The 922,746-nt window shown below is 35.3% G+C and carries 895 protein-coding genes, 25 pseudogenes, 10 riboswitches and 2 other annotated features (2 of these 932 only partly in view); of the genes and pseudogenes, 203 read left to right on the top strand and 717 right to left on the bottom strand.

The genetic code is table 11. The features are described 5' to 3' along the window. Together pdxR (NSS74_RS08740) and NSS74_RS08735 are read left to right on the top strand one after the other, a co-directional pair. Positions 1-888: the 3' portion of a MocR-like pyridoxine biosynthesis transcription factor PdxR gene (pdxR, locus tag NSS74_RS08740; RefSeq protein ID WP_002142326.1), read on the top strand. It extends 555 nt beyond the left edge of the window; the window shows 888 of its 1,443 coding nt (coding positions 556-1,443); the start codon falls outside the window, past its left edge; its stop codon occupies positions 886-888. 81 nt (positions 889-969) lie between these two features. Next, complete coding sequence (locus NSS74_RS08735; protein ID WP_002142327.1) at positions 970-1,416, top strand: YaiI/YqxD family protein; 447 nt, start codon at positions 970-972, stop codon at positions 1,414-1,416. Positions 1,417-1,496: 80 nt separating this feature from the next. On the opposite strand, the gene NSS74_RS08730 is transcribed toward NSS74_RS08735, so the two are convergent. Further along, positions 1,497-1,811, bottom strand: a complete 315-nt coding sequence (locus tag NSS74_RS08730; RefSeq protein ID WP_002142328.1) for a DUF3892 domain-containing protein — start codon at positions 1,809-1,811, stop codon at positions 1,497-1,499. Between the two features lie 249 nt (positions 1,812-2,060). Between NSS74_RS08730 and NSS74_RS08725 the strand changes: the two genes are divergently transcribed. Further along, the gene (locus NSS74_RS08725; protein WP_002142329.1) at positions 2,061-2,936 is read left to right on the top strand and encodes a hypothetical protein; all 876 of its coding nucleotides are present in this window, start codon (positions 2,061-2,063) and stop codon (positions 2,934-2,936) included. A gap of 315 nt (positions 2,937-3,251) precedes the next feature. Here the strand turns inward: NSS74_RS08725 and NSS74_RS08720 are convergent, their stop codons facing one another. The 9 genes from NSS74_RS08720 to NSS74_RS08680 all read right to left on the bottom strand — a co-directional run bounded on the left by NSS74_RS08720 (position 3,252) and on the right by NSS74_RS08680 (position 11,054). After that, positions 3,252-4,253 carry a sensor histidine kinase gene (locus tag NSS74_RS08720; protein WP_002142330.1) on the bottom strand — a complete coding sequence of 334 codons (1,002 nt, stop codon included), beginning with the start codon at positions 4,251-4,253 and terminating at the stop codon, positions 3,252-3,254. Further along, positions 4,250-4,921 carry a response regulator transcription factor gene (locus NSS74_RS08715; RefSeq protein WP_002142331.1) on the bottom strand — a complete coding sequence of 224 codons (672 nt, stop codon included), beginning with the start codon at positions 4,919-4,921 and terminating at the stop codon, positions 4,250-4,252. The genes NSS74_RS08720 and NSS74_RS08715 overlap by 4 nt, the downstream gene beginning before the upstream one ends. 34 nt (positions 4,922-4,955) lie before the next feature. Beyond that, positions 4,956-5,942 (bottom strand): alpha/beta fold hydrolase, encoded by a 987-nt coding sequence (locus NSS74_RS08710; protein WP_002142332.1) that lies wholly within the window; start codon positions 5,940-5,942, stop codon positions 4,956-4,958. 106 nt (positions 5,943-6,048) lie between these two features. Continuing rightward, positions 6,049-6,873, bottom strand: coding sequence for a DUF2785 domain-containing protein (locus NSS74_RS08705; RefSeq protein ID WP_002142333.1), 825 nt, complete (start codon positions 6,871-6,873; stop codon positions 6,049-6,051). Positions 6,874-7,148: 275 nt separating this feature from the next. Further along, positions 7,149-7,691, bottom strand: coding sequence for a GrpB family protein (locus NSS74_RS08700; protein ID WP_002142334.1), 543 nt, complete (start codon positions 7,689-7,691; stop codon positions 7,149-7,151). Between the two features lie 49 nt (positions 7,692-7,740). Beyond that, on the bottom strand, positions 7,741-8,403 hold the full coding sequence (locus NSS74_RS08695; RefSeq protein WP_002142335.1) for an AAA family ATPase: 663 nt from the start codon (positions 8,401-8,403) through the stop codon (positions 7,741-7,743). 143 nt (positions 8,404-8,546) lie between these two features. After that, positions 8,547-9,290: a metallophosphoesterase family protein gene (locus NSS74_RS08690; protein WP_002032968.1), complete on the bottom strand. Its 744-nt coding sequence runs from the start codon at positions 9,288-9,290 to the stop codon at positions 8,547-8,549. Positions 9,291-9,303: 13 nt separating this feature from the next. Then, the gene (locus tag NSS74_RS08685) at positions 9,304-10,242 is read right to left on the bottom strand and encodes an aminoglycoside phosphotransferase family protein (RefSeq protein ID WP_002190052.1); all 939 of its coding nucleotides are present in this window, start codon (positions 10,240-10,242) and stop codon (positions 9,304-9,306) included. A 14-nt stretch (positions 10,243-10,256) separates the two neighbouring features. Continuing rightward, positions 10,257-11,054 carry a VOC family protein gene (locus NSS74_RS08680; protein ID WP_002032964.1) on the bottom strand — a complete coding sequence of 266 codons (798 nt, stop codon included), beginning with the start codon at positions 11,052-11,054 and terminating at the stop codon, positions 10,257-10,259. A 207-nt stretch (positions 11,055-11,261) separates the two neighbouring features. Between NSS74_RS08680 and NSS74_RS08675 the strand changes: the two genes are divergently transcribed. Continuing rightward, on the top strand, positions 11,262-12,164 hold the full coding sequence (locus tag NSS74_RS08675) for a sulfite exporter TauE/SafE family protein (protein ID WP_002127976.1): 903 nt from the start codon (positions 11,262-11,264) through the stop codon (positions 12,162-12,164). A 40-nt stretch (positions 12,165-12,204) separates the two neighbouring features. Here the strand turns inward: NSS74_RS08675 and NSS74_RS08670 are convergent, their stop codons facing one another. After that, positions 12,205-12,654 carry a GNAT family N-acetyltransferase gene (locus NSS74_RS08670; protein WP_002142337.1) on the bottom strand — a complete coding sequence of 150 codons (450 nt, stop codon included), beginning with the start codon at positions 12,652-12,654 and terminating at the stop codon, positions 12,205-12,207. A 385-nt stretch (positions 12,655-13,039) separates the two neighbouring features. Further along, positions 13,040-13,232: riboswitch (Lysine riboswitch) on the top strand. 112 nt (positions 13,233-13,344) lie between these two features. Here NSS74_RS08670 and NSS74_RS08665 point away from each other — a divergent pair. The 3 genes from NSS74_RS08665 to NSS74_RS08655 all read left to right on the top strand — a co-directional run bounded on the left by NSS74_RS08665 (position 13,345) and on the right by NSS74_RS08655 (position 16,040). Continuing rightward, entirely contained in the window at positions 13,345-14,811 is a 1,467-nt protein-coding gene (locus tag NSS74_RS08665) for an amino acid permease (RefSeq protein WP_002013597.1), read from the top strand. A 119-nt stretch (positions 14,812-14,930) separates the two neighbouring features. Beyond that, a complete protein-coding gene (locus NSS74_RS08660; protein WP_002142338.1) occupies positions 14,931-15,236 on the top strand; it encodes an iron-sulfur cluster biosynthesis family protein in 306 nt (101 codons plus the stop codon). 33 nt (positions 15,237-15,269) lie between these two features. Then, complete coding sequence (locus NSS74_RS08655) at positions 15,270-16,040, top strand: DNA alkylation repair protein (RefSeq protein ID WP_002142339.1); 771 nt, start codon at positions 15,270-15,272, stop codon at positions 16,038-16,040. A gap of 97 nt (positions 16,041-16,137) precedes the next feature. On the opposite strand, the gene NSS74_RS08650 is transcribed toward NSS74_RS08655, so the two are convergent. Then, positions 16,138-16,629 carry a DUF2716 domain-containing protein gene (locus tag NSS74_RS08650; RefSeq protein WP_002142340.1) on the bottom strand — a complete coding sequence of 164 codons (492 nt, stop codon included), beginning with the start codon at positions 16,627-16,629 and terminating at the stop codon, positions 16,138-16,140. 197 nt (positions 16,630-16,826) lie between these two features. On the opposite strand from NSS74_RS08650, the gene NSS74_RS08645 reads away from it, so the two are divergent. Beyond that, positions 16,827-17,591, top strand: a complete 765-nt coding sequence (locus NSS74_RS08645; protein WP_002142341.1) for a class I SAM-dependent methyltransferase — start codon at positions 16,827-16,829, stop codon at positions 17,589-17,591. Between the two features lie 81 nt (positions 17,592-17,672). Here the strand turns inward: NSS74_RS08645 and NSS74_RS08640 are convergent, their stop codons facing one another. After that, entirely contained in the window at positions 17,673-18,197 is a 525-nt protein-coding gene (locus NSS74_RS08640; protein WP_002142344.1) for an NUDIX hydrolase, read from the bottom strand. A gap of 182 nt (positions 18,198-18,379) precedes the next feature. On the opposite strand from NSS74_RS08640, the gene NSS74_RS08635 reads away from it, so the two are divergent. Beyond that, positions 18,380-19,003, top strand: coding sequence for a cephalosporin hydroxylase family protein (locus NSS74_RS08635; protein WP_078178857.1), 624 nt, complete (start codon positions 18,380-18,382; stop codon positions 19,001-19,003). A gap of 33 nt (positions 19,004-19,036) precedes the next feature. Here NSS74_RS08635 and lepB (NSS74_RS08630) read toward each other — a convergent pair whose 3' ends face one another. The 4 genes from lepB (NSS74_RS08630) to NSS74_RS08615 all read right to left on the bottom strand — a co-directional run bounded on the left by lepB (NSS74_RS08630) (position 19,037) and on the right by NSS74_RS08615 (position 24,428). After that, positions 19,037-19,558 (bottom strand): signal peptidase I, encoded by a 522-nt coding sequence (gene lepB, locus NSS74_RS08630; RefSeq protein WP_002142345.1) that lies wholly within the window; start codon positions 19,556-19,558, stop codon positions 19,037-19,039. Between the two features lie 110 nt (positions 19,559-19,668). Beyond that, positions 19,669-21,825 carry a peptidoglycan D,D-transpeptidase FtsI family protein gene (locus tag NSS74_RS08625; RefSeq protein ID WP_340813408.1) on the bottom strand — a complete coding sequence of 719 codons (2,157 nt, stop codon included), beginning with the start codon at positions 21,823-21,825 and terminating at the stop codon, positions 19,669-19,671. Positions 21,826-22,000: 175 nt separating this feature from the next. Then, positions 22,001-23,113, bottom strand: a complete 1,113-nt coding sequence (locus NSS74_RS08620; RefSeq protein ID WP_340813405.1) for a transposase — start codon at positions 23,111-23,113, stop codon at positions 22,001-22,003. 589 nt (positions 23,114-23,702) lie between these two features. Next, positions 23,703-24,428, bottom strand: coding sequence for an NAD-dependent protein deacylase (locus NSS74_RS08615; protein ID WP_002032997.1), 726 nt, complete (start codon positions 24,426-24,428; stop codon positions 23,703-23,705). A 393-nt stretch (positions 24,429-24,821) separates the two neighbouring features. Here NSS74_RS08615 and NSS74_RS08610 point away from each other — a divergent pair, with 393 nt between their 5' ends. Continuing rightward, entirely contained in the window at positions 24,822-26,309 is a 1,488-nt protein-coding gene (locus tag NSS74_RS08610; RefSeq protein ID WP_016101120.1) for a peptide MFS transporter, read from the top strand. Between the two features lie 507 nt (positions 26,310-26,816). Here NSS74_RS08610 and pcp read toward each other — a convergent pair. Genes pcp through NSS74_RS08575 form a run of 7 tightly spaced genes read right to left on the bottom strand, consistent with a single transcriptional unit; the run spans position 26,817 to position 32,427 of the window. Continuing rightward, entirely contained in the window at positions 26,817-27,464 is a 648-nt protein-coding gene (gene pcp, locus NSS74_RS08605) for a pyroglutamyl-peptidase I (RefSeq protein ID WP_016101119.1), read from the bottom strand. A gap of 16 nt (positions 27,465-27,480) precedes the next feature. Continuing rightward, complete coding sequence (locus NSS74_RS08600) at positions 27,481-28,443, bottom strand: DUF979 domain-containing protein (protein ID WP_033709246.1); 963 nt, start codon at positions 28,441-28,443, stop codon at positions 27,481-27,483. A gap of 1 nt (position 28,444) precedes the next feature. Then, positions 28,445-29,140 (bottom strand): DUF969 domain-containing protein, encoded by a 696-nt coding sequence (locus NSS74_RS08595; RefSeq protein WP_002142352.1) that lies wholly within the window; start codon positions 29,138-29,140, stop codon positions 28,445-28,447. A gap of 34 nt (positions 29,141-29,174) precedes the next feature. Continuing rightward, positions 29,175-29,948 carry a 5-oxoprolinase subunit PxpA gene (gene pxpA / locus NSS74_RS08590; protein ID WP_002033004.1) on the bottom strand — a complete coding sequence of 258 codons (774 nt, stop codon included), beginning with the start codon at positions 29,946-29,948 and terminating at the stop codon, positions 29,175-29,177. Between the two features lie 18 nt (positions 29,949-29,966). Next, the gene (locus tag NSS74_RS08585; RefSeq protein WP_256486105.1) at positions 29,967-30,956 is read right to left on the bottom strand and encodes a 5-oxoprolinase subunit C family protein; all 990 of its coding nucleotides are present in this window, start codon (positions 30,954-30,956) and stop codon (positions 29,967-29,969) included. Then, entirely contained in the window at positions 30,947-31,660 is a 714-nt protein-coding gene (gene pxpB / locus NSS74_RS08580) for a 5-oxoprolinase subunit PxpB (RefSeq protein WP_340813400.1), read from the bottom strand. The genes NSS74_RS08585 and pxpB overlap by 10 nt, the downstream gene beginning before the upstream one ends. 14 nt (positions 31,661-31,674) lie before the next feature. Next, positions 31,675-32,427 carry an IclR family transcriptional regulator gene (locus NSS74_RS08575; protein WP_061675364.1) on the bottom strand — a complete coding sequence of 251 codons (753 nt, stop codon included), beginning with the start codon at positions 32,425-32,427 and terminating at the stop codon, positions 31,675-31,677. A gap of 259 nt (positions 32,428-32,686) precedes the next feature. On the opposite strand from NSS74_RS08575, the gene NSS74_RS08570 reads away from it, so the two are divergent. Continuing rightward, the gene (locus tag NSS74_RS08570) at positions 32,687-33,097 is read left to right on the top strand and encodes a hypothetical protein (RefSeq protein ID WP_061675625.1); all 411 of its coding nucleotides are present in this window, start codon (positions 32,687-32,689) and stop codon (positions 33,095-33,097) included. Between the two features lie 213 nt (positions 33,098-33,310). Here the strand turns inward: NSS74_RS08570 and NSS74_RS08565 are convergent, their stop codons facing one another. The 3 genes from NSS74_RS08565 to NSS74_RS08555 all read right to left on the bottom strand — a co-directional run bounded on the left by NSS74_RS08565 (position 33,311) and on the right by NSS74_RS08555 (position 35,630). After that, positions 33,311-34,150, bottom strand: a complete 840-nt coding sequence (locus NSS74_RS08565; protein WP_340813398.1) for a DNA alkylation repair protein — start codon at positions 34,148-34,150, stop codon at positions 33,311-33,313. A 227-nt stretch (positions 34,151-34,377) separates the two neighbouring features. Continuing rightward, entirely contained in the window at positions 34,378-34,929 is a 552-nt protein-coding gene (gene lepB, locus NSS74_RS08560; RefSeq protein WP_002013664.1) for a signal peptidase I, read from the bottom strand. Positions 34,930-34,952: 23 nt separating this feature from the next. After that, on the bottom strand, positions 34,953-35,630 hold the full coding sequence (locus tag NSS74_RS08555; protein WP_215589849.1) for a copper homeostasis protein CutC: 678 nt from the start codon (positions 35,628-35,630) through the stop codon (positions 34,953-34,955). 148 nt (positions 35,631-35,778) lie between these two features. Here NSS74_RS08555 and NSS74_RS08550 point away from each other — a divergent pair. Next, positions 35,779-36,287: pseudogene (locus NSS74_RS08550) on the top strand (hypothetical protein). Positions 36,288-36,469: 182 nt separating this feature from the next. Here the strand turns inward: NSS74_RS08550 and NSS74_RS08545 are convergent. The 6 genes from NSS74_RS08545 to NSS74_RS08520 form a co-directional block, all read right to left on the bottom strand. After that, positions 36,470-37,618: an acyl-CoA dehydrogenase family protein gene (locus NSS74_RS08545; RefSeq protein ID WP_340813395.1), complete on the bottom strand. Its 1,149-nt coding sequence runs from the start codon at positions 37,616-37,618 to the stop codon at positions 36,470-36,472. A 154-nt stretch (positions 37,619-37,772) separates the two neighbouring features. After that, complete coding sequence (locus tag NSS74_RS08540; RefSeq protein ID WP_256486097.1) at positions 37,773-38,405, bottom strand: YdcF family protein; 633 nt, start codon at positions 38,403-38,405, stop codon at positions 37,773-37,775. A 322-nt stretch (positions 38,406-38,727) separates the two neighbouring features. Beyond that, positions 38,728-39,315, bottom strand: coding sequence for a GNAT family N-acetyltransferase (locus tag NSS74_RS08535; protein ID WP_002185500.1), 588 nt, complete (start codon positions 39,313-39,315; stop codon positions 38,728-38,730). A 160-nt stretch (positions 39,316-39,475) separates the two neighbouring features. Then, positions 39,476-39,856 (bottom strand): VOC family protein, encoded by a 381-nt coding sequence (locus tag NSS74_RS08530; protein ID WP_002033018.1) that lies wholly within the window; start codon positions 39,854-39,856, stop codon positions 39,476-39,478. 90 nt (positions 39,857-39,946) lie between these two features. Next, entirely contained in the window at positions 39,947-40,462 is a 516-nt protein-coding gene (locus NSS74_RS08525) for an SRPBCC family protein (RefSeq protein ID WP_060750352.1), read from the bottom strand. Between the two features lie 29 nt (positions 40,463-40,491). Beyond that, the gene (locus tag NSS74_RS08520) at positions 40,492-40,836 is read right to left on the bottom strand and encodes an ArsR/SmtB family transcription factor (RefSeq protein ID WP_012261209.1); all 345 of its coding nucleotides are present in this window, start codon (positions 40,834-40,836) and stop codon (positions 40,492-40,494) included. 439 nt (positions 40,837-41,275) lie between these two features. On the opposite strand from NSS74_RS08520, the gene NSS74_RS08515 reads away from it, so the two are divergent. Continuing rightward, positions 41,276-42,151: a hypothetical protein gene (locus tag NSS74_RS08515; protein WP_340813392.1), complete on the top strand. Its 876-nt coding sequence runs from the start codon at positions 41,276-41,278 to the stop codon at positions 42,149-42,151. Positions 42,152-42,213: 62 nt separating this feature from the next. On the opposite strand, the gene NSS74_RS08510 is transcribed toward NSS74_RS08515, so the two are convergent. The 7 genes and pseudogenes from NSS74_RS08510 to NSS74_RS08480 form a co-directional block, all read right to left on the bottom strand. Further along, positions 42,214-43,095: an IS3 family transposase gene (locus NSS74_RS08510; protein WP_002140633.1), complete on the bottom strand. Its 882-nt coding sequence runs from the start codon at positions 43,093-43,095 to the stop codon at positions 42,214-42,216. Between the two features lie 8 nt (positions 43,096-43,103). After that, positions 43,104-43,400, bottom strand: a complete 297-nt coding sequence (locus NSS74_RS08505; protein WP_002135468.1) for a transposase — start codon at positions 43,398-43,400, stop codon at positions 43,104-43,106. 262 nt (positions 43,401-43,662) lie between these two features. Next, a complete protein-coding gene (locus NSS74_RS08500; protein ID WP_256486089.1) occupies positions 43,663-44,991 on the bottom strand; it encodes a YjiH family protein in 1,329 nt (442 codons plus the stop codon). A gap of 125 nt (positions 44,992-45,116) precedes the next feature. Further along, positions 45,117-45,995, bottom strand: a complete 879-nt coding sequence (locus tag NSS74_RS08495) for an aminoglycoside phosphotransferase family protein (protein ID WP_256486087.1) — start codon at positions 45,993-45,995, stop codon at positions 45,117-45,119. Between the two features lie 23 nt (positions 45,996-46,018). Beyond that, a pseudogene (locus tag NSS74_RS08490) lies at positions 46,019-46,461 on the bottom strand (DUF2691 family protein). Positions 46,462-46,694: 233 nt separating this feature from the next. After that, complete coding sequence (locus tag NSS74_RS08485) at positions 46,695-47,129, bottom strand: ferritin-like domain-containing protein (protein ID WP_256486083.1); 435 nt, start codon at positions 47,127-47,129, stop codon at positions 46,695-46,697. A 194-nt stretch (positions 47,130-47,323) separates the two neighbouring features. After that, positions 47,324-48,505 (bottom strand): YhgE/Pip domain-containing protein, encoded by a 1,182-nt coding sequence (locus tag NSS74_RS08480; RefSeq protein ID WP_012261214.1) that lies wholly within the window; start codon positions 48,503-48,505, stop codon positions 47,324-47,326. A 170-nt stretch (positions 48,506-48,675) separates the two neighbouring features. Here NSS74_RS08480 and NSS74_RS08475 point away from each other — a divergent pair, with 170 nt between their 5' ends. After that, positions 48,676-49,293 carry a TetR/AcrR family transcriptional regulator gene (locus NSS74_RS08475; protein WP_002084688.1) on the top strand — a complete coding sequence of 206 codons (618 nt, stop codon included), beginning with the start codon at positions 48,676-48,678 and terminating at the stop codon, positions 49,291-49,293. Between the two features lie 55 nt (positions 49,294-49,348). Here NSS74_RS08475 and ppsA read toward each other — a convergent pair whose 3' ends face one another. The 11 genes and pseudogenes from ppsA to NSS74_RS08420 all read right to left on the bottom strand — a co-directional run bounded on the left by ppsA (position 49,349) and on the right by NSS74_RS08420 (position 61,578). Next, positions 49,349-51,955, bottom strand: a complete 2,607-nt coding sequence (gene ppsA / locus NSS74_RS08470) for a phosphoenolpyruvate synthase (protein ID WP_340813388.1) — start codon at positions 51,953-51,955, stop codon at positions 49,349-49,351. Between the two features lie 121 nt (positions 51,956-52,076). After that, positions 52,077-52,328 carry a YolD-like family protein gene (locus tag NSS74_RS08465; protein ID WP_157404380.1) on the bottom strand — a complete coding sequence of 84 codons (252 nt, stop codon included), beginning with the start codon at positions 52,326-52,328 and terminating at the stop codon, positions 52,077-52,079. A gap of 292 nt (positions 52,329-52,620) precedes the next feature. Beyond that, the gene (locus NSS74_RS08460) at positions 52,621-53,733 is read right to left on the bottom strand and encodes an RNA-guided endonuclease TnpB family protein (RefSeq protein ID WP_002142374.1); all 1,113 of its coding nucleotides are present in this window, start codon (positions 53,731-53,733) and stop codon (positions 52,621-52,623) included. A gap of 247 nt (positions 53,734-53,980) precedes the next feature. Further along, positions 53,981-54,955 (bottom strand): annotated as a pseudogene (locus tag NSS74_RS08455) (Y-family DNA polymerase); the annotation flags it as partial. Between the two features lie 332 nt (positions 54,956-55,287). Next, positions 55,288-55,515 (bottom strand): annotated as a pseudogene (locus NSS74_RS08450) (serine hydrolase domain-containing protein); the annotation flags it as partial. Positions 55,516-55,852: 337 nt separating this feature from the next. After that, a pseudogene (locus NSS74_RS08445) lies at positions 55,853-56,131 on the bottom strand (erythromycin esterase family protein); the annotation flags it as partial. A gap of 100 nt (positions 56,132-56,231) precedes the next feature. Next, positions 56,232-57,821: a bifunctional metallophosphatase/5'-nucleotidase gene (locus NSS74_RS08440; protein WP_159146827.1), complete on the bottom strand. Its 1,590-nt coding sequence runs from the start codon at positions 57,819-57,821 to the stop codon at positions 56,232-56,234. Between the two features lie 540 nt (positions 57,822-58,361). Continuing rightward, a complete protein-coding gene (locus NSS74_RS08435; protein ID WP_012261216.1) occupies positions 58,362-59,300 on the bottom strand; it encodes a magnesium transporter CorA family protein in 939 nt (312 codons plus the stop codon). A gap of 305 nt (positions 59,301-59,605) precedes the next feature. Continuing rightward, the gene (locus NSS74_RS08430) at positions 59,606-60,631 is read right to left on the bottom strand and encodes a ParM/StbA family protein (protein WP_002142379.1); all 1,026 of its coding nucleotides are present in this window, start codon (positions 60,629-60,631) and stop codon (positions 59,606-59,608) included. A gap of 35 nt (positions 60,632-60,666) precedes the next feature. After that, positions 60,667-61,068 (bottom strand): hypothetical protein, encoded by a 402-nt coding sequence (locus NSS74_RS08425; RefSeq protein WP_002142380.1) that lies wholly within the window; start codon positions 61,066-61,068, stop codon positions 60,667-60,669. A 123-nt stretch (positions 61,069-61,191) separates the two neighbouring features. Beyond that, a complete protein-coding gene (locus NSS74_RS08420) occupies positions 61,192-61,578 on the bottom strand; it encodes a general stress protein (protein ID WP_002142381.1) in 387 nt (128 codons plus the stop codon). 111 nt (positions 61,579-61,689) lie between these two features. On the opposite strand from NSS74_RS08420, the gene NSS74_RS08415 reads away from it, so the two are divergent. Beyond that, the gene (locus NSS74_RS08415) at positions 61,690-61,845 is read left to right on the top strand and encodes a hypothetical protein (protein WP_002142383.1); all 156 of its coding nucleotides are present in this window, start codon (positions 61,690-61,692) and stop codon (positions 61,843-61,845) included. A 118-nt stretch (positions 61,846-61,963) separates the two neighbouring features. On the opposite strand, the gene NSS74_RS08410 is transcribed toward NSS74_RS08415, so the two are convergent. After that, the gene (locus NSS74_RS08410) at positions 61,964-63,502 is read right to left on the bottom strand and encodes an alpha/beta hydrolase (protein WP_002142384.1); all 1,539 of its coding nucleotides are present in this window, start codon (positions 63,500-63,502) and stop codon (positions 61,964-61,966) included. A 577-nt stretch (positions 63,503-64,079) separates the two neighbouring features. On the opposite strand from NSS74_RS08410, the gene NSS74_RS08405 reads away from it, so the two are divergent. Then, entirely contained in the window at positions 64,080-64,445 is a 366-nt protein-coding gene (locus tag NSS74_RS08405; RefSeq protein WP_002013629.1) for a YxeA family protein, read from the top strand. A gap of 115 nt (positions 64,446-64,560) precedes the next feature. Here NSS74_RS08405 and NSS74_RS08400 read toward each other — a convergent pair whose 3' ends face one another. The 7 genes from NSS74_RS08400 to menA all read right to left on the bottom strand — a co-directional run bounded on the left by NSS74_RS08400 (position 64,561) and on the right by menA (position 71,759). Continuing rightward, positions 64,561-65,271, bottom strand: coding sequence for an alpha/beta hydrolase (locus tag NSS74_RS08400; protein ID WP_040963098.1), 711 nt, complete (start codon positions 65,269-65,271; stop codon positions 64,561-64,563). A gap of 273 nt (positions 65,272-65,544) precedes the next feature. Next, positions 65,545-66,387, bottom strand: coding sequence for a polysaccharide deacetylase family protein (locus NSS74_RS08395; protein WP_012261219.1), 843 nt, complete (start codon positions 66,385-66,387; stop codon positions 65,545-65,547). Between the two features lie 275 nt (positions 66,388-66,662). Continuing rightward, on the bottom strand, positions 66,663-67,346 hold the full coding sequence (locus NSS74_RS08390) for an N-acetylmuramoyl-L-alanine amidase family protein (RefSeq protein ID WP_012261220.1): 684 nt from the start codon (positions 67,344-67,346) through the stop codon (positions 66,663-66,665). 126 nt (positions 67,347-67,472) lie between these two features. Continuing rightward, on the bottom strand, positions 67,473-69,257 hold the full coding sequence (locus NSS74_RS08385; protein WP_012261221.1) for a sensor histidine kinase: 1,785 nt from the start codon (positions 69,255-69,257) through the stop codon (positions 67,473-67,475). Beyond that, positions 69,254-69,940, bottom strand: a complete 687-nt coding sequence (locus NSS74_RS08380) for a response regulator transcription factor (protein WP_012261222.1) — start codon at positions 69,938-69,940, stop codon at positions 69,254-69,256. The genes NSS74_RS08385 and NSS74_RS08380 overlap by 4 nt, the downstream gene beginning before the upstream one ends. A gap of 312 nt (positions 69,941-70,252) precedes the next feature. Then, complete coding sequence (locus tag NSS74_RS08375) at positions 70,253-70,579, bottom strand: hypothetical protein (RefSeq protein ID WP_002013624.1); 327 nt, start codon at positions 70,577-70,579, stop codon at positions 70,253-70,255. A 268-nt stretch (positions 70,580-70,847) separates the two neighbouring features. Continuing rightward, on the bottom strand, positions 70,848-71,759 hold the full coding sequence (menA, locus tag NSS74_RS08370) for a 1,4-dihydroxy-2-naphthoate polyprenyltransferase (RefSeq protein WP_012261223.1): 912 nt from the start codon (positions 71,757-71,759) through the stop codon (positions 70,848-70,850). Between the two features lie 520 nt (positions 71,760-72,279). On the opposite strand from menA, the gene NSS74_RS08365 reads away from it, so the two are divergent. After that, the gene (locus NSS74_RS08365; RefSeq protein ID WP_002142392.1) at positions 72,280-72,864 is read left to right on the top strand and encodes a hypothetical protein; all 585 of its coding nucleotides are present in this window, start codon (positions 72,280-72,282) and stop codon (positions 72,862-72,864) included. 63 nt (positions 72,865-72,927) lie between these two features. Here the strand turns inward: NSS74_RS08365 and NSS74_RS27925 are convergent, their stop codons facing one another. The 11 genes from NSS74_RS27925 to NSS74_RS08315 form a co-directional block, all read right to left on the bottom strand. Next, positions 72,928-72,990, bottom strand: a complete 63-nt coding sequence (locus NSS74_RS27925; protein ID WP_350472279.1) for a hypothetical protein — start codon at positions 72,988-72,990, stop codon at positions 72,928-72,930. Between the two features lie 136 nt (positions 72,991-73,126). Then, positions 73,127-73,726, bottom strand: coding sequence for a DJ-1/PfpI family protein (locus tag NSS74_RS08360; RefSeq protein ID WP_002142393.1), 600 nt, complete (start codon positions 73,724-73,726; stop codon positions 73,127-73,129). Between the two features lie 63 nt (positions 73,727-73,789). Then, positions 73,790-74,764: a phosphotransferase enzyme family protein gene (locus NSS74_RS08355; RefSeq protein WP_012261224.1), complete on the bottom strand. Its 975-nt coding sequence runs from the start codon at positions 74,762-74,764 to the stop codon at positions 73,790-73,792. 278 nt (positions 74,765-75,042) lie between these two features. Further along, positions 75,043-75,447, bottom strand: a complete 405-nt coding sequence (gene arsC / locus NSS74_RS08350; RefSeq protein WP_040963099.1) for an arsenate reductase (thioredoxin) — start codon at positions 75,445-75,447, stop codon at positions 75,043-75,045. 25 nt (positions 75,448-75,472) lie between these two features. Further along, positions 75,473-76,513, bottom strand: a complete 1,041-nt coding sequence (arsB, locus tag NSS74_RS08345; protein ID WP_002128038.1) for an ACR3 family arsenite efflux transporter — start codon at positions 76,511-76,513, stop codon at positions 75,473-75,475. An 18-nt stretch (positions 76,514-76,531) separates the two neighbouring features. Beyond that, complete coding sequence (locus tag NSS74_RS08340) at positions 76,532-76,969, bottom strand: ArsI/CadI family heavy metal resistance metalloenzyme (protein ID WP_002033152.1); 438 nt, start codon at positions 76,967-76,969, stop codon at positions 76,532-76,534. Between the two features lie 60 nt (positions 76,970-77,029). Beyond that, positions 77,030-77,335: an arsenical resistance operon transcriptional regulator ArsR gene (arsR, locus tag NSS74_RS08335; RefSeq protein ID WP_000046018.1), complete on the bottom strand. Its 306-nt coding sequence runs from the start codon at positions 77,333-77,335 to the stop codon at positions 77,030-77,032. 533 nt (positions 77,336-77,868) lie between these two features. Beyond that, positions 77,869-78,378, bottom strand: a complete 510-nt coding sequence (locus tag NSS74_RS08330) for a DinB family protein (RefSeq protein WP_002142397.1) — start codon at positions 78,376-78,378, stop codon at positions 77,869-77,871. Between the two features lie 545 nt (positions 78,379-78,923). Next, complete coding sequence (locus tag NSS74_RS08325; RefSeq protein ID WP_159146830.1) at positions 78,924-80,780, bottom strand: alpha/beta fold hydrolase; 1,857 nt, start codon at positions 80,778-80,780, stop codon at positions 78,924-78,926. A gap of 58 nt (positions 80,781-80,838) precedes the next feature. Next, a complete protein-coding gene (locus NSS74_RS08320) occupies positions 80,839-81,405 on the bottom strand; it encodes a TetR/AcrR family transcriptional regulator (protein ID WP_001072320.1) in 567 nt (188 codons plus the stop codon). A 335-nt stretch (positions 81,406-81,740) separates the two neighbouring features. Beyond that, positions 81,741-82,505, bottom strand: coding sequence for an SDR family oxidoreductase (locus NSS74_RS08315; protein ID WP_002142399.1), 765 nt, complete (start codon positions 82,503-82,505; stop codon positions 81,741-81,743). A 167-nt stretch (positions 82,506-82,672) separates the two neighbouring features. On the opposite strand from NSS74_RS08315, the gene NSS74_RS08310 reads away from it, so the two are divergent. Beyond that, positions 82,673-83,113 carry an Lrp/AsnC family transcriptional regulator gene (locus NSS74_RS08310; protein WP_001181720.1) on the top strand — a complete coding sequence of 147 codons (441 nt, stop codon included), beginning with the start codon at positions 82,673-82,675 and terminating at the stop codon, positions 83,111-83,113. Positions 83,114-83,248: 135 nt separating this feature from the next. On the opposite strand, the gene NSS74_RS08305 is transcribed toward NSS74_RS08310, so the two are convergent. Both NSS74_RS08305 and NSS74_RS08300 read right to left on the bottom strand, forming a co-directional pair. Further along, positions 83,249-84,454, bottom strand: coding sequence for a M20 family metallopeptidase (locus NSS74_RS08305; RefSeq protein ID WP_002142400.1), 1,206 nt, complete (start codon positions 84,452-84,454; stop codon positions 83,249-83,251). An 88-nt stretch (positions 84,455-84,542) separates the two neighbouring features. Next, positions 84,543-84,644, bottom strand: a riboswitch (SAM riboswitch). Between the two features lie 75 nt (positions 84,645-84,719). After that, entirely contained in the window at positions 84,720-87,029 is a 2,310-nt protein-coding gene (locus NSS74_RS08300) for an AAA domain-containing protein (protein ID WP_002142401.1), read from the bottom strand. A 115-nt stretch (positions 87,030-87,144) separates the two neighbouring features. On the opposite strand from NSS74_RS08300, the gene NSS74_RS08295 reads away from it, so the two are divergent. Together NSS74_RS08295 and NSS74_RS08290 are read left to right on the top strand one after the other, a co-directional pair. After that, positions 87,145-87,537, top strand: coding sequence for a VOC family protein (locus tag NSS74_RS08295; RefSeq protein WP_002142402.1), 393 nt, complete (start codon positions 87,145-87,147; stop codon positions 87,535-87,537). Between the two features lie 145 nt (positions 87,538-87,682). Continuing rightward, positions 87,683-88,006, top strand: coding sequence for a hypothetical protein (locus NSS74_RS08290; protein WP_002142403.1), 324 nt, complete (start codon positions 87,683-87,685; stop codon positions 88,004-88,006). Between the two features lie 52 nt (positions 88,007-88,058). On the opposite strand, the gene NSS74_RS08285 is transcribed toward NSS74_RS08290, so the two are convergent. The 5 genes from NSS74_RS08285 to NSS74_RS08265 form a co-directional block, all read right to left on the bottom strand. Further along, positions 88,059-88,391, bottom strand: coding sequence for a DUF1904 family protein (locus NSS74_RS08285; RefSeq protein WP_002142404.1), 333 nt, complete (start codon positions 88,389-88,391; stop codon positions 88,059-88,061). Positions 88,392-88,675: 284 nt separating this feature from the next. Beyond that, a complete protein-coding gene (locus tag NSS74_RS08280; RefSeq protein ID WP_002142405.1) occupies positions 88,676-88,984 on the bottom strand; it encodes a monooxygenase in 309 nt (102 codons plus the stop codon). Between the two features lie 183 nt (positions 88,985-89,167). Further along, positions 89,168-89,917 (bottom strand): class I SAM-dependent methyltransferase, encoded by a 750-nt coding sequence (locus NSS74_RS08275; protein ID WP_002142407.1) that lies wholly within the window; start codon positions 89,915-89,917, stop codon positions 89,168-89,170. A gap of 286 nt (positions 89,918-90,203) precedes the next feature. Next, complete coding sequence (gene cypD, locus NSS74_RS08270) at positions 90,204-93,401, bottom strand: bifunctional P-450/NADPH--P450 reductase (protein ID WP_002142408.1); 3,198 nt, start codon at positions 93,399-93,401, stop codon at positions 90,204-90,206. Positions 93,402-93,906: 505 nt separating this feature from the next. Next, positions 93,907-95,385 (bottom strand): MDR family MFS transporter, encoded by a 1,479-nt coding sequence (locus tag NSS74_RS08265; RefSeq protein WP_002142409.1) that lies wholly within the window; start codon positions 95,383-95,385, stop codon positions 93,907-93,909. A 455-nt stretch (positions 95,386-95,840) separates the two neighbouring features. Here NSS74_RS08265 and NSS74_RS08260 point away from each other — a divergent pair, with 455 nt between their 5' ends. Next, positions 95,841-96,410: a hypothetical protein gene (locus NSS74_RS08260; RefSeq protein WP_002142410.1), complete on the top strand. Its 570-nt coding sequence runs from the start codon at positions 95,841-95,843 to the stop codon at positions 96,408-96,410. A gap of 203 nt (positions 96,411-96,613) precedes the next feature. Here the strand turns inward: NSS74_RS08260 and NSS74_RS08255 are convergent, their stop codons facing one another. From NSS74_RS08255 to NSS74_RS08240, 4 genes are all read right to left on the bottom strand, one after another. After that, positions 96,614-97,012, bottom strand: coding sequence for a DUF1259 domain-containing protein (locus NSS74_RS08255; protein ID WP_002033128.1), 399 nt, complete (start codon positions 97,010-97,012; stop codon positions 96,614-96,616). A 319-nt stretch (positions 97,013-97,331) separates the two neighbouring features. Next, the gene (locus NSS74_RS08250) at positions 97,332-97,499 is read right to left on the bottom strand and encodes a hypothetical protein (RefSeq protein ID WP_002142413.1); all 168 of its coding nucleotides are present in this window, start codon (positions 97,497-97,499) and stop codon (positions 97,332-97,334) included. A gap of 530 nt (positions 97,500-98,029) precedes the next feature. Next, positions 98,030-98,353, bottom strand: a complete 324-nt coding sequence (locus NSS74_RS08245) for a PepSY domain-containing protein (RefSeq protein ID WP_002137174.1) — start codon at positions 98,351-98,353, stop codon at positions 98,030-98,032. A gap of 20 nt (positions 98,354-98,373) precedes the next feature. After that, positions 98,374-98,844 carry a hypothetical protein gene (locus NSS74_RS08240; RefSeq protein WP_002190111.1) on the bottom strand — a complete coding sequence of 157 codons (471 nt, stop codon included), beginning with the start codon at positions 98,842-98,844 and terminating at the stop codon, positions 98,374-98,376. Positions 98,845-99,020: 176 nt separating this feature from the next. Between NSS74_RS08240 and NSS74_RS08235 the strand changes: the two genes are divergently transcribed. Both NSS74_RS08235 and NSS74_RS08230 read left to right on the top strand, forming a co-directional pair. After that, positions 99,021-99,695, top strand: a complete 675-nt coding sequence (locus NSS74_RS08235; protein ID WP_002128055.1) for a response regulator transcription factor — start codon at positions 99,021-99,023, stop codon at positions 99,693-99,695. Further along, the gene (locus NSS74_RS08230; protein ID WP_002190112.1) at positions 99,692-101,065 is read left to right on the top strand and encodes a sensor histidine kinase; all 1,374 of its coding nucleotides are present in this window, start codon (positions 99,692-99,694) and stop codon (positions 101,063-101,065) included. Before NSS74_RS08235 ends, NSS74_RS08230 begins: the two co-directional genes overlap by 4 nt. Before the next feature lie 259 nt (positions 101,066-101,324). On the opposite strand, the gene NSS74_RS08225 is transcribed toward NSS74_RS08230, so the two are convergent. From NSS74_RS08225 to NSS74_RS08215, 3 genes are all read right to left on the bottom strand, one after another. Further along, positions 101,325-101,540 (bottom strand): hypothetical protein, encoded by a 216-nt coding sequence (locus NSS74_RS08225; RefSeq protein ID WP_002017170.1) that lies wholly within the window; start codon positions 101,538-101,540, stop codon positions 101,325-101,327. Between the two features lie 352 nt (positions 101,541-101,892). After that, positions 101,893-103,338 (bottom strand): L,D-transpeptidase family protein, encoded by a 1,446-nt coding sequence (locus NSS74_RS08220; RefSeq protein ID WP_340813382.1) that lies wholly within the window; start codon positions 103,336-103,338, stop codon positions 101,893-101,895. Between the two features lie 215 nt (positions 103,339-103,553). Beyond that, a complete protein-coding gene (locus NSS74_RS08215; protein WP_002190115.1) occupies positions 103,554-103,976 on the bottom strand; it encodes a hypothetical protein in 423 nt (140 codons plus the stop codon). 76 nt (positions 103,977-104,052) lie between these two features. Between NSS74_RS08215 and NSS74_RS08210 the strand changes: the two are divergent. Beyond that, positions 104,053-104,293 (top strand): annotated as a pseudogene (locus NSS74_RS08210) (hypothetical protein). Between the two features lie 291 nt (positions 104,294-104,584). Here the strand turns inward: NSS74_RS08210 and NSS74_RS08205 are convergent. The 14 genes from NSS74_RS08205 to NSS74_RS08140 form a co-directional block, all read right to left on the bottom strand. Continuing rightward, complete coding sequence (locus tag NSS74_RS08205) at positions 104,585-105,214, bottom strand: class I SAM-dependent methyltransferase (RefSeq protein WP_340813381.1); 630 nt, start codon at positions 105,212-105,214, stop codon at positions 104,585-104,587. 129 nt (positions 105,215-105,343) lie between these two features. Then, positions 105,344-106,339: a D-cysteine desulfhydrase gene (locus NSS74_RS08200; RefSeq protein ID WP_002033113.1), complete on the bottom strand. Its 996-nt coding sequence runs from the start codon at positions 106,337-106,339 to the stop codon at positions 105,344-105,346. Next, complete coding sequence (locus NSS74_RS08195; RefSeq protein ID WP_002142428.1) at positions 106,326-106,589, bottom strand: hypothetical protein; 264 nt, start codon at positions 106,587-106,589, stop codon at positions 106,326-106,328. Before NSS74_RS08195 ends, NSS74_RS08200 begins: the two co-directional genes overlap by 14 nt. 21 nt (positions 106,590-106,610) lie before the next feature. Continuing rightward, positions 106,611-107,843: a DUF4073 domain-containing protein gene (locus NSS74_RS08190; protein ID WP_002142429.1), complete on the bottom strand. Its 1,233-nt coding sequence runs from the start codon at positions 107,841-107,843 to the stop codon at positions 106,611-106,613. Positions 107,844-108,243: 400 nt separating this feature from the next. Then, complete coding sequence (locus tag NSS74_RS08185) at positions 108,244-108,702, bottom strand: VOC family protein (protein ID WP_002142430.1); 459 nt, start codon at positions 108,700-108,702, stop codon at positions 108,244-108,246. A gap of 318 nt (positions 108,703-109,020) precedes the next feature. Further along, positions 109,021-109,665 (bottom strand): hypothetical protein, encoded by a 645-nt coding sequence (locus NSS74_RS08180; RefSeq protein WP_002142431.1) that lies wholly within the window; start codon positions 109,663-109,665, stop codon positions 109,021-109,023. Between the two features lie 92 nt (positions 109,666-109,757). Further along, positions 109,758-110,171, bottom strand: a complete 414-nt coding sequence (locus tag NSS74_RS08175; protein ID WP_002142432.1) for a DUF6892 domain-containing protein — start codon at positions 110,169-110,171, stop codon at positions 109,758-109,760. Between the two features lie 234 nt (positions 110,172-110,405). Then, positions 110,406-110,750 carry a hypothetical protein gene (locus NSS74_RS08170; protein ID WP_002033105.1) on the bottom strand — a complete coding sequence of 115 codons (345 nt, stop codon included), beginning with the start codon at positions 110,748-110,750 and terminating at the stop codon, positions 110,406-110,408. 63 nt (positions 110,751-110,813) lie between these two features. Continuing rightward, entirely contained in the window at positions 110,814-111,773 is a 960-nt protein-coding gene (locus NSS74_RS08165) for an RNA-splicing ligase RtcB (protein WP_002033103.1), read from the bottom strand. 280 nt (positions 111,774-112,053) lie between these two features. After that, positions 112,054-112,272, bottom strand: a complete 219-nt coding sequence (locus NSS74_RS08160) for an RtcB family protein (protein ID WP_002142433.1) — start codon at positions 112,270-112,272, stop codon at positions 112,054-112,056. Then, positions 112,244-113,080: a CPBP family intramembrane glutamic endopeptidase gene (locus tag NSS74_RS08155; protein WP_002142434.1), complete on the bottom strand. Its 837-nt coding sequence runs from the start codon at positions 113,078-113,080 to the stop codon at positions 112,244-112,246. The genes NSS74_RS08160 and NSS74_RS08155 overlap by 29 nt, the downstream gene beginning before the upstream one ends. Positions 113,081-113,189: 109 nt before the next feature. After that, complete coding sequence (locus tag NSS74_RS08150) at positions 113,190-113,984, bottom strand: MerR family transcriptional regulator (RefSeq protein WP_002033099.1); 795 nt, start codon at positions 113,982-113,984, stop codon at positions 113,190-113,192. A 161-nt stretch (positions 113,985-114,145) separates the two neighbouring features. Next, positions 114,146-115,060 carry a class I SAM-dependent methyltransferase gene (locus tag NSS74_RS08145; protein WP_002142436.1) on the bottom strand — a complete coding sequence of 305 codons (915 nt, stop codon included), beginning with the start codon at positions 115,058-115,060 and terminating at the stop codon, positions 114,146-114,148. Between the two features lie 194 nt (positions 115,061-115,254). Then, the gene (locus NSS74_RS08140) at positions 115,255-115,728 is read right to left on the bottom strand and encodes a DUF4188 domain-containing protein (RefSeq protein WP_340813370.1); all 474 of its coding nucleotides are present in this window, start codon (positions 115,726-115,728) and stop codon (positions 115,255-115,257) included. 495 nt (positions 115,729-116,223) lie between these two features. Between NSS74_RS08140 and NSS74_RS08135 the strand changes: the two genes are divergently transcribed. Further along, positions 116,224-117,390 (top strand): LPXTG cell wall anchor domain-containing protein, encoded by a 1,167-nt coding sequence (locus NSS74_RS08135; RefSeq protein WP_080019774.1) that lies wholly within the window; start codon positions 116,224-116,226, stop codon positions 117,388-117,390. Positions 117,391-117,462: 72 nt separating this feature from the next. Here NSS74_RS08135 and NSS74_RS08130 read toward each other — a convergent pair whose 3' ends face one another. After that, the gene (locus NSS74_RS08130; RefSeq protein WP_002142440.1) at positions 117,463-118,134 is read right to left on the bottom strand and encodes an ABC transporter ATP-binding protein; all 672 of its coding nucleotides are present in this window, start codon (positions 118,132-118,134) and stop codon (positions 117,463-117,465) included. Continuing rightward, positions 118,134-119,198, bottom strand: coding sequence for an ABC transporter permease (locus NSS74_RS08125; RefSeq protein WP_002142443.1), 1,065 nt, complete (start codon positions 119,196-119,198; stop codon positions 118,134-118,136). The genes NSS74_RS08130 and NSS74_RS08125 overlap by 1 nt, the downstream gene beginning before the upstream one ends. A gap of 184 nt (positions 119,199-119,382) precedes the next feature. Between NSS74_RS08125 and NSS74_RS08120 the strand changes: the two genes are divergently transcribed. Continuing rightward, complete coding sequence (locus NSS74_RS08120) at positions 119,383-120,006, top strand: ArsR/SmtB family transcription factor (RefSeq protein ID WP_002142444.1); 624 nt, start codon at positions 119,383-119,385, stop codon at positions 120,004-120,006. 69 nt (positions 120,007-120,075) lie between these two features. Further along, on the top strand, positions 120,076-121,335 hold the full coding sequence (locus NSS74_RS08115) for an MFS transporter (RefSeq protein WP_002142445.1): 1,260 nt from the start codon (positions 120,076-120,078) through the stop codon (positions 121,333-121,335). A 117-nt stretch (positions 121,336-121,452) separates the two neighbouring features. On the opposite strand, the gene NSS74_RS08110 is transcribed toward NSS74_RS08115, so the two are convergent. The 6 genes from NSS74_RS08110 to NSS74_RS08085 all read right to left on the bottom strand — a co-directional run bounded on the left by NSS74_RS08110 (position 121,453) and on the right by NSS74_RS08085 (position 126,721). Beyond that, positions 121,453-121,923, bottom strand: a complete 471-nt coding sequence (locus NSS74_RS08110; protein WP_002128104.1) for a DinB family protein — start codon at positions 121,921-121,923, stop codon at positions 121,453-121,455. A 237-nt stretch (positions 121,924-122,160) separates the two neighbouring features. After that, positions 122,161-123,537, bottom strand: coding sequence for a sensor histidine kinase (locus tag NSS74_RS08105; RefSeq protein ID WP_002142446.1), 1,377 nt, complete (start codon positions 123,535-123,537; stop codon positions 122,161-122,163). Position 123,538: 1 nt separating this feature from the next. Continuing rightward, the gene (locus NSS74_RS08100; protein ID WP_002013739.1) at positions 123,539-124,216 is read right to left on the bottom strand and encodes a response regulator transcription factor; all 678 of its coding nucleotides are present in this window, start codon (positions 124,214-124,216) and stop codon (positions 123,539-123,541) included. A gap of 235 nt (positions 124,217-124,451) precedes the next feature. Further along, positions 124,452-125,291, bottom strand: a complete 840-nt coding sequence (locus NSS74_RS08095; protein WP_000747487.1) for a YitT family protein — start codon at positions 125,289-125,291, stop codon at positions 124,452-124,454. Between the two features lie 339 nt (positions 125,292-125,630). After that, positions 125,631-125,900, bottom strand: coding sequence for a 2TM domain-containing protein (locus tag NSS74_RS08090; protein ID WP_002033083.1), 270 nt, complete (start codon positions 125,898-125,900; stop codon positions 125,631-125,633). Between the two features lie 179 nt (positions 125,901-126,079). After that, positions 126,080-126,721, bottom strand: coding sequence for a F0F1 ATP synthase subunit alpha (locus NSS74_RS08085; protein ID WP_002033082.1), 642 nt, complete (start codon positions 126,719-126,721; stop codon positions 126,080-126,082). Positions 126,722-127,012: 291 nt separating this feature from the next. Between NSS74_RS08085 and NSS74_RS08080 the strand changes: the two genes are divergently transcribed. Both NSS74_RS08080 and NSS74_RS08075 read left to right on the top strand, forming a co-directional pair. After that, positions 127,013-128,044 carry a S66 family peptidase gene (locus NSS74_RS08080; protein WP_002033081.1) on the top strand — a complete coding sequence of 344 codons (1,032 nt, stop codon included), beginning with the start codon at positions 127,013-127,015 and terminating at the stop codon, positions 128,042-128,044. 196 nt (positions 128,045-128,240) lie between these two features. After that, entirely contained in the window at positions 128,241-128,636 is a 396-nt protein-coding gene (locus NSS74_RS08075; protein WP_002142448.1) for a DUF3224 domain-containing protein, read from the top strand. 230 nt (positions 128,637-128,866) lie between these two features. Here the strand turns inward: NSS74_RS08075 and NSS74_RS08070 are convergent, their stop codons facing one another. From NSS74_RS08070 to NSS74_RS08020, 11 genes are all read right to left on the bottom strand, one after another. Next, positions 128,867-129,244: an enoyl-CoA hydratase gene (locus NSS74_RS08070; RefSeq protein WP_002033079.1), complete on the bottom strand. Its 378-nt coding sequence runs from the start codon at positions 129,242-129,244 to the stop codon at positions 128,867-128,869. An 85-nt stretch (positions 129,245-129,329) separates the two neighbouring features. Next, the gene (locus NSS74_RS08065) at positions 129,330-130,577 is read right to left on the bottom strand and encodes a DUF1015 domain-containing protein (protein WP_002142449.1); all 1,248 of its coding nucleotides are present in this window, start codon (positions 130,575-130,577) and stop codon (positions 129,330-129,332) included. 13 nt (positions 130,578-130,590) lie between these two features. After that, positions 130,591-131,763 carry a 3-phosphoglycerate dehydrogenase family protein gene (locus NSS74_RS08060; protein WP_002142451.1) on the bottom strand — a complete coding sequence of 391 codons (1,173 nt, stop codon included), beginning with the start codon at positions 131,761-131,763 and terminating at the stop codon, positions 130,591-130,593. A gap of 12 nt (positions 131,764-131,775) precedes the next feature. After that, complete coding sequence (serC, locus tag NSS74_RS08055; protein ID WP_002142453.1) at positions 131,776-132,858, bottom strand: 3-phosphoserine/phosphohydroxythreonine transaminase; 1,083 nt, start codon at positions 132,856-132,858, stop codon at positions 131,776-131,778. A 209-nt stretch (positions 132,859-133,067) separates the two neighbouring features. Beyond that, positions 133,068-133,259 carry a DUF378 domain-containing protein gene (locus tag NSS74_RS08050; RefSeq protein ID WP_002084566.1) on the bottom strand — a complete coding sequence of 64 codons (192 nt, stop codon included), beginning with the start codon at positions 133,257-133,259 and terminating at the stop codon, positions 133,068-133,070. Between the two features lie 88 nt (positions 133,260-133,347). Beyond that, positions 133,348-134,415 (bottom strand): glycoside hydrolase family 113, encoded by a 1,068-nt coding sequence (locus NSS74_RS08045; protein WP_016120498.1) that lies wholly within the window; start codon positions 134,413-134,415, stop codon positions 133,348-133,350. A gap of 137 nt (positions 134,416-134,552) precedes the next feature. Next, positions 134,553-136,943 (bottom strand): penicillin acylase family protein, encoded by a 2,391-nt coding sequence (locus NSS74_RS08040; RefSeq protein WP_002142454.1) that lies wholly within the window; start codon positions 136,941-136,943, stop codon positions 134,553-134,555. A 101-nt stretch (positions 136,944-137,044) separates the two neighbouring features. Then, a complete protein-coding gene (locus NSS74_RS08035; protein ID WP_002142455.1) occupies positions 137,045-140,464 on the bottom strand; it encodes a DUF4132 domain-containing protein in 3,420 nt (1,139 codons plus the stop codon). 111 nt (positions 140,465-140,575) lie between these two features. Next, the gene (locus NSS74_RS08030; RefSeq protein WP_002142456.1) at positions 140,576-141,334 is read right to left on the bottom strand and encodes a DnaD domain-containing protein; all 759 of its coding nucleotides are present in this window, start codon (positions 141,332-141,334) and stop codon (positions 140,576-140,578) included. A gap of 339 nt (positions 141,335-141,673) precedes the next feature. Next, positions 141,674-143,455: an S-layer homology domain-containing protein gene (locus NSS74_RS08025; RefSeq protein ID WP_002142458.1), complete on the bottom strand. Its 1,782-nt coding sequence runs from the start codon at positions 143,453-143,455 to the stop codon at positions 141,674-141,676. Between the two features lie 456 nt (positions 143,456-143,911). Beyond that, the gene (locus NSS74_RS08020; protein ID WP_002142459.1) at positions 143,912-144,493 is read right to left on the bottom strand and encodes a TetR/AcrR family transcriptional regulator; all 582 of its coding nucleotides are present in this window, start codon (positions 144,491-144,493) and stop codon (positions 143,912-143,914) included. Positions 144,494-144,714: 221 nt separating this feature from the next. On the opposite strand from NSS74_RS08020, the gene NSS74_RS08015 reads away from it, so the two are divergent. Both NSS74_RS08015 and NSS74_RS08010 read left to right on the top strand, forming a co-directional pair. After that, positions 144,715-145,947 carry an MFS transporter gene (locus tag NSS74_RS08015; protein WP_340813363.1) on the top strand — a complete coding sequence of 411 codons (1,233 nt, stop codon included), beginning with the start codon at positions 144,715-144,717 and terminating at the stop codon, positions 145,945-145,947. Between the two features lie 10 nt (positions 145,948-145,957). Further along, a pseudogene (locus NSS74_RS08010) lies at positions 145,958-146,137 on the top strand (DNA alkylation repair protein); the annotation flags it as partial. 103 nt (positions 146,138-146,240) lie between these two features. Here the strand turns inward: NSS74_RS08010 and NSS74_RS08005 are convergent. Continuing rightward, positions 146,241-146,579, bottom strand: a complete 339-nt coding sequence (locus NSS74_RS08005; protein WP_002142461.1) for a DUF3895 domain-containing protein — start codon at positions 146,577-146,579, stop codon at positions 146,241-146,243. Between the two features lie 610 nt (positions 146,580-147,189). Here NSS74_RS08005 and NSS74_RS08000 point away from each other — a divergent pair. Then, positions 147,190-148,290: an S-layer homology domain-containing protein gene (locus NSS74_RS08000; protein ID WP_002142463.1), complete on the top strand. Its 1,101-nt coding sequence runs from the start codon at positions 147,190-147,192 to the stop codon at positions 148,288-148,290. A 132-nt stretch (positions 148,291-148,422) separates the two neighbouring features. Here NSS74_RS08000 and NSS74_RS07995 read toward each other — a convergent pair whose 3' ends face one another. The 5 genes from NSS74_RS07995 to phaZ form a co-directional block, all read right to left on the bottom strand. Next, positions 148,423-148,872 (bottom strand): VOC family protein, encoded by a 450-nt coding sequence (locus NSS74_RS07995; RefSeq protein ID WP_002142464.1) that lies wholly within the window; start codon positions 148,870-148,872, stop codon positions 148,423-148,425. Between the two features lie 309 nt (positions 148,873-149,181). Continuing rightward, positions 149,182-149,382, bottom strand: a complete 201-nt coding sequence (locus NSS74_RS07990) for an NETI motif-containing protein (protein ID WP_000166305.1) — start codon at positions 149,380-149,382, stop codon at positions 149,182-149,184. Continuing rightward, positions 149,366-150,562, bottom strand: a complete 1,197-nt coding sequence (locus NSS74_RS07985; protein ID WP_002142467.1) for an MFS transporter — start codon at positions 150,560-150,562, stop codon at positions 149,366-149,368. The genes NSS74_RS07990 and NSS74_RS07985 overlap by 17 nt, the downstream gene beginning before the upstream one ends. Positions 150,563-150,675: 113 nt before the next feature. Beyond that, the gene (locus tag NSS74_RS07980) at positions 150,676-150,900 is read right to left on the bottom strand and encodes a hypothetical protein (RefSeq protein ID WP_002142468.1); all 225 of its coding nucleotides are present in this window, start codon (positions 150,898-150,900) and stop codon (positions 150,676-150,678) included. A 60-nt stretch (positions 150,901-150,960) separates the two neighbouring features. Next, positions 150,961-151,878 carry an intracellular short-chain-length polyhydroxyalkanoate depolymerase gene (gene phaZ, locus NSS74_RS07975; protein ID WP_002013809.1) on the bottom strand — a complete coding sequence of 306 codons (918 nt, stop codon included), beginning with the start codon at positions 151,876-151,878 and terminating at the stop codon, positions 150,961-150,963. Between the two features lie 174 nt (positions 151,879-152,052). Between phaZ and NSS74_RS07970 the strand changes: the two genes are divergently transcribed. From NSS74_RS07970 to NSS74_RS07955, 4 genes are all read left to right on the top strand, one after another. Next, positions 152,053-152,472: a MarR family winged helix-turn-helix transcriptional regulator gene (locus tag NSS74_RS07970; RefSeq protein ID WP_002033056.1), complete on the top strand. Its 420-nt coding sequence runs from the start codon at positions 152,053-152,055 to the stop codon at positions 152,470-152,472. A 15-nt stretch (positions 152,473-152,487) separates the two neighbouring features. Next, on the top strand, positions 152,488-153,687 hold the full coding sequence (locus tag NSS74_RS07965) for an MFS transporter (RefSeq protein WP_002128166.1): 1,200 nt from the start codon (positions 152,488-152,490) through the stop codon (positions 153,685-153,687). Positions 153,688-153,786: 99 nt separating this feature from the next. Beyond that, entirely contained in the window at positions 153,787-155,046 is a 1,260-nt protein-coding gene (locus NSS74_RS07960; protein ID WP_002142470.1) for a serine hydrolase domain-containing protein, read from the top strand. A 159-nt stretch (positions 155,047-155,205) separates the two neighbouring features. Continuing rightward, positions 155,206-155,577, top strand: a complete 372-nt coding sequence (locus tag NSS74_RS07955) for a cupredoxin domain-containing protein (RefSeq protein WP_002033053.1) — start codon at positions 155,206-155,208, stop codon at positions 155,575-155,577. Between the two features lie 528 nt (positions 155,578-156,105). Here NSS74_RS07955 and NSS74_RS07950 read toward each other — a convergent pair. The 3 genes from NSS74_RS07950 to NSS74_RS07940 form a co-directional block, all read right to left on the bottom strand. After that, complete coding sequence (locus tag NSS74_RS07950) at positions 156,106-156,939, bottom strand: MerR family transcriptional regulator (RefSeq protein ID WP_340813361.1); 834 nt, start codon at positions 156,937-156,939, stop codon at positions 156,106-156,108. Positions 156,940-157,247: 308 nt separating this feature from the next. After that, positions 157,248-159,332, bottom strand: coding sequence for a serine hydrolase domain-containing protein (locus NSS74_RS07945; protein WP_002035327.1), 2,085 nt, complete (start codon positions 159,330-159,332; stop codon positions 157,248-157,250). A 94-nt stretch (positions 159,333-159,426) separates the two neighbouring features. After that, entirely contained in the window at positions 159,427-160,596 is a 1,170-nt protein-coding gene (locus tag NSS74_RS07940; RefSeq protein ID WP_002142478.1) for a serine hydrolase domain-containing protein, read from the bottom strand. Positions 160,597-160,962: 366 nt separating this feature from the next. Between NSS74_RS07940 and NSS74_RS07930 the strand changes: the two are divergent. Beyond that, a pseudogene (locus tag NSS74_RS07930) lies at positions 160,963-161,219 on the top strand (IS4 family transposase); the annotation flags it as partial. Positions 161,220-161,690: 471 nt separating this feature from the next. Here the strand turns inward: NSS74_RS07930 and NSS74_RS07925 are convergent. Then, a complete protein-coding gene (locus NSS74_RS07925) occupies positions 161,691-162,149 on the bottom strand; it encodes a hypothetical protein (RefSeq protein WP_002142480.1) in 459 nt (152 codons plus the stop codon). Positions 162,150-162,374: 225 nt separating this feature from the next. Here NSS74_RS07925 and NSS74_RS07920 point away from each other — a divergent pair, with 225 nt between their 5' ends. Then, positions 162,375-162,857, top strand: coding sequence for a PRK06770 family protein (locus NSS74_RS07920; RefSeq protein ID WP_002128240.1), 483 nt, complete (start codon positions 162,375-162,377; stop codon positions 162,855-162,857). 385 nt (positions 162,858-163,242) lie between these two features. Here the strand turns inward: NSS74_RS07920 and NSS74_RS07915 are convergent, their stop codons facing one another. Both NSS74_RS07915 and NSS74_RS07910 read right to left on the bottom strand, forming a co-directional pair. Continuing rightward, a complete protein-coding gene (locus NSS74_RS07915; protein ID WP_002084476.1) occupies positions 163,243-163,518 on the bottom strand; it encodes a hypothetical protein in 276 nt (91 codons plus the stop codon). Between the two features lie 147 nt (positions 163,519-163,665). Continuing rightward, positions 163,666-163,878, bottom strand: coding sequence for a hypothetical protein (locus tag NSS74_RS07910; RefSeq protein WP_002128243.1), 213 nt, complete (start codon positions 163,876-163,878; stop codon positions 163,666-163,668). 391 nt (positions 163,879-164,269) lie between these two features. On the opposite strand from NSS74_RS07910, the gene NSS74_RS07905 reads away from it, so the two are divergent. Further along, a complete protein-coding gene (locus NSS74_RS07905) occupies positions 164,270-164,419 on the top strand; it encodes a hypothetical protein (protein ID WP_002142482.1) in 150 nt (49 codons plus the stop codon). A 117-nt stretch (positions 164,420-164,536) separates the two neighbouring features. Then, positions 164,537-165,100 carry a GNAT family N-acetyltransferase gene (locus NSS74_RS07900; protein ID WP_002142483.1) on the top strand — a complete coding sequence of 188 codons (564 nt, stop codon included), beginning with the start codon at positions 164,537-164,539 and terminating at the stop codon, positions 165,098-165,100. Between the two features lie 271 nt (positions 165,101-165,371). Here the strand turns inward: NSS74_RS07900 and NSS74_RS07895 are convergent, their stop codons facing one another. Beyond that, the gene (locus NSS74_RS07895; protein WP_080019775.1) at positions 165,372-166,040 is read right to left on the bottom strand and encodes a serine/threonine protein kinase; all 669 of its coding nucleotides are present in this window, start codon (positions 166,038-166,040) and stop codon (positions 165,372-165,374) included. Positions 166,041-166,442: 402 nt separating this feature from the next. Then, positions 166,443-168,083, bottom strand: a complete 1,641-nt coding sequence (locus tag NSS74_RS07890) for a M20/M25/M40 family metallo-hydrolase (RefSeq protein ID WP_002142487.1) — start codon at positions 168,081-168,083, stop codon at positions 166,443-166,445. 641 nt (positions 168,084-168,724) lie between these two features. Here NSS74_RS07890 and NSS74_RS07885 point away from each other — a divergent pair. The 3 genes and pseudogenes from NSS74_RS07885 to NSS74_RS07875 all read left to right on the top strand — a co-directional run. Continuing rightward, positions 168,725-169,153, top strand: a pseudogene (locus tag NSS74_RS07885) (aminoglycoside phosphotransferase family protein); the annotation flags it as partial. Between the two features lie 44 nt (positions 169,154-169,197). Beyond that, positions 169,198-169,545: a VOC family protein gene (locus tag NSS74_RS07880; RefSeq protein WP_002033235.1), complete on the top strand. Its 348-nt coding sequence runs from the start codon at positions 169,198-169,200 to the stop codon at positions 169,543-169,545. Between the two features lie 273 nt (positions 169,546-169,818). Then, the gene (locus NSS74_RS07875) at positions 169,819-171,165 is read left to right on the top strand and encodes a short-chain fatty acid transporter (protein WP_002142488.1); all 1,347 of its coding nucleotides are present in this window, start codon (positions 169,819-169,821) and stop codon (positions 171,163-171,165) included. Between the two features lie 40 nt (positions 171,166-171,205). On the opposite strand, the gene NSS74_RS07870 is transcribed toward NSS74_RS07875, so the two are convergent. The 4 genes from NSS74_RS07870 to NSS74_RS07855 form a co-directional block, all read right to left on the bottom strand. After that, positions 171,206-171,559, bottom strand: coding sequence for a hypothetical protein (locus tag NSS74_RS07870; RefSeq protein ID WP_002142489.1), 354 nt, complete (start codon positions 171,557-171,559; stop codon positions 171,206-171,208). After that, positions 171,556-172,131 carry an NAD(P)H-dependent oxidoreductase gene (locus tag NSS74_RS07865; protein ID WP_002142490.1) on the bottom strand — a complete coding sequence of 192 codons (576 nt, stop codon included), beginning with the start codon at positions 172,129-172,131 and terminating at the stop codon, positions 171,556-171,558. The genes NSS74_RS07870 and NSS74_RS07865 overlap by 4 nt, the downstream gene beginning before the upstream one ends. Positions 172,132-172,153: 22 nt before the next feature. Continuing rightward, complete coding sequence (locus tag NSS74_RS07860; protein ID WP_002033243.1) at positions 172,154-172,591, bottom strand: SWIM zinc finger family protein; 438 nt, start codon at positions 172,589-172,591, stop codon at positions 172,154-172,156. A gap of 205 nt (positions 172,592-172,796) precedes the next feature. Then, entirely contained in the window at positions 172,797-173,117 is a 321-nt protein-coding gene (locus tag NSS74_RS07855) for a hypothetical protein (protein ID WP_002110869.1), read from the bottom strand. A 38-nt stretch (positions 173,118-173,155) separates the two neighbouring features. Continuing rightward, positions 173,156-173,254: riboswitch (SAM riboswitch) on the bottom strand. 121 nt (positions 173,255-173,375) lie between these two features. Between NSS74_RS07855 and NSS74_RS07850 the strand changes: the two genes are divergently transcribed. Next, positions 173,376-173,567 (top strand): hypothetical protein, encoded by a 192-nt coding sequence (locus NSS74_RS07850; RefSeq protein ID WP_002084448.1) that lies wholly within the window; start codon positions 173,376-173,378, stop codon positions 173,565-173,567. 31 nt (positions 173,568-173,598) lie between these two features. On the opposite strand, the gene NSS74_RS07845 is transcribed toward NSS74_RS07850, so the two are convergent. The 9 genes and pseudogenes from NSS74_RS07845 to rraA all read right to left on the bottom strand — a co-directional run bounded on the left by NSS74_RS07845 (position 173,599) and on the right by rraA (position 183,692). Then, positions 173,599-174,321 (bottom strand): YwiC-like family protein, encoded by a 723-nt coding sequence (locus NSS74_RS07845; protein WP_002033247.1) that lies wholly within the window; start codon positions 174,319-174,321, stop codon positions 173,599-173,601. Positions 174,322-174,505: 184 nt separating this feature from the next. Continuing rightward, the gene (locus NSS74_RS07840) at positions 174,506-175,207 is read right to left on the bottom strand and encodes an ECF transporter S component (RefSeq protein ID WP_002142494.1); all 702 of its coding nucleotides are present in this window, start codon (positions 175,205-175,207) and stop codon (positions 174,506-174,508) included. Then, complete coding sequence (locus tag NSS74_RS07835; protein WP_033716378.1) at positions 175,180-176,841, bottom strand: ABC transporter ATP-binding protein; 1,662 nt, start codon at positions 176,839-176,841, stop codon at positions 175,180-175,182. The genes NSS74_RS07840 and NSS74_RS07835 overlap by 28 nt, the downstream gene beginning before the upstream one ends. A gap of 144 nt (positions 176,842-176,985) precedes the next feature. Then, a pseudogene (locus tag NSS74_RS07830) lies at positions 176,986-178,110 on the bottom strand (RNA-guided endonuclease InsQ/TnpB family protein). Further along, positions 178,070-178,708 (bottom strand): IS607 family transposase, encoded by a 639-nt coding sequence (locus NSS74_RS07825; RefSeq protein WP_016103084.1) that lies wholly within the window; start codon positions 178,706-178,708, stop codon positions 178,070-178,072. Before NSS74_RS07825 ends, NSS74_RS07830 begins: the two are co-directional and overlap by 41 nt. Before the next feature lie 478 nt (positions 178,709-179,186). Further along, complete coding sequence (locus tag NSS74_RS07820) at positions 179,187-180,071, bottom strand: CbiQ family ECF transporter T component (RefSeq protein ID WP_033716380.1); 885 nt, start codon at positions 180,069-180,071, stop codon at positions 179,187-179,189. Positions 180,072-180,094: 23 nt separating this feature from the next. After that, the gene (locus NSS74_RS07815) at positions 180,095-180,916 is read right to left on the bottom strand and encodes a DUF4430 domain-containing protein (RefSeq protein ID WP_002142503.1); all 822 of its coding nucleotides are present in this window, start codon (positions 180,914-180,916) and stop codon (positions 180,095-180,097) included. A 123-nt stretch (positions 180,917-181,039) separates the two neighbouring features. After that, positions 181,040-182,872: a DUF4430 domain-containing protein gene (locus tag NSS74_RS07810; RefSeq protein ID WP_340813351.1), complete on the bottom strand. Its 1,833-nt coding sequence runs from the start codon at positions 182,870-182,872 to the stop codon at positions 181,040-181,042. A gap of 340 nt (positions 182,873-183,212) precedes the next feature. After that, the gene (gene rraA, locus NSS74_RS07805; protein ID WP_002142505.1) at positions 183,213-183,692 is read right to left on the bottom strand and encodes a ribonuclease E activity regulator RraA; all 480 of its coding nucleotides are present in this window, start codon (positions 183,690-183,692) and stop codon (positions 183,213-183,215) included. 199 nt (positions 183,693-183,891) lie between these two features. On the opposite strand from rraA, the gene NSS74_RS07800 reads away from it, so the two are divergent. Beyond that, complete coding sequence (locus NSS74_RS07800; RefSeq protein WP_340813348.1) at positions 183,892-185,322, top strand: YfcC family protein; 1,431 nt, start codon at positions 183,892-183,894, stop codon at positions 185,320-185,322. Positions 185,323-185,464: 142 nt separating this feature from the next. On the opposite strand, the gene NSS74_RS07795 is transcribed toward NSS74_RS07800, so the two are convergent. The 3 genes and pseudogenes from NSS74_RS07795 to NSS74_RS07785 form a co-directional block, all read right to left on the bottom strand. Then, positions 185,465-186,292, bottom strand: coding sequence for an endonuclease I family protein (locus tag NSS74_RS07795; protein ID WP_002033283.1), 828 nt, complete (start codon positions 186,290-186,292; stop codon positions 185,465-185,467). 475 nt (positions 186,293-186,767) lie between these two features. Next, positions 186,768-187,649 (bottom strand): 5'-methylthioadenosine/S-adenosylhomocysteine nucleosidase, encoded by an 882-nt coding sequence (locus tag NSS74_RS07790; RefSeq protein WP_002142507.1) that lies wholly within the window; start codon positions 187,647-187,649, stop codon positions 186,768-186,770. A 177-nt stretch (positions 187,650-187,826) separates the two neighbouring features. After that, a riboswitch (purine riboswitch) is annotated at positions 187,827-187,930 on the bottom strand. Between the two features lie 199 nt (positions 187,931-188,129). Continuing rightward, positions 188,130-188,845 (bottom strand): annotated as a pseudogene (locus NSS74_RS07785) (helix-turn-helix domain-containing protein); the annotation flags it as partial. 980 nt (positions 188,846-189,825) lie between these two features. On the opposite strand from NSS74_RS07785, the gene NSS74_RS07775 reads away from it, so the two are divergent. Both NSS74_RS07775 and NSS74_RS07770 read left to right on the top strand, forming a co-directional pair. Continuing rightward, positions 189,826-190,122 carry a transposase gene (locus NSS74_RS07775; protein ID WP_002135468.1) on the top strand — a complete coding sequence of 99 codons (297 nt, stop codon included), beginning with the start codon at positions 189,826-189,828 and terminating at the stop codon, positions 190,120-190,122. A gap of 8 nt (positions 190,123-190,130) precedes the next feature. Continuing rightward, the gene (locus NSS74_RS07770) at positions 190,131-191,012 is read left to right on the top strand and encodes an IS3 family transposase (protein WP_002140633.1); all 882 of its coding nucleotides are present in this window, start codon (positions 190,131-190,133) and stop codon (positions 191,010-191,012) included. 321 nt (positions 191,013-191,333) lie between these two features. Here NSS74_RS07770 and ybaK read toward each other — a convergent pair whose 3' ends face one another. Continuing rightward, positions 191,334-191,810: a Cys-tRNA(Pro) deacylase gene (gene ybaK, locus NSS74_RS07765; protein WP_002142510.1), complete on the bottom strand. Its 477-nt coding sequence runs from the start codon at positions 191,808-191,810 to the stop codon at positions 191,334-191,336. A 342-nt stretch (positions 191,811-192,152) separates the two neighbouring features. On the opposite strand from ybaK, the gene NSS74_RS07760 reads away from it, so the two are divergent. Then, a complete protein-coding gene (locus NSS74_RS07760) occupies positions 192,153-193,448 on the top strand; it encodes a histidine--tRNA ligase (protein ID WP_002142511.1) in 1,296 nt (431 codons plus the stop codon). 159 nt (positions 193,449-193,607) lie between these two features. Here NSS74_RS07760 and NSS74_RS07755 read toward each other — a convergent pair whose 3' ends face one another. Both NSS74_RS07755 and NSS74_RS07750 read right to left on the bottom strand, forming a co-directional pair. Continuing rightward, positions 193,608-193,889, bottom strand: coding sequence for a DUF1292 domain-containing protein (locus NSS74_RS07755; protein ID WP_002013967.1), 282 nt, complete (start codon positions 193,887-193,889; stop codon positions 193,608-193,610). A gap of 363 nt (positions 193,890-194,252) precedes the next feature. Then, a complete protein-coding gene (locus NSS74_RS07750) occupies positions 194,253-195,305 on the bottom strand; it encodes a pyruvate kinase (RefSeq protein WP_002142512.1) in 1,053 nt (350 codons plus the stop codon). A gap of 253 nt (positions 195,306-195,558) precedes the next feature. Here NSS74_RS07750 and NSS74_RS07745 point away from each other — a divergent pair, with 253 nt between their 5' ends. Continuing rightward, complete coding sequence (locus NSS74_RS07745; RefSeq protein WP_002142513.1) at positions 195,559-197,232, top strand: alkaline phosphatase; 1,674 nt, start codon at positions 195,559-195,561, stop codon at positions 197,230-197,232. 85 nt (positions 197,233-197,317) lie between these two features. Here NSS74_RS07745 and NSS74_RS07740 read toward each other — a convergent pair whose 3' ends face one another. Further along, on the bottom strand, positions 197,318-197,998 hold the full coding sequence (locus NSS74_RS07740; protein ID WP_002142515.1) for an NAD(P)H-dependent oxidoreductase: 681 nt from the start codon (positions 197,996-197,998) through the stop codon (positions 197,318-197,320). Positions 197,999-198,125: 127 nt separating this feature from the next. Here NSS74_RS07740 and NSS74_RS07735 point away from each other — a divergent pair, with 127 nt between their 5' ends. Next, positions 198,126-198,500, top strand: coding sequence for a winged helix-turn-helix transcriptional regulator (locus tag NSS74_RS07735; protein WP_002013973.1), 375 nt, complete (start codon positions 198,126-198,128; stop codon positions 198,498-198,500). 372 nt (positions 198,501-198,872) lie between these two features. Here the strand turns inward: NSS74_RS07735 and NSS74_RS07730 are convergent, their stop codons facing one another. The 6 genes from NSS74_RS07730 to NSS74_RS07705 form a co-directional block, all read right to left on the bottom strand. Then, a complete protein-coding gene (locus NSS74_RS07730) occupies positions 198,873-199,025 on the bottom strand; it encodes a hypothetical protein (RefSeq protein ID WP_002033270.1) in 153 nt (50 codons plus the stop codon). A 375-nt stretch (positions 199,026-199,400) separates the two neighbouring features. Beyond that, positions 199,401-200,126 (bottom strand): hypothetical protein, encoded by a 726-nt coding sequence (locus NSS74_RS07725; RefSeq protein ID WP_002033268.1) that lies wholly within the window; start codon positions 200,124-200,126, stop codon positions 199,401-199,403. A gap of 336 nt (positions 200,127-200,462) precedes the next feature. After that, positions 200,463-201,221 (bottom strand): SDR family oxidoreductase, encoded by a 759-nt coding sequence (locus tag NSS74_RS07720; RefSeq protein ID WP_002013978.1) that lies wholly within the window; start codon positions 201,219-201,221, stop codon positions 200,463-200,465. 56 nt (positions 201,222-201,277) lie between these two features. After that, positions 201,278-202,942, bottom strand: coding sequence for a putative ABC transporter permease subunit (locus NSS74_RS07715; RefSeq protein WP_002142516.1), 1,665 nt, complete (start codon positions 202,940-202,942; stop codon positions 201,278-201,280). Next, positions 202,935-203,660 (bottom strand): ABC transporter ATP-binding protein, encoded by a 726-nt coding sequence (locus NSS74_RS07710; RefSeq protein WP_002033261.1) that lies wholly within the window; start codon positions 203,658-203,660, stop codon positions 202,935-202,937. Before NSS74_RS07710 ends, NSS74_RS07715 begins: the two co-directional genes overlap by 8 nt. Positions 203,661-203,748: 88 nt before the next feature. Further along, complete coding sequence (locus NSS74_RS07705; RefSeq protein WP_002142517.1) at positions 203,749-203,943, bottom strand: hypothetical protein; 195 nt, start codon at positions 203,941-203,943, stop codon at positions 203,749-203,751. Between the two features lie 333 nt (positions 203,944-204,276). Between NSS74_RS07705 and NSS74_RS07700 the strand changes: the two genes are divergently transcribed. Both NSS74_RS07700 and NSS74_RS07695 read left to right on the top strand, forming a co-directional pair. Next, positions 204,277-204,636, top strand: a complete 360-nt coding sequence (locus NSS74_RS07700; protein ID WP_002033294.1) for a DUF3796 domain-containing protein — start codon at positions 204,277-204,279, stop codon at positions 204,634-204,636. Beyond that, positions 204,624-204,824, top strand: coding sequence for a helix-turn-helix transcriptional regulator (locus tag NSS74_RS07695; RefSeq protein ID WP_002084410.1), 201 nt, complete (start codon positions 204,624-204,626; stop codon positions 204,822-204,824). Before NSS74_RS07700 ends, NSS74_RS07695 begins: the two co-directional genes overlap by 13 nt. Before the next feature lie 174 nt (positions 204,825-204,998). Here NSS74_RS07695 and NSS74_RS07690 read toward each other — a convergent pair whose 3' ends face one another. From NSS74_RS07690 to NSS74_RS07675, 4 genes are all read right to left on the bottom strand, one after another. Further along, a complete protein-coding gene (locus NSS74_RS07690; RefSeq protein WP_002128289.1) occupies positions 204,999-205,310 on the bottom strand; it encodes a hypothetical protein in 312 nt (103 codons plus the stop codon). Beyond that, positions 205,292-206,314 (bottom strand): anti-sigma factor, encoded by a 1,023-nt coding sequence (locus NSS74_RS07685; protein ID WP_002142518.1) that lies wholly within the window; start codon positions 206,312-206,314, stop codon positions 205,292-205,294. The genes NSS74_RS07690 and NSS74_RS07685 overlap by 19 nt, the downstream gene beginning before the upstream one ends. Further along, positions 206,304-206,804 (bottom strand): sigma-70 family RNA polymerase sigma factor, encoded by a 501-nt coding sequence (locus NSS74_RS07680; protein ID WP_002013989.1) that lies wholly within the window; start codon positions 206,802-206,804, stop codon positions 206,304-206,306. Before NSS74_RS07680 ends, NSS74_RS07685 begins: the two co-directional genes overlap by 11 nt. Before the next feature lie 257 nt (positions 206,805-207,061). Beyond that, positions 207,062-208,024 carry a tubby C-terminal domain-like protein gene (locus NSS74_RS07675; RefSeq protein WP_002142519.1) on the bottom strand — a complete coding sequence of 321 codons (963 nt, stop codon included), beginning with the start codon at positions 208,022-208,024 and terminating at the stop codon, positions 207,062-207,064. A 536-nt stretch (positions 208,025-208,560) separates the two neighbouring features. On the opposite strand from NSS74_RS07675, the gene NSS74_RS07670 reads away from it, so the two are divergent. Next, the gene (locus tag NSS74_RS07670) at positions 208,561-209,058 is read left to right on the top strand and encodes a DinB family protein (protein ID WP_002142520.1); all 498 of its coding nucleotides are present in this window, start codon (positions 208,561-208,563) and stop codon (positions 209,056-209,058) included. Between the two features lie 426 nt (positions 209,059-209,484). On the opposite strand, the gene NSS74_RS07665 is transcribed toward NSS74_RS07670, so the two are convergent. The 3 genes from NSS74_RS07665 to NSS74_RS07655 all read right to left on the bottom strand — a co-directional run bounded on the left by NSS74_RS07665 (position 209,485) and on the right by NSS74_RS07655 (position 212,204). Then, a complete protein-coding gene (locus tag NSS74_RS07665; protein WP_159146933.1) occupies positions 209,485-210,195 on the bottom strand; it encodes a YjjG family noncanonical pyrimidine nucleotidase in 711 nt (236 codons plus the stop codon). A gap of 86 nt (positions 210,196-210,281) precedes the next feature. Further along, positions 210,282-211,301 carry a tyrosine-protein phosphatase gene (locus NSS74_RS07660; protein ID WP_002142522.1) on the bottom strand — a complete coding sequence of 340 codons (1,020 nt, stop codon included), beginning with the start codon at positions 211,299-211,301 and terminating at the stop codon, positions 210,282-210,284. A 180-nt stretch (positions 211,302-211,481) separates the two neighbouring features. Beyond that, positions 211,482-212,204 (bottom strand): GNAT family N-acetyltransferase, encoded by a 723-nt coding sequence (locus NSS74_RS07655; protein ID WP_002033371.1) that lies wholly within the window; start codon positions 212,202-212,204, stop codon positions 211,482-211,484. A 123-nt stretch (positions 212,205-212,327) separates the two neighbouring features. On the opposite strand from NSS74_RS07655, the gene NSS74_RS07650 reads away from it, so the two are divergent. Both NSS74_RS07650 and NSS74_RS07645 read left to right on the top strand, forming a co-directional pair. Next, on the top strand, positions 212,328-213,167 hold the full coding sequence (locus NSS74_RS07650) for a DUF2785 domain-containing protein (RefSeq protein ID WP_002033370.1): 840 nt from the start codon (positions 212,328-212,330) through the stop codon (positions 213,165-213,167). A gap of 17 nt (positions 213,168-213,184) precedes the next feature. Beyond that, entirely contained in the window at positions 213,185-213,634 is a 450-nt protein-coding gene (locus NSS74_RS07645) for an NUDIX hydrolase (RefSeq protein ID WP_002142523.1), read from the top strand. 118 nt (positions 213,635-213,752) lie between these two features. Here the strand turns inward: NSS74_RS07645 and NSS74_RS07640 are convergent, their stop codons facing one another. From NSS74_RS07640 to NSS74_RS07615, 6 genes are all read right to left on the bottom strand, one after another. Next, positions 213,753-214,007: a YbeF family protein gene (locus tag NSS74_RS07640; RefSeq protein WP_002142525.1), complete on the bottom strand. Its 255-nt coding sequence runs from the start codon at positions 214,005-214,007 to the stop codon at positions 213,753-213,755. A gap of 97 nt (positions 214,008-214,104) precedes the next feature. Further along, the gene (locus tag NSS74_RS07635) at positions 214,105-214,485 is read right to left on the bottom strand and encodes a VOC family protein (protein WP_002128301.1); all 381 of its coding nucleotides are present in this window, start codon (positions 214,483-214,485) and stop codon (positions 214,105-214,107) included. 45 nt (positions 214,486-214,530) lie between these two features. Then, the gene (locus NSS74_RS07630; RefSeq protein ID WP_002128302.1) at positions 214,531-215,571 is read right to left on the bottom strand and encodes an ROK family transcriptional regulator; all 1,041 of its coding nucleotides are present in this window, start codon (positions 215,569-215,571) and stop codon (positions 214,531-214,533) included. Positions 215,572-215,694: 123 nt separating this feature from the next. Then, entirely contained in the window at positions 215,695-216,888 is a 1,194-nt protein-coding gene (locus NSS74_RS07625; protein ID WP_002142526.1) for an MFS transporter, read from the bottom strand. 69 nt (positions 216,889-216,957) lie between these two features. Beyond that, positions 216,958-217,521, bottom strand: coding sequence for a maltose acetyltransferase domain-containing protein (locus tag NSS74_RS07620; RefSeq protein ID WP_002033363.1), 564 nt, complete (start codon positions 217,519-217,521; stop codon positions 216,958-216,960). A gap of 221 nt (positions 217,522-217,742) precedes the next feature. Next, complete coding sequence (locus NSS74_RS07615; protein WP_078203911.1) at positions 217,743-218,780, bottom strand: tryptophan--tRNA ligase; 1,038 nt, start codon at positions 218,778-218,780, stop codon at positions 217,743-217,745. Positions 218,781-218,785: 5 nt separating this feature from the next. Further along, positions 218,786-218,992, bottom strand: a binding site (T-box leader). A 137-nt stretch (positions 218,993-219,129) separates the two neighbouring features. Between NSS74_RS07615 and NSS74_RS07610 the strand changes: the two genes are divergently transcribed. Then, a complete protein-coding gene (locus tag NSS74_RS07610; protein ID WP_002142527.1) occupies positions 219,130-220,287 on the top strand; it encodes a 1-deoxy-D-xylulose-5-phosphate reductoisomerase in 1,158 nt (385 codons plus the stop codon). Between the two features lie 28 nt (positions 220,288-220,315). On the opposite strand, the gene NSS74_RS07605 is transcribed toward NSS74_RS07610, so the two are convergent. Then, positions 220,316-221,437 carry an AI-2E family transporter gene (locus NSS74_RS07605; RefSeq protein ID WP_002033358.1) on the bottom strand — a complete coding sequence of 374 codons (1,122 nt, stop codon included), beginning with the start codon at positions 221,435-221,437 and terminating at the stop codon, positions 220,316-220,318. A gap of 64 nt (positions 221,438-221,501) precedes the next feature. After that, positions 221,502-221,750, bottom strand: coding sequence for a GlsB/YeaQ/YmgE family stress response membrane protein (locus tag NSS74_RS07600; RefSeq protein ID WP_002014007.1), 249 nt, complete (start codon positions 221,748-221,750; stop codon positions 221,502-221,504). A 231-nt stretch (positions 221,751-221,981) separates the two neighbouring features. Between NSS74_RS07600 and NSS74_RS07595 the strand changes: the two genes are divergently transcribed. After that, complete coding sequence (locus NSS74_RS07595; protein WP_002142528.1) at positions 221,982-222,452, top strand: GNAT family N-acetyltransferase; 471 nt, start codon at positions 221,982-221,984, stop codon at positions 222,450-222,452. A 28-nt stretch (positions 222,453-222,480) separates the two neighbouring features. Continuing rightward, positions 222,481-222,623: riboswitch (cyclic di-AMP (ydaO/yuaA leader) on the top strand. Between the two features lie 97 nt (positions 222,624-222,720). After that, positions 222,721-222,864 carry a hypothetical protein gene (locus NSS74_RS07590; RefSeq protein ID WP_000945246.1) on the top strand — a complete coding sequence of 48 codons (144 nt, stop codon included), beginning with the start codon at positions 222,721-222,723 and terminating at the stop codon, positions 222,862-222,864. An 81-nt stretch (positions 222,865-222,945) separates the two neighbouring features. Here the strand turns inward: NSS74_RS07590 and NSS74_RS07585 are convergent. The 3 genes and pseudogenes from NSS74_RS07585 to NSS74_RS07575 form a co-directional block, all read right to left on the bottom strand. Continuing rightward, positions 222,946-224,093: pseudogene (locus tag NSS74_RS07585) on the bottom strand (collagen-like protein); the annotation flags it as partial. Between the two features lie 204 nt (positions 224,094-224,297). Next, the gene (locus NSS74_RS07580) at positions 224,298-225,053 is read right to left on the bottom strand and encodes a class I SAM-dependent methyltransferase (protein ID WP_002033352.1); all 756 of its coding nucleotides are present in this window, start codon (positions 225,051-225,053) and stop codon (positions 224,298-224,300) included. 41 nt (positions 225,054-225,094) lie between these two features. Next, positions 225,095-225,637: a CGNR zinc finger domain-containing protein gene (locus tag NSS74_RS07575; RefSeq protein ID WP_002142532.1), complete on the bottom strand. Its 543-nt coding sequence runs from the start codon at positions 225,635-225,637 to the stop codon at positions 225,095-225,097. A gap of 112 nt (positions 225,638-225,749) precedes the next feature. Here NSS74_RS07575 and NSS74_RS07570 point away from each other — a divergent pair, with 112 nt between their 5' ends. Then, a complete protein-coding gene (locus NSS74_RS07570) occupies positions 225,750-226,946 on the top strand; it encodes an MDR family MFS transporter (protein WP_002142533.1) in 1,197 nt (398 codons plus the stop codon). Positions 226,947-227,027: 81 nt separating this feature from the next. Here the strand turns inward: NSS74_RS07570 and NSS74_RS07565 are convergent, their stop codons facing one another. Further along, positions 227,028-227,942, bottom strand: coding sequence for a tetratricopeptide repeat protein (locus tag NSS74_RS07565; protein ID WP_002033348.1), 915 nt, complete (start codon positions 227,940-227,942; stop codon positions 227,028-227,030). 369 nt (positions 227,943-228,311) lie between these two features. Between NSS74_RS07565 and NSS74_RS07560 the strand changes: the two genes are divergently transcribed. Together NSS74_RS07560 and NSS74_RS07555 are read left to right on the top strand one after the other, a co-directional pair. Then, a complete protein-coding gene (locus NSS74_RS07560; protein ID WP_002142535.1) occupies positions 228,312-228,692 on the top strand; it encodes a hypothetical protein in 381 nt (126 codons plus the stop codon). A gap of 75 nt (positions 228,693-228,767) precedes the next feature. Further along, positions 228,768-228,995, top strand: a complete 228-nt coding sequence (locus tag NSS74_RS07555; RefSeq protein WP_002033344.1) for a DUF3923 family protein — start codon at positions 228,768-228,770, stop codon at positions 228,993-228,995. A gap of 96 nt (positions 228,996-229,091) precedes the next feature. Here NSS74_RS07555 and NSS74_RS07550 read toward each other — a convergent pair whose 3' ends face one another. From NSS74_RS07550 to NSS74_RS07535, 4 genes are all read right to left on the bottom strand, one after another. Next, positions 229,092-229,643, bottom strand: a complete 552-nt coding sequence (locus NSS74_RS07550) for a DUF2179 domain-containing protein (RefSeq protein WP_002033341.1) — start codon at positions 229,641-229,643, stop codon at positions 229,092-229,094. A 220-nt stretch (positions 229,644-229,863) separates the two neighbouring features. Then, positions 229,864-230,277, bottom strand: coding sequence for an ATP synthase subunit I (locus tag NSS74_RS07545; protein WP_002084378.1), 414 nt, complete (start codon positions 230,275-230,277; stop codon positions 229,864-229,866). Between the two features lie 53 nt (positions 230,278-230,330). Beyond that, positions 230,331-231,653 carry a hemolysin family protein gene (locus NSS74_RS07540; protein ID WP_002142537.1) on the bottom strand — a complete coding sequence of 441 codons (1,323 nt, stop codon included), beginning with the start codon at positions 231,651-231,653 and terminating at the stop codon, positions 230,331-230,333. 119 nt (positions 231,654-231,772) lie between these two features. Further along, the gene (locus tag NSS74_RS07535; RefSeq protein ID WP_012261301.1) at positions 231,773-232,177 is read right to left on the bottom strand and encodes a MerR family transcriptional regulator; all 405 of its coding nucleotides are present in this window, start codon (positions 232,175-232,177) and stop codon (positions 231,773-231,775) included. 310 nt (positions 232,178-232,487) lie between these two features. Between NSS74_RS07535 and NSS74_RS07530 the strand changes: the two genes are divergently transcribed. Beyond that, on the top strand, positions 232,488-233,375 hold the full coding sequence (locus tag NSS74_RS07530) for a DMT family transporter (RefSeq protein ID WP_002142538.1): 888 nt from the start codon (positions 232,488-232,490) through the stop codon (positions 233,373-233,375). A 21-nt stretch (positions 233,376-233,396) separates the two neighbouring features. Here the strand turns inward: NSS74_RS07530 and NSS74_RS07525 are convergent, their stop codons facing one another. Continuing rightward, complete coding sequence (locus NSS74_RS07525) at positions 233,397-233,933, bottom strand: hypothetical protein (RefSeq protein WP_002142539.1); 537 nt, start codon at positions 233,931-233,933, stop codon at positions 233,397-233,399. Positions 233,934-233,954: 21 nt separating this feature from the next. Next, entirely contained in the window at positions 233,955-234,809 is an 855-nt protein-coding gene (locus tag NSS74_RS07520; protein WP_002142540.1) for a pentapeptide repeat-containing protein, read from the bottom strand. 195 nt (positions 234,810-235,004) lie between these two features. Between NSS74_RS07520 and NSS74_RS07515 the strand changes: the two genes are divergently transcribed. Continuing rightward, the gene (locus NSS74_RS07515) at positions 235,005-235,178 is read left to right on the top strand and encodes a DUF1272 domain-containing protein (protein ID WP_001162783.1); all 174 of its coding nucleotides are present in this window, start codon (positions 235,005-235,007) and stop codon (positions 235,176-235,178) included. Positions 235,179-235,248: 70 nt separating this feature from the next. Here NSS74_RS07515 and NSS74_RS07510 read toward each other — a convergent pair whose 3' ends face one another. From NSS74_RS07510 to NSS74_RS07455, 12 genes are all read right to left on the bottom strand, one after another. After that, a complete protein-coding gene (locus NSS74_RS07510) occupies positions 235,249-236,310 on the bottom strand; it encodes a lactonase family protein (RefSeq protein WP_002142541.1) in 1,062 nt (353 codons plus the stop codon). A 137-nt stretch (positions 236,311-236,447) separates the two neighbouring features. After that, positions 236,448-237,989: a gluconokinase gene (gene gntK, locus NSS74_RS07505; protein WP_033716381.1), complete on the bottom strand. Its 1,542-nt coding sequence runs from the start codon at positions 237,987-237,989 to the stop codon at positions 236,448-236,450. 157 nt (positions 237,990-238,146) lie between these two features. After that, positions 238,147-238,815 carry a fructose-6-phosphate aldolase gene (gene fsa / locus NSS74_RS07500; RefSeq protein WP_000667685.1) on the bottom strand — a complete coding sequence of 223 codons (669 nt, stop codon included), beginning with the start codon at positions 238,813-238,815 and terminating at the stop codon, positions 238,147-238,149. Between the two features lie 51 nt (positions 238,816-238,866). Next, a complete protein-coding gene (gnd, locus tag NSS74_RS07495; protein ID WP_002033317.1) occupies positions 238,867-239,760 on the bottom strand; it encodes a phosphogluconate dehydrogenase (NAD(+)-dependent, decarboxylating) in 894 nt (297 codons plus the stop codon). Between the two features lie 95 nt (positions 239,761-239,855). Continuing rightward, positions 239,856-241,340, bottom strand: coding sequence for a glucose-6-phosphate dehydrogenase (gene zwf, locus NSS74_RS07490; protein WP_002142544.1), 1,485 nt, complete (start codon positions 241,338-241,340; stop codon positions 239,856-239,858). A gap of 490 nt (positions 241,341-241,830) precedes the next feature. Next, complete coding sequence (locus NSS74_RS07485) at positions 241,831-242,307, bottom strand: heme-degrading domain-containing protein (RefSeq protein WP_002033314.1); 477 nt, start codon at positions 242,305-242,307, stop codon at positions 241,831-241,833. A 305-nt stretch (positions 242,308-242,612) separates the two neighbouring features. Continuing rightward, on the bottom strand, positions 242,613-243,179 hold the full coding sequence (locus tag NSS74_RS07480) for an SGNH/GDSL hydrolase family protein (RefSeq protein ID WP_002142547.1): 567 nt from the start codon (positions 243,177-243,179) through the stop codon (positions 242,613-242,615). 16 nt (positions 243,180-243,195) lie between these two features. Continuing rightward, positions 243,196-244,020: an MBL fold metallo-hydrolase gene (locus NSS74_RS07475; protein ID WP_002033312.1), complete on the bottom strand. Its 825-nt coding sequence runs from the start codon at positions 244,018-244,020 to the stop codon at positions 243,196-243,198. A 29-nt stretch (positions 244,021-244,049) separates the two neighbouring features. Further along, a complete protein-coding gene (locus NSS74_RS07470; protein ID WP_002033311.1) occupies positions 244,050-244,607 on the bottom strand; it encodes a DUF7010 family protein in 558 nt (185 codons plus the stop codon). Between the two features lie 27 nt (positions 244,608-244,634). Further along, positions 244,635-245,474 (bottom strand): phosphotransferase, encoded by an 840-nt coding sequence (locus NSS74_RS07465; protein WP_002142548.1) that lies wholly within the window; start codon positions 245,472-245,474, stop codon positions 244,635-244,637. 111 nt (positions 245,475-245,585) lie between these two features. Further along, positions 245,586-246,077, bottom strand: coding sequence for an NUDIX hydrolase (locus tag NSS74_RS07460; RefSeq protein ID WP_002014049.1), 492 nt, complete (start codon positions 246,075-246,077; stop codon positions 245,586-245,588). A gap of 5 nt (positions 246,078-246,082) precedes the next feature. Next, positions 246,083-246,832 (bottom strand): Nif3-like dinuclear metal center hexameric protein, encoded by a 750-nt coding sequence (locus NSS74_RS07455; protein WP_002142550.1) that lies wholly within the window; start codon positions 246,830-246,832, stop codon positions 246,083-246,085. A gap of 84 nt (positions 246,833-246,916) precedes the next feature. On the opposite strand from NSS74_RS07455, the gene NSS74_RS07450 reads away from it, so the two are divergent. Beyond that, positions 246,917-247,126, top strand: coding sequence for a hypothetical protein (locus NSS74_RS07450; RefSeq protein WP_002066340.1), 210 nt, complete (start codon positions 246,917-246,919; stop codon positions 247,124-247,126). A gap of 35 nt (positions 247,127-247,161) precedes the next feature. Here the strand turns inward: NSS74_RS07450 and NSS74_RS07445 are convergent, their stop codons facing one another. The 5 genes from NSS74_RS07445 to NSS74_RS07425 all read right to left on the bottom strand — a co-directional run bounded on the left by NSS74_RS07445 (position 247,162) and on the right by NSS74_RS07425 (position 251,777). Continuing rightward, entirely contained in the window at positions 247,162-248,061 is a 900-nt protein-coding gene (locus NSS74_RS07445) for a PhzF family phenazine biosynthesis isomerase (RefSeq protein ID WP_002142551.1), read from the bottom strand. 59 nt (positions 248,062-248,120) lie between these two features. Beyond that, positions 248,121-248,825 (bottom strand): SDR family NAD(P)-dependent oxidoreductase, encoded by a 705-nt coding sequence (locus tag NSS74_RS07440; protein ID WP_002142552.1) that lies wholly within the window; start codon positions 248,823-248,825, stop codon positions 248,121-248,123. Beyond that, the gene (locus NSS74_RS07435) at positions 248,822-249,385 is read right to left on the bottom strand and encodes a GNAT family N-acetyltransferase (RefSeq protein WP_002142553.1); all 564 of its coding nucleotides are present in this window, start codon (positions 249,383-249,385) and stop codon (positions 248,822-248,824) included. Before NSS74_RS07435 ends, NSS74_RS07440 begins: the two co-directional genes overlap by 4 nt. A 144-nt stretch (positions 249,386-249,529) precedes the next feature. Next, positions 249,530-251,032, bottom strand: a complete 1,503-nt coding sequence (locus NSS74_RS07430) for a class I adenylate-forming enzyme family protein (protein ID WP_033709305.1) — start codon at positions 251,030-251,032, stop codon at positions 249,530-249,532. A gap of 211 nt (positions 251,033-251,243) precedes the next feature. Continuing rightward, positions 251,244-251,777 carry an NAD(P)H-dependent oxidoreductase gene (locus NSS74_RS07425; RefSeq protein ID WP_002033303.1) on the bottom strand — a complete coding sequence of 178 codons (534 nt, stop codon included), beginning with the start codon at positions 251,775-251,777 and terminating at the stop codon, positions 251,244-251,246. Between the two features lie 124 nt (positions 251,778-251,901). Between NSS74_RS07425 and NSS74_RS07420 the strand changes: the two genes are divergently transcribed. Beyond that, complete coding sequence (locus NSS74_RS07420; RefSeq protein ID WP_002142555.1) at positions 251,902-252,225, top strand: winged helix-turn-helix transcriptional regulator; 324 nt, start codon at positions 251,902-251,904, stop codon at positions 252,223-252,225. A 247-nt stretch (positions 252,226-252,472) separates the two neighbouring features. Here the strand turns inward: NSS74_RS07420 and NSS74_RS07415 are convergent, their stop codons facing one another. The 3 genes from NSS74_RS07415 to sigI form a co-directional block, all read right to left on the bottom strand. After that, positions 252,473-252,739: an ArsR/SmtB family transcription factor gene (locus tag NSS74_RS07415; RefSeq protein ID WP_000661861.1), complete on the bottom strand. Its 267-nt coding sequence runs from the start codon at positions 252,737-252,739 to the stop codon at positions 252,473-252,475. A gap of 184 nt (positions 252,740-252,923) precedes the next feature. Further along, positions 252,924-254,369: an anti-sigma factor domain-containing protein gene (locus NSS74_RS07410; protein ID WP_340813344.1), complete on the bottom strand. Its 1,446-nt coding sequence runs from the start codon at positions 254,367-254,369 to the stop codon at positions 252,924-252,926. Then, positions 254,362-255,084, bottom strand: coding sequence for an RNA polymerase sigma factor SigI (gene sigI / locus NSS74_RS07405; protein WP_002128341.1), 723 nt, complete (start codon positions 255,082-255,084; stop codon positions 254,362-254,364). The genes NSS74_RS07410 and sigI overlap by 8 nt, the downstream gene beginning before the upstream one ends. A 507-nt stretch (positions 255,085-255,591) precedes the next feature. Between sigI and NSS74_RS07400 the strand changes: the two genes are divergently transcribed. After that, positions 255,592-255,798, top strand: a complete 207-nt coding sequence (locus NSS74_RS07400; RefSeq protein WP_000834521.1) for a hypothetical protein — start codon at positions 255,592-255,594, stop codon at positions 255,796-255,798. A gap of 68 nt (positions 255,799-255,866) precedes the next feature. On the opposite strand, the gene NSS74_RS07395 is transcribed toward NSS74_RS07400, so the two are convergent. From NSS74_RS07395 to NSS74_RS07385, 3 genes and pseudogenes are all read right to left on the bottom strand, one after another. Next, positions 255,867-256,145 carry a hypothetical protein gene (locus NSS74_RS07395; protein WP_033709650.1) on the bottom strand — a complete coding sequence of 93 codons (279 nt, stop codon included), beginning with the start codon at positions 256,143-256,145 and terminating at the stop codon, positions 255,867-255,869. Positions 256,146-256,299: 154 nt separating this feature from the next. Further along, positions 256,300-256,659: pseudogene (locus NSS74_RS07390) on the bottom strand (recombinase family protein); the annotation flags it as partial. Then, positions 256,652-256,720, bottom strand: a pseudogene (locus NSS74_RS07385) (Holliday junction resolvase RecU); the annotation flags it as partial. The pseudogenes NSS74_RS07385 and NSS74_RS07390, both read right to left, overlap by 8 nt. A gap of 129 nt (positions 256,721-256,849) precedes the next feature. On the opposite strand from NSS74_RS07385, the gene NSS74_RS07380 reads away from it, so the two are divergent. After that, positions 256,850-257,146 (top strand): hypothetical protein, encoded by a 297-nt coding sequence (locus NSS74_RS07380; RefSeq protein ID WP_002142559.1) that lies wholly within the window; start codon positions 256,850-256,852, stop codon positions 257,144-257,146. Positions 257,147-257,804: 658 nt separating this feature from the next. On the opposite strand, the gene NSS74_RS07375 is transcribed toward NSS74_RS07380, so the two are convergent. Further along, positions 257,805-258,548: a M15 family metallopeptidase gene (locus NSS74_RS07375; protein ID WP_033709884.1), complete on the bottom strand. Its 744-nt coding sequence runs from the start codon at positions 258,546-258,548 to the stop codon at positions 257,805-257,807. A 244-nt stretch (positions 258,549-258,792) separates the two neighbouring features. On the opposite strand from NSS74_RS07375, the pseudogene NSS74_RS07370 reads away from it, so the two are divergent. Next, positions 258,793-259,046: pseudogene (locus NSS74_RS07370) on the top strand (SunI/YnzG family protein). Positions 259,047-259,560: 514 nt separating this feature from the next. Here NSS74_RS07370 and NSS74_RS07365 read toward each other — a convergent pair. After that, positions 259,561-262,842: a VaFE repeat-containing surface-anchored protein gene (locus NSS74_RS07365; RefSeq protein WP_159146943.1), complete on the bottom strand. Its 3,282-nt coding sequence runs from the start codon at positions 262,840-262,842 to the stop codon at positions 259,561-259,563. Positions 262,843-263,856: 1,014 nt separating this feature from the next. Between NSS74_RS07365 and NSS74_RS07360 the strand changes: the two genes are divergently transcribed. Next, on the top strand, positions 263,857-265,113 hold the full coding sequence (locus tag NSS74_RS07360; protein WP_002142563.1) for an ATP-binding protein: 1,257 nt from the start codon (positions 263,857-263,859) through the stop codon (positions 265,111-265,113). Between the two features lie 168 nt (positions 265,114-265,281). On the opposite strand, the gene NSS74_RS07355 is transcribed toward NSS74_RS07360, so the two are convergent. Then, a complete protein-coding gene (locus NSS74_RS07355; RefSeq protein WP_033732005.1) occupies positions 265,282-265,476 on the bottom strand; it encodes a hypothetical protein in 195 nt (64 codons plus the stop codon). A 1,450-nt stretch (positions 265,477-266,926) separates the two neighbouring features. Here NSS74_RS07355 and NSS74_RS07350 point away from each other — a divergent pair. After that, the gene (locus NSS74_RS07350; protein ID WP_002035240.1) at positions 266,927-267,559 is read left to right on the top strand and encodes a lysozyme family protein; all 633 of its coding nucleotides are present in this window, start codon (positions 266,927-266,929) and stop codon (positions 267,557-267,559) included. A 762-nt stretch (positions 267,560-268,321) separates the two neighbouring features. Here NSS74_RS07350 and NSS74_RS07345 read toward each other — a convergent pair. The 7 genes and pseudogenes from NSS74_RS07345 to NSS74_RS07315 all read right to left on the bottom strand — a co-directional run bounded on the left by NSS74_RS07345 (position 268,322) and on the right by NSS74_RS07315 (position 275,074). Beyond that, positions 268,322-268,759, bottom strand: a complete 438-nt coding sequence (locus NSS74_RS07345; RefSeq protein ID WP_002142566.1) for an NUDIX hydrolase — start codon at positions 268,757-268,759, stop codon at positions 268,322-268,324. A 1,059-nt stretch (positions 268,760-269,818) separates the two neighbouring features. Continuing rightward, positions 269,819-269,914, bottom strand: a pseudogene (locus tag NSS74_RS07340) (YjcZ family sporulation protein); the annotation flags it as partial. 293 nt (positions 269,915-270,207) lie between these two features. After that, positions 270,208-271,188, bottom strand: coding sequence for an alpha/beta hydrolase (locus tag NSS74_RS07335; protein ID WP_002142567.1), 981 nt, complete (start codon positions 271,186-271,188; stop codon positions 270,208-270,210). 182 nt (positions 271,189-271,370) lie between these two features. Beyond that, complete coding sequence (locus tag NSS74_RS07330; protein WP_340813337.1) at positions 271,371-272,738, bottom strand: sensor histidine kinase; 1,368 nt, start codon at positions 272,736-272,738, stop codon at positions 271,371-271,373. Beyond that, entirely contained in the window at positions 272,735-273,409 is a 675-nt protein-coding gene (locus tag NSS74_RS07325; protein WP_002142571.1) for a response regulator transcription factor, read from the bottom strand. Before NSS74_RS07325 ends, NSS74_RS07330 begins: the two co-directional genes overlap by 4 nt. Positions 273,410-273,795: 386 nt before the next feature. Beyond that, a pseudogene (locus NSS74_RS07320) lies at positions 273,796-274,030 on the bottom strand (GNAT family N-acetyltransferase); the annotation flags it as partial. Positions 274,031-274,186: 156 nt separating this feature from the next. Continuing rightward, the gene (locus NSS74_RS07315; RefSeq protein WP_002142572.1) at positions 274,187-275,074 is read right to left on the bottom strand and encodes a LysR substrate-binding domain-containing protein; all 888 of its coding nucleotides are present in this window, start codon (positions 275,072-275,074) and stop codon (positions 274,187-274,189) included. A 142-nt stretch (positions 275,075-275,216) separates the two neighbouring features. Between NSS74_RS07315 and NSS74_RS07310 the strand changes: the two genes are divergently transcribed. Beyond that, positions 275,217-275,975 carry an NAD-dependent epimerase/dehydratase family protein gene (locus NSS74_RS07310; protein ID WP_002014092.1) on the top strand — a complete coding sequence of 253 codons (759 nt, stop codon included), beginning with the start codon at positions 275,217-275,219 and terminating at the stop codon, positions 275,973-275,975. A gap of 115 nt (positions 275,976-276,090) precedes the next feature. Here the strand turns inward: NSS74_RS07310 and NSS74_RS07305 are convergent, their stop codons facing one another. The 3 genes from NSS74_RS07305 to NSS74_RS07295 form a co-directional block, all read right to left on the bottom strand. Next, positions 276,091-276,348: a DUF3963 domain-containing protein gene (locus tag NSS74_RS07305; RefSeq protein WP_033709324.1), complete on the bottom strand. Its 258-nt coding sequence runs from the start codon at positions 276,346-276,348 to the stop codon at positions 276,091-276,093. 165 nt (positions 276,349-276,513) lie between these two features. Beyond that, entirely contained in the window at positions 276,514-277,023 is a 510-nt protein-coding gene (locus NSS74_RS07300) for a hypothetical protein (protein WP_002142573.1), read from the bottom strand. Next, the gene (locus NSS74_RS07295) at positions 277,010-277,489 is read right to left on the bottom strand and encodes a GyrI-like domain-containing protein (RefSeq protein ID WP_002033380.1); all 480 of its coding nucleotides are present in this window, start codon (positions 277,487-277,489) and stop codon (positions 277,010-277,012) included. Before NSS74_RS07295 ends, NSS74_RS07300 begins: the two co-directional genes overlap by 14 nt. Positions 277,490-277,599: 110 nt before the next feature. On the opposite strand from NSS74_RS07295, the gene NSS74_RS07290 reads away from it, so the two are divergent. Continuing rightward, positions 277,600-278,562: a helix-turn-helix transcriptional regulator gene (locus NSS74_RS07290; RefSeq protein WP_002033382.1), complete on the top strand. Its 963-nt coding sequence runs from the start codon at positions 277,600-277,602 to the stop codon at positions 278,560-278,562. Positions 278,563-278,855: 293 nt separating this feature from the next. Here NSS74_RS07290 and NSS74_RS07285 read toward each other — a convergent pair whose 3' ends face one another. The 8 genes from NSS74_RS07285 to NSS74_RS07245 all read right to left on the bottom strand — a co-directional run bounded on the left by NSS74_RS07285 (position 278,856) and on the right by NSS74_RS07245 (position 287,500). Further along, complete coding sequence (locus tag NSS74_RS07285; protein WP_002033384.1) at positions 278,856-280,175, bottom strand: aromatic amino acid transport family protein; 1,320 nt, start codon at positions 280,173-280,175, stop codon at positions 278,856-278,858. A 1,148-nt stretch (positions 280,176-281,323) separates the two neighbouring features. Then, positions 281,324-282,073 (bottom strand): ABC transporter permease, encoded by a 750-nt coding sequence (locus NSS74_RS07275; RefSeq protein WP_002033386.1) that lies wholly within the window; start codon positions 282,071-282,073, stop codon positions 281,324-281,326. After that, entirely contained in the window at positions 282,074-282,835 is a 762-nt protein-coding gene (locus tag NSS74_RS07270; RefSeq protein ID WP_002033389.1) for an ABC transporter ATP-binding protein, read from the bottom strand. It lies immediately after the preceding gene. 168 nt (positions 282,836-283,003) lie between these two features. Further along, a complete protein-coding gene (locus NSS74_RS07265) occupies positions 283,004-283,345 on the bottom strand; it encodes a DUF1048 domain-containing protein (protein WP_002014108.1) in 342 nt (113 codons plus the stop codon). Positions 283,346-283,420: 75 nt separating this feature from the next. Beyond that, a complete protein-coding gene (locus NSS74_RS07260; protein ID WP_002128372.1) occupies positions 283,421-283,741 on the bottom strand; it encodes a PadR family transcriptional regulator in 321 nt (106 codons plus the stop codon). A gap of 582 nt (positions 283,742-284,323) precedes the next feature. Continuing rightward, positions 284,324-285,610: a hydroxylamine reductase gene (gene hcp / locus NSS74_RS07255; protein ID WP_002137545.1), complete on the bottom strand. Its 1,287-nt coding sequence runs from the start codon at positions 285,608-285,610 to the stop codon at positions 284,324-284,326. A 691-nt stretch (positions 285,611-286,301) separates the two neighbouring features. Next, entirely contained in the window at positions 286,302-287,075 is a 774-nt protein-coding gene (gene bla2, locus NSS74_RS07250) for a BcII family subclass B1 metallo-beta-lactamase (protein ID WP_002142577.1), read from the bottom strand. Positions 287,076-287,218: 143 nt separating this feature from the next. Then, on the bottom strand, positions 287,219-287,500 hold the full coding sequence (locus NSS74_RS07245; protein ID WP_002142578.1) for a MazG nucleotide pyrophosphohydrolase domain-containing protein: 282 nt from the start codon (positions 287,498-287,500) through the stop codon (positions 287,219-287,221). A 124-nt stretch (positions 287,501-287,624) separates the two neighbouring features. On the opposite strand from NSS74_RS07245, the gene NSS74_RS07240 reads away from it, so the two are divergent. Further along, positions 287,625-287,804 carry a hypothetical protein gene (locus tag NSS74_RS07240; RefSeq protein ID WP_002142579.1) on the top strand — a complete coding sequence of 60 codons (180 nt, stop codon included), beginning with the start codon at positions 287,625-287,627 and terminating at the stop codon, positions 287,802-287,804. Continuing rightward, positions 287,788-288,825, top strand: a complete 1,038-nt coding sequence (locus NSS74_RS07235; protein WP_002142580.1) for a serine hydrolase domain-containing protein — start codon at positions 287,788-287,790, stop codon at positions 288,823-288,825. Before NSS74_RS07240 ends, NSS74_RS07235 begins: the two co-directional genes overlap by 17 nt. A 48-nt stretch (positions 288,826-288,873) precedes the next feature. On the opposite strand, the gene NSS74_RS07230 is transcribed toward NSS74_RS07235, so the two are convergent. The 5 genes and pseudogenes from NSS74_RS07230 to yeiL form a co-directional block, all read right to left on the bottom strand. Further along, positions 288,874-289,122: a hypothetical protein gene (locus NSS74_RS07230; RefSeq protein WP_002087603.1), complete on the bottom strand. Its 249-nt coding sequence runs from the start codon at positions 289,120-289,122 to the stop codon at positions 288,874-288,876. 296 nt (positions 289,123-289,418) lie between these two features. After that, positions 289,419-290,453 (bottom strand): annotated as a pseudogene (locus tag NSS74_RS07225) (flavin-containing monooxygenase). Positions 290,454-290,584: 131 nt separating this feature from the next. Then, positions 290,585-290,762, bottom strand: a pseudogene (locus NSS74_RS07220) (metallophosphoesterase family protein); the annotation flags it as partial. Positions 290,763-290,804: 42 nt separating this feature from the next. Continuing rightward, entirely contained in the window at positions 290,805-291,158 is a 354-nt protein-coding gene (locus NSS74_RS07215) for a glyoxalase superfamily protein (RefSeq protein ID WP_002014124.1), read from the bottom strand. 13 nt (positions 291,159-291,171) lie between these two features. Further along, the gene (yeiL, locus tag NSS74_RS07210) at positions 291,172-291,864 is read right to left on the bottom strand and encodes a transcriptional regulator YeiL (protein ID WP_002033401.1); all 693 of its coding nucleotides are present in this window, start codon (positions 291,862-291,864) and stop codon (positions 291,172-291,174) included. 134 nt (positions 291,865-291,998) lie between these two features. On the opposite strand from yeiL, the gene NSS74_RS07205 reads away from it, so the two are divergent. The 3 genes from NSS74_RS07205 to NSS74_RS07195 all read left to right on the top strand — a co-directional run bounded on the left by NSS74_RS07205 (position 291,999) and on the right by NSS74_RS07195 (position 293,483). After that, the gene (locus tag NSS74_RS07205; protein ID WP_002142583.1) at positions 291,999-292,421 is read left to right on the top strand and encodes a DMT family transporter; all 423 of its coding nucleotides are present in this window, start codon (positions 291,999-292,001) and stop codon (positions 292,419-292,421) included. Between the two features lie 13 nt (positions 292,422-292,434). Next, positions 292,435-292,899 carry a DMT family transporter gene (locus NSS74_RS07200; protein ID WP_002014128.1) on the top strand — a complete coding sequence of 155 codons (465 nt, stop codon included), beginning with the start codon at positions 292,435-292,437 and terminating at the stop codon, positions 292,897-292,899. A 104-nt stretch (positions 292,900-293,003) separates the two neighbouring features. After that, entirely contained in the window at positions 293,004-293,483 is a 480-nt protein-coding gene (locus tag NSS74_RS07195; RefSeq protein ID WP_002128384.1) for a hypothetical protein, read from the top strand. Between the two features lie 41 nt (positions 293,484-293,524). On the opposite strand, the gene aiiA is transcribed toward NSS74_RS07195, so the two are convergent. Next, entirely contained in the window at positions 293,525-294,277 is a 753-nt protein-coding gene (gene aiiA / locus NSS74_RS07190; RefSeq protein WP_002033406.1) for a quorum-quenching N-acyl homoserine lactonase AiiA, read from the bottom strand. A gap of 143 nt (positions 294,278-294,420) precedes the next feature. After that, complete coding sequence (locus NSS74_RS07185; protein ID WP_002033407.1) at positions 294,421-294,627, bottom strand: hypothetical protein; 207 nt, start codon at positions 294,625-294,627, stop codon at positions 294,421-294,423. Between the two features lie 166 nt (positions 294,628-294,793). On the opposite strand from NSS74_RS07185, the gene NSS74_RS07180 reads away from it, so the two are divergent. Continuing rightward, positions 294,794-295,813 carry a zinc-binding alcohol dehydrogenase family protein gene (locus NSS74_RS07180; RefSeq protein ID WP_002142584.1) on the top strand — a complete coding sequence of 340 codons (1,020 nt, stop codon included), beginning with the start codon at positions 294,794-294,796 and terminating at the stop codon, positions 295,811-295,813. A gap of 48 nt (positions 295,814-295,861) precedes the next feature. On the opposite strand, the gene NSS74_RS07175 is transcribed toward NSS74_RS07180, so the two are convergent. The 10 genes from NSS74_RS07175 to NSS74_RS07130 all read right to left on the bottom strand — a co-directional run bounded on the left by NSS74_RS07175 (position 295,862) and on the right by NSS74_RS07130 (position 309,511). Continuing rightward, positions 295,862-297,253, bottom strand: coding sequence for an amino acid permease (locus NSS74_RS07175; protein WP_340813335.1), 1,392 nt, complete (start codon positions 297,251-297,253; stop codon positions 295,862-295,864). Positions 297,254-297,788: 535 nt separating this feature from the next. Next, entirely contained in the window at positions 297,789-298,337 is a 549-nt protein-coding gene (locus NSS74_RS07170) for a hypothetical protein (RefSeq protein WP_002033411.1), read from the bottom strand. Positions 298,338-298,480: 143 nt separating this feature from the next. After that, on the bottom strand, positions 298,481-299,680 hold the full coding sequence (locus NSS74_RS07165) for a multidrug effflux MFS transporter (protein WP_002142585.1): 1,200 nt from the start codon (positions 299,678-299,680) through the stop codon (positions 298,481-298,483). 357 nt (positions 299,681-300,037) lie between these two features. Then, positions 300,038-301,657, bottom strand: a complete 1,620-nt coding sequence (locus NSS74_RS07160; protein ID WP_002142586.1) for an amidohydrolase — start codon at positions 301,655-301,657, stop codon at positions 300,038-300,040. Positions 301,658-301,911: 254 nt separating this feature from the next. Continuing rightward, positions 301,912-303,276 (bottom strand): aspartate aminotransferase family protein, encoded by a 1,365-nt coding sequence (locus tag NSS74_RS07155; RefSeq protein ID WP_162014394.1) that lies wholly within the window; start codon positions 303,274-303,276, stop codon positions 301,912-301,914. A 30-nt stretch (positions 303,277-303,306) separates the two neighbouring features. Then, positions 303,307-304,767: a CoA-acylating methylmalonate-semialdehyde dehydrogenase gene (locus NSS74_RS07150; protein WP_002142588.1), complete on the bottom strand. Its 1,461-nt coding sequence runs from the start codon at positions 304,765-304,767 to the stop codon at positions 303,307-303,309. A gap of 175 nt (positions 304,768-304,942) precedes the next feature. Then, the gene (locus tag NSS74_RS07145; RefSeq protein WP_002033467.1) at positions 304,943-305,224 is read right to left on the bottom strand and encodes a cupin domain-containing protein; all 282 of its coding nucleotides are present in this window, start codon (positions 305,222-305,224) and stop codon (positions 304,943-304,945) included. 50 nt (positions 305,225-305,274) lie between these two features. Continuing rightward, the gene (locus NSS74_RS07140) at positions 305,275-306,693 is read right to left on the bottom strand and encodes an MATE family efflux transporter (RefSeq protein ID WP_002142589.1); all 1,419 of its coding nucleotides are present in this window, start codon (positions 306,691-306,693) and stop codon (positions 305,275-305,277) included. A 45-nt stretch (positions 306,694-306,738) separates the two neighbouring features. Continuing rightward, a complete protein-coding gene (locus NSS74_RS07135; protein ID WP_002142592.1) occupies positions 306,739-308,211 on the bottom strand; it encodes an aldehyde dehydrogenase family protein in 1,473 nt (490 codons plus the stop codon). Positions 308,212-308,224: 13 nt separating this feature from the next. Next, on the bottom strand, positions 308,225-309,511 hold the full coding sequence (locus NSS74_RS07130) for an NAD(P)/FAD-dependent oxidoreductase (RefSeq protein ID WP_002033464.1): 1,287 nt from the start codon (positions 309,509-309,511) through the stop codon (positions 308,225-308,227). A 186-nt stretch (positions 309,512-309,697) separates the two neighbouring features. Here NSS74_RS07130 and NSS74_RS07125 point away from each other — a divergent pair, with 186 nt between their 5' ends. Continuing rightward, a complete protein-coding gene (locus tag NSS74_RS07125) occupies positions 309,698-310,930 on the top strand; it encodes a MerR family transcriptional regulator (RefSeq protein WP_002142594.1) in 1,233 nt (410 codons plus the stop codon). A gap of 69 nt (positions 310,931-310,999) precedes the next feature. Here NSS74_RS07125 and bshB2 (NSS74_RS07120) read toward each other — a convergent pair whose 3' ends face one another. Together bshB2 (NSS74_RS07120) and NSS74_RS07115 are read right to left on the bottom strand one after the other, a co-directional pair. Beyond that, positions 311,000-311,662 carry a bacillithiol biosynthesis deacetylase BshB2 gene (gene bshB2 / locus NSS74_RS07120; RefSeq protein WP_000439465.1) on the bottom strand — a complete coding sequence of 221 codons (663 nt, stop codon included), beginning with the start codon at positions 311,660-311,662 and terminating at the stop codon, positions 311,000-311,002. Positions 311,663-311,677: 15 nt separating this feature from the next. Further along, positions 311,678-312,028 (bottom strand): YojF family protein, encoded by a 351-nt coding sequence (locus NSS74_RS07115; protein WP_000407039.1) that lies wholly within the window; start codon positions 312,026-312,028, stop codon positions 311,678-311,680. A 251-nt stretch (positions 312,029-312,279) separates the two neighbouring features. On the opposite strand from NSS74_RS07115, the gene NSS74_RS07110 reads away from it, so the two are divergent. After that, complete coding sequence (locus tag NSS74_RS07110; RefSeq protein WP_002142598.1) at positions 312,280-313,605, top strand: ArsB/NhaD family transporter; 1,326 nt, start codon at positions 312,280-312,282, stop codon at positions 313,603-313,605. Positions 313,606-313,676: 71 nt separating this feature from the next. Here NSS74_RS07110 and NSS74_RS07105 read toward each other — a convergent pair whose 3' ends face one another. From NSS74_RS07105 to NSS74_RS07080, 6 genes are all read right to left on the bottom strand, one after another. Next, the gene (locus tag NSS74_RS07105; protein WP_002033458.1) at positions 313,677-313,904 is read right to left on the bottom strand and encodes a hypothetical protein; all 228 of its coding nucleotides are present in this window, start codon (positions 313,902-313,904) and stop codon (positions 313,677-313,679) included. A 234-nt stretch (positions 313,905-314,138) separates the two neighbouring features. Beyond that, complete coding sequence (locus NSS74_RS07100) at positions 314,139-314,498, bottom strand: nuclear transport factor 2 family protein (protein WP_002033457.1); 360 nt, start codon at positions 314,496-314,498, stop codon at positions 314,139-314,141. A 79-nt stretch (positions 314,499-314,577) separates the two neighbouring features. Further along, positions 314,578-315,129, bottom strand: coding sequence for a GNAT family N-acetyltransferase (locus tag NSS74_RS07095; RefSeq protein ID WP_002142599.1), 552 nt, complete (start codon positions 315,127-315,129; stop codon positions 314,578-314,580). 225 nt (positions 315,130-315,354) lie between these two features. Further along, positions 315,355-316,263, bottom strand: a complete 909-nt coding sequence (locus tag NSS74_RS07090) for an iron-hydroxamate ABC transporter substrate-binding protein (RefSeq protein ID WP_016120578.1) — start codon at positions 316,261-316,263, stop codon at positions 315,355-315,357. A 21-nt stretch (positions 316,264-316,284) separates the two neighbouring features. Then, positions 316,285-317,301 carry a FecCD family ABC transporter permease gene (locus tag NSS74_RS07085; RefSeq protein ID WP_002142602.1) on the bottom strand — a complete coding sequence of 339 codons (1,017 nt, stop codon included), beginning with the start codon at positions 317,299-317,301 and terminating at the stop codon, positions 316,285-316,287. Beyond that, entirely contained in the window at positions 317,302-318,336 is a 1,035-nt protein-coding gene (locus NSS74_RS07080) for a FecCD family ABC transporter permease (RefSeq protein ID WP_002142603.1), read from the bottom strand. A 276-nt stretch (positions 318,337-318,612) separates the two neighbouring features. On the opposite strand from NSS74_RS07080, the gene NSS74_RS07075 reads away from it, so the two are divergent. Then, complete coding sequence (locus NSS74_RS07075; protein WP_340813332.1) at positions 318,613-319,377, top strand: DUF817 domain-containing protein; 765 nt, start codon at positions 318,613-318,615, stop codon at positions 319,375-319,377. A 122-nt stretch (positions 319,378-319,499) separates the two neighbouring features. Here NSS74_RS07075 and NSS74_RS07070 read toward each other — a convergent pair. Together NSS74_RS07070 and NSS74_RS07065 are read right to left on the bottom strand one after the other, a co-directional pair. Beyond that, positions 319,500-320,536: pseudogene (locus NSS74_RS07070) on the bottom strand (DUF4003 domain-containing protein). A gap of 283 nt (positions 320,537-320,819) precedes the next feature. After that, the gene (locus NSS74_RS07065; protein WP_002033453.1) at positions 320,820-321,275 is read right to left on the bottom strand and encodes a DinB family protein; all 456 of its coding nucleotides are present in this window, start codon (positions 321,273-321,275) and stop codon (positions 320,820-320,822) included. 204 nt (positions 321,276-321,479) lie between these two features. Between NSS74_RS07065 and NSS74_RS07060 the strand changes: the two genes are divergently transcribed. Continuing rightward, the gene (locus NSS74_RS07060; RefSeq protein WP_002142608.1) at positions 321,480-321,968 is read left to right on the top strand and encodes a DinB family protein; all 489 of its coding nucleotides are present in this window, start codon (positions 321,480-321,482) and stop codon (positions 321,966-321,968) included. A 290-nt stretch (positions 321,969-322,258) separates the two neighbouring features. Here NSS74_RS07060 and NSS74_RS07055 read toward each other — a convergent pair whose 3' ends face one another. Continuing rightward, complete coding sequence (locus tag NSS74_RS07055) at positions 322,259-323,146, bottom strand: LysR family transcriptional regulator (RefSeq protein ID WP_002033449.1); 888 nt, start codon at positions 323,144-323,146, stop codon at positions 322,259-322,261. Between the two features lie 123 nt (positions 323,147-323,269). On the opposite strand from NSS74_RS07055, the gene NSS74_RS07050 reads away from it, so the two are divergent. Next, entirely contained in the window at positions 323,270-324,235 is a 966-nt protein-coding gene (locus tag NSS74_RS07050) for a quinone oxidoreductase family protein (RefSeq protein ID WP_340813331.1), read from the top strand. Positions 324,236-324,301: 66 nt separating this feature from the next. Here the strand turns inward: NSS74_RS07050 and NSS74_RS07045 are convergent, their stop codons facing one another. The 4 genes from NSS74_RS07045 to NSS74_RS07030 form a co-directional block, all read right to left on the bottom strand. Then, on the bottom strand, positions 324,302-325,012 hold the full coding sequence (locus NSS74_RS07045) for a histidine phosphatase family protein (protein ID WP_033709337.1): 711 nt from the start codon (positions 325,010-325,012) through the stop codon (positions 324,302-324,304). A gap of 160 nt (positions 325,013-325,172) precedes the next feature. Further along, complete coding sequence (locus tag NSS74_RS07040; RefSeq protein ID WP_002142610.1) at positions 325,173-325,697, bottom strand: GNAT family N-acetyltransferase; 525 nt, start codon at positions 325,695-325,697, stop codon at positions 325,173-325,175. A gap of 6 nt (positions 325,698-325,703) precedes the next feature. Further along, a complete protein-coding gene (locus NSS74_RS07035; protein ID WP_002033444.1) occupies positions 325,704-327,605 on the bottom strand; it encodes an endonuclease MutS2 in 1,902 nt (633 codons plus the stop codon). 505 nt (positions 327,606-328,110) lie between these two features. Then, on the bottom strand, positions 328,111-328,827 hold the full coding sequence (locus tag NSS74_RS07030; protein ID WP_340813329.1) for a hypothetical protein: 717 nt from the start codon (positions 328,825-328,827) through the stop codon (positions 328,111-328,113). A 449-nt stretch (positions 328,828-329,276) separates the two neighbouring features. On the opposite strand from NSS74_RS07030, the gene NSS74_RS07025 reads away from it, so the two are divergent. Continuing rightward, a complete protein-coding gene (locus NSS74_RS07025; RefSeq protein ID WP_002142612.1) occupies positions 329,277-329,981 on the top strand; it encodes an exosporium leader peptide-containing protein in 705 nt (234 codons plus the stop codon). Positions 329,982-330,073: 92 nt separating this feature from the next. On the opposite strand, the gene amyS is transcribed toward NSS74_RS07025, so the two are convergent. Further along, the gene (gene amyS / locus NSS74_RS07020) at positions 330,074-331,615 is read right to left on the bottom strand and encodes an alpha-amylase (RefSeq protein WP_002142613.1); all 1,542 of its coding nucleotides are present in this window, start codon (positions 331,613-331,615) and stop codon (positions 330,074-330,076) included. A gap of 216 nt (positions 331,616-331,831) precedes the next feature. On the opposite strand from amyS, the gene NSS74_RS07015 reads away from it, so the two are divergent. After that, on the top strand, positions 331,832-332,623 hold the full coding sequence (locus NSS74_RS07015; RefSeq protein WP_159146952.1) for an arylamine N-acetyltransferase family protein: 792 nt from the start codon (positions 331,832-331,834) through the stop codon (positions 332,621-332,623). A 118-nt stretch (positions 332,624-332,741) separates the two neighbouring features. Continuing rightward, positions 332,742-334,529, top strand: coding sequence for an oligoendopeptidase F (pepF, locus tag NSS74_RS07010; RefSeq protein ID WP_002142615.1), 1,788 nt, complete (start codon positions 332,742-332,744; stop codon positions 334,527-334,529). Between the two features lie 48 nt (positions 334,530-334,577). Here the strand turns inward: pepF and NSS74_RS07005 are convergent, their stop codons facing one another. The 8 genes from NSS74_RS07005 to NSS74_RS06970 form a co-directional block, all read right to left on the bottom strand. Further along, positions 334,578-335,624, bottom strand: coding sequence for an agmatine deiminase family protein (locus NSS74_RS07005; RefSeq protein ID WP_002142616.1), 1,047 nt, complete (start codon positions 335,622-335,624; stop codon positions 334,578-334,580). 107 nt (positions 335,625-335,731) lie between these two features. Beyond that, complete coding sequence (locus tag NSS74_RS07000) at positions 335,732-337,474, bottom strand: amidohydrolase (RefSeq protein ID WP_340813327.1); 1,743 nt, start codon at positions 337,472-337,474, stop codon at positions 335,732-335,734. Positions 337,475-337,555: 81 nt separating this feature from the next. After that, positions 337,556-338,377 carry a MerR family transcriptional regulator gene (locus NSS74_RS06995; protein ID WP_002142618.1) on the bottom strand — a complete coding sequence of 274 codons (822 nt, stop codon included), beginning with the start codon at positions 338,375-338,377 and terminating at the stop codon, positions 337,556-337,558. 44 nt (positions 338,378-338,421) lie between these two features. Beyond that, complete coding sequence (locus tag NSS74_RS06990) at positions 338,422-339,399, bottom strand: agmatine deiminase family protein (protein ID WP_002142619.1); 978 nt, start codon at positions 339,397-339,399, stop codon at positions 338,422-338,424. Positions 339,400-339,628: 229 nt separating this feature from the next. After that, positions 339,629-340,561 (bottom strand): bestrophin family protein, encoded by a 933-nt coding sequence (locus tag NSS74_RS06985; protein WP_340813326.1) that lies wholly within the window; start codon positions 340,559-340,561, stop codon positions 339,629-339,631. Positions 340,562-340,739: 178 nt separating this feature from the next. Further along, entirely contained in the window at positions 340,740-341,159 is a 420-nt protein-coding gene (psiE, locus tag NSS74_RS06980; RefSeq protein WP_002142628.1) for a phosphate-starvation-inducible protein PsiE, read from the bottom strand. Positions 341,160-341,335: 176 nt separating this feature from the next. Then, complete coding sequence (locus NSS74_RS06975; protein ID WP_002142629.1) at positions 341,336-342,499, bottom strand: agmatine deiminase family protein; 1,164 nt, start codon at positions 342,497-342,499, stop codon at positions 341,336-341,338. 285 nt (positions 342,500-342,784) lie between these two features. Next, on the bottom strand, positions 342,785-343,912 hold the full coding sequence (locus NSS74_RS06970) for a serine hydrolase domain-containing protein (RefSeq protein WP_002142630.1): 1,128 nt from the start codon (positions 343,910-343,912) through the stop codon (positions 342,785-342,787). Between the two features lie 261 nt (positions 343,913-344,173). Between NSS74_RS06970 and NSS74_RS06965 the strand changes: the two genes are divergently transcribed. Further along, positions 344,174-344,401, top strand: coding sequence for a hypothetical protein (locus NSS74_RS06965; RefSeq protein ID WP_002142631.1), 228 nt, complete (start codon positions 344,174-344,176; stop codon positions 344,399-344,401). Positions 344,402-344,495: 94 nt separating this feature from the next. Here the strand turns inward: NSS74_RS06965 and NSS74_RS06960 are convergent, their stop codons facing one another. Next, positions 344,496-345,722 carry an MFS transporter gene (locus NSS74_RS06960; RefSeq protein ID WP_002142633.1) on the bottom strand — a complete coding sequence of 409 codons (1,227 nt, stop codon included), beginning with the start codon at positions 345,720-345,722 and terminating at the stop codon, positions 344,496-344,498. A gap of 112 nt (positions 345,723-345,834) precedes the next feature. On the opposite strand from NSS74_RS06960, the gene NSS74_RS06955 reads away from it, so the two are divergent. The 3 genes and pseudogenes from NSS74_RS06955 to NSS74_RS06945 all read left to right on the top strand — a co-directional run. Next, positions 345,835-346,686: a LysR family transcriptional regulator gene (locus NSS74_RS06955; RefSeq protein WP_002033425.1), complete on the top strand. Its 852-nt coding sequence runs from the start codon at positions 345,835-345,837 to the stop codon at positions 346,684-346,686. A 15-nt stretch (positions 346,687-346,701) separates the two neighbouring features. Beyond that, a complete protein-coding gene (locus tag NSS74_RS06950) occupies positions 346,702-347,190 on the top strand; it encodes a DUF3916 domain-containing protein (RefSeq protein ID WP_002033424.1) in 489 nt (162 codons plus the stop codon). Positions 347,191-347,283: 93 nt separating this feature from the next. Continuing rightward, positions 347,284-347,523, top strand: a pseudogene (locus NSS74_RS06945) (hypothetical protein); the annotation flags it as partial. A 57-nt stretch (positions 347,524-347,580) separates the two neighbouring features. On the opposite strand, the gene NSS74_RS06940 reads toward NSS74_RS06945, so the two are convergent. The 5 genes and pseudogenes from NSS74_RS06940 to NSS74_RS06920 all read right to left on the bottom strand — a co-directional run bounded on the left by NSS74_RS06940 (position 347,581) and on the right by NSS74_RS06920 (position 352,114). Then, a complete protein-coding gene (locus NSS74_RS06940; protein WP_001088077.1) occupies positions 347,581-347,844 on the bottom strand; it encodes a DUF4176 domain-containing protein in 264 nt (87 codons plus the stop codon). Continuing rightward, on the bottom strand, positions 347,841-348,629 hold the full coding sequence (locus NSS74_RS06935; protein WP_172796659.1) for a hypothetical protein: 789 nt from the start codon (positions 348,627-348,629) through the stop codon (positions 347,841-347,843). The genes NSS74_RS06940 and NSS74_RS06935 overlap by 4 nt, the downstream gene beginning before the upstream one ends. A 6-nt stretch (positions 348,630-348,635) precedes the next feature. Further along, the gene (locus NSS74_RS06930) at positions 348,636-349,619 is read right to left on the bottom strand and encodes a WXG100 family type VII secretion target (protein ID WP_002142638.1); all 984 of its coding nucleotides are present in this window, start codon (positions 349,617-349,619) and stop codon (positions 348,636-348,638) included. After that, positions 349,616-350,415, bottom strand: a pseudogene (locus NSS74_RS06925) (hypothetical protein). Before NSS74_RS06925 ends, NSS74_RS06930 begins: the two are co-directional and overlap by 4 nt. Before the next feature lie 244 nt (positions 350,416-350,659). Further along, positions 350,660-352,114, bottom strand: a complete 1,455-nt coding sequence (locus tag NSS74_RS06920) for an FAD-dependent oxidoreductase (RefSeq protein ID WP_340813322.1) — start codon at positions 352,112-352,114, stop codon at positions 350,660-350,662. A gap of 533 nt (positions 352,115-352,647) precedes the next feature. Here NSS74_RS06920 and NSS74_RS06915 point away from each other — a divergent pair. The 3 genes from NSS74_RS06915 to NSS74_RS06905 all read left to right on the top strand — a co-directional run bounded on the left by NSS74_RS06915 (position 352,648) and on the right by NSS74_RS06905 (position 355,664). Next, complete coding sequence (locus NSS74_RS06915; protein ID WP_002033417.1) at positions 352,648-352,992, top strand: ArsR/SmtB family transcription factor; 345 nt, start codon at positions 352,648-352,650, stop codon at positions 352,990-352,992. Between the two features lie 18 nt (positions 352,993-353,010). Beyond that, complete coding sequence (locus NSS74_RS06910; protein ID WP_340813320.1) at positions 353,011-354,009, top strand: NADP-dependent oxidoreductase; 999 nt, start codon at positions 353,011-353,013, stop codon at positions 354,007-354,009. A 188-nt stretch (positions 354,010-354,197) separates the two neighbouring features. Beyond that, positions 354,198-355,664: a protein adenylyltransferase SelO gene (locus NSS74_RS06905; protein WP_340813319.1), complete on the top strand. Its 1,467-nt coding sequence runs from the start codon at positions 354,198-354,200 to the stop codon at positions 355,662-355,664. A gap of 731 nt (positions 355,665-356,395) precedes the next feature. On the opposite strand, the gene NSS74_RS06900 is transcribed toward NSS74_RS06905, so the two are convergent. The 6 genes from NSS74_RS06900 to NSS74_RS06875 form a co-directional block, all read right to left on the bottom strand. Beyond that, complete coding sequence (locus NSS74_RS06900; protein ID WP_340813317.1) at positions 356,396-356,587, bottom strand: Phr family secreted Rap phosphatase inhibitor; 192 nt, start codon at positions 356,585-356,587, stop codon at positions 356,396-356,398. Further along, positions 356,587-357,699: a response regulator aspartate phosphatase gene (locus NSS74_RS06895; protein WP_340813316.1), complete on the bottom strand. Its 1,113-nt coding sequence runs from the start codon at positions 357,697-357,699 to the stop codon at positions 356,587-356,589. Before NSS74_RS06895 ends, NSS74_RS06900 begins: the two co-directional genes overlap by 1 nt. 246 nt (positions 357,700-357,945) lie before the next feature. Beyond that, positions 357,946-358,551 (bottom strand): FMN-binding negative transcriptional regulator, encoded by a 606-nt coding sequence (locus NSS74_RS06890; protein ID WP_340813314.1) that lies wholly within the window; start codon positions 358,549-358,551, stop codon positions 357,946-357,948. A gap of 250 nt (positions 358,552-358,801) precedes the next feature. Next, the gene (locus NSS74_RS06885) at positions 358,802-359,149 is read right to left on the bottom strand and encodes a DUF4260 domain-containing protein (RefSeq protein WP_002111060.1); all 348 of its coding nucleotides are present in this window, start codon (positions 359,147-359,149) and stop codon (positions 358,802-358,804) included. A 6-nt stretch (positions 359,150-359,155) separates the two neighbouring features. Further along, on the bottom strand, positions 359,156-360,547 hold the full coding sequence (locus NSS74_RS06880) for an FAD-binding oxidoreductase (RefSeq protein WP_002142649.1): 1,392 nt from the start codon (positions 360,545-360,547) through the stop codon (positions 359,156-359,158). A 138-nt stretch (positions 360,548-360,685) separates the two neighbouring features. Next, positions 360,686-361,084: a DUF2871 family protein gene (locus NSS74_RS06875; protein WP_002033617.1), complete on the bottom strand. Its 399-nt coding sequence runs from the start codon at positions 361,082-361,084 to the stop codon at positions 360,686-360,688. Between the two features lie 255 nt (positions 361,085-361,339). Between NSS74_RS06875 and NSS74_RS06870 the strand changes: the two genes are divergently transcribed. Then, positions 361,340-361,843, top strand: coding sequence for a GNAT family N-acetyltransferase (locus NSS74_RS06870; RefSeq protein ID WP_002142650.1), 504 nt, complete (start codon positions 361,340-361,342; stop codon positions 361,841-361,843). Between the two features lie 35 nt (positions 361,844-361,878). On the opposite strand, the gene colA is transcribed toward NSS74_RS06870, so the two are convergent. Both colA and NSS74_RS06860 read right to left on the bottom strand, forming a co-directional pair. After that, positions 361,879-364,794, bottom strand: coding sequence for a collagenase ColA (gene colA / locus NSS74_RS06865; RefSeq protein ID WP_340813311.1), 2,916 nt, complete (start codon positions 364,792-364,794; stop codon positions 361,879-361,881). A 203-nt stretch (positions 364,795-364,997) separates the two neighbouring features. Further along, positions 364,998-365,675 (bottom strand): MgtC/SapB family protein, encoded by a 678-nt coding sequence (locus NSS74_RS06860; RefSeq protein ID WP_002137642.1) that lies wholly within the window; start codon positions 365,673-365,675, stop codon positions 364,998-365,000. Between the two features lie 313 nt (positions 365,676-365,988). On the opposite strand from NSS74_RS06860, the gene NSS74_RS06855 reads away from it, so the two are divergent. Then, entirely contained in the window at positions 365,989-366,507 is a 519-nt protein-coding gene (locus tag NSS74_RS06855) for a GNAT family N-acetyltransferase (protein ID WP_002137643.1), read from the top strand. Between the two features lie 407 nt (positions 366,508-366,914). On the opposite strand, the pseudogene NSS74_RS06850 reads toward NSS74_RS06855, so the two are convergent. The 8 genes and pseudogenes from NSS74_RS06850 to NSS74_RS06815 all read right to left on the bottom strand — a co-directional run. After that, positions 366,915-367,766 (bottom strand): annotated as a pseudogene (locus NSS74_RS06850) (transposase); the annotation flags it as partial. A gap of 42 nt (positions 367,767-367,808) precedes the next feature. Further along, positions 367,809-367,997 (bottom strand): hypothetical protein, encoded by a 189-nt coding sequence (locus NSS74_RS06845; RefSeq protein ID WP_000183240.1) that lies wholly within the window; start codon positions 367,995-367,997, stop codon positions 367,809-367,811. A 326-nt stretch (positions 367,998-368,323) separates the two neighbouring features. Then, positions 368,324-368,626, bottom strand: a complete 303-nt coding sequence (locus tag NSS74_RS06840; RefSeq protein WP_000717620.1) for a hypothetical protein — start codon at positions 368,624-368,626, stop codon at positions 368,324-368,326. A 369-nt stretch (positions 368,627-368,995) separates the two neighbouring features. Continuing rightward, positions 368,996-369,904, bottom strand: a complete 909-nt coding sequence (locus NSS74_RS06835) for a VOC family protein (protein WP_340813308.1) — start codon at positions 369,902-369,904, stop codon at positions 368,996-368,998. 75 nt (positions 369,905-369,979) lie between these two features. Beyond that, positions 369,980-370,771: an amino acid ABC transporter substrate-binding protein gene (locus NSS74_RS06830; protein ID WP_340813307.1), complete on the bottom strand. Its 792-nt coding sequence runs from the start codon at positions 370,769-370,771 to the stop codon at positions 369,980-369,982. Positions 370,772-370,782: 11 nt separating this feature from the next. Continuing rightward, entirely contained in the window at positions 370,783-371,544 is a 762-nt protein-coding gene (locus NSS74_RS06825; RefSeq protein ID WP_033716462.1) for an amino acid ABC transporter ATP-binding protein, read from the bottom strand. A gap of 19 nt (positions 371,545-371,563) precedes the next feature. Continuing rightward, a complete protein-coding gene (locus tag NSS74_RS06820; protein WP_002137653.1) occupies positions 371,564-372,232 on the bottom strand; it encodes an amino acid ABC transporter permease in 669 nt (222 codons plus the stop codon). Between the two features lie 70 nt (positions 372,233-372,302). After that, positions 372,303-372,409, bottom strand: a riboswitch (SAM riboswitch). A 237-nt stretch (positions 372,410-372,646) separates the two neighbouring features. Continuing rightward, the gene (locus NSS74_RS06815) at positions 372,647-373,558 is read right to left on the bottom strand and encodes a VanW family protein (protein ID WP_002142668.1); all 912 of its coding nucleotides are present in this window, start codon (positions 373,556-373,558) and stop codon (positions 372,647-372,649) included. A 464-nt stretch (positions 373,559-374,022) separates the two neighbouring features. Between NSS74_RS06815 and NSS74_RS06810 the strand changes: the two genes are divergently transcribed. After that, positions 374,023-374,349 (top strand): hypothetical protein, encoded by a 327-nt coding sequence (locus tag NSS74_RS06810; protein WP_002087720.1) that lies wholly within the window; start codon positions 374,023-374,025, stop codon positions 374,347-374,349. A 115-nt stretch (positions 374,350-374,464) separates the two neighbouring features. Beyond that, complete coding sequence (locus NSS74_RS06805) at positions 374,465-375,526, top strand: DUF3900 domain-containing protein (RefSeq protein ID WP_002142669.1); 1,062 nt, start codon at positions 374,465-374,467, stop codon at positions 375,524-375,526. A gap of 489 nt (positions 375,527-376,015) precedes the next feature. Here NSS74_RS06805 and NSS74_RS06800 read toward each other — a convergent pair whose 3' ends face one another. The 5 genes from NSS74_RS06800 to NSS74_RS06780 form a co-directional block, all read right to left on the bottom strand. Continuing rightward, complete coding sequence (locus tag NSS74_RS06800; RefSeq protein WP_002087722.1) at positions 376,016-376,363, bottom strand: hypothetical protein; 348 nt, start codon at positions 376,361-376,363, stop codon at positions 376,016-376,018. Positions 376,364-376,703: 340 nt separating this feature from the next. Further along, positions 376,704-377,549 (bottom strand): exonuclease, encoded by an 846-nt coding sequence (locus NSS74_RS06795; protein ID WP_340813303.1) that lies wholly within the window; start codon positions 377,547-377,549, stop codon positions 376,704-376,706. 188 nt (positions 377,550-377,737) lie between these two features. Continuing rightward, entirely contained in the window at positions 377,738-377,938 is a 201-nt protein-coding gene (gene cspB, locus NSS74_RS06790; protein WP_001179147.1) for a cold shock-like protein CspB, read from the bottom strand. 218 nt (positions 377,939-378,156) lie between these two features. Further along, the gene (locus NSS74_RS06785) at positions 378,157-379,056 is read right to left on the bottom strand and encodes a WD40/YVTN/BNR-like repeat-containing protein (protein ID WP_002066483.1); all 900 of its coding nucleotides are present in this window, start codon (positions 379,054-379,056) and stop codon (positions 378,157-378,159) included. Positions 379,057-379,072: 16 nt separating this feature from the next. Next, a complete protein-coding gene (locus NSS74_RS06780; protein ID WP_001062757.1) occupies positions 379,073-379,516 on the bottom strand; it encodes a flavodoxin in 444 nt (147 codons plus the stop codon). Between the two features lie 315 nt (positions 379,517-379,831). Between NSS74_RS06780 and NSS74_RS06775 the strand changes: the two genes are divergently transcribed. Further along, positions 379,832-380,929, top strand: a complete 1,098-nt coding sequence (locus NSS74_RS06775; RefSeq protein WP_219303272.1) for a phosphodiester glycosidase family protein — start codon at positions 379,832-379,834, stop codon at positions 380,927-380,929. A gap of 55 nt (positions 380,930-380,984) precedes the next feature. Here NSS74_RS06775 and NSS74_RS06770 read toward each other — a convergent pair whose 3' ends face one another. The 3 genes from NSS74_RS06770 to NSS74_RS06760 all read right to left on the bottom strand — a co-directional run bounded on the left by NSS74_RS06770 (position 380,985) and on the right by NSS74_RS06760 (position 382,425). Beyond that, positions 380,985-381,605 carry an acetate uptake transporter gene (locus NSS74_RS06770; RefSeq protein WP_000070943.1) on the bottom strand — a complete coding sequence of 207 codons (621 nt, stop codon included), beginning with the start codon at positions 381,603-381,605 and terminating at the stop codon, positions 380,985-380,987. Between the two features lie 86 nt (positions 381,606-381,691). Continuing rightward, positions 381,692-382,087, bottom strand: a complete 396-nt coding sequence (locus NSS74_RS06765) for an NUDIX hydrolase (RefSeq protein ID WP_002128457.1) — start codon at positions 382,085-382,087, stop codon at positions 381,692-381,694. Then, positions 382,084-382,425: an ASCH domain-containing protein gene (locus tag NSS74_RS06760; RefSeq protein WP_002142676.1), complete on the bottom strand. Its 342-nt coding sequence runs from the start codon at positions 382,423-382,425 to the stop codon at positions 382,084-382,086. Before NSS74_RS06760 ends, NSS74_RS06765 begins: the two co-directional genes overlap by 4 nt. A 139-nt stretch (positions 382,426-382,564) precedes the next feature. Between NSS74_RS06760 and NSS74_RS06755 the strand changes: the two genes are divergently transcribed. Further along, complete coding sequence (locus tag NSS74_RS06755) at positions 382,565-383,122, top strand: CatB-related O-acetyltransferase (protein WP_002142677.1); 558 nt, start codon at positions 382,565-382,567, stop codon at positions 383,120-383,122. Between the two features lie 47 nt (positions 383,123-383,169). On the opposite strand, the gene NSS74_RS06750 is transcribed toward NSS74_RS06755, so the two are convergent. Beyond that, positions 383,170-390,642 carry a DUF7507 domain-containing protein gene (locus NSS74_RS06750; RefSeq protein ID WP_002142678.1) on the bottom strand — a complete coding sequence of 2,491 codons (7,473 nt, stop codon included), beginning with the start codon at positions 390,640-390,642 and terminating at the stop codon, positions 383,170-383,172. Between the two features lie 117 nt (positions 390,643-390,759). Between NSS74_RS06750 and NSS74_RS06745 the strand changes: the two genes are divergently transcribed. Beyond that, complete coding sequence (locus NSS74_RS06745; RefSeq protein ID WP_002142679.1) at positions 390,760-391,509, top strand: (S)-benzoin forming benzil reductase; 750 nt, start codon at positions 390,760-390,762, stop codon at positions 391,507-391,509. A 35-nt stretch (positions 391,510-391,544) separates the two neighbouring features. Here the strand turns inward: NSS74_RS06745 and NSS74_RS06740 are convergent, their stop codons facing one another. The 6 genes from NSS74_RS06740 to NSS74_RS06715 all read right to left on the bottom strand — a co-directional run bounded on the left by NSS74_RS06740 (position 391,545) and on the right by NSS74_RS06715 (position 398,064). Further along, a complete protein-coding gene (locus tag NSS74_RS06740; protein WP_002142681.1) occupies positions 391,545-392,378 on the bottom strand; it encodes a GNAT family N-acetyltransferase in 834 nt (277 codons plus the stop codon). Between the two features lie 66 nt (positions 392,379-392,444). Next, the gene (argH, locus tag NSS74_RS06735) at positions 392,445-393,953 is read right to left on the bottom strand and encodes an argininosuccinate lyase (protein ID WP_256484966.1); all 1,509 of its coding nucleotides are present in this window, start codon (positions 393,951-393,953) and stop codon (positions 392,445-392,447) included. Between the two features lie 101 nt (positions 393,954-394,054). Next, on the bottom strand, positions 394,055-395,164 hold the full coding sequence (locus NSS74_RS06730; RefSeq protein ID WP_256484967.1) for a serine hydrolase: 1,110 nt from the start codon (positions 395,162-395,164) through the stop codon (positions 394,055-394,057). Positions 395,165-395,281: 117 nt separating this feature from the next. Continuing rightward, complete coding sequence (locus NSS74_RS06725) at positions 395,282-396,214, bottom strand: nucleoside hydrolase (RefSeq protein ID WP_012261383.1); 933 nt, start codon at positions 396,212-396,214, stop codon at positions 395,282-395,284. Between the two features lie 134 nt (positions 396,215-396,348). After that, complete coding sequence (panF, locus tag NSS74_RS06720) at positions 396,349-397,782, bottom strand: sodium/pantothenate symporter (RefSeq protein ID WP_002087740.1); 1,434 nt, start codon at positions 397,780-397,782, stop codon at positions 396,349-396,351. A gap of 3 nt (positions 397,783-397,785) precedes the next feature. Beyond that, positions 397,786-398,064: a YhdT family protein gene (locus NSS74_RS06715; RefSeq protein WP_002014357.1), complete on the bottom strand. Its 279-nt coding sequence runs from the start codon at positions 398,062-398,064 to the stop codon at positions 397,786-397,788. Positions 398,065-398,336: 272 nt separating this feature from the next. Between NSS74_RS06715 and dhaS the strand changes: the two genes are divergently transcribed. Next, a complete protein-coding gene (gene dhaS, locus NSS74_RS06710; protein WP_256484973.1) occupies positions 398,337-399,821 on the top strand; it encodes an aldehyde dehydrogenase DhaS in 1,485 nt (494 codons plus the stop codon). A gap of 50 nt (positions 399,822-399,871) precedes the next feature. Here dhaS and fabG (NSS74_RS06705) read toward each other — a convergent pair whose 3' ends face one another. Continuing rightward, positions 399,872-400,612, bottom strand: a complete 741-nt coding sequence (gene fabG, locus NSS74_RS06705) for a 3-oxoacyl-ACP reductase FabG (RefSeq protein ID WP_002014354.1) — start codon at positions 400,610-400,612, stop codon at positions 399,872-399,874. Between the two features lie 133 nt (positions 400,613-400,745). On the opposite strand from fabG (NSS74_RS06705), the gene NSS74_RS06700 reads away from it, so the two are divergent. Next, on the top strand, positions 400,746-400,895 hold the full coding sequence (locus tag NSS74_RS06700; RefSeq protein WP_002066466.1) for a YfhD family protein: 150 nt from the start codon (positions 400,746-400,748) through the stop codon (positions 400,893-400,895). 74 nt (positions 400,896-400,969) lie between these two features. Here NSS74_RS06700 and NSS74_RS06695 read toward each other — a convergent pair whose 3' ends face one another. The 8 genes from NSS74_RS06695 to NSS74_RS06660 all read right to left on the bottom strand — a co-directional run bounded on the left by NSS74_RS06695 (position 400,970) and on the right by NSS74_RS06660 (position 411,145). Next, complete coding sequence (locus NSS74_RS06695) at positions 400,970-402,823, bottom strand: terpene cyclase/mutase family protein (RefSeq protein WP_340813296.1); 1,854 nt, start codon at positions 402,821-402,823, stop codon at positions 400,970-400,972. Positions 402,824-402,925: 102 nt separating this feature from the next. After that, positions 402,926-403,351 carry a divergent PAP2 family protein gene (locus NSS74_RS06690; RefSeq protein WP_000447809.1) on the bottom strand — a complete coding sequence of 142 codons (426 nt, stop codon included), beginning with the start codon at positions 403,349-403,351 and terminating at the stop codon, positions 402,926-402,928. Between the two features lie 80 nt (positions 403,352-403,431). Further along, positions 403,432-404,373, bottom strand: coding sequence for an EamA family transporter RarD (rarD, locus tag NSS74_RS06685; protein ID WP_002014350.1), 942 nt, complete (start codon positions 404,371-404,373; stop codon positions 403,432-403,434). Between the two features lie 105 nt (positions 404,374-404,478). Further along, positions 404,479-404,727 (bottom strand): DUF1294 domain-containing protein, encoded by a 249-nt coding sequence (locus NSS74_RS06680; RefSeq protein WP_000871335.1) that lies wholly within the window; start codon positions 404,725-404,727, stop codon positions 404,479-404,481. A 73-nt stretch (positions 404,728-404,800) separates the two neighbouring features. Beyond that, positions 404,801-404,935: a hypothetical protein gene (locus tag NSS74_RS06675; RefSeq protein ID WP_002014348.1), complete on the bottom strand. Its 135-nt coding sequence runs from the start codon at positions 404,933-404,935 to the stop codon at positions 404,801-404,803. A gap of 57 nt (positions 404,936-404,992) precedes the next feature. Continuing rightward, positions 404,993-408,355, bottom strand: coding sequence for a tubulin-like doman-containing protein (locus NSS74_RS06670; RefSeq protein WP_002087746.1), 3,363 nt, complete (start codon positions 408,353-408,355; stop codon positions 404,993-404,995). 83 nt (positions 408,356-408,438) lie between these two features. Then, the gene (locus tag NSS74_RS06665) at positions 408,439-410,535 is read right to left on the bottom strand and encodes a vWA domain-containing protein (RefSeq protein WP_002128472.1); all 2,097 of its coding nucleotides are present in this window, start codon (positions 410,533-410,535) and stop codon (positions 408,439-408,441) included. Between the two features lie 274 nt (positions 410,536-410,809). Continuing rightward, on the bottom strand, positions 410,810-411,145 hold the full coding sequence (locus NSS74_RS06660; RefSeq protein WP_002033583.1) for a hypothetical protein: 336 nt from the start codon (positions 411,143-411,145) through the stop codon (positions 410,810-410,812). Positions 411,146-411,282: 137 nt separating this feature from the next. Here NSS74_RS06660 and NSS74_RS06655 point away from each other — a divergent pair, with 137 nt between their 5' ends. Continuing rightward, entirely contained in the window at positions 411,283-411,669 is a 387-nt protein-coding gene (locus NSS74_RS06655) for a hypothetical protein (RefSeq protein WP_240380899.1), read from the top strand. A 38-nt stretch (positions 411,670-411,707) separates the two neighbouring features. Here NSS74_RS06655 and NSS74_RS06650 read toward each other — a convergent pair whose 3' ends face one another. From NSS74_RS06650 to NSS74_RS06610, 9 genes are all read right to left on the bottom strand, one after another. Next, positions 411,708-412,427 (bottom strand): class I SAM-dependent methyltransferase, encoded by a 720-nt coding sequence (locus NSS74_RS06650; RefSeq protein ID WP_240380900.1) that lies wholly within the window; start codon positions 412,425-412,427, stop codon positions 411,708-411,710. Positions 412,428-412,538: 111 nt separating this feature from the next. Beyond that, entirely contained in the window at positions 412,539-414,242 is a 1,704-nt protein-coding gene (locus NSS74_RS06645; RefSeq protein WP_002192731.1) for a peptide ABC transporter substrate-binding protein, read from the bottom strand. Positions 414,243-414,645: 403 nt separating this feature from the next. Further along, positions 414,646-416,358, bottom strand: a complete 1,713-nt coding sequence (locus tag NSS74_RS06640) for a peptide ABC transporter substrate-binding protein (RefSeq protein ID WP_002142689.1) — start codon at positions 416,356-416,358, stop codon at positions 414,646-414,648. A 281-nt stretch (positions 416,359-416,639) separates the two neighbouring features. Continuing rightward, complete coding sequence (locus NSS74_RS06635; protein ID WP_002142690.1) at positions 416,640-418,343, bottom strand: peptide ABC transporter substrate-binding protein; 1,704 nt, start codon at positions 418,341-418,343, stop codon at positions 416,640-416,642. Positions 418,344-418,690: 347 nt separating this feature from the next. Next, entirely contained in the window at positions 418,691-419,728 is a 1,038-nt protein-coding gene (locus tag NSS74_RS06630; protein ID WP_002142691.1) for an LCP family protein, read from the bottom strand. Positions 419,729-419,745: 17 nt separating this feature from the next. Next, positions 419,746-420,744: an anti-sigma factor gene (locus tag NSS74_RS06625; RefSeq protein WP_242247974.1), complete on the bottom strand. Its 999-nt coding sequence runs from the start codon at positions 420,742-420,744 to the stop codon at positions 419,746-419,748. Positions 420,745-420,756: 12 nt separating this feature from the next. Next, positions 420,757-421,290: an RNA polymerase sigma factor gene (locus tag NSS74_RS06620; RefSeq protein WP_000864747.1), complete on the bottom strand. Its 534-nt coding sequence runs from the start codon at positions 421,288-421,290 to the stop codon at positions 420,757-420,759. 208 nt (positions 421,291-421,498) lie between these two features. Continuing rightward, complete coding sequence (locus NSS74_RS06615; protein WP_002142696.1) at positions 421,499-422,305, bottom strand: ABC transporter permease subunit; 807 nt, start codon at positions 422,303-422,305, stop codon at positions 421,499-421,501. Continuing rightward, positions 422,298-423,191: an ABC transporter ATP-binding protein gene (locus NSS74_RS06610; RefSeq protein WP_002033569.1), complete on the bottom strand. Its 894-nt coding sequence runs from the start codon at positions 423,189-423,191 to the stop codon at positions 422,298-422,300. Before NSS74_RS06610 ends, NSS74_RS06615 begins: the two co-directional genes overlap by 8 nt. Positions 423,192-423,328: 137 nt before the next feature. On the opposite strand from NSS74_RS06610, the gene NSS74_RS06605 reads away from it, so the two are divergent. Further along, on the top strand, positions 423,329-423,949 hold the full coding sequence (locus NSS74_RS06605; RefSeq protein ID WP_079998970.1) for a TetR/AcrR family transcriptional regulator: 621 nt from the start codon (positions 423,329-423,331) through the stop codon (positions 423,947-423,949). Positions 423,950-424,044: 95 nt separating this feature from the next. Here NSS74_RS06605 and NSS74_RS06600 read toward each other — a convergent pair whose 3' ends face one another. Further along, positions 424,045-425,013 (bottom strand): helix-turn-helix transcriptional regulator, encoded by a 969-nt coding sequence (locus NSS74_RS06600; RefSeq protein ID WP_002014319.1) that lies wholly within the window; start codon positions 425,011-425,013, stop codon positions 424,045-424,047. Positions 425,014-425,072: 59 nt separating this feature from the next. On the opposite strand from NSS74_RS06600, the gene NSS74_RS06595 reads away from it, so the two are divergent. Next, positions 425,073-425,516, top strand: a complete 444-nt coding sequence (locus NSS74_RS06595) for a VOC family protein (protein ID WP_002142698.1) — start codon at positions 425,073-425,075, stop codon at positions 425,514-425,516. Between the two features lie 58 nt (positions 425,517-425,574). Here the strand turns inward: NSS74_RS06595 and NSS74_RS06590 are convergent, their stop codons facing one another. The 8 genes from NSS74_RS06590 to NSS74_RS06555 form a co-directional block, all read right to left on the bottom strand. Beyond that, the gene (locus NSS74_RS06590; RefSeq protein WP_002014316.1) at positions 425,575-426,606 is read right to left on the bottom strand and encodes an oxidoreductase; all 1,032 of its coding nucleotides are present in this window, start codon (positions 426,604-426,606) and stop codon (positions 425,575-425,577) included. 424 nt (positions 426,607-427,030) lie between these two features. Next, positions 427,031-429,454 carry a DNA topoisomerase IV subunit A gene (gene parC / locus NSS74_RS06585; protein WP_002014315.1) on the bottom strand — a complete coding sequence of 808 codons (2,424 nt, stop codon included), beginning with the start codon at positions 429,452-429,454 and terminating at the stop codon, positions 427,031-427,033. A gap of 1 nt (position 429,455) precedes the next feature. Beyond that, positions 429,456-431,420, bottom strand: a complete 1,965-nt coding sequence (gene parE, locus NSS74_RS06580; protein ID WP_002087772.1) for a DNA topoisomerase IV subunit B — start codon at positions 431,418-431,420, stop codon at positions 429,456-429,458. Positions 431,421-431,798: 378 nt separating this feature from the next. Next, the gene (locus NSS74_RS06575; RefSeq protein WP_002014313.1) at positions 431,799-432,212 is read right to left on the bottom strand and encodes a CoA-binding protein; all 414 of its coding nucleotides are present in this window, start codon (positions 432,210-432,212) and stop codon (positions 431,799-431,801) included. A 79-nt stretch (positions 432,213-432,291) separates the two neighbouring features. Further along, positions 432,292-433,533, bottom strand: a complete 1,242-nt coding sequence (locus NSS74_RS06570; protein ID WP_002014311.1) for a S1C family serine protease — start codon at positions 433,531-433,533, stop codon at positions 432,292-432,294. A gap of 203 nt (positions 433,534-433,736) precedes the next feature. Then, entirely contained in the window at positions 433,737-434,414 is a 678-nt protein-coding gene (locus NSS74_RS06565) for a response regulator transcription factor (RefSeq protein WP_002014310.1), read from the bottom strand. An 18-nt stretch (positions 434,415-434,432) separates the two neighbouring features. After that, positions 434,433-434,885 (bottom strand): anaerobic ribonucleoside-triphosphate reductase activating protein, encoded by a 453-nt coding sequence (nrdG, locus tag NSS74_RS06560; protein WP_002137702.1) that lies wholly within the window; start codon positions 434,883-434,885, stop codon positions 434,433-434,435. Further along, the gene (locus tag NSS74_RS06555; RefSeq protein WP_002033560.1) at positions 434,882-436,738 is read right to left on the bottom strand and encodes an anaerobic ribonucleoside triphosphate reductase; all 1,857 of its coding nucleotides are present in this window, start codon (positions 436,736-436,738) and stop codon (positions 434,882-434,884) included. The genes nrdG and NSS74_RS06555 overlap by 4 nt, the downstream gene beginning before the upstream one ends. A gap of 225 nt (positions 436,739-436,963) precedes the next feature. On the opposite strand from NSS74_RS06555, the gene plsY reads away from it, so the two are divergent. Beyond that, positions 436,964-437,560 carry a glycerol-3-phosphate 1-O-acyltransferase PlsY gene (gene plsY / locus NSS74_RS06550; protein WP_002014306.1) on the top strand — a complete coding sequence of 199 codons (597 nt, stop codon included), beginning with the start codon at positions 436,964-436,966 and terminating at the stop codon, positions 437,558-437,560. A 109-nt stretch (positions 437,561-437,669) separates the two neighbouring features. Continuing rightward, complete coding sequence (locus NSS74_RS06545) at positions 437,670-437,960, top strand: HesB/YadR/YfhF family protein (protein WP_002033558.1); 291 nt, start codon at positions 437,670-437,672, stop codon at positions 437,958-437,960. Positions 437,961-438,037: 77 nt separating this feature from the next. Here NSS74_RS06545 and NSS74_RS06540 read toward each other — a convergent pair whose 3' ends face one another. After that, a complete protein-coding gene (locus tag NSS74_RS06540; RefSeq protein WP_002142699.1) occupies positions 438,038-438,457 on the bottom strand; it encodes an acyl-CoA thioesterase in 420 nt (139 codons plus the stop codon). A 109-nt stretch (positions 438,458-438,566) separates the two neighbouring features. Here NSS74_RS06540 and NSS74_RS06535 point away from each other — a divergent pair, with 109 nt between their 5' ends. Next, entirely contained in the window at positions 438,567-439,859 is a 1,293-nt protein-coding gene (locus NSS74_RS06535; RefSeq protein WP_002066644.1) for a glycosyl hydrolase family 18 protein, read from the top strand. A gap of 76 nt (positions 439,860-439,935) precedes the next feature. Here NSS74_RS06535 and sspN read toward each other — a convergent pair whose 3' ends face one another. The 4 genes from sspN to NSS74_RS06515 all read right to left on the bottom strand — a co-directional run bounded on the left by sspN (position 439,936) and on the right by NSS74_RS06515 (position 442,027). Then, a complete protein-coding gene (sspN, locus tag NSS74_RS06530; protein WP_000527988.1) occupies positions 439,936-440,070 on the bottom strand; it encodes an acid-soluble spore protein SspN in 135 nt (44 codons plus the stop codon). Positions 440,071-440,113: 43 nt separating this feature from the next. Further along, positions 440,114-440,257: an FbpB family small basic protein gene (locus NSS74_RS06525; protein WP_002014298.1), complete on the bottom strand. Its 144-nt coding sequence runs from the start codon at positions 440,255-440,257 to the stop codon at positions 440,114-440,116. 131 nt (positions 440,258-440,388) lie between these two features. Continuing rightward, positions 440,389-441,336, bottom strand: coding sequence for a 3'-5' exonuclease (locus NSS74_RS06520; RefSeq protein WP_002142702.1), 948 nt, complete (start codon positions 441,334-441,336; stop codon positions 440,389-440,391). Positions 441,337-441,451: 115 nt separating this feature from the next. After that, a complete protein-coding gene (locus NSS74_RS06515) occupies positions 441,452-442,027 on the bottom strand; it encodes a TlpA family protein disulfide reductase (protein WP_002128499.1) in 576 nt (191 codons plus the stop codon). Between the two features lie 481 nt (positions 442,028-442,508). Here NSS74_RS06515 and NSS74_RS06510 point away from each other — a divergent pair, with 481 nt between their 5' ends. Then, the gene (locus NSS74_RS06510; RefSeq protein WP_002033553.1) at positions 442,509-442,721 is read left to right on the top strand and encodes a hypothetical protein; all 213 of its coding nucleotides are present in this window, start codon (positions 442,509-442,511) and stop codon (positions 442,719-442,721) included. A gap of 11 nt (positions 442,722-442,732) precedes the next feature. Beyond that, the gene (locus NSS74_RS06505) at positions 442,733-443,065 is read left to right on the top strand and encodes a YmzC family protein (RefSeq protein WP_002076849.1); all 333 of its coding nucleotides are present in this window, start codon (positions 442,733-442,735) and stop codon (positions 443,063-443,065) included. A gap of 22 nt (positions 443,066-443,087) precedes the next feature. Here the strand turns inward: NSS74_RS06505 and NSS74_RS06500 are convergent, their stop codons facing one another. Together NSS74_RS06500 and acnA are read right to left on the bottom strand one after the other, a co-directional pair. Then, a complete protein-coding gene (locus tag NSS74_RS06500) occupies positions 443,088-444,803 on the bottom strand; it encodes an ABC transporter ATP-binding protein (RefSeq protein ID WP_002142705.1) in 1,716 nt (571 codons plus the stop codon). Positions 444,804-444,872: 69 nt separating this feature from the next. Continuing rightward, positions 444,873-447,596: an aconitate hydratase AcnA gene (gene acnA, locus NSS74_RS06495; RefSeq protein WP_002142707.1), complete on the bottom strand. Its 2,724-nt coding sequence runs from the start codon at positions 447,594-447,596 to the stop codon at positions 444,873-444,875. Between the two features lie 289 nt (positions 447,597-447,885). On the opposite strand from acnA, the gene sspO reads away from it, so the two are divergent. Next, on the top strand, positions 447,886-448,035 hold the full coding sequence (sspO, locus tag NSS74_RS06490) for a small acid-soluble spore protein O (protein ID WP_002033549.1): 150 nt from the start codon (positions 447,886-447,888) through the stop codon (positions 448,033-448,035). A 37-nt stretch (positions 448,036-448,072) separates the two neighbouring features. Here the strand turns inward: sspO and pdaB are convergent, their stop codons facing one another. Together pdaB and NSS74_RS06480 are read right to left on the bottom strand one after the other, a co-directional pair. Further along, positions 448,073-448,798 (bottom strand): polysaccharide deacetylase family sporulation protein PdaB, encoded by a 726-nt coding sequence (pdaB, locus tag NSS74_RS06485; RefSeq protein WP_080019777.1) that lies wholly within the window; start codon positions 448,796-448,798, stop codon positions 448,073-448,075. A gap of 46 nt (positions 448,799-448,844) precedes the next feature. Next, complete coding sequence (locus NSS74_RS06480; RefSeq protein WP_002014282.1) at positions 448,845-449,108, bottom strand: hypothetical protein; 264 nt, start codon at positions 449,106-449,108, stop codon at positions 448,845-448,847. Between the two features lie 121 nt (positions 449,109-449,229). Here NSS74_RS06480 and NSS74_RS06475 point away from each other — a divergent pair, with 121 nt between their 5' ends. Together NSS74_RS06475 and NSS74_RS06470 are read left to right on the top strand one after the other, a co-directional pair. Further along, the gene (locus NSS74_RS06475) at positions 449,230-449,373 is read left to right on the top strand and encodes a small acid-soluble spore protein P (protein ID WP_002014281.1); all 144 of its coding nucleotides are present in this window, start codon (positions 449,230-449,232) and stop codon (positions 449,371-449,373) included. Between the two features lie 125 nt (positions 449,374-449,498). Continuing rightward, on the top strand, positions 449,499-449,885 hold the full coding sequence (locus NSS74_RS06470; RefSeq protein ID WP_002033545.1) for an Hsp20/alpha crystallin family protein: 387 nt from the start codon (positions 449,499-449,501) through the stop codon (positions 449,883-449,885). A 45-nt stretch (positions 449,886-449,930) separates the two neighbouring features. Here NSS74_RS06470 and NSS74_RS06465 read toward each other — a convergent pair whose 3' ends face one another. Both NSS74_RS06465 and NSS74_RS06460 read right to left on the bottom strand, forming a co-directional pair. Continuing rightward, positions 449,931-451,169, bottom strand: coding sequence for an MDR family MFS transporter (locus NSS74_RS06465; RefSeq protein WP_002142710.1), 1,239 nt, complete (start codon positions 451,167-451,169; stop codon positions 449,931-449,933). Positions 451,170-451,253: 84 nt separating this feature from the next. Beyond that, entirely contained in the window at positions 451,254-451,646 is a 393-nt protein-coding gene (locus NSS74_RS06460; protein WP_002142711.1) for a hypothetical protein, read from the bottom strand. A gap of 137 nt (positions 451,647-451,783) precedes the next feature. Here NSS74_RS06460 and NSS74_RS06455 point away from each other — a divergent pair, with 137 nt between their 5' ends. Next, a complete protein-coding gene (locus tag NSS74_RS06455; protein ID WP_157404368.1) occupies positions 451,784-452,986 on the top strand; it encodes an alanyl-tRNA editing protein in 1,203 nt (400 codons plus the stop codon). Positions 452,987-453,187: 201 nt separating this feature from the next. Here NSS74_RS06455 and NSS74_RS06450 read toward each other — a convergent pair whose 3' ends face one another. Beyond that, entirely contained in the window at positions 453,188-453,637 is a 450-nt protein-coding gene (locus tag NSS74_RS06450; RefSeq protein ID WP_002142715.1) for an NUDIX hydrolase, read from the bottom strand. 104 nt (positions 453,638-453,741) lie between these two features. On the opposite strand from NSS74_RS06450, the gene NSS74_RS06445 reads away from it, so the two are divergent. Next, on the top strand, positions 453,742-454,323 hold the full coding sequence (locus NSS74_RS06445; protein WP_002033539.1) for a DUF6434 domain-containing protein: 582 nt from the start codon (positions 453,742-453,744) through the stop codon (positions 454,321-454,323). Positions 454,324-454,330: 7 nt separating this feature from the next. Here NSS74_RS06445 and NSS74_RS06440 read toward each other — a convergent pair whose 3' ends face one another. The 6 genes from NSS74_RS06440 to NSS74_RS06410 form a co-directional block, all read right to left on the bottom strand. After that, complete coding sequence (locus tag NSS74_RS06440) at positions 454,331-455,428, bottom strand: acetyl-CoA C-acyltransferase (protein WP_002142717.1); 1,098 nt, start codon at positions 455,426-455,428, stop codon at positions 454,331-454,333. After that, the gene (locus tag NSS74_RS06435) at positions 455,421-456,884 is read right to left on the bottom strand and encodes an acyl-CoA synthetase (protein WP_340813283.1); all 1,464 of its coding nucleotides are present in this window, start codon (positions 456,882-456,884) and stop codon (positions 455,421-455,423) included. The genes NSS74_RS06440 and NSS74_RS06435 overlap by 8 nt, the downstream gene beginning before the upstream one ends. A 65-nt stretch (positions 456,885-456,949) precedes the next feature. Continuing rightward, the gene (locus NSS74_RS06430; RefSeq protein ID WP_002142720.1) at positions 456,950-457,525 is read right to left on the bottom strand and encodes a biotin transporter BioY; all 576 of its coding nucleotides are present in this window, start codon (positions 457,523-457,525) and stop codon (positions 456,950-456,952) included. 123 nt (positions 457,526-457,648) lie between these two features. After that, entirely contained in the window at positions 457,649-459,262 is a 1,614-nt protein-coding gene (locus NSS74_RS06425) for a long-chain fatty acid--CoA ligase (protein ID WP_340813282.1), read from the bottom strand. A 170-nt stretch (positions 459,263-459,432) separates the two neighbouring features. Next, a complete protein-coding gene (locus tag NSS74_RS06420) occupies positions 459,433-460,221 on the bottom strand; it encodes a helix-turn-helix domain-containing protein (RefSeq protein ID WP_002142721.1) in 789 nt (262 codons plus the stop codon). Between the two features lie 456 nt (positions 460,222-460,677). Further along, positions 460,678-460,881, bottom strand: coding sequence for a hypothetical protein (locus tag NSS74_RS06410; protein WP_012261408.1), 204 nt, complete (start codon positions 460,879-460,881; stop codon positions 460,678-460,680). Positions 460,882-461,033: 152 nt separating this feature from the next. On the opposite strand from NSS74_RS06410, the gene NSS74_RS06405 reads away from it, so the two are divergent. Both NSS74_RS06405 and NSS74_RS06400 read left to right on the top strand, forming a co-directional pair. After that, a complete protein-coding gene (locus tag NSS74_RS06405; RefSeq protein WP_002142722.1) occupies positions 461,034-461,846 on the top strand; it encodes a GNAT family N-acetyltransferase in 813 nt (270 codons plus the stop codon). 171 nt (positions 461,847-462,017) lie between these two features. Further along, entirely contained in the window at positions 462,018-462,221 is a 204-nt protein-coding gene (locus NSS74_RS06400; RefSeq protein WP_002033531.1) for a CsbD family protein, read from the top strand. Between the two features lie 287 nt (positions 462,222-462,508). On the opposite strand, the gene NSS74_RS06395 is transcribed toward NSS74_RS06400, so the two are convergent. From NSS74_RS06395 to NSS74_RS06380, 4 genes are all read right to left on the bottom strand, one after another. Beyond that, positions 462,509-463,978, bottom strand: coding sequence for a DUF4822 domain-containing protein (locus NSS74_RS06395; protein WP_002142725.1), 1,470 nt, complete (start codon positions 463,976-463,978; stop codon positions 462,509-462,511). A 441-nt stretch (positions 463,979-464,419) separates the two neighbouring features. Continuing rightward, the gene (locus NSS74_RS06390) at positions 464,420-464,671 is read right to left on the bottom strand and encodes a DUF2164 domain-containing protein (RefSeq protein WP_002033529.1); all 252 of its coding nucleotides are present in this window, start codon (positions 464,669-464,671) and stop codon (positions 464,420-464,422) included. A gap of 17 nt (positions 464,672-464,688) precedes the next feature. Beyond that, positions 464,689-465,141 (bottom strand): peptidoglycan recognition protein family protein, encoded by a 453-nt coding sequence (locus tag NSS74_RS06385; protein ID WP_002033528.1) that lies wholly within the window; start codon positions 465,139-465,141, stop codon positions 464,689-464,691. Positions 465,142-465,156: 15 nt separating this feature from the next. After that, a complete protein-coding gene (locus NSS74_RS06380) occupies positions 465,157-465,960 on the bottom strand; it encodes a protein phosphatase 2C domain-containing protein (RefSeq protein WP_002142727.1) in 804 nt (267 codons plus the stop codon). 143 nt (positions 465,961-466,103) lie between these two features. On the opposite strand from NSS74_RS06380, the gene NSS74_RS06375 reads away from it, so the two are divergent. Continuing rightward, complete coding sequence (locus NSS74_RS06375; RefSeq protein ID WP_340813279.1) at positions 466,104-466,913, top strand: YitT family protein; 810 nt, start codon at positions 466,104-466,106, stop codon at positions 466,911-466,913. A gap of 20 nt (positions 466,914-466,933) precedes the next feature. Here the strand turns inward: NSS74_RS06375 and NSS74_RS06370 are convergent, their stop codons facing one another. Continuing rightward, positions 466,934-467,305: a VOC family protein gene (locus tag NSS74_RS06370; protein ID WP_002087825.1), complete on the bottom strand. Its 372-nt coding sequence runs from the start codon at positions 467,303-467,305 to the stop codon at positions 466,934-466,936. 236 nt (positions 467,306-467,541) lie between these two features. Between NSS74_RS06370 and NSS74_RS06365 the strand changes: the two genes are divergently transcribed. After that, on the top strand, positions 467,542-469,074 hold the full coding sequence (locus NSS74_RS06365; RefSeq protein ID WP_340813277.1) for a BA3702 family sensor histidine kinase: 1,533 nt from the start codon (positions 467,542-467,544) through the stop codon (positions 469,072-469,074). A 136-nt stretch (positions 469,075-469,210) separates the two neighbouring features. On the opposite strand, the gene NSS74_RS06360 is transcribed toward NSS74_RS06365, so the two are convergent. The 6 genes from NSS74_RS06360 to NSS74_RS06335 all read right to left on the bottom strand — a co-directional run bounded on the left by NSS74_RS06360 (position 469,211) and on the right by NSS74_RS06335 (position 476,629). After that, positions 469,211-470,005: a phosphotransferase gene (locus NSS74_RS06360; RefSeq protein WP_340813276.1), complete on the bottom strand. Its 795-nt coding sequence runs from the start codon at positions 470,003-470,005 to the stop codon at positions 469,211-469,213. A gap of 137 nt (positions 470,006-470,142) precedes the next feature. After that, positions 470,143-470,757 (bottom strand): alpha/beta hydrolase, encoded by a 615-nt coding sequence (locus NSS74_RS06355; RefSeq protein WP_002142733.1) that lies wholly within the window; start codon positions 470,755-470,757, stop codon positions 470,143-470,145. A gap of 27 nt (positions 470,758-470,784) precedes the next feature. Next, the gene (locus tag NSS74_RS06350; RefSeq protein WP_002142735.1) at positions 470,785-471,723 is read right to left on the bottom strand and encodes a ring-cleaving dioxygenase; all 939 of its coding nucleotides are present in this window, start codon (positions 471,721-471,723) and stop codon (positions 470,785-470,787) included. Between the two features lie 340 nt (positions 471,724-472,063). Further along, entirely contained in the window at positions 472,064-473,542 is a 1,479-nt protein-coding gene (gene putP / locus NSS74_RS06345; RefSeq protein ID WP_002142737.1) for a sodium/proline symporter PutP, read from the bottom strand. 323 nt (positions 473,543-473,865) lie between these two features. Continuing rightward, positions 473,866-475,434 (bottom strand): FMN-binding glutamate synthase family protein, encoded by a 1,569-nt coding sequence (locus NSS74_RS06340; protein ID WP_002142738.1) that lies wholly within the window; start codon positions 475,432-475,434, stop codon positions 473,866-473,868. 67 nt (positions 475,435-475,501) lie between these two features. Further along, entirely contained in the window at positions 475,502-476,629 is a 1,128-nt protein-coding gene (locus NSS74_RS06335) for an alkene reductase (RefSeq protein ID WP_002142739.1), read from the bottom strand. Between the two features lie 432 nt (positions 476,630-477,061). Here NSS74_RS06335 and NSS74_RS06330 point away from each other — a divergent pair, with 432 nt between their 5' ends. Beyond that, positions 477,062-478,156 carry an NAD(P)-dependent alcohol dehydrogenase gene (locus tag NSS74_RS06330; RefSeq protein ID WP_002142740.1) on the top strand — a complete coding sequence of 365 codons (1,095 nt, stop codon included), beginning with the start codon at positions 477,062-477,064 and terminating at the stop codon, positions 478,154-478,156. Positions 478,157-478,694: 538 nt separating this feature from the next. On the opposite strand, the gene NSS74_RS06325 is transcribed toward NSS74_RS06330, so the two are convergent. The 6 genes from NSS74_RS06325 to hutP form a co-directional block, all read right to left on the bottom strand. After that, positions 478,695-479,156: a CarD family transcriptional regulator gene (locus tag NSS74_RS06325; protein ID WP_170935206.1), complete on the bottom strand. Its 462-nt coding sequence runs from the start codon at positions 479,154-479,156 to the stop codon at positions 478,695-478,697. Positions 479,157-479,448: 292 nt separating this feature from the next. Then, positions 479,449-480,420 carry a formimidoylglutamase gene (gene hutG, locus NSS74_RS06320; RefSeq protein WP_012261420.1) on the bottom strand — a complete coding sequence of 324 codons (972 nt, stop codon included), beginning with the start codon at positions 480,418-480,420 and terminating at the stop codon, positions 479,449-479,451. Continuing rightward, entirely contained in the window at positions 480,399-481,670 is a 1,272-nt protein-coding gene (gene hutI / locus NSS74_RS06315) for an imidazolonepropionase (protein ID WP_012261421.1), read from the bottom strand. Before hutI ends, hutG begins: the two co-directional genes overlap by 22 nt. A gap of 12 nt (positions 481,671-481,682) precedes the next feature. After that, a complete protein-coding gene (gene hutU / locus NSS74_RS06310) occupies positions 481,683-483,341 on the bottom strand; it encodes a urocanate hydratase (protein ID WP_002033512.1) in 1,659 nt (552 codons plus the stop codon). Positions 483,342-483,364: 23 nt separating this feature from the next. Continuing rightward, the gene (gene hutH / locus NSS74_RS06305; protein WP_002033511.1) at positions 483,365-484,882 is read right to left on the bottom strand and encodes a histidine ammonia-lyase; all 1,518 of its coding nucleotides are present in this window, start codon (positions 484,880-484,882) and stop codon (positions 483,365-483,367) included. Positions 484,883-484,984: 102 nt separating this feature from the next. Next, a complete protein-coding gene (hutP, locus tag NSS74_RS06300; protein ID WP_000926519.1) occupies positions 484,985-485,425 on the bottom strand; it encodes a hut operon transcriptional regulator HutP in 441 nt (146 codons plus the stop codon). Positions 485,426-485,606: 181 nt separating this feature from the next. On the opposite strand from hutP, the gene NSS74_RS06295 reads away from it, so the two are divergent. Then, positions 485,607-486,575, top strand: a complete 969-nt coding sequence (locus NSS74_RS06295; RefSeq protein ID WP_085960791.1) for a class I SAM-dependent methyltransferase — start codon at positions 485,607-485,609, stop codon at positions 486,573-486,575. 13 nt (positions 486,576-486,588) lie between these two features. On the opposite strand, the gene NSS74_RS06290 is transcribed toward NSS74_RS06295, so the two are convergent. Both NSS74_RS06290 and NSS74_RS06285 read right to left on the bottom strand, forming a co-directional pair. Beyond that, entirely contained in the window at positions 486,589-487,161 is a 573-nt protein-coding gene (locus NSS74_RS06290) for a DJ-1/PfpI family protein (protein WP_002142744.1), read from the bottom strand. Next, positions 487,158-487,736, bottom strand: a complete 579-nt coding sequence (locus NSS74_RS06285; RefSeq protein ID WP_002128548.1) for an AAA family ATPase — start codon at positions 487,734-487,736, stop codon at positions 487,158-487,160. Before NSS74_RS06285 ends, NSS74_RS06290 begins: the two co-directional genes overlap by 4 nt. A 253-nt stretch (positions 487,737-487,989) precedes the next feature. Here NSS74_RS06285 and NSS74_RS06280 point away from each other — a divergent pair, with 253 nt between their 5' ends. Together NSS74_RS06280 and NSS74_RS06275 are read left to right on the top strand one after the other, a co-directional pair. Then, on the top strand, positions 487,990-488,286 hold the full coding sequence (locus NSS74_RS06280) for a hypothetical protein (protein WP_002033506.1): 297 nt from the start codon (positions 487,990-487,992) through the stop codon (positions 488,284-488,286). A gap of 109 nt (positions 488,287-488,395) precedes the next feature. Next, complete coding sequence (locus NSS74_RS06275) at positions 488,396-488,827, top strand: DUF2621 domain-containing protein (RefSeq protein ID WP_002142746.1); 432 nt, start codon at positions 488,396-488,398, stop codon at positions 488,825-488,827. A 547-nt stretch (positions 488,828-489,374) separates the two neighbouring features. On the opposite strand, the gene NSS74_RS06265 is transcribed toward NSS74_RS06275, so the two are convergent. Together NSS74_RS06265 and ccdA are read right to left on the bottom strand one after the other, a co-directional pair. After that, complete coding sequence (locus NSS74_RS06265) at positions 489,375-489,881, bottom strand: CcdC family protein (protein WP_002014224.1); 507 nt, start codon at positions 489,879-489,881, stop codon at positions 489,375-489,377. A gap of 90 nt (positions 489,882-489,971) precedes the next feature. After that, entirely contained in the window at positions 489,972-490,679 is a 708-nt protein-coding gene (gene ccdA / locus NSS74_RS06260; protein ID WP_001152684.1) for a cytochrome c-type biogenesis protein CcdA, read from the bottom strand. A gap of 487 nt (positions 490,680-491,166) precedes the next feature. Here ccdA and NSS74_RS06255 point away from each other — a divergent pair, with 487 nt between their 5' ends. Then, positions 491,167-492,075 (top strand): EamA family transporter, encoded by a 909-nt coding sequence (locus NSS74_RS06255; protein WP_002137757.1) that lies wholly within the window; start codon positions 491,167-491,169, stop codon positions 492,073-492,075. An 88-nt stretch (positions 492,076-492,163) separates the two neighbouring features. Next, positions 492,164-493,324 carry a M20 peptidase aminoacylase family protein gene (locus NSS74_RS06250; RefSeq protein ID WP_340813272.1) on the top strand — a complete coding sequence of 387 codons (1,161 nt, stop codon included), beginning with the start codon at positions 492,164-492,166 and terminating at the stop codon, positions 493,322-493,324. Between the two features lie 21 nt (positions 493,325-493,345). Here the strand turns inward: NSS74_RS06250 and NSS74_RS06245 are convergent, their stop codons facing one another. The 4 genes from NSS74_RS06245 to alsR all read right to left on the bottom strand — a co-directional run bounded on the left by NSS74_RS06245 (position 493,346) and on the right by alsR (position 497,030). Beyond that, complete coding sequence (locus NSS74_RS06245; protein WP_002128553.1) at positions 493,346-494,293, bottom strand: ABC transporter permease; 948 nt, start codon at positions 494,291-494,293, stop codon at positions 493,346-493,348. After that, a complete protein-coding gene (locus NSS74_RS06240; RefSeq protein ID WP_340813271.1) occupies positions 494,286-495,197 on the bottom strand; it encodes an ABC transporter ATP-binding protein in 912 nt (303 codons plus the stop codon). Before NSS74_RS06240 ends, NSS74_RS06245 begins: the two co-directional genes overlap by 8 nt. A 94-nt stretch (positions 495,198-495,291) precedes the next feature. After that, a complete protein-coding gene (locus NSS74_RS06235) occupies positions 495,292-495,867 on the bottom strand; it encodes an FtsX-like permease family protein (protein WP_002142748.1) in 576 nt (191 codons plus the stop codon). Between the two features lie 254 nt (positions 495,868-496,121). After that, a complete protein-coding gene (gene alsR / locus NSS74_RS06230) occupies positions 496,122-497,030 on the bottom strand; it encodes an acetoin biosynthesis transcriptional regulator AlsR (RefSeq protein ID WP_002033496.1) in 909 nt (302 codons plus the stop codon). A gap of 151 nt (positions 497,031-497,181) precedes the next feature. Between alsR and NSS74_RS06225 the strand changes: the two genes are divergently transcribed. Further along, a complete protein-coding gene (locus NSS74_RS06225) occupies positions 497,182-497,547 on the top strand; it encodes a CidA/LrgA family holin-like protein (protein ID WP_000872360.1) in 366 nt (121 codons plus the stop codon). Then, positions 497,544-498,221: an LrgB family protein gene (locus tag NSS74_RS06220; protein WP_002137763.1), complete on the top strand. Its 678-nt coding sequence runs from the start codon at positions 497,544-497,546 to the stop codon at positions 498,219-498,221. Before NSS74_RS06225 ends, NSS74_RS06220 begins: the two co-directional genes overlap by 4 nt. A 12-nt stretch (positions 498,222-498,233) precedes the next feature. On the opposite strand, the gene NSS74_RS06215 is transcribed toward NSS74_RS06220, so the two are convergent. Continuing rightward, complete coding sequence (locus tag NSS74_RS06215; RefSeq protein ID WP_002142750.1) at positions 498,234-498,647, bottom strand: NUDIX hydrolase; 414 nt, start codon at positions 498,645-498,647, stop codon at positions 498,234-498,236. 143 nt (positions 498,648-498,790) lie between these two features. Here NSS74_RS06215 and NSS74_RS06210 point away from each other — a divergent pair, with 143 nt between their 5' ends. Beyond that, a complete protein-coding gene (locus NSS74_RS06210) occupies positions 498,791-498,991 on the top strand; it encodes a DUF3903 domain-containing protein (protein ID WP_002137765.1) in 201 nt (66 codons plus the stop codon). A gap of 309 nt (positions 498,992-499,300) precedes the next feature. Here the strand turns inward: NSS74_RS06210 and NSS74_RS06205 are convergent, their stop codons facing one another. From NSS74_RS06205 to NSS74_RS06135, 15 genes are all read right to left on the bottom strand, one after another. Then, a complete protein-coding gene (locus tag NSS74_RS06205; RefSeq protein ID WP_002142751.1) occupies positions 499,301-500,056 on the bottom strand; it encodes a sulfite exporter TauE/SafE family protein in 756 nt (251 codons plus the stop codon). 108 nt (positions 500,057-500,164) lie between these two features. Next, positions 500,165-500,311 carry a BC1881 family protein gene (locus NSS74_RS06200; RefSeq protein WP_002033491.1) on the bottom strand — a complete coding sequence of 49 codons (147 nt, stop codon included), beginning with the start codon at positions 500,309-500,311 and terminating at the stop codon, positions 500,165-500,167. Between the two features lie 165 nt (positions 500,312-500,476). After that, a complete protein-coding gene (locus NSS74_RS06195) occupies positions 500,477-502,204 on the bottom strand; it encodes an S-layer homology domain-containing protein (RefSeq protein ID WP_002142754.1) in 1,728 nt (575 codons plus the stop codon). A 218-nt stretch (positions 502,205-502,422) separates the two neighbouring features. Next, positions 502,423-502,992, bottom strand: coding sequence for a hypothetical protein (locus NSS74_RS06190; protein WP_002142757.1), 570 nt, complete (start codon positions 502,990-502,992; stop codon positions 502,423-502,425). A 25-nt stretch (positions 502,993-503,017) separates the two neighbouring features. After that, the gene (locus NSS74_RS06185) at positions 503,018-504,052 is read right to left on the bottom strand and encodes a chromosome segregation protein (RefSeq protein WP_061689957.1); all 1,035 of its coding nucleotides are present in this window, start codon (positions 504,050-504,052) and stop codon (positions 503,018-503,020) included. 139 nt (positions 504,053-504,191) lie between these two features. Beyond that, positions 504,192-505,238, bottom strand: a complete 1,047-nt coding sequence (locus NSS74_RS06180) for a GH25 family lysozyme (RefSeq protein ID WP_002142760.1) — start codon at positions 505,236-505,238, stop codon at positions 504,192-504,194. 139 nt (positions 505,239-505,377) lie between these two features. Further along, a complete protein-coding gene (locus tag NSS74_RS06175) occupies positions 505,378-507,141 on the bottom strand; it encodes an ABC transporter ATP-binding protein (protein ID WP_002142762.1) in 1,764 nt (587 codons plus the stop codon). Continuing rightward, a complete protein-coding gene (locus NSS74_RS06170; RefSeq protein ID WP_002033485.1) occupies positions 507,141-508,892 on the bottom strand; it encodes an ABC transporter transmembrane domain-containing protein in 1,752 nt (583 codons plus the stop codon). The genes NSS74_RS06175 and NSS74_RS06170 overlap by 1 nt, the downstream gene beginning before the upstream one ends. Positions 508,893-509,016: 124 nt before the next feature. Continuing rightward, positions 509,017-509,238: a YneF family protein gene (locus NSS74_RS06165; protein WP_001132292.1), complete on the bottom strand. Its 222-nt coding sequence runs from the start codon at positions 509,236-509,238 to the stop codon at positions 509,017-509,019. Between the two features lie 78 nt (positions 509,239-509,316). Next, positions 509,317-509,757: a sporulation inhibitor of replication protein SirA gene (gene sirA / locus NSS74_RS06160; protein ID WP_002014415.1), complete on the bottom strand. Its 441-nt coding sequence runs from the start codon at positions 509,755-509,757 to the stop codon at positions 509,317-509,319. A 156-nt stretch (positions 509,758-509,913) separates the two neighbouring features. Next, entirely contained in the window at positions 509,914-511,914 is a 2,001-nt protein-coding gene (tkt, locus tag NSS74_RS06155) for a transketolase (RefSeq protein WP_002033482.1), read from the bottom strand. A gap of 301 nt (positions 511,915-512,215) precedes the next feature. After that, a complete protein-coding gene (gene phnE, locus NSS74_RS06150; RefSeq protein ID WP_012261431.1) occupies positions 512,216-513,019 on the bottom strand; it encodes a phosphonate ABC transporter, permease protein PhnE in 804 nt (267 codons plus the stop codon). Next, entirely contained in the window at positions 513,019-513,813 is a 795-nt protein-coding gene (phnE, locus tag NSS74_RS06145; RefSeq protein WP_002087885.1) for a phosphonate ABC transporter, permease protein PhnE, read from the bottom strand. The genes phnE (NSS74_RS06150) and phnE (NSS74_RS06145) overlap by 1 nt, the downstream gene beginning before the upstream one ends. Next, positions 513,810-514,583: a phosphonate ABC transporter ATP-binding protein gene (gene phnC / locus NSS74_RS06140; RefSeq protein ID WP_002033479.1), complete on the bottom strand. Its 774-nt coding sequence runs from the start codon at positions 514,581-514,583 to the stop codon at positions 513,810-513,812. Before phnC ends, phnE (NSS74_RS06145) begins: the two co-directional genes overlap by 4 nt. A gap of 95 nt (positions 514,584-514,678) precedes the next feature. Beyond that, positions 514,679-515,617, bottom strand: coding sequence for a phosphate/phosphite/phosphonate ABC transporter substrate-binding protein (locus tag NSS74_RS06135; RefSeq protein ID WP_002137777.1), 939 nt, complete (start codon positions 515,615-515,617; stop codon positions 514,679-514,681). Between the two features lie 185 nt (positions 515,618-515,802). Between NSS74_RS06135 and NSS74_RS06130 the strand changes: the two genes are divergently transcribed. Then, entirely contained in the window at positions 515,803-517,386 is a 1,584-nt protein-coding gene (locus tag NSS74_RS06130) for a bifunctional metallophosphatase/5'-nucleotidase (protein WP_340813267.1), read from the top strand. 40 nt (positions 517,387-517,426) lie between these two features. Here NSS74_RS06130 and NSS74_RS06125 read toward each other — a convergent pair whose 3' ends face one another. Further along, complete coding sequence (locus NSS74_RS06125) at positions 517,427-517,666, bottom strand: DUF896 domain-containing protein (RefSeq protein ID WP_002014431.1); 240 nt, start codon at positions 517,664-517,666, stop codon at positions 517,427-517,429. Positions 517,667-517,711: 45 nt separating this feature from the next. Further along, positions 517,712-518,368, bottom strand: a complete 657-nt coding sequence (locus tag NSS74_RS06120; protein ID WP_002014433.1) for a YneB family resolvase-like protein — start codon at positions 518,366-518,368, stop codon at positions 517,712-517,714. 141 nt (positions 518,369-518,509) lie between these two features. On the opposite strand from NSS74_RS06120, the gene lexA reads away from it, so the two are divergent. Next, on the top strand, positions 518,510-519,124 hold the full coding sequence (gene lexA, locus NSS74_RS06115; RefSeq protein ID WP_002087894.1) for a transcriptional repressor LexA: 615 nt from the start codon (positions 518,510-518,512) through the stop codon (positions 519,122-519,124). Between the two features lie 103 nt (positions 519,125-519,227). Here lexA and NSS74_RS06110 read toward each other — a convergent pair whose 3' ends face one another. From NSS74_RS06110 to hflX, 34 genes are all read right to left on the bottom strand, one after another. Next, positions 519,228-520,031: a DUF4097 family beta strand repeat-containing protein gene (locus NSS74_RS06110; RefSeq protein WP_002014437.1), complete on the bottom strand. Its 804-nt coding sequence runs from the start codon at positions 520,029-520,031 to the stop codon at positions 519,228-519,230. Continuing rightward, complete coding sequence (locus tag NSS74_RS06105; RefSeq protein ID WP_002142767.1) at positions 520,032-520,574, bottom strand: DUF1700 domain-containing protein; 543 nt, start codon at positions 520,572-520,574, stop codon at positions 520,032-520,034. After that, the gene (locus NSS74_RS06100) at positions 520,567-520,890 is read right to left on the bottom strand and encodes a PadR family transcriptional regulator (RefSeq protein ID WP_002066545.1); all 324 of its coding nucleotides are present in this window, start codon (positions 520,888-520,890) and stop codon (positions 520,567-520,569) included. The genes NSS74_RS06105 and NSS74_RS06100 overlap by 8 nt, the downstream gene beginning before the upstream one ends. A gap of 227 nt (positions 520,891-521,117) precedes the next feature. After that, on the bottom strand, positions 521,118-522,917 hold the full coding sequence (locus NSS74_RS06095) for an ABC transporter ATP-binding protein (protein WP_159146967.1): 1,800 nt from the start codon (positions 522,915-522,917) through the stop codon (positions 521,118-521,120). An 11-nt stretch (positions 522,918-522,928) separates the two neighbouring features. Then, the gene (locus NSS74_RS06090) at positions 522,929-524,116 is read right to left on the bottom strand and encodes a nucleotidyltransferase domain-containing protein (protein ID WP_061674197.1); all 1,188 of its coding nucleotides are present in this window, start codon (positions 524,114-524,116) and stop codon (positions 522,929-522,931) included. A 1-nt stretch (position 524,117) separates the two neighbouring features. Beyond that, complete coding sequence (locus NSS74_RS06085) at positions 524,118-524,591, bottom strand: lasso peptide biosynthesis B2 protein (RefSeq protein WP_340813266.1); 474 nt, start codon at positions 524,589-524,591, stop codon at positions 524,118-524,120. Positions 524,592-524,627: 36 nt separating this feature from the next. Further along, positions 524,628-524,936 carry a lasso peptide biosynthesis PqqD family chaperone gene (locus tag NSS74_RS06080; protein ID WP_256485079.1) on the bottom strand — a complete coding sequence of 103 codons (309 nt, stop codon included), beginning with the start codon at positions 524,934-524,936 and terminating at the stop codon, positions 524,628-524,630. Next, positions 524,899-525,870, bottom strand: a complete 972-nt coding sequence (locus tag NSS74_RS06075) for an aldolase (RefSeq protein WP_061674194.1) — start codon at positions 525,868-525,870, stop codon at positions 524,899-524,901. The genes NSS74_RS06080 and NSS74_RS06075 overlap by 38 nt, the downstream gene beginning before the upstream one ends. Positions 525,871-525,946: 76 nt before the next feature. After that, a complete protein-coding gene (locus tag NSS74_RS06070; protein WP_002087908.1) occupies positions 525,947-526,072 on the bottom strand; it encodes a paeninodin family lasso peptide in 126 nt (41 codons plus the stop codon). A 15-nt stretch (positions 526,073-526,087) separates the two neighbouring features. Then, positions 526,088-528,025, bottom strand: a complete 1,938-nt coding sequence (locus NSS74_RS06065; protein WP_340813264.1) for a lasso peptide isopeptide bond-forming cyclase — start codon at positions 528,023-528,025, stop codon at positions 526,088-526,090. A 282-nt stretch (positions 528,026-528,307) separates the two neighbouring features. Next, positions 528,308-529,411, bottom strand: coding sequence for an aminotransferase class I/II-fold pyridoxal phosphate-dependent enzyme (locus NSS74_RS06060; protein ID WP_340813565.1), 1,104 nt, complete (start codon positions 529,409-529,411; stop codon positions 528,308-528,310). Between the two features lie 59 nt (positions 529,412-529,470). Then, entirely contained in the window at positions 529,471-530,103 is a 633-nt protein-coding gene (locus tag NSS74_RS06055) for an acetyltransferase (protein WP_201064762.1), read from the bottom strand. After that, a complete protein-coding gene (locus NSS74_RS06050; protein WP_012261444.1) occupies positions 530,100-530,714 on the bottom strand; it encodes a sugar transferase in 615 nt (204 codons plus the stop codon). The genes NSS74_RS06055 and NSS74_RS06050 overlap by 4 nt, the downstream gene beginning before the upstream one ends. Positions 530,715-530,784: 70 nt before the next feature. Then, positions 530,785-530,985 carry a hypothetical protein gene (locus tag NSS74_RS06045; protein ID WP_002137801.1) on the bottom strand — a complete coding sequence of 67 codons (201 nt, stop codon included), beginning with the start codon at positions 530,983-530,985 and terminating at the stop codon, positions 530,785-530,787. Beyond that, positions 530,960-533,290: a right-handed parallel beta-helix repeat-containing protein gene (locus tag NSS74_RS06040; RefSeq protein WP_002137802.1), complete on the bottom strand. Its 2,331-nt coding sequence runs from the start codon at positions 533,288-533,290 to the stop codon at positions 530,960-530,962. Before NSS74_RS06040 ends, NSS74_RS06045 begins: the two co-directional genes overlap by 26 nt. 265 nt (positions 533,291-533,555) lie before the next feature. Continuing rightward, positions 533,556-535,094: a lipopolysaccharide biosynthesis protein gene (locus NSS74_RS06035; protein ID WP_316281592.1), complete on the bottom strand. Its 1,539-nt coding sequence runs from the start codon at positions 535,092-535,094 to the stop codon at positions 533,556-533,558. Positions 535,095-535,146: 52 nt separating this feature from the next. Next, positions 535,147-536,046 (bottom strand): SP_1767 family glycosyltransferase, encoded by a 900-nt coding sequence (locus NSS74_RS06030; RefSeq protein WP_340813261.1) that lies wholly within the window; start codon positions 536,044-536,046, stop codon positions 535,147-535,149. After that, on the bottom strand, positions 536,043-537,017 hold the full coding sequence (locus tag NSS74_RS06025; protein WP_061689942.1) for a glycosyltransferase family 2 protein: 975 nt from the start codon (positions 537,015-537,017) through the stop codon (positions 536,043-536,045). The genes NSS74_RS06030 and NSS74_RS06025 overlap by 4 nt, the downstream gene beginning before the upstream one ends. A 22-nt stretch (positions 537,018-537,039) precedes the next feature. Next, positions 537,040-538,218: a glycosyltransferase gene (locus NSS74_RS06020; RefSeq protein WP_012261448.1), complete on the bottom strand. Its 1,179-nt coding sequence runs from the start codon at positions 538,216-538,218 to the stop codon at positions 537,040-537,042. 151 nt (positions 538,219-538,369) lie between these two features. Then, complete coding sequence (locus tag NSS74_RS06015) at positions 538,370-539,569, bottom strand: glycosyltransferase (protein ID WP_012261449.1); 1,200 nt, start codon at positions 539,567-539,569, stop codon at positions 538,370-538,372. Positions 539,570-539,680: 111 nt separating this feature from the next. Beyond that, the gene (locus NSS74_RS06010; protein WP_012261450.1) at positions 539,681-540,868 is read right to left on the bottom strand and encodes a glycosyltransferase; all 1,188 of its coding nucleotides are present in this window, start codon (positions 540,866-540,868) and stop codon (positions 539,681-539,683) included. A 67-nt stretch (positions 540,869-540,935) separates the two neighbouring features. Further along, positions 540,936-542,138, bottom strand: coding sequence for a glycosyltransferase (locus NSS74_RS06005; RefSeq protein ID WP_012261451.1), 1,203 nt, complete (start codon positions 542,136-542,138; stop codon positions 540,936-540,938). 80 nt (positions 542,139-542,218) lie between these two features. After that, positions 542,219-543,367, bottom strand: a complete 1,149-nt coding sequence (locus tag NSS74_RS06000; RefSeq protein WP_012261452.1) for a glycosyltransferase family 1 protein — start codon at positions 543,365-543,367, stop codon at positions 542,219-542,221. Positions 543,368-543,409: 42 nt separating this feature from the next. Beyond that, positions 543,410-544,474 carry an EpsG family protein gene (locus tag NSS74_RS05995; protein ID WP_012261453.1) on the bottom strand — a complete coding sequence of 355 codons (1,065 nt, stop codon included), beginning with the start codon at positions 544,472-544,474 and terminating at the stop codon, positions 543,410-543,412. 35 nt (positions 544,475-544,509) lie between these two features. After that, positions 544,510-545,403: a glycosyltransferase family 2 protein gene (locus NSS74_RS05990; protein WP_012261454.1), complete on the bottom strand. Its 894-nt coding sequence runs from the start codon at positions 545,401-545,403 to the stop codon at positions 544,510-544,512. Positions 545,404-545,408: 5 nt separating this feature from the next. Further along, positions 545,409-546,518 carry a glycosyltransferase family 1 protein gene (locus NSS74_RS05985; protein ID WP_012261455.1) on the bottom strand — a complete coding sequence of 370 codons (1,110 nt, stop codon included), beginning with the start codon at positions 546,516-546,518 and terminating at the stop codon, positions 545,409-545,411. Next, a complete protein-coding gene (locus NSS74_RS05980; protein WP_012261456.1) occupies positions 546,503-547,660 on the bottom strand; it encodes a glycosyltransferase family 4 protein in 1,158 nt (385 codons plus the stop codon). Before NSS74_RS05980 ends, NSS74_RS05985 begins: the two co-directional genes overlap by 16 nt. A 29-nt stretch (positions 547,661-547,689) precedes the next feature. After that, the gene (locus NSS74_RS05975; protein WP_012261457.1) at positions 547,690-549,519 is read right to left on the bottom strand and encodes a polysaccharide biosynthesis protein; all 1,830 of its coding nucleotides are present in this window, start codon (positions 549,517-549,519) and stop codon (positions 547,690-547,692) included. 305 nt (positions 549,520-549,824) lie between these two features. Continuing rightward, the gene (locus tag NSS74_RS05970; RefSeq protein WP_002128609.1) at positions 549,825-550,487 is read right to left on the bottom strand and encodes a CpsD/CapB family tyrosine-protein kinase; all 663 of its coding nucleotides are present in this window, start codon (positions 550,485-550,487) and stop codon (positions 549,825-549,827) included. Continuing rightward, complete coding sequence (locus NSS74_RS05965; RefSeq protein WP_340813260.1) at positions 550,436-551,176, bottom strand: YveK family protein; 741 nt, start codon at positions 551,174-551,176, stop codon at positions 550,436-550,438. Before NSS74_RS05965 ends, NSS74_RS05970 begins: the two co-directional genes overlap by 52 nt. 269 nt (positions 551,177-551,445) lie before the next feature. Beyond that, complete coding sequence (gene glnA, locus NSS74_RS05960; RefSeq protein ID WP_002014472.1) at positions 551,446-552,780, bottom strand: type I glutamate--ammonia ligase; 1,335 nt, start codon at positions 552,778-552,780, stop codon at positions 551,446-551,448. Positions 552,781-552,828: 48 nt separating this feature from the next. After that, positions 552,829-553,218: a transcriptional repressor GlnR gene (gene glnR, locus NSS74_RS05955; protein WP_002014475.1), complete on the bottom strand. Its 390-nt coding sequence runs from the start codon at positions 553,216-553,218 to the stop codon at positions 552,829-552,831. Between the two features lie 173 nt (positions 553,219-553,391). Continuing rightward, on the bottom strand, positions 553,392-554,663 hold the full coding sequence (locus NSS74_RS05950) for a methionine gamma-lyase family protein (RefSeq protein WP_002128611.1): 1,272 nt from the start codon (positions 554,661-554,663) through the stop codon (positions 553,392-553,394). After that, positions 554,656-555,927: a GTPase HflX gene (gene hflX / locus NSS74_RS05945; protein WP_340813564.1), complete on the bottom strand. Its 1,272-nt coding sequence runs from the start codon at positions 555,925-555,927 to the stop codon at positions 554,656-554,658. The genes NSS74_RS05950 and hflX overlap by 8 nt, the downstream gene beginning before the upstream one ends. Before the next feature lie 92 nt (positions 555,928-556,019). Here hflX and NSS74_RS05940 point away from each other — a divergent pair, with 92 nt between their 5' ends. After that, positions 556,020-556,643 (top strand): trimeric intracellular cation channel family protein, encoded by a 624-nt coding sequence (locus NSS74_RS05940; protein WP_002014478.1) that lies wholly within the window; start codon positions 556,020-556,022, stop codon positions 556,641-556,643. A 99-nt stretch (positions 556,644-556,742) separates the two neighbouring features. Beyond that, positions 556,743-556,880 carry a hypothetical protein gene (locus NSS74_RS05935; RefSeq protein WP_002087943.1) on the top strand — a complete coding sequence of 46 codons (138 nt, stop codon included), beginning with the start codon at positions 556,743-556,745 and terminating at the stop codon, positions 556,878-556,880. Positions 556,881-556,911: 31 nt separating this feature from the next. On the opposite strand, the gene spoVK is transcribed toward NSS74_RS05935, so the two are convergent. Then, complete coding sequence (gene spoVK / locus NSS74_RS05930) at positions 556,912-557,868, bottom strand: stage V sporulation protein K (protein WP_002014481.1); 957 nt, start codon at positions 557,866-557,868, stop codon at positions 556,912-556,914. Between the two features lie 113 nt (positions 557,869-557,981). Between spoVK and NSS74_RS05925 the strand changes: the two genes are divergently transcribed. The 4 genes from NSS74_RS05925 to NSS74_RS05910 all read left to right on the top strand — a co-directional run bounded on the left by NSS74_RS05925 (position 557,982) and on the right by NSS74_RS05910 (position 562,119). After that, a complete protein-coding gene (locus NSS74_RS05925) occupies positions 557,982-558,944 on the top strand; it encodes a tyrosine-type recombinase/integrase (RefSeq protein WP_002128613.1) in 963 nt (320 codons plus the stop codon). A 116-nt stretch (positions 558,945-559,060) separates the two neighbouring features. Beyond that, a complete protein-coding gene (locus NSS74_RS05920; protein WP_340813259.1) occupies positions 559,061-561,445 on the top strand; it encodes a collagen-like repeat preface domain-containing protein in 2,385 nt (794 codons plus the stop codon). A gap of 27 nt (positions 561,446-561,472) precedes the next feature. Beyond that, positions 561,473-561,778: a hypothetical protein gene (locus NSS74_RS05915; protein WP_340813258.1), complete on the top strand. Its 306-nt coding sequence runs from the start codon at positions 561,473-561,475 to the stop codon at positions 561,776-561,778. Positions 561,779-561,870: 92 nt separating this feature from the next. Beyond that, complete coding sequence (locus tag NSS74_RS05910) at positions 561,871-562,119, top strand: hypothetical protein (RefSeq protein ID WP_340813257.1); 249 nt, start codon at positions 561,871-561,873, stop codon at positions 562,117-562,119. A 58-nt stretch (positions 562,120-562,177) separates the two neighbouring features. Here NSS74_RS05910 and NSS74_RS05905 read toward each other — a convergent pair whose 3' ends face one another. Next, positions 562,178-562,345 (bottom strand): hypothetical protein, encoded by a 168-nt coding sequence (locus tag NSS74_RS05905; protein ID WP_340813256.1) that lies wholly within the window; start codon positions 562,343-562,345, stop codon positions 562,178-562,180. Between NSS74_RS05905 and NSS74_RS27920 the strand changes: the two genes are divergently transcribed. Next, positions 562,266-562,625 (top strand): Gly-Xaa-Xaa repeat protein, encoded by a 360-nt coding sequence (locus NSS74_RS27920; RefSeq protein ID WP_445661826.1) that lies wholly within the window; start codon positions 562,266-562,268, stop codon positions 562,623-562,625. The two genes, NSS74_RS05905 and NSS74_RS27920, sit on opposite strands and share 80 nt — an antisense overlap. Positions 562,626-562,706: 81 nt before the next feature. Here the strand turns inward: NSS74_RS27920 and hfq are convergent, their stop codons facing one another. Beyond that, positions 562,707-562,931 (bottom strand): RNA chaperone Hfq, encoded by a 225-nt coding sequence (hfq, locus tag NSS74_RS05895; protein WP_000813896.1) that lies wholly within the window; start codon positions 562,929-562,931, stop codon positions 562,707-562,709. A gap of 21 nt (positions 562,932-562,952) precedes the next feature. Further along, positions 562,953-563,906, bottom strand: coding sequence for a tRNA (adenosine(37)-N6)-dimethylallyltransferase MiaA (gene miaA, locus NSS74_RS05890; protein WP_002142786.1), 954 nt, complete (start codon positions 563,904-563,906; stop codon positions 562,953-562,955). 181 nt (positions 563,907-564,087) lie between these two features. Here miaA and NSS74_RS05885 point away from each other — a divergent pair, with 181 nt between their 5' ends. Continuing rightward, complete coding sequence (locus NSS74_RS05885; RefSeq protein ID WP_002033671.1) at positions 564,088-564,333, top strand: hypothetical protein; 246 nt, start codon at positions 564,088-564,090, stop codon at positions 564,331-564,333. Between the two features lie 62 nt (positions 564,334-564,395). Here NSS74_RS05885 and entD read toward each other — a convergent pair whose 3' ends face one another. From entD to gabP, 8 genes are all read right to left on the bottom strand, one after another. Continuing rightward, positions 564,396-565,361 (bottom strand): cell wall-binding protein EntD, encoded by a 966-nt coding sequence (gene entD / locus NSS74_RS05880; RefSeq protein ID WP_340813255.1) that lies wholly within the window; start codon positions 565,359-565,361, stop codon positions 564,396-564,398. 348 nt (positions 565,362-565,709) lie between these two features. Further along, positions 565,710-567,569: a PTS fructose transporter subunit IIABC gene (locus NSS74_RS05875; protein WP_088039976.1), complete on the bottom strand. Its 1,860-nt coding sequence runs from the start codon at positions 567,567-567,569 to the stop codon at positions 565,710-565,712. Positions 567,570-567,582: 13 nt separating this feature from the next. Beyond that, entirely contained in the window at positions 567,583-568,494 is a 912-nt protein-coding gene (gene pfkB / locus NSS74_RS05870; RefSeq protein ID WP_012261518.1) for a 1-phosphofructokinase, read from the bottom strand. After that, complete coding sequence (locus NSS74_RS05865) at positions 568,491-569,243, bottom strand: DeoR/GlpR family DNA-binding transcription regulator (RefSeq protein ID WP_002128628.1); 753 nt, start codon at positions 569,241-569,243, stop codon at positions 568,491-568,493. The genes pfkB and NSS74_RS05865 overlap by 4 nt, the downstream gene beginning before the upstream one ends. A 156-nt stretch (positions 569,244-569,399) precedes the next feature. Further along, positions 569,400-570,563, bottom strand: a complete 1,164-nt coding sequence (locus NSS74_RS05860; RefSeq protein WP_340813254.1) for an iron-containing alcohol dehydrogenase — start codon at positions 570,561-570,563, stop codon at positions 569,400-569,402. A 118-nt stretch (positions 570,564-570,681) separates the two neighbouring features. Beyond that, positions 570,682-571,224 carry a DUF420 domain-containing protein gene (locus tag NSS74_RS05855; RefSeq protein ID WP_000228316.1) on the bottom strand — a complete coding sequence of 181 codons (543 nt, stop codon included), beginning with the start codon at positions 571,222-571,224 and terminating at the stop codon, positions 570,682-570,684. A gap of 316 nt (positions 571,225-571,540) precedes the next feature. Continuing rightward, positions 571,541-571,879 (bottom strand): hypothetical protein, encoded by a 339-nt coding sequence (locus tag NSS74_RS05850; protein WP_078175321.1) that lies wholly within the window; start codon positions 571,877-571,879, stop codon positions 571,541-571,543. 133 nt (positions 571,880-572,012) lie between these two features. After that, positions 572,013-573,407 carry a GABA permease gene (gene gabP / locus NSS74_RS05845; protein WP_000360102.1) on the bottom strand — a complete coding sequence of 465 codons (1,395 nt, stop codon included), beginning with the start codon at positions 573,405-573,407 and terminating at the stop codon, positions 572,013-572,015. Positions 573,408-573,677: 270 nt separating this feature from the next. Here gabP and NSS74_RS05840 point away from each other — a divergent pair, with 270 nt between their 5' ends. Further along, a complete protein-coding gene (locus NSS74_RS05840; RefSeq protein ID WP_002128633.1) occupies positions 573,678-574,760 on the top strand; it encodes a chitinase in 1,083 nt (360 codons plus the stop codon). A gap of 54 nt (positions 574,761-574,814) precedes the next feature. Here the strand turns inward: NSS74_RS05840 and NSS74_RS05835 are convergent, their stop codons facing one another. Together NSS74_RS05835 and NSS74_RS05830 are read right to left on the bottom strand one after the other, a co-directional pair. Then, on the bottom strand, positions 574,815-575,981 hold the full coding sequence (locus tag NSS74_RS05835; RefSeq protein WP_340813563.1) for an amidohydrolase: 1,167 nt from the start codon (positions 575,979-575,981) through the stop codon (positions 574,815-574,817). A gap of 169 nt (positions 575,982-576,150) precedes the next feature. Continuing rightward, positions 576,151-577,044: a metallophosphoesterase gene (locus tag NSS74_RS05830; RefSeq protein ID WP_002033659.1), complete on the bottom strand. Its 894-nt coding sequence runs from the start codon at positions 577,042-577,044 to the stop codon at positions 576,151-576,153. 196 nt (positions 577,045-577,240) lie between these two features. Here NSS74_RS05830 and NSS74_RS05825 point away from each other — a divergent pair, with 196 nt between their 5' ends. Together NSS74_RS05825 and NSS74_RS05820 are read left to right on the top strand one after the other, a co-directional pair. Then, positions 577,241-578,056 (top strand): formate/nitrite transporter family protein, encoded by an 816-nt coding sequence (locus tag NSS74_RS05825; RefSeq protein WP_002014675.1) that lies wholly within the window; start codon positions 577,241-577,243, stop codon positions 578,054-578,056. A 140-nt stretch (positions 578,057-578,196) separates the two neighbouring features. Then, a complete protein-coding gene (locus tag NSS74_RS05820) occupies positions 578,197-578,469 on the top strand; it encodes an HU family DNA-binding protein (protein WP_002033657.1) in 273 nt (90 codons plus the stop codon). Between the two features lie 19 nt (positions 578,470-578,488). Here NSS74_RS05820 and NSS74_RS05815 read toward each other — a convergent pair whose 3' ends face one another. The 6 genes from NSS74_RS05815 to NSS74_RS05790 all read right to left on the bottom strand — a co-directional run bounded on the left by NSS74_RS05815 (position 578,489) and on the right by NSS74_RS05790 (position 584,305). Continuing rightward, on the bottom strand, positions 578,489-578,968 hold the full coding sequence (locus NSS74_RS05815; RefSeq protein WP_002142798.1) for a GNAT family N-acetyltransferase: 480 nt from the start codon (positions 578,966-578,968) through the stop codon (positions 578,489-578,491). A gap of 218 nt (positions 578,969-579,186) precedes the next feature. After that, complete coding sequence (locus tag NSS74_RS05810; RefSeq protein ID WP_002142799.1) at positions 579,187-581,607, bottom strand: heavy metal translocating P-type ATPase; 2,421 nt, start codon at positions 581,605-581,607, stop codon at positions 579,187-579,189. A 94-nt stretch (positions 581,608-581,701) separates the two neighbouring features. Next, entirely contained in the window at positions 581,702-581,908 is a 207-nt protein-coding gene (gene copZ / locus NSS74_RS05805) for a copper chaperone CopZ (RefSeq protein ID WP_002033654.1), read from the bottom strand. A 195-nt stretch (positions 581,909-582,103) separates the two neighbouring features. Then, the gene (locus NSS74_RS05800; RefSeq protein WP_002014668.1) at positions 582,104-582,406 is read right to left on the bottom strand and encodes a metal-sensing transcriptional repressor; all 303 of its coding nucleotides are present in this window, start codon (positions 582,404-582,406) and stop codon (positions 582,104-582,106) included. A gap of 292 nt (positions 582,407-582,698) precedes the next feature. Further along, complete coding sequence (locus NSS74_RS05795; RefSeq protein WP_002014667.1) at positions 582,699-582,926, bottom strand: hypothetical protein; 228 nt, start codon at positions 582,924-582,926, stop codon at positions 582,699-582,701. 308 nt (positions 582,927-583,234) lie between these two features. Further along, the gene (locus NSS74_RS05790) at positions 583,235-584,305 is read right to left on the bottom strand and encodes a helix-turn-helix transcriptional regulator (RefSeq protein WP_159146984.1); all 1,071 of its coding nucleotides are present in this window, start codon (positions 584,303-584,305) and stop codon (positions 583,235-583,237) included. A gap of 87 nt (positions 584,306-584,392) precedes the next feature. On the opposite strand from NSS74_RS05790, the gene NSS74_RS05785 reads away from it, so the two are divergent. Beyond that, entirely contained in the window at positions 584,393-585,082 is a 690-nt protein-coding gene (locus tag NSS74_RS05785) for a class I SAM-dependent methyltransferase (RefSeq protein WP_159146985.1), read from the top strand. 37 nt (positions 585,083-585,119) lie between these two features. Here the strand turns inward: NSS74_RS05785 and NSS74_RS05780 are convergent, their stop codons facing one another. The 6 genes from NSS74_RS05780 to NSS74_RS05755 form a co-directional block, all read right to left on the bottom strand. Continuing rightward, positions 585,120-585,938 carry an alpha/beta hydrolase gene (locus NSS74_RS05780; protein WP_012261522.1) on the bottom strand — a complete coding sequence of 273 codons (819 nt, stop codon included), beginning with the start codon at positions 585,936-585,938 and terminating at the stop codon, positions 585,120-585,122. Positions 585,939-585,954: 16 nt separating this feature from the next. After that, positions 585,955-586,776, bottom strand: a complete 822-nt coding sequence (locus NSS74_RS05775) for an ABC transporter ATP-binding protein (RefSeq protein WP_002014663.1) — start codon at positions 586,774-586,776, stop codon at positions 585,955-585,957. 14 nt (positions 586,777-586,790) lie between these two features. Beyond that, positions 586,791-587,813 carry a FecCD family ABC transporter permease gene (locus NSS74_RS05770; RefSeq protein WP_002128652.1) on the bottom strand — a complete coding sequence of 341 codons (1,023 nt, stop codon included), beginning with the start codon at positions 587,811-587,813 and terminating at the stop codon, positions 586,791-586,793. Then, entirely contained in the window at positions 587,806-588,813 is a 1,008-nt protein-coding gene (locus tag NSS74_RS05765) for a FecCD family ABC transporter permease (protein WP_002014660.1), read from the bottom strand. The genes NSS74_RS05770 and NSS74_RS05765 overlap by 8 nt, the downstream gene beginning before the upstream one ends. A gap of 27 nt (positions 588,814-588,840) precedes the next feature. Then, positions 588,841-589,806 (bottom strand): iron-hydroxamate ABC transporter substrate-binding protein, encoded by a 966-nt coding sequence (locus NSS74_RS05760; protein WP_002014659.1) that lies wholly within the window; start codon positions 589,804-589,806, stop codon positions 588,841-588,843. 303 nt (positions 589,807-590,109) lie between these two features. Continuing rightward, a complete protein-coding gene (locus NSS74_RS05755) occupies positions 590,110-590,868 on the bottom strand; it encodes an exodeoxyribonuclease III (RefSeq protein ID WP_002185106.1) in 759 nt (252 codons plus the stop codon). A 154-nt stretch (positions 590,869-591,022) separates the two neighbouring features. On the opposite strand from NSS74_RS05755, the gene NSS74_RS05750 reads away from it, so the two are divergent. The 3 genes from NSS74_RS05750 to NSS74_RS05740 are packed head-to-tail and all read left to right on the top strand — an operon-like array spanning position 591,023 to position 593,038. Further along, complete coding sequence (locus NSS74_RS05750) at positions 591,023-591,613, top strand: bifunctional transcriptional activator/DNA repair enzyme AdaA (RefSeq protein WP_002185105.1); 591 nt, start codon at positions 591,023-591,025, stop codon at positions 591,611-591,613. After that, complete coding sequence (locus tag NSS74_RS05745) at positions 591,600-592,130, top strand: methylated-DNA--[protein]-cysteine S-methyltransferase (protein ID WP_002185104.1); 531 nt, start codon at positions 591,600-591,602, stop codon at positions 592,128-592,130. Before NSS74_RS05750 ends, NSS74_RS05745 begins: the two co-directional genes overlap by 14 nt. Next, the gene (locus tag NSS74_RS05740; protein WP_002142813.1) at positions 592,127-593,038 is read left to right on the top strand and encodes a DNA-3-methyladenine glycosylase family protein; all 912 of its coding nucleotides are present in this window, start codon (positions 592,127-592,129) and stop codon (positions 593,036-593,038) included. Before NSS74_RS05745 ends, NSS74_RS05740 begins: the two co-directional genes overlap by 4 nt. A gap of 34 nt (positions 593,039-593,072) precedes the next feature. Here the strand turns inward: NSS74_RS05740 and NSS74_RS05735 are convergent, their stop codons facing one another. Both NSS74_RS05735 and pepT read right to left on the bottom strand, forming a co-directional pair. Beyond that, on the bottom strand, positions 593,073-594,137 hold the full coding sequence (locus tag NSS74_RS05735; protein ID WP_002142814.1) for a lactonase family protein: 1,065 nt from the start codon (positions 594,135-594,137) through the stop codon (positions 593,073-593,075). A 101-nt stretch (positions 594,138-594,238) separates the two neighbouring features. Continuing rightward, the gene (gene pepT / locus NSS74_RS05730; protein ID WP_002142815.1) at positions 594,239-595,471 is read right to left on the bottom strand and encodes a peptidase T; all 1,233 of its coding nucleotides are present in this window, start codon (positions 595,469-595,471) and stop codon (positions 594,239-594,241) included. Between the two features lie 182 nt (positions 595,472-595,653). On the opposite strand from pepT, the gene NSS74_RS05725 reads away from it, so the two are divergent. Then, complete coding sequence (locus NSS74_RS05725) at positions 595,654-596,298, top strand: YczE/YyaS/YitT family protein (RefSeq protein ID WP_340813248.1); 645 nt, start codon at positions 595,654-595,656, stop codon at positions 596,296-596,298. Between the two features lie 67 nt (positions 596,299-596,365). Here the strand turns inward: NSS74_RS05725 and NSS74_RS05720 are convergent, their stop codons facing one another. Together NSS74_RS05720 and NSS74_RS05715 are read right to left on the bottom strand one after the other, a co-directional pair. Further along, positions 596,366-596,941: a histidine phosphatase family protein gene (locus NSS74_RS05720; protein WP_002142816.1), complete on the bottom strand. Its 576-nt coding sequence runs from the start codon at positions 596,939-596,941 to the stop codon at positions 596,366-596,368. Positions 596,942-597,166: 225 nt separating this feature from the next. Next, positions 597,167-597,556, bottom strand: a complete 390-nt coding sequence (locus NSS74_RS05715) for a VOC family protein (RefSeq protein ID WP_002142817.1) — start codon at positions 597,554-597,556, stop codon at positions 597,167-597,169. A gap of 426 nt (positions 597,557-597,982) precedes the next feature. Between NSS74_RS05715 and NSS74_RS05710 the strand changes: the two genes are divergently transcribed. Beyond that, positions 597,983-600,703, top strand: a complete 2,721-nt coding sequence (locus tag NSS74_RS05710) for a putative bifunctional diguanylate cyclase/phosphodiesterase (RefSeq protein WP_002142818.1) — start codon at positions 597,983-597,985, stop codon at positions 600,701-600,703. A 129-nt stretch (positions 600,704-600,832) separates the two neighbouring features. Here NSS74_RS05710 and NSS74_RS05705 read toward each other — a convergent pair whose 3' ends face one another. From NSS74_RS05705 to NSS74_RS05690, 4 genes are read right to left on the bottom strand one after another with little or no spacing between them, the layout of a single operon-like run. Continuing rightward, positions 600,833-601,897 carry an undecaprenyldiphospho-muramoylpentapeptide beta-N-acetylglucosaminyltransferase gene (locus tag NSS74_RS05705; RefSeq protein WP_002142820.1) on the bottom strand — a complete coding sequence of 355 codons (1,065 nt, stop codon included), beginning with the start codon at positions 601,895-601,897 and terminating at the stop codon, positions 600,833-600,835. A 49-nt stretch (positions 601,898-601,946) separates the two neighbouring features. Next, on the bottom strand, positions 601,947-602,291 hold the full coding sequence (locus NSS74_RS05700) for a DUF6572 domain-containing protein (RefSeq protein ID WP_002033638.1): 345 nt from the start codon (positions 602,289-602,291) through the stop codon (positions 601,947-601,949). Further along, complete coding sequence (locus NSS74_RS05695) at positions 602,291-603,199, bottom strand: NAD-dependent epimerase/dehydratase family protein (RefSeq protein WP_002142823.1); 909 nt, start codon at positions 603,197-603,199, stop codon at positions 602,291-602,293. Before NSS74_RS05695 ends, NSS74_RS05700 begins: the two co-directional genes overlap by 1 nt. After that, a complete protein-coding gene (locus NSS74_RS05690) occupies positions 603,196-604,182 on the bottom strand; it encodes a UDP-N-acetylglucosamine 4,6-dehydratase family protein (protein WP_002142824.1) in 987 nt (328 codons plus the stop codon). The genes NSS74_RS05695 and NSS74_RS05690 overlap by 4 nt, the downstream gene beginning before the upstream one ends. A gap of 468 nt (positions 604,183-604,650) precedes the next feature. Between NSS74_RS05690 and NSS74_RS05685 the strand changes: the two genes are divergently transcribed. Together NSS74_RS05685 and NSS74_RS05680 are read left to right on the top strand one after the other, a co-directional pair. Beyond that, positions 604,651-605,829, top strand: coding sequence for a DUF2515 domain-containing protein (locus tag NSS74_RS05685; protein WP_002128677.1), 1,179 nt, complete (start codon positions 604,651-604,653; stop codon positions 605,827-605,829). Beyond that, positions 605,804-606,205: a CBO0543 family protein gene (locus NSS74_RS05680; protein WP_002128679.1), complete on the top strand. Its 402-nt coding sequence runs from the start codon at positions 605,804-605,806 to the stop codon at positions 606,203-606,205. Before NSS74_RS05685 ends, NSS74_RS05680 begins: the two co-directional genes overlap by 26 nt. 27 nt (positions 606,206-606,232) lie before the next feature. Here NSS74_RS05680 and NSS74_RS05675 read toward each other — a convergent pair whose 3' ends face one another. The 10 genes and pseudogenes from NSS74_RS05675 to NSS74_RS05630 form a co-directional block, all read right to left on the bottom strand. Beyond that, the gene (locus tag NSS74_RS05675) at positions 606,233-606,655 is read right to left on the bottom strand and encodes a YfmQ family protein (RefSeq protein WP_002088014.1); all 423 of its coding nucleotides are present in this window, start codon (positions 606,653-606,655) and stop codon (positions 606,233-606,235) included. Between the two features lie 65 nt (positions 606,656-606,720). Further along, complete coding sequence (locus tag NSS74_RS05670; protein WP_002142825.1) at positions 606,721-607,392, bottom strand: LrgB family protein; 672 nt, start codon at positions 607,390-607,392, stop codon at positions 606,721-606,723. A gap of 23 nt (positions 607,393-607,415) precedes the next feature. Further along, entirely contained in the window at positions 607,416-607,772 is a 357-nt protein-coding gene (locus tag NSS74_RS05665) for a CidA/LrgA family holin-like protein (protein WP_002014630.1), read from the bottom strand. Between the two features lie 33 nt (positions 607,773-607,805). Continuing rightward, on the bottom strand, positions 607,806-609,239 hold the full coding sequence (pdxR, locus tag NSS74_RS05660) for a MocR-like pyridoxine biosynthesis transcription factor PdxR (RefSeq protein WP_002142827.1): 1,434 nt from the start codon (positions 609,237-609,239) through the stop codon (positions 607,806-607,808). Between the two features lie 67 nt (positions 609,240-609,306). Next, positions 609,307-610,104 (bottom strand): alpha/beta fold hydrolase, encoded by a 798-nt coding sequence (locus NSS74_RS05655; protein ID WP_002142829.1) that lies wholly within the window; start codon positions 610,102-610,104, stop codon positions 609,307-609,309. After that, positions 610,104-610,784, bottom strand: coding sequence for a bacillithiol biosynthesis deacetylase BshB2 (gene bshB2 / locus NSS74_RS05650; RefSeq protein ID WP_002033712.1), 681 nt, complete (start codon positions 610,782-610,784; stop codon positions 610,104-610,106). Before bshB2 (NSS74_RS05650) ends, NSS74_RS05655 begins: the two co-directional genes overlap by 1 nt. A gap of 32 nt (positions 610,785-610,816) precedes the next feature. Further along, complete coding sequence (locus NSS74_RS05645) at positions 610,817-611,011, bottom strand: hypothetical protein (RefSeq protein ID WP_002033711.1); 195 nt, start codon at positions 611,009-611,011, stop codon at positions 610,817-610,819. A gap of 193 nt (positions 611,012-611,204) precedes the next feature. Next, positions 611,205-611,912 (bottom strand): GntR family transcriptional regulator, encoded by a 708-nt coding sequence (locus NSS74_RS05640; RefSeq protein ID WP_002088023.1) that lies wholly within the window; start codon positions 611,910-611,912, stop codon positions 611,205-611,207. Positions 611,913-611,942: 30 nt separating this feature from the next. Then, complete coding sequence (locus tag NSS74_RS05635; protein ID WP_002142831.1) at positions 611,943-613,352, bottom strand: glycoside hydrolase family 1 protein; 1,410 nt, start codon at positions 613,350-613,352, stop codon at positions 611,943-611,945. A gap of 205 nt (positions 613,353-613,557) precedes the next feature. Then, a pseudogene (locus NSS74_RS05630) lies at positions 613,558-614,547 on the bottom strand (phosphatidylinositol-specific phospholipase C). 381 nt (positions 614,548-614,928) lie between these two features. Between NSS74_RS05630 and NSS74_RS05625 the strand changes: the two are divergent. The 3 genes from NSS74_RS05625 (at position 614,929) to NSS74_RS05615 (ending at position 619,837) form a co-directional block, all read left to right on the top strand. Next, positions 614,929-615,726, top strand: a complete 798-nt coding sequence (locus tag NSS74_RS05625) for a cell wall hydrolase (protein ID WP_002142834.1) — start codon at positions 614,929-614,931, stop codon at positions 615,724-615,726. A gap of 304 nt (positions 615,727-616,030) precedes the next feature. Beyond that, positions 616,031-617,368 carry an NAD(P)/FAD-dependent oxidoreductase gene (locus NSS74_RS05620; RefSeq protein ID WP_002142835.1) on the top strand — a complete coding sequence of 446 codons (1,338 nt, stop codon included), beginning with the start codon at positions 616,031-616,033 and terminating at the stop codon, positions 617,366-617,368. 549 nt (positions 617,369-617,917) lie between these two features. Next, a complete protein-coding gene (locus NSS74_RS05615; RefSeq protein ID WP_002142836.1) occupies positions 617,918-619,837 on the top strand; it encodes an LTA synthase family protein in 1,920 nt (639 codons plus the stop codon). Positions 619,838-619,936: 99 nt separating this feature from the next. On the opposite strand, the gene NSS74_RS05610 is transcribed toward NSS74_RS05615, so the two are convergent. Next, positions 619,937-622,720, bottom strand: a complete 2,784-nt coding sequence (locus tag NSS74_RS05610; protein ID WP_002142837.1) for a dynamin family protein — start codon at positions 622,718-622,720, stop codon at positions 619,937-619,939. Positions 622,721-623,206: 486 nt separating this feature from the next. Between NSS74_RS05610 and NSS74_RS05605 the strand changes: the two genes are divergently transcribed. Further along, positions 623,207-623,395 (top strand): hypothetical protein, encoded by a 189-nt coding sequence (locus NSS74_RS05605; RefSeq protein ID WP_159146988.1) that lies wholly within the window; start codon positions 623,207-623,209, stop codon positions 623,393-623,395. 453 nt (positions 623,396-623,848) lie between these two features. On the opposite strand, the gene NSS74_RS05600 is transcribed toward NSS74_RS05605, so the two are convergent. From NSS74_RS05600 to NSS74_RS05160, 89 genes are all read right to left on the bottom strand, one after another. Beyond that, a complete protein-coding gene (locus tag NSS74_RS05600) occupies positions 623,849-624,835 on the bottom strand; it encodes a choloylglycine hydrolase family protein (protein ID WP_340813240.1) in 987 nt (328 codons plus the stop codon). A 353-nt stretch (positions 624,836-625,188) separates the two neighbouring features. Beyond that, the gene (gene mutL / locus NSS74_RS05595; protein WP_002142841.1) at positions 625,189-627,123 is read right to left on the bottom strand and encodes a DNA mismatch repair endonuclease MutL; all 1,935 of its coding nucleotides are present in this window, start codon (positions 627,121-627,123) and stop codon (positions 625,189-625,191) included. Positions 627,124-627,131: 8 nt separating this feature from the next. Beyond that, entirely contained in the window at positions 627,132-629,804 is a 2,673-nt protein-coding gene (mutS, locus tag NSS74_RS05590; protein WP_002142842.1) for a DNA mismatch repair protein MutS, read from the bottom strand. A gap of 180 nt (positions 629,805-629,984) precedes the next feature. After that, complete coding sequence (gene cotE / locus NSS74_RS05585) at positions 629,985-630,527, bottom strand: outer spore coat protein CotE (protein WP_002014610.1); 543 nt, start codon at positions 630,525-630,527, stop codon at positions 629,985-629,987. A 128-nt stretch (positions 630,528-630,655) separates the two neighbouring features. Next, positions 630,656-631,087: a RicAFT regulatory complex protein RicA family protein gene (locus NSS74_RS05580; protein WP_002033698.1), complete on the bottom strand. Its 432-nt coding sequence runs from the start codon at positions 631,085-631,087 to the stop codon at positions 630,656-630,658. Positions 631,088-631,090: 3 nt separating this feature from the next. Further along, positions 631,091-632,620: a tRNA (N6-isopentenyl adenosine(37)-C2)-methylthiotransferase MiaB gene (miaB, locus tag NSS74_RS05575; protein WP_002014605.1), complete on the bottom strand. Its 1,530-nt coding sequence runs from the start codon at positions 632,618-632,620 to the stop codon at positions 631,091-631,093. 432 nt (positions 632,621-633,052) lie between these two features. Next, the gene (locus tag NSS74_RS05570) at positions 633,053-633,919 is read right to left on the bottom strand and encodes a 2-oxoacid:ferredoxin oxidoreductase subunit beta (protein ID WP_002088040.1); all 867 of its coding nucleotides are present in this window, start codon (positions 633,917-633,919) and stop codon (positions 633,053-633,055) included. Then, positions 633,906-635,663, bottom strand: a complete 1,758-nt coding sequence (locus NSS74_RS05565; protein WP_002033696.1) for a 2-oxoacid:acceptor oxidoreductase subunit alpha — start codon at positions 635,661-635,663, stop codon at positions 633,906-633,908. The genes NSS74_RS05570 and NSS74_RS05565 overlap by 14 nt, the downstream gene beginning before the upstream one ends. A gap of 227 nt (positions 635,664-635,890) precedes the next feature. Further along, entirely contained in the window at positions 635,891-636,814 is a 924-nt protein-coding gene (locus tag NSS74_RS05560) for a dipeptidase (RefSeq protein ID WP_002142843.1), read from the bottom strand. A gap of 59 nt (positions 636,815-636,873) precedes the next feature. Further along, positions 636,874-637,134, bottom strand: coding sequence for a stage V sporulation protein SpoVS (gene spoVS / locus NSS74_RS05555; RefSeq protein WP_000404341.1), 261 nt, complete (start codon positions 637,132-637,134; stop codon positions 636,874-636,876). 149 nt (positions 637,135-637,283) lie between these two features. Continuing rightward, entirely contained in the window at positions 637,284-638,078 is a 795-nt protein-coding gene (locus tag NSS74_RS05550) for a TIGR00282 family metallophosphoesterase (RefSeq protein ID WP_002014601.1), read from the bottom strand. Between the two features lie 179 nt (positions 638,079-638,257). Further along, complete coding sequence (gene rny / locus NSS74_RS05545; protein WP_002014600.1) at positions 638,258-639,823, bottom strand: ribonuclease Y; 1,566 nt, start codon at positions 639,821-639,823, stop codon at positions 638,258-638,260. A 483-nt stretch (positions 639,824-640,306) separates the two neighbouring features. Then, on the bottom strand, positions 640,307-641,338 hold the full coding sequence (gene recA, locus NSS74_RS05540; protein WP_002014599.1) for a recombinase RecA: 1,032 nt from the start codon (positions 641,336-641,338) through the stop codon (positions 640,307-640,309). Between the two features lie 142 nt (positions 641,339-641,480). Continuing rightward, on the bottom strand, positions 641,481-642,719 hold the full coding sequence (locus NSS74_RS05535; protein WP_002014598.1) for a competence/damage-inducible protein A: 1,239 nt from the start codon (positions 642,717-642,719) through the stop codon (positions 641,481-641,483). A 20-nt stretch (positions 642,720-642,739) separates the two neighbouring features. Further along, positions 642,740-643,318 (bottom strand): CDP-diacylglycerol--glycerol-3-phosphate 3-phosphatidyltransferase, encoded by a 579-nt coding sequence (gene pgsA, locus NSS74_RS05530; RefSeq protein ID WP_002014596.1) that lies wholly within the window; start codon positions 643,316-643,318, stop codon positions 642,740-642,742. 63 nt (positions 643,319-643,381) lie between these two features. Beyond that, complete coding sequence (locus tag NSS74_RS05525; RefSeq protein WP_002142844.1) at positions 643,382-644,293, bottom strand: helix-turn-helix domain-containing protein; 912 nt, start codon at positions 644,291-644,293, stop codon at positions 643,382-643,384. 21 nt (positions 644,294-644,314) lie between these two features. Continuing rightward, complete coding sequence (locus NSS74_RS05520) at positions 644,315-645,100, bottom strand: DUF3388 domain-containing protein (RefSeq protein WP_000574107.1); 786 nt, start codon at positions 645,098-645,100, stop codon at positions 644,315-644,317. Between the two features lie 139 nt (positions 645,101-645,239). Then, entirely contained in the window at positions 645,240-645,488 is a 249-nt protein-coding gene (locus tag NSS74_RS05515) for a DUF3243 domain-containing protein (RefSeq protein WP_000114449.1), read from the bottom strand. Positions 645,489-645,564: 76 nt separating this feature from the next. Next, positions 645,565-646,278 (bottom strand): elongation factor P 5-aminopentanone reductase, encoded by a 714-nt coding sequence (gene ymfI / locus NSS74_RS05510; protein WP_002014593.1) that lies wholly within the window; start codon positions 646,276-646,278, stop codon positions 645,565-645,567. A 117-nt stretch (positions 646,279-646,395) separates the two neighbouring features. Continuing rightward, positions 646,396-647,682 carry an EF-P 5-aminopentanol modification-associated protein YfmH gene (gene yfmH, locus NSS74_RS05505; RefSeq protein ID WP_002014592.1) on the bottom strand — a complete coding sequence of 429 codons (1,287 nt, stop codon included), beginning with the start codon at positions 647,680-647,682 and terminating at the stop codon, positions 646,396-646,398. Further along, positions 647,683-648,957 (bottom strand): EF-P 5-aminopentanol modification-associated protein YfmF, encoded by a 1,275-nt coding sequence (gene yfmF, locus NSS74_RS05500; protein ID WP_002033691.1) that lies wholly within the window; start codon positions 648,955-648,957, stop codon positions 647,683-647,685. A gap of 210 nt (positions 648,958-649,167) precedes the next feature. Next, positions 649,168-650,127, bottom strand: a complete 960-nt coding sequence (locus NSS74_RS05495; RefSeq protein ID WP_002033690.1) for an ABC transporter permease — start codon at positions 650,125-650,127, stop codon at positions 649,168-649,170. Continuing rightward, positions 650,128-651,186, bottom strand: a complete 1,059-nt coding sequence (locus NSS74_RS05490; RefSeq protein WP_002142847.1) for an ABC transporter permease — start codon at positions 651,184-651,186, stop codon at positions 650,128-650,130. Next, entirely contained in the window at positions 651,179-652,711 is a 1,533-nt protein-coding gene (locus NSS74_RS05485) for an ABC transporter ATP-binding protein (RefSeq protein ID WP_002142848.1), read from the bottom strand. Before NSS74_RS05485 ends, NSS74_RS05490 begins: the two co-directional genes overlap by 8 nt. 120 nt (positions 652,712-652,831) lie before the next feature. Continuing rightward, positions 652,832-653,908 (bottom strand): BMP family lipoprotein, encoded by a 1,077-nt coding sequence (locus NSS74_RS05480; RefSeq protein WP_002033687.1) that lies wholly within the window; start codon positions 653,906-653,908, stop codon positions 652,832-652,834. 90 nt (positions 653,909-653,998) lie between these two features. Continuing rightward, positions 653,999-654,724: a GntR family transcriptional regulator gene (locus NSS74_RS05475; RefSeq protein WP_002088063.1), complete on the bottom strand. Its 726-nt coding sequence runs from the start codon at positions 654,722-654,724 to the stop codon at positions 653,999-654,001. Positions 654,725-654,957: 233 nt separating this feature from the next. Continuing rightward, a riboswitch (purine riboswitch) is annotated at positions 654,958-655,059 on the bottom strand. 203 nt (positions 655,060-655,262) lie between these two features. Then, complete coding sequence (locus tag NSS74_RS05470) at positions 655,263-657,647, bottom strand: DNA translocase FtsK (protein WP_002014584.1); 2,385 nt, start codon at positions 657,645-657,647, stop codon at positions 655,263-655,265. 214 nt (positions 657,648-657,861) lie between these two features. Beyond that, positions 657,862-658,065 carry a YlzJ-like family protein gene (locus NSS74_RS05465; RefSeq protein ID WP_002088064.1) on the bottom strand — a complete coding sequence of 68 codons (204 nt, stop codon included), beginning with the start codon at positions 658,063-658,065 and terminating at the stop codon, positions 657,862-657,864. After that, positions 658,062-658,811, bottom strand: coding sequence for a translocation-enhancing protein TepA (gene tepA, locus NSS74_RS05460; protein ID WP_002014582.1), 750 nt, complete (start codon positions 658,809-658,811; stop codon positions 658,062-658,064). Before tepA ends, NSS74_RS05465 begins: the two co-directional genes overlap by 4 nt. 102 nt (positions 658,812-658,913) lie before the next feature. Next, entirely contained in the window at positions 658,914-660,584 is a 1,671-nt protein-coding gene (locus NSS74_RS05455) for a ribonuclease J (RefSeq protein WP_002014581.1), read from the bottom strand. Between the two features lie 608 nt (positions 660,585-661,192). Continuing rightward, positions 661,193-662,071, bottom strand: a complete 879-nt coding sequence (gene dapA, locus NSS74_RS05450) for a 4-hydroxy-tetrahydrodipicolinate synthase (RefSeq protein WP_002014579.1) — start codon at positions 662,069-662,071, stop codon at positions 661,193-661,195. An 11-nt stretch (positions 662,072-662,082) separates the two neighbouring features. Continuing rightward, on the bottom strand, positions 662,083-663,315 hold the full coding sequence (dapG, locus tag NSS74_RS05445; RefSeq protein WP_002088068.1) for an aspartate kinase: 1,233 nt from the start codon (positions 663,313-663,315) through the stop codon (positions 662,083-662,085). Between the two features lie 23 nt (positions 663,316-663,338). After that, a complete protein-coding gene (asd, locus tag NSS74_RS05440) occupies positions 663,339-664,385 on the bottom strand; it encodes an aspartate-semialdehyde dehydrogenase (RefSeq protein ID WP_002014577.1) in 1,047 nt (348 codons plus the stop codon). Between the two features lie 149 nt (positions 664,386-664,534). Beyond that, positions 664,535-665,134, bottom strand: coding sequence for a dipicolinate synthase subunit B (gene dpaB / locus NSS74_RS05435; RefSeq protein WP_002111357.1), 600 nt, complete (start codon positions 665,132-665,134; stop codon positions 664,535-664,537). Then, positions 665,131-666,033, bottom strand: coding sequence for a dipicolinic acid synthetase subunit A (gene dpaA, locus NSS74_RS05430; protein ID WP_002088148.1), 903 nt, complete (start codon positions 666,031-666,033; stop codon positions 665,131-665,133). Before dpaA ends, dpaB begins: the two co-directional genes overlap by 4 nt. 172 nt (positions 666,034-666,205) lie before the next feature. Further along, a complete protein-coding gene (locus tag NSS74_RS05425; protein ID WP_002014571.1) occupies positions 666,206-666,454 on the bottom strand; it encodes a YlmC/YmxH family sporulation protein in 249 nt (82 codons plus the stop codon). A gap of 135 nt (positions 666,455-666,589) precedes the next feature. Then, positions 666,590-667,831, bottom strand: coding sequence for a M16 family metallopeptidase (locus tag NSS74_RS05420; RefSeq protein WP_002088150.1), 1,242 nt, complete (start codon positions 667,829-667,831; stop codon positions 666,590-666,592). An 86-nt stretch (positions 667,832-667,917) separates the two neighbouring features. Further along, on the bottom strand, positions 667,918-668,817 hold the full coding sequence (locus NSS74_RS05415) for a polysaccharide deacetylase family protein (protein WP_002033683.1): 900 nt from the start codon (positions 668,815-668,817) through the stop codon (positions 667,918-667,920). 154 nt (positions 668,818-668,971) lie between these two features. Then, a complete protein-coding gene (gene pnp, locus NSS74_RS05410) occupies positions 668,972-671,125 on the bottom strand; it encodes a polyribonucleotide nucleotidyltransferase (protein ID WP_002033682.1) in 2,154 nt (717 codons plus the stop codon). A 161-nt stretch (positions 671,126-671,286) separates the two neighbouring features. Further along, positions 671,287-671,556 carry a 30S ribosomal protein S15 gene (gene rpsO, locus NSS74_RS05405; RefSeq protein ID WP_001229392.1) on the bottom strand — a complete coding sequence of 90 codons (270 nt, stop codon included), beginning with the start codon at positions 671,554-671,556 and terminating at the stop codon, positions 671,287-671,289. 100 nt (positions 671,557-671,656) lie between these two features. After that, the gene (gene ribF / locus NSS74_RS05400) at positions 671,657-672,628 is read right to left on the bottom strand and encodes a bifunctional riboflavin kinase/FAD synthetase (RefSeq protein ID WP_002128800.1); all 972 of its coding nucleotides are present in this window, start codon (positions 672,626-672,628) and stop codon (positions 671,657-671,659) included. A gap of 43 nt (positions 672,629-672,671) precedes the next feature. After that, positions 672,672-673,595 (bottom strand): tRNA pseudouridine(55) synthase TruB, encoded by a 924-nt coding sequence (gene truB, locus NSS74_RS05395; RefSeq protein WP_002033681.1) that lies wholly within the window; start codon positions 673,593-673,595, stop codon positions 672,672-672,674. Positions 673,596-673,685: 90 nt separating this feature from the next. Further along, complete coding sequence (gene rbfA / locus NSS74_RS05390) at positions 673,686-674,042, bottom strand: 30S ribosome-binding factor RbfA (RefSeq protein ID WP_000776437.1); 357 nt, start codon at positions 674,040-674,042, stop codon at positions 673,686-673,688. 15 nt (positions 674,043-674,057) lie between these two features. Next, positions 674,058-674,339, bottom strand: coding sequence for a DUF503 domain-containing protein (locus NSS74_RS05385; protein ID WP_002088157.1), 282 nt, complete (start codon positions 674,337-674,339; stop codon positions 674,058-674,060). Beyond that, positions 674,336-676,402 (bottom strand): translation initiation factor IF-2, encoded by a 2,067-nt coding sequence (infB, locus tag NSS74_RS05380; RefSeq protein ID WP_002014558.1) that lies wholly within the window; start codon positions 676,400-676,402, stop codon positions 674,336-674,338. The genes NSS74_RS05385 and infB overlap by 4 nt, the downstream gene beginning before the upstream one ends. Positions 676,403-676,406: 4 nt before the next feature. Then, a complete protein-coding gene (locus NSS74_RS05375) occupies positions 676,407-676,718 on the bottom strand; it encodes a YlxQ family RNA-binding protein (RefSeq protein WP_002033679.1) in 312 nt (103 codons plus the stop codon). Beyond that, positions 676,719-676,991: an RNase P modulator RnpM gene (gene rnpM, locus NSS74_RS05370; protein WP_002088161.1), complete on the bottom strand. Its 273-nt coding sequence runs from the start codon at positions 676,989-676,991 to the stop codon at positions 676,719-676,721. 11 nt (positions 676,992-677,002) lie between these two features. Continuing rightward, positions 677,003-678,109, bottom strand: a complete 1,107-nt coding sequence (nusA, locus tag NSS74_RS05365; protein ID WP_002014554.1) for a transcription termination factor NusA — start codon at positions 678,107-678,109, stop codon at positions 677,003-677,005. 17 nt (positions 678,110-678,126) lie between these two features. Next, positions 678,127-678,597, bottom strand: a complete 471-nt coding sequence (gene rimP, locus NSS74_RS05360; protein WP_002088165.1) for a ribosome maturation factor RimP — start codon at positions 678,595-678,597, stop codon at positions 678,127-678,129. 333 nt (positions 678,598-678,930) lie between these two features. Next, positions 678,931-683,232, bottom strand: a complete 4,302-nt coding sequence (locus NSS74_RS05355; protein WP_002033677.1) for a PolC-type DNA polymerase III — start codon at positions 683,230-683,232, stop codon at positions 678,931-678,933. Positions 683,233-683,356: 124 nt separating this feature from the next. Then, on the bottom strand, positions 683,357-685,057 hold the full coding sequence (locus tag NSS74_RS05350) for a proline--tRNA ligase (RefSeq protein ID WP_002142912.1): 1,701 nt from the start codon (positions 685,055-685,057) through the stop codon (positions 683,357-683,359). Positions 685,058-685,166: 109 nt separating this feature from the next. Next, the gene (gene rseP, locus NSS74_RS05345) at positions 685,167-686,423 is read right to left on the bottom strand and encodes an RIP metalloprotease RseP (protein ID WP_002088169.1); all 1,257 of its coding nucleotides are present in this window, start codon (positions 686,421-686,423) and stop codon (positions 685,167-685,169) included. Positions 686,424-686,440: 17 nt separating this feature from the next. Next, on the bottom strand, positions 686,441-687,583 hold the full coding sequence (gene dxr / locus NSS74_RS05340; RefSeq protein WP_002142915.1) for a 1-deoxy-D-xylulose-5-phosphate reductoisomerase: 1,143 nt from the start codon (positions 687,581-687,583) through the stop codon (positions 686,441-686,443). 23 nt (positions 687,584-687,606) lie between these two features. Next, entirely contained in the window at positions 687,607-688,398 is a 792-nt protein-coding gene (cdsA, locus tag NSS74_RS05335; RefSeq protein WP_002088171.1) for a phosphatidate cytidylyltransferase, read from the bottom strand. A gap of 17 nt (positions 688,399-688,415) precedes the next feature. Beyond that, a complete protein-coding gene (locus NSS74_RS05330; RefSeq protein WP_002014545.1) occupies positions 688,416-689,192 on the bottom strand; it encodes an isoprenyl transferase in 777 nt (258 codons plus the stop codon). Positions 689,193-689,277: 85 nt separating this feature from the next. Next, positions 689,278-689,835: a ribosome recycling factor gene (gene frr / locus NSS74_RS05325; protein WP_000531506.1), complete on the bottom strand. Its 558-nt coding sequence runs from the start codon at positions 689,833-689,835 to the stop codon at positions 689,278-689,280. A gap of 3 nt (positions 689,836-689,838) precedes the next feature. Then, positions 689,839-690,561: a UMP kinase gene (gene pyrH, locus NSS74_RS05320; protein WP_002014544.1), complete on the bottom strand. Its 723-nt coding sequence runs from the start codon at positions 690,559-690,561 to the stop codon at positions 689,839-689,841. A 66-nt stretch (positions 690,562-690,627) separates the two neighbouring features. After that, positions 690,628-691,515: a translation elongation factor Ts gene (gene tsf, locus NSS74_RS05315; RefSeq protein WP_002088177.1), complete on the bottom strand. Its 888-nt coding sequence runs from the start codon at positions 691,513-691,515 to the stop codon at positions 690,628-690,630. Positions 691,516-691,618: 103 nt separating this feature from the next. After that, positions 691,619-692,320 carry a 30S ribosomal protein S2 gene (gene rpsB, locus NSS74_RS05310; RefSeq protein ID WP_002088178.1) on the bottom strand — a complete coding sequence of 234 codons (702 nt, stop codon included), beginning with the start codon at positions 692,318-692,320 and terminating at the stop codon, positions 691,619-691,621. 354 nt (positions 692,321-692,674) lie between these two features. After that, positions 692,675-693,454 carry a GTP-sensing pleiotropic transcriptional regulator CodY gene (gene codY / locus NSS74_RS05305; RefSeq protein WP_002014541.1) on the bottom strand — a complete coding sequence of 260 codons (780 nt, stop codon included), beginning with the start codon at positions 693,452-693,454 and terminating at the stop codon, positions 692,675-692,677. Between the two features lie 77 nt (positions 693,455-693,531). After that, positions 693,532-694,923: an ATP-dependent protease ATPase subunit HslU gene (gene hslU / locus NSS74_RS05300; protein WP_002014539.1), complete on the bottom strand. Its 1,392-nt coding sequence runs from the start codon at positions 694,921-694,923 to the stop codon at positions 693,532-693,534. A gap of 22 nt (positions 694,924-694,945) precedes the next feature. After that, entirely contained in the window at positions 694,946-695,488 is a 543-nt protein-coding gene (gene hslV / locus NSS74_RS05295; protein WP_002014538.1) for an ATP-dependent protease proteolytic subunit HslV, read from the bottom strand. 42 nt (positions 695,489-695,530) lie between these two features. Next, positions 695,531-696,430 carry a tyrosine recombinase XerC gene (gene xerC / locus NSS74_RS05290; protein ID WP_078175468.1) on the bottom strand — a complete coding sequence of 300 codons (900 nt, stop codon included), beginning with the start codon at positions 696,428-696,430 and terminating at the stop codon, positions 695,531-695,533. Between the two features lie 71 nt (positions 696,431-696,501). Continuing rightward, complete coding sequence (gene trmFO / locus NSS74_RS05285; protein ID WP_002014534.1) at positions 696,502-697,806, bottom strand: FADH(2)-oxidizing methylenetetrahydrofolate--tRNA-(uracil(54)-C(5))-methyltransferase TrmFO; 1,305 nt, start codon at positions 697,804-697,806, stop codon at positions 696,502-696,504. A 48-nt stretch (positions 697,807-697,854) separates the two neighbouring features. Further along, the gene (gene topA / locus NSS74_RS05280) at positions 697,855-699,933 is read right to left on the bottom strand and encodes a type I DNA topoisomerase (protein WP_002088184.1); all 2,079 of its coding nucleotides are present in this window, start codon (positions 699,931-699,933) and stop codon (positions 697,855-697,857) included. 144 nt (positions 699,934-700,077) lie between these two features. After that, positions 700,078-700,947, bottom strand: a complete 870-nt coding sequence (gene dprA, locus NSS74_RS05275) for a DNA-processing protein DprA (protein WP_002142916.1) — start codon at positions 700,945-700,947, stop codon at positions 700,078-700,080. Positions 700,948-701,035: 88 nt separating this feature from the next. Next, on the bottom strand, positions 701,036-701,938 hold the full coding sequence (gene sucD / locus NSS74_RS05270) for a succinate--CoA ligase subunit alpha (RefSeq protein WP_002033796.1): 903 nt from the start codon (positions 701,936-701,938) through the stop codon (positions 701,036-701,038). A 19-nt stretch (positions 701,939-701,957) separates the two neighbouring features. Next, positions 701,958-703,118 carry an ADP-forming succinate--CoA ligase subunit beta gene (sucC, locus tag NSS74_RS05265; protein WP_002014529.1) on the bottom strand — a complete coding sequence of 387 codons (1,161 nt, stop codon included), beginning with the start codon at positions 703,116-703,118 and terminating at the stop codon, positions 701,958-701,960. Between the two features lie 193 nt (positions 703,119-703,311). After that, positions 703,312-704,085, bottom strand: a complete 774-nt coding sequence (locus NSS74_RS05260) for a ribonuclease HII (RefSeq protein ID WP_002142917.1) — start codon at positions 704,083-704,085, stop codon at positions 703,312-703,314. A gap of 55 nt (positions 704,086-704,140) precedes the next feature. Then, positions 704,141-705,031, bottom strand: coding sequence for a ribosome biogenesis GTPase YlqF (ylqF, locus tag NSS74_RS05255; protein ID WP_002014526.1), 891 nt, complete (start codon positions 705,029-705,031; stop codon positions 704,141-704,143). Between the two features lie 20 nt (positions 705,032-705,051). After that, a complete protein-coding gene (gene lepB, locus NSS74_RS05250) occupies positions 705,052-705,603 on the bottom strand; it encodes a signal peptidase I (RefSeq protein ID WP_002066791.1) in 552 nt (183 codons plus the stop codon). Between the two features lie 100 nt (positions 705,604-705,703). Then, complete coding sequence (rplS, locus tag NSS74_RS05245) at positions 705,704-706,048, bottom strand: 50S ribosomal protein L19 (RefSeq protein ID WP_002014524.1); 345 nt, start codon at positions 706,046-706,048, stop codon at positions 705,704-705,706. 146 nt (positions 706,049-706,194) lie between these two features. Further along, a complete protein-coding gene (trmD, locus tag NSS74_RS05240; RefSeq protein WP_002142918.1) occupies positions 706,195-706,929 on the bottom strand; it encodes a tRNA (guanosine(37)-N1)-methyltransferase TrmD in 735 nt (244 codons plus the stop codon). Next, the gene (gene rimM / locus NSS74_RS05235) at positions 706,929-707,444 is read right to left on the bottom strand and encodes a ribosome maturation factor RimM (protein ID WP_002014521.1); all 516 of its coding nucleotides are present in this window, start codon (positions 707,442-707,444) and stop codon (positions 706,929-706,931) included. Before rimM ends, trmD begins: the two co-directional genes overlap by 1 nt. 121 nt (positions 707,445-707,565) lie before the next feature. Next, entirely contained in the window at positions 707,566-707,793 is a 228-nt protein-coding gene (locus tag NSS74_RS05230; protein ID WP_002088196.1) for a KH domain-containing protein, read from the bottom strand. Positions 707,794-707,807: 14 nt separating this feature from the next. Next, positions 707,808-708,080 carry a 30S ribosomal protein S16 gene (gene rpsP / locus NSS74_RS05225; protein ID WP_000268750.1) on the bottom strand — a complete coding sequence of 91 codons (273 nt, stop codon included), beginning with the start codon at positions 708,078-708,080 and terminating at the stop codon, positions 707,808-707,810. 100 nt (positions 708,081-708,180) lie between these two features. Next, on the bottom strand, positions 708,181-709,530 hold the full coding sequence (gene ffh, locus NSS74_RS05220) for a signal recognition particle protein (RefSeq protein ID WP_002014519.1): 1,350 nt from the start codon (positions 709,528-709,530) through the stop codon (positions 708,181-708,183). Positions 709,531-709,542: 12 nt separating this feature from the next. Beyond that, positions 709,543-709,875, bottom strand: a complete 333-nt coding sequence (locus NSS74_RS05215) for a putative DNA-binding protein (protein WP_002033794.1) — start codon at positions 709,873-709,875, stop codon at positions 709,543-709,545. 132 nt (positions 709,876-710,007) lie between these two features. Further along, a complete protein-coding gene (gene ftsY, locus NSS74_RS05210; protein WP_002088200.1) occupies positions 710,008-710,997 on the bottom strand; it encodes a signal recognition particle-docking protein FtsY in 990 nt (329 codons plus the stop codon). 14 nt (positions 710,998-711,011) lie between these two features. Continuing rightward, positions 711,012-714,581, bottom strand: a complete 3,570-nt coding sequence (gene smc, locus NSS74_RS05205) for a chromosome segregation protein SMC (RefSeq protein ID WP_002014517.1) — start codon at positions 714,579-714,581, stop codon at positions 711,012-711,014. 148 nt (positions 714,582-714,729) lie between these two features. Further along, entirely contained in the window at positions 714,730-715,467 is a 738-nt protein-coding gene (gene rncS, locus NSS74_RS05200) for a ribonuclease III (protein ID WP_002033792.1), read from the bottom strand. Positions 715,468-715,525: 58 nt separating this feature from the next. Beyond that, on the bottom strand, positions 715,526-715,759 hold the full coding sequence (acpP, locus tag NSS74_RS05195; RefSeq protein WP_002014515.1) for an acyl carrier protein: 234 nt from the start codon (positions 715,757-715,759) through the stop codon (positions 715,526-715,528). Positions 715,760-715,828: 69 nt separating this feature from the next. Then, on the bottom strand, positions 715,829-716,569 hold the full coding sequence (gene fabG, locus NSS74_RS05190) for a 3-oxoacyl-[acyl-carrier-protein] reductase (RefSeq protein WP_002014514.1): 741 nt from the start codon (positions 716,567-716,569) through the stop codon (positions 715,829-715,831). Next, complete coding sequence (fabD, locus tag NSS74_RS05185) at positions 716,569-717,513, bottom strand: ACP S-malonyltransferase (protein WP_002128825.1); 945 nt, start codon at positions 717,511-717,513, stop codon at positions 716,569-716,571. The genes fabG (NSS74_RS05190) and fabD overlap by 1 nt, the downstream gene beginning before the upstream one ends. A gap of 14 nt (positions 717,514-717,527) precedes the next feature. After that, complete coding sequence (gene plsX, locus NSS74_RS05180; protein ID WP_002128828.1) at positions 717,528-718,520, bottom strand: phosphate acyltransferase PlsX; 993 nt, start codon at positions 718,518-718,520, stop codon at positions 717,528-717,530. Then, complete coding sequence (gene fapR / locus NSS74_RS05175) at positions 718,517-719,110, bottom strand: transcription factor FapR (protein ID WP_000747354.1); 594 nt, start codon at positions 719,108-719,110, stop codon at positions 718,517-718,519. The genes plsX and fapR overlap by 4 nt, the downstream gene beginning before the upstream one ends. 88 nt (positions 719,111-719,198) lie before the next feature. Further along, the gene (gene recG, locus NSS74_RS05170; protein ID WP_002142921.1) at positions 719,199-721,247 is read right to left on the bottom strand and encodes an ATP-dependent DNA helicase RecG; all 2,049 of its coding nucleotides are present in this window, start codon (positions 721,245-721,247) and stop codon (positions 719,199-719,201) included. 424 nt (positions 721,248-721,671) lie between these two features. Beyond that, a complete protein-coding gene (locus NSS74_RS05165; RefSeq protein WP_002128829.1) occupies positions 721,672-723,348 on the bottom strand; it encodes a DAK2 domain-containing protein in 1,677 nt (558 codons plus the stop codon). A gap of 22 nt (positions 723,349-723,370) precedes the next feature. Beyond that, positions 723,371-723,733, bottom strand: coding sequence for an Asp23/Gls24 family envelope stress response protein (locus tag NSS74_RS05160; protein ID WP_002014507.1), 363 nt, complete (start codon positions 723,731-723,733; stop codon positions 723,371-723,373). A gap of 378 nt (positions 723,734-724,111) precedes the next feature. Between NSS74_RS05160 and rpmB the strand changes: the two genes are divergently transcribed. Then, a complete protein-coding gene (gene rpmB / locus NSS74_RS05155; protein WP_000124776.1) occupies positions 724,112-724,300 on the top strand; it encodes a 50S ribosomal protein L28 in 189 nt (62 codons plus the stop codon). A gap of 73 nt (positions 724,301-724,373) precedes the next feature. On the opposite strand, the gene spoVM is transcribed toward rpmB, so the two are convergent. The 17 genes from spoVM to NSS74_RS05070 form a co-directional block, all read right to left on the bottom strand. Next, entirely contained in the window at positions 724,374-724,454 is an 81-nt protein-coding gene (gene spoVM, locus NSS74_RS05150) for a stage V sporulation protein SpoVM (protein WP_001213599.1), read from the bottom strand. A gap of 66 nt (positions 724,455-724,520) precedes the next feature. Beyond that, entirely contained in the window at positions 724,521-725,201 is a 681-nt protein-coding gene (locus tag NSS74_RS05145) for a thiamine diphosphokinase (RefSeq protein WP_002014506.1), read from the bottom strand. 100 nt (positions 725,202-725,301) lie between these two features. Next, positions 725,302-725,946, bottom strand: a complete 645-nt coding sequence (gene rpe / locus NSS74_RS05140; protein ID WP_002014505.1) for a ribulose-phosphate 3-epimerase — start codon at positions 725,944-725,946, stop codon at positions 725,302-725,304. 2 nt (positions 725,947-725,948) lie between these two features. After that, positions 725,949-726,830, bottom strand: coding sequence for a ribosome small subunit-dependent GTPase A (rsgA, locus tag NSS74_RS05135; protein WP_002033786.1), 882 nt, complete (start codon positions 726,828-726,830; stop codon positions 725,949-725,951). Positions 726,831-727,100: 270 nt separating this feature from the next. Then, complete coding sequence (gene pknB, locus NSS74_RS05130; RefSeq protein WP_002142922.1) at positions 727,101-729,074, bottom strand: Stk1 family PASTA domain-containing Ser/Thr kinase; 1,974 nt, start codon at positions 729,072-729,074, stop codon at positions 727,101-727,103. Between the two features lie 8 nt (positions 729,075-729,082). Further along, a complete protein-coding gene (locus NSS74_RS05125) occupies positions 729,083-729,835 on the bottom strand; it encodes a Stp1/IreP family PP2C-type Ser/Thr phosphatase (RefSeq protein ID WP_002142923.1) in 753 nt (250 codons plus the stop codon). Between the two features lie 4 nt (positions 729,836-729,839). Next, positions 729,840-730,928: a 23S rRNA (adenine(2503)-C(2))-methyltransferase RlmN gene (gene rlmN / locus NSS74_RS05120; protein WP_002014500.1), complete on the bottom strand. Its 1,089-nt coding sequence runs from the start codon at positions 730,926-730,928 to the stop codon at positions 729,840-729,842. A 4-nt stretch (positions 730,929-730,932) separates the two neighbouring features. Beyond that, entirely contained in the window at positions 730,933-732,267 is a 1,335-nt protein-coding gene (gene rsmB, locus NSS74_RS05115; RefSeq protein ID WP_002142925.1) for a 16S rRNA (cytosine(967)-C(5))-methyltransferase RsmB, read from the bottom strand. Beyond that, positions 732,264-733,208 carry a methionyl-tRNA formyltransferase gene (gene fmt, locus NSS74_RS05110; protein ID WP_002014498.1) on the bottom strand — a complete coding sequence of 315 codons (945 nt, stop codon included), beginning with the start codon at positions 733,206-733,208 and terminating at the stop codon, positions 732,264-732,266. The genes rsmB and fmt overlap by 4 nt, the downstream gene beginning before the upstream one ends. Positions 733,209-733,230: 22 nt before the next feature. Further along, positions 733,231-733,701, bottom strand: coding sequence for a peptide deformylase (gene def, locus NSS74_RS05105; protein ID WP_002014496.1), 471 nt, complete (start codon positions 733,699-733,701; stop codon positions 733,231-733,233). Positions 733,702-733,712: 11 nt separating this feature from the next. Further along, positions 733,713-736,118 carry a primosomal protein N' gene (gene priA, locus NSS74_RS05100; protein ID WP_002128835.1) on the bottom strand — a complete coding sequence of 802 codons (2,406 nt, stop codon included), beginning with the start codon at positions 736,116-736,118 and terminating at the stop codon, positions 733,713-733,715. Next, positions 736,115-737,320, bottom strand: coding sequence for a bifunctional phosphopantothenoylcysteine decarboxylase/phosphopantothenate--cysteine ligase CoaBC (gene coaBC, locus NSS74_RS05095; RefSeq protein WP_002033779.1), 1,206 nt, complete (start codon positions 737,318-737,320; stop codon positions 736,115-736,117). Before coaBC ends, priA begins: the two co-directional genes overlap by 4 nt. Positions 737,321-737,517: 197 nt before the next feature. Further along, positions 737,518-737,730 carry a DNA-directed RNA polymerase subunit omega gene (gene rpoZ / locus NSS74_RS05090; RefSeq protein WP_002014493.1) on the bottom strand — a complete coding sequence of 71 codons (213 nt, stop codon included), beginning with the start codon at positions 737,728-737,730 and terminating at the stop codon, positions 737,518-737,520. 2 nt (positions 737,731-737,732) lie between these two features. Beyond that, positions 737,733-738,350, bottom strand: a complete 618-nt coding sequence (gene gmk / locus NSS74_RS05085) for a guanylate kinase (RefSeq protein WP_002014492.1) — start codon at positions 738,348-738,350, stop codon at positions 737,733-737,735. Between the two features lie 13 nt (positions 738,351-738,363). Continuing rightward, complete coding sequence (gene remA, locus NSS74_RS05080; protein ID WP_001251456.1) at positions 738,364-738,627, bottom strand: extracellular matrix/biofilm regulator RemA; 264 nt, start codon at positions 738,625-738,627, stop codon at positions 738,364-738,366. Positions 738,628-738,694: 67 nt separating this feature from the next. Further along, positions 738,695-739,570 carry a YicC/YloC family endoribonuclease gene (locus NSS74_RS05075; protein WP_002088227.1) on the bottom strand — a complete coding sequence of 292 codons (876 nt, stop codon included), beginning with the start codon at positions 739,568-739,570 and terminating at the stop codon, positions 738,695-738,697. Positions 739,571-739,669: 99 nt separating this feature from the next. Beyond that, positions 739,670-742,393 (bottom strand): calcium-translocating P-type ATPase, SERCA-type, encoded by a 2,724-nt coding sequence (locus NSS74_RS05070; protein WP_002142927.1) that lies wholly within the window; start codon positions 742,391-742,393, stop codon positions 739,670-739,672. A gap of 105 nt (positions 742,394-742,498) precedes the next feature. Between NSS74_RS05070 and NSS74_RS05065 the strand changes: the two genes are divergently transcribed. Together NSS74_RS05065 and NSS74_RS05060 are read left to right on the top strand one after the other, a co-directional pair. After that, positions 742,499-744,208: an Rqc2 family fibronectin-binding protein gene (locus tag NSS74_RS05065; protein ID WP_002142928.1), complete on the top strand. Its 1,710-nt coding sequence runs from the start codon at positions 742,499-742,501 to the stop codon at positions 744,206-744,208. A gap of 370 nt (positions 744,209-744,578) precedes the next feature. Further along, complete coding sequence (locus NSS74_RS05060) at positions 744,579-745,649, top strand: M24 family metallopeptidase (protein ID WP_002128840.1); 1,071 nt, start codon at positions 744,579-744,581, stop codon at positions 745,647-745,649. 42 nt (positions 745,650-745,691) lie between these two features. Here NSS74_RS05060 and NSS74_RS05055 read toward each other — a convergent pair whose 3' ends face one another. From NSS74_RS05055 to NSS74_RS05035, 5 genes are all read right to left on the bottom strand, one after another. After that, complete coding sequence (locus NSS74_RS05055) at positions 745,692-746,033, bottom strand: YoqO family protein (RefSeq protein WP_002014486.1); 342 nt, start codon at positions 746,031-746,033, stop codon at positions 745,692-745,694. A 152-nt stretch (positions 746,034-746,185) separates the two neighbouring features. Beyond that, positions 746,186-747,316 (bottom strand): RNA-guided endonuclease InsQ/TnpB family protein, encoded by a 1,131-nt coding sequence (locus NSS74_RS05050; protein ID WP_002142930.1) that lies wholly within the window; start codon positions 747,314-747,316, stop codon positions 746,186-746,188. A 708-nt stretch (positions 747,317-748,024) separates the two neighbouring features. Further along, the gene (locus NSS74_RS05045) at positions 748,025-748,390 is read right to left on the bottom strand and encodes a YoqO family protein (RefSeq protein ID WP_002128842.1); all 366 of its coding nucleotides are present in this window, start codon (positions 748,388-748,390) and stop codon (positions 748,025-748,027) included. A 551-nt stretch (positions 748,391-748,941) separates the two neighbouring features. Further along, positions 748,942-749,901, bottom strand: coding sequence for a Kiwa anti-phage protein KwaB-like domain-containing protein (locus NSS74_RS05040; RefSeq protein ID WP_002142931.1), 960 nt, complete (start codon positions 749,899-749,901; stop codon positions 748,942-748,944). A 1-nt stretch (position 749,902) separates the two neighbouring features. Beyond that, positions 749,903-750,526 carry a hypothetical protein gene (locus NSS74_RS05035; RefSeq protein WP_002142933.1) on the bottom strand — a complete coding sequence of 208 codons (624 nt, stop codon included), beginning with the start codon at positions 750,524-750,526 and terminating at the stop codon, positions 749,903-749,905. Between the two features lie 459 nt (positions 750,527-750,985). Between NSS74_RS05035 and NSS74_RS05030 the strand changes: the two genes are divergently transcribed. After that, positions 750,986-752,371: a membrane protein gene (locus NSS74_RS05030; protein WP_002142935.1), complete on the top strand. Its 1,386-nt coding sequence runs from the start codon at positions 750,986-750,988 to the stop codon at positions 752,369-752,371. 166 nt (positions 752,372-752,537) lie between these two features. Continuing rightward, complete coding sequence (locus tag NSS74_RS05025) at positions 752,538-752,792, top strand: YbeF family protein (RefSeq protein WP_002033769.1); 255 nt, start codon at positions 752,538-752,540, stop codon at positions 752,790-752,792. Positions 752,793-752,908: 116 nt separating this feature from the next. Here the strand turns inward: NSS74_RS05025 and pyrE are convergent, their stop codons facing one another. The 39 genes from pyrE to panE all read right to left on the bottom strand — a co-directional run bounded on the left by pyrE (position 752,909) and on the right by panE (position 796,796). Continuing rightward, positions 752,909-753,541 (bottom strand): orotate phosphoribosyltransferase, encoded by a 633-nt coding sequence (gene pyrE / locus NSS74_RS05020; protein ID WP_002142936.1) that lies wholly within the window; start codon positions 753,539-753,541, stop codon positions 752,909-752,911. Next, positions 753,538-754,254 carry an orotidine-5'-phosphate decarboxylase gene (pyrF, locus tag NSS74_RS05015; protein WP_000083510.1) on the bottom strand — a complete coding sequence of 239 codons (717 nt, stop codon included), beginning with the start codon at positions 754,252-754,254 and terminating at the stop codon, positions 753,538-753,540. Before pyrF ends, pyrE begins: the two co-directional genes overlap by 4 nt. After that, positions 754,239-755,168 carry a dihydroorotate oxidase B catalytic subunit gene (gene pyrD / locus NSS74_RS05010; RefSeq protein ID WP_002088238.1) on the bottom strand — a complete coding sequence of 310 codons (930 nt, stop codon included), beginning with the start codon at positions 755,166-755,168 and terminating at the stop codon, positions 754,239-754,241. Before pyrD ends, pyrF begins: the two co-directional genes overlap by 16 nt. Beyond that, entirely contained in the window at positions 755,165-755,944 is a 780-nt protein-coding gene (pyrK, locus tag NSS74_RS05005) for a dihydroorotate oxidase B electron transfer subunit (RefSeq protein WP_002088239.1), read from the bottom strand. The genes pyrD and pyrK overlap by 4 nt, the downstream gene beginning before the upstream one ends. Continuing rightward, entirely contained in the window at positions 755,941-759,159 is a 3,219-nt protein-coding gene (carB, locus tag NSS74_RS05000) for a carbamoyl-phosphate synthase large subunit (protein ID WP_002128845.1), read from the bottom strand. The genes pyrK and carB overlap by 4 nt, the downstream gene beginning before the upstream one ends. Further along, positions 759,144-760,241 (bottom strand): carbamoyl phosphate synthase small subunit, encoded by a 1,098-nt coding sequence (locus tag NSS74_RS04995; RefSeq protein ID WP_002111416.1) that lies wholly within the window; start codon positions 760,239-760,241, stop codon positions 759,144-759,146. The genes carB and NSS74_RS04995 overlap by 16 nt, the downstream gene beginning before the upstream one ends. Next, positions 760,238-761,524, bottom strand: coding sequence for a dihydroorotase (pyrC, locus tag NSS74_RS04990; RefSeq protein WP_002088243.1), 1,287 nt, complete (start codon positions 761,522-761,524; stop codon positions 760,238-760,240). The genes NSS74_RS04995 and pyrC overlap by 4 nt, the downstream gene beginning before the upstream one ends. Next, positions 761,508-762,422 carry an aspartate carbamoyltransferase gene (gene pyrB, locus NSS74_RS04985; RefSeq protein WP_002128846.1) on the bottom strand — a complete coding sequence of 305 codons (915 nt, stop codon included), beginning with the start codon at positions 762,420-762,422 and terminating at the stop codon, positions 761,508-761,510. Before pyrB ends, pyrC begins: the two co-directional genes overlap by 17 nt. Before the next feature lie 147 nt (positions 762,423-762,569). Further along, on the bottom strand, positions 762,570-763,862 hold the full coding sequence (gene uraA, locus NSS74_RS04980) for a uracil permease (protein ID WP_002014712.1): 1,293 nt from the start codon (positions 763,860-763,862) through the stop codon (positions 762,570-762,572). A 146-nt stretch (positions 763,863-764,008) separates the two neighbouring features. Beyond that, on the bottom strand, positions 764,009-764,551 hold the full coding sequence (pyrR, locus tag NSS74_RS04975; protein ID WP_001156489.1) for a bifunctional pyrimidine operon transcriptional regulator/uracil phosphoribosyltransferase: 543 nt from the start codon (positions 764,549-764,551) through the stop codon (positions 764,009-764,011). A 203-nt stretch (positions 764,552-764,754) separates the two neighbouring features. Then, positions 764,755-765,663, bottom strand: a complete 909-nt coding sequence (locus tag NSS74_RS04970; RefSeq protein ID WP_002033761.1) for an RluA family pseudouridine synthase — start codon at positions 765,661-765,663, stop codon at positions 764,755-764,757. A gap of 4 nt (positions 765,664-765,667) precedes the next feature. Beyond that, positions 765,668-766,126, bottom strand: a complete 459-nt coding sequence (lspA, locus tag NSS74_RS04965) for a lipoprotein signal peptidase LspA (protein WP_002128849.1) — start codon at positions 766,124-766,126, stop codon at positions 765,668-765,670. 125 nt (positions 766,127-766,251) lie between these two features. Continuing rightward, positions 766,252-766,581, bottom strand: a complete 330-nt coding sequence (locus NSS74_RS04960; RefSeq protein ID WP_002014715.1) for a hypothetical protein — start codon at positions 766,579-766,581, stop codon at positions 766,252-766,254. A 158-nt stretch (positions 766,582-766,739) separates the two neighbouring features. Further along, the gene (gene ileS2 / locus NSS74_RS04955) at positions 766,740-769,505 is read right to left on the bottom strand and encodes an isoleucine--tRNA ligase (RefSeq protein WP_002142938.1); all 2,766 of its coding nucleotides are present in this window, start codon (positions 769,503-769,505) and stop codon (positions 766,740-766,742) included. Positions 769,506-769,577: 72 nt separating this feature from the next. Further along, positions 769,578-769,802: a binding site (T-box leader), on the bottom strand. A 51-nt stretch (positions 769,803-769,853) separates the two neighbouring features. Next, complete coding sequence (divIVA, locus tag NSS74_RS04950) at positions 769,854-770,360, bottom strand: septum site-determining protein DivIVA (protein ID WP_001131609.1); 507 nt, start codon at positions 770,358-770,360, stop codon at positions 769,854-769,856. Positions 770,361-770,449: 89 nt separating this feature from the next. Continuing rightward, entirely contained in the window at positions 770,450-771,217 is a 768-nt protein-coding gene (locus NSS74_RS04945) for a YlmH family RNA-binding protein (RefSeq protein ID WP_002033759.1), read from the bottom strand. A 15-nt stretch (positions 771,218-771,232) separates the two neighbouring features. Further along, positions 771,233-771,496: a YggT family protein gene (locus tag NSS74_RS04940; protein ID WP_002014720.1), complete on the bottom strand. Its 264-nt coding sequence runs from the start codon at positions 771,494-771,496 to the stop codon at positions 771,233-771,235. A gap of 6 nt (positions 771,497-771,502) precedes the next feature. Then, entirely contained in the window at positions 771,503-771,973 is a 471-nt protein-coding gene (locus tag NSS74_RS04935; protein WP_002014721.1) for a cell division protein SepF, read from the bottom strand. A 19-nt stretch (positions 771,974-771,992) separates the two neighbouring features. Further along, positions 771,993-772,667: a YggS family pyridoxal phosphate-dependent enzyme gene (locus tag NSS74_RS04930; RefSeq protein ID WP_002033757.1), complete on the bottom strand. Its 675-nt coding sequence runs from the start codon at positions 772,665-772,667 to the stop codon at positions 771,993-771,995. A 5-nt stretch (positions 772,668-772,672) separates the two neighbouring features. Continuing rightward, entirely contained in the window at positions 772,673-773,482 is an 810-nt protein-coding gene (pgeF, locus tag NSS74_RS04925) for a peptidoglycan editing factor PgeF (RefSeq protein ID WP_002128855.1), read from the bottom strand. Between the two features lie 117 nt (positions 773,483-773,599). After that, the gene (locus NSS74_RS04920; RefSeq protein WP_012261605.1) at positions 773,600-773,878 is read right to left on the bottom strand and encodes a YlmC/YmxH family sporulation protein; all 279 of its coding nucleotides are present in this window, start codon (positions 773,876-773,878) and stop codon (positions 773,600-773,602) included. Between the two features lie 293 nt (positions 773,879-774,171). Beyond that, complete coding sequence (gene sigG / locus NSS74_RS04915; RefSeq protein WP_002014725.1) at positions 774,172-774,951, bottom strand: RNA polymerase sporulation sigma factor SigG; 780 nt, start codon at positions 774,949-774,951, stop codon at positions 774,172-774,174. 157 nt (positions 774,952-775,108) lie between these two features. Next, on the bottom strand, positions 775,109-775,828 hold the full coding sequence (gene sigE / locus NSS74_RS04910) for an RNA polymerase sporulation sigma factor SigE (RefSeq protein ID WP_002128857.1): 720 nt from the start codon (positions 775,826-775,828) through the stop codon (positions 775,109-775,111). A gap of 19 nt (positions 775,829-775,847) precedes the next feature. Then, a complete protein-coding gene (gene spoIIGA, locus NSS74_RS04905; protein ID WP_002142939.1) occupies positions 775,848-776,765 on the bottom strand; it encodes a sigma-E processing peptidase SpoIIGA in 918 nt (305 codons plus the stop codon). 455 nt (positions 776,766-777,220) lie between these two features. Next, complete coding sequence (gene ftsZ, locus NSS74_RS04900) at positions 777,221-778,375, bottom strand: cell division protein FtsZ (protein WP_002014730.1); 1,155 nt, start codon at positions 778,373-778,375, stop codon at positions 777,221-777,223. Between the two features lie 39 nt (positions 778,376-778,414). Then, positions 778,415-779,716 (bottom strand): cell division protein FtsA, encoded by a 1,302-nt coding sequence (gene ftsA / locus NSS74_RS04895; protein ID WP_002014731.1) that lies wholly within the window; start codon positions 779,714-779,716, stop codon positions 778,415-778,417. 401 nt (positions 779,717-780,117) lie between these two features. Then, positions 780,118-780,888: a cell division protein DivIB gene (gene divIB / locus NSS74_RS04890; RefSeq protein WP_002014733.1), complete on the bottom strand. Its 771-nt coding sequence runs from the start codon at positions 780,886-780,888 to the stop codon at positions 780,118-780,120. 98 nt (positions 780,889-780,986) lie between these two features. After that, positions 780,987-781,892, bottom strand: coding sequence for a UDP-N-acetylmuramate dehydrogenase (murB, locus tag NSS74_RS04885; RefSeq protein WP_002142941.1), 906 nt, complete (start codon positions 781,890-781,892; stop codon positions 780,987-780,989). Between the two features lie 61 nt (positions 781,893-781,953). Continuing rightward, positions 781,954-783,048: an undecaprenyldiphospho-muramoylpentapeptide beta-N-acetylglucosaminyltransferase gene (gene murG, locus NSS74_RS04880; protein WP_002088269.1), complete on the bottom strand. Its 1,095-nt coding sequence runs from the start codon at positions 783,046-783,048 to the stop codon at positions 781,954-781,956. A 102-nt stretch (positions 783,049-783,150) separates the two neighbouring features. Next, a complete protein-coding gene (gene spoVE, locus NSS74_RS04875; RefSeq protein ID WP_002014736.1) occupies positions 783,151-784,242 on the bottom strand; it encodes a stage V sporulation protein E in 1,092 nt (363 codons plus the stop codon). A gap of 89 nt (positions 784,243-784,331) precedes the next feature. Continuing rightward, on the bottom strand, positions 784,332-785,684 hold the full coding sequence (gene murD / locus NSS74_RS04870; protein WP_340813232.1) for a UDP-N-acetylmuramoyl-L-alanine--D-glutamate ligase: 1,353 nt from the start codon (positions 785,682-785,684) through the stop codon (positions 784,332-784,334). Then, positions 785,685-786,659: a phospho-N-acetylmuramoyl-pentapeptide-transferase gene (gene mraY, locus NSS74_RS04865; RefSeq protein WP_002014738.1), complete on the bottom strand. Its 975-nt coding sequence runs from the start codon at positions 786,657-786,659 to the stop codon at positions 785,685-785,687. It abuts the gene before it with no gap. A gap of 22 nt (positions 786,660-786,681) precedes the next feature. Continuing rightward, positions 786,682-788,157 carry a UDP-N-acetylmuramoyl-L-alanyl-D-glutamate--2,6-diaminopimelate ligase gene (murE, locus tag NSS74_RS04860; protein WP_002014740.1) on the bottom strand — a complete coding sequence of 492 codons (1,476 nt, stop codon included), beginning with the start codon at positions 788,155-788,157 and terminating at the stop codon, positions 786,682-786,684. Positions 788,158-788,367: 210 nt separating this feature from the next. Next, positions 788,368-790,284: a stage V sporulation protein D gene (locus NSS74_RS04855; protein WP_002014741.1), complete on the bottom strand. Its 1,917-nt coding sequence runs from the start codon at positions 790,282-790,284 to the stop codon at positions 788,368-788,370. Positions 790,285-790,365: 81 nt separating this feature from the next. Next, on the bottom strand, positions 790,366-792,513 hold the full coding sequence (locus tag NSS74_RS04850) for a penicillin-binding protein (RefSeq protein ID WP_085963353.1): 2,148 nt from the start codon (positions 792,511-792,513) through the stop codon (positions 790,366-790,368). A 22-nt stretch (positions 792,514-792,535) separates the two neighbouring features. After that, positions 792,536-792,898: a cell division protein FtsL gene (gene ftsL / locus NSS74_RS04845; protein WP_002014745.1), complete on the bottom strand. Its 363-nt coding sequence runs from the start codon at positions 792,896-792,898 to the stop codon at positions 792,536-792,538. Positions 792,899-792,913: 15 nt separating this feature from the next. Next, positions 792,914-793,846: a 16S rRNA (cytosine(1402)-N(4))-methyltransferase RsmH gene (gene rsmH / locus NSS74_RS04840; protein WP_002014746.1), complete on the bottom strand. Its 933-nt coding sequence runs from the start codon at positions 793,844-793,846 to the stop codon at positions 792,914-792,916. A 366-nt stretch (positions 793,847-794,212) separates the two neighbouring features. Further along, complete coding sequence (gene bshC, locus NSS74_RS04835; protein ID WP_002142944.1) at positions 794,213-795,829, bottom strand: bacillithiol biosynthesis cysteine-adding enzyme BshC; 1,617 nt, start codon at positions 795,827-795,829, stop codon at positions 794,213-794,215. A gap of 79 nt (positions 795,830-795,908) precedes the next feature. Continuing rightward, positions 795,909-796,796 carry a 2-dehydropantoate 2-reductase gene (panE, locus tag NSS74_RS04830; RefSeq protein WP_002142945.1) on the bottom strand — a complete coding sequence of 296 codons (888 nt, stop codon included), beginning with the start codon at positions 796,794-796,796 and terminating at the stop codon, positions 795,909-795,911. Positions 796,797-797,091: 295 nt separating this feature from the next. On the opposite strand from panE, the gene NSS74_RS04825 reads away from it, so the two are divergent. Beyond that, positions 797,092-797,565, top strand: a complete 474-nt coding sequence (locus tag NSS74_RS04825) for an N-acetyltransferase (RefSeq protein ID WP_002014751.1) — start codon at positions 797,092-797,094, stop codon at positions 797,563-797,565. Positions 797,566-797,598: 33 nt separating this feature from the next. Here NSS74_RS04825 and NSS74_RS04820 read toward each other — a convergent pair whose 3' ends face one another. The 3 genes from NSS74_RS04820 to NSS74_RS04810 all read right to left on the bottom strand — a co-directional run bounded on the left by NSS74_RS04820 (position 797,599) and on the right by NSS74_RS04810 (position 798,971). Further along, positions 797,599-798,105, bottom strand: a complete 507-nt coding sequence (locus NSS74_RS04820) for an RsfA family transcriptional regulator (RefSeq protein WP_002033739.1) — start codon at positions 798,103-798,105, stop codon at positions 797,599-797,601. A gap of 130 nt (positions 798,106-798,235) precedes the next feature. Continuing rightward, on the bottom strand, positions 798,236-798,409 hold the full coding sequence (gene rpmF / locus NSS74_RS04815) for a 50S ribosomal protein L32 (RefSeq protein WP_001984764.1): 174 nt from the start codon (positions 798,407-798,409) through the stop codon (positions 798,236-798,238). 61 nt (positions 798,410-798,470) lie between these two features. Next, positions 798,471-798,971 carry a YceD family protein gene (locus NSS74_RS04810; RefSeq protein ID WP_002014753.1) on the bottom strand — a complete coding sequence of 167 codons (501 nt, stop codon included), beginning with the start codon at positions 798,969-798,971 and terminating at the stop codon, positions 798,471-798,473. A 153-nt stretch (positions 798,972-799,124) separates the two neighbouring features. Between NSS74_RS04810 and NSS74_RS04805 the strand changes: the two genes are divergently transcribed. Continuing rightward, entirely contained in the window at positions 799,125-800,366 is a 1,242-nt protein-coding gene (locus NSS74_RS04805) for a nucleotidyltransferase (protein ID WP_198286138.1), read from the top strand. 26 nt (positions 800,367-800,392) lie between these two features. Here NSS74_RS04805 and NSS74_RS04800 read toward each other — a convergent pair whose 3' ends face one another. Continuing rightward, positions 800,393-801,418, bottom strand: a complete 1,026-nt coding sequence (locus NSS74_RS04800) for a SepM family pheromone-processing serine protease (RefSeq protein ID WP_002142950.1) — start codon at positions 801,416-801,418, stop codon at positions 800,393-800,395. After that, entirely contained in the window at positions 801,411-802,202 is a 792-nt protein-coding gene (locus NSS74_RS04795) for a patatin-like phospholipase family protein (protein ID WP_002138096.1), read from the bottom strand. The genes NSS74_RS04800 and NSS74_RS04795 overlap by 8 nt, the downstream gene beginning before the upstream one ends. 112 nt (positions 802,203-802,314) lie before the next feature. On the opposite strand from NSS74_RS04795, the gene ylbJ reads away from it, so the two are divergent. Next, on the top strand, positions 802,315-803,544 hold the full coding sequence (ylbJ, locus tag NSS74_RS04790) for a sporulation integral membrane protein YlbJ (RefSeq protein ID WP_002142951.1): 1,230 nt from the start codon (positions 802,315-802,317) through the stop codon (positions 803,542-803,544). Here the strand turns inward: ylbJ and coaD are convergent. Continuing rightward, the gene (coaD, locus tag NSS74_RS04785; protein ID WP_002142952.1) at positions 803,536-804,027 is read right to left on the bottom strand and encodes a pantetheine-phosphate adenylyltransferase; all 492 of its coding nucleotides are present in this window, start codon (positions 804,025-804,027) and stop codon (positions 803,536-803,538) included. The two genes, ylbJ and coaD, sit on opposite strands and share 9 nt — an antisense overlap. Next, the gene (gene rsmD, locus NSS74_RS04780) at positions 804,024-804,590 is read right to left on the bottom strand and encodes a 16S rRNA (guanine(966)-N(2))-methyltransferase RsmD (protein WP_001266992.1); all 567 of its coding nucleotides are present in this window, start codon (positions 804,588-804,590) and stop codon (positions 804,024-804,026) included. The genes coaD and rsmD overlap by 4 nt, the downstream gene beginning before the upstream one ends. A 529-nt stretch (positions 804,591-805,119) precedes the next feature. On the opposite strand from rsmD, the gene NSS74_RS04775 reads away from it, so the two are divergent. Continuing rightward, positions 805,120-805,509 (top strand): DUF7147 family protein, encoded by a 390-nt coding sequence (locus NSS74_RS04775; RefSeq protein ID WP_002014762.1) that lies wholly within the window; start codon positions 805,120-805,122, stop codon positions 805,507-805,509. A gap of 54 nt (positions 805,510-805,563) precedes the next feature. On the opposite strand, the gene NSS74_RS04770 is transcribed toward NSS74_RS04775, so the two are convergent. The 6 genes from NSS74_RS04770 to NSS74_RS04745 form a co-directional block, all read right to left on the bottom strand. Further along, positions 805,564-805,830: a YlbG family protein gene (locus NSS74_RS04770; protein WP_002088292.1), complete on the bottom strand. Its 267-nt coding sequence runs from the start codon at positions 805,828-805,830 to the stop codon at positions 805,564-805,566. 127 nt (positions 805,831-805,957) lie between these two features. Beyond that, positions 805,958-806,410, bottom strand: a complete 453-nt coding sequence (locus NSS74_RS04765; RefSeq protein ID WP_002014765.1) for a YlbF family regulator — start codon at positions 806,408-806,410, stop codon at positions 805,958-805,960. 116 nt (positions 806,411-806,526) lie between these two features. Then, the gene (locus tag NSS74_RS04760) at positions 806,527-807,099 is read right to left on the bottom strand and encodes a histidine phosphatase family protein (RefSeq protein ID WP_002142954.1); all 573 of its coding nucleotides are present in this window, start codon (positions 807,097-807,099) and stop codon (positions 806,527-806,529) included. 77 nt (positions 807,100-807,176) lie between these two features. Continuing rightward, on the bottom strand, positions 807,177-807,422 hold the full coding sequence (locus NSS74_RS04755) for a YlbE-like family protein (protein WP_002014770.1): 246 nt from the start codon (positions 807,420-807,422) through the stop codon (positions 807,177-807,179). A gap of 11 nt (positions 807,423-807,433) precedes the next feature. Next, the gene (locus NSS74_RS04750) at positions 807,434-807,871 is read right to left on the bottom strand and encodes a YlbD family protein (RefSeq protein WP_002014771.1); all 438 of its coding nucleotides are present in this window, start codon (positions 807,869-807,871) and stop codon (positions 807,434-807,436) included. A gap of 173 nt (positions 807,872-808,044) precedes the next feature. Continuing rightward, entirely contained in the window at positions 808,045-809,079 is a 1,035-nt protein-coding gene (locus tag NSS74_RS04745; protein WP_002142956.1) for a CAP domain-containing protein, read from the bottom strand. A 208-nt stretch (positions 809,080-809,287) separates the two neighbouring features. On the opposite strand from NSS74_RS04745, the gene NSS74_RS04740 reads away from it, so the two are divergent. Next, the gene (locus NSS74_RS04740; RefSeq protein WP_002014773.1) at positions 809,288-809,653 is read left to right on the top strand and encodes a YugN family protein; all 366 of its coding nucleotides are present in this window, start codon (positions 809,288-809,290) and stop codon (positions 809,651-809,653) included. Positions 809,654-809,691: 38 nt separating this feature from the next. Here NSS74_RS04740 and ctaG read toward each other — a convergent pair whose 3' ends face one another. The 6 genes from ctaG to cyoE form a co-directional block, all read right to left on the bottom strand. Then, positions 809,692-810,597, bottom strand: coding sequence for a cytochrome c oxidase assembly factor CtaG (ctaG, locus tag NSS74_RS04735; RefSeq protein WP_012261616.1), 906 nt, complete (start codon positions 810,595-810,597; stop codon positions 809,692-809,694). 81 nt (positions 810,598-810,678) lie between these two features. Further along, the gene (ctaF, locus tag NSS74_RS04730; protein ID WP_002014776.1) at positions 810,679-811,011 is read right to left on the bottom strand and encodes a cytochrome c oxidase subunit IVB; all 333 of its coding nucleotides are present in this window, start codon (positions 811,009-811,011) and stop codon (positions 810,679-810,681) included. 3 nt (positions 811,012-811,014) lie between these two features. After that, on the bottom strand, positions 811,015-811,638 hold the full coding sequence (ctaE, locus tag NSS74_RS04725; protein ID WP_000557861.1) for a cytochrome c oxidase subunit III: 624 nt from the start codon (positions 811,636-811,638) through the stop codon (positions 811,015-811,017). Beyond that, positions 811,638-813,473: a cytochrome c oxidase subunit I gene (gene ctaD / locus NSS74_RS04720; protein ID WP_002014777.1), complete on the bottom strand. Its 1,836-nt coding sequence runs from the start codon at positions 813,471-813,473 to the stop codon at positions 811,638-811,640. Before ctaD ends, ctaE begins: the two co-directional genes overlap by 1 nt. Before the next feature lie 60 nt (positions 813,474-813,533). Continuing rightward, complete coding sequence (gene coxB, locus NSS74_RS04715; RefSeq protein WP_002088304.1) at positions 813,534-814,583, bottom strand: cytochrome c oxidase subunit II; 1,050 nt, start codon at positions 814,581-814,583, stop codon at positions 813,534-813,536. A 93-nt stretch (positions 814,584-814,676) separates the two neighbouring features. Then, positions 814,677-815,600: a heme o synthase gene (gene cyoE / locus NSS74_RS04710; protein WP_002142959.1), complete on the bottom strand. Its 924-nt coding sequence runs from the start codon at positions 815,598-815,600 to the stop codon at positions 814,677-814,679. A 497-nt stretch (positions 815,601-816,097) separates the two neighbouring features. Between cyoE and ctaA the strand changes: the two genes are divergently transcribed. After that, positions 816,098-817,033, top strand: a complete 936-nt coding sequence (gene ctaA, locus NSS74_RS04705) for a heme A synthase (protein WP_002088309.1) — start codon at positions 816,098-816,100, stop codon at positions 817,031-817,033. Positions 817,034-817,119: 86 nt separating this feature from the next. Here the strand turns inward: ctaA and pyc are convergent, their stop codons facing one another. The 3 genes from pyc to NSS74_RS04690 all read right to left on the bottom strand — a co-directional run bounded on the left by pyc (position 817,120) and on the right by NSS74_RS04690 (position 822,494). Then, a complete protein-coding gene (gene pyc / locus NSS74_RS04700; protein ID WP_002142963.1) occupies positions 817,120-820,566 on the bottom strand; it encodes a pyruvate carboxylase in 3,447 nt (1,148 codons plus the stop codon). Positions 820,567-820,899: 333 nt separating this feature from the next. Beyond that, a complete protein-coding gene (locus NSS74_RS04695) occupies positions 820,900-822,081 on the bottom strand; it encodes an FtsW/RodA/SpoVE family cell cycle protein (RefSeq protein ID WP_002033727.1) in 1,182 nt (393 codons plus the stop codon). 125 nt (positions 822,082-822,206) lie between these two features. Next, positions 822,207-822,494, bottom strand: a complete 288-nt coding sequence (locus NSS74_RS04690; protein WP_002088314.1) for a YlaN family protein — start codon at positions 822,492-822,494, stop codon at positions 822,207-822,209. Between the two features lie 150 nt (positions 822,495-822,644). Here NSS74_RS04690 and NSS74_RS04685 point away from each other — a divergent pair, with 150 nt between their 5' ends. Beyond that, positions 822,645-823,142: a hypothetical protein gene (locus tag NSS74_RS04685; RefSeq protein ID WP_002142965.1), complete on the top strand. Its 498-nt coding sequence runs from the start codon at positions 822,645-822,647 to the stop codon at positions 823,140-823,142. 49 nt (positions 823,143-823,191) lie between these two features. Here NSS74_RS04685 and NSS74_RS04680 read toward each other — a convergent pair whose 3' ends face one another. Together NSS74_RS04680 and NSS74_RS04675 are read right to left on the bottom strand one after the other, a co-directional pair. After that, positions 823,192-824,520, bottom strand: a complete 1,329-nt coding sequence (locus NSS74_RS04680; RefSeq protein ID WP_002088317.1) for a PhoH family protein — start codon at positions 824,518-824,520, stop codon at positions 823,192-823,194. A 246-nt stretch (positions 824,521-824,766) separates the two neighbouring features. Continuing rightward, positions 824,767-825,222: a pyridoxamine 5'-phosphate oxidase family protein gene (locus tag NSS74_RS04675; RefSeq protein WP_002014791.1), complete on the bottom strand. Its 456-nt coding sequence runs from the start codon at positions 825,220-825,222 to the stop codon at positions 824,767-824,769. 145 nt (positions 825,223-825,367) lie between these two features. On the opposite strand from NSS74_RS04675, the gene NSS74_RS04670 reads away from it, so the two are divergent. Beyond that, positions 825,368-825,568 (top strand): YlaI family protein, encoded by a 201-nt coding sequence (locus NSS74_RS04670; protein WP_002088318.1) that lies wholly within the window; start codon positions 825,368-825,370, stop codon positions 825,566-825,568. Positions 825,569-825,603: 35 nt separating this feature from the next. On the opposite strand, the gene NSS74_RS04665 is transcribed toward NSS74_RS04670, so the two are convergent. The 3 genes from NSS74_RS04665 to typA all read right to left on the bottom strand — a co-directional run bounded on the left by NSS74_RS04665 (position 825,604) and on the right by typA (position 828,203). After that, positions 825,604-825,879, bottom strand: coding sequence for a hypothetical protein (locus NSS74_RS04665; protein WP_002014793.1), 276 nt, complete (start codon positions 825,877-825,879; stop codon positions 825,604-825,606). Between the two features lie 17 nt (positions 825,880-825,896). Next, the gene (locus NSS74_RS04660) at positions 825,897-826,199 is read right to left on the bottom strand and encodes a YlaH-like family protein (RefSeq protein ID WP_002066917.1); all 303 of its coding nucleotides are present in this window, start codon (positions 826,197-826,199) and stop codon (positions 825,897-825,899) included. Between the two features lie 159 nt (positions 826,200-826,358). After that, positions 826,359-828,203, bottom strand: a complete 1,845-nt coding sequence (gene typA / locus NSS74_RS04655; RefSeq protein ID WP_002066916.1) for a translational GTPase TypA — start codon at positions 828,201-828,203, stop codon at positions 826,359-826,361. Positions 828,204-828,343: 140 nt separating this feature from the next. Between typA and NSS74_RS04650 the strand changes: the two genes are divergently transcribed. Continuing rightward, positions 828,344-828,523: a DUF5325 family protein gene (locus NSS74_RS04650; protein ID WP_000400127.1), complete on the top strand. Its 180-nt coding sequence runs from the start codon at positions 828,344-828,346 to the stop codon at positions 828,521-828,523. A 44-nt stretch (positions 828,524-828,567) separates the two neighbouring features. On the opposite strand, the gene NSS74_RS04645 is transcribed toward NSS74_RS04650, so the two are convergent. Continuing rightward, complete coding sequence (locus tag NSS74_RS04645; RefSeq protein ID WP_002033721.1) at positions 828,568-829,359, bottom strand: inositol monophosphatase family protein; 792 nt, start codon at positions 829,357-829,359, stop codon at positions 828,568-828,570. An 88-nt stretch (positions 829,360-829,447) separates the two neighbouring features. Then, on the bottom strand, positions 829,448-829,636 hold the full coding sequence (locus NSS74_RS04640) for a hypothetical protein (protein WP_002121995.1): 189 nt from the start codon (positions 829,634-829,636) through the stop codon (positions 829,448-829,450). Between the two features lie 205 nt (positions 829,637-829,841). Here NSS74_RS04640 and NSS74_RS04635 point away from each other — a divergent pair, with 205 nt between their 5' ends. After that, on the top strand, positions 829,842-830,468 hold the full coding sequence (locus NSS74_RS04635; RefSeq protein WP_002014864.1) for a YktB family protein: 627 nt from the start codon (positions 829,842-829,844) through the stop codon (positions 830,466-830,468). A gap of 80 nt (positions 830,469-830,548) precedes the next feature. On the opposite strand, the gene NSS74_RS04630 is transcribed toward NSS74_RS04635, so the two are convergent. Further along, positions 830,549-830,818 (bottom strand): UPF0223 family protein, encoded by a 270-nt coding sequence (locus tag NSS74_RS04630; protein WP_002014862.1) that lies wholly within the window; start codon positions 830,816-830,818, stop codon positions 830,549-830,551. A 383-nt stretch (positions 830,819-831,201) separates the two neighbouring features. On the opposite strand from NSS74_RS04630, the gene speA reads away from it, so the two are divergent. Then, positions 831,202-832,674, top strand: coding sequence for an arginine decarboxylase (gene speA, locus NSS74_RS04625; RefSeq protein ID WP_002142966.1), 1,473 nt, complete (start codon positions 831,202-831,204; stop codon positions 832,672-832,674). A gap of 618 nt (positions 832,675-833,292) precedes the next feature. Next, positions 833,293-834,123, top strand: coding sequence for a protein-glutamine gamma-glutamyltransferase (locus tag NSS74_RS04620; protein WP_002014859.1), 831 nt, complete (start codon positions 833,293-833,295; stop codon positions 834,121-834,123). Between the two features lie 37 nt (positions 834,124-834,160). On the opposite strand, the gene NSS74_RS04615 is transcribed toward NSS74_RS04620, so the two are convergent. The 4 genes from NSS74_RS04615 to NSS74_RS04600 all read right to left on the bottom strand — a co-directional run bounded on the left by NSS74_RS04615 (position 834,161) and on the right by NSS74_RS04600 (position 835,142). Beyond that, entirely contained in the window at positions 834,161-834,289 is a 129-nt protein-coding gene (locus NSS74_RS04615) for a GapA-binding peptide SR1P (RefSeq protein WP_002142969.1), read from the bottom strand. 44 nt (positions 834,290-834,333) lie between these two features. Beyond that, positions 834,334-834,462, bottom strand: coding sequence for a GapA-binding peptide SR1P (locus tag NSS74_RS04610; RefSeq protein ID WP_002142970.1), 129 nt, complete (start codon positions 834,460-834,462; stop codon positions 834,334-834,336). Positions 834,463-834,521: 59 nt separating this feature from the next. Then, positions 834,522-834,650 carry a GapA-binding peptide SR1P gene (locus NSS74_RS04605; RefSeq protein ID WP_000536778.1) on the bottom strand — a complete coding sequence of 43 codons (129 nt, stop codon included), beginning with the start codon at positions 834,648-834,650 and terminating at the stop codon, positions 834,522-834,524. Between the two features lie 195 nt (positions 834,651-834,845). Then, the gene (locus tag NSS74_RS04600) at positions 834,846-835,142 is read right to left on the bottom strand and encodes a DUF3055 domain-containing protein (RefSeq protein WP_000462037.1); all 297 of its coding nucleotides are present in this window, start codon (positions 835,140-835,142) and stop codon (positions 834,846-834,848) included. 134 nt (positions 835,143-835,276) lie between these two features. Here NSS74_RS04600 and NSS74_RS04595 point away from each other — a divergent pair, with 134 nt between their 5' ends. After that, the gene (locus NSS74_RS04595; RefSeq protein ID WP_002014853.1) at positions 835,277-835,669 is read left to right on the top strand and encodes a DUF1885 family protein; all 393 of its coding nucleotides are present in this window, start codon (positions 835,277-835,279) and stop codon (positions 835,667-835,669) included. A gap of 1 nt (position 835,670) precedes the next feature. Here NSS74_RS04595 and NSS74_RS04590 read toward each other — a convergent pair whose 3' ends face one another. From NSS74_RS04590 to pdhA, 5 genes are all read right to left on the bottom strand, one after another. Beyond that, entirely contained in the window at positions 835,671-835,898 is a 228-nt protein-coding gene (locus NSS74_RS04590) for a hypothetical protein (RefSeq protein WP_002088334.1), read from the bottom strand. A 212-nt stretch (positions 835,899-836,110) separates the two neighbouring features. Continuing rightward, positions 836,111-837,523, bottom strand: a complete 1,413-nt coding sequence (gene lpdA / locus NSS74_RS04585) for a dihydrolipoyl dehydrogenase (RefSeq protein ID WP_002014851.1) — start codon at positions 837,521-837,523, stop codon at positions 836,111-836,113. Positions 837,524-837,528: 5 nt separating this feature from the next. After that, positions 837,529-838,821, bottom strand: a complete 1,293-nt coding sequence (pdhC, locus tag NSS74_RS04580) for a pyruvate dehydrogenase complex dihydrolipoyllysine-residue acetyltransferase (RefSeq protein WP_002033838.1) — start codon at positions 838,819-838,821, stop codon at positions 837,529-837,531. A 93-nt stretch (positions 838,822-838,914) separates the two neighbouring features. Next, complete coding sequence (gene pdhB, locus NSS74_RS04575; protein WP_002033837.1) at positions 838,915-839,892, bottom strand: pyruvate dehydrogenase complex E1 component subunit beta; 978 nt, start codon at positions 839,890-839,892, stop codon at positions 838,915-838,917. A 3-nt stretch (positions 839,893-839,895) separates the two neighbouring features. Next, on the bottom strand, positions 839,896-841,011 hold the full coding sequence (gene pdhA, locus NSS74_RS04570; protein WP_000536893.1) for a pyruvate dehydrogenase E1 component subunit alpha: 1,116 nt from the start codon (positions 841,009-841,011) through the stop codon (positions 839,896-839,898). Between the two features lie 513 nt (positions 841,012-841,524). On the opposite strand from pdhA, the gene NSS74_RS04565 reads away from it, so the two are divergent. Further along, entirely contained in the window at positions 841,525-841,674 is a 150-nt protein-coding gene (locus NSS74_RS04565; protein ID WP_002014847.1) for a YjcZ family sporulation protein, read from the top strand. A 167-nt stretch (positions 841,675-841,841) separates the two neighbouring features. Continuing rightward, the gene (gene def / locus NSS74_RS04560) at positions 841,842-842,396 is read left to right on the top strand and encodes a peptide deformylase (protein WP_002014846.1); all 555 of its coding nucleotides are present in this window, start codon (positions 841,842-841,844) and stop codon (positions 842,394-842,396) included. A 62-nt stretch (positions 842,397-842,458) separates the two neighbouring features. On the opposite strand, the gene NSS74_RS04555 is transcribed toward def (NSS74_RS04560), so the two are convergent. Next, positions 842,459-843,232 (bottom strand): Cof-type HAD-IIB family hydrolase, encoded by a 774-nt coding sequence (locus NSS74_RS04555; RefSeq protein WP_002033835.1) that lies wholly within the window; start codon positions 843,230-843,232, stop codon positions 842,459-842,461. 548 nt (positions 843,233-843,780) lie between these two features. Between NSS74_RS04555 and NSS74_RS04550 the strand changes: the two genes are divergently transcribed. Together NSS74_RS04550 and rnjA are read left to right on the top strand one after the other, a co-directional pair. Further along, on the top strand, positions 843,781-843,993 hold the full coding sequence (locus tag NSS74_RS04550; protein ID WP_000576436.1) for a DNA-dependent RNA polymerase subunit epsilon: 213 nt from the start codon (positions 843,781-843,783) through the stop codon (positions 843,991-843,993). Positions 843,994-843,997: 4 nt separating this feature from the next. Further along, positions 843,998-845,665 carry a ribonuclease J1 gene (gene rnjA, locus NSS74_RS04545; RefSeq protein WP_002033834.1) on the top strand — a complete coding sequence of 556 codons (1,668 nt, stop codon included), beginning with the start codon at positions 843,998-844,000 and terminating at the stop codon, positions 845,663-845,665. A 38-nt stretch (positions 845,666-845,703) separates the two neighbouring features. On the opposite strand, the gene NSS74_RS04540 is transcribed toward rnjA, so the two are convergent. The 10 genes from NSS74_RS04540 to NSS74_RS04495 form a co-directional block, all read right to left on the bottom strand. Next, positions 845,704-846,369 carry a potassium channel family protein gene (locus NSS74_RS04540; protein ID WP_000504033.1) on the bottom strand — a complete coding sequence of 222 codons (666 nt, stop codon included), beginning with the start codon at positions 846,367-846,369 and terminating at the stop codon, positions 845,704-845,706. An 83-nt stretch (positions 846,370-846,452) separates the two neighbouring features. Beyond that, positions 846,453-847,319: a hypothetical protein gene (locus tag NSS74_RS04535; RefSeq protein ID WP_002014843.1), complete on the bottom strand. Its 867-nt coding sequence runs from the start codon at positions 847,317-847,319 to the stop codon at positions 846,453-846,455. Between the two features lie 273 nt (positions 847,320-847,592). Beyond that, positions 847,593-848,723, bottom strand: coding sequence for an N-acetyldiaminopimelate deacetylase (locus NSS74_RS04530; RefSeq protein ID WP_002033831.1), 1,131 nt, complete (start codon positions 848,721-848,723; stop codon positions 847,593-847,595). A gap of 61 nt (positions 848,724-848,784) precedes the next feature. Next, complete coding sequence (dapD, locus tag NSS74_RS04525) at positions 848,785-849,507, bottom strand: 2,3,4,5-tetrahydropyridine-2,6-dicarboxylate N-acetyltransferase (RefSeq protein WP_002014841.1); 723 nt, start codon at positions 849,505-849,507, stop codon at positions 848,785-848,787. 71 nt (positions 849,508-849,578) lie between these two features. Then, positions 849,579-850,463: a LysR family transcriptional regulator gene (locus NSS74_RS04520; protein WP_002014840.1), complete on the bottom strand. Its 885-nt coding sequence runs from the start codon at positions 850,461-850,463 to the stop codon at positions 849,579-849,581. Positions 850,464-850,640: 177 nt separating this feature from the next. Then, entirely contained in the window at positions 850,641-851,084 is a 444-nt protein-coding gene (gene cbpB / locus NSS74_RS04515; protein WP_002014839.1) for a cyclic-di-AMP-binding protein CbpB, read from the bottom strand. A gap of 169 nt (positions 851,085-851,253) precedes the next feature. Then, complete coding sequence (gene abbA, locus NSS74_RS04510; protein WP_002145987.1) at positions 851,254-851,445, bottom strand: antirepressor AbbA; 192 nt, start codon at positions 851,443-851,445, stop codon at positions 851,254-851,256. 127 nt (positions 851,446-851,572) lie between these two features. Continuing rightward, on the bottom strand, positions 851,573-852,091 hold the full coding sequence (locus NSS74_RS04505; RefSeq protein WP_002033829.1) for a ribonuclease H-like YkuK family protein: 519 nt from the start codon (positions 852,089-852,091) through the stop codon (positions 851,573-851,575). Between the two features lie 74 nt (positions 852,092-852,165). Beyond that, positions 852,166-852,315, bottom strand: coding sequence for a hypothetical protein (locus NSS74_RS04500; RefSeq protein ID WP_002033828.1), 150 nt, complete (start codon positions 852,313-852,315; stop codon positions 852,166-852,168). Positions 852,316-852,500: 185 nt separating this feature from the next. Then, positions 852,501-852,737: a YkuJ family protein gene (locus NSS74_RS04495; protein WP_000055151.1), complete on the bottom strand. Its 237-nt coding sequence runs from the start codon at positions 852,735-852,737 to the stop codon at positions 852,501-852,503. Between the two features lie 232 nt (positions 852,738-852,969). Here NSS74_RS04495 and NSS74_RS04490 point away from each other — a divergent pair, with 232 nt between their 5' ends. After that, positions 852,970-853,206 (top strand): glutaredoxin domain-containing protein, encoded by a 237-nt coding sequence (locus NSS74_RS04490; protein WP_002014835.1) that lies wholly within the window; start codon positions 852,970-852,972, stop codon positions 853,204-853,206. Between the two features lie 25 nt (positions 853,207-853,231). On the opposite strand, the gene NSS74_RS04485 is transcribed toward NSS74_RS04490, so the two are convergent. The 3 genes from NSS74_RS04485 to fadH form a co-directional block, all read right to left on the bottom strand. Beyond that, positions 853,232-853,720 (bottom strand): DUF3993 domain-containing protein, encoded by a 489-nt coding sequence (locus NSS74_RS04485; protein ID WP_002014834.1) that lies wholly within the window; start codon positions 853,718-853,720, stop codon positions 853,232-853,234. A gap of 183 nt (positions 853,721-853,903) precedes the next feature. Beyond that, entirely contained in the window at positions 853,904-855,121 is a 1,218-nt protein-coding gene (locus tag NSS74_RS04480; protein WP_002033827.1) for an EAL domain-containing protein, read from the bottom strand. A gap of 256 nt (positions 855,122-855,377) precedes the next feature. Next, positions 855,378-856,142, bottom strand: a complete 765-nt coding sequence (fadH, locus tag NSS74_RS04475) for a 2,4-dienoyl-CoA reductase (protein ID WP_002142976.1) — start codon at positions 856,140-856,142, stop codon at positions 855,378-855,380. A gap of 195 nt (positions 856,143-856,337) precedes the next feature. On the opposite strand from fadH, the gene NSS74_RS04470 reads away from it, so the two are divergent. Then, complete coding sequence (locus tag NSS74_RS04470; protein ID WP_002033825.1) at positions 856,338-857,195, top strand: metallophosphoesterase; 858 nt, start codon at positions 856,338-856,340, stop codon at positions 857,193-857,195. A gap of 97 nt (positions 857,196-857,292) precedes the next feature. After that, entirely contained in the window at positions 857,293-857,529 is a 237-nt protein-coding gene (locus NSS74_RS04465) for a hypothetical protein (RefSeq protein WP_002033824.1), read from the top strand. A gap of 167 nt (positions 857,530-857,696) precedes the next feature. Here the strand turns inward: NSS74_RS04465 and NSS74_RS04460 are convergent, their stop codons facing one another. Next, a complete protein-coding gene (locus NSS74_RS04460) occupies positions 857,697-859,805 on the bottom strand; it encodes a polyphosphate kinase (protein WP_002014829.1) in 2,109 nt (702 codons plus the stop codon). A 108-nt stretch (positions 859,806-859,913) separates the two neighbouring features. After that, positions 859,914-861,488, bottom strand: a complete 1,575-nt coding sequence (locus tag NSS74_RS04455) for a Ppx/GppA phosphatase family protein (RefSeq protein WP_080019780.1) — start codon at positions 861,486-861,488, stop codon at positions 859,914-859,916. Positions 861,489-861,629: 141 nt separating this feature from the next. Between NSS74_RS04455 and NSS74_RS04450 the strand changes: the two genes are divergently transcribed. After that, positions 861,630-862,088, top strand: a complete 459-nt coding sequence (locus NSS74_RS04450; RefSeq protein WP_002066920.1) for a YkyB family protein — start codon at positions 861,630-861,632, stop codon at positions 862,086-862,088. Positions 862,089-862,119: 31 nt separating this feature from the next. Here the strand turns inward: NSS74_RS04450 and NSS74_RS04445 are convergent, their stop codons facing one another. Both NSS74_RS04445 and NSS74_RS04440 read right to left on the bottom strand, forming a co-directional pair. Beyond that, on the bottom strand, positions 862,120-862,782 hold the full coding sequence (locus NSS74_RS04445; RefSeq protein WP_002066948.1) for a YkyA family protein: 663 nt from the start codon (positions 862,780-862,782) through the stop codon (positions 862,120-862,122). A gap of 551 nt (positions 862,783-863,333) precedes the next feature. Next, positions 863,334-863,987 carry a diguanylate cyclase domain-containing protein gene (locus NSS74_RS04440; RefSeq protein WP_002142978.1) on the bottom strand — a complete coding sequence of 218 codons (654 nt, stop codon included), beginning with the start codon at positions 863,985-863,987 and terminating at the stop codon, positions 863,334-863,336. 162 nt (positions 863,988-864,149) lie between these two features. Between NSS74_RS04440 and NSS74_RS04435 the strand changes: the two genes are divergently transcribed. Further along, positions 864,150-864,383, top strand: a complete 234-nt coding sequence (locus tag NSS74_RS04435) for a phage holin (protein WP_002014824.1) — start codon at positions 864,150-864,152, stop codon at positions 864,381-864,383. 31 nt (positions 864,384-864,414) lie between these two features. Here NSS74_RS04435 and NSS74_RS04430 read toward each other — a convergent pair whose 3' ends face one another. Beyond that, a complete protein-coding gene (locus tag NSS74_RS04430; protein WP_002088356.1) occupies positions 864,415-864,915 on the bottom strand; it encodes a hypothetical protein in 501 nt (166 codons plus the stop codon). A 552-nt stretch (positions 864,916-865,467) separates the two neighbouring features. Here NSS74_RS04430 and NSS74_RS04425 point away from each other — a divergent pair. The 3 genes from NSS74_RS04425 to metE all read left to right on the top strand — a co-directional run bounded on the left by NSS74_RS04425 (position 865,468) and on the right by metE (position 870,482). Then, a complete protein-coding gene (locus tag NSS74_RS04425; protein ID WP_340813228.1) occupies positions 865,468-867,003 on the top strand; it encodes an MDR family MFS transporter in 1,536 nt (511 codons plus the stop codon). Between the two features lie 91 nt (positions 867,004-867,094). After that, positions 867,095-867,652, top strand: a complete 558-nt coding sequence (locus NSS74_RS04420; protein WP_002142980.1) for a PadR family transcriptional regulator — start codon at positions 867,095-867,097, stop codon at positions 867,650-867,652. Between the two features lie 223 nt (positions 867,653-867,875). Then, positions 867,876-868,063: riboswitch (cobalamin riboswitch) on the top strand. A gap of 130 nt (positions 868,064-868,193) precedes the next feature. Next, positions 868,194-870,482, top strand: coding sequence for a 5-methyltetrahydropteroyltriglutamate--homocysteine S-methyltransferase (gene metE / locus NSS74_RS04415; protein ID WP_002142981.1), 2,289 nt, complete (start codon positions 868,194-868,196; stop codon positions 870,480-870,482). 43 nt (positions 870,483-870,525) lie between these two features. On the opposite strand, the gene comJ is transcribed toward metE, so the two are convergent. After that, a complete protein-coding gene (gene comJ, locus NSS74_RS04410; RefSeq protein WP_002142982.1) occupies positions 870,526-870,912 on the bottom strand; it encodes a competence protein ComJ in 387 nt (128 codons plus the stop codon). Positions 870,913-870,951: 39 nt separating this feature from the next. Continuing rightward, positions 870,952-871,386 carry a DNA-entry nuclease gene (gene nucA, locus NSS74_RS04405; protein ID WP_002014817.1) on the bottom strand — a complete coding sequence of 145 codons (435 nt, stop codon included), beginning with the start codon at positions 871,384-871,386 and terminating at the stop codon, positions 870,952-870,954. A gap of 236 nt (positions 871,387-871,622) precedes the next feature. Between nucA and NSS74_RS04400 the strand changes: the two genes are divergently transcribed. Then, positions 871,623-872,366 carry a DUF3967 domain-containing protein gene (locus tag NSS74_RS04400; RefSeq protein WP_002033817.1) on the top strand — a complete coding sequence of 248 codons (744 nt, stop codon included), beginning with the start codon at positions 871,623-871,625 and terminating at the stop codon, positions 872,364-872,366. 59 nt (positions 872,367-872,425) lie between these two features. On the opposite strand, the gene NSS74_RS04395 is transcribed toward NSS74_RS04400, so the two are convergent. Beyond that, a complete protein-coding gene (locus tag NSS74_RS04395; protein WP_002014814.1) occupies positions 872,426-873,700 on the bottom strand; it encodes a sensor histidine kinase in 1,275 nt (424 codons plus the stop codon). Positions 873,701-874,009: 309 nt separating this feature from the next. On the opposite strand from NSS74_RS04395, the gene NSS74_RS04390 reads away from it, so the two are divergent. Continuing rightward, complete coding sequence (locus tag NSS74_RS04390) at positions 874,010-874,210, top strand: hypothetical protein (protein WP_000929276.1); 201 nt, start codon at positions 874,010-874,012, stop codon at positions 874,208-874,210. Positions 874,211-874,444: 234 nt separating this feature from the next. Then, positions 874,445-875,608, top strand: coding sequence for an aminotransferase A (locus tag NSS74_RS04385; protein WP_002142986.1), 1,164 nt, complete (start codon positions 874,445-874,447; stop codon positions 875,606-875,608). A 4-nt stretch (positions 875,609-875,612) separates the two neighbouring features. On the opposite strand, the gene malR is transcribed toward NSS74_RS04385, so the two are convergent. The 4 genes from malR to NSS74_RS04365 all read right to left on the bottom strand — a co-directional run bounded on the left by malR (position 875,613) and on the right by NSS74_RS04365 (position 880,395). Beyond that, entirely contained in the window at positions 875,613-876,644 is a 1,032-nt protein-coding gene (gene malR / locus NSS74_RS04380) for a maltose operon transcriptional repressor MalR (RefSeq protein ID WP_002014809.1), read from the bottom strand. 282 nt (positions 876,645-876,926) lie between these two features. Further along, entirely contained in the window at positions 876,927-877,769 is an 843-nt protein-coding gene (malD, locus tag NSS74_RS04375; protein WP_002088365.1) for a maltosaccharide ABC transporter permease MalD, read from the bottom strand. Further along, positions 877,770-879,071, bottom strand: a complete 1,302-nt coding sequence (malC, locus tag NSS74_RS04370) for a maltosaccharide ABC transporter permease MalC (RefSeq protein ID WP_002033812.1) — start codon at positions 879,069-879,071, stop codon at positions 877,770-877,772. It abuts the gene before it with no gap. Positions 879,072-879,135: 64 nt separating this feature from the next. Continuing rightward, the gene (locus tag NSS74_RS04365; RefSeq protein WP_002142987.1) at positions 879,136-880,395 is read right to left on the bottom strand and encodes an extracellular solute-binding protein; all 1,260 of its coding nucleotides are present in this window, start codon (positions 880,393-880,395) and stop codon (positions 879,136-879,138) included. A 324-nt stretch (positions 880,396-880,719) separates the two neighbouring features. On the opposite strand from NSS74_RS04365, the gene NSS74_RS04360 reads away from it, so the two are divergent. Continuing rightward, positions 880,720-882,480, top strand: coding sequence for an alpha-glycosidase (locus tag NSS74_RS04360; protein ID WP_002142988.1), 1,761 nt, complete (start codon positions 880,720-880,722; stop codon positions 882,478-882,480). Positions 882,481-882,518: 38 nt separating this feature from the next. Here NSS74_RS04360 and malL read toward each other — a convergent pair whose 3' ends face one another. Beyond that, on the bottom strand, positions 882,519-884,195 hold the full coding sequence (gene malL, locus NSS74_RS04355; RefSeq protein ID WP_012261630.1) for an oligo-1,6-glucosidase: 1,677 nt from the start codon (positions 884,193-884,195) through the stop codon (positions 882,519-882,521). A gap of 277 nt (positions 884,196-884,472) precedes the next feature. Between malL and NSS74_RS04350 the strand changes: the two genes are divergently transcribed. After that, positions 884,473-885,573, top strand: coding sequence for an ABC transporter ATP-binding protein (locus tag NSS74_RS04350; protein ID WP_002142991.1), 1,101 nt, complete (start codon positions 884,473-884,475; stop codon positions 885,571-885,573). Positions 885,574-885,642: 69 nt separating this feature from the next. Here NSS74_RS04350 and NSS74_RS04345 read toward each other — a convergent pair whose 3' ends face one another. The 3 genes from NSS74_RS04345 to NSS74_RS04335 form a co-directional block, all read right to left on the bottom strand. After that, positions 885,643-886,152, bottom strand: coding sequence for an SDR family NAD(P)-dependent oxidoreductase (locus NSS74_RS04345; RefSeq protein ID WP_002033807.1), 510 nt, complete (start codon positions 886,150-886,152; stop codon positions 885,643-885,645). 65 nt (positions 886,153-886,217) lie between these two features. Next, entirely contained in the window at positions 886,218-886,316 is a 99-nt protein-coding gene (locus NSS74_RS04340) for a hypothetical protein (RefSeq protein ID WP_002142992.1), read from the bottom strand. Positions 886,317-886,615: 299 nt separating this feature from the next. Continuing rightward, positions 886,616-887,071 carry an RDD family protein gene (locus NSS74_RS04335; protein WP_002033806.1) on the bottom strand — a complete coding sequence of 152 codons (456 nt, stop codon included), beginning with the start codon at positions 887,069-887,071 and terminating at the stop codon, positions 886,616-886,618. Positions 887,072-887,202: 131 nt separating this feature from the next. Between NSS74_RS04335 and NSS74_RS04330 the strand changes: the two genes are divergently transcribed. Further along, entirely contained in the window at positions 887,203-887,634 is a 432-nt protein-coding gene (locus NSS74_RS04330; RefSeq protein WP_002033805.1) for a DUF3997 domain-containing protein, read from the top strand. A 36-nt stretch (positions 887,635-887,670) separates the two neighbouring features. On the opposite strand, the gene NSS74_RS04325 is transcribed toward NSS74_RS04330, so the two are convergent. Both NSS74_RS04325 and NSS74_RS04320 read right to left on the bottom strand, forming a co-directional pair. Next, on the bottom strand, positions 887,671-888,429 hold the full coding sequence (locus tag NSS74_RS04325; RefSeq protein ID WP_340813561.1) for a hypothetical protein: 759 nt from the start codon (positions 888,427-888,429) through the stop codon (positions 887,671-887,673). Positions 888,430-888,465: 36 nt separating this feature from the next. Continuing rightward, a complete protein-coding gene (locus NSS74_RS04320) occupies positions 888,466-889,194 on the bottom strand; it encodes a DUF4184 family protein (RefSeq protein ID WP_002142995.1) in 729 nt (242 codons plus the stop codon). Positions 889,195-889,341: 147 nt separating this feature from the next. Between NSS74_RS04320 and NSS74_RS04315 the strand changes: the two genes are divergently transcribed. Together NSS74_RS04315 and NSS74_RS04310 are read left to right on the top strand one after the other, a co-directional pair. Next, on the top strand, positions 889,342-889,611 hold the full coding sequence (locus NSS74_RS04315) for a hypothetical protein (protein ID WP_002142996.1): 270 nt from the start codon (positions 889,342-889,344) through the stop codon (positions 889,609-889,611). A 10-nt stretch (positions 889,612-889,621) separates the two neighbouring features. Beyond that, positions 889,622-890,374: an AAA family ATPase gene (locus NSS74_RS04310; RefSeq protein ID WP_002142997.1), complete on the top strand. Its 753-nt coding sequence runs from the start codon at positions 889,622-889,624 to the stop codon at positions 890,372-890,374. 29 nt (positions 890,375-890,403) lie between these two features. On the opposite strand, the gene NSS74_RS04305 is transcribed toward NSS74_RS04310, so the two are convergent. The 3 genes from NSS74_RS04305 to NSS74_RS04295 all read right to left on the bottom strand — a co-directional run bounded on the left by NSS74_RS04305 (position 890,404) and on the right by NSS74_RS04295 (position 892,723). Further along, positions 890,404-891,579: an acetyl-CoA C-acetyltransferase gene (locus tag NSS74_RS04305; RefSeq protein WP_002128911.1), complete on the bottom strand. Its 1,176-nt coding sequence runs from the start codon at positions 891,577-891,579 to the stop codon at positions 890,404-890,406. A gap of 139 nt (positions 891,580-891,718) precedes the next feature. Continuing rightward, positions 891,719-892,168, bottom strand: coding sequence for an NUDIX hydrolase (locus NSS74_RS04300; RefSeq protein WP_033716397.1), 450 nt, complete (start codon positions 892,166-892,168; stop codon positions 891,719-891,721). Between the two features lie 261 nt (positions 892,169-892,429). Next, entirely contained in the window at positions 892,430-892,723 is a 294-nt protein-coding gene (locus tag NSS74_RS04295; RefSeq protein ID WP_002143000.1) for a DUF3928 family protein, read from the bottom strand. A 177-nt stretch (positions 892,724-892,900) separates the two neighbouring features. Here NSS74_RS04295 and NSS74_RS04290 point away from each other — a divergent pair, with 177 nt between their 5' ends. Continuing rightward, positions 892,901-893,518, top strand: coding sequence for an ImmA/IrrE family metallo-endopeptidase (locus NSS74_RS04290; protein WP_002033939.1), 618 nt, complete (start codon positions 892,901-892,903; stop codon positions 893,516-893,518). A 15-nt stretch (positions 893,519-893,533) separates the two neighbouring features. On the opposite strand, the pseudogene NSS74_RS04285 reads toward NSS74_RS04290, so the two are convergent. From NSS74_RS04285 to NSS74_RS04270, 4 genes and pseudogenes are all read right to left on the bottom strand, one after another. Beyond that, positions 893,534-893,670: pseudogene (locus NSS74_RS04285) on the bottom strand (DNA-binding protein); the annotation flags it as partial. An 8-nt stretch (positions 893,671-893,678) separates the two neighbouring features. Next, positions 893,679-894,443: a DUF1129 domain-containing protein gene (locus tag NSS74_RS04280; RefSeq protein ID WP_002143001.1), complete on the bottom strand. Its 765-nt coding sequence runs from the start codon at positions 894,441-894,443 to the stop codon at positions 893,679-893,681. A 13-nt stretch (positions 894,444-894,456) separates the two neighbouring features. Beyond that, positions 894,457-895,224, bottom strand: coding sequence for a DUF1129 domain-containing protein (locus tag NSS74_RS04275; protein ID WP_002143002.1), 768 nt, complete (start codon positions 895,222-895,224; stop codon positions 894,457-894,459). Then, positions 895,224-895,556: a PadR family transcriptional regulator gene (locus NSS74_RS04270; RefSeq protein WP_002033935.1), complete on the bottom strand. Its 333-nt coding sequence runs from the start codon at positions 895,554-895,556 to the stop codon at positions 895,224-895,226. The genes NSS74_RS04275 and NSS74_RS04270 overlap by 1 nt, the downstream gene beginning before the upstream one ends. Before the next feature lie 195 nt (positions 895,557-895,751). Between NSS74_RS04270 and NSS74_RS04265 the strand changes: the two genes are divergently transcribed. Then, positions 895,752-896,528, top strand: coding sequence for a 3-hydroxybutyrate dehydrogenase (locus tag NSS74_RS04265; protein ID WP_002143004.1), 777 nt, complete (start codon positions 895,752-895,754; stop codon positions 896,526-896,528). 58 nt (positions 896,529-896,586) lie between these two features. Here NSS74_RS04265 and NSS74_RS04260 read toward each other — a convergent pair whose 3' ends face one another. The 4 genes from NSS74_RS04260 to NSS74_RS04245 form a co-directional block, all read right to left on the bottom strand. Beyond that, positions 896,587-896,724: a YvrJ family protein gene (locus NSS74_RS04260; RefSeq protein WP_000393342.1), complete on the bottom strand. Its 138-nt coding sequence runs from the start codon at positions 896,722-896,724 to the stop codon at positions 896,587-896,589. Positions 896,725-896,791: 67 nt separating this feature from the next. Further along, on the bottom strand, positions 896,792-897,853 hold the full coding sequence (gene mtnA / locus NSS74_RS04255; protein WP_002143006.1) for an S-methyl-5-thioribose-1-phosphate isomerase: 1,062 nt from the start codon (positions 897,851-897,853) through the stop codon (positions 896,792-896,794). Next, positions 897,850-899,028, bottom strand: a complete 1,179-nt coding sequence (gene mtnK / locus NSS74_RS04250; RefSeq protein ID WP_002143007.1) for an S-methyl-5-thioribose kinase — start codon at positions 899,026-899,028, stop codon at positions 897,850-897,852. The genes mtnA and mtnK overlap by 4 nt, the downstream gene beginning before the upstream one ends. 88 nt (positions 899,029-899,116) lie before the next feature. Further along, a riboswitch (SAM riboswitch) is annotated at positions 899,117-899,257 on the bottom strand. Positions 899,258-899,328: 71 nt separating this feature from the next. Continuing rightward, positions 899,329-900,192 (bottom strand): carbon-nitrogen family hydrolase, encoded by an 864-nt coding sequence (locus tag NSS74_RS04245; protein ID WP_002131202.1) that lies wholly within the window; start codon positions 900,190-900,192, stop codon positions 899,329-899,331. A gap of 14 nt (positions 900,193-900,206) precedes the next feature. On the opposite strand from NSS74_RS04245, the gene NSS74_RS04240 reads away from it, so the two are divergent. The 6 genes from NSS74_RS04240 to NSS74_RS04215 all read left to right on the top strand — a co-directional run bounded on the left by NSS74_RS04240 (position 900,207) and on the right by NSS74_RS04215 (position 905,240). Beyond that, on the top strand, positions 900,207-901,397 hold the full coding sequence (locus NSS74_RS04240) for a pyridoxal phosphate-dependent aminotransferase (RefSeq protein ID WP_002128923.1): 1,191 nt from the start codon (positions 900,207-900,209) through the stop codon (positions 901,395-901,397). 52 nt (positions 901,398-901,449) lie between these two features. After that, positions 901,450-901,555, top strand: a riboswitch (SAM riboswitch). Between the two features lie 64 nt (positions 901,556-901,619). After that, positions 901,620-902,864: a 2,3-diketo-5-methylthiopentyl-1-phosphate enolase gene (gene mtnW, locus NSS74_RS04235; RefSeq protein WP_002143008.1), complete on the top strand. Its 1,245-nt coding sequence runs from the start codon at positions 901,620-901,622 to the stop codon at positions 902,862-902,864. After that, positions 902,861-903,520 (top strand): 2-hydroxy-3-keto-5-methylthiopentenyl-1-phosphate phosphatase, encoded by a 660-nt coding sequence (locus NSS74_RS04230; protein ID WP_002128925.1) that lies wholly within the window; start codon positions 902,861-902,863, stop codon positions 903,518-903,520. Before mtnW ends, NSS74_RS04230 begins: the two co-directional genes overlap by 4 nt. Next, on the top strand, positions 903,517-904,155 hold the full coding sequence (locus NSS74_RS04225) for a methylthioribulose 1-phosphate dehydratase (RefSeq protein WP_002128926.1): 639 nt from the start codon (positions 903,517-903,519) through the stop codon (positions 904,153-904,155). Before NSS74_RS04230 ends, NSS74_RS04225 begins: the two co-directional genes overlap by 4 nt. Further along, the gene (locus NSS74_RS04220) at positions 904,133-904,645 is read left to right on the top strand and encodes a 1,2-dihydroxy-3-keto-5-methylthiopentene dioxygenase (RefSeq protein ID WP_002111583.1); all 513 of its coding nucleotides are present in this window, start codon (positions 904,133-904,135) and stop codon (positions 904,643-904,645) included. Before NSS74_RS04225 ends, NSS74_RS04220 begins: the two co-directional genes overlap by 23 nt. A 319-nt stretch (positions 904,646-904,964) precedes the next feature. Then, complete coding sequence (locus NSS74_RS04215; protein ID WP_002033923.1) at positions 904,965-905,240, top strand: hypothetical protein; 276 nt, start codon at positions 904,965-904,967, stop codon at positions 905,238-905,240. Positions 905,241-905,351: 111 nt separating this feature from the next. Here NSS74_RS04215 and NSS74_RS04210 read toward each other — a convergent pair whose 3' ends face one another. The 4 genes from NSS74_RS04210 to NSS74_RS04195 all read right to left on the bottom strand — a co-directional run bounded on the left by NSS74_RS04210 (position 905,352) and on the right by NSS74_RS04195 (position 909,142). Continuing rightward, on the bottom strand, positions 905,352-905,684 hold the full coding sequence (locus NSS74_RS04210; protein WP_002014892.1) for a DUF3909 family protein: 333 nt from the start codon (positions 905,682-905,684) through the stop codon (positions 905,352-905,354). A gap of 5 nt (positions 905,685-905,689) precedes the next feature. Beyond that, entirely contained in the window at positions 905,690-906,568 is an 879-nt protein-coding gene (locus NSS74_RS04205; protein ID WP_002033921.1) for an NAD(P)-dependent oxidoreductase, read from the bottom strand. Positions 906,569-906,572: 4 nt separating this feature from the next. After that, positions 906,573-907,700, bottom strand: a complete 1,128-nt coding sequence (locus tag NSS74_RS04200) for a serine hydrolase domain-containing protein (RefSeq protein WP_002143010.1) — start codon at positions 907,698-907,700, stop codon at positions 906,573-906,575. A gap of 149 nt (positions 907,701-907,849) precedes the next feature. Next, entirely contained in the window at positions 907,850-909,142 is a 1,293-nt protein-coding gene (locus tag NSS74_RS04195; protein WP_002033919.1) for a GGDEF domain-containing protein, read from the bottom strand. A 310-nt stretch (positions 909,143-909,452) separates the two neighbouring features. Here NSS74_RS04195 and NSS74_RS04190 point away from each other — a divergent pair, with 310 nt between their 5' ends. The 3 genes from NSS74_RS04190 to NSS74_RS04180 all read left to right on the top strand — a co-directional run bounded on the left by NSS74_RS04190 (position 909,453) and on the right by NSS74_RS04180 (position 911,091). Continuing rightward, positions 909,453-910,070 carry a nitroreductase family protein gene (locus NSS74_RS04190; protein WP_002033918.1) on the top strand — a complete coding sequence of 206 codons (618 nt, stop codon included), beginning with the start codon at positions 909,453-909,455 and terminating at the stop codon, positions 910,068-910,070. 234 nt (positions 910,071-910,304) lie between these two features. Next, complete coding sequence (locus NSS74_RS04185; RefSeq protein ID WP_002088422.1) at positions 910,305-910,523, top strand: hypothetical protein; 219 nt, start codon at positions 910,305-910,307, stop codon at positions 910,521-910,523. A gap of 196 nt (positions 910,524-910,719) precedes the next feature. Then, the gene (locus NSS74_RS04180) at positions 910,720-911,091 is read left to right on the top strand and encodes a DUF3915 domain-containing protein (protein ID WP_002143013.1); all 372 of its coding nucleotides are present in this window, start codon (positions 910,720-910,722) and stop codon (positions 911,089-911,091) included. 96 nt (positions 911,092-911,187) lie between these two features. Here the strand turns inward: NSS74_RS04180 and ptsP are convergent, their stop codons facing one another. The 4 genes from ptsP to glcT form a co-directional block, all read right to left on the bottom strand. After that, on the bottom strand, positions 911,188-912,900 hold the full coding sequence (gene ptsP, locus NSS74_RS04175) for a phosphoenolpyruvate--protein phosphotransferase (RefSeq protein WP_002143015.1): 1,713 nt from the start codon (positions 912,898-912,900) through the stop codon (positions 911,188-911,190). Continuing rightward, positions 912,900-913,163 (bottom strand): phosphocarrier protein HPr, encoded by a 264-nt coding sequence (gene ptsH, locus NSS74_RS04170; RefSeq protein WP_002033915.1) that lies wholly within the window; start codon positions 913,161-913,163, stop codon positions 912,900-912,902. Before ptsH ends, ptsP begins: the two co-directional genes overlap by 1 nt. A gap of 135 nt (positions 913,164-913,298) precedes the next feature. Further along, on the bottom strand, positions 913,299-915,362 hold the full coding sequence (ptsG, locus tag NSS74_RS04165; RefSeq protein ID WP_002014901.1) for a PTS glucose transporter subunit IIABC: 2,064 nt from the start codon (positions 915,360-915,362) through the stop codon (positions 913,299-913,301). A gap of 340 nt (positions 915,363-915,702) precedes the next feature. Continuing rightward, the gene (glcT, locus tag NSS74_RS04160) at positions 915,703-916,551 is read right to left on the bottom strand and encodes a glucose PTS transporter transcription antiterminator GlcT (protein ID WP_002143016.1); all 849 of its coding nucleotides are present in this window, start codon (positions 916,549-916,551) and stop codon (positions 915,703-915,705) included. 165 nt (positions 916,552-916,716) lie between these two features. On the opposite strand from glcT, the gene NSS74_RS04155 reads away from it, so the two are divergent. Beyond that, positions 916,717-917,523 (top strand): Cof-type HAD-IIB family hydrolase, encoded by an 807-nt coding sequence (locus NSS74_RS04155; RefSeq protein WP_012261643.1) that lies wholly within the window; start codon positions 916,717-916,719, stop codon positions 917,521-917,523. 73 nt (positions 917,524-917,596) lie between these two features. Here the strand turns inward: NSS74_RS04155 and phnF are convergent, their stop codons facing one another. The 6 genes from phnF to NSS74_RS04125 all read right to left on the bottom strand — a co-directional run. Then, a complete protein-coding gene (gene phnF / locus NSS74_RS04150) occupies positions 917,597-918,328 on the bottom strand; it encodes a phosphonate metabolism transcriptional regulator PhnF (protein ID WP_012261644.1) in 732 nt (243 codons plus the stop codon). Further along, on the bottom strand, positions 918,258-919,046 hold the full coding sequence (gene nagB, locus NSS74_RS04145) for a glucosamine-6-phosphate deaminase (RefSeq protein ID WP_002033913.1): 789 nt from the start codon (positions 919,044-919,046) through the stop codon (positions 918,258-918,260). Before nagB ends, phnF begins: the two co-directional genes overlap by 71 nt. A gap of 4 nt (positions 919,047-919,050) precedes the next feature. Next, entirely contained in the window at positions 919,051-920,193 is a 1,143-nt protein-coding gene (gene nagA / locus NSS74_RS04140) for an N-acetylglucosamine-6-phosphate deacetylase (protein WP_002088433.1), read from the bottom strand. Between the two features lie 206 nt (positions 920,194-920,399). Continuing rightward, positions 920,400-921,302 (bottom strand): ComEC/Rec2 family competence protein, encoded by a 903-nt coding sequence (locus NSS74_RS04135; protein WP_002143023.1) that lies wholly within the window; start codon positions 921,300-921,302, stop codon positions 920,400-920,402. Between the two features lie 78 nt (positions 921,303-921,380). Further along, positions 921,381-921,953, bottom strand: a complete 573-nt coding sequence (scpB, locus tag NSS74_RS04130; RefSeq protein ID WP_002143024.1) for an SMC-Scp complex subunit ScpB — start codon at positions 921,951-921,953, stop codon at positions 921,381-921,383. A gap of 156 nt (positions 921,954-922,109) precedes the next feature. Further along, on the bottom strand, positions 922,110-922,746 hold the 3' portion of the coding sequence (locus NSS74_RS04125; protein ID WP_002143025.1) for a segregation/condensation protein A. Its footprint extends 107 nt past the window's final position; 637 of the gene's 744 nt are visible here — the last part of the coding sequence; its start codon lies off the right edge, out of view; it ends in the stop codon at positions 922,110-922,112.

Genomic DNA, 922,746 nt, shown 5'->3' with positions numbered 1-922,746 from the left:
ACATCTGGCGCACAGCAAGCACTTCACCTTATCGTACAATGTTTATTAAACCCAGGTGATGCAGTCGCTTTCGAAAGTCCATCACACTGTTATTCATTACCGCTATTCCAATCAGCAGGTATTCGTATTTTCCCGTTACCTGTCGATGAACACGGTATTAATCCAGATGATGTGCAAGAGTTATATAGAAAACACCGTATTAAAATGATCTTTTTAAATCCAAATTTCCAAAATCCTACGGGAACAATGCTGCATCCAAACCGTAGAAAAAAACTGTTATCACTTTGCGCAGACTTACGAATTGCGATTGTGGAAGATGATCCGTCCAGTTTACTTACGTTAGAAAATAAACAACCTTGCCCTACTTTGAAATCTATTGATGAAAATGGAACTGTCATTTATGTACATTCCTTATCTAAAATGATTGCACCAGGTTTACGAGTTGGCTGGCTTGTCGCCCCTCAGTCTGTAGTAGAGAGGTTATCAGACGCAAGGCACCAAATGGAATTAGGAATGAGTATATTCCCGCAGTGGCTTATACAACAATTTTTCGAAACTGTACCATTTCAGTCGCATATCGTACCGTTACGAAAACAGCTAGCAGAAAAAAGAGACATTATCGTTCGTGCCCTAAACGAGCAACTTCACGATAAAATCTCTTTCTCAAGCCCAACCGGTGGTATATACATATGGGGAAAATTAAACGAACCGATAAACGAAAAACAACTCATTATGCAAAGCTTAAAACAAGAAATTGCCTTTATGCCAGGCAGTATTTTCGGCGCGAAAGATGGTTATATACGTTTGTCTTATGGAAAAGTAAATATTGATCAAATTGAGGAGGGAATTTCTCGTTTGCGTGAGGCTATTTTAGTTTGTGAAAAATAACTTTAAATAAAGCTTTCTCGTTTGACAAAAGAAAAATCTACCATTATCATCAACTCGAACCTAGTTTTAGGAGTGATAAAAATGAAAATTTACGTTGATGCAGATGCTTGTCCTGTAAAAGATGTGATTATTTTTGAAGCTACGAATGCAGAAATCCCTGTAACCCTCGTTACTAGCTTTTCTCATTATTCTAATGCTAAGCAACCTGCAGGTGTAGAAACAATTTATGTTGATTCTGGAGCAGATGCTGCGGATTACCGGATTATGCAGTTAGCAAAAAAAGAAGATTTAATCGTTACGCAAGATTACGGTCTAGCTTCACTCGCTTTAGCAAAAGGCTGTATCGTTCTACACCATAAAGGCTATAAGTATACGAATGAAAACATTGAACAGCTATTACAAACACGTTATTTAAGTGCAATGGTTCGAAAAAGCGGTAAGCGTACAAAGGGACCGAAACCATTTACAGCAGAAGATAAAGAGAAGTTTAGAGTGCTCTTTAAAAGTATAATCGAACTTAAAAAATGAACCGTCTATTTGCAAGGAAAACTTCGCAAAACAAAGAAGAGAATATCCAAATGAACATTCTCTTCTTGAGGTTTACCTGTTTAAAATGAAGGTAAATTATCTAAATTATTTTCCTTTATACCATCCGGTTCACTACGTATAATATCCCTACCATACTTATGAAATACGTCCACATGAGCTAACTTCCCTGATTTTGCTTCACCAAGAGCAGTAATATAATCTAACTCTCTTCCACTACTTGTTTTAAAAGCAATCAAATCCCCATCATCATTTTTACGAACGGCAACAATTTGTTCTGCTCCTGAATCAACTTCCTGAACTACTTCAAATTGAGCTTGCTCTTCTCCTTGATGTAAGTAATCATTATAAACTTTTTCAAAGTCTTTTTTGTCCATAAATTTCACCTCCAACACATTTTATTAGTATGGTTGTGAGGTGTTGATTTTATGTACTTTTCCCATCAAGTTAACAAAAATACACTACCACAAAGAGATTACCCCAATCATATTTTTTTCAATCTATTAGAAATTCATTTTTAAATTTTATAGAGTAGCTCGCAATATAAGTGAATTCGAACTGTTAATATTTACCTGATGATATTATAATTTATTATATCGAAAATATTTAAGAAACGGAGAATTATCATGTTGAATATAGATATTAATCGTTTAACTGATATTTGTTTAGAATATCAGCAGTCTAGATTTTATGTTACTAGAATCCCTAAAGATTTCTTATCAGTCGCAAAAAAACGTTTTTCTATACCAATTGATGACCGAATTTTTGCTTTTTTAAGTTGTAACTTGTTTGGATCAGGAAAATATGGTGTTTACTTTACAAGTTCGGGTTTATACTGGAAAAATTGGTTATTAGGTACAGGGAATATGACATGGGATCAATTAAATGAAGTGCAACAAATTGAAATTGATAAAGATGGCTTTTTATCTTTTGATGCACAAAAAAGCTTTAATATTAGCGGAAGCGATTATCCGCCACTGTTATTTAAAGAATTACTTATGACTCTTATAAGTTCTTTCCATAATTCAAAGAAAAATGATATACATCCAGTTATAAAAATTAATGAGATAAAATCAATCTGTTCTTTGTTTGAGACGCATGATGAATTATTAGAACCTGATAATGGTTTATTTGTAGATACTCATATTTCACACAAAAAGTTAAAGGAAATTGGAGCAAAATATATTATTCCAAAAGAAGAAAAAATCATTGCTTTTTTAGATACATCAGTCCTTGGTAATTTGGGTAAAGGATCCGATGGAGTATTAATTTGTGAACCTGGTATATATTTTAGAGAAACTTTTGTACACTTGTATTTCCCATGGCATGCCTTTAGAAATGTTCCTATTACTTTGACTTCAAACGAATTAGAAATCGGAAAAGGAAACATATTTCATCTTCAACATGCTAGAATGCCTAGTCAGGATATTCTATTATTCATCAAGAATTTAAAACAATATGTGAATACTTTATATGAGGAAAATCCGCAACTACATATTTAATAAATTCGTTACATATAAGCTCGTGTATAATTAATTCTAAAATTTCAATTCAACTAAAAAACCGATTATTTTTGTAGGGAACCCACAGAAATAATCGGTTTTTAAATCTTATTCTTTGTTTAAATGCTTTTTTATGATGGAATCTGGTGATGAACCACATGCTCTAATTCGGTAGTCTTTTTAATATCTATGTCGTTTCTTCAAAATCTTCAATATAGCATCTGTGTAAAAAACGTACTCCACTCTTCTTCAGTTAAAAGCTTTTGGTTCTGTAACGACATGATAGATGTTACTAATACAACTTACACTAGAAATTTAAATATTCTTTTGAGTGTTTTCAAATGAAAACATAGTCCCCTCACTATTTGATTGTAAAGTGTATTTTATATCGAACATCTTTGATATATCTTCAATATTTTTTAAGCCGAGTCCCGTTCCTTTACTATTCATATCAAACCCAATCCCGTTATCTCTAAAGGAAACAATATCATTGCCTATGAGGATCTCAAGTTTTCTAGCTTGTGAATGTTTAAGGACATTTTGAAAAATGTTATCAAATAGCCTTTGAATCCATAACTCATTACTATTCCATATCAACTCTTTATCTTGTGGATTATATACTAATTCAATTTTATGAATGCTATACAAATAGCTCCATTTTTTCATCATATTTTCTATTAAATTATGTATATTCACTTCATCGTTCACAATATAAGTATTCTCTAAGGTCTCTGTAGATTGAATATTAAATTCGTTAGTTAAATTACTTATATATTGTATCTGCTCATACAGTGATTCAAGTACTGGTGCTTGTTCCTCGTACTCACCTTCTAAATAATATAATTGTAATCTAACCGCAGTTAAGGGTGTATTAATATCATGCCGTAATTTATTTAATAGTTCTTTTTTTATTTGTTCCTGTTGTTGTAGTTCTAATTCTCGATAAGTCGTTCTTTCTATAAGCAAGTTTACCGACCTAATCAGTTCCCCCATCTCATCATCGCTTTTGACATCTATTATATTAGGGATTTTTTTATCACTTGCTAAATCTCGAATCGTTTGATTTAATACATTAACTTTATTTAATACTGTGTTAATCGATTTTGAAAATAAAAAAGCTAATACTAATAGTGATAATAAAAATATGATTAACATAGTAGGATATGCAAAGGATTCATGAAATGGAATGTTCTTGTTTTTGTTTTTAAAGGCAACATTATAAATAACTGATACAAAGATACTAATCGACAACAATAACAGAGGTACGCTAATAATAGCGGAGAATAGTAGTAACTGATATTTTTTCTTTAAGTTCATTTCTTCATATAGGTATTTAGTCTATACCCTTCTCCATAAATATTTTGAATAATATTACCTGTTTTATCATCGATTTTGGCCCTGATCTTTTTTATATGTACGTTCATGATATTTTGATTTCTTTCTTCAAGTTGCCATAAGTAATCAAAGAAATGTTCTTTTGTTAGAATTCTATCTCTATTTTCATATAAATAGAAGAATATTTTACGCTCAATCGCAGTAAAAGCAACTTCATCACGCAAACCTTTTATGAAAACTCTTTTATATTCTGCATCTATAAATAAATGGTTAATTTGCGCGAAAGTACCATATAGATTATCTAACATTTTCTGAATCCTTAACAGCAACTCTCTAGGGTCAAAAGGTTTTATCATGTATTCTTCTCCAATAGTCAAACCTTTTAGTTTACTATCAATATCATTCCGAGCTGATAGAAAAATAATTGGAATATTTAATCCTAATTTTTTTATTTTCTTTGTAATTTGATAACCATCTTCACCCGGTAACATAACATCCATTATGACTAAATCTATTTCATGAATTACATCAAGAACTTTCTTTCCTTCTTTCTCCCAATACACCTTGTACTTCTCGCGCTGCAAAATTTTTTGTAATAAATCTCCTATCATCAAATCGTCTTCAACAATTAATATATTATATTTTTTCATTATGCAGACCTTCCATCGCCAAAATAACAATAGCTTAGTTCTTTACTACTTTATTATTAATAAAATCCATAGCAATTTTGTATATTTCATCAGGAGCGTATAAATAAATACTATGTGTACCTTCAATTATTTTCACATCAGCTATTAATAACTTGCTAGCAAACTCCTTATAATCTTCGTTTTTTTGCTTTGTATACTTCGAATCTTTATATTGCCTAGCAATCGCATCTATAAATAAAATAGGTGTTTCTTTTGGGATTGATAAGGAATTTGATTTTTTACCGTTATTGTAGCTTTGTAACAACTCTTGCTTCATATCATCATTAAAAGCCCTCTTATATGTAAGCGCTTTATAAATATCTTTTTCCTGTTCGTTTAAAAAGGATTGTCTAATGACTTCGGGATTATAAGTAATAGCGGGAACTAATCTCTGAAAACCAATTTTCGTTAAAATATTCATCCCTTTTATTTTTAATGAATCAACCATGCCTATTTTATGAGTTACGTACTGTTTAGGTAAACCAATATCTAACGCAATAATCCCTTTTACTTCACTTGGATATTTTTGTGCCCAATAAATAGCCTCTATTCCCGATAGAGAGTGTGGTACTAAAATGTATGGTGGTTTATTTCCACTTTGAATAAGTGCTTCTCTCGTTTGTTCTAGTATCGTATCAATATCTCTATCATCTTGAAAAACATCACTGTATCCATAACCAGCTCTCTCAATTACAGAAATCTTGTTTTCTTTCGAAAATTTACTATATAAGCCTTTCAATTCATAAACAGGAGCGGCAATTCCAGATCCGGCCATAAATACAAACGTATCCTCCCCGCTCCCCTCATTATAAACATTCACTTTTTTATTATTGAAATTAACAAATTCACCTTCATTATTTATTAATTTCGATTCCATTCTTAATTGATAGTTATGATATATAAATACAGCGCCTGTTCCAAGAAACATAATGCTACTACACACAAAAAATATAATTTTTACTATCTTCAATAATTTTTTCATATGACACCCCTTTCAGCCTATACTGAAAGGGTACAATGTAAAAATAAATTTCTAATAAATTTTCCAAAATTAATATTTTCTCTTTGTTTCTAAGTATGGACGATTTTTAATACCTACGCAATTTCTTCAAAGTCTCCAATATATCATCTGTAAAGGCCATACTACCCTCTGTCTCTAAAACTCTGAAATATAAACTTCTTAAGAAAGCTCTAATATTTTGTACTAAAATATCATGTTGAGGATGTGGGATATCTTCAACAATTGCTATACTATGTAGCCAATTGCTCCACTCTTCTTCAGTTAAAATATTTTGGTTACGCAACGACATAATTGGCGTTACTAATCTCTCATCCTCAAAGTGTATGTATACGTAGTCATTCAATCGAACCTTCTGACGAACAGCAGCTAGTATTGCATATGAAAACTCACGATTTTGTATTGTACGTGCTAAAGCATCTAGTGCATCTGCCGCATGTGCAGTAGAATGTGCCCAGCCTTTTCCTTCTACGTAACCTCTTACATCTTCTTCTAAATAGACATATTCCAGAACTTGTTCTGCCACACTATACAGTTGTTCTTCAGATAACAGTGGTTCTCTTTCATGAACAGATAAAATAAGCGGCGGAATTAATACGGAGAACGCACGTTTAAATACAGAATCTGTGCCCTTTTCACCAATTTTATAAAATAAATAATCAGGACTAATCGCTTGTAACATTAATCCTCGTAATTCTTTTTGTCTAAATACATCATTTGTAATCCATTTGTGAAGCGTACTATAAATCAAATCATCACGTAATTCAGCATCAGGTGATCCGATATAATCTAGCATCCACTGTGCATATGGATATGCATCTACATCTTCTGGCACAGCATAATTATTATTTTGAATTTGTTGTAATTCTTCTTTTAGTTCTAGTACTTCTGTCATTATATTTCCTGTCCCCTTTTTACGTTTTTTAACTTCTTTTCGCCTTATCCCCTGTAATTTCCCTCATAAAATTAAGTCGACTTTTAATATAGTTTTAGTCCCTATCTTTCTATGAACTTGATTCAATTATATAAATTTCTCCCGAGAAATAAAAGGAAATACATTGGAACACCAAAGCTTCTCACTTTGTTTGCATGCATTTCATGTAAGTTTAAGTTATAAAATAAAGTATTTTTTTCATTTGTATTCAAACGTATTTACAATCAAAAATTAAATCATTTTAGAACTCGTTTAATAAACTCTGTTTTAGCTTTTGTGTATGCTTCTCTATCTTGGTTATATCTTTTAGCTAAATCTTGTTTCAGATTTGAATAATCATAAACTAATTGTGGATTTTCTCGTAAGCGGTTACGAAATAAAAGTTGTTGCTCCCATCGCTCAGTTCCTTTAACCATTAAATGCAGGTGAGCTACACGCCTATTATTCTTCACTTTCACAAAGAACCTTCTCCAAGGTCTTTCATCTAATTCCGGGCCTACATAATGCCAATCATATATAGACAATTTTGCTGAAATATCGAGCACTCTATCAAATGAGTCTGTTTCAGCCATTAGATCAATGATAGGTTTTGCAGGTAAACCAGGTATGGATGTACTTCCTATATGTATTACTTTGCTAATACCGAGAGGAGTAAGCAGTTCATAAAGTTGCTGTTCTTCACATCGTCCTTTATCTTGCCAATCAGGATTTGCATTAACTATCTCTACTGACTCATTCGCCCATACAGGCCAATCGTTCGGATTATCTTTTTTATCCACCCAACACATCCCCTTTCACGAACTTTTTGCTATATAAACGATTTTAAATTCATTTAAATACAACTACCGGATCATCAAAATTACTATTCTGAAATATAACATTCGCACATTCTTTCGGATTATGCTCATCTATATACATCTTACAAGCCGCATGATATCTGTTTATAAACATTTTCTCTGCTTCTTCATAACTTCCAAAAGCCTCAGTCTCGCGCTCTGCACCACGGTTTCTCGCAGTCTCAAAATCTGTATCTACGAAAATTTTATAGTCAAATAGATACTCAATTTCTTTTTTCAATAAAAATGTTCCATCTACTATTAGCACCATAGTTGGCGAGGCCACTAGCGGCGTATTATGTACAGGCATGTCCGTTATTAAGTTATGAGAAATCGTTTCATACTGTAAATTCCCGTTAGGTCCTAAAGGTTTTAATAGCCTTTCTTTGAAAGCTGTATAATCGTGTGCATCTTCATAATACCCTCTTGCAGACTCTTTTCCTTGTGCATAACGAATCACTCTCGGGTTATGAAAATCATCAATGCTGGTGCGTATTACTTGCACTCCCCGATTTTTCATTTCCTCTGCCAGTTCGTTTGCAAATGTTGTCTTTCCTGAAGCTGTTATACCATTTACTCCAACTCTTATTGGATGGGTTAATTTTAACGTTAAAATATGATCAGCAATTTCTTTCATGTATTGTTTTCGGAGCATGACATTCCCTCCTGTACGTTGTTTACATAATATAATTGCAGTAAATTAAATTTATCGCTATTTGTTGGTAAATCGATATATTAAAAAAATCGTTGAAATATTTTAAGTTATGATAGATATATTTTTATTGATTTATATTTTCCTTATTTCCCCTTAAAACCTCGATATAAAGCAGTCCGTAACTCTTGTTTGTATTCCTCAATTTCTGGCATATCCAACTCTTCAGCTAATCGGATGGCTAGTTCAATATCATATGGTACACGTACGAGTTGAATCGAAAAGCTTGCTGCTTCTTTTTCATTGTATGTTCCTTCAAAAATTAAATAGGAAGCTTGTGTAATTTCAAGTGGATTACCTACACTACCAGCATTACATAACGTTTTCCCTCTAAAATTTTGCACATACGCCTGATGAACGTCACCGTAACAAACGACATCTGGTTTTTTTTCCCCTTCTATATTCTCTGTGAGCTCACTATTTTCGAACATACTAATACGCTCTTCTCTTGTTGCATGTGGTTGAATTCTTTCATACAAACTTCTCGGTGAAGCGTGGAACATACGAATCAGTTTCCCACTCATATAAAACTCGATTGAAAATGGTAAGCTTCTTAAATACTCATTTTGTTCTTCTGACAATTGTTTTTGATGCCATTTTAACGCTTCAAATTCAGTCGGTTTTGTAATGAAATCATCCCAGTTTCCCATTACGGTTCCTTCACATTCTTTACGAACGATTTCAATTACTTCGCTAGAATGCGGACCTTTTCCTACTAAATCTCCAAGACAAATAATACGTTCAATTCCTCTTAATTTAATATCTTTCAGTACTGATTCTAATGCCGGAATATTACCATGTATATCTGAAATTACCGCAATTTTATCCAAATGAATCCCTCCGTTATTTATTGTTTATTATATCCTCATGTTGTGATTGATACCATTTTGGAATATAAGATGAAAAATGATTATGATCTTCTATAATTCGGTTCAATCTTTCTTTCATATCCTCTACTAAATGTGGTGTAGTTCGGTTTGTCCATACGATATCCGCTGGGAATGTCATCGCTGCATATAATGAATACAGTTTCCAAAAGTGGATTGACGGATCGCCTCCGCAATAACCGTGAACTTGTCCAACCGCAAATGGTTTGCTTATTCTTGTAGTAAAAATCGCTACATTATAAAAATCGTGTATTGGATCGCCAAAATCATATCCACCAAAATCAATAACGATAAACTCTTTATTGTGAATCATACTATTTGCTGGGTGGTAATCATCGTGTAAAAATGTGATAGGCCGATTTTTCAATAAATCTTTATGATGTTCTACAAAGGTGAATACTGGCTTCAAATCCAGAAAATTCACCTCATAATCTGCTAATGCCTCTATGTACCTTTCATACTTATTCCACCTAAATATTTCCCATTTATTACTTGCACTTTCTCTTTCTATCGAGTGAATTCTCTTTAATATTTCTCCTGCTTTTCTTCCTGCATTATACTGTTCTTCCACCAATAGCTTGCTTAAGATTTCTTCACCATTTACACCTTGGGTCCATTCAAATACTTGAACACATTTATTTAATCCCTCAAGTTTTATGAAATGAATTAACTTCGGCGTTGGAATATGTAATAACTCCAATTGTTTCATATACATATATTCTTCTTGTTTTCGTTCATAATTAGCAGAATCACACACTTTTACAAAATAAGTTTCTCGATTCTCTAGGTCAATTTTATACTTCTCTTCATGTGAAAAACCTTTTGTAATTGCTGTACATTTTACAATACGTGACCACTCTAGTTTTCTTTCTATCTCTCTTAACATTTCTTCCACAAAACTCACCTCTATTAATATACGAACAAACTACCTAACACTTCATACTCTCGTTTATTTTCCCCTTTAAACTCCACTGCAAATGGATATTCGCCATGATGCTTCAAACGTTCTAGTACTAGCCCTTCTCCAACTGGTTCACAAAACTGCACATGAACATCACCAAACGATACACTTTGACACTCAGCATTCCATTCTTCATTTTGTATGATTGAATTTGCAGTTAGCTCCATTACTTCTTTCCATTTCCGCACTGTTTCTCGAACATTTTTCACTGTATAATGAATCGTTTCAATTTCTTGTACTTTATTTTTATGTTCAGTGATCGTCCCTATTTTACGTAAATCGTTTCTTCTTTCTTCATCCGTTTCATTCCACTGTATAAAGAATGGTAATTTCGGTCCATTCTCTTCTTGCTTTACAAATAACATTTTCCATTCTAAAAGCCGGCCATCTTTTCTCATCCGTTTCCCTTCAAATGGTCCTATCGTATGTAAGCCGTGCTTACTAAATTTAACTGCTAGTTCTTCAATTGCATCTGTTCGAATTGCGATTTGTAGCATCCCTTCTCCATTTTTTAATTTCACCACTGTTTCTTGTACTAATGGATTTTCTGCTTCTTTCGCTTTTTCTTCATGCTGAACTGCTAAAAATTCTATATATGATAAATCAAAATAACATAAACTATTCCAAGTACCCCAAGTCGTATGCTCACCGCCTAATGCAGTATGAAATCCATGCTCCTGCATTTGTTTTGCCGCTTCCTCCGGTGTACAATGCACTGCGTGAACGAGATGATCAAATGCTAACATAGTCTTTCTCCCCTTTCTCTCCATCCTTTTATTGTATATTTTATTTTTCTTTCGTTCAATTCAAAAAACTTTAAAACCCAGTTGATTTATACGATTAATGTGTATTATAATAAAACAAATTTAATTATTGCTGATTGGAAAAACCAAAGGCACTTTTCTCATACGGGAAAAGTGTCTTTTTCATTTATTATTACAGGGGGATTATTTATGCAGAAATTAATTGTCTTTGCTATTATTGGATTTTTCGCTCAATTGATTGATGGCGCACTTGGTATGGCGTACGGGGTAACGTCTACCTCACTATTATTAATGTTTGGTATCGCACCAGCTGTAGCTTCCGCATCAGTTCATTTAGCTGAAGTCGTTACAACCGCCGCTTCTGGTGCATCTCATATCAAATTTGGAAACGTTGATAAATATACAGTTTCCAGACTTACATTACCAGGAGCAATTGGCGCATTTATTGGGGCATGTTTTTTAAGCAATTTACCTGGTGATGTAATTAAACCGTACATTTCCATATTTTTATTTACTTTAGGGGTTTATATTTTATTACGATTCATCATTCAAAAACAAATTGTTTCTTCAAATAAGCGTATGTCTGCTAAACAACTTGTACCACTTGGCTTATTCGCTGGATTCGTCGATTCAACTGGCGGCGGTGGTTGGGGGCCGATTACGACACCTGTTCTTCTTGCAAGAGGAAATGAAGCTAGAAAAGTTATTGGATCTGTAGATACGAGTGAATTTCCTGTTTCACTCGCTGCAACGATTGGCTTTTTCATTTCACTTGGCTGGGAACAAGTAAGCTGGGTTTGGGTATTTGCCCTCATGCTTGGTGGTATTGTTGCCGCACCAATCGCCGCATGGTTAGTACGCATCGTTCCTTCTCATTTACTTGGCGTACTCGTTGGCGGACTTATTATCTTTACGAATATACGTACACTGCTTACTACATTTAAAGTAGATCCAACTATTATTTCACTTTCTTACGTTGCAGTTGGTCTTGTCGTTATTATATCTATTTTTATTGCTGTTCGTAATCATTCCAATCGTTCTAACGTATCGACAGCCGGCTATCCGAAAGATCAAAAACAAATGCTACCATAATTAATAATAATACCGCCCGATTTACTTCGAGCGGTATTTTTTATTTTTCTATTTTCCAATTGACCATCGTTTCAGTACTATTTACTCTTTTCATATGTAATTTCTCTAAGACACGAATAGAGCTATAATTATCAAGGAGTGTCTCCGCTATAATCGTTTCCACTTCCCCTGTTTGAAAAGCCCATTTCATTAATTCACTAACTGCTTCTGTTGCATACCCTTTATTCCAATATTTCTCAATAAATCCGTAACCAATTTCTACCGTATGTTGCTCATTCGGTTTCCCTTTAAATCCTATATCACCTAGAACCACATCATCCTCTTTCCGAATAACATACCACGGTCCCCACGGTAATGAAGCCACATTTCGTTTCACATTTTCTATATGCCCTACAATATGTGGGCCACTATTGTATCCTTGATTATTCGCAATTTGAATCCATTCTTCTGTACACGGTACTATATATAATCTTTCCGTTTCTAATTTCATAATGATATCCCCTTTTCAATTAAACAATACCTCAATTTTATCAGAAATAAAAAGAATATTCATTCTATTTATCGGATTTATACTTATTTCTTTGAAACGAATTTAAGGAATAATCCCCTTTTAATAGTTATGTCGAATTGTATTTTCTGAATTTTCTTTTAATTTTAAAGGGTTTTTCAATATTTTTTGCGAAACATTTGTATAACAATTTTTTCTTTGCTTATTGTTACATAAAAGTAGGTTCGGGTGGAGTTTTGCAAGCGTTTCCTATACAATAACCGATATTTTTTGACTTTTCCTAACAAAATCCCTTGCAATATATTCAGAAAATCATTACAATTGCCATATATTAAAAATCATAGCAATTTATAAATCCTCATCAATCCGATGAGGTAGAGGTTGCGACTTTTAAAAGTAAAATGGACGAGACACAGCGAATGTCACTGACTCCGTTTGAAAGGAAAAGTTGCCGAAGTTTATATTTCTTCTCTGGAAATATGAGCTGGGGCTGTCTCCGAAAGGAACAGAACTGTCACGTTTACAAAATTACCGTGTAAACGTGGTGTGCTATCTTAACGGAAGGGTATGATGGGGTGGTTATTTGTGAAACGTTCCGCCTAATTCCTTTGGCGGTTTTTTGTATTTTTCTCCCCCGCTCCTTCCTAACCTACAAGAAAAGGAGTGTTGAACATGAATAGCGCAACAAATCAATCTACCTCTAAAACGCAAACTACACAAGGACAAGGTGAATTAAAACGCGGATTAAAATCTCGTCACCTTACGATGATTTCTCTCGGTGGTACAATCGGTACCGGATTATTTCTTGCCAGTGGTGGTGTTATCCATTCAGCTGGTCCTGGCGGTGCATTAGTCGCATATGCCGCAATTGGAATTATGGTTTATTTTTTAATGACAAGCTTAGCAGAACTCGCGGCTTACATGCCTGTTACTGGATCTTTTAGCACTTATGCAACAAAATTTGTTGATCCATCACTTGGTTTTGCACTTGGATGGAACTATTGGTATAACTGGGCGATTACGATTGCAGCTGAACTAGCGGCCGTAACATTAATTATGAAATTTTGGTTCCCAGATACCCCTTCTCTTATTTGGAGTGGACTTTGTTTAGCTATTATTTTTCTCTTAAACTATTTATCTGTTAAAGGTTTTGGTGAATCTGAATATTGGTTCGCACTTATTAAAGTAGTTACTATTATTATCTTTTTAATTGTCGGTTTTATGATGATTTTTGGAATTATGGGCGGCGAATCTGTCGGCTTTAAAAACTTCACTGTTGCAGATGCACCATTTAATGGCGGCATCATGGCAATTATCGGTGTATTTATGGCTGCTGGTTTCTCATTCCAAGGAACTGAATTATTAGGAGTAGCTGCTGGTGAAACTGCTGATCCAGAACGCAATATTCCGAAAGCAATTCGTTCTATCTTTTGGCGCATTTTATTATTCTATATTTTAGCAATTCTCGTTATCGGTTTATTAATTCCTTATACGACTGAAAGCCTTGCAGCAAGTGATGTTACAGTAAGTCCATTTACACTTGTATTTGAAAAAGCGGGCGTTGCCTTCGCTGCTTCTGTTATGAACGCTGTTATTTTAACTGCAGTACTTTCTGCTGGTAACTCTGGAATGTATGCATCAACTCGTATGCTTTGGGATTTAGCTCGCCAAGGAAAAGCACCAAAGTTCTTAGGGAAATTAGATAGCCGCGGTGTACCTGTTAACGCATTAATCGCAACATCAGTAGTTGGTAGCGTCGCTTTCATCGCTTCTTTATTCGGTGACGGTGTTGTATACATTTGGTTATTAAATGCTTCTGGGATGTCAGGATTTATTGCTTGGGTAGGGATTGCTATTAGTCATTACCGTTTCCGTAAAGCTTATATTGCACAAGGGAAAGATTTGAAAGATTTACCATATCAAGCGAAATGGTTCCCGTTCGGTCCAATCTTTGCATTTACACTTTGTGTTATCGTTATTTTAGGTCAAAACTACGGAGCATTTACAGGAGCATCTATCGACTGGAACGGTGTACTCGTTTCTTACATCGGTTTACCACTCTTCTTAGTACTATGGTTAGGTTATAAATTTACTAAGAAAACGAAAGTCATTCCACTTGATAAATGTGAACTGAAATAGAGTATAGCAAAACGAGCAAACAAAATTGTTTGCTCGTTTTTTTATTACAATTCCATTTACTTCCCTATTTCTTATCTTTTTGCAATAATAAAGTAAATACACTTAAAGGTTGGGATCACATGAACATTCGTATTACTGATGAAGCAAAAGCTGCTATACATAGACTAGAACGTGAAGACAAAAAGATTATTCGCATTAGAGGGACAATGACAAACTCTTGCAGCATTTTTGTTGATGTTGATTTAATTTGGGATACATATAATGCGGATGATGTTGTATATGAAGATGAACAGCTTATTATACAAATGGACTCATTCACGAAAGACTACACTGGTGATACGTTAAAAGTTGATTATAAAACAACTGGTTTTAGTATTACGACTCCAAGTGAGACGTTGGTGTATGGGTTGTCGATTAAAAAATAACAATTGTTTTTAACTGACCACTGAGGTGAAAAAATGGGTAAATATGTTCCGTTAAAATTTTTATTTAACGAAGAATTAGCAGAAAAAATGGCTGATTCTATTTCTAAACACGTTCCTAATTTCTCTAAAAAAAATTTTGTAGATTCCGTAACATATAAAGTTGAAAATTTAGAGTTAAAGCAACGTATAGAAGTAATAGCAGATGAATTACACAATGCATTACAAAAAGACTTTAATGAAGCAATACATATATTACTGAAAACATTAGGACCAGAAAATACAACAGAAGTCGGCACATTTACAAAGGGTTATATGTATATGCCTATCGCAAAATACGTTGAAAAATATGGACTTAACGATTTTGAATCCTCATTCAATGCAATGTATGAAATAACAAAAAGAAATACTGCTGAATATGCCATTCGTCCTTATCTTGAAAAATACCATGAAGAAACCTTAGACATATTGCAGCAATGGTTACGTGATGAAAACAGCCACATCAGGAGATTAGTTTCAGAAGGTACTAGACCAAGACTTCCTTGGGCAAAAAAAATAGGAGCTTTGAAAGGTGACTTCAGAAATAATTTAAAGCTTCTTGAGCCATTAATGAATGACCCTTCTAAGTATGTTCAAAAATCTGTAGCCAATCACATTAATGATATTACGAAAGAAGATAACGAACTCGTTTTTCAATGGTTGCGAGAATTACTCGATAAAAACCATCCTGTTAATCCTTGGATTATGAAACATGGATTAAGAACGGTAATAAAAAGTGGGACTTTGCCAAAAGATTTTTGTTTTTAAGTATTTGTAAAGAAAGCAACAATCTATATGAAAACAGCTAATAATAAAAACGTTTATACTTCATTTGGAAGTATAAACGTTTTTTCTTTTTTAAACATTAACCCTGCCTTAAAATCTTATGAAACATTTCCGGTTTATGTTGATCAAAAGCATCTATTAATTCTTTTCCAAATATCGTTATACTCTTCTCCCAAGGATGGCCTAAATACCCCCACTTAAAGTCCTTCTGAATAAAGAAATAATAATCTCCATTTGGAAAAATCGGGATTGTCCACTCATCAAATTCATTTCTATCAAACTTTAAATGTGGATTTACCCAGTAACATTCATGTTGCCAATCAAGTGCCATTATATATTCATTCGATACCGTATTCTCTTTAAAAACTAGTAATGCTTTTTCTTCCAGGTCGTCATATACATCTAAATCTACCGACTCTCTGAAGTAATGAGAAATATCATATGTTATAAAGGGACTTGGCACCTTAAATGATGGGAATGTAGAATCACTTGGCGAAAACTCAAAATCACTATATACCCTATCCCATATTTGGTCGTACTCTTTGTCTGTAAACTCCATCCAATTTTTCATTAAACAACTGCCTTCCCCTATAATTTCAAAGGATTTTCACTCAATACTCCCGAATATATAAATAACCATTCTCGCAAGGAGCTAATTTATATGAATCTATTCGAACACGAAACATAAAACCGTTCCACTTTAATAAGAGGTCCTCCCTTTTTCTTTTCTTACTATATCATTTATTAACGAAATAGGAGGACAACAATATGAAACGTGATCCATTATTTTCAGCACTATTAGAAAGTGCAAAGACTAACTTTAGCGGCTGGGATTTCTCTTTCATTTCAGAAACTGGCCGTATGAATAGCGAGCCCCTATCATGGTCATACGGTAGCACTGCTTTCCAGCTTATGCAACGTGCAAAATCAATGCTAGATATGGGGACTGGTGGCGGAGAGTTTTTATCTATGTTACAACCGTTCCCGTCAACTATTTATGCGACTGAGGGCTATGCTCCGAATGTCCCAATTGCACGAAAGAAATTAGAACCTTTAGGAGTTATAGTCGTAGAAGTGACTGATGATACTGCTTTACCATTTCAAGATGGTCAGTTTGATTTAATTGTGAATCAACATGAATCCTATTCTGCTTCTGAAGTGAAAAGAAGTCTTTCCATCAATGGAACATTTCTTACACAACAAGTCGGTGGTCTTGATTGTGCGGAACTGAATGAGCAGTTTGGCACACCGCTGAATAGCGAATTTTCAAGTTGGTCACTCGAAACGGCATGTAGTGAATTAGAACAAAATGGATTTACTATTTTAGAAGCGAAAGAAGAATTCCCTCTTCAGCGTTTTTATGATGTCGGTGCTGTTGTCTATTACTTGCAAGCAATTCCGTGGCAAATCCCTGATTTTATAGTAGATAGCTATACCGAGGAATTGTATCGCATACATGAAATTATCTTACAAAAGGGATATTTCGATGTGAAGCAACACCGCTTTATTATTAAAGCAAATTATGAAGAGTAAACTTAGAATTAGCATTCCTTGTAAAAAGCCAAATTCCCATAAAGAATTTGGCTTCCTCTTCGTATTTTAACGTTTCTTCTCTTATTGAGAAACGAGATATTTTTCATATCGTTTTTTCGTATTATCTTCTATCAAAAGTGTAGTTTTGTAATCAATAACATTCCGATTATCATATGTGAATATATGCTCTAAATTGTTGTCCTCACTTAATAATGTCGGTAAATATCTTTGCAAATTGCTAACTACACCTCTATTATCACCATCTAATATCCAATCAATTGACTTCCATTCTAATATACCTTCATGAGTGCTTACTGGCGTATCAATATGTACTCCATCTGGTAAATCAGCTAGGAATACATACATTCCCTCGCTACCCCGAGGTTCGTCTTTAACTTTAAAAATAACATTCCCTTTATACGTTACACTTGGAAGCTCTATTCCCGTTTCCTCAAAGGTTTCTCTAATGACTCCTTCGTATGGCGTTTCATACTCTTCTATTTTCCCTCCGACACCATTCCACATTCCCATTGTCGGCTTCTTGTTTCTATTTAGTAGAAGTATTCTATCTCCTTTTCTAATGAAGCAAATTGTGTACTTATACATACGATTATTTCCTTTCATTTACATCTTCTTTTGTAAGCAATTCATTTTCCACATGTGTTATTTGGCTTATTTTCACGTGAAAACACTCGCCTTATAATCCCTTACCACATAATATATAGTACAACTTTCATACGTAAACTCTTTACGTATGAAAGAATCCTTTTTAGAAAGGAGAATTCAAAATCGATAACATTAGTAGCGAATTTCTAAAACAATATTACGACAGCAACGTTTGGTTACATGGTACACACTGGTTCGGGGTTCCAATCTGCAAACTTCCTTCTGATCTCTTTTTGTATCAAGAAATATTATACGAATTAAAGCCTGATTTAATTATTGAATGCGGAACTTTTTACGGTGGTAGTGCACTGTTTTTAGCTTCTATGTTAGATTTAATTGGAAAAGGTCACGTACTTACTATCGATATAACTCCGCAACCAAATCGGCCATCCCATAATCGAATTACGTATTTAACAGCTTCATCTGTTTCTGTACAGGCCGTCCAATCAATATTAAGTATGCGCAAACCTGATGATGTGATTTTAGTTATTTTAGATTCTGATCATAGTAAAGAACATGTATCGAAAGAACTCTTACTTTATAAATCTATTGTAACCACTGGCAGTTACATTATTGTAGAAGATACAAGTATTAACGGAAATCCTCTCCTTCCTGATTGGGGCCCTGGCCCAATGGAAGCTGTGGAAGAGTTTTTAACTAAAAATAGCAATTTCATAATCGATGAATCTAAACATAAGTTTTTCATATCATTTAATCCAAAAGGTTTTTTAAAGAAGATAAAGTGAAACTTTAATAAGTGGGGTTTTGTGAATCCCCACTTATTTTATGATTTTCATTTTCGAAAAAGGATAGTACACAAATTCCACTTTTCCTATTATATTATCTTCTTCAATATATCCTAAACCATTTCGACTATCCTTACTTTGTTCACGATTGTCTCCCATTACAAATAACTTATTTGGCGGAATCTTTGTCTTTTGAAAATTATAAAACACTTGTGTATTGTTATATAAATCTTTATTTATATAAGGTTCATCTTGCTTTTTGTCATTTACGTATACAGTTCCATTCGTTATGTTAATTACGTCACCAGGAAGCCCTATTACACGTTTCACATAATATTTCGACTCATCCTCTTCCTTAATAATGACGATTTCTCCATGCTGTAAGCTAGAAAAATGTACCGCAGCTTTATTTACAAATACGTAGTCTTCTTCATGTAAAGTTGGCTGCATTGATTTTCCTTCCACTTTACATAAAGTGAAAGACTGGTACGTTACTACTAGGACAAATATAAATAGTATGTACTTTCCCCAACCTCTCTTATTCTCCTCTTTCATATCCATTCCCACCTTATCAAAACACTTTTTAACTCAAAAATATATCACTGCACCTGTTCATTTGCGCAGTGATATACTACAATTTGAATTTTTTACTGTGCCTTACTCGGCTATTGTGTTACTGGGACTGGACTTACACCCGATCTCTGCGTTTTTAAATCAAAATATGCATCCAAAACCTCTTTACCAATTGCAGAATTAATACCTGATTTATCATTATTTACCCATGGCACAACAACAGAAAAAGCAACTTCCGGATCAGCATCATATGGCGCATACCCGGCGAGAGTTAAATTATAACATTTTTTTCGATAGTTGTTTTCATCTCTTCCAATATCATTTTCTCCACCGTACACTGTTTCTGCTGTCCCTGTTTTCCCAGCCGGTTTATAAGGTAATCCTTTAAAAGTTCCAGCACCGGTCCCATCTACCTCTTGGAAAACTCTTCTAAACCCTTCTTTCACATGATTTATATATGAAAGATCCATATCCACTCGATTTAACACGACTGGTTCCATCGATTGCATAACTTTCCCGACTTCCTCTGGTCTATTCGGTTGCTCTCTAATTTCTTGTACAATTTGTGGTTTCATTCGGTAACCACCATTTGCAATCGTTGACATATATTGCGCAAGCTGAAGCGGCGTATATGTATCATATTGTCCAATGGCATAGTCAAGTAAAAAACCAGGTATATTATCGGTTCTACCCATTTGACCAATCGATTCATTTGGAAGGTCAATACCGGTTGGTACACCTAAACCAAATTGTCTAAAGTAATAGCGCATTTTATTGAATGTTTCTTGCCTAATATCTAACGGATTGTTTGGTACATAATCAATCCCCGCAATCTTTAACGCCGTATTAAACATGTAGACATTGGATGAAACTTGCAATGCTCTTAAATCATCAATATCTCCAAAGTCTTTCCACGATTTCTTCGGCTTCGAACTTCCTTTAAAGTACATTGGTGCATCAAAGAAATGCGTATATGGCTTAATCGCTTCTGTTTGATATCCCGCTAATACCGTAGCTCCTTTCACCGTTGATCCTAACTCGTAAGAACTTATCATCGTTCCTAAAGCGTAGTCTTCTATTTGCATCCCGCCATCTTTATTTACAATTTTCTTTCCTGCTAATGATAGAATTTGACCATTTTTCGGATTCATCATAACGACGAATGCACGATCCATCATCGGTTCAGAAGAATGAAATGCCCTTAAATTCCTTTCAAGACTTTCCTCCACCTTTTTCTGTAAATCCATATCAACTGTTAACATTAAATTATTTCCACTTTTTCCTTTTGTCACTTTTTCAGTCCGAATAATATTTCCAGCTTTATCCGTAATATTTTTAGACTGTTCTTTCGTTCCATGTAACACATCTTCGTATTGTTTTTCGATGTAACTCTTACCAATACGATCATTTCGGTTATAATCTCGCACTAAATAATAGTCTAATTGCTCCCTTGGTAATCCCTCATTCTCAGTAGAAACACTACCAAGTACAGAACGTAGTATTTTGTCATTTGGATATTCGCGCTCCCAATCCACAGTCGTATCTACGCCTGGCAAGCTCGATAATCCTTCACTCACTACTGCATATTCATTTTGACTTACATCTTTTTTGACGATTTGTGGCGTCATTTTATATCCCGCATTCATTTTGCTTTTAATTGCTAGTACTTCTATATCCTCTTTCGAAAGCTCGTTTAATTCTTCTTGTGTAATTCTTTCTCGTCTCAACTCTTCTACTTTCTTATCTAAGTCTTTCCCTTCTATTTCCTGTTTCCTAAATTTACTCTCATCTTCTTTCGTTACTTTTGTTGCTGCACGTTTTTCATTTAACTGCATCCAAAAGTCTTTTTTATCTGTCTCTGTTAACTTGTCCATATCTTCTTGCGGCATTTCAATTAGCTTTGCTAAATTTCTTGCCACTATTAAAACCTCTTTTGAGTCCACTCCTTTCATCTTCGTATATGTAACAGTTCGTAACGGTTTATTATTTACAATAACTTTCCCTTCCCGGTCAAACATCTTCCCTCTCGGAACTGGAGTACTCACCGTTACATCTTCCTTTTTATTCACTTCATTTCGATACGTTTCTCCGTCGATGATTTGTACTTTACCTAATTGAATAATAATAGCTGAAAATAAAAGAAAAACGATAAAAAATAGTACATTTAACCGAAATGGAATATGAGTCTTTTTCTTTTTCGACTGTTTCTGTTTCTCCTTTTTCTGTCTCATTTTGCTCCCTCGCTTCATTCTATTAACATTTCTGTGCATGAACCATTATGTAGTGAACTACCCACCACTTAGTATCTCTTACGAGCTTACTTGAAGTGGGGGCTTCTCGGTTCATCGTTACTTTTGATAGCTAACGAATTTGTCTTAGGACAGCCGAGCTAACTCCCTTGTTCCAAAGGTTATTTCTTACGACTTATATCAACGCTAATAATCGTATGGCTTCCTTTTTGATATTGATAGCTGCGTTATAGTCACGATTTATTGTTAGTCCACATGAACACTCATACGTCCGTTCAGATAATGACATTTCTTTTTTGTTTCCGCAATTACTACACATCTTTGTAGAAGGCAACCATTTATCTATTTTTACAAGCTGTTTTCCTTGTTCTTGTAGCTTATATGCTAAAAATGTCGTGAACATCCCCCAACCGTTATCAAGGGCACTTTTACGAAAGCGAAGGGCACGCGACATTCCTTTCATATGTAAGTCTTCTATTGCTACAACGTCAAAATTCGTAGCCAATTCTTTAGACTTATGATGAAGGAAATTCTTACGCTGATTAGCGACCTTTTCATACAACTCCGCTACACGGATCCGTTGTTTATTCCAACGCTCTGAATCTTTCACACGTCTTGCTAATACACGTTGTGCCTTTGCTAATCTGCCTAGCATCTGACGATAAAAGCGAGGATAATTGGCTTTCTCATCTTCGCTACTCACATACAATTCAGCCATTGCGAAGTCTAATCCAACTACACTTTCTACTTCTTTTTGAACAATTTCCTTTTCATATTCAGTCAAAACAGACACATAATACTTACCGGTTGGTGTCATCGAAATCGTGCATGATTTAATGATATGGTTTTGCGGTATCTCTCTATGTTGCTTCAGTCGCACTAATTTCAGTTTCGGTAATTTAATATAACCATGAAACAACATAATATTTCCGTTTACTCGATTCGTTGTATAGGATTTTCTACTCTTTCTACTTTTGAATGTAGGAAAATCACTTTGACCACTAAAAAAATTCTTATAAGCAGTTTGCAAGTTTAGTTGAGCGTTGGCCAGTGCTAACGAATCAACTTCTTTCAACCATTCATACTCTGCTTTATATTTCGCAGGAGTAGGGAATTTTTGTTTCTTTAGTTCTTCCTTGTTCTCTTTGTACGTTTCGTATACTTCTTTCCGTTCAGCCAGCATTTTATTATACACAAAGCGTACACATCCGAACGTTTTACGTATCAGATTTGCTTGTTCTTCTGTTGGATACAGACGAAATTTGTACGCCTTATTATGCTTTGTCATATCAGTTTATCTCACCTTTCGCCTTCATTTTCCATAAGCCATGACGGTGATCACACAACCTGAACACTACACGATTATTATTTACTTTCATTGTTATACCAAATTTCGCCTCTTATAAAACTGATTATATCAGAGCCGAAATAAAGGGAAACTTTAATCAGTGGGGGTTCCATCCCCATTGATTATTAGCCTTCACCAATCGGGCTTTTATGGGCAGTTGTCCCACCTAAATTCCTCGCATTCGCCGAATTTTGAGGTGGGAGTCTTACTGCCCGTTAATGCGGGATAAATAGGAAAACCAATTTTTTGGCTACACCAAACCGCAATTCATCTCCCACCTACCGCTTTGCTATCGTCCTTCACATGCTTGAGGAAGGAGACTTCTTTCGGATAACACGTTAAATTTATTTATATGCTATATATAGAATTTTATATTAATTACAAAAAAAATAAAAGATTTAATTTTCAGTTTTTAATTTTCTCATCCTATTTATTACCATTTCCCTTATACGCAATAACATGAATATAATTCATACAAAAAAACTGAGGTGGACATCATTCACCTCAGTTTCTTTACGAAAACAAAAACTTATTTAATCGAAGATAACCCTTTGGCAAATTCACCAATCTTATTTTGAAAAACAAAATCAAAATTGTATTCTTGCCCTGTTAACTCTTCATTTACTAAAATTGTTGTTGCGCCTACTTCTCTCTTTGCGATTTCCGGGAATGAAGCGACAGGTTGCACTTTTAATGACGTTCCCATTACGAGAAGTACATCTGTTTCATATAAACGTTTTATTGCATTTTGATATTGTGGTAACGTATCTCCGTATAAAACAACATCTGGGTTTAGAATGAAATTACACTTCCCGCAACGCGGTACTTCATGATCAATCATATATTGTAAATCATATCCCGTTTTACACTTCGGACAATGTGCAGTTTGAAGTGTTCCATGTAAATCAATTACATGTTTACTACCACCTACTTGATGCAAACCATCAATATTTTGCGTTAAAATCGTTATGTCCTTCCCTTGTTCTTCTAGCTCCGCTAAAAATCGATGCCCGCGATTTGGTTTATATTGATGAAACGTATTAATTTGAAAGATTTCTTTATAATGCTTCCAAAACTCTTTCGGATTTCTATTATAATAGCCTCTCGACAAATACATCTCTACATTCGCATCAGCATATAATCCATTTGCTGAACGAAAATCAGGGATTCCACTTTCTGTGCTTGCACCAGCACCTGTTAACACTGTAATTTTCTTCGCTTTTTCTAAAATTGAACGTACTTCTTCAAATTGCACAAAAATCACCTCTAAGTATATTCCTATACTTATTATACCAGTTGTTTACAATAGGTGTTGTACAATTCATTTTACTTACTTCATTGCATGAATTAACCCCCCACTTTTTTGGGTGTAATTAAAGTTTCAAAGATAACTACTGTTCAATTAAGTCAACAATATACGTAGCATTCTTAGTAGCTAAAGCACTCTCACAATCAATTCTGGATTGTTTAGAGGTAGATTCAGTGAAAGGTGTGTCTAATGAGCAAATGACGATTTTTCAATTCATTTAGAAAGCAGCCAGAAGGCTGCTTTTCTTCATCGATGGGCTTAGATAGTTATGGACTACTGGGAGCCTCTTAAGTTATACTTGTATAATATAAAAAATTAACAAGGGGTAATATTAACATTATGAAAGAAAAAAACGAACTTGTTCAAAGTATTCCTCAAACAGGATTTTTTGGGCATCCAAAAGGATTATTCTCTTTATTCTTCACTGAGTTTTGGGAAAGGTTTTCTCATTACGGAATGAGAGCTATTTTACTGTATTATATGTACTATTCAGTCGCAAAAGGTGGATTAGGAATTGAACAATCTACCGCAACCTCGATAATGGCAATTTACGGTTCCTTACTGTTCATGTCTAGTATTATCGGTGGATGGATATCGGATCGTTTATTTGGTCCAAGTAAAACCGTATTCTTTGGTGGCGTTTTAATTATGATTGGCCATCTTATTTTAGCTTTACCGGGTAGTAAAAGTGCGTTATTTATCTCTATGGTCTTCTTAGTTCTAGGAACAGGGTTGTTAAAGCCTAACATATCGAACATCGTAGGAAGTTTATACAGTGAAACAGATGCGCGTCGTGACTCAGGGTTCAGTATATTCTACATGGGTATTAACTTAGGTGCCTTACTTGCACCTTTAGTTGTCGGAACATTAGGTCAGCAATATAATTTCCACCTTGGTTTTGGAGTTGCGGCAATTGGTATGGCAATTGGGTTAGGGGTATTTGTTGGAACAAAACAGAAAAACCTTGGTCTAGTCGGTACGCAAGTACCTAATCCATTATCAGATTCGGAAAGAAAAAAGACTATTAAGTATTTCAGTGTTGGTCTAGTTGTATTAACATTGCTAGGTGTGGTTACAATTCCAACTGGGTTGTTAACTATAAATCGTTTTACATTCCTGATTAGTATCTTAGGGATTGTTATTCCAACCTATTATTTCATTTATATGTATCGTAGTCCTAAAACAACAAAAGTAGAGCAATCTCGTCTTCTTGCGTATATACCACTCTTTATTGCAGCTACAATATTTTGGTCTATACAAGAACAAGGTGCTATTATCTTAGCGACATACGCGGATCAACGAACTCAATTACAGTTCAATGGAATTACATTGCATTCCGCTTGGTTCCAATCATTAAGTCCAATCTTTATCGTAACGCTTGCCCCGATTTTTGCATGGGTTTGGATAAAGTTAGGCAAGAAGCAGCCTTCAACGGCAAAAAAATTCGCTATTGGATTGCTATTTGCAGGTTTATCATTCTTAGTTATGATTATTCCGGCTTTAATCAACGGTACTCACTCTTTAGTGAATCCTATGTGGTTAGTCCTTAGCTTCTTTTTAATTGTAATTGGAGAAGTTTGTTTATCTCCTTCAGGGTTATCAATAACGACGAAGCTGGCTCCAGCTGCTTTCTCTTCGCAAACCATGAGCTTATGGTTCTTATCAACTGCGTCTGCGCAAGCAATAAATGCCCAAGTTGTTAAACTGTATAATCCTGCAACAGAAGCAATTTACTTTGGTATTATTGGTGCTATCTCCATTTTAGTTAGCATCCTGCTGTTTACATTATCATCAAAAATCCAAAATTTCATGAAGGGACTTCAATAACGGTCTCTTATTGAAATGAACAAATACAAGTTTCTATGTGAAGAGTAGCCAAATGGGTTACTCTTTTTTGTAAAAGTTAGATAAATATCGCATTCTTACCGTACTTATATTTAAATTTATCAGTTTTGAAAAATCATAGTACAATTAACAATTCTGATGATTATCTCTTACCCAGTTATACTTTACTAATGGAAAAAAATTCACTCTGTTTGTTTTACATAAAAATGGTGTGATATTTTTATCACACCATTTTTATCACACCATTTTAAAATCATTACTTTGTATGTCTTTGAGTTTATCAGAACTTAACTTTTTATCCATTCATATAGACGAAAATTCTACATCATTAAGAAACTATTTAAAAAGTTCCCTTTTATTTGGAACAATTCCATATTTGTTAGAATACTCCCATTGCAACCTTTCCCTTTATATTCTATACTGCATCTTCAATTACAAAATACAAACACACAAAGAGGGCTGCATCAGCCCTCTTTAATCTACTATTATTTAATGCGTCGTACCCCCAATTTCCACAATATCCACCTCAACTTCCATCGCTACCTCAATTGCCAATTCTATACCTTTACTAATAGTAGAAAGTGACATACTCGGTTGACCTGGATAGTTGCTCGCTTGTTCTGGTAAGAACGGAATATGAACAAATCCGCCTTTTATTTTCTTATCATTCTTCTCTAGTTCGTGCATGAGTCCATAGAATAAATGATTACAAACGAATGTACCTGCAGTTTGTGAAACAGATGACGGTATACCTTCTTCGCGAAGTTTTTTCACGATTGCTTTCATCGGAAGTGTAGACCAATACGCAATAGGGCCTTCTTCTACAACCGGCATATCCACCGGCTGATTCCCTTCATTATCAGCAATTCTTGCATCATCAATATTAATTGCTACACGCTCTATCGTAATATCTGGTCTGCCCCCAGCTTGTCCAATACATATAATCATTTCAGGCGACAACTCTTCTATATACTCTTTTAATACTCTTATTGATTTATGAAATACGGTTGGAACTTGTTTACTAATAATCTTGTACTCTCCGATTGTTTTTTCATGCAAACTTTTTGCGACTTCCCAAGCTGGGTTGATACTTTCTCCCCCGAACGGATCAAATCCTGTTACTAATACTGTTTTCATAGTTTCACTCTCCTAATTAGAAACGATATACAAGGCCGTACATAATAAACATATTTATAATAAAAATGGAAAGAGCAATTGGTACTTGTGCTTTAATGACTGCATTTTTATCTTTCAATTCTAAAAGCATCGCAGGTACGATATTAAAGTTTGCTGCCATTGGAGTAAGCAACGTTCCGCAATATCCAGCAAACATACCGAGTGCTGCCATAATTGCTGGGTTTCCTCCGTGCATTTGCACAATTAAAGGTAAGCCGATTCCACCAGTGATTACTGCAAACGCTGCGAATGCATTCCCCATTACGACTGTAAATAGCATCATTCCTAAACAATAGGCCATAACAGCAACGAATGGATACTCTGTCGGTAACACTTGTCCGACTAGATCCGAAACGACTTGTCCTACGCCAGACTTCGCAAAAATACCGCCAAGTGCTGCTAACATTTGTGGTAAAATAACTGCCCAACCGACAGCCTGTAGTAACCTACTTCCTTCTTGAACAGGCGTTGTTATTTTCGCTTTTGTAATACGCATCGCCGCAATGAATGCAAGTAATGCCCCTAACGCTAATGCAACTAATGTTACTTTATCAGGATCAACAAGTGCAACATTTCCCCATTTGATTTTTCCTAACGTTAACGTTCCGATAATTGTAAAAATAGGTATTAATATTGCAGGCATAAAAATTTTATTTTTTAATTTCTCAGCATGTTTCACACGTTCTTGTACTGGTACTTCTTTCTCCTCGGATTTTGTTACTTTATTTAATGAAGCCAAAACAACCATAACAAGCACAATACAGCCAACATAAAACGAAGGGATTACATTTCCGAATAAAAATGTAACTGCAAACAATGCCCAAAATAAACTAGAACCGAATCGGTTTGGATGCTCACGATCAAATGCAATACGAACAGCGATAAATGCAACGATTATACCTAATACATAATAAATTGTATCCATTGTTATGATGTTCATCTTATATAGCCTCCTTCTCTTGTTTTTCTTCTGCTTTCATTGTTTTCTCTATATACTTATCAAACCTTCTAAACCTGATCCAGCTCACAATAAGGGCAGATATCGCAGTTGGAATTCCCCAAAGCGCCATATCCCATACACCGACATGCATACCTACTGAATCGAAGAATCCTTTCATTAATAAAATGGCTCCAGTTGCGATGAAAATATCTTCTCCGAAAAACCAAGCTGTATTTTCCGCAGCTGCTGCATTTGCTTTAATCTTTTCTCTCAATTTTTCAGGGAGTTTACCGTATTTACCTTGCGCAGCCCCTTCTGCCATCGGCGCAACAAGCGGTCTTACCGTTTGCGCATGACCACCAATATTTAGTCCAAGTGCTGCTGATGATTCTCTTATCGTAAAATATGACATTAATACTCTTCCAGTTGTTGCTCCTTTTGATTTCGTTATAAGTGCTTCTGCTCTTTCTTTTAAACCATAACGCTCTAAAATTCCGATTACCGGTAAAGTTAATATGATTGGCATAGACATATATCTGTTTTCTATGAAAAATTTACCGAACATGCTAATCACATCATAAAAACTTAAGCCTGAAACCATACCAGTAACAATACCCGCAACCATAACTACTAACAGTGTATTTAGCCTAAATAAAAACCCAACCGCAACAAGTAAAATCCCAATTAATTTCACCAATTTTAACACTTCCTCTCATTTTTAATCCCGCTAATCAAAGTTTCACTTTATTTGGTGCGCATATAGAAATACCGTTAAGTTCGAATGTTCTGTATATTTTTTCCGCAAATTGGACTGCTTTCTCTCCGTCCCCGTGTAAACATATCGTTTGCGCTTGAACTGCTACTTTCCCCCCATTAACCGATTCTACATACCCTTCTTTCACCATTTGAAGTACTTGTTTTATTGCTTCATCTTCATTTTTTATAAGAGCATTTTCTTCTGTACGGCTCGTTAAAGTTCCATCCTGCTTATACGTACGATCGGCAAAAGCTTCTTGTACGAGAGTTATATTATATTTTTCTGTTGCCCTTATAAATGCCTCACTATTTGCTAATCCGTAAAGTAATAATCCAGGGTTAATATGATAAATTGCCTTTGCAATTGCATCCGCAATTTCCGAATCAGTTGCCGCCATATTATATAAGGCACCGTGCGGTTTTACATGTTGCATTTTCCCTCCAGCAGCTTTAACAAATCCTTCTAATGCGCCAATTTGATATAAAACATAATCGTATACTTCACTTGCTGAAACATGCATGTTCCTTCTTCCAAATCCAATTAAATCAGGAAATCCAGGGTGTGCCCCTATTGCTACATTTTGCTGCAGGGCTTTTTCAACCGTTTGCCTCATAACGGACGGATCACCAGCATGAAAACCACAAGCAACGTTTATAGAGGAAACGAACGGAAGAATTTCATCATCATTCCCCATTTTATAAGCTCCAAAACTTTCTCCTAAATCACAGTTTAAATCGATCGTAGTCACGATGTTTTCCTCCTAATCTCAGCTTCGTAAAGCGATGAATTTCTTTAATAGACTCATACTTGTTTCCTGCTTTATATATAATTGTGCAGCTTCTTCCATAGTTATTTTTTCAAAAGTTACATAGTCTCCTGGTTTCAGCTGCGCTAGAAGAGGTAAATCTACTGAAATTACATTTCCAATTCTCGGATAACCACCTGTCGTTTGTCTATCCGCCATTAATATAATAGGCTGTCCACCATTTGGTACTTGAATTGTTCCGAATGTAACTGGGCTCGATAAAATTTCTATCTCTTCAACTCTATTTAAAACATCTCCGTCAAGCCTATATCCCATGCGATCAGCATAATTGGACACTTTATACTCTTTCGAAAAAAACGACTTTATACTTTCTTCTGTAAATTGATCATATTCAAAGTCTGTTATGACGCGAAGAATAGGATGCTTCTTATATTTTGGTAAAGCATTGTTACAAATTGCCCACTTCGTTTTTATACGCTTTTCTTCTTGTAAATTTTGAATGAAACGGCTTGCAACTTCTGCCCCTGTACCAATTTGAAAATAATCTCCTTTTTTCAGCATTCTCCCTTCAATACCGCCAAGAGCAGCACGTATGTAAGTACTTTTACTTCCCATCGTACGATCAATATTTATACCGCCCGCAAAAGTCACATATGCTCTGCAACCGCTTTTCGCTTTTCCGAGGCAAAGCATGCTTCCTTCTTCAGCTAATATAGGGCGCCATAATGGAATGCGTTCTCCATTTAATAACGGTTCCATATCCGCACCGCCAATCGCGAGCAATGTCGTTTTCTTTATTAACAATTTAGGTCCCATTATTGTAATTTCGAGTCCTGCCTCATTCTCCTCATTACCTACTAACATATTAATCATCCTGAGCGCACCTTTATCCATAGCACCGCCAACAGGTACACCGTATTGTTGATAATGAAATCGCCCTAAATCTTGGACTGTTGTAAACATTCCTGCATGCAAAACCTCTACATCCATTCTTTAGCCCCCTCAAGCGATACGTACTCTTCCTTTGTTATTGGTATAAATCGTAAATACATACCACTTTGAATATATGTTGGTGTTTCTTCTTTTGGATTAAATAGAGAAATAGGTGTTCGGCCGATAATATTCCAGCCTCCTGGTGTTTCTAGCGGATAAATACCTGTTTGATTTCCGCCAATACCTACTGAACCAGGAGCGATTTGTAACCGTGGTGTTTCTTTTCTAGGTGTTTCTAGTTCTTTTGATAATCCCCCTAAATAAGGGAAGCCAGGCGTAAAGCCTAACATATACACGAAATATGTTGTTTCACTATGTATTCGAATAACATCCTCTACTTGTAATCTTTGATAATGTGCAACCTCTTCTAAATCAGGTCCATATTCTCCCCCGTAACACACTGGTATAGAAATATGTGTCACATCTCGGTTCACTTCTTCTTTATAAGAATCACACAGCTCCCGTATATACTGGCAAACGTAATCATATGGTCTTATATTTCTATCATTTTCCTTCCATACTTCGTACAAATTGTAATAAACCGCTAATGAAGTAAACGACGGAACGCATTCAACCATTCCTGCAAACGGATGTTGCTGCAGTGCTTGAAATAGTCGTTGTACTTTTTCATATATATCCATTCCAATTTCTTCACCAAATGTAACAATAATTGCTTGATCCCCTAACGCAGAAAATTTCATCCCACTCCCTCTTTCTATGCCAAAAAGCCGAGTTCTTTCGAAATGCGGTATGCTGTTTCTTTCACTTTCGCAGTAAAATATGAAATGTTACTTTCGCTATACTCAATTGCTAATCCCGAAATACTAATGCCGGCTACAACCGTTCCATCACTTGCAAAAATTGGAGCTGCTATAGCCGCTGTATGATTTTCTAATTCAGAATAACTAATTGTATATCCAGCTTGTTTTGCCATATGTAACACTTCTAGTAAATGCTCCTTATTCACGATCGTTCCATCTGCAAACTGCTTTAAATCCGTTTCCTCTACGTACTTTCTTTTCTCTTCCTCAGAAAAATACGATAGTAAAATTCTCGGACATGCACCCGCATACAGTGGTGCCCTTCTTCCAACCGCCGTATAAACACGTACTGGCTGAACTCCTTCCATCTTCTCAACGTAAATTGCGTCATTACCATCTTGAATAATTAAATTTACTGCTTGCCCTAAACTATCCCTAAGCTCTTTCATATAAGGAATCGCAATATTTCTTACGGATAACCTTTGTGAAACAAGTTGACCAAATCGTAAAAAAACGACTCCGAGACGATACTTTCCCTTTTCTGTTTTTTGTAAAAAGTCCATTTCTTCTAACGAACCAATTAAACGATAAACAGATGTTTTCGGCATATTCGTAAGCTGAACCATCTCTGTTAAACTTAGCTCCTCATGCTCATAAAACAACTCTAAAATATCCATTGTCTTAACTGCCGTTTTATTTATACTCATCCTATCTCCTTTTCGTTCCGAATTTCGGAACTTCAATTCCGTTTTTCGAAACAAACATATAATTTAAAATTATAAAATATTCTTTCAATTCTATCAATATATTTTTCACGTACATCCTCCGATAAATTTTGTCAGTCATTTAAAAAACGTAAATAATTAAATATATTTGTAAATTTTTATATCTAATTATTATTCATTTAATCTATATCGTTTATTATTTAATTTAGTAATGTACAACAAAATGTGAGGAGTGTTTTTTTTGAAAAGACTGCTAGTGATTCCTGCAATTATGCTATCTTTTTGTATAGGGGATAATGTAACATTTGCGACAAATGAAGATACTAATTTAAGCTCTCAAATTGAACAACGTCTCATAACTAACAACAACGTTGCCTTTTTTGGATCAAGCACCTATAGTTTCAATTATTTTGGAGGAGATAACTTAAACGTTCTTGTGCAAAATATAGGTGATTCTCCTTTTCGTTACACTCTATATAACGCTAAAAATTCTTGGATGATTGACGGAACTTTAAAACCTGGGGAACAAGCGATAAGCGAATTCAATATTCACTGGACTGATTGGCTTCCTGACGGTGAATATGCAATTGTTTTTAGAAATAACGATGGTTCACTTTCCAAAGTTCACATTGCTACAAAACCGTTAGATTGAAAATTTCAATAATAAAGTATGTAAGTGTAGATTTGAAATAAAGTGTTATCAATTTACATTAATAACACTGATATAGAAAAAAATATAAAGAGCATGTTTTGAACAATCTTTGTTCAAAACATGCTCTTCTAATAGCTATTCAAATTATTCTTTTTTTAAACATGATTGATTATTTGTTTCCCTCGTTCAACTAACAAGTCTATTAATTGAACGTTAATTATTTTTCAAGATTGTTCTTTTAGCTTTTTTAATAATTCTACTAGTTGATTTTATGTCAGTATCCTTTGCCCATTCTTCACACAGGTTGATTACCCAATCCGGTTTGGTTTTACTTGTATCATTTAACCAGTTTCCAACTGAATCTTGGACATATTTTGAAGGATCTGATTTAAGTAAATTAAGAATAGGAAGTGCTTTATCAGGTTCTTGTTTTAATGTTTCAATATGTTTACTCCATACCCCCCGAGGACGAATAGATTCTACAGAGAACCTGCGAATATTCTCATCTTCACTTTTTGCCCATTCTACTAACAACTCCACACTTTTTTCTATATTTTGTGAAAGGTCTTCTCTAATAGACATCCAAGCAATTTCTCGAACACCAAAATGATGATCCGCTGCAAAAGGTCGAATGTACGTTAATTTATCTTTTAATGTGTTATTTGTTTTTTTATTCATAAACGCTGCCCAACATCGTACACTATCTGAAATATGATTAGATAATTTTAACAGTAAGTCTTCCTTTTTCCTTTCACTCTCTTCGCGTATAACTTTATCCAATAAAGTTCCTATTATTCGAATGACTTTCATTCCAGTTTCAACGTTCTGTTTTTCCAATTCAGCTACTATAAACTCCAAACTATCCTTGAGTCCTATTGAAGGTAAGACATTTTTAAGTAGTTCAATATGATTTATAGCTAGCCATTCTGTTAGATTAACACTTTCTAATTTCCCTTGCTGTAGTAATTGTAAGACCTCTTTAGGAATTTCGTTTACTTTCTTGGCTCCTTTCCTGCTTAAGATAGCTTCTGCTTCTGCTTCTTTCACTATCATTTAATTCCCTCCTCACAATACTATTTTCAAATAAACAGAGGCCATTTTGAAAAATAATAATCAAAATGGCCTCTGTCCTTCTTAAATGAACATTCAGTTTCACAAAAAAATTTGATTCAAACGTACTTGGATTTCTTTAATCAAAAAGAATAAAACGGTGCAACTTTTTTATAAACAGTACGACTTTATTTCAAATCGACAGGAAGAATATTTCTCCCATACTTGCTTTATAACGCTCTTACTTGTTTCAATGGCCAGAAAACAGCTTGTCCTTTTCCGACAATTTCATCTTCTGAAATAAATCCAAACATACGACCGTCTTTAGATACTTCACGATTATCTCCTAAAACAAACACTTGACCCTCTGGCACTTTCGTTTTCCCTGTGATTTGTTCTAACGTAAAATCAGGAGTTAATACACGACCAGACGCCTTTTCTTTAAATTCTTTTAAATACGGTTCTTCCATCGCTTTTCCGTTTACATATAAAACATCATCTTTATACTCAACTGTATCACCCGGTAAACCAATTACTCGTTTTACTAAATCGTACCCTTCTTTTCCGTGGAAGACGATAACGTCAAAACGGTCTAATCCACTTATACTATAACCAATCTTATTCACGAGAACTCGTTCGTTATTTTCTAAAGTGGGCATCATCGATTCCCCTTGTACTAATGAAGGTGTAAATAAAACACCGCGAATAATAGCGATTAATACAAGGGTAAATCCTATCGTTTTAGCCCATGAGAATAATTCTTTCTTCGTATTTTCCTTCATCGTTTCTCCTCTTTCTTAAGTGTTTATTTTATTATTTGAACTAATTCTTGTACTAAATTTAGGTCAATTTCAGAAAAACATGACTTACCTTCTCTAACCGCTGTACCTACATGCGCCTGCGTAATTCCAGTTTCATCTAGCAATTGTTTTACATTCTTTTTCGTTACTCCGCTTCCGACAACAAGCTGTATATTCCCTTCACTTTCCTTTTGCATTGCTGCAAGAACCGGAATATTATCTACTACATTTCCTTGTCCGCCTGAAGTTAAAACGTGAGTAACTTTATTGAATTTCTTCAAAACTTTCATCGCTTCTACTGGATTTTCTGTATCATCTATCGCACGGTGATACGTTACATTTATTCCATCTACAACAGATAATAAATCTACTAATTTCTCTTCATCAACTTCATTTTGTTCATTTAACACACCTAATACAACACCAGCAGCTCCAAGATTTTGAGCAACTACAATATCTTCTTTCATCATTTCAATTTCTTCTTCCGTATATGTAAAAGACTTCGCATGCGGACGAATCATAACATGAACTGGTATTTGCACTGCTTCTACTGCTTTTTTTATAAAAGCATAGCTCGGTGTTAAACCACCTTCTGTATATGATGAAATGAGTTCAATTCGATTTCCACCAGCCTTTTCAATTCGCTTCACATCTTCTAAACAAGTTGCAATAACCTCTAGCATGAGATAACCTCTTTTCGTACTTTTTTCTTATTATACAGTAGGTGAAATAAGAAACATAGCATTCCACTATAAAACTATAAAAAGAAGAATGAAAAGAAAGATTTATTGAATTGATAATAAATATCATATATGTTATGTTTCCCTTAAAATTATACATTCTTATATCCTTATAAAAGGAAAGTAACATATGATTCTTACAAAAAACGGTTCGTTATCTCTAGTTCATTTATTGTAATTGCATCACTTTGTGCGATTACTTTATTAACAAAACAAAATACAAAACTAGATTCCTCAACTTCAAGTATAGAAACAGAAACGATTACCCTTTCATCAAGCAATAAAGAAGAAACTCAAACCTTTCGTTCATCTTCATTTAATAACTCAACTGTATTCAGAGGCGATACTGGTACAGGCTTTGACTTTAGTGGCCAAGGTGACTTACATATTACAATTAAAAATACTAGTACAAACAGTTTTACCTATTCAATTAAATTCAAAGAAGATCGTTTAGTCAAACACACGTTACAGCCAAATGAAAGTGAATCCTTTCCTTTACGTTCACTCATCGCCAATCCTTTACCAGGTGAGTATTCATTATTTGCACATAATCAAGACGGTTCTGAAAGTAGTATGAATCTTGAAGTGCAGCCACAATAGAACAAAATAAAAAGGCTATCCTCTTATCAAAAGGATAGCCTTTTTATTTTGTAAAACGAGAATTCCCTCTTCTTTGAACAATGACATAATACATGGAATTATATCAACGATTCAACATAGAATACCGATTCACCGACAACGAAAAGCCTGTTCCTGAACGGAACAGACTTTATATTTCTTCATTACGACCGAAACGCCGCATCCGCCAGCATAGATAGTGTTGCATCATCCATCGGCGGATTGTGTAGTCCTGCTCTTACGTTTAAATAATAACGATGAAGCGGATTTTTTTCTGATAAACTTTTCGCCCCGACAATACGCATTGCTTTATCTACAATAGATATCGCCGCATTTGTTACCGCGTATTTCACTGCCGCAAGTTCGGCTTGCAATGATAATTTATCTTCTGCCTCATCGTATTTTTTCGCAATTTGATATAAAAAGACATGAGCTTGCATAAGCTCAAGTTCTAATTCTCCAACTAACCTTCTAACATTCGGTAATAAACTTATAGAATGATTTAAACTGTTTGGCTTGTATGATACCGCAAACTGAACTGCATAATTTCTTGCTGATTGTGCAATTCCTAAATAACATGCTGGTATATGTAGCAACCAGCCAATACCCTTAGCTTTAACTTTTGAACCCTTTATATCAGTGAAAAAGCGATCTGGTATCTCTACATTTTGTAAAACGAGATCATGGCTCGCAGTTCCTCGCATTGCGATGCTATCCCACGTTTCTTCAATTGTCACGCCTTGCGTATTCTTTGGAATGACAAACTCTCCGATATCTTCCTGGCCTTCAATACTTGCTGAAATGATAAAATAATCAAGTACTGGTGCCATTGTCGTAAACGTTTTTCTTCCATTTATAATCCACTTCTCACCTTTTTTGACAGCTAACGTCTCTGGTTTCCCGCCGCGAGTAGGACTACCTGTATTCGGCTCTGTCGCTGCTCGATTAAAAAGCGCACCATTACGTACTTCTTCACAAAACCAAGTGAACATTTCCTCATTCCAAGAACGATTTTCAGCTAATTCCTTTACAATGCCAAGGTGCCATCCAATCGATAATGCGGTAGCACCGCAGCCTTCTGCTATTTTCTCTTGAAATAAAACGAAGTCATATAAAGAAATCGCATTGCCTCCCAATTCTTTTGGCAACGTTAATTTCGTATATCCGATATCTTTCAAATTATTAATATTTTCATACGGAAATGATCCTAATTCACTTAGTTGATGCTCCCTTTCCATGAACTTCGGAATCAATTTATTTATTTGTTCAATAACTAAAGATTGTTCTTCTGTTTCAACAAATGAGAGTGCCATACATAATCTCCTTTATGTCCGATTCATAAACCGTTCATTTTGTCATTATGATTATATGAAGTTACTTCTCTATTGTTTCACTATTCCGATAAAAATACAATGCTTTTGAACAATAAGAAAAGTTCCTATAAAAAAGATAGGTTCTTTTCTTATATTAATCCCCTTTCAATGCCTTTAATGGCAAAGAGGTTACATATCCAATATACGAGCATAATTCTTTAAAAAAGAAAGGAATTTCTGTATCTAACGTTTTATACGCTGACGTTGGAGTTGGTGATGCATACGCTTCAATTTTAATATGTTTTGCAATTTTCATTGCACGTTTCATATGAAGTGGATCACTCACAATCGTATATGTGCGTATTCCGTTCTCTATTCCAACTTGCTTTGCATTCTTTAAATTGTCCTCTGTGAAAAGGGATTTTGTTTCAATTAGAATATCCTCTTCTTTCACACCCTGTTTCAGTGCATACACTCTAGCAGTACGCGCTTCCTCAAGCTCTGCCTCAAACTTTGTACCACCTGTGAAAATAATCTTTTTAATATTACCGTTCTTATATAAGGAAATTGCATGATTAATTCTTTCTTTAAATACAGGAGATGGTTTTCCGTTCCATGAAGCTGCTCCCAGCACGATACCAGCATCTGTCTTCACACCATCATCTGTTTTAAAGCGATAACTCCAAATATCGTAAGCTGCATAACTTACATATAAAATAATAGAACAAATCATAAGCAAGAATACTTGTAAGATTCTTCTTTTCTTACTTTTCTTATTTTCTTTCATTTATAACTGCCTCCGTACATCATCCATACTTCTATATAAAAACGTATATATCAAATCATTTTATTTGAATTTGTTTAAAAGAAGGAATTTTTCTTATCATATATATGCATTAAAGGGTTTTCATTTAAAATTGAGGATTATCAATTCATTTTTCGTTTGCGGTTTTCATTACATTTGTGTAATTTATAAGTTTATTACCATACAACTACATTGTAACGAATTTTTTATCATAATGGAATGATGAAACAAAAGAAGTAACTATTTTGTAAGAAAAAAGGTATATTTTTCATCTTGACGATCAATACACCTTTCTTAATATGAATTATCGTTTTTCTTTATATGACTCTAATTTTTCTAATAACCTTTCCTTTACAGCTGGCCATTCATTTGCAATTACACTGTATACAACTGCATCTCTAACATGCCCACTCGGTAATTTTCTTTCGTTTCTAAGTACACCCTCTTTTACTGCGCCGAGTCTTTCAATTGCTCTTTGTGCTTTTTCATTTCGTGCATCCGTCTTAATTTGTACTCTCCGCATATGCAACTTTTCAAAAGCATATTGTAATAACATGTACTTACATTCCGTATTCATACTCGTACGTTGCACACTTGGGTCATACCACGTTTTCCCTAATTCCACCGTCTTATCTTCAACTGAAATGTTATATAAGCGTGTACTCCCTACTATTTCATTTGTCTTTTGATCAACAACAACAAATGGCAAATCCTTCCCTGCCCCATAAGCTTTTATCGCCTTTTGAACATATTGCTGCATATCTTGAACAGTATCCATTTTAGAGATTAAATACGCCCAAATATCTCGATTTCCTTCCACGATTGAAAACATTTTTTCGACATCATTGCTATCCATTAACCGTAACTTTGCTCTTTCGTGAATAATTTCCATTTGTAAGCCCCCTTTGTTGTAACTATATCACACTCTACAACCGTTATATCCTTATATAAGAACATAAAATTATTTTTATATCAAAGAATAAAATATATCTTTAAAATAAAAAGTGCGATGCCTTTTATTCAAGCATCGCACTCATAAATTGAATTGAAATTTACTTCTTTTCCATTACTGCAAAATAATTATTTTCGCTATCTGCAAAATTAAATATTCTACCTGAAGGCATATTTACAATTTCTCCGACTGTAACGTTTTTGTTTACTAAATCACTATATAAACGATCGAATTCTTTTGAGAAGAACATTAAAGAAGGTGTGCCAAGATTTAACTCCGGCTGCATTTTAGCAATTAGCTCCTTATTATGGAGAATAATACTTGTTTCAGCTTCTTTAGTTGGAGCAATTTCAATCCATCGCATTCCTTGACCGTTATCTTCCTCTGAAATGACAATAAATCCTACTTTTTCTGTCCAGAATTCCTTCACTTCATCTTGGTTATTCACATATAACATTATTTGACCAACATTATTAATCATTTATTTTAACGCTCCTTTATAAACAATTTTTATTAAACTCCATACACTTATACCTAATTATCACCGAAAATAAAGTTGCGGTGCAAAAATCTATTTCAGCGACTCCAATCGCTCATTCAAACGATCCCAAGTTTCGGTGATACCTTGTAGCATGCCCATGTCCATAACGGTCTTAAGGGCTTCTTCGGAAACATATTCAGCACGGTTTATTAGCTTTGTCTTTCCACCTAAATCGATGAATTCCAATGTCATCTCGGTTGACGGCATAGAATCATTTACATTGCCTTCAGCATCCGAAAAGTAATCGGTGTAGACAATTTTCTCTGGCTCAATAATCTCTTTATAAACTGCTTTCCCCCATGATTCCATACCAAAAAATTGCCCCAGGTTCTGATTGACACACTTCATACAGTAGTGCCAAACGCCTCCCGGACGGAAGTCGACAGTGCATGCTGGAATTTCCCAGCCCCTTGGTCCCCACCAGTGTTTCAAATGCTCTGCTTCTTTAAACATACTGAATACAAGATCACGCGGTGCATCGAAAACACGCTCCAGTACTAATACCCGATCGTTCTCTACTCTTGATACCATTGTATTGTTTGACATGTTAATTCCTCCTTAAATATGAACTGATTTTATAACTTTTCCTTTTTTTGCAATTCCTTCAAATACTCATCTAAATTATCGAATCTCTCTTCCATCACACGCTTAAATGACTGCACCCAACAATCAAGTGCTTGGAAAGGCTCAGGTCGGAGCTTGTAAATCCGGCGATTAGCTTCAGCCTGCACTTCCACAATCCCTGTATCGCTTAACACTTTTAAATGTTTCGAAGTTTGTGGTTGCCTTAATCCCAAATGTTCGGCGATTTCCCCAACGGTTAAGGGACCGTCACGCAAGAGTTCAACGATATTCATACGATTCGGTTCAGATAAAGCGCTCAACGTCGTCATATTCACGCCCGGAATTTTCCCCGACATATCACTCACCTCGTTAAGTGATGGTCTCCGGTTATAACACATCAATATCATCACTAATATTATTTTCCTGTTGAATCGATTATAACCAAAGAGGAATATTCCCGTCAAGGAATATTCGAAAACTAAAGTAATACCACATCGTTACTTAATAATAAGAATGGATTAAAAACATTTCACAAACCTATGTTTTACGATAAAGTGGTGCTTTAGTCAGTGGGTTTTGGAACGATTTTCGCGAAGGCTTTGTTTTTATTTGGTCCAAGAAAGCTTTAACACTTTTAATACTATTTAACGCTACAGTATTTTTTGTCATATTTTTATTTGATAGTTTAGGCGTATTATTGGTAGGTTCTTTCTACTTTCTACAAATTATCCCTTAAATTATATCGGTATAATTGTTATACTGAATATTGGAATATATTTAAGGAGTTGTTTTTATTTGTTAACTGTATTTATGTTTTTATTTTTGCTACTTTCTATTAGTGCGATAGTAGCTTTAGTGGTAGGTCTTATTAAGCCGGAAAGAGTGATCCGTTGGGGTGCTACTCGTACTCGCCGCCGGGTATTATTAATTACAGTACCTACTATTCTTGTTTCGTTTATATTCGCTAGTTATTTCGCTTCTAAATCTATTACACCGGAAGAAAAATTAGCTATGGATAAAAAAAGAGAAGAACAACAAATAGCTAAAGAGCAAGAAAAAAAGAAAAAAGCTGAAGAGAAAAAAATCCAGCAAGAAAACGAAAAGAAAGAAAAAGAAGAAAATGAGCGTAAACAAAAGGAAGCTAAAGAAAAAAAGGCTCAAGAAGAAGCTGAGGTTAAAGTTAAAAAAGAGGCTGAAGAACAACAAAAACAAGCTGAATTAGAAAAGAGAAAGCAAGAGCAACAAGAGAAGAAAGCTCAAGAAGAAGCTGAGGCTAAAGTTAAAAAAGAGGCTGAAGAACAACAAAAACTTGCTCAAATAGAGAAAGAAAAAGAACAACCCAAAACACCAGCTACTCCGAATGGCACTACAGCAGATGTAAATGGTGGCTCTTATTCGAAAGATGCGATTAAAACCACCCTTAATCGTTTAAATGATAATATTAATTCTTGGAAAACTATGAATGGTGGAAAGTTAAATACACATGATGTAGTAGCTATTAATAGTGATTTGAAATTTGTTCTTGAGCATGTTCAAGATTTAGAATCTGATATAGGTAGTAATAGTCAAATAGAACAATTTAAAAGGGCTATCAATGCTCATATCAATGCATTTGAACAAGGATCTGTAAATAACATTTCTAAGTTACTTATCCAAGCGAACGCTTTATAATAAAGAAGGACCCTTGTGAGTGCAGTGACCCCTGTCAAGTAGACAGTATTTAAAAAGCGCAACTAAGCAACCTGAGTTCTATATTTATATGGACTCAGGTTATTTAATTTCTTTTGAAATCTTTGATGATTATAAAAGTGCATATATTTACGCACGGCAAGTTTGACCTCATTCGCTTTACGGAAGGAGTATAAATGAAAACACTCTGCCTTAAAGTGACTGAAGAAGTTTTCCATACAAGCATTATCCCAACAGTTGCCTCTTCGAGACATACTTGCCTTCATCTGATATTTTTTAAGTAATTGATTATATTGACGAGATGTATACTGGGATCCTTGATCACTATGTAAGAGGATTCCCTTCACATTTCGTTTTTTCTTTGCCTTTTTAAGCGTATCTAACACAAGCTTTAAGTCGTTTCTACGACTGGTTTCATAGGCAACAATTTCATTATTGTATAAATCCTTAATAGCGGATAAGTACAAGCGCTGTCCATTGAAAATCAAATAGGTAATATCGGTTACCCATTTCTCATTCGGTTTTGAAGCCTGAAACTCCCTATTTAGATGGTTCTCTGAAATCACATAAGCTTCTTTTTTTCCGTAATAAGGTCGTTTTTTCCTAATTACGGCTTTGATACCTAGTTCACTCATCAATCTTTGGATGTGCTTATGGTTCAAATGAAGGTTATATGTGGCTTTCAGCCACACTTGTATTCTTCTATATCCATAAATTCCTCTTAATTTTTTATGACACTCCAATATCTTTTTCTTAATTTCGATATCCTCTGATTGTTTTTTAGAAGGCGTCGTATGCCGTTTTAGCCATTTGTAGTATCCACTTCTGGTTACACCAGCAATATCGCATAGAATGGTCACTGTATAACCTGTTTTTGTCATTTCATGGATGACTTCGAATTTTTTTATTTTGGATACGACTTTCATTCCTCCTTTTACATCCCTAAGAGCTTTTTTAACATTTCATTTTCCGCTTCTAATCGTCTGATCTTAGCTTCAGGATCTTCGGGTCTAACCCTTGGTCTACCTAAACCTGGTCCTTTCGCTTTACCGCGTTTTTCTTCTAGTCCTTTGATTCCTTCAGCTTCAAAGTGTTTCACCCAACGACTTACAACCGAGTGATGAATACCTAATTCTTTCGCAATGGTTTTATAGCTCATGCCTTCTTTTAAGTATAAATCTATAGCTTGTTTCTTAAATTCTACATCGTAAGTGACTCTAATTTTTCCCATGAAAAAATCCCCTCCATAGTAAACAGGTTAATGTGCTTTCTTTTTCCTGTCTACTATAAGGGGATCATATCATATAGAAGGGTCCTTCTTTATTATAGATTTATCTCTTTAAAACTCAGAAATAACTGTTCCCACATTTATATAACACATGTATATTACTAATATTTTTATCACAAATATTAATTTTCAAATCTACTTTTTTTATAATTTTCCAGCTTTCCCCTTTTCATTCACTATACCCTTTTGATAATACTTTTTCTTTTTAAAGCAACAAATAAGCAATCGGCGTAATAATAAGCAACGTTAAAATCGTTCTTTGCACATATAGAATAATAAGCTCAGATACTTTTAACGGAATATCTGTTGATAATATACAAGGAATTGAAGCGGAGAAAAACAAAATAGATGATACCGAAACAACCGCAATAACAAACTTTGTCACGAGTGGTGCACTTACAACTAAAAGAGAAGGTAAAAACATTTCTGCAATACCAACTGATGCTGCTTTTGCAGCTAGTTCCGCTTCTGGAAGCTGCAGTAACCATGTAAATGGATAGAAAATATAACTAATCCAATCAAATATTGGCGTAAACTTTGCTAAGACGATACCAATTAATCCTACTGACATAATAGATGGTAAAATCCCCATCGTCATTATAAATCCATCTTTTAAATTCACTGCGATATTTTTCATAATACTTGGCGCAGATTTCGATACTTCTAATGCATCTTCCCAAGCTCGCTCTAACATTTTCTCTTTATAAACGGGCTCTGGGAACCCTTCTTTCGTAATATATGTATCTGGTTTTCTACTAAGAGGCGGGATTCTTACGGTGATAGCGGTCACGATGAATGTTACAACAAGAGTAGTCCAAAAATAAACATTCCATAAATGCATAATGTCTAATGTTTTTGCGATGATGATCATAAATGTTGCAGATACTGTAGAAAAACCTGTAGCGATAATTGCTGCTTCTTTCGTCGTATACTTTCCTTCTTTGTACACTCGATTCGTAATAAGAAGTGCAAGCGAATAACTCCCCACAAAGGAAGCGACCGCATCAATTGCTGACCGTCCTGGTGTTTTCCATAAAGGTCTCATAATTGGACGGCAAAACGTACCGATAAATTCAAGTAATCCGTACCCGACTAATAACGCTAAAAATGCTGAGCCAATTGGAACGAGTAAACTTACTGATATAACTAACTTCTCATACAAAAACGGTCCAACATCTGGCGCAAAGAACCATGCTGGTCCTACTTTCAAACAATATAATATGCCAAAAACAACACCAACTACTTTTAATAAAGAAAAACAAATATCTACGATAGATGCATTCCACTTCTTCGTATAAAACGGATAAATCGCACCCATTGCCATAACAAGTAGTGCGTAATAAGGTACTACCGAAGGAACCGTAGCTCTTATCCACGATACGATATGATCAATCATAATAGACGAAGCACCGTTTATCGTAACAGGAACAAAAAACATAAACACACCAACTAGACTAGCAAGTATAAACCGAAGTATAATCCCCTTCTCTCGCCCTGTCTTAATTACATTCCTTTTTAATTCAATTTCACTCAAAATTCGACACCTCCTATTATCTAAATATTCTGTATAATAACGTTAAATCCCTTCTTTTAATTCTGAATATTTAATCATGCAAAAAAGCCTATTTTGAAATATATAATCAAAATAAGCTTTTTCTATTACCTCTTATAATCATCCAAAATTACTTGAATTACACGATAAGATTCTTCTGCCACTTTTTTATTACTATCCCTATTCGCATCATATGTAATTAACGCCTTCCAAAGTGCCCATCCTCTCGCTCTATTCCACGTTCCTTCATCTATGCGCAATACTTCTTTAAATACGTTTCTACTATTCTTATCAAAAAATGTCCATGCCATCGCTGCATCACAAGCCGGATCTCCTACTCCTAAAATACCAAAATCAATTACGGCACAAAGTTTTCCTTCTTTAACAAGTAAGTTCCCTGGCGCTACATCTCCATGAACCCAAACTGGTTTGCGGTCCCATGTTGACCGAAGTGCTAAATCCCAAAGATGCTTTAACAATGTCTCATCAAAAACATCCTTATTATTTTCAATAGCCACTCTCGCTTCTTCATCGTATACAGATATAAGCCCGCCTCGGTAAAAATTATGTGCTCCAGCTATTGGCCCGTTACTCGCATCAATTGATTGTAACTCTATTAAAAATGAGCCTAAGTCCGCCGCAAATTCATTTAAGTCACGGACATTTTGTTTCGTAACCGTTTCCCCCTCTATCCACTTATTAATAGACCAAGGCCATGGATACGATTCAGACGGATTTCCTTTCGCAATTGGTGTAGAAATTGGTAAAGAAAGTCCCTTACTTAATATTGGAAGCCACTTATTTTCTTTCTCTACTTGCGGTGCATATGCAGCATCACTTGGTAATCTGACACTCATCTCCTCCCCTAAGTGAAACGTTCTATTATCATGACCGCTAAATTTTACAGGTTTCACTTCTAAGTGAGCCCATTCTGGAAATTGTGCCCCTATTAACCTTTTAACTAAATCAGCATTAATATAATTCATTTACTTCCCCCTTTATATACCTATCACACGGATAAACGCGTTCTACCGTCATTTTCGTCTGTAACATATTCAACATCAATTGCGTTTTCATACATCAATTCAATCGCTTCTTGGTCTTTAGCGTAAACTGTGACGTATGTACAATCCGCAACTAGTAAAACTAATTCACACTTACTCTCTTTAAATTCTTCATATGTTTCAATATCTACTACTTCCTCTCCTTTTGGATACGCTTTTAAATCTGCAAAAATAACATAATATATATTGTCTTTAAATAACCTTTTCAAATCTGATCCTTCCACTATACTTGGTTCTTCTGGAAATAATGCCTCATCCAATCCACCACGTGCTACTAAGTATGACTCCTCACTCACCAATCAAATGAAGAAATATCAATCGGCTTTAACATTTTCCAAAGTAAATTATCATATTCATTTGGAATATCTACTGTAATTCCTCTTTTCATTTGTTTGCTCCTAGCTTATTTATTTTCTTTTTCATTTCATGCATTATATACCTAATTCAACTACTATATTTTGTCGATACCTATATAACTTGTATTTCACCGCGAAAGAAACCGTCCCACTACTTATGAAACGGTTTCTTTCTACTTATATTTAAGTTTTCCATTCAATTATTGCACCGCGTTTTAAAATAATTTCTAATATGTTCAGCACATCAGCCATTCATTTTTAACACTCACTTCGTTTTCACAAAATAATATAAAAACCACACCGCATGATTTTGTTCATCTGCTGCTATTCTGCGCAATAACTCTTTCATAGATGCATCTGCTGCTTCATCTGAAATTTCCAAGTAAAAATCTACGGTCTTTTGCTCATCTTGTATAGCGAACTCTAATCCCTGTAAGTACGTATTAGGACAATTTTCCGTAATCTGTGGTTTCGGCTGTCTGCCAGTTAAATTCGTATAGATTTGTACAAAATGATGAAAATGCCTTATTTCATCATTACGGATTTCAAGAATTTGTTTTTGTTCTACTTGATTTGGAGCCATGTTAGCTAATTTTGCATAGCAGCTTATAGCGCTATACTCTCCGTTTATAGCTTTTTCAATATCACTAATTAGCTTATCATTCTGTCTATACCAATCATCATAATTCAAATTATACATCGTATCCCCTCCATTATTTCGCATAACATTTTATGCATTTTGAAATAGTAGGAGCATGTATATATAAAGGGACAGCAAATACTAGTTCTTCACTCACCTTTAAAACATCGAAAAAGCCTATCTATCATTGAATTATTTCCCTATCGATTTCATCACAAAAAACCGTTTCACTACGAGTGAAACGGTTTTTATTTTTAAGCATTTAATTCCGTTTTTTGTTCCTTTACTACACTACGTTTGAAAGCAGTCGCTAAAATAATAACCATACTTACTACGCCAATCCAAACGAGCACAGTAAGGGGTGTACTCCAGCTTAACCCTTTTCCAAAGAAGAATATTTCTCTAAGTCCTTCAATCATAAATCGCATTGGCAACCATGCGTACACCCAACCTTGATAAAATGGTGACATCATTTCAGGCGCTAATGCTAATAGCGGTGCCCCAAAGAAAAGTAATAGAGCGAATATACCTATACCCTTTAGTCCAACTAATGAAAGCACCGCAGAAATCATTAAGAAGAAACAAAAAGAAGTAATGGATAAGAATAAAGCCGTATCCGTGAAATTCGGGATATTTAATCCTACCATTCCATCCGCAATCCATGTAAGACCAAATCCAATTACAAGTGTAGCAATTGCTCCTGTTACTATTTGTTTTAGTTTCAATACGAAGTTCTCTTTTCTTGTACCCACTTGCGTTTTACTTATCGCAATAAAGATAATTGCTGCGCTCGCTAAACTTGCAATCCATAACGGCTGGAATAAAGACATTGGCGAGTTACCGTTCGCACTATTTTTGCCGATTTCATTCACATTTGTCACTTTCTTCGTAATAGGTGTTACTACATTTGAAACTTGGTCTGCTGTTAATGTAGCTCCTTTTGCTTTCAATCCTTCTAATAGTTGTGTACGAACAGTATTGTTCATATTATCAACTACCCCATTTAACATTTGTCCTGCCATAGTTGATGCTGCTGTATTCATTCCTTGATTGATGAATATTTCTACCTCTGGCGAAGATGGCTGTGGTGTTCGTAATGATGCTTGTTTTGTGCTAAAGTCTTTCGGAATAACTAATGCTGCATAATATTCTTGATTATTTAAGCCTTTTTGAACTGCTTCTTTATTTTGCACTTCTACCCACTTTACCGCAGGTTCTTCCTCTGATTTTGATGTCTTTTTCATATTATCAACAATCGTTTGCCCCATATTCATCTTCGGTTGATTCGGAATTTCTACTCCTTGATCCTCATTTACAATTGCGATTGGTAAGTTTTTCGGCTTAGGTTGAACGGTTGGAAATAATGTTAATGAAAAAATAAAAACAACAAGTAGTGCAATAACTGGAGATAACAATAAAAGTTTGTTTTTAAACATTTTCTTTTCTCCTCCTTTAATTTGATTTATAATAACCAACAACGTGTTGTTTATTTATATTTGAATTATATGTTCGAGTTGAACCTTATACAATAATCAAAAATCGTGAATGTGTCGGTTATAAGACACATCCTTGAAATGTGTTGGCTAAAATTAAGGAGGGACATACTTTGCGCGATAGTAATTTAGATTTACGTGTTATTCGTACGAAAACTGCCATACGAAATGCATTAGTGGAATTAATTGAGGAAAAAGGTTTTGACGCCATTACAGTGAAAGATATTACTACGAAAGCAAACATAAATCGTGGTACATTTTATACACATTACCAAGATAAATTTGATTTAATGACAAAATGCCAAGAAGAAATTATGTATGAATTTTCTAGCATTGCTAAACAGAGATTACCGGAAGTTATTGCTGATCTTGGATCAAGCCCTTCCCCAACAATGCCATTTATACTTATCGCTTCTATTCTTGAATTTCTAAATGAAAATAGTGATTTTATGAAAGCTGTACTAAGCCCAAAAGGAGATTTATCTTTCCAAACGAAACTGAAAGACTTTATGTGGAAAACACTATTTGAAGATACGAATGGTCCTCTCATTAATAAGGAGAATTTACTTGTCCCAAGCCAATACTTAGCTTCTTATATGGCATCTGCTCATATAGGTGTCATTCAACAATGGTTAAATAATGGACAAAAAGAAACACCTGAGGAGATTGCTCGTATTTTATCAACAATCGCAGTTCATGGACCTTTTTATGCGGCTGGTTTAAAGAAATAAGTCCGCTATATAATAAAAGATCATCCACTATAATAGCGGATGATCTTTTATTTCATTACAACACTTCAATATACCCTTCTGTTCCATGTACCCGAATTCGTTGTCCGTCTTTTATTAATTTCGTAGCATTCTCTACCCCGACGACTGCTGGTAATCCATATTCACGTGCAATAACTGCTCCATGTGTCATCAGTCCGCCAACTTCGGTGACTAACCCTTTTATAGACACAAACAATGGTGTCCAGCCCGGGTCAGTAAAAGCAGTAACTAATATATCTCCCTCTTCTAAATTCGCATCTTCCATATTTAAAATAACGCGTGCTCTCCCCTCAATCACTCCTGAAGAAACAGGCAAACCTACAATCGCGTCAGCCGGAAGATTTTCTCGTTTATATTTACCTGTAATGATTTCTCCATCAGACGTCATTACACGTGGAGGCGTTAGTTTTTCATATAATTTGTAATCATTTTTTTGTTTATGAATAAGCTCGTAATCTAGTTTATTCGTAAGGACAACTTCGTGAAGTTCTTCAAAAGTTAGATAGTATATATCTTCTACTTCATCAATAACTTTATTTTGCACGAGTTGCTCGGCTTCTTTCAATATTGCCTGCTTATATATGAAATAACGATTAATCATGCCGTATTTTGGATATTCACGATAACCGATACAATTACGGATGTTACGAATCATTCGCTTCGTCTCTTCTACTTTTTGTTTACCATCCGGCAAATGCTGTAATCGATCTACTAACTCTTCTTCTTTTTTCAAAGCTTCCTGCAGCCCTTCTTCAAATTTCTGCTTACTCGCGCCAGCTTCAAAATCTCTTATATTATTTAAAATCATTGGGATAATGGTTGTTGGCTTTTCACTCCAGCGCGTTTTCGTAATGTCGATTTCTCCGCTGCATCTCATTCCGTATTTATTTAGAAAAGTTAGAATGGCATCTCGAGCTTTTTCTCCGCCTTTAAATTGAACGAATTCATCTAAAAAGTTATCATTTTCTACATGTTGTAAATACGCAATAACTTCTGGATATGGCCGAATCACATCAGCAACATCGAGTAATGCTAGCCCCATTTCAGACGTAATATTGTTTTGTACTGATTGAGAAAGCGTGTCTGCTGCATTCTTTTCGCCTAGCCATTGCTCCATTTTTTCATTGATCCATGTTGAAGCATCCATACCTGCCATAATGACAGCCATACTTTGCGGATGAAATAATATTTTCTTTAATTGCTGCATATCTTCCAAAATAAAATCAAGTACATCCACCCCTGATTTCGTTTGCATGTTTCGTTTTAACTCTTCGATTGATGCTTGATTCATCTTTATTAAATCCGTAACGATCGCTGGATTGTTTTCGATTTTTGGTTGTGAACTTGCAGGTGGTCCACTTTTACCAACACTCTTTTCTTTTTCATCATCTGGTAACAATGTAATAAAATCATCTCGCTCGACTACAGTCGTTAATGCATCTTTAATAAGCGGTTCCGAATTCCCTATCATATTTAATAAAAGTTCTCTACTAGTAGGCGAAGCCAATCTTTGTGCAACATCAACAAACAACCTTCCTCCAGCTTGAAACCTCTGTCCAAAAGATGTTAACTGAAATAAAGACATTCCTAATGGCTTCAAGGGATCGGTCATCATTTGCTGGTGACCAACCGATACATACACATGATTTTCCCCATCATTTACTTCTGGTATCGGATATAAAGTCGTGATTGGGCGACTTTGGACAATATAAAATGTATCATCCACTAAACACCATTCAATATCTTGCGGACAACCAAAATAAGCTTCAATCTGTCTTCCGATCTGTGCTAGTTGTAAAATTTGTTGTTCAGACAATGTTTGAATTTTTTGCTGAGCCGGATCAATCTGCCCTGTCTCCGTTCCGCCCTCTTTTAAAGCATAAATAGCTAATTTTTTAGTTACTATCATCTTTCCAGTAATTTCGCCTTCTTTTACTTTATAATTATCGGCAGAGACCAGTCCTGATACTAACGCCTCACCAAGTCCAAAACTGGCATCAATTGATACTACCTTTCGGTTAGAAGTAACCGGATCAGCAGTAAATAAAATTCCCGAAGCCTCAGGGAAAACCATTTTTTGAACGACAACACATATAGAAACTTGATTATGTTCAAAATCATTTTGCATGCGGTACATAACTGCTCGCTCTGTAAATAAAGAAGCCCAGCACTTTCTTACATGCTGCAAAATCGCTTCTTCTCCGATAATATTTAAATACGTATCTTGTTGACCAGCAAACGAGGCATATGGTAAATCTTCAGCCGTAGCACTAGAACGCACGGCATACGCATGTTCATTTCCAAAACGTGAGAGATAATGAGCTACCGCTTCCACTACTTCAGAAGGGATTTCTACTGCCATAATGACTTCTCTAATCTTCTTACTAATTCCACCAATTTGGGATCGCTCTTCCATTTTCAACTTTGTTAGCTGCTGCAACAAAGTTTGAAGCTCGTCATTTTGCTCGATGGCCTTTTCATACCCTACCGTTGTAACACAAAAACCTTCTGGCACTTGTATACCTTGAATGTTTGATAATGCCCCTAAATTCAATCCTTTTCCGCCAACGAGCGAAAGCTGCGTTTTTTCTATTTCCTGAAAATCGAGAACGAAAGAACTCATTTAACATCTCTCCTTACTGTGCATGTGTTCTTGATTGTAGCAGTAGTAAATAAGAATAAACAGTCTATTTCGAACGTGATTTACATGATATAATTAAGTTAGGAAGAGATATTTCTCCCCTCTAATTCACTTCAACTACATCACCAAACTTAAACATCCTTTGATTATGAAAAGCATCGGTACAAGTAATCGTCTTATTTAATGGATTTATATCAGCTACTGTTATGTAATTTTTATATAGATAGCCATTTTTATAATATGTAAGTAAAATCTCTTCTTCACCTAAATATGAAATTAACAGCTTATTTTCAATCCTTTCTTTTGCATCTTGCGTTAAAATTGGACGTGGGATTTTTGTTTGCTCCTGTATCATTTCTTTTTCTCTTTGTATAATGTTATCGAAAAGTGAAATTTGCTCTTCCCCTTCATGTATTAAATTTGTTAATGAGATACTTATTGACCGAATCCGCTCTCCTGTATGCCGCTCGTATAAAAAATATGTACAAACATTGTAAATATCCATCGGTGAACTACCCCCCACTCAGTATCTCTTACGAGCTTACTTGAAGTGGGGCTTCTCGGTTCATCGTTACTTTTGATAGCTAACGAATTTGCCCTAGGACAGCCGAGCTAACTCCCTTGTTCCAAAGGTTATTTCTTACGATTTATATCAATGCTAATAACCGCATGGCTTCCTTTTTGATATTGATAGCTGCGTTATAGTCACGACTGATTGTGAGTCCACACGAACACGCATACGTGCGTTCACATAATGGCATTTCTTTTTTGTTTCCACAACGACTACACATCTTTGTAGAAGGAAACCATTTATCTATCTTTACAAGTTGTTTTCCTTGTTCTTGTAGCTTATATGCTAAAAACGTCGTGAACATCCGCCAACCGTTATCCGCTACACTCTTACCAAATCTAAGTACTCGTGACATTCCTTTCATATGCAAGTCTTCGATTGCTACAACGTCAAAATTCGTAGCTAATTCTTTAGACTTGTGGTGAAGGAAATTTTTACGTTGATTGGCGACCTTTTCATGCAACTTCGCTACACAAATCCGTTGTTTATTCCAGCGTTCTGAACCTTTCACACGTCTTGCCAATACACGTTGTGCCTTTGCTAATCTGTCTAACATCTGACGATAAAAGCGAGGATAATTGGCTTTCTCATCTTCGCTACTCACATACAATTCAGCCATTGCGAAGTCTAATCCAACTACACTTTGTACTTCTTTTTGCACAATCTCTTTTTCATATTCAGTCAAGATGGACACATAGTATTTACCAGTAGGTGTCATCGAAATCGTACACGATTTGATGATATGTTTTGGCGGGATTTCTCTATGTTGCTTCAGTTTCACCATTTTCAATTTTGGTAATTTGATATAACCATGAAATAACATAATATTTCCGTTTACTCGATTCGTTGTATAGGATTTTCTACTCTTTTTATTTTTGAATGTAGGAAAATCACTTTGACCACTAAAAAAATTCTTATACGCAGTTTGCAAGTTTAATTGCGCGTTGGCCAATGCTAATGAATCGACTTCTTTCAACCATTCATACTCTACTTTGTATTTCGCAGGAGTAGGGAATTTTTGTTTCTTTAGTTCTTCCTTGTTCTCTTTGTATGTTTCGTATAGTTCTTTCCGCTCAGCCAGCATTTTATTATACACAAAGCGTACACACCCGAACGTTTTACGTATGAGATGCGCTTGTTCTTCTGTTGGATACAGACGAAATTTGTACGCTTTATTCTGCTTTGTCATATCTATTCACCTCACTTTTCGCTTCATTTCCCATAAGCTATGACGGTGATCATACAACATGAACACTACATGATTATCTCATTTCATCGTTATATCAAACTTTACTTCTTATAAGACTGATTATATCAGAGGTGAAATAAGTAGGAAAACCAAATGTTTGGCTACGCAAAGTCGAAATTCATCTCCCACCTACCGCTAGACTATCGTCTTTCACACACTTGAGGAAGGAGACTTCTTTCGGATAATACGTTAAATTCGTTGCTCTGTTTAACGTATGTGCTTTTTTTATTCCTCCGCCGTATTCCTTGCTATATCCAACTGAAAAATGGATCGTTTGCGCGCATTTCTTTTCTCTTCTCAATCTGTAACAAACTTCTTCTATATGCTCTAATAAAATAACTATGAACTCTTCTATCGAATAATCCCGTAATAATATTTGGCTTTTCGCTATAGATGTTGTCGCTGGAACGTATTTCTCTGCTATTCTGCTAAAATCAATCCCGTTACTATGTAGATGTAATTCTTCCCCTATTACACCGAAAGATTGCTTTAAATATTTCAAAGGATACTGAGCTAATTCTCCAATTGTATGCATAGCTTTCCGATTCAATTTCATTTCAGTTTTATACGATATACCCCAAAGCGGTCTAATACTCCATAACTTCTCGGGTATATCGTCATACGTCCACTGTTCTATTCCATCTTTATTCTTTTTTGCCTCAACATCCATCGCTACTTTACTCAATAATAAATTCGGACCAATACCAATCGTACTTTCGATCCGTGTACGTTCATATATTTCTCTCTTGAACTTTAATGCGAATTCGCACGGATTACTCGCAAATAAATGAATACTTGCAGTCATATCCATGAAAAACTCATCGATACTATATTGATGAAAATCTTCCGGCGCAACATACTGTAAAGCTAAGCCCGTTATGTAATTTGAACATTTCATATACGTATGCATAATCGGATTCACAATAATAATATCTGGCCGCTTCGGTATTTCGTACAACCGTGCCATTTTCTTAATTCCTAACGCTTTTAATGGCGGTGTTGCCGCTAATACGATTGATCCACTGCGGTTTACATCTCCTACGACAGCCAATTTTGTATATCGTGGATCAAGTCCTTTTTTTATACATGACACGCTTGCATAAAAGCTACGAAGATCTACACATAAAATAATACGATTCGGTAAAAGAGAATAATCATACAAGGTTATCACTCCTAACGAAAGAACATTTGTTCTTATTATATACGAACTAACGTTCTTTTTAAAGGTATTTCCATGAAAATTTTGGTTAAAATAACCGTCATATCTATGCGCTATCAATTAAGGCGGGAAAAACTATGTATACAAAACCGCTAGAATTTCAAATAACTCATAAGTATAAAACTACTAAAACAAACCAATTAAACCCTTATTATCAAAACATAATTTATATAAAGTGAAACTTTAATCAGCCCCCACCTAACTTCTTTACTTCCGCTGAATTTTGAGGTGGGGGGCTTACTGCCCGTTAATGCGGGATAAATTCCTTTGTTTCTTATATGTGTGAAGATAATAAATAACAGGGAACTTCCAGCTATTAAAAGTGCTAGACTTGCACATGTAATTTTACTACGTGTTTTCATAAAGCATTCCTCTCTTCTATTAAAATTGTATAGATAGTTGATAGCAGTGTCATATACGAACCACACAGCTATCAATTCCCCCAATGATGAAAAGGCAACAATGCATTTGCAATCATTGTACTCATTATTTTCACAAAACACTCTTGTTACTGATTGTTTTATATGTAGGCCGTACTTATCCCCCTTCACGCCTCCTTATATTTTTATCCTACACAATGAAAATCTCTTTTTCCTTACCTATCCCTTACAAATTCCTTACATTCAAAATCGTTTCTATAATGAAAGGATTGAAGTAGCATCTGTGCCCGAAAGCACAAAAAACACCGATTTTTGTCGCTCCGGTGTTTTTTTACACTCTAAATATTGAAGATTCATTTTACTCTTAACAGGTTACATTGCTGATTTTTTTCTAATGTGATTATTTTTCTTGCTATATGAAACACTTATCACGTTGTCATTAAGACATATGATTCTACTTTTATTGATGCACTTGAGATGGACTCACTTTTTGAATTTGAACAAGTATATCAAATGATTTCCCTAATGATATATCAACAGTTTTTGGTATATCAGACCCTTCGGTAGTTATCCCAGCGAAAATTGGATGTTGTTCGCTTAACCAAGTTTTTGTCACTCCGTTCGCCTTGCGTAAATCAATAAAAAATTGATCTTTTTTAACTTGTCCAAAGATGTAGTTATAACTGTTTGGATCATCTGATTTTAATGTTCCATAGGGGCCAAATTCACCGTCACTATTAATTAGTCACAGTAAGACTTTATTTCAAACCCACAAAAAATAGATTACCTGTACACGAAAAAGTATAGGTAATCTATTTGTTTTTGAGATTAATAAAAACCTAATTTATTTTTTGAATTCTTCCATCAATAATAGACTGAATTGGTTCTTTTGATTTTTTTATATAATCTACTAATGCTTCAAAATCAGTTGGTCCTGTTTCAGCATCTTTACCGTTTTTAAAGGATACAAATCCATCTCCACCTGAAGCTAGAAATGCGTTAGCAACGACGCTGTAAGTTTTAGAAGGAATAATTTCTTCTCCATTTGTTAAGCGAATACTTGTTACTTTTTCTCCATTAGGTTTTTTTGCATCCCAAGTGTATTGGATCCCTGAAATTTGAAGCATTCTTGTTATGTCTTTTTGCCATTGTTGATTTAAAATATCACGAATGTCTTGACCTGTTAAATTTACTTTTATTAATTGATTTCCGAATGGTTGAATACCATATATCTCTCCCCATGTAATATCACCAACATCTAAGTCATTACGAATACCACCAGGATTCATAAGTGCAATTTGGGATTGCATTGTTGTACGCTGGGCATCAGCAACTAAATTTCCAAGAGTAGATTCACCAGCCATATTGAGTTTGCGATCTAGTGGAGCAATAGACTTACCTACAACTTCATTGACAAGAGGTGCGATTTTTGCTTGATATTTCTCCATCTTCTTCTTTATTTTTTTATCAGGCTCCATGCCTTCATGGTAAGTTGTAACAATTTCTGCTTTTTTCTCAACAATATCTTGTGTTTTACGATCAATCTTTACATCAACATCAGCAAAAGCCATACCATAAGAATTTGCTTGTACGACAAGTTTATTATTAACAGTTCCATTTACATAGGTGTGGCTATGCCCACCAAAAATAACATCGACTTCTTGATCAGTCTCATTTGCTAATCGGACGATATCACCATTTGTTACGCCGTTCCCATCTGTTGTACCTCCGTTATGCGCAAGAACAACGATAGATTTAACGCCTAGTTTTTTTAATTGCTTTACGGATTTGTTAATAGCTTCAACTTCATCTGTAATTTCTACATTCTTTAGCATAGTAGGCATAACAAGGTTTGGAACATCCGTTGTTACGACTCCGATAAATCCAACAGGAACTCCTTGTACCTTTTTTATAGTGAATGGTGGTAAAAATAAACGACCAGTGGATTTATTATAGAAATTTGCGGCAACATATGGGAATTTTGCTCCTTTAAAATTCCCTGTTTTCTCATGGTATCCACCATAAATAAGGCGGTTCATTTCCTCAACACCTTCATCAAATTCATGATTTCCTATGGTTCCAACATCGAATTTCAAATCATTTAGAAATTCAATCGTAGGTTCGTCTTGTAATAATGCTGAAACAGGAGTACTTGCTCCAACAACATCGCCAGCATGTACCTTTAATGTATTCGGATTTTGTTTTTCACGATCACGTAAATAAGCCCCTAAGTACTCAATTCCCCCTGCATCTTTATTGTTAATTTTTTTTACAGTGTCTAGTTGCCCATGAAAATCGTTAATACCGAGCATTTGTACATCTATGTAGCGGTTTGGTTCTGTACTTGCTTGGGCTGAAGGCACAGCGAATACACTAGTAAAAGTAACTGTACTTAATGCTAAAGCAACTGGAATGATTTTTTTCAACATAAAATTTCTCTCCCCTAATTAAAATCTGACATAATACAATGTTATTTTAATATATTAAGAGAATTATTTCTATAAAAATTCTACCAATTATAAAAATTAATAAGATTTTATTGTTTTCTGACAAAATATTTCTTCCTCAAGAAAATGTACATTTCTTTGTTTTGAGGATTATTCAAAATATTATCTTGATAGTAATATAACAATACTTCTAAGAGATCTAAAAAACTCTAATCAATACATTTTAGCTGTTATGAAGAATATTCAATTCGAAACTAATGGAGATTTATCAACCTAACATCTCGATATCACCATTTAAAAATGAATAAAAATTTCGTTATGGAAGATTTCGATTCTTTAAATTGATTACAGTGGTGCACTACTCCGCATTTAAAAAGATGCTCCTGGATTTATCCAAGAGCATCTTTTTAAATGCGGGGACATCAAAACTTTAACTTGATGGGGATATGGCACTACCCCCATTAATAAATATTACTAACCATATATCTAGGTTAATATCTATCATATTTTTTATAAACAGGATTAATTAGATTTCTTTTTCTTTACTCGTAACAAATCACCTGTCCATCCTTTGAATCGCATATACATATACATACCTCCTGTTGTGAAAATAATAAATAAGAGAGCAATTAAATAGCTATATTTCCATTCTAGTTCAGGCATATATTTAAAATTCATCCCCCACAATGCTCCTAAGGCCGTCAAAGGCGTACTTACAGCAGTTAATACAGTAAGAGCTTTCATAATTTCATTCCCACGATGAGAAGAAACAACTTCTTGTAAATGAATCATCGTGTCTAATTCTTCTTGGTACTCTTTAACGAGTTGTAATCCACGCTCTAATTTCAAGTATGTTTGTTTATAACAAAGAGTTTTTGTTATATTTTCTAACCAAGCTTCCTCCAAGCCTTGTAACACTTCTTGTATTAAGCGAAACACATGTGTGTTCATAAATAATTCATGACGAATATGATAAATTTTTTCTAAAACTGCTATGTTATTATGATGATAAAAATCCCATAATACATTTCTGAAATGGTTTTCAAAATAGTCAACCTCCCGCAAATAGTGAGATATAAACATTGATAAGATAGCACATAATCCTTCAGCGGAACTATTACAATTTTTTGTACCCATAGGGAAATTATGTATTAATTTTTGGAAATCCTCTTCCTCTTTTTCCTGGACCGTTATCAGTATTCCATGAGCTACGAAATAATGAAGAAAGTTTTGAATTTTGGCGTCCTTTTTATCTTGATCATATAAAAACGAACCATATACACAAGTTTGACTTGGTGATAACGTATAAACATATAATCCATTTTCACAAGGAGAACTTATTTTCTTTACAAATTGAGAGAAATAAGATGTTACATCACGAGGGATTATAGAAGAAAGTTTTTCAAGCTCACTAGTTCTCACATGATACCAACTCCATTTCGGCATTTTTATGCATTCCATATTATTCTTCCTTTCTGAATAGTCTTATGTTTGATCAAATGATATCCGTAATATGAAATTTGTATGTAGGTATTCATGTCTTGGAGGAAAAGTTTTTAGATCAACTAAATTACAAAATAAATGGCATAGGAGGTCTTATTCTGTAAAAAGGAAGACCCCCTATATATTAGCTATTTTTATTCTCAATTTTAAACATTTCCTCTATACAAGCACTTTTTATCTTTTCTTATAAAGAATTTATTATATGTGGAAAAGAAGCCACATAATTTGGTACTTCTATTCAACAAACTCCATTTCGGTCGTTATTATAATTTGGATTCATATGCAGATTGATTGGTGATGTCCTCAAATACTTGACTTCCAATAATATAGTATCCATGAAGTGCAGCCTCTTTCGAAGCGTCTACCATACGGAAAGAAGAGATTTCACCTTGCATTTTTTCAATTCGTTTTTTGTGGATATCTACTATTCCTCCTGTCCAAATAATAGTATCATACTGGTCTAACTTAAATTGTTCTTGTAATACACGCATAACGTCTTGGAAGTGTGCATCCAACTCTTTTTGAATCAAAGTATTAACCTGACTTGTCTGATAATTTTTTTCTCGACCTCCATATCCTTTTTCTAATATTTTTGGGATGTCGTTAATATGCAAGTGATTACTTTCACCCGCATGATTCTGCAGGATATTCTTAATATTTTTCAAAGGCTTGCTACATCCTAGTTCCGTCTCATAATGATTTAAAATGACATTCTGTTTCATATCTGTCATTTCTAATGTACGAAATCCACCATCAATAATTAAGATACGATCTCGTTCCTGAATGATTCCCTCTTTTAAGAAATAGGCATGTAAAGCGACCGGTTGCTGAAGAATCAAAGCATTTTCCACCGTAATATTAATAAATTTCCCATCAATTTGCACGGAAGTTTCTTTTTTTAATACATTTTGTAATTGCTCATGCTGACTACCAAAACAAGTGACGGGAAGCCCGGTAACAACTAAAGGTAACACGACATTTTCTTTATAATCCTTTGCAATGCAACCAAATATTTGTTGTTTAAACCGTTCGCTTTCATAATAATTTTCTATTTCTTCGTCAAATGGAGGAAGAAATGAAGCGTCAGATTGATGTGCTTCATTTCCCATGTAGTATGCAAAGTCTAAGTCTATAAAACTTACCTTTGTTAAATCTTCACTTTCAGCATGATTAGGTACAGGGGCTAGTGTGGAAGCTTCACTCTTGATCGTCATCTCAGAATCTACATCCTGTCGATATGCCCGCTTGGTAAAGCCAATTCCTGCATCAATCGCATACAGAGATTTCATACTTTTTTCCTCACTTTCTCTTTTTAGACTTAAATCTAGGCACTCTCTTCTTTCCCTTCTTTCATATATTTCTTTTCATTTTTCGTTTTTTCCCCGTCTATGTCCTTACTATTTTGATTTATTTCGTAATCCTTTTCATCTTTTTTCTTTTTGTTATTTTCGTTTTTTGTTAAATCTTTAATGGTAGAAATGACAACTGGTGTGGCTGTAAGCAGTTGTGGTAATGTTTGTTTTGCAACATTAGCTGCAGTTACAGAGAATTGTTTACTTGTCTCAGTTACCTTCTCCAATGTTTCCTTTATGTTTCCTTCTTGTAGTTTGTCTTTTACGCTTTTTCCTTTTGTTTGTATAGCTTTCCGATTTTCTTTTTTTAATAGGGAGACTATGACTCCGGTCGTAATCCCAATCAAAGCATATTTAAATATTGTATGTTTCATTTTTCTCATCCTTCTCTACTTTTATTTTCTTCAATGCTACAGCCTAAAATATAGTCTATTTCAATCTTTTCTTGAAATAGGAAATTAGCATTACCTTACCTATTTATCAGATGTTGCAATCTATTAGAGGGAATGATAGTTTTGCGGCTGCCTATCACTCGCCATTTGTGTTTCAGCTGTTACTAGGAGTAAAATTCTCCCTTGATCTAGTTTTTCTTCATATAAGTTAGCTTCCTCCTTCGACAACCCCATTTCTTCCATTTGATTTCGGAGTTCGTCCCCTTTTTTGGAGAAAAAGTTGATAATACTTGTGCCCAATCCTTGTTCTTTTACTCCAATCGTATTTGTGTTTGTATCATCCGCAATCCTTTTTGTTAGATGTTTTTCATGTGCTAAGACATAAATGCCATCTTGGCGAATCCCTTGCAATTCTAGCTCTTTTACTTTCATAACTACTTCCTGTTCATTTTGATATTCATGAACCACCGGTTTTCTTTCATTCTTATGCATGGTATCTTTCCTCCTTTAGATTTTTTATTTAGTTGTTATGTAATATGTAATACACCTATTTTAAAGATGTTAAACTTAAATTTTCAAAAAACTTAATACAATAGGTTATTAATGTTTTTGAATATCAAAGCGATGTCACGAGAACTTTGCTTTAATAAAAGTGTTACAAATAACGATTTGTTTGGAAGGCAAGCCCCTTATTTTATAGAAAATTTCTATTTAGAAATAGTTACAAAAGGAGTACAAGATATTTTTTTCGTTAATTAAATCAAAGGAAAATATAAAAACACTCCTTTTCAAAGAGTGCTTTTAAAAAACATATAACCTAATAAAAATGTTTCTATTTTGATTACAGAAAGAAAGTCTTTATTAAAACATATGGTTGCTAATTTAATTGCGATCTTCCTTGCACCCAAGCAGCAATATCATTTATAACATACTCAGGTATATTAGCAGGACTATAATATTCATTCGGCTTACTTATTTCCCCATCACCCTCTGTAAAGAAATGATTTAACTTTGGATATAGTCGATAATCAACGTTATCTCGTTCTTTTAATTGTTCTTTCCAAAGAGGAATTTCGATTTTTGATTGAACTTGATAGTCTCTTTCTCCTTGAATAATAAGAAGCGGTGTCTTTTGTTCTTTTGACATTTCTGCTGCTTTAATTTTCCGGATAGAATCCCAAAATACTGCTGATCCTAAGTAAAAATCTTTTGGGGGATTCTGACTAGAGAAATTGGGATCATTTAATAATTCAAATTGCGATTTGTAGAATTTATATTCCTCTAGGTTCATTGCTCCAATAGAAAAAAGGTACTCAAATTGATCTAAAACAACGTCTTGGATCGTACGAGCTGGCCCTCCCATTACAATTGCCCCAGCAATATTTTGATTTTGGTCTTTTTCAATCATTTTCGGAAGCATCATTCCACCTTGACTATGACCCAGAATATAAATTTGATTCTTATCTATTAGAGGCTCATTTTTAAGAAATTGAGTTACAAGAAGAGCATCATCTGTTGTCTCTTTATCAACTGTATAAAAGGGACTGAATTGTATTTTCAACCCATGTTCATATGTTCGTTTATTATAGCGAAGGACAGCAATTCCCTTCGATGCAAGACCTTCAGCTAAATCGCGAAATGGTTTTAAAGCAAACGCTGTTTCATCCTGATCAGTTGCTCCAGATCCTTGAACAAGAATAACCGCTGGGAAAGGACCCTTTCCTTTTGGAACAGACAATGTTCCTGGTAATGGAAATGCACCACTTCCAACTACTACTTCTTTATCAACAAATGATTCAGGCTTACTATATGATGGACGCTCTGCAACAGGGCTAAACGACATGCTGAGTTGAAAATCGTCTATTTTTCCAGATGGATCTAGTTTTATTAGTAAAGGTACAGTCATTTGTTCAAAAACTAATTGAATCTCCACATTTGTATGAACAGGATTTGTCTCTTTTTGTGTAACCTCTCCAATTTCTATAAAATAACCTGCTTGTAATTGAACTGGCAGTCCCTCCCAATAGCTCTTCAACCATTCTTTGGATATTATTTTCTGTAATGACCTTGAGGTTAAATCAAATGCAGATTTATAATCTTCACTATTCATATGGCGAATAAATGAAAGAGTAGTAGATATAATAGGATTTTCATCATCACTATTGTCTACTTTTTTTATAGTTGTGTTTGCTTCCTTTAATTTCGAAATAAATTGGTGGTTAAACAGATAATTATATGTATCAGGATATAAGCTTGTTTTCAATACTTCCGTATTCCGTCCCTCATACAAACTTGAAGAACTCGTAAAATTCCCAGGTGAAATTACTTCCTCCGCATATGAGACTGAGGGAATTGTTATTGTACAAATTGCACTGACAAGTAATAACTTATTACTTATTCTTTTTTTCTTACCCATAATTATTGATTCTCCTTTCAAAATTAAAAATTTCTAATACAGTATGCCAAATGCTATAAGGAAAATAAAAATTATCAAAGAGATTAATAATCTATTTTACGATCCCCCCTAACAAGTTAAAAAGCTATCATTAACAAACTTCAATAAAAAATGCCTTCCCCCTCTTTTTTTATCGTTGGATTTTCCAATGACCTAGAAGCACAGCACTAAATTACATGTAACTGCCCCATGGGATTCTCTATTCCAAAAGAAAAAAGCACCCCACTAGATGCTTTCTTTAATTGTTCTCACTATCATTTATTTAGATAATTCTCTTATTACTGTAAGATAAATTTATTCTAGTTCCTAAATCCCACTTATTTCTTAATTCACTCATACCAATATAAAACCAAATAACCTACCATCAAAAAATAAAGAAAACAGGTTATTTAGCTATTCATTCCGTAAGCTTAATGCTCAAGGTAATCTTTTTTCACACGGTTAAACTTTATTAAGAAAACCTTAAGGAATTTCCCTCTATATTTATAAGAATTTTTTTCTATACTGAATCATATAAACGAACAAGAGGAGAAACGTCATGAAGAAATTTGTAATTTGCATACTAGGAATAGGCCTCCCTATATACTTACTACCTTTCATATTACGCGGAGATTTAGACAGATTTAATCCGATTGCTGAAGAAAAAAATGTATACGCTATTGCGGAGGAATATGGCGTTCCAGATTACCATCATAAAGGAAGAGCTATGTACTCGCTAAAAGGTGTTGATGAATTAAGGAATGAGAAGGAATATAAAGTAGGAACGAACACTCCTAATGATTTTATAAGAAAAACTTACTTAAAAATTCATGTGAAAGGTAAGTATGTCTATTCCTACGACATTATTTCTGAAAAGGACATTCCGGAGAAAATAAGGGGCCAATTGGAGATAGCAAATAAATAAAAGAGCCAATTCGTACGAGTTGGCTCTTTATTATCTCTCCCACCTACCGTTAGGCTATCTTCCTACACATGCTTGAGATGGGAGAATCCTTTCGGTAAATTTATTACATTCGCTATCATTGTTTTAATAACCATTCTTCAATTACTTTCACTGTTTCATCTCGTTGTGCTTTTGACGTAATTAAGCTCGCATTATCACCTTTTTGCTCACCATACATGCCAAAATGAGCATGGTTTCCGCCTTTTATCATGTGCATAGTTGTATTCTTTGACATTAACTTTTTATTGTTCTCTATTTTTTCTACAGTTGCTAAAGCATCTACTTCCCCATAAATTGATAACATCGGAAGCGATTTAGTAGAGAAATCCTCTGCAGGATACGAACCTAAGAAAATGATCCCATCTACCTTGTCTTCATGTTGAAAAGCATACTTAGAAATCATAGCTCCCCCCATTGAATGCCCCGCAACATACCATTTTTGAACTTCAGGATACTTTTCAATTACACTGTCTACCACATTGATTCCAAGTATCGCTAAATTTAATGGTAACTTAGGCATCACTACAAAATGCCCATCTTTTGCAAGAGCTTCCCCTAAGTAACTATAAGCCTCAGCTTCTACTTTAGCTCCTTGATAAAAAATAATCCCTACTTTAGCATCTTTCTGTCCAAAAACTATATTATCTTCATCTTTTTTATCATCTACTAACGACAAAGCCTCTTTCGTTGGTTTATAAGTAAACTGAGACCAAACAAAAAAAGTAATACTTCCCATAAGTAAAATACCTAGTAAAGAGTACAGAACAATTTTCATCCACTTCTTCACATATATGCCCTCCCTAAGATGTGTATATTCTATACTTTAATTATTATTACTATAATTGTCGAATAATCTTAACTAATAAGTTTAGAAAAAATAATACGAGCCCTGAAATGCCGTTTTAACATAAATTCAATATATTATTTTAAAACGTAAGCTTCATAAGCTAAGTAAAATTTTATAAAGAAAAAGCCGATTTCCTTATCGTATAGGAAATCGGCTTTTGGCTTAGTTATTGATTTAGTAATAAAAAACACCTTGTTAAGATAACCACGTTCACTATAGACGTTGATCTTTCTGGAAGTTTAGACGAAAATGATCCTCATCATTATATACCCCAAATTCATACCCTTGCTCTTTATAAAATTTAATAATGTCAGGAAGTGCTTGTAATGTTTGCGCCTTTTCATGCATTAAAACAACTTCTACTTCTTCTGTTGTTTGTTTCTTTACATTTTCGATAATCTGAGTTGGATTATCTTTTAATTTCCAATCATTTGAGTCTATTGTCCAATCCCAAACTTTTATTGCTGCTTCTACAATTTGATTACGAATTTCCTCACCCTTTAATCCTGGTGCAGATCCATATGGCGGACGAACTAGTTTAGGAGTTGTACCCGTAATATTATGGATAAGATCTAACGTTTCTTTCATCTCCGGTACAAATTGTCCCTTTTTGTATAGCTTATCACTATTATGTGTCATACTATGTGCACCAATATAATGTCCTTCTTTTACTGCTCGTTTTACATTTTCCTGAAAACCTGTATTTTGTAAATTACTACCTTGCATAAAAAATGTCGAAGCAACATTTTGCTCTTTTAGTACATCTAAAAATTTCCCAGTTAATTCGCTAGGACCGTCATCAAATGTTAAATAGACAACTTTTCCTACCGGTTTTCCATCAGGTCTTTTTTGTTTTGCTGGTGATGTTTCCTTTTTCTTTTCTTGTTGTTGCGTATTAACTTGTTTCATACTTTCATTAGCTATTCCCTTCGCTGGGGTAGAGTTCCATTTTCCAATTAAAAAGAATGTGAAAAAGGTCGTTGCTAAAACAACTCCTAGAGATATTATTACCTTAGTTAATCGACTTGTTTTTTTCTTACTTTGTGATTCTTTCATTATTTTTCGATCCTTTCCCTATTAATTTTCATATTCATTATTTATAAGGCTGAATCATTAGTTTCAACCGGTGTTTACAATAAATAGATTAATAGAGATGGATAAAGATAAAATGCAGATAATGTCGAAATCAGTTAAAGAATAGCTTATTGCATCCACTCTTTAGAAAAATATTTGTTTTTAATTTAAAAACTGGATATACACCCAAAATAAAAAATACTACTCTTCCTAATTAAGATTTAGAAAGAATAGTATTTTTCTATTTGCCTATTTTATTACATCTTAAAATAATTAATAATGCCATCCACAATTCCTTTTTGCGATTTTGCTTGGAATTCTTCTGAATTCATTCTTTTTTCATCACTCGCATTAGATGTAAACCCTAATTCTATTAGGATAGCCGGAGAAGGATTTTCTCGTAAGACAAGAAAATCACTGCCATGAACGCCTCTATCTCGGCTGTCTATATTTTGATCAAAAATAGCTTCTTGTACGATCTTAGCTAATTTTTTATCTTTCCTTTTATTAGATCCATAATGAGTTGTTATTCCTTTTACATTTGTATCCTCAAAAGCATCATGATGAATGCTAATATAAAGATCCGCCGCATGTTCTTTCACTACTTTGACACGCGCTTGCAATTCTTCCTTTTGTTTTGTTTCTGAAAGTAAACTCGCATCTTTTTCACGCGTCAATATAACTTTTGCATCCGTTCTTTCTTCTAATTCTTTCTTTATATTTTGTGCTACTTTTAAATTAAGCTCTTTTTCAATCGTTCCAAATTTCTTTCCTTTCGTCCCTCTATCTCCTCCACCATGCCCTGGATCAATTACAATTGTTTTTCCTCTTAATCGTAAATCCTCTTGTGATATATTTTTATGACCCTTAGCATGTATGAAACTAACGCCAGTGCCCATTATTAATATAATAAACAAAAGCAATATCGCTCTTTTTTTCATTTTAACAATCTCCTTATCAACTTTTCATTCCGTTTCTAATGAAAATAGTAATGAATGTTGATAAAGATAAAATGCAGATAATGTCGATTTTGTTTAAAAATGATAAAAACGTGTAGAACGAAAATTCTACACGTTTTTATTTAAATAGAAGAAAAATAATACTCCATCTTCTGTATTCAAAACACCATATTCTGCGCCATGCAGTTCTAATATATTTTTTGAAATAGCAAGGCCCAATCCTGTTCCGCCTTTGGAGCGTTGACGAGACGTATCCCCTCGATAAAAACGATCCCATATTTTTTCTACATGTTCTGGCGCGATATGAGCCCCTTTATTTTCTACACATACTTTTACACGTTTATTTTCTTCTATTGTAGAAATAATAATATCCTCATGTTCTGGTGTGTAACGAATCGCATTCGTAATAAAGTTAGTAACCACCTGTTCTATTCGATGTGGATTTGCAACTACCTCAATTTTAGAAAGTTGTTTATGGACATGTAATTGCTTAGCTGTTATATCCGAGGTTAATTGCTCACATATATAATCAATCATCTCATCAATATGGAAAACATCCATTTCCATTTTATACGTACCAGACTCAAATTTTGCTAACTCCAGCATATCAATAATGAGCATATCCATTTTATCTACTTCTTTTGACATTGCTTTAAAGTAATAATCCTTTTTATTACTAGCAACACCATCCTCCAAAATTGAAATACAGCTCTTCATAATACTTAAAGGCGTTTTTAACTCATGTGAAACACCCGCAATAAATTCTTTACGTGTATTTTCTAATTGCTTTTCTTTCTCTATATCTTGCTGCAATTGATTAATATACGAATGCAAAGCCTTAGAAAGTGTATTAATATTTTGTGATAAAGCACCTATTTCATCCTTTGTAGTAATAGGTATTGTCTCTGAGAAATCTAAACCAGCGATTTTTTTTGTAGTATCATTTATTTGTAATAGTGGTTTGGCAATTTTATTTGAATAATAGAACGATATCAAAACGATTAAAATCAAAACAAAGATAATTAAATATACATAATAATCCTTTATCATTTGCACAGCTTCATCAACTGGCTGTAATGATGTCATAGCAAATATATAATTCACCTTACCATCTGCATCTATTGTTGGTTTGATTAATAGTTTATATTTAATATCATTTTCTTCATAGTCCACTATTTCTGTAGAAGTAATATTATTTGGTTTTTGATTTAATATTAAATCAACCTGAAATTGTTTTATTCTATCTATTAACACACGATTTCCATAAATAGAGTTAGTTCCTACAGTACCCTCCAGTAACTGCACGTTCTTAATACTTCCTGCTAAATATAACTGTGAATTTCCTTTTGAAGATGCGATTTTTGGGCCATATAACTTCTCTGACAATTGCTTGTTCTCTAGCCCAACATTCTTCTCTTTTATTGTTAACATCGCAGGGACTACTGCATCACCTTCCTGCACTCCATCGATAATAATATGATTCCCCTGTTCTAAACTATCTTTTATCCTTTGTATATCTTCTAAATTAACAAAACTATACAACGGTATCTGAATTAAACGTTCAGAAAAGGTGTTACTTCCGTTAGGATCTAACTGAATTTCTAAAGAAAAATCACTTACATATTTTATATTCCCTACACTATCTAACGTTGTAATCCATGTCGCATTATCTTGATAGAAATTTTGTTCCAACTCTTGAATCCTTTTCACGTCATCTCCAGCTTTTATATATGCCTTTTCAAAGGATTGAATATTCGTTTTAATATCATTAACTTTTCGATTCGAATAATATTGCTTAAAAAATATGGTTTGTCCAATAAAAATAGTCACTAAAATAAGTGTGCATAATGCCGTAGTTAATATAAATAACTTTAATACAATTCCTTTTTTCATACCTGTCCCTCAAATTTATAACCAGTTCTAACAACGGTTACAATACAAGTCGCTTTTCCCCCTAATTTATGACGCAAATTACGGATATGACTATTAACAGTACGATCATCCCCAGCGAATTCATAACCCCAAATTTTAGTGATTAGTTGTTCTCTCGAAATTACAATCCCTTGATTTTGCATGAAATACGTTAATATTTCAAATTCTGTATGTGTCATACTTATGTCTTCCCCATCTACAGTTACTGTACGAGAAGGGAAATGTACATGGATACCACTACTAGTTAATGTGTCTGCAGTAGATACATTAATAGTGGAAGAATATCGGCTTTCAATTAATCGTTTTGCCCTTGCCAATAAAATAGGAGGACTATATGGTTTTGTAACATAGTCATCCGCTCCCATTTCAAATCCCAGTAAAGTATCATCTTCATCCACCCGAGCCGTTAGCATAATAATAGGTACATTAGATTTCTTACGAATTCGCCGGCAGACCGCCCAACCATCTAATTCCGGTAACATAATGTCTAAAATAATTAAATGTACCTCATGTTCTTCAAATATAGATAATGCTTCTTTCCCATCAATCGCCTCTAAGACGTTATATCCTTCGTTTAGTAGGTAATCCTTCATTATTTCACGTAAAATATCTTCATCTTCTACAATTAAAATTGTTCTTTGCATATTTCATCTTCCCCACGATTAATTTTATTTTTATGAAGAAATAGTTCATTTTATATTTTAACCAATTAGAAATCTTTCACTATTTCTGTCACTACTAAATGCAACATAGTTATATCAAGATAATAGCATGCTGATATAAAGATAAAATGCAGAGATAACTGTAATTCTTCAGCAAATAATGAAACTCATCTTGAATCGAAAGATCCATACAAAAACGCCATCCTTTCTGTATATTTCTACAAACAGGATAGCGTTTTTTCATATTAAAGGTAGAATTATAAGGTAATATCAATTATACGTAATACTTGATATTTAATTGATATTAGAACTTATTACTTTATATTTATCTTCTTTTGCAACATCTATAATTGCATCAATTTTTTGTTGTTCATTATTCAGCTCATGCCCTTCGATCCAAACTTTATATCCTATTTCTCCCACTACTCCAACTTTAGTTATAACAACATCTAACTGTTTTTCTTTTTGAAAATATTCAATAGCAGTTGCCTTTGCTTTTTCTTGAGTTTTTGGAAATTCTTTGTCACTTAATGGATCTTTCGTTGTTAATGTAATGTAAGAGACAAAACCAATAATAATTAAAGTTATGGTAGAAAGTCCAACTAAAAATATTTTTTTCATTCTTCTTCATCCTTGTCTATCTTTTTTTAAAGATTAACATAACATTTATCGTTTTTCAATAAATAAATATCGCATTTTACTATTTTTTTATTGAATCACTCTACAACTTAGACAAACATTAAAATCATTCCTCTAATCATCCTGATCTTTATCTCAACTAATCTATTACATAATGTAGATTTATAAAAGGTTTTGATCATTATTAAAGAAATAAAAAAATAAAAACCCCAATCTCTCTATATTAAAATTGAGAAACTGGGGTTTTTATTTAAAACAGATAACTAATTAATAATCCTGCTGATAATAAGAAGCCAAAAATCGTATTTGTCATCGCTGTTGATTTCATTGCGATGCGCATATACCCGGGATCCTTTGCTCCTTTTTGGAAACTTTGAATTGCAGAGATTGGCTTTCTCAAACCTAGGAACATAACTAATGCCCAAGGGCTTATATAACCCATCAATACAATTACGGCAATCCATAAATAAGCAATGAAAAAGGCTACAGCTAGTGTTACCACTGCTTTTTCTCTCCCAAGGAGGATTACCAACGTCTTTCTTCCACCTTTAATATCTTCTTCGATATCTCGGATGTTATTCGACATGTTAATTGCACCTACTAAAATTCCAATTGGAATGGAAATCAATACACTTTCAATCGTTATCGTATTCGTTTGAATAAAGAAAGCAATAAGTACAAAACATGTCCCCATTAACAGTCCAGAAACTAATTCTCCAAATGGAGTGTACGCAATTGGTAATGGACCACCTGTATATAAGTAGCCAACCGCCATCCCAATTAAACCGATAACGACTAACCACCAGCTGCTATTCATACAAATATAAATTCCAATAAATGCTGCTACTACATACAATAAAAGCGCAACTGTTAAAACATTTTTTGGTTTCAATCCATGACGGACAATTCCACCACCGATGCCAACTGAATCAGCGGTATCTAATCCACGTTTGAAATCATAGTACTCATTAAATAAATTCGTTGCTATTTGCAATGCTAAACATGCAATCATCATCGCAATAAATAAAAGCCAATGAATGTCTGTAACATACAGTGATGCTACTGTCCCTAAAATTACAGGAGAAAACGTCGCCGTTAATGTATGTGGGCGCGTCATCTTCCATATTAATTTAGCGGAACTAATTTCTTTTTCATTCCCCATAACTCTATTCAATCTCCCTACATTTTAAGTATAAAATCACTAGAAGTATCTTTCTTTCTATTTCTTGATTCACATCCATTAATTATATCAAATAAATGATACCCCTTCTAACAAATCTAATAATAGTAAAGTGAAAAATTTAAAATTGAATTACTATTAAGCTAACAAAACTAAATTCCTTTAAATGTGGTACCGTCACCTGCCCATCAACTTAAGAAAACAGATCCACCTTAAACGAAAAAATGAGCTTTTTTATTGCAAGTTAAGGCAAAACCTCATTCTGGAGGGAGCTCTATTTTCTTAGCTTGATAGCGATGTGATGTAAAATTAAGATTGTTCAAGTCGGAGCAAGGCACTCTATGATTGATTTCATTTTATAAGAAATCCACTGCAGAAAAAGAAAAATTTTATTTAGGAACTAATACCTCACATCCAAAAACAAGTGATACATGTACTAATTCTTATTTAATTTCATTTTTTATTAAGGCAGATTAAAAATGAATTAAAGGTGTGTGAAAAAATGGAGGAATTAAATCAAGTTTTAAACACTTCTGAAAAAATTCAGATAGATAATGAAAGTACATCAGATGTAGAACAATTATTAGACTGTTCTACTCCTTGTCAAAACGTCATAAATACTTCTGGGACAATTAGATTAACGGCCGGTACGAGTAATCCTTCATCAATTATTTTTCCAGAGCCATTACATGTTGGTGATACTTTCCCTGTAATTACAGATCCATTTTATTTAAAACTTAATGTTGCTCAATGTGATGCTCAAGCATCTGTAACTACTCCTTGTGGTGTTATAGAATGTAATGTTTCTGTATCTCAAATTACTGCAGTTGGAAATTTACCATTCTATTTTGGATTTCCAGCTCAATTTTTTCCATGTACAGGTCCAAGAACAGGATTTAGTGCATATTTAAATGATGTTGTACAAATAAACAATGTTCTTTGCTATAACTGTGATGGATCTTTACCTCTATTATGTGTAAATGGACTTTCACAAGTAAATGGTACAGCAACTTTAGTAAGCATTCGTCGAGATAGTTCTTATATATATGTTGATTTTAATGTGGAGATTGTTTTACCTGGTTGCTAAAAAATAAAAAGCACTTATCTTTTTTTGAAGTGACCCCCAAAATCGGAACACATATCAAAATACCTAAACCACCTGTTCCCTATATTCTTTAGGGGATAGGTCGTTTGATTTTTCTTGAATTCGCACATAATTGTAGTATTTTTAATTCCAAGTGTCTCTATAATGGTACGATTTGAATACCCATTCTTTTTCATTTGAATCACTTTCCACTTTATTTCTTCAGAGTAATGAACTCTTGTCTTCAAATGAAAAAGAATTCAAATTAACTCCACACAACACCTCGCCTCTCGTATTCCATTCTATATTCAACAGCAGCTGCAATTTTTGGACTTGCAAACCTTTCCGTGATCCAAAGACCTAAATCAATCCCTGAAGTAACTCCTCTTGCAGTAATAATATCGCCTTGATCCACAATTCTGTAATGAAGAAGTTCTGCCCCATATTGACTAATTTCACTCTGCGCCAAATGATGCATTGTTGCCTTTTTATCATTCAATATACCGGATGCAGCTAGTAACATACCTCCAGTACAAACTCCCGCAACAATCGTTCCTTCATTGTGCATCTCTCTAATCATTTTGGTCAAAGTTCCAATCTCTGCTTGCTTTCTCGCCCCATGTTCAGCTTTATGATTCCAGCCACCTCCGGGTACAATTAACAAATCTGGACGATTATCCATTCGTAAAAAATCATGTAGTTTAACCGTAACTCCAAACGAAGTAGTAACCTCTTGTTTTGGTTCACTAGAAACTAATTCAACCGTAAACGGAGCCCCTTCTTCTATCGCTCTTTTCAATACCTCAAAAGGTGCAAAGGAGACAAGCTCTCCGAATCCGTCAAACAATACAATTTGTATTTTCATTTTTAGAACACCTCATATGCTTTGTTTTATAAATCCCAAAAGAGAAGAAATGTTATCTACAAATTAAAACAATGAAGACAACCTTTCTCCCCTTACTCTATAAACTTTCAAATGTTCCTCTAATTCTCTCCCGTCACCAAATAGACTCATCGTCTTTTTAACGAAGTTCCAATTTAAACTACCGGATAACCATAGCAACGAAGAAAGTCTTTTATAATCATTTGAAGTTAAAATGTTATTAGCTTTATACCCTTCTAAAAATGCTCTAGCAACTTCCGGACATACTTTATGCGACTGTATTCCTTTCGTTCGAGAGTACCATTTTATTAAAAAGGCTAACCCTTCAATACGGTCAACATAACTAATAGATTCAAAATCTACAATTCCTTTTACCTGTTGACTTGAGCCCCATAAAACATTCAAAGGATTTAAGTCTGTTTGTACAATAAACTCTAATTCACTCGTATATGCGCAGTCTATATGATATTTAGCAAGATCTATATACTCCCGCAATTCCTTACATGTGCTTGTCTTGCTTTCTAACATATTAATAAACTCAACATACCCATCCAAATGAGATTTCTTCTGAAAAATCGCGCTTTGAAATGCACTAGAAATATCATGAACCTTTCTTGCTTCCTTTCCAAATGCTTCTGCGATAGCTTCCGTACAGAGTGTAATATGTTCTCCTTCAATCCAATTAGACAATATAAATCGGTATTGTTCATCATTCCAAGCGACTAATGTAAATGACTCCCCTGACCTATTTTTATTAATTTGCATAAAAAGGACTCCATGCTCGCGTAAATAATACGTAAAACGTACTTGCTCTATCAGTTGTTCGTTTGATAACGCCCCAAAAGCTGGATTGATTGTTCGCTTGCTATTGATAAACCTTGCGGAATATCGCTTTCCATTCACCATAATTTTATAGTGTAAATCTGTATTCCAGCTATTTTTATATAGCTCTTCTTCCACTGCTAGTGAATGAATTTCTTTAAAATAATTTATTAATACGTCTTTTATTATGTGTTTCACCCTTTTTTCCTTTCATGTGAAAAAATTTTTATTACACGCTATTTTTTATGATTACTATCTCGATTACTCTAAAAACCAAAATTTTATTCATTGTTAATTACCAATAGTGTTTTTTTCTATATATAAATTTAATAGAGGCAGACTACCATTCTAACTATATCATTCTTACATAATATTCTGCATTCGTTGAGATAGTTGTTGTAAACCAATGCAGTAGTGACTATGTATAGAAAAAGAGCCAATCCCCTATACAATAGAAAATTAGCTCTTTCCTTTATTTACTCCCCTGTTTCAGAAAATCGTTTTATACGTTCCCCAATTTCATCGCGAACACGTTGAAATTCAGACCATTCTTTTCCTGCCGGGTCATCAAATCCCCAGTGAACACGATTCACATGTGAAGGAGTAGATGGACACACAGCATCTGCATGACTACAAAGCGTAACGACTAAATCAGCGTTATTTAAAATATTTGAATCAATCATATCCGATGTTTGATTCGTTATATCGATATTTACTTCTTTCATCGCTTTAATAGCATTTGGATTTACTCCGTGTGCTTCGATTCCTGCAGAATATATATTCCACTTATCGCCTAAATATTGTTTGCCCCATGCTTCTGCCATTTGGCTTCTGCATGAATTTCCTGTGCATAAGAAATAGATTGTCTTTTTGTTTTTCATGTTGTTTTCCGCCTTTATTTTTAAATTATACTGGTTGATCATTAAAATATTTACGCTTAAACCAAAAAGCAACGTTTACAAGTGCAATCATTACAGGTACTTCAACTAACGGCCCGATAACAGCTGCAAATGCTGCGCCTGAATGAATACCAAACACACCAACTGCTACAGCAATTGCTAACTCGAAGTTATTGCTACCTGCTGTAAATGCTAACGTTGTAGTCACCGGATAGTTTGCACCAATTTTTCTTCCCATAAAGAAAGAAACAAAAAACATTACAATAAAATAGATTAATAACGGAATCGCTATTCTTACTACATCTAATGGTACGCTAACAATCATTTCCCCTTTTAAAGAGAACATAACGATGATTGTAAATAATAATGCAAGTAATGTAAGTGGACTAATCTTAGGTATAAACACCTTTTCATACCATTGTCTTCCTTTTAACTTAACGAGTACAAAGCGTGTCAACATACCTGCTATAAAAGGAATTCCCAAATAGATAAATACTGATTTCGCTACTTCTCCCATTGTAATATCGACAATAGCCCCTTCAATCCCTAACCATTCTGGAATGACTGTTACAAACACGTATGCATAAACAGAGAAGAATAACATTTGGAATACGGAGTTAAAAGCCACTAAACCTGCTGCATACTCTTTATCCCCATCTGCAAGGTCGTTCCAAACAATTACCATTGCAATGCAGCGTGCTAAACCAATCATAATGAGTCCGACCATGTATTCTGGCTTATCTGGAAGAAAAATAATTGCTAAAACAAACATAAGTACAGGACCAATAATCCAGTTTTGCACTAAAGATAAAACCAATACTTTTACATCTTTAAATACCCGGCCCATTTCCTCGTAACGAACTTTCGCCAACGGTGGATACATCATGACAATTAAACCAACAGCGAGCGGGATGGACGTCGTTCCAACTTGTAATGTATTTAGTCCGTCTACTACACTAGGAAACACAAACCCTAAACCAATCCCAACAGCCATAGCTAGAAAAATCCATAGTGTTAAATATCGATCTAGAAAAGATAAACGTTTCATTTTATTTTCCATCTCCTATTAACAACAAGAATTTTTATCTACTACGTTAGAAGTCGTGCAACAAGATGGATCTTCAATTTTATGAACATCACTATGTGCTTTTGTATAAAAGAATTCCCACTCGTTCCCATCAGGATCCGTTACCCAAAACTTATCTTGAACCGCATAGCAACAAGTTGTATCCATCTCATCACGCGCAAAGAAACCTTCTTTTTCTAATCTTTCTTTATGAAATGTAATTTCTTCAGCTGTATCCACTTGGAAACCAAAATGATTTACCTGATTTCCCTTCACTTCATCTCGTACGTTCAGCGTGAAATTAAGCCCTGGTGTCTCTAATAAAAATTTTGCATAATCTACTTTCACCTTTACTGGTGACACACCAAATACCTTTTCGTAAAATTGAATAGACTTCTCTAAATCCGTAACATTTATACCAACGTGAACATATCTCATAGCTTATTCCTCCTCTTTAAATACTATTAATCAATTTTTTTTGATTAATAGTTTAAAATTTTAACAACAGCTACCTTTACCTGTTTTTCTAAAAATACAGCACAATTCTTCTGATAATAAATTATTTACTTCCGCATCATTTAAATCATAATAACTCCACGTACCTTTTGTTTCTTTTACAATTAAACCTGCATCTAATAAAATTTTTAAATGATAGGACAACTTAGATTGCGTCATTTCAAAAACCTCTGTTAGATCACACACACAAGTCTGTCCCCGCTGGCAAAGTTCATACATAATCTCTAAACGCTTCTGATCCGCTAATGCTTTGAATTTTTTCTCATAGAGCTGAAAATCTTGCGCCACTGTAGTTCACTCTCCCTTCATCAACTTTTTTTGATATTTATAGTATATACGCTGATTAATTTATTATGCAACTAATTAATCAATTTTTTTTGATTTACAAAAACCTCCTCACATCATATCTTTGCTACAACTAAAAAGGACCATAGCCTTTTCAAAAATAAAAAACTACGGTTCTTTTTACAACTTAATAGTTACAATGTTTCCGAGGAATGGAGTCTCTATAACTGTTTTAAATTTTAATTTGACCATTATAGCGTAGTGCCCCATCACCATCAAGCTAAGAAAAACAAATACCCCCAAATGAAAAAAATCGATATAACTCTTCGGCAAATAAAGATAACTCTTGTTTTTGGTACATATTCATAAAAAGCACGTCACCCTTTCTCATTAACATAAGAGAATAGTAATGTGCTTTTAATTTCAAAAATAGTCTAAATCCTTAAGTTGATGGTTGTGGGGCGGGACCCCAATAAGAACGGTATCTAAGGTTGGATGAGAGGTGTTAGTTCCATTCCAAAGGCCTCAGCCGAAGATTAACTCAAGTACCGATTTCGGATGACCCCCATGTGATGAAGTTCGTGTCCTGCGATGCCGTACGCGAGGGCGCGCACCGTAATGCTTAGGTTGTTGGCTGTGCCCTTGCGGGTCCACGCCTCCGCCGGTAGCCCGCGCAGCAATGTGATCGTTGATTGCCGTACGGCCCGGTAGTCTTCGGCCAATTGCTCGGTTGTCCAACTTCCGAAAGGAGGCATGAACAATTCCTGATCAAAACCAGTCAGAGACGTCTGGTCCCCTCTTGCGAACCGGAGCAGGCGGTAGGTCATGACGCGTTCCGAGTCTGCAATGTGGCCCACGACTTCTTTCAGCGTCCATTTTCCTTCAGCATACCGATACGCGTACTGGCTTTCGGTCAACGATGCCAGGAGCTCGGTCATTTGTTTTTCCTGGGCGAGCAGAATATCGATGATGTTACCGTCCGGTACCAAACGGATATATTCGCCGGAGTTCCCGGCGTATTCTTCTTCTGACGGTCTTTGATTCATGCGTAGTCACCTCTTATATGTAGATATAGAAAATTATAGCACTCGTCTATGTCTAATAAATTCTCGAAATGATAGAACTTTCCTTCTAATAATTGAGGATAAGCAACTATTTAGTTTGTCGGTCGCCACACTATCCTGATTCGTTAGCACAATAAGCAATGTTAATCAATAATGCATAAAAATTATCTGTTATACAATATTTCGAAGTTATTAATATATAAAGGTAACACCTTCTTTTTTAATTTAAAGATGGATTTTCAATTATATTTTGAAATGAATCGGAGTAAAACACACTAGTCTAACTACTTTTTTATAAACATCGTAACATTATTTCCCCCCATATTGCCATCAATTTGAGAAATGTATTCTTCTCAAAAATGAAAATCGACCTAAGATCCTATGGACAACTATGAAAGGATGAAATTTTCGTTTTGGGGATATTTCAGAAGTATAGCTTGATAGGTATGGGGTGGGACCCCATACAGTACTATTTTATTTCAAAGACACAACGATCTTACTACACACTGTTTATTTATCCCACACTCTCATCTGCTAGTATTACTATTTTTTATTACTAATGTTGCCGTTTCACTCGGATGGCTAAGAGGAAAATGATGGCCATATGGAACAAAATCAACCTTACCAAGATGCGATGGAGCAGAATAGCCTCTGTCACAATCCCCCCAAATAATGTGAAGATTATACTTTGTTACTTCATTGAAATCACCTTGATCGTTTTTCAGTAGTAAACTGTTAAGCTGAACCGTAGTATTTAAAATTCTAGGAGAAGTAAAACTGTTACTTATTTTTTCGATATAATGTTCAGGGATGCTCTCCATACTTTCAAACAAACCATTACTTAATAAATAACGCCCTATCAAATTAGTAGTTGCCAATTTTAATGTCCATTTGTTCATAAATTGGGGAACATTTAGCGATTTAGCATTTTTTTTAGCAACAGGTGGCTGAAGTAAAGTGATTGAATACTTCTTATCTATGTACTCTTGTACCAATGCTTCCAGAAGAATAAACGCACCGAATGAATGGCCAATTAGATGTGCACCATTAGTAGCTTTCTCCAATAACTTTTTCACTACATTCAAATAGATATCTAGAAGATTTTTCTCTTGTTTAAAAGGAGAACGTCCCAAACCTGGAAGATCCAAGATCCATACAGGTTGACCAGTTTTTTCATAAAGCTCTTGTGCTAAAGGAAATAAATCCTCTCCATCACTCAATAAACCATGTAATAAAATAAACGGTTTACCCTCTCCTTGTAATTGGTAAAGGGTAGTGTTATCGCATAATGTTCGTTTAAATAAATGATTATGCTGGCCATTTTGATACATCATTCGATAATCCAGATCAGCTACTACGGCAGGGAAAAATTTCATTACACTCGTCTTCTTAAACCAATCTCCTCCCATAATTTTTTTCGCTGAAACATTTGAAAATTTTCGTTTTGTAATAAAATTCAGTCCATCAGAAGGAATTTTTGTTATTTTACTTACTCCACTATTCATAATTGCTTTCATAAGTGGCATTGGGACAGAGATTTTTGGTGCCCTCATATTCATACTTTCCGACATAATACTTAATAATTCAGCAATGTTCTGATCGTGCTGTTTGTCTTCAACAAGTGTATATGTTTGTATAGTCGGTTGCTCCAATCTGAAAACCTGCACAATAAACTTCGCAAGCTCATCGTTTGAAATAAGTGGTAACCTATATCCCTTACCTCCAGGAATCACTGGCATGAGCCCTCTTCGCATACTCATCACCAGCAAACCTAATCCTGCTATCTGCTCTGTACTCCCTGTTTTACTACTACCGACTACAGTTGGCGGATTAATTACAGAAAGCGGATAACCTACTGCTGATGCCTGGTGACGGATATAAAGATCTGCTAAAAATTTTGTTCTCTCATATGGATTTTTCATTTTCAAATAATTGTTTCCTTCTTTAAACACATCAATTGCAATCTTGCTATTTTTATCATCAAAGGGACTCATATAACCTACAACATGAATAAATTGTTGCAAGCCCTTCAATTGATGAATACTTTTAGCTAATTCACTAATATGTTTGGCGCCATTTAAAAATACGGAAGCTGCCTCTTTACTTGTCACTTGAATATCCATGGGGCCTCCTGCGTGAATAATCACATCCGTTTTCAATACCCTCTCCTTATCTTCAGCACTTAGACCTAAATCTATTTTCGTCAAATCACCTTCAATAAAGTGCATAACTGCCTTTTTTAAGATGCCTCTTTCTTGAAAAATGCGTATTGCTTTACTTTTCGACCTTACTAAAAGAAGAATTTTAACATCCTCTTTGGCTAATTCTTTTACTAATTGCTTTCCAATAAAGCCTGTTCCACCAGTTAAAAATACTGTTCTCATATAAAATCTCCTTTTTAGTACTAATTAGTACTAATTTGATGTAAAAAAAATGCTTCTTTTATCGAAGCAATTTTAAAAAATGATCTGCTGTTTTCGTAATTACAGTTGCATCCTTCAATGTTTCTGAAATAAATAACGCTCCTTCAAGATTTGTAATAAAAAGTGATGCAACCTCATCAATATTAATCGTGTTTCTGAATTCTCCATTCTCTACCCCTTGTTTAAGTAATAGAGAAACTTTCTTTTGTAATCCTGTAAAAAAAAGACCTATTTTTTCTTTTATTTGCGTGGCCTGTTTAGGACTTTGAATATAAAGAGTAATAAATGGACAGCTCCCCTTATACTCTCTCGACTGAACTCCTTGTGATAATTGCTTTAAAAACAGTTGGATACGATCTTCAACTAAAAATTGGTTCTGAGAAAGTACGTCATCAATTGCAGATTGATACATTTCAATCCAATAATCAACGACCCCTTCTAATAATACTTCCTTATTAGAAAAGTGATAATACACATTAGACTTTGAAACTTTGCTTACACGTACTAATTCATCCATACTTGTATAAGCAAACCCTTTTTCTAAAAATAATGTTGCAGCTACTTCAATCACACGTTTTTGATTCATTAATTTTACCTTTTTCATAACTAGAACTATATAGTACTAATTTAAATGTTGCAAGGATTTATTTTAATTTAGAAAAAAGTTTGATTAAAAAAGTTCCACTAACATTGATTTTACTGCAAAAAAATCTTATTTTGAATAAAGTGGAACTGAACCCCGAAATTGTTAATTCACTATCGTCTAATAGGGGTCACCATACATACCCATCAACTTAAGAAAAAGAAATGCCCTCAAAACGAAAAAATGAGCGGCTTCTCAAAATAGCTATCTGTAGAGAAAGAAAATTTTAATTTAGGGGGATATGAAAATATTAGCTTGATGTGTATGAAGTAGTGCCCCTATAAACAAAATCCTCCAGAAACATCTAAAATTTGCCCTGTTACCCAGCGACTATCAGAAGAAGCAAGGAATGCGACTGCACCTGCGATATCTTCAACTTGCCCTATTCGTCCAAACACAGATGAATTCGTAGCAAAATTTCGTATTTCCGGATTATCTAGCAATTTCGCATTAATATCTGTCTTCGTATATCCAGGCATAATTGTATTCACTGTTATACCTCTTTCTCCAAGATGTTTAGCTAGAGGAAGTGTCATCGTATTTAATGCCCCTTTACTTAAACCGTATGCAATTGATCCTGTAAAACCGATTCGTACTTCGGCCGATGAAATGTTAATAATGCGCCCTTCTGCTCGTAGTAATGGTAATGTTTGCTGAATTAAGAAGAACGGTGCTTTAATATTTACGGCCATAATTTCATCAAAAACTTCTTCTGTCGTATTTTCAATTGTTCCTTGTGTACCTATCCCTGCATTGTTTACTAAAATATCAATCTCTGATGTACCAACTCTTATTTGTAATTCATTCTTCAATTGTTCTACTATCTTTTTGACACCATCAATTGAATTGAAATCCGCTTCAATTAAGAATGCCTTTCCTCCATTAGATTCAATCTCACTAATTGTTTCATCTGCAGCTGCTTTATTTCGGCCATAGTGAATTGCAACTAATGCACCGTCGTTTGCCAATCTCATCGCAATCGCACGACCAATACCGCGACTCGCCCCTGTTACTAACGCTACTTTCCCATCAAGATTCTTCATTTTTTCCACCCTTCCTAAATTTTCGTTTATTAAATCCTATACTTATATTTTTAAGCAAATACTAATAATTTTAAATATAGATTTATAGGTAATTTAGTTCCTTTACTTATGATATTATAGTTATAATTTACGATTTACTTTAGAAAATAAAAAAAGGGGGCTATCCAATGCAAAACACAGTAAAACTAGATGAAATTGATCATAAAATTATGAACTTGTTGTATGAAAATGCGAGAATTTCTGTTTCAGAAATAGGACGTATTATATCCATGACGCAGCCTGCTGTAAAAGAACGCATTAACAAACTTGAAGATCAAGGCGTTATAGCTGCATACCGAACGAAATTTGAGCCTTCTAAAATTAATAAGAACATTCAAGCATTCATCATGTTTAAAACGAGTCAATGCTCTGATTTCATCCAATTTTGTAATGCCGCTCCCGAAGTAACTGATTTATATCGAATTAGCGGGGAGTTTAATTATATGATGAAGGTCATGAGCGATTCGATGGATTCTCTCGCTACATTTTTAGACTCCTTAATGCAATTTGGATTATCGTCTCCTTTAATTGTTTTAAAGAGTGAGTTTGAGGAGAAATTGTCGTTCTGATAAGAGGGTACTAAGATAAAGATACCGAGTGTATGTGGAAAAATTCTTATATAATATAAAAAGAACCAGCCATAGGCTGGTTCTTTTTTCATTCAATTTCCTACTAGAAAATCCAGAGATACGTCTCCTTCTCACCTACCCCTGATTCCTCTGCTCCTCCCTAAACTCCTCCTTCACCTTTTCTAACAAACCTTCTTCTGTAATTAATCGATACGCCGTATTTGCTAGTGCTTTTGCGGATGTAATTAGCGCTTTATCTCCTAATTCTGAACGAGCTGCTTCTCTAAATTCATTCGTATGCGCAATTAAATCGTCTGGACCGATTTTAATGTACGGATGAATTGTCGGTACGACTTGGCTTACGTTTCCTGCATCTGTTGAGCCAATTCCTACTCTTTCTTTACGGTTTACATCTTCACCTAGTAGTTCTAACTCTTCCGCTACGACGTCATTAAATGTTTTTGTTACGAGTAGTTCATCGATTTCATTTTGGAATTGATGAATTTTTACTTTTGTACCTGTTGCTAACGCTGCTCCTTGTGCGCTGTTTTTTACTTTCTCTGTTACTTCCGCACATCTTTTTCGCGTTGCCGCGCGGATGAAGAACCTTGCTGATGCGTAGTCAGGAATAATATTAGGTGCTTTTCCGCCCTCAGTAATAACACCATGAATTCTCACATCTGATGGGAGTTGTTGGCGAAGTGCATTAATACTGTTATACAGCTGGATAATCGCATCTAATGCGTTAATTCCTTCTTCTGGTGAGGCTGCTGCATGAGCTGTTTTTCCGTAAAAATGAAAATCTAGTGGATCAACTGCTAGTGACGGACTCGTTGGAGCTGTTTTTCCGCTCGGATGAATCATAAGCGCCGCATCAATGTTTTTAAATAAGCCAGCTTTTACATAACTCGATTTTGCGCTACCATTTGGCCCGCCCTCTTCTGCTGGTGTTCCGAACACGACAACTTCTCCGCCGATTTCCTCAAGCGTTTCTGATAACGCGATCGCTGCTGCAACGCTAATTGTTCCGATTAAATTGTGACCACACGCATGACCGAGTCCTGGTAAAGCATCATACTCAGCTAAAAATGCGATAACTGGTCCTTGTTTCCCGGAACTTTTTCGCGCGATAAATCCTGTTTCATGACCAGCTATATTGTGCTGCAACTGAAATCCTGCGCTTCCTAACAACAAACTTAACGTTCTTGATGCGTAAAATTCTTGGTTACCAATCTCCGGATTCGCATGAATATTATGACTTGTTTCTATGTACTTTTCCTTATTTCTTTCTATACTCTCTTCAATTGTTTTTCTTTGTGACGTTACTCCTGTCGCTCCCATTTTTCTTCCTCCTTTTATTTTCACGTAAAAAAGCCTCTTTCTAAAAGATAGAAAGAGGCTTCTGTATATACAGTCAAAATGAGCTTCTTTCTTATCTTTCAAGTTACCTTGCTGGAATTGGCACAGTATTCATACAGAATCCGCTGCCGAGGTGTCATAGGGCCAGTCCCTCAACCTCTCGTGATAAGAATTTTCATAAAATTATATTAAATTATTTTCATTCTAAGTTCATTCCAGGCAAAAGTCAAGGAATTCCTATCTGAATTTACCGAATATCTAAAAACCCTTTTAATACGCCAATTGTTTCAGGTGCTTGTAATCTTGCACATATGTACGGAAATTCCATACTACCTTCAAACATCATTTGAGATGTAAGAGGTGCTCCTGCCCAAAAGATTTCATCATCGATTACGATAAACGGGAATGCTTTATTTTGTCTTTGTAACTTTACATTTTTTAACGGAACTGGTCCATCACTATACACTGTTATTTGCGCATTTGTACGCATTAACGCTTGCCAGACTCGCTTATCCACTTGCTTTGTACTTGGAAGTGAAATGATAATTTTTCGTTTTGCGGCTAAAATATCTTTCAATAACCCTTTCGGCTCTTCAAGATTCATTTCCATAAACCAGCGTAAACGTTTCGAGATTTTTCGCTCCCACAATTGTCTTGATGTCGTGCGATCATACACATCTCCGTGACGTTCTATATGAGCTGTTAATTGCGATAACGCTTGTTTTCTCGAAAGATTTTTACGCATGTAGTGGCAATCTGATAATTGAATGAACTTCCCTCTCGCTCTTGTCACTGCAACGTTGACGAGGCGATGATTTTTATGGTCAAAGAATAACACGCCAGGTCGTTCTTGCGGATAACTATCTACCGTATCAAAGATCATCATATCTCTTTCAGACCCTTGAAACTTATGAACTGTCGCCGCTAAAACTGGTATGTTTTGATATTTCGTTTTCTGCAACATTTCTCTAATACACGTTGATAAAAAGCGGGACTGTGCCCTGTAAGGCGTAACTACACCGATAGATTGAACACCGTCTAACAATCCAATTAACATCATTTGCATCGCTACTAAACCAGACATAATATTAAAACGAGAACCGGAAGCAGCGTCTTTTAAAGAAAAGGCTCCCATTAAGCTCGTATCAAATAAAACACTCGCCTCATTTGCGAACGGTTGCAGTTTCGCAAGTTCTTTACGCTCTGAAACAGATGGATGATCGTACACTCTATTTTTATAAATAAATGAATTCGTAAACTTAGATATATCCGTATGCATACGTCTTTGCTCCTGCAGCATAAAAAGGTTCGGATGTGCTTCTGATTTATTTACAGAATCAACAATCCCTGCATGATAAAACATATCTTCACCGAGCCATTTTCGAACGAGTTCATGGTTCGCCATCGCAATCGGAGGTAACTGTAAAAAGTCACCACAAACGACAATACGTTTCCCAAGTGAAGCAGCTAATGCGATTTGCGGAACATAAGCCATACTTACTTCATCTACGACAACTAAATCAAATGTACGCTCATAAATAAGTGAATCAATTGCACATTTCGATAAAGTCGCACCGATTACTTTCGCATTTTCAATGTATTCTTTTTCTACTTCTTTAATTTTCGCTTTTTGCTTTCGAAGATCACTTTCAATCTCTTGTATACGCTTCTTATCAGCAGAAGTCGCTTTATATGATAAAATCTTTTCACGAAGATCTTGTCGTGTCTCTTCTAAATAGAGTCTTTCTTCTCCCCAAGATCCATTCGTCGTTTCAACTAACTTCGATGCAAGTAACGTTTCATGATTTCGTATATGTTCATGTTGACTATAACCGTAACGAACAATTTCGCCAGGCGTCCATTTCTTTTTCTTCTCAATTTGCTTCGTTACCTCGCTCATTAATACGTCTACTGCCGCATTACTATGAGCTAACACAAGTACCGATTTTCCTTTTTGATAATGAGCCGAAATAATACGTGATAAATTGTACGACTTCCCTGTTCCCGGTGGTCCCCACACGTACGTTGTTGGATTGTAAAAAGAACGATACGCCAATTCATTTTTCGTATTTTTCATCTTTTCAAGATGTTTCGGACTGCTCGTCCCATCAACAAGACGCTTTATACGATTACGTTTTAGCTTATCTTTATGTGCCTCTTTCAATCGCTCTTGTAGTTGTTCTAACAATTGCCACGGTTCACTGTATAAAACCGCTTCTCGTATTTCACCTTGTATATAATCATTTAATTTCAGTTCTATTTCTAATCCATGTACAGATAATACTTCCCCCGTCGCTTCCTCACCATCGAACTCAATTCGAATTGGTGAACCTTCAGGTAAGCTTACTTCCGAAATAAGCTGAAATACGTATACTGTACTTTCATAATCTGTATATAAAAAACGACCGTTCATGATAGAAATTTTACTACCACCTATCGTTTTCCAATGTTTAATTTCATACGCTAATGCATAATGCCACTCTTTCATCGTTGCCGATAATGAAGGAGTTTGAGTAGTTGTATTCATCGTATAATCTCCTTCCTTCTCCCCAAACATACTTTCTCACTATACCATATAACACGCTAAAATTTGTAAGGTTTTTATCTTGCTTATTTTCTTAATTTTCAATAATATATTGTATATAATTTTCAGAAAGAAGGAAGGAATCTACATGCCAGTTAGAAGAATAGAACACGTTGGACTTATGGTTGCAAACTTAGAAACATCTATCTCATTTTATGAAGAAGTAGTCGGCTTACAACTCATTAAACGTATGGGACATCCAAATCCAGACTTAAAACTCGCTTTTTTAGGTGTGGAAGAATCGAAAGAAACGATACTTGAACTAATTGAAGGTTACAACTCTTCCCTTCCGGCAGAAGGAAAAGTACATCACATTTGCTTTAAAGTGGATTCATTAGAAGATGAAATCAAAAGACTAGAAAGCCACAAAGTAACATTTTTACTAGGCGAAGAAATTGAAACATTACCAGATGGAACACGTTACATATTCTTCGCTGGTCCTGATGGAGAGTGGATTGAGTTTTTTGAGACGGAGAGATAAAGTAAACCTTTATTTTGCGGGATAGAAAAAGAGCCGGAATTCCGGCCCTTGTTTTTACAAGTGCATATCCAGTAACAATAAAACATACCTCCAACCTGAGAATTCACCAAGATTAAAAACACAATCCTTTTGTTAGGAGTAGAGAATGATTAATACAATCTATATTATTATTTTTTGGATACTTATTCTATTTCCAATCCTGTATATAATTAAGATACAGCGCTGGAATATAAAAGTGGCTGCCGTATTTGTTGGAAGGATCCTATTAAGTATTATCTTTTTCATAAATGGAATGGTTTTAGGAATGCAACGAAATTGGTCAGAGCCTCCCTATGAAACAGAATGGGATTTCTTTATAAAATCTTTATTAAACGGGAAAACTGATGCACTTATACACTTGGTACTTCTAATTATTATCATTACTTTGGATCTAGTCATCACATTTTATTATATTAATAAAAAGAAATAGGGTGTTCTCTCCTATTTCTTTTCTTAATGTTATAAAAATCTTTCAAATAGCTCTAACTTGCACAATGCTTCCCGTTAATATAATACGCTGATTCTGTGAAAACCGTAAATACAACCTCTACTTCTGGAAGTCCAAAATCCATTACATATGTAGTAATGGCCTTGGCAAATCGATCACGAATTTCCTGTCCACGCTCGAACCATTTCACTTCAATAAGAGGAAACGCTTCTATTTCTTCTCCATTGAATACAAACGTAGAACTTGGTAGTTCCAAGGTGAAATTATCCGTACCACACTCACAAATATCTGCGAGCTCTTCTACTAATGGCTTGCTTATGCTTTTTAATTGTTCAATAGTAATTCCACGAAACACAACATGCGGCATGTGAATCCCTCCGTTAGATAGCTTTATATTTGCTCACATCATAACACAATTTATTTTGCTGCACTAACATCTATTGGTACATTTCAATGACATTCTTAAGAATGATCATATGTTATTGAAGCAATACATGTATTGTAACCTGAAAAATAATAAAGGGGTATTGTCACATCGATATCAAACTATCAAAAAGAGATGACCCTAAATTAAAAAACACGCTATTCTTTCTGTAGCATCAATTCAAAAAAAGAAGGGATTACCCCCTCCTTTTTTGAATTCCGTGTCCCTCAATATTTACTATAACCACGATTCAGTTTAGTTAACTTTTCATTGATGTGAAAAATTCTTACTCTAATATCTTTAACACCAGATGCTTGCAGTCTATTTTTGTGCATTTCGGCGTATTTTTCAGCATCTTGTTTTTCTTCAAATACATAGATGCCTCCTGCTTCTTGCGTTTCTTGATTCTCCGTCCATATTTTCCAATGGAATCCGTCTTCTTCATTAATACTTTTTGCTAAATTCAAAAATGCTTTTTCCATTTCTTCACCAAAAGGACCTTCAAACGGAAAATCAACTTGTAGTAAATATGCCATTTTCACTCACTCCTATGTTCAATATTTTCACAACCTCTTTTATAAAATAATTACAAAATGATAGCAACTTGAACGCATACAGTTTAACGGCTTTCGGTTATGTTCTTTAAAAAAACAGCCATTCCTTAGTGAAACGGCTGTTTTCGTAATTCAATAAAAGCTCCCAGATTGCGGTAAATATTTTTAAAGATTATTTTGTTTTTTTGACTTGATTATAATAAAAGATGGACTTCGCGATTCGTTTATTAAATCTGGCATTTTCTCTATCCCTGCCAAAGTTGATTGCGGTTCGATTATTTTATCCAGCGAAAGCCCGTGTTCAATTAAAGTATTTATTAATGTAGCAACGGTTCTATGATAAATAACCACACTATCGTCAACAAACCAGTTGTGTACTCTGATTCCTTCTTCTTGATAATTATCTAATGCCCAGTGTGATTTATTACCATCCTCAGTTTTTATCCAATGGTTGCTTCCTTTGCGAGCTGTTGCTATTGGGTGTTCGGTTGAAAAGATAAATTCACCACCGCTTTTTAATAATTCATTAATCTTTTGAATCATTGCCGAGTAATCTTCAATGTAATGTATAGAGAGGGAACTTATAATCAGGTCGAACTTTTGATTGGCTAGTCCCATATCCTCCATAGGAAGACACATAAATTCTATGTTATCATCCTGATTTAACTTTTTAGCACGTTCAATCATATTTTTGGATATGTCTACACCTATTACGTTTTTTGCACCATTTTCTATACAATACTTTGAAAAATGACCATCACCGCAACCCAAGTCTAGTACCGATTTTCCTTTCAAACACAGAATTAATGATTTGATTGCTGGCTGTTCTATGAAGTCATTAGCATTTATTCCACTTTCACGCAACGCTGTGTAGTTTTTGAAGAAATTCGGATTATCGTAAACATTTTGTCTCACTTACATCACTCCTCTGATAAGGTTTTCATAGATTAAGCTGATTTCTGTTTCCAAATTACCATACTAACCATAAAAATTTTGTCATCCTTTTATTCATGTTGTGTATATAAAGCATAAAGATTGTTGGATTTTGAATCAACATATACGTCCCTTTTATTTAAAAATAAGAAAACCCCATATTCAATAAAAAATACAGGGTTTTTATAAAGCAGTTTATTTTGTTTAAAGTTATACTTAGTCGAAAGAAGTTCGTAAATTAAATATTACTTATCTAATTAAGAAGAATTTAGATTCCGGCCCAAACATCTTTTCCATATCGCCCTTCTTCTTGTACACGATCCAGCCAATTCCTTGCTTCTTGTTCACTGACTTCATGAATTTCTTGATATGCTTGACAAAGGGTGTCTTCTACGTCAGGAGCCATTTTACTTCCATCACCACATATATAAAGATGCGCCCCATTATCTAATAACGAAATTAAATTGATTCTATCTTGTTTTATTAAATGCTGTACATATGTTTTAGGATATCCTTCTAGGCGGGAAAAAGCTATGTGTAAAGAGATTAATCCATCTCTTTCATCATTTTCTAGTTCTGTACGATAGAGATAATCCTTTTCAGGATGACGACAACCAAAATATAGATGTGCTTGTCCTAAGTTAATACCTTTTTGCTTTTGAACACGACGCGCTTGCAAGAATCCACGGAATGGTGCAACTCCAGTACCTGGTCCAACCATGATAATTGGTGTTTCTGGATTTTCAGGTAATTGAAAGTTTGATTGTGGCGTTCGAATGAAACATATAATCTCATCTTTATTATGACGCTGAGCTAAATAATTAGAAGCGACTCCTTCATATGTCCCTTCCCCACTCCATGCAGGTGCATTAACAACACCAACTGTAATGCTCAGACGATCCTGTGCAACGAGTGGAGAGCTTGAAATAGAATAGTAACGCGGTTTGAGCGCAGGAAGAAGTTCTAAAAAGCGTTCAAATCGGATTTCACAAGCCTCATACTTTTCAAGAAGGTCCAACATTGACATACGTTTCTTTAATATTTGTTCATGATAAACTCCCTCTTCCAATAATAATTCCAATTCCTTTTTATGAGGAGGGCATGCTGTAAATGTCACCATTTCTCGTATTTGTGCTCGAGTGGCTGCTTCTTGAACTTCTACACTATAACTAAGAAGGTCAAATAAACTAACAGGACTGTCTAAAGGTATGTGATTTACACTTCGTCCACTTGCACTCAATATGACTTGATCCTTCCCATTTAATCCAAAGCGTTTTAAAATTCGGTTGACATTTTTCTCACTATTAATTGGCAGCACCCCAAGGTGGTCACCTTCTTGATACGTAGCGCCTTCTGGCAAGGATATCTCAATATGTCGCGTGCTTCTTTCACTGCTAGATGATTGAAGTTCACGATTTTCTAGTATAGATGCATAAACTGCTTCATATGTTCGCGCAAGAGGAGATCCTCCAAGACGACTAACAAATTGTAAACTTAATGTACTGCGTTCTTTCTCAATGTTTTTGTTAAGTTCCAATCCAAATGCCTTCATCGCATCAGACCACATACTTTGTTTCCATTGCTCGAGCTGTTCCTCGAAATCACCACTTGCATCCGCTTCTCCACGTGTAGAAAATCTTGTTGCTCCTTTTTGAGCCATTTGCTCATCAATGTATCTTGGAATTCGCTGATAAGTACTAGCCCAATTATGATCTCCACAACCAAAAACTGCGTATTGAACACCTTTTAGCTCATCCGATTTTAATTCCTCCAACCATTGCACAAACTGCCCTGCATTACTTGGTGGTTTTCCATTATAAGAAGAAGTTACAATAAGAACCGCCCCTTCTTTTGGCAGACTTCCAATTCGATCGTTAAGTGCTACCACTTCCGTTTGAACACCTTCTAAACTAGCTGTATCTGCTAGTTCTCTTGCAATACCTTCTGCTACCCCTGTATCCGATCCATACAGAACAAGAAGCGAAAGATTATCGGCTCCAATAATAGAAGGAGTCTTCTGAACTTGCTGTTCGATTTCATCGTTTTTCAGTTTCTCCTCTATAGGCGCAAGAACAGTAGTATGGCTAATAGTTTGATTTCGGGGTAGAATCCTAATTTTAAAATCACCAGGCTTTAGCGTTAATGTTTGTTTTACGTCCAGCTGATAGTCTTGATAATCGATGAATTCAAAATGTTGAAGAAGCATCCCCATTACGAGTGTGGCTTCATGAAGTGCAAACTGCATACCGATACATGCTCGTTGACCATTTCCAAATGGCTTATAAGCATGATGGGGAATCTTATCCAGCTCTTCAAATCGTTCAGGTTGGAATTCTTCCACATTGTCTCCCCACGCGTCTTTATCCCTATGTAGCTGTGGAATAAGAACAGAAATACGATCTTCTCCTTTCTTAATTGGATATTTCCCACCAATCACTGTATCTTCTTTTGCATAGAGACTGAATGCTGGAGCAGTAGGCCATAGACGTAGCGATTCATTTAAAATCATCCGGATATACTTTAATTTCATAACTTGTTGGTATGTTGGAGTGGGATCTGTTAAAACCCGATCTACTTCTTCATAGGCTTTTTTCAATTTATCTGGATTCTTTAATAAAAAATAGATTGCAAAAGATAATAATCCACTTGTTGTTTCATGCCCAGCTATTAAAAAAGTGATAATTTGGAAACGAATATTTTCATCATCTAATTTTTCACCAGTTTCCGGATCCTGCACATTTAACATACGGGAAAGTAAATCATTTTCTTCCTGATTTCCACTACTTTTACGTTCAGCAATAATATTATCTACTAAAGAAAACATAGATTGAATATCATGCTGAAATTGACGTTTCGTTCTCCACATGAGTTTGTCTTCTATATCCAGCCGCTGTAATTGGTGCATCGCCTCATCTAGAGCACGGCTCATGCTAGTAATAAAAGGATGAGGGGTCTCACGATAATAGCTATTAAATCGATAATTAAAACCACATAGACCAATTGTATCCAATGTAAGGCGAGTCATATCCTCTGGAACATCTACGTTTTCATTCGGATTAAGCCGTGCCCATTTTTGAACGAGTTGTACAGCAATATCAACCATCATAGCATGATAATCTTTCATTGCTCGTTGGCTGAATGTAGGCATCAAAATATTATGAGCTTTTTTCCAGTTAGGCTCGTGAGTCTCGCTTGTAAATAATCCGTCTCCAGCAAAGGCGCGAACTTTCGCTAAAGCACCCTCTATACTTTTATCAAATCTTGTTTCGTCACAGACTTCTGCTACCAGTTCATGTCCAGAAACGACAATGATGGTATCACTTAAAGTTTGAATTCGAAAAATGGGACCATACTCTTCCGCTATCTTGATAAAGGATAGGGTCGGTTTATCTTTATCGATTAATGGGAGATTCCCCAGCAATCCATATGTTTTCGGTTGAGGAATGGCAGATACTTTTTTATCCATTAAAAACACCCTTTCAAAAAAGCATGAAATAAAATATCCCATTCAATAAAAAGAAGATAGCAATGAATCGCCTGGGATAAAGATATGTAATTGATTACCTTATTTTATCTTTTCCCTAACTATTCACGATTATGATATTGCTTATAAGGTTGGTAATCTAAGTTGTTTGTTGATATTAGATTTATAACTTGCAGAGAAAATACTAAATTAAAATGAAGCGTATTATTATAATGTTTATCAGAAATTGAGAGCTAAAGATTGTAGTATTGGGAAAACCAGTAGTTCCTAATGTCAATTCAAACAAATACGATAAGCAAGTATACTGTGTTACTAATGAAAAAGGATCTGATATGAATATCAGATCCTTTTTACTATATATAATTATTTCACTGGTTCTTTTCCAAATTTAAATACCAGCGCCTTAGCAGCAGAAATTTGCATTTCTTCATAGTCTAACTAAACAGCAAAAACTTATAGGAATCATGATCTTAAGTTTTATTTTACTCTACCGATTTAACCTCTCGACAGCTTCCGCACTTGTATCTACACGTTTAACGAAAAAAACTAATAGTAGTGCAACAACATTCATGCCAAGCGCTACATAGAATGAATATTGAATTCCGGATAATAAAGCCTTCTGAGTTAACATTGCCTTCGTAGCCTCTGTGAAGGTTGTAGGATCTACATCAACCATTAGACTTTCAGCTTTTGTTTTTGTTACAGAATTCATAATCGTAACAAGAATAGCAGTACCAATCGAACCGGACACTTGTTGAGCTGTATTATTAACAGCCGTACCGTGCGGATTTAAGCGCGTTGGCAATTGATTAAGACCATTTGTCATAAGTGGCATCATCACCATCGCCATCCCAAACATCCGCAGTGTGTAAATAAGAATAATATGCGTGTGACTAGAGTCGAGTTGCAGGTTTGCTAGCATATAAGTTGAAACGGCTGTAATAGAAAGTCCTACTATACCAAGAATACGAGGGCCATATTTATCAAATAGTTTACCTGTAATTGGTGACATAACCCCCATTATTACCGCACCTGGAAGCATCATCAGCCCAGAGTTCAGCGGCGAAATGCCACGGACGTTTTGTACATAAGCTGGCGTTAAAATCATACCCGAAAACATTGCCACCGCGTTGACAATTGCAATTACAGACGCAAGTGCAAACATTGGGTACTTGTAAACACGTAAATCCAATAACGGTTCATTCATTTTTAATTGGCGGACAATGAAAGTAACTAGGGCAATAGCGCCTATGGTTAAGGTTGTTAAAACAACTTTATTCGTCCAACCGTCGGAGCTTGCAGAACTGAATCCATATAACAAACCGCCAAAACCGATAGAAGATAATAGTAATGAGAGATAATCAAGTTTTGCATTTTTGTTTTGTCTCATGACATTCTCCGATTTCCAAATCCCTAACAGTAAGCTAATGATTGCTAACGGTAAAATCATTTCAAAAAGCAAACGCCAGTCATAATACTCTACAATATAACCCGATAGTGTCGGTCCAATTGCTGGAGCTGTAATCATAACTAATCCAAAAATCCCCATTGCTGTTCCCCTTTTTTCTCTTGGAAAGCTTACTAGCATAATATTCATTAACAAAGGCCCCATGACTGAAGAACCTGCTGCTTGAACCATCCGGCCAGTAAGTAATAAACTAAAGTTCGGTGCTAAAGCCGCTAAGGCCGTACCAAAAATAAAAATCACCATAGATGTAATAAATAAGCTCCTATTGGAGAAGCGGGTTATTAAAAATGCTGATGCCGGAATTAATATACCACTTACAAGCATATACCCTGTAGAAAGCCACTGGATCGTCGAATAATCTTTAATGTCTAAATCCTTCATTATTGATGGCAAAGCTACATTTAAAAGCGAGTTATTTAGAAATGAAACAAATGCCCCAATAAAAAGGATTACAAGCATTAAATATGGTGGTTTTCTTTTATGTAATGTTTCACTCATATATTCATTTGCCCCTTCATTATAAATTCCATTGATTCATTTAAATCTTTTGCATATCTGCACAAGAATACATTGTCCTTGCTGTATTTTGCCAAACTCTTCGAATGGATATTCTCTTTTTAGCAATTCTACTTGCTCAACATAACATTTTAAATTTTTTTTGTTGATTAAACCTTTATAAACACGTTTGTTAACCGAAATTAAATTAGGCTGAAATAAACAAAAGGAGCAACTGAAAATACCCTTCTAAAAGCCCCCCATCTAACTTTTTTGCTTTCGCTGAATTTTGAGGGGACGGTGTCTTACTGTCCACAAATAGCGGAATAAATCAACAAGACCACACACCCATTCCTTTAAATACGGGCTTGTAAATCTAGTTATGTAACCATCCATAAAAAGGAATATTACATAGGCTAAGTCTAACATTACATTTTTAAAGTGAGGGGAATAAGCTTATGCACCAATATTGGTATTTGAATTCAAATGGAAACGGGGAGCAATATAATAACCAAATTTCAATGTCATCATTACATTCACAACCTCAAATAACTAAAGCTCAGGGAATGGATGGTCTGAAGGTTCCTGAGAATTTGAGTTGTCGATTCTATACATTTGGTTGGGATTCACCAGCCAATTATACGGGTTTCACTCCCGAGCCCCCTCCCTTCCCTTTAGGTCAGCCAATCCATTATGCAGGGATGATGCCCCAAGGACATCCTGCTAATTGGGCTCCATTACCAGGCCATGCAGGTTTTAATTTTCAAAAACCTCCCATCCCCTGGCCCCAACCATTCAATCATACAGGGATGTTCGCACAAGGTCATATTGCCGCTTTACTATCACCGCCAGCCAAAGCTTTTCATTTTAATACCAATAATAACTGGGGTGTTTTTGGAAATTCTCCAGGATGGGGGAATAACGGGCAGCCAGGAATGCTTGGAAACTTACTGACAGCAGGAAAAGGAACCATGAATGGAATCGGAATGCTTAGTAGTCTAATCGGTATGGGAAAATTCTTCTTTTAGTTAATTAGAACGGGAGGATAGGTCCATAGCTCAAACATGCCCCCTCAATGTATTTATTGTATGGTTCCAGTACTCCCTCCAAGTTCGTTTGCTAGTCAAGCGAACTTAATTAATAAAATACAAGGGAAAACCTTCATCTTATGTATGAAAGGATCTTTCAATTAAAGATCCTTTTATATTGCTCATTTAACTAAATAAATTGGTTAATTGCATAACGCTCTTCTAACTTTCCTTGCGAAACTTAGCGGATCATCAACGTCTTCGATATTAACGTAAATTAAATTCGGCTCATCACATAACCACTCATTGTGTATAGACGAAACGATTATTCCTTGTTTAATAATTGTAGCAACAAATTCAGTAACTTCTTTTTGTAAGAGCGCTATCCGACCTAGACATAATGCCTGTCCAGTTTTATTATCTCTTGATTCGAATGAGAAGGAAGTTGTTACTCTAAAACGTTTTCCTAAGATAGTTGCTTGTATTTCATCCCGATTTATTGTTGCCACGCATTTTCCACCGGCGAATCCTTCTTGGCCACCGATAATTCTTGCAAACTGTTGACAAATTAATTCATCATTAATCGCCATGCCTTTAATCATCCCCCTTTTACTGTTAGGTTATGAATGAATACATCGGTCTGAAACGGTAATGAATCTATTCTATTACAAAAAAATGATAGCAATCTAACGAAATCTATTAGCTTGATTACTTGAATTAACTCGGCTATTATATGTTAAAACATTTTTAAAGAGCATAAAAAAGACACCCTAAGGTGCCAGCCTCCAACTTGAGAATCGTATCTATGTATGGAGAAATTTAGAAAAGACAAATACTAAAGATAAGGTTCTAACTATAATTTATAGAGCTCTTATGCCATTAATTAATTACATTGTTCATCATAAGAAGAATCCCGTTATATTACTTTCTGACCAGTCTCGTTAAAGCCATCCCAATAAATCCAGCGCCCATTCCTATTAGCCATCCAGCATGAGTATCGCCTAATATAGATCCCACTCCTCCGCCAAGAAACATGCAGCCAACAAATACTAATCCTCCAATTCCCAATTCGTCCGTTCCATAATTCAATCACACCCTTTCAATAAAACATATGCTTTTAGCTATCTAAACTTTCTTGCATAGGATGGTTAATTTTTTTGCTTAGGTTTAGCACTTTCAGGGATATCTGCTTTCAAATTGGATGCTTAGTACTCTATTTTATAATCTAAAACATTGTTTATGGTGTTAACACCACATGTCTATAAATCTAATAGAATAGGTTTCCTCAAAACGAAAAATTAGAGGCTTTTATAGCAATGAAGTTCATTTTTCTTTATTTAGCTAGCCGGTAGTTTAGTTTAATAAGTCCAAATGATAAGATAGATGCTTTTTTAAAGGATAAAAATGGTGGAGGAGAATTTAAAACCGTTATCAATTATGGCGAATATGAGACTTTTAGATATATTTATTAACTCAATTGTTCTTAAACTAACGGAGTGCTAATGTTAAATAAGTAGCATTTTTTACTTCCGCTAACGAGAATTATTTAAATAAGCTGTCCATATGGGCAGCTTATTGGATTTTTTCAAATACGCGATATTTTATTTGTCGATAATTTTTTAATCTTCATTATTGATTTCTATTGTACCTGTTCTAGCACTAACCTTTAAAATATTTAACAGATTATCAGGTGTCTTGATTTCCACTTCATATTCAAATTTAGATTGTGCTAAGTTGTCATCTTCTAATTCGAATTCTTTTTTCACATTAATAATTTCTCCATTTGTATGAGCTAAAGAAATTTCACGAACTTGTTTCTCTGTATAGTTTTCATTCTTTTTCGCATAATTGTAGCCCATACCATAATATCCACCAACAATAGCAATACCACTTACTAAAATAGCAATTACGCTTATAATTATTTTCTTTTTATGTTTTAACATTTCCATCCACTCCTTAATAATTAATCATTTATTCCAAATCTTGCTTCAAGTACATTTTCTGCTTGCTCTAATTGATCTTCAAGTATATCTTGTTCTCTTTCTTGTATTTGATATTGTTCAACAGTTATCGTTCCAGCGTGAAAATCTGCTTCTAGCTGATCATCAGATAGATCTATCTTGTCATCTAATTGGTCAATTTCTTTTTTTGCTGCTAAGTACGTATTTAAGTTATCTTCTTTTGCTCCAACTGGTTTCGTATTATTTGCCTTTTCTACAATAGATGTGACTTCGTTTTTGAAATCTTGTGTTTGCTTAGTATCATTCATAGCAGGCCCTGTTTTGTGTGGTTCTTGTTGTAGTTGCGTACCTTCTTTTTGTGATGTATCTTTTTCTACTTTCAGTTGTTGTATTTCTGTATCGTTATCAGCTTGAGTAGAACAAGCTGTTAAGAATAAACAAGACATTGCTCCAATCATCATCCATTTTCCCATTATGTTCTCCTCCCTTTACATGTGCACCTTATCCATGTCCTTATATTACTGAACAAACATTAAAGGAAGATTAATGCGCAAAAAAATAAAATGATATAATTAAATAGTTTCTAATCTTTCTTTAATGTTTCGGAATTATAGTGATACATATAAATAAGAAGAAAAGGAGAATGTTAATGCGAGTTCTTATTGTCGAAGATGAAAAAGACTTACAAAATATATTGGTAAAACGATTAAATGCAGAATATTATAGTGTCGATGGATGTGGGAATGGAGAAGATGCTTTGGATTATATAAGCATGGCTACCTACGATTTGATTGTGCTTGACATTATGATTCCCGGAATAGATGGTTTACAAGTATTACAAAGATTACGTGCGGACAATAATACAACTCCTGTCTTGCTTCTTACAGCTAAAGATACAATTGATGATCGCGTAACAGGACTCGACTTAGGTGCGGACGATTATTTAGTAAAGCCCTTTGCTTTTGATGAGCTGTTAGCAAGAATTCGAGTGTTGATGCGAAGAAAAACAGGAAATACATCTAATGTGTTTGAAATCGCTGACCTAGTGGTGGATTGCAATATGCATAAAGTAACAAGAGGAGATCAAGTTATCAATCTTTCCAGTAAAGAATTTGCTATTTTAGAATATATGATTCGTAATAAAGAAGTTGTGTTGACACGAGATAAAATTGAGCAACATGTGTGGAATTACGACTATGAAGGTGGCTCGAATATTATTGATGTTTACGTCCGCTATCTTCGCAAAAAAATTGATAGCCAGTTTGAAACGAAGTTAATTCATACAGTACGAGGAACTGGTTACGTATTGCGAGTAGAATCATGAAAAGACTATCAATAAAAATGAGAGTGACCCTATGGTATACGGGGCTAGTTGTAATTATTATGGCACTCGTGTTAGCTTTTATTTTAACTTCTTCAGATAAAGTTTTGCTTTTTAATATGAAAAATCAATTGAAGAGCACAGTAAAAGAAAGTGTTGAAGATATCGAATATAAGCATGGGCAGTTAAAGATTGACGATGAATTTGAAGCCTTAGAAGATGGAGTAAATATCATCATTTATAGTAAACAAGGTGAGCTGCTGGCAGGACATAATCCAACAACCTTTAATAAAAAGGTATCGCTTAAATCCGATGAAATACAAACCATTAAAGACGGTAATAAGGAATGGATAGTATATGATTTTCTCCATAATGTAGGCGGCGATGAGCAAGTCTGGGTTCGTGGCATAATGACCATGAATCAATTATCATCGACCATGAATACGCTTATTGTGGTAACACTCATCTCATTTCCATTACTTATTCTCATTGCAGCAGCGGGAGGATATTTTATTACGCAAAGAGCGTTTCGACCTGTGCAACAAATGAGTGATTCAGCCAGTGAAATTGGTGATGGTAAAGACCTTTCGAAGAGAATTAATTTACAAGGTTCATCGAAAGACGAAATGTATCATTTAGCACAAACCTTTGACAAAATGTTTGAGCGATTGGAGACATCATTCGAAAGTGAAAAACAATTTACATCTGACGCATCTCATGAATTAAGAACACCAACATCTGTTATTATTTCGCAATGCGAATACGCTTTATCGCAGAGGAATAATCCGAAAGAAATGGAAGAATCGTTAGAAGTAATTTTAAGGCAATCGCGTAAAATGTCCGCGTTAATCTCGCAACTCTTATTATTAGCACGAGTTGACCAAGAAAAGCATAATACTTTTCAATTTGAATGTATCAATATGAGTGAATTAACGGAAATCGTTGTAGAAGAGCTTTCATTAATGGTTCAAGAAGCTTCGATTAATATAACAACAAATATAGAGGAAGACCTGTTTATTAAAGCAGATCAAACATTGATGATGCGTTTATTAATGAATTTACTAACGAATGCGATTGCCTATAGCAAAGCGAACGGCACTGTGAATATGCAACTGTTCCGGGATGAAACCAACATAATAGGTAAAGTCTCCGATAATGGCATAGGCATCAGCGAGCAACATATTGTGAAAATATGGGACCGCTTCTATCGAGTTGACGCAGCACGAACATCTTCAAACAATGGAAACACAGGTTTAGGATTGTCGATGGTAAAATGGATTATAGAACTACACGGAGGAGAAATTACCGTTGAAAGTGAATTAGGAGAAGGCAGTACTTTTACATTTAAACTACCTATTGAAAACCGAGCATAATGTATGCTCGGTTTTAGCTTTAGAATACAGATTGATTAAAAAGCTCTCTTCAGTCCTTGTTTAATAATTGTAGCAACAAATTCAGTGACTTCCTTTAATCAACATAGATCATGCACTATGAAATAAAGTGAAACTTTAATCAGCTCCCAACAAACTTCTGTACCACCTAAATTTTGAACTGTGAGTTTTACTTTCCACAAATAGTAAGAAGCTAAATATATAGTAAAACCCCAGAAATCCAAAGGTCTCTGGGGCTCCATTATATATTTAGCTCTTTTTGCTTTTTGTTTTGTTTATGTCTATGCAGCAATTTTCGACTTATGAGAGAAATCAGTAATAAGATCAGTATTAGTACGAAAAGTTGCATAAATGACAAATCAAAATATTTAGCACCTGTAACTATTAAAAGTGTAGAAATCGTACCTTTTACAATGAAAAAAATAATAATCCATAATCCGCCTTTTTTCCAGTTCATTTTTATTTTACCCTTTCCTACGCTTAAATTCTTAAATGGGACACCTTAATAGAAATCTATTATATTAATAAAAAAGTAAACTTTTTCACAAAAATCATGTCCAATTACATGCGACGATTTCATAATAAATGAAAATGATATTCAGTGTCAATTTTATTGACTATTTGAATATCTATTTATCATCTCAATCTCTTTCTACTTCGTTTCTTATAGGCAATGAACTCTTGTTTTCAAACAAAAAAAACACCTCCATTAAATTTGCACACTAAATATGCGAATTCAAGAGGTGTTTTTTCATGTACCATCAGATAAGATTTCCTGCTTTATTTATTTCTTGATACGTAGCTATTTTCTAGTACACAATAACTGGATCATTAGTGTTCAAACTGTCATATACAGTTTTTGCAACATTAGGAAGAAGGTTTACACACCCGCCTGATCCCCCTGTTAAATAAGCATTATTTGCCCAGTCTTTTCGCCAGCCTGCATCATGGAATCCTTGGCCGCTATTTGTGAATGGAACCCAGTAATCTACCTTAACTGCATAATCAGCTTTACCTACTGCGCTGCCTTTCAGCGTGTATGGTGTTCGTTTATATAGAACGTACCACACACCTGGTGATGTATCTTCACTCGTGCTATGTTTACCAGTTACTACATTTGTTGTGACGACTAATTTCCCATCTTTATAAATCCAAATTTGTTGATCTGCAATTGATACTTCCGCATACGTGTCTCCGATGCCATTATTCGATGTTGTTTCATAACCGATACCTTCCTTCTCCCAACCATTTCCATGGATATTAGAAGCAGATAGCGATTTTTCACCCTTTTCAAAAGCTTGTTGAACTTGTTTTGTTTCTTTTTCAACATCTAGTGCCCAGCCGTAGCCTTGTCCTTTTACTGATATGACCGAACCGGAATGGGTTTTAAAGCTGAAATTTTTATTTAATGTTGATTTAGCATTATTAATTTCAGCAATCTTATTCTTAATGTCGCTCGCATCGATTGTAACTTTCATATCCTTTGACATAGAGGCATTCTGAATTAAATCTTTCGCTTTTAAAGGATACACTTCATTCTGCACTTTATACTCAACAGACTGCCCAAGAAGATTCTGTAGTGCTTTCTCCTCTTTTTTGACAATCGGATCGTCTTCTTTAATAGGCTTTATGTATGTAGACTTCAGATGAATTTCACTTTTATACTTCTGCTTGTCGTAATCTTTCAGTAGACTAGTAACGTCATACTGTTTTCCATCAACGCTCTTCGAAATAACAACTTTTCCTTGTTCAAGCTTCGCCATAGCATCTTGAGGCGCTTTTAATTTTTCATTCATAGAGATGAGCTTTTCTTCTACAAGTTTTTTCATCGTTTCACTACGATACTGATCCGCCTTTTCCGGTAGCACTGAATAATTTTTTTCCTTTGAGGAAGGGAAAAATGTCCACTGGCTTTTTAATAGTTTCTTAACTTGAGGAAAATCTTTTTCCGTAAGTTCCGTTTTTGTATCTTTTTCATCTAAAATTTGTTGTTGATCAACATAGACTTTGTTTTCTAGTCCAGATGTTTTTAATTTCTGTATTGCCTGATCAGCGTTCAGACCACCGACTTTTGTGTCATTAATCGTAACATTTGAATTGAAGTGAGTTGCCTGATAATAACTCATTCCTCCAATGAGAAGTACAATTACACCAACACCCGCTGCAATAAGCTTCCAATTTGTAAAATGTTTGCTTGATCTTACTCGTTTTCTCTCAACTTCTTCAACTGATTCATTTATTGGATTATTGTTCATCAATCTTTCCCCCGTATACATTAACGTCAATCGATTTTAAACTAAAACCATTGACTAGTGTACCTTATTTTTCCTAAAATTTCATTATTTTTAAAAAGATTTTATCGCATTTAATTGATTAAATTTAGACTTTTTAATAGAAAGACACACTGAATAATTCCTTACAAGTAGTGAATCATTACAATAAATCTGAAAAAGTTAAGTACCATATACTTTTATTCAACTAACTTTTCTCCCGTAACAATCTCAAACAAAGTGGCTGCATTTTTCCCTTCTAATTGAGCATAGCGATTATCCCCCGCCATAACTTCTACTTTATCTTTATTAGGACTTATCCAAATTTGATACAACACAGCTTTCGCCTCTATTTTCGGATTTTCAAATTGAAAAACAAAGTGATAATCAGCTGAACGAGACATTTCCACTTTTTTATTTTCAAAATGAATATCATTTAATATTTTCTTTACTTGCAACACTTGATTATTGTCTGTCACTATCTTAAAATCTTCATATTTATCATCACCAACATGTTTTTGCACTTCGATTCTTTGATCTTCATTTCCTAGTATATTTGAACAGCCGGTTACTATGAATATACACATAAAAACAATAACTAAAGTTAAATTTCTAATTCGCATATTAGTCCCCCTCTTTTTAATAAAAGGTACCTTTTAATTTTACATATAAACATTAATAAGGAAGGAGTGCTATTCAATGCAACTGAAAACATACACTTGGAAAAGTTATACGTTTCTCATTATAAGTATATTCGTTACTATTAATCTCTTTCTCTTCTCACCTATTTTAGACAGAGTTGGAGTAGAATACGTGGTTCCTTTCGGTACTTCATATTAACTTCCGCTGTTATAGCAATTATATTAGCAGTTTGTGTTTTACTCTATTTAATACAGCAATTATTTTATTTTTCCTTTGGTTCGGTTACCATTTCACTTAAAATACAAATATAATCCGTAACCTAAAAAAATTATTAATATTATAGAAATACTGAGTATTGTGTATATGCCCCCTCTTAATGTTGTACTCATATAATCACCCCTCTCACGCTTCAACAATTCCATTATATAACAAATAATTCATTGGAAGTTTAAAACATGTTTTAAACTAAATTAAGCGAAGTAAGGGATGCCATTTGACTTCCCTTACTTCGCCTTTAAAGAATAATTAGTGAGTAGCTTACACATCAAGCTTATTAAGTAACCTTTCACTATTTTTTACACAATTGTAATTATAGTGTTTTTTGACATTTGATCATTATAAATTTAAATGGAGGTTTACTTTCCATATTTTTATGCGGCTCCAAAATTTCCGTAGTTTCTATCAGTCCATATTTTCCAAAGTCTTGTTGTACCGAGTCAACATCATAAAAATACATTTTTACCCCTTCCATTATCTCGAAGTAGTCTTTACCAAGTTGTTTCCCCTTCCCAAACATTGGGGCATCTTTAGAAATAGTAGTAAAAATCATATATCCGTTTGGTTTTAACTGACTATAACAATCTTTAATAAACTTCTCTCTCTCATCCTTATTCAACAAATGAATAAGTGCATAAGAAAATATGCCATCATACAGTTTGTTATCAAAAGGTATATCCGTAACTGAACCATGGAATAAATTAGCATTAATTTCATTTTCCCTCGCCAATTCGATCGCTGTTTTTGAAATTTCAATACCTGTTACTTGTATTTCGTTATCAATAAAAACCTTTGCATTTCTTCCATATCCAATACCAGGAATCAATATATCCTTCACTTTCTTTTCAAGGAAAAAATCCTTCGTCAAAATTGCGGAATCTGCAGCTTCAAATCCCCACATCATTTGATTTTCTATAAAACTTGCTTCCCAAAATTCTGTCATACATCAATCTCCTTTATATATCGTTGTTTACCGTTGAATGTTGAAAAATCATCGCATATTCACGAAATTGTATCAAATTTCAACATTAATTCAAAACAAAAAGCATTGGATACCCAATGCTTTTTACACTTACGCAAATAGAGACGTATTCGCATATAAAGCTGGTGAACCACCTGAATGTACGAATAAAATGTTGTCCTCTTTATTAAATTTGCCTTTTCTAATTAAATCAATTAATCCTGCTACTGCTTTACCTGTATAAACTGGATCAAGTAAAATACCTTCTGTTTTCGCAAGTAATTGAACTGCTTCTACCATTTCTGGCGTCGGTAACGCGTATCCTGGTCCTACATATTCATCAAAGCATGTAACTGCCTCGCGTGAAATAGAGTTTGGGATACCTACGTGAGCTGAAGTTTCATCTACAAGTTTTGCTACTTTCTCTTCTTGCTCCGCTTTTCCTCTACTTACGTTAATTCCGATTACAGGAATTTTGCTTTGCGTTCCAGAAAAACCAGTAATTAAACCAGCATGCATACCAGCGCTACCACTTACACAAACAACTGAACTGAAATCAATTCCTTGCTCGAATGATTGCGCCATAATTTCTTGCGCACAAGCAATGTATCCCATTGCACCAGTAGGATTTGATCCACCAACTGGTATTACATATGGTGTATTACCTTTTTCACTAACTTCTTTCGCTACTTTATGCATCTCTTCCATAAGATCTGCTCCGTTTGGCACAACAATTACGTTTTCAGCACCTAATAAATGATATAAGAAATAGTTTCCGTTAAAGTCTGGCTTTTCTTCTGGCTCAAGCCCTTCTTCTAGCACAAGAATACATTTCATTTTTTCTTTTACCGCAGCTGCAAGTGTTAGACGGCAATGGTTTGACTGAATACCACCAGCTGTAATTAACGTATCTGCACCCTTTGCCTGTGCATCCGCAACTAGAAACTCTAACTTTCTCGTCTTATTACCGCCAGCTGTTAAACCAAGTAAATCATCTCGTTTAAAATAAATAGTTGGCCCACCAAGTGCTTCAGAAAAATTGTTTAATTTTTCAATTGGTGTATATGATTCTGTATATTTTTTTCTCGGAAATTTAGCTAAATTCATCAATAACGCTCCTTTTATACTCTTTCACAGTAAATGTAACCATACTATTATTACATGGAAAAATGATGAAGTCACCTTTCTGGATTAAAAATGTAGGGAATTTCGTTTCGGTGCATGAAATTGCATTAACGATTTTAACTTCAATACGGTACATGAAATTTATATTAGCGATTTTCAAATTATATCGACCGATACTTAAAATATATCGACTTGCCGATAAAAAACGACAAAATAAAAAGAGCCCACTCATTAAGAAGTAGGCCCTTACCAATCACTTATTTACCGAAAAACGAAGAAGCTGCGTTAATCCTGGCTCTAAATTCATTTCGCCTTTATGGCGTACGTATACAATTTTGTTCCCATCAAATTTTGGAGGATTCGCTTTATTGTACGTGTACCACTCATTCGTTCCTTCTACATTGTACTCCATATACTCTGTTGCACCAACGATTACGTTTTTACTATCATCAGCCGTTACATCTGGTGCCATTTGTGCAATTTTTGCATCACTAATTAATAAGTTCTTTATACCTTTATCACGTTTATAATCGTAAGCCGTTACGACAACATCGTTACCATATGCTTTCACTTGCAACCCTTGTTTAAAAGAAGATCCATCCGGAGCATGAATCTCGCCGCCATTTGGACCAGCTGACCTCCATCCTGTTTCAATGCCGCCCGTATTTACAACTGTAAATCCTTTTTCATCTCCGCCTGCAATTTTCTTTTTACCAGCCCAGTCTGGTAAATTTAAATCCCAGTGCGTATGGCTCGTGAAAAAGACAACTTGCGGGTAATCTTTTAATATATCGTACAATTTATCCACGTTTAAATAGTCATTTAAATACGGTGATTGTCTTGAACCAGATACAGAATCAGGTAAAACGTGGTGAGAAAAAATAAAAATCGGCTTATTTTTATCTTTTTGACTGTAGTCTTCTAAATTTTGTTTTAGCCAACCTAATTGTTCCTCACTTAAGTACACTTGATCTGACATTTTTGAATCATGGTACCTCATATATTTTTCTGTCCCTAAAAATAATAGTGGATAACCATCTAATTCTTTTTTATGGTACACCTTTTCTTGTCCACTAAATTTCAAATATCGATTAAATAGCGTTTCTTCTGCTACACCGTTTGGCCATGTACTTTGAGATAACTTTCCATCAGCTGTCCATTTCCCAGCGTAAAACTCATGGTTCCCAATAGCCGACCATACATTTTCCGGATGCTTATTTTTGTTTAACACACGCTTCACATCATCGTATTGTGACTGCTGTCCTTCTGGCGTTATATCCCCATTCATAATAAGTGCTCTAGATAGCGGCGTCACTTTGTTCATATCTTTTAATACGTGATCAAAATCCGATAAATCCCCTTGAATGTCACTAATTACATTAAACAACGTAGCTGTTTTTCTTACTCGCTCTTTCTCTTCCGCATGCATTGTAAATGTCGGTAATAATACCGCCATAACAGCTAATGAAGCAACTGCCTTTTTCATACAATTTCTCCCCCTAATAATAGAATGTATAAACTGACATGTTCTGCGTTCTCTTAGTTGCTTGTCCAATTCATATTATAAGGAGGGATTGTAAAGATAGATGGAGTGAAAATTTAAGTGTTTTTTAAGAGATTTTGTCTTTTTTACACTATCCATTTAACAATTGGCGTCAATTTTTCTATTTACCTATTAATATTAAATGAGTGTAAAATTATGCGATCAATCGCTTAGTTTGATATGTTGTGTTTTAATCTACTTTACACAAACTCAATAAAATACTTTACCTTTTCAAATTCTCTTCATTTAATCCGAACAACTCTGGTAAAATAAAACGCCCATCTTTTCTGTATATTTTCACAAAAACAATTACGTTTTTTCCGTTTTATAGATACAATCTCATTTATTTTTCTTGGTGTTCCTCATCCCATTCACTTAAATAGGATACATATTCTAATTCATCTGGATCATCACGTAACATAGAAATAAACTCTAATTTATTTCCATCACAATCCAGAAAGTATACACTTGCAGCCGGCATCCATCTTTGGACAATTGGCTCTTGATTTCCTTTTCCTTGGCTTCCTATCACTTCTATTCCACGATTCTCTAACCACAATTTAGAAGTCTTTAGAAATTCTAAATCTACACCAAAAGCAAAGTGTTTTATCTCAAAATCTTCAATATTATGTACTTCCCATAGTCCAAGCATTTGCTTTTTGCTTTCTCCTACCCAAAAGAAAGCCACCTTTCTTTTGGATAGTTTTCTTGCTAATGCTAACCCTAACTTATTTTGATAGAAATCTATCGCCTTTTCTAAATCTCTTACGTGTAAATGAGTTTCATATATATTCTGTATCATTCTACTTGTTCCTTTCTTTATTAATAACAACGAGTTAAATAGTTACTGTAATCTAAAATCTGAAGTATGTATAATCATTGTAATGTATCTCCAAATCTGATATATCTATTTACTATTTTATCGAAATAGATATATGATAAATCCAACTGAGGTAGTAAATTCGAATAAAATTTCTACTACTTTTGTAGGTGAACTCTCCATTAAGTTCAGATGAAAAAACGCAATTCTTTTAGTAAGAATCGCGCTTTTTACTCTTGGGGGAGTTAATATTTTTAAGTTGATGGATGTGTAGCGATATCCCTATCAGTAATCTTTATATTAACAGTTATGCGTAACTTCTAACTCATTATTAGCATAGATTGTTCCATAAGTAGCACAAAGTAACATTCCACCACAAACCTCACTACTCACCTGAAAGTTTATGTTATCTTCAAATGTATCTATACTATTAGCTCTAATTGTATCTACAAGTTTTTTGAAATCCAGAACCGGTAAATATTTCGTTATAATTTCATAGCTTGATAAATTATCTTCATTGTTATATGCATTATATTCCTGAATTTCTCTATAAATCGGACTTGGACTATACGGATCATGTTGCAATTGTCCATTTTCATCTTCGAATTTTTTTATTTCTTCTTTTACTATATAATCTGGATAATCTTCACTACTTTCATCTTCATCACCTAATTCCCAAAATGGATATTCTATATCACATAAGTGCGTTACAACCCACATTAGAAATTGCTCATTTATAAACCCCACATTTGTTTCTAACGCTTTGAATCTATTACCATAATATTTTGTAGCTTTTTCTACCTTCTCTTCTTGAGGCATATTATCCGTTGCCCCTGTTATATCGCATCCATCTAAATCTATAAAAATGCTATTGAATTTACCTAAAATGCCTAAATCAACAGTTTTACTCCAGTAAGCTTCACCATCTCTATCGATTATTATCATAATATCCTCCATTCTGCTCTGTTAGTTGCATAAGAAAAAGCGACCCTTCAATAAGAAAAAGCACTTCCATTAGTACATAACTTGCCCCCTCATTAATCCTCAATTTCAATTCCAGCTTGTTTAAATGGTTCTAATACTTTTGGGTAACACATTGAAATATATTCCACTGTTTTTAAATTTTTTAAATTTTGAAATCCTTCAACAGATATTACATCAAATAAACTGTCTTCACCATCCCAATCTGGCTTTAAGATATGATAAATTTCATTCCCGCCATCAAAGCAAATGGATTCAATCTTTTCCAAATCACTTATTTCCAAAGTTAACTCTTCTAAAAAATCTCTGATTTCAACAATTGGTCCAGCTCCTGAATACCATTCGAAATTATTCGTATACTTATCTATTAAGTCTTTTAATTCTTTTAGAAATAGTGGCTCCTTATCTAATAAAGCTTCAATTACCACTAATTTAAAATTAAAATCCTGAAACATCTCACTCTTTCCCATTTTAACTTCCTCCCATATTACCCTTGCTCTAGGTTTTAATCTAACCTGCTCTAATAAAGAGAGCCATCTGTACAATAAACAGTTCAACCGTTAATCTCACTTCAACTGGGGTGAAATCTCAAACAGTATCATTGTATTTATTGATGGTTGACTAGCACATCTGCTAATTTAGATAATTCCCACTTCATTACGCCCCTCATCCTTTCATAACCGTTTCAAAAGACAAAAAGAGAACTACTCTCTCCAAGCACTTCTCTTTTTCATCCAAACGATAGATATAAAATAAATCATTAGAAATATAATGTATAAATTCCATAACGTAGGTATTGCAGCTACACTAAAATACAGAGTCCCAGGAAATAACCAAGCTCCACAAAGGATTATCAAAATAGTTTTCCTAACAAGCACTGCAATAACTGCTAAAAAAGACGGAAGTAACAAAATAAAAAATACAGTGATATATACTTCCTTATCAAGCATTTGATTGCTATAAGGGTTAAAATATAGAAAAATAATTGAAAGGATAAAAATACTTATAGCTGCAACAATCGCTATATAAACGCTTAAATTATTTTTCATAATTCCCCTACTTCCAACAGCAATTTACTCCTATATACCATTACAATAAACGTTACTCCCCTTTTAGTTCGCTTTAAAATTGTAAATCGGCTTAATAATATGTTTGATATCGATTGTTTCTTTTGTATTCTCAACAATTTCATCTATTGGCTTATATACCATTGGAGCTTCATCTAAAGTGCTTTCTGCAACAGATGTAGTCCAAACTGCTGTCATTGTATTTTGAAAATCCTCTAAGTTAAGTACTTCTTTAGCCTTCTTACGACTCATAATGCGCCCCGCTCCATGCGGTCCAGAAAAGTTCCAATCTGCATTTCCTTTACCCAATGCAATGATTGAACCGTCTCTCATGTTAATTGGAACGATTACTCGTTCATCTTTCTGAGCTGAAATAGCACCTTTTCGTAAAATCATATTTTCCATATCGATGTAGTTATGAATTGTAGTGAATTGATCTATTACTTTCCAATCCATTCTAGTGATGATTTCATCCATCATTGCTTTACGATTTAACTCCGCATATTTTTGAGCGATTTTCATATCATTCATGTAGTCTTTAAAACCTTGACCTTCTAAATAAGCTAACTCTTTACGAATCGTCGGTTTCTTAATCCCGCGTATAGCTTCATGTATTTCTTTTTGTCTGCCTTCTTTTGTTAAACGTTCAATGATTTCCTCTTTAATAGATTTAACGTTGATAAGTTGCTCATAAGCAAGGTTTTGATAATACTCTGCTATTTGTTTACCTAAATTACGAGAACCACTATGAATGACAATGAATACATTCCCCTTATCATCCTCATTCAGTTCGACAAAATGATTTCCACCACCAAGCGTACCAATACTCTTTTGAGCACGTTGTAATGTGAATGGAGCTCTTACACTATCAAAATCAATCATTTTTGAAAATCGATGTTCCTTATCTCGAATACGAAAACCACTTGGGACAAATTGACGAATTGTTTCGTCTAAGTGATCGAAGTTGATTTCTTCTTTTTTCTTGTCGATTACTACTACTTCCATGCCACAACCAATATCGTACTTACCTCCCAGTTTCCTGAAAGAGTGGACTATACCTTCTCTACAGTCATCGAGATATGCAGTCTCTACTGTAGGCTCACCGTATTAATTATTCCTCTTTACCTCAAAATGGATGAGGAATAATTCTGTATCTTAGTCTGCCAACATGATACAAGTCTCTGAACCATTCGATTATGTCGCCATAACCACTGGCTGCTGATTGCCCTCGCCTTTACGTTAGGGTTTCCAGCAATTGAGCGAGTTTTTTAAAGTTGGAGCCGAATTAGTTAACCCCAACTAGATTAGGAACAATTTTATCTTGAATTGTCATTGTTGTCCCAATAGTGCAACCTGCGCCCGCATGTGTATCTGGCATAATACGAATCTTGCTATCCTTTACGAATTCTTGATTACAAAGATCAAGAATTTGACCTGCTGCCGTCTCTTCAACGTTATTAGTAAACACCTTCGCTTCATTGAATTTCCCTTGTAATTTCAACATCTTCTATTTCTCCCTTCCTTCCATACAGTACTCTCTTTGGATTTATAACAATCATAAAAACTGCAACTACTAAATAAAAAATCGCGTTATACATAATTAAATCGATTAAATTCCCGTTTATTATGCCGATAAAAAAATTAAAGAATTGGTGGATAATGATTGGAATGATTAAATTTTGATTTAAGTTATAAAATGCTGTCATGACAATTTTAATGGATATGATAGAAATCATAAAAAATAAAATATATTTAAATAAATCAATTCCTACAAATCCTGTAGTAAACCATATAGGTAGATGCCACGTCCCCCACCAAAATCCTATAATTAGCGAAGCTTTTAATGGTGAATGCCTCTTTTGGAGTTCAATTTGTGCAAAACCTCTCCATCCTATTTCTTCTCCCAATGGCCCCGCAAGAAAGTTTTTAACAAAGAAATAGATTAGCATTCCCCATGAAGAGACAGTAAAAATAGAGTCTACTTCACTATTTTTGGACACGATAAACAAAATCATTAAAAATATGAAAGTTTGAATCATACTCACAATAAGAATTACAGAAACTTTAAGTTTATTCTTGAACTTGTCTTTTACAAATTGTATAAAACTCTGCCCTGGATAGATTTTTTTAAATAGCACAGCAAAAGCAAAAGTTGAGGACCAAGACGATATACAAAACATTACATCAAAAACCCATGCAGGGAATCCCAACATACTTATAGCTCCTACAAGCAAAAAAAGTGGCAGAAAAATGATATTGGTTAGTACAATAAAACTCGCTACTGGTTTTTTTAGTTTCTTTTCCCTGTTCATGCACAATCCCCATTTCAAACTAAGTATTTCGTAAACATAATAGTATTTATATTTACGGATACTCCCAGCTTAAACCTGAGGGCTACTCACAGGTCAATACATGTCTGCATTATTTTACAGGTGCATAAATCTCTAAAAATATACGCTCAAGTTCATCTTCATACGTGGTAAGTAATATATTTATATACACTAGCCCCAAAAGTTCATACCCTTGTTCTATTGCAACTTTTCTTAAACTGGACTCCACATTACGATCAATACTTTTCCCACCAGTTGACCATCTTCCATCTTCAATAACTGTATAAATACATTTTGGATGAGATAGAATTTCACCTTCTAATTCTTTATCAAAGTCCTCTACTTTTCTTACAATAATAAATTTATCTTCTATAATCCCTTCTTCATTAAAACTTATAACTCTACGTAAAGATGTTAGAGTAACTGCTTTTTTTAAGCTGTCAGTGTTCTTTTTCAAAGATTCATATTCCTCATACGCAGTATAATGCTCTATTTCTCCGTTTACTTCTAAAGGCTTCATTTCTTTTACTACGTATTTCCCTAAGAATTGCTTTGTTTTTTCGCAATCTTCTTTTACAATTTGAAGTTTTTTTAAAAGAAGCTTTTTATACTCTATCTCCTTTAAAACTTCTTTTTCTTTCTCTTCCAACAATGATTTTATTCCCTCTATACTCTTACTTTTTCTTAATTCTTGAATCTTTTTTATTTCGATATCCATTTCCCTATAGAAATTGACCGTTGTTATATCATATATATCAAAATGATTATATTTTCTATACCCATTCTCAATATTTTGCTTTGGCTTGACCAAATCTTTTTCCTCATAAAATTTCAAAGTATCTCTAGATACATCTAAAAATTTAGCAACTTGTCCAATTGTGTACATTATGTTCTCCTTTAGCATTGCTACTTAATCTTTTACATTCATACTGCGTATTCTTTAAACTATCGAATTCTCCTTCCAATTAATACTTCCCATCACTACACCCCATTTCCTTTTTCCCACAAAAAAAGACACAGAGATCCCTCCCCATGCCTACTAATCCTCTACTTCTTCACCGCATGTACATAATGCACCGTCTCAAAAGCTTCTAAATAATCGTTTCGTCCCTCAAAATATAATTTATTAATATCCTCTGGTGATATGTGCTCATAAATGAGTAAGCCCGCCTTCTCTAATAGTGCTTCCATTTCTGTATAAGAAAAACATGATTTCATCGGTTCTCCGCCTATCTCAGCCATCTTTATCATATTTTCAACTCGATTGGATAATCCTTTTTCCGTAAATAAATTTTCATCAGGATAATCGAAAACGATAGAACTTCCCTCTGGAACCATCGCAAATAAACGTATTATTAAACTAGAAAGCTCCTCTTTCGTTAAATAGTACGTAACACCTAATAGGCTAAAGAAAGTCTTTTTATTTTCAAATCCTTCATTTACTAATGTTTGCTTCGAGAAACCTTTAGTAAAATCCATCGAAACAAAATGAAGATTGTTTGGAATTTCATACTCTGCTTCTTTCACTCTTTGTATTTTAAACGCTTGCGTAGAAGGATGATCCACTTCAAATATTTCTATTTTATTTTCTAATTCTCGGTGTCTAAAACTAAATGTGTCTAAGCCTGCACCGAGTATGACGTATTGCTTCGCGCCTAATGTAATTTCATGTAATAGCACTCTTTCACAATATGCTGCACGTGCCAAAGGTGTTGGTGATAACTGAACTTGTGTAATCCATTTTAAAATTTCTTTCGGATTGTCTTGAAACTGCTGTGCAATGTCTTTATTGAAAAAATGTATTCCTTGAACCATGTTCGTTTCAATATCATTACGTTCTTTTTGTGAAATAAGATCTTTAGCTACATAATCATCAAAGATTTTAGAACTATCAAATTCACTATGATACGCCCTTCCGAAAGCTGATACTAACGATGTTACACTTGATTCACCTTGTTTCATGCACATACACTCCTTCATTTTCACAACAAAAATAGGGTCCCCCTGGCCAGGAGAACCCTATTATACACTTTATTTTTATATTGGTAAATTATAGCATAAATAAGTTTTTTTGTCAAGTTTTCACCCTGCTAACACTCCGACACTTTGTATATTCTCCGGCAGGAACATCGAAATTATACACACAATTTTCCGAATTATCTATCCGTTCTTTTTTGAGCAGTATTAGTATCTTGAGATACTGGTATATGTTCGGTAGCTCTAGATAAACCTGTTTTTGGCATATTAACATAGATTGCTTCAGAAGCACCTTTTTCTATTTGATATGTCTCGTGAAAAACACCGACACTCCCATTATCTTTAATCTTATTATTGTAGGATTTCCAAGCATATGAATGATTTTTTCCGTGAGCATAGTTTACTAATTCGTCGAATCCCTTCCAGTATTGAATTAGGATTACTTTTCTCCAACTAAATAAGAATTCTGTATGTAAGAAACCCCATTGTGGATTTTGATACAATTCTTTAATCATAGGTCCCATAGCATTAAAAACTGGTATCCACTTCCAAAATTTTAATAGGTTATTAATACGCATACCAATAATAAAAACAACAAATTCTTGATCCTTGCTATTGGCTATATGCCTGCCGTTAAAAATTTTAGCCCCCACTTTAATCCCCCTTTTTTACTGAACATAAATAATGTGCAGCTCCCAAATAAACCATAACACTTTTCCATGAATCTTCCAATTGATTCAACATAGATTATGAAAGGCTGTACTTAACAATAAAGGGTATATGTTTCCTACCTTTTTATTATTAACAGCTATTTTTAATATTTGTTCTAAACCTCCTTTTCACCAGGAACATTTCCATAATATATTTCAATAACGATAGCATTGTCGCCCCCTTTCTAAACAGAATATTTTTTAGTTCATTTGAGTTAGGACAACATCACACTCCTTCGTATTTTTTGCAAGACTAACTTTCAACCTTGAGGGAACACCCAAAAGCTAATCAACTCCCCTACTCTATGAAATAAATAAGCGAATTTAAAAATTACATAATCATAGATTCTTATGCAAATACTTCCTCTAGGCGCCGAACATGGTATATAATAATAAAATAATCTACTTCTATATGCTCAATTTTACACAAAACAGCTCATGCATATGAAAGAAAAGAGGTACAAAAATATGAAAACAAAACAAACAATCGCTGCGTCTACACTAGCTTTAGCAATGATTGCTGGCGCAAACTCTACTCATGCGGAAGTAACTGATGCTACTCCCCAGCAAAGTACGGGAGATCGCTTAGCTGAAATTAAGCAACATAGACAAGAGTTAGATGCGAAATTACAGCAGCACAAAGAAAATGTGGATCAAACATTAAATGAACTTAACCAAGTTAAGGAAAATGTTGATACAAAGGTTAATGAACTACATGAACGTAAACAAGTTGCAGATGAAAAAATTGGCGAGATGAAACAACATAAACAAGAGTTAGATGCAAAACTTCAGCAAGACAAACAAATCGCCGAAGATAAAATCGCTGAAATTAAAGAGCATAAAAAGCAAGTAGATGAAAAAGTTGCTGAAATTAAAGAGCATAAGCAAACTGTTGATGAAAAGGTTAATGAGATTAAAGAACATAAACAAACTGTCGATGAAAAAGTGAATGAAATTAAGCAGCATAAAGAAAATATCGATGCAAAGGTTAATGAGCTTAAGGAAGTAAAAAAACAGGTAGATGACAAATTAGCTGAGTTAAAGAAAGCGAAACAAACTGCTGAGGACAAACTTGCTGAAATTAAAGAAAATAAACCGAATACAGGTAACACATTAGAAGAACTTAAGAAAATTAAAGGCAATTTAGATAGTCTTTCATCTAACTTAGAACTAGCTAAACAAGATGTGAAAAACAAATTAGCTGAGTTACAAGAAGCTAGACAAGATTTACTAAATAAAATAAACGAAATGAAACAAGCGAAACAAACTGTTTCAGACGATTTAACAAAGAAAAAACAAGACTTAGATATTAAAATAAACGATTTTAAACATACTGAGAAAAAAATTGATGACAAATTAGCTGAGTTACATACAACAAAGCAAAATGTAGATAACAAAATTAATGAAGTATCACAACCAAAACAAACGACAGTGAATAATAACACTACTACTACACCTTCTACTGTTCCAGCGAAAAACAATGCTAGAGAACTTCCTAACGCTGGTAGTGAAGAATCAAATAATATGGCTTTAGGTATGTTATCTGTATTAGGCGGGGTTTTATTAATAACACGAAATAAAATTAAAACGTTATTCTCAAAATAAAGCCATTATATCTATTTTAAAATAATCATACAAAGGCCAACTGCACATATATGTACGGTTGGCCTTTTTTCTTTATATTAACTTCCCATCTCTAAGCGTCAATATACGATCACATACATCAAGCATTCTTTCATCATGTGTAATCATAATTGCTGCTTTTTGACTTTCTTTCACTTCACGTTTCATCATTTCCACGACTTCACGTGCGCGTTTTGAGTCTAAGCTTGCAGTTGGTTCATCCGCTAATATTAAATCTGGGTTGTTCATGAAAGCACGAGTGATTGCTACCCTTTGTTTTTCCCCGCCCGATAGTTGATTTGGATAATGAGTTTTTCTTTCAGATAATCCAAATGCTGCTAGCAAGTGATCCGCACGCTTTTCCGATTCTTGTTTGTTGTCTTTTTTTAACTTTGCAATGTAAAGCAATTGTTCTTTTACATTTAAATATGGAACAAGATTTGCGAACTGGAAAATGAAGCCGATTTTTTTCAAACGAATGTCTGTCATTTCCTTTTCTGATAACTTCGTAATATTTTGCTCACGAATGTAAATATCCCCTTTTGACGGTGATAATAAAGCACCCGCGATTGATAATAACGTACTTTTCCCTGATCCAGAAGGACCAACGATTCCGATAAACTCTCCAGCTTTCACATCAAGCGACATCGGATGAAGGGCTGTTACTTCCGTATTCCCTTCTCCGTACACTTTACTTACTTTGTCTAATTTTAATAATGAAGTCATTACATCCCGCCTCCAATTGCTTCTAATGCATCAACTTTTAATACTTGGTATAACGAAATAAGTGTTCCTAAAATACTAATGACGATAAAGATTGCTGCATATTGTGCAATCATCGGTGTTGTTAATAAGAACGGCATACCCGCTGGTAAAATTTGTTCTAATCCTTGTACAAGAACAATACTGATTACCATCGCAACGACTGATAAGAATAACGCCTGCACGACTAAGCTATTTGCTAAATAAGAATTCTTCGTACCGATTGCTTTTAATACACCTAATTGCTGTGTTTTTTGCAATGTAATGACGTAGAAGAATACACCGATTAGTAACGCAGCGATAACAAGTAAGAATGCAATGATCATCGTTAATGTTCCTTGCTCTTCTTTAAATCCTGGAATACTTTGCAGTACTTCTTTTTTGTCGATAACATGTGCATTTTTAATTTCTTTATCTGTATTCAGCGCAATTGCACTATAATCTTTTTGGTTTGGTTGTGAAATAGAGCCCCATACGTCTTCATTTACATACACGACTGGTGTATGGCTAAACATTTGGTCTTTCGTAAATCCAACGATTGTAAATTCTTTCTTTGAAACAGGGTCGATAATTGTATCTCCAATATCGATTCCTTTTTCTTTAATTGATTCGTCAGCAACCATTTCGTTATTTGCTGTACCTAATTTCTCACCTTTTACAATTTTCGGTTCTAAAAATGAATCACGTTCACTTGAGAAAATAGCGACATCAACTTTTTTCGAACTATCTTTCTTTTCATAAGTTGAAACTTTCACACGAAACGGAACGGCCTCTTTCTCACCTACTTGATTTACTACGTTATCTACATCTTCTTTCTTAATTTGTGAACGAAGTAATTTATTTTCCGCATCATCCGCTAGTACAAATTTATTTGCCTCCATATTTTGAATCGATGAAGCATTATCATATGATAATCCATTTGCTAATCCTGAAATTACAAGGACTAAAAATGATAATAACACCATAATAAGTCCGATTAATCCATATCTTAATTTTGATTGTTTTAATTCACGCAGAGCTAAAAACATTTCGCTCGCTCCTTCCTATTACTTTCTATGCACTTATCATAAAAAAGAAATATGAACGGAATATGAACAGAAGATTACAGAAGAAAGATTAAATTTTCAGAAAGTATTGAAAACAAATGAAATCCTTGATACAATTCAGTCAAATAATCTTGACCGAGTAATTTAATTTGAGGAGTTGATCATTTTGAAGCCCGTGTTAACACTAACTACTTATAGCCAACTAAAAGCAATAAGCGATCCACTACGTGCCGAAATGATGATGCGTCTATGCGAACGTCCTTATACAGGACAACTGCTATCTGAGAAATTCGGCATTTCAAGGGCGAAAATTCATTATCATTTAAAAGAATTAGAGAAGAATGGCCTTATAGAAATCGTATATACAGAAGAAAAGAATGGCATCGTTCAAAAGTTTTATCAATCTGTCGCTAAAGGATTTACCCCTGCCGCGGACCTATTACCTCATTTAGAAATATTAAGCGAATCAGGTCGCCAAATCTTTTTACAAATGACGGAAAGAACGAAAAGCCATATTCTCGCTGCACCAGAAGAATCTTTTACATTACGAAATGCAAGTGAAGACCCAGCTGAGTGGAATTACGTTTCATCCTGCTGGGAATTTGATGCTACGCCAGAACAATTTCAAGTGTGGGTGAAAAAGTTTCATGAATTAATGGCTGAATTAAACGAAATCACAAAAAGTGCGGATAAAGATCCAAATAGTAAAGCTTATTACATTTCTACTACTGCACTACAAATCGACGAACGAGCAATGCAGCGCTTTGTTAAAAAAGAAGAAAAATCGTAATACGATTTTTTTTACACTAACGGTCAAAATTATTTTACCGAATAAATTTATTATAAAGGAGTAGATTAAATGGACATATTAAAAAACCGGAATTTCCTCTTATTATTTTTAGGGAGAATTTTTACAAACATAGGAGATAGCTTGTATTATGTAGCAGCGATGTGGCTCGTATATAAGCTGAGTGGTAATCCTTTTTATTCTGGATTAGCTGGTTTCCTTACATTATTACCTTCTGCACTTCAATTTCTTACTGGGCCATTCGTTGATAGATGGTCAATCAAAAACACCCTCGTCATCACACAAGTTCTGCAATGCGTCCTAATATTAATTATTCCTATTACACACTACTTCGACCTATTGACTGTTCAACTACTACTCATCATTATGCCCATCGTAGCCTTTATCGAACAATTCGCCTATCCCGCACAATCAAAAGCTTTACCACTTCTACTGCATAAAACACAATTATTAAAAGGAAATTCACTCTTTTCATTTGCGTATCAAGGCATTGACTTAATTTGTACGACTCTTTCTGGAATATTAGTAGCACTACTTGGCGCAATCACTTTATATGTAATCGACTCTTTTACATTCGCGATTACTGCCCTTTTGTTCTTTTCACTAAAAATGCCAAAGCAAGCAGAAACCAATACATCGCTATCAACTAAACAATATTTCACTGATTTAAAAGAAGGTTTTTCGATCGTCTTCCGTTCACTAATGGGCGTATTCTTAATCGGTTCAGTAGTTGCTAATTTTTCAATCGGTATGACGATGGCGATACTTCCTTCTTTCGCTGATTCTTTAGGAGGTGTGAAATCATATGGCTTCTTCTTAGCTGCTATATCAGCGGGTAGTCTCATCGGTGCATTATTCAGTTCATGGGTTGGCAAACGTAATGTTGGCCACGTCTCCATTATTAGCTTTGCGACTGGCGCTGTCTTTTGGTTTCTCTCTACGATTGCACCGTTTCAATGGCTGTCTATTTTCTTATTCGGCCTAGCTTGGATTCCAATTGGTGCGACCAACATATTATTTGCGACAATTAGTCAAATTGTAATTCCAAATCAATATATTGGACGCATTAACTCAGTCATGCGAAGTATGGGCACAATTGCTATGCCATTCGGTTCTTTAATTGGTGGATACACCGCAAATGTATTTAGTAGCCAACTCATTTTCGCGCTCGCTAGCATCGGTATTTTATTTATTTCTATAGTATGGCTACTTCATCCGAAATTAAGGGCTTTGCCGAAAGCTGATGAAATTACAGCGGATACTTTTGAAGTTCGGTTTAAAGTAGAGCGCGGGAAAGGTACGGCTTTATAGCAGGAACAAATTTAACCCCGTTCTAAATTTGGGACGGGGTTATAATTATAATTATTTAATTTTGAATGAAAAATACTTCACTAAAAATATAACAATAGCACCAACTAAAACGTTCAATTATCGATTTGATGGCCAAGACCCCTGCATTTTCCTTAATTGAATAATTTGACCTGTATGATAAGCATCATGAAGCATAATGTCCAGTAATTTCCCCTCAAGTGAATTTTGCTCAAGCTCTTTTTCGGAAATTGCACTCAATGCCTGTCTTAAATTACGTTGGGCATTTTCACAACGTTCAACGACTTTCTTCCATTCCTTATCATCATTAGATTGATTGGTAAGATAAAAGGTTTCATCACCGTCGAGATTATGTATCCATTCACGGTCTTCCAAGTTTGCAGCAAGTCTCTCTTTGTAATAAATGAGATGATTAACGTTCTCCCAAATGGTTTTAGTTGCCTCTCCATATGGTTTCCAGATAGCCTGTTCGGCTGTAAGTCCTTCTATAGCATGTTTAAACGGTGCATACCAACTCTCTTTATCGAATGTGGAATCTAGTCCGTTTAAAAACAAGTCAATTCTTTTCAAAGTAATCGCCTCCCTAAATAGTTAAAGTTTCAATAAAATCCTTATAACTCTGTAGAGATTCTACATTTTTAAATAAACTTCCTGCTAATCTTATTCCACAAACTGACCCAATTGTGAAATAGAATGACTCGCATTTTTTCAAACAACTTTTTATCACTTTACACGTAAGTGATAATATATTGACCAATTGACAAAAATAAGAAGAGGCTGTTCTAAAAACAGCCTCTTCCTTTCCATCTATTTCGGAAGCTCAACCCGAACAGTCGTCCCTTCCCCTTTCGTGCTATATACCGAAACGTTTCCATTATGAAGTTCAACAATTTTCTGCACGATCGATAACCCTAAACCACTACCTTCTATGTTTCTTGCCCTTGCCGTATCTACTTTGTAAAAACGATCAAATATACGATCCATTTCTTCTTTTTCCATACCGATTCCGTTATCTGATATAGAAATGACAATACCGGATTCTAATTCTTCTACAACAAATTCAATCGTCCCGCCATCGTTTGAAAACTTAATGCTATTCGTAAAAATATTACTCCATACTTGATGTAGTAGGTTTTCATCACCTTCTATAAATATGTCCGGTACATCAAATTCAACAGCTATATCTTTTTCACGCCATTTCCATTCGAGCATAAAAATGACGTCTTTAATTTGCTTCTGCAGATTGAATTCTTTTATCTGTAAAACCTTCTCTTCTTTATCTAATGAAGCAAGCGTAAGCAACTGTTTACATAAACTAGACATCCGCTTACTTTCACCCTCAATAATTTTCAAGTAACGTTTTCTTTCCTCTTCACTCATATTCTCCGATTGTAATGTTTTCGAAAAACCTTGTATCGAAGAAAGTGGAGATTGGAATTCATGAGAAACGTTAGAAACGAACTCTTGTCTCATTTGGTCTAATTCTTTAATGCTCTTTGTCATCTTTTGAAAATTAGTCGCTAGTGTACCAATTTCATCTTTTCGATTTTCATCTAATTCGATATCATATTCACCACTTGCAATCTTTTGAGTCGCTTTCGTAAATGTTCGAATAGGACGAACAATATACCCTGCTGCGATCGCTATAAAAATGATACTTAATACAACGATGAAACCAAGTAATACCGCTAGAAAAATTCTCATTTCACCAAATTGTTGCTGAATATCAGGGCGAATGAATAAAGCGTACTGTTTATCATCGTGTTTTAGCGGTACACCGACACTATTAATTAATTCATTATCGAAAAATCCTGTAATAAACAAACGGGTTGGATATGTGGAAACGCCATTAAACGTTTCACCTTGCAATACTTTATGAACGGTATCATCACTAATTGTTATCTTACGAAACGCATTCCCAATACGCTTTCCATGATTTTCGTCATTTACAATATAAATTTCATACCCTAACTTCGCAATAGACTGTAAGTATGCCTCTTTATTCTCTTCACTTTGCTTTTCATATAATGATTTTACTTCTTTAGCATACATTAAAATCTTTTCACTATTGTACGGTTTTAACTTCACTTGATAATATACGTTCGTTAATAAAAAACCGATAATACTACTAAGAAGCATAATACCGACTGTCATAAAAACAAATCTAGAATACAATGATTTCATCTTATTTCAACTCCAACTTATAACCGAGTCCGCGTACTGTCGTAATTTGAAAATCATCTGTTCGTTTTGAAAAACGATCTCTCAGTCGCTTCACATGAACGTCAACTGTTCGTTCATCTCCTTCAAAATCCATTCCCCATACTAATTCAATTAATTCTTCTCTTGAAAAGGTTCTTCCAGGATAACTAGCAAGTTGTGATAATAATTCAAATTCCTTTAATGGAAGCAAAATCGTCTGACCGTTACACTTCACTTCAAACCCTTTTCGGTCAATTATCGTCCCATGTAATGTAATAATATCAGCACTAAGCATTTGATAACGGCGCAATAAAGCTTTCATACGGAAAATTACTTCAGCTGGTTCAAATGGTTTTACAATATAATCGTCCGTACCAGAAATGAATCCTTTTTCTTTATCGACTAGCTGATCTTTTGCAGTTAATAAAATAACAGGTATATCATGATACTTCCGAATTTCTTCGCATAACGTATAGCCATCAACAAACGGCATCATAATGTCTACTATCGCAAGATGAATATTTTCTTTCTCTAAAACGCCTTGCGCTACCTTTCCATCTTCCGCTTCAAAAACTTTAAAGCCCTCTTTTTGTAAATGGTAATGCAATAACTCTCTAATATGTTTATCATCATCAGCTAATAAAATATGTATCATCTTCATTAAACCCTCTCTTGTTCATCCTTCTACATTCTTACATTAAGAAACAATTGTACTTTTTGCAAGAAAAAGAAAAACAAACTGCTATTAGTTTTTTTGAATAAGAGTTGATACATAATACGCTACAAGCCAACATTTTAAGATAAATAAAAAGAATCTATTTTGAAAAAAATTATTCAAAATAGATTCTTTCGTTTTAGTATTAAGATTATTTTAATAAAAACAATTTCTACTCTTACTAAGCTTTAGAAATATCAACAAATCCTTCTCCGAACACATCACGAACATCGTGTATAGCGATGAACGCAGCCGGATCCGTAGTTTGAACAATCCGTTTTAGCTTCACTACTTCTTGCTTATTAATAACAATATAAAGAATTTCCTTCGGAGTTTTCGTGTAATAGCCATGACCTGAGTACACAGTAACCCCTCTGCCCATTAAGGTAGTCACCTTCCCGGCAATTTCATTCGGGTTATCAGAAATAATCGTAATGGCTTTCTTCGGATTTAAACCTTCAATTACAAACTCCATCACTTTCGTTGCTACATATAGCATAATAATTGTTATCATCAGTTTTTCTGCACCAATGATGAAATAAGATGAAAACGCAACAATTAAATCGAAGAACAGTAAACCATAGCTAATGCTCCATCCTAAATATTTATGCGTCATCCTTGCTAAGATGGTAGTACCTGCTGTTGTTCCGCCAACACGAATAATAAGACCAATCCCGCACCCGATAAATATTCCTCCGAAAATGGCATTTACGAGCATTTCATCCGAAGCAATCGTCCAGCCTTCTGTTAAATGAAGGAATAGCGAGTTCGTAACTACAGCGATAATCGTATAAATTGTTGTAATCTTATTTAAAAATTTATAACCAGCTATTAACAAAATCGCATTTAAAATTAAGTTAACTAATCCTGGTGACCATTCAAATAAATAGTACGTAATAATCGTGATACCTGTTACCCCGCCTTCTCCAAACTCGTTCGGAATAACAAACAAATTCACACCTAACGCAAAAAGAAATGCACCAATAATAATAAAAATAATGTCTGTCGTTCTTTTTTTCATACAGTACCTCACTTCTTATGTAAATATTTATTCTGTCATAAACTCTCACCATTATATCGTGGAATATTCAAATCGAACAGTGGTTTATTTTTATTTTAATATAGGATGATAAAACAACTTTATCCTATATCCACATGTAATTTAAAAAGTAAAACAACTGTATTTATTATGTACTACAAGTAAAGTTTTGATTTCACATGCAGTTGATGCTAAAAAAATGAATAGGAACACTCACTCGCACAAACTTCGAATACAAAACAAATAGGCGAAGCTATAGAATAGACTTCGCATCAAACATTTGATCAAAGAGATTTATATTCATACATTCCAGAAATAAATTTACTTATCTTTCTCCATATATTCTTTAATCTTTCGTTCTTCCCACTCTTTTCCGAATATCCCAACTGGAAAAGTTGTCAAACCGTGTATAACGATACCGATCCCCCAACCTGCAAGTGGATATAAAAACCATAATTTACTTGAATCAGAGCTTATATTTATAATAAAAAGCATTAAGTTCACTAGTATATAGACCGTTAAATGAATATAAAACGCTTGTAAATTCTCTACCCTTTTTTTAGCTCGTAAATAAACCTCATCTTGCTCCACCCTTAAACACCTCTTTCCATATTGTTTTTTTCACCTTCGCTCCAGTATTAACATCATATTCTAATCAGAAATCCGTTATTCTCAAAAAAACATAAAACAAAAAAGTACCCATCGAATTATCATACATATGATCATTCGATGGGTACTGCATGATACATTTGTTATTTACAAGCGTCTAATTAAGACCAAATCCAAACATCATCATTATTTTCAACGTTGCTCTTTATCTCATGAATTTTTTCGATATGATCCGTTGTGTTGTAGTTAATAGAACTTCCGCCCCAGCCTACATACTTCATATCAATTTTTACTTTCTCACCTGTATTAAATACTTGTCCCTTCGTTAAGAAAACATCAATAATATCTTTTTTCCCGTTTAGCGATGGATACTCAACTACGACATATTTAGTAGAACCGTCTCCTTCATCTTCCATCGTTCCTACTTTTGATACTTCCCCAATTACATAATCAGGAGAACCATCTTCTTTCATGTGCATACCTAATTTATTTGACGTATTTTCAACTGTATTTGCAATCATATATTCAGTAAAATTACGCATCATAGATCCAGTAGCTTTAACCTCATCCCCTACTTTCACATTTGAAAGGGAATCTATATACACACTAACAGGTTCCTCATATTGCTTAGATTTTACGACAATTACACCGTTATCTACTTCTACTACTCGCCCTTCTAACGTCGAGAAATTCGATTCAATAGAAGCGGCACTCGCTTTTGATATTTCTAATCCTGGTAAATTCGTTCCTGATAATGCTGCGATCCCTAAAGCACCTGCTAAAATTATTTTTTTCATACCCATATGTAACCTCTCCATTCATGATGATTATATTTTTTTGATTGGATACGACCAACCTGTAACTATTATAGTTACAGGTTATAGAAAATAGCAACCCTCTTTCTCATGCAATGTTGCATACTGTGATTTTCAAATATAAATCGATTATTCCTATATTCAACACGAGTGCTAAATTCTTGAATACCAGCAGGTAAACGGATTGATAACGAAGAAATTAATGTGATGCATCATATTTTTTCAATGCTACAGTTTGTATAATCGTAGTCCATTACATTATGTAGGAGCGGAGTTAATATGTTAAAGAAACCAAAGAGATTACAGGCAGGAGATATTGTGGCAATAGTAAGTCCTTCATGGGGAGGCGCAGGCGATTCTGAGATAAGATGGCGTTATGAACAAGGAGTAAAGAGATTAGAAGAAGTTTTCGGTCTTACGGTTGTTCCAATGCCGAATAGTTTAAAAGGTAGCGAATTCATTTATAACAACCCAGAGGCTCGTGCGGAAGATTTAATGACAGCATTTAAAGATACGCGCGTGAAAGCAATTATTGCGAATATTGGCGGTGAAGATAGCATCCGCTTACTTCCTTATATAGATTTTAATGTAATACGTGAAAATCCGAAAATTTTTATGGGGTACTCTGACGTTACCGTTTCACACTTGTTTTGTCATAAAGCAGGAGTTTCCTCTTTTTACGGTCCAGCCATTTTAACTGATTTTGCCGAAAATGTAGAGATGGATCCATATACAGTTGAAATGGTAAATCGGACTCTCTTTTCAAATGAGACAATTGGCGAGATTCAACCAGCTCCTGAATGGACAAGTGAGCGTTTAGAATGGATAGAGGTAAATAAAGATACAAAGCGTACGATGCAACAAAACAATGGCTATGAACTACTTCAAGGCTCTACTACCGTACAAGGACGCTTAATTGGTGGCTGTATAGAAGTATTGGAATTTGCAAAAGGAACGGAACTTTGGCCTGAGAAAAAACATTGGGAGAATACCATCATTTTCTTTGAAACTTCTGAAGACCACCCAGAACCAAGCTATATAAAGTATTGGTTACGAAATTACGCAGCGCAAGGCATTCTTCAAAAAGCAAAGGGTATCATCTTTGGTAAACCAAAAGACGAAATGTATTATGAAGAATATAAACATGAAATACTGCAAGTTATGAAAGAACATAACTTAGAAGATTTGCCGATTCTTTATAATTTAAATTTTGGCCATACCGAGCCGAAGTTTATTTTACCTTACGGTGCGATGGCAGAAATTGATTGTGAAAATGGGTCTTTCTCTATTTTAGAGAGTGGCGTGGAATAAAGGAAAACTTTAAATAAGTATAGCCATTTTCCTGATCCTACAGAAAAAATAGCGTGTTTTTTCATTTTAGAGAGTATTTTATTTTGGTTAGCTTGATAGCGACATGAAAGGACCCCAATAAATAAAATCACTCCTATGAGATATGACTGTGAATTGATACTTTTTAAAACTATATAATTGGAGGGAGATTACGTGTATGGAAGTAACATTTACAGTAAGTAAATGGGAGGAAAAACTAATCGATGATACTAGAAAAGATTTTCCTATTAATATTGCCCATGTTGAATATGATATTGATGGTGAATTAAAAGGAAAAGCTTTTGTTGAATACTTATTATATTATTTAGACTCAAATATAAATGATGGTCACTTGGCTACTGCTAAAATTTCTGGATTTTTACACTTTGAAGGAATTTATAAGGGGCAACAAGGGACATTTACAGCTATAGAGCAAGGAATATTCGATAAAGGAAATCTAGATTCCCCAGGAACAATTATTAAAGCTACCGGTAACTTAGAAAGTCTGAGAGGATCCTATCATTATCAGTTTACAGGTCAAACTAGTAAACTAATTTTAGAGTTTGAAATTTAGCTAAATACCTTATAATTTAGTGGAAAGGACATTTCTTGTAATACTGGGAATGTCCTTTTTATTGACGAGCTTATTCAACTATTCTTCTATTAGTTAAGAGAGAACAGAGTATATTACATAACGTCTTATTATCAGTATTCAATGATACATAAAATTTTCGTTATGGGGGGAATTAAAAATCTAAGCCCGAGTGACATGGCCCCCCACCTATTCATTACTTTTCCTACTAACTAAAGAATAATCCCCGAAAAACTCCCCTTCATAACTTCTTTTTCCAGTTGATTCCTACATATAAACATCGCAATAATTTTTGTGCGATGTTTTTCATCGGGTTCAAATTGTTCAATAGTTACGTCACAACGAATTGTATCACCGCTAAAAACAGGACGTAAAAATTCAAAATCCATCTTGCGAGCTAGTACGTTATAGTCACCGCCAATTTTTGTAGGCAGCGTTGATGTTAACAGTCCTTGTACAACAAATCTCCCCTGCTCATCTGGTGTAACATGATGAACACCTTCATCTTTAGATACTTCTGTAAATAAAACAACATCTTCTTTTGTAAACGTTCGCTCAAAGGTGATTTTTTCGCCTACTTGCAATTTCATCGATACCCCTCCTCAAAAACACTTTTAACATAAGAAAAACCGAAACTATAATCATTTCGGTTTTTCAATCTAAAGAAGTCTATATTTATTTTAACGAATGAACAAACAACCCACTGCGCAGTTTTGGTTCAAACCACGTTGATTTTGGCGGCATAATTTCTCCAGCGTCTGCGATTGATAATAAAGCTTCCATTGATGTCGGATATAATGAAAACGCTGCTTTATATTCACCGCTATTTACAAGGCGTTCTAGTTCTTCTAATCCGCGGATTCCTCCGACAAAATCAATGCGTGAATCAGATCGTGGATCATGTATTTCAAGTACTTGGCTTAATAAATGATCTTGCAGAATAGATACATCTAAACCTTTAACGAGATCATTCGCATCAAACGTTTCCTCTTTCACAGTGAGCTTATACCACTTCTCGTTTACATACATGCCAAATGATTTTGGTTCATTTGGTTTATACGGAGAACCATTTGCTTCTTCTACATAAAAGTACTGCGTAATTTGCTTTAAAAACTGCTCGACTGATAAACCATTTAAATCTTTCACAACCCGGTTATAGTCCCAAATTGATAATTCATCATGAGGGAATAAAACAGATAGGAAGAAATTGAATTCCTCTTCTCCTGTGTAATTCGGATATTGCTCTCTTCGCATTAGCCCTACTTTTGCAGCTGATGCAGAGCGGTGATGTCCATCTGCAATGTAAAGACTAGGAATATCTTCAAATGCATTTACTAAAGTGGCAATTACTTCTTCATCTGCAATTTTCCACGCAACATGCCTAACGCCATCTTCTGCTGTAAATGTAAAGATTGGCGCATGTTCTTCTTTCCAGCTTGCAATGAAACGTTTCACTTCTTCTTTTGTACGATACGTTAAAAAAATTGGCCCCGTATTTGCGTCACACACATCTACGTGGCGAATACGATCAAGTTCTTTTTCATGACGCGTTCTTTCATGTTTTTTAATTGTATCATCTTCATACTCGTCAATCGATGTACAAACGACAAGGCCTGACTGCGTTCTTCCTTGCATCGTCAGTTCATAAATGTAAAGCGCTGGCTCCTCATCTTGAACGAACACTTCTTCTTGTATAAATTGCTTTAAATTTTCACCCGCTTTTTCATATACGCGATCATCGTACGGTGAAAGTGCCGGGTCTAAATCAATTTCTGCTTTATCAACGTGTAAGAAAGAATATGGATTCCCTTTTACAACTTCTCTTGCCTCTTCACTATTTAATACGTCATACGGTAAAGCTGCTACTTGTGCTGCTTTTCCTTCTACTGGACGAATAGCACGAAACGGTCGGATTTTTGCCAAGTTTCTCTCTCCTTTACACAATCATTCGAACAGCTACAACACCTGTGATTTTGCTTATATTTTCCACAATATTCTCTTTCATTATATCATCAATTCCGTTATCAATATCAATCATTGTGTACGCCCAAGAATGTTTACTACGATTAATCATATCCGCAATATTAATATGATGTTCTGCTAAGCATCCTGTAATTTGTCCTACCATGTTCGGAACGTTTTGATGCATAATTGTAATTCGTTTTTTTCCAATGTACGGAAGTTCTACGTTTGGATAGTTTACTGAATTACGAATATTACCTGTCTCTAAATATTCACGTAATTGACGTGCAGCCATTACTGCACAATTTTCTTCAGATTCAGACGTAGATGCACCAAGATGAGGCGTTGCTGTTACATTTTTCATCTTTATAACATTTTCATTCGGGAAATCTGTTACGTAATGTGTAATAATATCTTCTTCTAACGCTTTTTGAAGAGCATTTTCATCTACAAGTTCTCCTCTTGAGAAATTGAATAGACGCATTCCTTTTTTCATCGTCTCTATAGCGTGTTCACCAATAATCCCCTTCGTTTGGTTCGTAAGAGGAATATGCAGTGTAATATAATCACACGTTGCAAAGATTTCATCTAGGCTAAACGCTCTTTGTACTTGCGTAGAAAGACGCCATGCTGTTTCAACAGATATATATGGATCGTATCCGACAACGTCCATCCCTAAAGATAACGCATCGTTCGCAACTAAAGCACCAATTGCGCCAAGACCGATAACACCTAAACGTTTCCCTGCAATTTCTGACCCAACGAATTGCTTCTTCCCAGCTTCAACAAGCTGTGGTACTTCTTCTCCATCCAACTCTTTCGTCCAGCTCACTCCATTTATAATATTACGGGAAGACATAATAAGGCTTGCAATAATAAGTTCCTTCACTGCATTCGCATTAGCCCCTGGCGTATTAAATACTACAATCCCTTTTTCTGTACATCGCTCGACAGGAATATTATTTACACCAGCACCAGCTCTTGCAATCGCCTTTAAATCTTCTGAAAACTCTTCTTGATGTAAAGAATAGCTGCGAAGTAAAATACCATCTGGATGACCTACTTTGTCTCCAATTTCATAGCGATTCCCATCAAAAATTTGCAAACCCTTTTCGGCAATTTGATTTAACGTCTGAACACGAAACATATCCCCATCTCCCTATCTATTTTCAAGCTCAAATTCCTTCATATAGTCTACTAATTCTTGTACACCTTGGGTTGGCATCGCATTGTAAACACTAGCACGCATACCGCCGACTGAACGATGTCCTTTTAACGTAACAAGGCCGCGTTCTTTCGATTTTTGTAAAAACTGATTGTTAAGCTCTTCTGACGGTGTTGTAAACGGAATATTCATAAGCGATCGATACGTAGGGTCAACTGGTGAAGTAAACAATTTAGATTCATCTAAAAAATTGTAAAGAAGTGAAGATTTCATTCTATTTTGTTCTTCAATCGCAGATACCCCGCCTTGTTCTTTCAACCACTCTAGTACAAGTTTTGCTACATAAATACTAAAGGTTGGCGGTGTATTATATAGGGAGTTATTTTTACTGTAAGTTTCATAGTTTAACATCGTAGGACAAGCACTATTTGCACTGCCAATTAAATCTCTTTTTATAATTACAATCGTTAAACCCGCTGGCCCTAAATTCTTTTGCGCACCCGCATATATGAGACCAAACTTCGTAACATCATATTGTTCTGATAAAATATTTGAGGACATATCCGCAACGAGCGGCACTCTTTCTAAATGTGGAATATCCACATATTTTGTCCCCTCAATTGTATTGTTCGTTGTAATATGTACATAATCTAGTTCTTCATCATTTGGTAAATCATCCATTTTAGGAATTGTAGTAAACTTCTCTTTTTCAGAAGAAGCAATCACTTTTACTTCTCCTACTTTTCCGGCTTCTTGCAGCGCCTTTTTAGACCATGAACCTGTCAGTACGTACCCAGCTTTTTTATACGTACTCATTAAATTTAACGGTATCATAGAAAATTGTAATGACGCACCGCCCTGTAAAAATAAAACTTCATACTCATCAGGAATGTTCATTAATTCACGAAGTAAGCTACTTGCTTCATCAATAATACTTTGGAAATAAGAAGATCTATGGCTCATTTCCATAACAGACATGCCTGTCCCGTTATAATTTACAAGCTCCTTTTGCACTTTCTCTAAAACTGGCAAAGGGAGTATAGATGGTCCTGCTGAAAAATTATACACTCTCTCCATCACCCAGATAACCTCCCTATTTCTCATTTTTATTATTTTTTAAACTTTCTGAATTATAACCTATATACAATACACGGTCAATTTGTTTTCCGTTATTACGGTGCAAGACGCAATGGAATCGCTTGCATGTGCACCCTGCTTTTTATAAACATACAAAAAAGTGTTAAGTACATAATCGTACTTAACACTCTAGTAATTAAGTATAATAGCTACTTACTCGTAAAGAACCGATCGAAAATTTGATAAATAGCTGAAAGACCAAAGAGCCAATAAATAGTATCCACAAGTGCCGGCATAGAACCAAACCATTTCTCAACTACATTATAATCTAGCGCCACAAACAACCAATTCAAACCGCCAAGAATCACCAAAATTACTGTAAGGTATGACAAAAATTTCATTATGATTGCCCCCTAGGTGATAAGATGGTGAAAGGCCTTTCACTAAAATATATGTAATAGATTCTAAAACTTACCTATTTTATAAAATTTATTTTCGATACCAGCCATTAATAACTGTCTCTGCTTCTTTACTATGTATTTGATATGAATGATTACTATCATTAGATCCGATAAACCAAATTGAAAAACCTTTAAAATATGGCTTCGCTTCTAATACATCTCGGTAAGCACGCCACCCGTTAAGTTGTACATCTTTCGAAAACACATTCGTAACATCTGGGTTCCACGGGCTTTGTAGTCCAAGTTCACGTGCTGGGACATTAAATCCACCAAAATAAACTGGCTTTCCAGTTGTTTTATGTAATGTCTCAAGTTGCTGAACGACATTTTGGCCACGATTGTATACTGTCGTCGCAAATAAGCTTTGTTTTACTTCTTCGTATGATGGATTTCTTTTTCCTGAAACTTCAAACCAACTATCAATACTTACAATGTCCACCTTTTTTAAATACGGGCGATTTATTTTCTCTTTAAATTTCGCCTCATAAGAAGGATCAAAGCTTGCAGTTAACCACCAATTCATTTGATACAAAACATTTCCTTTATACTGCTGGCGAACAAAATTAATCGTATCATTCCAATATCCTTCTGCATATTCCATATTCACGAAATTAGAAGCGATTTTCAGCCCATAAATATTGTACTTACTTGTAATGGAATTAAAAATATCTTGTAAAACAACCGTTTTCCAATTCCAGAAGAAATCGTTAATATTACTAGGGTTCCACTCTGTTTCTCCAATATTTCCTTGCTGAATAAACGGAAACGGCTCCAATATAACTTGTATATTACGCTTTAATAATTCTTGAATTAAAATAATAGCTTGTTTCTTTTGCGCCTGATTAATTACCATATTAGCCGAATTCACATCCGAAATATCTACTTGAATAGGTACATTCACCGTATTTAAATTCAAGCGCTCTACATCTGCTAACACTTTCGCTACATTGCCTACTTCCCATACCGTTACGTTTCCTGATTTTATTTTTCCAGATTGAACAGTATTTACATCCGCCTGTATATTTCCCTGGAAACAAAAAGAAAACAACATGATACACACTCCTAAAATACTTATTAAACTCTTATTTTTCTTCACAAGTTTCCCCCTATATTTTTTGGCATTCTTGCTTATTCTATACAATGTTTCACATATATTCCATAAGAAAAATAATTCAAAAAAAGAGCGGTTCTCCCGCTCCTTTACAAACCATTCCATCTCAAAATATCTACACATTATTTAGGGACTAAATTTAACACTTTCCCTTCTATCCCATCTGTATTAAGTGTAGTCGTATGATACTCACCGTTCACCCAATCATCGATTTGATCATGATACCAATCGCTTCTAAAATGTCCTGACTGTCCCGGCCCTACGATATGATAACCGTTTGACATATCTTTCGTATCAATAACAAATCTCCAAGATGCCCCATGATTTACAATACCGTTATCTCCGTAACTCGCTGCTTGAACGGTAACTTGACTTCCGCCTATTGGAACTGGTTTCTCACGATTAAATGCGAGTAATGCTAATATACTAGATGATCTCGAAATTGGATGTGTAAAAGCAAGTTGATGGTAATCGCCCCACTTCCACTCCGCAACATTCGGTCCATATTCCTTCTGTAATTTCTTCATTACATTTTCGTACGATGTATGTACAACTTCTGTGAAGCCTCCGTACTTCGTAAACCAAGCGCTATTTTCTCCTGCTACTTCTTTTCGAATCAATTCATCAACTACTTGTGACTTCCCTTCAAATAACTCCATCACATCTTTCGGTATTTCTTTTGAAAATAGCGTATTCGAAATCTCTTTCATTAACAAATGGAATATTAATGGTGCCGCTTCATCTTTACTATCGTAAAAATTCCACTTTGTTAATTGTTTTACGCCTTCTTTCTCTACTTCATTTAAAGATGCTTTATTTAACTCTTTTAACAATATAGGAGTAAACTCTTTCCCATATAAATTTTTTTGATCCATCTGTAAATCTTCTAAATCTTTCACCGTATACTTTTCCTTCTCTTGTAAAAACTCTTGAATACGCATTTGCCTGTACGGCTGCGCCCACGTATTACTAATATGGTACGGGTAATTATCATCAACGATTTTATTATTTGCAGTTGAAATAAACCCTTGTTTTGGATTTATTACTTTCGGTAGCTGATCAAACGGAATATACCCTTCCCATTCATATTCGTCTGTCCACCCCGGAACTGGCAAACTACCATCGCCTTTTTTACGCACTGGTATATTTCCATTCGCTTTGTAAGCAATGGTTCCGTCATTTGATGCAAACACAAAGTTTTGAGTTGGTGTATGAAAATCTTGAAGAGCAGTTTCAAACTCATTCCAGTCTTTCGCTTTATTCATATTTAATACAGCCTTTAATTCAGCTGATGGCTCTAAAGCAGTCCATTTCAAAGCGAATACTGTTTTCGTTTTCTCTTTCCCTTTATCTGCAAACTCTGAAATGACTGGACCATGCCTCGTAACCGTCACGTTATACGGAATTGTTTTCCCGCCTTTTACTTTAATAGATTCATCAACAACTGTAGCTTTTTCCCATTTATCGTTATACAGAAATTCATTTTCATTAGTAGGATTTCTCTTTTCAATATATAAATCTTGCACATCAGGACCTGTATTCGTAACGCCCCATGCTATTTTGTCATTGTGGCCTAATATAACACCTGGCACTCCCGCGAAAATAACGCCACTCACATGTAAGTCTTTCATTTCAAGTTTCGATTGATACCATATAGAAGGTGTCGCAAGAGATAAATGAGGATCATCCGCTAAAATCGGCTTACCAGATACACTCTTTTCACCACTCACAACCCAGTTATTACTACCGTTAAACTCTGGTGGAATAACTGTCTTTGAAAAACTTTGTGCTACATCCACATTTGTATTTTTCAGTTCAGCTAGCAATCTAGGTGCATCTTTCGGATATGTAGGAAATAGCTCATTTGCTTGCTCTTCCGGAAGATTTTTCAACGCCCAATATCGAAATGCTTGTCCGTGCCAATGTCCTCCTAAATCAAACGCCATATACTTTCCAATCGTTAAAGAATCCACGATTGACCATTCAGCAGGTTCATATCCTAATATAGTAAACTCAACCGGCAATTTCTTTTCCTCTTTTGCCTCACGTATAAAAGTATTCACCCCATCAGCAAATGACTGCAGGGCATATTTCGCTTCCCCATCATATTGACTAACAGATGCTTCTGCCGCTCGCCGTAAACCGAGCGTTCGAAACAATTTATCTCGATCAACAGCTGCTTCCCCTACAACTTCACTTAACATACCAGAAGCTTGTCTTCTACTTAAATCCATTTGAAACAAACGATCTTGCGCTTGTACATACCCTTGCGAGAAATATAAATCATGCGCATTTTCCGCTTTAATATGTGGTACACCTTTACTATCTCGTTTCACCGCAACAGCATGTTGTAAATCCTCAAGTTTTATCGTTCCATCTATCTTTGGCACAGAACTAAGCGTATATATGTTCAAAAAAATCATAGCGCAAATAAACAAAAAAAGAACGATACTACTAGACCAAATAAAAATTCTTTTTCCCCTATTTCGTTTCTTTTTTATGACGACTTCCATACAATCCCTCCTCTCTCAATCTATTCGCTTCTATTGTGAAAGAACCTTTTAGAAAAATTGAAAAACCCCCTTCATTTTCCTATCAATGAAGGGGGTTTTTCTTATCGTCCGCTACGCCAGCTTTCATTATGACCAAGATTTGAACCGGTCGCTAATTGCACATCATATAACATTTCACTAAAGAATCGCTTATCTACTTGTTTTGGTACAATGCGTCTCTCATCATCAATTTCGTCGTATTCATATGAACCGCGGTTCACTGTACCCGCTTTATAAAATTGAATTTCAAATACACATACATCTTCTTCACCTTCATATCCAATCGGCGCTCCGCTAAATGAAAGTTCCGCTCCTACTCCAGTTCGAGTATCTTCTTTATAAAACGTATAATAAAAACCGCCATCTTGAACCGATCCGCGAGTCCATCCAAGTTTCGTCATCTTACCGAATAACGAGCGACCATTTAGTAAAATACCGCCAAATCTCTCAACAGCAATCTCATCATTTCCCTCTACTACAAACACTGGACGTTCAATTTGTAAGAAGGGCTGGACAATTCCCGAATTTGTCAGTTGCTCTTTCCACAACTCCTTTTCCGCCTCGGATAATTCTAACGGATGAATTAAACCAATAACAGTTCCAGGTGAAAGCTCATGACGCTCTCCTATCATTGAATAAAACATATCACCCGCCGCATAACGGAACGTTCTCAGCAACTTTCCTTCCGTATATTCACCCCAAACAAGTGAAATGGCAAATTGCTTCATAATTGGATTTTCCATAAATACCGACTTCCACGTATCGTATGACCAATAGCGCTTTAGTGATAGAGCAGTTTCCAAACGTTGTTTCTGCATAGAAAGAGCACTTCGAAGCTCTTTCTTTAAAGCGGCTAACTCTTTCTTAGCTTCTTCAGCTTTTTCTACATCATCTTTTGCATTTGGCTTTGGAAGTGACTTCATACGTTTTCCTTCTTCTGTCACTAATTCAATTTTCGACTCTGAAGTTAAAATAGCAGTAAAACATCTATTCCCAAAATCAATCTCCTTCTCACCACTTATATTGAGGCCAAGATTTGGTGCCAGTTGATCTTCCAACTCTTCTTCTGTTATACCACGTGTTTTCGCAGCAAGACTTAGTGCTTCTTTTGCCGCATTACGCACTAACTTATGCTTATATTTAAATGCCATCGCATGAATAGATACAAGTGCAAGCTTAGATGAGGACAACCCCAGAGCGCGAACAGCATCCGCTGCAATCTTTCCTCTCATATGAAGGACCCATTCATCAATTTGCTTTTTAAGTATACCGACCATTTTATCATCACTATACATCCCATATAACGAAAGAATACCACGTTTCTTCACATCTGCATCTTGAGAAATCCATACTTGATATATTTCTTGTACATATTCCTTCAAGTCTTGTTCATTCAAAATAGTACTAATTACTTCAGCCGCATCTTTCTTCTCAATAACGGAATCTGATACATACTGATTTACATATGCTAGCGGAAGTTTTACATCGGCTATTTCATTTGAATTACGAAGACGAATTTGTGGTTCGTTCCCAATCCATTGCACAAATGAATTTCTTTTTTGTTCCGTTACTATACGACTACAAAGTTCTTCTATATTTTCTGAATCTCCACCCACTCCAAGTAACGGAGCAAACTTCTCAATAAAAGAGGCGTTCTTCTTTTCTTGCAAAGCTTCCTGTACCATTTGTATATATTTCCCAACCTTATACTCTAGTAGTATTTTCATCACATTTTCACGAACAATTTTCTTTTTATTATTAAGTTCAACTGCTACATCTTCTGCCGCTTCTACATCTTTTGAAAGAATTTCCACTACAGACTCGCGCATTTTTTTAGATGAATCTCCTAAGCATTTGATCAAAATGGGACGCATTTTAATCATGTTATCCTTTACTAACTCTTCTAAAATATATGCTTTTGCCACAGCAGAATACTCATCAAATCGTTCAATTATGTATGCTTGTTCTTTTACAATGACATGAACAAGCGCTTCCTTCGCCTTGTTTCTCTCTTCACTGTAGCATGCAGCTTGTTCAACTGCATAAGTGATAAGCTTTTCCTGACTTAATCCATACGAAAGAAGATCTTCTAATACTTGTTTCGGTTCTATCCCTCTGACAGAACATTCGTACAGAAGTTCGTATAAATTAACGTTATATTCATCTCCGAATTGCAGTGTAAGTACAGCTTCCCTCTTCGCTACATCATCTACATCCCAAAGGAGTGCAACCTCTAATACTGGCATCCCCCAATACATACTTCTATACTTAGGATTTTTAAGTATTTGCTTCATATCCTCAAATGACACTTTCCCTATTAAATAATCACGATATGTATCCCGCACTGTAGACAATTTAATTTGCAAAGCAGCCACAAAAAATTCTTCTCGCATTTTCCCTCTATTTAGCTCATGTCCTTTTTCAGCTAACATTCGTGCGATGATGAGATAATTAATTTTACTTAAATAATGCAAAGTACGTTGAACAAATTCAGGATTTTCTTTCGCCATGAAGCATAGCAATTCATATTCATACGTCTTACAAAATTCTTTATTATTTAAATCATGTTGCCTCAGACGGTGCGCAAAAAATCTTTCCTCAGAAATCCAAAACTGTTTACAAAAACTTTGAATTTCATCATATGTTTTCTTATTTACACTACCTGTTCTTTTGTAGTTTTGAAGCTGACCGAGAGCTTGACACATGTAACGCGTAGCATGGTTCATAAAACCCCAAACGTTTCTCTTCGCTAATATTTCAACATATCGCCTCGCAACATTTGAATACTTATGAATACTAAATAATAGCCGCCAAATATATTCTGGTAAAGCCCCACCTACAAATAATTCCCTATCACTTTCACCCTTTATATACCGTTCAACAGCTTCAACCTTTTCCTTTTCTCCATTCAAATTCAATATAAATTCAGCATGTTCTTCTAATCTCTCGTCCAATAAAGAGCTATATGTACGGAATCTCTCATAATCTACTTCAAACATTACAAGAAGTAGCGATAATTGCTGCTTTATTGATAAAGCTGACAACTGCTCTTCTATATAGTTCGGATTCTCGCTTATTAATTCTCTAAGAAAAACATACGCTTCATCCACATAACTTGAAATATTGGATAAATATTTGCATGCACTTGCTACAAGTTTCTCCAAAGGAAGTTCACTTTTTTCTAAATAAACCTTCATATTAGAAAAATTCACATATTTAAACCTTATTATAAGAACATTTAACAATTGCTCCCCTAGCAAATAATAAAATAACCGAAAGAAAGCCGGATCTTGTTTATATACTTTTCTAAAATCATTTATAAATTGCTCGGCAAAATCGCCTCTTTTTTGATCTCTAATTGTCGTTAGTTGAATATTATTTAAAATCTCTTCTTCTCTCGTTTCTAAATAACGTGATGATAATTGTTCCTGTTCTTCTGTCATATGAATATATTGAAACAACTGAGATGTATTAGTAGTCAAACTTTGTTCCCCCACATCTTTTTATCTATTATAAAAATACCCTTATTTAATTGTAGTATAGCATACAACCCACCACATACGAACGTATATTCTGTATTAAATTTATGTAAATTAAAAAACACTACTCAAAACACTTCTCCTTCTCTCTAAACTTCCCATTACACACTTCTCTTCACCATATTCGCTACACCAATTCCTCAAGATACCCTTTACATAAGCAAGTGTCCCCTTATTATTTTCAAACGCAATTTTAAGTGCCTCTAGTACTTTATCTCCTGAAACTCTTTGCATCCATTCCTTTAATTCCTTCGCGATATATGGAGATAGACTACTAATGTTTTGTTCGTAAAATTTATAAACTTCACTATGCGGAGTGGCATCCTCTACTCTTTCTACCTCTTCCTTCTCTTGAATAATTACTTGTTGTGAATTACTATCAATCTCTTCCTCTGGCATACCAAAATACTGAAGTAATAATGGAATCTTGCATTCTTCTTCAAGACATTTACGTAAAAATATATGTATGAACTCTTTATTTTTTACAGTCTTTAACTCACGTAACACACACTTCTCTACATTTGTATTTAAAATAGGGTTATAGTGTAGCCAATTTAGTATGTATAACTCTTTCGTTTCCGCATCGTATAAAATCTTTCCGTATTCAACAAATCTATTTAACAGCTTCTCAACAGTTTCCATACTGTAGCCTGTTTCCAGTTCTGCCACACGCTTCGGTAATACGTAAATTCCACATTGCTTCGTTTTCGTACCAGTTAACAAATATATGTAAAAATAACGCTCCTCTGGCGTTAAATCTAATATGAATTCATCTTGCCAAAAGTTCACCTGCACATTACGGTACACCGCCATCTATTTACCTCCTCCTTTTATTCATAAAAAGGCAGAATTCAATCCTTCAATATACATATAGGAATGAGGGCTTTGTTTTTTGCATTTGAATTCCAAATTTTTTTAACTACTACAACGCCGGTTTTATTTTTTCGCGCTTTTTTGTTCTTGTAGTTGTTTTTGTTTTGTTTTTTCTTTTCTTAGTGATTTATTACTTGGTAGGTGCTTATGAAGGGCTTGGAAGGGGCTTCATAGGGGCTAAAATAAAAAGGAGCTGTTCCAAATCCTCATTTTGGATAGCTCCTTTAAAATCCTTATCACTATTTTTTGCATTAGTACAAACTTCTACATACCATTCATTTATTTATGCATAGAGTCCAGCATCTTCACTAAAAAGGCAGCTGCCTCACCACGAGTTGTTGTATCTTTAGGATTAAACTCATTATTTCCAACGCCAGTAACTACCTGTAAGCTGTATAATCGTTGAACAGGCTGTTTGTATGTGATCAAATGTTTATCCCTAAATGGTAATGCGACTAATTCACCTGTAACACCTTTATACTGTAATGCGTTGTCAATCATGATCGATGCTTCTTCACGAGTGATTGGTGCATTCGGGTCAAAAATCCCCCCGCCACGACCGCTAATAATTCCTGCACTTGCACTACGTTTAATACCGCTATGAAGTGATGAATGCGCTTTGTTAATATCTACAAATGACTTATTTCCTTCTGGTAGTTGAAGAGCATTTGAGATTAATGTCGCAAACTCAGCTCTAGTTACCTTACGATAAGGAGCAAATACACCATTTCCTTCACCATGCATAATACCTAGACTCTTTAGTTTACGAATATGCCCTTCAAACCAGCCACCTGTAATATCATCTTTCGGCTTTTGTACTTCTTCTTTTGGTACATTGTAGTTAATTTTAATCCAACTTGGATTATAGAAAATCCACTCACCGTTACCTATTTTATACCAACCGTTTTTAACCGCTAATACTTTGTAACGGTCTCCGGTTGAAGCTTTACGAACAATATGATGTTCAAGACCTTCACCACTACGGACATTTATACCGTCCCCATTTACTACTAGCTCCATGCTAGGTTCAGCTGGATTATAATCATTTGGATCAAACAACTCATTTTTTTCTTGTAAAGGCGAGTCAATCTGTGCATTAACATTTGCATACCATTGAATACCTTGTACGAAGCCAGTCCAATTCCCACGAGAAATTAAAATATCAGGACAGTTTTTTCCGCTCCATTGTTGATGCCTATAAATGTGATCCGCGCTAATTCCTTCTTTATTCATTAAGTATCCTGCAAGTCGTTTTGCATTCTCTAACGCTTTATTATAATCTCCATCTTGGTTAACTGAAATTTCGATACCGATAGACTCTCTGTTTCCTGAACCATCACCATCTCCTGCATGCCAACCATTTTCATTTGTTGGTAAGTGCTGATAGATTTGTTTATCGTCTACTGTAAAATGCCATGAAGCAGTTCGGAATGTACCTTCCGTTGCTTGTTTATACAAGTATTTCGCATGGTTTTCAGCGTTAGCACCAGGGGCTGTGTTTGCAGTCTCATGGATTGTAATGTAACGTGCTTTCATCGGATTTGCAGGGCGAATATCAGGATTTCCTGCTGGAACAATCCACTCCACAAATTGAACACCTGCAAGTGTTCCATATTTCTTTGTAGTCATCGACGCATTATATTGAATAGCTCTTGGCTTTTCAACTGGCTTCATTTCGCGAGTAGAACCATCATTTCGACCGTCTACATGTTCAAATGCCTTTTCAATGTTTGAAATAGCTTCATCTTCCGCTACCTGACCTGTTTTAGCTTCTTTCATTTTATGTAACTCTTCTGTTTCATCATGCTTATGCTTATATTCTTCTAGAAGAATTTTCTCATTCTCTGATACTTCCGCTTCATTAATTTGCATGTGATCTGGAGTTTCTAGATTGAAGTCCGAATAACTTAAACCATTTATTCCATATTCTCCTTGAGCGATACTAAGTTGGTCAGTTTGAGATTTATTTATCTCTTCGGCTGATGCGGAAAAAGGTAGTCCTCCTAGAATTACTAAACTTGTTGATAGTGCGATTATTCGTTTTTTGATTATCTTATTCATTGCTGTAATCGATACCTACACAGTCTCTTCGTGTAAGTATCTCAACCTCCCTTTATCTTCTCATTCGTTTTAAATTACTATGAATCTACTATGTATTTAAATAGGATGTCTAATAAATACTTTCATTCTATCCCCCACAAACGAATCGTAGTTTCAAAAATATTTTCTACAAAATCCCTTAACAAACATTATTTTACAACCAATTACAAAGACCGTCAAAAACATTTACAACAATCAAAAGTTTATCTCATGATCCGATAGTTGCCGCCTACTTCTTTTCTCACTATTACTTTCACAGTATATTCGACTCTGAAGCTATTATAAAAAGTCGATTTCTTACCTCAATAAGGAATCGACTTTTTTAAAATCAAATTTAATTATTTTCCACTATAGTTTCCATCTTCTGATGAGCATCTCATTCAAAAAACGTATAATTGAAATACATTTTTGCAAAAGTTATTTTAATAACGATACTATTATACATACCGAATTATCTACAACTGAACGTTCTGGGCGAGATTTCATTAACACCGTTAATCCAATTAATGAAGTGACTAGCGTTTGTGCCAATGCTTTAGCATTCACATCACTTTGCAGTTCTCCAGACTGAATTCCTTTAGTAATTAATTCTTGAAATATAACTGAAAGATACATTTGATGTTCTCTAGTCAGCACTTCAAATTTTTCATTATGAGGGGCAATCTCAACCATTGTGTTAATACAAAAACAGCCTTTATTTGATTCTTTTTTATATTCCTCTTCCACCATATTTTCAAAAAATATACGAATGGCCTCTTTTACAGATTGTTCTTTTTGAAGTTTTGTTCGAATGCTAGCTGCGTGTAAATTCGTGTATCTCCGTAATGCAGCTTCAAATAGCCCTTCTTTATCACCAAATGCCGCATATAAACTCGGTCTTTGTATTTCCATTTTAGCAGTTAGATCACTTAATGAAGTAGCAGCGTATCCTTTCTCCCAAAAAAGTTGCATAGCAGCATCCAAAGCTTTTTCTTTATCAAATTCACGTAGTCGAGCCATTTAACCCCTCCTCTTTTTTCACCTGTTTTCTAAATTATAAATCACGTTTTTATGTACTAATCAGTATATTATATATCGTATTAAATTACAAATGATATGTCAAAAGAAACTGAATTTAATTTACAATTCACTTGACATAGTAACTTATCCCTGATTATATTTGACTTACGAAATAACATACCGTTCGGTACATTATTTTAATAACAAAAGGAGATGATATTATGGATACTAAAGAAAAAATGACAGCTGCTCTTACACAGAATAATGATCAGTTCCAATCACCTATCAATACAATCATGCCCCGCTATATAACTCTATTATTTTCAATAGCTTGCGGGATGGCTGTGGCGAATATATACTTCGCTCATCCTCTACTTGATTCTTTATCAAATGAGTTTAAGATCAACCATTCAACTATTGGTGTCGTTATTACGATTACTCAAGTTTGTTATGCACTCGGATTACTTTTATTAGTTCCACTTGGTGATTTGTTAAACCAAAAAAGACTTATCATTGTTCAAATGCTTTTATCCGTTTTCGCTTTAATTGTGGTCGGAGTCGCTCCTTCCAGTACCGTACTTTTTATAGGTATGGCCTTAGTCGGAATTCTTGCGACTGTTACGCAGACACTCGTCGCATACGCATCCATTTTAGCTAACCCAAAAGACCGTGGGCGAATAGTAGGTTTCGTCACGAGTGGTGTCGTAATAGGAATTCTACTTGCACGTACATTTGCCGGAACATTAACAGATTTAGCGGGATGGCGTTCCGTTTATCTCACCTCTGCTGTACTTATGCTCTTCGTAATTGGTTTGTTATATCGTAATTTACCTAGTCTTGAACATAAAAAAACAGCTATGACCTATCGTAAATTATTACGTTCTGTTCTCTTATTATTTGTAGAAGAAAGGATTTTACGTATTCGCGGAATATTAGCATTGCTTATTTTTACTTCATTCAGTATTTTATGGACTTCATTAGTTTTACCTCTAAGTGTTGCACCATATAATCTATCACATACAGCTATCGGAGCATTTGGTCTTGCTGGAGTTGCTGGTGCATTAGCTGCCACTAAAGCCGGACAACTTGCTGATCGCGGATTCGGAGAGAGAACTACTGGCATAGCCTTATCCTTATTATTACTTTCATGGCTCCTAATTAAATTAATGAACCATTCTCTATTCCTACTAGTTATCGGTGTTATCCTTTTAGATTTAGCTGTGCAAGCTGTACATGTCACCAATCAAAGTATGCTTTTCACAGTGCGTCCAGAAGCGAGAAGTCGCCTCACTGCCAGTTACATGATTTTTTATTCTATCGGCAGTGCAACAGGTGCAATTTTTTCCACAAACATTTATGCAAGCTACGGATGGAACGGAGTTTGTATATTAGGTGCATCCGTTAGTGCTTGTGCTCTTTTATTTTGGGCAATGACCTTACGGCGATCGTCATAAATAAAAGGGGAATAATTTTCTAAACACTGTGGGGATCTCATGTGCGCCACTACACGAAAAGGCAGTCGAGACTGCAAAAGAAGTTGGTATAGTTGAAGTAAAACGTGACAACAAAAAAGTAGTTTGCTAAATGCTTCAGAAAGAAATTGATCGAGGAAGACTTAGTTTCAAATGTAAATATGTAAGATGTTATATTATCAAAAAAGGTGCCAATCTAATCAAGATTGACACCTTTTTGATGAGAAAAATGAATGAACTCCCCTTGGAAATTATTCATTTCCCCCCTGTACACCTTATGCGTTAAAAACTTCTTCTTTCAATTTATAAACCCTATCTCTTTTCTCATCACTTTTGACAAAAATCAGCTTTCCTTCTTTAACAAAACCTTCTAATAGTAAGCATACTTGTCCATATGCTTTCGGCTTATTCGTAGTGAATCTTTCATCGGGTATTTTACCAGCTCGTATTAATTGTTCACATAGCTCAAGTGCACTTATTTCTTCAGAATTAAATAATCCCAATATATCTTGTTGCAATGGCGATAAAGGTACTGGTATCTCAGCTACCTCCACCTTTTCTTTTTTGTTTTCTTTTTCTTCTTCAAATAAATCTTCAAATGAAATTTGATTCATTACTTCTTTTCCTTTCTAACGATTGATTTGTATAACATGAACTGAATCCTATAAAGAGTAGTTATTGTTATGTAGTACTTACCTTATTACATAAATGTCAAACTCATGTACATCGTTTCATATAGTATGGTTTGATTATACCAAATATACGTTCTATTTTCTATCGTAGATTGAAAATAGAACGTTTTACTGCCAGCTGGTCATCCGAGTGTGCCACTTACCATATCAAGACGACAATTAAGATGGCTTCTTGATGGATTTTCTTTTCAACAAAAACAAGGTCATCAAGTTGTACATGCGAGAACCTTTCTATAAAAATCCTATATGAAAAAGGAATTTCGATGATTTTGTTGAATGGATTTATAAAAATGAATTAAATAAAAAATAACTTCAAAATCAACTTTTATTTCACGTTCTGGAGTTACTTTACGTTTCACTGTATTTACCATTTTTAAATAGAGATCAATATTTATCATCTAGATATTATGGTTAAATCTCACGCAGATTATTAAAATAAGTATCCACACCCTAGAAATTTATAGTAAATAATCATTATTTAGATGTGTAATAAAGTTATTCAATAAATTTAAAATAAACCGGAGGTTCACAAATGGGTAAAAAAACAAGCAAAGCTAAATTTTTTTTGGGATTAGTAATAACCGCAGCACTAGCAACTACAACGATAGTAGGCACAGTAAATGCAGAGACAACTACGAAAACAAACTTTAATGAAAATAGCTATAAAATAGTTAGCAATAATAACACTGTATTTACAGATGTACCAAAGGACCACTGGTCAAAAGATGCTATCGATTACTTAGCGTCAGCAGGGATTTATAAGGGATATGGAAATGGAAAATTTGGTTTTGGGGATAATGTTACTAGAGGACAGATAGCTTCTTTAGTCAATCGACATTTAGGTTTAATAGCAGACGATGAACAGGGGCGTATGTTTAATGATATTACAAATCATATGTTTGAAAAGGATATCACAGCCATTGCACAAGCTGGAATTATGACAGGTGATGGAACAGGTGCATTTCGTCCAGATGACGCATTAAATCGGTATGAGATGGCAGTAGTATTGCAAAAGGCATTTCAATTAAACTCAAAAGGACAAGAGAACTTTAAAGATGTACCAAAAGGTCATTGGGCCTATGAATCTGTAAATGCAGTGCGTAGTAACCGTATAGCACAAGGTGACGAGTCTGGTAATTTTAATGGCAACATGCTTGTGAAACGTGAGCAGTATGCACAATTTTTCTATAATGCAATAGCAAAAAACAGAGATTATAATTTCAACATCAATTCAAAAGAAGAATTGAAACAAATGTTAACAACCGCTTTACAGAATGGGACGTTTGGTCCATTTACATTAAATACATTGCGTAAAGATATATCTGAAGTAAAAAAAGAATTTGGAGTACCTGATGTTTTGAAGCAAGCACCTTGTACAGAATGTGATGCACCTACTACAGCAGTATACGGAGATTATTATATTGATATGTACCCTTCGGACGCAAGATATATATGGGTGAAAATGGGTATCCCTATCCACGAATTAAAAGAATGGTTTGGTGAGCCCGATTTAATCGGAGAGGATATGACTAGTGAAGGCTTTATATATAAACGAGGAAGCTATTCTCTTTATTTCAGCTTCTCTGATGGTTATATTCAACGCGCTGAAATATCTAAAACTGAAGATCGTTAATACGTTACAAGCCATATAAAGCATAAAAAAATCCTTCAAGAAGACCCTTATTCTTGAGGGATTTTATTTTGTTCCTATCTATTTTGCATAATATAAATCTATTAAACTCCCACTGATTAAACTTTATTTCTCTTAGTGCTCCGCATCCCATTCACTTAAATACGTTGCATATTCTAATTCATCTGGGTCATCATATAACATAGAAATAAACTCTAATTTATTTCCATCACAATCTAGAAAATATACGCTTGCAGCTGGCATCCACCTTTGGACAATCGGTTCTCGATTTCCTTTCCCTTGACTCCCTACTACCTCTATTCCACGCTTCTCTAACCATAATTTTGAAGCATTTAAAAACTCTAAATCTACACGAAAAGCGAAGTGTTTCGTCTCAAATTCTTCATTTATATGTACTTCCCATAATCCGAGCATTTGCTCTTTACTTTCTCCTACCCAAAAGAACGCAATTCGTCTTTTCGATAGTCTTTTTGCTAATGCTAAACCTAACTTATTTTGATAGAAATCTATTGCCTTTTCTAAATTTCTGACATGTAAATGAGTTTCATATATGCTTTGTATCATTATATATTTTTCCCTCCTTTCTAATTTTTTTAAAATATGTTTTGTTTTTATCATACAAATTAATATATTTTTAAACATCCTACTTTTGTATAATTGTTCTTTCCTTCAAATGTATAGGTGTCCAGCTCTATAACTGATGTCCCAATCCTAAAATTCAATACATTAAGCATCCTGAAATTTACATTTTCATGTAGTTAGTTTCTCTCTATACTACCTTCACTAACAAAGATCTCTAGCTAAGCCTTTCATTGTTCAGTAAAAAAACAAGCCATCCAACTCAAATGAATTGGATGGCTATTTGTTATGAGATTACTTCAATTTCCCCTCAAAAACAATCTTTCTACCGCATGGTTCAACTTCTGTTTTGCCGTTTTTCTTCACTTCATGAAAGATTGGTTCTTCCATGCGACGAGACGGTGCATATCCTTCTTGTTCCATACGCGCTAAGCAGTCTGTAATTGTTTCGTTTTCGAGTACTTCAAATTTCTTTTTATTAGGTTGTTTTGTCATGCCCTAACCTACTTTCTATTTTTCTTGATGCGAATTGATTCTTCATGTAGACCATATATACCATTGCGAGAATTCCCATTATAATCATAACCGCAATAAAAAAGCTTGTATACTGTATTTTTTCTATAAATACGCCTCCTAATACAGGTCCCATAATACTTCCTATACTAAAGGCGATTCCGGATAATATATTACCCGCTGGTAGTAAGTGTCTCGGTAATAAATCTGTCATAAATCCAAGCCCTAGTGAGAAGCACGAGCCAATGACCATACCTGCTATAAGCATACATGCAAAGACGATCCAGTAATATTGATCAAATACTGCTGCAAGTAGGAAAATGCCCGTACTTACACTGAACGTCCACGTTAAAATACGGTCTCTCCCGTATTTATCACTTAATATACCGAGCGGGATTTGTGTAATAATGCCCCCAACTGCGAATGCTGGTAATAAGAAGGAAACTTCCGATACAGACCATCCTTTGCGAAGTGCGTATACTGGTAAGTTACTATTTAACATCGCTTCAAGTACGCCGTATGCGAGCGGACCAATTAGCGCAATCCAAGCTAATCCAACGACTTGTTTATAACGAGAAAAGGATGATTTACTTTCAGTTTTTGCCTCATCTTGTGCTGGAAATGCATTTTTCGTTGGTAGTAGTAAAAGCCATCCTATTAAGCAAAGTATAGTAGATACGATAAATGGTGTTGCAAGACCGTACTGAACAGTGCTTGCTAAATACGGGCCAACTGCGAAACCAATTCCGAAGAATACACCGTATATCGATACTTGTCTACCTATTTTACTCGGGTCTGATGTTGTCGTAATCCATGTTTGTGTTCCGACATGAAGCATATGATCTCCGACTCCAACTAGAAATCTAAGAACGAACCATACCCAAAATGAAAAAGTTTGTGTAAAAAAGAATAATGAAATAATAACGAGAAACCCACCAATAACGATAATTGGCTTCATTCCAAACTTTTGCATCGGTTTTTCAAGAAACGGTGAAATAACTAATATCCCAATATATAATGCCGTCGCATGAATACCGTTAATACTTGAACTAACCCCTTCTTGTTCAAAAATCATTGCAATGGTCGGTAAAAGCATCCCTTGTGACAAACCTGAGATTGCTACAATTCCAACCATAATCCAAAAAGTAAAACGCATCGACATCCCTTTCCCTCTCCTTCTCACGCTTTCCACTTTTCATTATAAACTGTTTCTTCAAATGCGTGTACGAATATTCATAATAAAAAAGAAGCTAAAAGAATGAACCTTTTAGCTTCTTATCCTTCCCATACTTGCGCTTTCACATTGTAATGAAAATGCTTAAAATATGGATTTTCATAAAATGAAGGCCCAAATAAAATCGGATGTGTATGGACCATTGATTGCTGCACTTGCAAAGGAACTACAGCTGGTGAAACTTGCATATACATCGGATTTATAATCATTTTTATATATTGATGATCATTATATGGAGAATGATATATTAAAATTGGATTATGCATTGACTCTCTCCCCTTATACATACAAATGCTATAGTATATGCAAGTTTTATATTTCGGGAATTATTTATTGTCTAACCAATCCTCTACATGTTTTATAAATACATCTAAACAATCTATAAACGGTGAGTGTCCGCAATCTTCTAATATCTTCAACTCTGCATTTGGCAAATGTTTTGCTAATTCCTCACCGACTACTTGCGGTACGACGTAATCTCTGTCACCTTGTATGACGAGTGTTGGAGCTTTAATATGATGAATTTGCTTATTTCCCTCTACAACCCCATTATGTTCATCCGAAATATTAAATGTAATGAGCGCATAATTCACATCTACGAAATTACGTTGCGTTAACATATCATCTAAATACTTTTCATAACGATCCGGTTCAGGTTGATTATGTGTATATATTAATAGATTCCATACTGTACGGTAATATAATTTATTCATATTTTTTATCGCATCTAGCACTGGAGCAATTTGTACGGGATCTTGCGCGATTTCTTCTTTCGTCTTTACTAAACTTGATACGATCGGTTGCCCGTTAATATCTTTTTTAAAAATTGGATATCCCTTCATTCCCACTGATTCTACTAAAATCAACTTTTCGACAAATGTTGGATGATTCGCTGTAAATTGCATCGCAACACCACCGCCCATTGACCAGCCCATTAATGAAAATTTTTCTAGTTTTAATTGATCGATAAATAGTTTTACATCTCTTGCAAAGTCTTGTAAAGAATCTATCGATTGATTATATGTTGATTGGCCAAATCCTCTTAAATCAAGAGCGTAAATATGGTATTGATCTTGCAACTTTTCAATAACTAAATCCCAGTGTTGTGACGATGTCATGTTCCCGTGAATGAGTACAAGAATTTCTGTATTTTGCCTTCCAACTTCCTGATACGCAATCGTTTCTCCGTTCGATAGTGAAACAAACTCCATTGTTGCAGGCTTAATCATCACAAGTTCCCCCATTCTATTTAATAGAAAGAAAATTCTTTACTTAATTAAAGAATACCATGTAGAATGTACGTTCTCAATACAAAATCTATACGAAATTTCCACATAAAACAACATGTCTATTACTAGACAAGTAAAATAAAAAGGTATATAGTTAGCTAGGTAACTAATTTGAAAGGATCAAAATACATGGACGAAAAACAACATTTTTTCCACATTGTCAGTCAAACTTCTCGTAAGTTTACGAAGAAATTTAATGAACGTGTATCTCCAACAGGATTATTTAGTGCGCAATGGGCTGTTATTTTCCGCATTAATCAAACTGGATCTTGTACCCAAACAGAATTATGTCAATATTTAAATGTTGAATCACCAACGATGACTCGTACGTTAACACGTATGGAAACGATGGGCTGGATTATTCGTACTGAAGGAAAAGATCGCCGTGAAAAGTTGATTTCATTATCTGATACTGCACTAAAAATGATTCCAGTATGGCAAGAAGAAGTTGATTCCTTTGAAGAAAAGACGCTAGAAGGTATTAAAGAAGAAGACTTACATGAAGCTTTTCAATTGTTACAACAAATTATCAAAAATTTAGATCATTAATATGGAGGGATGACGATGCAAAGTGAAAAACTTTGGACGAAGGATTTCCTCGGAACTTGTTTTAGTAGTCTGTTTCTCTTTTTAACATTTTACATGCTTATGACTACTCTGCCTGTCTATGTTATAGACAGCCTAAAAGGAAAACCTGAGGAAATTGGTTTAGTTGCAACTGTTTTTCTTATTTCATCTGTTTTATGTAGACCATTCACAGGAAAATGGCTCGATGATTTAGGAAGAAAGAAAATATTATTTATTTCACTTTCACTATTTTTAGCCGCTACCGTTATGTATTTCGGTACGCAAAGTTTATTTTTATTACTTGCCCTTCGCTTCTTACATGGTATTGGATTCGGAATGGCAACAACAGCAACTGGAACAATTGTAACTGATGTAGCACCAGCTCATAGACGCGGCGAAGCACTTGCTTATTACGGCGTATTTATGAGTCTACCGATGGTAATTGGTCCTTTTTTAGGTTTAACAATTATTTCTCATTTTTCATTTACTGTACTATTTATCGTTTGTTCAGTATTTTCATTACTCGCATTTTTATTAGGATTACTAGTCAATATTCCGCATGAAGCACCAGTAAACAAACAAAAACGAGAAAAAATGAAATGGAAAGACTTAATTGAACCATCTTCTATTCCAATCGCTCTAACAGGATTTGTTTTAGCCTTTTCTTATAGTGGCATTTTATCCTTTATTCCTATTTATGCGAAAGAACTCGGTTTAAGCGAAATTGCAAGTTACTTCTTTATTTTATACGCACTTGTTGTGGTCATTTCTCGTCCATTTACAGGGAAAATATTTGATCGTTTCGGTGAAAATGTACTTATCTATCCCGCTATTATTATTTTCACAATTGGGATGTTCATTTTAAGCCAAGCGCAAACTTCATTTTGGTTCCTTGGCGCAGGTATGTTAATCGGTTTAGGATACGGAACATTAATTCCAAGTTTCCAAACGATTGCAATTTCTGCCGCTCCAAACCATCGACGTGGTTCTGCGACAGCTACTTACTACTCGTTCTTTGATAGTGGCATTGGCTTCGGTTCTTTCATTTTAGGTATAGTCGCTGCCAAATCAAGTTATCATAATATGTATTTTATCGCAGCTATTATCGTTGCGTTCACTTTACTTCTATATTATGGATTACACGGACGAAAACAAAAATTCAAGAAACAAAGTACAGACGGACAAATATCTGCTTAACGTTCATAAGGAAAGTAAACTTACCCGTTTACTTTCCTTATTTTGTATTTATTTTAAGACGAGCGTATACTTATAATAGAAACTAAAGGAGGTACCTATATGAATGTAAAGAAATCTCCCCTGCTATTACTGTTACTAGTATTACTATTCGTAGTTACAGGGCTTGGGTTTACTTTTTTTAAAAATAATAAAACGACCCCCACTAAAGCAAATGTCACAAAAGAAAACTGGTTGGACGATCCTTACTTACGCTGGTCGTATACACATATGAAAGAATTCACTTTAATAAATGAAGTAAAAAACATCCCTGACCAAGTTGCTCCCTTCCCTACCGCGTTACAAAACTTAGACGATTTTGCTGTGGAGCGTAGATTTGGAAATACGACTCCTCTAAAAAAACTTTTAGACGAAAACAAAACAGATGCTTTTGTCGTTGTACATAATGGTCAACTTGTTTATGAACGATATTTCAATGGATATAACGAGAGTGAACCTCATGGAATGGCATCATTAGCAAAGGTGTTTACTGGTGCAATCATACAATCTCTCGCTGAAGAAAATCTTATTGATGTAGAGAAAACAGCTGACACTTACATAAAAGAATTAAAAAATACACCGTTTGGAAAAGCAACACTTCAGCAATTACTGGACATGCAAGTTTCTGCTGAATACCCTACTCACGGATATATGCAGCTAGGACTAGAAAATCAAGATGCACAACTATATTTAGCTAGTAATATTTTACCCCGAGGTAAAAATTACGAGGGGCCTATGAAAATTTATGATATGTTACTAGAAGCAGAAGAAACTGCACCACCTGGTTCAGCTTTTTCTTACAATAACGGATCAACTGAAACACTCGCTTGGATTATCCGAACGATTACAGGGAAATCGTTAGCTGAAAATGTAAGCGAACGAATTTGGTCTCAAATTGGTATGGAAGAAAACGCGTATTACGTTACAGATGAAACGAAAGTAGAACAAGCAAGCGCTGGCTTAAATGCAACTGCTAGAGATATGGCGAGGTTCGGACAATTACTATTAAATAATGGTCAATATAGCGGAAAACAAATCGTCCCTTCTTCTATTACAGAAAGTGTGAAAAATGTACAAGAAGGTGAGCTCGCAATTGGTCATGGTGCTTCCATTTCTTATCATAATCAATGGTGGATTCCGCACAATGAACAAGGTGCTTTCGAAGTGTTAGGCAGTTACGGACAAACTCTTTACATTGATCCGAAAGCAAGTATGGTAATCGTCCACTTCTCTTCTAACGCTGCGCCTAGTAATGAAATCCATTCGGTTTATTCCGATATGTATATTGATATTGCACATCATTTGGAGAAGCTTCCACAGTAGTGGAGGCTTTTTTTATTTACCCAAATCCTATTCCAGTTAGTACTTGGTTAGTAGGAGTTGCCGAAAGAATTACTATTTAAGCCACGCCTAAACCCCATTTATATTGATAATATTTTAGTAATTTGAAAACACTAGTGCTTAGGAAAGGAGGGATTACGAATGTCTGTGAAAAAGCTATTAACTGGATTAATCATTTCACTTGCGATGATTGTAGTTATGACTACTTTAGGTTCGCTCCGTGTATTTGCCGAATCCGACGTTGTGAGACAGCCTATTGAGGTTGAATTGAATGATGATTACTTTAATCCGAGTATCATCACTGTTCCGGTTGGGAAAACGACGACGTTACTATTGAAAAACAAAGGAAATAGAGATCACACCTTTACGGTGAAAAAGCTCGGAATTGACGCCGAAGTCCCGTCAGGAAAAGAAATAACAATTACCGTAAAACCTGAAACTCCCGGTACATATGAACTAATATGTCGGTTCCACTACTTGAAAGGAATGGATGGAAAAGTAATAGTCAAATAACAAGCGGTACCGGCCCTTACTTTTTTATAAAGTGAAACTTAAATTCGCGGGGGTGTCCCTCCCCCGCAGATTATGAGCTCTCAATAATCAGTTTTTTACTGGTAGCATAAAATCGTTACGCTGTCGTAGCGTACGAAATTTGTGTTTTGTTGGTGCTACCCCATCGCTATCAAGTTAAGAAACACATTCTTCCCCAAAATGATAAAAATGAACTTCGGTGCTATAAAAAACACAAAATTTCCATTTAAAGAGTACTTTAAAGTCTTAGCTTGATGGCAATGGAGTATTAAAATAGATTAATTTGATGGGCATGTACACAGACCCCAATTATAGTAGGGGCCCCGCCAACCAATTGACATAAAACCCACGCTAAGCAAATTGGCTTTAGTTTGTATTAATTTAAAGAGATTCTATGATTTTATAGTAAGTGGACTACCAGCACTTTTTAAAAAAATCATACTAAACACATTTTGATAAAAGAGCCGATTTTTCCAATTTTCTTGTAAATTGTGTTGCATAAATAAATGCTCATTTCTCTTGGTGTTTCGATTTTTCTTCAACAGGAATTTGCATATTCATAATTATCTGTCCTTCTGGGTAAAACAGATTCAATCCGTGTAAATCTGATTCAATTACATCACATGATCTAGACTGTAAACCATTTCTCTTTATATAGTCTTTAATGTTTGTATATATTTGACGTCGTGCTTCATCCATATGCCCTTCTGTACATACGTAATCAACACAAAGATAATTACCTGCAGGTATACTAAGAATATCAACATGCTCGATCTCTGTATCATTCAAAACAGGATAATAAACTGAAAGTCCCAAATCATCATTGAAGAAATTCTTAATTGGACACATTGTTATAAATTGTTCTTGAAAAAGTTCACCTTGCTTAAAAATAGAACGGAATTTATCAAAAAAGGATTTTACACTATTAAAATTTTCTCCTTTGATGTGATAATATTTTCTTTCTTCAAAATAGACACTCTGAATTTTATTGAAATTTCTGCTTCTATTTTGAAGGAGATCTAGGAGCCTAGTAATTTTCTTTTGCACTTCCATAAATCGATGAATTTCAGTTTCAATTTCATTTTTTTTGTTCTGTAAGATATTCATATTGTTTATTATATTTCTCTTATTTATTACTAAATCAATTTCTTCAATTGAAAAACCCATATCTTTACAAAAGAAGATTTGGCTAATTCTTTGTAGGTCTTCATTTCCATACAATCTATAGTTATTTTTACCTACCTTTGGCTGAACTAATCCTTTTTCTTCATAGAATCGAAGTGTTTCTTTCGTAGTATTAAAAATCTTAATTACATCACTTTTAGTTAACTTATAGCTATCCATCTAATTATATTGCCTCCTATAAGGAATAATATTCATACTATAAACTATGTGGTTACTTCATAGTCAATAAATAAAAAAATTTAAAATCAAAACTGGCTGTTTTTAGTGATGAAGGAGTACATGTCTGGTTCTGTTGCAAAGTTTCTTAACAGATAAAAAGTTGGTATGATAGCTGTTCTTGCAGAGTTTGAGCGTGATATTATTCGCGGAAAGCCTCTTCGTAAAGATAATGCGTAAATACAAACAAAACCAGCAAAACACCTTTTCTGTGTCGTACTGGTTTTGTTGAAGTCCATCTTGAATTGTAGCTAGTTCAACGTGATTGCAAATTCCGAGTTCGGCGCGCCAGCAAATACAACCGATCCGTTTTTCGGCAATTTTACTTTGTTATTGCCGCTCACAACGGTAAAATTGACGCATACTCCCTTCTCATCATACACCGCGAATGAACTCTTCGATGACAACGTCACGCTCATCGTTTTCCCTGCTGTCGCTTGTGGGATCGTAAACCATTTCGCATGCCCATTTGCTTGTAGCGTAACTTTGGATGATTGGCCTGCATCAAGCGGTTTTACGTTGGATCCACTTACATATAACAATCCGGCCATCTCCATATATTCACTGCCGCCTTCTGTATAGAAATGAGTTTCCGTCGTATCACGGCCATTCATCACGGGGATCTGGAGCTGATGCGCCGCGGTGTTCGGACCTGTAATTTTTCTGCCGTCCCAATAGCCCTCCAGGTCTTCCTTGCGAGTAATTTGTGTGGTAATAAGTTTCGGTTGAACGAGATATTCAATAGAACTAAATTTCTCGTTCACGAGATAGAACTTGACGCCTTCCCGCTTCGCCCATGCGGCAGCGGTTTTCTTCGATAGCACGTTGTCTTCTAGTTTCTCGGCTAAATAGTGAGTCATCACATTTTGCCCTAAGCCTGGCGTCGATTTATATGTGCTCTCCTTCAAATAAGTGCTTCCATTCTTCTCAGTGACGAAGTTGAGCTTGGAAGTACCCTTCTCATTAATAAAGCTTCCATTCGCAGTATATACATATTTTTCTTCTCGATTAGATGGTAAGAACAGTTCTCCATTCTTCGTAATTTCTATTTTGAAATGACTTTCGCTATTGCCGTAAAAGCCCGCTTTCTTCGTCACGTCTTGAGGCATCTTGGCCTTGACCGGCTTGCCAAAGGATTTGTTTGGCTTGATGTCCTTAATTGTGCCCTTCTCTTTAAGCGCGGCGAGCAGTAATTCAGTTGCCAGTAGTTGATTTGTAGAGCTTTGGCCGCCGGATGACAACACAGCCACTGCCATCTTCTGTTCCGGAAGCACGACCAGTATAGCATGTTGCAGTGTTGTATCGCCGCCCTTAGCCATGCTTTTTATCCCATATTCACTGAATGGGTATAGTTTCACACTATCCCAGCCAAGACCATAGTTGAAAATATTACCTCCATCCCCCGGCCACATTCCTTTTTTATATTCCTCTTGCTCCATCGCCTTGACTGCCTTATCAGAGAGGATCCCTTTTCCCTGTCCCATAAATAATTGTGAGAATCGTACCATATCTTCTGCCGTGGAAGAGATCCCTCCCGAACCAATCACATTCACCGATTCAATGGGAAGCTTCCCTTGGTACGCCGGAAAATAGAGTCCAGCCCGCTTATCGTCTTCCCATTTATCCTGCGGCGTTTTCGTATGATTCAGCTGTAAGGGTTCTGTAAACCGTTGATGTATAAATTCGGTAAAGCTCATACCGCTGACTCTTTCCACCAAAATCTCGGCCAGCGTAAAGCCGTCGTTGCAGTATACCGAGAACGCGCCAGGATCCGCCTTCAAGCTTTGGTTGGACAATTGCCGCATCAAGACATCATGGGCATAGGTATCATTATCGTTAAATAAAAATGCATTACTTAACGTGGAACCTTGCAAGCCGGAGGAGTGGTTTAACAGCATACGTGGCGTAATGCGTTTGTACCGCTCGTCTTTCATCTTGAAATCAGGAACAAAGTGGACGACAGGAGCATCCAAATCGACTTTTCCTTCGTCGACCAATTTCATTACAGCCGCTGTTGCATACATTTTACTGACTGAACCAATCCCATATAGAGTATCTTTGTTCAGCCGCTGTTTTCCTTCCATATCGTTCTTGCCTGTCTGACCCGACAAAATAAGTTTACCATTATCAATTAGCGCATACTGCACGCTAGTCGTCCCATAGGACTTCGTGAGTAGCGCAGCCTTCTCTGCCGCAATCTTCTCCAGTTCTTGGTTAGCAACTTCTTGGTTAGCTACAACCGGAGTCTTACTGCTTGAAGATGCTATCGCCCCTGTTGGTAGGATCATCGTTAGCGCTAATGTAGCGGCTAACACCCCAGATAGTTTATTTTTCATGAGAGAATTGCCTCCTTAGATAAGTAATCGAATTCATCACTTATTTGTTTAACTATAAAAAATATGACAAAATTTATCCGTTTTTCTTTTTTGCCTACTTGCTAAATTCAGCAAGTAAAATATTTTTAATAGGATTAGGACTGTCAGCTCTACCCAAACTATTCCAATTGACGACCAACGTATGCTTGCCTCCAAGTTTACCTCCAACAAGAGTAGTAAACCCTAGAATGCCACCTGTGTGTCCCCATATCGAGACATCGTTTGGAAGCTTAGTTTCATAGATTCCAAGACCATATCCATCGATTCCTTCTTTTCCTGTAGGAACTGTAGTAAGCATTTGTTTTAGTTGCTGTTCTTTCAGTAATTTACCCCCGAGCAAGTAAGAGAAGAATTTATTTAAGTCGTCAGCAGTAGAAATCATATCTCCAGCTGAGCTACCTGCACTTGGGTTATAATAAGTAACGTCTTTTAGCTCACTTACTCCGTCTGGTTGGACATATCCACGGGCATGCTTGGTGCCTGGAATAACGCTTGAATTGCCAGGTAGGAATGTATTCGACAATTCAAGCGGTTCAATAATCCGACTTTCAATCTCTTCCGCATAGCTGTTTCCGGTTACTTTTTCAATAAGAATACCTAGTAATACATATCCTGTGTTTGAATAAGACCAGCCCTTTCCTGGGGCAAAGTCTGGGGGCAGAGAAATCCCCATCTTCACTAACTCTTCAGCCGTATACGATTTTTTTGTATCCGTAAAGTCAGCGTCTTTTGACCTTGAGTATTCAGCGATACCACTTGTATGGTTCAATATCTGCCGGATAGTAATCTGGTTACCATCATATCCGTTTCCTTGAATGACACCAGGCAACCATTTTTCGATGTAGTCGTCTAGATTCAAGCGGTTCTCTCCGACTAATTGAAGTACAACCGTTGCTGTGAACGTCTTCGTCACACTGCCAATGCGAAAGCGAAAATCTGTTTTCATTGGTTTCTTGGTTCTCAGATCCGCTATCCCAGCGGCATAACTCCACGTTTTTCCACCCTCAGAAGTTTTAGCAAGTATCCCCGGGTATCCAAGTTGCAATGTATCCCGCATTGCTTGCTTGACGGAATTACGATCTCGTTGAGTATTTGTTTGTAACGAACTAGATACATTTTGAGTGGGCTCTGCTTTTACAATTGAGGTTGGCGTTGTGTATAACAGGGAACTTCCAGCTATTAAAAGAGCCAGACTTGCAAATGTAATTTGACTACGTGTTTTCATAAGGCATTCCTCTCCTCTATTCATATTGTATAGGTGGTTGCTTGATATTTCATACTCACCACACAGCTATCATCTCTACCGATGACAAAAAGTCAACATTGAATTCGTAATCATCTTCATAATGATTATTTTCACAAGCTCCATTCTGTCCTAATAAACGGTAAATCCCTCTTTTTGCATGTATGTTAACCTCAGAAATTATTTCTTTTCCATGAAACGCTCTTATTAACTGGTTTGTTTTTCATATATAAGTTATATCTGTTCCTCCTTTCATGCTTCTTTATATTTTCATCATACACAATGAAAATCTCTTTTTCCTTACCTATTCCTTACAAATCCCTTACGTTCAAAATAGCTTCTGTGTCTCAAATCTGCCAATTAATTCTCATCAAGAAAAAACGAGAATTAAGCGAATATAAAACGATTTATATCATAAAAGATTATTTTCTACTTATTTATGAATCTCTACAAAAAGACACCAAAGAATTAACAAAGATATTGTTTCGTCTGTTTGATCTCTTACAGAAAAACGGACGAAAATCCCATAGGTATGAGAAGAAACCGTCTTTGATATCTTAGGCGTCGTATATAACCTTTCTATGCCTCACAAGCATGTAGCGTAATCCAAAAAATTAAAACCCAATAGGGTTTATCTGGTATGAAAATATTTAAAGAACTTACACTGGATCTTTAGAAAAAAGAAAAAAGCCCATCAAGCTAAGGTTTTGAAGTACCCCCTAAATGAAAATTTTCTTTCTCTACAGTTAGTTTTTTGAGAAGTCAGCTCATTTTTTTGTTTTTGGGGTGTTTACTTTTCTTAAGTTGATGGATATGGTCTCACCATACCATTTCAGGAAAATTGTACGTTTAGACACAATCCGGACATATTTTAAGCGTTTTCTGTACTTTAAGAGACATCTGTCCAGAAAATCTTATGTTTATGAACAGAGGATAAAACTCAATAATAGAATATTAATATTCAATTTTTATATAAAAAAATAAGCTCCGAAGAGCTTATTTTAATAATAATATCAACGCAATTATCAATGCTATTATTGAAAATACAATCATAAATAATGAAGCTCAGTCATGAGCTATCGCCCTGTTACCGTCATTGCTGCTGTGTAAATTGTATCTACAGAACCGTCAGCACTTACAATTTCAACTTTATAACGGTATGTTCCATTGTCGTAAATGTTTTCTCCATATCCTGTGAAAGTTAAAATTTCATCATTTGCTCCAGCTGGAACCCATTGATTTTGCCAATGGAAGAAAGTATCATATTCTCCCCAGTTGTCTCCATATTTCTTTTCGATGCTGACATTATAATGAATGTCCTCAGCTCGGTTATTTGTAATTCTTGCAATTACGTTTCCACCAAAAGTGTATTCCGTAGCGTGAACTTGAACTGTAACACCATTCACCGTTTCGCTAGGACCACAGATGTAATGACAATCTTCACTTGCTTGTGCTTCAGGTGTGTTAATGTTCATAACCGTCAAACCGCCGAAAGCTAAAGCTACTGTTAATGCAATTGTAGCTAATTTTTTCATGATAATTCCTCCTATTAACCGTTATAAGTGAATGTTTTTGTTTTTACGTATTCATTGCCAGCATAAAAAGATTTCTATGTCTCATTTTTATCACCCTTCAGCCATAACGAAAAATTTATACATCGTTGACTATTGATAATGATACGTTATGTAGACCTCACAGATAGATATGGGCATACAGTTCTTCTTTTATGGTACACTTCAATAAAAGGGGGGGTAAGAGGTTTGAAAAAGTGGATTAAAATCACATCAACCTTAGTTATTGCTATAGCAGTTGGTATTTTTACTGGCTACAAAGTCGGTACGTATGCAGGTTCAGACGTTAAGGAAAAGCAGACTGAGAGAATTAAAGGGGAAGAGGTAATACTTGACCTCAACTCTGATCGTCATATAATCAATGCAATGCACAAAATGACTCATCAAAAAGTATTATCCCACGAAAAGCAAGGATTTATCAAAATGACTCCAGAAAACATCGAAAAAGTACGTCAAGCGATTGATGAAAGTAATAGTGGAACCTTACAACATAAAGAACAGTACCTTAAGATTTTGGTTCGTTGGTATGAAGGCGATTTCTCTCAATCGGTTGAGGAGCATAATTTATTATGGGAATGGGACAATAGCAGCACTGGTAAAGCATACGAATTAGCGACACCGGAACAAGAAGAAGCATACATTTTAGAACAAGCGAAGTCTGAAAAACAATAAAGGGGTATCGTCACCTCGCTATCAAACTAATAAAAAGAAATGCCCCCTAAAATGAAAAAATACGCTATTCTTTCTGTAGAATCATAGGAAAGGATGGCGTTTCTGTATATTGTTACAAAAAGAATAGCGTTTTTTTCGCTTTATAAATACAATTTCTTTTTCAGTAAAAAATGTGGGTGGTACCCCTCTAATACCCCAGAAGGAAAAGAAGAGTTTGAATTCTTTAACGTACAGGGCGTTCCATATATCATTGTAAAAGATCATGAGAATAACACTCAAAAATCAATTCTTGGATTCAGCACTCAATCATTAGAAGAGGCTATTTTATAATAATCATCCCCCAAAAAAAGAAACGAACAAAAATGTTCGTTTCTTTTTTTTGTGTTTAATGCTCAAGAAAACTTATAACCGCATAAGTATATAGAACGACTAGAGCAAAGGCACATATTCCCATAATTATAATCGCTAGTGCGCTTTTCTCTTGTCTAAACCCTATAATTCCAAGAATAAATGCACTCCACATTGTTACCTTAAGCATTGTAGAAAGGTTGGGAATTGAATATCCACTCAACCAGGTAGAGAAACTTACAATTACGGAAAAAGAGAACAAAGTTAGAACAATAGATAATATATTAATGTGCTTCCCATACTTCAGTTGCATTTCGCTACCCCCTTTTCTTTTCATTAGTGAATAATAGGTAGATGGTTATTTTTTTATTTTATTCTAAATTTTCTTAAAAATCCACAACGAAAAGAAGAGGTTGTCCCAAAAGTCGCTGAATAGTTACTTTTAGGTAACCTCTTTTCTTTATTTTTTACTTTCCTCTAGTTTAGAGATACTTGCTTCTTTTTCAGGTAACGTATCAACAAAATCCTTTTGAGATTTTAATAAGTCAGATTGTTGTATCCAATCCATAAGATCATCTAAAGATTTACGGGCTTCTTTTACATCACCAGTAATATCATTCATGTTCAGCTTATTAAATGTAGCTAAAAATTCTTGTTGAATCTCACCTTGCAATGCATTGCTTTGTTAATTCTTTATTTTCATCACTTTTTGCCTTTTGAACATTATTCATAGCTTTCCCGATTTCATGTTTATCAAAAGCATCTTGCGCTTTCTTTAAATTTTTCAAGTTCTTCACGTTCACGCGGAGACAATTTTTCTAGTAGGGGTACCCCCCCATCACCATCAAGCTAAGAAATGCAAAAGATAAAAATTGTAAGCCAATAGATAAAAAAATAATAATTCCTTATTCAACTAATGCATGCATTAGTTAAACAACCTAAGGCTGCTTCGGTAGCCATTTTTTGTACCAACTGGCAGTTTGGTTTTCAATATGTGAAAAGGGATTTCTAAGTGATTAATTGAATATATATTTATTGTTTACTAATTTTTGGGAGGTCCCTTTATGGGAGATAAACTTTACTGTATTGCTACATATCAAGTTCTTAATGAAGAAAGAATAGGAGCTTCGCACGGTTCTATAATAATTTATAGTGCTGCTGTGACGGGATCTCCTGTTAGTGAGATAGGGTGTTTTTTAATTTATTTATCATAATAACGTACCACGAAATTGCAACTCTCGTCCTCAAGAATTATTTCTTTTGGGTGAAAGTTTTTTTATTATATAAGTTTCATTCTGTCATAATTTAAAGTTTTCGAGAGGAGAAATGATATGAATTCTATTTTATTAGATGTTCCGTTACAAATAGAAACAGACAGACTAATTCTTCGAGCACCACTTCAAGCTGGTGACGGGAATGTCGTACACCAAGCTATTAAGGATTCAATTAATGAGTTAAAACAATGGTTGCTTTTATTTCAGTCAATTCCTACTGTTGAAGAAACGGAAATTCTCCTGAGAAATGCCCATATAGATTTTTTGAAAAGAGAAAGCTTTCGCTATCTTATCTATCATAAGGATACTAATGATTTTATTGGAACTGCTAGCCTTCACGGAATTAATTGGAAAATTTCTAAATGTGAAATTGGATACTGGATTAATACGCAATTTAGTGGCAATGGATATATGACAGAGGTAGTAAGTGAGTTAACAAACCTTGGATTTCAGTTACTCAAATTTAGAAGGATTGAAATACGCTGTGAATCTACTAACACTAAAAGTCGTACGATCCCTGAAAAACTAGGTTTTGAGCTTGAAGGGATATTACGTAATGAAGATCTTTCAGCTGACGGTAAAGAACTAACTGATACCTGCATCTATGCAAAGGTAAATTAGATTGAAATTTTAATACTCAATTGCGTCTGTGTACATAGTTTATTCCCCTTCTAATCCATTATTGTGATTTGTTTAGAACTATAGTACATCACTATGTTTAAAATGAAATGTACTGAAATGGGTATATTCTATTGTTACAATCATTTTATAAATAAATTACTTCATGAAGTTATAAAATTAGGACCGTACATATTAGACATATCTAAAATGTACGGTCCTTTTGTTTACTAGTGGTTCACTTATCTAACCTAAAGATAAGTATGTGGTCCTTTTACAATTTGAATTTCTTTGTAAGCTTCTTATATTTTCTATATGAACGTCGAACAATGTTCAACATGAAATACGGTATTTTAACAGGGAAAGGCAATTTATAAATGAAAGGCAAGTAAAATGTAAAATATGCCTTTTCTAAGTCTCTCCACTTACTATCTTCTTTTGTTTTTAAGAAATCAGATACATCGACTACATATCCCCTTCCATTTTCCATCATCACATTTTTTCCGTGAACATCACAAGGAGTTAATCCTTGCTCCCTTGCATACTCTATAGCTTCATTGATATCAAGGATTACCTGCTTAGGAATTTTAATCCCCTTATGAATAGCATCGTATAAGGTAATTTCTTTTAAACGTTTCAATACTATGAAATTTTCTCCTTTATATATAAGATTCGAATAAGAAGGATGATTTCCGATTCTTCGGTATACTTCTGACTCTTTTTCAATTCCTTCTCCTTCTCGCGCGTAAACTTTCACTACCCAATCTTTGTATTCTTTGTGCATAAATACTGCGGCATAATTACCTGTCCCTAAACACTTCCAAAGTCTAGGAATATCTTTAACTACTATAGGCTCGAATTCATCCTCACTTCTTATGCTTACCTCTTTTAATAATTCGTCCTTTATCAATCTCACAAAACTATTTATACTCATCATTTCCACTCCGGTTTTGCTACAAGGGGTACTCCCCCATACCCATCAAGTTAAAAAGTACATTCTTCCCTAATACGAAAAAAATGAGCAGACTTCACTAAGTAACTAACTTTAGCGAAATAAATTTTTCATTTAGGGGGTACTTCAAAACCTTAAAATGGATATTCTACGCAAATATATATTATTGATACAATAAGTTATGTTAACTTCACATAATTATATTATACAAAAACTCAGCAAATACCGTTACAAAAAGTGTACAAGCCATATCTACTCTCTCTAAATAGTTTATTACGAATCTATTTTAAGGAGAATTCTTACATCACAATTTCATAAATCTAAGGTTTCAAACTATTCATTACGAAAAAAAGACCGTATCACTACGGTCCTTTTCTCGCTCTTATGCAAACACTATGACTGTGTAACTTTATTAGAAACAAGTAGTTTTTCAATACATATAGGTAGCATATCTAATAACGTTTCAAATGCGTAATTTACGTCCAGACGCTCCGTCCATTGATGTGCATCTTTTCCTACTGGTCCCATATTTAATACTGGAACGTCAAACTCTTCTAATTCCTCTAGTGGAATCGAATAACCTTTATCCCATAATGGCATATTGTCTACAAGAGAACTCATTGAATCCAATGGGTTTTGTAAGCCCACATAGCTTAAATCTGAAATTCCTCCAAAATAATTTTGGTTTTCAAATGTAATGCTATGATTATAGTGGGCATACTTTTCCATTTCTACAACTACCTCTTTAATTAAAGGATTGTTGCGTGAACTCACAGCTGGATAGTATGGCGGCGCAAAGAAAAGTACAATCATTGGAGCCTTTTCTTTACATAAGATAGATAATTTGTCTACTAAATCAATAGTTACTGCACGATCATCTTTATCTTCTCTATTTTTTATAATATCGGATTGAATTTCATCTATTTTTTCTCTTCCATGTTGTTCAATTGCATAAGCGATAAGCTCTTCATACGTTAATACATTTACTTTAAGATTCGGCGGTATGAACGGATTATACTTAGAAAAATGATACGCTCGCTCCTCATACGATTCTTCGATTTTCTCTGCTACTTTCGTTACTTTTTGGCGTAACAATGAAACTACATCTGTCATCGTTTTTTCTAGTAAAAACAAATTAAATAATGTGACAGCACGATGAGGAATTTGTACAGAATAATCCTCCTTTAAATCTCTTTGAAGCAAGTTAGTTGGTGGTGGACTCGCTTCCCCTTCTACAATATCACAAAGGTCCGTATTCAACTCTAATTCCGCTGTTAATAATGCAGCCATATAGCTCCCATTTAATCCTGCAAAAGGTTCGCCTACATGTGTCTCTTTTCCATAGCAAAGGAAACCAGGTAACACTTTACCAATAGAACCAGTATAAATGTACTTATTTTGGTCACCAGGATGTCTTGAAAACATAGGCTCTGAATTTAGGACCGTTTTATACTCTAAGTCATGTTCTTTTGCTAAGTCTAATAATCTTGGAACAGCAGCTCTCATCCCTACAGAGTTCACTTCTTCATCTGGAACAGCCAATAAAAGAACATTCCCATCAAATCTTCCTTCACAAGCTTGCTCAACCATCGCCATTTGTAAAGTTAGACCACATTTCATATCCATTGTTCCTCTACCAAAGAGCCAATCTCCTTGTTCTATATCTTCACGTACATGATCTGGTAGCTCATCTTTATGAGAATAAAACATAGATGTTAATTTTTTAGGGTTAAATGCATCTTCTTTCCACACTCCATAATCCTGTACATCTACAACATCAAAGTGACTAACAAGAATTACAGTATTTTTCGTACTATCACTTTTCTTTACTAGGGCTGTAACAAAATATCGTCCATCCCCCGTCGGATTTTTTTGTAAATGATGCGGATTTTGTTTGAAATACTGTAAGTCAGATAATTGTTCTACAACAAAGTCTGGCAATATAACTTCAGCTTCTGAACCTGTAATACTAGGAATTTCAACAAGATTGCTTAATAATTGAACCAATTGTTCTTTAGATTGCCACTTTGACATATAAATCCCCCTATTTTTCCGCATTATGAAATTCATTTCCAATATATGAATAAAAAATGACGACAGCAATCAAAATTATAATTTTTCCGTTTGGCAAGCTTATGGTTCTTTTCATTTGCGGCAAACATATGCTTCCAGGATTTGAAGAATATGTTTAATATCGCTTTTAAATAAAGTCACGGTGTTTATTTAAAAGACGCGATGTTTTGTCCCTTTGGATCTGTTTATCTAAAGAGATGTTTTTATAGTGAAAAGAAGATCTGAACTGAAGGGCGGATTAAGGAACTACTGAGTAGTAATAAAGTTACTCCACTAAAGGGACAGATTGTTGAGGAACGTTTCCAGGCAATTAGATTATTCAAGTTTGAATAGATCATTGAGATTGTGAAGGTTTTTTACTTAAACTGACGGGGCAGTAATACTCAATTAAAAATAATGGTAAAGTTAGTGAAAAGAAGAAGGATTAAAAATCGTATAGATTCATTGTAATACATTTTAAGTTTTTGTGTGGCGAGGTATTTGAGAAGTAAGAATGATTTCATCAAAAAAACATTGAAGCTCCAACGGGTTTTTATATGACTATTTTTCCAGACCCAATTTAACATCATAATAAATTATAAATAAACAATCTATACTTTTGGTTAGATTTTTTATATAGTTTGATTGACAGCATCAGGGCTAGTCATAGCAATCTACTCGATACATTGTACGAGCTTGAATCAAAAATTGAACCAAGAAGTCGTTATGGATTTATACATGGGGAACTCGGCCCTGATCATGTATTAATTAATGACAAACTAGAACCTTATTTGATTGATATCGAAGGAGCCGAGTTCTTTGATATTGAGCATGAGCACAGTTTTTTGCAGTTTCGATTTGGGGATTATTATCGATATTTAAAGAATGATACTCTCGACCCCAACAGGATGTTATTCTATCGATTCCATCATCATATATCCTTAACTTCAGGCGGGTTGAGATTGCTTCACAGAGGATTTCCGAATCAACAATTTGCAAAAGATCTAACCGATCACCATTCCCGTTGTGCACTGCGTTTTATTGAAGGTTGAACTTATGTCATTAAAAATTTAAAGATAGATAGGAGTTAAATACAATGATAAAAGGTTTCGGAGGAATATTTTGGAGAACTAAAAATCTTGATGTTATAAAAAAATGGTACAGTGAAGTGTTGAAGATTGAAATAGAAAATTGGAACGGGACTGTGATTAAACCCGAATTAGGAACTGAGACTATCTTTTCTTTCTTTGCCGAGAATGATAGTTATTTTCCTACAGAACAACAAGTGATGTTAAATTTCCAAGTACATAATCTAAACGAGACTATTCAGCATCTTGAACAAATTGGCGTACCTCTTGAAAAGAAAGAAGAGATTAGTGAATTTGGAAAGTTTATTTGGATTAAAGATCCTGAAGGGCGATTGATTGAGCTTTGGGAGAAATAGTGGATTTTAATCATTTGCTATTCAGCTAACAGATGCTTTAGTTCAATAAGGTAAATAAAAAAGTGCACCTCCGTTTATTAGACACAGTCTAACAATCGGAGGTGCACTTTTTTAATCTATCCAACTTAGTATAAGCCTATCCATTTATTAATAATATCAATCTATCAATAAATTACAACCATCTTTAATATCTGAATTTTCCATATATTAAAGGATATTACTCAATCAACCTCGAATAATTGTAATAAATATACATAAGGAGGTTGAGCTATTTTGTTTCGTTCATTTACAAATGGATGTGTTGCCCTTGTGCAGCGTTTCTTACCAGAACCGTTTATTTTATCATGTTTATTAACTGTTTTCGTTATCTTCTTCGGTATGTTTGCAACGAGCCAAACACCTGTAGAAATGATTAATCACTGGGGTAATGGAATTTGGGGACTTCTCGCTTTTTCTATGCAAATGGCTCTTGTACTCGTGACAGGATCTGCATTAGCAAACGCTCCTCTTATTAAAAAAGGATTAACGAGAGCAGCGAAATTACCGAAAACAGATGGACAAGGTATTATTGCTATTTCAATCGTAAGTTTACTAGGAGCATACATAAACTGGGGATTTGGTATTGTTGTATCGGTTTTATATGCAAAAGAAGTGGCCAGACAGTTAGAAGGATTAGATTATAGGTTAGCAATTGCTTCTTCCTACTCTGGATTTCTCATTTGGCATGCAGGCCTTTCTGCTTCTATCCCTCTTACGTTAGCAACTGGCGGCGAAACGTTAATTAAAACGACAGCTGGAAGTATTAAAGAAGCGATTCCAATAACAGAAACGTTATTCTCACCATACGCACTCGTGCCAGTTATTATTTTTCTCGTTACGATGCCTCTCATTAACCGGGCCATGCATCCAGATGAAAAACATACGATAACTGTAGATCCTAGCGTATTCCATGAAGAAGCTGCCGCTCAAGAAGTAGGGAACAATACGTTCGCTGAAAAAATGGAAAATAGTATGATTATTACACTTTGCATCGGATTATTAGGTCTTATTTATATTTTTAACTATTTTAGTACGAAAGGCTTTAACCTTACACTTGATATCGTTATTTTTATGTTATTAATTGCCGGTCTTATTTTCCACCGTACTCCTATTCAATATATTCGCGCTTTCTCTGACTCAACTAAGAGTGCTTCAGGTATTTTACTTCAGTTTCCGTTCTATGCTGGAATTATGGGGATGATGATTGGAGTAAATAGTGAAGGTCTTTCGCTTGGAGGAGCTATTTCTACTTTCTTTATTAGTATTTCAAATGAAACCACATTCCCGCTCTTTACATTTTTAAGTGCTGGCATTGTAAATATTTTCGTTCCATCTGGAGGCGGTCAATGGGCAGTGCAAGCACCAATTATGATTCCAGCTGGCGCTGAACTTGGTGTACCTGCCGCGAAAACAGCGATGGCAATTGCATGGGGCGATGCTTGGACAAATTTAATTCAACCTTTCTGGGCATTACCGGCATTAGCGATAGCTGGTTTAAGCGCGCGTGATATTATGGGATTTTGTGTTGTTAACTTACTATATGCAGGATTTATCATTAGTCTATGTTTCTTATTTATTTAAACGAAAAGCTAGTTTTATACTAGCTTTTTTATATAATAAATCATTCGTTATCTATACAGCTTATTACCTTCCTCCACTCTACCTCTGCATGATTTAATGCTTCATATGTAAACAAATCTTCACATACTTTTTCAATCATATGAGGATTGTTCTTAAGGAACTTCCACTGCAATACTTTAGGAAGAACATACGTTCCATATTCTTTACTTCCCTTTATTACCTCATCAACTTCTCTTTCACAAATCCCTCTTATTAAATAATCATTTCTTAATTGTATTTGAATTTGTTGAAACGTTTCGCTGTATTTCTTCAATTGGACTAAACAATTAATATACGTACGCAAAAGTTCGTCATCACAATTGCAACACTTTATAATACGATCGATTTCATTCATAATGTACGAGCCGCTTCTTCTATTTGTAACAGCCATTTTTCACGCTTCGTTACTTTACTCGTTTTCACAGATTGAAAAGTAGAACGTTTTATATCGCGAATACCACAAAAACGTAAAACCCCTCTTTTCATCATAATCCAATCCGCTGATCGATATAATAGGGCCACGTACCATAACGGTGAGTCTAACGTATTAATAACCCATGCTTTCTTTCCTTTAAATAAGCCTTTCGGTAATGACCCCTCATATTTATAAGCAAATCCAGCTACAAAAATACGATCGATAAATCCTTTTAAAATAGCAGGCATGCCCCACCACCATATCGGATATATGAACAGAAGAATATCCGCTTTCTGCACTAATTCTCTATATCGCTTCGTCTCTTCTTCATTTAGTAAATCACGTCTTTTCTTCTCTTCATTAAATACAAGCACTGGATCAAATTGTTCTTTATATAAATCAAGTAGCGTAACAGAATGATTTGTTTCCTCAAGTCCTTTTTGCACATGCTCTAAAATTGCCCCATTAAAGCTTGAAGGATTAGGGTGAGCATATATAATTAGTACGTTCACTACAAAACAACTCCCTCTTTAGTTAAAGTTTCCCCTTCTTTAACATCGTCTCTACAATTTGCACATTTTTCGAACTTTGTAACAAACGATTTAATACTGTTAGTAACTCTTCTTTTTCTAAACCTTTCAATTGCTCTTTAACTGTACTCTCACCAGCACCTTGAATTTCATACACAACTGCCGCCATATGTTTACAATAATTTTCATAAGGACACTCGCAGCTACTTTCTGCAAAATCTTCAAGATCAATAATCACTTCATAATTCCCTGCATTTCCAGTAACAAAAGCAAATACTTTCTTGTCGTGTATTTCAACATCTTCTACATGTCCCTCTTCATAATATTCATATCCTCTATCTATAATGTACTTTGGAATCCATTTCATTATATCTTTTAATAAGTATGCATACATCACAACACCTCTTCCTCTAATTCCCTTTTGACTTCCAAAATCCTGCATGTTATTCTAATAACTGTCAAGTAGCGAGTCTACGTGACAAAACGACTGACACCTATTCGGCGGAGGTGTCTCTTTTCATTTGCAGCCGATATGAAGTGCCTCTTTCAGGCACATTCAATCTTTGACACTACACACTCAACACCATTCCCTTGTATCAGGCTGCTTTAGCAGTCTTTTACTCTACATACTTCAAAAAAAAGAGAGCTCAGCTCCCTTTTCCCGCCTTATAAAATACCCCTTTTTCAGCATAGCGATATTCATCATCAGCTAAAGTAATTTTCCCATCCAGTTTGAGTTCATCTAATAGTCTTGATAAATAAAATTGATGTAACATTTTTTTAGTGAATTTTCCTTCATGATGCGAAACGATATGTTCTTGAATATCTAACAATGATATTGGCTTATCTTGCTCTATCATATATTCATAAACTGTACTACGCAGTTTTACGTATTTTTCGAGTGTCACAGTACTTCGCAACCCCTTTCTTCTTATTATATGTTTTCGTAATCGGTTTTTTTGCAACAAAAAAACCTCTCCGATAAGAAGAAGTTACGTATATCTTCGTCTTATCTCCCAGAACAAATATGTTCTGCTGGAATTAGCACCTGCATCGCGGTTGCTGGGTTTCATCGGGCCAGTCCCTCCACCTCTCTGGATAAGAAAATATTCACTTTAAATTTAACTATACGTAATTTTATTATAATTGTCAAATAAATATAAAAAATTATATTTTCTTCTTTATTGTTCATACTACAAAAAGATGTACAAAAGGAGGCTACTACTTTGAAAAAGAATGCTCGTGGATACGTACAAGATTCTTTTCATTCCTTACAAGAAGCGAAACATTGTTTAGAAGATGCATTACAGACTGTTGAAGAAGATTTTAATCGCGCACGTATTGAACAATCCCTTTACGCTGTAGAGCAAGCTCTTCAACGTTGCGATTACACCGTTCACATTTTAGAACAAGAATGAAAACTTCCCATCAAAAGATGGGAAGTTTGTTTCAAATGGCATACTTCATCATTATTACCGTTATTATTAAAAAATATACAGAATTAACAATTTCTAAAATCCCTACTTTTAATATAGAAATCTTTTTGCCATACAACATAATGGCCCGAATTACACTTGGTACAAATATGAGTGAACACCATGGATTTATAGCAAATACAATTACCGTTAATACAATATGGTATCCCCAAGATATAAAACGATACTTCGGATTATTTTTTTCACGAATCATCGTTTTCACATAAAACGTACTTCCTAAAAAATATAGAAATGAAATAAGCGTAATGAATAATGCTGTTTTATCTATTAATTTCATGGAGAAATAATAACTGATTAAACCACCTATACAAAACACTATAATCGCACAAACATCATTTAGTAATGCTCGTTCATTTTTTTGACGAGCGTAATACATATTTACAATAAACAATGGAATCATTAATACTGCGAATAAAAGAATTCGCCATTCATATAATAAAGAAATCATCCCAAATACAAATGCAATGATAAAATAAACAATTGCAGCGTGTAGAAATTCTTTTTTTCGTCTTTGCCTTATGTACATGAGAAATGGATACGTAGCTAGATAGATAAAGAACCAGGCTAAAAACAATGGGATATGATAAAAAGTAGGTTTACCAAGTAATACACTTAATAGAAATGGTATGACAAGCATCGCCCATGCTCCATGTTGCTTCGGAATAACTAACTTCATTAACTATACACCTCCCTCTTGAAAATAGTTCTCACCTACTATTATACAAATAAATTCATATAATAACGGACATATATTGAATCTATTTTTTGACAATAAAAAATGCTCCTTACAATATGTAAGAAGCATGAAAGAGGCAAACGAATATGTAAGTCGCGACCCTACCTTATATGAGTATGCTTTTCTATGTCACGTTATGCTCATCTAATATACCGTATTTCTTTTTAAATCTTGTGAGGATCGTAATCCATGACGTACTAAATAGCAGAAGGAAAATAACATTCGATATCGCGTGACTCAGATCAAAGTAAAAACTTGCGACATAGTAAGCAATAACTGTTTCCCACGTTGCTTCTTGTATAAAACCAAGAAGACCCCAAAAATTCATAATCCAGCCAAATAGAAATCCAACGGCAAATCCGTACAACAGTCTTCCCCACAGTTTTTTCATTAAAAATGTATTACGTAATAGTCCAGCTATAAACCCGATCATGCCCCAAGAGAACATTTGCCACGGCGTCCACGGACCTTGTCCTAAAAAAATATTAGATACAATGGCAGCCGTTGCCCCAATCATAAAGCCAGTTTCACTCCCAAAAACAATTGCAGAAACGATAATGACAAAAGAAGTCGGTTGTACACTTGGTAAAATAGAAAATGGTACCCGGCTAACCGCTGCAATCGCCGCTAACACAGCAACGATAACAATTTCACGTGAAACAAACGCCTTCCTTTCAAAACGAATATAGAAAGGTAACATAATGACAGCTAATAAAAACAAACTACTTACCATGTAATACCCGTCCATAATAAAAGTCGTAAAGAGTAGTGTACATATTACAACAGCAAAAATAAATATTATGAATGCAACATATCGTTTGGACACGCTTCGTACACATCCTCCCACGTTAATGCAAATGGCAACTCTCTACGGATGAATCGATTAATAGATGTTGTATAAAAGAAGTTACCACTAAAGAACTCTTTCGGTGCATCATTCATAATGACTTTCCCGTCAAATAACATCATGCACTGATCAACGTATTTCGCTGCAAACTCAATATCATGCGTTGCCATTACAATTGTTGTACCTTCTTTTTGCAACTGTTTAAATAGCTCTCCTACTCTTTCCTTTTTCCATGGATCTAGTCCCTTTGTCGGCTCATCAAGTAATAATAAAGTTGGCTTTGATAATAACGTTGTACATAATGCGAGTAATTGTTGCTCTCCGCCGCTACAATCATGTGGATGGCGCTCTTTAAGTGAATCTAACCAGAACTTTTTCAACATTTCTTCTGCTATTGTTTTTCCCTCTTCACCATATAATTCACGCGCACGCTCATAAACCTCTTCCCATACTGTATCAAAAGTAAAATGATAGTACGGATGTTGCGATACGTACCCTATACTTTTAAATCGTTCTTTCGAATCAATTTTATGTACCACTTTCCCATTCCACTTTACCTTACCTCTTCTAGCTTTTTGCAATCCTGCTAAAATCGTTAACAGTGTAGACTTCCCGGTTCCGTTTTTCCCAACTAGAGCTGTCCATTTTCCCTTTTCGATGTTCACTGTTAAATCTCGTAAAATAAGTGGACTACTTTTTTCATATTGAAAAGATATATGTTCTGCACTTAAAATTACTTCTTGCTTTTCACATTGTTCTACTTGCCCATTCCTATATGATATCGCTGAAAAATCATTCATTTTCATTTGTGCTTCTCGCACTGTAAATGGAATCTCTTTCACATTCCACTCTAAAAACAATCTTGGAATTTGCGGAATGAATGGACGAAACTTTTCTACTTCCCACATGTTCGCTATCACATTTTTAGAAGTACCATCATAAATGATTCTGCCATTATCCATACAAACAACGCGTGTTGCGAGCGGTATAACTTCATCTAAACGATGTTCACTTAAAACTATCGTAATTCCGAGTTCTTCATTAATACGTTTTAACAATCCTAAAAACTCTTTCGCAGCAATCGGATCTAGTTGTGCTGTCGGTTCATCCAGTAATAATAGTTTCGGCTGCATGACTAACACCGCAGCTAAATTTACAAGTTGTTTTTGACCACCAGATAAAGTATGGACAGATTGATGTAACAAATCTTGAAATCCTAAAAAGCTAATGAGCTCCGCTATTCTTTTTTGAATAATATGTGATGGTAATCCGATATTTTCTAAAGAGAATGCTAATTCTTGAATAACTGTATCCATTACGAGCTGATTTTCTGGATTTTGAAATACCATACCAATTTCTTGGGCAGATAATAACTCTGGTACTTCTTCTAATAAAGCACCATCATAATATGTATGTCCAGAACGCGTGCCAATTGGAAGTAACTCCTTTTTAAAATGCTTTAATAAAGTTGTCTTCCCAGAACCTGAACCGCCAGCAAGTACTATAAATTCTCCTTTTTGAACAGAAAGAGAAATATGCTGTAACGCTTCTTCATTTTCATCAGTATATATAAATGATAATTTTTTTATTTCTGCATGCGCCACCATATCCATTCCGATACGATAAACTTAACTAAATCTATACAATTTAATCAAATTTACACAAGTTAGTGCTTCATCGCGTTCTCGCAACCCCGAAGGGACGAGAGGTATAACACTCCACACGAGGCAGTATCGTTACCTCCTATTATCAAGCATTTATTTTACCCATCTTGATAAATTTATCGAAGCATTTAAATCCCTATCGTGATGGCTATTGAATGGAACACAGTTCCATTCACGAATCTTTAAACTCCACTGTCCTTCTGGTTGAACTGAATGGTCGTATTTAACTCCTGAATTTGAGCAAATCTTGCTTGAGCGAACCATTTATCAGCTTTTACATATTCAATGCCGTACTTCTCACACTTGTATGATAAACATTGAAAGAAAGTTTAATTTTTGAAATGAAAATGCTTTCGATAGTTTTGTTTTTTAACAGGTTTGAGATATGTAAGTCTTCCACAACAATCCACTGTTGGTTTGGTTTCCACCAATTGCTTGTTGCTTGATGGATATGGTTATTTCGGATATTCGTAATTTTCCTAGATAACCGCAGGTGCTCAGTTTAGCTTTTTCATATCCGGCAGATTGAAATTTCACACCTTTTTAAATCTCCTAGACATATCTCTTTGCGCTAACTTTTTCCTTTTTCAAAAGTTTTTTAACCTTAGCATCTTTGTTTATATTTCGTTCTTTCGTACCATTAGAAGCTACAAATAACTCTTTTAAACCAACATCCACACCAATCGACTCATTGGTTAGTTCTTGCAGTTCGAATTCTTCTTTGAACCTACACTAATCCACCAGTGACGACCATCAATGTAACTGGATTTGATGGTTTTTGTTCAACTTGGTAGTTGTTGGCTTGTTTTCACTTCTCCAAATAAGTTCGAATATCAACTACTTTCTTTCCTATAATCAGTCTTTCATAATTGGCATAAAATCCTTGGATTAAATCTTTTTTGGTTTTTATAAGAAGTGTGATAGCCATTTTTGTATTTTTCGAACGAATTTTTTCTCGCCTTGTCAAAATCTTTTGGAAAGCCTGTTTGGGAACTTGTGCGTTGATGTCTTTTAACCACTCATATCAGCTTTCGCTTCTTGATCTTTGTAAATCGTTTCTGTAAGTAACTGTGAAACAGATTTTCCAAATAGCTTATAGTATCTATCACTCATTCTTTTACAATAGTTATAAGCGAATCTTGAAGCTCCAGCATGGTTTCTCAGCACTTTTTCTTGTTCAGGCGTTGGAATCAGTCTGACTTTCTTCGCCAATATCATCAGAAGTCAACTCCTTGATTATCTGTTTAGTCTTTTTAGAGCGCTTGCCTTGAAGTTTACAACTAAATACTGTAATGATTTGAACAAGGTCTTCTACGACCTCCTGTTCTTCTGTTTTAGCAGTATTGTCAATTACTTCAATCGCTGTTCCGTGTAGTTGACAGATCTTTTCAACCAACTCATAACCGAACCTCACAAGCCTATCTTTGTGCATGATAACAACTTTTTCAACCTCATTGTTCTCAATGCGTTCCATTAACTTGTTAAAGCCTTTTTTCTTATAATTGATCCCAGAGCCAATATCTTCAATAATTTCAAATTGATAACCTCGTGCGATGAGATATTGCTTCATTCTATCGACTTGTCTTTCTAGGTCATTTTTTTGACTCGAAGAACTAACTCTACAATAGCCAATTATGATGCGGTTATTCGGTCGCTCACCTTTTAGATAATGAATGATTTGTTCTTCTGAATAATAGCGTGTTTTGCCAGCAGTAATCTTTTCAGGCACTAATTCACCACTTTGGTGCATTCTCCTGAGACTACTCGGATGCAAACCTGTTAATTCTGATACTTGACTAACTCGTAAAAATTTCATTATTATTCTCACCTCATTGAATCCGCAATAGTACATACATTCGATAGATTCAATGAAGTTTGATAGATTTAATTAAATTTATCTCGTTCAACTAAGGGCGCAATTCCTTAGCCAGTTCTCTTATGAACTTCTCATGTTTTCACATGAGCGCAGACTATATGTTTATCTCTTTAGAGATAGAGGATTTTTCCATCACCATAGGCTTGTGATGTACTCTCGTCAGTTATACGAGATAGTCGTTGAACGTTCATCTTATCAATTTTAACTTAGATGATTCGATGCGGAAGACCCATTGTTCTAGTGTTTAGGATTTAACCTTGCACCATCTGATTGATTTTTTCTGCTTTCGCAACATTCACGCTCACCATTTCTAGCCACGTTGTAGTTCAATCAGCTTTAGGGATTGCCCGCAGTTAACCCTCACTACTAGCCAATCACTTGACTAGCAGGGCTTACTGCTATATTTAATTAACTTTAGTTATAATTGATTAAATAAATCGTAACAGTTAGTTACCCTTCCTTCCATCATAATTGGTAAACTAATAAACATCATAAATAATATAAACATAATTCCATCGTATTGCTGGAATAGTATTGATTCCACTTTCGGATAAATAATCAATTTCCCTCCGCCATAATAACTAAATATAAATGAAGTTATTAATAGAAAAACTAAATAACTTAGCGTATACAAATCACGTCTTTCCATTCTATATCGAATATATGTCGTACGTTTCGTTACACCAAACCCACGAGCTTGCATAGAATCTGCCGTTTGTAGTGCATCTTCTAACGAACAAACTAATAACACTTGCAGTAATTTCATTCCATTTTTTATACGCTCAATGAGTGAACCTGAATCTAATTGCACACCTTTCGTTTTTTGGACGAGTGTAATTTTCTTTAACCGCCTAATAAACAAAGGAACAAACCTCACTGTAATCATCGTTAACAATGCAACTTTCGGTGAAATTCTCGAAAACAAATATAAAAATTTATGACTCGAAATAATATCGTTATAAGAAGCAAATGTAAACATAATTGCAACTAATAATAATCCCATAACAAGTCCATACATACAGGCCTCAAGCTTAATCCGGCTATCTCCTAAATAAAATAACGTAGTCGCTCCTCTATGCGTTAATAAAGAGTTAAATAAAATAACCATCAAAAAGAATACGATAGTACTAGGTAACATCTTTCTGATTTTCTCACTATTTCCCTGTACTATATTTAAGATTACAATTAGTATAATCGCTCCAATTAAAAAAAGAGGATGAAGACACATCATACATAGTATCATCACCCCAATATAATAGAAAAAATTAACAAAAGGATGTAAAGAAGAAAAGCTTATTTTCATAGTCCTTTACCGAAGATCCTTTCCTATTTTAATACAAACACCCACTCGATTGTATCGCCTGGTTTTACTTTAACTACACCAGCACTATAGTTTGGAAAAGCACCGTTCACACGATATTTCCAGCCACTAGTAGCAGTAATATCTTTCTCGTATAAATCATTAATACCTTTTACATAAATATCACCTTTAGAGCCCATTGCATCAACCTCTAGTCCTGTACTCTGTAGCACACTGTAAACTGTGTCGCCTTCTTGTACATCAACCTTTTTCGCACCTAATAAGTATCCTTCATTTCCTTTTACGGAGATAGTGACTTGTTTCGATTGCGGTTTCGGTACTGGTACTGGTTTTGGTGGTTCAGGAGTTGGTACTACCGGAGTCGGTATCGTTTTCTCCTCTTTATTCGGATCTTCCTTTTGCTCCTGCTTTGGTGTTTCTTTTGGCTGATTAACAACCTTTGCTTCTTCTTTTACTTCTGGTGCTTTCGGCTGCTGTGGTTTCTCTTCTTGTACTTTTTGTTGCTCTGGTTGTTTATTTGCAGCAGGCTGTTCCTTTGGTTTCTCTTCTTTCTTTACTTCAGGTTGTTCCTGCGCTTTTTCTTCTTTCGGTTTCTCTTCTACTTTTTGTTCTTGTTTATCTTTCTGCTCTTCTTGTGGTTTTTGTTCCGGTTCAGCTTGCTTCTCTTCCGGTTTCGGTACATCTTTTTGTTCTTCCTGTTTCGCTACTTCTTTTTGCTCTTCTTGCTTCGGTTCTGCCTTCTTCTCAGGTTTTACAGCCGTTTCTTCACATCCGGCTAATAATCCCAATGAAAGAACTAAAGAAATGAACCATTTCATCTTACTCATGCTGTCCCTCACCTTTCATATTAAAGTGAAACTTTAATGAGTGGAGATTTTGTTCATCCCCACTCATTATTAGCCCTCACTTTTATAATAAAATTAGGAGCAAATGATTGCTCCTAATTTTTGTTAAGCTGCTTTACGTCTCCATAATACATATGCAGAAGCGATACATAATACACCCATACCTACTTGTGTAGCTGCACTATGAGAAGATGCTCCTGTTTGTGGTAATTGATTCTTATTCTTGTTTGTTTCTTTATTAACTCGTTCGTTATCTACAACAACTTTTAGATTTTCATCTTTTGGTTGTTTTTGTAACTCTTCTTGTTGTTTCGGCTGTTCTACAACTTCTTTTTCTTCTACAGTTGTCTCTGGCTCTACAATTGGTTTCGTATCAATTTCATTCTCTACTACATTTGACCAATCATAAATCGATTTTCCAAGATCTTTAAACTGAAGTAACGCTAAAAATGCTTGCTCTGTAGCCATTCCGCTACCTTTTTGATCACTTGGTAACCATTTAAACTCACCATTTGGAAGCTGGTATGACATTAAATTTTGTACTGCTTTATTAAGACGATCGTGATCTACATCTTTAACTAGCGATAGTCCAATAATTGCTTGTGCAGTACTATTAGAATTCTCTTGTCCATTAGCGGTAAAACCACCATTTCCTAGCTGCTGTTTGTATAAATAATCAACAGCTTTTTGAATAGCTGGCTTTACATCTGCTTGATCTTGATAAGGAGCTAATGCTGCTAATACCATACTTGTTACATCAACGTTACTAGCACTTTCTTTACTACTTGAACTATCATATGTCCAGCCACCGTCTGTATGCTGCGCTTGTAAAAGTGCTTGTACTAAAGCAGCTCGATTCCATTTTGCTTCGGCCGGAATCTCATATTTCTTTGTATCTAATGCAAGTAATGTAAATGCGTATCCTGTAACGGAATTCACTTTATCTGATTCAAATAAATTTTGTACTAAATTTTGTCCCTCTACCTTTGTAGGATCAACATTCATTGCATTCATCATAATAATCGTTCTAGCTAAATCTGTTGCTGAAAAACGATTTAAACGCTTCTTAACCTTTTCAGCTACTGGCTTAACATAGTTTATTTTCGTTTCAAGCGGAACATTTACACCTGAACGAGCAAGTCCAATCGCAACCCAATCACTACCAATTCCATCTTGTAACATCTTTTCTGATGTTTTAGAAATCGCTTCGTTTAATTGTGCTGCTGGAATTTCAACTTTCTCTTCCTTTGGTTGTTCTGTTACTTTATCTTCTGGTTTACCATCTGGTTTACCATCTGGTTTTTCTGTTTTCGGTTCCTCTGGTTTACCATCTGGCTTTTCTGTTTTCAGTTCTTCTGGTTTACCATCTGGCTTTTCTGTTTTCGGTTCTTCTGGCTTACCATCTGGCTTTTCTGTTTTCGGTTCTTCTGGTTTACCATCTGGCTTTTCTGTTTTCGGTTCCTCTGGTTTTGGCTCTTCTACAGTTTTACAAGTGCCAAATTTATCTAACGTTTGTTGCAACGTTTGTTGACTCATATTGCTCCAGTCTGCAACGTAACGAAATGCAACAACATCCCCAGACTCTAATTTATAACTATCCGCCCCAACTTCTGCAGATTTATCATTTACATCATACAACCAACCGCTCGTTGCTCCGGCCATTAATCCATCGATGCCCTTTATATACGTTCCAAATGACATACTTTCAGATGTTACTTTGTCACCCATAACTTTTTGTAGCAAACTAAAAGCTGTTTCTCCATCTTCAATGGAAACTTCTTTCGGACATAACATAATTCCTTTTTGTGATTCACCAATAATTGCAAGTTTCGCTGTCTTTCCTTCAGCAAACGTAATATGTACTGTATTCGCAAAAGAAACAAATACAAGTGCCACTGCCATTAATGATGTAAGCAGCCATTTCTTTAACATTGCCATCCCAAAATTCCCTCCCTTTACTAACATTCACACAAAAAAAGACCCTTTAAGGGTATGCGGTTGACACTCTCTTTTTGTAAGTGTCGAACAAAAATGTACAACACCTCCTACCCGCATTATTCGCGGCTATATTTGTATAGGAAAAATAATTTCGTTTATGAACGCACCATTGTGATAACATTCACTTTTCTAGGCACAACTTACTTCCATTTAAGTTATCGTAAAACGATAAACCTATACATTCTGTTAATTTTAAATTTCTGTATTATTTTACTATTGACAAAGAATTTTGTCCATGCTTTATCGGATTTATTTTCTAAGAATAGTAACTTACTAACCTTTAACGATGCAAACTCTTTTCACTAATAATGACGCCATCTTCATCCGCATACACATATTCATTTGGCTTCCATTCTACTTGTCCAAATTGCAATGAAATACCACGCTCTCCTTTTCCTTCTTTTATACTTCTATTTGGCATCGTCCCTAACGCTAAAATACCAATATCTATATTCTTTAGTTCACTAGAATCACGAACATATCCATTCACAATAATCCCCGCTAGCTTTCTTTCCTCCGCAATAGCTGCCAAATTATCACCAAGTAACGCACAATTCGTAGACGCTCCGCCATCAACAACTAATACCGTTCCTTCTGGTAATGTTTGCAATCCTTCCTTCACTAGTACATTATCATCCTTCACTTTTACCGTTGCGATTTTCCCATAGAATTGTTTTTTCTTCCCGAAAGACCGAAAAGACTGGCGACATATTTGTAATTCCTTTTTAAATTCATCACATAGATCCGTAGTTTTCCACATCTCTTTCCCTCTTTTCTTTTCCTTTTATATTACATATTCTTGGATTTTTTTCGTTTCCCTGTCTAATGCTGCAAGAATTTGTATGTGCAGAAAAAGGATAGAAAAACTATTGCCTTAAGAAGCCACCTTTATTATAATCTATTTCACAGATAAATTTCAGAATATTAAAAATTAACCAGGTGAAAAAGGAGGGGGTTTTATGCAATTACAGACCGAGGTAAAAAAACAGCCGAGTAAACGAAAGTTTAAAATGCCTGACGCGTACGTACTACTATTTTTTATTGCTTTACTTTGTGCAATAGCTACATATTTCGTTCCTGCTGGAGAATTTAAAAGAGTCACAAACGGTACTGTTACAACGACAATACCAGGAAGTTATCATTCTGTTCCACAATCGCCGGTAGGGTTTGTTTCTTTTTTTACCGCTATTGAAAAAGGAATGACACTTGCTGCTCCTATCATCTTCTTAATTTTATTTACAGGTGGAGCCATTGCAATTCTTGAAAAAACAGGTGCTCTTGACGGTTTAATCTATCATGTAATTAACAAATTTCGGAATCAGCAATTACTTTTCATTTGCATTGTCGCCGCACTCTTTTCTATTCTCGGAACGACTGGTATTATCGTGAACTCAGTTATCGGCTTTATCCCCATCGGCATCATCGTTGCACGCACATTAAAATGGGACGCTATCGTCGGCGTAGCAATTATTTATTTAGGCACTTATGCTGGTTTTAATGCTACTATTTTATCTCCCTCACCTTTAGGCATTTCACAAAAAATCGCAGAACTCCCGATGTTTTCAGGAATTGGTTTACGTACGGCAATTTATATCTCTTTTTTAATTGCTACCGTTTTGTATATTAATTGGTATGTAAAACGCTTAAAAAAATCGAATAAAGGAAGCATACTCGGAGATAACTGGTTTCTAAGTAATGCTCTTTCAAGTGAGAAAGAAACAGAGAAAACAGAAGTTCCTTGGACAATACGTCATAAATTAATTTTACTCGTTTCAGCTTTATCATTAATTGCATTTTTAATAGGCGCTTTTCGTCTACATTGGACGGACGCAGAAATGACCGCTACTTTTATATTCATAGCAATTACAGCGGGAATAATAGGTGGTATGAAAGCAAACGATATCGCTTCTACTTTTCTAGCAGGCTGCCAAAATCTCATATACGGTGCTTTGATCGTCGGAATGGCTCGTTGTATTTCAGTCATTTTAGAACAAGGCAAATTACTTGATACAATCGTTAATCAACTCGCACAGTCTCTCGAAGGACATAGCCCTGTATTTGGCGTTCTCGGCATGTATGTAAGTAGTGCCGCATTACATTTCCTCATTTCATCCGGGACAGGAGAATCTGTTATTTTCATTCCGATATTAGCTCCATTAGCCGATTTCATGCATATTACACGCCAAGTTACAGTACAGGCTGTTATGCTTGGAGAAGGTGTAGTGAACTGCCTCAATCCAACTTCCGGTGTTTTAATGGGCGTTCTCGCAGCGAGCGGCATTTCTTATGGAAAATGGATTCGCTTCATGGCTCCACTTGCATTCATTTGGTTTATCATTGGACTTATTTTTCTTATTGTTGGCGTGAATATTGAGTGGGGACCGTATTAAAAGAATCATATTATACTTAACTTAATAAAATATCTATTCTATTCTCCAATCCTATAAAAATCACTTATTCTAGTATAGATATAAACAGGGATTGATCATAGTGATCAATCCCTTCTCTCAAAGCAAAATACCTTTAAATATTTTAATTCCAAATTTTATTTACCCATTCAGGATGATCAATAAAAGGATTGCGATTATGTTGATATTTCGTAAAAATCACTTCATTACGCTTTCGCTCTAAATCATCGACAGGGTCTTGTTCATTCCATTTTAGTAAAACGGATAGTTTACCCATGTATGGATCTTTATTGTTATTCACCTTTTCATTTAATTCTAAGTCTATTTCGCCGTTGTCTCCTTCATAACGAACAGCCATGTAAAATAGCATTCTAGCGATATCTCCTTTTACACTATCACGAGGTTCCCAAGAATCACTATCGTACTTACATTCTGTCGCTTCTGAATGATTCACACCACCATTATCAAAATCCAGATTTCCACGTGAGCTATTTACAGATACATCCGTCGCTCTTAAATGATGCAAATCTGTTCCAGCTCCTGCAGTCGTTCCAAAATCACCGTGTGATTTTGCCCAAACATGCTCTCGGTTCCAATTATCAACTCCTGAACCATTCGTAAGTTTCCCTTGCGAACGCCCAGTATATAAGAGTAGCACATTGTTTTTATTATTTGGATCTTCATCAGTATCTCTTAGTGCTTCCCAAACCGCACTGTATGATAACTTTGTATGATCATCAATAATATTATGAAGTTCCTTCTTTAATTCTAAACCCATTTTTCCTATTGCATTATTATAATATGTATCGTCATAGCTTTTTACAATAATCTCTTGTGGTGATGCAGAAGCTACTTCACCGTGTATGATATCTGTGAATGATAGAGATGCAGTACCTAAAATAAAAAATGAAGATAGTGTAACCATAGCAAGCCTTGTATTTCTAAACTTCATATACCCATTTCCCCTTTAAAATATAATTTGAAGCTATTAACTAAAAAATGCTTTCTAGCCCCCAAAAACTTTTAGAAAGCCATACCCATCCTTTTCTTTTTATTTAATACAAAACTCTATTGAGTCTGTATTATTTCCACGCTTTTTGTTTATCTACTTTTCACAAGGAATATCCTTCTCTAGTAAAGATTATTAAAATATTCTTTACAATTAAAAAGTAGTTTAATGTTAACTTATAAATTTCAATTTTTTTATGCAATTATGCATATTTGATAAATCGTTCGACTTTTCTTTTTTCTATAACTGTCTTTATTTTTTGGTGTAAAACCCTTCTTCCTCTGTAGAATAAGTACAAAAATAGATTGGATACCATGTAAGGCACCAATCTATTTTAATTAAAGAAACTTTGGTAATTCTGAGTTCACAACACATTGTGAAGTAATGATAACATTTTTATATTGAGACAGAACTACTACTATTTATTTGGTATCGAATCTATATACTTTTTAACTACTTCATATACATATTCTTGATTTGCCGCCGCTGTATTTGGATTGTATTTTCCGCCGTTTGTTTTATTGTTAGATAATACTCGAATCCCTAAAAATGGTACGTCATAAGCTTTTGCGATTTGCGCTGCTGCTGCACCTTCCATTTCTTCTACAGATGTACCGTATTTTGTATGGAACCATTTAATTCTATCAACTTCATTATTCCAAACGTCTGCTGAACCTATAGTACCTTCGACCACTTTACCTTTTGTATATTTATCTTTCACTGCATTAGCTGCTGCAAGTAAATCCTTATCTCCCTCGTAGTATCGGATTTTCTCAGCATTTGGATCTTCTCCTGCACTCCCTTCAGAAGCCATCAGGTCCATAGATATCCATTTTTCCGGTTCAATTCCTTGGTTCTCATTCATATTTGTTGTTTTTAGTGAACCTATATTCGCGACTTGTTTTCCTAACACAATATCAAATACGTTTAAATTAGGATCATGTCCACCTGATGTTCCTTGGTTAATAATCGCTATAGGCTTATATTTTTCAATAGCCACTGCTGTAGCGGCTGCTGTATTTTCCATTCCTTTACCTGTTTTCGCAACGATTACAGGATAATTGTCTACAGTTCCTTTATAAAATACGAAACTCCCAGATTTTTCTTCTTTCACATTTTTTAACCTTTTTGCAAATTTTTCAGCTTCTATTGGCATTGGGCCTTGAATTAAGATAGGGTTTTGAGTGCTTTTTGCCTCTGCTGTTTGTTTTGGACTAGCATTACATCCTGCAAGTATTGAGAATGATAATGCGATAGTAGTTGCTAGGGCACCATATTTTTTTAACAGATTTTTCTTCATAAATAATCTCTCCTCTTTCTCTTGTTGTTTTCTATACTCGATGTTTTGGTCCAAAGAAAAAAGCTCTAGAAATTGTAGAAAAATCTCTACTTTCTAGAACTACGGTAGTCAAAGTTAATTAAGCAAAAGATGAGGCCAATGCTAAATTATAGAACGGTAGCGGCTCAATACAGAAAGCGACCGAATACTTTAACCCGTAGTCCAGTTCTTTCATTGGGAACTAGGTAGAAACGCTCGGACCATATTACCGAGTATATACGAGTGATGTTATTTAAAATTATTATATTGGTAATATAACAAACTTTTAGTGTATACGCAATCTAAAAGTGAACATTTTTAATAAAAATAATAAAAATGTTCGTTTTTACAACTTAAATAGTTAGAATTTATCATTCCTAAATGGATAACGACGCTAAAAAACTCACAACCCATATACTAAACTAGATTAACCTACAACAACCGATCTTTTACAGACAATTACTCTACCTTTTCAGCGTTTGAGGCATGTACTACTACATAATTCGGTATTGTCGCAACGAGTTGTATTAAATGTTGATACATACTAATTTGCATCATTTCATTCGCCTTTTCAGCATTTCCAAACATTTGATACGCCTGCGCAATTAGATCTTCCTCTGGAAAGTTAGGACGTATCGTTTCGCCAAGTAATTGAAGCACCTCATTTGGTCTATTGAGTATAAGATAGCAAGTTGCTTTAAACGATACCGCCTCTTTCACAAGAGAAACATCTACACTTTCTCCCTGCACTCGGCTAAAGAGATACATTGCCTCTTCTAAAATTTCAATTCTTCTATCCATATCCTCTGTTAACATGTGGTGATTAATAAAAAGTAGCCCCATTTGAATTAATAATGGAAAACAAGAATAATATTTTTTTGTCACTTCCCTGCACTCCATCATTACTTCATCAAACGGTTCTTCACTAAAAGCTTCCGCTAGTCTATGATATAATTTTTTAATATCTTCTGCAGTGTATAACAAATTAATTCATCTATACTTATGTTAAAGTACGATGCTAACAGTGGCACAAATGTAATATCCGGATAACTCTGCCCAGTCTCCCATTTGGAAACAGATGCTTTCGTAATACCGATATACGCCGCTAACTCTTCCTGTGTAATTCCTTTTTCTTTTCTCTTATCCGCAATGATTTTATGAATATGAATTTCTCTCACTGTATCACCTCATACTTTTATTATATGTACTTTATTTCACACAAAATATAGATTTTAAGTCGACTTTCGTTAACAAAATCAACTGTTAGGAAACATCTCTCTAAAATAAAAGAAGCTCCAAATTTTATTATATTTAGGTCATAGATATTAAACTTAATAAAATCAAAGGCAGGAACATATTTGATATGTTCCTGCCTTTGATTTGTGGGGTACCGATACATAGCCATCTAGCTAAGATTTTGAAGTGCTTCAAAATCAAAAATTTCATCTCACCACAGTTTTCTATGAGAATCTAGTGAACAGCTTATTTACATAATTTTCGTTAGCGGAAGTCAAAATGTTACGTTACAATGATTACAATAGGGGGCAAAATTTCCTCTCCTAATTTTCCTACCGCATTTTGGACAAGTTACCACTCGACTTTCACTTGTTTGAAGTTCTATCTTACTTATTGCTATTACTCGTAAGGCAGCCATCCCTCCTATTAGAAGAAGCGTAATGAGCATTTCCATTTTTCTTGTTCTCCTTTCTTTTCATTACAGTTACCTCTAATTATTTTCTAAGAGGTTTTGTGATTTTACATTTTTCCGATGCTTACGCAGATGTAACGAACCCATCAATAAATTGCTTAGACTTAATGCTATGAGTACCCATGTAATTGCTTTTCTTATACCTTCTACATATTGTCCATACGCAACTTATCCAGAAGCCACGGCTAGCATGAAACATGAAATACTCATCCATAAATGATTGACCTGTCTTTTCATGATGAAATCTCTACCTTTTTTCCTTATTGTACCATTTCGAAAAAGTGATGTGCGGTGTTTTTTGGATTGTATATTCCATACAAGTATAGTTAACATAACGTCCTATTATCGGTAGCAAGGAAAAAGAAGAACCCTGCTCTCTGATATGATCCCCTTATAGTAGACAGGAAAAAGAAAGCACATTAACCTGTTTACTATGGAGGGGATTTTTTCATGGGAAAAATTAGAGTCACTTACGATGTAGAATTTAAGAAACAAGCTATAGATTTATACTTAAAAGAAGGCATGAGCTATAAAACCATTGCGAAAGAATTAGGTATTCATCACTCGGTTGTAAGTCGTTGGGTGAAACACTTTGAAGCTGAAGGAATCAAAGGACTAGAAGAAAAACGCGGTAAAGCGAAAGGACCAGGTTTAGGTAGACCAAGGGTTAGACCCGAAGATCCTGAAGCTAAGATCAGACGATTAGAAGCGGAAAATGAAATGTTAAAAAAGCTCTTAGGGATGTAAAAGGAGGAATGAAAGTCGTATCCAAAATAAAAAAATTCGAAGTCATCCATGAAATGACAAAAACAGGTTATACAGTGACCATTCTATGCGATATTGCTGGTGTAACCAGAAGTGGATACTACAAATGGCTAAAACGGCATACGACGCCTTCTAAAAAACAATCAGAGGATATCGAAATTAAGAAAAAGATATTGGAGTGTCATAAAAAATTAAGAGGAATTTATGGATATAGAAGAATACAAGTGTGGCTGAAAGCCACATATAACCTTCATTTGAACCATAAGCACATCCAAAGATTGATGAGTGAACTAGGTATCAAAGCCGTAATTAGGAAAAAACGACCTTATTACGGAAAAAAAGAAGCTTATGTGATTTCAGAGAACCATCTAAATAGGGAGTTTCAGGCTTCAAAACCGAATGAGAAATGGGTAACCGATATTACCTATTTGATTTTCAATGGACAGCGCTTGTACTTATCCGCTATTAAGGATTTATACAATAATGAAATTGTTGCCTATGAAACCAGTCGTAGAAACGACTTAAAGCTTGTGTTAGATACGCTTAAAAAGGCAAAGAAAAAACGAAATGTGAAGGGAATCCTCTTACATAGTGATCAAGGATCCCAGTATACATCTCGTCAATATAATCAATTACTTAAAAAATATCAGATGAAGGCAAGTATGTCTCGAAGAGGCAACTGTTGGGATAATGCTTGTATGGAAAACTTCTTCAGTCACTTTAAGGCAGAGTGTTTTCATTTATACTCCTTCCGTAAAGCGAATGAGGTCAAACTTGCCGTGCGTAAATATATGCACTTTTATAATCATCAAAGATTTCAAAAGAAATTAAATAACCTGAGTCCATATAAATATAGAACTCAGGTTGCTTAGTTGCGCTTTTTAAATACTGTCTACTTGACAGGGGTCACTGCACTCACAAGGGAACCTTCTTTTTTAGTTCTATGAATCTATACATTTTTTTATACATTCCTATCCTGGCACGGTTTTAGGGTTCTTGTTTGTTACTGGATTAGCCAAACAAATGATTAAAATTACACACCCATATTATACTGATTAAACTAAAAATTCAATCTCTTTTCATTTCATTCATTATGTAAATAAAAAAGGATAATCCGCCCTCATAATGGACTAATTATCCTATAAATCTTTATCTAAATTTAATAAAATTAGAACTTCTTTTCCTATGTATACTTATTTCGTTATTTCACCAAACTGCGCTCTCGTCACTTTCGCCAAGTCATCAACTTTAAGCTCAATTTGTACTCCAATTTTCCCGCCACTTACAATGATCGTTTCAAGCGATTGAGCACTCGCATCAATACATGTAGAAAATAACTTCTTCATTCCTACTGGTGAACAACCGCCGCGAATATACCCTGAAACTTTCGTAATATCTTTAACAGGAATCATTTCTATCTTCTTTTCACCGACCGCCTTTGCGGCTGCTTTTAAATTTAGTTCCTCATCTACTGGGATAATGAACACATGATAATCCTTACTATTCCCTTGAGCGACAAGTGTTTTATATACTTCTCTCACTTCTCTACCAATTTTCCCAGCAACTGATACGCCATCAATTTTCCCATCGTCCGGATCATATGACATCATCGAATATTCAATTTTTTCTTTATCTAATATTCGCATCGCATTTGTTTTATCTTTTTTCATAGTGTTCTCCTTAAAAAGTTATTTCATATTATTAAGTTTTCTTTTATTATACACTCTTTTCAATTTCTCCTACATAACTTCACGTATTCTTCAAAACTGAAAATATTGATATTTCCAAATTCATCTGATATAATTTGAAAAAACTTATGTTAAGGAGAGATTTTTAATGCGAACTTTTAATACTTCTTTCCAACTTCATCATCATACGTAACGCCGTGTATCCGAAGAAAAATTTTTCTTCGTGGGTACAGGGCTTTTCCTGTTGACCCACGAAGCGTTCATAAAGCTATGTGGGTATTTTTATACCCGCATAGCTTTTTTTAATTTAAAAGAGGAGTGATTATGGTGGAAATGAAAAATGTAAAAGGGACAAAAGACTATTTACCAGAGGAACAAGTACTACGAAATAAAATTAAAAGAGCTTGTGAAGATACGTTTGAACGTTATGGCTGTAAACCGTTAGAGACACCAACGTTAAATATGTATGAGCTTATGTCTTACAAGTACGGTGGTGGCGATGAAATTTTAAAAGAAATATATACACTTAAGGATCAAGGAAAACGCGATCTTGCCTTACGTTATGATTTAACAATTCCATTCGCAAAAGTCGTGGCGATGAATCCGAACATCCGCCTACCCTTTAAACGCTATGAAATTGGGAAAGTATTTCGAGATGGGCCAATTAAACAAGGCAGATTCCGTGAGTTCATTCAATGTGACGTTGATATAGTCGGTGTAGAATCAGTCATGGCGGAAGCTGAACTCATGAGCATGGCGTTTGAGCTGTTCCGAACGTTAAACTTAGAAGTAACGATCCAATATAATAACCGAAAATTGTTAAACGGTATTCTCCAGTCTATTAACATCCCTACTGAACTAACGAGTGACGTAATTTTATCATTGGATAAAATCGAAAAGATTGGGATTGATGGTGTACGAAAAGATGTATTGGAGCGCGGGATTACTGTAGAAATGGCCGATACAATATGTAATACTGTTTTATCTTGCCTAAAGCTCCCTATAGCCGACTTTAAAGACACTTTCAATAATACACTTGTCGCCGATGGAGTAGAGGAACTACAACAACTACAGCAATACTTACTCGCTCTCGGAATAAATGAAAATACGATATTCAATCCGTTTTTAGCAAGAGGACTCACAATGTATACAGGCACTGTGTATGAAATCTTTCTAAAAAATGGCACGATTACATCTAGCATCGGTAGCGGCGGTCGATACGATAATATTATCGGAGCATTCCGTGGTGATAATATGAACTATCCAACAGTCGGTATTTCATTCGGATTAGATGTCATTTATACAGCTCTATCACAGAAAACAACAACATCATCTACAGCAGATCTTTTTATCATTCCACTCGGGACAGAATTACAATGTTTACAAATCGCCCAGCAATTGCGTTCTACTACTTCCTTAAAAATCGAACTTGAACTAGCTGGACGTAAATTGAAACGTGCCCTTAATTATGCAAATAAAGAAAATATCCCGTATGTGCTAATAATTGGTGAAGAGGAACTATCTACAGAAACAGTTGTATTGCGTAATATGAAGGAAGGTACTGAAGTGAAGATTCCCCTCTCTTCCTTGGAAAATAACACATTTAATAACTATATATAATAAGCGCCACCCTCATTTGGGTGGTTTTTCTAGTGCATAAATAAAGAGTCATTCAGTTTACATAATATAATTATTGATTTCTATAAATGTAATTTTCAACCATATACAAAAAAAGAGGGCAGATATGCATCTCCCTCTTTTTTCTAACTCTTTTTATTATTATTCTTGTTCTTGCTCGTCCATAATCTTCTCGAACGCCGCAGATACTTTTTCAAATTCCTCGTCATTCTCTATGTATGAGAATTCATTATCTTCTTCTACTTTTAAAAAGAAGATATCAATGTCTTCCTCAGTTTCTGTTTGAATGTCTTCTACAAAGGCAACCGCAATATATTCTGCACCTTCGACATCCATCGCTCCAAGCACTTCAACTTCCTGTTCTTCATTATTCTCATCGGTAAGACTAAAAATTTCGCCTACTTCAATTGCTTCCATATTCATTCTCCTCCTATCATACTCTAAAAAATAAAATGTTCAAATTGCACACTTACTAACATATCTTTCCATAAAAAAGTTGAATTCATACAGAAAGAACGACAAATTCTTGCTGATTCAGCAAAAGTATTCAACTATAAGGATATCATTTATGAATAGGAATGAACATATTTTAAATGAGATAATTGGATTAATTAATTTAAAATCCTTCTTTAGATTTCCGAAAGACCTCCATGTTCCATAATGATTCTTTCATATAGGCAGCTGGAATGCCACCTTTCAATCTGTAAGTAAATACTAAAATGGCACCTCATACCCTAATTCGTTTCCGTACGTTTTTAGGATGAGAGATAAATCCTTCTATATAAACTAAAGAGACTTATGCAGCAATTCCAATACATCTTTCATCGCAAAAGGACCGTCTTTTTTTACATGCTCAGCGAATTCCGAAACGAGACGTAACGTTTTCACACTTTCGATTGGATGATCTCCTGACGCACTTTCAGCAGAAAGCATAACAGCATTCGTCCCGTCCAGTACAGCTTGAAATACATCTGTCACCTCAGCTCTTGTAGGAATAGAATGATCTACCATAGATTGAAGCATTTGTGTCGCTGTAATGACATATGTATTCGTTCGATTGCACTCACGAATCATCATTTTTTGTAACAGTGGAATAAATTGATACGGCAATTCCACACCTAAATCTCCCCTTGCGATCATAATGCCATCCGCTTCTTTGCATATGTCTTGAAAATTCTCAATTGCTTCCATCGTTTCTATTTTTGCAATTAAATTAGGAGATGTTTCTTTATGTTCATGTATAAAACTTCGTATTTTCTTTATATGACTAGGTTTTCGAACGAAAGAACACGCAATAAAATCAACTTCCTCTTCTAGAAGAAATTGAATATCTTTTTTATCTTTCTCCGTAATAGCTGGCAAACTAACAATTGTACCTGGTAAGTTCACCCCTTTATGAGAGGAAATATTGCCACCTGTTTTTATTCTTGTTTCTATTTTTTCCGAACTTATCTTTTCAACGATTAACTCAACTTCTCCATCATTAATAAGAATTCTACTTCCAACTTTCACGTCATTCGCGATCCCTACATAATCAACACTTGCTTCTTCTTTATTCCCTTGAACTGGATTGGTATGTAAAGTAAATAACTCCCCTGCTTCAAGTGTAATTTGTTCCTCTTTCATTTCACCCAATCTTATTTTAGGACCTTGTACATCCCCTAGAATTTTAATAGAATCGTCTAACGATTTTACTAAACGAATGATGTCTTTATGACTTTCATGCGTACCATGTGATAAATTTAACCGAACAATTTTCATACCATTGTTTATTAACTGCGCTAACGTTTCTTCATTATTACTCGCTGGCCCAATTGTACAAACTCGATCAATTGTCATGTCCCCACCATCCTTTTTTAAATGTTTCCCATAAAATAAAGAGAAGATTCTTTTTATAGGAAAGACCATGTAACTAAGGGTGCAAAGAAGTTTTATATGAGGAGAATATTTTGCTGAAGAAGTAGCTTAAATTTAACTTTTCGACTCCATAGTTATTGTTAGTTTCGTTGCAATGGGGTACTACTAATAATAAATCTTGTTTACATACGAACGTTAGATTTGGATATCGAAAACGACCTATGGAGGAACCACAATGACTACTCTTCGAAAAAAAATAATGGGACTAACATTAGCGGGAACGATAGCACTATTTACATTAGCAACAGGAATCATAATGAACGATAACGAGGTAAAAGCTGAGGTAAAAAAAGCAGGAAAGCAACCTAAAAATGTGATTTTCATGGTTATAGATGGGACAAGTTCTTCTGCTACAACATTAGCCCGCTGGTATAAAGGTTCACCTCTTGCACTAGATCAAATTGTATCCGGAGGTGTTCGTACGTATTCCGCAGAATCAGCTATTACGGACTCTGCACCAGCAGCCACAGCTTTAGCGACAGGAAATAAATCAAATTCAGGCTACGTGGGCGTATTACCTTCTGTTGTGAATTCACCTGGCTTAGAACCAGTGAAAGAAGAATGCAAGTTTCGTCCAGTTGCCAACGTATTAGAAGGCGCAAAACGTTCCGGCCGCGCGACAGGAATCATTGCTACATCAGAAATTCAACATGCTACTCCTGCTAGTTTCTCTGCCCACCACGTTAACCGTAAAGATTTCGAAGTACTTGGTGAACAGCAAGTTTATCAAAATATAGAAGTTGTATTAGGTGGTGGAAAAGCAGCACTTCAGCCTACGACAAGCAACGGAATTCGTAAAGACAACGAAGATTTAGTAAAAGTGATTCAAGACAAAGGGTATGACTTTGTCGAAACAAAAGATGCGTTATTAAACTCCAAATCAAAGAAAATCTGGGGTTCTTTCTCTAATACTGCCCTTGCGTTCGATATGGATCGTATAATAACCAATCCTAAGCAGCCAACTCTTTCCCAGATGACGAGAAAAGCAATTCAAACATTATCAAAAGATAAAGATGGTTTCTTCTTATTTGTAGAAGGTAGTAAGGCAGATTGGGCAGCACATGCAAATGACCCAATCGGGATGATTAGCGATGTATTGGCATTTGATGATGCAGTTACAGAAGCATTAGAATTTGCGAAGAAAGACGGTAACACTATGGTCATTGCATTAGCGGATCATGGTAATAGCGGTATTTCCATTGGCAACAGCAATACCACAAAAGGATATGATACCACACCAGTATCAGCTTACATTGCCCCACTGAAAAAGGCGAAAATGACACTTGAAGGTGCTACAAATAAACTAAAAGATGATTTATCTAATATAAAAGAGATCGCTGCACTTTACGGTTTAGACGACCTAACTGATAATGAAAAAGAGCTGTTAAAAGCTGCACAAAAGAAAACTGATGTAGGTCCAATCTTTACTAAATTATTGGCCAACCGTGCGAACATCGGTTTTACAACTGGTGGTCATACGGGTGAAGATGTATTCTTATACTCTTACGGTCCTCAAAAGCCATACGGTTTAGTCCAAAATACAGACATTGCGAAAATAATGGCTAAAGCAATGGGCTTTCAATTAGAAGAATTAACTAAGAAATTATTCTTAGATGCTGAAACATCCTTTAAACAAATTGGTGCAACTGTAACGATTGACAAAAAAGATGTACGAAACCCGGTGCTTGTAGTAAAACGCAATAATACGGAGGCCAAATTGTTTGTTAATAAAAACATTATCTATATTGGTGGGAAAGATTATGAATTAGGAGGCATCGTTGTAGAAAGCAACGGGAAATTCTATGTACCTGAAAAGGCAATTCAACTATTCACAAAGCATTCTCGCTAAATTTAAAAACAGACATAAAAAAAACGCTATCCTTTCTATAGAAAGGGTAGCGTTTTTTTCGTTATATGGATACAAATTTATCTTATTAAATCCATTCAACAATAGTATCCATAGTTTGTCTTGTTTTATTAAATTTTGGTTCTCCTTTACGGTATCCAAATGCAACCATAACTGATACCTCAAGATTATCATCTTTTAAAATTCCTTCTTGACGAAGTAAAGAATCTACTTTTTCTTTATCGAATCCTTCCATTGGACAAGAATCAATACCGATTTGAGCTGCACTAGTCATCATATTAGCTAAAGCAATATAAGATTGCTTCGATGACCAATCAAATACAGCACGTTCGTAGTCTAACAATTTAAAATCCGATTCTTGGAATTTTTTGAAGAATTCATATCTCATCTGTTGGGCTTCTTCAGGCAATCCAATAATATCTTTCATCATGTGCTGAATATACTCTGCATCATAGTGCATATCTTTGATGTTTCTTGAAAGAACAATGACAAAATGACTTGCTGTTGAAAGTTGCCCACCTGCTCCCCATGAATATGGTAATAGTTTTTCTCTTAATTCTTTATTTTGTACCACAATAAATTTCCAAGGCTCATATCCAAAAGAAGAAGGAGATAATCTTCCTGTTTCTAAAATAAATTTAAAATCATCTTCTGAAATTTTCTTCATAGGATCAAATTCTTTACATGCATGTCTAAAGTTAAAAGCCTCAATAATTTTTTGTTTTGTATTTTGTTTTGTGTTAGTCATAAAAGATCCCCTTTTCATTAAATTATTATTTAACCAAATTATATTTTTAAAATAACAATGATACAAGTACGCACATTTATGTGCTATAGTATCAAAAAAGATACTATTGTTAAGGGAGAGTCTTTTTATGATTAGTTCAAAAGAAGATGATGTAAATTATCCATTTTTAAATAAATATTCTTGTCCAGTAGAAGCTATGGTCGAGGTTATTGGCGGAAAATGGAAAGGTGTTATTCTTTATCATTTATTAGATGGTAAGAAACGATTTAATGAATTAAAAAGATTAAAACCTAATATCACCCAAAGAATGTTAACACTTCAACTTAGAGAACTTGAAGCAGATGGCATCGTACATCGGGAGGTATATCGTGAAGTGCCCCCTAAAGTAGAATATTCGTTAACTGAACTTGGCGAGTCATTACGTCCAATTATCCTTTTAATGATGGAATGGGCGACTAATAATATGGAGCAGGTTTTGGAAAGTAGAAATAACACTAAATAGTATTTAAAACCTGTAATTAGCCATTACAAACAACTCAAAAAAGATTGCCTCTTAGTATACAGGCGATCTTTTTTTGAGTAAAAGGATTATTTGGGTCAGATTCTGGAAAAGTGTTAATATTCTTCATAAAGGAGGTCTACTGATGAAAAATTTATGGAAGAAAGTTTCTTTAATTGCTTTCATAGTAATTGTCCTTTTAATAATTTTATATTTTTGTGGTATGTCACTTTTCTGGAACCAACCCTAAATTACATTTAAAAATAAGCCCTCCTCGAATAAAATTCAATATTCCGTCAATACTATACATGACATTAGATTTTCTCCTTGTTCCCCCTTGGAGAGTCGGGCAGCTAGCTTTTGTTAGCTGCTTTTTTATTTTCGAATCATTGCCGTCATTACTACTGGTAGTCCATTTGTTCCGTATTTCATAATTTGAGCAATTGATTGTAACTGCTGAATGCCTTCTTCTTCATTATGTTCTCCCTGAACAATTGCTGACGAACAATATAATGGTTGAACAGCCACTGTATGGAGACTCTTCCGCTAAATAAAATTGTGCGACCATTGGAAGTTCTTCTCGTTTACATATTTCTAGGATTTTCTGCGATACTGGTGCAATTTCTTCATCATAAACTTCCTCTTTATCGTATATCTCAATTCATTCTCCTTTTCTACAAAATGAAATTTTTGTAGAAAATAATGAACTTTAAAAACTACTAAATTGCAAATATAAATACAAGGGAGCGTTTTATATGACTTCCTATCAAAAAATATCTTTAATAGTTATCACTCTTTTTTATCATTGTGATGTTCCTTTCAAATGAAGTCTTTATTTCTTAACACCCAACGAGAATGTACAACAAACTAAAAAGGCCTACTCACACGAGTAGGCTTTTGAAACTATGAAAGCTTCGTTAATAATTGATTTAAATCTTTTTTCGTTTTTGTCGTTAATGACTTCATTTTATTAATATCAATCTTTTCTTTCTCCGCTCCTACAATTAACGGATACATACTTTGGCCAATTGTTTTATATTCAGTCGGATGTGATGCTTCTAACTCTTTTTCAATGACATCCCACTTCTCATTAATTTGTTTTCCAAGTTTATTAACTGATTCTAATTTAGGATTTGCAGCTAATTGCTTGTCCAAGCTTTCAATTAATGTAACGACTTCTTTTACATTTGTTTTCACAGCGACGTTTTTCTTCGGATCTTTCGTTGTTTTTCCGTTATTGTTTGTACTTGTACTTTGATCTGTTGTTTTTCCGTTGTTGTTTGTACTTGTACTTTGATCTGTTGTTTTCCCGCTAGTAGTTTGATCATTCGTTTTTCCTGTCGTTTCTTTTTCTTTTGTTGTTTTGCCGTTACTTTCTGTTCCTGATGATTCCTTTGTATTTTTTGCATCCTTATCTGTTTTTTCATTCGAAGAAGTATTTGTGTCTTTTTCAGTATCTTTCGTTGTTTTTGACGCTTCATCTGCACTTGTCGTTTTCGATTGCTCTTCATTTTGTGCAGTTGCCTGATCCTTCTTCGCTGCATCTTTATCTGTGGAGGTACTACAAGCTGCCATTGTAAGCATTGTACCAATTGCTACTGATGCGATAGCGACCTTTTTCATTTTCATAAAAATCCCCCTATGTTTACAATTTTATCCTTCTCTTTACGATTCTATTTCCCCTTAAAAAATCCCTTTTCATACGAATCACCATCTTTCCGACAGTAATCTTCATAATAATACGTACAAAAAACGATAAATTCATTTTAATATTCGAGTTTTTTCTACTACATTTTCCTCCTCTGTAGCAAAAGAAAAAGAGTATGTTGTCACATGAAGATTTACAATCTACAAATGACAACATACTCCCCTATCAATTTTTTATCTTTCTTGACATTTTATTTATACAAAAAACAAAATAATTACTAATTTTTTTATTTCTCAACACTTGTTAACATAATATTTTTATGAATAACCACCATTCGAATGAATAACTTGCCCAGTAACCCACTTCGCTTCTTCACTTACTAAAAAAGCAATTAAGCGTGCCGCATCCACCGGTTCTCCAACTCTTCCTTGCGGGAATTTCCATACTAAATGATGCTGTAATTCCTCTGTAATCCATCCTGTATTCGTTGGTCCTGGATCAACAGCATTGACTGTAATCCCCTTCTCCATAGCAACTGGTGCAACTGACTTTGTAAATGCTTCTATTGCTCCTTTCGTTGCTACGTATGCTAGTTCATCTGGCATCGGGCCTAATGACTGCCCAGAAGTAAGATTTATAATACTTCCACTCGTTTTAAGTGAAAAATGTTTAATAAATAATGAACTTAATAGCATAGGAGCACGAACATTAACCGTATAATGTTTATCTAGCTGTTCTACATCTAACTCTTCAATTTTCGTAGGAGTAGAATACGCCGCATTATTAATAAGAATAGATGGATCCCCTAAACGTTCTGATACCATATACAATACACGATTAGGCGAATAAGACTGCGATAAGTTGATTTCTGCCATTTCACATCGAACGCCGTAACTTTCAATTTCCTTTTTCAACAAAAAGGGCTCTTGATCATTCATTCCCCATGGCATCGCTTTATCATACCGAGGCCAGTACGTGAAAAAAATGTCTATCCCATTTTGAGCAAGCACCTTGCATACAGCTGCACCAATTCCATTCAGACGAGTTGCCCCTGTTACAATTGCTATTTTCTTCACTTTTTCTCCTCCATCTATGGATAAATCCCCTGCACGAATACAGAGGATATACCTTTTTAATTAATATTTGACAATATACGCTCAGCGCCTAATTTTAAAATTTTAATAAAGATATAATTTACAATCGTAAACATTACAAATAAAACGATAAACATAATCCAAAGTCCTACTTGAAGGAAGAAGTATAATACACTTACACCCGCTACAATAACTAAAGCTATTAAAATATTAGCTAAAAAATTCCACAAAGTTGTATATCGACTTTTAAATAATTTCTGTTCTGTATCCCAATGAATATCTGCAGTTTGTGCATCCCAGCGTGTACCGATTAAATTAATTAACAATAAACCGTTCGCACTTAGTAAGAACCAAAGTATCATGAAGACTGGCGAAATACCTGCTACAACTCCCATTGTAATACCGAATACTCCTAAAATGACTACATTAATTAACCAGGCCGTTATCGCTTTCGCAAAAAAGATATCCGAAGCCTTTACTGGTAAGTAGCGATTAACAAACCAAGAGCTTCCATCTCGTGAGAATGACGTTGTTGCAATAACGTTACTCCCCATTAAAAATAAGGATGCACAAAGGCCAACACCAATTGTGAAACCTGCTGATTCTGGATTATCAATATATTCCGTAATCCATTTTAAATTTCCATCTTGTACAAACAAAACAAAGAACAGCATAATTGGCATAACAAAAGTTTGCACAATACAATTTAAGAAAAATTGTGGCGTGCGGAATAACGTTTTAAATTCTTTTTTCACATACGCTTTTAAATGTGAACTTTGTACTGTTGATTTCTGTAAGCCTTCTGCTGAAATTACCTCTTTTTTTGCTGTACTCGTTGAAAGTCCAATAACCCCTTTTAAATATGTACGCTCTGCAATGTAATAAAACAAACCGAAAAATGCGATAGAAATAAGAATGTATATTAGTACGTATAATATTCCCTTCCACGATGCATTTTCTACTAATCCCATTGCACCAAAATATGTAGTCGGAAAATAATTTGTCATTTGTATGAAAAGGGAGGATTGATTATTTGTAAGATAATTCGCAACTGAATCTCCAGCTCCAGATACTGCACTTTTATTTCTCCATTGCATAAATACATTGATTCCGACGATAAATAGTATACTTACGACTCCAATAAATATACTTCCTCGATCTTTATTTTTCGCTATATTCGTATACCTCATAATAATTGTCATAATTAACGAAGCTAAAACTAGCGGAATGATCGGGAAGAATAAGTAAATGACAATCATATAAATGTAATATGTAATGAAAGCACCACTCTTTAAACCGTAAGTAATAAAGATAGGCAATAAAATAAACGAGCTCATTACGTATTGTGTAATTAACACTGTAAAGAACTTTGCCGAAATAATTTGCGCTGGTTTTAACGGTAACGGTAGCAACATTTCAACATCATTACTATAGTAAAACACTGTTAAAATGTTCATAATACTCATCAAAAATACCCATATACTAGCAACTGCTAATCCCATCGCAATAACAATTCCTGGATCCTGTCCGAGGTGTATCATTCCTTCATATATTCCATGGGTCATCGAACCAAATATTAAAAAACCTACAAATAAAATGGCTGCAAATGAAAATAAATACGCCCATCTTTTCTTTTTATCTGTTATGAAATCTGCATAATTTAATTTCAATAATACTTTCGTTAACGTCAAAATTTTACTCATTGCCCGTCATCTCCAAGAACATTTTTTCAAGTGATTCATTGGATTCAAAATGATCTCTCATTTCATTTAAATTCCCTTTAAACTGAAGATTTCCCTTATTAATAATCGCGACGCGGTCACATATTTTTTCAGCTACTTCTAATACGTGTGTCGAGAAAAATACAATCTTCCCTTTATCTGCATGTTCTCTCATCATTTCTTTTAAAATATATGCAGATTTCGGATCAAGACCTGTTAACGGTTCATCTAAAATCCACACATCTGGTTCATGTACGAGCACACCGATAATAACAATCTTTTGTCTCATACCGTGTGAATAACTTTGAATTTGATCAGATAAAGCATTGTACAGATCAAACTTCTTCGCTAATGACTCTATTCGTTCTTGTCTTACTTCCTTCGGTACTTCATACATATCAGCCATAAAGTTTAAATATTCAATCCCTTTTAATCGTAAAAACATATCCGGGCTATCTGGAACATAGCCAAATGTTTTCTTCGCTTCCATCGGATTTTTCATAATATCTTTACCGTTGATTGTAATGGTTCCTTTGTCCACCCCATGAATACCAGTAATCATCTTAATTGTCGTTGATTTACCCGCACCATTCGGTCCTAAAAACCCAAAGATTTCTCCGCTCGGTACAGATAAACTTAAATCTTTTACTGCATAGGTAGATCCATTATAACTTTTTGACACATTCAAAATTTCGATCATTACATCCAATCCTTTCCTTAATTACCAATTAACTATATTAATATTATAGCATACTTATATTTATAGATTTTTACATTTTTCAGTTTTTTTAACCTTTAAAATAAATATAAACTCCTAATCCAACAATTAAAACAACAGCTAGTATTATATAAATCATCGTAAGTCGTTTAATATTTCCTTTTGTCGCTTTACTATAATTCGCATCACCATTTCGCCCAATTAACACCGTTCCAATTACAGTAATAACTACAAGTAATATAACGATCATTATCCCAGTTAACATTTCGTCCTCCCCCTCCTTACATCCATTTTACGATATTTCCCTTTTTATTTTACAGAATATTTAACCTTTTTTACTATTATTATGAAATAAATCGCAAAACTATTATTACTATGAATTTCCATATGTGATATATTTATAACATATAGTGATTTATCCCGCATTAACTGGCAGTAAGACTCCCACCTCAAAATTCGGCTGGAGCAAAGAAGTTAGGTGGGAGCCCTGCTGCCCGTAAACGCCCGATTGGTGAAGGCTAATAATCAGTGGGGGATGAACACCCCCCACTGATTATTAGCCTTCACTTTATTTCTAACATCGAAAGGAGAATCTATCATGAAAACGACTTGGATAAAATATTTAGGATTTCTCGGTTTCTTTGGGTTTCTCGGATTTTTTTATGAAAAAGGATTGTTTACTATGTTCTGTTTCTTCTCCTTTTTCACGACGTATAGAAAAGTTCAACACGATGAACTATTTGAACAAATCGTCAATAAATCTTGCCGCAACGCCTTTATCGTTACGTTATTAACTACCGCTATCATTATCTTTATTGAAATGTTATTTCCGAATCCTACACTACAAGAGATTGATATTGCTCTTATTTTCAGCACACTCATTCTTACATTCGGATTCTCTACCTTCTTTTACGATAAACCAGTTGATGAAATGGAAGATGCACCATGGCGTTCGTAACGAAGATAAAAGAATACCGTGCCAAAGTACATATGACGCAGGAAGATTTAGCGAAAAAGGTTGGTGTACGTCGTGAAACGATTAGCCATCTCGAAAAAGGAAAGTATAACCCTTCCTTACAGCTTGCTCACGATATAGCGAGGGCACTACATAGTACGATTGATGAGGTTTTTATTTTTGAGGATTAATAAAGGGCACCAAGTTTAATATATAATACTGAATCGTGAGCGGAAAACATATCAACAAAACCACAGCCTAGATGCATAGTGCTCTCCTTTCAAATTTGATAGGTTCTTCTCTTATCTAGTTTACTTTTTACACATTAAAAAAGAGCGAATCTACATTCGCTCTTTTCCACATATTTATGGCGTAAAGCTTATCATCCAACCTAACATAAATCCAAATACAGCAAACAGTAACATAAAAACAAATAAACTACATGCCCACAATGCATATTTTCGACTTTTGCTTTTTGTGAGCATGCCTACGACTGAACACATCAATCCAGCTCCAACTATTTCTCGAAAACCTTCGCCTATAAATATTTCTTGAATAAGCAATGTAATGTTCAAATACAATAACGCTAGAAAGGCAATAATTAATGAAATAATACCCATCCACGTTTCCTGTTTATAAATATGACTCTTTCTTTTTTTTAAGAATGCCAATTCCATAATCTCGCTTCACCTACTTTCAAGTTTCTAACTTTTTCATGGCTCATCAATTTTTCAACTTCTCCTTTAGGTCCAGTTACAACTGCCCCGTATGTTTTTATCCCATTTTTTTCAAGGAAAGAAATGCGCTGTGACAACTCTAATGTTTTCGCTCTAGATAGCTTCACCGCTAAATCTTCATGCTTCCGTAATGACTTTAACACATCAATAAATTGTTCCTCATGAGGTGAGTCACTTAAAAAAGGACCACTTGGACTTGAAATCATATCTGCTGGAAAACCGATTGGGGCAACATACTGACCCTCATCATTCTTTTGCTTCTCCTCTAATCCTGTATTCACGGCATACCAAACAATATCAATAGTAGGAAACGTATCCGTTACCTCTTGTACACTTAATAATTCTCTAAAAGATACAAATGCTTCTACAACAGATTCTTGTGGAAGACCTTTTAATACCTGAGCTTCCTCGCTACTATTATAAGACACATTATAATTATTAGGATGAGATAATACCTCGTTATCTATATATGGGACTTCCGGAATTTTTTCATCTGTTGTATATTCACGGCTTACTTTCGTTGCTCTACTTAATAAATAATCTGTTTTCTCTTCTCCTATTCGAATATCTTTCTTTCCTACCCTTTTATACAAATCAAAATGCAATTGTAAACTAAGCGGTAACAATGTTTGCTCCATATCCCTTTCTTTCATAAATACATTAGGTTCTGTTACACTTAATGTTTGATTTACTACATTCCGTATCTCCATCGCGTTTGTAGGTGCCAATGTATAATATAAAAGTGTAGATATATATAAAATAGGTTGAATAAGTAATAAAAAAGTAAATACAATCAACACATTCGTAATTCGAGCTCTTTTTTTACCTATTTTCAACACTTGCTGCTGTTTTCCATCAGGAAGTGAATCTGGTCTTTGATGAAGAGCTTCTTGTAACAATTCTTTATAATCATCTTGTTCAGAATGAGGTTTATCATTTGTCATTTTGACTCTTTTCCTCCTTTAACAATTCTTTTAATCTCTTTCTCCCACGAAATATGTGACTTTTATAAGTATTTACCTTTAAATCTAATACAGTAGCACCCTCTTCGTACGTTAATTGATGTACGTCACATAATAAAATAGCTTGTGCCTCTACCACTGGTAAAGTATGAATAATCTGAATTAATTTTTCATAACTATTTTTTGCGACTACATACTCTTCTGTAGATTCCCCTGCTTGTATTGTCTCTAATTCCTCCGTTCCTACAAAAGATACTTTTTTCTCTTTCCTTACAAAATCAATAAACGTATGATATGCCACTTTAAAAAGCCATGATTTTACCTTTTGGTTTTCATAGTCTTCTAGATAAAGATACGCCCGATAAAAAGTCTCCTGCATCAAGTCCTCCGCTACGTGATGGCTACGAGAAAGGGAAAATAAATACCGGTACACATCGTTTATATAAACCTTATATATTTCTTCAATTTCCATCCCCCTCCTCCTTTCATATATAACACGAATAAGCGTGTTATAAAGTTGCATTATTTTTCCTTTTTATATTTTTTATTTATTAAAAAAGAAATAACATTTATACATTTTAATAACCATTTACAATTATAAACAAAATATGAGATGTTATAACTGTAAATTCCTAAAAAAAGAAAAGCGACAAAATGCAATCTTCACACCAGAACCACATAAAAAATACCGGTATCCTTCCCATGAAGAATACCAGTACTTTTCATTTATCACCCATACAAAACCGCATGAAATACACCTAACAGTAAGTATTGATCCTCTATATAATCCTCATCATATACATCCATCTCGATATAATACATATCTTCCTCAAGACGAATATTCCAATCTGCGATTACATAGCCGTTTCGTAATAATTTTCCAAGCCCAATTGAAGTTTTGTGAACAACATATTCTTCTGTCTTATATGTAAAAGTAAATAAGAAATTTGCATCTAATAACTTTCCGTCACATACAAGTATTTCATGCTCTGCATCATTATTATCGATGTACGTTACTAAAATCCTTCTTTGACGCTGCCTACTTACATCCTTTGCAATGACGCGAATATTGTTCTTACTATCCTTTATTTCATAAATGATATTACTACCGACTTTCGGAATGAAGTCTAGCACTTTCATCAACGTATTTTTATAATAGCCCCGTACTGCGCCTACTCCTTCGCTTCCATTGTAAACCTCTATTGAAGTCGTATCCGCTTTACTATCACACAGTCGTTTATAAGAAAGCTGCATCATTCGCTCTCCTCTTAAGTACTGATCAAACGTCACAGGATATCCTATCGCGCGCAGTTCCTTATTTAGCTCATATAAATAGCGTTGAACGCTCTCTACTAATGTTGTAGTTGATATACGCTCTTGAAGTTCAAATTGCTGCCAACTGGAAAAAACTCTCCACTGATCTTCCTCTTCATATACGAATCCGAGAATTACTTCCTCACGGTCACTCGTTTCATAATTCAATTGTTCTTTCTGCCCATGTTGCACTTGTTCCATCCACTGTCCTAAATAAATGCCAAGCTCTGCAACCTTCATGCATGACTTCTGAAAAAATACGCTGTCACTCACGCGAATCGTTAAATCCCCTTCAATAAAGCCATTTGCATAAGCGGCATACCGTGGCTCATCCTTCTGCGGGATAGCCTTGTCTAACTCAAATAAAAACATTAACATCCTTCACTCACCTCTAGTTGTTACACAGCTCATACATGACATCGCATCACTCTGAGAAACTATGTATATATGAATATTTAATTATCGCATTATAACACGTGAATGACCTTAGTATAGTAGCGCTATTTTTGCTTCGCGAACTCCCTCATAATAGAATAACTATCCTTTTATTATTTTTTTCTTGACTTAGAGTTCACTCTAATTATTATAATCAACTCATAGTTCATTCACAATAAAATCAATTGGATAAAATTCAGGAGGGATCGGAAAAGCTAAAATCAAAAGTGGCTGATATTAACGCAGACCTGAATGTTGTCATTCGAACCTTTGATTTATCTGTTAATACAATTGTACATTAAGGTACTAATTAAATAAAAACCTACGATTTCCTGTACGTTAAGAAGTCAGTGATTCTTGCCTTATTTTACTTTCTCTTAATAGTCGTAAAGCTTCTATAATTTATTTAGTACATATAAAAAAGACGGAATCATAAAATCAGCAAATTAGAAAATAAAACAGGATGGGAGTCAGTTATTATGGAGCAATCAAATAAAGCGTTTAGCCAGGCATTAGTAAAATCGTTAAGAGGGGAACGAGGACATCTTCCCATCAAGAATGCTTTGTCGGATATAGACGTGGCGCTTGCGGGAAAACGCAGAGAGGAACTGCCTTATTCTATTTATCAATTAGTGAAACACATGACCTATTGGCAAGATTTTCTCTTATTATCCGCTCAGGGGAAGAAGCCTGCATTGCCTGCCCATGTAAAAGAGAGCTGGCCTGAAGAAGAATGCCCTGGCAGTGAGGAAGAGTGGCAACAGATTATTCAGTATTTTCTTCAAGGGATTGAACAGGCATGCACGATCGCCCAAACTGTTCAATTGGACAAAACATTGGAGGAATGGCCTGATGAAACCCCTGGCGGTGTTCTACGGAATATTGCATCTCATAACTCCTACCATTTAGGAGAAATTGTGCTGATTCGCAGATTATTTAGTGCTTGGCCACCGCCAACAGGCGGATATCCGGTCTAAACAAGGAAAGGGTCCCACCTCATGCCCATTAACTTAAGATTTTGAATTACACCCAAAACGAAATTTTTACCACTTTACAGTTATTTATGAGAATTAAATTCATTTTTTTCATTACTGGGGAACAAACATTTTTTAAACTTGATGGAGATAGGGTATAAAAATACAAATTTCATCTCCGAAAAAAATAAAAAAACGATTGCTTGGATCCTAAGAGGCAATCGTTTTTTTTAGCTGTTTGTAATGACCAATTACAAACAGCTAAATATATTATTTTGTGTTATTTCTGTTTTCTTTCAGTAAAATTATTTTGACTTGGTACCATCTTTTTTTGTTCCATATCATAGTATATGAACTTATATGAACGATTTTTCAAATATATCTACCGTAACTTAATATATATCAACTAATCGAAAAATCTTAATTCTATTAAAATGAAGCTACCTTTTCTTCCGCCACTTCCGCAATTTCTAAAATTTGTAGCAGGTTCTCCACTTCATAAGTCGGCTTAACACTCGTCGTATTCTCTTTTAAACTCGGATTATACCAACACGTATCAATACCGTAATCTTCTCCGCCTTTCATATCAGAAGTTAGCGAATCTCCAACCATTAGTACACTTGATTTATCCGTAATCCCAAACTTCTCAAAAGCATAATCAAAAATCTCACGCGCTGGTTTTTGATGGCCGACTTCTTCAGAAATAATAATATGATCAAAGAAGTGACATAAAGGGGAATTTCCAATTCTAGATTGTTGCACCTTCGTATATCCATTCGTAATAATACCTAACTTGCAATCTTGAAGGTTCTCACATAATTGCACTGCACCATCTATAAGATGTACTTCTTTTCCTAAGTTTTCAAGGTATACATCACTAAATTGCTGCGCATCTACTTCTAGAGTATGAAGAGCAAATAATTGTCTAAATCGATCTACCGCTAATTCACTTAGCGTAATCATTTTATTCTCTAAATCTCTCCATAATCCATTACTAATCTCTTTATAACTTGCAAGATAATCATTATACCCTGTAGGCATGCCAAATTGTACAAACGCGTTATGTAATGCGTTTCTTTCTGTTTTAGGGAAATCTAATAATGTATCGTCTACGTCGAATAGTATTACTTTGTATTTCATGATGTTCGCCTCAATTCCTATTTTCTCATAGCTTAATTATAGCAACAATAATAAAAGGAGGCTAATCCAATCAGCCTCCCTTCTTCTTATTTATCTTCTAGCAATAATTCTTTCAATTCCTCTAACGATTCTTTCGTAAAGCCAAGAGCTTTTTCAGCGTATGCTTCCACTGATCCATATTGCTTTTTAACTTCATCAATCGCAGCTTGTAAATACTCAGCACGTGCTTCAAACATTGCACCTAATATTGCTCTACTTTCGTCGTTCTGTAATTTCGCACCTAAAAAGGCCATCATTTTTTCATTTAACTTTTCACGGAAACCGTTACTTAGTAAGTAGTCTTCCATTACTGTTTTTTCCGGTACACCTAGTAAAAGTAATAATAATGCAGAACCAAATCCTGTACGGTCTTTTCCAGCTGTACAGTGGTTTACTAACGGTAAGTTTTCCGGGTTTTGCGCCAGTTTTAAGAAGCTCACGAATGCTTCATTACCACTTACGAAATCTTGATTCATTTTCACAAGATACTCGCCTGGTTTCCCTAACATAGAAAGGTCACCAACTTGGAAAAATTCATTTATATTCAAGTCTTTCGCCAAGTCTTGCATAACTGGTAAGCACACTTGACGAGCACCTGTAACACTTGGGTTCGGCTTATGCTTCACTTCAAAATCTGTACGGTAATCACAAATTAATTTTAAGCTAGACTTCTGTAAATACTCGATATCCCATTCTGTTAATCCTGCTAATTCTTCAGAACGATACAATTTACCCCATTTTACTTTACGGCCTTCAGTCGTTTCATATCCTCCCATATCACGGAAGTTAAACGCACCTTGTAATGGTAATCTACGCTCAGCTACTGTCACTGCTTGTCCATTACTTCCTACTAACCTAAAATATGGACGCTCATTTTCACTCGGGTTTTCAATTGTACATGCATCCCCACTTACTGTTACAAGTAATTCTCCATTTTCTTCAATATGATCTGGTGAAGTACTCCAATAAATACGAACTTCTTCTATATTATTTTCCCACTTTATATGTAACGTATTATCTTCATTTCGTTCTACAGTTGCTTGTAGCCAATTTCTTTGCTGCTTCATACTTTCACCAACGCTTTCTTCGTATAGTCTAATCCTTCTCTATTGTATTATAGGAAAGCTTACTTTGTCGTTTCGATTTTTCTTTTTATCTTACAAACATGCAAAAAGTTCTTTTATTTGTTCATAAGTTGTACATGGATTCCCGCTAAATGAGTTCGAGAGAGTAAATCATCCATCCTTCTAAAACCTTCTCACATATCGCTCAGTAGAGCTCAGCTGCTGACATCCGTTCTTTTCAAAGACATCCTTCATCCACTCGTTTTGTACATTTGTCTCGCCAATATAATAAGATGCGCCTATTTCTTTTAAGACAAACATTGCCCCTGTAAAGAATGCTGCTTCATACCCTTTATTTCGCATATTTGGAGCGACTGCGAAATACATAAGTTTTCCTTCTTCTAACGTACCTCTTTCAATATGCGGGATTACAATTCCTATTGGCTCTTCATCGATACTTGCTGTTAAACAATGTTCTTTCCATTGCCCACCTATTTCTTGTAGCATCGTATTTACAAATTGATCATAATCGATTTGTTCTCCCGTCACTTCATTCCACAGTGAATAAAAAGCGGCTTCGCCTATCTCTTCAATAAGCTTAAAATCAATTTCACTTTCTATATCTTCTACTTCATATATATCCTTAAATACAATCATATTTTCAGTAATATATTCAAATGAATACGTTTCGAAACATTTCTTATACACATCATAATTTGGGCTTTTTGAAGAAATCTCAAATTGCAATTCTTCTATTCCATCTTTTTCAGCTTCAGCAACGCAATATTGCATTATCTCTTCTAATTGCTCTTCTGTAAAAACCTCTGCATCATTTTCTTTTATCATTATAGAAGAAGCATTTTTTCTTATTTTAAAATGTTTTTCTAACTGTTCTATAGTCATCATATACTTCCCTCATCTATGTCATACTCGAATTTCTACTTGTTCTCCTTGCATGAGCAGGATTGTCCTTGAATATATAGAATACTAGAAAACATTGCATCTTTAAAGTGCGGAGGAGGTTCTCCATTGGATATTACATCATTGCAACAACAGTTAGAGCTTATACAACAAAATGACTATACGCAACTGCAACATATAGATATTAATGAGTTAACGCTCAATATGCTTCAGTATATCGGAACAACTGATAGTTACGTTCGTTACCAACTTATATATAAATGTTTTGCACATTTCATTCATCATGAATTCCTTATGGACGATCAACTGAAATTACTTCTACAAACTTGTTTAAGTGATGAGTATTTATATTGTGACATTCACTCCCCACTTACAGATGGGGTTTTCACACGTTCTTATACTGTTTCGTTACTTGCATTAATACTCCAATTCGCTAACTCGCACTACTTTTTTACAGAGGAGGATATCGAAGAAATAAAAAACAAACTCATTACATACACAAACTTAGAAATGGATTTTCGAGGCTATATTGAAAATAAAGGATGGGCTCATTGTCTTGCCCACGTATCTGATGCCTTTTCTGAAATTGTTCACAATTCCTATACGACCTTTGAATGGTACGAGGAATTAATTCATTGTTTATTAAATAAAATTTTCATCCCATCGGATCTTTTTCATAATAATGAAGATGAACGAATTGTTACACCGTTACTATCTATGCTATATCATGACTTCCCGCAAGATGAGTTAATTTCAATTATTTATAAAAAAATAAAAAGGCTTCCTCAAATTAGAAAACGCCTTTCCCTTAATGAGTATTGTATTTTATGCGCAAACATTAAAATCTTTTTACGCACATTATTTTTTAGAACAAAAGATGATCATAACTTAGCATTTACAGCACGTAAAACAGAAAAAATGTTAAAAGAACTGCCTAATTATTATTAAATATAAGGAGAAGAATTATGGGCTATATTGAAGACATGAGAAATCTAGTAGGAAATCATCCACTCATTTTAATCGGATCACACGCCATTATATTAAATGAGAAAAATGAAATATTACTGCAGCTCCGTACAGATTTTAACCGCTGGGGTATTATTGGTGGCGCCTTAGAATATAATGAAACGTTAGAAGACGCTTTACAACGAGAAGTATATGAAGAAACTGGACTTATCATTAAAAATCCAGAACTACTCCGTACATACTCAGGACCTGATTTCTTTCAAATCTATCCAAACGGCGATCAAGTACACGGTGTACTCGCTGTTTATATTTGCCGAGAATTCCACGGTGAGCTTATATGTGATCAAACTGAGTCAAAAGAATTACGCTTCTTTCCGCTTGATGAGTTACCTATTACTCTTCATCCAGTTATTGAACGTATTATTAGGGAGTTTCAGCACTCCAATTAAAAAACATTACATATTGTATATAGAAATAAAACAACCTCATTTCCCGTCATGATAACGCGAAATGAGGTTGTTATCGTTCAGCATAAATCCCTATTCCCCAAAAAATAACCAAATGATATTAACGTTCACTTTCTACAGCTGTATATCCCCTTACAAATAAGAGTGTTATATAAGAAGTAATGAATGAAAAAATAGTATATATGCCCACCCAAAAGAAAAATGATGGATCATACAATGTAACATTTAACATAAGAAAAATAAGAAATATTACCATTGGCATCACATAAAATACACCTAATTTATATGTCCCAGCTATTGAAAAAATAAAAATAAGCAATGGATATATACAGAAAATAAAAATGAATTCACTCACTGTTATGTCCCCCTTTCTGAAGAAATAATAGGTTTCTCGTAAACATTTTGGGGAACAACAAAGTTTTATTTTTTATCAGTTATTAATAAATATAATGTTAGATTGTTATCTCAATCTGATTTCCTTCAGGATCACTTACTACACTTTCATAGTAGCCATCCCCTGTAGTACGCGGGCCGTTTAACACAGGGTATCCTGCTTCTCTTAATGTATTAGTTAATTCGTTCACTTTTTCTTTACTACCTACAGAAAAAGCAATATGCGCATATCCTATTGTTTGTACTTGTGTTTTACCGTCTATCCCTACTTGTCTCATAAGTTCTAGACGCGCTCCACCTTCAAAAGTTATAAAATAAGATTCAAACTGCTTTTTCGAATTGTGATATAAGCTATTTTCTTCACCACCAAAGTACTGTTTATAGAAATCACGCATTCCTTCTAAATCATTTACCCAAATTGCTACATGTTCAATTTTCATAATCGACACCTTTTCTTTTACAGTATTCAACCAACAATTTGATATTTAATTTTCTTTGCTTGTTCTTGTTATCATCAGATCAAGTCCAAGACTTTTTAATCCATATAAATAATCTTCTTTCCAATCGCTCACTGTTATTTTCGGAATATGTTCTGCCGGAATGTACTTCGGACAAGTTTTTACAATTTGATCTATTACGAATTGATTCAATTCATCATCACAGAAGATAAAGGCATGAGGGTTAATAATAGCTATACATGTAGCTATTAAACGAGTAATGGCATCTATATTATATTGCTCTGGATTATTTGAATCTCTTACTGCATCTTCACTTCTCAAAGATTGTAAGAAGTTTTTATTATCATACTGTGGAACGAAAGATATCTCCCCTGAGAAAAAGGTACTCCCTCGTACCACATCTCCATTTATCATAATTCCCGCCCCTGGGCCGTTTTGACCTGAATACAAATATACAAGAGATGATTTATCATTATTTCCAGTATTTTTATAATAGCCAAGGACTGCGGCATTCATATCATTTTCTATTACTACAGGTATAGAAAACAGATCCTCCAAATGACTTTTCAAATTAAAATTTTGGAACTTTTCATAACCAGGTATATAAAAAATACGACCATTATCAACCGAACCGGGCACACCAATTGATATAGAGCTTATTTTCGGAAATGTAGCTATAAGACTTTCTATATGTTTAGATAATAGGTTTACGCCAGTATCAATTAATACACTTGAAGTACTTCCTTGTTCTTTTACTTCCCCTAAACAGTTAAAAATTGTATAGTTCGTCTCATTTTTTTCTAAAAATATCGCTAAACCTAACATATATTCCGGATTATACGCATATCGTTTTGCTCTTCTTCCACCACTTGAATCATCTAAACCGACTAGAGTGATTTCTCCGTCTTGTTTCATTTTTTCTATAAATTTACTCACAGTTGGAAAACTGATTTCTAATGTATTACTAAGTTCAACTTTCGTTGCACTACCTTGCTCTAGAAGAGCTGTACGAATGCCGCGAAGGATCGTCTCTTTAATCGATTTTTGAGTAACAAATTGTTCACTCAAATCGCTCACCACCTTAATCAACATACTTATTAAACACTTTTAATAAGTTGCGTTGATAATATATCATACATCATTTTCTAAAGCAATAGAGATGATACATTTCCGCTGGCATGCACTCCTTATTTAGCTCGATTTATTCTCTCTCGTAACAGACGATACAATTCCAGACAAGAGAACAAATAATAAAACAGCTAACAAGGCATTGCGTATCCCGAATGCTTCCCCCAGTATACCTAAGAATGGTGGTCCGACTAAAAATGCTGTATAACCGATTATAGAAACTGCAGCAACATTAGAAGTCGCATTTTCACGGTCATCTCCAGCAGCTGACAGACCAATTGGGAACCCTAGCGCTGCACCAATCCCCCACAGTACTACACCAAATGCTAGAAAATACGAATTACTCCCAAATATTACGATTAAAATTCCTAGAATCGCCATCATAATGGTGGCACGTACGACAGCGACACGACCGAATCGATCAAGGAAATAGCTGCTACACATACGAGTTAACGTCATTGCTAATACAAAAATTGTGTACATAATAGAACCTGCCACTATACTTTGCTCTTGTCCATCTACCATCACGATAGGTAGCCAATCATTTGCACTACCTTCTGCAAATGCCATTCCGAGTACAAAAAGACCAATTAAAAGCACCTTTTTTTCCATACGTAAGGTCGTATGCTTCTCTCTCCTTTTGTTCCACGATTTCTCCTTCTTTCCTGTTCCATGCGGAAGAAAACGATACACCATACATACAAGTAATATAAACACGACCGAAATCGCAAGAAACTGATACAGAATCGGGATGTGAAGCGACGCTGCGACAGAACCACTGAGCGCGCCTACTAAAGTTCCTACACTAAAAAAGCCATGGAATTTCGGAAGAAGAGTTGTTCCTAATTTCTGCTCAATGGAAGAACCTTCTACATTCAATGCGACTTCCGCCAATCCGTAGCCTACTCCAAATACTAGTAAGCTACTAAAAGCCCCCATACTAGAAACAAAATAAATATTTATACCTAAACAAATCAATCCAACAATCATAAAAAACATACTGCCTATAATAACGTCTCTAGCTCCCTTACAGTCAATGAAGCGGCTTGCACTCAGTAAACCAATTATTGAACCGACAGATAGTCCGAATAAAATCCAGCCCATTTCTGCATTTGACACTGCTAACATATCTCGAGTAGCTGCTGTTCTTGAAATCCATGTAGCAAACGCGACACCTGGCAAAGCAAATAAGAGAAAAAGAGCATTTCGAGAGGCAAGTAATGTCTTTGTATGATTATACGCACTATTTTTCTTCATATGAAACACCTTTCACATTGTCTATACGATACGACACCAGTTTATTCATGCATCCGTGAAAAATGATTTCTATAAGTCTATCATTTTCATAACTTTGGCTGGATTACCACCAACTACTACATTATTAGGTACATCTTTTGTCACAACTGCCCCTGAAGCAATTACAGCGTTGTCTCCAATTGAAATACCAGGGTTAATAATAGCTCCCCCACCAACCCAAACATTGTTACCAATCTTTACAGGCTTTCCATATTCTTTTCCAGAATTCCGCTCTACCGGATGCAACGGATGCGTAGCAGTATAAATGTGTACACCAGGTGCAAACATACAATTATCACCGATTCGAACTTCACAAACGTCCAAAATAACACAATTGAAATTTGCGAAAAAGCTCTTTCCAATGTGGATATTGTAGCCGTAATCACAACGAAAATCAGGATTAATGTGGGTTTTTCCGTCAGCTGAAGAACCTAAAAGCTGCTCTAACAAGGTAAAGCGGCTTTCATCACCAGTCTCCATCGCCTCGTTATAAAGGCGTGTTAAACGTTTTGCCTCAATCCTATCAGCTACTAATTCTTCGTCATCCGCAATATACATTTCTCCCGCCAACATCTTTTCTTTCTCAGTTTTCATCTAATCATCTCCTTCGTTATCGAATGAATCAAACTTATTAAATTAGTTTAATAAGTGACTTTAATGTTACTTATTAAACACGTTTAATAAGTAACCCTATATTAACATATTTTTATTAATATGCAATTAATAAATTCAGTAAAAAATGCGAATCCCTCATTTTACATGCAGATAAAACGAATAAATAATTAAGATTCACATAGAAAAAAACAAGGGAGCGCTCAGCGTCCCCTCTCAAATCCAATCTGTTTTTTAATTTCCACCAAATTCACCTTCGCAATAGCCCGCGCCCTCTCAGCACCTTTTTCTAACGCTTCATATAGTAAATGTGGATCATTCATATAATTTCCGTATTTTCCCCTAGGTCCTGAGAGTTCACGATTTACAACGCGGAATAACTCTTTTTTCACATCGCCCCATCCGATTCCAGTCTCATACTTTTCGCGTAACGCCTGAATTTCGTCTTCCTTCGCAAATTCTTTATATATCATAAATAACGTTTCTAGTTCTTTCGGTTCATTCGGAAGTGAGGAATCTGTTTTTATTTTAAATATTAACTTTCTAAGTTTTTCTTGCTCTGCAAATAATGGGATAACATTTCCGTAACTTTTACTCATCTTTCTTCCATCAAGTCCCGGTAAAATTGCCCCTTCTTCTTGTATGACATACTCTGGAAGCGTAAATGTCATACCAAATGTATGATTAAAGTACGTCGCAATGTCACGAGCAATTTCAATATGCTGAATTTGATCTTTTCCGACAGGTACATGAGTAGCTTGAAATAATAATATATCAGCCGCCATTAAAATCGGGTACGTATATAATCCCATATTCACACCTGCATCAATTTCTAATCCCGCTTCTTTATTTTGCTCTACCTTCGCTTTATATGCATGGGCACGATTCATAAGTCCTTTCGGAGTTAGACAAGCTAATATCCAAGCTAATTCTAGAATCTCTGGCACTTCTGTTTGTCGATAGAAAATAACATCTTCTCCAAGTCCGAGTGATAACCATGTAGCTGCTACCTCTTTCGTGTAACTACTGAACTTTGCTGGATCATGCACAGCATTTAACGCATGATAGTCTGCTATGAAATATAACGCTTTTCCTTCTTTGTTTTTTGACATTTGTAATGCAGGTTTAATCGCACCAATATAATTGCCTAAATGCGGGTAACCTGTTGGTTTAATTCCTGTTAACATAATTTTCTCGCTCATCCTAACTCCTCCTTTCTCAAAATAAAAAGAGCCCCTCATCCTAAAAAAAGGACGAGAGACTCCCGCGGTACCACCTTAATTAGCTATATTATAGCTCACTTCAACTTCTTAACGTGAAGTAACCGTCTTCGCCTACTCATTTAAGCTAGAAGCTCCAGAGCACATTCCATATTCATCACTTACTGATTCCCACCAAATATCAGCTCTCTGAAAAGTTTTGAATATGTACTCTTCTCTTTCATTGCTTTTTAGTTTTTTTTACAGTTTATCACATTTACTTTCCAATTAAACCCTAATTTTCTGTTTTATATAGCAGGAATTTCCACCTTAATTGTCTAATAATATATAGGTTTGCAGAAATACTCGAAACAACTTTGGAGGTTTTTTCATGGTAAAATATATATCCATTTTAGGTTCAACAGGATCCATTGGCACATCTGCATTAGATGTCGTTTCCGCTCATCCTGAACATTTTAAAATCGTCGGTTTAACCGCAAATTATAATATCGATCTTCTCGAAAAACAAATCGAATCTTTTCAGCCTCGTATTGTAAGCGTAGCGACAAAAGAATTAGCGGACACATTACGTTCTCGTATTTCAACAAATACAAAAATTACATATGGAACTAATGGTTTACTTGAAGTATCTACCCATCCTGATACAAATCTTGTATTAAGTTCAGTTGTCGGTGTTTCAGGTTTACTCCCAACAATTGAAGCATTAAAGGCGAAGAAAGATATCGCTATCGCTAACAAAGAAACTTTAGTTGCAGCTGGACATATCGTCACCGAACTAGCGAAACAAAACGGATGCCGCCTAATTCCAGTTGATAGTGAACATTCAGCCATTTTCCAATGTTTAAATGGGGAAAATAATAAGGAAATCGAAAAATTAATTGTTACAGCTTCTGGCGGCGCTTTTCGTGATAAAACACGTGAAGAAATGAAAATATTACAAGCGAAGGATGCTTTAAAACACCCAAACTGGTTAATGGGCGCAAAACTAACGATAGATTCTGCCACGTTAATGAATAAAGGGTTTGAAGTGATGGAAGCTAAGTGGCTATTCGATATTCCTTATGAAAAAATTGATGTTATGATTCATAAAGAAAGTATCATTCACTCTTTAGTGGAATTTATTGATGGATCAGTCATGGCACAGCTCGGTGCTCCTGATATGAGAATGCCGATTCAATATGCGTTTCACTACCCTACTCGACTACCTTCATCCTATGAAAAATTAAATTTATTAGAAATTGGTAGTTTGCATTTTGAAAAACCAAATTTAGAGAAGTTCCCCTGTCTACAATATGCATTTGAATGTGGAAAAATTGGCGGTACAACTCCAGCCGTATTAAATGCAGCGAACGAAATTGCAAATGCACTATTTCTTAAAAATGAAATTGCATTTTTCGATATCGAAAAAACAATTTACAATACAGTTGAAGCTCATCATAACGTAAAAGATCCTTCACTCGATGATATATTAGAAGCTGATCAATGGGCACGCCAATACACAAATCAATTGTTAATGAAAAAGAGCTAAAACAGGTTTCTCTGTTTTAGCTCTTTTTTCACGTATTCAACTTCACAAATCTATAACCGTGCGTAACTAAAACTTTTAATATCGCATACCCTGGAATTGCTAAAATAATCCCCATAATTCCAAATAAATTCCCCGCAGTTAAAATGATAAATATAATAGTAATCGGGTGAATATCTAACTTTTTCCCCATGACTTGTGGAGAAATAAATTTACCTTCTGCTAATTGTACAATCATCATAACGATAATTACTTTTAACACCATTGATGGCGAGTCGATAAATGCGATAATTAAAGCTGGTGTAATTGCAATGATTGGTCCTACGTACGGAACGATATTTACAATCATCGCTAAAATAGCAAGTAGTACCGCATATTTAATACCAATAATAAGATAACCGATTAATAGCATAATACCGATAAATAAACTAACAATAATTTGTCCTCTAATATACGAACTAATCGCATAATGCATATCATCTAGTATTCTCTTCGCAGCTGGTTGTCTTTGCTCAGATATAAACTTTAAAAAATGATTCGGTAATTGCTCACCATCTTTTAAAAGATAGAACAAAATAAACGGAACCATTACAAATGTTAAAACAACTTCAGTAATTGTACTTAAAAATCCAGTTACATTTCCTGTTACTGATGATAATGATTTTGTAAAGTTCATTGTAGAATCTTTTACGATATTAGCAAAATCAATATTTAAACTTTCCTGCATTCTACCAATTACATTACTTTCTCCAAATTTACGTGCTGCCCTTTCGATTTCATGCCCGAAATATGGCAAGTTATCTATTAAAGCATTTACTTGATCTTTAATAATTGGAATAACCGTGACCGCAAGAAAAACAAATAATCCAAGAACAATTATATATATCGAGGCAATTGACACAATTCTCGACACACCTTTTCTTTCTAAAAGAGAAACGAATGGATGCAATATATAAAATAGTACTCCCGCTAATAATACTGGGAAAAAGATTGTTTTTAAAAATACGACGAACGGTGTAAAGACGAATGATATTTTTGTAAGTAATAATATATTTACAAACAGCAACGCGAATCCAAGTAGTACAGCTAAATAATTTTGTTCTTTAAAAAACTTTTTCAACTTATCTCTTTTTCTTATATTTACTTTCTCCAAATGTACCACCTCTCTAATTAGGAAAAGCCCTAAAAGGGCTTTATAAAACAATCAGTAATAGCCTTTATTTTCTTGCAACTTTTACTACAAATGATACAATAAGAATTAACACAATTGCACCTAATAATGCTGGCACGACATGAATCCCACCAAATGATGGCCCAAAAGATCCAAATAATCTACTACCTAACCAAGCTCCTAGTAAACCAGCAATTATATTTCCAAACATACCAGCTGGAAAATTTTTACCCGTTATAGAACTAGCAATTATACCTATAATAGCACCAACTATTAATGTAATAATCCATCCCATTTTTAGTCCCTCATTTCTATTATAGTTTGTATTATCAAATACAAGAGTAGCTAAACTCTTATATAAGATTACGTATTTATCTACGCTAACCATATCCTACTATAGAAATATACCTACGAATATTTTATGTATGGAGATACATATATTATATGCAAAAAAGAAAAAAATTGTCAAACTTACCCACAAATCAATTATATTAATATATCATATTTAAAGGAGGCGTTATTATCTATGATTCATAAATTACTTGCCACTTCTTATGAAGTAGCAACATCCATTTTAAATGTTCAACTTCCAGCTTATAAAATTGAAGCAGACTTTTTAAACAGTACTGCAATACCTCGTTTATATGATACTGTAAACGATATTCAAAATTGTGATGAAACATTCTATGGATATTTCTCTGAAAATAAACTCGTCGGCTTTATTTCTTTTATACAAGAAGAAGAACTAATCGATATCCACAGATTAGTTGTATCGCCCAATTTTTTTCAAAAAGGAATCGCAACGAAACTGCTACTTTATATATTTAACATGTTCTCGTCTTCAATGACATACATTGTACAAACAGGTAAAGCCAATACTCCAGCTCTCGCATTATATAAAAAACACAGCTTCATTGAAGTAACAGATACAACACTACCTGATGGCATGATCCTTACGCAACTAAAAAGACAGAAAACACAAAATAGTTTGACTTAATTATTTATTTATGTTATTTTTTACTTTATACAACCTTTTGCTGAATCCAAATTTTGGAGCGGGGGAACCATTTTTGTAGCTATGCTACTTGGGGCGAATCTTTTTTAAGTAGGGAAACTCTCACTTCCCGAGTCCGACAGCTAACCTCGTAAGCGTAATGGGAGAGGAAGGTGCTTTTTGCCTATGTTACACACTTTGCCTCCTTAGTTATAAATATGGAATCAATATCAATCAGAAAACTATATTTATAGAAAAGGAGACTGGTACAATGTTACGTTTATCAGATCACGCAATAAAAATGATGGAGCAAAGACTTCGACTCGAACAACACCGCACATATCAAGCAAATAAAGTTGTAGATAACTTACATCACAAATACTTCTTTCAGCATATTTTTCAACCGAAAAGATAAAGAAAATGTTTATTTAATATTAAAAAACACAAGGTGTGTCTGTAAAGACATTCCTTGTGTTTTTTATATTCCCTATACTTTTTATAATATCCTCACCACATTTAAACTTGCCGTAATTGTTCCTGCAATAGTGGTCACATGCCCAACACCTAATGGACCATTTTGTAATATTAACGTTGAATTTGCACTCGCTACATTTACAAGAAGTGTATTTGAAATAGCTGGTTCGATTACTACAGTTGATGTCGTTACGTTTTGTATAAAACTCCCTGTTATTTGTGTTCCATTTAATAGTAACCTAACAGATACAGTCTCATTCCCACCAGTCGCGTCCCCTTGGAAATAGTAGCTTACTAAATATATTCCTGGTGTGGATACCGTGACAGTTGTAGCACTAGTTAAAGATACACCAGTTCCATATACAGTGGATCCTGAATTAATTGGAATGTTGGCATTTGCTGCAATTGTACTTGTTGATGTAGAAAAGAAATACCCACCACCTGTTGATATAGCAGGTGATCCAGTTGCTCCGGTTGAGCCGGTTAGGCCAGTCGCACCTGTTGGACCCGTTACTCCGGTTGAACCGGTTGCACCGGTTACTCCTCTTATTCCTTGTATCCCTGTCGGTCCAGTCGAGCCGGTCACTCCTTGTGGACCTTGCACTCCTTGAATTCCTTGAGAACCTATTACTCCAGTTGCTCCCGTGGCACCTTGTGGACCTTGCGGGCCTATCACACCTGTTATCCCCTTTATTCCACTTATGCCTTGTGATCCAGTAATTCCCTGTATTCCTTTCGCTCCTTGGGAACCTTGTGAACCCGTTACACCAGAGATGCCAGTTTCACCCATCTCACCTTGCATTCCTTGTGCTCCCGTTTGTCCCCGCTCCCCTATTTCTCCTTGTATTCCTTGCGGGCCTTGTAAGCCTTGACTACCAGTAGGGCTTTGCACTCCTTGTATCCCTTCTAGTCCTTGTACTCCAATATCACCAATTGGACCTTGGTTTCCAATTAATCCTTGAGAACCTTGTAAACCAATTGGACCAGTAATCCCTTGCGCTCCAGTATCACCAACGGCACCTTGTATTCCTTGTGCTCCTGTTGTCCCTCGCGGACCTTGTATTCCTTGTATCCCTGGAGGACCTTGTGGACCCGTTTGGCCCCTGTAGGACCGGTGATGCCTGGAGGACCAACTGGACCTTCATAGCCTCCAGTTGGTCCAATTGCTCCCACAAGCGGAAGAGGCAGTGCCACTCCGAATTTTTTGCACTTTCTATGATGACGCACAACAATCCCCCTTCCCCAAAATAATTACACTTTTTATATGAAATGCATTTTTATATGAAAAGTACATCTTTGACCTCACTTTTTTAAAAATAAAGAAGCCTATCATTTCATTTGTTCAAAATGATAGGCTTCTTTATTTTTAGCAAGTTATTTCCTCGTCTTAATAATAAAAGTAGTTGGCACCATTCTAGCTTTATATAAACAATAATATTTCGTAGAAGGTGTAGCTACTTCTTCATCAAATACACGAGACGGTTCAGGCTCTTCTATTCTCTCAATTGTAAATCCCACTCTATTTAACTCATTTATGTATGTACTTATTTTTCTCTTATATAATGTCGCTTGTACATTTTCTCCTTTAAATGTTTCAAACGTAATAGGAGTTTCCTCATGATAAGAAGACTTTAAAGCAATTTCTTCTGTACCATACTGTAAATTCGAATATACTGGGTGCTCCCAGCTAAAAATAAAACTTCCTCCTGGCTTTACATATGAATAAATCAGTTCCAACGTTTTTCCTAAATCTGAAGTCCATCCTAATGCATAGATGGAATATACAATATCAAAATACCCTTTCGGAATATCTCCTTCTTCTTCCATTGCTCCGCATATTAACTTTGGATTCCAACTCTTTAACGTTTCATTCGCTGTTTTAATTTGTTCACTTGAAAGATCAAGACCCCATACTTCCTCTGCCCCATGTTCTGCCATATATTGCAACGAATGCCCGCTTCCACATCCAATATCAAGAACCTTTTTATTTCTGATTGAATCGAACAAATGAATCTCATCTTCAGACGCTGTATAAGGACCATATTTCGGTAAACAATCTACTTGAAAGAAATATGGTGCAACTGTATCCCAACACTTTTTATTTAAAGCTAACATTTGTGTACCTTTCATATTCTACATTCCCCCATCCAATTTTCTTCCCCTAATATAAATTACACATTATAACCTGATCTCCCTTTTCTCTTCGCCCGGTAATTTTTCACTTTTGCAATCGTACCGCACGCTCTTCCGCCTTCTTCCCCAGCATACATACCGCACCATCTTTTACTTCCATTACGCGAATGATCATAAAATACCCAGCGACAATCTGGGCATGCTTTTAACCTTCCCCACAAATTTTCTTGAATCGCCGTTAACACAATACTCAATACTTTTGTATACACATTCTCTTCTTGCACCGGTTCATATGTAACACTTTTCATATCTCCCTTTATATGTACATGAAATGGGTATTTTTCTAACCATTTTTGCAACGATCCTTCGCCTTCAATTGTTAACCGAATGTCTTCTCGAAAACTTTTTAATTCATCTATTGTATGAAATGAAAACTCTTCATGAAAATATTTTTTCATAAATTGCTTTATATCACCTTCTGTTTGTAGCAAATCAATTGGCTCTCTCGTATCATTTGGTATTCTCCATGTATTTAAAAATCCCCGAATATATTCTAATTCATTTGGTGCATTCTGATTCAATTCCATTCACCTTCTTCTTAAAATTTACTTTTTTCTGACTTTATGTATAATTATAATATAAAATAGTTAACCATTAAATAATTTTACTGGTTACAATATTAGGAGGAGTTCTATGAAAAGTTTCTCAATACCGATACGTTTCATGCTTATTTCTTCATTTTTTATGTCTTTTGGGTATTTTGCAGTATACGCATTTTTAGCTATTTATCTATTAAGCTTTCTTCATTTTTCTGCTGTTCAAGTAGGAACAGTGTTGACGGTTATGACAATCACATCACGAGTTACCCCATTATTCTCAGGATTAATTGCTGACAAAATAGGCTATATCATTATGATGATAGCCGGATTATTTTTAAGAGGAATCGGATTTATCGCTTTAGGAATATGCTCTGATTTCTATACAATTTCTATTTCTTCTGCACTTATTGGCTTCGGAACTGCATTTTACGAACCTGCTGCGCGCGCCATATTCGGCTCACAACCAGCTCATATGAGAAAAAATTTATTTACATATTTAAACCTTAGTTTTAATTGCGGTGCAATAATCGGACCAATTGCAGGAGGGTTCTTACTCTTACTCGATCCAATCTATGCTTTTTCTCTAACAGGATCTCTTATGCTGTTATTCGCTTTTATCTTTTACTTACTTAAAAATCACTTCCAAGTCACTACTGAAAACACGTCTATTACATTAGGGATACAGTCTATCTTACAAAACAAATCTTTCCTTTTGTTTTCATTTATTATGATCTTCTTCTATATTATGTTTACTCAGCTAACTGTCGCACTTCCACTTCATATGAAAAACATTAGTAATAGCAACCAGCTCGCTACACTAGTTATTACGATAAATGCAATAACAGGCGTCATATTTATGGTATTATTCTGGAAACTCTTTCATAAATACAACACACTTTCTATTATTAAATACGGTGTTTTATTAATGGGTATTTCCTTTTTACTCATTCCTTTATTCCAACATCCATATTGGCTATTTATTTGTGTAATTTTATTTACAATCGGTGAAACACTCGTATTACCTAACGCTGATATCGCTATTGCAAATTACAGTAACGAATCATATACAGCTACTTACTTCGGATTTTATCAACTATCACTCGCATTTGGTTTTATCATCGGTAATTATACCGGTACATCTTTTACATCCAACTTAAACGGAATGTATACACCATGGCTTATTTTCGGCGGAATAGGACTTATTGGTTTTATTTCACTCCATATTTTAAATATTAAAAAAGGGAGCTCTAAAGAGGATATATACCTATGTAATGAGACGAAACATCTTTAACACATTACAATTGAGATGGTACCTTTAGACAAGCAGCCTATAATAAAAAATTCGACCATCATATTTGACAGTCGAATCTTTTTATTTTTCATATTCAAGATGATTATGTCTTTTACAACCAAATAAATAGCAAGCCCCTATATAATCAGTTTCAAATTCTAACCCTGGAACATATCCAGATTCGATACGTTCTATCATTTTTTTATAACAATTGTTCTCTTCTATATATTCCTCAATTAACTCTTTCTTATCGTTTTCTGTCCAATTTTCTTCTACTTCTTCATTTTGAACATCTTCTATTTCTGCTGTCTTCGCTTCGATAGATTCCCGTATAACTTCATTTATACGGGAGAAATTATTAGCTTTATATAGAGCATAAACAAATCTACCAATCCAATTGGGACTTTTCCAGTATTCTTTGTATCCCTTTTCGAACCATTCAATTGCTTCTTTATAGCAATTCAACTCAACATATAAATCTGCTACATTAATTTCTCCTACAAAATCATCAGATTTCCTGTTAAAAGCATCCAACTTCTCTTTCGCTTCTGTTTTTCGCCCTAAATCAATTAAACACTTTACATAGTTATACATTATAATGTCTGAATCCCCTGCAACTCGCAAGAAAAATTCCGAAGCTTTTTCCAACTCTCCAAGATTATAATGAGCTACAGCTACATTGTGATATGCTTCATCGGATGGTTGAATCGAAATAGATTTTTGTAATGCATCTTTCGCTTCTTCCCACTTTTCTTGTTTCATGTAAATTTCCCCTAAGATGTTATAAGGAAAGTATGAGGAAGGATTCAACTTAACAGCTTCTTTTATTAATTCAAGAGCTTTACCATCATTCTCTTCCTCATAAAAGTACATCCAAGCAAGATTATTGAGAGATTGTACACCTCTAGATTCATGTACTGCTTGTTGAAACAGTTCCATTGCTTCCACATATTCATTTTGTTCAAACATTTCAATTGCCTTCTCGTTAATGTTCAAGTAACTACCTCCGAAGTGAATGAATTCATCTATTCCCTATCATTATTTTAATATGCAAAAAATGTAATTTCCATAATAATAAGTTCGCTTCGTATTAAGTTCTTTCTCCTGTCTACATTTCATCATATATTTGGATATATAATTCGTAATGATTTTAGCAACACTGCTTTGTAAAGAAAATATATACCTACTGTAAAAATACTGATTCTAAACAATAAGTAAACTTTTCAATCTCCCTTAAATTGGATATACAACCTGTTTCATTTTACATATTATGGTACAATTAAAAAGTGCTAGCTAAACATTTACGTTCCACACTAGCAGTCTAGCAATACCAAAATCAAAAATCACTTGAAATTGGGGGATGTTATGAAAAAGAAATTAATTGTTCTTCTATTCATCGGAATCATTTCATCTGGATGTTCAACTATAGTAGAAAATTCTTTAGAAACCGGAAGCGGCAGTATTGAATTATTAACACCAACGATTACAACAAAAGATAATGAATTAGAAATTAAGACTGAAGGTATTGATGAAAATAAAGTAACTTTTATTTATGTTGCCAATAAAAAAGTATTGGAACAAAAAATAAATAATGGTGAATCCTACAAACTTAACATTAAAGATATCGAGCACGCTCATAGGACAGACTACAAGCCAAGAGTTCAACTTTTGCAAACGAAAGATGATAACGAAGATGGAGACATGGCAACCTTTAAACAAGTTAGATATACAGTTGAAAAAAAGTAGTTTTATAGTTATTCCATTTAAATATAACAACCGAAAATATACTTTTAACAGAGGGTAAATATAAGAGGTGCTAATATGAAAAGACGATGGATTTTTTGGTGGATTGGTAACATATTTTGGATTATAACTTTCGGGATATTGGCAGCTATCATTTGGCTAAGAGAGGTTGATGGGACCGGCGTTACTCAAACACCTGAGCTGAAATTAATAGCATTTATCGTTTTATTAATTGCATTTATATTACCACTAATTATTCAAGTTGTATGGTTAATTGTTAATCTGAGAAAAAGCAGAAAAAAATAACGCAAAAAAAAGAGAGGAATCTTTTTCAATATAGATTCCTCTCTTTTTTCTATGGGGATTATGCCGTGCTTTTAAAGCTGCACTACTCCCTTTTCTTTACAATGCATGTTCATCTTTCTTCTTCTTCAACAATGCTCTCTTTTTCATCGCCTTCGTTAAATATCCACCTTTAAACGAACGGATTTCATAAGAAGACATAAACGCTTTCGGTGCAATTTCATTAATAATTTCTAACAGTTCTTTTTCTCTAGAACGCTTTGCAACGATATCTAAGCGATAACGTATAGAATTTATTCCTTCACCTTCAAATACTGTAACGCCAAATCCAAAATGGCGTAATTCATTTACTAATTCATTACAACGGTCTAGCAAACTAACTTGATACGTAATATATCCAATTGCTAATTTATTTTCTATATAACCGCCTAATAATAGTCCCGCACTAAAGCCGATGACATAGGCAACAATGTTCATCCAATTTGATAAATCTTGAAACACAATACCTAAACTGACAATATAAATTGCTCCTTCTAACAATCCTACACCTGCAGCGGATCTTGTTTGATTCTTTACAAGCAAAATCGTACGGATTGTTAAAGTTGGAACGTAAATAATTTGAAGCACAAAAATAAGTAAAGCTTGTAACATTGGTATCCACCTCTTTCGCAAATTCTTTTGTCATGATAACATACATAAGCTTTAGAAATCGATGGGTTTTTTAATTTTTTTTAATTTTTTTTCATACTATTGAAATGCCCCAAAAATAAGCGTATTATGTTTGGCATAAATTCGATAAGTACCAGTAAATCATTCGTATTATATCATTTATTTTTAAACGCAAAAAAGGAACCTGATTAGGTCCCTTTCATCAGAGCTCTATGTTTTTCGAAGCATTTTCCTTTTGCTTCTCTTCTTCTTTTACTAGCTGCATATTTGCATAGGCTAAATTCGCAATCATTAAAAAGTGTCCACCCAATATTCCAGTACCAAATGCCCACATTTCCATTTCATGCTCAATTTCAAACATAATGATAGCCCCTAATATTGCGGCTGCAAATCGGTTTAGAACTCCTAATCCAGGAGCCTTTTCTTTCATCACGATACTTCTTCCTAATTTCTCCACTCTGCGAGCTAATAGCCAAAGACAATATGCGCTAACTGCTAAACCGATACCGAACCCTGTCACTTGTTTCCCAAACGGAGTAACCGCCCACATTAGTAGTAAACCACTAAAGATCGTATACAATTGTAATCGATATACACGTAAGGCTACTTGAATCAAAATATCCGCTCCTAATTTCACATTTTATTATGTGTCAGAAGAAAAGCAGCAACTTACACAGTTGCTGCTTTCTCTTGTTCTTGTTCCATTTTTTGAATTTCAACACGTTTAATTTGATAAGCATCTTTTTCTAACACTTTAAATTCATAGCCTTCTGCTTCAACGTATTGTCCTTCTTCGATTTCATGATTTTGCATCATAATCCATCCACCGATTGTATCCACATCGTCTTCTTCAATGTGTAATCCAAACAAATCTTTTACTTCTGAGATAAGCACTTTTCCATCAACAATTTTATGATACTCGTTCACATGTTGAATTGGTGGTGCTTCATCTTCATCATATTCATCACGAATTTCGCCGACGATTTCCTCCAATATATCTTCAAGCGTTACAATTCCAGCTGTTCCTCCGTACTCATCATATAAAACAGCCATTGGAATTCGCTTCTTCTGCATTTGCAGTAATAAATCATGAATTGGAGTCGTTTCCATAACTTCAATAATCGGACGCATATACGTGCGAATCGATGATAAATCTTCTTGATCGTTGTTCATATATCGAATAAAGAAATCTTTTACGTTGACCATACCGATAATATCATCTTTATCTTCTCCAAAAATCGGATAACGTGTGTATCGTTCATTTTGGATTACTTTCATGTGTTCTTCTACTGAATCTTCAAGATAGAAACCAACGATTTCTGTACGCGGTACCATTATCTCTTTCGCGATGCGATTATCAAATTCAAAGATATTATTTACATACTTGTATTCAGCTTGATTAATTTCGCCACTTTCATAGCTATCTGAAAGAATAAGACGTAATTCTTCTTCTGTATGAGCTACTTCATGTTCAGAAGCTGGTTTCAAACCGAATAAACCAGTTATAACACGAGCTGAACCGTTCAATACCCAAATAAATGGATACATGATTTTATAGAACATCATTAACGGAGTTGCCAATAACAACGTTACTTTTTCAGCCTTTTGAATTGCCAGCGTTTTCGGAGCTAATTCCCCTACTACAACGTGTAAATATGTCATTAGCATAAAAGCAAGACCAAAAGTTAATACTGATGAGATAGAAGGATTTACGTTCCATTTCTCAAATAACGGGTGTAATAACTTTTCGATTGTCGGTTCACCTAACCAACCTAATCCCATCGCTGTAACTGTAATACCTAATTGACAAGCAGATAAATATTCATCTAAATTTGTTGTTACCTTTTTCGCTGCTAACGCACCGCGTTTCCCTTCCGCAACAAGCTGATCAATGCGACTTGAACGTATCTTAACAATCGCAAACTCTGCTGCTACGAAAAATCCAGTAAATGCGATTAAAATCGCAACCATGACTAAATTAAATATTTCCAATGAATCCCCTTAGTTAAAAAACTAAGGTGTCCACCTCCTGTATACTATAATGTTTTCTTATTTGTTCGTTAGAAAACATAGCCCGATACAAAAATTAAAGAGGTCGGATTTCACTTATTCTATAATAATAGAGCAAGTGTCTGTATTAAAGCTGTCGTTTGACCTGATAAAGATTTCGATATTTTTTCACGTTGTGAATCAGTCAATTCATCTAAAAGAGGCTTTAACTCTGTTAGTTCTGCTTCTAATCTATGAATATGGTCTGTCACTTCATTCACTTGTTTCGAAACGTGTTCATTGATACCGAGCAGCTTCTTCTCCTCGATCTTCTCTTTAATCTCACAAAGCGGCATATGCATTTCTTTGCACTTCTCAATAAATTGTAATGTCTCAAATGCTGTTTCGTCGTAATAGCGATAATTAGATTGAGATCGCTCCGCTTTTAAGATTCCTAGATTCGTATAATAATCAATCGTTCGTTTCGACACGTGAGCCATGAGAGCCAACTGTCCGATTCGATACACCTTCCCAACGATCTTCCCCCCTTGTTTATATTACTATTATCATACAATACATAAACTGTACAGTCAAACGTGACGGTTTGTTATTCACATTTTATGCACAATTCCATAACACTCTTTAATAATCAGAAAGTTAAGTTATAATATCATTAAAAGAAGAAGGGAGGCTACGTTCATGTACTACAACACTTCATTCGAAAACGATCAACCTGTAGGCCGTCTATAATCTAAGACGGGCATTCATATAACAAGTGCACCATGCCTCGTCTTAGGGAATAAATCATAACCCTAAAAATAGACGGAGGTCATTCAAATGAAACAAACCATTTTAGGAGCTATATGTTTATCACTAGCAGCAAGTATTTGGGGCGGTATGTACGTCGTTAGTAAATACGTACTCGACTTTATTCCGCCACTTACACTCGTTTGGCTACGCTTTATTATCGCTTTTGTTGTTTTATATGCGATTTTGAAAACAACTGAAAAAAAGCAAAAGAAAAAAGTAACCATACACAAAAAAGATTGGCTATTATTCGCTTGGATTGGATTCATCGGGTATTTCATTTCGATCACATGTCAATTTATCGGAACGAAATTATCCGATGCTCATACAGGCTCCTTAGTAACATCAGCTACACCTGCATTTATGGTTATATTTGCAGCGCTCCTTTTAAAAGAGAAACTAACTGCTCGTAGACTTTTATCAACTATAATAGCGACAATCGGTGTCATTATCGTTATCGGATGGGGTATTGAAATCGGCTCCTATTTTATCGGTACAATCATTTTAGTTGGGGCCGCTATTACGTGGGCTTTACTGTCCATTTATGTAAAAATCGCTTCCGCTCGATTTTCATCTTTAATTATTACAACGTACGCAATATTTTTTTCACTCTTTTTCATTACACCTTTTATGGTATGGGAATTCCAAACAAATCCTATTGAACATATGAACATGTATGTAGTATTAGGCGTACTCTATTTAGGAATCGTCTCAACCGCAGGTGCATTTTTTCTTTGGAATAAAGGATTAGAATTAATGGATGCTAGCATCGGTTCATTATTTTTCTTCTTCCAACCTATCGTCGGTTCAATACTTGGCTGGCTCCTATTAAATGAGACGTTAAGTAGTAACTTTTTCATTGGTGGTATCCTTATTATGTGTAGCGTTATAATTACTACTTTTGAAAAGCAAAAATAGTATAAAAAAACAGGCAGAGACTTAGTCTCTGCCTGTTCGCATAATTGGGTCTTGGTCGTGAAAACCGATGCAAATTGGTATATTACTTTGTAATCCACTGCATGCACTTATAAAACTACACACCGTTCTTGCGATTAAATATAAAGTAATACCTACAGCCTTTTTATCTGAATCAAAGCCATTTTCACCATAAATATCAGCTAACTCTCCTAAAGATGGTCCTTCTATTTCATCCGTCCAATCACTTGCCCAATCCTCATCTTCTTCTTCAAGAAACATATAATCGTCACAAATATAAAACTGACTATCCCACTCATTATCAAGATCATACTCAAAATAAATCGCCTTTGCTTCTTCACTTTCAGCAATTTCTAACGCTTCTTTCAAACCTATCCTCATACTTTCCTTGTATGAATCTAATGGAATCAATTTAATGCGCTCCGCATCCTCACTTGACGCTAGTGTGCGACAAACATCATAATACTTCAATTCTATTTGAGATACTGATAACAAAAATACATCTTCCTGCATTTCCTCTAAATACTGAAAAATATCCACACTATTACAACTCCCTACACTTTACACAGTCCAATGTGCTGGACGAGACAACACTTTCGGTAATTTCGTATGTTTGTCCCCTTTCGCCGCATTAATTTGAACTTGCGTAAGAAAAACACTATTTGTAAAATCTGTCCCGCGAATGTCTGCATCTCGCAAGTCTGCTCCGATGAGATCCGCTCCCCTTAAATTTGCATCTCGTAAATTAGCCGCAATAAGATACGCCCCTCTTAAATTTGCTCCTTGTAAATCTTTCTTTTTCAGATTCGCTCCCATAAGGTCTGCACCTCGGTGACTGATTCGTTTCTTACGTGCATCATTCATTTCTTTCCAAACTAATTCACTCGTCTCTAAAAGGAGAATGTTCACTTCTGCACGGTGTAATGGCACATTTACTTCCATTAACTCATCTGGACTTAAATTAGAAAGACGCTCAGTCTCTTCAATTGCTTCCTTCAGCTCTTTATGAATTGTCTGCGTCGCCTTTAATAGAATAGCCTCATTCAAATACCAAAGCATTTCATGAAGTTGATGCATTACCGGAAAAGCATCATACATTTTTCTCGCATGCTGAGCATCTTTCCGCCAATCAATTCCTTTAAACGTAACTTGAGAAACCTTTTGTCCAGCACCGAAACATTCAAACACTGTACAACCTTTATACCCTTTTCCTCTAAGATCTCTATGTATACTACATTTATAATCTGATTGTAAATTTGTACAAGGTTTACCACCATCTTTATTCACCGCAAAATCTATTGACGCTGCGAACGGTAATGCTACACAACATAAACCAAAACACTTTTCACAATCTGCTTTTAAACTATTGTGATTTACATCCTCTTCTACATGAAAATAATCGTTATTATTAGTCAAAATATATACCCCCTGTTGTCTTTTGACTATTTCATAATATTCCAACTACAATAAATAATCAATTTTAAAATAAATAGACTTATTTCATTTCAAACAACAACATAATCCTTTTATTTCTTTTCATTTAAAAAGGACATCCACTACAATGTTAATTATAATTAAATTAAGAACTTTCAAATAACAAGGAGGATTACTATGGCATTAGAAATGAAAACAAACTGTCAAATTTGCGACCATTCCCTTCAGCCCGATTCTGAAGCATACATATGCGTGTATGAATGTACATTTTGTGCACCATGTACAGAGGAAAGGCAAAATGTTTGCCCAAACTGCGGTGGAGAGTTAGTACGTAGACCGAAAAAGAAATAGAAAAAAGCAAAGCGATATCGCTTTGCTTTTTTCTGTTTTTGGGGTATATAGAAATTCTACCAATCATAAATTAAACATTTAAAAACTTAACACAAACAGGCTCTGGTACAACAACATCAGATTGTAACAGTGTTAACTTCCCTGTCGTTTCATTTCTTGAAAATAGCACAAGATTATGTGACTTTTCATTTGTAGCAATAAGAAATTTTCCAGTAGGATCTAACACAAAGTCCCTCGGCCAATTTCCTTCTGTAGATGTATGTTCCACAAATGTAAGCTGACCTGAATTTTGATCCACACTGAAAACAGCAATACTATTATGACCACGATTCGCTACATATACAAAACGGCCATCAGAAGAAATATGAATAGCACTTCCTTGACTATTTCCATCAATCTCTTCTGGAACAGTAGAAATATACTGCAACTCTGTAAAAGACCCTTCTTCCGGATGATATGTTAACACAATGACTTCCGAACTAAGTTCAGTCATCACATAAGCGTACTTTCCGTCCGGGTGAAAAGTAATATGCCTTGGACCGCTTCCTGGGTTCACAGACAAGCTATTCACTTCTTTTAATGTACTATCTTTTATTCCATACGTAATTATTTTATCAATCCCTAAATCAACACCTACCACATATTTTTCATCAGGAGTATACCCCGCGTAATGTGCATGTGGTTTTTCTTGTCTTTCTTTATTTGGACCTGAACCTTCATGTGCCATAATAGATGCAGTAGGATTTACAGTTCCATTTTCTTCATCTACTTCAAAAGACTCAATCGTTCCTTTATGGTAATTTGCTGTAACTACCGTATGGTTTCCACTATCCACACTAATATGACAAGGAGAAGCCCCTACTACTACTTGTCTATTTTGTTCCTCTAGCTCTCCAGTATGACTATTAATCGAATAAGCAGCTACACCACCAGCTTCTCCTTCCTTTACAACAGAATAGAGATATTGATTACTTTTGCTAATCGTTACATATGTAGGGTTATCCAGCTTAGCCGCAAGTGTTACATTACTAACTTTTTGCGCTTCCGTATTTAAAGTAAAAGTATATATTCCTTCACTATTTTCTTTCGTGTAAGTTCCAACATATCCAATAAACTCTTTGTTATCCGTCATTTTCATAACCCTCTCCCTATAGTTTTTGTTCATCACACTTCTTACTAAGCAACCTAAAACTATTATTCATTGAAAGAGTATCCTAAAAAATCAGAGTACCTCTTTATACGCTACCATATTTTTCTGCCAAATAGCCTCTAAACCCACTTTTTCTGAAAAGCTGCTATACTTTCATATTCTTCTTCCAAGTGACGGGCCAAACGAATATAGATCGGTGTTAAATCTTTATATTTCTCCACACTTTCCATGTTTGGCTCATGATAAAAATTGGCACCTACCATATTAGAAACTACATGTAATGTATCTACTTCACCTAAGCTATATAAACCGAGGATTGCCGCTCCTAGGCAAGAACTTTCGAAACTTTCAGGAACGTATACGTCTTGATGAAAAATATCCGCCATCATCTGTCTCCAAAGTTCTGACCTTGCAAAACCACCTGTCGCTTGAATTTTTTTCGGTTCGCCAATTAGTTCTTTTAACGCAAGAAGAACTGTATACAAGTTATAAATGATCCCCTCTAAAACAGCACGTATAAGATGCTCTTTCTTATGATGTAGTCCAAGCCCAAAGAAAGATCCCCGCGCATTCGCATTCCATAAAGGAGCTCTTTCGCCTGCTAAATATGGATGAAATAATAAACCGTCAGATCCAGGATTCACTTTTGCCGCTATTTCCGTAAGCACTTCATATGGATCTTTTCCTAAACGCTTCCCATGCTCAACTTCTAACGTACATAATTGGTCGCGAACCCACCTAAAAATCATACCACCATTATTAACCGGTCCACCAATTACCCAAAGGTCCTCAGTTAACGCATAACAAAAAGTCCTACCTTTCGGATCCGTTACAGGATGATTTGTGACAACTCGCACTGCACCGCTCGTACCAATTGTAATAGCAACTACTCCAGGTTCTATTGCATTTACACCTAAATTCGATAGTACCCCATCACTCGCACCGATTATAAAAGGAGTAGCAACAAGTACATTCATCTCTCTTGCAAGTTCTTCATTTATCCCTATTAAACTGTGCGTCGTTGGAACAACTGTAGATAACTTTTCATCGGTAATTCCTGCAACACGAAGAGCTTCCTCATCCCATTTTAAAGATTTCAAATTGAACATTCCTGTTGCTGATGCAATAGAATAATCAATTACATATTCCTTAAATAACTTATAGAAAACATACTCTTTAATAGAGATGAATTTATAGCTTTTTGCAAACAACTCATCATGTTCATTCTTAAGCCAAACTAATTTCGAAAGTGGTGACATAGGATGGATTGGTGTTCCAGTACGAAGGTAAATTTCATGACCATTCATATCATTCTTTATTTTTTCTGCCCAGCTGGCGCTTCTATTATCTACCCAAGTGATACATCTCGTTAACGGCTTCCCTGCTTCGTCTACAGCAATGACACTATGCATTGCCGAACTAAAAGAAACACAAAGAATATCAACTGGCTGCACATTACTTGATTGTATAGTTTCTTTAATCGTATGTATGACCGCTTGAAAAATCTCTTCTGGATCTTGTTCTGCTGTTTCTGGTGCGGGAGAATATAAAGGATATTCAATCCCATGACTTGCAATAACTGATCCATCAATCGAAAACAAAACTGATTTTGTACTAGTTGTCCCAATATCTACACCAATCATATATTTCGAGCTCACTATGTAACCCCTTTCAAATTATTCCTATAACAAAAGAGCACCATGATGTATACAAAAAAGACGCTCCCTTATGAGAGCTACGTTTTAATAAGCTTCTCTCTCATAAGGAGGTCCTTTTCATAACTATAGTGCTATTTTGAAAAGTGAAATCTTCATTTCATTATAACTTAGGCGCTTTCGCCCAATCCGCAGCAAACTTTTCAATACCTTGATCTGTTAGTGGATGCATAGCAAGTTGTTCAATGACTTTATAAGGAATTGTTGCAATGTGAGCACCTGCCATCGCTACACGAGTGACATGGTCTGGGTGTCTGACAGAAGCCGCAATAATTTGTGTATCTAATTGATGAACATCGAATAATTCAGCAATTTTAGCAACTAATAATACGCCATCTTCAGAAATATCATCTAAGCGACCTAAAAATGGAGAAACGTACGTTGCACCTGCTCGGGCAGCTAAAAGAGCTTGGTTCACAGTGAAAATAAGTGTAACGTTCGTTTTCACACCTTTTTCTGTAAGATAGCGACAAGCTTCTAATCCTGCTAATGTCATCGGAAGTTTTATCGTGATGTTTTTATCGCCACCGTTAATTTTAATTAGTTCTTCTGCTTGGGAGATCATTTCTTCAGCTGCAACAACATCTGGAGTTACTTCTGCCGAAACAGATTCAACGTTAGGTACTGCCTGACAAATTTCTGCAATACGGTCTTCAAACTTAATGCCCTCTTTCGCTACTAAAGAAGGATTCGTTGTAACGCCAGCTAAAACCCCTAGTTTATATGCCTTTTTTATGTCCTCAAGATTTGCAGTATCGATAAAAAACTTCATGATTCATTCCCTCCATTTTTTAAACGCTAACGAGTTATAATTTTAAAATGTTTATTTCTTTTCTACTGCATGTCCGCCAAATTCATTGCGCAGAGCTGCTACAACTTTTCCTGTAAACGTATCATTGTCTAATGAGCGGTAGCGCATTAATAAAGACATCGCGATAACAGGAGTTGCTGTTTGAAGGTCTAATGCTGTTTCTACTGTCCATTTCCCTTCACCAGAAGAATGCATAACGCCCTTAATTTCATCCAGTTTTGCATCTTTAGAAAATGCATTTTCAGTTAATTCCATTAACCAAGAGCGAATGACTGAACCGTTGTTCCATACTTTTGATACTTTTTCATAATCGTAGTCAAATTCACTCTTCTCTAAAACCTCAAATCCTTCACCAATAGCAGCCATCATTCCGTATTCAATTCCGTTGTGAATCATTTTTAAAAAGTGACCACTACCAGCTTTGCCAGCATATAAGTATCCATTTTCTACAGCTGTATCTCGGAAGATAGGTTCAACGATGTCCCAAGCTTCTTGGTCTCCTCCGATCATGTAACAAGCACCATTTCGAGCACCTTCCATTCCGCCAGAAGTTCCTGCATCCATAAAGTGAATGCCATCTGTCTTTAGTTGCTCATATCGGCGAATAGACTCTTTATAATGTGAATTCCCAGCTTCAATTAAAATATCTCCTTTTGATAACAACGGTGTAACCTCATTAATAACAGAATCAACAACAGCGTGCGGAACCATTACCCAAAGAATTCTTGGTGATTCCAATGATTGAACGAGTTCGCTTAAACTAGATACACCTGTAGCACCATACTCTTTCATTTCTTCCACCGCACTCGTATTTAAATCGAATGCAGCTACTTCATGTTTATGATCCATTAAATTCTTCCCTAAATTTAATCCCATTTTACCTAAACCAATTAATCCTACTCTCATAATATAATTCCTCCTTGAATTACCTTTCATCATAAATACATGTTAATAAAATGATGAATATCTTTTTTCATATTGCTTTACTTATAAGAATGTACTTATTTTTTCAATCCTTCATCTAACCACCATTTAAATTCACTTTCTTGTAATAGAGCATGAGCAGTATCCGGACCATACGAGCCAGACTCATATTCATGAAGAGGTAACAAATTTTCTTCGAATGCTTCAAGTATTGGCTGCACCCACTCCCACGACAACTCAACTTCTCTCCAATGTGCAAAGAATGTAGAATCTCCGCATACAGCATCATAGATAAGCCTTTCGTAGGCTTCAGGTATTCCCACTCCTGTTTGCTCACAAGTAAAATGAATACGGATCGGTTCAAGCTCTCCATTGTTCAATGGATTTTTACTATTTAATTGGAGTGAAACATTTTCATTTGGGCTAATTTCAATGATTAACAAATTAGGCTCTGCATTTGGATTACTATCTTGATATTGCTGTTTTAATGTATTTTTAAACTCAATTACAATACGAGTAGACTTTTCTTTCATTCTTTTTCCTGTTCGTATATAAAAGGGAACGTCAGTCCAAAATGGGTTATCGATCCATAGGCGAGCCGCAACAAATGTATCTGTTTGAGAAGAAGGATTTACTCCTGGCTCCTCCCTATACGCTACAACTTGTTGTCCTTTTATCTCCCCTGAAGCATATTGCCCGCGAACGATATGGTTCTGAACGTCTTCTTTTTTCACTTTACGAAGAGTCTCCATCACTTTTCGTTTTTCCTCACGAATTTCACATGCATTAATTTTTTCCGGCAAATTCATAGCAGTCATCATTAATATTTGCAACATATGATTTTGAACCATATCGCGAATGGCTCCTGCATGATCATAATATCCTGCCCTTTCTTCTACCCCAACCGTTTCACTAGCTGTTATTTGTACATTCGCAATATGTTCTTTATTCCAAATCGATTGGAGAACAGGATTTGCAAATTCAAGTGCTTCAATATTTTGAATCATCGGTTTACCTAAATAATGATCAATACGGTATATTTCGTCTTCTTCAAACGTTCGGCTAAGCTTATCATTCAGCTCTCGGGCAGATTTAAGGTCATGACCAAACGGTTTTTCAATCATCAGGCGCTTCCATCCATCCGTTTTATCAAGTCCACTTTCTTTAATATTTAAAGCAATTGTCTCAAAGAAGTCCGGAGTAACTGAAAGGTAGAACATTCTATTCCCTTGTATATTTTGTTCTTCTTCCCTTTCACGAACTACTTGTAATAACCTTTTATAATCTTCTGGCTTATTCACATCTAACGGACAATAACGAAAATACTCTAAAAAATCTTCTATTTTCGGAGTACCTTCTTCTCTGCGACGAGAAAAAGTTTCTATGGATTCTTTTATTCTTTTTTGAAAATCTAAATGAGATACTTCACGCCTTCCAAGCCCAATAACGGATATTCGCTTTGGAAGCTTTTGATCTCTATATAAGTTATATAGCGCGGGGTAAATTTTTCTTTTAGCTAAATCCCCTGTTGCTCCAAATAAAACAAAGGTCATTGATTCCAATTTCAGTCCCCCCTCGTGATGTATAGTCATTGTCACTATAGTAAAAATGCATTGTACAGAAGCTACTATTATTGTTGATCCAATCTTATTTCTTAACTTCTAATTTTTTATAGTTGTCGCTTTCTAATTGTCCCCAATATTAATAGTGGCAATTCAAAGCATTTTTACCACATTCTACTTACCTACCGTGACTTATATAAAATAACTTAATTATTAAAAGTAATTAAGTTATTTTATGTGTATCATATTAACTACATAGATTATAATCGTCAAGCAAAGTGTTTCGAATTGAAGATTTTTTATTTCATAATATCTTTAAATGGTTGTTTACTAGGAAAACGTTGACCCTTAGAATCCACGCTACATTCTCTTTGTACTTTTTAGGGATATCATCTCCCTGTCCATTTCCTTAAATAAATAATAAAAAGGCAAAAACGAACAGGAATATGTTCATTTTTGCCTTTTTATTTAACTATTAAAATTACTTCTATTATTGATTCAAATGATTTTTAACTGCTCTTATAACCAATTCATGATCTACTTCTGGTGGTAATCCTGAGACTGTTATCATTCCAATAACCCCTACATTTTTTATTTGGATAGGAAAGCATCCACCAAACGCAGCATATTCCGAGCCATCTAAACGGTATTTTTCATGATATGGAACTCCGCTTATTTCACTTTCTATCTGCATATAATACGAGCTATGATTATGCAGGGAAACGACCCGTTTTTTACGCTCAATCCATTTCGTATTTTCCTCAGTTGTCCCCGTCATCTTGAAATGAAATAATTGCACACCATTTTTGGCTATATCAACAGCAATCAATTTCCCCTCTCGCTTTGCTGTTTCAACGATATATAAACCTAATTGCAAGGCATCTTCATTTGTAAAAGAGGAAAATTGAAGTGTTTCCTCCTCTATTAATATTTGTTTACTTATTTCACTCAAATTTGAAGTACTCATATCTTTAACCTCCCTAATTGTCTTATACCACATTGGCATTTTTTAGAATTACCAGATTCTATAGTACCGTAACGCTTGTTTTCTTCTTACTGGTGCTATTATGAATTATATTTAACACATTAAAAATGTATGTACTTTAAAGTGCTATAGGTACTAAACATTTAGTACAGGAATTGTCTATTTCTGTGATTAATTAGAATATATTAAGGTGTTTGCATTTTTGCCTTGCTACAATGCCCTTGCGAAAAGATACTATATTTTACTTATGTGAATACAAAAAAAGCAAAGCGCCCAAGCTTTGCTTCTTACAGAATCCCTTTTAATTTTTCACAAATTAACTTCGCTAAATACTCATAACCTTGTGGTCCAAAGTGTAAACCGTCTTTTTCATCATCTTCTACAAATTTTTTATAATGCTGTTCTTGAATCATTTCAGCATACAAATTTAAAAAATGACTTCCTGTTTCTTTCGCCACTTCCTCAACCACGTCTGCATATTGGCCGAGTACTTCATTCGTTCTATTATGTTGCCTTGCTTCATCAACCGGTGCAGGACTAATAAGTAATACTTTTTCTGGTGAGATCATGCTCACAATCTTCTCTAAGTTTTCTTTGTATACTTGTAATGACACTTGAGAAAAAGAGACCGCATCATTTGTACCAAGAAAAACCGTTACAAAGTCTGGTTTATGTGATAGTACATCATCTTCTATCCTATTTAACGCATCGAAAGTATTATCACCCGGAACACCCGCATTAACCACTTTCCAATTTGGAAACATCTCTTGCAAACGTGGTGTTAATCTCGGTGTTCCATCAAAAAACATTTCATCAGCTGTAATACTATCGCCAAAGCATACTAACGTTTTCATTAATCTAGCACTCCTTTTACGTATGAAACAACTTTCCTTCTATCGCTTTCATATATCTTTCAGCAGAACGTTCCACTGCCTCATTTGCATTTTCTTTTACTACTCGGTGAAAAGCATTATATAAACGATTAAATTGTAACGGTTTCACTCGATTCGCCATTTCCTCAACTTTTCTCGCCGGTAATGGAATTAAGTTTGGATAGCTGTACATGAAGCTCACCCACTGTTGATCCGCTACAACTTGAATGATATCACCTGTTAATAATATACCTTTCCCATCATTTCCTTCTTCCCAATGTAATACAGAACCGCCACTAAAATGTCCTCCGAGACGATGCACAGTAATTCCATCTGCTAATTGTAAAGACTCACCAGTCCAATAAATAATACGACTACTCGGGCGCATAACCCACTCTTTATCGTCTTCGTGTATATAAATTGGTACATCAAATGTTTCTGCCCATTCTACTTGTGTTGAATAATAATGCGGATGAGATAGTGCAATTGCATCTAATCCGCCCCACTCTTTTACCTTCTCAATTGTCGTGTCATCTAAATAAGTAATACAATCCCATAACAAACGATATGACTCTGTTTTTACTACAAATGCTGTTTGACCGATCGCAAATTCTGGTTTTGTCGTAATACTATAAAGCCCATTTTCTTCTTCTATAATTTCATTTTTATATGTATCACTCGTTTGCAAGTTTTCTAAACTCGTCCAAGACTGCCCTTTCGGATTAATATATTGTCTCTCCTCATCACAAATAACACAACTTACCGGTTCTTCCACACTCGCTGCATACTGCACGCCACACGTTGTACAAACGAAATTATTCATAGTCATTCCCCTATCCCTTTAATTTTTTATTAAGCTGATATTTGTTGATAGTTTTCTGCTTTTTTATTTTCGATTACTAAACCTATTAGAGTCAGTAAATAGACAGCTGTAACTGACAATGGAATTACAATAAGTCCATTGTCTGCAAAAAGAATCCCGCAAACTGACGTCACAAATACGGTTCCTACTGACAATACACCATAACTTTTACTTTCATAAATCCATACGTACGGTACAAAATGAACACCTATTAACATTGCTACTACAAAAGGTAACCATTCTGGAAATTGAAAATATGCAAGTAACACTAACGGAATATTTAATACATTTATCCCACCAATTATTCCAGCTAAAGTCCCTAGCGAATTTCCTTTCGCAAACATATCAATTTTCAATATAGCAGCTATCATTAAGCCACAAGGAAATACACAACCCATACCAATTAAATACACCCACACAACTTGTTTTTCTGAAAGAAGAATACCCGTTACACTCGCTACAATCCAAAACAAAATACCAGCTATTATAACAGGAATTCCCCTCTTCGTTCTTTGTGCTAAATCTCGTTTTGCTTCTGCTATGTTCATTTCACTATCTCCCCCAAACTATTTGTACTATAAAGCCGGCTCAATTTCGTTCATCCAATAACGCCAAGCTACTAAGTAATCTTCTAAATCTTTCGGGTGGTGTCTCAAACATGTATCTATACGCAAATATAAACCTATGACTATTTCTTCATATAAATCTCGTTCTTTTTTATGAAATATACATGGTTTTATCGCATAACCAATCACTTCTTTTGTTAAATCTTCCGGAGTTGAACAGAACGCGTAAATTAAATCATATAGAGGATCCCCTAACACTGGTAAAGGATCTATCACGCCATATAACTTATTTTCTTGAAATATAAAGTTATGGAATCCGCAATCACCATGTAATAAAAATGGCTGATTTACTCCGGCTTCCCTATTTGCTAGTTTAAGAACAATTCTATAATCTTCCTCACTTATGTAACGTCTTACATTTTCATAAGCTTCCATCACATTTGCCGTTAAAAATTCATTCCAAGATTGAACCGGACTTTCTTTCCATCCCCAGCCTTCTGCCCCTGGAACCATTTTATACTTATTGATAACTTCTTTTACAAGTGTACGAAGCGTACTTCGTTTATATCCTTGTTTACACGAAGTATTACCTTCAAGGAAAGAATACACGAAATATGTATGTAAAGGTTCCTTATACAAAAGCTTTGAAAATAAACTATTCTCCTCATAAAATGAGAGAAAATTAGCTTCTTCACGTATTATTTCCGCTTCATTCAGCTTTACTACATATTTTTCGTCCAACAAATATACAGTACTTGTCGTTCCTCCGTTCAACGCTTTTACACTATTTGGATCATGTGAAATAACTTTCTCCTTAACTAGCTGTGCAACAATTATTGAAATATCCATTCTCTCACCCTTTAATTCCGAAGATTCCCTCAATTAAAAAGACAACTTTACTATTATTTGACAATTGCAAGAGAATCCCTTCTAACATCTTAATATTGCAGAAATTAATTTTTATTTTATTAAAACGGCTTCCTTCAAGATTTCATCATATAATTCATTCCATTTATAATGATACGCTGCACTCTCTTCTACTCTAACAAACATCCTTTTATCGGATTCGTACTCACCGTCAAACTTATGCACTTCATTAATCTCCATCCGGTAGAACGGCTGATACCCTACTTTTGGATACGGACTATTTTCATTCCAATTTGGATTATCACTATGGTCAACGATAATATATCCAAATAAAGTACATTCTCCTTTTACATAACCTTCTTCCCACGCTTCTCTTTTAAAACATTCTTCTGGTAGTTCCCCTTCTTCTATATGCCCACCAGGAAAGTCCCAACCACGCTGCTCATGGTCTATCAGTAAAACCTTATTATTATGAAAACAAAAACCGTGAACACTCGTGATTCTTTCGTATTCTGGCAATATACAATCTTTTTTCCACGTTAACCTCACTTTTGATTCCCCATAATTTGCGCATATAGTTACCATTTCCCTCACTCCAAATGCTCTTCATTTAATCTAATAATCTCTATTGCACGATCTCTTTCTTTTAACTTACGAGCCAAACTTTCTACACCAAATACTTCTGTAAATGTGTGGCTTCCTACAATCAAATTGATGCCTTTAAATTTCGCATGTTGCACTGTATATAATGTTTTTTCTCCCGTTATGTACGTATCACAACCTTTTTCTAGCGCACGCTCAATAAGGTTTGTATTGTTTCCTGCACCTGTTAATATCGCAATCCGTTTCACTGGTCTGTCATGATTTTTCCAGCTCTTCACTTTCTCTTCCATTCTCTCTTCAAGTTTTTCAACTAAATTTGAAAAGGGAATCGCTTCTTTATATTCTCCTATTCCCGGTAGCTCTTCTTCCTCATACGTTGAATATTCCAGTATTGTATCTATCCCAATTTCATTAAATAACGACGTACACGTGCCAAACTTTACGAAATCTAACGGCAAATGAATCCAAAAATGATTCATTTCATATTCTTTTAATTTCTCAATACAAGCCTCTTCCATACCGAATAGAAAACTCCACGGTGCATGATGTGTAACTATCATATCTACCCCATTTTGATATGCTTCTTCAATTGTCTCTAGCGTCAAATTTGTCGTGTAACCTATTTTGTGAAATTCCTCTTTACTAATGTGAGTGAAGCCATACTCGTCATCACCGTATTTATTAAGGTGCTCTTCAAAAAGTGATGTAATATGTTCTTTAAACTGCGTTATATTCATTTTCATTTCTCCTTTCATTTACTTTTATATTTCAAAAATAAGGAAATACTATTTAACGACGTTACATATATATAGGAGGACAATATGAAACCTGAATTTTTAAAAGCTATACATGAAGCGATTGGAAATGTTGAGCATATTCATATAGAAGAAAGTGGTGCAGATAGTTTACTCATTCATCACGATGATGCACAGCAATTAAAACAAGTTGCTGAAACGTTAGAACACAACAATTTCCGCTCTACTATTAGAACAGCTGGAGATGCTTCTTATATTGAAGTGTTGAACAGATAAAGAGAAGTCCCAGCTATGTGCTGGGCTTTATTCTTTTATATTGAAATTTCAAACTCTTTCACATACACCGCTGTTCCAGCAATATCAATTTGTAAGTTATCATTTTCTACATCTTTCGTTACATAAACCATTACACGACCATCTTTATTTATTTCCTGTCCTTGCTCAACGATTAACTCCAGTTCATGGCCAAAATCTTTCTCCAAATACGTCGCATAATACGCTCCCATTACACCTGAAGCTGTTCCTGTCACAGGATCTTCTATTGTTCCAGAATAAGGTGATGAGAAATGACGACCGTGCATTTTTGCTTCTGCATCATATGTTTCCAAGCAAAGTGGATGAATAGCAACCTTTGGCATTTCTTTTAATACAGATGGAAATTCACTATTATTAGGTTTCATCCTTTCACATGCTTCAAGTTTTTTAATAGGTACAATTAAAGTCCAAATACCAGTACTTCCATATACAATCGGTAATTTTTCATCTAAATCATTTACTTCAAGACCCATACTGTAAGCTAATGCCTCTTTGGAACCTGCAAAACTTTGAAACTTAGGTATTGCTTGTCTCATTTTAATAAAAGTTTCCCCATTTTCATTCGCATCTATATGTATTGGTAAAACCCCCGCCTTCGTTTCAATCGTTAAATTATGTTTCCCTCCCAATATTCCTCTTTTATGAAGTGCATATATTGTCCCTACTGTCGCATGACCACATAAATCATTTTCATGCCCAGGTGTAAAATAGCGAATTCTTATATCTGCTACTTCTGAAGAAAGAACGAAAGCTGTTTCGTTAAATCCAACCTTTTCAGCAATACGCTGCATTTCCTCTTCCGTTAATCCATCCGCCTCTAGTACAACACCTGCTGGATTTCCCATATTTGGTTTATTCGTAAATGCGTCGTAATGAAATACGTTTATAGTCTTCATTTCTTTGTCCCCTAATCTTCTTCTAATTTTCCAATTATTAATACTTGTAAGATCGTACTTCACCACTTTATTTCACCTACACCCGGCTCAATAAACTTCCCTGAAACCTTCTCATTTGAATCTATTACCCAATCATATATATTTTGTGCTCCTTCAGCCGGAGTCATATTCGCATCAAAAGCACCAATGTCAGTCTTTAACTTCCCAGGGTGAATTGCGGTTACACCAATTCCTTTATTCTCAAACTCTTGTTGTAAGCAGAGCGTTAACATATTTTGTGCAGCTTTTGCGATCCGATATGAATATGAGAACTTCCCTTGTGGAAATTCTTTTCCGGCCATTTTATGTAATGAACCTAAACGAGAGGATACATTTATTATTCTTGGTTGATTCGACTTAGTTAAAGCCACATATGTACCTTTTACAGCTCGAATAACTCCTAAGCAATGAACATTAAATAGTTCCATTAACTCTTCAGAATTTGTACGTGAAATCTCGGTTTCCTTACCAGTAATTCCAGCGTTATTTATAACTAGATCAATATACTTTGTATATTCCTCCAGCTGGTTCTTAATTTGCTCCGTACTCTCATCAATCGATAAGTCTGCTAATATAGGAAAACATCTAGAACTAAACATTTTCTTCAATTGCGTTACCGCAACCTCAGTTCTAACTAGCGGATAAACAATATGTCCATTTTCATGAAACACTTTCACTAGCTGTAACCCTAATCCACGATTTCCACCTGTAATAAGTACCCTCATATATCCATCTCCTTATTTTTATAATAAATAAGAAAATCTGCCCACTTACCATTCCCCATAGAAAATGCCTCTCTCGTACATTCAAATGAAAAACCAGCTCTTTCTGCAAGACGAATGGATGGCTTATTATCGATATGTATATGTAATTCGATTCTATGAAATTGAAGGCCATTAAAAAATAACGGCAGCGCAGCTTTTACACTTTCTACTCCGTATCCATTTTTCCAATGTTGATTATGAATAGAGTAACCCATCATTGCCCATTGATAGTCCATACGTAAAATTTTTATAAGTTCTAGCTTTCCAATATTGGCGCCATCTTCTTTCTGAAAAATACCTAACACATACATTTCATCCCGTCGTGCCGCCTCATCAAATCCTCTTATCCATTCCGTAAACCATTCTTTCGTTGAAGACGACATGTCATGATAGCCATCATCGTATTTATATTGAGATGGTAACCTCTTATTGAATCCATCTAACCAACTTTCATAATCCTCTTTTTGAAATGGACGAATAATCAGTCTCTCTGTCTCTACTTGTAATAGTGGCAGCTTCATTTATATCTCTTCCTTTAATTGTTAATTGAATATTCTTTATTATCTTACACAAAATACAAAATCTAGTAAATCATTATGTTTTTTATAAACAAAAATCCAGTTATGCTTTTTACATAACTGGATTCTTCATTATTTAATAACCTTTTATTTCACAAAAAAAACATCCCTTAATTCCCTCTTCAACACTTTCCCTAAAGCGTTTTTCGGTAATTCGTCCATAAATACAACTTCTGGTATTTTATAGCTTGCTAGTTTTTCTTTACAATGCTGAATAATCTCTTCTTCTGTTAAAGACGTTTGAATGTCCTTTACAATGTAAGCTGTTGGGACCTCCCCCCAAAAGTCATTTGGAATCCCAACTACTGCAACTTCTAAAACGCCATTTATTTCATGAATTACATCTTCTACTTGATCTGGATATACGTTGTCACCACCGCGTACGATAACGTCTTTATATCTTCCCATAATATGTAGAAATCCATCATCATCTATCATACCGGCATCACCCATGTTAAACCAATTATCTTTTACTACCTTCTTTGTTGCCTCTTCATTATTCCAATATCCTTTAAACATGTACGGGCTTTTCACGTGAATCTCTCCAACTTTATTTGTTGTTAGCTCATCACCTGTTTCTGGATGAACAATTTTCAGCTCTACATGTTTCAAAGTTTTCCCTACAGAAGACATTTTTTCTTTTCCCATATTTGGATGCCAAGAAGTTACTACCCAACCTTCTGTACTCCCATAACCTTGCACCATATATATTCCTTTTTCCATATATTTTTGGATAAGTGTTTCTGGCACTTTTGTACCACCACTTTGTGCTACTTTAAAGGTCGAAATATTGCGCTCTTTATTATCTAATTCATCAAGCATGTAACTATAAACAGCTGGGAACGCAAGCATCGTAGTAATTTTCTCTTCTTCAATCTTATCCCAAATAAGAGTAGGATTCGAATCAGCTAAAAAGACCATCGTAACGCCATGATAAATACAATTTAAAATAGAAAGCACGCCACTCATATGAAACAATGGGTGCACTGATAAAAAGCGTTCACCTGCTGGAATTTCTCTTTGCCCCGCAATTTCAGTAAAATAATGGTGTAAGTTTTTATGACCAATTACACATGCTTTTGCCTGTCCAGTCGTTCCTGAAGTAAATAAGTAAATGGCATCATCATCTTCATGAACTTCCACATTCGGCTCTGTTATTGGCTGTTCCTTTAATTTTAATTCAAATGAGCCAAATCCTTCTTTTGTCGTCTCAATTACATAAGGAATTTCTTTAACTCCATTAATCTTTAATACAACTTCACTAAATTCATCATCAATAACTAATACTTTTAATCTCGCTTCTTTTACAATCGATTCTAATTCATAAGCAGTAAGCTGATGATTAAGCGGAATAAATACCGCTCCAATTTTTAAGCTTGCCATCATAACGCTTGGAAACGGATGATTATTTTTGCATAGAATTCCTATACGATCCCCTCTTTCCACACCGGTATGTAACAAATAATGTGCAAGCTGATTTACTCGTTCATTATACTGCTGAAACGAATACCTTTTCTCTCCACAGATAAGCGCTTCCAAATTTGGTGACTGCATTGCTCTTTTTTGTAATAATTGTCGCATCGTTCTCAAGTAAAACTCCCCTTTATATATGTTAGGGTTTTTATTTTACCAAATTAATTATTAATTTACTAAAGATTAAACTTAGTGAATTTAAATGAAGTGAATCTTTAGTCGATGTGAGGTGTTCATCCCCACTGATTATTAGTCCACACCCTACGGGCGGTTAATGCGGGATAAACAAAAATAGCCATCTACTTAACAAGTAAATGGCTATTTCTCCTTATATATTAGAAAACTCCTTATTCATCACATATTTCACATACTCAGGTGCACTTTTGTCAATCTCTTCATCACTGATTTCATATTCCGCACCATATAAATAAAATGATGGTATAAATTCCATTCCTGTATATAAGCTCGTAGCGTGGAATGGTTTCGTTAATTCATCCATTGTAATTCCGCTATTTTTATAGTCTTTTTCTAACCCACCTATAGAAATAGCTACACCAAATTCTTTCCCCTTCACTTTATCCCCTTTTGATCCATAGGCAAATCCATATGTTAATACATCATCGAACCATTTTTTTAATAATGGTGGTGAGCTATACCAGTAGAGTGGAAATTGGAATATATATCGGTCGTGCTCTACTAACAGCTTTTGTTCTTCTTCAATATTAAATTGCCAATTTGGTGCCACTTTATATAATTCATGCACCGTTATTTCATCTGGATATTTCTCAAGTTCTTCTACCCATCTTTTATTAATTCGAGACTTTTCAATATCAGGATGTGCTACAATTACAAGTGTTTTCATATATTTTCTTCCCCCTTATAAATAATTCAAACGCTTTAGTATTAGTATGAATGAGTCACATATAATTGAAAAGTACGTACTTTAAAGTGCTATAGGAACCTTAAAGTACCTTTGGAGGTGTTATATGAATCAAAATGATAATTGCCCAATCGCAACGACACTCGACGTGATCGGTGGAAAATGGAAAATTCATATTTTATGTGTTTTGGCGGATCGAAAAATGCGAACAAATGAAATAAAACGAGAAATTCCAAACATTACACAAAAAGTTCTCACACAGCAACTTCGGCAACTTGAGGCTGATGGGATTATCCATCGTACTGTATATCAAGAAGTACCACCAAAGGTTGAGTACACAATAAGCGAACATGGAAAATCTTTAATGCAAATTATGGATGAACTATTTGAATGGGGAAAAGACCATCAGATCAAAAGATTACATGACTAAAAAAACTACCAAATTCTTTACATACTAGTGGGAATGTCACATCACTATCAAGCTAACAAAAAGACCCTAATAAGAAAACCTTCATTTTTATAATCCATTTAAACTTTAGCTTGATAGTGATACGGCAAGACCCTACTAAAGAAATGTATTAAACAAATTAAAAACAACAACACATACGACTAATGTTAATAAGAAAATTATAGTCGCTGAATTGCTTACTTAATTTTGAAATCTAAACAGTTACCCTTTAAGCCAAGCTTAATAATATCGCTTTTGTACGATTATCTGTTACTTCATAATAAATTTCTAACCCTTTCCGAGTACCTGTAACGACCTTTGTAGCTTTTAGTTTAGATAAATGTTGACTAATTGTACTTTGAGGCATTTGTAATGTTTCATACATTGTCGTTACGTTAATAGGACCTTTTGCAAGCATTATTTTTACTAATGATAAACGAACAGGATGTGCTAATACCTTCAATACTTCAGTGATTTCTTCATACATTTCTTTCATATTTTTTCTCCCCTTTTATATAAACATTAATGATATCCATATATATAATTCGAAAGGATATACGATTTTATGTCCGTCATTTTAAAAAAATGTTAAAAAATATCTTCAGATGGAAGGAATCTCCCCTCCGTTCAATATTCTATAGATTTTTCTTTCACTAAATATTATGTGGTAGGAGCTTTCCTTACTGAGACCCTCTGCCATTGTTCCCTTGCTGGTGCCCATTATTCCCTTGCGATCCTCTACCGTTGTTTTCTTGCTGATGCCCATTATTCCCTTGCGATTCTCTTCCGTTGTTCCCTTGACCATTCCCATTATTCCCTTGCGATTCTCTTCCGTTGTTTCCTTGCCCATTCCCATTATTCCCTTGCGATTCTCTTCCGTTGTTCCCTTGACCATTCCCATTATTCCCTTGCGATTCTCTTCCGTTATTCTCTTGCTGATGCCCATTATTCCCTTGTGATCCTCTACCGTTGTTTTCTTGCTGGTGTCCATTATTTTCTTTTTGTGGACCTCTACCGTTGTTTTCTTGCTGGTGTCCATTATTTTCTTTTTGTGGACCTCTACCGTTGTTTTCTTGCTGATGTCCATTATTCCCTTGCGATTCTCTTCCGTTGTTCCCTTGCTGGTTTCCATTATTCCCTTGGGACCCTCTGCCGTTGTTTCCTTGCCCATTTCCATTATTTCCTTGTGACTCTCTGCCGTTGTTTCCTTGCCCATTTCCATTATTTCCTTGTGACCCTCTGCCGTTGTTTCCTTGCCCATTCCCATTATTTCCTTGTGATCCTCTTCCGTTGTTCTCTTGCTGATTCCCATTATTTTCTTTTATTTGCTTCGGTTGTTGTTCCTTAGATTGCTTTTGTTCTATATGCTCTTTCTTCTCGTTGCTTTCTTCTTTTACAGGAGATGCGTCCGATGATGCATCAGAAGATGACTTTTGTTGTTCTTGATTAGACGGAGGTGCAGGTGGAGTAAGCGATTTTTGCTTCTCATTCTCTTGTTTTATATAAACGCCCGTTCCAACCCCTGCTTTCTTGGCATCCTCCCGCATTTGCATCGTACTGCTTTGATATTCAACTGTAATATGTTTTATCTCATACTCTTTCTTTAATTCTTGCATAGCCTTTTCCAACTGAGGTTCTAACGACTTGTCCTTTGTAACAGCTGTTAGCATAACTTGCTTATCATTCGTTAAGTACTTATCCTTTTGACTCTGCTTTATAATAGTACGTATTACGTCTTGCAGATGCTTATTTTCCCACTCTTTCATTTCTTTTAAAATACGCCTTCCATCATCATTACAAGCCCGCAAATCTATAACACGAAGATCTTCCGTTACGCTCGCCTCTAAACTTGGATTTATATCAACTGAGACATAAGCAAACACTTTTTCTTCCGGTTGATTGTAGAAAAACAGCAATACGCATAGAAAACCAGCAACAATTACTGTTGTAGGCTTTAAGAAAGGTGGCATTGAAAAACGCGGTGCTCTTTGCTCTTGTTCGTTAAACGAGATTTCCTCTCCAATCATGTAAGAGTGTACTTTTCTTTTAAACGTAATAAACTCTCCATTTGGAGTTAAAACAACTACGTTATGTTTCTTTATATCCATCACAATTCCTTTATTCATCATGCTTCTCCCCTCTTATATAATCCAGAATATATGTATAGTTGTTTGCAAAGATAATACACATCGCAATAATGTATTTTCGATGTCGCTCCAACGTTTTACGACTTACCCTAACACGTGGTTCAATATGTTTAAGGGGTAACTTTTTCTTTCGGAACAGCTCTTCCATCATTTTCTCGTCTTTTATAATAATCTTTACAATTTCTATTAAGTGCTCACGCGTATCACGATGCTTAGGGGATTCCTTAGCAAGCTCTGAAAATGTGATTTTAAACTCAGCTAGCACACTTTGAAAATGAAGAATTTCCTCCTTACGGTTACTATTTTCCATCTCTTTCATATACTCCGTAAGCGATACTTGTATTTCTAATATTTCCTCTTGCTTATCTTCTTTTAAAAAGACAAGATTATGCTTAGACTCCTTGCGTATATAGTCAATTACATCTCTTTTTATAAGAAGATCAGCAAACGCTAGAAAAGATTTTCCTTTTTTATATGAATACTGTTCAATTGCTTCGTTAAACGCAAACAATCCAATACTATATTCATCATCCTGTTCTGTAATGTACCTGCGGCAGACAGACGAGATTGATTTTCTAATAAACGGCTGATACTGTACGATAAAAGCTTCCTTATCTCCTCCGTTGTTTTGTATGTTAAATACGATATCTTCTATTTTCGTTTTTTTTAAGATTTTCATTACTAAACTCAACACTAGTAATCTCCCTGCCTCCTTCTGCTTCAAATAGCAAAATGGCCACTAAACAAGTGACCATTTAACCACATTTTCTTAGTACTTTTCTTTGGGCTTGTCTTCTTGCTGGTGCTCATATTTTTCGAGGCCGACTTTTTATATGACTATTTTTTCCACTTGTACTAAAGTGAAGTCTGTATTTTGTATTACTTTCTTGTTTTCTTTTGCAATACCACTTGCTCTTTTCTATTTTAGCTGCAATCTTTGAATAACTCTTCGCTATATTTTTGGTAATTTTAGCTTTTTCTTTCATTTATTTTCTTCTACTTATATATATTCGAAGGAATAAATAATTTTATGGGGGTCAAAAAAATATTTTTATAAAATAGTTATTTTTTCAAAAATAAAAACCATCAATTGGAAGAAACTCGTTATAACTCCTCCTTATGGTAATTCCTTTGTAAACCTTTTTATTTAAATGTGTAATTGTATTAAAAGTCTAAAATTTCAGAATCGTAGGGCAGCGTCATGAAAAGTTTTGGTACGTTAGTAATCTCTACCGTCATTTCAGCAGGCTTAGTGTATTATAATATCGATTCCTTTTATAATAAATTTACATCCGGGAATACATATTACTGGGTAAACGGTATCCTAGCTGCTGGATTCCTTATATCCTTAATTATCAACATAAAAGATATCATCAAGAAAAACTACACAACTTCTGAATCAAATTAAGGAGCCTATTATGGTTCCTTTTTCTATGCAAAATAAAAAAGCAGCTGTTAAGCTACTTTGAATTCTTCTTATCCCCAAATGAAATGATATATATATTCTCCCGTTACACGTTCATTAATTCCAGCGATCCTAGCGAATCTCATTAAGTCCGCCCCTTGAAGAAAATACACCGAGATCGTAACTGGTACTTGTGACCACATGAATTGATAAAGCTCATTCACTCTCTGATTCGTCGAAACGATTAAATCATTTACAGGTCCATGATTCCATGCAGAGGTTTGAACTGAAGTGAACGGAAGGTCTTTCCCATTAACCACTATTCTTACCACACTTTGAGTTATGTCCATAACAATCCCCTCCACCATTACAGAATTTAGACCTGTTTCTATACTCATATTCTTGATTAATAATAAATGTTTAAGGCAAACCCCTATTTTCATTTCTACTCAAGAACAATTTATTTGATAAAATAAAAAAGCAGCGCATTCGCTACTTTAAAATCTACATACTTCCCTTTTCTTTTGCTCTCTCATAAAGAACCGTGCGGCTTACACCTGTAACTTCACATATCTTCTTTACTGTAAACTTGTTTTCCTTTCGGTTTGCAAGCAGATCTAAAGCATGTTCCATATTAGGATTATCATCATCGTACTTCTTAGGGCGCCCTTTATAAACACCACGCTCTTTAGCTAGTTCAATACCTTCTCGTTGCCGCATTCGAATTAGGTCACGTTCTAACTGATTAACACCAGCCATTACAGTGAGTAGGAAAGTGCTGTATGGATTATCGCTTGTAGTATCAAGCCAATTGTCTTTTAACGACTTAATAGAAGCGCCTTTTTCTTTAATTGTTTCTATGATACATTTCATTCGCTAGATTGATAAGCATTTCAAATGCCATCCCACGGTTTCCGAGTCCCATTGTTATTCCTCTCTTTCTATTAAAAGGATTATTTTGTTAAAAAATTGATTCTAATTTATAACCTCTATCTTTTTCTTTTATTTCCCATTAAAATTGAGTAAAACTATTTTGATAACATAGGAGAAAGCTATGAAACATAACCTCAATCTATGGTCCTTTATATGCTCTTTGATTTGCGTTGGACTATTCCGTTTATATTTTGAAATTCCACTTGAATTATTCAAATTTTTCACGGATTCATTACACATTCACCCTTTATTTATATTACTAGTTTTAACAATAGGAACTTTTTTTGCTGGCATTATAGGATTTTCTAAGATGAATAATTGGATTGCGATGCTTAGGAGTGTAGCAACAGTCTTACTAACATTGTTATTATCAGTGTTTTTAACACTAACTTTGATTGTGGGTTATGCATTAAGTTAAACGTAGTTTTTTATGAGTAAAACTCAATATTCCGTCAATAATATAGATGACATTAGATTTTTCTCCTTGTTCCCCCTTGGAGAATGAGCAGTTAGTTTTTGCTAACTGCTCTTTTATTTATGACAAAGATAAGATTCTTTAGCATGAAGGTAATTGTTAAATATTTTACGCTTATACAGTATAATGGGATAGTTATTGTGTATTGGCATTAAGAGGAGCGTCCTGATTAAGCGCTTCTCTTTTTTTATAAAATAGCTCCAAATTACTTGGACACATTTACCAATTTATTCAACACAAATATCATGTTAAAATCCCTTTTGAATACGACATAACTCAACTTGGTGAAGCCCTGTAATATTTCCTATAGGGCTTCTTTTTTTACAAGCAGTTATTTCATTACGCTGACTATCTTGTTGTGCAAAATAACGATTTTGTTCACTTTTTTGATACATTTATAAAACATTCATATGTTATCTTCAGTAAGTTCTATTTCCTTTATAATATTGTGTGAAGTATACCAACGAACGAAGCCTAAAAAACTCTAATGAAGTGATGAAAAAAACCTAATTTCTCTACAAAACATTGAGAAATTAGGCTTTTTAATAGAAAAAGTAGCATTCATAAACAATGAATACAGTTTAACTCTTCAATTCTATTTTCACAGATTCATATATTCTTCTAAAGTCAGTTTTTCCTTATATATATTTTCAGCAATATCTCCTACATAGCGAATATGCCAAGGTTCATATGCATAACCCGTAATACTTTCCTTCCCCTTAGGATAACGAATGATAAACCCTGCACGATGCGCGTTTTCTTTCAGCCATTTTCCTTCCTTCGTATTCGCAAAGGATAGCTCTAGTTCATTGTTCGCACTTTTAGAAGAAACATCCATCGTTAACCCTGTTTGATGTTCGCTATGCCCTGGCTTTGCAGAGAAGCGATCCGTATGCTCTTGCCCTTTCTTTTTAACATTGTTGGCATACAGACCTTTTTGATACTCATAGGAACGAAATCCTGAAACAGCATTCAACTGGATCCCATCTTGCTTAGCTAAAAGGAATAGTTTTTCTAACGCTTCCGCTGCTTCTTTACGAAGATGACTCTTTTCTACCGTTCCACTAAATGAGAACGGTACATTTGGTACAACTAAATCCTCTGGCATATAGTCTTCGGGTAAACCATATTCCTTATTTACTACAGCCTGTATACTAGCAAAGGAACTTGCTATCTTATTTGAAGTCCCATTTTGCTTACTATTTTTTTCTTTATTTATGGAGTTTTCACTAGTTTCATGGTTTGTCTTATATGGTTCTTTACCAATAGATATATTGGTGTAAATGATAAAGATACCTAACATTACTACTATACAAGTTAAGGTTCCTACTAATTTAAGTCTCATCATTCATTTCCTTCCTGCAACTCCTACTGTTACTCATTCATCATACTTCAACCATATCAAATCCATATTAATTCCCTGTGAACTTTTCTTCATAACGTATTCCTTAATAGATTGATAGTATATCTTCCCTTTCTTTTGGCACCCTTAAAAAATCAGCTCTATTCATACATGTAGAAAAATAATCTAAAAATTTGTATAATAAGATAAGAAGTGTAGCATTCTATTATAGAAAGGTCTTGGTATAATGCTAGGTATTGATGTCAAAAAACAAAAGAAGAGTTAATTATTTCATGGCAATTTGCGGAGGTCACGATTCCATTACGTGATGTGATTGAGGTTACCGAAGATGCTACCTATGCGGGTGTTGAAGAACCAAGTGCAATCCGTATCGGAACAGCATATGGGACAACTGATCGTATATTAATTAGAACTGTAAAACAAAATTATGTATTATTTACTACGAATAAAGTGTCGATTTTAAACGCAATTCACGCGTAACAATGAGTAGATAAACGCGCTTAAACAAAGTTCAAGTGAAATAAAAAGGTGCAAAGTCATAGAATTGACTTCGCACCTTTTTTAAAACAATCTATATGAATGAAAATTCCCTTTAACATTTCAGTAAGGCCAAAGCCACTTCTGTCACACCATACTACTTTGTGTCCCATTTATCTAAATTGAAGAGATAACGCTCTCTTTTTTTGATAAAATTATCTCTATAATGATAGCAGGAAAGGATTTGTTGCTTTATCACGGCAGAAAAAACACAGTTTGTAAAAAAAGAGCATTATATCCCCCAGTTCTCTATGAGACCTTTTGAAATAGCTAAGGGATTTTGTCTCACAGTGAATTTAGAAGCTGACACTTTGGAAGCTAAGGAAAAGAAAACAGGGAATTATTACAACAACTCAAAAATAAGCAACTAGATTAAAATACTGTAAATAGGACTAAATTATTAACATAAAAGATAAGCACATCTTGTAAAAAAACAGATGTGCTTATTTTTTAATTTTTATGCATTTTTACGTTTTAGGAAAATCACTCCACCAACAATTAACAATAATGCACCTGCAGCCATAGAGATCCAGCTTGTAAGGTCAGCGCCTGTTTGCGGTAACCATCCAATTTTAGATTGAATTTCTTTCTTAGGTTGTGGTTGCTCTTTTACTTGCTCTTTAGGTTGCTCTGATGTTGGAGTATTTTTATCTTGATTCGGCTGTTCTGGTTTTGGTTGTTCCGGTTTTACCTCTTTAAATTTCACCGTTTGACCCTTATCTTCGATGTCAACATGAATAGCAACCAAGACATTATCTTGATACAATTCTTCAAACACTACTACTTCTTTACCTTGTAATGCAGATGCATTAAATGTGAAATCGAGTGTGATAGAACCATTTTTTTCTTTTGCAGTAAACTTAGATTCTACTGTTACTTCTTTATCATCAACTAATAATGGTTTTTTTGTTGCTTTATCCATTAGTTTGCCTTTTACAACGTACTCTTTACCCACGATTAAGTCTTTGTATTCCACTTTATCTTGGATTGTTACAGATTTAGAAGCGTCTAACTCTTTAGAACCATCAGCTTTGTTTGTAGCTGTTGTTTTAATGGAAGGCTCTACAAATCGAACTGTTTGACCTACATCGTTAATGTCAGCGTGAGTTGCAATTACTTGACCTTCATGCAATAAGTCTTCAAACACAACTACTTCTCTTCCTTGCTGTTCAGCACCAACGAAAGTAAAGTCTAATGTTACAAAACCATTCTTTTCTTTTGCAATGAACTTAGTCTCTGCTGTTATTTCTTTACCATCAATTAATAATGGTTTGTTAATAGCTTTGTTCATTAATTTACCTTTTACAGTGTACTCTTTACCAACAACTAAGTTAGTATACTCTACTTTATCTTGAATAGTGATAGAATCCTTTGAATGAATCTCTTTTCCACCATCAGCTTTGTTTGTAGCAGTTGTTTTTACTGATGGCTTAACGAACTTAACTGTTTGACCTTTATCATTGATATCAGCATGTGTAGTAACAACTTTTCCGTCTTTCAGTAACTCTTCGAATACTACTACTTCTTTTTCTTCTAAACCAGTTGCATCAAAAGTGAAATCTAGTGTAATAGAACCATTTGCTTCTTTTGGTGTAAACTTAGTTTCAGCAGTTACTTCTTTACCATTTACAACTAATGGTTTATTAGTCTCTTTATCCATTAATTTACCTTTTAAAGTGTACTCTTTACCTACTTGTAGGTCTTTGTATTCCACTTTATCTTGGATTGTTACAGACTTAGAAGTGTGCATTTCTTTTGTACCATCGGTTTTATCAGTAGCTGTTGTTTTTACTGATGGAATCTTTTCATCTTTGACAATATGTTTAATGATTTGACCATTCTCTTTGATCTCAAAAGAGAATATTTCTTCATTCAATACATAACCTTTTGGTGCAACAGTTTCTTTATATGTGTATTTTCCAAATGGTAACTTTTCAAACTTCGCGATACCTTTATCGTCTGTTTTCCCTTTAACTACTTCTTTTCCTGCTTCATTATAAATAGTAAACTCTGCATTCGGAAGCTTATTGTTTCCATCAGCTACATCAACTTTTGTAATTTCTAGATCACCTTTGATAAGATGATTAACTGCTAATAGCTCAATAATTTTCCCGTGTTCCTTTATTTCGAACACAATTGGTTCTGTAATAAGAACGTAACCATTTGGAGAAGCCTTTTCTACAAATGAATATTTACCATACGCTAAATCTTTGACGTTAACTTCACCATTTTTATCTGTCTTATATTCCCCAATTACTTTCCCGCTTGCATCTTTTAGCTCGAATACTGCACCTTCTAATTTTTTACTGATATCTTCATTATCTACTTTTAGTAATTTCACACTACCTTTCACTTCTGTATTTTCCACTGTAAAAGTAAGTGTTTTATTGTGCTCTTTAATTTCAAAAGGATACTTTGTTTTATTTCCAATATATCCATTAGGTGTTTTTGTCTCTAAGAAATAATATTTACCATACGTAAGACCATCAACATTTGCAATTCCATTTTCTTTTGTTACTACTTTTTTCACTTCTTTTCCATCTTCAGTAAAGACCGTGAATTCAACATTAGGCAACATCTTACCTGAATCACTAAGTTTTTTTATTTCGATGTTACCTTTTACTTTGTTGTTTACTACTTGAACAGCTCCTATTTCCCCTGTCTTAACTTCAATAGTTTGTGGTTTATCACCTGAAACATAACCTGTTGGTGCTTTAATTTCTTTTACTGTGTAGGTACCAATTGGTAGGTTATTTAATTCTGCAGTACCATCAGCACCCGTCGTGATTTTTCCAACTGATTCATTATTTGCATTAAAGACTTCAAATACTGCACCAGCTAATATTTCTCCATTTTCCCCAACCTTTTTAATTTTTAAAGAACCAGCAGCTTCCCAATTTACTGCAAGGTCACTACTAAGCTTTTCCTCATTTCTTTCTAGTAGCACTGTAGCATTCTGAACAGTATCAGTACCGCGATAAGCAATTGCTTGAACTTTAGTTAAATTTGCAGCAACACTTAGATTAAATTCACCTGTTTTTGTATCTTTAGGAATTTGGATACGAAATTTTTCCCCAAGTGAAAGCTGATCTTTCACTTCTCCATTTTCACTAACAATTTTAACTCCATTAGGTGCATTTTTCGCTACTACTTTATAAGAACCACTCTTAGCATTTGTTTGTACTGTGTATAGGTTTGTTTCAAAAAACTCACCCTTTAATTCTGCCTTTTGCTTTTCAGCAGGAATCACATTCATAAAAATATCTTGAGTATCTTCACTTGTATTTGCAGCATTAATAATTGTCTTAGCCGCTTTTTCAACATTTTTATTTTCATGCTTTAATTCATTTACATCAAGTTGACCTAATGCATTCCAAACCGCAAGCTGAGTTGCATAATGTGCTTCATTCTTATTAGCTACTCCCAGTTGTTCTATACTTTTTTGTGGGAAACCATTTAATAGAACCCTATATACTACATTATCTGTTTTCCCCATTTCAGGAAGATCTTCACCATTTGGTGATTTTAAGCCAAGAGTTAAACAATAAGCAATTTGACCGCTTGAATTTTTGATAATTTCAGTTCGGATATCCTTTCCTAGACTGTTGCTATAACTCCAGTTCATTGAATACTTTTCATGCGTCATAACCTCCGCATTTGCCTTCGGTAGAAACACATTAAAGAATAATGCTAGTACTGATAATAATGCAAAAACTCTTTTAACAACTCTTTTCCCCAATTTTAAAACCTCCCTAGATAAAATGAATCTGATGAATTATTCAAATATTTAAAATAATCACAACAAAGATATTTCATATTATAAGACATAAAGTTACAAATATTATATTATTTTTACAAATTATTTATTTTCTCAACATTCACTATAAATTATAATATTAAAACATTTCATTTCACAAAAGTAACAATATTAGAATACCTTAACAAAATAAGAAACTTGGTAAAATACTAGAATAACGGTAGTTGGAGTACGGAAACGATTCTTCGCATGAAGGACCACTACAAAGATATTTTCAGATTGAATATATGTATTAATAATGAAATTTTATTGCATTTACACCTGCAATGTTTATATAAAAGATAGTAAATTATGTTTTTATTGGATTTTTTCTATTAGTTTACTGGAAATTTGCATTATTATGTGACAATAAATATCATTGTATTTAATATAAAATGATATAAAAAAAGGGGTACGTAGGTAATTATCGGAACTTTCAATCGATTAATTATACTAAAATTAGTATTAAGAATATTAGTATAAAAGTAACAACGTTATTACTAAGTTCGAATATTGGTCTAAGTACCCTAGCCTAGCATCTCAATGGTAACCTCTTGAATACTTTTACGTTTTTAAATAAATTAAAATAACAAAAAAATAATAATTTTTAATTTTTTCTTTGTAATTTAATAAGTTGCATGTTAATATGGCGAAGGTTATAAAATGGATTTCGCCATACACAATGTTTTTTCGGAATATTCACTCCAGAGAAACGTAACTATTTCAGTAATTTGCTTCATCTTTTACCTATACAAGGGCTACTTTCAATTTTTTTGTTCATAAATAAAAGTAACTTTTTATTCTATCTTCCTCATCGATTTTAATATAAATGGTAAAAAAGCACTTTTTCAAGTGCCCTTCCTTTTCTTTTTTAAAGATAGAAAATCTAATAAAATCAAACACCTAGATTAAACACATACATAATCCTACTTACAAACTCTCAGAGAGGTATAAACTATGGGAATTCCTACACTATTATTAAATACATTTATTATTATTATTTGTATCCTTAGTTACCAAGTATTTTGGCTAGAACATAAAGAAAAAATGGCATGTAATAATATATTAATTTCTGTACTTTCCTCCATTGCAATTATTTTTTGTATGACTTTTCCTTTTCATTTACACGCTGGGTTCATTTATGATTTACGTTTTATTCCCATTATATTAGTTTTTCTATATGGAAATACAAAGAGCATTATTTGTATTGGAGTTTTATATCTTTCCTATAGATTTTACTTAGGTGGAAGCGGAGTCTTCCCATCATTTATTACCTTTACTGTTATTTCTGTTATTACAATCATGTTTCGTTACTTGTCACCTACTTATTTCAAGGAAAAGAAGATATTATTAAGTATTCTACTTATTTTGATATGTACAACTTCCCTTTCTATCTGCGGTATTGTAACGCAAATAAATACAGGTGGTAAAATTGACTCTACTCTCATTGAATTTTTATTCAATTATATAATCATAAATATTTTCACAGTATTATTATCAGTTTATTTAATAGAAGGAATGATCGAGAAATATAAAATAAAAGAAAGAATGCAAAGAGCAGAAAAATTTTATATAGCTAGCGAACTAGCTGCATCGATCGCGCATGAAATTCATAATCCACTGACCACGGTACGTGGATTCACTCAATTACTAAATGAAGATGAGAGTGCTAAGATGTCTCAAGATAAGTACTTAGAAATTATGTTACTTGAAATGCAGCAAATACAATCTACTATTAATAACTATTTATCTTTAACCAAACCACAAAACATTATAAAAGAGGAACTAGATATTAATTACATATTAAATCAAGTGAAAGATAATATTTCACCACTCGCTCTTTCATATAATGTTGAAATAAAACAGCATATTACAACAGATTCCCTTTACATAAATGCTAATACTGAAAAATTAAAAATATGTCTAACCAACATCATACAAAATGGAATTGAGGCTATGAAAAATGGTGGCGTATTACAAATAAATATACAAAAAATAAAAGATAATATTGTAATTGATATTATTGATACAGGAATAGGAATGTCTTCCCAACAAATAAAACGTATTGCCTTGCCATTTTATTCAACAACAGAAAAAGGTACTGGGCTTGGTACTATGATTGCGTACAGTATTATTAAAGAATTAAACGGAGATATAGAGATAGAAAGTGAACTAGGAAAAGGAACACACTTTTCTATCACTATCCCCTGCTAATATAATAGAAGATTTATTTAAATGATATTATTTTGTAGCTAATATAACCATATAAAAAGAAGACGTAACTATTCGTCCCCTTTTTATATGGTTCTGGTGCAAAAATGTTAGTTAGAAACATAGAGTAGCAATTTCACAATTTATTCACAAGTACCGTTAAGCGCAAGTTTACGTTAAGTATGCTATTTGCATAATAATGTTTTCAAGAAAAAAGTAGCTGTACTTTTGTGCAGCTACCTTTTTATGCAATAAATCAGTAATAGATATTCGAGCTGCAATAAATGCCCCTTTTATACTTTGAAATGTAATTTGCAAACTACAATTTGACATAATTCTAATAGTATGGGATGTATATTTCTCCATAAAAGCAACTTATTTTTATCTCTTTTAAACAATTTATCATATTATTTTCATCTAATTAGGCACAGAAACATTTTGCAAAATCTTACTACTTTTAGGAAAAACGTTTTTAGGGTACATTTTAAAATAGCTCTTTTTCTTTGAAATGTTTCTGTGCTTAATATTTAAAATATCTTATGTCAAAATTTTCCGCAACAAATATGTTAAATGATTCATAATTATATATAATACGGAATATTAAAGTTAAATATTCCGTATTATACTCTATTAAATATAGCGTATTTAATTTATTAGTAATTAATTTATTAGTCTAAGTATGAATTATAAAGTATATTCGTTTAAAATTGTCACAATATAATTTTATATTCGACGTTTTTAATTACTCGTGAAACATTTGCAAATGTTTTAACCGTTATGTATAAGGTAAATATCCCCTCTAAATATAAGATTTACTTAATTTAGATTCTTTCTCTCATAGTCGTAATGTCGAAAAAAGTCGAATTTTTATATTTTTTCTTTATTTTCTAGTTGTAAACGTTTTATTTTCATGTTACCATCTTAATCAAACATTAGATGGTAATAAAACTTAAAGTATTTCTTTCCCTTAGAGACATATAAACGTTCGGTAATACCATGAAAATAAGGCCAAAGAAATATGAGTTACCTGATAAAAGATTTAATAGGATTTTTACCACTTTAATTTTCTGTTAATTCAGAATGTAACACTTTAACATTTTGTCCCTAAACAAAATTTAAATTTTAGTGTGGTAAACTCAAAAAGCTAAATCACCCACCCAAATTAATAAATGATATATCCTGTTATATCTAGCGATCAGTCATGAGAAATAGATTTCTTCCTAAGAAAACTTAGCCCATTAATAAAAAGTGTCTAAATTTCTATCTTTATTACCATCTATTGTTGATAACATATTTACCAACTATAAAAAAGAGCCTATTGAAGGTTCTTTTTATTATAATCATTAGCACTTCAATTATTGATAATCATTGGTGTTGAATCTTTATTCCCTCACCTTATATAGCTTTCTTTTATTAACACTTGAAGACTTATTGAGGTACGGTTCTGATTTTAATTTTTTTTTTATTTTTAAGCGACTAATTTCCGAATGATGGGCCATCCACAGTTTTATATCTAATAAAGAAAGAATTATATCTGTTTCAAGTGATATTTTGCTTACCTCCTTCTCTCTTATGGGTTATGTAGATAATATATCTCTTGAATCTGGAGCCTTTAGAACACATAATAGATACCCTAAAAAATGGACTTTATTTTATCTTTATCTTATCTTTACCTTATCTTTAAATTTTTCTATTAAACTTAGCATTTAGAAAAAAATTTTCGAGTCTAAAAAAGCTGGGAAATAGAGAATTATTGAATTTTTTAATAACCAGCCACCATTGAAAATAGGGTTTCTTGTAAAAGGAGGAGTAATATTTGAAGAATAAGAGAAAAGTACAAACTATTATATTATTCTTTATTAGTATTTTAGGGTTAGGAACAATAATCGGGATACTATATTTTAATGACAAAACCAATACTCAAAAAAATAAAGCGTTTGCTACCGAGGAACGTTTATTGCAATATGAGCCCATCATGAAAAAAGAATTAGAAAAATATAATTTGGGAGAAAAAACAGCAATTTTACTAGGAATTATGTACCACGAGAGTAGGGGTGAGGGCAACGACCCTATGCAATCTTCCGAATCACTTGGATTAAAGCCAAATGAAATCCAAGAGATAAACTTGAGCATTAAACAAGGGGTAAAGCACTTTGTTCAAATGTATAGATATGGAGAAGAAAAAGGTGTTAGCATGGATACAATTATTCAAAGCTATAATATGGGGCCAGGCTATATTGATTTTATTGCCAATCAAGAAGCTAAACAACACTCGGAAGATACAGCTAAACAGTTTTCTAAGTTGAAAGTTGATCAGAATCCAGCTACATACACTTGTGGTGGAAATAAACAAAATTTTAGATATCCATATTGTTACGGTGATTTCACATATACAACAAAAGTGAATGAAAAAGCAAAACTTATTGAAGAACGCCTCCAAAAAAATTAAAATTTTATATATTTGTTTGAAGGAGTTTTCCATTTACTTTTATATGGTTTTTCATCAACTTTTATCCCCTCTTACCATCTAAATGTATATATACAACTATCGTATCATATTTCAATTTAAATACGGCTCTAGTTACATATTTCGCAAGAAATCTATCCAGAATATAAATAAAATCACCATTTTACATGAAATAGTATCCACTTAGCGAATTCATTAGGCATAAAAATAAATGTAGATTCAATAAAAAGAGAGTACCCTCGCTATTGGTGCTCTCAATGTGAATTGGGGTTTATCCTGAGCATTGAATAGGACACGAAGAACTCGTCCTGTTACATAATATTATGCTTGTCCATATTATAACCCTCGCCCAGGCGCCAAGAGATACATATACGTTGAGGTAACTAACACGTTAGAAAAGGCCCTTCCATATCATTGTATGATTATCAATTATCTTTATACCTAGCAGACTCATTAAATACGTTTAATGTATCATTTCTATTAGTTTAACCATGCCTAATGTCATCCAATTCATGGTTAGTATTCTAAATAGACCAACGATGTATTATAATCCTTTATATATCCAAGGAGGTTTACTATGCTTAATTTTCATAAAACATTCCCCATCTTAGGATTCTTTTGGTTTTTATATAGTTTTATCGGCATCATCTTTTTATTACTATTCCTTAGCGTGTAGTAACTACGCGTATAAATATATGTTTAATGTGTGATTTCTATTATCGGCTTTGTTAACTAACACTTAAATTATTTTAACAGCCTTTTGTTTAATTCCCACAAAGCTGTTTTGTTACTATCCCATTTTAAAAGCGTTACCGCTTCCTCAAAGCACAACCATTTATACTTGAAGTGTTCTTTAGATAATTTAATATTTTTTGTAGGAACTTTAACTCCAAAAGAAAATTCTTTTATTACATAAACATCTTCTCCCCAAAGAAATTCACCAACTACATCCTCTACTGGTAGTGAAGACACAGAATCTAGTTTTATATATGGACATTCTCTTATAATACCAGCCTCTTCAAACGCTTCCCGTTTTGCTGATTCAATAGGAGTCTCACCATCTTCTCCACCACCAGCTATTCCTTGCCAATAACCATAATCACTTCGATTAAAAATGGCATATTGAATGGAATCATCAGTTTTTATATAAGGAAATATCAATACTTGATACGGCGCTCTCATTGCTTAACCTCCTCTCGAAAAAATATGAACAATTTATTCACTAACTTGCTATTTTAGTAAATAAAGAGCCAACATCAAAATTCTACATTAATAATGCAGGTTTATGGTATCGGCTCTCCATTTTTCAAGAATTTTATTTTTCATAAATAGGTTTACTCTTAACGTGATAAAAACCTGCTTATTTCTTATTTAATTTGCTTAGCGTGTTTTTTTTCGAAATGCTGGCGGTATCACATGTTGACTAACCAGTCCAAATAGTCCCTAAAACGGTCGTTTAAGGAACTTTATTTATATCTATCAAAACTGACTGAAATATGTTTAAAATTCAGTTCAAAAACTCATTACCAAAAACAAAGTTTTATATCAAACATCAAATACCGTTTATGGAACACTCTTAATGTACGGAAAACCAAGTTTTTTAAATAAAAAGTTCCTTAGCGTACGAAATTCGCGTTATGTTGGCGGGACCCCATCGCTATCAAGCTAATAAAAAGAAATGCAACAAAAAAAAATTGCATGATAAACATAAAAAATAAGTCAGATACCGATGTGATGAGACCCCATAAAGAAAAGACACCCTAAGGTGCCTTCCTCCGACTTGAACCACTTTAATTTAATAATATGTATTGGACATTAAGTAAACACGTCCTATAAAACAGAATCATTTATTTTCAACAGATTGTTAGTGTACAAATACAAGAGAATCGAGATCGTTTGTTTGGCTAGATTAAAGCAACGCCACACCTATATGGTTGAGATGTGTTACGCCTTCTAATCGGAGAATCAGCTTTATAGAACGTGTCCACAATTTATATTTTACTACATGTAATATTTATTTTATGTAATTTTTACAAATATGTATAATTACATAAAATTTACGAGAAAAAGAGAGTATACTTTGATATTGTGTAATAAAGATAAGGCCCACCTACGGAAATAGGTGGGTTTTTTGTTGGGCATTACTATCTCATTGCACAAACGGGAATTTGCATTAAAATAATATCATATTCTTAGAGTTCTTATATTGAGAAAAAAGACACTCTTATGAGTGCCCCTTTTTTAGTAACCGAATCCGCCGCTACCGCCTCCCCAACAACTACATCCTATAATGATTAACAGGATGAATAGAACGATCAGTAAAGCAAATCCGCCACCTAACTGTTAACGCTTAAAGACTAAAGTTACCTTTAGCCCTCCAAGACTCGCTACGAGCGAATGGCTAGTTCTTACTCGACGGGAATCCCACCCGTTATATGATACGACCTAGGCTTGGCCGCACACCTGCCTCGTTAGTTAATATGAAAATGAAACCCAATGTCTTTCAGGCGAAAGTATAATCTTGGTTTGGAAATATACAACTGTTTGGACATAAAAAAGACCATCGAAATGATGGTCTTGCAGACTGTAGACAAATGCATAAAATAACGGATGAACATTTCTCTGAACACTTACTTTACTTCTTTCATAAATAGTCTAACGTTTTCAGCGATTTCTTTGAATTTGGTATGGTGTAAATAATGTGATCCATCCATGGTTACTACTTTTCCATGTACCGAGTCTTTGATCTGCCCTTCATGCAGAGGTATCCATCCTGCTACATCTTCACTATTCGCTTGTACAAAGAGAAGAAGTGGAAGATATTTAGGGAAGATTAAACCTTGAGCCCCTTTAAAATTAGACGAAATATGGTCCATCTCATTCAAGGTTGTGTCATTATACATGTTTTTATTCGAAATCATTTTCATTTGCTCTACGGTTTTTTCATCAAATGCCAGTCCAGCATAGGGGTCAGCACTGATTTTCATAGCCAATCTTAAGAGGCCTGATTTTTTGAGATATGCAAACGTTTTTAATGGGAAATTGATATCCATACCCGGTTGTGTTGCAACACTGCTATCGATTCCGACAAATGCAGTCACCTCGTTTGGATATTTGTTCACATAATCAATTCCATAAATACCTGTAATGGAGTGGCCCATGAGCATGTATCTGTTAATATTAAGCTGCTGTAGAGCTTCATGAACTTCACTTACCATATTCTCCGTGGTTCGCTCTTTTACAGTTTCATCACTTAATCCATAACCGAAAGGCTCTACCGCAACAACTTTGTAAAATGGAGATAATTCATCGATAAGAAGCTTAAAATCAAGCCCTGGAGTAGCTGTTCCATAACCAGGCAGGAGCACGATCGTTTCCTCGCCCTCGCCTTGAATTAACACATTCATGTTTTTCCCGTCTACAGATACGTGCTGCCCGTAGGGCACTATTCGTTTTTGCTCCGAATGACTACTCATCACATTTACGATATAAACAATACCTAAAAAAAGTACAATGGCTAGAACGATTGCTCCTATGATTTTAAGTAAGATGTTTCGCAATTTCTTTATTTTCATTCCACTCAGCGTTTTCTTTTCCTCTTGTTGTGTCACTGTCATCTTCTCCTGTCCTGATCTGTTTGCCTTCCTTCATGTGCCTGTAATGAAAACTTAACCAATGAAGATGTACTCACCATGACGACAATATGAACTGAATATGAACTGCCCAAAAAAATGCTACGGCTCTATATGCAAGTAAGCTTGCATATGAGTCGTAGCATAGAGAATGAATCTAACTAATCTGTTGGTGTAGTGATTGGCAAGGTGACAATGAAGGTCGTTCCTTGACCAGGTTCACTTTTCACTCGGATGTCACCTTGATGAAGCGACACGATCTGTTTAACGATAGCGAGTCCCATACCACTTCCGTCATACTTACGACTGTGGGAACGATCGGCCTTAAAAAAACGATCGAATATACGCTTCTGGTCGTCAAGGTGAATACCAATACCAGTGTCGGATATTAGGATTGTCACGTTTTTGATATCTTGTTTGATGCTTACGTTAATCACGCCGGCATCCTCGGAAAATTTGATGCTATTTCTGAGGATATTCGTCCATACCTGATTTAACAGGTCATGATCAGCCGTTACTTTAACTGTCTGTAAATCAAGCTCGAAATGTATATCGCGAGCAGACCATTGTGGCTGGAGCGCCACGATTATCCGTCGGATTTGTTCATCGAGGCTGAGTGTGACGAGCCGCAGTTGCTTTGACTGCGATTCAAGAAAACTCAGCTTTAGCAGGTTATCACTCATTTTGGACATCCTTTTCGCTTCAGCGATGATAATATCAAGATAACGGCTTCGTTCGTATTCTGAAAGGTCAACTTGCTTAAGCACTAGAGCATAACCGGATATCGAAGTGAGCGGAGACTGAACCTCGTGCGACACGTTCGTTACGAATTCCCTGCGCATCTGCTCAAGTTGCTGCAGATCGTGCATCATTTCTTCGAAGCTGCGAGCCAAAGTACCCAGCTCACTCGTTTGCTTAATATTCAACTTGACGTTGAAATCTCCAGATGCTATCCGCTTGGTCGCTTTTGTCAGCTTTTTTATCGGTCTTACCAGGAATACAGAGGCAACTAGAATCAATAAGCTTCCTGCAATCAACGAACATGTTGCAAAGACCAATGCCCACTTTGTGACAAAAGAGGCTGAAGGAGGGGCGAGCGCTTCCAAAAATATCGCTTTCGTTCCCATTTCCGTTTTCAACGGCAACCCTAAGAGGACCGTGGCAATACCATTAGGAGTGTCCTGAACAACACCTCCATCTAATACTTTCTTTAGTTGCTCCATCGTCACAGGCGCAGGTTTGTATCCGTGAAGTTTACCGTAAGACTTGAACTGACCCGTTGCTTCGTAAATTCGAATATAATAAGAATCGAGCTGCTTCATTTCACTTACGAACAAGTCCGCTTCACGTAACGGAAAGGTCTTGTAAATCCGGACGATGTCTTGGCCAAAGTTACGTAAGTTGATTTGAGCGTTTTCGTTCAATTTATCTTCGAATATCCAAGTTGACACCAAAAAAGAAATGATCGTGCCCCCGATGATGGAGACTAAAAATGTCAGGACAACACGTATATATAAGGATCTGATCATTCATAAACCTCAAGCCGATACCCAAGCCCGCGCACCGTTTCGATCCGAAAATCGTGTGTTGTCGCGAACCGTTCACGCAGCCGTTTAATATGTACGTCTACCGTTCGATCATCTCCGGCGTAATCGATACCCCAAATCTGATCGATCAACTGCACGCGCGTATAGACTTGTCCGGGTGTTCCAGCGAGCTTATACAGCAATTCGAACTCCTTTAGCGGCAACGTAAGCGACTCCGTCCCTTTCATCACCTTATAGGTCTGTCGATCAAGGATGACGTTCCCTAAATGGATCGTCTGCGTGGAGCCAATCTTGTATCGTTTGAGTAGTGCCCTAACACGAACCGTCAACTCTAACGGATCGAATGGTTTGGTTAAATAATCATCCGTCCCAAGTTCGAAACCTTTCACTTTCTCCCATGTTTCTCCTCTCGCAGTCAGCATAAGTAAAGGTAGATCAGGATTGGCTCTTCGGAGCTCCTTGCTTAACGTCCAACCATCCATAATCGGCATCATAATGTCAAGTACGACAAGATCGACATTCGTTGAGATGTAGACGGCCAGTGCTTCCTTGCCGTCCGCTGCTTCAGCTGTTGCGAATCCGTCGTTGCGTAGAAATAAACAGACGAGTTCGCGAATGTTCGCATCGTCGTCAGCAACTAGTATAGTAGGCATCGGTTCCCTCTTTTCCCTGTTTTCCACCGCATTATTTCAAGCAATCATTATACTATAAATTAACACGTATGTTGATTAACCAAAGTAATACAGTTTCTTGATTTATCGACCTGTAGAATTCAAGTGTTTCTTTCAAACTAATTTGCCACTCAATTGACAAGGCTTCACAAAGAAACAGGCGTGTGAAACCTGCAAATGACAAGCGTTTATTTTGTCTTTTGGCCTTGTGCACGAAGAAATTTCAGCAAAGCATAGGCAATTATAGCTGTGAATAACTGATTGAACAACGCATTGGATGTTGTGCCAAACAATACGGGAACGTTCAAATTCAGCTAAATCCAGCGGAAAAATGATTCAATTGCCCAGCGCGATTTGTACATGGCGGCGATTCCTTCGGACAGATAGATTGATAGAACATATATTCCCCAAACTACTCCAGTAATTACACCATCTGAAATAACACGTCCCATACCCACTAATTATTTTTCATCAAATGCGTATGGCGTATCAACTTTGATTGCACATTCGTTCCAAATCATTACTTGTTAATTTAAGTGAATTCCATCATAAAGATTCATATAGGTTTAGTAATTAGTCAAAGTTATTAGGGTGTTCTGTCATATAATTTATATATTACTATATAATTACCTCCTGATTTTTGTATATTATAGTTCTACATCGACACATAATATATAACTTTTTCTCATTGCTTATTGAACTAATCTGCTCCGTTCAAGAAGAACCCTATCAGTTTAAATAACTCAGATTTTGGCAAAATTAAATTGATTCAAATGATACCCACCTTTTAGTAATCTCAGAAAATTTCTTAGTCGCGAGTGAGGTTGGTTTTCTTATAGCTAATCCAATAGTTCGATAGCTATCACTTTCAAGTGGAATGGCTGCAAAAGAAATTTTTGATGTCGGTATAATCATTTCTGGCAATATACTAATTCCTAGATTATTCTCCACCATGGAGATCACTGAGTATTCATTCATATTTTCGAATCGAATATTGGGGCTAACTTTATTCTCCCTAAATATTTTTTGAATATCATCATAACACTGATATGTTGGCATAATAAAAGGTACATTTTCTATTTGTTGCATTGATACTTGGTTTTCCTTACATAATGGGGATTGGTTAGATACAACACATAAAAGTCGATCCCTCTTCAATTGTACGATTTCAAAGGATTTTTCAAATGATTCAAAGTAAGTATCATTATTAATAAATCCACAATCTAATCTCCCGTTTTGTAACCAATTCTCAACCTCAGCATAGTTTCCTTCCAGTAATTCGATTTCAATATTTGGAAACTTTTCCTCCATTTTTTTAAGAATACCAGGAATCCAGTTTTTAGAAATACTCGAAAAAACCCCCACTCTTACTGTTCCTTTTTGGAACCCATTGATAGCGGCTACTTCCTGCTTCAGCATGTTGTTATAGTATAAAATTTTCCGAACGGTAATTAAAAGCTCCTCTGCATTTTTGGTCAATGTTAAAGTAGAGTGATTACGAATAAATAAAGGAAAGGAAAACTCTTTTTCCAAACTGCTAATTGCATGACTTACAGCAGATTGGGTGAAACCTAACACTTCTGCAGCTTTTGTAAAACTATTGAGTTCTGCCACTTTGTTAAATATTTCATATTTTGTTAAAGTCACTATGGTCCTCCTCATGAATTTTATTCATGTCTCCATTATATTTCTTCGTTTTATTTAATGCCATTACCAACATACAATAAGTGCATGCTCTATTATATGACCCTTGACAAGGGATGTATTTTTTATGGAAGGATGAAGTGAAATGCAAAAAATTTTAGTTACAGGTGCTGCAGGTAAGATTGGCCAAGATGTTACAAGATTCCTAGATAAGCAAGGGAATTACCAGTTACGGCTAGCAGATATTAACTTATCTGCTTTAGAAACTTTTAAAGATACAAATCATGAAATCATATATTTAGATGTTTCTGATTTAGCTGCTTGTCAAGAATTTACGAAAGGTATAGATATAGTTATACACTTGGCAGGTAATCCTTCGCCAAATGCTGATTTTTATGGCTCCTTATTAGAAAATCATATAAAGGGAACCTATAATATTTTTAGAGCTGCTAGTGATAATAATGTATCCAAAGTGATAGTTGCTTCCAGTGCTCAAACAATTGAAGGCTATCCTTTGGATTATCAACCACATGCTTATTCACCCACGAGACCCAAAAATATGTACGGGGTAAGTAAGTGTTTTGCAGAGGCTGTTGCTTCTTATTTTGCTTATGAAGAAGGGTTACAAAGTCTTGCTATTCGTATAGGTGCATATGATGATTATAATCCATATGGTAAACCACTAACAGCTAGAGATATGAGTGCATACTTAAGCCCAGAAGATTTTATGGACCTTCTCTTAAAGTCGATGACGGCAAAGAACTTACCTCCATTTTCAATTTTACATGGTGTATCTAACAACAGGTTTAAACGAATTGATATTGAAGGAACAAGAAAGTTAGTTGGTTATAGCCCAAGTTCTGATGCTTTTGTACTAAGTGGTATTAAGTTCTTTGATTCTTGATAAAGGCATATCTAGAAAAGAGATTATATTATAGTAGGCGCTACCATGATCTGGTTGGCGTCTTGTTTGTTGTTAAGGAAAGATAACAAAACAAAAATCCCTTAATCACAAGGCTTTAAAAGTAACCTATCCATAGTGATATTAAAGTTACTACTAACAGGGCAAGAAGAAATGTGATATTTCGAATCCACTTTTGTATATCATCAAAATACCGCTTTATAAATGCAACGTTGATATAAAACATGAGAAATACAACAAAGAAGGTAAAGTTACCAAATTTATCATTCAATTTTTCATTAGTAAATGTGCTTACATGAAGGAATAGTAAAGCAAAAGTTACTAAGAATAACTCAAATAGCCTTTTTTTGCTCACGCCACCACCACTCTACAGTAATTTCCTTTCGTTTTATTTTATCTGAACGTAGTGTGTAGCAGACTATGAATATTATACTTATGTAAAAAAGGCTAACAATTTAAGATTGTTAGCCTTAATCGCGCCTTTTAAAAGAATAACTCAATACAACAAATGACTGATTCTTCAACTTGCAATATATTCTCCTTTAATTACAAAAAACGAACCTCGAATTGTTCCAGCAAGTTTAGACTTCTGTCTAGCAAACTTAAACTTCTCTACTAACTCCGTTGGTATCTCCATTCCCTCAGAAAGCTTAAATCCAACAGCCCGCTTCTTTGGGTTATCCAGCGTATACATGACGTTGACTGCAAGACCATCCTCATAGAAGACATAGGCAAATTTAATATTTTCCACTTGAAAACACGATGTTTCTAAAGGTTTTGCCGCAAACTCAATATCACGTTCTTCTTTCAAAATGCGGTTCACATAATCAAGAGTCTTCTCGCTTTCACTAGCTGGTACAACCGTAAATTCATGCTTGTATTTATTCATAAAGTAACGTGCTTCATGGGCACGTAAACCAGCAAGTGCTTCTGCTACGGGTGAAGACTCCATGCCAGCTGTAGTTACGTTTTTAAAATCAACTATATTGGACAATTCCATCTCTCCTTTTAATACTTTACTTCCTAACAACTGGAATCCATATTTCACCAAATACTAAGCCGTTTCGCTGCCCCATCTCAACTGTTGTATTTGGCCCACCAACATAGGAAAAATCTTTTACTTCTGCTAATGCTTGACCAAATGCAATACCAGTAAGCTTATTACTTAGCTCCTCAGCTGTATCGCCTTCCCCTTTAACTACTAGGTATTCTCCCCTCGGAAACTGGATAACTCTAGATTCTTCTTGTATCGTTGCCTCTGTCATGACACCAGCGTAATACATCATCTTGTTATTCACCGCTTCACTCACAGAAAAAATGTAATCATTTGTAGCTAAAGCTTTTAAAGTGTCCAACCTTCCATCTTGTTCGACAGCCAGCCAAAAGTCTGCCTTTTCCTTGTTTATGCCCGCAAAGTCTGTATAGTGGCTCTTAAGTTCAGTTCCAATACCTAACACGATAAAGCTATCTTTTTCTTCTATTGTATAATTTTTCATATTTAAAACCTTCCTCACTTTTAAATTGATCAAACGATTTATCTTTTCACTTGATGAGTTTATAATATCTTTAAATCATGTCAAAAAATGATACTGTTTAGGAGACCAACATGAAAAAAGTTGAACGGATTAATACGATCATGCGCTATATTAACAACCGCTCCCACTTTACAATTTCTGAAATCATACGAGAATTTAACATCTCACGATCGACAGCTATTAGAGACATTAGAGAAATTGAAGCCATGGGGATGCCGCTCGTCGCTGAAGTTGGCAGGGATGGAGGATATTTTGTCATGCATAACTCTATCTTGCCCGTTGTTCGCTTTACTGATAATGAGGTCAAAGCTCTTTTTATTGCCTTTATGGCCACAAGAAATCAACAACTTCCCTATCTAAAGAGTCGTCAGTCTTTAGCCGAAAAACTACTAGGACTCATCTCAGAAATCCAGCAGGATGACCTTGTTCTTTTAAATCAAATCTTGCTTTTTGAAGGGACTAACCCTCATAATCCTGACCTACTTGAGCTTTCTGACCTCCCCCATCCTATGTTAGAAAAACTCATCCAAATCCTTCTTTTAGATAGCCATTTATTGATTACCGTAAAAGAAGAGGAGGAAACCAAGTCTTATCCAATTTATCTACTGCACCTTTATCAAGAAAAAAGCCATTGGATAATTGAAGGCTTTGACATAAAAGAAGAAAAAAAGAAGATGTTTCTTGTCGATCATCTCATTAATGTCGAAACCTATACGACGAAAACTAGATTAAGTAAGAAAAAAATTTCAGAAAAACTAAGTAAGAAGGACGAAGCAATCAACCTTGTACTTGAACTTGGTCCAAAAGCGATTACCCAGTTCAAAAAATACCATCCTATAAAAATTTCTATTTCCTATACAAATCCTTACCAATCCACAGCCATTCTAAAAACTTTTATCAATGTTAATAATCTCGATGAATTGATAGAAATAACAAATTGGCTACTTTTCCTAGGTAAAGATATCAAAATCAGGGAAGTTCCTGAAGAAGTGTTAGAAGGTTTAAAAGAGAGATTATGTTTATACTGCCCATAAGCAGTGGTCAGTTAAACCCAAAATAATATTGAGTTTGACTAGATGCCAGTTACCTCTATTTAAATACCTAGTAAAAACATTTTATTCGCTACCGCTACTTGAAACGCTCTTCTAAGAATAACGCCAACACAAAAAAAGACATGAACTAATCTTTGTTCATGTCTTTTCATATTAGAGTTTAACCCTCATTAAATTACTTGTTCTAAATTCGAATTTGGATTTATCTTCTCCATAATCTCTTTCATTCATTTTTCATATCCCGCTATTTTAGCACTTGAACTAACAATAGCGAATTAGAATAATGACTTAATACTTGCTAGGACAGTAAGTATACCTACAATAATGACAAACACATTGCTCATTTTCCCTCTGTATTTAGCCAGTACTGGTACTTTACGAATCGCATACATTGGTAATAGACATAAGATCGCAGCAACTAATGGACCGCTAAGAGCATCAATGATTCCAAGAATACTTGGATTTGCATAAGCAACATACCAGCATGTTAATACGACAAAAGTAAGAATCATTGTCTGAACTGTTTTTTCTCCTATATCTTTCCCGCGTTTTTTACCGGACTTCATAATCATGTCACGCATTACCTCATACGCTCCTACATAATGGCCAAGGAAAGACTTTGTAATAGCCACAAAAGCAATGATAGGAGCTGCAATAGTGATTACAGGCGAATTAAGCTCATTAGCAAGATATGATAGGATTGACAAGTTCTGTTCTTTTGCCATCTTAAGATCATCTGGAGTCAAACTTAAAGTACTGCTCCAAACAAAGAACATAACAACAGCGAATGTCATGATATAGCAAACTTTTTGTATTTGAGCACACTTGGCATCAGTAGCTTCTATTCCATACGTAGCTCTCTGTTTCATAACGAATGACGAAATCATAGGAGAATGATTGAACGAGAATACGATGATTGGTAGTATCATCAATATCACTCCAAAATACCCTGTTCCTGTTGAAGCAGTAGACGCACTTGAGAAACTAAGCATTGACGTATTCCACTGTGGAATTAAAGATATTGAGATAAACAGTAAAGAAGCTATGAAAGGATATACTAGCATGCTCATTATCTTTACAGTGATATCTTGACCGAAATTTAGTATAGCGATAAGACCGAGTACTAATACAAGTGATAAAATGGCCCTTGGAGGCTCCGGCATGTGCAATTGATGCACGATAAAACTACTTGCAGTATTTGTAAGTGCAACCGAATACATCAGTACGATCGTATAAATTGAGACGAAATATACTATGTTAAAAATTATACTTGCCTTATTGCCAAAATACTCTCTTATTGTGCCTGTAATCCCCTCATCAGCAGAATTGGAAGCGTATATCATTTTAGCAAGTGCCCTATGTGAGTAATACATAACAGGAAATGCAAGTATCGTAATTAACAGTAATGATAATAAACCACCTGAACCGGCATTAATAGGTAAAAAGAGTACTCCTGCTCCAATTGCTGTTCCAAAAAGGCTCAATGCCCAGGTAGTATCTTGTTTATGCCACTTTTTAGGATCTGGATATTTCTCATTTTTCACTGCATTATTTTCAGCTTGAAATTCTATTTTTTTTGCAGTATTCCCATTCATATAATAAATCCCCCTTGTATCCTATTCTTACGTCTCTTTTTAGGCTTAAGAATATAGACCATTCTTAAAAAATGAACCGCTTACTAGATGCGCCATATTGTAAACGATTCCACCTAAAGCTGTCTCTCTTAATGTGCGAGGCATTTATCCTCCAACCCTATACTTACCATTGATGATATTGTTTACACCAGCTAATACGATGTCCGCTGCTGCTAAACTATTTTGAAGAAATTCCCCTTCTGGTCACACACCTTTCTGTAATTAATCGTTTCAGTCTGTCCAATTTTAAAATGTTTGATATTTTCTTCGTAGGTAATCGGTTACCTCTCGACGCCCTCATTATAACGTTTATATTTGCGAGTCTAATATTTTTTTATTTTTAGAAAGACAGAATAAACAGAATTATGAATAGATAATAAATTACAATTGGTATGTAGCAATTGTGTCTATTTTTTGAAGCTGTATTAGTTAATAGAAAAGTAAACATAATACAGAGTTCCTTTCGTTAACACATTGATTATATTAGGAACTCGTTATAAAGATACTTATATTTCCCTTTGCTTTCACATCTTATCTTTGACATGAAGCTGTTGTAATAAATAATACACATTGATGTAAAGGAATAAATTTAGAAAACATAAAATTATTCTCATGAATTTTTATTACATATAACGAATTAACATTCATTTTTCAGAAAAGAAGAACTTTTCCAAAGGAGCCTACGCACCTTATATAATGGTTATCATGTTAAGCCTGTTAAAAGAATTACACCATAAGTTTCCATTTACTATATGTAATATTTATTAAGTGTAGTTTTTTCTAAATATGCATAATTACATACTTAGAAAAAGAGAGTATACTTTCGAATTGTGTAATAAAGATATAGCCCACCTACGGAAACAGGTGGGCTTTTCATGTATAAAAATTGCATTTATTATATGGCAATTAGAATTGAGGTCAAAATATTATCTCTTCCCTTTTAACTCTCTCAGTCTGCTTTTTCTCAACGTCTGAGCCTACTTACGTACCAACTGTATAACCAGTAAGAATACTAACAATTATAGCAATAACTAAGATTAATGTGATTTAAATCCATTTTCCCATATATATATTATTCCAGAAGATTTAGTTGCCATTAACTGGTGGTGTTACCCTAACTGACGTTTAAATGCTTTGCCGGCGAAGAAGTAAGCGATAACCATAATGCCCACACACCAAGCAAGTGCAATCCAAATATCGTTGCCAACAGCCTCTTCATATAAGAGGGCACGAATCGCATTCACGATTGAAGTCACAGGCTGGTTTTCAGCGAACGCACGAACAATTTTTGGCATAGTTTCGGTAGGAACAAAGGCCGAACTAATAAAGGGCAGAAAAATTAGTGGGTACGAGTAGGCTGTCGCCCCTTCCATAGACTTCGCTGTCAACCCAGGAATGATAGCCAGCCATGTCAGCGCCAGCGTAAACATCCCGAGTATTCCAGCTACCGCGAGCCAATCCAGAATATTAGCACTGGAACGGAAGCCCATTAAGAGCGCAACAAGGATAACCACCACGATAGTAAGCACATTAGCAACAAGTGATGTTAATACGTGAGCCCATAATACCGACGAACGCTTGATAGGCATAGTAATGAAACGTGCCATCAGCCCGCTCTTTACATCCGTAAACAACCGTACGGAAGTGTAAGCGACACCGGATGCGATAGCCATCAGCAAGATTCCCGGCAATAAATAATTGACGTAGTTATCCGTTCCTGTCTTTATGGCGCCGCCAAATACGTAGACAAACAACAGCATCATCATAATCGGCGTAATCGCTACCGTAATAATTGTATCTGGACTGCGCATAATGTTGCGCATTAAGCGCCCTAATAATACCCCTGTTTTGCTCTTCATTTACATCTCCTCCTTTTTGCCAATGATCGCAAGGAAAATTTCTTCCAATGTCGGCTGCTTTTCGATATACTCCACTTTTGTTGGCGGGAACATCTCTTTAAGTTCTGTAAGAGTACCAGTCTTAATAATTTTTCCGCCATGCAAGATAGCGATACGGTCCGCCAGTTGTTCGGCTTCCTCGAGGTACTGGGTCGTGAGCAAGATGGTTGTGCCGCCGCCGGCAAGTTCCTTGACGGTATCCCACACTTCAATACGCGCTTCGGGGTCAAGCCCTGTCGTCGGTTCATCGAGAAAAATGACTGCTGGCGTCCCAATCAAGCTCATGGCGATATCAAGCCGGCGCTTCATCCCACCTGAGTACTGGTCTGCCCTCTGGTTGGCTGCATCAGTCAGGCTGAATCTTGCAAGCAAATTATCAGCGACTTGAGCAGGACTAGAAACTCCACGCAAATTGGCAATCATTATCAAGTTCTCTCTCCCCGTGAGCATACCGTCTAAAGCTGCAAACTGCCCTGTCAGACTGATACTTTGACGAACATGATCCGGTTGACGCTGAACGTCAAAACCACAAATACCTACTTCGCCGCCATCTTGCTTCATCAGCGTCGAGAGGATATTGACTATCGTCGTCTTGCCCGCTCCATTTGAGCCCAGCAGTGCGAAAATGGAGCCACGCTGCACTTCAAAATCTACCCCTTTTAACACTTCCTTATCTTTAAAGGATTTTTTTAATCCTTTTACAGAAATCGCTGTATTGGTCATGCTTTTTTCCTCCTTAAAAAATGTTTTGTAAAGATAGACTGCCTACACCCTCTATTTAGTATTACTGATAATCTGTATTACTTAGTACTGATTTAAAAATATAACTGAATAGCAATGGCGTCAATTCACATTTGTAACCAGCTAATCAGTCGGTATTACCTGTTGCATTTATTTTTTTCTCAATTGTTTCATGATACTTTCATTCAAATCTTCACGATACTTGGAAACATAAGTTTTAGCATTTGCCACTAGTTCGTCAGCAAAGGATGCCACGTCCTCCCCAGTGATTTCAAGCACTTGTCTGCCTTCCGCCGCACCGGCTTCAAACAAATCGATTAATTCATACTGTATGTGTAGCATATCCATCCCGTTACCAGCTGAGAAATTCCACATGTAGTTTTGAATTTTCTTAAACACAAACTGATAGTCCTCTGGCAGAGCTCCAACCCGTGCCATCATCATTTTGTACTCTTTTTTATCACCAATTAATTTTTTGAACATTTCCAACATATTATTTTTCCTCCTTTTTTATAAAGCAGAACAAGAAACTCCCAAAATATCGGCCGAATATTTAATCTTATGAGGCTAGTTTGACTTCAAGACGTTAATTTTTGATGATACAAAATCCCATTTTCTCCAAAATAATTCAAGCTCCTGACGGCCATCCTCATTTAGTGAATAAAACTTGCGAGGCGGCCCCATGTCTGACGGTTTCTTTTCAATATTCACAAGTTTTTTCTTCTCTAATCGCACAAGGATGGTATAGACCGTTCCTTCCACGACTTCAGTAAACCCAAGCTCATTCAGGTGGCGGGTAATCTCATAGCCATAAGTTTCACGGCGGCTAATGATTTCCAGAACACATCCTTCCAGCGAACCTTTCAGCATTTCAGTTAAATTTTCCATATTCTGATCCTCCTTTACCCCCTATTCTGTCTGACTTATATTCAGTATCACAGAGTACTAAGGCTAATTTTTACTGAATAGCTTTTGAGAAACCTCACTATTCAGTATTACTTATTACAACTACATTGTACGACTAAGTAGATGGAATGTCAACTCGATTTTTAAATTTTTTCTTAAATCCGCTTTTGCCTATTGGATACTGAATATATTTTTAAAAACTACGCTATTCAGTATTACTCATTACCACTACATTGTATGACTATGTAGATAGAATGTCAACTCGATTTTTAAATTTTTTCTTAAATCCGCTATTATCTATTGGATACTGCCTATTTTCTTCTTAAGAAATCTCACCACATACCTATCCAGCTAAGAAAAGGAAATACCCAAAACAAAAATTCCGCATTTTTATTTTGGGCGTTATAATATTCCGAAGTTAATGAATGTGGATAGCTCTCCTTATTAAAAAGACGGATCATTTTTTTGTTCTTCTACTAATGCACCTGTGCATCTAATACATGAGCTTGCGAATACATACAAACTCTTTATAAAGTCAACTCTACATATAGGACATCCTTTTTGTTACGATAACATCATATTCATATCTTCTGCTGCGGTTGTAATTAGTTTTAAACCGAATGTCTCTTGTAATACATCAAGCACACCAGGTGAAATAAATTCAGGTGCCTTTGGACCAATGCGAATATCTTGAATACCAAGACTAAATAGCCCAAGTAAAATGGCAACCGCTTTTTGTTCAAACCATGATAGAACAATACTCACTGGCAATTCATTCACTTCACATTGGAAAGCATCTGCTAAAGCGGCCGCTATTTTCACTGTAGAAATTGAATTATTACATTGTCCTAAGTCAATGTAACGTGGAATCTCCGTACCGGGCACAACACCATAACTCACATCATTAAAACGGAATTTCCCGCAAGAAGTTGTTAAAATAACCGTTTCTGGCGGAAGTGACGTTGCTAATTCACGATAATATTCTCCGCCTTTTCCCGGAGCATCACAACCTGCGATGACAAAGAAACGCTTAATCTTTCCTTCTTTTACTGCATTAATAATTTCCGGAGCTAATGATAATACTGTATTATGATGAAACCCTGTTACTAACTGCTCATCCGACTCCATATGTACTTCTGGAAGTTCAAGCGCTTTTTGAATCAATGGTGCAAAATCATCATTTTCAATTTTTTGTACACCCTCTAAACCTGCAATATCATATGAAAAGAATCGATCAGAGTATGATCCTTTAATTGGCATAACACAGTTCGTTGTAGCTAATATGGCACCTGTAAATTTTTCGAAAAGGCGTCGTTGATCATACCATGCCTTACCGATGTTTCCTTTTAAATGTTTATATTTTTTCAGTTGTGGATATCCGTGTGCTGGTAGCATTTCAGAATGCGTATAAATATTAATTTCTTTTCCTTCTGTTTGCTTTAATAACTCTTCTAATGCAAATAAATTATGACCAGTAACTACAATTGCCTTACCTTCTACATGGTTCTGCGTAATTTGAACAGGCTCCGGAACACCAAAGTGATTCGTATGTGCCTCATCTAATAACTCCATTACTCGTAAAGCCGATTTCCCTACTTTCATAGCCATATCAATATGTTCTTGTTCATTAAAGTTAGAATTTGTTAATGTCATATATAGCGCTTCTTGAGTTGTAGCATCTACAAATGCATCTGTATACCCTAGCTGCGCAGCATGCGTACGATAAGCCGCTATTCCTTTTAATCCAAACACAATCGTATCTTGTAAACTTGCAATTGTTTCATTCTTACCACAAACACCCATCACTTTACATCCGCCTGTTGGCGTTTGTTCACATTGATAACAAAACATATCATCCCACCCTCTCCCAATCATTCATTACAAATTAAGCATAATACCCATTAGGAAAAAAGGATGTGATATCAATCACAATAATATATATAAATTTGTGACAGTTCATATTGTTGACATAATATTTTTACTGACACTAAAAAACATACAGAAAAATGGACACCTTTGTTGATGCCTTCAAATAGCTAGATAATTGATTTAGAGAACTATTAGCAACTAATAAGCATACAACAACACTATTCTTTCTATCATTCAACAGAAAGAATAGCGTTTTTTCATTTTGAAGAACTATCAATTTTTTGATTAAAGATTTTATAGGAAACCTCTTTATTTACAATACATTTACACCATCTTAACATTTTTTACATTATTTATATGATATATTTATATAGAAACTACTTAAGAAATTTCATGTACATTGTTATCTTTATGATCTCTTATTTAATTGATAAGAGGTCATGTTATATTTTTATAACAGGGGTGAATTAGGATGACTGAAACATTAAAGACACTTATAATGCTTGATGTTACTTACGTTATTATAGCAATTATGACGGTACTAGTATTTGTATATTTAGAATTAAAATCTCAGTAACATATGCAGGCATAATTGATAGCTTCGCATTTAAATATAGTTAGAAGAAAGCGAGGAGAAAATTGTTTCTCCTCGCTTTTATATTCCCACAGTTTCTTATTTCAACAAATCCAATGTATGTAAAAGTAATCCTCTGTCCCCTACTTCTCCATGACCAGGCACTACTAAGTTCATATTTCCATATCGGTTCAACACATTCTCAATCGATATCGACCATTCATTTACATATGCATCAGCAACATTCCCTAAATCTTTAGCTTCCGCAGATTTCACTAAACAGCCTCCAGCTAAAATGTTGTATTGCGGTAACCATACGACAATATTATCTTCTGTATGCCCTTTCCCTGGATAGAACGTTTCTACTTTTATATTTCCAAACTTCATATTCGTAATTGTTTGTAAGTCTCCAAGTGGCTCTTCATATCCATTTTTCTTTGCTAGTTCCGCAGTTAGTACTGTACTATGCGCTTTAATGCCTCTTTCTTTCAACGTTTTAATTCCGCCAATTCGATCAGCATGCGCATGTGTAATAATAACATCCGTTACGCGCTTCTTAAATTTCTTTTCTACCATCTCTATTAATTCCTTCGTTAACTTATCATCCCAAGAAGAATCGACAAGCACTAACCCTTTAGAAGTAGTAAGAACTAGACCGTTCGAAGGAACTGCTACTCCATTAAAATAACCTAACTCAGTATGAACCCATACATTTTTGTTTAACTGAGAAATTGAAATAGTTCCTGTCTCATTCTTTATTACTTTTTGCTCTAGCTTTTGTTCCGCTTTCACAGAAGAAATTGTGCTAACAAATTGAATTGTTCCTAGTAAACTAACACATACCCCTACTTTTAATAATATATTCTTTTTCATTTTCTCCACCCTTTCTTTCAAACTAAATAGTTATTTCCTATATTAGACAATTCGTCTCAAATGTTTGTTCCATCTTTTTTTACATATTTTTCATACCATTAATAAAAAGCGCACAAAATTTTGTGCGCTTTTTAACCTTCCTTTTACCATTCACGTTTTTTATTAATCATCATTTTTTCTTCAAACGCCTTCTCTAAATCAATTTCTAACTTGTTTGCTAAATCACATATGTTCCAAATTACATCAAACATTTCTAAACCAATTTCTCTTTTCGAATCTTGTATTTTATCACGCTTTAATATACCTTCCGCTAATTCACCTAATTCCGCCATCACATACATCGTACGCTCTTCAATTGTTGTATCTTGAAATCCTTTTTCTTTACTGAAATTTAATACATATCTCTGGAATTCCACAATATTCATACTTAATCTCCCCTCATCACAAATACTCCATTTTTCTATTACACTTAAAATCAAAAAAGTATTTTGTTAAATTATAACATTCATACTATAATTTATTTATAGCCCTTTAACGGAGGTGCTTTTAATGACTCTCTTCGCTTCCCCATCATTATTCATACTAGCAATCATTTCATTTGCATTAGCTTATTTCATCGGAGTAAAACAATACACTTGGCTCTTATCAGGATTCAATGAACGCCGTGTGCCTGATAAAGTTAATATTCTGTCTTTAAAAGAAAGGAGTCACTATGAACTTAAAAAGTAACAATATCTATGAGAAAATGAACCAATATTCTGTTGCAGGGTTAAGCTTTGCCGTTATACGTGACGGTAAACTTGATGAAGCTACTGCTTTCGGAACACTTGAATCTGGAACAACTAGAACTGTCACTACGAATTCCATATTCAATTCTTGTTCTATTAGCAAATTCATCACTTCAATGCTTGTACTAACGTTATCAGATCAAGGAATCGTACATTTAGATGAAGACGTAAATGATAGACTCACATCTTGGAACATCCCTACCAATCTATTTACTTCACAGAAAAAAGTAACGCTGCGAAACTTATTAAGTCACCAATCTGGAATCATTGATCCTCCCAATAGTTTTGAACATTATACACTTGCACAAGAACTACCTAAAATGGATGAGCTCCTTGCTGGTAAAACATTATATTGCCCAGTACCTATAGAAGTAACTTATGCACCAGAAAGCCAATTCCACTACTCTGACGCAAATTTTTGTATTATCGAACAACTACTTGAAGATATTACTGGGAAATCGTTCAACCTTTTACTTGAAGAATTTATTTTTCAGCCACTACAAATGAAAAATAGTACACTCTTCTCTCCCGAAGACATAGATAAAACCGATGCTTTTGCTTGCGGGCATAATAAAGATGGAACTGTAACAAATGAGAAGTATCCATTTTATCCATTCGCAGCAGCTTCAGGCATTTGGACAACACCAACTGACTTATCAACTTTAATTATTGAAATCATTCAGTCCTTACAGGGAAATAGCAAACTGGAACTTTCTCAAAAAACAGTACAAGATATGATTTCTCCTCAAGGATGCACCAAATGGACTGGGTTAGGTGTTTTTCTAGAGTATTCTAATGAAGACTTACAAATCCATTCACTTGGCTGGGGTGTTGGATTTCAATGTATGATGGTATGTAATCCATACCGAGGTAATGGCGCTGTTATTATGACGAACTCGGATTTAGGTGTTCATCAAAAGGATGGGATTATTGGTGAGATTTTAAAAATGTTATCCTTATAATTAACGAAGTAAAACAAAGAAAGAAGCTGATTATCCCAGCTTCTTTCTTTATATAACATTTTTCACCACAATTTTAATATGTTCTGGTGCGATAATTTCCGTTATACTTTCTTGGAAATCTTCATGCAGCAGTTCTTCAATATGCTCTAGCTGCACTTCGACATGTGTGCATTCTAAATTATGTATGTTTAATAGTGCATAATGATCTTTCTTCTTAATTACTAAATATTGATTTTCTTCTGTTATGAGTACAGAACCTAATCGTATTCCTAGTAGACGTTGATCATCAAACTTCACAATTTTTTCCCCTTTCCAACTGCGAATGTAATTACTATACAAAAAACCTAATTTAAGGAAAAGAATCTTATATAGACTATATCATAATTTACTAAAATATAAATATCATATTTTCTTTCAATAAAAATCCCCGTTTTTTTATATATTTCGATACAAAAAACTTTCTCAACAAAAAATTACAATTTTCAGTTTTTTATTTCATGAAAATCTATTATACTAAAGCTAATAAACGTTTGAAATGTTTGACCTCTCCTAATTCATGTACATATGGATGATCAGTAGCTGTTGCTACTGATCTATTTTTTGATTTCAGAAAGCAAATACACCGCATCCTTTCCTACACCACAAATAAGCGCAGAACCCCTTTGAGATTGCCACGACAGTCCAATATAATACAATCCTCTTACTGGACTCATTCCCTTTGTATGATTAGGAAATCCATTCATACTCACTGCCTTTTCTATTTCAATCCATTTATAATCTTGAACAAAACCAGTTGACCATATAATACTTTGTGCACTATACGTGCCACCATTCTGAAACATAATATTATTTCCTGATGCACTTACCACTTTTCCCTGTAGTTTTATTGCTCCACTACGAATAAGTTCCTTACCTTCAAAACCAAAAATGGGATCCTTTCGCTTCTGAAACCACCTTCCTCTCTTTGTATGTATTTCGGCATACAATAAACCCATTTTTTCTAACCAATTAAAAATGCTTTTTCTAAAAAGATATAACGGTAAAAAGGTTAACGGATGACTTATAGACATTGTAACTTCATGAGTTTTTGCAAGTTCTACTGCTATTTGCATGCCTGAATTCCCACCACCTACTACAAGTACTTTTCCCTTTGGAATTTGTAATGGTGATTTATATTGTGATGAATGTATTTGAAAAATATGTGATGAAAGATGTTGTGAAAATGAGGGGATGAATGGTTGCTGAAAACCACCTGATGCGATAATAACTTTTTTCGATTGTAAAATTTCTGTAGGAGTGTGTAATTCAAATATTTCTTTCTCTTTTCTTATTTTTAAAACTTGAGTCTGTAATTGTACCGGCAATTAAAAATACCTTGCATATTCTTCTAAATAAATTGCAATTTCATCTTTATATGGAAATCCATTCCCTTCTCCTTTTAATATCATACCTGGTAAACTACTATATTCCCTTGGTGTGAAGAGCTGCAAAGAATCATAGCGGTCTCTCCAAGAATCGCCAATTCGGTTTCCCGCCTCAAGTAATAAGAAACTATATCCTTCCTGATTCAAGTAGTATCCCATTGTTAATCCAGCTTGACCAGCTCCAACGATAATTATATCTTTCACTCCAATTCCTCCTTCTCACAAACACATGAATACATGTTCATATGTTCATACGTTTCCATAATCATAACATTTTATTTTTTTATAATTCAATATCTATCCAAAATAAAAAAGAGCAGTTCACTATAAAGTAAACTCCCCTTAATATGTATCATCTCGTTACTCATTAATATTTCAATTGTCCCCAAAGGATCTAACGGCCCATACACACTATCACCTAAATTTATTATCATTTCGAATATCTTTTAATACCGCCTTTAAAGCGTGACTATTCCCATGAATATCTGAAATCATCGCTATTTTTCTCTTCATTGTAACCCCTACTTTGATAAATTATTTATAACACCTCAATTTCTAAACCCTTTCCTCATAAAATGTAATTCTATTTGAGAACGGATCAATCACAGTTAATTCAATTGTATCCCAAGGTGTTCTCTCTATATCAGGTTTTGAATACGCATAATCTTTACTTGATAAAATAGCATAATAACTTTTTAAATCCTCTATTTTCACACGAATTGCACCGCCTGGTGAAGCATCCCCATGATGTTCAGATAGATGTATTACAGTATCATTTAACGAAATTTGCATATATAATGGCATATTTTCCTCATACCGATGTTCCCAATCCAGTTTAAACCCTAAAAAATTCAAGTAAAATAACTGAGCCTTTTCAATATCAAAAATTCTAAATATAGGTGTAATCATTTATAATACCCTCCTATTTATAAACATCCGCCGCCAATTCCCGCAAAACATCTACATTCATCACTTCAAAGCAACCATTATTTTTCTTTATAATTTCTTTATCACAAAAAACATTTAATGTACGTAATAAATGCCGATAACTCGTCCCTAACAATTCAGCTATTTCCGTTAAATTCCCACTAAACACAATTCTATTTCCGTGCTGAACCGCCCGTTCCCCTGCTGCTAACATGTAACTCGCAAGTCGATTTTCAAGTGGATACAGTAAATTAATTGTACTATTTTTTGAAAGTCGATTTAATTTATGGGCTAAAGAACCGCAAATACATCTTAAAAATTTCGCATCATGAAATAATTGGTTTCTCACTTTCCCTAAAGGTAGCCCAACACAATATGAGTCTGCCATAACTTGTACGTTTGAATTGATTCTTTGAGAGTGAATTAACTCTACATCTCCTAGCAACTGCAAACTGTCATAAAAACATAATAATACAGATTTCCCGTTACTTAATGTGTTAAACGCTTTCGCTTTTCCTTCAACAAAGAAATATAAATAATCTATCTCTTCGTTTTCTCTGCAAATGAACTCATTCTTTTTAAAAAATATAAGTTCCATATATGGTTTCATATCACTACTAAAAAATGAATCAATATTATTTTGTTTCATATACTCTGCTAATTTATTAGAATTACATACTTTCTTCATAGTCCCCCACCTTTACAACTCATCCCAATTGTAAACAAAATTTTCTTCTTTCACTATGACATATGTCATAGTAATACACAATTTCAGCATGATACAGTCATTACAAATATGAAATATAAAAAGGGGATATTACATTGTATAACTTTCTTTCTGTCTTTATTGGTGTGCTTATTGCCATTATGCTCCCATTGAATGGGATATTATCTGAGTTAATTGGCAAGTACACAGCGAGCGTTGTCATTCACCTTGTCGGTTTAATTGCAGTTATTTTCGTTTTAATCCTTAACAAAAATAAACTCCATTTTGATAAAGGTATTCCACTTTTTTTATATAGCGCTGGGGCAATTGGAGTATTCACTGTTCTTTTTAATAATATAAGTTTCTCTGCTCTTGGTGCCTCTATTACGATTGCATTAAGCTTACTTGGTCAATCCATCGCTTCCATAGTTATTGATCATTTCGGTTTATTAGGAATGAAAGTTTCGAAGTTTGATAAGAAAAAATTAATTGGATTATTATTCATCTCTTTTGGAATTATAGTCATGACAATTTATTAATGGAGGTAAGAAAATGTTATATATTTGTATCGCTATTTTAGCTGGTGTTTCTATCGTTGTTGCTAGAATTATTAACGCGAATTTAGCAAAGGAAATTGGAAATTGGGAAGGCACATTTTTCAACTATATTACTGGATTATTTTTCTCCATGTTATTTTTAATTTTTAGTTCAGATTCGTTGTATATTTCTAGCCATACGTTACAATCCATACCTATCGCTGTATACTTAGGCGGATTAGTAGGCGTTATCGTTATCTCATTATCAAACTATATTACTCCTAAAATATCAGCATTTTATTTAACGTTACTCATCTTTATCGGACAATTGTTTACGGGGACTATCATCGATTTCTTCCTGTCACACGAACTATCAACCGGAAAAATTATCGGTGGAATTCTCGTATTAATAGGGCTCACTTACAATTTACTCGTTGATCGCCCTATAAAAACCGTGAAGCATAACCACGTTCAACTATAATACTTTACGCTTACCTATCATATATTAATAGAAAAGCTCTTCACATGAAGCCATAGAGAGGAGAATACCCTATTAAGAAAATCATTTTATTGATAGGTAGCGCATTGATTGTTTTTGGAACCGTATGGTTTTTAAACTCTGGAAAATCTATTCAAGATCTCTATACAGCAAGTAAACCAAAGAAGAAAGCTACTATTATTTCAACTCAAAGAGACCCAAATGCACCTCCTGTTTTTTTAGGAAAACAGGAAATAAAAGATATACATGTAGAGTCGCTTAAGACAAAAAAATCTATCTTCCTTACAAAAACAGATGAATTAAAAACATTCATTAACAGTATGGATACAGCAAAAAAAGGCGATTTAACGCTAGATGAAGAAGGTTCTGATTTAGTAGATTGTAACATGTGGATTACTTTCCAAGATGGAACTTATAAACAATATTTAATTTGGATAGTAGATAACAACAGTAGTGAAGTTATGATTGCCCATCAAAACACTCCTGATGACGTAGACCTTACTTATTATCAATTAAATGAAGGTAATTCAAAAAAAGTATATAACTTATTTAAAAAGGTTATTTAATAGAAAAAGTCATGAGCTACTAGGCCCATGACTTTTTCTATTTATATATATTCAGGGAACACTTTACAACTCTTTTCCTGCTCTATATCATGTCCAAAGAAAACAATTGGGTTCTCTTTCCTAACAACTTCTTTTAAGCGTTTAATTGAAGATAAAGCTAATTCCGAATCAAATCCAGCGAACGGCACTTCATCTTCAAAATTTTCTTTCGTATAAGATGCATCAATCGTTAATAACACAGGACCGGATTTTTCTGTCTCAATTAATAGCGATTGATGCCCCGGAGTATGTCCTGGTGTATACAATAATTGAACTCCTGGTACAACTTCATAATCCCCTTCAATGATCTTGTATTTCAAATTCGGCAATATACATTCTTTCATATATTCTTCACTATATTGTGCCGCCTCATATTCAGCACGCTGCACAATAATCGGTGTATTTGTAAAAGCACCATTTCCTCCTGCATGATCAAAATGCAAGTGGGAACTAATAATATAAAGAAGGTCTTCCGGTTCATATCCAACGCGTTTTAAAATATTTATGATTCTATCTTCTTCAGTCATTTTCGGTAAAATATGTCCTTCAACAAATGTACCGTTAAAAAGATCTTCGTTATTAACCGCACTTTCTGGCATACCTGTATCTACTAAAATAGGCCCCTCTTCTGTCTCCAACAAATAGCACCATACAGGTAAGTTCAATAAATCCCCCGGTGTGAGCGTACTATTAACAGAGGAATGATCTAACATACAACGACCAGCTGGTACGAAATAAAGCTTCTTTACCGTCATTATGTATCCACCTTTACATTTAGTTTTGAATAAAACAATACAGTAAAAAATTCTTCCTACTAGAAATAAACTCCTTCTCTTCTTCCATTGTTTCAACTATTATTTTTAGGTTGTTCACAATTTCTTCATTACAGCATTACTTATCATTTTTTCATTTCCGAATAGCAAAAAAACAATAACCTAGCTGTGATATAACATATAGCAATACCTACAAAACTAATACTAACTCCATTTTGTTGAATAGCCATCACTTTTAAGATATCTAAATTTAATACGTGACCAATTAACGAATACATTATAATAATTGCCATTACGATTACATAATCACTTTTTCTTATTTTTGCGGTCATTAGTCATTCACCTCGCATTATTTTCTATACTAATTATATATTTTTTGTCAGAATTTTAAAACCAATCAAATGACAGTCTAAAAATGAGTGTACTTTTTTACATAACAACCTTTCTGCATCTATAATAAAAGAGAAAAAGACTCTTACTTTAATGGAGGGAATAAAAATGAAAGCAATTGGTTTACATGAATACTTACCTATTGAAGAAGAAAACAGTTTAATTGATATTGAAGTTGAAAGACCTGTTGCCACAGGAAGAGATATACTTGTAAAGATTAACGCTATTTCCGTTAATCCAGTTGATACAAAAGTTCGATCTCCGAAAGATAAAAAAGAAGATATAGCAAAAATACTTGGCTGGGATGCTAGTGGTGTTGTTATACAAGCTGGTGATGGTTGTACGTTATTTAAAGAAGGCGATGAAGTGTTTTACGCTGGAAGCATTACAAGGCAAGGTACATACAGTGAATACCATTTAGTTGATGAAAGAATTGTTGGTAAAAAACCAAAAACGTTAAGTGATGCTGAATCTGCAGCACTTCCTTTAACAGCCATTACCGCATGGGAAGGTTTGTTTGAACGTTTAGGGATTGATTATAATAAGAAAGATGAAAATTCATTTAAAAACATTTTAATTATCGGCGGAGCTGGTGGTGTTGGCTCGATTGCTATTCAGTTAGCTAAATGGGCTGGACTAAACGTAATCGCAACCGCATCCCGCAACGAAACTATACACTGGGTGGAAAAATTCGGTGCCGATTATATAGTTAATCATCACCAACCTTTAAAAGATCAAATATTAGAATTTGGGCTAAAAGATGTAGATTATATCTTCTGCTTAAACAATACTGATCAGCATTGGCATGCGATGGGTGACATCATTAAACCACAAGGAAAAATTTGCTCTATCGTAGAAAATGAGCACCCTCTTGAGATGGGGATTTTAAAAAATAAAAGTGCCACATTCGTTTGGGAGTTTATGTTTACAAAAGCGATGTATGAAACTGGTGATATGAGTACGCAGCACGAACTATTAAATAAAGTAAGTGAGCTATTAGATGAAGGCATTTTAAAGACTACATTAAATGAAACATTCACACCAATTAACGCTGAAAACATAAAGAAAGCACATGCACAACTTGAAAGTGGGCGTACAATTGGAAAGATCGTTGTAGAGAAATTTTAATAATAAAAAGTCCGATTTCTAAACGAGAAATCGGACTTTTTACTAACTTTATTTACTTGAAATCTCTTGATCATTTTGAACGTCTAACGGAGGTCGTTTCCCTATTCCGAAAGCATAGAAACTAATTGTGACGATAGCTAAGAAAACAATACCTACAACTAATGAAATACGCGTATCATCGTTAAACCACATTCCGATTAATACCATAATTAAAAAGGCAATTGTCAAATAGTTTGTAACAGGAGCAAATGGCATTTTGAATGGATGATCTTTCATCTCTGCTCCCTTTTCTTTTCTAAAACGAATTTGACTAATTAAAATGACAAACCATGGCACCATACCTGGAAGTACACTCGCACTATATACATATACGAATAAGTTTTTTGGTGCAATATAACTTAAAACAACACCAACCGCTAAACCGACAATTACACCAACTGTACCGAATAAAGGTACACCGTTATTCGAGATCTTCGTAAAGTATTTCGGTGCTTGTCCATTTACACCTAGTGTATAAAGCATACGTCCAGCACTATAAATACCACTGTTACAACCAGACATTGCGGCTGTAATAACAACGAAGTTAATAAGTCCCGCAGCTGCCGTAATACCAACTTTCGCAAAAGTTGCTACGAACGGACTACCAATTGAACTTAATTGATCCCAAGGATAAACAGTTACAATAACGAAAATAGCACCAATATAGAAAATTAAAATACGCCAAATTGTACTTTGAATTGCTCTAGTAAGTGTCTTCTTCGGATCTTTCGCTTCACCAGCAGTAATCCCGATTAATTCCACACCTTGATACGCCCCAACTACAAGTGATAATGCAAAGAAAAATCCTGAAAAACCACCTGTGAAGAAACCGCCGTTTGCCCAAAGATTAGATATGCCGATTGCTTCTCCTCCATTCCCAATTCCGAAGAAAATGAGGCCAAATCCGGCAATAATCATTAATAAAATCGTAACGATTTTAATCATCGCAAACCAAAATTCAAATTCACCAAATGACTTAACCGAAATTAAGTTAGCCGCACCAAGAATAACCATCGCGATAATACCAGGTATCCAAGCGGGTAAATCCGGGAACCAATATTTCATATACGCTCCAACTGCGATAATCTCTGACATCCCAACAATAACCCACTGGAACCAGTTACTCCACGCTGTCATATAACCAGCTAACGGATGAATATATTTGTGACCAAATGTCGCAAATGAACCTGTGCTTGGCTCCATATACAACATTTCTCCCATGGCACGCATAATGAAGAAGATGAAAACACCTGCGCTTGCATATGCAAGCATTACTGACGGACCTGTCCATTTAATCGTGCTGGCTGACCCCATAAACAAACCAACACCAATTGTTCCGCCTAAAGCAATCATTTGAATATGACGTGCTTCTAAACCTCGTTTCAATTCTTTGTTTGCCACTTCATTTCCCCCTCTTAGATGATTCATAGCCGCATTTAAAGTAAGATGGTGTACCCTAATTCCTGTTTGGCCCTGAAAATGATGAAACAAACGTCATTTTAGACTAACTTTAAAGCTATCCTAAAATCTCATTTTGCCTCTTATAAAATTTCCAAAACCCCTCATCTTCCTATTTTCTATAAAATTTAAAATTGCTCACTTCATATTAATTCATTTATCTGAAAAGTTCAATTATTTTTTCAGTAAATTATTATATATTAGTTTGATTAATTTTTAACTAAATTAACAATAAAATACATCTATTCAATATGATTCCGGTATAAATGTTATTACAATATAAATAACCGAGGAGATCCTATCTACCTCGGTTTCATACTGTATATACTTCACTATTTATAGTTTGTACTGTAATTGCTTACACATGCGATTAACGTATCACGCAGAAATTTAATATATTAGTAGAACTACAAAGTCACTAACTTCTACTTCTCTTAATTACCCCATTATCACAGCTGAAAATTCTCTTTCCCATCTCCTACTTTAAGAAAAATATAACCGCACTTAAAACAATCAACAATACACCGGAAAGAGGAAAACTCTTCTCCTCAGCTTTTATCTTTTCCTTAATAATACCTTTAATTTTTGTCTTTATATCCTCTGGGCGTTTTCTAAATAAAATATTAGTTGTATGTAATGGTCTATTCAATATTCGAATTTTAACAGGAGATCCTGATAAATATATATTATTTTTATCCAATGTAAATTCTATGCTCGCTTCGGTTAACCCGTCTTTCACTAATATATTCACTCGGCTAGAAGGTAGATTAAATACCGTATAATCGTTAAAAGCGAGCCCTCTAATCTCGAAATATGAGTATATAAGAATAAAAGTTATCAGCAACAAACATAGTATCAATATGGTTTTTGTTAACGAAAGTTGCTCTAATACGTAGGAAGATGTTGTCATATAAGCGCAAAAGAATGCCATTAAATTACAAAGATAGTGGTTTACAATGAAAGTTTTTCGTATAACTACTGTAAGTCCGGAAATGATTAGTAGAGCGCATGCTAAATTCATTAACATATTTTTACCCTCCCTAAAAACTATAACTATAACTATACAATTTTGTTGTATTTTAACATTAATTACATATTCATACCTATAGTTATTTTCATAAAATATAAAAGAGTCTCATTAAAAAATGAGACTCTTTTACAATTTCATATTTAAATCATTTTTGAAGTTTGTTTACCTAAAATAAACACTTTAGTAAATACCATCATGATAACTACTATAGCCAGAAAATAAAGCGGCATCACCATTAACGAGCCCGTATGAAGCTGACTCATTCCCCAAATTGTCATCGTTACAATTACATAGTAGCCTAAGCTAAACAATGCTCCAGCTGTACCAATGACATCTTGAAAATCTACTAATGCTAAACTTAAACAGTTAGGCAATGCTACCCCAATTCCTAATAGCAATATAAACATCGCTACTAAAAATCCAATCATATATATTATGTTTGGATTTGATCCAAATGAATTAATAACAGTTAAGAAGATAGCTCCCCCTATCATTACAAGACAACCGATATATATAATTTTCTCTGGTTTATAAGTAGCAAGTAACCGCTTTGAAACTTTCGCTCCAATAATAGAAGCGGAAGCAACAACAATTCCTAGAAATCCGTACATACTAGGCGATAACTGAAAGTATTCAATAAAGATAAACGGCGCTTCTGCATAGTAGCTAAATAAAACACCATTCGCTCCTCCAATTAATAATCCATACGTTACTACTTTCGGATTTGTAATCAACCGTTTTAATACAGAAAATACATTTATTTTACCCGTTATTGCGTCCGTTTTTGTTTCCGGAAGCGAAACAAACGTATATAACAAAATCCCAACACTCATAACAACTAAACTTAAAAATACTATTTTAAATCCAAACATTTGATCAAGAAAGCCCCCAATTAGTGGACCTATCGCTGGTGTAAAAGCAATGACTGCCGAAATTTGAGCAAACATAACATGACGTTTATGCCCCTCTACACTTTCACGAAGAATCGTTTGTGTCACAACTGAACCAGCACTTGCTCCAAATGCTTGAATAAAACGACTAAACAATAAAAATTCAATAGAATTTGCAATATAGCATAAGAAACTTCCAGCGCCATATACTACAATTCCAAATAACATTGCTGGGCGACGACCAATTATATCTGATAACCATCCAATAAAAAATACACCTAAAGCAAATCCAGCAAAATAAACACTAAGCGTTAACTGTACCTCATTATTACTTACGTGCAACGCCTTTGAAATATCCGGTAAAGACGGTGTGTAAATTGTTTCACTAATTTGCGGAAATGCCACCAGAATGATCATTAACCAAAGTGATGGTACTGAGACTTTTTTCACTTTTAATACCCTCCTATAACTTTGAAAATCTCAGAAATGAATAGACTTTCCTTAGCTACGGAACAGGAGGGGCCATTATAGAAATTCGATCATAAAACAACAAAGAAAACACCTCAATTACGCATGTTAATACTTATAGGAGGGTAATATTAACATTGATTTTAAAATATAGTCTTTCAATTATATGATAGGTTGTGTTCGTTTTCTAGTGTTCATAATCTGAATATTTGTTAGTAGACGAATATCCTTTCAATTCTCTTGGAAAATTAATACGATTTGAAAAGCGCAACTAAACAACTGAAACGCCCCTTCAATTGTTAAAATCATTCTCACAATTGAAGGGGCGTTTTTTTATTGCTACATTTTCACTGATTGTTCTTTTTGATAGATAATTTCACCATCAATAATTGTTGTTTCTACTTTTAAATCTTTAATTTGGTTTGGATTGACACTTAAAATGCTGTCATTTAATATAACTAAATCCGCCAACTTTCCGGCCTCTATGCTTCCTTTTATCTCTTCTTCAAAACTCGCATAAGCACCATTCCATGTGTATAGTTTAATAGCTTCCATTACGCTTATAGATTGATTAGCACCAACCTCTATTCCAGACTTAGTTTTTCTATTGACAGCAACATGAATTCCTAATAAAGGATTATAGTCAGTAACTGGTGCATCCGAACTACCTGCTGCAATGATGCCACGATCAATAAAATCACGAGCAGCGTACATGTGATTAACACGATCACCATAGTGCTCTACATATATCTCTCCGAATTCATATGGAAATGGAGGATTTGGAATAGGAATCATCTCGAGTTTTTTCATTCTCTCTTGTAAATCTGGTGAAGAAATTCCCGCATGCTCGATTCGATGACGGTGATTTTTTCTTGGTGATTCCTCTAGCGCCCTTTCTACACAATTCAAATACATTTCAATAGCTTTATCACCTTGTGCATGTACAGTGATTTGATAGCCTTTTTTATGCGCTTCACCTAAAACCTTATAGATTTCTTCCTCACTATAATAAAGAATGCCGTAATTGTTAGGGTCACTTGAATATGACTTACGGGTTGCAATTGTAGGCCCCGTGCTACTTCCATCTGTAAACAATTTAGCTGGTCCGACTTTGAATCTTTCATCCCCGGTACCAGTTACCACACCAGCCTCGACCATTTTATTAACAAATTCATGAGAGTTATTTATTTGACATATCATTGCATATATTCGGACACGAATATCCCTACTCTTCACAGCTCGTTGTAGTAAACGAAAACTCTCCGGTCCATCTCCACCTGCGTCATGTATACTTGTTATGCCAGCTGCAACGAAATGATCTGATGCAATTTTCACAGCCTTCATCATTTCACTTTCTGTATAACTTGCAACCTCGCTCATACTCATATTTGCTGCTTCAATTAACTTTCCTGTAAGCCTTCCTGCCTGATTCTTTTCAATAACTCCCCCATTCGTATCCGGTGTGTTCTCGTTAATTTGCGCAATTTCTAATGCTTTACTGTTCACCACGCTTATGTGGTGACAAGTACGAGTTATAATAATAGGGTGTTCAACTGAAATTTCATCGAGCTCAGTAATTGTTGGATAACGCTTTTCCTTCACAGCGGTTTCATTAAAGCCCCAAGCACGTATCCATTCACCTTTTGGCGTTTCTAAGGCCTTCTTTTTCAGATCATCTAATAAAGCATCGATAGAATCAATATGTTCAGCTTTACAACTGACAGCCAACTGATTTAGTCCATGAGAAATGATGTGAAGATGGGAATCAATGAATCCAGGAAGAATCGTTTTCCCTTGCAGGTCAATTACATCCGTATTTTCTCCTATAAAACTCTTAACCTCCTGATTTGAGCCAACAACTACGATATGATTATCTTTTATTGCTACAGCTTCGACTACTGTATTCTTTTGGTCTACTGTAATAACTTCTCCATTTATCAATACAACATCAGCTTTCATAAACTCAACCCTTTCGGAATTACTCTTTTCGAGTAATTCATTCAGTATTTAAAGTTACATCTCCTAATAGGCTCATCCGCTTTTTAACAAGATTTATCAATAATTAATTAAAGTTGAGCTAAAGTGAAACTTTAATCAGTGGGGGGGTTTTTGTTCATCCCCCACTGATTATTAGCCCTCACCAATCGGGCTTTTACGGGCAGTTGATCTCCCACCTAACTTCTTTGCTCCAGCCGCATTTTGAGGTGGGAGTTTTACTGCCCGTTAATGCGGGATAAACATTCTTTCATTGTTTTAACGATAAAAGTAAAGTCTTCCTCTGTGATGCTTAATGGAGGTGCAAGCTGCAAAATATTATTGTAACCTGCGACAGTGTCACCATTTTTACCAATAATTAGACCTTTTTCTTTACAAGCATTGATGACTTTGTTCATCTTTTCAATGGAAGCCGGTTCTTTTGTTTGCTTATCTTCCACTAGTTCAATGCCTAAAAGAAGGCCCTTTCCGCGAACATCCCCTACGTTTGGATGCTCTTTTACATCCTCTAGCTCATATAACAGTCGTTCACCCAATTCTTTGGAACGTTCAATGAGTTTCTCATTCTCCATAATTTCTAAATTCTTCAAAGCTAAAGCGCAAGCAGCAGGATTCCCTCCGAACGTATTTACATGGCGGAAGCGATCATAATCATCACTACCTACGAATGCCTCATAAACCTCTCGTCTAACTGCTGTTGCTGACAAAGGAAGATACGCACTTGTAATACCTTTTGCCATTGTAATGATATCTGGTTTGACGCCATAATTCATAAATCCAAATGGCTTCCCTGTCCGGCCAAATCCACATATAACTTCATCACAAATGAGCAACGCACCGTGCTTCTCGCAAATTTCTTTTACTTTTCCCATATATCCATCAGGAGGCATTAAAATTCCGCCCCCAGTAATGATTGGCTCCATAATCACACCGGCTACTGTTTGGCTTAACTCCCATGTCATGACACGATCGATTTCCTCAGCACTTGCCAGTGTATGAACATCCTCTGGATTTCGATACGTATCAGGCGGTGCTACATGCAGGAATCCTTGCCCGAGTGGTTCATATTTATACTTTCGCTGTGCTTGACCTGTTGCTGCAAGAGCTCCCATTGAGTTACCGTGATAAGCGCGGTAGCGGGAAATAAACTTATAGCGTCCATGATCACCTTTTTGTTGATGATATTGACGAGCAATTTTAAATGCTGTTTCATTCGCTTCCGATCCACTGTTAGAAAAGAAAATGACGTATTCATCATCAAGCCATTCATTCAATTTTTCTGCTAATTTAATAGCAGGAACATGACTTTGAGTCAGAGGGAAATACGGCATTTCTTCAAGCTGTTCAAACGCCGCTCTTGCAAGTTCTTTTCGACCATACCCAACATTCACGCACCAAAGACCGGACATACCGTCTAAATAACGGTTTCCATCAATATCCGTCACCCATGCCCCTTCTGCTTTTGTGATAATTAAATTCGTTGGACTAGGGGCTGCTCCTCTCATCGCATGCCAAAGGTACTTTTCATCTGTTTTTTTCAAACTTTGTGTTTGCTCCGTCGCTTGCACAATCACCAGCTCCATTCTATCTTTTTATGGTTTTACATCACGCTTTCAATAACGAGCCGTAAGCATTTTCTTGCGAGTATAGAATTCTACGCCATCTTTTCCATTTGCATGGAGATCACCATAGAAAGATTTCTTATAACCTGAGAACGGGAAGAATGCCATTGGAGCAGGAACTCCAAGATTAACCCCAAGCATACCTGCATCAATTTCTTCACGGAATTCACGAATAGCTTTCGCGCTATTTGTGTACAGACATGCACCATTTGCGAATGGCGATGCATTAGCAACATGAATCGCTTCCATCAAGTCTTTTACGCGTACAATAGAAAGAACCGGTGCGAAAATTTCATCTTGCCAGATTTTCATTTCCTGTGTCACATTGTCAAAAATCGTTGGGCCAACAAAATAACCTTGGCTGTTTGCTATATCGTCTTCACGTCCGTCACGAATAAGTGTCGCTCCCTGCTCTACACCGGATTGAATGTATCCGAGTGTCCGCTCTTTATGTCCTTCACGAATAACAGGACCAAGGAAAACACCTTCTTCCAGACCATTACCAATCGTAATTGCATTAGCCTCTTGAAGCAGTCTATTAACGAGCTCATCTGCAACGTCTTCTTCCACGACAACAACAGCCGCTGCCATGCATCGTTCACCAGCTGAACCGAAGGCAGCACTTGTAATTTCTTTCACTGTAGAACTAAGGTCCGCATCTTTTAATACGATCGAATGATTTTTTGCCCCTGCAAGAGCTTGTACACGTTTACCGTTAGCTGCTGCTGTTTTATATATATACTCAGCCACAGGTTGAGAACCAACGAAAGATACAGCTTTCACATCCTCATTGTCAAGAATGCCGTTAACGACGTCATGTGCACCATGCACAATATTTAGTACTCCATCTGGAAGACCTGCCTCTTTAAACAGTTCAGCTATGCGATTAGCCAATAGCGGTGTTCTTTCAGATGGTTTTAATACAAATGTATTCCCGCATGCAATCGCGAGTGGAAACATCCAGCATGGCACCATCATCGGAAAGTTAAATGGCGTTATTCCTGCGATTACTCCGATCGGATAACGATACATCCCTGATTCAACACCAGTAGCAATATCGGGAAGTTGCTCTCCCATCATTAAAGTGGGTGCGCCTGCGGCAAATTCAACACATTCAATCCCCCGCTGCACTTCACCGTATGCTTCCTTATAACTTTTTCCGTTTTCCAAGGTTACGAGTTTAGCTAACCCTTCCCAGTTTTCAATCAATAGCTGTTGATAGCGAAATAGAATCCGAGCACGCCGAGGCACAGCGACCTTTCTCCATGTTTTGAATGCTTCTTTCGCAGTTGCTACAGCTCTATCTAAATCTTCTTTAGTCGAAAGAGGCACACGAGCAATAATCTCTCCTGTTGCTGGATTTGGTACATCTTCAACTTGCTTACTTGTGGATTCTATCCATTGTCCGCCAATATAATTTTTCAACGTTTGTACATTTTTCATTACTACCATGGTGAAGCCTCCTATTTTAAGATAACCGTCCTATGTTATCGCCCCTAAAAAGAAAGCGCATTCATTTGACGGTATGTAAACTTATTTACATACATTTCTTCAACATTATTAATCTTATTCATTGAATACGCAGGAGCAGTCATCTGCTTAGCATTTGTCCACTCCCCAGTTCACATTATTTCAGATGGATCTCATGGTTCATCTTATAATTCTTTTTCAAAAATACTGGGCAATCCCATTCACAAACAAGGTCCTTAGCCAAGGAAACGATCCAGTCCTTTGTAATATGATACTTTTCCCCATCAACAGTAATAAACACTTCACCATCTGTCACATAGAAAACTTCCTGCTCTTCTACATGCCACGTTCCTTTATTCGGTTCGCCTACCCACGGTTCCCATGCGTTGGCACCTATTTGCTCTGCTTCTTCTGCTGTAAGTTTTTTCGCAAAAAACATGACAATCCTCTCTCTTTCTCTTTCTTATTGGTAATTTTGAAGGAATAAGTCTATAAATCTACTGTCTTAACATTTGTATTTTTTAAACGTTTAAACTCTTTTTTCATAAAGTATATGGCAATGAGAACACCTGGAATTTCTGCAGCAGGAGCAGCGTACCATACACCTTCTACACCCCAGTATTTCGGGAAAATAAATAGAAACGGTAACATGAACAACAATATTTTGCTTACACTAATAAACGTTGCGGACCAGTTTCTCTCTTGCGATTCGAAATAACCGGAGATAAGCAGGCTAACTGCACTAAGCGTAAACAAACAATTGAATACAACTGTCGTCCAAATGCCCAGTTTTTGCAATTCAGGATTACCACCGGAAAAAAATGACACAATTGGATCTGCAAAAATGACTAGTATGGCTGTCACGATTACAAAGAAGGAAACTGTAAAAATGAGTCCCATCTTAATTGCTTGTTTCACACGATCAAGGTTGCCCGCACCGTAATTATAACTAATAATCGGTTGAAGCCCTGTCATCCCACCAAGCGCTGCTAAGGCGAGGAGATTTGTAATATAACCGTTTTGAATCGTGAAAGCTGCAACGTGTAGACCACCACCGTAGCTTTGCAGTAAGTTGTTGGTGAAAATAATTGCAATAAACATCATGAACTGACTCGAGAAAGATGCAAAGCCCGTCCAAACCACTTCACCAATCTTCTTGAGATTAATCATCATATCTTTCATTTTTGGCTTAAGTTTTGTTTTACCAAACCAGAAATAAAAGATTAGGAGAACAGGAATCGATTGCGAAATCGTATTAGCCCATGAAGAACCCATCATCCCCATGTCATACTTCACTACCATAATCCATTCCATAGTCCCAGCAACAACCGCTGCGACTAACCAACTGTTCATTGATAATATAGGCTTTTCATCGATATTAGCTAAAATACTTAATACAACGGCCAATATCGTTAATGGCAACGAAATCCATAGCAGTCGGCTATATTGCACCGCATACGGAAGTGCTTCATCACTTGCTCCGAATAAAATCATAATATCATTTTCAAAGACCAACCCAAGTATAGCTAACAAAGAAGACAGGAAAAGAGTAAACCATAAAGTTTGTCCCATAATACTTCTAGCTTCTTCGATTTTCCCTTTCCCCAGTCGAAGTGAAATGACCGCTCCGGCTCCCACACCTAAAAGAACACCAATCATACGGGTAATAACCATGACCGTAAATCCAATTCCGATCCCTTCGACTTCCAGCTCCTGAAAACCACTGACGAAATAGCCATCAACAACCGATACAACTCCTAAAATTACGTTAGCCATAATTCCCGCCAAAGCAAACCGTAAATATAGTAACGGAATACTTTTGGTTCCTAGCACTGAATCATCCACCGGCTTATTCATTACTTCTGGTTGCTCTATTTTTGATGACGGACCGTTGTCCACTATTTTCATGAGCATATCCCCTTATAAATAATTTATATAGCACGTTTTGCTCAATTAATTCGCATACCACCCTACCGGATTTGCATGCTGGTGGATATTGATTTGCTTCGTTTCCATAAAGTGCTCCAGTCCGGCAACACCTAACGCTCTGCCGATGCCACTTTGCTTATACCCTCCCCAAGGACCTTCCACATAAGCGAGATGATAACTATTAATCCAAGTAATTCCCGCACGCAATTTACTAATGACACGTTTTGCCAGGTCCATATCTTCCGTAAATACAGCACCGGCTAATCCATAAATAGAATCATTCGCTTTTTGGATGGCATCTTCCTCATCTTTAAATTTCTGTACAACAAGGACTGGGCCAAAAATCTCTTCCTTCACAATACACATATTCTCATTTACATCAGCAAAGATTGTTGGTGCAATGAAAAACCCTCGATCAAGCCCATTTTCTGTTAAGCGCTTACCACCACAAACTAATTTTGCACCTTCTTCGATTCCTCTCTGAATATAATGTAAAACTTCATTCATATGAAACTCGTTTGTGAGCGCTCCCATTTCAATATTCTCACTTTCCCCGTTGCCAACTACAATTTTGTTCGCACGCTCGGCCAATCTTTCAACAAACTTATCATAAATAGTCTCTTGTACAAGTAAACGAGATGCAGCTGAACAAACTTGCCCAGCGTTGTGGAAAATACCAAACATCGCATTATCGACTGCGGTTTCAAAATCCACATCGTCGAACACAATAAGTGGAGATTTACCACCTAGTTCAAGTGTGATTTTTTTCATATTGCCTGCAGCTGCGCGCATAATACTTTGACCTGTTTTTGTTCCACCAGTAAAGGCAATTTTGTCGACATCATGGCTCTCTGCAAGCTCATTCCCAACCTTTGAACCAGGTCCCAATACTAAGTTTGCTACTCCATCCGGAAGTCCAACCTCTTCGATAATTTCAAATAACTTGAATACGCTTACAGGAGTGACGTCAGCAGGCTTAATTACAATTGTATTCCCTGCGGCAAGTGCAGGAGCAATTTGCCAAACAGCTAACATAAGCGGGAAATTCCAAGGTACAATAAGTCCACAAACACCAATCGGTTCATGAATAATAATCGTTTCTGAAGCATCATCACGAGTGTAAGATTCCTTTTTCATACCTTTAATCAAGTCAGCATAATAGCGGAAGCATTGAATCGATACAGGAATATCTATATAGGTTGTTGCACGGATAACCTTACCGTTATTTGCAGTTTCCAAACGGGCAATTTCAGCTGTATTCTCTTCAAGACGGTCTGCAATCTTATATAGATAGTCAGCTCTTTCATCAGCCGATAAACCCGACCAGATCCCGCTATCAAACGCTTTACGAGCCGCCTTAATTGCTATCTTCGCATCATCTGCTGATCCATGAGCAGACGTTGCAATAACCTCTCCGGTTGCAGGATTGATAATGTTTCGTCTAGCACCCGATAATGCTTCTACCCATTTCCCGTCAATGAACATGTTAATTTTCATAAACACCTCTCCTTTACGCGATAATATCTACCAGTTTGAAACCAATATGTGCTATATTGACCAGCATCGTTTTCTGATTATAAAATGGGAATGATTTAAGGCGTTCTTTTTCAAATCGATATCCACCTGCACTCCCCGTAACGATCCATTGTGCCAATAACTTACCAAACAATGTCGAGAGAGACGCGCCATGTCCCGTATAACCCGTTGCAAAATATGCGCCTTCTTTGGATCTACCGATAACAGGGAACGTATCAATTGTAACCCCGATAAATCCACCCCACCTGTAATCAATCTTGCTTCCTTCTAGTTTTGGCATTATTTTAACCATGGCATCGTAAACATTTTGATAAACAGCATCACCTAAGTTTGGACGAATATCGCCACCGCCAAATATGATCCGATTATCTGGTGTACGCCTGAAATAGTAAAGGAAACTGCTTGTATCAAAAACCATGCGATCTTTAGGAATGACACTATTCACTAGTGATTCTGGCAGCTGTTCAGTACCAATAATACGTGCCGAAATTGGCAGTACGCCTTTATTCAATTCAGCCATAATTTTTCCGGAGTAACCATCTGTAGCCACAATAATGTCTTTCGCTGTAACAGTACCTTTTTCTGTAATAACTTTCACACTATTTCGGCCGTACTCAATAGATAGTGCTTTCGAATGCTCAAAGATTTTTGCACCGATCGATTTAGCTGCTTCTCCCAAACCAATTGCATAGTTCAGTGGTTGGAACGAGTAACTCGAGTCGTCGACTAAGCAACCATAATATTGCGGGGAATCAATTTCTTGATGCAACTGACTTCGATTAAGCACGCTACATTCATATCCAAAATTTTTGTTTAAGTATTCGCTTTCAAGTTTCAACCCTTCAAAATGCTTGGCTTTGTAAGCCGCCACAATGTGACCTGTCTTTCTGAAGTTACAGTTGATTTGATGCTCGTCAATAATGTTTTTAACTAATTCAACACTAAGCAGAGAAAGATCGTTAAGCTGCCTCGCCTCTTCAGCACCATACTTCTTGGCAAGCTCCTGCATCGTTGACTTATAGCCTGGCAATACCATCCCGCCGTTGCGACCGCTTGCGCCATATCCGATTGTTTCCTGCTCAAGGACAATGACACTCTTCCCTAACTTTTGCAAATGATATGCAGAAGAAAGACCTGTGAAACCTGCGCCAATAATGACAACATCCGCCTCTTCATTTCCTTCAAGAGGTTTTCCTTTGTCATATCTGTTTGCAGTCGCTGTCCATAGTGAGAGTGTATCCATATGATCCATCTTATCCATAGCTAATCCTTCTCCTTTCGTGACATGTATGTTACAATACAGTCAAAAATATTCTTAATATTCAAACTTATTGAGTTAATAATATGACTTGGAGTTTCCTCCAAGTCAATAGCTATTTGAGAGTTTTTTGAATTCATTTTGCGAAAAAAGTGGAGTAACTCCACTTTTTTCATTGGGGGTACATCTATGAAAATTGGTACATTTGCGAAGCTTTTTCATGTTACGACTGATACTGTTCGTTATTACATTGAACTAGGATTATTAATACCAGACAAAAAAAACACTCAGTATCAAATGAACCAATTGTGTTTCGACGACATGACTTTTATTACTGAGCTGAAAAAATTTCATTTTTCATTGATAGAAATCCAACGAATTTTATCATATCGGCGTGTCACAAACTTCTCGGACCATGAGGATATCGACTACTACAACAACTCGCTCATTGATAAAAAGGACGAGCTAACCAAGAAAAAAGAAGACATATCAAAAGCTATCCAATTGATTGAAAAAGCGGTTCAAACTAGCTCGCCTTCATCCAAAGAAGAAAGTATTACAGGAATCCCGCTTGACTTTGTAAATTTTCTCTATTGTCCAAAATGCCGCATTCCACTTGAAATGAAAGATGTAACGATTAAAAAAGTCTACATTCACACGGGGAGTTTAACTTGTAGCTGTGGATACGAAGCAGCTATCGAGGAGGGTATTATCATTACCGCGAACTTGTACGAGACGTCTCCTTATCCATCTTATTTTTACGATAAAGAAACGATTAAAGAGATCAATCCCAAAATGATTAACTTATTTGAAAAAAGTAATTTTCGATTTCAAAAAGTTCTACAAAATATAGATTTGAAAAACAAATTAATTGTGGAAACAAACGTTGATGCTTTTGTATCACTACCCAAATATATCGATGTTCTTGAACCAAGCGCAAACTATGTATTCAGTGGCTATTCGCTTGCAATGCTCAAGAAGGTGAGAAATAGAATTGAGCGTATGAATCCGAAGCCACGCGTCCTTTATATTTTGAATTCAGATTTAAATCTACCATTGAAACCGCTTAGCATCGATGTTTTTGTGGATAGTTTTACAATAACTGATTTTTCACTGCTCAACCCAGAGTTCCCAAGTCATGTTCTAAAAAACTATTTACATAACAGTTCAACAATTGTCGGTGGATACTCGTATTATGATAACTCGGCCAAATCCTTGAAAAATATTTCAGCCTTATATCCAAATTCCCATGAGCATATTTTACATCCAAAATACTTAGAAGAAAATTTATCAGTTAACGGATTTCAAATCATGCAAAATGAAAATATCGGTTACTGTACAGATCCAGGACCTTATTTCGATTATCATGTAAGAGACGAAAAATTCCACATGCTCATGTATTTGGCTAATACGAAACAATAGCACAAAAAGCGCCATCACAAGTGACGGCGCTTTTTCTATGTAAGAGCTACTAGAAGGTACCCTTCTAGCCTACTCCCATTTATAAGTCCAAAACTGTTCAAGTTGCAGCCATTTTAATGTTGCTGCGTCTTTGTTTTTTATTTTTGCATGCGTTTCTTCTAGCATCGCTTCCGTTTGTGAACGATGCGCGCCTAGTGCAGCTAATTTATGTTCAAATACTTCACTAATATTATTTACAACATCCGGTTCACCGAGTACTGCTTCGCGATTTCTTGTAATCGCAACCGCATGAATGGCTGGACGTTCTTCTTTTGGCATACGTGATACAGCGCGAACTACAGCGCGGCCAAATGCATCATGATCCGGATGTACGCCGTGTTCTGGATAAAATGTAATAATTCGAGATGGATTTACTTCTTGAATAATCGCTTCGATTTTATCGGCAACAAAATCAACATCTTCAAATTCTAACGTTTTATCATGGAAACCGAGCATTCTTAAATCTTGAATCCCCATCGCTTCACATGCATCTTTTAATTCTTTTTCACGTATATTTGGAATCGTTTCACGGTTAGCGAATACGTTTTTCCCCATGTTACGTCCCATTTGTCCAAGAGTACCACATGCGTACGTTACAGGTACTCCTTGATCTGTTAATAAGCGAATTGTTCCTCCCGCAGCAAATGCTTCATCATCTGGATGCGGAAATACAACAAGTACATGTCTCTCCATAAGTTTCCCTCCTTCTTACTTAAATGGCGTTAAGCTTAGCTCAAGCGCTACCGCTAAGCGGCCTTGGTTATCATGCCCTGCTAGTAATAAACGCTCTTTATCGTCTACTTCCCAGTGCGTAATGCCTTCTGCATATACCCAGCCATGATCCATTTTCAAACCAACTCGGTATGGGTTTGTTCCAGTTATTTTCCCACGCTCAAAGCGAATAATTGCATTTCGAATGAATGCTCCTACTGTCATCATCTTTTCATTAAAGTGTGACGCATACGCTCCGTTTGTCGTTTCTAAATGAATATATACATCTTTATTTACAAAACGTTCGATTTCATTTTGAATAAGAGAACTATCTTTTACTATTTCCATCGGAATTCACCTCTTTAAACCATTTTACGCAAAAATAATGTAAATTGCTATCTCTATATTAGAGGACAACGCTCACTTTTCCTAATAATTTGCACTGTGTTTTTTTATTTTTTTATATCATATGTAGAATTGATGTTTTTTCCTTCACTTTGTTAAATAGTTTTCTTTCTTTTTTGAATTTGCTACAATATAAATTACGCAGAGGGATGCATTTTTACAATTGAATACATACTTTAAAGAAGGTGACATGTTTGGAACATTCAGCACATGAAGTAGCAAATTGGCAATATTATTTTGCAATTGCCGTATTTTTAGTCACGTACGGTTTTATTATTTCTGAGAAATTGAATCGTGCTGTAATCGCACTATTCGGTGCTGCTATTATGATTATTTTTGGAATTGTAGATTTACATACTGCTTTCACATCACATATTCAATGGGAAACAATCACCCTTTTAATTGGGATGATGATTCTCGTACATATTACGAGTCAATCAGGCGTATTTGAATTTGTAGCCATTAAAGCAGCAAAAACAGCTGGCGGAAAACCAATCCGCATTTTATTATTACTATCCCTATTAACCGCTGTCGGTTCTGCATTTTTGGACAACGTAACAACCGTATTATTAATCGTACCTGTTACACTATCCATTACACGTATTTTAAAAGTAAATCCTGTTCCTTATTTGATTTCAGAAGTACTATTTTCAAATATAGGTGGAACAGCAACATTAATTGGTGACCCACCGAACATTATGATTGGATCAGCTAATAAGCATTTAGACTTTAATGCCTTTTTACTAAACTTAGCTCCAATCGTAATCATTATTTCTATCGTTACACTTGGCATTATTTACTTCATGTATCGCAACAAACTAAAAACAACGCCTGAGCAAATCGAAAAGCTAATGGCATTAAATGAAAAAGATTATATTAAAGATCAGAGCCTCCTTTTAAAATCCATTACGATTTTAGGACTAACTATTTTAGGCTTTGTACTTCATTCTATTATTCATGTAGACGCTGCCGTTATTGCGATGACAGGTGCTACACTTCTTATGTTAATCGGTGTGAAAGAACATGATATTGAAGATGTATTTGCCCACGTTGAATGGGTAACAATTTTCTTCTTCGCTGGACTATTCGTTCTCGTTGGCGGATTAATTGATATCGGACTTATTTCTTCACTTGCAAAAGAAGTACTCGACGTAACAAATGGCGATATCGGTTTCGCTGCTATACTTATCTTATGGGTATCTGGCATCGCATCTGCGACAATTGATAACATCCCATTTGTCGCAACGATGATTCCACTTATTCAAGATTTAGCTACAGGACTCGGACTATCTGTCGATTCTCCGCAAATTGAAGTACTATGGTGGGCGTTATCACTTGGAGCTTGCCTAGGAGGCAACGGAACATTAATTGGAGCATCAGCAAACGTAGTCGTTGCTGGTATTGCAAAACGTGAAGGACATGGGTTCTCTTATATGGACTTCTTAAAAATCGGTTTCCCCTTAACGATCATTGCGCTATTGTTATCACATGCTTACATTTATTTACGTTATTTAATGTAGAAGTTGTATTGCATGAAATTATGTCGTCAAATAAAAAAGGTTTGCAGCACTATGCTACAAACCTTTTTTCATCACCAAAATATACCTATAATTGCTAATCCACCTAAAATCATACCACCAATTTGTCCGATGATTGTTGGTGATAGTTGAACACCTTTTCTCACTTCAACAACTGGTCTTTCGTGCCTTAGTTGCTGCACTTCACTTTGAAGTTGATGTACACTTCCGTGTAGTTCTTTAATTAGTTCTTTTAATTCAGCGACCTCTTCATTTACTGGCTTACTTTTTTCTAAGTTCATCTCGCATAACTCCTTATAAATTCAATCAGTTCACTGTAAAATTTCGCCAATTATCGTTATATCTCCTGCATACTACATATATAATATGGAATGTACCTTTATTAACAAGACCCTGTTAAGAACAAATTTAGATATTTTAAAAAGACAACTTTCATTAGTTCTTTATATATATAAAGGACTAATATATTCAACAATTCTATTCTTTATAGTTTCTTTTTCATACAAAAAGCTTCACTAAAATTTAGCAGGTGTACCTTGATGAAAATACATTTGCCATCTTCCTTCTCTAAATTTCCATATCGAACTACGTAACGAGTGTTGATTATTTATTTCATTGAATATTCGATAAGTAGTTAATGCTACATCTTTGGATAATGGATGTACTTCGAAATCACTCAAAGTCATTTTTACCACACCAATTCCACTTTTATCGATATCCTCATTTTTATATAAAACTTTACCAGAACTCCCAAACTCAAAAAAATCAGCGGCAAGTATCTTTTTAAGCTCCTTTTGAGATGTGCGAACCCCTGGTTTAAGTAATCGTTCCTCTAGCTGATATAAACACTCTCTTAATGAAGATAAACCTTCCATTAGTACACTCCTCCGCTCATAATTACCCAAATATTACAACTTTTCACTCTACACTACACAATTATTCTGTATGTTTTTGCTAGTTCTGCAGCTCTATCCATTCATCCCGCAATATCCCCATAATCATACGATCAAAACACTTTCCGTCTCGCTGAACTGCTTCTCTCATACACCCTTCCATCTGAAAACCCATCTTTTTATACAACGCAATGGCTGCTTTATTATAAGAAATAACATCGAGACCGACGCGGTGTAAATTCATTTCATAGAACGCATACTTTAGAATAATATGTATCGCTTCTTTCCCATATCCCTTCCCTCTATCATTTGCCTCTCCTATACCAATTGCTAATAGACCTGTTCTGTTATTCCACTCTATGCCGTGAATTGCAACAAAACCAATTAAACGATCATCTTGAACTGTTCTTAACATGAAAGAAATACTATTCGATCTCCGTCCCTTTAATAGCCCATCACTCGCTATTTCATGTAACGATTGCGGGAATGCTAAGTCTGTATCTACATTTCTTAAATATTCACTATCTTCTTGCCACACAGCCATTACTTCAGCATCTGTCGCTCTAATAGCTGATAATTTAATAGTTTTATTTTGAAAAAGATTCATTGTCATCTAAAACTCCCCTTTTTTTAAAATAGCGGGGACAATTATTCTGGCCTATTATCCCCTTGTCCTTTGAACTGTTGTATTAACGGGATACTTACAATAAGCGCTGACATTGGCACATCTCCCTTGCATTGAATTAACTTCATTGTATAATTTTTCATTTATTCTAACAATAACAACGATAAAAAGACCCTCCAAATTTAGAGGGCCTTTCCTAATAGCAAAACTGTATTATTTCGTAAACATTTTCTCTGCTTCATCCATTGCCATTTTGTTACCTAAAGCAGAATAGTCAAGCCATGGTTGATCATTAATAATGTATACGTGCTTACCTTTAACAGCTTTTAAGTCTTTCCAAATTGGTGTTTCTTGCAGTTGTTTAAATGCTGCTTTCGCTTTATCATCTCTATTTACAACAACGAAAATAGCATCTGCGTCAAAGTCAGGTAATACTTCTTGTGAAATTACTTCGAAAGGACGGTTTCCATCAATTTTCTCTACACCATTTGCAGGTTGTAATCCTAAGTCTTGGAATAAAATTGGTCCCATCGGTCTTTTCGTACTAAATACACGTAATTCTTTTGCAGTAACGCGAATTGCCATTACTTTTTCGTTAGTACCTAACTCTTTATCTATTAAACTTTTTACTCGTTTTGATTGTTCTTCATAGTCTTGAATATATTTATCTGCTTCTTTCTCACGGTTTACAAGTTTACCTACTTCTTTTAAATGATCTCTCCACGTACCTTCATCTAAATTAAAAGTATGTGTTTTTGCAATTTTTTCGTATTTCGCTAAATCTTTACCAGCATATTTTTCATCAACATAAATTTCAGATGGCTTTAATTGAAGTAACGCTTCCATATTCGGATCTGTTACAACGCCAAGTTTCTTCGTATCTTTCAACTGTTCTTTCACGTGAGGTAAGAAATCTTTTAAATCTCCACCAATTACAGAACCTACCGGTGTAATTCCTAATGCAAGTAAGTTATTCGTTAAATGAATAGACATAGAAGCAATTTTTGGATCATTACTTTTTTCAGTTTTTTTAGTTGCCTCTTCACTAGATTTCGTTTGACCACATGCTGATAATACTAAAATAAACATAATGCTAAATAAAATAGTAAGTTTCTTTTTCATATGTTCTCCTCTTTGAAGTATTTATTTTGTTTTTGTAAGTAAATAAAGAAAATATGGCGCACCTAAAGCCGCTACTACTACGCCAGCTGGAATAGAGTTTGGCTCAAATAAAGATCGCCCTATCGTATCCGCGAGTACTAAAATAATCATTCCAATTATGCCAGCTAACGGAAGGAAATGTTGATATGTACTACCTACTAACTTTCTTGCGATATGCGGAGAAACTAAGCCGATAAAGCCAATTCCCCCTGCCATTGATACACTTGCACAAGACAATCCTACCGCTGTAGCTAAAAGCAGTAACCGTTCTTTTTGAACAGATACACCAAGTCCTGCTGCTACACTATCACCTAGTGACAGTGCATTTAACGTTTTGGATTTCAGCCATGCGTACGGAGTTAGTATCAAAATCCAAGGTAATAATGCTAGGACATGAATCCAATCTCTTCCCCACACGTTACCAACTAACCACCTAGAAGCGAATGTATACGTCTCATCATTTAACTTGAGCGAGAAAAATAACGAAAGTGCACTAAAACCAGCTGAAACTGCAATACCAACAAGAATAAGTCTAATGGGAAGTAAACCTTTCGACCGATCACTCGCAAGCAAAACAATAAGAAATGCAGCTAACACTCCTCCGCCAAATGTAAATAACGGTATTAAAATCGATGCACTCTCGTTAATAGAATGAAAGAAAGTAACAAATACAATAAGCCCGAAAGATGCACCCGAGTGTAATCCGAGAATACCAGGATCTGCGAGAGCATTCCGAGATAATCCTTGCAAAATCGCACCGGAAACTCCAAGGCCAATACCAGCTAACATTGTGATTATAATTCTTGGCATACGATAATCGTATAGCACGGTTGCACTCTCAAAATCACCATAGCCAAAAAGCGTTTGAATTACTTTGAGCGGTGCGATGCTCAGCGTTCCCGTATTTAAGCTAATCAAAACTATAGCAATACTTATACATCCGAAAATTGTAGTTACAGTAATAGCTTTCTTTTTATCCGTGCTAAAAAGATTCTTCACTTATAGCTCACTCCCAACTTTACGTGCTATATAGAGGAAGAACGGAACTCCAACAAGAGCTACCATAATTCCTATCGCAAGTTCTTTAGGAGGATTTACTGTTCTTGCTCCTAAATCAGCTAAAACTAATAAAATAGCTCCTAATAATGCTGACATAGGAATAATAAGTTGATAATTAACACCTACTAATTTTCTAGCAATGTGCGGGATGACCAATCCTACAAATCCAATGGAACCAACAGCTGAAACAGAAACACCTGCTAGAATCACTACCATAATCATCCCGAGTATTCTCGTTCGGTTCGTTTTTACACCTAAATTTGTAGCGACATCATCCCCCATGGATATGAGTGAAATAGATCGCCCTAGCGCTGTCGCAAAAACAATTGTTATGAGAATAATAGGCACTAAAAATTTCAAGTGTTCCCACTTAACTCCCGCAACACCACCAGCATACCAAAACGCTAAATCTTGGCTTAAGTCATAATAAATCGCGACACCTGAACTTAACGAATGTAAAAGCGCGGCCATAACTGCCCCTGCAATCGTTAACCTCATCGGCGTTAGCCCGCCTGATGTTGCTGATCCAATAATAAAAATGAGTACTGTACTTAAAACTGCTCCAATAAAGGAGACAATCATTAAATAGGAATACGGCATATGCGGGAAAAAAGCAAAGCTAAGTGCTACTACAAACATCGCACCTGCATTTATTCCAAGTACACCTGCATCAGCTAAAGGATTTCGTGTTACCCCTTGCATAACAGCTCCAGCAACTGCAAAAGCAGCTCCTACAACTGCTGCGCCAATTACCCTTGGGAGCCTTAATTCATAAATAATTTGATGCTGTGTTAATTTCGGATTATAATCAAAAACCGCTGCCCACACAGTTTGCAAATGGATATCCTTTGCACCAAATGCAACGGCTAAAAATATAGCTCCAATTAAACATATAATTGTTAAGCTCATGAAACATATGAACTTAATATGTATCCAGCGATTATTGCCAGCATGTACAGTAGACTTATGTAACATGTTTCATTTCATCCTTTATATTCAGTTCTTTTTTATAATTATTTTTTATTTATAATCATTATTGATAATAATTATCATTTTCATTTAGATATTATATCCCCACTTTTTTTAAATAGCAAACTATTTTTTTACTTTGTTAAACTATCAAAATACTTATTACAATTCCCTTCTAAAACTTCCAAATACATGCAAAATGATGTACTGTTTTATTTTCAAATTTGTAGTATACTAAGTTATTATTTTGATTTTTCAAATAATAATCCTGAAGGTGAAAACATGTTTTATGTAAAACAACTACTCTATTTTACTTATGAACAAGCATTATCCTGTTTGTTCCCTGTCGTTATTTTTTTAACACTTGCTCTTTCAAAAATCATTTCGATTCCAGGGCTGTACCGATATGATTTCATACTCATCGTATGTCTTCTTATGCAGTGGATTATGTACAAAACAGGTCTTGAAACAAAAGATGAACTAAAAGTAATTACTGTCTTCCACCTCATCGGCCTTTTACTAGAAATATATAAAGTACATTTCGGTTCATGGAGTTATCCTGAAGAGGCGTATTCAAAAGTTTTCGGAGTTCCGCTTTACAGCGGTTTTATGTATGCGAGTGTCGCAAGTTACATATGCCAAGCGTGGAGAAGATTGCATTTACAAATGCATCATTGGCCGAAAGCTATTTTTGCAATACCTCTAGGAGCAATGATTTACTTTAATTTTTTTACACATCATTTTCTATATGACTTTAGATGGGTATTAACTTTAATTTTATTCATTGTTTTCTTTCGCACATTTGTGGAATTTTCATTACGAGGCGTTACATATAAAATGCCGCTCGTACTCTCATTTTTCCTTATCGGATTCTTTATTTGGATTGCAGAAAACATCGCTACCTTCTTCGGAGCATGGCAATATCCAAATCAACGGGAAACATGGAGCCTCGTTCACTTAAGCAAAATTAGCTCATGGTTTTTACTCGTTGTTATTAGCATTATGATTTTTACACAACTCAAACATTTGAAGCAGTCGAAAAGATAATGCTGATTATGTAAAAACAGTTAGCCCATCACTCATTAGAGAGTGATGGGCCTTTTTTAAACCATCCTCATCAAAGGCATTATAGGTTCATCATAATTTACGAGAGCATAAGCAGTTGCACATTATGAACTAGTACTAGCAGAAGAGGTTGCTGCAGATGAAGCGGCAATCGTTGCCATCATAGCTGCCTGTTGTGCTTGTATTAGGACTTCTATCATAGTTTGTAAACCTGTGTTGGTAGCTTTACTCTCCTCACCTTTCTGACTTACGAACAGTTGAATAGCAATAAGAATATTCGTATCTGTATGCCAACGGAATAATTTCTCCCCCTGCAATTTTTCAATCAACGCTTTAATAGAATGAATCTCTTTTTCTCCATCCTCAAGTAACGCTAGTAGCCCGATAGCTGGATAATGCATCTGTTTCACTTTTACCTTTTCTTGTTTTAACAACTTCCATATGTTTGTGCATTTTGCAACTAACATTTCTTCACGGACATCCTTCTTTAGTGAGAGGATATGACTTAAAAACTGAAGATCATTCCCTTTACGCAAACCAGCTTTCGCTAGTTTCTGATAAAGACGTTCTACTCGGTCCATAAGTGTTTCTACATTCTCTGATTGTCCTGCTAGTAAAACCGCGAGTGGATAATCATTTGTACCTGTAAGAAAAAGATGATCCTCTTTCATCCGTTTATATACTTGCATCGAACGCTGAATGTGCGTGCCATGCTGTTCATTTTCTTCTGTTAAAAGCACAGCTGCTGCGAGATAAGTAAATATACTCCGGCTAAAGCCACCAGCGACCAATTGTTCATATAAATCTAAAAACCTCTGAAAAGCTTCCTTGTAATCTGTAAAGTGAATATCTAATGTTGCGGACACCACAAAGCGATGATAAGACTTTAAGTATGAAAACATCCCTACCTGATTCTTAATATAACTACTAATTTCTAAAAAACGTCCGAGATCAAACAGTTTATCACTACCTGCATACATAGCAGCAATCATCATACCTGTTCGAGAATCACTCGTTTTCCATTTTAGTTCTCCCTTTAACTGTGCATATGTATGTGTGTATTGCTCCAACTTTTGTTCCAATGTAATCATAGTATTCCCCCATTTTCTAGTTCCTCTCTTTTATTATACGTATATTCCATATTTAGGAATACCCTATTTCATACAGATTTTGCAACCTTATACTTTCTTCTGTATTATTTTCAATATTTTTCTATTAAGTAATACAAAAAAAATAATAACTACCATAAAATTTAGGATGTTTCTTTATCCTAATTGGTTGGTTGGTTTTCTTTCCTTCTTCATCAGCATCACGATGATTAGCGTTCATAATCCTTAATCCTTCAAGAAGTTCAACAACAAAAAAGGATAGATAATAAATTATCTACCCTTTTTTGTCTATATATTATTTAACTTTACCCAAAACTAAAGAGCCTTAATAATACGTTCCATCGCCTTCATTTGCCCAATATGGTCTGCTTCATGATAAAGCATCATACCGTATAGCTCTCCTACTGTTTCCAATCCTAGGAATGGCTCTGGAAGTTTATTTTCAAATGCTTCTGCTGGAATTTCTTGAATGCGCTTCGCTTGTTCTTTTAATTGAACCGTTAACACTTCTAATGATGGCCCTTCTGTTTTCCATTTAGATGGTCTTGAACCATATCCAAACATACCTGGATATTCAGTTGGTAATTGTTTGAATTCTTTTCCAAACATGAAAACTTCTGCCGCCGTTAACACGTGACCGATATGCCAGCGAATTGTATTGTTAAAGCCCTCCGGCTGCGTATCCGCAGTTTTGTCATCTAACGTTTCCATAAATTGAAGTAATGCCCCACGCGTTATTTCAAATTGTTTTAAACCAATTATTCTATTCATTTTATCGTCTCCTTTTTTATGTACAATTTATTATGAACTAAGGATGTTAAACTTATTAAAGTTTCACCTTGTTTAATCTATCAGAAACAATTAAAAAATACATCTAATATGCTTACTGAAAACAATAAAAAAGGACCACTCCTCATAAATATAGAAATACTTACTGCACAAATATTACAGTAAACAAAAGAGGAGTGTAATTACATGTTACATGTTTTAAAACAACAATATAATCTTATTAGTTCTACAAGGGAACATCTATTTACATTTTTGGAAGAAATTCCACGAGAAAAATTGCACAGCACAGTTCCTAATTTCGGAAGTGGCAGCATTTTAAAAACCCATATTCATGTAGCTGATTGCTACCGATACTGGCTTGGATCATTCGCATTCAAGCAAAAACGAGCAGATTTTTCATTCGCTAGTGATTATGAAATTGAGCATGCAGATGTCGAGAAAGTTCGTGCTAGATTTAAGTTAGTCGATGAGGTTGTAATGCGTTTTTTAGATGAATACAATGACCGTTGGCTCGAAAATATAGCAAATGAAGTAAAATGGAAAAAAGAACCTTGGAGCACAACTCCGTTATGGCTTTTAACTCATGCGGAAACACATGAATTTCATCATAAAGGTCAAATTGTATCCATGGCTCGTCACCTCGGATACACTCCTCCTGACACAGACCTTAGTTAATTAATTACTGCAACTGAACTTAATAAAGTGAAGGCTAATAATCAGTGGGGGCTTTGTTCGTCCTCCACTGATTATTAGCCTTCACCAATCGGGCGTTTACGGGCAGTTGATCTCCCACCTAACTTCTTTGCTCCAGCCAAATTTTAAGGTGGGAGTCTTACTGCCCACAAATAGCGGGATAAACACAAAAAAGAAAGAGTACGTTTTGATTAATCTATTTCAAAACATGCTCTTTCTTTCCGTAAATAAGTTAATCGTTTATTATATTAATTCCTCACTTATAACACCCGTTAATTAAAAGACTCCCTCGTCACCTCAATAAATTGCTGCAGTGGCGCTGTCATCCATTTATCTTTATGCCAAGCAATTTGCGTATAGATCGGAGTGATTGTATTCTTTAAGACTAATTCCTTTATCGTTCCCTCTCGTATATCTTTTTCTACTACTATTGCTGGCAAAACTGCTATACCTAAATCTGCAATAACGCATTGTTTAATTGCCTCGACACTAACAAATTCAATCTTATTTGCTGGGTATACATCTTCCGCACGGAATAACTCTTCAAATAAAGTCCGATACGAGCAACCTAGTTCTGTTAGTAAAAGTGTTTCGCTTTCTAAATCTTTTGTAGAAACGGAAGGTTGTTCAAGTAAACGATGCGTAGGAGCAGCTACTACTTTTAATTCTTCTTTCATAAGTGGCTCCACATGTAAAACATCCTCTGTTTTACATTCGTCCAAAATAAATACAAGATCTACTTTCCCCTCCATCAATTGTTCCTTCGCATCTTTATTGGAATGTGCAGGTTTAAATATAAGCTTTATTTGGGGAAATTGTGCTTTAAATTTCTTTAATATAGATGGAAGCCTATATGTACATTGACTTTCTTGTGCACCGATTATTAACGTACCCGCTATTTCCTCATCATCTTTCACAGCCATTTTCGCTTCGTTACTGAGTGCAATCATCTTATCAGCATATAGTTGAAACTTCCTGCCTGCTTCAGTTAAGAAAAGACGTTTTCCTAATCTTTCAAATAATGGCGTACCGAGCTCAGCCTCTAACGTTTTAATTTGCGCCGTTACGCTCGATTGTGCAAAGTTTAATTTCTTCGCAGTTTGTGTAAAGTTCAAAGTCTCTGCAGCTATTTTAAATGTAATTAATTGTTTTATCTCCATTTATCATCCCTCTTTTCAATCGATATTTCCGATTGATTTTATCGAAATAATCCTCTTTGCCTATTGATATTTGTATTGTATGATAAAGAACATCGACAAACAATATAAATGGAGGTATTCCATATGAAAGCACTTTGTTTCGAAGCATTCGGAGACGCTGATGTACTACAATATAAAGAAATACATGATCCAATCATAAATCCAAATGAAGTTCTTGTTCGCATGCAAGCAATCGGTTTAAATTTCGCTGATATTTATAGACGCCGCGGCGATTATCATCTCGCTGGTAACCCGCCTTATATATTAGGTTATGAAGGCGCTGGTATTGTTGAAAAAGTAGGAGCTAACGTTACTACTATCAATCCCGGAGACCACATTGCATTTGCTGACGTTCCATTCTCAAATGCAGAATTAGTTGCCGTTCCATCTGAAAAAGCAATTACACTTCCAGACTCTATTTCTTTTGAAACAGCCGCTTCTGTCTTATTGCAAGGTCTAACAGCACATTATTTAACGAAAGATAGCTATCAAATAAAACAAGGCGATATAGTTTTAGTACACGCTGCAGCTGGTGGCGTTGGTCAACTTCTCGTTCAAACGATTAAACTACAGGGCGGAAAAGTAATCGGTCTTACATCATCAAAAGAAAAAGCACAAGTAGCCACGTTAGCTGGTGCTGATCACGTATTTTTATATACTGAAGCATGGCATACGAAAGTACTTGAATTAACTAATGGTGCCGGAGTAAATGTTGTGTATGAATCCGTAGGTTCTACATTAGAAGAAAGCTTTAAAGCGACTAAAGTTGGTGGTACTGTCGTATTTTACGGAATGGCTGGCGGTAATCCAACGCCTGTAGATCCACGTATGCTTATGGATACTTCAAAGACTTTAACCGGCGGAGATCTCTGGAATGTGCTTACGACTCACGAAGAGCGAAAAGAGCGTTCCTCTCAATTATTCGAATGGATTACAACTGGAAAACTAAACATTGCAAGTCCTACTACATTCTCTTTACAAGATGGTGCTCTTGCACATGAATTATTAGAGAGCCGAAAAAGTACTGGGAAGATTTTATTAACCCCATAATTTACAAAATAAGAAAGGGAAGCTAGATTTTCTAGCTTCCCTTTCTTATTTCTATTTGAGATATAATTATATTTCCACACTTTCTTTCCCTTTTGCAACATAACTCATATCTCCAACAGACTCGACTGTGTATGTTCCATCTTGATATACAATCTTCGTCACACTAGCATTTTCCACTCCAAGTTTTGTTTTACTACTGTCTAACATTTCTATTAAGGCAGTAATCAAAAGCCCATGAACGACAACTAGAACGTTGCCACCTCCATTTTTAGCAGCTTCTTCACTAATTTTATCAATCTCTGTTTTTATGCGAGTAGAAAATAATTCCCAATCTTCCGCCTGTTTCGTAGGGTCTGCTGCTCTAATAAGATTAATCACTTCTTGAATAGAAAACTTCATGAGTTCTTCTGGAGATGCAACGCCCGCAGCTTTTCCAACCACATCCCACATATTTTCAAGTTTTTCACCTTCAAAAATACCAAAATTTAATTCTCGTAAATCTTTTCTTTTCTCAAGTTTCAATTTTGATTGCTCACTATATTTTAATACTAAATTAGCAGTTTCAATCGCTCGACCGCTATCACTACTATACGCATTCGCAAAATGAACATCTTTTAATCCCGTTCCTAAATTAGAGGCAACTTCCACACCTTTTTCTACTAACGGAGAGTCTGCCCAACCTTGCGCGCGATGATTCGCATTTAATATTGTTTTACCGTGTCTTGTAACATATAACGTAACTACATTCTCATTGCTATCTGTTTCTCGATTCTTCATCATATTCTCTCCCTTTACATTTCTATATCAATTTTACCATCTCAATTATTCATTGAGCAAAATATACGTAAGTAGATCTGCTTAATAAAAAAAGCTATCTTTCTGTATATCCCTACAAAAAGATAGCATCTTTTATGATTACATTTCTTAATCGATTCTCCTACTCAGCAAAAGCACTCGAATACTGTACAACCCCTTCTACACCTTCAAGAGCATTTTCTGTTAATTCCATTACCATAAACACTTCTTCAGGCACTTCAAATGGTGCTTTTATATTCCACTCACTTGCTTTTTTAAATCCGAATTTCGGATAGTACTCTGGATGTCCTAATACTACAACTGACCCGTATCCAAGTTCTTTCGCTTTTTCTAACGCAGCTCCAATAAGCTTTCCACCAATTCCTTTCTTCTGATGGCTTGGTGCTACTGAAACTGGTGCAAGTGCTAATGAATCTACAGTAGTCCCATCTTGTTCTATTGTAATTTTCGATAACATAATATGCCCGACTATTTCCTCATCTACTGCAACGATTGATAATTCAGGAATAAACGCGTCACATTCTCTAATACGTTTTACAAGTTCATGTTCCTTTTTATCACTAAATTCTTCATTTAAAAATGCCTCTTTTACAACTTCTTCTGTCTTTCTATAATCATTTTTTTGTTCTTGTCTAATCGTTACCATTCTATATTATCCTCTATTCTTTCTTATTTCTTTTTCAATTTTACGAAGCGCTTTTTTCGATCCGCGCTCAATATCGTGTTGCATTTTTCTTTCTTTATAATCAACAAATAGTGTATTTAAATCATATCCTTCTGGGTATAATTCTTTCGCCGCTACCTCTAAAGTAATACGTTTCACATTCACTTCAACGAATTCACCGTTATAATATACAACGACATTATAGAAATTATCTTTTTCCTTATATACAATCCCGAAATCGTTATGATCTAACAAATTCACACGGTCGCCGATTTTATATTCATAGTCATTTTCTCTTTTTTCTTGCACCATTTTCGGTTTTCTAATCTTACTTTCATTCACTTTTTCTATAGCGTATTCTTTATTTCCCATATACTCTTTCGCTCTTTGCAGTACATGTTCTCTCACATTCATTTTATTCGCAATCCAAAGCGCATTACTTTCACCTGATTTACCGATCACTAATTTATAAAGTGGCTCTAGTGTTTCACTATTAAATTGCATTGCTGCGTTCATAAAATCATCGTGCATTTCTGAAAAGCGTTTAATTTCACCGTAATGCGTACTCGCAATTGTAATACATCCCGCAAGATAAAATTCTTCTAAAATAGATATCGCAAGCGCCGCACCTTCATTCGGTTCTGTACCGCTTCCTATTTCGTCAAATAACAGTAACGTATTATTATTTGACATCCTCATAATTTCAGAAAGATTTTTCATATGAGATGAAAATGTACTTAGTGCATTTTCGATACTTTGGTTATCACCAATGTCTACAAATACATTTTCGAAAATAGCAATTTCCGTTTCTTTATCTCCAGCGATGTGAAGGCCTGACATTGTCGCTAATGTTAACAATCCAATTGTTTTTAGCACAATTGTTTTCCCGCCTGCATTCGGCCCAGTAATAATTAAACTACGGTATTCTTGACCGATTTCAAAGTTTAATGGTACTACTTTTCCACTTAAAAGCGGATGCTTACAATTCATTAAATGAATGTAGCCATGATCGTTTAATTTCGGCTCTATTCCATCGATTGATTTACTAAACTTCGCTTTCGCAAATACCATATCATATTGGCTAATTAGTTCCATATTAATTTTTATATGATAAATATTTTCTAATACCATTCCTGATAAAGTCGCTAAAATTTGATACTCTTCCATCGCTTCTTCTGCTTTCCAACTTGCGAGTTCCGTATTTAACTTTGTAACCGTATGCGGTTCTATAAATACAGTTGAACCTTTAGCGGAAGCTTCAACTATACTTCCCGCAACTTGATTTTTATAAGAAGATTTAATTGGAATCGTATACCTATCGTCCTTCTTACTAATAAAGAATTCCTGAATATATTTCTTATTTGCACTACTATTTAAAAACTTCGTTAAACGTTCTTTTATTTTTCCGTCTACAGAATCAATGTTATTTCGAATTCGTTTTAACTCTTTACTCGCAGCTGCATCAATGCTATTTCCTTTAATTGAAAAGTTAATTTCCTCTTCAATACTTTTATATTCAGTCATTGAATTCGCATAAGAAGCTAATACTGGCGCAAAAAATTCTTTATCTAACATAAAATTTTTAATCTTTCTACAGCCACGTAAAAAGTCTGAAACACTTACTAACTCTGCTGGATCTAAAATCATCCCTTTTTCTAATTTTTGAATTGTACTAGCGATATTAGAAATTCCGAAGAAAGGCACATGCCCTTCTGCATCTACTATAGCTCGTGCTTCTGTCGTTTCATTCAAGCGATTCCTCACTACTTTTATACTCGTACTCGGCTCTAATTTATTTAATAGTTCTTTACCTAATCCACTTACACAATAAGATTTCACTATATCCTTTAATTCGTTATATTGTAACTTTTCAAAAGTCATCGTATTCATTTTGTTTCTCCTCACTATGATTGGTTTTTATCATCAATGAAGATACCTACTCATTAGATTCCAATGAGTTCTACATTATTCAATTATCATTTTTATACATTAAAAACATATACAAAAAAGCTGCGGGGATACCGCAGCTTTTACATTTACAAGGCATGTGTAATAACATATGAGAAAATAAGCCATAAAAACAAATGGCAATCCCCTTATTACACGCTTTATAAAGTATTGTAGGTATCTTCATAGGTTTCGAAATAAATGCATGACAAAATTAGGGGTATGATATACATAAAAATCCCCTGGTCTTATCCGATTTATTTCATTAAATTTTTCCTATTTAGTACCTACCGCACTCACAAAAAGCACCTCTCATTAATTTATATTTTATGTTCATTGAAATCTAATTTATTGAAATCATCATACTATATGTTTTGTAATAAGTAAAGATGTCAGACTTTTGCCCTTCACACCTGAGGAAGGACAATTTTTTCGGATAATGCTTTTTTCACTTTGTAGACTGTAAAACTTTCATATAATCAACCTTTTTCTCAAGGGTCTTTTTCGCATCTTCAGCCGTTACTATATAATCTACAGCAATATTTTGAAATACATCTTTATTAGTATTTGGCAGCTGAATCGTTATATCTTCTACACTACTTTTACTATTTTCAATCGTTTTATTAAATTCCTGAATACTTCTTGCAACCTCCGCTAATGTTTCCATATGTACAGGATTATTTACATCTAAAACAGTATTACTTCTAAAAACTACCGTATAATACTGCTGTAAATTTTTCTTCGCTATTTCTTTCTCAGCATTCTTATCGGAAACATTATCCCCAGTCTGCATTTGATCAAAAGTAAGTATAGTGTTATTCTCTTTTTCTCCATAGTATGTATTAAATTTCTTTTGTAAATCATATGTTTTCTTTTTCATTTTATAATTGTCATTATTTACTTCTGGAGAGATTTGTCCATCAAAATAAAGTTGAAATTGCAAATGCGGTTCATCGACTTGCTGCACAGAAGCTATCCGCCCCTTTGGACCAAGGAAATCCTTTCCGTTATCCAGTGTTTCAACTCCGTTTAATTTAACAGACATACCATATTCCGCTTTTGTATAATTTTGTGCTTTTTGTTCAATTTCTTCATCCGATATATCACATGATGTTAATAGTAATAAACTAAAAACTATGCTATATTTCATTTTTGTTTTTTTCATATCGCCTCTCCTTTTGCTACTACTTCCTATACAGAAATACCCTTAAAAATTTTAAATTACGATTTATATAAAGAACTTCCTCTAATAACCGCTACATCAAATTGTCTTCGCTGACTTGAATAATAAAAACTCATCATCTTGCTTTAGAAAAAACTAATAACCACAAGTGTAAAAACACCCATTTGTTATCACTTTACACTTATAGTGTATTTTTACACTATAATCATTTTATCGTAAAGCAAATATAACATCTATTAAAATCACGTTAAAAACATACTAATACTTAGTTCTATAGCAATCACAGTACGGTTTTTATCGTATCCAATTTTAAAGTAGCAACTTTAATTTCGTTGTAGAATAATTAAATAAGCGCCTCCGCTATTGCGAATGTCATTTACTTTCCCTAATACATTTAATAATTATGACAAGCAATCATAGGAGGTTACTATATGAGCAAAGAAAATATTATTTTACATGGACCTGCTCTTGAACCAAATTTAATTGGCCCCACACTCCCACCAATTCCACCATTTACATTCCCAACCGGACCTACTGGAATCACAGGACCTACCGGTGCGACAGGTTTTACTGGAATTGGAATAACTGGTCCCACTGGGATTATAGGACCTACTGGAATTGGAATAACTGGTCCTACTGGTGTTACAGGAATTACTGGAATCGGAATAACTGGTCCTACCGGCGCTACTGGAATTGGAATAACCGGTCCCACTGGAGCGACCGGTTTAGGAATTCTCCCGGTATTTGGAACAATAACTTCTGAAGTAGGTATCGGTTTTTCAGCAGTAGTTAATACAAATGTTAATTTGACAATTCCAGGACCTGTTAGTGGAACTACTCTAACCCCAGTAGACAACTCCATTACAATTGATACCACTGGTGTGTACTCTGTATCTTTTTCAATTGTATTTGTGATACAAGCTATTTCGTCTAGTATATTAAACCTTACAATAAATGATTCCATTCAATTCGCCATTGAAACACGAGTTGGTGGTGGTTCTGGGGTAAGAACTACATCCGCTAGAACTGATCTATTACCTTTAAACCAAGGAGATGTCCTTCGAGTACGAATAAGAGAAGCCACGGGTGACATTATTTATTCCAATGCATCTCTTGTTGTTTCAAAAGTCGACTAGTTCATTTATTAAAATAAAGATTTAGGAATGATAACAATGTAAAAAGAAGAGGAAACTTATATTTCAGTCTACCTCTTCTTTTCATCACCAATTTACTGCTGAACATATATGGAAACCGAGCCTCCATTTACATGGAACTGCCCCCATCCATCTTTATTAATTGTTACAGTATTTGTTTGATTACCCGTAATATCGTACCATACTTCCCCAGCGTTATTCTTTCCAACATCCATCCACTTTGATCCTCCTGGTCCGTCTGAGAGTAATGTCGCTAAACCAGAATTAGCATGTACACCATCACCTTCTCTTGTCCAGCCAATCACATCTGGATGGTCTAAATAATCACGCTGCGTACCATATGCAAAGTTTTTTCGTGCCGTCAAAATTGGATCAATTTTATCTTTTAACGCTGGAATTTCATAACTACTATTTCCGTTTGTTCCATAGTAATCACCATAGAAAACTGAAGGATAGCCCTCTGCACGAGTTAAAATAAATGCATATGCCAACGGTTTAAACCACGAGCTTACTACAGATTCCAATGACTGTCCAGGCTGTGAATCATGATTCTCAACGAGAGTAACTGCGAGTGCAGGGTGATTTTTCATTACTGTTCCATTTAAAATATTTCTCATATCATAATTCCCATTTCCTGTTGAAGCATAATGAAAATTGTAATGAAGCGGTGCATCAAACACAGATTGATTATAATTGACTTTCGCTAAATAATTGTTTAAAGCCTGAACATCATTTTGCCAATATTCAGCTACTGTAAACATTTCTTTCCCCGTTTGCTGTCTGGCATGATTTACCCAATCGCGTAAATATTCATGATCAATATGTTTAACAGCGTCCAAACGAAAGCCATCTAAATTTAATTCATTCGCATACCAAGTTCCCCAATTTTTCATCTCATTCGCAACATCAGGATGATCAAAATCAAGATCTGCATACATCAAATAATCATAATTCCCATTCTCGCTAGACACTTCCGAGTCCCACGCTTTACCTACACCCCAAAATTTATAAATTCGATTTAATTTCCTTCCTTCATCCCAATCCGTTCCGTCAAAATGATACCATTTCCATTTGAAATTAGAATAAGCATCTCCGCGCCCTGGAAAATTAAACCCCGTCCATGCACTAATTTGATAATCACCTGATACTTCAATATTTCGATTGTTACGGTCTACCTCAACAGCTGTTACAGTTTCAGTATAATCTGCTCCACCTTTATGATTCATAACTACATCACCGTATACGTCGATGTTTTGCTTATGTAAAGCGTCAATTGCAGATTTCAACTGTGCTTTTGTCCCATATTTCGTCCGCACCGTTCCTTTTTGATTGAATTCCCCCAAATCATATAAATCATACGCTCCATACCCTACATCATTTTGTGAAGTCCCTTTATATGCAGGTGGTATCCATACAGATGTAATTCCTTTATGAGCTAAATTTTCAGCATCAGAACGCAAACGATTCCAATGATTCCCATCATTCGGAGCGTACCACTCAAAATACTGCATTAATGTTCCATTGTTCACTGTTGCTGCTTCTGCCTTGTTTCCCTCATATATATTAGGAAAAAGCAAAATAAACAATAAACAGACTACCGTAATCCTTTTCAACATATTTACACCATCCCCTTTAAGAAAACGTTTGCATAATTCGTTAAAATTATTATAATATTCGTTCTACAGTTAGTAAAGTAACAATCTTTTAATCTCTAACATTATTTTTCAAAATATGAATTCAACTATTCCACAAGTACCCCACATAGTTTAAAATTCACATCGGATTCAAAATTGTTTACAATTTATCTATAAAAGCATAACGGAGGGATTTCTATGACCGACTTTCAAAAACAATTTTTCGCAAGATTAAATATAGAAGAAAAACACAAAGTTTCATTTGAAGATTTACCTAACATTATGTACGCAATGTCACAATCTGTCCCTTTTGAAAACTTAAATATTCTCGAAAACAACTTTAAAGAAATATCAAAAGAAAATCTAAAAGAAAAAATTTTAATAAACAACCGTGGCGGCCTTTGTTATGAACTCAATCCGGCTATGTATTACTTCCTTAAAGACTCTAAATTCGATGTCCATCTCGTTTCAGGAACAGTTTATAACGCTACAAATTCTATATGGGCTGTAGATTCAGGGCATATCGCAACTGTTTTACAACATCATAATGAACTTTACTTAATTGAAGTAGGTTTCGGATCATATTTACCCCTTTCCCCTGTTCCTTTCTCAGGTGAGATCGTTCATTCTGTAACAGGCGACTATCGTATTCGTAAAGAAACGACTGAAAAAGGTAATTATATTTTAGAAATGCGTAAAAGCAATGAGTTTCTAGATCAATCTTCTACTGATGATTGGACAGTAGGTTATGCATTTTACTTGGAAAAAGTGGATGAAACGAAAGCAAATGCAGCACAAAAAATTATTGTTGAACATGAAGGTTCACCATTTAACAAAGTACCTCTTGTTGTAAAACTTACTCATGACGGGCACGCATCATTAACAAAAGATAGCCTTACAGTAACGAAAAATAGAAATAAAACAAAAGAAACAATTACAAAAGAGCAATATACAAACCTCCTTCATTCAACGTTCGGCATTACATTATAACTTTTAAAGCCTCGCCATTCTCGGCAAGGCTTTTTATTTTCCAGCAGGGATTTTTTGCAATTTGTTGTATTTCATAGTTATATAGGAATATAACTACATATTTAGAAAGGAAATGATTATGACAGAACTTAAAGATCGACTACAAGTAGCTGATAAAGAAAAATGGGATTTAACGGATATTTACCATACAATTGAAGATTGGGAAAGCGATTTTCATAAAATTGAAGTATTAACGAATGAATTACACAAGTTTAATGGAAATATTCACGATGGCAATAGTTTATTAGCTTATTTAACAAAGAGTGAAGAAATATCTAGCATAATATCTTTAATGTTTGCTTATGCACGATTACAATCCGATCTTGACACACGCGATACTGACGCTCAATCCCTTGTCGATAAAGTATCACAATTACACGTGAAAGTAAGTGCGGCTAAATCTTTCTTTTCCCCATTCTTACTTAGTGTAGATGAAAATACATTACATTCTTACATAGAAGAAACAGAAGGCTTACACTATTATAAAGAAGACTTATTTGAGCTATACCGTTATAAAAAACACGTTTTGAATAAAGACCAAGAAGAGATTTTATCACAAATGGGTGAAGCACTCTCCTCCCCGCAGCATACATTTGGCATGTTAAATAATGCAGATATAATTTTTGGTGAAGTGACTACTGATGATGGAGAAAAAGTAAACTTAACACGCGGAATGTATTCAAAGCTAATAGAAGATGAGAATCGTGAGAAACGTGAAGAAGCCTATAAAGCTTATTACAAACCATACGTTCAATTAAAGAATTCTATCGCTTCTACTTTGTCCGCAGCTATTAAAAACAATGTTACTGTCTCAAAGCTACGAAAATATCCATCAGCTTTAGAAAAATCATTATTTGGCGACATGGTTCCGAAAGAAGTATATGAAAATTTAATTGAGACAACGAAAAAAAACATTCAATCATTACATACGTATAATGAACTTAGAAAAGAAAAATTAAATGTAGATGAACTACGACAATACGACTTGAGTGTTGATTTAGTAAAAGGTGTAAAACAAGACATTCCATACGACGAAGCGTTTGATATAATGATCGCGTCACTAGCTCCTTTAGGTAAAGAATATATCGAAACATTAAAAAACTTTAAAGATAAACGCTATATAGACGTGAGAGAAACACCAGGAAAACGTTCTGGTGCTTATAATTTTGGTGTATACGGTGTTCATCCTTTCATTCTTTTAAATCATCATGATGATTTAAATAGCCTTTTCACCCTTACTCATGAGTGCGGGCACGGTATGCATACGCATTACTCACACGGATACCAACCAAGAATTTCTGCACACTATACTATCTTTGTTGCAGAAGTCGCTTCTACAGTAAATGAAGTGTTATTAATTCATTATTTATTAAAAGAAGCAAAAGAAACGAACGTACGTAATCATTTAATTAACTACTTTATCGATAGCTTTAAAGGTACTTTCTTTACACAAATCATGTTTGCAGAATTTGAAAAAATCACACATGAAATGGCCGAACAAGGTAAACCATTAAATGCCAAAGTCTTTAGTGAAATTTACGAAAACTTATTTAGAGAATATAATGGCGACTCCCTCGTATTTGACGAGGAAGTAAAATATGGCTGGTCTAGAATCCCTCATTTCTACCGTCCATTTTACGTATACAAATACGCAACTGGATTCGCTTCTGCCATCCAAATCGCCGATAAATTATTAAGCGGTGATCCAAATGCTCAGAAAAACTATATTGAATTCCTTAAAGGCGGAAGTTCTGACTATCCATTAAACCTACTGAAAAAAGCTGGCGTTGATTTAACTACACCAGAACCGATTGAAAGTGCATTAAATCGATTCACCCAACTTGTTGAAGAGTTTTCAGCATTATAAAAAGCATGCAGAGTATATACTCTGCATGCTTTTTTCATTTCGGTTACTTTATACTAAATGTTGCTGCGTCACACAATGAATCATACCACCATACGCATACAGTTCATTTACATAAACACCGACAATTCTTCTTCCTGGAAACTGCCCTTCAATGATTTGAAGCCCTAACTTGTCATGTTCATCACCATATATAGGAACTAATACAACTTCATTTCCAATATAAAAGTTCAAATACGAGCCCTTACAGTCTGCCTCTTTTACCACTTTTCTTGTTACAGGTACTGGGATGAGCTGAAATGGATTTCCATCTATATTTCTCGCTTGTCGCAATTCTTGATAATGCTTTTCCTGCGCCTCCAAAAGGTAGGATTCACTCTCCCCAAAAGGATCATATTCATAAAGAATTGTATTTTCATTTACAAAACGTGCTGCCCCATCAATATGGTAATCCGTATCTTCATCATAATTATCCTCACCGCGAATGCCCGTTATCCATATAAAATTCGTGACCCCCAAATGCTTCGTTAACTCTATTTCAATCTCTTCCTGACTTAGTGTAGGATTTCGATTTTCATTTATAATAGAAGTTTTTGCCGCCATTAAGGTGCCATTTCCATTTATCTCTATTCCTCCACCTTCTATACAAACACTAGATTTAACTTTTGGAATGCTATACATTTCACTTATTTTTTCCGGAATAACAGCATCATTTTCATACGGATATTTATCTCCCCAACCATTAAAAATCCAGTGCGTTAAGCAGAGATTGCCTTCCGTATCTTTTACAAAGATCGGTCCATTATCTCTTATCCACACGTCATCCGTCTCTTGAACTAAGAAATCAATTTTATCCATATCCACTTTCGCTTCCATTAACTTCGATTGGACATGTACTTTTTCTTCCTCATCATATACAACAATATGCACATTTTCACCGTAATGAAGCTCCTTTGCCATCGTTACCCAAATATCATCTAGCTTAGCTTTGTAACCTTCACCTCTATGAGCTTTATCATGAGGCCATTGGAGCCATGTCCCCTCATGCTTTTCCCACTCAGCTGGCATATAAAACAAACTATTTTCCATATTTCTCATACATGTTCACCCCTTCTTCGAATGTAAGTTCAGTCTAAACTTTGACATCGTGTTAAGGTCAACAAGAATATATTCATTTACTTGTAACTACTTTATAAGGTGTCTCTTTATTTCTCTTTGTGATACACTACTTCTCCTTGTAAAACCGTCACTAAAACTTTCGCATTCGGAATCTTATCGACACTCATTTTAGTGATATCTTCATTTAGTAATACCATATCGGCTGATTTACCTACTTCAATTGAACCAGTAACATTATCAAGGCCTAATGCTTTGGCGGGCTTAATCGTATAAGCATCAATAGCTGCATATATATCAGATAAGCCTTTCTCTTCAATACTTAATGCATTCGAAATTGTCACAAGTGGATTTAGTTCATTTACATCCCAATCACTACTAAGCGATACATTTGCTCCTGTTTTCCAAATTCGCCCTAACGGCATAATTCGTTTCATCTGTTGATTTGTAAAATACGCACTTGCCCAGCTTTGTTTAGGATCTTCTGCAAAATCATGACCTACTTGAAAATCAGCGCTAATACCTAACTTAGCAAAACGATTTATATCACTATCTTCTACCATTTCCACATGTGTAAGCGTATAAGGTTGATTCGCCCCTTCTTTTTTCGCTGCTTCAATTGCATTTAAACTTTCTCTTACTCCGCCATCTCCAATTGTGTGGATGAGTGCACCGTAACCAATTTTATTGAGTTCACTCAACCACCACTTCATTTTTTCTTCTGGAATATAGTTCAAACCGTACGGTGTTCCCTTAAACCACTCAAATTTATATTTTTCTAGTATTTTAGCTGTGCTGTTAATGCTAATTCCATCACTATACATTTTCACTTGATTAATAAGCATTCGAGATGATACATCATCACGCTTAATTTTTTTGAAATACTCCATTTGTTCTGCTTCATTTAAGTTCGGATATACCCACGGACGAAGTACTACTCGCGATGTTAACTTTTTCTCATCATTTACTTTATTCCAAACACCTAACCAGCCTCGTTTCCAATAGAGACGTCCATCGCCGACTGTAGTAATTCCATTCTTCGCAACCTCATCTAAACCGTCTAACAAACCTTCATAATTTTTTTCAAAGAGATTAGGCTGAGAATTCCATGCTTTTTCCATCACGATATCCCCAGCTGTATCATACAGAATTCCAAAAGGTTCTCCTGTCTCTGGATCCCGGATGATTCTTCCGCCTTGCGGATCTTTCGTCTCTTTATTTATTCCTGCTGATTCCAATGCCTTTGAGTTAACCCATACAGAATGAGAGGTTCTTTCCATAATTAATACCGGGTTATTAGGAAATAGCTCATCAAGAACTTGTAATGGGGTTTGATGTTCTGATTTTTCATCCATATCTTTTAACAGCTCTTCCAAACTGAACCCTGTTCCACTTATCCATTCCCCTGTCTTTATATCTTTTTTACAAGCTTTTAAATACGATCGTTGTTCTTGCAGCGCAGCATCTGGTGAGACACTACAATTCCCTGCTGCTGGTGATTTCGCCTCAAATATATGATTATGATTGTCCACAAAACCAGGGAGAATAAAACGTCCTTGTAAATCCACCACTTTCGTATCTTCATTTATAAATCCTTCTACATCTTTGTTTGAACCAACAAATGTAATTTCCCCTTCTTTAACGGCTACAGCCTCTACAATGTCTTGCTTGTCATTTGAAGTATAGATTGTACCATTTTTAAACACTACATTTTTTGGCAACCGATTAGGTAGAACGAAGCTACCATTCTCACCTTCTCCTACTCCAGGAGTACACGCTGAAACCCATGTCATGCTTAGAATCAGACAAATAATCGTGATTGTTCTTTTCATATTCTTTCTCCTTTTTATTATGATGAATTACTTACATAAATAGAATAAGGATTGACATAATGTTAATGTCAATCCTTATTCTCAGTCTATTTTCATAACTAAAAAACAAATTTGTGTCACATACTCCTCTACTAAACAATCACATTCAGGTCCCTTTATGTAGACCTCATATGGTGAACCATCTATTACATAACCATTTCTTTCAATCCATTTTTCTAACGCAATATAAGCGTAGCCTATATAGTCATAACTTCCATAATGCATAGTAGTAACGATTTGATGTGGATTTAATTTTTTTATTTCATATTCTTGTACTACATCTTTATTGTTCCCATGCATGACCGGAATCCTTAATTCAACATCACTTTTATTTGGAATATACTCTTCATCATAAAAGACCGTAGAGGGCGAACCAACCATTTGTAAGTTATGCTTTTGTACTTTTTCATATAAGTCATAAAAATAATCATCCATATCATCTATATTTATTTGCAGTCTTTGAGCAATTACCGTCATTTCATTTCTCATTCCAATTAATATATCGTAACTTCTATGGCGAGCAATATTTAAACCATGATTCATATTTACCATTTCATTCATTTCTGAAATAACCTGTAAATTTTGTTTCACCTCATGAGACAACTCTATAATTTGCGATTGCATATGTTTAATAAATGAATCTTGATCTGATGATTGAAGAATTATTTTAATTTTCGGTAAAGGGAACTTGTACTCTCTTAGCTTTTTAATTTTCAACGCTATTTCTAACTGCCCTTGCTCATAATATCTATACCCATTTTCTGGGTTCACATATGCTGGTTTCAATATTTCCTCTTTATCATAATGCCTTAACATTCGTGTACTCATTTTACAAATCCGTGAAAATTCAGTAATTGTATACATATAAATACCCCTTGAATACATTTTCTTATATATAAGCTTATTTATTAAAACCAATCAAATATTTTTCTGATTGAAGAACCTTCATTCTGATCGTTCAGCCTTTTCATTTTTGGAGGTAACAAATGACTAGGACAATACCACGTTAAACAATTCATCGCGCCTCCCATTGTCGATATTTCTCCTACATGACTTTGAATAACTTGTTTCTCAGTATGCTGTTGAATATATCGTAAAACTTCCTCATCTTTAGCTAATCCAAACTTAGGAACGTAAAGCGTATCACATGTTTCTAACATATTTATATATAAACCTTTTGCTGACGCTATCTCTTCATCGTATTGCCCCTTCTCTGTATATGACGAAGGAACAACTATAAATTCAGCCTCTGGCATTTGCTCTTGAATAATCTCTTGAACCTTATATCTAAATTCATGATCCCCTAAAAAATCACTAATAAACATTGTATGTTCATCAATAAATTTAACCATCCCGTCTGCGTGTGCAAGTACATCTCCCTCTTCAGCAGGAATAATAATAACCCGACTCACATCTAAATCCCATTCCAGTTGCTCTATAATTTCTTCTTCCGTCCAATCATAATTATCATCAAATATGCGTTCCGTTAATATAACGGTATCTTTTTTATTCCAAATAAGATTTCCACCGTCTAATATCAATGGAGATGTCACAAATTCAAAGTCGTTTTTTTTCAACCATTTATTAAATTGTTGATCTAAATATCGTCCTTGATCTTTCGGTAAATAATTCGGTTGATATTTGAATTTGACTAGATGATTTGTTACAACTGGTGCAACATCTCTTAGCCAAATATCATCATACTCAAAAAAGTTTGTATGAAAGTCTTGCTCTTCAACAGATAAAGATATAAGTTGATCGGTAAATGCTTTATTTGCATTTAAGTATTCATTAAAATAAATAATGTCTTCATAAAATGGTCGATAATATTCATTCGATTCATCTGGTATTGCAGTAAAAATAATGCCACTATGTTTTTGTTCCATATTACTTACCTCGCTTTTTAATAATGATTGAATAACTGTTTTCAATAAGCCAACTATTCCCCAATTCATTTCTCTTTTCATTACAATTTTTGAAACGTGCACATTTCATGAATGGATTATAGCACGGAGAAATATTATATATTTATATAAAAAATATAAAGACGTCGTTAAGCCGTAAACTGACTCTTGACAAGATTTTTAAATTTTGATCGTCGTACACAATGAAGGATTAGATGACTTTTTTATCAAGATTCAAATCCATTATTTCTAATAGAGCGTTTTGATTATATAAATTCACTAAATGCGTTTCTACCCCAATGCAAATCCCTTCTAGCGGAAGATCGTTTGGATCTTGACCAAATGGATCCTCAATTTCAACTCCTATTGCTTCAATCCCTATAAATGCAAAACTTATAAACGTAGTTGCAAGTACTGTAAACCATCCAAGACTATCAACAAGACCAATCGATAAAGTCCCGCAAAATATGAGCAGTAAAATTTTAATATGAGCAAAATATGCAAAAGGAATAGGCGTTGTTTTGATCCGATCACATCCACCCACAGCCGTAAGCAGAGTATTCAAATCAGCTTCCATATTAATTATTGCATTTGGGTGAATTTGACCCGTTTTCAAACCTTTTGATAGTATAGTTTTTAACATAAAAACTATACTAATCGGTAAATGAATAGACTCAGCCAACATTTCTTTTTCCTTCTCAGAACAAATATCAAACAATGCTTTTATTTCGGATAAATCTTTTTCGTCTCTCAAATGTCCTTTCGCTATCTTTGGAAAAGCAATTAACAAATGTAAAAATTTTAATTTTTCCTGATCCGTCTTTTTCCCTTCAGACTCCCAATAACATAAAAAACTAACTGCCAAATTTCTAGTACAAGCACCAACCGTTCCAAATAACTTTCTACCTTCCCAATACCTATCATAGGCAGTGTTAGTACGAAAAACTAACAGTAGACCTAAAGCTCCTCCAACAATTACCCAAGGAGTTTGATTAATTTTTATTTCTACATAATAATAATTAATCACAGTTACTATCGTTGAAATACATATATATAATAAAATTTGCGGGAAAATATCTCTTACAACCGTTCCTTTTAATGTAAATATTTGATGTAAACTATTTTGATTATTGTAATGAACCATACTTACAAAAACCTCTTTCCTTATTAACCTTTTATTCTTTTAAATTATGAAAGTATACAATTAAATAGCAGAATCATAAACCCTATTATTATAAAACTGGTTAAGATTATTTCTTTCAATACTGTTACTCCTTTTTACCAAAAGATAAAACATCTTTTTTGATTTAAACAACAAACGTTCACTCTTCTAAATCACGACGCATTATTTTAGAATTTGCAATGAATAAAGCACTAATTAATACAAGAATCGCGCAAGCATATACCAATGAATCCATTGGACTATCATGGTCTATAATAATTAGACGAACAATAGCCGTAATACCTATATATATAAAATACCGTAATGGAAAATGAAAGTTCATTTGAAAATACTTTATAATCATTACGATGAATTCAAAATATAAAAAGAATACGACAATGCTATCAATTAAATGATAACTAGATTCCTCACCACTCAATTTCAGTTCTTGTATAAATTGAATGACTTCTTTCATAAGAAACACACTTAAAACAATTCCCAAACAGATCAAAGCTACATTTATAATGTACTGTAGAACGATAGGGAAAAATGAAAATACTCTTTTTGAATTCTTCAACACAAACATTTTTCTCCTTTTCCATATAAAACAATAATGACAATATATTTTTATTTAATTATCATTACATTAAAATTATACATTCCAATCTTATTACAGATGTTAAAACAAGACAAAATAAGTAAAGTTAGCATTTCACCTATTTTGTCTATAAAGCAACATAACGAAACTATAATCGATTACTTCAATTGAATCGGTTGTTGCTGTGTCACACAATGGATCATTCCGCCATTTTTATAAAGCTCTCTCACATCAATTCCCACTACTTTACGATCCGGGTATAATTTCTGAATCGTATCGTTTGCGATTTTGTCATTTGGATCATTATAGTTAGGCACCAATATAACTGTATTCCCAACATAATAATTGATATACGACCCCTTATAATCTAGAGTTTTTCCACCTTCTAAAGTAACTTTATCTTTACTAAGCGGTAAGTATTCGTACTTATATTTCTGTCCTGAAGCATTTTTTGCATCTAACAATTTATCCATATCTTTGTTTGACAAGCCCCATTCAGCCAAGTCATCTTCTGCCATCGTTACGATTGTAGATTTATCATGGAATTTAGCAAATCCATCAATATGAAAATCAGTAATATCTAAATTAGGCACTCCATCTAACCAAATAAAGTTTGTCACCCCAAGGTCACTTATATATTTTTCAATTTCCGCTTCTGATAAATCAGGATTTCTATTTTTATTCGTTACTGCGCTTCGAGTTAATAAAGCAGTCCCATTGCTGTCTAATTCAATTGCGCCACCTTCAAGGACAAATTTCCCCCAATCAATTCTTTCAATCCCTAATTGTTTACTAACATTCTCACGTATACGGGCATCATTTTTATATGGAGTTTTCTTTCCCCAACCATTAAATGCTGGATCTAATATTTTCAGATTTTTATTATTGTCATAAACAAAAATCGGTCCACTATCTCTTGCCCACACATCATCAGTAGGAGCGATAAAGAAATCAACTTTATCCATATTCAGCCCTTTATCTATTAAAAGCTTATTGATTCGCTCTTTCTCTTCCTCATCATATGCAACAATGTGGACTTTTTCACCCTCAGTTAAAGCACTTGCCATCTTAATCCAAATAGGTTCAACTTCTTGTTTATACTCTTGACCATATGTGTATTCATGAGGCCATTGTAGCCATGTACCTTCATGTTTATCTTTTTCATCCGGCATCGTATATTTTCCAGCGTTTTTCTGTACCTCTACTTTTTTATCCTCTTTCTCTTTCCCTTTGGCATTTTCATTATTCCCTTCAAAAGAACATCCACTAATAATCGTTGTAGATAATGTAGCTATTAAACAAAACTTTACTATTTTTTTCATTTTTCAACCTCCTGTTCATGTCTACAATACTGTAAGGCTTAACATAGTGTGAAGCTCAAGCTTTTTCATCAATGTAAAAATTACCAATTATTCTTCCGCATGATAATCACATAATTTCAATACAAATAGATGACATTCACAAAATACACTTCCTATATTTAACATCCATATCATTTAACTTCCTTCATAAATTTATTCTAATACTAATCCCCTCTCATACATGCTTGTTCACTAAATAAAAAAATCGGTATTGATAATTTTATATCAATACCGATTTTCAAATAATTATTTTCCTTCTATTAAATCATTCGCTAATTTCCTAAACTCTTGATTAAATGTATCATTCATACCATTTTGTACGTTAGAGAATAATATTACAAACGTTCTTTTATCCCAGTTAAAATTATTAAAAGTGTTCCAGCCAGCTAATACACCGTGGTTATGATAATAATCTGGGTAAATATAGAAGCTAAATCCATATTTTCTCGCAGGTGATACTGTAAACATATCTGATAAGCTTTGTTTAGAAATCAGCTTTCCATCCATAATAGCCTCATCTAATCTTTTCATATCATCAACGGTCGTATACATTTCACCACAACCATACAGCCAGTTCATTTTTAAGCGGGGTGTAGCTATTAACTCATTATCTTTTTTCGTGTAACCTTCTGCTAAGAAAATATCTTCAGGGAGAGTTGCACCCATACCAGATTCATTCATTTCAACAGGAGTAAAAATGTTTTCTTTCACATATTCAGCAAGCGGTTTATTCGATATCTTTTCTACAATATACGCAAGTACCATATAATTATAATCTGTATATTTCCATCCTGTCCCTGCAGGAAATTGCAACTTTTGCGCTCCAATCCACGTTACTAACTTTAAACGTGATGCCGCATCAACACTACCTTGTCCCTGATCTGGTAACCCGGACGTATGTGTTAACAAATTTCGTAACGTAATGTTTTTATCTGCTGGAAACGATGGAATATACTTATTTACATTGTCTTCAATATTCAATTTCCCTTTTTCTCTTAGCTGTAATATAGATATTGCAACTACTGTTTTCGTTATGGAACCGATGCGATATTTTGTTCTTGGCGTTGTTAAAACTTTATCTTTTACATTCGCATACCCGTAGCCTTTTCGTAAAACCACATTATTTTTATCCGTTACGAGAACCGTCCCGTTAAATCCTTTATCTTTTAAATATTGATCGAGTTTCGTTGCTGCAATATCATAACGTTTTTGCTGATTCGCATCAACTTTCGGTTGAACATTTCCAACTTTATCCTCAAAATTTGAAAATGCCTTCAAACTGTATTTCTTTTCTTTATTTGCATGTATGAGTGCAGCGACACTCCCACAAAAAATAGCAAAAACAAAGAAAGCGATTAACCATTTCTTAAACATATGGGAACCCTCTTTTATCTAGTTTCACTTTATACTTTTCCATTCTATTCTATATCTTTTAGTTTTTAAATATCTTATAATCTATCTACTCTATTATTCCTCATAGTAAACTAGATTCCTTTTTCTAACGTTCAAATTTTAACTACTCTCTATTGTAGTTCTTTTTTACAAAATTTCCACCTTACAATCGGATACATCCAACTTTAATTTTAATTTTTTATGTAACATTCGTTACATATTAACAAGAATGGAGGCGTTAATTTGAAAAAGACCGATAAGCGCAATCGTTTAGATGATATGATGTTTCATTATCGAGTAACAAAAAACAATATAGTTTCAATTGAATATTACGGAAAACAGATTATGATTTTAAAAGGAAATGATGCTGAAAAATTTTTAAACAAAATAAATCAGGCAAGTAACGAAAAAGAAAAACAGCTTATTATGGCCAAAATTACAGGTAATTTCAAAAGAGGAAATGAGCGTTAATGAAAACGAATCTCATTTATAACTTGATTATACAACATATTAAAAAAGAAATGTCACTCCCACGACATTTCTTTAGATTTTCTTCATAAAAGATTTACATTTTTAATATTCGTTTACTTTTACATAAACTCACTGCTGAAACGCTTAGTAATGCAGCTATCCCCATCCATGCATATGTGTAGCCTTTTCCATCTACTATATAACCAAACAAAGCAGGCGCAAAGATAATAGCAATTTGATTAAGCGTAAGCGCAAAACTCACTGTTACGCCTACCGATTCCTCACTTGCAGACTCAGCAACTTCGACCATAAAAAGACTAAACCAACCAATTGCAAAAAAACCTAACAGTCCGCTTGCCACAAATAATGCCCCAAGTCTCATTGTATGTATACTCATCACAACAACTAAAATTAAGCAAAAAGAAATACATGCACATATAAACAACGGTGTACGACGATTCCCTTTGTAATATGTATCACTTATTGTAGCTAATATAATTCGGCCTATCATTCCTGCAACTAGCATAACTGAAAATACTTTCCCTGCTACAATAGGTGTTATCGATTTTTCAATGACTAAAAATTTTATAAAATGTCCGACTAATATCATTTGTAAAGAAATCATGCAAATACCTGTAATAAAAATTGGATACAGCTCTTTTTTACATATTACCTTTTTTAACTGCATCCAAAAAGAAATACTTACATTTTCTTGGCTCGTGTGTTCTCGTACGTACGATTCCTTATAAAATATGAAAAACAATAACCCGCCTATTATACATATAGTTGCAATAACATTTATCGTATAAGATAAACTAAATTTAATTGTAAGCAAAGGGATCGTTACTCCTGCTAATGCCCCGCCAATAGGTATACCAGCTTGCCGTATTCCCATAGCTAATCCGCGCATTTCTTTCGGAAACCATTTCAAGATTACTTTACTTCCCCCTGGCTGAGATACGCTATAAAAAGTTCCTATTAAAAGAAGGACAAATAATAGCCCAATAAAGCCCCTTGCCATATGAGCAAGTAAAAGCGCCCCGCCAAGTAATACAGTGCTCGCTCCAATTAATATTCTTTCGTTATATCGATCAAGTAACCTTCCGGCAAAAAGCATACAAAACAGCGGACCAATATTTACCGAACTTATTAACAACCCAACCTGCATATTCGAAAGTACATATTTCTGTTTCCAAAATAAAGCGAGTACCCCTACTCCATATGTTATAAGTGTTGCACTTGCCTGTGCTACCGTTGCCAAAGTTAACATGCTCCATTTATTAGAACTACTGTACTTTTCAATTTTTTCTTCACTTATCAACGTTATCTCCCCCATATCCCTTTCATTGTATGAAGGTTCTGATATCATGTAAAATAAGTGTTAATAATAGAATCCATCAAAAAAATTGATACCTTTTTCGGGGTGATAATAAATGGACATAAAAGATTTAACGGTTTTTTACGAAGTTGCGACAGTAGGAAATATATCTCATGCTGCTAAAAACTTAAACTATGTACAATCAGGTGTAACGATGCGTATAAAACAACTAGAAATTGAGTTAGGTGTGCCTTTATTTTATCGAAATGGAAAAGGCGTTACTTTAACTTCTAACGGAGAAATTTTATTAACATATGCAAAACAAATCATCCATCTAATCGATCAATCCATTCAAGCTGTCCAAAGTAACGGAACCGAGCCAAAAGGCACGTTAAAAATCGGGTGTACAGAATCGACAACAGCCGTTCGTCTCCCGCCTATATTAACGACCTATTATGAAAAGTATCCAGAAGTTGAATTGATTCTAGAAACAAATACGACAGACCAATTAACTCAGCTCGTTTTAGAGCGAAAACTAGACGGGGCTCTTATCGCTGGAAATATTCAGCATACTGAACTTCATACACTTTCATTTCGAGAAGAAGAACTCGTTCTCATTAGCAAGACTCCTCTATCTTCCTTTAAAACAATAGAAGAACTGAATTTACTCGCTTTTAGTCAAGGTTGTTATTACAGAAAACTATTAGAAAACTGGCTTCAAGAAGAAGGGATTTCACCTAAAAGAATACTAGAGTTCGGAACAATTGAAGCAATACTTGCATGTGTAAAATCAGGTATGGGTACGGCTATTATGCTGAAATCTATTATTCCAGATTACGAACATGGTTTATCTTTAAATACATTACCAAATCACTTTAGAAAGGTTCCTACTACTTTTATTATTCGAAAAGATATTTTCCACTCAGCTGCCTTGCAAAAATTTATGGAGATGATCAACAATGCGTGAAAAAAAATACGCGGAATGAAACGAAAAACAAAAACTCTTATAAAAAGAATTGAAGACTCTACTAAAGCATTTCCGTCTACTTTCTATAACGATGAATACTGGCATATGTCTTTACCAGGCTCTCAAGCTTTTATCGATTCTAGTACAACACCTAGGAAAGTAAAGCGATTGTGCATTCAAACCCTGTTAAATCAAGCGAATCAATTAATGACAATGAAACCGAACGATACAAATACATATCGAGTCGTTGTTATGATCAAAATAGCAAGCTTATGGAACTCACAAATCATCATATTTAAAAACGATGACTACTTTCAAAATTTTTTCAATAGAGATAACGAATTTCAAAAATGGATTCCCCTCTCCAATGCTTCCGACTTCGGGCATGAATGGAAAATATCAATTTCTAACAGTGTCCAAACATTGCATTTCCAAGAGATAATCCATGATGAAGATGGATTTTATGATGAAGGAGAACTTTTGTTTATAGGAGAGTTATCATAAAAGGGGAACTGTCAAATGAAAAACTTCCCTTTTTCCACTAAACAACATCGCTATATGATGAATTTAACATTTCACTATATAGGAGGTTTTCATATGGTAATCCCTAAATATTCTGAAGTCCCACATCTTACGAAAAAACAAATTGAAGAAATAACCGAAATCGCTTTCCTAAAAGAATCAACACCACAACAGTGTGATGCAATTTTCGTTTTCGGTGGTTCCCATCCTGGTAATTGGCAAACTCCTTTACATGCTTATCAACAAGGTTTAGGTGCACAAATTATCGTCACAGGTGGTACTAGTTTACATGGAATGAAACATCAAAACTGGAATTAAGGAATAATGTAAAAAAAACTGCTTATTTAAACAGTTTTTTCACATTATTTCTTATTATATTTTAGACAATACATTTTCTTGGAAAGTACGTTCTTCTTGATCTTCATATCCTGTTGAAACAACTTCTTGAATATCATCATGGTTAAATAAATATGTGAAATCTGGATTCATATAGCCTTCTGGATAAGGACACCCCATATAATCGAACTTCCTTACCTCATCCGTTTCTACTTGTTGTTTCCTCCCAAAAATCATGAGTTTCTTTGTACCTTCTTTTAAAATTACAATAGAACCTATAGGAAAAAGTTGCGAATTCATTGTCTTTTCTCCTTTCTTGTAAGTTTAGGTTTCTTTTGAGAATAGGGTATATTTACATGTCCCGAAGCAGCCGTGGATTGTCTCCTTTCCTTCCTTGACAATCTAGGCTTCTTTTGAGAATGTAATTTTTTTAAATGTCCTGAAGCAATACATTGTTTTTTGAAATCAAAGTAAAAATACAAATGTGTACTTAGCGCTAGGAAAACAACTGAAATAAATGAAAAAATAACGATTATCACAATCGCCATAGCTTTTTGGCTCAAAATCCCAATAATAACTTGACCAATCATATAACCTAAACCCGAAAAATATACAATTTTAGGAATTTTCACATCTTGATCAGTTGTCCCCCTTAAGCGGGCTGTAAAATATTTAATCCAGAATAATTCAGATTTATAAACAATTAAACTATATGCAATAAGCGATAGAGTAAAAAATAAAGGTGACTCTATTTCTACGAATTCGTAAGCTAACTTTTGCACAGCTATGAAGCTACAAAATGAAATACTTAAAGCAACAAATCCAGAATATAGTAAATGTTGCAATTGAGGCTGCCGAGGCTTATGAATAGAAACCCAAATTCCCCATAGATTACATATCACATAAAATGGAAAAGCTGCGTAAGAGTATATATTGTACGGCGGAAATATGAATAGAATGATAAGTAGCATAAAATTCATAAATAACCATACAAAGCCTACAATATTCCTTATATTAAATGGTATTAATATTCGTATACAATCATCTATGTTGTTGCCATTATATTTGTCCATTACGCACCTCATCAAAAATTAAAAGATTTTATCTAATACAGTTCCGATTCCAGATTTAACTCTATCTTTTACCGAATCCTGTTTGCCATCATGATTCCAATCACCTTTGTTAAATTTGATTCCATCTGTTAACACACTCATCCCTATAGAAATACCAAAGCCAATTCCGGCCCCAACTACAGTTCCAATTGGTCCCCCAATTACTTTACCTATTGCAGCACCAGCCCATGCACTAGTAGCAGTAGAGCCAATCCCGATTGCTGCATCACCAATAATATCACCAGCTATCTTAGTTTTTGACGCTTTATTTTCAATATTTTCCTTTGTATCATTAATTACATCCCATCCTACAGCTGCATAGCCTAAAACATTTGTTTTTAATTTCAATGAATCTTTAAGAATTTCTTTTGGTGATAAAACATGTCTTTTTACATCGTCTATTTGCTTTACTTCGGCTAAAGGTAATTTTGTACGCCTTATCACATTAAGTCCATTTTTATCCTTTAGTACGTTGCGATTTTGAAACCTTACCATTTCTTTTCCTTTTTTATTTGTGTAGGGTGTTACACGCAAACCTTTATTATGTAAAGCTGCCAACTTGTAGGCAGCTGCACCTTCAGTTACAGTACCAAGTAAAGTAAATAATGATCCCGTAGGGTTATCTTTCCAATCACCAATATCGCCACCCAACGGTGCAAACCAATTAACATCAATTGCTTCTTCTCCAAATGAAACTTCTTGTTGATCAGCCTTCTCAAAACGATCAGCAGCTTTTCTTAATGCATCACTATGTTCTTTTAAAACTGTCGTTATAGTAGCTAACACTGAGCCTGCGTATTGGGATTGATTTAACACAGCATCTCTTCCAGATACTTGGAAAGGAATATCAAATAACTGCTGATTGATACGTTGATGTGTTTCAGATAGCTCATGAGCTGTTTGTTCTATATTAGAAGCCAGTTTCCTTAAATGATCAGGAGTAACCTTAATTTCACCGCTCACCTTGTTTTACCGCCTAATGATTTAAGATAAAGTACCATTTTCTTTATCTCTTCAGTAATTGTAAAGGTATCAAGGCAAATAAAATTCGTTTGTGTTTGCTTATTATCTAAAACTTTTTGGATTAGCCAATATTGGTTTTGACTATATAAAAACTGAATACAGTCTGTAGACCATGAGTCCTTTATATAATAATGAACTTGAACAGTATTTAATTCTTCACGATTATGTATAATGTTTGCTAACTCTAAGGAAGCTTGATCATCTAAGTAAAGTTTCAAGTAATCTACTAATTGCTTGTTTGATTGATTTAAAATAGTTTCCTTATATGCAGAAGAAGGGATTTTAAATGTATAATTTGGACGAGAGAAAGTATTTTTAGGCTGTAATGCTTGATATATAAATTGCCAAGCTACCTCTGGTGTCCCGCATTCTTTAAATGTACATTGTTTTTCACCGTTATCATCTGTTATTACATTTTGTATAACCTTTTTCTCACTAAAATAGAAAATGTTTTTTTCTAAAGCGCTGTTTTTACTTATCTGTACTTCAATAACAAATCCTGTAGTTAAACAAATACGAAAATATTCTAAAAGTTGTTTGTCACATAATGTTTCATCTTCTTTTATTATGAGTAGCTCTTCGTTTGTCCAATTCTCGTACATTACATCTAATTCTTTGTCTATTTCCTCATCTGACCAATTTTCAAAGGGGTTCTCAATTCCAATCATCGTTTCATGGTCAAATATACCAGTTAATACATATCTTTATTTGATAAAATAAGAGGTTCAATAGTCAAATAGTCCCACTCTCTAGCGTAATATATAATCTCTAGGAAATATAATACAATAAAAAAATGATTCAATCTAGTAATTGCCAACACTTATAACTAAAAACTAAAAAAATTCTAATAACAACAAAAAGAAAGGGAATTAATTTACATATATTTTTATAATAATAATGGCTCTTCACTAAACAATTTTATTTTGTAAGCTAAAAAAATAGAAGTATCGTCCTATATAAGACAATACTTCCTTAGTTACTTAAAAATCACATAATAAATTACCCATTACTTCTTCAAGCACTACATCTGGATTTACTACCTCTTTTTCCAAACGCCATCCTATAAAGCCATCTGGTCTAATCAATGCAGCACCTCCATGCCCTATCCCATATAGTTCACTCAAAACATCTTTTTGAGCAACAAAGTCTCCACTTAAACCAACACGATACACTTTTATATTTACTCCTATTTTAGATGAAACGTCACGTGCAGCTTCAGTCCAAGTACTAGGCTCTGCTCCAGTAAGTAACACAAAGTTGCTACCAAATAGATCAAGTATAGAAACTTCTTTTCCTTCATAAGTTCCCCAAAAATGTGGCGCACGCGTTCCCGGGCGTCCGTTCAAATCAACTATATTCATTCTATGCGGTGTGTTACATTCGTCTATAATTGCTTCTGAGCAATACTGATAACCAGCAGTGACAGCTAAATTACTCAAATTACCTTCCTCTCTATTCGCAGCACGAAATAATATACTACTCGCATGGTCCGTCGTTAATTTTGCAACAGGATATCTCTCGTCATGATACGTTTCTAACAATTTTGGATTTGCTTTCCCTTTTATAACAGCCGCTAATTTCCAAGCTAAATTATGTGCATCTTGTATTCCTGTATTTGAACCGAATCCTCCTGTTGGCGGCATAATATGCGCTGAGTCACCAACTAAAAAGATGCGATTGTCCTGAAATTTTACCGCTGTACTTTCGTTATCGACTGGAATAAGCGCACCAATTACTTCTGGATGAAGTATCATAGTAAAACCGAATGCGTCTCCTTTAATAAATTCACTCAAATCCGCTTCAAAATATATGTTCATATAATAACCACCGATTGTACCACGGCCCTCAGTTAGAATACCTAGCTGTTCACGTATTTTACTTTTTGCTCCATCTGCTGCAATTACATAATCACAATGAATCATGATCTCTTCTTTCGTGTCACGATTTCGAATAGTTGCTATTACTCCGTTCTCATTTTGTTCATAAGAAACCAGCTCATGATAAAAAAATAGCTCTCCGCCTAATTTTTTCGCGCATTGTAACATCATCTCTTCTAAAGTAATTTGATAACAAGCAGTTTGTTTTGAAGGGCTAATCTCTTCCACTTTACGAAATAAATTTTCGTTATTTTCATACTGCGCCGCCCTTATTTGTTCCAACTCTTCATGCTTTACCTCAGCTATTGTTTGAACTGCAATTCTCCCGTGACAATTCTCTAATGCTTTACCAGCTAATCTAATTCCTTTTTCTAGACCCAGTTCTCGGAATAATTCCATTGTGCGAAATGTAATTCCACCCACTTTCGGATGAATCGCAGTAGACGGATGCCTTTCAATAAGTACATAATCAATGTTATGTTTCGCAAGAAATAATGCAGACGATAATCCTGATAATCCCCCTCCAACAATTAAAACTGGTACATGTTTCGATTCCATACATTTTCCCTCCACATATATTCTTCTGAGCTCAGTGACATAAATATAATCAAAAAACCAACAAAAATATAGACTTATATTTCATTTTGAATTATCATATAGATAGATTACGCCCCAAATTACTTTTATCCTTTCATACATCTACAAGTCACTTAATTTGTGTGTGTATGAAAGGATAAAAAAGAAGGCCCTACTTTACTTTGAACTATTCTCTGATATAGACATCAAAAATAATAAAAACATTATAAGCGGTCGTAACTTTGTAAATTATACAAGGTTACGACCGCTTATTTTATTGTTAAATGGCTACCCTTTATCCTCGGCAGACATCGTATTGTTAAATCATTTTCTACCTTTCAACTCCATTATTTTCTATTCCCTATAATAACTACTCCATAATTTTCAATACGTAAAAATGGATTCGTCTCGATTTTCTTTCTCAATATTGCAGCTCATACAACATTCATGTAGCATTACCGTATCGATGTAATGGTTCATCATCTTAAACCTTTCGACTAATTATTGGAGGTATAGTGATTGAAATGAATAAACAAGAACAATTAAATGTTATTAAAGAAGATTTTATTAATTGTCAAAAAGTATTAGTGGCAATTGGTGACGAAACACGTCAAGCTATTTTGTTAGTTCTAATGAAAACAGAATGTCAAACTGGATTACGTGTTGGCGAAATCACTAAACAAACACACCTTTCTCGACCAGCAGTATCACATCACCTTAAGATTTTACGAGAAGCTGGTATTATTTTAATGCGTAAAGAAGGTACAAAGAACTTTTATTATATTGACATACGTACCAAATTAGGATTATTAAAAAATCTTGTATTAGATATTGAGAAGCTACTGCAAAACTTTTATTGAAATTTGGAGGTATAAGAAATGAGAGCAATGGTGATTGATAAGTATGGGAAAGTTCCAATGCGCATGACTGAGATGCCCACCCCTGAAATAAATCAGTATGAGGTGCTCGCAGAAATTCATGCAGCTAGCATTAACCCAATTGATTTTAAAATACGCGATGGAAAAGTGAAGTTGTTACTTAAATATAAAATGCCCCTTATTCTTGGTAATGACTTTTCTGGTGTCATTGTAAAAGTCGGAACAAAGGTGACTCAATTTAAAGTTGGTGATGAAATATATGCACGTCCAAGAAAAGATAAGATCGGTACTTTTGCGGAATATATAGCCATTCATGAAGATGATATAGCCTTAAAACCGAAAAATTTAACTTTTGAGGAAGCGGCGTCGATTCCACTCGTTGGCTTAACATCATATCAAGCATTACATGACATCATGCAATTACAAAAAGGACAAAAGATTTTGATTCACGCTGGATCCGGCGGTGTTGGTACTTTCGCAATTCAGTTAGCAAAAATAATGGGTGCCACTGTTGCAACAACTGCTAGTGAAGCTGGTGAAAATTTAGTAAAGTCTCTTGGCTCAGATGAAATTATTAATTACAAAAAAGAAAAGTTTGAAGATATACTGAAAAATTATGTTGCGGTATTTGATACACTTGGCGGTACAGCACTTGAAAAATCATTCGATATTATAAAAAGCGAAGGGAACATTGTTTCCGTTTCAGGAATGCCGAATGCTCGCTTCGGTAAAGAATTTGGTTCAGGATTTTTCAAAACACTCTTATTTTCATTAGCAAGCAAAAAACTTACTGCACTTGAAAAAAAGCATAATGCTCAATATTCGTTTTTGTTTATGAAACCAAGCGGAGATCAATTACGTATAATTGCAAAGTATATTGAATCTGGACAAATCAAACCTATAATCGATCGTATTTTCCCTTTTGAAGATACTCAAAAAGCAATGGAATATTCAGAGTCTGGAAGAGCAAAAGGAAAGATAATTGTAAAAATCAAATAATAACAAAACTCCATTTTAATCAATCTTTATAAAAATGGAGTTTTTGTATTTGCTGTTAAATAGACACAATGCACTGAAGTCCTTACAATAGATTGCAAGGGGAAATAATAAATTATACTTTTAGTTAACTTTACAAAGAATACATACGTACAAATACATATTCAAAATACAAAAAAGGAGGAGATAAAATGACTAATAATAAGGAAGCTGGTTGGAATTTAGAACATAGTTATACGACTTTACCACAATCATTTTATACAGAAATCCCCCCAACTCCTGTACACTCACCGGAGTTAATTAAACTAAATAATTCTTTAGCAATATCTCTTGGCTTTACTCCTGAGGAATTAAAAAAAGAAACCGAAGTTGCCATTTTAGCTGGTAACGCAATCCCAGAAGGAGCTCATCCACTAGCTCAGGCGTATGCTGGGCACCAATTTGGTCATTTCAACATGTTAGGAGATGGTCGTGCCCTTTTAATTGGGGAACAAATTACTCCTTCAGGCGAACGGTTTGATATTCAATTGAAAGGTTCCGGTCCAACTCCATATTCGCGCCGTGGTGATGGCCGCGCTGCACTCGGTCCGATGCTACGTGAGTATATTATTAGTGAAGCGATGTACGCGCTTGATATTCCAACTACTCGCAGTTTAGCAGTAGTCTCAACTGGCGAATCAATCTATCGCGAAACGAAGTTACCTGGAGCTATTTTAACTAGAGTTGCAAGCAGTCATATACGCGTTGGAACATTCCAATACGCCGCAGCTCGAGGCTCAATCGAAGATCTCAAAGCTTTAGCTGATTATACGATAAAAAGACATTATCCAGAGGTTGAATCTACTGAAAATCCATATGTCGCACTACTACAAGAAGTCATTAAGAGACAAGCAATCCTTATCGCAAAATGGCAACTCGTCGGCTTCATTCACGGCGTAATGAACACTGACAATATAACGATTAGCGGTGAAACGATTGATTACGGTCCATGTGCCTTTATGGATAGTTATAACCAAGGAACAGTATTTAGCTCTATTGACACACAAGGCCGTTATGCATACGGAAATCAACCATATATGGCTGCATGGGATCTCGCACGTTTAGCTGAATCTTTAATACCGATACTACATGAAGATGAAGAAGAAGCACTAAAAATTGCACAAGATGAAATTTCAAAGTTCAGTGTGCAGTACGAAAACAATTGGTTCCTCGGAATGAAGAAGAAATTAGGACTATTTAGCAATGAAGAGCATGATCAATCACTTATTGAGAAACTTTTAAAAGCAATGGAAAAATATAAAGCAGATTATACAAATACATTCCGTGCATTAACTGACAATACATTAGAAAATGCACCTTTATTTGAAAGTCCTGAATTTAAAGAATGGTACGAGCTATGGCAATCTCGGTTAGAAAGACAAAAAGAATCACAAGATGATGCCTACAAGTTGATGAAAAATAACAACCCAGTAATCATCCCTCGAAACCACAAAGTAGAAGAAGCACTAGAAGCAGCTGTTAAAAATGGAGACTATAGCGTAATGGAGAAACTTCTTCAAGCTTTAGCAAATCCTTATGAATATTCTCAAGAACAAGCGGATTACTGCACGCCTCCTGTGCCGTCTAATCGTCCTTATCGTACTTTTTGTGGGACGTGATTTAGAGCACTAAGACTGTTTTTCTGCTTCTAATTGTATTATTTATTAGTGTAATTCCCACTAAATTCAAGTACACGATTCGTTATTTTCCATAAAGGAACATTATAAATAGAAAAGGTGTTTTCGTATAAAACACCTTTTCTACTTTTTTCTCCATCTTGTGAAAAAAAACGTAATTTAATACTCTAGTTTGCGTTTCTTTTATGTATTACATATCGTTAGCATATTCTATGTGATTACAGTTGTATATTATCACCTCTATCAATTTCCTCCCATGCGAAAAAGGTACTTACACCAAACAAGCTGTCACGAGCAAAGGAGAGCTCCTTACTTCCTACCTATTTCTTGCCTAATGCGTTAACTTGGTAACTGTTCTATTAAAATTCTTCTATTCAATCTTCATTTTTTCTTATTATATCCAGGTACATCGATAAGGAACAACTATTCTCGAATATAAAAATCCAGCTATTGTACAAATGTTGATAAAAAATAAAGGAGGAGAGAATGAATCCATTTTAATATAACTAATGAGAATTTGTATGTTCCAATATCTTCACTATATTCCTCAACAATCTTTTATTAAAATTCATTACAATAGTTTAAAATTATGACGGATTACTTTCAACATAATGTGAAGGTAGCTCTCACAACAAAAAACTGGCTTGTAAACCTTTAATGTTTACAAGCCAGTAAATAATATCAACTAAAGCTAGCACTCTTAAAATAATACTTTAGAGTTGTCTTCCCTCTAAGTATACTAACTCAGGTCTCGTTGGAGACCACCCTTCTCCGTGAGTCGATTGTAACTTATTGATGACAGTATTTGCGGTTGTTGTTTGTTGAATCTTTGGAGTAGTATTTATCGTAAAAACTGTAATACCTGTAACAGCTAAACTCATTACCATTAAACTCAGTTTCTTCATTATTTTAACGCCCCTTTAGCTACATTTGTTTTTCTTGCTTCAAGACTTAAACAAAAATATTCACTAGACGTTTTATAATCACACATCTCATATAACCTAGCTGCCATCACCTCAGCATATTCTTCTACATAATAAGAAAGATTCTCTTCTTTGAAATAAGAAATCCCTGTAACAATTACCCTTTTTAATTCCTCGATAGTCACATTATTATTTAATGCTTTTAAAATATTGAAATGATGTGTATATTCTTCATTCTCTACTTCTAAACAAAGTTTCAATCCTTTTTCAATAAGGATTGAAGATACATTTGTTTCACTTAACTTAGAATATTCCCTAGCTTGTAAAAAAACAGCTTTGAAATGATTAGGTATTTTCTCTGTTACTTCTGATAAGTGACGGATAGCTAATTCAGAAAGGTTTTGATTTGCATATAGCCACCCTAAGTTGTGCCGCACGAATGAAATTAATCTTTCTTCATTATTTTTTTGTAATAAATTTAATGCAGAATTTAAATGTTCCTCGGCCTGTTCAAACTGTTTTAGAGATACACAACTCATTCCAATAGTATTTTCGCAAGAAGCAGTATTACTTTCATAACCTTGGTGCTTAGAGAAGATATCTTTTGAAATAGTTGCATAGTGAACAGCTAAAAGTGGTTCATTATTATTATGATAGAATAAGGCTAACTTAGATTGAAATTCAGCTTGTTCAATTTCGTCTGGAACGTCTTTCAAAAAAAACTCTGCTTTTTCATAATATTTTTTCGCTTCTTTATAATCTTTAAGTATAGTAGCATATACCGCTTTACAAAAATGGTAATAATAAGATAAGAAACCATCCGTCGGAATTTTAAAAGAATCTATTTCGTCAAAGCTTCTCTTTGTGATACTAAATCTATCAACAAGCGTTTTATAACGAAAATCTAGTAAGAAATAATATAATAAATTTTTTTCTTGCAACATTTTATTTGATTCTTGTTTCAAAACATCAATATTTTTATCAATTTCTTGTTTTAAATTAGTTGCTTTTGACAATTGTTGTTGTAACATTGCTTGATACCATTCATTAAGTTGCTTTGTAACCTGTTCGCTTCCCTTCACTGGAATGTTCATAAAATCCCCCTTTTTTGAATATTCTCACATAAATAATAACAAATAGATATTAAGATATAAATATCTCATTCATATTTCTCAACATTTATTTAACATTAAATCCATTAAATTAATCACATGCTGTAAATTTTTTAAAACACTAAAGAAAATTGCCTCCCCCTAAATACAGCGTCTAAATCACTATAAAAATCTATAAATACAATATATTAACACTTTATAAATGTGTATTCACACTCCACCATTATTTTAAACACCCTTCTTCATCAACCCTGCAATCCCCCTACTCCCCTCACTCCCAACTTTCTCAAGTTCTTCTATAACTAACCCTCGTCTCTCCACAGAATGATTTTGACTTAACTTCGCTTTTCCTTCTATTTTATGTATCTTTATTTTGAATCCAACTATTCCCCTACTTAATCCTTCCATATAATTCGGATCTACATCATTCAGTGAGTAGTTGCTCTTTGGATTTTCATATTTATGTACTAAATCTTGAAGAGAGTCTATTAATTCCTGTTCATCTTCAACAATTTCTAACTCTCCATATACATGCACCGCAACATAGTTCCATGTTGGTACTGCTTTATTTGTTTCATACCATGACGGCGAGATGTAACTATGTGGCCCTTGGAATATAGCGAGTACTTGTTGATTCCCACTATCTTTCCACTGTTCATTCGGACGTGCGAAATGGCCATGTAAAGTTAGAGTCTCCCTATTTAATAACAACGGCAAATGCGTTGCGTACGGTGCTCCGTTATGTTGAGAAAATAAAGTTGCAAAGCTATTTTGTTCAATAATTTCGTACTTCTTCTCTTCATCTTGTATAGTGAAATGTTTTGGTATGTACATAAGCTCCCTCTTTTCTTTTCTTATCTTCTTATTTCTCATTATATTTATGAACTTTATTATTGGGCAGGGACAGATGATAATTGTTTTATAAGGTCAGTGCATATAGTAAAACCTTTGTTTCAAAAATAATAGGTGGCATTATATGATTTCTGCCACCTTAGTCAATTTTTTTATTTATACAAACTCCCTTATTCAACGATCCTTCATAGCTTTTTCTAATACATATTCAATAAATTCCGTTTTACCTAAGCTATAACCTCTGAATATGCGTATCCTTAAAATCAGTTTCATACTTCAATCCATACCCAAGCATTCGATCCATTCCAATATGTGCTGTCCATATTAAACCAATCATTAAAATTGTATCCATCTTTAAATAGACCCCTATTAAAACAAGTAATATTGATATGATATATGTGTGAAATAGATTATAAATTTGTGCACCAACACGTTTGTTAATAGCGTACGCCACCATTGCTAAATCAGGTGCAAAAAGTAATACGATAAATAATAACCAACTAAATCCACATAATGCATATATATAAATCGCAGCTAATAAGACGACCAATCCTTCAAAGTGTATAATTCGTTTCTCCAAAATTCATCATTCCTTATCTGCTAGCTTGAAAATTTTATTCGGATTTAAAATATTTTGCGGATCAAGAGCTTTCTTTATTTTCTCCATTACCAATAATGCCGCACCATGTTCTTCTTCTTGATACTTCTGCTTTCCTATTCCAACGCCATGCTCTCCTGTACAAGTTCCGCCACGCTTAAGAGCATACAGTACAATACTTTCATTTATTTCGTCCGCTTTTTTCACTTCATCTTTATCATTTGGATCAATCATTAAGAGCACGTGAAAATTCCCGTCTCCTACATGGCCAAGAATACCACCAACAAGACCAACTTTATCTAATGTCTCTTTCGCATGTTGTATTGCGCCAGCTAATTCTGAAATTGGTACACAAACATCCGTACTCATCAGCTTTTTACCAGGGTAACTATGAACGTAAGAGTATGCTAAGTTATGTCTTGCATCCCATAATTTATTTCTCGCCGCAGTTTCAGTTTCAAAAGCAACTTCTTTACATTTATGATCAAAAACAATTTCCTTCGTAAACTCGATATCTTGCGTTAGCCCTGCTTCATTTCCGTGAAACTCTAAAAACAGTGTTGGTTCTTCTCTGTAATTTGTTTCATTGTAATGATTTACTTGTTTCATAGATAATTCATCAACAAGTTCTATTCTCGCAATTGGAATGCCAGCTTGCAGTATATTAATAACAGCTTCTACTGCATCATTTATAGTTGGAAACGATGCTCTCGCAGCCATAACATGTTCTGGTATGCCGTATACTTTTAATGTTAGCTCTGTAAAGCATCCAAGCGTACCTTCTGATCCTACGAAAATACCATTTAAATGATAACCTGATGATGACTTCGCCGCTAAATTGCCAGTATGTATCACTTGCCCATCAGCAAGCACCACTTCTAAATCACGAACTTGATCACGCATTACGCCATACTTAACCGCTGTCGTTCCGCTCGCATTCGTAGCAGCCATGCCCCCTAACGTTGCATCTGCACCTGGATCTACACTAAAAAACAAACCGTACTTTTTCAATTCTTTATTGAGCTGAGAACGAGTCACTCCTGGTTGTACTTTCACAAGAAAATCTTTCTCTCTTATTTCAAGTATTTTGTTCATTAATGAAAAATCAACTGTAATCCCCTTTTCATAAGGAATTATATGACCTTCTAAACTAGAACCTACTCCAAATGGAATGACAGGTTTTTTATGCTCACTCGCTACTTTCATTATTGCTCTAACCTCTTCCATCGTTTTTGGAAAAACAACTACATCAGGTAAACTACTATTATGGTAAGATTCATCTTTACTATGTAACTCTCTTACTGTCTTATTAACCACTACTTGCTCTTCAGGAAGTACATCCTTTAATTCATTTACTAAACGTTCAATTGTTATTTCCATTACGTACTCTCCTTTTATATTATTTACGCCACATTAATTATACCATTTTTATACAAAATAATCAGAATAGTAAGATTCCTATAATTTTATATATAAAAAAGAACTTGCAGTATTCCCTACAAGTTCTTTTTTATAAAACTATATTTTAGACGATTTCTTCAACAGAATCATAAACCAAACTAAAGTAAATGCCATCATAGAATGAGAGAACCCTACAATATAAGTTAACCCTTTAAAGTCCGCTCCATTTAGTTGAAGAAGTCCTCTCGCTGCTAGCGAACCTAACATTAAAGTTAATGCGATATTATGTAAAATAAACCAGTTATTAAATCCTTTCACTTCATGAAACGCGAATACTTTCGCTAATCCTAAAGCAATTAAAAAGAAGAAAAAGCCAAGTACTAACGTATGCGTATGCAAAAGATTTAATAAAGTAGATCCTAAAATCCCTTTATATTTTCCATACTCCCTAGCAAATATTCCTGACAATAAACCGATAATCAAATAAGTAAACGATGCATTATATAATTTCTTCATTATGTACCTCCTTAAGTAGAATGTGTAGTGCGTCATATTTAGTAATAATGATAGTTATATAGTAAAAACTCCTAGTTACCTAGGAGTCATTGTATAAGTATCTCACTCTTTACAATCAATTCTAATTATAAAATATCCTTTTATACAAAACAAACGAACTTTATGTGAACAAGCAGGGCTCTATTAAAATATGTTGCACTTTTGTATTTCGCAATCCATACTAATTGTTATAACTATTAAAGGTGGTGCAATAGATTGATAGTTCTTGAAACTGAAAGACTCACTCTTCGCTGGCTCGATGTAAAAGATGCTCCGTTTATTCTTGAATTAGTAAATGATCCTGCATGGATTCAATTTATTGGTGATAAAGGTATTAAAAACTTAGAAGATGCAAAAAAATACATCTTAAATGGACCCGTCGATATGTATAATAAAATGGGCTTTGGTCTTTACTTAGTTGAACAAAAAGAAAATCTCACACCAATTGGTATGTGCGGCCTTATTAAAAGAGATTCATTAGAAGATGTTGATATCGGCTTTGCCTTTTTAGAAAAATTCCGTTCGAAAGGATACGGCTATGAATCAGCTTCTGCTGTAATAGAATACGGTGTACAGAAGCTAAGAATGAAACGAATTGTAGCAATTACTTCTATAGATAATGCTGCTTCAGGTACGCTGTTAGAAAAAGTAGGATTGCGATTCGAAAAAATAATTTCAGACTCAGGAGAAGATCTAAAATTATTCGGGTATAACGCATAACAAAAAAGGATCGCCATGAATGGCGACCCTTTTTTTCACTTCACTTCTACCGTATAATTCCCTGTTCCACCACCATACTGGTATACATGTAAATAGTACTTCCCTGGATACGTATAGTAACTACCTACTAATTTATTTCCTTGTTGCTGTGCATACGTAACATAATTATTTAAATCTGCTTCTGAATAAAGAACCCAGTTTACTCCGATATTATTTTCCTTCGTTACATTAATTTGAAGATTTTTCGCAGTTTCTATATTTATTTCAAAGTAATCACTCGTATCACCGTTTCCTAAACTAGCACGTAAAACTTGATTTAACTGCAGTTTATTTGCCGTTTGGAATGAATTATTTGGCTCTTTTTCTACACTGTTATCTTCTTTCTTTTGAACCGTTACACTTGTTGTAGCAGTATTAGTTAATCCTTTATCGTCTGTTACTGTTAATTTCGCCGTATACGTTCCTTCTTTTGTATATACGTGAGTTGGATTTTGCTCATTACTTACCGCACCATCACCGAACTCCCAGTTATAAGAAGCAATTTTCCCATCTTCATCTTTTGATCCATCGCTTTTAAACGAGATTGCTTCATTCGTATGTCCGCTATACGGACCATTTATAACCGCGACCGGCGCTTTATTCACAGCACCTTCTTCTGTATTAATACCGTGGAACACAACATCATATTCAAATTGCCCTGATGCATTTACACGGTAATTCACGAAGTAAGCTGTTACTGTTTTATAGCCTGTCCATTCTTTTGCACTTAAACGTTTTAACGTATCATTAACGTTTTGCGTAATTGTTTTCCAGTCTTCATATTCTCCTTTTGCAGAAGTTCCTGTATATGTTCCTTGCAGTGTAAATGTATTAAAGAATTGTGATTTATTTTTCTTTACTGATACATTACTTAATTTTGCTTCCGCTGTAATTTCTGCGGCAATATCTGAAACTGGTTTCGGTGCATGAGTTGCTAAATAATCATCTGACACTAACGGAACATTATATTTCTCACGGTTGTCTACTAACATTTGCATATAGTCTTGATACTCTTTATTTAAATTCGCATCTTTACTTAAAGCAGAGCGATATGCATCATATGCTGTTACATCATTTTTCCTAATAAGATCATGAACTTTATCAAACATATCGTATCTCTTATTGTACATATACGATTGTAAAGCAAAGGAATAATTATAGAAATCCCACGTTCCATACTTTGCATTTAACGTTCGCTCTGCCGTATAACGTTCTGCTGGATTCGAAGATAGTCCTCCTATAATGCTCTTTCTTGGAACGACGTTGTCCGTTCTCGTTGCACCTGCAAAAAACTCAGCATTCCCTTCTTCAAACCAAGATAATCTCTCATTCTCATACATCTTACCTTGCCCCCAAAGTCCTGGCACTTCATATCTACCTTGTAAATAATGCGTGAACTCATGTCGGAACAATTCTTCTAAACTATAAATACTTTCTTGTGGCGTACGTTCATAAGTAAAGAACGTACCTGTTCCTTCTATATAAAGACCGCCGTTATTCGTTTCATATCCGTACAATTGACGGTTAAATTGGTATTCAGCTGGGCTATTATAAATAACCATCGTTAATACATCATCTGGATTTCCTTTTTCTAACGGTTGGTCACTTTCAACCGTACGATGGAATTGTGCCTTCACTTCTTTTGCTGCCCAATATAAACGTTTAACTTTCTCCTCAGTCACTTTATCTCCGGCTTTTAAAACAATTGCACCATCATCAAACGTATACGTTTTCGGCAAATACTTTTTCTTCCCATTTTCTCGTATTTGATCTAAATTAACAACGTTACCGTTTGCATCTTTCCCGCCATAATTCGTCGTAATTTGCTCAGCTGCTACGAAATATTGCTCACCTAAATAAGGATAGATTTTCATCGCATCTGTTACAACTTGTAATCCTTTCGTCCCTGTACTATGGAATATGCCGAGTCTCCCTGTATAATAAATGCCATTATTAATAAGCCATCCGTTTTTCTCTGTAATCGTTCCCATTAACGCAAATCTACTTAACTCATTAATATAACTATCTATTTTTTGGTACCATACTGTATCTTTCGGTACTTTTCTCGTATCGTACAAATACGATTGAATATCATAATCGACACCTTGCATAATATCGTAAATCGCATTTCCAGCTGAAAGATTATCTACCAATGTAGAAAAATTATCATTATATTGTTTAAAAATCTTTGCAGCCGATGTTACCGTTTCCACATCACTCGAAGCATTTCCTATTAATTTTCCGTATGATGATACAACTCTATTTTGTTCCAATGTACCGAGCTTGAAATTTGGATTGTTCGCAATCGTTTTTAACGCCGGCAAGCACTTGTCATGATAGCTCCGCTCATTAAGTTTACTTAATTCTGCATTATAAAAACCTAAATAAAATCCAGAGCGCAATACCTCTACTAATGTCTCAACCCCTTTTGAATCATCCTTCGTATAAGCTTGTCCTTGCTGCTTCAATTTATCAATAATTGCCTGCATCCTACTATCATTTTGATAGAATGCAAGACTGTCCTTATTAAACTGAAATAGCCCCGTAATTTGCTCCCAATCGATTGTTACAAGTAAATCTACTAATTGTTGATTGCTTAATTGATTTAATTCAGCAATTGTATAAGTTTTCGCTACAGCTAATTGCTTACTTTCCTTTTTTACTTCCGGTGGTCTTTGCGATAAATCAGCAAATTGTAGCCTTTTCTCAAAAGACTTGCTTTCTAATACTTTCGATGAATGAGCTAATTCTTCCACGGGCAGTTGTACACCAACCGGCTCCATTTTTAGCACATTTCGATATGAAACTTGCTCTCCCTTAGTATCTTCCGCCAATATGCTTCCTTGAAAACTCCCTAACATTAAACTAGCAAAACTTACCCCTACTAAAACTTTTTTTGAATAGCCTTTCATGCTCTCCCCTACCTTACATTTTTTAGTGTCCCGCTCCATTATTTTACTATTCTGACTATTTATTCTGTATTGAGAAAAAAGAAGGGAACGTTCACACATGTATCCATCCAAAGTGAAATTAACACTTGACTTCACATGTGATTTATGTCAAAAAAGGATAGATAATAGCGAAATTCCTGCTACATTTATCCTCTATTTCAACACTATGATTTTAACTTTATAAACGTAATTTCCGGTAATGCTTGTATATGCTGAATAAATGCATTCTTTTCTTCTGACGATATATTTTTCAATTGCATCCCTACCTTATAAACTATTTCTGTATCTTGCTGTAAAGCTTCCACTTCATATGAAAGTATTGGAATACCTTTCACTCGTAGCGTCTCTACTATTTGTTGTACCACTTCGTGTTTATTTATACACATTTGCACTGTTATATTTTGCGGAAATAAAAATTGCACCTTAAAAATACGACTTACAATCTCTAAACCAATCAAAACGAGAATCATCGCTCCAATCCCTACAACATACATACCTGCTCCAATTGCTAACCCTATTCCTGCTGTAGCCCATAAACCAGCCGCTGTCGTTAATCCTTTCACTGCCTGCTTTTGAATAATGATTGTACCTGCACCTAAAAATCCAACTCCACTAACAACTTGCGCTGCAATCCGGCTCGGATCAAGAGCCATATGTTCTTCAAACACAATATCCGAAAAAGCATATTTCGAAACGACCATTATTAAAGCACTCCCTACGGCTACTAGGAAATGTGTTTTTAATCCAGCTTCTTTTGAGCGAATTTCCCTTTCAATACCGATTATCGCCCCTAACAAACCAGCAACACCGATTCGTATAATAAAATCAATATGTAAGCTCACAAGCACTTCCCCCTTTTATTCATTATAGAGAGATAAAACAAAAATTATCACATGCATCTACCCATCGATATAAAAGCATTTTATTAAAATACATTTAATATCCCAGTGATTTTATGTTAATATTTTAAATATTAACATAAATAAAACATCCTACTTCTCATACAAAAAACCTTTAAAGTTCAACGTCTAACTTATTTTCAGTTAAAAATGGCATATGAGTTGCGTGAAATGAGGTTGAGAAAGTCAGGAAACGCTTTCATTTCATATCATAATTTTTGTGAAAAAAAACATAAATAAAAGGAGCTTACTAACAATGAACATCTCTTTACTTACACCTACTACCGATTTACAAGAAGAATACTTAGATTTTTATAACGAATGGAAAGATAGCGGTGAAGCGATGATTCCATTCGTTATTTCAAAAAATCCTTCTAATTTCACGACAATGATTCAAGAATTACACGACGCACATAACGGAATAAATATTCCTGAAACTTGGGTACCAGATTCTACTTATTGGCTCGTGACAGATGAAAATAAAATTGTAGGAGTTGTTAATATACGTCATAGTTTAACTGATCATCTATTTAATGCTGGAGGCCATATCGGTTATGGTATTCGCCCTTCTGAAAGAAGAAAAGGTTATGCTACAAAGTTACTAGAGTTATCATTAGAAAAAACGAAAGAATTAAACATCACGAAAGCACTTGTCGTTTGTGACGAAGTGAATACGGCTTCTGAGAAAACGATTTTACATAACGGCGGTCTCCGGGATGAAGATTACACTGAAGAAGATGGGAATGTTGTGAGAAGGTATTGGATTGAGCTCTAAATAATCAAAAACAAGCCAGAAAGTGAATCCCTTATCAAGACCTAAATTGAAAAAAAGTTGATAAATTAAAGGACATAACATATTTTATATAACTAATATGTTATGTCCTTTCTTCTTCAATTAACTGTAAAAAGACAATAAAGCTATTAAATTTTAAAGACTAAAACAAGCATAACCCCGTTCTAAATTTAGGACGGGGTTAAAATATAGTTGTTTAATTTTCGATATAAGATACTTCACTGTACTCGAAAATATAACAATAAAGTCGTTTAAAAATCTAAGGTTTATTCAACAATAGTGCCCTTTAAGGGGTCCTGCCGACAAAACGCGGAAATTATACGCTAAGAAAGATTTTGAAAGAAAAACCCTTGATTTGTCTACGCTAAGCAGAAAATCAAGGGCTTCATTTATGTTCTAAGGGGGCGTAATGATCGAATAGAATGGGAACTGTTAATATCGAATTTATATTGACCTAAGAAATTTATATGCTCCCAACCTAAAGGTGAAATATGGGCAAGTAAAGACTCCTGATGTTTTCCTACTTCCATCATATGCTCAATCGCTCGGGATAAATATACGGTATTCCAAATGCTAATTGCATTTATAATAAGATTTAATGCACTGGCACGCTGTAATTGGTCTTGCAGTGCACGCTCTCGAAGTTCACCATGTTTTCCAAAGAAAATAGCTCTTGCTAAGGCATTCATTGCTTCTCCTTTATTTAATCCCTTTTGAATGCGCCGGCGTAACGTTTCACTAGAAATATAGTCTAAAATAAATAAAGTTTTTTCAACTCGTCCCATTTCTCTTATCGCTTTTGCAAGACTATTCTGCCTAGAATAAGAACCAATCTTCCCCATAATAAGAGACGCAGACGCTGTTCCTTCCCGAACGGAATGTGCTAACCTTAACACATCATCGTAATTCTCTTGAATGACTTTTTTATGAATCCTTCCGCGTAACAATTTCTCCATATCAGGATATTGTTCAGGCTTTTCAAATGTGTAGAGTTTCGAGTCCAAAATATCTCTTAATCTTGGGGCAAAGCGATACCCTAGCAAATGAGTAAGACCGAATACTTGATCTGTATATCCAGCTGTATCAGTATAATGCTCTTCAATATGTAAATCTGTTTCGTGATGTAGTAAACCATCAATGACATGAACGGCATCCCTAGCATTCGTATTAATCACTTTTGTATAAAAGCTAGAGAATTGATCACTCACAAAGCGATAAATGGTAGCACCTTTACCTGCTCCTCCATATTATTGTATTATCTTACTTTGAAAAAATAATTATTATTAACAGTATTTATGAAGATATTCTGTGTAATGCTGCATTTCGCTACAACTGCTACTGTTACCTGCCATACAACCTGCAATAGAGATAGGTAACAATTTACTATACAAGGAACAAAATTGACCTGCTCCTCCATTAGATAGCGACGTTTCCATTTCTTCATCTGCTAGTTTACGCAATAAATTAGTCATTACTTTCTCCTCCATTTAGTGATTTAACTATCTTTATTATTCAGAGCTAAAACTCAAAGAGAAAGCCCTTACATTGTTTGTAACATTATTCACTTTAATATGTTAATTATTTTTTGTTGTCTTGTTAGTTAAAGGGGTACTTAGTACAAAAAATAACCGTAGATAGTAGCACGAACACTGTTCTTGTTATAATTAATTTTTTTCAGAACGTCTATAATCCTCTTTTAAAAAATATATGTAAATATAATAAAAAACGAATGATTAATAGAAATATTCTACGCCACTCGTTTTTTATCGGACTTCTTTTTACTGTACTTTTATTTTCTTTATGAGTTATTAGAAAAATAATTGTCTATATAAGTCTTTATTTTTTCAAAATCCTTTTCCATAAATAAGATTGCTGGTACTTCAATTATTGGAAGATTATTTTCATTATCAAAAGGTGGACACGGTTTGGGAACTACCAAATAGTCAACTGAGTTTTTATCCCTAATATAATTAATTGAAACATCATAATACTTAGAAAAATATCCCTTCAAATCATCCTGATTCCTTAAAAATGGTAGAGAAAATATTGAACCATAATTTATACCAGCGTCGACAATTAATACAAAGCATATTTTTTTCATGATACACCCTCCTCGTATAATAAGTTTTAAGTTAATAACTGTTCCTTGAAAATTAAATAGTTTTTATCTTCAAGAGCTACATCAAAAAAATGATGTATGGGTAAAATTTAGTCTTGGATACTGGGGGATTTCCCTAGATAATGGAAGTATGGAAATGGATCCATCGGGAATATGCTTACTCCTCCTGTAGTTCGACCACGTTAAAAGACTGTGACCCAGACCAAAATGCACTGCATACGCACAAGCTGTATCGGTTTCCTTCACTTACCTCTCATAGTGGTGGGAGATTAACTGCTCATAAACACCCGATTGGTGAAGGTTAATAATCAGTGGGGGATGAACAAAACCCCCACTAATTAAAGTTTCACTTTATACTGCTTCTATTTCAAACTGCACTGTAATACCACTTGGATCTACTACAATAAATCCATTTGTAGTTTCATTTATTTCATGTTGTTTTTCTATTAATCTTTCTCTCACTTCATCTAACGCTTCTTTATGCGGTAGTACTATCGTATACACTTTTAGTCCCGTTGCATGTGCTGGTGGATGTGGATTATTTACCCCGTTCCACGTATTTGCACCAATATGGTGATGATAGCCTCCTGCCGAAATGAATAAGCAATCATCTTCACGCTGTTGTACTTCAAAACCTACTGTATCTACATAAAACTCATGTGACTTCTCCACATCAGCTATTCGTAAATGTACGTGTCCAACCACCGTTTCGGCTGGTAAGCCATCAAACTCATAATCAACGAGCACTGCTAGTTCTTTTAAATCAAGTGGCGTACTTCCTCCTGGCCCTTCTCCCCACTGATCACGCGGACGGTCTGCATATATTTCGATACCATTACCCTCTAAGTCTTGTAAATAAAATGCCTCACTATACGTATGATCACTTGCGCTATTAAACCTTGAAATTGGTAAAATTTCATTTGAATATGTATAACGCCCTTCTTGCTCAGCCGGACTATCAATTACCTTTTTATTGCGAATAACACCAAATAGTGCCGAAGCAAAAGCTTCACGAGTCGGAACTAAAAAGGCAACGTGATATATACCCGTCGTACGCGGTTCTTGTAGCGCTGCATCTTCCAACTGCTCAAGAACAAGTAACGTATTCTTACCACCCTTTCCAGCTAAGTGTGCTTTGTTCTCCTCTTGTTTAATTACTTCTAATCCTACTACATTTTCATAGAAGGCAATTTGACGCTCTAGATCTTTTACTTTAAATGCAACATGACCAATACGTGTTTTCGGATGAATTTGTACCATGAATAACTTCCTCTCCAGTTCCCTTTAGTTTTTTATGTAAGTTGATAGGCAATAGGCCCATTCAACGAATACACCTTAATTTTGTTTTTTTGTAGCATCAACTTTTAGCCATTTTTTCGATATGTCACTTAATGTTCCATCTTGCTCTAATTCTTTTAACGCCTTATTTATATCTTCTAACTTTTCACTCTTTTTTGCAAATGGAAATGCAATCTCTCCCCATTCAAGTGGGCCAAATCCAACTTTGACATTATCTAGTTTCGCCTTTGTTATTGTTGTTTCCACTTGAACTTTATCATTATAATAAGCATCGACGCGTCCAAAGCCTACTTCGTTCAATTCCGCCGTTGGGTCCTCTGAGTACGTTTTAATCGTAAAAGCATTATTTTTATTTAAAGCTTTTAACTCTTGCTCTCCTGCTGTACCAAGTCCAACACCTACAGTCTTTCCTTTTAGATCCTCTAGCGATTTAATTGTATTATTATTTTTCTTCACCGCAAAAACAGAACCTGAATACACATACGGGATCGAAAAGTCATATTTCTTTTTTCTTTCCGGAGAAACGGATAATTCATTTGCAATCGTATCAATACGGCCTGAATCTAATAAACCGAATAATCCTTCAAAATCAGAAACATTCCATTCTATTTTATATCCAGCTTTCTTAGCAGCCGCTTCAATAATTTCAGCATCAAAACCTTTTACTTTCTCACCTTCTTTAAATATAAATGGGCTACGACCTGCAGAAGTCCCAACTTTCACTACTTTTCCATCTGTCTTTTTACTTGCTGCATTAGAACCACATGCAGACAAAGCTCCAACTGATAGTGTTAATGCTAATGTTAGTAATAATGACGATTTTCTCATAACTCTTCCTCCTAAATAACGAAATGATTTCCTTCTTCAGATGCATTTAATTGCCGTAAAAACTTTTTCGTACGTTCATTTTGTGGGTTTCGAAAAATCTCTTCTGGCGTTCCCTGCTCTACGACAATTCCATCAGCCATAAAAATAACGCGATCAGCCACCTCTTTTGCAAAATTCATTTCATGTGTAACAATAACCATCGTTATATGTTGTCTTGCCAAGTCTTTAATAACTTGTAATACCTCATTAACTAATTCTGGATCAAGTGCTGAAGTCGGTTCATCAAACAATAATACAGCTGGATTTAGAGCCATTGCCCTAGCAATCCCTACCCTTTGCTGTTGTCCACCTGATAACATTGCCGGATAAAAATCTTCTTTATCAGCTAAGCCTACTTGTTTTAATATTTCTCTCGCTATTCCATTTGCCTCTTCTTCACTTTTTTTCTGTACAACCGTTAATGCTGTTGTAATATTTTGCAATGCTGTTTTATTTTTAAATAAATTATAGTTTTGAAAAACCATAGCTGTTTTTTGACGTAATTTTATGATTTCTTTTTGATAAAGTTTCTTCGTATGAATCTCTAAATCTTCAATTCTAATACTGCCATCATCCGGTTGTTCTAATAAATTTAAACATCGTAGTAATGTCGATTTCCCTGAACCAGAAGGTCCAATAATTACTACCACTTCCCCTTTTTTGACAGTAAGTGAGATTCCTTTCAGCACTTCATTATGTTTGTAAGATTTATACAATTTTTTTAACTCAATCACATATATCACCTCACTTCTCTTATAAATACGGTGCATCAAGTTTCTTCTCCAACCTTTTCTGTCCCCAGCTGATTACGATTGTAATAATCCAATACACAATCGCTACCGCTAAATAGCTTTCCATATAACGATACGATTGTGCCGCCAGCATTTTCGCTTGTGCCAATATTTCAGCCACTCCAAGTGCAAAAGATAACGAAGATTCTTTTAACAATCCAACAAAATTATTTCCAAGTGACGGCACTGCTACACGAATAGCCTGCGGAAAGATAATTTGTCGCATCGCTTGCGCTTTTGTCATTCCAACTGATAAACAAGCATCCATTTGCCCTGATTCCACAGCATTCAATGAACCTCGAATGATCTCTGACAAATAAGCAGCATTATTTAAACTGAGACCAATTAAAGTTGCTTGCATAGCTGTAAGTACTGTAAAAGCCGGAGATATTTGTGGCAATCCGAAATACAACACAAACAATTGAACCAATAACGGTGTTCCTCTAAAGAAAGAGATATACACCCTTGCAATTGGATATAAAAATTTCGTTTTGTTTTTTGTTATGATTGCCAAGCCAATCCCTATAAAGAAAGAAATAATCATGGAAACAACAGTAATCCCTAAAGTTATGTATACATACTTAAATAATTGCGGAAAACTTTCTAAAAAATACGTTACATCAAATTTCATTTTCTCCCCCCTCTCTAAACAAAAAAACTCTTCTTACACATATAAGAAGAGTTGAATGTTAATCCATTTCCCCCCATCTTCCAAACGCCTCATACGTTTGCTGGAATTAGCACAGTACTTTTGTAGCCTGTTGCTGAGATTTCATCGGGCCAGTCCCTCCATCTCTCTTGATAAGAAAACTAATAAATTTTTCCATTTATTAAGTTGTTATTATGAAGAATACAGCCATTTTAAAACAATGTCAATAGGAAAACTAAGAATTAAACTCAACCCTTTTTCGAACATACTAGTAATACATCAATTTACTATTCTTAATAAACTGTACACAAAAGCCATCTCCTCTGAAATTCAGAAGAGATGGCTTCAATTATAGAAACTATAAATATTTTACTTTATTATCCTTTAACTACATATTTATTTCATCTTATGTACTTCAGCAACTAACTTTCCGCCTTGAATGCCCATATAAAGCTTAACAGGAGCATCATTCGTATTTTCAAATACTAAGTCTAAATATGGATAAGCAATTGTAGCATCTCTTCCCTGCGGGACATAACCTACTGTTTTAGAATGTGTAGTTCTATCTACCATTTTCAAACCAGCTTGATCTGCTGCATTGTATAGCGTTGATGATGTTTGACAAACGCCACCACCATAACCATCTACTAATTTACCATCTACAATTTCTTTACCTAATTGATATCCTTTATCTGGCGTTGTATCACCGATTAATGCATTAAAAGAGAAACTGTCTCCTTTTGCTAATACAACTCCATTTATGCTCGCTGCCGACAAACGAATATTCTCAATACGGCCACCTGCTGATCCACCTAAATTCGTTTCATATCTACCAATTACCGTGCCACTTCCTTGCGCATCACTTAATGTTGCGGTAGGCTTTTTCTCAACGATAGGTAACTGATATGAAGAATCCCACATACCAACGTTTAATAATTTATCTACTAATTCTTTTTCCATTAATTCAAAAGAAGGCTTTCCTTCTTGCCATGATCCATCAGGAGCTATACGTGAAGGAACCATCTTTTTGTCAACGCTTTTCCCAACTTCACCTGCAACCTTCGTTACCGATTTTTTGAATTTCGCCTCATCTTCAAAATAACCTAAGCTCGATAAGTCTATTTTTTTCACTTCAGTACCAGTACGCCCATCCACTAAGCTAATTGAATCCTGTACATCAGCCTTAGCCTCTACAACGTTCCCACCAAAATCACTTACTAATGCCACATCACTTACTTTTGTGCCACAACCACTTACTACAGCTACACATAGCACCCCTACTAATATACCCTTTATTTTTCGGAACAATATACTCTCTCCTTTTCCCCAACATTATTTCTTATGTAATATTTCATTTTTATGTATGTTTTGTTACAATCATTTTACAATATATTTAGAAAATGTTACAAGTTGTTTTTTACTCTATTAAAACTACTCTTTTCTTTTGTAAATGTCTATACATATTTATATAAATTTTCGAGTTTGATAAGATTGTAACTTTTATGTAACCTATCTCTATCCAGTATATACCATTCAACAGATGAAATACAAATGTAAAACCCTTTCATTTCACCTCTCTATTCACCTGCAGGCTTCAGAAACCGTAATACCGCTTTCTCATATGTGATCATTATTAACAGCTTAAACCGAGCTTTTATCGGTAAAAACAATCATTCACTTCAGGTATATAGGTATTTGCCGTGCCACTACTCCGCTTTTGCACATACATTATGATGAATTTAACCTATTATAAAGAAATGGAGGATGTTTTTATGTATCCCTACAATCCTTATGATCCATATAACCAATATGGTTACCAACCTCAGTATGATTTACAGGCACAATACCAACAATATATAGATCAAACAGAACAAGTTAATCCATATGATCAAAATCGACAATTTCAACTTCCAATCTCTTTCCCTGGTACTGGAAACCGTCAATTAGAAAGACGAGTAAATGAGCTTGAGCAAAGAGTACGTCAACTAGAAAACACAGTTGAGCGTCATACGCGTAGATTAAACCGCTTAAATCAGCGTTTACGTACAGTAGAAAATAGGCTAAATATTCCATTTTCAGCATTAGAAGACGGATTTTAATTTCGAAAATAACAAATATATAAGGAAGGGGCTCCCCCTTCCTTATATAAATTGACGAAAGTTTTTTCCATCTCTATACTGATAAGAGTTAATGAAATGAAACAAGGTGATAAATATGGATTTTGAAATAAACTTTCTTTCCTTTTATGTAGTACAAGTAGAAGGAAAAGGTGAAGCAGTTGATAAACGCTATAAACATTTTCAAACATTAGACGCTGAAGAGTATGAAGATAGCTCTTTAAAAGAATTTTTGAATGGTGAATTATTAAAAATTTCAAAGCGAAAAGTAGAACGTCACGCAAAAACAGAACAAGCCCCAACAAAGATCGGTCGCTTTATTGTAGAAGAAGGTCATGAACTCGATTCAAACCCTCATTACAACTTATTTAATCGTATTCGTTTTGCAGAAACAAAAGAAAACTTCAAAGATATGAGCGAACCTCTCGTTTATACATACCTTGACACAAGCGCTGTACGTGGTGGTGTATTTTTAATCGCTCAAGCAAAACTACGCAAATACTTTGATGATCCATTCGTATTCGTAATGAAATGTGACTTCGAACCAAAAGTCGCTTCCATTTCTGATGAATCAACACTTATTCGTAACGTTGAAATGGCCATCACAACAAAGAATATGAAATCTATCCAATATCCATACATGCCTGAAGAAGGTATGGTGGAGCCTGGCGAACTAAAAATACACCAAGCATCACACGCCCGCTACTTTGAAGACTTCTTAAAATTCGTCGAATACGAACGCTCTATGCCTGAAATTATGAAAACACAAGTAATGGACATGGTATACGACCAAATTGAAGATGTATTTGAAGAAGGTACTGAAGAACGTGAACAGTTCGACCAAGCGATGGAAGTATGGGCTGCCAGTCCGAAACGCGAAATTATGGAACAATTTTCAACAGAAGAAGTAATGGAAGCTACCGCTCAAATCGTCGAGCACGCCCCTGAAGTGGAATTAAAGCTAAAAGCAGATCATATCTCTGTGAAGGCTTTGCTTGCTGATTTCGGAGACCTAATACATATTGCAAAGGTAAACGACCGGTATGTATTAATGATTGAGGCTGATACACTTACGTTTGAGAAAGGCTTCTCTCCCATTGAGTTTTTGAAGCCGGATGAATTACAAGACGTAATTGAGCGGATTGAGAATAAACAGTAGTATAGCTATGGATCAGGAGAAATTGAATAGAATAATGTAAAAAAGACAATGACGGGTTAAATTCCATCATTGTCTTTTTATTATCGAAAACATTTCGTATCAAGAACATGCGCTGTAACGTGTCCGTCTTGTATATCTGTTAATGTTATATTGTATGATCCGAATGGGATTGAATAAATGCTTCCATATACCTATTTTTACTGAGCTCTATTAACAAGCACTCTTTTATTTGGGACATAGTTGACATTTATACTAAAAACCGATTCTACTAAGAATCGGTTTTTCTTCTTTATAACAAATATGCTTATTTTTAATATTTTTTTTGCTCCAAGATGACATTTCTTGTAGAATCAAGCAGATTCCTTCCTTGTTGTACAAGCGTATTTCCATGAGAGACATCTACTTCAATATTTCTAGTTGACCAAGTCCTTCTATAAGTTTTTGGTGTTTTTCCTTTTAGTCATTATGTATGTTGTTAAAATGGAAATTTCACTTTACTACCTCAAATTTATTGTACTCGTAAAAAGATAATTGAAAACGATATTCCGGATGCTCTCTCACCCAATCGTAGGCTTCTTCTAAAATATCCATTTTATTTTGCACGTCATTAAGTTCACTACATTCGTTCCTTTTCTGTTTACATAGAGGACAGAACCCACCCACTATCTCGGCATTCATCGCACGAATCGTTTTACTTTCTAAGTCAACTACTAGACGAAGAATAAGAGAATGCTCCGCTTTTGTAGTCACCATCATTTCAGCAATTCCATCCTCATTCCAAAAGACACCATTTAATTCCATCTGTACGGTGACATCTTTGATTTCCAAGTCTATCACTATCACACCTCCCTTGTATAAGACTCTTACCTTACTCTTCGATTTTAATCTTTAATACACCACGATTTAAAGATATATTAAGCGTTTCCAATTCTTCTTCTTTGCTATGAAAGGAAGTGTAATTAGTGCAAATAGTGTGGTAAATATTATCAAAAAAACTAAAACGGTTACAATGTTAAAGATTGCTTCCATTAAACTACACTCTTTTCTATGTATATCCGTACTAAAAACAACAAAATATTCCATTAACAATACAGGACAAGCCGTGAATTTTCCAACTAAACTTCAGCAACTTAATCCTGAAGTCTAGTTGTACATATGAATAAAATAAATTTTATTACTAACTTTCTTCTACTACTTTCTCCATCTCAGCCAAATACCTAAGCTGCCGCTCCGCTTTTCTCACCGCAGTAGGAAAGTGTTTTTTCAGAAGTTCTACTGCTGATTCACTTATATAATATCTTTCCGTTATACTTTCCCACGTGTCACTACTTTCAAATGCATTCCATACAAAAGGACGCTCTGTATTTTTTCTCAGTTCTTTAAACACCCATTTCCGCATCCTTTTTTTCGCTTTTTCTGTTAGTTTTCCGTTCTTTACAAGTTCAAGCTCACCATGTCTCTTGTATCGCTTGTTAATATCTCTCTCGCCATATACTTTCAGAAAGATATTTGCTGTATTCTCAGCATCTGCTAAAGCCCGGTGCTGCTTCCCTTCCCATCTTAAGCCGAGCTGATCCACTGCAAATTGTAAACTTGGTGTATGCTCAAATAATTCTTCATACGCCTGAAAAACAAATTTTTGCATATCAAATCTGCTCTCTTTTTCCATACATGGGCATTCTACACCGTATAATGTACAATCTTGAGATAGAAAACGGTAATCTTCTTTTCCCCATGAAACAAATATTGAATCTTCTCCGATGAACTGAATAAATTTCTCTATAATTTGAGGGAAATTCCCTACACCTATTAAATCTTTCTTTGTAATTCCAGTTAACTTTGTTGTATGACGAGTTAATGGGGCACTTGGTTTTACTAACTCTGAAAATTCTCCAATAACCTTCATTGTACTCACATCTATTTTTACAGCTCCAATATCAACTATTTCTGACGGATCTTCTGATTTATACGGCCTAAAATTCCTTTCAATATCAAACACAATGAAGTGTGTAGCGTTTTTCAATTTATTTACCTCTTTCTAAATTCCTTTTCACACACATACTTTATTTTCAGTATTTATTTATTAATGCACTTTATGCATGAAAAACTTCACATAAAAATCAAAAATTCAGTCTTATTATTACATGTACATAGGAGGATATTCAATAAAAACGCAAAAAAAAAGAAGGGCAAGCCCTTCTTTTTTCATAATTACTTCTTGTTTACGTTTGTAGCTTGAGGTCCACGGTTACCTTGTTCTACTTCGAAAGTAACTTCTTGACCTTCTTCTAAAGATTTGAAGCCGTCGCCTTGGATAGCTGAGAAATGAACGAATACGTCTTCTCCGCCTTCAACCTCGATGAAACCGAAACCTTTTTCTGCGTTAAACCATTTTACTTTACCGTTTTGCATTTAAAAAATCCTCCTACAATGTACCTATATGTACATATTCATTTTCAACCACTTTACAATAATACATCATATATTAAAAAACTGCAACCCCAGAGGAGATTTAACATTGCTATCCTCCTCGGAAGTTACAGCTCATTTAAATCTCTATATTATTAAAAGTAAAATGGTTTAAAGTAACTATATCATACCAATATAATAAAAGTAAAGTTTTTTTAAAGTTATACAGCTTTTTTTTTCCACTGCATCGCTTTTAATTCACCTGATCCAGCTACAACATAGCCTTCTTTTTCATTAACAATGCGCCAACCATGCCCTTTAACCGAATCACATACTGTAACAATTCCTTCTTCAAGAAGCACACGGCAAACAGTGCTAATTCCCGCCTTATTTTGCGTTGACGTTGTATATAACACATGTTGATCCACACTTAAATCTAAATAACTACTCGCTTTTTGTTCACTTTGACATGTATGCCAACCTATTTTATCACTTTCGATACTCTCATCTATTCTGCAAAAAGAAATATTTCCGCTAATTCCCTTGCACGATCCACTTGCCGCTACTAAATAGGAATTATGTATAGTCAACGCAGAAATCATCTGATTCATCGCTATTTTAATCCTTTTTAATTTACGTGTCTCTAAATCAAAAAGCCAAACACCACCATATTTAGTATGTATTTTCGTACCGATAAATAAGTAATGTTTATATAAAAATAATGATCGAATAGATGGTGCCTCACTACCGTAATTAAGAAATGGCTGAATAGTCTCCCATGTGGAACCAAAATTATTAGAATGATACAGTGTTTTATCTCCATGAGCAATTACTGTTCCATTCTCATTACTACATACATTCCAGCTCGTTGCTTTCGTTGGAAAGCGCTGGATCGTCCACGTTTCTCCACCATTCATACTACGAATAAAAACTCCTTCGTCTCCTACTCCGTAAACTACGTTACCTTCACTATGTAAATCTCGAATTCGTTTTTGGAAACCAGTTAAAGCCTGTTTCCATTCTCCATCTTTTTCAATGAATAAACCATTATATGTAGTAGCTAACAAAAGCTTTCCATCTCTTAACTTTGTAATAGCAGTTGCACTTAACATTGTTTCCACGTTGACACTCCCGTTCCTAGAACTTCTCGGCAAAAGCAATTGCAAAATCACTGCATTTTTCAACGTCTTCTTTATCTTCTGGAGCTAATTCAATTTTCAATCCTTCTTGTACAAGTTCTGCCCCGCATTTTACAAGACGTTCTTCAAATATCGTTACCGCTTCACAAAACAGCTCATACGCCGTATCACCTGATCCAAAAACAGCCACTTTTTTACCCGTTAAATCTATATTTTCTAACTCATCATGGAAATCTTCCGCTTCAAATGGTAATTCACCATCACCCCACGTATAAGATCCTAAAATGATTCCATCATAAGCTAATAATTCTTCAGCATCCATACCTTCCATCTCTTGCAATACTACTTCGTGATCAAAGGCATCTAAACTTACTTTAATTAAGTCAGCAATACTCTCTGTATTCCCTGACATACTTGCATACGCTATTAAAATTTTCGCCACTTTGGCATCCCCCTCTTACAATAATTGATTCTCATTCTCATTATATTAATAATGAGAATCAATTTCAATTATTATTTTCATTCAATTTATATCCTTTTCATTTATGTTAAAAGAAATGGTACATCTGACTATTCCCTTTTCATTTTGAGTATTAACATTCATATTCATCTATTGCCAAATCTAGTTTCTCAACTTATTGTATATACATCCTTTCACATTTAATATGTTGCATATATAATGCGAAAGGCCATTTACACATTTCATTATTTTTAGGTAACAAACAATTTCGATCTTACAAAAAGAGGAGTCTTTCTAATGAAAAAATTTTTTATTAGACTTTTAAAAATATCATCCCTTTTGACAGCACTATTATTAACAGTGGGTGCCATTATTCTATTTGGCACTTCATACGGCCATAATTTACGTGTCATCGCAGCGGAAAGTATTTTAACGTCTCAACATCCGCAATACGCAAAAATTACATTACTGTCTGATAACGAGTTAAATGATATTTCTCAATCCATTACAAATCCAAAATGGAAAAATAGCGATTTTGCCAATACTAAACTTTCAAAACAAGAATTAGAGCGAAAGAAAAATGCACCATTAAACGTTTCGATTGAAACGATAAAGAAAAAATACAATGATCATTTTTTTGAAGGTAAATTAATGACTATTAGTAATCCATTAAATGTAAAGCTCGTTACACAACAAGGTTCAGAAGGGAAAGACGTTGGAGAAAAAATATATGTCATGGCAAAACGAAACCATGCACTTGCTGCTGTAAATGCTAGTGGGTTCTGGGATGAAACGGGGCATGGTGGTGGTAAAACAGGCATCGGTATTGTTATTGAAAACGGGAAAGTTATCAACACACCGCAAGACATTAATACCCCTACTCTCGTCAGTGGACTTACAAAATACGGACAAATGGTTTCAGGAGAGTTTTCTGCTAATCAACTGTTAAATAAGAATGTCGTTTCCGCTGCTGGCTTTATGCCTCAACTAATTGTAAATGGCGAAAAAATGATTACAAATGATGGCGGATGGGGCTATGGTCCCCGAAGTATTATGGCTCAGAAAAAAGATGGATCAATTATGTTTTTCATCATTGATGGAAGACAACCTCATAGTATCGGAGCTTCTTTAAGAGACTGCCAAGATATTCTTTATGAAAAAGGGGCCATAAATGCAATGGCAATGGACGGGGGCTCGTCAGCAACATTGTACGCAATGGGAGACATTTTAAACATCCCTTCAACCTTATCTCATAAATCACGCTATTTACCAAACGCCTGGGTTGTTACCTCGAACCCTAAGCAACAAGTTCATGTAACGATAGATGGCAGCCCAGCAAGCTCTCAAAAGATTTCCGAAATGACAGGATCTACTGCTGTAGCAATAAATAAATAAATAAATAAATAAATAAAAAAGAACAGATGACTATACAATCATCTGTTCTTTTTTATTACTTTTTAAAAATACCAAAGGGTTTTCCAACTGGTAATACAACTTTTCCGAAGTGTGTATTTAACACGGCTGCTGCTGAACCATAGAAAGATAATAATGAAATACATAGTTCAGAATACGCTGCTAAATTATGCATTGCGTGCGGCATAACACCTAAAGTACTTAATGAAAGACCGATAAATAAGAAATCAATAAGGACGAAAATCATAAATAATACTTTATGTGTTTCCATTGCACCAATTGTCATAAAGATCGTGAAAATCAAGTATCCGATAAAGGCTACACCAAGCTGTTTTGAATCTGCAGTTTGGGCTAATTTTTCGCCAAATACTCCGAGTTGAATTAACCAAGTCATTCCAACACCTAACCAAAATAGGCCGTACGCACCAAATGCTGTTGTACCGAACGTATTGTTATGCTTTGCATCGTGAATGCATGCAAAGATTTGTGCAAATCCTCCTAAAAAGATTGCCCATGGTAATACAAGTGAAACGCCATCTGTTAAGCCTAACTTTTGAGACGATGCTACAAGTGTTACCATCGCTAATCCAAATAGACCGATTCCAGATGGATCTGCTGTTGTCATTTTCACATGATGTGTAGTAGTTTGATTGCTCATATAAACCTCCTGATTATAAACATACTCGAATACAATACTTAAATCAGAAGGCTATGTCAATGGTTTTTTTTGTATGTTGTCAGACCTTATATTCCATAATAATCAAATACACATTTGGCCACATCATAAGGTTTTACATTTAAATTTGGCAACTCATTTACCGGCATCCATAAAGGAATATAACTCCCTCTATCTTTCAGCTCGAACTCCTCGCCTTTACCACTTCCGAAAACTCCACCTATAATATGGGCATTATAATAATACTCCGTACCTTTATACTCCACCTTTGCAATCAGATGCTCCACTTGTATATGTACCCCTAATTCTTCATAAACCTCTCGCTTCGTTGCTTCTTCAGGCGTTTCTCCTTCTTCAATTCCCCCGCCTGGAAAAACAAAATACATCTCACCTTCTCGAACACGTTTTATAAGAGCGATTTTACCACCTTGTATAATTATAGCTGCACCGCGATTTCTTCTCACTTTATTACCTCAACACCAATCGCAACTGTTCCCCATTCTTTTTCTTGTTCTTTCGTATATATTCCGTATGTACTTTCTAACATTTCTTTTATACTAAGTTCTTCACAATCAAATAATTTTTTATCAATTTGTTCGTACATTCCTTTAAAGCTTTCGTATCGTTTTATCTCCGTTACTTTTACAGCCATCGTTTCTGCTGTCGTAAGGTTCGTAAATACAATTTCATCGTCTTGTTTTATAAGTTGACGTTTTTTATCGTATAAGCGTACTTCATATACTTTTTTTCCTAATTGAATCGACTGAAAAGGTTTATTATATAATCCCATTTCGTATCTCATACATTTCACTCCCTTTTATTCATCTTGCCTACTAACATTTTTGCACATTACTATTTCATACAACATAGTTCGCCTTACTTCACCTTGCATATGATGTTCCATATCCATTACTTTCTTTAGAGAGGATGCTAAAATTGGTATGTTATATTTAAATCAAAAACCTGAATATAATAAATATGATATCGGTGATTATACTTACAGTAAAGTAGGCCCTATTATTTTTTCTTGGAATGATGAAACAAAATTAAAAATAGGTAAGTTTTGTTCATTAGGAGAAGAAGTCGTTTTCGTACTTGGCGGTGAACATCGTGCTGATTGGATAACAACCTATCCATTTAATGTCCTCTTCGAAGAAGGAGCACACATTATTGGTCATCCTTCTTCAAAAGGTGATATCGTAGTCGGCAATGATGTATGGATTGGTTATCAATCCTGCATTTTATCTGGTGTTACAATTGGTAACGGGGCCATTATCGGGGCCAAGAGTGTTGTTACAAAAGACGTACCTCCATATGCAATCGTCGCTGGTAATCCTGCCAAACTAGTTCGATATCGTTTCCCGCAAGAAATCATTGAAAAACTAGAAAACCTTGCATGGTGGGACTGGGACATTTCCGTTATAAAAGGAGCTATTCCATTTCTACTCTCCAACAAAGTCAACGAATTTTTCACTTCTCCCGAAGAAGAAGCTACTTGATCTAAACAAAAAGAGCATCCTATTCTTTCAGGATGCTCTTTTTGTGTTTATTTTTTATTTATTCGCAACTGATTACACGGAGAACAGTGAAATGGAATTTTGTCTAAACAATTAAAGTTTGTTTCACAAATTTGTTCTATCGTTGGAACAAATGGAATGACAACTATGTTACTATCTATTATTTGTGTAACAGGTGGCAATACTGTGCCTACTTGATGTTCGAAGCGAATACTCGCTTGATTAATATAATTTCCTGAACCACTTGGTACACTCTGAACTGTTACTTGGAACGAAACTGTCCGTGCTTCACCTGGATTTAAACTTCCTATAAGAAACCCTGATACTGGGCTTACATTTGGCACTGGTGTATTATCAACAGTTACACTTCCAGGAACAAATTGAACACTACTATCTAACATATCTTGAAAACGAATATTTTGTATCGCTGTATCTCCCGTATTTGTAATAACTGTCGTAAACGTAATAACATCGCCTATCGTTGCTGATTGAAGATCTGCCGTTTTTACGACTGTTGTTGAAACATTTTGAGGAATAAACGGGATAACAACTGTATTACTATCGCCTTCAACTACTACTGGCGGCTCATTAGGATTTACAGTTGCAAGCCCATTCGCTGTAGCAGTATTTGTTACTAAGTTATTTATTTGCCCTCCTGTTATTACAACTTGGAAATTAATAATTGCTGCATCATTCGGCTGAAAATCACCTAAAAGGATACCAGTATTCGGATTGGCAAATGGAAAAGGTACATCATTTACCGTTACCGTGCCATTTATAAATAACGTATTTGGGTCAATGATGTCTGTTAAAATAATATTCGTCACAGGAACTGTACTATCATTTATAACAGCAATTCCGTAAGTGACAACATCTCCTACCATTGCTACTTCAAAGTTTGCTCCTTTTGCAACAAATAAGATTGCAGTATTTACCGTTACAATAACTGTATTACTCGTGTCCATCACTGTAACTGGCGGTTCCCCTGGTACTAAAATATATTCTGCCGATGCCCCAGCAACGTTCACTACTGTACCACCATCTGGAAAACTTGTAATTGTAGCTTCATATGTTACAATCGCCGTTTCACCTACTGGGATATCTGGTATCGTAAATCCAATCTGTGGATTTAACCCCGGCTGTGGTATTCCATTTATCGTTACACTATTTGGGACAAAATCAGCTTCCTGAGATAACACGTCTATAAATTGAACATTCATCGCATCAGCCGTACCAGTATTTAATATACGAACAGTATACGTTACCGTTTCTCCTACTCCAACAATTGGATGATCTACTTCTTTTAACATATCTAAACTACCTCTATTTACTGGAGTTACTGTCGTATTACTCGAACTCGTAATTGTAAACGGTGGTTCTCCTGGAATAAGTTCAAAACTACCCGTTACACTCGCCGAATTCATAATGCTATTAGAAGGCGGGATTGAGATTACAGTTACTTCAAACGTTATGAGTACACTAGCTCCTACTGGGAGATCCGGTAATGAAAAGCCTACAAAAGGATCTAAACCTACTTGCGGAATCCCATTTATCTGTACACTCCCTGGAACGAATTCTAAACTAGGTGATGGAACGTCAATAAATTGCACATTTGTCGCTGTTACCGTTCCTGTATTTGTAACTTGCACACTATACGTTAACGTATCTCCTAATCGTGTCGCCTGTTTGTTGACAGTTTTTATAACATTGAATCGCCCTCTATTTACCCTTGTTATTGTCGTATTACTCGGCTCTGTTACTACAACTGGTGGTTCTCCTGGTACTAAAGTAAAACTTCCTGTTATATTTGCAACGTTCGTAATGGTTCCTGATGACGGGATGTTTGTAACTGTCGCTTGAAACGTCACTATAACCGTGTCACCAACTAGTATATCTCCTACTCCAAAGCCAGTAATCGGATTTAAGTTTGGTTGCGAAACTCCATTTACCGTTACACTACTCGATACAAATGACGCTCCTGCTGAAATTGTATCAATAAACTGAACATCATTTGCTGTTACTGTTCCTGTATTCGTTATTTGAACCGTATACGTTAATACATCTCCAACGAGAGTCGCAACCCTGTTCACCTGTTTTATAACATTAAATCGTCCTCTATTTACAGTTGTGAGTGTTGTATTGCTTGGTTGGTTTACTATAACTGGTGGTTCTCCTGGTACTAATATAAAGCTTCCAGTCACATTTGCCGTATTGGCAATCGTTCCGTTTGATGGCACACTGACGACGGTTACTTGGAAGGTTACTTCTACACTTTCACCTGGATTTATATCTGGAAGCGGGAATCCATTATTAGGATTGAATCCAGGTTGTAACACACCGGCTATCGTTACACTGTTCGGTATGAATGTTATAGAGGAAGGTAATACATCACTATATTGAACATTCGTCGCTGTCACTGTTCCTGTATTTTGAACTACTGTTGTATATGTGATTGTATCTCCTACTGCAACAACCGGCTGACTTACTGATTTTAAAACATTCAAACCAGATTCATTTATTTTCGTTAATGTCGTGTTACTTGTCGTTGTTTCAGTAATAGGCGGCTCTGTTTCACTTACAGCAAATGTAGCCGTAACATCCACAAAGTTAACAACTGTTCCACCTTGAGGTATGCTCGTTACCATCTCTTGGTATGTGACAAGTACAAAATCACCTACAGGTATATCTGGAACTGTAAAGCCTATGAACGGATCTAATCCAGGCTCTGGTATTCCGTTTATACTCACACTTCCTGGAACAAATGCTACACCACTCGTACTAGAATCAAGAAATTGAACATTTGTTGCCGGCACTGTTCCAAAGTTAAAAATTAGTACATCGTAAGTTAATATTTCTCCAACCGTTGCTGCCTCTTTATCTACTAGTTTTAATGGGAAAATAGACGCTATATTAATCGTCGTAACGACTAAATTTGTTAATATCGTTTGCGTAATCGGTGGTTCCTGCGGATTTGGTTGTGAAGTAAATGTAACGTCAGCATCGTTTAATATGACTTCATTATCTGGAATTTCTGTAATCGTCACTTGGAATGTTACCGTAATACTTCCACCAGCATTTAATGACGGAGTAACTGTAAATCCTATTTCAGGATTTAAACCAAGTTGCTGTATTCCACCTATCGTTACACTATTTGCTACAAATGTTGTTCCTTCTGGAATGACATCTTGGAAGAGTACATCTGTAACAGGTATAATTCCTACATTCGTTATTAGAACGGTATACGTTAATACATCTCCAACAGCTCCAGCAGCAACATTTACAGTTTTTGTTGCTGTTACTTCACCAGGAGGAGGTAACGGTATTGTAACTACTGTCGTATTACTTGAATTTGTCGTTGTTACAGGCGGTTGTAAAGGATTTAATAAAAAAGTGGCTGTAGCAGATGCTGTGTTTAGTACTGCTCCACGTGTAGACGGTGCAACTACCGTAACTTGGAACGTTACTGTCAATAATGTTCCAGCTGCGATATTAGGGAGCGGGAAACCAGCATTTGGGTCAAAGCCAGGTTGAGGCGTTCCATTTATCGTTACACTATTTGCGACAAATGTTGTTTCTGTTGCAATCGGATCAATGAAAGAAACATTCGTCGCGAGTACTGTGCCATTATTTCGAATGACAACAGAATACGTGTAAGTCTCTCCAAGTGCTGCTTGTTGTACAGATGAAGATTTTTGTATATTTAACTGTGCCGTATTTACCTGTGTCACTACAAAATTACTATTCGTAACAGTCGTTATAGGAGGTCCTGCCGGATTTATAAGGAAGCTTGCAGTAACGTTCGATTGATTTCTTATATTCCCTCCACTTGGAACACTCGTCACTGTAACTTGAAACGTAATTGTAGCGGTTTGCCCGACTGGAATATTTGGTACTGGAAAACCTGTCATAGGATTCGCGCCTTGCTGAACAACTCCATTTATCGTTACACTATTCGCTACAAATGTAGCTCCAGTTGGGATTGGATCTTGAAAAATGATATTTGTTGCAGGAACAGTTCCTGTATTTTGAATAAGAATCGTATACGTTAACGTATCTCCTATACCTGCTTGTGGTGTATTTACACTCTTCATTACATTAAGTGATCCTACATTCACTCGCGTCACAACAATATTACTAATCGTTACAATTGTAATTGGTGGCTGGAGAGGACTTACTTGGAAATCAGCAGTGACATTCGCATTATTCGGAAGAACTCTATTTGATGGTACACTTGTAATTAACACTTGGAAAGTAACTGTTACCATCGTACCTACCGGAATATTAGCAAGCGGAAATCCAGTTGTCGGATCTAAACCAGGTTGAGATATCCCGTTTATTGTTACACTATTCGCAACAAACGTTGTTCCAGATGGAATCGGATCAAGGAATGATACATTTGTCGCTGCTACTGTTCCACTATTTTGTATACGAACTGTATACGTTAACGTATCTCCTACACCGGCTTCACTAGCACTTACGCTCTTCATTACATTTAGCCCTGAAGAATTCACAACTGTCATAACAGTATTACTTGGTACTGTTACAGTAATTGGTGGCTCTGTTGGATTTACAAGGAAATCTCCAGTTACATTCGCATTATTTACGACATTATTTCCTTGGGGAATTTCATCAATTAATACTTCAAACGAAACAATTACACTTGCGCCAGTAGGCAAATTATTTAGTGGGAATCCAAGTTCTGGATCTGCTCCTTCTTGTAAAACACCATTAACTAATACACTGTTTTCAATAAATAATGTCCCTTGCGGAATTGAATCTTGGAAAAATACATTTGTCGCTGGTACACTACCTGCATTTATGATTTCGATTGTATATACTAAAACATCCCCTACCGTTGCAACATCCGTATTGACTGATTTCACAACTTCAAAATTCCCCGATTGTACAGTTGTGTTAACAATGTTACTAGGAACATTAATTGTTACTGGTGGTTCACTCGGATTCACTTGAAAACTTGCTGTTACATTTGCTTGATTTAAAATATCTTCATTTTCTGGATCCTGTACAATTAATACGTCAAATGTGACTACAACTGTTTGAGCCGCAGGAATATTTGGAAGAGAAAATCCTGGATTCGGATTCAATCCACTTTGCGGTACTCCATTAATTGTTACAGAATTTGCAACAAATGAAACAGCAGAAGGAATAGGGTCTTGGAAAAATACATTTGTTAGCGGAACGTTTCCTGTATTTTGAACGGCAATCGTATACGTTAAAGTATCCCCTACTGCTGCTTGCGTTGTATTCACTTCTTTTATTACATTTAAACCACCTGTATTAACTTGTGTTACAACGGTATTCGTTTGCCTATTAATCGTTACTGGCGGTTGATTCGGAATAACGACGAAATTAGCAGATACATTACCGCGATTCGCAATCGTGCCTCCTGATGGGGTAGATGTAACTCGTACTTGAAAAGTCACCGTTCTACTTCCACCTGGAGATATATTCGCTACTGTAAACCCAGTCGCTGGATTTGCCCCAGGTTGCGAAACTCCATCAACAGTTACACTATTTGGTATAAAAGTCGTTCCAATTGGGATTGGATCTTGAAAAATAACGTTCGTCGCCAGTACATTTCCTGTATTTTCAATTGTAACGGTATACGTAAGAACGTCGTTAACCGTCGCAAAAGCTTTATCCACTGTTTTTCTCGTTCTTATATCAGCTATATTTATTGTAGTAAATACTGTATTACTTGTCGCTTGGCCTGAAATTGGTTGTTGACCAGGAACCGGAATAAAGTTAAACGTTGCACTTGCACGGTTCGGAATTGGATTTACAAGAGGATTAGATGTCACTCGAACTTGAAAGCGTACTACAGTCGTTTGCGAAGCATTAATACTTCCAAGATTAATACTACTTGCTGGATTCGCTCCTGGTCGAGCTACTCCATTTACCGTAACACTATTTGTTACAAACATTGTTCCAGCAGGTATACTATCGACAAAAATAACATTATTTGCAGCGACATTCCCATTGTTCGTGACATTCACTGTGTACGTTAATATGTCATTAAGTGTTGCCGTCTGTAGATCTACAGATTTTTGCAAACTTACATTTGCGCGATTTACCGTCGTCTGTACTGTATTTGAAGAAGCTGTACTTGTGATAGGAGGACTTCCAACAAAAGGACGGAATTGGTATGACACCATTGCACGATTTGAAATTGGATTTGGACTTGGGAATGACGTAACTCTCACTTGAAATGTAACAACTCTTTGAGCATTATTCGGTATCGTTCCTAAATTAATTCCACTAGCTGGATTGGCGCTCGGCTGAGTTACTCCACCTACTGTAACACTGCCTGCTATAAACGTCGTTCCATTCGGAATACTGTCTTGTAATACAACGTTTTCTGCACTTCCTGTCCCTGTATTCGGAACAGTAATCGTATAAGTGAGAATATCACCTACTGCTGCAACGGTTTTATCAACAGATTTAACGGGATTTATAATTGGCCCTGTCGCATCAATTTGAACACCAAAACCAGCTGCAGCATATCCATCTCCATTTGTAACGAAGCGAACAGTCGCTGACGTTTGATTATTTACTAAGGATGACGAAGCATCTACATTCGTAATATCCCATCCTTGTCTTCGGACAGCCAAAGCTATCCCTAACGGCTGATTCAAATTTCCAAAGGTGCCAGTTGTATCTAAATTCCCACTATCATTACAAATTTGTGACTGAAAGAAATTATTTGCGGGATTTCTCGGTCCGAATAAAGCAACTGTAGCATTCGCATTCGGTCCAAAGCGAAGTTGATCTCCAACAATGTTAGAATCTCCTTCTTGAGCTGTTACGAGTACTCTCCCTGTAACAGCACCTGTAGATGGCGTTGCAAAACCTGAAATAGTAGCATCAACTGGTGGCGATGAAGCATCGATAATTTCTTGACCTGCATACACTGACAAATTCCTAAGAGGTAAACTCGCATTTTGATAAACTACCTCAAGCGTCCAACCAGCTGAACGACTGACTGTTGGATCAGCAGAAGTTCTTGTAGCCGGTACAGCACCCGTTGTATATGTTCCCGCTCCCCCTGTATTAACAAGATTCGTTACATTAGCAGAGCGAACATAATAAAACTGGTTCCCAACTGAACCTTGCTGCGCAGTTGCAGGATCTGGTGCAACAGAAAATGTTCCTGCTGGTGTTGTAAATGAAATATTATCATTTAAAAATGCTGTAACATCCTCTGTATCGGTCCGGTATGTGCCGGCCCATACTAGTTCTGCGTATAAAACACTACTCCCTGCTGGAAGGTTCAAAATTGCACTTGAAGAATTTAATGGCCAGTCATTCGTTGTTCCTGCCGGGAATCCAGGTACTTGAAGCGATGTATTTATCGTTGTAAACACATCAATCGTACCGAAGTTATTGTTTGGTGCAGGTGATGTAGGACTTAGTCCCAACGTGTTCCCAGTGAACGTGACGGCACCAGTTACAGTTGTCGTAAAGCGATTCATAAAAGGCACACAATCATCTCATTTCATTTATAGTAAAAAGTGCTCTATACTATAAAATGTAGACAAACTATGCAACGTACGTTGTCCAACAAAATTCCACATATATGGAGAGGAGTTTATTACACTATGCGCTACGTTATCGTAACAGGAACTTCACAAGGTTTAGGCGAGGCAATTGCCACGCAATTGTTAGAAGAAAACACGAGTATCATCTCTATTTCTAGAAGAGAAAATAAAGAGCTTGCTAAACTCGCAGAACAATATAACAGCAATTGTATTTTCCATTCCATAGATCTTCAAGATGTACATAATTTAGAAACTCATTTTAACGAAGTCTTTTCATCTATTCAAAAAGACAATGTCTCATCGATTCATTTAATTAATAATGCAGGCACAGTTGCACCAATGAAACCTATTGAAAAATCAGAAAGTGAACAATTCATTACGAACGTTCATATTAATTTAATCGCACCGATGATCCTTACTTCCACTTTCATGAAACAGACGAAAGACTGGAAAGTAGATAAACGCATTATAAATATTTCATCTGGTGCAGGAAAAAATCCTTATTTCGGATGGGGAGCTTATTGTACAACGAAAGCCGGTGTAAATATGTTTACACAGTGCGTAGCTACTGAAGAAGTGGAGAAAGAATATCCTGTAAAAACTGTCGCTTTCGCACCTGGTGTTGTTGATACAAATATGCAAGCACAAATTCGTGATACAAATAAAGAAGACTTTATTAACTTAGATCGATTCACCGCATTAAAAGAAGAAGGAAAGCTACTGTCACCTGAATATGTTGCGAAAGCTATTCGTAACTTACTAGAAACTGAGAATTTCCCGCAGGGTGAAGTAATTCGAATTGATGAATAACAAAGAGGCACGCTATAATAGCGTGCCTTTTCATTCTATTTCTCTAAAAATATGAGTACAGACTCCATCATCTTCTCATAACCAATCTCTTGATAAATTTTATTTGATGTTGGATTTGCCAGGTCCGTATATAATGTCGTTGTTTTGTAGCCTTCATCTAATATACGTTGACTAAGTGCAGCGACACAACTAGATGCGTACCCTTTTTTCCGAGCTTCTTTCGGTGTATATACGAAATTAACTGTTATATTGTTTGTAGTCGGTCTCGTTTTTGCAGCTACAGAAACAATCTTCCCGTCTACTTCTAAACCAAATAGACGATGATTAGTAATTAATGTATGAGCAGTTTGTTTCGCTTCTTCTTTCGTAGTAGGAAGCTTCACATCTTCGCAAAATTGATATATCCACTGCTCTATTAATGTTAGCTCATCACTACTTACTTCTCGAAAGATTCCATCTCCGTTCCACTTTTTCTTTACTTGTTTTAATTCATATATACCTTGCTCCATTGCAATATTAGTTTTCTTATTCTCTAACACTGCAATCTCTTCCGCTAATTTCTGTACGATCTTTTTATTACCAATCAATCCAGGAATATTTGGATATACTTTCGTTAACTCTTTTGCAAGTTCCTTAATAGCTACTGCCGAAATCTCAGACGTAGCAACAATTATTTGTTTCTTTTCTTCTGTTTGAAGAAATACAGCTGCAATTTCTTCCTCTTGTTTTGCTACTCCTATAAATATCGGTTCTTGGACCATTTGTAATACACCTAATATGAGATTATTCTCCTGCTCATTCTTCTCTAAAAATGGTGTAACCTCTTCTGTAAAATTAAGAATCTCTTCATATACATGTAATTGAATCATCGACAATCTCTTCTCTCTATTTATAGTTTCATTAAGTATTGGCGATTAATTCATTAAATCCCTCTTTTACGATTCAATAATATTCGAAGCTAACGTATTCAAATCATTTTCAGCTTGTAAAATTCTTCGTTTTTCCTTTTCAAATACCTCTTCTTCTTTTTGAAATGACTCTTTTCGATTTTTAATCATACGCTCCATCTCTTTTTTACTCGGTCCACCATATACATTTCTTTTTTGAATAAAAGCTTCTGGTGATATAATTTCTTTCCACTCTTCTTCTAATAAATTTACTTTCAAATTTTCTTGTAAGTATACGTTTATTTCTTTGAAATTTAATTCATGTAACTCCTTTTTCTGCTCCAATGACATATTCGCAATCGTACTTGCTGCATGATGTGCATGCCGAAATGGTATTTCATAGTTTTTTGTTAAAACATCTGCGAAATCTGTAATCGTAATCGCATGTTTATATGAACGACTTTTTAACGTTTCCTCTTCTACTTTCATCGTTCGAATAACTGCGTTCATCATACAAAAAACACGAATCGCCTTTTCGATTCCTTTATATAAATACGGCTGCAAGTCATCCTCCGTATCGACAATATCGCCAAATGGTGTATTATGAATCATTTGAAATACAGTAAACGCTTCCCCTAAAGCACTACTCGTAATAGCACGGGCATGCTCTATTGAAACAGGATTTCGTTTTTGCGGCATAATACTACTTATTTGCACATATGGCTTCGCTACAGTAATCCCATCATATTCTTTCGTCGCTAATAGTAAAAAATCATGAATCCACCTACTCGTATTCGTCATAATTACCATTAGTAACGAGCTAACTTCTAATAAATAATCCGCTCCAGCAACAGCATCATATGAGTTCTCAATTACATTTGTAAACCCAAGTAACTGTGCCACTCGTTCTCGCTTAATTGGGAAGCTTGTTGTAGAAAGGGCAGCTGCCCCCATTGGAGAATGATTTAAAAGATGATACGCTTTTTTCATTCTTTCTAAATCTCGTTGCATCGTATCGTAAATTGCCAAAACATAATGACCAAATGTTGTCGGCTGCGCTGGTTGGGTATGTGTATACGCGGGCATAATTGTTTCCATATGTTCACCGGCGAGCTCCAGCATACTTTCTTGCAGCAATAAATGATGTTCCATTAACCGCAATACAAATTGCCGTAAACTCATGCGATACATCGTTACACCCATATCATTTCTACTTCTACCGATATGCATATTACTTACAAATTCACACTTTGCTTCTTGAGAAAGCAAATGTTCAACTAAGAAAAAAAGATCTTCATGCTGCTCCGTATATAATAATCTATCCTTGGGAATTGCCTCTACCTTTTTAAGTGCTGTTAGTATAACTTTAGCTTCTTCTCTTTTCATCAACTTTTCTTCAGTTAACATAATAATATGTGCCCTATGCACTTGAAACATATCTTTCAATAAATAATTGCGTTGAAAATCAAATACATGCTGTAATACACAATCCACATATGTTTTCCCAGGGAAATCAGCGCCTTCACTCTTTATAAACTCTTCTTTACTCTGTTTCATCACCTTTTCCCCTCTCACCTAAGTATTACTACCCATCATACCCAGGGATGGCAAAAAAGTGCTTGTACGTAAAAATAAACTCGGTGCTTATAGCACCGAGTTTATTTAATAAAAGTCGCATCATACTTATCACTTTGCAACACTTGGAAATGTAAATTTGCTAAGTGTTTACGTATTTCAGCACTGTCATCTTCATTTAAATTATTTGCTAAGAAAACAATTTCTGTACAGTTTCCGCGTTTATCCATTGCATAAACTGCTTTAGTTACCGTCCATGGTGTATAACCATTCTTTTGTCCAGCATGCCTGAATGTTTTACGATATTTCTTTGCGCTCATATCTGTTTCAACGATATTCGCCCACACTTTTTCTTCAGCTTCTGTAAGACCACCCTTATGATTTGCCTTTTGAAGCAATACCATATAATCATTTGCCGAAGCAGCAGGCAATCTATCCGACCAAATTTTGTCGTATCGTTCCTCTAAATAAAGAGGAATTTCCTTCTGTAATAATGGTCCCTTCTTTTTTAAGCGTTCATGAATAATCATGGCATACTCTCGATATTGCTCTTGGGACATTTCTTTTAACTTTTTCTCTATTTTATATTTTGGAACATGTAATTCTTTATGCAAATATCCTGGAATATATAATGATGAAACAATCGGAAATAGTGGTTGGTGTGCAGGGAGCGATAAGCTTTGTAAATTTCGATTAATGTTATCTAGCCCTAACACTTCCATTAAATATTCAGTATTTGCATTTGAACTGAACTTAACCATTCCTTTTGCAACTTCTTCTAAAGAAACCGCTCCTTCAGTTATCTTTTCTTTTTTTTGCAAATAATTTTGCCATCTATCTTGTGCACCACCATCTGTACCCGGCACATAATAACGATTCACATCATTAATTGAAACGAAACTAGACGGATCGATTTTCCCCTCTGTAACTTGTTTCGTATATTCAAGCGCCACAATTAATTTCATCGTACTAGCAACTGGCAATACAACATCCGGATTTACAGAATACACGACTTTATCATTTCTTTTTATTAAAAGTGCACTATTCTTTTCATCTTTATGTTCTTCAATAAAGGATGCTATGTACTGCGCATCATCATTATTTGAACTCCACACTTTTTTCACTAAAAAGTTACCTGATATCAGCAAAACAAAAATACCCACAATCACTGCGCATACTATAGTTTTTTTCAAGTAAAATTCCTCTCCTATTGTGTAACTCTTCTCTATTTATCTCTTAAAAACAAAATAATGGAGATGATTATTTAAACAATCATCTCCATTATTTTAACTTGTATGCTACTATTATGTCTACGTCATAATTTTCACAAAATCCTCTAGAAACTTTTTATAATGTAAAGACCAGCCAATTTTAACCCAATTTTTCAACGCTTTTGCTTCAGGTTGCGGGCGAAAATCAGCGATACTTTCCCCTTTCGCAACTCCAACCGTATCTACATCAACACGACGATACACGTAATCTAAAAGAGATGGATTTGCCGCTACCATCATCGTTACTACATCATGCACTGGGCTCCCTGTTATTTTAGGATTCAGATTTTTATAAGCTTTATAATAATAATCGAAAATCGGTTCTATTAATTTCTTGAAATTCGTTTTAGAATGTTTCGTAATGTATTTCACCATCTCCGGTGTAATAATCGCTTCTGATGTAACGTTAAGCGGTATTAATGTCACATTTTTCGCATTTTGCATAACTAATTGTGATGCAATTGGGTCACCATGAAAATTGGCTTCCGCGACCGGTGTAACATTTCCGGGCATTAAAAAAGCTCCGCCCATTATATAATATTCTTTCACATACTTCATCATTGGTTTTTCTAAAATAAATGCCGTCGCTAATGTTGTTGATCTGCCGGCATCAACAATGATTAGTTCTCCTTTATATTTTTCAATGATATCGAAAAATGCACAAAAAGGTTTAATATTGGGAGAAAAATTTTTAGGAGGCTTAATAGGTCCCAAACCGTCTACCCCATGAATTTCCGGATAATATGTTACAAAATCCCCAGATAAAGGAATTTTCGCTCCATTAATAACAGGTATATCTTCCCGGCCCGCCATTTGCAATAAATACGCCGCATTACTCGTCGCCTTTTCCTGCGTTACATTCCCATATCCTGTTACTACTCCAACAATATCAATATCAGGATGCAATAATCCATACATAATTGCTAAAGAGTCATCAATTCCTGGGTCTCCTAAAAATAATATTTTTTTCATAGACCTCAACTCCATCCCATCAATTGTTATTACTTTATGAATACATGACGGAATACAGAATGAAAAAGATAAATTTTGTATAAACAAAAAACGTAGGAACTTCATATTAGAAGTTCCTACGTTTTTCTATATTTTTATGCTACTTTTTTCATCGTAACCATACTACCAATTATATAAGAAATAAATGCAAAGCAAATCGGGAAAACAACTGTATGTATACCGAATGGATTAGGGTAGCAAAGGTGAATAAACATATAGGAACCTACTCCAACTAAAATAGATGCGAGAGCTCCAGTTGCATTTCCTTTTTTCCAATATAAACCTAACACAATCGGCCAAATGAACGCTGCTTCTAAACCACCGAAAGAAAATAAATTTAACCAAATTAAAAAGTCTGGTGGCTTAATAGCGGCAGCATATACGAGTAATCCTACGATACCAGTAATCAATAGGCTACCTTTCTTTATCGTACTATCCGCGGCATCTTTATTTATGTAGTTCACATATATATCTTTAATAATTGACGAACTTACAAGTAATAATAATGAGTTCACAGTAGACATTATCGCTGCCATTGGTGCAGCTAAGAAAACTCCAGCTAACCAAGGTGGCAACACTTCCATCGCGAGTAGCGGCATTACTTTATCTGGTACCGTTATGCCTGGAAGGACTACTCTTGCAAACACACCTGTTAAATGCATACCAATCATAATTGTACCGACGACAACCGTTCCAATGATTAATGCTTGGTGCATAGCTTTTGAATTTTTATAAGACATAGCACGCACACTAATTTGCGGTAATCCAACGACACCAATCCCAATTAAAATCCAAAATGATGTGACATATGATTTTGTTAAACTTCCATCCGCTCCGAACGGTGTTATTAGATTCGGATTAATTTGAATAAGTTCCTGCATAATCTTTTCAACTCCGCCACCAGCAATGACAGTAGCAATTAAAATGATTGTTGTTCCGACTAACATAATGATTCCTAATAACGTATCTGATAAAGCGACTGCACGAAATCCACCAATTAACACATACACAAGTACAGAAAATGTAAATAAAAATAGTGCCGTTGTGTAGGAAAGTCCTGTTAGCGACTCAATTAATCGTCCGCCGCCAACCCACTGGGCTACTGTTGCTGAGAACAAAAAGATTATAATACATAACGCAGAAAGAACAACTACCGCTTTATTATTGTATCTGCCCTTTAAATAATCAATAAGCGTAATTGCTTCCATCTTTCTAGCGATAATAGCAAACTTTTTACCAATAACCGTTAAAACGATATATCCTGTTACAACTTGAATCGCTGATAACAGCACCCATCCAAGACCCATATTGTAAGCAATACCAGGCCCGCCGATAAAGCTACTTGCACTACCGTACGTAGCAATCATCGTCATAGCTAATAATAAGCCCCCAAGTTCACGCCCACCAAGAAAATATTCTTGTAAAAATTTATTATTAGCGGTTGCTTGTACACGTCTTGATGCATATACACCAATTAAAAACACAACGATAAAAGAAATTATCATTGGGATTATTACATACCAATTCATCTATCATTCCTCACTTTTTTCTTCCTCATCGAGTGAAATATCTTGAAATAAAAAACGAACAACTAAAATAAGCAAAATAACCATTACGATAAATCCAACGATACAGCTATAAAAAAACCATGCTGGAAAACCTAATACATATGTATATTCACTCGGATCCTTACTTCCAAGCCCATAGGCAAATCCATACCATATTATAAAATTAATAATAGCTAATCCAAGACCAATTAACGCTTCTCTATGGGCAACTCGAAAGCGCGGATCATCATGATAATTCTTCATTTTCCCCCTCCTCTCACGATGTATAATTGTACCACTGTTTTTCTAGTTTTTCCTACTAGAAAACAAAAACGCGCAGGATTTTTTGTAATTATATAGAATACAATGTTTCATTACATATTTTTTACAATTGTAACGAAAATGAAATTTGAATTTTCAGCATTTTTTATTTATGATTTTAAGTAGAGGCTTTTCATCTAGTTCCCACATCCTTGATTTCGGAATAAACGCCGTCTCGTACTGCGTTTAAATTATATTTTCAAGGGGGTTATACAATGAGTCAACTAGCTGTAAATCTTCATGAAAAGGTAGAGAAATTTCTTCAAGGCACAAAGAAACTATATGTGAACGGAACGTTCATTGAAAGCGCTTCCGGAAAAACATTTAAAACGCCTAACCCAGCAACTGGTGAAACACTCGCTATCGTTGCTGAAGCTGGTCGCGAAGACATTCATAAAGCTGTGGTAGCTGCTCGAATGGCTTTCGATGAAGGTCCTTGGTCACGCATGAGCACTGCTGAACGCAGCCGTCTTATGTACAAGCTCGCTGATTTAATGGAAGAGCATAAAGAAGAGCTCGCACAGCTCGAAACGTTAGATAACGGAAAGCCAATCCGTGAAACAATGGCGGCAGACATACCACTTGCAATTGAGCATATGCGCTATTATGCTGGCTGGGCGACGAAAATTGTTGGTCAAACAATTCCTGTTTCCGGTGATTACTTTAACTATACACGCCATGAGGCTGTTGGTGTCGTCGGTCAAATTATCCCTTGGAACTTCCCACTTCTTATGGCAATGTGGAAAATGGGAGCTGCGCTTGCTACAGGATGTACAATCGTTTTAAAACCTGCAGAACAAACTCCACTATCCGCTCTATACTTAGCTGAATTAATTGAAGAAGCTGGATTCCCGAAAGGTGTTATTAATATCGTTCCTGGATTCGGTGAATCAGCTGGACAAGCACTTGTTAATCATCCACTCGTTGATAAAATTGCATTTACTGGTTCTACTCCAGTCGGTAAACAAATTATGCGACAAGCATCTGAATCATTGAAACGTGTTACTTTAGAGCTTGGCGGTAAATCACCGAACATTATTTTACCAGACGCCGACTTATCTCGCGCGATTCCTGGTGCACTTTCTGGTGTTATGTTTAACCAAGGACAAGTATGCTCTGCTGGATCACGCTTATTTATTCCCAAGAAAATGTATGATAATGTCATGGCTGATCTCGTCCTCTATTCTAAAAAACTAAATCAAGGTGTCGGTCTTAACCCTGAAACAACAATCGGTCCTCTCGTTTCCGAAGAACAACAAAAACGTGTAATGAGCTACATTGAAAAAGGGATTGAAGAAGGCGCTGAAGTACTTTGCGGAGGAAGTAATCCATTCGATCAAGGCTACTTCGTTTCTCCTACAGTATTCGCTGACGTAAATGACGAAATGACGATCGCAAAAGAAGAAATTTTCGGTCCAGTTATTTCTGCAATACCTTTTAACGATATTGATGAAGTAATTGAACGTGCAAATAAATCACAATTCGGCTTAGCGGCTGGTGTGTGGACAGAAAATGTTAAAACAGCACACTATGTTGCAAGTAAAGTACGTGCTGGTACTGTATGGGTAAACTGTTATAACGTCTTTGATGCAGCATCTCCATTTGGAGGATTTAAACAATCCGGTCTTGGCCGCGAAATGGGATCTTACGCGCTGAACAACTATACAGAAGTGAAGAGCGTTTGGATTAACTTAAATTAACGAGAAAGAACCTGACCTACTCGGTCAGGTTCTTTTCATTATGTATTCATTTACACTTGCAACCCACCGCTCACATTTAATACCTCTCCTGTAATGTAAGACGCATACTCTGATGCTAAAAAGGCAGCTGCGTTTGCAATATCTTCCGGCGTTCCGATTCTTCCAACTGGAATCGCTCCAACCATTTTCTCTTTTACTTTATCCGGTATTGTTTTTGTCATATCAGTATCCATAAACCCTGGACAAATCGCATTACACGTAATACCAAAACTTCCAACCTCTTTCGCTGCTGTTTTTGTTAAGCCTACAACCCCTGCTTTTGTAGCCGCATAATTTGCTTGTCCAATGTTTCCTTCCCTACTAATAGAAGAAATATTAATAATCCGTCCATACTGTTGTTGTCTCATATAAAGAAGTGCTGGCTGCATACAATAAAAAACGCCAGTTAAGTTCACTTGTAATACTTGTTCCCAAGCAGACTTCTCCATCTTATGTAACATTGCATCTTTTGTAATCCCAGCGTTATTCACTAAAATATGTAATGTACCAAATTTTTGCACCGCATATTCAATTAACGACTTCGCTTCATTTTGATTACTCACATCACATCGATATAAACTCACATCATACCCTTCATCTGATAATTCACGTGTCGTTTCTTGTAGCTTCTCTTCATTTACATCACTAATTAATACTTTGGCCCCTAGTTTTGCAAAAACTCGTGCGATTTCTTTTCCAATCCCCTGCGCAGCACCCGTTACAACAGCTGTTTTCCCATTCAACAATTCCATCTCTATCCCCCATTTCTATTAGTTATATTGTATATTTCGGCTCTATGCTTTCCAAATCCTCTTTGTATAAAAAAGTCTATTTGTGTCAAACTAACTTTGCAACGCCGCATAAAACACAAGGAGATTGTGTCGAATGAAAAAAAAGAATGTAAATCGAAACAAAGCTGCCGATGGCATTGATGTTGAGTTCGCTCGCGAACTCGCTGACCACAATGACTTAGAAGCAAACGCACGTGCAAATGCCGCTGATGCACGTCAAAAACGCCAATCAACAGAAAAATAAGGAACTACAACGTTCCTTATTCTTTTCAACAGGGACCTACTACCCATCAAAATAAACCGAGAGTATCTCTCGGTTTATTTTCTATATTTCTTTACGTAGTGCGCTAAAGCAAGTAACGGATATATATGCCCATAACTATGATAGCGAATATAAAAGCCCCCCGGTAACCCTGTACCAGTAGGATATTTTTCATTCATAGTAGACTGCGCGAGCAAATATGAAATTCCTTTTCGAATAATCGGTGTTTCTTGATCGTAGTAAGAAATGAGTGCATCAAGTGCCCACGCTGTTTGTGACGGCGTACTAAAAGGTAAAGAAATAAATTTTTTCTCTACACTACTTTGACAGGATTCTCCCCACCCTCCGTCTTCATGCTGCAAATGTTCGAGCCATGAAGCTGCTTTTTTCAACGCTGGATGAGTAGAAGGCACTCCTAATGCACGTAAGCCTGTCATCGTTGCCCATGTCCCATATATATAACATATCCCCCATTTTCCATACCATGATCCATTCTGTTCCTGTACATCCATTAACCATTTGATAGCTTTCTTTTTTTGCTCTTCAAGCAACTCATTCGGTGCATACGTTCCGAATAATTCTAACACCCTACCTGTAATATCTGGTGTGGACGGATCGGTTATCATATCACTCGCATTTTCAATCGGCAAATTCGATAGTAACTTGCTCGTTACCCCTCGTTCAAAAGCTCCCCAGCCTCCATCATTGTTTTGCAATCCTTTCACCCATTCCACGCCTCTTCCCCACGCATCATCTACTCTATCATTCCCTCTACTTCGCGCTAACACTCTAAGGGCAGCTGTAGTATCGTCTATATCAGGGATCGTCGTATTAACATCTGAAAATCCCCAACCGCCAGCTACAAGTGATGATGCATGTACGCTCCAATCTACCTTTTTAGTTTGTTGTTTTTGCAATAAATACTCCGTCGCCCTTTGAATCATCTTATTTTCATTTGTAACTTTAGCTTCTTGCAATGAATAGCTAAGTAAAGCGGTATCCCATACGGTAGAAGGAGAATTTTGCAAATGACTTCCTCTGTCCATCTTCCATATATAAGATTTTAATCCTGTCACAGCTTTCTCAATAATTGGAGACTGAATAGAGTGCCCTAATGCAAGCAAAGCATAAATCATATAAAACGTAGCACTGGCGTAACTATATAATGTTCCATTTTCATCTATACGCTCCTTCATAAAGCGCTCTACTTCTTCGTATCCTTTATGATGTAACGATAATGGATAAGATATTACCTTTTTCACATCACCTAAAAACGATTGAATCAGCGGAGACCGCTCCTCTCGAAACCATTGCCCACCCCCGCCTGCAATATGATTTAAATTTGGCAATAACTTTTTCTCTACACGGAATCTCTTATTCATACAAATCATCATCGGAATTAAATGTATACGCGCTGAGCTGCTTAACCCAAATATACTGAGGGGGGAGTCATCTTGTAAAAATAAGATTGGCGTTGGAAAGTGAAAAAGCGCAGGAAATTCATATTCTCCATGAATCGCTAATAAAAATTTCGTCATAAAATGAGCACGAGAAACTCCCCCGTGTTCCTTAATAAACATTTCAGCTCGCCTCATATTCATATCTTCTTTCGAATATTTTTCCGAAGCAAGTAAAGCAGCATATGCTTGAATCGTCGCGGATAAATTCCCTCCCTTTTCATCTTCATATAATTTCCAAGTCCCTTCATTTGTTTGAAGAGATACTAACCTTTTCACAAACGGTTCTATTTCGTCATTTCGCCCTAATAATTTGAGTAAAAAAATCATGTGACAATCCGTTAGCAAAGCTCCTTCAAAACAAAATTGCCACGTTCCGTCTTGCCTTTGCATCGTTTGAAGTGCAGTCGTTCTCCGCTCTATCTCCTCATGCACTTTGTCATATAGTAGCACACCGCTCACCCACCCTTTCTAAGTCCGTATACGATATTCGAAAACTCATCTAAATATGTATGAAAACAAAGAAAAGCAGAACGTGCATTACACACATTCTGCTTACAAACAATACCCAACCCCGACAACAATTCCTAATAGTGCACCAACAACAACTTGATACGGTGTATGTCCAACGAGCTCATTTAACTTTTTATATTCTGTTTGTCTACCATGAAAAAAATCATTCAATATTTTCGCTTGCTTACTTACCGCAAGCCTTACTCCTGAAGCATCGTACATAACAATAATGGCAAAAATAGCGGCAACCGCAAATATTGGACTCTCCACACCTTCCACCACTCCGACACCTGTAGCAAGTGCAGTAACAGTCGAAGCATGCGAACTTGGCATTCCACCTGAAGCAAAGAACTTAGCAAAATCAAACTCGCCTGTTTTTATTAATTTAAAAACGACTTTCGTTAACTGTGCTAAAAACCAAGAAATTATAGCTGCTATAAGTGGATCATTATGTAAAATTGTTTCCATGTTTTTCAGCTCCTCACTGACTATAATGGAATTTCTATATAATATAAGTATAAAGAAAAATGCGTAGAAAATACTACGCATTATGATACTTTTGCTGATTTATTTTTAATAAATTTTGGTTGTTTCTGTAGTAGAAACTTTGTTTTCGCCATTGAAAAGACAAATAAAGCAATCCATATACAGAAAAACGCAATCATATGAGTAGATGTGAAATGTTCACCAAAAACGAACACACCTAAAATTAAACTAATAGTCGGCGCGATGTATTGTAAAAATCCTATCATATAGAGCGGAATAAGTTGTGCTCCTTTAGCAAAATAAAAGAGTGGTAACGCTGTAACAATACCTGCCCCTATTAAAAGAAACGTTGATATTGCCGAAATAGAACCGAACGAACCAAAGCCATGAACTCCTGTCATAAACAAATATATAAGTGCAAATGGCGTCACTAACATCGTTTCCATCGTAAGCCCAATTGTTGCATCATAATTTAATAATTTTTTCGTTAATCCATATAATCCAAATGAAAAAGCAAGTGAAAGAGAAACCCATGGAATTGATCCGAAACGTATCGTTAAAATAACAACGCCCAATCCAGCTAAACCAACCGCAACATATTGCCAAAAATTAAGCTTCTCTTTTAAAACAACTGTACCAAGTAAAATACTTATAAGTGGATTAATATAATACCCAAGACTTGCTTCGATTACATGGTTATGATTTACGGCCCATATGTATACAAACCAGTTTCCACTAATAAGTACCGAAGCAATTGTTAATGACATTAATAATTTAGGTCGTTTAAAAAGGGCCACTAACTCCCCACCAAACTGACGAAACCTCTTCGTTACTCCTAAAACTAACAACATAAAAACAAATGCCCAAACGATGCGATGCGCTAATATTTCATCTGCCGGTACTTCCTCCACCCATTTCCAATAAATCGGAAGGACTCCCCACATCGTATACGCACCTGCTGCATATATAATCCCCTGCTTTTGCTCTGCTGTTTGACTCCCCATCTTCCTTTTTCTCCTCTTCTCTTTTTTTCTTCATTATAAAGTCTCACATGCTTACTTTACCAATATTCAATCTGCATTTCTTTCGACATTCCTCTTGCAAATCCTTTATATGTATAAAAACACTCCTACTGTTATAATAACGAGCACTGGAATACCGAAGACAAATTTACTTTTATGTGTCTTATGATGAAACATATACATACCAATCCAAGCTCCAACTGCTCCTCCAGCTGCAGCTGATAAAAACAACGTACTTTCTGGCGTTCTCCACTGTTTTTTCTTTGCTTTTCGCTTATCAAGCCCCATCATACTAAATGCTATAACGTTAATAATAATAAAGTATATCCATTTCATCTTATTCTCTCCCTTAAAAAATTCGCTTTATTGTAACACGAAAAAACCACGCAGGCGAGTAGCCTGCATGGTTTTATAATTCAGTCTCTTGATTTTCTTGTTCTTTCTGTTCTTCCATTTGTTGTTCAGCGATTTCCGCTGAAATCATTCCATAATAAATTTCTGGATATAATCCAAATATTTGATATACACTACCTAAAAACGGCATCGGAATCCCTCATTTCTAAAGTTGTATTGTCATTCTTAAGGATTCCCTTTTCACTCATTATACATTCGTTTTTGGCACTTCTTCTTCATCGGGAACATGTAATATATTTTGCCATTTTTTATAAGGCGCACTATTTGGATCCACATACCCTTTCGCATACGAACGATCCCACAATTGTTTCATAAACATCTCTTTCTCTTTCTTTGCAACCATATCTGCACCTGTTCCGTAATAGTTTTGGAAATACAGCTCAATTTCATCAAGGAATAGCCTTAACAAATCGTCAGATGTTTCTTCTAACGTCGGGTCATATTTTGCCTCACGGTCATACATTAAAATCATATCTAAAATATTATGAACATGCTCTTTACGGAGCCATCTTATATCTTGAGCGCCTAATACAAATGCATGTGTATATAAATGTCCACCTTGTATCATTGCCTTTTCTTGTTCTTCTTCAAATCGTGACAAGATGTTTTCATAAATAAACGGATTATGAAGCAATGCTCTGTGCAACTTATAACTTTCACTTGAAATATTTTTCCCCATCGACTGAATTAAAAAGCTACGGCCAACACCATTATATTGATACACGAATTGTCCATCAACAGCAACTAAGCTAATCCAGCGATACATATACGCGTATAGAAGAGCACGATTACATTTGTCGTAATCTAACTTCGTTTGCGTTGCATTCAAGTCTGGCATAAAGGCTGGTAAGTGCCAATATTTATCTAAATGCGGCGTCAAACTAGATTTTTTACTATTTAATTTGTTCACGCGGCGATAATACGATTGAAAATAATCACCTTTATCGTTCATAAAACCATTCGCAATATGTCCAGATGAAAGCTTAGGAAAATCTTGTAGCGATAATCCGTAATGAGCACGATAACAAATCACTTCAAATGGTGAAAACGCCTCGTTTACCGTATCTTTTTCTTTAAACATTTCTTGCAATAACTCTTCTTGCAATTCTTGTTTTAAAGATGGATGTACGCCCCAATATTGTAATTCTCTATGATGAGAAACTTTCGGAACGAACGGACTTGCTAAATGGAAAAGATCTTCAATTTTTTCACGAACGTATTCATCACGATCACGCTTCTTGAAATCTGCTTCTTTTCGCAATGCTTCAACGATATTAAGCTCTAATTTGTCACGATAGCGCACTTGAAGTTCGTCATAACAATAACTCAATATATGTTCACGATAGAAGTCTTCCACCTTTTTCGACTGAATTTCTTCGGCTTTCGCATCACGACAATATTCCCCGTACAAGCTCATATAAATTTCGGACGATATATCTTTCGGTAATACACCTAAATTTAAATGTTGCTGCATATCTTGCCAAATCTTTTCTTGCAATTTCTCTTCAGCTAATACGTATACATTCGTCGGGTTCGTTTTCCCCTCAAATTCCTTGCTTCGCTTTTGGATTTCAAACAATAAATTTTCACGTGTTTCGTATAAATTATCAAAGAATCTTTCCCAATATTGAATCATTTTATCAACTGCTTGGTATAGCGATTGATACACGAGTTCTAACAACATTTCTTTACGATACTCACTTAATTTGTGTACGTACTGCGTTACAATATCTTCAAATTCTTTTTTAAACAAACGCTGCTGATTATTAATCATTTTTCCAAACCAGCCTTGTTGCTGCGCAATTTCAACACGGCGAACAGCCGTTACAGTTCCATCAATATTACTCACATTAAATTTCTTATCGTAGTTTTGAATTAAATTACGCTTTTGTTCATTATTTTCATGTAGTCGATTCATCTTCTCTACTAACTGCTTACGAATTTCATACAGCATAAAACGTGCTGCAACTGGATGAACTGGATCCGTTTTCTTTAAAAACCATGTATTTAATTGGTAAGACTGTCCTTCTGAGCCACTCGGTGTAAAGCGGTCTGATTCGATCATGTCATATAAAAGGGTAGTAACATGCTCATGTACACGGCTCGGAATGGCATAAGCATATAAACGAACCGCATGATCAACTCTCGCTACTTCCCCCTTCATTTGTTCCATCATTTTAAGCTTCGCAGCCGATATTTTGCACTCATGCTGCAGGCGGTTTAATTCCTCATCTTTTTGCACTGTACGGTGTACGTAACTCTCTACAGCATCTAAAAACAATTTTGATTTTGCAACACCGAGCTTACCACCCTCTGCCCCTTCACGTGTTTCATGGTACATTTGTCTATAAAAAATATGAGCTTGTTCTGGCCGAGTAGCAAGATGCTCTAAGTCTTCTAAATAACTTTTCCCGCGCTCTGGCTTTTCACGCTGCATACCACGTTTGACATCTTGGTCGTATCTTTGCTTTTTTTCTTGAAACAGTTGATCTAAATGAAGCCAAGATTCATCTAAACCTTGCACCGCCCATTTTAAAGCACAGTATTTCAAAACGTGCTCATACGGATAAATAAGTTTTGCCGTTCCTGCTCCGCAATATCTCCCTTTCCCACTCGATTCTGCCAATTGCTGAATTTGATTATCTTCTTGTGCAAAATGATTTGCAGACATTGGACTAAATAACTGTAAATAAATCGTATTTGCCATTTGCTCCATATAATCCGATAAATTGTGCAAATGGTGCCCATGTAAATTTTCATAATCATATAAGAAACAATAATTGTACGGTAAATGATGCTGCTTTATCGTATGGTTTGTTCTTCCGTCCTCATCCACTTGATCAGGACGATATTCTAATTCAATCGTTACGCCGCCTCGTTTTGATAATTCACCAGTCGATCCAAGCGTAATAGCGTGCAACTCTTTTAACGATGCATAACCATTCGCTTGCACAGTTTCAAACTCTTTCGCACTAACCGTTCTCGTCTTAACTAAAACATCTGGCATTAAAAACGCACCGCGAATTAAAATGTTATGATGCTGCAATTTCTTCCGGAGCATCTCACGCAAATATAATGCGATTTGTAAAAACATCCCTGAGCCTGTTCCGCCGGCTAGTGATGTTACAATAATGACACGTACACCATATTCCGTCTGATCACTTGTAACTGGAAAAATCTTCTCGATTTCTTGCCAAAACGATGTGAGTTTATCTTCTTTCATCGCAGCACGTAACGCTAATCGTGAAATGACGCGTAACTGTCCAGCCCCTTCTGTTAACGGTTTATCAAGTATAGTCGGGTCCATCGGAAACCACTCTGGAATCGTTGGATCTCCCGCAATATACTCTCTCGGTGTTTTACTCGAGCTCGTTTGCGTCTTAAACTTCCGAATATGATCAAATTTACTCAATGTATTCACATCTGTATCAAATACATGCATCGCTACCTTTTTACGACGCTCCTCAGGTAATCTTTCATATATTTGATGTGTGACAGTACTACCGATTCCACCTAAGCCAATTAAAATTGTTGGAACTTGTAATGTCATGTGAACCACCTTCCTATTCTTGCTTGTTTGAAAAGAAGAATAAAGAGAGCCGGGCCTCCTCCGCCCCTCTTACACCCTATCTACTATTCACATTCGTACCGGTAAATCTCCTTACCATATCCTCTATCAATTACTAAAAGTTCATTTGGATACAACGTCTTATGCTCCATTCCTACCTCTTCCTCTGTTATAAACATCCCATCAATAATCATCCCAACCACTTGCGATTCTTTCGCTACAAATATAGATTTCGATCCTTTTTTCGCTATTAATGTTACAGATTGCACAGTCTTTCTTTCTGCTCGGAATGGAATGCCAAAATAGTGCTTCCACCATTTATTTTTAAGTAACTCTGGTTCAGATTGATAAAGCCAATCTTTCGCTACTTCTTGATCCCATTCGTAATATAGTAATGCTTTCCTATGAAATCTCGGACGAACAATCCATCCTAAAATAATAATTCCTACTATTAAAAGTAATAAAGTGATAGGAATTACAAATTTAAAAATGAGCGCATACTTCTCAAAAAACGGCGCATTTTCAATGTGCAGTACGATCTTTTCCTTTACTTCTTGTAATGTTGAATCATTGATCGTGATGGTAGCCTCTACGGTGCCGGTATCTGTAAAATTGAATGTGTCGGAGTAATAAGGTCGAGGATAAACATAAACTTGACTACCATGCTGTTTTAATTCATAGTTGATCGATTGATTCGATGTGACACCAGTAGATTTTAATAGTTTCTTTACAGCCTCTTCTGTCATCGGTTTACCATTTAACTGGGGCTGTAAAATAAATGGTTTACTATTTTCTAAATTTGTTACCTTTTCTTCATAATCTTTCGTAACAGCTTGAAGTGTTAATTTTGGTTTTTCAGCTGGTTCAATCTTGAATTCTTTCGTCTGTCTATAAAATCCCTTTATATTCATATGGACTTTCCCGCGTACTAACGCTTTACCAACCTGTGTCTCGTAATAAAACACATGTCTTTTATCATCCCACTTCATCGGATACTGCTTTCCGTCTATTTCTACTTCTGCTTCGAAATAAGAAGTTTGAATTGGTAATTCAGTAGGTTTCGCTTCAATAACAGCTGTCACACCTTCATACATTTTCTCAACATTTTTTCTATCTTTATCATCTTTGTCGTACGTAGAAACAGTATAATTAAGCGCTGGTTCAACAAGTACTTGTAATCCCTCTTTCTCAATGTCCTGATCCACTTCTATCGTATATGTCCCGGGCTTAATCACTTCCTGATTCGCTGTACTTACATGCACTATATTTCCGAATAATTTAGCTTCTCCTGGTGCATGTATAGAAAAAGAAGACTGCAATTGTAACGGTTTGGAAAGTTGCATAACTTTATAATTAGACAAAGAAGGTGATTGTCGTACAAGCGTCATACGCTTTAATGGAAACGGTGTTGTAATCTCTACTTTTTTCCCTACTATTTTCGTTTTGACAATCGACTCAACAGAAGAAAATGGATCACGATTTGCAACTAATGCTGCCACTTGATTCACACTTTGTACAATACCATCCTCACCGCTAGACGGCATGACAACTCCATTCATTTCTTTTTTCCAAATCTCTTTAAACGTATTTAACTGCAGCTTCTCTTGCTGCCCTAAATCCTCTTCCATCGTGATTAAGACTGGGTGTAAAGAGATCTTTTTAGAATCCATCTCTTTCTTAAACTGTGCTAACTTCTGTGTAATTTGTTCTTTTCCGCCAATCTTATCTTTCTCCAAATCATTAAATGCCCCGTCAGTTAATACAATAAGCCAAAATTCACGTTTCCCATCTATATCTGCTTCCTTTTTTATAGATTGCATCGCCGTTTCTACTGCGCTAAATGGAGTATTTAAATATGTTTTCCACGCCCCAATCCCCTCAATTTCTGTTTGCCTTTGATCCTTTGTTAATGAAATGTTTAATGGAGCATCCGGCTTACTCATTGGAACGTAAGAAAATTTATCTTTCTCATCTAATAGCGCAACTAAACTTTGCAAGGCGTAATTGGCATACTTCCAGCGATCGTTATTTCTCATGCTGCCCGAATCATCATATACAAGTGAAACGACCCTTTCCTTTGCCTCCTCTCCTTTTGCAAAAACTGAAAAAGGTAAACATATAAATAGAAACAGCATGAACGTGGCACAAATTCGAATTTTCATGATGAGGCTTCGCCACCTTTGTAGACAAATTCCTATGTTTAAATTTATGAGAGGAAACAAGATATATGACTTGTATTTTAGGACAACAGTTCACAGCAATTACATTATGTAAACAAAAATGAACTACTCCCATATTTTATTTCGAATTTTTTCCTTATTATATATCTGAAATAACACATAGATTTCATACTTTTCCCGCTATAAATTCCACCATTAAAGTTTGATTTTCTTTTCAATACAAGAAATAAAGAGCACGCTATAATTAGCGCACTCTTTACTTCTTCACATATACTTCAACAATCGGATTTTCCTTTTGATCTGCATGTAAACGTATATTCTCTTCACCCGTATTATAAATGCTAGCTACCAGCATAACTGTTAACAAATTAGGGATTTTCCCGTCACTTCCATATTTTCGTTCAAGAGCTTCTGTATACTCGAAATCCAAATCACCCTGCACATATGTATACACTTCAAAACCATCTTTCAAATTACATACGACCGTATCAATAATATCCGCCCCTACTTGTTTCTTCATTTCACCTCGCAGTGCTTCTATTAATTCCTCCCAAGGAACTTCGTACGTCTGAAATTGGTCTGTAGATTTCATTTCTCTTCCTCCTCGTTATGTATCCTGTTCGTATATTTCCCCTTTCGTATAACAATTATGATAGATAGGTCATTCGTACAAGCCGCACTTGTCCTGCTTACATATCGTATTACGGTAATACGGAAGGAGGAAAGAACATGCATAGAAAAAGATGTTATGATACATGCCAACGTTATTTCGGTAAAGTTGTTCGAATTGAAGATCGGGATGGTCGCATTCACTTAGGCAAAATAATCGATGTAACAAACGATTCTGTTTGGATTGAACCAATGCAACAGCGCTCATCTTTTGATACAGGATTCGGGTACTATAACGCATATTCAAACGGCGGATGTGATATTTGCGGTGGTATTAGCAGATGTGATAACTGTGGATTTGGATGCGGTGGTGGATTCGGTGGTGGATTTAGTGGCTGTGGATGCGGCGGTCGTGGTTGCGGTGGTTGTGACGGCGGTGGCTGGGGCCTTGAACTCGGATTTGGCTTTATTTTTGGAATTACTTTGGCTGCATTATTTTTCATCTAACATAGTAAAGAGTTGACTATCTTTAGCCAACTCTTTTTCTATTTTTCACATATAAAAATCCGATGCCCTAAAATATGTTGATACAGAAGCAGTACTTGTTCGTGTTTCACCCACGCCTCATACAATTCTTCTGGAATAAACGGTGATACATTCCACTCTGGCTCTTCCACATGTCCTGCAACTGTTTCTGCAATAGTTCCGCCACCGGCAATTGTAATTCTTTTAAAATTTGCTGCTTGAAATAAATGAATCCACTCATTCTCAGTTAATAATTCTTTCATACCGTATAACTGTCCAATCTTTTCCTCCTCTTTCTTCTCAATATGTTTTTCGGTAATCATTTCAATGACAACAAGCCTCCCATCCTTTTGTAATACACGATAACATTCCGAAATAACCTTTTCTTTATTTGTAAAAGCGAGTATAGATTCTCCAAGTACAAGCTCAAAAGAATCATTTAAACACGGTAACCTTTCTACATCTCCTTGAATCAATTGTATATTTAAACCATCAAACAACCATCTATCTTTCGCTTTTTGAATCATAATTTCATTCTTTTCAACCGCTGTCACTTTATAACCCAATTCTTTTGTCATATACGCCGCTGTTTTCCCCGTGCCGCAACCTATCTCAAGAACATTTGCTCCGTGTCTAAGCGGCAATTGAGATAGTAATTGCTTCGTTAACGTAAAACCACCAGGATGAGCACTCCCTATTCCGTAATAAGCTAAAAAATCAATGTACGAATTTCTTTTCATGGGATTCTCCTTCATTTTTCTATAATACTTATATTCATTCATAAAAAAGTGGTGCAAAAAAAAACATTTCCAAAGTGCTTTACTACACCTTAGAAATGCTTTTATTTGTTATTATTTCTCTTCTACATACGCCCATTTGAAACTATATTCCGGACTAATATTATGTTTCACAATTCCCTTTACATTTGGTTGCATAACATATGATCTAGCATTTTGATATAAAGGTACAAGTGCTACATCATCTTCAAGTAACACTTTTTCTGCCTTCCCTAACTCTTCCCAACGTTTCTTTGCATCAGACATTAATTCTGTTTTACTCTTTTTAATACTCTCATCATATTTTGAATTTGAGTAACTCATTTGATTCTGAGAATTCGTTGTTTCAAACATATCTAAGTATGTCATCGGATCTGCATAATCTGGGCTCCAACCACCATATGCGATATCATATTCTTGCTCTGATTCTAATTTTAATTTTTGCTTAAACGGCTGAAGTTTAATATTTACTGTTACACCTTTTAAGTTTTTCTCAATCTGATCCTTTACATACTCTCCAACTTTTTTCGCATTACCAGTATCGTAGTTTAAGAATTCAATTGTCACCTGATCTTTTCCAAGTTCTTTTTTCGCTTCGTCCCATGCAGCCGCAGCCTTTTTAGTATCTTGTTTCAAACCATTTTTAAATGTTTCTTGGAAATCTTTACCATCAGGTCCAGCTGCTAAACCCTTCGGAACTAAATAATCGGCTCCTTTTGAACCATCATTTAAGATGACATTTGCTAAATTCTTTTTATCTATCGATAATGCAATTGCTTCACGTAATTTCTTGCTTTTTAGTGGTGTATCTTGACCAGCACGCTTTTGATTTAAACGTAAATAGAATGTACTTGGTTCTGAATATGTTCCAAACTCATCTTTTTTATTTCTATACTTATCAACGAATTCTCCTGATAAAAGCGCGAAATCAATTGCACCTGTATCATATAAATTTACCCTTGTAGCTACTTCTTTTACTACACTGTAATTAATTTCATCTAGTTTTACAGTCTTTTTATCCCAATATTGGTCATTTTTCTTCAATTTCCAGCCTTGCTCATGTTTCCAATCAGTAAGTACAAACGGTCCATTATAGACTGTCGTATCAGATTCTAAACCGAACTTCTCTCCTTTTTCTTTTACGAACTTCTCATTTAATGGATAGTATGATGGGAATGCCACTAAGTTTAAGAAGTATGGTACCGCTTGCTCTAATTCTACTTCAAGCGTATAATCATCGGTTGCTTTTACTCCTAATTCAGTTACAGGTTTTTCTCCTTTATTAATCGCTTCTGCATTTTTAATATAGTAAGTAATAAATGCATACTCAGCAGCTGTTTTTGGATCTAATAGACGTTGCCATGCAAATACGAAATCTTTTGCAGTTACTGGATCACCATTTGACCATTTTGCATCTTTACGTAGCTTGAATGTATATTTTTTACCATCCTCGCTTTTTGTGCTAGATTCTGCTGCAGCTGGGATTGGCTTATTATCTTTATCAAGACGATATAATCCTTCCATCGTGTTTCCTAAAATTTGTGAACCAAGTGTATCCGTACTTTTCGAAGTATCCATCGTCGGAATTTCATTCGTTTCTGTTCGATTTAATACTTGTTTTGCTGCATATTTAATATCGGATTTTTTCTCTTCCCCACCATTAGACGTTGTAGTTGTTTTCTTCTCTCCACCTGATCCCGAGCAAGCTGTTAATGCCATACTCATTGCTAGAACTGGTGCTACAACCGCTGTTAATTTTGTCATCTTTTTTCTCTTCATTTCTTTGTACCCTCCCCAATTATATGTACGATATTAACAGTTAGAGATTCTCTATTAACTTTCGTTATCAGAAAATTCTTATTAATTAATATTCTACTGTTTTTTCTGGTTTTGTAAAGTATTTTTGTAAATTTTCTAAATATTTATTTTTTTATGATAATAACTTGCTATTTTACTATTACTACTATATGAATCATCCCCCGTCTACTATATGTAAACATATCCCCTCTTATTCTTCTCTATTGCTATGTTCTATATTTTTCTCATCAATATGAAATCTCTGCTATCATTTATCTATCCAATTGTTGAACTCCTTTCTAATTTCCATGTGCCTTATTCTCCTATTCATACAAAAAAAGCATTTCAAAAGCATATTAGCCACTTTTGAAATGCTTTCATGTTATTACTTTCCGCCATCCTCAGTTACATACGCCCACTTAAAGCTATATTCTGGACTAATGTTGTGTTTCACAATTCCTTTTACATTCGGTTTCATTACGTACGCTCTTCCTGTTTGATATAAAGGAACTAATCCTGCATCTTCTTCAAGGAATATTTTTTCTGCTTTCCCTAACGTTTCCCAGCGCTTCTTCGGATCAGACAATAATTCATTACCTGCTTTTTGTACCATTTCATCGTATTTCGGATTTGAATAACTCATTTGGTTATATGGACTCTTCGATTCAAACATATCAATAAATGTCATTGGATCCGAATAATCTGGGCTCCAACCTGCAAACGAAACTTCATAATCTTGCGCTGACTCTAATTTTAATTTTTGTTTAAATGGCTGAATTTTCGTGTTAACTGTTACACCTTTTAAGTTTTTCTCAATTTGATCTTTAAAATAATCGGCAATCTTTTTCGCAGTTCCATCATCATAGCTTAGTAATTCAATTGTAACTTGATCTTTTCCGAGTTCCTTTTTCGCCTCTTCCCAAGCTGCTGCGCCTTTTTTCACATCATATTTCAGACCATTTTTAAATGTATCTTGATAATCTTTACCATCCGGCCCTATCGCAAGCCCTTTTGGAACCAATTGATCAGTTGCTTTTGATCCATTATTTAATATAACGTTTGCTAAACCTTTTTTATCAATGGATAATGCGATTGCTTCACGAAGCTTTTTACTCTTTAACGGTGTATCTTGTCCGTTACGCTTTTGATTTAAACGTAAGAAGTACGTACTTGCTTCTGAATACTCACCATATTCATCTTTGTTCGATTTATATTTATCTACGAATTCTCCTGATAGTAGTGTGAAATCAATTGATCCTGTATCATATAAATTTACTTTTGTAGCAACTTCTTTTACTACACTATAATTAATTTCTTCTAATTTCACAGTCTTATTATCCCAATATTTATCATTTTTCTTCAACTGCCAACCTTGTTCATGTTTCCACGATGCCATTACAAATGGCCCGTTATACAATGTTGTATCTGCTTCTAAACCGAATTTCTCTCCTTTTTCTTTTACGAACTTTTCATTTAAAGGATAATATGACGGGAATGCTAATAAGTTTAAGAAATATGGTACTGGTTTGTCTAATTCTACTTCAAGTGTATAATCATCTACCGCTTTTGCACCTAATTCCGTTGCAGGTTTTTCACCTTTATTAATTGCCTCTGCATTTTTAATATAGTAGGCAATAAACGCATATTCTGCCGCTGTGTTTTTATCAAGTAAGCGCTGCCATCCATATACGAAATCTTTCGCTGTTACAGGCTCTCCATTTGACCATTTTGCATCTTTACGCAGTTTAAACGTATATTTTTTACCATCTTCGCTTTTCGTACTTGATTCTGCAGCAGCCGGAATAGGCTTATTATCTTTATCAAGACGATATAATCCTTCCATTGTGTTTCCTAAAATTTGTGCCCCTAACGTATCAGTAGATTTAGAAGTGTCCATCGTCGGAATTTCTTGATTTTCCGTACGATTTAATACTTGCTTCGCTGCATATTTAATATCAGCTTTTTTTTCTTCCCCACTATTAGATGTAGTAGTCGTTTTCTTCTCCCCACCTGATCCAGAGCACGCTGTCAATGCAACACTCATTGCTAAAACTGGTACTACAACCGCTGTTAACTTTTTCATCTTTTTTCTCTTCATTTTTGTACCCTCCCTAATTATATGTACATTACCAACCCTTGAGAGACCCCTTGCTAACGATTAATTTTCTGAAAATTATAACTAATATTATTCTACTCTATTTTTCATATTTGTAAATAGTTTTATTTTAAATATTCTGATTTTTATCTTCATAAATTAGTATGATTTATCCCCCATCTACTATATGTACGTACTATACGCCTTATTCTTCTCTATTTAACTGAGCTAAAAAAAAGCATTTCAAAGTAGCTAAGCTACTTTGAAATGCTTTTTTAACTCTATTATTTTTCAGTCACGTATGCCCACTTAAAGCTAAATTCTGGACTGATATTATGTTTTACTACACCTTTTACATTTGGTTGTAAAACATAAGAATCCCCACGTTGATATAAAGGTACAATCGCTACATCTTCTTCAAGTAATGTTTTTTCAGCTTTTCCTAACTCTTCCCAACGTTTCTTCGCATCGCTCATTAATTCCGTTCCAGCTTTTTTCACCATGCCGTCATATTTAGGATCTGAGAAGCTCATTTGGTTATGAGAATGCTTAGACTCAAACATATCTAAGAATGTCATTGGATCTGCATAATCTGGATTCCAACCACCGTATGAAATATCATATTGTTGCTCAGATTCTAATTTTAGTTTTTGCTTAAATGGTTGAAGTTTAATGTTAACTGTTACACCTTTTAAGTTTTTCTCAATTTGGTCCTTAATATATTCTCCAACTTTTTTCGCATTACCAGTATCGTAGTTTAAGAATTCAATTGTAACTTGATCTTTACCAAGCTCTTTTTTCGCTTCTTCCCATGATGCAGCAGCTTTTTTAGCATCTGGTTTCAAACCATTTTTAAACGTTTCTTGGAAGTCTTTACCGTCCGGTCCAGTCGCTAATCCTTTTGGCACTAAGAAGTCAGCTTCTTTTGATCCATCATTTAAAATTACATTTGCTAGATTTTTCTTATCGATAGAAAGTGCAATTGCTTCACGCAATTTTTTGCTCTTTAATGGTGTATCTTGTCCATCACGTTTTTGGTTCATACGAATGAAGTACGTGCTCACTTGTGAGAATGTTCCGAATTCGTCTTTCTTATTTCTGTATTTATCTACGAACTCTCCATTTAATAAAGCAAAGTCAACTTGACCGCTATCATATAAGTTAATTAGCGTTGCTGCCTCTTTTACAACACTGAAGTTAACTTCTTCAAGTTTTACAGTCTTTTTATCCCAATATTGATCATTTTTCTTTAATTGCCATCCTTGTTCATGCTTCCAATCTTTAAGAACGAACGGTCCGTTATAAACTGTTGTATCAGACTCTAAGCCGAACTTCTCCCCTTTTTCTTTTACGTATTTTTCATTTAATGGGTAGTACGATGGGAATGCTACTAAGTTTAAGAAGTACGGTACCGCTTGCTCTAATTCAACTTCAAGCGTAAGATCATCTACCGCTTTCACTCCTAATTCAGCGACAGGTTTTTCTCCTTTATTAACCACTTCTGCATTTTTAATTGGGAATGCGATAAACGCATACTCAGCAGCTGTTTTTGGATCTAATAGACGTTGCCAAGCATATACGAAATCTTTCGCAGTTACTGGATCACCATTTGACCATTTTGCATCTTTACGTAGTTTAAATGTATATTTTTTACCATCTTCACTTTTCGTACTAGATTCTGCCGCAGCTGGCATCGGCTTATTATCTTTATCAAGACGATATAACCCTTCCATCGTATTCCCTAGCATTTGTGAAGATACTGTATCTGTTGATTTAGAAGAATCCATCGTTGGAATCTCTTGTGTTACTGTTCGATTTAAAACTTGTTTTGCCGCTAATTTTTCCCCTGACTTACTATCTCCACTAGAGCTAGAATTTGTGCTTGTCTTTTTATCTCCGCCTGATGTAGAACATGCTGTTAATGCCATGCTCATTGCTAAAACCGGTACTACAACTGCTGTTAGTTTTTTCATTTTTTTCTTTTTCATTTTTGTACCCTCCCTAATTCTAAACGATAGCTATTTAAGAATTTTCTGATAATTCTGTTTTTCTTTATATATTTATCAGACGATTCTTACTACTTCTTATTCTACTAATTTTTTAAAATTTGTAAAGTGTTATTATTGAAAATTGTTAAAAAATTATTTTCTTACAGTAATATTCATAAAAATTCCATATAGTTTTTTAACATCATTTATTATTGTTACATATACACTAATTTAATAGTGTTAATGATACTTTCCAATAAATAGACTGTAGATTATCGTTAATAAATAATGTATATTCTAGAGATCTCTTTCCTACAAAAACAAAAAAAGCAGATATAGCATCCGCTTTAATTTCCCTCAATTTGCTTCTCACTTAATCCAAGATGTGTTCTGAGTGTATTACTCAAATTTTGCAAGTCTTTTTTATTAGGATTATAATAATATACACGCTTCCCATTTGGGCCATTTGGTAAATATAAATCATCACCGTTCAGTTGAATCTTCTCAACTGAACAATCTAAACCATATTTATAAAAAGATAAAATATCATCCAATGCTAAATTTGTTTTAAAATCGCCATCGACGGCCTCAACCATTTTCTCCAGTTTTGTAATAGACCCTACACTTTTTAATTTACTTAAAATCGCCTCAATAACAAGTTGTTGGCGCTGTCCCCTCATTGCATCACTATCAATATGACGAGTTCTCGCCAAAGCAAGTGCTTCTTCTCCCGTTAATTTTTGAACCCCTTTTTTCAAGTGAATCGTATCGGGTTCATCTTTACTATTTTGTTCAGTAAATTCAACCGGGACATCTACCTCAACACCATCGAGCCCATCGACAATTTTAATAAATGACCCAAAATTAAATTTCACAAAATAATCTACCGGTACTTGCAGCAACTTTTCTACTGCCTCAACAGAAGCTTGTGGCCCTCCATCCTTTCCGTTTTTAACGAAACCACTTCCATATGCGTGTGTTATTTTATCTTTTTTCTTTTCGATTGGAACATATGTATAAGTATCTCTTGGTATACTGGTTAATTTCACTGTCTTATCTTCTTTATTAAACGTAGCTAACAATAATGCATCCGTATGAAATGCACCATTATAGCCCTTTTGCCGTTCTTGATTTTCATCAATCCCCATAATTAACATTGAAACGTTGTGTGTAATTGGCTTTACAGCTTTCTCACGTAAATTTGATTTTTCACCACGCGATAAGTTCAAATTAGATTTTTGTACGAGATTAGAAGTTTTCATATATACATAAGCACCATACCCAACTCCGCCAAATAGTAATACTCCTAACAATACACTTATGATCGTTGTCTTTTTATATTTTCGTTTATTTTTCTTTTCTCTTGAAGGAGAGGTATTCTCCATATAGTTCCCTCCGTTTTCTATTCATCTAATATGTTTTTCAATTTTTCATAATTAGTGCTATCCTTTTGAAATACATTCTCTTTCAATCCTTTGTTTATTTGTATCCATTCAGTCGTAATCGAATATTGAATCATACCTTCATGGAAACTAAGGAACTTCAACATAATCCCCATATTTTTCTCTACAACCATTTCAAATTTCCCACTCAAATCTTCAGATGTACTTACAGGCATTTCTATGTTTATTACCCCTTCTATTTTGTAGCAATCGAGTCCAAGATACTTCGTTTCTTTATAACTCCAATCTTTATATCGAATTAATAGATCAGCAAATTCTGATTGAATACTGTACTTAGCGAATCCCACATATTCGTCATCATACCGTTTCTTCTCACTTGATTTTCTCAATAACCTTTCCGTAGGGCTTAATTTTAATAGTTCATTATTTCTTTCTTTTGGACTCCATCTCGTCTCTTTATACGTATTATTCTTATCATTAAACTCTTTTTTTCCTTCCTCACTATAAATCATCGTGCTTTTTTTCGATAGCTTGTCTTCTTTAGATGAAATACCACTTTGTTTCTCCGTATCAATCGCATATTTATATGTTGTAGCAATTCTTGTAGAGCTAGAATATTCTTCGAATTGCCCTGAAACATTTTGGAAATGATCAATTGAATCAAGCATCTTTTGATGAATCTTTTCCTTATCTGGATAATTGACGTTCGACTTTATTTCTTCTTCATTCTCATAATCAGAAAACGCATTCTTCTTTACGTAATTAAACATCCCTCCATTTTGTGCAAAGCTCTGTATAGAAAACTCAGACATAGATACAATTGATAGCGTTAGAACAGCGGCACTAATAAACATCATATGTACTCTATAACTCTTTCTTTTTACAGGAAGATTATGAAGTGTATCATTAATTTTTTCATTTAGTGCCTGTGGCAATACGGTATTATCCTTTTCTATTCTCTTTTTTAATTTTTCATCAAATAATTTTTCTTTATCCATTTTAACCACCTCCTACTCCATCTTTAATCGCTCTTCTAATTGTTCCCTTGCACGTGACAATCTTGATTTAACCGTTCCTTTTGGAATTTCTAAAAGCGTTGCAATACTTTCTTGATTCATATCTTCATAATAATAAAGTACAGTTACAGCTCTTAGTTCTTCCGTTAAAGACTGAATAGCATTACAAAGGTCAATATCTTCATATCGATCGAACGCCACCATATTACTATCATGATCCTCAATTACAATTACTTTTTTATAAGAGCGAATTATATTGTTACACTCATTTATTAAAATTCTAATGAGCCAAGTTTGAAAAAATTCTTCCTTTTTCAGTTTTTTTATATTTTCATAAGCTTTTAAAATTGTTGCCTGCATCGCATCCTCTATATTCGTCTCATCACGTAACATCGCCTTCGCAATGCGATACATCTTTACTTTTTCTGTATGTATAAGTGTCATAAAAGCCTCGTGATTACCCTTTTTTGCTAAAGAAACATCCGTTTCTTCTTTTACAATCATCTTATATAAAGGAATTACTTTCACAATTGGTCCTCCTGTTTCAGCCTCTCTATTAATTAAACTTTACACATATTAGACGGAGTATCCTAGAAAAAGGTTCAATTCTTTTGAATATTTCTACAAGAAAAAATGTAAACATTCCATTTTGACTATCTACTTAAATGTTTCTCTAAAAGATATCCCTTCGAATTTACAAACAAAAAAAGCCCACTTTCTCAGTGGACTTTCTAATTTACAACGGTAAATCCCTCTTCCTAAACACTACAATTGCTACTATGAAGATACAAAGTGCTCCAGCAGTTAAGCCTATACTTACTGGCCATATATTATATGTTCCTTCAGCAATTTCTTTCGGACGAAACAATGTAAATAAAGATATATTTCTCATCCACTCTAACTTATCACTTAATTTCCCTACCATATCTAATACGAAAAATAAGATTGTTAAACTGGCTGAGTAGCTAAGTGCCTTTCTTTCATCATTACATATACAAGAAAAGAAAAATGAATAGGCACTAACTACTAAAAATATAAGCCCTCCAACTACATTTATTTTCAAAAATAATTCTTTATTTAAGTTATTATCTTTTAAAAACCAATCTGCACCTAATATACCAGCTACATAAGTGACAATTACAATTATTAGTAGCCCCAATATGAGAACAGTAGCTTGTGTAATTGCAATTTGCACCCTGGATACAGGTGTTGCTAATAAATATGCCATCGCCCCTTTATCTACATGACGAGCAATTAGATGCGTTGCAACCGTGACACAAAAAATTGTTAAAATGATAATAAACAATAGACTATAATATTCACCAGCTAAAAAATCCATTACATTTTGAATCGGACTTTCCATTCCAACAATTTTTTTCACACTATCAGGCATGGCACTTATTAATTCATTTAAACCTTTGGCTGAAACCATCGATGGGAATATCCAAATTAATAACCATAAATAAAGAGCTGCACCAGTAGCATAGCTGAATATACTTTTTTTCGTTTCTTTCAAACTAGCTAAAAATAGTTGTTTATTCATGCTTTACCCCTTCTTTCTTCTCGTAATAATGCATAAATAAATGTTCTAAATCCGTCGCTCTCGTTTGAAGTGCAGTTACATTATAGTTTGAAAGTATTTGTAAAACAGTTTGATAGTTTCCTTGCACAATAATTGACGCCTCTCTACCTTTCATTCCTTCAAATTGCAAATCACATTGTTTAAGAGATTCGATTTCTTCTTGAGATGATACTGTTACATCTATCACCTGTCTTCTCATGCCTTGTAAATCATGAATGTTTTCAACGGTTACAAGACAACCATCTTTAATAATAGCTACTCTGTCACAAGTTCTCTCAATTTCAGTGAAAATATGTGATGACATAAGGATTGTTTTTCCTCTTTGCTTTTCCTCTAATATTAAATCTATAAATACTTGTTGCATAAGTGGATCGAGTCCTGATGTCGGTTCATCTAAAATTAACACTTCTGGATCATGCATAAATGCCGCAACTATACCTACTTTTTGTTTCATTCCTTTAGACATTTTTCGAATTGGTGTTTTCACATCGAACTGCAAACGTTCTATCAATTCATCTCGTCTTTTTATATTTTTTAACCCACGCATTCCTTGCATCAAATTTAAAAATTCTAATCCATTCATTCCTTCAATAAAAGAAATTTCTCCTGGTAAATAGCCAACTTCTCTTTGAATTTTCGCAGCATCTTCCCAACAATCTAATCCGAAAATTGTCGCTTTACCAGCCGTCGGTTTTATAAATCCCATTAAATTACGAATCGTTGTTGATTTCCCAGCACCATTTGGTCCTAAGTAGCCAAAAACTTCTCCTTCTTTCACTTCAAATGTAATATCAAACAAGCCTTTTCCATTTGAAAACTGTTTTGTAACATTTTGAACTGAAATCATAAACCCACCTCATTTTTTGAAATATTTAACATGTGATATTTCAAAATTATTGTACTCCTCATCTTTCATATTCGCAACAACTTTTTGAAATATTTATATGTCCATATTTCAAAAATATTGTTTTCAATTATTTTTTCTTGTATATTTTAATTGAGGTGATTGTATTGAACGGCTTTGAAAAAGTGAAAGAAAAGAAAAAACGTGCCATTAAAGATGCGGCCTTTACATTATTTTCAGAACGTGGATTTAATGAAGTGAAAATAGAACATATTGCAAAAAAAGCAAACGTTTCTCAAGTGACAATTTATAATCATTTCGGAAGTAAAGATGCGTTATTTAGGGAGCTTATACAAGAATTTATAATATCTGAATTTCAATATTATAAAAAACTTGCAGAAGAAAAATTACCTTTTCATGAGATGATGCAAAAGATGATCATTAGAAAAATGAATACTGGCGGGTTATTCCAACCTGATATGTTGCTACAAATGATGCAAAGAGATGAAGAGCTCCGAAAGTTTATTTATAGTTATCAAAACGAAAAAATCTTGCCTTGGTATTTAGAAATACTAGAACAAGCACAGCAAAAAAATGAAATTAACCCTCACCTTACTAAAGAAATGATGTTGCTATACATTCAAATGTTCACTAAATTAGGTGATGATTTCGGGGCACAGCTTCTTGAAGGAGATCGCGAAAAACATATACAAGATATCGTTACGATGTTCTTTTATGGACTGTCCGTCCCAGAAAAATAATTTTTTTCTAAAGAACAAATAAAATCACCAAAAGGCCCTTTGGATATTTAGATTTCAAGGGCTTTTTGGTGTTAAAAAAATTATTAATACTAACTTTATCTTAACGAAGTTAAATGCTGCTTTATAGATAATACCTTATTATAAATTAACTCTTTTAGCATAACAGGCTGAATTGAGATAATCGTTTCACCGAAATTCAGAAAATAACTTGAAACAAAATCAACTTCTTTCTTGTTAAAATAGCCTGTTATAATGTAATTTTCGTTTTCTTTTTGTATCTTCATGGAGGGATAATTCTCTTTATCAAAAATGTCTTTTCCTTTTTGATTAACAACGACAATAAAATCAGTTGCATCAGGCCTTCTATGAAAATTAGTAAGATAACTTAACAATTCTTCAAGATTTTTTGAATTAGTATTGCTTGTTTCCACAATAGAAAGAATTTTATCACATCTAATTATTTGAACATGATTTGTCTCAAAATTAAAGATTTTAGCATACCACTGGCCAAATTTAGATTCTATTCGAATAAATTGGGCGACCAATACTTTCTCCTCATCTTTTTTTAAATATGTTAAATGATAAACTCGCTCAGCAAAAATCCCCTGTAAAAGTTCTTTTAAGAACGGACTAAAGTTACTATGATTTGTTACTTCAAAGGAAAGCGTTCGTTCCATGATTGAAATATTTTTACTCACATTATCAGGTAATACATGTTTAAATTTATTTTCAAGCGCAATACTTTCTATATTAAATGGCTTTGTTTTGTATCCATTTAATGTAAGCATCGAAAAGTATAACGCATACATTTCATCCACACTAAAATATATTGGTGATAACACACTATTTTCTATAATTTTATAACTCCCATTTCTACCTAGTTCAGAATATATTGGTACACCTATTTCTTCTAATGATTGAATATCTCGTAGAGCGGTACTTTTAGAAATATCATATCTAACCATTAAATCTTTTAAATTAAAATATCTTTTATTATTTAAGAAAATAAGCATATCATTTATTCGTTCAGTTTTTTTCATATTTCCCTCCATAAAAGGTGTCATGTATTGAAACCTTTTTAGTCTATATTATAATTATTAACTAATAAAGGAGTTATATATTTATGACATTAGAAATAGCTATTTTTCTTTCAATGAATGGGCAAGCAAAGGAGGCAATTAATTTTTATACACGTAATTTAGAGGCCAAGAAGTTAATGATTGTTACGTATGAAGAACTGGCCAAAAGAGATAGTTCGTTTGAAATTACAAGTGAAAATAAAGATCATATTGCCCACTCTGTTTTACAAATTGGGAATACAAAGCTAATGATAGCCGAAGATACAATGAACCCTACTGAACGTTATAGCGTTGGAAATAACATGTCACTTTGCATTCAAAGTGCTAATTTAGAAGAAATACAAAGATTTTATAATAATTTAATTTCCGATAAGCATGTGAAAATAATCTCTCCATTAGAAAAAAATATATTTAGTGAAGCATATGGTATTATTGAAGATCCTTACGGCATACAAATCCAGTTAATGTATGATAAACGACTAAACTAAATAATGAGTCATATTCGCATATTCCTAATAAAAAAAGACACGAAATTCGTGTCTTTTTTTATTTTACCGCAATGACTCTACCCGTTTCACTACTTTCAGTCGCCAATTGAATCAATTTAATAACGTCTAAACCTTCTTGAGCAGTTACAGGTAGTTTTTCACCATTTAATATGCTATCTCGCACGCCTTTATAGTACATGTCATAGCAGCCGACTTCTGTTGGAATACGCTCTAAGCTTTCTTCTGTTTCTAAAGTAGCAAAATTCTCTTCAGAGTCTGATCCATAACCATTATCCCCTGGCTTCATTCCAGTCTTTAATTGTTCTTCCTGTGAATCCATACCATACTTCACGATAGAACCTTTATCTCCATGCAGTGTAAAATGTGGTCCAGCTTGCTTTACGTAACTGCTACTATGTAAAATAACGCGCTTCACTCCATAGTGAAGTACAACATGGAAGTAATCATCCACTTCTGCACCTGGTCGTTGTTTTATTACATCTGCGCTTATCGCATCTGGTTTCCCAAATAATGATAATGCTTGGTCAATTAAATGCGATCCTAAATCATATAATATACCTGATCCTGGTAAGTTCTTTTCTCTCCAGCGATCGCGTACATGTGGGCGGAAACGATCGAAATGCGCTTCATATGCGTATACATTCCCTATTCTTTTTTCTTGTAATAATTTCTTTATCGTTAAGAAATCATTATCCAAACGGCGATTATGATACACACTTAAAACGACATTATGTCGGTTCGCTAATGAAATAAGTTCTTCTCCTTCTTCAATTGAAACAACGAATGGTTTTTCCACAACAACATGCTTACCGTGTACAATTGCTTCTTTTACATATGGAAAATGGGTTGTATTCGGCGAAGTAATGACCACTAAGTCAATATCAGCTCGATTTACTAATTCATCAATTGTACCAACAACTTCAGCATTTGGTAATGCTTGTTTCACTACTTCTTCTTTTGATGATAAAATAGCACGAATATCGTATTCTTCTATCGTTTGTAATAACGGGATGTGAAATGTTGTACTAGAAAATCCAAATCCTACAATCCCTACACCTATTTTTTTCATGTTGCCCCTCCATTTGTCCCGCTTTAACGGGCAGTAAGATTCCTAACTCAAAATTCAGCGAAAGCAAAGAAATTAGGTGAGGAATCAACTGCTCGTAAAAGCCCGATTGGTTCAACTAATAATCAGTGGGGATAAAGAAAATCCCCACTGATTAAAGTTTCACTTTATGAGAACGATTTCATTTCATCATTATAACAAGATTATTTTTATATACATAATGATTTGCTTAGAAAAAAGCATCTTGCTATCATTCATAGCAAGATGCTCCCTTTATCCCGCATTAACGCGCCGTAAGACTCCCACCTCAAAATAAGGCGAATGCGAGGGAAGTTAGGCGGGAGACCAACTGCCCGTAAAAGCCCGATTGGTGAAGGCTAATAATCAGTGGGGGATGGAAAAAAACCCCACTAATTAAAGTTTCACTTTATTCCGTTCTTTTCTTTGTCCACGTTTCAATTACTTCACCAGTATCATTAACATCTAGTACTAAACTACCATTACTATACCGGTCTTTATTTCGAAACGCTTTCGGATCAATTTCTTCTACAATGTGTTTCTCTGTCTTCATGTAAACTAATTCATCATCTCGAACAATTTCAATACCGACAATGCGGTACGGATTACGTTTTAACTCTTTAAAAATTACAAGGCCTCGCTTCGCCCTCGTTGATTTCTCAATTTCCGATGCCTTTATACGTTTCACAGCACCTCGCTGCGTAACGAGAATAAGTTGATCTTTTTCACCATTTAACGGTTTACCAGAAGCAACATAGTCATCTTCTTTTAAATTAATTGCTTTCACACCAGCTGCTCTGACACCAACTGGACTTACTTCTTCTTCATTGAATACAAGTGCATATGCACCATGTGTTGCAAGAACAATATCACTTGTCCCATCTGTCGCAAATATATCAACAACTTCATCATCTTTTTTCAAGTTTACAGCAACGAATGCCCGTGAATAACGCTGCACTTTATATTGGTTTAATTCTGTTTTCTTAATCATACCGTTTCGTGTAACAAATACGATAAATCGTTTTTCTTCTTCAAAATTCGGTACGACTGTTGCCCAAATTAACGATTCATCTCGCTCGAGTGAAACAAGATTCGCAACGTGTTGACCTAAATCTTTCCAACGAATTTCTGGCATTTCATACACAGGAAGATAAATATAATTTCCTTTGTTCGTAAATAAAAGAACGGTTTCTGTCGTGTTTGTATCGAAACGCTCAAGTAAGATGTCACCCTCTTTCATACCGAAGTATTTCCCGTTCGATGCATTATGCGAACGCCAACCTGTTCGTTTCACATAGCCTTCTTTCGTTACAGTAACGATGACATCTTCTTGCGGAATCATAACTTCCACATCGATTTTAATTTCTTCAATTTCCTCTTCAATTATCGCACGGCGATTATCACTATATGTTTTCTTTACTCTCTTCAAATCTGTTTTAATAACTTGAAAAAGTCTTTTTTCACTTTGTAAAATTGACTGTAACTCTATAATTTTCTTACTAAGTTCCGCTGCTTCTTGCTCTAGCGCTGTAATATCTGTATTTGTTAAACGATATAATTGCAGTGAAACAATTGCTTCTGACTGCGCCTCTGTAAATCCAAATTTCGCACTTAAATTATCTTTCGCATTACGCTTATCTTTAGACCCACGGATTGTTTCAATCACTTCATCTAAAATTGATAATGCTTTCTTTAAACCTTCTACAATATGCTGACGATTTTCTGCTTTTCTTAATTCATATTGTGAGCGTCTTGTAACAACTTCTTTCTGATGTCCAATATATGCATCCAAAATCTTAGGTAATGTCATAAGTGTCGGACGACGATTATTTATCGCTACCATATTAAAGTTGTATGGAATTTGTAAATCTGTATTTTTATATAAATAATTTAAAATACCTTCAGCATTCGCTTCTTTTTTTAATTCTACAACGATACGAAGACCTGTACGATCTGTCTCATCACGTACTTCAGCAATTCCATCTAGCTTTTTATCTATACGTAATTCATCCATTTTCTTAACAAGATTCGCTTTATTTACTTCGTACGGAATTTCTGTAATAACGATTTGTTGCTTCCCGCCACGAATCGTTTCAACCTCTGCTTTTCCGCGAATAATAATTTTACCTTTACCTGTTTCATACGCTTTTTTAATGCCATCTATCCCTTGTATAATACCACCTGTAGGGAAATCTGGTCCTTTAATAACTGTTAACAAGTCCTCCACAGAACTATTCGGTTGATCGATACGCATAATTGTAGCATCAATTACTTCTCCAAGATGATGCGGTGGAATTTCTGTTGCATAACCAGCGGAAATCCCTGTAGATCCGTTCACTAATAAGTTCGGGAACATTGCCGGTAATACAATAGGTTCTTCACTCGTATCATCAAAGTTTGACACGAATTCTACTGTTTCTTTATCAAGATCACGTAATAACTCAGATGCGATTGGTGATAAACGTGCTTCCGTATAACGCATTGCCGCTGCTGGATCCCCATCAACACTACCGTTATTTCCGTGCATTTCAACTAAAACATTACGTACTTTCCAAGTTTGACTTAAACGGACCATCGCCTCATATACAGAGGAATCACCATGTGGATGATAATTACCGATAACATTACCTACTGTTTTAGCTGATTTACGAAACGCTTTATCATGTACGTTTCCTTCTACATACATAGAATATAAAATACGTCTTTGTACCGGTTTTAAACCGTCACGCGCATCTGGAAGCGCGCGGTCTTGAATAATATATTTACTATAACGTGCAAAGCGGTCACCTAACACGTCTTCAAGCGGGAGGTCATGAAACTTCTCTGCCTGCATGTTATTCCACCTCCGTCTCCATAATCATTTCATTTTCTAAAATATTTCCTTCTTCTTGCATACCAAATTGTACATTACGCTCAATCCATTTACGGCGAGGTTCTACTTTATCCCCCATCAATGTCGTAACTCGGCGCTCAGCTCTTGATGCATCGTCAATTTTCACACGGATTAACGTACGTGTTTCAGGGTTCATCGTTGTTTCCCATAATTGATCGGCATTCATTTCGCCAAGTCCTTTATAGCGCTGCAACATGTAGCCTTTACCGACCTTTTTCGTTACACCACCTAATTCTTCATCAGACCATGCATATTCAATTACTTCACTTTTCCCTTTTCCTTTACTTACTTTATATAAAGGTGGAAGTGCGATAAATACTTTACCAGCTTCAATAAGTGGTTTCATATAACGGTAGAAGAACGTCAGTAGTAACACTTGAATATGTGCTCCATCCGTATCTGCATCGGTCATAATAACAACTTTATCGTAGTTAATATCTTCAACAGCGAACTCATTCCCTACGCCGCCGCCAATTGCGTAAATAATCGTATTGATCTCTTCGTTCTTAAAAATATCAGCAAGCTTTGCTTTTTCCGTGTTAATTACTTTACCACGTAATGGTAGCACCGCTTGGAAACGACGATCTCGCCCTTGCTTTGCTGAACCACCAGCCGAGTCACCCTCTACTAAATACAATTCGTTTTTCTGAGGATTACGTGATTGTGCAGGTGTTAACTTCCCGCTTAAAGTACCTTCTGATTTTTTCTTCTTCTTACCAGTACGCGCTTCTTCTCTCGCTTTACGAGCAGCCTCACGTGCTTGTGCTGCTTTAATTGCCTTTCTCACAAGAAGTGTAGCTACATCCGGGTTTTCTTCTAAAAAGTAAGCTAAATGCTCAGATACAATTGCATCAATTGAAGAACGAGCTTCACTTGTACCTAGTTTCCCTTTCGTTTGCCCTTCAAACTGGAGTACGTCTTCTGGTACACGTACAGAAACAATCGAAGCTAATCCTTCTCGAATATCTGTACCCTCTAAATTTTTGTCTTTTTCTTTTAATAAAGAAACTTTACGAGCATACTCATTGAACACACGTGTCATTGCTGTTTTAAATCCAGCTTCGTGTGTACCACCGTCTTTTGTACGTACATTATTTACAAACGAAAGAATGTTTTCTGAGTAACCATCATTAAACTGAAAGGCTAACTCTGCTTCAATTCCATTTTGCTCACCCGAGAAATATACAACTGGATGAATCGAATCTTTCTCTTCGTTTAAGTATGAAACGAAAGCCTCAATTCCTGTTTCATAATGAAACACATCTTCTAAATCATTACGTTCATCTTTTATCGAGATTTTCATTCCTTTTAATAAGAATGCAGATTCACGTAATCTCTCACATAATGTTTCATAATTATAATTTGTTGTGCTGAAAATAGTTGTATCTGGTTTGAAGTGCATCGTTGTACCAGACTCTTTCGTTTTCCCGATTTTCTCTAACGTCGTTGCAGGAGTACCACCATTTTCAAAGCGTTGTTCATAAATGCTACCATCTCGCTTAATCGTTACTACTAGCCATTCTGATAAGGCGTTTACAACTGATGCCCCAACACCGTGTAAACCACCACTCGTTTTATAGCCTCCTTGGCCAAACTTACCACCAGCATGAAGTACTGTTAAAATAACTTCAGGTGTCGGCTTTCCAAGCTTATGCATTCCCGTAGGCATTCCTCGCCCTTTATCAATTACGCTAATACTATTATCTTTATGTATTACGACAGAAATTTCGTCGCCAAATCCCGCTAATGCTTCATCAACGGAGTTATCTACTATTTCATATACTAAATGATGCAATCCACGGCTATCCGTACTCCCGATATACATACCCGGGCGTTTTCGAACGGCTTCAAGTCCTTCTAACACTTGAATTGCATCTTCATTATATTGGAACTGATGCTTCGCCAAACTCCTTGCCCCTTTCCTAATCAAATCAGAACATATGTTTCTATTATAGAATAACGCCTCGACTATAGTTTTGGCAAGTTATCTTATCTCTTTTATATACTATTTTCAATAGAAAAATCCTTGTTTTTTTTCACAAGGATTCCTCTAGGCTACTATTTCAGAAAAATAATCGTTTGTCAACGAGAAATGGATATGTATTCCAACATTATACATTCCAAACCTTTATCATGATCCAAATGATCAATATCCAAAATGGGGTAACAAGTAACAATCCCCAAAAACAGCCTTTAAAAAATCTCATGATGAACACCTCGTTCATCCGCCCTACTTATGTAAAAAGCGAGGGCTGAATCAATCTTTCTATCTTTAAAATCTATACTATTTTGTCATTACATGCTCTACTTTAATGCAACGATCCATTATTACTGTGTAGCCTTTTTCTTGTAAAAGTTTATATGTATCTTCATCTTGTACTCCTAATTGTGCCCAGAAAACATCTGCATCAATCTCTACAAACTCTTTCGCAACATCCTTTAAAAATTCTGAGCGACGAAACACATTTACAATATCAACATGTTCTTTAATATCCGTCAGTGAAGAAACCGCCTTTTCTCCGAGTACTTCATCTACTGTTGGATTTACTGGAATAATGCGGTACCCAGCATCTTGCATTGCTTTTGAAACCATATACGATGTGCGTTCTGGCTTATCTGATAATCCAACAACTGCAATCGTTTTACTTTTCTTTAATACTTCACCAATTTCCGTACGAGTTGGGTTTTCAATTATCATAATTTATCCCTCCTATTTCTTTAGTATATCCGATAAAGAAAGTCTCTTTCAACATGAAAGAGACTTTCTTTTATTCCGATTATTGATTCTTTGTAGCTGAATTATCTGCTAATGTAGCTGTTTTCGTCATTTTTTGGCCATTGCGATAGAATGTAACTTCTACTTTCTCGCCTACTTTTTTCTTTTCATATAAATATTTACGGAATTGAAGTGAATTCTCTACTTTTTGATCATCTAACGCTACTACTATATCATATTGCTCTAAACCAGCTTTTTCCGCTGGTGATATTGGATAGATTTTACCTAATACAACGCCGTTTGTTACTTCTTTTGGCACTTTTAATTGATTTACTGCATAAGCTTGCACATCTTCTAATGAAACGACACCGACTCCTAGTGCTGGACGTTTCACCACTCCTTCTTTTTCAAGGGATTCAATAACTGGCTTTGCAATATTAATTGGAATAGCAAATCCAATTCCTTCAACTTCTTGTTGTGCAATTTTACTTGAATTAATCCCAATTATTTCACCGTTTTGGTTAAATAACGCACCACCACTATTACCTGGGTTAATCGCTGCATCTGTTTGAATAACTTGAGCATTCCAATCTGCACGCTTATCGCCATCAATATCTACTGGAATTTCACGTTCTTTGCTACTAATAATACCTTCTGTTACACTTCCATCAAACCCAAGTGGGTTACCGATTGCAATCGCTTTTTCACCCGCACGAAGTTTACTTGAATCACCTAAAGTGGCAACTTTATTTACATTAGATCCATCAATTTCTACAACCGCTAAATCTAACCAAGGGTCTTTCCCTACAAGCTTTGCATCTACCTTTTTACCATCACTTAGTTTTACAGCAAGTTTATTTGCTCCATCTACTACATGGTTGTTCGTTACAATATACGCTTTATTTCCTGCTTTTTTATAAATAACACCTGATCCTGAGCCAGCTTGTTGCTCTTGGCCTGTCGGTTGCATTGCAAATGGATCAACACTTTGTTGCATATTAATAACACCTACAACAACATCCTTCGCGCCTTCGATCATTCCCGGTAAATCAGTTTCATTTTTCGCTTTATTTACAACTGGAACTACAGTTCCTTCTACTTGTTTATTAGAATTGAATGACGAAACAGCTGCATTATTATTTTGCACCCATGGCATGTACGGTGCTGCAAAACTAATCGAAACCGCCCCGACTACAGCTCCAACTAAACCTGTGAAAAAATATCCTTTTTTACTACCTGATTTTTTCACTTCTCTCGTTTCACTATGCTCTTCATTCAAATTCGGTCCGTCGTAATATCCCATGTTTTATTTCCCCTCCCTGGTGAATTCGTACTTTCAGTATAGTCACATTTTGTGTCCTTCTTGTGAACTCATCGTGAAATCCAATTAAAAAAATACTCCTATCTACCATTGTAGACAAGAAAAGTATTTTTTGTACATTCCACCTACAAAGGAGAGTGTAAATTTGCTATATCCCAAAGCCGAGATGCATAGTAACTTAAAGGTTATTCTTCGAATTTGTAACCTACTCGAATAACAGTGCCGATATGCTTCGCCTTATCTCCTAGCTTATTTCGCAGTTTTTTAATATGTGTATCAACCGTTCGGTCATCACCGTAGTAATCATATCCCCATAACTGATCTAATAAATGTTGACGTGACAACACAATTCCTTTGTTCTCCATTAAATAAACAAGAAGTTCAAACTCCTTATGTGTCAATATAATTTCTTCACCATCTACTAAAACTGTTCTAGATAGTCGATTCACTTCTATTCCAGCTAAAGACATAGTATTTTCTTCTGATACTCCTACCGCTCCATCCGCACGTTTCAATAACGTCTTCGCGCGAGCTACTAACACTTTCGGGCTAAATGGTTTCGTTACATACTCATCTGCACCTAATTCAAAACCTAGTAATGTATCATCCTCATCCGAACGTGCTGTTAGCATAATAATTGGTACTGCTGATTCTTTTCTAATTCGTCTACAAACAGACCATCCATCTATTTCTGGTAACATAATATCTAACATAATTAAATCAATTTCATGCTCTGCAAATAATTCTAACGCTTTTTTCCCGTCTTCTGCTTCGATTACTTCAAAGCCTTCATTACGAAAATAATCACTAACAATTTCACGTAATCTTCTTTCATCTTCAACAAGTAATACTGTTTTATTCATATAATCTATCCCGCCTTTTTACTCTTTCAATCGAATAATACGTTGATTGGAGCTTCCGCGAAATGGAAGTGTTAAATCTTTTTTCTCGATTTCAAATCTTCCATCGACTAAAACATCCCCATACTGTAACAACTCTATCATATCATTATTTCGAGAACTCTGTATCTCTTCTAACGTATAACCTGTATACATCCATAGATTTTTTTTCAAATCTTTCACAGCTTTTGCTACTTTTTTCACTTCAGCAGCTTGGAAGAATGGATCTCCACCTGAAAATGTTACATCTGTTAATGAATTACTTTCAATCTCTTTCACAATTTCTTCTACCGTCATTTCAGTTCCATTGCAAACATTCCAAGATTTCGGGTTATGGCACCCGAAACAACGATGCGGACAGCCCGCAAAAAACACGACTGTCCGCAACCCTTCTCCATCTACTACACTATCATGAATGATATTCATAACTTTCATTTATGCTTCACCCGATCCATCTCTTCACTACGTTTCGCACTATTCCACTTCGACATATCTCCTACAAGATAGCCCGTTATACGGCGAATTCTTTCTATATTAGCCTCATCTTCATTTCCACAGCTTGGACATTCATTCCCAATAACTCCGTGATAACTACAGCACTTACAACGATCAACAGGATGATTTATTGAACCGTACCCAACGCCATTCTCTGCCATCGCTTGCACAATTTGCTTTAATGCCTTTTTGTTATGCATAGCTGCTCCGTCTAGTTCAATATACGTAATATGTCCCCCGTTACATAGGGCATGGAAAGGTCCTTCTAAACGAATTTTATTTATCGCTTGAATGTTATAATAAACTGGAATATGGAATGAATTCGTATAGTAATTATGGTTCGTTATACCGCTAATCTCACCAAATTCTTCTCTATCTTTTTTCACAAACTTACCTGATAAACCTTCTGCAGGCGTTGCAATTACAGAGAAATTGAGTTGATGTTCTTCCATCGCCTTATCCATGCTCTCTCTCATAAAGGAAATAATTTCATATCCAAGCTTCCACGATTCTTCATTTTCTCCATGATGCTTTCCAGTTAACGCTACTAAACATTCTGCAAGACCGATAAAACCAAGACTTAACGTCCCTTGTTTTAAAATCGGTGCCACAGCATCTTCAGGTTGTAACGTCTCTCCACCACGCCATACACCTTGTGAATATAAGAACTGAAAATCTCTTGCTCTCTTTGTACATTGATAAGCAAATCTCTCTAATAATTGCTTAACGCCTAAATCTAAATAATAACTTAGCGCTTCAAAAAACGCTTCTTTTGAACCACTAATTAGCGCTAATTTCACTAAATTAATAGAAGTAAACGATAAATTCCCTCTTCCAATTGCTGTTTCTTCCCCATGTATATTAGACATAACACGAGTACGGCACCCCATATAACATACTTCACTTTCAGGTCGACCATCATAATGCACAGCATTAAACGGAGCATCTAAAAACGAAAAGTTAGGGAATAATCGCTCAGCGGTCGTTTCTAACGCTAATTCAAATAAATCATAGTTCGGATCACACTCTTCAAAGTTCACGCCTTTTTTCATTTTGAAAATTTGAATAGGAAAAATCGGTGTTTCCCCTTTACCAAGTCCAGCTTGCGTCGCTTTTAAAAGTTGCTTAATTAAAAGTCTTCCCTCTTTCGATGTGTCTGTTCCGTAGTTAATAGAAATAAATGGTACTTGTCCCCCGCCCCTACTATGCATACTATTTGAATTATGAACGAAAGCCTCACACGCCTGATACGTATCATTTTCTGTCTCTTTCCATGCAAATTCCTCTATTTGTTCTTTCGTAAGCGGATATGACTGTAGTCGTTTTTTATGTCTCTTTACTGTTTTTCTCACATATGGAGCTAAATCAATATCAAAGAGTGCAAACGATTGACCACCGTGCTGCATATTTTGATTCGCCTGAAAAATAATTGAAGAAAGCGCCAACGCACTTTTAATGTCTTGCGGTTGTCTCATATGTCCATGTCCAGTATGAAAACCGTTAGCTAGCATTTGCGCTAACGGAATTTGCGAACAAGTCGTCGTTCCTGTTGCATAAAAATCTAAATCATGTGGATATAATATATTTTGATCTATCGCTTTTTTCACTTGATCTGATAATAATTTTTCTACTGCATAATACTTTGCGCTCTCAGATGCGAACGTTCCCATTACTCCCATTGGAGATCGACCATCTACATTTGCATTTTCCTGCATTAAATCTTGTTCATTACCGTGGATAATTGTCTCAAATACTTTCATTAATTCTTCTCCACGTACATTTTGTTTCAACATTCATAACCCTCCACCAACATGTTGTTGTCTTTTGATTAAAATCATACAACATATAGTTCTTCTGTTCCTGTGAAAAATGTAACATTCCTGTGAAAGTTTTTTTAAAAATTAATGACTTTTTCATTTATAAAAAAGAAATGTGCTCTTTACAAATGTATGGTACAATAAATGGGAAAAACTCTTTTTACCCTTTATCAACACATTTGTATAAAGGAGACTGAACTCATGGTTATTACATATCTTTTATTTATCGTTGCCTATCTACTCGGTTCGATTCCATTTGCATTAGTCGTTGGAAAAATTGGTTATGGAATCGACATTCGTGAGCATGGAAGCGGTAATCTAGGCGGAACAAATACATTCCGTACATTAGGGAAAAAAGCAGGTTTTATCGTAACAATTGCTGACATTTTAAAAGGTACATTAGCAACAGGTCTACCGATTATTTTCGGGTCAGATATTCACCCACTATGGTTTGGATTAGCCGCTGTTCTTGGACATGTCTATCCGATCTTCGCAAAATTCCGCGGGGGGAAAGCAGTTGCAACTTCTGCTGGGGTGCTATTATGCTATTCACCAGTTGTTTTTGCAATATTAGCTGTTGTCTTTTTCAGCCTTTTATTTACAACAAGATACGTATCACTTTCTTCTATGATAACAGCTGTCGTTGCTGTTATTGCATCCATTGTTAGCGGGGATAAAATCTTCATTATTGCGATGTGTTTATTAGCAGGTATGGTTATTTATAAACACCGTGCAAATATCGGACGAATTATAAATAAAACTGAACCAAAAGCAAACTTTTCAAAAAAGCAAAAATAAGATCGTAACCCACATAACGCAAAAAGAAAACGTGAAGCATATTAATAGCGTCTTTTTGCGTTATTTTTTATACTAAAAGAAAAAGCAACATAATTTGGAGGAACTATACATGAATCTTTCCGTAACAAAAGAAGCAGCACAATGGTATAAAAACGAATTAAACTTACAATCGGGTGAAACAATACGCCTTTTCGTACAATACGGCGGTTGCAGTACTGTGCAAAAAGGACTTTCTTTAGGTATTCGTAAAGATGACCCTGCGCACCCTGCTGTTCAAACTCAAGAAGAAGGTATTAACTTCTTTATTGAAGGCGATGATGAGTGGTTCTTCGATGGACATAATTTATTAGTTACACTTAACGACGGTGATGATTTCCCTCAATTTAATTATGAAAAATAAAAAAGCGTGGCTTCTGCCACGCTTTTTTTATCCCGCTATTTGCGGGTAGTAAGACCCCCACTGATTAAAGTTTCACTTTATTTCTTTTTAATTTCCTCATATTTCGCATACCACTCAGGATATAATTTTTTAAATGATACAGGGCGGAAACCTTCTTTTTTCGCACAAATATTCGTCGTGCTTGCAGTAATACAAAGTTCGCCATCACTATTATAAATTTCATATCCATATACAACGCGGAGCGGGCTCACAGTATCAACCCACGTTTTCACAATAGCTTTTTCGCCGTAACGCATCGCTTTACGATATGAAATTTGCAAGTCTAATACAGGAGAAATAATTCCCTCTTTCTCCATTTCAACATATGAAAATCCTAATTCTTGTATAAGTTTAGTGCGCCCAAGTTCCAGCCACACTAAATAGTTTGAATGGTAAACAACACCCATCTGGTCTGTTTCCGCATAGCGGATTTCAACTTCATGTTCTGCTACAAACATTTCTATTCGCCTTCTTTCACTTCTGCTACCTTGCATACATTTAATCATAATACAGTGGAATCAAAAATAAAATAAAAACAGTGAATCTTTTACCGAAAGGGGCAAGCACATGATCCAAATTGTAACTGTTCGTAGCGGTGATAGTGTTTATGGTTTAGCATCAAAGTACGGATCTACACCTGAAGAAATTGTAAAAGACAATGGACTAAATCCAGCTGAAACACTCGTTGTTGGTCAGGCACTTATCGTTAATACAAAAGGCAATAATTATTATGTACAGCCAGGTGACAGCCTTTATCGAATTTCTCAAACGTATAACGTCCCTCTCGCCAGTTTAGCTAAAGTTAATAACCTTTCATTAAAATCTATTCTCCATGTCGGACAGCAATTATATATACCGAAAGGAACAAAACGAGCAGTAGAATCCATTGCTTATTTACAGCCTTCAACAATACCGATAAAAGAAAGTTTAGTAAATGCTACACGTGCTATTAATCCATTTTTAACATATTTAGCCTACTTCAGCTTTGAAGCAAAAAGAGACGGCACTTTAAAAGAACCGACGGAAACAGCGAAAATCGCTAATATTGCAACGCAAGGTAACACCATCCCTATGCTCGTTATTACAAATATTGAAAATGGAAATTTCAGTGCCGATCTGACCTCGGTTATTTTACGCGATGCAACAATTCAAAACAAGTTTATTACTAACATTTTGCAAACAGCTGAAAAATATGGCATGCGAGACATTCATTTCGATTTCGAGAGTGTGGCACCTGAAGATCGCGAAGCGTATAATCGTTTTTTACGAAATGTGAAAACACGCTTACCTAGCGGGTACACATTAAGTACAACACTTGTACCGAAAACGAGCTCAAATCAAAAAGGGAAATTTTTTGAGGCTCACGATTATAAAGCACAAGGACAAATTGTAGATTTCGTCGTCATTATGACATACGACTGGGGTTGGCAAGGTGGACCACCGATGGCGATTTCCCCTATTGGTCCTGTAAAAGAAGTACTTCAATATGCAAAATCTCAAATGCCTCCACAAAAAATTATGATGGGGCAAAATTTATATGGATTTGATTGGAAACTTCCTTTCAAACAAGGGAATCCACCCGCAAAAGCAGTTAGCTCTGTCGCAGCTGTTGCACTTGCTCGTAAATACAATGTTCCTATCCGCTATGATTTCACAGCCCAAGCTCCACATTTTAATTACTTTGATGAAAACGGCGTACAACACGAGGTTTGGTTTGAAGATTCGAGGTCTATTCAAAGTAAATTCAATTTAATGAAAGAACAAGGCATTGGCGGTATTAGTTACTGGAAGATTGGTCTACCATTCCCACAAAATTGGCGTTTACTCGTTGAAAACTTTACAATTACGAAAAAAGGCTGACGAAAGTCAGCTTTTTAAATATTTTTATAATATTATCCAAACACACAAAAAGGAGAATGATGACATTCTCCTTTTTTTAACCGTTATCAACAATTGGTTGTTTGCCAGTTTGGTCTTGCATTTGCTTCCCTTTATTGCCACCAGCTTTTTTCGATTGTGTTCCAATTTGATTTGGTGCAAAGTCTTTTGAATTCTTTTTCGGATTACCCATTACTATCGCCTCCTTAACACTAGTATCGTACTAGTGTTAAGAATTATTCAGCCTGCTTAAAAAGTTTCATTTCATAACGTTTTTCAATTCGTTTTTCAATTCGATCCATTGCATCACGATCGCTTAATAATTGTTGTTTATTTTCATTTACAAGTTCTTCAAACGATCTACGGCGACTTCTTCTCATGTTGCTCACCCTTTCTTCTACGCTTTCTTATTACATAGTATGAGCAAATGAAAAACTCTTTAATCAGATTTGCAAGAAAATTTTATGTTTTGATAAAAAATCCCATGCGCATATATTGCACATGGGATTTTTTACGCCATCGTATTTAAATATTTTTTAATTTCTTCATCCGCATTTACTTTATTTGCTCTATATTCATCCAGCGCTCGTAATACAGAATCGTATTCTGCTACAATGTAGCTCTCTAGCTTCAAAATGTCCTCTACACTGTCAATCATAATTCTCGTGTTGCCAATCTCACTTTTCAATGCTGCCTCGTATGTTAAGCTCGTACAAATTCCTCTTACATCGTCTTCCATTTTTTCTGTTAACACATATTTCTTTCGCCCTTTGACCTTTAACCTTATAATTGGGTAAAAGGCTTTTATATCTAAATAACTCCCAACATTCATACAACGAATCCACTCAATATCACGTTTATTTCGTACAAGCATTTCTTTTACTGCTTCAAATACCGCTGTTTCATCAAGTACTTCCTTATTCGCTTTTCTTTTTCCTTCTTCTTCAACCGCTGCACATTTTTGATAAACAGCCGCACACGTAATACAGTCGTCAAATGCATTATGAGAACTTAATCGAATTCCAAGCATTCGTTTTAACGTTTCAAGTTTATGATTAGGCGCATGCTTCATATATTTTTTCGCTAAAAACACAGTATCAATAACGTTATTTTTAGGCTCAGGTAGTCCAAGCATATTTACATTACTTTTTAAAAAACGCATATCAAAAGATGCATTATGAGCGACAATAACCTTTGTATGTAAAAATGCTAAAAATAAAGGTAATACTTCTTCAATCGTCGGTGCATCTGAAACACGATAATTTGTAATACCTGTTAAACTTGTTATTCGGTCCGGAATTGAACGCTCTGGATTCACATAGGAAACAAATTGATCTACTAGTTCATGATTATGATATTTCACTGCTGCGACTTGAATAATTTTATCATTATAAGGGTTAAATCCTGTTGTTTCAAAATCAATTACAACATAATCTAACGGTAAGGATATATTCCCCACTCCAAACACTCCTTTACCTCTAAACGTTTATATTTCTTTTATCATAACATGCTGCTATCACTACGTGAAAAAGAAAAGGCAGAAATGGTAACTTTCCACCTCTACCTTTTCACCGTTATTTTAATTTAGCAATCCGTTTCTCCATCTCTTTTTGCGTCATCGGTCCAATGAACTTATCTTGAATGACACCTTCTGTATCAATAAAATAAGAAGTTGGAATGGTAATTACTTTATACGCTGTTGTCACATCAATGTTCTTGTCCAATAAAATAGGAAAAGTAATTCCTTTTTCTTTAGCGAAGTTCCTTACCTTTTCTTCTCCCCCTCCTTTTTCTGAAGGAGTATAGTTTATAGCTAAAATTTCTACGTTTTCTTTATGTTCTTTATAAAAGGCCTCCATATCAGGCATTTCTTGCTGACAAGGCCCACACCACGTTGCCCAAAAGTTTAAAATAACTTTCTTTCCTTTTAAATTGGATAACTTTACATTCGTTCCATCTATCTTTGCTAATTCAAAATCTGGTGCGCTCTTTCCAATTTCAATACCGTTCCTTGCGAAAATCTCTTTCATAGCAGCTTCACTTTTGGCAGGCTTTTCTTGCATTACTTGATCCTCTTTACCAAACTGTTCATAAGCTGCATATCCCGCTAAACAAAGTAACACTACAATAATGGTAAGCTTCCGCCACATATTATATCACCCTTACGTGTTTATCTTCTTATTACATAATCACCAAAATACTATATACCTTATTTTAGCTTATACGGACAAGCTTGGAAATATTCACAGTCGAAATAGTTAGAATATTTATAGTCCGGATGAAATATTTCCCTTTTTATCATATAATTAGAAATAAATACAAAACTTGCGAGGTGATATGTATTTTACAATTACTTATCAACCCTTTCACTTTTGTTTTTTTCACTTTACCATTATTATGTATTTTTTTTAGCACCTTACTATACAAATTCAAATGGGCTGTAATTATTATTTCTTTTACTGTTCCACTTATATTTTTCATTATCGTCTCGGGATTTGATATACACCTAGTTTTACAAAACTTAGACGCTTGGATTGTTTATAGTGCTGTTTATTCTGTACTTTCCTACATAACGCCAGCGCTAATACGAAGAAAACTGCACATGTAGAACTTTCAAAAAGGGGGATTTTTATGAATCTATTTGAAAAAATACTATTATATATTCTTAGTTTTATATTTTCCCCAATCGGGATTATCACTTGGATCATCTCGCTCTTCAGTAAAGATCCTGAAAAAAAGCAAGTTGGGCGTATTTGTCTCTTTATCGCTTTAATCTCATTTATCCTTTTAGCCGGTCTCGGTATTCTTAGTTTCTTCACGATGACTACCACTACTATACAATAGTTATAGAAAGGATGATTATTTTGGGAGAACATCCTATAAGTAAAGAACTTCGCTATATACGAATATGTTTAGTTGTTTTAGTAATCGTTCTTTTATTTTTCAACGGTGAAAGAGTTGTTGAAATTTCTACAAATCATGATGCCGTAGAAAACGTTTCAACCAGTAATATGACACAGATTGCTGAAAATACATTTGCTATTCAAGAATATAATCCATCACTAAGTAGCGAACATACAGTCAAAATTTTCAAATATAATCCGGATACAAATCAACTTACTCTAGTCAAAGAGTTTAGCACTAACGATACTGAGTCTTATACGTATCAACTTAATAAGAGTGAATAAAGATAAGAGCGCTATATAGCTCTTATCTTTTTATTAGCATCTCTTTAAACAATGACTTACACGTTAATAATTCTCTAGGATCCCCGCATTCCACAACAATTCCATTCTTCATGACCACAACTCGATCCGCTATCATCGCCCTCTCAACATCATGTGTCGTCACAATTCTCGTTACATTCCCCCCTAGCCCTTTAAGCATATTCCAAACCACTTCTTGATTGCTCAGATCTAATCCCGCAGTCTGTTCATCTAGAATAATGAGATTCGGATTTGATACAATCGCTCGCAATAACGCAAGACGCTTTCTCTCTCCTCCCGAAAACTCTTCACCGCTTTTATGTAGTACAGTCTGAATCCCTTTAGATAAACTCCTAATAATTGACTTCGCATTTACAAGTTCAATATTTTTTTCTAACTGTTTTTCTAAGACCCCTTCCCCAAAATACATATTCTCTTTTACTGTCGTCCGAAAAAAACGAGGTTCCTGCCATATGGTAGTCATACGAGCTTTATTACCGTAATAAGCAATACTACCATTAGATGGTTTATATAAACCCGTGATTAATTTTAAAAGCGTCGTTTTTCCTGCACCACTTTCCCCCACAATAATAACGAGTTCGCCAGGATTAATTTGCAAATGTATATTTTTAATTCTACATCTCTCTTCACCCTTCTCTTGAAATGAAACGTTTGTTAATTTCATTCCCATCGCTCTTTCTACATTTCTGTATTCAGCCGGTATATCTAAAAAGCCAAAAACTCGATTTGCCGAAGCAATAGCAACTTGTGTCATCATTAATAAATCACTTGCATAACGAACAGGAAAAAATAACATCTCAATTGTAGCTAATACCGCCACAAGCGAACCGACTTCCATATCCCCTTTTATTATTTTTTTTGCTCCTATAATAAGAACAACTATATATGCTCCTGTTTCTATTACCGTTCCAACTATCCCAATACAATGTTGTATCATCGTCTTCCTTACTTCTGTTTTATAAGATTGTGCCGTCACTCCTTTAAACAAATGAATTGCCCATTTTTCTTTTTGTAAACTACGTAAATCTTGTATACCTTTTACAAACTGTGACATCATCTCTACAACACTTGATTGATTTTTTTGAGCAATACTTGCAATATTTCTTACTTTTCCCCCCATAAGCATTGGAACAATTGCACTTAAAAATAAAAACGGGGTTATCCACCATATGAACTGTACATCGATATGTTGTAGAGCTATGAACGCACCAATAAATTGTGCAATGGCGTGGATGTATTCTATTAATATAGATCCATATAACCTTACCCAATTCGGAATATTAGAAACGACTAATGTTTCTAACTCCCCTTGTTTTACCTTCTCACTTTCTTCAAACGGTAATAAGAAAAAATGACGTAATACATCTATACGCTTCTCTCGTAATATTCGTTGACTTACTTTTGAGCTTACATAATCAAATAACAGATTGTTCACCCACATCAAAAAGCGACTCCCCGCAAACAAAGCAATATATACATACGTACCTTTTAACTCCCGCTGAATAATGTTATCTACAATTAGCCCCATAAATAGCGGACGGGATAAATTTAAAATGGCAGCTACTATTCCGCTACAAATCGCACTAATTAGCAATAGCTTTTCTTGCAACAGCGGCAACATTATTCTTCTATACTCATTCATTGTCATTCCCCCAATTTTGCATAATAAAAGGAAAGGGATGAAACCAAATGGTTTCATCCCTTTCCCTCTGTACATAAAGTAAGGAAGCTAACAAATGTTAGCTTCCTTATCATTCATTTCAATTATTTAGTTTGACACTTTAGACTCTTCGATTTTCGAACGAAGAACCATTTGCAAGATACCACCGTGACGGTAGTAGTCAATTTCAACTTCACTATCGAAACGAGCTACTACTTCAAATTGCTTCTCTTTTCCTTCTGCATCGATTGCAACTACTTTTACAAGATCGCGTGGTCTAACCGTTTTGTCAATTTGAATTTCAAATGACTCGTCACCAACAAGACCTAATGTTTCAGCACTGTCGCCATCTTTAAATTGTAATGGTAATACGCCCATTAACACTAAGTTACTGCGGTGAATACGCTCGAAGCTTTCTGCGATTACTGCTTTAATACCTAATAAGTTTGTACCTTTCGCAGCCCAGTCACGAGAACTTCCCATACCGTAGTCTTTACCAGCAACAACTAGAAGGCCTGTGCCATCTTCTTTATACTTCATAGCAGCATCATAGATAGATGTTACTTCACCAGTTGGCCAATATGTTGTATATCCGCCTTCTGTTCCTGGTGCGATTTGGTTTTTAATACGGATGTTTGCGAATGTACCACGCATCATAACTTCATGGTTACCACGACGAGAACCGTAAGAGTTAAAGTCAACTGGTTGTACGCCGTTTTCTAGTAAATAACGTCCAGCTGGCGTGTGCTTACCAATTGAACCTGCTGGTGAAATGTGGTCTGTTGTTACAGAATCACCAAATTTACCAACTATGCGTAAACCTGATAACGTTTCAACTTCACCCGGCTCTTTAGATAATCCTTCGAAGAACGGTGGGTTTTGAATGTATGTTGAATCATTATCCCAAGTATATAAAGCTTCATTTGAAGTTTGGATTTCATTCCAGCGCTCATTGCTGTTAAATACTTGTGCATATTCTTTTTTGAACAATTCAGATGTAACAACACTTTGAACTACATCTTCAATTTCTTTAGCTGCTGGCCAAATATCATTAAAGTAAACAGCATTACCATTTACATCTTTACCGATTTCATCATTTTTCAGGTCAATATCAACAGTACCTGCAAGTGCATATGCCACAACAAGTGGTGGTGATGCTAAGTAGTTTGCTTTTACAAGTGGATGAATACGACCTTCAAAGTTACGGTTACCAGATAAAACAGATGTTACTAATAAATCATTTGCTGCGATTGCTTCTTCTAATTCCTCTGCTAATGGACCAGAGTTACCGATACAAGTCGTACAGCCGTAACCAACTGTTTGGAAACCTAATTGATCTAAATACGTTGTTAAACCAGACTTATCTAAGTACTCTGTAACAACTTTAGATCCTGGTGCTAACGATGTTTTTACGTAACCAGGTACTTTAAGTCCCTTTTCAATTGCTTTCTTCGCAACTAACCCTGCTCCAATTAACACGTACGGATTTGACGTATTTGTACAGCTTGTAATTGCAGCGATTGCAATTCCACCTGTTTTCATCGTTACTTCTTGATCTTTCAATGTAACTTTCACTTCTTTATCAAACTCTTGCTCATTGAATCCAAGTCCTTGTGTTCCAACTGGTGCTACAACAGCTTTATGGAACTCCTCTTTCATATTTGAAAGCGGGATTAAATCTTGCGGACGTTTCGGTCCAGAAAGGTTAGATTCGATTGTATTTAAATCAATTTCAACAAGATCAGTATAGATTGGATCTTTACTATCTGCTGTATAGAATAAACCGTTTGCTTTACAATATTCTTCAACAATGCGAATTTGCTCTTCATCTCTACCTGTTAAACGTAAGTATTCTAATGAAATATCGTCGATTGGGAAGAATCCACAAGTTGCACCGTATTCTGGTGCCATATTTGAAATTGTTGCACGGTCAGCTAAAGGCATGCTCTTTAGTCCACTACCGAAGAACTCAACAAATTTACCAACTACACCTTTTTGACGTAACACTTGTGTTACTTTTAATGCAACATCAGTTGCTGTTGTACCACTTGGAAGTGTACCAGTTAATTTCACACCGATTACTTCAGGTACTGGGAAATATGAAGGCTGTCCAAGCATTCCTGCTTCTGCTTCAATACCACCAACGCCCCATCCAAGAACACCAATACCATTAATCATTGTTGTATGTGAGTCAGTTCCAACTAATGAATCTGGGTATGCAACTAAGTCACCTTCAGCATTTTTCACCGCATGAACAACCGGTGCTAAATATTCAAGATTTACTTGGTGTACAATACCTGTTGCTGGTGGAACTGCACGGTAGTTATCAAATGATTTCTGTGCCCAGCTTAAAAATTTATAACGTTCTTCATTACGTTTAAACTCTAAGTCCATGTTGAATGCAAGCGAGTCCGCTGTACCCGCTCTATCAACCTGTACAGAGTGGTCAATTACAAGGTCTACAGTAATTTCTGGATTAATTTTATCAGGATCTCCGCCCATATCTGCCATTGCTTTACGAAGCGAAGCCAAATCTACAACAGCTGGAACACCTGTGAAGTCTTGTAAGATTACGCGAGATGGTTTAAACGGAACATCGATATCTTGAACATCTTTCGTTCCCCATTTCGCTAAATTTGTAACATGTTCTTCTGTAATTACGCGTCCGTCTACTTGACGAAGTACAGATTCAAGTAAAACTTTCACGGAATATGGTAATTGAGATACGTTGCCAACCCCTGCGTTTTCAAGCGCTTTCAATTGATAATAATGATACGTCTTTCCATCTAGTTCAAAAGTTGCACGTGATTGAAATGGATTATGTTTGACCATTATGTTTCCCCCCTGTTAAACGTGACTAATTTGTCTGAATATAAAATGTAGACAAACTTTTCAATACCTTACGATAATATCTTATTACAACTTTCTAAATAAGTAAATAATAAGAAACTTATGGATTATCATAAGTTTTCTTTATCTTTCTAAATTTGAATAGTGTCCATGCTCTTTATTAATACTATTACTATAAAGTAAAGCACTCTTTCAGCGTTTTACTTTACGTTCATATATGCTATGAACGACTCATGGTTCGTCTATAAAAAACATTATAGAGGTGAGAAAAATGGGTAAAAGAAAAGCCAATCATATTATTTCAGGAATGAATGCTGCATCCGCCCAAGGGCAAGGAACTGGCTATAATGAAGAGTTCGCAAATGAACCTTTAACTCCGGCAGAGCGACAAAATAATAAAAAACGAAAAAAGAATCAGTAACGAAAAATCCCAAAAGGTATACCTTTTGGGATTTTCTCTAATGTTTATAACGTAACAACTCCGAAACTGTTACAAATCGATAACCCTGCTTTTTCAGCTCAGGTAAAATTTTTGCTAATGCCGCCACTGTTTGACTACGATCACTTCCTCCATCGTGCAACAGTACAATATCTCCACTTTTAGCATTTTTCACAACATGATTTACTATGGATTCTGTACCTGGATTCGCCCAATCACGAGGGTCTTGATGCCATGACCATAGAACAATTTGATACCCAGCTCTTTTTGCCGTAGTAAATACAGCATCATTAATATATCCACCTGGTGGACGGAACAATAAAGGTTCTTTCACCCATTTTTCAAAATATTTCTTTCCATTTAAAATATCATGTTCTAATTTTTCATCTGATGAATTACTCGCATACAAATGATTCATCGTATGATTTCCGATTTCATGCCCTTCTTTCAACACTTGCTTTACTAAGTACGGATTACGCTGAACTCGAAAGCCAATCATAAAAAAAGTCGCTTCCGCTTTATATTGACGTAATAACTCTAATACTTGCGGTGTATAAGTTGGGTCCGGTCCATCATCAAATGTAATTGCGATAATTTTTTCATTATTTGGCACTTCCCATGTTACATAGCCAGTTGGCTCTAGCTCTTTTCTTAACAACATTTTAGCTTCCACTTTGTCCACTTGAAATATATGTACTGCACAAATTAAAGAAAAAATTGATAGAATAATTTTTCGTTTCAGCATAGTAGCACTAAAAGTAATGAGGTTGTTGAATTCACAACAACCTTTTTCACTTTTCTATTTGATCTACATTTCGCATAATATTTTGGAGATTACTTTCATATTGCTCAAGTTGTGGACGCTGCGTTTCTGATGCTACTTCAAGTGCATTTTGAATCTGTTCGTACGCCTCTTGCACTTCTTGGCGTAACTCTTTTAAATCATGGCCGTAATTCGGGTCATTTTTCACAATATTATTGAATATATTTTCGGCTTGAACAACCCCTTGCTGCGCAGCCTGAAAAGCCTGTTGCTTATCTTTATGATATGGCATAACACTTTCCCCTTCCTATATGAGTTAGTCCTACTTATCTTTACCCGTTTCTCAAAAAACATTCTCGTATAAATTCGCAAACTTCTCTCATTCTAAATAGGGAGAGGAGGTGTAAAATACAATGGGTAAAAACAATAATCAATCTAATCGTCAAAACGAGAAAAAAGGGCAATCTTCTGGACAGCCCGAACCTTTAAGTGGATCTCACAAAGTTAAAAATCGTAATCATTCACGTCAAAAAAACCATGCACATCATGATATGTAAAGCAAAAGTATTCACACACACTGTATCTTTCACATAAAATGTTTATATTTTTCTATTTGTTCTTCACCTCTATTTCATTCATGCATAACATAGTATGAATTGAGATTTTACGGAGGGTGTCTTTCATGGGCAAGAAAAAGAAGGATTGTCTTTTTCATGTTGATGGTTTCGAAGAATGGATGGATCAATTTTGTTCTGATTCTTGTAGTAACTTTAGTTTTCCAAATCAAATCCATATTGACCTTTGTGAAACAGAGCAAGAATACATTTTGGAAACAGATGTACCAAATGCAACTGCACAAAATGTACTCATTAAAAAGATGGAGACAGGCCTAAACATTTGTATACTTTATAAAAACACTTCTTTACAGCGGATTGTGCCTTTACCTACTAATATCATTTATAACAAGATGCTAGCCTGTTTAGAGAATGGATATTTAGCCATTCATATTTCCAAAAACGAAGTTGCCAATAAGCATGAAGAGAAAGTCTTTTTTCGAATTAACGATTGATATAAATATAAGCCCGAGCAACATTTTAGTTTGCTCGGGCTCATGTTATTTCGCATGTATTTCTATTTTAGAATTTCTAATATATCTTTTTTTCATTAAACCTTTTGTCACTAAAAGAACTGGGAACGCTATGCTTGAAAATATAGCTAATGTTAAAAATACTATAAAGCCATTTTGATATCCATAATGATCGAGAAGTATCCCGCCAAACCAAGGACCAATTACTACTCCAATTCCTGAAAAGCCCATAGCTCCAAAATATGTCCCTTTCAAATGTGAAACAGCTATCTCATCAATAAATACATCTGTCATTGAAAACATTAATACTTCTCCGAATGTAAAAATAATTGTACATATAGCAGCCCCTAACATAGATTCTACTAGTCCAAATCCAAACAATCCCCCGCTCACAAATAACGTTCCAACCATAATAGATGCTAACGGCGTATACTTTTTACACATTTGAATAACAGGGTATTGAATAACTACTACTGTAACCGCATTTAAAGTTAGCATATATGAGAACAACTTTACTCCATCTTGAAATATATGTGCGTTTGCAAAATATTGAGATAGTGTCGTCGTTAAATGTGAAAAACCACTATTACTCAAAATAATCCCGACTAAAGCAACTAAAAATACTATGTCTTTTCGCAAAATCCGAACCGCACTTAACATTGTGACCGGATTTTCTGTAGTTACTTTCTTTTTATCAAGTGGATATTTCTTAAATTGAAACGCTAATATAACTGTATATAAAATGTACACTCCAGCGGCTACTAAAAAAGGAATCGTTGATTTTGCACTTCCAATCTGTAATCCAACAAGTGGACCCATCGCTACTCCAACATTTATTGCACCGTAACGCAAATTATATACGAGTAAACGATACTCTGGTTTCGTTAAATCTGATAATAAAGCTCTTGATGTCGGTTCAAAAAAAGAACGACATAATCCATTCAAAGCGTTTAATAGAAAGAAACTCAAAACATGATCTGCAACTGAAAATCCTATAAATACAAACACCCAAACGATCATGGACCATATTATAATCATCTTTCGACCAAATCGATCCGATAAATTGCCTCCAATAAAACTAGCAAACACTCCAATAAGCGCACTCGTTCCAATGATAGCACCGGTCATTCCAGCCGATACGTCTTTAACAGTCGTTAAATAAATCGCTAAAAAAGGAATGCTCATTGAAGTTGCAAACCTAGCAAATAATGTCCCTATAATGATACTCATTCCAAGTGGATGAATATGCTGTAACTTCCCCTTCATCTTTAAACCTACTCTCCCTTTTCCTACATAAAAAAAGAAAGCAAAGGATCTGCTTTCTTTTTCCTTTTTCTATACTTGAGATGTTTATACCCGAGCTGTTCTCGTTATTTCCATATCAATTCCGTATGTAAACTGTAATTCCTTACAAACATCTTTAATTAAAATAGCTACGTTATACTTTTCATTAAATTCTAAAACAATACTTTCTACCTCTTCATATGTATACTTATATTCGCCAGTAATTACACTTTTTAAATCAAAGCATTCATTAACACAAAGCTGGACGAGTAATTGTTCATACTTCTCTATGACATCTTCTTTTTTCCAAAGTAACTCCTTTACATATAACCGATCAAATTTCACACTTTCTCGATTACAATCCGTTAAAATCCGGGTCATCTCATTTAATTCTCGATATAATTCGGAAATATTTCTGCTTAAACTAAGCAACTTATCTACGCCGTTTTCATATGGCATTTTCATTCCCCCCCCCCCGCATTTTCTTCTTATTATAGCAAGAAAATTCTAAAAATAGTTTCTTTCTTCTGAAATATTAGGAAACTAATTTCAATTGCTTTACAATGAAACTAGCTAACACGAAAGGGGAAAGACAATTGGAGCAAAAATTATATTACAACGATGCTTATCAGCAAACCTTTACAACTAAAGTTATAAAACAAGAGCATGATACAGAAGGAAACTTATATGTTGTCTTAAATGAAACTGCATTTTATCCAACAGGCGGCGGACAACCACATGACACTGGAACTTTAAATGGTATTCCGGTAAGTAACGTTGAAGAAGTAAATGGAGAAATTCGTCATTTCATAATAGAACAATTACATACAGAAGAAGTAGAGGGTAAAATAGATTGGGAGCGCCGTTTTGACCATATGCAACAACATACAGCTCAGCACATTTTATCCGCTGCTTTTTGGGATCACTTTAACATACCGACAATCGGGTTCCACCTTGGAAAAGAAACTATAACCATTGATTTAGAAACTGCCAATCTTTCTACAGAAACTGTTGAGAAGGCCGCACAAATTGCTAATCAAATTGTTTTTGAAAACCACCCTATTCGTATTAAATGGATGAACTTAGAAGAGGCCAAAGCATTACCCCTTCGCAAAGAACCAACTATGACAGAAAATATACGCGTTGTTATTATCGCAAATTATGATTACAACGGCTGTGGCGGAACGCATCCGAAACACACTGGTGAAGTAGGTCCTATTCAAGTATTAGGATGGGAGCGCAATAAAGGTGGTATACGCTTAACATTTATAGCTGGTTGGCGTTCTCTTAAATTAATGGGACAACATCAACAAATATTAACCGATGTTTCTAAGCAATTGAACAGTAGCGAAACTGATATTCCAGCAAAAGTAGCACAACTTCTTACCTCTCAAAAAGAAAACGAAAAGGCAATACAAGCAATGAATGAAAAACTATTATTTGTAGAAGCAAATGAACTATTACAACAACCTGCAGAAATATACGCTGGAACACTTATCTCTCGAGCATTTACAAATCGCTCTATGCAAGAAGTCGCAAAACTAGCTGCTATTATTACGGAACAACAAGAACACGCAATTACATATTTCGTTATTGAAAATGAGGACAAATTACAATGTATTCTCGCTTGTGGTAAAGCAGTGACACTCGATATGAATACACTTTTAAAAGATGCCCTCCCTTCTATTGAAGGAAAAGGCGGAGGAAATAAAAAGAGTGCTCGTGGCGGTGGGAAAGCAATTATAAGTGGAGATGAGTTTTTAAATCGGCTTGTTTCTTCTTTACAGTCAGCAGTGTAGATTATTTTATAAAGTGGATGTCATTGAACTGTGTGACATCCACTTCTCTTTTCTGCTTCGTGCACAGTAGTACAGTAGTACAGTAAATGAAATTATATGAACGATTCTATAAGAAATATCGATTTCCCAACAAAATACGACAATAAACACAACTTATAGAGTAAGAGGAGGCTGTTCTAAAATAACAGCCTCCTCTTATGTTTACAAACCAATATTTTGTTTTAACCCTTGATAACTTCCTGCGTTCAAGAACTTTTCAGATGCAAGTTTAATGAACTTCTCAGAAAAACCATATCTACTCAATTCTTCTATCGCTACCATTTGTACATCATGAATTGGATTAAGATCAAATTCATGATGTACAAATGGTAGCGTAATTTCACCTTCAATCCTTTCAAGCAGAAACGTAATATGTAATAAAGATGGACTAGCATCTGGTTTATCACAAACATAGAGTAGCTTCTTAATTTTAACTTCTAATCCTGTTTCTTCTCTCATTTCTCGAATCATCGCTTCTTCTAACGTTTCACCATTCTCTACCCTTCCCCCAGGTAAAGACCAATTGCGATTAGCAACTTTTTGCTTTACTAGCAATACTTTTTCATCTTCAATTAAAATTCCCGTAACACGAACTTGCATTACACTTTCCATATGTAATCTCCTCTTCCCGTTATATTTACAAATTAATCCTTCTACAAAAAGAACATATGTTTTATAATTAAAGAAAATTATGGAAGAAAGAAGTTGTTACATCTATGCGTCCACCTTTAACAAAGTCTATATCACTTGAAGATTTCCAAAACTTTTATTGGTTAAAAGCAGAACTCCAAACATTTTGTCGTGAGCATGGTTTGTCAGCTAGTGGCTCTAAGATTGAAATAACCGAGCGTATCTCACATTATTTACATACTGGTAAAATATTAAAAAACAGCTCTAGTCAAAAGGTGAGTAAAGCTTCCCTCTCTTATAAAGAACTTTCTCTTCAAACGATTATTACTAACAATCACCGCTGTAGCGAAGATGTTCGTTCTTTTTTCAAAGAAAAAATCGGAGCTAACTTCCGCTTTACAGTAGCTCTTCAAAAATTTTTTAAAGAGAATGTTGGAAAAACATATGAAGACGCGATAACGTTTTGGTATGAAGAAAACGAACGAAAAAAAGATCCTACATACAAAACAACTATCAGCGCGCAGTTTGAATACAATCGTTTCACTCGCGACTTTTTCGAAGATCCAAATAACAAAGGGAAATCAAAAGCTGATGCTATCGCTGCTTGGAATGAAATAAAAGCAAAACCTGGTAGTAATGCTTATATTCCTCAAAAAGTAGAAAACTAGTCCCTTTCTAGTTTTCTACTTTCTCAAATAATAGCGCAAGCCCTATTCCACCACCAATTCCTAACGTCGTAATTCCATATTTCATATGCTCTCTTTGTGCTTGATAAAACAAACGTGTCACAAGCATAGCTCCAGATGCACCGTACGGATGACCGAGCGCAATTGCTCCACCATTTACATTTAATTTTCCAAAAGGAATTTGTAACTCCTTTGCACAAGCAACAATTTTTGAAGCAAATGCTTCATTTATTTCAAAATAATCGATGTCCTCTACTTTCATATTCATTTCGTTTAATAATTTGTTCACCGCAAATATCGGACCAGTCCCTGGAAGATTGGGATCCACGCCAACTACAGCACTACGAACGAAACGAAGTACAGGCTTGTATCCTAATTTTCGGGCTTGCCCCTCTTCCATTACAAGAACAGCACATGCTCCATCATTTACACCGCACGAATTACCTGCCGTTACTGTACCATTTTTCAAAAATGCGGGCTTTGTTCTTTTAATCATTCTTTCATAATTCATTTCTCGTTTTATAGATTCATCTAATAATCCATTAAAATAATGAGGTAATATCTCTTCTTGTATATATCCTTTTTCTAATGCTTGCAGCGTTCTTTTATAGCTAAGACAAGCATATTCATCTTGCATCTCTTTTGTTATGTTATATTGCTCTGCAACATACTCAGCCGCTAATCCCATATCTGGATCACCAATTGTTTCTGGTGAAAATCGCGCTCTATTTTGAAAAGGTGATGTACTTGTACTCTCTACTCCTCCTGCAATATAACAATTACCTGCGCCGCCTTGAATGAAATGACATGCGGTGCGAATCGCTTCCAATCCAGCGCCGCATTGCCTATCAATCGTTACACCAGGAATATGATAACCAAGTCCTGCCGCTAAAGCAGATAATCTTGCAACATTCCCTCCCGGCCCCACAATATTCCCTAATATGACATCGTCTATTTCTCTCTCAATTCCTTTACTTAAAAACGTAAGAAGCGGCGTTACTAATTGCTGAACTTCATAATCTTTCAACATCCCATTTTTCTTACCAATAGGTGTTCTTTTCGCTTCTACAATAACCGCTCTATTCATATATCTTCTCCCGGTTTTCAATCATATTTTTTGCTGCATTGCGAGCTATTTTCCCGCTATTTGTATAAGGTATTTCATCAACAAAGTACCATTCTTTCGGTATTTTAAAAGATGATAATCGTTGTAAGCAAAAACTCTTTAATTGTTGCTTTGTAGCACTTCCTTTTACGATAGCGACAGGCTTTTCACCCCAGTAACTATCTTCTACACCAACCACAACTATTTCTTCAACAGCTGGATGTGTCTGTAATACCCTTTCTATTTCTTCTGGATAAATATTAATTCCTCCAAATAAAATCATATTCTTCTCTCTACCAACAATATATATAAAGCCTTCTTCATCTTGGTAGCCCACATCCTGCACTGTCATCCAGCCACCTTCGGACAATTGCGGGATTATAGCTCCATCCGATACATAGCCCATAAAAAATTGATCACTTTTCACATACAAAGTTCCTATCTCACCTGTCTGTACTTCTTCTCCTGCTTCATTACATATTCGAACTTGTACATTATGACAAGGTTTCCCTACTGAATTCGGTTTTCTTTCACTCTCTTCATCAACCAATGCCGTTACAAAGCTTAGCTCAGACGCACCATAAAACTCATATCTTTTTGCATAAGGAAACACATTCTTCATCTTCTCTTTTGCTTCAGCTTCCCATTTCGCTCCTGACGAAATAATTTTCATTTCACTTTCAATTACTTTATTTTCTTTATACAAAGACTCAAGCATTGTAGGAACTGTATACATTACAGAAATATTCTCTATCCTTATACTAGATAGCACTTGAACTGGTACAAACTTTCTCATTATGTGTACCGTTTGCCCTAAAAACAATGCACTTATTGCCCCGTATAAGAAAAGAGAATGAACAAGCGTCCCAGCTATTAAAATAGAATCTTCCTTTTTCATATAAAAATCATGTACATTACAATCAAAACTATGTACCCACGACTGTTGAGCACGTAAAAATGCTTTTGCTTTTCCAGTCGATCCTGATGTAAATCCCATATAAAAAGGAGCGTTTTGTACATTTTCTACAGAATGATATGCAGGAAGATAGTTCTCAATCATTTCTTTCCATTCTTCAATCTCAATAATCCTTCCTTCTTCGCACGATATATCACTAAGCCTATACTGCTCCGCCACAATAATATCCGGTTTACTAATCGCTATTCTTTCTTTAAGTTCATCTCGTTTCCATTTTATATCTAGCGGCACACAAACCCATCCAGCCATAGCAGAACCCGCAAATAGTTGTAAAAATTCCATACTATTCTCTAATAAAATTGCTATCGTTTTATTCTGCGATTCTTTTTCATTCAACCAGTTTGCTACTTTACACACTGAATCAAACCATTCTTTATATGTTAATACTCTATCATTTTCTTTAATCGCTATTTTATTTGGTTGTAAAGAGGCATACTTTTTATATTCTTTTGTAATCCCCATATGAGACTTCCTTTCTTTACAAAATAATAAAAAGAAACACGCAAGTAACGTGTTTCTCCTTTTTCTTACCCTGCATTTGTAATTTTTTTATTCTTCAAAGCAGGCGTAATAATATGTTTCAATGAGCGATGTAATCTTGTCACAAGAATCGCTGCTATAGTCGCCTTTATGCAATCACCTGGTAAAAATACGGCACTTACTTTCATCGTTTCCCATACGGAAATATCCATTACGAAAGCTTGGACAATGATACCAAATACATAAACTACGAAAATACCACCAATTATATTAATGCATAGTACTTTTATAATAGAAACTTCACGTAAACGCTCAATTAAATATCCAATGACAAACGCTCCAACGATATAACCAAGTAAATATCCTGCACTTGGCCCAACAAATACACCTGGTCCCCCGCGCCCACCAGCAAGTAATGGTGCTCCAACTCCAACTATAAGTAAGAAAATAAGCTGACTTAACGCACCAAGACGTGAGCCTAACAACCCACCAGCAAGCATAACACCGAGTGATTGTAATGTAATTGGAACTGGTGTAATAGCAAGAGCAATTGGAGGTATTAACCCTAACACTCCCATAATAGAACTAAATAAAGCGACGAAAACTAAGTTTTTTGTATTCATATTTGCTTCTCCTATTTGTAAACTTGAAATGGATTTTAGGTAACATATTATAGGAGTTATATTATCTTTCTATTCACTCTTTGTCAACCTTATTTCCTCATAAGTTTACAAATGTAAATTCAATTATTTCTCTTTATGCAAATGCTCAAGTTCTTTTCGAAGTGCCTGTTTTAAAAACTTCCCAACAGATGTTTTCGGTATTTCTTCCATAAATACAATATCATCTGGTAACCACCACTTCGCAAACTGCGGTTTTAAAAACTCATATATTTCTTCTTTTGTAACCGTACTATTTTTCTTTTGAACAACGCAGGCAACTGGGCGTTCTTGCCACTGCGGATGAGGAATTGCAACGACAGCCGCTTCAAATATAGCATCATGTGCCATTAAAGCATTTTCAAGATCCACTGAAGAAATCCATTCTCCCCCGCTTTTAATAACATCTTTCGTACGATCAACAATTTTCACGCAGCCTTCCTCATCAACTGTAACAACATCACCAGTATATAACCAACCGTCTCGGAATCCTTCGACAGTACGATCATCGTTATAATAGCTTTCAGCGATCCAAGGTGCTCGTAAACATAACTCTCCCATCTCAGTACCATCCCACTTCACTTCACCGTTTGTACCGACTACTTTCATCTCTACACCAGGGACAAGATATCCTTGTTTTGAGCGGATTTCTAATTGCTCTTCATATGATAATTCTGTTTCATAACTTTTTAAACGTGCAAGTGTTACGAGTGGGCTTGTTTCAGTCATACCATATGCATGTACGAAAGGAACATTATATTTTTTCTCAAATGCTTTAATAACGCTTTTCGGTGCAGCAGCACCACCGCATAATATTCTCGTTATACTAGATAAATCGTAACTATTATTTTCTAACTCTTGTAATACACCGAGCCAAATTGTCGGCACACCTGCTGCTATCGTTACTTTTTCAGCTTGAATCATCTCTAATAAAATTTTTGGAGTAAACATTGGTCCTGGCAGAACTTGTTTAGTTCCAAACCAAGTAGCTGCAAAAGGAAGCCCCCAAGCGTTCACATGGAACATCGGTACAATTGCCATCGCCGCATCACTTTCCGATAAAGCAGCTGTATCCGCTAAACCGAGTGCCATACAATGCAAAACCGTACTACGATGCGTATAAACAACACCTTTTGGATTCCCTGTAGTCGCTGACGTATAACACATACCAGCAGGTGTATTTTCATCAATATCTTTTACAAATTGGAAATTGGGATCGCCTTCTTCTAATAGCTTTTCATAATGATATACAGGCTCCAGTGTAGTTTTTGGAAGTTCGTCTTTATCAGTCATAATAATGTAGGCTTGTACAGTTGATAATTGTGATTGAATATTTTCAACAAGTGGTACGAGATCTTCATCAATGAGTAAAATGCGATCTTCTGCGTGCTGAATAATGTATGAAATATGTTGAGGAGATAAACGAATATTAATTGTGTGTAAAACGGAAGCAATACCTGGAATAGCAAAATACGCCTCCACATGTCGATGATGATTCCACGCTAACGTTCCTATACGCTCGCCTTCTTTAATTCCTAATTTTTTTAGCGCACTTGAAAGTCTTCTCGTCCTTTCACCTAACTGCTTATACGTTAACGTCGTAACTGTATCATGTGTCCGTGAAACAATTTCTTTCTTCGAAAACAGTTTCTCTGCTCTTTCCATCATAGAACTAATTGTTAGCGGTACATTCATCATCATATTGTTTATAGCCTCCCTTTAAAGCGTTTTCATTTCTGTATATTATAACAGACTTCTACAAATAATTACGATATTTTTCTGTATTTTCTGAATTATTTCTTTGGAAATAATTCTAATAAATAAAAACCATGTTTTGAATACATACGATACAAAACATGGTTCTCTCCTATTTAAAAACTATCTACCTTTTTTCTTACTTTCTTTTTTAATTTAAAAATGACACGATTACTATATTCTTTATTTTCTACTAAAATCCGATACGTCTCTAACACTCCTAAAACACGAACAAAAAGATAAAACCCGATAGCAATAAGTACAACACAATAAGGATAATACTGCACGAGCTCTCCTGAAGTAATTCGTTTTTTCTCAAATAAAAATGGTATCGCTCCTGCCGCTATGAAACAAAGTCCAACAATTACTACTGCAGCATACTTCTTTTTAATAGTCGCATATCTTTTTGTCAATTCTTTTAAAAAGTTTGGATCAAATAGTAATTCTTCTTTTTTTAATACATTGTATCGACTCTCTTCTATAGTTACAGGTACCATCATTGCTCCAATTCCAAGGACAGCAATGATAATGACAAGGAATGTAGACATTGTTGCATTTTCTTTAAATAATAAATACGGTATTGTAGATAAAATAAGCAAGCTAAATCCTAATGCGATATATTTAGAAATTTTTTGCCCATACACTATATACCCTTCCGCCATTTCCTTACTTACATAATAACCATTTTCCTTTTCATTACTTTGCTCAGCAGTTTCTTTTAATAAATAGTCAAGTGATACTTCAAATACATTTCCAATCATTATTAACTTTTCAGTTTCAGGAAATCCTTGACCGTTTTCCCATTTACTAACTGCTTGCCTTGTTGTGTTTAATTTTTCAGCTAACGCTTCTTGAGAAAGGCCCTTTTCCTTTCTTAATTTAAAAAGCTTTTCACCAAATCCCATATGTGTGTCCCCCTTTGTTTTCTTACCTAAATTGTATGTAAACATTGCCCTTATCTCTATCTTCCTGCGGTTGCACTTTGTCAACTTACGGTTGCGATTGTGTTATATAGCGGTTTTAAATACGATTTAGCTGTTTTTCTTCTATAATTATGGCGTTAATAAAATAATTACTCTCAATGACCAATTATAACAATTAAAGGGAATTATTGTTATAAAAAATAAAAAAACTCCTTTATTCATTTAAAGGAGTTTTCGTTATGAACCATTCTAAGATGACTACTTTTTCTTCTATATATTTTTCTGCTTCATGTAATGAATGATGAGCATCTCATACAGTATATGTTTTTATCTCTTTTTTTAAGGCGTACTCATATATATGTAAAATGTCACTTATATTAAATTAACTTAATGTAAGATCTTTCGTATACGACGTTTTATATTACCACTTCTTAACAATCATAACGGCTTCTGCTTAAACTTTTCATAATTCCGTACCTTTAATGAAAGGATATTCCCGCAATCTGTACAAATATAAGCATCCACTGGTGAAGATGTGAACATCGTTTCCTTTTTCCGTATTTGTGCATAACCGATAAACTCACCTTCTCCTATGTTTTGAGAACCGCAATGAGAGCATGTCTGCACGTCTTTCTGTTTCATGAGAGCACCACCTTTAATCTGTTTCCACTCCCTTCGACAGTTCGCTTCCATTTCCCTTCCAAAAAACCTCTTATTCTCTTACATTTCAACAGGAATCTCAGAAGAAAAATCGTATATGTACTATGAACTATATTAATTGACGGAGGAATCGTATGAGTACAATTATGACAGTCAATACAGCACAAGAAATTGAAAACGCAGAAATACATATGCTTTCTTCTAGATTAGAGGTACTACAAACAATAAGCGGCAACCCAATGCAAGTACAAACGAAAAAGTTCGGGAGTGCCACTGCCTTTTCATCAAAAATAATTGCTGGTCCTGCTTTTAACACAGTAAAAGGCGTTACCTTTACAAATACAGATGAGATAGATGAAATCATCGCTTATTATCAATCACTACAAATCCCTTGCCGTTTTGAAATTACACCAGCGCAAGGTGCAACTGAATTATTTCAATACTTATCTCAAAAAGATTTTTATCAATCTAACTTCCATACCGCTTTATATAGTTTACCAAGAGAAGACTCATCGCTGCTGCCTTCTAACATTTCAGTACGCCAACTAAAAGAAAATGAATTTGATATTTTTGCAGACATATATGTACGTGGATTTAACATGCCATCCTTTACAAAATATGGTGTGCACCAAAATAACGAAATTCTCTACAATAAATCCGGCTGGCATTTTTTCATAGCCGAAGTTCAAAACACTCCTGCTAGTATAGGGGTACTTTATATAAATAAAGGTGTTGCTTCATTAGCTGCTTCTGCTACTTTGCCAGAATTTCAACGTAAAGGTTGTCATACCGCATTAATTCAAAAACGAATCGAGACCGCTGTTGCATCCAATTGCAATTTAATAGTTGGACAAGCTCGATTTGGTAGCGGCAGTCAAAATAATATGGAACGTGCCCATATGAAAATTGCTTATACAAAATCAATATGGACTGCGAAAGACATATAATTAACTTTCTTTTTCTTTCCATTACGAATGTATACATTTTATGACAATTACCTTTCTATCCTGTTACTCATTTGAATATTCAAACTAAATTTGTTACGCTATTACTAGATACATCATTCAACTTGCAATATGAAAAGAGAATTCTACTCAAACTACAAGGAGGAGAAATGTATGACTAAACATGATCATGGTTTAAAAGAAAAAGTAGAAGGTGCCATTGATAAGGTAAAGGGTGAAGTAAAGGAAGTTGTCGGGAAAGTAACTGACAATAAAAAATTACAAGCCGAGGGAAAATGGGATAAGGTGAAAGGCACTGCTAAAGATACTGTCGGTAATGTAAAAGAGAAAATACATGAATATAAAGAGAACAAATAAAAAAGAGCCACGATGTATGGTCGTGCAAGTAGTAAGTTACTAGATCTGAAAAGATTGTCAGCTACTCAAAAATGAAAATACAACCGAGAAAGTAAGAGAGTTTGTATTTTACATTTACCCATAAGATCATTTTAAAATGACAAATAGATGCCTCAAGGCATCTATTTGTCTATAAAGAACTATTTTACTTCTATTGTATAATTACCTAATCCTAATCACTCAGGTTTTTCCTTACTAACATTTTCTAACATAATGCCTTTGCTAGAGTATAAGATTACTTTTACATCTTACTTTGTGAAATTTGGTTTTAGGTCACCTGTATACGGTTCATGCTCAACAAAGATTTTTATATCTTTTCCATTCGCATCTTTCCCTATTCTTGTATACGTAAATTTATCTTTATTTAACTCTGTAAGTTCAAGGACCGCACCATATTTATTATTTCCTAACGAAACGTGAGCTCTTATTTTATTGTCATGTACAACATCGAAGAAACCATAATCCCCACGACTTATCCCTGTATTCATATTGAAAAACTCATATTTATTTGTATTTTTATCATATTTTGCTAGACTGATTAAGTTAGAGTTGTAGTTTGTTACATTATTACCCTGTTCATCTAATACCACTGTTCCGTTCCATAGAGTACTAGATAAGATTTCATCTCCATCAACGTCTGTAACTATTTTCCCCGTCGAGCTTTCTAAATTTTTATCAGGTCGGGTAAAAGAAAGCTCTTTTTCTTGATAAGGAACATGCTCAACAAATACTTCTACATCGTTCCCTTTTGCATCTTTCCCCATTCTTTTATATGTAAATTTCTCCTTGTCTAATTGCGTTAATTCAACAACTGCTTGATAATTTTGCGTTTCAGAAATTAACACTCTTTCCTTTCCATCGTTGGTTATAAAAAAGGTACCGCTATCATTACGACTCTCTCCTGTATTTGCATTAAAAAATTCATACCTTGCAGTTTTAGCATCATATTTTGCAAGCCCGATGAAATTTTGATTTTCTTTCGTTAAATCATTATGATCTTTGTCATAGACTTTTGTCCCTTTCCAGTTTGTTTCACCAAGTATACTAGCTAGTAGCTGCCCTTTCGTTTGTTGAGTTTCTTGTATTGCATTGTATAAAAATTGTGCATACTGTTCACGCGTCACATCCATACTTGGAGCGAATTCCCCTCCTCCTACTCCTTTTGCAATATTATTTGTTTGAACAGCACTAATTGCATTTCTTGCCCATGAGTTCGTTGAAACGTCATTAAAAGTATGATCACTCTTTGCCTTTAAATGAAAAGCATTTGTAAGAACCTGTGCCATTTCTGCACGTGTTAAGGATGCCTTCGGTCTAAAGTTCCCATACTCATCACCCTTAAAAACACCCATTTCTGTTAAAGACAAGATTTCCTTTATATAGCTTGTCGAATCTTCGCTTACGTCCCCATATGGGTTCTGATAATTTTTGTTTTCTGCCATATTAAAATAACGATACATTAAAGCTGCAACTTGTTCGCGTGTTACGTTATCTCCAAAACCAAATCTTCCATCATCATAGCCGAAAATAATTTTCTCACCTGTTAATTGATGAATCGCCTCATATGACCAGTGCCCCTTTGGAACATCTTTGAATACAACAGTATGATTCGTTTGTGGTGTAACCTCCTCTGCTTTCACCTCTCCATTTTTTTCACTTAATAGGCTTCCACCTAAAACTGCTGATATGATACATGTTTTTAAAATTGTTTTATTCATAGCTTCCCAATCCCTTCCTTCATTTAACAAAGAATTACACCCCTTATCTTCCAAAAGAAGATTCTATGTGAGCAATTCATGTTTTAAATTTTGATTACAGCTAATTGGTTACACCTCCAAAGTTCTTTTTCGTAGTATCCATAGCTGTTATATATAGAAATTATAAATAGCAACTATAAATTGCCCATAAATAAATTATTAAAAAAAGATAAAATTAAGATAATATATTTTTAATCTCAATCAAAAAAACGTTATTCTTTCTCATCTAGCTTGTTAAGAAAGAATAACGTTTTTTTAATTCTAGGGTCCCTTTTGGAAAAAAAGAGGTTTATTTTATATGTCCAAAAACAATTTCACGGCCTTTTCCAAACAAAACATCGGAAAAAAGCCGTGGCATATACTTATTTTATAATTGACGGAAGACGACCAAAATAGCTCTTTTTATTTACCCTCATTCTTCTCTAACACATACAAATCTTCTTCAATATTCGTTAATTTCTCACTTACAAGCTTTCTTGCATCTCCAATTGCTTGATTGTATGCAAATGGTCCTACTAACTTTATCATTTCTTCTATTAAACGTTCTGCTTGGAAACGTCCAATTTCATCTAAATCTTCTTCAACGAAAAATTGCTGAATTTGTGCTACAAGCTCTTCTTTTTTATCATTCGTTATTTTTATGTTCATCATCATTCGTTACTCCTCTATATTTAAGATAATACTTTTCTTAACTCTACCATAGAAAAGCGATTTCCTGGACAAGTTTTTGTAACCCCTTCTAACTCCCTATGGCCGAGTATATTTCCTTTCTCTATGGCAAACTGCTTCATAAACATTTTACATAAAGAATATAATGAATTCATTTGTGCAGTATTTGGATCATATTTATCAAAATTTCCCGTCATACATATTCCAATTGTGTCACTATTATTATCTTTCGCATGTGCTCCAATATGTAAACCTCGCCCTTCGACTACAGTTCCATCTTCTTCAATAAAATAATTGTAACCAATCCCGCTCCATCCTCTTACCTTTTGATGAAATTCGTGAGTTTTATACACATCCCAGCCATCTTCTGACGTATGGTGGATGATCAGTTTATTTACTTTTTCTAAAGGAACTAACTCATTTTGAAATGTTAAATTTGCACATTTAATTTCCATATGAACATCCTCCTCTTACAAATCGATCATAATAACTGTTTTATCATCTGGTCTTATTCTATTTTCTCCTTCTAACCTTTCAATGATTGCTACATATTCTTTTATACTATTCTTTCTTATATATGCTACAGTTTGTTCTAACGACCACTCTGGGTGAAACAATCCGTCTGAACAAATAAAAATCCCACTTACTTCAGCTACCTGTAATTCACCATATTGTAAATAATCCATAGCTTCTTTCATCCCATTTGCAACTGAGTAGCCGCTTGGCATATTTGCAAGATAGCGATTGTATTTTAACTGCTCCCGAACATCTTGAAAAACGTGTTCCTCAGGTATAGGTAATCCCTTTTCTCTATCTTCCTCTCTCTTCTTTTTTGCACGTTTACTAATTCCTTGAACCGTATCTTTCGTTAATACTCTCATCGCTCCATTTTGAAGTATTGCAACGATCATACAATCACCTAACTGTGCATATTCAAGTTTTTCGCCTTCTATTTGAACTGCTGCAATACATGTACACCAAAGATGGTCTTTTTTTCTCGTATCAACCTTGTACTCTAGCATCTTGTTTTGCAATAATTCATTCGCCTTTGCAACTTCACCTTGTAAACTATTAATCTCCCGTAACGAAGTAAAATGACTTGCAAATAAATGCGAAGCGATGTATGCTCCATTATGTCCTTCTTCATCACAAAACGGGACGAGCGGAGTTGCTCCATCACATACACCGTAAATCATTTTATCTTCATTACAAAAAAATGAATCCTCACACTCTTGTTTTAAAGGACTTTTCTGTTGATATGTTGTTATCTTCATATCTGTATCCCCTCCCAATTTATCAAACACTCGAACTATTTAGATTAATCTAATTTTCCAAAATAAACTGTTTTCCCCAAAAACTTTCAATTTCATATATAATCTTGAAATAATATGATTATTTAGTGAAGGACGGGAAAGAGATGGTCAGATTTCTTGGTGTTATTTTTGGTTCTATTATTATCGCAATTGCCTTTAATCTTTTCCTTATCCCCCATAAAATTTTAAGTAGTGGAATTGGCGGAATTGCTATTATTTTAGGGATTGTAACCCCTGTAAACACAGGTATTATTAACTTTGTATTGAACTTACCTATCCTTATTTTAGGATACATAGGTCTTGGAAAAAAAGTAATTTTTAACACGTTTGTTTCTGTAATTGTATTATCTGTTGCATTATACTATGTTCCAGTAAAAGTCGTAGCAACAGATCCACTTTTATCATCTGTATTTGGCGGTGTCATCGCCGGAGCTGGTATTGGTCTTGTCTTTAACTGCCATGGTTCAACTGGTGGATTTGATATTATCGGTATGTTGTTATCTCGTAAGCGAGATATTAAACTTGGTGGATTCCTTATTGCATTAAATACTGTTGTTGTTGTCATTGCAGGATTTTTCTTCACTTGGGATGTTGCCCTTACAAGCTTACTTTCAATTTATGTAACTGGTAAAGTAATTGATGCCGTTCATACGAAACATCGTAAAGTTACACTTATGATTGTAACAAATCAAGCAGAAGAAATGAAAAAAAAGCTTCTTTCAACTGTAGTACGTGGAATTACGTTACTTGATGGTGAAGGTGCTTATTCAAACGAAAAAAAACGTGTACTTATGACAGTCGTTTCACGTGAAGAATTAGCAAGTATGAAACTAACGATTTCGGAAATTGATCCTCATGCATTCGTTAATATTACGGAGACTGTTGAAGTATTAGGATTGTTTAGAAAAGTGTAAAAAACTAGGTGGACCTTCACCTAGTTTTTATTTTCCATAAATTCAATTCGATTTCCAAACGGATCTGACACGTAAAATCTGATTACATCTGGTCGCGCATGATCATCTATTACTTCAATACCTTGCTTTATTAACCCTTGTTTAAATTCATTAATTTTCAAAACATAAAAAGCTGGATGCGCTTTTTTAGCTGGATTAAAATTTTGCTCAACTCCGATATGAATCTCTTGATTTCCACACTTAAACCAACACCCACCACGCTTCTTTAATTCCTCTGGCTTTGGGATTTCCTCCATACCAATTTTATTACCATAAAATTCTCGCGCTTCTTCTTCACATCCTACTGGCGCCGCTACTTGTACATGATCAATTCCTTGAATATAATTTTTCATATTCCTTCCCCCTCTTCTATTCTAATGTTATAACGAAAATACATTCATGTAACTTAGAAAATATTAATAAAGCAATATAAGATTCTCTTATTACTACCCTTTTTTACCTTCCACTAAAAATAAAAAAGAAAATTTATTATATAATTTCCATTTTTTATAGAAATACACATTGCACCTATATTATAGTTAGTACTAGATTCATCTTTTTTAGATGCTAGTTGTACGGAGGAAATATTATGAGTCGTAAAAAACATTCATCTACTCAAAAAAAGCGTCACCCAAACGTATCGGAGCGCTTGCGAAACCATATACAAAATCGTTCTTTAGCAGAAATGTATGCATCTCTTTTTGAACATAACCCTGATAGTATTATTTCATTGAATTTAGAAGGAGTTATTTTACATATTAACCCCTCTGCGGAAAGAATATTAGGTTATACTTCTAACGAATTAGAGCGAAAAACAATCACTTCTATTTTAGAAGCACATATTTCTGATCAAGTGCTACAATACATAAAAAATGCTGCAGCTGACAATCAAAAAGAGTATATCGTCTCTATTTATCATAAAGACGGATATTTACTAGATGTCGTAACAAAATTAGTTCCTATTTTTGTTAAAAACCGTTTAACAGGTGTATACGCCATTATGAAACCCCTTGAAAAATCAGAAAGAATTAAGAAAGTATTACAAGAGAGTGAGAAACGATTACGCACATTAATGAATTCAATGCCTGCATTTGTTATTTTTAAGGATCATGAAGGACGCTGGCTTGAAGCGAATGACTATGCGCTTTCTTGTTTCAATTTCCATAACGTTCCTTATCATGGAAAAAGAGATAATGAACTCATTCAATATAACGAAGCATACCGCGAATCTTTTTTGCATTGTGAAGAAGTCGATGAACTAACATGGCAAAAAGGACAAATTCTTCACGGAGAGGAATTTATTATACATAGAAATGATTTCGACCTAGTTTTAAGCATTTCAAAAGTCCCACTCTTCCATCCTGATGGCTCACGCAAAGGTCTTATAGTGATGGGAAGAGACGTTACCGAACTAAAAGAAACTGAAAAGTTATTACGGAAATCCGAAAAACTTGCAGTAGTAGGACAACTGACAGCTGGAATTGCCCATGAAATTAGAAACCCGCTCACTTCATTAAAAGGATTTTTAACGTTATTACATCCAGAAATAAATGAGGAAAATAAATGGTATGTGGACGTTATGTTGAGTGAAATTTCACAAATGGAATCTATAACAAGCCAATTTATGGCGATGTCTAAACCACAAGTGTTATCTATTCATACATGCAACGTACAAACATTAATTGAAGAAGTTGTAACTTTTATTTTACCAACAGCAATTATGCATAGCGTTCATATCATCATGGATCATTTCGATTATATTTCTGACATTCAATGTGATAGTAATCAATTAAAACAAGTTTTGATTAACATATTAAAAAATGCAATCGAGGCGATGCCTGATGGTGGTAACATATTCATTCAAACAACTTCGTTAGAAAATGATTTTGTTTCAATACGCATTATGGATGAAGGTTGTGGGATTCCTGAAGAGCGCATGGCTCGTCTTGGCGAACCTTTTTATAGCTTGAAAGAAAAAGGAACTGGCCTCGGCTTAATGATGTGCTATAAAATCATTCAAGAGCATCACGGAAAATTATTCATTTCCAGTGAATTAAACATAGGAACAACTGTCGATATCCAATTACCGATTGCTACAGCTCAGCCTGTAACAAACTCTTAACTATGCTACATTAATATAGTAAAAGACATCTGTTATAAGTAGTCGAGTTATTGTGGAAAACATCTACACTAATACGTTAAAAAGCTCAAAGTCCCTATATGACTCTGAGCTTTATTTTTGTATACGATTTATTTTATTAAATCCACTCTTTTCCATGTTTACGAATAAACTGAATATCATTTTCATAATGTTCAAGATGCCCTTCATCTATCATCTTTTGGAAGTTCATATCGCCTTCTAGTGCTTTTCTTTTCATGTATTTACATAATCCTTCTAATCGTAGAAGTACCATCTCCAAATAATCCTCGGCGATGCCATCACTTTTATAGGACTCAAAAAACAATTTAACTCTTTGCTTTATGCGGTCTGCATGCTGTAATGAATTATAATAAACCGCCGCACCTGTTTCCTTATAATAAACTCTACTTAATGGGACACAAGTGTAAAGAGTATAGGCTATGTCCCAAAGTCTGGGTCCAGGACCAGCAACATCAAAATCAATAATACCTACTGGTTTTTCGTTATTAAAAATAATGTTGTATATTGCAAAATCATTGTGGCATACAACCTCTATTGTATTTGGAGTATTATCCATCGGTTTCCAATCATCTGATAACGGGAAATCACTCACAGCATCATGATAAAGACCGAGCATCTTCGCTATTTCTTTTAAAACCTCATTAGACCACATGTACTCTTTTAAAGGGTAATTACCAGCTTCTCCTTCAATAAATGATAATATCTCTCTATCTTTATCATCAATACCTAAAAACTTTGGTGCATAACTAAAACCTTTGTTTTCCAAATGATTTAATAGCTTATGAATTTTGGTACTGCCTTGCTTTAATTCTCGTCGAACAGTATCTTCCGAACGATATACGTTTGAGACATTCCCTCCCGTTAGCATTTCTTCATTTTCGTAGTTTGACATCTAATAGTTCCCCTCCATTATTCTACATTTTCTTTATATTTTAACATAACTTTCCTATTCTCTTTTAACCCCTTAAATTGCAACAAAAAAATCGAGTATAAAATCTTTATGATTTTACACTCGATTTAGTCTACTATTTATGCATGTGAAAATATTTTTTCATACCATTCTGTTGCCTTCTCTACTTCATTCATCGTTAATTGATGTCCTCTATTTTCCCAATGCATTGTTACATTAACATCTACATTTTCTAATAGCATCTTCAATTCCTCTGACTCAGAAGGTGAACAAATTGGATCATTTGTTCCAGCAGCGATAAATACGAATTTCTCTGCTAAATTAGGTAACTCTATTCCTCTTCTAGGCACCATTGGGTGATGAAGGACTGCACCTTTTAATGCATTTTCGTAATGGAATAATAAGCTCGCCGCAATATTTGCTCCATTTGAATACCCAACAGCTACGATATTATCTCTATCAAATTCATATGTTTTTGCTGCTTCATTTAAAAATTCATTTAATTCCTTCGTACGGAAAACAAGATCCTCTTCATCAAAAATACCTTCTGCTAATCGGCGGAAGAAACGAGGCATCCCATTTTCTAATACATTTCCACGAACACTTAATACAGAAGCTTCCCGATCAATTCTTTCTGCAAGCGGTAATAAATCTAATTCATTTCCTCCTGTACCATGAAGCAATAACAACACTGGTTTTGACGTATCTTTTCCTTTTTGAAAAACATGTTTCATCATATTCCTTTTCCCCTTTCAATCACTTTAATCTAGATTTCTCACTTCAAATGGTAAGAGTGTCTGTTCAATTTGTTTTCTATGTTGTTCATATCGATCCGGTAATTTTAACTCCTCACCCATCGTCTCTAAAGATTCGTCATGGGTAAAACCAGGAGGGTCTGTTGCAATTTCAAATAAGATTTCGCCGTGTTCTCTAAAATAAATTGCGTTAAAATAGTTTCGGTCTTGTACAGGGGTTACACCATATCCAAAGCGAGAAACATGCTCTTTCCAGTCTAATTGATCAGCATCATCACTCGCTCTCCAAGCAATATGATGAACTGTACCAACACCCATTTGCCCACGTCCAATTGTTGATAATCTCAAATCGATAATATTTCCAATATCAGCAGAAGAACGGAACCGCATAAACTCTCCCTCTTCTCCTACTTTCTCAAGACCCATAACATGCTCTAACAATTCAGCAGTTTTTTGAGGTTGTGCAGATAAAAGAACAGCACCGCCAAATCCTTTAATTGCTACTTCTGGCGTAACTTCCCCAAAAGTCCAATTATTTAATTCGCCCTCTTCTCTTTCAACTAATTCTATATGCAAACCATGTGGATCATCAAATTCTATATACTGTTCTCCAAACCGAGTCATTTTTGTATACGGTACGTCGAATTTTTCTAATCTATTTTCCCAAAACTCCATTGTACCTTTTGGTACGACATAAGACGTAATGCCTACTTGACCGTCCCCAATAATACCTTGACGAGCACCTGCCCATGGAAAAAACGTAATAATTGTTCCAGGCTTCCCTCCTGTATTACCAAAATAAAGATGATACGTACCTGGATCATCAAAATTCACTGTTTGTTTTACTAAACGCAATCCTAATACACCTGCATAAAAATCTACATTTTCTTGTGGGTGACCTACGATTGCTGTAATGTGATGAATTCCCATCGTTTTCTTTTCCATTTTCTCCGCCCCTTTTTATTTCATTTTAAAAACTTTTATACATTAAAATTCATTATTCATTTTGTCCATACTGCAAAGTAAAATCCATCGTTATGATTTTATCTTTAATTCGAGATATAAGCTGTGAAATTACGCATTATCTTCTATATCACTGAATTCATCTCGAATTCGAGATAATTCCAAAAAAATATTTACTCCATCTGAAATCTTTATTCGGAAATAAATTATCTCGAACTCAATATTTATTATAAGTTACTTACTTTTAGTTGTCAACAAGCACTTATTTTCATTTTAAATCAAAAGAGAGTAAATGCTAGTTAGCATTTACTCTCTTCGCTAATTATTTCGTTTCCTCTTCCAACACTGCTTCCATCTCGTTAAATTCACGATGAATTGCTTTCACTGGTTCTTTCGTTAATAAACTTACAACTATAACAGCTAATAAACTACAGAAGAATCCAGGTACCATTTCATACATAGTCGCTTTTAAACTTGGAATTTGTACCCAAGTAATAACAACTACTGCACCTACAATCATACCAGCAAGAACACCCCATTTGTTCGTTCTCTTCCAATATAAACTTAATAAAATGGCGGGTCCGAATGCTGAACCAAATCCTGCCCAAGCATAACCGACAAGTGTTAAAATTGTATCACTTGGATGATACGCTAAAACAACTGCGATCATAGCTACTACTAATACTGACAGTCTACCGATAAATACAAGTTCTTTATCACTTGCGTTACGACGGAAAAATGTTTTATAGAAATCTTCCGTTACAGCACTTGAAATAACGAGTAATTGCGAGGAAATACTACTCATAATCGAAGCCAAAATAGCTGACAATAAAAATCCAGTAATATACGGATGGAATAAAATGTTTGAGAATGTTACAAAGACCATTTCTGGGTCTTGTAATTTCTCATTATTTTTAGCGTAATAAGCAATACCAATTAGACCAGTAAGCATTGCACCTATAATTGAAATCGTCATCCAACCGATACCGATTCTACGAGAAGTTTTTAAATCTTTAACAGAGGTAATTGCCATAAAGCGAACAATAATATGCGGTTGACCAAAATACCCAAGACCCCATGCTAAAAATGAAATAATACCAAGAATTGTAGTACCTTTAAACATATCTAAATGCGATGCATCAACTTGCTTAATCGTATTGAATGTTTCTGTTACACCACCGACATCTGTAAAAGCTACAATTGGCACTAACACAAGAGCAATAAACATAATACAACCTTGCACAAAGTCGGTCCAACTTACTGCTAAAAAGCCACCGAATAATGTATAAGCAACAACGACACCGACAGTTACAAATAAACCAATTTTATAATCAAGATTGAAAGAATTCTCAAACAAACGTCCACCTGAAACTAAACCAGCTGACGCATAAAATGTGAAAAACACTAAAATGACGATAGCGGAGACAAAACGAAGTATTTTCGTACGATCTTTAAACCGATTTTCTAAAAAATCTGGAATCGTAATTGAATCATTTGCCATTTCTGTATACGTTCGCAAACGCGGGGCAAGAATTAAATAGTTTGCATAAGCACCTATTAATAAACCTATCGCAATCCATACACTTGATAATCCTGTTGCATACATCGCACCAGGTAATCCCATTAGCATCCAACCACTCATGTCAGAAGCACCAGCTGATAAAGCTGTAACTGCTGGACCGAGTCCCCTTCCGCCTAACATATAATCTGATAAATCGGATGTCTTCTTATAAGACCAATAACCGATATACAACATACCTGCCATATAAATAGCAAGCGAAACCATAATCTCAATCTTCACCAAATCTCTCCCTTAGTTATATAAGCCATTCAAAATTTCGAAAAATGACTTTTTCTATTTTCTTGTTTTCGCTTATGGTTCCCTACCTTAACAAACATTTTTTGTTCTTTCAAGTGAACAAGCCCTTTTCACTACATGTGAAAACCTTTATAAACGCCTTTATCCCAGTGGATTACCCGGTTTTTAAAATAAATTAAAGTAAAAATATTCAGAAAAAAATGGCGTTTTTTCACACCTTATTTTCATTCGTTTATTAGTTGAATTTTAAAAGAAAAAAGCCATACGAATGTATGACTTTTAATTTATTAAACATAGCTTATCTTCTATTTACTAGTAGGAAACAATTCTGAAAGAGGAACTATCCGCCCCACCTCATCTTTAAACACAATATGCTCTCTCGTTAAATGGCGCGGGCTCTTTACTCCCGCTGCTGCCGCAAGTGAGAACAAACTATATCTCATACTAATAACATAGTTCATTACTCGCCATTTTTTCTCATACGGATCTAATGCTTTTTGGTAGTGTGGATTCGTAGTTGCAACCCCCGATGGGCATTGCCCTGAATTACATTGAAGTGCCATAATACAACCGCTTGCCATCATAAATCCGCGTGCTGAATTTACGGCATCTGCACCGATAGCTAAAGCAATCGCCACTTTATCTGGCGTGATTAATTTCCCGGAGGCAAACACCTTTAATTTATTCCTGACACCGTAATGATTTGCTGTATCAATAAATGTAAGTAATGCCGGTATAAGCGGAAGCCCCATACTATCTGCCATCGATTTATATGTTGCCCCTGATCCACCTTCTGAACCGTCGATTGTAATAAAATCTGGATAGATGTTTAATTCTTTCATTGCTTTTAATAAATCTTCCAAAGGCTTTTGTTGACCAATTACAATTTTCATGCCCACTGGTTTACCACCGTTTTCTTGTAAATCTTGAATAAAATATAAAGCCTCTGCGGCACTACTAATAAATGAAAAACGATTTGGTGAATTAATCGTTTCTCCTTCTCGTACTTTCCGAACGGAAGCGATTTTCTCATTTACCTTCTGTCCTTCTAAATGACCACCACGTATTTTTGCTCCTTGCCCAAATTTCAATTCAAACGCTTTAATATTACTTTCTTTCGCCTTCTCCATAAATTCCTTCATCGAAAAATCCCCGTCCTCGTCACGGTATCCAAATAATCCCGGACCAATTTGGGCAATGATATTTGCACCGGTATGTAAATGTTCCGGTATTACACCACCTTCCCCCGTATTAATCCACGAACCGCCAGCCATCTTCGCGCCAAATCCACTTGCCAAAATATAATTTTCGCCAATCGCACCGTAAGAAGTTGCTGATGCGCCAAACATGCCATACAGTTTCCACGGATATTTGCGGTTTTCACCGACGATAATTGCATCGTCTTCTTCATATAACCAAAGATTCGTTGTATCCGCTGTCAATTTTTCTCTTCGTGAAAATAACCCTTCTTTATGAATCACATACTTTTTCCCTTCACGTTCTTTCGTTACATTCACACTTAATTCATCTGTTAATTTCGGAAATAATGTATTAGCGATATAATATCCAGATGCATCAAAATCTCGTTTTGATCCAAAACCGAGTATTTCTGAACGGTATTTTGCTAGAAACATTACACTTTGAAAATCATAACGTGAAAAGGGCTTTCCATCCGTATCATGATCAAACCAATATTGCCTAAATTCCGGTCCTATCTTTTCAAGTAAATAACGCATCCTTCCTAAGTATGGATGTAACTTTAATATAGAATGATGCGTCCGTTTTTTAATAAAAAATGTAATAATAAAAAAAATGATTAATAGTAACATCAATAAGAGCAATATACTAATAATAACGAGTAGCGTTTCACTCATCCCGCTTCCTCCTATGAAAATCCATAATAAAAGGAGAACACCTGATGTGTTCTCCTTTTATCTTTATTCAAATTAATGTAGCAAGATGCTCTTTCGCGTCATATTCAACCAAATTTTCAGCATTTTTAATTCGCTGAACAAAATCTGGATTAGCGATTAATGGTCTTCCGAACGCCGCTACATCAATTGTTCCTTCTTGCAGTGCTTCTTCTGCCTCTTTCGGATTCAAATTACCTACTCCTACGATAGTACTATCCCAATACTTTCTTACTAATTGATGAAAATTCTTACCGTCAGCAATAACTTGCGTATAATTCATCGTTGAAGGGTGAATCATCGTTAATCCAACTTCTTTAAACATATTTACAAACGTTTCAATTGCAAGTTCAGGATGTTCCCACATATAAGTAGGATTATCACCTTTAAAGGCAGAGAAGCGAAGAAGCGTTTTATCAGCTCCAACTGCTTCAATTACAGCCTGAACAACTTCTTTCATAAACGTTAACCTTTGTTTTAAGTCACCGCCGTATTTATCAGTACGTTTATTCGCAAATTCATAAGTAAATTGGTCAATTAAATATCCGTGTGCACCGTGAATTTCTACACCATCAAATCCAGCTTCGATTGCGTTTTTTGCAGCCTGTGCATATTGATCGACAACTTCTTTTATTTCTTCTATTGTCATTGCTTCTGGTGTATCAAACGGTTTACGAAAACGCGGAACATTACCCTCCGCAGCAATAGCAGACGGTGCTTGCGGCATTTGACCACCAATTATTTCGTGATGACTCATACGTCCAACATGCCATATTTGAGCAATAATCGTTCCGCCTTCTTTATGTACTGCCTCTGTAACAGGTTTCCAAGAATCAATTTGCGCTTGTGTATAAATACCTGGTACTCCCGGATTCCCTTTTGCTCTCGGGCTAATGACAATTCCTTCTGTAATAATTAATCCAATCCCATCAGCAGCACGTTTTTGATAATACTCTACTACATCAGTACCAACTACCCCAGTCTCATTATTTGCAAAACATCTCGTCATCGGTGCCATCGCTATGCGATTACGAAGAGACCAAGATCCAATTTGAATCGGATGAAATAACTTCGTTTCTTCAATATTTTCAAAAGACCCCCAAGCGTTTATATTTGTTCCTTCATAAATACTTGCCGCTTTATTATTTGAACTTGTCATTTTTCTTCCCCCTAAAAAAATCTAACTATAATCGCATCATACTTACTTTTAGATAGTAACGTCAATTTATACGCTCTTACGTAGGAATATTCGTATAATAAAACTAACCGTTTTTAACTTTAAGGATTCTGAAATTCAGGAATCTACTGTTTATTCTAATGCCCAGTAAGTGGATGAGGAAAATACTTATTAAGTGGATGTTTTCTTTTTTTCTAGTTTTATTACTATAGAATATATCGGTAATTAATTATTTAACTATTTACTAACCAAAAAGAACCTGTTTCCAATGTACTATGTTCAAACTTACACTAACGAGGTTTCAATAATTCATTTGTTTTTTAATTATACCAACGAAATTTTAGGAACTAATAAAAGACTCCTAGATAGTTGAAAGTATTTTTTCTTATTTAATTTTTAGAAAGAAGGATAACAATGAAAACAAAAGCTATCGTTTCTACACCCGAAAAAGATTTTAATATGCAAGAAGTATACTTAGACGAGATTAAAGACGATGAAGTATTAGTAAAAATTATCGCTTCGGGTATATGTCATACAGATGCAACAGTTTTAGACGGTACAATGCCAACACCAAAACCAGTTGTTTTAGGACATGAAGGTTCTGGTATTGTAGAAAAAGTGGGAAGTAATGTAACATCGGTTAAACCTGGTGACCATGTTGTACTTGGATTTTCTTACTGTGGTCATTGTGAAAATTGCTTAGATGGTAATGCTGCTGCTTGCGAAAATATGATTGAATTAAACTTCTCTGGAAAAAACAAACGCCATGTAACACCTATACACGATCTTAACAATAATGACATTTCTCAATTCTTCGGCCAATCTTCATTCGCATACCATGCCGTTGTTAATGAGAATAATACTGTAAAAGTACCAAAAGATGTTGATATACGTTTGTTAGGACCACTTGGTTGTGGAATTATGACTGGTAGCGGTACGATCCTAAATTCATTACAGCCAAAACCAGGTAGTAGCCTAGTTGTATTTGGAACCGGTGCTGTTGGCCTTAGTGGCTTAATGGCAGCTAAAATTGCTGGATGTACTACAATCATTGCCATTGATATTCATGATAGTCGTTTAGAATTAGCGAAGGAATTAGGCGCTACACACACGATTAATAGCTTAAACGAAGATCCAGTTGCCAAAATTAAAGAAATTACAAACGGTGGAGCTAATTACTCATTTGAAACAACTGGCGTAAATACTGTTACACTGCAATCCATTCAATGCTTACGAGTAAAAGGTACAATGGCAACTGTTGCTGTTGGTAAAAAGGATTTAACTTTAAACGTAACAAATGAAATTGTCGTAAAAGCTATTACAATTAAAGGGGTAGTTGAAGGTGATGCAGTACCGCAACTATTCATTCCAAAATTAATTAATTTCTATGAAAAAGGACTATTCCCATTCGATAAGTTTGTACAATTCTATTCTTTTGAAGAAATTGCTCAAGCATTTGAAGATTCTAAAACAGGAAAAACGATTAAACCTATTATCGTAATGGAGTAACATTTGTTTACTTTTTCCCGATAACTAACAAAACAAAAATATCCTGAAATGAAATAAATAAAATTAAAAAGGTTTCCTAAGTAGGAAACCTTTTTTAGTTGACCATATAAGGCTAACAATTCGTTTATCTCTTTTAAATAAAGAAAATAAACAATTATTATCTCCTCACATATGGAAAATCTCTTAACAATAGAAGTGGGAGTGGTTCAGTATTCTTCTAAAAATAATAACTTATATACCTAAAACAATGAAAGCCCTACCTCTCTTTCATCCTTACGGCTCCTCGTCCGTGCCAGTGTGAATCAGGATTGCAAAAATCAAGTAACTATTTTATCGAGTTATTTAATTAAACTTCGAACATTCGTAAAAGAAATTAAAAAATAAAAATGGATTAAATTGTAGTAATAACAAAAGAGGTTAATGCTCTAAAAGTGGTTTGAAAGAGTTGAATGTCTTTGAAATGATTGATTTTCTATAATTATATTCCCAAAAAATTCAAGATCTTTTTTGGGATGTAATACATTATCTACAATGAATCTTAACAAAAGCTTTTTATTTGATTTTCTGTGATACCTTCAATTAATCCCAGCTCACTAATCAAAAATTCATGTGCGTTATCTAACATTTTCTTTTCGCTTGCATTAAGTGCTTTTTCTTTCTGCATACGTAATAAATCACGTACAACTTCAGCACCTTCTTGTATTTTACCCGTTTTTATTTTATCAGTGTTTAATTTATACCTTTGTTTCCACGTAAGTAATCTATCTGATTCCCCATGCTGAAAAATATCTATTATGTTTGTTAATGCCTTTATATCTGTAACTGGTCGTATATTTGAACTCAATATTTTCCCCATAGGAATCATTACTTCCATATTACTAGCCGACATTTTTATAACATAATACTGTCTTTTTTCTCCTGAGATTTCCTTTTCTTCTATGGCTTTAATTATACCTGCTCCGTGCATTGGATAAACGATGTTATCGCCAATTTGAAACAAATAATCCACCTCCATATATGGTAACCTTCTCAATCTTAACACACATTTATTTTTTTAGCAAAATTTTTATAATATCACAAAATTATTTTCTATGTCAATTTATTTACACATAAAAATTCAAGCTGTACAGAAACACTAAAAAACCCGCGATTTTGTTACATTTCTACACCCATTTCCTCCAATTTTATATACCTTGTAAAACAAAAAAAACACATCACTACATATAAGTAGCGATGTATTTTTATATAATGACAAAAACGGTTGCTTCAAAACTTCACACACGATCCTTCGCTTATATACTAACCTGTTTACTAATCGTTTCTCGCGCTAAAAGAAAACTCATAATCACTTGCACAGCTACTCTACTCGTCATATCCCTAAAATCAAGAGTTGGATCAATTTCTACTATATCCATCCCTTGAACGAGTGGCTCTTTACCAAGGAATTCAATTGCATCAAGTAAAGTTGTACTATCCATCCCACCAGGGCCAATTGCTGGACAGCCCGGCGCAAACGCTTGGTCTAGTACGTCCATATCAAGAGAAATATAAATAGAAGTCACATCTTGTTTTCTTAATACTTCAATACTTTCTGAAATAAGATCTTTTATTTTTCGCTCTCTTACATCTTTCATTGTATACACTGTCACGCCATGCTCTTTTGCATATTCATGGTACGCTCGTGCATTTGAAAAATTACGAATCCCAATTTGAACGAGTTGTTTTCCTGTAATCACATCATTTTCTAGCAAACTACGGAACGGTGTACCATTTGATGGACCACCATCATCTAAATTACGTAAATCATGATGGGCATCAAATTGAATAATACCGACCTTCCCTTTACTATTTGCAAAACCAGTTATACTCGGAAAACTAATCGAGTGGTCACCACCAAGAACGATTGGTATCATTTTCGGATTTACTTTCGTCAAGTGACCAACTGTTTTCGCAATTCGGTTATGACTCTCTTTTATATCTGTCACATGCATCGTAATATCACCACAATCATGAAGAACACTTTCTTTCATATCGTGTTCTTCTGTAATTGCGTACGTGCTATATGCATCCAACATTGAACGAATTGTTTTTGGTGCAAAACATGCTCCTGAATGGCTAATAGATGGTTTAGAAAGGGGCGCTCCAATTAAGGCAGCACCGAATATTTCCACACCTTCCTCCCAATTTTTAATCATTTCGCTCCACTTCGTCACTTCACGATCGATAAACTTTGCATTTTTCTTTAAATAGTGGCCGTGCTCCACGATTGTTCACCTCTTGTATATGCGATATTCCCATTCTTCCATACTGTATTTACATGACTTACGCCGTAATGGTACGGTACATAAGCGTAATTATAAGCATCCCATAAAACTAAATCCGCCTTACGACCAACTCTAATTTTCCCAGCTACATCGCCTCGATTAATGGCATAAGATGAGTTCACTGTTACCGCATTCCAAACTTCTTCTGGTGTCATTTTCAGTTTCAGCATCGCAATGCTCATAATAAGCTGAATGTTTTCAGTTGGACAGCTACCTGGGTTAAAGTCTGTAGCTAAAGCAACTGCAACACCTTCATCAATCATTTTGCGGCCGCGTGCGAAGCTTTCTTTATTTAAATAGAAAGTTGTTCCTGGTAATAAAGTTGCTACTGTATTAGAATTCGCAAGCATTTCAATTCCTTTATCAGAAGCGCCAACTAAATGGTCCGCTGATGCTGCACCAATTTCAGCCGCTGCTTCCGCACCACCAAGAGGGTCGATTTCATCTGCATGAATTTTCACATCAAAGCCAAGCTCTTTCGCTTTTAATAAAAATTCTTTTGATTCTTCTACAGAGAACACACCTGTTTCGCAGAAAATATCAACGAACTCAGCTAATTGCTTCTCTTTCATTTCCGGTAATAAATCTAGCATCCATTGTAAAAATTCTTTCGATCTTCCTTTATACTCTTTCGGAACTGCATGAGCACCTAAAAATGTTGAAACTAAATCAATTGAATGCTCTTTTTGTAATTGTGCAGTTGCCTCTAATTGTTTCCATTCTGTCTCATCATCCAATCCGTAACCACTCTTCGCTTCTACAGTTGTAACTCCAAAAGATAGCATACGGTCTAAATGGAATTTAGCTTTTTGAACAAGTTCTTCTTTCGACGCTTGTTTCGTTGCATTTACAGTTGAAAGAATACCTCCACCTTGTTCTAAAATTTCCAAGTACGGAACTCCTTGTAGTTTTAGCGCGATTTCATTTTCACGAGATCCACCAAATACAAGATGAGTATGCGGATCAACAAGACCAGGAGAAACCATTTTCCCGTCGCAATCAATAACCTCTTTCGCTTGTAATCCTTTAGCTTCTTCCGCTGTTCCAACGAAAGTAACTACACCATTTTCAATTCCAACCGCACCGTTTTCAATAACAGGAAGCGTATTCATCGCTTCCCGTCTTAACAAGCCATCTTCTTGATCCATTGTTAGTAATTGACCGATATTTATTAGTAAAGTGTCCAGCATGTTTCTTCCTCCTTATTTCATCATTGGGATGTTAACGCCTTTTTCTTTCGCAGTTTGAACCGCTAAGTCATAGCCAGCATCAACGTGACGAACAACACCCATACCAGGGTCAGAAGTTAATACGCGTTCAATACGTTTTGCCGCTGCTTCTGTTCCATCTGCAACGATAACCATTCCAGCGTGAAGTGAATAACCCATACCAACGCCACCACCGTGATGAACAGACACCCAGCTTGCACCGTTTACACTGTTAATTAATGCATTTAAAATTGGCCAGTCTGCTACTGCATCACTACCGTCTTTCATAGATTCTGTTTCACGGTTTGGAGATGCTACTGATCCACAATCTAAATGGTCACGGCCGATAACGATCGGTGCTGATAATTCACCATTAGCCACCATTTCATTAATAATGCGGCCAAATTTCGCACGCTCGCCATAACCAAGCCAACAAATACGTGATGGAAGACCTTGGAACTCAACTTGCTGACGTGCCATACGAATCCAATTACATAAATGCTCATTATCCGCGAACTCGCGTAAAATAACTTCGTCTGTTTTATAAATATCTTCTGGATCACCAGAAAGTGCTACCCAGCGGAATGGTCCTTTTCCTTCACAGAATAATGGACGGATAAATGCTGGAACGAATCCCGGGAAATCGAAAGCATTTTTTAATCCTTCATCGAAAGCAACTTGGCGAATGTTATTTCCGTAATCAAATGTAATCGCGCCTTTTTCTTGCATTGCAAGCATTGCTTCTACATGTTTTTTCATACTTTCTTTTGATAATTGTACGTAACGTTCTGGATCTTCTTCACGAAGCTTCGCTGCTTCTTCTACTGTGTAACCTACTGGAATATAACCGTTTAATGGATCATGGGCAGAAGTTTGATCCGTAACTAAGTCAGGGATAATATTACGGTTTACTAACTCAGGTAAAATTTCTGCTGCATTACCTAATAATCCAATTGAAATAGGCTCTTTCTTCTCTTTATATTCGTTTGCAATAGCCAATGCTTCTTCTAATGATTCTGTATACTTATCACAATATCTCTTTTCAATACGACGATCGATACTACGCTTATCTACATCAATAGCAATTACAACACCGCCGTTCATCGTTACAGCAAGCGGTTGTGCGCCACCCATGCCACCTAAACCAGCAGTAATCGTTACAGTACCTTTTAATGAACCATCGAAATGTTGACGTGCCGCTTCACCAAATGTTTCATATGTTCCTTGTAAAATCCCTTGTGTCCCAATGTAAATCCAGCTACCCGCTGTCATTTGTCCGTACATCATAAGACCTTTTTTCTCTAGTTCACGGAAGTGATCCCAGTTCGCCCACTTCGGTACTAAGTTTGAGTTCGCTAAAAGAACGCGAGGCGCATCTTCATGTGATTTAAAAATTGCTACCGGTTTTCCTGATTGAACAAGTAACGTTTCATCGTTTTCTAACGTTTTTAATGAATCAACAATTGCATGGTAGCTTTCCCAATTACGAGCTGCACGGCCAATTCCGCCATATACAACTAATTCTTCTGGTTTTTCAGCTACTTCAGGATCTAAATTGTTCATTAACATTCGAAGTGCAGCTTCTTGAACCCATCCTTTCGTTTGTAACTCAGTACCTCTTGCCGCACGAATTGTTTGTTGTACTTTTTCCATTTCAATCTCTCCCTTTTCTCGTTTTATAGTGCTGCATTTACATCCAATCTTTCCTTTATTGAATAATTCGTTTTTAACCAATGCGCGATATTTTCAATATCCGTTGAGAATATACGGTCATTTGTAATAGATGGCACTTGCTGACGACCTTGATGATAGAACGTTTTTGTAACTGTACTCATGTTTTCAATTCCGCGATATTCTGCTGCTTGCATCGCACAGATCATCTCAATTGCAAGAACGCGTCTTGCATTTTGAATAATTTGATGCGCATGACGTGAAGCTATTGTTCCCATACTTACGTGATCTTCTTGGTTAGCTGAAGACGGAATTGAATCTACACTCGCTGGATGAGCTAACGTTTTATTTTCTGAAACGAGTGAAGCCGCTGCATATTGCATAATCATGGCACCTGATTGAAGTCCTGGTTCTGGACTTAAAAATGGTGGTAAGTCATTTAATTGCGGATTTACTAGGCGTTCAATACGGCGCTCTGAAATATTTGCAAGCTCCGCCATCCCTACTTTTAAGAAGTCCATTGCAAATGCAATTGGTTGTCCGTGGAAATTACCACCAGAGATTACTTTTTCACCGCCATCAAAAATAAGTGGATTATCTGTTGCTGCATTCATTTCAATTTCTAATTTTTCTTTCACATAATTTAAAACTTGCCAAGAAGCACCGTGAACTTGCGGGATACAACGAAGTGAATATGCATCTTGTACACGAAGTTCTCCTTGTTTTGTCACAAGTTTACTATCATGAAGAATATCACGAATTCTGCTTGCCACTTCGACTTGCTCTTTATAACCACGCGCTTTATGAACATTTTCATCGAATGCATCAATAATGCCGCGTAATCCTTCCATTGTCATCGATGCAATTAATTCTGATTGATAAGCACTTGCTTCAGCTTCTATATAAGAAAGAACCCCTTGCGCTGTCATTGCCTGCGTACCATTGATTAACGCAAGACCTTCTTTTGCTTCAAGTTCAATAGGTTCAAGTCCTTCTTCTGTAAGAGCAACCATCGCATGAACTCGTTTTCCTTTGTAGAACACTTCACCTTCACCTAATAAAACGAGAGCAAGATGAGATAAAGGTGCTAAATCACCGCTCGCTCCTAGTGATCCTTGTTGCGGAACGACTGGATGAATTTTACGATTTACAAACTCAAGAAGCATGTTTACAACAAGTGGTCTAACACCCGATACTCCTTTTAACATCGTATTAGCTCGTAAAATCAACATACCGCGTGATACTTCTTCAGGGAATGGATCGCCTATTCCGCACGCATGTGACTGAATTAAGTTGTGTTGAAGTGCTTTTACATCATCTTTTTGAATAAGTACATCACTAAACTTTCCAAATCCAGTTGTAATACCGTAAACGACTTTTCCGTCCTCTACAATTTTCTCGACAACTTCGCGGCACTCTGCCACTTTTTGCATACTAGTTGGGCAAGCTGTTACACCTTCACCTTCAAGTAACAACCTCTTCATTTCTTCAACTGTCAATGTGTGTCCTGTTAACGTAATCATTCTTTTTCCTCCTTATAAAGGCAAAAGGGGACCTTATCTTTTTAAGACAGACTTCTGTCCTAAAAAATAAGGCCCCCTTCTAACTAATAGACTATGGGCAAATCATATGTGATTAATTCCTAAACCAATCGCCTCATGCTCAGATCCTTTTACAGGTGCACCAATCGTTCCATAAAGTGCAACAGCAACCCATTCGCCTTCTTTTTTTCCGTCGTATGGTGTACCGCGCACAATCGCAAAGCGAAGTCCTACTGTACGAAGAACGTCTGCTAACTGAATTTGACCTCTCGTCACTCCGTACAAAGCTTCCATAATTGCATGATAAAGTGCATGTGTTTCTCTGTAAACATCTGTTTCAATAACTCGGTTGCTCTTAGCCGCTGTTTCCATTGCTGCTACTACTTTTTGCGAATTCATAGAACCAACTTTCCCAGTACAATATTTCCAACCTTTCGGAATAGATAATACGGGACTTTCATTCTCATCCGCAAGTGCCAACAGCATGGCCATACGACCAATTCGATGTGTTCCTTGAAGAAGCATGTGACTCTCTCATTTCTTTTGAATTATTTGAATATTACTTAATTTAAGAATATATGAAAACGGTTAAATCGTCAATAGTTTAAAATATTATTCAAGCAATTTTTTATCCCTCTCATACTTGTACTTGTGTACACAATTTATTTACAGATTTTTTTCAGACGTGCTATAGTCTCACTAACAGATGCAAAGGGGCGAAATTTCAGTGGCGAAGCGAAAAGATATTCATTTTCGAATTGAAGAAAAATTACTTACAAGGTTTGAAGACGCACTCCATTACGAAGGTTTAAATAAAACAGATGTATTAACACATGCGATTCAGCAATTTTGCATAAAGGTGGAATGTGAAAAAATGAATGATGTAAAACGCCAATACAACGTAAGTAACCATTTACAAACACGTATCGATACGCATAAACATTACGAAGAAAAACAAGTGAATGTAGATGAAGTCGTCATTGAACATTTACAACTCCAAGGTGAAGAAAAAATATTAGAGGTCGGGTGTGCTAACGGAAAATTTCTTTCCCTTTTGCAAACTAATGGTCATAAAGGACATCTAACTGGTTTTGATCAATCCGAAACTATGCTTTCTGAAGCTGCTATAACGAATAATATGATTGAATGGAAACTCGGTGACGCTAGTAAACTTCCTTTCGAAGCTAATTGTTATGACCTGCTAATCGCAAGGCATATGTTATACCACATGAAAGATGTCGAAAAAACTATTCAAGGATTCCATAAGATAATTCGTCCTGGCGGCGCCCTTTTAGCTACAACAAATTCTAAAGTTTCATTACCTCGTATAGATGAAATGTGTAACAAAATGTTAGTCACATTTGATTTACCGAAAACATCACCGTCAGTAGCTCCATTTTGTTTAGAAAATGGTAAAGATCTATTACACTCTGTTTTTTCAACTGTTGAAGAAACAATTATTCATAATGCACTTGTTTTTCATCATGCCACTCCAATCGTTAACTATATTTCTAGCATGTTCCCGTCGCTGAATATACCTGATAATATGTCCCTTCACACCGAAATGAAGGAATGGCTAAAAGAAGAAATAGAAAATGATTTATCATTTCATAACGGTATATGGCGCGATCCGAAAACGTTAGTTATTTATCGATGTAAAAAAGAAAAGAGCTAGCATTCGCTAGCTTTTACACGTTTTCCGGTAAAAGATTCTCCATCATTATATTGCCCTTTCCACTATAAAAATTTGTATTATGTTCATTCACTACTCCAAAATAGGAGGCAATCGCTAGTCCAAATGGCACAAATGCATGTCCTTGTGCTGTAATAATATTTGCGTGCTGTACAACTTCTGTATACACAAAATTTTCTACTGGAAAACAATCTAATTTTTGATAATCTATAGTCACTGTATAAGAGATTTCTTTTAGTAAACCTGCCCTTGCTAACGCATACGGTCCAGCACAAATCGCTGCCACTAATTTTCCTTGCTCAGAAAATTGACGAATAACTGAAAAAAGCAGTTTCGCCTCTTTCATATGTATTTCATCTCCGTCCGGAATGATAATCCCCTCATATTCTTCTACACGCACTTCACTTAATTCTATATGCGGCTGTACTTGTAAGCCTGTTTCACTTATAATCATTTCTTTTGTTAAACCCGCTGTAATGATTTCATATTTCTTTTTCAGCAATGCTGTTGCTACCGTTATTTCAAACTCTGCAAATGTCGGATATACGAATAATAATATTTTTTTCATAGCCTTTTCTCCCTTAGCCACCCTATAAAATATGCCTCTAATTCGTCCACTGATAATATATTAGTGTCCACATAAGTTACGGGAAATTGTTTATACCATTCTTTTTCAACTTCTACTAATTTAAATTGTTCCTCAAATGTACTTCGATTTCTTGTCCTATCATTATTTCTCCTATCATACAAACTCTCTTTCGAAACATCTAAATAAAAAATTGCATCCGAACGGCATTCTCTTAATTTATACAATTCATCTTTTAATTCTGTTTCTATACCCCACTCTTTCCCTATCATCTTCGGATAAAAGAGTGTATAAAATTCAATATCTTCTGGTCCACGATCAAAAATCACGACTGAGCTTTTCACATTTTGAAACTCTTTTATTTTTGCTTCAATAAACATTTTTTGATTTGTAATAAACCCCTCTTTTGAGTTCATATCTAAATGTAATTCTTTTCTTTTTTCTACAATTGGATATGGATTTTCGTATATAATTGAAAGCTCATATTGCTCTAACCTTTTTGCCAATGTTGTTTTCCCACTTGCCATCGGTCCTTGGAGTGAAATTACGTATGTCATCCCTCTCATTCCCTTGTACTGTATTACATGAATAATAAACAGAATTTTGAAAACTATCAACAAGATATATATCATCTTGTTTCTTATTCTTATCTAACTTATAATAAAAAATAGAGATTATGACGGACGCAAAATAATGTAAGCTTGGAAATCCAAGCTTACATTATTTTTTGCTTTCCCTTTTCTTATAAAAAGAGTATACTAGATTAGAACGTATGTTCTTAATAATTACATACAGTAAGGAGATAGAACAATGGTATACGACACAAAAGCAATTTCTTGGAATGCATCTTTAAAACAACTTCAACGCCGCTATACAAACAAACAAGTTGACCGAAAAGAATTTGAAGATATTGAACTGATGGAATTCTTCCGCGATAACGACTACATTCCTTTACCTACACATATAAGCGGCCTATCAACAACACGTTTTACTTCTTACTCTATTTTCACAACTGAAGATAAAGATCGTAAAGTTGGCACACTCATCATTGAATATGTAGAAAATGACAATGATATTTTATGTGTTGAACAACTATACTTCGTTTAAATCACAACGCTTGGTCAAAATGATCAAGCGTTCTTGCTTTCTATGAATCTCATTGCTTATAATATAAATAAAATACAAAATATTGCTTTCGTTAAAGGAGGGCATACAATTGCTTGAAGGATGGTTTAGTTGGTTTATAGTCGTTTGGACTGTTGTATTATTAGGGCTTATGTCCATTGGTGGATATTTCATGTTCAGAAAATTCCTAAAACGGTTGCCAAAAGAAGACGGTATGTCCATTTTGGATTGGGAAGATCACTATATTAATAAAACAAGACACTTATGGGCTGACGAACAAAAACAATTGTTAGAAGAACTAGTAAGTCCCGTTCCGGAATTATTTCGCGATGTTGCTAAGTCAAAAATTGCCGGTAAAATTGGGGAACTTGCAATAAAGGAAAACGCTCCAAAAATTACACAAGATTTAATCATACAAGGATATATCGTTGCCACACCGAAGCGCGATCATAAATTTTTAATTAAGAAACTACAAGAAAAAGAGATTGATTATTCTAACTATAAAACTTTACTTGCAAAGTAAGCCCATTATTCCTTATAAAAAAGATTGCTATTTTATAGCAATCTTTTTTATAAGCTCAACTTACAGTTACTGATTTTGTAGCAATTAATCTCGCTTTCGCTAAATCTATCTGTAACCCTACAGCACTCGTATAAATCGTATCACCAGTACCTGTAATATTTACAGAGGTATATGTTGTATTCGCAGCAATTCATCCTGTTGCATTTATATTTGCAATATTAGATTCGGCTCAAGACACTTAAGCTAAGCGAAATTTCGTCATTAACATTCCACTTTCATGTTGTATCAGTACCATCAAGTGGAATGTTAATGAAGGAACGTCTCCTATACGATCCAACCTAATCTAACTTAGCCACCAATTACCGGTGATAAAACTTCAAACCAAATAGTATTCCTTATATCGGTCCATTCATAACGTCAAACTTAAATTGCTTCTTCGATGGTCGACAATTTATACATCACAACTAGAATTGAGGAAGTTACCTTTCAGTGATTAACAAAAAACAACGTCTAATCAGACGTTGTTTCTTTATACATATAACACTCTTTACGTTAACTTCATATCTTTTTCATTATAAAAACCGTCTTCTTTTTCCATTTCCTTCTGTAATTTCGTAAAGGAACGGTACATTGCAATTCTCCATGAAACGATCATTGCAAACGCAAGTAAGAAGAACATGCCACTAAGTTGTCCTAAATCAAGAGATTGGCTTAAGTATGTTTTAAATACAATCCGCACGACAAGTAATCCAATTAGTATAAAAACAAATGCTTTTGAACGCTTCAAATAAATCTCTTGTCCTCTAATTTCAAATTTAGATGTTTTAATAAGAAAAATAGAGAAAAACAAACCGACGCCAATTGCTTCTAACATTTCTGCTGGAGTTAATCGAAATTCAGGAAAAACAAACATCAACGCTCCCGTGCTCATAAAAAATGGGGGAAGTATAATTTTTTTCAATGTTGCAGGTTTCTTAGCTGCTTTTAAACGAATAAACATCGCACCGACAGCCATACAAACAGCAACGATACTTGATAACAGAACTATGTTCATATTTTCTCATCCTTTTTTGTGGCTATATGCAAAATATAATTTTATTATATGCTTTTCCGTTAGTATTTCCAACATTTTCACAGAATAATACTAAAAACCGGTAAAACCACCAAATAAACTTGAGAAATATACGATAATTTTCGTCATCCAGTTAAAATATAGGAAGATACCCATGACAATCATAACGTATCCTCCAATCTTCATGAATTTCATACTATTTCTTTTAATCCAAGACATTTTCGTAATAAAGAATGAAAGTACGAAAAACGGGATAGCAAATCCAAGTATGTAAGCAATCATATAAATCATTGCCGATTCTGGATTTGTTGCAGCTAATCCAATGACAGACACTAATATAGGCCCAGTACAAGGTGTCCATCCAGCAGCAAAGGCCAACCCAATTAGAACGGATCCAAAATAGCCACTCGGACGATTTTTAAACGTAAATTTACGGTCTTGCATTAAAAACTTCGGCTTAAATACACCGACAATAATAAGACCAAACACGATGATAAATATACCGCCTAACTGTCTAATTAAATCTTTATAATTTGTAAAGATGCCTCCAATAAAACTTGTACCAAATCCAATTGCAATAAAAATAATTGAAAAACCAAGTAAGAAAAACGCCGTATGTATCATACTTCTTTTGCGAAGCATTGCATTTTCTTCTTTCAATTCAGAAACCGACATACCTGTTATGTATGATAAAAATGCCGGATAAAGCGGTAAGCAACATGGGGATATAAATGATAAGAACCCAGCTCCAAACGCTAAAAAAATACTAATATCTTGCATTATTCCACTCCTCTCCTCTTCAATATTGTAGCAAAAACAATTGAAAATACTATGGACATTTCATGAATTCACTTTTCCAACATGACAATAAGAAAAACTACCCTTTCACACATTTTCTAATAAAACGTTTTCATTCCCTTCTATTATATAGAAAAATTTCAATTGAATTATGAAACTCTTTCTAATTGTTACTAACATAACAAAGGTTCCACAGTTTCTCAAATGATTAGCACATTACAATTGACTTCACACCTATTGGCCTTAAATTTTTTTTTCAAATGCTGTCTTTATACAACATAAAGCTGATTTTACAATACTTTAATTATTATTAATTTCAAGATTATGCATAAATATCATACTTTTATTATTATTCTATAAAATTTTGCACTTTTCTTTCATTTGACCCTTCATTTTTAATTTTGTATACTTCCCTCTAGTTATATATGTCCGTTACGGAACAATTTCATATAGATGGGAGGAATTTTTCATGCTTCGTTATTCTCTTTTAGTTTTATTAGGAGCGTGTAGTTATGGGGTTTTAGCTATTTTTGTTAAACTTGCATATGCAGAAGGGTTTTCACTTGGAGAGGTAATTGGTAGCCAGTATTTGTTCGGTTGGATTATTTTACTTGCTATTACACTTCTATTTTCTAGACATCGTGTTCCACTAAAACAAATGTTAATTTTATTCGTCGCAGGAACGTCTGCAAGTTTTACTGGAATTTTTTATTACGCTTCTTTAAAAACTGTACCAGCTTCTATTGCAATTATACTTTTATTCCAGTTCGTTTGGGTTGGGATTATCATTGAAGCAGTCGCAACAAAAACATTACCTTCAAGAGAAAAAGTTATTTCAGTAATCTTCTTACTTGCAGGTACATTTTTATCAAGTGGGTTATTAGAAACATCAGCTGGTGATTTCGATACGACTGGAATCATTTTAGGCTTATTATCTGCTGTTACATTTGCAACATACATTTTCGTAAGCGGGAAAGTTGCCGTTGAAGTACCTTCTTTACCACGTGGTGTCCTTTTAATGGCTGGCGCTTTAACTTTAGTCATGATCGTATTCCCGCCAACATTTATTTTTAACGGGGCGATCTCTCAAGGCCTTTGGAAATACGGCTTAGGATTAGGAATATTTAGTATCGTTATTCCATCTATTGCCTTTACAATTGGCATTCCAAAAATCGGTTCTGGATTAGCAACTATTCTTGGTGCAGCAGAACTGCCAGTTACAACAATTATGTCTGTATTCGTTTTAAAAGAAGCTGTACTATCTTCACAATGGATCGGTGTATCACTTATTTTAATCGGTATCGCAATTCCGCAAATTGCATACGCAATGCGTGGACGTTATAAAAAACAGCATACTCATAAAAAAGTTGCCGCATAAAACGAGAGAGGATTTTCATTTGAGAATCCTCTCTTTTATTATTGTATAATTAATACAAATACTTCACTTAAGAAAGAGGGCATAATAAGTGGCATCTATTCCTGATCAATTAACAGAAAAACTTATTTCCATTCGTCGGCATTTACATGAAAATCCAGAACTATCATACGAAGAATTTGAAACGACAAAAGCGATAAAAAATTGGTTAGACGAGGCCAATATCACTATTATTGATTCCAATTTAGAAACAGGAGTTATCGCTGAAATTTCTGGTAATAAAAAAGGACCGGTTGTAGCGCTTCGTGCTGATATCGATGCCCTTCCTATCCAAGAAGAAACAGACCTTCCATACACTTCAAAAATACAAGGTAAAATGCATGCTTGTGGGCATGATTTTCATACAGCTGCTATTATTGGTGCAGCCTATTTATTAAAGGAAAAAGAATCTTCTCTTAACGGAACTGTCCGCCTTATATTCCAGCCAGCTGAAGAAAGTAGTAATGGCGCTTGCAAAGTTATTGAAGCTGGGCATTTACGTGGCGTGCAAGCTATTTTCGGTATGCATAATAAACCTGATTTACCAGTAGGTACAATCGGCATTAAAGATGGGCCACTAATGGCCGGAGTTGATCGATTTGAAATTGAAATCCATGGTGTTGGTACACATGCAGCTGTGCCTGATGCCGGCGTCGATCCTATCGTTGCATCATCTCAAATCGTTATGGCACTTCAAACGATTGTAAGCCGAAATATTAGTTCTTCTCATAACGCTGTCGTAAGTGTAACAAACATTCATTCAGGGAATACGTGGAACGTTATTCCCGAAAAAGCAATATTAGAAGGAACTGTCCGTACATTCCAAGCTGAAACACGTGAAAAGATTCTGGCATTAATGAAACGTATCATTAAAGGCGTTTCTGATGCACTAGGTGTAAAAACAGAATTCCGATTTTATCCAGGTCCTCCTGCTGTTCAAAACGATAAAGTACTCACTGATTTTTCTATTCATATTGCAGAGAAAATGAATCTAAACGTTATCTCTCCTACACCATCAATGGCAGGAGAAGACTTTTCTTTTTACCAACAAGAAATACCAGGTTCATTCGTCTTTATGGGAACAAGTGGTACACATGAATGGCATCATCCAGCTTTTACAGTAGATGAAAAAGCATTGCCTATTAGCGCAGAGTATTTCGCCCTATTAGCCGAAGAAGCTATTCATCAATTATTACAAACAAAAAGCCGTTAAGTTACCCTTAACGGCTTTTGCTTATGCTGTTAAATCTCGTTTTATAAATACAGTATAGGAAACCCCTAAAAATACAGCTAAGTATAGAAGAAGCATACAAGAAGCAAATGGGAATGTTACTCCATCAATAAAGCTTCCACCCTTTAAAAGCCCATATAAATCTGTATTCGCTGGTAATAAATATTTCGCCCATTCATATCTTGCTGCCGGAATTAGCGCTATTCCCCCTGATAATGCAAGAAATAAAGAAATCCCGATTGCACCTCCGCTCGATCTCGTTAAAACGGAAATCATAAAGGCAAATGCAGCATACACAAGAGTTGGTAACCAAGATAAAATATAATATTTACTTGCTTCTACGAAAATATTTTGTTTTATTATATTTCCATTTTGAACGACAAATTCAGCCCAAGCTGGTTGTTGGAATTTATAAATAATCAACCCGCATAATACGGAAAAAATCATATTAAATATAAATAATAATGCCGCAAATATAACGATTGCCAAAAACTTAGATGTTAAAATTTTAAATCGGCTCGCTGGACGAATTGTTAAAAATTTATATGTTCCCCAGCTATATTCATTCGCAAAAATCGTACTCGCATATACGAGAATAAACGGAAGTAAAATTGGAAATACGATAAAACCTGTATCTCTCATAAATGAAAGCGGAGAACTACTTGCTGGCGCTGTATTCGTATCTAAATGCTTCATTTTAAGCTGGTATTCCTTTACAAGCTCGTCTCCTGACTTTTCTGTTAAAATATCCTCTTTTTTCATGCCGAGCTTTTTCTCAATTTCTACAGTGCGTTCTGTATAATCCGCTTTCCACCCTTTTGTTTCTGGCTCTAAATATTTTACCGTAACCCATCCTAATCCAATAATTAATACCGCAATAACTGCAAAAGGAATAATCGTTCGCTTTCGCTTAAATATTTTATACAGCTCGTTATAAACTAAATTAAACAATATCTTTTCCTCCTGTTAATTCTAAAAACTGCTCTTCTAGCGTTTTTCTTTCTTCATATACACGATAAACTTGAATGTTTTTCTCCATCAATGTACAAAGAATATTTGGAACTTCTTCATCTTTCACGTTTATAATTAATTCGTTTTCTTTTACTAAAACATCGTATTCTAAAACCTCTGCCGCTTTATTCGCATCATCTACACGTATATGTATTTCTTCTGTTTCTTCCTTTTTATCACTTTGAATATTTTGTGTTGCGACATATTCTCCATGCTGAATAATAATAACCCTGTCACACATTAATTCAACTTCTGAGAGTAAGTGACTAGAAACAAGGACAGCTTTTCCTTGTTCATGCGCAATTTTCTTTATGTACATCCGCATTTCATGTATACCACTAGGATCTAATCCGTTCGTCGGTTCGTCTAGTATTAATACATCTGGATTATGTATAAGTGCCTGAGCAATTCCTAAACGCTGTCTCATACCGAGTGAATATGCTTTTACTTTACGGTCAATTACTTGTCCCATTCCTAACAATTGCACTACTTCATCGATACGCTCTTCAGTCACATTCCCATTCATTCGTCCGAAATATGTTAAATTTTCATAGCCGCTTAAGAAAGGATAAAATTCTGGTGTCTCAATTACAGCACCAATTTTCGCAGCAGTTTTTTCAAATTGCTGTTTTACAGATTGACCATCAATCCATACTTCCCCTTCTGTCATACGGATCATTCCGACCATCATTCGCATTAATGTCGTTTTTCCAGCACCATTTGGTCCTAATAAGCCAACTACTTCACCTTTTTTCACTTCAAAACTAATATTTTCTACTAACGTCTTTGAACCAATTCGCTTTGTTAATCGATCAACTTTTACGATCGCTTGCTCATTTATCATTCCATACAACCTTTCTTCTTAACTCTTTTTTTCAGTTCTTCCCACTGTATCATGATTAATAACATGTGTAAAATGAAGAAAAAGCCATGATTTCTCATGCCTTTCTCCTCGTTTCATATGACTTTTCACCCTTTAACCTTTGTGTAAACCTACAACATTGCCACATTGATATTATAATGACGGTTATCATAACAACTGCTGTTATCACTACCGCATACATCGTAATCGGTGCATTGGTTATCCCTTGGATTCCTACTGCTTTCATAAAAATAATAATAAATAATTTCAAAAATAACATACCATGAATTAATCCGAAAACAAAAGCTCCTCCGTAAGTTAATAATTGCTCCTGACATAATAAACATAACATTTCTTTTCTTGTCATCTTCACTACTTCATACGATTTAAACTCCTCTCTTCTTACCTGTAAAAGAGAGGTTGTCATTTTATATGTAACGAAAATACACACAAAAACTATAAATAGAAACATAGCATAAAACCACTTTACAAACATAGGTGTATATTCCGCTTTACTTATTACAGCTTCATTAAATCGGAATGATATCATAAAAAAACAAATCATTGTATTCATAGCAATCCACATAAATTGTTTTAACCTTTTGGTAGCAAATATTTGTATATTTTTTCTCGCTAACCGAAATAAAGACATAATTTCCCCCTACCTTACTTCATAACATACGCATTCTATACTACTAGTGTATAAGAATATGACATTTTAAACATCGCACTTCAATCGGAATCTTTACTAAGTCTTTAGTCCTAGAAACCAAGCATATTTACCTCTTTAGCATTGAACAAAAAAACAAAAAACGGAAATGCACTTTAGTTACATTTCCGTTTTTTGTTTAACGAGGTGAATCTTTATATAACTTAATTATCATGACTACCTTGTAACTTCATCAACTATTCAGCCTTCGCATCTTCCACTTCAATCCTTTTTTTCTCTCTTGCAATTTTCAAAAACTCTAACAACTCTGGATTGTTATTCATTTTTTTATAAGCCACTGACATTTCTGCAACAAAATTAGAATCACATAACTCTTTATATACAACTTCTGTTTTATACAATTTATTTGCGGATACAGGTATTACCGTAATTCCAATACCTGCCGCTACAAGCCCCATAACAGTTTGATACTCCGTTGCTTCTTGTACAATGTGCGGACTAAAACCTACATCACGGCAAAGCGATAAAATTGTATCATATAACGCTGGCCATACTGGTCTCGTAATAAATACGAACGGTTCATCCCTTAAATCTTCGATATGTATTTCGTCCTTTTCAGCAAGAGGATGTGCCTTCGGTAAACATAACGTACATGAAAGTTTTTGAATTGGTTCTAACTCAAGTAATTGCGTTGGAATTGGCGGACGTAAAAATCCAATATCAATTCGATTATCATGAAGTGCATGCACCTGATCCGGTGTGGACAATTCATGTAATGCTACAGAAACTCTCGGAAATTTCTTTCTATACTCTCTGACGATTGACGGTAAAATATCATATATCGCCGCACCTACAAAACCAATTGAAAGTGATCCAACTTCTCCCCTTTGAGCACTTTGTGCAACTTCTACTGCTTTTTCAATTTGTTCAAACGCTTTTTTTACTTCTTTTAAAAACATTTCTCCTGCTTCTGTTAATTCAACCTTTCTCTTCGTTCTTGAAAATAACATAACTCCCATTTCTTTTTCTAATTGCTGAATTTGTTGACTAAGCGGTGGTTGTGTCATTTGTAAACGAGCAGCTGCTCGTCCAAAGTGTAATTCCTCTGCCACTACAACAAAATATTGCAAATGCCGTAATTCCATTTTGGACACCCTTTTCACTTTCGATTAATACATCTAATATATTAATAACATATAATTTATATATTAGACAAATATTTTGAATGAACGTATAGTAGAAATTGTTAATTCTTTTTTACAATTTTTATGTAAAAAACAAAGAGGTGGTTACTGTATGAAATGGTGGAAGTTAAGCGGACAAATTTTATTATTATTTTGTTTCGCTTGGACAGGTGAATGGATTGCAAAACAGGCACACCTCCCAGTTCCAGGAAGTATAATCGGTATTTTTTTATTGTTAATCTCATTAAAATTTAATATAGTGAAAAAAGAATGGATACAAGACGGTGCAGACTTTTTATTAAAAGAACTTATTTTATTTTTCATCCCTTCTGCAGTCGCTGTCATTCGTTACAAAGATACATTATCACAGTATGGAATCGATCTCATTTTAATTATCGTGATTAGTACACTTTGTGTCACTCTCGTAACAGGACTTTTAACAGAATTGCTATTAAAGCGGAAAGGATCAACACAATGATCGGCTTTCTTTGTTTACTATTAACACTATTCACATATTGGGTATCTAAAAAAATGTATCAACGCTGGAATTGGAGTTTGCTTTCTCCCCTTCTTGTATGCCCAATCATTTTAATCGCTTTATTACTTGGATTAGATACACCATACGAAACCTACGAATCTGGTAGTCATTGGCTAACAGAATTATTAAAACCTGCAACAGTTGCTTTCGCATGGCCAATCTATAAACATTTTGATCTATTAAAAAAACACGGCACTGCTATTTTAATTAATGTCATTGTCGGTTCTTTTCTATCTGTTATTACTTCCGCACTACTAGCTAATTTTTTTCAAATTGACTCTACAATAGAACAAAGTTTAGCACCGCACATTGTAACAACACCTATTGCAATGGCTATTTCAGAAATGATTGGCGGCATGTCACAATTAACAGCAGTTTTCGTTGTATTAACTGCCTTAACTGGAGCGTTATTCGGCCCTACACTCATACGCATATGCCGTATTAAAACAGCGCTCGCAAAAGGTATAATGCTAGGTACTAGCGCGAATGGGACCGGAACATCAAAAGCATTTGAAATCGGTCCTGTAGAAGGTACAATTGCAAGTTTATCAATGCTTTTAACAGCTGGAGCTAGTTTAGTTATCGTTCCACTTTTCTTATCTTGGATACACTAAAAAAGCAAGTATTTACACACTTGCTTTTTTATTTATATATCGGTATATTAGCTCGTAATCCTCCGGAAAAGCTAACGATAATTTTCCAACTTCATGTATCCCTTTCCAATCAATCTCATGTATTAACTCATCCGGATCTTGGATTTTCATATTACCGCCTATTTTTTTAACAAAGTAATAATGAACATACACCGGAATCCCGTATGTAATACCTTCTTTTTCGTATATTTTATTTACAACCTCCACATTGTAGCCTGTTTCCTCCCAAACTTCCCTGATACAACATTCTTCTAGTGTTTCTCCCTTTTCAAGTCCTCCACTTGGGACAGACCACCTTTTTTCTTCCCCTTCTTTTCCTTGCAATACCATTAAAATTTCATTTCTTTCATTCATACAAATAGCTGCCGTACCTATCCATCTCTCCATATACATCCCTCCCCTACTAAAATTCACCTTCTTTTTTATTTCCCCTTTGAAAAAAAAGAGGAAATAAGTAAAAAGATGCCGAAAGTTTACATCAACTTCATGAGCAGTCCCTTCTTAGAAATTCAAACCGGAAGGATGAAATTATGATTTCTAAATATGTTGTGGAATGTGTTTTTTGTGAAGAAAACCGAAAACCTCGGCAAGCCATTGTCACAGTGCCTGCTACTTCTCAGCTACTAGCCATTCAAAAAGTACGAGCTGAATGTAAACGTCGCTTCGGAAAAACTTTATTACTGCAAACAGAAATTAAAGAAGACTTACTCATTGAACAAAAAGAAAGCTGACCATTAATTGGCCAGCTTTCTTATCCGATCATATTTTCACATGAAGATTAGGGGCATCCTCTTTAAGGATCGGGATTTACCCATTATGTGCGTTCCATAATGGTCATCGAACAATATATTTCTATACAATAAACTATTGAATAGAATAGGGCAAAACTTGTTCGCATTTTTAGAAAAGGGATAGGGATATAATTCAAGTAATACTTCGAATACTCGAACTTTATACTCATTATATTAAAGCAAATCCTTTTATATGAGAAATATGAATTACTTATATAATTCATTCGTAAAATATATTAATAGTTTTCTTTACTCTACTAACAACATACATCCAGCTAATATTGGTGTCATAATCATCGAAAACCTTAGAAGCATGCGAGGTGCATAATTTGTAAACTTAGCTCCTATATATGCTCCTAACATTGTCCCGATTAAAACTTGTACTAATAATACATAATCTAAATACCCTTCCGAACTATATCCAAACCCACCTCCAATTGCGATTGGTAATATAACGAGCATTGTCGTCCCTACAGATTGACGGATTGTTAAACCTAATAGAACCATTAATCCGAGTTGGATAAAAGGTGCTGAGCCAATACCAAATGCACCTGCTAAAATTCCAGTCACCAATCCGAGGAATATACATTTAATCACGTTATCTTTCGAAAGTTCTTTATGCCCTTTTAAAGACGACTGTGATCTTTTTTGAAATATAATCAACCGAATAAACATAAAAATTGCAGATAAAAATAACATTCCCGCTGTAAACCAATGTAGAAGATTCGCTGGTATTAGCGAACCAAACTTCGAACCAATAAAGGAACCAATCGCTCCAAATCCCCCAACAATTCCGCCTATTACAAATACAACATTCCCTTCTCTATAATGACTTACTACCCCAGATAATGTCGTAAATGCCATGGCAGTTAGAGATGTTGCAAGAGCAACGTGAATAGGGATATGGAATACTAAAGTGAGTATCGCGATGATAAATCCAGCTCCTCCTGCTCCGACAAACCCTAATAAAACTCCCATTAATAGCATTGTTATAATAATTGCCACATATTCCCCCTCCAATATTCCAATTATCTATCACATGCGCACCTCTATACAAACAAAAAGCATCCTAAATGGATGCTCTTTCTACTTTTCTATATTAATAATATGTACTTACTCTTGATTAATCAAAATAACAGCTGGACCAGAAACAACTACTCCGGCCACTTCTATCTTTTCAAATTCCATCACTGTAATAGATATAACCCCTTCTCTTTCCATCAATTCCTTACTCAGGACATCAGTCGGTATTGATTTCACCGCCCTACCTCCTTTTCATTTTATACGAAATTACAAAAAACTACCCAATGCATCTAAATATATGCATCACCTCCACTTTCATTCCTTATTCCAGCCAAAATTCACATCCCCTTTCTATAACATATTGAAAAATAAAAAGCACTCGCCAAAGCGAATGCCTTTCCATTATTTACTCTCTATTACTTTTAACATTCTATTAATAAATGCTGCCGATTCCCCACGTGTTGCAGAACCTTTTGGCATAAACTCATTATTCTCATTCCCTTTTACGATACCTAACCCATAAACACGTTGAACCGCCTGTTTATCATACGCTAAATTTTGATCCGTAAATGGTAATGGAACTAAATTACCTTTAATATTTTTGTATTGCAATGCACGATCAATCATAATGACAGCTTCATCACGTTTAATCGTATCATTCGGAGCAAATATATCATTTCCTCGTCCACTTATAATCCCAGCACTAGCTGCACGATTAATACCATCTACTAGCGATGGATGAGCTGTGCTTAAATCTTTGAAATTCGATTTCCCCTCTGGTAATTGCAATGATCTTGAAACTAAATTCGCAAATTCACCACGTGTTACAAGACGTTCTGGCCAGTAAGAACCCTTACCGTCTCCAACCATAATACCTCTTTTATCTAATTCACGAATATCTGCTTCATACCAACCGCCAGTTATATCATCTTTATGATTCGCATCATAATAAGCTTTCGTTCCCTGTAAAAATGGCTCCCACGCATTATTCCTTATCATAATGGCCGGACAATTCTTTCCGCTCCAAAATTGATGTTTTTTCACATTTTCTAAAGGAATATTTAATTCCCCCATTAAATAGGCTGCTAGTTTGCGAGCATTTTCCACAGCTTTATTATAATCACCATCTTGATTGACAGCAATTTCAATTGCAATTGATTCTCTGTTACCGGTTCCTTCTGATCCATCTCCAGCATGCCAACCATTTTCATTTAATGGTAGATGTTGATAAATTTCTTTATCATCTACTGTAAAATGCCAAGATGCTGAACGGTCAGTCGTTCCTGTTGCTTGACTGTATAAATATTGTGCATGGTTTCTAGCATTTGCTCCAACACTATAATTATCTGTCTCATGAATTGTAATGTATTTTGGTTTCATCGCATAACCTGGACGAATATTTTCATTACCTGTTGGTACAATCATTTCCTTTAATGGTACACCGTAAATATCCGCTGTTTTCTCTTCTATTGGTGCAGTATACATAACCGCTGCACGTTTCGTACGAGTTGGAGTTGTGCTTTGAATAAGAGATGCTTTTGTACCCTCAAATTTTGCTGAAGGTGAATAAATCCATTTCACCTCATTATCTATTTGGACTTGGAACCACTCTCCAACTTGTCCAATTGCAATAATTGTTTGCGGTTGTAACACTTTCTCGTCTTTATATGAATTAAATGGTGCGGAATATGTAGCTGTCTCTTCATTAATTACTAACTTTTCGTTTGCCAAGTGATAAACTTCCTTAACCTCTACATTTCCTTCACTACTTTGTATCCACCCAGCTCCAGATTCTGTTTGTATATAGTAAGCGTTTCCTTTTTGTTTTTCGGCTTTCACTACTTGATTAGAAAGCTGAACACCTGTCGCTTTTTGTAACTCAGCAGAATCAAATAAAGATGCTGAACCTATTATATGTACAAAAAAATCTCCTTGTACTTCATTTGTTATTCCTTTGCTCTCTCCACGTCCATCTTCATCTTTCATATGGCTTTCAATACTTTTTAATGCTTGCTCGTCTGTTGAAATTGTTACGGTCTTTTCTACTGTGTCTGCATAGGAAAAACTTGGAATCGTTACCATACTAAATACAATTGATGCAGCTAAAACATTATAAAATTCTTTTTTCATACTAATTATTTAACACGTTTATATCTTAATTCGTGTTAACTTCCCTCCCTAATCTAAAATATTTAAGGCTATCTAGCAGACTTCTAAACTAAATAACCCTTTACAATATAACAAACTCTATCTCATTCGTATAGATAGGAATGACTACTATTTGCCTACTTTTTCTATATTGGAATATAGAAAAGAAGCTATAATATATAGCTTCTCTTTAAATCTCATTAATCTCTTTGCATCTCATATTTCACAACTTTACCATCTTTATCAAATTGCAATACAAGCCATTCACTATCTATAGAAATGAAACCTCGTTCATTCCCAAGATAATACAAAGTAGTAATTCCCTCTTCCCAACTTCTTGTTTCCATAGGGGGCCCTAATAATTTTGTGATTTCCTCGCTTGATTTCCCTATCAATTTATGCTGTTGTAATAGGTCATCTACCATATACACTCGTTTTTCTTCATAATTTAACCACCGATCCTGATTAAAGTTGGAAGTGTATGCATTTACACTTAATTGTACGATGCACGCTATTAATGGAATGAGCCCCACCATCATTACAGTAAACAGTTGTTTCTTACCCTTATTACGTTTTGCAGAAACATGCAAGCTAAACTTTTGAATAATAACTAATAGAACAAAAGGCATTACTACCACAAAAATACTCATTACACTCAATGACATATGAACCATATCAATAACAAAAATAAACGTAATATACATTAATATATACAAACAAAAATAAATGTATAATATACCCCTCAATATAGCGCCTTTACCTTTCTCCATTCATTCAACACCCCTACTTTATTTTTCACTTCACAACATAATTCATCTTGCCAATCATATCTCTAATCTTTTGTAGTTCTCGTGCTGTATATATTACTTTACTTGTTAAAACTTCATTTCTGAAAAACATTACAATTTGCTCTCTATTTTTAAATCTCGGCAATTCTTCATTAGAAAGATCAATAACTTCTTTTCCACTCTCATTTTCAAAATATACAATTGGTTTTACTTTTTCCTTTACAATATCTACTTGCATTTCTTCCAAACAATTATATAAAGTTTGAGATAGAATTTTCGCTTTATACGCTGGATTCCCTTCATTTCTTACTTGCAAAGTTAATGAAGTTCCATCCGTAATAAATTCAAATGTCTCTTCTTTTTCAATTTCATGTTGATACTTACCAATTTCCTCAATCATAAATGAATATATACCCGCATTTTCTTTCGTTAAGCCATGGATTAATTTCCCTGTCCATTCTTTCGTCACAAGTAGATAAATACCAGTTTTACATAAGATAAGGTGATGAATTCGATTATCATTTATGTCACGTTTATCTCTATATTTATTGCTTATCATAAAAACGTTCGGTATAATATGAAACTCTTCTTCTAGTATTATTCCTTGCTCAACGAAACCTCGCTTCATATAATGTAATATTTCATGCGCATTCACTTCAGCACCATTTTTGGTATATTCTCGTAAATCCGCAATTAAATTTTGAAACATATGTATTTCACTACTATGCTTATCTTGCATTTCACTACGTTCTTTACTATGTTGAACAGCCAATTGATTTTTCATCATACGCATATTTTCAAGTTCTCTAGCTGTATTCACTTGTAAATCATTATATTTTTTCTGTTCCATATTCTTTAAAGTATCCTGTTGTTCTTTATGCCCTGTAATCGTAGCTGCAATCTCATTTTCATACGTTTCAATCGCTTGTTTCTTTTCAAACTCTACTTGCTGACTCTCTGATTCTAACTGTTTATTTTTATAAAACAGTACAAACACTACAGCTAATAATATTAAAATCCCACCTATTAGCACATACTCCATATTATTACTCCTTTATTTCATTTCCGATTATTTTTAAACATATATCAATTACATTATACTATGTTATCAATATATACTTTGTAAAAATTATATATTTTTCATAAAAGGCACCTCAGTCGAGATACCTTTTAGATTCACTTTATTGTACACCATACTGAATATAACTTGAATCATAGTATACCCATTGATTTGTCCCTAAGCAAAGCCATCCATCTTGCTTACTCCATACTCGATATGATTCACCATGATGTAACTGTCTTATAACATTCCCGTTTAATGATGGAGCATCTCGCAGATTCACATTATCGCCAGTAATAGTTGCTACATAATGTTTATACTGAATATAACTTGAATCATTATATACCCACTGATTTGTCCCTAAGCAGAGCCATCCATTTTGTTCTCCCCAAACTTCATATGATTCGCCACGATTCAATTGGCGAATTACACTAGACTGTAAAGATGGTCCACTTCGTAAATTCACATTATCTCCATTAATTACAGCAACTCCGTATACTGGAGTCGCATTATTAGGCGTGGAAACATTCCCTCCACCACTTGCTCCATTTCCTTGTAAAGCTTCTAATGAAACAGCTGCTGATACGTCACAATTTCCTACACCTGAAATTTGCCCAGAATCTGTGTACTGCCATGCTGTCCACTCTGTCCATCCACCAGCATCAGCAGGCGGTATACTAGAATATTTGGAAATCCAAAGTGGAATGTCACTTAACCCGCTAATTCCAAATTCATTAATATACCAAATTCCTGTATATAACATTACATCTTTCCCAGTAGCTTGTTTCACATAATTTACGAAACTTCTTGCCCAATTCGATATAGTCGCACCCGTTAAACTACTATTGCTAGTATCCGTTGGCGATTCTAAATCTAAAACAGGAATTAAGTCCGTCTGATTACTCTGTAATATACTCACAAAATATTTCGCTTCTGAAATTGCATCATTTTGTTCTGGATGAGCAAAATGATATGCACCAATTAATACATTCGCATTTCTCGCAGCTTGTACATTTTGAACGAAAGTGGGGTCAATATAGTTCACACCTTCCGTCGCTTTTGCGTACGCCGCTGGAATGCCAGATGACTTCACAGCATTCCAATTAATATTTCCTTCCCAATGAGACACATCAATAAACGTAATATTTGAACTGGATCTATTTTGCATATAAAAGCTCCTATCAAATTTTGTTATTCTATATACAATATGTACAACTCTAGTTAAAGGACACGACAAACCTCTCACATATTTCGAAGATTTTATTACATTTTAATATCTGAGAGAATAGAAAAAAGGCCTTGTAATTCTACAAGGCCTGTTGCAAACTCCCTTTATTTTGTAGCAAGTACATATTATAGTAAAGTCCTTGTTTACTAAGTAACTCTTGATGTGTTCCACTTTCTACAATTTCCCCTTCATGCATAACAAATATTTGATCCGCATCTTGGATTGTAGACAATCTGTGCGCTATCGCTATCGTTGTTCTACCTTTTCGCATTTGCTGCAATGCCGTTTGGATAGCCTCTTCTGTTTCTGTATCAATATTTGCCGTCGCTTCATCTAACACTAATACTTTCGGATTGGTTGCTATTGTTCTAGCAAAAGCAATTAATTGCCTTTGACCACTAGAAAATGCAGCTCCTCTTTCGACAACTTCTGTATCATACTGCTCTGGTAATTTTTCAATAAACGTATTCGCTTGCACAAACTTTGCCGCTTCCTCTATCTCTTCATCCGTAATCTCTTCATTATACATACGAATATTTTGCTTTACATTTCCAGCAAATAAAAATGCATCTTGCAGCACAAGACCAATTTTCTTTCGAATTTCTTGTTCTTCGAACTTCTCTAAATCTACTCCGTCTATTACAATATTTCCTGATTTAATATTGTAAAATCTCATTAATAAATTCATAATCGTACTCTTTCCGCTACCAGTATGCCCTACGAAAGCAACCGTTTGCCCTGGCTTTACGTGAAAAGATACATTTTTTAAAACATCACGCTTTCCATCATATGAAAAAGTAACATCTTTAAACTGAATTTCCCCGTTAGCTACTCGTGGCTGTTCACTCCCCATTTGAACAGGAGCTAAATCTTTATCATCCATTAAATGAAATACACGCGATGATGAAACAAGCGCTTGCTGGAAGAAAGATAGTTTCATCATCATCTCATTTACCGGCTGGAAGAAACGATGAATATAGTTAACGAAAGCATATAAAACCCCTACTTCAACAGGACTCTTTAAAGCATCGATTCCGAATAAACCAAGTACTAACGCAATTGCTACAATATGAACAAGATCTGTTGCTGGACGTAAAAGTAATGCATCTAATTTCAATGTACGACGTCCAGCACTAAAATGTTTATTGTTCACTTCTTCAAATTCTTTTCTCATCCGCTTTTCTTGCCGGAACACCTGAACAATATTCATACCTTGAATGGACTCATTTAACTTTGCATTTAATATACTCAGCTGATTACGTACCTCTAAATAAAAAGCTGCACTTTTCCGTTGATACAACACCATAATTGCAAACATTACCGGAATTAATATGAGCGAAAATAGCGCTAATTTTACATCTAATAAAAACATCGCTACTAAAATCCCTACTAAAAAGACTACATTTTTCACGAATGTTGATAGTACACTAACATAAAAATCCTTAATCGCTTCTGTATCATTCGTTATGCGAGATACGAGCGTACCAATCGGCGTACGATCAAAGAAGCTTAATGACAATTTTTGAACATGTTCATACACTTCAACTCGCATATCTTGGACAATCTTAAAAGCGATATTTTGAAAGTACAATAAGTCTAAATAAGTAAATAATACTTTTAATAAATGAGCAATAATATACACTACAAATAGGGTTACAAGTGCTGATTGTTCAAAGTTACCTGGCACTAAGTGTTCATCAAGAAATTGCTTAATTAAAAAAGGACCCATCATTTCAGTTACAGTTGCACCAACTAGAAATAAAAATGCTAACGCCAATAACCCTTTATAGGGCCTCATATAAGAAAGCAACCTTCTTAAATCACTCCGTTTTTTCTCAGCCATCATACGCCTCCTTTCTCTACTAATGCCTCTAACTGCTGACTTTCGTACATTTCTTTATACCAACCATTTTCTTTCATTAATTGCTCATGTGTCCCTCGCTGCATAACCCTACCTTCATCAATAACAAGAATAAGATTTGCATGCTGAATAGCACTTAAACGATGGGCAGTAATAATCGTCGTTTTCTCTGCCCTTTCTCGTTTCAATGCAGTTAAAATAGTTTCTTCTGTTTTTGCATCTACGGCTGATAAACAATCATCTAATATTAAAATTTCAGCATTTGTTAATAATGCACGCGCAATAGAGATTCTCTGTTTTTGACCTCCTGATAGTGAAACGCCCCTTTCACCTACTACAGTGTCATACCCTTCTGGAAATTGAAATATATCATTATGAATACAAGCAATATCAGCAGCTCGGCTAATTTCTTTATATGTAGCATCGGCCTTTCCAAAAGCAATGTTCTCCCCAATACTCGCTGAAAATAAAAAGTGATCTTGCGGTACATATGAAATTGCAGAACGCACACCGTGAAGTGTTAAATCTCGAATATCCCGCTCCCCAACTTTTAATTCACCATTAAAATGATCATACTCTCGAATTAAACATTTTAATAACGTCGTCTTCCCTGCACCGGTACGCCCTACAACTCCTAACGTTTCACCTTTTCTTAAGTTAAAGTAAATATCTTTTAAGTTTAATAGTTCATTCTTTTTATAAGAAAACGAATCAACAGCAAACGAAACATCACCACTTGCTATAGCATGTATAGCATTTTCCTTATTCACTACATCTGAAGTTTGTGAAAATATTTTCTCCACACGATCATACGAAGCACGTCCACGCTCCATAATATTAAATAGCCATCCAAAAGCTAACATTGGCCATACAAGTGTCCCTAAGTACGTTGTAAATGTTACTAATTCCCCTACAGTTAATTCACCTCGTACGACTAATAATGATCCGTAACAAATTGCGATCAAAAATGAAAATCCGACAATTAGGGAAATCGTTGGATCGAATAACGAGTCAATACGTGCAACTAGCATATTTTTATGTACGACATCTTCAGATTTTTTCCGAAACGCTTGTAAATCCTCTTTCTCTTGTCCAAGTGAGCGAATTACCTTCATCCCACTCATACTTTCTTGTACTTTATCATTGATTTCAGAAAACGATTGCTGTGCCTTATGAAATCTTCTATGCAATAAAGTTCCATAATAATTTGTAGAAATAGCTACAATTGGCATCGGAATTAAACTTAATAACGTTAACTTCCAACTAATTGTAAATCCCATCGCTACGAGTACACATCCTCCAACAGCTAATGAATCAACGAGTGTTAAAACACCTGCCCCCGCAGTTTGCTGAATCGCCTGAATATCATTTGTCGCATGTGCCATCAAATCGCCTGTGCGACGTGATTGATAAAAGGATGGGCTCATCTTAGTAAAATGTTCATATAGATTCTTTCGCAGTTGACGAGCTAGTTTTAAAGAAGATCCAAAAATCATAATACGCCATAAATAACGTAATATATACATCATAATTCCTACAACTACTAATAGAATAACCCAGTTCAACAATTTTTCAGACGTTAATGTTCCACTATTAATTTCATCTACTACAATCCCTAGTACTCTTGGCGCTACAAGTTCAAGAAGCGCGACACCAAATAACATAATAATTCCGATTATGTACGCTCGTTTTTCTTGCTTAAAAAACCAAGCTAAATTAAAAAACACTTTCATATTTATCCTCCTCCCTTAAAATGAGCGATGTTTTCAGTGTAACAAAAATACAGAATATTTAAAAGTTTTAAATATGTTTTATAACCAAAAGAAAAGGGCACTCGGTAAGAGTGCCCTTTTGCGCTTATTTTGTTTGTTGCTTGTTCATCGCGCTCATCATTTGATTGATTTTCTTTTGGGAAGGTTTTTGTCCCATTTGCATCATCATCATTTTTAACATTTGTTCGTTAATTGGTGGATTTTTTTGTAAGTAATTCATCATGTATTTGCGGGCAATGAAAAATCCTAACGCCACGCCTGCTACTAGTGCTACTACGCCCACTAGAATACCTAACCACATTGGCATATCTTTTCCTCCTTCATGTTGTCTACCTTACAGTGTACTAAAACCTTTTCAATAAGACAAGATACTATTCGACATTTTTTACACATATGTTCGTACTTGTTTGAGAGGATTTAACCAACCGTACTTTTTATTTTCATAATCCATCGCTAAAAATGTTAACTCACACTTTCTAAGCACCTCAAAGAAAGTTGTTTCCATGGATACATTTCCAGAAGTATTTATTCGAATATATTGTGGTTTCACCATTATTTCTCCGTATTCGGCTCCTGTATAAAGCGTATGAGTATGATTTGTTCTTTCATATTTACCAAGAACACGCAAAGCTTGTTCTAATTTATGATGAATTTTCATTACTTGTAACGGCATCGTAATATACGTCATTTGTTTATATAATACTTTCTTCTCCGAAAGGAACCCAGATTCTGAAAATCGAGCAAATAAATCAAAAAACAAATATTCACGACCAAAGTAAGCTTTCGCAATATCCTCTTGAATTAAATACAATTCATACGTTTTCATTTTTCCCCTCCCGATCTGGACAACCTTTTCCCTACATTATATAAGAGAAGATTTGCAATGATTGTCTGACTACGGAGAGAGAAAAAACTTTTCCTGTCGAAAAAACTCAATTACATAGAAAAATCTCCCCATGCTGGAGAGATTTTTCTAAAATCATTAAAGCATTTCTTTTACTTTACGAACAACGTTCTCTACAGTAAATCCATACTCTTCCATAATCTTCTCACCAGGAGCAGAAGCACCGAATGTGTCGATACCTAGTACATCTCCATCAAGGCCTACGTAACGGTGCCATCCGAATGTAGCACCCATTTCAATTGCGAAACGTTTCGTTACTGCTTTTGGTAGTACAGATTCTTTGTACTCAGCAGTTTGAGCTTCGAAGCGATCCATAGATGGCATGCTAACAACAGCTGCATCAACGCCGTCTGCTGCTAGAGCTTTTTGCGCTTCGATTGCTAAGCTTACTTCAGATCCAGTTGCAATTAAGATTACATCAGCAGTTTCTTTCTTGCTTGCAGAAACTACATATGCACCTTTTGCTACTTTTTCATAAGTATCGTCTTTTGCACCTTCTAATGTTGGAAGATCTTGACGAGTTAACACTAATGCAGTTGGTGTTTTTGTAGATTCTAGAGCTAGTCTCCAAGCTGCAACTGATTCGTTACCGTCTGCTGGACGAATAACAGATACATTTGGCATTGCACGAAGCGCTGCTAATTGCTCAACTGGTTCATGTGTTGGACCATCTTCACCAACAGCAATACTGTCATGTGTAAATACATACGTTACAGGCAATTGCATTAATGCTGCAAGACGAATTGCTGGACGTAAGTAGTCAGAGAATACGAAGAACGTACCACCGTAAGTTTTTAAACCGCCATGAAGTGCGATACCGTTCATTGCTGCACCCATTGCGAACTCACGTACACCGTACCAAATGTTTTTTCCGCTGTAATCAGCTCTTGTAAAGTCTTTTTCGTTATTCATGTATGTTTTGTTAGAACCAGCAAGGTCAGCAGATCCACCGAAGAATGATGGTACAGACTCTGCAATTGCATTAATTACAGCACCTGAAGAATTACGTGTTGCTGCTTTTGATCCTAATTCATAAGTTGGTAAGCTTTGTTCCCAACCTTCTGGAAGAAGACCGTTCATTGCTGCTTGCAGTTCGTTTGCTAATTCTGGATATGCTTGTGCATATTCACCGAGCATCGTGTTCCACGCAGCTTGCGTCGTTTCACCAACATCTTGTACTGTTTTACGGAAGTTGTCATATACTTCTTCTGCTACATGGAAGTCTTGTTCAGCAGTCCAAGCGTATGCTTCTTTCGTTAATTTTGTTTCGTCTACACCAAGTGGAGAACCATGTGAAGCTGATTTTCCTGATTTGTTTGGAGAACCGAAACCAATTGTCGTTCTTACTTCAATTAGCGTTGGGCGTTTTTCGTCAGCTTTCGCTTCTTCAATTGCTTTTGCGATTGCTTCAATATCATTTCCATCCTCAACACGGATTACTTGCCATCCGTATGCTTTGTAACGATCTTCTACACTTTCAGAGAATGAACGATTTAAATCGCCATCTAATGAAATATCGTTTGAATCGTAAAGTACAACAAGACGACCTAATTGTAAATGAGCAGCTAATGAAGATGCTTCAGCAGAAACGCCTTCCATTAAATCTCCATCACCACAAATAGCGTATGTATGATGATCTACTACATTATACGCATCACGGTTGTATTTAGCCGCTAAATGTCTTTCAGCCATTGCCATACCTACAGCAGTTGCAATACCTTGTCCAAGTGGACCAGTTGTTGAGTCTACACCTGCTGTGTGACCATACTCAGGATGTCCTGGAGTTTTGCTTCCCCATTGACGGAAGTTCTTTAAATCATCCATTGTTAAGTCATAACCAGATAGATGAAGTAGACTGTATAGTAACATTGAGCCATGACCTGCAGATAATACGAAACGATCGCGGTTAAACCACGTTGGGTTATTTGGATTGTGTTTCATAAATTGAGTCCATAATGTATAAGCCATTGGTGCTGCACCCATTGGCATTCCTGGGTGACCAGAGTTTGCTTTTTCAATCGCATCAATGGATAATGTGCGAATCGTGTTGATAGAAAGTTGTTCGATTGAATGTGACATGCTATTCTTCCCTTCGCGTATGTTAGTAAACGTTTTATACATTTATATGATAGCTTCCCACGCAAGATTATACAACATGTATCGACAAATATGTTGATGTTTTTTTGATTTTTCATAAAAAACACAGTGATTTAGGGAATGTATGGGCATTCAATATGACATACTTTTTAATTGTTTTTATTTTAAAAATAAATATAATTATCTGTATATTTATACAAATATACTAATTTCTGATATATCTCCTTTTTGATAACCTTTAAAAATACAAAAAAGCATCTGAATTAGATGCTTTTAAAACAAATTAAATAATCCGCTTACGAATAAAACTTGAAATAAAATCAATTATAATTACCATTAAAATGATACCTAATAAAATAATTCCCACACGAGACCAATTACGTGAACTAAGTGCAAAAATTAATGGCGTACCAATACCACCTGCTCCAATAACACCTAAAATCGCAGCGGATCGTACATTAATTTCAAACCTGTATAACGTATACGATAGAAAATCCGGTAACACTTGTGGTAATACAGCATACCAAAGTATTTGAAACCGATTTGCACCCGTTGCTATTAACGCTTCCGTCGGTCCCTTATCTATATTTTCAATTCCTTCCGAATATAGTTTCCCTAACATTCCGATAGAGTGTAACCCTAAAGCTAGAACTCCGGCAAAAGAGCCTGGACCAACAGCTTTTATAAATAAAAGAGCCATAACTAATTCAGGAAATGTACGAACAAAACTAAGTACAAATTTCCCAGTTCCTGAAGTTAATTTTCCACTACTCATATTCGTTGCCGCCCAAAAAGCAAATGGAACAGATAAAAAAGCAGAAATAAATGTACCTAATATCGCAATTGCCAACGTATCAATTAAACCGTGTAATAAATCTTCACCATCTGGCAAAGATACATACGACCAATCTGGGTTCAATACGCCTGTCATAATTGCTTTTGTAATTTCTCCCGCCGTATTCTTTATTCCCTCTAACGGGACTCCTGAAAAGGCCCATACATATACAACTGTAAGTGCTATAAAAATAATCCAGCGATATATACTCGGTTTCTTCGGTTTTGGTACGATTATCGTCGTTTTACTCATTATAATTTCCCCCGCAACACTGTACTTATATAATCAATTAGCAATACAACAACAAGGGTATAAATAATAATAGAAGCAGTTTGTTGATATTGTAAAAATCCAAGTGTACGATCATAATATAATCCAATCCCACCTGCTCCTACTAAACCTAGAACAGCTGCTGCACGTACATTCACCTCAAATGTATAAAGTACATAGGAGACGAAGTGCGCTTTCACTTGCGGAATGACCCCATAAACTATCCATTGCACCTTATTCGCTCCTACAGCTGTCATCGCTTCTAATGGACCTGGATCAATTGATTCAATTGACTCATACAATAATTTCGCTACGAGTCCAACGGAGAAACAAGTAAGAGCCAAAATACCTGGAAGTGGTCCTATTCCAAAAATCGCTACAAAAATAGCCGCTAATAATAAATCTGGTATTGTTCGTATAAAATTTAAAATCAATCGAGCTGGACTGTACAAAAATACACTAGTAAATACATTACTTGCCGCAAATAGTGCAAGTGGAATGGCTAAAATCGCCCCTAAAGTCGTTCCAATAATCGCCATACGTATTGTATCTAACATTGCTGTTGTAATAATTTGAAAATAACTCCAATCTGGTGGCACCATTTCCTTCAATAAATCCATCATATTTGGAAAACCAACTACTAGTTTTGAAAATGATGCGTCGACCTGTACACTACTACCCCACAACAGTAAAATAACTAAAATAACCGTTAACATATGTTTCAATTTACTCGGCGGCTTCGGTATCGATTTCGAATATATCGTCACTTCATTCATTTAGCTGCCACCTCTAATAATGCGCTTTTCTGAGCTACGTCCCCATAAATTTCAGCGAATTTTTCATCCGTTGCCTCTTCTACTAATCCATCAAAAACAATTTCACCAGCATGTAATCCAATAATACGAGTAGCATATTGCCTCGCTAAATCAATAGAATGTAAGTTTACAATTGTCGTAATTCCAAAATCTTCATTAATTTTCTTCAAATCATCCATTACTTGCTTTGTTGTCAGAGGATCTAACGAAGCAACAGGCTCATCTGCCAATATGATTTTCGCTTCTTGTGCCAATGCTCTAGCAATTGATACACGTTGCTGTTGTCCCCCTGATAATTCATCAGCTCGTGCATATGCTTTTTCTGAGATATTCACTCTATTCAGCGCCTGGAATGCAAGCTCCACGTCCTCTTTCGGAAACAGACCTAACGTTGTACGCAATGTAGAATGATATCCAACCCGCCCAGCTAATACATTCTTCAGTACCGTTGATCGCTTCACAAGGTTAAAGCTTTGAAAAATCATACCAATATCTCGGCGCATGCGTCGTAATCCTTTTCCTTTTGCAGCAGTAATAGACTCCCCTTCAATAATGATTTCTCCTTCTGTGATTTCATGAAGGCGATTTACCGATCTGAGAAGTGTTGATTTTCCAGCACCGGATAGCCCGACCATTACAACAAACTCACCTTTTTGAATTTTCAAGTTTATATTATTCAATCCTTTTGTACCATTCGGATACACTTTGGAAACATTTCGAAACTCTATCACACATCTTACCTACCTTCTATGTATTATCAATAACTGAAAAACGGCAAACTAACTGAAATCACACACTTTCCAGTTAGTCGCCATTTCCATATGTATTATTGCGTTTTCACTTTCTTTCCATATTCACGAACAATATCAAATTTACTATCATCAGATTTAACGTATCCTTCATGTGAGTATACTTCTTTAATGATTTTGTGCCCTTCCTCATTCTTTCCTATTTCAATGAAAGCATCCTGTAATTTCTTGCTCCACTCTGCATCTAAATCAGAACGTACAGAAATCGTATCGTTTGGAATTTTCTCCGTAAATTTTACTATTTTCGTTTGATCGAATATATTCGGATAATCTTTTTTTACAATATTGCGAGCATCTTGGAATACAACAGCTGCATCTACATCACCATTTAAAAGAGCAATAAGTGACTGATCATGACCTTTTAATGTAACAGGTTTCACATCCTTTAGCGGATCGATTCCCTCTTTTAACAATACAGCCGCAGGCCATACATAACCCGCTGATGATGTTACATCTTGATAGCCAATTTTTTTACCTTTTAAATCTTTTACACTATTAATATTAGAATCTTTCTTAACAACAAACTCTGATTTATAAACATCTACTAAATCCTTTGTCGGAGCTCCAGTTTCATCATCTACCCCAAAACGTTGCGCCTGTAAAATTACGTTTGCAGCCTTTTTCTCATGCGCTAACACATACGCTGTTGGAGGTAAAAAGCCTACATCTACTTGCTTAGATGCCATCGCTTCTACAATTGTATTGTAATTCGTTGAAATACTAACTTTTACCGGAATGTTTAATTTATCACTTAATAGCTTTTCCAATGGTTTTGCCTTCGCCTCTAACGTATCTGCATTTTGAGAAGGAACAAATTGAACATTTAGTGTCTTCGGTACATAACCTTTTTTCGTATCTTCATTTTTACTTGCACTTGATTCCTTCGTTCCACATCCACTTAATAATCCCGCTGCTAGTACAACTGTTGTGCTCATTGCAAAAACTTTTTTCAACATGTTAATGCCTCCATTTTTCGTTGTTATAAAATAACCTTCCATAAACATGAAGAAATATATCACATATTTTTACAAATAATTGCTTATTTACAGAATCTTTACACATTCTATACATTCACATTAAAATTCTTTTCATATATTTGATATGATTAATTGAAAGATAACTATAGAAAAGGTGAATGGCGTTGAATCAAAATCAAATTGTAACTTTAAATATTTTATTAACAAGCGATGTACATGGTACTGTGTATCCAATTCACTACCAAGATAACTCCAAAGCAGAAATTGGTTTAGCTAAAATTTCTACTCTCATAAAAAAAGAACGTTCTCAAAATGCAAACGTTCTTCTGATTGATAACGGGGACTTCATTCAAGGAACACCATTTACTTATCATTACGCTACATACGAAAAAGATATGGAAAACCCAATGTCCTTATTAGCCAACTACTTAGAGTATGACATTGCAATTATCGGAAATCATGAATTTAATTACGGAATGGATATATTAAATAATGCTGTGGCTACTGCAAATTCCCCTTATCTATCAGCAAACATTTTAGATAAAAACAGAAAAGAACCTTATTTCGGGAAACCATATATAATAAAACATATTGAATCAAATATAAAAATTGCTATTTTAGGGGTGACAACGCATTACATCCCCCATTGGGAACAAACACATCATATTAAAGATTTACAATTTGAAGATGCATTTGAAACAACAAAAAAATGGGTTTCTTACATCCGTAAACATGAAAAACCAGATTTACTAGTCGTAGCCTATCACGGGGGATTTGAACGTGATTTACAAACCGGAGTACCGACTGAAGTTTTAACAGGTGAAAACCAAGGATATGCAATGTGCCATGAAATTGAAGGCATAGATATTTTACTAACAGGCCACCAACACCGAGAAATCGCTCACACCGTGATTAATGGTGTAACAATTTTACAGACCGGATGCAATGGACACTCAGTTGGAAAAGTAACAGTAACATTCGAAAAAGCAGAACAAAAATGGGTGAAAAAAGAGAGTTATTCAGAGTTATTGCCCGTACAAGGAATTGCGGCAGACCAAGATGTTCTTTCCTTGGTTGCCAATTATGAAGAGAAAACACAAAATTGGCTTGATAAACCTATTGGAATAATTTATGGGGATATGCAAATTTCCGATGCTATGCAAACACGTTTGCAAGACCATCCTTTTATTGAATTCATAAATAAAATACAGATGGATATAGCTAATGTTTCAATTTCTTGTACAAGTTTGTTTCATAATACATCTCCAGGTTTCCCGAAACATGTAACAATGCGTGACATCGTTTCTAATTATATTTATCCAAATACATTAAAAGTAATTAGAATAACTGGAGCGGATATAAAAGATGCTCTCGAACTCTCTGCTTCTTATTTCACATTAAAAGCAGATGGAACCATCATCGTAAACCCTACCTATATAGAACCAAAACCACAACACTATAATTACGATATGTGGGAAGGGATTTCGTATGTATTAAACATTTCAAAACCAATTGGAGAGAGAGTAGAGTCTTTGCAGTATAAAGGCACTCCTCTTAATATGAATGAAGAATATGACGTTGTTATGAATAATTATCGTGCAAGCGGTGGCGGGAACTTCTTTATGTTTCAAAATAAACCAGTAGTAAAAGACATACCAACAGATATGTCTGAACTTATCGCTAACTATATATTGAAGCATAAAAGGATAGAAGCAACGAAAAATGAAAACTGGAAAGTTATTAAATAACAATTTTAACAAATAAAAAAAGATGGGCTATGCCCATCTTTTAATTTAATTTTGCATTATCCTGCTTTTTTAAAGCTTTTAATTTCGCCGGTGTAACGTCCGTGCCTTCTTCGTTAACGACTTTAATTCCTTTTAATTCGTTTAACATATTTTGACGAAATCCTTTTAAATATTGTTCACGAAGCGATTGGCGCTCACGTTGTTCTTCTTCAGTTAAGCCTTCAGCTTTTGCTTTTTTCGCTAAGAAGTTAATGCGTTCAATGAGTTCTTGACTTGGCATCTCGAATCCCCCTTCTACTCAAAACTGATTATTATCATACAATAGTTATTCCTCTTTATCAAGCAATTGCTTTGTATATTCTACATACCTTCGATGTACAGTTGCTTTTGAAACATCATGACCAAAACCACGAAGTGTTGCTGCAATTTCTTCAAAAGTTAATTCATTCCGGCGCAAACGTACAATTTCCTCAATTGGCACTTCTTTTTTCTCACGTCCTACGCTTAAATGACGATTTTTCAAATTATTTTCTGGACGAAATCCTTTCTCCACTGCTCTTTGCATGCCACGTTTAATTTTTAAATTGTGGATCTTTCTTTGATACTCTTCAACGATCCCAATTATATTTAGCACCATCGAATCAGAATCTGAAAGCTGTAATTCACCACTATGCGTGTGCGTATAAACTTTTATCCCCTCTTTATGTAAACAATGCATTAATGCAATCTTTGCATTTCCTCTACCAAGACGCGTTTCATCTTGTATAAGTAGTACATCAACTTGTTCATCTCGAATTGTATCTAGCACTTCTAATATGCCATCACGTTCAATTGTATAACCGCTAGCCTGCTCCTCAATTACCTTTGTAACATCCATTTGATAGCGCTCAGCTAAATGCAATAATTCATCTTTTTGACGCAATAATGATGTTTCCTGTTCTTCTTTTGTTGTGCTCACACGTGCATAAATAATTGCATTCATTTTGAACCCTTCTTTCTCACTATATTTTCCTTATAGTGTATCATAAATTTGCCTTTCGTTCGAACTTATGTTTGTAGAATGTTTTTTCGCATGTTATACTTAATAATAAGAAAAATGAAAGAAAACGAGGTGTTAGAAAACATGGAAAAGTTAACGAAACGCCAGCAAGACATTCTCGACTTTATTAAGCTAAAAGTACAAGAAAAAGGATATCCACCTTCCGTACGTGAAATCGGTCAAGCAGTCGGCCTTGCTTCTAGTTCTACAGTGCACGGACATTTATCACGACTAGAAGAAAAGGGATATATTCGACGCGATCCAACAAAACCACGCGCAATTGAAATTTTAGGTGACAACCGAACGGAAACACAATCTGTTATTCAAGTTCCAATCATCGGAAAAGTTACTGCCGGTTTACCGATTACAGCAGTCGAAAGTGTAGAAGATCACTTCCCACTTCCAGCTAGTATCGTTGCTGGAGCAGATCAAGTGTTTATGTTACGCATTTCTGGAGATAGCATGATTGAAGCCGGTATCTTTGATGGTGATTTAGTTGTTGTTCGCCAACAACAGTCTGCATACAACGGTGAAATTGTAGTTGCTTTAACAGAAGATAACGAAGCAACTGTTAAACGTTTCTATAAAGAAAAAGATCATTTCCGTCTACAACCGGAAAACTCTTCACTAGAACCTATTATTTTAAAACAAGTGTCAGTTATTGGAAAAGTAATTGGCGTATATCGTGATTTACATTAAAAATAATAAAAAGAAGATAATTCCCTTATTTATATAGGTAATTATCTTCTTTTTATATTTTGATAGATTTCCGTTCATTCAAAAGAATGCGTTTCATTAATTATTAACGCGTTTCAATAGTAACATCTCCAGCAGCGGTTTTACCGCTAATCTTTTTACTACCATTACCAATCGTTATATTTTTATTGTCTTCATTAAAAATTGTCACGTCTCCAGCAGCAGTTTGCCCAGTTATAACTGCATCTTGTGGTTTTTCCAATAAAGTAATATCTACATCTCCAGCAGTTGAACTTACCTCTAAATCATATTTAGAATCATGATCAATAATATCTATATCCCCACTAGCCGTTTTTGCTGTTACTTTCCCTATTACTTTTTTAAAATTCACCTCACCAGCTTTTGTAGAGCCCTCCACACTCTTTGCTGTTACATGTTTCAAATCCACTTCTCCGGCGAGTGTTTCAACACTTACGCGGTCACTTTTCACATTACTTATTTCTATTTGTCCAGCGGATGAATTTACTTTTATCTCTTGATAAGAACGTTCAGGTACTAATATAGTCAATGTAGGCGTTTGAAATCCGAAATTGTAAAATGAAAAATCAAATGAAACACCTTTTTCTATTTCCCCTATGATTTTTAATGTATCACCATCTTCAGCAATACGAATCTCCTGTTTACTTACGTCTCCTTTTTGCTTTACATAAAAAGAGGAATCAGGAGATTTTTGGACAACAATATCTCCAGCATCTAACTTAACTTCTACATTTTTTAGCGTTTCGTTTTTAATTACGTCCTCTTTATCTCCTTTTTCTGCAGTTTGTACTGCTTTTTCATATGTTTGTGAAATCCCTATTACTCCAATAATGATACAAGCGATAGCTACTAATAATATCTTTTTCATCATCTACTCCCCTTTTATCATTTTGAAGTTCCAGACTACATAGCGTACACATAATCTTTTAAACCACTTCGTACTATAATAAGCTACAATACATAACAACAAACCTACTCCGACAAACGTTATACTAACGAAAAGATCCAACCATATAAAAGTGCCCATAAATACTTTTACAATAACGAAAAATGGTGTCACTACACTAGCAATACCACCGACCCAAAAGGAAAATATAAAAGCTATAATTGCAACTAACGGGCCTAACACGATAATAAAATTAAACAAACTAAGTCCAACCGCTGCCATGACAGCTCTTGTCACATTTGAAGTCGACGGATCTTTTTTCATTTCATCAAATCGATACATCGCAAGTAAGTCTTTCGCAATTACTTTCGGAGAGCCAAGACCCTTTATTATTTCTGATTCAGTTTTCCCTTCTTCTATCCCAAACTGAAAGTGCTCTTCATAATCGAATAAAATATCTTGTCTCTCTTCTTCTGGTAACTTTCTAAGATGACTTGATAATTCTTTAAGAAACTGCTCTTTACTCATCCCATTCCACCCCTTCAATAATTTCTTGAACACCTTTAGCAAAATCACGCCACTCTGTTACTAATAACGTAAGTTGCATCTCCCCTTGCTCTGTTAGTTGATAATATTTACGGGGCGGTCCTTCCGTCGATTCTTTTAAATATGTTTGAAAATATCCCTCTTTCGTTAAACGACGTAATAACGGATATACAGAACCTTCCGATATTAAAAATTTATTAGAGATTTGCTGAACAAGTTCATATCCATAACAATCCTTACGTTTTACAAGTGCCAATACACACAGTTCTAACACACCTTTTTTAAACTGAACGTTCAAGGACAATCCCCCTTTCTCATTTTAGTACTGTTCAATAAACGGTAGCTATTTTATCCATAATATACCACTTAGTATTGTTTATTGCAAGGTACTGAATTATATTTATTCCCTAAATTTACAAAACACAAATATAAAAGCCCGAATAAGACCTTTTGTAACTGACCATTATCCGGGCTATCATTCAACTAGAATTACAATAATACAAGATTTCATTCAATCTTTCTCCTCTATGAACCCACTTCCATTTGCGACCCTAATAAATTTCGAAATACACCTTTTCTCTCTTTAGCCAATTGATTAAATTCACCTTTTTGAACAATTTCACCTTTTCCTAAAACAATAACTTGATCTGCATTCCGAATCGTAGATAACCGATGCGCAATAACAACAATAGTCATCGTTCCTTTCAACTTTTCTATTGCTGATTGGATCTTCACTTCATTTTCAGTATCTAGTGCACTCGTGGCTTCATCTAATACTAAAATGGATGGTTGTCTTAAAATAGCTCGAGCTAGTACAAGTCGTTGACGTTCACCACCTGAAAGTCTCACTCCACGATCTCCAATCAGAGTATCAAGCCCCTTTGGAAGCATTCGTACAAATTCAGCTGCCGCCGCAAAATCTAATGCAGTCCAAATTTGTTCTTCACTCGCATTCGGATCAATCATCAATAAATTTTCTCTTATGCTTGCATTAAATAAAAAAGGATCTTGTGGCACATAACTAATAGCCCGTCTCAATGACAATAAGTTTTCACTTGTAAGAGGAGTTCCATCTATTAATACTTGACCTTTCTCTGGCTGAATCAATCCCATTAAAACATCGATTAATGTACTCTTCCCAGCTCCCGAATGTCCGACAATAGCCGTCATACTATTGATTGGTATTTTCACATTAATATTTTGAAGTGCATACAAATGCTCCTTCTTATTATACCGAAAATAAATATCCTTACATTCAATACCCTGTTCTATACAAATCGGCTTTATATGTTTTTGCTGATGTATATCCTGCATTTCAACTGCTTCATTACACTCTTCTTGTAATTCCCATAAAGATTTAAAAGCAGGAATACTTGCAGCAAGCTGTTCTAAATTTGACTGAATTGTCATAAATCGTGGCCATAGTCTCGAAAAAATGAGGATGATTAATAGTAATTGGGCCGGTTGAGCTTTAAATATACTTATTGATAATAATATAAAAAATGCAATTAAAATAGCCATTGAAACTTTATAAAACAATTGAGAGTTCGATCTTATTCTCATATACTCCATTTGTTCGTTACTCATCTTTCCTGTTATAGATTGTAACCAATCTAAACGTGATGCTTCCAAAGTATTACTCTTTATATCTTTAATTCCATTAAAATGATCTGTTATACCAGAAAGATAGCCTTGTGCCAATTTTGAGGTCTTACCGCCTAGTATTCGTGCTTTTTTTATAAAAACACGAGAAGCTACCAAGAATAATAAGCCGAAGACCAAAACAAATATAGTTATTTGGGGAGATAATAAAAACGCAATCCCCACCTGTATGAATGTAAACAGAATAGCAGCTAACAATTGTAAAATTAAATTAACCCCATAACTTACGCGAGCTAATTCTGTAGTTAATATATTTATTAGATTTGTTTTCCTTTTCTCTAAAAAAAAACTCCACTTCGCTTTTAGAATCATACTATATGTTTCTATTCTTAATTCTCGTACAAAGGCTTGTTGCGTTCTCGCATCCCTTAGCGTTATGTTTCTTTGTAGTAGATTTTGACCTAACACTATTAGTATATATATACCTAAAATAGAAATTAGACTTATTGTTTTAGGGGAATCCTGTAAAATTCTATAGACAGGTGCAATAAAAGCAGTCTCCTCACCTACATTGATTATTCCAGTCATACTTATCATAGGAATTAATAAAATAATACCTATCCCTTCAAGTAAACTTATTAAAACCATACCAAACAAATTCACATACAGAATTTTCCCTGCAGAAGAATATAATTTCTTCATAAAATATATAATATGATTCATCGATGTTCCCCCTATAACAAAGCAAGCTCCTTTGTTTTCCTCCAAAGACATAGAAACGGACGTAAAGGAAAATATAAAAAATGAAGAGATTTAGGTAACGGTAATGTTTTTGCATCAATTGGATAAGGATAAAGTTGGCTCAAAATAAATATAATTTTTTGCTGATTAGACATCAGTGAAAATAAATGTCTACTATGATAAGCAAGCACTTCTTCAGGAACAGGTTCAGAATGCAAGTTTATCATTTTCTTGAAATAAAACAGTGCTTCTTGTGCTAGCTGCTTCGAATGTTTTTTAGCTACTAATTCCGTCATTCTTTCATTTAGTCGTGTACCTAGCAATTGTGATGCCAAAATTAATGCTTGTCCTCCTAAATGAAGTATTTGGTATTTTCTCATTAATTTATGAATCTCATTCCAGTTAAGATCTTGATTGACAATTTTTTTTATGTCTACTAACCAACGTAACCTGGACCAACCATGTCTGGCACCATGAGATACAAGAAATAAAAATAAGTCTTCCTTTCCTAACATATATATCGAATTACTCGTAAGTGTACTTTTTCTCTTTCGCTTCCAAAGCTCTTCAAACCCAGGTTCCTTACCCGGTCCGGGATTTAACCTCCAATGAATTTCAAGTTTGATCCGCCTTGTTGGATGGAAAAATGTTATATGGTGATGCCTCCATTTCCAATCACTTAATATCGTTTGAATATAATCATCTTTCACATATCCTTGCTCTAAAAGTAGTTTTTCTACTTTTTCTAAATTTTGAATAGGAATGAGAACGTCCAAATCGCAGGATGTTCGCAAAGAAATATCTCCATATAAGTCCTGAGATAGTACAGGCCCTTTTAGAAACATCGTACGAATCTCATTTTCATTAAAAAGTTTATTTATCCGTTCCATTTCAGCACTTAAATAAAGCATTTGAAATGTATTATTTTTATATTTTCTATTTAAAGTTTGTACAACATGTGAAGGAATTCGTTCCTCATCTACCTGTTTAATTTTTTGATAGATCACCGGATAAACACGATGATGCATAGCTTGCTCAAGAAAAACCTCCCAATCAATATCTGCAAACCATTCACTACTGTAAGTTTGCAATGTTTCGTCATCTTGTAACTTCAAAATTGTAAAAAGAAGTTTCAATTCCTTAGACATGAACTCTACATTAAGAGCAAAATCTTTCTCCATTTTATTCTCCTTTAATAGTGTCCTCACTTAGCCTCTTTGCAAATGATCCAACAACAGTAAATTTCTTCATTCCTTCTGATCCAGTAACATAAAAAGAACCGCTCCGTAACCATGCATGCGCAATTAATTCCCCATGACTATCCTTAGCAGTTCCTAAATAAAGTGTACTCTCAATGTGACGTTTTTCGAGCATTTTCATTCCAGCTATAGCTTTAACAAGACACTGACTTTCCCAAAAAGTATAGCGACTCATAATAGAAATAGCTTCAGACACCTTCTTTAGTGTATCCCCGTGTGGAGGAATTTGAGCAACTGGTGTTTCGTTCATGTAATCCCCTAAAGAAGGTGCAACTTTGGAAAAGGTAATACTTTTTAATACACGCGCCCACCCTAAAAAAATAAAAGTCTCTAAAAATAAAAGCTTTGTTTCCCTGTTCAGTGATAAAAATATCCTTAACCTTTTCACAATATTCATTAATCCCTCCCTAACAATTCTCTTAAAGTTATGAATCTACTTATTAGGGTGGTCTTTTATTTGAATTAAACCTTCTTGAAACAAACACTCTAAAAAGGAAAGAACTTGCTCTTCACAATCTTTTCGTTCAATATTATAGTTAGATACTAACATAGTAACAAGCTGATTAATTATTATCGGCTTCTCAATAAGCTCCCATATTTCTCCGCCTATTTCTCCTAAGTTATAGTAATTTCCTTTTTGGACATTTAGCATAACTTTTTCTCCATCCATATCACTTACTATATTACCCTTACTTTGGACAACGTTATGTTCTAATGACATTTCTCTCGAGTGGACAACCATCAACCATACTCCCTTTCTGTATAGTATTTAAAATAACTTGCACTAGCTCATAAGCTGTAAATCTCGAATCTGGGCGTCTTAGTTGAAACATTTCCATTCCGCTTGCAATATCAGATGAAGTTTCAAAATGCCATTCCATCAATCCTAATTTAGAAATCAAAGAGCTCCTAAAAGTATGTCGGTATAATTTAAACAGACGTGTAAGCCCTTCTATCTGAGTCATCTCTATATCTTTCCCCTGTGTTTTTACTAATTCAATAACACCAGCAAGACGTAAAGGCTCGGGAAAAAATTGAGAATTCACAGGAACAGCATACTTCGTTTCCCTTTCAAACAAAGGGCTATATTGCGTTATTCCCATTCCAAACTCATCTAAACTTTCTTTCCATAATTTTTGTTGTGGGTAAGATGGATGGACTATTGGGGTATTCTTACATAAAAGAGACACAGCGACTATATCATCACTTAAAAACTGGTATCCTTTACTTAAAAAAGCCGAGGCTAAAGTTGATTTTCCGGCTCCTGAATCACCAATTAGAGCATATGCTTTCCCTTCTATAGCAATTACGCTTCCATGCAACGGAAGTACTTTGCGTTGCATTAAAAGTGCACCCATACAAGTCCCCAGAATATATAGTCGGATTTTATTTTCTTCCGCCCCTGGCATAGGTGAAAAAATAATTTTCTCGCCCGCTTGGACAGAAAATATTGCAGTCTGAGGAACATGAAACATCACTACATCATCTTCCACTACAATTGTTTTTTGCTGTTCTTCGCTATATTTATCCCATTGTTCAGATAAATCCGTTATTTCAATTTGAACATCCGCCATTTCTTTCTTTTCATTCAGCTGAGACAATTCGGGTAATGGGATTTCACTTACTATTTTTAACCCGAAGGCTTTGTATAACACATTCTCCATAGAATTGATCATCCTATTCACCCCACATTGTCAATTTTTTGAAAGCTCTTATATAACAAAGTTATATAAGAGCTTATTTTCCAGTGACTTAACTATACTTCACCGGATCATCTGGATCAGGTTGAATCGAGTCAGGATATTTATGTCCAGGCCCCGCCATAGTCATATTAATATTAAGTACTTCTAATACAGGTTGTTTCCATTCCTTTTTCATACGTATCACCTCCTTTCATATTGATTTTTTTATAAATCGATAGAAGATTAAGCTGCGCATTAAAACTCTAAAATCTAGATCAAATGCATACTCTGGTCGAGGTTCTTTACAGAGTTTCGAGATAGCTTTCTTAATTACCTCTACATTTAGAAATTCAGAGATTATTGGATCTACACTAAGTTCTTCAACTTCCTCAATGAATTCATTCCAAAAAGGAGCCATACGGTAAACACCATCTGCACCTTGAACACCCCGAACCCGTTGATTTAATCGTACTTTATCAGGAAGTAAATTTTTTGTAGCTCTCCGAATAAGAGATCGATCTACACCATTTTGAACATACTGTTCTTCCGGGACTGACAAACAAAATTGAACAATCCGTAAGTCATTTGTAGGATCGCGATCCCATAAAGCATAACGTAACGATAATTTCGTTTCATACGTTCCATTTATGCTCCAATAATATGTTTTTTCAAACTGTTCTCTTTTCATGTCATATGCATTTGAGATAGAGGTACCTGTTATATCAATATCCTGTTCTTTGAGTCTATCAAAAACATTCATTTTTTTTGCAAATTCCGGATTGATTATCCTAGGAAAAACATCTTGTTCCTCTGAAGAAAGTAACTGATGTAAAAATGGAAATGCCTTTCTTTTTACCACTTCAAAAACACGTGATTTTTTCACGCCTAGATTTCTACTATATAAATATAGTTCACGATAAAAACGCATCCAATGTAGCTTTTTTAACAACATTGCCTGATAATCTAAAATAGGCCCCCACGATACTGTCCAATTACCTCTTTGACCACTAAGGAGTACCCCTATTCCATGCTGAGATGCTTTTTCATAAACTCCACTCAACCAAAAAGTATTCTCAAAAAATTTATATGGCATCTCCATTGTTTCCAGCCAATCATCAATTTCCGATAGTGGGCTTCTCTCCGGCAGTTCTAAATAATAATCCTGTATATTCCCTACATGCTTTACAGTTGATTGAATAAATGGTCTTTCGTCGGCTATCCTACCTTTGTGTGTCCAATCTACAAATCCTTCTACTGGGACATAGCTAAACGTATGTAATTTTTTATTTTCAGCACGTAAATCCTTAGCAGCAAAGCTAACGACAGAACCAGAGTCTAGCCCTCCGCTCAAATGAGCTCCTACTTTGTGATGTGTTCTTAAACGTGCCTTCACTGCACTTTGATACACATCTCGAAATGCCTCTTCATACTCTTCATTTGATTTTAAATTAAGCATTTTCCCAGTAGTTGGTGTATAGTATCGCGAAAAATTAACTTTGCCATTCTTTACCGAAATAGTGTGTGATGGAGGCACCTGTTCTATATATTTATAAACTGTTTGCTGTGAATCTACTGATTCGAAATTTACAGGTATAGCTAAAAATTCAGCAATCCACTGCTCATTCAATTTTTTCTCAACATATGGTAGAGTAAATAACGGATTTATAATAGTGCAAAAAGCAAACTTTTCCTCACCACGATAAAAATAAAGGGTTCGGCTTCCCGAAAAATCTCTGGCTCCAAAAAGGGTTTGTTTTTTCTCATCCCAAATCATAAAGGCAAAATCGCCTACCAAATATTTTGGAGTCGCTTCCCCCCATTTCTGATAAGAGAGTAAAATCAACTCACTATCTGTCATGTTTTTTCTATCTGCATAATCCACTTGTAATTTTTCAAATAACTCATTACGATTATCAATAATAGCATCTGCTGTAATTGCCAGTTGCTTTTCGTAATTATAAAAGGGTAGTTGTTCACCAACAGATTCTGGTGTAATCCACTGTGCGTGACATCCCAGAAAGGCATTTTCTTTATGCCATATTTGAATATCATCAGCAGGGTACTTTTGTAAGTCACTCATTAACTGTGTGCCATGCTGAATCGATATAGTTTCTTCATTAAAATGAATAATACCTGTTATAGCACTCATTTTCCCCACCCCATATACAACAAGTTACCGCAAAGGTTCTTTTTTTATTTAACGCAACTTTTCTCCCTTGATTTAATTCTTTTTAAAGAACAAAAATATACATTTCAACTCCCAATCAACCACACATCCTAATCCACTTATAAACCTAGGTATAGATACATCTAAATTATCATTATATTACTTTCACGTCAATACAATAATGGAAATATACACCAAATCAACAACGTTAACATTCATTATAATGAACATTAATCCACTTGTTTCTCTGTGAATTATTCCCTGTTATATAATATTTATAATAGCCTCAATAACTCTCCGTTGATCCTCATCCATCATATTAGAACCCGAAGGAAGACAAATCCCCTTTTCAAATAATCTTTTAGATACATCATTATCTTTCTGATGAGAATAATACTTACTTTCTTTAAAAAGTGGCTGCATATGTAGTGGCTTCCAAGTAGGACGTGCTTCAATATTCTCTTCTGCTAAGGTTTTCAATAATTTTTCAATAGAGATACCAGATTCCTTTTCATCAATCATCATAGTTGTAAGCCAACGATTCGAGCGAGTATTTTCTAATTCCGGCATAAAACAAAATCCAGGTATGTGAGATAATTCTTCATAATACCGATTAAATATACACCTTCTAGTCCTCACTCTATCTTCTAACACTTCTAATTGCCCTCTCCCGACACCAGCTAATATATTACTCATTCTATAATTGTAACCTATCTCACTATGCTCATAATGTAGTGCTGGATCCTTTGCTTGCGTCGCTAAAAATTTTGCTTTCACTAATGCTTCCGCATCATCTGATATAAGCATTCCACCACCTGAAGTTGTAATGATTTTATTTCCATTAAATGAATAAACCCCAAACCTCCCGAAAGTACCGCTCGCTTTTCCTTTATATGTAGAACCTAGAGATTCTGCTGCATCCTCGATTATAGGAACATCATATTGATTACAAAGCGAAAGAATTTCATCTAACTTAGCACTCTGACCATATAAATGAACAAGAATGACAGCTTTCGGTAATTCCCCTGCTTTATTAGCATCATATAATGCAAGCGCTAGCGCTTGCGGTGACATATTCCATGTTTCTGGTTCCGAGTCAATAAACACCGGTTCAGCTCCCAAATAAACAATCGGATTCGCACTCGCTACAAAAGTAAAACTTGAACAAAACACTGTATCTCCCTTTTTAACATCTAATAATCTCAAAGCCAAATGAATAGCAGCCGTGCCTGAACTAACTGCAGCCCCACCTTTCACTCCTACAAAAGATGCAAGTTCTCTTTCGAATTCATCTACATTTGGACCAAGAGGGGCAATCCAGTTTGAGTCAAAGGCATTTTGAATATATTTTTGTTCATTTCCACTCATGTGTGGTGCAGAAAGATATATTTTCTCCTTACTTTTTATCACGATTCTTCATCCCCCTCTTAATTTACTACATTAATAACTTTTGCAGGAATGCCAACAACAGTACAATTAGATGGAAAATCATTTATTACAACAGAGCCCGCTCCAACAATAGACCAATTCCCAATTTTAACACCTGGAATTATAGTAGCTGATGCTCCTATATGTGCCCCCTCTTCTATTGTGATAGAACCTGTAAGTGTAGCATGTGGTGAAATGTGAACAAAATCATCAATTATATTATCATGTTCTATTATTGAGCCCGTATTTATTATCGTATGGTTACCAATGATAGTATCAGCATTAACAACCACATTCGGCATAATTACCGTTCCGTTCCCTATATGCGCATGAGGACTTATAATTGCTGTTTTATGAATTACTGTAGCATATATGCCGATCGGTTGATTTAATATTCCGAAAATTTTCTTTCTCATTTTGTTATTCCCTATAGCAATAACAAGCTTTATATCATTAAAATTGTTGATAATTTCCCGTGCATCTTCAATTCCCCCAAAATAAAGGTTATCAATAATAGTTATACCTGTATATAGATCATCTAAATAACCGACTATCTCGTATCCTTCATTTGATAAGATGATATCCTTCACAACCTTACTATGACCACCACACCCAATTATCAAAATTTTCATTTCCCCTCCCCCTTTATCTCTATGTTCTCTCCAGTAAATCGCCCCATTGTTACATGCCCAACATGATTTATCCCTTCTGTTTTAAATACTTTCGTTATTGTAAGTACAATTATTTTCAAATCTAATAAAAAAGAACGCTTCTCTACATACCATACATCTAATTCAAACTTTTCTTCCCAAGTAATCGAATTCCTCCCATTTATTTGTGCCCATCCCGTAATTCCTGGTTTTACATCATGCCTTCTAGCCTGTTTACTAGAATATAAAGGTAGGTATTCCATCAATAATGGGCGTGGACCTACTAAACTTAAATCACCTCTTACAACATTTATAAGCTGCGGTAACTCATCTAAACTATATTTTCTAAGGATTTCCCCAAAAGTAGTCAGCCTATCTTGATCTGAAAGTAATTCCCCATTACTATCCCTCTTATCCAACATAGTTCGAAACTTATAAAGATTAAACGGTTGTCCATGTAGTCCCGGGCGCTGTTGTTTAAATAATACAGGGGACCCTAATTTCAGCCTAACTAAGATTGCTACTACAAGAATAGGAAGCAAACATACAAATAATAACAATAAAGAAATACATACATCAAAAATTCTTTTCATGTACTATCCTCCTTACTTATTTACGTTTAATACCCCTAACACGAAGGACCATTTAAAACTTTATATGCAATTAAACAAAACAAGAGGCAACTAAAGTTAGTTGCCTCTTGTTTTGTTTAATTACGTCATCTATCATTACTTCTATCTCATCAAATAGTTTAAACATAGCTAGCCTAAGTGAATATTTCCATGCGCTATCACTACTTACTTGCAAAGGATCTGTTACTCCATTAGTCCCTATAACTTTACACGTACGGATCAAAGACGCCATTAATATAATTATCCTTTTTTATATGTTCATCCCTTAACTTTATAACTACTGTGTCCACAATATTATCTTTAAAAATCAAAGTGATTGAGGATGAAATCTGAATTGCATTCAAGCCTATCATACTTTTATTTGACCTAAATATATTATTTTCTATTAACATAAACTCACTCGTAAATGTTTCATTCCAAAAATTAATTATACTGTCTGTCGATTCCGAATTAAGGTATTCAAATGCATTATTATTAAATTCTATTCTTCCCCCAATGTCCCATAAAAAAAATGCTGAGCCCCATCTTCCCCCTCTAAAATTACTATTTTTCACTTTTAGCATCGCTATCCGTTGAGAGGACTCAACAGTAAACAGATTATAAGCATCCCAACTAAATGAACATCCATTAAATTCATATTCTGCTTGAGGAGTGTTTGTAACAAATGATATTGTACCACTGTTCTCAAATTTACATCCCGTATATACTCCTGGTGGTAAATTCATAATGATTCCTTGCGGGTGTTTCGTATCTATAAAAGAAATATTATTTAATCTCCATCCATTTTTCATACCAGGTGATACGCCTGTCAAACTTGTACCCTCTACAGCCCCTCCTTTAATAACACAATCTGATATAGTTTGCGGTTCTGCTGAGAAACCAATTATTGCACCCAATTGTGAAAAAGTATGAAATAAATCTCGATCACTAAAAAATTCACATTGGTTGACTTGAATACAATATGCTTTATCTCTTCCCATTAACAATGCGCTATTATGGAAAGTACAGTTACCAATAAGCGCTTCTTTATCTCCTTGATCTATCGTGACTCGAGTAGCATACATTTGATTATTCGTAAAAGTTACTTCTCCGCTTAAAACACAACTTACTTCCCTTAAGTGATTATTGCTTATAATCACTTTCTCTACATTTTCGCCTACTACTAATGAATTGTTAGCTAATTTATTTTGAATGATATTAATATATCTACCACCGACTACAACAACGTTATATCCCTGATTATCATATATGTTATTACGCTCAATGTTTATATATTGATTTAATCGATATCCATCTTCAATATCTATTGCTCCCTGAGGTGCTGTACCTTTCATTTTGTAAATTTCACAATCTCTAATATAAATTTGTTTCGCTCCAGATACGCTTACCCCAAGCCTTCTACAATCATGTATTTTACATTTCTCAATAAATACATTTTTAGAGAATTCCGGAATTCTAACAGTTATTTTACAACCGTTTTCTGTAGGTACTGTACCTTGGTGAAGAACTATTTTCGCATAATCTGCTTCTTCTGGAACACTCACTTCTTCAAAAAACTTTACTCTCTTAGCAGCCGTTACAAAAGTATTATCAGCCCTATAAAATAACACATCATATAATTCTGTGTATATTTCTGAACCAGTTCCACCATAGCCATCTCCATACAAACCGAAATATCCCCATTTTATAATGCTACTATGATGTAAATCTATTTTTAAATTCGATCTAATTTTATTATCATCTACTATTAGGGCACCATTGACATCACTAATCCCACCCACTTCAAATGTACCAGCAAAATCATATTCTCCAATTTGTCCCCATGTACTTTCCATTGCTATACCATCGCCAGTACAATTTAAAATTTCCATATTATCTATTGAAATATAATTCATATTACTCCCCTCAGCAGGAGTCGTATTTCCAACTTCAATTCCATACCCCCATTCATGAGTATGAGGAATCGTTGTATAATCGTGTGTATTTTTATCCCCTTCAATCCTTCCATTTGTAACTCGAGAAAATTTTTGATTTCTTTGATATCGTACGATTGCATATTTAACTAATCCATTACTTCTTATTTTTAAAGTTGATCCACCTAAATTTAAAGTCATAAAGCTTTGTGGCTCAATTGGTGTATTTTCATCAATTAAATATGTCCCCAGGGGTAACACAACTTCTATAAATCCTTGTTGGGATGCCCATAATAATGCATTATTAATCCCTTTAGAAGTATTATCAGCGTCCGTTCCATCATTTTTAACATTCCATCTCTCTAACTCAAGAAAATATGTGCCTGAAACCACATTAGCAGATTCTGTTTCTCCAACCAGTGATTTTCTGGACTTAAAACCTCCAAATGTATTGCTTTTAAGTTTACTTACTAACCTCTCAAATGTATTCTCTGTTGATACTTTTACATTCCCTTTTTTCGTTCCAATAAATAACTCACTAGTATCTATACAAAAACAAAATTCTCCCTCACTTAACACAGGAAGATTACTTTTTAAAACACATGTCACCTGAAATTTTGCCATGATTTATATATAACCTCCAACTAAGATGCAAGCTGAATTTCACCAGAAAATTCAAACTTATATCAGTAGATTGGGATAAATATTTTATATTCTGCTTACATACGTATCCCTTTAATAGAATACTATGCATTATATAAATACTATGTTAGGGCTAATGATTCATGTTTTCTAATTAAAATCAGGTTTCATTTCATACTAACCGGTTTCAACAATATTATACTTCCTTATTAATTCAAATCAGTATAATGTCCATACTTTTTTATACCTAAATAACGTTTTGTTTCTTTTTAATTTGTAAAAACATCGTACTAAAGATGTTCCTTATATATTTAAATTCTGTACTTTTATAAAAAACTAAAACGTATATTACATTTGGTACTAATAAGCAAATTACACCTTTTCCGACTAACGAAATAAAAGTACTTCCTTCTATAAAATAATTACATATACTCGTAGTAATGAAACCTGTAACTATGGTTAAAAATATATAAAATACATATGTTGTAAAATAATTCAAAACCGATTTCTTAAAAAGATTTTTATATACAATATAAGGCTGAATCCACAGTACAGTAGCAATTGTACTTATCGCCGTGCCTATGAATATACCTACCAATCCAAAAATTTTAACTAATACAATAGATAAACTTAAATTGATTAACGCTTCAACTAACGGAATATACTTATCTTGTACAAATAATCCCGCTTTATTTTTAAAAATGGCTATCGCCGTCCGCATACCTGTTAAATAAAAGTTTATTAATATCACTACAAAAACTATGTTATTTAATAAATACTTCTTATCAAGCCACCACCCTATAAACGGCTCTAAAAGGTTATATAAAAATATGGTACAAAAAGAGAATATCCAAAAATTCACTAGATAAGTCACTTTAAATATAGAATAATTTTTATCATTATTCTCAGTAGCAATTAAATTCCCCACACTCGCTTCAATACCATTTAATATAGGACTTACTAGTGCTGATAATTGATTTATTATCATTGTGTAGTTAGAATATATCCCGACCATAGCAAGACCTATAAAAGAAGAAATCAATATATTATCCGTGCCAAATACAATATATCCTCCAATATTATGCAAAAACATCGCCTTTACATTTATAATTAAATTTTCTTTCGTATCTTTATCTATAGAATACTTCTTTTTTGTGTTTATATAAGGATAGTTCTTATTCACAATCCTACCGTTTACCACATTTTGAACTGTATATATGCTCAATTCTATAATTAAATACAATACATAATTTTGCGTATAAAGAAGTATAAATATTTTGAACATAGTAGTTAGCACTTGGAATACGAGATCCACCCTAGCTAATATATATCCCCTTTGATCCGCATTTATTAAAGACCTCTTATGAGCATTTAAATATGTGACTACATTTTTTGCTACAAATATTGAATAGATTATCGCGACATTTGATATAGACCCCCCATCTTTCATTAAATAGCTTAAAAACGGATATATCATCGCACTTATCGCTAGAATAATTATTGCCAAAATCTGATAGATTTTTTTATATAATTGAACAAGGGCTATAACTTTATGCTGATTATTTTCTGCCAAGGGTTTGTACAAATTGTATACTATACTTGCTCCTATACCAGCCTCAATTAACGCTAACATGGATAAAACATTAATTAATAAACCATCTATTCCTAAATACTCTATTCCTAAACTATCTAAAAAAACTTTCCTCGATATAAATCCTAGAATAACAATAACTATTTGAGAAAATATACTTATTGATATGTTCTTGATTGAATGCATCGTTCGCATGATTAATTCCCTTCATTAACTATATCTATTCAAAAAGTTTGAAATAATAAAATTATATTACCCTGGCAATAATTTCACTCTCATACTTTAAGTCACTAATTGCATTCACATTAGTTCCATTATCTACTTCACCAATATACTTATTTTTTACAGGCTGTTTTTCTGTTGCTTTCTTCAAAAACCATTCATACTCTACATCGATATGACCAATATCTAAAGTTTGATATCCATAAGAAGATAAATCATACGCTAATACCGTAGCTGTTGGACCTAGTGCAATTAATATTAATTTAGATTTTTTTTGGTTCTTTGCTATCTCTAAAATTTCTCTATACTTCGCAAAAGCATTTTTCGATGGGCATATTATCCTATCAATTGTTTTAACATTTTTAAAAAGATCGTTTCCTACCCCTAATCTACTTTGCACCCCTTCAATAACAATTACTTCTCTATCATCCCAAACATCTTTTATTTTATCAAAGCGAATTCCAGCCATACTCTTATCTTGATGGTCTATATATAACCTTGTAACTAATGCATCATAATATTCTTTATTCATACTTATACTCTTATAAATTCTGCTACGATTTAACTCTAAATATCTTTTCCAATATACTCTTGATTTTTCAGTGCACCAATTTAAATCTTTAAAAACATTCGGAATACAAACTAAATGCCCCACCTTATTACTCTTAATAATTTCATCCAGTCTATCCTTTAATTCATTTGAATACGGCTGAAAGATTAAACTTTCTCCATTTATAAGAGCGAATTCACCATCACCAAATCTACTTACTGAATAATTATTACCTATAATATAGTCAAGCGTTTCATCAAGAGTTTTCACTGTTGGAGGCTGCCTTTTCACTGTAATCATCCTGTTATATTGAATGGTTACCTTATTCTTCATTCCGATATATAAATAATATAACTTTAACAATGACTTCTTCATACCTGCCCCCTTTTTGCAAAATTGTTTATTAAAAATTTATACAATAATGGATGCAGCTTAGTCGCAAACAATAAGAACTTTACACTTTTCCCATACTCTTTTAAACTCATCGTTTTATAAAAATAATTATTCAATATACCAATAACCTTATAATATTTAACCTTATGTTCATTAAACCTTCCGCTCATTGATATTAAATTTAAAACTACCATCGAACAATTTCCTAGTTTTAATATAACTAAGCTATATAACTCCTTATAATATCGCTCCATAAATTTACACATTTCATCATAAATTAAGACTGAGTCAATTTTAAGCTCTTTTACAGCCCGATCCATCATGCTATTATCACGCTTTATATAATGATATTTAGGTTCTCCTATGAAACATACTTTTTTACACTTATGAATAACTTTATACGTAAATGCTGTATCTTCATATGACATACCTACTGGAAATTTAATATCCTCCAATAAATTTCTTTTAAATAGTTTAGTCCAAACGACTTCATCATACAATTTCCCTTCTAACATCGTCTTCATTGCAGTATTTCTATCGTGAATAATAAATGGATGGTTACTTGAAGTTACAATTCTATTACTGTAATGGATTTGACTACTACAAATAGCTATATCACATCCTTGTTCAACACACATACCATATAATAATTCATACATATCTGGTTCTATCCAATCATCACTATCCACAAACCCTATATAATCTCCCTTTGCATTTTCTAATCCGGCATTTCTCGCAGAAGATAATCCACCGTTCTCTTTATGAATTACTTTAATCCGCATATCTTTATCTGCATATCTATCACATATTTCTCCGCAAGTATCAGGAGAACCGTCATCAACAAGTATTAATTCAAAATCTTCAAACGTTTGTACCAATATAGAATCAATACATTTATGAATGTATCGTTCAACCTTGTATACCGGTACTATAATACTAATTTTAGGATTCATAATTGACTCCCTTCATTTAAATTCATCCAAAAACTCTATCAATATTTTCTATATTATTTAATTCTTCTGTCAACAAATTCGTCGTTATTTTTTCACATATTATCTTTTGATCTAAAAGATACTTAATTTTGTTATACAAATCTTCCTCATTCCATTCGACGATAAAACCATTATGCCCATTTTTTATTTGTTCATATGCCCCAGTAAAATTAGTTGTTACAATAGGTTTTTTTAAACATTTTGCCTCAGCTAAGGTGAGACAATATCCTTCATGTCTAGAAGTTTGAACATATATATCTGATTGATTTACATATGGATAAGGATTTTTTGCTGATCCTAATAATAGAAAATCCTGTTTCAAATTATACTTACCTATTAACGTCTCATAATACGCTCTATTTTCCCCTTCCCCGATACAGTACCACCTTACATCGTATCCGTCTTTACGTAACATTGATAAAACTTTAATTGCAAGGTCTTGACCTTTTTCTTTTGAAAGTCTACCTACTGTTACTATCTTCATACCTTTATATCCATTATCAAATTCTATTTTTTCTTTTGCCATTTCGTTTATTAAATCCGGAAGTACAATATTAAAAAAGACACTTGTCTTATTTTTAACTATAGGAAACTTCTCTATTAAATGTTTTTGCGCTTCTTTAGAAACTACAAATATATTATCTAGCTCATCGTATAATTTTTCATATAATTTGGTATTAATTTGATGTTGAAAAACATCAAAATGTACCCAAGAAATCTTCTTTTCTGAAGCTACTTTATTTACTACATAATAATCAATTATGTCTGTAGGTCCTTGATATGCTATTGCAATATCATATTTATTCTTATTATGTGGAATGTCTTTAAAAATCTCTTTATAGAAAACATATCTATTCTTTAATTTTTTAGATACCACATAAGATAGTAAAAAATTTAAAGCCTTAATATATCTTTTATTTTTAAAGTACTCTTTAATCGTTTTCTTTGGTGGTTGCATAATTTTAGGTTTTATACTTTCAAACCAAGCTGCTTCTTCTATCTTTACCCAGCTTGGTAATTGTTTTAAAAATCCCCCTTTCTTCTCCAACATCAATAACGTAACGTCATATTTGTCTTTTGGTAAAACAGATAACAAAGAAAGTAGTGATTTTTCTACCCCACCTATATTCATACTACTTATCATAAATAGCACTCTCTTCATAACTATCTCCTTCTACCATCAAAATGTTTTATAGCAAAATTAAAAACATCCTCTCCAAGATGTTTTCGCACGCAATACAATTCATAACGACTAACGTTCCATATTCTTGAAATATTATAAAAAGAATAATAACAATCCCGTATGAAACAGGTTATACATTAGAATCTGCTATTCTATATAACTTTTCCAACTCATCCCTCGTATCTACCATTTCTTTTTCTATGTTTTTTCTCAGCCGTCCTTCCAACAGTTTATCACCTAATATTTGTACAATTGCATCATACATTTGCTGCTCGTCAAATTGAACTATTAATCCATTGTGGTTATGGTTTATTTGTTCACTCGCTCCTGTAAAATTTGTACTAATAATTGGATTGCTAAAGCATCTAGCTTCTGCGAGTGTTATGCAGTATCCCTCATAACGAGATGGTTGTACATATATATCACATTGCTTCATAAAAGGATATGGATTTGACATTGCCCCTAAAAATATATAGTCACTTTGAATACCGTAATTTTCTACGAGTTTTTCATACATTACTTTTTCCTTTCCATCTCCTATACAATACCACCTAACCTTATAGCCAGCTTCTTTAAGCTTAGCTAATACCGATATTGTTAAATCCTGTCCTTTTTCTACACTCAATCTACCAACAGTAAGAACCCTTACTCCATCAAAATCATCCAAAAATCCGATTCCTTCATTTGCCATCTTTACTATCATGTCAGGTGAAATAATGTTTAAAAAAGTTCCTGTCTTATTAATTAATTCTGGCATCGTTTGAGTAAGTTTTTCCCTTCCTAAATCAGAAACTACAAAAATATGCTGGAACTTTTTATATACTTTACTTACAAAGTATTTGTTAAAATATATCTTTTCAATATCGAAATGTATCCATTGAACCTTTCGTCTAGCTTCTATTTTATTTGCAACAACATAACTTATAAAATCCATAGGTCCGGCATAAGCAACTGCAATATCATAGTTGTTGTTTATAACAGTGTACTCACGCAAACAATATCTAAAAATAACACTCCTTTCTTTCATAATTTTTGATACTAAATACCAAAAAGTTGTTTGAACAGCTTTTATAACTTTTCCTTGTCTAATAAAACTGCTTATAACGACTCGTGGTGGTTTATTTAACACCTCTTTTATTTCCCCGTAATTTGTTAAATATTCTACATGTACCCCATCTGGGATAAACTCCAAAAAACCCCCTTTTTCTTCTAACATCAAAATTGTTATATCATACTTATCTTTTGGAATTTCTGCAACCATATTCAACAAAGCCTTCTCCGTACCGCCTATATTCATATTTATAACCATAAATATAATTTTCTTCTTCATATTTCCTCCGAATCACCTTATCCTACTATTTAATAGAATACAATCTTCATTGATTAAAGATTCACTTTCCCGCTCTTATTAATAAGCTTTGGATTCTTAGATTTACTCAGGTTAATATTTTTCTAATAAGGCATACACCTTCTTAAGTTCCCCTTCCGTTCCAACCTGCTCATTCTTTAAGTTCTCACACAAATATTTCTTCAGTAAATTGTCCTCTATAATTTCTTCTATCCCTTCGTACACTTCTTCCGAATTCATCTTCACTATTAAGCCATTTTCTCTATTTTTAATTTGGTTATGAACGGTTATAAAATCAGTTACTACTATAGGTTTTTGAAATATTCTAGCCTCTGCTATCGCTAATCCATATCCTTCATACCTTGACGGTTGTACATATATATCACTTTGTTTTATAAAAGGGTATGGATTCTTGTGAGTACCCAATAGTATAAAAGTATCGTGTAAATTATATTTACTTATCATCTCCTCGAGTTTATTTTGAAGATTCCCTTCTCCTATTACATACCACTTAAATTTATACCCTTTTTGCTTTAATTTATAACAAGCTTCTACGGCCAGTTCATACCCTTTTTCATACACTAACCTACCAATAGTTAATATTCGTAATCCCTCAAACTGATCACTAAACCCCTGCCCCTCATTTGCCATCGATTTAATTAGAGTCGGCGATATAATATCATATACAACCTGGATCCTTGACTCTATTTTAGGAATTTCTTGAATCAATACTTCCTTACAAACATCGGACACGGCTACTATTTCATTAAATTCCTCATAATAGTTCAAATCAAAATCTTTATTATATGCAGCTAACCTATAATCTGTATTCACCCAGGCAATTTTTTTACTTGCGTAAACCTTATTTGCCACAAAATATGTCGGCATTCCTTGACTATAAGCTATGGCAACATCATATTTTCCCTTTAAATTATCCATCCCTTTAGACACCCATCTCCAAACTATTTGAGCTGCATGTAAATTATTATTTATGTATGGATTTCTAAGAGATATCGAAGCTCCAATTCTAAGAAATAACTCTTTAAAGTATTTATGTTTAATTAAATTTTTAAATTTCTCCGCCTGCCTTTTAATAACTATCGGTACATCTAATACGTTTACCTGCTTTGGAAGTAATGGCAAATACAATCCACTAGCAGAAAACATTAACAAATCCACTTCATATTTTTCATAATCCAATAAAGAAAGTAAAGAAACTAAACTTTTTTCTGCCCCTCCACTTTGTAACGAATCTATGACGAATAAAACTTTTTTTTTCATAACTATCACTACCCTAAAGTGTTTTTATTGCGCTCAAAATATTAAACATCATTTATTGATTCTAGCTTTATGAAAATAATGCATATAATTTATCAATTTCATTACGATTTCCGTATTCACCTTTAAGCGTATTTTCCGCCAGTTTTTCCCTCAGCTCTTTATCACCAATAAGTTTCTTTATTCCATTAGCTATCCCATTTATCCCCATCTCAGTTACTATTCCATCGACCCCATCCCGCACCTGACTATTAGCAGTTGAAAAATTAGTAATAAGTACTGGCTTTCCAATAATTTGCGCTTCACGAACTGTTACAGCTTTCCCCTCATACCTAGACGGTTGCACATATATATCACATGCTTTTATATATGGATAAGGATTTGTTTTTTTACCCAGTAAAAAAAATCTTTTTTCCAGATTAAGTTCAGCTAATAACTTCCTAAGTTCAGCTTCTTGTGCTCCATAACCAACTACATACCATTCAATATCATATCCCTGATCTACTAAATCTCTTAATGCATACATAGCAAGATCTATTCCTTTTGCATACGATAACCGTCCTACCGTAACAAGCTTTACTTTTTCTGATTTCACCTGTATTTCTTCGGTAATATCTTCTTGATAAGCTTGCTCACGCACGAACTCAGGAGATAGTATATTTTCTATAATTTCAACCTTTTTATTCACATTTGGTAAACTACTAAGAAATGAATCTCTACATCCTTCTGAAACAGCTACGATATTATCCATCTTGCTCCACATTTTATACTCCATGTCTGTATTAAGTTTTATATTTGAATAATCCGTATGGATCCAACCAATTTTTCTTTTCGCTCGAACTTTATCTCCAATAAAATAATGTGGCCATAAAAAACTAATTGCTACATCATACTCCTCTTCCAATTTCGGTATAAAGGGTAACGTTATTCTCCAACCATATTGAATAACAAGGTATCCAGCTTCTTCACTTTTTACATATCTACCATGTGCATCACCTAAAATTCTCCCCAAGGTTCTTGTCAATCCAATTGTAATTTGTCCTTCTTGCAATATTTGCTTGATAGATTTTCTAAAAGTAGTATATTGTTTTACTTCCTTTAACAAATTAGGCATTTTAGGCAACAAAAAAAGAAACTCTCCTTCGTGTTTAAATAACATCAAATCTACATCATATTTGCTATAATCGATTGTATTCAATAAACCGATTAAACTTCTTTCTACTCCACCAATTGCCATATCAAATGATGTAATGAGAATTTTTTTCTTTTTCATTTTCTAATCCCTCACCCAATTTATTGTAAATTTTTATAATAATAGCCTTACCTTCATCATATATAAATACTTACAATTAATTATGACTCCCTATACTCTACTCCATATAATGCTAACCAATCTGGAATATTATTCTTAATATCAAAACCTAATTCCGAAATCTTATTAACTACTATTTGTGTATTCAATTTTTCTTTTAATAAAGCTCCATGAATTTCTGCAGACCATATTTCCAGTTTTTCATCTAAACTAATAAACGATATTATTCCTAAACCCATATCGACATTTTTAGTTATTGTATTTGCTACTACGCATGGTATCCCCGCACATTGTGCTTCTAATGCCACAATACCGAATCCCTCGAATAAAGATGGAAAAAGAAAAACATCAAACATCCTTATAATTCTTGGAATATCTTTTCTTACCCCCAAAAATCTAATTTTTTCATAGATACCTAAACTTTTTGCTTCTAACTCAATAGAATCCTGTAACGGACCCTCTCCTACTAAAACAAGCATAAATTTCGAATCAGACTTTAATACATCTTTGAATACCTTTAACATAAAAATATGATTTTTAGATTCAGAAAAACGACCAATATGACCTATCACCTTCGCTCCAACTGGTATGTTGAATTCTTCTCTTACTTTATTACTATCCTGTATATCTACATTAACAAATTGATTAGTATCTATTGCATTTTTCACTATCTTTACCTTTGTATTACCTATATTTTCATTAAATAAAAAGCGTGCAGCTTCAACACTGCACGCACAATAATTTGTTCCAGCATAAGCAATAAGTGTTCGTAAAAAAAACAACAAAACTTTCCCTTTCATCCCTGATCCTATCGGCCAATTATTACTATGTGAATGACAAACTCTTATTTTTATACCAGCTATTTTGGCAGCAACAGCAACAAATCCCCCTTGGTAATCAGTATGTGCATGTGCTGCCACATATTGATTACTAGACATTACCTTAACAAGCTCTTTAATGTACGAAAGAGGGCCTGCCTGTCCTAAGCTAGATATTCGATATATTTTCCCACCCAATGCAATTATTTCCTTATCATAATCACATTCTTCACTTTTATGGGAAACAAAATCAAATTGTACCTTTTCTCTATCTACATTCCTATATACATTCATTAGCAACGCCTCTGCACCACCTCGGTCCATCGCACTAACGATATGCAACACCCTTTTAGGTCGTTCTAGTTTACACATTGAAAATTACTCCCATCTAAGAATGATTTTCAAATATACATTTTATCCCCAAAAATTACTCTTATAAACTATCCCTAAAGTAATAACATGTTCATATACAAAATAAATAAAGTAACATAATATTACTGCATAGTAAATTAACTTTTGGTCCTTTTCAATAAATACCTTTATAACCCACGATATCAATATCAATTGGTATAATCCAAAATATATGGAGAATCTAGCAAAAATCCAATTTTGAGTTGAAATAATCATAAAAACTAGACCTAATAATGCCATATTTACGATATAATCACTCTTCGGAAAAAGCTCTCTTAGTTTATGCCTCCCAATAAAAGCAAGGATGAGCGGGGTTGCTTCCACAGCAACTCGAAGAATATTAGCTCCCCCTTCTTGAAAATCCTTATAATGTCCATATTGAGTATCTCCTATAGTCGCAAAGAAAGCTTCTGCAAATTGATTAAATCCTATCACAATAAGCACCGCAAGAAGGAGTAGTATAAATGTTATTGTCGACCAAGCTTTCCTTCGGACTACAAAATAAATAGGAATTAATACAAGAGCACTTTGATGAAAAGTAGATGCAAACAGAACTATTAAAAAATATTTTTTCCAATTCCCATCTAAAATATATTTTGTGGCGGTAAAAATAATTGCTGCTGTTAAATACTGCCTCACTCCATTCATTGAAACTAAGTACATACCCGATGCTATATATACATATAAACTTAACTCAATCATTCTTGAATATTTATATAAAACTGCTACTATTAATATATTTGTTATTAACGCTGTTATAAAAATTAGAACTTGGGGATTATCCGTATATACTTTTAATATCATTTGTAAAATACTAAACCCAACATCCTTACTATTTCGAATATACCCCCAATTGAAATCAGTAACTTTAAAAGCATGCATATAAAAATACGTATCACCAATATTATTTCTAAAACCAGATACTAATACAAGAGAGGTAGTCGCCATTAAAATCAATAATCGATTTGGTTTTAACATCACAATTCCTGTAGTTACCGGCATAGCAAAATACCTTGCAAAAAATGCGAGTATGAGCACTATAAAAAGATTCATCCAAAGTATAGTCATTATTATTCCCTCTCATTTAACTACCAAATAAATTTCTATATATTTGCTTTCACTCTTGTTTTTACTGTTATATAACTATAAAGGATAACTCCAAATGGCAGTGCACAAAGTGTAAGCACTTTGCATGGTGACTCTTTTATAAATCTTATGTTTTTTGCTATAAAGCTACTTGATACATAATGTACAGCTTGCCTATATTTAAATAACCTATTTGTAAATGGTAGCTTCATCAGTTCCTTACGATAAAAAGCAAAACCTTTTGGATTCTGACGATACTGATTTAACATATTCATCGAAGAACCATCAGGCATATATTCAACATAGCAAAGAGCTTCATTCATCAGTAACATCTCATATTTCTGATCCAACATATAATATTTATATGCCAAACCTACATACTTCTCATTTTTAAAAATCGGATATGGATACTTCTTTGTTAGTTCTGTACGATATACTAATTTCTTATCTCCAGTTACACCATGTTTATTGTAGAGATTAAAAAGTGTAGAACGGTTAAGATGTAATGGTAACTTTGAACCAATTACCTTCTCATCTTTATATAAATCAAGAGCAATTATCCCACTTACCTGTTCATTTCCATTTTCATTCCAAAAATTAATGATTTTCTCTACGGCATCACTGGGCATTGAATCATCTGAATCAATACATACATTGAGTTCTGTATCAATCATTTCATAAGCCGTATTATGAGCACCATGCATCCCTTGATTTGGTTGCCAATAATACCGTATGTCTATGTAATCTTCAGAAACCCAAGAATGCACTAACTCTTTTGTATTATCATCAGATCCATCATCTATAATAAGCCATATAAAATCTTTACACGTTTGCTGCTTCAAGCTTTCATAACACCCCTGAAGACAATACGCTCTATTATATGTAGGGGTAAAAACCGTTAGTTTTTTCAAATTTATCACCTCGATACTGCTACATAAAATTTTTGAGTGAATCCAGTAATATTTTTTATATCGTATCCTTTTTCAGCTAACGTAAATTGTGCAATGCCCCTCGATATCTTCCTATCCGCTATACTTTGTAATTTCCCTGTCCACTCTCTTACATCTAACAAAGAGCACTGTTCAACTAAATTCAAACCCAGATCTACATCTTGCGTAATAGTGTCTGATATAATACATGGTAAACCCGCCCCTTGCGCTTCAATAAGGGTAACGGGTAACCCTTCATAAATAGACGGAAAAATAAACATATCAAATGCCTGCAACAAGCGATTGATATCATCTCGTATCCCCAAGAATTTGACTCGACCTTTTATATTCAGTTTTTCTACTTTCTTCTCAATCTCTGATCGAAGAGGACCATCTCCCACTAACAAAAGAATAGATTTCGGTCGAGTTTCTATTAATCGAACAAAAATATCTATTAGAAAAGTATGATTTTTAGGATACGCAAATCTTCCTACATGTCCAATTACAAAAGCATCCTTATGAAGTTTCAGTTCTTTTCTTACTTGTTCTCTAATTTCTGAAGAAAATGCAAACTTATCACATTCAATTCCATTCTTTAAAATTTCAGTTGTACTTACCCTATCAGCAAACAACCATTTTGCCGCTGTAATTGAACATGCTAAAAAATGTGTTGCACATGGCACAATAAATGCTCCTGCATACCATTTATATATCTTCGCTATAGTTCCGCCTTCACTACTTGTACTATGGCTATGTGAAATCCTAACCGGTATTCCCGCCTTCTTAGCAGAACGAAGTACAAATCCACTCATTTTATCCATGTGTGAATGTACAATTCTATATTCTTGATGAGAGGTGAAAAAATTATCCAGTGCTTTTATATATCCTCTATGTCCAACGTTTGTGATATATGGAATTCTATGAATTTCCCCGCCTAACTTTACTATTTCTTCATCAAACACTCCTTCTTTACATGTTAAAAAATCAAATTGAACTTTGGAACGATCTATATTGCGATATAAATTCATAATTAAAGTTTCTGCTCCGCCTCTATTCATATTTACGACTACATGTAATACTCTTAATGGAGTGCCCAATTTAAATCCTCCATTTCACCCATAAATGTTGTATAGATTTCTTGTTTCTCCTTTAACACTTCATTTACTGAATATTGATTTTTAATACTAGTACATCCATACTGCCCCATCTGAGCTAATACTTTAGGATTTATAGAAATACCCTTTATCCTGTCAGCCATTGCTTTTATATCATCGCGATCTACAATCCAACCATTTTTATTATTAATAATCAATTCCCTATGTCCCCGGTTATCAGTAGCTACAACCGGAAGTCCACAAGCCATGGCTTCCATAATATTAACTGGCAAACCTTCCCTGTAACTAGATGCAACTGCAAGATCAGACATCTGTAGTAAGGAAGCTATATCATTTCTGTAACCGAGAAAATGAACCATGTTAGTCACTCCTAGTTGAGTAGCTATTTTTTTACACTCTTCCATTAACGGTCCTTCGCCAGCAAGCAAAAGCTTCGCATGTGGCATTTCATTTTTCAATTGTGCTAATACATGGATTAAAAAGTTTTGATTTTTATTCTTATTAAATTCAGCAGCATAAAACATTAAAAAATCTTGTGATTTATAGCCACATTGTAGCTTTAATTCTCGTTTCTCAATTTCAGTTACAGGAGTAAACCGTTGTACATCTATTCCTACACCGTGAACTAGCTTAATATCTCTCACTGGAAAGCAATGTTTAACTGCTAAATCATAATCTTCTTGGTTAATTGTTATTAGACAATCCGTATGAGAAGCTAGAATTCTTTCAATTGGATAATAAAGCAACCAATTCATATACGGTGATCCTTTACAAAAGTGAAATCCATGTGCTGTATATACGACTTTCGTTCCTTGCTGCCTGGCTTTCTGAGCAGCTAAACGAGCAATTACTCCTCCCATAGGCGTATGACAATGAATGATATGATATTTATTTTGATCAATAATTGATTTTAGTTTTTTATATGCGTGGATGTTTTGTATACTAAGAGGTGACCTTTGAATAGGAATATTATATTTTCGAGTTACGTACGGAAGATGTATATTCCCATTCGCTGCAACATGTACTTCCCATCCTTGTTCTGAAAACCATTTCAAATACGGTAAATGAAAAGCCTTAAAATGATAATCTACAGTCGCACAAAACAGAACTTTTTTAGACACCATCCCACGCACCCGTCTTATATAAATTTTTTCTATTGACCTGATACAGGTATTAACAGTTTTAAAGTTTTACGCTGATTTACTAACTTTAACAATCGTTTTCTTAATTCTACTTCGTTTAAATCTGTATAACTTGAAATAAACTCTTCAATTTCTTCTATACGAACATTCATTTCTTGTCCTACGTAAATCCTCGGATGAATTTGCTTTTCATTCATTTCATCTTCTTTTAGTAATTCTTCAAAAAGTTTCTCCCCTGGGCGTATACCAGTAAATTCTATTCCTATTTCATCCACAGAATTTCCTGATAATCGAATAAGATTTTTGGCAAGGTCGACTATTTTCACTGGTTCTCCCATATCCAATACAAAAATCTCTCCACCTTTAGCTAAAGCACCAGCTTGCACTACGAGTCTTGATGCTTCCGGGATTGTCATAAAATACCGAACCATATCAGGATGAGTAACTGTAACTGGTCCACCATTTTGAATTTGCTTCTTAAATAAAGGTATAACACTCCCTCTACTTCCTAAGACATTCCCAAAGCGTACAGTAACAAACTTTGTATGACTTATTTTATCTTTATGTTGAATTACCATCTCAGCTAATTTCTTTGTTGCTCCCATAACACTCGTCGGGTTCACAGCTTTATCAGAGGAAATCATAACAAACGTTCCTACTCCATGTGCTCTCGCTGCCTCTGATACATTCATAGTTCCAATCAAATTATTTTTAACAGCCTCTTCAGGATTATTCTCCATTAGTGGTACATGTTTATGTGCAGCTGCATGATATACAACATTCGGAAGATGTTTGCTCATAATTAATTGCATCTTCTTTTCATCTTGTATATCTGCGATTTCAGGAATAAACGTGCCTTTCATATCTCCATATTTTCTGTTTAATTCCATTTCTATAGAATAAATACTATTCTCCCCATGCCCTAGTAAAATCAACTTTTTCGGCCTAAATTTTGCAATTTGTCTACAAATTTCCGAACCAATCGAACCTCCTGCACCAGTAACTAAAATAACCTTGTCAGTTATATAATCTGAAATAATATCCACATCAAGTTCTACAGGATCACGCCCTAATAAATCCTCTACTTGAACATCCCTGAATTCGTTCACCGATACTTTACCCGTTACTAAGTCTTCTAACATCGGAAGAATTTGAGTTTTCACTTCTGTTTTTAAACATCTTTTCAAAATAACATTTTGCTCTCTTTTGTTTAATGAGGGGATTGCCAAAATAATTATTTCAATATTCAGTTTTTTAACAGTGTACTCAATTTGATTCATACCACCAATTACTGGAATACCCCAAATATCAAGATTATGTTTTTTTGCATTGTCATCGATAAATGCGACTGGCATTAATTCAGCGGCACTATTCTTCAACAACTGCCTTGCAACCATTGTCCCAGCAGATCCCGCACCAACAATTAACGTTCTTTTTTTATCACCCTTTTTTACATAATAAATATCTCTGTACATTCTCCATATAAAACGTGAACCACCAATTAATAAAATATGAATCATCCAAGTTACAACTAACAGCCGAAAATACATTTTTGGCATGATTAGTTGCTGCACAACTGCTGTAGCAATTATAGAAAATGTAACAACTTTGCATATAATGAGTAATTCTCCTATACTTGCATATTCCCAAGCTTTATTATACAACTTATATATTAAAGCAAATAAATGATGACTGACTAATAAAGTGATAGAGCTAATAATTGATGATAAAGTGATAACACTAAAGCTAGCATTTACAAAGAAATAACTAAAGAAAATAGCACTTAACACAATCATTGAATCCATTAAAAGCAATAACGATATCCTCCGCCGATACGTCATGTAACTTCCTCCTTTAATCAATTCCATACTTAACTCTTTCAAATTTAAAGTTTCTAACTATATTCTCTTTATTAAAAACACATAGTTAGAAACTTTAATAAAATAGGGGCATCTAACCCTCCCTCACATTACACTCTTGATGACTCGCATCTAAGGTTGTTTTCACAACCCACAGCATAATCGAGTGCCTCCGTTGATAGCGGTAAGGAGACATCACCACATCGTATCCCTTTAAAAAATTCTTTATAAAGAACATCCTGATATAAGGATATTAAATTCATTTTTCTAAAGTACATTTATGTTATTTATACTTTTCCATTCAAAATCGCACCTAATATCCTACTTTTCGTAAAACTTAACGCCCTTTTCGTTTCAAGCGCATCTTCATTCACAGTATGATTATAACGGATCACCAATAATACACCTTCACATTTATCAGCCAATACACTCGTATCCGTTACTTCTAGTACAGGAGAAGAATCAAATAATATAATATCGTATCGTTCCAGCGCCTTTTGAATTAACATATCCATTGCATCTGAACTAAGCACTTCAGATGGATTAAATGGTACTGGTCCGCTAGTTAATACATCCAGACTTTCCATCTCTGTTTTTTTCACGGCGCCCTCTAAAGTTGTTTTTCCGTTCAATATATCAATTAATCCAATTGTATTTTCTACTCCAAACATTTCATGAATCGTTGGTGTTCGTAAATTTGCATCTATTACCAATACTTTTTCACCTTTTTGTGCTATTGAGACTGCTAAATTAACTGTAATCGTTGATTTTCCTTCACCATACCTCGGAGAAGTTATAACTATAGTTCTGCTTTTATGAATAGATGAAGATAATTGAAGGTTTGTTCGAAGCGAACGATACTGCTCCGAAATTTTCGATCTTGGAGCGGTATGTACAATTATACTTTCTCCTTTAACTTTATTTGTTTTTCGTCTATTTTTGTAAGCCACTCCGTTCCCTCCCCCAATAATACCGTATTTTTTTTACTGAATTTGTCTTTCACATTTTTTCTATTCATTTTAGATATTCCGCCCAAAACAGGGACATCTAACAATTGTTCAATTCGCCGTTCCGATTTGATTCTCTCATCAAGTGAATTCAATAAAAAAATGAATCCAATACTGAGCACCATACCTATAGCGAATGCAATTAGTATCGTCTTAAGGTGATTTATATTTATAGGCATAGAATGTTTTTGAACTGGGTCTTCTGGTAATATACTCACATTATTAAAATTCAGTATATTCGCTACTTCTTTCTTATAAACAGTGGCTGTAGTATTTGCAATTTTATGAGCAAGCACAGGATCTATATCCACTACATTTATTCTCATAATCTGGGACCCTTGCACACTTTCTGTACTTATTTGTCCACTTAATGCACCTGCAGATCTGTTAATATTCAATTCAGCAGCCACTTTTTCTAATATTACAGGCTCATTTACCATCGCTTTCAATGTATTCATCGTTTCAGCATTAGCTTGAACAATAACTCTTGCTGAAGAGGCATATAATGGTGTTTTTACATATATAGTATACATCGCTCCTGCTACTGTTGTGAGAGTTGTAAATAATAGAATGATCCAAATTCTTTTCCGTATAATAGTAAATAGATTTTTCAAATTTATTTCCTTATCCATAACTTCCCTCCTCATTTAAAACCAATGAGCTTCAACTTGAAATTGACATCGAAAACTTAAGAAAAAAACAATATTTTCATTCTTTTTAATATACAAACATTTCTAGTTAATGCCATTTTAGTTCTTTATACAGAACGAGTCAACACAAATTATTTTCACTAAATTACTTCCTGATGACACTAAAAAAAATGCGACAATATTCGTGTTTTTTCACTGTAGATAAATGACGAAAAAGCCCTAATACCGTAGTATTAGGGCTTTTTTCTCTCTTAGTATAGAGACATATATTGGTCGCGTTCCCATTGGTGAACTTGCGTGCGGAAAATATCCCACTCAATTTCTTTTGCTTCAATGAAGTGCTCAAGTAAATGATCACCTAATGCGCCACATACGATTTCATTAGATTGTAAAGTAACTAACGCTTGCGCTAATGTTGCTGGTAAGTCAACGATACCTGCTTCTTCACGCTCTTCTTTTGTCATTACGTAGATGTTACGGTCTACTGCAGCTGGTGGAGTTAATTTGTTTTTAATTCCATCAAGACCTGCTGCTAATAATGTAGCCATTACTAAATACGGGTTTGCAGCTGGGTCAACACTACGTACTTCTACGCGTGTGCTAATACCACGAGATGCAGGGATACGCACTAATGGACTACGGTTTTGTGCAGACCATGCTACGTAACATGGAGCTTCATATCCAGGTACTAAACGCTTGTAAGAGTTTACAGTTGGGTTTGCTACCGCTGTAAATGCTGGCGCATGTTTTAAAATACCTGCGATGAAGTGACGAGCATCATCACTTAATTGTAAATCACCGTTTTGATCGAAGAATACGTTCTCACCATTTTTAAATAGTGATAAGTTACAGTGCATACCTGAACCGTTCACACCGTATAATGGTTTCGGCATAAATGTTGCGTGTAAACCATGTTTACGAGCAATCGTTCTTACAACAAGCTTGAATGTTTGAATGTCATCACATGAGCGAATTGCATTTGCATATTTAAAGTCAATTTCATGTTGACCTGGCGCAACCTCATGGTGAGATGCTTCAATTTCAAAGCCCATTTCTTCAAGTTCAAGAACGATATCACGACGACAGTTTTCCCCTAGATCCATCGGCGCAAGGTCGAAGTATCCACCGTTATCGTTTAATTCTAATGTTGGATTTCCTTTTTCATCAACTTTAAATAGGAAGAATTCTGGCTCTGGTCCAAGATTGAAATCTGAGAATCCTAATGCTTCCATTTCTTTTAACACACGCTTTAAGTTGTTACGTGGGTCGCCATCAAATGGAGTACCATCAGCATTGTAAATATCACAGATTAAACGAGCTACTTTACCTTTTTCAGCTGTCCAAGGGAAAATTACCCAAGTATCTAAATCCGGATATAAATACATATCAGATTCTTCAATACGTACGAAACCTTCAATAGAAGATCCATCAAACATCATTTTGTTATCAAGAGCTTTTGTTAATTGGCTCACTGGAATTTCTACGTTTTTAATTACCCCTAAAAGGTCCGTAAATTGCAGACGGATATACTTTACATTCTCTTCTTTCGCCAAACGGAAAATATCTTCTTTTGTGTACCTAGCCATTATAAATTCCTCCTTAGTCCCTCTAAACACCTTCAGAATCAGTTATCTTTAGTGAAAAAACCTTGAAATGTCACCTTGTCGCAATGAGGTCCGATTAAATCTACCTGTATGTTGTAGTTCATCTCGAAGAATTTTGCGAAGCTCGGATTTTGAAATTTCTTTCGTTTCTTCTTTTACTTTCACTGCTTCTGTTTGATTTTCTTTCATTTGCAATACTTGTTTAATTCCGGCCATATTTAAGCCTTGATCTAACAAATCTTTAATTTCCAACAATTTATCTACATCGTTAAATGAAAATAATCTACGATTCCCTTTTGTACGGGTTGGAAAAATAAGATTATGCTCTTCATAGTAGCGAATTTGACGTGCAGATAATTGTGTTAAATCCATTACAATACCAATTGGAAACAGCGGAGCAGAACGTCTATCTTCTTTCATTGTTTCAGTTCCTCCTTCGCCTTAACTGTTTCTCATTTTATACCATGTTATGTTTAGTGTCAATAGATGTTAGCTTTTCTTACATGATTTTTTTGTGAATTTTTTCATTTTTTTCTAATGGCACAAATCATTACTTTCACACGAAAAAAGCTGCCGAAATCGACAGCTTTCCTTTAAGAAATTGTTAATAGTTTTTTTTCAATTAACGCATCAATCGCAGAACAAATAGCAATCTTTACATGCGAATAAGTTAACCCACCTTGCACGTAAGCAACATAAGGCGGACGAATCGGACCATCAGCCGACAGCTCAATACTTGCACCTTGAATAAACGTCCCCGCAGCCATAATTACATCATCTTCATAACCCGGCATATAGTTTGCATATGGAGTGAAATGAGAATTAATTGGAGATGCATATTGAATCGCTTGACAGAACGCAATCATACGATCTTTATCATCAAATTGAACAGACTGAATTAAATCTGTTCTTGGTGCATTCCAAGCTGGTGATGTATTCATCCCTAACTTCCCTAAAAATGCAGCTGTAAAAATCGCACCTTTTAGCGCTTGTCCCGCTACATGCGGCGCTAAGAAGAAACCTTGATACATTTCTTGCAAACTGTATAAAGATGCCCCTGCTTCCGCACCGATTCCTGGAGATGTTAGACGATATGCACACGCTTCAACATACTGCTCTTTACCAACAATGTAACCACCAGTTTTAACAATTCCACCGCCAGGATTCTTAATAAGAGAGCCTGCCATTAAGTCCGCACCAACATGACATGGCTCTTCTTCTTCAATAAATTCGCCATAGCAGTTATCTACAAATACAACAACATCAGGTTTAATCTCTTTCACAAACGCAATCATCTCTTTAATTTGTGAAACAGTAAACGACGGACGAGTAGCATATCCTTTTGAACGCTGAATACCAATCATCTTCGTATTACTATGGATCGCAGCTGCAACAGCTTCAAAGTCCACAAATCCCTCTTCAGTTAACGGAACTGCGTTATAACCAATATTATATTCTTTAAATGAGCCTACACCTTTTCCGCGTACACCAACGATTTCTTCTAACGTATCATATGGTTTTCCTGTTATGTATAGCAGTTCATCTCCTGGACGTAAAATACCGAATAGAGCTGTCGAAATTGCGTGAGTACCTGAAATAATTTGCGGACGAACAAGACCCGCTTCTGCCCCAAATACATCAGCATACACTTTTTCTAACGTGTCACGACCAATATCATCATAACCATAACCTGTCGTCGGAATAAAATGCGAATCGCTAATTTTGTGTTTACGAAAACTTTCTAATACACGAAATTGGTTACTCTCAATCACTTCATCCACATGTTTATGTACTTCTATAATTTGACTTTCTACTTCTTTTACGATTGGAGCAATTTTTTCTCCATTTTTCAAACGATCAAACATTATTTTCTCCTTCTTCCACTAAAAATCTCTTTAATTGCCCCTTAAGCGATGAATGAGCAAATATATACCCTGTACAATCATATACAAATTTATCTTCTAGAAACTCCATTTTAGTTAATATTGTTTCTGTCTTTAAAAGCGTTAATAACCTACCTTCACTCGGAGGGATTTCCACTTGATAATCATCCATTTCTTCCTTCATCTTCGTTTCTAGCGCTTCTTTTATACGCAATAAATCACTTTCTTCAAAAGCACTAGTCATTAAGAAATCACTTTTCGGAAATGGAATGAAGTTTTGATGCAATTTATCTTTTTTATTATATAACGTAATAATAGGAATACGATTAATTTCAAGGTCCGACAATAATTGTTTTACTGTCTGCTCATGCCCTACATAATTAGGATCTGCAGAATCAACAACATGTAAAATAACATCCGCTTCCCCAGCTTCTTCTAACGTAGATCGAAAAGCAGCAATTAGTGACGTAGGTAAATCTTGTATAAAACCAACCGTATCAGTCAAAAGCACTGTATAACCAGAAGGTAGCGGCATCTTTCTTGTCGTCGGATCTAGCGTTGCAAACAATAAGTTTTCTTCAAACGTATCAGCTTCCGTTAATCTATTAAACAACGTAGATTTTCCTGCATTTGTATACCCAATTAACGCAACTTGAAACACTTTATTATCTTTTCTTCTCTCACGATATCTCTTTCGATGCTCCACAACAACCGCAAGTTGTCTCTTTATTTCATCAATACGAGATCGAATATGACGACGATCTGTCTCAAGCTTCGTCTCTCCTGGTCCCCTTGTACCAATTCCACCACCAAGACGCGATAAAGCAAGACCTTGTCCCATAAGGCGCGGCATTGTATATTGCCATTGAGCTAATTCTACTTGAAGCTTACCCTCTCTCGATTTCGCACGTTGCGCAAAAATATCTAGTATTAACTGCGTTCGGTCAATCACTCTCGCATCTAATACTGAAGATAAATTCCGAATTTGACTTGGTGTTAACTCATTATTAAAAACAATAACAGCTGGTTCTAATTCTTCCGTCAACGCTGCAAGCTCTTCTAGTTTACCTTTTCCTATATAAGTCGCCGGATGAAACTTCGGGCGCTTTTGCGTCGTTGATACTAACACTTCCGCTCGCGCAGTTTTCGCTAGCGATGCAAGCTCTTTCATGGAATGCATAAATTTTTCATCATCATCTTGTGGCAATTGACAGCCAACTAATATGATTTTTTCTTTTTCTTCCATCAAATATGTTCACTCATCCTTTTCGAAATTTAAACCTTCTAATATAATAGCAGAGGAAGCACATTTCATCTAGTTAGCGGGGGAGAAAATTCATGGCATGGGAGATTTTTAGCATCATAGGCACAATCGCTTTCGCACTAAGCGGAGCCATTGTTGCAATGGAAGAGGATTATGATATTTTCGGGGTATATATTTTAGGAATGGCAACCGCATTTGGGGGAGGTGCCCTTCGTAATTTATTAATCGGTTATCCAATCGTCGCGTTTTGGCAACAAGACATGTTATTCCAAATCGCACTATTATCAATGACGATCATTTTTCTTTTTCCTAATAAATTAATTAAGCATTGGAAAAAGTGGGAAAACATCACAGATGCCATCGGCTTATCAGCGTTCGCCGTACAAGGAGCTCTATACGCCCAAAAATTAAATTTACCAATTAGCGCTACAATTGTAGCTGCTGTTTTAACTGGCATTGGCGGCGGTATTATTCGTGATCTTTTAGCACGTAGAAAACCTCTCGTCCTTCGAGCTGATGTATATGCGTTTTGGACGATTTTAGCCGGTTTTTTGATTGGCGCTAAAGTCATCGTTAGCGATTGGGCTCTATACACCTTATTCATTTTAATTGTTTGCTTCCGCATGGTTTCTATTCATTACAAATGGCATTTACCGCATAGACGCATCGATACAAAGGAGCGCTCAATGCATAAATAGCAATCTAACCTCTTTACATATCGTAAAGAGGTTTTTCTTTTCTAACGAGTTTTTCTTTACATAATGTTTATACTAATTTTTAAAGCGAGGTGAATGCAAATGACAAACCATGTTAATAAAGGAGCTCAAAAAAGCTCAGTAAACCAATTTGGACATGATCCAAATTCAGCGCACGAAAAGAGCGCTAAAATGGAACGTCTTCATAAAACTCACCAAGAAAAAGCAAAAAAAGAGTAAACGAACTTATGCATAAAAACAGACGCACAGTTTACGTACTGTGCGTCTCCTCTTCAAGCATTAAATCCATACTTGATATCCCAATTAAATCATATTTATCATACGTATCCTCTTGTAACAATCGCATAGCTTGTGTACGAATCGATTTTTCAACAATATTCCGTACGTATCGCCCATTACTAAACGATGTAATTTGCGACGAATACTTTACCGCATGTAAATGATCTCGAAATTTCCACTCCGCTTCTTTAGATAACTGATATTCACGCTCCTCATACATTCTCTTTCCAATTTCCAACAGCTGATTTACCGAGTAATCCGCAAATTCAATAATAAATGGAAAACGAGATTGTAACCCTGGATTTAATGAAAGAAAATGATTCATCTCTCTTGAATATCCAGCTAAAATTAATACAAAACCGTGCTGCTTATCTTCCATATGCTTCACAAGTGTATCAATAGCTTCCTTCCCAAAATCCTTCTCTCCCCCCCGCGCTAAAGAATACGCCTCATCAATAAACAAAATACCTCCCATGGCCTTTTTTATTAAATCTCTCGTCTTTTGCGCTGTATGACCGATATACTCCCCCACAAGATCAGCACGTTCTGCTTCAACTAAATGCCCCTTCGATAAAATATTCATCTCAAACAACAATTTCCCTATCATTCTAGCAACGGTTGTCTTCCCAGTACCGGGATTCCCCCTAAATAACATGTGAAGCACTTGCTTCTCAGATTTCAACCCCATCTCTTGCCTTTTTTTATTTACATAAATCCAAGCATAAATTTCTTTTATTATCTTTTTTATTTCATCCATCCCAACAAGCTTTCCCATCTCTTCTTCAATTCTCTGCAACATCTCATGTTTAGTAGTGGTTTCACTTGAAATTACCGTTTTATTTTCTGATGCCGGTAACGAAATTTTCTTTCGATGGTTTAATACAATATTAATTTGATTGTTATTTTTCTTACGCATCGATTGCTCCATACAATCACCTCATTTTATCCACTCACCAAATATTATTATTCCAGTCCCTCTTGCAAATGCCTATTTTCAGAAAAGTTTGCTATAATATAAGAAATAATCAAGGTGGTGGGACTATGGAAACAACGGAATTCCATGATACAATACAAGCCTTTTCTATTTTTTTATTGAATAAAGGCCGAAAGTCTTCAACCATTAAACGTTATGTTTATGACATTGAAGATTTTGGACATTGGTTAGAAAAAAACAAAAAGCTCCCTTCCAGTAATATATGGGCAACACTTTGTACAAAAGACTATGAAGATTACTTTTCAGACTTAAAAAAGAATCGACACTACTCTGAGAAAACAATGCATCGTGTATTTATTGTATTAAATAGAATGCATCATTTTCTTAACATTCCAAATCCATTGAATGATATGGAAATTACTATTCAACCAAACCGTGCATTGCGTAATGAAGATTTCATTTCATCCGATGAAGAAAAAAGATTAAAGCATATAGTCACTTCATTAGAAGGACTTTCAGAAAAACAACGTCCCGTTCGTCCATTATTAATGGATCGTAATATCGCCATTTTAAGTATATTAATCGACTACGGACTATCCTTACAAGAGCTTACAGCATTAACTATGCATCACGTTCATTTTGAAACTAATACACTTTCTATTCCAGCAACCGCAGGAGTAGAAAGAACAATCACATTAGCAATCGAAGACAAAAAACAACTGTACACATATTATAAAAGTATTCCAGAACCAGTTCGTCCTAAATACCATAGTAATGACCCGTTGTTTGTTGCATTCGATTTTAACCGCGGAACATACAGATGGGTATACGAAAACGATGCACCAAAAGCACTAACAGAAATCGCTATCCAAAAAATGATCCGACTTGAAGTAGCAAGAGCCAATTTACGTAAAGGCATTTCTGGACAACATTTCCGGAACACGTTTATTTTACGCCTAATAAAAAAACAAACCCCAGAGCCAGAAATCATAAAATTAGTTGGCTTCAAATCAAAAATTTCACTAAAGCGATATTATCAATATGCTGAAAATAAAAAAAACGCCCTATAATAAGGCGTTTTTTTTATTTTTTCTCGAAAGAATCCATTTCACTATGACCATTTAACTACTCTCTGCATCTACTATGATGAGTTTCGTTCACATTCTTATTAGAAAGGAGAGATTTAATGTCTCGCTTTAACGACAATCAAAATAAATACTCCAATCCATGCTTTCCAACTAGCGCTGGACGAATTCCAACTACCCCAACGATTCCAATTACTAAAGCGCAAATTAGAACATTCCGTGCAATCATTAACGATTTAATAAAAATAATCCCTAAACTTTTCGCCAATCCATCTCCCAAAAACATTGAGAATCTAATAGATACATTGCACCTACTAAGCAAATTCATCTGTTCACTAGACACTACTTCCGCTCTGAAAGCACAAGGATTAGCCATCATTAAAAACTTAATAACTATATTAAAAAATCCAACCTTCGTAGCAAGTGCTGTATTTGTTGAACTTCAAATTTTAATTAATTATTTACTTTACATTACAAAGTTATTCCGAATTGATCCTTGTACACTCCAAGAACTCCTTAAATTAATTGCAGAGTTACAAACTACTCTAGTTAATTCAGCTTCGTTCGGCAGAGGACCTACTGGACCTACTGGACCTAGAGGTAACACGGGCGCTACTGGCGCTACCGGACCTAGAGGTAACACGGGCGCTACTGGCGCTACCGGACCTAGAGGTAACACGGGCGCTACTGGTGCAACCGGACCTAGAGGTAACACGGGCGCTACTGGTGCGACCGGACCTAGAGGTAACACAGGTGCTACTGGTGCGATCGGACCTAGAGGTAACACGGGCGCTACTGGTGCGACCGGACCTAGAGGTAACACGGGCGCTACTGGTGCGACCGGACCTAGAGGTAACACAGGTGCTACTGGTGCGACCGGACCTAGAGGTAACACAGGTGCTACTGGACCTCAAGGTCTTCAAGGTAACACAGGTGCTACTGGTTCCACTGGACCTCAAGGTGCTCAAGGTAACACGGGTGCTACTGGACCTCAAGGCGTTCAAGGTAACACAGGTGCTACCGGTTCCACTGGACCTCAAGGCGTTCAAGGTAACACAGGTGCTACTGGTTCCACTGGACCTCAAGGTCTTCAAGGTAACACAGGTGCTACTGGTTCCACTGGACCTCAAGGTCTTCAAGGTAACACAGGTGCTACCGGTTCCACCGGACCTCAAGGTGCGCAAGGTAACACAGGTGCTACTGGACCTCAAGGCGTTCAAGGTAACACAGGTGCGACTGGTTCCACTGGACCTCAAGGTGTTCAAGGTAACACAGGTGCTACTGGTTCCACTGGACCTCAAGGTGTTCAAGGTAACACAGGTGCTACCGGTTCCACTGGACCTCAAGGTGCGCAAGGTAACACAGGTGCTACTGGACCTCAAGGCGTTCAAGGTAACACGGGTGCTACTGGACCTCAAGGCGTTCAAGGTAACACAGGTGCTACTGGTTCCACTGGACCTCAAGGCGTTCAAGGTAACACAGGTGCGACTGGACCTCAAGGTGCTCAAGGTAACACGGGTGCTACTGGACCTCAAGGCGTTCAAGGTAACACAGGTGCTACCGGTTCCACTGGACCTCAAGGCGTTCAAGGTAACACAGGTGCTACTGGTTCCACTGGACCTCAAGGCGCGCAAGGTAACACAGGTGCGACTGGTTCCACTGGACCTCAAGGCGCGCAAGGTAACACAGGTGCTACTGGACCTCAAGGTAACACAGGTGCTACCGGTTCCACTGGACCTCAAGGCGTTCAAGGTAACACGGGTACTACTGGACCTCAAGGCGTTCAAGGCAACACAGGTGCTACTGGTTCCACTGGACCTCAAGGCGTTCAAGGTAACACAGGTGCGACTGGTTCCACTGGACCTCAAGGCGCGCAAGGTAACACGGGTGCTACTGGACCTCAAGGTAACACAGGTGCTACCGGTTCCACTGGACCTCAAGGCGTTCAAGGTAACACAGGTGCGACTGGTTCCACTGGACCTCAAGGTGCTCAAGGTAACACGGGTGCTACCGGTTCCACTGGACCCCAAGGCGTTCAAGGTAACACGGGTACTACTGGACCTCAAGGCGTTCAAGGCAACACAGGTGCTACTGGTTCCACTGGACCTCAAGGCGTTCAAGGTAACACAGGTGCGACTGGTTCCACTGGACCTCAAGGCGCGCAAGGTAACACGGGTGCTACTGGACCTCAAGGTAACACAGGTGCTACCGGTTCCACTGGACTCAAGGCGTTCAAGGTAACACAGGTGCTACCGGACCTCAAGGTGCTCAAGGTAACACGGGCGCTACCGGACCTCAAGGTGCTCAAGGTAACACGGGTGCTACTGGACCTCAAGGCGTTCAAGGTAACACAGGTGCTACCGGTTCCACTGGACCTCAAGGTGCGCAAGGTAACACGGGTGCTACTGGACCTCAAGGCGTTCAAGGTAACACAGGTGCTACTGGACCTCAAGGCGTTCAAGGTAACACGGGTGCTACTGGTATAGGAGTTACCGGACCTACTGGACCTTCTGGTGGCTCTCCTGGACCTACTGGACCTCAAGGTAACACGGGTGCTACCGGACCTCAAGGCGCTCAAGGTAACACAGGTGCTACCGGACCTCAAGGTGCTCAAGGTAACACGGGTGCTACCGGACCTCAAGGTGCTCAAGGTAACACGGGTGCTACCGGACCTCAAGGTGCTCAAGGTAACACGGGTGCTACCGGACCTCAAGGTGCTCAAGGTAACACGGGTGCTACCGGACCTCAAGGTGCTCAAGGTAACACGGGTGCTACCGGACCTCAAGGTGCTCAAGGTAACACAGGTGCGACTGGTATAGGAGTTACCGGACCTACCGGACCTTCTGGTGGCCTCCTGGACCTACTGGACCTCAAGGTATTCAAGGTAACACAGGTGCTACCGGACCTCAAGGTGTTCAAGGTAACACGGGTGCTACCGGACCTCAAGGTGCTCAAGGTAACACGGGTGCTACCGGACCTCAAGGTGCTCAAGGTAACACGGGTGCTACCGGACCTCAAGGTGCTCAAGGTAACACGGGTGCTACCGGACCTCAAGGTGCTCAAGGTAACACGGGTGCTACCGGACCTCAAGGTGCTCAAGGTAACACGGGTGCTACCGGACCTCAAGGTGCTCAAGGTAACACAGGTGCGACTGGTATAGGAGTTACCGGACCTACTGGACCTCAAGGTAACACGGGTGCGACTGGACCTCAAGGTGTTCAAGGACCAACGGGTGCGACTGGTATAGGAGTTACCGGACCTACTGGACCTAGCTTCCCAGTAGCAACAATCGTTGTAACAAACAACATCCAACAAACAGTAATCCAATTTAATAACTTTATTTTTAGTACTGCAATTAACGTAAACAATATTATCTTTAACGGCACAAATACAGTTACTGTTATTAACGCTGGTATTTATGTAATTAGCGTATCTATTTCTACAACTGCGCCAGGATGCGCTCCACTTGGAGTAGGAATTTCAATTAATGGAGCAGTTGCTACTGACAACTTCTCTTCAAATCTAATAGGCGACTCACTTTCATTTACTACAATCGAAACATTAGCTGCTGGAGCAAACATTTCTGTCCAATCTACTCTTAACGAGATTACGATCCCTGCAACAGGAAACACTAACATTCGTCTTACTGTATTTAGAATCGCTTAAATTTCACTATTTATTGTTTATGACAAATAAAAAAAAGAGCGAGAAACTCGCTCTTTTTTTGTTATGTACAATAATTCATTACTACTCTAATTCAATTGAAACATTTTTTTGTGGTACAAATGTAGAAATTGCATGTTTATAAATAAGCTGTTGCTTACCTTCTGTTTCCAGCAGGACTGTAAAATTATCAAATCCTTTAATTAATCCACGAAGCTGGAAACCATTTAATAAGTACAGCGTAACGAACGTATTCTCTTTACGGAGTTGATTTAAAAACTGATCTTGAATATTGATTGATTGCTTCATGTCGAATCCTCCTCTTTTTCTCTACTTACTATTATTCGACTTTAGTTGTAGCTTTCCTTCTATGTATCGTAAAATTTCTGACGTTTTTTCACCATCAGTAACATCGAACCACGCGACATCCATCTTATTACGGAACCACGTTAATTGACGTTTTGCATAACGGCGTGAATTCGTCTTTAATTGTGATACCGCTTCTTCTAAAGATACACGATTCTCAAAATAATCATATATCTCTTTATAACCAATCGCTTGAATAGATTGACAATCTCGCACTCCTCTTTCATGTAAACCTTTTACTTCTTCTAATAAACCTTGTTCAATCATTAGGTTAACACGTAAGTTAATGCGATCGTATAGCATTTCTCGATCCATTGTCAAGCCAATTAATGAAACATCGTACAGTAACTCATTTTCTTGTTTTTCGAGCTGGTTACTCATTTTTTCACCCGTCGTGTGAAAAATTTCTAACGCCCGAATAACACGCCTTACATTATTGGCATGAATACGCTCCGCACTTTCTGGATCTACTTCTTGCAACTTTTTATGTACATATTCCACACCGTGTTCTAATGCTAACTTTTCCATCTGTTCTCGGTATGTAGCGTCCCCAGCCTCATCTGTAAACTGGTAATCGAATAGAACAGATTGTATATAGAGACCGGTTCCACCAACAATAATTGGTAATTTCCCGCGCTCTGTAATTTCTCGAATGCACTTACGGACACTTTCTTGAAATTCCGCCACAGAAAATGAATCTTCCGGATCTTTTATATCAATCATATAATGTGGAATTCCGTCCATCTCATCTGTCGTCACCTTTGCAGTCCCGATATCCATCGTACGATAAATTTGCATGGAATCACCACTAATAATCTCACCATTCAACGCTTTTGCAAGATCGATACTTAATTTCGTCTTTCCGACAGCAGTTGGCCCAATGATGACAGCAACTTTTTCACGTTGCACTTCTCCCATATCATTCAACTCTCTTTATGTAATATACTCCATCTATTGATTATACCCAATCTTACCAATTTTAACGGCATGATTGCAAGTTCTTTGAATCCAGTACATGAAATTACACAAAAAAAAGAGCATAGCTTGTCCAATTCTGCATATACATGATAAAAAATAGCTCGGAGAGGGTGCAATGACTATGAAACAAGCGACTATCGATTTTCCATTATTAATAAAAGACCTTATTTTAGCTACTGCTACAAAAGAACAAAATTGTTCACAAGAAGAATTATACTTCGCACTAAATTGTTTACTACGTTCCTTTCATTCTACTCTTCAAGAAACAACGTTACATCCAGAAAATAAAAATACAGAGTATATACAAACTCAATTTTGCACCGCGTATAAAATTATTACAGGTAAAACAATTTACCCTTTTCAATAATTCTTATATAAAAAAAGCGGCCGCTTAGACATTTTCAAGCAGCCGTTTTTTATTTTAATAAATTATTTTATAACTTTCACTTTAACGGATTTACGCCCCCAACTATCAGCAGTGCTATCTGAACCAACTAAAACATCAATACGGTTTCCTTTAATCGCGCCACCAGTATCTCCAGCAATTGCTTCTCCATATCCTTCCACCCACACTTTTGATCCGAGAGGAATTACTTTCGGATCAACAGCAATAACTTTCATATTTGGATTCGCTGTTAAATCATGCCCCATCGCAGTTAACACACGACCACCATATGTGCCATTTTCACTCGGGTGAGCTGTGTAAGCTGTCGCTTCTACTGTTATTTCACGACCAGCAGGTTCACTTGTTTCAGTAGATTTCGCCACTGGCTTAGTTGCCGGCTTCGCTTGCGCTACTGGTTTACTTGATGCTCCACTTTTAACTGATTCCTTTCCGTTAACTGCCGTATCATTTTTAGCCGGCGCTTTCACCTTAACTGATGTATCATTTTTAACCGCCGTTTTCACCTTAGTTGGCGCTTCATCTTGAGCTGGAACTTCTTTTCTTTCAATAACAGGTGCTGTACCTGTTAAAAATGGTATGTGAACATACGCCGCTTTCCCGCCATATTCGAATTGTAACCATTCGTTTTGTACTTGATTTGTCGTTTCAATCAAGTCATCTTTTTTAAGCGTGCCAAGAATCTCTGAATCAGTATTCGCTCCAGCACGAATGTTTAATACGTTTGCTGTTACATAATAAGAACTTTTCGTAAACTCAGCACTTACAAAAGCTTCTTTACCATCTAATTTAATTTTGAACCATCCGTTTTCTGTATTTATAACATCTAATTTATTTCCACTTAACATTTTACCTACAAGTTTTGATTCTACAGTTGGGTTTTCTCTAACGTTTAATACATCTGTTGTTACAATCGTTTCCGCTTTAGCAGAACCTACAAAAATCCCAAGACCAAAAACTGCTGCTGTTGCTATACCTAATAATTTTTTCATGAATAGCCTCCATTTGCTTTGTTTTCGTGTTCTCATTATAGCAACAGTTTTTTGTAGAATTTCGAAAATCACACAATTACAAAGCATTCGTAATAAACGATTAATGATTTGTAACATAAATTTCCATATTAAAGAATTGTATTTCTACCAAAATTAGCAATAGTTTTCATATATTTCTCACAAATTAGTATAAGAATTTTTTTCCAGAAAAAATTACAGTATTACTTTTTTGTTACAAAAAAATCACTTTTCATTACATCTTTTACCAAAATCCATCATAATCCAATTATTAAATTACTTTTTGTAACGAAAAAGGAACAACTCCTATTAGCTGTCCCTTTTTATCTTTTATTTAACTTTCTTCTTCCAAACACCTATCATAATAGCTGAAACAATCGTCCCAATTAATATAGAGAAAATGTATAGCAACGGTTTATTCACTAATGCGATAACAAACAATCCACCATGCGGTGCCGGCAATGTAATTTGGAATAACATAGATAAGGCACCCGCGATACTTGAACCAACAACACAGCTTACTATTACTCGAACCGGATCGGCAGCTGCAAATGGAATCGCACCTTCTGTAATAAATGATGCTCCCATAATATAATTTGTTAAACCAGATTTACGTTCTGCTTCTGTAAATTTTGTTTTAAAGAATGTGGTTGCGAATGCAATCGCAAGTGGCGGTACCATACCACCAGCCATAACTGCTGAGTGCACTCCAAAATTCTGTGCTTCTATTGCAGCAATACCAAATGTAAATGCCGCTTTATTAATTGGACCACCCATATCAATTGCCATCATACCGCCTAAAATAAGTCCTAATAATATAGCATTCGTACCACTCAAACCATTTAACCATCCTGTTAACATTTCATTTAATGCTACTACAGGCGGATTTACTACTTTTTGCATAACAACTCCTGTAATCAACAATCCAAAGACTGGATATAACAAAACAGGTTTAATTCCTTCTAACTGTACTGGTAATCCTGAAAATAATCTTTTCAATCCTAAAACAACATATCCAGCTAAGAAACCAGCAATTAATCCACCTAAAAATCCCGCATTCGCTTGTGCTGCTAAAAACCCACCTACAACACCAGGCATAAAACCAGGACGATCAGCAATAGAACTCGCAATAAATCCAGCTAAGATTGGTACAAGGAATAAAAACGCACCTGTTTTTCCTCCCCCAATAGACATGAACAATTCAGCTAAAGGACCTTCCGCTTTTATACCACCAAACGAAAACGCTAGTGCAATTAAAATTCCACCACCAACAACGAACGGAAGCATATTACTTACACCGCTCATTAAATGCTTATAAATTCCTAGCCCTTTTTCTTTCTCTACATTTTCTGCCTTCCCATCCTCTTTTACCCCTTTAAAGATTGGTGCATCTTGTTTTATAGCTCGATTAAGAAGGATTTCAGTTTTTCTAATCCCATCGGCGACTGGTACTTGAATGACATGCTTCCCAGCAAAACGATTCATTTCTACTTGTTTATCTGCAGCTACAATAATAGCCGTTGCGCGTTCAATGTCCTCTTTCGTTAAATCGTTTTTAACACCTGTTGATCCATTCGTTTCAACTTTAATCGCTATTCCTAACTCTGCTGCTTTTGCTTTCAAACTATCCGCAGCCATATATGTGTGAGCGATACCAGTCGGACAAGCTGTAACAGCTAATACGTATGGCTCATTCCCTTCCGGCTTTGCTACTTCAACTTCTTCGTCTTCTTTTTCATTCTCTTTTTCATCAAATAAACGGAGAAGCTCATCCTCATCCTTTGCTTCTAATAATTGCTTGCGGAACCCTTCATCCATCAATAACGTAGAGAGACGAGATAACGTTTCTAAATGAGTATTATTCGCCCCTTCACTCGCAGCAATCATAAAAAACAGATGTGCAGGCTGTCCATCAAGCGACTCATAGTTGATACCGCTTACACTTCTACCAAAACAAATCGATGGTTGTTTAACGGCATTCGTCTTCGCATGAGGTATAGCAATCCCTTCCCCTATGCCAGTTGTACTTTGTGACTCCCGCTTTAAAATAGCTTCTTTAAATTCAGCTTTACTATTTAAACGATTTGCTCCGTCTAATTTCTCAACTAATTCATCTATGACAGCTTCTTTATTTGAAGCTGTCAAGTTCATAATAACTGTATCCCTTTTTAATAGTTCTGTAATTTTCATATGTTACTTCCCCCTATCGCTTAGTTACAATTACTTGCGACAATAATTCTTCTACTTTTTCTTTTTCACATAAATCAGCTGAAAATGCTGTTGCACTCCCTGTTGCAACGCCATATTGAAATGCCTTTTCAATATCTTTTGTCTGTTCATATTTACCTACAAATCCTGCAACGAGAGAATCTCCGGCCCCAACCGAATTAATTACAACACCTTTTGGAACAGTTGCTTCATATATACCTTGTGCCGTAAATAATAAAGCCCCATCTCCAGCCATTGATACGATAACATGCTCTACACCTTGTTCAACTAATTTTCTTCCAAACGGTAAAACATCTTCTACTGTTGAAATCTCTACTCCGAATAACTCACCAAGTTCATGATGATTAGGCTTTATTAAAAATGGTTTATTTTTAATTACATGCTGCAGCGCACTTCCACTTGCATCGACTACTACACGAATACCTTTCTCAGCTCCGAGCGCTGCGATTGATTCATAAAAAGTAGTTGAGATAGACGCCGGTACACTTCCAGCTAGTACAACACACTCTCCCTGCCTCATACTTTCGATTTGTTTCATTAATTGTTCAAATTGTTCATTTGTCACATTAGGACCTTGCCCATTTAATTCTGTCTCTTCTTGCCCTTTTATTTTCACATTAATTCGGGAATCACCGTCTACTTGGACGAAGTTTGTTGTTACACCTTCCGCCTGTAATACATCTTTAATAAATCGACCGGTAAATCCACCAGTAAATCCAAGCGCTACATTTTCAACACCTAAACGATGAAGAACACGAGAAACGTTAATGCCTTTCCCTCCAGGAAATTTCATATCTTTCTCTGCTCGATTTACTGCGCCTAAATCGAAGGAATTAACTTGTACTACATAATCAATAGATGGGTTTAAAGTAACTGTATAGATCATTGTTTATCAGCCTCAATTACATTGGTTTGTCTTTTATATTTTTCTAAATCAATTTCTAAATGGTTTGTAATAATATTCGCTTCTTCAACATTGGCAATTTTCGCAAATGCAACTTCTGAGAACTTACTTTCATCAATTAAGAAATATCCTTCGTTCGCAAATGTTAATGCCATTTGTTTTAAAAGTGCCTCTTCTGGATCTGGAGTTGTAAAACCAAGCTGTTCATGTACACCATTTGCTCCTAAGAAACATTTATCAAAACGGTACTTTTGCATACTTTCCTGTGCCATAGCACCAATTAAAGCTTTCGTCCTACTCTTCATCATCCCGCCTAGTAAATACGCACGAATATTATTTTCAACTAAAGCTTCAATATGCATAAGTCCATTCGTTACGACAGTAACATCTTTATTTATTAAAAATGGAATCATTTCAAATGTTGTACTTCCTGCATCTAAATAAACGCAATCCCCTTGTTCAACAATACTAGCCGCATACTTGGCAATTTGTTGTTTTATTTGAATGTTTTTGGATGATTTTTCAATCATCGTTGGCTCCTGTCCTTTTCCTGTTAAAACAGAGGCACCACCATGAACTCTTTTTAATAACCTTTGTTTTTCTAATTGTGCTAAATCACGACGAATTGTCGATTCAGAGCTTTCTGTTCTTTCAACTAATTGTTGTAATTTAACAACCTTCTGCTCTTTTACAAGTTGCAATATCATTTGATGACGTTCAGGAGTTAACATTTTATTCACCTCTTCTTTGATTACAGTATAATGAAAACGATCACAAAAATCAACCATAAACAGTCAAAAATAATCACTATCAATCAAAATCGGTTATAAATAAAAAAAGAAACCTATTTGATACAACAATCAAATAGGTTTCTTCTCTCGCTTCACTTATAAAGAAGCTTTATAAATTGCAAGAACATCATCTTTATTTAATTTTTTAAAGTTACCGAATTCACCATAAGCCATCGCTTTATCCGCCATTAAGTCAATTTCACTTTCTCTAATAGCGTAATCAGCTAATGTTACTGGAGCTTCAATTGAAGTCCAAAATTGACGTAACGCCTCAATTCCCTCTAATGCAACCTCTTTATCTGTCTTCCCACCTGTTTCTACATCGAATACACGAATAGCGAACTGTTTAAAGCGACTCACATTTTCATCTATAACATGCTTCATCCAATTTGGGAATAGAATCGCGAGTCCGCCCCCATGCGGTATGTCATGAACAGCAGAAACTGCATGCTCAATATTATGAGTTGCCCAATCTCCTTTTACTCCCATCGCTAAAATGCCGTTTAACGCCATAGTACCGCAATATAAAATTGTTTCCCTATGCTCATAATTTTCTAGATCACTTAAAAGCTTAGGAGCTGTTTCAATTACTGTTCTTAAAACAGATTCACAATAACGATCTTGTAATTCTGTATTCATGCCGTGATGGAAATATTGCTCTAATACGTGCGACATAATATCGACCATACCATAAATCGTTTGATCTCTCGGCACAGACGAAGTATGTAGTGGATCTAAAATTGAAAACTGAGGGAATGTAACTGGACTGCCCCAGCCGTACTTTTCATTCGTTTCCCAGTTTGTAATTACAGATCCTGCATTCATTTCAGAACCTGTTGCCGCAAGAGTGAGTACAGTACCGAACGGTAACGCCTCGCTAGCAAATGATTTTTTCGTTACAATATCCCATACATCTCCATCATATTTACTACCAGCAGCAATCGCCTTCGTACAGTCGATTACACTTCCTCCGCCAACCGCTAAAATAAATTCGACTCCATTGTCTTTACAAATTTGAATCCCTTTCTTTACTGTTGATAAACGAGGATTCGGTTCAACTCCTGTCAACTCAAATACTTCCGCATTTATATCCTTTAAAATAGAAATCACATTATCATAAATACCATTTCTTTTAATGCTGCCTCCCCCGTACACGAGAAGAACTTTTTTACCGAACTGTGGAATTTCCGTTTTTAACTGCTCTAACTGTCCTTTACCAAAAATAAGTTTTGTCGGATTACGAAATACAAAATTTTGCATATATCTTTACCATCCCTTCTATATAAAAAGCAACTATACTTTTGTATACCACAATTTTTTCATTTCACAAAAATATTTGCCTAATAAAAAAATCCCAGCCTACAGGCTGAGATTTTTTTTATTGATAATAAGGTGAGATCATTAAGTAAACAATAACACCAGATAAACTCACATATAACCAAATCGGCATCGTCCAACGTACAATTTTACGGTGACGTGTTAATTGATTCGTAAAACCAAACACAAGTGCAAACAATGCAAGCGGTACAATAATTGCTGCAAGGATAATATGTGTAATTAAAATGATGAAATACACATATTTAATGAATCCTTCTCCGCCAAAATGTGTTGCTGGCGCCAAGTAATGATACGATAAATAAGAAACACAAAATAGCAACGTCGTTGTAAATGCTGCTAGGATGAAACCACGGTGCATTTTCACATTCTTCTTAATAATAGAGTATAAAGCTGCTAATAAGAATACGAACGTAAAGCTATTAAAAATTGCATTTAACATTGGTAAAATTGTTACATCAAAATGTACTTCTCCTTCATAGCCAACAGGTCCAAAGAACAAAAATAAAATAATCGCATTTACAATTACAGAAAGCGTTATCACAATGGGAGCATAGCTTTTCTGATTCGTTGATTGATCCACCAAAATGGTCACTCCTCTTCCTTCAAATATGTATACGTAACCTCACTATTTTAACATATTATTCACAGTGTAAATGTGACAATAGTTTGACACAGTAAGACAGGGCAAAGAAAAAACCCTTCTTAACAATACTTCTTAAGAAGGATTTTATCGCTTTATTATTCAAATAGCAATGCGATTAGTTTTTGTTAAAAAACGTACTGCTATACGCTTGATATATTTCAGACACTTGATATCCCATTAATGAAATTGCTGTTAATGAAAAGAAACCAATCATAAGAAATCGAAACCACATATAAATCTCCTCCTTGTATTTAGCTTAAAAAGCAGTCGCTATATTACAAGTTGAGTGGCACTCTTCATCGTCACTTTCCTTTTTCTTTACAATTGCTGTTATAAATCGAATCATAAAGAAAATCACAAAAGGAAATTGTTCATAATTTACCTTGGCATAGTTTGGCAACGGCTCGCGCTGCACATCGAACGGAGATGAGAAGGAATAGAACATACCTTGCTCTTCCATATATACAATTACAATTTTCATACAAAACATTATTCCTAGAAATGAAACAATATCTTGCCATTCTGTCGTATATAAAAAGTTATAAAGCTCTAATACGTACTCTTCCATCGTCATCCCCCCTTCCTTTTTTACCATTTTGCTCGCCTTCATATAAAAAGTCAAGAAAAAAGTTTATATTCACTATGACAATAGTAATTACTTGTTTCTATGATTATATATGATTCTTTTATAGCAATGATTGGGTGTAACTCTCTTCTAAAACAAGAAATTAGAATCGAACAGATTCCTCATTCTTACTTTTAGGATTCAACAATGTACTATTTTTATTTCTATTAAAAATAAAATAAGAAATTATTATAAGAACAGTAACAAGCATTGTTAAAAGCGCTTGTGAACGTAAAGATTCAATTGCGAGCATGGCAACTAAAACTGCTATAATCGCAGCAATTGTAACATATGTTACATATGGAAAAAGCCACATTTTCACTTTCAAATTTTGTTGTTCCGCTTTCCCCATTTTTTTACGTATCTTGAAATGTGAAACTGCTATAACGAGATAAACGAGTAACGCAATCCCGCCAGATGCATTCACTAAAAATAAAAATACTTTATCTGGAGATATGTAACTAAAAACAACTCCAATGTAAGCAAAGAAAGTTCCAAATAAAACCGCCCGAACTGGAACACCACTACTATTCAATTTCAAAAATGCCTTTGGCGCATCTCCTCTTTCTGCCATTGAAAAAAGCATTCTTGAGTTCGTATATAAACCCGAATTTAAACAAGAAAGTACAGCTGTTAAAACGATAAAATTCATAATTTGCGCTGCCGCTGGTATCCCTATATGTTCCAGTACCGCCACAAATGGGCTTTTTAGTATGTTCGCCGAATTCCACGGAAGGAGTGTAACAACTACAGCGATCGATCCAATGAAAAATACGAGAATACGCCAAATTACACTATTTGTTGCTGTTTTGACTGCCTTTACAGGTTCGGCAGACTCTCCAGCGGCCACTGCAACAATCTCAGATCCCATAAATGAAAATATAACGACGGTGATTCCAAGTAACACCGAACTTATACCATTTGGCATAAATCCTCCTTGACCTACCAAATTCGAAGTGCCAGGTGCTTCCGTTCCTGGTACAAATCCTAAAATAACAGCTAGTCCAAGACAAAGGAACAAAACAATACTTATTACTTTAATAAATGAAAACCAATATTCAAATTCTCCAAATGATTTCACCGAGAAAACATTCGTCAACGTTAATAAAATCGTTAATATTAAGCTTAATAACCAGAGTGGGATTTCTGGAATCCAGTATTGAATAATACCAGCACCTGCTGTAGCTTCTATTGCAATAACAATTACCCAGAAAAACCAATATAGCCACCCAATTGTATAACCTGCCCATGGACCAATTGCCTCTCTTGCATATGTTGCAAATGAACCACTTGTCGGATTAATAGCTGCCATTTCTCCTAGCATTCTCATAACGAAAATAACTAGAAGTCCTGCTAATGCATATGAAACGATAGAACCTGGACCCGCTGAATGCACAACCGCGCCACTTCCAACAAACAAACCAGCTCCTATTACGCCACCAATGGAAATCATTGTAATGTGGCGTATTTTGAGGTCTTTCTTAAGATTTTTATCCAACTCTTGTACATCCCCTTCCAAACTTAATTTTGAAATTTATGTAAGAGTATTATGTGAAAAATCTTATCCTATACTTTAAAATATATCAAAATATTCTGAATTTAACAATCGCAATTCGACCTCCTTCAAAAATTATTTCATTAGGTTTAATAATTTCCCATACACAATTGTTGAGAAAATTATAGTCACCTTACAAGAGAATGAATTTTCAGATATCATTAAATAAACAAGATTATACATCTAGACAACTTTTTGTATAGGAGTGTTGATATGTTAAACAAGTTCAAATTCATTTGTTGTACTTTAGTAATTTTCTTACTGCTACCGCTAGCTCCCTTTCAAGCACAAGCAGCAAACAATTTAGGATCAAAATTACTCGTTGGATACTGGCATAACTTTGATAACGGTACTGGCATTATTAAATTAAGAGACGTTTCACCAAAATGGGATGTACTCAATGTATCTTTCGGTGAAACTGGTGGTGATCGTTCCACTGTTGAATTTTCTCCTGTGTATGGTACAGATGCAGAATTCAAATCAGATATTGCTTATTTAAAAAGTAAAGGAAAGAAAGTAGTTCTTTCAATAGGTGGACAAAATGGGGTCGTTTTACTTCCTGATAATGCCGCTAAGCAACGTTTTATTAATTCCATACAATCTCTAATTGATAAATACGGTTTTGATGGAATAGATATTGACCTTGAATCAGGAATTTACTTAAACGGTAATGACACTAATTTCAAAAACCCAACGACTCCTCAAATCGTAAATCTTATTTCGGCTATTCGGACAATCTCAGATCATTATGGTCCAAATTTTCTATTAAGCATGGCTCCTGAAACAGCTTATGTTCAAGGCGGCTATAGCGCATATGGAAGCATCTGGGGTGCATATTTACCGATTATTTACGGAGTGAAAGACAAACTAACATACATTCACGTTCAACACTACAACGCTGGTAGCGGGATTGGAATGGACGGTAATAACTACAATCAAGGTACTGCAGACTACGAAGTCGCTATGGCAGATATGCTCTTACATGGTTTTCCTGTAGGTGGTAATGCAAATAACATTTTCCCGCCTCTTCGTTCGGATCAAGTCATGATTGGACTTCCTGCAGCACCAGCGGCCGCTCCAAGTGGCGGATATATTTCCCCCACTGAAATGAAAAAAGCTTTAGATTATATCATTAAAGGAATTCCTTTCGGAGGAAAGTATAAACTTTCAAGTCAGAGTGGCTATCCTGCATTCCGTGGCCTAATGTCTTGGTCTATTAATTGGGATGCAAAAAACAACTTTGAATTCTCTAATAACTATAGAACATATTTTGATAGTCTTTCCTTGCAAAAATAATAAAAAACAACAATAGGTTTTATATGACCTATTGTTGTTTTTTATCTATGTAAATTACTTTTTCACTTCTACATGATGAAGAAATTCTTTTCCATCTCTTGAATAACTATTCACAAGACTTAAAAGTAACTTCCCACCAACCAACATCGCACGTTCATCAAACTCGAATTGAGGATGATGGTGTGGATATGTTGCCCCTATTTCTTCATTACCGGCACCTGTGAAGAAAAATGCTCCTGGAACATGTTCTAAGTAGTATGCAAAATCTTCTCCGCCCATAATAGGTGGTACTTCCATGACCCTTTCTTTGCCAAGATCGTGTTCCGCGACCGTCATAAAATGACGTGTTTCAGCTACATGATTTATTAATATTGGATAACCTCGTTTATATTGAATATTAACTTCAGCATGAAGGGACTGACAAATCCCCTCAACAACTCGTCTAAATTCCTTCTCCATATATTCTCTCACTTCAGGATCTAACGTTCGAATGGTTCCTGTAAACGTAGCAGTATCCGCAATAATATTATCGGCTTGCCCGGCATGGAATGTACCAACTGTTAAAACTGCTGATTGAAGTGGATCGACTTTTCTACTCACTAAAAGTTGCAACTGATTAATAACTTGTGTTGCAACGATAATAGCATCTACAGTATGATGTGGCATACCGCCGTGACCGCCTCGCCCTTGAATCTTCACTTCAAAAGTATCAGCTGCCGCCATCATTGCTCCAGCTTTCGTTCCAACAATTCCTAAAGGCATCTGAGAAGATAAATGTGTACCAAAAACAACATCTACTCCTTCTAAACAACCATCCTCAATCATGGCAATTGCTCCGCCAGGCTCTTTCTCTTCTGCATGTTGATGAATAAGGACTATTTTTCCTGAAAGTTGGTCTCTGTTATCACTTAATATTTTTGCAACTCCTAAAAGTGTTGCTGTATGTCCATCATGGCCACAAGCGTGCATTACACCAGGAACCTTTGATTTATATGAAACTTTCTTTTCATCTTGAATAGGTAGTGCATCAAAATCAGCACGTAGCGCCATCGTCTTCCCAGGTATTCCACCTTCAATTACGCCGATTCCCCCTCTTCCCCCGACATCTGTTTTCACATCAATATGAAAACTTTTTAAAATTTCAGCTATTTTTTTCGGTGTTTCTATTTCTTGAAACGATAGCTCTGGGTATTGATGAAAATCTCTTCGCCACGAAACCATTTGATTATATAAACTTTCCAATTCTTTATGCTATGTTTCTATCATAGAAATTCCCCTTTCTTTTTAACAGTTTAAATAAAAAATACATAATATTCTGTATTTAATCAATAAAAAAAGAGAACTTTCTTTAAAAGTACTCTTAATTCTTCAAAATATTAAACGTTCTACTTCAGTCACTACTTTGCTTCAATACAAATAGTGAAAGTTCCGGTACACTCAAAAATCTAACAGGCATTCGAGTCGTTCCAATACCACGATTTACGTATAAATGTAACAGCTTACTCTTCCCTTCTAATTCATACATACCTTCAACATGACTCTCAGCTAGTTTTGTAGTAATTAAAGGACCTACAAAAGGAATTTGAACTTGTCCTCCGTGACTATGTCCTGACATTTGAAAATCGACTGGATAACGAGATACTTTATCTACAACATCCGGCTCATGTATTAATAGCATATTGAAATCTTGTTGTCTTAAGTTTTTTAAAGTCGAGTCTATTTGTGGCTTCCCTAATAAAAAATCATCCAAACCTGATATTGTAATATACTTGCCGTTTTCCCCTTTAATTTTCTGCACTTCATTTACTAACACAGAAAAACCAGCTTCCTCCATATACTTTTTGTAAAATAAACTACCGCCCCCACCTCTATCATGATTCCCAAACACAGCATATTTTCCTAGGGGAGCTTTAATTTTCTGCAAAATAACCTTTGCTTCTTCTCTTTCCGCACTATAGGATCCAAACTTATCTATTAAATCTCCTGTAAAAACTACTATATCTGGATGTAATTCATTCATCTTCTCCACCAAATTTTCTAGTTGTTTCAATGTGAAATCTGGTCCTAAATGTACATCTGAGAACTGCAATATTTTTTTATTATTAAACTCTTTAGGAATTGTAGGAGCTTCTATTTCATTCCACGTAACTGTTACTAGTCTTCTTTCTATTTCAGTCGCATAGAAATACAAACTTACTGGTATCATTAATATACTTATGAAACTAATAATAAATATCTTTACGATTGATTTTTTTCGTTCTTTTTTTACATGATGCGTATTCATGTTCTCACCTCTAAAATCACTTTAAATCCTTATTGTTACATTAATGTGACAACATGAACAATGTTCGTTATATCCAATTTCAGCCCCACTCACTTTGACAAATTTATACAGAAGTCATATCATTTTTTTATCATACATAGATTCTTTAAAATGTTCCTTCTATTCATTCTATCATTTTATTGAGGAGAGATTATTCATGTCTGTATTTACACCAGAAGAAATTACGGAACTTGCTGCTAATTCTGGAAGAAAAAAAGCTCATTTATCATTGCTCCCTATGCTAATTCTCGGTTTTTTTGGTGGTGCTTTCATAGCATTAGGATATTTACTTGATATCCATGTTATCGGAACAATGCCAAAATCTTGGGGATCATTTACTAGCTTTTTAGGTGCTGCCGTATTCCCTATCGGTCTTATACTCGTTATCCTTGCAGGCGGTGAATTAGTAACTGGCAACATGATGACCGTTTCAATGGCATGGCTTCACAAAAAAATCGACTTATTTCACTTCATACGAAATTTAGTTATTGTTACGTTTAGCAACTTCATAGGTGCTATATTCGTCGCTTATTTTTTTGGTCATATCGTCGGCTTAACGGAGGGAGCTTTTTTAGCAAAAACAGTTTCTATTGCACAAGCTAAACTACAAGATACACCACTGCAAGCCTTCATTTCTGCAATCGGGTGTAATTGGCTCGTTTGTTTAGCTGTTTGGCTCAGTATGGGAAGTAAAGAATTTATCGGAAAGATTGTCGGTATTTGGTTCCCTGTTATGACTTTTGTTGCGATTGGATTTCAACACGTTGTAGCCAATATGTTTGTCATCCCAGCTGCAATTTTTTCTGGTCATTTAACTTGGGTTGAATATTTTCCAAACTTCATTTTTGTTTTCTTCGGAAATTTAGTAGGGGGTATGTTATTTGTAGCATTACCTTATTTCATATCTTATAATAAGAAACTACCTTCCAATAAAGAGCAAACTGCATTAAAGAAAAAATCTGTATCCGCTTAAATTGAATGTCTATAAATTGGTCCTAAAAATATTACAAATTTCATTTTTTTTGCGAATATATGTACGTACACTTGTTCTCGAATGTTTTATACGTTATAATAACAACTTAAATAGCATTATTTACATATGAGGTGAAAAACATGAATAAGACAGAATTAATTAAAAACGTAGCACAAAACGCTGAGATTTCTCAAAAAGAAGCTACTGTAGTTTTACAAACTGTAGTAGAATCAATCACTAACTCTTTAGCTGCTGGCGAAAAAGTACAACTTATCGGATTCGGTACATTCGAAGTTCGTGAAAGAGCTGCTCGTACAGGCCGTAACCCACAAACGGGTGAAGAAATGCAAATCGCAGCTTCTAAAGTACCTGCTTTTAAAGCTGGTAAAGAACTAAAAGAAGCTGTAAAATAATGAAAAATAGCCTTCTCATTTATGAGAAGGCTATTTTTTTCATGACATAATTAATAAAAATCTGACCATTATGCTGCTTATTTTGTTCCTTTATGCAAATAAAACCTTTGCTTTCAAAGAAAGGTTTTGCTGTAATACTCGCCTCTGTATACATATCCCTATGCTGCAAGTTCACTGCTTCTTTTTCTAACTTCTGTAGTATGTATGATGCTATCCTTTTTCCTTGATAATCTTTATGCGTAAATAAGCGATCTACGTAATGATCATCATTATAATCCCCAAATCCCACTATCACACCTTTATAATCAGCAACGTAACAAATATTCTTTTCTAAAGACTGTAGCCATCTCTCTCTATCTAGTCGCTCCGGGGCCCACGCCTGTAGCTGTAACTCGTTATAATCTTTTGCATTCACCGTATGAACCGTTTCATAGAACAATTGTAATACTTGCTCTAAATCCTCCTTCTGGAATGTTCTAATTTTAATATCTTTAAACATATGTAAAACTCCTTATCAAACTAACTCTTTTATTTCGGTTATCCGGATAATTATTTCGTGTTTATTTTCGAAACAGTTTCTTCCACTATATATGATTCTACTTCTGCTCTTTCTATATTATATCGACTTTTCCTTCTAAACGAACAATAAACAATACTCATACAAAGTATTGTTTATTGTAAAAAAGCATATTAAATTCGCTTTATAGCTGAAAGTGTTTAAGATTTCAATTTAACTCTTTGTAATCTTAATGCATTTAATACGACTGATACAGAGCTAAATGCCATTGCTGCACCTGCAACCCAAGGAGCTAAGAAACCGAGCGCCGCAATTGGAATTCCTAGGCCGTTATAAGCTAACGCCCAGAATAGATTTTGCTTAATATTTCTAATCGTCATTTTACTCATAAAAATTGCATCAGCAATACTATTTAAATCACCACGGATTAACGTAATGTCTGCCGCTTCCATAGCTACATCCGTACCTGTTCCAATTGCCATACCGATATCCGCCGTAGCAAGTGCAGGAGCATCATTTATTCCATCTCCAACCATTGCTACTTTCTTACCTTGCGCTTGAAGTTTTTTCACTTCTTCTGCTTTTCCTTCAGGTAATACTTCTGCAATTACGTGATCAATACCAACTTGCTTAGCGATTGCCTGAGCAGTTTGTGTATTATCTCCTGTAATCATAACAACGTCTAGACCCATTTTCTTAAGTCTTGCGATAGCTGCTTTTGAAGTATCTTTTACAGTATCTGCAACGGCCACTATACCAGCATATTCTTTATTGATCGCAATAAGCATTGCTGTTTTTCCTTCTCGTTCTAGCTCTTCCATCGATTTAGAAACTTCTTCAATATCAATATCGAATTTCTTCATTAATCGACGTGTACCAATTAATAATTGTTTCCCTTCTACGACTGATTCGATACCGAATCCTGGAATCGCTTCAAACGTTTCTGAACTTGGGATATCAATTTTCTTTTCTTTAATTCCTTCTACAATCGCTTCTGCAAGTGGATGTTCAGAATTTTTTTCTGCCGCACCTACTAAACGTAGTATTTCTTCTTCATGGAATCCATCTGCTACAATTACATCTGTTAAAACAGGCTTCCCGTTTGTCACAGTACCTGTTTTATCTAGAATAACTGTATCTAATCGGTGCGTTGCTTCTAAATGCTCTCCACCTTTAAATAAAATACCATACTCAGCTGATCTTCCTGATCCCGCCATAATAGATGTAGGTGTTGCAAGACCTAATGCACACGGACAAGCGATAACAAGTACTGCTATCATTTTCTCAAGTGCTCCGCCAAAATCACCAGGTGTAACAAATATCATCCACACCGCAAATGTAATAATAGCAATTACAACTACAACAGGTACGAAAATACCTGAAATTTGATCTGCTACCCTTTGAATAGGAGCTTTTGAACCTTGAGCCTCTTCTACTACTTTAATAATTTGAGCTAATGCAGTATCTCTTCCTACCTTAGTTGCTTTAACTTTTAAAAATCCATTTTTATTCATTGTAGAGCCAATTACTACATCCCCAATTGTTTTATCAACTGGAATACTCTCGCCTGTTAACATCGATTCATCTATCGCTGATTTTCCTTCTACAATTTCTCCATCTACTGGGATTTTTTCACCAGGTTTAACATAGACAACATCACCAGCTACCACTTCTTCGATTAAAATTTTCATCTCTGTTCCATCTCGCACAACTGTGGCAGTTTTCGCTTGTAGTCCCATCAACTTTTTAATAGCTTCTGATGAACGCCCTTTTGCTCTCGCCTCAAATAATTTACCTAAAATAATTAAAGTAATAAGTACCGCACTCGTTTCAAAATATAAATCTGTCATATGTTCTGAAGAACCAATCGACCTAATACTTAAATAAACACTATAGAAATAAGCTGCGGACGTTCCAAGTGCCACAAGAACATCCATGTTTGCACTTTTATTACGTAACGCTTTATAAGCCCCAACATAAAACTGGCCTCCAATTATAAACTGTACTGGAGTTGCAAGAGCTAGCTGCACCCAAGGGTTCATAAGCATATCAGGTAAATAAATAAATGATGTAAATGAGAAATGACTTACCATTGCCCACAGTAACGGGAATGATAAAATAAACGAAATGATAAATTTCTTCTTTTGTCGTTCAATTTCTTGTAAGCGATGATCAGTTGATCCATCTTGCTCATCTGATTTCACTTCCAATTTATATCCTAATTTCGTGATTGCACTCTTCATTTCATTTACATTAATTTCATCAGGATTAAAATCTACTGTAGCTGATTCCAAAGCGAAATTTACTGTCGCTCCGTTCACACCTTCTAACTTATTTAAACGCTTTTCTACTCTATTCGCACATGCTGCGCATGTCATCCCTGAAACAGTAAACTCAGCTTTATCACTTACAATTCCATATCCTAGCGACTCAACTTTTTCCTTAAATTGTTGTGGATTTGTTTTATGGGGATCATACATTATTTTTGTTTTTTCAAGTGCAAAATTTACATTTGCATCATGAACACCTTCTACTTTTTTCAGGCCTTTTTCAATTCTATTTGCACAGGCTGCACATGTCATGCCTGATATTTGGAGATTGGCCTCTTTTTGTTCATTCATGTCTCTCACCTCTATATACCCTTATAAGGTATAATTTTTAGCAAAATAAATCGTACTCCATATAAAGTACGATTTATTTCTATATTAAAAATTATTATTGAATTTCATAGCCTTGATCTTCAATTACAGCAACGATATCTTTTAACGTTACAACTGATGAGTCGATAGTAACTTCAACAGTTCCTTCTGCTAATTGAACTTTTACTTGTTCAACGCCGTTTAGTTCTTTCACATTACTTTCAATAGAATTTACACAATGCCCACAAGACATACCCTCAACTTTTAATGTTAACTGTTCCATTTAAAATCCTCCTCTTGTTTATTCATTGTTTATTAATCACAACTACATCTTACCATACCCCCCTAAGGTAATCAATGGTTTTGTATCATGATTTTTATTTTTTTCTAAAATCTTTATTTTTTTGCTCCAATTATGAATTTATATATCTTCTCCTATATAAACAAAAGCCAAGCTAGTCAAATACTAGCTTGGCTTTTATGCTTTTGAAAAACGTTCAAATACTGTCATTAATTCTTCAATTGCTTCGTCACCATTACCATTTTTAATAGCTCCTGAAACACAATGACTCGTATGATTTTTTAAGACACCCATTCCTACTTTTTTCATCGCTGCATTAATCGCAGAAATTTGAACTAAAATATCCACGCAATAACGATCATTTTCAATCATATTTTGAATACCACGGACTTGGCCTTCAATTCTCTTTAATCTATTTATAATTTGTTCTTTTTCTTTTTCTGATCTATGTGTTACTGATTCATGGTCCTTATGATCCATATTATCACCTTCTTAAAGTTTCTCTTCATCCAATAAAACAATTGCTTTTATGAGTATACCAATTATATCATCAAATATCTATGTAGGATACCCCATATGAGTATATTTTCGCTTTATGATTATTCTTAACACATCATTAGCTTCTCAGTCTCAATTAATATGATACCCTTTCTTTTTTTCAAAAAAACAATAATAAGCAGGGATTGTCCATCCCCGCTTATTATTCATCCACAAATATAAAAGTCTCAATTTTCACACGTGTAAATTGAGACTTTTTTCTTCCTATATATAATTATTGCTGATCACATACTTTTGTATCATTCACTACTGAAGTTCCTTCAACGGTTACCGTATGAAAACAGTCATTTACACGAACTGTCACAACATTATCTTGCCGATCAATGATATGGTATTCATTAAAATTTTTATTCAGAGCACTGCGAATTTGTTCTCCTTCATAAATTGGAATGCCATGTGATAAAACCCAAATAAACCCAGCGATAGCAAGAATAGTTTTCATACGATCTACCTCCTTGAGAATATAGTGAACTTTTAATCCATGCTTTTTCAGCTCTACTAATCATGAATGGAATGAATCAAGCCTTTTTGGAAATAAGTTCATTTCTTCTATTTTATGTTTATGCTAATTGTGACCGAATTGTGACAACTTTTTGTCTATTTAGACGAAAAGTTGAAACAAAACTTTCAAAAAGGACAATTCTACTTATAAAAAAAGGTTATGGAATGTTTCATCCGTAACCTTTTTTCAGCCCTATTCTACAACTCATCCACCGTACTTCATGTGATTTTTGTAGAGTTATTTTATTTTTATTCATCGACATCAAAACAAAATCTTGAAAAAACTTCCCACACGAGTTCATTTCTACTACTTACCCGAGTCTTTTCAAAAATGGATTTTAAATGATCTTGTACCGTGTATATAGATATACAAAGTTCATGGGCTAATTCCTTTGTCGACATACCTGTAAGAATTTTACGTATTACTTGCTTCTCACGTGTTGTAAAACTATACACTTCCGTAATAAGCGGAAAGATTTCTTCCGGTCTTGCTCTTTCGAATAGAACAACATAACCACCCTGAAAACTACTTGTACGTTCTAACTTACTGGCCCGAATGATTAAAAAATGTCCATAGGCTAAAGGTATACAAACTTTTTCTTCTCTATTCATACAACCTACATTATATTCGTTAGCCTTTACTTTCGAACAAACCGCACGTATTGGCCTTGGTATTTCTTTTATATTTAACTGTTCATACTTTCTAAGATTTGAGAGCCAATCGCTGCCATCTTGATTCCAATATAATAAATTAAAATCCTCACTTAATATAATCGTGCCTGTCCCTATTACCTTCTCTTCTGAAAAAGGTTTAGGAAATACCTTTTTTAAAGCCTCTCCAGCAATTGGGACTATCGTTGCCAAATACTTACAATCATCTATATGAAAAGCGGGACTTGTACTCCCTCGAAATAAACTAAGATGCCCAAAACAGTTCCCCTTACTCATACAAACGCCCCTTAATTCATCTCCAAAACTTGCTGGTTTTAAAATATTTCGGTATCTAGAGCTTTTCTTTTGTTCACCATTTGTCACCATACTAAGAGAAGCAACATGAGGATGGTGTTCTGATAAATATTTAAATTTATTAAAATCATCTTCTAGAAATTCATTCATAAACAATTGTGGATGAATCTTTTCAACACTTTCATCCGTAAATGCCCCAGTAGATAAAAAAGAAATTGGGTCTATAGCTGTAAAACAAGCGGCGTCAAAATCAATGACTCTACGTATTAAGTGGAGAAATGACTCTTGAAATGTCCTTATAGAACTTATACGATTCGCTACCATTGTAATTTCTTTCGTTATTTTTTCATACATCCTCTTCCCCCCAGATTTATGGGATTGTTTCCCTTCATAATTTCATTCCATAATAAACCTATAATACACATACTTAGGAGGTTAAAAATGAATTGGAATGATACTACCGTAAATTCATATGAACAAAGAATTCCATGTAAAATCCCAGGCTACTACAACCTATATGAAATGATGAATTATTTCTTGTTTACTACACTCCCTAAAGAAAATATGAATCCAAATTTACTAGTTATAGGTGCTGGTGGTGGACAAGAAATTCTCTCAATAGGCAAACAAAATAGCAACTTATCTTTTACAGGTGTCGATCCATCTGAAAGCATGCTACAGCTAGCTAAAAAAAGAATTGAAAGCGAAGGCATACAAAATCAAATTCACTTTGTACATGGAACTGTCCATTCATTATTAACCAATCCATTATTTGACGCTGCTACTTGTATGCTTGTTCTTCATTTCATCCCAACTATTAAGGAGAAAAAAGAGCTTCTTAATGAAATTAGTAGTCGCTTAAAACCTGGTGCTCCATTCTTTCTCTCTACAATAAATGGTGTACCCCATACAAGTATGTTTTCTGCACAATTGAATGCTTGGCGCAACCACATGATGCAAAATCAAATTCCATTAGAAGATTGGAACCGATTTGAAAATTCTTTTGAAACAGAAATATTTCCTATTTCCGAAACGAATCTACTAGCTATCATGAAGGAATGTGGCTTTATTCACATCACTCGCTTTTTCAGTAGCTTTTTAATTGATGGATACGTTGCCTTTAAACAATAATGAAAAAAGGTAAGCAATTGCTTACCTTTTCCCTCTTCTATAGGTGACTAATAAACCTTAACCCTTTACTTAAAGAAGTCGGCACAACTGACGCATGATTTTCCCCTTCAGCTTCATAAAACGTAAATCTAAACTGATCGTGTTTTACTTGGAGAAGGCGCTCTGACAATTCGTTTGCCCCTACAACCATATGCTCTCGTTCCAATGACCCAACTGTAAGGAATACTCCCGTTTCAACTTTAGCATTGTTTAATTCATTTATAAGATTCTTTTCTTTTTCAAGCACCGATTGGTTATTCCACCAAATAGATGGACTACTTATAAAATAATTTTGAAAGGCATTTACGTTTGTGAATAGTATATGTAAAGCAAATAGACCACCTAAAGAATGTCCAAATAACGTTTGCTTTCCTTTATCAATCTCAAATTCCTTTTCAATTTGTGGTTTCAATTCTTCTTCAATAAAAGTAAAGAAATTATGCGCTCCCCCTGTTTTAGGCCACGGTTTACCGTCCGGTTTTAACGGGGCATCTTTTGAAATTACGACAGGTGTAAGATCATAGCATCTTTCTTCTCCTGAAAATGCCCCTTCAATACGATAACCAATACCTACTATAATAGCTGGTGAAACACCTGTTTTCTCTGCTCTAACTGATTGTATTTTAACCGCTTCATGGAATGTTTGAAAAAAGGCATTGCCATCTAATACGTATATAACAGGATATCCTGACTCTGGTGCTGGCTGCCTCGGCTTTGAAATATGAATTTGATATTCTTTACCTTCTAATTTTGAATACATTTTCCACTGTTCTGTATTAAATGTAATAACCTGCTGTTTTTCAATAGTAGTATTCATCTTACATCCCCCCTTCTTAACTCGTTACATATATTTCTACTTTCTCTTCTTGAGATACAACGCTATCGTAACCGAAACAAACAGGAGACCCATTATACGGATCAATCATGACACGTGCATCAATATGAAATACTTCTTTTAACACTTCATTTGTAATTATTTCTTCTGGGCTACCAGTTGTAACGATTTCCCCCTCCTTCATTGCAATAATTTCATCTGAAAACCTTGCTGCATGGTTAATATCATGTAATACCATAACGACCGTACAATTATGTTCTTTATTTAACTTCTCCACAATTTGTAATACATCTAATTGATGAGACATATCAAGATATGTAGTTGGCTCATCTAATAGCAACACTTCTGTCTCTTGTGCTAAAGCCATCGCTAGCCATACCTTCTGTCGTTGACCACCTGATAAATTTGCAATTTGTCTCGTTCGAAATTCAGAAGTTTTCGTTATTTCTAATGCCCAATCAATCATTTCTTTATCTTTTGAAGTTAACTTATTTACGTTATTTCGATGTGGATAGCGTCCATAAGAAATTAACTCTTCTACTTTAAGCTCCCCTGGTGCAATTGGAGTTTGCGGAAGTAAAGCTAACTGCTTCGCAATTTCTTTCGTTGGAATTGTATTTAAATCCTGTCCTTGCAAATATACTTTACCGCTCTTTTGCTTTAAAATTCTTCCCATTGTTTTTAACAATGTCGATTTCCCGCACCCGTTTGGTCCTATAATTGTCGTTACTTTTCCTTCTTGTATTTCCACATTTAAATCGCGAAACACTGTAAGCTTTTCATAACTCGTTTCTAAATTTTTTGCACTTAAAATACTCACTTTTATTCCTCCTCTTACGCTTTCGCCTTATAAAGTAAATATAAGAAATACGGTACACCGACAATAGAAATAACGATCCCAACAGGTAACTCTACAGGGGTGAAAACTGTTTTTGCAATAAAGTCTGAAGCTATTACAAGGAACATTCCGATTACTCCACACGTAGGAATTATATATTTATGCTGAATACCGACGAGCCTTTTCGCTATATGCGGTGCCATTAATCCAATGAAACCAATACTTCCTGAAACAGCAACACATGCACTCACAAGTCCGATACTACTTAATAGTAAAATGGATTTCTCTCGTTCTACTGCAACACCTAAACTTGTAATACTCGTTTCTTCCAATTGAAATAAATCTAATAAATAAGCTTTCTTTTGTATAAGTGGAATTAAAATGATAAGCCACGGTAACATAGCAACAATATACTTCCAGTTTGCACTATATATGCTTCCAGACACCCAAACTGCAGCCATCTCGAAATCAGTTGACTTCATTTTGAGCGATAAATACATAGAAAACGCTCCAAATCCAGATCCAATTGCAATCCCTGTTAATAAAAGACGTTGCGAGTCTAACTTACCGTTTTTCCAAGAAAACAGATAAATTATTATAGCGGCTCCTAGCCCACCGACTAAACCAAACATCGGCATCATCATAATAGAAACCCAGTCTGTGCTCTTTAATTGTCCTTGAAAGAAAAACATAAAAATGACAATGGCTGTTCCTGCCCCGGCATTTACACCTAAAATACCTGGATCTGCCAATCCATTCCTCGTAATCCCTTGAATTACAGCACCCGCAACACCGAGGCCTAATCCTACTAATCCAGCAATTACAATGCGCGGAAGGCGAAACTCAAAAATAACTAAATCATGGTCTGGTACTGGATCTATTCTAAAGAGTGTTTTAAATACATCTGTAATCGTAATATCAAACGTACCATTCGTTAAACTAATATAAATAGCACATAATATTAAAAATATACTAATCCCCATTGTCATTCCAAAACGTTGACTTGAACTTTTAAGCATGTCTCTCTCCTCCTCTTGTACGGATTAAATAAAGGAAGAAAGGAATTCCAATTAAGGAAGTAACGACTCCAATTGGTGTTTCAAATGGATAGTTTACAAATCTACTTAAAATGTCACATAATGCTAAGAAAACTCCACCAATAACGCCTGCGCAAGGCAAAATCCACTTATAATCTACCCCAATTATAAAGCGCGTAATGTGTGGAATAATTAAACCTACAAAACCAACTTTCCCCACTAAAGCAACTGCTGTTCCTGTTAAAAAAATAACTGATAAAATTGCCATCGCTTTAACTAGTTTTGTACGCTGACCTAGATTAATAGAAACTTCTTCTCCTAAAGAAAGAATGGTAATAGATTTTGATATTAATAGTGCTAAAATTATACCAATTATCCCAAATGGTATCGTGATTTTAATGATATTAGGGTCCACTTGATCTAACTTTGCATTAAACCAAAAACTAACATTTTGAGAAATTTGGAAATATGAAGCCATCGCAGCCGATACACTACTTAAAAATGTTCCAATAACTGTCCCTATAATTGCTAATCTAACAGGGGATAAGCCATTTTGAAGGAGTGAGCCAAAACCAAACACTATACCGGCTCCTAGTGCAGAGCCAATCATTGAACATAAAACCATACCAATCGATGACATTCCCGGAAGAAAAATCATACAAAGTGTAATAACAAAGGCTGCACCATCCGTCACACCCATAATAGAAGGGGATGCAAGATAGTTCCTTGTCATCCCCTGCATAAGTGCTCCTGATATGGCTAGAAATGCTCCGACTAAAAGAGCTGCAACTACCCTTGGTAAACGTGAAGTAATAATAATATTATGATTTACATCGCTTGAATCAAAATGAAATAAAGCATTCCACACTGTTTCAGCATCAATGTTTTTCGCCCCATATAAAACAGAAAGTATAACTGTAAATAAAATCAATATGGGTGCTATACATAAAATGGTTACTGGTACCGCATTCGTTTTCTGCATATCATTCAACGCACCTTACTTATTGTATTATTTAGATAAATTTTTCACTGCTTCTTTTAAGAATGCTGTTTTACTCCAAGCTGTGCCACCTTGGGCCATTGGATCTACAACGTTTACAAATACTTTCTTTTCTTTCGCAGCATTCATACTTTGCCAAATTGGATTGCTTTCAATTTCTTCTAGCACTTTCGGGTTTTTATTTTCACTTGCCTCATATTGTAAGAAAACATAATCTGGGTTAAGTTCAGCAAGTTTTTCAAATGAAATTTTCTCTTGTGCTTTTACAGTTTTAAGTTGTTCTGGAGCAGTTAGTCCAAGATCTTTATAAATTACAGGGTTGAAGTATACTCCTTCTGGATATAGGAATAATTCATTTGCTCTTAGTCTAATTACAAGTACTTTTTTGTCTTTTAACTTATCTCCTAATTTTGCTTTTGCTTTTTCAGCGTCCGCATTGTAATCTTTAATAATTTTTTCTGCTTTATCTTTTTTACCAGTTAATTCTCCCATTAACTTTAAGTTATCTTCCCAATCTGTTGAAACGTGTGATACCGGGAACGTCGGAGCTACTTTCGTAAACTTTTCAGCTGTTTCTGCTGGGAATTTCGTACTAGATGTAATAACATCCGGTTTTAATTGAAGTAATGTTTCAAAATTAGGTTGCATTTTTTCACCCACAGATTTTGCACCCTCTAATTCTTTTTCAAGATACTTTGGTAATTTACCACCTACAGTAATTGCACCGACTGGTTTAATTCCAAGTACTGCTGCATCTTCCATTGACTCTAAACTAGCTGTCGCAATTTTATCTACTTTTGCTGGTACTGTGTATTCTTTACCTAAATATGTAATTTTTCGTTTTTCATCTTTTTTTGTTTCCGTAGCTTTTGTCTGTTGCTTTTGTTCCCCTGAAGTTTTATCCGTACTATTACATGCTGCTAAACCTACACTTAAAACTGTAACCATCCCTAATGTAAATAACTTCTTGTTCATCTTTATATATCTCCTCTCAAAACTTGTAAATAGATTATTTTTATATGAAAACTTAACTACATGAAACTTGTCCCAAACATATATTTCATTAGATTAATAATTTTATCCGGAACTCATTCTCATTCACTTCCCCTAAACTATAATTCTTTTACACTTCATCCATCGATAACCTTTTTCAATGATAATGATTATCGTTACTAAGTATATATTTAATATGCAATTATTTCAAGAATGATTTGAAAAATTTTAACAAACTGAATTAAAAAGAAGTATCCGCCTATTATTAGCGAGATACTTCCTTTTTTAGAAATTTATATGTAATTCAACTGGACAATGGTCTGATCCCATTATTTCACTGTTAATTTTCGCCTCTGTTATTTTGTCTTTCATTCTTTCCGAGACAACAAAATAATCTAAACGCCATCCAATATTTTTTGCTCTCGCTCCCATACGATACGACCACCACGAATATGCTCCTTCCTGATCAGGATAAAGGTAGCGATACGTATCAACAAATCCTTCTTCTAAAGTACGTGTAAACTTCTCCCTCTCCTCATCAGAGAATCCAGGGTTTTTACGGTTACTTTTTGGATTTTTTAAATCTATTTCTTTATGTGCGACGTTTAAATCTCCGCAAAAAACAACTGATTTCTTTTCATTTAATCGTTTAATATAGGCCCTGAAATCATCTTCCCATTTCATTCTGTAATCTAAGCGTTCTAATCCACGTTTGGAGTTTGGTGTATATAACGTTATCATATAAAAATCTTCAAATTCTAACGTAATAACTCGTCCTTCTTGATCATGCTCTTCAATCCCTAAACCATATGTAACAGAAATCGGTTCTTTTTTCGTGAAAATAGCCGTTCCTGAGTAGCCTTTTTTCACAGCATAATTCCAATATGTATAATATCCCTCGGGATTTAAATCAATTTGTCCACTTTGTAATTTAATTTCCTGTAAACAAAATATATCTGCATTAGATTCTTCTAGATATTCTAGAAATCCACCTTTTGCAATAACTGCTCGCAAACCATTTACATTCCATGAAATCAACTTCATCTATGTTCCTCCTCTTGATGTGCATTTTCAATTTTCATGCTAACACAAAATAGATACCCTATCATAGTTTCATCTTTGTAATCTTGCTCTTACATTCGTAAATACGTACATACGTACTTTATTCAGGTTATACTAATGCCAGAGGTGATGTTCTGTGCATAATGAAGAGTTCACAGTAACAAATGAGTATTGGCAAGCAATTATTCATAATGACTCCACATATGATGACAAATTCTTTTACGCTGTAAAATCAACCGGTATTTTTTGCCGACCATCATGTAAATCGAGAATACCGAATAAAAACAATGTACGTATTTTTCTTAAGGCAGAGCAAGCATTACATGAAAATTTTCGTCCGTGTAAACGTTGTAAACCAAACGGGCTAACTTTACCTAATGAAGAATGGGTAGAGCAAATTAAAGAATATATCCAAAAACATTATTGTGACGTGCTAACCCTCGACTTACTCGCAGAAATATGCCATGGTAGCCCTTATCATCTACAACGCACTTTCAAGAAAATTGTAGGGATTAGTCCAATAGAATATATACAGCAATTCAGAATTAAAAAAGCGGCAGAATATCTTTCACATACAAATCAATCCGTTAAGGAAATTAGTACTGCTGTCGGGATAGAAAACTCGGAGTATTTCGCAACTTTATTTAAAAAGAAAACCGGATTTACTCCTACTGAATATCGAAAAAAGAACGAAATGAAAGAGGGATACAATAATGAATTCCTATAAAAATAAATCTATATATTGGGCGCTAATTACACATAAAAATTGGTGCTTGCATATTGCTGCAACTGAAAATGGACTATGTTTCATTGGATCTCAAGACGAAAACTTTGAAGAACTAAATTTGTGGGCTAGAAAAAAACTGCCACAGCATATATTGACTCACAATCCAGATTACCTGCTAACATATACGAAAGAAGTTATCGAGTATTTAGAAAACAAGCGAGAAACTTTTACATTCCCTATTGATGCTTACGGAACTGAATTTCAATTATCTGTTTGGAATACGGTACGTGAAATTCCTTATGGAAAAACATATTCTTATTCAGAAATTGCAGAAAGAATTCAAAAACCTACAGCTGTACGTGCCGTTGCTTCTGCTATTGCTGCCAACCCACTTCTTATTACAATTCCTTGCCATCGCGTTATAGGAAAAGATGGAAAACTAACTGGTTTTAGAGGCGGATTAGAAATGAAGAAAGAATTGCTTACATTAGAAAAGTTACCGGTGGAATTCATATGACAGCAGAATATAATAGCGCATTGACTTTAGTAGTTCCAAAAGAATTTAGTTTTCAAGAAAACTTACGCTATCTATCGCGTTCTAAAAATGAATGTATGTTTCATATTGAAAACAATAAAATCTATAAAGTCATTCCTGTTCAAAACATAAATCCATTAGTTGAAATTGGTTTGAATGCCAATAGTAATATTCAAATACGTTTTTTAGGAGCATCATATGTCTCTGAAAAATGGGCACACGATGCCGTATCTAACTATGTAAAAGAGTGGTTTGATTTAACTACTGATTTAGCTCCCTTCTATAAATTAGCTAAACACGACCCACTCCTTCAAAAACCCATTAAAGAATTTTACGGTCTTCGTACTTTGGGAATTCCGGATTTATTTGAAGCACTATGCTGGGGGATTCTAGGTCAACAAATCAACCTCACATATGCCTATACTCTAAAAAGAAGATTAGTCGAAAATTTTGGCGATTATGTAGATTGGAACGGTAGAAAACATTGGATATTCCCATCACCTGAAGTAATAGCAAATTTAGATGTAGAAGATCTCGCAACATTAAAAATGACTACAAGAAAGTGCGAATACTTAATTGACGTCGCGCAGCTCATTACAGAAGGTAAATTATCAAAAGAATCTCTATTACAAATACAAGATGTGAAGCAAGCTGAAAAACAATTAACTAGCATTCGCGGTATAGGGCCATGGACAGCTCACTATGTTTTGATGCGTTGTTTACGATTCCCTTCAGCTTTTCCAATTGATGATGTTGGTTTGCATAATGCAATTAAATTTATAACAGGTGCCGAAAAGAAACCGACTAAAAATGAAATAAAAGAATTTGCATCAAATTGGACAAATTGGGAGTCTTACGCGACTTTTTATTTGTGGCGGGTGCTATATTAAAATTTCCTAATAAAAAATAGATAGGGAAACCTATCTATTTTTTCACATGTAAAAACTTCACACATACTGGCTCTGGAACATTTACGTCCGTCTGTACAAGCGTTAGCTCACCTGTCATTTCATCCCTAGCAAATAAAGTCAAAGTATTAGATCTTTCATTCGCTGCAATTAAAAATTTTTCATCCGGATCTAAAGAAAAATCACGTGGCCAATCCCCTTCTGTCGATACTGTTTCAATAAAAGCGAGCTCTCCATTGTGCTCATTCACTCGGAAAACCGCGATACTATTATGTCCCCTATTTGCTGCGTAAACAAACTTGCCATCAGAAGAAATGTGAATTGCACTTCCGTAACTATCTTTTCTAAAATCTTCAGGTAATGTAGAAATGTATTGTTTTTCTTTAAAACTGCCACTCTTTGCATCATATTGAAGTACAATAATCTCTGAACTTAATTCTGTCATAACATATGCATACTGCGCACTTGGATGAAATATAAGATGCCTTGGACCACTACCATGTTTTACAGATAACCGTGTAACTTCTATTAGTTCTCCATCACTTTCTTTATATGTAATCACCTTGTCTATTCCTAAATCAACTGCTACTACATATTTTTCATCAGGAGTAAAATCTATATAATGAGCATGTGCCTTTTCTTGCCTTTCCTTATTTGGTCCTGACCCTTTATGTTCTACAATTACCGTAGCAGCATTTAAACTTCCATTATCCTTTTTCACTAAATAGGACTCTACTGTTCCTTTATGATAATTAGCTGCTACTACTATACTATTCTCCCGATTCACACTTACATAGCACGGCGATGCCCCTTCTAAAACTTGCATGCTAATCGAATTTAGATTACCGGATTTATTATGAATAGAAAAACTAGCAATTCCACCTAACCCATTATCTTTCGCAACAGAATAAAGGTACTCGTTGTTATGACTAATCGTTACATATGTCGGACTTCCTATATGAGCTGCTAATTCAATCCCTTTAAGTTCTCCGATGTTCGTATCAAGTATAAATTTATAAATCCCCTTACTCTCTGCTTTGGTATATGTCCCTATATAACCATGAAACTGATTTTCACTCATAACATTTCCCCCTTTTACAAACGTCTTGTAACAAGTTTCACTTTGTATTTTTTACTATAGAAAAGAACCAAGTAGCACTTCATTACTACTTGGTTCTCTTTTTAAGCTTGTTCTTCAAATCGTCTTACGATTTCTACAATTACTTGAACAGCTTTTTCCATAGTATCTACCGAAACATACTCAAATTTACCGTGATAGTTTTCACCACCAGTGAAAATATTTGGCGTTGGTAATCCCATATATGATAATTGCGATCCATCTGTTCCACCGCGAATTGGATGAATATTCGGTTCAATATTTAAACTTTTCATTGCCTCATACGCAATATCAACAATTTCTCTCACCGGTTCAATTTTTTCAAGCATATTATAATACTGATCATTCATCTCTAAAACGATTGCATCTTCGCCGTACTTCTCTTGCATGTTTTTCACAATATCTTTAATGTTATTTTTACGCGCTTCAAAATGATTACGATCAAAATCTCGAATAATATAGTAAGCTTTACTTTGCTCGACATCACCATTTAAAGAGAGTAAATGATAAAACCCTTCATATCCCTCTGTATATTCTGGCGCCTCTTCTACTGGCAACTGTCTATCGAATTCCATAGCGAGTTTACTTGCGTTACGCATTTTGTTTTTCGCTGTTCCAGGATGTGTATTTGTCCCTCTAAAAGTTAATTTGGCACTTGCAGCGTTAAAACTCTCATATTCTAAACCACCTAATGGACCTCCGTCCATTGTATAAGCAAACGATGCACCAAACGCTTCTACATCAAAATGCGATGGTCCACGGCCAATTTCTTCATCCGGTGTAAATGCTACTCTTATTTTTCCATGCTTAATTTGCGGATTATGTATTAAATAATTCATTGCGACCATGATTTCTGTAAGACCAGCTTTATCATCTGCTCCAAGAAGTGTTGTACCATCAGTTGTAATAATTGTATGTCCTTTATATGATGGTAATTCCGGGAACTGTTCAGGTGTTAACACAACATTTAATTCTTCATTTAACGTAATCGCATTACCATCAAAATTTTCATGAATTTGTGGTTTTACGTTTTTCCCTGTAAAATCTGTTGCTGTGTCTAAATGAGCTAAAAAGCCGATTACAGGAACATCCTTATCTGTATTAGCAGGCAGTGTTGCCATTACGTAACCTTTTTCATCCATCGTCACTTCTGATAACCCAATCTCTTTCAACTCTTCCACTAATAACTTACCAAACTCAATTTGCCCTGGTGTTGTAGGCACTGTATGACTTTCTTCATTTGATTGTGTATCAATCTTTACATATCTCGTAAATCTTTCAATAAGTTCTTGTTTCAAATTCGTTCACTCCTTTTATAGTTCTCTCTCTATTATAATCCTTATAACGAAATATTTTAACTTTTTTGACTGTGAAAATATATATCCATTTACATTTTTAATAAATCATAAAAAGACATAACATTTGTACATTTAAATTCAAACATGTAATATACATCATTATATATTGGGAGGTTTTAAAGATGAGGCTAACTCTCTTTCGCTATTTTCTTTTTTTCCTAGGATTAATTTTTTTTGGACTTGGAAATGCTCTCGCAGTCAAAGTTAAATTCCTCGGTTTACATCCTTGGGAAGTTTTAAATATGGCTCTCTACCAACGGTTTGGGTGGACAATTGGTACTTGGAGTGTCATATGTGGATTATGTCTCGTTCTTATCTCTTTACTAGTAGATCGAAAATATATAAACGTGGGCACATTTTTAAATGCACTACTTATCGGTCCTATTATGGACTTTTTCTTACAATCAAAAATCCTTCCAAACGCTAGTGATTATTTATGGATAAACTTACTCATTTTATTTTCTGGTATTGCAATTACAGGAATTGGGGGCGGCATGTACGTCGCGGCTGGCATTGGTGCTGGACCCCGCGATGGATTCATGCTTACCATTTCTGACAAAACTGGGTTATCTATTAGCCGTGCTCGAATCATTGTAGAATGCTTTGTACTAGTCATTGGATTCATGCTAGGAGGTCTTGTTTTTATCGTAACTTTTCTATACACTTTTATTCAAAGTCCAATATTCCAGCATTCATTTAAGGTATTTCAAAAACTCTTACATACTTTAAATAACAAAAACAAAGAACGTATTAGTGAAAATATTTAAAACTCAACTTAATGCAAAAGAGTGTGTTTTAAAAGTAATTTTTAAAACACACTCCATATACCCCATTTCATTCTTCTCTCCATAATCTCTCTACATTCATTAATTGCTCTTCTTTAAATTCTAGCTTATATATATCCGGTTTGGATGTATTCATTAAAAATTCAAGTCCATATTGATTATCAAAATAGTTCATCATTAGTGTCATTACAAGCCCATGTGTACCAATTACAATTTTATGTCCTTGAAAATTCATTAATATTTCTTTTAACACTCTCACTACTCTTCGCTGACAATCCGCATATGACTCTCCATCTGTCAGTGCATATTCTGGATTAAAAAACATCTCCTTTACAAGTGGGTACACTTCCTTATCCGATATAATTTTATTTTCATTTGAAAACTTACACTCTTTAAGATCTTCATATACTAACATTTCTTTTTCATGGAGATTCGCTGACTCTTCTATCGTTAACATAGCCCTCTTATACGGACTTGAAATGAAAGTATTAATTCCCTCTGTTTCTAATATCTCAGTTATTCTTTGAGCATCTAAAATTCCCTTCTCAGTTAATCCACGTGTTCTTTCATTTCCTTCTAATTTTGGCGATTCACCATGCCTAACCATATAGATATATGTATTCATAATTCCTCCCTTTTCTATATCCCTCTTTAAAGACATGACTATCAACCCATAAGAATATACGTTCTTATTTCATATCTTTCCAGAACAAATTATCAAATGTTAATCTTCAGATAAACTCACAAAAAAACTTCCCCCTTGATTTTATCCCATTCAAGGAAGCTTATATATATTTTCTTTTACACTATCAAAACTCGAAACGTCTTTCTCCTCTAGTTTCGCCACACCTCATTCTTCTATTTTCATCAATACAATTCTCCAACCATCCGGATCTTCTATCGTTATCCCCTTTTTTTTCCAATACGGATTTTCTGGTTCTACTTCACCATACCCCATTGTATGCAGCCTTTTACTCACTTTTTTCATTTCACTATCTTCTCGCATGTAAAATACAAGTAAGTTATCTTTTGTTGGAGCTGGACATGGGCTCCCATCTATATATCTTGTAAATTCTAAATGATATTCTTCATCTGGTAGTCCAAACATGACGCCATCGTAACCTTCATGACCGTAAAATTCACCTATACGCTTTAAACCTAATCCTTTTTCATAGAATGCTATAACCTCTTCAAACTTATCTGTTGGACGTGCTATTCGAAACTTCACCCAATTTTTCATGCTTTTCCTCCCATACTAAAAACGTAATGAATGACTATATTTTATTGTATATACTTAAAACATTTTTGAAATCCCTCATTAGTATGAAAATAGATACATACAAAGGTGTTACTTACTAGCCTATAACAATCAAAAACTCACCTAGAAAGAAAATCCCATCATTTTATATGCAAATTTGCATCTCCACTTGCAAAGCACTAAAAAACCTTTAAAATATACTGGATGACTAAATATACAATTCCCATCTAAAATCTTGATACACTAAAAATCATTAAATGTAGTGTTTTTTCATTTTCAAGAATTATTGCACTCTTGTTTTTTTCCTTATAAGCATGCTTTTTATAAGGAAATCTGATACAATCCTTAAGTAATATTATTACGTATAGATATTACGAATATAGTACATACTTAAAGAAGGTGATTTTTTTGAAATTAAATAAAAATTTACAGCTATGTATATTAATCACAACATTAATATGCTATTCAATCTATTTTATGTTTTTCTTTCTGTTCCCTACTAATTTTTCAAATTTCAATGTACGCTTCGCTTCACTCATCGTTGAAGTCATTACATTTATATCGCTAATTTACTCTATATACTCTAAAAAAGTTAGTTCAAATCCTTTTTGGATATGTATTACAATTGCAATTGGTAGTTTTTTATTAGGAAAAGTAGTATATACGTATCAAGATACCTTTTTCGAACTTCCAATACATCATTTTACTATTTCTGATGTATTTTACATGTTTTTTCTATTCTTCTGCCTTATCGCTTTTTGCTATAAGATCTTAAAAGAATGCACTGAATGGGAAAGAGCTTTCTTTATTTGTGATATATGTATAGTACTTACTTCCATATTCACATTAGAATGGTATTTATTTAATCAGCCAAATTTAAATATATTCTCACTTTCACTCGGAGATATTTTCCTTTCATTTCTATATCCAATTGCAGATCTATTATTTCTTCTACTAGGTGTTAGTCTCTTTTTCCGCCCAACAATTTTTAAGTCCAAGCGGAAAATTTATATCTTTATTTTTGTATTGATTAGTTCTGCAACTTTTAACTATATTTATTTTTACTTAAATACCCATTTATCAACTGACACTATAACATTTTTACGTCTTTTATATAGAATACCTATATTGCTTATCGCAATAGCTGGGTCTATTTCAGAAGATGATAATAGCCATAAAAATTATTTCATTGTAAACCCTATACTAGGAAAAAAAGTATTAGTCGTATTTCCCTATCTTGCTGTTGCAATACTAATCGGGTTTACATTAAAAGAACAAACATCGTCTTCAACTCTCATTACAGGAAATTGTATCGCTTTTGTTTTCGTACTTATTCGCCATTCTATTGTGCGTATGCAAAACGACACCCTAACAAAACGTTTACAAGTATTTAATGCTCAACTAGAAGAAAAAGTTACTTTAAGAACTTCTGATTTAGTCCATAAATCAGAGGCCCTATCTCAGAAACAACAAAAATTCAAATCATTATATGAATATCATCCTGATCCCATTTTTACGATTGATTTAAATGGAATATTCTTAAATGTAAATAAAGCAGGAAGCATACTACTTGGAGCACCAACGAACGAGTTACTTGGTGAGACATGTTTTTCTATTATTTTAGATGCAGATAAACATAAACTGATATCTGCATTAGAAAAAGTTAAACAACAAGAATCAGCATCCTTACAACTTAGTTCTCAATATAAAGATGGCTTTACTTATTTTTTATACGTTACCATCGTTCCTATTATGATAGATGGACAAATTTCAGGAAGCTATATTATGGTAAAGGATATTACCGCACTAAAAAAACAACAAGAAGAAATAAAATATTTAGCATTCCACGATACTGTAACGAAAATTGGGAACCGATCCTTTTTCCATAGGAAGTTAAGAAAATTTATAAAAAATGCTCAAACAACACAAAGTGAGTTTGCATTATTATATTTAGATTTAGATCGCTTTAAAGTAATTAACGATACACTTGGACATTCGTCAGGTGATTACATATTAGAAGAAGTAGCAAAACGTTTCCAATCATGTCTTCCATCACATACTCATCTGTCAAGAATCGGTGGTGATGAGTTTACAATCTTAATTGAAAACTATACTGACGAAGATTCCTTATTCGAGTTATGTAACCAATTATTTGAAAGCATGGAAAAGCCGTTTGTCATACATGAGCATAAATTAACTTTATCACTGAGTATCGGTATCTCCATTTATCCACATTCCGGAATCGATACCGCTACACTTCTGAAAAACGCTAATGTTGCAATGTATGATGCAAAGGCAAAAGAGCTTAACTCTGTCTCTATCTATGACGATGTAATCGCTAAAAAAATCGAAAGACGATTACGATTAGAAAAAGATTTACCAAACGCAATACAAAATGAAGAATTGTTCCTTTTGTATCAACCTCAAGTTGATAGTGAATCTAATAAAATTATCGGTGCAGAAGCTTTAATCAGGTGGAATCATCCTGAATTAGGTGTTATTTCTCCATACGAGTTTATTCCGATTGCAGAAGAAACACTACAAATTATTCCAATAGGAAAATGGACATTACAGCAGGCTTGTGAGCAAATGAAACGTTGGCACGCACTCGGATATTCGCAATTAAAAATAGGGGTAAATTTATCTGCTAAAGAATTTGAACAAGAAGGCTTTGTAAAATCTATTTCTTCTACTTTAGCAACTACAGGCTTACCAGCAAGTTCCCTTGATCTAGAATTAACAGAACGAATTGCAATGATGGATGAGAGAGAAACATTGATAAAACTGCGTACACTAAAAAGTTTAGGGATTCACATTTCAATCGACGACTTTGGTACAGGTTATTCTTCCCTAGCCTACTTACCTTTATATCCAATCGATACGTTAAAAATCCCAAGAGAATTTATTACAATGTCTGAAACGTGTGAAGATGGAATGGAAATCATTAAAACAATCATCACATTAGCAAATACATTAGGAATGTCCGTCATTGCTGAAGGCGTAGAAACGAAAGAACACGTAAATTTCCTTCAAAAAAATAAATGTCAGTTTATTCAAGGTTACTATTACAGTAAACCTATTTATGCCAATGCATTTACTAAGCTGTTAGAAAACGGTATTCGTCCATAGTAAATCAAAATGCATATAACTCTATACGGAATGTAATCGTTATAGGTAATAATGAATTTGAACAACTATAGTAAAAAGGAAAGAAGATACCTTCTTTCCTTTTGTTTTGTTTTTCTATTTAAATTTCTATTACTTCACCACTTCATTTATTATATCTATTAATTGATGAATCCCCTCATCATTTGTTTTCTTATATCCATTCATGTTTTGAATATATCTCTCCTTATTTACATACAACTTATTTACCACATCTGTAAATGTACTGGTGCTTATTCTATCTTGAAGTAATACTTCCGCATACCCTTGCCTAGAAAAATAGTCAGCATTTAAAACTTGATCCCCTCTACTGGAACCATTAGTTAACGGAATAAGCAACATCGGTTTCTTCAAATATAACAATTCAGAAATAGCAGTAGAACCCGCTCTGGAAACTACAACACTTGCCATATTCAGTATATGTGGCAACTCTTCTCCTATATATTCAAATTGCATATAACCTTCCATTCCGATAGAAGGATCCACCTTCCCTTTACCACACATATGAACAATATTAAAACTTAATAATAATGTATCTAAACTTTTCCTTACCATATCATTTATCCACTTAGCACCTTGACTCCCACCCATTATTAACAATACTGGCTTATCTTGCTGAAATTCACAATACCTTCTTCCTCGTAATACGTTACCTCTCTCAATTTCTTCCCTTACAATTGGTCCTACATAAACCTTCTTCTCGTTACTTACATTATCCCCTGTATGAGGAAATGTTGTGCATAGTTTTGTAGCAAAAGGTAATGCTATTTTATTTGCAAGTCCTAACGTGCTATCTGGTTCACGTATTACGATAGGTACACTATTTAACCATGCCCCTACAACTACAGGAACTGAAACAAATCCTCCTGCAGAAAAGATAACGTCAGGCTTTATTTTCTTAATTAATTTATAACTTTGTAAGCAGCCTTTTATAATTTTAAAAGGATCTTTAAAGTTCTCCCAATCCCAATATCTCCGGAGCTTCCCCGTTGAAATACTATTGTACTTAACATTTTGAACTAATAATTTTTCAATTCCATTTTGAGATCCAATATACTCAACTCCCCATCCTTTTTCTATAAATTTAGGAATCAATACCATATTAATCATTACGTGTCCGGCTGTACCGCCCCCAGTAAAGAGAATCGTTTTATTCATAGCTTATATCCCACCTTTATCATTAAAAGTCTAGCTTTATAGTAATCTTTCAAATGTACATTAACTTACGATGATTTATATAAATCTTTAACTCCAGACCTATGTCTTGCAAAAGATCTTTGATGAGTTCATAAAAATCATTTCCATACTCACTACATTCATACTGAGTAAAGACTTGGATTACAGGACTAGTTCCTGTATATATTGTTTTGGGTTTTCGATTAACCTTTTCCACATATGCTCGACATGTATTTATCGCCTCATAGATGCGCAAAACATGTTCTTCTTCATCTTTCCAATCCAGCGTATCAACAATCGAAAGCGATAGCATATTTTGATTATTTATAGTCTCATAACAATTCATATATTTCTTACATCCTTTTATATTTTTCATTAAATGCAGACGTCACTACACTTCGCATACTCAAGTACATCTTTTAATGATTGCTGAAATGGGATTTCTGGAACCCAACCTAACTTTTTTATATCCTCTAATACTAAACTTTCATTTGAGCCGCTCTCACTATTCTCTGTTTCTTTTATAGTAAAATTCAACTGTGTTAATCCTTTATATTGTTCCAATACATCTAATAAAGAGCGTTTTACTCCTGATCCAATATTATATTGTTTTCCATTTATACCATCACGTAATAACACATGATACGCTTTAACTGCATCACGTACATCTAGAAAGTCTCTACTATCTTTCAAACTGTTTACTTCAATAATCGCTTTACTTCTACCCGATTCTATATCTATCATTTTTTTTGCGAGAATTGAACAAACACCATTCGATACTCCTGGACCAATTAAATTTGAGGGCTTTGCAATGATAATATTTGAATCCATTAATCCGCCCCAAGCCTCCGCAATAATGACTTGCATAGTTTTACTTAAACTATATGGATTTGAAACTTTTATGTTTTTCATACTATCTGCTTGCAATGCAGATCCTATAACTAATGTTTTACAATGCGAGGCTTCCTGCTTAATGGCTTCTAATAAATATAAAGTCCCTATTACGTTAATCTCTATATATTCCAGAGAAGCTGTCCAAGACTCATTAACTGAGTTTCTTCCTGCTAAATGCAATACATAGTCTGGTTTTATTTGTTTAATTACCTTCATTACTTCACTCTTATTTGTTAAATCACAAGTAATACCATTTTCGATTTTTTTTCTATGTGAACGATTTTGAAACATAGGAATTACATGAAAGCCCTGCTCTAAAAAATATTGGCAAGCATGACGTCCTGTGAAGCCATTTGCACCAGTTATTAAAAGGCTCGCATTTCTTTTCATCGTAAAAACCCTCCTTTTTCTAACATTTGTTTCACCTCATGCTTTGTAAGTAAGTCTTGTTGAGAACTAAAACTCTTCACATCCACAAGCGGATAACTAGCATAATATTCTTGAAGTCCTTCTATAGGAATAGTCGGTAGTACCACAAAATAATTTTGATCAAAACTAATACTTGTTTTACTCTCTACCTCAGATAAAAGCATTTCACTTAATTTTTCACCAGGTCTTATCCCTACCTCTTTTATCTTCACGTTTTCTTTTTTCGAATCTTCAATCAATATTCTTGCTAAATCCGTTATTTTACATGCTGGCATTTTCATAACAAAGATTTCTCCTCCTCTTCCTTCAGATGCTGCTTTAAATAACAATCCAACAGCATCTTCAATGGTTAAGAAAAATCTAGTCATATTTGCATCGGTAATCCCTACTTTTGAAGATTGCTTAATTTGCTTTTTAAAAAGCGGTACCACACTTCCACTCGTTCCTAAAACATTTCCGCCACGAACACAAATGAATTTTGTTTTCTTCGTTTGCACATTCGCATGAACCATTAATTTTTCACCAATTGCTTTTGTCATCCCATACGTATTTGATGGATCGGCCGCTTTATCAGTTGAAACATATATAACTTTCTCAACTTGATTCTGGATAGATGCTTCAATTACATTTTGCGTACCATGTATATTTGTTTTTATAGCTTCATAAGGATAATATTCACATACTGGAACATGCTTTAAAGCTGCAAGATGAAATACATAATGTACACCTTGGCAAGCATATACTAGTTGCTCTTTATCACGAATATCTCCAATAATAAATTTCAGTCTCTCTTCATTTATAAACTGTTGCTGCATTTCAAACTGAACCGTTTCATTCCTTGAAAAAACTCTAATTTCTTTCGGTGATTTTTCTAATAGTTGTTTTATAAGTTCATGTCCCCACGAACCTGTACCACCAGTAATTAAAATTATTTTATTAAGCATTCCTTTTCCTCCTACCATACATTTCAATTCAAATTGTATTCATTAAGGTTATTGAATTATTTTCAATTGATTCAAATCATAATCGTCGTTTGTTACATTTAATTGACAAAATAAAAAAACAGAAACTATTTTTTAATAGTTTCTGTTTTTCATTTCACTTCTTAGCAATTAGATTTTCTTTATACTGTTTGAATGATAACTATATTACTGGTTTAAAAAACACCGCTCATTTATTTCTTATACTCGTAATAAAATAAAGTGAAACTTTAATTAGTGGGGAATTTTGTCCATCCCCCACTGATTATTAGTTGAATCAATCGGGCTTTTACGAGCAGCCCCACCCTCACCTAACTTCTTTGCTTTAGCCGACTTTTGAGATGGGAGTCTTACTGCTCGTTAATAGCGGGATAAATGGAATGATTCATAACCAATACCACATTTAAACTCATAGAAAAGGGAGGTAATGGAATGTACCAAAGCAATTCAAACAATACGTCTAAAGAATTCTCAAAAGCACTCCCTCTCTCCCTATTCGACGTGAAAAACGAGTTACAACAAAAAAGCGATCTCATCTCTTCTGTTACCATATATAAATTAACGAAAGAAGAGCAACTTATCATCGATAAAATTAAAGCTCAGACAAAAGAACTAAATAAAAATAACGTCACAAGAACACGTGCATACTACCAATTTTACATTCAATATCCAGAAATACATTGGGCACTACTTGGGCATATCGTATCACGTAACGGTGGCTGGAATATGACAGATTTAAAGGGAGATTTATATACGAGGCTTTTATCCGAGAAAGATCAAATTACATTTTTCTCTTTTTTAGAAAGAGGAAATTGGCTCATTTTCCAAGATGTATATCCTCAATTTTTACTATATGAGCAAAGTGTAAAAAAATCAAAAAAGCTATTTCACCTTCTCACTCACTTAAATGTTTCTACATTTATGGAAACAATGTGGAACGATTTTTGGAAAACAGGTAACAAAAAAACATTAGCGATCGCAACTATTATTAATGAACAAAACTACTTAGAAAAAAGAGTTATTCAAAATGCACACTTTAAAAAGACTGTATTAAATAGTATTGGATTTAAACTCTTTGATTTTTTTCAGTTTAATCATATCCTTTTCCCATTTTACGAAAATGATAAAAAGCAAAAAGTATTACTATTTGGTGATACAATGAAACATTTCACTTCTTTGCATGAACGAATTTCACTTGGAAAACGGTTGTATTCATTGTTATTTCGGGATACACATATTTTATCTCAAATAATAAACTGGGTCCATCACCATCCACATACAGGCTCAAGAAAAGATTACTGGCCTCATTTATTTTCTAGTGTAAATGAATCTTTTTCACGTGAGTTTTATAAACGCCGAATAAAGAAATGCCAGTTACGTAGTGACGCGTATCGTATATACAGCCCTGCACTCATCTATGCATGGCGGGATATGAAACATGAAGAAGTTGAAAATGAAGATTGGTTTAACGATTGGCAAGTTGTAAATTATTTAGTTGATAAGGAGGAAAATATAAATGGAAAAATTACAGAAGACTACTGCAAAACACTCGAAAAAATTGAACTCGCAATTCTCGCAAAGAAAAATGTCCTCCTTCGAGAAGAAGAATGATTTTTTAGCATTATTAGTTACAGTCTTACTTTCTTCTATTATTGGAACTTGCTTAGATGCTTTCTTTGTGCATACACAAATATATTCCTTTCCAGTTAGACCTTTCTCATCTATATTTTCAGTTAACATAGGCTTTACGTTGTTTGTGCTACCAATTTTAACAATCATTTTCATACAAATTTCAAAAACATTATCTGCAGTTTCTAGAACTATATTTATTATTTTAATAGGGCTTTGTGCTAGTATTTTTGAACAAGTTGCTGAGCGGTTAGGTTTATTTGTACATAACGGGAATTGGCATCATGCTTATTCTTTATTTGGATATATCATTTTCTTTTCTCTTATTTGGAAATTATATACTTGGATGCAAAAATAAAGAGACCGTTATAATAACGGTCTCTCCTTAAGCATAATCTTCAGTTACTGCTACTGAACGACTTTGAAGGCTTTTTGATCGCAAACGATATGCAACTACTTTCTTCTTATATTGCTTTACTACATCAACGTGTTCCTCGTAGCTATATATAGAAAATCTAATCTCTCTTTTTCCTTTCTTCGTCTCCATGACTATCGGTGTACCATTCCCTTGCGGCGGAAAATAATGTTTATCTAAAAATAAAGCCTCGTTAAATTCATGAATAACTTGAAGTTTCATTTCTCCTTCTATACTTTCCCCATCTACCGTTACAGTAGTATTTTCCTCATCAAGTTTTTGGTGTAACTCAAATCTACTAATAATTGATTCTACAACAGAAGTTGGCATACTAGAAACTAGTACTTTAAGAGCACCAAAAATAAATAATGTAACTATAAACCATGTTGTCATTTTAATCATCTCCATTACGCTCTAAAATGAGTAGTATTATGCTCCTTATTACGATTCATTAATTTTCAAAATAAAAATTTCACTCCATAAGGTACTAATATACTAATAAGTATCCCTGTTACAATCATCGTTACCGAACCGATAGTTGCCTCTTTCTCTCCTTCTTTCACTAGACGGCTCACACCAATAATATGTGATGCACAGCCCATCCCCACTCCTTTTCCAATCGTACTTGTTATTCGGAAAAACTTAAGTACTGTCGGTCCGATAATAGCACCTGTTATTCCTGCAACAACTACAAAACTAGAAGTCATAGATGGAATGCCACCAATTTGATCCGCTAATGAAATGGCAATAGGCATTGTCGCTAATTGTGGTAAAGTTGTTAATATAAGTTCCTTATCTATATTTAAAATTCCACCAATCACTACATTCATACTCGTTAAAGCCACTATACCTATCACTACGCCGATTAGTATCGCTAAAAAGTTTTTCATAAGTATCTCTCGCTCTTTAAATAGAGGTATGGCTAACGCTACAATTGCAGGACTCAAAAAACCTGAAAGAATGTCTCCCCCATTTTCCTTATACTCATGATGAGAAATACCAAATATCAAAAATAAGCAAATCATAATTGCTGTAACTGTTAATACCGGTAACGTAAATGGTAACGTAAATTTTTTATATAACTTTGTCGCCAATAAATAAATTACTACAGTAATAATAATTAAGACCATTTGAATCGTGCACCTTGTCGATTTTATTTTTTTGATGTTACTAATAATTGACTTACATACCCTGAAACAATCAATGTTACTACCGTACTTGCAACTACTAAAAGGAATATAACACTCCCCTTACTTAAAAGAAAAGATCCATATTCCATTAATCCTGTTGTCGAAGGAATTAGAAATAACGGTAAAAATACTATTAACTTTTCTGCCCCTACCTCAAACCACTTTAATGGAAAAATACGAGTAGAAAGGAGTAGAAACAATATTAACATCCCTATTAAACTTCCTGGCATCGACAGATGGAATACTCCTTGAATCCACGTACCAGCTAAGCTAAACACATATAGCACGCCTACTTGAAGTAAAAGCGTCACGTACTTCATTTCTTTCCCTCATTTCCATATTACGCTTCGCTATTATGAAATCTCATTTAATGTTTCCGCAAACCTTGTAACTCCAAGCTGAATTTGTTCTACATTCGCTCTGCCAAAAGTAAATCGGATATAGTCACTTTTCGAACCTAGGACGCTTCCTGGGACAAATGCTACACCATTTTGTATAGATTCACCTAGTAAATGATATTCATCAAACGTTCCTTGCACTTTGCACCATAAATGTATTCCGCCCTCAGGAACAAAAAATTCAATCTGATCCCCTAATATTTCTTCAAGCTTTCTAATTAACTCATCTCTTCTTTGTTTCAGTTGTCCACGGAGCATCGTAATATGCGTATGAAAATCCTCAGATTCTAAAAATTGGTTCGCTACCCACTGTGTAAATACACTATGACCGAAATCAACTTGCTGCTTCGCATCTGCCAATCTCTCAATTACGCGCGTGGGGCCAATTACCCAACCAATACGTAATCCTGATGCAACAATTTTTGATAATGAGCTCACATAAAGAACATTCCCATTTTGATCCATTGATTTCAATGTTGGATTCACTTCTCCATTAAAAGAAGTCAAACTATACGGATCATCTTCTACAATCGGTATACCAAATTCAGAAGATAGTTCTAAAACCTTTTTACGTCTTGCCAATGAAAGTACCGTTCCAGTTGGATTTTGATAATCCGGATTTAAAAACACCATACGAATGCGATGCTTTTTGTGCAAATCGATTAAGTCATCTGGATTCATACCATGCTGATCAACTGGTAAACGGAATATTTTTAAACCTGCTGATTTAAACATCGGAAGTGAATAACAATAGGAGGGATCCTCAATTGCAATCGCATCTCCAGGCTTTAACAAACATTGAACGATAAGATTAAGTGCTTGCTGAGCTCCAGATGTAATAAGAATAGAGCTTGAATCTGCTTCTATTTGTTTATATTGCTCGACATGTGCCGCAATGGTTTTTCGCAACATTTCATTTCCAAGCGGATGGTCATAACCGAGATTTCCCATAAATGTTTTCTCCGACAAAATTGTTCGAAATCTATCACTCGGAATTAAATCTGATGACAATTCACCACTCGCTAAATTGATTAAATCATCTTTTTGTGTTTCCGTTCGAATTTGTTGAACAAGTGGTACATTAGGTAAGAACGATCCATCCTCAACGTACCTACCCCAGTTCGGTATTCGTTTATGTGACACACCCCATATATCTGTATTCACCCGAGTGCCGCTTCCTTTTTTCCGTTCTACTACCCCAAGTGATTTCAATTCCTCATAAGCAGCTACGACCGTACTCCGGTTCACTTGTAAATTCTGTGCTAACATACGCTCGGAAGGTAATTTTCTATCAGAAGGGAATTCACCGGTAGAAATGCCTCTTTCAATGTAATCAGCAATTTGTTTATAAACTGGTATCTTATCTTCACGATTCGGTTGCCATTCCATTTAGTTCCCTCCTCTCCAAGCTGGTGTCCTGAACTCATTAATAACAGTATTCACTGCAAAAATGGTATTAATCAAGCGCATGATTTAAAAATGCCTCTACCGTCACATTAAAGCTAGTAGGCTGTTCTAAATAAGGCAAGTGCCCACTATTTTTCAACTCAACGAAAGTCACGTTTCTCAGGTGTTTTTCAAATTCTCTCACATACTTTTCCGGAACAAAATAATCATTCTCTCCTCGTATTATTAATGCAGGACATGCAATGTTAGAGAGGTATGGTCTTTGATCGTAATCAACTAATTCAGCGAATAGCCTTTGAATATGCGTCGGATGAATCGTTTGTAGGGATTGATGAAATCCTCGGACAATTGCATCATTATCTTCTACTCCCATTGCTCTCAATAACGTATCAGCCCAAGTTTTCCCTTTATCCTGCAAGCTAAGTAAATCATATACTTCAAGTCGTTCTTTACGATCTGCCGGTTCTAAATAGGGAAATGCATTTACAACAATTAAGCTAGAAACAAAACGTGGATATTGAATAGCAAAATCGATACCCACTCTAGCTCCTTTTGAAAGACCACAAATTGTTACTGATTTTAGCTTTAAATGATTACATAACTCATATAAAACATTTGAATATTCTTTAAAACTAATTTCCATCCCTTCGGATTTCCCATGCCCAGGTAAATCGAGTGAGATTACGGTCCATGTCTTCTTGAAGTATTTTCTTTGATATAACCAATTATTCGAATTTCCTCCCAGACCGTGTAAAAACAATATGACAGGACCCGATCCTTCTATATTGTAAAAAATCTTTCGATTCTTATATTCAAAATACATATTCATCACCTTCAGATGTAGCATCACATATTTTTATCTTTGAATGAATATATCCAAAACGGTTCTCTTTCTAACCACTCAACTGTGCCTGAAATACCGTCTTCATACTCCCTTTCCAGCTCATCCACTTTAGTTGTAAATTGTGATGCATGTGCTCGTAATGCTTCCAATTTTTTCGGAACATATTTTTTCACTTCATTTTTAAAATCTGGAGGTCCTATTTCGTCTTCATGATTTTTCGAAAAAGCTACAGCATAAAAGGCTGGTCGTTTACTTTCCGAAATATTAGCTAAGGCCTCTACTACTGCTTCCCCTGTTGCATCGTGATCCGGATGAACTGCATACCCAGGATAGAAAGAAATAACTACAGAAGGATCCAATTCTTCAATACAGTTTTGAATCAAGCTTCTTAATTTTCCAGGCTCTTCAAATTCAAGAGTTTTATCACGATATCCCATCATACGTAAATCTTCAATCCCTAAAATATTTGTAGCTCGCTTTAACTCTTTCTCTCTAATTGTATATAAAGATTCACGAGTTGCAAAAGGTGGATTCCCCATCGCTCTCCCCATTTCACCAAGTGTTAAGCAAACATAAGTAAGAGGGACTTTCTGCTCAGTATAAGCCAAAATTGTTCCAGCCACGCAATACGACTCATCATCCGGATGCGGGAAAACAACTAAAACGTGGCGCTCATTTTTCATCAATATATTAACTCCTTCATCATATACAAACTTTATAAAATAACGACCGCATACCAAGTAACTCCTACAAGAAGCACTAAAAGAAGAATGACATAGATAGCGGATAAGTTTTTCACATTCCTCTTTGTAGACTTACCGTAATTCTCTTCTACATTTCGTGCGACTAGTACGGTCCCAAATAGTGATACAACTACAATAATAACAACTAGTGAAATCGCAAAACTCATTGTCTTCCACCTCTCTAAGGCCAGTCTATTTTAAAGCATGAATAAAATACTACCTTTCTTCTCTTATCATAATAGAAGTTTGTAAAAAACGGACCAACCACTTTTGTGTTTTTTTGCTCATCCACTTTAAAAATAAAAAGCAACTGCTCACTTAGGACCAGTTGCTTTTTTACAAGGCTACTTATATTCATTTTCAATTAAAATTAATTCGATTTAAAAGTTTGGTCTTTTCATAATGAAACATTGATTGAGATAGCTCGAAAATTGTTCCATTTACAAGATAAACTGTATTTTCAATAAGAAGCGCTGGATCACCTTCATTTAGTTCTAAAAGCTTTGCATTTTCCTTATTTATTTTTTCACAACTAATAACTTTATCGGCAAAGCCAATATTTAATCGTAAATCTTCAATGAAATAACTGTATACAGAACTTAATGCTATTTCTTCATTCAAATAAGGAATGATATCTTTTTTGAAATAACTTACTTCAATAGAGAATGGTTTCCCATCTACAATTCTTACGCGCTTCAAGAAATATAACCTAGTTCCAATCTCGCATTGCATCCGTTCTACTATCTCTTCATTTGCCTCTATTACTTCAATCTCTAGCACTTTCGTTTCAATATTTTGTGAAACGAGATTTTTCGTTAATCCGCGTAAACTTCCTAAATTAATGTAATCTGTTACAGAAGTTTCACGTAAAAACATACCACTACCTTGCACTTGAAAAATATAACCTCTATTCACAAGCTGACTAATTACTTTCCGTATCGTATTACGGCTTACTTCAAATCGATTCATCAACGCTTCTTCTGTAGGTAATTTTTTCGTTTCATTAAAAAGCCCATCTCGAATGTTTTGCTCTAACACATCTGCAATTTGTTTATACTTTGCACTCATACATTTTCTCCTAAAATACTCTTTTATCTGTTATAACTCTTCTCCTCTCGTTTCGATCACATGTTTATACCAATGAAACGAAAGTTTCTTCTTACGTTTTAAGTTATCATTATGATCGACAAAAATAAAGCCATATTGCTTTTTATATCCATTTAACCAACTTAACAAATCAATAACTGACCATGCATAATAACCTTTTAAATTAATTCCCTCTTGAATTGCACACTTCATTACTTTTAAATGCTCTTCAATAAATTTAATTCGCGGAACATCTACAATTTCTCCGTCAATGATTGGATCTTCATCACCAAGTCCATTTTCCGTTACATACATCTTTATGTCACCGTAACGCGCTTTCAACATATGCAATCCATCTAAGAAACCTTCGGGAGATATTTCCCAACCCCATTTGGTATATGTTTTATCATCCATTTTTACTGTTCGATAAAAACCATCAAAAGAAGGATTACCTGGAGCAAGTGTTGAGTTTTCTCGAGAATGCTCCTCGCTCTTTATATCCATATCATATCTTTCTACTCGTATTGGCTGATAATAATTCAAGCCAATAAAATCATTTTTTTCGGCATTTTGTTTAATGATTTCTAATTCTTCAACCGTCCAATTAGGAGTCCACCCATTTTCCTTTAATTGTTGTACAACATAAGACGGATACTCACCTTTTAAAACTGGATCGTAGTACCAATACGTTTCATATTCATTCGCATGATTTGCTGCTAGTATATTTTCTTTTTGATCATCCACACTATAAGCAGGTAAGAAAACATGTGTAATCCCTATCTCCCCATACTGTTTCAGCTGCTTGTACACCGCAACTGTTTTCGCATGCGCATAAAATACATAATGAGTCGCTTGAAAATACTTTGGAACATCATTTTGTATTCCTGGTGGATGTGCACCTTTTAAATAGCCTAATCCACAAAACATTACTGTTTCATTAAAAGTAATCCAATGTTTCACTCTATCACCAAATGCCTTAAAGCAAATTTCTGCATACTTTACAAAAGCCTCTGCTGTTCGTTTATTCGTCCACCCACCATCTTTTTCTAACGGTAATGGTAGATCCCAATGATATAAAGTGGCAAACGGTACAATCCCGTACTTTAAACATTCATCAATTAAATTGTTATAAAATTCAATTCCTTTTTCATTTACCTCTCCATCTCCAGTCGGCAATATTCTCGCCCAAGAAATCGAAAAACGATACGATTCCAATCCCATCTCAGCCATTAAACGAACATCTTCCTTATATCGATGATAATGATCAACCGCTACATCACCATTTGTTCCATCGTATGTTTTGCCAGGAATTTTTGAAAACTCATCCCAATTCGTAACACCTTTTCCATCCTCATTCCATGCACCTTCTACTTGATAAGAAGCTGAAGCAGCTCCGAATAAAAAATCATGTGGAAACTTCATAATATATACCTCCGTTTCATTAGAATAAATCAAATTCATTACTATATATAAAATTTATAGGTACAAATTTTATATGTAGTAATTATAGCTTAAGTTTCGATTTTTTTCTATCATGAACGTACGATATGTAAAACTATATTTGATGTTAATTTTTAGAAAACAAAAAAGAAGCGACGTATTTCATCGCTTCTTACTATGACAATCTTTACTCTTTTACAAGTGACTTATTCGCTCTTATAACTTCTTGATAAAGTATTGGGGACCATTTTTCATTTATATAATCTTGAATTACCCAGCCAACTCTCGTAGGATTCTTTTGCTTCATATAGCTTGCAATTTCAGGATTTATGTAGGACGCATAATAATATGGACTATTCCATGCTGTACCACCAGAAGACAAGCTTGTAAAATTAATATATAGATGATTACACTCTTCACTGTTGTTAATCGTTTCATTTATAGTATCTTTAATAGATGTTACTTTCTCATCATAACTCACTTTATATTTATCTTGTACTGTTACATTTACATTTTGATTTACAGTTGTCGTAAACGTGTCATTATCTGGCCAATAAAAATTATTATATCCTCCAGATTCATTACTACCACTGTATCTTTTTAGTAGCACAATTTTCCCTCGAGCATCTCCAAGTCTTATATTCCCTTCTGTTTTTAAAAAGATAGGATCAAGAAAATAATTTTTTTCAAACGTACTACTAAATGAATCTTCTGCCCCTTTCATATCCTCATACTCTTTTTTTAAAGACATAATAATCGTTTCACTTGGATTATCTTTTAAAAATTGTTTCGCTTCATTTATAAATTCATGCAATGTTACATAAAGATATAATGGCCCATGATGAAGAACTATCGTATTATCATCTGTTAAACGCCCTCTAATATCAAAAATTCTAGCTCCGTGATCCATTTTGTAACGAAAATTATATTCTTGCGTCATTCCCCATACTTGCTTTATCGGATTTTGCAACTTGAACGTTCCACTATCATGTGTTCCTGGAATTGAAATTCGTGCTAACGGTACGTTATCGGGTATAGGTTACATCCATTTTGACCAGTTTTCAAGCCCATTACCAGCGCTAGCAGCAACTGCTTGCTTATCATTGAAAGCAAATACAAATGTGCTAAGTATAGTACTACATATGAATAATTTCAAAATAAACTTCTTATTGCTCATTTTTATTCCTCTCTCTTTCTGTTTTATATCACACTTATTGAATATAACATAAGCTACTTAATAAATAACATTTCATAAATATGGAATATTGCATATAAGTAAAATTTAAAAACATCCACATATTCTCATCTCAATGCATTAAAAAAATTTAATATCCCTTTTCACTAGATAAATTATAGTAAGCAACAACTCGAACTTCAATGGGCTTTCATATGCAATATTTCATATTTGGGTCCTACATGATATAAATAAAAAACTTATAATGATTATTTATTCTATACGTGCTAATATACTTATATTAAAATATAAATACATATCTTATATACTCTGAACTACATTACTCAACAGTTAAAACTTAATTTTTTATTGGGAGGATTTACAATGAAATTATTAAAAATAAAACATATAATTCCTTTATCTGCGGCAGCAATTACATTCGTATGTAATCAAGGTGTAGCTGAGGCTTCCACCATTCATACAGTAAAAAAGAATGATACACTTTGGGGTATCAGTAAACAATATGGAGTTTCAATACAATCTATTAAACAAGCAAATAATAAAGGAAAAGATCAAACTTTTATTGGTGAACAGTTACATATTCCAGGATCCATGAAATCAAATGAGGTCACTGTTCATCAAAACGACAAACCTAAGAACATCTCTGGACAAATTATTTATCAAGTACAGCCGGGAGATTCATTAGAAATTATAGCAAAGCGTTACAATGTTACCGTTCAATCTATAAAACAAATTAACAATACAGTCGGAAACAAGCTTTATACAGGACAACATTTAAAAATCAATTCAAGTATTTCAGAAAAAGAAAAAGACTTAATGGCACGCTTAGTTACTGCTGAGGCAGGTGGCGAATCATATAAAGGAAAAGTAGCGGTGGCGAAAGTTATCTTGAATCGTGTAAATGCAAATGGTTTTCCAAATACAATAACAGGTGTTATTTATGAACCTATTAAACGCGGATATGCATTTACTCCTGTTACCGATGGTAGAATTAATCAGCCTGCAAGCGCAGAAGCAAAAATGGCAGTAGAAGAGGCTATCTCTACAAATGGAATACATTCTGATTGGCTTTATTTTTATAATCCAAAAACTTCAACAAACAAATGGATTACGACACGTCAAACAGCAGCGGTAATCGGTAACCACGTCTTCGCTAAATAAAACTATAATTCTCTTCAAATTTATGCACTTAACAACTATTTCCAATGATTAGCAGACCTCTTCACTTAAAAGGTCTGTTTTTTTTTATATGTAAGATTTTATTAATCATATGACATAGTGATCATTTAAATCTATTTCTTCTTTCAAATAAAAACATTTGTATTTACTCCACCACTCGGAGAAATTAAAAAAGCATCAAGTTCAAAAACTCCCTGTTTATTAATAAAAGCTATTTCTTAACTTCATAAAAGTGTTATACACTAAGAAAATAAAAAACAAACTATTCGTTAGCAGGTGAAAGAATATGTATGATGTTACAATTATCGGAGCTGGAGTAAGTAGCATCTTTATGGCTTATTCATTAGCCCAAAGTAACAAAAAGATTTTAATTCTTGATAAAGGTAAAGCGCTAAAAGATCGCCATTGTCCTTTAGACCAAGGAAAAGTGTGTAATTGTACTACATGTGATAAATATTTCGGATTTGGTGGTTTAGGAAAATCTGAAGGGAAATTTAATTATACAAATGGATTTGGTGGCGAACTTGAGCAAAAAGTAGGTAAAAAAGCTTTTATACAACTCATGGCTGAAGTAGATGAAATTCTATGTCAGTTTGGTGGAAGTTCCGTTTCAAAATATTCTACAGAAAATCTAAATCTCACTAAGAGAGCTGAAGCGTGTGGTTTACAAATGCTCACAACAGAAGTAAGGCATCTTGGCACTACACTTTCAAGTAACATTTTTCAGCAGCTCTACGAATTTTTACTTACGAAAATAAATATCCGATTTCATATAGATGTAGAGCATATCATAAGGCAGAAAGATCATTTTAGAATAGCTACAAATCAAGGGATAGTTCAATCTAAGCAACTCGTATTTGCAACAGGACGTTCCGGGGCTGATTGGTTAAAAGAAATGTGCTCTTCCCTTGAAATTGCACAGGAACAAACCCGTATAGATTTAGGTATTAGGGTAGAGATGAAAGAACATCAATTACGTTCTATATTAAAAGATACATTTGAGACGAAACTTTCTTATCAGCATGAACATTTCACGGCTACTACTTACTGTATGAATCCAAAAGGACGCATTATTCGAAAGTACGAAGAAGGTTTAGTTATGCCTGACGGTCAAAATTTTCGAGAGCAAGGAACTGGCACTTCTAACTTAAATTTCACTTTATTTATCCCACGCTATTTTCCAACTCTCAAAGAAGCAAATGTATACGCAAGTTCAATTATTAAAAGCATTAACCAAGGACGAGATCGGATTGTTATACAGCGTTTAGAGGACTTAATAAAGAAACAACCTACAGCGGAGAACAACATGAAACATAATCGTATACAGCCTACACTACACGGAGATTATGGAGATTTGAATGAAGAAATTCCTCAATTATATATTGAAGGAATCAAAAAATTTTTATTACGTTTAGAACAATTTATCCAAGAACCTATCGATAAAGATACTTTATTATATGGAATTGATGGAAAGTTCTATGCTCCTACAATAAAAATCAATAACCACTTTGAAACAAGTATGAATGGGCTATTTTTAATTGGAGATTGTTCAGGCGTCACTCACTCATTATCTCAAGCAGCTGCAAGTGGTCTGTATGTTGGAAAATATTTATCAGGTATTTAAACTTTTTAATTAAGATGCCAATCAAATGTTTTAAGTTTCACCAACACTTTACTTATCTAATAATAGCTTTAACGAAATTATTATCCCTCCCCCGCTGATGATTAAGCCACAAAGAATCAGGATTTTACGGGATATATTGAAAACACATGAAAAACTACATTCTATATAGAATGTAGTTTTCTACTAATTAATATAACCGTTTTCTTCAAGTTGACTTTTCTGAAATTTCAAACTTATTGAATGTCAACGGTTTAAAAACCATCTATTCATTTTCACTTTCATTTGTTCGATATTTTGTAACATCGCCGTAGTGTTTAATATGTTAGGATGTCTATAAGTATTTTTTACTACGACTATGACTTTTTCTGCTCTGTTTCAAAAAAATTAGATGTATGTTACTTCGCTTTAAAATTCTCCATTGTATGTATATGAATACTTCAAATTATTACCTTTAGAAAAATATAATCTAAATGGTTCACCACACTCTAATAGTTATAAAAACATAATATATAACCTTAGTTAAATAAACTCTATAAAGAAGGTGTAAAAATGAAGAATAAAATAAATTTACAAATGCAAAATATAAGCTTTGTTTTAATAATTGCTTTAGCAGTATGGTTAAAAACATATCTTATTACGCGATTCAGTTTTGATTTGAAAATTGAGTCTTCCACACAAGAACTTATTTTGTTTATTAGCCCTCTAGCTGCATCATTAGCATTTGTTGGATTAGCATTATTTGCAACTGGTGAAAAGCGAAATTATATAGCGCTATGTATTAATTTCTTATTAACTATAGTTCTCGTTGGAAATGTAATGTTCTATGATTTTTATAGCGATTTTGTTACGTTACCAGTACTTGGACAAACATCTAACTTTACACAGTTAGGCGGCAGTATTAAAGAAATATTAAACTACAAAATTATACTCGCATTCGTAGACATTATTTTCTTCTTTATTTTGTTAAAGAAGAAATCGATAGTCTTTAAAACAGGACGTGTAACTCATTCTGCACGCTTGTTATATTTTCTCTTAACGATTGGTGTATTTTTTGCAAATCTACAGCTTGCAGAAAAAGAACGACCTGAATTATTAACGAGATCCTTCGACCGCGTAATGCTTGTGAAAAATTTAGGACTATACACTCATCAAGTATATGATTTAACACTACAAGTAAAAGCTGGATCCCAAAAGGCACTTGCAGATAGTAGTAAATTACAAGAAACTGAAAACTACGTAAAGGCAAACCATAGCGAGCCGAATCCTAACATGTTTGGTGCAGCTAAAGGAAAAAACGTAATTGTCGTTACTCTTGAATCCTTGCAAACCTTTTTAATAGGTGCATCCGTCAATGGTCAAGAAGTTACACCGTTCTTGAATGAATTCATAAATGAAAGCTATTACTTTGATAACTTTTTCCACCAAACTGGTCAAGGAAAAACATCAGATTCTGAATTTCTAATAGATACATCGTTGTATCCATTAAATCGAGGAGCTGTATTCTTCACGCACGGTAACAACGATTATACTGCGACTCCAGAAATTTTACGTCAGCAAGGTTATTTCACTTCTGTATTCCATGCGAATAACGCAACATTTTGGAATCGTAACATTATGTACTCTGCTCTCGGTTATGATCGTTACTATAATGAACTTGATTACAAAATTACACCCGAAACAAATTTAAATTGGGGATTAAAAGATATCGAATACTTTGATCAATCCGTAGATATATTAAAAACTGTTGATCAACCATTTTACGCTCGTTTCCTTACTTTAACAAACCATTATCCATTTACGTATGATGAAGATACAAAATTCATTGAACCATACAACTCTGGTAATGGCGTATTTGATCGCTACATCGTAACAGCACGTTACTTAGACGAATCAATTAAAAAATTTATTGAGCGTTTAAAAGCCGAGGGAATGTATAATGATTCTATTATTGTGTTATATGGTGATCATTATGGCATTTCTGAAAAACATAATCGCGCAATGGCACAGTTTTTAGAAAAAGATCAAATAACAGAATTTGATACTTTAAATTTACAACGCACACCCTTATATATTCATATCCCTGGCCAAACAGAAGGTCAAACTATTTCAAAGCCTACGGGACAAATTGATATGAAACCTACTATTCTAAATTTATTAGGGGTTGATACTACTAACGATATCCGTTTTGGTCATGATATGTTTTCAGATGAATATAACGGATTTGTTGTTTTCCGTGATGGCAGCTTCGTTACAGACAAGTATGCATATACAAATCATACTTTTTATAATCGAGAAACAGGTGAGATTGTAGATTTACCAAAAAAAGAAGCTCAAGAAATGATTAACCGTGCACAAAATGAGTTACGAATGTCTGACAAAATTATTGAAGGCGATTTATTACGTTTCTCAGAAAGTAATAAAATTAAAACTGGAGAAGTAAAAACTAAAATTAAAGAAACTGAAAAGTAATCTATATAAAGAAAGGGAGCAACTCATTACGGTTGCTCCCTTTTCCCCTCTTATAACACATGATGCAATTTTATATAAAAAACTTGATATATTTTACTTTTATTCTACGCTTGTTTCTAAAGTTAAATCTGTATAGGCATTATCCTCACCTATATTTAAGATTACTTCACATTGACGTAATCTCAATTCAAAGAGCGTTATAGGATCATGATAAACTTCAGGGTTTGATTTCATTTTATGCAGTTTATCTTGTTTTTCTTTTATTTCTAAATGAGTGTTTTTTACAGCTTGTTCCAACGAGCCAAATGGATTTCTAAAGAACATATTAATATCCCGCTCTTGTGTGTTTTCAAATAGCTCAAACTGCAAGAAAAATTTCTTCATAATAGAAGCCGTTACATCGGTATAATCTTCATTTTCTAAATACTGTTTGTATTTGTTATATAGCATAGCTTTATTTTTAGGAAGAACTCCAAATAATTTACCGGCACTTTTCAGTAAAAATTGTGCTGGCGTAAATCGGCGTAAAATATTTACTTCTTCCATTTGTATTCTAGTTGTCATTCTATCAGTATCTCTGCGCCAGTCATCAATTACTTTAAAGTCACATTCTAACTGTATTCGATTTTCTCCAAATAAAGAATTAAGTCCTTCACTGGTTTCTGCTAAGTACAATTGACTTTGAAGGAGCTCGTTATTAGAAGTCGCAATCCAATTTTGCATAGAGCGAGCAAGATTAGGTAATACAGTTTGTTCTAGATATTGTTGCACCCTTTCATTCATCGCTGTATTTAGTTCAATATCAATGTGCCCAAAATCACTTTCTTCACTAATTAAATCGGAACAACTCTGCAATAGTTTCGGAATATGTTCTGTAAGATCATTAGTAATTTCGTTTTTCATTGTACGATATGTTTCTGTAATTAAATGAATTTTTTCCTTCTCAAAAGCAGTAAGGTTATTAATACAAGCATTTAGTTTAACTAACATATCTTCATTCCAATTAATAGAATCCACTAGATTATTTTCCCTCTCGACGCGTTTATCCAAAAGATATGTAATTGTTTTTCGAATGAAAAACAATAGCTTTTCAGTACGTTCTGCATCGATATTTTTATGGTTAAAGTTAAAATGAATAAACTCAGTTAAATCGTTTAGTTGTTTACTATTTGTATATAACGAAGAATAAGGGAAAACTCTTGCATTAGGGAAATATGTATTTATTCTCACTTGCGTATCTTGTATAACTCTTTTTGCTTCTGCTTCATTGTAAATGTTATCGATTTTATTTAATAAGAAATGAACTTGTAGATTTGGTGTATGTTCTTGGATACTTAATAGAATGTCACGTTCTTTGTCAGTAAAAGGTGAATCCGTATTCAATACGAATAATAATTCATCTACAGAGTTTAAATATTCAAACACCTCATCTCTCGCGTCATTGTTCCTATTAAAGCTAGGTGTAACAACGAATGTAAGTTTATTTTTACTTAAAAACCTGCATGGTAATTTAAATTCAACACACGCTCTATCTCTATATGTTTGACGATGCACTGCCATCATGTTATGGAAATCAGAGAAATTCTCAGTTGTTGTAATTTCCGAATCTGTTATAGCGTTAATTTCTGTATAAGCGTCATTTTTAAAAACAACTACATTTGAGATTGAGTTTTCTAATATATTTTCTCCTAAAATAGAGTTAATAAATGAAGCTTTTCCGTTCCCTGAAGTTCCAGTTACTAATAGGCGATTTGTTCTTAAATCTGCAAGCTCACCAACTAACCAGCTAAATCGGTTACCCATTTCTAAATCATGTTCTTGTGCCCAGTGTGTAATAGATTCAAAAAGATGTAAACTATACTCTAAGCCATTCACATGATTAATAGAATATGACAGTAGGTCTTCTGCATCTTTTATATCCGCTGAATCTATTTTAGAAGGAAAAATCTCATCCCATGCCAATACTGCTGCAGATGGAAATACAGCATGAGATGGATTGACTACCTTTAACCAATTTGTTAACAGGTTTGGAATGATATCGTGTAATTGTCTAAGCATATATTGACCTTGAATTAATTCAAAGTATGTTTCTTCGTAAAGAGAAGAAATTTCGTCCCATATATCGGACGAATGTATTTCGATATGTATGAAAAATTCATTTATTGTGTTGAGCCATAATAAGTAATTTTGTTCATCTTTATAGCTGTGCCAAAGTGATGAAACAATTTGCGTAAATTGTACTTGATCTACATTATTTAATGTAACTAATACTTTATAAAAATAGTCTGGTGAAATATTTTTAGTAAATCCTTTATCGATATATTCTTTTAGAACCTCAAACCACGGATAAGATTCTGTTCGAATTAACTCGTTCACAGCAAGCTCTACTGCACTATCAAAATCTTGCTGTTCTTCATAAAAGGAACGGGCAATTGTTGTGACGTTTGGATAATCGGGATTTAAAGAAACCGCTTCTTTTATAACAGCGAAAGCTGAATCAAAATTATTTTGCTCGATGTAAAGAGACAGTAATTGCAGTACAATTTCAGTCATAAGTATTTTATTATCAGTAGTAATGGAAGTATACACGTTTTCAGCAACTGATAATTGGTTAAGTTCGAAGTAAGCATCCGCAATATTTTTTTGTGCCCATGGCGCTAATTCATTACTAACTTTCTCCCATTTAAAAATAGCTGCTTCAAAATCTTGATGGTGATAATAAAATTCACCTTGTGCAAAACGAATATAAGATCCATCAGAAATCTCATTTTTTTCTTCGTTTACATAAGCTTCTCCAAGTACTTGAAGAGGTGGGTGTGTTTCATTCTCCATTAGGAATGTTTCATAATACATCTTTTTTATTAATTGCTTTTCTAATCTCATCTTTTCCCCCACTATATCTCGAAAATACATTTTTTGAGATATGTCAATACTTTTTTGTATGTATGCTTTTTATCTTAACAAAGAATTCCTTTTGAAAAATTTCATTTTCCTTTCATTTTTCAAGTAAGATTGAATTTTTATGAGAAAAGTTTCAGTTTTTTTTCAATTCCCTTTCATTTGTGAAACAACATTAAATGTTCCTAATAACCTAATAACACTATAATATTCCAAATTATATTATCAGGAAAACTATATATATATTACATTATAAAAACAATCTATAACGAATATATATGCAAGATTCCCTTCGCTAATAAATAAAAGAAATCATTATAATATATTTCTCACATTGTTTTCCTTTGAAATATTTCAGTAGTTACGTAATTAAATTCCATTAACCTATATAAATAACTAGTCCAAAAAAAATCTATATGCATATCATGTTATAGTAAAGAATTCAGGAAATCCTAAAAAGGAGGCATTTTCATGTTTGAAGATAAATCTAAAATAAATTACCCATATGAATTTACTGAAACTACAACAGTCCCTCTAAAAAACCCCATCAATAAAACTTTCAAAAACGGCTCTGGTACACATACTTTCCCAATTAAAAAACACTATAAAGAACAGGTGCTATATACGGAAAAAATTAATAATAATAATAAAAATAAATAATCATATAGATCCTTATAACAATTAACAAAGTAAGAATCTATGTTTAGCCGTGCATAGTTACTCTTTTAATAATGTACAACCTTTATTTTAAAATCCACGTACCTTTTAAAAAGTGCTGATATACAGCGCTTTTTTATACATAAATAATGGAAGAACTTGAATTATAAATATAAGGTATGGATTTTTTTCCATACCTTTTTTGTTCTTTGCTATTTATAAATGGAGTACGCTCATGTTTACTTTGCATAATAGCACTTTAATGGCCCTTCTAGAAATCGTTGTATTGAATTTATATAATACCTTGAATATTTTACGTCTATTTTCTCTTAAGGGATATTTATTCAGGTTATTTATTAGATTATCAATTATTTCCCTTCCGATCCCTAATCTTTATAGACATTATTGCTCTATTATATATATTTTAAAATTTACCAAACGCAGTTTCAAAGCTACTTAGTTTTCATAAAATATTTTTTGTTTCCGTTGGAACGAATAGGCTTTAATCTCATCTGTATCTAAATTTTCATGAAATAAATGAATAGCTATAATTTGTCTACAATCGTAGGTATGATAATAATATGTTCCGGACTCCATACACATTACGCTTGTATAAATGGTATTATCTAACGTACCTTCTTCTGTTATTACTCCGCCTTTAGGAACCTCGCAATTTGATAAGATATGAAAAAGGGCTGATACTCCCTCTTCTTCGCTATCTATACCTTGAATGTTTTGTTTGCCATATGCTGCCCGCACAAACCTTGATGGCGGGGTGAAATCCCCAGGAAGTCCCATTGAGCCTGAACCCTGACCAAAAGCACTTAATGGTAAATTACTCCACTCTGTTGGCGAGAATGGCTGCGATTTAAGGCCAATATATTGTCTTAAATTTTGTAAATGCCAATCAAACTCCGGACTATTCGTCATCACTCCTAGTGGATTGTCATACATTTTTAATCCTTCATTTGTCGGCTCCAGTACAATACAATCTCCCCATTTATCCGCTAAAATCCAATGTAGTGGTGGCGTAAGTCCTAAATCCGGTAATGGTATATCCAAAAAGGTAAGGCTATCTACAGATTTCTTTAACTCTTTGACAGAATTGAATTGTGTAAGACTCCAAGTCACAAAATCAAATGGAGCCAGATTCGTTTTGTTATTATCTATACTTTTACTATAAGTAGCGAATCCTGGAAAATAGAGTGTTGCACATGTCATACCTGCTTCATTTACTCCGTCCGCCATAATGACCCTTCCTTGATGATTAATCCCCATTCCGACCGTAGCATGTTTCGTATTGATGATTTCACCAGTTATATTATTCCACTGGTAATGTCGAGGAATGATTATTACTTCTTGATTCAAATCTAATGTAAAATCCATCGTTCTTGCAAAAAGGTGCTGACCGTTTTTTGTCTGTAATGTCAAACTAGTACACATAAAGAACACCCCATTTTATGATTTTATCTACACTTTACATAATTCTGATAAATCTGTAAATTAAAAACCCCTTTCCTTACAAAAAAATGAGAAAGCACATATAAATTACAAATAGGTTATCTCTAGTTTATAAATGAATTTTTAAAATATAGTTGCAAAAGAATGATATTAAAAAGGAGCGACTTGTTACTATCGCTCCTTTTTATTTCTCTCAATATTTTATTAAAATAACTGTAGAGAACATTGCTATTACATATTTATTTTATTTTCTTTCAACACATATAAATAATACTAGGCACTTTCAAACCGTTTCAAATAACTCGGAACGAACTTTTTCTCTTTGGACATTAACCCTACATAACCCTCTTAAACATCTTCTCCAACTCATAAGTAGAATGATGCACCAGAATCGGTCTTCCATGCGGACATGTATATGGGTTTGTTGTTGTACGAAGTTCTTCAAGTAAAGCGAATATTTGATCGTTCGTTAAATATTGATTTGCTTTAATTGAAGCTTTACAGCTCATCATAATCGCTGCTTCTTCACGTAATTTTTTAATATCAACTTTTTTTAGTTTGACGACTTGCTCCATCATCTCATCAATGATTTCTGTTTCTTGTCCTTTCGGGAACCACGTTGGATGCGAACGAACGATAAAGGATTGATGGCCAAACTGCTCTAAAAATAGTCCGACTTTTTTTAATTCTTCTAACTGCTCTTCGACACGTAAAAATTCGGTAAGAGATAAATCGATGCGGTACGGTACAAGTAATTCTTGTACTTCTTGCGTAACTCGTCCCACTTTATCACGGAAATATTCATAATTGATGCGCTCCTGCGCAGCATGCTGATCAATCATATATAGCCCGTTATCATTTTGAGCGAAAATATATGTTCCGTGCATCTGTCCAATTGGATAAAGCGGCGGTAAGTCATTACCGTTCATTTCAATCTCTTCTATCTCCCCGACTTCTTCTTCCAATTCCTCTAATTCAAAATCGTCATCGTTGCTAGTCCATTCCTTTTCCTCCCGAACCGTTTCCGGCTTAGAGGATGGCTGCCAGCTTTGCTCTTCTCTTACGAGTGACTGTGGTGGTTGCCATTCTTGCTTCGGCGGTTGCCACAGTTGTGCTGGTTGTTTTACAGTCGTTGTTTCTTCTTGTTTCTCATCCATTCCTGTTGGTAAAACGATGTTAGGCATAGATGATTCTCTCGGTTTTGTATGCTCAAACTTGAACTGTTCTTGCACACTTTCATCTTTTTCTTTTTTCTTCGTTGTTACACCAGCATCTGGAATGAGTTGTATTTTTTTGAATGCCGATTGCAATGTTTCTTCGATAAGCTTTAGCAATTCTTGTTCTTTACTAAAGCGTACTTCTAATTTTGCTGGATGTACGTTGACATCAACAAGCATTGGATCCATTTCAATTGATAAGAAGCCGATTGGGTATCGTCCGATTGGCAATAACGTATGATATCCTTGCTGAATTGCTTTCATTAATACGAAATTTCGAACGTAACGGCCATTTACAATCGTTGACATATAGTTACGCGACGCTCTCGTTACTTCTGGTAATGTTACATATCCCTTAATTGTAAAGTCTAGAGATTCAGCTTCAATCGGAATAAGCTTCTTCGCAACTTGAATGCTGTAAATCGATGCAAGTACTTGTCTTACATCACCGTTTCCTGATGTATGAAGCAATTTCTTTTCATTATGAAACAGTTTTAACGATACTTCTGGGTGAGACATTGCAATACGATACACGATATCTGTAATGTTCCCAAGCTCTGTATGAATAGTTTTCATATATTTAAGACGCGCTGGTGTATTAAAAAATAAGTTTTGTACAGTAATATCTGTTCCTTTTCGGCTTGCCGTTTTCTCTTGTTTTATAATGTCTCCACCTTTAATACTAAGGTGTGTACCAGGCGCATCACCTGTGCTCGTAATTAACTCTAATTCACTCACTGAGGCAATACTCGGCAGGGCCTCTCCGCGGAAACCGAGCGTTCTTATACGAAATAAATCATTTTCATCTTTAATTTTACTCGTTGCGTGTCGTTCAAATGCAACGATACAATCTTCTTCAGCAATACCATCTCCATTATCGATGATGCGAATCTTCGATAATCCAGCTTCTTCTAAGTGGATTTCAATAGATGTACTATTCGCATCGATGGAATTTTCCACGAGTTCTTTTACAACTGAGGCAGGGCGCTCTACTACTTCCCCTGCCGCAATTAAGTTAGAGAGTTGATCATCGAGTTTGCGAATTTTCCCCATCTACTTACTCATCCTTTCTTTAACTTTTTCTGTAAACGATACAGTTCATTCATCGCTTCTAAAGGCGTCATATCGAGTAAATCAATCTTTTTAATTTGTGCAAGTACTGCCGTTTCTTTTGCATCTAGAACTGACTTGTCTTGTTTTTTCGAAGACTGTTCTCCACCAAAGAATGATAATTGCGATTCTTCCTCAGTCTCTACTTTCGTCTCTTGTATTTCTGCTGGTTCTTCTTTTACAACAACTGGTTCTGGAGCGACTTCTGGCACTTTCACTTCTACTCGTTTCGGAATAACAATTTCTTCCTGTCCTTCTAGTTGTGCTAACACTTCTTTCGCGCGAGCGATTAAGCTCTCTGGAAGCTCGGCAAGTTGAGCAACGTGAATTCCGTAACTTTTATCAGCCGCTCCATCTTGAATTTTATGAAGGAAAACTACTTTTCCATTCTCTTCAATTGCTGAAACATGTACATTCTTTAGTTGGTCTAAACTTTCTTCTAACACTGTTAATTCATGATAATGTGTAGAGAATAATGTTTTCGCACCAATTTGGTCATGAATATGTTCAATGATTGCTTGCGCAAGTGCCATACCATCATACGTAGATGTACCGCGTCCAATTTCATCGAATAAAATTAAACTTCTCTCTGATGCATTTGCAATTGCATTTTTCGCTTCTAACATTTCAACCATAAATGTACTTTGACCTGAGATTAAATCATCCGCTGCACCAATTCTCGTAAAGATTTGATCGAAGACAGGTAATACTGCTTCTGTCGCTGGTACAAAACAACCAATTTGTGACATAACAGTAACAAGTGCTAATTGTCTCATATACGTACTTTTACCAGACATGTTCGGTCCTGTAATTAAAAAGACATCCATCTTCTCCGGCATAATACAATCATTCGGTACATACAATTTCCCGTTCAATACTTTTTCAACGACAGGATGACGACCATCTTTAATAAAGATTTCGCGCTTATTTGTTAAAACAGGTTTTACAAACTGCTCTTCTTCACTAACTGTCGCAAAGCTTTGCAGTACGTCTAGTTCACTAATTACTTTCGCTAAATGCTGTAATTTCGGAATGAATACTTTGACTTCTTCGCGAAGCGCTGTAAATAAATCGTATTCTAATTGTACAATTTTCTCTTCTGCTTCTAAGATTAATGTTTCTTTTTCTTTTAATTCATCTGTTATGAAACGTTCAGCATTAGCAAGCGTTTGTTTACGCTCATAGCGCCCTTCTGGAAGTGCTCCAAGATTCGATTTCGTTACTTCAATGTAGTAACCGAAAATACGGTTGTACCCGATTTTTAACGATTTAACTCCTGTAATATCACGCTCTCGTTTTTCAAGCTCAGCGATCCACGTTTTCCCGTTTTTACTAACGTAACGATATTGATCAAGCTTGTCATTATAACCGTCTTTAATAATATCTCCATCTTTAATAGAAAGCGGTGGGTTTTCTTGAATACTTCTTCCTAGTAATTCAGTTAAGCTCTCACATGGATCCGCACCTTGAATTAACCTTGCAGCATAAGCATTATCTAACAGACTAATCGCTTCTAAAATAGCTGGTACTTGCAGTAAAGAACGTCTTAATTGTAATAAGTCCCGTGCATTTACATTACCAAATGCAACTTTCCCTGCTAAACGCTCTAAATCATATACTTCTTTTAATTTTTCTTTTAAATCTTCACGTAAGAAGTAATCATTTACAAATGTTTCAACCATTTCTAAACGCTCTTCTACTTTTTCTTTTTGGATTAGCGGACGTTCCATCCACTGTTTTAACATACGACCACCCATAGCCGTTTTTGTTTTGTCTAATAGCCATAATAATGATCCTGTTTTTTCTTTCGTGCGAAGTGTTTCTGTCAGCTCTAAATTTCGCTTTGAATGCACATCAATTTTCATAAATTGATTCGTGTAATAAATTTCTACTGGTTGCAAGTGATCTAACGAACGTTTTTGTGTTCTTATCACATAGTTAAATAAGCGTCCAATTGCTTTAATTAATTTTGCTTGGGAAACACTTTTCACAAGATGTTCTAATCCTTCTGGAATAGTTATTGTATCTTCATACGAAATCGTCATTTTTAATGTTTCAGTTAACTTATTTAATTCATCTTTTGAAAATGTAGAATCTACAACAATTTCTTTTGAACCAGTCGCATACACTTCTAATAAAATATCTTCTACTGAACCAGTTAATAACGTCACTGTATTTTGTCCAGTCGTTAAGTCATTACAAGCTAGCGCATAAGATCCATCTTCGAAATGTGTTAATGCTGCTAAGAAGTTATTCTCCTTCTCGTCTATTGTACGCCCTTCCATCATCGTTCCTGGCGTAATTAGTTGTACTACTTCACGACGTACTACACCTTTAGCTGTTTTTGGGTCTTCCACTTGCTCACAAACAGCTACTTTATATCCTTTTTCAACAAGTTGTTCAATATAATTTTTAGCTGCATGATGCGGTACACCACACATCGGTATACGTTCACTACTACCACCATCTCGGCTCGTTAATGTAATTTCAAGTTCATGAGCTGCTTTAACCGCATCTTCAAAGAACATTTCATAAAAATCACCTAATCGGAAAAATAAAAAGGCATCTTGATAGTCTGCCTTAACCTTTAAGTATTGCTGTATCATAGGCGTATATTGCGTCATGTCTTTCCTCCATAATTCTTACATAATAATCTATATTCATATATGTCACACTTCACGGACATCCATATCTCCTATTCCAGGAGTCTTTCCTCATTATAGCACATTTCATAAGGAATCATGTTCATGCAGAACCACTTATGTACTGTAAAAAGCTAGGAAGAACTTCTCCCTAGCTTTCTCTTACTCTTCTTCTGCATCGACGATAAAGTTCGGATCTAATTCTTCAAACTCATCATCATCGACTTGGAAATCCTCGTCTGATTCTACGCAACCTTCAGGATTTACACTTACACAAATTTTCGTTTCCCCAACTACTTCTGTTACAAATTCACGTTCTACCGTCACAACAATTTTATTACCATTTGGCGATACAAGAGCTTCTAAACAATTTGGCGGCTGAATTACACGAGCGATAATTTCTAAATCGTCACCAGAGAAGTTTTTATCACGATACCCAATACTTACTTCATCATTGTAGTTAACACGTTCTGTTACAACTTCAGTCTTTGTGTTTCCATCAAATGAATACCAAGTGTTTACATCATAGAAACCTTCAATTTCCACATGTTTTCCATTCTTTCTCGCTTCGTACGAATGGTTAATTACCCAGCACCCTAAAATACTTGTTGGCTCATTATTCGATTCACATGTATGCGTTGACTTTGTATACTTACGTCCTTTTCCAACCACTGCTTTTGTAATAATCTCTCTAAATTCGGACATTCGTAACCCTCCTCAATCACTATTCACTTAATCATATGCGTGACAATAGCGGAATGTGTCATTCTTTTTTTTGAGAAGAATTTCCGATATAACCCACTAAAAAAAAGAGATGTCAATAAGACATCTCTTTAACAACCACAATTTCCTTTTTTACTTTCTACTGCTGCACCAGTTTCACCCTTCAACACATCGCCGCCAGTTGAAACTAATATTTCATCTGTTACATTGTTAGAAATGGTACTAGCAACTAGCTGTAGTAAGTCATTTACATACGTTTGTGAAGATTTAAACTCCTGTACAACTGGGATATTATCTAACTTATCTTGAAGTGCATCAATTTCAGCTTCTACTTTTTTCAAAGCTTCCCATTTCCCATAATGTTGCAAGTTTACTGCTTGTTTTTGCAAAGCTTTTATTTCATCAATTGCTCGCTTTACATTTTCATTTTTATGAATTTGTGCTTCTGCTCGCTTAAAGAAATCGACTTCTTCTGTTTCAGAGATCATTTTCGCTAATTCTTTCGCTTGCTCAACAATTTCATCTTTCGTATATACTTTCATCTATTATTTCACCTCAATCGGCTCCTTAACCAATTCCCCGTTAAGAGACCAAGTTTTTGCTTCCGTTATTTTTACTTTCACAAGCTGACCAATTAAAGATTTTGAAGCAACAAAGTTTACAAGTTTATTCGTACGTGTATATCCCGCAAGTACTTCAGGATTATTCTTACTTTCTCCCTCAACTAATACTTCTACAATTTGACCTATATAACGCTTATTCTTATTAACTGCATATTCATTCACTAGTGTATTTAAGCGTTGCAATCGCTCTTTCTTCACTTCCATCGGAACATTATCTTGCATTTTTGCAGCTGGTGTACCTTCACGCGGAGAATAAATAAATGTAAATGCCGTATCAAATCCTACTTCACGATATAACGACATCGTCTCTTCAAACTGCTCATCCGTTTCATTTGGGAAACCAACGATAATATCAGTCGTTAGCACTGCATTCGGAATGGTTTCTTTAATTTTTCGTACAAGCTCTAAATAGTGTTCTCGCGAATATTTACGCGCCATAATTTTAAGCATATCTGTACTACCAGATTGAACCGGTAAGTGGATATGTTCTACTAGGTTACCACCTTTTCCAAGAACATCAATTAAATGATCATCAAAATCACGTGGATGACTCGTTGTAAAACGAATACGCGCGATATCGATTTTACGAAGTTCATCCATTAAATCGCCAAGACCATATTGTATATCTTCAAAGTCTTTACCGTATGCGTTTACGTTTTGTCCAAGTAACGTAATTTCTCTATAACCGTTCGCAGCTAGATGGCGAATTTCTTTAATAATATCTTCTGGACGTCTGCTACGCTCTTTTCCGCGTGTATACGGTACAATACAATATGTACAAAACTTATCACAGCCATACATAATATTTACCCAAGCTTTAATATCACCACGACGTACTTTCGGAAGGTTTTCAATTACATCCCCTTCTTTTGACCAAACTTCAACTACCGTCTCTTTTGAGAACATTGCGTCCTTTAAGATATACGGTAATCTATGAATATTGTGTGTACCAAACACCATATCTACATGCTGATTTTTTTGCATAATTTTATTTACAACAGATTCCTCTTGAGACATACAACCACATACACCAATTATAAGATCCGGATTTCTTCGCTTTAATGATTTTAAATGACCAAGTTCACCGAACACTTTATTTTCAGCATTTTCACGAATTGCACAAGTATTTAATAAAATCACATCTGCCTCTTCAGTTGAAAAGGTTGGCTCATATCCAAGTGTTGTAAAAATCCCAGCCATTACTTCTGTATCATGCTCATTCATTTGACAGCCATATGTACGAATGTAAAACTTTCTTCCTGCGCCAAAATCGCGAAACTCTTTAGGTAGGCCAAAATCTCTTTCAATTTTAACTTCTTCTTTCCCACGCTTTTTCGCCAATTTCAAGGAAGGTGGTTGGTATACACTTTCAAAGTATTTACTATAATCTTTCTCTTCTTTTTTCGTAGAGGAATTTGCTTGTCGACTTGCTAATCGTTGTTGCTCGTTCATCGGTAATCTCCTTTCACCCTTAACTATACACACACTCTGTAGTCCATTTTAATGCGCTTAGACCCATCTCAATGATGTTAGATAGCATGAGAGATAACTTGCCCTTTGAAACTTGAGTAATCGATCTAATCATCCGTAAGAATGAAGTCTTCCCCACACAAATAGACATTCCCTTTTTTTATTTCATCTTGTCCTACCCAAAAGTATATTGCTTTATCCCTATACACATTATCATAGTATAGAGCCTTTAGCCAACTTTAACGAAGAAGGCTTCTTATCCTATATTTCATTTCACAGTTATTGAACATGCTATTTTTATACAACGATTTATATATTATTTTATCATTCTGAATTTTCTAAGTAAACAAATCTATTAATTATTTTTATTCACTCAAAAAGAAGGTTACCAAGCGGCAACCTTCTCTCCGATTATTACATAAATTCAGCAACAAGCTCATCAAACATTTTCTGATCCATATTCAAATCAGCTTGCACTAAAGGTTTTTCACTATAGTCTTTTACAAGCTCTTGGTAAGAAGGCTGCTTTGTGTTTTGATAAATTAAACCTGTTACTAACCCGTTCTTTTCCATTAATGTTTGCATAGCCATCATGCGGTTAGATGGATCATATCCTTCTACTGTACTTAGTTTCGTTAAATTCTCTTTAAACCAATCATAAGTATTTACTTTATTGTAAGTAACACATGGACTAAATACATTAATTAATGAAAAGCCTTTATGGTTAATACCAGCTTCAATAATTTGCGTTAATTCTTTTAAATCACTTGAAAAGCTTTGCGCCACAAATGTCGCACCAGCTGTTAAAGCCATTTCCATAACATTTAGTGATGGTTCAATTGAACCTTGTGGTGTACTTTTCGTTTTAAATCCAGCTTCACTACGTGGTGAAGTTTGCCCTTTTGTTAATCCGTAAATTTGGTTATCCATTACGATGTACGTAATATCAATGTTACGACGAATAGAATGGATTGTATGTCCCATACCAATCGCAAAACCATCACCGTCACCACCGGATGCAATAACTGTTAAATCACGATTTGCCATTTTCACACCTTGTGCAATTGGAAGAGCACGTCCGTGAATACTATGCAAACCATATGAATTAATATACCCTGAAATACGACCGGAACAGCCGATACCAGAAATAACAGCTAGCTCATCTGGATTTAAACCAACGTTAGCTGCCGCACGCTGAATCGCAGCCTGCACCGAGAAGTCTCCGCAACCTGGGCACCAGTTTGGTTTTACACTGTTACGAAAGTCCTTAAATGTTGCCATTTAATACAACCCCTTTTTTACATTCGTTGTAAATCTCTTTCGGCAAGAATGGATTTCCATCGTATTTTAAAAGACTAGAAATTTTCTCGCCATTGCAAAGATTCATTTTCATAATGTTAGCAAGCTGACCAGTTGCATTGTTTTCTACTACTACAACACGCTTCGCTTTTTTCACAAGTGGATCGATTTCAGCTGTTGGGAACGGATGAATTAAACGTACATGGGCATGGTTTACTTTCATTCCTTCTTGTTCTAAACGCTGCATTGCCTCTTCGATCGCACCACGAGTTGAGTTAAAGCCTACTAACAATACGTCTGCGTCATCATGCTTAGCATTTTTGTAAATAGGGGTATTAAACTGTAAATTCGCCATTTTACGGAAACGTTTGTCCATTTGATCTTTACGATTTAACGCTGATTCAGATGGTTTACCCGTTTCATCATGTTCTACACCTGTAACATGGTGAATACCATTTTTCATACCAGGTAAAACACGTGGTGAAATTCCATCTTCTGTTACTTCATAACGCTTGAAGTATGCTTTATTTTCACGTTCTGGTAATTCTACTTCTAAATCAAGCTTACCACGACGAATTTCCACTTTATCTAACTTAAGTGGTTCTACTGTTTGCTTTCCTAAAGAAAGCTGTAAATCTGTTAAGAAAATAACAGGCACTTGATATTCTTCTGCTAAGTTAAACGCTTCTACAATATCATAGAAAGCTTCTTCAACTGTACTTGGCGCCATTACGATTTTTGGAATTTCACCATGTGTTCCGTAAATCATAGCCATTAAGTCAGACTGCTCTTGTTTTGTTGGTAAGCCCGTACTTGGACCACCGCGTTGTGTATCAATGATAACTAGCGGTGTTTCAGTAATACCTGCTAAACCAATTGCTTCCATCATTAAAGAAAGACCAGGACCAGCAGATGCTGTTAATGTACGAACACCAGCGTAGTTTGCACCGATCGCCATTGTACAAGCTGCGATTTCATCCTCAGTTTGGATTACTGTTCCGCCGACTTTCGGTAACTTTTTAATTAAATATTCCATAATTTCAGATGCAGGTGTGATTGGATATGCAGACATAAAGCGAGCACCACCAGTTACCGCACCAAATGCGATTGCGTCGTTTCCAATCATAAACATGCGTTTCTTACCGTCAGCTTTTTCAAGCTGCATCATGTTTACTTTCTCACCAAGCAATTCTTTCATGTATTGAGAGCCGCGTTTAATTGCTTCCATATTCTTTTGAACGACTTGCTCTCCTTTACGACCAAAGATTTCTTCAACAACCTCTAAATAAGCTGTTTCGTCTAATCCTAATACCGCACTAGATGCCCCAACAGCAACCATATTTTTCATTAAAGATGTGCCTAATTCTGAAGCAATATCTGTAAACGGTATCACATATAGATTTACATCTGTATTATCAGGTATTGTCGGATTAAATTTCGCATCCGCAACTACAATTCCGCCCGGACGTAGTTCGTGGAAGTTAAAATCAATTGTTTCTTGATCAAAAGCAATTAAAATATCTAAATCATCTGAGATCGCGCGTACTTCTGTTGTACTTACACGAATTTTATTATTTGTATGGCCGCCTTTAATACGTGATGAGAAGTGGCGGTAACCGTATAGGTAATATCCTAATCGGTTTAATGCAATACAGAAGATTTCCCCTGTACTTTCAATTCCTTCACCTTGTTGGCCTCCAACTTTCCATGAAAGTTGACTAATCATCTCCTACACCCCTTTTGGCTGCATTCATTGTAGTGTATTTTTTTACAGTATTAGTTTAGCATTTTTTATGCAAATAAACTACAATGGACGCAAATTATGCCTCTTCTGTTTTCCCTGAATCTTTAGTATAATGCTATTTCGTTTACCATTCTAGTATTAGGTCTTAAAAAAATCAATAAATTCAAGTGAATTTATTTTAATTATTCTGAATTTTTAAAACATATTCTTTAGAACGTTATACAGTCAACAAAATTTTTATACAAAAATCGCTCTACAGTTGATTCATTATACTTTTTACACAGTTGATTAATTATATTTTCATAATCCCTATATACTTCTACACCTACAACAGTTTCTAAAATCCCATCAAAATCAGAACCGAATCCTATATTTTTTTCTCCACCTAATGAACAAATATATTCCACATGCCTTAATATATCTGCTATATTCGCTTGTCTTTCATTCGTTAAAAACTGCGGTACGAAAGTAATACCAATAATGCTATTTTTCTTTATAAGGGCTCTTATTTGTTCATCGCTTAAATTGCGTGGATGCCCACAAAGTTGATAACAGTTTGAATGAGATGCAATTGGGTTTTTAGCAATTTCAATAACATCCCAAAAGCTTCTTTCATTTAAGTGAGACACATCGGTCCATAAATGTAACGTATTAAGTTCTTGTACAACTTGTCTACCAAATGTAGTTAAACCTGCTCCACGTGCCTCTAGCGCTCCATCAGCTAACAGATTGGCATAGTTCCATGTCAATCCAAAGGAACGTACACCTAAGCGATAAAACAAACGTAATTTCATCTCTTCTTTTCCAATTGCTTCGCATCCTTCTAATGTTAATAATGCTCCAATCTCGTCCTGTTTTAGCATGTTAATATCGTTTTTTGTCTGAATAAACTTCATTCCTGGTAGCGATAGAATTTCATTATGAAAAATATCTATCATTTGCAGCGCAACTTCAAAACGCTTTTCATACGCTACTGTTTCTGGTATATATATAGCAAAGCATTGTATACTTCCTTTTCTTTTCATTAATTGTTCAAATGTAATATGTAATTGTGAATCGTTTTGAAAGTCTTTTTTTCCCTTTGCACTCCATAACTGAAAGAGTACATCGCAATGTGCATCAAAAATTTTCATTTTCATTCCTCCATTACAAAAACAACCTGTTTGCATACATGCAAACAGGTTGTTTCAACTTAACGAGGTTCTACAATTAATTTTATCGCTGTACGCTCTTCACCATCAATCATAATATCTGTAAACGCTGGGATACAAATCAAGTCCAAACCGCTAGGCGCTACAAATCCTCTTGCAATTGCTACTGCCTTTACCGCTTGGTTCAATGCACCTGCACCAATAGCTTGAATTTCTGCTGTTCCGCGTTCGCGAATAACACCTGCAAGTGCACCAGCTACAGAATTAGGGACCGACGTTGCTTTAACTTTTAATATTTCCATTCCGCGTTTCCTCCTCGTTTCTATAAAAAGTAATAGCAATTATTTCACTTTAACTTATATTCACGAGGAATGGCACGTATTCCTGCTAAATTTCTGTAATTTTTCTAAAAAATTAAAATATAAAGAATTCTCTAACTTTTCGTTAAAAATCAGTCAAAAAATGGCTGGTCATCATTAATTAAAATGCGCTCAATTTTCTTTGCTTTCCCTGTATTAGGATCCACATCAATTAACACTGCACTTAATTGTGTTCTACCATTCGTCACTTCAAAACGCACTGGTAAGTTCGTTAAAAACTTCTTCAATACCGCTTCGCGATCCATACCTAAAATCCCATCATATGGGCCTGTCATACCAACATCTGTAATATAAGCTGTTCCGCTTGGTAAAATACGATTATCAGCTGTAGGAACGTGTGTATGTGTACCTACTACCGCTGTAGCACGACCGTCTACATACCAACCTAACGCCTGCTTCTCACTTGTTGTTTCAGCATGAAAATCAACAAAGATAATGTTTGTACGTTTTTTTGCAATACTGATTAACTCATCCACTTTACGGAATGGACAATCAATTGGAGGAAGGAAAGTACGTCCTTGTAAGTTAATAACTGCAACTTCTGTTCCATTACAATTTACAAAGATAAGCCCTTTTCCCGGCGTTCCTTCTGGGAAGTTAGCTGGTCTTGCAAGATATTTTGCATCATCGATAAATTCAAATACTTCACGGTTATCCCAAGCGTGGTTTCCAAGCGTAACCGCTTGTGCCCCGCACTCTAAAAAGTTTCGATATATTTTTTCCGTAATTCCACGTCCACCCGCAGCATTTTCTCCATTAATAATTGTTACTGTCGGTGTATATTTCTTCTTTAATGCCGGTACGTACTGTTGAATCATGTCTCTACCAGGAGATCCTACTACATCCCCAACAAATAATATTCTCATATGTCTTACCCTTTCTATGTACTACATTTTTTATTACCATACTATAACCTTAAAGCTATTTCCTTACAACAGTTACAATTTATCTATTATAAGTTTCTTTCACTTGCATACTGCTCATAAATAATTTTCTTTATTTTACCCAATTCCAACACAAAAAAATAAAGTGGTGTTTCACCACTTTATTTTGCGTATTCCACTGCACGTGTTTCACGAATAACAGTTACTTTAATATGTCCTGGATAATCCAGTTCATTTTCAATACGTTTTCGAATATCACGAGCTAAACGATGAGCTTCTAAATCATCAATTGTATCTGGTTTTACCAGAATACGAACTTCACGTCCTGCTTGAATTGCGAAAGATTTTTCTACGCCTTCATAAGACTCTGAAATTTCTTCTAACTTTTCAAGACGACGAATGTAATTCTCAAGCGTTTCACTACGAGCTCCCGGTCTTGCAGCTGATAATGCATCTGCTGCAGCAACTAGAACTGCAATGATAGAAGTTGGTTCTGTGTCACCATGGTGAGATGCGATACTGTTTATTACAACAGGATGCTCTTTATATTTCGTTGCGAGTTCAACACCAATTTCAACGTGGCTACCTTCTACTTCATGATCGATTGCTTTTCCGATATCATGTAATAGACCAGCACGTCTTGCTAGTTTTTCATCCTCACCAAGCTCCGCTGCCATAAGTCCAGTTAAGTATGCAACTTCCATAGAGTGTTTTAAGACGTTTTGTCCGTAACTTGTACGGTATTTTAAACGACCTAAAATTTTAATTAAATCTGGATGTAAGCCATGAACACCCACTTCAAACGTTGTTTGCTCTCCGACTTCACGAATATACTCGTCCACTTCACGTCTTGATTTTTCGACCATCTCTTCAATACGCGCTGGGTGAATACGTCCGTCCTGTACTAGTTTATCAAGAGCGATACGAGCTGTTTCACGACGAATCGGGTCAAATCCAGATAGAATTACAGCTTCTGGTGTATCATCGATAATAAGGTCAATACCTGTTAACGTTTCTAACGTACGAATGTTACGACCTTCACGTCCGATAATACGTCCCTTCATTTCGTCATTTGGAAGATTTACAACCGAAACGGTTGTTTCAGCAACATGATCAGCTGCACATCTTTGCATTGCAAGAGATAAAATCTCTTTTGCCTTCTTATCCGCTTCTTCTTTCGCGCGAACTTCACTTTCTTTTACCATAACGGCAATTTCATGAGAAACTTCACTTTCCACTTTACCAAGAATAATTGCTTTCGCTTGTTCGCGGGTCAGATTGGAAATGCGCTCTAATTCTGTTTGTTGCTTTTGAACTAACTCTCCCACTTTGCTTTCCAACTCTTCAATCTGTTGTTGTTTCGCTACAAGAGATTCCTCTTTCTTTTCTAACTGTCGCTCGCGGTTATCGAGCGTTTCGTCTTTACGATCAAGGTTCTCTTCTTTTTGCATTAAACGATTTTCTTGTTTTTGTAATTCGCTTCTACGGTCACGAATTTCTAATTCAGCTTCTGTACGAAGTGTATGAATTTCATCCTTTGCTTCTAAAAGCGCTTCTTTCTTAAGTGCTTCAGCATCACGATTCGCTTCGTCTAGAATACGTTTTGCTTCATTAGCTGCACCATTAATCTTCGCTTCAGCAATAGACTTTCGAACAAAAAAGCCAACAACTGCACCGACTGTTGCAAGCAAAATGGAGATGAGTATCCAAACTGTACTACTACTCATGATTTCACCTCCCCTTGCTATGAATGAAAAAAGACTGTCGGCATGTACATTGAATTACAACGTACAGCAAAGACCGTCGTCCCGCTTTTTTAAGGGACTTTCTTCATTTCACAATTAAAATGTCATATTATTATTTCGGCAAGATTTAAGTCTTACTCCGAATATTACTTCTCTTCTTGAGAAGAGTATATCGTATATAAGAAAAAATATACATTCTCATTGTATCTATCGCAATTTTCATTGTCAAGCGTTGTCTACTTTTACTTTCTTTACCTTAAGCCCTGAATCTTATATGGATTTAAAAAACAGACAGCATATTATCCTGGAAAACCTTAGAAAATCCCAATTCATTCACTTAAAATATATGAATATTCCCCTTTACACATAGCCTTTTGGATAGAATAAATATTTTATCTCCAGCTATATATAGCGCTTTCATAGTGGATTAAAAAATAAAAGACACGGGACCGTGTCTTTTATTTTTTAATCTTGACGAGTTGAATCTTCCGTGTCTTCAACACCAGAGTTTTCACCAATTCCGTGATGTTCACGAACAAAGAAGGCAATTTCTTCTCTTAAATCCGTATTCTCTTTTAAGAATTGCTTCGAATTTTCACGACCTTGTCCTAAGCGTTCTTCATTATAAGAGTACCAAGCACCGCTCTTTTGAACGATATCAAGTTCAGAAGCCATATCTAAGATTTCACCTTCTCTTGAAATACCTTCTCCGTACATAATATCAACTTCAGCAACACGGAATGGCGGTGCTACTTTATTTTTAACTACTTTTACTTTCGTTTTATTACCAACAATATCGTTACCTTGCTTTAACTGCTCAGCACGACGTACTTCAAGACGGACAGTTGAATAGAATTTCAACGCACGACCACCTGGAGTTGTTTCTGGGTTCCCGAACATAACCCCAACTTTTTCACGAATTTGGTTGATAAAGATTGCGATTGTTTTTGATTTGTTGATTGCACCTGAAAGTTTACGAAGTGCTTGTGACATTAAACGTGCTTGTAAACCAACGTGAGAGTCACCCATGTCCCCTTCGATCTCAGCTTTCGGTACAAGAGCTGCCACAGAGTCAATTACGATAATATCAACCGCTCCACTTCGTACAAGTGCTTCTGCGATTTCTAGTCCTTGCTCCCCTGTATCAGGCTGTGATAATAGTAATTCATCTATGTTAACACCTAATTTTTGTGCATATACAGGATCCATTGCATGCTCCGCATCAATGAACGCTGCTTGTCCACCTTGACGCTGTACTTCCGCGATTGCGTGTAATGAAACTGTTGTTTTACCTGAACTTTCAGGTCCATAAATTTCAATAACACGGCCACGTGGGTATCCGCCTACCCCTAGTGCCACATCAAGTGCTAAAGAACCACTTGAAATTGTAGAAATTCTACGCTCCGCTTGTTCTCCTAATTTCATAATTGAACCTTTACCGAATTGCTTCTCTATTTGTTTTAACGCCATATCTAATGCCGCTTGACGATCGCTCATTCAAAATTCCTCCTTAACTAAATTGCTAATCTTATTATACCTATTTTCAATTCAATTTGCCAACAAAAATCGAACATTTATTCGTTTTTTTATTTTATATCGAATAAAACTAGGTTTTCCAACAAAAAAAACTAGAAGAAATTTATATCTCTTCTAGCTTTTTAAATAAATGATAAAATCCATATTTTGTAGAGCGTTCTCTAATTTGTTGACGACTTCCACTTAAATTAAGCGAGAAGACTACAGCTGGTTCATCTTTAATCACCAATCCAATAAATACTGTTCCTGGTTCTTTATGCTCTGAAGCATCCGGTCCTGCCACCCCAGTGAAACTAATTCCGATATCTGCTTTTAACAGTTCCTTTACATTTTCAGCAAGATAGCGAGCACACTGTTTACTAACCGCGCCATCAGTACGTAACACTTCTTCAGGTACATGTAAAATTTGTTGCTTCACATCATTTTGATAACAAATGACACCGCCTTTAAATACAGACGAAACACCAGCATTTTCTGTTACTTGATTTCCAAAAAGACCACCTGTTAAACTTTCTGCACACGCTAAAGTTAACCCTTTTTCCTTCAATAGCCTTATTGCCTTGTAATGAAGGAAATCTTGGTCATATCCGTAGAAAAATTCTCCTACTCTTTCTAAAATCAAATCTTCCACATGCTGAATCAGTTTCTCCGCCTCATCAGCATCATGATGTTTGGCAGTTAAACGTAATGTCACTTCTCCATCATTTGCAAGTGGTGCAATGGTTGGGTTCGTTTGTCCATCAATTAAATCTTGAACTTTCACCTCTAATTGAGATTCCCCAATACCAAAAAAACGAAGAACACGAGAATAAATATTTTCCCCCGTTGTAAACTTACATAAAAAAGGCTCTACGTAACTTATATACATCGGCTTCATTTCTTTTGGTGGTCCTGGTAATAAAATATAAACTTTTCCATTCGTATTTAATCCCATACCAGGCGCCATACCGTGATCATTCGCAAATACAGTCGATCCATTTAAAACGAGCGCCTGCTTTTTATTATTCTCCGTAAATTCACGGCCTGTACGCTTAAAATAATCGCTTATCGATGTTAATGCCTTTTCATCATACACAAGCTCTTCATCTAAACTAGACGCTATTGTTTCTTTCGTTAAATCATCTTTTGTCGGTCCTAATCCACCTGTAAAAATGAGCATATCAGCTCGTTCTTCAGCCAATTCAATTGCCTTCTGTAATCGCTTGTTATTATCCCCAACAACAGTATGGTAGTACACGTTAATTCCGATTGAAGCTAACTTTTCAGATAAAAACTGGGCATTTGTATTTGCAATTTGTCCAAGTAATAATTCCGTTCCAACCGCAATAATTTCAGCATTCATCCCAATTCCCCCATAAACTTCTATTTTGAGTTTACAAAAGCATCTTTATTTTTCCAGAAATAATCCCATCCTGAAATAACGGTAAAGAATAATGCAATCCATATGAAAATATCTGCAACTGGAATATGAAGTAGATTTAACGGTACATCATGTAATAAGTATGCTGCAATTGCAATAATTTGTGTCCATGTCTTAATTTTCCCTAGCTGATTTGCTGCAACTACTTCCCCTGTCCCAGCAAGTACAAGGCGTAAACCTGTTACTGCAAACTCACGGCTTATAATTACAATAACGATCCAAGCAGGTACATATTGCATTTCTACCAATGTGATAAGTGCTGCCGAAACAAGTAATTTATCTGCTAACGGGTCAAGGAATTTCCCTAAATTCGTTACAAGATTATACTTTCTTGCATAATGTCCATCAATCCAATCTGTAGCCGAAGCAATAATAAAGATAAGTGCCCCTACTAAATGTTGAATTGGTAACTCTACATCACCAATTATAAATGAGCCCCACTCAAAGGGCGCTAACATAATTACCATAAAAATTGGAATTAAGAAGATTCTAGATATTGTAATTTTATTTGGTAAATTCACAGCTATTCCTCCATCATGTCAAAAACATTTGTTCATTGAAAAAAGTCATCGAAGCGATGACTGTTATTGCGCAGCTTGCCCTATCCCTTGGTTTTTTATCACCAATCTTTGGTGATATTCTTTTGCTGGATCTAATGGGAAAGTAACCACTTGGCCATTCAGTTTAATTTCAACATTCGGTGCACTTCCAATATTAAGCCGCACTTCTTTTACTGTTGATAAATCACGTTTTTCTGTTTGACCACTTTGTACTGTAGTGTTTAGAATTTCGTTACCCGCATCATCTTTAACATCTACATAGCTTGCACCCTTCGCTGAAATTTCCAGTTCTAATGTTTTATTATTATGAATTTCCAAAGTAGATACCTTACCACTCGTTCCAACTACCTTCACTTCTTGTTGTCCAGTTGGTTGCGCTGGTTGCTCTTCTTTCTTTGGTTCTTCTTTCTTTGGTTCTTCTTTTTTTGGTTCTTCCGCTTTCGCTTCATCTTTCTTCGTATCTAACGGAGAATTTTTTGCTTTTTGAACCTCAATTTTCTCACTTTGAGCATTTTGAACTTGCCTATCATCTTTTCCAGTTAACGCTTGAATAACAAACCAGACTACCACTCCAAATGCGATTACTAACAACGCAATCAAAATTTTGGGCATATGATCCGCAATTGGCCATGATGAAGATTTTTGCATTGTTTCTTGTGTTTTTTGTCCAGTTGATACTTGTGGAACTTCACGTTTTTCAGACTGTGGTATCGTACTCTGATATTCCACAAGCAGTTCCTCTCCATTTAATCCAACAGCATCTGCATATTGTTTAATGAATGCACGCGCATAAAAAGCTCCTGGCAACACATCATAATTGCCTTCTTCAATCGCTACTAAATGGCGTTTTTGAATTTTTGTAATCTCATGCAGCTGATCAATAGATAAGCCTTTCGCTTCTCTTGCTTCTGTCAGCTTTTGTCCTAATTCCGTCACTACTAACACCTCAATATTTCTTTAAAAGTCGAACATAGAGAAATTGTTTTGCGTACCTTGCTCAATTTCATCTACTAAATTATATTGAATTTCTTCATCATAATCGTTACGCAATTCGATAATATAATCAAAATCATCCAATGTGTATTCTGACTGACTCACAAACACATCCGGATGTTCCACAACTTTCGTTGCAGGCAATCTCATGATTTCACGAACGAGCTGCCAGTGTCTTTCATTTGCACGCTTTGTCGACACAATTCCATCTAGTATGAAAATATTATCGTCGCTATACTCATCTTCAATCAATTGGCTACGAACAGTTTGCTTAATGAGAGTAGATGATACGAATAACCATCTCTTATTTGCACAAACACTTGCGGCAACAATAGATTCTGTTTTTCCGACACGAGGCATTCCTCGTATCCCAATTAATTTATGACCTTCTTTTTTCATTATCTCCGCCATAAAGTCTACAAGCAATCCTAATTCATCACGCACAAATCGAAATGTTTTCTTATCATCTGCATCTCGTTGTATGTACCTACCATGTCTAACTGCTAGCTTATCTCTAAGCTTTGGCGGACGATATTTCGTTACCGTTATATTATCCATCGTATTTAAAATTGATTCAAGTCTAGAGATTTGCTCTTGATTATCACACATAAGCAAAAGTCCACGTCGTGCATTATCTACACCATTAATTGTGACAATATTGATGCCAAGCATACCGATTAACGAAGAAACGTCACCAAGTAAGCCAGGTCGGTTTTTATGTATTTCATATTCAAAATACCATTCAATCATCCAAGATCACTCCCCTACGCTTACTTTACACCTACGTACTATATTATATGATTTCACCTTAATAGGGAAGCTAAATGTATAATCTATTCCTCCTAATTACTATACAAAAAAAGTAGAGAGGAGAAGCTCCTCTCTACTTTTACTTATGTTGTACAAACTTCACCATTAAATTTGCAATTGTATGTTGCTCTTGTTCATCAGCAACTTTCCAAAGCTCAGACAATAATTTTTCTTGATCGTTGCGCGCTTCTACTTCATTTGCTAAATAATCACCAACACGAAATGCCATATCTGATACGGCACCACCATCAAGCCCTTTTCCCCCCGCTTGTTCTAAACGTTCTCCTAAAAAGCTCTTCCACTGATCAAAATTATCTAACACTGACATGTTTAAGCACCTCACTATTTTAGTAATAGAATCATGCTTAATTTGTACAATTTCTTGTTTTTTATGTAAGAATTTTTTAGCAATGCCAACCGCCATTCACTCCGATAATTTGCCCCGTAATATAAGAAGCTCCTGGCGAAACGAGGAATGATACTGTTTTTGCTACCTCTTCGGGTAGTCCTATTCTACCTAATGGAATATCTTCAGCAATTTCATTTTTATCATCTTCTGAAAATACATTTAACATTTCTGTTTCGATCGCACCTGGCGCTACCGCATTAACGCGCAATCCACTTAGAGAAACTTCTTTCGCTAAAGCCTTCACATATGAATTTTGTGCACCTTTCACCATTGAGTACAGCACCTCACAAGACGCTCCTATTTGCCCCCAAATGGATGAAATAACAACAACATTACCACTTCTCCGCCCGATCATCGGTGGAAGCGCCATCGATAAAAGTCTATATACACTCTTCACTTGAAGCTCCACCATATAATCTAATTCTTCATTCGTAACATCTGTTACTAATCCAAATATACTCTTTCCAGCTGCGTATACAATAACATCAATAGGATGTTCGATTTGTCCCCACAATTTCTCTGCTCCATCGATAGAAGCTAAATTTGCTTGCACAGGAATCACTGCATCAAACTCCTTTTGTAACCCCCTTATCTTCTCTTCGCTTTTATTGTAATGAATATAGACTGTATAACCATCCTCGATTAACTGCTTCGAAATAGCAGAGCCAATCCCTCCGCTTCCTCCAGTTACTAATGCATACTTTTTCATAAATTCCCTCTCTTATCTTTTTATGTATAAATAAATAATACCCTCATCTTACCATTTGGCAATAACCAAACGTTAGATGAGGGATATAGATACTGCGTTTTTTATTCACATATTACTTCATTTTTTTGGTAACACTTGGCAGACACTCATTTTCTCTTCAATTAATAATGTTTTTGCTGCTTGTTGTAGGTCTTGAACAGTTAATCCTTCTAACACTGTAAGAGCATCAAATAAACTAGATTCATTAAACGCATATCGTGTAAACTGATTTGCAATATATTCAGGTGAATTCAACGATCGTAAAAATCCGCCAATTTTCTTTTTCTTCACCCGTTCCAGCGCAGTCTCATCTAACTGATCATAATTCGTTTGTAGTAAAATACCTTTTAATCGCTCTGCCAATTCATCAGGGTGCTTCGTATCTCCACCAACCATTGCAAAACCGAAGTTATTTTCTTCTGTATAGTCATACGAGAACGAATCATCAATAAGACCTTCATTATATAAAGATTCGTAATGAACTGACCCTTTTCCAAATAAATAATCTAAAAGTAATGTAAGTGCAATTTCTTGTTTTAACAGAGCTTGCCCTTTTTCTTTTAAATTCGTTGCCTTAATACCAACTAAACATTTTGGAGTTTGAACAGGCATTGAAATAATCTTTTTCTTTTCATTTACTTCTTCTGGTTCCTCTTCAAAAGAGCGAACGATTTCTGGTTGATTTTCGTAATCTTTTTTCGCTTGATTTTCACGAACTAAATCCATTGTTTTTTCAGGATCAATCGCTCCAACAACAAATAATAACATGTTGCTCGGATGGTAAAAAGTCTCATAACATTCATACAGTAGGTCTTTTGTAATTTTACTAATAGACTCAATCGTCCCTGCAATATCAATTTTAATTGGATGTTTCACAAACAAACTATCGATTAACCCAAAGTATAAACGCCAGTCTGGGTTATCTTGGTACATTTGAATTTCTTGACCGATAATACCTTTTTCTTTTTCAACCGTTTTTTCAGAGAAATACGGTTCTTGTACAAAGTCTAACAACGTATTTAAATTTCTCTCTACATTTGATGTACAGGAAAAGAGATAAGCGGTTCTTGTAAAAGATGTAAAAGCGTTCGCTGAAGCACCTTGTTTACTAAACAATTGAAACGCGTCATGGTCCTCTTTTTCAAACAATTTATGCTCAAGGAAATGAGCAATTCCATCTGGTACACGAGTCATGTCTTCTTTTCCAAGCGGTACAAATGTATTATCAACAGAACCGTACTTCGTCGTAAATGTTGCAAATGTTTTGTTGAAGCCTTGTTTCGGTAAGATATATACGTCTAATCCATTCGGAAGTTTTTCATAATATAGCGTCTCTTTTAATTGCTCATACACAATTTTCTCCATTTATTCTCCCTCCGTTCCATGTAAAAAGTAAATTGTATCTAGTTCAATATTATTAGCAACTTTCACAATCTCTTCTTTCGTCACGCTTTCTATGCCCGTTAGCCATTCTTCAACTGGACGCGTACGCTCTGAAATCACCCCGTGATAAAGCATTTCAACAAAACCACGTGGTGTATCAATTGCCTCTAAGATTTGATTTTGAATTACACTTTTCGTTTGCTGAATCTCTTCCTCTGAAAAATCACCGCTTTGCATTGCTTTCATCTGTTCTTTAATAATTTCAACAGCTTTTTCAAAGTTCTTCGCTTCAATTCCAGACATAACGAAGAGCAAACCTTTATGACTTTCAAATCTCGATGCTGCATAGTACGCTAAACTATTTTTTTCACGGACATTTACGAATAACTTCGAATGAGAAAACCCTCCAAATAATCCGTTAAACAATTGTAATGCAAAATAATCTTCATCTTTATACGTAATGAATGTGCGATAGCCGATATTTAATTTACTTTGCTTTAGTTCTTGTTTTTCAACAATTTCTTTTTCTTCATTATTTCGTTTATGAAGAAGTACATTTCTCTCTTTCATAGCGCGAGGTGAGATCGAAAAATACTTATTTACAAGCTCCACAGCATCTTCCGAAATATCACCAATGATATATAAATCCATTTCATCTTCAGCTAACACTTTTTGATAATATTGATACAAACTTTCATTTGTAATAGAAGCAACACTTTCTTTTTTTCCATTTGCACTTAAGCGATATGGTTCTACTTTGCACATTTCTGCAATTAAACGCTCATTTGCATAACGCATTTTATCATCATAAGTAGCTTCAATTCGTTGCAAGAGTGCTCGTTTCTCACTTTCTACAATAGAAGATAGAAAACCGTCCCCTTCTGTTGCTGGATGTAAAACAATATCAGATAACATAGAAAGCGCTTTTTCAAATAACGGTGGTGCATCGCGTAAATATGTTTCATTTGCAATGTCTACATAAATAGAGATGATATGGTCTTCCCCTTTTTTACTTACATCTACCGCTAAAGAAGATCCATATAATTCTTCTAAATATTGACGAAGACGAATTACAGAAGGCAGTTTTTCTGTCGCACTTTGCAATACGTACGGCAATAGGGCACGCTCTGTCACCGTCTCCTCATTTAAAGGTGCTTTAAAACGAAATACAAAGGTATTTGTTTTAAATTTATCAGTCGGAATAATATGTACTCGCAAGCCACCTAATTCATGCAGTTGCTGTTCCATTAGTTTCATTAATAGCCCTCCTTTACGTATGTAGGAATATTCCTCTTCAATATACAGTTTTTAGAAATAAAAAATCAACTTTTCTTCCTTATTATGCTTACATTTGAGTCTTTCTAAAAACTTTAATATGTAAGGAACATAGTAAAATTCCGTATTAAATATATTCTATGTAAAAAAGCCCGCACTAATGTGCGAGCTTTTTTTATACTTTCTAAATACTCATCGTTTTCCTTTTTCATAAGGCGTTCCTAATGCTTTCGGAGCTTCAGATCGGCCTACAAAACCAACAAGTGCTAATATTGTAAATACATACGGTAATATCGTTAAGAATACACTTGGAATTTCTTTTAATATAGGAATTGTACCACCTGTTATCCCAAGTGATTGAGCAAATCCGAAGAACAATGCTGCTCCAAGAGCACCAAGTGGATTCCATTTACCAAAGATCATAGCTGCTAGTGCTAAGAAACCTTGTCCAGTAATTGTAGCACCTGAGAAGTTACCAGAAATCGACATTGCGAAGACCGCACCACCCACTCCTGCAAACATTCCAGATATACAAACTGCAATATAACGCATTTTATATACATTAATCCCCATCGTATCTGCTGCCATTGGATGTTCACCAACAGCACGTAGACGAAGACCGAACGGTGTTTTATAAATAATGTACCAAACAACAAATGCTAAAATAATGGCAATATACGATGTTAACGGTACGTTTGAGAAAAATATTTTTCCGATAACTGGAATATCTGATAGACCTGGGACATCGATTTTTTCAATACGGTATTGAATAAAATCTGTCTGCCCTTTATCAAAAATCTTCTTAATCGCAAATACTGTTAAACCAAGAGATAAGAAGTTAATCGCTACACCACTTACAACCTGATCAGCACGGAACGTAATAGATGCTACCGCGTGAAGTAATGCAAATAATCCACCACCAATTGCCGCAAATAGTAATGCAATCCATGGAGTCATCGTTCCCCAAGTATCACCCATTAATAAGGTTGTAACAATTCCAACAAATGCACCAAATAGCATTAGTCCTTCTAACGCAATATTTACAACACCTGATCGTTCACTAAATACACCACCTAATGCTGTAAAAATTAAAGGTGCTGATGTATATAACGTACCTGTCACAAGAATGGCTAATATATCTAAAAAGCTCATTTATTTCCCCTCCTTGCTCATGCGTGTAAGCGCCCATCTTAAAACATAACTACATGCAACAAAGAAGATAATACATGCAATAATTACGTTAATAAGTTCTGATGGTACATCTGCCTCAAAGTTCATTTGAGGGGAAGCACTTTTCAAACCACCAAATAACAATGCTGAAAGGATAATACCAAATGGATTATTTCCTCCAAGAAGCGCTACGGCAATTCCGTCAAATCCAATCCCTGTAAATGAAGACATTGCTGTCATGCTTTGGAATGTTCCTAACCCTTCCATTGCTCCACCAATCCCAGCAAATGCACCAGCAATTGTCATGGAGAATACTACATTACGAGAAACCTTCATACCTGCATATTGAGAAGCATGTTGATTAAATCCTACTGACTTTAATTCATAACCTAGAGTTGTTCGATCTAATAAGAACCACATTAAGATTGCTACTAAAATTGCAACAATAATTCCCCAGTGAAGACGTGAACCATCAGTTATTGCAGCTAACCAATCTGAAGATAAAGATGCACTCGCTTTAATATCGTATGTTTTATCATTGCCCTCATGTAAAAAGCGTTTAATTATGTCATACGTTACATATAACGCGATATAGTTCATCATTATTGTTACAATAACTTCATTAACCTTAAACTTCCCTTTTAAATAACCAGGAATAAAGCCCCATATTCCACCCACCATTGCTGCAAATAAAATAGATAATGGAATATGAAGAAACGCTGGTAGTGAGACCGCATAACCGAACCAAACTGCCGCAAGCCAACCAACTAATAGTTGACCCTCTACCCCGATATTAAATAAACCTGTACGAAATGCAAACGCCACCGATAATCCAGCAAGAATAAGTGGTATCATAGTGCGAAGTGTCTCACCAATCGCACTAGCACTGCCGAACATACCTGTCCAAAGCGCACTATAACCAACAATTGGATCATAGCCACTAACCAGCATTACAATCGCTCCAACAATTAAACCAAAAATAACGGATAGTACTGGGACTAAAACATTTATCGTTCGCTCTGTTAAAAGTTTTTTAGCCATTTGTACCCACCTGCTCTTTCTCTGTTCCTCCAGCCATTAGCAAACCAAGCTGTTGTTCATTTGTGCCTTTCGCATTCACAATTGCTACAATTTTCCCTTCATAGATAACCGCAACCCGATCACTCACATTTAAAATTTCTTCTAATTCTAAAGATAAAAGAAGAACCGCTTTCCCATTATCTCTCTGCTCGATTAATTTTTTATGAATAAATTCAATTGCACCTACATCTAAACCACGTGTTGGCTGTGCTGCAATTAATAAATCCGGATTACGATCTACTTCACGTGCAATAATAGCTTTCTGCTGATTCCCACCAGATAGAGCACGCGCTAATGTTTGTTCGCTAGGTGTACGTACATCGAACTGTTCAATAAGTGCCTTCGCTTTCCCTGTGATTTTGCTAAAGTTTAAAATCCCCTTCTTTGAAAATGGATTTTTATAGTACGTTTGCAAAACTATATTGTCTCTAACAGAAAAATCAAGAACTAGTCCGTGCTTATGACGATCTTCTGGAATATGACCAATTCCTTCTTCTGTAATTCTTCGAACAGGCCAATTCGTTATTTCTTTCCCTTTAATTGCAATAGAACCTGACTCAACTTTTCGTAAACCAGTAATTGCTTCTATTAATTCGCTTTGTCCATTTCCATCGATTCCTGCAATACCAACAATTTCCCCCGCACGAACAGTTAAGTCAAGGCCTTTTACAGCAGGCAGTTGGCGTGCATCGTGAACAACAAGATTTGCAATAGAAAGTACCTCTTCTTTGGGCGTAGCGTCTATTTTTTCTGTTTTAAAATTCACTTGACGTCCGACCATTAATTCTGCAAGTTTATGTTCATCCGTATTTGCAACGTCAACAGTTCCAATCCCTTTTCCTTTGCGAATAATTGTACAACGATCGCAAACTTCCATAATTTCTTTCAATTTATGAGTAATAAGAATGATAGATTTTCCTTCTTGCACAAGCTTTTTCATAATTTGAATCAATTCATGAATTTCTTGTGGTGTTAACACTGCAGTCGGTTCATCAAATATTAAAATTTCCGCTCCACGGTAAAGTGTTTTTAAAATTTCAACACGCTGTTGCATACCAACAGAAATATCCTGTATTTTCGCGTATGGATCTACAGCTAAACCATATTGTTCAGACAACTTTTGAATCTCTTTAGCAGCTTCTTCAACAGCTATTTTCCCTTTTTTCTTCGGTTCATTACCGAGAATGATATTCTCTGTAACTGTAAAATTATGAACAAGCATAAAATGTTGATGGACCATCCCAATACCAAGATCATTCGCAATATTCGGATTTGTAATTTTTACAGGCGTTCCTTTAATTTTAATTTCACCCTGTTCTGGCTGATACAAACCGAATAGTACATTCATCAATGTGGATTTCCCTGCACCATTTTCTCCAAGTAAAGCATGTATTTCTCCCTGTTTTACTTGCAGCGTAATATCATCATTCGCTACAATGCCTGGGAATACTTTCGTAATATTATTCATCTCAATTACGTATTCCATTTCGTTCCTCCTTTTAACAGGGAACATTCCCCTATTACACTATTAACTTATTAAGCAATTTGGAAGTTTTATACATACAAAGGTTAGTTCTAAGAACTAACCTTTGCTATTTCTCTATCTTTATTTTTTTAGAGAAGCTTCATATTCTGTATATTCTTTATCTGTAGCTGGTACTTTAATTTCTCCAGCTGTAATTTTCTTTTCAAATTCTTCTACTTTTGTTAAAATCTCAGGGTTAACTTTTTTCACGTTATCAGTTGTTTTTGCAATACCAACACCGTCATCTTTTAAGCCAAACGCTTCAATTTTACCACCTTTTAATTTTCCATCTTTCGCTTCTTTTGCTACTTTTTGTACAGCGATATCAACACGTTTTACCATTGAAGTTAATGTTACGTTTTCAGGCATACCTTCTTGATTTTGGTCACGGTCAACACCGATTACCCAAACGTTTTCACCTTTTTTCTTACGGTTTTTCGCTTCAGTGAATACACCGTTACCTGTACCACCAGCAGCATGATAGATAACATCTACGCCTTGACCATACATTGCTGACGCAAGAACTGTACCTTTTTCAGGCTTATCGAATGCTTCAGCATATTCAGATACGATTTCAATATTTGGATTCACTGCCTTAGCACCAGCTTTAAATCCATTCTCGAATTTACTAATTAAATCACTCTTCATTCCACCAACAAATCCTACTTTATTCGATTTTGTTGACATAGCTGCCACCGCACCTACAAGGAATGACCCTTCATGATCTTTAAATGTAATACTTGTTACGTTTGGTGCATCTACAACAGTATCAACAATTGCAAATTGTTGTTTTGGAGATTCTTTTGCTACTTCTTTAATTGCTCCCTCTAATTTATACCCAATACCGAAAGCTAAATCATACTTATCTTTTGAAAATTTCTTTAAGTTCGGAATATAATCCGCTTCTTTTTCAGATTGAAGATAACGATAATTTGTCTTCTCTTTTAATCCATTATCTTTACCAAACTGTTGTAATCCTTCCCAAGAAGATTGGTTAAATGATTTGTCATCAACGCCCCCAACATCTGTAACCATACCAACCTTAAACTCTTTATCCCCTTTTTTGTCACTATCCGCTTTATCCGAGTTACCACATGCACCTAACACTGTACTTGCTGCTAACGTTAACGATAATAAAAGACCTGTTTTTTTCTTCATACTAGAAACCCCTCCTGAAATGTTTTGTCTAATGATTCATACGCTGCTGTCCCTTACTTCTTGCTGTCACCTCCCTAAAAAGGAACTTCCCTACATACGTTTTCTTAATACGTGGAAGCTAAACTTATCAGCTCTAAAGTAATTAATAGAATATAAGATTGGCTCATCATTTTGATCATAGTGCATTTGTTTTAAAACTAGCAGTGCCGTTTCAGGTTCACATTCTAAAATCGGTGAAATTTTCGGGTGATAACCAATCGGTTCAATGTGAGCAACTGCGTATGTGATACGCTTGTGCGTATTATTATGTATTACTGTAAGCAGCGATTCCTCATTGTATCCCGATAAATCTGGTAATATCTCTTTTGCCAGTTTATCAATGCAATATACAACTGGTTCCCCATCCGCTGTACGAACACGTTCAATCATTACTGCGCTAAAAGCATCTTCACAATTAAATTTCTCTTTTTCTTCTTCTGTTAAAGTTGTTGTAGATGATGATAAAAAGATTGTTCCTGGTGTTTTCCCCACACTAGAAATCATATCTGTAATACTAGAAAGTTGCTCTATTCCGGAAGAAAATAACGGCTTCGCATTTACAAATGTCCCTACACCATGTCTACGAATAACAACATTTTCTTCTTCTAAAATACGTAGTGCTTCCCTTAAAGTTGCCCTACTTACACCAAGTTCTTTCGCTAGATCAAACTCTGAAGGTAACTTTTGTTTTTCTTTGTAAGCCCCATCTTTAATTTTTCCTTTGATGTGATCAATCACCCGCAAATATAGGTGACGACTATCGGATTTTACTGACATAAGACTCCCCCGCATTTCAATTATTCGACCTCTGATGTAAGACTTCTTTTCTCTTTTTTCAACTTACAACATAGTATAAATTACTAAATACTAAAAATAAGCGTAATTATCGAATAAATATTAATAATTTTTCAAGATGAAATTTTCACACTTTATTCCATAAAAAAAACTTTGTACCATAAACATTTCTCATATAGAGAAAAAGTTCGGCACAAAGATTCCTTACATCCTTTGTTACACACTTTTCCCCTCATAGTCTAGCAATTCATGGTTGCCAGGTAGAAACTTATGGACCTTATCTCCAAGATTATATGAGGCAGTGATTCTTTTCGAAGTAATCTTACCACTTGCTCCCATATGTGTCAACAGATTTCAACATTTTTCTACATTAAATATCGAACGTTTTGAAAACCAAAACGATAAGCATTCGTATTCTAAAGGACCCTTAAAAATGTAAGCCCTTTCTTAGTCGATGACTATAGTATATAACAAAAACAGCATATAAAAAAGCCTAATTGTAAAAACAATTAGGCTTTTTTTAAGAACTTTTTTCTTGCACATCTTTAATGAGTACTCCCCTTGGTTTACTACCTTCATAAGGACCTACTACACCATTCATTTCCATGGCATCAATTAAACGAGCTGCTCGCGTATATCCTACTCTAAATCTACGTTGTAACATAGAAACAGATGCTGTTTGCATTTCTACTACAAGCTGAACCGCTTCATCGTATAATTCATCTTCTACTTCCTGCTTTGTTTCAGGAACATCTTGTGGAATCATATCCTCTTGATATTGCGCTTTTTGCTGCGCAATAACAGATTCTACGACTCTCTCAACTTCATCATCTGATAAAAATGCCCCTTGTACACGAACAGGTTTCGATGCACCAATTGGTATGAATAACATATCTCCACGACCTAGCAACTTTTCTGCACCACCACCGTCAAGAATCGTTCGAGAATCTATTTGGGAAGATACAGCAAATGCAATACGCGATGGAATATTCGCTTTAATAACACCTGTGATAACATCAACTGACGGGCGCTGAGTCGCAATAATTAAATGAATACCAGCAGCACGTGCCATTTGCGCTAAACGCATAATCGCATCTTCTACATCCGAAGAAGCAACCATCATTAAATCAGCTAACTCGTCCACAATTACTACAATATATGGTAATTCAGGTTGTTTCGCTTCCGATTGGCTATTATGTTCTTTAATATAATCATTATATCCTTCAATGTTACGCGTACCGCTATGCGCGAATAATTCATAACGACGCTCCATTTCACTCACAACTTTCTTCAAAGCCTGTGATGCTTTTTTCGGATCAGTTACGACTGGTGTTAATAAGTGCGGAACACCGTTATATACATTTAACTCTACCATTTTCGGATCAATCATCATTAATTTTACTTCATGCGGTTTTGCACGCATTAAAATACTTACAATAATTCCATTAATACATACACTCTTTCCACTACCAGTCGCACCAGCTACTAATAAATGGGGCATTTTATTTAAACGTGCCAATACAGCCTCTCCTGTAACATCACGTCCAAGACCGATTAATAACTTCTCTTCTGGGTGGTTATTCGCCTTTGAATCAAGAACTTCTCTCAGCGTTACCATAGAAACTTCTGAATTCGGAACCTCAATCCCTACAGCTGATTTCCCGGGAATAGGTGCTTCAATACGAATGTCTTTCGCTGCTAAAGCAAGCGCTAAATCATCACTTAAACTAACAATTTTACTTACCTTTACTCCCATATCAGGATACACTTCATATTTCGTAACTGCAGGACCTCTATGTACTTTTGTTACTTTCGCTTTCACACCAAAACTTTGGAATGTACGTTCCAATTTACGAGCATTTTCATAAATTTCCGCATTTTCATTTGTAACTTGCTTATTTTGGGGAAACTTTAATATATCAAGCGAAGGAAGCTTATAATCTTTATTTTCCACATTAGAAAATTGCATAGGAGGTGCTTTCGTTTCACCTTCTAGCGATTCAACGATTTTTTCTCCTCGTTTCTTGTGAGGTTGTTCTTCTGGCGCAGGCGGAACTGCCTCTTCAATAAACGGAGGAGTGATTAAATCATTTTCTTCTATCTGCTTTTCCGTCTCTTCACGTACTGGATAATTCTCAGTAAAATTCGAAATAATTGGTGGACCAATTTCTATTTCTTCTACTGGCTCAATAGCTTCTTCTTGTTCAGCAACACGTTCACGCCTCTTGCTTCTTGTTGTTTTTTTCTTTTCAGTTTGCTCGGCGACCCTTTGAGATTTCCAATCTTTATAATCCCCTTGCATTACTTGAAACTGACTTCTAAGAATTCTCCCTACCGGAGCAAGTACTTCTCCAATATGTTTATTTGTTATACAAAGTATTCCAAGAATAACTAAAATAATTCCAATGATATATGCCCCTACTTCGTCAAATAAGAAGTAGCACGTTGCGAACATCAATGCACCGAACATACCACCACCTAAATGAACACTATCCGGGCCCTTTTTCATTTCAAGGAAGAAGTAATCTTTTGTACTAACAATTACAGAAGTATTTTGCACAGCTCCATCTTTCGTAAGCAGGTTAAATAATGTAATATGACTAAACATTAATATTGCTAGTACAATTAAATAAACACCTATTAGCCGTTTATTTAAAAGGTTGGGCCATCCCCGCTTTATTACAAACGCAACAGATAAAGCTATTACACCTAACACACCAATTATGTACCACTCACCAAAGAAGAAGCGAAAAAATAACACAAACGATTTCCCTACAACACCTAGCTGTAAAATCGTAATAATCGAAAGTGCAAAAAGAGTCAACCCGACGATTTCATAATACAAAGTTGGCTTTATCGTACGTCTTGCCTTAGCCTTCGTCCCTCTTTGCTTTTGTTTTGCCATTTCTTCACCTCGTGTTCTAGAAATTAAGTACAACTTTCTTATAAAAAAGATCTACTTACATGTCTTTCTCTCTATTTTTCAGGTCTTTATATCTTCTATTTTTACACTTCTTGTAAAATGTTAAATAAACAGAAGAAAGCAGCCTACTCATGGCTGCTCAACCGTCTTGTTTTTTATATTATACCATAGCTCCTAAACAAAATCCTTCTTTTTGCTAAAAGGTAATTTTCTGTCCAGGCTCAAACTCTAGGTAGTGAGACGGATTCGTACTTAATACACGTACAATAGAGTAACATTGATTATCCTCCTCAGAAACCACTAATTCCACGCCATTTATATTCACAACTTTTTGGCTTTCGCATTGTGAATAATCGGCCGGATAAACAAGTTGCTCTGGCATAATTGTATATAAAATCATTGTAGCATTGTCCCTTCTGTACTATTATCCTTGCGTTCATCAATTAATTCGTTTAATTTTCGAAGTGCGCTACCAATACCACCGACACCATCTATAAGACCATACTTCACTGCATCTCCACCTATTACATTCGTCCCAATATCTCGCGTCAAATTCCCTTTTGCAAACATAAGCTCTTTAAAACGATCTTCCGTTACTTTCGAATGCTTTGTCACAAATCGAATGACTCTTTCTTGCATTTTATCCAAATACTCAAATGTTTGTGGCACACCTATAACAAGACCTGTTAAACGAATTGGATGAATTGTCATCGTCGCTGTTTCGGCAATAAATGAATAATCAGTTGAGACCGCAATCGGTACACCGATTGAATGCCCTCCTCCTAAAACAAGAGATACAGTTGGTTTTGAAAGCGAAGCCACCATTTCAGAAATCGCTAATCCAGCTTCAACGTCACCCCCAACTGTATTTAATATTAACAGTAAACCTTCAATTTTTGGATTTTGTTCAATCGCGACAATTTGCGGAATGATGTGTTCATATTTTGTTGTTTTATTTTGTGGTGGCAACTGAATATGACCTTCCACCTGCCCAACAATTGTTAAGCAATGAATACGCGATTCATTCATTTGTGGTACATTTGTCTGTCCAAGTTGCTGAATTTTCTCCACTATAGAAGCCTCTTTTGGAACTTCTTTCGGCTCAGCTTCTTTTTCTTCATTTGTATAACGATCACGTTCTGTCATATCGCATCCCCTTTCACTCGTATATAACTATTATTTCTTAAGTTATGAATTTCATTCGATAGGGTTAAAAAAGAAAAAGATCACCTGTAAAGGTGACCTTCTTTATACTTCCATAATAATCGGTAAAATCATTGGCTTTCTCTTCGTTTCTTCGTACAAGAACTGCCCTAATAATTCACGAATATTTTGTTTCAACATAGACCATTCAATTGTATATTCTTTAATTGATTGTTCAACAATCATACGTACAATATCTGTGGATCGTTCGATTAATGCTTCTGATTCACGAACATATACAAAGCCGCGTGAAATAATTTCTGGACCAGAGATTATTTTCTTTTCATCCTTACCAAGTGTTACAACAACAACTAAAATTCCATCTTGAGATAACATCTTTCTATCTCGAAGAACGATGTTACCGACGTCACCTACACCTAATCCATCAATTAAAACATTACCAGCTTGCACTTTACCAGCTAATTTTGCTTCATCGTCACCAAAAGCAATTACATCGCCTTTTTCTACGATAAAGATATTCTCTCTCGCAATACCTACATCTTCCGCTAAATACGCATGTGCTTTTTGCATACGGAACTCACCATGTACGGGTACAAAATACTTCGGCTTCATTAAATTTATCATCAGCTTTAATTCTTCTTGGCTACCATGACCTGAAACGTGAACTTTTCTTTCACCGTAATAAATAACCTCAGCACCAGATCTAAATAACAAGTCAATAATTTTTGATACAGATACTTCATTTCCTGGAATTGGAGAAGCTGCAATAATAACAGTATCACCTTTACGAATTGAAATTTGTTTATGAGCTTGTTTCGCCATTCTAGAAAGGGCTGCCATCGGTTCCCCTTGACTACCAGTCGTTAAGATAGCTACCTTTTTTTCCGGGAAATTGTCTATTTCTTGTAATGAAATAACCATACCTTCTGGAACATCTAAATAACCAAGACGTCTTGCAATATCTACCACTTTCACCATGCTACGTCCTACTACCGCTACTTTCCTTCCAGTTTCAGCAGCTGCATCAAACACTTGTTGAATACGGTGTACATTCGATGCAAATGAAGCAACAATAATACGTCCTTCTGAACTATAGAATACTTTAGAAATCTCTATACCAACTTCTTTTTCCGAACCTGTATAACCAGGACGTTCAGCGTTTGTACTATCAGATAACAAGCAAAGTACGCCTTCATTTCCAATTTGCGCCATTTTCCCAAGATCTGCTCCACTATTTCCGATTGGAGTTTGATCAAATTTAAAGTCTCCTGTATATACTACAGCACCTTTTGATGTATGGAAACAAACACCCACAGAATCCGGAATACTATGTGTCGTTCCGAAGAATGACACATTTGTTGAATTAAACTCTACTGTTGAATTCGAGTCAATTGTTTTTAAGTCTACACGGCCTAACATTCCTGCTTCGCCAAGCTTTTCTTGTATAAGTCCTACCGTTAATTTCGTCGCATATACTGGAATAGATAATTTACGAAGCACATAAACAATTCCACCAATATGATCTTCATGACCATGGGTAATAAATAGTCCTTTTACTCGCTCTTGATTTTCTACTAAATATGTAATGTCAGGAATAACAATATCAATCCCAAACATTTCATCTCCCGGGAACATCAATCCGGCATCTACAATAAAGATTTCAGAATCAATTTCAACACAGTACATGTTTTTTCCGATTTCACCTACTCCGCCAAGAGCAAATACTTTAACAGACTCATTCTCTTTTCTCTTCATGTTGTTGCCTGGTTTAAAAATCTTGCAAACACTGATTTCACTAAAATTGCAGAGACACCAGGGGAAACTCTACAACCACCATATATTCACCGTCCAAGACGAATGTCCTTACCGTTATGCGATATCATGTCCTTGTTAATTTTTTAAACCAGGTTTCACCTCTCTTTCATTATATAAATCAAATATCTTATTCGATATGATATGAAAATTTCATTAAATCTTAATTTTTACCAATTTTGCTAAGCATACCCGTACTAAGCTACTTAGCCATATTATAACTGATACAAGAAATAGAACACAAGTTAAATTATGCGAAAGACAAGAGAAGACACTAAAATGAGATTATAATTTAAGAGGGCAAAATTCATATCAGTTTTACTATTTTCCCTACGTAATAAGAGTTTGATGGAAAAATATTCATGTAAATTCTTTACATAAACATGAAACGATATTCACTAAAAAAATCTTATCTCTGTAATCAGTTTCTTACTAATTCTCCCCCCTGCCATCCCCTTCTTATTACAGCCTATTAACTATAGCTAATTTTCAGCACTTACATATAGTTAGTCAAAATAAAAATGACCTAGTTTCACACTAGGTCATTTTTATTAACGAGGAATAGATTGCATTACGGATTGTAACGTTATTCTTTCTTCTTCCGTTAATGGAAGAAGTGGCAAACGTACAGAACCTACATCTAATCCCACCATTTGTAATGCTGTTTTTACTGGTGTTGGGCTCGGCGCCATAAATAGTGCATCCGTTACTTTTACTAGTAATTGATGTAATTTCTGCGCTTTTTTGAACTCTCCAGCTTGGAATGCAGCAATCATTTCTTGCATTTCATTCCCGATAACATGAGATGCTACAGAAACAATACCTTTTGCTCCAATTGCCATAGCTGGTAATGTTAAACCATCATCACCGCTGTATACTGCAAAGTCGTCCGCTGTTTTTTCAATGATTTCTGTCATTGTTAATACATCGCCGCCTGCATCTTTAATCGCAACAATGTTTTCTATTTCTGATAAACGAACAACTGTATCAACGGAGATTTGTACAATAGATCGTCCTGGAACATTATATAGCATTACCGGAAGCGGAGTGCTTTCAGCGATTGTTTTAAAGTGCTGGTACATCCCTTCTTGACTCGGTTTATTATAATACGGTGCCACTAGCATAACTGCATCAACACCAACTTCAGTTGCCTTTTTTGTTAAATCGACAGAAGCATGCGTATTATTGCTACCTGTTCCAGCGATGACGGGCACCCTTTTATCGACAACAGATACGACATGGCGATATAACGCTACTTTTTCTTCTGATGTTAATGTAGGAGATTCTCCAGTCGTCCCTCCTACCACGATTGCTGTTGTACCGTTATCAATTAAATAATTTACCAATTTCGTTGTCTTTGCAAAATCGATATTACCATTTTTATCAAACGGTGTTACCATCGCGGTTGCAATTGTCCCAAAATCTATCATGATCTCACTCCTTATTGTTCCAGTTGCTTTTCTTTTGAAAGCTCAAATGCACTATGTAATGCATTCACAGCCTCCACTAAATCGGCTTCTTTTACAAGAACCCAAATTGTCGTATGACTATCTGCTGATTGCAGAATTTGAATACCTTTTTCCGCTAAAGCTGTGACAATTTTCGCTGTAACCCCTGGAATACCTGCCATTCCAGCACCAACGATTGAAACCTTCGCACAATGCTCTGTCACCACTGGATCATATCCAAGTTGCTTTAAAACCTCAACTGCACGCGCTGATACACTATCCTTTACTGTGTAAGCTACACCAGTAGGAGAAATGTTAATTAAGTCCACACTAATCCCTTCATTAGCCATTTCTTTAAACACGTGTTGTTGTAAATCATATGCAGTTTCTTTTGCAAGCACTTTAATTTGCGTTACGTTTGACACATGGGCAATCCCTGTAACAGGACGTTCTTCTACATCCTGCCCTTTTGTAGCACCATCATATGCCGCAATAAGCGTACCTTCACTATCAGAATACGTAGAACGTACACGAAGTGGTACTTTTGCATGCATCGCAATTTCAACCGCACGCGGATGAACAACTTTCGCACCCTGATAAGCCATGTTACAAATCTCGTTATATGTTACAGTTTGAAGATGACGTGCATCTTTTACGATACGAGGATCCGCAGTCATAACACCTTCAACATCTGTGAAGATATCGATATATTCAGCATGAAGCGCAACACCTAATGCTGAAGCTGAGGTATCACTACCTCCGCGTCCAAGTGTTGTCGTATCTCCATTTTTCGTTTGACCTTGGAATCCAGTCACGACGATAACATCTACATTTTGTAACTCTTCATGTATACGATCGCAATTCATTTCAATAATCTTAGCATTCGTAAAGTCATTATTCGTTACAAAACCAGCTTGCGCACCATTTAATGCTGCTGCTTTTATACCATTCTCATTCAACATGTTAGAGAAAACAATTGCTGAGATTAATTCTCCGCATGATAATAATAAATCTTGCTCACGTTTAGAAATATTAGGTTCCTCTTGATTTACAAGACTTAATAACGTATCAGTTGCATACGGTTCACCTTTACGGCCCATTGCTGATACAACAGTAACTACTTTATAACCAGCAGCTAACGATTTTTTTATATGGTGAAGCGCATGCTTGCGCCCATTGTCATCACGTACTGATGTACCACCAAATTTTTGAACAATAATTTTCATATTTTGCACCTTCTCTTAGCCGTTTACACTAATTGTAATTTTACTAAGCGCTCTGCAATTTGAACAGAATTCCATGCAGCGCCTTTTAATAAGTTATCAGATACGACCCAAAGGTGGAATCCTTTATCATTATTTAAATCTTTACGGATTCTTCCAACGAATACTTCATTTTTACCTACTGCAGTAGCTGGCATTGGATATAACTGCTCTGCTGGATTATCTTGCAGTACAATACCTTCTGCATTTGCAAGTAAGTTTTTCATTTCTTCTACTGTTACGCCTTCTTTATCTACTTCAATGTACACAGACTCGGAATGACCCGATACAACTGGTAAACGTACACATGTCGCAGCTACTTCTAATTCAGGCATATGCATAATTTTTTTCGTTTCATTAATCATTTTCATTTCTTCGAATGTAAATCCATTATCTTGGAATTTATCAATCTGTGGAATAGCATTAAAAGCGATTTGGAAATGCTTTTCGTCACCTGATACAGGTAAAACATTCGCCTTTACTTCTTCGCCATTTAAGATTGCTTGTGATTGTTCATGAAGTTCTTCAATAGCTGCCGCACCAGCACCTGATACAGCTTGATATGTGGAAACGATTACTCGTTTTAAACCATATTGCTGGCGAACTGGTTCAAGAGCTACTACCATTTGAATTGTAGAACAGTTTGGATTTGCAATAATACCATTATGTTCTTTTAAATCATTTTCATTTACTTCAGGTACAACAAGTGGCACGTTTTCTGTCATACGGAATGCACTTGTATTATCAACAACAATTGCACCGCGCTTTGCTGCTTCTGGCGCTAATTGTTTCGATACAGATCCACCTGCACTAAATAGTGCAATATCTACTCCTTCAAAACTTTCAGGAGTTGCCTCTTGAACTGTAAATTCTTCGCCTTTAAATACAAGTTTCTTACCTGCAGATCGTTTAGATGAAAGTAACGTTAACTTCCCAATTGGAAATTCTCGTTTCTCTAAAGTATTTAACATTTGTTCACCAACTGCGCCGGTTGCTCCAACTACAGCGACATGAAAAGTTTTTTGCTTTTCCATCACTATGCCCCTTTCTAGATACCAATCCTTCTATAACTTAGAATTAGAAGGAGCTTACAATGCCCCCTCTAATCTTAATAACGTTAATTTTATCATATTCTACAGTAAGAATGATGGTTTCAACAAAAATTGTACGTTTTTTTCGTTTTTTAATTCATATATCTGAATTTTTCTACAACAACAGGTTGTAATTGTTTTCCTTGTAGCGCTTCCAATACTGTATCTTCAAGTAACTCCATACGAGCTACCATTGAGTTCGGTTTTTTCTCTGGTGCATCTTGGCCAAATGGTACGAAGTAGATGTCTTTTGTAGCCATTAGGCGCATGAGATTTACTCCATTAAGCCCTAAAGCATCATTCGTCGAAACAGCCAATACGACAGGCTTCCCATTTCTAAGCGTCGCTTTTGCTGCCATTAATACTGGAGAGTCTGTCATTGCATTTGCAAATTTACTCATCGAATTCCCTGTTAGTGGTGCAATCACCATGCAATCTAGTGGAATTTTCGGTCCTAGTGGCTCTGCGCCAACGATTGAATTAATTGCCTTAAAACCGGTTATTTCTTCGATCTTTTTAATCCATTCTTCCCCTTCGCCAAATCTAGTATTTGTTGATTGGACAGTATAAGAAACAACGGGACGTACTTCTGCACCTTCTGCAATTAACTTCTCTAAATGTGGCATAACTTCTTCATACGTACAATGTGACCCTGTAAATCCGAAACCAATTCGTTTTCCCTTCAAACTCATTTCTCATCATCCTCCTTTGCGATTGCATCTGCTATTAATAACTGAGAAAGAACATTCGCTAATATTTGTCCTGCTGTTTTCGGTGCAACAATCCCAGGAAGACCAGGTGCTAATAGTGCCTTCACTCCACGCTTCTCCGCATAGCGAAAGTCCGTGCCACCTGGCTTAGAAGCTAAATCAATAACTAGCGTATGAGCTGGCATTTTTGAAAGAACATTCGCTGTCACAACAAGATGCGGAATTGTATTAATAACAATATCGATATTACCTACTTCTTTCTCTATGTCTTGCATATGAAAAGGAGAAAACATCATTTCTGTAATACGAGCAATATGTTCCGAACGTCTCGCTCCAACTTTGACATGTGCTCCTAATGATTGAAAGGCTCTTGCAACACTCATACCAGTTCTACCAAATCCTAAAACCATTACATTCGATCCATGAATTGTGTAATCAGTATGTTGAATAACCATCATTAGTGTACCTTCTACGGTCGGAATAGAGTTATAGATTGCAACATCATCACGATCAAATAATTTTACAAGTTTGCGATTTGTAGTAGCTACGAGATTTTCCAAGTAAGGTGTACCAATACCTGAATATATAGTGAAGTTTTCTGGCGTCTTTTCAATTTGTTCTTTCGTTATGGAAACTTTCTCATTTGAAAAAATAGTATCTACTTCTCCTCTGGCATTCGTCCCTGCAACCGGCAAAATAATTGCATCTAAGGAAGTGAAATTTAAATCTTGTATACTTTCCTTTGCTGCCCCTGTGAAGCCATGATCTAACTGTTCAAACCCTATTAATGAAAGTTTCGCGTCCAGTTCGACTAGCTTGCGAATTACTTCTAGCTGCCGTGCATCTCCTCCTATGACAGCAATATGCATCTCAGTCAACATTCCCTAATTCACCTTCTTTTTCTTTCATTTATAAGAAAAATGCCTACTTTTTCTTTTTCCTCCACATCATATGTAATGTACGAGTTTGAGGTGATTGAAAAACAAAAAGCACACGTGATTTATCTTCTTTATATAAAGATAAAAAAAAGACAACCAAAATGGTCATCTTTCACTATGATCTTGAATGGTTCGTAAGATCGCAAAGTATCATATCATTTCCAACCTTCTTTATTTTGCTCCATTCTACTCTCACTTCTTGCTGTTCTCTTTTAAAACCTCCCCATTTCCCAGCAGGTATAATAAGCGCTTGTATTTTTCCATCTCTCTCATCAATTTCTAAATCTGCATGACCTAAAACTCCCATTTTTTCTGCTCTTTCTAAATCCACAATCTCTTTGCCACTTAATTCACTTAAACGCATTAAATCTCCCCCTATCCTACTTTTTATGAAGGTTATCCTATAATAAGTACCTATTCTGCATATATAAAAAAAATAACCGTATCTCATATAAAAGAGATACGGTTATTTCCGAAAGCGAATGAATTACAAGATCGATTAAAGTTTCATTCCTTTTGGCAGTTTTCCATCCGGACTAATAAGTGCCGCAGAGAATTCATCGGTAAACATATTGCGAATTAACTCGTCTACATTTTGCTTTGTTACAGTGTTTACACTTTCAATAATCTCATCAAGAGAACGATGTTTACGAAGAAGCAATTCGTTTTTACCATTACGGCTCATACGACTATTCGTACTTTCTAAACTTAACATTAAGTTTCCTTTTAATTGTTCTTTACTGTTAACAAGCTCTTTTTCTGTAATACCTGTATTTTTCAACGTATTTAACGTTTCTTGCATTGTTTCATACAGTGTATCTAATTGTTTACTACCTGTTCCACCGTAAAGTGTTAACATTCCTGTATCTTCATAAGAAGAGTGATAAGAGAATACTGAGTACGCTAACCCGCGTTGCTCACGTACTTCTTGGAATAAACGGCTACTCATACTACCGCCTAAAACATTATTTAATACAATTAAGTTATAAATATCTTCGTGTCCCATTTGCAAGCCTTTATATCCTAAACATAAATGAGCTTGTTCTGTTTCCTTCTTACGTGCTACTTTATTGAAATGGAAAATTGGGCTATGTACTTGTTCACGGTTTGTTGTCCCTTCGTAACTACCGAAATATTGCTCTACAGTTTGTAAAAATGCTTCATCAATATTCCCTGCAATTGATACAACAACATTTTCAGGTGTGTAATGATCTTTCATATATTGACGTAACGTATCACCTGTAAATGTTTCAAGCGTTTCTTCTGTTCCTAAAATAGGATATCCAAGCGGATGCGTTTCATATGTTGCTTTCGTTAACATATCATGCACAATATCATCTGGCGCATCTTCGTACATTTTTATTTCTTCACATACAACATTCTTCTCTTTTTTCAGTTCTTCCTCATCAAATGTTGAATTAAAGAACATATCTGCTAAAACATCTAATGCATATTTAGCATGCTCATCTAGCACTTTCGCATAGTAACATGTATATTCTTTTGAAGTAAAAGCATTTACTTGTCCACCAATGCTATCAAATGATTCTGCAATCTCTCTTGCACTTCGCGTTTCTGTTCCTTTAAAGAACATATGTTCCAAAAAGTGTGAAACCCCATTATTTTTTTCATTTTCATTTCTTGAACCTGCGTGGATCCATATACCAATCGCAACCGAGCGTACAGTTGGTATATTCTCCATAACAATTCTTACACCATTTTTACACGTATATTTTTTAATCAAAAACTTTCCTCCTAATGCCAGTTTCTCTAAATAATTGCTATTATTTAATGATAACAAGTTTAGAGATGAATGTCATGCAAATGTATTTAATCCACACGTTTTTCATCTAGTAATTCTGTAATATTCCCCACTTTATATCCTTGTTCCTTTAAATTTTTAATCATAGTATCTAGCGCTTCTGTTGTAGATGAAGTAGGATGCATTAGCACAATAGCACCTGGATGTATTTTTCGCATTACTCTCTGCAATAGCACACCCGGTTCTGGCCGCTTCCAATCAATTGTATCTACAGTCCACATAATCGTCCCCATTTGGAAATCATCCGCTATTTTTACTACCTCATCCCGAAAGCTTCCACTTGGCGGAGCAAACCATCTCACTTTCTGATTTGTAGCTGCTTCTATCATTCGATTCGTTTTTTGTAATTGATCTCGTATTTCATCTGTAGACAGCGTTTTCATATTAGGGTGTGTATAAGAATGATTTCCTACTTCTTGATTTGCATCGACAATCATTTTGGCAAATCGTAAGTTTTCTTTCACCCAGCGTCCTTCTAAAAAGAAAGTCGCCTTCACATCATGTTTTTTCAATATCTCTAATATACGTGGCAAATACTCATTACCCCAGGCCACATTAATTGTTAATCCCACCATCTTTTTATTTGGATGTCCTCGATAAATGGGAGCTGGTGGTAAATCTTCTAAGTGAACACTCGGTGATACTTCCTTAAATTCAAGTTGTTTTTGATCAAACTTCTTGATTTTCTTCATATTATTATAGGACGCTTCTATATCCACTTGTTTTCCATTATACCCAGGCGTCGCCTTCCAAATCTTATCAATCATCGCATTTTGCGGCATAATCTCGTACTGTTTTACATGCTTTTGAATCTCTTCATGCAAGTTATCCTGCGCAAAAACGGAATAAGAGCCACAACCCATATATAAAGAAAATATAAATATGTACGCTAATATACGAGCTTTCATATAAACCCTCCCATTAACTATAAAAAAGAAACCATTTTCTTCTTATCTTTGTTAATTTGAGCGTTATGATGAAAACTATACCTATACTCACATAAAAATCTAAATGAATCACATTTTTTACATAACAAAAAAAGCCAGCTAAACTGGCTTTCACTTATTGTTGCTCTTGTGCGTTTTCTTCTTTAGCTGCTTCTTCTTTAGCTGCTTCTTTTTCTTGCTCTTCTTTTAGCAATACTTTTCTAGATAAGTTTACACGACCTTGTTTGTCAATCTCGATAACTTTAACTGAAATCTCATCACCGATTTTCACAACGTCTTCTACCTTACCTACACGCTCAAGTGCAAGTTCAGAAATGTGAACAAGTCCATCTTTACCGCTAAATAATTCAACGAACGCACCGAATTTTTCAACGCGTTTAACTTTTCCTAAGTAGATTTCGCCTACTTGTACTTCGCGAACGATATCTTCGATAATTTTCTTCGCTTTTTCATTCATCTCTTGATTAATTGATGAAATGAATACTGTACCATCTTGCTCGATGTCAATTTTAACGCCAGTTTCTTCAATGATTTTATTGATTTGTTTACCACTTGGTCCAATAACATCACGAATTTTATCTGGGTTAATTGCCATTGTAATAATCTTCGGAGCATACGCAGATAACTCAATGCGAGGTTCAGCGATAACAGATAACATGTGATTTAGAATGTGCATACGACCAACTTTCGCTTGTTGTAATGCTTCTTCTAAAATCTCACGAGATAAACCATCGATTTTAATGTCCATTTGTAGTGCAGTTACACCTTTTGCAGTACCTGCTACTTTAAAGTCCATATCACCTAAATGGTCTTCCATTCCTTGAATATCTGTTAAAATTGTGTAATGCTCACCAGATTTCACTAGACCCATTGCAATACCAGCAACTGGTGCTTTAAGTGGTACACCCGCATCCATCATCGCTAATGTACTACCGCAAATACTCGCTTGTGAAGTAGAACCATTTGACTCTAATACTTCAGATACAAGACGAACTGTATATGGGAAATCCTTTTCAGATGGAAGTACAGGTTCAAGAGCACGTTCTCCTAGTGCTCCGTGACCAATTTCACGACGACCTGGTCCACGCATTGGTCTTGTTTCACCAACACTAAATGAAGGGAAATTATAATGGTGCATAAAGCGTTTTGACTCTTCTACACCTAGACCATCTAAAATTTGCACATCGCCTAATGCACCTAATGTACAAATACTTAATGCTTGCGTTTGTCCACGTGTGAATAGACCAGAACCATGTGTACGAGATAAAATGCCAACCTCTGATGCTAAAGGACGAATTTCGTCACCTTTACGACCATCTGGGCGGATTTTTTCAACTGTAATAAGACGACGTACTTCTTCTTTTACAATTTTATATAAAATCTCACTTACTTGTCCTAATGTATCAGCATCAGCTTCCTCAGCTTCGTAATGCTCAATTACACGCTTTTTCACTACGCTAATTGCATCTTCACGTGCATGTTTTTCGTGCACTTGAATTGCAGAATGCATATCTGTCTCAGCCATTTCACGTACAGCTTGGTTCAAATCAGCATCCACTTCATAAAGTTTCACTGCTGTTTTCTCTTTACCGACAGCTTGTACAATCTCTTCTTGGAATGCAATTAGACGTTTAATTTCATCGTGTCCAAACATAATTGCTTCTAACATTGTTTCTTCAGGTACTTGATCCGCTCCTGCTTCAACCATGTTAATTGCATCTTTCGTACCAGCTACAACAAGGTGCATATCACTTTGTTCTTGCTGTTCTACTGTTGGATTAATAACGAACTCGCCATTAATACGACCAACTGTCGCACCTGCGATTGGACCTTCAAATGGAATATCTGAAATAGATAATGCTAATGAAGAACCAAGCATAGCTGCCATTTCAGAAGAACAGTCTTGATCAACACTCATTACGATGCTGACAACTTGTACTTCATTACGGAAACCATCTGCGAAAAGTGGACGGATTGGACGGTCAATTAAACGACTTGCTAAAATTGCTTTTTCACTTGGACGGCCTTCGCGCTTAATAAAACCGCCTGGGATTTTTCCAACTGCATATAAACGCTCTTCATAGTTTACTGTAAGCGGGAAGAAATCTACATTTTTTGGCTCTTTTGATGCAGTTGCTGTAGATAGAACTGCTGTGTCGCCATATCTTACTAATACTGCTCCGTTTGCTTGTTTTGCAAGCTGACTTGTTTCAATTGTTAGCTGACGACCAGCTAAATCTATCGAGAAGACTTGCTTTTCCTGACTCATTTAAGTACCCCTCTCAATTTAAAATATTCAATTCTTCTATGTAAATGGGTAGTATATCACAATATTCTTTCCTCTAGTATTGCCGAAAATTAAGTAAGCTATAAAGAGTAGAAGATATATTTTTACCTAACAAAAAAGCGGGAATATTCCCGCTTCTTTGACTATCGACGTAAGCCAAGCTTTGTGATTAATTCACGGTAACGTGTGATATCGCTATTACGAAGGTAAGTAAGTAAGTTACGACGTTTACCAACCATCTTTAATAGACCACGACGTGAATGATGATCCTTCTTGTGAGTACGTAAGTGCTCGTTTAGAGTGTTAATTTGCTCCGTTAGGACAGCAATTTGAACCTCTGGAGAACCAGTATCAGTCTCATGAGTTCTAAATTGTGCAATGATTTCATTTTTACGCTCTTGTGTTAAAGCCATCCTATTTCACCTCCTAATAATTAAACCCCCAGTTACCTAGCAAGCATCGGTGAGTCGCAATGCCAAGTAATGGTTGTCATAAAGTACATAACATAGAATACTACTTTTCATTTGAAAAAGCAAGTATATTCTTTACGCTCGCAAAATATTCTTGGGCAACCTTTTTATCTTGAGCGATTTGCGCAACTAACTCATCAATTCCATTAAACTTTTTTTCTTCTCTTATACGCATGTGCCATTCCACTGTAACACTTTGATCGTATATGTCTTTATTAAATTCAAATAGATGCACTTCAATAGATAATTGACGCTCATTCTCTTTGAAAGTTGGTTTATATCCGATATTACATACACCATCATGCCATTCATCATGAACCTTCAACCTTACCGCATATACACCTACAGGTGGCAACAAATATTCATCACTTAAACCTACATTTGCAGTTGGGAAACCAATTTGACGTCCACGCTTATCACCGTGTACAACTGTTCCTTCTACCGTGTAAGCTCTCCCTAAAATAGATGGAATTTGTTCCATTTCACCGTTTCGAATTAACTTTCGTAATGAAGTAGAACTTACTTTTTCTTCTTGATATTCAACTTTTTCGATCACGGTCTGTGTAAACTCCCCTCTTGCATGAAATGGTAAAGTCTCCATCTTCCCTTTTCCTAAACGTCCATATGAATAATCAAAGCCTGCTACTACATGCTTTACATTTAAACCAATAATATACTCATCGACAAACTGCTGTGGTAATAATCCAGCAAATGGCTCATCGAATTTCACCACATATAAGATATCAATTCCTAAACTTGCGATGATTTCTTCTTTAAGGCGCATCGGTGTAATATACTCCACATGCGCTTCTTTTTTTCCTAATACAACAGATGGGTGTGGATGGAACGTCATGACAGCACTTTTACATCCTCTTTCATCCGCTATTTTTTTCGCTGTTCGAATCACACGTTGATGTCCTAAATGAATGCCATCAAAATATCCTAATGCCATTACAGTAGGTGGTAATTCTATTTTATTTTGTTCATGTGGATGAGTTAAATGAATAAGTTTCACGCTTGAATTCACCTTTTTCTGTAATAATCCTTCCAATAATTCATTATAGCTTTAGTTCTTGATTATTCACAAGTACTTTCATTGGCTTTAGCATTCCAGGGTGTTTTGGGTGATGTTCATAAATTGCTAAGCAACGATCATTTTTATCAAATACTGTAATAAATGGTGCTGTTGTTTCTAATTCATTCTTTAAGAACATACCGTTCTTTATTTTTTCAGCTTGCTTTTCATCTACAACCATTTTTGGAAACTTACTTAGCGCCTCATCAATTGAGATGAAAATAGACTCTACTGTTCCATTTTGCACGTTTTCTTCAATTTCTTCAAATGATATGCAATCTTCTAGTAAAAATTCACCAGATGCTGTTCTTACAAGGTGAGACATATGTGATGGAAATCCAAGTTTTTCACCTATCATTACTGCTAGTGTTCTTACATATGTTCCTTTACTACACGTTACACGGAAACGAAATGAAATATTTTCCCCTTCAAAAACTTCACGTTCATCAAGTAATACAAATTCATGAATTGTAATTGTACGAACTGGACGTTCAACTTCTTGTCCTGCCCTTGCATATTCGTATAGTTTTTTCCCGTTAACTTTTACAGCTGAGAACATCGGCGGCATTTGTTCAATTGTCCCTGTTAATTCCGCTAGTACCTCTTCTACTTCTTTACGTGTAATGACACGATTTACATCTTGTTTCTCCACAACTTCACCAGAAGCATCTTCTGTTGTTGTCGAAAATCCTAATGTCACTTCACCTTCGTATGTTTTTGTTTCACTTGTTAAAAATTGCGCAATTTTTGTTGCACGCCCAACGCAAATAGGTAATACTCCTGTTACATCTGGATCCAGTGTCCCTGTATGACCAATTCGTTTCTCACGCAATATCTTTCTTAATTTGAACACACAATCATGTGATGTCATTCCCTTTGGCTTATGTAATAATACTACACCTTCCATATACTCACCTCATCATTATTCTTTTGTAGTAATTGCAATTATGCAAAACTTATTTTACATTGAAAAAATGGATAGACAAATGTCTATCCATTATTCTTCACGTTTACCGTCTTTATTAATTTCATGTAAAAGTGTATCAATTCGATGACCATATCCGATAGACTCATCAAACTCAAAGGTAATTTCTGGTGTTTTACGAAGACGAATACGTTGGCCAATTTCTGAACGAATAAAGCCTTTTGCCTTCGCTAAACCTTTTAATGTATTTTCTTTCTGTTCTTCGTCACCTAAAACAGAAATGTATACTTTAGCAATTTGTAAATCTCCACTCACTTGTACATCTGTTACTGTAACAAATCCAATACGTGGGTCTTTAATTTTACGACTGATAATGTCGCCTAATTCTTTTTTCATTTGCTCGCCCACACGGTTCGCACGTAATTTCATAACTCTTCACCTCATTCAATACCATTCCAAATGTGTTATCGTACGTTCAATTTCAGGAAATGAATCGATATACTCAAGTACACGATTCATTTCTTTTTCACAGACAACACGATTTGAGGATACGGAAACAATTGCAATTTCTGTACGTTGCCATACATCTTGATGCCCAACTTCAGAAACAGCTACATTATAGCGCTGTTTCACACGAGTTAACACACGTTGCAAAATTGCTCGTTTCTCTTTTAAAGAATGCACATCGTAAATCATACACTCGAATGAGAGTGAAGCGATAATCATCGCTTCACTTCTTCCATAACGTATGCTTCAATGATGTCCCCTTCTTTAAGATCATTATATCTCTCAATTGTAATACCACACTCATAGTTTTGTGCAACTTCTTTTACGTCGTCTTTGAAACGTTTTAACGTATCAAGTTTTCCTTCGAAGACTACTACGCCATCACGGATAATACGAACGCCACTATCACGTGTAATTTTACCGTCTATTACGTAACAACCTGCGATTGTTCCAACTTTTGTTACTTTGAATGTTTGACGAACTTCCGCTTGACCGATTACTTTTTCTTCGAATTCTGGATCCAGCATACCTTGCATTGCTGATTCAATTTCTTCGATTACTTTATAGATAATACGGTGTAAACGAACATCAACTTTCTCTAATTCAGCTGTACGCTTCGCATTCACATCAGGGCGTACGTTAAATCCAATTACAATTGCATTAGATGCAGAAGCTAAAATAATATCAGATTCTGTAATCGCACCTACGCCTGTATGGATAATTTTCACTTTTACGCCTTCAACATCAATTTTACGAAGTGATGCTGCCATTGCTTCTACAGAACCTTGTACGTCTGCTTTCACAATTAAGTTAATTTCTTTTACATCGCCCTCTTGGATTTGTTGGAATAAATCTTCCAGGCTGAATTTAGATTTCTCACCACGTTGTGCAACTAACGCTTCTTGTGCACGTGATTCACCAATTTGACGAGCTTTCTTCTCATCAGCGAATGCCATGAAACGATCTCCCGCTTGTGGCACTTCATTTAAACCTGTAATTTCAACAGGAGTTGATGGACCAGCAACTTTTACACGACGACCAATATCACTTACCATTGCACGAACACGACCGAATGATGTTCCAACAACAATTGGATCTCCAACTCGAAGTGTACCGTTTTGAACAAGTAATGTCGCGATAGTTCCTTTACCTTTATCAAGCTGTGCTTCAATTACAGTACCAGCTGCATAGCGATTTGGATTTGCTTTATATTCTTCTACTTCACTCACAAGAAGGATCATTTCTAGTAAGTTGTCAATTCCCTCGCCTTGAATCGCAGAAATTGGTACGAAAATCGTGTCTCCGCCCCAAGCTTCTGGAACTAATTCATATTCTGTTAATTCTTGCATTACACGATCAGGATTTGCCGCTGGTTTATCCATTTTATTCACAGCAACAATAATTGGTACTCCAGCTGCTTTCGCATGGCTAATCGCTTCAACTGTTTGTGGCATAACACCGTCATCAGCTGCAACAACAAGAATTGTAATATCTGTTACTTGTGCACCACGAGCACGCATTGTTGTAAATGCCGCGTGACCTGGTGTATCTAAGAACGTAATTTTCTTATCATTTACATCAACTTGGTATGCACCGATATGCTGAGTAATTCCACCAGCTTCGCCAGCAGTTACTTTTGAATTACGGATAGAGTCAAGCAATGTTGTTTTACCATGGTCAACGTGTCCCATAATTGTAACAACAGCTGGACGTTCTTTTAAGTTTTCTTCATCATCTTGCTCATCGATGAATGTTTCAAATTCAGTTTCACTTACAACTACTTCTTCTTCTACTTCAATACCGTAATCAGTTGCAATTAACTCAATTGTATCTTTATCTAAGTCTTGGTTAATTGTTGCCATAATTCCTAGCATGAAGAGCTTTTTAATAATTTCAGATGGCTCTTTGCTTAACTTTTTAGCAAGGTCACCTACTGTAAGGCTTCCAGAGAAAGTGATTTTATCTGGTGTTTCTACTATTGGTGTTTGTTGTCTTCCAGCAAAGTTATCTTGACGTTTATCTTCATTTGCTTTGCCTTTTTTCTTATTCTTATTGCTGTTCTTTTTACTGCGAACAACTTTCTCTTCTACTTCAAACTCATCTGCAACAGAAGGTTTTTCCGCTCCAGCGCTATATTGATTATCTAATTTGTTTACTACTTCATCTTCTAACATTGTCATATGATTCGAAACCTCGATATTCATCTCTTTTAGTTTTGTCATAAGATCTTTACTTGAGATATTATTTTTTTTTGCATATTCATGTACTCGAATTTTACTCATACCTTCACCCCCGGTAATTTGTATCGAGCATGCTACGTAGCTTTTTCGCAAAGCCTTCATCTAAAACAGCTACAACGACTCGCTCGTCTCTCCCAATCGCATGCCCTAATTGTTGTCGATTTTCGACTTTTCTCATTGGTATGTTGTAGTACGTGGTTTTATCAATGATACGTTTTGTAGTGTTCGCTGACGCATCTTCAGAAAGCAATACTAGCTTTGCTTTGCCACTTCGTACTTCTTTTAAAACGAGTTCTTCACCCGAAATAAGTTTTCGAGCGCGGTTTGCTAGTCCTAAAAATGATTTCCAATCAGACACTTATTTCGACTCCTTCTCAACAAGCTCAAGAAGCTCTTCGTACAGAGAACTGTCGATTTTCGCTTTTAGATGATGTTCCAAAATGTTTTTCTTTTGGGCTTGAATAATGCTTTCTTTATCTTTTGATAAATATGCACCTCGTCCTGATTTTTTTCCTGATAAATCAATAGACACTTCGCCCTCTTTGGAACGAACAATGCGAACTAGCTCTCGTTTTGATTTCATCTCTTGCGTCGCAATACATTTTCGTAACGGAACTTTTCGATTGCTCATACTCATCACCTCTATTCGATTTCGTCTTCAGCTGAATCGAATCCGAATGCGATTACGCTATCTTCTTCTGTCACAATACCAAGTTGTTTCGCATCAGACTCACTTTTAATATCAATTTTCCAGCCTGTTAATTTAGCTGCAAGACGCGCATTTTGTCCACGCTTACCAATCGCTAATGAAAGCTGGTGGTCTGGAACAACAACAGTTGTTGCTTTCTCTGCTTCATCTACAAGTACTTTAACAACCTGTGATGGACTTAAAGCATTTGCAACATATTCAACTGGGTCATTCGACCAGCGAACGATGTCAATCTTTTCACCTTTTAGTTCATCTACAACGCGTTGTACACGTTGTCCTTTCGGTCCTACACAAGAACCTACTGGATCAACATCGATATTCTCTGCATATACAGAAATTTTAGAACGGTCGCCTGCTTCACGTGCTACAGAGCGAATTTCTACAGTTCCATCATAAATTTCTGGAACTTCCATTTCGAATAAACGTTTTAAAAGACCAGGATGTGTACGTGATACGTAAATTTGTGGTCCTTTTGTTGTCTTTTCTACTTTTGTAATAAATACGCGAATACGATCATGTGGTTTATATTGCTCATTTGGCATTTGCTCACTTACAGGTAATAAAGCTTCTACTTTACCTAAGCTTACATAGATGAAACGAGCATCTTGGCGCTGTACAATACCAACCATAATGTCTTCTTCACGATCACTAAATTCTGAATAAATTACACCACGTTCCGCCTCACGAACTCGTTGTGTTACAACTTGTTTTGCAGTTTGCGCTGCAATACGACCAAAATCTTTTGGCGTTACTTCAATTTCTAGTACGTCACCATCTTGGTAGTTTGGATTAATTTGTCTTGCCTCTTCTACAGAGATTTCAAGACGTGGATCAAACACATTATCTACAACGTCCTTACGTGCTAAAACTTGAATTGTTCCCACTTCTGGGTTAAAGCTCACACGAACGTTTTGTGCTTGGTTAAAATTGCGTTTATAAGCAGAGATTAATGCTGCTTCAATCGCATCAATAATAATATCTTTGCTAATACCTTTTTCTGACTCTAATACGAGCAAAGCATCTAACAACTCAGTGCTCATGAAGATCCCCCTTCTTACTAAAACGTAACAGCAAGTCGCGCATTTGCAACTTTATCCATTGGAATTTGGATTTCTTTTTTACGTGTTTTAATTGTTAATAGTAGTGTAATTGTATTACCGTCGTAGGAAAGTAGCTTTCCTTCAAACATCTTCTCACCATCAATCGGCTTATATGTTTTAATTGCCACTTGTTTTCCTACCGCTTGCTGGAAGTCTTTCTCTTTCTTTAATGGACGTTCCGCTCCAGGAGATGATACATCCAAAAAGTAAAGATGAGGAATTGGATCCTCTTTATCTAAAGCTTCGCTTAAACGTTCACTTACCGCACCGCATTCTTCAATTTCGACTCCCTTTTCAGAATCGATGAATACGCGTAAGAACCAGTCTTGTCCTTCTTGCACATACTCTACATCTACAAGTTCAAGATTTAACTCTTCAACGATTGGCTGCGCAAATGCTTCTACAATTTCTGTGACTTTCTTATCCATAAACAGCCTCCTTCCTGCCGCCATGTACCATCTACAAGAAAAGATCCCGTTCATAAAGACGGTCTATCTTATTCTTTCTCGTTAGCTAACAAAAGCCCCTGCCGTTAAGCAGGGAATATCTGTCTTAGTATTACCAAATTTAAGAAGTAAAACTTGTAACAAAATATGTATATACGACAGAAATATCTTTACTATCTACATAAGCAAAATGTAGATAGTAACACGAAAGAGTGGGTTTCCCCACTCTCTTTTTCACAAAATATACATGACATGGTTATCTCGGTTTATAGTATACCATAGCAAATGTTGATTTGCAAAGATTTTTCCTACCTATTAGAACAGTGACAATTGGTTTTGATCCGGTAAATCTCCTAGACAACCTTGACCATCTAAATACTCAATAATCGTTTTAGAAACCTTACTGCGCTGCTGTAAGTCTTCTTTTGATAAGAAATCACCATTTTTACGAGCTTCAACAATACTGAAAGCTGCGTTTGTACCAAGACCGGGAACTGCATTAAATGGAGGAATTAAAGTATCCCCATCAATTATAAATTCGGTTGCATGCGAGCGGTATAAATCAACCTTTTGGAATGAATAACCACGCTCACACATTTCAAGTGTCATTTCTAGTACCGTTAATAAACTCTTCTCTTTCGGTGCTGCATCCAATCCTTTTTGTGCAATTTCATCAATTTTTACACGTATGGATGCTGAACCTTTCGCCATCGCCTCTACATCAAAGTCATCTGCACGAACTGTAAAATATGCCGCATAGAATAAAAGTGCGAAATGTACTTTAAAGTATGCAATACGTACAGCCATAAGTACGTAAGCAGCCGCATGGGCTTTAGGGAACATGTACTTAATCTTCTTACATGAATCAATATACCAACCTGGTACATTGTTATTTCTCATTTCCTCTTCCCATTCTTCTGGTACACCTTTACCTTTACGCACCGACTCCATGATTTTGAAGGCTAATGATGGATCCAAGCCTTGATAAATTAAATATACCATGATGTCATCACGACAACCGATAACTTCACTCAGTGTACACGTACCGTTATAAATTAATTCATTCGCATTACCTAACCATACATCTGTACCATGGGACAGTCCAGAAATTTGGACAAGCTCTGAAAACGTCGTTGGTTTCGTTTCTTCTAACATTTGTCTTACGAATTTCGTACCAAACTCTGGTATACCAAGTGTACCTGTTTTACAGTTAATTTGTTCTTCCGTTACCCCTAAAGACTCTGGACCAGAGAAAATTTTCATTACTTCTGGATCATCCGTTGGGATTGTTTTCGGGTCAATACCACTTAAATCTTGAAGCATACGAATAACAGTCGGATCATCGTGTCCTAATATATCAAGTTTCAATAAATTATCATGAATTGAGTGGAAGTCAAAGTGCGTTGTTCTCCACTCAGCACCTATTGAATCAGCCGGAAACTGAATTGGTGAAAAGTCAAAAATATCCATGTAATCTGGTACAACGATAATACCACCTGGATGCTGTCCGGTCGTACGCTTTACACCTGTACATCCCGCAACTAAGCGATCAATCTCTGCATTTCGAATTGTTAAGTTATGATCATTAGCATAACCTTTCACATACCCATAAGCGGTTTTTTCCGCAACCGTACCAATTGTTCCTGCGCGGTATACATAATCTTCACCGAACAGTAATTTCGTATAGTTATGGGCGCGTGGTTGGTATTCTCCGGAGAAATTCAAATCGATATCCGGTACCTTATCCCCTTTAAATCCAAGGAACGTTTCGAAAGGAATGTCATGCCCATCTTTCACATATGGAACATTACATGTTGGGCATTCTTTATCTGGTAAATCAAAACCAGAACCTACAGAACCGTCATTAAAGAACTCTGATTGTTTACACTTTGGACATACATAGTGCGGTGGTAATGGGTTTACTTCTGTAATTTCCATCATCGTTGCAACAAATGATGAACCTACCGATCCACGCGAACCTACTAGATAACCGTCCACTAACGATTTTTTCACAAGCTTATGTGAAATTAAATAAATAACGGCGAATCCATGTCCAATAATACTTTTCAATTCTTTTTCCAAACGAGCTTCTACAATTTCCGGTAGTTCATCTCCATAGATACTTCTTGCCATTATATAGCTCATATCACGTGTTTCATCATCAGCACCTTCAATTTTCGGTGTGTATAAATCATCTTTTACTGGACGAACATCACCAATTAATGATGCGATCTTGTGTGTATTTGTCACAACAATTTCTTTTGCTTTGTCTTCACCTAAGAATGAAAAACAATCTAGCATTTCATTTGTTGTACGGAAATGTACAGGCGGTAATGAATGGCGATTTAACGGATTAGCTCCTCCCTGCGAACTGACTAAAATTTTCCGATATATCGCGTCCTCTGGATCTAAATAATGCACATTCCCAGTAGCAACAACTGGTTTATCTAACGTCTCACCTAGTTTTACTAAGTTAGAAATTATTGTTTTTAACTGTCCTTCATCTCGAACGAGTTCACGTTCCACTAAATGACGTAACACTTCTGGAGGCATAACCTCAATGTAATCGTAAAACTGTGCAATTTCTTCTACTTCTTCAGGCGCTTTTTGCATCATAGCTTCAAATACTTCACCTTTGTCACAAGCTGTTCCTACTAAAATGCCTTCGCGATATTTTTTTAATAGTGATCGTGGTACACGTGGTACACGATAAAAGTAATTCAAGTGAGAATATGAAACAAGTTTATATAAGTTTTTCAACCCAACATCTGATGTGGCAAGTAACGTCATGTGACTTGGACGCCCACGTTTATACGCATCCCCTTGTCCCATACTATCGTTTAGTTGATCGTGATATTCAAATCCCTTTTCAATCACATCTTTTAACATCTTCACAAGTAAATATCCCGTTGCTTCTGTATCATAAATCGCACGGTGATGTTGCGTTAATTCAATATCAAGCTTTTTACACATCGTATTTAATCGATGATTTTTCATTTCTGGGAATAAGAACCGTGCAAGTTCTAACGTATCAATAACTGGATTTTTCGTTTTTTCTATCCCAGCCTTTTTAAAACCTACGTTAATAAAGCCCATATCGAAGCTTGCGTTATGAGCAACAAGTGTATGGTCACCCATCCATTCCTCAAACTTTTTAAACACTTCGTCCACTTCTGGTGCATCAGTTAACATATCATCTGTAATACCTGTTAATTCAATAATCGTCGCCGATAATGGTTGATGAGGATTTGCGAAAGATTCAAAGCGATCAATAATTTCTCCACCTTTTACCTTTACAGCAGCTAACTCAATGACTGTATCATATACAGCAGATAACCCTGTTGTCTCAACGTCAAAGACAACATATGTTTCTTCTGCAAGTAGACGATGTGCTTCGTTATATGCTATCGGCACACCATCATTAACTAAATTTGCTTCTACACCATATAGAACTTTAACTCCAGCCTTTTTACCAGCAGAATATGCTTCTGGGAACGACTGTGCAACAGCATGGTCTGTAACTGCAATAGCCTCATGCCCCCATTTTCCGGCTTGGGCAACGAGCTTAGAAACAGAAGTAACAGCATCCATTTGACTCATTGGAGTATGAAGATGAAGTTCTACTCTTTTTTCTCCTTCTTTTGCTTTATCTTTACGAGAAGGTCCCGTTATTTCATTTATATCATTTGCGATCATAACTAAATCACGCACGAATGTATCATTTTGAACTGAACCACGCGCTTTTACCCAAGTTCCTTTTTTCAAGGATTGTAACATCGGGATATCTTCTTTATCACGTGAGAACATCTTAATCATAATAGAGTCCGTATAGTCAGTTATCTTTAAAGTTAATAATGTACGTCCACTACGAAGTTCTTTCGTCTCTACATGGAAAACATACCCTTGAACGGTTTTTCTTCTTTCTTCATCTTGAATTTCACGCAGCGGCGTAATCTCTTCATCTGGCTTAATAAGATAACCAAGCACAACTGGTCCTTCATGAACAACATCACTTTCTTCAGCTTGCCTTTTAGCCATCTCTTCCATAGCCTGTATAACTCGTTGACGATCTTCTTCCTGTGTCTGCTCACGAAACTTTTGCATTTCTTCTGCATTTTGCTTTATATGTGTGTCTAACTGAAAACGCGGGAATCCAAAAGCTTCGTATTGATCACCTACTGGTTTCGCAACGTTTTTCTTTAAAGTAGTAGATTCCAGCTCATTATTCACATTTAATAGCAACTTCACGCCATTGACCTGCGGAAGTTGCTTCTTTAAGTACGCGAACATAGGTGAAAATGTAATTCGTTCTGTACAAAGCGGCCAATATGCCTTTACTTCTTCTTCTGTAAATTGTTTATTCTCTGCTTCTAATGCAAATGTTGTTCTTGCAATATGAGAAAATGATTGCTTAAGCTTTGTTTCTAGCAACTCATATAATTCTGTCGGCAAAATACGTGGCACTTGTAAGTCAAAATGCCAACTTTTATTCGCTTTATCAATAACTAGCTTTTCAATACCACCGCCATGTAAATATTGATTTATAAGGTCTTCTGGTATTTGCAACTGTTGGAGCAAAATTTGAAATCGCTCTTGTTGTTCATTTGTTAATGACATAAGCACTCTCCTTCCATTTGCTATTATAAATTGAAACGTACTACAAAGAAAGATTTCTTCCTTCTTCTTTTACAAAATACGTTTACAAAGAAAGAGAAGGTACCTCATTACGAGGTACCTCTTCTTATTTTAAAATATTAGCAATATATGTTTGAAGTTCTTCTACTTTCACTTCTTCAGACTCGCCTGTAGCACGTACTTTCACTTCTACAATACCTTCATCTGCTTTTTTACCAACTGTAACACGAACTGGAAGGCCGAATAAATCTGCATCTGCAAATTTAACACCTGCACGTTCTGCACGATCATCTAGTAATACTTCGTATCCTTGCTCTTGTAATGAGTTATAGATATTTTCACCCATTTCACGTTGTGCATCAGATTTCATATTTACTGGAATTACATGCACATGGAACGGTGCAACAGATTTTGGCCAAACTAAACCATTCTCATCATTAAACTGCTCTGCGATTGCTGCCACTGTACGAGATACACCGATACCGTAACAACCCATAATAAGTGGTTTTGTTTTTCCGTTTTCATCTAGGAACGTTGCGTTCATTGCTTCACTATAACGAGTTCCTAATTTGAATACATGACCAACTTCAATTCCACGTGCGAAAAGAATTGTTCCATTTCCATCTGGAGATTGGTCTCCTTCTTGGATGAAGCGTAAATCTGTATATTGACTTACTTTAAAGTCACGTTCTGGATTTACATTTACATAATGGAACCCTTCTTCGTTCGCTCCTGAACATCCGTTGACAATTGATGCTACAGCATGGTCAGCGATAATTTCGATATCCCCTGTAACACCAATCGGTCCTAAAGAACCCACTTCACAGTTTAATAACTCTTTTATTTCTTCATGTGAAGCAAGCTCAACGACTGAAGCTCCGTATACATTCTTCACTTTTACATCATTGACTTCATGATCGCCACGAACAAGTACTACTACTAATTTCGCATCTACTTTAAACACCATAGATTTAATGCATTTTTCCGCTGCGATATTTAAGAATGCAGATACTTCTTCAATAGCTTTTTGATCTGGAGTTGCTACTTTTTCAAGTGCTTTTTCGGCTTCATCACTCTTCGTATACGTAGCAACAACAGGAGCCATTTCAATATTTGCCGCATAATCAGATGTATCAGAATACGCAATTGTATCTTCACCTACATCAGATAACACCATAAATTCGTGTGTATCTTTTCCACCCATTGCTCCAGAATCAGCGATAACTGCACGGAAATTCAAACCACAACGAGCAAAGATATTAGAATACGCTTTGTATAAACCGCTATATACTTCATCCAAACTTTCTTGTGTTGCATGGAAAGAATACGCATCTTTCATTAAAAATTCTCTTCCGCGTAATAAACCGAAACGTGGTCTTTGCTCATCACGGAATTTTGTTTGAATTTGATATAATGTTAATGGTAGTTTTTTGTATGATTTAATTTCATCACGTACAAGATCTGTAATTACTTCCTCATGAGTTGCCCCTAGCGCAAACTCGCGAGCATTACGATCTTTCATACGCATTAATTCTGATCCGTAAGAATACCAACGACCTGATTCTTGCCATAATTCAGAAGCTTGCATAGCTGGCATTAATAGTTCTACTGCCCCTGCGCGCTCCATTTCTTCACGAACAATACGTTCTACTTTGTGTAACACTTTTAAACCAAATGGTAGAAAACTATAAATACCAGAAGCATTTTGACGCATAAACCCTGCGCGAAGTAATAATTGATGACTCTTAATTTCAGCATCTGCTGGAACTTCACGTAATGTAGGACTGAATACCATACTTTGTTTCATTTATTCGCACCTCTTCATTTTACTCTTACACGCAATAAAATCCCTCACCTCGAGTTAGGTGAGGGATTTTATTCTATGAGCTCTATTTCATTATAAACTTCTTCTTATTTTACAAGAAAAACTTACGGATGTCATTCCATGTTACAACTAACATAAGCAACATTAATAATGCAAACCCAATAAAGTGAACCATTCCTTCTTTTTGACGATCAATTGGTTTTCCTCGTAATGCTTCAATTAAGAAGAAGAACAAACGTCCACCGTCTAAAGCTGGGACTGGTAATAAATTAAATAAACCAAGGTTAATACTTAAAACTGCCGCTAAACTTAGTACACGCGTAAATCCATAATCTACAACTTGATCTGTTAGATTATAAATTCCTACTGGACCTGACAACTCATTAATAGAAAATTGACCCGTTACTAATTTCACAAGAGAATCAAAAATTAGTTTCGTCCATTCGTATGTTTGTTCAAACCCTGATTTAATAGAACCCATCACTGTTTTCTCTACAGGAGAATAAACACCAATTCTACCAACTTCGTCTTTTCCTTCTTTATCAAGCGTTGGTGTTACTTTCACATTAAATTGCTCACTATCACGCTTTACATGTAACGTAATTTCTTTATTTGGGTTTTCACGTACAATCGTTACAACATCTTTCCATGTACTAGTGTTCTTCCCATTGATTGCTTGAATTGTATCGTTTTCTTTTAATCCAGCTTGTTCTGCAGCACTATTCTCCATTACTTTTCCGACCATTGGTTTGTCAACAGGAACTCCTTGTACAAATCCAAGAATCACAAAAATAACAAATGCTAGAATAAAGTTCATTGCAGGACCTGCAAAAATTGTTAGAGCACGTTGGCCCAATTTTTTAGAGCCAAATTGTCTATTGTACGGAGCGATTTGAATTTCTTCTCCCGCAGAAATGATACGAGCTTTTTCATTTACTCGGAATGTTTGCAGCTCTTCCTCGTACTCTTCATAACCCAAAATTGTAAGATTATGCTCTAAATCAGCTTGTTCGACTTCAATGACACGAACATTTGGATATTTTTCATGTCCGTCAAAAACTAATTTCACAACTTCGTCTTTTTCATTTAATACAAGTCCAACCTTTTTTCCAGGTTTTAACTCAACTGTGTCCGCATCCTCGCCAGCCATTCTTACATAGCCACCAAGGGGCAGTAATCGAATCGTATACACCGTTTCATTCTTTTCAAATGAGAATATTTTCGGACCAAAACCAATCGCAAACTCGCGGCACAAAATACCTGCTCTTTTTGCGAAATATAGATGCCCTAGCTCATGGAAAAATACGAGTGCACCGAAAATTAATATAAAGGCAATCGCTGTATTCAATTCCATAACCACCTTTGCTAAATTTGTTCCATCACAAACCGTCTTGTGGCTGCGTCAATTTCCTGAATTTCCTCTAAGCTCGGACGTGCAATGACAGTGTGATGGTGCATTGCTTTTTCAATGAGGTCTTCCACTGTTAAGAAACCAATTCTCTTTTGTAAAAAAGCTTCAACAGCTACTTCATTTGCCGCGTTCATTACAGCCGGCATACTTCCACCTGTCTTTCCAGCTTCATACGCAAAACGTAGACAACGGAAACGCTCTTGATTCATTTTCTCAAAATGCAATGTTCCCATTTCCCATAAATTTAACTGTTTCGTGTCTGAAAGAGGCAATCTATCAGGATATGTAAGCGCGTATTGAATCGGTACTCGCATATCAGGTGAGCCAAGCTGTGCCATTACACTACGATCTTCAAATTCAACCATAGAATGAATAATACTTTCTTTATGTAGAACAACATCGATTTGCTCATAAGGGATACCAAAAAGCCAGTGTGCTTCAATTACTTCTAGCCCCTTATTCATCATTGTAGCAGAATCAATTGTAATTTTCGAACCCATTGACCAGTTTGGATGACGAAGTGCATCTTCTACGGTCACTTGATGCAATTCATCTCTCGTTTTATCACGAAAACTTCCGCCTGAAGCAGTTATAATTAAGCGAGAGATTCTTTTTTCATTTTCACCATTCAAGCATTGAAAAATCGCTGAATGTTCACTGTCTACTGGAAGTAACGATACATTATTTTTTCGTGCTGCTTCCATTACAAGATGCCCTGCAGTTACTAACGTTTCTTTATTTGCAATTCCAATTGTTTTTTTCGCCTCAATTGCGCGGAGTGTCGGTAACAACCCTACGCTACCTACAACAGCATTCACTACAATTTCTGTATCTGGGTGCAGCGCTACTTCTAATAAGCCTTCGCTACCATATACTACTTTTGTATTACCAGAAACAGCTTGTAATTTTAAAACATCTTCCTCTCTTTGCACAGAGACAATTTGCGGGGAAAATTCTTGAATTACCTTTACTGCATAATCAACATTTTTCCCTACAGAAAAAGCAACGAGACGGAATTGGTCTGGGTGCGAGCGTAACACATCTAATGTTTGTGTACCGATTGATCCGCTTGCACCTAGTAAACTAATGTTTTTCATGACTCCAACCCCTCGTTCATTTATTAATTGTATTGTAATAAGAAGTATAGAATTGGTAACACAAATAACCAACTATCTGTTCGATCTAAAATACCACCATGTCCAGGTAAAATTGTACCTGAATCCTTTACACCATAATGGCGTTTAAATGCAGATTGCACTAAATCACCAATTTGTCCAAAAATAGAAATGATAATCGTCAGAACGATTAAAACTCCTACATTCGCTTCAACTGGGAAGAACATATTGTAAACAAGTGCAACAACAATTCCACAAACAATACCGCCTAATGAACCTTCAATCGTTTTATTCGGACTAATTTCTGGCCATAATTTTCTTTTTCCAAATGCTTTCCCTATGAAATATGCACCTGAATCAGTTGCCCATATGACAAATAGTGCACAGAACACATATTTGATTCCTAATATTCTCGTTTCATTTAAATATAAGAATCCCATTCCAACATATGTCGTTGCCATAAGTAAAAATGAAGCATTGTCAAAAGTAAATGTATTCTTAGAAAGGACTGTATATGATAAAAGTAATAAAACAATCACAAATGTGATTTCTAATTTACCTAACCCAATCCACGTAAACAGTTCTGATGCACTACTCGGAATTAAAATAATCCACAATAATACTGCAGCTAAAACTGTTGGTACCGAAATAAGCGTAAGCTTGTTCATACGAATTAATTCATATAAACCTATAGAAGCAAGTGCATACACTAAAACTGTAAAAGGCACGCCACCGTAAATTACGATGGGAATGAATAGCGCGGCAGCAATCACTCCAGTAATAATTCTCTGTTTCACTACCAAACCCTCTCTTTCTACACGCCTCCGAATCTGCGCCCTCTATGTTGAAAGTCTGTAATCGCATTTAGCAAATGTTCCTCGGTAAAATCTGGCCAATACACATCTGTAAACCAAAATTCCGAATAAGCAATTTGCCATAACATGAAATTACTAATACGTAGCTCTCCGCTTGTACGGATTAACAACTCTGGATCAGGTAAAGAACTCGTCATTAAGTAAGAAGAAATCTTTTCTTCACTTATTTCTTCCGAACGAATTTTTCCTTCCTCACTATCTTTCATCATATGTTGCACAGCAGAAACGATTTCATCTCGACTTCCATAGTTTAACGCGAAATTAAGAATTAATCCCGTATTCTCTTTCGTATCTTCCATGGCTTTTTCCATCGCTCTGCGCGTATGCGTAGGAAGACGATCTTTTTGCCCTATTACTCGGACTTGTACATTTTCTTCAATCAACTCTGGTAAAAATGCACCTAAAAATTCTTCTGGAAGCTTCATCAAATAATCAACTTCTTTTTTCGGTCTTTTCCAGTTCTCAGTCGAAAAAGCATAAAGAGTTAATACTTTCACATCAAGCTTACTTGCAAATTTTGTGATTTTCTTCACAACTTGCATACCTTCATGATGACCAGCAATGCGAGGCATGGCTCTTCTCTTTGCCCATCTTCCATTACCATCCATAATAATAGCAATATGTTCTGGGATATATCCTTTTTTCACTTTTTCAATGAGATGATCAAACGATGTGACCTTTTTACTTTTAAAAAAAGGAAACTTTTTAAACATCATTCATACCCTCCAACAAGCAGACGTATGCCTAAAAGTGTAAAAAGACCCCCTTAAGAAGAGGGTCATATTTGCGAAATTATCGCTATTACACTTCCATAATTTCTTTTTCTTTGTTTTTTGCGATTTCGTCAACTTTTGCAATATATTTATCTGTTTCTTTTTGGATATCTTCAGTATATCCTCTTAAATCATCTTCTGTAATGTCGCCAGCTTTTTCAAGCTTCTTAAGGTCATCATTACTGTCACGACGTACGTTACGAACAGCAACTTTTGCTTCCTCAGCATATTTCTTCACAACTTTTACAAGATCGCGACGACGCTCTTCTGTTAATGCAGGAAATGCAATACGAATTACAGTTCCATCATTAGAAGGGTTTAAGCCTAAATCTGCTTTTAAAATTGCTTTTTCAATATCACCGATAGAAGTTTTATCATAAGGTTGAATTACAAGCAAACGTGCTTCTGGAACTGTAATGTTCGCTAATTGCACAACTGGTGTTGGTGCACCATAGTAATCAACTTGTACCTTATCTAATACAGACGAGCTTGCACGACCAGCGCGAACTGTTGCTAATTCACGAGAATAAGCAGCAACTGCTTTTTCCATTTTTTCATTTGAAGACTTCAATACTTGTTGTCCCATAATTTATTTCCCCCTTACAACTGTTCCAATATTTTCGCCTAAAACGGCACGTTTAATGTTACCTTTTTCCATAACCGAGAATACAATTAATGAAATATCATTATCCATACATAAAGAAGAAGCTGTAGAATCCATTACACCTAAACCTGCTTTTAATACATCTAAGTAAGTAAGTGTTTCGTATTTCGTAGCTGTTGGGTCAATAGATGGATCTGCACTATATACGCCATCCACATTATTTTTCGCCATTAAAATAACGTCCGCTTCGATTTCAGCTGCACGTAATGCTGCTGTTGTATCTGTAGAGAAGTATGGGTTACCTGTACCTGCAGCAAAGATAACAACACGTTTTTTCTCTAAGTGACGAATTGCTTTACGACGAATGTAAGGCTCTGCCACTTGACGCATCTCAATTGAAGTTTGTACGCGAGTTTGAATTCCAATATTCTCTAAGCTATCTTGAAGAGCTAATGAATTCATAACTGTTGCTAACATGCCCATGTAATCTGCTCCTGCACGATCCATGCCCATTTCACTTCCAATTTTCCCACGCCAAATGTTACCGCCACCAACAACAACAGCAACCTCTACATCAAGTTCTGCAATTTCTTTCACTTGTTCCGCAACTGACTTAATAACAGCTGGGTTAATTCCAAATCCTTGCTCGCCAGCTAAAGCTTCTCCACTCAGCTTTAAAACGACACGATTATATTTTGGTTTACTCATAATGAACCTCCAATTGCTTACATCTTTATTTTAAAAAAGGGAACACAATGTGTTCCCTAATCTGTATTAGTTGTTACCTTTTACTTGGTTCATTACTTCTTCAGCAAAGTTGTCTTCGCGTTTTTCGATACCTTCACCAACAGCGTAGCGAACGAATCCTTTTAATGTTCCGCCTTTAGACTCAACGAATTGACGAACTTTCATGTCAGGATTCTTAACGAATGTTTGGTCAAGTAAGCAAATCTCTTCAAAGAATTTGCCAAGACGGCCTTCTACCATTTTCGCAACGATTTTTTCAGGCTTGCCTTCGTTTAAAGCTTGTTGTGTTAATACTTGACGCTCATGCTCAACTTCTTCAGCTGTTACAGCATCGCGGTCGATGTATTTAGGGTTAACTGCTGCGATGTGCATTGCTACATCTTTAGCAGCTGCTTCGTCAGTAGAACCTTCAAGAACTGTTAATACACCAATACGTCCACCCATGTGTAGGTAAGCGCCGAATGCATCAGCATCAGTTTTTGATACGATTTCGAAACGACGAAGTGTAAGTTTTTCACCAATTTTAGCGATTGCTTCGTTGATGTGCTCTTCTACTGTTTTGCCGCCTTCGATTGTTTGAGCCATAGCTTCTTCAACGTTAGCAGGTTTGTTAGCTAATAAGTGAGCAGCTAATTCTTTAATTAACGCTTGGAAACCTTCGTTTTTCGCAACGAAATCAGTCTCAGAGTTTAATTCTAAGATTAAACCTTCGTTACCGTTTGTTTCGATGAAAGTTAAACCTTCAGCAGCGATGCGGTCTGCTTTTTTAGCAGCTTTCGCAATACCTTTTTCACGTAAGAAGTCAATTGCTTTCTCCATGTCGCCGTTAGTTTCTGTTAAAGCTTTTTTGCAGTCCATCATACCTGCGCCAGTTTTTTCGCGAAGTTCTTTTACCATTTGTGCAGTGATTGCCATATTTTTCATCCTCCTAAAATATGTATTTATACCTTTTATAAAGGTGTTTATACCTTAAAAAAGGTGATAAAAGGCCGAACCCCTTATCACCTTTCCAAATTTGTTACGCAGTAACAGTTTCTTCACCTTGTTTTGTTTCAAGGATCGCGTCTGCCATTTTAGATGTAAGAAGTTTTACAGCACGAATTGCATCATCGTTTGCTGGAATAACGTGATCGATTTCGTCCGGATCACAGTTTGTATCAACGATACCGATGATTGGAATGTGTAATTTGCGTGCTTCAGCAACTGCAATACGCTCTTTACGAGGGTCTACTATGAATAATGCACTTGGAAGACCTTTCATATCTTTAATACCGCCTAAGAATTTCTCAAGACGCTCTAACTCTTTTTTAAGTTGAACAACTTCTTTCTTAGGAAGTACTTCGAAAGTACCATCTTCTTGCATTCTTTCGATATCTTTAAGACGCTTGATACGCTTTTGGATTGTTTGGAAGTTTGTTAAAGTTCCACCTAACCAACGTTGGTTAACGAAGTACATACCAGCACGAGTTGCTTCTTCTTTAATAGCTTCTTGTGCTTGTTTTTTAGTACCTACGAATAAAATGTCTCCACCTTCAGCAGCGATGTCACGCATCGTTCTGTAAGCTTCCTCAACTTTTTTCACAGTTTTTTGTAAGTCGATGATGTAGATACCGTTACGCTCTGTGAAGATGTAACGCTTCATTTTTGGGTTCCAACGACGAGTTTGATGTCCGAAATGAACACCAGCTTCAAGCAATTGTTTCATAGAAATTACTGACATAATTTAGTTCCTCCTAAATGGTTTTTTTGATATCCTCCGTTTACTTCATCTCTAAGCGAAACTACGAACGTAGCACCAACACTTAAATCAGTAAACGTGTGTACTTTGTACTGACACCACTGCTTACTATATCATACTGAAATATTACAATCAAGTCGAAAATGCGAACAATGTAAAACTTTCTTTTTTTCACGCTCAAATCCTAGTATTACCAACCTTCAATTCCTTTAAGCAAGGAATTGAAGGTTAATTAATAGTTTTCTAATGAATGTTGTCATGACGCCTTACGTAAGCAAAATCATTCACTTAAAAAAACAAAAAACTCTCCTCAAGCGAGGAGAGTTTTTTTATAAATTAGTTTGTTTTTAATTTAGCAAGTTCCTGTAGAAACTTGTCGTTTAGCACTTTAATGTATGTTCCTTTCATACCTAAAGAGCGAGACTCAATAACACCAGCACTTTCTAATTTACGTAGTGCATTTACGATTACCGAACGAGTAATTCCTACGCGATCAGCAATTTTACTTGCAACAAGTAAACCTTCTGTTCCATTTAATTCTTCGAAGATATGCTCGATTGCTTCTAACTCACTGTAAGATAATGAGCTAATCGCCATTTGAACAACAGCTTTACTACGTGCTTCCTCTTCGATTTCTTCTGCTTTTTCACGTAAGATTTCCATACCTACAACAGTTGAGCTGTATTCAGCAAGAATTAAATCATCGTCTAAGAACTCTTGACCAAGACGAGCTAATACTAGTGTACCTAGACGCTCACCGCCACCAACGATTGGTACGATTGTAGTTAAACCTTGACCGAATAATTCTCTATTTTCTACTGGGAATGCTGTGTAGTCACTATCCACACCTAAATTTGAAGATGTTTCTGTAACATTGAATAAACTTTGCGTATACTCTTCTGGGAATTGACGCTCTGCAAGCATGTGCTTCATACGTTCGTTTTCGATTTGTTGGTGAATCGCATATCCTAATAATTTACCGCGACGACTTACAACGAACACGTTCGCTTCAATTACTTCACACATTGTGTCAGACATCTCTCTAAAGTTTACAGGCTTTCCTGCTGCGCTCTGTAATAACGCATTTAATTTTCTCGTTTTTGCTAATAATTCCATTTCAAAATTTCCTCCTACATGTTACTTACATATTTTTTCATCACTTGGAAACTAGGGCGAGTCACCTGATGACACTATTACAAAATAAACTGGCTCACATCTTTATTTTTAGCTATTGTCGCTAATTTTTCCTCAACATATTGAGGTGTTATCGTTATTTTCTCTAACGTAATTTCAGATGCCTCAAACGATAAATCTTCAAGGAGCTTCTCCATAACAGTATGAAGTCTTCTCGCTCCAATATTATCTGTATCCTGATTAACTTGATAAGCAATCTCAGCAATCTTACGAATAGCTTCGTCTGAAAATTCAATTTCTATACCTTCAGTCGCTAATAACGCCGTGTACTGTTTAATTAGCGCATTGTCAGGCTCGATTAATATTTTAACAAAATCATCCGCCGATAATTTTGTTAATTCTACTCGAATCGGAAATCTCCCTTGCAATTCCGGAATTAAATCCGACGGTTTAGACATATGGAACGCTCCAGCTGCAACAAATAAAATATAATCGGTTTTTACTGATCCGTATTTCGTTGCTACATTCGATCCTTCTACAATCGGTAAAATGTCACGTTGCACACCTTCACGCGATACATCTACGCTATTCGACTGCTTACCAGCAATTTTGTCAATTTCATCGATAAAAATAATCCCGAGCTGTTCAGCACGATAAACAGCCTCTTGTGTAACTTCATCCATATCAATTAAGCGCTGTGCCTCTTCATTTGTCAAGAGTTTTCTTGCTTCTTTTACAGAAAGTTTACGTTTTTTCGTTTTTTTCGGCATGATACTTCCTAGTGCATCTTGGAAATTCATTCCCATTTGTTCCATGCCAGTTCCTTGCAACATATCAAACATAGAAGACTGTTGTTCCGTCACTTCGATTGATATCACTTCATCTTCAAGAAGGCCTGCCGCAAGCTTTCTTTCCACATCTTGACGTTTCTTTTCGATTTCATCATCTTCCTGTGCATCAGATGTTTGGTTTGAATTTTGATTACCACCAAAAAGCATTTCTAATGGATTTTTAAATCCAGATTGCTTCTCCGGACTCGGCACTAAAATTTCAACAAGACGTTGATTCGCTTGCTCTTCTGCTTTATCTTGAACTTTAACTACCATTTCCTCTTTCACAATGCGAACAGACGTTTCAACAAGGTCACGGACCATCGACTCTACATCTCGACCCACATATCCAACTTCTGTAAATTTCGTTGCTTCAACCTTAATAAAAGGTGCTCCAACGAGTTTCGCCATTCGCCGTGCTACCTCTGTTTTACCAACACCTGTCGGTCCAATCATTAAAATGTTTTTAGGTGCAATTTCATCACGTAAATTTTCAACTAATTTACTGCGACGGTATCGATTTCGTAGAGCTACAGCAACCGCTTTCTTTGCATCTTTTTGACCGATGATGTATTGATCTAATTTTTCCACAATTTGACGCGGAGTAAAATGTAAATGCATATAAAATGCCTCCCTTACGATTCTACAATTCTTCAACAATTATGTTGTGGTTCGTATAAACACAAATATCGCCTGCAATTTCTAAACTGGCCTTCGCAATTTGTTTCGCTGTTAAATGTTCACTTGCATGTTGCTTTAAAGCACGACCAGCAGCAAGTGCATAATGTCCGCCTGAACCAATTGCTAAAATACCATCATCTGGTTCAATCACTTCTCCTGTACCTGAAACAAGGAGCATCGTTGTTTTATCCATGACAATGAGCATTGCTTCTAGCTGACGTAGCATTTTATCACCACGCCATTGTTTCGCCATCTCAACTGCAGCGCGCTGCAAGTTGCCATTATACTCTTCTAATTTTCCTTCAAACATTTCAAAAAGAGTAAATGCATCAGCAACTGATCCTGCAAAACCAGCTAAAACTTTCCCTTGGAAAAGTTTGCGAACTTTGCGAGCTGTATGTTTCATTACAACAGCATTTCCCATCGTTACCTGACCATCTCCAGCCATTGCACATTCTCCATTATGATGAACTGCAAATATCGTTGTAGCGTGGAAATTTCCCATAGAAAAAACTCCTTTATATGTTTTTATAGCCTTAAAAGCAATTTATGCCCGCGGGTGATGCTTCATGTACACAGAACGCAATCTTTCTTTAGAGACATGCGTATAAATTTGTGTGGTTGACAAATTCTCATGACCTAATAGCTCCTGCACAGTACGTAAATCCGCTCCTTCATCCAACATATGTGTAGCAAATGTATGCCTTAACATATGGGGACTTATCCGCATTGTAAGTGAAGCTTTCTTAATGAGTTCGTTCAAAACATAACGTACACCCTGATCTGTTAACGGCTTACCTTTCGCATTTAAAAATACCATATGAGATTGTTCTTCAGTCTTTTGAGCTAACTGTTTTCTCCCGTTCTCTATATAAGTAATTAAAGCATCTTGTGCATAGCTTCCGAACGGAATATATCTTTGTTTTTTCCCTTTTCCCATCACTAAAATTGTTCCCACTGCAAAGTCAATGTCGGTAAGTTGCAAATTAACGCATTCGCTTACACGAATCCCAGTTGCATACATCAACTCTAATAAAGCTTGATTCCTTTGACCTAATGGTGCCCCTGTATCAGAAACTTCAAACAATTCCTCTAACTCTTCAGCATATAAAAACTTTGGGATTGACAATTCTTTCTTGGGAAGTGACGCAAGTGCAAACGGATTATCTTTTTGATAACCTTCACGCATCAAAAAACGATATAAACTTCGTAAGCTTGATACTTTTCTTGCGACAGATTTACGGGCTAACTTCTGATCGTGCAACGTCGTCAAGTATAAACGAACATCCGCGTATGTAACATCTAAAAAAGAGGATATGCCTTCTCGCTCCATAAATTGCACAAAATGTTCTAAATCATTTTGATAACTTGCAATTGTATATTTTGAATAATTTCTTTCAATTTGTAAATATCCAACGAATAATTGTAACAATTTCTTCACATTCACATCCATATAATTCACCTCAATAAAGGCTACTAAATCGTATCACAACTTAGTAGCCTTTGCAAGAAATTTAATTAAATATTTACAAAATTTTGAATTGTTTCCAAAGCGCGTGTAGCATATGCTTCATTTCGCTCTTGTTTCTTTTTAATTTTCTTCTCTAACGGTGTAAATAAACCGAAGTTTGCATTCATTGGCTGGAAGTTTTTCGCATTTGTCGCAGTAATATAATTTGCCATACTTCCCATTGCAGTTACAGGTGGTAATACAACTGGCTCTTCACCTTTTACAAGTCGAGCAGCGTTAATACCCGCTAATAATCCTGATGCTGCTGATTCAACATAACCCTCTACACCAGTCATTTGACCAGCGAAGAATAAATCATCACGTTGTTTATATTGATATGTTGGACGAAGTAAATTAGGCGAATTAATAAACGTATTACGATGCATTACACCATAACGTACAATCTCTGCGTTTTCTAGTCCTGGAATTAGCTGTAACACTTCTTTTTGTGGCCCCCACTTTAAATGTGTTTGGAAGCCTACAATATTATATAATGTTCCTGCTGCATCATCTTGACGTAATTGAACAACCGCATACGGTGTTTTCCCTGTTTTCGGATCTTCTAACCCAACAGGCTTCATCGGTCCAAATACTAACGTCTGTCTTCCTCTACTTGCCATAACTTCTACTGGCATACAACCTTCAAAGAAAATTTCTTTTTCAAATTCTTTTAAAGGCACTGTCTCAGCAGCAATTAAAGCCTCATAAAAACGATCAAACTCTTCTTCTGTCATTGGACAGTTTAAATATGCCGCTTCACCTTTATCATAACGGGATTTTAAATATACTTTATTCATGTCAATGCTGTCTTTCTCAACGATTGGCGCTGCAGCATCATAGAAATAAAAATAATCTTCACCTGTTAGTTTTTTTAATTGTGCAGAAAGATCCGGAGACGTAAGTGGACCTGTCGCGATAACAGTTGGTCCCTCTGGAATTTCAGTGATTTCCTCATTCATTACAGTTACGTTCGGATGATTTTTCACATATTCAGTCACTTTCGCCGCGAATTCATGACGGTCTACAGCTAAAGCACCTCCTGCTGGTACAGAGCACTCATCAGCTGCACGAATAATGACAGAATCCATTAGACGCATTTCTTCTTTAATAACACCAACAGCATTTGTCAATGTGTTTGCGCGAAGTGAGTTACTACATACTAATTCAGCAAATTTATCTGTATGATGAGCTGGTGTTTGCCTTACTGGTCTCATTTCATATAATTTTACTTGGACACCACGCTTTGCAATTTGGTAAGCTGCTTCGCTTCCTGCAAGACCTGCGCCAATGACGTTTACTACTTGTGTTGTCATATATATCACCTTTCCTTTTCTTCCCGAAAAAAATGTGAGCAGTTACGCTCACATTTGTTGTTCTTCTTCATAATCACACGAAATACATTGTACTTGCACGCCTTTTTTTAACTTTTTCTCTACGAGCATACCTTCACACTTCGGACATTTACGACCAATCGGCTTATCCCAAGATACAAAGTCACATTCTGGATACGTACCGCATCCGTAGAAAAGGCGTTTCTTTTTATTACTACGGCGTTCAATAATTTGCCCTTTATCACACTTCGGACAAGTAACACCGATTTCTTTTACAATCGGTTTTGTATTACGACATTCCGGGAAATTTGAACAAGCCATAAACTTCCCATATTTACCCATTTTAAAGACCATCGGGTGACTACATAATTCACAGTCTTCCCCAGCTGGTTCATCTTTAATTTCCACTTCACGCATTTCTTTTTCCGCTTTTTCTAAGCGCGGTTCAAATCCTACGTAGAAATCATCAACAATTTTCACCCAATTTGCATTTCCTTCTTCTACTTCATCAAGGCTTTGCTCCATATTGGCAGTAAATTCAATGTTAATAATTTCTGGGAAAAACTCTAAAATAAGTTCGATTACTATTCCACCAAGCTCAGTCGGAACGAAGCGTTTATTATCTAAAGCAACGTATCCTCGTTTTTGGATTGTTTCAAGTGTCGGTACATAAGTAGACGGTCTCCCAATTCCAAGCTCTTCAAGTGTTCTTACTAGACGAGCCTCTGTGTAACGCGGCGGAGGCTGTGTGTAATGTTGCTTTGGTTCTATATCTTTTGAAAATACAGTTTCACCTACTTCTAACGGTGGCAACATCTTATCCTTTTCTTCCGCACCATCATCTTTCGACTCTACGTACACTTTCATAAATCCTGGGAACTTTACAACTGATCCACTTGCACGGAACTGAACATTGTTATTAATGAGTTTCGCTGTAACAGTATCCATTATAGCAGATGCCATTTGACTTGCAACAAATCGCTCCCAAATCAGTTTATACAAACGGAGTTGATCACGACTTAAGAAACTTTTTAGTTCCTCTGGCTTTCTCATTACCGAAGTAGGACGAATCGCCTCATGCGCATCTTGTGCTTTCGACTTTTTCGTTTCTTTCCTCTTCTCTGTTCCTATGTATTCCGCACCAAACGCCTCAGTAATGTAATCACGAGCCTCTGTTTGAGCTGTTTCTGAGATACGTGTTGAATCAGTTCTCATATACGTAATAAGACCTACAGTCCCTTGTTTTCCAAGATCTATCCCTTCATACAGCTGCTGTGCAAGCATCATTGTTTTCTTTGCTCGCATATTTAACTTACGCGCTGCCTCTTGTTGCAAGGAAGATGTTGTAAACGGTAATGCAGGGTTACGCTTTCGCTCTTTTCGCGTTACATTTTCAACCGAAAACGCATTGTCTTTCATCTTTTCGATTATTTCGTTCACTTGTGCTTCGTTCGTTAATTGAACTTTTTCACCATCTACACCGTAAAAGCTTGCTTCAAATGTGTCTTTCCCTTTCACAAATTCTGTTTTAATTGTCCAGAATTCTTCAGGTTCAAAACTTTGAATTTCTTTTTCACGTTCGATGATTAAACGAACTGCTACAGATTGTACGCGTCCTGCACTTAATCCTTTTTTTACTTTCTTCCATAATAAAGGACTAATATTGTAACCAACAAGACGATCGAGTATACGCCTTGCCTGTTGTGCATCTACTAAATCCATATTAATTGCACGAGGATATTTAAATGATTCTTTTATTGCATCTTTTGTAATCTCATTAAATACAACTCGGCAATCTGATTCAACGTCCACATTTAACGTATTTGCTAAATGCCAAGCAATTGCTTCTCCTTCACGATCCGGATCGGCCGCGAGATAGACTTTCTTTGCTTTTTTTGCCGCTGATTTTAAATCTTTTAAAACGGGACCCTTACCACGAATGGTAATATACTTCGGAGTGAAGTTATTCTTTACTTCTATCCCCATTTGGCTTTTAGGTAAATCGCGGACATGTCCCATGGACGCGACGACTTTGTATTTTTTCCCTAAATATTTTTCAATGGTCTTCGCCTTAGAAGGCGACTCCACGATTACGAGGTAATCTGACATGCTAGTGCCTCCTTAAGAGGTGGATTCAAGTCTTCATCAATCTTATTGATTTCTCTTGTTTTTGTCAATCAAGAATGAATATACCATACAGCGACAATCTACCATTTGTCAATAATTGTTTAATAAAAACATAAAAATATATGGTTAATTTAAAATTTCTTCAAGGATATCCTCCGCATTTCTTACTAGCTTGGCGCCTTGTTGAATTAGATGATTCGTTCCCGCTGCACTCTCTATAAATATAGGTCCAGGAAGCGCAAACACCTCTCTATTTTGTTCTAGCGCAAGGTCTGCAGTAATAAGGGATCCACTTCTCGTTTTTGCTTCTACAACTAAAACACCTTTACTTATACCGCTAATAATTCGATTTCTTTTTGGGAAATACCATTTTTTCGGCACATAATGGGGCGGATACTCTGTCAATAACAATATATAATCTTTCCACGTGTCATATAAACCTCTATTCTCCTTTGGATACATATAAGATAATCCATGTCCTAATATTGCAATGGTCGGGCAATGCTGCCTTACTGTAACTTCATGAGCAATTGTATCTATCCCTCTTGCAAACCCACTAACAATAAGCCATTCTTTTTCAAGTAAAGGTTGTAAAATAAACTTCATACTCTCCTTTCCATATAAAGACGGTTCTCTCGTTCCAACAATCGCTAATTTATTTACTTTATTTAGAAAATCTCTTTCTCCTTTTCCGTATAAAACAAAAGGGGGATCTTGTATTTCTCGCAGTAATTGTGGATAGTCCTTATCCCATATTGTTATATAAAATATTTTCTTTTTTTCTAACTGGGATACATATTGTTGGAGATTTGAAATTTGAAGAAAATTTACTAGTTCTAAAGATTTTTTCGAGGATATTCCAGCGTAATATTCAAATTGTTTCGGACTAAAAGTGTATATTCCCTTCAGTTCTGGATCAACATATAGTAGTCTCTCCATCGCCTTCCAATGATCCGCCAACATGTAATGAAGGTGCAATAAACGTTCTCTTTTCATCTCAATTCTCCTTACCCATAATTTTTATTATGTAAACAAAAAATGTGTAAAAAGACACCTTCTAATAAGAAGGTGTCTTTCAAAAAGATTAGTAGTTTTTACAAGTCTCAAATAATCCCTTTTCTTTTAAAACAGAGATTAATGTTTCACCCATAACAGCTGGTGTTTCCGCTACTTTAATACCACAAGCTTCCATTGTTTTAATCTTTTCAGCAGCAGTTCCTTTGCCGCCAGAAATGATCGCCCCAGCATGACCCATACGTTTGCCTTCAGGCGCTGTTTGACCACCAATGAAGCCTACAACTGGTTTTGTCATATTAGCTTGTACCCATTCTGCTGCTTCTTCTTCTGCCGTACCGCCGATTTCACCAATCATAATTACAGCATGCGTTTCTTCATCTTCATTAAATGCTTTTAACGCATCAATAAAGTCCGTACCGTTAACAGGGTCTCCCCCGATACCTACAGCAGTAGATTGGCCAATACCTTCTTGCGTTAACTGATGTACAGCTTCATACGTTAATGTACCAGAGCGAGATACGATACCAACATGACCTTTTTTGTGAATATATCCTGGCATAATACCAATTTTACATTCGTCAGGTGTAATGACACCAGGGCAGTTTGGTCCAAGTAAACGTGTATGTTTACCCGCCATATATCTCTTTACATTTACCATATCTAATACAGGGATTCCTTCAGTAATACATACTACTAAATCAACCTTTGCATCAACAGCTTCCATAATTGCATCAGCCGCAAAAGCGGGTGGAACGTATACAACTGAAGCGTTTGCGCCTGTTGCTTTCACAGCATCTTCTACTGTATCAAATACTGGTACGCCTTCAATATCAGTGCCACCTTTACCTGGTGTTACACCACCTACAATTTTCGTACCGTATTCAATCATTTGCTTTGTATGGAATAACCCTTGAGAACCTGTAATACCTTGAACAATAACTTTTGTATCTTTATTAACTAATACGCTCATTTTTCTCCCCCGCTTTCTATTAGCCCACTAGTGAAACAATTTTTTGTGCACCGTCTGCCATAGATTCTGCTGCAACAATATTTAAACCAGACTCATTTAAAATTTTCTTTCCTAGCTCTACGTTTGTACCTTCAAGACGTACAACTAAAGGCAACTCAAGACCTACCTGCTTCGTCGCTTCAATAACACCTTCTGCGATAACATCACACTTCATAATGCCACCAAAAATGTTAACGAAGATACCCTTTACATTTTTGTCAGAAAGGATAATTTTGAATGCTTCTGTAACTTTTTCAGCTGTTGCGCCGCCACCAACATCTAAGAAGTTAGCCGGGTCACCATGGTAATGTTTAATGATATCCATTGTAGCCATTGCTAAACCTGCACCATTAACCATACAACCGATATTTCCATCTAAAGGAATGTAGTTTAAATCATATTTAGAAGCTTCAATTTCTTTTGAATCTTCTTCTTCAAGATCACGAAGTTCTAAAATGTCTTTATTGCGATATAACGCATTAGAATCAAAGTTTAATTTTGCATCTAACGCCATAACTTTACCGTCACCTGTTGTAACAAGTGGATTAATCTCAGCGATAGAGCAATCTTTTTCGATAAACGCACTGTATAAGCCCATCATAAACTTCACAGCTTGTCCTACAAGTTCTTTTGGAATATTGATGTTAAACGCGATTCTACGCGCTTGGAAACCTTGTAAACCTACTGCTGGATCAATATATTCTTTAAAGATTTTTTCAGGCGTTTTTTCTGCTACTTCTTCAATTTCTGTTCCACCTTCTTCAGATGCCATTAAAACAACTTGAGAAGTTGCACGATCTAATACAAGACCTACATAATATTCTTTTTTAATATCGCAACCTTCTTCGATAAGTAAGCGTTTTACTTCCTTACCTTCAGGACCTGTTTGATGCGTCACAAGTGTAGTTCCTAAAATGCTTTCTGCATATGTACGAACTTCTTCTAAATTTTTCGCAACTTTTACACCGCCAGCTTTGCCGCGTCCACCAGCGTGAATTTGCGCTTTAACTACACATACTTCCGTTCCTAATTCTTTCGCTGCTTCTACAGCTTCTTCTACTGTAAATGCAACCTTCCCGTTCGGAACGCTAACCCCATAGCTTCTAAGGACTGCCTTACCTTGGTACTCATGGATATTCATGGTCCCATCCTCCCCTGTTTTCCTGTTTTACTCGAAAAGTTTTTTAATGTTTAAAAAACATTACATTGCCATTGTATAAGATGATTGGCACGCTGTCTACAATAAAGTGTCAGAAAACTGAAATCGCTTTATTCTTTTTCGAAAATAATAATGTTTATATACCAAAATAAAAAATAAGCTGTGAATATACAGCTTATTTTTGAATCATATCTTTAATTGGCGCGAATGATTTTCGATGTTCTTCTAATACTCCATGTACTTCAATCGCTTCTAAATGCTGTTTCGTCCCATATCCCATATGTTGTTCGAATCCATATGCAGGATACTTTCCTCCTAACTCTTTCATCATGCGATCTCTCGTCACTTTCGCAATAATAGATGCAGCTGAAATAGAGACACTTTTCGCATCACCTTTAATGATTGATGTTTGCGGAATTGATGTAGGAAGCTTCATCGCATCGATTAATAAATATTCTGGTGTACATGATAAATTAGCAACGGCATCTAACATCGCTTGCTTCGTCGCTTGATAAATATTTATTTCATCAATAACTTGTGGTGATATAATTCCAACTCCAATCGCAATTGCATGATCTTTAATTTCATCATAAAAACGCTCACGTTTCGCTTCACTTAATTTTTTCGAGTCATTTAATCCTGGAATATAAAAATCTTCCGGAAGGACGACTGCCGCCGTCACAACCGGTCCTGCTAACGGCCCACGACCCACTTCATCAATACCAGCAATGTATGTGAGCCCTTTTTCACGTAACTCATTTTCGTACTTTGACATTTCTAGAAATTTTTCTCTTTCTTTTTGCGCTAACTCTTTTTGTTTATACCACTTCAAAATTAGTTTTTGAACACCTTTTCGCTCATCTTTCACTAACATTTGAAAACGCTCGTCTTCTTCATTCATAATTTCTTGCAGCAAACATTCCGCTTCATGAATAGTCATTTTTTGCATCTATTTACACTCCTTTTAAACGTAACCAAAAAGAAAAGACGTACAAACGCACGTCTTATACTTCTTCTACTTTTTCCGCATCTTCTACCTGCTCTGCAAACTCTTCTGGTGTTTCAAATGTCATTTTTCCTAATCTTCCACCACGAAGCTCACGAAGTATAAGCTCAGATGTTTTATCATAATCAATCATTCCGCCGCCCATTAAGCAACCTCTATTTTTTCCAATTGCATCAAATAACTCCACAATTTCTTCTGGAATGTCATTTAAATTATATCGCTCTTTTAAACGTTCCGGATAATGTTTTTCCATAAAACGTAACGCATAAATAGCTACATCCTGTAGATTTAATATAGAATCTTTAATTGCACCAGTCGTCGCTAAACGAAGACCAACTAATTCATCTTCAAATTTAGGCCACAAAATACCTGGTGTATCTAATAATTCCATTTCTTTCCCAACTTTAATCCACTGCTGGGCCGTTGTCACACCAGGACGATCTCCTGTTTTTGCTATATTCTTCTTCGCTAATTTATTAATTAGTGTAGATTTACCAACGTTTGGAATACCTACAATTAAAGCACGAATTGCTCTTGGTCTAATGCCTTTAGCAACCATTTTATCGAATTTTTCTTTGACAAGAACTTTACAAGCTGCTGCAATTTCTTTCATACCTTGTCCAGCTTGCGCATTAATTGAAATTGCCTTTTGACCTCTTTCATCAAAATATGCAATCCACTGCTTTGTAAGACGATCATCCGCCATATCCGCTTTATTTAAAACAACAAGCCTTGGTTTATGTGTAATAATTTCATCAATCATTGGATTACGAGAAGATAAAGGTAATCGAGCATCTACAAGCTCAATTACAACATCAATTAACTTTAATTTTTCTGTTACTTGGCGTCTAGCCTTTGCCATATGTCCTGGGAACCATTGAATTACCATGTTGCCACCTTCTTTTTCTTTTATTTCACAATACGCGCATCTTTTAACGGCCAATATAGCATATTTGCTTTACCAATCACTTGGTCCATTGAAATTGTACCAATCGAACGGCTATCTTTACTAAAACGACGATTATCGCCTAAAACAAATAATTGACCTTCTGGAACAGTTTTCTTTCCTGTCATTTCTTCAAGAGTAAAATCATATGTAAGCGGTCCGTCAGCAAGTTGTTTTTTCTGCTTATCTAAATACGGCTCCTCATAAGGTTTCCCGTTAACATATAGTTTATCATTACGGTATTCGATTTCGTCGCCTGGCAGGCCAATAATACGCTTAATATAATCTTTTTCTTCCGTCGCTCGGAATACAATAATATCAAAGCGTTTCGGATCACCTATGTGATAGCCAATTTTATTAACAATCATTCGATCACGGTCATGTAAAGTCGGCGACATCGATACACCGTCTACGAGAATTGGGGCAAAGAAAAACTGTCTAATTACGCCCGCTAATACAACAGCAATCAAAATTGCTTTGATCCATTCCCAAAGTGAGCTCTTCTCTTTCTTCATGCTTTCCCCTCCACTGTTATGTAAGCTGCTCGTATTATACCAAAATTTCATATAGATTGGAAAAAGGGAGCTTGTGTATTTACAAGCTCCCATACATGTCTTATCGAATTTCTTTAATACGTGCTTTTTTACCGCGAAGGTTACGTAAGTAGTATAACTTAGCACGACGTACTTTACCACGGCGAAGTACTTCGATGTTCGCGATTCTTGGCGTGTGAACTGGGAATGTACGCTCAACACCTACACCGTAAGAAATCTTACGAACTGTGAATGTTTCACTGATTCCGCCACCACGACGTTTAATTACAACACCTTCGAAAAGCTGAATTCTTTCACGAGTTCCCTCAACTACTTTTACGTGTACACGTAAAGTGTCTCCAGGACGGAATGAAGGAAGGTCAGTTTTCAATTGGCCTTTTGTGATTTCTGTGATTAATTGTTGCATATTAAATTCTCTCCTTTAAACAGATGCTCTTATAAAGTCTTATTAAATTACAGCGGAACATCGTTAATACGGCTACTGATTTCAGTAGCACAAATGTTATAATAGCATATTGCTAGGACTGTTGCAATAGAAAATATATCAAGCCCTTATCGGTCTTCTTTAATCTGTTCCAGCCATTTCTCTTCTTGCTTAGATAATTCTCGTTCTTTCAGTAAATCCGGTCTACGTGTGTATGTACGACGTAGTGACTCTTTATGGCGCCATTCATCAATGTTTTTATGATTTCCTGACATTAGTACATCCGGTACCTTCATACCACGAAAATCAGCAGGACGTGTATAATGTGGGTGTTCTAACAAACCTGTGCTAAAAGAGTCTTCCACTTGTGACGTTTGATTCCCAAGCACTCCTGGCAAAAGACGTACAACACTGTCAGTGACTACCATAGAAGCCAATTCTCCACCCGTTAATACGTAATCCCCAATAGAAATCTCATCTGTTACAAGATGCTCACGAATTCGTTCATCGTATCCTTCATAATGGCCACATACAAAAATAACATGCTCTTCTCCAGCAAGCTCTTCTGCCTTCTTCTGCGTGAAACGCTCTCCTTGTGGACACATTAAGACGATTCTCGGCTTACGGTCTGTTTCCTTCGTTAACTCTTCTACTGCGTCAAAGATAGGTTGCGGGGTTAATACCATACCAGCGCCCCCACCATACGGATAATCATCTACACTATTATGCTTACTAGTTGTATACTCACGAAAATTGACAACACGAAGCTCTACCGCTTCTTTTTCTTGTGCTTTCTTTAAAATTGAAGAACCAAATACACCCGTAAACATATCTGGAAACAATGTTAAAATGTCAATTTTCATTATAGTAGCCCTTCCATTACATGAATGGTTACTAATTTATTTTCAATGTTAACTTGAAGTACAACGTCATCAATATAAGGAATTAACAAATCTTGACCCTTTGGACGTTTAATCACCCAAACGTCATTCGCACCAGGAGATAGAATCTCTTTGATTGTCCCTAACGCTTCTCCTTCTTCCGTTACAACGTTGCAACCAATAATTTCATGGTAGTAGTATTCACCTTCAGCTAGTTCGCCTAACTGCTCTTCTGGTACTTTTATTAAAGAACCTTTTAACTTCTCTACTTCATCTACATTGTTGTATCCTTCAAGTGTTAATAAATCAAATGTCTTATGTTGACGATGAGAAGTTACCTTCACTGTAAGGTAGTCTGTACCTTTCTCATCCCATATGTATAACGTGTTCCCTACTTTATATCGCTCTTCTGGAAAATCAGTACGAGAAATAACACGAATTTCTCCTTTTACGCCATGAGTATTTACAATTTTCCCTACATTAAACCATTTTGTCATAAATAGTATGTCACCCCTGGTTTCTATATAAATTAAGCATTTCCATTTTATATATGGACCATGCAATTTCTCTTTAAATGTTAAAAAAGGGAGAGGAAATAACTCCTCGCCCTTTTTACGTTTATTGAATTTCCAGTGTGACGTTCTCATCATTATGATGTCCCACTGAATACAAGAGCATTCTAATCGCTTTCGCAACTTTCCCTTGCTTTCCAATGACTTTTCCAACATCCTCAGGATGTACAGTTAATCGATACTTTATTTCTCCGTTGCAAAGTTCCTGTGTAACTTTTACATCTCCAGGATGATCCACAAGAGGTTTAACAATTGTCTCGACTAACATCTTCATTGTCATTGCCTCAATTACTTACCTTGTTTAGATAAGTGGAATTTCTCCATGATACCTTGGTTAGAGAAAAGGTTACGAACTGTATCAGATGGTTTAGCACCATTTCCTAACCATTTTAATGCTGCTTCTTCGTTGATCTTAACTTCCGCTGGTTGAGCAACCGGATTGTAAGTACCGATTTCCTCAATGAAACGTCCGTCACGAGGAGAACGAGAATCTGCAACAACTACACGATAGAAAGGAGTTTTTTTAGCTCCCATACGTTTTAAACGAATTTTAACTGCCATTTATAAAGCACCTCCGAATTTATTTCACACAGATAATTATATTAGCAAAAAGACTATTGCTTTGTAAAGTATTTTTTCTTAACAGAGCCATCTTTTTTCCTTACATGAATGGAAACTTCAATCCACCTAGTCCTTTTTTCTTACCTTTTTGCATTCCCGTCATCGTCTTCATCATTTTTTTCATATCATCAAATTGCTTGATTAGACGATTGATTTCTTGTACCGTTGTACCGCTACCTTTGGCAATGCGCTTTTTACGACTAGCATTGATTATTTCCGGTTGTTCTCGTTCTACTTTAGTCATAGAACGAATAATTGCCTCAATATGCCCAATTTGTTTTTCATCAACTTGTGCATTTTTCAGCCCTTTAATTTTATTTGCACCAGGAAGCATTCCTAACAATTCGTCAAGCGGTCCAAGTTGACGCACTTGTCCAAGTTGTTCTAGGAAATCGTCAAGCGTAAACGAAAGCGTACGCATTTTTTGCTCAAGTTCTTTTGCTTTCTCTTCATCAACTGTAGCTTGCGCTTTTTCAATTAATGTTAAGACGTCGCCCATCCCTAAAATACGGGATGCCATACGTTCTGGATGGAACGCTTCAATTGCATCTAGTTTTTCACCCATACCAGCGAATTTAATTGGTGTATTTGTTACAGCCTTAATAGATAATGCCGCACCACCGCGCGTATCACCATCTAATTTCGTTAATACAACACCTGTTAATCCTAACTGTTCATGGAAACTTTGTGCTACATTTACCGCGTCTTGTCCTGTCATCGCATCGACAACAAGGAAAATTTCATCCGGTTTCGCAACTTCTTTGACTTTCGCTAATTCACCCATTAGTTCTTCATCAATATGCAGGCGACCCGCTGTATCGATTAAAACGTAATCGTGATGATCTTCTTTTGCTTTCGCAATCGCTTGTTTCGCAATTTCAACCGGACTTACTTGATCTCCTAAGGAGAAAACAGGCATGTCCAATTGCTTCCCTAATGTTTCAAGCTGTTTAATCGCTGCTGGACGGTAAATATCCGCTGCAACAAGCATCGGTTTACGATTATGCTTTTTACGAAGCAAATTTGCAAGCTTACCTGTCGTCGTTGTTTTACCCGCACCTTGCAGACCAACCATCATTATAACAGTAGGTGGCTTATTAGCAACAGCAATTTTGCTTTGCTCTCCGCCCATAAGTTCTGTAAGTTCTTCCTGTACGATTTTAATTACTTGTTGTCCAGGTGTCAAACTTTTCATTACATCTTGTCCGACAGCACGCTCAGACACACGCTTTATAAAATCTTTTACTACTTTAAAGTTAACATCCGCTTCTAAAAGAGCTAGACGAACTTCTCTCATCATTTCTTTTACATCGGCTTCAGAAACTTTTCCTTTGCCGCGGATTTTTTGCATTGTCTGTTGAAGTCGGTCGGCTAATCCTTCAAATGCCATATTGCCGCCCTCCTAATCTAATTTTTCGATAGCTTCAACAACTTGTTTCATTTCTTCATTCACATGCTCTTCTTCGCTGAGTAGCTGTTTTAGCTTTGCAACAAGTCGCTGTCGCTCTTGAAACTTTTGAAGTAATACTAATTTATCTTCATATTCTTCAAGCATCGCTTCAGTCCGTTTAATGTTATCATACACGGCTTGGCGACTTACATCAAATTCTTCCGCAATTTCACCAAGAGATAAATCATCTAGATAATAAAGCGACATATAACTTCTTTGTTTTTGCGTTAACAACGATTGATAAAAATCAAATAAATAGTTCATTCTCGTTGTTTTCTCGAGCATGTTGGATCATCCTTTGTTAAGTGATTTCCCTTTACATGATTTAGTTTACATGGAGTATAAAAGAGTGTCAAGTTTTTTTCTTAACATCACATATTTTTATAAAAAAAGAAGCGGAAATACCGCTTCTTTCACTTACACTTCTTCTGTTTCTACTACGTTCGCAAACAAACCATAAACATATTGTTCTGGATCAAACTGTTGCAGATCATCCATTTGCTCTCCTAGCCCAACAAATTTCACCGGAACATCCATTTCGTTACGAATCGCTAAGACGATACCACCTTTAGCAGTTCCATCTAACTTCGTTAAAACAATACCAGTAACATTCGTTGCTTCACGGAATGTTTTCGCTTGGCTTAAACCATTTTGCCCTGTTGTTGCATCAATAACAAGTAATACTTCATGAGGAGCCCCTGGTACTTCACGCTCAATTACACGCTTCACTTTCTCTAACTCATTCATTAAGTTTACTTTATTTTGTAAGCGTCCCGCTGTATCACATAGCAATACATCCACTTTACGGGCCTTTGCCGCTTGTACAGCATCATACATAACAGCCGCTGGATCAGATCCTGACCCTTGTTTAATTACTTCTACACCAACACGATCGCCCCATACTTCTAATTGCTCAATCGCCCCAGCACGGAATGTATCTCCTGCCGCCAATAGGACAGACTTACCTTCTGATTTAAATTTATGTGCAAGCTTACCAATCGTCGTCGTTTTCCCCACACCATTCACACCAACAAATAAAACTACTGTTAATTGATCCTCTTGTATGTTAACTTCATTACTAAAATCGCTGTCACCTTTGTAAATGCCCACTAGCTTTTCAGAAATAACAGCCTGTACTTCTTTCGGATCTTGAATGTTACGACGTTGCACTTCTTCTTTCAACTGATCAATTAATTCCATCACTGTCGAAACTCCGACATCCGCACTAATTAAAATTTCTTCTAATTCTTCAAAGAAATCTTCGTCTATTTTGCGGTAACGGTACACTAAGTCATTTACTTTATCAGCAAATGAATTTCTCGTTTTTTCTAATCCTTGTTTAAACTTCTCTGTTACCGTATCCGTTTGTTTTGAAATTTTTTCTTTTAATTTTTTTAAAAAGCTCATACTTCCCATCCTTCCTATCTACTTGCAACAAGTTCTTCGCCATCATCTAAACGAACAGAAACAAGCTTCGACACCCCTGATTCTTGCATTGTTACACCGTACAATACATCAGACTCTTCCATTGTACCTTTTCGGTGTGTAATTACAATAAACTGCGTTTCATCACTAAATTTCTTTAAATACTGCGCAAAACGAGCAACGTTTGCCTCATCAAGAGCTGCTTCCACTTCATCTAGAACACAGAATGGAACTGGGCGTACTTTTAAAATACCAAATAAGAGCGCAATTGCCGTTAAAGCACGCTCTCCCCCTGAAAGTAAACCTAAATTTTGTAGTTTCTTCCCTGGTGGTTGCGCTACAATATCAATACCCGTATTTAGTAAATCTTCTGGGTTTGTCATTACTAAATCCGCTCTTCCACCTCCGAATAATTCAGAGAATACAGATTGAAACTCTGTTCGAATCCCTTCGAACGTAGTAGAAAAGCGTTTTTTCATCTCTTCATCCATTTCCGTAATAAGTTGATGCAATGTCGATTTCGCTTCTTCTAGGTCATCTCTTTGCTCTAATAAGAATGTATGGCGCTCTGCTACACGTTCATACTCATCAATTGCCCCTAAATTTACTGCGCCTAACTCTTCAATGGATAGTTTAATTAGTTTCACCTTTTTACGTGCATCTTCTGCAGGCATCATCATTGTATACTTAAGTTTTGCTGCTTCAAATGAAATAGTATATGTTTCACGTAAATGTTGCAATCTATTTTCCAGCTCTACATCAAGTCGGTTAATTTTCACTTCTTGATCTTTCAGCATCTCAAGAATATATTTATGTTTACCTATTGTTTCTTTCACACCGCGCTCTAAATGCTCGACTCTTTCTTGCAATGATACGCGTTGTTCACGACGAGAACGAATTAACTCCGAAGTTTGATTACGATCATACGCTTTCTTCTCAATCATATTCGTAATTTGTTCTTCGCCACTTGAATTAGATGTCATCTCTTGCTTTAAGAACGCTAAATCTTCTTTCGTTTTTACAAGCGTCGCATCAGTCTCTTCTTTTTCCTTCGTCAATCGTTCGACTTTTTCTTTTTGATTAGACAAACGTTGTTGTTGTTCAGCAGCTTGTACTTTTAGCTCCGTCATTTCCTTCTGAACTTTTTCTTTTGAAGAATATTGTTCACTTTTTTGTTTCGTTAAAACGACGATTTTGCTATCTAATTCCCCAATCTCAGCTTGAAGAGTCGCTAAAATCTTTTCTAACTCTTCTTTGCGCCCTTGCATTTTTACTTGATCTTGTAAAAATCCTTCAATCTCTAAATCGTAAATCGATAAACGATCATTAATACGATGTTCATCTAATTCTAAACGATTAATTTCTTCTCTTAGCTTCTGTTCATCTACACGTTCGGTCTCTACACCTTGGCGTAACTCTCGTATTTGTACTTCTTTTTCTTGAATCTCTTGCTTTACTGCTTTAACAAAGTTTTCTAGCTTCGTTGTTTTTTCTTCCATGTCAGTTAGTTTTTTAGTCCACTCTTCAAGTTCACGTTGACGTCCCAATAAAGAGGATTTCGCCTGTTTTACAGCTCCACCCGTCATAGAACCACCCGGGTTCACTACGTCACCTTCGAGTGTTACAATACGATAGCGGTATTGCAGTTGTTTCGCTAACTCATTTGCTCCGCGTAAATCTTTCGCAACAACAACTGTACCTAATAAACTTGAAACTACATTCTCATATTTATTATTGTACTGCACAAGTTCTGCCGCTACACCGACAAACGATGGATGCTGATTCACAATGCGTAATTGATCAAATGATAGCGATCGGCTTTTAATAACAGCTTGAGGTAAAAACGTTGCACGGCCATGTTTATTTTGCTTTAAAAATGCAATTGCATTACGAGCATGCTCTTCTGTTTGTACTACGATATGTTGCATCGCAGCCCCAAGGGCGATTTCCATTGCGATTTCATATTCTTTCGGCACAGTCAGAAGTTCTGCAACAGCTCCCTCAATACCTTGTAGTCTATTTTCTCTAGCCTTTAATACTTCACGTACCCCTTGATAGAAGCCAGAGTAGTCCTCTTGCATCTCTTCTAACATTTCTTTACGAGAGCGCGCCTGTTGCACAAATTGATACGCTTGATACAGTTTCGTTTCATTTTCACTATACTGTGACTTACATTTCCCAAGTGCCGTTTCTGTCTTCTGTATGTTAGAAATAATGCCAGCTATTTTCTCTCTCGCTTGCTCATAACTGTCTACAAGTTTCGCCTTTTTCGCTGTAATTTCCACACGCATCTGTACATACTTTTCATTTTCTTCATCAAGTCGTTCGTTTTTAGAGTTTTGCTGTTTTGATTGTTCTTCAATCATAGATAATTCATTACGAAGACTTGCTTGTTGATTTAAAAGTTCAATATAGTCACCTTTTAAATTCTCAATTTGTTCCTCTAAATTCTCAGCAAAAGTCGCAAGTAATTGCTCGTTATCATGCAATTTCTTCTCCAATTCTTTTACTTGATTCACAAATTGCATTAAAGCTTCTGTACTTGTTTCAATTTCACCATCATAACTTGTAGTTTTCTCTGTTAACTCAACAATTAGCTTTTCAAGCTGCGCACAATGTGTCGTTGCATTTTGCTTTCTTTCCTTTAACAGCTCGCGTTGCCCTTCTAGTTTTTCTAGTTCTTTACTAGACAGAAGTAGAACTTCTTGTAAGGAATTTACAGATTCATCAACGGCTTGTAATTGCCCGCGTAATTCCTCAAGCTCTTCTTCACTTTTTTGTAAGTTCGCCGACATTTTAGCTTCTTCATCTTTATTATGCCCAAATTGATTTCGAAGCGCTTCCCACTTTTCATGTAATTCTTCAATTTCATGTACAATAAGCGCAGCTTCTACTTTCTCTAATTCTTCTTTTTTCTCAAGATAATCTTTCGCAATAGAAGCTTGTCTTTCTAGTGGTTCTACTTGACTACTTAATTCGTGAATAATATCTTGTACACGATTTAAGTTTTCTTGTGTTTCCGCCAATTTCCCTTCAGCTTTCTTTTTACGAAGTTTATATTTCAGCACACCCGCAGCTTCTTCAAATACACCACGACGTTCTTCTGATTTACTACTCAAAATCTCTTCGACTTTCCCCTGGCTAATAATCGAAAAAGCTTCCCTTCCCATACCAGAGTCCATAAATAAATCAATAATATCTTTTAATCTACAAGATTGTTTATTAATATAAAAATCACTATCACCCGAACGAGATACACGACGCGTTACACACACCTCGTTATACTCAATCGGTAAGCGTTGGTCTTCATTATTTAAAGTTAATGTAACTTCAGCAACATTAACCGCTCTTCTCGTATCACTGCCGGCAAAAATAATATCCTCCATCTTTGCACCGCGTAATGACTTTGCAGATTGTTCACCAAGTACCCAGCGAATTGCATCAGTAATATTACTTTTCCCGCTCCCGTTAGGTCCTACTACAGAAGTTACACCTGGAACAAAATCGACAGATACACGCTCAGCAAAAGACTTAAATCCTGCTATTTCTAATCTTTTTAAAAACACGAAAGGCCTTCCTCCTATTCTCCGTTGTTGTAAACGTTGTCTGTACGAAAACAAACTACTATACGGATTTCCCACTCCTTTTATTTATAAATAAAAGGAAAGTTTCATTCTATGCATAAGGAATCCCCCTCATTCAAAGGGGGATTCCTCATGATTGTTCTTTTAATTTTTTCAATGCTTCTGCAGCAGCTTGTTGCTCTGCCTCTTTTTTTGACTTGCCACTTCCAAGACCTAATGCCTCATTATTTAAAGTTACGCGGGACACAAATTCTCGGTTATGGGCCGGTCCTTTTTCTTGCAAAATTTGATACTCAACATTGCCACTACCATCACGCTGAATCAATTCTTGCAATTGACTCTTATAATCCATCACATGAGAAAAAGCACCTTCATTAATTTTTGGATATACAACTTCTTTTAAGTAACCCCAAACTGTTTCTAGCCCTTGATCAAGATAAAGGGCACCAATAAACGCTTCAAAGACATCCGCTAATAAAGCTGGTCGTTCACGTCCACCCGTCATTTCCTCACCTTTCCCTAATAAAACAAGGCTACCAAATGACATTTCGTTTGCAAAACGAACAAGAGATGGCTCACATACAATAGCTGCACGTAGTTTTGTTAACTCTCCTTCGCTCATTGTCGGATATTTTTGAAACAGATACTGTGATACAGTGAGTTCCAATACAGCATCGCCAAGAAACTCAAGACGCTCATTGTCCTCATGCGGTTTTTTTCGATGCTCATTCACATACGATGAATGCGTAAACGCTTGAATCAATAATTTTTCATCTGTAAACGTAATACCTATCTCTTCTTGAAATACTTTAAAAGCTTCACGATATTTTGCTTCGTATTTTTTTTCTCTATGTTTTCGGTACGGCATAGGTCCCTCCAGATATAAGCCGAGAAGCCCCGTTAAAAAACGGGACTTCACTTAAGCATTATAGATGACTCTCTATGTAAGTCACAGCATCGCCAACAGTAGCAATCTTTTCAGCATCTTCATCAGAAATTTCCATTTCGAATTCATCTTCTAATTGCATTACAAGTTCTACTACATCTAGGGAGTCTGCGCCTAAATCTTCTTTGAAGCTTGCAGCTGGTACTACTTCAGTTTCTTCTACTCCTAAACGATCAACGACAATTTTGGTTACACGCTCTAAAACATCTGCCATTCTATTCACCTCCCCTCAAATATTATATAAAATATTGTCCAAAAAAACTAGGTGAAATCGATTCTTTTATTACATTACCATACCGCCATCAACATTTAACGTTTGACCTGTAACATATTTACTTTGATCAGAAGCAAAAAACGTTACAGTATTTGCGATATCTTGTGCTTCTCCAAACTGAGCTGCAGGAATTAATTTTAACATTTCGGCTTTTATATTTTCATCTAATACATCCGTCATATCAGTTGCAATAAACCCTGGAGCAATTGCATTTACAGTAATATTTCGGCTCGCTAATTCTTTTGCTGATGTTTTTGTTAATCCAATTACACCAGCTTTAGCAGCAACATAATTTGCTTGTCCTGGGTTTCCTGTTACACCAACAACAGAAGCGATATTAATAATACGTCCATGACGTTGACGCATCATATAGCGCGATACTGCTTTCGTACATAAGAAAACACCTTTTAAGTTTGTATTAATAACTGTATCCCATTCTTCTTCTTTCATACGCATTAATAAATTATCTTTTGTTACACCAGCGTTATTTACAAGAATATCAACTTGTCCAAACGTATCTACAGTTTGTTTCACCATTGCAGTAACATCATCAGCATTTGCAACATCTGCTCTTACTGCAATGGCATCTGAACCTAATTTCTTTATTTCATCAACTACTTCATTCGCCTTTTGCTCATTACCAGCATAATTTACTACAACATTTGCCCCTTGTTTCGCTAAATCAATAGCAATCGCACGACCAATCCCACGTGAAGCACCAGTTACTAATGCTACTTTCCCTTTTAACATCAGCTTTCTCCTCTCAAATTTGAAATGGTATCTTTTAATGTCTCTTCATCATATACCGCATATGCTTTCACTGAAGAATCAATCGACTTCATAAGACCAGCAAGTACTTTTCCAGGTCCGATTTCAATAAATGTATCTACCCCTTGATTCACCATATACTCAATAGATGGGTACCATAATACAGGCGAATAGAGCTGTTCAATTAGCTTTGCTTGAATATCTGTACCACGCGTAATAACATCTGCCGTAACATTTGCAATAACAGGAATATTCGTGTCTTGAATTGTAATTTCATTTAAAACACTTTGGAATTTCTCAGCAGCTGGTTTCATAAGCGAGGAATGAAACGGTCCACTTACTTTGAGCGGAATTGCTCTTTTAGCACCATTTTCTTTCGCTCTTTGAGAAGCAAGCTCTACTCCTTGCTTTGTTCCAGAAATAACAATTTGCTTCGTACTATTCATATTAGCAATTTGTACTGCATATCCTTCACTTGTTACTTCTTCTGTAACTCGTTTCAGCATATCCGGATCCGCACCTAAAATAGCTGCCATTGCACCTTCCCCGCCTGGAACAGCTTCTTCCATATATTCCCCGCGTTTCCTTACAGCATATACAGCGTCTTCGAATGTTAATGCACCAGCAGCTACAAGAGCGCTATATTCACCTAAACTATGTCCTGCGACAAAATCAGGTGTAATATCATACTCCTTCAAAGCTGTTAAAATTGCAAAGCTCGTTGTTAATAGTGCCGGCTGCGCATTTGTTGTTAATGTTAACTTTTCTTGCGGTCCTTCAAAAATCACTTCTGAAAGAGAATCATGCAAAACCTCATCCGCTTTTGCAAACACTTTCGCAACCTCTTTATTATTCTCCGCTAACTGTCTACCCATTCCAACTGCCTGTGAACCTTGGCCCGGAAAAAGAAATGCTATTTTTCCCATTTCAAATCCTCCTCTTATTGAAGCGGCTCCTTCTCCATTACACTTGAAATTGTAGGAATTACTTCTTTCGCTACCATTTCTCTCGTTTGACGAATCGCACTAAATATCGATTGGTCATTAGAAGAACCGTGAGCCTTAATGACAGGAGCTTTCAATCCAAACAACGCCGCTCCCCCATACTCCGAATAATCCATTTTATCTTTCAATACCATAAGTTTTGGTTTTAATACCGCTGCTGCTAATTTGCTCGTAAACGAACTCATTAATTGTTCTTTTAACATAGAGAATAACGCAAGTGCTGTTCCTTCTAATGATTTTAGCGCTACATTACCCGTAAAACCATCACATACAACAACGTCTGCTACACCTTGCAATAAATCTCTTGATTCAACGTTTCCAACGAAATTAATTGGTGCATCCTTGAGCATAGCAAAGACTTGTTTTGAAAGCTCGTTTCCTTTACCATCCTCTGTTCCAACGTTTAAAAGTCCAACGCGTGGATTTTTAATTCCTCTTACCTTCTCTGCGTAAACAGAGCCCATTACTGCATATTGATATAAATGAATTGGTTTTGCATCAACGTTGGCTCCAACATCTAACATAACAAAACCTTCTCCATCAACAGTTGGCATTGTAGGTGATAAAGCTGGTCGTTCAATTCCTTCCATACGACCAACAACAAACAATCCAGCTGCCATCAAAGCTCCTGTACTACCTGCTGATATACAAGCATCCGCTACGCCGTCTTTTACTTGCTGCGCCGCTAGTACCATTGAAGCTTGTTTTTTTCGACGAACCGCTCTTACTGGTTCGTCTGTCGATTCAATTTTTTCGTCCGTATGAAGTATAGTAATTCGCTCTTCACTCGTTAAATATTGACGAATTCCCTCTTCTTTCCCTACTAACGTAATATGTAAATCTGAGTATTCCTTAATAGCTTTCATTGCTCCTAATACTACAGCCTTTGGTGCATGATCGCCGCCCATTGCATCTATTGCGATTTTCATAAGTTGTTACCTTCCTCACTATAATTACTAGATCGATACATTTCAAAAGTGCCTGTAAAGACAAGTTCTTCTCCAACAAAACTACGCACTTTGACAACCGTCCGTCCTTTATCATTCTCTACATCTTCAACACGTACTTTTGCAACAACACGCTCTCCTAATTTTACAGGACGAATATATCGAATGGTGGACTTTGCAGTTAAAGCTAATTCTTCATCAATAACCGCAACAGCTAGTGAGTTTGCTTGTGCAAACAAATGATGCCCACGAGCAATTTGATTTCTTTTAAATACATGTTCTACCTTTACTTCAAAGATAGAAATCGCATGTCTATCTAATTCTATATCAATAATTTCTCCGACAACCTCTTCTAACGGTAAAGATTTCACATCTTCTTCATGTTGTTTTGTAGCCACATGCTTAATTCGTTCTCTTAATTCAGGAATAGATAATTCCATACGATCAAGACGAACAGTTTGTATGCTCACTTGAAATTTTTCCGCTAAATCTTCATCCGTTATAAAAGGATTCGTTTCTATTGTTTGTTGTAATAATTCTTGTCTTTCTTTTTTACTTCTTCTTTTTTTCATACCGCACCATCCATTTTTATGACTAGGTACTAAAAGTAGTATATAATCATTAAAAGTAGAATGCAACAAAAACTTTTGCAGACTACTTTTAATCGAGCTTCTCTCCCTGGAACACACCTGTCCCATCAAGATAAGTACGCAGCGAAGCATACTGATCATTATGCCAAAACGCTTCTGAATCAACTAGTATCGCTGCATCTTGTCTTGCTGTTTCTAACGCCCGATAATCATGTACCATATCAGCAACCTTAAATTCTGGTAGACCACTTTGCTTACTTCCAAAGAAATCCCCAGGACCTCGTAACTCTAAATCTTTTTCTGACAATACAAATCCATCATTTGTTTCAGTCATAATGCGCATTCTTTCTTTTCCCGTTTCTGATTTCGGGTCCGCAATTAATAAACAATATGATTGTTCACTACCACGCCCAACACGCCCCCTTAGCTGATGGAGCTGTGATAAACCGAAACGTTCCGCGTCATAAATAACCATAACAGTCGCATTTGGTACATTCACGCCTACTTCAACAACTGTTGTCGACACAAGAATTTGCACTTTATTTTCACTAAACTGTCCCATTATCTCTTCTTTTTCTTGAGATGATAGTCTCCCATGCATTAATCCAACTTGGCATTTCCCTTGATAATGATGAGTCAGCATACTATGTAAGTCGATAGCATTTTGTACATCAAGCTTCTCAGACTCTTCAATAAGAGGGCAAATAACATATGCCTGTCTTCCTTTTTTTATCTCTTTCTCCACAAAGCCGAGGACACGATCTAACATATCATGTTTTGCCCAGTACGTTTCGATTACCTTTCTACCAGCTGGCATTTCGTCGATAATAGAAACGTCCATCTCTCCAAATGCAGTGATAGCTAACGTACGCGGGATTGGGGTCGCCGTCATAAACAATACATCTGGGCTTTCACCTTTCTCACGTAAAACCCGGCGCTGCGCCACACCAAATCGATGCTGTTCATCGGTAATAACGAGACCTAACCTATGAAATATAACTTCGTCTTGAATTAAAGCGTGCGTTCCAACAAGGATGTCTACTTCTCCCTGTTCTAATCTCGACAAAATTTCTCGACGTCTCGCACCTTTAACAGAACTTGTTAGCAATTCAACCTTCATACCGAAATGTGAAAACGTCTCCGCGAGCGACTGATAATGTTGCTCGGCTAAAATTTCTGTAGGAACCATCAAAGCACCTTGATAATGAGCCAATTTCGCCGCATAAAGAGCAATCGCAGCAACAACTGTTTTCCCAGAACCTACATCCCCTTGCAATAATCGATTCATTCGGTACGGAGATATCATATCTTTCATTATTTCATCTACAACCCGGCGTTGTGCACCAGTTAATGGAAACGGAAGCGCATCAGTAAACTCTTGCAATTCTACTAATGAAATTTCCTTTTTCGTCCCTTTCGAGTTTTCCCTTTCCATTTTCCGTAATGTTTGCATTTTCAACTGAAACAAGAAAAACTCCTCATATACAAAACGGCGACGCGCTTGCTTTAAGTCTTCCTGTCCCACTGGAAAATGTAACCCTCTGAGCGCTTCATAGCGTGATAATAATTTATATCGACTTAACAAACCATCTGGTAACACTTCGACTATAGAATCTCCATACTCCTTAAATGCTTGTGCAACAAACCGGCGCATCTGTTTTACTGTCAGTTTTCCTTTCACTGAATATACAGGTTCTACTTCTTGTTGTCGTACAACCGGTCCAAAATTCAGTTCTGATACAGCAATTGTTTGGCGATGCTGATCCCATTTACCAGTAATCGTTACCGTTTCATCTAAATTTAACTTTTGTTTATAGTATGGTCTATTAAAACATACAGCTGTAATTAAATAACGACCGACGAGAACACGAACTGTAAGACGTGACTTCTTCTTCCCATAATATTGCAGTAAAGGAGCACTATGAACTTTCCCCTCAACCGTTACACGCTCGTCATGCTTTACTTCAGCAAGATCTTTCATCGCATAGTCTTCATAGCGGTACGGAAAATGTTCTAATAGATGAGAAACTGTATAAATTCCCATCTCGTGTAACAACTCCGATGTTTCTCCTCCGATTCCCTTTACATCCGTAACAGGAACTTGTACAATTTCATTCAAGATTCTCACGCTCCGTCACATTATTTTCTTTGATTCATTCTATTGATTATCCATTATTATCATTGACATCTGTAATCGCTCTCTTTCACCTTATATATTCTATCATAGGCATTCTAAGAGAAACTACTCTAATCCCTCTATATAAAGTGAAACTATAATCAGTGGGCGCTTACGGGCAGTTAATCTCCCACTTAACTTCTTTGCTCCAGCCGAATATAGGGGGTGGAAGTTTTACTGCCCACAAATAGCGGGATAAAACAAAGTTGTACAATACGTAAGAAAAGAGCCTCACTATTAGCAGCAAGGCTCTTTTCTATCATCAATATGCTAGCCTTTTGAATAAAAACTAGTAATAAACTTCATATCACTATTTCTTATCCATTAGCAAGTAAGTAACCCATTTATTTTCAAATCGAATCTTTTCTTATTCTACAGAGAAGATGAAAGAATACACCGGTTGGTTCCCTGCATGTACTTCTACTTCTGCATCTTCAAAGTTCTCTTCTACAAACGCAACTAATTTAGCCACTTCTTCATCTGTTGCATCTTCACCTTGTAGAATCGTTACGATTTCAGAATCTTCATCAATTAGCGCTTCTAGTAATTGCTTTGCAGCTCCTACTTTCTCAGCATTTGTAGATACAATTTTCCCATCTGCAATACACATGAAATCATCTTTTTGAATCGCTACACCGTCAATTTCCGTATCACGAACAGCATACGTAATCTGACCTGTTTTCACATGAGTTAAAGCTTCTTTCATGTTTTCTTCATTCTCTTCTAGCGTTCCAACTGGATTAAATGCTAACATTGCAGCCATACCTTGAGGAACTGTTTTTGAACGAATAACAATAACTTCTTGTTCTACAACTGACGCTGCTTGTTCTGCTGCCATCACGATATTCCCGTTATTTGGTAAGATGATGATTTTTTCAGCATTTGCCTCTTCAATCGCCTTCACAATATCCTCCGTACTCGGATTCATCGTTTGGCCACCTTCGATAACTTTCGTTGCACCAATGCTCTCAAATAGAGTTTTAATACCCGATCCCATAGCTACAGTTACAATACCATACGGTTGTTTCTCTATTGGCTGATTCGTTTGTTCAGGTACCATGGTAGGTTCATCTAATAAAGCAGTATGCTGTTCACGCATATTTTCTACTTTGATCTTAATTAGACTACCGTAACGTTGTCCATAGTTCATAGGATCTCCAGGATGTTCCGCATGAATATGAACCTTTACAACCTCATCATCCGATACAACAAGTAGTGAATCTCCGTACACACTAATATCTTCACGGAATTTTTGTTCAGAGAAATTATGTTCCTTCATTTTTCCAGGCTCTAATTTCACCATGAATTCCGTACAATATCCATACTTAATATCTTCTGTACTCAATTGGCTTTGTACACTACGGTGATGTTCTGCACGTACCATGTCATTCATAGATGGTTGGGCAGGCATATTAGAAGAAATCGTTTCTCCTTTTAAGTCAGCTAAAAATCCTTCATATACAACAACAAGACCTTTACCACCGCTATCTACAACGCCAACTTGTTTTAATACAGGTAATAAATCTGGCGTACGATTTAACGATGCGTTTGCTTCTTTTACAACGTCTTCCATAAACAAAACAAAGTCGCGCTGTTTTTTCGCAACTGTCACTGCATATTTACCCGTTTCTCTTGCAACCGTTAAAATCGTTCCTTCAATTGGTTTCATAACCGCTTTGTAAGCTGCCTCTACTCCAGCTTCTAAAGCTGCAGCAAAATCAACTGTCGTTAATTCTTCTTTTTGTTCAATGGATTTAGAGAAACCACGGAATAACTGAGATAAAATAACCCCAGAGTTACCACGAGCTCCCATTAATAATCCTTTGGCTAAACTTACACCGACTTTACCAGCATGCTGCGAAGGATTTGCTTTCACTTCACGTGCGCCTGAAGTCATTGATAAGTTCATGTTTGTACCGGTATCGCCATCTGGAACTGGGAATACGTTTAATGCATCAACAAGCTGAACATTATTTGTTAAATTATTGGCTCCTTGAATGATCATTTGTGATAAACGTTTTCCATCAATTTTTTGAATTGACACAGATTTTCCTCCTTAATGCACATTACAAGTTTATTACTTTAACTCCTTGTACGTAGATGTTTACAGAATCTACTGCTAGTCCTACAGTTTGATCTAATGTATATTTCACTTTAGTCTGCACGTTATGTGCTACTTCTGAAATTTTCGTACCATAGCTCACAATAATATACATATCAATATGTACTTCATCTTCATTTTTACGAACAATAACGCCTCTAGTGAAGTTTTCTTTTCGTAAAATTTCTGTTAATCCATCTTTTAACTGATTTTTTGATGCCATACCTACGATACCGTAGCAATCTACTGCGGCACCTCCAGCAATTGTTGCAATTACATCTGTACTAATATCAATTTGACCGTACTTCGTTTTAATTTCAATTGACATCTCGTTTCCCCCTTCATAAATGGTGAAAGTGAGCTAGACTACTTTAGTTACTATCATATAATCTTTTTAAAGAAAATTCCATCGTTCTTTCTTTTTCACTCTCATATTTTATGTTTTAAATTACATTTTTTTATGATGAGCAAAATAGTCCATTGTTATTATACAACATGTACCACTATAATATGTCAAGCAATTTTTCTTGATTTCACCTTTTCTTCATTGACATATAGTGTCAAGTATTTTTTCTTGATTTCTTTTTCCTACGGTGTTGCATTCTCTTTTTAGTTGTGTTAAATTATAGTAGTGTTTTTAGCATCGCATAAAAGACTAATATTGAAAAATTACGTATGTTACGGTAGTTAAGGGAGGGAAATATAAATGGCTCGTGTTTGTGCTATCACTGGAAGAAAAGCTCGTTCTGGTAACTCTCGTTCTCACGCAATGAACGCTACAAAACGTAAATGGGGCGCTAACCTTCAAAAAGTTCGCGTACGCATCGACGGAAAAGTTCAACGTGTTTACGTTTCTGCTAGAGCATTAAAATCTGGCAAAATCGAACGTGTTTAATAATAAAAAAAAGAGCCGCTAGGCTCTTTTTTTATTATACCATTGGAAAAAGCACCGGTAATAGGTGCTTTTTTTAGTCTTTTTTGAAGGTATTTAACATCGCACGAACAATTCCACCAAGAAATTTAGGTAACTTAATTGTATAAAATCTCATGGTTTCCCTCCTAATCCCCATTACTCCACTTGTTCACTATATGATGCAAGGAGCAAAATTGTTTCTTCAATCAGTGCTTCTTATCATCATTAATATGCCAGAAGTGAATGAAAAAGTACCTTTTTCCTCAACGAGTTCATTACTAATACAAAGTGTCGATCCCCACTCTATTGTTTTATTAGTAAGGGGATACTTAAAACCGTGAAGTGTAATACCTTCTACCCTTTCAGTAACTGGTACAAATGATACGTATGGAAAATGTTCGTTTCCTTCAATTATATACATACCAAACTTTTTCACCATTATTTCATTTTTATTGTCCACAATACACATTTCTATATTTACTTCTAATCCCTTTAAAAGCATCTGAATATTTGCTAAACCATGATCAAGTCTTCCACCAGTAGCACCAAAAATACGAATTAATTTTGGTTTCTGTTCTAAAGCCCAGCTAATTGCAATTTCTAAATCTGTTTGATCTTTTTCTCGCGGGACGATATGTAATTCATTTGTTTGTTGCCTCATCCATGCTAATTCCTCATCAGTAACTGAATCATAATCCCCAAACGCAACAGCCGGAGTGATTCCTCTTTTCAACAAACGGTACACTCCTCTATCAACGGCCGCCCAAACTACTTCTTCATTTTCATACCGCGAAAAATCTGCGCAGTATTCTGCAGGTCCTCCCGCTAAAATATGAATAATCATTTTTCCTTCCCCTTCTATTGTAAAAAGGCAATCTGCCATTCGGTAGATTGCCTTTCTCCTTATTTGCCACTCTAACATGTATAAATAGTGAAGTCTTAATGAACTAGAAGCTTCACTAGGATAAAGGTTCGTTCATTCTTTATCCGCGAATTACACGAATTGCTTCACCGCGGTCTTTTTGATTGTATACTGCTGATCCCGCTACAAGAACATTCGCTCCTGCTTCAATACAAAGTCTTGCCGTTTCAGCGTTGACACCACCATCAACTTCAATTTCCACTTCTAGATTTCGCTCTTTAACCATTTCTGCAACTTGTTTGATTTTCGGTAATACAGAATGAATAAACTTCTGCCCGCCAAATCCAGGATTTACTGTCATAAGTAATACCATGTCTATATCTTCTAATACATGCTCAATCGTTGAAACTGGAGTATGTGGATTTAATACAACCCCTGCTTTAATGTCATGAGATTTAATTAACTGAATTGTACGATGTAAATGAGGACACGCTTCTACATGAACAGTAATAATATCCGCTCCCGCTTTTGCGAAAGTTGGGATATAGTTATCAGGATTTTCAATCATTAAATGTACATCTAACGGTAATGATGTAATCGGACGGATTGCTTCTACAATTAATGGTCCAATCGTAATATTTGGTACGAAATGCCCATCCATTACATCGACGTGAATATAGTCAGCTCCGCCTTTTTCTACATCTTTAATCTCTTCCCCTAATCTTGAAAAATCTGCTGATAAAATCGATGGTGCAATTTTAATCATGACTAATACCTCGGCTTTCTCTCTCTAATTTCTTCTACGAATTGTTTGTAATTCTTATAACGATATTCGGTAATCTTTCCTTCTTCCACCGCAGCTTTCACCGCACATTTCGGTTCAGCAAGGTGTGTACACCCTCTAAATTTACAGTATTGGCTCGCTTCTTTCAACTCTGGAAAACAATATGTAAGATCTTCTACCTCTATATCTATGAAATCAAGCGAACTAAAACCAGGTGTATCCGCAACAAGTCCGCTTCCAACTGTAATTAATTCTACGTGTCTTGTCGTATGCTTTCCACGTCCTAAATGTGAAGAAATATCATTAGTTTTCAATTCTAAATCTGGACGTAATACGTTTAGCATTGAAGATTTCCCAACACCAGATTGGCCTGCAACGACGGAAATACAACCTTCTAAGAATGGTTTCAGAATATCAATACTTTCCGATGTATTTATAGAAGTAAACAACACATCATAACCCATTTCACGATAATCATTTGCATAAGATTCAACAGTTTCTTTCATTTTTTCATCTACTAAATCCATCTTACTAATACAAATAATTGGTTTAATGTTATGATATTCAATTAATACTAAAAATCGATCTAACAGTCCTGGATTAAAATCTGGTTCTACCGCAGAGAAAACAAGAATAGCTTGATCAACATTAGCAATAGGAGGTCTAACAAGTTCATTTTTCCGATCAAATACTTCTAACACATAACCTTCATTCGGATTATCCGCTTGAAAAACAACTTGGTCTCCTACAAGTGGCGTAATTTTGTTCTTTCTAAATACACCACGCCCACGACATTGTGTAATCCCTTCCTCATTCTGCACATAATAAAACCCACTTAGAGCTTTTACAATTTTTCCTTCTGGCATATAATTCTCCTTTATTTTGTATAAAATGAAACTGCAATTAAATATGAATAGACTAGCGTTCTGTAAACAATTAGTTCAAAGCCCACCAAATATATATCCAGGTTCATATATTTAATCTACCATCAAATTTGAAATATTATTTACAACAGTATCACTTTTACAGCTTTTTGAATCATATATTTTTGCCTGTTATACAGTCCACGATGTAGACAGCATAACAGGCAAGAGTAATAAATTCCATCTTCTATATAAGGACGATGGAATTCACTATTATTGAGCTGGATATGGTACTTCCTTGTCCATAATCGTTACTCCATCTCGGACAATTTTATAGTGTCCCTTTGCACCTTCTTGAATTACAAATTCTAAAGAAATAATCGCTGACTCAGTAATTGTTCTCGTTTCAACTGGTTTATCCATTTTTTGCTGCATATCTTCTTTATAAATTTCTATTGTTTGCGGCTTTTTCTCACCTGTTGCAGAAGCTTCATATGGGATAGAAATGTTATCCACTTTTACCGTTTTCGTCACTTTAGGCTTCGGACCATCGGAGATAACAATCGATACTTTATCTCCTTCTTTTAAAGGTGTCCCAGGCTTTGGTAACTGTGAAATAACAAGACCTTTATCAACCTTATCTGAATACTCTCTTTGTATATCAGAAACAAGCTTTCTTTCATTTAAATAACCTTTTACACTATTTTCAGTCCATCCTGAAAAATCACCTGGTCTTATTTGATAAGGTCCTTTACTTACCCAAATTTTCAGTTCTTGTTCTGTCTCTATAACCATTTGATCAGGCGTTGGTATTTGCTCTACAATTTCACCTTTCGGCTTATCATTTTCAATATAATTTATTGTAACTTGTTTATATTCTTCTTCTAACTCAGCTCTTATACTCTCGAAATCTTTTCCTGTCAAATCACGCATCTTACTTTTCTTTTTCCCACCTGATTGATAGATAGTAATTTTAGAGTTTTCTTTCACTACTCTTCCTGCTATAGGATCTGTTTTTATCACTTTTCCGGCTTCAACATCATCTGTATATACAAGATTAGGTTCAGTAACTTCAAAACCTTTTTCAACTAATGTATTTACAGCTGTCGTATATTTCATACCAGCCACATCAGGAACCTTCACATCTTTCGGAATAAAGAAGCCTGGAATAACAGTAAGTGCTAATGTTATCCCTATCGCTAAAAGTAAAAATGTTGTAATTAAAACTTTCAGCCATTTATTATTTCGCTTTTTCTTCTTACCTGATTTGGTCTCTTCTTTTCTTACTTGTTCATCCACTTTACTTCCTTTTAATACAATCGTTTCATCACTTACATTTTGAAATAGTTGTTCTTGTTGAATAATTGGAATCGCTTTCGTTGCTTCCATATCTTCTGGTATGTAAAATGGTTGTTCATTTATTCGTTCTGGGTATAGTGCTGTTTCAATATCTCGTTTCATCGCGTTAGCAGATTGATATCGATGGAACGGATCTTTCGCAGTTGCCTTTAATATAATATTTTCAACACTTTGTGGAATATTGTCATTCCATCTTTTTGGAGATGGCATTTCATTTTGTAAATGTTTTAACGCAATTGCAACAGCAGATTCACCAGAAAACGGTTGTCTTCCTGTTAACAATTCAAACATAACAATCCCAAGTGAATAAATATCTGATTGTTTATTCGCTATACCGCCGCGCGCTTGTTCTGGTGATAAATAATGCACCGAACCGAGCACCGAATTTGTATGTGTAATTGTTGCTGCACTTGTAGCTGTCGCAATTCCAAAGTCTGTTACTTTGACCACTCCGTCATCTCGAATCAAAATATTGTGCGGTTTAATATCACGATGTACAATCTCAAAATGATGGGCGTGTGCCATAGCGGACGTTAACTGCTCCATTATATCAAGAGCCTCTCCTATCGGTAACATCCCTCGATCAATTATGTATTGCTTCAATGTTCGTCCAGGTACATATTCCATTACAAGATAATATATATCATCCTCTTCCCCAACATCATACATATTCACAATATTTGGATGCGACAACGTTGTAACAGATTGCGCTTCTCGATGGAAACGTTTAATAAACTCTTCATTATTTGAGTAGTCGAGTCTTAATATTTTTACCGCTACATCTCGGCCGAGTATATCATCATGAGCTAAATATACATTGGCCATTCCTCCACCGCCAATCATTTTCAGCAGCTTATAACGGTCATTTAAGCGTTTTCCAATCAGCACGTTGCACTTCACCTACTTTCGTTTGTCGAATCCGTATAATCAATAATAACGAGGGTAATATTATCTTCTCCACCACGATCATTTGCTAATTGAATGAGATGCTCTCCCTTCGCCTCGAGCTGTTCATTCAATTGTAAAATTTGTTGCATATCAGCAATAGAAACTTTGTTAGACAATCCATCCGAGCAAAGAAGTAATTGATCATCTTCTTCAAGCACCAATGTTTTAACATCTAATCCAACTGTTTCTTCATTTCCTAATGCTCTTAACAAAACATTCTTTTTCGGGTGATATTCTGCATCTTCCTTTGAAATTTCGCCATGTCTTACAAGTTCATTTACAAGCGAATGATCTTCCGTTACAAGCGCCATTTTCCCCTCTGATACCATATAACAACGACTATCTCCTATATGACCTATCGTCACAAAATTCGATGTACAAATGGCTATTATAAGTGTTGTTCCCATGCCATTACATTCTGCATGCTGCTGAGAGTAAGCATATATGCGCTCATTAATAATTCCAACGTTAGTATGTAACCACTTTTCTACCTTTTTAGGCTCATTCATATTATGCGTTTGCTTCCAATAATCATGGAATAATTGAATAGCCATCGAGCTAGCTACATCGCCAGCTCGATGACCTCCCATTCCATCTGCTACTACCGCTAAAATATTTCCATCTAAATTGCGAAAAACTCCTGCACTATCTTCATTATGTTGACGAACTTTTCCTTTATCCGATAGAAACACGGCTTTCATCTAGTCACCTCGTCTCTTCTTTGCGCTCCTTTGCACGCAACTGACCGCAGGCTGCATCAATATCATGACCTTGTTCACGGCGAATGGTTACATTCACTCCACGATCTTTTAGCGTCTTTTCAAATAAGAAAATTTGCTCTCGTGGCGTACGTACATAATCACGTTCTGGCACGTAGTTTACCGGAATTAAGTTTACATGACATTTTACACCTTTTAAGAGCGCAGCAAGTTCTTCAGCGTGCTCAACTTGGTCATTTTCTCCTCCAAATAAGCCATATTCAAATGTAATACGACGCCCTGTTCTATTTACATAGTATTTAACAGCTTCCATTAAATCAGGTAGCTTATAAGCACGGTTGATCGGCATTAATTTTGAACGTATCTCTGTATTTGCAGCATGCAATGAAATCGCAAAATTAATTTGCATATCTTCTTCAGCGAACTTATAAATTTTTGGAACAATTCCACTTGTTGAAACTGTCATATGTCTTGCACCAATATGAATTCCTTTTTCATGATTTACAATGCGTAAGAATGACATTAAGTTATCATAATTATCAAATGGTTCTCCAATTCCCATAACAACAAGAGAACTTACACGTTCTTCTGTTTCATCAAGCGCACGCTGAACTTCTACTACTTGCGCTACAATTTCTCCAGCCTCTAAGTTTCGTTTTAACCCACCAAGTGTAGAAGCACAGAACGTACAGCCAATGCGGCAACCCACCTGTGTTGTTACACAAATGGAATTTCCATATTCATGTCGCATTAGTACAGTTTCAATAGAGTATCCATCGTATAACTGGAATAGGAATTTAATCGTTCCATCCGAAGACGTTTGTTTTACTAAAGTGTTTAAAGTAGTAATATCAAAGGAATTCGACAATTTATCGCGCAATCCTTTAGCAAGGTTTGACATATCCTCATAATTTTTTACACGTTTTTTATATAGCCAATCAAAAATTTGTCCTGCACGGAACTTAGGTTCTCCTTGTTCCTTTAACCAATCTTGCATTTCATGAAGTTGTAAAGAATAAATTGATGGTTTCTTTGTTTCTAGATTTTTCTTTTGTTTTTTTACAGTCGTTTCCATGATGCTACACCTTCTTTCTTAAACAAGCAATATAAAAGCCATCTGTTGCAAAATAATGTGGTAAAATTCGTACTTGACCTTCATCAATATACGGATTTAACTTTTCTGGCATGCGATCTTTTATCGTAGTATCCCATTCAAATTCAGGATGCTCTTGTAAAAATTGCTTTATTACTTGTTCATTTTCTATTTTTTCAATTGTGCACGTACTATAAACAAGGCGACCACCTTGTTTTAACAATGGTGCTATTTTTTCTAGTATCGCAAGTTGAATCGTTGATAACCTTTCACTATCGCCCTTACCTTTACCTAACTTAATATCAGGTTTACGTCTAATAACACCAAATCCAGAACATGGTGCATCTACTAATATTTTGTCAAAAGATTCATTTGCAAAATGCTCTTGAACTTTTCTAGCATCTAAAGCCATCGTTTCTACATTTTCTAAACCAAGTCTCTTCGCCTGTTGTTCAATTAAACGTACTTTATGTGCGTGTAAATCAAGCGACATTACCTTACCAGTTCCGTCCAAACGCTCTGCAATATGAGTTGTTTTTCCGCCAGGAGCAGCACAACTATCTAGAACTGTATCTCCTTTATTCGGTTCTAAAGCACGTGCTACAAGCATTGAGCTTTCATCTTGAATAGAAAGGAAACCTTTTTTGAACGCTTCTGTATGTGCGACATTTCCTCTTTCAATTTGAATTGCATCCTCTGACAATTCGCCACGTTTTGCTTCTATACCCTCATCAGCTAATAACGCAACCGCTTCTTCTACCGTTACTTTATCAACATTTACACGTGCTGTTGGTACAGGTGGCAACATATTTACTTCACACATTTTCTCTGCTGTCTCTAAACCATATTCGGATGCCCATTCTTGTACAAGCCACATTGGATGACTCGTTGCAATCGCAAGTCGTTCTACTGGATTTTCGATTTCTTCTAACGAAGGTACACCTTCTCGCTGAATCGAACGCAATACTCCGTTCACCATGCCTGAAATCCCTTTATGCCCACGACGCTTTGCAATCTCAACTGCTTCATGAATAGCCGCTCTTTCTGGAACTCGGTCTAAATATAGCATTTGATATAGAGATAGGCGAAGCAACACTCTTACCCACGCTTCAACCTTTTTTCTTAAAAATGGTTGTAAATAATAATCTAGTGTGTCACGACGTTGAATTGTTCCATATACCATTTCAGTTAATAAACCAATATCTTTTCTGTCAATTGTATTTTTTTCAATCAAATTATTTAAAAGTAAGTTGCTATATGCACCACTTTTTTCTACTTGAATTAAGCCATCCAGAGCTAATTCACGAACATTTTGTCTCATGCATTTTCTCCTAACTTCGTACCAATTTCAGGTTTTGTTCCACGTAAAAATTGTGAACAACTCATACGCTTTTTACCAGATGGTTGCAATTCAGTGATTTTAACGCCTGTCTCGTTCCCTGTTGCAACAACAAACCCATCTTCTTCAAGAGCTACTATTGTACCTGGTTCAGCTTTCTCTGTAATAGAGACCTTCTCTCCCCACCATACTTTAATAACTTGTCCTGCCAAAGTCGTATAAGCAACTGGCCATGGATTCAATCCGCGAATGTGATTGTATACTTCTTCACCTGTTTTTGTCCAATCAATTATCTCTTGCTCACGTTTTATATTATATGCAAACGTCACTTCAGCTTCACTTTGTTTAATTGGTTCTAGTTTACCCTGAATTAGTAAAGGAACCGTTTTAGATAAAAGGTGTGCTCCTGCTTCGCTTAACTTATCAAATAATGAACCTGTTGTTTCACGCTCTTCAATTTCTACTTCTACTTGCGTTAATATATCGCCCGCATCTAATTTTTCTACCATATACATAATTGTAATACCTGTTTTCTCTTTACCTTCCATGATCGCATAATGAATTGGTGCACCACCGCGAAGTTCTGGAAGTAATGATGCGTGGACATTAATACATCCATACTTTGGCGCTTCTAAAATTTCATTCGGTACGATTTGTCCAAATGCTGCTGTTACAATTAAGTCTGGCTCTAGTGCTAATACTTTTTCATATTCGTCTTTTTCACGAATTTTTAACGGCTGTACTACTGGAATACCATGTTTCTCCGCTTCTACTTTAACAGGAGTAGGTGTTAAAACCTTTTTTCTACCAACTGGACGATCAGGTTGCGTTACAACACCAACTACGTCATATCCGTCCTCGATAAGACGACGAAGCACCGGCACAGAAAAGTCCGGTGTCCCCATAAATACTACTTTCATCATTCAAAAACCGCTCCTTTTAAACCTATTCTAATTCGCCTGCTTCATAATACCTTTTCACTTTAGATGTAAATAAAACACCGTGTAAATGATCGATTTCATGCTGAATTGCACGCGCTAAGAAGTCATCCGCTTCTAATAAAAATATTTTACCGCGACGATTTTGTGCACGTACTTTAATGTAATCTGCACGCTCCACTTCACCATAAAGTCCCGGAAAGCTTAAGCAGCCTTCGGGACCTACTTGTTCACCACGTTTTTCTAAAATAACAGGATTAATTAATTCAATTTTACCCGTATCATCACCTATATCAACAACAGCAACTTGTAAGCTTACACCCACTTGTGGCGCAGCTAGACCAACTCCGTCTGCAATTAACATTGTTTCATGCATATCTTTTAACAATTTCACTAACTTTTTATCAAAGTTAATTACTCTTTCGCATGGTGTTTCTAACACTTCATTTGGATGCTTTACAATTTCTAAAACTGCCATATTTCCCTCCGCTACATTAACATTGTTGGATTAAAATCAATTGAGATTTGTAGCTCTTTTTGCATTTCTGCTTGATAATGTTCATTTACCATTTTGAGCACGTTCTTTAAGTTTGGTTCCCGTTTGTATTTTATCATGCATTGGTAACGATATCTATCTTTTATCCTTGGAATTGCTGAAGCAACCGGCCCTAACACCATTGTTTGCCTTGAACAATGCGTTCGTAAATGACCGACAATTTTTTCCGTCACTTGGACTGCCTTTAATAACTCCGGATGAGATACAGTTACAAGTACAACGTAGTAATATGGCGGATATTGTCTCATTTGCCTCATTTGCATTTCGTGCTCATAAAATACATCATATTGTTGATTCTTTGCTAATTCTACACTGTAATGTTCCGGCGTATACGTTTGAATTACAACTTCACCTGGCAATTCATGTCTTCCTGCACGTCCACTTACTTGTGTCAATAGCTGATACGTCTTTTCACTCGCCCGAAAATCAGGTAGATGAAGCATCGTATCCGCCGTTAAAACGCCAACAAGCGTCACCTTCGGAAAATCAAGCCCTTTTGCAATCATTTGTGTTCCAAGTAATATATCTGCTTTCTCTTCACCAAACGCCTTTAATAATTTTTCATGCATTCCTTTACGGCTTGTTGTATCCACATCCATTCGAATGACCCGCGCCTCAGGGAATAGTTTTGTGATTTCTTCTTCAACCTTTTGCGTCCCTGTACCAAAGAAACGAATATACGTACTATTACAAGCAGGACACTCCGTTGGCATATTTTCCTCATGACTACAATAATGACACTTTAAACGATGGTTCATTTTGTGATATGTCAACGAAATATCACAATGCGGACATTGTACGACATACCCACAATCACGACACATCACAAACGTAGAATGACCCCTTCTATTTAAAAAGAGAACCATTTGTTCTTTCTTTTCTAATCGATCTGCTATTTTTTCATGCAGTGCCTTTGAAAACATTGAGCGATTTCCATCACGAAGCTCTTCACGCATATCAACAATTTCTACAGTCGGCAAAGCTTGCTTGTTCATACGTTTTTCCATTGTAAGCAACCCATAGACACCTTTTTTCGCTCTAGCAAACGATTCAAGTGTCGGCGTTGCACTTCCGAGAACGATTGGACACTTATGATATTGTCCTCTCCACACTGCTACATCTCTTGCATGATACTTTGGGTTATCCTCTTGCTTATAACTTGATTCATGCTCTTCATCAATAATAATGATTCCTAAATTTTCGAATGGAGCAAAAATAGCTGAACGCGCACCAACTACAACTTTCACTTCTTTTCTTAATATCTTTCGCCATTCATCATATTTCTCGCCAACAGAAAGCGCACTGTGAAGAACTGCAACTTGCGAACCGAACCTACCTTTAAAGCGATCTACCATCTGGGGCGTTAGCGCAATTTCAGGAACAAGCACAATTGCTTCTTTTCCTTTCTCGAGCACCGCTGCTATAGATTGTAAATATACTTCAGTCTTACCACTTCCTGTAACACCATATAGTAAAAATGGATTGTAAGTTTCATTTGTAATTGATGACAAAATCGGTGTAATTACTTGTTTTTGTTCCTCAGTAAGCGGAAATGGTTTCGTTTGTTCAAAATCATCATCGTCATACGGACTCCGGTATACCTCTACATACTTTTCTGAGATTAGACCCTTTTTAACAAGTGCTTTTATTGGAGCATCTGTTATTTGTAATTCTTCTGTTAAATTTTTTAACGGTACACTTTTGTAGTTTTCTACAAAATAATAGAGTACATCTTGTTGTTTTTTACTTTTCAGTTCAAATGCTGCTAATTCCAATTTATCTGCCGGCAACTCCGGTTGAACTACTCTTTGTTTCTTCTTCTGCACTTTATCCTTTACTTGATAAACCACTTCAGTCGTACCATTTTTAATTTCTTGTTGAATAGTGCGATATAGGTGCGGCTGTGCTTCGATAACTTCCCAATCTATCGTTTCCTTCCCTTGAAATAAAGAAAGAATTTCTGGTGCTACTTCTTCTCGGTTACGAAGTTGCAGACGCTTTTTATATGTTGCTTTAATCGCCGTCGGAAGCATCACCTGAAAAGCTGAAATCATATAACATAACGTTTCACTTGTAAGCCAATACCCAAGTTTTAATAATTCATCATTTAAAACCGGAGTGACATCTAATATTTCATACAACGCTTTTAACTTTTTACTTTCTAGTTCAACCGAATCCTTTATGCCAATAATAAAACCTTGCAATTTCCTCGGACCGAATGGGACTACTACACGCATTCCTGTTTGCACGATATCTTCCCATTTTTTAGGGATAATATAATCAAACGGTCGATCTGTTTGACGTGCAGGTACATCAACAATTACACTTGCAAACTTCATACATAATCATCTTCTAACATCATTTCTATTTGCTTTAATATTTCACGAGCCACTTCTTTCTTCGTTAAAAGTGGCAGCTCAATGATTTCTCCATCTTTTCTATACATTGTCACAATATTTGTATCCGTACCAAACCCAGCTCCTTGCGCTTTCACGTCATTCGCAACAATCATATTTGCATTTTTCTCACGTAATTTTCTCGTTGCGTATTCCTCTATGTTTGTCGTTTCAGCTGCGAAACCGATAAGTAACTGTCGGTCCTTCTTCTCACCTAACGTTTTTAAAATATCCACTGTTCTTTCTAATTCAATTACAGCATCGCCATTTTTCTTTTTCATTTTATTATCATGAACATATTTCGGACGGTAATCTGCAACGGCTGCTGTTTTGATGACAACATCCACACTCTGATAATGCTGAAGGACTGCCTCTAACATATCTTGTGCAGATTCTACTTGTATTGTTGTGACATGTAATGGTGACTCTAATGCTGTCGGTCCTGACACAAGTATGACATCAGCACCTAAGCTTGCTGCAACTTCTGCGATCGCATACCCCATCTTTCCAGAAGAAAAATTCGTCATAAAACGAACCGGATCAATCTTTTCACGTGTCGGTCCAGCTGTTATTAATATTCGTTTTCCTTGCAATGGTTGTTGTTCCGAGAAAGCCTCTTCTAATCGTCCAATAATTGCTTCAGGTTCTTCCAGTCTTCCTTTTGCTACATAACCACATGCTAAAAAACCTTCCCCAGGCTCAATAAATGTATATCCTAATGTTTTTAACGTCATCATGTTTTTTTGAACAATTTTATTTTCATACATATGCACATTCATAGCAGGTGCAATCCACACTGGAGCTGTAGTAGCTAACAAAGTAGTTGTAATCATATCATCAGCAATACCGCCAGCTAACTTTCCAATGCAATTAGCTGTAGCAGGTGCAACAAGTACAACATCTGCCCAATCCGCTAAATCAATATGAGCAATAACAGCCGAGTCTTTCTCATCAAACGTATCCGTATATACATCATGGCGAGAAAGTGCTTGAAATGTAAGAGGCGTAACAAACTTCATTGCCGACTCACTCATCATTACTTTTACAAGAGCGCCAGCTTGTGTCAATTTACTTGTTAACGCAGCCGCCTTAAAAACTGCAATGCCTCCTGTTACACATAGAAGTATCTTTTTCCCTTTTAGCATATGACTCGTCCTCTTTCTTTTTCAAACTTATTCTACTGAAATAGAATTTCCAGCTCGTCAGTACCAGTATTTCGTTCCGTCTTTTTCGATTCCTTTTCATCCCTATCGTAAAAAAATAACAACCTACTTGTAAATAGGTTGTTACCGTTACATAGAAAATTATAAAGTCTATGTTTTAATTTGTCGAAAAGAATGTCTTAATCAATTATTGTGTCATCGCTTGGTACATATTTTAATACTTCTAAATCGATTTCTTCTAATGCTTTACCTACACATTTATAAGAAACAGGCTTTTCAATAACACAATTGTCAGCAATTTGCATTTCACGTGCACGCTTTGCAGCTACTGTTACAAGTGTATATTTAGAATCGATTTTTGTTAATAATGAGTCAATTGATGGATTTAACATAATTATAGACCCTCCGTCATTTCTTTATAGTATTTTGCCACTCTTTCGCGGCGGCAATGTTCACCAACCACAATTGCTTTAATTCGGTCGCAAGCTAATTCAACTTGATCGTTTTCTACAACATAGTCATAAGCGTCCATCATTTCGATTTCTTCTTTCGCTACAGTTAAACGATTTTCAATAACATCTTCAGTTTCTGTACCACGGCCGACAATTCGGTTCTTTAGTTCAGATAAACTTGGAGGTGCTAAGAAAATAAATACACCTGCTGGGAAGGCTTTCTTAACTTGAATTGCTCCTTGCACTTCAATTTCTAAGAACACATCTTTTCCTTCTTGTAACGTTTTTTCAACATAATCAATCGGTGTTCCGTAATAATTACCAACGAACTCAGCCCATTCAAGTAACTTTTCATTACGAATCATTTCTTCAAATTCTTCTCTCTCTTTAAAGAAATAATCCACACCATCTACTTCACCTTCACGCGGTTTACGTGTCGTTACTGAAATAGAGTACTGAAAACGTGTGTCTTCATGGCTAAACAGCTCTTTTCGAACCGTTCCTTTCCCGACACCAGAAGGTCCCGAAAGAACGATGAGCAATCCTCTTCTACTTCTCATAAATATGTAAAACCTACCCTTCCTCACTTAAATCTTCTTTATTATTCAAACGATGTGCAATCGTCTCTGGCTGAATTGGACTTAATACTACATGCCCATCATCCATAACAATAACCGCCCTTGTTTTTCTCCCATACGTAGCATCAAGCAAAGCATTATGTTCACGCGCTTCCTGTACTGTCCGTTTAATAGGAGCTGACTCCGGACTTACAATAGCAATAATTCGATGAGCAGATACAATATTTCCGTATCCAATATTTAAAAACCGCATGGCCATAGTTTGCGCCTCCTAGTAAGTCTATCCGATTTCTCCACCACGTATAACTTTATATATTTTTTGAAAGCTACTCAATATTTTGTACTTGTTCACGAATTTTTTCAAGGTTATTTTTCATTTCTACGACATATTTTGAAATTGTTAAGTCATTTGCCTTAGAACCTATCGTATTAACTTCCCTATGCATCTCTTGCACGATGAAGTCCATTTTCCTTCCAACAGGCTCTGTAATTTGCAGTGCTTCACGAAATTGATCTAAATGACTTTGTAATCGAACTAATTCTTCGTGAATATCTGAACGCTCTGCAAATATTGCTACTTCTGTCAACAATCGTTGTTCATCTAAATCTTGATTATGTAATTCTTTTAAGCGATTTTCTAATCGTTCACGATATTTTTGTGTAACAATTGGTGCATGTGGAATAATTGCATTTACACAATTATGAATCTCTTGCAAACGATATGCTATATCTTTATGTAATCGTTCTCCTTCGCCATCTCTCATCGTTTTCAACATATGAGCAGCTTGGCGAACAGCTTCATATAAACCGGTTTCAAATTGTTCATTTACATTTTCTATTTCTTCAACTGCCGTTACTTCTGGCATTCCCATTAGTTGCCCGAGTGTAATAGAATCTTGTAATTGAAATTTCCCTTTTATATCTTCCATAATGGATTGGTACTGCTTGAGAAGTTCCCAATTCACAGTTAATTTTCTTTCAACAAGCCCTTCACCTGTTATACTAATAGACACTTCAATACGTCCACGGCGAACTTGCTTTGCAATTATTTTACGAATCTTGTCTTCAAACGCCATCATTTGCTTCGGAAGCCGAATACTCATTTCTAAAAAACGATGGTTCACCGACTTCATTTCTACTGTTATTTGAAAAGTATCGTTTTCTACCTTCGATCTTCCAAATCCTGTCATACTACAAATCATCTTTATCACATCCAAGCCATGAAATAACTCAATGAAAAAGGCAATAGAGACAAGGCTCTACTACCTTCTGTAAATTATATCATATTTTCATATCATTGACTATTTCAAGTTTAATCCCTTCTTATATAACAGCGGCTTTTTCTTTTTCTCCTTTTTTCTTGTTAATAAGGATCCTACTAATAAGAAGGTCGGAATAGATGATAATCCTCCAATTAACAACCAATCTCGTGCTTGTATCGGCATTGTGCTAAAAATCGGCTGTAATGGTGGATAATATATAACTACAAGCATTAACAGTAAAGAAATAATAACCGCCCCTACTAAATATATATTTCCAAACGGGTTGCGGTGAAATATAGAATGTTCACTACGACAATCAAATACATGAATAAGCTGAGCCAGTACTAATGTTGCGAAGGCTACCGTTTGTGCATACTTCAATTCATTCGGATGCTGGTTAAATGCAATAATAAACGCTACTAATGTCACTGCTCCGATTAGAAAACCACGACTTATAATTTTCCACGCAAGCCCTCTAGCAAACACCCCTTCTTTCGGATGGCGTGGTGTTCTCTTCATCACATCTCCTTCAGCCTTATCCAAACCTAATGCCATCGCTGGTAAACCGTCAGTAACTAAGTTCACCCATAAAATTTGAATTGGAACCATCGGCAATGGCAGTGCAAGTAACATCGCAAATAACATAACTAAAATTTCACCAACGTTAGATGCTAACAAATACCGAATAAACTTCCGAATATTTTCATATATGTTTCTACCTTCTTTAATCGCCGATTTAATCGTAGCAAAGTTATCATCTAACAACACAAGTGACGAAGCTTCTTTTGCAACATCTGTCCCTGTAATTCCCATCGCAATCCCTATATCAGCTGTTTTAATAGCTGGAGCATCGTTCACTCCATCACCTGTCATAGCTACTATATGTCCCTTATTTTGTAGCGCCTTAACGATTTTCAATTTATGCTCAGGAGACACACGAGCGAATACATACGTATCTTCTACAATATCTTCTAATGCCTCTACATCCATATTCGCAAGTTCTACACCTTCAACAACGCGTCCACCCGCCGGTAAAACCCCTAGCTGTTCCGCAATTGCCATTGCCGTCACTTTATGATCTCCCGTAATCATTACCGTTCTAATACCAGCTTCCTTACACTCTTTCACCGCTTGCGCCACTTCTAGTCTTGGCGGATCTATCATTCCTTGTATTCCAACAAGCATAAAATCCTGCTCGACTTCTCTTTCATGTTCAATTGGATCTGTAGCTTTTAACGGTTTAAATGCCACCGCAATCGTTCGTAAAGCTTGACTTCCTAAACTATGAATCGCTGCCTGCACTTCTTTTCGATACATTTCACTTAAAGGCTGCTGCTTATTTCCCCACAAAATTGTTTGACTCATCTGCAAAAGAACATCTGGTGCTCCTTTTGTAATAACAAATTTTTTACCTTCACGATCACGAACGATAACGCTCATCATTTTTCTAGTTGAATCAAAAGGAAATTCACGAATGACTTCAAACTTTCCTTTAAGAGCTTCACGTGATATTCCCGCCTTCATTGCAGCAGCAACGAGAGCTCCCTCTGTTGGATCTCCATCTAACACATACGTCTTTTTCTTTTGAATAACATTCGCATTATTACATAAACAGCCAAATGTAAGTAGTTGATACAGTGATTTCGTCTTAGTAGGGTCAATTACTTCTTCACCTTTCATAAACGAACCTGTTGGCTCATAGCCTTGACCTGTTACTTTCCACAATTCTCCGCCTGACCACATATGTGTTACCATCATTTTATTTTGTGTCATTGTTCCTGTTTTATCTGAGCAAATAACAGAAGCACAGCCTAACGTTTCTACAGCTGGCAACTTTCGCACAATTGCCCTCTTTTTAATCATACGCTGTACACCAAGTGATAGCGCAACCGTAACGATAGCTGGCAATCCTTCTGGAATAGCTGCAACAGCAAGCGAAACCCCAGCCAAAAACATGTGATACACTTCATTCCCTTGATATACACCAGCTAGTACAACAAGAGCCGTCAATATAAGAGCAACAATAATTAAAATTTTTCCAAGCTGTTCTAATCTTCTTTGTAATGGCGTTTCCATTTGCTCAGCATTTTGCAACATATTTGCAATTTGCCCCATAGCTGTATTCATTCCAGTCGCTACGACTACCCCTGTTCCAGCACCTCTCGTTATCATCGTCCCCATAAATGCCATGTTTTTTTGATCACCAATTGAAACATCTTGACCTTGTAACGCATCTACCTTCTTTTGTACAGGCAATGACTCTCCTGTAAGAGCCGATTCTTCAATATATAAACTTGAAGATTCCACAAGGCGAACATCCGCACCAATACGGTCACCACTAGAAAATTTAATAATATCACCTAGTACAAGCGCTTTTGACGGCGCTTTTATCCACTTCCCATTTCTTAGTACAGTAACTTGAGGAGCTGCCAATTCTTTTAAAGCTTCCAACGATTTTTCAGCTTTCCTCTCTTGGAAGAAACCGAGGACACCATTAATAATAACAATTGCAACAATTGCAATCGAATCAATATACTCTCCTAAAAAAGCTGAAATAATTGTAGCACCAAATAAAACAAGTACCATAAAATCTTTAAATTGCGCTAAAAACACCATAAGCGCAGAAGGCCGCTTTGCTTCTTGCAATTCATTTGTGCCAAATTTCTTTAATCGGCCCTCTGCTTCTTGCTCTGTAAGACCTACCTCCACATTCGTATTCGTTCTTTCCTCCACTTCATGTGCTCGCATTTCATACCAGTTCATCCTGCCATCGACCTCCTGATTCCAGACATACTCTAATGAAAGCTTATTCAGCCTCGTCCAAAAAAATGCTATAATTAACTTTTAGTTAGAAAGGAGTGTTCATTCATGGCATTCGATGGATTATTTACAAGAGCAATTACACATGAAATTGCAAATTCTCTTCAAACAGGAAGAATTTCAAAAATATATCAACCCTCAAAATATGAAGTTTTATTACATATTCGAGCAAACGGAAAAAACCAAAAACTAATTCTTTCATCTCACCCTACATATGCGCGTATGCACTTAACAAATCAAAACTACAATTCACCAGCGCTACCGCCGATGTTTTGTATGCTTCTTCGCAAACATTTAGAAGGTGGATTTATTGAAAAAATTGAACAAATTGACTTAGAACGTATTATTCAAATTACAGTCCGCAGTCGCAATGAAATCGGTGACGAATCAGTAAAAACATTAGTAATCGAAATAATGGGACGACACAGTAATATTATCTTAGTAGATACGAAAACAAATGTTATTTTAGATAGCTTAAAACACGTTTCTTTAGCGGTAAACCGACATCGTACTGTATATGCTGGAGCTGAATATGTTGCCCCACCGGCACAACATAAAGTTAATCCGCTTCTTATCGAAACAGAAGATGATTTTATTAAACCGCTAGACTTTTTATCTGGCAACATGGACAAACAACTTGTCGGAGCATTCATGGGAATTTCCCCATTATTTGCAAAAGAAGTTGTAAAAAAAGCAGGTATGGCAAATGAAAAAGCATTATCTGAAGCTTTCTTCAGCTTGCAAAAACCTTTGCTAACACATCAGTACGTGCCAGCAATGATAACAGCAAATGGAAAAGAGTTCTTTTACCTATTCCCTCTTTCTCACTTACAAGGAAACGAAAAAACATTTTCATCTGTTAGTGAATTATTAGATCGTTTCTTCTTTGGTAAAGCAGAGCGCGATCGTGTAAAACAACAAGCTCACGATTTAGAACGCTTTATGCAAAATGAAAAAACAAAAAACGAAAAGAAGCTAATTAAACTAGAAAAAACATTACAAGATGCCGGAAAAGCAGATAAATATCAACTATTTGGAGAGCTACTTACAGCCAATATGTACGCTTTGAAAAAAGGTGATAAAGAGATAGAAGTCGTTAACTATTACGACGAAAATGGTGGGACTGTAAAAATCACATTAAATCCTTTAAAAACACCATCTGAAAATGCACAACGCTATTTCCAAAAGTACCAAAAAGCGAAAAATTCAGTTGCTATTGTAGAAGAACAAATCGTAAAAACAAATGAAGAAATTCTTTATTTCGATAGCTTACTTCAACAAATGGAGGTTGCTTCTTCAAAAGATATTGAAGAGATTCGTGAAGAACTGACCGAAGAAGGTTATGTACGTAATCGTAAGAAGAAAAACACAAAGAAAAAACCGACAAAACCAGTATTGGACAAATATTTAGCTAGTGATGGCACAGAAATTTTCGTCGGTAAAAACAATAAGCAAAATGATTATTTAACAACGAAATTCTCCCGTCGTGATGAAATTTGGTTACATACGAAAGACATACCTGGGTCCCACGTTGTCATTCGTTCTCTTGAACCTACGGAAGAGACTTTACACGAGGCCGCTAAAATCGCTGCTTATTACAGTAAAGCAAAAGATTCTAGTTCTGTTCCTGTAGATTTCACAAAGGTACGCCATGTCAAAAAACCGAGCGGTGCAAAACTTGGATTTGTTACATATGACAATCAACAAACATTATATGTAACACCAGATGCTGATACAGTAATGAAATTAAAAGCGTAAATATTAAAAAATGCGTTGCTTGCTAGCGACGCATTTTTTATATGGTTTCAATTCAGTTCATATATCCATTCACTCATTCATAACATCTTTCTTCCCTTCAATATTGTCAAAAAAATTGACAGTGTCATTTCACATCTGTATAAATTTTTTTACAGTATGTATATAAAGTGCACCTCCAATCAATATTTTTTCATCCCCCTACTGATTATTGAAGTAATCTTGATTTTATGAACAAACCGCCTCTCACAAATAGCGGGCTAATTTTTCATCTCCCCTAAAACATATGTAGTTCCTACTATCTTTTTTCCTCAAATATATATTTTGGCACGCTATTTGCTTTATTCAATACTGTGAAAAGGGGGAAATTAACATGACTTTAAGAATTAATAAAATCCAAAATCAACTACAAAAATATGAAATTGACGGATTACTTATTACAAAAAAAGAAAATCGCCAATATGCAACAGGCTTTACAGGCAGCGCTGGCGTCGTCTTAATCTCTGCGGATAAAGCGGTTTTTATAACTGATTTTCGCTACGTAGATCAAGCGAAATCACAAATAAAAGACGCTGAAATTGTTATGCATAAAGGAAATTTAGAGAAAGAAGTTGCAAATCAAGTATCGAAATTAAACATTCAAAAACTTGGAATTGAAGAAAATAACATGACATTACAACAATATAAAAACTTACAAAAATACGTACATGCGGAAATGGTTCAAGTGTGCGAAATCATCGAAAATATTCGTATTATTAAAGACATGCCTGAAATAGAAACAATGAAAATCGCAGCTAATATTGCTGACGAAGCATTTCACCACATCCTTACGTTTCTAAAACCAGGAATAAGTGAAAATGATGTACGAGATGAGTTAGAATTTTTCATGCGAAAAAAAGGGGCTACATCCTCTTCATTTCAAATCATTGTAGCTTCTGGTGTTCGTTCTTCACTTCCTCATGGAGTTGCATCAAATAAAATAATCGAACGAGGCGACGTCGTTACATTAGATTTCGGTGCACTTTACGATGGATATTGTTCCGATATAACACGTACTGTAGCAATTGGGGAACCATCAGAAGAATTCAAAAAGATATACAATGTTGTACGAGAAGCGTTAAAACGTGGGACGGAAGCAATTAAACCTGGGGAAACTGCGAAAAGTATCGATGATATAACGAGAGATTACATTACAGAACATGGATACGGTCAATATTTTGGACACTCTACCGGTCATGGTCTTGGGTTAGAAATACATGAACCTCTTCGCCTATCCCAAGAAAGTAAGGCTACTTTAGAAGAAGGTATGGTTGTTACCGTTGAACCTGGTATTTACATACCGAACTGGGGCGGTTGTAGAATTGAAGATGATATCGTCATTACAAAAGACGGATATGAAGTTATTACAAAATCAAATCGGGAACTAATTGTTATCCCTTGTTAAAATCATAGAAAAAAATGCCACCGAATAAGGTGGCATTTTCTTTTATTCATTAGCGAATAGCTTTTCGTTTACTTTTTTAGCGATTACCGCTACCGACATTAATATACATATTAAATATAGCAATTTCGCAATAAATAACCACCCTTGAAACATTACAATTCCATCTATTATCTCATTTCCTTTCAATAACAAAAACGGAATTGTGCTAATTATAATGACAAACTCGATGCTGAAAACAATTTTCTTTTTTCGGCTATATGCTTTCCATTCCTTCCAGCGATACATAGGTGCAAAAATCAATACTCCTATACATAATATAACTGGCACCCATTCACTTTTAAGAAATTGCCCTGAAATAACTGATAATAGTAAACAAACGAGCACACCATAATACCGATACGATAAACTTAACTAAATCTATGCAATTCAATCAAATTTACACAAGTTAGTGCTTCATCGTGTTCTCGCAACCCCGAAGGGACGAGGGGTATAACACTCCACACGAGGCAGTATCGTTACCTCCTATTATCAAGCTTTTATTTTACCCATCTTGATAAATTTATCGAAGCATTTAAATCTCTATCATGATGGCTATTGCACCCAACACAACGCCACTCACGTATTTTTAAACTCCACTGTCCTTCTGGTTGAACTGAATGGTCGTATTTTACTCCGCAACATGAGCAAATCTTGCTTGAGGCGAACCATTTATCAGCTTTTACATACTCAATGCCATACTTCTCGCACTTGTATGACAAACATTGAAAGAAGAAGTTTAATTTTTGAAATAAAAATGCTTTCGATAGTTTTTTGTTTTTTAACAGGTTTGAGATAGGTAAGTCTTCCACAACAATTCTCATTGGTTTGGTTTTCACCAATTTAGCTGTTGCTTGATGGATATGGTTATTTCGGATATTCGTAATTTTCCTAGATAACCGCAGGTGCTCAGTTTTAGCTTTTTTATATCCGGCAGATTGAATTTTTACACCTTTTTTAAATCTCCTAGACATATCTCTTTGCGCTGACTTTTTCCTTTTCAAAAATTTTTTAACCTTAGCATCTTTGTTTATATTTCGTTCTTTCGTACCATTAGAAGCTACAAACAGCTCTTTTAAACCAACATCCACACCAATCGACTCATTGGTTAGTTCTTGGGATTCAAAATCTTCTTGGAACCCTACACTAATCCACCAGTGACGACCATCAAATGTAACTCTTGGATTGGATGGTTTTTTGTTTCTTGGTAGTTGTTGGCTTGTTTTTACTTCTCCAATGGACTGAATATGAACTACTTTCTTTCCTATAATCAGTCTTTCATAATTGGCATAAAATCCTTGGATTAAATCTTTTTTAGATTTATAAGAAGTGTGATAACCATTTTTGTACTTTTTGAACGAATGTTTCCTCGCCGTATCAAAATCTTTTGAAGCCTGTTTGGGAACTTGTGCGTTGATGTCATTTAACCACTCATATCTCTTTCGCTTCTTGATCTTTGTAAATCGTTTCTGTAAAGCTAACTGTGAAACAGATTTTCCAAATAGCTTATAATATCTATCACTCATTCTTTTACAATAGTTATAAGCGAATCTTGCAGCACCAGCATGGTTTCTAAGCACTTTTTCTTGTTCAGGCGTTGGAATCAGTCTAACTTTCTTCGCCAATATCATCAGAAGCCTACTCCTTTACTGTGCGATTATTCGAGCACTCACCTTTTAGATAACGAAAGATTGATCCTTCTGAATAGTAGCGTGTTCCATCAGCATTCTCCTAAGACTACTAGGATACAAACCTGTTAATTCCGATACTTGACTAACTCGTGAAAATTTCATTATTATTCTCACCTCATTGAACTTAACACAGAACGTACGTTCGATATTTTCAATAAAGTTTGATAGATTCAATAAAATTTATCTTGTTCAACTAAGGGCGCAATTCCTTAGCCAGTTCTCTTATGAACTTCTCATGTTTTCACATGAGCGCAGACTATATGTTTATCTACTTAAAGATAGAGGATTTTTCCACCACCATAGGCTTGTGATGTACTCTCGTCAGTTATACGAGATAGTCGTTGAACGTTCATCTTATCCATTTTGACTTAGATGATTCGAGGCGGAAGACCCATTGTTCTAATGTTTAGGATTTAACCTTGCACGATCTGATTGATTTTTTCTGCTTTCGCGACATTCACGCTCGCTATTTCTAGCCACGTTGTAGTTCAATCAGCTTTAGGGATTGCCCGCAGTTAACCCTCACTACTAGCCAATCACTTGACTAGCAGGGCTTACTGATATATTTAATTAACTTTGGTTATAATTGGTTAAATAAATCGTAACAGTTAGTTACCCTATTTTCTCTCTCATTCGTACTCCCCCATTCTACTTCTTCTTTAATATGTAACTTGCTATACTTATAACAATTCTTAGCAAAATAACAACTACAATTACAAGATAAAGAGCTTTTGCAGACGACAACCATTGTTGAAAAATAGACATTTTCTCCATTTGCTTCTGACCTTCTATTAAAATAAAACCTACGACAAACGAACTAACAACAATGATACCTATCATAATTCCAATACTTTTCTTGCTATATTGTTTCATATCATCCCAGTTATATAAAAGTACAAATACAAACCCGAAAACAGGTATGATACTGATCCATTCATTGTTTGTGAACAGATTTAAAATGATTAATAGACTACAAGAGAGGATGAATCCCCAAAATCCAATTTGTTTGCGCATATGCCCCCTCAAATTCCATTTTTAGGATTAATTGTATTGTAACACCCATTTACTATTTTTACCATTACAGTACATGAAATTTCACTTTTTCTTTTTCCTATACTCACATACTTTCACTGCTTTCATACAATAAACTACACGAATGCCTAAAGGATGTGAATGTTATGGGAGTTGAATTAACGCTGTTACATACTCTCTATATTCTTTGTTTACTCACTATTATTGCCTTTTTTATTTTTAGAAAAGATATAAAATAATCCTTTCAACATCTTTCTTATCCTTCAAGTCAATTCCCTACTTATTTACTCGTAATAAAAAACAAACCCCCTTTTCGCCGAGAGTTTGTTTCCTTCATTTAATAAATACTTTTTACAAAGTTAAAAAATAAACTAATTGACTTGTTATACAATACATTACAATTAAATAGATTAATAACCTCAACTACCCAAACAATGAATTGCCAACGTTAACAACAGTAACAATAAGAGTAATAATATGTAAAAATAGCACTTTAAGCTATATTGATAATAGAAAGTATTCTCCTATTTCTTTTATATCTTTGATTTATTTCGTGCTCGATATTTATTTTCTGTAATCAATGATGTCACAAAATTATCCAATATGACATCCACCACAATACGGGCCTCTTCCTTAGTTGTACACTCAATTTTCCCCTCATCATTTAAGTTCAACTGAATTGTACCTTCTTGAATCAATTCTACAATACGTTCCCTACTTATTGTCTCGAATTCATAATCAGCTGCACGGGCCAACTTCTTTTGTAGCATGACTTGCGATTCAATAAATTGCCCTAGATCTGTACCATCAGATAAAATATCTAAGTCTCCTATTTGCTCAACAACCCTTTCAGCAGCTTCTCGGAACTTTTCATAATACTTAAATAATGATAAGATTTTATTTTCATGATACAAGACTACATTATTTTCAAAAATAATACCGTCCCATTGCTCATCAAGATAGAGTTTTTTATTTCTGCCATCCTCTATAATATATCGGCCTCTTCCCACATCATAAGTAAGAATCGTCTTTCTTTTCAAAAGCACACCTTCATTTAATACCTTCAAAAAATATATAGGTGTTTCACCAATTTGAAACTTAGCAATTAATGCTTTTGGCTTAAAACCTTCACGATTAATAAGCTCACTTGCGTTGCTCACACCGTGTCCCCTAGTAATAGTGTTAGCCCATTCATTTAGCTGATTTAAATTTTCTAAACTTATGAACCTTTTTAGTGTACTTCCTTCATCATCTGCCTCCGACATATTAACCAACTCATATTCTAGCAAGTTCGACAAGAATGGTTGGGTCACGTTTAGTAACCAATCCTGTACCTCACCTTCAACAACTAATTCCGCTGGATTACACTCATCATAAACAGAGGCCGTACCTTCTCTTAGTTGGGTACCTACAATAAAAAGTCTAAAAGCATTTTGGTCAGTATCTCGGATTTGGCAAAATTGTTCCTTAAAAGTTTCAAGATTTAATTGCATTCTATGTTCCACTCCTATTTAAGCCACTTAGCAAAATTTTGTTCTCTACTAGTCGATAGCATGTTAAACTCTCATCAATTTTTCTTTCTAAATTTTTTTCATGACTAATGATAATTACATTTCCTAATTCACATTCGACTGCATACAATTTCATTCCAAATAAAGTAATCAAAGGATTTATATACAACAAATCAGAATTTAAAGATAACCACATAATCATCGCAATCAAGATACAAAAAATCACAATTTCTTTTGTGCTCTGGGTATTTAAACTAACCAGCGGCAAAACATACGTCATCAAATATACCAAAACATCTTTATCTCTAGATTGTATTTCCTTTAAGCGTATATTAATTTGGCCAACTCTGTTCCTTTGAGTATTCTTAATTTCATATATGACATAAATACAACACATCAAAGAAATCAAAAACATTATTATAGACATGAAACTCAATATTCCCTTTGAACTTCCTATTTCCAGCTCGAAGAGAATGCCTGCAAATTTCCAATATTTCATTACATAATAAAAGAATTCAAAGTTACAAAACTTGATCAGTAAAACTAAAAACAAAGGAAAATACGCTGACATTACTAGCGACATCCGGAACCATAAAGGATTAACCATATAAACGCCTCCATTTGGCCGATAATTATACATTACCAAACATTCACCAATTATACATTAAATTAACATAAAATCTGCTATTACTTAAATTTTAACACGAACTAGAGTTCGAATCCGTTTCTCAACACATTAAAATTTTTTCTACTTATCAAAATAAATGAAAATATATTAGTCCTCAAATATAAAATGCAGATGAACACTATACTTAAAATAATCCTACTAATAATATATTCGGCTCTCCCCCGAAACTTTTCACCAATAATTATCGGAATGATTGTCATTACTATTGCTACGATATTTATTTTATACGTTAGCCACTATTTTTCTAACTAGTTTTAAAATGATATATACTACACCCAGAAGCCGTTTTCCACATATACCCATTTAATTCCTTATACTCACATACTTTCACTGCTTCCATACAATGAACTTCACGAATGCCTAAAGGATGTGAATGTTATGGGAGTTGAATTAACGCTTTTACATGCTCTCTATGTTCTTTGTTTACTCACTATTATTACCTTTTTTATTTTTAGAAAAGATACGACGATCATTTGTATCGTTTTTATCTTTTTATTAGCATTAACCGCTACAAGTTCTATCCCTCTTGCCATTAGTGGTATCTTTCAAAGTTTCATTTACGCCATTACCGAGCTATTACCAACTATATTAATCATCTCCATTATCGTATCAATGAGCAATCTACTCGTTCATACCGGCATAAATGATACGATGATTTCACCATTTACAAAGATGATTCGGACACCTGCACATGCCTACTGGATTATCGGTCTTTTAATGATGACAATTTCCTTTTTCTTTTGGCCTTCTCCAGCTGTCGCCTTAATGGGGGCCATTTTATTACCAGTCGCTGTACGCGTCGGCCTTCCGCCAATTGGAGTCGCAATCGCTATGAACTTATTCGGACACGGCATCGCCTTATCTGGTGACTTCGTTATTCAAGGTGCACCGAAATTAACTGCAGATGCTGCTGGTCTTCCTGTTTCCAGCGTTGTTTCAGCAAGTGTGCCCCTCGTTATCGTTATGGGTATTGTGACAACTTCCGTCGCATTTTTCTTCTTACGAAAAGAATTTCATACAGGCTTATCTATACAAGAATCTATTCCATCAACTGAGTCTTCTAAAACGCTCACTTCATTATCTCCTCAGACAAAAAAATGGATCGCTATTTGTATTCCGATCGTATATGCCATAGATATTCTTTGCATGATTCAATTTAAACTACAAGGAAGCGATGCAACTGCACTTATCGGCGGGACGACTGTTATTATGATTATCATTATTTCTCTCATCGCCTACAAAGGTAATGGACTGAATAAAACGACCGATTATTTTATAGAAGGGCTCCAATTTGGATTTAAAATCTTTGGTCCAGTTATCCCAATTGCTGCACTCTTTTATTTAGGAGATAGCGGCTTTGTGAAAATTATCGGGGACTATTTACCGAAAGGTTCACATGGAATCATTAACGACTTAGGAATCGCCTTATCTCAAATTGTTCCTTTAAACCAATATGTATCGGCAGGAACATTAACTATCGTTGGTGTCATAACAGGCTTAGATGGATCTGGCTTTTCCGGTATATCACTTGCTGGTTCGATTGCCAATCTTTTCGGAACAGCACTTGGGCATGGAACAGCTACATTAACAGCACTTGGGCAAATTGCAGCAATCTGGACTGGCGGTGGCACTTTAATTCCTTGGGCGCTTATTCCTGCCGCTGCCATATGCAAAGTAGATCCGTTTGAACTTGCGCGCCGAAACTTTTTACCAGTTGTGATTGGCTTAATCGTCACCACGATCGTTGCGATGTTTATTCTATAGCGTAAGCGAGTATTCTCTTGCTTACGTTTTTCATTGTGAAATCAATCATTTATTACTGACTTTCAAAAGGGATTATGTATATGTTAGCGAAGTTATATTAGGAGAGTATTTATTTCAAAACGTTTACGAGAAACAGATTACTTCAATTAGAAAAGGGGACATAACTATGAATGAATTGATTTTTGTCTTATTAATTTGTCCATTACTTATCTTTATCGTTTCTGTTATTGGAACACGTAGAACGAGAACGTACTATGTAATGCCAATTGTAACGTTTGCTAGTTTTTTAATAGTAGGTGCTATCGCCTTCCCTCCAAAGTTTTTCTTTTGGGTCGGTATGTATAGTATCTTCTCATTTATTATTTCTTATATGACTCTATTGTTTGTGAGAGGATATGAAGTTGCAGAAAACAATAAGTAGTTATTAGTGAGGAGATTGTAATATGATTTTCTTTGATATCGATGGAACTTTACATAAAATTTTAGCAATGATATAAAAAAGACGACCACGTTCCCCCGCGGTCGTCTTTTTTCGTGTTACGCTGTAATCCAAGCTTCGTTTGCTGGATTTTTACGCCACTCTTGTAACTTTTTCGTTTCAGCTTGTCCGATCATACCTTTTTCTGCTGCAACTTCAGTTAATGCACTGTAATCACTTAAAGAATATGATGCTACGTTTGCTACTTCTAGTTTCTCTTTTCCTGACTCAAGCTCGTATGTGAAGATTGATACGATTCCTAATACTTCACAGCCAGCTTCGCGAAGTGCTTCTACACATGTAATTGCACTACCGCCAGTTGAAATTAAGTCTTCTACTACTACTACTTTTTGACCTTTTTCAGCTTTTCCTTCGATTTGGTTCCCTTTACCGTGACCTTTTGCTTTACTACGCACGTAGCACATTGGTAAATCCATACGATCGCTTACCCATGCAGCGTGCGCAATACCAGCAGTTGCTGTTCCTGCAATAACTTCTACAGTTGGGAAGTGCTCTTTAATTAACTCTTCTAATCCAGCTGCAATCGCTTGGCGTACTTTTGGATAAGATAAAGTTAAACGATTATCACAATAAATTGGTGATTTTATACCAGAAGACCAAGTAAATGGGTCATTCGGTTGTAAAAATACTGCTCCAATTTCTAATAAATGCGATGCGATTTCTTTTTTCATACTGTTACACCTTCCCACTGTTGTTTTACTGTTTTATACGCTTCAAGCGGATTTTCTGCTTTTGTAATACTACGTCCAACTACGATGTAGCTTGAACCAAGTTCCCTCGCACGTTTCGGTGTTGCTACGCGCACTTGGTCATTTACATCATCGCTTGCAAGACGAATCCCCGGTGTTACTGTTACAAATTCATTTCCGCATACTTCACGTAATTTTGGTACTTCAAGTGTTGAACAAACAACTCCATCAAGTCCACTTTCTTTCGTTAATTTTGCATAATGAGCAACCGCTTCTTCTAACGTTTTCTCAATGCCAATCTCTTTTTTCATCATAGCTTCCGAAGTGCTTGTTAATTGTGTAACGGCAATACAAATCGGTCTCTCTTTTCCTTCTTGCTTACCTTCCTCTAATCCCTCAATCGCAGCTTTCATCATACTGCTTCCCCCAGCAGCATGAACATTTACCATATCTACATCTAGACTAGCTAGGCTACGCATAGCGCTTTTTACCGTATTCGGAATATCATGAAGTTTTAAATCTAGGAAGATTTTATGTCCTTTTTCTTTTAAGTACGTAATAATTGCAGGACCTTCTTTGTAAAACAACTCCATACCAACTTTGACAAATAACTCTTCCCCTTCAAAGTGGTGTAAGAATTGTTCTACCTCTTGTTTCCCTGGAAAATCTAGTGCAACGATTAACGACTGTGACATGTTTGCTTCCAGCTCCTTCCTTGACATTCCGAAATATGATCAAATCCTAATTCATCTAGTAATGCTGGTAATTCTTCAATAATTGTCGGACATACGAACGGATCGATAAAGTTCGCCGTTCCAACTGCAACCGCGCTTGCGCCAGCATAGAAGAATTCAATTACATCTTCCGCTGTTTCAATACCACCCATTCCGATGATCGGAATGTTAACAGCTTGACTTACTTCATGTACCATACGAATTGCTACTGGCTTAATCGCAGGCCCTGATAGTCCGCCCGTACGGTTTGCTAAAATTGGTTTTGCAGTTTTTAAATCTAGACGCATACCAAGCAATGTATTAATCATCGTTAAACCGTCCGCACCCGCATTTTCAATTGCTTTTGCAATTTCCACAATGTTTGCCACGTTCGGTGACAATTTCACATATACCGGTACTTCAGAAACCTCTTTTACTCGCTTCGTTAAATCAGCAGCAATTTCAGGATTTGTACCAAAAGCGATACCACCCGTTTTTACGTTTGGACAAGAAATATTTAATTCTAGCGCATGAACATTAGGTGCCTTTGAAATCGCCTTCGCAACCGCTACGTAATCCTCAGCTTGTGAACCCGCAACGTTTGCAATAATCGGAAGATCAAATTGCTCGAGAAAAGGTAATTCAGAATTCATTACCTTTTCTAATCCAGGATTTTGAAGCCCGATTGCATTTAGCATTCCGCCTGGTGTTTCAGCAACACGAGGCGTTGGGTTTCCATAACGAGGTTGTTCTGTTGTCGCTTTAATCATAATTGATCCAAGTACACTTAAATCATAGAACTGTGCATACTCACGACCAAATCCGAAGCAACCAGATGCTGGGATGATTGGATTTTTTAATGATAACCCTGGTAATTCAACTTGCAATCTGTTCATAGTACAACCTCCCCGATTGGAAATACTGGTCCGTCGCTACACACCTTCTTGTAAGAATGTCCACTCGGATCTGCTTGCAAATGGCATACACATGCGAAACATGCTCCGATACCACAGCCCATACGTTCTTCTAATGAAATGTAGGCTTTTCTCTCCTTATAGCGTCCTTCTAATGCACGAAGCATCGCTAAAGGTCCACATGAGTAGAGAATGTCAAAGTCAATTCCATAGCTATCGATTACATCTGTTACAAACCCTTTTGTACCATGTGTACCATCAACTGTTGCAACATACGTATCACCAAGTTCTGCGAATTTCTCTTCATAGAAGACAACATCTTTCGTTTGGAAACCTAAGATGTGAATAACGCGTACTCCTTTTGCTACAAGACGCTGTGACAATTCATATAGTGGTGGTACACCAATTCCCCCACCAACTAATAGAGCCGTTTGTCCAGATTCCGCTTCTTCTACAGGAAATCCATGACCAAGTGGTCCTAACACATCTACAAGTTCACCTTGTTTTCTTTTCGCTAATGTTTTTGTCCCTTGTCCTTCCGCACGATATAGCATTGTAAATTCGTTCTTGTCTTGATCGACATTACAAATACTAATTGGGCGGCGCAGAAGGGGCGTAATGCCCTCTGCTACCTTAATGTGTACAAACTGTCCTGGATCGTTCATTTGCTGCACTAAATCCCCTTGAAGCACTAATTCGTAAATGTTTTTTGCGATTTCTTTTTGGTTAACGACGATCATATTTTGCTTTTGCATCATGCATGTACCACCTCGTGACGCTTCGTTTGCGTAATTTCTTTCATTGAATGAGCTGAGAATGTCATAGATTCTAATACTCTCAAGATTGCTCTTGTTGTATCAAGTGATGTTAAGCAAGCCACACCATTTTCTACTGATTCACGGCGAATGCGGAAACCATCACGCGCTGGTTGTTTTCCTTTTGTTAATGTATTGATTACAAACTGCGCTTTCCCTTGACGGATAATATCAAGTAAGTTGTAGTCTTCAGAATCAATTTTGTTTACAACTTGCACCGGAATGTTTTGTTCTGTTAGCGATTGTGCTGTTCCTGCTGTTGCTAATAAGTTATAGCCGATTTCATGGAAGCGTTTTGCAATTTCCAGCGCTTCTTCTTTATCTTTATCCGCTACAGTGATGATTACTGATCCGTGCGTTGGAATGTTAATTCCTGAAGCAACAAGTCCTTTATATAATGCTTTTTCAAGCGTTAAATCTTTACCCATTACTTCCCCTGTTGATTTCATTTCAGGCCCTAATGTTGTATCAACTGAGCGTAGTTTCGCAAATGAGAATACCGGTGCTTTTACATACACTTCCTTCTCTTCTGGGTGATAGCCAGTTCCATATCCTTGTTCTACAAGGTTTTGACCTAAAATAACTTTCGTTGCGATATTTGCCATCGGTACGCCTGTAATTTTACTTAAGAATGGTACTGTACGGCTCGCACGTGGATTTACTTCAATTACATACACTTCATCTTTGAATACTACAAACTGAATGTTTAGTAATCCAACAATGTTTAAACCTTTTCCAAGCCCAATTGTATGTTCAATAATTTGTTCTTTTAGTTTTTCAGATAAGCTCTGTGGTGGATATACTCCAATTGAATCCCCAGAGTGAACTCCAGCGCGTTCGATATGTTCCATAATACCTGGAATGAATACATTCTCACCGTCTGAAATTGCATCTACTTCAATTTCTTTACCAACCATATAACGGTCGATTAATACTGGGTGATCTGCGTGAACTTTAACCGCATTTTTCATGTAGTGCAGTAATTCTTCTTGACGATATACGATTTCCATCGCACGTCCACCTAGTACGTAAGATGGTCTTACTAATACTGGGTAACCAATTTTGTCAGCGATCGCTACTGCTTGCTCTACAGTCGTTGCTGTTTTACCAACTGGTTGCGGGATACCAAGCTTTGTTAAAGCTGCTTCAAACTTATCACGATCTTCTGCACGGTCTAAATCTTCAAGTGATGTTCCTAAGATTTTCACACCATGTGCTTCTAATTTAGCCGCTAAGTTAATTGCCGTTTGTCCGCCGAATTGGACGATAACACCTTCTGGCTTTTCTAAATCGATAATGTGCATTACATCTTCGATTGTTAATGGTTCAAAGTATAATTTGTCAGAAATACTGAAGTCTGTTGAAACTGTTTCTGGGTTGTTATTAACAATGATTGCCTCATATCCAGCTTCTTTTATTGCCCATACAGAGTGAACTGTTGCATAATCAAACTCAACACCTTGACCAATACGGATTGGACCAGATCCTAGTACAACTACACTCTTACGATCTGTTACAATCGATTCATTCTCGTCACCATATGTGCTGTAGTAGTATGGTGTTGCAGATTCAAACTCTGCCGCACAAGTATCTACCATCTTATAAACAGGAGTCATATTGCTTTCTTTACGCATATCGTAAATTTCACGCTCTGTTTTGTTCCAAGCATTGGCGATGTAATGGTCACTGAAGCCCATTTCTTTAGCAGATTGTAACACTTCCATATTTCCTACATTCGCTTTTACTTCGCGTTCCATGTTTACGATATTTTCAATTTTTTGTAAGAAGAAGAAGTCCATTTCACACCATTCGTTGATTTCTTCTTTCGTTACACCTTGACGGATTGCTTCTGCTACAACGAACAGACGCTCGTCATCAGCTTTTATAATACGCTTTTTCATCGTTTCTTTATCAAGCTCTTTTAAGTGGTCTAACTCTAGGTGATAAACGCCAAGCTCTAAAGAACGAATCGCTTTTAATAATGATTGTTCTAAGTTACGTCCGATTGACATAACTTCACCAGTTGCCTTCATTTGTGTACCAAGTGTTCTGTTTGCTGATTCAAACTTATCAAATGGCCAACGTGGAATTTTTGAAACAACATAGTCTAATGCTGGCTCGAAGCAAGCATATGTTTTTTGTGTTACTGGGTTTATAATTTCATCTAATGTTAAACCGACTGCAATTTTCGCCGCTAGCTTCGCAATTGGATATCCAGTTGCTTTAGATGCTAGTGCAGACGAACGACTCACACGCGGGTTTACTTCGATTACATAGTATTGGAAGCTATGTGGATCAAGTGCAAGCTGAACGTTACATCCACCTTCAATTCCTAATGCACGAATAATTCTTAATGAAGTGTTTCGTAACATTTGATACTCACGGTCACTTAATGTTTGGCTCGGTGCTACAACGATAGAATCACCTGTGTGAACCCCAACCGGATCGATATTTTCCATGTTACATACTACAATCGCGTTATCATTCGAATCACGCATTACTTCATATTCAATTTCCTTACAACCGGCAATACTCTTTTCTAATAAACATTGTGTTACTGGACTATGTTTTAATCCACCTGATACGATTTCAATTAGTTCTTCTTCATTATTACAGATTCCGCCACCTGTTCCCCCCATTGTAAATGCTGGGCGAACAATAACTGGATAACCAATTTCTTTTACAAATTCATGTGCTTCTTCCAGCGTATGAATAATCGTGCTAGATGGAATTGGTTCATTTAATTCCTGCATTAATGTACGGAATAAATCACGATCCTCGGCTTGCTCGATTGCTGATAATTTTGTTCCTAAAATTTCAACTCCGCACTCTTCAAGTATGCCTGATTTCGCAAGTTCAACAGCCATGTTTAGGCCTGTTTGACCACCTAATGTTGGTAGGAGTGCATCTGGACGTTCTTTACGAATGATACGGCTTACGAATTCTAATGTTAATGGTTCTATATATACTTTATCTGCTGTTGCAGTATCTGTCATAATTGTTGCTGGGTTAGAGTTAACAAGGATTACTTTGTAACCTTCTTCTCTAAGAGATTGACAAGCTTGTGTACCAGAGTAATCAAACTCTGCTGCTTGCCCAATTACAATTGGTCCTGATCCGATTACTAAAATTGTGTTAATGTCTAGGCGTTTTGGCATAACTCTTCCCCTTCTTTCTTGAAGTTTTCAATCATTGCTAAGAAATCTTCGAATAAATCATTTGCATCTTCTGGTCCTGCAGAAGCTTCTGGATGGTATTGCACTGTAAATGCTGGGAACTTCGTATGACGAAGACCTTCTACTGTTCCATCATTTAAAGCAACATGTGTAATTTCCAGTTCTGTATTTCCAACTGATTCTTCTTCTACTGCGTAACCATGGTTTTGAGATGTAATTGCTACTTTTCCAGTTGCAAGATTTTTTACTGGATGATTTAAACCACGGTGACCGAATTTTAACTTACTTGTATTCGCACCAGATGCCAGGGCGAACAATTGATGTCCTAGGCAAATCCCGAATAAAGGAACTTTACCAATAATTTCTTTTAACATTTCAATTGCTTCTGGTACATCTTTTGGGTCCCCAGGTCCATTACTTAACATAATTCCATCTGGGCTAAGGCGTAGAATTTCTTCTGCTGTTGTATTGTAAGGTACAACAATTACATCGCAATCACGCTTATTTAATTCTCGTAAAATACCATGTTTCATTCCGAAGTCTACAAGTACAACTCGGTGTCCACGGCCTGGACTTGGATATGGATCTTTTGTTGATACGCGTTTCACATGATCTGTAAAGACAGTTGCTTTCAATTGGCTAACGATGTCCTCTACATCCACATCCATATTGCAAAGACGTCCGCGTAAAGTTCCATATTGACGAATTTTTCTTGTTAATTTTCTCGTATCAATTCCTGCTAATCCTGGGATATTTCTTTCTTTCAAGTAATCATTTAACGAAATTTCATTACGGAAGTTTGATGGATGATCACAAATTTCGTTTACGATTAAACCATTTACAGATGGGTGAATTGATTCAAAATCATCACGGTTAATGCCGTAGTTTCCAATTAATGGATACGTAAATGTTACGATTTGACCGCAGTATGATGGATCAGATAAAGTTTCTTGATATCCAGTCATCCCAGTTGTAAATACAACCTCACCTGACTTTTCTATTTCTCCTCCGAAACCTTTTCCAATTAATACTGTTCCATCTTCTAAGATAAGTTGTCTTTTCATACTAATGCACTCTCCTTTTGCCATGCGATCTTACCACCAACGATTGTCATAACCGGCCAACCTTGGCATTTCCAACCTGCGAATGGTGTGTTTTTTCCTTTTGATAAGAATGTTGTTGGATCAATTTCTTCTTCTTGTTCTAAATCGATAATTGTAATATCAGCTGTTCTACCTTCTGTTAGGCGCCCTGCTTCTAAACCGAATGTGTCAGCTGGTTTTTCTGTTAAGAATTGAATCAGTTGCTCTAATGTAATGATTCCTTTTTTCACAAGGTTCGTATATAAAAGCGGGAATGCTGTTTCAAAACCAGTAATTCCGAACGGTGCTCTTTCAATCCCTTGCGCTTTCTCTTCTGCAGTATGCGGTGCATGGTCAGTTGCGATCATATCAATTGTTCCATCTAATAGTCCTTCAATTAACGCTGCATGATCTTCTTTTCCTCGAAGCGGTGGATTCATTTTAAAGTTAGGATCAGCCGATGGGATATCATCTTCACATAATACTAAGTGATGCGGTGTTACTTCTGCTGTCACCTTAATTCCAGCACGTTTCGCGTCACGGATTACACGTACAGATCCTTTTGTACTTACGTGACATACGTGGTAGTGACAATTTGCAGCTTCCGCAAGTAAGATGTCCCGGGCAATATGTACGGATTCACATACTGATGGGATACCGTTTAATCCGTGTTTCTCAGAAAACTTCCCTTCATGTACACATCCTTTATTAATAAGTGTGTTCTCTTCACAGTGTGCAACAACTGCCATATTTAATTTCGATGCACGCTTCATTGCAGCTAACATCATGCTTGCATCTTGCACGCCTACGCCATCATCAGTGAAAGCAAACGCTCCAAGTTCTTTTAACGTTTCAAAATCGGTCATTTCAGAACCTGCTTGACGTACTGTAATTGCTCCATATGGTAATACATTTACATGTGCTTTTTCTTTAATACGCTTTTGCAGGTCTTCCATATGTTCTTTACAATCTGGTACTGGGCGTGTGTTTGGCATTGCGCAAATTGTAGTAAATCCACCTTTTGCTGCTGCAAGTGTTCCTGTTTCAATTGTTTCTTTATGTTCACCACCTGGTTCACGAAGATGAACGTGTACATCTACTAATCCAGGTGCGATTAACTTTCCATTTACATCGATTACTTCAGCATTATCTGCCGTAATATTTTCTGCTACCTTCGCAATTTTACCGTCTTGTACGAGAAGATCTGTTGCTACAATTGTTCCTTCTGCATTCATATAACGACCATTTTTAAACAAATAATTCATGTTTCATTCCTCCTAATACATTTGGTAATGCGCGTTTTAGTACAGCCATTCTTACGTAGACCCCGTTTTCCATTTGCTTGAATATGCGTGAGCGTTCACACTCGACAAGTTCACTCGCAATTTCAACATCACGGTTTACAGGGGCTGGATGCATAATAATGCTTCCTTCTTTCATACGTTTTTCTCTTTCAACTGTTAACCCATGTTGCTCGTGATACTCTTTCATAATGTCTGTTTCATAATGGTCATGACGCTCATGTTGTACACGAAGTAACATCATCACATCCACTTCTGGAACAAGTTCATCTAAACTCTTGTACGTTCCAAATGTGTTCTCTTCATCTTTCCACTCTTCTGGGCTTGCAAAGTAAATTGTCGCGCCCAGTTTCGTTAATGCTTCTGCATTAGAACGTGCTACTCGGCTATGACGAACATCCCCAACTATTGCAATCTTCAAACCTTCAAATCTTCCAAACTCTTGTTTAATTGTTAGAAGATCGAGTAGACATTGCGTTGGATGATTTCCACATCCATCTCCAGCGTTCAAGATTGGGATATTCACCTGATCTTTTAATTCATCGAAGTAACGATCTTGCTCATGGCGGATGACTACCGCTTTTGTTCCGATTGATTCTAGTGTTCTTATCGTATCGTATAAAGTTTCTCCTTTTTGTACGCTAGATGCATCTGCGGAAAAGTCTAATACTTCAAGTCCTAATCTCTTCTCAGCAACTTCAAAGCTAAATCTCGTCCTCGTACTATTCTCAAAGAACAAGTTCGCAACAAATGTTTGCTCTGTCGTTTTTCTCTCTTTTCCATTCGCGAAATCTTCTGCGTCTTTTAGGATTTCTGAAATTTCTTGTTCCGATAATTCACTCATCGTTAACAAATGGCTCATCGTCATCCCTCATCTTTCTGTTTTTTATGATAACACCATTGAATTTATATAACAATAACTGTATAAAAATACCCTAGTCTTTGAGACTAGGGTGCGTTAAAGTAGCCACCCTTTTCTATCTCACAGGACTGAATTAAAAGGTTATTTTTATGAAGCAATCTGCTTAGATTGTTTTGTTTTATTTGTTTGTTTTGTCTCTGGTAGTAGTAGATTTAATAGTACACCTACAATTGCTGCTAGCGCCATTCCTTCTACTTGGAACGATTCACCTACGTGCAGTACCGCTCCGCCAATACCAATTACTAGTATAACTGATGCAATCATTAAGTTTCGTTTGTCACCTAAGTCTGTTTTATCGTCTACCATCATACGTAAACCACTTGATGCGATTACACCGAAGAGTAAGATTGATACACCACCCATAACTGGTGTTGGAATCGAATGAATCAGTGCTGAAATCTTCCCGATAAATCCAAACATGATTGCGAACACTGCTGAACCGATGAATAAGTATACACTGTATGCTCTCGTAATTGCTAGCACACCGATGTTTTCACCGTACGTTGTATTCGGTGGTCCTCCTATTAGTGATGCGATCAATGTTGCTATCCCATCACCGAAGATTGAACGATGTAAACCTGGTTTTTCAATTAAATCTCTTTTAATAACATTTCCAAGTACAATTTGATGTCCGATATGTTCTGAAATTGTTACAAGTGCAACTGGCACCATTAAGAGTACAATTTTCCATGAAAACTCCGGAGTATATGTTACAAACGGTACTGTGAAGTCTGGTATGACAAACCATTTTGCCTCAGCTACTGGCTTTAAATCTACTAGCCCTTGGAAGTAAGCGAATATATACCCGCCGATGATTCCAAGTAGCACTGGTATGATACTGAAAAATCCTCTCCCGAATATGGAGCAAATGATTGTAATTGCTAATGTTACTAATGCTACTGAAAAGTGTGTAATGCTATACTTACCATCCGCACCGTTCATCGCCATGTTCACTGCTGTATGTGCTAAAGATAAACCGATTACCATTACGACTGGCCCAACTACGATTGGCGGAAGTAATTTCATAATCCATTCTGACCCAGATTTCTTAATTCCGAGTGAGATTAAGATGTAAACAAGTCCCGCAAGCATTCCTCCAAGCATCGCTGCTCCAGGTCCACCTGCTGTTTTCGCTGTAATAATTGGTGCAATAAAGGCGAATGATGATCCTAAATACGCTGGTACTTGACCTTTCGTTATTAGAAGAAACGCTAGCGTTCCTAATCCACTTGATATTAAAGCTACTGATGGATTCAGTCCTGTTAAAAACGGAACAAGCACTGTTGATCCAAACATCGCGAACAAATGTTGTATACTTAATAATAACCATTTTCCCGGTTTCGGTACTTCATGAATGTCTAACACTGGCTTTTGCTCCATTGTTACATCCTCCTTCAGTTTTAATTTTTGCAATAAAAAAACTCTTTGTGCCTGTGCACAAAGAGTCCTACACTTTCGTATGCCAAATTTGACATATGAAAGCCAAGACCCTTTGGCAGCCTCACAGGACTACATTTAAAAGGGCTTTACTTATCGTATATGCTTACTCGATCTTGTTGATCTGTCTCTTGCAAATCAACTTCGATACGCTCTTCACTAGATGTTGGAATGTTCTTTCCTACATAATCAGCGCGAATTGGTAATTCACGATGACCTCTATCAACAAGAACAGCCAATTGGATTTGTGATGGTCTACCTAAATCCATAAGAGCATCCATTGCTGCTCGAACTGTTCTTCCTGTATATAACACATCATCCACAAGGATAACTTTTTTCTTCGTAATATCTACAGGAATATCAGAACCTTTTACAAGTGGTTCTTTATGTTTCGATTGTAGTGTTAAATCATCACGATACAACGTAATATCTAACTCTCCTACTTCCATCTCTTTTCCTTCAATTTGACCAATTCGTTCTGCCAAACGTTGTGCAATAAAAATTCCACGTGTTTTTATTCCGACAAGAACACAATTATCGACACCTTTATTTCGTTCCACGATTTCATGACTAATTCGTGTTAAAGCGCGGCGAATCATTTGGTCATCTAAAACGACAGCTTTCTCTTGCATGCTCTACACCTCCAAGTTTTTTTCTTGCGTGAGAGTAATGGTATAAAAAAAGTCCTCTCAGCGTGTGCGAGAGGACTTTTGAAAAAAGGGTACAACATACCCTAAGTATTTCAAACCGTTACCTTCTCAACCTCACGGGGCTGTGTTAAAGGATCATTATTTAACTGTTGTCAGTATCTCAGTTTTCTTATGATTTGTCAATACTATTTCCGTAAAATATTTAGCGCTTCTTCAAACACTTCTGGAATCGGTGCCTCAAACTCAATATATTCACCAGTACGAGGGTGATCGAAACCTAAAATCCCTGCATGAAGTGCTTGTCCATTCATATCTAATGTTTTCTTCGGACCATACTTTGGATCCCCTGCAAGTGGATAACCAATATATTTCATATGAACACGAATTTGGTGTGTACGTCCCGTTTCTAAGCGGCATTCTACAAGTGTGAAATCCTTAAATCGCTCTAACACTTGGAAATGTGTAACTGCATTCTTACCATTTTCATCAACAGTCATACTTTGACGTTCTTTTTTATCACGACCAATTGGAGCGTCAATTATTCCTTTATCATGTGGAATTACACCATGTACAATCGCTTTATAACGTCTTGTTACCGTTTTTGCTACAAGTTGATTTACAAGTGATTCATGCGCCATATCATTTTTAGCAACCATTAATAATCCAGATGTATCCTTATCAATACGGTGTACTATACCAGGACGCATTACACCGTTAATACCTGATAGGTCTGTACAATGATGCATAAGTCCGTTTACAAGCGTACCCTTCGTATGCCCTGGTGCTGGATGTACTACCATGCCACGCGGCTTATTTACAACTAGTACATCGGCATCTTCATAATAAACTTCTAAATTCATATCTTCCGGTTGAATATCTAACTCTTCTGGCTCGGGAATTGTTACTGTAATTTCATCATTTCCTTTTACTTTATAATTCCCTTTAACTGATTTCCCATTTACTGTCACAACAGCATCTTTAATCCATTGCTGCACTTGTGAACGTGACCATTCACTGTTTATTTCTGCAACGAATTTATCAATTCGCTCGCTTTTTTGTTCTTCTGCAACTGTTACTTGTACTACTTCACTCATTCAATTACTCCTTCGCTTTCTTTCCTTCTAATACTGTTTGAATAATAATTAATACAACTCCAATACATAATGCTGAGTCAGCTATATTGAATACCGGATAGTTGTACGAGAAAATATACACGTGAATGAAATCCACTACTTCTTGTCTAAATACACGATCAATAAAATTGCCAATTGCTCCGCCTAAAATTAGACCTAATGAAATACCTAGAAGCTTGTCCGTTTTCGCATATTTTTTCATATAAAATACGATAAATGCTACGAAAATGACTGTAATAATGTAGAAAAACCACATTTTATTTTCTAAAATACCCCAGGCAGCTCCTCTATTTCGATGAGATGTTATGTATAATACATTATCGATAATCGGAATGCTCGTACCCAATTCCATGTTCTTTACAATTAGCCACTTCGATATTTGATCGATGGCAATGACAAATAACGCTATTACATAATATATCATTTTCATTTCCCCCACAAAGACAGTGTACCTCAAAATTTTAGCATAGCTGCTACCTTTTCACAATGAACCTTTGTAGAAGAATAAAATAAATTAAAAAAAGGTAACATAATATCGTTGTGCGTATTTCATACATTTACCTTTTCATAGAAAAATTCATGAATAGTACGAGCAGTCGGCATTGTTTTCATTTGTTTTGTAGAAATCGCTCTTCCAGTTTCTTCACAAATACCGTACATATCTATTTCCATTTTAAACAATGCACGTTCTACATCTTTTAAATCCTCTTTTATATCATGTAATAGCAATTTTTTCTTTGTCTCTTCCTTTATTTCGTATCCAAGTTCTTGCCCAAATTCCATATAGTATGTGTGCATTACTTCTTTCGCCAATCTATCTTGCAACTCTTTTCTCATCAATTGTAATTCTTCTTTTATTTCCATATAAATTTCATTCACGTGTACATTCCTCCCAGCTGCAATGTACAATTAGTGTGTCCGAAATTTCCACGCTTACCTCACACACATTTTTCCTTCATAGGAAAGAGAGTGAAAGTTATTTTGATATATCATCAACAAAAAACTGACTGCTATTATGAGCAGTCAGCTTTTTTTCATTATTTTACATAATTTTCTTTAACAACCGTTGCACAACGCTCACATAATGTTTCATGTTCTGCATCTTTACCAATTGTTTCTGAAACAACCCAACAACGTTCACACGTCTCACCTGTCGCCTGTGCTACAACTACAGCTGTATGCTCATACTTTGGTGCATCTGTTGGTGCTTCTTCAATTGTACCACCAAGTTTATACTCAGAGACGATGAATAATTGCTTTAAGTCTTCGCTAATAGACTCTAACATAGCCTTCATTTCTACAGTCGGATATAGCGTAATGCTCGCATTTAATGACTTACCAATTACTTTCTCATTACGAGCTACTTCTAACGCTTTTAAAACGTCATCACGTAATGTCATAAATGCATCCCATTTTGCTCTTAACGCTTCTGAACCCTCTACTTCTGTAGCTTCTGGCATATTAGTTAACTGTACGCTTTCTTCTTCTGCACCAGGAACATATGGCCATACTTCATCAGCTGTATGAGGTAAGATTGGCGTTACAAGTTTCGTTAATGCAACAAGAACATCATATAATACAGTTTGAATTGCACGACGATCCGCGTGATCTGCACCTTCAATGTATAAAATGTCTTTTGCAAAGTCTAAGTAGAATGAACTTAGATCAATTGTACAGAAGTTGTGAATTGCATGATATACAGCAGCAAAGTCATATGTTTCATATGCATCTTTTACTTTTGTAATTAAGTCATTTAACTTCACTAACATGTAACGATCTACTTCACGAAGTTCAGCTACCGCTACTGTATTTTCACTTGGATTAAAATCATCTAAGTTTCCTAATAAGAAACGGAATGTGTTACGGATTTTACGATACACTTCTGCTACTTGTTTTAAAATATCATCTGAAATACGTACATCAGATTGATAGTCAACAGAAGATACCCATAAGCGTAAAATGTCTCCGCCTAATTGATCCATAATTTTCTTCGGTACGACGATGTTTCCAATCGACTTACTCATTTTACGTCCGTCACCATCTAGTACGAAACCATGGCTTAGTACGCCTTTATACGGAGCTTTACCAGTTACAGCAACTGCTGTTGATAATGAAGAGTTAAACCAACCACGATACTGGTCAGATCCTTCTAAATATAAATCAGCTGGACGTTGTAAGTCTTCGCGCTCTTCTAATACCGCTTGGTGAGAAGAACCTGAATCGAACCATACATCCATGATGTCTGTTTCTTTACGGAATTCACCATTTGGGCTACCTGTATGTGTAAATCCTTCTGGTAATAAATCTTTCGCTTCACGCTCGAACCATACGTTAGAACCGTGCTCACGGAATAAATCTGCTACATGATTAATTGTTTCATCTGTAATAATTGGATCACCATTTTCTGCATAGAATACAGGAATTGGCACACCCCATGCACGCTGACGAGAAATACACCAGTCACCACGGTCACGAACCATATTATGAAGACGAGTTTCTCCCCATGCTGGTACCCATTTTGTTTCCGCAACAGCTTCTAATAATTCTTTACGGAACGCTTCAATAGATGCAAACCACTGCGCTGTCGCACGGAAAATAATTGGTTTTTTCGTTCTCCAATCATGTGGGTATGAATGCGTAATGAATGTCAGTTTCAGTAACGCACCTACTTCTTCTAATTTTTCCGTAATTGGCTTGTTAGCTTTATCATAGAATAAGCCTTCAAATCCAGGTGCTTCATTTGTTAATACACCTTTATCATCAACTGGGCAAAGTACTTCTAAGCCATACTTTTTACCAACAACGAAGTCATCTTCCCCGTGTCCTGGTGCTGTATGAACACAACCTGTACCTGCATCTGTTGTTACGTGCTCTCCTAGCATAACTAATGAGTCACGATCGTAGAATGGATGTTTTGCAACTGTATACTCAAGTTCGCTACCTTTTACCGTTTTCACAACTTCAGCATTTTCCCACTCTAACGTTTTTGCAACTGTCTCAAATAGTTCAGAAGCGATGATATATTTCTCATCATTTACTTTCACAATAGCATATTCAAGTTCTGGGTGAACAGAAATACCTAAGTTTGCAGGTAACGTCCAAGGCGTTGTTGTCCAAATAATGTATTTCTCATCACCTTCTAATACGTTCTTTCCATCTTTTACAGGGAATGCTACGTAAATAGATGCTGATTTTTTATCTTGATATTCAATTTCAGCTTCTGCTAAAGCTGATTCACTTGTTGGAGACCAGTAAACTGGTTTTTGTCCTTTATAGATATAACCTTTTTTCGCCATGTCACCAAACACTTTAATTTGTTGTGCTTCATAAGCTGGCTCTAAAGTAATATATGGATTATCCCAATCTGCACGTACACCTAAACGCTTAAATTGTTCACGTTGACGTTCCACTTGCTCATATGCATACTCTGCACATAACTTACGGAACTCAGCAACTGTCATTTCTTTACGCTTTACACCTTTATTTGTTAAAGCTTGCTCAATTGGTAAACCGTGTGTATCCCAACCTGGTACATATGGTGCACAGTATCCAGTCATTGATTTAAAACGAACAATAAAGTCTTTTAACACTTTATTTAGTGCGTGTCCCATATGGATGTCACCATTTGCATATGGAGGTCCATCATGTAGTACAAATAAAGGACGGCCTTTCGTATGCTCTTGTACCTTTTCATAAATATTCATTTCAGCCCATTTTTCTTGCATTGCAGGCTCACGTTTCGGTAAATTCCCACGCATCGGGAATTCTGTTTTTGGCATTAGTAATGTATTTTTGTACTCCATGCTCAATTCCTCCTTAAATATATAAACGACAGACCTTAAAAAAGGGAATAAAAAAGAGACCTCTCATCCCCAAAAAGGGACGAGAAAGTCTCCCGCGGTACCACCCTAGTAGACCATATACAAATGCATAAGGTCCTCTTTATATTCTTAACGCGAATATACGCCTACGCTTACTAAATTTGTTCAGCGCGGAACTCCAGGGTGATATTCCCATTATCTCCTTATCCTGAGCTTACACCATCCTCAGTTCGCTATATAAGGTATGAAAAAGGTACTTATCCCTATCTTCGTTTTTCTTAATAAATATGCTGTTTAAAATTATATGTAATAATGAGAAAAACGTCAAGCTTACACTGTTTCTTCTTTTTTCAACAGTTCGTCCACTTCGTCTTCTAATTCAATTAGTTTATCCCAATCATCGTTGTTTAACATTTCAAGTTGTGTTTCTAATAACATACGGAAACGAGTTCGGAATACTTTCGCTTGTTTCTTCAACTCTTCAATATCAAAAGCAACTTTTCTTGATTTCACTAACGCTTCATTAATGATACGATCTGCATTTTTTTCTGCTTCACGTACAATTAATTTTGCTTCTTTTTGTGCATTACGCTTCACTTCTTCAGCAGCTTCTTGTGCGACAATGATAGATTTGTTCAGCGTATCTTCAATATTAGAAAAATGATCTAACTTTCCTTCTAATTGTGCAACCTTTTCTTCTAAAGCTTTTTTCTCACGAATGACTAATTCATAATCTTTGATGATTTGATCAAGAAACTCATTTACTTGATCTTCATCGTAGCCACGAAACCCGCGACCAAATTCTTTGTTATGAATATCTAATGGTGTTAACGGCACAACGCCACCTCCAAGTAGTTATCTAAATTTCCTCTTTCAATTATATCTTTTCTTCGACAAAATAAGAGAATTTCCTTCTAAAAAACCAATCATTTTAGTATACCATACAAAACTCTCCATTTGTCGCGCTTCGTTTTACCTTCTACAGAAAATAATTTACTTCGTCCATACCCTCTAACCGAGAAAACATCCCCTGGAAAACATTCATACGAAGTTTGCTCTACTGTTTTCCAATTGACTTTTACTAAGCCACCTTTTATAAGAGGCTGTACCTTCTGCCTAGATATATGTAGCATTTCAGCTAATAAAACATCTAGACGAAGTGACGAAACAGTCCCAGATTTTTCTCCCCATTTTTCACCTACACGCAAAATTTTCTCTACTTGTATAGGAGAGAGTGTGACTTTCATTTTCCCTATTGATTGTAAGTTCATTTCAATATACGATACAACTTCTTTGGCAACTGCAATTTGGGCACGGTCTTCTTGAAGCAAAATATCACCACATTTTTCCCTTGTTAAACCAAGCGACATGAATGCACCTAATATTTGCCTATGTTCTAGCGTAAAAAACTTGGAAGGATAGTCAATTTCTAATACTTCTACTTGAAATTCCTCTTCATTTAATTCTAGATAATCTGGATAAATTAGTGCTCTTTTCCGTTCGGCTTCAGGCATCGCACCATCAAACCGTACAGCTACATCTCCTTGCCCTATTACCATAGAAACAATTTGTTGCTGTCTTGGATCAAGAAAATCTGTTAACTTGACTTGATGGTACTCAGCAGCCTGTTTCCACTCTAATACTTTATCCACAAAGACCTCTTCATCAGGTCTAAAATGCTCATAGATGCTCATGTATTTAACCTCACACTATAAAAAATAGTTGAATAAACTCACTAAACCACCTCTAGCAAGTTTCAAGGCAACAATAGCAACAAGTGGAGAAATATCAATCATACCAAATGGTGGAATAAACCTCCTAAACGGCTCTAAATACGGTTCGCAAATACGCGCAAGAAAATCTCCAAAAGCTGATTCCTTTGCGCCAGGAAACCATGATAGGAGAATGTAAATAATTAGTGCCCACGAGTAAATCTCGATAGCAGTAAGTAACACTGTTAAAACTGTTGTCATGGCGTATTACCACCTCTTTATATTTGTCTCTTCTTCTTCACCGAATAACTCTGAAATCGCACCAACGATATCAACATTTTCAGGTGTACACATAAATGTTTTCGGGCCTATTTTTTGAATATCCCCGCCTATAGCGTATACAGTACCACTTAAAAAGTCAACGATACGTACAGCTTGATCTGTAGACATTCTTTGCAAATTAATTACAACAGCTCGTCTACCTTTTAAGTGATCCGAAATGCCTTGCGCTTCCGAATATGTACGTGGTTCTAGTAAAACAACTTTTGAAGATTGCTTCGCTGTTTCAATACTCACTACATTTTGCTTCGGTTGCACTTTCGCAAACGGAACATCTTGTTGTTCTGGGGGATCTTGTTGCTTTTTCATGTCTGTTTGCTCCTTTTCATAACTATATTGAGCTGCTTCTTTTTCTTCCGGTGTGTCAAAAAAGAAGTATTTTACTTTTGACCAACTCATAATAACTTTCTCCTTCCTCCTACGCTTTTCCTACTAAAACCGTTCCCAAACGAATATATGTAGCGCCTTCCTCAATTGCAATCGTGTAATCATTTGACATTCCCATTGATAATTCTTTACATGGTGCATGTAATAATTCTAGCTCCTGCACCTCTGTTTGTAGCATGCGCAATTCCTTAAAGCAGCGACGAATCTCTTCCTCTTCTCCTGTAAACGGAGCCATTGTCATTAATCCTACCACTTCAATCTTATCCAATTCTTGCAAACTTTGAATAAAAGAAATTGTTTCTTCTATCGCCAATCCTTGCTTTGATTCTTCAGATGATGTTTTCACTTGAATAAAGCATTTAACTTTCTTATCAGCACGTTTTTGAATTTCTTTTGCAAGCGAAAGACGATCTAATGAATGTAAATAATCAATCTCATTAATGATTTCTTTTACTTTTCTCGTTTGCAATGATCCAATAAAATGCCAATTCACTTTTGAACCGAAATGCTCGTATTTTTGTAAGAAACCTTCATTTCTATTTTCACCTAAATCAATAATTCCTGTTTCAATTACTTCGCTTGTTTTTTCAATCCCTACAGTTTTTGTAACTGCAACGAGCTTAATATCTTTCATCGAACGTCCAGCTCGTACACAAGATTCTTTAATTACTTCGTTTACATCTGCTAAATTCCCTTGCACTGTCACTTACTTCACTCCTCCTTAAAACCTATGAAACTCAACATTCTCCCCGTCTTACCTTGATCACGACGATGAGAGAAAAATAATTGTTCTTCACAGCTTGTACAAAGAGATGACATTACAATATGTTCTTCTTTTATGCCTGCTTGTACACATAATATACGATTAACTTCTTTTAAATTAATTGCATACTGACCATCAGAAATTACTTTATGAGGAACAGATCCGTTTACTACTTGCTGTGCTGCTGTTAATACACGATCATCAACAACATAACAACATGATCCGATTGCAGGACCAATTGCGACATGAATTTCATCACTTGAAACACCTTCTGCATTCCACTTTTGAATCATTTCTTTCGCAATCTCTGTTACAGTCCCTTTCCACCCAGCATGCGCAAGTCCTATCATATCATGTGATGGTGCATAAAAATAGAGCGGAACACAATCAGCGTAACAAGATGTTAAGAGAACATCTTTGTTAGTCGTATAAATGCCATCCGTTTTTGGAATACCGTCTTCATATGAATAAACGCCTTTCCCTTTTTCTTGCAGTCCTACTTTCTCAACATGATGGTCATGAACTTGTTCAGAGCAAATCCATTTTTCTAATGGTTTTTGTAACTTATTAGCTAAAATGCGTCTGTTTTCATGAACATTCTCCACGATATCATTCACATGTAATCCTAAATTCATCGCATGAAAGGAGCCTGTACTTACTCCACCATCTTTTGTCGTAAATCCAACAGTAATGTTTCCAAGTTCTTTCCACGCTTGTAAATACAGTATACCGTCCGCATATTTAAATGGTTCTCTCATAAAGCGACTCCTTTTAATTAAAATAACAGAAAAAAGTATGGTACTTCCTGTCTATTTTACCATACTTTTATTTTTTCATAATGACAACAGAAAAAAAAGAGGAATTTGTAATATTCTTTATGAAATTGTCGGTGTTTGTATTGATTCTGTTACAGAATTAACATGATCTACTTTTACAAGTATGACATCTTCTCCAATTTTCATAATTTGCTCCCAAGGAATCACAAATTCTACTTCCTTCCCAAAGAGTCCAAGCATTCGTGCCTGCTTAGAAATAATAACCGCCCTAATCTTTCCTGTGTCTATATCAATATCAATATCTCCAATATTCCCAAGCCTCTTTCCATCTGAAACATTTACAACATCCTTCATTTGAAACTCCGAAATCCGTATCATATTCATCCTCTCCCTTATATCATGAATCGTAAGTACGCTCTCAAATAAAGTGAAACCTTAATCAGTGGGATTATCCCCATCCCTACTGATTATTAACCCATGCCAATCGGACTTTTACGGGCAGTCCCGCTTCCATCTAACTTTTTACTTCAGCCTAATTTCGAAGCGGATAAACAGTATATAACCGCTACTAATAGAACATCCATTTTATTTTCATTATATGAACCTACCCAATCTACTATGAGCGCAAAATATTATATATAAAAAAGACCTCACCATAACTGGTGAGGACCTTATCCTTGAATCGTCTTATTCATTTGCTTAATAGCAGACTTCTCCAAACGTGATACTTGCGCTTGAGAAATTCCAATTTCTTCGGCAACTTCCATCTGTGTCTTTCCTTGAAAGAAACGTTTTCGAATAATCATTTTTTCACGATCATTTAAACGCTTCATTCCTTCTTTCAACGCCAGTTCTTCAACCCACTGCTCGTCCTTTTGTTTTTCATCCTTTAATTGATCCATAACAAAGATAGGATCTCCTCCATCGTTATAAATCGGTTCAAATAATGAAACCGGATCTTGAATCGCATCTAGTGCAAAAACAATCTCTTCATGTGTCACTTCAAGAACTTTCGCAATATCCATTGCTGTTGGTTCTTTTGAATTTTCAGCAATCAATTTTTCTCTTACTTGCAACGCTTTATACGCAATATCTCGTAATGAGCGAGATACACGAATTGGATTGTTATCACGCAAATATCTGCGTATTTCTCCAATAATCATCGGCACAGCATACGTTGAAAACTTTACATTTTGGCCTAAATCAAAGTTATCAATGGATTTCATAAGTCCAATGCAACCAACTTGAAATAAATCATCAACATATTCTCCTCTGTTATTAAATCTTTGGATGACGCTCAGTACAAGACGTAAGTTTCCATTCACTAATTTCTCTCTGGCGCTTATCTCTCCACTTTGCATTTCACGAAATAATTTACGCATCTCTTCATTTTTTAGTACTGGAAGTTTAGCTGTATCAACACCGCAAATTTCTACTTTGTTTCTCGTCAAAGTGTTCCCTCCTATCGGGAGTTGCTGTACAGTGTAAAGTATTTCCTTTGAAGGGGATTTTATGCATACGGTTTTTCCATCATTTTTCACAAATATCATATTTCCTAATGCACAAAAAAAGAATAAGACCAGTCTAGATACCGACTGGTCTTATTCTTCACACCATTTTATTAAATTCTTTTCGTAATCTTTTTATAATTCTTTTTTCCAAACGAGAAATATAAGACTGTGAAATTCCAAGCATATCAGCCACATCTTTTTGTGTCTTCTCTTCGCCACCAGCGAGTCCAAACCGAAGCTCCATAATTTGTTTTTCACGGTCATTTAATTGATGCAATGCTTTCATTAAAAGATGACGATCTACAGTAGCTTCTAAATCTTTTGTAATAATGTCATCATCTGTACCTAAAACATCTGATAGTAACAGTTCATTTCCGTCCCAATCAATGTTAAGCGGTTCATCAAAAGAAACTTCCGAACGATTTTTATTATTTCGACGCAAATGCATTAAAATTTCATTTTCTATACAACGAGATGCATATGTTGCTAATTTAATTTTCTTTTCTGGATTAAATGTATTCACTGCCTTAATAAGACCAATTGTTCCTATACTAATCAAATCCTCAATATTGATCCCTGTATTTTCAAATTTTCTTGCTATATATACAACAAGCCTTAGGTTACGTTCAATAAGCATCGACCTCGCAGCTTGATCTCCATTTGGTAATTTATTCAAAAGAACTGCCTCTTCTTCTTTCGTTAACGGCGGTGGCAACGCTTCACTTCCACCAATATAATAAATTTCATCGGTCTTAATTCCTAATTTCAGCAATACTTTATACCAAAGGTATACCAAATAAAATTTAAATTTCACCATATTATCCCGCCTCTCGTAATTAAGCAATTACCATCTTTTGCGAAATCAACATTTTCGGATGTACAATGCATTGATACTCTCCATTAGTAGATAATTGTTGTGTACTTAATCCAATCAGTACTTTGTTTACAACAACCGAACTACCTTCATGATAAACTCGCACACAATCTGGCTTAATTGCCCATAAAAATTGATTCTCTACTCCTACTGCTCGGAAAGGAATTAAACGTAGTTTCGTCGCCCATCCAGAATCATTTTCTGGTATTTGAGGAATTTCTGTTTTGGAATAAATTTGTTCTGTTAACCAAGCTGGCAAACAATGTTCTAATGATGAAATATGCATAATCATAACGGGTGTTTTCGTTAACGGGTCATAAAGTTGGTTCCCACTATCAATTAGACCTGCTAATTCTAGTTCCTCTCCAGCTAATTGAATTTCCACTTTCACGATTTGATCATAGTGTATCTTTGTGACCTCTACGCTTTCTATACGCTTTTTAGAAAAATAATAAATTACTGGAAAACCAAAAATAACAAATACCCAACTAATTGGATCACCGTAAGAAACTGATTTAGATTGAACTAATCCATTTACCATTTCGTTCGTTTGCAAAAAGTAATGCGTTCCAATTAATCCTCCACCAACCATAAAGGTTACAAAATAGAAAGTAAAAACAGTTTGTGTATAATTTCTAAATGTCGAAAACCCAAATGCTGTATACACAATAAGTAACGAGTACAATAGTTTCATAATTGGATGTGTCATCATAGAAGCAAAAGGCGTAAAGGCGAAAATAACAATAGTTGAACCTATAAATGCCCCTAACACAAGCCTCCATCTTTTGATTCTCTTTTTTAACACGGTGGCTGTTAATAAAAGTAAAAGAAAATCAATGCAGGCGTTTAACAACCAGACAATGTCGGCGTAAACAACCAAACAATTCACCTCTTTTTTTAAGTTGAGACTAGTATAATGCATATCCAATAGGAAAGTGTGTCAATTGGTGGAGGGATTTTTTTGTTATTTTGTGATTTCTAGACATAATCTGTCGGTAAAAAATAAAAGTGTATTTTTCATAGAATAATATAAATTTTTTACTTGTATACATAATAATTGAATTATATATATATACAAAGTTTATCTTGCTATTTGCGGGCAGTAAGACCTTGCCTCAAAATTCAGCTATAAAAAAGGACAGAAGTTAAGTGGGAGTCGGGCTAACAATCATTTTTGGATGAACACCCCCGACTAATTAAAGTTTCAATTTATCACAGCTTATGGCTTAAAAATAGGACTGGGCTCTCCATATGCAAAATAATAAAAAAAGATCTGCTTAGCAGATCTTTTCCATTTAGACAACAAAAAAAAGGAGCATGAAAGCTCCTTTTCTTTTATCGTCTACGACGGTTACGTAAGAATGCTGGAATATCGATGTCATCTGAATCTGTATGACGATCATGCACAACCGGCTCTTCACGTTTCATTTCACGCTTAACTTCACGTTGTTTTGAAGGTTGAGCTACTGGTTGTTGTTGCTGTTGTGTGTGATTCGCAGTCGGACGGATAATTGGTTTTGGTGGTTGTGTCGAAGCACTATCATCAAAACCAGTTGCAATTACAGTGACAACTATATCATCTTTTAATCCTTCATTAATAACAGAACCGAAGATCATATTTACTTCTGGATCCGAAGCTGAAGCTACAATGTCTGCTGCTTCTTGTACTTCATATAAACTTAAGTTTGCGCCGCCCGTAATGTTCATAATAACACCTTGAGCTCCATCAATAGATGTTTCTAGTAATGGACTAGAAATCGCTTTTTTCGCAGCTTCAGCAGCACGATTTTCACCATTACCAGAACCGATACCCATTAAAGCAGAACCTCTATTAGACATAATTGTTTTTACGTCTGCAAAGTCTAAGTTAATTAGACCTGGTGTAGCAATTAAATCAGAAATACCTTGAACACCTTGACGTAATACGTTATCTGCTTCACGGAACGCTTCTAACATTGGCGTATTTTTATCAACAATCTCTAATAAGCGATCATTTGGAATTACGATAAGTGTATCTACATTTTCTTTAAATGACGCAATACCAGATGCAGCTTGAGTTGCACGTTTACGCCCTTCAAATGTAAATGGACGTGTTACAACACCAACTGTTAACGCGCCTAGTTCTTTTGCAACTTGAGCAACAACTGGAGCTGCACCAGTTCCAGTTCCGCCGCCCATACCAGCAGTTACGAAGACCATATCCGCGCCACGAAGCGCTTCTTGAATCTGTTCTTTACTTTCTTCTGCAGCTTTTTTCCCTACTTCAGGGTTTGCGCCTGCACCAAGTCCACGCGTTAATTTTCCACCAATTTGCATTTTCGTTTCAGCTTTTGATAGATTTAATGCTTGTGCATCAGTATTCACAGCGATAAAGTCTACACCTTGTACACCGTGTTCAATCATACGGTTTACAGCGTTGTTTCCGCCACCGCCGACACCGATAACTTTTATATTCGCTAATTGATCTTGAGTAGTATCAAACTCTAACATGTCGAAATCCCCCTAGAACCTCATTTTTCGTGTCCAATTTTAATCCCATAAATAACGGAATGCACGTTTTACTTTTGACATCATGCGGTCATCATTTTGATTAGTATTGTTTTGATTACGAGTTTTTTGTTTCGCAGGTTGCTGTTGTACCGGCATTGGTGCTGGTACTGGTTCAAAATGTTCTTGCTTTTCCTGCACATTTTTCCCACGTAATTTAGCTTTTTGATAAGAATGTTTAATTAATCCAACTCCACTTGTATATTGAGGCTCACGAACACCAATATAATCAGGAGTTGCTATACGAACATTTTCATGTAAAATATCGTATGCAAGATCAAGAACACCTGGCATAGAAGCTATCCCACCAGTTAGTACATATCCAGAAGCAGCTTGCTTTACTCCTAACTTATGCACTTCATCTTGAACAAACATTAAAATTTCCTCTACACGAGCCTCTATTATATCCGATAATTCCAACTGAGAATATTGTTCTGTTTGATCGCTTCCCATAATAGGAACCGTAAACATCTCTTCTTCAGATGCTGTATCATAAAAAGCATGTCCATATTTCAGCTTAATTTGATCTGCATTTTCTGTTGAAGTTTTCAGCCCAATCGCTATATCCTTCGTTATATGATCTCCACCTAATGGCAATACGCTCGTTGCTTGCAACTCTCCATCTTTAAAAATAGATAAGGTTGTAGATCCTCCGCCCATATCAACAAGGGCTACCCCTCTATTTCTTTCATCCGAAGATAACGCAACTGTCGCTGCCGCTAAAGGTTGCAGACAAATATCAACAATTTCAAGACCTGCTTTTTCTACACAACGAAGTAGGTTATGTAGTAAAGTTCTCGAGCCTGTAATAAGTGTACCTTCCATTTCTAATCTTACACCGATCATCCCGCGTGGATCGTTAATCTCGTCAAGACCGTCTACAATGAACTGTCGAGGTACCACATCAATAAATTCACGTTCAGGAGCAATTGACACAACTTGCGCTGCATCTAGAACGCGTAAGACATCTTCATTCCCGATTTCACGATCTTCATTTGAAACAGCGACTACTCCGTGACACGGGAGCAACTGTACCTGGTTTGCATTGACACCTACTACAACTTGCTCAATGTGGATACCCACCATGCGCTCAGCTTGTTCAATTGCTTTTTTAATTGATCGAACAGTTTCATCTATATCAACTATCGATCCCTTTTTCAAACCATTTGATTTTACGTTTCCAACACCAATAATGTTTAAGCTATCATTAACCATTTCACCAATGATGACTTTAACATTGGATGTACCGATGTCAAGACTAACATATATTTCATTGCTGTTCATTCTTTGGCACCTCCTTCTTTATTTATACCATACAACTCAATATATGGAACAACAATCGCAACTTTACTATTTATAAGAAAAATATTCAACGTCTTTGTACGTTTCCCTTTTTTAACCCTATATTTTTCTTATTTTTATTTAACATTCATTTAAGAATATCGCAGTAACCTGTGAATAACTGCTCTATCTTGAAATAATTATATTCCAAGTGTAAAGATTACCGCCAAGTATAAGTCTACACTAAGATGTACTTGTAGAAAAGTGAAACTTGTACCAATCCTAGTATGAATCTAAGAAAATTTACATTTTTTTCATCAAATTAAGCATTCTTGCAAATTAGCATCCATATAAAAGAACGTTTGTTTCATTTCATACGTAATAACGCAGTAAAAACTATCATTCTATTCTTTCTTTTCTTCAGCACCTAGTTCCTTCGTATATGCACCCACTTCTAAGTCAATTAAAACCTTCTTACCAGGTTCAATTGTTTTTAAAATAAGTGGATAAGCTTCCATTCGCTTTGCGAAATTTTGAATAGTGGTGCTCACTTCATATCCTTCATTCATATATAAAGTAAGATGATCTTCATTTGCGTTCGTTGGTGTATAACGGATTTCAGAAATAGACCTTAAAATAGTTGGCGTTAATTTTTCTAGTTCTGCAATTAATTCCTTCATTTTTTCCTCTTTAAATGGTTCAAAAATTGGTGCTGCAACTGGAAGCTTTCCGTTCGGAAGTACATCGAGTGTTTTCCCATTTTCTAATAACGGTTGTAATTTCCCATCTTTGTTTATATAGCCAATTGTTAAATATTCTTCGATATGAACATCAATTTTGTTTGGGAAACGTTTTTTTACATTTACCTCTTTAATTTCTTTTCGTTTCGTTAAGTTTTCTTCTGCTTTATGTGCTGTTACTCGGAAATAACTCGTATCATATGTCACACCTGATTCCTTCATAACTTGTTCATCTGTCATATAATGATTTCCAAAGACACTTATCTTTTTTATATTACTAAGCGGAGACCGAAAATAAATTAAAAAGAGTACTAATAAAAATAAAATCGATATGTATAAAATTAACCGATGATTAACAGGTTTCTTATTTTTTTTATTTTGATTCTTTAATTTTGGTACACGATCTTGTAGTTTAATCACTTTACTATTTTTCATGTACGATCCCCCTATGTAACATAAAGAACGGCATGTTCCTCATGCCGTTCTTATCTTCTTATTATAACATAAATGATAATGAGCGGAACGAACAACCGTTATCTTCCAATTATTTCTACTTCTGTATGCATATCAACACCAAATTTATCTTTAATTGTACGCTTTACCAATGCGATTAAGTCTAATACATCTTGCGCTGAGGCCACACCAGTATTAACAATAAAATTCCCATGCATTTCAGAAATTTGAGCTCCACCTATTGTATAACCACGAAGCCCTGATTTTTCTATTAAATCTCCTGCAAAATAGGGGACTGGATTTCGAAATATACTTCCTGCACAAGGGTGATTCCAAGGCTGCGTTTCACGGCGATACTCTTTATTCTTTTGCATGCTTCTTACAATTCCCTCGCGTTCGCCTACCTCTAATTGGAATTCAGCTTCCAAAACAATACCAGGGCGTTTCATTTGCAATACAGATGTGCGATAAGAAAAGCCCATTTCGGTATTCGTCAACCAATTAATTGTTCCATTGTCAAACAAAATACGAGCTTTCGTTAATACACTCGATATGTCGGACTTATGAGCGCCTGCATTCATATACACTGCACCGCCAACACTTCCTGGAATACCACTTGCAAATTCCAGGCCCGCTAATCCCTGTCGACTAAGTAAAGTTGACAATTTAATAAGGGGATATCCAGCACCGACTCTTACTCTATGTTTTTCGACTTCTAAATGGTCTAATCCTTCTCCTAAACGAATAACCACACCTTCTATACCTTGATCAGATACGAGAAGATTTGAACCACGACCAATTGCAGTCCACCTTGTCTTGTACTTCTTTACTAACTCTAGAGTCTTCTCAATACCAGCAACATGCTTTGGTACAATTAAAATATCAGCTGGTCCGCCTATTTTCATAGTCGTGTAACGCGCTAACGGTTCATTAACTAACACGCTACCAACATTTGCTTCTAAAAGCTCTTTTACTAATTGTTCCATAGACAATCTCCCCCATATCAAGTCTCCTTATTACAGTAATATGCGGGGCGTTCACCTAATGTTATTTTTTAATAAGCTTGTTCATTACTTCATATAGCTTATTTGCTGCATCTGGAATACCAAGTTGCTTAGTAGCCAGTTTCATATTTTGTAATGTTTGTGTATCCAATAAAATCTCATCAATGTCACGAATAAGCGTTTCAGATGTTAAATCTTTTTCAAGTAGCATTTTAGCTGCTCCTTTATCAACAACTGATCGTGCATTTTTTTCTTGATGGTTATTTGTTACGTACGGACTTGGAATTAATACACTCGGCTTTCCTAACGCTGTTAATTCTGCAAGCGTTGTAGCCCCCGCCCTTGAAACAACAAGATCTACACCCGTCAGTACCTCTGGCATATTATGAATAAAAGGTTTAATAATAACATTATTCGGATTCCCTTTTTGTTTCACGGCTTCCATAACTTTATCATAATGTACTTCGCCTGTTACATATAATACTTCGTAACTTTTATTCCCAAATTGTTCAATCGCTTCTACAAAAGCATCGTTAATCGGTCTAGCCCCCCGGCTCCCACCAAAAATAAGCACGGATTTTTTAGAAAGGGATAGTCCTACCGAACGTTTTCCTTTCATTCCATTTTGGTCCATTACTTCTGATGCACGTGGATTACCTGTCATAACCACTTTTGACTGTGGAAAATGTTCTGCAGCTGCTTCAAAACAAACTGCAACTTTATCGACATAACGACTTAAAAATTTATTCGTTACACCAGGTACACTATTTTGTTCATGGACAATAGTCGGAATACCTAATTTAGCCGCAGCATATACAACTGGCCCACATACGTATCCACCCGTACCAATCACAATATCAGGGTTAAAACGACGAATATATCGTTTACTATCTTGAACACCTTTTAGGAAACGCATCACGGTTTTTACATTATCAAGAGATATTTTTCGTTTAAATCCACTTATAACAATAGATTGGAACGGAATACCCGCTTTCGGTACGATGGTACTCTCTAATCCATTCTCTGTACCAATGTATAAAAATCTTGCTTCCGGATTTAGTTTTTTTATTTCTCTAATTAAAGCAAGAGCTGGATAAATATGTCCTCCAGTACCCCCACCACTTACTAATACTCGCACTACTGATTCCTCCACTTCCCTGTTCTTATTCAATCGTATTTATTTCTATATACATATTGTATTTTCACACACACACGAAAAACCCTGTCTTTTAAACAGGGTTTAATAGCGAGAATGGCGACTTATATTCAATAATACACCTACTGCCATTAACATTAAGGTCAAACTTGATCCACCATAACTTAAAAATGGCAAAGTAATACCGGTAACAGGCATCAGTCCTGTTACAACACCAACATTAATCATTACTTGAATCGCAATCATCGCCACAATACCTACTGCTAAAAACGTACCATATAAATCTGGCGCTCCTAATGCTATACGAATCCCACGCCATAATAATAGACTAAATAATAATAACACAAATGAACCACCAATAAAACCTAATTCCTCGGATAAGATTGCAAATATAAAGTCTGTTTGTGGTTCAGGTAAATAAAGAAATTTTTGTCTACTTTGTCCAAGTCCAAGCCCAAATAAACCACCAGGTCCAATTGCGAGTAACGATTGGATAATTTGAAATCCACTTCCGAGCGGATCCGACCACGGATCTAAATATGATGTGATGCGTTTCATTCGATATGGCGCTGATGCAATTAACCCTACAAATCCCGCTGCACCAAGCAAACCAAACATTGCAAAGTGAAAGACCCTTGCTCCCGAAATAAATATCATAATAATACATGTCCCAATCATTACCGTTCCCGTACCAAGATCTGGCTGTAACATAATTATCCCAAAAGCAAGAAATACAAAACTAAGAGCCGGTAGTAAACCTCGTTTAAAAGATGTAATTAATTTTTGTCGTTCCGCTAAAAATTTTGCTAAGAAAATAATCATCGCGAATTTCATAAACTCTGACGGTTGGATAGAAAATGCCCCGATTCCAATCCAACTTCGCGCCCCTCCACGAACGAGACCTACTCCAGGAATAAGAACGAGAATAAGAAGAACGAAACAAACTAGTAAAATTACTTTTGAATACGTACGCCATACCCAATAATCAATTTTCATCAGAAAAAACATAGCTACTACCCCAAGACTTGCAAATAACAATTGTCTTTTTGCAAAAAAGAATGAATCCCCCATTTTATAAGAGGCCCAAACCGCACTCGCACTATAAACCATAATCATTCCGATTGTTAACAACGCAAGTGTAACGATGATGAGAATAAAATCAGGCGTTTTCTTCATTACCCATGAACACCACCTCTTTGGGCAGAACCTTTGCCCTATGTAACAAAACATCAGTAGGTGTTAGCCTACTGATGTTTTGATTTACTTTATATAAGTTTATGCACAGCTTGTATAAAAATGTCTCCTCTTTCTTCAAATGTTTTAAATTGATCCCAGCTTGCACATGCTGGTGAAAGAAGAATTACATCACCATCGGTAGAATGATCATAAGCTTTCACTACTGCATCATCTAAAGTATCGACACTTTCAATTACATCTAATCCTGCTTTTTCTGCCGCTCTTACTAATTTTGGTGCAGTTTGTCCAAATGTCACAATCGCTTTGACATGTTTAAAATATGGAATTAAATCATCAAATTCATTACCACGATCAAGTCCACCAGCCAATAATACAATCGGTTGTGTAAATGCAGATAATGCTTTTTCTGTCGCTAGCATATTCGTCGCTTTTGAATCATTATAAAATTTACGATTATTAATCGTTGTTACATATTCTAAGCGATGTTTTACACCTGTAAAACTTTTTAACACAGCAGTAATTGCTTCATTAGAAACACCTAGTAATTTAGCAATACTCATTGCTGCTAAAATATTTTCTAAATTGTGCTTACCAGGTAAAACAATATCACTTACTTTAACTACTTTTTCGCCTTTAAAATAAAGAGCGTTATCTTTTATATACGCACCATCTTCAATTTCTTTCGTCGTCGAAAATAATACTTTCTGTCCTTTACTATATGCCGATAACGCCATGACATCTGCATCATCTGCGTTAATTATACTATAATCTGCTTCAGTTTGGTTTTTGAAAATATTCGCTTTCGCCAAACCATACTCTTTCTTCGTCCCGTGATAATCTAAATGCGCTTCAAATAAATTTAAAAAGGCTGCAATTTTTGGTTGGAACGATTCCACTCCCATCAATTGAAACGATGAAAGTTCCGTAACGACAACTTCATTTTCCTTCGCCAATTGTGCAACTTCACAAGCTACAGTACCTATATTCCCCGCAATAACTGGGTGCTTTTGTCCTTCTTTTAACATTTCAAACGTTAACATTGTCGTTGTTGTTTTACCGTTAGATCCCGTAATCCCAACAAACGGTGCTGCTGAAATGGAATATGCTAATTCAACCTCAGTTACAATTGGAATTTGTTTTTCTTTCGCCGCCACTAAGAGTGGATTAGAATATGGAATTCCTGGATTTTTTACGACAAGTGAAATGTTTCTCTCCAGCAATTCTAATGGATGCCCACCACACACAACATCCATTCCTTCCGCTTGTAACTCAGCTGCAAGCACATTACCCGCTAATGGTTTCCCATCATTTACAATGACGTTTGCCCCTAACTTTTTTAATAAAGTAGCTGCTGCATAACCACTTTTAGCAATACCTAATACAAGAACATTTTTATTTTGATATTCAGTTACAGTTTTCAATTACATCCACACCCCGATATAAATTCCTAGCACAGCTAATAAAAATCCTACAGACCAAAACGTTACAACAACGCGCCACTCTGACCAACCACATAATTCATAATGATGATGTAATGGACTCATTTTAAAAACACGCTTTCCTGTTGTTTTGAACGAAATAACTTGGATAATAACAGATAAAGTTTCCGCTACGAATACACCGCCAATAATAACGAGTAACAATTCTTGTTTTAACAAAATCGCTACAGCTGCGATAGCACCACCTAAAGCTAGAGAACCAGTATCCCCCATAAATACTTTCGCTGGATTCGCATTGAATACTAAAAAGCCAAGTACAGCTCCTACGACTGCCATACAGAAAATCGCTACCCCAAATTGTTCTTGAGCTACAGCAATAATACTAAATGCTCCGAATGCAATAGCAGCTGTTCCTGATAATAAACCATCTAAACCATCTGTTAAATTAACCGCATTTGATCCACCAATAAGCATAAATAATACGAGAACAAAATACGCCCAGCCTAATTCAAATTTAACATCAGTTCCTGGAATCATGATATACGTGTGAAATGCTTGCCCTTTTCCAATTAAAAAGAACGCAATAGCAATTACAAGCTGACCAATCAATTTTTGTTTTGATGTTAAACCAAGATTTCTTTTCTTTACTACTTTTATGTAGTCATCTAAAAATCCGATTAATCCGTACCCAAATGTAACTAATAATAACAATGATACTTCTGCACCTAAATTGTTAAATTTAATCGCCATAATAAGCGTAGTCACCATCATAGATACATATATGACAATACCACCCATCGTTGGTGTCCCTGATTTCTTTTGATGTGACTTCGGTCCTTCGTCACGAATACTCTGTCCGAACTTTAACTTTCTTAAAAATGGAATAAATAATGGCGAAAGGGCAACAGAAATTAAAAATGCTACCCCAGCCGTTACTAATAAACCTTGTTCAAGCACATGTAGTCCTCCTCTCATGCTGTTACACTTCGTTGTTTAAACGCTCCGTGATTGCTTCTTTAGCAACTTCACGATCGTCAAAATGATGAACTTCTTTACCAATAATTTGATACGTTTCATGCCCTTTACCAGCAATAATAATAATATCTTCTGCTTTTACTTTCGAGATAGCGGAACGTATCGCTTCTTTTCGATCGACAATTACTTCATAATTATTCCCATTCACATCATTTACCATATCATCTAAAATAGCCTTCGGATCTTCACTTCTTGGATTATCTGATGTATAAATTGCATGAGTTGCATATTCGGTTGCGACACTTGCCATTATTGGTCTTTTCGTTCTATCTCTATCACCACCGCAACCAACGATACAATATACATCGCCTTTTGCAAACTGTTTTGCTGTTTTTAGTACGTTCTCTAAGCTATCAGGTGTATGCGCATAGTCAACAATAACTGTGTAATTTTGTCCACCATCTACAACTTCAAAACGTCCAGGAACGCCAGCAAGCTCTTTAATTACATCAATAATTGTTTGTAAGCTCACTCCTGAAACAAGACCTGCTGCTGTAGCAGCTAACACGTTGTATACATTAAACTTACCAATTAATTTCATCGTAACATTTACAGTTTCATACGGTGTTACAAGTGTAAATGTTGTACCGCCACTCGTCATTACGATATCTCGTGCCATAATGTCGCTTGCAACATCTATACCGTATGTTACAACAGTAGCTGCTGTACTTCTCATATACTCTTCTGCTACTGGATCATCACTGTTTAATATAGCGTATTTTTCACGATTATGATGATAACTATTGCCAAGCTGTGCGAAAAGCAACCCTTTCGCATGTTTATATTCTTCCATCGTTTTATGATAGTCTAAATGATCTTGTGTTAAATTCGTAAATACTGCAACATCATAATCGCACCCGTGTACACGGCCAAGATCTAAAGCATGAGACGAAACTTCCATTACTGTGCTATCCACACCTTGTTCAACCATTTTTGAAAATGTCTGTTGAAGTGTTAGTGCATCTGGTGTTGTATTTTTCACCTCAAATGTTTCATCACCGATTTTCATATTAATCGTTCCAATTAGCCCTGTTTTATGACCATGTGCGCGCATAATTTCATCCATAATATGCGATGTTGTTGTCTTTCCATTTGTACCTGTAATACCGATTAAATGTAACTTGTGTGTTGGTTGGCCATAAAAATAATCAGCTAAAACCGCTAGCGAACGAAAAGTATTTTTCACAAGTACAACTGGAACGTCAACATCAATTGGTCTTTCCGCAACAATAGCAGCCGCTCCTTGTGCGGCTGCTTGCTTAGCAAAGTCATGGCTATCAACCGTATATCCTTTCATACATATAAATAAGCTTCCCTCTTTCACTTTACGTGAATCCGCTTCAATAGATGTTATTTCTGGATTTTCTGTTGGAACAACTGGAAAATCATGCAAACATGATACAAGTGTATGCAACTTCATTTCACTAAACCCTCTCTACATTGTTTATTTATCTCTTATTTTAGCAAGTAACACGTTACCTCCTAGTTATATAAAAATAGGAAGTAAGTGCTACTATAGTCTAATCAATAGATTTATTTATTAATGAGACACTTATCGTCTCAAGTAAAGCAATTTTTCTATAAAGAACTCACTTCCACCAATTGTACCATAAAACACAATCAGTTACCTTTAATTCCCGAAGTAAATTCTAACTTTTGAACCCTCTTTTACTTTAGCTCCTGCTTCTGGTGATTGTTTAATTACTTTCCCACCATCACCACTTATATCAAGCTTCAAGTCTACAAGTTGCGTTTGTAAATCTTTCTTTTTCATACCAATTAAATTAGGAACTTCCACAGTTGGTGTATCGCCCCATTTATATTCTTTCTCAACTTGCTCTTTTCTCGGTTCCACTCCCATTACAGGAAGTGCGTCACGAAGAATATTCCCAACAATAGGTGCTGCTACAACTCCACCAAATTGAGTGACTCCTTTTGGATTATCCACTGCTACATAAACAACAATTTGCGGATCGTCAGCTGGAGCAAAACCGATAAATGATACAATATAGTTATTATCTAAATATTTTCCATCTTTCACCTTTTGAGCAGTTCCAGTTTTTCCACCTACACGATATCCATCAATATAAGCCCCTTTACCCGAACCTTTCGCTACAACATTCTCTAATGCGTAACGAACTTTCTCTGAAGTTTCCTTGGAAATAACTTCCCTTTTCGCAACAGGTGTCTTTTTGCTGACAACTTGATTATTCTTCGGATCAATAAATTCCTTCGCTATATATGGCTGATACAAAGTTCCACCATTTACAGCGGCCGCTACAGCTGCTACTTGTTGAATCGGTGTAACAGAAACACCTTGCCCAAATGAAGTCGTCGCTTGCTCGACTGGACCAACTTTATCTAAATTAAATAAAATCCCGCTACCTTCACCTTGTAAATCAATTCCGGTCTTCTGTCCAAACCCGAAATTGCGAATGTATTTAAACAATCGATCTTTACCAAGACGATCACCGAGTTCAATAAATCCTGGGTTACAAGAGTTTTGAACTACCTCTAAAAACGTTTGGCTACCATGGCCTCCAGCTTTCCAACACCGCAATCTAGCTCCACCAACTTCAGCTGCCCCATCATCATAAAATGTATCTTTCTCTAAGTCTACTAAATTTTCATTCAAGGCTGCAGCTAATGTAATAATCTTAAATGTTGACCCCGGCTCATACGTACTCCATACAGGTAAGTTTCTGTTATATACTTCCGGAGAAACACTTTGGAAATCTGCTGGATCAAAACTTGGTCGACTTGACATACCTAAAATTTCACCATTTTTCGGATTCATTGCAATTGCTATCATACCATCAGGATTATACGTTGATTCCGCAATATTCATTTCTCTTTCCATAATCCTCGTAATGCGTGAATCAATTGTTAATCCTAAATTCAAGCCGGCTTCTGGTTTTTTGAAATCATCTCCAACGTTAGGCATTCTCTGTCCTTTCGCGTCTGCAAAAAATCGCACATGACCTTTATCACCATTTAGCTCTTTATCATAATATTTCTCTAGTCCCATAAGCCCTTGATTATCACTGCCCGCAAATCCTAATACGTGTGATAAAAAATTACCGAATGGATAGTACCGGATAGAATCCTCTGCGATGTACACACCCTTTAAACTTAATCCGCGTACTTCTTTCGCTTTGTCATGCGATATTTTCCTTCCGCCTTTATCAAGCCTTACAATCGATTCTTTTTTTGTAATCCGCTTATAAACATCATCTTTTTCCACACCTAATACTGCAGCTAACTTCTCTGCAGTCTCTGCTGGTTTTTCAATTTGCCTCGGCACAACAAAGACGGTCGGTGCACTTTTATTCGTAGCAAGCTCCACACCATTTCGATCTAAAATTTTCCCTCGCTCTGGTTCAAAAGTAATATTACGACTCCATGAATCCTTCGCACGATCCGTTAACATATTTCCAAGAAAAAATTGCACATATCCAAGACGAATATCGATAATGGTAAAAATGAGTATACCCGATATAAGTATAAAAATAAGTCGTTTTCTAACTGTTACATTTGATACACGCATATTGGAACAAGCCTCCCTTACGCCTAGCTTGTTCCAATATATGCTTGTACTTATTTAATTAGAACTTCTTCCCTATTACCATTATGGCTTTTCTGCTTCTTGCTGCGGTTCAAGTGGTGGTACGAGTGTTACACCTAATTCTGTACCAGGTTGCAACAATGTCCCTTCCGCTACACTTTGCTCAGTTACATATCCTGTACCAGAAGGTTTTAAGTTAAGCTTTAATGTTTTTGCTAAATTCATAACATCACGCAGTGCCCATCCCTGTATATTTGGCATTGTAGGTTTATCTCCTACTAAGAAGACTCGATCACCCTTTAATGTTTGTTCAGTTGCTTTTGGCACTTGCTGCTGCACTTTACCTTCACCTAATACGATTGGACGAAGTTTTGCTTTATCAATTGCTTTTTTCGCTTCTTCCATCGTTTTTCCGGTTACATCTGGCACGACAGTTTGTTGTTCTTTCACATATTTTTTCGGGTCTTTTACTTCATTCGGCTTAATCTTTAAGTACTCTAAGCTATTTTTCGTTACATATTTAAAGATATCTGCTAAAGGTTTAGCCCCGTTTTCATCATCTTTTAATTTTGGTTGTTTAACGGACACATACACAACAAGTTGCGGATCGTCCATCGGTGCCATACCTAAGAATGAGAATATATAATTCTCTCTTCCCGTCATATAGCCACCTTTCCCGTCAGGAATTTGTGCTGTACCTGTTTTCCCCCCGACTGAGTACCCATCAACTTTATATGCAGTTCCTGTTCCTTTCGGTGATGTAACAACACGTTCTAGTAATTGCCTTACTTGCGCTGCTGTATCTTTGGAAACAGGTTTTCCTACTTCTTCTGGCTTATGCTCTAGCTGTACTTTACCTGTTATTGGATCCACAATTTTATCAATTGTATAAGGTTTCATCATTTTCCCATCATTTGCAATCGCTGTTGCAGCTTGTACAAGTTGAATTGGTGTAACTGTAGAACCTTGTCCAAACGCTGTTGTTACTTGTTGTATTTGTTGATCAAATAAAATTGTATTTGACCCTTCACCAAGTAAATCAATGTTTGTTTTTTCATCTAATCCAAAATTATGAATATATTTCCGGAAACGATCTGGACCAAGTTTTTGATCACCTAAAATTGCAAACGCTACGTTTGAAGAGCGCTCTACCCCTTCGTCAAAAGTAATAGAACCCCATCCAGCGCCGCCGTTATGATCTTTTATTTTGCGATTACCTACTTGATATGTACCAGACTGATAAAAGTCTTGTCCCTTGTATACACCTTCATTAATGGCCGCTGCTAATGTGAAAATCTTCATTGTTGATCCTGGTTCAAATGCATTTGCAATGGCATCATTATAAAAATATTTATTATTCTCTTGGTTCGGATCATAACTAGGTTTACTAGACATCGCTAATATTTTCCCTGTCTTCGGATCCGCAACAATCCCTATTAAATTTTCTGGTTCATAATGTTTACTCGCTTCTTTCATTGCGTCTTCTAAATAACTTTGAATACGTTGGTCAAGCGTTAAATACACATTATCTCCATTTTTAGGTGCCTTTACATTCACTTTCCCGCCGTCAAGAGATACTCCTTTACGGTCACCTGTATAAGCTACCTCACCATTAGAAGCCCCTAAATACTTATCCAAACTCTTTTCTAAGCCAAATTGACCTACTGCGATTCCATTAGCATCAGGTCTGGCATGACCTATGACGTAAGATGCGAAATCACCGTTTGGATACACTCTCGCATTTTCGGTAATAAAAGTTATTCCCGGCAATTTCAATGCTTCTATTTGTTCTTTCTTTTCTTTCGTCAAGCCCTTACCCAATGTTCCAAATTCCACTTGACTTCTATCTTTATTTAAAGCGGCTAAGATCGCGTCTTCGCCCGTTCCGAGTACTCCAGCGATTTTCTTTGCAGTATCCTCTTTATCCTCAACAGGCTTAGCACCTTTTAATTCCGCTACCATTCTATAGGAATTTGCGTCTTGTGCTAGCACATGACCATTTTGATCATAAATTGTTCCTCGATTCGCTTCGAGAACTCCCTTTTTACTATGTTTCTGCTCAGCAAGTTTCTTCAAATCATGATTGTCCACTGTTCCTGTTGCTTGTATGTAAAAAAATCGGGCTAATAACAGCAAAAAGAGCAGGAGGAAAAATATCATAAAATAACCTGCTCCCTTATTGGTATGAAATTTGGTCATATTTCTCTTCATCTTTTCTTCACACCTATTTGCCTTACTTTAGGCCTTTCACATTATTCGCATTAATTTCTAGCCCGTGTTTTTTTGCAACTTCAGCGATACGTTCATAACGACTTAACTTCTCTACTTCAGCCTGCAATTCTTGATTTTCCTTTTGTTTTTTCACAATTTGTTCTTCTATCGTCGCTGCTTCTACATTAACTTGATATAGACCCGCTTTATTCCCAATAAAAGCTACACAAGCATATAATAAAAACCCAATAAACGTTACGTACAATAGCTTTTCAATTCTTGTAATTTTCGTTTTAACTTTTGGCTTAACCATCTGCTGTGGCGGCGCTTGAATTTGTACCTCTTCTTGCGCCTGTTGTTTATACTTTACAGCTAAATTAGTCATACCTCTCTCTCCTTTTTATCGTTTTTCAGCGATTCTCAACTTCGCAGAACGCGCTCGATTATTTTCTTCTAATTCAATGTCAGAAGGTAAAATCGGTTTCCTTGTAATAAGCTTTAATTTCGGCTTAAATTCATCCGGAATAATCGGTAGTCCCTGTGGTAATTGCGGCGTTGTGCTATTTCGCTTAAACGTCGTTTTACAAATACGATCTTCTAAAGAATGGAATGTTATAACACTAACTCTTCCACCAGGCTTGACCATATCAATTGCAGATTCCAACGCTTCTTCAAATACTTTTAATTCATCATTTACAGCAATACGAATCGCTTGAAATACTCGCTTCGCAGGATGTCCACCTGTTCTACGTGCCGGAGCTGGAATACCTTCTTTAATTAATTCCACTAATTCTCCTGTCGTTTCAATAGCCTTATTCTCGCGATAAGCTTCAATTTTCCTTGTTATTTGCTTTGAAAATTTTTCTTCTCCGTATTGGAAGAAAATTCTTACGAGTTGTTCATATGACCAGCTGTTCACAACATCATATGCTGTTAATGGGGCATCTTGATCCATCCGCATATCTAACGGTGCATCATGATGATAACTAAAGCCACGCTCTGGTGTATCTAATTGTGGGGATGAAACACCTAAATCGAATAAAATCCCGTCTACTTCTGTGATACCTAATTCATGTAGTTTTTCAGATAAATAACGGAAGTTGCTCTTCACTGTTACAAATTGTTCACCATAAGAAGAAAATTTTTCCTTCGCATTTTGAATCGCTATTTCATCTTGATCAAATGCTATTAACTTTCCACCATCTGTTAGCTGAGATAATAAATAAGAACTATGTCCTCCTCCACCCAGTGTACAATCTACATATGTACCACTCGGTTTTATATCTAAGCCATCTACTGTTTCTTTCAAAAGTACTGTTACGTGTTTGAACATTGCTGCACCTACTCTTTTTCCAATTAATTATGTTAAATACATTTCTCACTCTACAAACACAATTTACTACTAGAGGATGAAATGCTACTAAAGAACGACTCATTTAACTTCCAACAAGGTAGTACGCTATACAAATCGCTATTTTATTTTATTATATACTAAATTTTATCATTTTTTGCGGGAATTTAAACAAAAACCTGTCGAAAAAGATATTAATCCGTTTACATTTTGTGCTATTTTGTCATATATATATACCTGATACATAGCGATTCATTACATTAACATAAGATGGATAATTCAGAAACATTTCACTTCACAGTTAATTCAACAGAATAAAAATAAAATCCTGCTCAAAAGAGCAAGATTCTATAGTTTTATTACATGATGTTTTCCATCCCACGAAAAAGATTGTTCCATTACCCGGTCAACAAAATCAAGGCCGAACTGATTTAAATAATAACACACATTCCACACACGTTCTTGCGGTGCTCCTAATGGACGAAGCGCGAATTGTAAACGGCGGAATTTATTCAGTTGAACCTCATGTTTCTTCTCAACATTTCTTTTCAACATTTTTTCTAACAGTTCAATTTGCTCATTAATTTTCAGTTCATTTTTCCCCGCAAACTCATTTAACCCTGGATCTATTTTTTTCACGAATTGTTGTAATGATGTATGAATATCCATTATTTCTTTTTTCGCTTCTATAAATCGATCGTCTATCGGTTCCTCTATTTGATTAGAAAGCCAATTGTCACGCAGATTATCTATATTATTTAGAAATGGATCAATTTCTTGCAAATCTAAATCATATAAATCTGTCGCTATATCTCGCTCCATATAAGTAATTGTAAGCCGCGGAACAACAGGTGGCATTTGGAAACCTGCCGTATGAAACACTTGTTGCAATTCACTCCAATAAGCTAACTCCCCTGGACCGCCAATAAACGCTAACGTAGGAAACACATATTCTTGCATAAGAGGGCGCGTTACAACATTATTACTAAAACGTTCTGGACTTCTTTCCATCTCTTCCATCAATTCTTCATACGAAAATGAATGCACTCCATCTTTTCCAATAAACTTCCCTTGATTCTCTTCAAGCAATACTCGCTCATTATCAATTTCCATAAATATATGCACTGCATTTGTCTTCGTTTCAATAATCGGTTTAAATCCTAATTCCTTAAGTACTTCCTGTTGATTACGAAGCCCTACTTGAATTTCTTTATATTTACTTATAATTTGTTGTAAAAACGGCACTTCTAATTTTCTTAATGCAGGATGATGTGAATCTACAAGAATTAAACCAGAATTTGCGAACATTTTCGTAATAAGGTGCGCAAAGAAATCTACATATGTATGCGATTTACCTAAAGCATCATCAACAAATTGTAATACATCCTTTGTAAAATTCGTTTCCGGATATGTTTTAAAAATCTCTTCGACCCATTTTCTACAGTCTTCAATAGAAAACTCAGACTCAGAAGCACTCGCCTTTTTCGGATAACGATCATGAAAAATGGTCTTTTTTATTTTTTTATTTTTCGTTACAAATGTATGATTAATTTCATCCATATCATGGTCTTCACCAGCAATCCAAAAGACAGGAACAACCCGAACCCCTAAGCTCTCTTCTTTTTCTTTTGCAAGCTGTAAAATTGAAATGATCTTATGAACTGTATAAAGCGGACCAGTTAATAACCCAGCTTGTTGTCCAGCTATAACTACATATGTATTTTCATCTTCAAGCGCTTTTATATTTTGAATTGTAAATTCTCCCGCTTGCAATTGTGTATTATATTCTAATAAATGCGTTACTAAATCTTGACGGAAAAACTCTCTCTCACGTAAATCATGTAAACGCTGTTTAAAAGCATCCTCTGTTAACAGATAATCAAAACATGACTGTATCTCTTTTTTACCGTTCATATAGTCCGCTACAACACCTTGTAGTGGAACAGAGATTTCTTTTATCTCCATATAATTCTTCCTTTCGTATCCTGTTCTCTCACCAACCCACATTGTATTCAATGTTTCACGTAAAAGCAAAGAAAAACACTTATAATTCCATTCCTTTTATTGCATTGAACAAAAATTGAAGTGTCGGAACAGATTGTTGTTGTTCCTTAGCTTCTTCCAATACATATCCAACAATCGCATTAACTTCCGTTTGTCTATTCGCTCTTACGTCCGCTAACATAGATGAAGTATTATGGGATGTTTTTTCACATACTCGGCATACCATTTTCCATAGCATTTCCTTATCTTCTTCTTTAACAAGAAATGCAACTTCCTGAAATACTTGCTCCATCATTTGATAAAAAAGTGGGTTTGAAATTAACTCCCCGTTCTCAACCCGCAATAATGCCGTCAACGGATTAATACATACATTGACTACTAATTTATTACGCATAATCCCCTTCCAATCATCTTCTATCTGAATCGGAAAATAATCAAAAGGAAAACAATTAAATACCTTTTTAAAACAACTAGATTGACCACGCACTACACCAAACTTTGTAACACCTATTCCAGTATGACGAACTGTATGTCCATCCTCTTTTTTTGCACCATGCTCCACAATCCCGACTGCTATACGTTCATTTCCTATTTTTTGCATAACGTGAAGATGTGACATTCCATTTTGCAAAAAGATTAATGACGATTCTCCCTGCACAAAAGGTAATATATCAGTTACATGATATTGCTTTACAGCAATAAATATATAATCTAACTGTTTATCCAGCATACTTTCTATCGGTAAAATAGATGGAAATACCGTTTCACGTTCTCCATTCCTAATACAAGTTACACCCGTTAAGTTTAATTCTTCTGCTTGCTTATCGTTTCTTGTAAACAACGTAACATCTTGATTACTTTTTTGTAAATAAAATGTATATAGGAGACCAATAGCTCCCGGTCCAACAATTCCAATTTTCATCTTCACACAAAGAACTCATATTAACAAGTGATATAAGTTCCCTTGCCTTTCCCCCTTTATATCTTATTAAATTACAATTACATAGTTGAGGATTCAATTACCTTTTAACAAATGCAACCTCTTCTTTCACTACGTATATACTACCTATATACATAGTTCTATTCTTAGTTTAGCAAATCCTCAAAAAAATAATGAAAGAAATATTCTATCTTCTTCATAAAAATTTAAAAATGAGTTATAATATTATTATAAATATTTTAACTTTTCTGCATTCAACAAGATAAGAAAAGGACGTGATGTAATGGGATTCCCAAAAGTTGAACGCTTGCTCATCAATTATAAAACATTAGATGAATTTAAAAAATTTAAAGGGTGCGGAGCTCAAGAACTATCCATGTTGGAAGAATTACAAGCAAACATTATTGAAAATGATAGTGAGTCTCCATTTTACGGTATTTATTATGGTGGATCGCTAATCGCACGTATGAGTCTATATATGAAAAGGAACGGTGGAGAACCATTTGAAATTACAGGTACTTACCTAGAACTTTATAAACTTGAAGTATTGCCGACTTTTCAAAAACAAGGATTCGGACAAATGCTTGTTAATTATGCGAAACAACTACAATTCCCAATTAAAACGATAGCACGTATCCAGTCATCTGGTTTTTGGGATAAATTAAGTTTCCAGCCAGTATCAGTAACTGATGGTGATTTTTATATTTGGCATCCAGAAACAAATTCGAATGCGATTACAAACGAAGAATCTGCATAAGAAACAAAAAAAACAGCTGTTACGCAGCTGTTTTTATTTCTTTAATTTTTCTAATTCTCCATTCGAGCGAGCGCCATTTCTTTCTGCTACCATTACACTTCTTTTTTGATCGATATAATCAAGTAATGTTCTATATTCTTCCTCATATACTGATAATCGCTCCAGAAGATGTTCTTTCTCTGTTTGCAACGATTCAATTTGTTGTTGCAACACCATTAAAGAGCTTTCATCTTTATAATTTCGCAAAAATTCAATAACATCATTCAATGTAATTGATGTAGGCTCTACTACCTTTGTCTCTTTCACTTCATAATTTTCTACTTTACGAAGTTGCTTTGCTTCTTCAATACGTTCTTTGTATTGCTTTCTAACATAAGAATTCCATCTAAATCCACATGCTGCTGGTGTGCGAGACAAATGTCTCCCCACTTCTTTAAAGGCAGAAAGTTGCGTTCCACCTTCTTGAATATGCCGGAGTACTACTTCTGCCAGAAGCAAATCTTCATCATCAGTCCAAGCATCTTGTCTTGTTGTCGCCATCTCTCTAGTCCTCCCTATGCATTTTTTATTAAGCATATGCAGTTACTAGAAAAGATAGAATACAACAAATAAAGAATAAGACAAAAAAAAATAAACGTAGAAGATATCTTCTACGTTTATTTTCCCGCAATTACTTGCTGATTACTTCTTTACCTTTGTAAGTACCGCATGCTTTACATACACGGTGAGCTAATTTCGCTTCACCACAGCTTGGGCACTCTACCATACCAGGTACTGATAATTTGAAATGCGTACGACGCTTTCTTTTTACTGTTTTAGAAGTTCTTCTAAAAGGTACAGCCATTCTTCCCACCTCCTTAAAAGAAATAGTTATTTTCATATGAAGGCCTAAACCAGTCTTCCGATTATTTGTCAAAAAACTTTGCAAGTCCTGCTAATCGTGGATCAACAGTCTTTTCTTTGTTTTCTTCCGAAATCACTTGCCAGTCTTGACCTTGCATCGGTGCTCCACCAGAAACATCATCACTGAAAATTTGCATTGGAATCTCCAAAAGTATATTTTCCTTGATTACGGGCAGTAAGTCAAGTACTTCTCCTTCTAAACAATGAATTTCAGCTTCTGTTTCAAATTCTTCTTCCGAAGTTTGGAACACCTCAGTTGTTTTAATGTCAAATGGTAATGTCACATCTACTAAAGAGCGAGAACATGGTAAAACCATGCTTCCAGTTATATGTAGATGAAACGTAAACTTACCGGAGCCAAAATCAACTCTTCCTGTTACATGAGCAGGATTAATTTCACGAATATCTTTCTCGACCTCTTTTAGCTCACTTACATCTACCATTTCATTTAATGTCAATCCTTTATTTCTCAATTTATTCAATTGATGGATGGACCATTTCATATCATATCACCTCAAGGCAACAAACAAAATTATAGCTAGCCATTTTATATTTGTCAATGTTTTTTCTTTACACTATAATGAAGTCATCATAGGAAATAATATATAGACTATCACGTTTTCCAAAAAGATGCTACATCGAAAGGAGAGATTACCATAAAATCCAGTGGTATTGTTGTTGAATATAACCCTTTTCATAACGGTCATGCTTATCATGTGCAACAAACAAAAAAGTTAACACAGTCTGATATTATTATCGCCGTTATGAGTGGTCCTTTTTTGCAGCGTGGTGAGCCCGCACTCATCTCCAAATGGTATCGTACCAAAATGGCCTTAACAAACGGCGTAGACCTCGTTGTAGAGCTTCCATATGCATTCGCAACACAAAAGGCCGAAACTTTCGCAAATGGCGCAATTTCGATTTTAAACGCCCTTGGTGTTTCTGAAATTTGTTTCGGTAGTGAAGATGGACAAGCTGAAAATTTCTACAATACCATCGCTATACAAAAAAATGAAGAAGAGACTTTTAATCGTCTTGTGAAGCAATTTATGAATGCAGGTAATAGTTATGCGAAAGCTACATCTGAAGCCTTTCTACACATCTTACCACCCGAAAAAAACGTAGATATGTCACAACCAAATAACATTTTAGGCTTACAGTACATTAAAGCAATTCTCTTACAAAACAGTTCGATGCAAGCACAAACTATAAAAAGATTCGCCTCTCATTATCATGATGAAACATTTCACGATCAACATATTGCAAGTGCAACAAGTATTCGCAAACAGCTATTTAATGAAAACAGTTCCTCTACAACTATTGAGCCTTTTATCCCGAAAATGACTGCTTCTCTTTTAGAAAACTACAAGCAAAACTACGGGACGTTACATAACTGGGAAAAATACTTTTCATTTTTTAAATACAAACTTATGACGATGTCTTCAGAGGACTTACAACATATATATGAAATGGAAGAAGGTTTAGAGCATCGTATTTTATCAAAAATACAAAACAGTTCATCTTTCTATTCATTCATGGAAGCATTAAAAACAAAACGTTATACATGGACTAGATTGCAAAGAGCTTGTACACATATTTTAACAAATACAACGAAGGAAGAAATACACAAAGCAAATGTAGAGCAACATGCGCCGTATATCCGTCTTCTCGGAATGTCACAAAAAGGACAAACTTATCTTTCTAGAAATAAGAAAAAAATAGAACTCCCAATCCTTACTCATACAAAAACATTCGAACATCCAACTTTAGACATAGAACGAAAATCAAATGCTGTATATTTCTCCATAATGCAAGAACCTTTGCGGACACAACTGCTAAAACAAGACGCAACGCATCATCCAATTCGTTATGATGAAATAACGAAAAAATTCCTATAAGAAAAACCTCTCTTCTTCAGAGAGGTTTACTTTGTTTCACCCATTTTTTCCAAATACGTTAATGCATCATCCAGTGTGTCCACCGGTACAATTTTCATCTTCGTTTTAATATCTTTCGCAGCTTCAAGAGCATCTTTATAATTCGATTTCTCTACACCTTTTTCATTTGGCGCAAAAAACACTTCAGCTCCCGCATCACTAGCAGCTACTACTTTTTGCTGAATACCACCAATTGGACCAATTTCTCCTTTATCATTGATTGTACCTGTTCCAGCTATTTCATGTCCGTTTGTTAAATCTTCTTCAACGAGCTGATTATAAATTTCTAGTGTAAACATTAACCCCGCTGATGGACCGCCTATTTCATGGGAATCAATTTTCACTTTCGGATCTACTACTAACTCTCTTTCCGTAACGATAGAGACCCCTATACCGACGCGTCCATTCCCATTAGGGATCGTCTTTACATTTAAATTTTCTTTAAACTGTTTTCCGCCCCGCTTGTATTCAATATTTACTGTGTCCCCTTCTTTTTTCCCTGTCATATACTCAATAAATTGTTCCGTCTTGTCGAATATTTTTCCATCGACAGCTATAATAACATCTCCAAGCTTAAGCTTTCCCTCTGACGGCATACCCTTTGCTACACCAGCAACTAGTACACCTTTATTTTCAAAAGAAACAGAGCGATTTGCACGTTTATAAGCATTATAGATTGCTGCATTTTGCGAATCTTTCATTGCATAATTTTGGCGAAATTGATATTCTTCATCACTCTCGCCTTTTTGCAATATTTCTTCCGCCTTCGAAACGTGTGTATATTTATTAAATTGCGCGGCTATTAAGTTCACCACATTAGCAGGTCCCATTGAGACAGTGACAAGCATGAAATCACCAGACTCTTTAGTTCCACCGTCAACTTGCACGTACGGCGCTAATTTCGCGGCCATACCTGGTTTTGTCACATAATACGGCAAGCGCACATAAACAAGTAGCATCGCCAATATAACCCCTATTAAAATTGCATATATAAACCGAAAACGCTTAAACATTATGCTTCTCCTTCCACTGCTCAATTAGTAAATAAATGTTTGAAATATGTTGTTCCGCTTCCACTTCTCCGACCCTAATAATGTCTTCAATATGTGTAAAAGCACGCGAACTAAATTGTTCCACTGCTGGCCGCATCATTAAATCTGATGCTATTTGCCGATTCATCACAAGTTCATGTTGCATAATTTCAATACTTTGCATAATTACATCATAAATCGATGTAACCTCTCCATTCACCTTAATTGGAGATACATCAACAGCAATAACAATATCAGCACCTAAATCTTTTACAACCGATACGGGAATACGGTCAATTACCCCTCCATCCACTAATAAGCGGCCATCTATTTTTTCTGGAACAAACACCCCTGGTACAGATATACTAGCTCGAACCGCCTCCGCAATCGGACCACTTGTAAAAACAACTTTCTCCCCCTTCAAAATGTCAGTAGCCACAACAGCTGTCGGGATATCTAACTCTTCTAAATTTTTATTATATGTAAACATTTTAATCATATCTTTAATACGTTTTCCAGCAATAAATCCCATTTTAGGAACTGTAAAATCCAAATAATATTTCCTTTTAAAAACAGCGGCCAATCTATACAGTCTTTCAACGTCACAACTCGCTGCATAAAATGTACCAATTAACGCTCCTATACTACTACCTGCTATCATGTGAATAGGGATGCCAGCTTCCCTTAACACTTTTATTACCCCTATGTGAGCAAAACCTTTTGCACCTCCGGATCCAAGCGCTAAACCGATTTTTGGTTCCTTCATTTTTCTCACCCTTTAATTTTTTTCATTCCTTTTTCATACTTATGGTCTAAATTCACCACATATCCACGTATACTGAAATGAACGTTTTTGGGACAAAGGGGGATTTTCTTACATGTACGAAAAATGGAAAACTGCTTTTCTTACCATATCAATGTTGTTTTTAACCTTTTCTCTTGTACTTCACCCCCAAGATGCTTTGCAAGCTTCAATTCGCGGGTTAAATATATGGTGGGAAGTTGTATTCCCTTCACTACTACCGTTTTTCATCATTGCGGAACTTCTAATCAGTATTGGTATTGTAAAATTTATCGGTGTTATATTAGAACCACTAATGCGTCCACTGTTTCGTGTTCCAGGGGTAGGCGGATTTGTTTGGGCAATGGGAATGGCTTCAGGATTCCCCGCTGGCGCCAAATTAAGCGCTAGACTACGCAAGAGCAATCAACTAACACAAATTGAAGCGGAACGACTCGTATCTTTCACAAATTCTTCTAATCCACTTTTTATTTTCGGAGCGGTTTCTATTGGTTTTTTCAATAATCCGAAATTAGGACTCGTATTAGCAGCAGCACATTATATAAGTAACTTTATCGTCGGATTACTTATGCGCTTTTATGGTAATAACGATACTTACATAAAAGACAAACATACGAATCAAAAGCGTGCCTTTCAAAACCCTTTTTCCATCCTCCACCAAACACGTATGCAAGAAAAAAGACCAATCGGAAAACTACTCGGTGACGCTATCGTTTCTTCTATTCAAACATTGCTCATGATTGGTGGGTTTATTATTTTATTCTCTGTTTTAAATAAAATGATTACTGTTTTCAAAATTACAGAAGCGCTTTCTTTTATTATGCAACATATTTTATCATTCTTCCAACTTACATCCCAATTTAGTATTCCGATATTATCCGGTATTTTTGAAATGACGCTCGGAAGCCAAATGATTAGTCAAATTAATGAATCAACACTTCTTCAACAAGCGATGGTAACAAGCTTCATTTTAGCATTTAGCGGTCTTTCTATTCAGGCACAAGTAGCAAGCATATTAGCGGAGACAGATATCCGCTTTAAACCATATTTTTTAGCTCGAATTATCCAAAGTATTCTCGCTCCTATTTTCACTTTTATATTTTGGGGACCATTTTATGAAAAAGTTCATTCTTTCTCGCCTACGCAAGAAGATCTTCCCGTATTTTTATTGAATCATTCTTATACACTAACTGATATTTGGACATCATTTATACACTACGGACCAATCTTCACCTTATTTTGTTTATATTTATATGTCATCTTATTGTTTTTACGCATTTATAAAGAAAAACCCCGTTCACTTTAACGGGGTTTTAAACTTTTCTTTTAAAGCACGCTCTACAATCGGAGGAACAAGGTCTACTACACTTCCACCATATCTCGCAACTTCTTTCACAATACTTGAACTTAAAAATGAATATTGATTATTTGTCATAATGAAGAAAGTTTCGATACTTTCGTCTAGTTTTCGATTCATTGAAGTAATTTGCATCTCATATTCAAAATCAGAAACTGCTCGTAAACCACGTAATATTGCATTTGCATTACGCATTTTTGCATATTCCACCAATAATCCACTATGTGAATCAACTTTTACATTCGGAATATCCTTTGTCGCCTCTCGAATTAACTCTAGGCGTTCTTCTACCGAAAAGAATGGTTTTTTTGATGAATTGTTTAAAACAACTACATATACTTCATCAAATACTTTTGCTCCCCTTTTAATAATATCCAAATGTCCAAGGGTAATTGGATCAAAACTCCCTGAAGAAATAGCTATACTTGTCATTCTGTCCCCTCACCTTCATACTTATAAATCGAAATTGCTGTAATCCCGTAGTTTTCTGCCCGTACTTTTACAAGTTCTCCTATAGAATCAGGTAAAACCACGTCATCTCCATGCTCTGCCATAATGATGCCATCTTTATTTAACAATCCATGTTGATCCATTACACTAACTAAAGACACGATTTTTTGAGCTTTATATGGAGGGTCTATTAGTATAAGATCGAATGATATTTCACGCTTTATAAGCGCCTTTACCGCACGCTCTGCATCATTTCGGTACACTTCAGCTTGTTCTTGTAGTCTACAGCTTTCTAAATTTTGATGAATGACTTTTATCGCTTTACTATCTCGGTCAACAAAAATCGCTTTATCAATCCCTCTACTTATGGCCTCAATTCCAAGACCACCGCTACCACCAAATAAATCAAGAGCGATACCACCATCATAATAAGGACCTATCATATTAAAAATAGATTCTTTCACTTTATCTGTCGTTGGACGCGTTGTATTACCAGGTACCGCTTTAAGTGGGTGCCCTTTACATTTTCCTGAAACTACTCTCATCTGTTGTCACTACCTTTATTTCAATCTATAGAGCGATTACAGCAAATTCATTTCAATTCGGTAACCGCTACCGATTCATACTATTTCATACATTTTTTCATTAATCTGTTATTTAACTAATTGAAAACCTCAGTTAAAATAATCGCTCGCTATTTCTTTCATATCCATTTCACTATTTGCAAGCAACAACCCTCTATGTACATCAGTTCCACTTTACCTTTTTTATCCTATCATAAAATAAAAAAAAGAAAAATAAAAAGCCTAACATAAATTTTAATTTCATTATGTATATCTTCATTTTAGATTGGACATAAATAAATATAACAACATCATTTTCGATGTTGTTGCCAACCGCGGAGAAGACTTACGTTTCCCCATAAGTTCTTCCTCCGGTTTCTCCTCTCCCTTTGCCTTCTTACTAGTAGTACATACTAGTATTAGAAGGGCCCTGCTTTGCAGGGTTTTTTTATTTGTCTACTTTTCATTTAAAAAGTGAGGTGGTACAGTAAAAGAAAGAGGAGGAAAAAATATGATTCAACGCTTTATAGAACTCGGAGAAGGCTACTCTGACTTATATGAATTACTTGAAATTGCCAAAACAAACCAAGAACGTGTAACACATATGTTACAATTCGAAACTGTAAAAAACGAAAAAAAAGTGTGTTCACTTGTTGTAATACTAAAACCGACAACTACTGGTGATTTCCAACCATTATACATATGTCGTGAAGGCATTCCTGTACTTGAAAATAAAAAAAGTAAACGTGTCGTTTTATTTGAAGAAATGGCGGAACAAATAGGGAAAAAAGTTACTCCCTTTACTGTAAAACCATCAACAACTTTCCCTGAAAAAGAACTATTTTTTAATCATCTAATTGGTATTTTACGAATGAACAATTTCATTCCTCCAATGAAATAACACGTTATTTCAAGTAAAAAATCCCCTGCTAAATTTAGCAGGGGATTTTTTTACTTAGCTATAATCGTATTCTTTTGCCCGATCAGGACGCGAATTTTCGAATTCCGTTTTTAAAAATGGGCGATACGACTGTTCTACTTTTTTTACAAAAGGAAGTTTATTCAATTTTTGCATCATATGCTCAATTTGTTCCATATCACAATATACAACGGCATATTTCAAACGTTTTGATATGTAATGAATGTTACCATATTTCCTTAAAATCTTGGCATGTTTCAATGAATGTAAATAAACAATCATACTTTGTCGTTGCCCGAACATAATCTTCTCCATCTTCTCCTTTTAAAAACTTATATTCTTATATTTTATGAAAACCAATCATAAATTTATGACATTAAAGAACAAACTCTGTATACGTTTTCTTCTATATTCTAAAAAACGGGGTAAATTACCCCGTTTTTTTACAACCACAACCGCCTCCGGTACCACAACCACCGCCACAGCCACCCGCATCAAAAAACGGATTTCCTGTTGGAACTTTAACGGAAGAAGATACCTCAGAACCAATTGCTACACTAACTTCATCTAATAACTTCTGTAAAGCTGTTTCTGCTCTTTTAAAAGTTGCAACCTTATCATGCATATCTACAGAACGCTTTAATTCCCTCATTTTCGTCGAAACGAAAGTATAATCAGGATGATATTTACCAAAACGTTGCACTTCTTCGTATCGCTCTTTCATCGCTGTAAATTGCTGAATTAGCGTCTGGACTTCTATATCTTCTTGTAAATCCTTATAATACTTACGGTAATCTTCTGCTATATCTGAACAGATGATCGCTTTTGCAAGCTGCTCTGCCTTATCTAAAATCAATACGCTTTCCAGCGTCGCTACAATCATGAGAGACACCTCCGAGTATTCATCATAACACATTTGGAACAGAACTACTAATTGAAGTGTCTCACCTAAAAGAAAGATATGATTCTAATTACTTTTCATACAATCTCCTTGCACTCTTATACACTAATATGCTCCGCAATATTATATTTAAGAACATCCCATTTCCCGCTATTCTCTTTCACGTAGCTAATACATGCGTTTTTTAACGGCGTTTTAAATGTAATTTCATTTGGTGCAATTGCGTGTAAAATAGCTTTTATTGCATGTGAATGCGCAACAATGATAATACGTTTATCTCCATGTGCTGCTGCAACCTGTTGGAAAGCCGTAAAACAGCGCTCTACGATTTCTTCATCCTGTTCCATTCCTTCTACATTACCTTCTGTAATTAACTCTCTAACGGCCGCAACTGGTTTCCCAGAAGCTTCCCCAAAATTACGTTCCATAAATCGCTCATCTAATAAAATAGATGGTAATCCAATAGCCCCAGCAATTTCCTTAGCTGTTTCTTGCGCTCTAATTAACGGGCTACTTATAATTATATCCCACGATTCCGCTTGCAAGGCAGCTGCACTTTGACTCGCTTGCTTCTTCCCAACTTCATTGAGTGGAATATCTTCGCGCCCTTGAATAATCTCTTGAAAGTTCCAATCAGTTTGTCCATGTCGTACTAAACAAATTTCCGTCATGCTGCAACTCCTTTTTTAAATAATCCGATTCTATTGTAACAAAAGTTTTGCATAACGGACATAGTTTTCCCTTCCAATTACGTTGTATTTTGCTGCTTCATATACTGGAACATATCAATCATAATTGAAGCAACGGCCAATTGATTTTGAAATTTTTCCACTTTATCTGGTATCGTTTTTTTGAAATGCTGCATGGCAGCTAACTCAAAAGCTTCTTTTTCTTCTGGGTTACGCGTCAATTTCCGGTACCAGTATGGCTGTTCCCGAATATAGCGAGCTAAATCCTCATCAGCTTTTATAAACTCCATAAGCTCTGCTCTCATTCTCTTTCCCCCTAATCCTTTTGAAAGAAAAAAGGATTATTTTCAGAAGTACTTTGTTCTTGCTGCGCACGGTTTCCTTGAAATTGTTGAATAACTTGTTGCACGCTACCAATCGCACTCGTTACATTTGCTAAATGATGTTGCATTTGTTCTACGTCTAGCTTTTTAAAGAAAGAAAGCATTTGCCCCATCACATCAGCAGTTTTTTCCTCTTCTGTTCGATTTTCTTTTTCTTCTTTATTTTCTTTTACCGAAGAAAAAGCAGGTGCTCCATCAGGTCTATATGCTGTCCATATTTGATCTTCTTCACCAAGTAAGTACCATTCTTCATAAAATTGCTGCCATGTTTTTTGACCACCTCTAACCTCATGAACCATTTTAGGGTGATGGTTTACAAACTCTTTAAACTGTTGAACCGATGGATGTAACGGCCCTTTTGTTGTTGGCATAATCCTCACCTCTTCATGTATATCTACTATATTGTAAGAAAAAAAAGGCACATGGTTCGCCTATTTTTAGACGATTCATGCACCTTTTTATCTTCCTATTTGTGGACAATTAAAGCCCGATTGGTGAAGACTAATAATCAATGAAGGATGCCCCGACTGATTAAAGTTTCATTTTATTTTCGGATAAAGTTTTGAGTATAAAATTTATCATATACCCCAACACCTAATCCAGTAAATTGTTCGTTTAATAAATTCTTTCTATGCCCCTCACTATTTAACCAACCCTGTACCGCCGCAATTCCATCACTATGTTGCGCCGCTATATTCTCACCAGCAAGTTGAAAAGCCACTTGCCCACGTTGCAAGCGATCTCCTAACGTACCAAAAGTAGGTGAATCGTGCGAAAAATAATTATTATCCTTCATATCTTTACTATGGCCAAATGCAACATCTGCAGTTTGTTGATCCAATGTTAACAACGGTAATTGATGACGACTCCGAATAATATTTGTTAAATCGAGAATTTGTTGCATATTTCCATTTTCTACTTGCTTCATTTTTTCTGGCGTCAGCGGCTGTTCCGCTATTAATTCACCTGAATAAACAAGTTGATATGGTCTTTGTCGTAATAACGTTTCATCATCCATATAACGAAGACCAACAAGCTCATGTGTAAAGTGATCAAAGTATAATTGTGCCCATCCATCTTCTACAGGTACTAGCGGTTGTTCCATTACTTCCGTATCAGATAACTCAAATTGATAACTATTCTTTCCTCTTTTTAATGAAATCTCATGTGAAAGTGGATTCTTTTTATATACCTCTTCATACTTTTCATTTATATAATAGGGAGCCACCTTAACTTGCTCACCAGCAACATACGCCGTTACAACTTTACGTTCAGCAACTCCAAATTGAACATACTGAGCTAAATCTTGATTATACACCCACCATTCATATCCATAAGCAGACGGCTCTATTCGAGATGGTTCGCCCCACTTCGCTAATAAATTCTCAGAGTCCCCGCCAAGCATATTTAAAACAGTGTCTGTGGATTCTTCATTTACTTGCTTCTTCTTTTTCACAATTTTATTTTCTTGCTTAGAGTGAGATGGGGTTAATATATATTGTGACACGAGTAACTTCCCGTATAAATCAACAGCTAAAATTAAAAATGTAATCATTACGATACGCAATAATTTCTTCAAACGATATACCTCCTGAACAAAGCATAAAATCGAGATATACACAAATCCTTTTATTTCCTTTTTTTGTGTGTACCGTACTCTTTTCACTATATCATATTTTCACGAAAAAAGTCTGGATTATCCCTTTTCTCGCAATACGAATTGCACTTTCTTATTATTCGTACTATTATAAAAATAATGAACTAACATTAAAATAAGGAGGTATTCTATGCAATTTACAAATACAAACTTTACTGATGCAGTCGTTGATCTAACTCTTTTAACTGAGATTATGGAAAACAATCATTTTGTACTTGCCGGACAATGGGATTACGAACGCGTTACATATGATTATAAATTTGAAATATTAAAGGATATTTATTATTTACGTGTACAAGGCTTTGCTGTTGAAGGTGACATCGGCGGCAGACACGCTCAAGTAAAACTATTGCCACCCTTATTAGGAAAACATTATTATCCTCATGGCGTTGAATATGGCGATGATGAGATTTTTCCAACGAATGTACTTCAAAAAAGCGAACAACTCCTACAAAATATTGAAAAAGAGTTAAAAGAATTTCAAATTATTGAATAACAAAAAAAAACTAGCGCATTAACACGATGCGCTAGTTTTTATTTCGTCTGCAAATAAGGAGGTAACTCTTGCAACTGCTCTTTATCCTTTTCACGCTCTCTACGTGCCCATTTAAAGAACACATAACCGATAATCGTACCGTACACTATTTCCTGGACAATTTTCATAATAATACCACCTGTTTGCTGGTCTTGTACTACCGGCATCCAATGTAAAAATTCTGGTCCAGTTATATTTAAATCTGATAAAGTACCCGCCGGTACACAGAGTTCCATTGCCTTCATCCAAGCGGCCGAATCTGTATATGTTGCAAATAATGGTGCAGTCGCAAAAATTATTAACGCACAAGCTGGCGTTAATAAAATACCATTAGCAAACATGTAACCAAGCTTCTTAATATCACTTAAAGTTTGATATTCTGGCAGTGGATTTAACATCGGCCACCACATCATCATTGCTGCAAAAAACAATATAGCAAGGCAAATAGGATGCGCTATTTGACTTTGTTTTACTGCATCAAAAACAATTGGCAAATGATAAAAGGAAAACAGGCCATTAAATACAAACAACGCAATAAGCGGCTTAGCAAAAAACTTTATCACAATTTGAACGAACTTAAAAGAAGTAATATAACGATATAACCAAACAGGTATACCAAGCAGTAATAACGGAGGCACCGCAATATACATTACTGCCATCTCAAACATATGTGCACTAAATATGATATGACCAATTAAATCAATAGGTCCTCCCTTTACAACATACAAAAGAACAATCCCGGTCGTAAAATAAAAAATTTGCTTCTTACTTACCTTCGTCGCATTTTCAAATCGCGTTCTATACGGTCCAATAATTAAAAAATAACTAATAAGAATCGAGATCATAAATAATAAAAAAATTGGACTCCATAAAGCTTGAAAACCAAATACCCATAAGTTTTCCATTTTCACACCTACCTTTTCAAAATTCTTATATTTCATATAAAAAGAGGGCTTTGATATATCAGAGCCCCCTACTATCACTGTTTAAATCCACACAATTGTCATAAAGGCTAATATTGTTAATAAACCAATTAACAATCCAGAGTACAAGAAGAAACTCGCCGCTTCATGCCCTTTATGACTCATATGCATGAAATAATATAACTGAAATATAACTTGAATGACTGCTAACAATAATATAAATGGAACCGAAAAAATCGGGCTAAATGTTTTCGGATATGCCACCGCTGCAAATGCAACTAATGTTAAAAAAATCATTAGTGAAAATGTAACAACTTGGTGCTTCATTTCCTCTGCACTTTTTCTCTTCCGATAAACAAGATCCACCTTAGGATTATTCGTTTGCTTAACCGCCATTGTTTATCCCACCATTCCCATCAAATATACTACAGTGAAAATAAACACCCAAACTACGTCAATAAAGTGCCAATAAATTGATGCAACATAAAACTTTGGTGCGTTGTATAAATTTAAGCCTCTCTTCGCGTTTCTAAAGATTAATGTTAAAATCCAACATAATCCAAACAACACGTGGAGCCCGTGTGTACCAACAAGAGCATAAAATGCAGAACCAAATGCACTACTTCTCATAGTATGCTTAAATTCATGCGTATAATGATAAAACTCATATATTTCAAACCCCAAAAATCCTAAGCCAAGCAACACTGTTACAAGTAACCAAAGTTGCATTTTCTTAAAGTTAAAATTTTTCATATGATACATTGCGTATACACTCGTTAAACTACTTGTTAACAAAAGCATCGTCATAATGAAAACGAGTGGCATTTGAAACATCTCTTGAGATGTTGGTCCACCATTTGTAGAGTTCTTTAACGCTAAATATGTGCCAAATAAGGAAGCGAACAACACTGTTTCGCCTCCAAGAAATAACCAAAAACCAACAAACTTATTTTTCCCCTCAAGGGTTGCTTTTTCAGGCTCTGCTGGAAATGTTTCATTCGTTAATTTCTCATCTACATGCATTACGCCTTGCCCCCCTTATCATCTAAATCTTCCTTATGAATATGATATCCATGATCATCAATTACTGAACGAAGGAACATTGTACCAAACGTAATGATTAAACCGATAATCGCTACTAATAACCAAAATTTATCTTTGCCACCCTGCATATACATCGCACCGAATGCTGCTATGAATAAGCCTAGAGAAATGATAAATGGTGAAAATGAAGCATTTGGCATATGAATATCACCAACTGGTTCCGCTGCTGTCATCTCTTTATTACCTTCACGTTTTTCAATCCAAAACGGATCTAACCCGCGAACAAATGGCAATTGTTTAAAATTGTATTCCGGTGTAGGTGCTGGCATTGTCCATTCTAATGTACGTCCATCCCATGGATCACGGCCAGCCTTCTCTTTTGATACCGTTGTTTTTATTACATTGAATAAAAGAACAATCGTTCCAAGAGCCATAAACACAGCTCCGATAGAACTAATCATATTCCCCATTTCCAACCCTTGGCCCTCAAGATATGTGTAGTAACGACGTGGCATACCGATTAGACCTAGGAAATGCTGAATAAAGAATGTTAAATGGAAACCGATAAAGAATAACCAAAATGTTATCTTACCTAATGTTTCATTTAATACTTTATTAAACATAAGTGGCCAATAATAATGCGCACCTGCAAGTAAACCAAATACAACACCACCAACAATTACATAATGAAAGTGTGCTACTACGAAATAATTATCATGAAACTGATAATCAGCTGGTGCAGAAGCAAGCATAACACCTGTAACTCCACCCATAACGAAGGATGGAATAAAAGCTACCGCCCACATCATTGGTGTTGTAAACCTAATACTTCCACCCCACATTGTAAAGAGCCAGTTAAATATTTTAATACCCGTTGGAACTGCAATCGCCATTGTTGCAACCGAGAAGATAGCATTTGCAACAGGCCCAAGACCAACAGTAAACATATGATGCGCCCATACCATAAATCCTAAAAACCCTATTAATACTGTCGCGAACACCATAGAGGAATAACCGAATAATCGTTTTTTCGAAAATGTGGCGAAGATTTCTGAGAATATTCCGAAAGCTGGGAGTATAAGAATGTATACTTCCGGATGACCGAAGATCCAGAATAAATGCTCCCATATAATCGTGTTCCCACCAAGTGCCGGATTAAAGAAACTTGTGCCAAATAAACGATCTAACATTAAAAGTCCTAATCCTACAGTTAATGGTGGAAATGCAAATAAAATAAGTGAAGATGTTACAAATGTTGTCCATGTAAACATCGGCATGCGCATGTACGTCATCCCTGGCGCGCGCATATTAATAATTGTAACAAGGAAGTTAATACCTCCAATTAATGTACCAATACCTGATATTTGCAAGCCGAGTACATAAAAATCAACACCATGTCCTTTAGAGGCTAAAGCTAAAGATGCATACGATGTCCACCCTGCATCAGGCGCTCCTCCTAAAAACCAACTTAAATTTAAAAATAATCCACCAAAGAAAAATAACCAAAATCCGAGCGAATTCAAAAACGGGAACGCCACATCACGTGCTCCAATTTGAAGTGGTACAGCGGCGTTCATAAATGCAAACACGAGTGGCATAGCTGCGAGGAAAATCATTGTTGTACCGTGCATCGTTAATACTTGATTATAAGCATCCCCAACAAGAAAAGCATTGTTAGGAATCGCTAACTGCAGGCGAATAAATAGTGCTTCTATTCCACCTATTACAAAAAACAATCCACCTGCAATTAAATAGAGAATGGCAATCTTTTTATGGTCTACTGTCGTTAAATAATCCCATATGACAGCACCCATCCCCTGTTTTTTTGCTACAGAACTCACGTTTTCAACCTCCCCTTCGCAAATGATCCCTCTTTATTTTTCAATCTTTAACGTTTGTAAATATGCATTTAATGCATTAATTTGATCATCCGTTAAGTTGCCATATTTACCAGTCATTTTATTACCTGGTTTCATATTTTCAGGATCTTTGAGCCATTTTTTTAAGTTCTCTTCATTATTTTCGGCAATACCAGCAACCATATCGCGATCTGCGAAGTTTGCTAAGTTCGGTGCGATACGAGCAGAAGGTGGTCTACTATCATTTGATCCAACTGCATGACAACCAATACAGCTTTTATTAAATATTTCTTGACCCTCTTGCGCCTTTGTAGAAGCTACTTCTTTTTTTCCATCAATCTTCTTCATGTCAGCAAGCCACTTTTTGTACTCGCTTTCATCCAGAGCTTTCACTTTGAACTGCATTAAAGAATGTGATGGGCCACAAAATTCTGTACAAAAACCATTATAAGTGCCCGATTTATCTGCCTTTAACCACATTTTGTTTACATTATCTGTATTTGTATCCATTTTCCCAGCTAAAGATGGAACCCAAAACGAATGTTTAATATCGGCACCCTTCAAATTCAAATACACTTTCTTACCTGTGGGGATAACTAAATCTTGAGAAGTTACTATTTTTTCTGATTTATAAGAAAATTCCCACCAATAAAGATTCGCTGTTACATCAACAACGATAGTATCTTTATCAATATTCTTTTTCTCCATCGCACTTACATCAGCAAGCTTGAATGTATATGTAACAGTCGGAACAGCCAAGATTAACAAAAGAATAATCGGAATGACTGTCCATATAATTTCTAGTTTGTGATTTCCTTCAACTTGCTCTGGAATATAATCTTCCTCACCCTTTTTTTGTCGGAAACGCACAATTACATATAAGAAAATAATAGTAACTACAAGTACTACTCCTACCATGATTGCACTCGCTAGCAAGAGCAAATCATATTGCATTTTTGCTACTTCCCCTTGCGGAATTAAAGTAGACTGAAAAGCTTTACCGCATCCCCCTAACAGTAAAGCCAGCAGTGAAACGAACGAAAGCAGTCGCCACTGTTTCTTCATACAAACAACCCCCACTTTCTTTGTGAATTAGATTGTACTTTATAGTTAAGTAAAGTAAATCTCAACGTAAAGAAATCCAATCATGTCGTTGTCTTAGAAGAATGTAACTACAATCATTGACACAAATAAGATTGTTAAGTAATTCAGGGAATAAACAAACATTTTTACGGACCACTTGATGTCATCTTGCTGACGGAAGCCATAAAGCCCTAATGCGATCCATCCGATGTTAAGCAATGTTGCAATTACCATGAATGTTATTCCAAGTCCACTCATATAAAATGGTAGTGGTAATAAACATACTGTCCAAATCATAATCTGACGTTTCGTAATATCAAATCCCTGTACAACAGGAAGCATTGGGATTCCTGCATTTCGATATTCATCAACACGCTTCATCGCTAATGCGAGGAAATGTGGGATTTGCCAAATAAACATAATTAAAAATAACATCCAAGCAATTGGATGATTTAAAGACGGATCAATTGCCGCCCATCCAATTAAAGGTGGAACTGCTCCTGATATACTACCTACAACAGTATTTAACGTATATTTTCTCTTCGTCCATAACGTATATAAAACAACATATGTGAAGGCACCAATAAATGAGATTAACACTGCCATCGGTGTAGTAAGTAATAAAAATACAAAGCCAAGAAGTAAAATTACAAGTCCAAATGCAAGTGCAAAGCCAGGTTTATATTTACCTGTTACCGTTGGACGGTTTTTTGTTCTTTCCATTAATGGATCGATATCTCGGTCAATGTAGTTATTTAAACAACATACCCCTGCCATAATTAATGCCGAACCAACGATTGTGAAAAATAACTTATCTAGATTGTCCATAACACTCAATCCATTAAAATGTAAAGCCAACCAAAATCCTGTAAATACAGTAAGTGTATTTGAGTTTACAATCCCCATTTTAACGAGCGCTGATAAATCTTGTAACCGAGTTGTTTCCGGTACAATTGAAACAGCTGACTCATCATGCAGCTCACTTGTTGCATGGTTCATCACTTTAACCCCCTCTTAAACCTATCATCTTTCTAAGCATATATTTCATGTGAAATATTTCGCTTCTATATAGCAATATTATTACAGTAGAAATATTGTTAACCCATTCTACTACTAATCTACGCCCATACTCCAATATATTAAATCACATTTCCCGAACATTTTGTGAAGAAAACATGAACTTTTTGTGTCAAACATTAAAAAACTTTATTCTAATTTATCCTTATCATAACATGATGTTATCTTCTATAATAAACTATTTTGTCATATTTAGCATGTATTCTCCCCATTTCTTTTCAAAATAGCCTGAATTCCTCCTAAAATATGTATTTTAAATCCCATTTTTTTCTTTATAATACGTACGTTGTCCTCGCCCTCCATTTCTTTGCTATTTTATTATTTTTTATATATCATAGGACTGTAGCACGTTTTATTCTATACATAATGGAATGAAAATATTTCGCAATAACTTCATAGCAGAAAGATGGTGAAAGAGATTGCAACGCTTTATTAAATGGTTAGCAGTCATTACAAGTCTCGATTTATTAGTAGTTTTACTAGGAGGCGCTTTAGTTACAAAAACGGGTTCAGGCCAAGGATGCGGCAAATCATGGCCTCTTTGTAACGGTGAATTTGTTCCATCTAATTTATCAATGGAGACTATTATTGAGCTAAGTCACCGCTTAACATCTGGATCAGCCGGAATCCTTGTTACTCTTCTTTGTATCTTGTCCTGGAAATATTATAAACATGTGCGCGAAACAAAGACGTTAGCAATTTTATCCTTCGTATTTTTAGTTGCACAAGCATTAATGGGGGCGGCGGCGGTTGTTTGGGGTCAAATGCCTGCTGTATTAGCTATTCATTTCGGTATTTCCTTAATTTCATTTGCTTCTGTCATCTTGTTAACGTGTCTTATTTTTGAAATTGATCAGAAATTTGATGCACGTTCACTTATTATGGACAAAAAAATGAAATTTCATATTTATGGTGTAACAATTTACAGTTATATCGTTGTCTACACAGGAGCTTTAGTACGTCACGAACGAGCTACCTTAGCCTGTCCAGACTTCCCTTTATGTAGCAAAAGTAGACCTATGCCAACTCAACTACATGAGTGGGTTCAAATGGGACATAGAGTTGCAGCGATGTTAATTTTCGCTTGGATACTATATGCGATGATTATCGCTATTCGCCATTACAAGCAGCAGCGTGTAGTATACTGGGGATGGATTATTTCATTTATCCTTGTTACACTTCAAGCTATAGTAGGAATTTTGGTCGTATTTACAAATGCTAGTTTAGCAATGGCATTATTACATTCGCTCTTCATTTCTTGCCTGTTTGCTGTACTATGCTATTTAGTTATGATAGGTACAAGAAGTACAGTCAATGCAAAAGAAACTGAATCAACTTCTAAGCAAACAAAATAAAGTAAAACTATAATACCTTGCCAATTCGGCAAGGTATTATTTACACACAAAAAAGAGCTGCTTTCGCACAGCTCTTTTTCTTTATTTTAATGATCTAATTCAATGAGTAAATCTCCCGTTTGAATTGCATCCCCATCATTTACATATACTTTTTTCACTTTACCACTAAATGGCGCTTGAACCGTCGTTTCCATTTTCATAGCTTCTGTAATTGCCATGGAATCACCTTTTTTCACTTCATCGCCTTCTTTTACAACTACTTTAATAACAGTTCCCGGCATCGTTGCGCTAATATGATTTGGATTTTCACGATTCCCCTTCACACGCTGTGCAACAGTTGATTTCACGTTTTCATCTTTCACTACGATTTCACGCGGTTGTCCATTAAACTCCAGGTAAAGCACACGATTTCCATCTGGCTGTGGCTCCCCAATGGAAACTAGTTTAACCATCAATGTTTTACCTTGCTCGATTTCCACATCAATTTCTTCACCAAGTCTCATACCATAGAAGAATGTCGGTGTATCAAGCACAGATACATTTCCATAAATCCCAGCAACTTTTTCGTAGTCCATAAATACTTTTGGATACAATGCATATGCGACTACATCAAAAATTGTTACTTCGCGTCCAAGTTTGTGGAATAACTCTTCTTTTAAAGCATCGAAATCTACTGGTTCTAATAATTCACCCGGTCTTACTGTTAATGGCTCTTTCCCTTTTAAAATAATTTTTTGTAATTCTTTCGGGAAACCACCATATGGTTGTCCTAAATCTCCAGAGAACATTTCAACAACAGATCCTGGGAAGTCCATAGCATGTCCACGTTCTAAAATATCTTGTTCTGTTAGGTGATTTTGAACCATAAATAATGCCATATCACCGACAACTTTAGATGATGGTGTTACTTTTACAATGTCGCCAAACATATCATTAACACGGCGATACATCACTTTAACTTCATCAAAGCGATCTCCTAAGCCAACCGCTTTTGCTTGTTGTTGAAGATTACTATACTGTCCACCCGGCATTTCATGCATATATACCTCTGTGTGAGGAGCATTCATACCACTTTCAAATGGAGCATAATATTTTCGTACATCTTCCCAATAATGAGATAGTTTTTCTAATGAGTCTATATTAACATCTGGCTGTCTTTCGTTTCCACCTAACGCATAGTATAGTGTATTCGCACTTGGTTGTGACGTTTGACCAGCCATTGAACTCACCGCTACATCGACAATATCAACACCTGCTTCAATTGCCTTCGTATACGTTAAAATACCATTTCCGCTCGTATCGTGTGTGTGCAGGTGAATTGGAATCGACACCGTCTCTTTTAATGCTGAAACTAAATCATATGCTGCGTTTGGCTTTAGTAAGCCCGCCATATCTTTAATTCCTAAAATGTGAGCTCCTGATGCTTCCAACTCTTTTGCTAAATTTTTATAATAATTTAAATCATATTTACTGCGTAACGGATCATGAATGTCTCCTGTGTAACACATTGTTGCTTCTGCAATCTTACCAGTATCTCGTACAGCATCAATTGCAACTCTCATGCCTTCTACCCAGTTTAAGCTATCAAAAATACGGAACACATCAATTCCGGCTTGCGCGGAACATTCTACAAATTTTCGAATTAAATTATCTGGATAGTTTTTGTATCCAACTGCGTTTGAAGAACGAAGTAACATTTGGAATAAAACGTTTGGCATTTTTTCACGAAGATCTAGTAATCGTTCCCATGGATCTTCTTTCAAGAAACGATATGCAACATCAAACGTTGCACCGCCCCACATTTCTGCTGAGAATAAGTTTGGTAACATTCTCGCTGTCGGCTCTGCAATGTGATGTAAATCTTTTGTACGAACACGAGTTGCAAGTAATGACTGATGTGCATCACGGAATGTTGTATCAGTTAAAAGTACACGCTTTTGATCTTGTACCCACTTTACTAATCCATCCGCTCCACGCTCATCCAAAATTTGTTTCGTTCCATTTTGCATTGGCTCTGAGTGTATCACATTTGGTATACGAGCATCTGGGAAAATTGGCTTCTCTTTTTTCCCTACTCCTGGGAAGCCATTTACTGTTACTGTACCAATATAATTTAACATTTTTGTTCCGCGGTCTTTACGTTTCGGGAACAAGAATAGTTCAGGTGACGCGTCAATAAATGAAGTGTCATATTCTCCTGATAAGAAGTTTTTATGTTTTACTACATTCTCTAGGAATGGAATATTTGTTTTAATACCACGAATACGGAATTCTTTTAAGTTACGTTCCATTTTTGCAGCGGCTTGTTCAAAAGTAAGTGCCCAAGTAGTAACTTTTACAAGTAAAGAATCGTAGTACGGTGTAATAACTGCACCTTGGAAACTATTACCTGTATCAAGACGAACACCAAAACCACCGCCTGATCGGTACGCCATAATCTTTCCTGTATCAGGCATAAAGTTATTAAGTGGGTCTTCTGTCGTTACACGAGATTGGATTGCAAATCCATGCACAACCACTTCCTCTTGCTTAGGAACACCTACCATTTTGCTATGTAATGCATGTCCATCAGCTATTAAAATTTGCGATTGAACGATATCCACTCCTGTAATCATCTCTGTAATCGTATGTTCAACTTGAACACGTGGGTTTACTTCAATGAAGTAAAACTCATCACCTTTTACAAGGAATTCTACCGTTCCAGCATTTAAATAATTTACATTTTTCGTTAACTTTACTGCAGCATCACAAATACGCTGACGCAAATCATCTGAAAGCGACACGCTCGGTGCAATTTCAACTACTTTTTGATGGCGTCGTTGTACAGAGCAATCACGCTCATACAAATGAACAACATTACCTTCTTCATCTGCTAAAATTTGTACTTCTATATGTTTAGGTTTTTCAACGAATTTTTCAACGTACACTTCATCATTACCAAAGGCTGCTTTTGCTTCTGATTTCGCGCGATTATACGATTCTCTTAATTCTTCACTAGCACGTACAATACGCATACCGCGACCGCCGCCACCAAGGGATGCTTTAATAATAATCGGGTAATCATACTTTTCAGCAAATTCTTCAACTTCTTCTATTGAATTTACTGGACCATCACTACCAGGAATAATTGGAATTTGTGCTAGCTGCGCTTGTGTTCTTGCTTTAACTTTATCTCCAAACATGTCTAAATGCTTACTTTTTGGACCGATAAAGATAATCCCTTCTTCTTCACAACGTTTTGCAAATTGAATATTTTCTGACAAGAAACCATATCCAGGGTGGATTGCATCTACATGATTACTTTTCGCAATCTCAATAATGCCTTCAATATCTAGATAAGCATCAATTGGCTTTTTCCCTTCCCCAACTAAATAGGACTCATCGGCTTTATAGCGATGATAAGAACCGCTATCCTCTTTAGAATAGATCGCAACTGTGTTTAATCCAAGTTCTGAACATGCTCGGAACACACGAATTGCTATCTCTCCACGGTTAGCTACCAATACTTTTTGAATACGTTGCAGCTTTGTCATGATTTTCCCCCTCTATTTTCCTACCACTCTAGAGATAAAATACATACACACTCTAAAGAGCGTGAAGTTCTTCACTTTCTACATTATATTATACTTAGAAAGCTTCACTTTATTTTTATCCATCATACCTTATTTTTCAACAAATGATAAGTTTTCTGATCGATTTGTTTCACAAAAATAGTATAGCATACCTCTTCCTTTTCTAACAACAATATTGTATATCACATTCACTTTAATGTAATATACTTTTCGTTTTATAACAATCAATATTGTATCACATTTAAAATCTAACAAAATAAAAAACACATTGAACTCTAGAGCTCAATGTGTTTTTTATTTTACAACAACAAGATGCGGTCCACCTTGTTCTATTTCGTTAGTCAATTTGTTTTGTTGTTTCTCTTGTCGTTTTACATAACTAGCAATATTTAACAGTATACCCATTGCAAGTAAATTAGCCAATAAAGAACTACCACCATAACTTATAAACGGTAATGGTACCCCTGTAAGCGGTATTAACCCAGACATACCACCAACATTTATAAAAGTTTGAACTCCAAACAAACTTGCAATTCCAATTGCTATTAAACTTCCAAACGGATCTCTGCACTTTTGTGCAACCCTAAATGCCCGAATAATAATAAGTAGTAAACAGATTAAAATGACAGCTACGCCTATAAATCCAAGTTCTTCAGATATAATTGCCATAATAAAATCTGTTTGCGGTTCTGGTAAGTATCCATATTTTTGCACACTGTTCCCTAACCCTCGACCATTTAGCCCTCCTGAAGCAATTCCAATAAAAGAATTTATTAATTGGAACCCATCATTTTGAGGATCGTTAAATGGATCAAGAAAAACTGAAAACCGAGCTTTTTGGTACTGACTTAACTTATAGTTCCCAATAAAATATAACGCTGGAATCCATATTATAGACGTTAAGAGGAATCGCTTTATACTTAAATTAACATTAACTCCTGAACAAAAGAACATAATCAGTACAGTTCCACCTATTAGTATATCGGTCCCTAAGTCATTTTGAAGTAAAATTAATCCCATCGCTCCACCGACAACAGCTAGAGGAGGAATTATCCCTTGTACAAAAGCTGTTTGCGTTTCTTGTTTCTTAGCAAAAAAGTTTGCTAGCGTAATAATAACCGTTATTTTCACAAACTCAGCTGGTTGTATACCTAATATCCATCCTTTTGCACCATTTATGACCTGACCGAAAAGAAAGGCTGCTGCTAATAGACCAATACTCCCTATTCCCATTGCGATCAAAACTATTCGCTTTCTCCACAACTTATAAGGAATGGCAACTATAATCGCTAACATTATCGTTCCAACAGCTAGAGCAAATAATTGTTTTTTAAAAAAGTAATCTGCTGGCCAGTTATGTCTCGACGAAATCGCAACAATGGAACTAGAACTATATACCATTATTACTCCCAGCACACATAAGATAACAAGAGGAAGTAATAAGGAATAATCCATCGATTTCCATACTTTTTTCATTTCATTTCCTCTTTCTGTTTCAATTTAATTATTGTTGTATTCCATATGTATATAGGTTCTTCCTTCTTTATTAAACAAATAAAAAGCCCAAACTATTTCAGTTTGAGCCCCCTTATTTGAACCCGTTATTGTTGTTTGTTTGTAAATGCTTCATGAAGTGCAGACAACTCACGTTCGAGCTCTCCTAACATTGCTTTCCCTTGTTCTTCTCCAATAAGACCAAGGCGAACCGCAAAATCGACCTCGCGGGATAGTCCAAACATTTGTGTGTCTAAAACTTCTTCATATAATGGACATTGCGGCATTGTAAGATTGTCCATTTGTACCTTAATAAGTCTTAAAATCTTCTCTGCATCCGCTTGTAGAAGGGCTAGTGCCTTTTCCTGATGATTTGATACTGTCTCAGACGCCAAATTGATTCCCTCCGTTTCCGTCCTACTCTCTCATATCTATTAATATTAGCGATAGTTTTAATAAATTGCAATAGAAACATTTTTTGTGACAACAGTGCCTAATACTATTATACTGAAAAGTGGGAGTATAACACAAATGGGGGAACAACAATGAGCGAAATTTTATTTATTAATGGAAAAGTTCGTTTTCCAATCACTATCGATCCAACTGTATGGATTTTCGATGATCGAAAAATAGATTTGACAACCTACTTTGATGAAACTAGAGAAGCATCATCCGAATTAGAAACATACTTAAAACATACTTCAGAGCATTGGGATCGCGAAATCCGTGATGGTGCTGCCTTCCCGCCAATACAACAAAGTGTAAAGAAATATAAAAAAGAACAGCTTATTAACGGGACGTTTGGCATACCACTTCATCCATTTCTAAAAAATGCTGAAATTTTAGAAGATGCTACTCATGTCGAAATTGCAACCACAGACAATACAATTACACTTCCGTTAGAAACAGCCCATAAAGCTATTCTCGGTTTTTCAAAAGAAGGTAAACCATTACGAGAAGACGGGCCTGTTCATCTATATTTCCATGATGGATCTAATAGACAAAATCCGATTCGTAACATCCGTAAATTTACAATCATTTAAATTGTATAATTAAAAGGCAAAAAAGGAGTGAGCTTAAGCTCACTCCTTTTTATAATAAATCCGCTGCTAGTTGTGCTAAATTAGAACGCTCTCCTTTAACAAACTTTACATGACCACTAATACGTTGTTCTTTAAACTTCTCTACAACATATGTTAAACCGTTATTATATTCATCTAAATACGGGTGATCAATTTGCTGAGGATCCCCCATTAATACAATCTTACTTTTTTCGCCTACCCTTGTTAATATCGTCTTTACTTCATGCTTCGTTAAATTTTGTGCCTCGTCAATTATAATGAATTGGTCTGGAATACTTCTCCCGCGTATATAGGTAAGCGCTTCTACTTCAATCGAACCCATCCCAGCTAAAATAGCATCTAGCTCCCCAGGCTTTTTCGTATTGAATAAATACTCTAGATTATCAAAAATCGGCTGCATCCACGGTCTTAATTTTTCCTCTTTCTCTCCTGGTAAATAGCCTATATCTTTCCCTACCGGTACAATTGGTCTCGCGACAAGTAGTTTTTTATATAACCCTAAATCTTCCGTTTGCATTAGTCCCGAAGCTAATGCGAGTAACGTTTTTCCTGTACCGGCTTTCCCTGTTAACGTTACAAGTGGAATATCTTCCCGAAGTAGCAATTCTAATCCCATAATTTGCTGCACGTTTCGTGGGCGTATCCCCCACACTTGTTCATTGTGAAAAATAAGTTTTTTTACCTTCTTACCTAAATGATCCACAATCCCAAGTGCAGAACTAGAACCCCCTAGTGCATCTTTCATTACAACAAACTGATTTGGATAAAAAGGATGATTTGCGATTTCAGATAAAGGTAGTTCACCTTTTTCATAAAAATAATCTAACTGTTCTTTTGATATATACCCTTCTAAAAATCCTGAATATATATTTTCCACTTCGATTACTCGGTCACTTAAATAATCTTCGGCCTGCAATCCGATTGCATCAGCTTTTACCCTTACGAGTACATCTTTACTTACTAAAATAACTGATTTCCCGTCCTCTTTTTCTTGTTCTTCTAAAGAGAGGTTTTTCGCTACCGCTAAAATTCGATTATCATTTGTTTTTTCTACAAAAATATCTTGCAGTTGAACAAATGAGCGATGATTTAATTCAATACGAAATGTACCGCCGTTTTCTAACGGAATACTTTCATGCAGCTTTCCTATTTCGCGAAATTTGTCGATTAACTTAGATACATAGCGAGCATTTCGTCCTACTTCATCCATATAACGTTTTTTCGAATCAACCTCTTCTAATACAACTGCTGGAATCACTACTTCATTTGTTGCAAATGAAAAAATAGATAAAGGATCCTGCAAAAGTACATTCGTATCTAACACATAAATTTTATCCAACCTGTTACCCCCTGACTCCACTTTTAAATTTGTAGAACAAGGGTTTCATCCATAAAATATGGACGAACCATTGTTATAATTATATGTACCGTAAAAACGAGGTAGAATCGAAACTCATAGAAATTAAACCTTTTCTTTATTTTTTATTCATTTCTATTCAATATATTACTTTTTATTATAATTTTTCACATTAAATCACAATACTCACTTGTAAAAGTTTATGAACGATGTTCCTATTCATCTTCTTTATAATTCTTTCATTCCTACTAATACTTGGTTATCAAGCTTTTTAGCTGCTCGAAGATCATATGTTTTTTCATATGTTGGTTCAGTAGCAAGTTTCGCACCATAAAACATAACATCACGAACTTCTTGTACATTCACTTCTACTACCGTTAATTTTAGAGGAATCCCTTCCATTCTATCTGTTAAAATTTCACTTTCACCACTTATGGAAAATACGGATTCATTCGCCATTATAGTCAATACAACCCCTGCACTATGCCGTATATTCCCCACAATACGTGAGCGTTGATCTACCGCAAATCGAATACTAGTTTCACTCACTGCATATACCCAAGAAATAGCACTTACGTTAGGAATTTGTTTTTCGAAATCTGTTGTTGCTATCATAACGATACACTCTTTACGCAACGATTGTACTAAATCACCTGTCAATGTAGGCTCAACTACATTCGCCATATTTCCACCTCCAAATATTATTTATATATCCTTATCATAACCTATTTTTCGAATTGCGAAAATATTATTTTTTCCCGCTATTATTCAAAAACATTATACTTCCATGATATACTTATACTGATAGAATTCGTATTGAGGTGACGAAATGAGAGTCAAATGTATGATTTGTGATAAAAAAGATATGTTAGATGACGAAAATCCTATGGCAAAAAAACTGCGTAATCGCCCTATTCATACATATATGTGCATGGAATGTACGGAACGAATTGCAGAGCGTACTACGGAACGCCATGCGAGTGGTAATTTCCGATTATATCGTGATAAAAAAGTAGAAGACGATTGGTAAACCGGAAATAAGTCCTTAATCATATAGATAAGGACTTATTTGTATTTTTCTGGTTCACGATTCATCTGATCCAAAAAACAATCAATGGCTTCTACTGGAAATCTTGCACACCTTATTTCTCCATCAATTTCATATGTAATCAAATACATTTCCTCGTTCTTTTCAACTTCTACATTTCGTAATTTATGCTCTTCATATATCATATTTTGGAATAATACATACGTTTCTTGTGCAGCTCTATCATCTGGACGTGCTTCCGCAACCGTTTTAATTGTTAACCAATTATATAATGCATCTTGTACTGAGCGCATGAAAGCCCCTCCTTTTTTCACCCTGTTTTTTGTTGTTTAGCTTGACGTAAACGCAGTCTATAAATTCCAAGTACAATTGCCGCTACAACGAGCCCCTCTCCAACGGGTAAAAAAACTGCAAAAAAAGTTAATACCGTGCATCCAATTGCTAAAGATGTATATATCACTATATTTTTTAGTACCGATAGCTTCCTTGCAAATCCTAGATTATATACAAGTGCACTTAATAAAATTATTGTTCCATAAAGCAACCACATCCCTAACTCTGGATTTTCATCAACTTTACAAAGTTTCGCGAAAAATGACATTCTTTCTAACACTATCTTTCACCCCTTCTCATGAAACAAATTCTCTTTATGTACTTAATACAAGAGTAACTCGCAAAAAAAATACTGTCTACAAAAAAGAGTAAATATTCTAAAAAATAAACAAAAAACAAAAAAACAGCTACCTTTATAAAAGGTAGCTGTTCTATTATTTTATGCTTCAACAGATTTCTTTTTCTTAGCAGCTCTTTCGCGCTCACTCTTATCAAGAATCTTTTTACGTAGACGAATTGATTCTGGAGTTACTTCACAGAACTCATCATCGTTTAAGTACTCTAATGACTCTTCTAAAGTCATTAAGCGTGGTTTTTTCATTGATGAAGTTTGATCTTTCGTCGCAGAACGAATGTTAGTTTGTTGTTTCATTTTTACAACGTTAACTGTTAAATCATTCTCACGTGTATGTTCTCCAACGATCATACCAGCATATACTTCTGTACCTGGTTCAACGAAGATTACACCGCGATCTTCAACTTGCATAATACCATATTGTGATGCTTTTCCTGTGTCAAGTGAAACTAGAACACCTTGGCGACGTCCACCCACTTGTCCAGCATGTACTGGTTGGTAGCAATCAAATGTGTGGTTTAAAATACCGTAACCACGAGTTAATGTTAGGAATTCTGTTGTGTAACCAATTAAACCACGTGCTGGAACCATGAAAGTAAGGCGAACTTGACCATTTCCATTATTCACCATATCTAACATTTCACCTTTACGTGCACCCATTGATTCCATAATAGAACCAGTGTATTCTTCAGGCACATCGATTTGTACGCGCTCTACAGGCTCAGATCTTACGCCATCAACATCTTTAATAATTACTTCTGGCTTAGATACTTGTAGTTCATAACCTTCACGACGCATGTTTTCAATTAAGATAGATAAATGTAACTCTCCGCGTCCAGATACGATCCATGCATCAGGAGAATCTGTATTATCTACACGTAAACTTACATCTGTCTCTAATTGTGAACGAAGACGCTCTTCAATTTTACGAGAAGTAATGAATTTACCTTCACGACCTGCAAACGGGCTATTATTTACAAGGAATGTCATTTGTAATGTTGGCTCATCAATACGTAATAATGGTAAAGCCTCTTCATGCTCAACCGGACATACCGTTTCACCTACGTTAATGTCTTCCATACCTGAAACAGCTACTAAATCTCCAGCTTTTGCTTCTTCAATTTCTTGACGTTTTAATCCAATGTAACCAAATAATTTAGTTACACGGAATTGTTTTACACTTCCGTCAACTTTCATTAATGCAACTTGTTGTCCTACTTTCATTGTACCACGGAATATGCGTCCAACCCCGATACGACCAACATAGTCATTGTAATCAAGAAGTGCTACTTGGAATTGAAGTGGCTCTTCGCTGTTATCAATTGGTGCTGGAATATGTTCAATGATTGTGTCAAACAATGATTTCATATTCTCTTCTTGATTTGCTGGATTTGAATCTAAGCTTGCTGTTCCGTTCATTGCTGATGCAAATACAACTGGGAACTCTAATTGATCTTCGTTTGCACCAAGTTCGATGAATAAGTCAACTACTTCATCAACTACTTCATCAGGGCGAGCGAAGTCACGGTCAATTTTGTTTACAACAACGATTGGAGTTAAGTTTTGCTCAAGAGCTTTCTTTAAAACAAATCGTGTTTGTGGCATACAACCTTCATATGCATCAACTACAAGTAGAACACCATCAACCATTTTCATGATACGTTCTACTTCTCCACCGAAGTCAGCGTGACCAGGTGTATCTAAAATGTTAATTCTTTTATCTTCATAGTGAATCGCAGTATTCTTCGCTAAAATTGTAATACCACGTTCTCTTTCTAGATCATTTGAGTCCATTGCGCGTTCTTCAATATGTTCATTCGCACGGAACGTCCCCGCTTGACGTAATAACTGGTCAACAAGTGTTGTTTTACCATGGTCAACGTGGGCAATAATTGCTATATTTCGTAAATCTTGTCGTTTTTTCAACATGTCCAACTCCTAATGTCTTTTTAATCCTTCTCTATTATAAGAGCGAAGGGGATACAATGGCAATCAAAATAAAATCAAGAATGAAAATATAGTTGTATTCTTACTTTTGTGAAAGTAAAATAAGATTGGAGGGTGAAGAAATGGAACACATTCAATATCGCTTTTTATTAACAGCAATTATCGGTGTTATCTTCTTAATTGGTATCGGAATTATGATTGCTGAAAATAGTCCCATCGGCATTATTATTTGCATTATCGGCACATTTGTTACAGTTGGATACGGTTTTGTAACAAAAAGAAAAATGCGTAAATCGCAATAACATTAAAAAGTAAGAAGCTTCTTTATGCCTCTTACTTTTTTTCATTATTGCGATACAAATGGTAATAATTCTTCGTATACTCCTGGTTTTGCAACTAACACACTGCTTTTCTCTACAATAGAAAGAGGCGTTCCCAAGAACGTTGTCACTTTACCGCCAACTTCCTCTACAATAATCTGTCCCCCGCCAAAGTCCCATGGCGATAAGCGCGGTGTTACATATGCGTCTAATCTTCCCGTGGCAACATATACCATTTCTAACGCTGCACAACCATATGACCTCGTACCTCTCGCCTTCTTAACGAGCATCATCATTTTTTCCATATTAAGCAATGGATTATCAGTAAGCCATATCGCATTCAAAGCTATAACTCCATGCTCTACCGTTCCTTTTTCCAACATGGGAATAGCTAAATCATTGCAAAAAGCCCCTTCTCCCTTTACCGCATGATATAGTTCGTCATGAACTGGATCATAAATAAGACCAATCTTTCCGATACCGTTCTCATAAATCCCGATTGAGATTGCGAAATTTCTTTTTTGATGAACAAAGTTCATCGTGCCATCAATTGGATCAATTAACCAAACAACCCCATTAGAAGAGGTAATCTCATCTCCATAGCCTTCTTCTCCTAAAATATTATGAGCCGGGAATGTTTCTTTAATTTTCCCAATTAAAAACTGCTCCGTTTCTCGGTCCATATTTGTTACTAGATCAGCTGCATTTGACTTTGTTTCTATAATAAGTGTTTTTTTCAGTGACGCCATTAATTGTTCTCCGGCTTCTCGAATCCACTGTTTCGCGTGTGTATCGATGTCTTTCCATACTTCTTGCATGTTTAAACACTCCGATCTATACTGTTCACAGAAAAAACGAACCCTTTATAAGGTTCGCACCAACTAATTATTTATACATATACTATTATTACGCTTCTAAACGGATCATTTCAAGTCTTAACACTTCTAATTTTTGTACGCACTCTTCTTTTTTCTGTTTGTCATTATCCATCATCGCATCATATAAAGTTGCTAATTCATAATCTAGCTCCAAACGTAGCACCGGAATTCTCTTTTCAGCATCTGTTCTCTTTAACGCATTAATCACCTGTCTCATTTTTTTGCCTCCTCCCAATATTCGTCTGCCCTCGGACTAGAATTGATTCAATTTTCTGATTTTTTGTTTTATACTATACTATGTTGGATAAATCATCTATGCAACAAAATTATATTTTTTTATTTAAATTTTTTTGTGATGTTTTTTTTATGAATAGTACAAGCTATGCTAAAATTAAAACAAAATAGGAGTTGGAGGAACAATCATGACACTACAAACATTCACATCAACTGATTTTGAAGTCTTTACTGTTGATGGTCTTGAAGAACGAATGAGCGCAATTAAAACGAATATTCATCCTAAGCTAGAAGCTTTAGGGGAACAATTTGCAGAATATTTATCACAACAAACTGATGAAAACTTTTTCTACCATGTAGCAAAACATGCACGCCGCAAAGTCAATCCACCAAACGATACTTGGGTTGCTTTTTCAACAAATAAACGTGGATATAAAATGTTACCACACTTTCAAATTGGTTTATGGGGTACTCACGCCTTCATATACTTTGGTTTAATCTATGAGTGTCCACAAAAAGTGGAGACGGCTCACGCCTTCTTAGAACATTTAAATGATTTAAAAACAAATATTCCAAATGACTTCGTTTGGTCCATTGACCATACTAAACCAGGTGTAAAACTGCATAAAACGCTTGAAACGGAAGACTTACAAAAGATGATTGAACGTTTAGCTACTGTGAAAAAAGCAGAGTTATTAGTCGGTATTCATATATCACCAGAGGAGTTTTCAGCAATGACCAACGAACAATTCCTTGCTAAGATTGAATCTACGATGCAACCACTCCTTCCTTTATATGCACTTTGTAATCGATAGTAGAAAACGGACAATTTATATTGTCCGTTTTTAGTTGTTATCACATTATAGCACTTTGCATTTTAATTTTCAAAATATTTTTACATTTTTACAATCTTTTTTTCCGCTACTTCTTTTGCTCTTTGAATCGTACGATATATAGAATATCCACTTACTTCTTGAAATTCTTTATCAATTTTTTTCTCCGCTGCCTTCGATGGCACAATCTCTTTAAAACGACGATATAATTCCATCAAATCTTCTCTCAAAACTCCTTTTTCATATACCTTTTCAATCGCTTCATAAAACTTTACAACTGCTACCATTTCTTCATTTGACCAATTGTAATCAAGTGGATATTGATATTCCATTTTTGCACCTCATTCAGTATTCTTTCTTTTTCTATTATGCTACCTTTAAGACAACCTTTTATTCTTCACTATAGCCACTCTGCATTATACACCATTTATCCATTTCAATGGAATTGTCTTCCTCTTTGCAGTATTTAAAATATAACTATTAAACATACTCACCTTGAAAATGCGATTTTTCTATACATCTATAATTATTGGTGATATAATGCTTTTGTTTTATAGAGAATAAAGTGAGACTACCATCCCAAAAAAGGCTTTTGCGAATGGCAGAAAAACAAGTCAAGTTCTAAAAGTTTGTCATCTTAATTTCCTTTTAGAATGAGATGAAATCATATAAAACAAACTCTAATAAATATTACGAAGAAGAAGGGGTGTATAGATTGTCCCAATACGAAACACCATTGTTTACCGCTTTAGTTGAGCACAGTAAGCGAAATCCAGTTCAATTCCATATTCCTGGTCATAAAAAAGGACAGGGCATGGATCCTACATTTCGCGAATTTATTGGGCATAATGCATTAGCAATTGATTTAATTAATATTGCGCCGCTCGATGATTTACATCATCCAAAAGGTATGATTAAAGAAGCGCAGGATTTAGCAGCCGCTGCTTTCGGTGCAGATCATACGTTCTTTTCTATTCAAGGTACAAGTGGTGCAATTATGACAATGGTGATGAGCGTGTGCGGTCCTGGGGATAAAATCCTCGTGCCACGGAATGTGCATAAATCAGTAATGTCAGCTATTATTTTCTCAGGTGCAAAACCAATTTTCATGCATCCTGAGATTGATCCGAAGCTCGGTATTTCACATGGGATCACAATTCAATCTGTCAAAAAGGCTCTTGAAGAGCACTCAGATGCGAAAGGCTTACTTGTTATAAATCCAACATATTTTGGGTTTGCTGCAGATTTAGAGCAGATTGTAGAATTAGCTCATTCTTACGATATTCCTGTACTTGTTGATGAGGCTCACGGTGTTCATATCCATTTTCATGATGAACTACCAATATCAGCTATGCAAGCAGGTGCAGATATGGCAGCAACAAGTGTTCACAAATTAGGTGGGTCTTTAACCCAAAGCTCTATTCTTAATGTAAAAGAAGGTCTTGTGAACGTAAAGCATGTCCAATCCATTATTAGCATGCTTACGACTACATCAACTTCTTACATTTTGTTAGCATCCCTTGATGTTGCTAGAAAACGTCTTGCTACAGAAGGAACAGCTCTCATAGAACAAACAATACAATTAGCTGAGCATGTTCGTGATGCTATAAATGTTATTGAGCATCTTTATTGTCCCGGAAAAGAAATGCTAGGAACAGATGCTACTTTTAACTATGATCCTACAAAGATAATTGTATCTGTAAAAGATTTAGGTATTACAGGCCATCAGGCTGAAGTATGGCTTAGAGAACATTACAACATTGAAGTAGAACTCTCTGATTTATATAACATACTTTGTCTTATCACATTTGGAGATACAGAAAGTGAAACAGATACACTTATTACAGCATTACAAGATTTAGCAGCAACATATAGAAATAGAGCAGACAAAGGTGTTCAAGTACAAGTAGAAATACCTGAAATACCTGTGCTAGCACTTTCTCCTAGAGATGCTTTTTATTCAGAAACAGAAGTCATTCCATTTGAAAACGCAGCAGGTCGTATTATAGCTGATTTTGTTATGGTTTATCCGCCAGGGATTCCAATCTTTACTCCGGGGGAAATTATTACACAAGATAACTTAGAGTATATTCTTAAAAATTTAGAAGCTGGGTTACCTGTACAAGGTCCTGAAGATATGACATTACAAACATTACGTGTTATTAAAGAGTACAAGCCTATCAGTTGATAGGCTTTTCTTTCACCTTTTTTCTCTTTTTTTCATACGATACTAAAGAATTTGACATTCCCACCCTAATGGGGCAAGCTGACTAACATCAGTGGGATTCTTGCTACCTAAGGCGAAGTCCATTTCTGGTATCGCTGACGTGCAAGATTGCGGTGTGCCATCACCACTCTCACAACAGACCGTATAGGTTCGTGAGCTACTGTACTATACCATACCGTACAGATTCGTGTTCAGGTGTTTTAGCGTCTTGTTCTTGACGACACATATCATTTTACCGATAGCTTGAATTCGGCTATCGAACTCCCTATGCTATCTTTTTTCAAAGAACACATTGGCGTTTTAAAGACTTGTACTTGTCTGTAGTTAAAGTCTACCAAAATATAAAGTGAAACTTTAATCAGTGGGGTTTTGTTCATCCCCACTGATTATTAGCCTTCACCAATCGGGCGTTTACGGGTAGCAGGGCTCCAGCCGAATTTTGAGGTGGAATTCTTACTGCCCGCAAATAGCGGGATAAATGTTTTTCTATGAAAAAGCGATACTTTCATCCTATGTCTAAAGTCCAATATAGGCTTTCCCGTATCGCGAAATCTGTAACGTATAGGTGGGGATACCATTATGATTGTGATAGGCCGTTCTATTGTACACCCTTATATCACAAATGAATATGAGCCATTTGCAGCTGAAAAACAACAGATTTTATCCATAATGGCGGGAAATCAAGAAGTTTATTCCTTCCGAACAGCCGATGAACTCAGCTTTGATCTTAATTTACGAGTTAATATTATTACTTCCGCGCTAGAACTTTTTCAAAGTGGATTTCAGTTTCGTACGTTTCAACAATCTTTTTGCAACCCTCAGTTTTGGGAAAGAACATCACTTGGCGGATTTCAACTACTCCCAAACATAGCCCCTTCCATTGCCATCCAAGATATTTTTAAAAACGGAAAACTATATGGAACTGAATGTGCCACCGCAATGATTATCATTTTTTACAAAGCATTACTATCATTATATGAGGAAAAAACTTTCAACCGTCTATTCGCAAACCTCTTACTTTATACATGGGACTACGATCGCGACTTAAAGCTCATAACAAAAACGAGTGGCGATATCGTTCCAGGTGACCTCGTTTACTTTAAAAATCCACAAGTTAATCCAGCTACGATTGAGTGGCAAGGAGAAAATGCAATCTATCTAGGAAACTTCTTTTTTTACGGACATGGCGTAGGCGTAAAAACGAAAGAGGAAATTATTTATTCATTAAATGAACGAAGGATTCCTTATGCTTTTATTTCAGCTTATTTAACCGATTTTATTACTCGTATTGATAGCCGTATGATGAGTCAATATGCCCCTCCTAACACGCCACAAACATCAATAGGATTTATTCCTATTAGAGATGATGCAATTGTTGCAACAGTCGGGCATACAACTACAATCTATTAAAAAAACGCCTACATGTGTAGGCGTTTTTTCTTAATTATTAAGCTTTTGTATGTTCTGTATGGTCACATTCGCAATGAGATCCACATTTCCCATAAAGTACTGTTGATTTTTCATCTTCAAAATGTGCGATTGTTCCTTCACAAACTTGGCATACGATTGTTCCCATTTTCATTTCCCCCTGAGTTTAAAGAATAATCTACTTATATATGATTAAGCTTTCGCATTTTCTCTACTAGCACAGTCACAATTGGAACCACATTTCCCATAAAGTACTGTCGTTTTCACATCTTCAAAATGTCCGATTGTTCCTTCACAAACTTGGCATACGATTGTTCCCATTTTTCATTTCCCCCTAAGTTTATGGTCCTAAAAACTTTTAGCTGTCAATTTCCTATCAATTATTGGGCTTTTGTATGTTCTGTGTGATCACATCCGCAAGATCCACATTTCCCGTAAAGTACCGTTACTTTCTCATCCTCGAAGTGTGCAATTGTACCTTCACAATCTTGACATACGATTGTTCCCATTTTTCATTTCCCCCTAAGTTTATAATCCCAAAAACTTTTGTAACCGCTTAACTTTCTGTCTTTATTTTAATATGTTATACTTTTTACGTCAATAGGTTTTTAGTATAACACATTAAATATTTTAAAATTAAATTAGTATGCGATATTAACACAAAAAAACAGCCATATCTCATACGTACGACTGTTTCTTGTTAATTATTCTTCATACTCCGCATGCAAAGAAGTAGACGGAACAAGAAATTTAAAAAACTGAGCTAACTCCTCCGCCTCCTCTTCCGATCCTAACTTAAAAGTTTCCTGTATATATGGAACATTTTCTACATCATCTCTCCCAAGCAAAGTAGATCTCCCTGTTTGCATACAAACAATAAGTGGCTTTCCAAAAAACATATTTGTATAAATAACTCCAAAATCATAACGTGTATCATGCGTCATAAATCCTAAAAATCGTACCTTCACACTTTCATGCTCATCATACAATTTTTCAAACATGAGTTTCCACCTTTCTAAATAACACTTCCTACTCATTAATATATTAAACAAAAAAAGTAATACTCCTTTTAATTGTCAAAAAATTCAGTAGGATGTAGAATGATATTATTCTACTAAGCTAAGGGGGAATTTGTATGCAACACGCCTTTATCACACTTGTACCTAAATCCAATCAACAATCTGTTTCAATAGAAGATGTTAAACACCTTTTTCATAACTATAAAACCGTTACTTCCAAGACTGGTGATCAAATTAATTATGCTTATACAAATACAGCTTTTCCTTATGAAATATTAGATACATCAGCAACAACATTAAAACTCCAATCGAGTCACGATCGATATGATTCTATTTATGTTGGGATTGGAATAGAAAAGGAACAATCTTTTATTCAGGTTTCTTTGCCTACTACAGCAACATTTGGTGATAAAGGAAAAGCAAATGAATTTAGCCGTTTTCTAGCGAAGAAATTAGAAGGAGAGTTACAACTATTTAATGGAAGAACAATGTATTTCTATAAACGTTAATTTAAAAAATAGAGAATATGATTAAAAAAAGTATGCAATTTGAACACGTAAGGAATAATGCCTGCTTTCTTACGTGTAATACAAAACATGCAATCACATATGCCAAATAAAGAAATACGAAAAAGAGAATTACTTTATAATGAAACTTATCACCATTCGATAATGTTAATACAATGGAAAAACCACTCCATAATAGAAAATGATAAAATATAACATGTAATATTCTCATGGAACCTTCTCCTTTGACATGCTCTATTTTATTAATATATGGGATTAAGTTTGAATCAATTACATATTATATAACGGCATATATGCTAACGGTTCATTTAAAGTATTATATATTCATTCGACAAGTACATATAAAGACCTTGCAAGTCATTTTATGAAAATAAAAATACCCCATCTCTTTAAATAAGAGATGGGGTATTTACATTACTTAAATTATTTTACAATGTGAATTGGCATTCCAAGAGCAACTTCAGCTGCTTCCATTGTGATTTCACCTAATGTTGGGTGAGCATGGATTGTTTGAGCGATATCTTCAGCTGTCATTCCAGCTTCGATAGCTAAACCAATCTCAGAGATAATATCAGAAGCACCTGCACCTGCAACTTGTGCACCTACAAGAAGACCATCTTCTTTACGCGTTACAAGTTGTAAGAAACCGTCAGTGCTGTTTAATGATAATGCACGACCGTTTGCAGCGAATGGGAACTTAGATACAGCTACTGTCATTCCTGCTTCTTCAGCTTGTTTCTTAGTGTAACCAACAGATGCTAATTCTGGATCAGTGAAGCATACTGCAGGAATTCCGATGTAATCGATTGCTGATGCATGGCCACTAATTACTTCAACAGCTACTTTACCTTCGTAAGAAGCTTTGTGAGCTAATGGTGGTCCAGGAACGATATCACCGATTGCATAGATGTTTGAAATATTTGTACGGCATTGCTCATCAATTTCGATAATGCCACGGTCAGTCATTTTAATTCCAACTTGCTCAAGACCGATTTCTTGAGTGTTTGGACGACGACCTACAGTTACTAATACGTAATCTGCTTCTACAGTTTGGATTTCACCGTTAACTTCAAAGCTAACTTTTACGCCAGTTTCTGTTTCTTCAACGCCTTTAGCCATAGCTTTTGTATGGATATTTACGTTACCTTTTTTCTGTAGAGCACGTTTAACAACAGAGCTCATAGCTTTTTCGAAACCAGCTAAGATTTCGTCGCCAGCTTCTACTACAGTAACTTCTGTACCGAAGTTAGCATATGCAGTACCTAATTCCATACCGATGTAACCGCCGCCGATTACAACAAGTTTTTTAGGAATTTCAGGTAAGCTTAAAGCGCCTGTAGAGTTGATAACACGTTTAGAGTATTTGAATCCTGGAATTTCGATTGGTGTAGAACCAGTTGCAAGAACAGCATTTTTAAACGTATAAGTTTGTGCTGCATCTTCAGTCATTACGCGTAATGTGTTAGCATCTACGAAGTAAGCTTCACCGCGAATGATTTCAACTTTGTTACCTTTAAGAAGGCCTTCAACACCGCCAGTTAATTTCTTAACTACGCCGTTTTTCCATTCTTGAACTTTTGTAAAGTCAACTTTTACGTTCTCTGCAGTGATACCCATGTCATCAGAATGCATTGCATTCTCATAACGATGACCTGCATTGATTAACGCTTTTGAAGGAATACATCCAACGTTTAAGCATACGCCACCAAGGTTAGATTTTTCAATAATCGCTACCTTTTGACCTAATTGTGCTGCACGAATTGCCGCAACGTATCCACCAGGACCTGCACCAACAACGACTGTATCTAATTCAATTGGGAAATCTCCTACTACCATTGTTATTACGCCTCCATTACTAATAATTGTGGGTCATTCAATAGACGTTTAATTTGGTTTAATGCTTTTTGAGCAGTTGCGCCGTCAATTAAACGATGGTCAAAGCTTAGAGATAATGCTAATACTGGAGCTGCAACGATTTCACCGTTTTTCACAACTGGTTTCTCAGCGATACGGCCGATACCAAGGATTGCTACTTCTGGGTGATTGATAACTGGAGTGAACCATTGTCCACCTGCAGAACCAATGTTTGTAATTGTGCAAGAAGCACCTTTCATTTCAGTTGGAGCTAAACGACCATCACGTGCTTTACCAGCAAGTTCATTGATCTCGTTAGAGATAGTAAAGATAGATTTACGATCTGTATCTTTAACAACTGGTACTAATAGACCTTTGTCTGTATCAGCTGCGATACCGATGTTGAAGTAATGTTTATGAACGATTTCTTGAGAAGCATCGTCTAAAGCAGTATTCAACATTGGGAATTCACGTAATGCAGATGTTAAAGCTTTTACAACGTATGGAAGGTAAGTTAATTTAATACCTTTGTCAGCTGCAACAGCTTTGAACTTCTTACGGTGAGCAACAAGTTCTGTTACATCTACTTCATCCATTAATGTTACGTGAGGAGCTGTATGCTTAGAGTTAACCATTGCTTTCGCAATCGCTTTACGGATACCACTCATTTTCTCACGAGTTTCTGGATATTCACCAGCTGGGATTGGTTGTGCTTTTGGTGCTTCTTCTTTCGCTGCTGCTGCTGGAGTAGCTTCTACTGCTGCTGGAGCCTCAGTTGCTGCTACAGTTTGTCCACCATTTGCAAATGCATCGATGTCAGTTTTCACAACACGGCCGTTCTTACCAGAACCAGCTACTTTATGAATGTCTACACCTTTTTCACGAGCATATTTACGAACAGATGGCATAGCGATTACACGCTCATTTACTACTTCTGCAGTTGCTGCTGGAGTAGTTTCCGCTGCTGGAGCTTCTACTGCTGCTTCTTCAGCTTTTGGAGCTTCATCATGATCGTCACCTTTAAATTTAAGGTTTTCGTATCCAGGAGCATCAAATTTAATTAATGTATCTCCTACAATTGCAACTGTTCCTTCTTCTACAAGTACTTCAAGTACTTTACCTTTAACAGGAGAAGGGATTTCTACTACTGCTTTATCATTTTGTACTTCAAGAAGTACATCATCTTCATTTACTTCATCGCCTGGTTTAATAAACCATTTTACGATTTCACCTTCGTGGATACCTTCACCGATATCTGGTAGTTTAAATTCAAATGCCACGGAATTCAGCCCCCTGATTCATTTCATTATTATGGAATATGTACAAAAGAAACCAGCATGTGCTGATTTCTTTTGCACATGAAAAACTAAAAATTAGAAGTTCATTACTTTGTTAACAGCTTCAACAATATCTTTATGGTTTGGTAACCATACGCTCTCAGCTTGAGAGAATGGGAATACTGTATCAGCAGCTGCAACACGTACAACTGGAGCTTCTAAGTTTAAGATTGCACGGTCGTTAATTTCCGCTACAACGTTAGCTGCAATACCAGCTTGTTTTTGAGCTTCTTGAACTACAACTACGCGGCCTGTTTTTTCAACAGAAGCGATGATTGTTTCGATATCTAATGGTTGAACTGTACGTAAGTCAACAACCTCTAAAGAGATACCTTCTTTTTCAAGTTCTTCAGCAGCTTTTAATGCAGCATGAACCATAGCACCATAAGCGATAACAGATACATCTGTACCTTCACGTTTGATGTCAGCTTTGCCTAAATCAATTGTGTAATCACCTTCTGGTACATCTTGACGGAATGAACGGTACAATTTCATATGCTCTAAGTAGATAACTGGATCGTTGTCACGAATCGCAGAGATTAAAAGACCTTTTGCATCGTATGGAGTAGATGGAATAACAACTTTTAGACCAGGTTGTTGTGCCACTAATCCTTCTAAGCTATCAGCATGTAGTTCAGGAGTATGAACACCACCACCGAATGGAGAACGAATTGTTACTGGAGCAGTCCAACGTCCACCAGAACGGTAACGCATACGAGCTAATTGACCAGAAACTGAATCCATTACTTCAAAAATGAAACCGAAGAATTGGATTTCTGGAACTGGACGGAAGCCTTCAAGTGCAAGTCCAACTGCAAGTCCACCAATACCAGACTCTGCAAGTGGAGTATCCATTACACGATCTTCACCGAATTCAGCTTGTAAACCTTCAGTAGCACGGAATACTCCGCCGTTTACACCAACGTCTTCACCAAACACAAGTACGTTAGGATCATTTTTCATTTCAACGCGTAAAGCATCAGTGATTGCTTGAATCATTGTCATTTGAGCCATGGCTTACTTCGACTCCTTTTCTTTGTAAATTTCATATTGTTCAGCTAAGTTGTAAGGCATTTTTTCGTACATGATTTCCATTAAATCAGTAACTTTTTGTTTTGGAGCTTGGTCAGCCTTAGCAATTGCTTGTTTGATATCTTCTTTTGCTTCTTCGATAACTTTCTCTTCAACTTCTTGAGACCATAGGCCTTTGTTTTCTAAGAATGCACGGAAGCGTACGATTGGATCTTTTTGTTCCCATTCGTTTTCGATATCTTTTGTACGGTAACGAGTTGGGTCATCACCAGCCATTGTATGTGGACCATAACGGAATGTTAAAGTCTCGATTAAAGTAGGACCTTCGCCATTTACTGCGCGCTCACGAGCGAAAGCAGTTGCTGCGTATACAGCTAATGGATCCATACCGTCTACTTGAATTCCGTAAATACCTGCTGCTACTGCTTTTTGTGCTACAGTTTTAGCTGCAGATTGCTTTTCTACTGGAGTAGAGATTGCATAACGGTTGTTTTGTACAACGAAGATTGCTGGAGCTTTAAATGCACCCGCAAAGTTCATACCTTCGTAGAAGTCACCTTGTGAAGCACCACCGTCACCAGTGTAAGTAATTGCAACAGATTTTTTACCACGTAATTTCATACCTAACGCAACACCAGCAGTTTGGATGATTTGCGCACCGATAATGATTTGTGGAGCAAGTGCATTTACATTCTCAGGCATTTGGTTACCCATGAAATGTCCACGAGAGAATAAGAATGCTTGGTATAATGGTAGGCCGTGCCACACTAATTGTGGAACGTCACGATATCCTGGTAAGATGAAATCTTCTGCTTCAAGTGCGAAATGACTTGCTAATTGAGAAGCCTCTTGTCCAGCAGTTGGTGCGTAGAAACCTAAACGTCCTTGACGGTTTAAAGAAATAGAACGTTGATCTAGTACGCGAGTATACACCATACGGCGCATTAATTCTTTTAATTGATCATCAGATAATTCAGGCATAGCTGCTTCATTCACAACTTCGCCTTTTTCATTTAAAATTTGTAATGTTTCAAATTGAGCTGCGATAGCTTTCATTTGCTCATCAACATTAAATAGGGTCTTTTTTGTTTTAGTACCCATTCCGTTCACCTCTTCCTCTCTTGAACCATATTCTGAAACGCTTTCACTATCTATTAGCTAGACTGAAAGCGCAACAATGTAAACCAACAAATTTGTTTGTCGGTTGAGAATAATTTTGTGTACCTAACAATCTGTACTAATGTTTTTTCAAAAACATATTAATACAATCTTGATCACGTTTTTTAGTTTACAACTATTCTAATTACGATGTCAATTACTTTGAATACGTTTTTTTATAAATAATATGCCGGTTTCCTCTACACAAACGTGTTTTTATTTTTCACATCTGTATTAGTAAGCAATAACCTGCTGTTATATTATTCCCTTTTTAACTTATTTTTTCTCTTAGAATAATATGTAAACGATTTAATTCTCCTTAGTTTTTCTCTCTTCTCAAGAAAATTATACAAACACTTCTTCCTTTTATAGGTAAATACCTATACATTTCTGATCATTCCTCCATACATTATAGTAACCGCAGTATTAGCGGGAAATGATAAAGGAGGTCATCTCATGTACGGATACTCATATTGCTATCCAACAACTTGTTCATATCCTTCCTACGGTTATGGCGGTTCTTGTGGCGGATCTGGAAGCGGCTTCGCCTTAATCGTTGTGTTGTTTATCCTTTTAATTATCGTTGGTGCTGCTTGCATTCGCTAATTAATGTAAAATGAAACAACTATGGAAAGAAACAGACGGCTTTGCCGTCTTTTCTTTTTATTACATAACTTATCTGTAGAAGATTTGTTTCCAAGTAGCTCTTCCTTACTTGCCGATGACTTTTTTTATCTCCTTTGGTAGACTAAAGGAGAAAGGAGAGATTACATATGCTTACAATGAATGAGGTAATTCGTGAAGGAAATCCTATTTTGCGCGACGTCGCAGAAGAGGTCTCCTTACCTGCTAGCGAGGAAGATACAAATACTCTTAAAGAAATGATTGAATTTGTAATAAATAGCCAGGACCCTGAAATGGCTGAAAAATATAATTTACGCCCCGGAATCGGATTAGCGGCTCCGCAAATCGGTATTTCAAAGAAAATGATTGCGGTTCATGTAACTGATACGAACGATACGTTATATAGCTACGCATTATTTAACCCAAAAATCATTAGTCATTCTGTTGAACGTACATATTTACAAAATGGTGAAGGCTGTCTATCTGTAGACCGTGAAGTACCTGGTTATGTCCCTCGTTACACGAGAATTACAGTAAAGGCAACAACGATTAACGGTGAAGACGTAAAACTGCGATTAAAAGGTTTACCAGCAATTGTATTCCAACATGAAATCGACCATTTAAACGGTGTTATGTTCTATGACCATATTAATAAAGACAATCCATTTGTGGCTCCCGATGATTCAAAACCTCTCGAGCGATAATAGTAAAAAGGCGGAAGTTAACCTTCCGCCTTTTTATTATATGAAATGGGTTCCACACTTACTTATAACAAGCCAGCCCACTTTAATCCGTGATAAATACCGTCTTCATTAACATCTTTTGTCACATAATTAGCAAGTTTTTTCAAATCCTCATGACCATTCCCCATCACAATGCCCGTTCCTACTGCTTCAATCATTTCTAAATCATTTAATCCGTCCCCAAATGCATATACTTGTTCACGATTAAATCCTATTTTCTCAATAAACTTCTCAATCCCTTTTGCCTTAGAACCACCATTAGGGATAATATCCATTGAATATGCATGCCAGCGTATAAAATGAAAATCTGGATAATGATGAATAAACTTTTCTTCTTCGTTTACTTCACAAAAAAGAAGCGTTTGATAAATATCGCGTTTCTCATAAAAATCAGGTTCATATGCCGGATGATCGAATTGTAAGCTTCCAAAACCTTCTTTTACATAATCATGATATTCCACTGACGCTCTCATTTCTTGATGGTCAAGATATACAAGTGGATATCCTTCTTGTTTTGCAAACTGAGTAAACTTATGTAGAGCATCAGGATGTAATGGATTATTAAATAATACCTCATCCTCAAATACAACATACTGCCCGTTAAAACTAACATAATTATGTATATTGAGTTCCTCACGAATATCTTCAAACATAAATGGCGCACGCCCTGTCGCAATCGCTACATGCACACCTTTTTCTTGTAAATCTCTTACTGCATCTCTTGTAGATTGCGGAATTTTCTTATCATGATCTAATAATGTTCCATCAATATCAAAAAAGACAATTTTATCATTCATTTGTCAAAATCCTTTCTGGCACTCTATATTCCTATTTTGATTATCACTTTTCAAATTTCAAAAAAAAGTATAACATATTAAACATCTGTGAAGAAAGCGTTCACTTTCTGACCTTATTTATGAAATGTGCATATACTATTAGTGAAAAAATGTGGATACTTGTTCGGATGAATTTTCTTTTCTATTCTTCCTCATACTATATCTATAACTAACGGCTACTAATCGTTACTACAAGATAACTTACACTATACTAAAAAGAACAAGATTCACTATTCACTTCTAATCTTCTTTCTTGTATGGGAGACAGAGTTATCATTAGTAATATGCATGTTTAAAATAAGGAAAGGAAGGAGTAATCATGCTGAAGAAGCTGAAGAAAAAGCTCAAGCGTTATTTAAACGATTTAGTCCGTAAGAAGACAATCGCTTAAATTGTGCCCATTTCGGGCTTTTTCTTCATTCTCATTCGAAAAAACATGAAAATCGTGACTGTTTGCTTTATAATAAGTAACAGATAATGCAAAACATAGACAAGGAGAGGTTTTCCAAATGATTTTTAAAGTATTTTATCAAGAAAAATTAACTGAGGTCCCAGTACGTGAAAATACAAAAGTTTTATATTTAGAGGCTACGTCTCAAAAGGATGTTCGTAAAAAATTAAATAAGTTCGCATATAATATCGAGTTCGTTCAGTCTGTTACTGGTGCTCATCTTGAATATGAAAAACAAAACGCTGATTTAATATTAGCGGAGATCGTATAGTCATATGAAATTCCTAAAAAATGATCAAGCTGCCGTTTTTGCCCTCGGTGGTCTTGGTGAAATCGGTAAAAATACATATGCTGTTCAATTTCAAGATGAAATTATTATAATTGATGCTGGAATTAAATTTCCAGAAGACGAACTCCTCGGGATCGATTATGTAATACCAGATTACACTTATTTTGTGCGAAACGAAGATAAAATTAAAGGGTTATTCATTACACATGGTCACGAAGATCATATCGGTGGAATTCCTTATCTATTACGTCAAGTAAACATTCCAATTTACGGCGGAAAATTAGCAATTGCCCTAATAAAAAACAAATTAGAAGAGCACGGATTACTTCGTAAAGCAAAACTTTATGAAATTCAAGAAGATGATGTTATTAAATTTAAAAAGACATCTGTTTCCTTCTTCCGTACAACTCACAGTATTCCGGATTCATACGGAGTTGTTGTGAAAACACCTCAAGGACAAGTCGTTCATACAGGTGATTTCAAATTTGATTTCACACCAGTAGGTGAGCCAGCAGATTTAACAAAAATGGCCGAAATCGGAAAAGACGGTGTACTTTGTCTCTTATCTGATAGTACAAACAGTGAAGTGCCGAACTTTACGATGTCTGAGCGCCGCGTTGGTGATAGTATTCAAGATATATTCCGCAAAGTAGACGGTCGTATTATATTCGCAACCTTTGCATCGAATATCCATCGCTTACAACAAGTTGTTGAGGCTGCTGTTGAAAACAATCGTAAAGTAGCTGTATTCGGTCGAAGTATGGAAGCGGCTATTGAAATCGGACAAAACCTTGGTTATATCCGGTGTCCAAAGGATACATTCATAGACACAGCTCAGCTAAACCGCCTACCAGCTAATAAAGTTGTTATGTTATGTACAGGTAGTCAAGGGGAGCCGATGGCAGCACTTTCACGTATTGCCAATGGTACACATCGTCAAATTCAAATTATCCCTGGCGATACAGTTGTTTTCTCTTCTTCACCAATCCCAGGCAATACAATTAGTGTAAGTCGTACAATTAACATGTTGTACCGCGCTGGTGCTGATGTAATCCATGGTAAACTCTCAAATATTCATACGAGTGGACACGGTGGACAAGAAGAACAAAAGTTAATGCTACGTCTTATTAAGCCGAAATATTTCATGCCAATTCATGGTGAATATCGTATGCAACGTATGCATATGAAATTAGCGAATGATTGTGGTATTCCAGAAGAAAATTGTTTCATTATGGATAATGGAGATGTTCTTGCTTTACGTTCTGATGAAGCAAGCGTAGCTGGAAAAATCCCATCTGGCTCTGTCTATATCGATGGAAATGGTATTGGAGATATCGGTAATATCGTATTACGTGATCGTCGCATTCTTTCTGAAGAAGGACTTGTTATTGTAGTTGTAAGCATTGATATGAAAGAATTTAAAGTTGCAGCAGGACCTGATATCATCTCGCGTGGTTTCGTTTATATGCGTGAAAGCAGCGATTTAATCAACGATGCTCAAACATTAATTACAACACATTTAGAAAAAGTAATGGAGCGAAAAACAACACAATGGTCTGAAATTAAAAATGAGATTACAGACACATTAGCACCATTCCTATACGAAAAAACGAAACGTCGTCCAATGATTTTACCAATCATTATGGAAATATAAGAAAAAGGACAATGCCTCCTCGGCATTGTCCTTTTCTCTTATCTTAAAAAATGCTTAAAACGATCTACTTCATCGTCATGACCAATTACAATTAATATATCTCCCGCCTGAACGTTTTCTGTAGCTCGAGGAGATACGATAACTTCTTTCCCACGTTTAATTGCTACAATGTTCAAACCAAACTTCGCACGAATATCTAATTCAATTAAAGAGTGCCCATCAATTTTTTTATTTGCGATAATCTCTACAATACTATGCTCATCTGAAAGCTCTAGGTAATCTAACACATTACTTGATGCGATATTATTAGCAATCCTTTTTCCCATATCTCGTTCTGGATGCACAATATGATCTGCCCCTATTTTACTTAACACTTTTTCATGATAGTCATTTTGAGCTTTTACAGTAATATTTTTCACACCTAATTCTTTCAAAATTAACGTTGTTAAAATACTTGAATTCAAATTATCTCCAATAGCAACGACTACATGATCAAAATTACGAATACCAAGACTTTTTAATACCATCTCATCTGTTGAATCTGCAATTACAGCATGCGAAGCTATATTTGCAAACTCATTAATTTTATCCTCATCTGAGTCAATTGCCATTACTTCCATACCTAATTGAGCTAATTCACGGCAAATACTTCCACCAAAACGGCCAAGCCCAATAACAGCAAATTCTTTCTCTTTTTCGCCCACAGGAATTCCTCCAATAACATCAAATACTATGTACTTTTATTGTAACATACTTTAAATTCGCTACAAAAACCTGTATATACTTCTTATTTTTGTTTTTGCATATAAAAATACTGTTGTAAATAAAACGCGATACCGAAAATTAACATACCAAATACAAATATATTTCCAAATGAACTAAATGTTTCAAAAACGAACAATAGCGTTTCTTGTCCGAAAAAAGCAAATAAAAGTTGTGTAAATGCGAATAACAGTGCCAATATGTAATGATGTTGATGAAATAAATAATGTGTTGCGCCTAAAAAAGCTACAAGCGAAACAATGAAGATCCACCAAGTTTCTAAAAACAATTGCCAATTAGTAAATTGATATCCATTTACTAATATCGCAATAATTCCTATAACTGCCATCGTCGGCACACTCCATAATAATGCACGCCCTCTAAAGAAGTGCGCACCTTTTGCATCTCCTTTTTCATTTGCGATGTATGTTAGCACGACAGTACTTATATACAAAACAGAGAGGATTGTTAAAACAATGATAAGCCAAAAATGTAATTGATAATATTCATGTTCTATATTCGTCACAATTGCAGCTAACATACATGGAATAAACATCCCTGTCCAACCATCTATTTTTCTTTCGTTCCAAAACACCGTATTACCAATCCGAATTCCTAATAGCATAAAAATAATGATACCTAGTACAAATAACGTAGTCTTATTCCCTACTAAACTCGTCGAGAAAGCAATTAATCCAATAAATAAAAAAAGAACAAATCCATTCATAATTTCTAGTACAGGTGACAAATATCTTTTCACCCATTTGTATGTTTCTTCATATTCACTATTATTTGCTAAACGATAGGCGTAAAAACTTATCCCAAAATAAACCGCCGCAATAATAACATATGCATATAAGACGAAACATAAAATCGCACTGCTAATTTGCACGTAATTCCCCACCCTTTTTTCTATGTATCACATTGATTTTACACACTTTTCATACTAAAAGTAAACATATATATGGTAGTTAAATAATTATCTTCCCTATTAGCAATAATTAATAATGAGCAGTGGCTAAAAACCCCCTGCTCATTATTAAGACGTCAAATTTAACTTTACTCATTTGTATGAAGATGTCTAACACTAACGAATACGAAAGATGTTTTCGTCTCTGAACTAAGAAGTCCCCACTCTAAACTATTGCACAATTAGCGAGTAAGTTCACTTTCTATTTCCCTTCCACTTCACATATTGATTTAAAAATACAATTGCTTTCTCAATAACCTCTTCGTCTGGTTTTAATTTCGCATGATGTAAACCATATTCTGAATTTACTCCAAGCCAAAACATAAATCCAGGTATCTCTCGAAGCATATAACCAAAGTCTTCACCTGTCATTGCCTCCGTACACGTAATTACGTCCATAGTCGTTTGTTCACGTGTAAATTGCATAAACTCTCTCGTTAGCTCCTCATGGTTATACACTTGATGATACATCGCTCCGTAGTCAATAACAGCTTCACATTGAAAAGAAGCTTCTATTCCCGCAACAATTGCCTCAATTCGGCTTTTAACACGTTTCATTGATTCCACTGATAGCGTTCGAATTGTTCCTTCTAAACGAGATTTTTCTGCGATAATGTTTTGAACTGTACCACCTGTAATTTTCCCAATTGTAATTACCGCACTGTCAAGAGGGTTCACATTACGACTAATAACTGATTGAAGTTGTGTAACGAGATGACTCGCTGCAACAATCATATCATTTGCTGTATGCGGATATGCAGCATGTCCACCTTTTCCTTTTAAATCAACGTATAGCTCTGATGTATTCGCAAATAATAAACCTTCTTTTGTCGCAATTGTTCCCACAGAGTATTCAGGCGCAATATGAAGTCCAAGAATCATATTAGGCTTCCATTCTTTTAACTCATCGCTTTCTAACATAGGAAGTGCACCACCTGGACCTTCTTCAGCTGGTTGGAATATAAACACAAGATCATCATCTATTCTTTCGCTTACAGCCGCTGTTAGAAGTCCTAAACCGATTGTTGCATGCAAATCATGTCCACATGCATGCATCATTCCTTCATGGACAGAAGAGAATTCATATCCAGTTTCCTCTGTAATTGGTAGACCGTCTATATCTGCACGATAACCTATTATTTTTTCTGGATTTTTTCCATTTACTTTAACAATTACACCTGTTTTCCATGTTTTCACTTCCAAATATTCATTAGGAAGCGTTCCTATATAATCTAAAATATACTGTTGTGTTTTCCACTCTTTAAATCCGATCTCCGGAATTTTATGTAAATCTCTACGAACTTGGACAAATTTGCTTACTGTCATTTTTGCACCTCTATCTATAAAAAGCGTAAGAGCACATTCATGCTCTTACGCTTTTTATTTTTTATTTCTCTGGGTTTAATTGACGAAGCTCTTGTTTAATTTCAGTTTTTGCTTTTGTCTTCTCATCAATTTCTTTAATTACACGTGCCGGAGTTCCCGCAACAACTGTATATGGAGGCACATCTTCTGTTACAACAGCTCCTGCTGCTACAACTGCACCTTTACCTACTGTAACGCCTTCTAGAACAACTACATTTGCACCAATTACAACATCATCTTCAACGATAACTGGTTTTGCAGAAGGTGGCTCAATAACACCGGCAAGTACAGCACCTGCACCTACGTGACAGTTCTTACCAACTGTTGCACGTCCACCAAGCACTGCGTTCATGTCGATCATAGTACCTTCACCAATTACAGCACCGATGTTAATTGTTGCATTCATCATGATAACAGCGTTGTCACCAATTTCTACATGGTCACGGATAATCGCGCCTGGCTCAATACGAGCTTTAATACCTTTTAAATCAAGCATTGGAATTGCAGAATTACGACGGTCATTCTCAACTACATAGTCAACAATGTGCTTGTTATTTTCATCAAGAATTGTCTTAATTTCAGACCATTCTCCGAATAATACACCAGATTTTTTATTTACAAATGCTTGTACTGTTTCAGGGAATGTTACCTCTTTTAAATCCCCTTTTATGTATACCTTTACAGGAGTTTTCTTTTCACTGTTTTGAATAAACGAAATAATTTCGTTAGCGTCCATCATTTTCATTCTTGTTGCCTCCTAAATCCATTTATAATGTTACTCTACCAAACGATAGAGCGAGTAGCAAGACAATAATCTTATTTTTCCATTTGAATTTCTTCTATAATTTCTAAAAATGCTTGTACTTGCTTCAACTGCCTTGCCGAGTCACTCGTCAATAACCATGTTTCTCTCGTTAATTGAACAGGTGTTTTATACATATTTTCCTGCACTTCTTTTAAAACAGTCGAAGGTAAAAGAGCATAACCTATTCCATTTAAAACAAGCTGTTTGCACGTTTCAATTTGGTCAACTACAATCGTTCGCTTAGGTGGATTTGAAAATAATCCATACCACCAATTTTGTATTTGTCCATAGTAGGTCGAATCACTTTTAAATTGAATAAATGGTCTATTTGTCTCTTTTAACATCGAAATATCTTTTATTTCTTTATCAACTAAATATAATTCATCTTCAAATAATTGTTGTTTCTGCCCTTTGTATTCTTGTGATCCTCTCAGTATAGCAACATGAACGTCTCCTTCATAAAATTGCTTTTGCACTTCACTACTCCAGCCAGTAAACAGAGATATCTTCACAGAAGGATACTTATGCACAAATTTTTTCAAAACAGGTGGAAGCCAATATTGCCCAATGACTGATGCAACAGCTATTTTTAACGTACCGTATGTTTCGGTTCTAAAAAGAGCCAGTTCACTTTTAATACCCTCTTCCCGTTGTAACATTTCTTTTGCATAATTTGCAACTTTTTCCCCTTCAGGTGTAATTGTTAATCCTTTTTGTGAACGAATAAAAAATTTCATTCCCCATTGTTTCTCCATAGATTGTAATCGTTGACTAAGCGCAGGTTGGGAAACAAATAAACGTTCCGCCGCTTTTCTCATATTTGATTCCTGAGCTAACACAACCATCATTTGAAAATCATCAATTTGCAACTTTCTCCCTCTTTCCTTAGCTTCCATACACCTAATTTTAATAAGTATTTCATCCTTAATTTAATTGCATACTTTTATACATTAGAACGGTTTGTTAGTTCAAACTTTTCTTATGCTTTATGTCTTTTTAAATATAATACATACACAACTGATATGCACGAAAAAAAGTGACTTCGCCTTTTCTGTGAAGTCACTTTCCCTACGTTATCGATTATGCTGTCTCACTTTTTTATTCAACAATTTTAAAATAGCCCGCCGTGTTAAAATACCCTCGAAGTAACCTTCTTCATTGACAGCGCAAATAAAAGGATGATCAATTGTCATTTCTAAAGCTTTTGCAAAAGAATCTTCTAACGTAAGAACTGGAATCTCTTCCTTCATCACTTGTTCCACTTTCATATTCTCAAGTCTTTCAAACTCAATGCGCTCTAATCCTAAAATACCATCTAAAATCATAGCAGTACTAATTAACCCATGTAATTTATACATAGGGTCTAAAACAGGAATCGCCGAATATCCAGATTTCACAAGAACGAGTAAAGCATGTTCTAGACCATTCCCTATTTGTACATGTGCTACTTTATCTGATGAAATCATTAAATCCTTCACAAGAATTTGTTGAAACTCGTCTTTCGGAATACTAATCATGTTACATCCCCCATTTTCCCTTTTTCCTGCTAATATTCTCCGATCCTATTCACATTTTATGATAGCGTTTTCATATTATTATTTTGTCCTGACATTCTTCTAATAAAAATAAAAATACATAACTATTTTAGCATATAACATAAAAAAAAGACTACCATTCCGGTAGTGCTTAATACCCTTTATTTTTTAATCGGTAAAACAATCTTGTGATTTTTTTATATTGCGTCACATCTGTCTGTTTTAAACCATTCTCAATGTCTGTAAGCTCCACCGCTAAAATTTCGCTCGCGTAATTTTGCTGAAACAGAATATCCAACAATAAATTTTCTTCTTCTCTTGTTAAAACAAATTCCTTTTCCATATGCTCCTCTCCTTGCACTCGCATCATCACTCTCATTATATAAATTTTTCAGTCTATTTAACAGATGTAATATTCAGTTTTCGTTAGAAACACTTAAAGACTGCGAATATATAGACATCATTTCACATTATTTTGTATATCTGTTTGCGTAACTAAATGCCGCATAAGCATCTGGTTTAATTTTTGCTGTTAATCCCATTGCTTGAATTTTCATCGTCATATCTAAAATAAATTCTTTTGTTAAACCATCATTCCCGATATCTAAATGAATTTCCATTATGAATCCTGCTCCATCTTGAGCGTATGGGTGCAATAAATCCCATATCGCTTGTATATGATTGGGAGTAAATAGATAGGCGATTTCTTGACTAAACTGTGTTTCTAAATATATTTTCTCTCGCAACGTTGCTGGCTTATTTTTCACTGATTTATGATGCAAACATCCCCATGCTCCTTTTCCAACACGATGAATATGTATCGCTGTAATAAACCTCGTATCCTTTTGATGCGCTTGTGAGTCTGTCCCAATAGATAATCGATATAAATTTCGCGGATCCTTTTCAATGAAACTACAAATACGGTTAAATACCATATCAAAATTTAAATGTCTCTCTGAAACATTATAAAATGTATGCTCACCGTCCACATAGTCACGTCCTTTCAATTAGACAGACTTTTCGTATTCTCATTGTATGGGACAAAAACAAAAATTATAACTTACTACCCTTTATTCGTTTCAATATTTCGAATTACATAATTACAAAACCTACATGTATATATTACATTTTGATTAGACTGGGCGGTTAATACGTGATTAATTTCAGCATGACTGTGACAATTAGGACAAATAACAATCGGTAAGCGTTCCATCCTTTGCACCTCCTATTAATATTTACTATCATTGTAGGAAAAATAAAAAATTCCTATACATATACATTTGTAAAAACTCTTTTATTTAATCGCGACTTAAATTACAACTTCTACTACCTATATAGCCCATTAATTAATATAACTAAAAAAGGTACCGCCATTTGGCAGTACCTTTTTTATATGTATCAAGAAATGATATCGTAAATCTCAATTGCAACCATATCGATGTTATCGAATTGATACACTTGAGGTTTTTCACCTTGTTGATACACTTCTAACTCATACATTTCACTTTTATCGAAAAATTTCACGCTACATTTGCGCTCACCGTTCACTTCAAAATAGCGTTGTGCTACTTCACCGCTTTCAGCTTGTTCTTGTAGACTAACAAGTCGAGTTAAAATTCCTTGGAGTAGAGACATGAAATCTCTCCTTTCTCTGATCTTCCTACCAATAGGTTTTACAGCTATACTCATTCTATCCGTCATAACAGAAAAAACGTTCCACAATCTAGGATAAAGGTTCTTGGCCAGAAACTCAACTAAAATTTGTCGAAATAAGAAGTAAAAAGATGAAAGATCATCTTTTTACTTCTTTATTGCGCTTTTTATACTGGCAGAATATAATAAACAACAGAAAAAGGGAGGAATTACAATGAAAAAAATTGAGGTTTATACACAACCTGATTGTCCGCCTTGTACCATTGTAAAAGAATTTTTAAAACATAATAACGTTGTATATGAAGAATTTGACATAAAAAAAGACGCTGCTGCACGCAATCGTCTTTTATATGACTATGAATCCTATTCAACTCCAACAGTTGTAATTGACGAAGAAGTTGTGGCAGGTTTTCAAATTGAAAAATTACAACAGCTACTCGGTATAGAATAGGAATAGGCGACACCTATTCCTATTCTCATAATTGTTGTAACCTTTTTATTTCAGTCAATAATTCCTGACTTTCATGATACCCTGCTAATTTCCATTTTCCATTATCCTTTTGCAATGTCACAATTTGATATTGTCCACTCTTTGTCCGCTCATAGACATATAAATTTTTATGTTCTTCATCATAAGACATTTTTGTTTCTGAATTAAAAGAAAACGGAGCTTCTTTTGCTGGAAGTAAATATTCACCACTTTGTTTTTCATTTCTACTGTTTTCATCTGTAAAAACTTGAAGGAAATTATTTGTAAAATATGGTGATAACGTCTCTATCATCTTATTCATAGGTATTTGCTTCCCGCGGATTGAAAATTGCGTCTCATAACCTTTTTGTATCGTTGTAAACACTTCTTTCCGATCCACTTTCACTTCTTCTTTTCCTAAAACAGTTGTGACACTATAGCCAACTAGAAAGGCAACACATATAAATAGAACAAACCATATTCCATATTTCTTCATTTTTTCACCTTCCTTTTAAAAGAGCTTGTCTTTGTAGTATTCATTGTAACAATGATTATGCAAAGAAAGGGATGATTTCGTTCGTAAAATCTTTACAACGATAGACAGCATTTTCATCATCATGTTCACTATTACCAATTTATGATAAAAACAAACAAAAAAATACACGAATCTCTTCGTGCATTAAAATAAAACATCTTCTTCATATAAATATTCGTACGATAAATCTATAAATAAAAAGTTTTCATCATCAATCGGGAATGAAAATGTTCGTACCATTTCACCAGTTTCGATATCAGCATATAAATCTGAAAGTCTTGCCTTATTCTCAAAACGCATTTTCATTATATTTTCTAGAAAATACGGGCGCCAGCTCCAGTTCTTCATATAATACTCTGGCATAATGATCCATCCACCATCTTTTTTCATAATATTACCCGATTGTTGAAAACCATCTTCATTACAAATAAATATCCGAAAACTATATTGTGATATGCTTTGGCTAAATTGTAATAACCAATCATTTATATCTTCATTCTTTTTTTGTTTTGACAGAACATCACCAATTCGATCACGTAACATCTCTGTTAAATTATAAATTTTTTGCAACTTCTTCTTCTCATGCAGAATAAATTGATGACATTCATTACCAAGTCGCTCTTTTAAAACATTCGTTTCAATAAAATCAGGTAAACATTCTTTCAAATAATTACCTTGATAATACCTACCACCGTTTTTCCAAGCATATTGTAGTTGATAAAAAGCATCAATTTCTTCATATAACAATGTCGCACCAATTCTTCTAGCAAGTAAAGATAAGGAATATAAAATATCTTGATAAGATTGTAAAAGTGCAGTTTGCCTTAAATTTGTTAAATCTACTTTTAAAATATCCGGTGCTAACACGCTAATACGCTCTAAATTACTTGTACCCGTTCCGACTTTATTAATCGAAATTTGAATACCATATGTACGATAATACATGAGTAAATGATTAAATTGTTCTATATCTTCTTTACATTCATGTTCTGTTATTTCCAGAACAATGCGTTGTAAGTTCAAACCTTGTTCTTCATACATCAGCAAAAGTTGAAGTAAACTTTCATCTTCATCATTCATTAATACATTAGCATTCCGATGTATAAATAATAATAATTTTTGATCCGTTTCTAAATACCTATTTAACGCTTTTTCTACGATGATGTTATCCGCTTCAAGTTGGAACTCACTCGGAATAGAATCATCATGGAAGAAAGATGCTAAACTTTGTATGCCCTCTTCTGTTTGAATTCGTCCTACAACTTCATATCCAATTATTGTATGCTCATCAGCACTAAAAATAGCTTGATAATAAGGAAGGACTTTATCCAAGTTACTCATTACATCTAATGCATCTATCAACGTGCTTCCCTCCCTTTACTTTTCAAAAATTATAACACGATATTTACGGAAAAATAATAAAAAATCCCTTCAGTTTTCCTGAAGGGATTAGAGGGGTAAAATGCTAAGGGGAATTAGCAATTCTACTATGAAGAAAAAAGAGGTCTTAAATATAACGTATATATCCCCTCTTGTAAACACATTTCTTTTAAGTGTCACAATTTCGTCATATTTTACCACAAAGAAATGAATAAATCATTCGTTTTTTTCATCCCTTTTAAAATGGATATTGATGCAAATGCTGGCCACCATCCATTGTCATACAAGTTCCATTTATGTATGCAGCTTCATCTGAACATAAATAATAAGCTAGACCCGCAATTTCTTCTGGTGTCCCCAGCCTACCAAGTGGGACACTTTGTATTGTACGCTTAGCCATTTCTTCTGAAATCCATAATTTATCGGCACCACCTGTACGTTCAATTGGTCCTGGTGCGATAGCGTTAACTCGTATTCCATATTTACGTCCCCACTCAACAGCAAGAGTTTTTGTCATCGCTAATACACCAGCTTTAGCTGCTGCCGAATGGATAACCCCTGGGCCTGCATCCCATGCATAAGTTGCCACCATGTTAATAATATTTCCTTTTATACCTTTTTCAATCCAATATTTCCCAATAGCCTGACTACAATAAAATGTACCATTTAATACAATATTAATTACCGAATTCCAGCCATTCACAGATAAGTCCTCTGCTGGACAAATAAAGTTTCCAGCTGCATTATTTATTAAAATATCAATTCGTCCAAACTTCTCATCAATATGTTCAATCATTTTTTGAATATCATCAGTATTTCGTACATCCATTTGTACAGATAATACTTGGCCTGGAAACTGTTCAATTTCTAACTTTGCTTCTTCTAGCTTTTCTTTTGTACGCCCTGTAATAACAACACGTGCCCCTTCTTTCGCAAAACGTATCGCCATCCCTTTTCCCATTCCACTTGATCCACCTGTTATAATAACTACCTTCTCTTTCACATACATCCCCTCCAAAAAATGAATACACATTCATTTTATCACTTTATTTGATAGAAATCTTTATATTTTTCAATTTTTCTGATATTTTAACGTAAAGAGGTTTCTTTTCGTTCATTTTTTTCGTAATCTATACTACTTTTTTAGTATTTAAAATATATTTTAAAAAAACTGAAGGGAGGTTCGAGTGACCTGTATATGAAGAAAATTACAAGAAGAAATTTTTTAAAATCTGGAATACGCACTTGTCTATATTCATTTATAACCGCAAGTATCGGCTATTATTATGCTAAATATATAGAGCCCTATTTGCTTTCTTTTACGCAACACACACTTAAATCACCGCTCATACCAAAAGGTTTTCATGGTATGAAGATCCTTCAATTTAGCGATTTACATCTAGGATACTATTTCTCTCTCCAACATTTATCTCAAATCGTTTCCAAGATTAATGCTGAAAAGCCAGATATTGTCCTTTTTACTGGTGATCTCATTGATGATTACCAAACATATACCGAGGCTTCTTTTGTTGCATCCATTTTAAAGAATATACAGGCACCCTTCGGTAAATTTTCTATTTATGGTAACCACGACCATGGCGGATATGGAACTGAATACTATGATCACATTATGCGCGAATCTGGATTTGAACTTTTGCTAAATAGCGAAAAGCGAATTCGTTTACTGGATAATAGTGAAATTTCTATTTTCGGACTCGATGATATGCTACTGGGTAAACCAAAAATAGCGGAAACTTTACAACATGCAAAACAAAATATTTATACAATTGTTCTCGTTCACGAACCAGATATCGCGCCACAAATCGCTACATATCCAATCAATCTTCAACTTTCTGGTCATAGCCATGGCGGACAAGTACAAATTCCTTTTTTAGGTGCTATTATTACCCCGTCGCTTGCAAAAGAATATATTGAAGGTTTCTATAACATTCAAGGTTTGACTCTCTATGTCAATCGAGGTATTGGAAGAACACGTGTCCCATTCCGCTTTATGTCAAAACCTGAAATCACACTCTTCATCCTACAACATTCGTAACAATTCGCCTATTTCCTTACATATCCTTCCTTGTACGCGCTCATCCACGCTTGGTCCACCATATGATAAAAATGAGTCCAGTAAAGGAGGTTTGTTCATGTATTCATATTATCAACCAATCCCAGTTCGTTCAGCACCTTTTGGCCCAGCAGGCGACTCACGCTTCTTTCCATTTTTCGGTGTTCCATTTCTAGCTGGAATTGCTGGCGGACTGCTAGGCGGAGCATTAGCTTTCGGGCCTAGACCGTTTTATCCGCCTTATCCACCGCCTTTCCCACCACCAGCACCTTTTCCTTGTTACGGAGGGCCTTGTCAACAACCATACTATTATTAATTTAAACCAACCATTCTTCTAATGTTTTTCTCTCAACGAACCGACTCATCACACGCCTATAATAAAAACTATTCTCTCTACTCATCCTTCCATTTTGAGAATATATGAGTAGAGAAAAAAAAGTAAAAACCTCTTAAATTCAATAAGAGGTTTTTACTTTTTTCACACTATTCAGCGTCTGTATTTTGATACGCCATCTTAAATAAATTCACTTGGCTATCAATTTCTTCTATACTACTATTAATTATATAATAATAGTCACCATCTTTATTTTGTTCACGTGTTTTCACATTATCAGCCAAAACCAGCTGTAAAATTGCCTTTATTCTCGCTTTCATTTCAATATCTAAAATTGGGAAGGATATTTCTACTCGTTTTTCCATATTTCGCGTCATCAAATCAGCTGAAGATAAATATATTTTTTCATCTCCATTATGATGGAAATAATAAATACGACTATGTTCTAAATATCTTCCAACAACACTAACTACACGAATATTTTCACTTACATTTGGAATCCCAGGTCTTAAACAACATGTCCCTCTAACGATGAGCTCTACCCTTACCCCAGCTTGTGATGCTTCATACATTTTTTTTATTAACGGTTTATCTGTTAACGAATTCATTTTAGCGATAATATATCCATTTCCATATTGTCTATGATAACGGATTTCCTCATCTATTAACTCCATAAACTGCTCTCTTATATCAAACGGGGCAACAGATAAATGATGAAAATGCGGTTTTTTTGTATAACCACTCAAATAATTAAAGAAATTTGTTGCATCTACACCAAAGTCTTTTCGCGATGTAATATATCCAAAATCGGTATACAACTTCGCTGTTGCATCATTATAATTTCCGGTTCCAAGATGTACAAACCTTTCAATTTTTCCGTTTCTTCTTCTTACAACTAACGTAATTTTACTATGCGTTTTCAAGTGACTTACTCCGTAAATAACGTGACATCCGGCCTGTTCCAATTCTTTAGCCCAATGAACATTATTCTCTTCATCAAACCTTGCCTTTAACTCAACCAATACCGTCACTTGTTTTCCTTTTTCAGCTGCTACCTTCAGCGCCTGAATTATTGGAGAATCTCCACTTACACGATATAATGTTTGTTTGATCGCAAGTACATTCGAGTCATCTGCCGCATCACGGACAAAATCAACGACTGGCTGAAACGACTCAAAGGGATGGTGTAATAAAATATCATGTTCTATCGCTTTTTCAAATACATCTTCCTCATCACCTAAATCTTGAGGAGGTTGAGGAATAAGAGCCGGATATACTAGATGTTCATATAAAGGCGCTAATTTTTTATATAAGGAGAATAAACATGTTAAATCTAACGGTCCATCCATCATGTACACATCTTCATCTTTTACTTCTAACACATCATACAATAACGCTAACACTCTTTCATCAATGTGTTCTTTACCAACTTCTAAACGAACGGCAGCTCCCCACTTACGCTTTTTCAATTCTTTTTCAATTACTTTTAATAAATCGCGTGCACCTTCTTCATGGATCGTTAAATCCGCATTACGTGTAATACGGAAACGAGTAACAGGTGATACGTTATATCCTGTGAATAGTTTATGAGTAAAACCACTAATTACATCTTCTAATAAAATAAATTTATGTTTTTGCCCTTCACTCGGTAAAAATATGAAACGCTCCAGTAATGAAGGCACTTGTACAATTCCTAACTTCGTACGATTTTCTTCCTCAGCCTGTTGCTCATCATATAAAATAGTAGCTAAATTCAAACTTTTATTTAATAACATTGGAAATGGACGATACGCATCAATAGATACAGGGGTTAAAACCGGAAATATTTGTTCATCAAAATACTCCTCGATAAATTCCCTTTGCTCTTTCGTCAAATCATGGAATGTTAAACGCTCAATCCCCTCTAGTTCAAGCGCTGGCAATACATAATTTTTAAACGTTTCATACTGCACAGTCATTAACTCGTGAGATTTTATCGCAATCTTATTTAACTGTTTCTTTGGTGTTAAACCTGCTTTATTTTCTGGCTGATTAAATCCCGCACTTACTTGATCTTTCAAACCTGCTACGCGCACCATAAAAAATTCATCTAAATTCGAACTAAAAATACTAATAAACTTTAGTCTTTCTAATAGTGGATTATTTTCATCTTGCGCTTCTTGTAGTACACGCTCATTAAATGCTAGCCAGCTTAATTCACGATTATTATAATACGCTGTATCATTTAAATTTACTAAATTCCCCTTTAGTAATTCCATTCGCTTCACACTTCCCTTTGAAACTTTTTTAATATAATTTAATTACTTTTATTTTATCAAATTACAATATTCCAAAGTGTTAATTTTTTGTAAAGACATCCGTACAACCTAACATTTCAATTCGAATACTAAGTTAATATTCGTTTTTAATACTCTTTCAAGCTGTTTTTTTTGTTTTTCCGCTTGAACTTTTTCCGCCAATGCCGATTCTTCACATAAAATCCTGAATGTTAAACCTTCTTTACTTTCCGTTATATATATTGTTTCAACAAGCGATCTTTGTCGTATATTTAAAGCAGCCGAAAATTGTAATACAGCCCCTAATAATCGAATTTTCTTTTGTTCACTTTTATCAAACCATCCTTCAAACAGTGCCAAATGTTGTTTAAATAACATTTTTGATTTATAAGAAGCTATAAGCGCTAATCTAACTCGATCTTTATGCATCATACCATCAATTGTTTTGTTCGCTAGTAAGTAAAATGTATGTAAGCGGCTCGCTTCTTCATCTATATATTTTCCAATATTAAATACTTTCGCTGCTTGATGGAATATTCCCCAGTCTTTCGCTGACATAGAAATGAGTCCAGCTCCTTCAAGTTGTTTGCAGATTAATGTTCCTTGTTTAATAAGTTGAATAACAAATTCCATGTCTAATTCGTATTCATATGACAATAAATGTAAACTCTCTTCTACTACGTTCGGATAATATGAGATCCCCAAATCTTTCGTTAATTCTTCATAGAAAACACCTTCTCTTAATCCTTTTTTACTCAATACAAAAGCCGATGCCTCTATAACGTTAACAAGCATATGAAATACTTCGACCGCTGGGATAATTGTGTCTGCTCGATCTTTTGCTAACCCTTCTAATTTTTGAAGGTCTATGAATGATAATTGTTTTAATTCATCTTTTACATTTTTAATATCGTCTTCTTTCATTTTGTATAAGTGTAATCCAGCTATAGGATAACAAATTAAATTTTGGTGGATTTTCGCCATGTTCCTCGCACTACCCCCAATTGCGATAAGAGGCAATTTTTTATCAATTAACCATGGTAGCGTTCGGAATTGATACCATAAATACCTTCTAATCTCATCTAACTCCTCTGTAGTAGGAATATCATCTTGAATAAATTGTTGCTTTAAAGAAAGTGCTCCAAAAGGAAAGCTATAGTATTCTAAAATTTCTCTATTTCGAAAGTATGTAACTTCTGTACTCCCCCCACCAATATCAACTGTAATTCCTTCTGAAAATGAAGTGGAATTCATAACTGCTAAATAACCGTAACGTGCTTCTTCATATTCTGATAAAACTCTAAGAGTAAAATCTGATTGCCCTTCAACAAGTTTTTTAATTTCCTCTTGATTCTCAGCCTGTCTAATTGTTGCCGTTGCAACACAAAGTACATGATGCAGCTTATGGAATCGTGTACTTTCTTGAAATTGAAATAATGTTTGTAATAATACTTCTATTCCTTCTTCACTTAATACACCATTTACTAAATAATTTCTTAACCTAGCGACCACTTTCGTATTTTCAATCTCTTTATAAAAACCCCCGCTTTGTTTTTCATAAATAACTAAGCGCATTGTATTAGAACCAATGTCTATAATGGCGTATTGTAGTTTTAATATTTCTTTCAAACTTCTCACTCTTTCATTATCAAATTTCTGAAACATATTCTATCACTATTATACAAAATAGTTGTTTTTTATAACAATATTGCTTTAATATTGAAAATATATACAATTACTTTTTGCATATAATAAAAACCCATTTTATTTATGCTATAATAAGGAAAAATTGAAAGGAGATTCAATATGAAACCTTCACAACCCCAATCTCAATTACATAATCAACATTCTATTAATAGACTAGCTCAATCTATTTTCGTTGTGAATCGTCATGCTAAAGCTGCAACTAACCCTAAGTACTTATATTGGTTAAAAAAGACTGCTTTAGAACGCTTAATTACTGAAAAAAAGGCTATTAAAGAAGGATTACATTTTTCTAGAAATCCACGTTTTAGTCAACAACAATCCGATGTTCTTATACGTTTAGGTGATTATTTTTTCCATATCCCTCCTACGAAAGATGATTTTCGCACCCTACCGCATCTTGGTCACCTTGAATCCTCCTATCGAAATCCGAAAACAACCTTATCTTTAACAATAGCAAAAAAAACACTTCAAGATTATATTGGTCCTGAAGCATTAAAACAAGAAAAAAAATTAAGCGAAGCAGTTCCATGGTATAGCCGTACCTATACAAAAAAATAAAACAGTTTGGCCCATATTAGGCCAAACTGTTTTATTTTTTATCTTCCTTAATTTTAATATTCGCTTGTTTATAGAATGCAACTTTTTCTGTATTATATGATTTCGTATATTCATTAAACTTATCTTTTTCTGTCTCAATATCTTTATATGCTTGGTTTACTAACTTCACTTTCTCGCTAATATCTTTTAATTTTGTACCTTTATCTTGTAGCATTGTATATAATTCTTTTTCTTGCTTTAAAGATTTATTATAGCTATCGTACATCTTTTGGAATGAATCATGTCGTTTCTCATAAGTACTCTTTACTTTATCCGCCTGGTCTTTTAATTTATTATCTTCAATTTTCTTCACATGCTTATCCGCTGACTTCACTTCTTCTTGCGCTTTATTTAACGCCTCTTTTTCTTTAATAAGAACTTTTTCTCGCTCAGCTGTATTTTTCACCGCTTGATCAAGCTTATCCTTAACAGCCTGATTATTATCTTTTCCTTCTTGGACAATTTGATTATATAATACTTGCCCCTCTTTCTCTAATGACTCCAATTTTTTCGCATCTTCAAACATTGTTTTTTCTTGCTTGGCAGCATTTTCAAATGCAACATATAGCTCCTCTTCTGGTTTTGGGCCGAAACAACCAGCTAGTAAAGTCATTGATAATGCAGTTACAATTGCTAATTTATTATATTTCAACATCTTTTCCTCCTATTAATAAGCGACCATCGTGCCAAAAATCCCATGAAAAACATGTAACTTCTTTATCTATTTCACGCTCGCATCTTTTTTACGAAGATCATCAATAATTATTTATACTGCTTGTACAATTTTCGCACTTGAAATTATGTAATGTCTTAAAACATAAAGGTATTTACCTTAATCTTACCTACTGCAAGAAACACTATAATATTTCACCTGATAAAAGATGATCGTTGACCTCTCACGTCTATCATTCCCTTTCTCACTTTCTATCAAATAACCTCTTTGTCCATTTTACATATTGCAAAGGGGACCTCGCAACTCTTACAAAGATTCTTTTAATTTCTTAAAAAGGAAAAGTGTAGAGCATGTTTTCCTCTACACTTTTAAACTGAAAACATTGTGCAAAATGCATTGACACATCCACACACAATTATATGCTGATTTCATATATTTTTAAAGACTTTTGTTACAAAAAAAAGTTTTCTTGTAACAAAAGACAAAAAAATGTTACAAAAAATCTTTATATCATACTTCTTCAAATCAAAGTTTCATTCATGACTTTGCAAGTTTCTATAATTATACAATTGATTTTGTGCCTTTCTAAACAAATCTTCAAAAGTTTTCCCTTCTATAGGATAACTTGCAGCCCCAAATAATAGTGTGACACTTAATAAATCATTCGCTATTTCATTTTGAATATTTTTGATTAATCGGCTTGTTATTGTTGACTTTTCATAGCCATTATCAACAGCTACGATAACATATTTATTTTCATCCCACCTCGTAACTACATCGCCTTTTCGAACTGTCTTTACAATTGTACGTTCTACTCTTTGGACTAGCTCATCTAACTTTTTTTCTTGCACTGTGTCTTTTAATACATCCCATTCTTTTACGGAAAGAATATACACTGTGATATTACGAGAATCTCTTTCTGATAAAGCAGCTACTTTTCCAAAAAAATCAACGACAAAATCGTTATTCGTCATTCCTCCTACTTCAATATTTACACGCGTATTCGTTCTTTTATCGTACCAATGTCCAAAATAATAGCTTAGTATCATTTGCAATATATAAATAATAAAGACGGTTAAAAATGATCTCGAATCTAGCTTAGCAATTACCCCCTGAAGTGCAATCCATTCTGTAACCGCAACTGTGTTCCCAAGTAATAATCCACTAATTTTCCCTTTATGTTTCATACTCTCCCCCTTTTATACCAATATATGTTTCTATAACAATAATGTTTTTCTATAAAATAAAAAATGTACATATTTAATGTACATTTCTACTTAAGTTTGTATACCTTTTCTATTTTATTTCATATATATACTATATATCGTTTTCAGGAAGGAGTGACCTATATGCCTCAAAAAGAAAATCTATTAGATATTATGCGCTTACTAGCTGGCTTTTTGTTATCATTAAAATTACTATTTAACTCTTTCGGAATAAACTTCATTACAAACGATCAAATTGACGCTATAGTAAATGTTATTTCATTTCTATTCATTCTATATTTTGGATACAAAAATAACTATATTGGAAAAAAGGGAGTGGAACAAAAGAAATTACTCAAGAAGCACAATCTTCATTAAAGAAGGAACCTTTCGCACAGGTTCCTTCTTATCATTTTCTGACAACCACTTCATTTGTTTGTAGCGGTCCATATGATACACCTTTATATTGAAATGTATATGTAGCCTGAAATAATGAATTGGGAGGAGCTTTATCTTTATTTGCTTTTATTTGACAAATTAATTCTACCTTTTCATTCGGTGATAAATTATCGATTCGCCACCTTACAAGCTGAAATAAAAACTCACTTATTCCCTTATCTGCTTTTAAAGAGTTTGGGATATACGCGAAATAATCACGAATCATATGACTTACAACTACTCGCGAAATCATTTCAACGCCTTTATTTTCAACTTCAAGTCGAATAATTAGTATGTCATTAACATCATAGATCATCTCATACGAAAATTTTTCTTTATACATACTACGGATTTGCAATGTGACTGCTACATTGGATGCTTCCGTGTCCTTTTTAGAACCATCAATCCACAAAACCGGCTGTAACGGTATAGAATACCTTCCTTGATCCGAAATTCGTTTCCATATTTTCATAATATATTCACCTCATTCCAGATATATCATCTATACAACTGTATTCTGCCTCTCGATGCAATAAACTACACTTAGAAAAAATATTTAGCTTGTTACAAACCATATCAAATTTTTCTTTTCCTTTTATCCTATTCGACAATATAAAGAAAAAACCATTTTTAATAGGTTGACACAGGTTATACTTTATTAAATATTTTTTTACAATTTCCTTCCTTGACTACATAACAAAATAAATTCTTACTCTCTTTTGGTCATTATAATAAAGTGAAACTTTAATCAGTGGGGGTTTTGTCCATCCCCCACTGATTATTAGATTTTACCAATCGGGCTTTAACGGGCACTTAAAGCCCGATAAAATAATTTGGCGTTAGAAAACATTTGCCTTTTAGTCAAATTTGACTATAATATAATTTATGATTTCCATCCTTTATATCATGTCAGTGCAATTTTTTATAAAATGAAGAGGAACGATACAAACTGTACATAATGTTTTTTTATGCATTGCACTAAAAAACTTAAGTTAGTTTAATTTTTATTAAAGGAGGGCTACTTTTGGAAGCACAACTATCAAAAAACGATTCAAGTAAAACAAAATTTGTTGTTGCTGGTTTACTACTTGGTATTCTAATGGCAGCAATGGATAACACAATCGTCGCAACTGCGATGGCAACGATTGTCGGAGACTTAGGAGGGTTCGACAAATTCGTTTGGGTCACATCCGCCTACATGGTAGCAACAATGGCCGGAATGCCTATTTTCGGTAAGCTGTCTGATATGTACGGACGGAAACGCTTTTTTATTGGCGGATTAATTCTTTTCTTATTCGGTTCTGCACTTTGCGGGACAGCATCAAGTATTGAACAACTAAGTATTTATAGAGCCATTCAAGGAATTGGTGGCGGCGCTCTTATGCCTATCGCATTTACAATTATGTATGATATATTCCCGCCTGAAAAACGAGGAAAAATGACCGGACTATTTGGTGCTGTTTTCGGAACATCTAGTGTTTTCGGACCTTTATTAGGTGCTTGCATTACAGATTATATAAGTTGGCACTGGGTCTTCTATATTAATATTCCATTAGGACTTATTTCCTTCTTCTTTATTACTAAATACTATAGCGAGTCTCTAGAATATCGAAAACAAAAAATTGACTGGGCTGGTGCTATTACGCTTGTCATTAGTATCGTTTGCTTAATGTTTGCTTTAGAACTTGGTGGTAAAGAATATGCATGGGACTCTAATGTGATTATTGGTTTATTTTCAACTGTTGTTATTCTGCTTATTATTTTCTTCTTCGTAGAAAGAAACGCAACCGAGCCTATTATTTCTTTCCATTTATTTAAAAAACCTTTATTTGCAGCTAGCCAAGGTGTTGCCTTTTTCTATGGCGCAGCTTTTATCATCTGTACAGTTTATATTCCAATCTTCGTTCAAGGTGTTCTCGGTGGTTCAGCCTCAAATGCTGGATTAATTTTGACACCTATGATGGTAGGATCTGTAATCGGAAGTCAAACTGGTGGACAATTAGCTTCACGAACAAGTTATCGTAACATCATGACAGTATCTGGAGTTTTCTTCGTTCTTGGTATTTATTTACTAAGTACTTTAACTATGGAAACACCTCGTACACTCGTAACAATGTTTATGGTGCTTGCTGGACTTGGAGTTGGATTCTCCTTCTCAGTTTTAAGTATGGCATCTATCCACAAACTAGAAATGAGAGATCGCGGTTCTGCTACATCCACGAACTCATTCTTCCGTTCACTTGGAATGACCCTTGGCGTCACGATTTTCGGTACGATTCAAAATCATGTTTTCACTGATAAATTAAAAGCAGTCTTCCCTCCTGAACTAGAAAAAATGGCTCCTAAAGGTGGAGACACAAGCTTTTTATTATCACCAAACGCTACTGAAAAGCTACCTCCTGAAGTACTGAGCGGAATTAAAGAGGCTCTTGCAACATCTATTGCTAATACATTTTTCTGGGCACTTATCCCAGCTACGCTAAGTATAATTTGTATTTTACTTATGGGAAATGAACGTCTTTTAACAGGACCAAAAACAAAGCAAAAACAAGTAAGCTAATATAGAAAAACGAAACGGTATATCCCTTTATGAAAGAGGATATACCGTTTATAATATATATAAAGTTTCTATATACAGGAGTTGAGACAGCATGAGCATGAAGTTAGTCATTCTCGGCTTGTTACTCGAAGGAGATAAACATCCCTATGAAGTGCAGCACATAATGAAAGAAAGACAAATGGATTGTTATATTAAATACGCAAAAGGATCACTGTACTACGCCTTCGAGCAATTAGAAAAGCAAGGCGCAATTCGCATTACAACTATTGTTCGAGATACGAATAGGCCAGATAAAAAAATCTTCCATATAACAGAGGAAGGAAAAGCGCTTTTCCACACCTTATTATTAAAACAATTTGAAGCGAAAAACCAAATATATAAACCTATTTATTCAGCGCTCTCTTTCGCTCACTTTAGCGACGAACAAGCTCTAGTTCCTATTTTGAAAAAAAAGAGAGATGATACAATGCTCTATTTACATACAATGCAAACGATATACGATCATAATAAACAACTAGTTCCTCGTGCTCAACTATATATTCTACAAAGCGTCATTGAGCATATTAATGTTGAATTACGTTGGCTAAACACGCTCTTACAAGATGCAACTGCAGGTCGTCTTTCAGAAATAGGTGTAGATAATGATTAAGTTTTTCTAAAAGAGGTGCCTCCTCTTCTAGAAAAACTTAACACTATAATTATTCCTCGCAACTCAAAACACCCTCATTTTAATAATAAATAAACATTAAAAAAACTTAATTTTCCGAATAAAAAGAAATAAAAAACTTTAGAATTTTCTTATTTTAAAACAGTGGACAAAATTCCGAAAATTGTGTTAGAATTTGTTTCAATATCATATCGCTTGTTAAATTCCTTTCAAAAGGAAAATAGGTACACGAATATTTCACTTCGTGTTTAAAAGGGAAGTTTGGTGAAACTCCAACACGGTCCCGCCACTGTAAATGCTGAGATTTCTTTTTTGTACCACTGTGAAAACGGGAAGGTGAAAGAAATTATATGAAGCATAAGTCAGGATACCTGCCTATTTTAACAACACTGATAGACTCACGGATGATGATGAGGTGTTAAGAACAAAAAGGAAGGCTTATTTTTCTATGCCTTTATGCTTTTTGTTATAGGTATTTCCGAGTAAACGGAAATGCTTACTTTCAATTAGGGAGGAATTTAAAATGGCAATTCAAACAAGTAACTTAGGTTATCCACGTATCGGACTACAACGAGAGTGGAAAAAAACATTGGAAGCTTTTTGGTCCAATAAAATTGATGAAGAACAATTTTTAACGACAATGAAAGAAATTCGCCTTCAACACGTAAAAGTACAGCAAGAAAAGGGAATTGAATTAATTCCAGTTGGCGATTTTACATATTATGACCACGTTCTGGATACGGCCTACATGTTAGGATTCATCCCGTCACGTTTTTCAGAGTTTACCTCTTACCTTGACGTATATTTTGCAATGGCACGCGGCTCTAAAGATCACGTTGCTTCTGAAATGACAAAATGGTTTAACACAAACTATCATTACATTGTTCCTGAATATGAAGAAGGATTACAAATCTCTTTAAAAGACAATCGTCCTCTTCGTTTATATGAAGAAGCGAAAAAAGAGTTAGGCGTTGATGGAAAACCAGTTATTTTAGGCCCTTATACATTCCTAAAACTGGCAAAAGGTTATAACGAAGAGCAATTTGCCACTATTTTAAAAGAGCTAGTTGCACCTTATGTACAATTATTCTCTGAATTACACGCAGCTGGAGCACAAATTATTCAAGTTGACGAACCAATCTTCGCATCTTTAACAAAAGATGAAATTAATCAAGCGAAAGAACTTTACGAAGCTATTCATAAAGAGGTTCCAAATGCGAATCTTCTTCTACAAACATATTTTGATAGTGTAGAAGAGAACTATGAAGAAATTATTGCATTCCCTGTTTCTGGTATTGGATTAGACTTTGTTCATGGCAAAGAAGGTAATGTAAATGCTATTTCAAAATATGGATTCCCAGCTGATAAAATTTTAGCTATCGGTTGTATAGATGGCCGTAACATTTGGAGAGCTGATCTTGATGATGTACTTTCTTTATTTACAACATTACAAAATCAAATCACAGCAAAAGGTTTAATTGTTCAACCTTCTTGTAGCTTATTGCATACTCCAATTGATAAAACGGAAGAAACGCAATTAACAAGTGAATTATTTGATGCACTTGCATTTGCTAATCAAAAATTAGAAGAACTAGTCCTTATCCATTCTGCTCTTACTAAAGGTGTAGAAAGCATCAGTAGCGATTTAACAACATATCGTAATGCACATCATGCAATCCGCTCATCAGCTGCACGTAATCGTGAAGATGTAAAAGTGGCACGTACATCACTTAAAGAAGATGATTTCTCACGTCCTCTTCCATTTGAAAAACGATATGAACTACAGCAAGTAGCTTTACAATTACCATTGTTACCAACAACAACTATTGGTAGCTTCCCGCAAACATCTGAAGTTCGTCAAACACGTAAACAGTGGCGTAACGGCGATATTACAAATGAACAATATAATCAATTCATTGAAAAAGAAACTGCAAAGTGGATTCGTTACCAAGAAGATATTGGTCTTGATGTACTAGTACATGGTGAATTCGAAAGAACTGACATGGTGGAATATTTTGGAGAAAGACTTGCTGGTTTCTCCTTTACTAAAAACGGATGGGTACAATCATACGGTTCTCGTTGCGTAAAACCACCTGTTATTTATGGTGATGTTGCCTTTATAAGTGGAATGACTATTAAAGAAACTGTATATGCACAAAGCTTAACGGAGAAAGTAGTAAAAGGTATGCTAACTGGACCTGTCACTATTTTAAATTGGTCATTCGTTCGAAATGATATTTCAAGAAAAGAAGTATCATATCAAATTGCATTAGCACTTCGTCATGAAATTGAATTACTTGAATCTTCCGGAATTAGAGTAATCCAAGTCGATGAACCTGCACTTCGTGAAGGTATGCCGTTAAAAGAAAAAGATTGGGATGCATACATTACATGGGCAGTTCAATCATTCCTTTTAGCAACATCTTCTGTAGAAAATGAAACACAAATTCATACTCATATGTGTTATAGTAACTTCGAAGATATTGTAGATGCAATTCGAGCGTTAGACGCAGATGTTATTTCTATCGAAACATCAAGAAGTCATGGAGAATTTATTAATACATTAAAGCATACAACATATGAAAAAGGAATTGGTCTAGGGGTATATGATATTCATAGCCCACGTGTCCCAAGTAAAGATGAAATGTTCACAATCGTAGAACAATCTTTACAAGTATGTGACCCTAAATATTTCTGGATTAATCCAGACTGTGGTTTAAAAACACGAAGAACTGAGGAAGTTATACCTGCTTTAGAGCACATGGTTCAGGCAGCAAAAGACGCTCGTTCTCTCCTAAAAACAAACGCATAATAAAAAAACGTGTTATCCTTTTGAAGGATAACACGTTTTTTTATTATGCACTCTCAAAATAGAAGTCGTATTGTACTTTATACAATTCATCGTCTGATGGCTCTTCAAGAGGAGTTGCCTGCAAGACTATCATATATTCTCCGTTCGGAATAGGAATATGATATTTATTAGAAAGAATACTTGTTATATATACTTCTTCATTCTTCACTGTGAAAGGAACTGATATCGTTCTAACCACTTCTTCTTTCTCAATATGATTTCCACAAGTAACTTCCACTTCACAAGTATAGTCAGAGATTGCTTCAAAAATAATAGCTCCATCCACCTCAGCATAGCCTCTTTCAAAATCTTCAGGAGTCCAATCTACATAAGGCTGCTGACCATCATAGTTCATTATCATTAATTGCGAATATGAAATTGTTAATTCCATAACTATCCCTCTCCTCCACTATGAAATGTATGCCAATTACTATTTCACTTCAAATTTCACACGCGTACCATCTGGATATTTGTCTAGCTTATTCCCTACCCAAGAACCTGCACCGCGGTTATCTGCTGGACTTATATATTCAATATGAGCTCCTTTTCCGCCTTCCTTACACATCGCCATCGGCCATTCATCACGATCATAACCTTTCTTCGTCGGATATGGCGCTAACGATAATTTCCTTCTATCCGCTGCACCATTACGATCAATTGTACACATTTCCGAATGTCCTTCTTTTATAGCATCCGTTATATGTTTCCCGGTCTCTGGATATCGTTCTTTCGGGAACTCTAGAATTTGATCATACGTAGTTGTCTTTTTAGTACTTGTCTCCTCTGGCACAAGTACTTCATATACCGCTACCAAAAGAGAAAGAATTGCAATAATTGAAATGATAATACCTTTAAATTGCTTCATGTGTACCTCCGTGTTCCTACCAATTTCTTTTCCTCAGTTATTATAACAAACTTCTTCTATGTATGTTTTCAGACATTATTTTAGCTCTTCCTCTCCATTCCGCCAAAAACATTCATTTTTCTTCATCTTTTCACTAATGCTGTAGAAAACTAATAACCTTCCGACATTCTTTTTCAAAGGAAGTCCACATAAAAGGTTGAAATGATATATACGATACTTTTTGGGGAGGAACTATCATGGAAGCTATTTATAAAACGAAAGATGTTACAAATAAAACAGGTATCCCAAAACATATAGTCCGAAAATATAGCCAACTCTTAGAGGAACACGGTTATATCATTTCAAAAACAGCTGATGCTCGTATTTATAAATTGGATGATTTAAAACTATTGAAATCTATACATGAAAGAGCTGCTACATTACAAGAAGACATTTCAGAAACAATACCTATTATTTTAAAAGAAAAAGATGCCCCACCTGTACCTGTTATTCAAGATAAACAAGAAGTGCAACCAAAAGAAGATGGGCGTAACTTTGAGGAGTTCATGCTAAAACTTGAAATGCTTGCTCAATTAAATGAAGCAATTATTCATCAAAACTCTACTCTCATTACACAAAATCGTTTAAAAGACGAGAAATTAGATGAACTAATGCAACAAGTTTATGTAAAAGAAGGCTCACAAGAAAAAATGTTACAAGATCTAGTTGTTCACGCCGCTCAAACAGATGCACTCCAAAAAGAAAAAATGGACTTATTAATGAATCATATGTATAAGCGAGAATCCAAACAAGAAGAAAAAATGAATAAACTTGTCAATCAAATTTACAATAAAGATAGCAACCGTGATACACAACTTATGCAAGTTATTCGCGAAATTCAAGAAACAAAAAGATTAGTCGCCGCCTCAAAAGAGCAAAGCTTCTTTCAATCATTTAAAAGTTTATTCGTTCGAACAAAACAAGAAAAAATAAATGAATGAAATTTTGTATCTTTTTCTAATGCACGATAAAATAAAAAGTTACCTTCTATCGGTAACTTTTATTCCTTATATCGTACAGCTGGCAATATAATAATAGCTTCAGTTCCTTTTCCGCTTTCACTTTTATATTCCAATGTGCCATTATGCGCTTGTAAAATACTAAATGTTACCATAAGGCCTAATCCTGTTCCTTTTTCTTTTAAAGAATAATACGGTTGTCCAAGCCTTACTAACTGTTCTTTTGTCATTCCAACACCACTATCTTTAACTCTTATTATTATCAATTCATCTTTTTGAATAGCTGTTACTTTTAAATACCCTTTGTTTCCTTGAATTGCTTCAATACCGTTTTTAACAACATTCATAATAGCTTGCTTCAATTTCGTCTTATCGCCGATAGTATAAAGGCTCTCAGAAATCTCAACTTGCAAATAAACGCCCTGCATCGCTGCAAATGATGACATAAGAGTTGTCATTTCAATTAATTGTGCTGATAAACAAATATGTTCTTTTTTTTCAATTTGAGGCCTTGCTAAATTTAAATAATCTGAAATAATCTGTTCAGCACGATCCAGTTCAGCTAATACGAGACGCATATAATCTTTGTTTTTTACGTCTTCCGTACTCTCTAGCAATTGAATAAACCCTCGTACAACAGTGAGAGGGTTTCGAACTTCATGTGCAACACTTGCAGCTAACTCACTTACAATATTAAGTTTTTCTGATTTTTGCATTTCTGTACGCAATAATGCATTTTCGTTTAAATACTCAGTCAAATACACTTGAAATACCATTGTCATAACCATAATAAGTGATGCAAATATATACCCACTATATAGATTAGATATGTACGGTGTAAAACCTGTTTCTAAAAGGACATTCAACATCCCGACTACTAATGAAACAAGAACATAAAATGATGCAATCATAAAAGCTAATATTAGCTTCTTATCTCTTGAAAAAAGAGACCATTTCTTTGACAAAAATAATGGAATTATCGAAAGAAATATAACTTCTACCATCGGCAACCAACTAAGCCCCTTAAAAATCCATTCATATGCAACATAAATAATGGCAGGGATGAGCCCAACAATCCCACCATATAAAAAACCACTAACAATTGGGACTGGATGAAAATTGTATCCGCAAACGGTACCAAAACAAATAGAGTATGTCATGGAGAGAACGAGTGTAACGCTAGATAAAAACATAATAAAGTAGCGATTAGGCTTCGGAAGCATTCCTTGATAACGATTTAAACGAATCGCTTCATATAAAAATAGTGGTAAAATAATGATGGCAATTTGGATCATTAAATCACGAATCAGCTCCATAGCCTCTCATCCCCTATATGTATTTTGATATGATTATATCATTTTATAAGTCTATTTGTTTCAAAATTTTGATTTTTCTTAACATCTTTGTTAATTATTTGTTAACAACTAATAATAAATGTTACAAATTTCCGAAATGATTGTAAACCCTGTACCAAATTTCCTTCGTGCAGTATACAATGAATACGGATTACAAAGAAAATAAAAAACACTTCACTAGACGGACAACTATCGCAAAATACAGCATATAATCCATACTATCTATGTTTACAAATAAGTGATCATTACTTTAGTAGGAGGAAGATAAATATGGCGGGTACTACGCTTGTTTTAAAAGAAGAAAATTTGGTTGTGCTAGAAAACGTTGAAAAATCAGTATACGAAGAATTGCAACATAAAGCAGGGGACGAAGACTGTACATGTGCTGTAAATGAATCCGTTGTCCATCTTGGCAAAGTATCTTCCGTACTTTGGAACGAAGATGAAATAGATTGGGAATACGGTTATTAAAAAGTCGCTTGCAGCGGCTTTTTTTGTGTTTATGCTTAAGTGAAACTTTAATTAACTCACACAGCTTATACTCTTATAGACATTTGAATCCTCACATAATTTCTTACTTCCACTGAATTTTAAGATACGATTCTTATCTTTCACAAATAGCGGGGGAAATTTTATAAACAAAGCGTAATAGTTGAAAATATGATAAAATGAACTTAATTTTCAAACGGAAGAAAGGGAGATACAATGGAACAATTCATTAATCCTAGAGTGAAGGACATCCAAATTTCTGGAATCCGTCAGTTCTCTAATATGATTCAAAACTATGATAATCTTATCTCTTTAACAATTGGGCAACCCGATTTCCCTACACCTTCTCTAGTAAAAGAAGCAGCTAAACGGGCCATTACAGAAAATTATACAAGCTATACACATAACGCTGGTTTACTAGAATTACGCAAGGCAGCTTGTAACTTTGTAAAGGACAACTACAATTTACATTATTCACCTGAAAACGAAACCATTGTTACAATCGGTGCTAGTGAAGCGATCGATGTTGCATTCCGAACTATTTTAGAACCAGGAACGGAAGTAATTTTACCTGCTCCTATTTACCCTGGTTACGAGCCGATTATTCGACTATGTGGTGCAACTCCTATTTTTATAGATGTTCGTGAAACTGGATTTCGTTTAACAGCTGAAGCTCTGCGAAATGCAATTACAGAACGAACAAGATGCGTCGTTTTACCGTATCCTTCTAATCCAACTGGTGTTACCTTATCAAAAGAAGAATTAGAAGATATTGTATCTATCTTAAAAGATAAAAATATTTTCGTTCTTTCCGATGAAATTTATAGCGAACTTGTATATGAAGACAAACACACATCTATCGCTCATTTCCCAGAAATGCGTGATAAGACTATTGTCATTAACGGCTTATCAAAATCACATTCTATGACTGGTTGGCGTATCGGACTTTTATTTGCTCCAGAATATTTAGCAAAACACATATTAAAAGTTCATCAATACAATGTTACATGTGCTACTTCAATCGCTCAGTATGCTGCAATCGAAGCTTTAACAGCTGCTAAAGATGCACCGAAGATGATGCGCTATCAATACAAAAAACGCCGTGATTACGTATATAATAGACTCATTCAAATGGGTTTAACGGTTGAGAAGCCAACAGGTGCATTTTATTTATTCCCATATGTTGGACATTTAACATCTTCATCATTTGATTTTGCACTTGATCTTGTAAAAGAAGCTGGGCTAGCCGTTGTTCCTGGAACCGCATTTTCCGAATACGGTGAAGGCTACCTTCGCCTTTCCTATGCTTACAGTATCGAAACTTTAAAAGAAGGCTGTGACCGTTTAGAAGCCTTTCTAAAGAAAAAAGCTAAGAGTTAAACTCTTAGCTTTTTGTTGCATAATGATCACAAGTTTGACGCTTCAATAATTTATGCGGAATAATAATGCATTTTGAAGTAGATTCAGAATGCTCCACCTTATCAACTAAAGCTTTTGCCGCTTCATACCCTAATTGATAAATATTCACATCAACTGTCGAAAGTGGTGGACTAGCAATTTCTGATAATAAAGCATTGTTAAAGCTTACAATCGAAACATCTTTCGGTACAACAAATCCTTTTTTAGAAAGCGCACTTAACACGCCAAGTCCAATTAAATCATCCGTTGCCATAATTGCCGTCGGTGGTTGCTTTAGTCCCATTAATTCCTCAACAGCCTGTTGACCACTCTCTCTTGAAAAATCAAAGTGTAAAATATACTCTTTCGGCAATAGAATATCTGCTAGTTTCAAAGCATCACTCATCCCCGCCAAACGATCTCTCGTTACAAGTAAATCTGATCCACCGCCGATGAATGCGATTTGTTTATGGCCTAATGAAATCAAATATTCCGCTACTTCTCTTGCAGCTGTATAATTGTCATTATCTACATATGTAATTTCATCTTTTCGATCATATGGTTTTCCAATTAAAACAAACGGGAAGTTTTGGTCATGCAAGTATTGAATAATCCGATCGTTCTCTCTTGAATATAAAAGAATAATACCACCGATTTGACGCCCTTGTACCATTTTTACAACACCATTAAAAATTTCATCTTCCGTTTCACCAGTCGACATATAAAGCGCATACCCTTCCACATGTGCAAATGAACTAATTCCTCTTATAACTTCTGGGAAAAACGGATTTTGAAAAGCTTTACTTGCAGAACTCGGCATAACAAGACCAAGTGTCTTCGTCGTTTGGTTCGCAAGGTTTCTTGCATTTAAATTTGGATGATACCCTAATTCACTCATTACTTTTCGAACACGGCGCTTTGTCTTTTCACTTATACTTGGATTATCAGCAATTACACGAGAAACAGTTGATGGTGCTACGTTCGCCTTCTTCGCCACATCTTTAATTGTAACTGTCATAAAAATCCCCTCCTTTCACTTCTCTGCCATTTTCATATATTTTATCTTGCACCCGTTGCAAGTCATAGGAGAAGCCATAAACTGTCATTTATTTATTCTATCTTGCAAAACTTATCATATTCTCCCTCTCCATGTATTGTAAGGGATATAGCTCTTTTTTCCTATACTATAATATACTATTTATTTCACTTCTTTTCATATGCGATGTCAAATCTCTTTTCATCTCTCTATAATTTTTTTATAGAGAGATGAAAAGAAAAATGGGACATAATGTCCCATTTCTCATCCTTTCGTACCTCCAGCTGTTAAACCAGAAATAAAGTATTTTTGTAGTGATAAGAATAAAATCGAAATCGGGATTGCAATTAATACTGAACCAGCCGCAAACGTCGTAAATTCATTACCAAATTTTTTCGCTACCATTTCATATAATCCAACTGCTAAAGTGTAATTTTCCGGCGTGCGTAAAATAATACTTGCTAAAATGAAATCTGTAAATGGACCGATGAAAGTGAATAATGCTACAACCGCTACGATTGGCTTTGCAAGCGGCATAATGATTTGCCAAAAAATACGGAAGTGTCCTGCTCCATCCATGCGGGCTGACTCATCCAACTCTTTCGGAATCGTATCAAAATACCCTTTCATAAGCCAAGTATTCATTGGAATTGCTCCACCTACATAAATTAAAATTAATGCAAGATGTGTATCAATTAATCCTGTTAACTGCGCTAATACATATAGTGCGATTAACGCTGCAAAGTTCGGAATCATTTGTAGAATTAAAAATGTTAATAAACCATTTTTTCTTCCGACAAAACGATATCTCGAAAATGCATAAGCAGTAAAGCTAATTGCTAACACCGAAAAAATCATCGTCATAACACTAACTTTTAACGTATTTTTATACCAAAGTAAGTAATTACTTGAATCAAGATCAAGTAGCTTACGATAATGATCTAACGTAGCATTTTTTGGAATAATGCTAGAACCAGACAAACTATCTCCTGGATTAAACGATGAACCAATAATCCATAGTAATGGATAGAAAATAATCGCACACATTATGAAGATAACCAAATAACTTAATGAAAGACGTAACATCTTTTGTCGTTTAATATTCATTTACATCATATCCTCTTCTTGGAATGATTTTGTTCTCTTAAATTGCCATAACGCAACTGTAATAACGATTAACGATAAAATCATTGTAAGAGCTGCTGCTTTTCCGTACTGCGCTGAAGTCATCGTTAACTTATAAATCCATGAAATTAAAATATCCGTTCCACCTGCATCTTGCCCCGCTACAGCAGGACCTCCGCCATTAAATAGATAAATGATACTAAAGTTATTAAAGTTAAACGTATATTGTGTAATTAAAATTGGTGCTGTTGCGTATAAAACAAGTGGCAATGTAATTTTGCGGAACTGTTGCCAAGCAGTTGCTCCATCTACTGTAGCAGCTTCATATAATTCTCCTGGAATCGATTGCAATATACCTGTTGTCATTGCAAAGACGAATGGGAAACCGAGCCACGTTTGGATCATAATTAAAGCAATCTTCGCCCAAAACGGATCTGTCATCCAAGCAATCTTTTCAATCCCGAATAAAGCTAATACTTGATTATTAATTGCTCCAAATGTTTCATTAAACATACCCGAGAAGACAAGAATAGATACGAATGCTGGAACAGCCCACGGTAAAATGAAAATTGTTCGAATAATTGCCTTACCTTTAATACCAGGCTGATTTACGATAATCGCTAAGAAAATACCAAGTGCAACTTGTAATGTTGTTGCAACAAATGTCCAAATGACAGTCCAAGAAAATACACTTAAAAATGTCTCTCTCCACATTGGTAATGTGAAAATATCAATAAAGTTTTTAAAGCCCACCCAATCTACTAATTTAGCTGGAGGAGAGTGATATAAGTCATAGTTCGTAAATCCAATTAAAATTACAAAAATGATTGGAAATACAACTACAAAGATTAGTAATAGAAATCCTGGTGAAACCATTAAATATGGAAAACCTTGATCTAATAAGTTACGGTATTGCTCTTTTACAGAGTTTAATGGGGTTCCTATATCACGTTTCTTCCCGTTTTGATATGCATCATATAAATTAAATCCATATATTCCGAGTCCAAACACGATGACGATAAGTGCCAAGATCCCTTCCACTAATAGAAAGACAGAATGGTCACGTGGAACTTCTGTACCGAGTGTTACAATTCCCCATAATCCCATATTTAATAAATCAGTAAATGCTACAATAAATGAACCTGTTAATACTAGAAAAATAAGGCCTTTTACAAATTGTTTATTATACATTTGGCCTATGCCTGGAATGATTGATAACATGGTTGCCATTTTCCTATGTTTTGAACCTTTTAAGCCGTTTGCTGGTTCCATAGATGTTTGCATGTTCCTTCCCCCTTTTTTCTGGGAGAGAATTCGTGCCTCTTATAGTAGAGGCACGAATTTCACCTTATTTTTTATTGCTGTGGTTTGCCTCAATATTCCCTTTAATTTGCTTCACTGCATTATCAAGTGCTGCTTTTGGTGCTTCTTTATCTGTAACTACTAACTGAAGCGCGTCTCCAGCTGGTTTCCATACTTCTTGCATTTCTGGAATATTCGGCATTGGAATTCCATTTTCTGATTGAGTTGCAACTGCTTTTGCAGCTTCATTATCTTTAATAATTGGATCTTCCATTACTGATTTTACTGGAGGAATCTCTTTTGTCTTCTCAAATCTAATTTTTGCGTTTTCTTCATTTGTTACCCACTCAGTGAATTTTGTAGCTAAATCATTTTGTTTAGAGAAGCTTGTTACATGCCATCCTTTTACCCCAACAAATGTTTTCATCGGTTGACCATTTGGTAATTTTGGCATTGGAGCAACACCATAATCAATTCCGTTCTTTTCCATCGCTTGGAACGCCCACGGTCCGTTCATAATAGATGCTGCTTTTCCTTCATTGAATAATCCATCAGCAGCAGGTCCACCAGATTCACCGATAATACCTTTCGGGAATAACTTTTCTTTGTACCATTTTTGAAGATATTCAGCACCTTGTACTGCTCCGCTATTATTTAATCCAACATCACTTGCATTTGGCTTTCCGTCTTTCTCACCAAATACATATCCGCCCATACCTGCCATAAACGCGTTAGCAAAGTAGAAGTTATCTCCTAATGTTAAAAATCCGTACTTGCCATCCTTCGTAAAGTCTTTTGAGAAGTTAAATAGCTCGTCCATCGTTTCTGGGGCTTTTTGCATTAATTTTTTATTGTAAATAAAAATTGGTGTTTCAATTGCTTTTGGTAAACCATATAATTTCCCGTTGTATGTTTGTGCCTTTATTGATAAGTCAGTAAATTTACTCTTCACAGCATCATCTGCTTTTACTTCAGAAAGTAAGCCTTCTGTTACTGCATTTCCGATTTGATCGTGTGGCAATGTTACAACATCTGGTCCCGTCCCCGCTGGTCCATCAAGACGTAACTTTTTCACTTGATCTGTCATTTGCATTTCAACAACTTTTACTTTTACTTTATATTTTTCCTCAAAGCTTTTCACTGCTGGTTCTAAACCAACACCTTTTTTATCATCTTCCCAAACGAGAAGATCATAGTCTTTCTTCGCTTTACTTTCCTCTTTTTTTCCTGAATCTTTCGGTCCACATGCAGATAACATGCCAATTGACAATGCTGAAATCGTTAATAGTGATAATGCTTTCTTCATCCCAAAAACCTCCCTAAATTGTCTATGTACCTCTTTAATTGAAAACGTTTGCATTTGATTGTTTAATAGAAGCGCAAACAATATCTAAATCTATGAAAACGTTTGCGCTATTTGTCTATCATTATACATCCTTTTATTCATTTTGCAAATATTAATTTTCAAAATAATCTTATCACACTCTTTATTCATTGACTTTACATAAAATGAATACTACTCTTATAAGCAATATTAAAGTTATGTGGAAGGCAATCGTTTGCAACATAATCTTTATTATTTCATTTACGGGAACTATATGTATAGAGATATTAAAGGGGGATTTTCTATATGCTTAAAGAAGCGATCTATCATAGGCCAAAAGATAATTATGCATACGCTTACGATGAAAAAACAATTCACATCCGAATACACACAAAAAGAGATGATGTTCACAACGCCGCTCTCATCTACGGGGACCCGTACGAATGGCAGGACGGGAAATGGATTACAGCGAGTACACCGATGAAAAAAACTGGATCTACTGAGTTATTTGATTATTGGTCCGTTTCAATCAAACCGAAATTTAAACGCTTACGTTATGGATTCGAATTAAAAAACGACGTAGAAACTTTTATTTATACAGAACGAGGATTTTTTTCTAATATTCCAAATGACGATGTCGGTAACTTTTTCTGCTTTCCATTTGTTCATGCAAAAGACGTTTTCAGAGCACCATCCTGGATTAAAGACACAGTATGGTATCAAATTTTCCCGGAACGATTCGCTAACGGGGATAGCACATTAAATCCTGCAAACACCCTTCCTTGGGGAAGTACCGAACCAACTCCAACTAATTTTTTCGGCGGAGATTTTGCTGGTATTATTCAAAACCTTGATTACCTTGTGAAGCTTGGAATTTCCGGAATATATTTCACTCCTATTTTCAAAGCTCATTCGAATCATAAATATGACACAATTGATTACATGGAAATCGATCCACAATTTGGGACGAAAGAAACTTTCAAAGAACTCATTGAAGCGTGTCATAAACGTGGTATAAAAGTAATGCTCGATGCTGTTTTTAATCATAGCGGGTACTTCTTTGATAAATTTCAAGACGTGCTGGAACAAGGTGAAAATTCCGCCTATAAAGATTGGTTCCATATTCATGAATTTCCAATTATAACCGAACCACTTCCTAATTATGATACTTTCGCATTTACACCGTATATGCCTAAATTAAATACAGCACACCCAGATGTAAAAGAATATTTACTTGAAGTAGGGCGTTATTGGGTAAGAGAATTCAATATAGACGGTTGGCGCCTTGATGTAGCAAATGAAGTCGATCACAGTTTTTGGAGAGAATTCCGAAGTGAAATAAAAGCATTAAATCTTGAAGTATATATTTTAGGTGAAATTTGGCACGATGCACTCCCATGGCTACAAGGTGACCAATTTGATGCTGTAATGAGCTATCCTGTTACAAACGCTCTACTTTCTTACTTTGCTAACGAATCCATTCATGCAAGTGAATTTATGAAACAAATTACCGATTCTCTACATTCCTACTCTATGAATGTAAATGAAGCGGCATTTCATTTATTAGACAGTCATGACACACCTAGAATTTTAGCAACATGTAACGGGGATAAAAATAAGTTAAAGTTACTCTATGTATTTCACCTTTCTTTCATCGGTTCTCCTTGTATTTATTACGGCGATGAAATCGGTATGGATGGTGGAATGGACCCTGACTGCCGCAAATGTATGATATGGGATGAAAAAGAACAAGATACTCTTTTATTTACACATATACAAACATTAATTTCATTACGGAAACAACATAAAGCATTTGGAGGAAATGGTACTTTTCAATTCATTGAGGCAAATGATGAACATAATTATATTTCTTATACAAAAACATATGAAGATGAAACTATCTTTTTCGTTTTAAATCCTACTAACAGTGAAGTTACAACTTCACTCCCTCTTCATATTACCAGGAAGAAAATAATTAACATTTATACAAACGAAGAATTTTCAGCGGAAGCAAGTGTATTACAAGTTACACTTCCACCGTATGGATTCTCTATTTTAAAATGGTAATAGTAAAAGCCTTATGCCAGGGTGGCATAAGGCTTTTCTTATTTCAATTTAAATACCATTGCTTCATATGGTCGTAATGTAATGTTTTCTATCAATACATTTTCTACATCATAATTGTGTATTAATAACTCTGCTTCACTATAAATAATGTCCTCAGGCAATTCAAATACACATTCATCTGCAGTAAAGTTTGCAATCACCAGAAGCTTTTCTTCTCCATATGTTCTTACATAAGCAAAAATAGAAGGGTTATTTTCTAATATTAAATCATATGTTCCATACACAACTATTTCATTGTTTTTACGTAATTCAATCAATTTTTTATAGTAATAAAAAATCGATTCTTCATCTTGGATTGCCTGTTTCACATTAATCTCTTTGTAGTTAGGATTTACCGCAATCCAAGGCTCACCCGTTGTGAATCCAGCATGTTCTCTATCATCCCACTGCATCGGAGTTCTAGCATTATCTCGGCCCTTTATATATATAGACTGCATCACTTTATCTATATCTTCGCCGCGCTCTATAACTTTTTCTTTATACATATTTAGTGTTTCAATATCTCGGTATTCATCAATTGATTCAAATCGAACATTGGTCATTCCGATTTCTTCTCCTTGATAAATATATGGTGTCCCTTTCATCATATGAAGTACTGTCGCTAACATTTTTGCTGATTCAGTATGATAAGCTCCATCATTACCAAAACGAGATACAACGCGAGGCTGGTCATGGTTATTCCAATAAAGGCTATTCCATCCTGTTTGTTCTAATGCTTTTTGCCACTTTGTTAAATTTTGTTTCAAAGTAAGAAGTGAGCATGGTTTTACATCCCATTTCCCACCTTCTCCGGAATCTAAATCCATATGTTCAAATTGGAATACCATTTGTAGTTCTTTTCTAGCTTCCCCTGTATACAATTTAGCCTCTTCTGTCGTTACACCAGGCATTTCCCCAACCGTCATAATGTCATACTGAGACAATACGTCTTCATTCATTTCATGCAAATACTTATGAATGTTCGGACCGTTCATAAAATGTTTATGCCCTGAAACATATCCTTCTTCATCCGTTTCAACAGCTGGTAAGCCATCTTCTTTAGAAATAAAATTAATAACATCCATACGGAACCCATCAATTCCTTTTTCTAACCAAAACTTCATCATGTCATAAACATCTTGTCTTACCTTTTCATTATCCCAGTTTAAATCTGGCTGTTTTTTAGAAAACAGATGTAAATAATATTCATCTGTCATCTCATCATATTGCCATGCAGATCCACTAAATGCTGCTCCCCAGTTATTCGGCTCTTTCCCTTCTTTTCCAGGGCGCCATATATAATAGTCTCTATATTTATTATCTTTCGATTTACATGATTCAATAAACCAATTATGTTCATCTGAAGTATGATTAACAACTAAGTCCATCATAAGTTTCATATTACGTTTATGCATTTCATGTAATAGTTCATCCCAATCTTCCATTGTTCCGAACTCGTTCATAATTTTACAATAATCACTTATATCGTAACCATTATCATCGTTTGGAGATTCATAGACTGGTGATAACCAAATTACATCAATACCTAATTCTTTTAAGTAGTCTAGCTTCGTAAGAATACCACGAAGGTCACCTATACCATCACCATTACTATCCATAAAACTACGAGGATAAATTTGATATACTACACTTTCTTTCCACCATTGTTTTCCCATTATGCTACCCCATTTCATCTATACTATTGATTCTTTTTTCTTTTTTTAAGGCGCAAACGTTTTCATTACTGAATGATAACAGATTCTATCCAAATTTAAAATAGCGCTTACAATATTTATTTTCTTTTTCTAATAAAACATGTGAAACTTATTATATATTCATAGGAATAATGAAAACGTTTTATTTTTTTATAGTGTTTTTATTTCTTTTTTGAATCTATTCGTTTATAATAAATTCAAAGAAAACGTTTGCATAAACTTTCTAGGGGGAAATATCATGGCAGAACTTAAATTAGAAAATATTTATAAAATATATGATAATAACGTAACAGCCGTAACAGATTTTAACTTACACATTCAAGATAAAGAATTTATCGTATTCGTTGGTCCTTCTGGATGCGGAAAATCTACAACACTACGAATGGTAGCTGGACTTGAAGATATTTCAAAAGGAGAATTTTTAATTGATGGTAAGCTAATGAACGATGTTCCTCCAAAAGATCGAGATATCGCAATGGTCTTCCAAAACTACGCTCTTTATCCACATATGAGTGTGTATGATAATATGGCATTTGGATTAAAACTTCGAAAAATACCGAAAGATGAAATCGACCGTCGAGTGAAACATGCAGCTCAAATTTTAGGGCTTGAACAATATTTAGATAGAAAACCGAAAGCTTTATCAGGTGGACAACGTCAACGTGTTGCATTAGGTAGAGCAATTGTTCGAGACGCAAAAGTCTTCTTAATGGATGAACCATTATCAAACTTAGACGCTAAACTACGTGTTGCAATGCGATCAGAAATTTCTAAATTACACCACCGCCTTGGCACAACGACAATTTATGTAACACATGATCAAACTGAGGCAATGACAATGGCTTCACGCCTTGTTGTTATGAAAGACGGCAAAATCCAACAAATTGGAACTCCAAAAGAAGTATATGAAACACCTGAAAATATTTTCGTTGGTGGTTTTATCGGTTCACCCGCAATGAATTTCTTCCGTGGAAAATTAACTGAAACCGATTTCGTTATAGACAGTTCACTAAAGTTTAAAGTATCTGAAGGAAAAATGAAGTTATTACGCGATCAAGGCTATGTAAATAAAGAAATTGTTTTAGGTATTCGTCCAGAAGATATTCATGATGAACTATTATTTTTAGAAGCTTCACAAGCTACTACTTTCACAACGAAAATTGAAGTTGCAGAGTTGTTAGGGGCTGAATCCATTTTATATATGAAACTTGGAAATCAAGATTTTGCAGCACGTGTTGATGCAAGACATACTTTTTCACCTGGTGACCAAATTAAACTTGCTTTTGATATGAATAAAGCACATTTCTTTGATAGCCAAACCGAACAACGTATTCGTTAAAAAATAAAGTTCTATAATAGAACATACAAAAAAACCGTCCACATATATACTGGGGGCGGTTTTCCATTATTATACTAGGGCTTCTATTGTATGAAATGATTGTCCTCTCGTGCTAATAATACCAAAAACAGGTAAATCACTAAGCACCACTTCTTCTTGCTGTTTCATAAAAGATGACGTTAATTGTTTTATCTCTATCCAAACGTCATTAATACAAAGTACATTGGAATCGTTCTCTTGTTGGCGAGAAAAAATAGAATCTATTTTATATAGACCAGCATTTTGAAAAAGCATATCAATACGACTGTATGCCTCCATAGCAAAACTAATAACACGTTGCCAATCTCCTTGTTTCCCCATATCGTAGGATACAAAAAGTGCTTCTCCGCCTAAATCCGTAATTTCCTCGGCTGTTGCTTGTCCACTTTCTTGATCAATGTCCGTCACAATTACTTTTGCGCCTTGCTTAGCCAACAAAAGAGCTGTACTACGTCCAATACCGATGCCACCACCAGTTACAATGGCAACTTTTCCTGCAAGCTTCATTTTCATTACCCCTTCTATATGTCTTACCGTCATTCAGTATACTCCTTTATTAGATTAGTCCGCAAGCAGGAAAAGTTTACTCCACAACTTGTAAGCGGTTACTTTTCTGTTTCTTTTTTTTTCTTACTATTATATTGATCGAAGGTTAAACCAATAAAAATAAGAATTCCCCAAAATATTAAGCTACCTCCAGTCATTCCAAATCCCCCTTTGTTATATAACGATATTATTTATATCCATTATATCATTCTCTTAATTTTCAATCTATTCAAAACGAAAATAGGATGTTTGAATTAGCTACAGCTTCTTTAAACATCCTTCCGTAATATGGAAGGTACTATATAGGCGATATCCACCCTATATCAATTCCATTTATCTAATTTTATGAAAAAATAAGAGAATGATGAAATTTTTCACGAAATTAAAAATAAGACTTTTTATATACAAACGATAAAAAGTCTTATTTCATTAGTAGCACGTATAATCTAAATATTAATTATACAAGACTCATCACTTTCGTCTTTGCAATTAAATCATGGAAGCCACAATTATCTTTGCGGAATAACATCATATATACATTGCATATTAATGGAACTCCAAGTAATAATATGCTTGGTAATAATAATACCAAAAATCGTATTATTAATGTTTGTAACGTTAGTTTTTCACTTGTTAACGAGATTATTTTTGTTCTTGTTACCTTTTTACCAAGTGTAGAACCGTTCCAAAGAAAAGGTAACAGAATAAAATTTATAGCCATTAATACGAAAACAAGTGTAAGGTCATATCTATAGTCACCTAAACTTATATTAAAACGATCAAAAATAGCACTATAGTTTCCTGTAATAATAGCTACTACTGCACCGTACGTAACCGAGATTAAAAACATGTCAATAAGGGAAGCACCTATGCGATTCATTACAAGCGCTGGACGATGCATCTTTAACTTCATTTTGTGTCGACTCCTTCATATCCTTCTTTACCCGTTTCATCGTACCACTTCTAAAAAACATTGTAAACTGGCGTTTCGCTTACTTTTCTTGTACAATGTGTTACAACAGCATTATAAAGGAGGTTCCCATATTGAAAAGATGGATAATCCTATTTGCCGCACTCTTATTAACAGGTTGTACAGGCAATACAAACCATTTAACTTATACAATTAACGATGAATATGAACTCATCCATACTTCTGGAGATGCATTTGAACTTTTCCCCTCTCAGGATGCTGTATATGCTACACAATACATCCCTGCAAAGATTACAGAAATTGCTTGGGACGATAAATACATTATCACAAAACAAATTGAGGAAAAATCAGATCCAAATAATCCTGACGCAGCAATTACAAATAAAAAAAGTGAACATTATTGGATTATCGATGTAAAGCATAATAAACGATTCGGTCCTTATAATGAAAAACAATTTAACGAGCAAAAAGATGCTTTTAAAATTACAGTACCTTTTCAAAGTGTAGATTCATATGTGAAAGAACTAAAAAAACAGTCAGCATAACTTTTTATGCTGACTGTTTTCGTTTAAATACACACCTTACTTAGAAAATGAGATATTGAAAGTTTGTGGCTCTTTAACAGCTTCATGAGTATCTCCCACTGCTAAATCATCTGTCGTAAACTTAATATCCTTTACCTTCTCTTTTCCATCATCGAGTATTAAACCGATAATTCCTTCTCGTGTCTCACCAGGTTTATAATCTTCCCTTGATACACTCTTTGTGCCTACAAGTGTGTCTTCTTCATATAAAAAGTTTTGAGTCGCTACATTAAAATGCTGTTTGTCATTAATAATAACATCATTCATAGAGAAGAATTGCATGTTCTTATTTCCACTATTCTCTACCTTATATGTAATTTCAACATACCGAATCGTATCGCTAATCTCTGTTCCACTTAACGATGCATATAATTCAGCGTCTTCTTGACTCACTTTATCTCCCAATCTACGCTTTACTTCTTCAGGAGTTAATGCAGTATACACTTTCAATGTATTTTTTGCATCTTTGCTCATTTGTGATAATGAGATAACTTTAACGTCTTGTACGTGAATTTTCATTGGGGCTACTTCAAATGTCTGATTCACAGAATGCATCTGTTCTAATTCAAATGTCCCCCACCTTTTTTCTTTCACTTTTTGTCCTACTTTTTTAAGCTCACGCCCACCATACTCTTTTGTTTCTGGAATAGATTCTTTCTTTTTAGGTTCTGCCTTCTTTTCTTCTTGATGGAAGCAACCACTTAACATAAGAAGAAAACTACATAAAACAAAAATACTTTTCCATGCTTTCATGATTTAATTTCTCCTAACACTATCATTCATTAAAATATATTAGTCCCTTGATTTGTAAACTATAGAAACAATAAGAAGTCCACAAAACGAACTTGTCAGTCCAGATACTATTATACCTCCTATTTGGAAAATATGAAAATAGGGGTCTAATAACGCGTGCACGATAAATATAATGGCCGCCACAACGATAGATGAAGCCCAATATTTCTTTTTTTCCGAAGTTAAACTAGTATCTTGATCAGTTTCCCTTCTATATTTCCATAGCACATATATTAGTAATAGTAGACCAAAACACGTACTCCCATGCTGTAAAAATTTATAAATTGGAATACTATATACTTCTTGCTGTAACAGCGGTATTTTCACAACAAAATAGCCTGTCTTATGAGTAAAAGCATCCCAAACGACATGCGTCACCATACCGAATAAAGCAGAATAGCAAAATACAAAAAAGTCCTTCCAAGTATATAGTCCCCACTTCGCATCTACTACATATTTATAGTAACTAGCAAAAGGCTTAGGTAAATGTGTTATAAACGGTCCTTTTAAAATACGATGATATGCATATGCTAATAAAAAAACGAGTGGTAAATTCAAATAGAAGAAACCAGCCCATGTATGGCCAATAATACCGTATGGCCTAAAATATAAAAAATATTCAAAATCAGGTGCCATACTACCTAATATAAGAGCCGTCACCGAAATATAACTAGAATGTTTCTTAGCAAAAGGGAGAACAGCTGCTGGATGTGCAAATGTAAACGGCATATTAATACTCCTCTTCATATTTCTAATAGAATATCATCTATCATAACGAGAGAATTAATCTTGATGCAATGTTTATTTTCACATTGGAATATGATAGTTTACGTGTTATAATCCACATAAAATATTCAGAAAATAGGAGGAGTTCACGTGTCGTTAACACTTGTATTTTTTCTTGTTCTGTCTACCTTTTTTTTAAGTACATACATTGGCTTCTTTCTATGGAAGCACTTGAAAATTATAAAATATATGCCTGCTCTCTTTGGCTTTATGAGCGTTCTTTTCATTTTCATATGGAAGAGAATGACTTTCGGCTGGGAAGGGCTCGGTTTTGGCGCACTTCAATATACAATATTACTAGCAAGTTGTATTACATTTGTATTTGCTGCTTTTTTAGAAACAAAATCCCTTATGAATTGAGGTTTATATATTGATTGAAACACCCTTTTTAAAAAGCGTCTCATTACAAAAAGAAAATATCCCTAGCTTTTCCGCATATCCATACTGCTTACCGGCTATACGAACATTACAATCACTCCTTTTCCATCCGAATGTAACATTCATTATTGGAGAAAACGGAACGGGTAAATCAACATTACTCGAAGCGATTGCAGTTGCTTTAGGTTTTAATGCAGAAGGTGGAACGAAGAACTTCCGTTTTAACACGCACGATTCACATTCATCTTTACATGAATACATTCGAATTTCAAAAAGTTTCAATACACCAAAAGACGGTTTCTTTCTTCGCGCTGAATCATTTTATAACGTTGCTTCTTACATTGATGAAATGGATAACGATCGAGAAGGACTTGGGGAAAAAATTATTAATTCCTATGGTGGTATCTCACTACACAAACAATCACACGGCGAATCATTCTTCTCATTATTTATGAATCGTTTTTCAGGACAAGGTTTATACATTTTAGATGAGCCTGAGGCAGCTTTATCCCCAATGAGACAACTTTCAATGCTCATTCGCATGCACGAACTAGCTGAACAAGGTTCACAATTTGTTATCGCAACGCATTCTCCCATTTTAATGGCTTATCCTGAATCTACTATATACTCTTTAACTCAAGAAGGGATTCACGAATCGACATTAGAAGAAACGGAGCATTACCAAACGACGAAACTTTTCTTTGAAAATCGCGATCGATTATTTCATCACTTATTTGAGTCATAAAAAAAGAGGCAGCAATAGCTGCCTCTTATTTATAATGCTTCTATAAATAAAGCTACTCCAATACCGCCTCCAACGCATAGAGAGGCAATACCTTTCTCTAATCCACGTCTTTTTAATTCGTGAATTAAACTTACAGTAATACGAGCTCCTGTACAACCAATTGGATGTCCAAGTCCTACACCACTACCGTTTACATTCACTTTCTCACGGTCTAACCCTAACTCTTTCTCTACAGCTAAATATTGTGCAGCGAAAGCTTCATTAATTTCAAGTAAATCTGCATCTTCTAATGACCAATCTACTTTTTCTAATCCTTTACGAATTGCTGGTGCTGGTCCAATACCCATAATTTTCGGATCTACACCCGCTACTGAGTATCCAACAATTCGAGCTAACGGTTGTAAGCCCTTTTCTTTTGCTTTTTCTTCGCTCATTAATACTAGAACTGCACTTCCGTCATTAAGACCAGATGAATTCCCTGCAGTTACTGATCCGTCTTTACGGAAAGCTGGTTTTAATCCTGCTAATTTTTCCGCTGTAATATCTGCACGTGGATGTTCATCCTTCGCAAATACAACTTCTTTTCTACGTTCTTTTATTGTAATAGGAACAATTTGATCGTCAAAGTATCCAGACTCCATCGCTTGCAACGCTAATGTATGACTACGAAGCGCAACTTCATCTTGTTCCTCTCTTGTAATTTCATATTGTTCAACTAAATTTTCCGCTGTTTCACCCATCATAATATGGTGAATCGGATCTTCTAAAACTTCCCACACCGTATCACGAATTTCTCCGTGCTGTAGACGTTGTCCCCAGCGGTGTTGTTTTAATGCATAAGGGCTCGAGCTCATTGCTTCTACTCCACCTGCAACAACAATATCACTTACACCTAATTGGATTTGCATTGCAGCAGACATAATTGCTTGCATACCTGAAGAACATTGACGTTGAATTGTATAACCAGTAACTGTGTCAGGAAATCCTGCCGCTAATGCAGCTGTTCTTGCCGTATTTGCTTCATCAGTTCTTTGAATACAATGACCTAAAATTACTTCATCAACTTCATGTGGCTCTACTCCGCCTCTTTTTACAGCTTCCTGAAGTACAGGAACAGCTAATTCTACTGGTGTTATATTTTTCAGTGCTCCTCCGAAAGTTCCAATTGGTGAACGAACTGCAGCTGTAATGACAACATTATGCATTTTGTACTTGCCCCTCTCTTATGTACCCTAGTAAGTTTGTAGGTGAAATTCCATAAGTTGTATGTCTAAAATTATCATACTATAAACATACTAAAAAATCAAAATATTTAATATAATAAAAATAGAAGGAATTAACCTTCTATTCTGTCAATGCGTATAAGAATTTTTGTAATATCTTCTCTGTCGTTTCATTCAATTTTGGTAACTTATCTACTGGAAAATATTGAAGTTCTAACCCTTCATGATCGAGCTTTAATTCTCCGCTTACATGATGTGCCTGATACAGATGAATCACATTAAAAATTTCATCTCCATTTGGATAACGGAAATAAACTTCCTTTCCTGAAAGAACGCCAAGAAATTGCATAATTTTCGCGTTTAGTCCCGTCTCCTCGAATAATTCTCTACGAGCAGTTTCTTCTGTCGTTTCTCCCAGTTCCATTGCCCCACCAGGTACGCCCCAATCATATGTATCTGAACGATATTGAAGCAATACTTCTTGATTATCATTTAATATAATAGTTGCTGATCCTACTAAAATAAGTGGTCTCGTACCAACTACTTTGCGTAACTCTTCAATATACCCCAATATGTAAACTCCCCTTTCCTCACCCTTCCTTATCATAACAAAATTCTCTTTCTTTTGTTGCTGTAATTTTCAATAAAAAAGGAAGATTCCACTTCCTTTTTTTACCGTTATCCTGCTATTTGCGGGCGGTAAGACCCCTACCTCAAAATTCAGCGAAAGTAAAGAAGTTAGGTGGGGATTGGGCTGCCCATAAAAACCCTATTGGTGAGGGCTGATAATCAGTGGGCGATGAACAAAACCCCCACTGATTAAAGTTTCACTTTATTTCTTAAAGCTTTCGTATTTTACAACTTCAAAAGCTTCTTCAATTTCCTCATTATGATAATGGACATATGTAAAACGCCCTAATTCTACTAACCTAGCTATTTCTTGCAATGCTTTATGCTGATCATATGTTTCTTCAATTGTAATATGTACATAAAACTTCATTAATGGATGTTCATATAAAGGTTCTCCCACCTCTACATATACATCTTCAATCCCTTGCACAACTCTTACATAGCTCGCAAATTGATACAGAGCTTCTCTGTCTGAAACGATTTTTAATGTATACATATATTCTCCCCCTTTTCTTTACTATATCAAAAAGCAGACCATACTACGTTATAGAACTATGAAATTTTTTCGACTTATAGTCTATATATTCGTGTAATAAACAAGGCGTTTATCCATACATAGGACCTTTCCCCCACATATATTATAGAAAGAATTTTTTCATTTGAGGTGTTCCTTATGAATTCATACGTTAATATATGTGTTTGCATTACTCCAGGCGCCGATATTTCTGACGACCGTATTGCAAAAGATTTAGCAGTTGCAGAATCAATTTGGCATCCCATTACATTTAAAATTAAAGAAGTAATTGTACTAAACGAGCTTTTCCGTTTTTCTAATCGGGAAATTAGTTATAAAAACTCCATTCAAAGTCAGGAAAAATTATCATCTTTTTTTCAAACTTGTGTTAACGAAGCTCCTGAATGCGACCTTTATATTTGTTATATTGGTAGTGATTATTTCAAAGAAACCGCAGTAATCGCTTGCGCTTACTCTTTAGCGAAACAACAACAACTTACTGGTTACATCGTTTTAACAAACTCAGCTGCTCCAATGAAAAATATATACACCCTCGCTCACGAAATTGGTCATATTTTATTTACAAGACGAATTCATGGAAAACTTACGCACGCAGATCCCCACTCTCCAACCGGTTCTGAACATCACCATTCACCATCGAACCTTATGTACCCTATAGTCCCTAGCCCTAATAACGTTCACATCAATTCATTATTAACAAATGAACAAAAAGCGCTCTCTTTACAAAGTCTCTTATTACAAAGAAAAAAACAGTAACGATCTTGTTACTGTTTAAAACAATTTATTCCAATTAATAAACGATATACCGGCTGCAAAGGATACACTATACACCTAAACCGAATCCCTCTAAAAATCAAAATATAGTATTTCTTTGGAAATAATTTTTTGTATATCCAGAGCAGCCACTTTTTTTGAACTACTCGTTTACACTTTTTCTCTCTTCAATTTTTAAAGACCATCTCATTAATCCATATATACTTCCATACATAAGTAATATCTTTGCAATTCCCCAAAACACATTTTTTTCTTCTAATTCTTTAAATATAAACATAATCGCTAAAGGAACAATTAGCACCAAAACACCCATCCAACCAAGGACATACACTTCTCCAACAAAAAGTAATAAAAAGATACTTGCTGCTAATATATATGTTTGCATTGTCGACAATTGCAAAATAGGTGTACCGTACCATTTATCAACAAACATCAATAATACTAATAATAAAATGGGAACCATTACTATTATGTAAATAATCCCGAACTCTACAAATTTATTTTTAAAAGAAGACATTCTAAACGCAACAATGGTTCCAATAATCGTAATGATTAAAACGATAGGATAGCCAATTAACTGTATATTCGTTAGTGTAAATTGCTGATTCGGATTATTAAATAAAATATGAGTTAATATCCAATACCCGCCAATACCAATTATCATGGCAAGAATACTCTTTATACTCCCGCCTTTATCCTTCTCCATTTCTTTCGCTAATTCTTCCGCATATTCTTTTGGTGAATCACCGAATATATCGCTTACCGTCTTTCCCTCTTTCTCACCTTCTATTAAATGAAGTTCTGCATCCTCTATAAAAGCGTCCACATCTTCTTCTTTAATTCCTTTTGTTATTAAATACACTTTCGTATCGATTAAAAACTTTTCTCCTTCTTTAGAAATCTGCATGATAACCCCTCCCTTATTTAACCGTTACTCTTCTATTCGCCTTCATCATAATTTCAAGGAAGATTAAAATAAACAAACTTCCGTATAAACATATAATTTGAAATAACATTGGCACGAGATCTTCTGATGTAAATGTTTTAAACACTAACATAATAGAAAGTGGAATAATTAAATATAAGTTTTTAAACCATCCTTCAAAATACATATTTATCGCTACTGTGATAATAAAAATAGCTCCAGCTAATATATAACTTTGCGTTTGGGTGAATGTAAACATTTTGGTAGGATAGATTACATCTAATATCGTAACAACTCCTATTAAAAACATTGGCGCAATCATGACTAAAAACCACATAGAAAACCACGTTTTTGTAAAACTTGTTACGAAGGTCATTTTGCGAAGTAAAAAATTAGGACCTATAACAACTAAAATCAAGGAAAAACTATACCCAACGCACTGAATAAGTGAAATCTGTAACATTCCGTTATTCATTATTAAGATAGAAGCAATAATCCAAAACGATACAATATTCATTACTGTAAAACCAATTTGCTTCCACGTTTCCTGTCTATCTCTTTCCATTACTTTTACAAGTTCATTTGCATACTCTTTCGGTGAGCTTCCGAAAATATCTTCTACACTTTTCCCATCACTCTCACCCTCAATTAAATGGAGTTCCGCATCTTCTATAAAATTTTCAATATCGCTTTCTTTCACACTCTTTGCCGCTAAAAATAATCTCATTTCTAATAAAAAATTTCGTGCTTCACTTGATAACATTATTTTTTTCTCCCCTTCCCCTCAAGTAGACGCTCTACACTACTTTGCATCGCTTCCCAGCGATCCATAAATTCATTAAGTGCTTCCTCGCCTTTTTCTGTTAATGTATAATATTTTCGCTTTGGACCAGATGGAGATTCCTTCATTACACTTGTTATTAATCCTTCCTTTTGCATTCGTATTAATAACGGATAAATACTTCCCTCACTCGCCATTGTGAAACCATACTTCGCTAATCTTTCACTCATTTCATAACCGTATATTTCACCTTCAGAAATAATAGCAAGTAAGCATCCTTCTAAAATCCCTTTCAGCATTTGACTTGTCGACATATTTCAAATCCTCCCACTATCTTGTTTTACAAGATAGATAAGCGTAAGTATCTTGCTTTACAAAATAGTATAACAGAGACTATTTTGCAAAACAAGATAGCTAACGATTTTTTCCAAATGTTTGCAGGGATTTTATTATCACCTCTCTAAATAGAGAAATAAGAGAACTTTTATTATGAAGGAGTGTTTTTTATCATGGTTACAAATCGAGTTGTCTTTTTAACAGGTGCTGCAAGTGGTATTGGTTATGAAATGGGAAACGCTTTTGCAAAAGAAGGTGCAAAAGTTGTTATTACCGATCGTCTTGAAGAACGTGCAAAAGAAGCTGCTGAACAATTACAAAAAGAAGGCTATCAAGCTATCGGTTTAAAATGTGATGTTACATCTGAAGAAGAAATTACGGCTGCAATTTCTCAAACCGTTACGCATTTCGGTTCATTACATATATTAATTAACAACGCAGGAATGCAGCACGTTTCACCAATTGAAGATTTTCCAACTGAAAAGTTCGAACTACTTATTAAAATTATGCAAATCGCTCCTTTTATCGCAATTAAGCATGCCTTCCCGATCATGAAAAAACAAAAGTATGGCCGAATTATTAATGTCGCTTCCATTAATGGCCTCGTTGGATTTGCTGGGAAATCTGCCTATAATAGCGCCAAACATGGCGTAATTGGATTAACAAAAGTTGCCGCTTTAGAAGGCGCTACTCACGGAATTACCGTTAATGCACTTTGTCCTGGTTATGTCGATACCCCTCTTGTACGTAATCAACTACAAGATTTAGCTACTACACGAAATGTACCACTTGAAAATGTTTTAGAGGATGTCATTTATCCACTTGTACCACAAAAGCGCCTATTACAAGTACAAGAAATCTCTGATTATGCTATGTTTTTAGCGAGCGAAAAAGCGAAAGGTATCACTGGTCAAGCAGTTGTTATCGATGGTGGCTATACTGCTCAATAAAAATAAAGTTTGCTCACGAAGAGCAAACTTTATTTTACTTTCTATCGCGAGGACCTTCCTACTTTAGTAATTGTTTAGGAAGTTTCTCGATTGCAACAATTACCCCATCTAATTTACTTTCAATACGATGGAGTAAATATAATGTTACAACAATCGGAAACCCTACATTACCTATCATCCTGATCCACTCTTCCATCTTTCTCTCCCCCTTTCATTATATAAATAAGAGTGAGAAATACATTTAGGCATAAAAAAACAAGCTATTATGTATTAGCTTGTCTTTCAAATAATGATGCAATTTCCCGTTTATAATCTCCACGTAAAATACCTTTCTCAGTAATAATCCCCGTAATTAATTCATGCGGTGTTACATCAAATGCAGGGTTAAATACAGGCGTTCCAAGTGGCGCCACTTGTTTCCCAAAAATTTTCGTAACTTCTGTTTCATCTCTTTCTTCAATGACAATTTCAGCACCTGTTTGTTTCGTAGTATCAAATGTAGATAACGGTGCTGCAACGTAAAATGGGATACCGAAATACTTTGCTAATATAGCTAAATTTAATGTTCCTATTTTATTAGCAGTATCACCGTTTTCAACGATTCGATCTGCCCCTACGATAATCGCATTAATTTCTTTCGTTCGAATTGCATGTGCTGCAGTATTATCCGTAATAAGCGTTACATCAATGTCTGCTTGTTTCAATTCCCATGTCGTTAAACGACCACCTTGTAAAACCGGCCTCGTTTCACACGCATACGCATGTAAACGCACACCCTTCTCTTTCCCAATATAAAATGGGGCTAATGCTGTTCCATATCTAGCAGTTGCAATACTTCCAGCGTTACAAATTGTTAAAATTTTATCACCGTCTTTAAAACATGTTAAAGCATGTTCTCCAATACTTCGGCACACCATTTCATCCTCTTGCTGAATATGAAGCGCTTCTTCTTCTAATATTTTTTGAGCTTCTTTTATTGTAGTAATCTCTCGAATAGATGCTCTCATACGATCGATTGCCCAAAATAAATTGACTGCTGTCGGGCGTGATGTTCCTAAATAGTTACAATCTCTATTAAACTTCTTCTGAAACTCATAGATATTTATAGCATCGTATTTCTTTGCCGCAAGCGCCAAACCAAACGCAGCTACAATTCCAATTGCAGGCGCTCCTCGTACTTCTAACATAATGATACTTTTCCATACCTCTTCAATATTCGTTAATGTTTTGTATTCAGTGACATGCGGCAACTTTGTTTGATTTAATACTGCAATTGCATCGCCTTTCCAACTTACAGATCTCGGAATAGTAATAATTGTACTCATGCTTTTACGCCTCCAACTGTCTGTTGAAATAATGTTCGAAACAGTTGAATATCAGCACACTTGGCTTCATATTTTATTAGTTCTCTACCTAAGGATAACGCTTGTTTTTTAGCTTGAATTCTATTTTCTTTATTTGCTATCCCATCTAAATCCGCTACATGAGCTAAGCCAATTGTTCTACGAATCAGTTCACATCCGGCAAATCCGACGGCATCAGTAAAGATATTTTGCAAAATAATTGGTAACCATTGTTTTTCTTTCGTATATGCTTCTACACCTTCACCAATCCATAACTTCGTAAAGTTTTCTACAAAATAACTCCATGTCTTTTCTATATGGAAAAATAGTACACTTCTCTTTTCTTCTTCTCTAGATAAAGCATTTAATAATAGATTTGCAATAAATTGACCGATATCAAATCCAAATGGACCGTACGTTGCAAATTCTGGATCGATCACTTTCGTTTCAGAAGGTGATGAAAAAATACTACCAGTATGTAAATCACCATGAATAAGCGCTTCTTTTCTCGTTAAAAACTTATATTTATATTGTGCTACTTTTAGCTTTAAAGTTTTGTCACTCCAAAGTTCATCAATCACTGACTGTAAATCTGACTCATAATCATTCGTATCATAATGTCCAAATGGATCTGTAAAAACTAAATCTTCTGTAATTTTACTAAGGTCTGGATTTACAAATGTACCTTCTAGTACCCTTTTCTCTTCTGACTGTAAACCGAAATCTGAAGTATAAAACAAAACATGTGCTAGAAAACGACCCATATGCTGGGATAAAAGTGGATATCCTTCTCCATCTATTAATCCTTTTCTTGTAATTGTTAGTCTTGATAAGTCTTCTATTACTGTAACTGCTAACTCTTCATCATGACTGTACACTACCGGAACATAATCTGGTACATACTTCGCAAAAATTTGTAATGCTTTACTTTCAATCGTCGCTCTTTTTATAGACAGTGGCCAGCTCTCACCAACTACTTTCGCATATGGCAGTGCTTGTTTTATTATAATAGACTTCTCTCCATCATCTAATTTGAACACGTAATTTAAATTTCCATCTCCAATTTCATGACAAACTACATTTGCTTTCTTTTCAAAATAACCGTGTTCTTTCGCATATTGTATAGCTGTTGTTTCAGTTAATGAATAATATCCCATCGTCTTCTCCTCCTTTTCATTCAGAGGTTTTTCTAAAATAGAAAAACCCCTTTCCACAAAGAAAGAGGTTTGAAGTTTATCTTCTCCCCTCTTATCTGCCAGAAAGTTTACTTTCTGCTGGAATTAGCACCGTGCCTTTTGGCGTCATAAACGCCCCATTTCACAATGGTATTACGGTCGGTTGCTGGGCTTCATCGGGCCAAATCCCTCCACCTGCTCTTGATAAGAGTTTTATAATTTTTAGAATTTTTAACTTTATGATGAAGACTATACCAAGAATAAAAATCACTTGTCAACATTTTATTTGTATAATTCTGGACGACGATCTGCAAAAACTGGAATTCCTTTACGTACCTCTTTAATTTTCTCGAATTTAAGTTCTCCAAATAAAATTGATTCCTCTTCATTTGCCTCTACCACAACTTCACCCCAAGGATCCACAATTAGAGAATGACCTGCAAACTCATTATTCGGATCCTTTCCTGCTCTATTGCACGCAACAACATAACACTGATTTTCAACTGCTCTCGCCTGTAAAAGCAAACGCCAATGTGCTAAACGTACTAATGGCCATTCTGCTACAACAAATAAAACTTTTGCACCTTTAGCAGTATGAACGCGCATCCACTCTGGAAAACGAATATCATAACAAATTGTACCAGCACACTCTACATCATCTAACTTAAATTCACCTGTCTCATTACCAGCAACTAAATATTTATGTTCATCCATCAGCTGAAATAAATGTACTTTACTATATTCATTGACTAGATTCCCTTCATTGTTTACAACATACATTGTATTTGTAACCCCTTGCTCTGTTTGCTTTGCTATGGAACCACCAACAATATGTACACCATATTGCTTCGACCATTCTTTCAACTTTTCTTTCGTTTCTAATCCATCCGTATCTGCAATTTCAGAAAGTCTCGTTAAATCATATCCTGTTGTCCATAGTTCTGGTAAGACGATAACATCTGGTCTTTCTTTCATCGCTTCACTTATTTTTTTTTTAGCGTTCTCAATATTTTTTTCTACATCTCCAAAGACAATATCCATTTGAATACATGCGACTTTCATTTTTTCAGCCCCATTCTCATTTTTTTCTTTACAAAATACTGGAAAGATTATATCATTTGTCACTAGAATTGTAACAACTTTCAAAAGAGGTGGAAAGTATGAAATTATTTCAACCTTCTGAGATAGTAACATCATTGCCAACACAATTTTTCGCTTCACTTGTTGCAAAAGTTAACAAAGTCGTTGCAGCTGGTCACGATGTTATTAATCTAGGTCAAGGTAATCCAGATCAACCAACACCGCAGCATATCGTTAAAGCTTTACAAGATGCTGCTGAAAAGACCATTCATCATAAATATCCGCCATTTCGCGGACACGAAAGCTTAAAAGAAGCCGTGGCAACATTCTATCAACGTGAATATGATGTAGTAGTAAATCCAAAAACTGAAGTTGCTATTTTGTTTGGCGGAAAGGCTGGATTAGTAGAATTACCAGTTTGTTTTACAAACCCTGGTGATACTATTCTCGTTCCAGATCCAGGCTATCCAGATTATTTATCAGGAGTTGCTTTAGCAAAAGCACAATTTGAAACAATGCCGCTTATTGCAGAAAATAATTTTTTACCGGATTATACAAAAATTGATGACTCTGTTGCGGAGCGAGCAAAGTTAATGTTTTTAAACTATCCAAATAACCCTACCGGTGCTACTGCATCAAAAGATTTTTTTGATGCAACCATTCATTTTGCTAATAAACATAATATATTAGTTGTTCACGATTTTGCTTACGGTGCTATCGGATTCGATGGTCAAAAGCCTGTTAGTTTCTTGCAAGCAGACGGCGCTAAAGATACAGGTATTGAGATTTACACTTTATCGAAAACTTTCAATATGGCTGGATGGCGTATTGCTTTTGCAGTAGGAAATGAAAGTGTCATCGAAACTATTAACCTATTGCAAGATCATATGTATGTTAGTATTTTTGGTGCAGTTCAAGATGCTGCCCGCGAAGCACTATTAGGCTCGCAGTCTTGTGTGGTAGATCTTGTTAATAGTTATGAATCTCGGAGAAATGCTCTTATTTCAGCTTGTCACTCAATTGGTTGGAAAGTAAACATTCCAACAGGATCATTCTTTGCATGGCTTCCTGTTCCAAAAGGATATACATCTGAGCAATTTTCTGACATTTTACTAGAAAAAGCACACGTTGCAGTTGCTCCTGGTGTTGGATTTGGTGAGCACGGCGAAGGGTATGTCCGTGTTGGTCTCTTGCATACAGAAGATAGATTACGAGAAGCAATTAATCGAATTGATAAATTAAATTTTTTCAAAAAGTCATTGACAACATAAAAAATATCTGACAAAATTCAGTTATCTTAAAAATTTAAACATTTCTAAATACTTCTTATCAAGAGCAGGTGGAGGGACGAGCCCGACGAAACCCGGCAACCGATCTACAATTGTAGACACGGTGCTAATTCTCGCAGCGTTACGCTGACAGATAAGGAGCTGGTTGTAAAAAAACCTCTCCTTAGCTGAGAGGTTTTTTTATTTAACTAGGAGGTTATAACAATGAGCGGAATTATAGCGACATATTTAATCCACGATGATTCTCACAACTTAGAAAAGAAAGCAGAACAAATTGCAATCGGTTTAACAATTGGTTCATGGACTCATTTACCACACTTATTACAAGAACAATTAAAACAACATAAAGGCAATGTTATTCATATTGAAGCGTTAGACGAACAAGAACATATTAACTCTTACCTTGGCAAAAAAGTATCACGTGGACTCATTAAAATTCATTATCCATCGCTGAACTTTAGCCCTGACTTACCAGCCATTTTGACAACAACATTTGGAAAACTTTCGTTAGATGGGGAAATTAAACTAATTGATTTAACATTCTCAGACGAATTAAAGAAACAGTTCCCTGGACCAAAATTTGGAATTGAAGGCATCCGAAACCTTTTACAAGTTCAAGATCGACCTCTTCTAATGAGTATTTTCAAAGGGATGATAGGACGGAATATTGGATATTTAAAAACTCAACTACGCGATCAGGCAATTGGAGGCGTAGATATTGTAAAAGATGATGAAATTTTATTCGAAAACTCATTAACACCACTTATAAAAAGAATTGAATCTGGTAAAGAAGTTTTACAATCTGTATACGAAACTTACGGGCATAAAACTTTATACGCAGTAAATTTAACAGGTCGAACTTATGATTTAAAAGAAAACGCGAAACGTGCGGTGGTAGCTGGAGCAGACATTCTTTTATTTAATGTATTTTCTTATGGATTAGATGTACTGCAAGCACTTGTAGAAGACGATGAAATTCCAATTCCTATTATGGCACACCCTGCTGTAAGTGGCGCATATTCATCATCGAAACTATACGGTTTCTCTTCTCCATTACTACTTGGAAAATTACTACGTTACGCTGGTGCTGATTTCTCTTTATTCCCATCACCATACGGCAACGTTGCATTAGAAAAAGAGGAAGCTCTTCTCATTACAGCAGCATTAACTGAGGAAGACCACTATTTCAAGAAAAGTTTTTCTGTTCCATCTGCTGGAATTCATCCTGGTTTCGTTCCCTTTATTTTACGAGATTTTGGTAAGGATGTTGTTATTAATGCCGGCGGTGGGATTCATGGGCATCCAAATGGAGCTCAAGGTGGTGGCAAAGCTTTCCGTGCTGCAATTGAAGCTACTTTACAAGGTAAACCACTCCATGAAGTGGATGAAATAAATTTGCATAGCGCACTACAAATATGGGGAAATCCTTCTCATGAGGTGAAATTATGAGTATTCAAGTATTTTGTGATTTCGATGGTACGATTACAAATAACGATAATATCATGTCCATTATGGAAAAATTCGCACCACCAGAAGCAGAGGAAATAAAGCAAAAAATTTTATCGCAAGAACTTTCTATTCAAGAAGGTGTTTCTCAATTATTTCGATTAATACCTATTAATCTACACGATGATATTATTCAGTTTTTACAAGAAACTGCTGAAATCCGTACAGGTTTTCATGAATTCATACAATTCATTAATGAAAATAACATTTCCTTTTACGTTATATCAGGTGGAATGGATTTCTTCGTCTATCCACTCTTACAAGAAATAATCCCTAAAGAACAAATTTATTGTAATGCAACTGACTTTTCAGGAGAATTTGTTGAAGTGAAATGGCCGCACCCTTGTGACGAACAATGTCAGCATAGTTGTGGTCTCTGTAAATCATCATTAATTCGTAAACTAAGCTCTAAAGATGATTTTCATATTGTGATTGGAGATTCTATTACTGATTTACAAGCAACAAAACAAGCAGATAAAGTATTCGCACGTGACTTCCTTATTACAAAGTGTGAAGAAAATCGTATTGCTTATACACCGTTTGAAACATTTCACGATGTTCTAGCTGAACTAAAACATTTGTTGGAGGTGAAATTATGAAACAACTTTTTCGTCAATGGTATGACTTAAGTGAAATTAAAAAAGAATTAACAACTCGGAATTGGTTTCCAGCAACGAGTGGAAATATTTCTATAAAAGTCAGTCATGATCCCCTTACTTTTCTTATTACAGCAAGTGGCAAAGATAAAACAAAAACCACTCCAGATGATTTTTTATTAGTAAATCATCAAGGAGTTCCCGTTTTAGAAACTGAGTTACGCCCTTCGGCAGAAACAATATTGCATACACATATTTATAACAATACGAACGCCGGGTGCGTACTTCATGTTCATACAACTGATAACAATGTCATCACAAATTTGTATAGTGATGCAGTCACCCTTCAAAATCAAGAGATTATTAAAGCTCTTGATATTTGGGAAGAAGGTGCAACGATTAACATTCCTATTATCGAAAATGATGCTCATATCCCGACGCTTGGAGAGAAATTCCGAAAGCATATACAAGGAGATTCAGGAGCAGTATTAATTCGAAACCATGGCATTACCGTATGGGGCCGTGATAGCTTTGATGCAAAAAAAAGATTAGAAGCTTATGAGTTTTTATTCCAATTTCATATAAAATTATTATCAATTCAAGGAGGCGTTTCTAATGGCGCAAATTCGTATTCATGAGGAAAATACTCGTATTGAAAATGAAGTAGAAGTATCAAACTTTCTACAAGGAGAAGATGTTTTATATGAGAAATGGAATATTTCTAAACTTCCTACTCATTTAAAAGAAAATTACTCCTTAACAGATGAAAACAAAGCTGAAATATTAACGTTGTTTTCAAAAGAAATTGCTGATGTTTCAGAGCGCAGGGGTTATAAAGCATATGATGTGATTTCACTTTCAAATAGCACACCTAACCTTGACGAGTTATTAATTAATTTCCAAAAAGAACACCATCATACTGACGATGAAGTTCGCTTTATTGTCAGCGGTCATGGCATCTTCGCTATTGAAGGAAAAGATGGTCGATTCTTTGACGTTGAACTCGAGCCTGGTGATCTTATATCTGTGCCTGAAAATGCAAGACACTATTTCACCTTACAAGATGATCGCCAAGTTGTAGCTATTCGTATTTTTGTTACAACAGAAGGTTGGGTTCCAATTTATTAAGGTAGCTAGTTGAATAAAAGAACTTGGAACCCCTTTTCCAACCTTTTATTCACTCTACATATATACATCCTCCTATGGACCAGGCTTATTTCATAACATTGAAGTAAGCCTGATTTTTTATTTACTAAAATGATTTGTCCCTTTCGCTTGTTCAAATCAAATATCTCGAATCATAATTCCACTTTATCAAGTACATTCCGGAATATTCTTTGAACATTTATTGAACTTTTTTTGAATTTTTTCTGAAAATTCTGTTTTATGTATGATATACTACAACTAATAAGAAGGAAATGAATATTGCAAACAGAGGGGGATAATCATGAGTTTACTTATCGCACTTATACTAGGAGTTACATGCGGAGCTATTCCTGTCATTTTAGGAGCTATTATGGAAGAATTAGAAGTTGGTGTTTTAGGTTTTGCTGCATCATGTGTAAGCGCTTTATTTTTTGGTTTATATGGTGCTATTCCTGTTTCTATTCTGTGCGCATTTTATATACTACGCCATGCTCGCGCAAAACAGCTCGGCCCTAATCACATTGCCCAAGTTATTCCATTCCCAATTGAACGATGCCGCCGCGCTTCCAGCCTATAAAGTGAAACTTTAATCAGTGGGAGTTTTACTGCACACAAATAGCCGGATAAATTATCCAACTTAAATATTATGCCTGCCTAAATAAATAAAAAGTCCTCAAATGAGGACTTTTTATTTATTTTCTTCTAGAAATTGAAACAATTCTTGCAAATGAAGTGCATCTTCACTGTAGCTAACGGATACATGACATGTCCCTTCAATCTCAGCATGCATATAAAGGACAATTCCATCCCGATCATATTTCAATGCCAAATAAAACTCCATTTCCTCTAACATCTTTTTCGAGCTTCGGATAACATAATGTCCTTTCTCATCTCTTCCATATTCAAAATCTGGTCCAAAATCGTATTTTTGTTTAAAAGCTTCTTTTTGCTTATCATTAATCTGTACACAAGTTGCTCGCTGCACAGCATCAATCATCTCGTCAAACTTTTGGAGATCCATTCCATTTACCCCCTTATATACTTTTTGTATAATACTTGTGTTCCGCTATTCTCTTTTCCATCTGCGATTAGCTCTTCATACAATTCCTTCGCTAGGGTTAAACCCGGTACTGGTAATTGTAATTTTTCAGCTTCATCTAAAGCAATCTTCATATCTTTCATAAAATGCTTTACATAAAAGCCAGGTTCAAAATCTCCTTTTAACATTCGAGGAGCTAAATTACTTAATGACCAGCTACCTGCTGCTCCTGTCGAAATACTCTCTAATACTTTATCTGCATTAAGTCCAGCCTTTTTCGCATATGCTACCGCTTCACATACTCCTATCATGTTAGAAGCAATTGCTATTTGATTGCACATTTTTGTATGTTGTCCACTCCCAGCAGGGCCTTGCAACTGAATATTTGTTCCTAATTTTTCAAATAGAGGTAAGCAAATATCATATATTCTGTTCTCTCCACCGACCATAATTGCTAGTCTTGCTTCTTTAGCCCCAATGTCCCCGCCAGATACTGGTGCATCTAATGTATATATATTCTTGCTTTTCGCAACTTCATTAATACGTTTTGCCAATGTTGGTGTAGATGTTGTAAAGTCAATTGCTATCGTACCTTCATTTGCATGTTCTAAAATTCCATCAATCCCAAAGTACACTTCTTCTACATCATGAGGATAACCAACCATCGTCATAACAACATCAACTTGCTTTACTAACGCTTTCGGTGTATCACACCAAGTCGCACCCTCTTGCACTAAAGAATCCGCTTTTTCCTTCGTTCTATTATATACATATACTTTATAACCACTTTGCATTAAATGGTTGACCATACTTTTTCCCATTACACCAATACCAATGAAACCTATTGATAAATTTTTATTTTCCATCTTCTCATCCCCTTTGTTCTAATAAATCATTTACCATCTTTCGGAACTCTTTATTAAAATCATCATCCATACTATTTTTCACATTTGAAAATAAAATAACAAAAGTTCCTTTTTCTTTATTAAAATTATTGAAAGTGTTCCAACCAGATAGTACACCATGGTTATGGAAATAATCTGGATATATGTAAAAGCTAAATGCATATTTTCTTTCTTGTGAAGGTGTAAACATCGCTTGTATACTTTGTTCAGAAAGAAGCTTTCCATTTATAATCGCTTCATCTAATTTTTTCATATCCCCTACTGTCGTATACATCTCACCCGATCCATATAACCAGTCCACCCCTAATTTTTGTGCTAGTACAAGCTCTTGATCTTTCTTCACATACCCCTTCGTGAAGTTTTTATCTCCAGGCACCATATTTCCCATACCTGATTCATGCATCTCGGCCTTTGTAAATATATTTTCTTTTACATAGTCTCCTAAAGGCTTTTTCGTTATATTTTCTATAATATAAGCGAGCACCATATAATTATAATCCGTATACTTCCAACCTGTTCCTGGTGGAAACTCTAATTTTTGACTTCCAATCCAAGTTACTAAATTTATACGTGAAGCTACATTAACCTTCCCTTTCCCACTTTCCGGTAAACCAGATGTATGCGTTAATAAGTGATATAACGTGATGTGTTTATCTGCTGGAAATGAAGGAATGTATTTATTTACATTATCTTGGATATTTAACTTCCCTTGTTCTTGTAACTGTAGAATGGATGTAGCAACAACTGTTTTCGTAATAGAACCGATACGATATTTTGTTTGAGGCGTATTTTCTATTTTATTTTGAACATCAGCATATCCATATCCTTTATTCAATATAACATGCTCTTTATCTGTCACCAAAACTGTCCCATTAAATTGCTTTCCTACTAAATACTGATCTAACTTTTGAGATATACTAGCATAATCAATTTTTTGTACTTCTTCTATATTATCCTGTACATCTGACTCAATAGCAGGAGTTACCTTTGTTGTTAATACTGCTTGTTCCTTTGGATCGGGATAGAGAAAATAGTATACTCCGCCGCAAACTACAGCAGACAGTGAAGCCATAACCATTATTTTTTTTATCATATTGTTCCTCCGTAATTACTTCATGTGAACTACCCACCACTTAGTCTCTCTTGCGAGCTTACTTGAAGTGGGAGCTTCTCGGTTAAAATGGTCCCCCATATTCTATTATCAAGTAATAAAAAAAAATCGCAACAATTTGTTGCGAAAAATCACATTTTTTCTTTTCTATATATACATACTTGATTTTTCCCATTTTTTTTCGCTTCATATAACGCAATATCCGCTCTTTGCATTAACTCTTCTCTTGTAATCCCTTGCTCATATAACGCAACTCCAAAACTCGCTGTTAATTTCGAAATTCCAGAGAAATGCTTTGTTTCAATGAAAAATCGCAATGATTCCGCAACTTGAAACGCTTCTTTTTCTACCGTATTTGTCACTAATATTATAAATTCCTCTCCTCCCCATCTTGCAAATACATGTTGATCTTCAACTTTAGATTTCATAAGATCTGCAAGTTGTACTAATGCTAAATCGCCAAAATCATGACCATATGTGTCATTTACTGATTTAAAATTATCTATATCAAACAAAATAAGTGCAACTTTTTCATCATTACGTAATACATTCTCCCACTCTGTCTCCAATATTTGTTGGAATTTCAAGCGATTATATATTTCTGTCAATGAATCTATCATAGCCAATCTTTCTTGCTCTTGATAGATTTCATCTAATTCTGTAATCTCTGTGCATTTTACTATAAATCGCGATAAGTCTTCTGGTAATGGTGTCGCACGTAATAGAAAAGTAAATGCTTCTCCTTCATAATTGTACATTTTAATTCTTCTTCCATTTGATAAAGTATCATCCAGCCATGTTATATCGTGAGTCGTCGAATAATATCCGTTCTCTCTAATAAGATGTTCTGCAAACACTAAATGTTGTTCACGATACGTAAATAAATTATCATGTCCGAAGAATTGTAAAAAATTCGTATTACAATCAACAATCTCATCATCTTCTACTATAAATAATAAATCATTTTGAAAATCAAACATCGTTTGAAGCAATTCTTGTTGTAAACTTACTTGTCGCACTAAAGAAAGCTGATATAAACTCTTATTCACTTCCTCTAGTACTACTTGTGGGGTTACTGGTGCTATAACAATATTACGTATTCCTAACAGTAGTAAATCTGCAAACTGATTGTCTATCTGTTGATCCCAAATGATAATGAATGTGCTCTGTGAATTATATATATTCTTTATATATTTTATTTGAGCAAAATCTGTTACATACATAATTACAATATGTGGTCTAGTTCTATGAAACAATATTTCTCCTTCTTCAAAACTATTTGCTATAAACATACATTTTGGATGGACGTTTTCTATCGTTTGTTGATGTGTACATCCATCTTCTATATAAAGGACATTCAACTGAAGATCTTGTAATACATTTTGGAAAACAGTATTCTCTAATAAAAAATGTAGTATGTTCATCACTAGTCTTCACTCACTTCATATATCTTGTTTTACTGAATTCCTCACAATCATTTTATAAAGAATTGTGAGGAACTCATATTAACAAGCTAATTGAGAATGTTATCTTCGCTTATCTGCTCTGGAAATTCCTTTTTTAGTTTATGATTATATGAATTGTATCGTTTGTATGAATGCCCTGCCTTACTATTTAAAACTTGACAATTAAAATAAAGGTATTATATTCTTAAATTCAATAGCTTACAAAATGTAAGTAGAGTATATTACATTTATTTTATATTAAGTTGATATGTAATTTGGAGGATATATAATGACAAACAACGACTTTTTTAACGTTTTATATGAACGCACATCTACACGTGCATTCAACCCTGAAAAAGAAATTTCATCTACAGAGTTACATGAAATTTTAAAAGCAGCTGCGCAAGCACCTTCTGCTTGGAACTTGCAACACTGGAAATTCCTTGTTTTCCAAGGCGAAGATGTACAAAAACGATTACACCCAATTGCTTATAACCAACAACAAATTCTTGATGCTTCTGCCGTAGTCGCTATTTTAGGTGATTTAGAGGCATATAAAAATGTTGAACCTGTTTACGGTCCAATTGTAGAACAAGGATTTATGAAAGCAGACGCAAAAGAGCGCTTAGCTAAAAATATTGAATCTGCATATACTCGTGAGCAATACCCACGAGATGCTGCCTTTTCAAATGCTGCTTTAGCAGCAATGCAACTTATGCTTGCTGCTAAAGCAACTGGCTGGGATACTTGCGCTATTGGTGGCTTCAATCCACAGGCATTAATGGAAGAATTCAATGTTTCATCTCGTTACGTACCAATTATGCTTATTACAATTGGTGAATCAACTTTAAAAGGTCACCCTGCACCGCGCATGAGCGTAGAACAAGTAAGTGAATGGGCGAAATAATAAAAACGAAGGTAATTTCATTACCTTCGCTTTTTTATATTCTGTCACACATCCGTAATATTACAATGTATTATTCGACATCTATACATAGAGAAATTGTAATTTTTACGCTATCACCATAAACAAATATGGCGTTTTGTGTCGAAATTTGTTAAAGCATTGAAATATAACCGTGTATTTTTGTTACAATTGTGATACAATGATAACAAATAGATAACAAGAGAGGGATTTTCATTGAGTTCATACGGAAGCTTTATCGCACTTTTGAGTTACATAGTAACTGTACTACTGCTATATTTTATTGGCGATGCTGCAAACATATCAGTGTTACAATTCCCTAAAGAAGAAGCGTTACAATTAGAAGCAGAAAAACATACTGCACGATCCATTGCACCACTACTCTTAGCTCTTCCTGTATATATCATCGTTTTATATAAAAGTAAAAAAGTGTAAAGGCTACCTAATTCATTCATTTCGGTGGTCTTTACATTTTTTTGTGACATTTCCCCTATTTTAAACATCATTCCATACTAAATACCCATCTAGTCATTTAAAATGAGAAAATCCCCTAGAAAAATTTCCATTATCTGTCCAGTCACTAACTACCGAACTTACATAGATTATAAGTGTGAAGGGGGTGATGAGGATTATGTTTGGATCATTTGGATGCTGTGATAACTTTAGAGACTGTCATCATCGTGAAAGAGAGTGTGACCATCGCGACCATCGCGAGAAAGAGAAAGAAGAAGTTAGACCACAACGACCTGCTGTATGTAACGTACTTGCTAGCATTTCAGTTGGAACAGAGCTTTCTCTTTTAAGCATTAGAGGTAACGGAACATTCAACAATGTAATTTTTGAAGGTTTCGCTAACGGCGTTGCTCTTTTCTCTGCTTTAGCTCGTAATAATAACGACAAAGATAACAATAACAATAAAGACGATAAGAACAATCAAAATCGTAATACTTTTACTGGTATTTTACGTGTATGCCCAACTGATATCGTTGCAATCGCTATCTAATTCTGTTCCTTATCCTCTATAGTAAGAAAACAAGATTTACTTTTCTCATAGAAAAAACCTGAGACCGATTTCAAATCGACTCAGGTTTTTTTACTATTATATGCTTTTAACTAATTCAACAACTTCTTCAGCAGTTGACATTGTTAATGCTTTTTCTGCTAATGTTTCCATTTCTGCTTTTGACAACTTGCTTAGTTGTGTTCTTGCAGGAAGGATAGATGTTGCACTCATACTGAACTCATCTAAGCCTAATCCTAATAATAATGGGATAGCAAGTGAATCTCCCGCCATCTCACCACACATACCAGCCCATTTGCCCTCTTTATGAGCAGCATCGATAACCATTTTTACAAGACGTAAAATAGATGGGTTATATGGTTGGTATAAGTAAGCTACTTGTTCGTTCATACGGTCTGCAGCCATTGTGTATTGGATTAAGTCATTTGTTCCAATAGAGAAGAAATCAACTTCTTTTGCGAACTGATCAGCTAATACTGCTGAAGCTGGAATTTCAACCATCATACCAACTTCAATAGAATCAGAAACATTTGTACCCGCTTCTACAAGTTTTGCTTTCTCTTCTAATAAGATTGCTTTCGCTTGACGGAACTCATCAAGAGTTGCAATCATTGGGAACATAATTTTCAAGTTACCGTATACGCTAGCACGAAGTAATGCACGAAGTTGTGTACGGAACACATCTTGCTCATCAAGACATAAGCGAATTGCACGGTATCCTAAGAATGGGTTCATTTCTTTTGGTAAATGTAAGTATGGAAGTTCTTTATCTCCACCGATGTCAAGTGTACGAACAACGACTGGTTGATCTTCTTTTACACCTTCAAGAACTGCTTTATACGCTTCGAACTGCTCTTCTTCTGTTGGAAGATTGTCACGGCCCATGTATAAGAATTCTGTACGGTATAAACCAACGCCTTCTCCGCCATTATCGATAATACCTTGTACATCATTTGGTGTTCCGATATTAGCAACAAGCTCAACGTGATGTCCATCACTTGTTACAGTTGCTTGGTCTTTTAATTTTGCCCATACAACTTTTTGCTCTTCAAATTTCGCTTTCTTTTCTTCAAAAGAACGAAGAGTTTCTTCAGATGGGTTTACAATTACTTCTCCATCTAAACCGTCAATGATTACGATATCGCCGTTTTGGATTTTCTCCATAACAACTTTCGTACCAACAACAGCTGGAATTTCCATAGAACGAGCCATAATTGCAGAGTGAGATGTACGTCCACCGATATCAGTTGTGAAACCTTTTGCATACTTACGGTTTAACTGAGCTGTATCAGATGGTGTTAAATCTTCAGCAATGATGATTACTTCTTCAGAAATTGTACCAGGGTTTGAGAAGTTAATTCCTAGTAAATGTGCAAGAACACGTTTTGTTACGTCGCGAATATCCGCAGCACGTTCTTTCATGTATTCGTTATCCATGTTTTCAAACATAGAAATAAACATTGATGCAACTTCATCCATTGCAAATTCAGCATTTACTTTTTCGCCATTTACTTTATCTTTTACTGGATTCACTAATTCTGGATCATTTAATACTAATAAATGTGCTTCAAAGATAGCAGCTTTATCAGCACCTAGCTCAGCAAAAGCATGGTCCTTAATAGCTTCTAGTTCAGATTTTGCTTTCTCAAGCGCAGCGTCTAAGCGTGCAATTTCAGCAGCTTCGTCTGTAATTGATTTCTTTTCAATGTTAAATTCAGGATTCTCAAGTCTGAAAGCCTTTGCAATAGCAATCCCACTTGATGCAGCGATCCCTTGAATGTTAAGAGTCATTATTCTCCTAATCCTTCGTTTTTCATAGTTTCTTCGATAGCTGCTAGTGCTTGAGCTGCATCATCACCATTTGCAGTGACCTTAATTTCCGCGCCTTGTTGAATTCCTAAAGACATAACACCCATGATTGATTTTAAGTTAACGTTTTTTCCGTTATACTCTAAGTTGATGTCAGAACCAAATTTGCTTGCAGTGTTTACAAGTAGAGTTGCTGGACGAGCATGAATTCCTGAGTCGCTAGTTACTTTAAAGATTTTTTCCATGATAATTTATCTCCTTCAAATACAGTATTTTTTTAGTTGTATAGACGTGAGTACTACATCATCTATTGTATATAATAGGCGATGTTCGGTCAACCACATCGCCTATTATAATTATAAACATTTTGCGTCAAATTCCTACTGAATGTCAATAATAGCGTTTTCGCCCTTCTTAACATTTCCATCTTTTTTCAATTCGACTTGTTGCCCTTGTTGTAAATTCGTAAAGACGATTGGTGTAATAATAGATGGTGCATTTTCTTTTACAAATGCAAGATCTACTTTTAATAATGGTTGTCCCTGTTTCACTTTATCACCTTGTGCTACAAGCGCTTCAAAGCCTTCACCATTTAATTTTACAGTATCAATACCGAAGTGGATTAAAATTTCTTTTCCGCCTTCAGACTGAATACCAATCGCATGTTTTGTAGGGAATACATTTACAATCTCACCATTAACCGGAGAAACTACTGTTCCTTCTGTTGGCTCAATCGCAAATCCATCTCCCATCATTTTCCCTGAGAATACTTGGTCAGGTACTTCTGTAATCGGTAAGATTTTCCCTTCAATTGGTGAAACGATTGTTTCATTTTCATCAACCTGTTGAGGAGCTTCTTCCACTTTTACAGGCGCTTCTTTTTCAACATGAGGTGTACGACCTGACATAATATCATGAATTTGTGATTTTAATGTGTCAGATTTCGGTCCGAAAATAGCTTGAATGTTATTTCCAACTTCAAGTACACCGGCTGCTCCAAGCTCTTTTAAGCGGTCTTTATTTACATTTTTTTGTTCGTTAACTTGAACGCGTAAACGAGTAATACAAGCATCTAACGAAGCAATGTTTTCTTTACCACCAAGTGCTACTAATACTTCACGTGGAAGTTCTCCTGCTTCTGTTTTCCCTGCGCCTTCATTAGCATTCGCTACTTCACGACCAGGTGTTTTTAAGTTCCATTTACGGATTGCGAAACGGAATCCGAAGTAGTAAATCACTGCTAGTACAAGACCAACAATAATTACCCACCACCATGCCGTACGACCTGGTAGTACACCGAATAATATGAAGTCAATTAAACCACCAGAGAATGTCATACCAATTTTAACACCTAAAATTTGCATTGTCATAAATGATAGACCAGCGAATACTGCATGAATTCCGAATAATACTGGTGCTACGAATAAGAATGAAAATTCAAGTGGTTCTGTAATACCTGTTAAGAAAGATGTTAATGCAGCAGATCCTAAAATACCAGCTGCTAATTTTTTATTTTCCGGACGTGCTTCATGGTACATTGCTAAAGCTGCTGCTGGAAGACCGAACATCATGAACGGATACTTACCAGTTGTAAATGTACCTGCTGTTAATTCTACGCCGTCTTTTAACTGTGCCATAAAGATTTTTTGGTCACCACGGATTAATTCGCCAGCTGCATTTGTATACTGACCGAATTCGAACCAGAACGGTGAATAGAAAATATGATGTAATCCAAATGGAATTAATGAACGTTCGATTAAACCGAATATAAATGCTGCTATCGTTCTATTTGCATCAATCATTTGATGTGAGAACGTATTTAAGCCACCCTGAATGTATGGCCAAATGAAGCACATGATAATACCTACCACTAAAGAGAATGTTGCAGTTGCGATTGGTACGAAACGCTTACCTGCAAAGAAACCTAAGTATGATGGTAATTCAATGTTGAAGTATTTATTATAACAATATGCCGCTACTATCCCGACGATAATACCACCAAACACTCCTGTTTGCAGCGTTGGAATTCCTAATACGTTTGCATATGCTGGATCTGAAAATCCAATTTTTACTGGATCTGTTCCAGTGCTTGTTACTTTCACTAGTTTATCTACTTCTAAGAACACACTCATCGTTTTGTTCATAATTAAGTATCCGACGAACGCTGCTAAACCAGCTACTCCGTCTCCACCAGCTAAACCGATCGCTACCCCAACTGCGAATAATAGCGCAAGGTTAGCGAAAATAATATCGCCAGATTGTTCCATAATTTTTGCAACCATTACGAACCAATCTGCTTTTAAAGCAGGGATAACATTTGTTAGTTGTGGATTTTGAAATGCATTACCAAATCCAAGTAAAATACCTGCTGCCGGTAAAATCGCTACTGGAAGCATAAGCGCTTTTCCGACTTTTTGAAGAACACCAAAGATCTTCTTAAACATGGAAACCCTTCCTCTCTTATCTATATTGATACTTTTCGACAAACGCCAAAAAGGCATGAGGAAAAAAAAGATAGAACGATAGCTATACAAAGGGTAGTATGTCCCTTTCTTTAGCTTACATTCCCAACTTTTCTCCACTCATGCCTGATCGAATCAGTAACACGTGTCAAAAATAAGATTACGTATAAGTTCACTATAATTAAAGCAAACGTTTTCGTTATTTACCTTAATGTGTTTGTCGAATTTTGTATAACTTTGCAATAGTTATTATACATAACTATTGTAAGCGATTCAATCATTTTTTTTAACGTTTTCATTTTAGACAAAAATATATGTCTTTTTACACATGTTCTACTTTCACTAATCGTTGTAAATGCATCGTTAAATAAATACTCTCCGCTTCATATACAGGAAGTTGTAATTCTTTCTGCATTACTTTGACTAGTTTCCACGCCAAATTATAACAAACTGGATATTCCAACTTTAATAAATCAGCAAAACTCTGTGCTTCTTCTACTTTTTCTCCTTTTTTCACCCGCTCAATAGCATATTGTAAATGGCGAATAAGGCGTAAATAATGAATGCTTTCTTGGTCTAATGTAATTTGTAGGCTTGTCTCAATTAAAGACACAAGTTGTGCAATAAGACGAGAATTTTGATTAACAGAAGATAAATCAGAGTTTGTAAGCGAGCTGTAAATGTGAAGTGCGATAAAGCCAACTTCCCCTTCTGGCAATGTAATTTGCAAACGAGAATTTAAAAGTTGCACAACGCCTTCAGCAATTTTATATTCCTCTGGATATAGCATTTTCGTTTCAACTAAAAAAGGATTATCTATTGTAAGTCCTTGTTTCAGCCTTTTAATTGCAAAAGAAATATGATCTGTTAAAGCGATATGAATATGTTCATTTAATGGAGACTCCGCTTTTTCTTGAATATATAACATAATATCATTCATCAATTCAATTAGCTTTTCACTCACATGTGGTACTAAAAGTTTGTATTGTTCTCGATCACGTTCATTTTTTAAAACAAACATTTTCTCAATTTGTTCTTGCTCCAACACATCTTCAGCCTTTTTCCCAAATCCGATTCCTTTACCGATCACTACTACTTCCTCGTGTTCAGGATGGCTAGCAATGATGACATTATTATTTAAAACTTTTTTAATTTCTAGATAATTACTCATATAACACCACCCTCGTACTTAAATAGCCTACTTTTATGTTACAGAACATTCTTCTTTTTCGTCAATATAAAACATCTACCATTTAATAAAAATTCATTTTTTAGACATGTTTGTATATGATGCGTATAATGTAAGGGCAACTGTACATAGAAAGGAGATTGCAACATGATTAAAATGTTTGTAAGTGATATTGATGGAACGATGATGCAACACGGAGGTTTTATCGACGAAAAAGATGTTATCGCTTTACGCAGCTTAGCTGAACAAAATGTAATTCTTTGTTTTGCTTCTGGAAGACTTGATAATGAAATTGCAGACCTAATGAGAGCGGTTAATACAAATTTCCATCGCATTAGTGTAAATGGTGTTTTTGTATATACACATGAAAATAAACAGCTATTATCTGCAACTTTCGATTCCAGCATTCTTCCAGATTTGTTAGCTATGACAAATGAAGACCCTTATTTCCGTTATGTAAGTGATGAACATAACTACTACATTGAAGAAAAAACACCGTTTATTCATGAACTTGAACAACAAGTAACAATGACTTCTGTTGAAGAACCTAATCTATTACAGAAAATTGATGATACAATTTTTCCAAATAAAATTTCTATCGGTGGAACGAAGGAAAGCTTACAACTCCTTCAGAACAAAATTGATGAAAAATTTCACGGAAAAGTTAGCACCTTCATTTCAGCAGAACAATGTTTAGATGTAATGCCACCTAATATTAGTAAAGGTTCTGCTATTTCTATTTTATTAAAAGAATTTCAAATACAACCAGAGGAAATTGCTTGCATAGGGGATTCTTATAATGATATTCCAATGTTCTCTTTAACTCCTCACAGTTTTGCTATGTCTCAAGCAGATGACGCAGTAAAAGAGCACGCTCACTATGTAGTAAATACGGTTAAAGATGCTGTTAACCACGTAATTGCTCATAATAAAAATACGACTCACTCCTTATAAGGATGAGTCGTATTTTTATTTCTTTACATGTTGAAAACATCAAAGTTCACTGTACTTCACAAACTGAAATATATTACTTGTTACGTGCGATGTTCGTAATAAACTTGTAACGATCCCCACGATAAATACATTTCACATACTCTAACGGTAACTCACCTTCTGCATATGACCATTGACGCATTACAAGTACAGGCGCCTTTTTAGGAATATGCAGATGTTCAGCTTCATTATCCGTTGCAATTGAAGCTTCAATTGATTGAGTAGCGCGAACAAGCTTAAAGCCCAGTTTTTTCTCTAAATGTTCATATAAAGATTGTTGTAATATTTCTTCGTTAATATCTTTCACAAGAGTTGGCGACAAATATGTCGTCTCAAATGCAATCGGTTCGTCATCAGCTAAGCGCGTACGTCTCACTTCATAAACCGATTCTCCCTCTTGTATTCTCAGCCGGTCTGCTATTTTAGCAGTAGCTGGAACTAGGCGGAAACTTAATAACTGGCTGCTCGGTTTCATACCACGAGATATCATATCTTCTGTGAATCCCGTCATTCCTTGCAACTTTTGCTCCACTTTCGGAAGTTGGACGAACGTTCCAATCCCACGTTTCCGGTATAAATAACCTTGTTCCACTAAGTTATTAATCGCCTGTCTGATTGTCATACGACTCACTTCGAACTTATCACAAAGTTCATTCTCAGATGGAATTTTATCTCCCGGCTTCCATTCGCCTTCCTCAATTAGCTGTTTCACCCACTCTTGAATCTGATAATAAATCGGAAATGGTGAATACTTGTCGATGTTCATCAGCAATCGCCTCACTGCATAAAGATAGAGCTTCTGGATCTGCGATTACGGTTACATTCGGATGACGTTGTAAAACTGTAGCAGGACACGCCTCACTATATTCACCTTGCAATAATTCTTTAATAGCTTCTGCCTTTTTAGATCCCATAGCAACAAGAAGAATTTGTTTCGCTTTCATAATACTTCCAATTCCCATTGTAATCGCATGAGTCGGCACATCTTCTTCATTTTCAAAGAAACGAAGGTTTGCTTGGCGTGTAGATTCTGTTAATTCTACAATGTTAGTTGGAGAATTAAATGGTGTTCCTGGCTCATTAAATCCGATGTGACCGTTTTCACCGATTCCAAGAATCTGTAAGTCAACTGGGTTAGCTACTAGAATGCCTTCATAACGCTTGCACTCTTCCTCTAAATCACTTGCCATCCCATTCGGTACATAAGTTTGTTTAAATGGAAGATGATCAAACAACTGTTCTTGCATGAAATAGTGATAGCTGTTTTTATCTTCGTGTGGTAAATTTACGTACTCATCTAAGTTTACAGTGGTTGCATGACTTGTATCAAGTTTATTTTTTCGCATTTCTGCATAAATACCTAATGGAGAGCTTCCTGTAGCCATTCCTAAAGTTGGATTTTCTTTTGATTTTACAACCTCTTTAATTAACTTATAACCTGCTTCTGCTAATTCTTCTGGAGTTTTTACAACTAGAATATTCATCTAATTACTTCCCTTCCTTCATATGAATTCCTAAACGAACCGTATCATATACATGTAATTCTTCAGTCATAACAACAAAGTCTGCATCTTTACCTACCGCTAACGCACCTTTATTATTTAATCCAAATTCTTCTGCTTGGTTAACTGATGTCATTAACACTGCCTCCTCGATTGAACATCCTGTAAATTCAATTACATTTCGGAAAGCTTGATCCATTTTTAAAATACTACCAGCTAACGTTCCATCTTCTAATCGGGCACTGCCATCTTTTACATGTACTGGCTGTCCGCCAAGCTCATATAATCCTTCTTCAAGACCTTTTGCACGCATTGCATCTGTAATGACACTTACTTTTTTCGGTCCTTTTAATTTATATGCTAATTTCACCATATCAGGGTGAATGTGAATGCCATCTGTAATTACTTCAACCATTACATCTGGATTTAATAACACATGACCAACAACTCCTGGTTCACGATGATGTAATCCACGCATTTGATTGTATAAATGTGTTGCATGTGTAATTTTTCTATTTTTCAGTTGTGCATCAATTGCATCTGTATGCCCCATTGTGCCAACAACACCTGTTTCAGCAAGATACTGTTCAAACTCTAACGCACCTTCTTCTTCCGGTGCATATGTTACCAATTTAATTAGATTACCGCTTGCTTCCTGCCATTGTTTAAATTGCTCGATACTCGCAGGAACAATATGTTCAAGTGGTTGTGCACCCGCACGTTTTTTTGAAACATATGGTCCTTCTAAGTGAATATATTCGAAATGTGCTCCTTTGTCTTTCGCTTCCTTCGCAGCACTTAGCGCCGCTTCAATCGCTTCTGGAGCTTGTGTCATTGTTGTTGGGAAGTAAGTTGTAACTCCTTCTTTTAACATTTCTTTACCAAGAGTTACTAATCCATCGCTATTTGCATCCATCGCATCAATATCGTATCCACCATGAATATGAACATCAATCATACCTGGAATCACAATCTTTCCTGCCACATCTAACACAGTTTCATTTTCTTGTGATACATATTGAGCCATCAAACCAATTTCTTTAACTGTTTCTGTGTAACGAATAAATCCGTTTTCCACTACTTCTTTACCTGTATAAATTTCGGCATTGATGACAACTTGCGTTTTCATTTTCATCGACCCTTTCCCATGAAATACCTACTTATTATTATTACCTTATTCGCCTAATTCCATCTTAATATACACACAAGTAGTTGTCTATACATTCTAATGAAATTTCCTCTTCGTTCAGCGAAAAAAGGAAATTGATTTCTTTTTCATTCTAATATATATTATCCATTTTTACCAAAATGGATAATAACCTCTTATATAATTAGTTACTTAAGTAATGGCATAAGACCGCTTGCCCCCATAGTAATATGTTCACCATCTGTTTCTATTTCCACAGTTCGCTTGTTTGTTCCATATATCATTATACCACGCTGTTTTAATCGTCTTACTACACTCTGATGAGGATGCCCATACGGATTTCTACTCCCGTACGAAAGAATAGCGAATTGTGGATCTACTTTTTTTAAGAATGTTTCACTCGTTGAAGTATACGAGCCATGATGCCCAACTTTTAATACATCTGCATGTACATCAAATTGCTTTAATATTTCATTTTCCGTCCGTATATCAGCATCACCCATTAATAAAAAGTCCGCTTTACCATATCGAATCTTTAACACAATTGAGGACTCGTTATTCTCGTCTTTCGATTTACCATTGTTTAATACTTGTATAGAAACATGTGGATCTAACGGTATATATTGTCCTTCCTTCACTGAAATGAAAGGTATGCCCCTTTTTTTAATATTATTCCGATACGTATGATAAGTAAATGAACTATATGTTTTTCCACTATCTAATACGAGTGAAACCGGCATTTGTTCTACAATTGGAATAAGCCCCCCTATATGGTCCATATCAGGATGAGTACTTACAATCACATCTAAATGATTAATTCCTTTTTCAATTAGTTTTTGAATAATAACCTCTCCTGCTTCATAAGGGCCCCCATCTATTAACATCGTTTGACCATTTGGCAATGTAATAAGTGTCGCATCACCTTGTCCAACTTTTAAAAAACTCACTTTCATTTTACCAAAATGTTGCCGATGCATATGTATAGAAGACGCAGTATGAATAGACATCATATATCTTTTAGCCGATGCGCTGTTTAACGAAAAACATAATAAAACAGAAACCAACAATAGAATACTCCGTACACCTTTCATAACTCGTCTCCTTTTTTCATTTAGTATGGCACGCTCTGTAATTGATATACAAAAAAAGCTTAGCAAAATGCCAAGCTTTTATTTTGATAATTCCTGTAAAGAACCAAAGAATAAATCTGCTTCATTCATTTGTTCATTTTCTTCCGAAAGAGGTGGTAAATCATCTAATGTTTTCAAACCAAACGTATCTAAAAATTCTTTCGTCGTTCCGTATAAAATAGGGCGCCCTGGTCCTTCCGCTCTTCCCGTTTCTTTTATAAGTAAGTGTGAAACTAACGTTTGTAATGCCTTGTCCGTTTTCACACCTCTAATTTCTTCCATTTCTGTCCTTGTAATCGGTTGACGGTACGCAACGATTGCCAACGTTTCAAGAGCTGCTTGAGAAAGTGAAGCCGCGGTTGGAGTATCTATTAATTTTTGATAGTACGAAGCATGTTCTTTCTTTGTTGCAAAACGATACACTTTTGCATATTGTACAATTTGCAAACCGCGATTCGATCCTTCGCATTCTTTTTGCATTTCCTCTATACTGTTTAGTACTTCTTCCACTTCAACTTCCAGAACTTTAGCTATCTGTTCCGGATAAATCCCTTCGTCACCTGCAACAAATAAAAGCCCTTCAATAATCGATTTTTGTTCTTTTCTATCCATTTTACGAACTCCTTCCTCCTATTTCCCATAAAAAACACACATAAAAAAACCGAATCACAGTAAATGCGTTCGGTTCAATATTTCTTCTCTCGTTCCAAACGATACATTAAAACCTAACATGAGATAAAATATTTCTATCCCATCTTCACATCAACTCTATACGGATTTATTAGAGCTTGATACGAAAATTTCATCAAAATTATGTTCCTGCTCAATTATGATTTGTTGATTTTTCATTAGTTCAAGAACCGCTAAAAATGTTACAACCATTATTTCACGTTCTTCATCAGCAAACAAATCATAAAAGCTTTGACGACCGCCTCTTACTTCTAACTGTTGTAGAATATCAGTCATTCGCTGTGCAATTGGTATTTCTTGGCGAGTAATTCGCGTTGTTACGGGGGTTTTTGCTTTTTTACGACGCATTAGCTTTTGAAATGCCGCTAACATATCATATAACGTAACATCAAGAGGTAAGCTTGTCTCCTCTTCTTGTTGAAATGATGTAAAATCAATTGGCGGACGTGTATATAGCTGTGCTCTTTCTTGTTCTCTTTCTTTTAACTCAGTAGCAACTTGCTTATATTTCTTATATTCAATTAACCTCTCCATCAATTCTTGACGAGGATCATCTATAAAGTCTTCACCGTTATCAGGTACATCTTCTTCTTGTTTCGGTAACAACATTTTACTTTTAATTTGTAATAACGTTGCAGCCATTACTAAATACTCACTGGCAACATCTAATTGTAATTCTTTCATCGTATGGACATAAGATAGATATTGCTCTGTA

Origin of the sequence: Bacillus sp. FSL E2-8868 (assembly GCF_038005505.1) — a bacterium.
Taxonomy (GTDB): Bacteria; Bacillota; Bacilli; order Bacillales; family Bacillaceae_G; genus Bacillus_A; species Bacillus_A mycoides.
Note: the sequence above shows the minus strand (reverse complement) of the source record. Positions and strands in the feature narration are given on the sequence as shown.

Excerpts from the sequence above, each read along its gene's own strand:
- NSS74_RS05040 (WP_002142931.1), bottom strand. The coding sequence starts at position 749,901 with ATGCAATTAAATCTTGAAACTTTTAAGGAACAATTTTGCCAAATCCGA.
- NSS74_RS05490 (WP_002142847.1), bottom strand. The coding sequence starts at position 651,186 with ATGGCTAAAAAACTTTTAACAGAGCGAACGATAAATGTTTTAGTCCCA.
- NSS74_RS06665 (WP_002128472.1), bottom strand. The coding sequence starts at position 410,535 with ATGAAAATTCGAATTTGTGCCACGTTCATGCTGTTTCTATTTATATGT.
- acnA (WP_002142707.1), bottom strand. The coding sequence starts at position 447,596 with ATGGTCAAACATAATCCATTTCAATCACGTGCAACTTTTGAACTAGAT.
- hslV (WP_002014538.1), bottom strand. The coding sequence starts at position 695,488 with ATGGGAAATTTCCACGCTACAACGATATTTGCAGTTCATCATAATGGA.
- NSS74_RS07795 (WP_002033283.1), bottom strand. The coding sequence starts at position 186,292 with ATGAAGTTTAGAAATACAAGGCTTGCTATGGTTACACTATCTTCATTT.
- NSS74_RS06595 (WP_002142698.1), top strand. The coding sequence starts at position 425,073 with ATGACATTAGAAATAGCTATTTTTCTTTCAATGAATGGGCAAGCAAAG.
- NSS74_RS05495 (WP_002033690.1), bottom strand. The coding sequence starts at position 650,127 with ATGAGCTTTTTAGATATATTAGCCATTCTTGTGACAGGTACGTTATAT.
- ftsY (WP_002088200.1), bottom strand. The coding sequence starts at position 710,997 with ATGAGCTTTTTAAAAAAATTAAAAGAAAAAATTTCAAAACAAACGGAT.
- NSS74_RS06425 (WP_340813282.1), bottom strand. The coding sequence starts at position 459,262 with ATGATGATGAATGTACCGCTAACAATTAGTTCTATGATGGAAAGAGCA.
- NSS74_RS05070 (WP_002142927.1), bottom strand. The coding sequence starts at position 742,393 with ATGAACTGGTATGAAATGCGAGCACATGAAGTGGAGGAAAGAACGAAT.
- NSS74_RS06210 (WP_002137765.1), top strand. The coding sequence starts at position 498,791 with ATGATTTCTAAATATGTTGTGGAATGTGTTTTTTGTGAAGAAAACCGA.
- NSS74_RS08695 (WP_002142335.1), bottom strand. The coding sequence starts at position 8,403 with ATGCTCCGAAAACAATACATGAAAGAAATTGCTGATCATATTTTAACG.
- NSS74_RS08360 (WP_002142393.1), bottom strand. The coding sequence starts at position 73,726 with ATGAAAATACAAATTGTATTGTTTGACGGATTCGGAGAGCTTGTCTCC.
- NSS74_RS05160 (WP_002014507.1), bottom strand. The coding sequence starts at position 723,733 with ATGTCAATTGAAATTAAAACGAAGTACGGTCAAATTGATATTAGTACA.
- NSS74_RS07950 (WP_340813361.1), bottom strand. The coding sequence starts at position 156,939 with ATGGATAGCTATAAGTTAACTAAAAGTGATGTAATTAAGATTTTTAAT.
- NSS74_RS06880 (WP_002142649.1), bottom strand. The coding sequence starts at position 360,547 with ATGGAAATAACAATTGAACGTTTAGTAAATGAATTAAAGGATGTACTT.
- NSS74_RS04520 (WP_002014840.1), bottom strand. The coding sequence starts at position 850,463 with ATGGAAGCTAAGGAAAGAGGGAGAAAGTTGCAAATTGATGATTTTCAA.
- NSS74_RS06845 (WP_000183240.1), bottom strand. The coding sequence starts at position 367,997 with ATGACTAATTTATTGCGTAAACTAGCAGATGAAGAAATGGAAACGTCG.
- NSS74_RS07035 (WP_002033444.1), bottom strand. The coding sequence starts at position 327,605 with ATGAATACGATGACTTTTGAAAAGTTACAATATAACGAATTAAAGGAT.
- NSS74_RS06630 (WP_002142691.1), bottom strand. The coding sequence starts at position 419,728 with ATGGAGAATACCTCTCCTTCAAGAGAAAAGAAAAATAAACGAAAATAT.
- NSS74_RS06920 (WP_340813322.1), bottom strand. The coding sequence starts at position 352,114 with ATGGAATCGAAACATGTACCAGTTTTAATTGTTGGAGGGGGATTATCA.
- NSS74_RS06340 (WP_002142738.1), bottom strand. The coding sequence starts at position 475,434 with ATGAGTGAAACGCTACTCGTTATTATTAGTATATTGCTCTTATTGATG.
- NSS74_RS06760 (WP_002142676.1), bottom strand. The coding sequence starts at position 382,425 with ATGAGATACGAAATGGGATTATATAATAAACCTTTTCAGTCGATTCAA.
- NSS74_RS08265 (WP_002142409.1), bottom strand. The coding sequence starts at position 95,385 with ATGAGTGAAACATTACATAAAAGAAAACCACCATATTTAATGCTTGTA.
- NSS74_RS05145 (WP_002014506.1), bottom strand. The coding sequence starts at position 725,201 with ATGGCAGATTGCCTTTTTACAATAGAAGGGGAAGGAAAAATGATTATT.
- priA (WP_002128835.1), bottom strand. The coding sequence starts at position 736,118 with ATGAAGTTTGCAAGTGTAATTGTTGATGTACCTGCACGTCAAACAGAT.
- NSS74_RS07345 (WP_002142566.1), bottom strand. The coding sequence starts at position 268,759 with ATGAGAGCGCCGTATCAAGTATTGATATTTCCTTATATAAAAACTGAT.
- NSS74_RS04630 (WP_002014862.1), bottom strand. The coding sequence starts at position 830,818 with ATGGAATATCAATATCCACTTGATTACAATTGGTCAAATGAAGAAATG.
- NSS74_RS07695 (WP_002084410.1), top strand. The coding sequence starts at position 204,624 with ATGGCGTTCGTAACGAAGATAAAAGAATACCGTGCCAAAGTACATATG.
- entD (WP_340813255.1), bottom strand. The coding sequence starts at position 565,361 with ATGAAAAAATTATTAGGTATAGCAACAGCAGCAGTTTTTGGTCTTGGG.
- NSS74_RS07560 (WP_002142535.1), top strand. The coding sequence starts at position 228,312 with ATGAAAAAGAAATTAATTGTTCTTCTATTCATCGGAATCATTTCATCT.
- NSS74_RS06875 (WP_002033617.1), bottom strand. The coding sequence starts at position 361,084 with ATGAAGAAATTATATAATGCATCGTTTACTTATTTGATTATCGGTTTA.
- NSS74_RS05475 (WP_002088063.1), bottom strand. The coding sequence starts at position 654,724 with ATGTCAGTAAAATCCGATAGTCGTCACCTATATTTGCGGGTGATTGAT.
- NSS74_RS08505 (WP_002135468.1), bottom strand. The coding sequence starts at position 43,400 with ATGGGAAAAATTAGAGTCACTTACGATGTAGAATTTAAGAAACAAGCT.
- NSS74_RS04855 (WP_002014741.1), bottom strand. The coding sequence starts at position 790,284 with ATGCGTGTATCAAATGTAACAGTTAGAAAACGACTTATTTTTATACTT.
- metE (WP_002142981.1), top strand. The coding sequence starts at position 868,194 with ATGGCAATTCAAACAAGTAACTTAGGTTATCCACGTATCGGACTACAA.
- NSS74_RS08375 (WP_002013624.1), bottom strand. The coding sequence starts at position 70,579 with ATGAAAAAAATATTTTTAGTTGGACTTTCTACCATAACTTTAATTATT.
- NSS74_RS06070 (WP_002087908.1), bottom strand. The coding sequence starts at position 526,072 with ATGAAAAAGGAATGGAAACAACCTGTATTAGAAGTACTTAATATTAAT.
- NSS74_RS08095 (WP_000747487.1), bottom strand. The coding sequence starts at position 125,291 with ATGAAAAAAAGAACGACAGACATTATTTTTATTATTATTGGTGCATTT.
- NSS74_RS08030 (WP_002142456.1), bottom strand. The coding sequence starts at position 141,334 with ATGGCGGTGTACCGTAATGTGCAGGTGAACTTTTGGCAAGATGAATTC.
- NSS74_RS06435 (WP_340813283.1), bottom strand. The coding sequence starts at position 456,884 with ATGGGGATTACAAAAGAATATAAAAAGTATGCCTCTTTACAACCAAAT.
- NSS74_RS07450 (WP_002066340.1), top strand. The coding sequence starts at position 246,917 with ATGAAACCTGAATTTTTAAAAGCTATACATGAAGCGATTGGAAATGTT.
- NSS74_RS07080 (WP_002142603.1), bottom strand. The coding sequence starts at position 318,336 with ATGTTACATAAGTCTACTGTACATGCTGGCAATAATCGCTGGATACAT.
- NSS74_RS06970 (WP_002142630.1), bottom strand. The coding sequence starts at position 343,912 with ATGTTTAAGAAATGGTTAATCGCTTTCTTTGTTTTTGCTATTTTTTGT.
- NSS74_RS07555 (WP_002033344.1), top strand. The coding sequence starts at position 228,768 with ATGAAAAGACGATGGATTTTTTGGTGGATTGGTAACATATTTTGGATT.
- NSS74_RS08460 (WP_002142374.1), bottom strand. The coding sequence starts at position 53,733 with ATGACAAAGCAGAATAAAGCGTACAAATTTCGTCTGTATCCAACAGAA.
- NSS74_RS06645 (WP_002192731.1), bottom strand. The coding sequence starts at position 414,242 with ATGAAGAGAAAAAAGATGACAAAATTAACAGCGGTTGTAGCACCAGTT.
- NSS74_RS06225 (WP_000872360.1), top strand. The coding sequence starts at position 497,182 with ATGAAATGGTGGAAGTTAAGCGGACAAATTTTATTATTATTTTGTTTC.
- NSS74_RS07025 (WP_002142612.1), top strand. The coding sequence starts at position 329,277 with ATGAGCAAAGAAAATATTATTTTACATGGACCTGCTCTTGAACCAAAT.
- NSS74_RS07000 (WP_340813327.1), bottom strand. The coding sequence starts at position 337,474 with ATGAAAAGAACAATCACGATTATTTGTCTGATTCTAAGCATGACATGG.
- mtnK (WP_002143007.1), bottom strand. The coding sequence starts at position 899,028 with ATGGGATATTATTCATTAACTGAAACAACAGCTATACAATATGCGAAA.
- comJ (WP_002142982.1), bottom strand. The coding sequence starts at position 870,912 with ATGGAATTAACAATTTCATATTCGCAATTAATGATAATGAACTATGAT.
- NSS74_RS04920 (WP_012261605.1), bottom strand. The coding sequence starts at position 773,878 with ATGATACGGATTTCGGAGTTTCAAATGAAGGATGTTGTAAATGTTTCA.
- NSS74_RS07360 (WP_002142563.1), top strand. The coding sequence starts at position 263,857 with ATGGGAATTCCTACACTATTATTAAATACATTTATTATTATTATTTGT.
- NSS74_RS07655 (WP_002033371.1), bottom strand. The coding sequence starts at position 212,204 with ATGATGACTATAGAACAGTTAGAAAAACATTTTAAAATAAGAAAAAAT.
- NSS74_RS05565 (WP_002033696.1), bottom strand. The coding sequence starts at position 635,663 with ATGATTAGTCAACTTTCATGGAAAGTTGGAGGCCAACAAGGTGAAGGA.
- nucA (WP_002014817.1), bottom strand. The coding sequence starts at position 871,386 with ATGAAGCAATTTAAAGGTATTATCATTTCAATTATTGCAATTCTTTCT.
- NSS74_RS07310 (WP_002014092.1), top strand. The coding sequence starts at position 275,217 with ATGCAAAAAATTTTAGTTACAGGTGCTGCAGGTAAGATTGGCCAAGAT.
- NSS74_RS08165 (WP_002033103.1), bottom strand. The coding sequence starts at position 111,773 with ATGGAAGTAGTAGTAATCGACAAGAAAAAAGAAGAAATCAACTTCGAT.
- NSS74_RS06450 (WP_002142715.1), bottom strand. The coding sequence starts at position 453,637 with ATGGAAAGTGTAATGCAAGTTCGTGTTACGGGAATTTTAATTGAAGAT.
- rimP (WP_002088165.1), bottom strand. The coding sequence starts at position 678,597 with ATGGATAAGAAAGTCACAGAAATTGTAGAAGCATTTGCGCAGCCAATC.
- NSS74_RS07005 (WP_002142616.1), bottom strand. The coding sequence starts at position 335,624 with ATGAGAAATATGGAAAATAGTTTGTTTTATATGCCAGCTGAGTGGGAA.
- NSS74_RS08380 (WP_012261222.1), bottom strand. The coding sequence starts at position 69,940 with ATGCAAAGAACAATTTTAATTGTAGAAGATGAAGATATTTTACGTGAA.
- NSS74_RS05800 (WP_002014668.1), bottom strand. The coding sequence starts at position 582,406 with ATGGATCATAAGGACCATGAATCAGTAACACATAGATCAGAAAAAGAA.
- NSS74_RS08640 (WP_002142344.1), bottom strand. The coding sequence starts at position 18,197 with ATGTATAAGTACACAATTTGCTTCATTAGAAAAGGAGATAGAATACTT.
- NSS74_RS08510 (WP_002140633.1), bottom strand. The coding sequence starts at position 43,095 with ATGAAAGTCGTATCCAAAATAAAAAAATTCGAAGTCATCCATGAAATG.
- NSS74_RS07395 (WP_033709650.1), bottom strand. The coding sequence starts at position 256,145 with ATGGACATAACTCAAAGTGTGGTAAGAATAGTGGTTAATGGGAAAGAC.
- NSS74_RS04810 (WP_002014753.1), bottom strand. The coding sequence starts at position 798,971 with ATGAAATGGTCCATCCATCAATTGAATAAATTGAGAAATAAAGGATTG.
- rnjA (WP_002033834.1), top strand. The coding sequence starts at position 843,998 with ATGAAATTCCTAAAAAATGATCAAGCTGCCGTTTTTGCCCTCGGTGGT.
- NSS74_RS07140 (WP_002142589.1), bottom strand. The coding sequence starts at position 306,693 with ATGAAAATAGTGGACAACGGTCCGTCATCAAAAATAGAGCAACCAGAA.
- NSS74_RS07295 (WP_002033380.1), bottom strand. The coding sequence starts at position 277,489 with ATGAAAAATTATACAATAGAAGAAAAAGATAGCTTTATCGTGTTAGGT.
- NSS74_RS07600 (WP_002014007.1), bottom strand. The coding sequence starts at position 221,750 with ATGGGATGGATTATTACATTAATAGTTGGTGCTATTATAGGTATAATT.
- NSS74_RS08485 (WP_256486083.1), bottom strand. The coding sequence starts at position 47,129 with ATGTATAATTTGAATTATGATGATTGGTATAGACAGAATGATAAGCTA.
- copZ (WP_002033654.1), bottom strand. The coding sequence starts at position 581,908 with ATGGAACAGTTAACATTAAAAGTTGAGGGTATGTCTTGTGGGCATTGT.
- phaZ (WP_002013809.1), bottom strand. The coding sequence starts at position 151,878 with ATGGGGGAACTTGTGATGATTAAGCCTGCAACAATGGAGTTTGTTTCA.
- NSS74_RS06805 (WP_002142669.1), top strand. The coding sequence starts at position 374,465 with ATGGATTTTGAAATAAACTTTCTTTCCTTTTATGTAGTACAAGTAGAA.
- NSS74_RS06510 (WP_002033553.1), top strand. The coding sequence starts at position 442,509 with ATGAATCTATTTGAAAAAATACTATTATATATTCTTAGTTTTATATTT.
- NSS74_RS05755 (WP_002185106.1), bottom strand. The coding sequence starts at position 590,868 with ATGAAGTTGATTTCATGGAATGTAAATGGTTTGCGAGCAGTTATTGCA.
- NSS74_RS04295 (WP_002143000.1), bottom strand. The coding sequence starts at position 892,723 with ATGTATACATTAAAAATCGTTTCAGACAGAGAAGCTCTGTATCAATTT.
- NSS74_RS06290 (WP_002142744.1), bottom strand. The coding sequence starts at position 487,161 with ATGAAAAAAATATTATTATTCGTATATCCGACATTTGCAGAGTTTGAA.
- nusA (WP_002014554.1), bottom strand. The coding sequence starts at position 678,109 with ATGAGCACTGAGTTGTTAGATGCTTTGCTCGTATTAGAGTCAGAAAAA.
- NSS74_RS07060 (WP_002142608.1), top strand. The coding sequence starts at position 321,480 with ATGTTACATGTTTTAAAACAACAATATAATCTTATTAGTTCTACAAGG.
- NSS74_RS04340 (WP_002142992.1), bottom strand. The coding sequence starts at position 886,316 with ATGACTGGAGGTAGCTTAATATTTTGGGGAATTCTTATTTTTATTGGT.
- NSS74_RS06565 (WP_002014310.1), bottom strand. The coding sequence starts at position 434,414 with ATGAATAAAACAGTATTACTTGTTGAAGATGAAAGAAGATTACGTGAA.
- NSS74_RS06575 (WP_002014313.1), bottom strand. The coding sequence starts at position 432,212 with ATGATAATTGAAAACCCAACTCGTACGGAAATTGGTGAAGTATTAAAG.
- ylbJ (WP_002142951.1), top strand. The coding sequence starts at position 802,315 with ATGTACGAAAAATGGAAAACTGCTTTTCTTACCATATCAATGTTGTTT.
- NSS74_RS07425 (WP_002033303.1), bottom strand. The coding sequence starts at position 251,777 with ATGAAAACACTTGTAATTGTAGCACATCCTGATATTGAAAAGTCTCGA.
- NSS74_RS04645 (WP_002033721.1), bottom strand. The coding sequence starts at position 829,359 with ATGCAAGAAGTATGGAAAGACATCGATACACACGCGAAACAGTGGATT.
- NSS74_RS08160 (WP_002142433.1), bottom strand. The coding sequence starts at position 112,272 with ATGTTGAAATTACAAGGGAAATTCAATGAAGCGAAGGTGTTTACTAAT.
- NSS74_RS08620 (WP_340813405.1), bottom strand. The coding sequence starts at position 23,113 with ATGACAAAGCATAATAAGGCGTACAAATTTCGTCTGTATCCAACAGAA.
- NSS74_RS08480 (WP_012261214.1), bottom strand. The coding sequence starts at position 48,505 with ATGTTTAAAAACAAACTTTTATTGTTATCTCCAGTTATTGCACTACTT.
- NSS74_RS06125 (WP_002014431.1), bottom strand. The coding sequence starts at position 517,666 with ATGCCAAGTCAAGAACTCATTGAACGCATTAACTTCTTAGCGAAAAAA.
- NSS74_RS06095 (WP_159146967.1), bottom strand. The coding sequence starts at position 522,917 with ATGAATCATATTATATATTTTATGAAGAAATTATATTCTTCTGCAGGG.
- NSS74_RS06610 (WP_002033569.1), bottom strand. The coding sequence starts at position 423,191 with ATGATTTCAGTTCAAAATGTTACAAAACAGTTTTCAAATGGAAAAGGC.
- pdxR (WP_002142827.1), bottom strand. The coding sequence starts at position 609,239 with ATGGAATGGCAACCGAATCGTGAAGATAAGATACCAGTTTATAAACAA.
- NSS74_RS04335 (WP_002033806.1), bottom strand. The coding sequence starts at position 887,071 with ATGAAGTTAAAGATGCATCGTCCAGCGCTTGTAATGAATCGCATAGGT.
- NSS74_RS06940 (WP_001088077.1), bottom strand. The coding sequence starts at position 347,844 with ATGAATTCGCAACTTTTTCCTATAGGTTCTATTGTAATTTTAAAAGAA.
- truB (WP_002033681.1), bottom strand. The coding sequence starts at position 673,595 with ATGGAAGGTGTAGTATTATTACATAAGCCAAAGGGAATGACATCACAT.
- hfq (WP_000813896.1), bottom strand. The coding sequence starts at position 562,931 with ATGAAGCAATCAATCAATATTCAAGATCAGTTTTTAAATCAACTCCGT.
- arsB (WP_002128038.1), bottom strand. The coding sequence starts at position 76,513 with ATGAAACGTTTATCTTTTCTAGATCGATATTTAACACTATGGATTTTT.
- malR (WP_002014809.1), bottom strand. The coding sequence starts at position 876,644 with ATGACAGTTACAATTAAAGATGTGGCGAAGAAGGCGAACGTAGCACCA.
- NSS74_RS07670 (WP_002142520.1), top strand. The coding sequence starts at position 208,561 with ATGGAGCAATCAAATAAAGCGTTTAGCCAGGCATTAGTAAAATCGTTA.
- pgeF (WP_002128855.1), bottom strand. The coding sequence starts at position 773,482 with ATGAGAGAACCATTTAAATATGCGGACGGTATACTGTATTTACAAGCG.
- fabG (WP_002014514.1), bottom strand. The coding sequence starts at position 716,569 with ATGTTAAAAGGGAAAGTAGCATTAGTAACTGGTGCTTCACGTGGGATT.
- NSS74_RS04365 (WP_002142987.1), bottom strand. The coding sequence starts at position 880,395 with ATGAAGAAAGCATTATCACTATTAACGATTTCAGCATTGTCAATTGGC.
- NSS74_RS06355 (WP_002142733.1), bottom strand. The coding sequence starts at position 470,757 with ATGAAACATGTTTTTCAAAAAGGAAAAGATACGTCAAAACCAGTGTTG.
- phnF (WP_012261644.1), bottom strand. The coding sequence starts at position 918,328 with ATGAACATCGACAAGTATTCACCATTTCCGATTTATTATCAGATTCAA.
- pyrE (WP_002142936.1), bottom strand. The coding sequence starts at position 753,541 with ATGAAAAAAGAAATCGCATCGCATTTATTAGAAATTGGAGCAGTATTT.
- pfkB (WP_012261518.1), bottom strand. The coding sequence starts at position 568,494 with ATGATCTATACAGTTACTTTAAACCCATCTATTGATTATGTAGTACAA.
- lepB (WP_002066791.1), bottom strand. The coding sequence starts at position 705,603 with ATGAAGAAAGAGAAGAGCTCACTTTGGGAATGGATCAAAGCAATTTTG.
- NSS74_RS08085 (WP_002033082.1), bottom strand. The coding sequence starts at position 126,721 with ATGGGTATGAAAAAAATAATTTTAGCAGGTGCTTTAGGGATCGCAGCA.
- NSS74_RS06460 (WP_002142711.1), bottom strand. The coding sequence starts at position 451,646 with ATGCCATATGAAAACGGCGTAGATAAGTTGCTTAGTTTAAGCAGAAAT.
- NSS74_RS08495 (WP_256486087.1), bottom strand. The coding sequence starts at position 45,995 with ATGAATTATATTAATGCTGATTTAGTTAAAAGGTTAATAGGGGCACAA.
- NSS74_RS06240 (WP_340813271.1), bottom strand. The coding sequence starts at position 495,197 with ATGATAAATGAGCAAGCGATCGTAAAAGTTGATCGATTAACAAAGCGA.
- NSS74_RS07375 (WP_033709884.1), bottom strand. The coding sequence starts at position 258,548 with ATGAGACTTAAATTAGTAGGAACCTTAACTTGTATAGTAGTAATGTTA.
- NSS74_RS06370 (WP_002087825.1), bottom strand. The coding sequence starts at position 467,305 with ATGAAAAATTATATTCAAGGAATTGATCATGTACAAGTAGCGGCGCCA.
- NSS74_RS08520 (WP_012261209.1), bottom strand. The coding sequence starts at position 40,836 with ATGTCGGGGAAAATTCCGGGCGTGAATATGACGACGTTGAGCGCTTTA.
- malC (WP_002033812.1), bottom strand. The coding sequence starts at position 879,071 with ATGCAAACATCTATGGAACCAGCAAACGGCTTAAAAGGTTCAAAACAT.
- NSS74_RS06330 (WP_002142740.1), top strand. The coding sequence starts at position 477,062 with ATGAAAACAAAAGCTATCGTTTCTACACCCGAAAAAGATTTTAATATG.
- ptsP (WP_002143015.1), bottom strand. The coding sequence starts at position 912,900 with ATGACTCTTAACATTCAAGGGATCGCTGCATCAAGTGGGATTGCTATT.
- NSS74_RS06465 (WP_002142710.1), bottom strand. The coding sequence starts at position 451,169 with ATGAAGGGGAAGTTACAGCATATTCATCCACTTGGAATGAGTATCATT.
- pyrF (WP_000083510.1), bottom strand. The coding sequence starts at position 754,254 with ATGTCACAGTCGTTAATCGTTGCACTAGATTTTCCAGGGAAACAAGAG.
- NSS74_RS08130 (WP_002142440.1), bottom strand. The coding sequence starts at position 118,134 with ATGACTTCATTATTAAAATTAGACAAAGTAAGTAAAGTGTACGGAGAA.
- NSS74_RS08565 (WP_340813398.1), bottom strand. The coding sequence starts at position 34,150 with ATGATAGTGAAAGAAGCAGAAGCAGAAGCTATCTTAAGCAGGAAAGGA.
- ylqF (WP_002014526.1), bottom strand. The coding sequence starts at position 705,031 with ATGGTAATTCAATGGTTCCCAGGACATATGGCAAAGGCTAGACGCCAA.
- ctaE (WP_000557861.1), bottom strand. The coding sequence starts at position 811,638 with ATGCATGTAGATGAGAAATTAACGAATGAAACATTTCCAGCAGAGCCT.
- NSS74_RS07480 (WP_002142547.1), bottom strand. The coding sequence starts at position 243,179 with ATGAAAACGTTAGTATGCTTTGGCGATAGTATTACAGCTGATGAAATG.
- NSS74_RS04240 (WP_002128923.1), top strand. The coding sequence starts at position 900,207 with ATGAAATTATTTCAACCTTCTGAGATAGTAACATCATTGCCAACACAA.
- NSS74_RS07750 (WP_002142512.1), bottom strand. The coding sequence starts at position 195,305 with ATGACAATTGATCGAGTTTGTACAATTGGGCCAGCGAGTAATAATGAA.
- NSS74_RS06830 (WP_340813307.1), bottom strand. The coding sequence starts at position 370,771 with ATGAGAAAATCGTCATTATTACTAACATTAGCATTAACACTATCAGTT.
- NSS74_RS04490 (WP_002014835.1), top strand. The coding sequence starts at position 852,970 with ATGAAAAAAATTGAGGTTTATACACAACCTGATTGTCCGCCTTGTACC.
- NSS74_RS08075 (WP_002142448.1), top strand. The coding sequence starts at position 128,241 with ATGGAAGTAACATTTACAGTAAGTAAATGGGAGGAAAAACTAATCGAT.
- NSS74_RS05050 (WP_002142930.1), bottom strand. The coding sequence starts at position 747,316 with ATGATATTGGCGAAGAAAGTTAGACTGATTCCAACGCCTGAACAAGAA.
- NSS74_RS04270 (WP_002033935.1), bottom strand. The coding sequence starts at position 895,556 with ATGTCGACAAGTCAAATGCTGAAAGGGATTTTAGAAGGATGCTTACTT.
- NSS74_RS06975 (WP_002142629.1), bottom strand. The coding sequence starts at position 342,499 with ATGAAAAAAATAGTAAAGTTTTGTTTAATAGCTACATTATCTACAACG.
- NSS74_RS08325 (WP_159146830.1), bottom strand. The coding sequence starts at position 80,780 with ATGAGAACAGTATTTTTAACTGGTGGAACAGGCTTTATTGGAAAGCAA.
- NSS74_RS04265 (WP_002143004.1), top strand. The coding sequence starts at position 895,752 with ATGGTTACAAATCGAGTTGTCTTTTTAACAGGTGCTGCAAGTGGTATT.
- NSS74_RS07200 (WP_002014128.1), top strand. The coding sequence starts at position 292,435 with ATGTTATATATTTGTATCGCTATTTTAGCTGGTGTTTCTATCGTTGTT.
- NSS74_RS06350 (WP_002142735.1), bottom strand. The coding sequence starts at position 471,723 with ATGGAAAAGAAAACGATGGGAATTCATCACATTACAGCAATCGTAGGT.
- NSS74_RS05820 (WP_002033657.1), top strand. The coding sequence starts at position 578,197 with ATGAATAAGACAGAATTAATTAAAAACGTAGCACAAAACGCTGAGATT.
- dpaA (WP_002088148.1), bottom strand. The coding sequence starts at position 666,033 with ATGTTGACTGAGATGCATATTGCTGTCATAGGAGGAGATGCACGGCAG.
- NSS74_RS04935 (WP_002014721.1), bottom strand. The coding sequence starts at position 771,973 with ATGAGTTGGTCAAAAGTAAAATACTTCTTTTTTGACACACCGGAAGAA.
- NSS74_RS07825 (WP_016103084.1), bottom strand. The coding sequence starts at position 178,708 with ATGAAATTTTTACGAGTTAGTCAAGTATCAGAATTAACAGGTTTGCAT.
- glnR (WP_002014475.1), bottom strand. The coding sequence starts at position 553,218 with ATGAAAGAAGATAGACGTTCTGCTCCGCTGTTTCCAATTGGTATTGTA.
- malL (WP_012261630.1), bottom strand. The coding sequence starts at position 884,195 with ATGGGAAAACAATGGTGGAAAGAAAGTGTAGTATATCAAATTTATCCT.
- NSS74_RS07150 (WP_002142588.1), bottom strand. The coding sequence starts at position 304,767 with ATGGTAGTAATGAAAAATGTACAAACGTTGAAAAATTATATTGGCGGA.
- NSS74_RS08540 (WP_256486097.1), bottom strand. The coding sequence starts at position 38,405 with ATGAAAGAAAATAAGAAAAGTAAGAAAAGAAGAATCTTACAAGTATTC.
- NSS74_RS06700 (WP_002066466.1), top strand. The coding sequence starts at position 400,746 with ATGAAAAAAAAGAATGTAAATCGAAACAAAGCTGCCGATGGCATTGAT.
- NSS74_RS05520 (WP_000574107.1), bottom strand. The coding sequence starts at position 645,100 with ATGATTGAATGGTATTTTGAATATGAAATACATAAAAACCGACCTGGC.
- NSS74_RS04260 (WP_000393342.1), bottom strand. The coding sequence starts at position 896,724 with ATGGAAGAGTGGATCAGGATGATAGGTAATGTAGGGTTTCCGATTGTT.
- NSS74_RS06395 (WP_002142725.1), bottom strand. The coding sequence starts at position 463,978 with ATGAATAAAACAATTTTAAAAACATGTATCATATCAGCAGTTTTAGGT.
- NSS74_RS07590 (WP_000945246.1), top strand. The coding sequence starts at position 222,721 with ATGTTACGTTTATCAGATCACGCAATAAAAATGATGGAGCAAAGACTT.
- NSS74_RS05735 (WP_002142814.1), bottom strand. The coding sequence starts at position 594,137 with ATGAGTGAAAATCAGTTTCATGGTTATATAGGGACATATACCAAAGCA.
- NSS74_RS05975 (WP_012261457.1), bottom strand. The coding sequence starts at position 549,519 with ATGACGTATCGGCGGAGGATATCGTTATTGCTTTTAATGGATTCAATG.
- abbA (WP_002145987.1), bottom strand. The coding sequence starts at position 851,445 with ATGGAAAAGGAATTTGTTTTAACAAGAGAAGAAGAAAATTTATTGTTG.
- cypD (WP_002142408.1), bottom strand. The coding sequence starts at position 93,401 with ATGGATAAAAAAGTATCTGCCATTCCTCAACCGAAAACATATGGATTG.
- NSS74_RS06170 (WP_002033485.1), bottom strand. The coding sequence starts at position 508,892 with ATGAAAGTGTTTTTTAATTTAGCTTGGTTTTTTAAGCAAGAAAAACGA.
- NSS74_RS08545 (WP_340813395.1), bottom strand. The coding sequence starts at position 37,618 with ATGGCACTCTCATTTGTTGAAACAGAAGAACAATCTTTAGTTATTGAA.
- NSS74_RS05455 (WP_002014581.1), bottom strand. The coding sequence starts at position 660,584 with ATGAAGAGAAAAGAGAATGAGTCTGTTAAAGTATTTGCTCTTGGCGGA.
- cyoE (WP_002142959.1), bottom strand. The coding sequence starts at position 815,600 with ATGAACCATGCAACAAGTGAGCTGCATGATGAGTCAGCTGTTTCAATT.
- NSS74_RS07860 (WP_002033243.1), bottom strand. The coding sequence starts at position 172,591 with ATGCAGGATTTTGGAAGTCAAAAGGGAATTAGAGGAAGAGGTGTTGTG.
- lspA (WP_002128849.1), bottom strand. The coding sequence starts at position 766,126 with ATGATATATTATGTAATAGCGTTATTTGTCATTGCCATCGATCAAATA.
- NSS74_RS04180 (WP_002143013.1), top strand. The coding sequence starts at position 910,720 with ATGTTTGGATCATTTGGATGCTGTGATAACTTTAGAGACTGTCATCAT.
- NSS74_RS04755 (WP_002014770.1), bottom strand. The coding sequence starts at position 807,422 with ATGAGAGCAGAGCTTATGGAGTTTATAAAAGCTGATGAGGATTTAGCT.
- NSS74_RS05770 (WP_002128652.1), bottom strand. The coding sequence starts at position 587,813 with ATGCTTAAAAGTTCAAGTCAACGTTTTGGAATGACAATGGGGATTAGT.
- NSS74_RS06615 (WP_002142696.1), bottom strand. The coding sequence starts at position 422,305 with ATGAATAAACAACTATTTTTAGCTAGTTTGAAAGAAACGAAAAAAAGT.
- NSS74_RS04605 (WP_000536778.1), bottom strand. The coding sequence starts at position 834,650 with ATGGGAACAATCGTATGTCAAGATTGTGAAGGTACAATTGCACACTTC.
- NSS74_RS05965 (WP_340813260.1), bottom strand. The coding sequence starts at position 551,176 with ATGGATAAGGAAATAAATTTGAAAAATCTATTTACTATTATACGGAAA.
- NSS74_RS06440 (WP_002142717.1), bottom strand. The coding sequence starts at position 455,428 with ATGAATAGAGCGGTTATTGTAGAAGCGAAAAGAACACCTATTGGTAAG.
- NSS74_RS05645 (WP_002033711.1), bottom strand. The coding sequence starts at position 611,011 with ATGAGTTTTGCGATTTCACTAGTTGTTATTATTGTAGTTGTATCACTA.
- NSS74_RS04155 (WP_012261643.1), top strand. The coding sequence starts at position 916,717 with ATGATTAAAATGTTTGTAAGTGATATTGATGGAACGATGATGCAACAC.
- NSS74_RS04205 (WP_002033921.1), bottom strand. The coding sequence starts at position 906,568 with ATGGAAAATAAAAATTTATCAATAGGTTTCATTGGTATTGGTGTAATG.
- NSS74_RS08020 (WP_002142459.1), bottom strand. The coding sequence starts at position 144,493 with ATGGCTCGACTACGTGAATTTGATAAAGAAAAAGCTTTGGATGCTGCT.
- NSS74_RS05700 (WP_002033638.1), bottom strand. The coding sequence starts at position 602,291 with ATGAAAAATATAAAAGGATGTAAGAAATATATGAATTGTTATGAGACT.
- trmD (WP_002142918.1), bottom strand. The coding sequence starts at position 706,929 with ATGAAAATTGACATTTTAACATTGTTTCCAGATATGTTTACGGGTGTA.
- NSS74_RS07155 (WP_162014394.1), bottom strand. The coding sequence starts at position 303,276 with ATGGAGCTGGTGATTGTGCAAGCGACGGAGCAAACACAAAGTTTGAAA.
- menA (WP_012261223.1), bottom strand. The coding sequence starts at position 71,759 with ATGGGGAATGAAAAAGAAATTAGTTCCGCTAAATTAATATGGAAGATG.
- NSS74_RS08105 (WP_002142446.1), bottom strand. The coding sequence starts at position 123,537 with ATGAAATCATTGTATTCTAGATTTGTTTTTATGACAGTCGGTATTATG.
- NSS74_RS06835 (WP_340813308.1), bottom strand. The coding sequence starts at position 369,904 with ATGGTACAAATTCATCCGAAAACACGTATTGGTCATGTTGCATTTAAA.
- NSS74_RS04665 (WP_002014793.1), bottom strand. The coding sequence starts at position 825,879 with ATGCGCTCAGTACAAGATGCATTATATAATTGGTTAACAATTAAAACG.
- NSS74_RS06600 (WP_002014319.1), bottom strand. The coding sequence starts at position 425,013 with ATGACACCTTTTATGGAGGGAAATATGAAAAAAACTGAACGAATAAAT.
- NSS74_RS04850 (WP_085963353.1), bottom strand. The coding sequence starts at position 792,513 with ATGAAGAGAAATATGACCAAATTTCATACCAATAAGGGAGCAGGTTAT.
- NSS74_RS08285 (WP_002142404.1), bottom strand. The coding sequence starts at position 88,391 with ATGCCGCATGTTGTGTTTCGTGGAATTACTATTGAACAATTAAAAAGC.
- rlmN (WP_002014500.1), bottom strand. The coding sequence starts at position 730,928 with ATGGAAACGACTGTAAAAAAACAAAAGAAAAATCTAGAAACAAAGAAA.
- cotE (WP_002014610.1), bottom strand. The coding sequence starts at position 630,527 with ATGTCCGAATTTAGAGAGATTATTACAAAAGCAGTGGTTGGAAAAGGA.
- fsa (WP_000667685.1), bottom strand. The coding sequence starts at position 238,815 with ATGAAGTTTTTTATCGATACTGCAAATCTTGAGGACATAAAAAAGGCA.
- NSS74_RS06655 (WP_240380899.1), top strand. The coding sequence starts at position 411,283 with ATGCATAGAAAAAGATGTTATGATACATGCCAACGTTATTTCGGTAAA.
- NSS74_RS07440 (WP_002142552.1), bottom strand. The coding sequence starts at position 248,825 with ATGAGGGTACTTATTACAGGTGGAAATCGTGGATTAGGGTTACAGCTA.
- sirA (WP_002014415.1), bottom strand. The coding sequence starts at position 509,757 with ATGAAAACGTATGAATTGTATTTAATTCAAGAGGATATTGCGAAAGCT.
- NSS74_RS06950 (WP_002033424.1), top strand. The coding sequence starts at position 346,702 with ATGAAACGAAAAACAAAAACTCTTATAAAAAGAATTGAAGACTCTACT.
- NSS74_RS04400 (WP_002033817.1), top strand. The coding sequence starts at position 871,623 with ATGGAAGCTATTTATAAAACGAAAGATGTTACAAATAAAACAGGTATC.
- NSS74_RS04195 (WP_002033919.1), bottom strand. The coding sequence starts at position 909,142 with ATGAACATACTACATTTTTTATTAGAGAATACTGTTTTCCAAAATGTA.
- NSS74_RS08070 (WP_002033079.1), bottom strand. The coding sequence starts at position 129,244 with ATGAAATTGCAAGTAGGCGAAAAAATCACCTTTGAGCGAACGTTTACA.
- NSS74_RS07125 (WP_002142594.1), top strand. The coding sequence starts at position 309,698 with ATGAAAATTGGTACATTTGCGAAGCTTTTTCATGTTACGACTGATACT.
- ftsA (WP_002014731.1), bottom strand. The coding sequence starts at position 779,716 with ATGAACAGCAATGAAATATATGTTAGTCTTGACATCGGTACATCCAAT.
- bshC (WP_002142944.1), bottom strand. The coding sequence starts at position 795,829 with ATGGAGATAAAAGAAATCTCTGTTCCACTACAAGGTGTTGTAGCGGAC.
- acpP (WP_002014515.1), bottom strand. The coding sequence starts at position 715,759 with ATGGCAGATGTTTTAGAGCGTGTAACCAAAATTGTCGTTGATCGTTTA.
- NSS74_RS07945 (WP_002035327.1), bottom strand. The coding sequence starts at position 159,332 with ATGAAAAATAAACTATCTGGGGTGTTAGCCGCTACATTAGCGCTAACG.
- NSS74_RS05025 (WP_002033769.1), top strand. The coding sequence starts at position 752,538 with ATGAATGAATTGATTTTTGTCTTATTAATTTGTCCATTACTTATCTTT.
- NSS74_RS08260 (WP_002142410.1), top strand. The coding sequence starts at position 95,841 with ATGCACCAATATTGGTATTTGAATTCAAATGGAAACGGGGAGCAATAT.
- NSS74_RS08705 (WP_002142333.1), bottom strand. The coding sequence starts at position 6,873 with ATGACAGAAGTACTAGAACTAAAAGAAGAATTACAACAAATTCAAAAT.
- rpoZ (WP_002014493.1), bottom strand. The coding sequence starts at position 737,730 with ATGTTAAATCCATCAATTGACTCATTATTAACAAAAATCGATTCTAAA.
- NSS74_RS08060 (WP_002142451.1), bottom strand. The coding sequence starts at position 131,763 with ATGTTTCGTGTTCAGACGTTAAATCAAATTGCCGAAAAGGGTTTGCAA.
- NSS74_RS04685 (WP_002142965.1), top strand. The coding sequence starts at position 822,645 with ATGAGCGAAATTTTATTTATTAATGGAAAAGTTCGTTTTCCAATCACT.
- NSS74_RS05785 (WP_159146985.1), top strand. The coding sequence starts at position 584,393 with ATGAATTGGAATGATACTACCGTAAATTCATATGAACAAAGAATTCCA.
- glnA (WP_002014472.1), bottom strand. The coding sequence starts at position 552,780 with ATGGCTAGGTACACAAAAGAAGATATTTTCCGTTTGGCGAAAGAAGAG.
- NSS74_RS08575 (WP_061675364.1), bottom strand. The coding sequence starts at position 32,427 with ATGAGTATAAATAAAACGGCAGTTAAGACAATGGATATTTTAGAGTTG.
- rsmB (WP_002142925.1), bottom strand. The coding sequence starts at position 732,267 with ATGAGACAAAATGTTCGTGAATTAGCTCTGGATGGCTTAATTCAAGTA.
- ftsL (WP_002014745.1), bottom strand. The coding sequence starts at position 792,898 with ATGACTAATTTAGCTGTAAAGTATAAACAACAGGCGCAAGAAGAGGTA.
- NSS74_RS07055 (WP_002033449.1), bottom strand. The coding sequence starts at position 323,146 with ATGGAGATAAAACAATTAATTACATTTAAAATAGCTGCAGAGACTTTG.
- NSS74_RS06025 (WP_061689942.1), bottom strand. The coding sequence starts at position 537,017 with ATGAATCCTAAAATTAGTATTATAGTACCGGTATACAAGGTTGAACGA.
- serC (WP_002142453.1), bottom strand. The coding sequence starts at position 132,858 with ATGGAGAGAGTGTATAATTTTTCAGCAGGACCATCTATACTCCCTTTG.
- NSS74_RS05830 (WP_002033659.1), bottom strand. The coding sequence starts at position 577,044 with ATGAATACGCATCATGTAAAAAAAGAACGAAAAAAATCAATCGTAAAG.
- ileS2 (WP_002142938.1), bottom strand. The coding sequence starts at position 769,505 with ATGGAGTACAAAAATACATTACTAATGCCAAAAACAGAATTCCCGATG.
- yfmF (WP_002033691.1), bottom strand. The coding sequence starts at position 648,957 with ATGAAACTAATGGAACAGCAACTGCATGAATTAGGTGGCTTGCGAGTA.
- NSS74_RS05690 (WP_002142824.1), bottom strand. The coding sequence starts at position 604,182 with ATGCTTAATAAAATAATTTTAATTACTGGTGGTACAGGTTCGTGGGGA.
- NSS74_RS07265 (WP_002014108.1), bottom strand. The coding sequence starts at position 283,345 with ATGTTGGAAATGTTCAAAAAATTAATTGGTGATAAAAAAGAGTACAAA.
- NSS74_RS04500 (WP_002033828.1), bottom strand. The coding sequence starts at position 852,315 with ATGGAACGCTTACCGATTGTTATTTGTCCTAATTGTCACAGTCATGCT.
- NSS74_RS05860 (WP_340813254.1), bottom strand. The coding sequence starts at position 570,563 with ATGCAAAATTTTGTATTTCGTAATCCGACAAAACTTATTTTTGGTAAA.
- NSS74_RS06500 (WP_002142705.1), bottom strand. The coding sequence starts at position 444,803 with ATGAAACCATTTGGTTTCATCCCTTTCCTTTTATTATGCAAAATTGGG.
- NSS74_RS04610 (WP_002142970.1), bottom strand. The coding sequence starts at position 834,462 with ATGGGAACAATCGTATGCCAAGTTTGTGAAGGAACAATCGGACATTTT.
- NSS74_RS06120 (WP_002014433.1), bottom strand. The coding sequence starts at position 518,368 with ATGAATGCAATTATTTATGCACGTGTGAGCACAACAAAAGAAGAACAG.
- NSS74_RS07270 (WP_002033389.1), bottom strand. The coding sequence starts at position 282,835 with ATGACCAATACAGCGATTTCTGTAAAAGGATTAAAAAAATCCTTTAAA.
- NSS74_RS06680 (WP_000871335.1), bottom strand. The coding sequence starts at position 404,727 with ATGAAATGGATATACTTTATTATTATTAACGTTATAGCATTTAGTATG.
- NSS74_RS05465 (WP_002088064.1), bottom strand. The coding sequence starts at position 658,065 with ATGATTTTATATACAATTATGCCAGAGCAACTTGTTTATCCGGCCGAT.
- NSS74_RS05760 (WP_002014659.1), bottom strand. The coding sequence starts at position 589,806 with ATGAACAAGAAGTTATTTACATTAGGGATGGTTACAGTTTTAAGTGTA.
- NSS74_RS08245 (WP_002137174.1), bottom strand. The coding sequence starts at position 98,353 with ATGTTAAAACATAAAAAGAAAATAATTATAAGCGTAATTGCTATTTTA.
- pepF (WP_002142615.1), top strand. The coding sequence starts at position 332,742 with ATGACAGAACTTAAAGATCGACTACAAGTAGCTGATAAAGAAAAATGG.
- NSS74_RS04765 (WP_002014765.1), bottom strand. The coding sequence starts at position 806,410 with ATGATTGTAGCGACGCTGGAAAGCGTATTGATTTTAGATAAGGCAGAG.
- NSS74_RS08720 (WP_002142330.1), bottom strand. The coding sequence starts at position 4,253 with ATGAACTTAAAGAAAAAATATCAGTTACTACTATTCTCCGCTATTATT.
- sucD (WP_002033796.1), bottom strand. The coding sequence starts at position 701,938 with ATGAGCGTATTAGTTAATAAAGATACAAAAGTTATTGTTCAAGGTATT.
- NSS74_RS08665 (WP_002013597.1), top strand. The coding sequence starts at position 13,345 with ATGAATAGCGCAACAAATCAATCTACCTCTAAAACGCAAACTACACAA.
- dapA (WP_002014579.1), bottom strand. The coding sequence starts at position 662,071 with ATGATAGATTTTGGGACAATTGCAACCGCGATGGTAACACCGTTTGAT.
- NSS74_RS06470 (WP_002033545.1), top strand. The coding sequence starts at position 449,499 with ATGGGCAAGAAAAAGAAGGATTGTCTTTTTCATGTTGATGGTTTCGAA.
- NSS74_RS04995 (WP_002111416.1), bottom strand. The coding sequence starts at position 760,241 with ATGAAAAGACAACTTATCTTAGAAGATGGAACAGTATTAATTGGAAAA.
- remA (WP_001251456.1), bottom strand. The coding sequence starts at position 738,627 with ATGGCCATGCGGTTTTTAAATATTGGATACGGAAATATTGTATCTGCT.
- NSS74_RS06650 (WP_240380900.1), bottom strand. The coding sequence starts at position 412,427 with ATGAAAAGAAATTCGTACATTGATTTTTTAGCTTATTACGGAATAGGG.
- NSS74_RS05230 (WP_002088196.1), bottom strand. The coding sequence starts at position 707,793 with ATGAAGATGTTAGTCGAGACAATTGTTAAACCTCTTGTGGATCATCCT.
- NSS74_RS08155 (WP_002142434.1), bottom strand. The coding sequence starts at position 113,080 with ATGAACAGGGAAAAGAAACTAAAAAAACCAGTAGCGAGTTTTATTGTA.
- NSS74_RS08725 (WP_002142329.1), top strand. The coding sequence starts at position 2,061 with ATGTTGAATATAGATATTAATCGTTTAACTGATATTTGTTTAGAATAT.
- NSS74_RS07435 (WP_002142553.1), bottom strand. The coding sequence starts at position 249,385 with ATGAAGCTGCCACTATTACAAGTAGAGACAGAGAGACTGATTATTCGT.
- rplS (WP_002014524.1), bottom strand. The coding sequence starts at position 706,048 with ATGCAACAATTAATCACAGAAATCACAAAAGGCCAATTGAAAACTGAC.
- NSS74_RS06855 (WP_002137643.1), top strand. The coding sequence starts at position 365,989 with ATGAACATCTCTTTACTTACACCTACTACCGATTTACAAGAAGAATAC.
- rsmH (WP_002014746.1), bottom strand. The coding sequence starts at position 793,846 with ATGTTCAAACACGTAACAGTACTTTTGAAAGAAACAGTAGATGGCTTA.
- NSS74_RS06990 (WP_002142619.1), bottom strand. The coding sequence starts at position 339,399 with ATGGAACAAAAACATAGTGGCATTATTTTTACTGCAATACCAGATGAA.
- sucC (WP_002014529.1), bottom strand. The coding sequence starts at position 703,118 with ATGAATATCCATGAGTACCAAGGTAAGGCAGTCCTTAGAAGCTATGGG.
- NSS74_RS05570 (WP_002088040.1), bottom strand. The coding sequence starts at position 633,919 with ATGGCAACATTTAAGGACTTTCGTAACAGTGTAAAACCAAACTGGTGC.
- NSS74_RS04795 (WP_002138096.1), bottom strand. The coding sequence starts at position 802,202 with ATGAAGGAACCAAAAATCGGTTTAGCGCTTGGATCCGGAGGTGCAAAA.
- NSS74_RS07890 (WP_002142487.1), bottom strand. The coding sequence starts at position 168,083 with ATGTCAAAGTGGCAATCTAAAGAACAATTGGTTCAATTATTAAGCAAT.
- NSS74_RS04770 (WP_002088292.1), bottom strand. The coding sequence starts at position 805,830 with ATGTTCGGGCAACGACAAAGTATGATTGTTTATTTACATTCATTGAAA.
- NSS74_RS06255 (WP_002137757.1), top strand. The coding sequence starts at position 491,167 with ATGCTTCGTTATTCTCTTTTAGTTTTATTAGGAGCGTGTAGTTATGGG.
- NSS74_RS07580 (WP_002033352.1), bottom strand. The coding sequence starts at position 225,053 with ATGAAAGGTACACAAATGTTAGCTTTAAATAAAAAGTGTTGGGATACA.
- yeiL (WP_002033401.1), bottom strand. The coding sequence starts at position 291,864 with ATGAAGAAAGTATGTAATTCTAATAAATTAGCAGAGTATATGAAACAA.
- NSS74_RS07845 (WP_002033247.1), bottom strand. The coding sequence starts at position 174,321 with ATGAAGTTAGTTATTCCGAAGCAACATGGAGCATGGGCGATGCTTGTC.
- NSS74_RS04485 (WP_002014834.1), bottom strand. The coding sequence starts at position 853,720 with ATGAAGAAATATGGAATATGGTTTGTTCTATTTATATGTGTTGCCTTT.
- malD (WP_002088365.1), bottom strand. The coding sequence starts at position 877,769 with ATGAATATTAAACGACAAAAGATGTTACGTCTTTCATTAAGTTATTTG.
- NSS74_RS06770 (WP_000070943.1), bottom strand. The coding sequence starts at position 381,605 with ATGAGCAATCAAACTACTACACATCATGTGAAAATGACAACAGCAGAT.
- ybaK (WP_002142510.1), bottom strand. The coding sequence starts at position 191,810 with ATGAAAAAAGATAAAACAAATGCGATGCGAATATTAGATAAAGAAAAA.
- NSS74_RS07775 (WP_002135468.1), top strand. The coding sequence starts at position 189,826 with ATGGGAAAAATTAGAGTCACTTACGATGTAGAATTTAAGAAACAAGCT.
- NSS74_RS05350 (WP_002142912.1), bottom strand. The coding sequence starts at position 685,057 with ATGAAACAAAGTATGGTATTCAGTCCTACATTACGTGAAGTTCCAGCA.
- NSS74_RS04750 (WP_002014771.1), bottom strand. The coding sequence starts at position 807,871 with ATGCCAACAACAAAAGGGCCGTTACATCCATCGGTTCAACAGTTTAAA.
- NSS74_RS07485 (WP_002033314.1), bottom strand. The coding sequence starts at position 242,307 with ATGAGTACTTCAAATTTGAGTGAAATAAGTAAACAAATATTAATAGAG.
- NSS74_RS07745 (WP_002142513.1), top strand. The coding sequence starts at position 195,559 with ATGACTACTCTTCGAAAAAAAATAATGGGACTAACATTAGCGGGAACG.
- NSS74_RS04740 (WP_002014773.1), top strand. The coding sequence starts at position 809,288 with ATGCAATTTACAAATACAAACTTTACTGATGCAGTCGTTGATCTAACT.
- rsmD (WP_001266992.1), bottom strand. The coding sequence starts at position 804,590 with ATGAGAGTAGTTTCAGGAAAATGTAAAGGGCACCCACTTAAAGCGGTA.
- pdaB (WP_080019777.1), bottom strand. The coding sequence starts at position 448,798 with ATGCTGAAACGAAAAATTATTCTATCAATTTTTTCTTTAATTTGTGCA.
- NSS74_RS08530 (WP_002033018.1), bottom strand. The coding sequence starts at position 39,856 with ATGATTAATAATGTTGGTCAAATAATGTTATATGTGAATAACCAAGAT.
- NSS74_RS05550 (WP_002014601.1), bottom strand. The coding sequence starts at position 638,078 with ATGAGAATATTATTTGTTGGGGATGTAGTAGGATCTCCTGGTAGAGAC.
- NSS74_RS07955 (WP_002033053.1), top strand. The coding sequence starts at position 155,206 with ATGTCTGTGAAAAAGCTATTAACTGGATTAATCATTTCACTTGCGATG.
- NSS74_RS07135 (WP_002142592.1), bottom strand. The coding sequence starts at position 308,211 with ATGAAAATTAACATGTTCATTGACGGGAAATGGGTAGAAGCATTATCG.
- NSS74_RS07065 (WP_002033453.1), bottom strand. The coding sequence starts at position 321,275 with ATGAATAGAATAATTGGTTTAAAACAATTTGAAATAACGCGTGGGGCA.
- NSS74_RS05995 (WP_012261453.1), bottom strand. The coding sequence starts at position 544,474 with ATGACTATACTTTGGATGAATCTTTTTATAGTGCTCATACTCGCATTT.
- NSS74_RS06590 (WP_002014316.1), bottom strand. The coding sequence starts at position 426,606 with ATGAAAAAAATAGGTGTAGGGATTGTAGGATTTGGATTTTCTAGTACA.
- sspO (WP_002033549.1), top strand. The coding sequence starts at position 447,886 with ATGGGTAAAAGAAAAGCCAATCATATTATTTCAGGAATGAATGCTGCA.
- NSS74_RS07105 (WP_002033458.1), bottom strand. The coding sequence starts at position 313,904 with ATGAACTTAGAAAAAAGTAAGCCAGTAAATGAAGAGGTCGCTGAATTA.
- NSS74_RS08100 (WP_002013739.1), bottom strand. The coding sequence starts at position 124,216 with ATGAAGATGATACATATTTTATTAGCTGATGATGATAAACATATTAGA.
- NSS74_RS07735 (WP_002013973.1), top strand. The coding sequence starts at position 198,126 with ATGATTAGTTCAAAAGAAGATGATGTAAATTATCCATTTTTAAATAAA.
- NSS74_RS05625 (WP_002142834.1), top strand. The coding sequence starts at position 614,929 with ATGAAATTATTAAAAATAAAACATATAATTCCTTTATCTGCGGCAGCA.
- NSS74_RS06265 (WP_002014224.1), bottom strand. The coding sequence starts at position 489,881 with ATGAACATAGTTCTGTTATCAAGTATCGTTGCTGTTTGTATGGCTGTC.
- NSS74_RS07595 (WP_002142528.1), top strand. The coding sequence starts at position 221,982 with ATGATTCATAAATTACTTGCCACTTCTTATGAAGTAGCAACATCCATT.
- NSS74_RS07380 (WP_002142559.1), top strand. The coding sequence starts at position 256,850 with ATGAAACATAACCTCAATCTATGGTCCTTTATATGCTCTTTGATTTGC.
- NSS74_RS08385 (WP_012261221.1), bottom strand. The coding sequence starts at position 69,257 with ATGAAAAAAGGAATTGTATTAAAGTTATTTATATTAACTACGGCATTA.
- NSS74_RS06050 (WP_012261444.1), bottom strand. The coding sequence starts at position 530,714 with ATGAAAAGAATTTTTGATGTATGTATTTCTTTATTGTTATTATTTGTA.
- NSS74_RS07835 (WP_033716378.1), bottom strand. The coding sequence starts at position 176,841 with ATGGATATGGTGGCGCATGCAGAAATAAAAAAATTATCATTTATATAT.
- miaB (WP_002014605.1), bottom strand. The coding sequence starts at position 632,620 with ATGAACGAGCAACAACGATTAGCAAGTCGACAAGCAAATTCCTCTACG.
- glcT (WP_002143016.1), bottom strand. The coding sequence starts at position 916,551 with ATGAGTAATTATCTAGAAATTAAAAAAGTTTTAAATAATAATGTCATC.
- NSS74_RS07290 (WP_002033382.1), top strand. The coding sequence starts at position 277,600 with ATGAAAAAAGTTGAACGGATTAATACGATCATGCGCTATATTAACAAC.
- NSS74_RS05655 (WP_002142829.1), bottom strand. The coding sequence starts at position 610,104 with ATGCTACATCTGAAGGTGATGAATATGTATTTTGAATATAAGAATCGA.
- NSS74_RS05935 (WP_002087943.1), top strand. The coding sequence starts at position 556,743 with ATGACAAACCATGTTAATAAAGGAGCTCAAAAAAGCTCAGTAAACCAA.
- NSS74_RS04590 (WP_002088334.1), bottom strand. The coding sequence starts at position 835,898 with ATGAGAATATTACATGTTATATTTTATCATTTTCTATTATGGAGTGGT.
- NSS74_RS04760 (WP_002142954.1), bottom strand. The coding sequence starts at position 807,099 with ATGACGGAAATTTGTTTAGTACGACATGGACAAACTGATTGGAACTTT.
- NSS74_RS06220 (WP_002137763.1), top strand. The coding sequence starts at position 497,544 with ATGATCGGCTTTCTTTGTTTACTATTAACACTATTCACATATTGGGTA.
- NSS74_RS07470 (WP_002033311.1), bottom strand. The coding sequence starts at position 244,607 with ATGAACATAGCAGAAGCAAAACGAGATTTAGCACAAAGAACGAAGAGG.
- NSS74_RS04675 (WP_002014791.1), bottom strand. The coding sequence starts at position 825,222 with ATGGCGAATGTAGTTGAGCCTACATTGACAGGTGATTTAGTACAATCG.
- NSS74_RS08660 (WP_002142338.1), top strand. The coding sequence starts at position 14,931 with ATGAACATTCGTATTACTGATGAAGCAAAAGCTGCTATACATAGACTA.
- dhaS (WP_256484973.1), top strand. The coding sequence starts at position 398,337 with ATGAGTCAACTAGCTGTAAATCTTCATGAAAAGGTAGAGAAATTTCTT.
- NSS74_RS08340 (WP_002033152.1), bottom strand. The coding sequence starts at position 76,969 with ATGAGATATGTTCACGTTGGTATAAATGTTACGGATTTAGAGAAGTCT.
- NSS74_RS08190 (WP_002142429.1), bottom strand. The coding sequence starts at position 107,843 with ATGAAAAAGGCAGTTGCTTCATTAGCTGTTATGGCGGTATTATTACCG.
- trmFO (WP_002014534.1), bottom strand. The coding sequence starts at position 697,806 with ATGACAACACAAGTAGTAAACGTCATTGGCGCAGGTCTTGCAGGAAGC.
- NSS74_RS05045 (WP_002128842.1), bottom strand. The coding sequence starts at position 748,390 with ATGCGCAAACAAATTGGATTTTGGGGATTCATCCTCTCTTGTAGTCTA.
- dapG (WP_002088068.1), bottom strand. The coding sequence starts at position 663,315 with ATGAAAATTATTGTTCAAAAATTTGGTGGTACATCAGTACGTGATGAC.
- NSS74_RS05035 (WP_002142933.1), bottom strand. The coding sequence starts at position 750,526 with ATGGTTAATCCTTTATGGTTCCGGATGTCGCTAGTAATGTCAGCGTAT.
- NSS74_RS06360 (WP_340813276.1), bottom strand. The coding sequence starts at position 470,005 with ATGTCAAACTACGAAAATGAAGAAATGCTAACGGGAGGGAATGTCTCA.
- NSS74_RS08465 (WP_157404380.1), bottom strand. The coding sequence starts at position 52,328 with ATGATACAGGAGCAAACAAAAATCCCACGTCCAATTTTAACGCAAGAT.
- NSS74_RS06165 (WP_001132292.1), bottom strand. The coding sequence starts at position 509,238 with ATGCCAATGTGGTTAGGTATTCTAGTGGGCGTAGTAGCACTAGTAGCA.
- NSS74_RS04435 (WP_002014824.1), top strand. The coding sequence starts at position 864,150 with ATGCCTCAAAAAGAAAATCTATTAGATATTATGCGCTTACTAGCTGGC.
- NSS74_RS08005 (WP_002142461.1), bottom strand. The coding sequence starts at position 146,579 with ATGAATCAAATTTCATTTGAAGATTTATTTGAAGAAGAAAAAGAAAAC.
- NSS74_RS05850 (WP_078175321.1), bottom strand. The coding sequence starts at position 571,879 with ATGGTAAAAAAGGAAGGGGGGATGACGATGGAAGAGTACGTATTAGAG.
- rbfA (WP_000776437.1), bottom strand. The coding sequence starts at position 674,042 with ATGAAATTACGTGCGAACCGTGTGGGCGAGCAAATGAAAAAAGAATTA.
- NSS74_RS06055 (WP_201064762.1), bottom strand. The coding sequence starts at position 530,103 with ATGAAAATTTTGATAATTGGGTGTGGTGGTCATAGTAAGGTTGTGAAG.
- recA (WP_002014599.1), bottom strand. The coding sequence starts at position 641,338 with ATGAGCGATCGTCAAGCGGCATTAGATATGGCGTTAAAACAAATAGAG.
- NSS74_RS07415 (WP_000661861.1), bottom strand. The coding sequence starts at position 252,739 with ATGAAAGAAATGTATGAAGAAATCACTGAAGTATTGAAGGTATTAGCA.
- NSS74_RS07090 (WP_016120578.1), bottom strand. The coding sequence starts at position 316,263 with ATGAAAAAGAAACTTACTATTTTATTTAGCATTATGTTTATTTTAGTA.
- NSS74_RS08585 (WP_256486105.1), bottom strand. The coding sequence starts at position 30,956 with ATGGATGTAGAGGTTTTGCATGCAGGAATGTTTACAACAGTCCAAGAT.
- NSS74_RS07625 (WP_002142526.1), bottom strand. The coding sequence starts at position 216,888 with ATGAAGAAAAATAGTGCGTATAATCATACAAAGACATTACTTGCCTCT.
- NSS74_RS05940 (WP_002014478.1), top strand. The coding sequence starts at position 556,020 with ATGGCATGGGAGATTTTTAGCATCATAGGCACAATCGCTTTCGCACTA.
- hutH (WP_002033511.1), bottom strand. The coding sequence starts at position 484,882 with ATGATTACGTTAACAGGACACACATTGACAGTTGAAGAAATGAAGAGG.
- plsX (WP_002128828.1), bottom strand. The coding sequence starts at position 718,520 with ATGAAAATCGCAATAGATGCAATGGGCGGCGATCATGCACCAAAGGCT.
- gmk (WP_002014492.1), bottom strand. The coding sequence starts at position 738,350 with ATGAGAAGTAGAAGAGGATTGCTCATCGTTCTTTCGGGACCTTCTGGT.
- lpdA (WP_002014851.1), bottom strand. The coding sequence starts at position 837,523 with ATGGTAGTAGGAGATTTCCCAATTGAATTAGATACAGTCGTTGTTGGT.
- NSS74_RS04290 (WP_002033939.1), top strand. The coding sequence starts at position 892,901 with ATGAATTCATACGTTAATATATGTGTTTGCATTACTCCAGGCGCCGAT.
- NSS74_RS05865 (WP_002128628.1), bottom strand. The coding sequence starts at position 569,243 with ATGTTAACTCCTGAACGTCATCAAATGATATTGCAACTTGTAAAAGAG.
- NSS74_RS04190 (WP_002033918.1), top strand. The coding sequence starts at position 909,453 with ATGACAAACAACGACTTTTTTAACGTTTTATATGAACGCACATCTACA.
- NSS74_RS04395 (WP_002014814.1), bottom strand. The coding sequence starts at position 873,700 with ATGGAGCTGATTCGTGATTTAATGATCCAAATTGCCATCATTATTTTA.
- NSS74_RS06715 (WP_002014357.1), bottom strand. The coding sequence starts at position 398,064 with ATGAAGAATTATCATGATGATCCGCGCTTTCGAGTTGCCCATAGAGAA.
- alsR (WP_002033496.1), bottom strand. The coding sequence starts at position 497,030 with ATGGAATTACGGCATTTGCAATATTTTGTTGTAGTGGCAGAGGAATTA.
- NSS74_RS04455 (WP_080019780.1), bottom strand. The coding sequence starts at position 861,488 with ATGTTTCAGAAATTTGATAATGAAAGAGTGAGAAGTTTGAAAGAAATA.
- NSS74_RS05875 (WP_088039976.1), bottom strand. The coding sequence starts at position 567,569 with ATGAAAATTACAGAACTATTAAAAAGGGATACAGTTATTATGAACTTG.
- NSS74_RS07820 (WP_033716380.1), bottom strand. The coding sequence starts at position 180,071 with ATGAAAATAAGCTTTTCTTCTTTACATCCTTTTGTTAATTTTTTCTAT.
- NSS74_RS07675 (WP_002142519.1), bottom strand. The coding sequence starts at position 208,024 with ATGTTAATGTTTTTATTTGAGTTAGACAAGGCTATCCCGCAGAAGGAT.
- NSS74_RS06400 (WP_002033531.1), top strand. The coding sequence starts at position 462,018 with ATGACTAAACATGATCATGGTTTAAAAGAAAAAGTAGAAGGTGCCATT.
- NSS74_RS06005 (WP_012261451.1), bottom strand. The coding sequence starts at position 542,138 with ATGAAAAAGAAAAAAATTCTCATTACATCATTTGATATGGCAATTGGT.
- NSS74_RS08420 (WP_002142381.1), bottom strand. The coding sequence starts at position 61,578 with ATGCATAAGAATGAAAGAAAACCGGTGGTTCATGAATATCAAAATGAA.
- NSS74_RS07095 (WP_002142599.1), bottom strand. The coding sequence starts at position 315,129 with ATGACAATGAATCTTTTTCAAAATAAAACTATTAAATTATCAGCTATT.
- NSS74_RS04640 (WP_002121995.1), bottom strand. The coding sequence starts at position 829,636 with ATGAGACAGGTGATTAATGCGTTAAAGAGAACAGATGCTGAAAAGAGA.
- NSS74_RS06540 (WP_002142699.1), bottom strand. The coding sequence starts at position 438,457 with ATGTTTGTAGCAGAACATGAAGTTGAAATCCGCTATGCGGAAACAGAC.
- NSS74_RS06445 (WP_002033539.1), top strand. The coding sequence starts at position 453,742 with ATGCGTCCACCTTTAACAAAGTCTATATCACTTGAAGATTTCCAAAAC.
- NSS74_RS04215 (WP_002033923.1), top strand. The coding sequence starts at position 904,965 with ATGAGTTTACTTATCGCACTTATACTAGGAGTTACATGCGGAGCTATT.
- NSS74_RS07235 (WP_002142580.1), top strand. The coding sequence starts at position 287,788 with ATGAACTTAAAAAGTAACAATATCTATGAGAAAATGAACCAATATTCT.
- NSS74_RS05980 (WP_012261456.1), bottom strand. The coding sequence starts at position 547,660 with ATGGTGTCTAAAAAAGTTCTGTTTTGTGCGACTGTAGATTATCATTTT.
- NSS74_RS07260 (WP_002128372.1), bottom strand. The coding sequence starts at position 283,741 with ATGGAAAATTTAACTGAAATGCTGAAAGGTTCGCTGGAAGGATGTGTT.
- NSS74_RS06090 (WP_061674197.1), bottom strand. The coding sequence starts at position 524,116 with ATGGAGAAAGATTTTGCTCTTAATGTAGAGTTCATGTCTAAGGAATTG.
- NSS74_RS07170 (WP_002033411.1), bottom strand. The coding sequence starts at position 298,337 with ATGTTAATGAATTTAGCATGCGCTCTACTAATCATTTCCGGACTTACA.
- NSS74_RS08125 (WP_002142443.1), bottom strand. The coding sequence starts at position 119,198 with ATGTTTTTAGCTCTGCGTGAATTAAAACAATCAAAATTAAGATATGGA.
- NSS74_RS06690 (WP_000447809.1), bottom strand. The coding sequence starts at position 403,351 with ATGGAAACAATTTTACATAATGATCCACTTATAGCAGCTATAATTTCT.
- coaBC (WP_002033779.1), bottom strand. The coding sequence starts at position 737,320 with ATGCTAAAAGGGAAAAAGATACTTCTATGTGTAACAGGAGGCATTGCA.
- NSS74_RS05835 (WP_340813563.1), bottom strand. The coding sequence starts at position 575,981 with ATGGTTTCGTGGCGAAGAGATTTTCATCAATACCCAGAGCTATCGTTT.
- NSS74_RS06015 (WP_012261449.1), bottom strand. The coding sequence starts at position 539,569 with ATGAAGAAGAAAATTATATTTATGGTTATAAATATGAATATAGGCGGT.
- NSS74_RS07925 (WP_002142480.1), bottom strand. The coding sequence starts at position 162,149 with ATGAAAAAATTAGCTACAATTGCATTAACAGTAGCTTTAGCTTTCGGC.
- NSS74_RS08680 (WP_002032964.1), bottom strand. The coding sequence starts at position 11,054 with ATGTTAGCATTTGATCATCTCGTTCACGCAGTGCATTGTACACCGGAG.
- cspB (WP_001179147.1), bottom strand. The coding sequence starts at position 377,938 with ATGCAAAACGGTAAAGTAAAATGGTTTAACGCAGAAAAAGGTTTCGGT.
- NSS74_RS08205 (WP_340813381.1), bottom strand. The coding sequence starts at position 105,214 with ATGACAGAATTTTGGGAAGCAAGTTTTATAGAAAATCAAATGATGTGG.
- NSS74_RS07880 (WP_002033235.1), top strand. The coding sequence starts at position 169,198 with ATGATAAAAGGTTTCGGAGGAATATTTTGGAGAACTAAAAATCTTGAT.
- NSS74_RS06955 (WP_002033425.1), top strand. The coding sequence starts at position 345,835 with ATGGACATAAAAGATTTAACGGTTTTTTACGAAGTTGCGACAGTAGGA.
- NSS74_RS06380 (WP_002142727.1), bottom strand. The coding sequence starts at position 465,960 with ATGAAGATAACAACATATCAACAGAAAAGTCCTTTAAAACAAGAGTGT.
- dprA (WP_002142916.1), bottom strand. The coding sequence starts at position 700,947 with ATGAAAAGAGAACGTTTATTGCACCTTCATTACATGTTGGCGGATCAT.
- NSS74_RS04620 (WP_002014859.1), top strand. The coding sequence starts at position 833,293 with ATGATTGTGATAGGCCGTTCTATTGTACACCCTTATATCACAAATGAA.
- mutS (WP_002142842.1), bottom strand. The coding sequence starts at position 629,804 with ATGACGCAATATACGCCTATGATACAGCAATACTTAAAGGTTAAGGCA.
- NSS74_RS07185 (WP_002033407.1), bottom strand. The coding sequence starts at position 294,627 with ATGACCGCAAAAATAAGAAAAAGTGATTATGTAATCGTAATGGCAATT.
- NSS74_RS06525 (WP_002014298.1), bottom strand. The coding sequence starts at position 440,257 with ATGAGAAGAAGTCGCCGTAGATCGTTTGAAGAACTTGTAAATGAAAAT.
- NSS74_RS06105 (WP_002142767.1), bottom strand. The coding sequence starts at position 520,574 with ATGAGTAAAGAGCAGTTTCTTAAAGAATTATCAAGTCATCTTAGAAAG.
- NSS74_RS07515 (WP_001162783.1), top strand. The coding sequence starts at position 235,005 with ATGGCATTAGAAATGAAAACAAACTGTCAAATTTGCGACCATTCCCTT.
- asd (WP_002014577.1), bottom strand. The coding sequence starts at position 664,385 with ATGGAAAAGCAAAAAACTTTTCATGTCGCTGTAGTTGGAGCAACCGGC.
- NSS74_RS06910 (WP_340813320.1), top strand. The coding sequence starts at position 353,011 with ATGAGAGCAATGGTGATTGATAAGTATGGGAAAGTTCCAATGCGCATG.
- amyS (WP_002142613.1), bottom strand. The coding sequence starts at position 331,615 with ATGTTGAAAAGGATTACGGTAGTCTGTTTATTGTTTATTTTGCTTTTT.
- carB (WP_002128845.1), bottom strand. The coding sequence starts at position 759,159 with ATGCCAAAACGCCTAGACATTAACACAATTTTAGTAATCGGATCAGGA.
- lepB (WP_002013664.1), bottom strand. The coding sequence starts at position 34,929 with ATGAAGGAAAATACGAAGAAAGAATTATTCTCATGGGCTAAAACGATA.
- NSS74_RS08040 (WP_002142454.1), bottom strand. The coding sequence starts at position 136,943 with ATGGAAGTCGTCATAAAAAAGAAACGAAATAGGGGAAAAAGAATTTTT.
- NSS74_RS05745 (WP_002185104.1), top strand. The coding sequence starts at position 591,600 with ATGAATTCCTATAAAAATAAATCTATATATTGGGCGCTAATTACACAT.
- NSS74_RS05425 (WP_002014571.1), bottom strand. The coding sequence starts at position 666,454 with ATGCGTTTAAGTGAATTAAGTGGCAAAGAGATTGTGGATTTAGAAAGA.
- NSS74_RS05535 (WP_002014598.1), bottom strand. The coding sequence starts at position 642,719 with ATGAATGCTGAAATTATTGCGGTTGGAACGGAATTATTACTTGGACAA.
- NSS74_RS08080 (WP_002033081.1), top strand. The coding sequence starts at position 127,013 with ATGTTAAAGAAACCAAAGAGATTACAGGCAGGAGATATTGTGGCAATA.
- NSS74_RS07040 (WP_002142610.1), bottom strand. The coding sequence starts at position 325,697 with ATGGTAACGATTAGACAAGAACAAAAAAATGATTATAGAAAGACAGAA.
- NSS74_RS08300 (WP_002142401.1), bottom strand. The coding sequence starts at position 87,029 with ATGTTTGGGGAGAAGGAAGGAGATTATACGATGAATACAACTACTCAA.
- NSS74_RS05580 (WP_002033698.1), bottom strand. The coding sequence starts at position 631,087 with ATGAAAGTATATACGAAAGATGAAATTGTTGAGCAAGCGAAAGAATTA.
- NSS74_RS08290 (WP_002142403.1), top strand. The coding sequence starts at position 87,683 with ATGATTAATACAATCTATATTATTATTTTTTGGATACTTATTCTATTT.
- NSS74_RS06030 (WP_340813261.1), bottom strand. The coding sequence starts at position 536,046 with ATGAAGAAGTCATTGTTAAAGTTATATTATTTATATATCGGAATGAAG.
- NSS74_RS04555 (WP_002033835.1), bottom strand. The coding sequence starts at position 843,232 with ATGAATGATAAAATTGTCTTTTTTGATATTGATGGAACATTATTAGAT.
- NSS74_RS04550 (WP_000576436.1), top strand. The coding sequence starts at position 843,781 with ATGATTTTTAAAGTATTTTATCAAGAAAAATTAACTGAGGTCCCAGTA.
- NSS74_RS07050 (WP_340813331.1), top strand. The coding sequence starts at position 323,270 with ATGAAAGCACTTTGTTTCGAAGCATTCGGAGACGCTGATGTACTACAA.
- NSS74_RS06365 (WP_340813277.1), top strand. The coding sequence starts at position 467,542 with ATGAGTCGTAAAAAACATTCATCTACTCAAAAAAAGCGTCACCCAAAC.
- NSS74_RS04460 (WP_002014829.1), bottom strand. The coding sequence starts at position 859,805 with ATGGAATTACTAAAGGGGAATTTAGTAAATTTAAATGATACAGCGTAT.
- NSS74_RS05125 (WP_002142923.1), bottom strand. The coding sequence starts at position 729,835 with ATGAAAGCCGTGTTTCTATCGGATAAAGGAAAAGTTCGTCAACATAAT.
- NSS74_RS05215 (WP_002033794.1), bottom strand. The coding sequence starts at position 709,875 with ATGCTCGAGAAAACAACGAGAATGAACTATTTATTTGATTTTTATCAA.
- NSS74_RS04320 (WP_002142995.1), bottom strand. The coding sequence starts at position 889,194 with ATGCCGTTTACATTTGCACATCCAGCAGCTGTTCTCCCTTTTGCTAAG.
- NSS74_RS06010 (WP_012261450.1), bottom strand. The coding sequence starts at position 540,868 with ATGAAAAAAAAAGTTTTATTCGTCATAGATTCGTTACAAAGTGGAGGG.
- ptsH (WP_002033915.1), bottom strand. The coding sequence starts at position 913,163 with ATGGAAAAAATCTTTAAAGTAACTAGCGACTCAGGAATTCATGCTCGT.
- NSS74_RS06905 (WP_340813319.1), top strand. The coding sequence starts at position 354,198 with ATGACTAATAATAAGGAAGCTGGTTGGAATTTAGAACATAGTTATACG.
- frr (WP_000531506.1), bottom strand. The coding sequence starts at position 689,835 with ATGGGACAACAAGTATTGAAGTCTTCAAATGAAAAAATGGAAAAAGCA.
- NSS74_RS05715 (WP_002142817.1), bottom strand. The coding sequence starts at position 597,556 with ATGAAAAATTGGGTGAAGTTTCGAATAGCACGTCCAACAGATAAGTTT.
- pdhB (WP_002033837.1), bottom strand. The coding sequence starts at position 839,892 with ATGGCTCAAATGACAATGATTCAAGCAATCACTGATGCTTTACGCGTT.
- NSS74_RS08150 (WP_002033099.1), bottom strand. The coding sequence starts at position 113,984 with ATGTACACAATTGGACAAGTTGCTAAATTTTTAGATGTATCTAGAGAT.
- dapD (WP_002014841.1), bottom strand. The coding sequence starts at position 849,507 with ATGAAAATGATGGACGCTAACGAAATTATTTCGTTTATTCAAAACAGT.
- NSS74_RS07445 (WP_002142551.1), bottom strand. The coding sequence starts at position 248,061 with ATGAAGACTATAAACGTATTTCATTACGACGCATTTACGAATAAACCA.
- spoVS (WP_000404341.1), bottom strand. The coding sequence starts at position 637,134 with ATGGAAATATTAAAAGTTAAAGCAACGTCGGTCCCTAATTCTGTAGCT.
- NSS74_RS05480 (WP_002033687.1), bottom strand. The coding sequence starts at position 653,908 with ATGAAGAAAAAAACAGGTCTTTTATTATCGTTAACGTTAGCAGCAAGT.
- rimM (WP_002014521.1), bottom strand. The coding sequence starts at position 707,444 with ATGACAAAATGGTTTAATGTAGGGAAAATTGTAAATACTCATGGCGTA.
- NSS74_RS06935 (WP_172796659.1), bottom strand. The coding sequence starts at position 348,629 with ATGAGGTGCGTAATGGACAAATATAATGGCAACAACATAGATGATTGT.
- NSS74_RS06065 (WP_340813264.1), bottom strand. The coding sequence starts at position 528,025 with ATGAGTGCTATAACAGGTATTATTCATTTTAATGAAGAAACTATATCG.
- NSS74_RS08115 (WP_002142445.1), top strand. The coding sequence starts at position 120,076 with ATGGACATATTAAAAAACCGGAATTTCCTCTTATTATTTTTAGGGAGA.
- NSS74_RS05260 (WP_002142917.1), bottom strand. The coding sequence starts at position 704,085 with ATGCAAAAAATGACTATTCATGAAGCGGAATGTTTGCTGCAAGAAATT.
- NSS74_RS05355 (WP_002033677.1), bottom strand. The coding sequence starts at position 683,232 with ATGTCATTAACAAATGAACAACAAGAGCGATTTCAAATTTTGCTCCAA.
- NSS74_RS05780 (WP_012261522.1), bottom strand. The coding sequence starts at position 585,938 with ATGAATACTACTATTGAAAAACAGCAGGTTATTACATTTAATACAGAA.
- NSS74_RS06000 (WP_012261452.1), bottom strand. The coding sequence starts at position 543,367 with ATGTGTAAACTAGAACGACCTAAAAGGGTGTTGCATATCGTTAGTGCG.
- NSS74_RS06810 (WP_002087720.1), top strand. The coding sequence starts at position 374,023 with ATGTATCCCTACAATCCTTATGATCCATATAACCAATATGGTTACCAA.
- NSS74_RS05515 (WP_000114449.1), bottom strand. The coding sequence starts at position 645,488 with ATGTCAGTGTTAGATAATTTTGATCAGTGGAAGAGCTTTTTAGGAGAA.
- murE (WP_002014740.1), bottom strand. The coding sequence starts at position 788,157 with ATGAAGTTGCATACACTTGTATCATGTTTGCATGATTTTCCAGTTGTT.
- NSS74_RS08310 (WP_001181720.1), top strand. The coding sequence starts at position 82,673 with ATGCAAAACACAGTAAAACTAGATGAAATTGATCATAAAATTATGAAC.
- cbpB (WP_002014839.1), bottom strand. The coding sequence starts at position 851,084 with ATGATTAGTATTCCGAAAGACGAGTTTCAACAAATTCTTGTGAAGGAT.
- NSS74_RS07620 (WP_002033363.1), bottom strand. The coding sequence starts at position 217,521 with ATGAAAACTGAGAAAGAAAAGATGTTGGCGGGAGAAATGTATATTGCG.
- fabG (WP_002014354.1), bottom strand. The coding sequence starts at position 400,612 with ATGGAATTGTTGAATGGGAAAACAGCTGTTGTAACGGGTGCTGCGCAG.
- NSS74_RS07615 (WP_078203911.1), bottom strand. The coding sequence starts at position 218,780 with ATGAGGGGCTCTTTTTATTTTGAGAAAGGAGGAGTTAGGATGAGCGAG.
- NSS74_RS07245 (WP_002142578.1), bottom strand. The coding sequence starts at position 287,500 with ATGAATATTGTGGAATTCCAGAGATATGTATTAAATTTCAGTAAAGAA.
- NSS74_RS05795 (WP_002014667.1), bottom strand. The coding sequence starts at position 582,926 with ATGAAAACTATTCTTGCTATCGCTGGGTTTATTTGGGTTTTATCACAT.
- bshB2 (WP_000439465.1), bottom strand. The coding sequence starts at position 311,662 with ATGGAGAGACATGTACTTGTTGTATTTCCGCATCCAGATGATGAAGCA.
- NSS74_RS08330 (WP_002142397.1), bottom strand. The coding sequence starts at position 78,378 with ATGAATCAAAGACCGTCAGAAGAAGAATACGCCGGGAACTCCGGCGAA.
- NSS74_RS07400 (WP_000834521.1), top strand. The coding sequence starts at position 255,592 with ATGAAAAGTTTTGGTACGTTAGTAATCTCTACCGTCATTTCAGCAGGC.
- NSS74_RS04200 (WP_002143010.1), bottom strand. The coding sequence starts at position 907,700 with ATGATAAAAAAAATAATGGTTATGGCTTCACTGTCTGCTGTAGTTTGC.
- NSS74_RS06085 (WP_340813266.1), bottom strand. The coding sequence starts at position 524,591 with ATGAATATTGTGAAAAGGTTAAGGATATTTTTATCACTGAACAGGGAA.
- NSS74_RS05615 (WP_002142836.1), top strand. The coding sequence starts at position 617,918 with ATGAAGAATAAAATAAATTTACAAATGCAAAATATAAGCTTTGTTTTA.
- NSS74_RS04530 (WP_002033831.1), bottom strand. The coding sequence starts at position 848,723 with ATGACAGTAAGCAAATTTGTCCAAGTTCGTAGAGATTTACATAAAATT.
- NSS74_RS07530 (WP_002142538.1), top strand. The coding sequence starts at position 232,488 with ATGAAACAAACCATTTTAGGAGCTATATGTTTATCACTAGCAGCAAGT.
- NSS74_RS08645 (WP_002142341.1), top strand. The coding sequence starts at position 16,827 with ATGAAACGTGATCCATTATTTTCAGCACTATTAGAAAGTGCAAAGACT.
- NSS74_RS05330 (WP_002014545.1), bottom strand. The coding sequence starts at position 689,192 with ATGATGTTTAAAAAGTTTCCTTTTTTTAAAAGTAAAAAGGTCACATCG.
- NSS74_RS04600 (WP_000462037.1), bottom strand. The coding sequence starts at position 835,142 with ATGTTTGAAAAATTGTATGATGAGCATGAAAGTGTGAAGGTACGATTT.
- NSS74_RS07465 (WP_002142548.1), bottom strand. The coding sequence starts at position 245,474 with ATGGATATTTCAATAATTGTTGCACAGCTAGTTAAGGAGAAAGTTATT.
- rpmB (WP_000124776.1), top strand. The coding sequence starts at position 724,112 with ATGGCTCGTGTTTGTGCTATCACTGGAAGAAAAGCTCGTTCTGGTAAC.
- NSS74_RS05695 (WP_002142823.1), bottom strand. The coding sequence starts at position 603,199 with ATGAAAAGAAATGCGAGCCTTTTAATAACTGGTGCAAATGGCTTCACA.
- NSS74_RS08365 (WP_002142392.1), top strand. The coding sequence starts at position 72,280 with ATGGAGGAATTAAATCAAGTTTTAAACACTTCTGAAAAAATTCAGATA.
- spoVE (WP_002014736.1), bottom strand. The coding sequence starts at position 784,242 with ATGAAGAAAACGCCTGATTTTATTCTCATCATCGTTACACTTGCGTTG.
- NSS74_RS08015 (WP_340813363.1), top strand. The coding sequence starts at position 144,715 with ATGGATACTAAAGAAAAAATGACAGCTGCTCTTACACAGAATAATGAT.
- NSS74_RS04450 (WP_002066920.1), top strand. The coding sequence starts at position 861,630 with ATGAAACCTTCACAACCCCAATCTCAATTACATAATCAACATTCTATT.
- pyrH (WP_002014544.1), bottom strand. The coding sequence starts at position 690,561 with ATGAGTAAACCAAAATATAATCGTGTCGTTTTAAAGCTGAGTGGAGAA.
- NSS74_RS07045 (WP_033709337.1), bottom strand. The coding sequence starts at position 325,012 with ATGAAGAATCGAGAAACAGATAGCAATGAGAATGTAGTTACGTTATAT.
- NSS74_RS07100 (WP_002033457.1), bottom strand. The coding sequence starts at position 314,498 with ATGGAAGGTTTATCTTCATTAAGAGAGTGTTTATATCAGCTAGAGGAA.
- pxpB (WP_340813400.1), bottom strand. The coding sequence starts at position 31,660 with ATGAAATTTTCTGCGTTAGGGGATCAAGCAATTATTGTTACATTTGGT.
- hslU (WP_002014539.1), bottom strand. The coding sequence starts at position 694,923 with ATGCATTTACATTTTACTCCGCGTCAAATTGTGGAAAAATTAGATCAA.
- NSS74_RS08405 (WP_002013629.1), top strand. The coding sequence starts at position 64,080 with ATGAAGAAATTTGTAATTTGCATACTAGGAATAGGCCTCCCTATATAC.
- NSS74_RS07550 (WP_002033341.1), bottom strand. The coding sequence starts at position 229,643 with ATGTTACAAGCTTTACTTATTTTTGTGCTTCAAATTATTTACGTTCCA.
- NSS74_RS07665 (WP_159146933.1), bottom strand. The coding sequence starts at position 210,195 with ATGAAATACAAAGTAATACTATTCGACGTAGACGATACATTATTAGAT.
- NSS74_RS04385 (WP_002142986.1), top strand. The coding sequence starts at position 874,445 with ATGGAACAATTCATTAATCCTAGAGTGAAGGACATCCAAATTTCTGGA.
- NSS74_RS08145 (WP_002142436.1), bottom strand. The coding sequence starts at position 115,060 with ATGAAACAAGGTGAATCAAGTGTAACATCGTTAGTATCAGCTTTCGGA.
- NSS74_RS07700 (WP_002033294.1), top strand. The coding sequence starts at position 204,277 with ATGAAAACGACTTGGATAAAATATTTAGGATTTCTCGGTTTCTTTGGG.
- NSS74_RS05885 (WP_002033671.1), top strand. The coding sequence starts at position 564,088 with ATGAAACAAGCGACTATCGATTTTCCATTATTAATAAAAGACCTTATT.
- NSS74_RS08395 (WP_012261219.1), bottom strand. The coding sequence starts at position 66,387 with ATGAAAGAATCACAAAGTAAGAAAAAAACAAGTCGATTAACTAAGGTA.
- NSS74_RS07325 (WP_002142571.1), bottom strand. The coding sequence starts at position 273,409 with ATGCCTACTATACTAGTTGCTGACGACGATGCGAACATTCGCGAACTC.
- infB (WP_002014558.1), bottom strand. The coding sequence starts at position 676,402 with ATGAGTAAAATTCGAGTACATGAATATGCAAAAAAAAATAATATCTCA.
- lepB (WP_002142345.1), bottom strand. The coding sequence starts at position 19,558 with ATGAAAGAGGAGAATAAGAGAGGTTGGGGAAAGTACATACTATTTATA.
- NSS74_RS06075 (WP_061674194.1), bottom strand. The coding sequence starts at position 525,870 with ATGATCAATTCTATGGAGAATGTGTTATACAAAGCCTTCGGGTTAAAA.
- NSS74_RS07215 (WP_002014124.1), bottom strand. The coding sequence starts at position 291,158 with ATGATTACACCTATATTTAGAATTTTTGATATTGAAAAGGCTCAGTTA.
- NSS74_RS08555 (WP_215589849.1), bottom strand. The coding sequence starts at position 35,630 with ATGCTAGAGGTTATTGCAACTTGTTTAGAAGATGTGAAGCGAATTGAA.
- pyrD (WP_002088238.1), bottom strand. The coding sequence starts at position 755,168 with ATGAACAGATTGCAAGTTGAATTACCAGGGTTATCATTAAAAAATCCA.
- NSS74_RS06040 (WP_002137802.1), bottom strand. The coding sequence starts at position 533,290 with ATGGCAAAATTTCAGGTGACATGTGTTTTAAAAAGTAATCTTCCTGTG.
- NSS74_RS07915 (WP_002084476.1), bottom strand. The coding sequence starts at position 163,518 with ATGCAACTGAAGTATGGGAAGCACATTAATATATTATCTATTGTTCTA.
- NSS74_RS05840 (WP_002128633.1), top strand. The coding sequence starts at position 573,678 with ATGTTAAACAAGTTCAAATTCATTTGTTGTACTTTAGTAATTTTCTTA.
- pyrR (WP_001156489.1), bottom strand. The coding sequence starts at position 764,551 with ATGCAAGAGAAAGCTGTCGTTTTAGATGACCAAATGATTCGCCGCGCT.
- NSS74_RS06280 (WP_002033506.1), top strand. The coding sequence starts at position 487,990 with ATGGTATACGACACAAAAGCAATTTCTTGGAATGCATCTTTAAAACAA.
- NSS74_RS06080 (WP_256485079.1), bottom strand. The coding sequence starts at position 524,936 with ATGGTTGTCCACTCGAGAGAAATGTCATTAGAACATAACGTTGTCCAA.
- NSS74_RS06545 (WP_002033558.1), top strand. The coding sequence starts at position 437,670 with ATGAATCTTTCCGTAACAAAAGAAGCAGCACAATGGTATAAAAACGAA.
- NSS74_RS04945 (WP_002033759.1), bottom strand. The coding sequence starts at position 771,217 with ATGAGCATCTATGAGCATTTTAGACCTGATGAAGAGGTCTTTGTGGAT.
- NSS74_RS07710 (WP_002033261.1), bottom strand. The coding sequence starts at position 203,660 with ATGATCGAAATTTTGAATGTGTCAAAAAGTTATAATGGATCTACCTAT.
- aiiA (WP_002033406.1), bottom strand. The coding sequence starts at position 294,277 with ATGACGGTAAAGAAGCTTTATTTCGTACCAGCTGGTCGTTGTATGTTA.
- NSS74_RS08670 (WP_002142337.1), bottom strand. The coding sequence starts at position 12,654 with ATGAAATTAGAAACGGAAAGATTATATATAGTACCGTGTACAGAAGAA.
- argH (WP_256484966.1), bottom strand. The coding sequence starts at position 393,953 with ATGAAACAGAGTAAAGAAGAGTTTATAAAGAGTGAAGGCGCTGATTTC.
- NSS74_RS07725 (WP_002033268.1), bottom strand. The coding sequence starts at position 200,126 with ATGAAAATGAAAAAGGTCGCTATCGCATCAGTAGCAATTGGTACAATG.
- NSS74_RS08180 (WP_002142431.1), bottom strand. The coding sequence starts at position 109,665 with ATGATAATAATCGATAGAGATGGTGAAGCTTACTGGAGTAAAACTGTT.
- rsgA (WP_002033786.1), bottom strand. The coding sequence starts at position 726,830 with ATGCCAGAAGGAAAAATTGTAAAAGCTCTAAGTGGGTTTTATTATGTG.
- nagA (WP_002088433.1), bottom strand. The coding sequence starts at position 920,193 with ATGAAAACGCAAGTTGTCATCAATGCCGAAATTTATACAGGTAAAGAA.
- NSS74_RS08650 (WP_002142340.1), bottom strand. The coding sequence starts at position 16,629 with ATGAAAAATTGGATGGAGTTTACAGACAAAGAGTACGACCAAATATGG.
- NSS74_RS05485 (WP_002142848.1), bottom strand. The coding sequence starts at position 652,711 with ATGGAATACGTAATTGAGATGAATAATATTACGAAAGTATTCCCAGGC.
- NSS74_RS07285 (WP_002033384.1), bottom strand. The coding sequence starts at position 280,175 with ATGAATGGGAATACTGCAAAAAAAATAGAATTTCAAGCTGAAAATAAT.
- NSS74_RS08135 (WP_080019774.1), top strand. The coding sequence starts at position 116,224 with ATGCATATGAAAGAAAAGAGGTACAAAAATATGAAAACAAAACAAACA.
- rpsP (WP_000268750.1), bottom strand. The coding sequence starts at position 708,080 with ATGGCAGTTAAAATTCGTTTAAAACGTATGGGAGCTAAAAAAACTCCT.
- NSS74_RS05415 (WP_002033683.1), bottom strand. The coding sequence starts at position 668,817 with ATGAAAGCTCGTATATTAGCGTACATATTTATATTTTCTTTATATATG.
- NSS74_RS06110 (WP_002014437.1), bottom strand. The coding sequence starts at position 520,031 with ATGATGAAAAAGATATTATTAGTAGCTATCGCTTGTATCATTATTGGA.
- hcp (WP_002137545.1), bottom strand. The coding sequence starts at position 285,610 with ATGTTTTGTTATCAATGTGAACAAACGCCAACAGGCGGATGTAAAGTG.
- NSS74_RS08215 (WP_002190115.1), bottom strand. The coding sequence starts at position 103,976 with ATGCGAATTAGAAATTTAACTTTAGTTATTGTTTTTATGTGTATATTC.
- hutP (WP_000926519.1), bottom strand. The coding sequence starts at position 485,425 with ATGCTTCTTCAAGGAACACATCGAATTGGTCGTATGGCCATGCTGTTG.
- NSS74_RS07330 (WP_340813337.1), bottom strand. The coding sequence starts at position 272,738 with ATGATCAGATCCTTATATATACGTGTTGTCCTGACATTTTTAGTCTCC.
- NSS74_RS05810 (WP_002142799.1), bottom strand. The coding sequence starts at position 581,607 with ATGAATGAACAAAAAGAGGCCAATCTCCAAATATCAGGCATGACATGT.
- fmt (WP_002014498.1), bottom strand. The coding sequence starts at position 733,208 with ATGATGAAAGTAGTATTTATGGGGACACCGGACTTTTCTGTGCCGGTG.
- rpsO (WP_001229392.1), bottom strand. The coding sequence starts at position 671,556 with ATGGCTTTAACACAAGAGCGTAAAAATGAAATCATTGCACAATTTAGA.
- NSS74_RS06035 (WP_316281592.1), bottom strand. The coding sequence starts at position 535,094 with ATGCGAACGATGCATTCAATCAAGAACATATCAATAAGTATATTTTCT.
- NSS74_RS06295 (WP_085960791.1), top strand. The coding sequence starts at position 485,607 with ATGCAAAGGGGCGAAATTTCAGTGGCGAAGCGAAAAGATATTCATTTT.
- NSS74_RS08220 (WP_340813382.1), bottom strand. The coding sequence starts at position 103,338 with ATGAACAATAATCCAATAAATGAATCAGTTGAAGAAGTTGAGAGAAAA.
- NSS74_RS04470 (WP_002033825.1), top strand. The coding sequence starts at position 856,338 with ATGAAGAAAATTACAAGAAGAAATTTTTTAAAATCTGGAATACGCACT.
- NSS74_RS08425 (WP_002142380.1), bottom strand. The coding sequence starts at position 61,068 with ATGAAACATACAATATTTAAATATGCTTTGATTGGGATTACGACCGGA.
- NSS74_RS07420 (WP_002142555.1), top strand. The coding sequence starts at position 251,902 with ATGAATCAAAATGATAATTGCCCAATCGCAACGACACTCGACGTGATC.
- NSS74_RS05670 (WP_002142825.1), bottom strand. The coding sequence starts at position 607,392 with ATGGTCTTAATTATTATTACTGTAGTAATTTATTTATTGGCGACAAAG.
- pyc (WP_002142963.1), bottom strand. The coding sequence starts at position 820,566 with ATGACAAAGCTGCAACGTATTCAAAAAGTATTGGTAGCTAACCGTGGA.
- coaD (WP_002142952.1), bottom strand. The coding sequence starts at position 804,027 with ATGACAAGTATAGCTATTTCTTCAGGGAGTTTTGATCCAATTACCCTT.
- NSS74_RS04225 (WP_002128926.1), top strand. The coding sequence starts at position 903,517 with ATGAAACAACTTTTTCGTCAATGGTATGACTTAAGTGAAATTAAAAAA.
- NSS74_RS04220 (WP_002111583.1), top strand. The coding sequence starts at position 904,133 with ATGGCGCAAATTCGTATTCATGAGGAAAATACTCGTATTGAAAATGAA.
- NSS74_RS08710 (WP_002142332.1), bottom strand. The coding sequence starts at position 5,942 with ATGAAAAAATTATTGAAGATAGTAAAAATTATATTTTTTGTGTGTAGT.
- NSS74_RS08280 (WP_002142405.1), bottom strand. The coding sequence starts at position 88,984 with ATGGCATATTTACTACAAGTTGATTTTCCGTTTGAAGGTCCTTTTGGT.
- NSS74_RS06555 (WP_002033560.1), bottom strand. The coding sequence starts at position 436,738 with ATGTTGAAACAAAATGTACGTGGAGAAGAATTAATGAAAGTATTTGAG.
- NSS74_RS07510 (WP_002142541.1), bottom strand. The coding sequence starts at position 236,310 with ATGACGGATAACAAAGAGTTTATTGGATATGTTGGAACTTACACGAAA.
- ppsA (WP_340813388.1), bottom strand. The coding sequence starts at position 51,955 with ATGAGTTCTTTCGTTCTCGATTTTCAGGAAATAGAAAAAACGCAGCTT.
- NSS74_RS04390 (WP_000929276.1), top strand. The coding sequence starts at position 874,010 with ATGGCGGGTACTACGCTTGTTTTAAAAGAAGAAAATTTGGTTGTGCTA.
- NSS74_RS04670 (WP_002088318.1), top strand. The coding sequence starts at position 825,368 with ATGAGAGTCAAATGTATGATTTGTGATAAAAAAGATATGTTAGATGAC.
- arsC (WP_040963099.1), bottom strand. The coding sequence starts at position 75,447 with ATGAAAAACAAAAAGACAATCTATTTCTTATGCACAGGAAATTCATGC.
- NSS74_RS04695 (WP_002033727.1), bottom strand. The coding sequence starts at position 822,081 with ATGAAAAAAGTATGGAAATCGATGGATTATTCCTTATTACTTCCTCTT.
- ccdA (WP_001152684.1), bottom strand. The coding sequence starts at position 490,679 with ATGCAAGATATTAGTATTTTTTTAGCGTTTGGAGCTGGGTTCTTATCA.
- NSS74_RS07115 (WP_000407039.1), bottom strand. The coding sequence starts at position 312,028 with ATGGAAATAGTAAAAGATAGTTCTCTTATTCAAAATGAAATCGAACGT.
- topA (WP_002088184.1), bottom strand. The coding sequence starts at position 699,933 with ATGTCAGATTACCTCGTAATCGTGGAGTCGCCTTCTAAGGCGAAGACC.
- NSS74_RS05640 (WP_002088023.1), bottom strand. The coding sequence starts at position 611,912 with ATGAGTGCAAAGTATAAACAAATTGCAGATGTGTTAGAGCAAAACATT.
- NSS74_RS08610 (WP_016101120.1), top strand. The coding sequence starts at position 24,822 with ATGAAAGAAAAAAACGAACTTGTTCAAAGTATTCCTCAAACAGGATTT.
- codY (WP_002014541.1), bottom strand. The coding sequence starts at position 693,454 with ATGGAATTATTAGCAAAAACGAGAAAATTAAATGCGTTATTACAGAGC.
- NSS74_RS08715 (WP_002142331.1), bottom strand. The coding sequence starts at position 4,921 with ATGAAAAAATATAATATATTAATTGTTGAAGACGATTTGATGATAGGA.
- tsf (WP_002088177.1), bottom strand. The coding sequence starts at position 691,515 with ATGGCAATCACTGCACAAATGGTAAAAGAACTTCGCGAAAAAACTGGC.
- parC (WP_002014315.1), bottom strand. The coding sequence starts at position 429,454 with ATGCAGGCAGAGAAGTTTCATGACCTCCCGCTTGAAGACGTGTTAGGT.
- NSS74_RS06475 (WP_002014281.1), top strand. The coding sequence starts at position 449,230 with ATGGGTAAAAACAATAATCAATCTAATCGTCAAAACGAGAAAAAAGGG.
- nrdG (WP_002137702.1), bottom strand. The coding sequence starts at position 434,885 with ATGAAAGTTATGAATATCATTCATGATAGTGTAGTAGATGGAGAAGGG.
- NSS74_RS07455 (WP_002142550.1), bottom strand. The coding sequence starts at position 246,832 with ATGAATATAACGCAGTTTAAAGAACATATTACATCACTTTTTGAAGAG.
- NSS74_RS06045 (WP_002137801.1), bottom strand. The coding sequence starts at position 530,985 with ATGGCGTCTTTGATCCGTACGTGTAAAGTTATAGGGACTAATGGAGTA.
- NSS74_RS04360 (WP_002142988.1), top strand. The coding sequence starts at position 880,720 with ATGCTTAAAGAAGCGATCTATCATAGGCCAAAAGATAATTATGCATAC.
- NSS74_RS07905 (WP_002142482.1), top strand. The coding sequence starts at position 164,270 with ATGGGAGATAAACTTTACTGTATTGCTACATATCAAGTTCTTAATGAA.
- NSS74_RS04350 (WP_002142991.1), top strand. The coding sequence starts at position 884,473 with ATGGCAGAACTTAAATTAGAAAATATTTATAAAATATATGATAATAAC.
- gnd (WP_002033317.1), bottom strand. The coding sequence starts at position 239,760 with ATGAGAGTAGGATTAATTGGTTTAGGTAAAATGGGATTAAATTTAGGG.
- NSS74_RS06570 (WP_002014311.1), bottom strand. The coding sequence starts at position 433,533 with ATGGGATATTACGACGGACCGAATTTGAATGAAGAGCATAGTGAAACG.
- NSS74_RS05765 (WP_002014660.1), bottom strand. The coding sequence starts at position 588,813 with ATGCAGAAAACGAATGCGGTACCAGTAACCATTTTATGTATAGCACCC.
- NSS74_RS08240 (WP_002190111.1), bottom strand. The coding sequence starts at position 98,844 with ATGGGAAAATGGATGATGATTGGAGCAATGTCTTGTTTATTCTTAACA.
- NSS74_RS06640 (WP_002142689.1), bottom strand. The coding sequence starts at position 416,358 with ATGAAGAGAAAAAAGATGAAAAAGTTAACAGCGGTTGTAGTACCAGTT.
- NSS74_RS04800 (WP_002142950.1), bottom strand. The coding sequence starts at position 801,418 with ATGTTTAAGCGTTTTCGGTTTATATATGCAATTTTAATAGGGGTTATA.
- NSS74_RS05600 (WP_340813240.1), bottom strand. The coding sequence starts at position 624,835 with ATGTGTACTAGTTTGACATTACAGACAAAAAACGGTCAGCACCTTTTT.
- NSS74_RS06020 (WP_012261448.1), bottom strand. The coding sequence starts at position 538,218 with ATGAAGAGAGTGCTATTTATGATAAGTAGTATGAATATAGGTGGGGTA.
- NSS74_RS06625 (WP_242247974.1), bottom strand. The coding sequence starts at position 420,744 with ATGGATAAAGAAAAATTATTTGATGAAAAATTAAAAAAGAGAATAGAA.
- rncS (WP_002033792.1), bottom strand. The coding sequence starts at position 715,467 with ATGCCGTACCGAAAACATAGAGAAAAAAAATACGAAGCAAAATATCGT.
- NSS74_RS08320 (WP_001072320.1), bottom strand. The coding sequence starts at position 81,405 with ATGAATCAAAAACGTGTGATTGAAGTAGCTGCAACATTATTTTTAGAA.
- NSS74_RS04440 (WP_002142978.1), bottom strand. The coding sequence starts at position 863,987 with ATGAAACATAAAGGGAAAATTAGTGGATTATTACTTGGGAACACAGTT.
- NSS74_RS05815 (WP_002142798.1), bottom strand. The coding sequence starts at position 578,968 with ATGTTTAAAGATATTAAAATTAGAACATTCCAGAAGGAGGATTTAGAG.
- pyrB (WP_002128846.1), bottom strand. The coding sequence starts at position 762,422 with ATGAGCCATTTGTTAACGATGAGTGAATTATCGGAACAAGAAATTTCA.
- NSS74_RS05790 (WP_159146984.1), bottom strand. The coding sequence starts at position 584,305 with ATGTATGAAAAAATAACGAAAGAAATTACAATGGTAGCGAATCGTATA.
- NSS74_RS07755 (WP_002013967.1), bottom strand. The coding sequence starts at position 193,889 with ATGAATATGGAAGCAATTGAAGTAGGCGAAATTTTTAGTCTTACCGAT.
- NSS74_RS07015 (WP_159146952.1), top strand. The coding sequence starts at position 331,832 with ATGACCGACTTTCAAAAACAATTTTTCGCAAGATTAAATATAGAAGAA.
- NSS74_RS05705 (WP_002142820.1), bottom strand. The coding sequence starts at position 601,897 with ATGAATAAAACGATTCTCTTTACTGGGGGCGGTACAGCCGGACACGTA.
- rpsB (WP_002088178.1), bottom strand. The coding sequence starts at position 692,320 with ATGTCAGTAATTTCTATGAAACAATTGCTTGAAGCTGGTGTTCATTTC.
- NSS74_RS07965 (WP_002128166.1), top strand. The coding sequence starts at position 152,488 with ATGCAAAGTGAAAAACTTTGGACGAAGGATTTCCTCGGAACTTGTTTT.
- NSS74_RS07815 (WP_002142503.1), bottom strand. The coding sequence starts at position 180,916 with ATGAGTAAGATGAAATGGTTCATTTCTTTAGTTCTTTCATTGGGATTA.
- NSS74_RS04445 (WP_002066948.1), bottom strand. The coding sequence starts at position 862,782 with ATGTTGAAATATAATAAATTAGCAATTGTAACTGCATTATCAATGACT.
- NSS74_RS06995 (WP_002142618.1), bottom strand. The coding sequence starts at position 338,377 with ATGTATACAATTACTGAATTTTCACGGATTTGTAAAATGAGTACACGA.
- NSS74_RS07685 (WP_002142518.1), bottom strand. The coding sequence starts at position 206,314 with ATGACAAATGATAAACCTCATTCTGAACAAGATGATTATAAAGAATTG.
- NSS74_RS07355 (WP_033732005.1), bottom strand. The coding sequence starts at position 265,476 with ATGGAGAAATATACATCCCATACTATTAGAATTATGTCAAATTGTAGT.
- NSS74_RS04465 (WP_002033824.1), top strand. The coding sequence starts at position 857,293 with ATGTATTCATATTATCAACCAATCCCAGTTCGTTCAGCACCTTTTGGC.
- NSS74_RS06195 (WP_002142754.1), bottom strand. The coding sequence starts at position 502,204 with ATGAAAAAAGAATTTTATAATGTTTTAGCTGCATCAATTGTATTTAGT.
- NSS74_RS07940 (WP_002142478.1), bottom strand. The coding sequence starts at position 160,596 with ATGAAAACACGTAGTCAAATTACATTTGCAAGTCTGGCTCTTTTAATA.
- NSS74_RS07635 (WP_002128301.1), bottom strand. The coding sequence starts at position 214,485 with ATGAAAATTGAACATGTAGCAATTTGGGTAAATGATTTAGAAGGAATG.
- NSS74_RS04970 (WP_002033761.1), bottom strand. The coding sequence starts at position 765,663 with ATGAGTGAAGTAGTACAAGTAACAGTTGCAGAAGAACAAAAAAGCGAG.
- NSS74_RS04565 (WP_002014847.1), top strand. The coding sequence starts at position 841,525 with ATGTACGGATACTCATATTGCTATCCAACAACTTGTTCATATCCTTCC.
- NSS74_RS05720 (WP_002142816.1), bottom strand. The coding sequence starts at position 596,941 with ATGAATACATATATCTATATGGTTAGGCATGGTGAATCGCCAAAATTA.
- tkt (WP_002033482.1), bottom strand. The coding sequence starts at position 511,914 with ATGTCACATTCAATCGAACAACTTTCTATCAACACGATTCGCACATTA.
- NSS74_RS06725 (WP_012261383.1), bottom strand. The coding sequence starts at position 396,214 with ATGAAAAAAATATTATTTTTAGGAGACCCAGGAATTGATGACTCTTTA.
- NSS74_RS04940 (WP_002014720.1), bottom strand. The coding sequence starts at position 771,496 with ATGACAACAGTTTTAACAGTGTTACTTACTGCTATCGAGATTTACTCG.
- pcp (WP_016101119.1), bottom strand. The coding sequence starts at position 27,464 with ATGAAAACAGTATTAGTAACAGGATTTGATCCGTTCGGGGGAGAAAGT.
- NSS74_RS06660 (WP_002033583.1), bottom strand. The coding sequence starts at position 411,145 with ATGAAATCTACAGACCAATTTCAGACGTACGAAGTTCCTTGGGAGGAA.
- ffh (WP_002014519.1), bottom strand. The coding sequence starts at position 709,530 with ATGGCATTTGAAGGATTAGCCGACCGACTTCAACAGACAATGCAAAAA.
- NSS74_RS08025 (WP_002142458.1), bottom strand. The coding sequence starts at position 143,455 with ATGAATAAGATAATCAAAAAACGAATAATCGCACTATCAACAAGTTTA.
- NSS74_RS07740 (WP_002142515.1), bottom strand. The coding sequence starts at position 197,998 with ATGACTAACACAAAACAAAATACAAAACAAAAAATTATTGAGGCTTTT.
- NSS74_RS05685 (WP_002128677.1), top strand. The coding sequence starts at position 604,651 with ATGTACCAAAGCAATTCAAACAATACGTCTAAAGAATTCTCAAAAGCA.
- spoVM (WP_001213599.1), bottom strand. The coding sequence starts at position 724,454 with ATGAGATTTTATACAATTAAGTTACCTAAATTTCTTGGTGGAATTGTT.
- NSS74_RS07075 (WP_340813332.1), top strand. The coding sequence starts at position 318,613 with ATGTTTTATGTAAAACAACTACTCTATTTTACTTATGAACAAGCATTA.
- NSS74_RS04650 (WP_000400127.1), top strand. The coding sequence starts at position 828,344 with ATGGAACACATTCAATATCGCTTTTTATTAACAGCAATTATCGGTGTT.
- NSS74_RS05470 (WP_002014584.1), bottom strand. The coding sequence starts at position 657,647 with ATGGCAAAACAAAAGCAAAGAGGGACGAAGGCTAAGGCAAGACGTACG.
- NSS74_RS07475 (WP_002033312.1), bottom strand. The coding sequence starts at position 244,020 with ATGAATAATTTCGTTTGTACAACGTGTGGCGTGCAGTATGCAGCGAGT.
- fabD (WP_002128825.1), bottom strand. The coding sequence starts at position 717,513 with ATGGGAAAAATAGCATTTCTTTTTCCGGGCCAAGGTTCACAGGCAGTT.
- NSS74_RS06745 (WP_002142679.1), top strand. The coding sequence starts at position 390,760 with ATGCGCTACGTTATCGTAACAGGAACTTCACAAGGTTTAGGCGAGGCA.
- rnpM (WP_002088161.1), bottom strand. The coding sequence starts at position 676,991 with ATGAGCAATCGAAAAGTTCCGTTACGAAAATGTATTGCGACGCAAGAG.
- NSS74_RS07660 (WP_002142522.1), bottom strand. The coding sequence starts at position 211,301 with ATGAAGCAGCAAAGAAATTGGCTACAAGCAACTGTAGAACGAAATGAA.
- NSS74_RS05680 (WP_002128679.1), top strand. The coding sequence starts at position 605,804 with ATGTCCTCCTTCGAGAAGAAGAATGATTTTTTAGCATTATTAGTTACA.
- ctaF (WP_002014776.1), bottom strand. The coding sequence starts at position 811,011 with ATGGCGGTTAAGCAAACGAATAATCCTAAGGTGGATCTTGTTTATCGG.
- NSS74_RS06335 (WP_002142739.1), bottom strand. The coding sequence starts at position 476,629 with ATGACAAGTTCAAATAATAAAGCGGCAAGTATTTATGAAGGAACAAAT.
- NSS74_RS07180 (WP_002142584.1), top strand. The coding sequence starts at position 294,794 with ATGAAAGCAATTGGTTTACATGAATACTTACCTATTGAAGAAGAAAAC.
- NSS74_RS08195 (WP_002142428.1), bottom strand. The coding sequence starts at position 106,589 with ATGAGTGGGCTCTTTTTATTTTGTCGTTTTTTATCGGCAAGTCGATAT.
- NSS74_RS06185 (WP_061689957.1), bottom strand. The coding sequence starts at position 504,052 with ATGGAGTATGTGCTAATAGGTGGGATTTTAATATTATTAGCTGTAGTG.
- NSS74_RS06135 (WP_002137777.1), bottom strand. The coding sequence starts at position 515,617 with ATGTTGAAAAAAGTTTTTGCAATGAGCACAACAGTTGTACTAGCAGCG.
- NSS74_RS04420 (WP_002142980.1), top strand. The coding sequence starts at position 867,095 with ATGAGCATGAAGTTAGTCATTCTCGGCTTGTTACTCGAAGGAGATAAA.
- NSS74_RS05610 (WP_002142837.1), bottom strand. The coding sequence starts at position 622,720 with ATGAGATTAGAAAAGCAATTAATAAAAAAGATGTATTATGAAACATTC.
- NSS74_RS04820 (WP_002033739.1), bottom strand. The coding sequence starts at position 798,105 with ATGGCGACAACAAGACAAGATGCTTGGACTGATGATGAAGATTTGCTT.
- NSS74_RS08415 (WP_002142383.1), top strand. The coding sequence starts at position 61,690 with ATGTTTTTGAATATCAAAGCGATGTCACGAGAACTTTGCTTTAATAAA.
- NSS74_RS06900 (WP_340813317.1), bottom strand. The coding sequence starts at position 356,587 with ATGAAGAAACTGAGTTTAATGGTAATGAGTTTAGCTGTTACAGGTATT.
- NSS74_RS06675 (WP_002014348.1), bottom strand. The coding sequence starts at position 404,935 with ATGCCGTTTTTAGGTAGTGTATATCAAATATTTGGATTATATCCAGAA.
- NSS74_RS05725 (WP_340813248.1), top strand. The coding sequence starts at position 595,654 with ATGAGGCTAACTCTCTTTCGCTATTTTCTTTTTTTCCTAGGATTAATT.
- NSS74_RS05635 (WP_002142831.1), bottom strand. The coding sequence starts at position 613,352 with ATGAAGTTTCCACATGATTTTTTATTCGGAGCTGCTTCAGCTTCTTAT.
- NSS74_RS06420 (WP_002142721.1), bottom strand. The coding sequence starts at position 460,221 with ATGGGATTTGGTGAAAAGCTTTTTAAATTAAGAAAGGAAAAGGGCCTT.
- NSS74_RS04275 (WP_002143002.1), bottom strand. The coding sequence starts at position 895,224 with ATGTTATCAAGTGAAGCACGAAATTTTTTATTAGAAATGAGATTATTT.
- sigE (WP_002128857.1), bottom strand. The coding sequence starts at position 775,828 with ATGGTGAAATTTAAATTTTATTTGGTATACCTTTGGTATAAAGTATTG.
- mutL (WP_002142841.1), bottom strand. The coding sequence starts at position 627,123 with ATGGGGAAAATTCGCAAACTCGATGATCAACTCTCTAACTTAATTGCG.
- NSS74_RS04135 (WP_002143023.1), bottom strand. The coding sequence starts at position 921,302 with ATGAAAGGTGTACGGAGTATTCTATTGTTGGTTTCTGTTTTATTATGT.
- pyrC (WP_002088243.1), bottom strand. The coding sequence starts at position 761,524 with ATGAATTATTTGTTTAAAAATGGTCGTTATATGAATGCAGAAGGAACA.
- NSS74_RS08200 (WP_002033113.1), bottom strand. The coding sequence starts at position 106,339 with ATGAATTTAGCTAAATTTCCGAGAAAAAAATATACAGAATCATATACA.
- NSS74_RS07460 (WP_002014049.1), bottom strand. The coding sequence starts at position 246,077 with ATGGTAACTATATGCGCAAATTATGGGGAATCAAAAGTGAGGTTAACG.
- NSS74_RS08440 (WP_159146827.1), bottom strand. The coding sequence starts at position 57,821 with ATGTTGAAAAAAATCATTCCAGTTGCTTTAGCATTAAGTACAGTTACT.
- NSS74_RS07130 (WP_002033464.1), bottom strand. The coding sequence starts at position 309,511 with ATGGATAAGATGGATCATATGGATACACTCTCACTATGGACAGCGACT.
- NSS74_RS06515 (WP_002128499.1), bottom strand. The coding sequence starts at position 442,027 with ATGTGGCGGAAGCTTACCATTATTGTAGTGTTACTTTGTTTAGCGGGA.
- NSS74_RS07980 (WP_002142468.1), bottom strand. The coding sequence starts at position 150,900 with ATGCATAATCCAATTTTAATATATCATTCTCCATATAATGATCATCAA.
- NSS74_RS06285 (WP_002128548.1), bottom strand. The coding sequence starts at position 487,736 with ATGACATACGTAATTTCACTCCAAGGACCGATGGCAAGTGGGAAAACA.
- NSS74_RS07900 (WP_002142483.1), top strand. The coding sequence starts at position 164,537 with ATGAATTCTATTTTATTAGATGTTCCGTTACAAATAGAAACAGACAGA.
- NSS74_RS05075 (WP_002088227.1), bottom strand. The coding sequence starts at position 739,570 with ATGATTTGTAGTATGACAGGATTTGGAAGATCGAAGGTAGAAAACGAT.
- NSS74_RS06430 (WP_002142720.1), bottom strand. The coding sequence starts at position 457,525 with ATGAATACAAAAAACTTAGTTTTCGTCGCTTTATTTAGTTCTATTATG.
- scpB (WP_002143024.1), bottom strand. The coding sequence starts at position 921,953 with ATGGATAGAAAAGAACAAAAATCGATTATTGAAGGGCTTTTATTTGTT.
- NSS74_RS07570 (WP_002142533.1), top strand. The coding sequence starts at position 225,750 with ATGAAAAGTTTCTCAATACCGATACGTTTCATGCTTATTTCTTCATTT.
- NSS74_RS05675 (WP_002088014.1), bottom strand. The coding sequence starts at position 606,655 with ATGACAACATGGTTTATAGTTACATTATTTATTTTTGGTGCTCTTAAA.
- NSS74_RS08225 (WP_002017170.1), bottom strand. The coding sequence starts at position 101,540 with ATGAACTGGAAAAAAGGCGGATTATGGATTATTATTTTTTTCATTGTA.
- NSS74_RS06480 (WP_002014282.1), bottom strand. The coding sequence starts at position 449,108 with ATGCCATATCATAAAGATAAGCAACAGGCTTTTCAGGCTGCGCAGCAA.
- pyrK (WP_002088239.1), bottom strand. The coding sequence starts at position 755,944 with ATGATGCAAAAGCAAAATATGATCGTCGTTAACCAAAAAGAAATCGCA.
- NSS74_RS08305 (WP_002142400.1), bottom strand. The coding sequence starts at position 84,454 with ATGGGAGCGACAGGAGTAACGTCACAAAGAAAAACAATTGAAGAGAGT.
- NSS74_RS08185 (WP_002142430.1), bottom strand. The coding sequence starts at position 108,702 with ATGATACAGAATATATATGAAACTCATTTACACGTAAGAGATTTAGAA.
- NSS74_RS05030 (WP_002142935.1), top strand. The coding sequence starts at position 750,986 with ATGGGAGTTGAATTAACGCTTTTACATGCTCTCTATGTTCTTTGTTTA.
- panF (WP_002087740.1), bottom strand. The coding sequence starts at position 397,782 with ATGAATTGGTATGTAATAATCCCAATGATAATTTCTTTTATCGTTGTG.
- typA (WP_002066916.1), bottom strand. The coding sequence starts at position 828,203 with ATGTTGAAAAAACGACAAGATTTACGAAATATAGCAATTATTGCCCAC.
- NSS74_RS04345 (WP_002033807.1), bottom strand. The coding sequence starts at position 886,152 with ATGACGGTAAGACATATAGAAGGGGTAATGAAAATGAAGCTTGCAGGA.
- murB (WP_002142941.1), bottom strand. The coding sequence starts at position 781,892 with ATGGAACAATTAGTAAAAGAGCTTTTAGAAGCAAATGTTGGTAGCGTG.
- NSS74_RS07800 (WP_340813348.1), top strand. The coding sequence starts at position 183,892 with ATGCAATTACAGACCGAGGTAAAAAAACAGCCGAGTAAACGAAAGTTT.
- NSS74_RS04595 (WP_002014853.1), top strand. The coding sequence starts at position 835,277 with ATGCAACACGCCTTTATCACACTTGTACCTAAATCCAATCAACAATCT.
- NSS74_RS08525 (WP_060750352.1), bottom strand. The coding sequence starts at position 40,462 with ATGTCAAACAATACAATGGTATCAAGAGTAGAGAACGATCGGGTATTA.
- hutI (WP_012261421.1), bottom strand. The coding sequence starts at position 481,670 with ATGCTGGACACTTTACTAATAAATATCGGTCAATTACTAACAATGGAT.
- rny (WP_002014600.1), bottom strand. The coding sequence starts at position 639,823 with ATGAGTAGTAGTACAGTTTGGATACTCATCTCCATTTTGCTTGCAACA.
- NSS74_RS07680 (WP_002013989.1), bottom strand. The coding sequence starts at position 206,804 with ATGGAAATTGAAGAAATATATAAGGTTTATATAAACGATGTGTACCGG.
- rpe (WP_002014505.1), bottom strand. The coding sequence starts at position 725,946 with ATGATTAAAATTGCACCATCGATTTTATCAGCAGATTTTTCAAGATTA.
- NSS74_RS07985 (WP_002142467.1), bottom strand. The coding sequence starts at position 150,562 with ATGTCGATGCGTTTTACTTTTTGGATTATGGTTGGAATTGTAGCAATC.
- NSS74_RS08230 (WP_002190112.1), top strand. The coding sequence starts at position 99,692 with ATGAAAAGACTATCAATAAAAATGAGAGTGACCCTATGGTATACGGGG.
- NSS74_RS07240 (WP_002142579.1), top strand. The coding sequence starts at position 287,625 with ATGACTCTCTTCGCTTCCCCATCATTATTCATACTAGCAATCATTTCA.
- colA (WP_340813311.1), bottom strand. The coding sequence starts at position 364,794 with ATGAAAGGCTATTCAAAAAAAGTTTTAGTAGGGGTAAGTTTTGCTAGT.
- sspN (WP_000527988.1), bottom strand. The coding sequence starts at position 440,070 with ATGGGTAATCCGAAAAAGAATTCAAAAGACTTTGCACCAAATCAAATT.
- NSS74_RS05825 (WP_002014675.1), top strand. The coding sequence starts at position 577,241 with ATGTCTGTATTTACACCAGAAGAAATTACGGAACTTGCTGCTAATTCT.
- NSS74_RS04615 (WP_002142969.1), bottom strand. The coding sequence starts at position 834,289 with ATGGGAACAATCGTATGCCAAGTTTGTGAAGGAACAATCGCACATTTT.
- NSS74_RS04305 (WP_002128911.1), bottom strand. The coding sequence starts at position 891,579 with ATGCATAATGTTGTCATTACAGCTGCAGTTCGTTCACCAATTGGAACT.
- NSS74_RS07645 (WP_002142523.1), top strand. The coding sequence starts at position 213,185 with ATGGGCTATATTGAAGACATGAGAAATCTAGTAGGAAATCATCCACTC.
- rraA (WP_002142505.1), bottom strand. The coding sequence starts at position 183,692 with ATGTGGAAAACTACGGATCTATGTGATGAATTTAAAAAGGAATTACAA.
- NSS74_RS05065 (WP_002142928.1), top strand. The coding sequence starts at position 742,499 with ATGGCATTCGATGGATTATTTACAAGAGCAATTACACATGAAATTGCA.
- tepA (WP_002014582.1), bottom strand. The coding sequence starts at position 658,811 with ATGACAGAACGTGATCGTTATACAAATGAAGAAAAAGAAGCTGAGCCG.
- def (WP_002014496.1), bottom strand. The coding sequence starts at position 733,701 with ATGGCAGTTTTAGAAATTGTAAAGCATCCAAATGAAGTGTTAGAAACA.
- divIB (WP_002014733.1), bottom strand. The coding sequence starts at position 780,888 with ATGAAAAATAGTAAAGTGATTAAACTACAAGATCGTGTACCAAAATTA.
- NSS74_RS05665 (WP_002014630.1), bottom strand. The coding sequence starts at position 607,772 with ATGAAGTACGTGACGCTTTTACTTCAAGTAGGCGTGCTATATGTGTTT.
- dxr (WP_002142915.1), bottom strand. The coding sequence starts at position 687,583 with ATGAAAAACATTAGTTTACTAGGTGCAAGCGGATCAATCGGTACACAA.
- NSS74_RS06820 (WP_002137653.1), bottom strand. The coding sequence starts at position 372,232 with ATGAAATTTGATGTAACGTATTTTTTAGAAAGTTTTCCGCAATTATTT.
- NSS74_RS08410 (WP_002142384.1), bottom strand. The coding sequence starts at position 63,502 with ATGGGTAAGAAAAAAAGAATAAGTAATAAGTTATTACTTGTCAGTGCA.
- yfmH (WP_002014592.1), bottom strand. The coding sequence starts at position 647,682 with ATGGAGAAAATTGTGTATGAGCAATTAAAAGAGACGCTATATTATGAA.
- NSS74_RS08315 (WP_002142399.1), bottom strand. The coding sequence starts at position 82,505 with ATGAAGAATCTTGATGGGAAAGTAGCGTTAGTAACAGGGGCGAGTCGC.
- NSS74_RS05605 (WP_159146988.1), top strand. The coding sequence starts at position 623,207 with ATGTTTGAAGATAAATCTAAAATAAATTACCCATATGAATTTACTGAA.
- NSS74_RS06410 (WP_012261408.1), bottom strand. The coding sequence starts at position 460,881 with ATGAAACAGAAAGACGTGCAGACATGCTCTCATTGCGGTTCTCAAAAC.
- hflX (WP_340813564.1), bottom strand. The coding sequence starts at position 555,927 with ATGGAAGAAAAAGAAAAAATCATATTAGTTGGCTGTCAATTGCCACAA.
- NSS74_RS06505 (WP_002076849.1), top strand. The coding sequence starts at position 442,733 with ATGATTATTTTGGGAGAACATCCTATAAGTAAAGAACTTCGCTATATA.
- NSS74_RS07610 (WP_002142527.1), top strand. The coding sequence starts at position 219,130 with ATGGTAAAATATATATCCATTTTAGGTTCAACAGGATCCATTGGCACA.
- NSS74_RS07410 (WP_340813344.1), bottom strand. The coding sequence starts at position 254,369 with ATGAATAAAGGAATTGTGATGGATATAAAGAAACATAACGTAGTTGTT.
- NSS74_RS06635 (WP_002142690.1), bottom strand. The coding sequence starts at position 418,343 with ATGAAAAAGAAAAAAATGAAAAAACTAACAGCAGTTGTAGTACCGGTT.
- mtnW (WP_002143008.1), top strand. The coding sequence starts at position 901,620 with ATGAGCGGAATTATAGCGACATATTTAATCCACGATGATTCTCACAAC.
- NSS74_RS04430 (WP_002088356.1), bottom strand. The coding sequence starts at position 864,915 with ATGAAAATATGGAAACGAATTTCGGATCAAGGAAGGTATTCTATACCG.
- NSS74_RS05620 (WP_002142835.1), top strand. The coding sequence starts at position 616,031 with ATGTATGATGTTACAATTATCGGAGCTGGAGTAAGTAGCATCTTTATG.
- NSS74_RS08000 (WP_002142463.1), top strand. The coding sequence starts at position 147,190 with ATGGGTAAAAAAACAAGCAAAGCTAAATTTTTTTTGGGATTAGTAATA.
- NSS74_RS05740 (WP_002142813.1), top strand. The coding sequence starts at position 592,127 with ATGACAGCAGAATATAATAGCGCATTGACTTTAGTAGTTCCAAAAGAA.
- NSS74_RS06060 (WP_340813565.1), bottom strand. The coding sequence starts at position 529,411 with ATGAGTGGAAATGAACAAAAATATATTCAAAATGCCTTTGACTCAAAC.
- ymfI (WP_002014593.1), bottom strand. The coding sequence starts at position 646,278 with ATGAAAAAGTATGCATTAGTAACTGGAGGAAGCGGAGGGATTGGCTCT.
- NSS74_RS07160 (WP_002142586.1), bottom strand. The coding sequence starts at position 301,657 with ATGAAAGCTGATGTTGTATTGATAAATGGAGAAGTTATTACAGTAGAC.
- NSS74_RS07030 (WP_340813329.1), bottom strand. The coding sequence starts at position 328,827 with ATGAAAAAAACAAAAATGAAATATAGCATAGTTTTTAGTTTATTACTA.
- NSS74_RS06190 (WP_002142757.1), bottom strand. The coding sequence starts at position 502,992 with ATGGAGAAAGGTAAAGGCGCTATATTGAGGGGTATATTATACATTTAT.
- NSS74_RS04775 (WP_002014762.1), top strand. The coding sequence starts at position 805,120 with ATGATTCAACGCTTTATAGAACTCGGAGAAGGCTACTCTGACTTATAT.
- NSS74_RS07770 (WP_002140633.1), top strand. The coding sequence starts at position 190,131 with ATGAAAGTCGTATCCAAAATAAAAAAATTCGAAGTCATCCATGAAATG.
- NSS74_RS05560 (WP_002142843.1), bottom strand. The coding sequence starts at position 636,814 with ATGAAAATTTTTGATGCACATTGCGATGTACTCTTTCAGTTATGGAGT.
- NSS74_RS08675 (WP_002127976.1), top strand. The coding sequence starts at position 11,262 with ATGCAGAAATTAATTGTCTTTGCTATTATTGGATTTTTCGCTCAATTG.
- spoVK (WP_002014481.1), bottom strand. The coding sequence starts at position 557,868 with ATGGAGCAATCGATGCGTAAGAAAAATAACAATCAAATTAATATTGTA.
- NSS74_RS08735 (WP_002142327.1), top strand. The coding sequence starts at position 970 with ATGAAAATTTACGTTGATGCAGATGCTTGTCCTGTAAAAGATGTGATT.
- NSS74_RS08600 (WP_033709246.1), bottom strand. The coding sequence starts at position 28,443 with ATGAACATCATAACAATGGATACAATTTATTATGTATTAGGTATAATC.
- NSS74_RS04825 (WP_002014751.1), top strand. The coding sequence starts at position 797,092 with ATGGGATTCCCAAAAGTTGAACGCTTGCTCATCAATTATAAAACATTA.
- mtnA (WP_002143006.1), bottom strand. The coding sequence starts at position 897,853 with ATGAGTACAATTATTACTATTCCGAGATCTGTAAGTTGGAAAGGCGAT.
- NSS74_RS04230 (WP_002128925.1), top strand. The coding sequence starts at position 902,861 with ATGAGTATTCAAGTATTTTGTGATTTCGATGGTACGATTACAAATAAC.
- NSS74_RS06840 (WP_000717620.1), bottom strand. The coding sequence starts at position 368,626 with ATGAAAAAAATATGCTTTGTATTAATTGTCGACGCTGGTATAAATTAT.
- NSS74_RS08295 (WP_002142402.1), top strand. The coding sequence starts at position 87,145 with ATGCCAGTTAGAAGAATAGAACACGTTGGACTTATGGTTGCAAACTTA.
- NSS74_RS08175 (WP_002142432.1), bottom strand. The coding sequence starts at position 110,171 with ATGGGAAAGAGTGAGATGTTTCAGGATTTTAATTTTAAATTAGTGGTA.
- NSS74_RS07705 (WP_002142517.1), bottom strand. The coding sequence starts at position 203,943 with ATGTTAACTGGGATAATGATCGTTATATTACTTGTAGTTATTACTGTA.
- NSS74_RS07870 (WP_002142489.1), bottom strand. The coding sequence starts at position 171,559 with ATGAATGAAATCGATCGTATTATAAAGTGTTGCAATTGTGATGACGAA.
- hutU (WP_002033512.1), bottom strand. The coding sequence starts at position 483,341 with ATGGAAAAAGTACAACAAACAATTCGTGCGGCAAGAGGTACTGAGTTA.
- NSS74_RS06775 (WP_219303272.1), top strand. The coding sequence starts at position 379,832 with ATGAAAAAATTTTTTATTAGACTTTTAAAAATATCATCCCTTTTGACA.
- NSS74_RS07970 (WP_002033056.1), top strand. The coding sequence starts at position 152,053 with ATGGACGAAAAACAACATTTTTTCCACATTGTCAGTCAAACTTCTCGT.
- phnE (WP_002087885.1), bottom strand. The coding sequence starts at position 513,813 with ATGAATGAAGTGACGATATATTCGAAATCGATACCGAAGCCGCCGAGT.
- NSS74_RS08730 (WP_002142328.1), bottom strand. The coding sequence starts at position 1,811 with ATGGACAAAAAAGACTTTGAAAAAGTTTATAATGATTACTTACATCAA.
- uraA (WP_002014712.1), bottom strand. The coding sequence starts at position 763,862 with ATGGAGCAAAAGCCAGTGTTAGACATTCATGAAGTACCGAAACCGGGA.
- ctaG (WP_012261616.1), bottom strand. The coding sequence starts at position 810,597 with ATGGAAAACTTATGGGTATTTGGTTTTCAAGCTTTATGGAGTCCAATT.
- rarD (WP_002014350.1), bottom strand. The coding sequence starts at position 404,373 with ATGGGGAGTCAAACAGCAGAGCAAAAGCAGGGGATTATATATGCAGCA.
- NSS74_RS05060 (WP_002128840.1), top strand. The coding sequence starts at position 744,579 with ATGACTTTAAGAATTAATAAAATCCAAAATCAACTACAAAAATATGAA.
- NSS74_RS06390 (WP_002033529.1), bottom strand. The coding sequence starts at position 464,671 with ATGATGATGAACATAAAAATAACGAATGATAAAAAAGAAGAGCTTGTA.
- plsY (WP_002014306.1), top strand. The coding sequence starts at position 436,964 with ATGGTTATTACATATCTTTTATTTATCGTTGCCTATCTACTCGGTTCG.
- NSS74_RS06740 (WP_002142681.1), bottom strand. The coding sequence starts at position 392,378 with ATGATTCAATTACATGTATATGAAGAGATTCTTAATTTTACAGAAGAG.
- NSS74_RS05925 (WP_002128613.1), top strand. The coding sequence starts at position 557,982 with ATGGAAACAACGGAATTCCATGATACAATACAAGCCTTTTCTATTTTT.
- NSS74_RS08435 (WP_012261216.1), bottom strand. The coding sequence starts at position 59,300 with ATGGAATGCATAAAAATGCCGAAATGGAGTTGGTATCATGTGAGAACT.
- ptsG (WP_002014901.1), bottom strand. The coding sequence starts at position 915,362 with ATGTTTAAGAAGATCTTTGGTGTTCTTCAAAAAGTCGGAAAAGCGCTT.
- NSS74_RS06375 (WP_340813279.1), top strand. The coding sequence starts at position 466,104 with ATGGTCAGATTTCTTGGTGTTATTTTTGGTTCTATTATTATCGCAATT.
- NSS74_RS08625 (WP_340813408.1), bottom strand. The coding sequence starts at position 21,825 with ATGAAGCGAGGGAGCAAAATGAGACAGAAAAAGGAGAAACAGAAACAG.
- NSS74_RS05385 (WP_002088157.1), bottom strand. The coding sequence starts at position 674,339 with ATGATTATCGCTTCACTCTCATTCGAGTGTATGATTTACGATGTGCAT.
- NSS74_RS06175 (WP_002142762.1), bottom strand. The coding sequence starts at position 507,141 with ATGGCTGAGAAAAAACGGAGTGATTTAAGAAGGTTGCTTTCTTATATG.
- NSS74_RS07715 (WP_002142516.1), bottom strand. The coding sequence starts at position 202,942 with ATGAGTAAAATTTTGACGTTAACGAAAGTATTATTGAAATTAAATTAT.
- lexA (WP_002087894.1), top strand. The coding sequence starts at position 518,510 with ATGGAAAAGTTAACGAAACGCCAGCAAGACATTCTCGACTTTATTAAG.
- NSS74_RS06535 (WP_002066644.1), top strand. The coding sequence starts at position 438,567 with ATGATCCAAATTGTAACTGTTCGTAGCGGTGATAGTGTTTATGGTTTA.
- NSS74_RS07960 (WP_002142470.1), top strand. The coding sequence starts at position 153,787 with ATGAATGTAAAGAAATCTCCCCTGCTATTACTGTTACTAGTATTACTA.
- NSS74_RS06405 (WP_002142722.1), top strand. The coding sequence starts at position 461,034 with ATGAGTACAATTATGACAGTCAATACAGCACAAGAAATTGAAAACGCA.
- NSS74_RS06755 (WP_002142677.1), top strand. The coding sequence starts at position 382,565 with ATGTTATATTTAAATCAAAAACCTGAATATAATAAATATGATATCGGT.
- NSS74_RS06670 (WP_002087746.1), bottom strand. The coding sequence starts at position 408,355 with ATGACATTACAAGTTCCAACAATTTTAATTGGCTTAGGTGGAATCGGT.
- NSS74_RS08235 (WP_002128055.1), top strand. The coding sequence starts at position 99,021 with ATGCGAGTTCTTATTGTCGAAGATGAAAAAGACTTACAAAATATATTG.
- ctaD (WP_002014777.1), bottom strand. The coding sequence starts at position 813,473 with ATGGGTGCTGTCATATGGGATTATTTAACGACAGTAGACCATAAAAAG.
- NSS74_RS08430 (WP_002142379.1), bottom strand. The coding sequence starts at position 60,631 with ATGAAATCTCTGTATGCGATTGATGCAGGAATTGGCTTTACCAAGCGG.
- NSS74_RS08170 (WP_002033105.1), bottom strand. The coding sequence starts at position 110,750 with ATGAAAAATAATTTAAGCGTTTATATAGCGATTGTTGCAGCTATAAGT.
- phnE (WP_012261431.1), bottom strand. The coding sequence starts at position 513,019 with ATGAGTAAAACGACGATAATCGTACCAAAACCGAAGAAACCGAGTATA.
- NSS74_RS06215 (WP_002142750.1), bottom strand. The coding sequence starts at position 498,647 with ATGGAGAGATGGATAGGTACGGCAGCTATTTGTATGAATGAAAGAAAT.
- NSS74_RS08535 (WP_002185500.1), bottom strand. The coding sequence starts at position 39,315 with ATGGAAATTATTCACGAAAGAGCAAAGTTACGGTTAATGGATAGCAAT.
- NSS74_RS04210 (WP_002014892.1), bottom strand. The coding sequence starts at position 905,684 with ATGGATCTCCAAAAGTTTGACGAGATGATTGATGCTGTGCAGCGAGCA.
- bshB2 (WP_002033712.1), bottom strand. The coding sequence starts at position 610,784 with ATGAAAAATGAGCGCCACGTTTTAGTTGTTTTCCCGCATCCGGATGAT.
- ftsZ (WP_002014730.1), bottom strand. The coding sequence starts at position 778,375 with ATGTTAGAGTTTGATACTACTCAAGATCAATTAGCGAATATAAAAGTT.
- def (WP_002014846.1), top strand. The coding sequence starts at position 841,842 with ATGCTTACAATGAATGAGGTAATTCGTGAAGGAAATCCTATTTTGCGC.
- NSS74_RS07760 (WP_002142511.1), top strand. The coding sequence starts at position 192,153 with ATGGTGGAAATGAAAAATGTAAAAGGGACAAAAGACTATTTACCAGAG.
- NSS74_RS04495 (WP_000055151.1), bottom strand. The coding sequence starts at position 852,737 with ATGTCTCTACTCCAAGGAATTTTAACTCGACTTGTTAGTCTACAAGAA.
- fapR (WP_000747354.1), bottom strand. The coding sequence starts at position 719,110 with ATGAAAAAAAGAAGAAGTAAAAAAGAAAGACAAGAATTATTACAACAA.
- NSS74_RS07995 (WP_002142464.1), bottom strand. The coding sequence starts at position 148,872 with ATGATACAAAGCATATATGAAACTCATTTACATGTCAGAAATTTAGAA.
- NSS74_RS07275 (WP_002033386.1), bottom strand. The coding sequence starts at position 282,073 with ATGAAGAGCAAAACAGGGGTATTATTAGGGCGCTTAATGCGCAACATT.
- NSS74_RS08050 (WP_002084566.1), bottom strand. The coding sequence starts at position 133,259 with ATGAAATTTTTGTCATACCTTACAGTAATTTTGGTGATTCTTGGCGGT.
- pdhA (WP_000536893.1), bottom strand. The coding sequence starts at position 841,011 with ATGGGTACTAAAACAAAAAAGACCCTATTTAATGTTGATGAGCAAATG.
- NSS74_RS07145 (WP_002033467.1), bottom strand. The coding sequence starts at position 305,224 with ATGTTTTTTGCGAAAAAACTTACAGCAGAAGAAGCAGAGCAAATAGGT.
- NSS74_RS06890 (WP_340813314.1), bottom strand. The coding sequence starts at position 358,551 with ATGTACATACCAAAACATTTCACTATACAAGATGAAGAGAAGAAGTAC.
- NSS74_RS07990 (WP_000166305.1), bottom strand. The coding sequence starts at position 149,382 with ATGACAAAACAACCTAATAAAAAGAAATTTGAAGTACTCGAAAACGAA.
- nagB (WP_002033913.1), bottom strand. The coding sequence starts at position 919,046 with ATGAATATTCTAGTTGTAAAAACTCCAGAAGAATTAGCAGAAGCAGGT.
- bla2 (WP_002142577.1), bottom strand. The coding sequence starts at position 287,075 with ATGAAAAAGAATATATTATTAAAAGTAGGGGTATGTGTTAGTTTACTA.
- rpmF (WP_001984764.1), bottom strand. The coding sequence starts at position 798,409 with ATGGCTGTACCTTTTAGAAGAACTTCTAAAACAGTAAAAAGAAAGCGT.
- NSS74_RS04635 (WP_002014864.1), top strand. The coding sequence starts at position 829,842 with ATGACACTACAAACATTCACATCAACTGATTTTGAAGTCTTTACTGTT.
- NSS74_RS06895 (WP_340813316.1), bottom strand. The coding sequence starts at position 357,699 with ATGAACATTCCAGTGAAGGGAAGCGAACAGGTTACAAAGCAACTTAAT.
- NSS74_RS05920 (WP_340813259.1), top strand. The coding sequence starts at position 559,061 with ATGTCTCGCTTTAACGACAATCAAAATAAATACTCCAATCCATGCTTT.
- NSS74_RS06985 (WP_340813326.1), bottom strand. The coding sequence starts at position 340,561 with ATGGTTCATTACAATAATCAAAATAGTTTACATCAAATATTTACATTA.
- dpaB (WP_002111357.1), bottom strand. The coding sequence starts at position 665,134 with ATGAGTTTGAAGGGAAAACGAATTGGTTTCGGATTTACAGGGTCACAT.
- NSS74_RS04280 (WP_002143001.1), bottom strand. The coding sequence starts at position 894,443 with ATGCAGATTTCTAAAGAAGGAGAAAAGTTTTTAATCGATACGAAAGTG.
- NSS74_RS08655 (WP_002142339.1), top strand. The coding sequence starts at position 15,270 with ATGGGTAAATATGTTCCGTTAAAATTTTTATTTAACGAAGAATTAGCA.
- NSS74_RS05950 (WP_002128611.1), bottom strand. The coding sequence starts at position 554,663 with ATGTTTGATCGTTTGAAAAATGGAGAAAAAATTGCTCCAATCGTAAAA.
- NSS74_RS06180 (WP_002142760.1), bottom strand. The coding sequence starts at position 505,238 with ATGCAAAATAGATCCAGTTCAAATATTACGTTTATTGATGTGTCTCAT.
- NSS74_RS08255 (WP_002033128.1), bottom strand. The coding sequence starts at position 97,012 with ATGATTAAAGGCATGGCGATTAATGATGAATTAATTTGTCAACAGTTT.
- NSS74_RS08390 (WP_012261220.1), bottom strand. The coding sequence starts at position 67,346 with ATGAAAAAAAGAGCGATATTGCTTTTGTTTATTATATTAATAATGGGC.
- NSS74_RS07810 (WP_340813351.1), bottom strand. The coding sequence starts at position 182,872 with ATGGCAATGTTAAAGAAATGGCTGCTTACATCATTAATGGCAGTGGCA.
- NSS74_RS06235 (WP_002142748.1), bottom strand. The coding sequence starts at position 495,867 with ATGTCTTTATTTCGGTTAGCGAGAAAAAATATACAAATATTTGCTACC.
- pnp (WP_002033682.1), bottom strand. The coding sequence starts at position 671,125 with ATGAGTCAGGAAAAGCAAGTCTTCTCGATAGATTTAGCTGGTCGTCAG.
- miaA (WP_002142786.1), bottom strand. The coding sequence starts at position 563,906 with ATGGGAGAAGTGCAACGTGAAAAAGTTGCTGTCATCATTGGGCCAACT.
- NSS74_RS07690 (WP_002128289.1), bottom strand. The coding sequence starts at position 205,310 with ATGGAATTGGCATTCTTAAAAAAAAGAAAGAGTCATATTTATAAACAG.
- NSS74_RS07790 (WP_002142507.1), bottom strand. The coding sequence starts at position 187,649 with ATGAAGAAAAATCTGTTAAAAAAATATGGTGCCCTAGCAACTACTATC.
- NSS74_RS06385 (WP_002033528.1), bottom strand. The coding sequence starts at position 465,141 with ATGGAAATTAAATGTGCAAATTTAACATTTCAAAATGAGTTAGTTCCT.
- coxB (WP_002088304.1), bottom strand. The coding sequence starts at position 814,583 with ATGAAGAAACAGTGGCGACTGCTTTCGTTCGTTTCACTGCTGGCTTTA.